The sequence below is a fragment of the Calothrix sp. NIES-2098 genome, assembly GCF_963875125.1.
Taxonomy (GTDB): Bacteria; Cyanobacteriota; Cyanobacteriia; order Cyanobacteriales; family Nostocaceae; genus Aulosira.
This window is the reverse complement of sequence record NZ_CAWNKJ010000001.1, coordinates 1336029-2258774: the sequence shown is the minus strand read 5'-3', so window position 1 is coordinate 2258774 and position 922746 is coordinate 1336029. Positions and strand designations below refer to the sequence as shown.

The following is a 922746-nucleotide window of genomic DNA, read 5'->3' as shown; positions in this document are numbered from 1 at the left end:
GTGGTGATACCAATAATCGTGGTCAATTTGTGTTAATGGACTGCTAGATTCTGAATGATTATAAATACCATCCATAATGACACGAATACCTCTAGCATGGCACTCATCAATGAGATTTTTTAACCCTTCTGTAGAACCATAACTAGATTCGGTTGCAAAAAAATAGCGAGGATTATAACCCCAGCTATAGTCACCAGGATATTCTTTAACTGGCATCAACTCGATCGCGTTGATTCCTAATTCACATAAATAATCTAGTTTTTCAACAACGTGTTTATATTTGCCTCGTGCATAAGGATCGTCTTCACCACCAGAAAAATCCCCGACGTGCAATTCATAAATTACTAATTCGTGGTCAGCAGGCAAAGGTTTATCGTCATGTTGCCAAACATAGGTATCAACAATCCTTTCCCCATCTTTAATACGGACAATGCCGTTATCTTTACCTCCAAATTCGTCAATATTAGTTGCGTAAGGATCTGTCACGTCAACCCATTGTTCTGGCTCCATAAACCATGAATTTGATTGAACGCGAAATTTATATTGATACTCACCATCTTCTAATTCAACAGAGGTACGGAAATAACCATCATCTCCTTTTTCCATTGGAATCTCTTGCCAATCAGAAAAAGAACCAATTAATGCTGCGCCTTTGTTGTAGGGAGCAAATAGATTAAATTCAATTGGCTTTGCCATAGTATTAATTTTGAGGGGAAAATTTTGGTAAAAATATTTTCTAATTTTTAATTAAATTAACAAATCATTCTCTAGAAATAAATTGATAATTATTTCGTCTGTCTTGGGAAATAAATTTTAAATTTATTACTTATTAAAATTGACATTAAAAGTTTAATAAGCATGAAATTAGCAGATATTAGGCGTAAATTATCTGATTTTGCACCAATATCTGCTATTTGAAATTAATCTAAATTAGTGCTATTTTGATGCAGATAACTAAATAACCAATTTGCTGCTGTTGCTCTGCGAGTCTGTCGAGGCCCGAATTCCCCAATTTTGTAACCTTTGAAACCCAATTTTTCTTTAAGTATTTGTTTGTTCTCCTTGGGAATGGAACGAGTTAATTTGACTGTTGCAGGACGACTATCAATAAAATCTGGTGGTTGTGGATACTCTTCTCGCCATTCTGGTGCGACTTCGCTATTGTCCCATTCTTCAGTAGCAGAGTTGTAGCGATAACCTAAGTAATGCCATACCAACTGATTTACTGTTGCATCATCAATTGTTTCGTTGAGAATTGCCCAAATAGTTTCTGTATTGAGTGGTGGCAAATTAGACATAAGCAAGTTGAAATTCTCTATCGATATGTTGGGTAATTGGTAATTGCAAGTTTGGAACAGTCCCTAATATTTATTAGCTATTGCAGACAAGCATCCTCAGGAGCGATCGCAATCCCAGTAGAAAATAATTTATCATCATTAACTAGCTCAACCTCATTGGCTTGAGCATAATGTCGGCTAAATAGTACAATAGAACTAGATTTAGCTCACACATTTATCTGTGCTGCTTTAAGATATAGGCTCAAAAATAATTACTTGTACATCTGCTAGTTGGGCGAAGGCTGATTCTATTAATGGCTTAATATCAGCCCAATTTAGGCTACCACTACCACATCCTAAAGCTGGCATTGCAATTGATTTGATATCTAATTGCTGCACTTGTTGCACTAAATCTACCAATCCACTTTTAATGTCTTCGATTTTTGATTGATTTCTCCAATGGCGTTTGGTGGGGAAGTTAATAATGTATCTGGGATTTAATACACTATCTGTAGCTACTATAAACATTTTTCCTAGCTGCACTTTACTAGCGCGACAGGCTTGTTCGTATTGACGAAAGTTTTCAGGATAGGCTTGCTTGAATTGCAAGGCAATACCTTTACCCATCACACCAACACAATTAACCGTGTTCACTAGAGCTTCCGCATTTTCTTCTAATAAGTTGCCTTGTTTAAATTCCAGCATAATTACAAAATTATATTTTCTTTAGTTACTATTTATTTTTAGACAACTTATTCAAAATAAACTGATAAAGTTTCCTTACCACCAAGCAGTAAACACACGATAAAGTTTACCTTCTTGCGGCTGTAAACACACCAGTATCTGTTTCGATAAAAATTTTAATGTGAGAGCGCCAGTAATTGTAGATAGAAAATTTAGATAATTAGTAATCTATGCAAAAATTTGCTGTAAATTTAAAACAAAACCCGGTAGAACATCTTCCCCAGATAAATTTGTGGGGGATTGTAAAATTTCTGGTGCTTGATTGAGGCGATAAATTATTACTTGTTTATCTTTCGGATTAATTAACCAACCGAGTTGTAAGCCATTTGCTAAGTATTCTTGCATCTTGGCTTGAGTGTCTTCTAAATCATCAGTTTCCGAAACTAATTCCACTGCGAAATCAGGACACAACGGCAGAAATTTCTTTCTTTGTTCTGGCGTAAGAGCTTCCCATTTTTCTATTTTTATCCAAGAAGCATCAGGCGAACGAGTTGCACCATTAGGAAGTTTAAACCCAGTAGAAGAATCAAAAGCTTTTCCGAGCTTATTTTGTCGGTTCCAAATGCCTAAATCGAGATAGAGTTCAAAATTACGGTTTCCTGTTTCTCCTCCAGTAGGTGCCATAATAATTAATTCCCCTTCAGCAGTTAACTCTAGCCGTAATTCTTTATTCACAGCAACAATCTGTGCAAATTCCTCATCAGTGAATTGCAGATTAGGAGGTAATTGTAAAGTTAAAGCAGTCATAATAAATTGCGCTCCACTAAAATCTGGCATTGCATCAAACCTATCTGCTGCTAATAGATTTGACTTAGCCGCTACTTATACTTTAAGGATTACTCGCAAAAAATGCGCTTGTATATCATGTAGTTCTGGGTTTAAAGCCAGCAGTCGGATTTGAACCGACGACCTTCCGATTACAAGTCGGATGCACTACCACTGTGCTATGCTGGCAAGTTGATTGAGGCTGTTTAAGCACTCACCGATTTTTGATTATAGCATAGATAAGCGATTTGTCTAGCAGGAAGAGCCAAGAAATTTTTGGTTGTTGAGGGATGATATCTCTGAGTATAGCGATCGCACAAAGTCCCAGAAATAAGCTGAAATGTCATGAATGCCAAAAAAAAGCTGCAAATTTGAAGATTGACAATCTTGATTTATCAAGATTTCACGTAAAAGCTAACTTAAAATCCTGCCTTGGACGCGAAAATATCTGGTAAAGTTTTAAAGCGATAATTTTTCACAGGGCTGGCTCAAGGCATAGAAAAACATCACTGGTTCTTTACAGATTCACAAAGCATGGTAGCGTTGAACGGACGAGATTTATTAAGTCTGGCAGACCTCAGTTCTACAGAACTTCAAGAACTTCTGCAATTAGCGTCTCAACTCAAATCACAACAGCTAAAATTGCGAAGTAACAAAGTATTGGGATTGTTGTTCTCCAAAGCTTCAACTCGCACGCGAGTAAGTTTTACTGTGGCGATGTACCAATTGGGTGGACAGGTAATCGATCTCAATCCCAATGTCACCCAAGTGAGTCGTGGGGAACCTGTGCAAGATACCGCACGGGTATTGGATCGATATTTGGATGTTTTGGCAATTCGGACTTTTGCGCAGGAAGAGTTAGAAACTTTTGCTAGTTATGCCAAGATTCCTGTAATTAATGCGCTGACTGATGCAGAACATCCTTGTCAGGTATTAGCCGATTTAATGACGATTCAAGAATGCTTTGGTAGCCTGAGTGGGTTAACTTTGACCTACGTGGGTGATGGGAATAATGTTGCTAATTCCTTAATGCTAGGCTGTGCTTTGGCGGGAATGAATGTGAGAATCGCTACGCCTCCAGGCTATGAACCCGATTCTAAAATAGTCGAACAAGCAAGAGCGATCGCGAATAATCAAACTGAAGTTCTCCTCACCCACGACCCAGAAATTGCCGCTAAGGGTGCGGCTGTTCTTTACACTGATGTCTGGGCAAGTATGGGACAAGAAGCAGAAGCAGACGATCGCTTCCCGATTTTCCAACCTTACCAAATTTCCGAACAGTTATTAAGCCTTGCTGACCGAGAAGCAATTGTTTTACATTGCTTACCAGCCCATCGCGGTGAAGAAATTACCGAAGCAGTAATTGAAGGCAATCAATCGCGAGTTTGGGATCAAGCCGAAAATCGAATGCACGCACAAAAAGCTTTGCTTGCCAGTATCTTAGGGGCAGAATAGCAAGTGAAAAGGCAAAAGAATAGATAGGTATCTTGCTTTTGCCTTTTTTAGCGCTTTAATATTGGATGAAATACATCAAAAAAATTAGTCCCTCAGAGATAAATATAGATAAATATAGATTTAATCTTCAAAATAGCAGCTATATATTTTTACTTTTACCTTGCTTATATGGGATTTTATGTAGTACTAATGTTCTAGGGACATTTGTAATTACTTCCCGACAAAATTATGGAACGTTTAACCGAAGCTCAACAAGAACTATATGAATGGCTGGCGGAATATATCCGAACGCATCAGCATTCGCCTTCAATTAGGCAAATGATGCAGGCGATGAACTTAAAGTCACCAGCACCAATTCAAAGTCGTTTAGAACATTTACGCACTAAAGGATATATTGAATGGACTGAAGGAAAAGCGCGCACAATCAGAATTTTGCGTCCTGTAGCGACAGGTGTACCAATTTTAGGTACTATTGCTGCTGGCGGTTTAATTGAACCTTTTACAGATGCTGTCGAACATTTAGATATTACTAATTTTTCCTTACCTCCCCAAAGTTATGCTTTGCGGGTAGCTGGCGACAGTATGATTGAAGATTTAATTGCTGATGGCGATTTAGTATTTTTGCGTCCAGTACCAGAACCAAATCATCTCAAAAATGGCACTATCGTCGCCGCCAGAGTTGATGGACATGGTACTACATTAAAGCGCTTTTATCGCAGTGGCGATCGCGTTACCCTCAAACCTGCAAATGCAAAGTATCAACCTATTGAAGTTCCGGCTATACACGTGCAAGTGCAAGGTTCTTTAGTCGCTGTTTGGCGTGACTATAACTAGAGACAAGGGAGAAGAAATATTTGACCCTTGACTCTTGACTTTGGACTTTTGACTAGGGTTCATCACCACCTTCATTAATTGACATTTTATGTACCTGACGCTAAATCGAGTGCAGGAATTGCCCGCTTTCCGCTTACGATTACCATTGTTAAGGGAAAATTCGGGAAATTATCAAGCTCAACAACCATTACCAGGATGTCCAAGAATGCCACAATCTCTGCAATTGCGGCAATATCAGCGACAAGCTATTACTAGCTGGTTTGCTAACAACGGCAGAGGTACGCTAAAAATGGCAACTGGTAGTGGTAAAACTATCACAGCATTGGCGATCGCTTGTGAATTATACCAGCAGATTAACTTACAAGTGTTGGTGGTGGTGTGTCCCTATCGTCATCTTGTCACCCAATGGGCGCGAGAATGCGAAAAGTTTAACTTACAGCCAATTTTAGCTTTTGAGAATGTCCGCAATTGGCAAAGTCAGCTTTCTACGCAAATTTATAATCTGCGTTCTGGTTCGCAAAGATTTGTCACGGTAATTACTACCAACTCCACATTAATTGGCGATGGCTTTCAGTCACAACTGAAATATTTACCCGATAGAACTTTGATTATTGGCGATGAAGCCCATAACTTAGGCGCACCAAAGTTAGAGGAAAGTTTACCACGCAGGGTTGGCTTGCGATTGGCTTTGTCTGCCACGCCGGAAAGGTACTTTGATGATTATGGCACCCAATCTTTGTTTGATTATTTTGGCCCTGTTCTCCAGCCAGAATTTACTTTGAGGGATGCGATCGCCCAAGGTGCTTTGGTACATTATCTCTACTATCCGGTTTTGGTGGAATTAACAGAAGCCGAAAGTATTGCTTATTTAAAATTAACTCGCAGAATTGGGCGATCGCTGTTATATCGAGAAAGAGAAAATGGCGCAGTCGGAGACTTTGAAGATAACGAAGATTTAAAGCCGTTATTGATGCAACGCGCCAGGTTAATTGGTGCGGCGGAAAACAAATTAAAGGCTTTGCGGGAATTAATGGCGACTCGCAAAGATACCACTCACACCCTATTCTATTGCAGTGATGGTTCCCAAGAAGTTGGACAACGTTCATCTCTGCGTCAACTCAAAGCTGTAGCCAAAATTCTCGGTGTCGAACTGGGGTACAAAGTCAGTACCTACACTGCTCAAACTTCTTTACAAGAAAGAGAGGTTTTACGCCGTCAATTTGAAAGCGGGGAGTTGCAAGGTTTGGTAGCAATTCGCTGTTTAGATGAAGGTGTGGATATCCCAGCAATTCAAACTGCGGTGATTTTATCAAGTTCTGGAAATCCCCGTCAGTTTATCCAACGACGAGGACGAGTTTTGCGTCCTCATCCTGGAAAAGAACGCGCAACGATTTTTGACATGATAGTTTTACCGCCAGATTTAGAAAGGGAAACTATAGAAGTAGAACGCAATTTATTAAAAAAAGAATTACGACGCTTTGTGGAGTTTGCTGATTTAGCTGACAACGCTGGCGAAGCAAGAATGAAATTACTTGCTTTACAAAAGCGTTATGGGTTGTTAGATATTTGAATTCTCGGTGTCGATCTGTGGTTTTTTATTGCTTTTTGTAAAAACTGTTGTGATAGTGAAGAATGGAGACAGAGGTGTGGGACAATAAAATTGTATTCTTAATAATGGGATGTTAAATGAATTAAAAAAAATACAAATATTCCATTATATTTAGATACTTGCAGTATACCATTATATAACCCTAAAATAAAGCCTTTCTTGCCAAAAAAATTGAATAATTAAAGATAAGACAAACCGTGACTTAACGGATGCGATCGCACTCAGAGATACAGGTAAAATAAAGAAAAAAGTATCTACAATCCGCAATGTCACCAGAGCAAAATATCGATGATGTGCAGGAGCCAATTACTAGCGCCCCGCCGGAAGTGCGGCAAATTATTGAACGAGTATGGAAGCTGGAAAAAGGCAGACTAGATAAGCGAATCAACACTCACATTAACGATGAAATTCTGCTGATTATCAAAGAAGAGGTGCGATGAAGCTGACTTCAATTAAGCTGTGTAATTTCCGCTCCTTTTATGGTACGACACCAGAAATAGTAATTTCTGGGGGAGATGTTCTCAACACAACGATTATTCATGGTAATAATGGCTCTGGAAAAACCAGTTTACTGAATGCCTTTACCTGGGTACTATATGAGAAGTTTAGTGCAGCATTTGCATCGGTAGAACAGCTAGTTAATAAAAGAGCGATCGCCGAAGCGAAACACAAACAAGCTGTAGAATGTTGGGTAGAAATTGGCTGGGAACATGAAGGTAAACGCTATCGCGTAAAACGCGCCAGTCGAGTTTACAAAAACGAAAGTGATTTTGAAGCTGGTAAAACTCAATTAACCATGTGGGTGGGTGGCGATGACGGTAAATGGTATTTCCCACCCCAGCAACCAGAAGATATTATCAATCAAATTTTACCTGCAAGTTTGCATCAATATTTTTTCTTTGACGGCGAACGCATTGAAGAAATCGTCCGTTCTGATAAAAAAGCAGAAATTGCTGAAGCTACAAAGATATTCTTGGGGGTGGAGGTAATTAACCGTTCAATTAAGCATTTGGGTGATGCGAAAAAAAATCTAGAGAATGACTTAAAAGCCATTGGTGATTCCGAAATTAAGCAGCTTTTGCGACAGCAAGAAAAGATAGAACGAGAGATTGAGACGATTAATCAACGCCAAACCGAAATTAAACAAGAATTAGAATATCAACAAACCTTCAAAAAAGAGACAAGTAACCGCTTAAGAGAACTGAGTGCGGCGAAAGAATTACAGGAACGCTGTCAAAATTTAGAAGTACAAAACCAAGCCTATAAAGAAGAATATAAGAAAACTCGCGAAGCCCTAAAGAAAATTATTTCCGCACGAGGTTATACAGTTCTCCTTTGTGAAACTACAGCCCAATTTCGGGAAATCATGCATGATTTAAAGCAGCGTGGTGAATTAACTACGGGAATTTCGCGGGAGTTTGTCAACGAGTTACTCAATTCTCAACGTTGTATTTGCGGTACAGATTTAAATCAAGGTAGTAATTCCCACGAACAGGTAAAAATCTGGTTAGATAAAGCAGGTTCCTCGGCTGTAGAAGAAACAGCAATTCGCATGAGCGCCCAAGTTGATGAAATTGATAAGCAAGCTATAGCATTTTGGCAAGAAGTCGATCGAGAACAAGCAAGAATTAATCAATTAAGGCAAAATATTTCACAAATTGAAAGTGAATTAGATAACATTCAAGATCGATTGCGTAAAGACGCTAACGAAGAGATTAGCAGCTTACAGAAACGCTTAGACGGAATCGAAAATAAAATTGACGAATTAAATAGAGAACAAGGCGCTAACCAACAGCAAATTGCTCACTTTACAACAGAAATCGAAGCCTTAGGTAAACAAATCGCCAAGCAAAAACTAAATGAAGAACGCCAAGCATTAGCACAGCGAAGAATTAACGCTACTCAAGATGCAATTGAAAGGTTAACAGAAGTAAGAAACCGTCAAGAAAAGCAATTTCGCCTGCAACTTGAGAAGCGAGTACAGGAGATATTTGCAGAAATATCTTTTACTCCTTATATTCCCAAAATTAGCGATAAATATGAATTGACATTAGTAGAAAATACATCCGGAGTAGAAGCACCAGTTGCAGCGTCTACTGGAGAGAATCAGATTCTTAGTTTATCTTTTATCGCCAGTATTATTGACAGAGTCAGGGAGTGGAGTGAAAAACGAAAAATGCTAATGTTACCAGAAAGCAGCACCTTCCCCATTGTGATGGATTCGCCTTTTGGCAGTTTAGATGAAATTTCTAGAAGACATATTGCTCAAACAATTCCCAAATTAGCGAATCAGTTAATTGTATTGGTGACTAAAACACAATGGCGGGGTGAAGTTGAAGAAGAAATGGCAGATAGAATTGGTAGAGAATATGTATTAACTTACTTTTCTTCCAAGCCAGATTGCGAACAAGATTATATTGAATTGGGTGGGGAAAGATATCCTTTGGTAAGGCAAAGTCCCAATGAGTTTGAGTATACAGAGGTTGTCGAAGTGAAACGAGATTGGTGATGAAAATTTCTCATAAAATGCTTTAATAGCCTTAGTTTTTACTAATCTCTATTAATGCGCCTACAACTAATACTTGCCTCAGTTTTTACCCTATCAAATCCTATCACCCTCACCTTTTCTGATACCCAAAAATATTGGGCGAAAGATTGCGTTCAACAATTAGGAGAACGGAAATTAATTACAGGCTATCCCGATGGTAGTTTTCGCCCAGAAGCAACGGTAACACGGGCGGAAGCCGCAGTATTAATGTTGAATGCTTTCCCTGATGCACCTATCAAGCGCAGTGCAGCTACATTTAAAGATGTACCGACTAATTATTGGGCAAACAAAGCAATTGCTACTGCTTATCAAAAAGGCTTTTTCTCCGGTTATCCAGGAGGGGTTTTTCAACCTAATCAGCCAATTCCCCGCGCCCAAATAATCGGTGTTGTGGCTGGGGCGAAAAATTATAGTCCTTTATCTAACCCAACGCAGACATTACAACAGTATTTTAATGATGCGGCACAAATTCCTAGCTATGCCCAAAGTGCGATCGCATCTGCCACAATTAACAGTATTGTCGTCAACTATCCCCAAGTCAAACAGCTAAAACCCCAGCAAAGCGCCACTAGAGGCGAAGTTGCAGCCTTGATGTGTCGGGCGCTAAATATCTACACAGTACCCCCACAATATATTGCTGGCGTAGAAGTCCAACCGCAAGAAGTGCGCCTTTTACCCGGCAAACTCGATACTATCCCCACCTTTAACAGCAATAGTCCGGAGTTGGTAACTACTGAAGGAATTTTACTGTCTACCTTCCCCCCTGATAACAAACAAGTCCCGGAAGCACACCTCAATTATCCCTTCCAAGGGAGATTTGATTTATTTGCCCATCATATCGTCAGGGCGGAAACATCAGCCCAAAGCCGCACTGTTTACCAAGGAATCATTGTCCACAATCCAGGGAATGAAACAGTTACACTACAAGTATTGCACGCAGCAAGTTACCTATCTGTTGAAGCACCGTTTATTGCTTTACCTGATATGGTAGACAATCCCCAAAGCACAGTTTACGCTGGGCCTGGTAGCAGAACAATGAATGATGTACTGCGGGGAATTAGGCAAGAGAAATTTCCAGAGAAGTTGGTTATTGAACCCGGAAAAACCCAAATATTAGCTAATTTACCCATTCCAGTACAGGCTCCCTCTTCTAATGGTCGCACAACGATGATGCGATTAGCGAGCGATCGCCCAGTTTATCTGGCAAACTTAGCCAAAAATAGCGTTACGCCTCCCACGTTAGCTGAATGGCAAAAGCTTTTAGATACAGGCAGTTTAGCAGGAAAACGCGACCCCATCCCCACGCCTCTCGACCCTCCCAGAGAACCGACAGTATTTAGCCGCGTCGCTGGTGTCTCCCAAGGTACGCAATGGCAAGCAAATCTGACGGATAATCCTAATGTATCAGAGTTAACGATACCCCAGCCAGGAAAAGCGTTTGCTTATCCTTTAGGTACTGTGCATTTAATTACCCTCAGCACCGGACAAATTCAGAGTGCGCCGATGTTGAAACGCTATCCTGACACGGCGTATTTCGCTCACAGTAACTACGGTGTAGAGTACAATCTGACTTTGCCGTTACACAATCCTAGTGATGAAACTCGAATAGTCGCAGTATCAATGCATACACCATTAAAAGATGAAGGGGGAACGGATAGGCTGCTGTTTTTAAAGCCACGGGTGGAACAGATATTTTTTCGCGGTACGGTAAGGGTGCGTTACACCGATGATAATGGTGGAGAAAAAATCCGCTATGTGCATTTGGTACAACGTCGGGGACAAATGGGGGAAGCTTTGGCGACGTTGAAAATGTTAGCGGGAGAGAAGCGACAAGTACGGGTAGATTTTTTGTATCCTCCAGATTCTACGCCGCCGCAGGTGGTAACGGTGAGGACGGAGGGGTGAATGTCTCACGCGGAGGCGCAGAGGTTTTTTAGTTAAAGTTGAACAAGGTGGCTTTTGAGAGGGAATAAGTTTATGGTTGCGAGTCCAGGCAGCAAGTATATGTCTCCTCAAGAATATCTGGAATGGGAAGCACGCCAAGAAATTAAATACGAATATATTGATGGTGAAGTTTTCGCCATGACTGGGGGTACTCTTCCCCATACAACGATTGCTTTAAACTTAGCTTCAGCTTTAAAAAGTCACTTGCGCGGAAGTCCATGTCTTCCTTACATGGCGGATGCAAAAGTAGCTGTGTCGGAAAATGGGCCTTTTCATAATCCTGATGTTGTAGTGAGTTGTGATGAACGAGATAAACAAGCGATTCAATTTCTCCAGTATCCTTGTCTAATTGTTGAAGTCCTGTCTCCAAGTACGGAAGCTTATGACAGGGGTGCTAAATTTACTAGTTATCGTCGGATTGAGACTTTGCAAGAATACGTCCTCATCGATGCTGAAAAAATTGGTGTAGATTGTTTTCGATTAAATGATAGAGGACTTTGGGAGTTACACCCTTATGAAGCAGCAGATGAAGTGCATTTAACTAGTGTTGATTTCCGCTTTCCGATATCTTTGCTGTATGAGAACGTGCAATTTCCTATGTAAGATTTTCCGAACCGCAGAGGGAAGAAAGGGCGATCGCTTGGATGTGAAGATGAAATAGTGCGATCGCTCTTTATACTGAGTATAAAATAATGTGACTATGGGGCGATCGCTCTAGCTTTCAGTTACAATAGCCACAAATTTGTTATTGAAGTCATGGCAGAAACAGGCAGAATCAGGGTTGCTAGAGACAAAGCAGATTTAGTTAAAGCGTTAACCTCTTCAGATGGTGGTACTGGGCCTTTTCAAACCTTTGCTGATGTGATTGTATTTGCTGCTGCTTTGGGTGCAAAGCATAAAAAGCGTGTACCTTTAGGAGAAATTTCTAAACGCGAACCATCACCAATTCCTCAAGAACAGTTTATTGTTAGGGGATATGATACAGTAATAAACTTATTGGCAATTAATGAAACTCAAGATATAAAAATTCTTTCTTTCAATGAGCAAAATAATCTTGATATTCGTAATTCTGTTTTTGAAGAATATGCTAATGGTGGTCTAGAAATATTGCAATTAGAGCTTCGAGGATCAGTAGATTATTCAGAAAGAATTTTATTGTTTCTTAGTTCGGAAAGATTTTCAGATAATCATGAAGATGAGTTCGATCTGAGGAAATTCATATCTTCTTAAAAGAAATTAGCAATTTAAAAAATAAATGTAAAGAGAGTAGAGAATTCATTTATGCAGAATAATTTGGCTTACTATTATGATTGTTTTGCTAAATTAAAAGTACATAAAACTCAGAAGAAAGGTGATGCTCTCAATAAGCCAGTATTACTTTTATCAGTAATAGAGCTTATCTCTAAAGATTTAATAAAAAATAATCAGATTACTATTTCAGATGATCTAATTGAAACATTTAAAAAATATTGGGAAATAACAACCAATAACCTTTTTAAAGGTAGTGATTTTGCACTACCTTTTTTTCACTTAAAAAATGAAAAATGTAAGTTCTGGCATCTCAAGTTTAGTTCTGTGTATGATGGTGGTCGTCCTCAAACTATTCCTAAGCTGAAAGATGATGTTAGCTATGCCTATTTAGATGATGAACTATTTATATTAATAAAGGATAATTTTGCCAGACAAGAATTAATCAATGCAATTGTCTCAACTTGGTTCTCGCTTGAAGAAGATATTACAGAATCTCTTGTGGCGATTAACAAAAATTTTCAAAATGAAATATTAAACTATGACATGGAAAGTGAAAAAGTTACGAATTTAGATGCCAGTCCTAAAAGGAGTTTGAGAAGTACGTTAATTAGAAATGCTTTTTTTAGAAATACCATTGTTCGTGTGTATGACTATAAATGTGCATTTTGTGGTTTAAGAGTCACTAAAACTCTAAATCAAAATATTGTAGATGGCGCACACATAAAACCATTTGCACAATTTTATGACAGTAGAATTCACAATGGTATAGCGTTGTGTAAAAATCACCATTGGGCTTTTGACCGTGGTTGGTTTACTGCTGATGAACGGTATAAAATCCTTGTTAGTAAAGGATTAGAAGAAATTTCTCCCCACGCTAAACCTATGAAAGATTTTCATGGAGAGAGACTACTTCTACCAGATAATGAGCAATATTTTCCCGAACTGGAAGCATTACAATGGCATCGCCAAAATATATTTCAAGCGTAACTACAACACAGGCGGAAGCCCTACTTCTTTTAGTTCAACAAACTCACCATCAAAACCAATTGTTTTGTTTTCTACAGTTCTAGCATTAGCCAAAGCCTTACGCAGTTCAGCACGTTCCATTGAATCTTGAATCCCACCTAGAATGTAAATTAATAACTTTGTAGCTAATTCCTTCCCTGAAACCTGCACTCGCTTTTTATTAGGATCGTATAAAACCCCATACCAAAGAGACTGGGGATATTCCATACCAGTAAAACCGCCTTGCTGGTCAAACTTACGTAATTTTTTAAAAATACTGGTGAGAGACAAACCTTTTCTAAACACTAAAAATCCTAGAGCTTGTGCTAACGCCACTTGCGCTACAGGACGGAAAAGCATATTTCCTTCACCGCCGCCTTTTTCAAAGCTAAAGCGTCGTAAAATTGGTGTATCTTCATGTTCTAAAATCTTATAACTAGGTAAGCTTGCCAAATTATCAAAAAGTTTGCGGAATTCTTCAATTCCCTGTTCAATTTCTTCATCTTCTGGACGCATAGGAATTAAACCTTTCTCAAAAGGTTTCCACTGCGGAAATTTTTGACCTAAATATCTCTCTGACATATCTTGCAAAGCTTGCAAAGTTGTCAAAACTGTAGAATTTGCTGCCACTGTTGCACTATTCCAATTAACGCGGGGATTACGATTAGGTTTTTGTTCCAAAAGTGGGTGAGTAACTGCAATTTTTCGCGCCACAATTGCAAAACCATCATCTTCATTTAGTTGTGCTAACTGACCTTTAGTTAAGGGTGCAGCCATCAAGTTAACATGAACAAAAACCGACCTTACCCTTCGCCTAGCTTCTGTGCGAGTCTCCCCAGCATTCACCGCACAAATGAATTCGATACCAATTTTTTCCTTAGGTAAGCTTTGTAAATAAGCAGGATCTACTTGATATTGTTCTAGCAAATCCGATACTGTGATAAAACTATCATCAGCAGTTTTATCTTTTTTATATCGCTGGAGTTTGCCAGTTTTAATTAACTCTATTAAACCCTGCACTCCCATCAATCGATGTTGACCATCGAGTGCATAAATAGTTACGTTGTCTTCAGAAACATTCAGTAAGCCGACCTTACCATCTTTATCTAGAGGTGTAAAATCAGTAGTAGATTTTCTCGCACGTCCTTCACCATCCCATTCAGCAGCTTTATGGTTATCCACCCAAGGTTGATTAATGACCACTAAAACTGCGGGAAACTTATGGTTTTTTCTCGCCGCTAAATACTGAACAAGTGGTGCTTGACGCGACCAGTCAAGGGGACGCTGTTGAATTTCATCAATACTATCTGCGTCAATTTCGATGTTATCAGTCTCAGGATTATACTTCTTTTGCAGTAAAGGTAAACCTGAAGCAAAGTGAACCCGACCCGCAAACCATTCTAGAGTTACAGACCCAACATAAGCCTCTGTACCCCCCATTTCGGTTTTTTGAACGAGAATTTGGTCTTTTTTCTCTAAAAATTTCTCTAAAATTAACGCTAGTACTTCTTTTTCCTTGTTTTCTCTGTCTAAGTACTCTCTAGCAATATCGGCAGTAGGATCGGATGCAGTGTCTCTCATGTTAATTTTTAAAAACTTAATTATGTAGTGTAGTGATATTGTCCAAAAAGTTAGATACTAGTTAAGCAGTTTTTAAAAACTTTTTGGGAACCCACACATCTATTCGCTTGGATAGAAAAAATGACGTAAAGCCCAGATTTCCAAAGGTAGGGAGCAATGACTGAAGCACAACAATCAGAAAATAAAGGTCAGCAGACACGTACTGTAGCAGAGTTAGTGGAGTATATCCAAGCTCTCACCGTGGAAATTCAAGAATTGTATTGTTTAGATGCGATACCTTGGGTTGTTGGTTATTCAGGTGGAAAAGACAGTACTGCAACTTTACAACTGGTTTGGAATGCAATATTAGGACTCCCACCAGAAAAACGGACTAAGCCAATTCATGTAATTACAACCGATACATTAGTAGAAAACCCTATAGTTTCCGTTTGGGTACGTAACTCTCTAGAACAGATGAAAGTAGCTGCAAATGAGCAAGAAATGCCAATTCATGCTCATTTACTATATCCAGCAGTTAAAGATACGTTTTGGGTTAACTTAATTGGCAAAGGCTACCCAGCACCGCGTAATCGTATGCGTTGGTGTACTGAAAGATTAAAAATTAAACCTACTGATAGCTTTATTCGTGAAGTCATTCAAGCTAATGGTGAAGTAATTCTTGTCTTGGGTACTCGCAAAACTGAAAGTGTTAAACGCGCTGTTACGATGGCTAAACATCGAGAATGGCGGATACGCGATCATATAAATGCTAATCCCAACCGACCTAACTCACTGATTTATCTTCCTATTGAAGATTGGCGTACTGATGAAGTTTGGATTTATCTTAATCAATGGCAAAATCCTTGGGGATATAGCAATAAAGATTTATTTACTATGTATCGAGGAGCAACAGCTGATAATGAGTGTCCTTTAGTTGTAGATACTTCTACCCCTAGCTGTGGTGATTCTCGTTTTGGTTGCTGGGTTTGTACAATTGTTAATAAGGATAAATCAATGGAGGCAATGATCCAGAATGATGAAGAGAAAGAATGGATGCAACCTCTACTAGATCTTCGTAATGAGTTAGATATTCGAGATGATCGTGAAAAAAGAGACTTTCGCCGTATCTGGGGAGAAGTTCAACTATTTGAGCGAAATGTCGAGGGTGAAATTTCTGTTGAACCAATTCATGGCCCGTATACCAAATATTGGCGAGAGTACTGGTTAAGACGATTATTAGGAGCAGAAAAACAAATTCGTCAAACAGCCCCAGAAAATATGCGCGATATTACCCTTATATCTCTAGAAGAACTGAGTGAAATTCGTCGCATTTGGCTGGAAGAAAAACATGAATTTGATGATAGCTTACCCCGCATTTATCAAGAAGTAACTGGCGAAGAATTCAAAGATCCGCGTCCTGGCGCTGACCTGAGTCTATTAGGTAGCGATGAATGGGCTGTACTAGAAGAAATTTGTGCAGATGATGCAATGCACTTGGAACTAATGGCGAAACTTTTGGATACAGAACGCCAATTTCGGAAAATGTCGCGTCGTGTAGGAATTTACGACACGTTAGAGAAATGCTTTGCTACAAGTTCGCGTTCCAAAGATGAGGCAGTGAAAAATGCTCATTTAAAACGAGATTTGAAAACAGCTGTTGAACAAGGTGATATTGAAAAGGTCAAGCAGCTAACTTTAGCAGACTTTACCGCACTAGATACAGCAGTGAACACAAGCAATGTTACACAAGCTGATGTTGAAACAAAGACATGGGCAAGCATGAAATTTAAAAATCAGCAGACAAAGCCTTAAGAGACCTGCAAATCGGGACATCCCAATTTTAGGAGCACGGCACCGATAAGTTGTCTGTTTTACCCCAAATCTGTGGATGCCGTGCCCTTACTGATGATTCTCATCCTCGTCAGCTTCTCCTAAGTAAAGCTTGATAAACTCCTCTGTGCCCAAATGGCTAAATCCGAGTTCAATAAGTCGGAGAACTAAATACACTGTTAAGTCCCAAAAATAACATGATTCATGAAAACAAGTAATGCTATAAAAAATCAATTAGAAAAAGAAGCTCATAAATTAACTATTAGAGAATTAAATCAAGCAGAATATCGGGATTGGGATTCGTTGGTAACAAATGTGCCGCACAGTTGCTTTATGCAAACTTCGATTTGGGCAGATTTTAAAGAGATAGAGGGTTATAAAACCTTTCGCTATGGATTATTTGAAAATAGTAAATTAACGGGAGGATGTATATACTATTTATATCCGCATTCTAATAAAGCCAATTTGTTAATTGCTCCTGGCGGCCCGATTTTACCAGAAAAATCCCCAGAAGCAGCAATAGAGTTATTGTTAAATAAAGCTAAAGAATTAGCACAAAAATTAGGTGCGATCGCACTGCGAATTGAACCTCTATGGCAAACTAAACCTGAGTATATTAAAAAATTTGTTCGCGCACCTGCTGACTTACTACCAAGTGAAACTTTATTAATAGATTTACGCCCCGATGCTAGCCAAATATTAGCAGCGATGAAGCCGAAGGGACGCTACAATATCCGGCTGAGTCAACGCTATGGTGTGACAACAGAATTTAGCAGCAATTCCCAAACTATCCCGCTATTTTATGACTTATTTTGGGAAACTGTGCAGCGTCAGCAGTTTTTTGGCGAACCTTACGGCTTTTTTATCAATCTTTGCCAAACTTTATTTGCAGCTGACATGGCAGAAATTGGTTTAGCCTATTGGCAAGGCGAGATTTTGGCAGCAATTTTAGTTGTATATTGCGGTAATATTGCTACTTATTTATATGGTGGACGTAGTTTAGCACATTCAAAAGTGATGGCAAATTACAGCTTACATTGGGAGGCAATGCAAAGGGCAAAAATTCGCGGTTGTCAATTCTATGATTTTTATGGTTTTAGCCAAGATCCAAATCATAGTTATGCGAAATTTTCGCGATTTAAAAGTCAGTTTGGTGGTACACCCATAACTACTATAGGCGCTCACGATTACTTTTTTTATGACCAGTTGGCTGATACCCTAATCAGCTTATTCCAAAACCTGGCAGGTGGTAGCAAATGAACGAAAAAACTATCGATTTACTTACGCAATTAGGAGTTATTTTAGTAGAGTTATTAGTCGGTTTTGGTGTATTTTGGCTGGGACAATTAGCTTATCAAAAGCTGTTTCGGCGGCGAATGGAATTGAATTTAGAATTGTTTGTTAAAGATAATCCGGCTGTTGCTATTGCTTTAGTCGGTTACTATTTTGGTATAGTAATCGCTTTGGGTGGCGTTCTCGGTCAAAGTGCAGTTAATTGGCAAAATAAAGCACTGAATTTAGTCAGCTACGGTGCAACAGTAATTTTATTAATGTTAGCAGGTGCTTGGGTAGGCGATCGCTTAATCTTGCGCCGCTTTAATTGCGAGCGAGAAATTATTCAAGACCGTAATGTTGGTGCTGCTACTGTAGAAGCAGGAAATCACATCGCCAATGGATTAATTTTAAGTGCAGCTTTAGCAGGCGAAAGCGGTGGCTGGTTAGTAGCAGTAGCGTGTTGGTTAATTGGCTTGGGATTACTCGTAATTGTGAGTTTTGTCTATCCCAAAATTACTAAATATAATGTGTTTGCAGAAATTGAAAAGCGCAATAACCCGGCTGCTGGTGTAGCTTTAGCGGGTTTACTAATTGCTACTGGTAATATTGCACGAGTCGCTTTTGCAGCTGAATTTGAAAACTGGCTTGTTAGTTTTACCCAGTATGGGTTGCTACTATTATTTTGCTTGATTTCGTTGATAGTAATTCGTTGGTTAGCCGATTTAATTTTAGTACCTGGTGTGAAAATTTCTGATGAAATTGTTAATCAGGAAATACCAAATATGGGTGCAGGTTTAATTGAAGCTTTTTCTTATATTGCAGCTTCCTTTTTGATTGCTTGGTGCTTGTAAATATAATTGGAACTTTAGCCCTGTATTTTTAAGCACTTTAGCACTTGCTACGAAATGCCACTATAAATTGCTAAATTAAATAAAGCTTGGGGTTATCGACTTTGAACCCAAAGCCCTTAACATCTACCAAATTTAGGCTATTGCCGCAATTCTGTGATTAGTGCAATATTACAAAAACTGCGAGGCGCATTTACCAAAGATCGGGTTTATCGAGACAGTTCTCCCACAAAGAAATGGCTGCAAATCGTTTTAGCCAGCAGTGTCGGGGTGACAGCTTTAGTATGGGGAGTGCGCGAACTGAAATGGTTACAGTCTTGGGAATTAAAAGTTTACGATAGAATGTTGCGATCGCGTCCTGTAGAAGGGCCGGATAATCGGATTTTATTGGTGACAATTACTGAAACCGATTTAGAGCGCCAGAAGTGGCCGTTATCGGATAATACAATCAATCAGCTGCTACAAAAACTAGAGTCATATCAACCCCGTGTTATTGCATTAAATCTTTACCGATCAGCACAACAGAATTTGGCGGCTGGCATACCCAATCGCAACAATATTATTGCTACTTGTTTATTAAGTAGCATGGGCAGACCAGAAATTCCACCACCGCCAAACTTTAGTATTGATAATGTTGGCTACAACGATTTGATTTCTGATAATGAGGACGATCAAATTGTCCGACGTGGATTAATATTTGCGCACCCTACAGATACAGATAAAAAATGTACAACGCAATTTTCATTTGCAGGATTAGCAGCAATTAGTTACTTAGAAAAAGCTGGTTTGGAATTAGATTTTCCCGATAAACAGCATTTTTCTATAGGTAAAACTATTATTCCAACTTTGACAGCTAATTACGGCAGTTACGAACATTTGGATGCTCAAGGCTACCAATTATTATTAAATTACCGTCACCCTACCCACTTTGCCCAAGAAGTGACTTTAACAGATGTTCTCACAAATAAAATTAATCGCGATCGCGTCAAAGACCGTTTAGTAATTATTGGCGCTACTGCTGCTAGTATTCATCCTGGTTTATATACACCTTACAGTGCGTCACCACAACAACCTGCAAGAACACCCGTTGTATACATTCATGCACAGATAGCAAGTCAAATCATCAGTCATGTATTAGATGGTAGACCCTTGATTTGGGTCTGGCCTGACTGGGCTGAACTTCTGTGGGTATGGGCTTGGGCTTTAGTGGGTGGGACTGTTGCGTGGCGACTGCGGCATCCTTTGCTACTCGTTGTAGTGGGTGTGACAACTCTCATTGCTTTGGTAAGTATCTGTTTTGGTTTGTTTCTCTTTTCCGGCTGGGTTCCTCTAGTACCACCTACCCTGACTTTGGTAATTACTGGTATGAGTGTTATGGTATTCACTACCTACCAAACTCAGCAGCAAACTCAGTTGATTATTCTGCAAGTTGAAAAGCAAAAAGAGGTTATTGAACAGTTAGATATTCTCTTAAAAGAAACTACGGCAGATACAACAATTAGAGACCGACATAATCACAATAGTCCCCAAATTGTCGCAGCAAAAACAACTGGTGATTTTCTTTTGGGTGGACGTTACCAAATCTCCAAAATTCTGGGTTCTGGTGGATTTGGTTGCACTTATTTAGCACATGATACTCAACGACCAGGCAATCCTACTTGTGTAGTGAAACAATTAATGCCTGCACGTCGAGATACTAAATTTTTGGAAGTTGCTAGAAGATTATTTAATACAGAAGCCGAAATTTTACAAGCTTTGGGTAAACATCATCAAATACCCGAACTGCTTGCTTATTTTGAAGATAATCAAGAATTCTATTTAGTGGAAGAGTATATTCCTGGACATACTTTGAGTGAGGAATTACCACCCGTACAGGGCGTACAACAAGAGACTGTTGTTATCGATATGCTCAAAAGAGTTTTAGAAGTTCTGAAGTTTGTCCATGAACATCGAGTAATTCATCGAGATATTAAACCAACTAATATTATTCGGTCTAATCAAGATAATCAATTAGTATTGATTGACTTTGGTGCAGTCAAGTTGATGCAACCACCAGATAGTGAGGAAACAGAATTAGCTACAGTAGCGATTGGAACGCGCGGTTATGCACCACCAGAACAATTTGCAGGTCATCCGCGCTTGTGCAGTGATATTTATGCTTTGGGGATGATTGGAATTCAAGCACTCACTGGTATTTCGCCGCAGGAACTTCATCCCGATCTAGAAACAGGCAATATTATCTGGCGTTCTCAAACAAAAGTTAGCGAACAATTCGCCGCAATTTTGGATAAGATGGTGCGCTATCATTTTAGCGATCGCTATCAATCTGCAAGTGATGTTCTTGAAGATTTAAAATCTATTGCACAGTAGAGGTAGAGTTTATTTTCCCCAGCAAGAAATCACTTTTTGGAAGCAGAACTCGATCGGCGGCGTGTCAGCATTTCATGATGTTTGATTCTCCTCAAGTGACACCAAGAATTTCCGTAGTAGCGTTGTGAGAGACTTTACTTCAGTGGTTGTGAACTGAGCCAGAAGTTGCTGTTCTTGCTCAAATAAAACAGGCATCACAGTATCTGCCAAATGAATGCCTTTGGGTGTGAGTTGCACAATCACACTGCGGCGATCGCCAGAGTCACGCAAGCGTATCACAATCCCATCTTGCTCCAGGCGATCGATCCGGTTTGTCATTGCTCCTGAAGACAACATCAGCAGATCGTAGAGATCCGTCGGTTTCAGTTGATAGGGCGCTCCCTGACGTTTTAGGGTGGCTAGCACATCAAACGACCAGACACTTAGCCCATACTTTGCTAGTAAGGTTTCTCGGTGCTTTTCCAGCAAGCGGGCAATTCGCAGCACGCGACCCACCACTGCTAACGCCGAAGAATCAAGTTGAGGTGACTCTTGCCGCCACTGCTCCACAATTTGGTCAATGTAGTCCTGTTTCATGGGTTCATTATATCTCGATATCAAGATTCTTGACATTTACCTTTAGGGCAAGTATCTTGATATCAAGATAAATTATGATTCATTCACTACCTGCAAGAACCTGGCTATCCACTAAGATTTTCTTCCTCACACAAATCATGACTACTAACCGTTTCAGTCGCTTACCTGCGATTGTGCTTCGCTTACGCTCTACAATTGCTTCTCGCTGCCAAATATATCTGTACTTACTATTGGCATTACTAAGTGGAGCCGTATTACCGATTCAAGCTAGCCTAAATGCTCAACTTGCACGTTCCCTCCACTCAGTTCCTTTAGCTGCGGATATTTCCTACCTTGTTGGCGCGCTGGCTTTAATTGCACTCCTCTTCAGCGGACAGTTTGGCGAGCCTGACTGGTCTGCTCTATCCAAAGCGCCCCGATGGAGCTTTATGGGTGGAGTTTTAGGCGCTGGCTATATCACTTCCAGTACTTACTTCACTGCCCTACTAGGGCCAACCTTGACCCTAGGATTTGTGGTCTGTGGACAAGCGATCGCAGGCATCATCACGGATCATTTTGGTTGGCTAGGAGTGCCTCAACATCGCCTAACAAGCCATCGTCGCTTTGCCATCGGGCTATTGCTAATCGCTGTCTTTTTTCTGGCTCAGTAAGTTACTGTTTTTCCTTGCTTATGAATATGTTACTCGCACTGCTGGGTGCAGGCTCAGGGGGTGTCTTAATTGCAATCGGTGCAGCTGCGAATGCTCGTTTAAGGCAAACACTCAACTCTGCAATTGCAGCTGCCGCAATTAACTTTATTGCTGGTTTTACAACCTTGGCGCTACTGATGATTTTGCAGGTTCTACCAATCCCACCCCTCGATCGCCTGCTGGCAGTTCCCTGGTGGGCGTTTCTGGGAGGATTTCTCGGAGCAGCTTTCGTCACGTTGAGTACGCTGGTAGTGCCTAAATTGGGATTAACAACCACAACGCTTTCCGTCGTTTGCAGCCAGATGATCCTCTCTGTGGTAATCGATCGATTAGGCTGGTTTAGTATAGCTCCGCGTCCAATTACCGCTTCTAGAATTATTGCAATTGGGTTGCTTGTTTTGGCGATCGCTCTCACCCAGTTAGACCGTAACCCCAATCGAGCTTCACAAGCGATCGTCCCTAAAATTAATTGAAGACCGTGAAAAGCCAGATTTCACTTTTGGAGTTTTTCCATGAAATGCGACCAATACAAACGATCGCGATGGCAGCAACGTTTCCTGACATCCCGTTGGATGGGAGTGGCGATCTCCTTCTATGCCTTCATTGCCATTGGTATTGCCGAAGCTGGATTAGGGGTGCTGTTACCGTCCATCCTGTCAACCTATCAACTAACACCAGCAACAGTTACGCTGCTGTTTGTCAGCCAAATTAGCGGCTATATTGTCGCTGCCTTCAGCAGTAGTCTGGTTAGTAGCCGTTTAGGGTTAGCGCGAATGCTCCTGATCGCTGCCAGCAGTCTGACAACTGCGTTGCTCATTTATGCATTGTCTCCCTACTGGCTGGTTATGGTTGCTGCGGGAACCTTACTGGGACTGGGTATCGGCTTAATTGATGCAGGTATCAATACTTACATCGTGCAGGATTCGCGTAGTGCCAACTTAATTGGTTCGCTTCATGCCTTCTATGGCATTGGTGCACTTTTGGGGCCTGCGGTAGCAACAACGCTGTTAGCCGTTGGTATAAATTGGCGGCAAGTATATCTAGTATTGGCAAGCGTAGTTAGCGTGTTGGTCATAGGTCTTGTCAGCGTGATTCTCTGCCGCTATCAGCCGATGATGACAAGAGTAACGCCATCTGATACAACTGCGGTGGGAAATTTGCGGCGATCGCTCCACCATCCTGCTGTGCTGCTAACTGGACTACTCTTGCTCGTCTATGTAGGCACCGAAGCCTCGGTTGGTAACTGGGCATACACAGTACAATCTGTTGCCCGACAAACACCCGAACTGATTGCAGGATATACTGTCAGTGCCTATTGGATGGGGTTGACAATCGGACGCTTCAGCTTGAGTTACTGCTTGAATCGGTTGGGTGCCGTTCGTACCATCAGCCTATCCCTAAGTTTACTAACAATTAGCCTGGCCGCTTGGTGGCTCTTCCCGAATCAGTGGATTAGCTTACCGTTAATCGGCTTTGCCTTAGCCGCCATTTTCCCCGCTACAATCTGGCTAATTCCCCAACGAGTACCAGAATCGCTCGTACCTGCGACAGTAGGATTTGCTACCAGTACAGCCAGTTTTGGAGCGGCGATCGTGCCGACAGGAGTGGGCTGGTTGGCGAACTGGGCAGGGTTGAATATTATACCCATGTTAATGCTGCCACTGGCGATGGTGATGATCGGGGTACATTATTGGTTAGTTCAACATCGGCAAGACAAATAATGATGTGAAAACGAGTTCTCGATTTAGCAAAAACTTGTGAGGAATGCGATCGCATCCCCAAGGAACAAAAATGTTTTTTATGAAAAGGAAGAATTTTTACATCTAGAAATGATAACTTTATGAGGCTATTTGGCTTCCTTTTAATAGTCAGCAAAACAGACAAACTTTAATCTACATAATCTGTGGTAATTTCCAGCTTTTCTGTGTTACTTGAAGTGATGGGACGATGACCATCGATATCAAGAGTATCTTTAACCTCATAATTACTCTTAGCAATCGGACGATGACCATCGATTTCGAGAGTATCCTCAACCTCTAAATCGCTGGGATCGACTGGACGTAAGCCATCTACAGCTAGCATTTCACGATCCTGAAGATCGCTTTTGGCAATCGGACGCTGACCATCAATATCAATTGTTCGATCTGATTGAATATCGCTTTTAGCAATTGGACGTTGACCGTCGATTTCGAGAGTATCTTGAATCTCTAAATCGCTAGGGTCAACTGGACGCTGACCATCTATTTTGATGACGCGCGAAATTTGCTTCGCTTCAGTATTATTTTCTTTGTTATCCATAATTGGTGCTTGTTCTGTTTGCTTGTAGCTATTTGTTCGCTAACTGATTAAGATACTTGGGTGAAGTCAGAAAATCTTCTGCCACAACCAAGAATTTTTCTCTAACTTCAGAGCGATTTCTCAATTGAATGTGGCTTTCAAAATACTAAAATCAAATTCCCATGCGATTTAATCTTTTTCCTAGTCGTAAACCCGTACTCTCACCTATCGAGAGTAATTCTAGCTGGCTTGTAGCATGGGGAAGATTAGATTCACTAACAGAGGATGTAGTGTGGCGAGATGAACAGTTCGCTATTATTTCTCAATTCGATCCAGAATTTGCACTGAGTCCAACACAGCGATTTGTGGTTGTTGGAGATGTTTGGTTAAGTAATCGAGTAGAGTTGCTGCAAAAATTGGCAATTGATGCTAATGGTTTTTTGGGAAGCGATATTCAACTGATTGCGCAACTTTGGGAAAAATGCGGTTTGCAATGCTTGGATCTTTTGGTGGGAATGTTTGCGTTCGTGGTTTGGGATCGGGAGCAGCAAGTATTATGGTTAGGACGCGATCGCATCGGTAGCCGTACTCTCTACTACACTACTACGGGTGCAGTGCGTTGGATTGCGCCGAAATTGCGATCGCTTACACCCTATCATTCAAAAAATTTGGATTTGGTGGCGTTGCGAGATTATCTTTGTTGCGCCTTTGTACCAGGAGAACGAACGCTTTGGGAACAGGTGCGAGAAGTTCGTCCGGGAACAGCGATTAATTTGACTTCTACGCAAGTTCATACTTATTGGAAACTGCAAGAACAAATTACAGGTGAGGATCGTTCATTAGTATGGCATGGGGAAAGGCTACGTTCTCTGCTTAACCAAGTTGTGCAAGAATATCTTCCCCAAAACCAACCTGTTGGTGTTTTCCTCTCTGGTGGCTTAGATTCCAGCAGCATTACAGCATTAGCCGCAAAGTTCCATCATCTACCCGTACATACCTACTCAATTCATTTTGGGGCAGAATTGCCTAATGAGTTAGAGTTTTCTAGTTTGGTGGCGAAACATTGCCAAACGCAACACCATATTCTGGAAATTACCTTCCGCGATATGTGGGAACGCCTACCAGAAACGATGGCTTATTTAGACGATCCTATAGGCGATCCGTTGACAGTACCAAATCTGCTATTAGGAAGAATGGCGCGCGAGAACGTGCAAGTTTTACTCAATGGTGAAGGCGGCGATCCCTGTTTCGGCGGCCCGAAAAATCAGCCAATGTTAATTAATAGCATATATAGCTCAGTTACTCATCAAGATTCATTACAAGCATATCTAATTTCCTTTCAGAAATGTGCATTAGATTTGCCGCGACTTTTGCAACCAGAAATTTGGCAAGCATTACAAACAGCACCATCAGTATTTGCTACCGATCTAAATTCTGATGCTAGTTATTTAAATCGGTTAATGGCACTAAATATCAAATTTAAAGGAGCCGATCAAATCCTCACCAAGGTAAACAATTTAACTCAAGCTGTAGGTTTACATGGGCGATCGCCACTTTTCGATCGACGTATTGTAGATTTGAGTATGCAAATTCCTCCACAATATAAACTTTCTGGCGTAGAAGAAAAAGCCGTACTCAAACAAGCAGTTGCAGATATCTTACCAGAGACAATTATTCATCGCCCTAAAAGTGGCATGATGGTTCCCGTGCAATTGGGATTTCGCAAATATTGGCAACGAGAAGCGCGGAAATTGTTATTGAGTAAAAAAAGTGCGATCGCGCCTTATATTAATCAATCAATACTTCGTAATTGGCTAAACTATGAGGGCGATATTTGGGGGCGTTATGGTGTTAAATTATGGTTATTGGTAAGTTTAGAAATTTGGTTACGAGTGAATCAATAATTCTTATATAGTATCTGTAGGTAATGCCCACATATCTGTGTTTCTAGGAAATCTGAAAATCTTTATGACAAAAAAACTCATACAACTCTCATGCTTGCTAATTTGCTTGTGCTTGGGATTTCCGATTTTTGTTGCTTCCGCCGAAACTCCAGAAGAATGGGTGACTCTAGGAAAACGGGTACATGGAGGTTTTGGCAGTTACATTGCTTTGGGAATTCGTATAGGATTAGATGCAATGCAGCGTCTTGATGCTAAACCCCGCGACTTAGATGTTACTTACCAAGACGGTGCGAATGTACCCTGTCCTTGCGTTGCGGATGGAATTATGATTGCAACAGTCGCTACGCCAGGACAAAATTCTCTGCGAATTGTCCCTGCAAAAAGCGACTCTAGCAACTTTGGTATTGCGCTAATTAAAAATAAGAAAACTGGAAAAACGCTGCGTTATGTCATACCAGCAACAGCTAGTTCTTTACTTGATAAGTGGAACCAGGATCTAAACCCTCACCAGCGCTATGATGCGGTTATGAATACATCTAGCGATTCTTTATTTCGTGTTGATAGTAACATGAAATAATCTTACCCGAAGCTTTCAACAAAATAAATATCATTGCCTGTATCGCCTACTAAAATTAAGCTACTATCATCAATTTCTAAATTTTGGCTACCAGCAATACCTCTTTGCAATACTTTAATGATTTTTTGGGGAGTGAGAGATTCCAACTCTACAAACTTTCCAGAATCTAACCATGCTAATTCTTCAGCAGTTAAATTCTGACGAACTTCCCCAAACAAATCTTTAGCTGCTTGTGCTGAATCTGGGGAGGCTTGAACGAACATTCCTCGCTTAGTAGCAATAACTTGACGTGGTAATATGCCAATATCGATAATCGTCACATTGCTATTGAGAAACCATTTAGGGCTAGTGCGGAGTTGATGAACTAAACTAATTCCTTTAGGACTGCAATCATGTAGTGCATATACTTTTAATTCTGGATTACGACGCAGCATTTCCATTGTTGTGTCAAAGATACTTTGGGGATATCCAGTGATGCTGAGAATTGCACAGTTGTTTTCAAAATGGAAATTATTAGCAATTAATTGTTGCGCAATAACAGTGCGATCGCAAACTACTAATCTATCAAAACTGTAAGCAGTAACATCAGAATTGACTGTCGCAGGTGCAGTTTCTTCTCGTGCCGCTGGTAGAATTTTATTAACAGCACCGTTGATTCTCTGCCAACGATTTAGCCATTCTTGAAGCTGTATTTGCGTAATTAAAAATTCCTGAACCTCATTAACTCGAATTAGCTGTCTAGTGCCTAAGTAGATTGAAAACATTCCCATTAGCACGACAACTACAAATAATATGTATGACTCTAAGACAGATATGCTAAAAAATATTCCTGCCACCAGAATGATGGCTCCTATGATTTGCAACATTCTGGCACTTGTTTTTCTACCTATGCTGTTTAACTTACTTGATTTGGTATTTTTATATAAATAATACGTCCAAGCTAATTGGTATACAGACCATACAATTAAAAAAGAACTACTCCCAAATATTTTTGAAAGTATTGTTCCGAAAAAACCTGTCACCCAAATCGTAAAGAATATATATAAGATAATAGCAAATAAAGTAAATGAATTTCGTTTCAGACGAGCATCTAACAAATACAAAAGCTGTTTCGGTGTAAAAAATAAAGTGTTATTAGCAGAGATAATAGATATTACTTTGGCAAACATAGGGTCAGTAACTTTGACATTGCCCATAGTGGTTGGTTCAAATACGAAGGGATGCTGGCATTGCATACACCGACCATTATTAGCTGTTCTATCTCTTAGTTTATTGTCAGTTCCGCAGTTAATACATTTCATAGTTTGATAAGACGGTTAAGTTGTAATATTTTCGCAATGGCTGTCATTGGTCATTTGTTATTGGACTTTTCTCTTCAAGTATCTGATTCATCAACAAAACACTATAATCTTCTCGCTGACGAATTAGATGATGTATATTATTTTCTAATAAAATTTCCGCAGGTTTGGGACGATGTAAAAAGTGAGAAGACATCGCATAACCATAAGCCCCGACATCTAAAATGGCGATAATATCCCCAATTTCTAAAGCTGGAAGTTGGCAATTTTTACCTAAATAATCTCTGGAGTAAGTTGTGTTACCACAAACATCAGTGGGATAAATTCGCGTGTTCTCTCCTGGTTTCCATGCGAAGATTTCGCGATAGCCACCATGTACAGCAGGCACTGAGAGATTCGCAACGGTGGTATCAACTCCCACAATCTGTTTTTCGGCTTGCCATTTTACAGAAACAACTTGCGCTAACAAAGTACCACAACCTGCGATCGCAGCTCGTCCTGGTTCAATTACTAAATCTATTTCCCGCCCCAAAGCTGTAATTCTCTCACTCAACTTTGCGCCAAACTCTTCCCAATCAAAAGCTGCTTTACCGTGATGATAGGGATAGCCAAAGCCACCACCAAAATCCAAATATTCCCAATCTGGTAACTTTTGCGCTGTCGCCAGCACAGTATCAATCACTTCGGTAAAAGCTTCTGTCGCATTAGTTCCAGTCCCTCGGTAAAAATGCAACCCCTTAATTTTCAATCCTGCTTGCTGCGCAATCGCCACCGCTGGGTCAAACTCCTCCGGACGCACACCAATGCGACTATCGCCAGTAACTTCCGGTAAATTTACCCTCAACCCCAACTTAACCTCTCCCTCTCTGCGCCTCTGTCTTGAAAAGTTCAGATCGCCGGAAGCCGGCGCTCCGACTTTTCGCCGCGTCTCTGCGTGAGAAAAAACCTCACAAAACAACTCCACCTGATTCACACTATCGAGATTTAACGTTCTCACCCCCCAATCCAAAACTTGAACCATCTCATCTCGATTTAAATTACTGCCACTGTAAACAATATCACCAGGGTCAAAACCCGCTTGCAACCCCAGATAAATATCTCCTGGTGTATTGGCGTGGAGTCCCCAGCCAGCAGCACGAAAAATTTTGAGTAACGCAATATTCCCATTAGTAACGCTAGCAAAGCGAAACTGTGTCCGGGGATAGCTAATGGCTTGAGTAATGTGCTTAATAGTTTGACGTAAGCGATCGCCATCATACACATAAAGCGGCGAACCGTAGACCTTCAGTAACTCCTGCGCTAATTCTAAGGTTAAGTTTGCCATTGCTTGTATCTTCTCCATAACCAACTAGGTAGCCAAAACGGATGATTCCACGAAGGTTTACCTGGGTTTTCCCCTAAAATATGCGATCGCCAAAGTTCCCACATAATTAATAACCACAAACTCTCACCAATCCGTCTACCTTGAATACTTCCTCCCAGTTCGCCTGTAACAATTTGTGCAGCTATCTGGGAGGAAAAACGGTTTTCAGCACTGAGTATAGCTGGATTTAGCCAGATACCTACATCGTGCCAAAACTCATTGAAACACCAAGAGGTTAAGGGAACGCCCATACCGCGCTTTTGTCGCCAAACAATTTCCGGTGGTAGCCAATTTTCTACAGCTCGTTTCAGGATATATTTCTCACACGCACCTTGTAAACAGAGTTCGCCAGATAAGCTAAACGTCCATTCTGCTAAAGGTAGATCGCAAAAAGGCGATCGCACCCACAACCCATGTGCAAAACTCAAAGCAGTAGCGCGAGGGTGGATATTTTGCGCCCCTTTCAGCATCAAGCTAGCGCGGCGGAGGCGATGCAGTAGGGAAGGACAGCAAGTTGCATCTAGCGCTTCAACAATCCAATCTTGGGGGTGTAAATTCTCTATCTGTGCGTAAACTTCTGGCTGATAAATTTGCGATTCATACCCCCAAAAGCGGTGAAACGTGCGCAGATATTGCAAGATAAAACTTTCCTCCGCCTGATAAATCCCCGCCGCAATTAAAGGTTTATTCGTCCACCCAGCAAATAATTGATCTCCACCTTCACCATTAAAAATTACAGAAGTTTCCTGGCTAGCTGCTTGCGCTAAGAGATACAAAGGAACAGTCACCCCATCGCCAAAAGGTAAATCCAGCGCTTGTACAGTAGAAATTAAAGCCTTCTTAATTTCCCGTGGAGTCGCCGCTACTTTCACTAAAGGAATTTGAAGAAACTGCGCCACCTGTTCTGCATAAGGGAATTCCGGAATCCCAGCGCTACCAAAATTGAGAGTATAGGCACGGACTTTCACTCCAGCTTGCACCAACAACGCCGCCACAATTGAAGAATCTAGGCCACCAGAGAGAAAAACTCCCACAGGTTCAGCTTTTAAATCAGCAATTTGCTGATAAATCGATGCTTGGAGGAGAGTTTGCAATTGAGTAACGGCTGTAGCTTCATCTTTAATTTGTTCCGCCTGTTCCCGCCACGAGTGTATACTTCGAGATTGCGGCTGAGAGAGTTTACCCAATTCATAATTACCCTGCCAAATCATCTCAGTTCCCGCCGGGACTGCAAATACTTCTTTAACAGGCGTTAGGGGAGTGGGGACGTAGGAAAAACAACTGTAACCATATAAGCCAGGAAGGCTAACATCGCGCTGTTGCAGAATTGGTAACAGTAGTTGCAACCGAGATGCAAACCAAATCACCTCTCCTTGCTGAGTCCAGTATAAAGGAACCCTACCGAAAGGTTCTCTCGCCAAAATGAGGTGGTGATTTTCCGTCACATTTACCCAAGCATCCGGCGTAGTGGATAAACCCGATGCAGAAATCGCAGCAATTGTATTTTGCTGTGGGGAAGAGTTTCTATTTATTCCCAGATGAACAACATTCCAAAGGAGTTGATTCTCCTTTTGAGAAAACTGCTGTGTAGATAGTGGAGATGTTGCAGACAAATTAGTTAACAACGCCGTCAATTCACGTTGCGAACCGTAACCCCAATAGCCGATAAAAGCAGATTGGTGATTGGAGAATGGGGATAAGGAGGACAAGGGATATAGGGAGCAGCTGATAGGTGTAGGTATTTTACGCGGAGGGCAAGTGTGAGTAATAGAAAGCATCAACAGGAGTAGGAGGAAAGGAACTCCAACAATGAAGATGAATTGACAAACCATTGAGCAAACAAGCAATCAGGGTAATAAAACCCAGAAGAAAACAAGAAATCTGACGTAGTGGTTTTGGATGAAAGGATTTAGAGAAGGCGATATGTTTGTTGGGAAGTTGTTGGTAATTTGGGAGAGGAGATTGATTTTCAGCTTCACCCTTACGGGTGAGGTAGTTGCTTTCCGACGCAAGGCGACAGGAACGCACTACCTCACCACCAAGTATAACCATCCGCAATGTAGCAACTGCTATGGCTGCGCCAACGCCAAGGGCGAACGCTAACCAAAGACGTTCAGCACGTTGTGGTGAGAGTAAACGAGTATTTTGCCATTACCAACCATCAGATTTGAGATCGCGATAAAAGCATTTGTAATAAACCTACACCTGTCAGGCAGGGAGCAGGGGGAGAATTATCTGTAGTCAGAATTTAGAGAAATGGTATGAGAGACGCAAAGAAATCATAAATGCCCTACCCCATGCCTAATAACCAATGACAAATTGAAGCTAGCTATGATTAGCATTAAATTATTTTAGTGTTTTATGCTTCTTGGCACTAAATTACAGTGTTATATTCTATATAACACTGTAGAAAAGGTAATAAATAGTTATGGCTCCAGCTGTATCTACCATCGCACCAGAAGATAAGCAGCTGACTGTTTGGCATGGCTTGGATATTTCGGATGCGATCGCGCGTTTGCAAAGTGATGCTGAATATGGGTTGAGTAAGGCTACAGCACAACGGTTGTTACATGAATTGGGCGCAAATGAACTGGCAGCGAAGCCTGGTCAACCTTGGTGGTTAAAATTTTTACTGCAATTTAACCAACCGCTACTGATTATTTTGTTGTGTGCGGGTTTGGTGAAGGCGGTGACAGGTAGTTTTGTCAACGCTGGGGTAATTTGGGGTGTGACGACTACTAACGCCATCATTGGGTTTATCCAAGAGTCAAAAGCCGAGAGTGCGATCGCGGCTTTAGCCAAAGCTATTACTACGGAAGCTACTGTGATCCGTGATGGTCAAAAAATTCGCATACCATCCAGTGAGTTAGTACCTGGAGATATTGTATTACTGACTTCCGGCGATAAAGTACCAGCAGATTTACGGTTAATTCAAGTAAAAAATCTCCAAATTGATGAATCTGCTTTAACAGGGGAATCAGTTGCAGTAGAAAAAGATACTGCAATTCTCAAGCCAGATACCGCCTTAGCTGAACGGAAAAACATGGCTTATGCGGGTGGTTTTGTGACCTTTGGGCAAGGTACGGGAATTGTTGTGGCTACAGGAAACGCTACGGAAACCGGGCGTATTTCCGAACTAATGGAGCAGCATACCAATCTTTCTACGCCTTTAACCAGAAAATTCGACAAATTCAGCCAAAATTGGTTGTATATGGTGCTAGGGCTGGCTACCCTCTGCTTTGTTGTGGGATTAGGTTCTCGCAGCTTTCAAGATGCTTTAGAAGCGGCGGTAGCGTTAACAGTCAGCGCCATTCCTGAAGGCTTACCAGCAGTAGTCACAGTTACACTTGCCATTGGTGTTTCCCGCATGGCGCGACGCAATGCAATTATCCGCAAATTACCCGCCGTAGAAACCTTGGGTAGTGCAACTGTCATTTGTTCGGATAAAACCGGGACTTTAACAGAAAACCAAATGACAGTACAAGCCATCTATGCAGGAGGACATCAATATACTGTCACTGGTGTCGGTTATGCGCCCGATGGAGAAATTCTCAACGATGAAAAACCAGTTGATTTGAACAGCGATAAGGGTTTGCAAGAATGCTTAATCGCTGGCTTACTCTGCAATGATTCCCACCTAGAAACGAAAAATGGTAGATGGGTAGTCATGGGAGATCCTACCGAAGGTGCATTAATTGCAGCGGCAAACAAAGCTGGATTTAGCCAGCCGACTTTAATCAAGCAAATGCCTAAATTAGATGGGATACCCTTTGAATCAGACTTTCAATACATGGCGACTTTGCACGCCACACCCAAGGGTAAAACTATATATATCAAGGGTTCCGTTGAGGCGATTTTACAACGCTGCACCTTGCTGTTGAATACTAACGGACAACCCCGCCCCCTCGATTGTGTAGAAACACTACGCCAAACTTCCATCGAGCGAGAAGTGAATATTATGGCACGGCAAGGCTTACGGGTATTGGCGTTAGCGAAAAAGCCCGTTAGTGATGAGCAAAATACCCTAGATCATCCAGATATTGCCGATGGCTTGATATTTTTAGGCTTACAGGGAATGATCGATCCACCCCGTGAGAGTGCGATTAAAGCGGTGCAAGCCTGCCAATCAGCCGGAATTCAGGTGAAGATGATTACCGGAGATCATGCTATCACAGCTCAGGCGATCGCTCGTCGTATGGGCATCAACAAAAATGGTTCAGTTCTCGCCTTCACAGGTGCAGAACTCGCCAAAATGGAACCAGCAGAACTCGCCCAAGTAGCCGAAGAAGGCGTAGTCTTTGCCCGTGTCGCCCCTGAACAAAAGCTGCGTTTAGTCGAAGCCTTACAATCAAAAGGCGAAATCGTCGCTATGACAGGAGATGGTGTCAACGATGCACCCGCCTTAAAACAAGCAGATATCGGGATTGCAATGGGAGGCGCAGGTACAGAAGTTGCTAAAGAAGCCGCAGATATGCTGCTTACCGACGATAACTTTGCTTCTATTGAAGCGGCTGTAGAAGAAGGAAGGGCAGTTTATAAAAACCTGATCAAAGCAATTTGCTTTATTTTGCCTGTTAACGGTGGGGAATCAATGACAATTTTGATTAGCACATTATTAGCCAGAGATTTACCGATTTTATCCTTACAAGTACTCTGGCTAAATATGCTCAACTCCATCACCATGACAGTACCCTTAGCTTTTGAACCCAAAGCGCAAAACGTCATGGAACAAGCACCGCGCCATCCCAACGAACCCTTATTATCGACAAGTCGATTAAAACGAATTTTGGCAATTTCTTTATTTAACTGGATTGTGATATTTGGCGTATTTGAATATATCCGCCAAACCACAGGCGATTTAAATTTGGCACGAACAATGGCGATTAACTCGTTAATTGCGGGGCGAATATTTTATTTATTGAGTATTAGCCAATTAATTCCCAACCTGATTGCCAAAATGGACGGCACAATTCAAGAGAATGTTGATATTCCTGCCATTGCCTTCGGGATTTTAGGGGCGATTGTTTTGCAAATTATCTTTGCCCATGTGCCGTTGATTAATTACGTGTTTGAAACAGCGCCTTTAAGTTGGCAGCAGTGGTTATTCTGTTTAGGTGTTGGTTCACCGATGATTCTTTGGGCAGCTGTTGTCAATCGTATCGATCCGCCCAATTAATAGTGGGGTGGGCAATGCCCACCTAATTTTTTATTTAATTTTCAATGTTTGAAAAATAGTTATTTAGTAACAAAATACATTGTTATTAAATTAGTATCTTGGTAAGAAACGTTTTAGTCTATGTGGAAGTTCCCCAGGATTACGATAACCTAAACCAAGTACCCTAATCGTATAAGGAAGATGTCCTGTAGGTGCATCAAGGCTAAATATAGCCTCTTCGTATTTGCGCCATTCAGTATTGACAAGGTTTACCAACCAACCGACGCGATGGCCAAATAGTTTATAATCTTCATCAGAATCTTGCCATATTTGCTTTTGAACACTAAAACCAAACTTGCCATCACTATATTTTAACCAAAGGTTGTTAATAATTCGCAAATCATGACGCGATAACTTCTTAATTTCTCCATCGTCTAACCATTTATCGTCTTCTCGATCAGAGATTCTAAGCATATATATACAAGTTTCTCTATCTGCTTCTTGCCATTTATGCTCTGCTAACAAATCCCGCAACTTAGTGTAGTTTATTCCAGAATTCGGTGATATAAGAGTTAATTCGGCTTCCAGTTGAGAAAATTGCGATCGCAAGCTTGATAAAGATTCTAAAATCTCTTTTTGTAAATCATTTTCAGGAGACTTTTGATTTGTCTCAAAAAGTTGAGATACTTGCCCTTTAATTTGGGCTAACTCTTCAATAATTTGAAAATTTATAGTTGATTCAGGTAGACTATTTTTAAAATTCTGGATTTTAGCCTGAGCATCATTAGCAGCTTTTTCTGCTTCTATTGCAGTTCTTTCAGCAGATTCAAGCTTTTCTTTAGTAAGTTGAAGCTCAGATTTCAATGAATGTATTTCTGTTTGAAAAGACTTAATACTTGATTCTAAAGCTTGTACATTACTAGCTTTGATAGTTTCTAACTCGTCTTGCAATTCTTCTTTTGTACGCCTGAGTTCTTCTATTGCTCTTTCGTAGTATCCCAATGGAGTTTTCCAGTCACTGACATCAATATTATTCATAGAAATATTTATTGTCTATTTTTGTTATTAAATAATTACCCTGTCTTTCTTGCTACTCCAACTCTCACGCTATGATACCATTTACCAACATGCCATACTTGGTAAGTATCATTTCCATCCTTTACATATTTAAATCTCATCCAATGTTTATCGTCTCTTGCTTGTAATAATGATGCTGCTTTGACACGAATATCATCATGCCATGTATCATCAATTCTCCAGACTTGTAAACAATGATGATTAACACTATCAAGTTCACGGAATCTTATCCAATTCCTATCATCTTTACCTCGTAACATTAAAGCCTTCTGTGCAATAATTGAACCATCTTCAATACCAGCTTTGACAGATTTTATTTTTGCAATAGCAGAGTCAGTTTGATTTTGGGTTTTTATTAATGAATCTTCAATTTCTTGTTTTGTCTTATGTAACTCTACTTTGGTATTCTCCAATTCCTCTTTAGTAGCTTTAAGTTCTGCTTGCGTTGCTGCTAGCTCTTGTTTAGTAGCTTGAAGTTCAGATTTTAAACTTGCAAATTCAGACTGAATTGTTCTAATGTTCTGTATTTCTGCTTGTAGTTCTTCCTGTGTATGTCTTAATTCCTCTATAGCTATTTCACAATATTCCAAAGCTGTTTTTCCGTATATTAAATCAGTTTTCTTCATAAACAACCTATAGTTAACTTATTTACCGGACAAAAATTTTTGTGATTGCTGAGACTCTAATAAAGAATTGTCTGTATGAGCATAATCTCTCATGGTCTTTCTCCAAAACTCACACAGTAAACCATACTTTAGCCAGTCTTCAATAGCTCGTCTTTTCAATTCTGGAGACTTTTGGACTAATGCAGCCATTCTTGCTGCATTTAGTTGCATTTGTCCATAAGTTTTTAATACTTCATCTATTGAACTATTTTCATTTAATTTACTTATTTCATAGCATTGATTTAATTCATAAAGCTCAACGTCAGATAGCATAGCCCCAGGCTTTAGCCCTATCTTTAACTTTTGTTTACATTTATCGAAAGGATTCGGTAGAGCATGAGCTAAACTCTTTTTTAATTCATATCGAATTAATTCTAGCTTTTCATCAATATTTTCATTGATTTTATCTACTATATAGTTTATGTCTTGAAATAATTTGTCTTCTAAAGTATTAATATCTTCAACAATAATTTGACTTATTTCTTTAGTTTGGTTCAATGCTCTCATTACTGCCAAAGAAATTTGATTTATTCTATTTTCTACATAAGCATCAACTTCACCAACAGTCTCTCTTACATCTTGGAGAGCCGATTTACGTATATCATCAATTTCTTTGAGATTATCCTTAATTTTATGATCTGCATTATTTAACAAGGACTCAATATCAGCTTTAGCCTTAACTTCTAATTCCTCAGCTTGTTTTATCCGTTTTTTAGATACATAGTCTATCCTGTCAGCTAAGGGATTAAGTTTTTGATCAAATAAGTAGTTTATTTCCTTCTGAATAGATTCACCAAAATCCCGTGAAATTTTCTTTCCTGAACGCTCTAATTTTTTAACGAAACTACCAAATATCCATCCCAGCATTATGCATCATCCTGAAGTGATTGTTTACTGGTATACAGTTTCAAAAATAACATTGCAAAAAGAATGTGTCGAGTTATCAAATAACTTTAAATAATTAAGTATAATTTCGGTTGCTGTTGACAGTGAAGATTACTAAAAGTTACTTAATTATATGGCGCGATCGCCTGAATTTGATATGATTGGTCATCCGTTAATGCACTCTCTTACTGATGCTCATTTATGCGCCTGTCAGCAGTACTTAATCTACCTCGGTTTCTGAAGTTAATCATCAATTTAGTAGTCTTAGGAACGCTGTTATTTCTCTGTCAGCGAGTTTGGGCGCAAGATTGGCGGCCTGTGCGGGGTGGTATCCCTTTTGGTATCAGTGGTATGGCTCTGATTGAGCAACAAAGCAATTCTCTAGATTTTCTGATTGTTCATGACAACAAAAAATCTAATCAAGGTCGTTTAGCACTTATTAGTATTAAAGGTAAAAATCAACCTGAATATTTATCCTTTAACTGGCCAAGTAAGGCAGAATTACCAAACGATTTAGAGGCTTTAACATCTATTCCTAAAACGAAAAATACTGCTTTTCTAGCTTTAAGCAGTTCAGGAAAAGCTTATTATATTATATTAGAATCCGAGCCTAAAACTATCTCACTTGTCAAAGAATTTGATTTACCAATAATTCCTAAAGGAAGTAATTTTGAGGCATTTTCCTTACAAGACATTGATGGTAAGTTAGTAGCATTATGGGCACATCGAGGCGAAGCAGAACAACCAGCAACTCTTTATTGGGGATTGCTTGATTTGACGAAATCTCAAATTATACTCACAAATTCTGTCAATCTCAAAGTTCCATTTCCATCTGGTAATGTTCGCCATATTTCTGATATAAAAGTAGACCCAGCAGGAGTTGTATTTATTAGCGCAGCCAGCGATCCTGGGGATGAAGGGCCTTTTCAGTCAGCTATATATATTGCTGGCTCTCTCGGATATAGTGGTAACAAAATAGTATTCAAGCAAAATCCTCAACTTGTACCGCTTTACCGCACTAATTACCACAAAATTGAAGCATTAGAACTTATTCCTGGTGCAGAAGGAGGTGTAATTGTTGGTACTGATGATGAAAATTTTGGTTCTTCTGTATATATAATTGGTGGACAATAAAAACCGCCGATGAATATAGATAAACACCGATAAATCAATTATCTGCGTTTATCTGCGTGCATCGGCGGTTAAAATAATTCGTCTTGTAATTATGAATTATCTAAACGTTGAATCGGAATAACATTACATCGCCTTCTTTGACAATATATTCCTTACCTTCACTTCTCACTAATCCTTTTTCTTTCGCAGCATTTATTGAACCAGATGCTACTAAATCATCATAAGCAACTGTTTCGGCGCGAATAAATCCTCGCTCAAAATCAGAGTGAATTACTCCTGCTGCTTGCGGTGCAGACATCCCTGCATGAATTGTCCAAGCACGAGTTTCTTTAGGGCCGCTGGTGAAATATGTGCGCAAGCCTAACAGTGTGTAAGTAGCACGAATCAAAGATTTTAAACCGCCTTCTTCCACACCCAATGATGCGAGAAAATCAGCTTTATCTTCTTCGGGTAATTCTACAAGTTCGGCTTCTACTTGGGCAGAAACTATGACGACTTGGGCATTTTCTTCTGATGCTATTTGTCGCACTCTGTCGACAAATTCATTACCAGTTGCTAATTCATCCTCAGAAACATTAGCGGCGTAAATAATTGGTTTATTCGTCAGTAGTCCTAGCCCTTTAATAATCTCTGCTTCTTCTTCAGTTAAACTAATTTGTCTAACAGATTTACCTTCATTTAAAGCAGCAGCTAATTTTTCTAGAACTGTGACTTCAAATTGTGCTTCTTTACTAGTACGTGCTTGTTTGCGAGTACGATCGATACGGCGCTCAATTTGTGCTAAATCTGCTAAACCAAGCTCTAAATTAATGATTTCAATATCTCGTGCTGGGTCAACAGAACCAGCGACGTGAATAATATCATCATTTTCAAAACAACGCACGACATGGACAATTGCATCTACTTCCCGGATGTGGGACAGAAATTGATTACCTAGTCCCTCACCTTGGCTTGCACCTTTAACCAAACCGGCAATATCTACAAACTCAACACGCGCTGGGACAATTTGTGCTGAACTGGAAATATTCGAGAGAACATTTAAACGCTCATCCGGTACTGCGACAACGCCAACATTTGGTTCAATGGTGCAAAAAGGGAAGTTAGCAGCTTCGGCTTTGGCGTTAGCAACCAAAGCATTGAATAAAGTAGATTTTCCGACGTTGGGAAGTCCGACAATTCCGGCTCGTAGCATTTTAGATTTTAGATTTTGGCTTACAACTATTAGAGCAGAGAGCTTACCACTAAACATCTGAAATCCCAAAAAGATTTCAGGTGGTAACGGCTAAAAGCCATACAGGGGTAGGACAGACAGTTTAACGCCAGTTGCTACAACAGTGGGAACCTCCGTCAAACTGCCCTCATGAATACATTGCACGTGCGCGGTGCAGTTACACTGAGTTCTATCAAATTATCAAAAACACTTCTATATTATATTGTTGACTAAAAAAAACTGTACTCATGTCTCAGCAATAGCGGTTTCGGCGATCGCACAGAACATTGTAGATTTAAAGAATCGGCGATCGCTTGTCAGATAATGGAAGCTGTGGGACAACTAAGTATCATTAGCTACAATAAACAATTTTTACTAATCCCTCATTTCCTAGCGATTTATGTGACTTTGTGTGTGCCCCTTTGGGGTAAAATAAATCTCGTTGAAGTTCAAGAACTATTTAGCTAAAAAATTATCATGACAGTTTCCACGGTCTCTCAAAACCCAACAAGCGATTTTAATTTAGAACAGTTAAATCAACAATTTGAAACTGCTACTCCTAAAGAGATACTGGCCTGGTCTATAGAAAATATCCCCACGGGACTGGTGCAAACCAGCGCCTTTAACGTGGATGACATGATAATTACCCATATTCTTTATACTGAACTGAAGCATCCAGTCCCAGTTATATTTCTCGATACCTTATTCCATTTCCCTCAAACTTTAGAACTAGTTGCGAAAGCTAAAGAAATCTATACCCTAGATTTGCAAACCTACAAAACTCCAGATGTAGACAGCCGCGAAGCCTTTAACGCCAAATACGGCGAAGCACTTTGGGACAGCGATATTACCAAATTCCACCAAGTTACCAAAATTGAACCTTTGCAACGGGGTTTAGACGAACTCAACACCATCGCTTGGATTACCGGTCGTCGTCGCGACCAAGCCGTTACCCGTGCTAATATGCCTATCTTTGAATTGGATAGCCAAGGACGCTTGAAAGTGAATCCCTTAGCTAACTGGACACGCAAAGATAGCTGGGATTACGTAGCTGAACACGGAGTAATTTACAACCCCTTACACGACCAAGGCTATCCCAGCATTGGCGATGAACCCATCACAACCAAAGTTGGCGAAGGTGAAGACGAACGCGCTGGACGCTGGCGGGGAACTGGTAAAACTGAGTGCGGAATTCATATTTAATAGATGATGAGGGAAGGGGAAATGGAGGAAATTACTTTTTTCCTCCACTCATTCCCCACTCTCCTCATATCGACCTCGACAATTAGTGAAATACTTTTTATAGCCTGTCTTCGCAGGCTTTGTTTGTTTATTGATACCTGCAAGAATGCTATGCGATCGCTCACAATAATAAAAGTCTAAGGTTTCAGGATCGCGGACATAGGCTCAAGCTATAGGTTAGCAATGCAAGAGAATTTGAACTGCTGATACCATCTGGGTTTACCTATGACTTTATTTTGCTGCTAGAAAGATTAACTCATGCCATACTTGACTAATGCTAGTGAAATTAATGCAATTATTGCTAAATATACACAAGCTCAAACTTTGTGGATAGATACCGAAGTAGCTGATTATAAAAGTCGCAATCCGAGATTATCGCTGATTCAAGTATTAGATGACCCCTATGATATGAGTGGCGATCGCGTTCACCTTTTAGATGTGTTAGATCGGCCTGATACCATAGCGGAATTTATTGAAAAAATTATGCTCAATCCTGATATTGAGAAGGTATTTCATAATGCTAGTTACGATTTAAAACTTCTTGGTAACAAGCGAGCTAAAAATATTACTTGTACTTTAGAACTTGCTAAAAGTATTCCTTACTATCTACTGCCTTTACCTAACTATCAACTCAAGACTTTAGCCATAGCACTTTGCAACTTTCATAATATCGATAAACAAGAACAAAATAGTGATTGGGGAAAGCGACCTCTCACAGAAGAACAAATTGATTATGCCTATCTAGACTGTATATATCTGGCGCAAGTGCATTTAAAATTGTTAGAGTTGCAATCCAAAACTAGCCCCGACCCGACAACAGAAGATTTAGTATTACTTGGTGAAAGATATACTCAAGTTGAGCAGCAATCTCAACTATTAAATTCAGAATTAGAGCATCTGCAAGAGCGAATTAAAAAAGCCATGCAAGCGCAGAATGTCTCAGAAACATCTTACTGCAAGCTGACTAGTTACGAGCGTAAAACGGTGAAAGTAGCATTCGCCGAACTAGTAAGGTTAGTAGAAACTCAAGGTATTAATTTAGATTTCCCCATCACACTGACTCAGAAATTACAAAAAGATTTAGGTGAAAATCTAGAACAACTATCTGTAGATATTGATGAGACTACTGCTTGGCGGTTGACTCCTAAAAACCAAGAAAGTGACATTTAACCTGAAATAAATAACTCACATAGATACACGTAGAATTAAGTAGCTAGGAAGCGTCAGCAAAAAACTTAATCTTGATGAAGATTTTGTTAAAAAAATTTAAATATTAATTTGATAGACTTGAAAAAAGTATAATTAAAGGCGGCAAAAATAGAGCCTTGCTGCCTAGAATATCACCTGATGAAAGAGAAAAACTCAACAGAGAAATCAGGATTGATAAAAGTTTTTATACTTCACTCTAGCCTGCAACAAGCTACTCTTCGTCTCATAAAGTATTGCTGAGGTTGATTGATTACAAAAAAACTTAGTGATATCTACGCACTTCACATCTTATCTAACAGGCAATCGTGAATTTAACCTAGATAATAACGCACTCCTAAATGATTCATGGAAATTTTTCTATCTTCTCCTCCTTGACGGTTTTTTAAGAAATTATCATAAATCAGCTAGGATTGCCGTAGAAAGTTAGCATCCAATAATTACTAGAAGAAAATAATTTTATCTAGGTATTATGAAATTGCAATTATTTGAGCAAGATTGGAAAAAAATAGGCAGAGCATTAATTATAGCTTTATTAACTATATTGAGTGCAATTACCAGCCTTTCATGTAGTAAAAAAAGCGATGTATTAGTAACAGAAATTGGTGTCAGTCCTCCTAGCCGTCGCCGAGCTGGAACATCCAAGGCTGTAGACTTCTATTTACAAGGACAAAGTCAGCACGCCAAAGGTAATTCCCAAGCAGCGATCGCATTTTATGATAAAGCCATTAGCCTCAATCCCAAATATGGTGCAGCGTATAAAGCGCGGGGGCTAGCTTACTTTGATGCTGGCAACAAACAAGCAGCGATCGCAGATTATAATGAAGCACTGAAGCTCAATCCCAACGATGCAGAAGCTTATAATAGCCGTGCTAACGCCCGTGCCTCCCAAGGCGATAATAAAGGAGCGCTAGAAGATTATAACGAAGCGATTCGCCTTGCTCCTAATTATGCCGAAGCCTACAATAACCGAGGGAATGCTCTGGCTGCTGGCGGAGATCGCGATCGGGCGCTAGAAGATTTTAATCAAGCGATCCGCCTTGATACTAGATATGCGATCGCCTACAATAACCGCGGTAATCTCCGCGCCGCCAAAGGAGATAATCAAGGCGCAATCTCAGATTACAATCAAGCCATTCGCATCAATCCTAACTTTGGCCCTGCCTATAATAATCGAGGTAATGCACGTGCAGCCCAAGGAGATAAACCAGGCGCACTCAAAGACTTACAGAAAGCCGCCGATATCTTTCAAAGCCAAGATAATAAAGACTTGTACCAGCAAGCGATGAACAATATTAAAGAACTGGGTCAATAAACATCTAGACGTCAGGGCGAAAGCTTTGAATAACTAGTATCGCACTAAACTCAATTTCACCTAACTGGGCAGTTAACGCATCTAAAGCTTGCCCCGCGGTTTTCCCAATAGAGTGTTTATCTCCTGAGATCGCACGATAGGATTTCTCACCGCTAGCGTCTCTTGTTGGTAAAATGGCGACTGTAGTCATGTTTCTAGCTTAAAGTTGCTGCCTCAAATTATAGCTTTACGCCACAATTTACCCGATCTCAATAAATTGCGATCGCTATCAAAAATACCTCTGGGTATCCAATGCGGAACTTCGACAGATAACTTTCTGACTTTGAAGAAAGCTAAAACCTGATAATTGTACTGTCATTACGATTAATAGTTTTTGTTTTGCCACAAAATGCACATTTAACATCAATCGTTTCAGAAAAACGTGAAACCCATCTTTGAGTTATTCCACCACCACATTCACAGGGATATGTAAGCAGAAAAGCTAAAAAATGCTTATCTAGACTTTCAATAAATTCCTCTTTAGGCTTATTCATATCTATAAAGAAAAGAGCTTGACGAATGCTAAACCAGTCTTGAACAGTTTGAGGAATTTTGTAATCGTCATACGTCACTTCCCAGTCTTCCTTACTTCTACAACCAAAAAGAGGATTGCCAGTATCAGGCATCCCCATATATGAAATATAATTTTTATCTCGTTTAGCAAAATGTGGATACATAATTTGGAATATGTGGTCAAAGTAACTTTTCACATCCGGATGCCAAGTATATTTTTGGTTCGCTTTAATCATGGCATCAATCACTTCACAACAGTTTGGAATAATTTCCTTAATAGGCTTTTGATAAAAAGATTGGCTCTTAGGTAATTCATCCAAATACAGAAGGGCTTCAGCAGTACTGTTAAAAGATACACTAATTTCTTCTCTAACAAGTGCTGTCAAAAATATAAGACTTAACCATAACCTTAGTATAGGGTTAGAACTTCTCGGATCTGAAGCTCCTAGGAAAGGTGGAGCTTGTAATGCATACCAACAAGCTGTTGACAAAATCAGAAGAGTTGAGCGTAACATTTGGAAATTTCGCAACTTTAGAAGACTATGAAAGTCTTTTACTCGATATACTCTAGCCCCTAAATCTAGCAAGAAAAGATAATCATAGGTCAATGGAGGTTTTCGATTGAGGTAGGTTTTTTCATAATAGTGAAGACATTCTTCATTGCCCTTTTCACCAAGCAGATACAAAATGAATAACAAGGAGTTGACTACTGCTTTTGTTTCAAAAATAGTTAAAGGGCGCAAATACGAAAATTTATCTGTTCCTGAAATGCGGAAAGTATGGAAAAAATCAAGAACTGTGACGGGTTCCATTGGAATACCCAAGCCAAAAGGATCTTCTATTCCTTTAATTGAATCGCTCCATCCTTCAGCAATAAACTTTGCTAGTGGTCTAATACTACTGACATCACCCCAAGCATAGAAGGTATGAATAATGGGTTTAAGACTCTCCCAAATTTTATTTAAATCTTCGTCTATGCTGCCTTTGCGAATTGAATTTTCATGAAATTTTGCCAGAAACTGAATTTTGTCAACTGTGCTTGAATTATCTAAAGCTTGAGGAAAGAATTCTTGCAATATCCAATACTCACGAAGATTATTTACATAGAAATGAAGCCCGAAAGGTGATATCAAAAAATCTATTTTATGGGTATATTCATGGATAAAGAGAGTCAACACAGTAAGTATTTCTGTACGAGTATCCTCATCACTCTGGAAAAAACAGTCTAAAGAAGGCTGATCATCCCTCCACTCTCCACTTGTCCAATCTAATACTGTCAAATTTCTTTTTCCATAAGCGATTTCAAAAAAATATCGAGCGTTAATAGATAATCCGTTCATGAGATCTTCAGGGAAGTTGATTTGAAGAGTCCTTGGATTAAACTTAACTGTATCAAACCTCGCAAGCATATTTTGTAGAGACATCGTTTATCACCTCGGTTCATAAACATCTAAATTATGAAAACTAATGAACCCTAGTTTTCCTGCTCAGTCATGATACAAAAGGCATCTACACCTATGTTCACAATGATGACTGCGATTGGAACCATGATTCCCAAAGCTGCGGCAGGAATACCTAATCCAGTAACCAACGTCGCTAAGACTGCTCCTACAGATGTTGAAATTCCTGATTGAACAAGCTTATGAAGATCTCCATTGGAACCACAAAGGCTTTTGCGAATCAAATCCGAGTAGATTTCCCAAAATCTTTCCACATCTGTACTCTTTAATGAAAATCCTAAACCAACTTCTTCTTCTTGAGGAATAATTGTCTCAATGGGATAACCATCATCCTCAAATTCTTCAATGGCTTTTCTTAACTCTGGGAAAGCAACCTTCAGTCCTTCCTTGCTAACGCTTGCATTAAGCTCAATTGCAGATTGAATAGCTTGATCTAGTGTCAGATCTTTCATAATTTACTTATTTGTTAGATGATATTACAAACAAAAAATCTACCATCAAACCTTTTTGAAACTATTAACTAATCCCTCATCGTTAAAATAGGGTGTTAAGCTATAGCATCAAAAATGTTAACTCTAAACTTGTTTTGTTAAATCAAGGTAAAACAATCGGGGTTGGCTAGAATGAGCCATAGACCAACCTTCAAACATCAGTATTTTAGTATTCTGACAGGAGTAAAACAATTAAATTTGAGACAACTTAACAGAGAGTATTGGGATCTTCAAATGTTTAAACAATCGGAGGATTACACAGACTAAACTCTAGAACCGCTAACTATTTATTAGACGAATTCAACTAATGCTTATGCAAAACAAAGAAACATTAAGGCAAAATTTATGAATGCGCTGATCGCTTCTGTAAACGCTTTGTCAATAGTTAGTTCACTCCCGATTATCTATCTGAGCGCGTTGTAAAGTGCCAGAAAAGTCAACATAAACACTCTTCCATTCAGTGAAAACATCTAAGGCTGTAGTTCCAGCTTCCCTGTGACCGTTACCTGTATGCTTTACACCACCAAAAGGTAAGTGTACTTCCGCACCAATGGTAGGGCCGTTAATATAAGTGATACCTGCCTCAATATCGCGCATGGCAGTAAAAGCTCGGTTGATATCGCGGGTGTAAACTGAGGAAGAAAGACCGTAATTGGTGTTGTTGAGAATAGCGATCGCTTCCTCAAAAGAATTAACCTCAATTAATGCTACTACTGGCCCGAATATCTCCTCACGCGCCACACGCATTTCAGGAGTTACCTCATCCAAAATAGTTGGTTGAAAGAAGTAACCATTTTTTAATCGCTCTTCGCTGGCAATTTCCCCACCAATTAAAATTTTTGCTCCTTCCTCACGGGCAATTTCCATATAATTATTTACCCGTTGACGTTGTGATTCGTTAATTAACGGCCCGATTTCTGTATTGGGATCGGTGCCAGCCCCTAAGCGTAACTTGCTGGTACGCTCGTAAAGCATGGCAGTAAATTTTTCTTTAATATCGCGATGCAAAATTAAGCGACTCGTAGCGGTACATCTTTGCCCGGTTGTACCAAAGGCTCCCCAAACAGCACCATCTAGCGCAAGTTCTAAATCTGCATCTTCCATGACTACCTGGGCATTTTTACCACCCATTTCCAAACACACGCGCTTGTGAGTGCGTCCGCAAGTCGCGCCTACAAATGCACCTGTCTCCGAAGAACCAGTAAAAGACACTAAATCAACATCCGGATGCTCGACTAAAGCTTTCCCTGCTTCTTCACCGACACCATGTACTAAGTTAATTACTCCAGGTGGTAAACCAGCTGCGGCAAAAATTTCAATTAGTTTGGTTGCACAAGCTGGGGTATCTTCCGCAGGCTTGAGAATTACAGTATTACCACATACCAATGCTGGCATCGCTTTCCAGCAAGGAATCGCCACAGGGAAATTCCAAGGAGTAATCAAAGCGCACACCCCTATAGGTATTCTTAGTGTCATTGCAAATTTATTGGGCATTTCTGAGGGTGTAGTTTGCCCAAATAACCGCCGCCCTTCGCCAGCACTGTAAAAGGCACAGTCAATTCCTTCTTGCACATCTCCTCTCGCTTCAGTTAGCGGCTTACCCATCTCCCGACTAATTAACTGAGCGAGTTCTTCTTTATGTTGAAGTAATATTTCCCCAACCCGAAAAATATATTCTGCTCTGGCTGGGGCGGGAACTTGTCGCCAACTTTTGTAAGCTTGACGGGCTGCGGCTACTGCTGTATTCACATCATCTGCTACGGAACGGGGGAAAGTAGCAACAACTTCATGTTTATCAGCAGGGTTACGACTTTCTAAGGTAGCTCCCCCTAAAGCACTTAACCATTGACCGTCGATATAATTACGACAACTTAATACAGTAGTCATTTTGAAGACCTCCAGCTTGAAATACACTGGAACTTTTGTACTAATTCTGGCGTGTTTTAGAGTTTACCGTCAAGTCTGGGATTAGGCAAAAAACTCAGTTTATGATGCTTAAAAACACAATAAAAATAAAGAGACTGATAGTTTTGCCCACCAGTCTCTTAGATGATGTGTCACTTGAGTTAGCTATTTTACTTCATAGCAGCCAGAGTCCGGTGTCCAATAATTCCATCCGCTTTTAAGCCTTTAGATTTCTGGAATTTGATAACAGCTGAACGTGTCTGTTTATCAAATACACCATTCACATTTCCGGTGTAAAATCCCTGCTTCTTCAAAAAGTCTTGAGCAACTTTAACTGATGCGCCTTGGCTACCTAATCTGAGGGCAATAGTTTGGTTTGCCTTAGTAGTTGGCTTTTTCGTAGCACTAGGCTTTTTAGTAGTGTTGCTTGGTTGAGTAGGTTGTGTAACTTGAGTAGGATTAGTAGTATTTGGAGCTTTTGTATTTGTCTGGGAGTAAGCTGGCACAGCAGTAGCTAGAGTCAGCATCGGGATTACAGCTAGTAATTTCCAATTCATATTTTTTTCCACCACACAGAAATTGCAATTTGCAAAGTCAGTAATCTTATCAGGGCGATTGCCTGATAATTTTTAACAAGTAAACACTGGTGTTTGTTATAGTTTGATACTATTTACCCATCCAGAGTTGAATCAAGCATCACATATCTTATTGACAGAACTATTGCAAAACTATGACAAAATTATGTCTAATTTAAACATTATTTTTTAGGTAAATAAAAAGATAAATTTTTGATGTAATACTGAGTAAAAATCTCGGAGCTATTACTTCTGTTCGCAAAAAAATTTCTAATTTACGTATTAGCTGAGTTTGTTACTTAACTTACATTCTCAGCTATCACTAAAAAAGAATCCCCCCAATGCCTATTAATTTTAGGTTAATTGGGGGGTTCAAATGTTGCAGCAAAAAGTGAATTACTATTCAGTTAACAGCTTTCTGGTTAAAATTTCAATAAACTTAGGTTAAGTTTACGTAAAGAAACGGTCAAAGATCCATAAAGATTAACCTGGTAATGCAGCCATTATCCACTGGAAATATATGGCAGCGGGCGGTTTTGGGGAATCTTCGACTCAGTAAAAATATTTAGAACTTGATTCTGACACGGAAATTTACTGGTGACGAGAGGGTTTGCTCCCCTCATGGGCACAGACGCAAAGACTTAGGGACGCCGGGACACGGGAGACAAGGAGGACAAGGAAGATAAGGGGGATGAGGAAAAAACCACTAATAACTGTTGACAAATGACAAATGACAAAAAGAGATAATTCGCGATCGCACTCTCCTCCGCTAAGAGCGATCGCGAATCTAACCAATCATGATTGCCAAATTTATCTCTATGCAGCACCCCTATCTATTCTTCTACCTCTGATGCCAATATTTAGGCAGATGTCATAGATGCACTTGATTTTTAGGAATGCAGTGAGATTGATTATCTGATATATCAAACAAAAAATAACTAGCAAAAAGCACAATTTTCAAATTTATTTATCCAAAGTTTTTTTATTAAAAAATAGTTAATTTTCTTGAATTGTTAATTTTGCGAAAAATTGCTGAAGTTCCCGCCATTGACAAAACTTAACAAGACAAGTTTTGAATTGTTGCAAAGCGATAAGCGCATTTTTTATGTTATAAAACTCACAGCAATTTATCTTAGAGCAAAAAATACTCTATGGAAACAGAACAACTGGAGCGTTTTAAAGAATATGGCGAATTCATCCTCCAGAAATTAGACTCTGTACCTGAATATCCCTCCAAGCAAGAAGATTGGGTACCAGCTAGTCTTGATGAGAGTCTGTTTCGCCTGCGGGAAGCTGCGGAAAAAACTGTAGAACTTGCTACTTCACCAGTGAAAATCGGGGTGATGGGTGAATTTAGTAGCGGGAAGACTTTGCTGTTAGGTAGCTTAATTGGATACGCCGATGCTTTACCAGTTAGTGAAAACCCTACGACGGGAAACGTTACAGCCATCCACATCATACCTCAGGATGGCTTTGCTACTACGCAGTTGGGCAACTTTACAGTCGAGTATCTTTCTCATGAAGGCGTAAGTGATTGTCTGCGCTTCATGGTTGGGGAGGCTAACCGCCGAACCATCGCCGCCGGACTCCCACCTGGATTGCTAACAAAGCTGAAAGAACCAAAAGATATTCTTAACTGGTGTGAAGAAACATGGAAAAGTAGCAATAATTTAGAGTTACGTTATTTATTGCGAGAATTAGTTATATTTGTTCGCGCTTATCAATCCTATGGTGAAGCAATGTGTGGTGGGCGCTACCAAATTGATGCTACCACTGCCAATGAAGGATTGCAGCTAGCCGAGCAGCCGATGGCGATTCAAACTATTAGCTTTGATGATTTACCGCCAGCACATATTAAATTACCAAGTCCCCCACAAAAATTACCATCAAAGTTATTGCAAAATAGTTTCCCACTAATTAACCGTGTAGATATAGAAGTAAAAATCTCACGAGAAATTTGGGATGTTAATGGTGCTGCGGAATTTATTTTACTCGACTTTCCAGGATTGGGTGCGGCGAATTCCGGCGCAAGAGATACATTTTTATCACTGCGAGAATTAGCCGAAGTTCAGACAATTTTAGTGCTGTTAAATGGTAAGTCACCAGGAAGCGATCGCGCCAATAGAATCTTTACTATGATGCAGCAGCAGCGACCAGGACAAGACCTTAAAGATTTAATTCTTGTAGGTGTAGGTCGCTTCGATCAACTACCTTTAGAAAACGAAGGTGGAGAACGAGAACTCGATCAACTAGTTAACGATAACCTAGATAATCCTTTACAAGAAAGCACCGTCTTCCAAAAACTCAAAGTTCTGCAAACTACTATTGATGGTGCTAGTGCATTTACCACCCAAAAAGACCGCATTGTTTTACTATCACCACTGTTAGGGCTAGCTGATTTAGCAAAACGTTCAACTACAGTAAAAGCTGGTTCGCCTGAATTTTTAGCTAACCTAGATTATCCTGACTATTTAGATCGTTCCCGACGTTTACAAGAGAAATGGGGGCGATTAAGCGATCGCTTATTAGCATCAGATGCGCGTAATTATCTTGGTAGACAACTAGGTTATTTCGCTCAGGATGGTGGGATTAGCAAGCTACGAGAATTAATTCAAAAACACGTAGCTAGTCATGGGTTGAAACAACTTTATGAAGATACGAAAAGGGCTGCTGATGCTGTACGCCAAGAACAGGATAACCTGAAAAATATCATCGAAGAAATTCACGAACAAGGTATACCAAAAGCAGATAGTCCAGCTTTGCTAGATTTGCGTACTGCGATTGAAAACTTGGATAAAACATACAGAAATTTTCAAAAAGATTTAGGTAAAGAACCACTCAAAGATAGAAGAGGAATTGGTGTCAGCGATGTGGTCAAAGACGAGTTAACATATAGAATTCTCAATTGGAATCAGTGGACTTTACTGTTCAACAAAGCCAATAATGGCACAATTGCCATTACCGAATCTAAAGGTGCAGCCGGGAAATTATTCGATCGAGGTAACAGAGTCAATACGGCTATTCCTACCAAAAGCGATGATTTTTATCCCACTTTCGCTAAGACCGTTCAAGAAGTAGAAGAATTTGCCCGCGATCGCATTCGTCAAGCGATTGTAGATTTACTTAACAAACTATCAAATATTGTCGCCAAAGAACGCGAATATTTGCTAACAACTCTCAATCCAGAAATAGAATCAGATATCGAATCTAAATTTGGTATTGAAGAAGCCGAACTTTTTTATAAACTACTTTTAGGTTGCGATCCTAATCAATGGCAAGAAGCAATTATTTCAGAAATTCATAGTAAAGAAAAAGCGATTTCACCAGAAATTATTTTTCCCTTAGCACGTCAGGATGAGAAACACAATATAGGTCAAATCTTTGATTGGGCACCAGAACGCAATGGTTCCTCAAAATCTAGTAATCATCAACTTTTTGTCCTGCGACTACGAGATGAAATTACTGCTAGCGCCAGTCTCCACCTTGTTCAATATGTTAGCGAAGTCAATCAACAAGTTAATGCAGAATTAGCAGGTGTTTTGGATCAAATTATTCCCAGTTTGCAAAATCTTTCTAAAAAAGAAGCATTGCTGAGATATATAGCTGCTGGAGAATCATCACAGTTAGCAATTCCTACTTGGTTGCAAATTCTGGCGGATGTTGCAGTTAGTAATTATCGGTAAAAAAATCCTAATTTCTCTTCTATTTTCTTCCTTCGTGTTCTTCGTGCCTTCGTGGTTCATTGAAAGTGTCAAGAAACGAACCGCAAAGACGCGAAGGACGCGAAGTTAAGAAGAAAAGAAATTCTGCGAAACTCTGCGTTAAAAATTAACCCTTCAATATCATGAACTCTTCCCAACTCAATAGCGAACAACAAAAAAGATTCCCCGGATGGTTTGCCCTAGATTTTGGCACATCCAACTCCACAGTTACACTCTTTGACCCAATCGAAGTACCCATCGCTGAAGTCTTACCTAGAGAACAAGAAATGCGACTGCGCGATCGCATGGCACAATGGTTAAGTTCCCCCGTCGAAGTTGCTTTACCAGATGTCAGTGCTGGTGACTGGGAAAAATTCATTACTGACATTAGTAAAAATTTAGAAATTGAATCTGGCCGATTAAGTGAAGTTTTTGAAAGCGATAACAGAGAGCGATTTTTAGAAGCACTGCGCCAAATTGAATTATGCTTAGGTACAAGCGATCGCTTTCGGCGTGCTGTTAGTAAAAAACTCTATCAGATATATCATGAAGTCTTTCGCGTTCCGACTCTAGAATCGCAAAATCTCATCCCAGTAGTATTAGATATCGATCGCCGTAGCACGGAAATTAAAAGTGAGTTAGAAATTGCCAAACTTGCAGCTTTAAAACTCAAAATGGGTAGAGAAGCTAGCGACAATAGAAAAAAAGCGATCGCCCAAGGAACCAGCAGTGCTTTAAAAGAAATTATCAGCCGCTTTCATCACTCTCCCAAACGTTATTTTGGTCAGGATCGTTCTTTCCCAGTTATCTTAGATGAATCAGAAGAAACAATTAATGTTAACCAATTAATTCAAGCAGCTTGGGGACATTTAATTGATTTAACCGAAGACTACCGCCAACGCGCCCGACGCAGATTTTCAGAAGGAGATTTTCTCTCCGCAGTTGTTACCTATCCCACCGTCGCCCCACCTGTTGTTCGTAAAGAAGTTAAGGAATTAGTTGAACAATTAGGGTTAGATGATGTCCAAACAGCTTATGATGAAGCCGTTTCTGTAGCGATATTTTTCCTCTGGCGAGAATTTGGCGGTAATCTCAACATTGGGATTGAATCTTTCAAAACTCGTTGTCGTCAAGAAGGCAATAAATGGTCGCAAAATGTTCTGGTTTTAGATATTGGTGGCGGAACTACAGACTTAGCATTAATTGAATTAACTTTAGAAGATAAAACTCCCTTCTTTGCTGATAATGAAGACCGAGGTTTAGGAGGACGCTACTATAAACTCACACCCAAACTATTAGGTTCATCTGGACATTTACAGCTAGGGGGCGAGTTAATTACCCTACGAATATTCCGACTTTTAAAAGTAGCGATCGCCGATTTTTTATTAACAGCAGTTACCACAGGCGATTTAGAAAGCGACAAGCTAGAAGATTTAATTAACTCTGAATTAAACGAACGCTTTCTCGAAAATGGGCAATTCAAAAGCGGCAGTATTTTGAAATGTTTGGATAAAGAAAACCCTGAAGGTGACGCTGCTTATAAAGATGCTTTAGATACAGCCGAGAAAGTATTACCTACCCGATGGCAACAAGCACCCCAACGCCTGCAAACATTTTATACTCTCTGGGATCATGCTGAAGCTGCCAAAATCAAACTCGGACAAAAACAGCCAGAAGACGCTTCTTCTTTAACCTTCAGTCTCTCAGAACAGCAAATTTATGAATTACTCACTCAAAGTGCAATTAAATACCAGGTAAAAGATGCTAGTACGATTTGCGTCACCATCGATAGCCAACAATTCGATCGCGCCGCATCATCAGCCATCAAAGAAGCGATCGGTATAGCTAAAGGCTTGATGGATAGTCGCTTACGTCCAGGGGATAGCACCGTCGATGCTTGGAATACCCACAAAGTTGATTGGCTAATTTTATCAGGTAAAACTTGCAGCCTTGACCTCGTACAGCGCTACATTTACCAAGAATTTAGTAAATCTCCCTACTTCGTCTGGAATCCCGAACGCATTACCTTTGTATTAGAATTTACCAAATTAGCCACCTCTGCTGGTGCTTGCTATGCCGAGAAACTACGCAGATTAAGATTCGATCCCGAAGAGTCAAAAGGATTACTACGTAAGGGAGCAAACCAACTAGAAATAGATGTCAAAAATCTATTCTATTATTTACCTTGCAATTTCAAACGCAAAACCCAAAGTAACGAACTACTAACAATCTTTAAAGCCGGACAGGAACTCTATCAACTAGCTGCTGAAGAAAGCGTCGCGAAAGTCCGGACTGAGTGGCAAGGGATACAATTAACTAACATTATTTACCGTCAAGATTACGAAGATGGTGACTTACGGCTTTGGGGTAGCTTCGATGGTAAAACCTTAATGGAAAAATTAGGGTTATCAGAAGCAGACTTTCTCAAAAAAATCAAAGTCCAATTTGAAATCGATCAAACCTTGCAATTTAGCGTCTTACTTTGTCAAGGAAATCCCCATTATTTAATTGATGTTCCTGGCATTGATGTAACTTCAGTAATCTCTGCTGCCTCACAAAGTTATACGCTGTTTGCTGATGGTAAATTGAAATGGAATATTGCTGTTGAACGTCCTAATAAAGACTTAAATGATGGTGATATTGCTATTAACGTGATCGAGTCAGCAACCGTCGATCAACCAGATGCTTATCATTTAGTATTTGAAGCCGACAAAGATATTAGTAAATCGCTGCAAGAATTTCATTATTTACGCGATGGTTCACCAGAACCGGGAACAGGATTAATTAGTAATCCCTTACCTCCCTTCCCCAAAAATGGACAACACACCTTTTATGTAGTGCAAACAGATGCACAAACCAATACTAAAAAATGGATACGCATCGGCGCATTAAGTAAACCCGATGTCATCACAGATTACCCTTGCCAATATCGTGTCACCCTCGACAATCAAGGTATTTTAAGAATGCACGCAGGTGAAGTACCTTACTGGACATCAAACAAGCAAGAAAGCCTCAAGCAACCAGGATGTGTTTACCGTGCTGAACTAGAATTACAACCCAACGAAGTCGATAAAGAACGCGATCCCTTTTGCGGAATTCATTAGGGTAATTACCTCACGCAAAGGCGAGGACACTTGCGTGGGCGGGTTCCCCGACTTGAGCAAAGTGTCCGTCGCAAAGACGCAAAGGAAAACTACATCAAAACATCTTACTCTGTGTCTTTGTGTCTCTGTGGTTCGTGAGATAAAACTAGCTAAAACCGGAGGCAACATTAATGCAGCATCTACGCCAACTTTTAGAAATAGAAAACTCACACTTAGCCCAATTACTCCGGTTTAGCCTGTACGGAATACAAGCTTCTTTAAAGCAAGCCCAAACAGAATTTCCTCTCGATCCTGGTGCTGAATTATGTGACGAAGTGCTGCAAGAAATCCACGCTTTATTACAACCTATATCCTTAAAATCCAACTCTAACAACGAATTAAAATTAAGTCGCCTCCGCGAAGAATTTGATGCTGATAAAGAACTCAAATTATATTTAGGAAACTCGCAGCTACAAAGCCAAACAGACGCAGAATTATGGAACGAAATTCAACGTAAATTGCTGCGAGTTCCAGAAGAATTGGCGACATCTTGGCGACAACATTCTTTGACTATAGCTCAAGAAGTTGGTGCAGTAGAAGATACCTCTAATCTCTATCCTTTACCCTTTATCCGAGATGAAATTGTTTACCCCGGATTAAGCGGTACAGTTGAAGCCAAGGGTTTATGTTTATCTCAAAAAGCACTGATTAATTCAGAAATTATTCAAGTTAGCGAATCGAAAGATTTAAATTCACTAGCTGGCTATTTAAATTTGTGTATAAATTTTATCGAAATAGAACCAGATTTACATCATGCCTTAAAAAGCGTTTTTAGCTTTGATATTGTATCCTTACACTCCAAGCCAGAACAGCAAAATCAATACATTGAAGCTTTAATACACCGCTTTCAACGCACCCAAAAAGCTGTAGAAAATACTGATGAACTATTAACTCTACGTACTTGGATTGACATGGATGAGGCAATTCATTCTTTAGTATTTGTGCCACCAGGCGATCGCTATTCGTGGTGGGGTAAACTACAACAAGAATCTCGGCGTATGCTGAAAAAATTTGTCGATCGAGCTAATAATGCAGGTAATGATGTCCGAATTCGCCAGTTATCAGGTCTTTACGCCGATATCTGCGCCTTAACAAAAGATGACCTGCAACTTGATTGTGGCGGTAATCCTGGGGAAGTGTTGGCTTGTCTGCGAGTCTATGCGCGAATTAATCAAGAAGAATCACCTGGAAGGGTCATCTTTCGCTCATCACGTTAATTTTACACCACAGAAGAACACAGAATTAATCTTAAATTATCCATATTTTATGGTAATATAAGTGACTTAAAATTTAATTTTACCTTTAGCAATTATGCTCAAAAGCCCGCTCCGATATCCAGGCGGTAAATCAAAAGCCCTCAAGAAAATAATTCCTTATATTCCATCAGATATTAAAGAATATAGAGAGCCTTGTGTTGGTGGCGGATCGGTTTTTCTAGCTGTGAAACAACGATTTGGTAACAAAATAAACCGATATTGGATCAACGACTTGAATTCTGATTTATGTTGCTTTTGGTTATATGCCAAAACAGAGATAGAATCACTTGTAAAAGAGGTAGAAAAATTTAAGGAAAAATATAAGGATGGGAGAGAATTATTTAATCATTTTACAAATGAAGACATTAAACTTAGTGACTTCGATAGAGCAGTACGATTTTTCATATTAAACCGAATTTCATTCAGTGGAACAGTGGATTCGGGGGGATACTCTCAGCAAGCCTTTGAACTAAGATTTACAGATTCATCGATCAATAGATTACGAAAACTCTCTGTTCATTTATCATCTGTCCACATTACTAGCGGAGATTACGAAAACCTTTTGTTTCAAGAGGGTGAGGATGTTTTTATCTTCCTAGACCCACCCTATTTAAGTGCTACAAAATCAAAACTATATGGATTAAAGGGGAATTTACATACTGACTTTGATCATGAGCGATTTGCTCAAAATATACGTAAATGCCCGCACCGATGGCTAATTACTTATGATAATTCTCCAGAGATTAGAAAATTATTCAGCTTTGCTAATATTAATATTACTGAATTCACAGTTCAGTATGGTATGAATAATTACAAACGAGAGAATGCTGCTTTCGGTCAAGAATTAATAGTCCGAAACTATGAAATTGCAAATATTTCAAATTGGTATTAGTTTTCAGCTTGCACAAAAATAAATTTTAGTAGAAATCCCGCAATTAATTTAGGTGAGTAAATGAATCATCTAGAAATATAGTATAAGATGTTTCAACAATATGTAACTATGCCATTTTATTATGTGCAAAAAAATACAGCACTGTATTACCAGCACAACCCGAATTTTCATATTAAAATGATCTTAGTACAAGACTTTTTCACTAAATTTGTACTTTATTTACGTCCTTTAATACTGTTTCAGTGTATTGAAATTAGTAGCATTTATATATACACATCTCAATAAAATTACTATACAATAAAAATCAATTAACACTGTTAGCTGACCAGCATCATTAATGATTACACCTGAAACTCTCAATGATATTCGGAGGAAGCTTGAAGAAAGATCCGCAGCAGATAAAGGGGTGATAGAAGAACTACGTAGTGAGATTCGACCATTGAAAAGTGAAGTGCGTCGAATTAATCCTCGAACTACCACATCCATTTCTCTTGTAGCTGCTGATGGGGGAAACAATAAAGTTAATTTTGATCCTTACTTATTTCAATTGGTTAGGGTTGTAGACTCTTATGGAAGAGAACTATTACTAGATTTAGCTTCTCCAACAACAAATATTGAGGAATTGTCAATTGGCAACCTAGACAAAGATGGTAATCCTAAATCAGCTTTGGGACAAATGATGAAAGATTTAGGAGTAGAAACCCTTTGGGAACTTAGCCCGATGATACCTAGCCCCGATCAAGAAAATCCTAGACCTTCATGGGTTCAAGAATATCGTGATTTGGCAGAATGGGCTGCATTGTATCAGATGCTGAAGCAGGGAGGATTTAATACAGATACTTTAATTGTTCGTGATGGACTCTTACGAAGTAAAATTTTCTCACGACAACTGTTTAAAGATCTCTTAGAAAAAATTAGTGCTACTATCAATGAAATTTATCATCAGACTAAGAGGCGCGTTTATCTTATTGGTTTCTCTAAAAAAAGCAAAGTACTTGCACGATATAGATTAGCATTTGCATTAGAAGGGATATTAACTCAAGGTTATCCGTGTTATGTAGAAATACCACCAGATATTCAGAAGAAAGCCTATATTTGGGAAGAGTATGCTACGGGAAGTGAAGCTGAGAAGTTTGTAGGTGGACGTTTATTTATGGTCAGATTTGGTAGTCGCATAAACGACCCAATTTGGCCAGTTGATATTTTTTTACCTCAGCTTAATCAAGCTTCTCAAGTTATGGGGTATCTATTGGCAGATGCTAATGGTGGTTTTCCAGTTCCGTTCTACCCTCGATGCTTACAGCAAGCTCATGAACAAGCTGCATTGGTTGGTTTCGATATGGAAGTTATGGAAGATTTGATTGTCAATGCTGTTCGCCAATCATTTACTTCTGAAGAACAAGATGTTGTAGATCGAGTTAGATTACAGTCTGATGTAGGTATGCTGCGATATGAGTAATACACCATTATTTCCTAAGGAAAATATATCAGGTATTTTTAGAGGCTTTAGTGAAGGAGGGCTGGAATTTCATGCAGATATTGTATTGCCTTACCGCAATGAATTTCAAAGCATTCCCATGCATGGACAGTTTCTACTGGTACAACTGGCTAGTGAAGATGAGGCAGTTTTAGGAAGAATTACATCTTTCTATTCAGACGGAAAACTTACCAGGGAACATGGTGAGGATTTCAGCTTGCGAGCAATGGATGAAGACAGGGAAATTCCAGAAGATTTACGCGAACAATATGTAAAATATCGAGTCAATATCCGAGTTCTTGGAGTTATACGTCATTCAAATGGAAAATTTGTATTTGTAGCATCTCACCGCCGTCTTCCTCATGTAGGGAGTAAGGTTGCTTTTCCAAGTAATGAAATTATTAGGGAAATAGCAGGACACAACATTACAGGAGCAGATATTGGTTTTTTTGCATTAGGAGAATTTGTTTATGCTGGTAGTGATTCACGGCTTGGTATTGCTGATTGGATGCAGGTTAAATACCCAGAAGTTATTACTCATTTTCCAATTCAGAATTTAGTTTCGCGAAGATCATTTGTATTTGCACGGGCTGGTTATGGAAAGTCTAACTTAATCAAATTGCTGTTTAGTGAACTATACAAAACAACACCAACTAAAAAGAAACGTGATCAAGATGTGCCTGTGGGAACTTTAATCTTTGATCCAGAAGGAGAATATTTTTGGCCAGATGATAACGGCAACCCAGGATTAGCTGATGTCCCACATTTACACGATAAACTTGTAATTTTTACTCGTCGCCAAGCTCCCAGTGACTTCTATGCTTCTTTTGTGGCAGGTGGTGTTAAGCTGGATATTCGCCGCTTCAAACCTGCCAATATTATTGGCGTTGCTTTATCACCAGAGAAACAAGAACAACAAAATGTTCGCAAACTTAGAGGACTATCTCATAACAAGTGGATACAACTTGTTGATTTAGCCTACAAAGATGGCTATAACGCAAATATAGAACAGGTTAGGAAGTTGCTAAGTATAAGCGATAATGCTGATGCAGAAGCTGGAGCAGCTTTAAGCAATATCGTTTATATTGTCAATACTTTGCATGATCCTAACAGTCGGCTTATGGATTTCTTATTGCAAAGCTTAAAAGAAGGTAAGCTTTGTATTGTAGATATTTCACAAATGCGGGGAGAACAGGGTCTAACTTTATCAAGTATAATCCTTCAAGAAATATTTAATGACAACCAAGATAACTTTACTAAAAAAGATGCTAAAACCATTCCTACTATTGCTGTTTTAGAAGAAGCACAAAGTGTACTAAATAAAGGAAGTGGTTCAAGTAATGCACCTTTTGTAGATTGGTTTAAAGAAGGAAGAAAATATGATTTAGGCGCTGTAATGATTACTCAGCAACCTGGTAGTATTCCCGTAGAATTACTCAGTCAAGGTGACAATTGGTTTGTATTTCACTTACTATCTGCTTCAGATTTAAAGAGTTTACAAAGAGCTAATTCTCACTTTAGTGATGATTTATTAGGTGGTCTTTTGAACGAACCATTACCAGGTCAAGGAGTGATGTGGAGTAGTGTAAGTGCTAACCCTTATCCTGTTTCATTTCGTGCGCTCTCATTTAAAAAAATATATCAACAACCTCTAGATCCTAAATATGATAAACAATCTGTTGAGACTTTTGCTACCAAGCTCAAAGCAGACCTGAATGGACACACCCGTACTATATCTGATGTAGATACTCAAAATTTAGAAGGAACTGGTGAATTTTTAGAAGAAGTAGAAAGTTATTCTGCAACAGAAACAGGAGATTTTTATCAGGAAAGTATCAATGATGCTATCCAACAGCTTCAACAACATGATGAATTTAAGCAGAAAGTCATTAATGGTAAAGGTTTACCTTGGGGTGTTCTCATGGGCTTTGTTGAAAGCTTTCTCCCAGATAACTTAAAAAGTGATAAGAACACAATAAATACTTGTATAAAACGAACACTAATTGAAACATTGGGAGAAGAAGGAAAGTTTTGGAAGTCCCAAAAAGGCCCAAAAAAAGGAGGAGGTGAGACTACTTGGGTAGTGCGTATAAATGAATAGTTGACTTCAAGTAGTTAAATAGATTCAATTCGGGTTATTTGAAAAAATTAAGATAAGAATAATCTTTTGAATTGGATCTATTAAGTGTAATAAATATAATTTACTGACCTAATCGTATTAGGCGATAACTCATTTGTTTCCAAATATCCTACATACTCCTTATCAAGTACTAAAGTTCTAACTACAAAGTGTTTCCCATTTTCCGGTAGGATAACTCCCAGACTCATCAACAAAAGCTCAACCCTACCCCATGACAACTTCCCCCATCTCCTCGCCAGAAATCTCTTCTAGCTGGTATCTTCTGCTGCAACAATTAATCGATGGTGAATCTTTATCCCGCACTCAAGCTGCGGAATTGATGCAAGGATGGCTAAGTGAATCTGTTCCACCAGAGTTATCGGGAGCAATTTTAACAGCACTGAACTTTAAAGGCGTTTCTGCTGACGAACTAACTGGGATGGCGGAAGTGCTACAGTCTCAATCATCCTTTATCAGAACTCCAAACTCAGAATTCACCACTCTCATCGATACCTGTGGCACTGGTGGAGATGGTTCATCAACTTTTAATATTTCTACAGCTGTTGCTTTTGTAGCGGCTGCCTATGGTGTGCCCGTTGCTAAACATGGTAATCGTTCGGCTTCAAGCCTCACAGGCAGTGCCGATGTTTTGGAAGCTTTAGGTGTAAATCTCAGCGCCCCTAGCGAAAAAGTTCAAGCAGCAGCAAAAGAAGTGGGGATCGCTTTTTTATTCGCCCCTGGTTGGCATCCAGCACTCAAAGCGGTGGCGACATTGCGGCGGACTCTCAAGGTACGGACTGTTTTCAACTTACTCGGGCCATTAGTAAATCCTTTAAATCCGACTGGGCAAGTAGTGGGGTTATTTACTCCCAAACTTTTGGCAACAGTTGCCCAAGCATTACAAAATTTGGGTAAGCAAAAGGCAATCGTTTTACATGGGCGAGAAAAGTTAGATGAAGCGGGGTTAGGCGATATAACTGATTTAGCAGTGTTATCTGATGGTGAAGTGCAGTTAACTACTGTAAATCCCGAAGCTGTAGGTGTAACTCCTGCGACTATAGGTGCCCTAAGAGGTGGGGATGTCCAAGAAAATGCGGAGATTCTGAAAGCGGTACTGCAAGGCAAAGGAACTCAAGCGCAACAGGACGCTGTGGCGTTAAATGCTTCATTAGCGCTGCAAGTGGCAGGTGCGGTCCCACTACTAGACCATGCCCAAGGTATTAGGGTAGCTAAGGAGATCCTAGATAGTGGCGCTCCCTGGGTAAAATTGGAACAGTTAGTTCAGTTTCTGCGGAATTAGTTTCCGATCGCGATTGCGGGCGAAATTCCACGACATTGCGTTTGATGGTGACATCGTAATTGCCGAAAAAGTCGTGGCCAAGTAGCCCAGTTTCTAGGTCTGAGCCTGCGATCGCTACTGGTACTTTATTCACCTTTACACCAGCTGCCGCCATTGAATCAACATAGCCAATCGTAAATTCCACTTGCTTAGAACTGGCTGTGTTAGCTTTAGTTTTACCAACGGGTACAATACCCAAAGCATTTGCCATGTTTTGAGTAATTACAGTGCCACTAGCCCCTGTATCCACAATCATCTCGAATCTCCGTTCGCCATTGAAGGTAACGTCAATAATTGGTGTTCCCCCAATGCGGCGTTTGATTGGCGCGACAAATACATCTTGCTCTTGGTCAATTTGTTTGGTTGGGAGCAAAATCGACTGTGGTAATGGCTGTTGCTTGGGTACAACTGGCGCTACAGGTTGGCTAGGACTGGGTGTGGCTTTTTTAGCAGGAACTACAACAACTACCCTTTGGGGTTTTGCCGCTATGGGTGCTAAAGGTTTTGGCGTAGCTTTATCCAAGGCATATCGAATTTGCCGCTGGTACTCGGAGATTTTGATTTGAGCCACCGTGAAATTTGGGCTTTCGTGCTGCACGTTTTTCATCAGCGCGATCGCATCCTGGAACTGACTCGCCACCAACTTCCAATCATCAGTTGATTGGGCAGATTGGCTGATTGTCATCGCACCTGCGGCTTTGTCCAGCGCCAATTCAAAAGAATTTAATTCAATTGCCGAGGTAGTGGTCTGTGGCTGTGGTTCTGGGCTAGATAATGGGGAAGCTTCGACAAGCGGTGATGCTGCTTCATTTTCCACAGGCGTAGACTGCTCGTGGATGCTAATCGCAGTATTCTGTTTGTCTTCACTACAGGCAACACCCAAAACCGCTAGCGTACTTGATAAAAGAATCAGGATTGCACGGGATAAAAAAGACTGGAGCATAATTAACTTCGATTCTACCTGCCCAGAGGGCGGCAAATCTACCTCTTTTGTCGGAAAGTTAGTGAAAGTTTGGGGGAGATGAGAGGGATTAAAGCGAGCAGGTTAACAGAAGAGGAAGAAATTTTTGATTCTTGACTCTGGACTAATGACCAATGACCACTATTAAAATTTTTATTTTTAATTAATTAGGTTCAGAACGCTAAGTTTCTAAACTCATGGGATAATTAACATTCGCAGCTTATACGAAACTAGGGACTAAAGACTAGAAACAAGAAAAACCTTCTTAATTACTAGCTCTTATCCCCAGCCCCTAATCATGATTGCCTTCATCGCCTATGTCCCTGTCTGACACAATACCTGCTCTACTTGTCCTAGCGGATGGAACTGCTTATCGCGGTTGGTCGTTTGGTGCCACAGGAACCACAATTGGGGAAGTGGTCTTTAACACTGGCATGACTGGATATCAAGAAGTGCTGACCGATCCCAGTTACTGCGGTCAGATTGTCGTTTTTACCTATCCTGAATTGGGTAACACAGGCGTCAATCCAGAAGATGAAGAATCGGCTAGACCACAGGTGCGAGGTGCGATCGCTCGCAATATTTGTCAGCGACCGAGTAACTGGCGTTCAACACAATCCTTGCCAGATTACCTGAAACAAAACCAAATCCCAGGTATTTATGGTATTGATACCCGCGCCCTCACCCGCAAAATTCGGATGTTTGGAGCCATGAATGGTGGTATTTCTACAACTATTCTGGATGAGGCTGAGTTACTAGAGCAAGTACAGGCAGCGCCTAGTATGCAGGGATTGAACCTGGTGCGTGAGGTAACTACCCCAACGGTTTATCAATGGTCAGATCCCACAATCCCCGCTTGGGAATTCAACCCGAAAGCAGCGAACGGTGCGGCAGAATCCTTTACCGTTGTTGCCTTAGACTTTGGCGTGAAACGTAATATCTTGCGTCGCCTAGCAAGTTACGGTTGCAAGGTAATTGTTGTGCCTGCGCATACACCACCAGAGGAAATTCTCAAATATAATCCAGATGGTATCTTTCTTTCTAACGGGCCTGGCGACCCAGCTGCGGTGACAGAAGGTATTGAAACTGCTAAGGCACTGCTAGGCGCTGAAAAACCCATCTTTGGCATTTGTATGGGGCATCAAATTTTGGGTCATGCCTTGGGTGCAGAAACCTTTAAACTCAAATTTGGTCATCGGGGATTAAATCAGCCTGCGGGTTTACAACAACGGGTAGAAATTACCAGCCAAAACCACAGTTTTGCTATCGACCCAGATTCTTTACCTGAAGCAGTTGTGGAAATTAGCCACCTCAACTTGAACGATCGCACCGTTGCTGGGGTACGTCACAAATCTCTGCCTGTGTTTTCAGTACAATATCACCCAGAAGCTAGTCCCGGCCCCCACGATGCTGATTACTTGTTTGAGGAATTTGTTCAAGCAATGCGAGCAGCACGCCAATTAGCCACAACTGGGGTTAAATAAAATGAGGACTAGAGATTAGGGAAAAAGGACAGGGAGGACAAGGGAGAAATAAATAATTAATTTTTAACTCTTGAACGCCAGTTGCTTCAACGCGACGGCACTTCCTTCAAGTCGGCGTTCGCCCTTGGCGTTGCCGAAGGCTAGCCGCCCAACGGAGTGCCTTGGAAACCCGCGCAACGCACTGGCTCCCCTTGACCCTTGACTCTTGACTATTCCCTAACCCCGCAGGTTGTAGACAACTTGCACCAAAACCATCTATACTGGAGCGTTCACTTTCACCATGAGGAGGGAGTTATTGCTGAGCCACTGAATCTAACTGTGAGCCTGAGGGGTACTCGTGAAGCCCGGGATAACTGTCAGCTATTCCGCCTCACAGGTCTGTTAGACGCTTTTTCTGAGCCGACATTTCGTAAGGTTCTAGGTAGCAAGATTGATGAGGGCCCAAAGCATATTATTTTGGATCTCTCGCAAATTGACTTTGTTGATAGTTCTGGCTTAGGTGCTTTGGTGCAACTAGCCAAACAAGCTCAAAATGCCAGCGGTACCTTGCAAATTGTCACAAATGCCCGTGTAACTCAAACGGTCAAGCTTGTTCGCTTAGAGAAGTTTCTCTCCCTGCAACCAAATGTTGAAGCGGCTCTAGAAAACATCAAGTCGTCTTGATTGCTTGACCGAAAAATCAATTTAGCTATCCGATGCTTTATCTGGATAGCTTAATTTTTAGCAAAGCTGGCCAGTAAACCTCTCTACTTAAAGCAGAGGTGTCAAGCCAGCTGATTTTAAAATCTCAAATTTTAAACAAAAAAATAAAATTTATTCCGTAATTTTTGTTAGTGTAGATTATGCTAAGTATCTCAACCCAAAATCAATGATGCCTGCCAAATGTAGCACGCTAAGGAAAAATTAACTTGTGAAGCCTCAGGAGGAAGAGCTATTAGAGGGACAAGATGAAGCTGCTCAACAGAATTCATTTTGGACTGGATCGCTCTTGGCAAGCACATTTCAATTACCCGAACAAATCTCTGTTTCACAAGTGCAACAAATTTCTCCTGCTGCATTAGCATATGTGGGAGATGCAATTTATGAGCTATATGTTAGAATGTTTTATCTAATGCCATTGCAGCGACCAGATACTTACCATCGTCTGGTAGTGGCACAGGTTAGAGCAGAAAAACAAGCGCTACATTTGCGATCGCTGGTACCTCATCTGAGGGATAGTGAATTAGATATCGTCCGACGGGGTCGTAATGCTGCCACAGGACGCTCTAAGCGGGTTGATCCAGAAATTTACCAACAAGCAACTAGTCTAGAAACTTTAATTGGCTACCTTTATCTCACAGACTTTCCACGCTTAACCGAACTGTTACACAAACTCCATCTAGAAAGATAGTGGGCGATAAATCTCACGAAAGCAAAATTAACTAGAGTGAGCTTCGGTAAGTTTGGGAATTAGTATGCCCACCGATAAGTTATACCAAATACTCCTATGTCATCGGATAAACCCAGAAAAATCAAGACTGCTGGCGAACCCAATCGCGGCCTACCTGTGAAAGTGAAAGGTAAGCGTGTTATTGCTAATCCTATTCGCAATCCCCGACCCGTCGATGGTAAACCCGTTCGCAATTCCAGACCTGTCGATAGTAAGCCTGGATCTGGCGGTTCACGCCCACAGCGTCACTTACCCCATCCATCCCCAGAGATCAAACAAGCACCAGAAGAGAGTGACATTATTTATGGTCGTCATCCAGTATTAAGCGCTTTAGAAAATCAGCGCGGTCTCAACCGGATTTGGATTACTGCTCGTTTACGTTACGATGCCCGCTTTCATCATTTGATCCTGCAAGCCAAGGACAATGGTGCAGTGATTGATGAAGTAGAACCAAAGCGCTTAGACCAAATCACAAATGGAGCAAATCATCAAGGTATAGCGGCGCAAATCGCTCCCTACTCCTACATTGAATTGCCAGATTTGATTACACAGGCAAAATTGGTCAGCGATCCAGTAATTATAGTAGCTGATGGGATCACCGATCCTCATAACTTAGGTGCAATTATTCGCACAGCTGAAGCTATAGGCGCACAAGGATTAGTTATTCCTCAAAGAAGGGCTTCTGGGATCACTTCGACTGTGGTAAAAGTAGCAGCAGGTGCTTTAGAAAACTTCCCCGTGGCTCGTGTAGTTAATCTGAGTCGTTCTTTAGAAGAACTCAAAGAAGCAGGCTTTTGGATTTATGGCACAGCAGCAACCGGCAGTGAACCCCTGCATACAGTAAGTTTTAGCGGGCCGATTGTTTTAGTAATTGGTTCAGAAGGCGAAGGACTAAGCATGTTAACACAACGTTCTTGTGATGTCTTAGTGTCTATTCCCCTCCAGGGTAAGACCCCTAGCCTCAACGCCTCAGTAGCAGCAGGTATGGCGCTTTATGAAATTTATCGCCAACGCTTGCTAAATACACATTATCTGGATAAATTACAAAAACCTCTTTGAAAAATGAGTATAAAAGAGTATAAAGAAATGTAAAGCAAAAAAACACAGCAAAATACCGTTTAATATCCAGTACCTCATTCATAAATTGGTAACTAACATGAAAACCATTTGGGATGATCTCAAGGAAACGTTAATTAGCACAGTCAACAATCTAGGCTTGGCTTGGTGGGTAGAGATTGTCACACAGAATCCCCGTTGTACATACTACTTTGGCCCGTTTCTCAACTCTGTGGATGCCAATTTGGCAATTAAAGGTTACATAGAAGATTTGGAAGCAGAAGGCGCACAAGGAATTATCGTCAATGTGAAACGTTGCAAACCAGATTCTTTAACAATTGCTGAAGACTTGGGGGAAAGGATTGACCGCAAAGTAAAGCCTGCCTTTAGCGGTCAAATGTAAGTTAGGCAAATAGTTCAGTACCAAGTGTTGAGTCCTGAGTAGAACCGAACAAACCAGGAAAAGATTTCTTTTTCTTTTGCGTTTCAATTTACTTGAATTCGTCATTCTCAGCTACGCCAGATGCTTTAAGTCTGGCTGCTGAATGTCAATCTACCTCAGATGTATGGCTGAAAATTACCAAATTTCTTGAGAATGGTCTTCTAGCCAGCGGTCAATATCTCTCAATACCTGCTCTGGAATTTCCCACGGGAAAAGATGGGCAGTATTAGGGTAAGATTGCCACTGACAGTTTTTGAGGTGACGAGCCGTTTCTAAACTAGCATCAACTGTGATGTGGCGGTCTTGGGCACCAGCAAGTACCAGACTCGGACATTCGATTTGCCATAAATCTGTAAGTCTGTTGTAGCCAGCTTGTATGGCAGTGTAAAGGGCACGAGTAGCTGCTGGGGAAGTTTGTAAATAAGCCGGCACAGCGTCCTTAGCGATATAAGCGTAAGCTGTTGGTGTATGTTGTTGGATTAGGTGACGAAAAAGCGATCGCTTTCCAAAAGTTTCAATATTCCATTGCCAACTTGGTTTGATATAGTTCAAAATCCCCGCAACACCAGTGTAAACATTATCCTGCCAAGCAATTGGTGGATGGTTGCCGCGAGGTCTGGCTGCTGTAGCCACTAAAATCAGCCCTGTAATGCGTTGTGGTAGACGCAATGCCAATTCCATCGCCAAAATACCACCCAGCGACCACCCTAACACCAAACATTTCTCAATCTGAAATTGGTCTATAAGAGCTTCTAGGTCGTTTAAATGGTCTTCCATAGCAAAAATGCCCTTAAAGCGACTTTTGCCATATCCGCGCAAATCTGGGGCAAAAGTTTGGTAACGCTTTGATAGGTGATTTGTAAATATAGAAAGACTGCGACCGGAACCTGGATGGCCGTGTAAGGCTAAAATGGGCAACCCTTGTCCTTGAACATAGACATTCAACTTCGCAACACTAGTTGTATGGCGATTGCCCATCACGTCTCATTCTCCTGCCTACCGAATAAAAGTTCTAAAATGCCTTGGCTCTCAGTTCTGATTTCTCTGAGTTCAGCCACAATCCCTTTAAAATTACTTTGAGTTGCTTCGCGATCTACCAGTGAATTTACTGTTGAATTTAGAAGTGCGATCGCACTTCTATTTGCTTCTATAGTTGCTGTGTTCGCTTGTGTCCTTTGTGCTGTCCGGTCTAATCTGTCTGTCATCGCAATTTTTTATATCTTGCTTAAATTGTGACATAATCCTAGGAGCAAGGATTTCAGCGATATTCTGCGATCCCTCAAACCGATTTTTCTTGATAACCTCCAGCGTAGGTAATTACGCACATTTGCCTATATGTAGGGTGAATACCGAAAGCAACTCCTGCGACTTTAAAAGCAGGATTAAAGATATTTGTGCGATGACCGCGATCGCGTACACCATCATCAATAATTAATTGCATAATGATGTCTTGGGCTACATAAAAACCGTAGCTAATATTTTCAGCTGCGGTAAGTTGCCAATTACCATAGCGGCTTATGCGAGTAAAGGGATCGCTACCATCGCTACCATAATGACCGATTGCACCTGTAATGCTTTGGTCTTGCACATGATCTTTAGCAGCTAAAGACATACCCCAAGACGCACTTAAAGCTCCTACAGGACGTACAGAATAGAGAAATGATATTGCTTCTTCAACTGCTTTTACTCCTTCTTGAGTCTGCAAATAAACCCGATCGGAGATTCTAACTTGCTTACCTTGAAAGTGTTGTTTCCAATTATCTAAAATCTGGATATATGCAGTTGGATTTATCCGTACTTTATTCATTTCTGCTATTACTTTTTGTTCTAGAAGTGATAGCATTTTCTGTTAATCAAAATAAATAACAAACTTTCTTGTTCAGGAATTAAGTGCAAGAATTTAAAATCCTTATGTATATATAGTCAAGTTATCGGAATTTATATCCAGACTGAAAAATGTCTTTAATTTTGAATTATCAAGATTTTTCTTGATAACCACCAGCATATTCAATTACACAGATTGTTTTATATTTTTTGTGAGTCCCATAAGCAACACCAGAAACCTTAAAAGCACCGTTGAATATGTTTTTGCGATGACCGCGATCGCTCACGCCATCATCGATAATTAACTGCATAACGATATCTCTGGCTGTGTTTGGGCCATAGCTAATATTTTCACCTGCGGTAGTTTGCCATTTCCCATAGCGATTAATGCGACTAGCGGGGTTGCTACCATCACTACCATAATGGCCTGTTGTACCTTTAGGTCCTTGGTCTTTAACATGATCTCTAGCACCTAAAGACATCCCTTTAGATGCAGTCAATGCTCCCACAGGACGAGCCGATTTGAGAAATGCGATCGCTTCATCTACTGCTGTTACCCCTTCTTGAGTTATTAAATAGGTATTATCCGCAATTTTGACTCGGTTGCCTTGAAAGCGCTTTCTATAGTTTTCTAAGATAGGAATATAAGCTTTAGGATTTGTCCGCGCTTTGTTAGTTTCATTAATAACTTGTTGTTCTAATGGGGAAAGGTAACTTGCCTTGGCTACCAAAGTAGGACTAACTTTTTGAACTGTAGATGGAGGCGATTTTGCTACTGATTGGTTCGTAGGTTGCAGTTGTTGATAACAGCTAGCAATTAAGGTAAGGGGCAAAAAGAGCCAAATTCCAGCGCGACCCATGAATTACCTCACTATGTTATTTATATGGTTAAGTTTCTTGATTTCCTATACTGGATAAGTTAGTATATTTACGTAATCAACCGGAGATTTTTAGGAAAAAAAGCGCAGAGTTACGCCAACTAGTACAGAAAAATCTCCGATACTCGGCGTTAAAACTCTGCGTTATACAATTCTCACTCAACATTATGTTGTAACCTTTCGTACAATAAACGTAAAGAGTGACTTAGACTACTTAGGGGGAATTATTGTTCCTCGTAAAGGTCTGTAGTTCGCAAATTGACGATTGGCGGAGGTTTTCCGGGTTCGCAGTATGCCATCATCTACTTAGCATCAGCTAATATACTCTCGATGTTTGATAACTGGACTACACCAGAGAAATTTTTACTATTCATCACAAAAAAAGGCGTGCCAGCAATGCCCAATTTTTCAGCTAATTGAACATCTTGCGCAATAGCTTTTTCAGCAAGACTGTTAGCACCAAAGGCATCGCTTTTAAACTTATCTAGATCTAGATTCAAAGATTTGGCTGTATCTAAATACAATGCTTCACTCAGCTGTTTTTGATGAGTAAACAAAGCATCTTGAAATTCCCAGAATTTACCTTGTTGGTTTGCTGCCCAAGCTGCTTTAGCTGCGGGTAATGCTTCAGCATGAATTGCAGCCAATGGAAGATGTTTGTAAACTAATGTCACTTCATTTGGATGCTTTGCTAACAGCTGCTTCAATGTTTTATGCGCCTCAGCACAGTAGGGACATTGAAAATCAGAAAATTCTACCAGTACGATTTTTGATGTTGTCGATCCGGTGGTAGGAGATTCACCAATTACCAACTGAGGATTTAGTTTTAAATCCTGTAAAAATGCCTGTCTGACTTGCTGTAGCTGTTGTTGCTGTTGTTGCTGGTATGTTTGGACAGACTCGATAATTACCTCCGGGTGTTCGCGGAGGATTTGTAATACTTGTTGTTCTAGCCTGGAATTGGCGGAACTAGCCGCTTGTGCAGGAAATGACCAACCTAAAAGACAACACAGTAAGCTGATGCACGCCCATATACGTATATACCGGAAAAATTGACGCATAATCAAAACTTAAACGCTCAACATCCTCCTAGTATTCCCTGAGATAAGTCTAGGCGATCGCATTTCTGGACAAAATCAAATTTAATCATTTGAAGAGGGCGCGGAAACCGAGGATTGTAGCAGATCGCTTACAAAAAGTAGCTATTTATACTTTTATTCAGGGATTTCAGTATATAAATTTCAAGAGAGATCGCTCTTGAAGCGTAATTATGTGTGTTATAAAACTTTCCACCTTAATTTATGAGTTGATAATAAATAGTCAACTGTAAAAATACAGTCATAACAAAATATTTTTGATTTGATAAAAATTTCTCATAAGAGTGAAGTAAAAAAATTGATCGATAAAGAACTAATAACGTTAAAAAGTTATTGCAAACTAGGGACATTAGGTGAAAAATGCTATAATTCCAAATATTTTTTTTAGATTATCTTTGCAATACTTAACTAGCTTTTAATGAATAAAGGTTAACATAGATTAAAAATAATAAATAGCATCATATTTTAGTAAATTAATCGGGCTAAATTGAGAGTAAGCTTAATCATCAAAGCCTAGTTAAGTACTTACGTAACTAAGGGCAAATAAACATCACAATCCAAGGTGAAAGTCTATAATTCTAATTCCAGAAAAGTAATTGTGTGGATAACTGGTTGTGATTTTATGGGTGCGGAAAACTTACTAGGTTGTTCAGCCAGGTTATCAAAAGTCTAGCTGAATCAAATTACTAAGAGCAGAAACCAAAGCAATCTTAACCACAAGACCTATGATGATAGAGAAAATTTTGCTGGCTGTGTCTGGATTGGGACATGCAGAAGAAATGCTGAAAGCATTGAAAGAAGTGCCATCAATTCAAAGTGCAAAAGTTACTGTTTTGCACGTAGTTAATGCTAAATCTACTGCTTCTGCTATGACAGAAAAGTGGGAAGAAGGTGGCAAAATCCTAGCTAATGCTATTCAGACTTTGAACTTAGATCCGAGCCAAGTTTCTTCAATCTTAAGGCAAGGCGATCCCAAAGATGTAGTTTGCCAGGTAGCTGATGAAATCGATGCTGACTTGATTATTATGGGTTCGCGAGGACTCAAGCGGCTGCAATCGATTTTATCGAATTCAGTTAGCCAGTATGTATTCCAACTGTCTTCTCGCCCTATGTTGCTGGTTAAAGATGACATTTATGTCAAAAGAATTAACCGCGTTATGGTAGCAATGGATAACTCCGATGCAGCAAAACACTGCTTGAGTTTGGCTTTGTTCCTGTTGCGAGATATCCAAGGCGGTCAGCTAATTTTGGCTAATGTTAATACAGATTTACGTGGCAAATCATCTGAACTCAACGAAATTACTCCAGAGAAAAACTCAGTTTTAGCAGCAGCGGTTGCAGAAGCTGAAAGACAAGGGGTAAAAGCACGTTGTTATACTAGCAGCGGTAAGCCAGGTGAAGAAATCTGCCGTTTAGCAGAGGAGTTGAACGTGGATCTGTTATTACTTGGCTCTCCAGATCGTCGTCCATCGGTAGCCAAGAGTTTTGTGGATATAGATCGGCTAATTGGTTCTTCTTTGTCTGATTATGTTCGAGTCAATGCTACTTGTCCTGTGCTGTTGGCACGAACTACTGGTTAAGGACAAAATAGATTAGCGGTTGATAAATAAAAACCCCCACACCTATGGTGTGAGGGTTCTTTATTTTATAAAAAACGTATTAACTATCTTTTTTACCTTCGCGGCTGGCAGTTTGGATGTACAGAATTATCAAAAACACAGAGGGAACGAGCACGAACAGGATGCTCGCTACGAACCCTAGGTCATTAACTTGCATGGCAAGACAGCCTCTCTTAGATTTCCAGTCAACAACATTAGAATAGCATCATAGATGACAGAGTTTGCCCAAATTTTCTGCCGTTACAAATGCTAGCTAATAACAGGCTAAGGCTTAGTTACAATGCTTACTGGCCCATTGACTAAGGTTTGACAAGCAAGGCGGTAATTTTGAGGTTTTTTCTTTAATTTGCGGTTTTCTACATCTGTACGCGGGGAAAGATTCTCTATGCCTTCAACAACCTCGACTATGCAAGTGCCACATTGTCCATAGCCGCCGCAATTTGTCATTTTGCCAATCAATGTATATATGTCAATCCCATTTTGCATTGCCTTCAGGCGGAGATTGGCACCATCTGCTGCTACTACTTCTTTATTTTCTTTAACGAACTTGATATTACCCATAACTGCTACGATATTGACTTTAAGTTTGGTTGTTGACTTTTTGTGAACTAAGCTTAATATGCTAACTTAAGTCTATATTAAAAGATTACATATTATTAATAATAGTAAACTTTGGTAACGAAGATAATATAAAAAAATAGGACAGGTTAAAATGCCTGTCCCAGAAATTGAAATTCAATTAACTTACCTAAATCCCACTGCTGCTTGCCAAACAAAAGCAAGTAACAAGAAGAAAACGGGAATTACTGGGAGAACGTCTACCAAAGGATCAAAAATTTGGTAAGCTTCTGGCAATTTTGCTAACAACAGTGCTGCTTCCATATTTGTTTAAATCCACCTATCCAACACAGCTTTCATAATTGATAGGTATCTTAACATGGTTTGGTCATTGGGCATTGGTCATTGGTCATTAGTGATTTCTCCTGTGCTTCCTCATCTTGGTTTTTCTCTCAATCCAGCCAGCTAGCAAATTCTGTGGCGAAGCGATCGCTTAATATTGCTTCACGAATGTGTTGGGTAAAACGAATCAGTTCTGTAATGTTGTGAATGCTCAACAAGGTGTAGGCTAAAATTTCTTGCGATCGCACTAAATGCGATATATATGCACGACTAAAGTTTTGACAAGCGTAGCAACCACAAGTTTCATCTAATGGTGCAAAATCTTCACGGAATTTAGCATTTTTCAAATTCCAGCGATCGCCTTTGACCATTGCCGTACCATGTCTAGCCCAACGGGTAGGAATTACGCAGTCAAATAAATCTACCCCAGAAGCGATCGCAATTGCCATCTCTTTATAAGTACCCACACCCATCAAATAACGCGGTTTTTCGGGTGGTAGTAGTGGTGCGGTTGTTTGCACAATCTGAGCCATTAATTCTGGTGGTTCTCCCACACTCACACCACCAATGGCATATCCTGGTAAATCTAACTCGGCTAAAGCCAACGCAGCTTGCGATCGCAAATCTAAATACACACCACCTTGGACAATACCAAATAATGCTTGATCGCTGCGTTTATGAGCCACAATACAGCGTTCTAACCAACGATAAGTACGCCCTGTCGCAGCTTCTACCTCTTGGCGAGTAGCTGGGTAAGGCGGACACTCATCAAACGCCATAATCACATCCGCCCCTAGAGTATTTTGAATCTCAATCGAGCGTTCTGGGGTTAAATTAATAATTTGTCCATCATGGGGCGAGCGAAAAGTTACTCCTTCTTCTGTAATCTTTCGCATCTCACTCAAACTAAAAACCTGAAACCCACCAGAATCAGTGAGCATCGGCCCGTTCCAACCCATAAATTTGTGCAGCCCGCCACCGCCAGCCACAATTGCTTCGCCTGGTTGAAGGTGGAGATGATAAGTATTAGATAATACCATTTGTGCCCCAGTATCCCGAAGTTGGGCTGGCGTCACAGTTTTGACATTTGCGAGTGTCCCCACTGGCATAAATCTGGGGGTTTCCACAGGGCCGTGAGGCGTGAAAAAGACACCTGCTCTGGCTTTTGTTTTGCTACAGCAAGCAAGACATTCAAAAGAAAAATTGGCACTCAAGGTAAAAGTAATTTTATTTCGCTAAATAATGGACAAGAATAAAAAAAGGTAACTGGGTATTAGCTACCACCTTAGTGCTAACTACTAACCGATTACCAACTTTTTGAATATATAGTATTTCTGTTGCTAGTTAAAACGACTCCGAAGTGTCATCATCAATTTCCGCATCCCATCTAGCAGAGAGTACTTGCTCCATCATGGCTTCGATCGCGCTGACATTCAAGTTACGCTCCCTTCGCTCTTGTAGGGGAGTAGTGAGGGGAATCAGCCGCAAACACATACCTTCTTGCATTAAATCAAAGTAGGTTTCTTGCTGCTGGGACTGTTTCAATTCTAAGTAATCAAAACTATGAACATTCAAATAGAGCGCTTGGTTAGCAACTAAAGTAGATCTTTGGGGATTGGCAAACACTTCCATCACATCCCCATCACCCTCACTCTGTAATTGACCTTCTTGGGTGTAGATGTAGTGGACTCGACCTAAGTCAGCCAACAATCGCCTCATGTCGAGCTTATTCACAATAATGCCCGTGTTAATAATGCACGGAGCTGGTATCCTGGTGTCGGGTAGATGGTGACTCATAAGGAAATGGGGAATGAGCGAAGGTGAGGTGCAATAGCGCAAAACATTGAAGTTGACAGTGTATAACCCCTACATTTCAAAAATATCAACTTTCGAGGGCAATCGTCTAATCACTTTAAATTCGGTTCTTTATTTAAGGATACAAAACAAAATTCTCTCTGTTAAACTTTTGCTTTTGCATTTTTGAGATTTATTAAAAAATTGTATAAATTAATGCTGTGGTAACATAAGCACACTGAGACTAGCATAACAAAATTTTGTGAATGAATATCGATAACAAATAAAACTTATCTAAAGCTTTAAACTCTTCTAACACAGCTTGTGAGGGAATAGTCAACTTATTCCATAAATGGCTGTTGAGGAAAGTAAACGATATGAAAAATCAGCCTTTCTTTGGAAAAAAACTGCTGTTAGATTTAGCAGCAAGCGTGATATTTTATACTACTATTCCCTTACCCAATCTGAGGGAATTGGAATTTTGGCGGGTGGCGCGTTTTGCTCCACTAGTAGGGCTATTGATTGGCGGAATTTTAGGGTTATGTGATACAGGAATGAGTTATTTGGGTATACCAGTATTAACTCGTAGTGCCTTAGTAGTCAGTTTGGGGGTTGGCATTACCGGGGGGCTGCATTTAGATGGAACGATGGATACTGCTGACGGTTTAGCAGTGGGCGATCCAGAGAGGCGCTTAGAGGTAATGGCAGACAGTGCTACAGGCGCTTTTGGCGCAATGGCAGCGATCGCCTTATTATTGCTCAAAACAACAGCCTTGATCGATATAGAAGCAAACCGTTGGTTGATATTGATGGCGGCTTGTGGTTGGGGACGCTGGGGACAACAGCTAGCGATCGCTTGTTATCCTTACCTTAAACCTACTGGTAAAGGCGCGTTTCATAAACAAGCCATTCAATCTTACAAAGATTTGTTACCAGGACTGCTGTTGCTCATAGGTTTAAGCGCTTTACTATTTTTGCTAGATAGCAAGCGGATGTTTTTGGCACTAGCGATGGTAATCGCCGGAAGTGCGATCGCCATTTTGACTAGTGCGTGGTTTAACTACAAATTAGGCGGACACACAGGCGATACTTACGGCGCAGTCGTTGAGTGGACTGAAGCCCTATTTCTTTGTGTGCTGACGGTTTTTTAGGGAACTGAAGGGAGATGAGGGAGACAAAAAATTCAAAATTCAGAAATTTACTTGACTCTTGACTTTTGAACGCCAGTCGCTCATGGGGGGAACCCCCAAGACCGCGCTGGCTCCCCTTGACCCTGGACTCTTTACTTCATCGGTTGCAGCTTTGTCACCTTAAGTTTAAACTTCCCAACACCAGTTTCTCCAAAAGAACGGACGCGAATAATATAAGTACCTGTTTCTGCAATACGAGTAAATAATAGAGAGTTGCTGGTGCCATCAGGCCCGTCATCATTTTCTGCCAATGTCGCTCCATCGGGTGACAACAGGGTAATAATGCTGTCAAAGTTGTCCGATGTTAAATCAACTGCTAGATTATCGCCTTTATTTAACTTCACCGTATAATCACGGGCAAATCCGCCCTGACCTGTAGGAATATCTTTCTCTGAGAGCGTATCGTTAAATTCAGCACTACTAGTAGTTAAAGGAATTGGACTGTATAACTTATTTTGAGCAAAAGCTGCGCTTGTACTGACACCAATTGCCACTAAGGTGGCAGGAAGGATGATTACCCGTTTAAAAACCGCTACAAAAGCTTTTCCGATCATTTCAAGCAAAATTCCCACACAAACAGAGCGATCTGGTCAATTATAGAGTTCTCTGGAATGGCTTGCCCATGAATTGTTTGGTTATTTATCTTTGATAGCAGTAGCAAGCGCTACTAAGCCTGAGACAGCAATTCCCCGGTTACTAAATGTTTGTACTGCTGCTGCGGCAGTAGCACCAGTAGTATAAATATCATCCAATAACAACACTGGGAAATCCGGATGGCGATCGCGAAATTCTGACCCAACAGCAAAAGCCGCTGCTAAGTTTTTTTCTCGCTCTGAGGCTGATAAACCAAACTGCGCTTTAGTTTCTCGAACTCTTTCAAGACCATTTGGTTTAAATTTTAACCCAGTTGTTTGGCAAAAGCTTTGTGCTAAAAGTGCGGCTTGGTTATAGCCACGTTGTTTTTGCTTACTAGCGTGAAGTGGTATAGGAACAACAACAAACCCGCGATCGCGTTTTGGCGAATTTAATAACCAAGCCTCTCCTAACCATTGACCCAAAGGACGAGCAATTTGCGGTTGATTTTCGTATTTAAGCGCCGCGATCGCTCTTTTGAGGGAACCACCATAAACTCCCCAGCCAAACACTGGTAGAGGCTCTTTCCAGAGAATATTCGGGTCTTGCAGGTGACATTTTTTTAACTGTTTTTCACAGTATTCGCAAACTTCACGAGCTGTACTGCGTTGACACAGAGGACAATGGGACTGAAGAAAAAGATTAAGTAAACCTTTAATTACGGTTCGAGCATAGTTAGTCATTTGTCATTAGTCCTTTGTCAAGAGTCAAGAGTCAAAAGTCAAGGGTCAAGAGTTGTCATTTCTTTCCCTTGTCCCCCTTGTCTTCCTTGTCCCCGTTCCCTTTCCCTCACTTCCCCACCTTATGGCTGTTTGAGGTATTTGACATACACGCGATCGCACCTTGGGGTTTCTACGCCTGTTGCTGGTTTATAGCCACTGCTTTCATAGAGTTTGACTGCTTCTACTAAAACACTGGCGGTTTCAATCCAAATTTGCTGAAAACCACGGGCGGCGATCGCTGCTTCTAGTTGTTGTAACAAATATTTCCCTAGCCCTATACCTCTAATGCTGGGTAAGAGGTACATTTTGCGGATTTCTACGGCTTTTTCACCCCGATTTACCGGGTAGTATGCCCCAGTTCCTACTAATTGGCCTTGGTGTTCAATTACCCAAAACTCGCCACCAGTGGCTAAGTAGCATTCCTCTACTTGCACCACATCTCGGTCAGCGCCGTTGGGTTCCCAACCCAAACCGTATTCTGATAATACATAACTGATAACTGCGGCAGTGCTTGTGCGATCGCTCTGCTCCCAGTTACGAATCAAAAAATCTCGATAATAATCTCTCATCGGAAAATTTTCAATAATTTTTAATTTTGAACGGGAGCAAAGTGAGAGTCAAGTTTGCACAGAAAATTCTTCTGGATCTATATCCCAATTTACCCAACGAATCGCAACTCTGGCAGAGTTGATTTCAGGTGGTACTCTTAATGTATGAATTTTGCCAGTGCTAGGGCAAGTCATTTTTAATAAATTAATTGCTTCAACATCGACATCAGCATTAATGCGAAGTAAGGAGTATTCTTGCCAAGAATCGATGACTTGCGCTTGTAATTGCTCGCATATGCGATCGTAACCTATACCTTGAATTAAAACGCGCCTGAGTTCGGCATTATCTTCTGCTAAAAGCCACTCGGCTTGCCATTCGTGAGGGTGTAGCTTGCCGTATTTTTCTGGTAATTTGACACCGTGATAGTAGTATCCAGTATGCCAGCCATCGCTAAACTCAATTGCGGGTTCTCCTTCTGCGTGTAAGCGATTCTCTGTATCTAAAGAGATTTTACGGGGGCGATCGCAAACTATACAGACTTTCTCAAAAGGAAATATCCAACCGCAATTTTCAAATAGTTGATTTAGGCATTGCAAAGCTTCTTGTTCTTGTTGGTCAAGCTGATAATTCAAGTCACGAACCAAAAATTGAGTTGTGCCGATCATCGCAAGCAGTTCTTCAGGCGTAATATTACTTTGCCCTAAAATCCTAAAATCATAGTCTTCTAACTGCTTCTGCAAAAGTGTCCAAACTTCTAGAGAGAAGTTATGCTGTGGCAGACTGTGTTGAATATGATCGTATAGAAAAAAGCGCAATCCTATAGCCAGTTGTTTTCCAGTAGATTGGCGTATTCTCTCTGCTACTCCTTTTCCCAATTCTTGAAATTTAGGTAACAACAACTTTAAATTTACGAATGGACTAGGGAAAAAAACAATTTTAGGTTCTTCCAGACCCATATAAGTATAGATAGCCTTAACTGCTTTTATGCTTTTTTGCTCATCAATGGGTACAGTAAAGAAATTCGACCACTTATTTTGAAGTGATGACCAGATACGCCAATTCAATATTGGTGGATGAATAACCAAAGAGTTTAGTTTAGTCAGCCCAAATAGTAGGCTTAAGTCTGAAATTTGATTGCAACTGAGGTATAAGCGCTTTAGGTTAGTTAACCCAGATATGGGACTTAAATCTGAAATTTGATTACCATTAAGTAGAAGTTCAGTTAGGTTAGTAAGGTGAGATATAGGACTTATATCTGCAACTTTATTGCAAGCGATATCCAATCTAGTTAGATTGGTCAGTTGCGATATCGGACTGATGTTTGGAACTTTATTATCAAGAAGATTCAATATAGTCAGATTAGTCAGTCCAGATATAGGATTCAGATCTGAAATTTGATTGCCATTGAGATGCAGTACAGTTAGATTCTTTAGCTCATATAGAGGACTTAAATCTGAAATTTGATTGCAATCAAGACACAGTACAGTCAGATTTATCAGCCTAGATAAAGGACTTAAATCTAAAATTTGACAATAAATAAGATGCAATTCAGTTAGCTTGGTGAGATTGCATAGAGGATTCAAGTCTACAAAGTTATTGCGACTGAAATGGAGTTTAGTCAGATTAGTTAGGCTAGATAGGGGACTTAAATTTGAAATGTTATTGGCGGGAAAATGAAAATGCAGTACAGTCAAGTTAGTAAGGCTAGACAGCGGACTCAGGTCAGAAATACCCTGTCGATAGAAAGTCAATTCGGTAGAGTTTGATAGTATTTGCTCTGCTTCATAACAATCAGAAGTACCAGCTTTCTTCAATAGCACCTCAACTGTATGCTTTGCTTCAGTTGAGAGGCTATCTTTGTGCAAACACCAGTCAGCAAAGCGACGAAAGTTCGGAGTCTGGTTTGGCTGTGGTTCAGACATTGGGTAGTAGCTGGCGGGGAAACTCTAACTTACGATACCCAGGTTGGTGTAAATCTCAATCAAATTACCATCGGGATCGCGGAAATGCGCTGTGCGGATTCCCCAGTCTATACGGTCTGTAGGTGGAGCCATGAGAATGCCATTATGGTCTTTGAGGCGTTGATACACTTCATCGACATTATCGACGGCAAAAATCAAGGATGTTTTATCCTGGCTGGCGAAAGACGAAGGCTGATTGATGCTGGGGATGACTTGAGCCATAAACTCTTTCTTCAACACAGCCAGCTGGATAGATCCGGTACTAAACTCAGCATATCCAGTTTCTTCATCTCCCCAATCTACATTTAAACCTAATAAATCTCGGTAGAACAAAAAAGTTTCTTTGTAATTGGAAACAAGCAGTCTGAGGTGTGTTAGCTGAAGTCTCATAATCGATGTACGTTAGTTTACTAACTATGAATTCTAGGCTCTGGGTGTAAAGTTGCTAGCAGCTCACTTTCAACGAATGCTAGTTCATCGAGCCGTTGCATGACAACTTCACGGTCAAAATAAGTATCAGCTAAAACCCAGTAAGTACCAAAGTGACGGGCTTCTGATGCCATCAAACCGCGATAAAATTTTGCTAATTCTGGCTCAGGACAGTGTGTAGCTAATAATCCTAGGCGTTCGTGACTGCGCGCTTCAATTAATCCGGTGACGAGTAACGAATCTAAAAATCTATCGGGTTCTTGGGGACGAACTTGCGCTTTTAAACCCGCACCGTAGGGAGGTGGGGGTAAGGGTGCGAGGGGGATGTTGCGGCGTTCTAGCCACTGATTGACAAGTTCAAAATGTTCTAGTTCTTCACGAGCGATCGCAGTTAATTCTCTAACCATTTTCGCATTGGAAGGGTAGCGAAACATAAAATTTAACGCCACTCCCGCTGCTTTGCGTTCGCAGTGGGAATGGTCGAGCAAAATAATATCTAAATTGGCGATCGCTTGTTCTACCCAAGCCGAACTGGTAGGTTGTTTGAGGGCGTTAATAGTTGGTAATGCAGTAAGCACAGGATGAAAAACTCCAGAAGTCTCAATTTAGCTGACATAGCCTAGCAAATTGATTTTAATCTGGTCTGGGGCAATCGCGATTGCACAGGCGATCGCTCCGAACATTTACAATTACCATTCTATTGGTTGGCGATCGCGGAAGAATCCTCCAGTAGCACCACCATCACCAAGAGTTGCTAACCAGACAATTGTATCGACTCCTTGTTCGGGAGTTCTGGGTGCATTTGCTCCCCCCATATCAGTTTGTACCCAACCAGGACATACAGAATTCACTAAAATATTTGTGCCTTGTAATTCACTAGCAAAAATGCGTGTTAAGGCATTCACGGCTGTTTTAGAAATGCGATAACCTGGGGAACCTCCTCCCATATCATTTAGTTGTCCCATTCCTGAAGAAACATTGACTATTCTGCCGTATTTCTGTTTCTTCATCAGAGGAATTAACGCTTGAGTTACTCGCAAAACGCCATAAACATTAGTTTCTAGTGTTTGTTTTAAAGTGTCAATTTTGGCATCAAAAATACTATTATCACCAGCTTGAGCATCGATATATATTCCAGCATTATTTACTAACACATCGAATTTGCCAAACTCTTTTTCAATAAAATCAGCTAATTCCTGACTGCTTTCATCGCTGGTGACATCAAGAGGCCGAGAAATTACATCTAAGCCTTCATTTTTTAACTTGAGTGCTGCCGATTTACCTTTTTCTTCATCCCGGCTTGTGAGAATTACTTGATATCCTTGTTTAGCTAATTGGCGAGAAGTTTCAAATCCTAAACCGCGATTTCCACCTGTGACTACTGCCACTTTTTTAAGTGTACTCATGATTATTTTCTCAGGTTATCAATTGATTGAATTATTCTACTGATTTCTATCCCCGAATTATTCAAGTATTCGGGGATATGAACAGCAGTCTTTGTGCTAGCTATGCCAGAGCATAATCGGGGTTATATTCAACTAATTCAATTTCGTTGCCATCTGGGTCATTGACATAAATTCTATACTTAGTTTCAGATGCTGTCATTGTGTAATAATCAATGCCGTTAGCATCAAGCAATTCTTTCATAGCTTCGCCATCTTTAATTACGAAGCCGACATGATTAATCCCAATGCTTTCGTAAGGTTTATGCACTCTTTCTTGTCCAGCATCATCATTCAATGCTAGATAAAATTGGTTGTTGCCAAAATGCATCCAGCGATCGCCATTGAATACGCCTTCGGCTCGTACATACCAATCTGGAAATAAGGTTTGATAAAAGTTTTTAGTGGCGTCGATGTCTTTACAAGAAAGGTTGATGTGTTCAAAACGAATCATATTCATACTTGCTCCTGGTAATTAGAAAAGTAATATTTTTTGTTAATTAGTCCACCATATCCAGGTTTCGGTGGGCAATGCCCACACTACATTTATTGAAATAAGTAATAAATGTCGAAAAAATCAAAAAATTATGAATTATCCTAGGGCAGTATCTAAGAACATCATGATGACAAAGCCCAACATTACACCGATAGTTCCTTCTTTTTCTAAGCCTTGGCGATGAGATTCAGGAATTATTTCATCACTAATTACAAACAACATTGCTCCTGCTGCAAATGCCATTGCCCAAGGCAGAATAAAATTGGCGATATTCACCACACCCAAACCAATTAAACCGCCAATTGGTTCAACTAAACCTGTCAATAGCGAAATCCAGACAGCATAACCTGCTGAATATTTCTCAGCTACTAAAGATAAAGCAACTACTAATCCTTCGGGAATATTTTGTAAGCCAATTCCTAAAGCTACAGGGATGCCATTAGTAATATTATTATTGCCAAAGTTTACTCCTACAGCTAATCCTTCGGGAAAGTTATGAATAGTAATTGCGGCAATAAATAACCAAATCCGCTTAAGGTTATTGTAACGAACATTTTCTTGCCCTTTAAAAAAGTGTTCGTGGGGTAAAAATTGATGGGCTAGTTGTAAAAATATTCCACCTAGCAGTATTCCCACAACAATAATTAAAGCGGCACTAATTTGGGATTGTCCTTGCGCGATCGCGGCCTCGGTTGCAGGCATAATTAACGAGAAGGATGTGGCCGCTAACATTACTCCTCCTCCAAACCCCAACATCATTCCTTGCACTCGCTGCGTCAGATTTATTGGTAGTAATACTGGTAAGGCACCGATGACTGTGGCAAGTCCCGCACCTAAGCTGGCGATCGCACCAATGACAAGGCTTTCCATAGCTGGGGTTATTGATTCTGTCGATTTAAATAAATCATAGTCGAAATGATTATGAGTTGCAAGTATTTGTCATTAAAAAAATCGCAGATGTGTTTTACCTGCGATAGAAAAAGCTATATGTTGTGAAGATGTCAAGCTCGGCGTGTAATTTTGATTTGGTAATCATCCGTGAGATGTTTCAGGGGAAACTGCACAAACTTGGGTTCGCCTGTTGTTTCCCAGTTGAATGTTTGTAGTAAATGAGACACGAATACTTTTGTAATTGCGATCGCCATTTGCGCTCCCAAGCAAGCGTGTACGCCACCACCAAAGGGAATAAATTCATACATCTTGCCTTCGCCACGTTCCGGCAGAAAACGCTTTGGAGCAAATACATCTGGCTCGTGGAAGTACTCTGGCATCATGTGTGCGATCCGTGGTTCTGCGATAATGACACAGCCTTTGCTATACAAAATGCTATCAAGTACTACAGACTTAGTTAGTAGACGACTGGCTGTAGAACTGGGAGGTAGGGTACGTAGTGTCTCCTTAATTGTTGCATCTAAAAACACCATCTGCTTCAACTGTTCGGGTGAGAACATATTGACTGGACTGTTCCCTACCAGACTGGCTTGCTCTTCTCGCAACCGTAACAGCACTTGCGGATGGCGAGCAATTTGGTACAGGAGCGAAGATATCAGTCCTGATACCTCATAATCTGATGCCCATAACTGTAGTAGACACTGATTCTCAATTAACTCTTCACTAAATACACCATCAGGATTTTCTTGCTGGCTGGCTAACATCATCGAGAGGAAATCAGCGGTGGGGTTCATGACTTTCCCCTCATCTCGCCGCCGACGCACCACAGCACGCATAAATTCCAAGAGTTTGGTACGTGCTAAAAGCCCGCGCCCGTATTTGGTTAAGGGAGATTTCCACTGAGATAAACCATAGAAGCCATCAAAGTATGTCTTATATAAAGCCTTTAACTCTGCTTTAGAGCTAATTGGTAGTCCCTTGAAAGTCTCAGGATGATAGTCATCTAAACTGATTCCTAACAGCAGAGGGGTGAGTATATCAAAGCAAATCTGCTCGACAGCAGGGTATAGCGCAATGCTACTGAGAGCAGTCCAGCTATCGATCCCGCGGACAATAGCGTCATTGATTTGCGGTGTATAGCCATCAAGTACCCGGCCAGTTAGTCCAGGCGCTAGAGCATTTTTACGCTGACGATGCAGATCGGGTCTTTGAAACAGACTGTACTCACCAAACATATCCATTGTGGTTGCTGGTAGTGCAATCTCTGTATATTTCAAATCTCCATTAAATGCCATTTGAATAGCTTTAGCGGAGCCTACAAAGATTGTAGTGCGACCAAAGACTCCTGTATTAAAAATAGGGCCGTACTCTTGGAGATTTTTGCGGCAGAATCGATCCGGGTTGGCGATGTACTCAAATGTGTCATACCACTTTGGCTTTCTTGGTGGAGTGGTAGTTCCGGTAGGTGGTGCTTGTCCATCCTCAAGTACAAGTACTTCTTCAGCATTGGCAGTGTTCTGCATAGCTTTGCGAAGCTCAAATTATTCTCATGTTTTTATTTTAACTGCGCCGATTGACTAGGGTGGCGCTAGCTTGATCGACAGGCATGAGTACGACTTCATTGATATTGACATGGGGCGATCGCGTGACGCAGAAAAATATCACATCAGCCACATCGTCTGGGGTTAGGGGCGTAACTCCCTGGTAAACTTTTTTGGCACGGTCAGTATCGCCATGAAACCGCACATCGCTAAATTCTGTCTCTACCATCCCAGGATCGACAGAAGTCACGCGGATAGGAGTGCCTAATAAATCTTGTTTTAAGCCTTCAGAAATGGCTCTGACAGCGGCTTTCGTCCCGCAATAGACATTGCCATTAGGGTAGGTTTGATGTCCGGCAATCGAACCAATATTTACTACATGACCGCGATCGCGTTTTACCATTCCCGGAACCACATAGCGGGTAAGGTAAAGTAAGCCCTTAATATTGGTATCAATCATTTCTTCCCAATCCTCAAAGCTGCCTTCGTGCAACTTGTCTAAACCGCGACTCAGACCAGCATTATTGATGAGGATATCAATCTCAGACCAGGTTGGAGGTAGGCTAGAAATAGCAGATTCCACCGCAATGCGATCGCGCACATCTAGCTGTAACAAATGAATTTCAGTATTAAAGTCTTTACTGAGTGCATCTGCTAATTGCTGTAAACGTTCCAGCCGTCGCGCCGCTAAAATCAGTTTTGCACCCGCACCAGCAAAAACTCTGGCACAAGCAGAACCGATACCGCTACTTGCACCAGTAATCAGAATGATTTGATTTTCCAGGGAAATCATTGTGAGTCAAGAGTCAACAGTCCAGTGTCCATTGTCCAATAATTCGGAACTTATGACTCAAGAAAGGATGAAGGGTGAAGTATGAAGTATAAAATTTCAGCTTTTACCCTTTACTCTTCAGCCTTCAGTTGACTACTTGTTCACCACTTGTAAACGCTGTGTCACCATCGTCATCCCATTTCCGCGGAGGATGACCGCAGAAAGCCATTGGCTACCAGGAGTAGATGGTGCGCGTCCGACTTTAAAAAGCCCGCCAGAGGTGAGTAATTCTAAATCTACAGGTGTGGGGTTGAGATACTTGTCTGGTTTAATAGGTTCTTCTATGGCTGTTCCTAAAATAAAGTCATCTCCTAATGGTTCTTGGACAACCGCATCAAAATGATATTGCTGTCCAACTTTGACTTGTTGTGGTAACTTAACATCAACTTGAGGTGGTTTGCTACCTGAAGTTAGTAAAGTACGTTCCGACAAAATATCTTGACGAACGATTTTCCCACCTGTAATTCGCTGCCGTGACTTAATTGTGGCATTGAGAGCTAAATTATTACTGTTAGCAGAAGGTAAGCCCGTTATAGTAGTGACTGTTTCAGCGACAATGGCGTTGCCTTCAGATCGCCAAGATTGCAACTGAGTGGTGTATCTTAATTTGGGATATCGCTTCCAGAGGTCAATTAAGGCTTTTTCTAGAGTTTGGCGATTTAATCCATCGCCATGAACAAAATTAGGGCTGTAAAATTCGATTACCTTTTTCACATCACCTTGATTAGCGGCAGTATCAATTTGTGTCAACAAATTGGTCAATTCGGGGGATGCGTTTTGAGCGATTTTCCCGGCTGCTAGACGTTGAGATGGAGGTTTCCCGGTTTGTAGTGAATGGCGTGTTGTACTTGCTTGAGTGCATTGCCAAGTAGTTGCTATACCCAGTGTCAGTATGGATAAAATTAGCCAGATGCTGGCGGGAAATTTACGATGGCGTTTCAGTAATAAAGTAATAATGTTAGTCATTGGCAAGAGTTTACTGATTTCACTAGAGAAGGTGGGAAATTGTTTTATCTTAGTTAAGCTTAAGCGCTAAACGGTAGGGGTTTAATGGTAGGAGAAGCACCAATTAGGTTATTAATAGCAGCTAGTGGAACTGGCGGACACTTGTTTCCGGCGATCGCACTGGCACAAAAACTTCCAGAATATGAAATTGAATGGTTGGGTGTTCCCAATCGTTTAGAAACTCAGCTTGTTCCTCAACAATATCCATTGCATACTATTGCAGTTGAGGGGTTTCAGCAAGGTTTTGGTATTTCCTCTCTCCGCATCTTAGGTAAGTTGATTGGTTCGATTTTAGAGGTAAGACGAATTCTCCAACAAGGGAAATTTCAAGGCGTATTTACCACCGGTGGTTATATTGCAGGCCCAGCCGTAATTGCGGCGCGTTCTTTAGGAATACCTGTAATTTTTCACGAAGCCAACGCTTTACCTGGGAAAGTCACGCGCTTTTTTGGCCCTTGGTGTCAAGCGGTTGCGGTAGGTTTTGAAGTTACTGCTCAGTATTTGCCGCGTGCTAAAAATGTCTATGTGGGTACTCCTGTGCGATCGCAATTTTTAGATGACAGCACTAATGTACCCTTGGATTTACCCATCCCGAATGGAGTTCCTTTAATTATTGTCTTTGGCGGTAGTCAAGGCGCAGTTGGGATTAATAAATTAGTCCGTCAATCTGCTCCCGCTTGGTTTGAAGCTGGAGCCTATGTAGTACATTTAACTGGAGATAACGATCCCGAAGCGGATAGTCTCAAGCACCCGCAGTATATAGCTTTGCCGTTTTATAACAATATGGCGGCATTGTTGCGAAGAGCAAATTTAGCAATTAGCCGTTCCGGTGCAGGTAGCTTAACCGAATTGGCGGTATGCGGTACGCCAGCGATTTTGATTCCTTATCCCTTTGCGGCGGAGGATCATCAAACCTACAATGCCAAGGTATTTACAACAGCAGGCGCGGCGTTAGCCTTTAAACAATCAGAGTTGACGGCTGAGATTTTGCAAAATCAGGTTTTGAACTTGTTGCACTCGCCCACAGAATTAGCCAAGATGGGAGAGAAAGCAAAAGCGATCGCAATTCCCGATAGTGCTGATAAATTAGCGCAATTACTGCGGGAAGCGATCGAGAGATAAACAGGGCGTTAAAAGAGGGAATGCAGTAACAAAAGCTAGAACTTGCTTTTAATTTAACAAGGCGTTTTGATAACTTTGCCTTTAACAAAAGCTAGACCGATTTTACCGCCAACTCTCTCTTCATTTACCTGATATAAAGCATCATCGTTCATAGACATCGCTTTCGCCACACTTTCTGTACTAGAACGGCTGTTATATCTAGCTACAATTTGCTCTGCTTCACCTGGTTGAATTTTGACAGCTACCCAAGTTGAATTTCTATTCTCTGGTTCATCAATATAGAAATTTAATTCAGACTTGATACGCTGCAAAAAAGTAATCAATTCTATTGCTTCAAGATGAGTTTTAGCTCGATAAAACTCATAAGTTAAACCGTATTTGTCAAAAGTATAAATAGATGTTTCCGCATTATCATAGCCCTTAATCCAAGATATTTTGCTTAATATCGAACTTGGTAAAGCAACCAGTTTCTCTAGAAAAGACCAATGGTAATTTCTTGGAGAAGGTGGAGCCATACAAGAAATAAGAGTGTAGTTATTACTTTCTGTATGATAATAAGTGAGCCAAAATATTAGCTCATTAATCTGACCATACCATCTTTCACACGTGCCCGGTTCGCTCGTATCAGTAGGGTTGGACACAGGAGGAACCGGAATGATTTTTTGGAGTTCAGCTAGACTAATATCGACAGTAAACTCTTGTTCAAAAAAGTGAGTTGGATTGGCACGATCTTCCACAGCTTCATAATTCTTGTATTTCAACCACCATTCTTCGGCTTGAATCCAATCCATAAGCTCGAATTTAAGACTTTAAATTTTTGTTTTAAATTATGAAATACTTGCTGTAATAAACGATAAATTATAACTAAAAAATCAGCTTTTTTCAAGTAAGCTGGTGCTTTCTCTGGTGTATTCATAAATCTGTAAGACAAAAACACTTCTTGGTGCGGGATTTGTGTATCTTCACCTTTGCATAATCTGCTAAAGGCTTCTGACTTATAACCCATGTAATGAATTCTATGGATTGGTTTTAAACCTTCTTTATTAAATAAAACATGGTCTTTTTCAACAAAAAGATCGACCCTAGCAATATTTCCTGTTCTTTCTTGAGGATCGCTGCTTAATGTATAGTTAAATACTTTCAAATTAAGGTTAAATGTCATGTAACTAAAAAGATATACTTCATCCCACCAACCGCGAGCATTGATGAAGTTTACTTCTCCATCTTGGAATAAACTATACTTAAGTTTATCTAATGAATGAGTATCGATTAACCCAGACTTAGAAGCAAAAAAATCAGAAGAATGGCAATGCCTTTTGACATATTCTTCACTATAATTATATTTTTTATTAATTAAATCTACTGAGAGAAAGCACTCTCGTTTTTTATGCTCCCAGTCATCGAAAATACAATCATATTCAAGTAATTTATCAAAACAGTCTGCTAGTGAAGACATTACTAATGCATCGCTATCTACATAAATAAAATTTTCAAAATCTCCATCAAAAGAACATAATTTTCTAATTGTATTAGAACCATGATACCAGTCAGTTTTTTTTAAATCTCCAAATCGGCTGTGATTCCAGACCTCTGACGCAAAATTATGCCATTTGCTAAAAGAGTCTTCGTTATCAAATAAAAACACACGCTCCAAATCTAAGCTTTTAATTTTATTAATATTTTCATCATAAGGAATAATACAAATGGGAATTTTACTATCGTAGTTTTTTCTAATGCTATTAACTAACGCAATAACTTGGTCGTACAGATTATCATTGGCTAAGGTGTAAATTCCTTTTGACATGATCGTGAAAAATCTCACATAAGTTTAGTCCGTGTAACTATCAAGATAAGCAGTAGTATATAAGCACGGCAACCTCACTAATACTGATTCAACGAACGATCTTCACAGATGGAGTTTCCCAAGTACGAAGAAACCTTGACCCTAAATTTTTAAATTGGTATAGAATATCTCGCATGTCTGTTAGATAGCCAAACTTTGTGGAAACTCTGTACCGATACAGCTATTAACTGTTGCAGTATTTACTCAAATACTGCTGCTTCGGTTTTATTAAATAAATAGTCAAACAGAATTATGTTCTCGTCTGCTTACAAAATTGGGTTACTTACGAATTATCTACCTTATTCCAAATTAAGATGACACTTTGATTGTTCTCCCGATATGCTTAATTTATAACGAATTTTCTGTAGAGTGAACTAGAATGCTTACACGTAGCGTCATACAACGATTGACCTGTAGTTCTGTAATTATTACATTTCTCCTAGCAATAGCAGGACAGTCCGCTATGGCGCAAAGTCTGAGAAATCATGCTCAGATGGGGATCGAGTATTCACAAATATCTCTTGAGCCAGATAATAACACTGATACAAAAGTTTCTCAGCCGACTAGTAGTATTGATGAAAAAACAGCTTTAAACTTAGTTTGGCAATTACCACAAGTCAAACGCAAAGCGAGAGAAATTCAACGCCTTTCTAAAGGAACGATTCGCGTTGCAGCGATGGTCGATGGTTTACCAACTCCAGAGACACCTTACTACACAATTCGAGTAATAGAAAATCATGTAGACCACATTGACACAATTTACTTATTTCGTGTCTTAAATCCTAGTAAGGCTATCCAAGTTTACGACATTCTCAAGGATGAATATATACCTCTACCAGAATGGAAACCTAACTAATTTTAAAATAGCGATCGCTCTGTTACTCACATCTTAAAAATGTAAGATACCTGACTTTTTTTAAGTCGGGTATCTGGTAATTATTGAGTTTGAAGTTGAGATATTTGGGCAATCATCTGCTATGTTAAAAGATAATTCTCAACGTACCGGCTCAATAAAAACAATGTCTGAAAAAAAGCCCATAAGTCCTTGGAATTACAAACCTTGGTGGTGCCAACCCTGGTCTATACTGCTCACAGGTATCACTATAATTAGCGGTACTTGGCTACTATTTAAAACTATCTGGCTAACATTACTTATCTCTCTACCTATATTAATATGGATGGGCTTTTTTTTATTAATTTGGCCGCAATTAATTATTCGTAGCGGCATTTTAGATTCATATCAAAGTCATACTTTAGAAAATTAAAACTCAATTGCTGATATTTAACAAAAGTATGTATACTTTTCTCGACACGGCAGTTGCTAGCCAACGGGAAGCCGCCCAACGCGCTGCCTTGTTTAGCGTCCATCCTCTTCTATCGGCGGTTAATTCTTTCTTGTTCTCACCAATGAGAGATTCGCTATAACTAAAATTCATCATTAAATGCCGTAGTAGTAGGGCTGGCAATTTTAGCCCTGTCAAGGTGGCTTTTTTACTTGGGCTAAAAGACTTGCGGTTGAGACATATCGGTGGCGCGGGTCACAAATGGGAGGATATTTCTTTTTCTTGGGATCTCTAGGGGTTTAGCATTGCTCATACGGTTTCATCACAGAGATAATAAGCGATCGCTTCTTCATCTCCCAACTCTGACAACAGGAATTTCTAAAGAAAATCTAATGTAGCAAATGGAGCCAGCTACAAAACTGGATAATGCATTAGGATTTGCCAAATCGTCAATCTTAACGCATTTATATCTATGACAAATACACCAAAGATTCTGGCCTTTGCTGGTAGCACCCGCGTAGATTCTTACAATAAAAAATTGGCTAAAATCGCAGCGGCTGGTGCTAAAGCCGCAGGTGCGGAAGTTACTTATTTAGATCTGCGCGATTTACCCATGCCTCTTTTTGATGAGGATCTGGAAAAACAAGAAGGACAACCGGAAAACGCGCATAAATTTAAAGAATTGTTAATTGGGCATCAAGGATTGCTGATTGCTTCGCCAGAATATAACAGTTCAATTTCCGCAGTTTTAAAGAATGCGATCGATTGGGCATCTCGTCCCGCACCAAACGAACCTCCGCTAGCGGCTTTTGCAGGTAAGGTGGCTGCGCTGATGAGTGCTTCCCCAGGCGCATTAGGTGGTTTGCGGGGCTTGGTTCATCTGCGCAGTATTTTAGGCAACATCAGAGTTTTGGTGCTTCCCGATCAAATAGCTGTACCCAAAGCATATGAAGCATTCAATCCCGACGATTCATTAAAAGATGAAAAGCAACAGCAATCTATTGCAAAGCTGGGTGAAAGTTTAGCCACAATTGTCGCAAAGCTCAACTAAACTTTTCAGCGATTAATTAAATAGCGAACACCTAGGAGTAGCAAAAAGATACCATACAATTTTTTCATGGTCTCGCTACTAATAAACGGCTGATTTGCAAACAATGCTCCAAATAAATTACCCACTACTAAACCAATTGCAATAATCACAGCATATTTGATATTCAGCTGACCGTTGCGATAGTAAACTGCGGCTCCTAAAATCCCAATAGGTAATATTTGTGCAGCAATGGAAGTACCTGTGGCAAACTTCTGATCTAGACCCATAAGTAACACCATTGCTGGCACCATTATTGCACCGCCACCAATACCAAACATTCCGCCAGCAACACCAGCAACTAACCCAATTAGCAACAGTTGAATGAGAATATTAGACATAAGAGATTACAAACTAATTGCCCCAGATAAAATTGATTTAGGCAGCATACCATGAACTCCTTTTTGCGGACTGTTCACAACTTGAGTAATCCGAAAATTGATTGCTAAACTACACAGCACGTATGCATCTTCAGATGATAAATAAGTGAAGCGTTCTAAGAACTCGATCGTATTTTGCAAAGCTTTTTCTAAGGCTTCATCTAAGGTTTGACCAAAGCCCATTGTGATGATATCAGTAGGAGTTTCTGCAATTGGTGTCGTTAAATGTAAATCTTTACGAACTGTCAGTTTAATTGTACCGTTCATAGAAGTTTCAATCGCAGTGACATTCACTTCACCATCTCCTTGTGCTGCGTGACCATCACCAATAGAAAATAATCCACCTGCAACAAAAATCGGCAAAAATAAGCGAGAACCTGCTTGTAATTCTCGGTTATCAATATTACCCCCGTAACTACCAGGAGGAATAGAAGTTCGAGATATTTCTGGAGTCGCAACACCAAGGATACCAAAAAATGGTTTGAGAGGAATTTTGATGCCACTACCTTGAGGAAATTCTGCAATATTGTTTTCTAAATCGAGGGGAATAAATCTTAAAGCGGGTTGATGAAATCTTTGTGGTAAAGCTCCCCAACCTTTGCGAATGGCATTAAAACCTACAGGTAAACTTGGTGCGATCGCATCTAATTGTACTTCTAAAACATCACCTGGTTCGGCATCCCGCACATAAATTGGCCCTGTTAGTAAATGCGGCCCCCCAGCAATTTTCTGTTCTGAAGATAAATTTTGGCAGATATCAAGAAATTCCTCGTTAACAAACTCAGGTGGTGCTTTATCGTACACATAATAACCACTGTAAGTTTCCACCTCCACCGTGTCACCAGAATCAACAGTTAGCACAGGTGATAGCAGATGCGAAAAACCACCGAGATGAACTGTTTCTTTGGTTGCTTTTAAAATGTGATGAGTCATCTGAGCATTATTCTGATGTAGCAGTATTAGTGAAATTTAATATACTTAATACCAATTTGAAAATTGATTGCGTCAGATGAATTCACACCAAGCCAGATTCAGAAAGTTTTAGAAAATTGGTTAGATTTATTTTGATAAGATGGTAATTCTGACACATTTGTATTGTGCTAAAGGTGATTCGCACTGCACGACAACGCACTCTAATCAATGGTCATTAGGGGATGAAAGGAGAATTTGCTAGATAATTTTACTTTTTATTCAATATTTAAATAAATATAAAATTTAATTGCTGTATTGTAAAAGAGGCTTTTCATGAGATGAGTTATGAGCGAGTCAGAAGAAAATACTTTCCAAACTGCTTATTTGACTCACCACGATCGCAAACCAATTCATATCCCTGGCTCAATCCAACCTCATGGTGTATTGCTGGCTCTGAGTCCTCAGCTAGATATAGTGCAAGTTAGCAATAACACCATTGATTACTTGGGCAAAACTACTCAAGAATTACTTAATCAATCCCTCTACATCTTGCTAGACGAGCAACAAGTCGCAACCATCAGACAATGCTGGGCAAAAAAACCTGGAATTATCGCTTATTTAAAAGTATCAATAATAACTAATATTGGAGAACGATCCTTCGACTGTATTGCCCATCGTACAGAAGATGTTCTCATTGTGGAATTAGAACCGATCGACTCTAAATCTGAGGTGAGTTTTTTAAGTTTCCATGCTTTGGTCAATGAAGCGATCGCTCAAATGCAAAAAACATCTAACCTGACAGAATTTTTGCATCTAGCGGCAACGGAAATCCGAGAAATTACAGATTTCGATCGGGTGATGGTCTATCAATTTGATGAGTCTCAAGCAGGTTCCGTCATTGCTGAAGCCAAACGAGAAGATTTACCAACGTATTTAGGTTTACATTATCCGGCTACAGATATTCCTGAGTCAGCTAGGGATTTATACAGGCGTTGTTGGCTAAGATTTGCCCCTAATTTAACTGCTCAACCAGTTAAGCTAGTTCCGATTGAAAACGCGATCGCACATCAACCTCTCGATTTAAGTCTAGCTGTACTCAGGAGTGTTGATTCATGCTGCGTTGAATATCACCAAAATATGGGTGTGGCGTCATTTTTGGTCATCTCGCTGATTCAAGAACAGCAGCTTTGGGGTTTAATTTCTTGCCATCATCACACAGCTAAGTATCTTTCCTATGAAATCCGTCAAATCTGCGAGTTTGTGGGACGGATTGTATCTTCAGAGTTAAGGCATAAAGTTAATCAATTGGAATTTGACTATAAAGTCAAACTAAAATCTCTACAGTCTGAATTTATTGAGTCGATTTCCCAAGCAGATAATTTTATTGATGCTCTCATTAAACCAGAACTCCGTTTATTAGATGTTGTTAGTGCCTCTGGAGCAGCAGTTTGTTTAGATAATGAAATCACGCTCGTTGGTGGAACACCTGAGATTGAGCAAGTTCGGACTCTCATTGAATGGGCAGATACTCAAGTAAAAGATAATCTGTTTTCTACCGATTCTCTACCGCAGCTTTATCCTGATAGCATTGCTTTTAAAGATACTGCCACTGGCTTATTACTACTGCGTATTTCCCAAGTCCGACGCTATTACATTCTCTGGTTTCGTCCCGAAGTTCTGCGAACGGTAAATTGGGCAGGTAATCCGAATGAAGCTATTGTTCAAGTTGAGGAAGCAGATGGCAAAGTTAGCTGGAGTCCGCGAAAATCCTTTGCTAAATGGCAAGAAACAGTGCAATTAACTTCCCAACTTTGGAAACAATACGAACTAGATAGTGCGATCGCGATCAGAAATGCGATTGTTGGTATTGTCCTTTCTAAAGCAGATGAGTTAGCCAAAATTAACCTAGAGTTAGAACGCAGCAACCGCGAACTAGCCTCTTTTGCCTATGCAGCTTCCCACGATCTCAAAGAACCTTTGCGGGGTATCTATAATTACTCAACAATTCTTTTAGAAGATTACGCCCACATTCTTGATGATGAAGGAATTGAGTACTTAGAGACAGTAGTAACTTTATCAGTACGCATGGAAACTCTGATTAATGCACTACTGCGACTCGCCCAGTTAGGAAAAGCAAAACTGCGCAAGCAAGCTACCGATTTTAACGAATTGCTCAACCAATTAATTGATGTCTTTCGTGCTAGTCGTCAAGACTCTGCACTTGTAGATATTCGCATTCCTCGACCTTTGCCAACAATTCAATGTGATGCAGTTCTCGTTAACGAAGTCTTTAGTAATTTAATTAGTAATGCGCTGAAATACAACGATAAAGCAGAGCAATGGGTTGAGGTTGGCTATTTAAAGCTTAACGAGCAGCCTGTATTCTATGTGCGCGATAACGGTATTGGGATTCCAGAACATCACCGCGAAACTATCTTTCGACTGTTTAAGCGACTTCATACCCAGGAAAAGTACGGCGGGGGAGTAGGTGCAGGGCTAGCTATTGTGAAAAAGATTGTGGAACTTCATAACGGTCAGATATGGGTCGAATCCACCCTAGGCGTTGGCTCGACGTTCTATTTTTCCCTGGAATAGTTTAAGATAAGTAACAAAAATCTTTTAATTATTACATTTTGTTAAGCCAACTAATGACAACGAAACTTCATGAACCTCTACTAGTTGTTGAGGACAGCAATGAAGATTTTAGGATGCTGCAACGCCTGATGCGACGCATGGCTGTCCAGAACCCCATATATCGCTGTACAAATGGGGATGAGGTTTTAGACTTGCTTTACAAAAATAGCAGCAATGAAAATTCTAGTGCAGCGCTCAGACCCTCTGTAATCCTACTCGACCTAAATTTACCAGGAATTGACGGTCGTGATATCCTAGAGCGTCTCAAGCAAGATACGACTTTTAAAGAAATCCCTATTGTTGTTTTCACCACATCATCCAACCCTAGGGATATTGAATTGTGTTACCAAAAAGGTGCAAATGGCTATCTCGTCAAGCCTATGGATGCGCAAGGATTACAAAAGACAATTCAGGCATTTGTAGACTATTGGCTGGAAACTAATACTCCGCCAGTTCAACGTTAGTTTGTGTATTTATAGTTGATGAGGTAGTTGGAATCAGCAACGGATGCGGAGCGCGGTACAGTAGCAGGCTGTATTCGGTTATTTGTTCTGGGATTTGATATTCATACTGCATAGAGGCTCGAAGTGAGTCTATATCTCTATATCTTCGCGATCTCTTCGTTCTCCGCGTCACGCTGTTTCCCCCTCTGACTGTCGATTTCTGAGATTTACGCTTCTTGGCTCGCGATCTAGTACTTACTTGCATTTATGGGCACAGTAGTCGCTAGCTTTAAGTTTTTTCAACAAATTTTAGATTTTATTTATATTTATTTTAGATTATTTTTAGAATTATGCAAGAGATTGCAACCTAGAGCCAAAAATCTTTATTATTCTCCCGATCCTCATACTTTTATGGTGGACACATGGACGCTACTGATCGTGGATGATTGTGCAGCGGATCGAAAAATTTATCGTCGGTATCTTTTGCAAGATCCCTACCAGTCCTACGAAATTTTAGAGGCAGACTGTGCTGAGAGTGGGCTGGCTTTATGTAAAAAAATGCATTGCGATGTTGTCCTGCTCGATTACTGCCTACCTGATATGAGTGGGCTGGAATTATTTGATAAGTTGAAGCAAGAAAGATTAGACAAACCATTAACCGCGATCGTGCTGACAGGGCGGGGTGATGAAGAGGTTGCCGTGCAAGCCATGAAACGAGGTGCCCAAGATTACATAGTCAAGCAATATCTGAAACCAGATGTACTGCAACTAGCTGTCCGCAATGCGATCAAACAATCATATTTACAAGCCCAGCTGTATAAAAATCGAGAACGACAGCGCTTAATTGCGACGACAGCACTGCGAATTCGTCAATCGCTCGATTTGGAGCAAATTTTGAATACAGTGGTGGTGGAGGTACAGCAACTTCTCAAGTGCGATCGCGTTTTGGTTTATCAGTTTGCCTCAGATCGTGGCTTTAAGACGGTAGCCTCCTCCGTTGATTCATGGGAGACTGTAGTACCACACCATCATATCCAAGATATTTGTCATGAAGTAGGCGGCGAAAACCATCATTGGGGATGCAAATTACCCATTCCTCAAGTCTCAGAAGCTGACTTGAGTCTAAGCCATAGTTACCTTAATCTATTAGAACAATTTCAGACACAGGAAAATTTAGTAGTTCCCATTCATTTGAGTAATAACGGCAAACCAGAAGATCGAGTTTGGGGCTTGTTGATTGCTCACCACAGTTCCGGAAAACGAGAATGGCAAGCGGATGAAGTTGAAATACTCAATGAATTATCAGTACAATTAGCGATCGCGATCCAACAGGCGGAATTGCTGGCTCAAACTCAAGCGGCGCTTGTCAAAGAAAAACAACTCAATGCATTTAAATCGCAAATTGTCGCCACAGTTTCCCATGAATATCGCACGCCCTTAACTTCCATTTTGGTTGCTGCATCAACCCTCATCAAACATGGCAAACAATTGGCTGAGTCTAAACAACAGAGGTTATTGGGAATTATTGAGCAGAAAGCTAGATCGATGTCCAAACTTGTGGATGATATGCTCGTGGTTAACCAATTTGAACTCGACAAAACCAGGTTTAAACCCATTCCCATCGATCTGCTGCAATTTTTTTCTAATCTCATGGAACAAGCACGAGAGACATTGACCGATCGCCATGAGTTAATTTTTAACAGTAGTGGAAATAACCACGACTTCTGGGGCGATCGCGGTTTGTTGCAGCAAATATTTGTGAATTTAATGTCTAATGCTATCAAGTATTCTCCGCAAGGAGGTTGCGTAGAATTTTACCTGATTGGCAGAGAATCAGAGGTAATGTTTTACGTCAAAGATGAAGGTATTGGCATACCAATAACAGATCGCGAAAACTTATTTCAATCGTTTAGTCGCGGAAGTAACGTAGGTACAATTCCAGGGACAGGTTTAGGATTAGCGATCGCTAAATCTTGTGTCGAGTTACATGGAGGCAATATTACTTTGTCTAGCCAAATCGGGCAAGGAACTAAAGTTACAGTCAGCTTACCGAAGCAACCTCCTTTTAATCGTTATCAACAACTCTCGCACTCAGAACTTTAGTTCTACCCTTGAAAATTATTCCATTGCTCCTTTTTGAGCTATAACTCCCACAGTGGCGTGATAGATAGCCCAAGTACTTGGATCGTTAGCAAATTGGCAATATTGCGCAATGTCATCACCAGTTGCTTGACCGGTTGCAATGTAATTCTCTGCAAGTTGGATAGCAGACATTCTCATCACAGTTGCAATGCCAAAACCGCCATTAGCTAGGGGTGTATCATTCTCTACAGATAAATTTTGTAATCCTAGCCTTTGCAAGATAGCAGGTAACTTCACACCCAGAGCATAATCAAGTCCTCTGTTTGCAAACATCTGCAAGATAGCTTGATTGACTCGATTTACAGACTGGAGTGATTTCTGGATTGCCCACAATAGCCCTCGCAGCCGCAAAATCAGGCTCCTCTAATACAATCCATCCACCTGGTTTTAGCAGGCTTAACATTTGGGATAAAGCAACACGAAAGTCGGGTATATGGACGAGAACAAAACGCGCATGAATCAAGTCGAAAGATTGATTCTCCAGCGTCAGATGTCGAATGTCTTTCTGTAATACTTCTACATTAGATGGCAGTGGATCTCTTAAAAACTGAGTATCTAGATCTACAGCAACAACACTACCACTATTGCCAACTATTTCTGCCATCCATCGCATAATTGAGCCAGCCCCTGCGCCTACTTCCAGACATCGCCAACCCGTTGTTAGACCTGTTGCTAAAATTCGGCGTTTACTTGCTGGGTCGAATACTTTTTCAATTGTTTGAAGTCTTTCCAGCTCTCTGAGATTTTGGGAATTAGCAAAAACGTAGCTACATTCTGTCAAACTCATAGTACTTTATTCCTGATTCAGCATACCCTAAGCAATCTTAAGACTCAGCAGACTCATGGTTAATGGCTTGAAATACATCACCAAGCCTGAAAAAATACGTTGCTCCTGTAATCTTTTAGACTGACAATTCTTTTTTAACACATAGATTGTAGTTCAATAGCTTCATAGTAAAGTTGGATTCAGCTTCATAACTTAATTTTGGGTAAAATCCCACTCTTCTCGACTGATGCCATAAATTAAAGCCTCTCTACCAAAAACTGTAGTCTTTCCTTTGAGTTTCTCTCCTAAGCGTTGAGCAACTTGAATAGATCTGATGTTATCTGGATAGATGAGGCTAACGATCTGCTCTTGACCTAACTCGCTAAAACCATAATTCAGTGCTGCTTTTGCTCCTTCAGTGGCGTAACCTAATCCCCAGTACGCAGGCTTTAGCGCCCATCCAATTTCAAATCCAGGCCAGCCTTCAGGGTAAAAAAACCCGATACGACCAATTAAAACTCCACTGTGACGTTCTTCAACCGCCCACATTCCATAGCCTCGCAGTTGCCAATGTCCTACTAATACAGCCAAGTTCCGCCAAGCTGCAACGCGTGACAAGGGTTCGCCATCGCCAATATAGCGCGTTACCTCTGGATCGCTGAATATCGCCGCATAATCATCAAAATCTTCTTCACGGAACATTCGCAGCAGCAGGCGTTCTGTTTCGAGAGTTACCATATATGCCTTAATTGATTATTTAAAACTGCTATTCAACAATACTTAGCCCCGATATTTCAATATAAAACTTCAACGAGGACTTGATATATTGATATTTTGAAGAGTCATCAAACTGAGTGAATATCTCTACTACTTCTCCCCGATCTTCAAACCTAATTTTATATCTCACACTAGCTTCCATAATGTAATCATGGAACTCTTGCCAATGATGGAATAAATCTTCTGGGGTTATAGGATTTCTGCTAATTGCTGTAGGCATTGCTGAAAAAACTAATCTTTCATCATCCCTGATGACAAAAAGCTTTGATATAACTTCTTGGGTTGTTCCAGCCACTTTTATTTTAATAGCCATTAGTAAACTTTGGGGCGCTTAAAGTGGAGTGTGCAAGTAGAAATATTAGCTAATAATGTCATAGCAGCAGTGGCGATATCAAAAGGTGCATTTGTAAGTATTTAGAATTGTCGCCCCATACCAATTCCTAATCAATTACAGCACAAATATGGAAATTACCAACAATTAGCTCCAGAAATTTAACATTAGCCATAATGAATGCGATCGCATCAATTACCCAATCTTTAAAACGCTCCATATGCCTTTACTTTTCTTAATAAAAACATTAGTAATAGACAGGTTTTCAATAAAGAATTGTATGAGTCTGAGAACTGATACCTCTGTCTGCTCATATACTGAATGTGTTCGCCATTCGCGTGCATAAAGCACATTTGGAGGTTCCAAAATGGTTCACACATACGAGGTATTAGTTGATATTAAGGAATTTGCTGACCTAGCGAACAATACCTTTCAACGCGGAACAACAAGGTACGAAATCGACGCCCCTTCAAAAGAACAGGCTGATGGTATGGCATTCAGAAAGGCTAGAAGCGAGCATCCACAAGGTACTGAATACGACGTTAGGGTAACAAGACTACTCAGATAAAGCGAACATTAAGTATGCTTATTCTTCAGAATTGGCATTCTGCATAATTGTAAATTAAATAATTCATATAGAGTACAAAACCGCCTTTGAGGAATCGAGGGCGGTTGAATTTTAGCAAACTCCTTGTGTTTTTAGCTCAAAAGAATACAGGATTTTCTAATAGTAAAGAAGCAGAAAGTCTGTGACGATACACCACAGGCTTTTTATTTTTCAGAATAGTTTGAGGTTACTCACTGACCCCAAGGCGAAGAAATCGGCGTTGTGGAAAGCACCTTGCTGGCTGTTAACCTCAGAGCCGTTCTGCCGCAACTAGGACATGTTACTTCGAGAAATGTCGGGGCTTGTGACTCCACCTCACTCAATAGACCTTGTTTACAATGCCAACATTCAAAAATAATCCGACTAACTGGTTTGTTACAGTCTAGTATCTTAATGTGTTGAAAATTACTTGTCTCGGCGTCGAATTTCTTGGGTTTGTACGGTTTCTTAATTTCTCTTGATTCCATTGTTTTACTTGTCTCCATCAATATCGGCGGGGTTGGAGCTTTCAATCGCGACATCATCGAGACACATACATTTTTGACCTAAGTGAGTAAATAGCGATCGCAAAAAGCTTCTTAGTTTAAAAGCATAACAGGGCAGGGTAAATCAGGGGGATCTTCATCAATCTCTACGAAAGTTAAAATATTGCTCGATTAATAATTTCGATAATCTCTCTCAAAGTAGGTGCGTTATCCCTAATCAACAAGCCACTACTTAGAAAGAGTTAATGAAATGGTAGTTATGTCTTACAGAGTAATCTATATATTACATAATAGGAGCAGTATTTGATGGCTAGTTTGCCCAAAAAGAAGTTCAGCAAACAGTTAATTGGCTGGTTGCTTGAAGAAGACCAAAAACCAAAGGAAGGGCCATACCGCAAAGCAGAAGCGCACCGTAAGCATCCTTGGTGGCAGGTTATGTGTCTGACTGGTGTAGATTATTTCTCCACACTGGGCTATCAACCTGGAATTGCCGCACTAGCAGCAGGCGCTCTTTCGCCTCTGGCTACCTTGATTTTAGTTCTGCTGACATTGTTTGGCGCATTGCCAATTTATCGGCGTGTAGCTGGCAAAAGTCCTCATGGGGAAGGGTCGATAGCCATGCTGGAACATTTGCTTCCTTGGTGGCAAGGCAAGCTATTCGTACTTTGCCTACTCGGTTTCGTAGCAACGGATTTTATCATCACTATTACCCTCTCAGCTGCTGATGCTACTGCCCACATCATCGAAAATCCGCTGATGCCAAGTCTGCTCCACCATCAAGAGGTTGCTATTACCCTAGTACTGATAGCATTGCTGGGAGCAGTATTCTTGAGAGGTTTTCGAGAAGCTATTGGGATAGCAGTATTATTAGTTGGAGTTTACCTATTTTTAAACTTTATTGTCATTAATGTTGGTCTGTTTCAGCTCTTTAATCGCCCATCTTTGATTACTGACTGGCAAGCTGCACTTTTCACACAGCATTCTAATCCTTTAATTATGGTTGGTATAGCTGTCTTGGTATTTCCGAAACTGGCATTGGGACTATCGGGTTTTGAAACTGGCGTGACTGTTATGCCGCTAGTACAAGGCAATAATGAAATCTCTGAGCATCCCAAGGGACGCATTCGGAATACGCACAAGCTGCTGACTACTGCTGCTGGGATTATGAGCTTCTTTTTACTTACCAGCAGCTTAGTTACTACTTTACTAATTCCAGCCGCAGAATTTCAAACCGGAGGTAAAGCAAATGGACGCGCCCTAGCCTATTTAGCACATCAATATCTAGGCGGTAGCTTTGGTACTATTTACGACATCAGTACGATTACAATTTTGTGGTTTGCAGGTGCATCGGCAATGGCAGGGTTGCTGAATATCGTACCCCGCTACTTACCGCGTTATGGCATGGCACCAAGTTGGACGAGAGCCGCACGACCTTTAGTAGTAGTATTTATCACGATTGCGTTTGTTGTCACTATTCTTTTTAAAGCCGATGTCGAAGCTCAAGGTGGAGCTTATGCAACAGGTGTACTTGTTTTAATGACTTCAGCTGCATTTGCAGTCACCTTATCTGTTCATCGCCAGAGAAGTCAGCGAGGAAAACTTGGCTTTGGCATCATTACACTACTATTTTTATACACAACTATTACCAATATAATTGAGCGACCTGAAGGGATTAGGATTGCCGGATTTTTCATCAGTGCCATCATTATCACCTCATTGGTTTCCCGTGTATGGCGTTCAACTGAACTGCGGGTAGAACGGATTGAAATTGACGAAAAGGCGCGTCAATTAATTGCTGAACAGAGCCGGGGTGCGATTAGATTAATTGCGAATCGATTAAATGCAGGTGATGAGGAAGAGTATTTTCTCAAAGAAAAAGAAGTACGTGAGGATAATCATATTCCGCCTACCGATCCCATTCTATTTTTAGAGGTGATGGTAGCGGATGCTTCAGAATTTACAGATGTAATTCAAGTTCAAGGAGTGCAGGTTGGTGATTACCGCATTTTGCGTGCTGAAAGTGCAGCCGTACCTAATGCGATCGCTGCTTTACTTCTGTATATTCGCGATCAAACAGGTAAGATTCCACACGCTTATTTTGGCTGGGTAGAGGGAAACCCCATACAATACTTGTTGCGTTTTATCTTGTTTGGTGAGGGCGATGTTGCTGTGGTGACTCGTGAGGTACTGCGCAAAGCAGAGAAAGACCCGGAACGTCGTCCAGGTATCCATGTTGGGGGTTAGATAGAATGCAAAAAATCCCTCAGCTACTTGTTGAGGGATTTTTAATTAAATTAGAACCATCCTTCTTGTTCTAAGGTTTCGATCAACTGCAAACCACGAGGATCGCCGACACCTAAAAGCGAGGCTTTGGCGTCTTCTCTAACTCCTAAATCTTGGTCTTCAGCAAAGGCTTGAATTAAAGCGTCGATCGCTGTCGCATAAACTACGTTAGATGGTAGTTCGCGGCACAACTGTCCAATCGTCCAGGCACAGTTACTCCGCACTGCGGCTACGGGGTCTTGCACTAAAGCTTCAATTAAGGGTGGTATCGCTCCAACAACGGCTTCATAACTGACTTCTGCCATCTGCGCCAAGGCGCTAGCAGCCCACAAACGCACGGCGGAAATATCAGTTCTTAAGGCATCGGCTAGGGGTGCTAAAGAACGGCGATCGCGGCAATTTCCCAAAGCCCAAACCACACCTTTACGCACATAGCCATTCCAATCACGGTTGAGTTGGGTAATTAACGGCTCTACCGCATCTTCACTGGGATTGCGTCCAATACCATAGGCTGCACTAACCCGTACTAAGGGACAGGTATCAGTTAACAGCCGAATCAGATGAGGAGTAGCACGGGCATCTTCAATGTCACAAAAAGCACGTGCCGCTAACATTCGTTGTTGCGGCTGAGGATTTTCTAACAGAGCTAGCATCACTTCGGGATCGGGTTTTGCCACTTCTGATTCAGCAGTTAGCGGCTCCATGCGATCCAAGGGGCTTTCTAGCTCCTCTTCGATATCGAGTAGGCTTAGGTCGTCTTCGTCATACATAGTAGTGCCAGAAGGCAGAAGGCAGAAGGCTGTAATGTTTTTAAAAGCTACTTTTTAGTCACATTTTAACTGCCTAAGTGTACTGCCATGCTGCACTAATTTATTTTTCTATATTGAGTGATTTTACCATCCACAGGGATTGGGTTTGATAACCAAGTTGATTGTAAAGATTCAATGCTGGTTGGTTTGATTGAAATACTTGTAACCCAATTTGGCGATCGCCTCTTTTAATTGCCCAATTTTCTAGATATTTCATCAACGCTGTACCAATACCCCGCCGTCGATGTTCTGGCACAACGTAGAGCAAGAAGATATGAGGATGGCGATTTCCACTAACTTGATCTATGGCATTTCCTACCCAGAGACAAGCAACGGGGGACAAGGTAGAAAATGCTCCCCTATCCTCATCTACCCACCACAAAGGCGTTTGACTAGAGAAGTATTGCTCGACTGTTTGGGCGAGATGGGAGAAGTCCCCTTGGGGAAAAATATCCTGGTAACTCCGTTGCATGAACTTGACTAGTAGCGCCCGATCCAAGGAGGAGCCAAGGCGAATACTGTACCCTGGTAGCAGTTGCTCAGGCAATTTTGACACTGCTCTAAGTTAGCTAACTGAGTTATGGGATGGAACAATTAGCCCTACTTCTTCAATTGGTGCTGGTGCAGCCATATCGGAAGGTAAAAAGATGCGGGCGCTGACTGCTACTAGGGCGAGGATAAATACTAGCACTACGAGCAAAGGGGCAATGTATTGACGAAAAATAGCCATATTTGAATGAGAAAGAGCTAGCTCAGAAACTAGTTGTAGATTTGTAAAGTTTGCTGGATTTATTTTAGCGATGTTCTGCGGATCGCAAACATCAAGTTATCAGCGATCGCCTTCTAAATCATTAAGTACTTTCTCAACATACCAAGCTTCAGGTCTACCAGGATATTCCTGCCGAGCTTGCTCAATTAACCGTTCAGCAGTGTCTATGTCACCATCTAATCTAGCAATTAGCGTGTTTTTGAGATCGTTTTCATACAGCAGGTCGTCTGTCTGATTTGACATTCCGCCATTGAAGGGTTGTGACTGCTCTCGACGCAATTGCCAAAATAAAACGTAATACAGCGTGCCAAAAATTAAAATCAGACTGAGCGTTCCCAAAAAAGTTAGGAGGTTAAAACCCAAAAATCCTAATACTAACTGCGAGAGAACGTAGCCTAGTAGCAGTCCGGTAAGCAGAAGGATAAACGTGCCAACAATAATAACTACTTGGTTTCCCATACATCCTCATCTTCTTCTAATCCTGGTCTAGGAATTGCTACTGGCTTGGGGTTCCAGGGAGCAAAAAATGGTAACAACACTAATCCAGGTAAAGCTGCTATAGCTGTAATTAAGAAGAATGTAGACCAGCCAGTAGCTTGGGCCCATGCACCTGCGGGAGCCGTGAGGATATCTCTACTAAAACCCTGCAAGCTGGAAAGTAAAGCGTACTGAGTTGCAGAAAAGCTGGGATTACAAAGACTCATCAAGAAAGCCACGAAAGCAGCTGTTTCTAAGCCAGCACAGAATTGTTCTATATTTACAGCAGCTATCATGAGATAGTAATTTTTACCTACAAGCGCTAATGCGAAAAAGGCTAGATTGCCGACAGCTTGAAGTATAGCGAAGATCCACAAAGAGCGATTAACACCTATTTTGGTCATAATTGCACCTGCTGCTAAGGTAGCAACAATGGTGGCAAAAATTCCTAAAGCTCCAGGAAATGCTATGTCGGACTGAGTGAAATGTAAGCCTTTATCTAACAAAAATGGGGTAGATACATTCTTCAGGAGGGAATCTCCCAACTTGTAGATAACAATGAAAATGAGAATTAAAAGTGCTTGAAGTAAACCATTACGTTGGACAAATTCCACAAAGGGTAATTTAACAGCAGCGGATAAAGTTTGAGGAGGGCGATTCTCTAAAACTGGTTCGGGTGCAAATATAGAACTTACCACGCCTACAAGCATTAATAGGGACATCAATAAGTAGACGACTTGCCAAGGCATTCTATCGGCTAAAAATAAGGTGACATAACCTGTAACTAGAATGGCAATCCGATACCCCAACAGATAAATCGCAGCCCCAGCGCCTCTTTCTTGTGCTTCAACTATATCAGTACGGTAGGCATCAACTAAAATGTCTTGACTGGCGCTAAAAAAGGCAACAGCTACCGCAGCAATTACTAAAGGTTGCAGATTTTGCGATGGGTTTTGTAAAGCCATCGCCACGATACCCAATAGTAATGCTACTTGGGTAATTACTAACCAACCTCGACGCCGTCCTAAAAACGGGGGTACAAATCTGTCCAGTAGCGGCGACCAGAGAAATTTGAGAGAATAAGGCAATTTTACTAGACTAAAAGCTGCGATCGCTGCCAAGCCAATTCCTTCTTTAGTCAACCAAGCTTGTAATGTCTGGCTGGTCAGATATAACGGTAAACCAGATGAAAAGCCCAAAAATAACAAAGCTCCCATCTTACGGCTGCTAAACACTCTTAGCAGCGACTGATTTACTTTCATAATTTGAGATTTTCCTTCCTATCTCTTGTGATTTCCAGTTATCTTGCCATAGCTGCCGGATGATTTCACGCAAATGTACAAAATAGTGAGAGGGGAAGGAGGATAGTTTGTGGAAGCACAGGTTGTAACTCGGAAGTTGTAAAACTCTGGCTTCCTTATGAAGCAATAATCCCCTGCGTGCTACGCATGGGGAGTGGCAATTATACAAGTTTATTACCGAATCTAGAAATTCCTGCTGTTAGGAGAACCAACCGCAGCCACAGGGTTAGGCTGATTTAGGTAATTGTAAACCAGCTGAGAAACCTGACGAATAAAGTCTCTACCGCGAGAATCTTTATAAGGACGTTTCACAAAAATAGCTGCTAAATAACGCTTACCATTTGGCATAGTAATAAATCCTGCATCGCCAATCAGAAAACCGATATCTCCAGTTTTATTGGCGATAACTGCACCTTTTCCTAAACCTGCGGGTAGCAGGGTGTGAATGGTGGTGTGACGCAGAATATCCAATGCTTGCTCTTTGCTTGATTCAGAAACCAGCTTGTTATTCACTAACAAAGCCAATACTCGCGCCATGTCTTGCGAACTGGTGGTATTAGTCCCTCTCAAGTCAGCTAAAAGACGCCTAATTACAGTATCTTTCAATCCCCAACTGCGGAAACGCTGATTTAGTTTCGCCGCCCCACCCAAGCGATCGATAATCATGTTGGTGGCGGTATTGTCGCTAATAGTCACCATTTTGGTGATAGTTTCCAAAGCCGAGTACTTTTTACCAACACGCTCATACTGCATCACGCCAGAACCGTTGGTTACTAAGTCTCCGCGCATCGTCAGCGTTTCATCTAACCTGACTTTACCTGCATCTAAATCCTGAAAAAAGGCAATCAGAATTGGCAGTTTAATTGTACTAGCTGCTGGGAAAACGCGATCGCCTCCAATATCCAAATAATTCCCAGTATCCAAATCTAGGAAAAACATCCCTGTTTGTAGAAAACTGTACCGATTCATCAAGGCTTTAATCTGCGGTTCTAAAGCCTTCATTGATGAATTCAAAGGTACAACACCAGCAAACAAATTCTTATTACTAACTATTGGCGGCGTGCTGGGTTGCTCTGGATTAACCACTGGTGAAATACTTGGTGGAGTTACTGCCATTCTGGTGATTTGGGGTAACTGCACAGACCAATGATTTGAAGATTCCTCTTGTAGCTTAACTTGCGATGGATCTAAGGTGTACCCAGGTGCTAAAGAAATTTGGATGCGAGTAGTATGAGCGTCCAACTGTCCGATTTGAATTTGTTGAGTTACAAGCCCTATCCTTTGACTAATTGGGGGATATTTCAGAGTAACTCCTGGTAAATCAATAACTAGACGAGTGGGGTTAGCCAGCAATTGAACTCTCGGTTGGACATTCTCATCTGTGGTGAAATCTAGATGATTGCGGTTGCTATCAAAATGCCAATTGGCGACTGTCGCAGCTTTCACTGTCGAACCAATCAGTAACGTACTTAAAAAGCTGGCTAATACCCAGCTTGCTTTGAGAATATGCTTTTTGTGTGTGAGTTGCATTAGTTAAAACTTTCCGTAAGTTGAAGATGAAGTAATTAAAAGTAAGTATTGGTTACAAAAATATAAAATTGACGTGTTGCCAGAAATTATATACTGCCGCAATGAATTTACAAGTGGCGATCGCGAATTCCGGAAAGTTCTAACTCAATACCCAAAAAATCACAAGCCCAAATCTACGGCAATTCTATGGGCACAGGCGAAGCCAGAAAATGCCACCGCATTTAATCCCTGACCGGGAAAGGTACTATCCCCTACACAGTACAATCCGGGTATTGCCGTGCGATTAAATGGCATTCCCAACAACCCCCGCAATTTACGTCGGGGAATTGGCCCGTAAGTCCCATCTTCTCTTCCCAAAAAGCGACGATGGGTGCGGGGTGTTCCTACCTCCAAATAATCCAATCCTGCATCCAAACCTGGGAAAATCTGCTCTAATCTGTCAATAATTCGCCATGCGGCTGCTTCTTTGTGAGCTTCATACTCACTTTCGTTCATTCCCTGCCAATTATCTATCCAATCGGGTGTAAAAGCATGAATGATGTGATATCCTGCTGGAGCTAAATCAGGGTCAAGCAAAGTGGGAATTGACACAAAAATTGTGCCTTGTGGTGCAGTCATTTGCTGCCAGTCTTCCAGCAATATATGATGGCACTCTGTACCCTGAGGCAAAACTGATTTTTTCACCCCCATGTGCAAACTCAAAAAGCTGGGTGATTTTTTATAAGTTTGTTGCCACTTTTTCTCATTACGTGGCATAGACTCTACAGGTAATAATTTTTCAAAAGTATCCCAGCGTGTAGCGTTAGAAACTATGCGTTTACCCCGATAGACTTGACCATTAGCGAGTTTCACGCCTACAGCTTTTCCGCGTTCGGTGATGATTTTCGTCACTCTGGCTTGATACTGAATTTTACCGCCAGCCTTTTCTAAACCTGCTGCCAATGTTTGAGCAATTTTTCCTACCCCGCCTTTAGGGTAATTAACTCCACCATAGTGTCTGTCAGAAAAAACCATGCCAGCATTAATCATTGGTGTCATGTTAGCGGTCACTACCGACCAGCAATAGCACTCTATATCAATAAACTTCAACAATTGGGGATCTTTGATATAGCGTCGCGCCACATCCCCAACATTTTGCGGTAAATATTTGACTAACCCAAGACAAGCTAAAGGACGCTGAAAAAATACCCGCAGTAAATACCTAGGTTCTTCGAGCGACAGCAAATCCATGCTGTTCAGACAATTAAAAACTCGCCAGCATTCGTCATAAAAACGACGAATCCCTTTTCGTTCGTGGGGAAAATAAGCAGTAAGATTTTGCAAAAATTTGTCATAAACCCGATCCACTTTTAAGTCTAAATTATCAGGAAGATGGTAGTGAATCTGTACCGGATCGGCAATTGTTTCGAGGCTGACATTCACCGCATCCAGGGCGCGGGTAAGTAAATTTGTCGTTCCATTTTGCCCCATGCCAAAAATCATTGAAGCCCCCACATCAAAGCGATAGCCCTGACGTTCAAAGTAACCCGCACTCCCACCTGGTATTAAATAACTTTCTAGTACCAGTACTTTAGCTCCTTTTGCTGCTAGTTGGGTTGCTGTCACCAATCCACCAATCCCAGAGCCAATGACAATTACATCAAATAAGGAACTAGAAGCCATAAAAATTCAAAATTCAAAACTGAAAATTCAAAAAAGGAAAGTTAACCTTGAGCAGCCTTCTGACAACTTAATATTGTTGCAAATTCAACGATTGCAAACAAATCGTCAGGAGTTGCATAAGATTTTTATGAAAATTGTATCGTATATTACTTTTACTACAAAATATTATACGTAAACGATTTAATATCTTTGGCGCGCACACATTCAAGAGTTAAAATACCTATCAAAATTTAATTATCGAGCAATCCAATTTGATTTATTTGTAGGGTGAGCAATGCCCACCTACGTCTACTCTATTTAAATTTTAAATCGCTTTATTTTTATCGCAAAAAAAGAGGGACAAGCCTGCTGCTGCTGGCCAATCCCGTCTGCCGATCCTTAAAGAGAGGAGAACACTGAATAATAATATAACCTTGATTGAGAATTGCTGTCAACTATTAATGCAAACTATTATCAATAAGTTAAAGGGTTGTGATTTTAGCTGCCAGTCGGAGGCAGGACAGAGTATTATGATGTTTCAGTTCTTATATAATTAGAAACCGCCGATTTTTGGCTATGACGCTACAACTGCGTGTTTATGTTCCACCCCATCCCCTGATCAAGCACTGGTTGGCTGTTGCTCGCGATGCTGGCACGCCTTCAGTATTATTTCGTAGTGCAATGGTGGAGTTGGGCAGATGGTTGACTTATGAAGCGGCACGAGAGTGGTTGCCAACGCAAGAGACAACGGTACAGAGTCCTTTGGATTCTTCACCAGCAACTTTGATTGATCCACAAGTGCCTGTGGCAGTAGTGCCGATTCTGCGGGCAGGGTTAGGATTATTAGAAGGCGCACAGACTTTGCTGCCTTTGGCTTCAATTTATCACCTGGGTTTAGTGCGCAATGAGGAAACACTACAACCTTATTGCTATCTGAACAAATTACCCGAAAAATTCGATCCGCAAACGCGGGTGTTAATTACCGATCCGATGTTGGCTACGGGTGGGTCAATGATGGCAGCAATGGCAGAATTGACACAACGGGGTGTAGATCCAGCTTTGACGAGGATTGTTTGTGTAGTGGCGGCTCCCCCAGCTTTGCAAAAACTGAGTGCTGCTTATCCAGGTTTGATTATTTACACGGCGACGATTGATGAATTAGTCAACGACCAAGGATTTATTGTACCGGGATTGGGAGATGCAGGCGATCGCACCTTCGGGACTTGAGCTACTATGCAGCTAGGGTAGGAAAATAACTTTACTAGTGTAAAAGTGTAAAAGTCCCCAAGTTTCGTCAAGGCGGTTAAGGATATGAGTCAGCGTGATGGTTTTGTCAGTGGATTTTTTGCTGGAGCAATTTTCGGCTCTGTTGTCGGTGGCGTTGTCGGAGCCTTGATTGCTACTCGTCAAGATGTGGAATTAGAGGCAGATGAGGATGCAGAACTGCCGAATAACCAAGAGGAAGCTAGAAAAATCGGCGGTAAACGACGTCAGATGAAAGCCTCAGAAACCGAAGGCATGGAGATGGAAACAGCAAGGCGATCGCTAGAAGACAAAATTGCCCAGCTAAATGCCACAATAGATGATGTACGCAAGCAACTGGGCAATGTGAATGGCACTCCACCACAAGCCATAAATGAGCGTTCTCTCACGAAAGATTCTTAAACCTAACGACGTGGTGAAAGCGCTTAAGTGTAGTGCTATCTGCCAACACGAACCGCAGACACCATGACCTAGACTAAATTAAAATCTATGATAAGACTTTGTTTGTCACTTAGCAGGAAACCAAGCTATCCATGAATCTACTGATTACCACACTGGCTACTTTCATCCAGATTTACACTGTTTTGTTGATTATCCGAGTGCTCTTGACCTGGTTCCCCAATATTGACTTTTATAGTCAGCCATTTGCTGCTTTGGCCCAGATCACCGATCCTTATCTGAATCTTTTCCGTTCAATTATTCCCCCATTGGGCGGTATAGATTTTTCTCCTATATTAGCTTTCTTGTTGCTGCAATTAGTTGGTGACTGGCTACTTCCGACCTTGAAAGCTATATTCATTTTTGGCATTGTCTAAATCGGGGATGATTTATCTCACGCAGAGGAGGACACTTGCATAGGCAGGTTAAGAGACTTGTAGCAACTGCCATCAAAGTATCCGTCGCCTCCAGACGCAAAGAGGATCGGGAGTTTTCAATTTCAATCTGTGAAATTTCATCCCCTAATTCAGCAAAGCCTGATTTTTTAACCTTGTGCAAAGATGGAAATTTAGTTAGGGTGGGAAATTACCACCCTAATATTAATAATTCCAACTGAGAACTAAAATCCACAATTAATATTACTTACGTACCTGACCGCTAAACCCAGCAGCTTTAAACTGCTTCAGCTTCAATGGAGTTGGCTGGTTTGCAGGTACAGAAATCCGCAGTTCAAAATCGCTGATACCTGGTGGGATTTCGGCAATAGAACCTAAACGCGTGCGGTTTTGTAGTACTGGGTCGTTGTTGGCATCATAAATTCGTCCGAAAATATCTGCATCGTAGACGGTTTTATAAGTACCATTTTCAGCTTTCCCTGTCACGATAAAACAATTAGCCGCCCCAGAACCGCTACTAATCACAGCGCCTTGTGCCAGTTCTGGCGGACAATCTTTATAAAAAATATCAAATAGTTTTATTTGTGTCAGGGCTATAGCATCGGGAGTTAAAACCCCTAACCAGACACCGATAAGACAAGAAATAAATATTACCTTTATTGGTTTAAACCTAAAATTCCTAGTAAGTGCAATTAATCGCTTTTGCATAGAGTAATTTGACCTAGCTAACCCTAGCAAATCCAACCAAGATGTGATGCTGCTTTTCTTTTCCATATCTAAAAATAGTGGCAACGAAATCTAAGTAACCTTTATACCGAAGAAAGATATATCACTCACTTCAGCCGCCCTCAGGGCGTTTTTAGCATTGTTTTTATCCTCAGCTTACCTGAATTTCACTACCAAAGATATTGGAGACTTTCATTTAACTTTTGTAATAATTAGGGAAAACAACCCTTAACTTGCTATTAACATATGACTCCGGATGAGATTAAAGCAGCTTTGCAAGCAGCCTTTAAGAGTTGTGATGTAGCCAGCTGTCCTCTCACTGAGATGCAGAAACAGATATTACTGCAAGTGGTAGAGCAAATTCCCGGTAATTCTAACTTTGGGGTGTTAGAGATTGTCAATCCTTTGGATGAGCTGACTCCAGAAGAATTAGCAGCATTTTTGCAGTTCGTGAAGACCAAGGAACAATCCGACGGTAATTGGAAAGCCCAATTCTTTAATGATTGGCTGCACGATTCTGACTCTGGGGAAGTACAATTTATCCGGGAACGCTACGGTTTACAATGGCTCAACCGCCTGCGGTCATATCATTTCGATAAATATGTTTATTTTGAGGATGCACTCAAACTTAGAGTAGGCGATCGCATTGAAATTTCCAATGCTATCTGGGAATGGGTACAAGATGATGGCCCCTGTAAGCGAGAATGGTTTTCTTGCGTGGTGCTACAAGTTGAGGAAAGTGGCAATGGTAATGGCAATAATTCCTGTAGTAATTGCATAGTCCGTTTTAATAACGGTGCTGAATATGAAATTCAAGGAATTTACGAATGGAACCGCTATAATTGGCGCTGGTCTAAGAACTAGTAATAATACATATTTGCGAGATGTTATCATCTATCAACAGTATGATACTGTTGGCTACAACTTGCTATCAGGCGATCGCTTGCTTGATAGAAGATCGTCATCTACCACCAGGCCAGCTGATTGATGTGGGTGGCTATAAGTTGCACCTTTACACGGCGGGAGAATCTGGCCCCACAGTTGTTTTAGAACACAGTTTAGGCGGAATTGAGGGTTATTTACTGCTTCCAGAAATAGCCAAGCTGACACGAGTTTGTATTTACGATCGCGCTGGATACGGTTGGAGCGATCGCAGTCCTCATCCGCGAACGAGTCAGCAGATGGTTGCAGAACTCGATTATCTACTTACACAAGCCAAAATTGAACCTCCTTATATTCTCGTAGGAAATTCCTTCGGTAGTTATAACGTGCGGTTGTATGCACAGCAATTTCCTGAGAAAGTCATGGGGATGGTACTTACCGATGGGCTTCATGAAACGGCTATGTTGAAAATGCCCATCCATTTACAATGCTTGAAACTGTTTTTTCTATCCGGCTTTGTGATGTCCTTTTTAGGCTCAATTCTTGGGATTGTGCGATTGCTAAAAGCGATTGGTGCATTTGAAGTTATCAAGCGCGAGTTAAGAAAATTTCCCAAAGAGACTTTAAAACCAGTTAAGCGTTCTTTCTGTCGTCCTAAACACTGGATGACCATGAGCCAGGAAATTCTCAATCTAGATACTAGCAGCCGTCAAGTTCAGTCAGCGAATAATTTTGGTACATTGCCGATAGTTAGTATCAAAGCCAATACTTTTTTCCATCCTTCTCCTTGGACGATATTTCTACCTATGAGAGCAGCGAATCGTTTAAGAGAACAAATGCACCATGAAATACTGCAATTATCGACAAATTGTATGCAACTTCAAGCCGAACAAAGCGGTCATTTTGTGTGGATCGATCGACCAGAGATGATTTTGACGGCGATTTTGATGATTCTAGAAAACAGCGATCGCAATTAATATTAACAGAGATGCTGCGATGTAGCTTTTGCTGCTGCCCTAACTAACTGATTGCCATCTTTTGCCAGCTGATTGAGGATTTTTTCAGCAGCTTGTGGATTTTGCGCCACAGCTAATCGTTCCAACCAGTAGATAGAAAGGCTTTTTTCCTGTAGAAATTCCTGAGAAATCTCAGGTTGAAGTAAGGTAATAAAGCGAACCCAAAAACACTCGGACTGAGCATAGTAATTGATTACCCTAGCCTTGCTATCGGGATGACGAGATAAAAAATCAGGATTTAGTTTTAAGTACTCTGCTGCATATTCCCCGCAAAGAATATGTTCCACTGCTTCTTTTGATAAACTGGGGTTTAGCATCGCCTTTCGACGCACTTCACTATGTGATTTCTCAACCGCTAGTTCTTCTAAAATCTCAGGCGACAAGTTGATTTTTGAAGCGGTATGCATCCGAACTGTGCCATCTTCGTCTCTAGCTAATTTTTCCAAGGCGCTGATTGGTGTATTCGGGTTTTGAGCGACAGCCTGCCGAACTCTAGAAGAGTCATCATCCGCCAACTGTTCTAAAATGTTCACTGGTGTGTTGGGGTTTTTAGCCACGCATTCACGAACTTGTGAGTTAGCGCTTTTGGAGAATTCTAAAAGCAGTTCGGGCGGTGTATTTGGGTTTTGGCAGACAGTGTGAGGATCTTTTTGTGCTAATTTTTCTAACATATGGGGGGGAGTGTTCGGATTTTTTCTGACTGCTTCAGCAGTATATTCCCCTTGTTTTTCTCCTATTACCTTAGCAGCAACTTGGGCAACTTCCTTGTTTGTATCGTTCGCTAGATTTTGAAGTACAGTTAGGGGTGTGTTAGGATTTTCAGCGACGCCAATACGAACTTTTTCATCTCGATCTTTGCTCAAACTCTCTAAAACATCACTAGGTGTATTGATATTGCGAGCAAGAAAGATTCGAGGTTCTCCTGATTCCTGTTTGTTTGCCAATTCTCGTAAAACCTCTGGGGGAGTATTGAGATTGTGGGCTACTCCATCCCGTGTGTAACCATCAGTATGCTTGGCTAAATGTTTGAGAATAGTAGCAGCGGTAGCAGGAGAATAAGCAATATTCCTACACAAATAATGCTCATATATTGGCTCTCTTACCCAACATTCCACAATAAATTCTGGGATATAGCAAATTTGAGCAGGGACAACAAGATCGTAAGCAAAAACATGGCGATCGCCAGAGATAGCTCCTTGAATTGCTTCTTTAATTTTTTGCTCGTATCCCTCTGTTAATTCACCAGCCAAATTGATATGTAGACGAGCAGATTCCACAATCAGAGAATCGCTGATTTGATTCATCCGATTTAACAGTAATTTTTGATTTTGGGGGTTATTGACTAGCGCTAGTGCTTGTGCTTTGTAATCTGACTTATCTGCTAATTTTTCCAGAATATACACAGGAACATTTTCTAGCCTAAGAATGCTTCGCACGGTAGGCAAAGGAATTTCTCCAACTAGATTGGGATTTTCTAAAAACAGTAATGAAAATACAGGATTATCTAGCAATTCGGATGGAAATTCTGCTCCCAAATCAAACAGCACATCAGTAGGAGTATTGGGATTAGCTACAACCAACTGACGAGTTATTTTGTCGCTAGATAATGCTAGTTTCCGTAATATTTCAGGTTCAGTAGTTAATTCGGCTGCGATTAATTGTAATTCTGTGTCATTTTTTGTCGCATTGGTAATATTATCGGGTGAAGTAGTGTTATCCATCTAGGGAATAAATCATAAATTTAATAATATTTTGTTGAAATATTGTAGTAGTTTCGCTATTTATATTTTGCATAGAACATAATCTTTTCAACTAGATGATTTATATTATTTATGAATAACAAGATACCCGATTCTTTAAGAATTCGGGTATCTGAAATTCAATAATTTTCAGGTTCTAGCCTAAACCCAGGTAATTTTGCAGTGCTTGGCGCATCACTTCTACAGGTACGGTTTCTTGTTGTAACCAGATTTTTAAGGCTGCTGCACCTTGTTGAACTAGCATTTCCAATCCATCGATCGCGATCGCACCGTTTTCTTGAGCGAGTTGGAGAAATTGCGTTGGTTTGGGAATGTATATTAAATCGTAGGCGATGCCTTTGGCAACGTCTCCGACGAACGCACCTGTTGGTAACTCTGCCATTTCCAACGCACTCAAAGGCGATTCACTTACTTTGGGATACATTCCTATAGGAGTTGTATTGACTAGCAAATTTGCTTGGGGAATGAGTTTGGCTAATTTATCCCATGTATGGACTTGCAAATTCGTAGCTAGGGAAGAATTATTCCAACTCTCATAAAATTCTTGTAACCTCTGCCGATCGCGCCCAACAACATGAATCTCGGCAAATCCTAGTTGATGACAACCAGCTACAACTGCTCTCGCTGCACCGCCATTACCTAAAATTACCGCAGCTTTCTGGCTCCAATCTTGCTTATATGTGGTTTGCAAAGGAGCAATAAAGCCTTCGATATCTGTGTTTGTCCCTACCCATTGATTATTTTGGCGAGTAACAGTATTAACTGCGCCGATTGCTTGGGCAATGGGAGTAATTTCTGCTAACAATGGCATAATTGCCTGTTTGTGTGGGATCGTGACGCTAAAGCCCACAACCCCAACAGCCGCAAAACCTGCGATCGCAATTTCTAAATTTTCTGGTGCTATGGGAAAGGGAAGATAAACATAATCTAATCCCAACTTAGCGATCGCCGCATTGTGCATCACTGGTGATAAGGAATGTTCTACCGGATGCCCAATTACCCCTAAAAGTTTAGTTTTGCCTGTAATGTGCAACATACTTTGTCAGCCAGTGAATTCCAGCCTTAGGGCAATTTACCACAATGGTGACATTATTTAGACATCTCTTTTAAACGATTGCCAGATTTCCATCAATATCTTTTGGCTACTGCGTTCTGGTTCATGCTTACGGGGATGACGTTGGATATAGGAACCATCGGATTGCAGATCCCAAGCTTGGCGATTGTCTGCCAGCATAATCTCTAAAATGTCTTGTAAAGTTTGCGAGATTTTGGCATCTTCCACTGGTGTAACAGCTTCTACACGCCTATCTAAGTTGCGTGGCATCCAATCAGCACTACCAATGTACACTTCATTGTGTCCGTTATTGTGGAAGTGAAAAATGCGAGAGTGTTCTAAAAAGCGGCCAATAATGCTGATGACGCGGATATTCTCGCTAATTTCAGGTATTCCCGGACGCAAACAGCACGTACCTCGCACGATGAGGTCAATTTGAACTCCAGATTGCGATGCGGCGTAGAGGCTGGTAATAATTTGCGGATCTACCAGAGAATTCATCTTGGCAATGATTCGGCCTGTTTTCCCGTTTTTACAGTGTTCAATTTCGCGACGAATTAAGGCGATCGTGCGATCGCGCATATTTACAGGTGATACTAGCAGCTTGCGATAACAAGGCTGATGGGCATAACCTGTTAAATAATTAAATAGATCGGTTAAATCTGCACCTAAGTCTTCTCGACAAGTAAAAAGTCCTAAATCCGTGTATAACTTCGCTGTTTTCGGATTGTAATTCCCAGTGCCAATATGAACGTAGCGACGAATCTTTTCTGCTTCTCGACGCACCACTAAGGCAATTTTGGTGTGAGTTTTTAGCCCTATCAAGCCATAGACAACATGAATTCCTGACTTTTCTAATAATTGCGCCCAAGTGATGTTATTTTCTTCATCAAAACGGGCTTTTAATTCTACAAGCACTGTAACTTGCTTACCACTTTCTGCCGCTGCAATCAAAGATTGAAAAATTTCTGAATCTCCAGAACAGCGATACAGTGTCATTTTAATTGCCAGCACATGAGCATCGCACGCCGCTTGAGCGATAAATTCTTCTACAGAGGCGGTAAAAGATTCGTAGGGATGATGTACTAATAAATCATTTTGTTGAATTATCGAGAAAATATTTTCTCTTGCTTCTGCTTTCTTTAATTTAGTTATTTGTTTGGATTGATGAATATCGTGTAATCGAGGTGGAATGATTGGCGTCCAAGGTGGATCTTTCAATTCTATTAATGGCAAAGCCATGAATGACATTAAATCCTTTAAATTTAACAGCCCATCTATTTCATAAATATCACTCTCAGTCAATTCCATTTCTGGACACAGCATTTCTCGCACAGACTGAGGCATTGATGGTTGAATTTCTAAGCGTACTACAGAACCACGAAAATGTCGTTTGCGTAACTCTTGCTGAATTGCTAATAGTAAGTCATCTGCTTCTTCTTTTGCAATTGCTAAATCTGCTTTGCGAGTGAGCCTAAATAGATGATATTCCTGAACAACCATGCCAGGAAATAAGGTTTCTAAATTGTGAGCAACTACCTGTTCTATAGGTACACCCATCCAGTGATTTACTGTGCCATTTTGTGATTCTAAATCTTGAGGTAACTCAATAAATCGTGGCAGAATATCTGGTACTTTGACTTTGGCAAACTTTTGCTTTTCTGTAACTGGATCTTTGACAACTACAGCTAAGTTCAAACTAAGATTAGCCATGCGAGGGAAGGGATGGCTAGGATCTACTGCTAAGGGTGTCAGAACTGGAAAGATCCGCTGTTTAAATAAGTTTTCGAGGTAAGAACGCTGTTCTAAACTGATATCTGTATAATCAAGAAGATGAATCCCCTGAGATGCCATTTCTGAACGCAATACCTTCTCAAAATGGTGATGCTGTTGCATTACCATTGGACGTAATAATTGTGCGATCGCGGTTAATTGTTCTTGTGGAGTCAGTCCATCTGGCGTTCGTTTACTTACCTGCGCTTGAACTTGCTCTTTGAGAACTGCTACACGAATCATGAAATATTCATCTAAATTAGAACTGAAGATAGCAGTAAACTTCAGTCTTTCTAATAAAGGTGTACGCAGATCTAATGCTTCATGCAAAACCCGCCGATTAAATTCCAACCAACTTAACTCTCGATTAAAGTAATATTGCGGGTCATTTAAGTTAATAGTTGTAGTTATCTGTTTAGCTTTGACCATATTAATTTATTCAGAGAAAAATTTTGCAGAAGTATAGATAAAATATCTGCGAATATTAAGCAAGATTCAAATTGCAATTTGATTCATATCAATTAACAAAAACTTTGATACAGATAGAGTTGTCATAGGGGTATGGCATTGCCATGCCTTTACCAACGTATTTGTATTATGATTAACGGGAAATGGTATCAGGTATAGCATTTCCTAGCCTGATGAGATACAAATTTATCTGTGTTCATCTGCGTTTATCCTTTTGTATCACAAATTTGGGAATCGCTATAAGAACTAATTCAAATAAATAACTATTTATTACCTATAACTATTTCCAAAATTCTGATTTATCAAATTAACTAGTATTTAAATAATTTTTGGACTGTATCTCAAGGTATTTTGTACTAATTAATTTTTATATTGTTACCATTAACTAGATTCTTGATATTTAATTAACATAAGGTTAAGTCAAGGTTAAATAAGCTTTAACTTTACATCATTTTTGCTAATGTAAGCTTTTTTACTCAGACAAATTTTAAGGAACAAAAAATAATTTTTGATGCTAATAAAATTGGCATATATAAACTCAAATTTTAGATGAAATACGAACAAAACTAATACTAAATAATAGTTTTTAACTATGTTTATCCAAGATTCAAAAGCAGAAATTCTATGTAGTAAATATTACACTCAATAAAATAAAAACCTGATAGTTAATGTTGGTTTTCACGACCTTCAACCGAACTGGGTACTGGATTACAATTATTAAAAGCTACTTCACACTTCTTTAGAATCATGCAGGCAGTTACAGCCCCCTCTACAACCCCCATTCCCGGACAATACTGGCAGTGGCGAGGGCATAAAGTTTACTATGTACGAGCCGGAGAACAACATCCGCAACGTCCGCCATTATTATTAGTGCATGGGTTTGGTGCTTCCACAGACCATTGGCGCAAGAACATTTCCGGACTCAGCCAAGATTTTCAAGTATTTGCAATTGATTTATTGGGATTTGGACGTTCAGCCAAACCTAAATTGCAATACGGAGGTGATTTGTGGCGCGACCAACTTTACGACTTTATTAATGAAATCATCGGTCAAAAAGCAGTTTTAGTAGGTAACTCCCTTGGTGGCTATGCTTCCTTGTGTGTGGCGGCGCAACGTCCCGATAGTGCAGTTGGGGTAGTTTTACTAAACAGCGCAGGGCCTTTTAACGAGCAGCCAACATCAGAACCCGAAGCTTTGCAAAGCCAAATTCAGCCTCCCAAACAAGAATCGGGATTGCAGAAGTTGCTGGGTGATACTGCGAAGTGGATGTTTCAGCAACCTTTAGCGCAGTTTTTGTTATTTCAATACGTGCGACAACGTTGGGTAATTCGCCAAACTCTAGAAAAAGTTTATTTGGATAAGAGTGCAATTACAGACCAGTTGATAGAAGAAATTTATCGACCAGCTTACGATGCTGGTGCGTTCGATGTATTTGTCTCGGTGTTTAATACTCCCCAAGGAGAAAAAGTGGATGTGCTGCTCAAGCAATTAACTTGTGGTTTATTGTTACTGTGGGGAGAAGCCGACCCTTGGATGAATGCTAGAGAACGTTCCCAAAAGTTTCGTCAATATTATCCGCAGCTGCAAGAACATTTTTTAATGGCGGGTCATTGCCCCCACGATGAAATACCAGATCGAGTAAACTCTCTTTTGAAAGATTGGGTGTTATTTATTAGCCAGTAATAAGCTGTTACGCATTTAAGTTGCATAGTGACTCATCAGGATTGTCCAGAGTCAAAGGTCAAAAGTCGAAGTTGATCCTTGACTCTTGACAACCCGAACAAGATGTAGGTGCAATTTAGATGTGCATTAACTTACTAATTCCTGACGTTCAACTCCATAGAAAGCTGTGGGGTTGTTAAATCGCCGCACACTCATTAGAGTGAATCCCCAGAGAGTTAATCTGGCTGCTTGACGTGACGCATGATCCAAATCTTGACCTCAAGTAAATTGCGGTCAATGACTTCTAGCTTTCCTTCTATTTCATCAAATCCGTGAGCAATCCCATCGGAGATGTTTTGTTGATTGTTCCGAAGATGGTTAAAATCCCTTTCAGCAGATAGCTTGCGCTTCTCGGAATTGCCATAGGTCACAAAAAGCCAGATGACATTGCCCCCGATAGCCAACAGCAAGGCTATCAAGGGAATTGAGTTTTGTATATTCATAGCGCGTCAACCTTGGCCTCAAGCCTGGGAAGGTCTACATTTTTGATTTGGTTAACCGAGTCCTCGATTGAATCGGTATCGGTTCCCGTGTAACGCCACACAATCACATGGGCATCTTCAAACCAGTCAGGAACTTTAATAAAAATGCTGTAATCAACAGATATGGGCTGCAAAAGTAGCAGATTTATCTTGTCTAAAAATAGAGCATATCGCCTGTTAAAACTGGCATCCTGGGAACCACCAAAAACAATTCCTGTGCTGACTTGTTGACGGAGATTACCTGCAAATTTCCACTCTCTACCTTCGGGGACATTAGTAGAAACTGAAACAGCTAGGACAAAAACATCTAACAATACAGCAATAGATATTTCAGGAATGGGGATTATTTTATAACCACCCCCAATGAGAGGTAACTGTACTGCTGAAACGCTTTCGTTATGAATTACTTCCCAGTTTGCAGAATTTCCAAGCTGCAACTGCCTCATAAATAAAGTTCAACTGTGATTGTTTGGTTAAAAGCTAATTCTTCAACCGGACGAACAAAGGCAATTGGGTCTATCCCAAAGTGGTCTAGGGTATCAAAGTAAGTTCCTGTATCTAACTTGCCAGATAGCCAGTTAGCAGAAGCTTGATTGATGGTAATCATGCCGTCGATGTCTTGCAAGTCGCCGACTGATACCATCAACAGATCGCGGCGATCGTCAGGTAAATACAGGATGTTACTCATGATTAAACAATTTCGGGAGTAAATGAAAGGCGATTACCTTCTGTTTCCAGAAGAGTTACCAAAGCGGCAGTGGCAGCAATAGCCGTAACAGCCGTTGCATAAGTCTCAGAACCATCAGTGCTTTGTCCAAAAGGAGATGAAATACTCTTATTGGCGTAGCGCTTGTACTGAATATCAGTAACCCTAGATTTGTTGTCAGCAACAGCAGCACCTCTAATTACCAGGGATGCCTTAGCTGGTTTGAATCCCTTCAAGCCGTCCATTTTGACGCCGCCAGTTGGAACGGTAAAATTAGCGGCGCGAGTTCTATCATCCGCCGCTACAGCTGTTCGCAAAGTAGAAATAATTGAAGTGGTCATGACCCCATTAGATGTTTGTCCAGCATCATCAATGAGTCGGACTGGCAAAAAGACTCTTCCATTAAAGGTAAATGATTCCACATATCCTTTAACTGTTTTGAGATTAACTTTAGTCCCGGTCGCTGTTTTCTGTCCGGCGTATAAGGACTGTTTAGCATCGCGTGACAAATCTTCCCATGCACGTAACTTGGTAAGAGCAGCGTTCAACTCTACACCACGACGAATGTCTGAATATTTTCCCATCTGGTTTTGATTTATTTGATTTTGTAAAATCTTCAAACCCAAGCTAGCACTGGTTTTTAAGAAGAATTGAACCAGTGACAAGTTAACTTGTCGAAAAAGAATTGGAACGATCAAGGAGTGGTGACGCTCTCAATTACGCTTCTGAGGCGTCCGTTCACAGCTACCAAGTTCACTGGTTTAACCTGTCCGGGAATAATCAGTTGTGCGTGGGTAAATTTCACGTCAGCCGTGGGTCTTTGCCTAAATTTTTTGACTGTCCTGCCATAGACGCGATGCGTGCCAGGATTAGTGGGAAATTCTTTAGTATTTTCGATAAATTGGAAATTATCATCGTTATAAGTTTTATCTAATATTTTTAAAACTGATTGAACTGTTGATTGTCCTTCAGTTTTAGAAGCACATAATAGACGCAAATCATAACCATTTTCTAAATCCAAATAGGTGCATTTGTACTTGCCTTTCTTCCAAATTAATGGAGGAGTTGCAAATTCTGCTTTTATCTCACGTGCATATTCCTCAGCATCAGTTCGTGATATTGTATCGGCTGTTCTATTCATAATACGGAAGCCAATTTCACCGCGTACTTGCTCTGTCCCATCACCATGTTTTTCAAAATCATATGGTTCCTTGAAATAGAGTTTTATTTGTGGCTTGAATTTGGCATCCCGTTGAAATTCTTGCACGGGAATACCGTAAATAGGAGTTTGCAGACTTTGAGCGTGACCTACTGTAATTTCAAAGAGCCATAACCGTAGTTGGGTCATGGCTACAGTATCAGCATCATCTATGAGACAAGCTTGTTTTAATGCTGGTTTGGGGCTGGAGATATCGCCATCAGGTTGATTTTTAAAATACGCTCTTACTAGCTTATTGTGGTAAAGCCTGAGCATATCTTGCAGGTGTTCCCAGTGGTTAAAATCTGGAGGTAATGCTCCATTTACGCAGTCATATTTTTGCACGGGTGCAGGCGTACAAGAATTTCCGTAGTTAGTTGCATATTCACTAGGAATTTCGTAGCCAGCAGTGGTTACATCTATCCATGTGGCCGATCTTTCGCCAATGCCAGTATTAGATCCGTTAATTATTAAAATTACGCCGCAAGAACCGGAAATAGTGCCGACAGTATCGGCTGAAATATAGCCATGCCCTTTAACGCCGTCACAATTCTCGAATAGAAGTAGCCAACATTTAGCCATTAGTAATCACCTGGATTTAGGGTAGAACCGTCATCTAATTTGGCAAGGTTAATTGTCAGTTGACGAACGGTGTATGGGTCGTTGTCTGTACCTCTGGTTGTAAAGCTAGAAAAGCCAGTGCTGACATAAATTGACTGGTCAATGTTGGAATCAAACGCTGTTTGAGTGAGGTATGTTTGACCGTTAATAAGTACAGCTACAAAATGCCCCTCACCACTTGCAGTTGTCGGGGTTGTCAATCCGGCTGCTATTAATGCTGTGTCGGGTATAAATAAACCTGCGCTTGGTGCTGATGCGCCACTGGCTAGTCTGGTTGCACCTGTCCCAAAAATTTGAGCGATGGTTGGTTCTGCCATAAAACCGGATTTTTATTGAAGTGAATAAATCCGTTTTATTGGCAATTCAAAATTAAGTAAATATTCCACTTTTATGTAGAAGTGGTATATCCTCTGATGGCGTGTAAGCATTGCCAGCATTAGGATTGAGCAAATATTTACTAATAGTGGATATCTACAAAATTCCACTTTTACCTACACAATGGGTAAAAGTGGAATACGCGAAATTCAATTCTTTTATGCCTAAAAATAACAGACGCGGAAAAGCTGAGGTAATCTCAGATAGTGATTTTGTAAAAATTCGTAAACAAGTCCGGACGGATAAATATAAATTACTTTTGGATCTGGCCTGGTACACGGGTGAAAGATGGGGGGCGTTGCTTCAACTCAAGGTTAGTGATGTTTACGATGCTAAAGGCCGTCCCAAGGAAATATTGATTTTTCAGGGAATTATCCGCAAGCATCGACCTGATGGAACGGCGGATACGGTGGAAATTCCAGTGCATGACAATCTCAAGCAATCGCTTTTGGCATTCCAGCCTGGTGAGTCAGTATGGCTTTTCCCCTCCAGGTGTGGGAGTAAGCCAATCACCTGGCGAAATGCCTATGATATCCTCAAACGAGCTTCTGAAAGTGCCGGAATGGGTACGCGCGGAATCTCAACTCACACTACCCGCCGCAGTTTAGTCAATCGACTCCGCAAAAATGGAACTGCAAAGTCTGTAATTCGCAAAATCACCGGACACCGCGATGAGAAGGGCTTAGACCCTTACATTGACATTGACATCGATGAGGTTAAGGGGGCGATCGCAACTCTATGAATCCAATGTTTCTACAATTGGAGATTTTCTACCAGCGCTTGCAAGCTGGCGAATACGACGACCCTTTGACCCTGGCTCAAGGGCTTGAGGCATTGGCAAATCAGGCATGGGATGAAGTTGATGAACTTTACCCGCCGTCACTAAGAATTGACCCGTGAGTTATGGTGTAGCTTCAGCCAATTTTCCTGCGCGATCGCACTTTAGCATCCCAATTCCCAAGTAGTGCGATCGCATTTTTCATGCCCTCATGGTAAAGTTTGCCGTGTTACACGGCATTTGAGATGATATGGCAAGGACTAGCACGACTTGGGACAGTGGTAGCAGTTGGCTACACGGCGAAACTACAACAGCTCGTATTCCTATTGCTCTCAAACCCCAAGTTATGGCTTATGCTAGGGCGATTGACGCACGAACTCATGATTTTGATGGTATCTCCCAGCACGCGAGGGATATTTCCTTAATTCTTGAGGTGATAGAGAAATATATAGCGTACAAGCGTACTAATTATCACCCAAATCAAAACTCCAGAGAACTCGACATTAACACCCGTGCTTGGGATGAACTCAGGAAGTTTCAGAAGATATTGCAGGAGAATCCGCAGGCGTTGTTTAAAAATTAGCTGAAACGACGGGCTTGTTTTGCTTGTTGGTAAGCAGCGTTGATTTGCGTCATTTTTTGGGCGGAACCGCCGATATCTGGATGATGTTGTTGTGCTAGCTTTCGGTAGGCTTCTCTGACTTGACGAGCTGAAGCCTGAGCATCAACACCAAGCACTTCCCACCACTGCTTTGGCTGAGTTGGTGGTAATGCTTGATACCCCGTAAAGGCTTGCTCCACATTGCCAACACCCCAGCGTTCCATTCCACGTATGGCTGCACAGTGTAAGCCAATTGCTCTGAGGTTGTCTCTCACCGTCAGCCATTTGTCACAGCACAGTACGTAGTTTTTCTTTTTAATTCGGAAGTAAACTGCCACGCCCGGATCTTCCGGCTCTTTAAAATTGGCATATGGCAGTCCGTCACGGCGTAATTGTACGTTGCTAGAGATAATCACGTTACTTGCACCTAGTAATTGCAGCTCGTGCAGCAACTGATCGCGAGCAATGCCAAATTTAACTTTAAACTGTGCCTCCTGGCGCTGATGTGAAGGTGTTCGCGGGTAGATGAGTGCCCAGTTGAGGGGGTAGGCTGATATGTTTTCTGTCATGGCTATCGATTACTCCAAGAGCGAATTAACTGCTCAATCTCAACTGGCGATTCTCCATCCGCGATCGCACTTTCAACTTCCAACTTCCGACTTTGGGCTAAATGCGATCGCGTATTCCCGCCGGGTATATGAATATGGTGAATTTTCCCCCGTTGCTTGTAGCAGTAGCGATAGTAAGTATTGGCTTTGCGCTTTGAAGGAGAGTAGGTTTCTACCCATTGGGGTTGTTCTGGAACAGGTTTAATACGTTCTGGAACAGCATTTTTGGTATCGCGTTCCAGAACAACGCTCAGGCGATCGCCAGCGATTTTCTCCAAGTATTCAACTACAGGGAGAGTTACTGCTGTATCCTGTTCCAGAACATGAGGAGAAAAAGCCTCCTGAGATGATGGGCACTCAGGAGAGAAATTATCAAACCGGGTTATTTGATGGTCAACTGTATCATGTTTATCCCAAGCTGGGTCGTATACAGGTAAGGCCTGCACGGGTGCGATCGCACTCAAGTCAAACAGTGTTAGCTGCTTACTCATGACTCACGACCCCCACCGCGGCGAAATGGAACTATTTCATGAGCAACTGTTTGGGACAATTCTTTGAGTGCAGCTGACCACGCCAGGGCACAACTCACTGGCATCTGTTGAAAGTCAACCTCATCAATGAAACGTCGGCGTATCCAGTTTTTGAAAATTTCAATCTGGTGACGGTCGAATAAAAATTGTGAATCTGTCATAATTTTTCTCTTGAATAGGTAGCGGCCGCAGTTGCGGCTATTTTTTTAAAATTGGGTTTTAGGAATAATCCCTAGGGATGTTCTTGGGTAAAAAGGCATTTATGACAGAGAGAAATTGGTCAATGCCAAATGTCACTTGTTCCCACCAGGATTGCTGTAAACAACGAATTAACCAACCTTGGGGATTAGAAATAATTGGTTTACCGTTGGAACGTTTTTCAAATCCACCGCTTTGAATGAAGTGTTTTAAAGCTAGTTCGATTTCTTCAATGTGGTAATTAAACAGTTCTTGAGTGCCTGCTTTGTTGGGATGGTAATAAATTCCATACTCAGCACAGAGAACTAGAATGTCATAGCGTCGTTCTAATTCTTCATACTGTTGGCTTGACCATTGCTCTAAACTTGCTTTGAGTTCCGCAAGGGAAAAGTCAAAAATTGGTGCAGATGGTTGATAACCATATTGTTCGCAAAGTTTGACAACTTGGAGTATTTTGTTTAACTCCTCACGTTCGCTCGAAGATATCTTAGGAATATAAGTGTTGTTGTTGTTCTCCCCGTCCCTTGCTGATTGCTCGTTTGAGGTGTTTAAATCGCAAGTCGAGTTGAGATTTTGCAAGTGATTTTGCTGATTTTTTTTACGTGGTTTTAACCAATCGAATGGTCTTAAAAGTATTCTGTAAGCTGTACTACTGAATTCTTTAATTACTTGGATTACTCTATGTTGGATGAGCCATTTGAAGCGTTTTAACAGCCACCACCGAGCAAATTTTGTACCTCGGTGTTTAGTGACAAATTGCTCAAAATCTCTCAGGTCAATTTCTATTTGTGTACCGATTTTTCCTTGTAATGCTATCCATTCCCATAGGGCTTGAGTCAATGGAATTGTGTTCTGTTCGAGGAAAAATGCCAGTTCTTTTTCTGTCCTGAGTGACAGAGTTTTTGATGCTTTTAATGTCATAATTAGAGTAGAGAATTTCAACTTATTGCCTCTTAGTAGTTGGTAGCTCTAGGAGGCATTTCAATTTTTTAGTTATTAAGAATCAGGTTATTAACTGTTGATAATTAGCGGCGATCGCAAATGAAGTGAGGGCGACACACCCATTAAAAAGCCGTCCTCACCAATGGCAGGACGGTTTAATCTTCGGTCTCGGATACTGTTTGCGTTTTGTCCATGAAACCCTGGATTTTCTGCTCTAGCAGGTCGCAGGATTTTATAAAATCAGCTTCGTTCTCTTTAGCTTCATCCAACCTAGTCTCAAGCCGTTGCTTATGTGCCCGTACATACGACAGGTGCGCTTCCCTAATTAGGCGAACGGCTTCTAGGACTTTTCCAGGATCAAAATCTGCTCCTTCGATAAGGGATTCGATTCTACTAAATAGATTTTCTCCTGGGCTATAGCCCTGAATAAATCTGTCCTGGTCATACCCATCTGCTTCGCCTTCTTGTTTATTTTTTCCCATTCCTCGGTTGGAATGCGGACTGTTGCATTCACCAGTTCCTCTGACTGGTCTACCTTTCTGGCTCTTCCCATCGGTTCTTACTTTACTGTTCATGTTAATTATACGTGATTTATTTTTCTGTACGTGATTTATTCCTGTACCCTCTTGACAAGAATATATCATACGTGAAAAATGAAACTATACGTTTTTCACGTATAAAAACTAAATTTTAGCTCCCCCCTCAAATTTGCCATCGTGCCTGTGAGGGCATACTCAGGAGCAACTCACCCGCGCCATTGCCAAATGTGCCCCGGCGCGGAAACACCCTAAGTCAAAAGTCAATAGTCATTAGTTATTAGTCATTGGCGCTCACGCTTCACTTGCAGCGCTGCACAGTCATGCTGTCTCGGAATGGAGGTATTTAGACGCTAATCTAATCTCTCAGTTGTGATTTCCGTTCAAAATTACACCATGATTCGCCAGCGCTCGCTGCTGGCGCTTTCCTCCACCTTGGAGGTGAATATTATGCTGATTTCTGTCAGTTAAGCACTATGTAGATGTCGGAAAAAACACCAGCGTCAGCTTGGTGTAGCTTGACGCTGGCCTTCTTTACAAAATGGGAAATTAAATTATGACTTACCGCGCTGACCTCACACCGTGGGCTGTTTTTCGCTGTGAATCCACAGTTCAGAATATCTGCGTTAATCGTTTTCGCAGTCGAACTGACGCTGAATCTTACATGAACATTTTACGGGGGCTAAATCCTGGTGTTAGCTATCAGGTGGTTTTTGATAAGCCGGTTGAGGTTCAAGGATAACTCAAAATTTTGCGATCGCGTTGAAAGTGCGATCGCGTTGATTCAAAGACTTGAAACGTGTACAGGGTAAATTATGCAGCTTAAAAGCATCAGTTACAAACGAGTTTTAAACCTAGGAAATTACGAAAATAAGCACCTAGAGTTGTTTGGTGAAGTTGCCCAAGGAGACGATGAAGACGAGGCAATTTTGCACCTAATGGAATTGGTCGAGCGTAACATCCGTTCCCAAATTGGTAAGGAGTTCCAAAAACAGATTTTGGACTTGGAAGCGAAAAGAAACCAACTAGACGACCAGGTGTACAACCTCAAGCGAGAGATTGCAAAACTCGAACAAACCAAGGCTGAACTAGAAAAACTTCAACCATCACAAGATAACTCAACCACAACAGGGGAACCCAGCATAGACGACATCCCTTTTGAGGCTGGGGATACTGCCACAGATAGCGGTATCCCTGAAGGATTTTAGTCAATTTTTTTTGCGATCGCGCTTTTGGAGGAGGAGCGATCGCAAAAGCTCAACCCAACTTAGCCATTGGATAAGCCTGAACCATGCACACCATAATATCAGTCAAAAGCGTGTTCACTTGTAAAACCCCCGGCAGTGGTTGGCTCAATTTGGCCCAAGTTCGCCAACTGCAACATTCACCAGCTGGTGATGCTTTCAAACAAGATTTAGTCGTAATCACCTGGCATAACGGCGACAATCAACCCTTTCAAGGTGAAGATGCCACAGCCATACTCCAAGCTTGGGAGGAAGCCCAAAACCGTTGTCATTGCCACTCGAAAACAGAATTATGAACCAAGCAGCTATTAGTCGAGGTAAAGACATAATCAAGGATGCTATTCGATTAGCTAACCCTGGTGAAGTAGCCAGAATTCCGGTTGCTGATGAAGCGAATTTAGCAGTATTTCAGCAAGCTTTACGTGCATATGACATTCAGCGAATGCTTTTACAAAAGAATGTCACGGTTGAGTTTTATATTCCCCAAGCCGCAGTTGACCAAGCCAAAAAACATATGTTGCAAGTCATAAGAACTGCATCTAATGAGGTTGAGGAAATTGTATTTCCTTATCTCCCACAAGATTATGCAGATGCAGAAATAGCATTAGCATCAACCGAAGTTCAACGAGCATTACGCAGTCGAGGAATAACAGCTTCATTGCAGCGTGTAGCTCAAACAGGAGAAATCATCGTAGCCAGTATTGACCAAGTTACTTATGGTGAATTAGATAGCTATTTACGCAATCTGGATAACCAATGAGAGGTGGAATTCTTAAAGTTATTAGAGGTCAAGGAATTTATGTCAGTTTTTCTGCTGTTACATGGGTTGAATCACACGAAAAAAAGCAAAGAATCATTGATTATTGGCATTCTCAAGGCTTTGCAGAAGCCGAAAACTTACCTTATGAATTTATCGATGGTTATCTAAATGTGACCAAAGATTTACCCGAATTTGGCTTTCATAAAGGAAGCGGAACTTTAGACGAGCAAATTTACAACATACCTTTTTAAACCGCCTGATGAGCCTATTGGCTATAGGCTACCTGACACAGTAGCCGAAACGGTGGGAAATTCCCACCGTCGCGGATTGTGTCCAAAGCAGTCTGCCAGTTGTTAAGAGAAAGTGCGGCGTTGAGAGTGAACTGCGCTGCTGAATTGCGGCGTTTTCATCTTCATGCGCAGCCTTTCTCTTATCAATTTCCCGAATTGCGTTTACTCCTGAATCGCGCCCCTTTGATGTGGGGCGTTAGGGTGATTCGTGCGCTGTTTAGTTCGGGTTAATTAAGGATGCCAGTCCTACACCTTCACCTTGATGCAACACAGAACCATGACAAATGAATTAACAATTTTGGGAATTGATGTTAGTAAATCAAGCGTAACTTGTCATATTTTAACACAATACCCCAAGGGCGGATTGCAGGGTTATTGGCATAAAACTAGGAATAAAACATCAAGTTTATATCCAGCTTTCTATTCCAATCCCGATGCTAGAAAGAAGCAAAAATCAGCTTTTGATTTTGCAGATTATCTAACAGAAATTCAGCCGGATTACGCAATCCTAGAACCAACTGGAAACCACTATTCCCGGTTGTGGGCATCTATTCTCAAAAAGTTAGAAATTAAGATTTTGTGGGTGGGCCACGTTGAACTGCGGCGTTACCGGGGAGGTAAAAACCTGCCCAACAAATCGGATGCGGCTGATGCTTTAGCAATGGCCGCCTACGGTCACGACCCAGACCACCGACTCGAAACAGGCGAAATCAACATGAGATATTTTCTCATGCACCGCCCAGAACCGATTGATGAACTCCGCGACCTGTGCCAGCAGCTTGAACATCTCAACCGGGTGCAGTCGCCAATCAGCAATTATGGCCGTCAGCTTTTGTCCTGGCAGTTTCCCGAAGTCGCTCACACTAAGAGCGTTTCCAGTAAGCCTGGACTATTACCGCCCTTGTGGGGATGGTTGGCTAATCGCAAAACTGAAATTTCAAGCGCCGGGAAAACTCGACTCGACAATCTCTATAAAAAATCCATCGCCCGCTTTTATGGAATTGAGATTGACCCAGTACTAGAACTTCATGCTGATTGGATGTGTGACATTTCACTTTACGAGCAGCGCTTAGAAGCCAGAATCAGTGAAATGCTTCAAGCACCAGCATTTCGCCAATACATGAGCGTGTTTGATAAGTTTGGTTTTGGCCTGAGAGTGCGATCGCGTCTGTTAAGTCGGATTTACCCATTTGAGTCATTCTTAGGGGTCAACGGTAAACCGGTGATTGAATATGAAGTGCGTGAGGTCAAAAAAACTGAACGCGATCGCAAAAACGGTGAAACCATTGTCAGGCGACTTGCTGGTGAAACCAAACGGATTAAACGCAACCGCAGCCGCGACACTTTCAAAATGCGGCTGGGTATGGGTACTGTTTTAGAACAGTCCGGAGATGGTTTGGTTGAAAAAGCTAGCGGTTCGTCGCTGTGTCGGATTGCTCTATGGCAGTATGTCTTAACTGGTTTAGAAACCGGGAGACTCCCCAAAAACGAACTGACTGCTAGATTAGTTGATTACCGTGACTCACTTAAGTCAAATGTCACAGAACAAGGTGAAAAATTACTAGCTGGCAAGCACATCCAGGGAAAACTGATGAGTAAAGTTGTTAACTTGCTGTTTGATGAATTGTGTAAGATAACCTGATGCTTTAACCCTTCTCTTAGGAAGGGTTATAAAATGACTCCAAGTTTCAGTTACCCTGAAGATGATACTGCTTAATAAGTTTTAATAATTCTGTTATGACTCCGGATTCTCCTATTAATACTCCCGCCAAACCTGAATCTACTGTAGGGCTGCGCGTGCGAAATTTCTTAGTTGCGATAGTAGCGATCGCGCTTACTGTCGCCCTAGTTTTAGGATTGCGAACTGAGACAACTACCGCTTCTCTCAGCAAATTGGGTGAGACTTCCATCCCTCTAGAAGTTGCGATCGCTAACGGTAAGCCTTCACTAGTCGAATTTTACGCTGATTGGTGTACTGTATGTCAAAAAATGGCTCCAGATATGACTGAGTTAGAACAGCAATATGCTGACAAGCTCAATTTTGTCATGTTGAATGTGGATAACACCAAATGGTTGCCAGAAATGTTGAAATATCGGGTCGATGGAATTCCCCATTTTGTATTTTTGGGTAAAACCGGGGAAACGATAGCACAGGCGATCGGCGATCAACCACGCATCGTCATGGCTAGCAACTTAGAAGCTTTAGTAACTGGTTCCTCCCTACCTTACGCCCAAGCTAGCGGACAGGTTTCTAAATTCTCTGCGCCAGTCGCACCAACCGCTAGTCAAGACGATCCGCGCAGTCATGGTAGCCAGGTTGTAAATTAGCAATGCAATTATAGAATTTCTCACAATATCGATCCCCTCTTAAGCAGGCAATAAATTTACAAAAATTGCCATTTGTTTAAGAGGGTTTTTATTGTACTTTTAATGACCTATTTATTCTTACACTACATAAATAACCGTTTATATACTTGTCGATCGTAAAACAACATTTTTAGATGAGTCTTTACAAGCCTATGTAGATATAAGAACTTCAACACATATCACTTTCTCAAAAAATAAAATATTTTAGCGCATTTCATGTGAAATAAAATTTAGGACTGCAAAAAATCATCCTACGGATTTTTAGAATACTACTTTGGTATTAGCTAAAATTTTTGTTGGCAAGCCATAACTTTAAAATATTTCTTGTTTGTTCTCATATATACAACAGTTCAATATTCATCAAAGTATAGTCAAAATAGACTGGCTAAATTACTGAATTTCTTGGCTAAAAAGATAAAAATTTAACTAATTTTTTAGCATTTCAGTAGAGCCTCATAGCTACAAGGTGTAAATTTGAGCAAATTGCTAAACAAGTATTTAAAAGACTAACGACTAAAAACATTTTTAGTTTGTTCCAAGGTTGAATAGCTAAAAATGTAGAAAAGCTCCATTAGGTAAAACTCACATATTTTCTCATATGAACCCAAAAAACCAACGTAAACGGAAAAAAACTGCTCTGATTACTGGAGCAGCTAGTGGAATTGGCTACGAGTTAGCATATATTTTTGCGCTGAATGACTATAATTTGGTATTAGTAGATAGAATGGCGCACAAATTGGCAGAAGTTACCGATCAATTTTGCAAAAAATTTGGAATTTTAGTTAAACCTGTTGTCAAAGATTTATCTGTACAAACATCACCTGAAGAGATTTTTAATGAGTTACAGCAAGAAGATATCAAAGTTGACGTACTAGTAAATAATGCAGGGTTTGGTATTCATGGATTATTTAATGAAACAAACTTGAATACCGAACTAGAAATGCTACAGGTAAATTTAGTATGTCTCACTCATTTAACTAAGTTATTCCTAAAAGATATGGTGAAGCAAGGCGAAGGAAAAGTATTAAATCTTTCCTCTGCTGCGGCTTTTCAACCAGGCCCTTTAATGGCAGTTTATTTTGCTACTAAAGCCTATGTATTATCATTTTCACAAGCACTGGCGTGTGAATTAGAAGGTACAGGTGTAACTGTAACCGCCCTTTGTCCAGGCCCAACAGAATCAGCTTTTCATGAAAGAACTGGGATTGCAGGTGCTAAACAGATAGAAAGTAATAATATGATGGATGCGCAAACAGTAGCGAGAATTGGCTATCGCGCTTTAATGGAAGGTAAAACTGTGGCAATTCCTGGGTTAAAAAATAAATTACTTGCGGAAATTGTGAGATTCACGCCAAGAAAATTAGTCACAAAAATTGTGAAATCTATGCAAGAAGTTAAATAGTAGAAATTATACAGTAGCGATCGCTCTTTTATAGCTTTAAGAAAAAGCCAATTCAGGAGCGATCGCACAATAGATTACCTTAAATTTAGAAAGCCTTATGGCATAGGATGGAAGAGTAGATCTGAAAAAACAAAGTTAAACACAGCCCAGATAGAAAAGGCTATTGATATTGCCAAAACTGCAAGCACAGGTGCGAGAGAAAGGTATTTCTGGAAATAGCCTTGTTGGTCATTTGCTTTTTGCATAGAGTCACCTCTAAAACCAGTTCGTTAATGAAATTGAAATATAGCAGTTTAACTGAAATTTCTTCATCTATGATATGTAATTCAGCAAAAATAGTTTGGGTAATTCTTAGAAAGAAAATTCCCAAACTTAGAAATTTCAGTTAACTGCACAACCAATAGATTAATAATTAATTATTTATCAAACTTCTAACTAAAGTGCTGTTTTATATTAAGTTGCTTTGTAATTATATATACGAGTAATATATTCGCGGATTCATTCTCATATTTCCAACAGTTGAGGATAAATTAATCAGATTAAGTGTAAGTGTAGGGTTGACATTGCTAGCCCTGCTAAGGTGAGATCTAAAAAAGCCCTTTTTCTTCATGTTATTTGTGCCTACCCTGCGGGAACGTCAAGGGCGAACGTGGTAAAAAATGATTCAATCACGAAGACGCATTCGCCGAAGGCGTTCTCTAAGAGTAGCCCTTCCCAGAGGGTAGGACGCAAAGGTCAGAATTAGGTTGAAAGATATTATTTGTCAAGTTTTTTTTCTTCACCTTGACAGGGCTAGCATTGCCCAACCTACAGATAGGTCGATTTTTTCATAAATCAAATCAGATTCCTATAGGTAATTGCTATCATCAGTAAATCATTAAATTCCGCACAGCGGTACTAGGCTACGTCTACCGTTATTTGTAATCAAATGACTCTTGACTATTGTTGAATTTAAAATTGCTTAACAATGGATCGTCGGAATTTTCTCAAGTATGCGACTTTAGCAGGATCTGGCTTTGCCTTGAATAGCTGTATTCAAGGTAAAAATTCCAAATCTCAAAGCGAAGTAGTGCCAACAGCCTCCCCTGTGGCGATTAACGAACCGCTAAAAGTCGGATTTGTGTATGGGGGGCCTGTCGGGGATTTTGGCTGGACTTACTCCCATGATTTAGGTCGCAGAGAAATGGAAGCGAATCTCCAAGATAAGGTAAAAACTACCTTTGTAGAAAATGTGAATGCAGATGTTGATGCGGAGAAAGTAATTCGGCAACTAGCATTAGACGGGAATAAATTAATTTTTACCACTTCCTTGGATTACATGAACCCCACAATGAAAGTTGCCAAGGAATTTCCGAATGTTTTATTTGAAAATTGTACGGGATACCAACGCGCTGCCAATGTCGGTACTTATTCGGGACGCTTTGAAGAACCGCACTATTTAACGGGTATGATTGCGGGCAAGATGACCAAATCCAATGTTATTGGTTTTATTGCTTCCCATCCCATCCCAGAAGTAATTCGCGGAATTGGCGCATTTACTCAAGGACTGCGAACAATAAATCCTCAAGCAAAAGTTAGGGTGATGTGGATACAAAGTTGGTACGATTCTGCCAAGGAAAAAGAAGCAGCCCAAGCTTTGATTAATTTGGGTGCAGATGTGCTAACTCAACATACTAACTCGGCGGCGGCTATTCAAGTGGCAGCAGAGAAAGGTATTTATGCTGTTGGCTACAACGCCGATATGAGTAAATTTGGTGCCCAAGCACACTTGACATCAGCAATTAATAGATGGGGAAAATTTTATATAGATACAGCTTTGGCTGTGATGAACAACACATGGAAATCACAAGCGGTTTGGTATGGTATTGCTCAAGGAATGGTAGATATTTCCCCAATGAATCCAGTGATTCCTAGCGATGTTCAGCAATTAGTTAATGCTAAAAGAGAACAGTTTATTCAAGGTACAGCACATCCTTTTGATGGCCCGGTAAAAGACCAAAAGGGAGTTGTGCGAGTACCCAAAGGTAAAGTGTTAGATAATAAAGCACAATTGGAAATGAATTGGTATGTTGAGGGAATTGAAGGGTCTATTCCTAAAAGTTAATTATTAATTCGTAATTTTTGTTGTAACACTGCTATAGAACTCATATTTGATTTCTGAAATACTTGTAGGATGGGTATTGCCTACCATATCCGGGTTTCGGTGAGCAATGCCCACCCTACTAATAGCGAGAAAAATTAACGTACTCATCAGTATGGTTTTTTTCACTCTTTAAGAGGATGTTGATCGCCTTAGTATTGACTACAAACTTATAACTCAAGACGTGATTTCTATCATTCTGCTCTAAGCCTTCTGATAGTGTATTTTGCAAAACCAAAAAGTCTAGGCTAGGTATGTTTGGTCATGGAAATTAGGGGATAAAATCATGCCTGGTGGTCATGCTAGTCATAAAGGCGCTTCTAACAAACCCAATGTTAATGCTAACGGGGTAATTGATGACGCTGTGGATACAACATTAGGAAATCCTGAAGATCTGCTACCGGAAAATTTAACTAATGCAGAAACTCTCAGAGTTGACGAAGCTGTAAATTATCCGCCTGCAACTCAACGTCCAGGTGAAGAATCAAACTCAACTAATACAGATAAATAGCAAGCGTTGTTGACGATAATTTTGAGAATTGAATTAAGAGGGACAAAATGAACGTATCAGAAATTAAAGAACATTTGCCTGTCTATGCAGAAGGTGTTGGCGGTTTAGCAGGAGCATCTGACACCCACATTGGAAATGTTGATGCTGTAGAGGGAGGAAAGTTCATTAAATTGACGAAAAATAATGCTCACGATCGCAAACATCATTGGTTTCCCATCAGTTGGGTGAGAGCAGTAGATGAACGCGCTGTGTATCTCAACAAAACTGTGGATGAAGCGATCGCTGAATTGCTCAACGAACAACCTGCTGGTGTTTAATTGCTATTCTTTTGATAGGCAAGAGGCAATATTATTTATATGTTGCCTTTTGCCTAAGTTAAGGTTTGACAAATACTTCTAAATTAGCCCAGCGTTCTTGTAAAATCCCAGCTAAGGAACGCAAACCCCACACTTCACTGCGACGATGACCAACTGCGATCGCTCCTATTTTAGTCTCTTCCATTGCTGCTTTGGCTGGTTGTCGCAATTGTCCTGTAATATAAACATCAGCACCACGGTCTGCTGCTTCTCTAACTAACGCATCTGTCATTGCACCAACAACAGCAATGCGTTTCACTTCAGAATTAACTGCTGGATGTATTTGTTCTTGTCCGCCGAAAATTTGAGTAATACAATTGCAAAGATGCGTAAAGCTTTGAGTTGGAATGTCTCCAATCGCACCAATTGCTCTAGTTTCTTTTTCTCCTAATACTTCTAGTTGTGACATTCGCAAAATTTGAGCTAGGCGGAGATTGAAACCCAACGTCAAGCATTCATCAAATGGTAGATGATAAGAAATTACTCCGAGTTCGGGTGGAATTTCATCTGCTGTTAATTTCCAAGGGCGATGTAAGAATAGCGCATCTAAATTGTGGGTTTTTATCCAATTTTGTAACTGTGTGTCTGGTTCAAGTGCTAATCCTAGACGTGTTACAGGATGTGATGATGCGAAGTATATGCCTCCTCTTTCAGTTTCAGGGAATAGTTCAACATTAAAGAAGTAATTCAGGAACTCTGCTATTTCTGGGAAAAAAATTGAGTTACATTCAGATGTCATTGATATTTATGGGCAATATAACATTGCTTTGCCGATCGGTGGGATGATTTTTGTCTCACGCAGAGGCGCAGAGGCGCAGAGAGTAAGAGTCTGAGAAATCAAATTTTTAATTTTTATCTCTTCATTCACCAACGCGCTCTCTCTGTTTGTCTCTTTTTGAAGTTAGACGGTAGCGCTTCAGCTTTCGAGTACTCAATTACCATTTCCTATACTACAATTGCTATTTCGGAGACTACAATTGCTATTTCAGATACTACAATTGCTATTTTGGAGACTACAATTGCCATTCTGGAGTACTCAGTTGCTATTTTGGAGACTACAATTGCCATTTTGGAGTACTCGATTGCCATTTTAGAGTACCCAATTGCTATTTTTGAGTACTCAATTGCAGCTAATGTTAGATGTTAGAGAGCAATTGTTGAATGCAATCCAGCCTGAACTAATCTTTGCTGTAATTGGGTGTAGCGCTGTTGTCTATCGGTAGAATTTACAGCTAAGGAGATTGCTTTTTTAGCACCAATGATAATCGCTAACTGTTTAGCGCGAGTTAAGCCAGTATAAATGAGGTTACGACTCAGCATCATGTAGTGTTGCATATATATTGGCAGAATTACTACCGGATATTCAGAACCTTGGCTTTTATGAATTGAGGTAGCAAATGCTAGGGATATCTCATTTAAATCAGCATAATCGTAAGTGACAATTCGCTCGCAATACTGTACATTGACTTCTTGCTCTACAGTATCAATGGCGGTAATTATTCCCAAGTCTCCATTGAATACTTCTCGCTGATAATCGTTCGTCTGCTGAATTACTCTGTCGCCTACTCGCAGTTTCATCCCACCTCTGGAGATTTCTACTTTCTCAGCACTGGGAGGATTAATTAATTCTTGCAAAACTTGGTTGAGGTTGCGAGTACCGACTACTCCCCGTGACATTGGGCACAGTACTTGCACATCGGTGGCGGGATTAAAGCCTAAATTGGGAATTAAGTCTGTAATCAGTTCGCAAATTGCTTGAACGCCGTGTTCTGGTTGATACCCACCACCATGCCAAAGACAATCGGAAACGGGGCGATCGCATATCGGTTCAATTGTGGGATAATGTCCGCGATTGATTTGATGGGCGGCGGTGACGATGGCGCTTTGTTGGGCTTGGCGGAATACTTGAGTTAACCTGACTACAGGTACTCGACTTGAATTAATGAGGTCAGCGAGTATGCTTCCCGGCCCTACAGATGGTAACTGATCGATATCTCCTACTAACAGCAGTTGGGCATTCTTTCCTATAGCTTTCAGCAGCGAGTTAGCGAGAAATAAGTCCAGCATACTCGCTTCATCAACGATAATCGCCGTTTCAGGCAAAGGATTCTCGCTGTCGCGCTTAAAGCCCATTGTTTTGGGGTCAAATTCCAACAAGCGATGGATGGTTTTGGCTTCCAAACCAGTCATTTCACTCAAACGTTGGGCGGCGCGTCCTGTGGGTGCTGCTAACGCAATGGATTTACCCATCGCTTTCCACAGTGAGACAATGGTGTGGGTGGTGAATGTTTTGCCGACTCCGGGGCCGCCTGTCAAAATCATCACAGGGGAATAAGCCGCCATTTCTACCGCTTGCTGTTGCTGGGTCGAAAGTTCGATTTTCTGGGTAGCGGTAAAGCGTTCCAGCCAAGCACGCACACGGGGATAGTCGGTAGCGACGGGTTGATTTAGGCGTTGGTGTATCAGTTGCGCTAGGTTTTGTTCGGTGTGGAAGAATGCAGGCTTATAACAATTAACTATTTTATTGGCGCTACTTTCTCTGATTAATTCTTCCTTAAGCGCCATGTCTTTGATAATTTGTGTCAGCGCTGCTTCTGGGGGCTGATGAGTATCGGTAGTTAATAAGGGAATTACTTTTTCTACTAATTCCGCTTGGGGTAAATAACAGTGTCCATCTTCCGCTGCTTCACTCAAAGCATGGATAAGTCCCGCACGGTATCTATATTCGGAATCTGGTGCTACACCTAAATGTCGGGCAATTTTATCAGCAGTGAGAAAGCCTATACCGTAGATGTCGGTAGCTAATTGATAGGGATTATTAGTTACTGTGGCGATCGCCTCATCACCGTACTGTTTATAAATTTTTACTGCGTAGGTAGTAGAAACACCATGTCCTTGCAGAAATACCATCACCTCTTTGATGGCTTTTTGGGTTTCCCAAGCGGTTTTAATCGTGTGAATCCGCTTCTTTGCTATACCTTGAACTTCCACTAAGCGCTCAATTTGGTTTTCAATAATTTCTAGAGTCTCTAGTCCAAAGTGTGCAACTATTCGCTTGGCTGTGACTGGCCCTACACCTTTGATTAATCCGCTACCTAAATACTTTTCAATCCCTGTCAAACTAGCTGGTTTGGTTTCCTTGTAATTTATGACTTGAAATTGCGGCCCGTACTGCGGATGGTCGCGCCAGAACCCAGTTAGTTGCAGCGTTTGCCCAGGTTGGATATTTGCAAAGCTACCAACAATTGTAGTTAAATCTTTAACACCAGAGCGTGTCAGCCGTGCCACTGTATACCCCGACTCCTCGGAGTAGAAAGTTAAGCGTTCGACTACTCCGGTAATAGTTTCCTGCTGTTCTAACGTGGACATTGGTTGCTGATTAATAATAGGAGATTTATAGTACATTTATACTAAATATATGATAAAAAGTTGTATCAGTTATACAGCATCTAACAAGCGGGTGCTATGCCTAAACGCCTTTTAGTTGTCGAATCTCCCGGTAAAGTTAAAAAACTCAGCGAAATTCTCGGTGCTGAGTGGATTGTACGCGCCAGTTGCGGTCACATTCGCGAACTCAGCGACCAAGGGGAAGATTCGCTGGGATTTAGTATGGATAACGGTAACGTGAAATGCAACTATGTTCCCCGCGACCAACGTTCCAAAGAAACGATCCAGCAATTAAAGACTGTCGCCAAACAGGTAAGCGAAGTTGTTTTAGCAACAGATCCAGATCGAGAAGGGGAAACGATCGCTTGGCATCTTAAGGAAGTGTTAGGTTTAAGAGAAGCCAAGCGAGTAGTCTATACAGAAATTACCGCATCGGCTGTCAGAAATGCGATCGCTCATCCGCGAAAACTTGACTTAAATTTAGTCGGTGCAGGTTTGTGTCGAGATTGTCTAGATAAACTAGTAGGCTATAAAGGCAGCCCGTTAGTATGGGCTTTAAATAATGGTGCTAAGAGTGTAGGCAGAGTTCAGAGTGCCACATTACACCTAATTTGTCAGCGAGAACGCGAAATACAAAACTTTGTTCCCCAAGATTACTGGAGTGTCTGGGTAGACTACGTTGAAGGATTCCGGGCTTTTTATCACGGGATGGGAAATGCTCCCCAAGACGCAGCCCAGCAGGAAACAGAGGTACACGATGATACTAAGATCAATAATCAAACAGCGCCAGAATCTACGCGCGTACTTTCCGAAGCCGAAGCCAACCGCCTAGTTGAAGAAGCGAAACGCCATCCCCACCAAATTGTGCAATATGAGGGGAAAGTAACCAACCGCCAACCACCGCCACCATTTATCACCTCTACCCTGCAACAAGCGGCTGGTTCGCGGTTGCGGTTTGCGCCAGAGAAAACTATGCAAGTAGCCCAAAAGCTGTATGAAGCCGGGTTAATTACATATATGCGTACAGATTCAGTGATGCTAAGTCCTGAGTTTTGTGAAAGTGCGCGCCAGTGGTTAGAACAAAACGATCCGCAGAATGTACCGCAACGCACAGCGAGACATCGCAGCAACAAAACTGCGCAAGAAGCCCATGAAGCGATTCGTCCGACAGATGTATTTCGCCCTTCGGCGGAGTTACGAGTGCAATTGCCCGCCGACGAGTTCAACTTGTATGTTTTAATTTGGAAAAGAGCGATCGCTTCTCAATGTCGCCCTGCTCAACTGCGGAAAACCAAAGTCATTATTAAATCTGGAGAAATCTTCTGGCAAGCTAGAGGGCAAGTAATTGAGTTTTTAGGATATGCGCGCTATTGGCCAAATCTTGGAAAGGATACTATCTTACCTGCTTTGCAACAGGGACAAATGCTAACTTTAGCAGATGCAGGACACGAGAAAAAGCAAACCCAACCGCCACCGCGTTACAGCGAACCCAAATTAGTGCAACTGATGGAGCGTAAAGGCATTGGTCGTCCCAGCACTTATTCTCCCACCATTGCCACCTTAAAAAAACGCGATTATATCCAATTAACAAAAGAAAGTATCCAGCCGACAACTTTAGGGCTAGAAGTTGACGTTTTTTTACAAAAAGCCTTACCGGATTTACTAGAGGCAGAATTTACCGCCAAAATGGAAGATGCGTTAGATGCGATCGCATCCGGAAAACAGCCTTGGCAGCAATACCTCACAAGTTGGAATCAAAATTACTTTGCACCAGCATTAGCGAAAGCCAAAACTGTAGTTGTGAGTTCAACTAATGGAGTTAAAACTGCTGCTGTCGCTGAACGCAAATTTGAAACTTCTAGAACTCGTTGCCCTCAATGTAATAACTGTCTTGCTAAAATTCCTAGCAGTAAAGTCAAAAAGAAGTATTTCCTCAAATGTAATAGCGGCTGTGACAATATTGTCTTGTTTTGGAATGAATTACAGAAAGCTTGGGAAGCACCGCGAAATAAAGAAACCAAAGAAGAAAAGTCTCCAGCAAAAATTAGTTCCTATCCCTGTCCAGTGTGCAAAAAGTTTTTAGAGGAATACAGCTACACCAAAGATGGACAGCGTAAAACCATGCTGCGATGTTCCGATCCCCAATCTCGTCAAGATAAGAAACATAAAGATGTAGCTTACTTTCATACACAAAAAGGTTGGTGGAGTCCGAAATATGGGGAGATGAAATCGTAAACTACTAATTTATCAAGCTGTATATTTATTTAAGGGGTTGAAAAATAACCACGAAGTACGCGAAGTACGCGAAGGAAGAGAAATAAGAAAAGAAATTTTCTAGTTAGTTTACCTCTTCCTTTGTGTCCTTCGTGGTTCGTTCCCTTACCCATCTAAATTTAGCGTGTAAACTACGAATAGCTAGCCATCATATTTAAGCGAAAATATCACCCATACATCTGTTTGTGTTTAGCTAACAGCCGCACATATTTTTCATTTGTCTTTGCTTCTATCCACTTAACTTTAAATATTGCTGCCGATTCCGCTTTAATTGGATCTACTTCATAGGGCAGAATTTCTTTCTTATTATCAGATTCTAATTCAGCCTTTTTATACTTCCTACCGCTTTTATGATTAGCATAACGCCGGGATCTGGTATAACCCATTTGTAAAAACTTCCGTGCCATATCCGCACCAACAAAATCATCCTTCTCTAAATACGCCAGAAAAAGTTCATAGATTTTTTCACTTGACTCTTTAGCAATCTCAGGATTTTTAAATCGCCAATAAGGAAGAATTTCTGATTTGTATGGTTCTACCAAAAGTACACCCTGTTCTCCCTTACCAACACGATAAAGTTCAGGATGTTGACGAAAATTGATACTTGTAAAGTCTAAAGAATAATCAAAAGGCATGGTAAGTTTTTATGATGAATAATAAACTCTAAACAAAGAGTTAAACTTCTATCTTTGTAGGGAAAATAGATTCTGCCATGCTATCTAGTTCTTGTGCGAACAGCGTCTTAACTCCAGGTGTTCTACGCAAAGTACATCACATTGCGCTCAACGTTAAAGATATGCAAGCATCTCGACACTTTTATGGCACAATTCTCGGTTTGCACGAACTTACAGGCGATGAAGTCCCCGCAACCTTAGTTGAACTTGTCGCCGCAGGGAAGGTAGCTAACTTCATTACCCCTGATGGCACAATTTTAGATTTATTTGGCGAACCAGAATTATCACCACCAGATCCCGACCCAGAGAAGACTTTCACCAGAGCATATCACCTAGCTTTTGACATCGATCCGCAATTCTTCGATCGCGCAGTGGCAGTAATCAGAGACAATCAAATAGCGATCGCTCATGGCCCAGTCAGCCGTCCTACTGGTAGAGGTGTCTACTTCTACGATCCTGATGGTTTTATGATTGAGATTCGTTGCGATCCCGTTTAGTAATCATGGCTTGAGTCTTGATTACACAGTTTTTAACTACGACCATTTCCAGAAACATGATATCAATGCAGATATTTAAAGTCATCGAAGACGCGATTACAAAACCGTCAATTCCTCACGAACCATACAAGCAATCATTGAAAAATTGGGCGATGTATTGCCTAAGAGATAGAGGCTTTAAAGTAGTTTATGCTCAAAATGCCGATTTCGCCATTGAACCAAAGAACGGCAAAAAGCTGTATTTTAAAGTCACAACTAATCCAGATGACGTAGACAATTCTTGTAGCTGGATAGTTTGGGATAGTGCAGCCAAAAGCGCCAGTCTGATTCCCCTAGAAACAGAGTAGCAGGGAAAACCGGAGCGATCGCGCCCACAAACAAACTGTAGTAATACCAATTAAGGCTGATAAGTCTACTCGGTTAAATATGGTAGTGTATGGTCAACGTTCAAAAGCTTGTACTTGGCCATTTCACTGCATAGAGGTAGCAAACTCAAATGGAGGAATCTAATCTCATCACCATTTTAGGGTTAACAGCAGGAGTACTTACAACCATTGCTTATTTACCCCAACTCATCAAAACTTGGAAGTCAAAATCAGCCGAAGATTTGTCTTGGAGTATGCTGATTGTTCTGTGTATAGGGATTATTTTATGGTTGGTGTATGGCGCTTATGTTCGCGATATTCCTATTATTGCCGCCAACATTGTCACCTTTGTGTTTGCTGGGATGATTTTGGTGCTGAAAATTAAATACAGATAAATTAACAGGACTTACGCAACTGGCACAATGCGATCGTTAGTTCATAGTACATAGGTATTAATTAAATCTGATTTTGAAAGCTTTGCCTTCGTAATAGAAGTCGCTGTCTTGGAAGTACTATCGAAATATTCGTGAGAAAATAGGTAGAGGTTATATTAGATAAATTTCGCTAAGGGTAATGAGATTTACTAAGCTTAATTACTGCCAATATTTATTAAGTAGTCAAATTAATTATACAATTACCAATTTGGCAGAGCATTTAGAGAGTATTAGTCATGACGCAATTAACTATTATTTGAAAACCGAAAAATTAACACCTCGTTTACTATGGGATAACGTGAAAGAGGTCGTTGAGTCTGATGAAAATGGTTACATCATATTTGATGATAGCGTTTTAGATAAAAAGTATTCTGAAGAAATAGAAATAGTCAGAAGACAATATAGTGGTAATGAGCATGGTGTCCTGAAAGGCATTGGTGTAGTTAGCTGCGTGTATGTCAACCCTACACTTCAAAGATTTTGGGTCATAGATTATCGAATTTTTAATCCTGATGTCGATGGGAAAACCAAGATAGACCATGTGAAAGATATGCTCCAAAACCTTGTGTATCATAAGCTTTTACCATTTGATACTGTTTTGATGGATACATGGTATGCGGTACACAGTTTAATGCTATATATTGATAGCTTAGACAAAATTTATTATTGCCCTTTAAAAAATAATCGTTTAGTTGATGATACATTTGGTCAAGAAAAATATAAACGGATTGAATTATTAGAATGGAACCAAGAAGAATTAGACTGTGGTAAAATCATAAAAATTAAAGGATTCCCAGCTAATAAAAAAGTGAAACTATTCCGGGTTACTGTTTCTACCAACAGAACGGATTATGTCGCCACTAACGATTTATCTCAAAGTTCCACGGATGTTGTACAACAGGTGTGTAAAATTCGTTGGAAAATAGAGGAGTTTCACAGGGAAATTAAACAACTAACTGGCATTGAATCTTGCCAGTGTCGGAAAGCTAGACTCCAAAGAAATCATATTGCTTGTGCAATGTTGGTTTGGGTTAGGTTAAAGAATTTAGCCTATAGAACTGGCAAAACTATCTATCAAATCAAGCATAACTTGCTTTCTAATTATTTAATTCAGCAACTGAAGCGCCCAAGTATTTTTATGTGCTTGGTTTGATTTATATTGTCGCGTGTCATACCATTTCACTAAAAAAATGATAAAGATAATTAAGGAAGAAATATGAGCAGAAGTTTATGGCAGGAGTCACCAAAGTAAAAATAAAGGAGTCAGCCGAGGAATTACATGAGCTGCTAAGAAAACAAAAAACAGCATTAGGTAAAGAACGGATTCAAGCGTTGTATTTACTGAAGATAAAGCAGGTAAAGACAATACAAGATTTAGCAGTGGTATTGGGCAGAGGAAGCGCGACGGTACAAAGGTGGTTAAAAGTTTATGCAGAGTCAGGAATCACTAGTCTCGTATCAAGAAAAAAAGGTTCAGGACGACCACCAATTATTAACACAGATGTTCGAGAGCAGCTTTCAAAGGAACTGGAAGACCCCCAGGGATTTAAAAGTTATGAAGAAATCCGAACATGGTTAAAAGCGGTAGAGGGTGTAGAAGCTTCATACAAAGTAGTACATGATACAGTGCGTTATCAAATGAAAGCGAAGCTAAAGGTGCCGCGTGCAGTAGGCATTAAACACCAACCAGAAGCGGAAGAAGAGTTTAAAAAAAACTCCCACAATACCTAGACGTAATTCAGAAATATGTCATATCACCAATAGATAGACAAAGAAAAATTAGGTATTGGTGTGAGGATGAAAGCCGCGTAGGACTGAAAACAGAAGCAGGAAGATTAATTACTACAAAAGGTACTAAGCCTATTGGCATCATGCAATGGAAGCGAGAAAATTTTTATTTATATGGATTGGTAGAACCATTAACTGGTGAGAATTTTATTTGGGAATTCTCTCATTTAAATGCAGCTTGTTTTCAGATTTTTCTAGAAAAATTCTCGGCTAATTATGCCCAAGATATACATATTATTCAGTTAGACAATGGTGCTTTTCATTTTAGTCAACATCTTCAGATACCAGAAAATATAATTTTGTTATTTCAACCCCCACATACACCGCAAGTTAATCCAATTGAGCGATTGTGGGAGGAAGTTAAAAGATATTTGGCGTGGGAAAGTTTTGGAGCGTTGGATGAATTAAGACAATTTATCTGGAAGCGTTTGGAGAAATTAAACACATCAACCATTGCTTCTATTACAGGTTGGGACTTTATTCTTGATGCTTTATTTGAATCAAATTTTTCGTGAATTGGTATCAGGGCTTTGCCCTGCCTGCTATTTGTGCCAATTGCGTAAGTCCTAATTAAATGGAGACTTGCGGGTAATGAACTAATTAGTAACCACGTTTAGTCTCCATTAATATTAAGCGAAAGCCTTGATTTTAATTAATTAAAATCAGCTTACACCACTGCTAATGCGCGAATATTAGACAAATCTTTGCCTAACAATTGCCAGCTTTCACCTAAATCCTGACTCATATAAAGCTCATCGCCAGCAGCCGCAAAAATTCTATCTTCTGGATCTACAATTAAAGCTCGAATCATCGCATCGAACTTTGATGGAAGTCCCTGTTCTAGTTTTTGCCAGTGTTCGCCACCATCTAAGCTACGATAAAGTGCCGCATTTGTTCCCCGTCCCCAAGTTGGTGGTGGGCCAGCAGCCGCAGCAGTAAATAATAGGTTTGGTTGTTGCAAAGATGCAATACAAGGTACTGTGTAACTGCGTTCTAGTCCGTCTTTGATATGTCGCCAGTGATGACCGCCATCATCACTGCGATAAAAACCATTTCCAGTCGTTGCATACAACCGCAAGCCATCGTTAGCTGGGACGACTGTATGCACATCCCAATAAAGTCCTTCATTGAGGCTTTCCCAAGTTTGACCCTGGTCGTCACTCCGAAAAATTCCGCCTTCTTCAACTCCAATATAAATACCATTTTCAGCTTTGGGTGCTGAAGCTATAGAACGAACGTGAGGAATATGTGGAGGTGGCGGAAAAGTCCATGTTTCATAACCTGGAATCTGGCGGATAGAGTCGCAAGGTTTCCAATTTTTACCACCATCATTACTTTGATATAGCAGTGCTGGAGACACGCCTATATAAACTCGCTCCAGAACGTGAGAATCAGCTGCAAAAGACCATACTTCTTCTGTTACTGGTTTTGAGTTAACTATTTCCCAAGCTTCATTTTCTTTTTTCGACCAAAGTACATCATCTAAAGTCAACGCATAAACTTGACCGTGACTAGTCGCCAAAAATTTGATTGTCGGCGGTGCTGATTCATCGCGAATCACCTGGTTATTGCTGGCTAGCTGAAAAAGCCCTTTTTCTGTACCGATAAGAACTTGAGACATAAGCTTTCTCTTGTTAATAAAGTTCTCTATTTTTAGAATCAGAACAAGTTCAACTTAAATATTCATCCTGCGTAGGTAATAAACATAACCAAATTCATCAATTTATAGGTTAGTTAAAACTTGTTCGCTCCTGATTGCCCTTTTAAATAGCTGCGGTATATCTATTGTACAGAAGATGATTCGTGAACTTATCATTCTGTCAATTCAATAATTATGGATAGATTCTGAGGATGTTAATTATATGATTTTTGCTAGCTTGAAAGTACTCTCTAATTATGGACAAATGCACTCATCAGGATCTGTAAAGTCCTGGCTAAATCAAAAATATATTCCCTTTGAGAAGTCAAACTGGTTTAGTTTTTAAATTATCTGACAGCAGGTGCGATCGCAACTATTTTCTCTGCTTCATCCACTGTCACCCGCGCGAGTCCAAACCGTTCAATAATCGCCGCATTTGTTGTTAAATGACTGCTAATCTCAGATGCGCGATACTGACTGGCCTGAGATGCTAAAGTTGCGGGTAACAATAATTGATCTGCCAAATGTTCGTCTACTGGCGCACCTGTTTGATGAAATTGTAAGAGTTGGCGACAAGCAATATCTGCAACTTTCTCTGCTGGTAAGCGCAAACGTCCAAATCCACCAAATCCCGTGAGACTATTTTTATACTCAGCAGTTAAAAACACACCCGCCCCTGGTGCAACACCTTTTTCTCGCAGCGCCTCAATAGCAGTTTTTAAGCCAGCTTGACGCAATAAATTCTCGGCACGATTCGCCATGCGTTGAGCAATGTGGGAAGCTAATTCTGTTACCACCGCTAATCCCCGCACTTGGTGTAAGTTACCACGTTCTAGTAAAGTGATGCCATTGATTGTGCCATTACCACCGACTTTGATCTGCATCTCCCCCCCACCTTGGGGATACCATCCCCAAGCACGTAGCTTTGCTGAGGCTTTGACTCCCATACGACGCAGCATCGGTAGATAAACTTGCTCAATGTATGTCATTGTCGGACTAAAAGGAACGTGAGTGCCGCCTTTTAAAATCACTTGGGAATCAGCAGCAGCCAAAGCTAGAGGTAAAAGCACAGTCTGCAAAACCAAAGTCATCGCCCCCGCCGAACCGCCTTGCTGTGCTTCTGTGACATCAAAAGTATATTGTCCTGGCTGTACAGCACTACCAGGAATAAATTCCAACTTCATTGAACCTAAAGCATCACCCCGCATCTGCGCATGACAGATTTTGGCCGCAGCGCGAACGGCTGTGAGGTGTTGTGCTGCTAGTCCCGGTCTTTTACGTTTGGCACGAATACCTGCAATGGTGATAGCTTCGCCAGTAATAGCGGCTAAACTCAAGGAGGTACGAAGAACTTGTCCACCTCCTTCTCCGTAGGAACCGTCAATTTCAATCATGGGCAATTGGTGATTTGGAACTTTTGATTATCTCTACGGTTGAGTAATCAGACTACAAAGTTTATAGCGGTTTACACTTGAGTGCAATACAACTTTTGCTGGTAAGGGAAATCTTTACGGGCAGTAAAGATTTCCCTGATTACTGTTAATGTTGGACTTTGAATTCTAGGACTTTGCTTTTACCAGGATTCATTAACCCATAGGGGTCAACCATTTCTTTAAATTTTAACTGCTCTGGGTCAATTACTTTCCTACCGCCATCTTCAATAATGTATGTATGCGGATTGGCGATCGCTACTCCTTGGGCTTCGTGATAGCGGATAATCTCGTTGAGGCGTTCTTCTGTGGTGTAACGCACGAGTTGTAAAGCACCAGGAATAACTGCACCTCTTACCCGAAAAAATTCTAAATGCATCATGATTTCATCACCAAAGTGATGATACATATGTTCCACTAATTGCAAACTCGAATCGGTCGGAAAAATACTTTGCAAATAGGTAATTGAATTATCTACAGTCCGGGCGTGTAAGGTGGTGTGGTTCCAGGTAAATTCTGCTAATTGAGTGCCTTTTGCTGTATCTTGTGCGGGTTTTTGATAGGTAATTTGTCCGCCATATTGTTGAACTAATCCTGGTAAGAATTCTAAACTCGGTTCCACAACCATTAAAAATGCTGGGTGCTTACCTTCTGGCAGATATTCATGTAAAGCGTGAAAATATTGGGGAATTGGCGATGCAAACACGCTAATCAACTTCTTCATCATGCCATCAGCAATCCCAAGGGCATAGCCAAACTTGGCTGCTGTCATGAAGTCGTCAAAGGTGACAATCACTTCCGCCCAAGGATAGGCTGGTGCTAAAGGCAGTTCTAATTGGGTGATGATGCCATTAATACCCCATGCATGGTTTACCTTCTGTACATCATCACCGCGTAACTCGATGATGCGGGGTTCCTCTTCTAAAGTTACCACTCGCAGACCTAAAAGATTACCGCGATCGCCTAATAAGCCATACTGAATTGAACCAATACCTCCACTTCCGCCAGCAATAAAGCCGCCAATCGTGGCTGTGCGGTAGGTAGAGGGGGCCATGCGCATTTCCCAACCAATTTCTCGCGCTTTTTTATCCAAAGCTGCCAATTTCACTCCAGCTTCTATCCGCGCTACTGCTGGTTTTACCCAGAGAATTTCGTGCATTTTGGTCATATCGAGAATTACGCCGCCATGTAGAGGTACGCATTGGCCGTAATTCCCTGTACCTGCACCCCGCACTGTTACAGGGATGCGGTGTTTGGCGCAGGTTGCAGCCACTTTAATCACTTCGGCTTCATTGGCGGGACGGACGACGATATCACCGACTTTTCCGGCTAATTTGGGGACGAGAACCGGGCTAAAGGTGTGATAGTCCTGGGATAATTTGGCGACTTGGGCGGGATCGGTGATGGTTTCGATGTCTGCGAAAGCAGTAGTCAGAGTATTTAAGTTGAGAGTTGTCATTAGTATTTTCTTTAAAGTAGCAAATTTACTTTTATTCTCACGCAAAGGCGCAAAGACGCAAAGCGGGTTCTCGCTAGATAGGCGCAAAGATGATTGAGCACTAATTTAAAATTAAATTCAGGTGTTCAGTTTAGAAGAGGTAACAAAATGAAGACCGAACAAGAACGCGAACAGTTAATCAAAGAAATTAATGTCTTGTTAAATCAAGCTTATGACAGTACTTTAGATGAAATTTACGCACTACTGCAAAAAATCGAGGATGAAGAAGACGAAAACGATTTAAAAGCTTATCATGCTGCTAAAAGTGATGTGGAAAATTATAGAATTTCAATTTGATTTGCTAACCATTTACAGAAATTTGCATGATAAAAACAGTAATATTCCGCACCTGATATTTGTTGCTGGGTTAAAAACTCCAACCAATTTTCTAACACTTCCTCAACATCAAATTCATCTGCTTTGATAATTTCGGCGATCGCTTCTACAGAGATGGGCTGCTGTTGTTTGACTAAAACATTCAATACAGCTTGGCTAAATTCCTCATCTTGATTTGCAGCCTTCATTTTTTGCCAATGCTGTTGATAATATGCTTCTAATCCTGGCGGGATTTGATTGTATTGCAAAGATTCTGGATAGAACCCCTCAGAGATAGCAGATAAAATTTGGCTGACATACATAAAATTATTTTCTGATTTAGCAGCAAGGCTAGTGCAAAATTCTTGCTCGTTGATTTGGTGATGATTTAGCCAAGCTTTTATATCTTCGTGATTTAAATATTGTTGAATATATGTTTGGATATCTTGCTGAGTTGATTCTGGGTAGTCTGCTAAATTAAGAATATGGGATGGTGTTTCAATTAATAAACCAGATTTCTCCCTCAAAAAAGGTCGGCGGGAGAGGAGGAAATAAACTTTATCTGGGAGATAGCGGGGAAGATAAAATAAATTTGTCCCAGGTGATTGACTATTGCGGTCAATGCGGTCTAATCCATCAATAGTAATGATAAGTTGTTGCTGAGGTTTTAACTTATCGCTGATTTGCTGAATTAACTGATGTAGAGATGTGATATTGAACGTCTCTACAGGTAAGCTATCAATAGCAAAAATCTCTATAAGTTGGGTGCAAATATTGCTAATAAATTCCTCAGCGCGATTTTTATCCTCAAGTTCAACGTTGTAATAGACAACATCAGGATTATCTATGGCATATTTGGCGAGAATAGCACTTTTACCACTACCGGGTGCGCCTGCGATGGTGAAGTAACCCTGGCGATAACGGTGAATAAATTCATGAATAGCGGTAAATACAAATTCACGACCGATAAAATTATGGCTTTTTTCGGTAATGATTTGCTCAAACTCTGTGGGATGTCCTCTGGAATTGATATTAGTGGGTGGTGAATTCATAATTGTCAGGAATCATTTAAAGATAAGTAGCCAAGCATAATTAAACTTCACGTGTCATTGCGTTCGCGTAGCGTCTCGAAGAGAGGAGGAACGACGAAGCAATCGCAGGATGTTGGGATTGCTTCGTTTCGCTGCGCTACACTCGCAATGACAATGGATGTTGAATTTTGCATTACCATTAAACCAACAGTGGAGGTAGTCATGACTGTGCAGTTATTAAGACGTAAATTCACAGTTGAGCAATATCATAAAATGCTTGAGTCGGGGATTCTCACAGAAGATGACCGAGTAGAACTGATACAGGGAGAGATTATTGAGATGTCGCCTATTGGGACAAAACACGCGGCTTGTGTAAAGTGCTTAAACAAACTCTTGTCTAGTAAGTTAAGGGATAGAGTTCTCATTGCTATTCAAGACCCTGTGGAACTGGACAATAACTCACAACCTCAACCTGATGTAGCATTACTTAAACCCCGTGATGATTTTTACGCCACTGCACACCCCCGACCTCAGGATATTTTTTTATTAATTGAAGTAGCTGATTCTACTATTGAGTATGACCGAGAACAGAAAATTCCTTTATATGCAGAAGCAAATATAATTGAAGTTTGGGTAGTAGATATTAACGAGCAAATTATCGAAGTTTATCAACAACCCACCGCCGAAGGATATCAGCATATGCAAAAGTTCGCTAGCGGTCAAACTTTAACAATTAAATCCTTCGCTGATGTCAACATAACCGTCAACGAAATCTTAGGCAAATAAAATTACTTTCACCTTATTCCTCTCTCATATTCTCAAGACGCAAAAAATGCACCCTACCAGAAGCATCTCCTGCCACAATTATCATGCTGTTTGGTGCAACTGCACTGCAATTGATGGGACTATCACCTGTAAAAGTAGCAATGACCTCCCCAGTTGCCAGATTCCAGATTTTGATAGTGTTGTCATCGGAAGCAGAAATCACATGTTGCCCATTGGAAGTGACGGCGACTGCATTTACTGAGCCAGTATGACTACTGAGAGTTAATAATTCTTCTCCAGTTGCTAAATTCCAGAGTTTGATAGTCTTGTCATATGAGGCAGAAATCACCTGCTGTCCGTTGGCAGTAACGGCGACTGCTTTTACTGAGTAATTATGACCTATAAGAGTAAGCAGTTTTTCCCGGGTTGCCAAATCCCAAACCTTAAGAGTCTTGTCTGTTGAAGCAGAAATAACCTGTTGTCCATTAGGAGTAACAGCAACTGAATTTACCGAGTTACTATGACCTATTAGGGTGAAAAGTTCTTTTCCAGTTACCAAATCCCAGACTTTGAGGGTTTTATCTTTTGAAGCAGAAATAACCTGCTGCCCATTAGGAGTAACAGCAACTGCATTGACTGAGTCATGATGACCTGTCAAGGAGAAAAGTTCTTGTCTAGTTTCCAAATTCCAAACTTTAAGGGTCTGATCATTTGAAGCAGAAATCACTTGTTGTCCGTCGGGAGTAATAGCGACTGCTTTTACCAAGTCATTATGAGCATTGAGTGTGAATAGTTTTTCTCCCGTTGCAAGATTCCAGACTTTGAGGGTCTTGTCAAATGAGGCAGAAATCACCTGTTGCCCATTAGGGGTGACAGCAACTGCTCTTACCGAGTCATTATGAGCATTGAGAGTAAATAGTTTTTCTCCTGTTACTAAATTCCAGACTTTAAGAGTCTTGTCATTTGAAGCAGAAATCACGTGCTGTCCGTTAGGAGTAACTGCGACTGCTTTTACTGGGTAATTATGACCTGTGAAGGTGAAAAGTTCTTCTCCTGTTGCAAGATTCCAGACTTTGAGGGTCTTGTCATTTGAAGCAGAAATCACGTGCTGTCCGTTAGGAGTAACTGCGATTGCTTTTACTGGGTAATTATGGCCTGTGAAGGTGAAGAGTTCTTCTCCAGTTACCAAATTCCAAACTTTAAGTTTCTTGTCTTTGGAAGCAGAAATCACGTGCTGTCCGTTAGGGGTAATTGCGATTGCTTTTACTGGGTAATTATGGCCTGTGAAGGTGAAGAGTTCTTCTCCAGTTACCAAATTCCAAACTTTGAGAGTTTTATCACAGGAGGCGGAAATAGCTTGCTGTCCATCAGGAGTAACGGCAACTGCATCTACTGAGTAATTATGGCCATTAAGGGTGAATAGTTCCTCCCCTGTTACCAAATTCCAGATTTTGAGAGTTGCGTCACGGGAGGCGGAAATCACCTGTTGCCCATTTGGGATAACAGCAACTGCATTGACCGAGTGACTATGACCATTGAGGGTGAATAGTTCCTCCCCTGTTGCCAGATTCCAGATTTTGAGGGTGTTGTCATCGGAAGCAGAAATTGCCTGTTGCCCATTGGGAATAACAGCAACTGCATTGACTGAGTGACTATGACCATTGAGGGTGAATAGTTCCTCCCCTGTTGCCAGATTCCAGACTTTGAGGGTTGCATCATGGGAGGCAGAAATCACCCGTTGCCCATTTGGAGTGACGGCGACTGCATTAACCGAGTGACTATGACCCTTGAGTGTGCGGAGTAAGCGTCCCCCTGGTGGCGTTAAGCTAGGAGTTAAGGGACACAGCCAAGGAGTAGTTGTCTTTTGCTTTATTTGTGCCAATAATCTCTGAATATCCTCTGGCATTTTCTGATTTAGTAACCTGCCGTACAATTGACTGGCTAATTGTTGCTGATCCGTTACTAAAATATGTGCTGATAGCCTCAATGCTCCTCGAATTACTTTCAAATTTTTAAATTTCTCAAAGTTGTATTCTGAGTAATTTGATGTGTGTTCATGATCAATCAAATCATAATTTTCAATCAGGGGGTACACCCCAAACTCAGGATGATTAATTTTTACCATCAGGAAATCAAAATCAGTCAGAATTTGGTAATACTTCTCTAAATTTCCCGACTTGACCAAGCTTGGAGCTAAACTACCCAAGTAAGCACGTTGAAAAGCAGCATTTTTTATCGCTAAATTTTTAGCAAAACTCCCCATTTTACGCCATCTCCCCTATGAGGTAGTCTGCAATGCGTTGATTAACTTCTTGAAATAGTTTGCGTTTGGAATCTAAAACTCGTTTTGCTTTTAAAAAGTCTAAAAAACTAGCGTGATAAATACTGTAGCAATTTTCTCCCTCTATATTCTGCGGCTTTAAATATTCAACCCACTCATCTAAAACCACTTCCACATCATATTCATCTTGTTCTGCAATAGCAGCAATCATCTCACAAGGAATTGGTGTGCCAATCTCCACTAAAATAAACAGAATAAATACCTTTACTTCTTGGGGTTTTTCATCCATCCCCATGTGCTGCCAATGGACTTGATAATAATCTTGCAGACCAGCGGGTAATTCCTTTAAACTTAGGTCATTATAGTCACCTTTAGCAATTCCTGGCAAAACATAGCGCAGATACATGAAATTGTTTTCACTCTTAGTTGCTACCTGCTCAACAAAATCTTCATCAGAAATATTGCGGTTTTGAATCCATTGTCTAATTGCATTTTTATAGTCTGGATCGTCATTCAAAAAGAACCGAATATACTCCTTGATATCTTCACGACTCAAGTTAACATACTGACTTCCCCTTAAATCTAGCTCCTCTACCGGGATATCTGGTGCAGACAAGCGTTTTTTATCTATAGTATATGGTCGTCTAGTCAGCAGAAAATAGACATGTTCCGGTAGCGCCGTTGGTAAATCTAAAAGATTCCCCCCAGCTTCTTGCTCCACCTCATCCAAAGCATCAACTACAATTACCAAACGTTCAATCACAGGAATTTTATTACTAACCTGTTCTAGTAAATCAGCTAAATTAGCCTTCTCAGCATTCTGCAACTGGTAACGCTTAATTAATTGTTTGCGAATACTTTCAAGAAATAGCTCCGGTCGATTGCGACCATCAGAGCGAATATTAAAATAGCATGGTGATTTATTGTTCCAGACGTATTTAGCAGCAATGGCACTCTTTCCCATCCCCGCATCACCCACCACAGTAAAATAACCACTGCGATTTTTGTCGCAAAATTGCTTAAATGCGTCAAACACAAACTGACGACCGCAAAACGAGCGAATTTTTTCTTTAATTAATGACTTAAATTCCCGTGGATATTCATCTAAATTCCATTCCGGGAAAGGTTCAAAATCCTTTGATTTACTTCTCTTAGCAACATTAATAAATATTTCCCCAAATTCCTCTAACTCTGCTCGCAATTCAATTCTTTTCAATCGGATATCAAATTCTAAATCATTCCCCTGCAAAAATTTTTCTACTTCCTTGACAAAACCCAAGGGATTATTGGCAGTATAAGCACTCCAAAAAGCATTTTTTATCTCTCTTTCTCGAAAAAGATTCAGCATTGCTTCTGGCTTATCCACACCATACTCTATTAGAGAGTAGATATAAACACTATCAACATCTTTGGGTGGTTGTGCTGGGTCAAAATTGAATTGTTTTAAGGTTCTGACTACAGTTTCATTGCGTTGAGCTTGATTTATAACTAGAGAAGCCGCAGGTTTAGCAATACTCGCCAGTGCTTTAACTACAGGGTCAATATTCATCTTGGCTAAAGCTAGAGATAATTTTTACACATTTAGCCTATACTAGCGAAACATGACAAAATTTAGCTTTTGTAAAGCAAAATTACGGCTCAAGCTTCCTCTTACCTCTTCCTTCGTGTCCTTCGCGTCCTTGGCGGTTCGATTTTAGATAGATCTTTTTGTCTCACGCAAAGGCGCAAAGCCGCAAAGAAGAAGGTAAGAGCTGTTGTGATATTGTCATTTCGAGCGATAAACAGCAAGTTTCAACTTCTGAACTGCATCGTTCTCGTTTAGAAGAGGAACATTCTCGTTCGGAACAGGAACGTTCGCCTTCGGAACAGGAACGTTCGCCTTCGGAACATGAAACTTCGCCTTCGGAACACAAAACTTCGTGTTCAGAACACGAAACTTCGCCTTCGGAACATGAAACTTTGCCTTCCGAACACGAACTTTCAGCCTTTAAGCCTCAACCGTCATGTTCTAAAGTCGAAACTTCGAGTAAAAAAGGCGATGTTTACGACTGGCTACACCTACGCTCGTCTAAAATACAAGAGGATTAATGAACTAAGCTTGTCTAACAAAGCTACAGCAGTGTTAATTCTTTTGTTCAACAGCGCTTTCGTGCCATTTACGTAAAATAAAGTCCGATAAAGCACTCAAGCTGACAAAAATTAACACACCCAACCCCGTAGTCAGGAATAATGCGGTGAATATATTATTTTTGAACCAGAGAACGATCGCAAGTGCGATCGCAAATATCAAAGCAGAGGGTAAAAGAAACCCTCATAAATGCCCTACTACTGACGAATTACGAATTAGTCATTAACTGTTCCTCACTCACCCAAGTACCATGAAATCCATAAGGTACTCGTTGGGGAATAATTACCCGCGCTACAGGTTCACTCGTAATATCTTGGGCATTAATTACCACTAATTCAGAAGTGTCTGAACCTTCATCGTAGACAAAAGTAATTAGCCAGCCATCATCCTCATGAGTTGCACCCGGACGTGGTGCAAATACAGCTTCGCCACCATAGCGTCCCTGTCCGAAGTGATGGATTTGAGATGTCTCACCATTGAGATCGTACTTAATTACGCCATCGAACAGTGGTAAGGGACTATTCGCTAATTTACCAGCGTAGCCGTATCTTGTTTGCCGCCCTAAGAAATCTTCGTTGACGCGGGGGAATTCCGCAGCGAGATCGTCTAATTGTTGTTCGCGTACTGTCCCTGTTTTCAGGTTAAACCGCCACTGATGCAGTCGGGGAATATTGCCATCAGCATCGGTTTGGTTATCTTCAGTAACTAGAACAGAAGTGGAACTCATACGACAGCCGATAAGTACCACCTCATCGCCAACTTCATAAGCATTGAGGGTATGAAAAACGTAGCAAGGAGAACTTTCAAACCAACGGATATTACTGTTATCGCCATAACGTGGGACAATACCAAAGCGACTAGAGCGATCGCGCTCAAACATCAGCATTGGTTCTCCCCGTTGTAGCCGTTCAGCGCTGAGAGTCAGGGGTAAATCCATGAAAATGGTGTAATTTTCAGTAATGGCAAAATCATGCATCATTACTGGAGTGGGTAGATCGATTGGCACTGTCTGCAACAACTCACCAGCAGCGGAAACTTGGCTGTATTGCAAGTATGGCGGCGCAAAGGAGTAGCCAAAGAACATCATCTCGCCTGTCACGGGATCTACTTTAGGATGAGCTGTGAAAGCAGATATGAGCTTGCCATCGTAAGTGTACTCGCCAATTGTTCCTAACTCCGGCAGCGTCATGGCGTGAGGTGCGCCGCCTTCATTCAGCGCCAACAGCTGACCAGCGTGCCAAATCAGAGCAGTATTACCAGTATTTTTATAACCACCGTAAGGATTGTCCATGCGGGGTGGTTCCATGAATCCCGTCCAGATTGCTTTTCCGGCTTCACGCTCAATTTTCCATCCCCTAGTTTGGATGTAGCGATTGCGATAGGTTGCTTGACCGTTACTAATTCTCACACCGTGTAACATTCCATCGCCATCAAACCAATGGTACTTACCTATGGGCGGCCATTGGGGATTAGGCCCGTTACGGACAAACATCCCCGCTAAGTCTGGAGGTAGTTGACCAACCACTTGCAATGTATCTGTGGTGATTTCTTCACGAACTGGCGCAAAATTGCCATCCAGATACGGATTGATTGCTGTTGTTGGGATTGTGTTGGTTGTCATGAGGAGCAAATTTGAAAAAGGCAAGGTGTAAAATCTATTGTAGCGATCGCACCTTTGTGGCTGAGTGAAAGCGCGATCGCCGCGATCGCAATAAAGTTCCCGATGATTGATAGAGTTAAGTTAGCGATCGCAACCTTAGTTTTCAAAGTTGTAATATTTACGTTCTCTGACATGAGAATACCCTTAAATGGAATATAAGTATGGGAAAACTCTCATGGCAGACCTGAATGGTACTTGGCTGGGAACATATTGGCAACAAGGAGTGCCTAGCCGCTTTGAAGCAGTCTTTGTTCAAAGTGGCAGTGCTCTGAGTGGCTCTATTTTGGATGACAATTACTTAGGAGAAGCCCAAATTACAGGAGAAGTACATGGGCGTAATGTTAGATTTACCAAACGCTATTTAATCACCTCCCCCGCACCCATTAATTACATTGGCACCCTCTCAGAAAATGAGGACTATATCAAAGGACAATGGAACATCGGCCCCCGCTTCTCCGGCCCTTGGGAAGCACACCGCAGCACAGAAAATCTCATGGATGAACTCAACACTCGGATTCAAAAGCAGATTCCCCAAGCGACGGGATGACGATGAGAGTGTGGGGAGTGTGGGGTGCAGAGGAGTACAAAGAGAAATAAGTATTGACCAATGACAAATGACAAAAAAGGAAAAATATCTTGAACCTAACAGTCTATTTTCTGCGTCACGGACAAACAGAATGCAGCCGGAATAATGCCTTTTGCGGTTCCATAGATTCAGAACTAACGCCAGAAGGTTTGGAAATGGCAGAGGCTTTTGCCGCTGCATACAGTTCTACCCCTTGGAGAGCAGTTTTTTCTAGTCCTATGCGGCGAACTGTGCTAACAGCAGCACCGTTATGTGCAGCACTAGATATCCAACCAGAACTGCGGGATGGTTTAAGAGAAATTAATTATGGCAAGTGGGAAGGAAAACCACCAGAAGTCATCAGCCAAGAATTTCATGATGATTATCTGCGTTGGTCAGCCGATCCGGCGTGGTACGCACCAACGGGAGGAGAAATGGCAATTACCATAGCTCATCGTGCCATCCAAGTCATTGAAGAAATCAAACATCTTTACAGTAGTGGTAATGTTTTAGTAGTTTCCCACAAAGCAACCATCAGAATTATTCTGTGCAGTCTCTTGGGCATTGATGTCGGACGCTTTCGCTATCGTATCGGCTGCCCAGTTGCCTCAGTTAGTACTGTAGAATTTACCTCTCACGGCCCAGTATTGCGATCTTTAGCAGACCGTACACATTTAACCGAACGGTTACGCAATTTACCTGGAACTTAAGACTTTGGTCGATTCTTGTCTGGTTCCGTATGTTTGCAGAAAACTATCAAAATTCAGCCAGAGTCAATTGCTATGACTAATTATTCGTAAGGGCACAAAAATTTTGTGCCCCTACTCATCTGTCGTCTTATGTTATCAAATTATTATTAACTTAGCTAAAACCCTCCTCTATTCTGCTTTTTAATCGCAACAATAACGCTGACCTACTTAAAATTTAGAAACAGTTACCTTAATACCAGAATTGAGAGGAGGAACTTTAAAATATTCAATTGGCTCGACAAGTTGAGAAGTTGGTTTAGTTGTTGGTTGCTGACATTGCTGAAAGAAAATATTTGGGTTTTTGATAATCTCAAACGGGTTAAGATTTTTGCATCCTCTTTCTTGCTCTAGCGCAATTGAATTAGTTGTAGGTTTAAAAGTGTTATTTCGGTTAATAGTATAATTCCATCTAGTAGTCAGCGTGATTGGTTGCGTAGCTAAAATAGCAGCCCGATCGCCTGCGGCAGTGGGAAAATTCTTTTGGTTAGCATAGGCACTCTGGGTAATGGTAAGCGCACCAATGATAACAGCTAATCCTAGAGGAGCAGATTTCATAAATACTAATTGAGATGCTAATGTATGCTTCTGTTTTGTTGCTACATCAAAGACATCCCATTTTTCGGAAGACGTGAGAGAAAGTTGAGCATTGCGGAAGCGACAGCCTCTGGCGACTCAACCACCAAGCCATGACCACCGCGTTCTAAGACTACAAGTTCGGCGTTGGGGATACCTTGGGCTAATTGCTCAGAAAACTTCACTGGAGTCAGGATATCTTGTTTACTTACTAAAACCAGAGTCGGACAGTGAATATCTTTAAGGCGTTGGCGAGTATCGCAGCCAAGAATAGCTCGGCTTTGATGAAAGATTCCATGAGGCGTTGGTGGAAATGGATATTTAACTGCTATATCTACAATCATGTCGATCATCTCTGGGATAGAGTAGAAGGCATCGCTAAATATCCAAGGCAATATAACTTGCTGATAAAGTTTTTGGTCGATAGTGCCAGGGAGTTCGCCCCAAGTGGCAATAATACTATTAAATAGAGGATCGCCCTTCGCTAAAGATGAGAGCAGGATTAAGCTTTGTACTTTTTCTGGGCGTGCCAATGCTAGTTCTTGGGCAATTTGACCGCCCATTGAATGCCCTACTACATTTACCTTCTCTATGCCGATGTGTTCTAGGAGTGCTGCTGTATCAGTTGCCATCTGCTGAATACTGTAGGGACTATCGGGAGCAGAAGTTCGCCCCACTCCACGGTTATCCAAGCGAATTACTTGATACTGCTTCACAAGTGACGGCATTACCAATGACCAGTAACTACGATCGCACAAGAAACCTGAAATTAATAGTAATGGCTCGCCTGTTCCCTGAATCTCATAGAACAAATCGATCCCATTAACGTGAACTCTTGGCATAGGTGGAAGGCAGAAGGTAGAAACGGCAAAAGTACCCAATCAAAGTTTATCCAAATTCATGACGCTGCTTCTGCTTGACTAGCCACAGGGAAAGCAAAGCGATCGCCACTCCTGTAATCATAAAACAAGGAATATAGCCGTAATTATCGACAATTCTGCCAAACGCGGCTGCACCAATGCCCTGACCGATAAATAAATTGAAGGCAAATAGCGACACCGCAGTTCCTCGCGCTTCTGGTGCCAGTTCTGTAGCTTGCGTCTGGAGCGTGCTGTGCATCATGTAAAAGCCTAATCCCATGAGAATATTTAAAGGAATAAACAGCACCCAATTCTGCAATAATGCGATCGCTAAAAAAGAGATACACATAAATACACCACCAAACCCCATCAAGCCTTTTTCGCCCAATCTCTGCACTAACCACCTGACACAACGGCTGTAAATTAGTCCACCTAAGCCAAAACCACTAATCATAAAGCCAATTGCGACATAGGGTAAGCTATATCTGTCTCTGAGAAATGCACCGACATAAGCAAATCCGCCAAATAAACAAAAACCTTCGATAAATACACCGATAATGACAGTCCGGGCGACTGGTTGAGCGATCAGTTGGAAATAAGGCCGGAATGTTGCCCAACCAAAGGGAACTTGAGAACTATCTTCATTCTTGATTTTGCCCATCCCCCGCCACAATGCTAGGGATACGATCAGGGAGACAACGCCAAATACTAAAAAGATATCTCGCCAGCTAATATATTCCCCGAAGATACCTCCCAAACTGCCACCGAGAATTTGACCTAATACCAGCGCGCTCAAATAACGCCCGATGGCAGCTTGGCGTTGTTCGTAAGGAAAGTTGTCACCAATATAAGCTAGGGTAACGGGAATGATCCCCGCCGCCGCCATGCCCGTGAGGAAGCGCAGCCAGGTCAGGAGAATAATATTTGGCACAAAGGCACAAGCCGCAGTCCCGACAGCAAATGCTGCTAGTGCTACCGTAATCACCTTGAGTTTGCCAATGCGATCGCCCAATGGGCCGTAAACTAACTGAAATAGCCCATAAGGTATGGTGTAAGCGCTGACAATGATTGCCGCACTACCGACACCAACTTTAAACTCATCAGCAATGATGTGTAATAGCGGATCAATTACCCGCACATCAGCAATCACCATAAAGGCAGCTGCACCCAACAATCCTAATGAGACAGGCGAATTACCTGCTTTATTCATAATTGAGAACGGTTTAAAGGCCAAAATCTATTATCCGGCTCTACACTTGAACTAAGCACCAAAAACTTCATTACATTCCGCTGCAACTCGCTGGTTAGCCTGCATGAACTGCGCTGCGGAGCGATCGATTCCCATACCATAACGCCATTCCCCATTGAGATATAGCCAGGTTGGCACTTGACTTACAAGATCGCGATCGCCTTCAAAACTAATTTTCCCTTGCTTGAGGGCAGAATTCAGATGAGTAAAGCCCATCCAGACATGGGTGAAGGCACTCAGATCGGCTGTTATTAAAACATCCACTTTAAAGCCTGGATCTTTTTGGCATACATCCACCTCTTTTTCCTCGATTGCCATCCACCACATACGCTGAGTTTTGCGCCCTTTAGTTAACCCCCGAAAGTCAAACTGAAGCACAATTTTTTGCGCTGGCACAGCCTCAAAATTAATTCGCCTTCTCATGCCCCACATCAATAAGGCATCATCCAAGTCTTCCTTGGCAATTTGTTCGCTTCCCCATTGTTGTGCCCACACCCCCATCGCTTCAATAATCGGTCGCAGGGCTTCTCCTGCGGGTGTGAGCATATACTCATATCCTTGACCCGTTTCTTTTTCATGGCTAACTACAATCCCTAATTTCTCCAGTTCTTTGAGTCGTTGAACTAGGAGGGCACGAGACATTAACGGTACGCCTCGACTAATGTCATTAAAGTAACGATTGCCATACAGCATTTCTCGCAACACCAAGGGATTCCAGCGCTCGGCAAGTACTTCGGCAGCCTTTGCCACCGGACAGAATTGACCATATCCCTTTTTCATAGCGCATTTCGGAAGATCACAAGACAGGTTCAGATATTGAACTTGTAGCACCCTATGAAACTCATCAGAATGAAAGTATCACAAGACTTAAAGGAAATATTTTTATGTCTGAACTACACACTATACCTACGATAGAGGCGAAAGCCGTTGATTGGTTGTCCTTAGCAGAGTCTTTAGGAAAACAATTTGCAGCCAGAGATACGGAAGCAGATGAGACTGACTTATTTGTTGCCGATAACATTGCCAGATTGAAAACCAGTGGATTAATTACTGCGGGTGTACCAATTGAACTGGGTGGTGGGGGAGCCAGCTATACCGATCTTTGCAATGTGCTGCGGATTTTAGGACGCCATTGCAGTTCAACGGCGCTGGCTTTTTCAATGCATACTCATCAGGTAATGGTACCAACCTGGCGATGGCATCATCAAAATGCTCCAGTTGATGGATTACTTAAACGAGTGGCGACTGAGCAACTTGTACTTCTTAGCAGTGGTGGCTCGGATTGGTTACAGAGCAATGGCACGGCTATCAAAGTAGAAAACGGATTTCTGATTACGGCACGCAAAGTATTTGCTAGTGGTGCGCCTGCTGCAAATTTATTAATGACCAGTGCTGTTTATGCAGACCCAGAAAAAGGATCTACAGTATTACATTTTGCGGTTCCCATGAATAGTCAGGGCGTTTCTATTGAATCAACTTGGCAAGCAATGGGAATGCGGGGAACAGGTTCCCATGATGTTGTCCTCAGTGATGTTTTTGTTGCGGATGCTGCTGTGACTTTGCGACGAGAGCAAGGCAAGTGGCATTTTATTTTCCATCTCATCTCCATGCTTGCCATTCCGTTAGTTTATTCGGTTTATGTCGGAGTTGCCGAAGCTGCACGCGATCGCGCGGTGCAACTGGCAAGAAAACGCCACGCAGATGAACATCTCTGCTATATGGTGGGAGGTTTAGACAACGAATTAACAGCTGCAAAATTGGCACTTGGCCACATGATTTCTACTGCTGTAGTCAGTCAACCTAGCTTTGAGACTACGAACCAAATCATGACAGGACGGGTACTGGTTGCTAAAGCGGTACTCAACGTTGCTGATTTGGCAATGGAAATTGCGGGGGGAAGTGCATTTTACCGCAAACTCGGTCTAGAAAAATTGTTCCGCGATCTGCAAGGTGCCCGCTATCACCCTTTGCGGGAGGAAGCGCAACGCAAGTTGTCGGGGCAACTAGCACTTGGCTTAGATATGTCTTCTTGATAGCAATACCATTGCACAGATCGTTTCAAAAAATATTTGTTTCAGACAGTAGCTTAGACCCTATCTGAAACAAGATTTAATTAACAATTACCCATTATCAATTACAAATTTTTTAGACACAGGTTGATTCACCCAACTAAAAAGTCACAACACTACGAATTGACTCACCTTTGTGCATCAATTCAAAGGCATCATTAATTTGTTCAATCGGCATCACATGGGTAATTAAATCATCAATATTTATCTTCCCATCCATATACCAATCAACAATTTTCGGCACATCTGTACGTCCCCTAGCGCCACCGAAGGCGGAACCTTTCCACACGCGTCCAGTTACTAGTTGAAACGGGCGAGTACTAATTTCTTGTCCTGCACCGGCAACACCAATAATTACACTTACGCCCCAACCTTTGTGGCAGCATTCTAAGGCTTGACGCATGACTTTGACATTGCCAATACATTCAAAGGTGTAATCAGCACCACCTTTAGTTAAGTCAACTAAATAAGGTACTAAATCACCTTCGACTTCTTTGGGGTTGACAAAGTGCGTCATGCCAAATTTCTCTGCTAAGGCGCGTTTGCTGGGATTAATATCTACGCCGATAATCATATCAGCCCCGACAAGACGCGCCCCTTGGATGACGTTTAAGCCAATACCGCCTAAGCCAAAAACTATTACCTTTGCACCTGGTTCAACTTTGGCTGTATAAATAACTGCGCCAATGCCAGTTGTGACGCCGCAGCCAATGTAACAAACTTTATCAAATGGGGCATCCTCACGAATTTTGGCAACGGCAATTTCCGGCAACACTGTATAGTTGGCAAAGGTAGATGTACCCATATAATGATGGATAGTTTGCCCATCAATACTAAAGCGACTCGTACCATCTGGCATTACGCCCCGGCCTTGGGTAGAGCGAATTGCTTGGCAGAGATTAGTTTTCAGGCTAAGACAATATTCACACTGGCGACATTCTGGAGTGTAAAGGGGAATGACGCGATCGCCTGGCTTTACACTAGTAACACCAGCACCTACCTCCACCACTACACCAGCACCTTCATGTCCTAAAATTGCGGGAAACAAACCTTCAGGATCGTCACCAGAAAGCGTAAAAGCGTCGGTATGGCAAACACCGCTGGCTTTAATCTCAACCAACACTTCCCCAGCTTGCGGCCCTGATAATTGAACTGTTTCTATCGTTAACGGCTTACCTGCACCGTAAGCTACTGCGGCTTTAACTTCCACGCCTCAGCCCTCCTGTTTCGAGTTTTCTCAAATAGCTATTTGAGTGTAGATCGGAGCGTGAGCGCAGAAATTTTTTGTAACTTTTCTGCAATCTTTCTCAGATATGTGGGAGTGATAGACAATCAATTCCCCCTAAAGAGCGCGTATTGATTAGTATAAGTTGCGTGATAAACTTTCTTTGAAATCAGTTCATCTTAACTTTTTGCCAACGAGAAATTTATCAAAATATTCTGACTTTGTTAAAATGTCATTCTCTAGTTAGATTAATAAAAGGTGGAAATAGCTGTTTGAGCAACGACCTCAACTTTGTGCCAGCAGCATCCCCCGATAAGAATTTACCGCAATAAATCTATTTTGTTACAGCCTATGAATCCTGCCCTTACTAAAATTGGCGCTCAAATGTCTAACCTGACTGGCGTTCGAGCGATTATGAAGGATATTATCGAAACGTTGCAATCTGGCGCGGGGCAGGAGTTGATTAATTTGAGTGCGGGTAATCCGCTGATTTTGCCCGCAGTCGAGAGGTTATGGCGCGATTGTACAGCAGATTTACTCGCAAGCTCAGAATATGGTGAGGTTGTTTGCCGTTACGGTTCTAGCCAAGGTTATGCACCCTTAATTGAAGCGATCGCTAATGATTTTAATCGCCGCTACGGCTTAAATTTAACTGCTCGCAATATTTTAATTACTCCTGGTAGTCAAACTCTCTACTTCTACGCTGCCAATGCCTTTGGTGGTTACACTACCAATGGCGAACTCAAGCAAATCGTCTTACCTCTCAGCCCCGACTACACTGGTTATGGTGGAATCTGCTTAGTTCCCGAAGCATTAATTGCCTATAAACCAGCCTTGGATATTGATGCACCTGCCCACAGATTTAAATATCGTCCCGACTTCAGCCAACTGTCAATTTCCGAAAGTACAGGCTGCGTAATCGTTTCTCGTCCTTGTAATCCCACAGGTAACGTGCTTACCGATGATGAGGTGCGAAAAATTGCTGCCCTTGCTGCACCTTACGATGTGCCAGTATTAATTGACTCAGCTTATGCGCCGCCCTTCCCAGCGCTGAATTTTACGGATATGTCCTTAATATTTGGCGAAAATATCATTCATTGCACCAGCTTATCTAAGGCTGGGCTACCAGGGGAAAGGATTGGAATTGCAATTGGTAATGAAAAAGTGATTCAAATTCTTGAGTCTTTCCAAACCAATGCTAGCCTGCATTCGTCGCGTTATGGACAAGCGATCGCCGCAAGGGCGATTAACTCCGGAGCCTTAGCGGAAATTGCCGAACAAGTCATCCGCCCCTTCTACCAAAATAAGTTTAGTGTATTAGAAAATACATTAGATGCCGCCATGCCCAAGGATTTACCTTGGTTCCTCCATCGCGGTGAAGGAGCTATCTTTGCTTGGTTGTGGTTAGAAAATCTACCCATTTCCGATTGGGAATTATACCAAGAATTAAAGCAAGTGGGTGTAATTGTTGTACCTGGTAGTACATTCTTCCCTGGTTTGCAGGAAGAATGGGCGCACAAACAGCAGTGCGTCCGGATCAGCCTCACCGGTAGCGATGAAGAACTCGTAACTGGGATGCGTCGTTTGGCTAAGGTAGCAGAACAAGTCTACCAGCGTGCGACTGTAAGTGCTTAAGCTGAAGAAAACCATCCAAAATTTTCCATGCCTTAGCACTAATATCCATAACGCACCCTAATAGCGTGTCTAGCCTAAAATGTTGCAATAAAAAAGGTTTGTAGTTGCGCTTTAGCGCCTCTTCAGCCAGAAATCTCATGCACTTTAAGCTAGACACGTCATAGCATACGCTCCACTGTAGGCGCGGGGTTTCCTCACCCTTGACGAGAGTCAGTATGTCACAACCATTAAATAAAATGGATTTGTTTGTGTAAAGCACCAATTTAGGCGTGACACGCCATTACCAAATTAAAGCCAATAAAGCCTACTGCATCCAAACGAGAAACGTTGTAATTCATGGGAATGAACCGCGAAGACACAAAGAACGCGAAGAAAGAACGGAAAAAAGAGACTAATCCAAAATCCGAAGTCCAAAATCCACAATTGGATGACTGGCTAGATATTGGTAAGATTGTGGCAGCTCAAGGACTGTCTGGGGAGTTGCGGGTTTATCCGAATACCGACTTCCCCGAACGATTTGAAGTAGCGGGAACACGCTGGTTGTTGCGTCCGGGAGAGACAGAACCCCAACCGATAGAATTACTCGAAGGGCGCTACCTGGAAAACAAAAATTTATACATCATTAAATTAGCTGGGGTAGAAAATCGCAACCAAGCAGAGGAATTGCGCGATTCTAAATTAATGGTGCCACTAAGCGATCGCCCCCAATTAGCAGAAGATGAATTTTATGTCCCCGATTTAATTGGTTTGGAAGTCTTTTTGCAAGCATCGGGCGAACTGGTGGGCACAGTGGTAGATATAATTCCCGCAGGTAATGATTTATTAGAAGTCGAGTTACACCCCGAATTTGCACCTAATAAGAAACAGAAGAAAGTATTAATTCCCTTTGTCGAAGCGATCGCACCTGTAGTAGATATACAAGCTGGTAGGATTGAAGTGACACCTCCACCTGGGTTATTGGAAATTAATGATTAATCTGGTTTGAATCATAATTTGGTTCTGTAAACGGTATTTTTGCGATTGCCTAAACTAACATCCCCAAACACGATCGCCGAAAGTGGACAAGACTCTATATAGTATTAGGGAATGCGGGGAGATGGCTTGCAGATGAATAACAATCGTTTACTGACAGGAATTTTGGGACTCAACGAAGTTCTTCATGGTGGCTATGTTCCCGGTCGTGCTTATCTGGTTCGAGGGGGGCCGGGCACTGGTAAAACGACGTTAGGAATGCACTTTTTAGCGTCAGGAGCCGCAAACGGGGAACCCGTTCTGTTCATTACACTGGCAGAAACGGTTGCTCAACTGCAAAAAACGGCTGAAGGATTGAAGTTTGACACTCAGGGGATCGCGTTTCTTGACCTTAGCCCCACTTCCGAATTTTTTGCTCAGGTAAAAACCTACGATATTTTCTCAGCGGCTGAAGTCGAGCGCGAACCGACGACCCAACGTATTGTGGAACAAGTTGAAAGCTTGAAGCCGCAGCGAATTTTCATTGACTCGATGACACAGTTTCGCTACCTGACGACCGATCCCTTCCAGTTTCGTAAGCAGGTGTTATCGTTTTTGCGATTTTTGACAGAGAAAGACATCACGGTTCTGTTTACCTCAGAACATAGCGTCGAAGCCCCCGACGATGATTTACAGTTTATGAGCGACGGGGTGCTTAATTTAGACTTTAATCAGGGCAATCGCACTCTATCTGTTTCCAAGTTTCGAGGGAGTGATTTTCGCAGCGGCAACCACAGCTTTCGCCTCACCAGTGACGGAATGCAGATTTTTCCACAGTTACTGTCCAAAGTATTGGAACAAGTGCTGACCACAGAAATGATTTCCTCTGGGATTCCAGAAATTGATGAACTGTTGCATGGTGGCATTGAACGCAGCACGATTACCATCATCAGCGGGCCGAGCGGTGTGGGCAAGAGTACGCTGGGGCTTCAGTTTATGAAAGAGGCAGCCGGACGGGGAGAGCGATCCGTGATTTACGTCTTTGAGGAAAATAAGGAAACGCTGTTGCGTCGGGCTGAAGGAGTCAATGTTCCGGTTCACGCGATGCAGAAGCGCGGCACTTTATCGATCGTGCAAATCGAACCGCTCCACTATACCGCTGATGAATTTGCCAACCTCGTGCGCCAGGAAGTCGAAGAACAGCAGGCACGGATTGTCATGATCGATAGTGTGTCTGGTTATCGGCTCTCAGTTCGAGGCGAAGACTTAACACCTCACATCCATTCCCTTTGTAAGTATTTGCAAAACATGGGGGTTGCTGTTCTGCTGATTAACGAGGTTGAATCAATTACGGGAGAATTTCAGGCAACCGAAATTGGAATTAGCTATTTAGCAGACAATATTATCTTTCTGCGCTATCTGGAAATACACAGCGAATTGAGACGCGTAATCGGCGTACTGAAGAAGCGGATGAGCGATTTTGAGAAAACCCTACGTGAATTTCAAATCAGTCGTTATGGGATTAAGGTTGGCAGTCCGCTCAACCGACTTCGAGGTATCCTCACAGGTATCCCCGAATTGTTAGAAGGTGAGTAAGCGATGAGCCGAATTGTAATCTTTGTTGAGCAAACGGAAAATCGCCGCCTCTTAGCAGAGTGGCTGGGACGATATTACGATGTCGCAGTCGGAGAATCTGTGGTGCAGGCAAAGAATGCCGTCCCACTGCTCAACGAACCATTTGACCTGTGCATTTTGGATGGTCCAGCCTTGCATCATTTGTGGGAATGGGTACAGGAAAGGAAACACGTAGAGCAACCTGTATTTTTGCCTGTCTTGCTGATTACACTCGCAGCGGATGTCAAACTGTTGACACGACATCTCTGGCAAACCGTTGATGAACTGATTAGCAAACCGATCGAAAAGTTAGAGTTACAGGCACGGGTGGAAATGCTGCTGCGATCGCGGCGACTCTCCCTCCAGCTTCAGGCTGCACTGGAGCAAGAACGCGAACTCAAACAATTGAAATCTCGGTTTGTCTCAATGGTTTCTCATGAATTTCGCAATCCACTCAATAGCATTTCTGGATTTACTTACCTATTAGAGCAGCACGACTTACCATCCGAACGACGAGCCGACTTTTTCCAACGGATTCAAACAGCGGTTAAAGCTATGACAGCCTTACTGGATGATGTCTTGGCGCTTGGCAAAGTGGAAACAGGTACATTGGGGGCTAATCTTACACCGATGGGGATCGAGCCATTCTGCCGTGAATTGGTTGAAGAAATTCAAGTTGCCATGAAAAGCAATCATACGATTCAAATAGACTGTGAAGACGAATACTTTACAGCTCGCGTCAATGAAGCACTGCTGCGACAGATTCTAACCAATTTACTCTCTAACGCGATTAAATATTCAGCCCCCCAAAGCACCATTCGGCTTAGATTCCAGAGTCAAGCGGAAGCGGTAATCTTTCAAGTGCAGGATGAGGGCATTGGCATTTCCCCAACCGATCGAGGCAGGTTGTTTGAATCTTTTTACCGTGCCAGCAATGTCGGTAAGATTCCGGGAACGGGGTTAGGGTTGGCAATTGTGAAACAGCTAGTTGAGCAAGTAGGTGGAACGATCTCAGTAACTAGCGAGATTAATGTTGGAACAACGTTTACTGTAACTTTGCCGATCAACCAATAGTTGGGATCTTGTGCCAGATTGGGAAACACTATTGAATTAAGCTTGTCCTAACGACAGAACTTGCGGAAGTAACGTCAGAGGTTGCGGAAGTAACGTCAGAGGTTGCGGAAGTAACGTCAGAACTTGTGGAAGTAACGTCAGAGGTTGCGGAAGTAACGTCAGAACTTGTGGAAGTAACGTCAGAGGTTGCGGAAGTAACGAAAACTTCCTCGGAACTATGTAGACACCGCTTTCAGACTATAAATAGATTTTTCTTTCGTAGGGGTTTAGCGCTGCTCATACGTGTCAACTTAAGCTAAAAGCTATATACGGCGCATGTTGTACAAAAACCCTCGTGCCCTCATCCCCTAACCCCTTCTCCCTGAGGGAGAAGGGGAATTGAATCTCTTGCTCCCCTCTCCTGGTGGGAGAGGGGCTGGGGGTGAGGGCAAAACCTTTGCACAAAGCGGGTTTCACGTTAAGTTGACACCAATGAGCACTGCTAAACCCTTATCCACATATTTGTATCATTTAAAATATCAGGGTTTTGCAGGGCGATACCTAGGCTGTGAACTCTGCGCTTTGTTCCGCAAGAAAAGTTCTTCGTTTTGAAAATGTAGATTGGCCGTTTTTAATTAGGATATGACGAGTTGAAAAATATACCTTAACTGATAACTTGAACTGTATGCGAGTTCTCTTTCTCCATAACAATTTTCCGGCTCAGTACCGCCACGTAGCTGTCAATCTGGCACAAGATCCCAACAATGTAGTTGTATTTGGCACTAAAAATCGAGAAGTCACTCTCGCTGGTATTCATAAAGCAATTTTTGAACCCAATCGCGAACCTCATCCCACCACCCATCATTACGTTCGACCATTAGAGAATGCGGTTTTGCACGGACAAGCTGTATATAAGCTTGCTGAACAACTCAAAGCCCAAAGCTTTGTCCCAGATATAATTTGCGGACATTCTGGTTGGGGCCCGACTTTATTTATGAAGGATGCATTTCCAGACACACCCCTCATCTGTTATTTTGAATGGTTTTATCATGCTTACGGCTCAGACGCAGATTTCGATCCCACAGAACCGCTAACTGTTGATGATGTAGCGCGTATCCGGATCAAAAACGCACCGATATTACTGGATTTATATACTTGCGATCGCGGTTTGTCACCAACAAATTGGCAAAGATCTCAGTTTCCTCCAGAATTTCAAAGTAAGATTTCTGTTTTACACGATGGAGTTGATACAGAATTTTTTCAACCCAAACCCAACGCTAAACTTGTATTACCTAATCTCGACCTTTCTGGTGTCGATGAAATTGTCACCTATGTAGCTAGGGGAATGGAACCTTATCGCGGTTTTCCTCAGTTTATTGAAGCGATCGCTTACGTACAAGAACGCAGACCAAATTGTCATATAGTAATTGTTGGTGCAGATAGAGTTTGCTATGGCAAAACTTTACCAGAAGGTAAAACCTACAAAAACCTGATGCTGGAAAAAGTTCCCCTCGATTTATCACGGGTTCACTTCACTGGGACTTTACCCTACGGACAATATCTGCAAGTAATTCAGGCTTCTTCTGTTCACGTCTATTTAACCAGACCATTTGTACTTTCTTGGTCAATGATTGAAGCAATGTCCACAGGATGCTTAGTTTTAGGTTCTGATACTGCACCTGTAACTGAGATTATTCAAGATGGCGAAAACGGTTTACTAGTAGATTTTTTCTCACCCCAAAAGATTGCTGACAGAATTGATGAGGTATTAGATAATCCCACAAAAATGGCGGAACTTCGCGTCAATGCGAGAAAAACTGTGCTAGAGCGTTACGCCTTAGCTGATTTATTACCTAAACATATTCAGATGATTAAGGATATAGCAAATTGCTGAATATCAAAATCTCTCGTAGTGAGGATTCAAGTCCTCACTACCAATTTCCTAGATAGCTACTGCGCGCTTATTTAATTGTAGTTCGATGCGATCGCCTGGTACTGGTTCAATTACTTGCGCAGTCAGATTGTTCTTTGCGAGTAACGCCCGAAATTCCTCAGCACTACCCACAGTCGTGAGTAATTTCATAATTAATCCGTCAAATATGATGTCTCCTCCGGCTGCGGTGGGTAACATCACCTGCGGTTGCAACCATTTGGCGACATCTAAGGCTTTGTTTGTGCCTTTAATAATCGGCCCCACTAAAGGTAGACTCATGTCAATTAGGGGTGCAATTACTACATCAACTGGTGCAGCTTGCTTAATTTGGGGATGGTGAGTCCCGTGGGGATCGTAGTACAGAGTTAAACCACTCGCCAACTCTTTTAAGAGATAACCATTTTCTACTGTATTGGGACCGGAAAGGATACCGGGAGTAGCCTTAATTTCTACTTGATAATTGAATGTGAATGTTTCACCATGAGTCAGGGTTGTCACGGAGATGTAACCTAACTTCTGCACTACTTTCGCTGCGCTTGGAGAAGCCACAACTGGAATTTGACGGTCAAGACGCTCAAGTGTAGGCGGGTGAGCATGGTCTTCTAAACCCTGAGACAGCAAAATCAAGTCAATATTTTCTGGTATTGGCCGTTCTTGATTTCGAGTCCCTTTAAATAGCCAATCCAAGTTGCTGAAAGTTAACGAACCTACTAGCCAAGGGTCAACTAGTATTCGTTTCCCACCGATTTCAATCAACCAACTATTGCTGTCTAACCAAGTTAAATGCATAGCACAGTGAAGATAACACCTGCCTTATATTATGAATTGCTTTGTAATTCTTAACAAAGATGATGTTTAAAAAAACAACTTAAACCTTGCTAACTGGGCTTTAATTGCTCCTGTGAGGATTTTATTCAGTTCTTTACTATCTTGAAATTGGAGAATTTGCTGCTTTGGTAAATCGAAGGGAAAATCTCCTTCCAAGTCTGCGCGTTGCATTTGCGCTAGTAAAATTTGTTCCGATCGCTTACTTTGGATGGCATAGCCCATTTCAATACAGACATTCGGGCTAGGAATTAATTGAGTAGTTTCTTTACTAGAAATGCTAGCAATCGGTGTCGTGTCTGCAATAAACAATAAACTCTTACGGATTTTTCGCAGAATACCGGCAGAAAGCCTTAAGGGGCCATTTCCCGGACGGTATGATTCTACTAATGTTAAAGGAAGACGCGATCGCGCGTTTAAAGTTGCCAAACTTTTTTGCACTGCTTCTCGCAAAGCCTCACTCGCTGCGGCATACTCAGTTTGATAGCATAGAAATATTGTTGGGTCTAATTGAGCTAAAATCGCCTGCTTAGTGAAATAAATCTCATGGCTAATTAAGTCAATATTCGCTACGCAATAACCACCACTACCTTCAATATAAAATTCAATATTTTCTCCTTCAAGATAGCGCCCAAACCAAGTTGATTTCTTTACCTCATCGCTATCTTCTAAAAAGTCTGCTCTTAATCCCGATCTCAGCAGGCTTTTTTTACTCAGACGAATATCTGGCGGACGTTTTTCCAATTCGGGAATCGGCTCATAATCTTGAATGTACCATGCTCTGAGCGCAATAATTGACATAAGGCGCTATTTCAACTGTATGAATGCTATTGAACTTCGTACAAGCTTATACCAATTTTGCTTCGGGTAGTCAAAAGTTCATAGTCCAAAGTCTAAACTGCAAGAACTGTTGACTGTTGACTCTTGAATCTTGTATCTTGACCTCACACAGCGAAGCGAAGTGAAGGAAGTGAGTATTAAACAAAACAACACCCAAGCATCTACTCTCTGAAGACTTTCCTCTCATTGTTTATCCTAGCCAGGGATGCACTAAATTCCATCACTTTATTACTAAAGTAATGAAAACCAGTTACAGCGCCCCCTGATTTTTAGTATCTGAGGAAATACCAGTTTTCGCGTTGGGTGTTGCTGTTTTGTGACGAGACAGATGTAAAATCAAACAGCGTATACCTCTTATTTAATTTCAAATGCAGCTGTTATATCTGCCAGGGAAGCTTGTTCGCTTCAACTATTAGAGTAGCACCTGAGAATTGGTAGAGTTTTTTTTGCTAATAAACTTTACTTTTTATCTCAATCTAAATTGAAGAAATATAAAGTAATTTTCTACAATCTCCTCAAACAATCACTTTATAATTTTTATTTTTATAAGTAATTGCTCATTGATTTATTAAGTTTTGAGAATTAGTTTTAACCTGCACCATTTCAAAGGTTGGGAGTAAAGAATTTATATATTGACTATTGACTTTGCATTGTGGGTTAAGCGCTATCTCCATCCAGAACTCTGTACCCTTATCGAGTTCTGAGACACACTCAATCACTCCGCCATGCTTCTCCACAATAATTTGGTAGCTAATAGCCAGCCCTAGCCCTGTACCCTTGCCTACAGGCTTGGTTGTGTAAAATGGGTCAAAAATCCGCTTTTTCACCTCATCTGTCATTCCTGGCCCGTTGTCGGCAATGCGAATCAATACAAAAGAATGATCTGCTGAAACTCTAGTTGAAATACAGATTGAAGGAATAAAAGATTCATTTTTTTCGGCGTGCATTTCCAAAGCATCAAGAGCATTGCTGAGAATATTCATGAATACTTGGTTCATTTGACCTGCATAACATCTGACTACTGGTAACTCACCATAGTCTTTAACTACCTTCACACCTGGGAAATTGACAGTAGATTTCAGGCGATGTTGCAAAATTAGTAAAGTGTTATCAATACCTTCGTGTAAGTCAACAGGTTTAAATTCCGCTTCATCCAAGCGAGAAAAATTGCGTAAAGATTGTACGATTGAGCAAATGCGATCGGCTCCTACCTGCATAGAAGAGATAATTTTTGGTAAGTCTTCTGCTACAAAATCAACATCGATCGCTTTTTCTAAGGAGCTAATTTCGTTATTTGGTTGGGAATAGTGCGATTGGTAGAGGCGTAAAAGTTTTAGTAGTTGTTGAGTGTAATCATTAGCGTAAGACAGATTACCGTAGATAAAGTTAACTGGATTGTTAATTTCATGTGCTACCCCTGCAACTAACTGCCCCAAACTAGACATTTTTTCGTTTTGAATGAGTTGTGTTTGTGTTTGTCGTAGTTCACTTAAAGTACGTTCTAGCTGTTGAGCTTTAGCCTTAGCCTGATTTTCCGCAGTATGGCTTTGTTCGTAAAGTTGCGCCTGCTGAATTGCGATCCCAGCCTGATCTGCTAACTGTAGCATTAACTCAATTTCCGCATCTTGCCAATTTCGTGGAGCATCACATTGATGGGCGATTAGTAATCCCCATAGTTGCGTACCCATATTTATCGGAATAATCAAGTTGGCCTGTACTTGCAGATTGACCAAGAACTCTCGATGACAATCACTCAAACTAGCTGTGGACACATCATTAATTGTCCGCACTCTTCCGTGAGCGTAAAGATGAGCATACTCATTAGGAAAGCATCCTGACGGTGCTTTGATTCCCAAAACGGATGGATAGTTGCCATTGATTTCTTCTACAATCACCTCACCATCAGACTCATCTAATATTTGGAAAATTAACACGCGATCGGAATTGAGCAAGGGGCGGACTTCTTGAACAATAGTTTGCAGAGTGATTTTTAAGTCTAATGTAGAGCGTATTTGTTCAGTGATTTGCTTGATGACCTTGGTAAAGAGTAGAGATTTTTCCAGTTCGCCAGTTTGCTCTTGCACTCGCTGTTCTAAGCTAGTATTCAGTACCTGCACCTGTTGGTACATTTGCTGTTGCTGAATGGCCATTGAGAAGTGATAGCTCAAGGCCTGTGCAAGAAAAATATCTTCAGGTTTCCATTGTGGTGCTTGTCCTTTTTTTTGTTCTCGCCAAACCTCAAAGGAAAGCTGGGGTAATCTGTGTCGTTGATTTTCCTCACAGCGTCCAGCCCACAAAATTTCGGTATCAAACTCTGGACGAAAAATGCTGCAAACACCGATAAAACTATTGCGGTAATACAGGGGAATTACCAAGATTCCTCTAATTTTAGTAGGTTGAAACCCGACAGCTAAAACTCGCAAATGCGCTTCTTTGTAAAGGTCTGGAATTGCTAAAACTTCACCTTGTTTGCAATCTGCTATCCAGTTTTGCCATACGGGATGCTGTTCAATAACTATACTGTTTAGCTCGTAGGGTAATTTTGGCTGTTCGCCCCAGGTATAAAGTTCCCCACTCTGCTCGATATAAAGTCTGCCACCAATACCATCAAAAGCCTTAATAGTTGATTCTAAAGCAGTGGGGAATTGGATTGTCGGCAGTTGATTTAACAGGATGGCGATTTGGTTAATTAAGGCTTGTTGTTTTTGCTGAGAACGAGCTTCCGAGAGGAGATTGCTTTGAGCGATCGCAATTTCTACCTGATCTGCAACTTGTTGTAATAATTTCAGTTCCCACGGCAAAATACTTCGTGGTTGACTGTGGTGCGATACTAACAATCCCCATAGTTGAGGCTTTGCCGATCGCTCTTTGAGGTCGCGGTGTAAAATTGGCACTACAAACGAAGATTGTACGCCCAATGCTGTCAAGTATTGAATATGACACGGATCGACCTGACGATAGTAAGTGTCCTCTGTTTGTAGGAACTGACCAGTTTCTGGAGAATAGAGTGGCGATAACCCAATTTTGCCATTAGTTACATCCACAATTACCCTTTGTCGGGCTGTGATAAACAACTCTCTTGACTGCTGGGGGATATCACCAGCAGGAAAGTGTAAACCCAACAGAGATGGCAAACGCTGCTCGTGAATGGACTCAGCAATCACCTCACCGCTATCATCAGTATCAAACCGATAGACCATCACTCGGTCTGTACCCAAAAATCCGCGAACCTCAGCAACAGTAGCTGTTAAGATTTCTGGAAGTTCAAGCGATCGCCTAATTTGGTTGGTCATTTTGTGCAGTATACCTTCTGAGTCAAAGGTTTGCTGCAATGCACATGCTCGATCGGTAAATGCCATTAGTTATATAAATTTAAGTAATGTATAAAAAGAATCTTCAACTTTTCCTTAATGAAAGTTTGTTCGCCGAATCGATCGTGCGTATTTGAACTTGTTACGGAAAACTCTGAAGTTTCAAAGTTAAAAGCTTAAGAAAAAGTTAATTATTAAACAATTAATTTTATAACCTTAAATCTTAATATGTATACGGTAATTTTATGCAAATTAAAAAAATTCACAAAATTATCTATAATAGGTATAAAGATTGACAATATATTGAGATTCTATATTTAAAGAAATAATTAAATATCACGAATTTTATAGAGTAAAAGCCATTAAAATAGGGGAATTTATTTATTCCCCTTTGGTAGAAAATCTCAAAGTATACAATGTAATTAATGGTGCAAGTATTTTTCGGCAATTGCTGTGACAGATACTAACTTGCGAATTTCTTCACGTACACTCATAAGAACTTTACCAAGATGGTTTTGACCAGTTTTATTTGCACCACAACCCCAAAAATAATCCTTGGGGGAATTTTCTACTAAAATTTCATTGCCTGTAGACAGGAGAATATCTTGAATATCAGCATGAGTGAGAAATTTTTTGAGTACAGCTTCTCGCATTACCTGAGTTTTGACCAATTCCCAATCAGCCCGGATTTGGCGGGTACTACAGCGTCCTAAAGCAGCAGCGTCTTCTGGCGTTTGGGCGTTATGGATTGCGGGTATAATCGCCGCATCTATGGTGCCAACAAACTTTTGTGCTTGGTAATAATGTTCAACTGTTGGCCAGTAAGTACCTTGGATTTGAATTCCATGCAAAGAAAAGTTAGAAAAACAGCCATAAGGCTGCCAAACCTTGTAAAAGTAAATAGTCATTTGAAAATTGCTCTTGAATATCAATTTATATCATGCCTGTATATGGTAATTAGAGTCTTTAAGGACTCTATAGCAGAAAATTGTCCGCTTTAAATGGAACGCTAGCATTTGCCTCAAGACAGAAGATATCACTTGCCAAAAAATTCTATGGTGGTAAAAATGCTTGTCTATGAGGTTGAGTATGGAGACCAAGAGTGAGAGCATTAACAAACCTACACCGTTGATCGCTGCGGGAATTTTCCTTGGTTTAGGTCTAGGAGGATTTATTGATGGCATTGTGCTACATCAGATTCTCCAATGGCATCACATGTTAAGTAATGTTAGACCCCTAACCAACACCCCAAATATTGATTTGAACATGGTATGGGACGGGTTATTTCATGCCTTAGATTGGGTGCTGACTGTGGTGGGAGTAGCTTTGTTATGGCGGGCTGGGGGGCGTGATGATGTTCCTTGGTCATCCCAAATTTTTATCGGGTCTATACTTCTCGGTTTTGGATTGTTTAACGTAGTTGAAGGGCTGATAGATCACCAAATTCTCGGTATTCATCACGTAAAACCCGGGCCAAATCAGCTAGCTTGGGATTTGGGATTTCTCATCTTTGGGGCACTACTTGTTGTGGTTGGCTGGCTCATGATAAAAAGTAGCAAATTTGCAAAATAGTCATTGGTCATTCTTACAAAGTTCTGATCCGAGGAAACCTCGGCTCCGACTTTGCGCTTTGTTATTAGTTATTTCTTCTTCCCCCTGCTTCCTTGTCCCCCTGCAATCCAATATCATTTTCTATGTCCACAGACAACTTTGAAAAAACAAGCTGGGATTGGCAGCTTTCTCAGTTACAACAACAAGCGGGAGAATGGATAGAGTATCAATTTTCTCGCTTAGAATCAGCGTTACCAGTATTACCTCCCGGTTGGTCAATAAGTCCTTGGCTAAGTGAGTTACTGAAGTGGCTGTTTTGGCTTGTACTTGGTCTATTCGTGGTTTGGTTGGTTTGGCTATTATGGCGAGAATTCAGCCCTTATGTGTATTCTTGGTTGAGTGGGAGAGATAATTATATTGGTGCTGGCACAACAATTATCTCCAGTGAGTTATCTGTGAGTTTGTGGTTGGCGCGATCGCAAGAATTTTATCGTCAGGGTAATTACAGAGAAGCTTGCCGATGTTTATACATGGCGATATTACAGCACTTGCATGATACTAGTGTTGTTCGCCACCAACCCAGCCGTACTGATGGCGAATATTTGCAATTGCTACGTTCCTCTGTCACCACCATTGAGCCCTATGAAACGTTAATTACTACTCACGAACAATTATGTTTTAGCGATACGGAAATTTTGCCCGAAAATTATGAGCATTGCCAGCAGGCGTATCGGGAAATTGCTGGAGATTAGGAAGTGTGGGGAGTGTGGGGAGACAAGGTGAGACCAGCGCTGCGGGAGGGTTTCCCTCCGCAGGCGACTGGCGTTAGCGTAGCGTTAGCGACGAAGGAGCGTCACCCGAAGGGAGGACAAATAACAAATGACCAATAACAAATGACAAATCACAAAAGACTATTGACCATAAGTTCAGCATTAACCCGTATAAAATATGAAGCGTTCAAACCGCTTGGCTTGGCTGGGAGCGATCGCCCTGGCGGTTATAATTTTAGTCAGCTTGATAGCGGCTCCCCAGAATAGCACAATCAACAGTGGTTCCACCTATAATCGTGCTGCTGATGGCTATGGTGCTTGGTATGCTTTTATGCAAGAGCAAGGAACTTCCATCAAGCGCTGGCAAAAGCCTTGGGATGATATCAAGGTAGAGAAAAACCCAGTTACTTTATTACAAGTAAACAGCAATCTCAATCCACCAATTGTCAATTCCGAGAAACGTGCTTGGATAGAAAAAGGTAATACTTTGGTAATTTTAGGCGTGCGTTACCAAGCAACAGCAGCAGAATTTAACACCATGCAAAAATCGCCCTTTGGTGATGTTAAGATTGCGACAACAAGACGCCATCAGAAAGCAGATAAAGCAGAAATTTCTTTAGGCGATCGCTTTGGTGCTGTGGTTTGGCAACAAAAGTATGGCAAAGGAAAAGTTATTTTTTCCACAACTCCCTATTTAGCAGCCAATGCCTATCAAGATTATTTAAGCAATTTTAAATTTCTTGCAGATTTAGTCAGCAAACAAAATAACGCCATTTTTGTTGATGAATACATTCATGGTTATAAAGATGCTGATGTGCGCAAAAAAGAAGGTCAAGACGACTTATTGAGTTATTTTGCTAAACAGCCTTTGATTGTGGCTTTATTGCAGGCAGGCATATTACTACTAGTATTAATTTGGGCGCAAAATCGTCGGTTTGGTAAGCCAGTACCTTTAGAAACGCCAGTTTTAGATAACAGTGAAGCATATATCCAAGCTTTGGCAGGTGTTTTACAAAAAGCTGAATCCACCGATTTTGTTGTGGAAATGGTCGGTAAAGAAGAACAACTACAAATACAAAAGGCTTTAGGATTAGGTGAAATTTTACTAGAACCTCAAGCTTTGATTGATATCTGGCTTGAGAAAACAGGTAGTAATTCTGTTGAACTAGCTACAGTTTTAAAATGGCGATCGCAAAAACGCCCCATGCGCGAACGAGAACTGTTAAGCTGGTTGGGGCAATGGCGAACCATCAAAAATAATTACTAATTCGTAATTTTTTTGTGGGTATCTTCTGAGCATGATGGGTATCCCCCAATTACAAATTGTTAATTAAAAATAATAATTTCTAGCGATCGCCTAAAATCAGGCAATAATTTCCACTGCTTTAGTTCCAAATTCTGAATATCTAAATTACAAATTAATTTATAAGTATTTTGTAACCCTATATGAGCGAAATTCATTCTATTTTAATTCGCCTTGAACAAGGTCTTAACCAAATAATTGTCGGACAGTCCAACCTTGTACAACAGCTAATAGTGGCAATGCTAGCAGGTGGGCACATAATTTTGGAAGGGGTTCCGGGAACTGGCAAAACACTTTTAGTAAAAGTATTGGCGCAATTAATTCAAGCAGAGTTTCGCCGGATTCAATTAACACCAGATGTATTACCATCAGATATTACTGGTACAAATATTTTTGACTTAAATAGCCGCAGTTTTACTCTCAAAAAAGGCCCAGTTTTTACGGAAGTACTACTAGCAGATGAAATTAATCGCACTCCCCCTAAAACCCAAGCGGCGCTGTTAGAAGCGATGGAAGAAATGCAGGTAACTCTTGATGGTGAAAGTTTGCCCTTGCCAGAATTATTTTGGGTAATTGCTACACAAAATCCTCTAGAATTTGAGGGAACTTATCCTTTACCAGAGGCGCAACTAGATAGGTTTTTATTCAAATTAGCTGTAGATTACCCAGATCGAGCTGCGGAAAAGCAAATGTTACTCAACCGTCAGGCGGGGTTTGCAGCGCGGCGTGGAGATATAGATCGTCTCAAACCTTTAGCAACAGTCAACGAAATTTTGCAGGCACGGCAAGCAGTTAAAGAGGTTAAAGTATCTGAAACAATTATTGATTATCTGCTAGCTTTGGTCAAAACATCACGCCAGCATCCCGAATTAGCTTTGGGTGCATCACCACGCGCAGCTGGTGCTTGGTTGCAGACATCTCAAGCAGCTGCATGGTTAGAAGGAAGGAATTTTGTGACGCCAGATGATATCAAAGCTGTTGCATCGCCATTACTGCGACATCGCCTGATTCTCAAACCAGAAGCAATGCTTGATGGTTTACAAATCGATGCGGTAATTGCATCGGTAATAAATCAGGTTCCAGTTCCAAGATGAAGGATAAAGATGAGCCTGTAAATACACAATGCGAAACCAATTGAATAGTTTAGTTAGTTTAAAGATAATTCATCGTCTAAAGAAAGCAATATCAACAATTCCTGCTGTCTCTTCTTGGGTAAATTCAATATTACTGTTAGTATTTTATACATTAATTGCTTTACCATTGGGGTTATACTTTGGATTTCTCAAGTTTGGTTTGCCCCAATTAACATTAGAGAAAATTATCCAAGTTATATTCATTTGCTTGTTTGCACCTGCAATCGCTGAGGAGATATTTTTTCGAGTTTTACTATTGCCTCATCTTACAGAAGATGTTTCAACAGTAAAAAAGATATTGTGGGGATGTATAAGTTTGGCAATTTTTATTGTTTACCATCCTCTAAACGCTTTAACAGCATATCCTGCTGGATTCCCAACATTCATGAATCCAGTTTTTTTATTACAAGCAGCACTGTTAGGAATTGCGTGTACTATTGCTTATTTCCAAAGTGGGTCTTTGTGGCCATCTGTGGTAATACATTGGATAATTGTCGTAGTCTGGCTGCTCTTTTTTGGTGGTTATGAAAGGCTGAATACTTAATTTTTGATATTTATTCATCTCTTGGGCGTGAGAATAAACTACTTAACCAGATTCCGCCTATAGCAGTCAACACAAAACCTGTAAATTTGTTACCAAAGCTTCCACCATCACCGATATAATCACCACTACTGCTACTGCTACTGCTACTGCTACTGCTACTGCTACCACTAGAATAGTAACCTTTAGCAAATACTGAGTCTGGTGCTACTAAATTTGCCATTAATAGCGTTACCGATAGCATGGCAATAAATTCAACAGTTTGCGGAGGTAGTTTTGCTAACGGCTGATTAGAGTTAATTTGATCGGCTAATCTTTTCAAATCGCTGGCAATTTGTGGTGGTAGTTCCTGCGCTTTTGCTAATAGACTATTCAATAACTCTTTAATATCAATTTCTGCCAATAATTCTTTAAGATTTGCTAACCAAGCTGATGTCATATTTTGGCTATGGTAGCGATGGCGTACGGGTAAATATCGATTTATATCTGGTAAATTTTCTGGCGCTGCTGGGTTAGAGTAAATATTTTCTATCCAAAACTTTGTTACTGATTCTAAATCTAGCAAATCACCTTCACCAATTTGGGCTGTCACCTGTTCTTCAATATCTAAAAAATCGATACGGGTGTCAGCTTGTAAGTCTAAATATTCTTGATTAGATTGAGAATTTAGCAAGTAATAGAATAATTGCGGACTATCTAAACTGTGAATTAATACATCATATCGAGATTCTGCGATCGCATTCTTAAATACAAAGGCATTTAATAGCTGATTATGAGTGAGGAAATGTAAATTTTCTGGGAAATTTAGTGTTTCTATTTCACCTTGCGTAATTGATTGCGATGAAGCTAAAAAGAAGCCCCAGTTACCATAACCAAGCTCGGAAAATGAAGGGATAGTTAGGTGTAAAGGCTTGACTTTAAAATCTGCTGATAGCAAGGTTTGATATAAGCACCAAAAACCCTTTGTTCTATTTTCTGGAGACACGCCGTTAGTGCAAATTAGTCCCGCAGGTATTAAAACGCGATGGAGTTCTTGAAACCATTCTTGACTATATATCTTGGTGTCTTCTGAGGAATGGGGATAGGTAAAATCACAAATTATAACGTGATAGTAGTTATTTGGCTGTTGGGAAACAAATTCAAAGGCTTCTTGAGTATAGACAGTTAGCTTATCTGACTCTAAACTTCCCAAATTATAAGGTTTAAATACAGTGTTTGCTAGTTCTAAAACTTCTGGATTGTAATCTACTAAAGTAATTTCTTGAATTTGGGAAAATCTTAATAAATCCCTGGCTGCTAATCCATCGCCACCACCACAAATCAACACGCGCAAAGGTGTTTGAGGAAATCTCTGACTTGCTAAAGCTATTGCCGGAATTACCAAATACTCATGATATATTGCCTCATCAGCAGTATCAAACTGCAAATCTCCATTTATATAAAAGGCAATACCATCATCATGCTGTTCAATAAATAACGAATTAGGCATTTCCGAATTTATCCAAATATCATCATTGAAAGTCCCACAAGTAATAGCGCTACTGCTACTAGTACCTGCAACCAATATCCTATATTACTTAGCCAGTCGCTATTACTCATTGAGCCTGCTTTTTGAATCTGGGAAAATTCATCAGGACGTACTATCTTACTAGTGTAAATATCTAATTCGCGATTAGTAAAAGCTTCAATCGCTAAATTCATTTGATGCGCTTCATCCCAATAATCCCAAGTAATGCGATTTCTGTTTTCTCCTTCTGTTTGATATTCACCTTCGGTTTGAGACTCGAAATAATAATGCTTGTAAAAAAGTATTAATTCAGGATATGGCTCTGCTTGGGATTGCATATTTTTCCATAGCCTAGGTACGATATTTTCTTGGGAATCTGGGAGAAGCAGACGAGGATTGTCTAATTGGTTAGCCAGATACCAAGTTACAGAGACTGGCTTGTTTTCTGGGTCAAATTCTCGCAGTAAGTAATATTCAGACCCACCTTGAGAACGCAGCAACCACTCATCAGTTAAATACCCGTGGGGATCTTGATATGTACTGTAGTCTTCTATATGCCAATCGACATCATGATATCTAACGCGATCGCCTGGACGCAACTCTTGAAGTTGGGTTTGAGTAACAATAGCCATCTTACAAAATTAAATATAAGTAAATTTACGTTATTAAAAGCAGAAAGTATAAGAAAAACCACTCCTGATTACATCATGTTTACACTATGACATCACAGTACAGCTTTCAGGTTACAGAATTTACATAGTTTTTCTTTTGTACATATTTCATCATTAGTCATTGGTCATTGGTCATTTGTCAAAAGTCATTTCTCCCCACACTTCCCACACTTCCCACCCGCCCTTGTCTTCCTTGTCCCCCTCGTCTCCCCACACTCCCCACACTCCCCACACTCCCCACACTCCCCACACTCTCCTACGCCCCTAGTGCCAGGTAGTACGTTTTCGGATACTGTTACAATCAAGCTCGAAACTATCTCTAGATGTACGCAGTTTAAATTCTCTGAGTTATGATACCAAACACTACAGGGAAATCACTGTCGCGATCGCCCTGAGTAGCTTTGATTCTCGGTACTTCTGGGGATCAAGCTCAAATTTGATTTTAATAATTTAGTAAATTTATTAGCCGTGTCTATTTCTGCAAAAACCTTTCCTATCTGGGGATTTTTCTCGCTAGTAACCAACGGTCTGCTGATGTTGGCAATTGCCCTTCTGATTTGGCAACAGCAGAAATTGAGCAATACTGTTTTCCCACCCACCGCGGAGACAGTCAGCGAACCTCAAGTTGCTCAACCGGAGTTAGGCCCCCGTCATCAACTTAATTACCAACAATGGGTAGATATTCTCAAGTCAGAAGCTAAAGTGGCTGCACTAAACCCTCCTCAGCATCTCAGCATTCTAGCTGGAGATTCTTTGAGTCTGTGGTTTCCCTCCGAATTATTACCTGAGAATAAATATTGGCTCAATCAGGCGATTTCTGGTGAAACTAGCGAAGGGCTGTTGAAAAGATTAGATTTATTTGACCGCACCCAGCCACAGGTAATTTTTGTCATGATTGGGATTAATGATTTAATTCGAGGGGTTAGCGATGAGGTAATTTTAGACAATCATCGGCAAATCATCAGTTACTTGCACAAAATGCATCCTAGAGCAGAAATATTTGTGCAGTCAATTTTGCCGCATGGGGGACAAGAATCAACTTGGGAAGGACGAGAACGCCTCCTAGCTATTGCCAATAGTCGCATTCAGCAGTTGAATCAGCAATTGCAAACCATCGCTACTAAACAAGGCGTTCAATATCTCGACTTATATCCCTTATTTGCTAATCAAGAAGGTAATCTCCGCCCGGAATTCACCACTGATGGCTTACACCTAAGTCCTGAAGGTTATATGGTTTGGCGGACTGCATTGCAGATTTATAGCCAGCCGGAATTAGAACCCCATAGGGAAAAGGTGGGGAGTGTGGGGGGTGTGGGAAGTGTGGGGAGACAAGGGGGACAAATGACTAATGACCAATGACAAATAACAAATGACAAATGCCCAATGACACTTGACGCGAGAAAATGAGAGATGGCGAACTAATCTAAAAACAAATCCAATGGATACAAAAGCTTTTAAGCGTAGCCTGCAACACTCAGAAAACTATAATCGCAAAGGCTTTGGTCATCAGGCAGAAGTGGCAACTCAGTTACAGTCTGAATATCAAAGTAGCTTAATCCAACAAATTCGCGATCGCAACTACACTCTCGAAAAGGGTGAGGTGACAATTCGGTTAGCGCAAGCTTTTGGCTTCTGCTGGGGTGTAGAACGTGCAGTAGCAATGGCTTATGAAACCCGTCAACACTTCCCTAGCGATCGCATTTGGATTACAAATGAGATTATTCACAATCCTTCGGTGAATCAACGTATGCAGGAGATGGAGGTAAAATTTATCCCTGTTAACGCTGGTAACAAAGACTTTTCTGTAGTTGAAAACGGAGATGTGGTCATTTTACCTGCCTTTGGAGCCAGCGTTCAGGAAATGCAAATTCTCCACGATAAAGGCTGCAAAATTGTCGATACAACTTGTCCTTGGGTATCGAAAGTTTGGAATACAGTTGAGAAGCACAAAAAAATCGATTACACCTCAATTATCCACGGTAAATACAAGCACGAAGAAACTGTTGCCACTAGTTCCTTTGCTGGTAAATATCTAATTGTGCTCAATATGAAGGAAGCAGAATATGTTAGCAACTATATTCTAAATGGTGGCGATCGCGAAGAATTTTTGCAGAAATTTGCTAAAGCTTGTTCGCCTGGATTTGACCCAGATAAAGATTTAGAAAGAGTGGGAATCGCTAACCAAACAACAATGCTCAAAGGCGAAACCGAGCAAATCGGTAAGCTGTTTGAACGGACAATGATGCAGAAGTACGGCCCTGCGGAAATTAATCAACATTTCCAAAGCTTCAATACTATCTGTGACGCCACTCAAGAACGTCAAGATGCAATGTTAGAGTTAGTGCAAGAAAATCTAGATTTAACGATCGTAATTGGTGGGTTTAATTCTTCCAATACTACCCAATTACAACAGATAGCTTTTGAGCGAGAAATTCCTTCTTATCACATTGATTCTGTTGAGCGTATCAAATCAGCAAAATCTATTGAACATCGACAGTTAAATGGCGATATAGTCATTCAAGATAACTGGCTACCTGAAGGCAAAATTGTTGTGGGAGTTACTTCTGGTGCTTCTACACCCGATAAGGTAGTAGAAGATGTCATCGAAAGAATTTTTGCTTTGAAAGCCACCGCTTCGGTAATTTAGGCGGTTAGAAATTGCGGTTCATCCTTACACACAATTAAAACCCGCCCCTGCGGGTTTACAACTCTTTTAAATTACAAGCCTGTAAAATCTCGGCGATAAATATTACCCACTCAAACTAAAAGTAGAGATACTCGCATGGTGTCTATTGTCAATAACTCTTGAGGAATAAATTGAAGCAAGCTAGTCAATAAATTATTATGTAAACTGACTGATGTTTAATAATTTAATATGCGCTCGTTTATTATTAACAGCTGCTAGTTGCATACATCAACTGAAGAGAAGTTTTACAATCTGAGGGAGATAGGCAAAGCAAAAAATGCAGAGTAACAATGCTGAACTTAACTACAATCCAAACTATTGCTCAATCCTATTCCCCACAAGAACTCTTTGCCGCCTTGGTTTGGCAGCGTCAATTTAATGAGTTTGATGGCGAACAAGTAATTACTGACCTTGCTGGACACATAGATTTATGGGCAAGTTTTCTGTTTACTAAACCAATTTTTGCACCAGATGAACATGGTTTAAGCTTTGGCGGTGTAGTGGATACCCTCTTAGCAATGGCAAACTATCGTCCTATGCCTGAGACTAGCATTATCCATTTCATTGCTTATCCTGCCGATACACTCTACATCTTGACTGAGAACCAAGATACAAAGGTGTCTCAGCTTTTAGACTTGGGCAAAAAGTGGCGCGCTGACTCAGTAGAAATTACTGATGGTACGAATGAAGACTACGGTTTTCGGCTTCAGCGCCGATTAAGAACTCGATTAGAAGGGGCGTTGTGGGGTGAGGATTTTCAGCAAGATCGCGATGCAGTGATTGTTTCTTATTGGTGGGATTGAATTTTAATAGTTAGTTATTTTAGCTACTAGAAGTCAGGGAATTTGGACTAAATTACCTAAGCTCAAAAAATCAACACCTTAAACAAACTTTTAATTTTTTATGTAAAAGTAATTACTAGGAATTTAAACTTTTTTAGCTAATTCATAATTTAGCTCGGTAATTATGATTTTCTAAATTACGGCATTGTTGCTCAAGAAGGAAAAATCATGCCAGACAATGAAAAAAGCGGGAGGAAAACTTCCCGACGCGGTTTTTTGGGGCAAGCATTAACCGCAGCGGGTACAGCCATTGCAGCTCCCACTTTGCTCAATCAAGCAAGCATAGCCAAAGAAGCTACTCAAAATTCCCAAGGAGAGATAACCGTGAAACTGAGGGTAAATGGCGAGCAACAAACTCTCAATATTGAACCGCGCGTAACATTACTGGATGCGCTGCGCGAACATTTAGGCTTAGTGGGCAGTAAGAAGGGCTGCGATCGCGGGCAATGTGGAGCGTGTACTGTATTAATTGATGGCGAGCGAGTTTATTCCTGTCTAGCTTTGGCTGTGATGCAGGAAGATAAGAACATTGTCACCATCGAAGGTTTGGCGAAAGGCGATACTCTTCATCCAGTCCAAGCGGCATTTATCGAGAACGATGGCTTTCAATGCGGTTATTGTACGCCAGGACAGATTTGTGCCTCTGTTGCCCTACTTGATGAAGTGAAACGAGGTTGCGCTAGCGTTGTCACCGCCGATTTAACCAGTCCGCCACAATTAGCTGACATCTCGGAAAAAGAAATCAAAGAGCGATTAAGTGGTAATCTCTGCCGATGTAGCGCTTACAACGGCATTGTAGCAGCAGTCCAACAGGCAGCAGGGCAAACTCCACCCTCTGCTAATGCAGATGTCATGGTGAGTGAATCAGGGGAAATAGCATGAATAACTTTACCTACAGCCGTGCTAGTTCTGTTACAGATGCAGTGCAAAGAGCTAGTAGCGATCGCAATGCTATGTTTATTGCAGGTGGGACAAATGTAGTCGATCGTCTCAAAGTTTTTTTAGATGAGCCATCGCAACTCATCGATATCACGCGACTGGAGATGAAGCGAATTGAAAAGCTGCCGAATGGCGGTCTGCGTTTAGGTGCATTAGCGAGCAATACCGCTGTCGCAGACAATGCTGATATTCGTCGCGACTACCCCATCCTCGCCCGCGCCATTCTTTCGGGAGCATCGCAGCAAATTCGCAACGTTGCCACAGTCGGCGGTAATTTACTGCAACGTACTCGTTGTCCTTATTTCTACGATACGGCTTTCCCTTGTAATAAACGCCAACCAGGGCAAGGTTGTCCCGCCATCAGTGGTATCAGTCGAATGCACGCCATCCTTGGTGCTAGCGACCAGTGCGTAGCCGTGAATCCTTCGGATATGAATGTCGCCTTGGCAGCTTTAGATGCAGTTGTTGAGGTTGTTGGTGCTAAAGGAAAGCGACAAATACCATTTACAGAGTTTCATCGTCTCCCAGGAAATACACCAGAGCGTGATACCAATTTGGAGCCAGGAGAGTTAATTACTGCTGTGATTTTGCCAGCAGTATCGTTTGCGAAATCGGGAGTGTATTTAAAATTACGCGATCGCACTTCCTATGCTTTTGCTTTAGTATCTGTAGCGGCGGCTCTTGACTTAAAAGGCGATAAAATTCAAGATGTCCGTTTAGCACTCGGTGGTGTAGCCCACAAACCTTGGCGCTCTCCAGAAGCCGAAAAGTTTTTAATTGGTAAGACTGCTGAAACCACAACATTTCAACAAGCAGCAGAAATTGCTCTCAAGTCAGCCCAGCCTTTAAGCCACAACGCTTACAAAGTGGAATTAGCAAAGCGAGCAATTCGGCGCGCACTCACTGTTTCTGCCAAAGGAGGCGGCGTAGCATGAACAAAGTAATTGGTACAGGAGTTAACCGCAAGGATGGCCGGGCAAAAGTTACGGGTACTGCACCCTACGCCGCCGAACATCAAATTCCGAATTTGGTTCACGGTTATCTCGTCACTGCCGCTATTGCCAACGGACAAATCAAAAGTATCGATACTAGTGCAGCTAAAAAAGCACCAGGAGTAATTGAGGTTTTCACCCACAAAAACCCACCCAAGGTATTTAAACCTGCTAACGATTTTATGACCTCGAAAATCTACGAGGCACGTTTACCGCTGTCCGACGATACAATTCACTACGGCGGGCAAATTATCGGTTTAGTAGTAGCAGATACCTTCGAGCGAGCCAGGGATGCCGCACATTTAGTTAAGGTAGAATACATAACTCAAAAGCCGTTGGTAGAAGCTAATAAAGCTACCTTTAAAGAAGCACCACCTTTGTTTGGTGAGGAGTTCAAGTTTGAGAAAGGTAATGTCGCAGCAGGTAACTCAGCCGCAGCAGTCAAAATTGCCGCGACTTACAAAACTGCTACCGAACTGCACGCACCAATGGAACCCCACGCCATTATTGCTCATTGGCAAGATAACAACTCCCTGACAATCTACGAGCCATCCCAATGGGTGGTGGCTTCGCAGCGCACCTATGCACAACTCTTCGGATTGCCAACAGAACGAGTGCGGATTGTTACTCCTTTTATCGGTGGCGGTTTTGGTTCTAAAGCTTTCCCCTGGCCTCACGGGATTCTAACGGCAGCGGCAGCGCGGCAAATCAAACGACCACTGAAAGTTGTCCTGAGTCGGCAGCAAATGACAGCTAACGTTGGACATCGTTCGGAAACTGAGCAATTAATTCGTTTGGGCGCGACTGCCGATGGCAAGCTAACATTTATCGAGCATGAGGCAAAATCTGCTACCTCACCCGTAGATATATTTCCTGAACCCTGCACGGGGATAACGCCAGCGATGTATACTGCGCCCAATCTGCGCGTTAACCAAGAACTGGCTACCATGAATGTAGGTACGCCCACATTCATGCGTGCGCCAGGAGAGAATCCTGGGATGTGGGCAATGGAGTCAGCAATCGATGAATTAGCTTGGGCGCTGAAGATCGATCCGGTGGAATTGCGCATCAAAAACGAAACCAAAGAACACCAAAAGAAGAATTTGCCCTTCTCAGCCAAGCATTTTGCTGATTGTTTGCGAGTCGGTGCAGAACAATTTGGCTGGAAAGATAGACCGACAAAAGTGCGATCGCTCGTTCGTGACGGTAAACTTATAGGTTGGGGCGTCGCAGCAGCCACCTTCCCTGGGATGAGAGGTAAAGCATCAGTAAAAGCCAGGTTGCTACCAGACGGTACAGCCCACATCCTGACTGCTGGTAATGACATGGGTACTGGTGCGTACACAGTTGTTGCAGTCACAGCCGCAGAGGTTTTAGGTTTACCCGTAGAAAAAGTAAGGGTAGAAATGGGCGACTCTTTATTACCAGATGCAGGTATAGCAGGTGGTTCGCAAATGACAGCATCCCTTGTCCCGGCGGTGATGTCAGCCTGTCAGGAAGTCCTGAAAACTGCTAAAGCTAAAACTGCACAAGAGGCTTTTACAAAACTCAGCCAATCGGGAAGCGCCGCCTTTGAAGCCACAGCCTCATCTGCACCTGGTGGAGAAGGCAAAAAATGGGCGTTTCAGTCTTGGGGCGCGCATTTCTGCGAAGTCAGTATCGATGAAGAAATCGGTCGCCTGCAAGTAACCCGTTGGGTGTCAGTGATGGATATTGGTAAAGTCATCAATGCCAAAACAGCAGCCAGCCAAGTACGCGGCGGCGTCATCATGGGTATTGGGCAAGCCCTGATGGAAGAATGTCATTTTGACCCCAACATCGGCTACCCCGTAGTCTACGATTTAGCTACTTACCACTTTCCCGCCCATGCAGACATTCCCCGCATCCAAGTAGCCTTCGTTGGCGAACCCGATCTCAACTTCAACCCAGCAGGTGCAAGGGGTGTGGGAGAAATTGGCATCACAGGTGTGTCAGCTGCGATCGCCAACGCAGTTTACCATGCCACAGGTAAACGCATCCGCGATCTACCCATCACACCAGATAAATTGTTGTGATTTTCTTTTGTTAAATCCATTTGTAGGGGCGGGGTTTCTCCGCCCATGATGGTAAATCATGAAGCACAATCATTGATTAAATACAAAAATTAATAACTTATCTGCCGATGTAAGCCCGCGCTGTAGTAAAAATTCCTTGATGGAGTTCACTTGGTTGTCTAAAATTTCTCGGTGAGATGAGTGAAAATATCAATTAAATCTTGAAATAATTTGAGCGCTTAAGATGTCAGCAATAATGCAAGCCATCGATCGAATTGCCATCTACTACGCAGGGTTCAAGAATGTGATAACAACGCTTGACACGAAAGCCTTTTATTGGATGCTCGGTAATGGATATCAGTTAGTAAATGGTCTTTCCATCAAGGATTACAAAAAGCAGTTAAGCTCTGAAGAATTACAGCAAGTAGTATTAGATTGTTATTCCCCAAGGTTGAGTCTAGAACAGATAAAAGCAATTACAAAGGATTATCCATTCGAGTTGCCAATAGAGATTTACGACTTGTATCAAAGAGGTAATGGTTGTTTACCCATTGGACTAGACGAACCTGCCAAAGACTGGAATTGCCTTGATAACTATACAGACTTTTCATTTAGAGATGTTAACTCATTTCTTACCTTAGAAGAAGCAATAAGACTTTATCAAAATTTTGTCGATTATAGGGAAAATTATGGTAAAAATATCGACCCACGTTGGTTTCCTATTTATTGTTTTGAGGACTGGATACTAGCTGTCATCGGTAGTGAAAACCAGCAAGAAACCTCACCTGTAATAAGTTTCTACGATAGTGATTTTATACCTGAAATCGAATGGCCAAGCCTCACTAATATGTTGCTTACCTGGATAGAAATTCAGGAAAAAGCCTTAAAAGATTCAACTAATAAATCTGAAATTGAAGCTATACATCAAAAATACGGAAGGGAAGCTGGTAAAACATTTTGGTAAAACTTGTTTCTATCCGCGTTCATCTTAAAAATGCACTTGAGAATAATTAGTAATGAAAGAGATTACTGCTATTTTGCAAACATTTGCAGAAATTCAACATGATACTGAATCAAGCTTTCTAGCAACTGTAGTTAATGTTAAAGGTTCTACCTATCGTCGCCCAGGTGCGCGGATGTTGATGACGCAAACAGGTTCTATAATTGGCACGATCAGCGGTGGTTGCTTAGAAAATGATGTATTTCAACATACTCGCGTTTCCATGCCAGATGGAAAACCAATTGCTATTACCTACGACACAACAGCTGATGAAGACATTGTTTGGGGGTTTGGGCTTGGTTGTAATGGATTAGTGCAAGTTCTGATTGAACGGTTAGATAAACATGACTTACTGAATCCCCTGGTGTTTATTCAAGAATGTTTTGACCAACAGCAAAAAGGTGCGATCGCCACTGTTTTTGCTGTTGAAGGTGCAATGAATATCAAAGTTGGCGAACGTCTCATACTCAAGCCAGACAAGAATATAGCTACTAATATCACAGAATATTCTTTAAAATCTGCCCTAATCAAAGATGCCCAAAATGCTCTGGAGAATCAAAAATCAAGTATTAATAAATATCAATTACCTTTCGGTAGTGTAGATGTATTTATAGAAGTTATCCAGCCACCTACACATCTCATAATTTTTGGTGCAGGTCAAGATGCTTTACCTACAGTCAATTTTGCTAAAGCTTTAGGTTGGCAAGTAACTATTGTTGATTTTCGAGCTAACGAAGCCAGTAAAGAACGTTTTAAAATAGCCGATGAAGTAATTCTCAGCCGTCGAGAAATTTTAGACAAACAAATATCTGTGAATGAGCAAACTATAGCTGTAGTTATGACTCATAATTACCTAGACGATTTAGAAATTTTGAAAATGCTAATTCCATCTTCTGCAAAGTATCTAGGTATTTTGGGGCCCAAGAGTCGCAGTGAAAAATTACTTCAGGATTTACATACACAAGGATTAGAATACACTCCAGAAGAACTAGAAAAAATGCATAGTCCCATTGGTCTCGACATTGGAGCAGAGACACCAGAAGCGATCGCCTTATCTATCATCGCTGAAATTCAAGCCGTGTTAACAAACCGTTGTGGCGGCTTTTTAAGAAATCGCACCTTACCAATTCACCAGCGAAATGAAATTAAAGAAATCTCTATTAAATCGTTGGAGAATTCGTTAATATCTGATTAAATCACTTACTATAGCAATCCAATTTGATTTATGCAAGATCGTTGCTCGTTTCGAGGGTAGTTAATGCAAACGAGTTGCAGCAAAATTACCTAACCTACAAGCGATATAAAATCCTTAGGTAGTTAATTTGTCAGGAATTAGTCTTAATGACACAGCAGTACTGTGTCTATACCTATCTATCGTATTCTTTTTTCCAATTGATATTATTCTTCTAAGCTCTAAAAAAATAGGCGAACTGGGAGTATTATATTCAGACTCTTGACCAATGAGAATCAGCAATTATTAAAATTTTAAATAATGATGTGCCAAACCTGCTCAGATCTGGTAATATCAAATGTCTATTGAGAGACTAACATCAAACACCTTGAGGAAAGCCGCTTGGCATCTACGTTCAGTCGATAGAGAGTCATCAAGTGTATGCAGAGTCTTACTCATTAGCAGCCGCAACTAAAATTAAATCGGTGCTTCTGTAGGTAGCTAAATTATCCCAGCTTCCAGAAGTTTTCCTAGTTTGATGTTGCGATCGCCTAAGTGCTAAATTTAGCACTTGTGCAATTTCAAATTTAATTGTTTTTTAACTCTCACTCCTCAACATCACACACATCTCAATTCATCGCTTCAAGTCATCAATTCGGAGATTGATATGAAAAAGCTAATTCCATTATTAGTTAGCGGTATTCTGGTGGTTGGTGCTGTTGGTTGCCAAGAAGCAACAAAAACCAGTTCAGATACTTCCACTACAAATACTTCTACTCAACCAGTAAAAGAAGCCTCTCAAAAAACCGCAACTGGAGCTAAAACTGCTACTGAAACTGCCAAAACTACAGCAAAAGAAACAGGCGATAAAACTAAAACAGCGGCTAAAGCTACTACTGAAACTGGTAAAACCGCAGTTAAACAAGCCGCAGCAAACACCAAAACTACTACCAAAGCTGCTGCTGAAAGTACTTCTAAAAACCTGATTCTCAGCAAATTATCAGAAAAGATTCCAGGTAGCAAGTTAGTAGTTGAAGATAAGGATGGAGTTGTCACCGTTAAAGGAACAGTTCCGACTGAGGCTGATGTGAAAAAAATTGAATCCATAGTTAAGGAACAAAAAGGTGTTAAGAGCGTTAAGGTAGAAGCGAAAGCTGCATCTGCAAAAGCTCAATAGAAAAATCAAATTATCTTAATTTAGAGTTTGATAACTCTCAACAGGACTTACCCTTTGTTTAAGTCCTGTTTTTTAGCTAATGAAGAATCTTTCAAGAAAGAGGGAGAAAAATCTCAAATTCTGTTTCTTCTTTAGGCTGCGATCGCACAGTTAAAGTACCGCCATGTTGTTGGATAATTGCATAACTGACAAATAACCCCAAACCAGCACCGCGGCCTATGGGTTTTGTTGTAAAGAACGGGTCAAAAATTCGGTCTTGAATATTTACAGGAATCGTACTATCTGTATTGGCGATCGCAATTCGTAATTGTTTGTTGTCTCTCACTTCAGTGCGAATCCGAATTTCTGGATTTTCACTGCTTTCGGGATTATCTCGAATAGCATCAATCGCATTATTAATAATATTTAAGAGCACTTGATTCAGCTGACTAGGAGAGCAAGTCACCAAAGGTAAGCGGCCATACTCTTTAACCACTCGGACTTCGGGTTTATTTTCAGAGGCTTGCAAGCGATGGTGTAAAATTAACAACGTGCTTTCAATTCCACTATGTAAATCTACAGCTTTGATTTCTGCTTCATCCAAGCGAGAAAAGTTCCGTAAACTCAAGACTATCTGGCTGATGCGATCGCTGCCTACTTTCATCGATTGTAAAATTTGATTGACATCCTCAAACAGAAAATCAAGGTCAATTTCTTCATTCTTGGCTTGAATAGCTGGACTAGGTTGTGGATATTCTTGTTGATACAGTGTCAACAAACTCATCATGTCCTCAATATAATTTTCTGTATGCGTAAGATTACCCTTAATAAAACTAACTGGATTGTTAATTTCGTGAGCAATACCAGCGACCAGTTGACCAAGTGATGACATTTTCTCGCTGTGAATTAATTGCGCTTGAGTTTGTTGCAATTTTTTTAAGGTCTGCTCTAAATCTTGGGCTTTTTGGTTGAGCGCTTGGGTTTTGCGTTCCACCTCTGTTTCTAGGGTTTGAGAATAGTTTTGGGTTTGTTGATACAAACAAGCATTTTCCAGAGAGATGGCAGCTTGGCTAGTCAAAAGTTGTAGAATCTCGATGCGATCGCTAGTAAAAGCGCCTATGGTTAAGTTGTTTTCTAAGTACAAAATCCCGATGAGTTTTCCTTGTCGAATAATAGGAGTACACAAAACTGATTTTGGCTGATGGGTGATGAGGTAGCGATCGCCTGTAAATTGTGCTGAATCGCTCAAGTTTTCAAACACAGTTGTCTGTTGAGTCCGTACCACTGCATAAATCAAACTTTGGGGAATTTCTTGGTATTGATCCAGCGGAATTTCTAAGGTTTTTGCCCGTTGTCCATCGGCTTGAGCAACGACTACCCATTGTTCGTCTTGGCGCAGAACCAAATAACCGATTTGTGCGCCAGCATTAGCGATCGCAATCTGCATTAAAGTCGCTAACAGTTTGTCTAATTCAATTTCTTGTGATATTGCTTGTGCTGCTTTCATTACGGCAGGAAAATCTAACCATAAATCTTGGCTGCTATAGCTTTTAGTTACACCTCTCATCACAGTTGAGGCGATGGTTGCTTCAGTTGAGATAGCAAAGTTAGGCGGTTGGAGAATAGCCGCCAGTAGTTGTGGATATTGTTGTTCTAAATGGGCGACTTTTGCCTTTGCACCCCAACGGGCGTAGCAGTAGTAGGCTTGTTGCATATAGCCTGCGGCTACCTTTTCCTGATCCCAAGCAAGGTAAAACTTAGCAGCCAGTTCGTTAGCTAAAGCTTCTTCTTGGATATATTCGTTAGCTTTGGCTCCAGCGATCGCCTTGTCGTATAGCTTCTTAGCTTCTGCATTCTGTCCTAATACCCGGCATTTTTCAGCGGTGACTAAATCAACCTTATGTTGGTGATTCATCCGAGCATAGTCCGCCCAGTGCTGTTGCAGGTGCGATTGGTTTTGTTCCACTCGCTCTAATGCTGCTGATGTTTCCGGTGATTTCGGACTCAATTGTGCTAGAGCAATCAAAGAATCATAGAAATAAAACACTGCTTCACTAAACATTCCCCTCGCAGCCATTAAATAGCGCTTATCCTCAATTGCATGGCTTTTCGCTGATTCAATTTCCCCAAATAGGTAACACAGCATCAGCTTATACAAATGGAAGTTATACAACCCAGAAAAATTATGGGCACAGATCAATAGAGGCAGAAATTCTGCTTCTTGGAGCACTTCCCCAGATAAGGTAGTCGGATGCTCTGTATTCTGTAGCAAATTTAACATACACTGCCAATAGATTCGACAGTTATTAGCCGTTGTCAATTGATTCATTTGCACCAACCCATTGCAGTAAGCACGAGTCTCCTGTTCCAAGGTTGCAAGGGGCTGACTGCACCAAAAAGAATGAAAACAGAAAGCTTGAGCATTATATCCTGCATACTCCTGATTTCCTACTTCTAAGGCACTTGTATAGTTTTCTTGCAGGAGTGGCAGTATTTCTTTGAGGTGGGATTTGCGGTGTAAGATGAATATTGCCGCTGTCAGTAATACCCCTGGTTTGACAGCTTTGGCATCGAGTTTGGAGACGACAGCGAGTGCCAAATGACCAAACTTAACCCCTGTCTCGACATCGTGCTGCATATTACAAGCAATATTGCCATAAGAGGCGTAACTATGGGCTGAAACCGATGTATTTCCATATTGAATCGATAGCTTGACTGACAAACAAACCAGTAATGGATGGAAGGGAGAAGCAGAGAGGTAAGCAGCTGGCATAATGCTACTGGCGATCCGCAGAATGGCAATTTTTTCTCTATCCGTCATCGTTGGTAAGCGAACACAATCTGCAATTTCGCGATCGCCAATTAGTTGTTCAATGTCTGCAATTTCTTGTTGAATATCATTCTTTGTGGGTGTCTGCGGAAAGGTGATACCTAGCTGCTGTAATACTTGTTGACCAATGGTAATAGCTGTGTGCAGTTGATTCCGAGAGACATTTGAATGAATTCTAATTCGGTAAACATTGATCTGTTCTAGTAACGAATGCGTTTGTTTGATGACTGTTTCAATAAATTGTTCCATCGCCACAAAATCACCGCCTAGCCAAGCTAATTCAGCTGCTAAATCATGGAATTCTAGACTGATTTCATATTGACGTTGCCAAGGATTTTTTTCGAGTAAAGATAATCCAGTAGTAGCATATTCACGAGCAGCTTGATAAGCAGTAGCGCTTTTGGCTTTGCGACAAGCAATCAGATTAAGTTCAGCTAATTCATCTCGTTCTTTTTGTTCGGTAATTAAACTAGTTCCATAGTTTAATTGATTGACTACCTCAAAAATGCAGTCAACTCTTACTTCTTTTGATATCTTTTGGAGCAAAAGTTGTCCGATTTGGTAATGGGTGGATTGTTTTTGGTCTTCGGGAATCAGAGAATAGGCTGCTTGTTGGACGCGATCGTGCAGAAATCGATAAGCGACATTTTCGATGTTGCTAGTATTCGCATCTACCCGATCGGAATTGAGATAAAATTTATATACTTGACTTTGTGGCAGAATCAGACCTTCCTTTAAGGCTTTCCATAAAGCATTTGCCGCATCTGCTGGCGATTGTTCCCAAACGATCGCTAAAGTTGCTAAATCAAATTGATTGCCGATACAAGCCGCTAACTTAAGTACCTGTTGCGTTTCTTTTGGCAATTTCTGCAATTGCTGCGCCATAAATTCCACTACATCCTCAGTCAGGGAAAGCGCATTGATTTGGGTAATATCGCATTCCCAATAGCCTTGGTCATGATTAAATGTAATCTGCCCATCTTCGTGCAATGCTTTGAGAAACTGGGTGATAAAAAACGGATTTCCTTTGGTTTTGCGATTGATTAATTCTGTGAGGGGAAGCGATCGCTCTGTCAGACAATGTAATGTATCCGCAACTAACTGATTTGTGTCACTCAAGGCCAGGGGTGAAAGCGTAATTGTATTAACAGTTTTCTCTGCTTTCTTTAATTCCTCAACCATCAAGATAAACGGATGGGCAGGTTGTACTTCATTATCTCGATAAGCCCCGAACAATAGCAAATAGCTGTTATCCTGCATCAGGAGTTTAATCAACATCAAAGAAGCTGAATCTGCCCACTGTAAATCATCCAGAAACATCACTAATGGATGTTCTGGGGTGGTAAACACTGCAATAAATTTTTGGAACAATAAGTTAAAACGATTTTGTGCCGCAGTTCCTAATAATTCTGGCGCAAGAGGTTGCTTATCGATAATTCTTTCCAGTTCCGGAATTACCTCAATCAAAACTTGTCCATTATCGCCTACAGCTTCGAGAATCTTGGTTTTCCATTGTGCTAATTGCGCGTCAGATTCGGATAACAATTGCCCCATTAAATCTCGTAAAGCCTGCACAAATGCTAATAGGGGAATATTACGATTAAATTGGTCAAATTTTCCTTTAATAAAATATCCTTGCTGACGGGTAATTGGCTTGTGAACTTCATTGACTACCACAGTTTTGCCAATACCAGAAAATCCTGCCACTAGCATCATTTCGGATGTGCCATTAGCGACGCGCTCAAAAGCTTGCAGTAAGATTGCAACTTCTTTTTCTCGCCCATAGAGTTTTTCGCCAATCAGAAAGCGATCGCATACATCTCGCTGACCAATTTGAAAATATTCAACTTTACCAGTATCTTTTAGTTGAGATAAACAATTTTCTAAATCGTGATGTAATCCCAAAGCACTCTGATATCTATCTTCAGCATTTTTCGCCATCAATTTCATCACAATATTAGCAAGCACCTGTGGAATTTTTTCCCGCTTTTCTAATGCAGTTGGCATTTTTGCAATATGACAATGCACCAACTCCATCGGGTCATCAGATATAAATGGTAATTCTCCTGTTAATAATTCATAAAATGTCACGCCTAAAGAATAAAAATCGCTGCGGTAATCTATGCCTCGATTCATTCTCCCGGTTTGTTCGGGAGCAATATAAGCAAGGGTTCCTTCTAAAACATTAGGACTTTTAATTTCTTGGGTTTCTTTAGGCAACAGGGAGGCAATACTAAAGTCAATTAGTTGAATTTGTTTTGTTTGGGGATGAATCAGGATATTTGCAGGTTTGATATCTTTATGAATAACACGGTTTTGGTGTAAACCGTTGAGAATATTAGTTAATTGAATAGCGATCGCCAAAAATTCAACTAAAGTAATAGGAGTTTTTTTAATATATTCTCGTAAAGAAATTTCCCCCCGATCTTCCATCACTAAAATATAACCATTTCCATAGGTTTCTAACGATAAAGGATGAATAATACCAGGAATATTGAGATTTTTGCTAATAGTGTATTGATTACGAAATTGCAATAATTCATTGAAGCTGGGATATTCAGAAGTAAGAAGTTTAATGACTACTGCAAGTGATTCTTGCTCACGAATAGCTCGGTATACTCTAGTTCTGGAACCTGCATACAGTTGAGCGCTAATTTGATAGCCGGCAATAATAGGGGTGTAGCTCACATTAGACATTTATACTTACCTCATGGTGCAAGTTTGTTTTTGCTTCATGAAGTTAGTATGCCCATCTACTAGATCTTGATTAACTATCGGTAAAGGTTTAAAGTATCATTTGTTTCAATAGTAACTTAAAACTCAGCATATTTCGTTACATCGCTTTGCCGTGAATTCAAAATTAAAGACACACATAAATAAATTTAGGAGCTAGCGGCCGTAGCGATCGCGACTTGAGTAGCCTCTGCTGTGGGACCTGAAATACATTTTTTTGCTTCTCCATCATCAATCGCGTAGCGTCGTAAGCGAAGTGTGGCGATCTGGGAGCTTGTATCCTTTTTGTTTTCGGTCAATACTTCTGGCAGTAAACATCAATCTGAAAAAATATGACAAAATCTGAGGCTTTTATCGGCACATACCATATTCATAAAAGAAATTTTGAATTCGGTTCCTTGTTGGTTGTTAATCTCGATTGTGCCGTTAATCTGCTTCACCAAACCATATACCAGGTTGAGTCCCAAGGATTTAGCTTGATTAATATTAAAGTCATGGGTCAGATGTTTGATAGGATCAACCCCACCAGCTTTTTTGCTCTAAACTTTTGGTTTGCTGTGTTAATGCTACTATTTGTTTCTGCTGTTCTTCGACAAGATTAGTTAATTTTGCGATCGCTGCTTGTTGGTCTTTGACAGCTTTAGCTAATACCGCCACAATATTGAAAGGTTGCACTGCTGTTTTATCAGGAGATGCCAATACCTCTGGTACTTGTTCGGCAATAAATCCTAAATGCCATCTTTGCTCTGTGTCATTTTTGTAACTGTATTTAACAGGATTCAAACCTTTTAATATTTCATAAACTTCTTGCTGAGAAATTTCACTAATATTGTCTTTTAATTCTCTAGAAGAATCCTGAAATAAATTGCCATAAACTCTCACATTACCTTGTATATGTAGCTTTGTATCTAAATCGGGGCGAGATGTGCCAATTCCCACATTACCTGTGGAGGTAATAATAAACTGAGTGACACCGCTACTATCTGCTAGGCGAGTAATTGGCTGTTGATAGGTAAATTCTACTCCTGTGGCTGGTAATCCTGGGATAAAAGGAGCATTCACAGTTAAAGAAGTACCATTTGCGGCAATGCTAGTAATTAGTCTCGATTGATTTGTCGATCCATTGGTCACGGTGACTATATCACCAACGTTCAAATACTGATTAAATGACGTACCAGTGCTATTAACATTAATACCATTGCTAGAAATTTGGCTTTGACCTGGTAAAGGTGCTGCACCTTGATTGTGCAACCTGGCCAAAGGTCTAGCGACACCGATGCCTACATTACGATTAATCTGCAAGTTGTTAGCTTGCAAATTATTTATTTGGCTAGTACCTGTAACTTCTAAGTTAGCAGTTTTAGTTTTGTCAGTGACATTTAAATCATTAGCGATCGCTAACGAACCAGCAATACCACCATCCCCACGAATTTGGAAGCTATTAGCAGTAAATGTCTCAACTTCTAATGCCCCATTAATATTTAAGTCGGCAGTATTGAATCTACCATTGACTGTTAAATCGCGAGCGATCGTTAAAGAACCACTAATATTGCTATCCCCATTTATCTGTAAGCGATTACCAGTAAATGTGTCAGCTGCAAATGTACCTGTAACATTCAAGTTGGCAGTGGTAATTGTATCATTAACTGTGAGATTTTTGTTAATTGTGGTATCGTCGGTAATTTTAACTGTGCCTACAACTTCTAATTTTGTTTTTGGTTCAACTGTGCCAATACCAACGCTACCAAGTTCAGTGATGATTGTATTATTAACTGTTAAATTATTTGCGATATCTAACGAACCACCAATACTACTATCGCCCCGAATCTGTAAGTGATCGCCAATAAATGTATTAGCCTCAAATGTATCGGTAACATTCAATTTAGCGGTGGTAATTGTATCTGTAACTGTAAGACTTTTGTCAATTGTAGTATCTTCAGTAATTTTAACTTTACCGACTACTTCTAGTTTGGCTTTTGGTTCAACTGTGCCAATCCCAACATTACCCAAGGCAGTGGCGATTGTATTATTAACTTTTAAATTGTTAGCAATATCTAAAGAATCACCAATATTTAGGTTTTTATCGATTGTGGTATTGTCGGTAATTTTAACTGTACCTGCTACTTCTAGTTTAGCTTTTGGTTCAACTGTGCCAATCCCAACATTACCCAAGGCAGTGGCGATTGTATTATTAACTTTTAAATTGTTAGTAATATCTAAAGAATCACCAATAGTCAGGTTTTTATCGATTGTGGTATTGTCGGTAATTTTAACTGTACCTGCTACCTCTAGTTTGGCTTTTGGGTCAACTGTGCCAATCCCAACGTTACCAACAGAATTAATAATTAGTTGTGGTGTTCCCTCGTTGGATGTAAATATAGCAGTTGGGAAATTAGATATACCTGCTACTTCTAATTTTGCATTTGGTGCAACTGTGCCAATCCCAACGTTACCAAGAGCATTAATAATTAGTTGTGCTGTACCATCATTGGATGTAAATATAGCAGTGGGTAACTGATATTTAAAAGTCGTTCCTTGAGGGATGGCAGGAATCAAAGGAGGTGTAACAGTCAAGATTCCTGAAGCATCGTCAATCTTTGCGATCGCAATTTTTTGTTCGGGTTGTCCAGGTGTCGTAGTGGGAATAATGATATCACCTGCTTTGAGTTGCCCAATATATAATCCCTGAGTTTCAATGGTTGCTGGACTATCCTCTTTGCTAAAAAGAGTACTATCTTCTATAACTTGCTCTTGTTCACCCTGAACTTGCAATCTCGCTTGTGGTTTTTCTTTACTATCAAGTCCCACACCCAAAGAACCAGTTATTGAACCACCGGAAATATCTAACTTATTATTTTGAGCTGTTAGAGACTGAAATTTGGGACGTTTATCCTCAAGTCTGGAAAAGTTTGTACCGTTAAATGTTACTTTTGCTAATTGGCAATAGTGGTGTTTAATTCCTTGTGCTGCTTGCGGTTTACCAGACCAAGGAATTTGATCGATTCGTTGTTCGCTACGAACTGGTAATTGCCAGTAATCACCTGTTTGGTATAAATTCTCGGTATTAAATTGGACTTCAATTCCTGCTTCTAAAGTAATTGATTCAGCAGAATTAATCGGAATGGTTGCTTGGTCGCTATTACCAATGTTATCCCAACGCCGGACTTTTACTTTATTTTTATCAAAGTTAAAATAGTCTTTAGTGATGGGGTCGCCATCTACAGTATCCGGGTCAAAAGTTAACTGTCTACCAGATGTAGCAGATGTCAGGTGAACTAAAGTACCTGGTCGATTTTCTGATTCTCGGACTTCATCAGTAACTTCTATCCATTGTCCGGCAGCAAAAGATTGCAAATCATCACGACCAAAATTTTGGATGATTATGGTATTTTCTTTAATATTTGTAACCGCACTGACAATTGAGCCATTGTCACGCGACCACTTAAAAGTAGCTTGATTGTTATCGTCAACTTTGTGAATTTCTATACGATATAAGTGATTTCCTAACCCTTGGTCGCGAGCGATCGCACTACTGAGTCCTGAAATCGATTTAACATTAGCTGTGAGATATAGTTGGCGATTTTCATGTTTTTTTTGAAAATCTTCCCATTCTTTTTCGAGAATCAGTTGCACCTGAAAAACAGTTTGCGTGCGAGTCGCTGTATCAGGTACATTTACAAGAGCAATTTCGCGAATTTCTGGGTCGTCAATGGCAGTAATGAAACGTTGCCATACATCGAGATAAACTACATATTCAGATTCACCATCAGCTTTTGGTTTTTGATTGTAGTTGATTTCTTGTTCTAACTCACACAAAATGCCGTTAACATAAATATGTCCGGCGGAAATTGTTAACTCCTCTTGATTGTCTGTGGTTTGGATTTTAAAGCCACCGTTTGTTTCTGGAACACCAGAAACGCCAATCATATCTTGCAGTTGAATTTGATTGAGATAAGCCAGAATGTCAATTTGCTCATTCCAATCTGCATCTAATTGCAGTCTTCCCTGCTGCATCCGCACGCTAGTGTAATGCTTTTGTGGTTGAAATGTAGACCTGGTAAAATCGCCTTTCATTTTCCTCTCTCCTTAAGTCATGTAAAAAATGCCTAATTCCATACCAAAGCGCAAATACTCTTCCAGGCTATTCTGTAAGGCGGCGGCGCGTTGCGGTTGTTGTAAGTAGTTAAATACTCCCATCTCAGAACGGTCTTCTGCACCTGTTTGAATTTCTGGGGCGCAGGTTAAACTGAGTTGAGCATATCCTGGTTCGCCGTATACTTGTGAGGTGAACCTCGGTTGTAAGCGTTCAAGTACGATCAGCTTGACATCAAGATTATTTAAATTGCGATTAATAATTTTCCAGCGTGGCTCTTGCGGTGAAAAGTTTAAGATGCTACCAACAGTTGTACCAGCATAAACTTGTTGATTGTTAGTATTGATAACCAAACTAGCGATATCGCTTTGAGCTAAATCGTCAACATAAACTGCTTGCCAATTATTATCAGTATTTGTTGAACGCATTATTCTACCGTTAGCAGTACCAGCCAAAAGATAGCGATCGCAACTAAAGCGAGTACCAGGTGGTAAATTAGCACTGAAGGGGCTATCAATGATGAGTTCTGTATCAGAGATAATTTCTTTGATAGTCTTGGTTTGACCAAGGGCTGTAAATTGTTTATCTACCTGTAATTCACTATTAAATAGCGTTCCTACACCTGTGACTTGAGCCTCTTGACTACTAATCGTACCTGTAAGCGATCGCTCATCCACCAACAAAGAGGTAATAGCAGCTTTGAGGGAGTCGGTATAAATTTTTTGCCATGTGTCACCATTATCTACTGAGAGACAAATCAGCCCATCTTCTGTACCGGCAATTATCCCCCCAGTAGCATCACAAGCCAAAGTGGTAATTTGTCGGCTTGTCAAACCTCGATTTACCGCCTTCCAGCTACTATTATCTGAGGAAAAGCGAAAGACCCCACCGCCAGATGTACCAGCAAAAACTTTCCCTGTAGTGCTACTAGTTAAAGCTGTGATTTGCTGATTGGATAAATTGGTATTGACTGCTGTCCATCCTTTGCCAGTGTCACTAAAACTAAATATCCCGTCGCCAGCAGTACCAGCAAATAAGCGGGAAGTGGTGTCAGCAACTAAGGCGGTAATAGCTGTAGTTGTTGACTCAGGATTAATTTTTTCCCAATTCTCACCAGCATCTTTAGAAAGGAAAACTGCACCTTCAGATGTTCCGACAAAGTAGTAAATTTCCGTAGGAGACTTAGTATAAATAATTAGCGATGTAATGTTGGGTTGAGCTTGATTTACCTGTTGCCACTTTTGACCATTGTCACTGGAACTAAATATGCCATCACCTGCGATCGCAGCGAATATCTTACCATTTTGCGGGTGAATCGCTAAGGCAGCGATCGCCCCAGGTAGGCGATTTAACTCCTCTGCTAGTGCTAAATCTGGCTGACAACGGTAACGCCGGGGGGTATGTACATTTTCCGGGAGATAGGAAAAACGCACGCAACCTACTTGTCGCCGTTTTGCTGTAACTTTACCGTTAAAAATGCAATCACTAGCCTCTAATCTATGCACTACCGTATTGCCAAACACTGTTGTAGTTTTCAGGTCGGTAGCCGTATCGTTGCCGATTGCAGAGATAGCTAATCTATCGGTGTCAGCCCCTTTGTCTATAATGCTATCAACAATATTCAAGGCGGGTATAGTGCTAGATAAAGCAACGGGGCCGCAGATACTATGGTGAATAGTAATATTTAGTTGATGATTATCCAGGTCAATAGTGCTGTCAGAGGTTGCAGGGGGATAAAAGAAATTACAGGGGTCTACGGTTTGATTGCTAGAACTGGAATTATCATCTTCTGTTTGGGGATTTTGCCAGAATAAAATCCATTGTTGCAACGCCGATAAAACCCAGATAATTTGTTGCTTCACTAGCCGCGTTAGTTCCTCGACATTTTCTTGGGGAGAACGACTAGCCATTTTTTTCAGCAATTGAATTATCCTCAGAACCAAGTTAAGCACATACATAACCACAGCCATCAGCCAATCTTCTGTTTCTGCTTCTGGTTCGGGTGTTGGCTGTACGCTTTCTTCAACTACTAGACCACCTTTGTCGGGAACTAGGGTGGAATGGATAATATGCAAGCGTTTGAGATTTCCTGGCAATACAGTTAATTTACCTTCTACCAGCAGACCTTCTACAGTTAACTCTCCGGCTAGGCTTGTTTCATGGGGAATTATCCCCCGCACAAATAAGTTACCTCGCAGATGAGGGCGATCGCCATTTGCACCCATAATATAGAGATGCTTTTCGGCAGGTATGATGATATTGGCATCTCCTATGTAGCTGTGGTTGTCTCGCAGGGTTATCACCCCTGTATCTGCATTTTCGGGTTCTACTGGTACAACCCCTAGTTGTTTACGCCTTCTTCTGGGTCTAGGGGAAACAATTTCGATGTTTTGCCACCCTTGTCCTAACTGGCGAGAAATAAACAACATCAAAGTTTGATGGGGATAGCTACTGAGATCAAGACGACAGGCTTTTTTCAACCGAATTACCTGGTTATTGCTATCTAGCGCTGTTCCTGGGGAAATTTCCACTTGGGTAGCATTATTAACAAGCGTGACATCTAAACCTTGCACAATACCGGGACGACATAAAACCCTAACTTTAGTATCGGGTGAATTAATAATGTTGCCTTTAGCATCCAAACTCAAGCTAGCTAAAGGAATCGCTGTATCTGGAACAGCACCGAAGGAAAAGGCTTGCACTTGCCATTTAGGAAGAAATGGTTGTTCGCTATAAGAAACTCCCAAGACTACAGTTTGCCCTGCATAGCGTCTGAGGTAAGTACGGTGGTTAAGATTCAGTTCGATGTAGCGACCTTGTTTATCAATCGCCTTTCCTGGGGCAATAGTAGCAGTGCATGAGCCGATATTTGCAGTCACAGTTAAACCCTCAATCACCCCTGGCGGACAGGTAATGCGATTGGATGAATTTAACTTATCAATCTTCACGTGGGGAACTTCCAGATAGGCCAAGCGGATGTAAGTTGTTTGTGGGTAGTTTTTGATCTCAGCTTCTAGAACTACCTTGATTATCCCAGAGAAGCCAATAACCAAATATACAGTTTGATTTTGGTAGGGTTTGAGGTCAACTTGTTGATTTTTTTTGAGGATAATCATCCTACCTTTGCTATCCACAGCCACCCCAGCTTTCACCACCGCCGCCATCGCTGGGTTAGCACGATAGTATAAAATTCCTTTGGCTGTTTCTTGGTTATTAGATGTGCCAGGATTGAGGATAACATCCAAACCACTAATAATTCCAGCTTTAAAGGATGGGCGAGTATTGGTATCAGAAACACTCTGAATGCCACCAGCTTCTATAACTAAGTTCTTCAGCAAAATGAAAGACCCTGGTGGGTAACTCTCAAACGTTACCTCCGGAAGTAAAGAAATCTCATAGTTGCGTTCATCTTGAGCTGCACGATAAGCAATTACTAAACACAAATTTACTGGTTTGGTGGGATTTTGCTGCTTTTTTAAATCTATCTGCTGGATTTCATCAACTATCAGCAAGCGTCCCTGTCCATCCAAAGCTTTACCAGGGCTGACAAATATCTCTGTATCTCCTGGGTTTGCTACTACCGTTAAACCACTCACAATCCCTGAAATAGCAGCAGGACGTAAGGTATCATCAACTTGTGGCACAATTCTGACTTGAGAAGTTTTGAGCTGGGCTAATGCTAAACAAGTTTTCTCGCGGTATCCTTGCCATGCGGTAACTGTTTGATTCCAAATTTCTACGGCTTGGGCTAAGGGGTTGTCTATTGCAGATTTATCTTGTTCAATTTCCCAACTCAAGACATCAACAGCACTGGGTAGGATGCGGAGTTGACTGTCGCCTCGTTCTAGGGGAACAGTTCGGTCATAGGGGCCACCACCAATATCACCACTGAAACCATAGGCATAACTTACTTCTACTTGGCTGGGGACTGTTCTATCTAAAAAGGCTAACCGTCCTTGTTCTGGATCGATCGCCACAACTTTGTTAATGTTTTGAGGAAGTTGCCAATCTGTAGAATTTTCTTGATCTGGTAAAGTTGCGATCGCAATTTCATCTAAGGATAGAGGCTGACGTTGACCATTGATGAAAACTTGCAATGCGGGCTGATTTAAATTACCAAAGTAACCGTTATTAATAATTGGCGTACCATTCAACAAGTCTTGCTCGCGGGCTTTGAGTTCGTTACTCAAAAGTAAAATTCGCAGCTTTGCTGGTACGTTAATTTCTGCTGCTAATCCCGTAATTTCTGTTTCTGGTTGCGGCTGATTAAATAGGGGAATATTAGTGTAGCCAAGAGGATTAAAAGTATAGCGGCGTTCATCAATAGCAAATGCTGTACCTCTTTCAATTGGATAAGTTTGCAATCGCCACAGAAATAAACCGATATTCGCTAGATTATAGCGACCTTGATTGCTCTGAATCGACCCTACTTGAGCTGTGTAGCCAGCTTGTTGTTCAAAAGGACTACCAAGCAAGTCAATTTGGTCAACTTCGCGCACATTAACAAAGCCATTTGTTGTCCGTACACAATCGATATTTTGCGTAGTGGCGAGTAATTTAAAAAACTCTACTGCCCGTCCTCGCCAACCTGTTAAATCTCGCGCTAGTTGTTCGATTACGGGTGCTGTGCCTTTACGTCTTCTATAGGAAAGGATATTGGCTACATAGGCTCGTCGCTCCTGTAGTCCGTAAGTTTGAGCGCTATCGGTATAAATTTCTTGGGCATCGAGCAGGTCGCCGATATAAGGTACAACCCATTCGGCACAGGTTTCAATAAACCAGTTTTCATATAAATTATCAATATCTGCATTGACAATCTGCAATTGCGATTCAACAACCGCCAGCAGGGCGCGTAAGGTTTCTGTTTCTCCTTTTTCTGCCGTGCGGTAAATAGCTGGCAGCAGATTATACAAGCGTTCTATAGGCTGGTTCATGATATGGCCTCAAGTTTCAGCGTCATACCTTTAGGATTGAGCAATAACAACTGTGCTGGTTTAATTTGATTAGTGGTGACATCAAAACGGGCTAACAGGGCGGGGATGGAGTCAGCTAAGGTTTTACTAAATTGCTGACGATACAAAGCATCCAGATCTACAGCTACTACCCCTGTGATATTTTGGATGAATGCGATCGCTTCTGATGCATTCACGCCTTGACCAAAGCTGCGATTCGCAAAGGCAAATTTTTCACTCAAAGCTTGGCGGATTTCTGTCTCTAATTTCTCTGCTTTGTAACGCCCATCGAATTGAATTGTTGCTTCTAAATTAAACAATAGTTGTTCGTAGCTATCTACTTGCACTTGTTGTAAGGGGTCGCGTGCACCATCAATCGCTTGCAGTAGGGCTTCATATAAACTAGAGGTAGTAGCGATCGCGTCGCCATTGCTACCTGCAACTGTAATATGTACTATCTGACTATTTCCATTCCACAATGCCACGGCTTTGGCTTTACCAATACCGGCAAAGGTAGCAGCAAAATCTTCAAAGTCTCGCAGAGATACAATTCTATCTAAGGTACGTACTGTAGCTGGGGCTTTACTACGGGCTGTTTCCAAGGTTTCTTGGTCTACACCACCAGTAGCGGGTAAGGGATTGGTAACTTCTTTAATCCCCAAAGGTCGGGTTTTTAATAAAGACAAGCTTTCTGTACTCACATTCCCCGCCGCACCAATACCACTGCGGTAGGTAGCGGTGATATTTTCTTGTCCGCTAGGTAAACGCGCGCCATTTTTACTATCCCCAAAGATGACGGTAGTTGTGCCATCGTCCTCGATGCGGACAATATAACTTTGGGATTTGTCATCTAGGGAATATAAAGATGGTACTTCTTGCCAACGCACATCATTCACATATACTTGCAATGTACTTTCATTACCTGTAGCGGTGGGGGCTGGTGTATAGGTCAGGGGTGGTTTTTTCAAGGCAAAGCTTTGATTATCTGTAGTCCCATCACCACTTCCTAACACTTCGTTGGCTACTGTTTCGCCATGTGTTGCTCGTACCACATTACCGTAGATACGCACCGTTTCCGGATCGTAACTGCCTTTTAATGGCTGGGTTAATTTCAAGATGGGCAGTTTTTGATCTATAGGGGGAATTTGAATGATTGCGACTTCGCTGAAGGTTGGGTCTTCTTTAGTTGCGGGTTGTAGGGCAATATCTTGGGGGTTTGTAGTCGTCGCCAAGCCAATAAAGCCATTTCTGTCTTGTAATTGCCAGCGTTGGGCATTTTCTCCGGCTGCGGGAAGGGGTACAGGAGGCGCTACAACCCACAGTAGGTCGTTGGGTTTGACTTCAGCGACAGTAAAGCCATCATCTGAGAGCAAAATACCCACACCACCCACCATAATATTCGATTGAGTAATTGCGATCGCTCTCACATCGGTACTCGCCAAACCAACGGGTACAGCCTCCCAAGTCTTACCACCATCGGTAGAACGGAAAACGCCACCTCTAGCTGTCCCAGCAAAAATATCTAGGTTTTCTGGATTTACCTCTAGACAGCGAATCTCTAATAAAGCTGTTTCTTCGCCACTGGCTAATTCCCAAGTTTCACCATTGTTCTGGGAGCGAAAGATACCACTACCTGCGGTGCCAGCAAATAGGTAAGTTTTGCTAAAAGCTGACTCAGCAGGCAAATCGTTCCAAGTAGTATCAACGGTCAGTTCAGTATCTGATGTAATACTGGTGACTATTTTACTTTGTTTGTGAGATGCGATCGCTTCACCAATTCGTAGTTCTTGGGTAAACTTCGTTCCCACACCGATGACTGTGGTTTCATTGATGATGGAAATCGTCCCTGACAATGGTTGAGTATATGTCAGCAAGGCAGTAATATTTTTGCTGGTCAAACCCGTATTTACTGTAAATGTTGTTCCCAAGGGTAAATCGGGGCGAAAAGCATTATTCACTGTGAGGGTAGTATCATTGGTAATCGCAGTGATGATTCTTATCTGTTCGGCGGCGGTAATTTTGCCACCTACTTTGAGTTCTGTAGTAAATAATGTTCCTACTCCCGTGACATTTGTACCCTTACTAGAAATTGCACTTGTCCCTGGCTTTTCTAGAAGTAGTTGCTCCCATCCGTTACCACCGTTAATTGAGCGAAAAATACCGTTGCTGGTCGTCCCTGCAAATATATATTGATTCTCAGAATTAACCGCCAGTGCCTTGACATCAATATCTAATAATCCGCTAAAATTCCAGCGATCGCCTGAATTGGTGGTCACGAAAATACCGCCATTGCCTGTGGCTGCAAATAGTTTCTGATTCAGACTAGCTAGCGCTTGAACATTACCATGAGTCAAACCTGTATTAATTTTCTGCCAATTTTGCCCAAAGTCTTCAGAGCGAAACATTCCCTCACTAGTACCAGCAAATAACAGATTACTCCCACTCATAACAGTCAGCACCTGCACGATTTTGTTTGTTAAACCTTCATTTACAGGTTCCCAATATGCACCATTATCAATAGAGCGAAAAACACCATCACTATTACCAGCAAATAGGTAGATGCAATCGCTTGTTTTTGCAAAAGTTAAAGCTTGAATTTGGGGTAAAGATAAGCCTTGATTACTGCGTTCCCATTGAGTTTGTTGCCAATTTTTGCCATTGTCAGTAGAGTGAAATACTCCTTTGCTAGTACCTGCAAATAGTTCTTTACTTTCTTCCCGAATTACCAGCGACCATACTGGTTGCTCTAACAATCCGGTATTAACTGGTAGCCAAAATTTATCTTGTTCAAGGTAACGAAATACTCCTCGCTTCTCTGTACCAACAAACAACAACCTAACGCTAGTATTAGCAGCCAAAGAACGAATATTGAGATCTGAAAGATTGGTATTAAATGGTTGCCAATGTTCTCCATTATCGGTAGAACGAAAAACCCCACTACCATCTGTACCAGCCAAGATATCATTTTGATCGATTAGCAAAGCAGTAATATTTATATTTGTCAGACCTGTATTGACAATGAAGTTTGTACCCGTTGGTAACTCTGGCGAAAATGCAGTCTCGATAATACAAGAATTATCTGAATTAATTGCATGAATTTTACTAGTTTGATTGGCAGCGATGATGATATCACCTGGACGTAATTCTTGATTAAATAAAGTTCCTAATCCAGTGACGGTGGTCTTGCTACTGGAAATTGTACCTGTTCCCTGTTTTGTAACAGTAAAATGCCGCCAGTTAGCACCATTATCTGTAGAGCGATAGATTCCATTATTTGCAGTTCCAGCAAACAGATGATTATTACTATAGTTAATAACTAGTGCTTGAATATTTTCTTGATTTAAGCCAATCTGCCGCCATTTTCTCTGGTTAATAATATACTCATAAATACCTCTATCCTCTGTGCCAGCAAATAAAATTCCCCTATCTCTATTAATTGCTAGTGCTTGGATATTTTTTATATTATCAACTAGAGGTTTCCAGGTCTGACCATCATCGATAGATTGCCAAACTCCTGTTTTCGTACCAGCAAATAGTGTAGTAATTTTAAAGGGAGTTTTTATTTTGAGATTTTTACTAAAGGGAATATCAATATTGAAAATTGGTTGATTGGGATTGCTGGTATCAAGGACTGTAACAATTTTTCTAGTTTGAGTAAATTCTGTCTCTGCTTCTACCACAGTAATATTTATCCCAACTTGTAGTTCTTGCTCAAGCGCCGATAAAGGAAAAAAAGTTACCTTTGTATCTTGTTCTCGAACGGAAAGTGTACCACCCTCTCTTGTGTAAATTGATAGGGAAGTAACTTCTTGATTCTGCAATTCAGGAATTATCTGCCAATTCTTGCCGCGATCGCTAGAACGAAAGACACCATTTTTAGTACTAGCAAACAAGTTCCCATTGCCATCAGTTAATAGTGTTTTGACTTCCTGTTTACCTAACCCTTGATTGCGGGGTTCCCAATTTAAAGAATGGAAAAATCCACCCACATTAATTTGAGCGCGTATTCGCTTACCACTAACTAACAATGTTTGTTGGGCTTGTAAACCAGTGATAAACTGATTGAGATAAATTTCATTATTATAGATGGGTTCTTGAAGAATTTTATTTTGTTGAACTGTAACTGTGAGGCGTTCTTCAGCTAGTGCTAAAGGTTCGCTCTGACTTAACACTAGAGTTTTGCGCAATTCAAAATCAAATATATTATTAATTGGATTGCTAAGTAAAACCCTCGTAAGTTTAGTGTCTAAGAGAAAATCGCGGCGTGAGATATTTGCTGTGCTTTCTACCAAACTGGCTTGGAAATGATTGTCATTTACTAATACAATCCAACTGTCTGCCAAAATTGTTGGGTATAAAGTATCTAGGTCTATTTCTCGGTCGGAAATTTGAAAATTAGGCCATTCGTTTTCAACAAAGCCAGCAAATAGCGTACCTGCAAATAAGTTTTTACTGATGAAACTTGTTCCGTTATCTAATTCTGGAATAAAAGCATCATCAACTATTAACACAGTATCGGAATTAATTTCGTTGATAGTCTTAGTTTGCCCAGCCGCAGCGATGATATCACCTTTTTTCAGTTCTTTAGTAAAGGATGTGGCGATTCCAGTGACTTTAGTTTCTTTGCTAGAAATTGTCCCAGTTCTAGATATATATGCAGCTAATGATGTCACATGACTTTGCGAGAAACCTTGACTGATTTGCATCCATCTTTGATTGGAATTGTTGGGATTAATTGCTAATAAAAATATTCCTCCAGTTGTGCCAGTGATTAAATTAGTAGTATTTGTATGAGAATCAATATAGGTTGTCAGTGCAGTAATATCTTGATTAGTTAAATCTTGATTAATCGGTTTCCAGCTATTGCCATTATCAGTAGAAACAGAGACACCATTGCCTGCTGTGCCAGCAAAGATAGAAGTGTTGCTAGTAATTGTAAAGGGTGTACCTGCTACTAAATTAGAATAGAAAGCATCATCAACGGTGAGGTTTGTATCGCTACTAATTGCAGTGACAATTTTGCTTTGACCTGCGGCGTTGATGAGAGAGCCAACTTTTAGTTCTGTGTTGAATTTAGTACCAGTACCTAAAACTGCCAAATTACCAATTGTTCCAGTACCTTTACGTGTAACAACAAAGGATGTATTTTCTGGAATATTGGGACTAAAAGCAGTATCTATTGTGGCTGAAGTATGATCGTCGCTAATACTTGTAATAATCCGAGTTTGACCTGCGGCTGTAATTGTGTCACCAATTCGCAATTGTGTATTGAAGTTTGCGCCATTGCCAGTAATATTTGTGCTATCGCTAACAATTGTGTTGGAATTTTGGCGCGTCACCCAGAACAATGTACCAGCAGGAACGGGAGGATTGATTGCAGCATTAATCTTGACTTCGTTATTACTATTTATCGCAGTTACAGTTCGGTTTTCACATATTACTATGCGATCGCCAACCCCTATTGTGGTGAAATTAGTATCAATACCGCTAATATTTGTACCATTACTCGCGATCGCACCTCGACCTTTACGTGTCACAACAAAGGATGTATTTGCTGGGATATCTGGTTTAAAACCATTATCGATTGTAGCTGAAGTATCATTAGCAATACTTGTAATAATCCGAGTTTGGTCTGCGGCGGTAATTGCGTCCCCAATTCGCAACTTAGTACTGAATTCTGTGTCATTCCCATTAATGGTATTACTATTACTAGAAATCGTGCCTTTACCTTGATGAATAATTACAAAAGACGTACCTGCTGGGATATCTAAACTGAAAGGACTATTGATAGTTAGTTGAGTATCTGAAACTACATTCGTGACAGTTCGGTTGAGATTGGGTACGGTAATTGTATCGCCAACTTGCAATTCTGTAGAAAAGTTTGTCGCCACACCTATTAAGGTAGTGCCATCAATAGCTATAGTACCTGTTCCAGTCCATACACCAGCAGCTAGCGCCGTGACATCTTGATTTTGTAAACCACGTTGGCTAAACTCTGTCCAATTATTACCATAATCACTGGAGCGAAAAATCCCATTATCAGTACCCGCAAAGATGTAGGTTTTACTAGCAGGAATGATGAGAAAGGAAGCTGCGGTAGTAATTTGAGGATCGAAAGCTTTATCAATGGTGAGTTGAGAATCGTTTGTAATGGCTTTGATAATTCTGACTTGATTTGATGCTGCGATCGCATCTCCAATTCTCAATTCTGTGTTAAATTTTGTCCCTACACCCGTGACTGTTGTACTACTACTGGTAATTGTTCCTGTACCAGCGCTAGTGGTATGTACAATCAACAAAGAGCGAACCGATCTATTCAGTAAACCTTTAAGTTCCCAATTCTTCCCCTGGTCAACAGAAAGATAGATACCGTCATCAGTTCCCGCAAAGATATAAGTTCCGCCTTTAAAATAGGCTGTCCCTGGAGGTAGGGTGTTGCGAAACCGAGTATTGATTGTGAGTGCAGTGTCAGAAGTAATGCTATCAACAATCCTGGTTTGACCAGCAGCAGCGATGATGTCACCCGGTTTCAAAGCTGCGGTGAAATTTGTGCCACTGACGGTAGTAATATTACTAGAAATTGTCCCAGGTAACTGTGTTAGCGGTTCTGGTGTGTAAGCCAATAACGACCGAATGACAGTGTTTGGCAACCCTGTATTCACCGCTTCTACTTGATTGTTATCCTTGGGTTCAACTCGTACTGAACCAGTACCAATCGGATTCCAGTTTTCACCCTCGTCTTTTGACTGAAATACACCACCGTTAGCAGTACCAGCAAATACGCATCCTAATTCATCAACCCACAGACATTGAATGTTTTGATTGGTTAAGCCAGTATTGACTGCTGACCAAGTTTGCCCGTTATCTAAAGAACGAAAAATCCCACTCCCTGTAGTTCCCGCAAAGAGATATCCGCGTTGATTCACAGCCAGACAGCGAATATCAATTGTTGGTAAAAGACTCTTGGGATCTGCTATATCTCCACTTCTTGCAATCCAACTACTACTCTGTTCGTCAAGGCGGAACACACCACCGCGAATTGTACCGCCATTGGCACGTTTGATTTCATTGGGTAAGCTATCCCAACGAGGGGCATTATTGCCAAAAAGTGCGGCTTGTTTGCGAAAAGCAAAGACTTTAGGGCTACGCAGGGGTGCGGCGATTTGTATTGAATCTTCCCAAGTTACAAGGGTAGATCCTGCTTCTGGTACTGATACGACATCTTTCAAGGTCAAAAGATAGCGATCGCTATTTTGCCCTTGTTCATCTATTAAAAGAATGCGATCGCCTGCTGCTAACTTAGTGTTAGTTCCTTGTAAATAAATTTGCTGAGTAGTGTCAGTAATTTCTTGGGGTTTGCTGGCTCTAGGCTGGAGGGTATTCCAATCGACACGAGCGATAATAGTACTTTCAGTCTCAAAGGTTTGGGATTTTTCACCTTCACCGGGAATACTTTGAATGACTGTGCCTTTTGGTACGGTAGCTACAAGAGGACTACCAGGAGAATCGTCTACGATAAAGGCTAAATATGTACTTGCAGCTACCCCCGGATTGAGTTCGTAACCAATAGCACGTGCTAATTCCAACACGGAGAGGCGTTCGGTGGCAGTTCGCAGATAGCCTTCGTTGGCAATGCGCTCTTGATAAAATGTCAGCACATCACCAACCATAGCCCAAGCATCTAAAAGCGCGATCGCCGGATCGTCACTGGCACGGGTAGTAAGTTTCGCCAGAGGTCTACTACCATTGATTTCCTGAGATAGCAGCGATAGCAAATACTTGCGGAAGCTGGTATAGTCACCGATGCGGTAAAGTATACTGGGCAACCCTGGTCGGTTGTAGAGCTGCTTGGGAAAGTCTTTAGCATCGCTCATAGTCCACCCTCCATATCAAACTCAATTCTGCCGTTTTCTGGGGCGCTGGGGTCGTTGTCTACGCGGATGATTTCTAGAGGTGCGACAGTAATCGCTCCGGTTTCGCGTTCGTTGCGTGCAGGTTGTCCCCAGCGTTTAAACCGAGTTACATTCACTGATTCCACGCCAGTTACTTTGATTGCCTGGGCAATTACCTGGCTGAGATAAACTGGTTGGGCAAAGCTAAATCTGTCGGGATTAAAAAAGCCTGGTTGCCCATCTGGTAAAACGGTGTTGTTAAAGGTTTCTAGTAATGCGGCTTTGACGTTACTGCGGAAATAATCAGCGGCGACACGTACTGTCATCGCAATATCCAGGGGTATAAATTGCGGCGCGTTAATTTCCAGATCGTGCCCTGCTAACCGAAAGCGTTCAAGAAACTGAGATAATTGCTGTTTAAAGGTGTCATCGAGTTGTCGCCCCTCTTTGCGGTCTACAGTGATGAAAATCGTATACCAACTACCAGTCCAACGTCGGGTAGCAACTGCCTTTTGCACGCCAGGAAAGCGTTCGGTAATTTTGGCATAGTCATCGGCGGTAACGGCGCGTTGTTGTTCGCGAAAGGCTTGCGGTGCTAATAATCGGACTTGCTCAATCGATTCTGGTTCTATACCACCTTCGGCGGGTAGGGGATTGTTAATATTGGCGATCGCATTCTTACTATCAATACGAGGGAGGAAAATATGCCGGATCGCATCTGCTCCTACATTTCCCACCCGTCCATTGCCAAAACGATAAGTAGCCCAGAATTTAGTGCCTGGTTCTGGTCGCTTACCTAAAGCATCATCGCCAAAGCGCAAATAGGCGCGACCGTCATCTTCAGTTTCTACTACAAAATCACGCGCAAAGCGATCGCTATTCAGTAAATCGTATTGGGGATACCAACGAAATTCTCCATCGTCATTTTGCTCCTGCAACCAAATGCTAGGGCGGACATCCCGCATTTGCCATTGTTGGGCAGACTTGGCTGATGCTTTCGGGTCAAAAGCTACCCAGCGATTGTTTCCATCTAACACCCGCCCTTGTTGAGTTAATGGCCCTTTTTGTAAGCGTGGGCGATATTTACCAATATTTGGGACTTCGGGCAGCTTTTCGTTAAATACAATCTCTTCCTTAGTGTCTAATTGCGGCACTGTCAAACCGTGGTCAACTAAAACCACATTGCCCCAGGCTACACTGACCTCTGTAATTTCTCGGTCATTAATTACAGTGGAAATCACCAGAGGAAAGGGTAAAGCATCTTCCGCTGACCATTCAATTTCTAATATGTAATTGCCAAATAGGGGGTCTTGCTTACCTTCCACTCGTGTCAACCGGACGGGATGGCGGTGTCTGGGGTCGGCATCTGCGGGTACGCCACTCTCAACTCCTTTAACCTCGGCAAAAATGAGTACATCATCCTTAACGAGATATTTTTCCTTGTACAGTACACCTTCAGGATCTTTTAAGGTGGCTTGGGTTGCACCTATGGGTAAAGTACATTGATTATCTCCCCAAGTATAAAAATCCAGTAAGTTGGTTTCCTGATGCACGGTGATATCGTGCATGGCTTCAAATACCAAAGCCCCAGCATTCAGTGCTGTTCTCAACTCGGTTACAGACTCCAACACTGAATTTAAGCCTTCAACTCTCGTCAGGAATTGCGTACCGGGACGATTTTCTTGAGGTGAAGGCCCCAGCAGCTTGATTCCTGAAGACGACTTTTGTACTTGTATGGCTACCCAAGTCCGGGCATTGCAACCATCGTGAAGAAAATAATCGAGTAGGCGGGCATGACGGCGAATCGAAACTCGGCGGCGGGCTGTATTTAAATAGGCTTCGGTAGCTACGGCATCTTGATAATAGCTGAGGGAGTCGGCAGCATAGGCTAGTACTTCTACCAACATAATGCCGAGATCTGCCGGACTGCGTTCTAACCATTGAGGCGCAGTTACAGACAGGCGATCCAGCATCAGCTGCCGGAAGCTAGCATAATCTTTGGCGAGGTAGTCAATTACTGGGGTAGGTTCAGCTTTGGGCGGTGGTGATGGACTGGGCTGACAATCAAACTCGCTTTGTGATTCGACTCGAAACGAAAAATTTACTTGCGCTAACTGGGGATCAAATCCCAAAGGTGGCGCAGAATTTGATGAAGAGGTAACTAAACGCAGTGTATAAGTAGAGAAATCACCGCGATCGCTTAGTTTAACAGTCAGAACATTTGCCCAAGCACTGAGTGCGATCGCTTGTACATTCCGCAGGCGTTGACCACCGCTAATCTCTACATTCAGTTCGTTCAATACCGGCGATGAGGGTACTCCGTTGTCCTGACCGGGCAAGGGATGGATAAAATAAACGCTCAGGATATTGCCACTTGGGGATACTTCCAAATAGTCAATGCCATTGAGAAAGCGGCCATCGACTCCCTTATTTTCCCGGACTTGAGTCCGGCGTTGCTGGTTTTTGCAATGGTACTGGACAACCATGTCAAACCCTACGAGAAATTTGTGCTATTTGCCGTTGCTTTGTCAGCAAGAGTATGTACTGAATCGTTACCTGCAATGTGGAATCGATATTTTCCACATCTACTGCTTCTACGCGGATCGCCTCACCTAACCATTGTTTGAGCGATCCTTGAATGAGAAACTCGCTAGCTGTAGCTAGTTCTTCATTATTCGGTTCAAAGATTAGTTGTTGCAAACCACAGCCAAAATCAGGCCGATTGACTCGTTCGCCAGGAATCGTAAACAATACTTGCTCAATCAGCTGGCGGATATGGAGTTCATAGGGCACATCTGCGACTCTCCCCTGGCCATCTATGCGAAAAGGATAAGCAATATCCATAATTACATTCCTTTAACGCGCATTTGCGTCAATACAACCGTTAGCGGTGTACCCGTAGGCACACAAATTGCCTGGCTATCCTGCAATAACACTGGTAAGCCCATGACTTTGACTCGCAAAGCTGCTAAAACCCAGTTACCAATTACACAAGGGCCGACATTGACTGGTGGCGGCGGATTCGCACAACCAGCTACTACATAGGGTGGCCCTAGGGTAGTAACGGGCATTCCCATCACTCTCACTCTGGGATTGGGAACCGTTGGTTTAGCCTGTCCACCGTGGCTACAGATAACGACACTGTTAAGGTTGAGGAGAAAACCAGGCATTAAATTACCTCCAAGGCTCCATTGTTGACATTGACAGTAACAGGTGAAAGCTTGACATTGGCTGCGGCGTTACTCAATTCAATGGCGGCTGGAGTCAGTTCGACCTTAGGAACGCCAGTTGTTGATGCAATACCAGAGCTACTCCACTTAGTATTTGCTGGACTGTTATTCACTTCAATACCCGATGCTGTGGCAAGTTTGACAGTAGCGGGATTGCAAGTAAGGTCAATACTATTTGCAGTTAATTTAATTTCAATAGCACTTTCTTTAAGCTCAATTGTATCTGCGGTAATCGTGACGGTGGAGTTGGCACGATTTTTCAGTTCAATTTTATCTGCCATCCATTTAGCGGTTGTCTCATCTTTATTATTAATTTCAATACCATCGGCGTTAAACACCATTTTGAGCTTGCGCTCTACCACAGGGTTTTCTACTTCCAATGTGACTCCTTTGTTATCGCCTAGGTTACTCAAAGTCAGAGTAATGCCCTCGACTCTAAAGACTTGCACTTTAACTGGGTCATCAACTTTAGCATTTTGCGGTAGTTCGTTTTCCCCCCAGAAACAACCTGCCCAAATCGGATAATCTGGATCGCCACCTTCAAATTCCACCCAGACATTCGCATTGATTGGGGGAATAGCAAAAAAACCCACATCTTTTCCAGCATAGGGAGTACAAGGCATAGCCCAACTTAAGCGACCCTCGCCAAAAATGGCTGGTACTGTTACTTGGATGCGTCCCAAATATAAAGGATCTTTATTAGCAGTTACTTTGCCCCGGTATTTACCGAAAAATTGACGCATAAGATTAATTCGTAATTCGTAATTCGTAATTAATTAGCTTGGAATCAATAGTCAATTGTCATTTGTCCCCCTTGTCTCCCCACACTCCTTCATTTCCCCCTGCTCCCTGCTCCCTGCCTCTTCCCCCGTGCATTCATCTAAATTTGCAATATTTGCTTTGTTGAGCCTAATCCTTCACGAGTAAGTGTAAAACTTTGCTTGTATTCACCTTCACGGATCTTATGGGTGACACGTTTGACGTAATACAAACCGTCATAGTCGTAACCAGCCCCTCGCAGTCCGATTGTTCCTCCTATTTGCAGTAAGCCACCATAAATTAGAGTGTCCAATTCGCCGTTGACTGTAACAACATCATCAATGGAGCGATTAATCATTGCTTGCGCTCGACTAGTGGCTTGGTTGATATCGCGTCCAGTTTCTCGAAATTGCCGTAACCTAACATGAGATTGAGTTGTGAGTGCTGATTCATTAGCTAAAGCGGGGAGGCGATCGCTAGATCTACGTTCTACTGGTTGAATTACATTGGTTTTGCGGTCTTGTACGCTCCCATTAATGGTTGTGCTGGCTAAAGCATTGTTTTGAAAGTTAATCGATTCCACATTGGTGTCAGCATCCATATCCACAGTTAAAGCTTTTTGCGGTTGGGTTTGGCGCTGTGGCGGCCCCCAGTATGCTGTACTTTTATTTGATATCGGCCCTGGGGTGACATAAAAGACAAAACCAAAACGTTCTGCTAGCGCTTGGATATACTCTAGGTCAGTGGCTAACTGTACGGGGATGCGTTCATTTTTGAGTGGTTTATCCAACAGTGATGGTTTGACAATCTTGGGGACTAAACCGTATTTGGCATAATTGCCAATCAATTTCTCAACGATCGAGGCTTCATCCTGTTCTGGATGTTCAACGGATTTTTCCTCAAGATCCATCATGATGCTGATGTCTTCACCCGTAATTGTGTAGGTCGATTCCCCTGGTTCCGTACTGGGTGTGAGTTGCAGGTTGGTAATGATTCCATCCACCAATACCTGAGCGATCGCACCTATTGAGATCGTCATAATCACCCGATTAAAGGTCTGAATCAATGGATTGTTGATTAATTGGTAATCTTTCCAATCCATCTTTTGAGAACGACCGACTTGAAACACAATCTGAAAGCCAGAACGCCCTCGATCGGTGTGCGTGACTTCTATGCTCTCGATCGCATCTATCAGCATCCTCGGTGCGAACTCTGGTTTTTGCGGCCCAACTAATAACGTGAGGTTAATACCGAGCATTCTTTGCTCCTCATACCATGTCCCGAATATCGTGATACAACTTGCTTCCCCCTTGTCTCCCCACCCTTCCCACACTCCCCCATCTCTCTTCTCCTCGCCCTGCCCCCTGCCTACACTTGCGGTATCGGTACGCGGATTTTCTGACCGATTTCTGCTGTCAAATCAATGGGGTTCATGGCATTGTTGGCATCGCACACTCGCCAAAATTGCAGGGGATCTCCCAAGATACGTCCGGTGATTTGGTCTAAGCGATCGCCTTGTGTCACGGAAATTTCTTCTAACAGCAACATATTTTTACCTTGGGGTAAAAAACGACGCTTTACGTAGGCAACAATCCGATCGTCAGGCATTGTTAATTTTGCCGTTTCTAAGTTGTAGTAGCGGCTCGTATAATCAAACATAATGTTTTAGCGATAATGACTTACAAGAGAATCTAATTAATCACAACCCCTGTAATATCTGATGAATAGTTGATACTCCCGATGCGCGCTAGGCGCTCTTTTCCTTCATGGTGCGCTAGGAACAGTTTGGAACCTCGCTGATCCCAAGGCAGATCGTCATAGTTGAGTACGCGCAGGCTAAGTGATACCTTAGCACGAATTGGATTGAGGTTAACGTCAAAAGCTTCTTCTGTAATGGTAAAGTCTGTCAAACGCACGGGCAAAACTCTTTTTTTTCCCCAAACCAGCAAAGACAAAGGAGCTTCTAAGGGAGCAATTTCCACTGTTCCTTTATCTGCTTGCTGCATCTTTTTCGTTACCTGTTGGCTATCTGGATAAATCAGAGTTTCCAACGCAGATAGTTGGGGGTAAATACCATCGCTCACCGCAGCTTTTTCTGCTGCGCCTGACAAGGGGCCAGTTGTCTCAAATTCCACATCAAATTTGATTGTCTCTACAGGCGCTCCTTTTAAACGGAGGGCTTCAGTGCGATCGCCTCCCTCTCTAGTACTTGCCTGTACTTGTAAAGTCCGTGTCAACGTTTCTGGGTTGTACTGGAAAGGAATGGTCTTGACAATCACATTGGAAGTAGGATTTAAAGCAATAATTGCTCCTTTGATTAGCTTGGGGAAATTACTGAGCAGTTCGCGGGAATTATTGATGTCGGTCATCTGGTATATCCTTACCGCAATTACTGTTGTTACTGCTTTACTGACACATTTGTTATGAACAATTTAGTTTAATTTATTACTTGCATCTATCCAAAGATAGATATTTTAATTTAAATCAATAAACCCCTTATTTTCTAGTATTTCTAGCCTTTTTAAAATAAATTACCGCTTTCGGATTCTTTTTCCTAGTTTTGTAAACATTTTGACTAAATAATTAACGATAGTTCATCACTGGTAAAAACAGATGCCATTGCAATTTAATCTCAAGTGTGAGATGTTACATAAGGGAATTTATAATTGCTAAAGCTAAGTTAAGTTTTGCAGATTTCCCAATTCCCTGTTAAAAAATATATTTGAAAGCTGTGATTTTGTTGCTCGCTTGTTATTTTTGAATCGGTGAGCGATCGCGATTAGTTAAATTTCTCACTCACATCGAGATATACAAGCCAATTTCAACACATAGGTGAAAGTTTAGGATGAGCTAAATATCTATAAATATTGTGCAATCTTCCTGAAATCTGCAAATTGATGATGGAGACATTCAGTTAGTTATGAGCGCCCTCGAATACATCGAAGACATAGCCTCTGAATTAAAGCAAACTTTGTCCGCGCCTGACACGGGCAAGATTTATCTACGAGCTATTGTCAAAACCTGGCAATTAATTAAGCAGTTAGCTAGGCTAATTTTTCTATTAGTTCTGCTGTTCATTGCATTTACGATCTGGGTATGGAATCTTGGCTTTAAGAGTGGATACAAATTAAGACAACAGTTAGAAACTGAACAAACAAGTCCTCAAAACCTTCTGCAACAAACAATAAATCTTTTAGTGTCCCTGCTAAAAGGAATAGTAGATTGGGCAGAATGTCAAATTTCACAGTTACCATCAGAAAAAACAAAGATCCAAGTTATCCCACCTGCACCTGCAAATCATTCTGCTAATTTAATTACACCTGCCAAAAATCAGACAACAACAATTGATTTAACAAATATTCAGCAGAAAAAATTGAGCGAATAAAACAAGACTGTTCGCAAATTTATATCTTGAATTTCAGTGCGTTTCACTTTAATTATGATACAAGTAGGCCAGTAGGGAACAATGCCGTGCCCTTACGTGAAATCTATACGTATCAGGGTTTTAGTGAAATGGTATTGGTGATGAGCAATCAATTTATTGCAGGGTGGAAAGCAACTCAAAACCAACAGTCTTAATACAATTCGCTACTAAATAAACAAAGTCCAGAAGTACTTGGATGTTACAAAATAACCCGCATAGGCGGGTTATGTTTTTTTGCAATTTTATTTAAAATCCACAGGTTTCCTCAACTATTACCATGAGTCATAAAATCAAGCACAAAATTGAGAAGTTTGAGTTTGCCATCCGCGTCAATATAGCCTGCTTTTTGTAACTGCTGGAGTAATTCGGCGGGAATTATTGTGCCATTAGTTTCTGCTGATTGCCCAGGAATTGTACCGGGTTCAGGTTTATAGCTGAAAAAGCCAATTATAAAAGTAATGATGAAAGGCAATACAAACAGTAGATAGATAAATGTCATCATGGTTACAAGTTCCAGATGTATAAAGTACAGGTTCAATAATCAAGTTTGATTGGTGAAAATCAAGAGGCTCAAATCCGCCAATTCTTAGATAAGTCGAGGCTATGGTTTTTCACAAATAATTTAGGATTGATATACAGATCTTCAGGAATTATCTGAGAAATTGTCCAGCCGAATTAATAAATATTTTGAATTATCTAGTTAAGATTTCTCACAAAAATTACAAATCTAGGTTATTGAATTAGTTGGCTGTAGATTTGTTGGGCAATTTGTTGACCCATAACTGTGGTATCAGTCGTATTTGTCACCTCTACTTTGCCTAATGGAAGGCTAGGGAAAGCAGCACCGTTGTGGAGATGAGAGGGAAGGCCGTTAGCAGTAAATAAACTAGATAGTTCAGATTCAACTGTGGATTGGAGGTGGCGGCGCTGACTGGGGCTAATATTAATGTCTTCTAAGATTAAGCGATCGATTTGGATATTGATGTCCATCTTATATATGTACCTTGTGGAAGAGTATGAATAAACTCATGGGCGAGAAACTTGTGTTCGGCTGTTGGCGATCGCATTGTCTGGGATTAAGTTAGTGTGTTTTTATATAGGGCGAATCGCACTCATTTTATATTTAACGATACAATCTCTATACCAAGCTAGTATTTGTAGCTATCCCGCAGGTAATAAGGAATCGCTAATGAGTGCTGAACAGCTAGAGCAGGTTAAGCTATTGCAAGCAACCCTTACCAAGATGGAAGTAACGCTAGGTGCGATCGCTGATGCTGTAGTCTGGGTAGGGAAAGACGGATGCGTTCAATGGTGCAATTCTAGCTTTGAGTGTCTGCTGAACCGACCCCAAAGTGCGATCGCAAATTGGCAGTTAAGTGAAGTACTGCCCTTATTACAATTAGGAAAACCTGTGGCTTTAAACTCCTACCCTGATGTACTGATCCACAATGGAGAGTACGAAACTACCGAGTATGAGTTTCATCAAGGTAAGCGTTCCTTGGTATTGCAAATCTCTGGTAGTCGTGCGGGACTGAATGAGGATGATTGTGCTGTACTAGTAATTCAGGATATTACGCTGGCGCAAGAAGCTCAAAAATCTTTGCAAGAGAGTGAAGAACGCTTACGCACATTAATTAACGCCACACCGGATATTATTTGTTTAAAGGACAGCGAAGGCAAATGGTTAGAGTCGAACCAAGCTAACCTGGAATTTTTAGAAATCCAAGGAGTTGATTTTAAAGGTAAAACCGACTCAGAACTGGCGCAATTCAGTGATTTTTATCACGATACTTTGCTCAACTGTCACCAAACAGACGAACAAGCTTGGCAACAAGGATCTGTACATCGGGTAGAAGAAGTTGTACCTCGCCCTGATGGTACATTAAGCATAGTCGATATGATTAAAGTGCCTGTATTTCACCAAGATGGTAGACGCAAGGCACTGGTAGTTTTAGGGCGCGATGTTAGCGACCGCCAAAAAACCCAGATAGCTTTAGAAAACTCCTTATCTTTGTTGAGCGCTATCTTGGAATCGATTCAAGACGGTATCTTAGCGATCGATAGCTTAGGAAATATCACCAGTTACAATCAAAAGTTTTTGGAAATGTGGTCAATTCCACCAGAGCTTTTGACAGAACCAGATCGTTCAAAGCGGCTGGCGTATTTGGCAAACCAATTAAAAGATCCTGAAGGATTTTTGCAGCGAGTTCGAGAATTATACGCCCAACCAGAGTTAGATAGTTACGACTTTTTAGAATTGCAAGATGGCAGAGTATTTGAGAGATATTCTTGTCCTCAGCGCATCAAAGACCAAATTATTGGTAGAGTGTGGAGTTTTAGGGATGTCACTCAACGCCAAAAAGCAGAAGCCGCACTGCGACAAAGCGAGTTGCAATACCGCAGTATTTTTGAAGCGATCAATGATGGACTATTTATTACAGAAATAGAAACCGAAACAGTTGCCGAAGTCAATCCTGCTGCTTGTCAGATGCATGGTTATTCTTACGAAGAATTTATTGCTTTGCATCCATCAGCTTACATTCATCCAAGCTCCCATCAAGTCTTTCATGAGTTTGTTGAAATAACAAGAGCTGGGGGGCAATTTTATGGACAAGCAGTTGATGTCTGCAAAGATGGCAGTTTAATTGATGTGGAAGTTAAAGGAACCACTTGCATTTACAATGGCAAACGGCACATCTTAGCCATAGTGCGGGATATTAGCGATCGCAAACGCACTGAAGCAGCTTTGCGACAAAGCGAAGTCCAGTATCGTGATTTAGTGCAAACAGCTAACTGCATCATTCTGCGTTGGGACAGTCACGGTGACATCATATATTTAAATGACTACGGTCAAAAGCTTTTTGGTTTTGATGCCCAAGAGATTATAGGACGCAATGTGGTCGGGACAATTGTCCCCGAAACTGAAACTTCTGGGCGCGACTTACAGGCTTTAATGGTTGATATTTGCCAGTACCCAGAAAACTATCTTTTCAACGAAAATGAAAACTCGTGTAAAAATGGCGATCGCGTTTGGATAGTCTGGGCAAATAAACCCATTTTAGACGAGCAAGGCAACTTAATCGAAATACTTTCCGTAGGCACTGATGCCACAGAACGCAAACGCGCCCAAGCGGCTTTGCAAGAAAGTGAGTTAAAGTTCCGCACTATTGTAGAGAATGCCAACGACTTAATTTTTACCATCTCCCCAGAGGGAATTTTTACTTACCACTCGCCTAATGTGACGCCAATTATGGGCTACAGCCTGCCAGAAATCGAGGGACATTCTGTAGCCGAATTTACTTATCCTGAAGATTTAGCAATTAGCGCCGCAGGTATACAAAAAGCCATAGCTGGAGAGAAGCAGACAGGTATTGAGGTGCGATTAAGACATAAAAATAATAGTTGGCGATGGTTCAGCTTTAACACTTCCACAATCAACACTCCTGACGGTGGAATTGCGATCGCAGGTGTAGGGCGGGACATTACAGAACGCAAGCAAGCAGAAGAAGCCTTGCGTCGGAGTGAAATGAAATACCGCAACATCTTTGAAAATTCCCAAGTCGGGATTTTCCGCACTCGTCAACAAGATGGATTGATTGTAGATGCAAATCAACGCGGTGCGGATATCTTAGGTTTCGCTGCTGCTAATGAATTGATTGGCAAGTATTTCACAACTGAATTGTATGTCAATCCCGACGATCGCACCCGGATGTTAGCAGAGTTAAAAGCCTCTGGCGAAGTTCGCAATTTTGAAGTCGCACTGAGGCGTTGCGATGGATCTGTGGTTTGGGTATTATTATCAATTCGCCTCAACGCCGAAGAATCCTGTTTAGATTCTGTGTTTACAGATATCAGCGATCGCAAGCAAGCAGAACAAGCTCTGCAACATCGCGCTCAACTAGAAAGTATACTCAGCAGTATTTCTCGCCAATTTATCGACCAAGATGTAGATACAGCAATTAATTTTACTCTCAAGGCGATCGCTCGATTTATTAATGCTGAACACAGTTGCATCTTTGAATGTTCTGAAGATCAAAGCGAGTTCTACCTCATCCATGAATGGTGTAGCCAAGGTGTTCCACCATTGATAAATATTGCCAAAGGCTCTCCTGTGGAGACTTTTCCCTATTTCTATGAGCCGATTATCCGTGGCAAGCATCGACAAATCTCTAGTGTTGCAGACTTACCACCGCATCTACCTGAGCGACAGCTTTTTGAGAGTATGTCGTTTCAGTCTTTAATAGCTGTACCCATGCTTCATGCTGGCACAGTAGTTGGGTTTGTAGGTTTAGCGATGATTCACTTCTCCAAAACCTGGAGCCAAGATGATATTAATCTGCTGAAATTGGTAGGTGAAATTATTGCGATCGGTCGGGCGAGACATCAAGCCGAAGCCGCCCTAAGAGTAGCAAAAGAAGCCGCCGAAACTGCCAACCGTGCCAAAAGTGCTTTTTTAGCTAACATGAGCCACGAACTCCGTACTCCTCTCAATGCCATCTTAGGTTTTTCTCAGTTGATGGAGCGCGACACTAGTCTCAACTCAAACCAGCGTGAATCTTTAGCTACGATTAACCGTAGCGGAGAACACTTACTTAACCTGATTAACGATGTCCTAGAAATGTCCAAAATTGAAGCCGGACACATCGTTTTCAATCCTGAAGACTTCGACTTTTACCTGATGTTGCAAACATTACAAGAAATGTTTCAGGTACGGGCGCAGACAAAGCAGTTGTACCTCAAGTTTGAAATTGCTCCCGATCTGCCACGTTATGTCCAAACAGATGAGGGTAAACTCCGCCAAGTTCTGATCAACCTTTTGGGTAACGCCATCAAATTCACCCAAACCGGGGGAGTGACGCTGCGGGCGAGGTTGGGGGATGAGGGGGATGAGGGGGACAAGGAGAATAACTACAAATCTATGCCCCATGCCCAATCCCTAATCTTTGAAGTAGAAGACACTGGACGGGGGATAGCAGCAGCAGAAATGAATAATTTGTTTCAGCCGTTTGTGCAGACAACTAGTGGGATTCAAACTAAAGAAGGTACAGGTCTAGGTCTAACTATTAGCAGACAGTTTGTGCGGTTGTTGGGGGGCGATATTCATCTTAAGAGTACTTTGGGGCAAGGATCTACTTTTAGCTTTGACATCCAAGTTAATCTAGCCACACCAATAAAAGTGACACCCAAGTTGAGTAGAGGGCGCGTACTCAAACTAGCAGCAGACCAACCAACTTACCGTATTCTCGTAGTTGACGATCGCAAAGAGAACCGCGATTTAATGATGCAACTGCTTGGTGGTGTTGGCTTTGAAGTTGAGCCTGCTAGTAATGGACAAGAAGCGATCGCTATGTGGCAAAAATGGCAACCCCACTTAATTTGGATGGATATGCGGATGCCTGTAATGAATGGCTACGATGCAACTAAAGAAATTAGAGCTAGAGAGAGAAGTTTAGATAACAGATCCCGTACAGTAATTATTGCTTTGACTGCTAGTGCTTTTGAAGAACAACAAGCAAGTATTTTAGCGGCAGGTTGTGACGACTTGATTCGCAAACCATTCCGCGAACAAATAATTTTTGAAAAGATAGCTGAATATTTGCACTTAAGTTATATCTTCTCAGAAGAAAATAGCGAAATTAAAACTGATAATAAACTAGACAATGTTCAATATTCTGTCTTAGATATTCGTACTGCAATTACAATTATGCCTGCTGAATGGATAGCAGAACTTAACCAAGCAGCTATTGCAGTTGATGCCGATAGAATTTTGCAATTAATTGAGCAAATTCCGCTAACTCATTCTGGTTTAGCAGAAAAATTAGCAAATTTAGTCAGAAGTTTCTGCTTTGATGAAATTTTAGAACTGACCTCAAATCTGTTTAAATAATTACTAGTTAAACTAAAAACCAACCAAACAAGAGGTAGTTATGGAAATTGTTACTAGTTGGCAATTACCAGGAAGACAAGAGGGAAAACAGGAACTAATTATGCGTCTGCTTAACCGGAAAGTAGGTACGCTTACACCTAAATTAGAAGAACAGATTCGCCAATTACCAACTACCCAATTGGAAGATTTAGCGGAAGCTTTGTTAGATTTTACTAATGCAGAGGATTTGGTTGCTTGGTTGAATGGAGTTGCAGGTTAGGATAAGCGATCGCATCCTCGCAAATAAAACGCAAAAATAAATATACTTCTCCTCTTGATCGGTAAAAGGAGAAGTTTTAAGTTAAATATAATGCTTCAATTTATTCAAATAAAAACTGTGCTAATCTTGCGAACAAGACTTACGCGGTTACTAAGGCAGGTTCTGCGGTAAAGATTCTTCGAGTTTCTGGGTGAGTTGTAAATTTCACGTATTGAGTTGCCATTTCTGGTGTTAAGAGTTCAATCATCAGTCTGTTTTCTACCCAGAACTCAATAACATCAAAAAATGTTTCGCGAGTACAACGTAAAGTGCGCCAACCTTCACGATCGCCAATTTTTTCAATCTCTTCTTGGCTAGCAGGTACAGAAATAGCTGCATGAATATCTACGAACTTAGGAGAAATAGCATTTTGTACAAACGCGCATTGTCCATCGCCTTCGCCAGGTTCTAATTGAGTACCTGAAGGATAAAGTTCAATAGCTGTACCATGTTCATCAAAAGGTATAACCATATAGCTACCTGGATGAGGAGGAAAGGGAACAGCTTCTGCTTTTAAAATTTCTGCCAAAACTTGAGCAACGTGGTAAGGGTTGTTAACAGCAAAAGAAATATGGTGAATCATAGAATAACCTCAGTTCGATATTTTATAGATTAGGAAACAATCGGGGAAAACTAGGGGAGAAAAATTTAACTTGCACTGAGCTACTGAGGCCGTCCATAATGAGCCTGACCCTGACCATCAGCAGTCTCAAGCAAGAGAACATCTTGACCAGAATCGTTTTTAGCGATTGACCACTTGTAGGTTTCAGGCTTGGCTGTATTATTTCCGGTGTAAGTGCGTCCAGAATTGCAAATTTGTCCCTTAGATGAGCTTTCAGTAGGTTGGAAGGTGAGTTGGCGATCGTCAACGCTAACTGTACCTTTCTCTTGTATGAAGAGGTTGGACGCGCAATTATAGGTATTGATTTGAATTAATCTTCTTCTCTGGTAGTTACCATTTGCTGCAACTATAAAGCGATCGCTAGAACCATTAGGTGCTGCTGACTGTCCTGTAATTTGGTCTTGGTATTGGATAGAAGAAATTCGACCATAAAGCCACTCACCTTGGAGTTCAGCAGGTATAGCACCGCCTTTACCCGCTTGACTAGCGCTAGGGTAAACAAACAAGCTAGTACTCAGAGTTAAACCTAAAGCAGCAAAAAGACGGGCGGTTTTTGGTAGGGAAGATATTTGTTGATTTGTCATATTATTTTTAATCTTTTAGTCAGGAATTAAACTTTTGGCTTGATGTTTTCAAAATAAAAAACAATCGGGGAGAACTGGGGGAGACAATTAAGTTATGAAGAAGTTTCTATAAAGGATTATTAAGCTAGGAAATTAACGTTAAAATTTTTATTCACAATTACGTAGCCTATTCTGGCTCAAGCTCATATTGCGATGTCCAAACAATTATCCAACTCTCCGAAAGCAGACATATTGGTAATTGATGATACACCGGAAAATCTGAATCTTTTATCCGCCATGCTGACCGAACAGGGATATAAAGTTCGCAGCGTAACTAAAGGTTCGACAGGGTTGCGGGGAGCAAATGCAGTTCCTCCCGATTTGATTTTGTTGGATGTAAATATGCCGGAGATGAATGGTTATGAAGTTTGTCAACAATTAAAGACAAGCGATCGCACCCGTGACATTCCGGTAATTTTTATCAGCGCTTTGGGTGATGTGTTGGATAAGGTGAAGGCGTTTGCCGTTGGCGGGGTGGATTACATCACAAAGCCTTTTCAACTAGAAGAAGTTTTAGCCAGAATTGAAAATCATTTGACGATTCGCCAACTGCAAAAGCAACTCCAAGCGCAAAATCAGCAGTTGCAGCAAGAAATTCGCAATCGCACCAAAGCCGAAGAGAAGTTTGCCAAAGTTTTTCGTTCTAGTCCCAACCCGATCGCGATCGCCACAATTTCGGAAGCGCGGGTTCTTGATGTTAATCCCAGCTTCTTAAAAATGAGTGGCTATTGTTTAGAGGAGGTAATTGCACATACCATTGAGGAACTTGATTTAGGTAAAAATACAGTAGCTATTGCCCAAACAATTCAAAATTTACCCGATAGCGGTTCGCTGTATAATCTGGAATTTGAATTTTCTACCAAATCTGCCGAAATCAAGACTATCTTGCTATCCATCGAATTAATTGACCTAGCGGGAGTACCGTGCGCTTTATTAATTGCTAATGACATCACCGAACGCAAACGCCTAGAAAACGAGTTTATCTCTTTAGTCAGTCATGAGTTGCGTACACCTTTAACTTCCACAATGGGAGCATTAGATTTATTAAGTTCAGGACAACTGGGAACTTTAAGCGCGCAGGGACAAAAAGTTCTGAGTATTGCTAGCAATAACACTGAACGTTTAATTCGCTTGGTGAACGATATTCTCGATTTAGAACGGATGAAATCGGGCAAAATCTTCATGCGTATGGCCAGGTGCAACGCTACTGAATTGCTGATTACTGCAACAGAAGCCATGCAAGCAATGGCAGATAAACTCCAAGTCAAACTAATTGTTAATCCCTTAACAGTTGAACTTTGGGCAGATGCCGATCGCCTGATGCAAACTTTCACTAACTTACTAAGCAACGCGATTAAATTTTCGGAACCAGGGGATACTGTTTGGGTAAGTGCCACACTTTCAGAAAATCATGGTGTAGAGTCTCAACAAGATACACCCAGCTACCTTTTGATTACTATCCGAGATGAAGGGCGAGGAATTCCTGAAGATAAACTACAAATCATCTTTGAACGCTTTCAGCAGGTAGATGCATCCGACTCCCGCAACAAAGGCGGAACAGGTTTAGGACTAGCGATTTGTCGGAATATTGTGCAGCAACATAACGGTAAAATTTGGGTTCAGAGCGTTTTAGGGGAGGGTAGCACCTTTTATGTACTTTTACCTTTAGCTGTCTCTAATTAGCGACTGCTCGCTGCTGCAATCTCCCCCACTTCTCCCCGATTGCATTTTAGAATAGCTCTAGGTAATCAAGCTAGTCAGCATCACATATCATGCAAGGATGGCACCATGAGCAGAAATATCTTGATTGTTGATGATGAAGAAGATGTGCAGGCGATCGCCAAATTGGGATTAGAATTGGGTGCTGGTTGGAATGTGTTGACGGCTTGTTCTGGCCGGGAAGCGTTGAATGTAGCTGCCAACTCACAAGTTGATGTCATCCTGCTAGATATGATGATGCCTGATATGGATGGGCGTGCCACCTTGCAAAAATTAAAGGCTAATCCTGTTACTCAGCAAATCCCAGTAATTTTACTCACTGCCAAAGTTCAAGAGTCAGAGCAAGACTGCTTTACTGGATTAGATGTAGCCGCTATCTTTGCCAAGCCTTTTCGTCCCTTAAAACTGGCAGGGCAAATTAGTGAAGTATTAGGTTGGGCTTACAGTGAAATAGAGAGTTGATATCAGTTCAAATACTGTTTGCTTATCCTAAGGACACAACATACTCATCTGTCACATTCCTTTTTCCATCTGGTATAAATTGGTATCATCTCAGGGAAAAAGGCGATCGCACCCATCATCAATGCACCAAAACCACAAGCGGGACAGGGAAGTAATGGGAGCGATCCACCTTCATTAAAGTAAACCTAGATCCTGAAGAATTTTAAGTAGAGAAATAACAACAGACACAACAGAACCTACATCCTTCACCAACTCAATCAATTTTCGCCAATCCCAAGGGGTCTTTTTCTTGGCAGAGTCTTCTTTGGGATTCTCAGGTTCGGTTGAGCTACAGACTAATCCGTTTAAAATGGAATTAAGCACAATTCAAACTCCAATGGTTGTGTTTTGCTAGCAATCTTTGGTTGAGTACCAGTCAACCAAAATTGATCAATCGACTTTGTTGATAGCCTTTGGTTGAGTACCAGTCAATCAAAGGCTATTGCTCTGTTTAACTTTGCCTTTTTTTGGGAAGCCATCGATTTTCTACCTTGATTTGGAGGTAGGCTTTGAGCAGCCCTAACAAGCAAAACCCCGTCATAATTTTGATCCAAAGCTCAGGTTTACCTTCTTTAAGCCATCCATAGCGCAAAGCTTCTAGTTCTCCACGCCATTCTTCTAAAAGGATTTTAGATAGCAAACCTTTTATATGGCTTTTTTGCCGCTCTCGCTCTTGAGCCTGCTGCACCTGCTCTCGCTCTTGAGCCTGCTGCGCCTGCTCTCGCTCTTGAGCCTGCCGCACCTGCTCTCGCTCTTGAGCCTGCCGCACCTGCTCCCGCTCTCGCGCCTGCCGCGCTTGCTCCCGCTCTCGTGCCTGCCGCGCCTGCCGCTTCAGCCGCACCTGCTGCATCCGCTCTCGATCCATCTGTGCCTGCCGCGCCCGCTCCCGTTCTCGCTCCTGCTGCGCTTGTTCTAGCTGCACCCGCTCCCGCGCTCGCTCCAGCTGCACCCGCTCTCGCGCCCGCTCCATCTCCCACAACTGCGCTTGCTCCAGCCGCGCCCGCAATTGCTCCTGCTCCTGCAACTCGCTTAGATTATTTTGCATTGACTCACGCTCCTGCCAAACCAGGTTGACCTGTCATTGAACGCATCCTTAATTGATAACGATAGTCTTGTACTTCTTGAAGCACTCTCTGACCGGAACCAGTTACTATGTAATATTTACGACGCGCACCTCCCGTTTCATCCTGATCGCTTCCCCATTGCCAGGAAACTAGTCCCTTTTTTTCTAGCCTGTTCAATGTGGGATACAAACTACCAAATCCAATGGGTATTGGTCTACCTTGATTTAACCCATCCAGGATTTCAAGGCCATACATTGTTTGAGTCCCCATGAGAGTCAAGATATCCTCCTCCAAAGCGGAAAGCCTGATTCCATCTGTTTCATCCCGAATTTTGCTCATAACTTCTGTTTGAACTCTTTCTACTTTATATACTACTAGATAAATATATAAGTGTGTGTATTTGTCTAAAAAGTAGTTAAAAAACTCTATGGCAATCGCACTTAGCCACCTTATCCTCTAAGAAACTGAGAATGAGATGCGATACTGACTAGCTCTTTCATCTTCTTCTCATCTGATTCTCATTTCTCCCCTACTTCTCCCCGATCGCTCTTTAACTTAAAAAACACAAGCATCGCTGGGAGATCGATCAAATGCAAATTCTACAAAATCTCAAAAAAGAGCTAAAAAAGCTGATATTCGCCTATCGCTTCATGCGCATTGTCCAACTACCTTACGGTTCTTTTGGTGCTGGTGGCAATTTGTCTGATGCGGCAATCGATCCCAAAAGTCTCAATCAAATTGTGCAGTTTCTCTCGCGCACCGAAAGGGGAAGAATTGCCCTGACTGAAAAAAAGTCCCTGGGTAAGATTGATTTACAGCAACTCCATCAATTACCTACCAACACCTTGGGCTATATCTACGCCGATCATATGCTGAGAAATGGCTTAACTCCGCCGCCAGTGCGCGAACATACGTCAGATACCTATAGATATTTGTTCAATTATGTGATGGAAACTCATGATATTTGGCACGTAGTTACAGGTAGCAATACAGACAAAGCCGGAGAAATTCAAGTAGAAACATTTTCTTTAACTCAGTTTTATCCGGCGCGGTTTTGGGTGGTGTTACTGGCGAAAAATTTTCTCAAAACTGCGATTGAAGATATGGATTTGTGCAGTCAGCACATGGAAGCTTTTGTGCGTGGCTGGATTATGGGACAACAAGCACAACCTTTGTTTGGCGTTCCTTGGAATACTTTATGGGAAAAACCTTTAGAAGAAATCCGCGCTGAATTAAATATTCGTCCCTACTTAGGTTCAGAACTGGAAGCTGCTATTAAGTGGCGGGGTGAGGAAATTACTGTTAAATCTGAATTGGTAGGAGTAAAATGAGACATATACCAATAGATGCGAGCGTAACTACTTTGGTAGATCTGTTGGAGTATCGAGCCAGCCATCAGCCGCAGCAAACAGCTTATACCTTCCTTGCAGATGGGATTACCGCAGATAGCAGTTTTACATATAGGGAATTACATCAAAAAGCGCAGGCGATCGCAGCATATTTGCAAAGTCAAAAAGCCTTTCAAGAGCGAGTTTTATTACTTTATCCGCCGGGATTAGATTTTGCTGCCGCTTTTTTTGGCTGTTTGTATGCAGGCGCAGTTGCGGTTCCGGCTTATCCTCCCCGTCCCAATCAATCTATTTCACGACTCCAAGCGATCGCAGCTAATGCTCAAGCTAAGATTGCACTCACAACTCAAGCAGTTTTAGCCCTGGTTCAGCCACAGTTGCAAGAGTTTGCCGATTTGCGATCGCTACAATGGCAAGCTACCGATAATCTAAATCAAAACTGGGCGCAGGATTGGCGACGAGTCGAAGTTAGTAGTGATAGCCTCGCCTTCCTACAGTACACTTCCGGCTCCACCTCCACACCAAAAGGTGTGACGATCAGCCACGCTAATTTACTGCACAATTCCTCTTTAATTTATCAATCGTTTCAGCATTCTCCAGAGAGTCGGGGTGTAATTTGGCTACCTGCCTATCATGACATGGGCTTGATTGGCGGTATCTTACAACCGCTTTACGGTGGTTTTCCCGTCTTCCTCATGCCGCCGATGATTTTCTTACAAAAGCCTTTTTACTGGTTGCAAGCGATTTCGCGTTACCAAGCAACTACCAGTGGCGGCCCTAACTTTGCTTATGATTTATGTGTGCGTAAAATTACCCCAGAACAACGCGCCACTCTCGATTTGAGCAGTTGGGAAGTTGCTTTTAATGGTGCGGAACCCGTGCGTGCGGAAACAATGGAGCAGTTTGCTACTCTATTTGCGCCTTGTGGCTTCCGTCGCGAAGCATTTTATCCCTGCTATGGGATGGCTGAAACCACCTTAATTATTGCTGGGGGAGATAAAACTGCTTTACCAATTGTAGAAAAGGTAGAGGAAAACGCTTTAAAACAGCATCAAGTGATTCCTAGCGACAATCATCTTGATAGCCAAAATCTTGTGAGTTGTGGGCAAAGTTTAGCAAATCTACAAGTTGTCATTGTCAATCCAGAAACCTTAACTCCATGTTCGCCCAATGAAGTTGGGGAAATTTGGGTGTCTGGTGCTAGTGTGGCGCAAGGATATTGGGATAATCCCGAAGCAACAAAAGATTATTTCCACGCATACTTGGCAGATAGCCAACAAGGGCCATTTTTAAGGACGGGAGATTTAGGCTTTTTACATCAAGGCGAACTATTCGTTACAGGCCGTCTCAAAGATTTAATCATTATTCGGGGACGCAATTATTATCCCCACGATATCGAATTAACGGTTGCTCAAGCTCACCCTTCCCTGAGAGTTGGCGGTGGTGCGGCTTTTACCATTGAACGTGAAAATCTAGTGCGGCTAGTAATTGTGCAAGAAGTTGAGCGCCAATACCTGCGTCACCTCAACGTTGCAGAAGTCGTGGGGAAAATTCGGCAAGCGGTTTTACAACAGCATGAGTTACAGATTCATACTGTAGCGTTGATTAAAACAGCCACTCTCCCGAAAACTTCTAGTGGTAAAGTCCAGCGCTATGCTTGCCGAGAACAGTTTTTAGCTCAAAAATTAGAGATTTTGCCAAATTTAGAGCAGAGTCAAAGGGTGAACCATCTTTTATCTGCGTAATCGCATCAGTTATTAAAGTTTGGAATATGGAAACCACTGTTAGCGTTGAATCCGCATCAATTAATCGTGCTACTGATTTATTAAAAAAGAGAACCATGAGCAACAGCTACATTAAGTTGTTGCAAAAACGGCATTTTTTATTGTGTGATGTTCTACCTTTTGTTGGGTTTATTTTAGCGATCGCCTGTTTATGGGGCAAGCCAATCGGGGTAGTTGATATCGCTGTTTTTCTGGGGATGTGGTTTCTCACTTCTGTAGGAATTACCGTTGGCTATCACCGCTACTTTACCCACCGTGCTTTTCAAGCTCATCCAATTGTTCGGATTTTGCTAGTAATTCTCGGTTCCACAGGTGCGGAAGGCCCTGTGCTTTCTTGGGTAGCCAACCACAGACACCACCATCGCTATAGTGATGAGGTTGGAGATACCCATTCCCCGCATTTACACGGTACAGGCTGGAGAAATCAGCTTTACGGATTTTGGCACGCTCATCTGTGGTGGAAAGTTGAGTACGATTACCCCAACCCACTTTACTATGCACCGGAACTGCTGCGAGACAAGACAATTTGCAAGCTTAACCAACTGTATTTTGTTTGGGTGATTTTGGGGTTAGTTTTCCCGGCGGTTGTAGCTTTTATTCTTACTGGAAATTGGATTGGTACTTGGTATGGTTTTCTGTGGGGTGGAGTCATTCGCCTGTATTTAGGACAGCAAACGACTTGGTGCATTAACTCTATTTGCCATCTTTTCGGTACTCGTGCTTTTGATACCAAAGAAAAAAGTACAAATAATCTGTGGCTGGCTTTACCTACCTTTGGCGAATCTTGGCACAACAACCATCACGCTTTTCAAAACTCAGCTAAGTTTGGCTTGCAATGGTGGCAGATTGATATTGGCTATTGGGTAATTGTGGCATTGCAAAGTCTCGGTTTAGCTTGGGATGTCAATCAACCTACACCGGAAATGATGCAATCGAAAAGCGTGCGATCGCTGTAGATAAATCAGCGTATTTCCAGCATCATTCGTGTTCTTGAAGAGTTAATCTATATAAAACTTATGAACATTACAGAGCAAAAACCATCATTACTTACAGATCAATACTATATTCAAACTATCCGTCCTTTTTTACCTAAAGAAGCTTTTCAAAAAAAGCCAAGTTATCTGTGGTATTTTTTAATTAGTTTTTCGATATTTATCTCAGCAATTACACTAACACGCTAATATGATAGTATTTGGATGTTTGTGCTGGCAAGTTTAATAGTAGGAAATATCTTGCCTTGTTTTGTATTTTTTGCTCACGATTTGAGTCATGGCTCAGTTATCACAAAATCTTGGCAGAGACATTTTCTAGAAGTCTTAATTTGGGGAATAAATTTTATCCCTCTAACGATGTGGATACACATCCATCATCGAACGCATCATCTTAATGCTGCAACATTCAAAGACCCCGATCGGCGATGGTTAGCCTCAGAAAAAACTCTCATTAAATCGATTTATACTTGGATATTCTATCCCCAAAAAAACAAATTACTAATTAGATTCATTAATCCTTTCGCCTATATTCACTTTGTCTTTTACATCTTGCGTAATTTCATAGCTGTTTTTATCTCACCAAAAAGCAAGCTTTATATAGTTCCTTATCAAGTACCATATACTTTCAAAGAAAAATTCTCGATTATTATTGAAACCAGCATTATCATTTTAATCCAGACTATAATTTTTGTAGCCGTTCAATGTAACTGGTTAAAGTATTTATTTGTTGGTATATTACCTATATTGATGGCTTCAATGATTGAAGTTATTTATGTAGCGACAAATCATTTCCTCAATCCAGTAAAAGCGCAAAATAATTCTGTACAAGGTACTACATCTGTAATAGTACCTCCCTTCTTTAATTTGATTCATAACAATTTCTCTTATCACACCGAACATCATCTATTTCCAGCAATGCATCCTTCTTACTATCCATTAGTTAGCGATTTGCTGAAAAAGCACTTTCCACAAGACTATAACCAGTTAACAATTACAGAAGCTTGGCGGCGTTTATGGAATTCTCAGGCTTTTGATTGATGATATACAGCAGAATTCAGGAATCAGAGCTATAACAATCATTCTTCACATTTAGCCCACAAAAGTGGGCTTTGTTTGTTTAGCTTTTGGCTTTTAGCCTGAAGAAGATTAGTTATAATCCAAATCTAAAATTTACAGATGCTATTATTCTCCCCTAGTTCTCCCCGATTTATCACTAATCTGTAAAGTATCAAAGCAATTCAACTCGTACTCAATAAGGTTTTGAAGATGGAACTCACCAGCACGATCGCCAATAATTCATTAGAATCGCAACAAAATACTCTGAGTGCAGAAGTAATTCAAGAATCTATAGTTGCTTACATTGCCGAACTTTTAGAAGTTGAGCCACATCAAGTTAATGTTAAAGCTCGTTTTAATGAATATGGTTTAGATTCATTATCATCAGTTAGTTTGATTTCCCATTTAGAAAGTTTAACCGGACAAGATTTATCACCTACTTTATTATATGACTTGCCTAGTGTCGAAGTTTTATCGCAACGTTTAGCATCAGGTATAACAAAACTTGAAATTGCTCTTTAGATTTTTGTCTACAAATATTAATTAATAACAACAAACGTTATGACTACTGCAAAAACTTTGACTCCTGGCGCTTCGCATGAAGCAATACAACACCATTACGATGTTGGAAATGATTTTTATCAACTTTGGTTAGATAGTACTATGACTTATTCTTGTGCTATCTGGGATGAAGGCGAACCAGAAGAAGCGCTGGAATTAGCTCAAATTAGAAAAGTTGATTTTCATATTAATCAAGCCAAAGCCAAAAATGCCAAGCGAGTTTTAGATATCGGTTGTGGTTGGGGAACAGTACTCAAACGTTTAGTAGATGTGCATGGAGTTGAGCAAGCTGTAGGACTAACATTAAGTGAAGCTCAAAAAAATTGGATTTCTGCTAACAAGCATCCGCAAATTGAAGTTAATCTCGAAAGCTGGTTAAACTACTCACCAAAAGAGCCTTTTGATGCAATTATTTCTATTGGTGCTTTTGAACATTTTGTCAAACCAGAATTATCTAGCCAGGAAAAAATTGATGTTTATCGTACCTTCTTTAGTCGCTGTCATGAATGGTTAAATCCAGGCGGTTCGATATCCATTCAAACTATCGCCTATGGGAAGAGAAAACCAGAAGAAGTACAAAAAAGTTTAGGCGCGCAGTTTGCCAATCAAGAAATATTTCCCGAATCTGATTCTCCGCGACTTACAGAAATTACCGCCGCCGCAGAAGGTATTTTTGAAGTAGTTTCAGTTCGTAACGATCGCATGGATTATGTCCGCACTCTCCAAGCATGGTTAACTAACTTCAGAAGCAAACGTACAGAAATCATCAATTTGGTTGGCAAAACTGTTTTTGAGCGCTACGAACGTTATCTGTATCTGGCACTTCTAGGCTTTTTAACTGGAGATTTATTACTTTTACGGTTAACTTTTCGCCGCATTGATTAAAAGTTAACAGGCTTTCACTCATCAAACAGAATTAGCAAATAGGATATTCAACAAAGTGACAAATAATCTGGTAGGTACTTGGAAACTTCTTAGCTGTGAAACTAGAACTGCAAATGGGCAAGTTTTTTATCCTTTAGGAGACAACCCCAGTGGCTACATTATTTATACAGATAATGGCTATGTTTCAGTAGCAATGATGAAAGCGAACCGTCCTCTATTTCAAGCTGGAGATATTGCGGCGGGTACTGTGGAAGAAAAAGTGACTGCGGCTGATAGTTATGTTTCCTATTGTGGAACTTATGAAATTCAAGATAATCGAGTTGTTCATCATGTAGAAGTGAGTTTTTTCCCGAACTGGGTAGGTGCAAATCAAGTCCGATTTTTACAATTAAATGACGATTTATTGACTCTAAGTACACATCCTATACTAGTAAATGGTATTGAGATTGTTGGTAGCTTAATTTGGCAGCGTGTAAGTGACATAAAGCCAGAAAAAGAATTAGTTACATCATATCCAGTTAAAGAATTGTCATTGCGAACGAAGTGAAGCAATCGCAGAGTCCTTGTGATTGCTTCACTCCACTTCGTTGCGCTCGCAATGACATATCATAAGTAATTTGGCGGTCATAATATTACGTCCTATGTCACAGTACATTGAAGTTGGCGAACATAGGTTAACAGCGCTAGGTGCAAATCAAAATCAACCAGGAATACCAATTATTTTTCTACATGGAATAACGCTGTCTGCTAATTTTTGGATAGCCAACTTACCAGCCATAATTAGAGATAATCTACCTTGGTATTCTCTGAGTTTACCCGGTCATTATCCCGACTTCTATCAACCTGAGTTATTAACAGCAGATATGCTAGCCGATATCCTCATGAGTGCAATTCATAAGTTGGTAGGTAAGCAACCAGTGGCTTTAGTGGGATACTCAACAGGTGGGTTTGCGGCTTTAAATCTCGCGGCTAATTTTCCCGAACAAATCAAAGGTGTTTTCTGTATTTCTGGTTTTTCTCAAGCACAATGGCAAGGTTTTTTGGGATGGTTGCAGAGGTTAACTCACAATGGTGCAATGGGTAAGTTAGTTTGTAAAATTCTCTGCAAAGCGTTGATGCTCAATCAAACTAGCTACAAGTTGGGGTGTAGTATGAACGCAGGCGATCGCGCAGCTTATTGGAATGCGCCTACCCTACAAACAACAGTGGACGCAGTGTATCCAGATGTCATCAAACACAATCTCAACAATATTGTTGACTTGTTTGAGTGGTTCGCAAATATGGATATTAGTTCTCTGTTACCCAAGATTCAAGCGCCTACTTTGATTTTGAGTGGCGATCGCGATCCAATTATCCCTCTTGCACACGCAAAATTTCTTGCTAGCCAAATTCCTGACGCTGAACTAATTGTATTGCAGGGTATGGGGCATTTATTTTTTGCAGAGCGATCGCTAGCTTACCAAAATCTTTTGACAAGTTGGATAATAGAAAAGAAGCTATGCATTTCTGAGCAATAAATATTTAGACTAAATCGCTTTTATAGGTTGTATTTTTACGAACCGCAGAGAACGCAGAGAACGCAAAAGAGAAAAGTTTAACAATAGAAATTTTGAGGAATTATTAATATGGTTTTGGATCGCGTTTGTATTATCGGTGCTGGTTCATCCGGAATTGCTGCTGCTAAAATCTTACACGAGCGCGGCATCGCCTTTGATTGCTTTGAAAAAGGTTCTGGGATTGGTGGTAACTGGCGCTACATGAATGATAACGGGATGTCTTCAGCTTATAAGTCCTTGCATATCAATTCATCTAAAGGACAGATGGCTTACTCAGATTTTCCTATGCCAGAGGATTATCCGCAGTATGCCAATCATAGCCAAGTTCTGCAATATTTTGAGTCTTATGTTGACCATTTTGGGTTTCGAGACAAAATCACTTTCAAAACAGAAGTTTCTCGCGTTGCGCCAGTTGGTGATGGTACTTACGATGTGACTATCAAAAACAGCAACGGCGAACGAACTCAGCGTTATGGCGCAGTAATTGTTGCCAACGGTCATCACTGGTGTCCAAATTTGCCTAAGTTCCCAGGAGAATTTACTGGGAAAACAATGCACACCCACGACTATAAAACTCCAGAAGGGATGGATGGCAAGAATATTTTAGTTGTTGGTGTTGGCAATTCAGCCTGTGATATCGCTTGTGAAACTTCACGAGTAGCAAATCAAACTTATCTCTCTACTCGTCGCAGTGCCTATGTTTTACCAAAGTATATTTTAGGCAGAACTCTTGATAGTTATCTCACACCTTTATTTTTCGCATTGCCATTACCGTTGCGGCGATTATATGGTCAAATTTTGTTATATTTAGCGCGCGGGGCGCAATCAGCTTATGGTTTCCCCAATCCCACCCATAAATTCTTAAGCGAACATCCCACAATCTCCTCAGAATTATTAAATTTTGTCGGCTACGGTAGGGTAAAAATTAAACCAAATATCAAAGAACTTGCAGGCGATCGCGTGCGTTTTGAAGATGGTACAGAACTGCCAATAGATATCATTATTTACGGTACAGGTTATAAAATTGCTTTTCCGTTTTTTGACAAAAATTTCATTAATCCCCAAGATAATGAATTTCCTTTGTACAAGCGAGTTGTACATCCAGAACATCCCAATCTTTACTTTATTGGATTGTTGCAACCCATCGGTGCAATTATGCCTTTAGCCGAGTGGCAATCTAAGTGGATTGCTGAAGTAATTGCTGGAAACGTTAGTTTACCAAGCAAAGCAGCGATGTTACAGCATATAGAAAAAGAACGGCGACTGATGCAAAAACAGTATGTCAATTCCAAAAGACACACAATGCAAGTAGATTTTTGCCCTTACATTGATGAAATTAAAAAAGAGATGAAACGGGGACGCAAACGTACAAATAATAATAATTTTCTTTCTCTATTTTCTGGCGATCGCAGTGTAGCAGAACGGTTAGCATGAGTATAAAGGTTGATAGCTTTATTTATAAACCTGTTGAGCTAATCTACAGTTACTCGTAGTTTTAAGTTTGTAGAACCTCATGAACTATGTCAACCAGGTCGTCACTATCAACAGGTTTGTGGATAACTCTATTAACGTTTATATGAGTTAACTTTGGTACAATCATTTGTTTATACGCTGTGATCAGCAAAATAGGTAAATATTGCAAATGTTGATCTTGCCGGATAATTTTAACTACTTCAAAACCATTTAATTCCGGCATCATGACATCTAGCAGTAACAGATCTGGCTTGTGCAATTGAATTTGATTGATGGCTTCTCTACCAGAAGTTGCACACTCAACTTTATATCCTTCCATCTCTAAAATTACTTGAAGGATAATACAGTTATCTACAAGATCGTCACAAATAAGGATGGATTTCCTTAACATTTCTTGGTATTCCTTCAAGGTCTATTTCCTATTTGGCGTATAAGATTTTACTTAGTTATCATATTTTTGAGTAAATTCCAATATTCCCTAATACAATCTTTGGATTTGTACGCTATTCAAAGCGCATTACTATTTCAAAGCGCATTAGTAAATATTAAGAAACCACAAGCGATCGCCAATGTCACGATGGTACAAAAGAACCAATAGATATTATGATGGACGATACAGATCGTAGGTGCATCGATAGACAAGACGGTAACTTAAGTTATTGAACATGAAAATCTTGCTGATCGAAGATGATGAGGTTTTAGTAAATATCTTATTGAATTCTCTAACGCAACAACACTATGTGGTTGACATCGCACAAGATGGCTCTGCTGGTTGGGAATATACTCAAAGTTATAACTACGATTTGATATTAATTGATGTGGGATTGCCCAAACTGGACGGTATTAGTTTATGTCAACGCTTACGTTCTGGTGGCAATTCTACTCCCATCTTGTTAATGACAGCAAAAGATGCAACAAGCGATCGCATTCGTGGACTTGATGCTGGTGCAGATGATTATCTAATTAAACCTTTAGATTTAGGAGAACTGCAAGCCAGGGTAAGGGCACTTTTACGTCGGGCGGATACTCCAGTTTCCTTGGTACTAGAAATTGGCGGATTGCGGCTCGATCCCGGTAGTTGCCAAGTAACATTTAACAGTAAATTGCTAGATTTAACCCCAAAAGAATACAGCCTGTTAGAGCTATTTATCCGCAATCCTACAAGAGTTTTCAGCCGAGGAAATATTATCGAGCATCTCTGGACTTTTGACGATCCGCCTCAAGAAGAAAGTGTAAAATCGCACATTAAAGGCTTGCGACAAAAATTGAAAGCAGCTGGAGCAGTAGACTGGATTGAAAACGTTTATGGTTTGGGATATCGATTAAACCCATCTGTAAAAGAAGCCGGGGAACAGGAAAGCAAGAAGTCAGCTAAACAGGAAACTAGGGGAGAGCCAGAAAAATTACCAATCTCTCAAATTGAACAGCAATTCAACAATGCCATGAGAGGATTGTGGCATCAATATGAAGGGCTGATGCAACAACGAATAACAGTATTGCAACAAGCAGCCACCGCACTCTCTAGCAATTTAACTCAGGAGTTACGCCAATCCGCAGAAAAAGAAGCGCACAAGCTGGCTGGCGTTTTGGGAATGTTTGAGCAAGACACTGGTACTCAGATAGCGAGAGAAATTGAACAGACTCTCAGCAAAAATGCTGAGTTGTCTGCTGCCCAAAAAAGTCAGTTGCGATCGCAAATTCAAGAATTGGGTAATTTAATCAACTTGATGGGACAAAAGCTCAATTCTACTAATAACGCGATCGCAGAAGAAATTACTACGCGATTGTTACTAATTGACCCTAATCCTCAACTCGGTTCTCAATTACAACAACTCGTTCAAAATTTAGGAATAAACTGGCAGCAAATTACTAAGTTAGAGGATGCAAAAAACCTACTGCAAACTACATCACCAGATTTAGTAGTACTAAATGTTGGTGAAGTGGGATGTCGGCAAGCAAGTTTGGCACTTTTATCAGATTTAGCCACCCGTACTCCTCCTGTACCCGTGCTGGTACTGGCTGCTGCTGACGAACTAGTAGAACGCGTAACTTTGGCTCAGTATGGGGCACGAGGTTTTTTAGCCAAGCCTGTTACAGCTGCTCAGATTTGGAATAGTTCATCTCAACTATTACAGCGTACCCATTCTCTAAGGCTAAATATTTTAGTCGTGGATGACGATCCGGTGGTTTTAGCTGCATTACGCCCAATGTTAGAACCTTGGGGTATGCGGATTGTCGGATTGGATGAACCGTTGCGTTTCTGGGAGGTACTGCAATCTACCAAACCAGATTTGTTGATTTTGGATGTAGAGATGCCCGAAATTAGTGGGATAGAACTGTGCCAAGCAGTACGTACCGATCCCCAATGGCAAGAATTACCAATTGTGTTTCTCACTGCACACCGGGACATAGAAACCGTGCAACAGGTATTTGCTGTTGGGGGAGATGACTATGTAGTTAAACCGGTTGTAGGGGCAGAACTTTTGGCACGCATTACCCATCGCCTAGAACGCAGTCGCCTACTTCAGTCGCTTTCTACCAAAGACCCCCAAACTGGACTAGCAAATCAGTTACAATCTAGCCGCGATTTGCAGCAGTTGCTTGTTCAAGCCGAGAAACATCAACATTCAGTTTGTTTGGCGATATTGAGTATGAGTGATTTACGCCAAATTAATAGCCAGTACGGTCATGAAACTGGTAATCAGGTATTGCAACGATGGAGTCGTCTATTTCAATCGGCATTTTGTAGTGGTGAGGTGCTAGGTTATTGGGGCAATGGAGAATTTATCGTTGGGGTTTCTGGGTTAACAAAAACAGAAGTAAAAGACCGTCTTGGTGATATTTTAACTACCCTGCGCCAGCAAATATACGCAACCCCAGAAGGCGATCGCTTTCAAGTAGCTTGCAATTTTGCTGTGGTTGAGTATCCCAATGATGGACACAACATTCAATTGCTATATCAAGTTGCTATTGAGCGATCGCAGTGAGAGCAATAACAACTTACAGCTTCTGGCTGGCTATGACAAAGCTTTGAATATGGTTAAAAACTGCTTCTATCTCTGCGATTAATTCACTACTACCTCGATCCGCTTGCTGATGAGCTAATTGTTCTAGTTTGTCAGCAGCTAGAGACATAGTTGTCGCCCCGATATTAGCGCTAGCACCTTTAATCTGATGGACTTCTTTAGCCATTTGCTGAAAATCACTAGTAGCGATCGCCACTTTTATAAACTCTAAACGAGACTGAACATCTTCAACAAATAATTGCAATAAATGCATTTCAAAATCGCCATCATTTTCTGAAATCTGATGTAAGTGTTCCCAATCAATTAATAAATCAACTAAATCAGGTTTTGTATTATTAATTGTATTTTCTGATATGATTAACTCTGATGTTGCTAGTATAACTTTGCTCCAATTTTCTAACATTGCTGCCAAATTTTCTTTGATAACAGGCTTACTTAAATAGTCGTCCATGCCTGCATCTAAACACATTTGTCTGTCTTCTTTCATGGCATTAGCAGTCATTGCAATTACTATAGGACGACGGTGTTTAGCAAAGAAACTCTCTTGCCGACGATGAATTTCTTTTGTGGTTTCTAAACCATCGAGGACTGGCATTTGACAATCCATCAAAATTAAATCGTAAGGAACTATTTCTAATAATTGCAGAACTTCTTGCCCATTGGCAGCTACATCGGCATGGTAGCCAAGACTTTGAAGTTGCTTCAAGGCTACTTTTTGATTTACTAAATTATCCTCAGCTAGTAAGATTCTTAACTTAGAAGAGCTATTAGCAAAACTCTCGGATTTTTGTCCTAAATTTTTCATTCCACCTTCAGGCTTAATAACTTTCAAATTCTCTTGTACCAGTTCATCTTTAGTTGCTAAAACATTCATAATAGTATCGAGAAGTCGCGATGCTTTCAGGGGTTTAACTAAATAAGCAGCAAATCCTATCTTGAGCGCTCGATCTACTTCATCTCGTTGATTAGTAGAAGTAAGCATAATTAAAGGTGTTTGAGCAATAGCAAAATTGGCTTTAATTTGTTCTCCCAATTGCAGACCATCTGTTTGAGGCATCTGCATATCAACTAAGACAACATCATAAGGCTTGTTTTGCTGACAAGCTGCTATCATAGCGCTCAGGGCATTATCGGCACTATCTGCTTTATCTACCTGCATTCCCCAACGAGTAGCTTGATGGTAAATAATTTTGCGATTAGTGGCATTGTCATCAACCACCAACAAACGGCGATCGCTCAATATTCCACACTCATCTATCCTGGTAATAGGTTCTTGTTGTTTGGCAAAAGGAATCTCAAACCAAAACTTTGAGCCTTCGCCTAACTGACTTTCTACGCCAATTTCTCCTGCCATTAAGGTGACAAGTTGCTTGCATATCGCTAATCCCAAACCTGTACCACCATACTTGCGAGTCGTGGAAGCATCTACTTGAGTAAAGGGAGCAAAAAGTTTGCGTTGGTCTTCTGTGGTAATGCCAAGACCGGTATCTGTGATGGTAAAGCGGATATTAGCTGTAATGCTAGTTTCCCATTGCAATTCTGCTCGGACTACGACCTCTCCAGTACTAGTGAACTTGATCGCATTATTAATCAGGTTCATCAGAACTTGTCGTAGACGAGTAGCATCTCCTTGCAGGTGAGTCGGAACGTTACGATAAATTAACGCAGCAATTTCTAATCCCTTCTGATGAGCTTGGGGAGCTAATAAATCTAGTACCTCTTCCACACAGGTTGATAGATCGAAATTCAGAGTTTCTAAAGCCATTTCCCCAGCTTCAAGTTTGGAGAGATCCAAAATCTCGTTAATCAGGCTTAAAAGGGCATCGCCGCTAATACGAATTGTCTCTATGAAGTCTCGCTGTTCCTGATTGAGGGAAGTTTCCAACATCAAGCCAGTCATCCCCAATACGGCATTCATAGGAGTACGAATTTCATGACTCATATTGGCTAAAAAAGCACTTTTGGCTTGAGAAGCTAACTCTGCTTGATGACGAGCAATTTCCAATTCTTGTCGCTGTTGAGTTTCTATTTCTAATAATTGGGCTTGGGCTATGGCAATGCCTACTTGGTCTGCGATTTGACGTAAAAGATGAGTTTCAAAGCTTGACCAGTGGCGAAAAGAGGCGCACTGATGAACGATTAACAAACCACAAAGTTCTTCTTTGACGAGTATGGGTATGACTAAATTGGCTTTAACCCCAAGCTTTTGCAGTAATTCTAGATGACTTTGTTGAAGACCGATCGCATCCAAATTAGCGATCGCGTCAATTTGCTTTTGTCGGTATTGTTGTAGATAGTATTGTTGTTGATATTCTGTTTGCAAGTAGGAGTCAGCAATATTTTGTGCTTTAATTGCTGGCTGGCCAGCAACTACTGCCTCAATTAAAATACTTCCACACCCATCTGGAGACAGCTGATAAATTAAAACTCGGTCAGTTTGGAGAATCTTTTGAACTTCTGTGACACTAATTTGCAGAATTTCTTCAATTTGCAAAGATTGGCGAATCTTGAGGGTGATTTCTGTAAATAATTGCGATCGCAAGTTTTGGCGTTGCAATTCCTCCTTGGCTTGCTGGCGCTGAATAAACTGCCCTACTTGTTCGCCAATCGAATTCATGATTTTTACCAAATCTGCATCGTATTGCTGAATCTGATGGCTAAAGCAGGCGATCGCACCTAGGATTTTGTGTTCGCTCCGAATAGGAAAACCAAAAGCACCATGCAATCCTGCTTGTTGAGCAATCTGGTTTCGCAAAAAGTTCATATCGCTAACGACATCAATTAGCCAAACAGGTTCGCCACTAGCCCAAACACGGCCGGGTAATCCGATTCCTGGTGCAAACGTGATTTCTTGACTCAGTTTTTTAAACTCGTGCATATCCAAAGAATCGCTATGCCACAAATCAAGAAAATCAAGTACATTTGCTTGTTGGTTTACCATCCAAATTTCGCTCACATCCCATCCCAAGCTTTCACAGATAGCTTGCAGTATTTGGGAAGTGGCTTCGGAGATTGAATTAGACTCTGCTAAAACGCGAGTAATAGCATATTGTGCTATGAGATGCTTTTGGGCGCGTTTGCGTTCTGTAATGTCCTGGGCGCTTCCCATGACTTGATGTGGCGTACCATCCGCGCGGCGTTTAAAAACCGTTTCCCGATGCCAAAGCCAACGCCACTCACCACTGATATGCTTGATCCGTTGCTCGAATTCTACTATTTCCCCGTCTGGCATATTCGGGAACTGCTGGTAATAAAGCATCCTAATTTGTAGATCGTCAGGATGAATAATTGTTGGTAACAAGTTTGCACCTATTTTCGCAGCATCTTCTGGGCTATAACCTACAAATTCCCCTAGATTTTTGTTAGTATAGATGCCCGTCATAGTATCCAAATCTAATACATAGATCATGCTGGTGGAGTTTTCTGTGACACTCTCAGCAAAACGCTTGCTTTCACGCAGTGCTGCTTCTGCTTGTTTGCTATCGGTGATGTCTATGCCTGTACCAATGATGTATTCTACAGAGCCTTCGTAGTCTTGAAGAATGGTATTTGACCAGGAAATTAATCGCAGGCTACCATCTTTAGTTCGCCAAGAACTTTCATAGTTGTGAGATGTTGGTGAAATATGTCCTGCTCTTAACTGCTCAAAGATTGCTTTGACTGGCTCTACTTCTTCCAGGACTAAAAACAAATTCCAAAAATATCTATCCCTAACTTCATCAAAAGAGTAACCAGTTATTTGCTCGCAAGCTTGATTAAAGCGAACAATTTTTCCTTGTGGGTTGAGAACTATGACTAAAGCGCTGACCGTATCTAGCACTGCTGAGATAAAATTACGCTCTTCGTGCAGAGTGTCTTCTACAGTTTTTCGTTGGGTGAACTCACAATAAATTAAATAGTAAATTACGCCCAGAGTGAAGAAACTTGAGCAGATAGCGATCGCAATAATCGAGATTGTATTATTGGCGCTAGCTTTGACAATTTGCGATCGCTGTTGCAGTAACTCCCTTTCCTTTTGTTCCATATCATAGATAACCTTACGGATATCATCCATCAGGTTCTTTCCCCGATCTGTGAGGATTACTTGCAATGCTGCATCAAATCCTTTTTGCTGACGCAACTCGATAGTTTGCTTGAGTTCGTTAAGTTTAGCGGCTAATAGTGGTTTGAGTACTTCAATTTGTTGTTGTTGATATTTATCGGCTGTTAAATTTCTCAGATTTTGAATTTCTTGCTCCACTTCTGCAAGTGTAGCCTGATAAGGTTTAAGATAACGCTCTTGTCCTGTCAGGATGTAACCGCGTTGCCCAGTTTCAACATCCTTTATATGGGATAGCAATGCTTCTAAACTATTGATTGTTTCTTGAGTTGTTTTAACTTGGTTATTGCTATTAATTAAAACTGTTGTGCTGCGATAAGAAACTAAGCCAATCAACACTAAAATTACTGATGCTAACCCAAAGCCACCCGCAACTCTTTTAAAAAAATGCTTACGTAACTTTTCTACCTGTTTGCGTCGATTAGTTACGAGTACCAAATTTGCTAAATTACGTCGCATTTCCATTTGTTTAATGACTTGGCGACCGAGAATTTTTAAAGCTTCAACTTGTTCCGGAGTCAGGTTTCTAGGTACGTAGTCAATCACGCAAAGCGTTCCTAACGCATAGCCTTCAGGGTTGGTTAAAGGTACACCAGCATAAAAGCGAATATTAGGGTCAGAAGTAACTAACGGATTTGTCGCAAATCTTTCGTCGGTTGTAGCATCGGGTACAGTAAAAACATTAGATTGGAGAATTGCATGGGCGCAAAATGCTATATCTCTAGGTGTTTCTAGCGCATCTAGCCCAACTTTTGATTTAAACCACTGACGATTTTTATCAACTAAACTGACTAAAGCAATGGGAGTTCCACAAATATATGATGCTAAACGCGTGAGATCGTCAAATGCTGCTTCAGATGGAGTATCGAGAACTTTGTACTCTAAAAGCGCCTCAATTCTTTGTGCTTCGTTATCAGGTAATGGTACTGTCATTCTTATATAGGAAGGGAAAACGTTTTTTATTTTTGTTGATTTTTTAAGTATTTGTAGGGTGGGCAATGCCTATTAATTCTGAATTAAAAATATTTTTAACCGATAGATATTTGTAAAATATCTATTTATACCTATTTTATAGATTGCAACTCAAATTAGTAAAATTTACTCATAAATAAACAGTAGCGATTTTCTGCTATCTGTTCGTAACTTAAATTATCAGCTAGTTTTGACATAATTTTTAAACCACGTCCGCGTTCTCGATCGTTCTCCTCAAATTCAGATACTTCTTGTAATTTTTGTTCTAAATTAAAAGGTTTACCTTGAGAAAATATCCGTATTTCTATAGATTCATGAGAACGAAAAACCTCTATATTGATAGGAGTTTGTACTGATAAATTTTTGTGAGCGTGTTCAACAATATTAGTAAAGCCTTCTATTATCAATGTTTGACATTGCCACCAGATTTCTTTGTTAATTAAAGGTGGTTGATTAATTTGTTCAAACCAAGATAGAACTTGAGATAAAACTGTAATATCTGTATTAGTTTGTAGGAAAAATCTATTAGCCACTGTAATTAATACTCACACATTTGTTTAATCATAATCGAAAATAATTTATTTAATTTAAGTATTTTCACTATACATTTACTATGAAATTATATGTAATTTGAAAGAAAGCAATTATTTAATTATCTGTGTATTTATACTTTCTGAGATATGGTGAGAATTTTAGTTATTGATGATGACCCAATTGTCAGAGCAGCACTAAATAGAACACTACAAAAACAGGGTTATGAGACTACTGTTGTCAGTAGTGGAGAGGAAGGAATTACACAAGCACGATTGCTACGTCCGGCTTTAATTATCTGTGATTGGGTTATGTCACAGTTAGATGGATTAGAAGTATGTCGTCAAATTAAAGCAGATCCAGAGTTAACCACTACTTTTTTTATTTTGCTAACTGCTAAAGGTGCGGCTCCAGGGGAGGAGGAAGATAGAGTCAGAGGATTGGATGCGGGAGCAGATGAGTTTGTTTCTAAACCCATACAGATGAGTGAATTAAAAGCACGGGTAAGAGCAGGGCTGAGGTTATATCAACTAAATCAAGATTTACAAAGTAAAAAACAAGCTTTAGAAATACTCAATCAAAATTTGCAAACCCAAAAGCAAATTTTAGAAGCAGAATTGGCTGAGGCGGCTGATTATGTGCGATCGCTTTTACCTTCACCACTTCAAGGTACAGTAACGACAGAAGCGTTATTTGTTCCCTCAGCCCAGCTAGGCGGTGATTGCTTCGACTATTACTGGCTGGATGACGAGCATTTAGCAATTTATTTGTTAGATGTATCGGGACATGGGGTAGGTTCTGCTTTGCTATCTGTATCTGTATTGAATATTTTGCGATCGCAATCCCTCACTAACACTAACTTTTACCAACCTAGCGAAGTTCTCAAAGCACTTAATCACGCTTTTCAAATGAGAAATCACGGTGATAAATACTTCACCATTTGGTATGGAGTTTATCACCGTTGTAAACGTCAACTTATTTACGCCAACGCCGGACATCCTCCAGCTTTACTTTTATCCAGTACATCTGCAAGCAGCTTTCAAGTTACAAAACTCAGTTCTCTAAATTTGCCAATAGGCTTTTTGCCTGATGTTGAATTTGAAGATGCTGTATTTGATGTTGAAAAAGATAGCAGTCTCTACATCTTTAGTGATGGAGTTTATGAAATCAATCAGCCAGACGGTAAGATTTGGGGAATTAATGCTTTCATTGATTTACTAATCAAATATAGCAATGTTAATAACTGTCATCTAAAACAAGTTTTAGAACAAATTATCGCATTAAATTACCAACAAAATCTGGAAGATGATTTTTCGTTGCTAAAAATATTCTTTAATTAAATTACCTACTCTTTCGCAGCTAAAAACTGACGATTGAAGTCCTCTTGGTCTACAAATGCTTGAAAAATTCTATCCATTTTAGTCAGTTCAAATAACATCCTAACTTGGTCATTAATAGAACAGACAAAAAGTTTAGCATTAGCATTGCGTACCGCTTGCATTGCCGATACTAAAGAACCCAAGCCTGAACTGTTAACAAAGCTAACTCCTTTCATATCTATTAATAAAATCTCAGTACCATCAGCTAGGATATCGTTAACTTCGCGACGCAACTCATTACCTTTAATTCCATCTAATATTCCAGACAATTCAATTGTTTTCATGTTTGCAGGCATACATTATTTACCTTCTTAACTCGTCAAAATTTATACTTTATATTTTGGCATTTGGAAAATAAAACCGCAAGTTATATTAATTCGGAAATAATGTGCTATTAGATTAGCTCCCCGACTTCTTAAAGAAGTCGGGGAGCTGATGTATTTTATGACTCCTTTGCAGGCTGCCAAACAGATGCACGAATAATAGCCCACAAAAGCAACAAGTTATAAACAGCCCAGGCACTATTTAGTAAGTGAACCCAAGGATTATTAAGATGACCAGTGGCAAAGAGGTAAACGCTCCAAAGTATTCCTAATATCGTCAAGGTAAATATAACCAGTTGCGGCCAAACTAGTCGGAGATAAATACCCGATTGCCTTTGCTTAGGTGTAACTTGAAAATTCAGTTTTTGTCCTGTAAATACACTCCAAACAGCTTGAATTAACAAAGGAAATAAGGCGATCGCGTATTGCTCAGAGCGCCAAACTTCACTAGCAGGAATACCCCAAGTAGCTGCTAAAAAGGTCAAGCGATTGATAATAAATGCTGGGAAGAAGTGTAGAGCAAAATCAGAGCCATAGCTTTTAACAGGAACAATTTCTGTGAAGAAATAAATAATTGGACAAGCAATAAAAATTAGGGTAGCAAAACCAGAAAAATAACTATACATCGTCTTAAAATATTGCAGACGTTGCCAGAATGTTAGCCCTGATTTTGTTAGGGGATTTTCTCTCAATAGAACTTGGATAGTTCCTTGCGCCCAGCGTAATCGCTGTTTTAAAGTTGAACTAAGATCGTCCGGTGCTAAACCTTCTGCCAAAAGTTCGTTGTGATAAATAGATTTCCAACCAGCACCATGCAAACGCATGGCTGTATTCATATCTTCTGTAATACTGTTGCTAGATACACCACCGACTAACTGAAATTCATCTAATCGTTTTTCATCTTTGCTAAACTCATCAGCAAAATATTGCAGTCCAACATTAATTAATGCTTCCCGGCGCAGAATGGCATTTGTTCCTGTATAAAAAGCGGCATTCATGCCATCTTTGCCTTGTTGCAGCGGCCCGTAAAATAAACTTGCTCGATGTCCAAAAGGGTCGCCCGCAGGAATGTTATAAAAATCCTGGGGTGTCTGGACAAAAGCAATACGATTTTGCTCATATTTACCTGTAAACAGATTGTAGCTATAAAAATATGGCAAAACTCGTTTGAGAAATTGAGGTTTGGGTATGTGATCTGCATCTAAAGTTAAAATAAATTCTCCAGAAGTTTCTCCAGAGAAAATCGCATAATTGAGATTACCGGCTTTAGCGTGGTGCGGTACGCCAGCAGGTTTAGGACGAGCAATGTAACGAAATCGAGTCAGTTCAACTAATTCTAATTCTTTTTGATGAATAGCTGCTTCTAAAGCTTGCCTTTCAGTTTTGAGGCGTTCAGCAATACTTTGATGAGTGGGGGGTAGCCAAAGAATTAATTCTCGCAGACTTTGGAAAACCGATCCGATAGTCTTTTCTTCTGAACTGTGAACTTGTGCTAATGATGATTCTTGCAACCACTGTTCAGCTGCTTGAACATTAGGTTTGAGATTTTCTAATTGTTGCAGGCGTGCTACTAACAAAGAGCGTTCTGTATCAATTCGATTCACTTCTTGTTGTAGTAGTGGTGTTTGCAAATCTGCAATACATAACTTTTCTGTCATGGCTCTCATAGCCGCAGAATTACCATCATCTAGCACATAAACTCGCAATTTGTTGGCAGGGTAATCTATTGCTAGAGCTGCCTGCGCAGTTTGTTCTACTATTTCTGGCGGTTCGTTGTAACAAGTGATAAATACATCTACACTCGGCCAGTCGGATTTTGGCAAAGGTGGAGTCATCAGATCGAGTGGCTTAATCTGCCTAACTAAAGGCCGCCACAACCCGATAACAAACATTACACCACCAAAATAGCTATAGATTTCTGCTAACAGCAAGGGAATCGAAAGCCACAGTGCATCAAAGTTTATTGAATGAGTAATTCGCCATTGTAAATACCAGATCCCAAAAATTAAATTTATTTCTGCTAGGTAGCGAAATAATAAAGTTCTTTTTTTTAAAATTGAGCGACTGTTGCCCGAAAAATTGTTGGAATTATCAATCGATATAGTAGTCATTATATTTATAGGTTTTGAGGTAAAAAGTTGGGTAGAAGTTTATATCCTTGACTTCGTTAAAGAGTCTGAAATCTAGTATTTTGTGAATGATTTATTACCTCCTAATGCTATTGGTTGTTGACCTTGCGCTTGATAAAGCAAGCTCTCTAAAACGATCGCATTCGTATTTAAATCAACGGAAGTATTTACACCTAATTGAGGATTTTCATACTTCCCGGAAAAGAAACCGCGACTTTGTTCAGAAAGATTCTGCACAAAGTCTCGTAGCTTTTTGGTGTAAGGTTCATTTGGCATGAGAGCAAACCACGAAAATGCTGCTTTGGTGCTGACAAATCGTAATTGCGGATAGGCTTCTCCTCTACTATTCACGGCTTGCCAAGCTCGATCGTTGGAATAGACGCTGTAATACAAAAAATAAGGAGGACGATCTAATGAATCTTCATTTACAGCCGTTATAATTCCAGTGCGTTGAAATCTTTGTGCTTGCACTTGGAAAAGATTTTGCACTTGAGGTTTAATATCATTAGTCCAACCTAGTTCTAAACCCCATAGTAAATAAGGGTCATTTGTTAAGTAATTGGTGGCATGGGAATTTTGCAGATTGCGTCTATCGACTTTTAGGGCAATACCATCTACTTGAACTGTGTGAACTGGTGGATTATATAAAGCATTTGCAGCTTGAATGTTCCACAGTTTTAAGCTAAGAGCCGCATATTGTTCGTAGCCTAATCTTCCTTCTTGAACTTCATGAATTTTTCCGTTAGTTCCAGTAATTGCACCATTTAACCAACCATTCTTAACCAGTTTGGTTAAATGCCAACGAGAAACAATGCGGTTAATGCGATCGCTATATTCTGGATAATGCGATCGCATTATATGCAAACCCAATAAAAATCTCCCCATATCCAACGCTGACCAACCACTAATACCCTTGGGATCGGGTTTGTTATTAAGTTGGCGCATTTCGGCAGTATTGGTGCTATAAGCTTTGTTTGGTAAACCAGTCTCCGGTAGCGGTAATTTCTCTAAGGTGTTGAGTAATGCCTGCATTCGCTGCTCAAACACATCTTTTGGTAATAACCCTAACTGCCTAGCTGCATGAATACCTAATAAAGCACTACCTTGATCCCACCAAGTTGTCCAATGATAATTATCTCCAGAATTAACTAAACCTGTTTGGCTATTCCAATTGCGCTCAAAATACTTCCAAGCTGTCTGAGCAGCTATGCGATCGGTTTTTTCTGTAAAGCGTGGTGGGGTAATGATTGCAGGCGCAGGTAAAGTTGGTTTTGCTGTCGGAATAGCTGGAGTAACAGCAGGAATTACACGTGCTGGTGTAGATGATGGCGTTGGTGATTCTGGCTCAGGATTAAAATTATCGGGCGCAGCGATTAATTGCCGATGTTGTTCAATCTTTATATCAAAACATTCCCCTATCTTGTGAGTCGGGGAACCTGGGGATTCCTGAGTTATGTTTGCACATAAAACGGTTGACAGAAGCACACTGGTTATTCCGGCCATCGCGATCGCTATCATCTACGTTGACTCAAATTTAAGTATTCCCTAGTTAAATTCATAACTAACAACTTAGAGCAAATGGCTCTAAGCGCTAGTCTTTAATATGGATGAGTGCGAAACAGGAGAGTTTCGCCGCCTCAACTATTTTGCAACTCTCCTATTTTCGCTACCAGAAATCCAGTAACTGCCATTACTGTCAGTAACTAACTCAGCTGTTGACTGGGGAATTCTAGGTAAACCACGACCAGAATTTCCTTGCGCTACAGCCTCCCACCAGGGAGATTTCATCGCAGCCGGACGAATTAAGGGTTGGCGATTTATGAGTGTATACAGCAACGATTGCAAGATCGTGCTGTTGGTGCTGCCTGTGAAACCAACTGCTGTTTTGCCAGTAGTTTCATAAAAGCCTTCATAAAAACCCGTCAGTGGGTTATATAAATCAGTCGTTGCTTGAAATAACTTCTGACTATATTGATTTTCTGGCAGTAGGGCATGATAAGCAAAAGCTACAGCTGTACTTACCATGCGTGCTTTGGGTACAGCTTGTCCGTCATCTCCTACAGCAATCCAAGGTTCACCTTTTGCAGTGACTGCGCTGTGGACTGTGTAAGGCTTGCGGTCTATCAGGGTAGTAGCTGAGGCTGTTAGGGTTCCGGTACGACGGTAACGTTCGGCTTGCGCTTGGAAAATCGGCTCAAACAGCGATCGCATTTTTGGATCTAAGCCAAATTCCAAAGCGTAAACTAAGAAAGGATTGCTGACTGTATATTGATTAACTTGGGAATTTGTATCAGTTCGCTGACGCTGGATAGGAACTTTTACCCCTTCTACTAACGCTGTTTGATATTCACCGCCCACAGCCGAACCCTCAACATCAAAGCCCCATAATTGAAAAGCACGGGCGGCATATTCTTCATAACCCAAGCGAGTTTCCTGGTTGACGCGGGTAAGGGTACGCCCTTCTTTATCTTTGGTGACAGTAGCACTGGATAAAATCCCATCTCGCACTACCCGCAGGTATGACCAATCTAAGACAATTTGGTCTACTGCTGTGGCATACTCTGGATGATAGCTTTTTAAGTTGTACAGTGCAGCTAGCATCCTACCTAAATCTAAAGCAGACCAGCCGTTACCTTGAGGAACTGGATTGCCAGCGTAATCTATTGCTTGGAGCGATCGCGTATCATATCCTCGATTAGGTAATTCCCCTGCAAATAACGGTAGTTTACCTAAAGCTGCTAACAGATGGCGAGTGCGCTGGTCAAATTCTTTTGCGGAAATAATATCAAGCGATCGCGCTGCGTGTAATGCTGCTAAATAATCTCCTAATCCCCAAAGAGTAGCACCTTTGAAGTCACTGCGATCGTCTATCAGCCCACTCTTGGAATGATAATTTGCTTGAAAATATCTCCATGCTGCTTCTGCATAACGGCGTTCAACTACTGTTAGCGGTCGAGTGAGTTTTAAATTAGAAGATGATTCTGGATTACCCACTGGTGGAATAGGTGCGACAGCCACCTCAGTAACTTTAGAAGTATCCGCAGGTGTTGGAGCCGGAGCGCTAGAATTGGGTGGAGTTGTAGGTGTGGCAGCAGAAGTATTATTGCTAGGTGGTTTAGTTGGTGTACTAATAGCAGCAGAAGCAATTAAAGGCTTATTTCCTCTAGCTTTGTAGTAGAGAATTTCTAAAATTAACCCGTTAGTATTACCAGTTAACGCTTTATTTGGTTGCTTCGATTCCTCATAAATGCCAGCATAATAACCATCATTATTAGGACTGCGCAGATCCTTAACTGCATCAAAAAGTTTTTGCGCATAAGCATTATCTGGAAACAGATAACGCCAACCAAAAGCCGCTTTTGTACTAAGACTGCGAAATTGCGGGTAAGGTTTGTTTTCGTCTGTAATTGTCGCCCAGCTTGCACCGTTAGCATAAACAGTGTTGTAGAGAAAATAAGGTGCTTGGTCAATATTATCTTCTGTCACCGCAGTTAACTGACCTGTAGCATCGTAACGCCGCTTTTGCACATCTAAGACCCTAGCAGCAAAATCGGCTAACTCACCTTGCAAGCCAAATTCAATACCATCAAGAATATAAGATTCACTGACAACGTAATTATTTGCGTTAGTGCTTTGGAAATCGCGGGTATCAACGGGAATTTGCACGCCGTTAATTTCCACCATCTTATATGGTTCCAAGGCGATCGCTTTTGGTGCAGAAAAACCCCAAAGTTGATAACCTCTAGCGCCGTATTCTTCGTAACCGAGTCGTCCTTCTTGTACCAGTAATGTTTTTTTATCTGGGAGAACGGTAGCACCATAAAGTTGACCGTCTTTGAGCGATCGCCCTACCTGCCACTTAGCTACAATTCCCTTAAGCCAATCATTATATTGCGGGTGACAAGTGCGAATCACATCAAACGCCGCTAATATTCGCCCTACATCCAACGCAGACCAGCCAATACCGCGATCGATGGGATTGTTACCATAATCAACCATCTGTGCGGTGGCTGCATTGTAGACTTTATTAGGTAAAGCATCTTCAAACAGCTTCAGGCTGCTGAGGGTCGTCAAAAACTTATTAAGACGCGCATCAAAATCTGCTTGATCGGTAAGATTCAACCATCGCGCTGCATTCAACGCCATCAAATAGTTCCCCATATCCCAAAGCGTACCTGAAGGATAACCCCCAGTAGAATTGGTAAATCCCGTTGCTGACTGATAATTTTTCACAAAATACTGCCAAGCCGCACGAGCATAAGTTTGTTCTTCTGGGGTAAGTGGGGCAGCAATATTGCTACAGCTACTAGTATTTTGCGATAAGACAGGTGTCGGGATGTAAAACAACAATTGCAGAAATGTCCCAATTAGGAACAATGCAATCCATCTCAACAGCTTTTGTTGATGGTGCTTGTATGGCATATACGAAGAAAGAGTTAGGAGAGTCGTAGCCCGTCTGTACAGTTATATTCATAAATGCAGCTTTATCGATGTCCAAGTAACTCCTGCACTATGCGAATATCATTTGGATGTTAGCTATAAAAATTCTTGAGATCAGTGACGAATATACTGAAAATCTTGCACTTACGTTTAAAATTAGGTAACTATACGGAAATAAAATCCGAAAAGTTTTTCCTTAATAAATAGCCAAGTTGTCTCTCATAAAAGAAGAGAAATGGTAGACAAGCTTTTTTGAGATAAATCCATTCACGTCTAATCATGTTGTCTCTCATAAGAGAAGGGAAATGATAGACAAGCTTTTTTGAGATAAATCCATTCACGTCTAATCATGTTGTCTCTCATAAGAGAAGGGAAATGATAGACAAGCTTTTTTGAGATAAATCCATTCACGTCTAATCATGTTGTCTCTCATAAGAGAAGGGAAATGATAGACAAGCTTTTTTGAGATAAATCCATTCACGTCTAATCATGTTGTCTCTCATTTATGGAAAAATATTGACATCTAACCAGTTTGATGTAAAAATATTCTAAAATATGAACATCTATTTGCAGCCACTGGGGTTGTAAAGCAATGGATCTCAATCTAGATCATGCAGTAAACTATCACTACGATAAATTTCCACCGAATAGCCTGAATTATGAGAAATTTATAGAGCCATTGATAAAAGCAACTGATGCGGTGGCTCGATATGACCAAATGCTAAAGAACATGCATAACAGTGAAATTCTATTAGCACCTCTAAGAAACCAAGAAGCTGTTATATCCTCAAGAATGGAAGGGACTGTGAGTACGATGGATGAGATTCTAAAGTATGAGGCAGATCACGATGACAAATTAGAAGCTTCCCCAAACGTTAGATCGGAGGTCATTGAAACTCTTCTATATCAAAGAGCGCTAAAGTCAGTGCAGAAAATGATGAAAGAGGGATATCCTCTCTCTCAATTTTTAATAAAAACAATTCATGAAAGGTTATTGTGGTTTGGTCGAGGAGCATCAAAATCACCAGGCGAGTTTAAAAAAGAGCAAAATTATATTGCTGACACATTGAAGAAGAACATATTGTTCATTCCAGTTAGCCCAGAAAAACTACAGGATGGATTAGATAAACTATTTCAATATATAGAAAAAAGTTCACATCCGACATTAGTTAAGACTGCGATAACACATGTTGAATTTGAAGCACTACACCCATTTAAAGATGGCAATGGACGCATAGGTCGAATGTTGATTACATTAATGCTGTGGTCTTTCGGTACGATATCAGAACCTCATTTTTATATTAGTGGATATTTGGAAGAACACAAAGATCTTTATATAGATGCAATGAGAAATGTTTCTGAAAATAATGATTGGGAAGAATGGTGTAAGTTCTTTCTCGAAGCAATTGAACAACAGGCAATTAGAAATCTAAAAATAGCTGAAAATATACGAAATCTATATGAAGAAATGAAAACTGTATTTTCAGATATTCTATCTTCAAAATGGAGTGTTAATGCTCTTGATTTTGTATTTACAAATCCTGTATTTAGAAACAACAAATTTACAGCAAATAGTGGCATTCCGACCGCAACTGCTGCGAGATTTACTAGGATATTTATAGAAAAAAATATTCTTATGACTTTGGAGGAAGCATCTGGAAGAAGGCCAGCTCTATATTCTTTTGAACCACTAATGGAACTTGTCAGGGTTTAGTAGGGAATGTGTCTAATAACCGCGCTGCATTGGAACCTATTAATATGATTATTTGAGTGACAAAGGTCATTTACGTCTGGTGAGTGCAGACTATAAACAATGATCGCATTTCAGGATGCTAGGATTTCAGGATTAATAGCGATCGCTCACGCATAAATACAGAAAACTGCACATTGCTCATAGGCAGTTTTCTGATAAGCTTCCTAGTTGACTTTGATCCCTGCCCAAATGGTAAGTGGTTGTCCGACTTGCTTGTACAGCAAACTCTCTAAAATCACACCATTATTGTTGGCGGTGAGAGATTTATTTGGCTGACGCAGAGATTCATAAAAGCCGTTGTACCAGCCATCTTTAGACTTGAGATGAGTTTGGACAAAATCAAATAGCTGGCCAGTGTAATCGGTGTTGTAAAGTACGTGCCAACCGATCGCAGCTTTAGCACTGAGGAATCGTAAATTATTATGCTGTTCTTGGGTATCGGTAATTGTTGCCCAAGGTTTGCCGTTAACAAACAAGCTATTGTAAACAAAATACGGCGGACGATCTAAATTGTCTTCTGTGAGAGCAGTTAATTCTTTGGTTGCTTGATAACGCGCTTCTTGCGCAGCTAAAATTCTGTCGGCATAAGCTTTAGGCAACGCTTTAAACCCTGTTTCTATGCCATCGAGAATATAGGGTTCGCTGAGAACGTAGTTATTTGCGCCTGAGTTTTTCGCGTCGCGGCGATCGTAGGGAACCCCCTGGCCGTAAAGATTAACAAAGGCGGTATTAGACTTATGCTCTAAGGCTTGCTTGACATCTAAACCCCACAGTTTTAAACCGTAGGCAGCATAATTTTCGTAGCCCAAGCGACCTTCTTGGTTATACTGTTCTTTACCTTGAACAACGGCAGTACCGTACATTTGCCCGTTTTTGGTGAGGCGCTTGACTTGCCAATGCTTCCACACAGCTTGCACAGGCGATCGCATTTTGGGATACTTGGCTTCGACAATCTTCAACCAAATTGCCATCCTTCCCAAATCGATGGCAGACCAACCAATTTCTTCTCTTTTCTCTAATTGTCCGTAATTAACAGGTATCAGAGTTTTGGCGTTGTAGACTTTGTTGGGTAGTTCACCTTTATATAAAGGCAACGATCCTAGAGTCTGCAACATCTTGGTCATCTTCGCCTCAAATTCTGCTTCTGGGATGATATCGAGTTCTCTCGCACTCACCAAAGCTGCGATCGCAGCTGCTTGATCCCAAATAGTTACAGATGCAAATTTATCAGCAGAATTGACTAAGCCAGTTTGCTCATTCCAGTTGCGTTGAAAATATGACCAAGCTAGACGTGCAGTTGCGATGTCAACTGCATCCAGTTTTCTGACTCCAGCTGTAGTAAAAGGTGTTTTGCCGACTAGTTCGCTAGAAGTAATTGCTGTTCCCTGTAAAACTACGGATTCAGCATCAAGTTTTGCTACGTTTTGTGCTTGGGCTTCCAAGTTGGCTGTGGGAGTAGGGGTAACAGTTTGAGATGTTGAAATTGCAGGCGTTTGTGTATTTTGCGCCAGACGACTAGACCAAAGATTTAAAAGCGCGATCGCAGTTATTGCAGTCACCACCCCTCCCACAGAAGCCAGTACGGACAAGCCTTTTGGTGGCGGTTGAAAATCAGAACTCATGTTGTAAAAAGCCTTATTTTGAAGTCACTGTTGCTGTAACAACTTCATTTTTCCCAGCTTTCAAATTCAACTAACAGACAGTCATACTTAAAATTTAACTCGCAACTGTCCTGTCAAAGAATTCGCACCGTAAGCGCTTCCTCCGGTGTCCTGATTTCGCACATTACTAAAGCTATAACCTAAATCTGCTTCTATTTCGGGTGAAAGCTTAACTGTACAGCGAGATTGATAAGCATTAGCGTTATCAAATTCACCATTAAGTCGTTGCTGTCCTAAATTAGCAGACAGGCGACAGCGTAAGAAATTGGCAATATCTCCCTCCCAAGCCACCTCAGCGTTGTATACCAAAAAATCTGGTGGAGAAAAATAGCCGCTTGTACGTTCTACATTGCGATCGTAACTCCAGGTAAATAAATTAGCTGCCAGAGAAAATTGTCCAAACTTGCGTTCTAGTCTGCTAAACGACTGAATTTCCGAATTTCCATCGTTGTAGTTACCCAAGCGTAATGAAGAGAATAAGCTAGTATCGCGATCGATCTGCCAATATAAATCAGGGCCAAAGCGCCAAGCAGTAATTTGATTGTCTAAAGTTCGAGCATTAAATTTATAAGGACTTTGGTTTAAGTTTACTGATATTATTACACCCGAAACTAATCTGTCCGAAGAAACTTTCAACGGTACAATTGGGGCTTCAACTTTAGCATTAAAATTTGTCGCTATGGGTAAACGGTTGAACATATCAACTCCTGCTGCTGTTTGCAAAGTGACTTGTCCAATTTTTCCTGACCAACCAATTTGTAAAGGAATATTGCTAATTGATTCCACACCTGGTTGCTCAAAAAAGTCAAACCCCGTTCTCACAAATATTTTATTGCCATTCGGCAATCGAAACTGAAATGTGGGTTCAATGAACAAATTATGTTGACCGAAATTATCTGTATCATTACGAAAGTCCGTTTGTATACTTTCTAAAACTGCAAATGGTTGAATTGGGTCGGGAGAAGTTGATGGTGGGCTAGGCTTAGGTAAGGGTTTTGGTAATGGTGGCGGTACTTGCAGTCCAGGATTAAAATTTTCAGGTGCAGCAATTAAAAGAGGTTTTAGCTCAAATCGAGAGGGTAGGACTTTCGAGTTATTGTCAAAGTTTTCTAAATTATCTACAGAAATTAACGTTTTCCTGCTTTCTTGTACTTGAGCAGCTTGTAAGTTAGTTGATGATAATGTCCAAATACCAATGCTCCAAACCACCAGCCATTGAACCTGTTTCATAATTAATGCCATAGCCTATCAAGTTATGCACTACAGAATGGCATAACTTGCTAAAATCAGCCTTAATCTCAAAAGCTACGACTCATATTTTTTAGGTTCGCGCAAACGAAGTTCCATTAATTAATGAAGCATAATGTCCATCTAGACGTAGAAGTTCCTCATGGGAACCTTGTTCAACAATTGTCCCGCGATCGAGAACTAAAATTTTATCAGCATTGCGGATAGTACTCAATCGATGAGCGATCGCAATCCGCGTACATGAAAGCTGATGCAAATTCTGATCAATCAAACTCTCAGTTACAACATCAAGATGGCTGGTTGCTTCATCTAATAAGAGAATAGCAGGTTGGTGAGCTAAAGCACGCGCCAGTGCTAACCGTTGGCGTTGTCCTCCCGATAAACCACTACCGCCTTCTGCCAGTCTGGTTTCGTAACCCATAGGCATTTGCATAATATCATCGTGGATAGCTGCTAGCTTTGCTGCTGCCATGATTTTCTCTAGAGCCAAGCTAGGATTGTTAACGCTAATATTTTGCCGAATTGAACCGCTAAACAGGAAAGGCTCTTGCAGTACTACCCCAAATTGACTACGCAATGTGCGCCAGTTTAATGCTGACAATGGCATACCATCATAAAAGATTTCTCCTGCTGTTGGTAAATACAACCCCAGTAAAAGCTTTGCTAGCGTACTTTTTCCCGATCCAGAGCGACCAACTAAAGCGATTTTTTGTCCGGGTTCGATTGTGAGTGAAATATCGTGTAAAACTGGTGGGACATTTAAATCGTAATGAAAACTCACCTGCTTTAACTCAATTCGTCCGGTTATTTGTAGTGCTGTTTGAACTTGCTCTAACTGCTGCTCTGATTGAGCTGTAAGAACATCAGTTAATCTTTCAAGATGTGCGCCTACCAATTGTAGACGCTGACCGTTTGCTACCAGCGAGGTCAGGGGCATGAAAAAAGACGCTGCGATCGCATTTAACGCTAGCATTGTCCCTAAACTCATAGTTCCATTTAATACATACATTGCTCCTATCCATAACAGCACCAGTGGTGAGAAAGTACGCAGCGAAACCATTGCTGTGTCAACCATTGCCCCTAAATGATTGCGTTGCAGCGAGACATTCAATTGCTTAAAAAATAAATTAGACCAGTAATCAAAAGCACGGTCTTCACTGCCACAGGCCTTGAGTGTCAGGATTCCGGTTAATGCTTCAACCAAGTAACTTTGAGATTCTGCTTGGGCTAACAAGTCGCGTTGCATTAAGTCATGGACTCGCCTGGTTGTGCCTAGTAAAAGTGTTACCTGAAGCAGTCCCACAACCAAAACAGCGATGCCAAAAGTGGGTTCTTGAAAGAACAGTAAGACTAGATATCCCAACACAAACGTACCATCTAAGATGATTGATAGCGTCTGACTAGTCAGCGTTTCTCTAATCATGGCATTGCTACCAAGACGCATCAGCAGGTCGCCTACTGTACGTTGCTCAAAAAAGCGAAAGGGGAGTGTCAGTAAATGCTCAAAGAAACCCAGCATTAAGCGGGTATCAATGCGTGCTTGCAAATAAATCAGCAATGCGGCGCGTAAATAACTCGTTACCATTTGCGCTAGAACGAGAATCAGCATTCCTATTCCCAAGATGGGCATGACATCGGGGAGTTGAAACGGCAAGATGCGATCTACAACTACTTTGGTCAAGATAGGTAACGCTAGCCCTAAAATTTGTAGCAGCACAGAAGTGCTGAGGATTTGCAACAACAAGCCTGGTGTCTGCCCAATGGATTGCAGCAAGTAATCTGACCAGGATAATGAAGCTTTTTTGCGGCGGCGTTGGAATTGTACTCCAGGCTCGAAAGTCAATACCACCCCTGTAAAGCCCTCATTAAATTGCTCGATAGTTAATCGGCATCGTCCACTACTGGGATCGACAATTTCAACATAGTTTTTTGACCAGCGTTCTACTACTAGGAAATGCTCGAACTTCCAATAAACAATTGCTGGTAAATGAATATATTTAAAATCAGCAAGTTCTTCTATAGAGTATGCTTTGACACGCAATCCATAAGCACGGGCAGCTTGAGCTATGGTCTGTGCAGTCACACCATCTCGACCAATCCCCATAAACTCCCGACATTCGTTAACTTGAGTCTGCCTGCCATAGTAACTGAGAATCATTGCTAGACAAGCTGCACCACATTCAACAGCATTGAGTTGTAATCTAATTGGAACTCGCCGTTGGTAATGCTGCAAAAACTTCAGCCAACGAGTAGGCGAGATGAGATATTTCAGTCCCCAAGCGATCGCTTCTAGCTGTAAATTTATTCGTTGTACTTTCTTGAGAACATTCATGATCTATTGCTCAAAGAATTGCCCAATTAGTGGTAATAAAGATATGAGACGTTGCGATCCAACTTCTGCTTGTGCATCACCGACACTACCCAGATATGCAGCAGCAGGCAAGTTTTTGTCTATCGGCTCTAATTGTGCGATCGCTATTGCACTAGGCCCGGTAATTTGCGCGATCGCAAATCGTTTTTGGATAGTGTCGGGGCTAACAATCTCTGGTTCAACAGCAATGATGGCAGCAGTGCGAGCGCCCCGATCGGCAAAATTTAAAAATAATTTCTTGGTTTTTGGTAAATTTGCAATCTGTTGAGGCTCAAAAAAAGCAGCGACAACAATACCTTCAGGAGTAACTTTTTTGTCTTTCCAGCGAACAACAACGGCTGTTCCAGATGCATAGACAGGTACTTTAGTCAGCCAAGCGATGATACTACTCATCCCTAGCAACCCCAACATAAACCATAGATAAATAAACGTGCGTGGAGAAACCAGTCGCGGCAAGATAGACTTTTCCCTACCTTCTAAATAACGACGAACAGCATCTTCACGAAAGATTGAGCGAGGTGGGTTTGTCATAGGGCATTGGGCATGGGGCATGGGGCATTGGGCATTTTCCGTGTCTCTGTGTCCTTCTTATTCCCACAGCAAAACTGAAGGTAATTGTTCTGGGTGTGCTAGACGAAGAAGTTGATAACCAATTCCGGCTGTACCTGGGAAGAAGCCAGGATTAAATACAGAATTAGGTAGGTTGGGAAACAGTTTATAGGCTCCAGTACGCTTGGCTTTAGCTACAATGTTCATTGCATTCTGGAAAGCGCTTTCATACCAATCAGGACGGGAGTAGCGTTGTCCACCAACTAATAGCACCTCAACCCGACCCATATTCCCACAGCATAGATGATCGATGGCTTGCAATGCATGGCGTTGAGTAGTTTGCAGAGCGATTTCAATCTCGCGTTCAATTTCAGGTATGTTCACAATCTTGAAACTACCTAAGCGAGCTAACCCAATTCCAGCTGCACCATGACACCACTGGACGGGAAACATAGGCTGTCCTGTTTGTGCTAATCCACGGAAGTCGGGCCAATTGGCATGGGATTCCGAAAAAACGCTGCGTTCATACTCAATCCCTTCTAAGGCGGCTTCTAAATAGTTACGGTCTTGGGTAACAGCGTAGAGTTGTAGCAACGCATAAGAAATACCAGCAGCACCATGAGAGAAGCCAGTAAAAGGTGTTTCACCAATGGTTAGCCAGGCTTTAGGCGCACCTTCATGGCTGACTCGGTGAGTAAGTAAATGCTGTCCGCAGGCGATCGCTTTTTCCAATACGCTGGCTTCTTTTGTGACTCCATAAAGAGACAACAGACATAATATAGCTCCAGCAGCACCGCTAATAATATCTAAAAATTTATCCGCAGCAATTAGTTCTGGTGTCATCCAATCGCACAAAACTTGAGCATCTTGCAAGAGGGTTTCATCACCTAGAAATTGGCTAATCTTGACGAAGGTATAAATTGTAGAACCTAAACCTGTTGTACCCCCAATTCCACTGAGTCGAGCTTTTCGCTGCTGAGATTCTGGATCGAGAGTTTGAATTTGTCTACGTAACGATTGTAATGTCTGCAATGCCAGATTACGGAAACACGGTTCACCGCATACCTGATAGAGGGCGGCGAGAAACAACGCTATTCCACTGCGTCCGTCATACAGACTGTCGTTTAACACCTGTAGTTGAAATCGTTCCGCTTCGGGGATATAAACTAAGCCAATCCAGTTAACGCTTCCATCGGGATCGGGAATAGCTCTGGCTTCGAGTTCAGACGCGATCGCTCTAGCTTCCGCAATCAACTGTTGTGAGTTCAGCAATGGTAAGGACTCAACATTCCATTGTTCACTTTCTTTGCTTGCGGTTTGCGCTACCTTGGCATAGTAGGAGCCTTGAACGATCGCAACTTGTCGGGCTAAGTCAGTTTCATCCAATGCTTGCAATTGCATTAGAACTTGCTGGTAACTAGGTTGCTTAAAATACTGCTGAATAGTTTGATTTCTACCTACGCTCAAGTCATCACTAGCAGCACTAGCGGTAAAAAAAGGAATATCTAACTGCTGCATAGCTTGCAATTCCGCACTCAGGATCGGCCAAGCATGGGGTTTTTCCTGAGCAACTAGAAAAGCATAACTGAGACGATCCAGTTCAATACTATAGTCCACCCCATTTTTGAGATAATCGGGTGCCCACGCATTTTGGAGAATAGTACCGTAAATCTGGGTGGCGCGGAAGATAAAGCGGACTTGTTGATTTTGCATGGCAGCCAGTGGACTGTCTGGAGCCAAGAGCCTATCCTGATTTACCATCAAGAAACGATACATCTGCTCAAATCCCGTAGCAATTTCTACTTGATAATCGTTGGCAGATAAAGCAACTTCACCCAAGCGGGGCAAATTTTTCTCTAGAGGGAATGTCACAGACTCATAGCGTTGGTGCATATTGTCAGTGTTAATTGCCTGCCAGCGGCGTAACTTGCGGGGAGCTTGACCTGAATCAACACTGCCTAATCCGCTAATATCATAAGCAATGCGGCGATCGCTGCTAAAATCCCACCGAGGTAACATCCCTGTGCGGAGTACTGAATCCCAGAGGCGTTGTGCGGCGGCTGTCTCAAACTCTTGAATAAAGGGTGAATTGTCAATTAGATTGGCTTCATGATGCAGCAAGGTTTCCATATCGATTAACACTAAATGTTCGCCACTGGCAATTAAGTTTTCGCAATGGCAATCGGTTCCCCTGAAAGCATAAAGCACACACAACAGCATCCCAGCGCGTTGATAAAAACGTTTGACAGAGGCTTCATCGATGCAAGATTGCTGCTCAACATATTCCACCCAGCCGTAACTTTTGCGGTTCAGCACCTGAATAATTTTGAAATCTAAAAGCTGGCTGTGTTGGTTACACCAGGATAAAAATTCGTTGAAAGCAACCTCTAATCCTAAATCCTTGGGTTTATAGACGAGTTTGAATCCAGACTCAAAGGTGAGCAAAATCACGCTTCTGCCGCGCTTATGTGGATCGGAAAGGGAAGTTTGAATTTGTGCAACTTTGTCTATATCAATCGTTGAGCCAAAAACTCGCTGAATCTCGGCTCTATCCTCAGCCAATCGTTGCAAGAATTCAGTCGTGAACTCGACCCAGAAATTTACTGCTGTTGCCACTAATCGACCGAGGACTGGATACTTCTGGAATAAAGTTAGCAATCCACTTTGCAGCAGTCGCTCAACGAACTGGGTATAGTGAGTTTTGCTATTGCTGTCTTCTGTTTCTAACCCTAGCAAATTGAGTAAATTCTGGACAAAGGGACGAACCTGGGAGAATTCAAAGTCTAGTGTCTTGGTGCAAAGTTCTACGAGTCGTTGCAGTAAAGTACGTTCTAAAGCTTGATAAGCAGCTTCTGTGAGCATCGAAAGAGGCAGGCTATCTTCCGTGAGTTGCTCAGAACCCAAACGAATCAGAAGTTGCTGTCTGGCAACTGCGATCGCAGGTAAAAGAATATCCTCGAAAGGAAGCGGATTGTCTGGATCGGTTGGCAGAAATGATACAGATGCAGACATAAATCCTGTCGCTGTCTGCATGATTTGTTGTAGGGTTTGCGCCCATTCTGGCAACGGGTGATTGTCTGTAATTCGCACAGTTCCCAATATCGGACGCACAGCATCAAGGTGCAAACCTTCCCACTGTAAGCGTTTTTGGAATGTATCTAAGTTACCCTGTGCTGCAACTTGACACCAGCGATCGCAGCGACGCTCAATTTCTGATTTTGCCTGTTCCCCATCCACAGTAAAACCCTCGGAATCGAGGCGTTCCCAAAGGAAGCTGGCATTAGCAACAATTGAGGCTAAATCTGCATTGGTGTAATTAACTGGAGGTGCATAAACGCGCTCTCCTATAGATATCGAAATCTGAGACATAATGTAAGAATTGAGGGATTTTAATCGAACAAAGCAGAAGATAAGGAATGTTCGCGAACGCTAATAATTTTTCAAGTAGGGGAAAGACACTTTCCCCATATTTACAAGTAATATCACTCCTTCAAGTTTGATTCCTAAAAACAATATCTATAGAATTCATCCTTGATGTTTGAAATATTACGTAGGGAAGCCACTGCGTTGGTGAAGCAGTGCGGTCTTGGGGGTCTCCCCCATGAGCAACTGCCGAAAGGGTTTCCCGGCTTAAAGGAGGCAGTGCGTTGCGGGGGTTCCCCCCGTTGTAGCAACTGCCGTCAAGTGGCGTTGGGCATCGCCCACCAGATCGATGTTTTGATGGGCGATGCCTACTAAAACTAAAAACAATATCTATTATTTGTGTAACCAAAAGCGCCAGCAACTGTAAGTAAGTCAGTCTCGCGAAGTTCTAGCTTCTCTAACATTAGTTCGCTAGCTAATTGCGCTACCTGTTGTTCAGTCAAAGAGTAACCTTTTTCAGCACCTACTGTTGTAATGAGTTTAGTGGTTTCTGCTAAGTTGTTAGCTTCTTTGACTTGCTGTTGTATTTCAATATTTTGCAACAGTTCTTCAATGCTACGAATCATAAGTTTATTCTCCTTTTGAAATTAGAGAGCTACTTGAATATTTAAGTAGCTCAGAGTTTTATTTAAATGCATTATCCAATCTGTCTCGATCGGAAATCTTGAAATTGCCTAAGTTTGGCACATTCATGGCATTTCTTAACTTAAATAAGTTTTTAAGCTTGCTACTTTCGAGATAAGATTCAAGAAAAAGATTGGAGCATGCTAGGTTATTCTGTGCAATAAATCAAGCCGCATTTACAATCAGGCATTAGCCCACCAGCAACCATAAGTAAGTCCGATTCCGTAAGTTCATGGCTTTCTAACATTAGCCCACCAACCACCTGAGCTACACTCTCTTGGCTAAACGCGTAGCCCTTTTGGGCTCCTGCGGTTGTAATCAGTTTAATGGCTTCTGCTAAGTTAGCAGCTTCTCTAATTTGCTGTTGCATTTGAGCATTTTGCAGTAGTTCTTTGAGGTTCTGAATCATTAGTTTATTCTCATTTTTGAAATTACTTGGTTTCTGAATTTAGTCGGAGTTAAGCTAATTCCATTAAAAGCCTACTAGCACCACATAAAGCTCTCAAACCCTGTGAAACTGTTCTTTCCTCCAGCAACAGAAAGTAAGTCAGCTTCTGAAAGTTCGCGCTCCTCCAATATGAGCTTGCTGACTACCTGAGCTATACTCTCTTGGGTAAAAGAGAAGCCCTTTTGTGTTCCAGCATTTGTAATTAATTTGATGGCTTCTACCAAGTTAGAAGCTTCTTTTACTTGCTGTTGCAGTTGAGCATTGTGCAGCAGTTCTTTGATGTTCTGAATCATTAGTCAATTCCTGTTTTTGAGATTAGTTAATTTTGGGAAGTATAGCATTTGATTCACTAATTTTTTGCCAAAAAATTGAGCTATGATAAGCACATTTACAAGGTGTGACCATAGAAAAAACCATACAGCCACGCTGCTTGGCACAGTTCGATTAACAACAACTCAAAATGCTTCTAGTTATAGAAGAAGATCTCAACCCACCAGCAACTGCGAGTAAGTCAGATTCTGAGATTTCACGCTCTTCTAACATGAGCTTGCTTGCTGCCTGAGCTATACTTTCTTGGCTGAAAGAGTAGCCCTTTTGTGCCCCTGCGGTTGTAATCAATTTGACAGCTTCTGCAAAGTTGGTAGCTTCTTTAATTTGCTGTTGCAGTTGAGTATTTTGCAGCAGTTCTTTGATGTTCTGAATCATGATTGTATCCTCATTAAATGAATGTAAAAAATCTACTTGTATACGTACAATTTGATCGAGCCTTTAGCTTTTATTGGTATACTCAAGTAGTTAATACTAGATTGTCTTATAAACTCAAAAAGGTAAATGTAGATAATTTAAGGAGTTTTATTTAATTCAATTAATTAGCTAACAAGCTCAATTAAGCTTAAGTAAGTAAATTTAAGTTGAGTACTCTTTGTTAGACAATGCCATATCTGAATTTATATAATTTATATAGCACTTATTATTTGTTTGAGTTATGAAACAAAGTAATTAATTAACCATAGATAAAAACAGATACACACCGATATTTATCCATGTGTATCTGTTCCATATAATTAATGCGATAGACTACTAAGCTTCTGTTCATTTTCCATAACTAAAGTTAAGGGCTGAAAACCCGAATGCATTAATTATTAATTTTGTTCGGAATTACGAATTATTTGGTCAAAGTTAACCAAAAATTTCAATACCAGGACTTGTTGCTGTAAGACTGACATCCTCAACCACAGCAATAATGTCATTAGAAGCAGGCGAGCCAAAGAAGATAACTGTATCTTTGATAGCTGAGGAATTTGTACCCGTACTCGTATTAGGAAAGTTTTGCTCAACGAAGGTGAAATCGCTAGCAGATCCTTGGAAAGGAAAACGCAGACGGATTTTGTCCCCATCTTGTATGGAAAAGTCGCTGATAACAGCATGACCAGCTTGCCGATAGCCATCCAATATTAAGAAGGTATCAGCAGATTGAACTCCTACGGAGGCGTTTCCTCCTATTAAAATATCTACCTCTCCGGTATTAAAGCCGCCATTTCCATTGAGGGTATCGTTACCCGCACCGCCTGTGAGAGAGTCATTGCCAGAAAATGAACCTGATAGGCTATCATTGCCACGACCACCTTTCATAGAGCCGCCACCACCGCCAGCAATCAGAGTCACGTTTTGGTTGGCTCTAGATGCATCAATGATATTGAAGCTATCGCCTCCTTGAATTGTGACGCTTTCTATACCTTGGAGGGTATCAATGCCCGTGACTGTTCCATCTGGTATGCCCCCTATAGATTTACCTCCTCTGAGTGTGCTGGTGTTTGGGTCATTGGTAAATGAGACCAGCTCAAAGTTAGTATCACCTTGAATAAACAAGAAATCATCGCCTGCTCCTCCGATGTATTGGTCATTCCCCGCCCCATCAGAGTTACTATCAGAAAAACTATCGTTTCCTGTTCCACCTTGGATAAAGTCATTCCCTGCTCCACCATTGAAATTATTGCCATCATTTCCACCAATGAGGGTGTCATTGCCATCATTACCACGTAGGAAGTTAAATCCTGCTCCTCCTACTATGCTGTCATTACCACTACCGCCGTTGATCTGATCGAGACCACTACTACCTGTGATAGTGTCATTGCCATCACCGCCAAAGAGAAAGGTTCGCCCCGACAACAAAGCTTGAGAGGCATTAATCGTGTCATTACCTGAAGTACCAGTGAGTCTGACATCCTCAATCTCAGAAAACTTGTGAGCTAAATTCCCGACAAAGAGCTGATTATTAGTCAAGAAATAATTTGAGGCTCCCTCAACACGCAGCTCGTCATGACCTGCACCGCCAATCAAGGTATCGCCAACATCACCTGCACCTGGAGAGTTTCCATTTTGAGCGATGAGAATATCGTTACCTGCGCCACCGTTCACGAGATTATTGCCAGTTCCACCCGAAAGGGTATCGTTGTCATCGCCACCGTTAAGAGTGTCGTTACCTGCACCACCATCAAGGGTGTCTCTGTTGAATCCACCATCAAGGGAATCGTTACCAAGTCCCCCTAATAGGGAATCGTTGCCGAAATTGCCTATTAAAATGTCGTTTCCCGCGCCACCATTAACCGTATCGTTACCTGCCAAAGCATCGATTGTATCGTTCGCCCCATCAGCTACGATTTTGTCGTCAGCAGGGGTTGGGGTTCCACTAATAATTGCCATAATTTTGTGTTTCCTTTGATTTGCTTATGAGTTTGTGTATTATTTTCAATCAAGCTAAATTTGACTTTGGTCAAATCATTGCGATCGCTGTTATTACCAAGTTGCCTTTTACACTCACAAAGGTAAATGTGGATAATTTAAGGAGTTTGAGCTACAAACTTGAACGACAAAAGATATTAAGTAAGGTTAAGTAAGAAAATTTAAGGAGAGTCATCTTTACCAAACTAGGCAAGGTGTAGATTTCAGCCATTTGAATATTGTTTGGTAAAAAATCTGGAAAGTAAAAAATTCAGACTGTAGCTCAATTTATAAATAGTTGTAATTCAGACCTGAGCAATGGACTTTGAAACAGCATTCAAAATATTAGATGCAGCAGTTGTTGCCCAGACAAAAAGACATCTGAAAGATATTGAAGTGGCAATACTTCGCTGTTCTTGGCAAGGAAAGAAGTATGATGAGATTGCCCAAACTCATGGCTACACTACTGAATACCTACAGCATGATGTTGGCCCTAAGCTATGGCAGATGTTGTCAGAAGCAATTGGAGAAAAGGTTAGTAAAAAGAATTTTCAGGCAGCATTAGAGCGTCAGCGGCTTTCGCGTACTGCGGCTTCGCCAAAGCAGTTAGAAGCAATTTTTCACTCTCACAAGCTAATGTCAACTTCACCATTAAAAATGGAGAAAATGACAGCCAATAACTCAGCTTCTCAAGCAAATGAAGAAGTATTACTAACTGTTAACACAAATGAACTCACCCAACTAAATGCAGAACCAGAATTTCCTGTAGGACAAGTTCCTCTGGCTTCTAACTTTTATGTTGAACGCCCTCCAATTGAAGAGCGCTGTTATCAAGAAATTTTGCAGCCAGGTTCCTTAATTCGCATCAAAGCACCCGGACAGATGGGCAAAACTTCGCTGATGGCAAGAATTCTTGATGAAGCCAGAAAGCATGATTGTCAAACAGTATCCTTAAGCTTCCATTCAGCAGATAAAGCAGTTTTCACTAGCTTAGATACATTTTTACGCTGGTTTTGTGAAAGTGTTGGTAGGAAGCTAAAGCGGCTTCAGCAATTAGATGATTATTGGAGTATTTATGGTAGTAAGGATAAAACTACCGCTTATTTTGAAGAGTGTTTGTTAGAAGAAATTGATACTCCATTAGTAGTGAGTTTAGATGGAGTCGATCGCATTTTTCCTTATCGCGACCTTGCCGAAGACTTTTTTAGCCTGTTACGCGCTTGGTATGAGTATGCCAAATATGGCGATCGCAGTAGCGAACTCTGGAAAAAACTTCGCCTAGTTTTGGTACATTCCAAAGAAGTTTATATTCCGCTAAATATCAATCAATCTCCGTTTAATGTCGGCTTGAGCGTTGAATTACAAGAGTTTAGTTCCGAACAAGTCGAAATTTTAGTTGAGCGTCATCAGGGGCTAAATTGGACGGATACTCAAGTTAAACAACTGATGAACATGGTAGGAGGACATCCTTATTTAGTTAGGCTAGCTCTTTATCACGTCCAACACCAAGACATCACACTCGAACAATTATTGCAAACAGCCCCAACCGAAGCCGGAATTTACAGCGATCATCTGCGAGGACATTTGTGTAGCCTCGAACATCATCCCAATTTAGCAGCAGCTTTTAGCCAAGTTGCGAACAGTTTAGTACCGATAGAAATAGATTCGGAATCAGCGTTTAAATTACACAGCATGGGCTTAGTAATATATTGTAATGAAAACAAAGTAATGCCACGCTGCGATTTGTACCGCCAATATTTTCAAAATCGTCTGAGTTCTTAGGGAAGATGGGAGTGTGGGGAGTGTGGGAGGTGTGGGGAGAAATAACAAATGACAAATGACCAATGACAATTGAATGTACAAATATCAAGTCGGAGGGAGTCTACAAATTGATGCTCCCAGTTATGTGCAGCGCCAAGCCGATCGCGATTTTTATGAGGCGCTCAAGGCTGGGGAATTTTGTTATGTTTTTAATTCGCGACAGATGGGTAAGTCTAGTCTGCGAGTGCAAACAATGCATAAATTGCAAGCTGAAGGTATTGCCTGTGGTGTAATTGATATTACGGCGATTGGGAGTCAAGATATTACTCCATCTGAGTGGTATTTGGGAGTAATGCGGAGGCTGGCGCGTAGCTTTATCCCTAAATTCAAAGTATTAAATTGGTGGAGCGATCGCACTGGACTTTCACCGCTAGAATGCTTGAGTGAGTTTATCGAGTCTGTGCTGTTGGTAGAAGTGTCTGAAAATATTGTAATTTTTGTAGACGAAATAGATAGCATTCTCAAATTAAACTTCAAGGATGATTTTTTAGCTTTAATTCGGGCTTGTTATAACAAACGTGCCGATAATTTAGCTTACCAACGCCTGACTTTTGCATTGTTAGGCGTAACGACTCCCTACGATCTAATTCAAGATAAACACCGGACGCCTTTTAATATTGGTCGAGCAATTGAACTCAACGGTTTTCAATTATCGGAAGCTCAACCATTAGCTGAGGGATTAGCGGGTAAATTTGTTAACCCTCAGATAGTTTTACGAGAAATATTAGTTTGGAGTGGCGGTCAACCTTTTTTGACTCAGAAGCTTTGCCAGTTAGCGATTGCATCTTCTCCTATCATTCCACTAGCCAGCGAAGCAGAGTATGTTGAAAAACTAGTGCGTTCTCAAGTAATTGAAAACTGGGAATCTCAAGATGAACCGGAGCATCTGAGAACGATTCGCGATCGCCTTTTTTGTCGATGCGTCGATGCAAATGGCGTTTTGAGAAACGAACAGCGCATCAAGAAGTTACTCAAGCTTTATCAACAAATTTTACAAATAGGTCAAATAACAGCAAATAACAGTCCTGAACAAATGGAATTGCGGCTATCAGGATTAGTAGTCAAGCAACAGGGTTTCTTAAAAGTTTATAACCGTATTTATGCCGCTGTTTTTAATCAAAATTGGCTTGATAAAGCTTTATCGGATTTACAATCAGTCGAGATCTCACCTGTACCCAACAAGCGCCGTTTTCAAACTGTGCTTATTTTAGCTGTGGTTGTAACAGCTTTTGTCATGGGCGTGCGACATCTAGGACTATTACAGGCTTTGGAATTAAAAGCTTTCGACCAAATGCTGCGGTTGCGTCCTAGCGAACAACCAGATCCTCGCCTTTTAGTAGTTGCGATTGCGGAAGATGATTTCAAGCTACCAGAACAGCAAGACAGAAAAGGCTCTCTATCAGACCGCGCACTCGCTTTACTTATGCAGAAACTCGAAAAATTCCAACCACGCACCATTGGTTTAGATATTTATCGCGATTTCCCCGTAGATCCCAAGGAAGCACCTCTAGCTGCTTGGATGCGGCGTAATGACAACTTCATTGCTATTTGCAAAGTTAGCGAACCTCAAATTAACGATCCAGGTGTTTCTCCTCCTCCAGAAATTCCTCCAGTACGTCAAGGTTTTAGTGATTTTGTCAAAGACAGCGATGGTATTCTGCGCCGCCATCTGATTGCAATGAAACCAAGCGAATCATCCCCTTGTACTACGCCTTACGCTTTCAGCGCTCAATTGGCATTTCGTTATTTACAAGCAGAGGGTATCTCTGCCAATTACACCAAAAACAACGAGTTGCAAATTGGCAAAGTTGTATTTAAGCGCTTGCGTTCGCACATGAGTGCTTATCAACAACTCGATGACCAAGGCTATCAAATATTGTTGAATTACCGTTCGTTTAATTCTCCTTTAAAAGCCATAGAGCAAGTTACGTTAAAAGATGTGCTTAGAGGTGCGATCGCTCCTCATAAAGTGAAGAATCGTATCGTACTCATCGGCATTACTAACCAAAGTGCTGGCGATTATTTTCCCACACCTTACACTAAGGATCAAAAGCAAGAAATACCTGGAGTTATTATTCATGCTCAAATGGTGAGTCAAATTCTCAGTGCTGTTTTAGATGGGCGAACTCTTTTGTGGGTTTGGCCTAGTTGGGGAGAAGTTTTATGGATATTTTACTGGTCTATTTTTGCAGGAATATTAGCATGGCGCATTCGTAATTTATTGCTATTAGGATTAGTAGGAATTACTGCCATTATGTTTATATCTGCAATCAGCTTTGTTATGCTCCTGAAAGGTCTTTGGATACCAATAATTCCTGCCTTACTAACATTGGTGATGACAGGAACTACTGTAGTAATATTAATTCGCCATCGCAAAGCTATATAGAAAGGTAATAATTAATAAGTGACATATTAAATATAAATTTAAAATTATGAATTACAAATTACGAATTACTATTAAATTTGTCTGTGCGTTTGCTTTCATATTGCTTTCCTCCACACAGATGGCAAAATCTCAGATTCCCGGAACGGAGATTTTTAACGCACCGCCGCCGCCACCTGATATTAACGCACCTGGTAATCGCACAGCCGGAGGAAAGCGCGGCTGCGAGAGTATAGCTAAATCCCAAGAAAAGCTGTTAACAGCCTTAGTTCCGGTTTATCAGTCTCCCAATGCAGAATTAGTCTTTGGATTAACAACTATATCTCATCCAACTTTCTGGTTTTACGTTCCTTATCAAACCACTGCTAACGCAGAGTTCGTACTACAGAATCAAGTGGGTCAAACTGTATACCAAAGTCCTGTTTCCTTGTCTGGAACACCAGGTATTGTCAGCCTCTCTCTACCATCAACAGCTGCTGCGTTAAAAATTGGCGATCGCTATCATTGGTACTTTAATATTTACTGTAATCCACAACAACCACCTGTTTTTGTTGATGGTTGGATCGCAAGAATCGAACCCAATACCGCTTTGAAAAATCAGTTAGAAAAAGCGACACCAAAGCAGCGAGTTACTCTTTATGCTCATCATGGTATTTGGTACGATTTAGTAACAGCTTCAGCTGAACTGCGTCGCCTTGAGCCGAAAGGTAATGATTGGGCTAACATTTTGCAATCTGCTGGACTGAATGATATTGCTTCAGAACCGATAGTAGATTGTTGTCATTGAAGAAATTAGTCTTGATGAAACTCGTTTCATTGCAACAAAATGTTCGACTGAAACACTTGTTTGGTAGAGATTTGAGTCTGCAAGCAATGGAAAACAGCCATGTTTCGACTCAAAATTATTTTTGGGAGTATAATTACTCACTCTGTTGAGAGGAAGAGTGTCTTTTTTTTTGTTTCATGTAACAAAGCCTTTGGGAATACTAAATCCAGAGATTGTCAGGATTTAGCATGGTTAGCCTTCCCGGATATCACATCACTGAAGAACTTTACAATGGTTCCAGAACTCTGGTTTATCGAGGGTATCGAGAAATTGATTCCTTAGGAGTCGTAATTAAACTCTTGAAAAATCCTTATCCTAGTTTCAGCGAACTGGTACAGTTTCACAATCAGTATACAATTGCCAAAAATCTTAACTCACCTCTAATTGTCAAAACTTATAGCCTGGAACCATACCAAAATGGCTATGTGTTGATAATGGAAGACTTTGGGGGGATTTCTCTGAAAGAATGGGTAGTAAAGGTTCAGCGACAATCTCTACAAGAATTTTTGCAAATAGCGATCGCTTTATGTGATTCCTTAGACATACTCTATAAAGAACGCATTATTCATAAAGATATTAAACCAAGCAATATTTTAATTAATCCTGAAACCAAACAACTGAAACTAATTGACTTTAGTATTGCATCTCTACTACCACGAGAAACTCAAACTCTGGTTAATCCGAATATCTTAGAAGGTACACTAGCTTATATTTCGCCAGAGCAAACAGGGAGAATGAATCGCGGGATTGACTACCGCACTGATTTTTATTCTTTAGGCGTAACTTTCTACGAATTACTTACAGGTGAGTTACCTTTTAAAGCAAACGATCCGATGGAATTGGTACATTGTCATATTGCCAAAACAGCAATTCCCGTACATGAAATTAACCAAAATATTCCGATTGTAATTTCAAAAATCGTTGCCAAATTAATGGCAAAAAATGCCGAACACCGCTATCAAAGTATATTGGGGCTAAAATTTGATTTAGAAACTTGTTTATATCAACTCAAAGAAACGGGCGAGATCAACAACTTTCAAATTGCTCAACGGGATGTATGCGATCGCTTCATTATCCCCGATAAACTATATGGACGAGAAGCCGAAATAGAAACCCTGCTACAAGCATTTGAGCGCGTTAGTACGGGAACAACGGAAATGATGCTGGTAGCTGGGTTTTCGGGAATTGGTAAAACCGCAGTTATCAACGAAGTTCATAAACCGATTGTTAAGCAACACGGTTATTTCATTAAAGGTAAATATGACCAATTTAATCGTAATATTCCCTTTTCGGCATTTGTGCAAGCCTACCGAGATTTAATCGGGCAATTGTTAACAGAAAGCGAGTCTCAAATTCAGGCATGGAAAGAAAATATTTTAGCGGCTGTAGGAGAGAATGGACAAGTAATTATAGATGTTATTCCTGAATTAGAACGAATTATTGGCAAGCAGCCATCAGTTATAGAACTATCGGGAACATCGGCAGAAAATAGATTTAATTTATTATTCCAAAATTTTACTAAAGTTTTTACCAGTGCAGAACATCCCTTAGTAATATTTTTAGATGATTTACAATGGGCTGATGCAGCATCCCTCAAGTTAATCCAGCTATTAATGGCTGATACAGGATATATTTTCTTAATTGGTGCTTACCGAGATAACGAAATAAATCCTGCCCATCCTTTGATGTTAACTTTGAGTGAAATTGAAAAATCCCAAGCAAATATTAATACAATTACTTTAGCACCACTAAACCAAGTACAAGTCGATCGTTTCGTTGCCGATACACTTAAATGTACAGAAGATTTAGCAGGAAATCTTTCGCGATTGATATTTCAAAAAACTCAAGGTAATCCGTTTTTTGCAACTCAATTTATTAAAGCCTTATATCACGATGGATTAATTCGATTTAACAGGGAAGTAGGTTGTTGGGAATGTGACATAACCCAAGTGACTCAGCAAGCAATTACAGATGATGTTGTGGCTTTTATGGCAATTCAATTGCAGAAATTGCCACCATCAACTCAAAATGTATTAAAGTTAGCTGCTTGTATTGGCAATTCTTTTGATTTAGCAATTTTGGCGATTGTTTCCGAACAGTCAGAGGTGGAAACTGCTGCTGATTTATGGAAAGCCTTGCAAGAAGGTTTGATTTTACCTACTGATGATGTTTATAAATTTTATCAGGGGCAGGCTAATAATAAATTAGCGCAATGGGAAAATAATAATGCTAAAGAATTAGCAAAATATAAATTTTTACACGACAGAGTACAACAAGCGGCTTATTCTTTAATTCCCGAACAACAAAGGCAAGCTACACATTTAAAAATTGGTAGACTGTTGCTCAAAGAAAGTAGCGATCGCCAAAAAGAAGAACATTTATTTGCTATAGTTAGTCAACTCAATTTAGGGCAAAATCTCATCGCTGATATTGCCGAAAAAGTTGTGCTGGCAGAATATAACCTCCTCGCAGGTAATAAAGCACTTGCCGCAACCGCTTACAACAGCGCTTTAAATTATGCCAATAACGGTCTGCAATTATTACCGCCTTCTACATGGCAAGATTACTATTTGTTGACACTCAATTTACATAATCTTGTTGTCGGTGCTTCCTATTTTACAGGCGATATTGATGGTATGGAGCAATATGCCGCTGAGGTTTTACAACAAGCTAAAAATATTGTAGATACAGTTCAAGTTGCCCAAATTAGGCTAGAAGCTTACACAAATCAAGGTCAATTTCTTTTAGCCATCGAAACAGCATTAGATGTTTTAAATCAGTTGGGTATTTATCTACCTAAAGAACCAGTAGTGGCAGAAATTCCCGCAAGATTTGAAGCGATCGCACTGTTACTAAATGGGCGATCGCCACGGGAGTTAATCAATCTACCCACAATGACAGATCCAGTCATCTTGGCGGCGATGCAGATTTTGGTCAAAGTTTCTGCCTCGTCCTATGCTTGCAAGCCGGAACTATTCCCCTTTGTCTCTTTAAAAATTGTGGAATTATCGCTTCAGTACGGTAATGCCAACACTTCCATTATTGGCTATGCAAATTATGGACTATTACTGTGTGCCATCTTAGAAGACTTCCAAACAGGATATGAATTCGGGCAACTCGCACTACAACTGTGTGAAAAACTGAACGATCGAGAATTTTACGGGCGAACACTGGTGCTAGTCCATCATTTCATTACTTCATGGACTTGTCATCTCAATACAACCCTTGCCCCAATCCAACAAGCTTACACTCGTTGTCTAGAAGCTGGTGACATACCTTTTGCTGGCTTTGCAGGTTTTGTTTATAGCTTACAGGCATATTTAACTGGTCGGTCTTTGCAGGTTCTAATTCCGGAGATCGGTTGGTATAGTCAGGCTTTACAGCAGATTGGTATGCAGTCGGCTGCGAACTTTACTAAAGGTTGTCATCAAGCAGTTTTAAATTTGCTCGGACAGGTAAGCAATCCAGTTATCTTAACTGGAGAAGCGATGGAGGAAACCACATTGCTGGAAACACTACACCAAGCAGGCGATCAAACAGCGTTGTGGCATTTATTAATTAACAAATTGTACTTATGTTTTTTGTTTGGCGACTATTCCCAAACCCTAAGCGTAGCCCAACAGCTCAAGCAATACTTGGGAGGTGGCGCTGGTACTGTGACTATTCCTTTACTTTATTTCTACGAATCCTTGGCAATTTTATCCACATCCGAGGATTTAGAAATTGTGACTGTCAATCAAGAAATACTGCACAAAAGGGCGCTTTATGCACCGATGAACTTTCAACATAAGTATGACTTGGTAGAAGCTGAAAAGTATCGCGTTTTAGGACAGAAAATCGAAGCTATAGAAATGTACGATCGCGCCATTGCGGGAGCTAAAACCAACGAATATCTTCAAGAAGAAGCTTTAGCAAACGAACTAGCAGCTAAATTTTACCTGGAATGGGGTAAAGAAAAAATTGCCCAAACATATATGCAAGAAGCATACTACTGCTACGCTCGTTGGGGAGCAAAAGCTAAAACCGATGACTTAGAAAAACGCTATCCCCAATTACTTCAACTGATTCTGCAACAGCGAAAAATTAACCTCAATCCTTTAGAAACTATCGCCACAATATCTCGTCCTTCTACTTTTCAATCAACTCTTACTTCTACCAGTGACAGCACCAGTATTTCAGATGTCCTTGATTTAACCTCTGCCCTCAAAGCTGCTCAAGCTATTTCTAGCTCTTTAAATTTAGACACTCTGCTCGCCAGTCTCACCGAAATTATTGTCGAAAACTCTGGCGCGAAAAAAGCTGTACTATTGCTTCCTGAAGACAATAATTGGCAAGTTCGAGCCATTACCTTGATTGAAAATCAACAAATAAAAACCATTCTGGAACCACAAACTTTAGAAACTTGTCCAGATATTCCCCACAAAATTATTAATTACGTCAAAAATACTCTAAAAACAGTAGTTATAGATAATTGCCAAACAGATATTCCTGGTTTAATCGGGAAATATATGTTGTCACATCAACCCCAAAGTGTATTATGTAATCCGATTATTAATCAAGGGCATTTAACAGGGATTATTTATCTAGAAAATAAATTGGCAAGCGGGGTATTTACTGACAAACGGTTACAAGTTATTAATTTACTTTGTACTCAAGCTGCAATATCTCTAGAAAATGCCCAACTTTACACTAATTTGCAAGCAAGTGAAGATCGTTTTTTACGACTAGCAGAAAATGTACCGGGGATGATTTATCAATTCCAACTTTCTGTAGACGGTATTGCTTCATTTAGTTACGTCAGTTCTGGATGCTATGGAATTTATGAAGTTTTACCAGAAGATGCGATCGCAGATGCCAATAACTTAATTTCTTTGATGCACCCAGAGGAAATAAAGGATTTTTATGAGTCTGTAGCCAGTTCCGCACAAACCTTACAGCCTTGGCAATATCAAGGAAGGATTATTACGCCTTCTGGTAAATTAAAATGGATTCAAGCTGTATCTCGTCCGATAAAACAAGCTGATGGTACAATTATTTGGGATGGCTTGTTATTAGATATCAGCGAACGCAAACAAGCCGAAGCTGTTGTTAAGCAAAAATCCCAAGAATTAGAACAAGCATTACAAGATTTACAACAAGCTCAATTACAAATTATTCAAAGTGAAAAAATGTCAGCACTAGGTAACTTAGTGGCTGGAATTGCCCATGAAATGAATAATCCTTTGGGCTTTATTGCTGTTACTCTCCAACAAGCAAAACCAACTTTGGCTGATATTGTCGAACACCTAAAACTATATCAAGAAATTTTCCCTAATCAGAGTGAAGAAATTCTTGAACACGCCGAAGCCATTGACTTAGATTACAGCTTAGAAGACTTACAGAAAATGATTGATGCTATGAGAATAGCGTGCGATCGCCTCAAAAATATCAGTACTAGTCTCCGCACTTTCTCCCGTGCCGATCGAGATTATAAAGTCCCCTTCAACATTCATGAAGGCATTGATAGTACAATTTTAATTCTCAAACATCGGCTCAAAGCTAACGAGCAACGTCCAGATATTGAAGTTATCTTAGAATACGGTAAATTACCACAAATAGAATGTTTTCCTGGGCAATTAAATCAAGTATTTATGAATATTATAGCAAATGCCATTGACGCATTAGAAGAATCAAATAATCGCAGCATTGTTGAGGATATTCAAGCCAAAACTAACCAAATTAGAATTACCACTGTGGTTAAAGATAACCAAGTTCAAGTTTATATTGCTGATAATGGTATTGGTATGAGTGAAGAAGTCAAACAAAAAATATTCGACCATTTATTTACTACGAAAGCTGTAGGTAAAGGCACAGGTTTAGGACTAGCGATCGCCAAGCAAATTATAGTGGAAAAACATCACGGTTCGCTCTCTGTAAATTCGACAATTGGTAAGGGAACTGAATTTGTTATTAGCTTACCAATTCTGTCTCAGAATTTGGGTGAAATTGCCTTATAGCCAATTCCCCACTAACACATAAGCTGCCCAAAATAATGGATGTTGGTATTTCGGGTTTTTTAACAAAGCAAGTTGGCCTTGGCGGAGTGCTTCGGCTTTAGTCAACTTTGTAGAAGTTAATTCTCGGTAGAACTGACTCATCAATTCTGCTGTAGATTGATCGTCCACATTCCATAAGGAAGCAAGGGTACTGCGTGCGCCCGCCCGTACAGCTATCCCCGCCAGCCCCAAAGCAGCGCGTTTATCTCCCGCAGCAGTTTGACAAGCGCTAAGAACGAGTAATTCAATGGCATTCGGTCTTTGTGACTCTCGAATCCGCAGTAAAGTATCGAGTTGATTGACGTTAATTCGACCATCCCAAGTGAGAATAAATGTCTCGTCAGCGTTGGAACTAAACTGACCGTGAGTTGCCAAATGTACTACAGGGAACGGAACAGAATTGATTTCTTGCTGGAAAGTTTGGCTGGTAAATTTTTGATTGAGCAGAACTTTAGTAGGCACTTCAGACTGAATTTGATTTAACTCTTGCGCCACATTGCTGAGGGCAGAAAAGCCCTGACGTGCTTCGGTAATTCCAGCAGTCAAAGCTTTGATTTGTTGTTGTGATAAAGCTTTGGGAGATAATAACTGTAACCCTGGAGTTAAAGCGATCGCATATTTCTCGATCAGATACTTTTGACCGTCGTAAAGCGCAGCCATAGGAATATTTCGCAAGGAACCATCCAAAACAAATACCAAAGTTTTGATTTGAGATTTAGCTAAGTATTCTTCTGCAGGTTGCAGTAACCAATTATATATTTGCCTAGATAATGCCTGAGTTTCTTGCAGTGTATAAGGTTTGATCAGTTGTTGGCGCAATTGCTCTAGAATTTTTTCTACTTCACTCGCAGCGATGTTGGTTTTGTAATGGCGCAGCGGTTGTTGCGGTAATTTGAGAATAACTTCTAGTTTGTCATCCAAAATAATGGGATAGATAACTGCCGCAGTTGGATCTTGGCGATCGATAACAGCGTCAATTTGTATTGGTCTTCCCTCTAAGCAAGCTACGCGAAAGAAGTTGTCAAGTTCCGCTAGTTGTAGGGATTCAATCAGAGTACGGGCTTGAACTAAGTTATCTTGACTCGGTTGGGAGTCGCCAGGCGATCGCAACAATAAATTGACCAACTGGCGATAGATTGGTTCTACTTCATCTCGAAAAGAAAACTGCACCTCTGGATTAATTGCAACTAAATCGTTGCGGAGAGATTGCAAGATTTTAACTGATTCAGTGTAAGCGGCAATTGCGCCTTGAATATCTCCCTTAGCTTTGAGCAAGCGTCCTAACTGCCATTGCCAACGATAGGTAATATCAGGCACATTGATGGCTTGGGAAATCGCTAAGGCTTGCTGGGTGAGTTCTTGGGCGTTATCAAATTGTTGCGTCTGTTCGTATAATGCTGCGAGATTTCCTAAAGCATAAGCAATTGAGCGTTGGTCTTGTAAATCTCTTGCTTGTTGAACTGCTGTTGCTAAAAGTTGGGCTATCTCCTTGACTTCTTGCCCTGTTTTGAGTTTCATTAAACTCTGAGCAAAGTTAATCCGAGCGTAAACCGCCTTGCGACTGGCGGGTAAATTAGGAATTTGAGCTTGGATTTTAGTCACCAATGCTTGAGCAGCATTTAATTGATTGTCATCTAATAATAGGCGAAGTTGATTTAGATCGGCTTGGATGCGTTTAGTAGGCGAAGTAGAGCTAGCAGCTTGTTTATAATAATTTATCGCTGCGGGGATATCCTGCTGGGCGGTGGCGGTGTTACCTAAACTCAGCCAAGTTTCACTGATAGCTTGAGGAGATTGCAATTGCATTCGCGTTGTTACTTCTAAACTCTGCTGTAAAATCTTTCGCGATTGTTCTAAATCCCCAACGACTCGCAGTACATTACCCAGACTACGCAAGCCTGTAGCTTTGAGAGTTGAGTCTGGTTGGTTTTGCAGAGTTTGATTAATTTCAGTTAATGTCTTCTGGGCTTTACGGTAATTTCCTAAACTTTGCAAAGCTTGAGCAGCGTTAATTTGACTGCGGATTGACCCAGTGCGATCGCCTATTTTTGCATAAATTGTAGCGGCCTGTTGCCAGGTATTGAAAGCTGATTCAGCTTTTCCTTGAGCTAACTGTAGCCGACCTTGAATATCTAAAGCTTGAGCTAAGATTTGCGTTTGGGAATTTTCTCCAGTCTGTAATAAGTTTAGGCTTTCAGTAATTGCTTGACTGGCTTTTGTCCACTTTCCTAATTGCTGGTAAGTCAAGCAAAGATTGCTCAAAGTCATGGCTTGCCTGAGTTTATCCCCTTGAGCTTTAAAATTAATTAAAGCTTGTTCAAAGGCTAAAGATGCTCGCTCAAACTGTTCTGCTTCATATAAGTTTCTACCCTGTTGCAATAACTCTTGGGCAGAGTTTTCCGCAGTCCTGAAGGCGAAGCTGGGCGGTAATATGCTTATGGTTAAGAGCGTAGCTAAAAATATTACGATTACATAACGACGCGCTTCTGCGTGCAAACGGCGGACTCTACGGAAACACGATCGTTTTCTTTTCATGTTCTTGTCCTCACATTTACTTTTGCCACACATGGCATGATGCTGGAGTTAATCCCGAATTATTGGGTGTGGCGGTCAGCAGCACTTGACCATTCTTACTCATGACTAATTCTTGCGCTTCTACGATAGGAGCAGGTGCGATCGCAGAACCAGTTGCACGAGAGCGATTTGCCTTCGGGTCAAGAGTAGCTAAATTTACCTCAATGGCGTCATCGTTCAGCATCTCGTTGGGACTTTCTGATAACCCGCCGCGTCCTGTCACCACAAAACTACTAATTTGTTCGCCTCTGGGAGTACAGCCTTGAGCAATTTGCTCTTGAGCATCAACTATATTTACTGGCAATTCCACTAATCCGCGACTAGGGTCAACATCGGGTGTATTAAGTTCTACAGTGCCACTCAAATCAGGACTTGCGCCTGTAGCGGTAATATCACTTTCTAGGGTAGGTGCAATCCGAAACTCTGTACCTAAGATGCTGAGTGCGTCTATTGTCACTCGACCTCCACGGAAATCAGTAGAGTTAGCACTAATGTCACTGTTTTCCGCAGCCACTAAAAAATTAGTATCAATGTTGATATTACCGCCGATAACATTGTTGCCAATGGCGTTAGTGGTAATATTACTGCCATAACGTAACAATATTAAATCTTTTGCACGCAAAGTAATTGTTGCCTGCGGTTGATTGGGGTTGGTATTGGCACTGCGAGTATCAGCCCTCAAACTACCATTGTCCAAACGTATAGAATCAGCATCGATAGTTAAATTACCTGCATTGCCTGTTCCCCGACTTTCCACAAAAACTCCAGCCCCATCGCGAATTAATAGTTGCTGGGTATTAATCCTTAAGGTTCCCCCATCTCCTACGCTTCTTGCTTGAGCAGACAAGTTACTAGGACGACCACCGACGGAGCGACCAATTAGTTGTACAGAGTCAGCAAGGACAGTTAAATTACCTCCCTTGCCACGAGTAAATGTGGCAGTACTTACGGCAGCACCATTTTCAATTAGCAATTCTTGAGTATTAATTATTACTGAACCTGCATCTCCTACGCCTTGAGTCAGGCTAGCCAAGCCACTAGCACTTAGATCGTTAGCCGTGCGACCAATCAGATGTACTTTGTTAGCAGTGACACTTACATTTCCCCCTTTGCCACTACTGACTGTACTGGCATTTACTTGTGCTCCTGCTTGGATAAGTAATATAGGAGTGGTAATTGTGAGCGAACCTGCTTGCCCTGCTCCGCTAGTTGCAGTATATAATCCGCTAGCAGATATAAAGCCAGCGCCAATCAATTCTCCAGCCAATTCCACTGATTCGGAAGCATTCACAGTCAAATTTCCTCCCGGCCCCGCACCAAAAGTAGTAGTTATGACTTGTGCTCCCCCTCGCATAATCAATCGTTGGACATCAATACTGACATTTCCTGCTGCTGCTGAGGTAAAGGTGTTAGCTCTAATAAGCGAGGAGCTTGCCAAGTTTAACTGCGAACCTCTGATAGCAACTGCACCACTCTCTGCTTGATTGAGAATGCTGCTGTCTTCCTTAATAGCAATGTCTACAAAACTTCTAGACAACTGAATATTTTCAAATGTTCTAGCGTTGTCATAGTTTAAAGTCCAGCCTTGGTTTGTTTGGCTGAGATTAACTTGACCAACTCCCGTAACGCTACCTAGTTCAATTCGTCCGCCTGGTACATTCAGAAAAGCACCTTCTAGGATGACATTTCCGCCTACTAAAGCCAAGGTTTTATTTGATGGTAGTATGAGTCCAAGCATCTGTTGGCTAGCAGATGAACCACCTATTCCCAGTACGCGAATATCTCCAGTTTTTTCGCCATATTGCAATCCCAGAGGAACATTTACGCTTAATAAAGGCTTAGTTTGTGGAGTAATAGCACTAAATTCTAAGCCGTCGGTAAATTTCAAGCTACTTGCTGTACTGGCGATAAACGAACCACCAATATCTAAACGGGCGTTTTGCCCAAAAATAATTCCATTGGGGTTGATGAAAAACAGATTAGCTGCACCGTTGGCTCGAATCAATCCATCAATATTAGAGATAGATGAACCTGTGACGCGGCTAAAGATGTTCTGAATATCCGCCGCATTATTAAAGAAAGCTGTACGTCCTGTTTTAACGGAAAATTGCTCAAAGCTATGAAATAAATTTGCGCCCCGCGTCGCGCCACCCGAAATCACATCAACGCGAGGATCGGGAGTTTGAGGCGTAACTAGAGAATTTTCAGATCCTAAAGTGCGATCGGGTACAATCTGAGCTAGTGCAGCGTTACATGAAGCGATCGCACCAACCACCGCCAAGCAACTTCCCAAGTAACATTTCCACGTATAATTGCGATCGCTTGTAGCCATTTGAGAAATTACGCCTAATATCAATGACAAACAGGCCAGAGAAGTCAGAAGATCAAAGTTACCAGCTTCTCAACTGTAAGTTCCCCCATGACTAGCATAGACTTTGGCACGCTCATCACAACAATCTTGGTCATGGTATTTCAACCAAAGAAATTATGGGGAGTGAGTTAATTTCATCGTCGATGACGCGAATTGTAGACTTTAGTTGCATCTACGGACATAAATCATATCTTCGACGAAACTTCATAATAAGCAGTATATTTTTGAAATTACAATTATCCTGGTATACCAAAGGCAGAAACTGATACCTGTTTTGGCTTTTAGATTAACAGTCTTTACCAAAGAGTGTTTTAAAACGCTAAAACAGTACTATACCAACTCTGTTTGTATGAACACTCACCTCTGAGTTGTCTGTGGCATAATTTCTGTGCAGGCTGCTCCGTCGGCACTGATAACTAATGAGTGTCAAATCCAATAGACCATATATATTTTTATATACTTAACAGCTAATGACTGAAGTACTAAGAATTGGGAACCGTACAATCACGGCTGAAGAATTGATTCCCTTACTGGCAGGCTACCAAATGCTGCCACAGCTGCGACGGGAATTAATTATTGATGAAGCGATCGCATCAATAGACTGTACCCCAGAAGAAATCGCCCAAGCAAAACAGCAATTTTTCGCTGAGAGACAGCTAGCATCGGAAACCGATGTCAAAGCATGGATGGAATTTCTCGGTCTCAGTGCCAATCAACTAGAAGCTTTGACTTTGCGCAAGCTAAAAGTGGAAAAATTCAAGCAAATGACTTGGGGTAAAAAACTGGAATCTTATTTTTTCCAGTCTAAAGCCAAACTGGACAAAGTAATTTATTCTTTGCTGCGCACTCAAGATATTGGAATAGCGCAAGAACTCTACTTCCGCATTCAAGCCAAGGAACAATCCTTTGCCGAAGTAGCGCGGGAATATTCAAAAGGCCCAGAAGCGCAAACAGGAGGGTTAGTCGGCCCCATTGAACTCAACCAACTTCATCCAGCAATGGCGCAACTACTGACTAACACCCAACCAGGTCAGGTTTTACCGCCAACTCGCATTGCTGAATGGTTTGTGATTGTGCAGTTAGAGAAATTTATCCCCGCACAACTAGATGAACCGATGAGAGTGCGCCTGTTGAATGAACTGTTTGAAGGTTGGATACAGGAACAGCAAAGGCAAATGATGACTCCAGCTGCTTCTTTGAGTAGCTAAGGAGTTAGGAATTGGGAATGAGGCAAGAGGGACAAGAGACCTAATAACTCTTGACAAATGTCAAACTGCTTTTAGTTTGCTCTCTTCCGTCCCGTTGCCTTTATTCCATTTGCACAAAAAATCCAGTAAATTCATATTGCTCTTAGCATAGCCGTCGCTATTAGGGGCACCCTTTTAGGCGCGCATTATAGTATTAGTAAACATCATCGTAAAAGGAAGTTGAGAATATCGAGGCTTGATGTTGGATTTCACTACCTTGCAGAAAGCCACCTTCTCTTCGAGACGCTACGCGAACGATGTCTAAGTTCTAAGCAACCTACGAAGGATTTAATTCCATACTCTTTTTGTAGTGGGCTGTACTAAATAAGAAAATCTCTTAAGAAAAGGTAATAAACTAAAGGCTGACAATCGCTTGTTGTAAAGGTTTCATGGAGCCAATGTGGCGTAACTTCCTTGCGAGGCACTGGCTTTTCCTCCTGAGGCAAGCGATCGCGTCTTGGAGATGAATGAAGTGAGAAGAGTTTGACACGCCGATTCCACGTTATAGGCGTAAAAGTAGCGAAGACACTGTTGGTGAATTCGGAAACGCCTATGGGCTTGTAGTTAATTCAGCAATGAAACGATTGAGAGTTTTAAGTGCAGCTTTGTATCTAGTGGCTTGCTTACCTAACTTCAACTCCAACAAAATGCGATCGCGTAAAGCTTCAAGTGCTTTTAGTTGGGGCAGTAACGCGGTTGACGTTTGAGGATCTCGGCTCTATGCCAAATAGAAGCTTGGTTTAATTAGTTCAAACCACATACTCTACTGCATACACACATTGCTGACACATTGTTTAACGTAAGTCTTAGTATGGATGAAGCTGATGACAAGAGCGTAGCTATGTATTGGGAGAAAGAATTTGTTTAAAGGAGCGCTCAGTACGTGAGAAAGAACGTTATTTCTCTATCGGTTGTGTCGGGAGGGGTTCTAAGTGCATATATTGGTTTGTTTACGACCGCCAATGTTTATTTTCTCAATTATCGTGAAATGAGAATTAACGGGTGGTTTTACTTAGGAATAAACATAGGTCTATCGCTATATCTTCTTGGTATCTGTGCAACGGCTGTAATATTCCAACGGATGTCTTCCCAAGGATCAGAAATTGAGCCATCGTTTCTGATGTTAGGTGGCACGATTGGTTTGCTAGTTGGTAGCTCACCCCTCCTGTTCAATTTACTAACGCAGGCATCGTACTATTCCATTTCACCCTTGATAATCTTGCCTGTTTCGTTTTTGCTATCTATTTTAGGGATTCGTATTGCTTGTGAATTCCCACACAGGGAATCTAATTTCCATCGGAGAGTTTTATTATCGAGAAACTTAATTGGATGGCTAGTTGCTTTACTTGCCTTAACTGTTATCTGGATGAACAATAGCAGTTTTCCTGGAATAACTGCTGCGTCTGTGGTTCGGCAGCAATGGGCAGATAAAGAATTTAACAGATACAAAGAAGTTGTGGACACAATCAAAACCTGTCAGCCTATTATAAAGCAAGTAGGTAGAGTAAAATATGTTGCACCGACCTCTGGTAGAAACTATGTTATATCTGATCCTGGTAGTTCGGGTCATAGCGGGGAATTTACTTTAGAAGTTGTTGGTCAAAAAGGTGTAGGTGTGGCGAACTTTAGCTTTCATATTGATACTGTAGTTTCGCATGGCAAACTGACTTACCAAGGTCGGACACAAGAAATAGTCTGTCGAAGTTAGGGAAATAATTTGAACAAGGGGTGAAATGAGCATCCATGCAGAAAGTTACGCGCTTGGAATTGATGAGCTGCTTTTAATACTGCGTAGCTTGCCGCCGCAGGCATTGCTACGGATAAAGCTGTACCAATTGAAGTCTCGGAAATTTAGGAGCTTAAAACCCAAGATGAGCCGTATTAAATTGTTGCACCAAATAATCTATAGGTTAATTGGTACATCGAGAATCACGAAAAATATCGATTGGCAAAATGCTTATCCAGTAAGCATTACAGCCAAGCGCGTAACTTTCTGTACGATTGCTCATTTAGCCCCATAAGTCTCGGCTGTGGAAATAAAAGTAAGAAAGGGAGCAACTGGATTTTCTTACTTATGTCTGTATTGTTTCTATCTGCACCACCGGGCGATCGCACTTACTAGCCTTTACCGCGTAAGAAAGGTGAACAGCATTGGCTCATAAAACCCTTGTGAATAAAGCTTATAGCAACTCGGAGAATATTATGTCTTACTTTTTTCTTAAAAGTGCCCAATTACATAAGTAAAACCATCATAATTAGGGGCGGACATTGAATAAAATCTATCTTACGTAATCACATCTTTTGACCACAATACAAATCCCAAAACAAGTCAGACATAACCCGCCATTTCTCCTATTCTCTGATGCAATGCCCCCCAAAGATACTTGATCCAATCAGACTCGCCAACGGTCTAATGCCAAATGACTAACTAAACTGTTGCGCATAAAACCGTGTATAGCGTCCTTGCAGTGCTAACAGTTCTTCATGGGTTCCCGATTCCACAATTCGACCCTGTTCTAGAACTAAAATGCGATCGCATCTTTTCACTGTACTTAAACGGTGAGCAATAATAAATACAGTGCGTCCTTGCATTAGTCTTTCTAAAGCTTCTTGTACCAAGGCTTCTGACTCGGAATCTAAGGCTGATGTAGCTTCATCAAGTATCAAAATTTGCGGGTTAAGAAGAACAGCACGCGCGATCGCAATTCTTTGTCTTTGTCCCCCTGATAAATTTACCCCACGCTCGCCTACCCAAGTATCATAACCCTCTGGTAGCTGAGTAATAAATTGATGGGCGTTAGCAATTTTCGCCGCTGCTTCCACTGCTGACATTTCAAAGGAGTCTTGTCCAAAAGCGATATTTTGGGCAATTGTGCCAGAAAACATGATGGTTTCTTGGGGAACAATGCCAATTTGTCGCCGCAGACTATGAAGTGTGACATCGCGAATATCTACCCCATCAATCAGAATTTGACCAGATACTGGGTCATAAAAACGGGGTAGGAGATTCACAAAGGTAGTTTTACCAGCGCCAGAAGCACCCACAAGCGCGATCGCTTCTCCTGGTAATACCAACAAACTGATATCTTTTAATACAGGTTCGCCAGGATTATAGGCAAAATCCACATGGTCGTATTCCACCTTACCTTGGACGGAGGGAAGAACTGCGGCGTTAGGCTTTTCTAATACTGTCGGTTTAATTGCTAATAATTCAAAAACTCGGTCAACGGATGCCTCACCTTGCTTAAATTCGTTGTAGTTATTAGTAGTGTGTCCAATTGGGTCAATTAATAACGCCGCTGCTGCTAAGTAGCTGAAAAACTCTCCTACTGTTAAATTGCGTTGAGAAATTTGCCATCCTCCCACCAATAATAGTGTTAAAGCACTCACCGCTTCTAAAAATCCGACTATAGGAATTTGAATCGCTTTGAGTCGTTCGGCTGAGTATTTGGCTTTGAGACTGTGTTCTGCTTCTCGGCTAAACTTAGCAATTTCGTAGTTTTCCGCAGCAAAAGCTTGGACTAAACGAATTCCACTAAAAACTTCTGTGAGGATCGCCGATAAGCTGGAGACACGATTTTGACTGCGACGGGAATACTTCTGTAACCGTTCGCCAAACCAGCCAATTAAAATCCCCATCAGTGGTGCGACAATTACCGTTGCTAGTGTCAGCTGCCAATTTAAGTAAATCATATAGATAGGAATTGCCAGCAGTTGCAACACGCAAGGGATAAAATCGTGAAATATTCTATTGACTACTTCTCCAACCCTGTCAATATCCTCAGTTAGGCGGTAAGATAAATCACCTGCTTTTGCTGTCTCAAAATAGCTGAGATTGAGTTTTTGTAGGTGTGCGTAGGTCTGCTTGCGGAGATTAAACGCTACTCTTAAAGCAGCTCGTGCCATGTAGATATCTTGCACAGACTGAAAAAAGCCGCGGACAAGAAATACGACAGCGCAGATTCCAGCTAATTGTGCGATCGCTACTACATTACCGTCTCCAAAGGGAACTGCCAATTTACCTGCGAGATTAATCAGCGTTAACGTAGCCAGCACATATCCTACAATGCCAATAAATCCCTTAGTGATGGTTTGCCACTGAGGTCGGATATAAGGTAGCAGTTGCCAATAATTAGATCGCGTTTTCAAGCTGTCACATCCACAATAATCTTTTCCTTTGTCTGACGCTATCAGTTTTTGGGTAGTTTCTGAAGTCTAATTGAATTATCGAGGCTATTTGGCGATCGCCAAGGACTGCAAAATATCTAAGTTAAGAGGCGGCTGACTGAGAAATTTAGCATAGGCTGTACTCAAGTAAGGACGATATTCATCGTTATTGGCAATATAGGTTTCCATAAAAGCAACACTCAAAGCACTTAAATACTTACGAGCATTTTCTGAACTAGGCCCCATTAAAGTAGATGATATTGCCCCAAAGTTGTAATTACCGATATCACCTAAAGTAGATAAGTGCGTTCCTTGTTCCATCATCACCAGATATTTATCTGGAGTCGAGAGCCAGGTAAAAGGACGAATTTGCTCTGTATCTGCTGGTGCAATAAAATCATTACCACTGGCTACCATCATTACAGGCTCTTGAATTTGGCTCAATCCACTCTGTCCCAACAAACTGCTAGTTAAAGGATTGACTGCGATCGCAGCTTTGATACGTTTATCTTGTAAAGAGTAGCTTCCTGGTAATAACTCTGTTGTTTTGCACTGAACCAATAGCGGGAAATTCCAGAGTTCGCGATTGTTTTGGCAAGCTTTATTCAGTTGTTCAAAGTTAATTGTTGCTCCTGCTAAAGCCAAAGCTGTGTACCCACCCGCAGACTGACCTATAACTCCAACTTGGTGCAAAGCCAGCCGACTCAGCCTGGGGTCAGATTTTTGGCGACGTTCTAATTCATCCAGCAAATACTTCACATCTAAGGGTTGATTAATAGATTCCCTGGTTTCCGGAGGTGTAGCTAAACCTGCAAAGTATTGTTGAAATCTTTGGCGACTAATACCAGGATGCTCCAACACAGCCGTTGCAAAGCCATAGGAAGCAAGATGTTGAGCAAGATATGCAAAGGTTGTGCGGTCAGAAAATGCACCGTGGGAAATCACAACTAGGGGAATTAATTTGTTAGTAGTAGTGTGAGGTAGATAAATATCGCTAGCAAATTGTCGAGAACGAGATGCATCATATAAGGAGAGCGTGATTTTTTGCCAAGTCAACGGCCCAACCTGTCGCAAATCTGGTTTTTGGGAAAAGTCTATAGTTACAGCAGAGGTTGCTGCTGCTTGCTTTTTAATTTCTGAAACAGCCGCTTGCTGCTGTTTTAAACGCTTGGAAAAGTTTTTAGCTATTGTTATTCCTTGATTTAAATTTAGCTTCAGGCTGTCGCTGGGAAATCGATGCAATACATCAAGTACTGTCATCCCTTGTGGATCGGTGGCAGCTAAAATTAAAGCGGAGCGTAACGCGTAAAATCCATTTTGATTGCCTTCTGTTTCTACTAATTTTCCTAATTGACGAATTATTTCTTCTCCTAAAGGCGAGTAGGTAAATTGAGAAACCATTACCGGACTGATTGGAAAGTGTTGCTGGAGAAAGGAACGTAGCACGGCTAATTGTTGGGGAGTGGCAAATTTAGCATAAAATGCGAAGTCACTGTCAATTTTTCCCTCCTTGGCAAATAGCTCTAACGCATCAGCCGAAAGATAGAATTCTCCAAAAGGTGCGAATGAAAATGTAATACGTTCTGCTCCTAATGCAGGTAGGTTAATCAATGTAGCCAAAATCAAGTTATAGAAGGCAACCTGAAAAATTGACTTGAAATTTAGTATTTTTAGGCTGCCATATAATGATTTAGCTAGCAATAATTTGAATTTCAACATAATTGAATTGCTATCATACAACACTGAGTAAATAGACTGCGCTTGAGAGTATTGAGTTCTAGTTTCGATAAAGCCAGTAACAAAAATAATCGTGTAGTGCGATCGCATCTATTCCGCAAAGAGAATAGGGCAATATATACCCTTGCAACGGAAGCACTGCAAACACACTCTGAGTAATTGAGCTAATTTAAAGATTCATGCTGTAAAACTGAGAAGTAACCGATTTCTAAATAGTACCGAAGGTAACACCTTGTTGTTTGAGCCACTTACGGTATGCAATAGAATAGCGATCGCTCGGTAAATGTACTTCTGCTTGCAAATCCAAGGGTAAGCGTCGGGGTTGCTGAGATTCAACAATGGCAATATCTTGACTAGCAAGTTGATTGTGAATATCTAGATAGACTTCTACTGGAACTTCACGGGCGCTGTTTACCAATAACCAATGTTGCGCTACGCACTCATCTTCATCGACTGGCGTAATTGTATAGAAAATATTTAAACGACGATCTCCAGGCCCGAGTTTGAAGTATGCCACTAGCGGACGGAAGATGCGGTAATCGTAAGTGTTGAAAATCATTGGGGTTTGGTGAGGATTACCCGAATTCAAATCTAGTACCCACAAACCACATTTGAAACTAATCCCATTTGGAAGAGACTCTAATTCATAGTGCGTCAACTCAGGACGACTAGCGTGGGCAAATAATCCCGAATGCAGAATTGGGAAGTGTGCCGGATCGATGAAATTTTCCAGCACCCGTAGCGGGCTAGAGTGATAGTGGTAGGGGCCGCAGAAAATCTTGCGATAGCCCGGATCGTCCCATTCAGAAAACGCAGCGATGTCTTGTTTTGGTGTTCCTAAACAAACCCAGAGCAGATCGTAACGCTCTTGTACTTGGTAAGTTTTAACACAAGCTTGTGCTGGGGGCGATTGGTCTGGATTAGCCGGAACTAGTACGCATTTCCCATCGCTATTAAAGGCTAAACCGTGGTAAGGACAAACAAGGGTATCTTGATTGACATATCCTAGCGAAAGACGAGCGCCACGATGAGGGCAAACGTCTTGCCAAGCTAAGACTTTTTCGCCATTATGCCACAGCACTAGATCTGAGCCTAATAAGCGCTTGTGCAGAACTGTTCCGGGTTGGAGGTCTTGCGATCGCGCGATTACATGCCAATCATTCAGCAAAATCTGGTCTTGCACCATGAGTATCGACACCCATCAGGTCAAATACCTATATCTTAATCATCCGGTGAAAAAGCCATCAAAGGATCTGTGAAGAGGCTTTAAGATGTGTGACAAACTCAGCGTCTAACTCGCTTCTTGTTTAACTTTATATAGATACACAAATTGTCAGCAATCTCAAGAAGTAAGCGATCGCCAATCTTCTATAAGATAGTTTGAGGCATTCATGATTAGCTGAAATGCCCTTGGATAGCGGAATAAACATTCTCGTGTATAAAGCTTTCATCACAACCCCCGAAAATTTGGGTATGTTTGGGGATTCTTATTTATCTACAAGTAGTACAATTGTTCTATCAACAAACAATATTTCCCAACTTCCACCAACTTGAGTGCGATCGCCTTCTAGGAAGCTGCTAAGGCGATGGATTTGTTGTGCATATTGGGGATTTTTCGGAGGTCAACATCATGATCGCACAAGTACAGAGTGTAATTCCAGCCCAAGTTGACACTAAAGCCATTACAAAATCGGAGTTTGAGCAACACGCTCAAGAAAAAGCTAATACCCTCAAAAGCGTTGGGGGAGAAAAGTTTTCTTTACTTTCCCTTGGTGACGTTACTAAAACGATTTTACATCATGCCTTTTGGTTAGCCGAACAAAAACAGAAGCTTTCACTCAAGCAGTACAAAAAACTTCTTGTTGACCGAGGTTGGAAGGGTGAAGAAAAAAGATATCTGAAGATTGCGGCGGTATTTGGTGACTTTTCACCCCACGATTTAGCACAAATCGAACCTTTGACAGTATATCAACTAGCAAATAACAGTAATAAGTATAAACAAGTAATAGATGCGCTTTTAGATTTGAGTACTATTACTCAAGAAGCTGTACGTTCTTTAGTCAAAGAACATCGCACTCCTAAAGCAACAAAACCAGAAAAACCAAGTATTTGGCGACGGACTAAGAATGGTGGCAGATATTGTCAAATTCCCGCGATTCATGAAGAAGATGAGCGCACAGGGGTAACTTTGCAACGGATGATGGATACAGAAGGTTTGAGTGCCCAACAAATCGTAGCAGAAGCCATAGCCTTACGGCAGGCATATCAGCAAGGACAGCTAGCTTTTGTCAACGAAGACAAAAATTAACCTAATACTAATTCAAATAATCTTTGCGACAAATAAATTCTTTGTAGGAGCACGACACCCAAAATCTTTTGGTATATCAAATTATCTTATAGCGGTTCTCGATCTGGTGAGGTACATTTTTACAGCTACTAACCTTGTTAAATAAGATATGGGTGTACCTCAGTTGCTTAGGAAACGCTATACTGACGTTCCCTACTCATGTAATGTCTTCGTTCGCAATGACAAGCATTCAAGCTGAGATGATATCATCTGTCGCATTCTTTTTTTAAAATGGGAGAAATTCTAGTGGCTTCGACTTATGGTAGAAGCACAATGTTTGTTTCATCCCTACTATTAAGACCGTAGAGATAAACCGCAGTCTAACTGCTGTGTAACTTATGGACTTTAAGTACAGGTGGAAAAACGGCACCCAGCCAAGTCGAGATCAAGCAGCACGAAATCGGCATTTACTAGATGAAAGCCAGTTTGAGAATGAGCACGACCGTAACCTAGCTGAGGAAATGGCAAGAAAACATTTAAATGTACCTCTAACAACCGCAGATGAAGACCGTTCTATATTGCCTGAATCTGCTCCTGGCGAAGCATCGCGGTAGTGAATTTTGAGTTGGCTGAGGTGTGCCAATACCAATATCAAAACAATTTGTTAGCCTTGCAACTCAATTGCAAGGCAATGCAATTGTTATGTAAAACCTCTTCTCTTTTGCCTACTGCCTACTGCCCTCTGCCTTTTCAAACCAATAATTTTTAACGCTGACCTACTTATCTTAGTAATCTTAATTCTTTGAGGTCATCTATTGGCTCTTGAAATGAGCAGGAACCAAAGGAACGGAAGAAACGCTTTCTAGCTTCTGCTATTTCTGAAATATTCACTTGGTGATTTTTCCAAGCAATGCTGTCTCTTGTAAATTGAAAATTATCGCTCGATGATTCTGGGAGTAATTCTAAGGCTGTCTCTAGCGTTAATTTTTGATGATAAACAAGTGCTGCTAAGACGATGACATTCAAAAAACCGTGCATAACTGTGACTGGGCTATCTGCTTCACCAGTTACTCGATGTTTCCCTGGTAATGGATGATGCAGTCCTGCGGTTGCTTTAAAGGGAACTTGAGCTTCTGCAAATGCGAAAATACTTTGGCACAGTTGAGCAATACTCGGAAAGGCATCGACTGTTACACCGCCAGTACGAATTTTAGCGGCTGCACCAGTATGTTGCAAAACAGATAAATAGCTCTTGAAGTCGCTTTTAAAAGGTATTTCAAAGAATGATTCTATCTCAGTAGAGAGAGAGGAAAGTATTTTTTCGATATCAGTAGGTGGAAGGGGAGGGAATTCCAAGGATGTAATGGCAATTTTATCGTTGTTGAGTGACTGTAGTTGTGCAATCGCTTCTTTCACATCTCCAGCCATAATTATGCTCAATGGCCATTTTGTTGGTTTCTCCGGTAAAAGTTGCTCAAACTCTTGCAACCGAGAAACTGGCAAAATAAAGCGACCTAACATCCAAGCGTAGGGCGTTGTCTGATACTGAGCATAATTTGCCATTGCTGGCTGTAATTCCAACTTGGCTGGCGGAAACAGTCCAGCGTAGTCCACAACTGATGAAAGCAGCGCCTCTAATGATGCAAACATCGGACTTTACCTAGTGTATAAGGTAGAGGGCAAGGGGGATGAGGGAGTGTGGGGAGTGTGGGGAGTGTGGGGAGTGTGGGGGGACAAGGGGGACACGGGAGAAATAAGAATTAACTGTTGACTTTTGACTCTTGACTCTTGACTCTTGACATTTAATCTAATGGTAACGAGGTTGAAGCTTTAATTTCATCAAGAACAATATTTGTCTGGATTCTATCTATACCAGGAATGCGGGTAATTTTTTCTGATAATAACTTTGCTAAGTGTTGATGGTTAGGGACAACCATTTTCAATAAATAGTCAAATTCGCCGCTGAGATGGTGACATTCTAAAACTTCTGGTAGTTCTTTGACGCGATCGCAAAACATCCCTACGCATTCAGGCTGATGATTAGCTAAGGTTACTTGTGCAAAACACAGCAAGTCTAAACCTAGCGCCTCTCGATTCACTAAAGTAACATAGCGGTCTATCACGCCTTTTTCTTCTAGCTTGCGCAATCTCTTCTGCAACCCAGGCGTTGAGAGATTCACGTGACGAGCTAATTCAGCAAAAGTTATCCGGCTGTTCTCTTGCAACAGACACAACAGTTGCCGGTCAATATCATCCAATTGTTGGAGTTGTTCAAAGTTCTTGAGTGTTGGCTTCACTTTTACATTCTCCTTTTAGTGCTGAGTCATAAGTCTTGAGTCCTGAGTAATGAATGGAATCCTTACTCAGCACTAATGAAAGCCACAAGGCAATTTTCCTCCTCTACGTCGAAGGAAATGGCATTGCTTGTTGCTATTTTTCAGAATATCCCTATATAGGGTAGTTAAAACTACATTCTAAATTTATTTTAAAAGTTAATATTTTACACTTGTAGATGCTTGTAAGTAAAATTTATAATCTAAATTAGGAGACTAGAGTTAAGAATCTCAACTCAAGATTTCGTTAACGAATGATAGATTTTTGCAAAGGCATCAGGTAAACCTGCCAAAGGGGAGATGTTTATCTATATAAATCTCCTTCTTTAGGAGACTGTGCCTAGATTGTTAGCGCAGGCAGTGTAGAAGAGAAGGCATCGATCCCGACCATGTTTGGTTAAAGGATGAAAAACCTGAAGCTTTCTGCATTTAAGCTTTTTGAAACGGCTATTCCACTAACAGGAAGTTCAGCAGTTCAGAAGCTTTTTAGAAGGAGTCATATATGATGAACGATTTTTGCCCAATTAAGCGCATCGATCACTTGGAATTTTATGTTGGGAACGCCAAGCAAGCAGCGCTTTTTTATACTAAGTGTTTTGGATTTACTAACACAGCTTATCGAGGCTTAGAAACCAACTACCGCGACACAGCATCGTATTTGATGCAACAAGGTAATATCAATTTTGTTTTAAGTACAGGGCTAAATCCAGATAATCTGATTGCTAAAAGTGTACTGAAACACGGCGATAATGTAGCGATTATTGCTCTAGAAGTACCGGATGCAGTTAGCGCTTACAAACAGACAACTAGCCGAGGTGCTTTAGGAGTAATTACACCCACAGAAGAAGAAGATACTTATGGGGTATTTCGTTATTCTGCGATTCGCGGCTACGGTGACACTTTAATCAAGTTTATCGATCGCAGCGATTATGCAGGTTTGTTTGCGCCTGGTTTCGAGGCTCAAACTAAGACGCACCTCACCAGCCCAGGAGTGGGATTAAAAGCCATTGATCATATAGTTGGTAACGTCGAACTCGGTGCAATGGAACGTTGGGTGCAGTTTTTTGCCGAGACAATGGGCTTTAATTTGTTAGTAGAGTTTGACGATAAAACCATTGCTACAGAATATTCTGCCTTAATGTCTAAGGTAATGCAGGATGGTTCGGGCAAAATTAAATTACCAATTAACGAACCTGCTAATGGTAAACGCAAATCTCAAATTGAAGAATATTTAGAATATAACTATGGCCCTGGAGTTCAGCATATAGCGTTGGCAACTGACAATATTATTGAGACAGTTACCCGTATGAAAGCAACAGGTGTGGAATTTTTGGTTGCGCCACCAACTTATTACGAGAACTTAGAACAACGGGTAGGAAAAATTGACGAATCTATAGATAAGTTGGCAGAATTAGGCATCTTGGTAGATAGAGATCGAGATGGGTATTTGCTGCAAATTTTTACTCAACCCGTACAAGATAGACCCACATTGTTTTTTGAGGTGATTGAACGACACGGGGCGCGGGGCTTCGGTGAAGGAAACTTCAAAGCCTTGTTTGAAGCTATTGAACGCGAACAAGCACGACGGGGAAATCTCGTAAGTGTTTAGTGGTTCATCGCACTGAATTTGATGGGTTAGGAAAAGAACCACAGAGGCACAAAGACACAAAGGAAGAGGGAAAGAAGATCGAGATCAATGTGGTGGAGTACTAAAAGCAGGGCGAAATTATGACTTACTACTATAAGTTGGGAAAACTACCACACAAACGACATACACAGTTTCATCAACCCAACGGTTCTTTATATCACGAAGAGTTAATTAGTATTCGCGGATTTTCTGGCGTGCAATCTCTGCTTTACCACTTGCGTCCGCCTACGCAAATTGAGAAGATTTTGCTGGAACAAAGGGTAGAGATTCCTTATGAAGAACCAGGTGCCTTATTACATCGACACTTACGCACAGCTACAGTAGATTTAGGTGGGGATGCGATCGCATCTCGTATTCCCCTAATGGCTAATACAGATGTCTGCATTTCGGTGGCGCGTCCTACCCAACCGATGCATTACTGGTATCGCTTTGCTCACGGTGATGAAGTACTTTTCATCCACGATGGTAGCGGTATATTAGAAAGTCAATATGGCATTCTGCGTTACAACGTTGGTGATTATTTAGTAATTCCCACAGGTGTAATGTGGCGGATAATTCCCGATGCGGGGATTGAGCAAAGAATGCTCGTTATTGAAGCCTACGGACATATTGACCCGCCAGCGCGTTACCTCAATCGTTACGGTCAATTCCTCGAACATTCTCCCTACTGCGAACGTGACATTCGCCCACCGGATGAGTTAATTACCCACGATGAAGCAGGAGAATTTGAGGTAAGAGTCAAAGCCCAAAATCAAATTACCAGTTACCTTTATCGCCATCATCCTTTAGATGTAGTTGGCTGGGATGGACATCTCTGGCCCTTTGCTTTCAATATTGAAGACTTTGAGCCAATTACAGGGCGACTGCATCAACCACCACCTGTACATCAAACCTTTGAAGCGCCAGGATTTGTGGTGTGTTCTTTTGTACCGCGCCTGTTCGATTATCATCCCCAAGCAGTTCCAGCTCCTTATAACCATTCCAACGTTGATTCAGATGAGGTCATCTATTACGTAGAAGGCAACTTTATGTCCCGCAAAGGAATCGATCGGGCATCGATTACCGTTCATCCTAGCGGCATTCCCCACGGCCCCCACCCAGGAATGTATGAGGGGTCAATTGGGAAAGAACGGACAAACGAACTGGCAGTAATGATTGATACTTTCCGTCCGTTGAAACTAACGAAGTATGCCTTAGCTTTAGAAGACAAAAACTATTCTTACAGTTGGACATCACATCTAGGAGAACCTGTACGCAGTTAACAATTAAAAATTGAAGACAGTTTGAGTTAGGTAGTTCCACCTCAAATCAAACTGGTTTCGCAAATGAGGTGAGTTTATGACTCAAGTTCTAGCAACACCAAAAAATTTAAATATTTCCTCACGAATTGAGGAACGCTTGCAGCGAGGTGAATTGACTCAAGCGCAAGTGAACAGTTTCCGCGACTTCCTTACCGAAGTAGAAAGAGAATTTTTGCAGCACCGGATCATTACTAACAACACCTATACTCGGTGGTTTAGCAATGGTACGGTGACAGATGAAGAATTACGCCATTTCATTAAACAATTTTCGGTATTCTCCAACCTATTTTTAGTAGCAGCTTTACTGAAAGCAATTAACTCACCTACCCTCAAACAGTCGCGGGCTAGTCGAGAGATTTTATTAAACGAGTTGGGCGTAATTTATCGTCAATCTGGGAAAAATGGCAGCACTCATTTAGCCCAAACCGAGGAAGATAAAGACAAAGAAGGCGACCCCGAACTAGTAAGTACAGAAGGGACTGTAGACGGTGGTGTTTGTCGTTTCCGGGCTGCGCATTTTGAATGGCTGTTAGGTGTAGCTGAAGGGTTGGGGCTACACTACGAAGAACTGGGTAAGCGCAAGCACGGTCGCCCCAGTACTTTACACTTCTGCGATGAATTGCAACGCCTTTATGGTAGCGACGACCCGCACATAGCTGAAGGTGCTAGCTTTGCTGTGGAGAATTGGGCAGCAGCAGGCTTCTGGCAAGAGTTAGAAGACGGGCTAACGCGCATTAAACAAACACGACATCCGCAGCTGCATTTAGCATTCTTCACTTGGCACAACCGCGTTGAAGGACAGCACGCGGGACATACTTTAGAAGAATTGGAAGAAGTATATTTTCAGCCAGACTTTGACCGAGGTAAGTTCATCCAAGGAGGGCGAGAGATTTTAGATGCGATCGCTGTTTTCTGGGATGGTCTTAATGAAGACAGAGTAAGCAAAGTATTTACTTAGTAGTTTTTTTAACGCAGAGGGGCGCAAAGTCAACTCAAAGTAACGCAGAGTGTTTGCAAACCTTATCCTCTCTGCCTCTCTGCGCCTCTGCGTGATACTAAAATCCAAAATTATATAAGAGGTAAGGGCGATGACAAAGCAGTTATCGCTAGAACAAATTATCGCTTGCGGTATAGCAAGAGAAACGGCTGCCGCAATGCTACCACAAATCAATCGGTGGTTATCCTCACTGCCTGCCGCAGAGTGCTGGCAGCAATTCACGCGCCACATCTTGAAATCTGACCAACCTTTTGACTTTCACGAACTTCTTTATAAAAGCGCCGGACAGCCTCCCGCTTGGTTTCCCACGGAGGAGCAAATTCAGTCAACCAACATCGCGGCGTTGATGAAACAGCTAAATGTGGATTCCTACGCAGAACTGCACGCTTGGTCAACTCAGCATCGTGGCGAGTTCTGGGAGATGATGATTCAACGATTAGGTATCCGCTTGCACAAGCCATACAGTAGAATTGTTGACCTGTCGGGTGGTGTGGAGTCTCCGCAATGGCTGGTGGATGCGCGGTTAAATATAGTTGAGAGTTGTTTGTTGGCAGATGAAAATGCCCCAGCCATTATCTTTCAAGAAGAAGGTGGTTCGCTGTCTACCCTCACCTATAAAGAACTCCACAGTTTAACTAACCGCGTCGCCAATGGATTGGTGACAGCTGGCTTTGTTCCTGGGGATGCGATCGCGATTGCTATGCCGATGACTGCTGAATCGGTGGCGATTTATTTAGGTATTATCAAAGCTGGCTGTGTGGTGGTTTCCATTGCTGACAGTTTTGCGGCGGCGGAAATTGCCATACGGTTGCATATATCTGAGGCAAAAGCTATCTTTACGCAAGACTATATTTGGCGTTGCAGTAAGCAATTACCTCTTTATTCCAAAGTAGTGGATGCCAATGCACCAAGAGCGATCGTCCTGGGAACTTCTGTAGAATTGCGTTCTAACGATCTAACTTGGAAAGAATTTCTGAGCAACGAAGAAGAATTTGAAGCTTTTTCTGCCAATCCTGCGGCTTACAAGAATATCCTCTTCTCCTCCGGTACTACAGGAGTCCCGAAAGCAATTCCTTGGACGCAAACCACCCCGATTAAATGCGCTGCGGATGGACATTTACATCAAGATATCCATGCTGGTGATGTCGTAGCCTGGCCGACTAATTTAGGGTGGATGATGGGGCCGTGGCTGATTTATGCCAGCTTAATTAATCGCGCCACCATTGCTCTTTACTATGGCACACCCACAGAAAGGGGATTTGGCGAGTTTATTCAAAATGCGCGCGTGACGATGCTGGGTGTAGTGCCAAGTTTAGTCAGCGTTTGGAAAACTACCGCCTGTATGCAAGGGCTTGATTGGAGCAGTATCAAAGCCTTCAGTTCTACTGGTGAATGTTCTAATCCCCAAGATATGCTGTTTTTGATGTCTCTAGCAGGCTACAAACCAATTGTAGAGTACTGCGGTGGTACAGAAATTGGCGGGGCATACATCACTAGTACTCTGGTACAACCTTCTGCACCTGCAACTTTTACTACACCAGCTTTAGGGCTAGACTTAGCGATTGTGGATGAAGAAGGGCATCCTGCTGATAAAGGTGAAGCGTTTATAGTTGCTCCTTCTATTGGTCTTTCTACTGAGTTGTTAAACAAAGACCATCATCAAGTTTACTTCGCCAATACTCCTCAATCTTCGCTACGCCGTCATGGCGATCGCATTGAGCGTTTAGCTAACGGCTACTACCGCGCTCAAGGTCGAGTTGATGACACGATGAATTTAGGGGGTATCAAAGTTAGCTCAGTGGAAATTGAGCAAATTGTCAATTCTGTAGAGGGAATTTGTGAAGCTGTGGCGATCGCTTTTTCGCCTCCTGAGGGCGGGCCGAGTCAATTAGCGATCTACGCTGTAGTGGAAAATCATCTCCAGCAGAACAAAGAATTACTCAAAAATTCTCTACAAACGGCAATTCGCCAGCAACTCAATCCCTTATTTAAAATTCAAGACATCGTAATCGTTGATACATTGCCACGTACTGCATCCAATAAAGTCATGCGTCGCGTGCTACGCGAACATTATCAGGCTGTTTTAGCAAGTTACAAATTAGTCTGAGGCAAAAAATTATGACTGCTATCGCACTTCAAGCAGGAAGTGTACATCCTCTGAGACTGGAAGATTACGAAGTAAGTTCAGAAACTGGTTTTTTACCAAAGCATTCTCCAGCCGAGGCGCAATTGCCAGATATTTTTTGGCAAGTCGAAAAAACTGCGACAATGCTACCCAAGTTAATGACGACACGGAAGATTCGCCCGATAATTGAGAACATTTTCAAAGTGGACGTAGAGCGCACAAAATTAGATCAAATGCAGTTGCGTCGAGCAATGCAGATGTATGCTTACCTAACTCATGCTTATGTTTGGGGTGAGGCTACACCCGTGAAAGTTCTACCACGGAACATTGCTGTACCTTTTTACCAGATTTCTCAAAAATTAGGCAGACCGCCTGTATTGTCTTATGCTTCCTACGCTGTAGACAACTGGGTACGCATTCACGAAACCGAACCCATTGCCATCGGTAACATCACCATCTGGCAAAACTTTTTAGGTGGATTGGATGAAGATTGGTTTATTCTGATTCACATTGAAATTGAAGCCAAAGCTGCACCAGCGCTAGCTGTAATTCCCAATATTTTAGAGGGGATTGCGCAAGACGATACAACTACTGTCATCGCTGCTTTAGAGAATATCAAAACAGCATGGACAGCGATTAACACTACCATGAAGCGGATGACAGAAGCCTGCGATCCATACATTTACTACAATCGAGTCCGTCCTTACATTCACGCTTGGAAAAACAACCCCGCATTACCCGAAGGACTGATTTATGAAGGCGTAGAAGCTTACGACGAAGAACCCCAGCAGTTTCGGGGTGAGACAGGCGCACAAAGTGCGATTGTGCCAACGATGGATGCGCTATTCAACATTACTCACCAAAACGATCCTTTGTGGGAATATCTCAGAGAAATGCGGGATTATATGCCACCAAAACATCGTGATTTTATTCAAGAAGTAGAAAAGCGATCGCATCTGCGTGATTTTGTCCAAAGTCACATGGATAAAGTCCCTCAACTGAAAGATTTATATAATGACTGCATTTCTCTCATCGAACAATTCCGAACTCAGCATCTGAAATTTGCCGCTTCCTACATACACCAGCAAACGCCAAAGTTCAACAACGACACAGTTATTGGCACAGGCGGTACACCATTCATGGAGTATCTAAAAAAACATCGTGATGAAAATAGCCAGCATCTATTGACTTAAAATTCCTCACAAGTTCCTCAAATTTTTTTTCTAATTTGAAAATGGTAGTATATACAGCCTTGCTTTCATCCTAGAACTCAAATTCTGGGTTGCTAGCAGGTATTTAGATTATGAAACTGCCTAGATTGTCAACAATATTGCTGTTGTGCTTGTTATTGATTGGCGGTCTCATGGGAGATAGTGCAGCAGCTAAAGAAACTCAGCCATGTAAGAAACTTCCTGGTGACAGCCTAGCTGATTGCATTCTGCAACGGGATACACTCAACACAATAGCGATGATTGAGTTTGTCACAGATGAACAATGCCAAAATCATCGTATTGTTAATACTGAAGTGATTGAGCCACCCCACGATATTAAATTGGAAAATGGGGTTCCCCGACAAGCCTCATGGGTAGAACGTTGGACGGTAGACCGTTGCGGAACATTAGTTCCTTATCGTACTAAGTTCACATCTGATAGGCAAAAAGGGACTGACTTTGAAGTTAATATTGAAAATTGAAACTATGCCAGTAATTTTTTCTTGGGTTTCTGTCAGCTAAATAAATAAACCATGAACCTGCAACCCAGAGGCGTGACACTAATCATTTTAATCGCGATCATTGGTCTGCCTCTATCTAAAATCCTAGTACATATTCTCACCGAAGTATGGTGGTTTGATGCTGTTGGCTTCGCTGAAGTCTTTTGGACAAGATGGACTTGGCAAATTCTCCTCTGGATATTCACCTTTGTCTGCTTTGCAATATTTCTTTGGGCTAATTATAAAATTGCTATGTATCGTACCCGTTACGGCTCGATTCGCTTGTTAACGGATACTAATTTGGCTGATTATGCTGATATATTTATTAATTTATTCGCTTTAGTTTTGATTTTTCTCACAGCGTTAGGGGCTGCTAGTGCTAGCGTTCCGCTTTGGGAAACTCTACTAAAGTATTTCCATACAAGTAATTTTAGCGATCGCGACCCCATATTTCAACAAGATATTGGTTTTTACGTTTTCCAGCTACCGCTTTATCAAGCTATCTGTAACTGGCTATTATCTCTGTTGGTGTTGGGACTAATTATCGCAGTTATTGTCTATTTCCTCAAAGATAGCTTTACACAGCGGCGCAAAGGTCGATATGTTCTGAATATTCAAGCTTCTCATCATTTAAGCTGGCTATTAATCGGAATTTTGGGATTAATTGCTGTTAAATTTTGGCTCAATCGTTACAGTTTGCTTTACTCAACTAATGGGGCGGCTTTTGGTGCTGGCTATACAGATGTTTATGCTCGAATTTTTGCTTATTCAGTGATGAGTCTTTTGACTTTAGGATTAGCATTAATATTCGGTTTCTCAATTAGACAAAGCAAATTTTCACTTTTATTTAATGGAATTCTTTTATATGTCATTGCCCTGATAGCACTTATCGGTATCTACCCTGGATTTGTGCAAAAATTTATCGTTGAACCCAACGAATTAGCTAAAGAAAAACCATACATTGCTAACAATATTAAATTTACTCAGAATGCTTATCGCCTAGACAATGTACAAAAGCAAAACTACGCTGCGCAAAATCAACTAAACCACCAAAATTTGCAGTTAAATCAGCCAACTATCCGCAACATTCGCTTGTGGGATTACCGCCCGCTTCTCAGCACTTATCGCCAAATTCAGGAGATTCGACTCTACTACAAATTTAATAGCGTCGATGTCGATCGCTACACTCTCAATGGTGATTATCAACAGGTTATGCTTTCAGGACGCGAGTTGTCTTACTCTCAGTTACCCCAAGAAGCGCGTACCTGGGTAAACCAACGTCTGAAGTATACCCACGGCTACGGCTTGGTGATGAGTCCGGTTAACCAAGTTACATCTGATGGCTTACCCCAACTGTATATCAAAGATATTCCGCCTGTCAGCCAAGTAGATCTTCAGGTGAGCCAACCTGCAATTTACTATGGCGAAGAAACCAATAACTATATTTTTACGGGTACGAAAACCCCAGAGTTTGACTATCCTCTTGGTGGGAGTAATGCCTTTATTAGCTACAACGGTAAAGGTGGTGTACGGATACCAACATTTTGGCACAGACTCGCTTATGGCTACGATCTGAACAGTCTCCAGATTTTGATTTCCAATTACTTTCAACCACAGTCGCGTATCCATTACTACAGAAATATTCAACAAAGGCTGGAACACGTCGCACCATTTCTGCGGTTTGATAGCGACCCTTACCTGACAGTAATCAAGGGTAGATTACAGTGGATTGTGGATGCTTACACGGTGAGCGATCGCTATCCTTATTCTCAGCCATTATCCCAGAGTCAGAATGCCAACAACAATCTCAAGGGAGAAAATAACGAGCAATTCTTACACAGCAATATCAACTATATTCGTAACTCAGTTAAGGTAGTAGTTGATGCCTACGATGGCACAATGCAGTTTTTTGCGATCGATGCAACTGACCCCGTACTGCACACCTATAGTCAAATTTTTCCGCACCTGTTTCAACCCCAAACAGCAATTCCCCCGGAAGTGAAAGCGCATTTTCGCTACCCCCAAGACTTGTTAAACATCCAAGCGCAAATGTATCTTGCTTACCACATGAGCGACCCAGAAGCATTTTATAACCGGGAAGATTTGTGGCGCTTTCCCATCCAGACTTATGAGGGTAGCGAACAAGTTATGCAACCATACTATGTAATTATGCGCTTACCAGGGGAAGCGAAAGCAGGATTTATGATGATTCTGCCGTTTACACCTGCTAATAAAGACAACATGATTGCATGGATGGCGGCGCATTCTAATGGTAAAGACTACGGTAAATTGCTGTTGTATGAGTTTCCTAAACAAAAACTGGTGTTTGGCCCCAGACAAATTGAAGCGAAAATTGACCAAGACCCGAAAATTTCTCAACAATTTACCTTATGGAGTCAGTCTGGTTCTAAAGTAATTCGCGGCGATTTATTAGTAATTCCGATTGAGCAATCTTTACTTTATGTAGAGCCAGTATATCTGCGAGCCGAACAGGGTGAGTTACCGGAGTTAAAACGAGTTATTGTGGCTTATGACAAAGCAGTAGTCATGGAAGAAACTCTCGATCGAGCCTTGGCGGTAATTTTTGGTAGCGAACAGGTAGAGAAGCAAGTACCTAGTTCAACAACAGGAGTAACTTCAACTTTAGCCCAATCTGCTCTAGCAACTTATCAAAAAGCACAAGCAGCCCTCAAACAAGGTAATTGGGCTGAGTATGGTAAGTATCAGCAAGAGTTAGAGGGAATTTTACAGAAATTAAATCAAGGTAATCAGCGCTAATACCAATTCACGAAATTATTGATCCAAATCACCTCCTTTGTATCCCCTGCTTGCCTATTCATAACACTATTCAGCAACACCAATTCTTCTAGACAGTTTCAGGAAGATTTACAAAATTATATTCTGCATACTTGACTTGTAGATTCCCAGATAGTAAAAAACAACATCTGGGCTGTACTTAATTATTTTAAAAATACTTAAAAATATTAATTTTGTTTTAGCTTTGCTGCCTAATTCAGGCTAATAATTAGCTTATTAAACAATAATCTACTACCTCTAAAGAAAGATTAAACTTTGAGAGGAGATAGATATTACTGAATTTAAAGAAAACTATTGATTACTAAGAATACAATAATAAAAGAAGTTAAAATTGTATCTTTGTCTCAATATTTTTAATTCTGAATTCCCTAAAGTAATGCAGTTTATGGAAGAAGTTTATATTGTCTCAGCAGTACGCACACCATTGGGTAAGTTTGGCGGTGTACTGGCTAATTTCTCGCCAGTAGACTTAGGTGCGATCGCTATGGATGCAGCTTTGGAACGAGCAAGCGTATCAAAAGAAGCTTTAGATATGTACATTTTTGGTAATGTACTGAGAGCAGGACACGGACAGTCATTGCCCCGTCAAGCAGCTTTTAAAGCAGGGATTCCCCACCAAGTGAACGGCTATGCAGTGGATATGGTGTGTTCATCGGGAATGATGAGCGCAATTAACGGTATGGCTGCAATTCGCGCTGGTGAAGCGGAAATCGTACTCGTCGGTGGTATGGAATCTATGTCGCAAACTGGATTTTTGCTATCCTCACGAGCTAGATGGGGATATAAATCTTTGCTGGGTTCACCAGAGCAACTTACCGATGTTTTACTTAATGATGGACTCACCGATCCCATTAGTGGCGAAACGATGGGAGAGCAAGCAGAACAGTTGGCAGCCACTTACCAAATTACGCGAGCCGAGTTGGATGAAGTCGCTTTATTTTCCCAAACTAGAGCAGCCCAAGCGACTGAGCAAGGTTTGTTTAAGCCGGAGATTGTACCCATTGAAGTCGCAGGTAAAAAAGGTTCGCAGCTTGTAGACAAAGATGAAGGAATTCGCTCCGACACTACTTTAGAAAGTCTTGCTAGGCTGAAGCCAACTTTTAGAGAAGATGGTGTATTTACTGCTGGTAATAGCAGCCAAATATCTGATGGTGCAGCAGCTTTAGTTTTGGCAAGTAAAACAGCAGTAGAACGCTACCAACTCAATCCTTTAGCGCGGTTGATTGGTGGCGCATGGACGGGCGCAGAAGCTTGGCGATTCCCGGAAGTGCCGATTTTGGCCGCGAACAAACTTTTAGACAAGCTGAAGATGAAAATCTATGATTTTGATTTGTTTGAGAACAACGAAGCATTTGCTCTCAGCAGCGTGTTGTTTAATCGGGATTTGGGCGTTCCTTATGAAAAATTAAACGTGTATGGTGGAGCGATCGCACTAGGACATCCCATAGGAGCTTCAGGCGCGCGCATCATCGTAACGCTGCTCAACGCCTTGCAACAGCAAAACGGACATTTGGGATTAGCAGCCGTTTGTCACGGTACTGGTGGCGGTACGGCGATCGCACTAGAAAGGCTGAAATAGCGCGATCGCTGAGTATTTTTTACAGAAGATGATTCGCTAATGCTAAACTCTTGTGCTTTGAAATTCTTAACTTGGCGGTTGGAAAATTTTAATGTCAGTTCTGAATCAGTTTTGCGATCGCTTGAGCTAATTCTTCCGGTTCAACAGGTTTGCAGACATGGTGTTGAAATCCTGCTTGGAGGGCGAGTTGGCGATCGTACTCTGCGGCATAGGCAGTCAAGGCGATCGCTGGAATTGCTCCTCCTTGTTCTAGCGATCTCGTTCTGATTTGTCGCATCAGCATATAACCATCGATATCCGGCATCCCAATATCGCTAATTAACAAGTCTGGCTGGAAACCTTCCAGCAGAGCCAAGGCTTCAGTAGCAGAGGCGGCAACGATTACCTGTGCGCCATACTGTTCTAAAATGGTGAGCACCAAATCTCGCATATCAGCTTCATCATCAACTATGAGAATTTGGAGTTGACTGAAATCAAAATTGTCAACAGGGGATAAATAGTCTAAAGTTGCTGTTTTAACAACATTTAACGGTAATCTTACGGTAAAGGTCGCGCCTAATTCCTCACCAGGACTCTCGGCTGCAATAGTGCCGCCATGCAATTCTACCAAATGACGCACGATTGCTAAACCCAGTCCTAGCCCGCCAAATTGCCTGGTTGTCGTCGCATCTGCCTGTCGAAAATAGTCAAATACGTGCGGTAAAAAATCAGGATGAATGCCTTTACCCGTATCGCTGACTTGAATTTCAGCTTGCGAGTCAATACACCTCAAGCGAATTTCAACTCGTCCGCCTGATGGCGTAAATTTTACAGCGTTGGAGAGGAGATTCCATATGACTTGCTGCAACCGCGCCGCATCGCCTAAAACTTGCCCTACATTCGCACTCAATACAGTATCAATGTGAATTGACTTGCCTTGGGCTGCTAACTGCACAGTTTCCATCGCTGCTTCAATTGTCGCTGCCAAATTGACAGCAGCCATATTGAGGCTGAGTTTGCCTCGTAAAATCCGCGAGACATCTAAAAGATCCTCAATGAGTTGAGTTTGGAGTTTAGCGTTGCGCTCAATTGTTTTTAAGGCATAATCTGTTTTTGCGGCATCTAATTTTCCACCGCGCAGTAATTTAGACCAACCCAGAATCGGATTTAGCGGCGTGCGCAACTCATGAGACAACACCGCTAAGAATTCATCTTTAACTCGGTTGGCTGCTTCTGCGGCACTTCTGGCTGTGCGTTCTGCTTCGTAGAGGCGAGTTCGGGCGATCGCCTGAGCGCATTGTTGGGCTAGCGATAAAATAAAGCCTTGTTGCTGTGCATCCAACTGTTGCGGCTCAATGAAAGCAAAAGACATACCTCCGATTGCTCGGCCTTCAACGATCAGGGGAATGGAAATCCAGGCCTCGAAGGAGTTTTTCTCATAGGTTTCTCGGAGGTGGGGATAGCGGATAGCTCGTGTTTTTGATGGTTCTGCCCAAATTGGCTTTTTGGTGCGCACAGCTTCTGCCAAAGGTACAGGTGCATTCAGGGAAAATCGCTGCCAACTTTTGGCTGGGTCGGGTTCACAACCCACGGTGCGAATGATTTCCAGATCTGTGCCAGTGTCACTGACTAAAGCAACAAGGGCAAAGTTAGCACCTAGCGCCGCCATTCCTTGGTCTACAATCACATCCGCCACTTGGACGGGAGTGAGAGATTCGGAAAAAGCCGCTGTCACAGACTGAAGTCGGGTAATGCGTTCGGCAGATTGCTGTGCTTCTAGGTAGAGGCGGGCATTATCAATGGCGATCGCAGCGCGATGGGCGATGTCTTCTGCCAATCCTAGATCTGCCTGACTGTAACGGCGATCGGATTCTGCCGTCACAAAGGTAATTGCTCCTAAAATCTGTCCCCTGGCGATCAAGGGCGAGCTAATGCCAGATTTTAAACCTAGTTCCCGCAAGATGCGCAGATGTTCGGCGTCTTGAGCTATACTCACCAATGCGTCCTCTGGAATTTCTGCCGCCATTTCGGTTTTCCCAGTTCGCAGTACCTTGGCTACGCCCTCGGTGGCATCGATGTTTCTCGGATATTGCCGATCGATTTTCCAGCCTAATTCCACTTTCTTGGGGTCGCGGTGAGCCACTGCTACCCGATGGATATGATTGTGTTGGAGCAGGTCGATCGCGCACCAGTCGGCAAAGAATGGCACTACCAAATTCGCCACACTTGCCAAAGTATGTTCGTAATCTAATGAAGATGCCAGTGCTGTACCGATCTCTGCGAGAAATGCCGATCGCTGTTGATCGGCTTCGGCTTTGATGCGCGCTGTTTGCTCTTGAACTCGTTCCGCTTCTGCTTGTTTGCGCTCGGTGATGTCTTTGTTAATACCAATTAAAAAGATGGGATTCCCAGCTTTGTCGTATACGGGTTTAGCTGTTGTTTCAATCGGTACTGGCGAGCCATCTTTACGCACGCAGGGAATTTCACCACAAAACTCGCCTGTTGTCTGAATAGACTGAATGATTTCAGCCGTCTTCGCTGCTTCAATATCTGAGCGATGGAGAAAATTCACAGGTCTGCCGATCGCCTCTTTTGCTGTATAGCCAAAAATTTGCTCGGCATTGCCCAGCCAGCGTTGAATCTTCCCTTGCAAATCGGTCAACAAAATCGCATCGGGCATTTGCTGCAAAGCCACATCAGAAATCAGGAGTTCGGCTTCGGCTTGTTTGCGTTCGGTGATGTCGTGCATCACTACAACTGCCCCTAGTTTTTTGCCTTGACTGTTAGCGATCGCCCGACCGCTAGCAAGTAAGGTTTTGGTAGTTCCCTGTTTCGGGGCAATTACCATTTCCACATTCTCAACTGTCTCGCCCTGTAAGGCTCGAAATAGGGGGATATCGTTTTTGGACATCCGCGTTTTACCGTCGGGCAAATACAAGTCGTAGTACTCTGCCCATTGTTCCGGTGGCAGTTGTTGCTCTGGTAAACCATGAAATTCGCGTGCGGCGCGATTAAATAAAGTCAAAATCCCGTCAGCATTACAGGCGACGATTCCTGCCTGGACATTATCGAGCAGTACTCTCAGTAACTCTTGTTCTTTTTGGCGTTCGCTAATCTCCAACTGAAGTAATTCATTGGCTTGGGATAATTCCGCCGTTCGTTGTGCAACTAAACCTTGCAATTCATGCTGGACTTGTTGCCGTTCTAGTTCTGTGGCGATGCGCAAAGCAAAAATGGTCAATAGAGATTCTGCTAGCTGAACATTTGTCAACACTTTGCCATCCATCACCCCCAGTAAGCCGAGGGGTGCGCCCGTAGAGTCAAAAAACGGAATAGCTAAATAGCTTTCTACGTTGAGAGGTTTTAAAAGTGGTGCGTTAGGAAATAAACTTTGGACTCCTTGGGGATGGCAGCACAATTTGCGTTGCTGGAGTACTTCCTCGCAGGGAGTACCCCGCAGTATATAGGCAAAGTTGTCAACGATCTGTCCCTGCGCGCAAGTGGCGATCGTCCGGATTGCTTCTTGGTTATTGCCTTCCACCAGACCAATGTATGCGTAATCAACTCCCAGGACTTTGCTCAAATGTTGCACCAAAGCCAAGAAAAATGCTTCACCTGTCGCAGCCGCAACTCCTTGAGTCACTTCTAGCAACGCTGCATCCATTTGCGTAATTTTACGGGCTGCGAATCGCAGTTCTAGTTCATCCATTACCATTGCGGCCAGATCTGCGAGGATGGCTGTTTGCTCGTTACTGAAGCGATCGCGCGGTTTCGTATCTAACAAACACAGAGTGCCTAAGTTAAAACCATCTTCGGTCAGCAATGGCGCACCAGCATAAAATCGCAGACCCGGTTCATTGTGGACAAATGGATTAGATACCAGGCGATTGTCTTGCCTAGTATCGAGAATCACTAATACTTCCTTAGATAAGAGTGTAAAGCTGCAAATAGTTGCATCTCGCTGCATCTCGCGCATATCAAAGCCATAGGCAGATTTAAACCAGCCTCTCGATTCATCAATCAGCGAAACTAAGGCGATCGGCACGTTAAACAAACGCGCTGCTAAGGAGGTGATGCGATCGAAAGCAGCTTCTGGGGGAGTATCGAGAATTTGGTATCGCCGCAGTGCCTCTAAGCGTTCTACCTCATTGGCAGGTAAACGGGCGCTTGTTGCAATCGGTTGCGAGGAAGTTTCAGTCATGAACTTTGACCAATGGGCGAGTAGAAGGCTGGAAATGCAACGGCAACGATCTTATAAGCTAATGCACATCTAAATTGCACATTTACTTGTTTGGGTTGTCAAGGGTCAAGAGTTAATAATTATTTCTCTCTTATCCCCCCACACTCCCTCATCACCCAGAGATAATGAGTTCTGAGATGGTATTGACTAATACTTCTGGCTCAACAGGCTTGGGAATATGTTTTTGGAAGCCGACTTTGAGAGCTTGTTTTTGGTCGTATTCAGCAGCATAGGCGGAAAGAGCGATCGCTTTGATATTTCCCCCCTGTTGTGGCGATCTGGCGCGAATTTGTTGCATCAGCATATAGCCATCGATATCTGGCATTCCAATATCGCTAATTAAAATATCGGGCGGTTGGCGATCGCATAACATCAGCACCTCGGTAGCATTTGTGGCCACTGTAACTTGCGCTCCCTGTTGTTCGAGAATAACTTTCACCAAATCCCGCATATCCGCCTCGTCATCTACAACTAAAATCCGCAGTTGGCTGAAGTCAACCGATTGAACAGCAGTTGCCTTTTCTGGCACTGAGGCTGCGGTAACAGTTATTAAAGGCAACCTGACTGTAAATGTTGCTCCTTGTCCTTCCCCTGGACTAGCAGCTTCCACTGTACCGCCATGTAGTTCCGTCAAATGCCGCACGATCGCTAAACCTAAGCCCAACCCACCAAATCTGCGCGTGGTTTTACTATTTTCTTGGCGGAAGTAGTCAAAAACATAAGGTAAAAACTCAGGATTGATGCCTTGTCCACTATCCTGGACAGAGATCTGGGCGTAGCTACTAATTTGCTCTAAAGAAATTGCAATCTCTGCACCATCAGGAGTGAACTTAACAGCATTAGATAGCAAATTCCAAATAATTTGCTGGAGTCGAGCCGGATCGCCCGAAACCTGCAACTTTTCTCGGTTAACAAAGGTTTGAATTTGAATTTGTTTTGCTTCTGCTGCCAAGCGTACTGTCTCTAGCCCCGATTCAATAACTGTAACTAAGTTGACAGGCATAATATTCAGTACCATCTTGCCGCGTAAAATTCGGGAGACATCGAGCAAATCCTCAATCAATTGGGTTTGTAACTTAGCATTACGTTCGATGCTTTCTAAAGCACGAAAGCTGGTCTGGGGATCTAATTTGCCTTTTTGCAGCATTTGTGTCCAACCGAGAATGGGGTTGAGGGGCGATCGCAATTCATGGGATAGCACTGCCAGAAACTCATCTTTAATGCGATTGGCTGCTTCTGCTTGCTCGCGGGCGGCTTGTTCTCGCCAAAGCAGTTGTTCTCGTTCGGCTTCTGCTTGTTTGCGCTGGGTAATATCGAATAACAAACCATCCCAAGCCAACCCGTATTCGGTTGGTTCTGGACGGGAACGCCCCTGAATCCATTTCAGTTGTCCCGATGGTGTAATTATCCGTCCTTCCCATTGCCAAAAGCTAGAATTTTCGACGGCGATCGCCACAGAACATTCAAAAGCTGGTAAGTCGTCTGGATGAATCAACTTTAAAAAGGAATTGGCATCTTGGAGAATCGTTTGTGGTTCCAATTCCAGCAGTTCCAGGGAACCAGAACTGACGTAAGTAAAGGCAGCTGTACCGTTAGCAAAGGGAACATAACGATAAACCATTCCTGGCATATTGCTAACTAATACTTGATACTTGGCTTCGCTTTGGCGAAGTGCTGCTTCCGAGCGCTTGCGGGCGGTGATGTCCCAAGCAATACCAAGACAACCGGGATTTCCCTGGGCATCATAGGTTAAATTAGCCCAAATCTCTAAATCTACCATGCGCCCATCTTTAGCTTGATGCTGCACTTCAAATCCATGAAGCGATCGCCCACTCAATACTGTTTGCAGGCTAGCCAGAAATTCTTGTTGTCTGTGGGGAACCGTTGGCATAAACTGCCCGATCGCTTCTTCAGCACTCCAACCAAAGATTTGCTCGGCGGCGCGATTCCATAAGGTGACAATTCCTTGGGGATCGAAACAAGCAATGGCAACCGGACAGGCCTCAATCAGAGTTTGTAATGTTTGATTGGTGCGTCTGAGTGTTTCTTCGGTGCGTTTGCGCTCGGTAATATCTAAAAATGCGGCTACCGAGCCTCTCAAGCGTCCTTGCTCGTCGAGTAGGGGTTTAGCGTAACCGAATAAATTAAATACCCTGCCATCTCCGCGGTCAATATCTACCTCAGTCCCTTTAATTTCTGTTTTGTGAATGGCGGCGGAGCGCAGGGGAAATTCCTCAGGGGCGAGTTCTCGACCATCCTTGAAGATTTTGTATGCTGGTGGCGGTGCATTCTCTGGGGTGTAAGAAACATTAGCATCTGCTGCCAGACCTAAAATTTGGGCAAATGTAGGGTTGGATTTGATCTGTTTAAATTCTGGATCGGTTGCGAGCAAAAGACCAATGGGAATCACCTCAAATAGCGTTTGCAGGTCTTGATTTAGCGCCGCGATCGCCTGTTCTCTAGTTGCGATCGCGGCGGCCATGTCATCAAAGGCACGTGCCAGTTGACCAATTTCTCCCGATTCCTGGGAAAACTCGGTACGGGCGCTGAGGTCGCCTGCTTGCAGCTGCTGCGTCGTCTGCACCAAAGATTTAACTTTGCGGGTAAGGAAGACATCGCCTCCAACCCAGGCCGCTGCGATCGCCAAAGCAGTCACGCATCCCAGCCCGATTAGGTTTTCTAGGAGCAGTCGATTGGCGGCGGCAAAGGCCACTGTCCTAGACATCCCAACTCTGACATGGATATCCCGATTGACAGCACTACTACCTAAGGTCGTAAAGGCGTAAAGCCGCTTGACTCCATCCAAACCCATCGCTTCTGTGGTGCCTTCTATTTGGGACAGCACCAGTTTGGTAATAGCAGCATCGGGCACGGATTTTCCTACCAAGTTTTGCGCATCTGGGTAACGCACGAGAACTGTTCCCTGGCGATCGGTGATTGTAACTACCGATCCTGCTGGTAACTTGAGTTCGGCTACTAGGCGATTGAGCCAAGCTAAATCCAATGCCGCTATCACAACTGCCTGCACTTGTCCAGACTTGTCCAAAATGGGATAACCAAAATTAAGCGTGGCTTTGCTCGTTACTCGACCGATTTCATACTCGCCAATAGCAAAATTACGAGTTTCCTTAGCTAGGCGAAAGTAAGCGCGATCGGCTGTGTTGACTGGCTTCGTCGCTAACGGAATGCTGCAAATTAAGTTACCGCTTGCATCAACCACACCCAAGCCTGCATAGCTATGGTATTGCTGAAGCAGGTTTGCCAGCAATCGATTACACTCCCCCACATTCCCCTCACGGATCTCAGGCATTTGCGAGAGCGCAATTAGCAGTTGGCGTGCCCCTTCACTGGCTTGGCGCTGATTGGCAGCTGCCAGTTTCACCATGCGCAACAGATTTTCCTGTGCGTCTAGGGCTGCACTTCGACGTTGAACCGCAGCAGTGTAAAGAATCAGCCCCAAGGAGGGAATCACTGCCAAAAGAACGAGCAATACCAGGCGAGTCCGCAGGCTGGATAAATTTGGGTGACGAAACCAGAAGCGCATTATGGTTTTGCTTGACCTCCACCTTGTTGAACTAAATCGGCGATCACTCTTACTAAAATCTCTGGTTCTACAGGCTTGGATATATGGCATTGAAAGCCTGCTGCGATTGCCTGCTGTTGGTCAATTTCTCCTGCATAGGCAGTTAGGGCGATCGCCGGAATTTGTCCTCCCTGTGCTGCTGCTAAAGTTCTGAGTTGGCGTAGCAGTATATAACCATCTATCTCTGGCATTCCGATATCGCTGACCAGCACATCTGGCCGGGATTGAGTAAAAATGGCGATCGCTTCCACAGATGAGTTGACGGCTGTGACATTTGCACCCTGCTGCTCTAGTAAGAAGGTAAGGAACTCTCGCGCATCGGTATCATCATCTACTACCAAAACTTTAATCCCCTGTAAATTCACAGATGGATCGATCTGTCGCTTGTCTAGATTCATTTGGTTGGGAATTGGTTGGGAATCGGCATTAGCGGTAGTCTCATGGTAAAAGTTGCCCCTTGCCCTTCCCCCGGACTTTCTGCCCAAATCATACCGCCGTGTAATTCGACTAAGTGACGCGCGATCGCCAATCCTAACCCCAATCCGCCAAATTTTCGCGTGGTAGCGCCATCCTCTTGACGGAAGTAGTCAAACACATAAGGGAGAAAATCTGGGTGGATGCCCTTACCTGTATCGCTGACGGTAATTTCGGCATATTTGTCATTTGACGCATCGCTAGCGATCAATGACAGCTTTACCTCAACTCTTCCCCCGTGGGGTGTAAACTTAATCGCATTGGCAAGTAAATTCCAAACTACTTGCTGTAATCGACTGGAGTCACCCGATACCAGCCCTATACCGGGTTCCAGTATTGTCTGAATTTGAATAGATTTGGCGATCGCCGACAACCGCACCGTTTCCAATGCCGCTTCAATTGTCGATACTAAATCGACCCCAGAAATATTTAAGCTGAGTTTGCCTCTGAGAATCCGGGAGACATCGAGCAAGTCTTCAATCAGTTCAACTTGCAACTTGGCATTCCGCACGATAGTATTCAGGGCTTGTGCAGTCTTGGCTTGGTCAAGCTTACCCGTTTGCAGTAGCTTTGACCAACCAAGGATCGGGTTGAGGGGAGTGCGCAACTCATGGGAAAGAACGGCGAGAAACTCATCTTTGACGCGGTTTGCTGCTTCTGCGGCGTTGCGGGCGATTCGTTCTGCTTCGTACAGATGGGCGCGGGAGATGGCTTGGGCACTCTGCTGCGCCAGCGTCAGCATAAATGCCCGTTCTTCCACAGTAAAGGCTTGTGGCTGGGTAAAACTCAGCCCCATGACGCCGAGCAATCTTCCTTCTGCAATTAAAGGCAGACAAGCAAAGGCTTGATTTCCAGTGGTGGCAATACTTTCAGCTAGATGAGGATACTGCGCTAACATTACCGCAGCGTTTTCCAGGAAGAGTGGTTCTCCTGTTCTTGCTGTTTTTGCCAAAGGCACCGACCCCGTGATGGGGAAGCTCGACCATTGATTCATCATCGATTCTGGGTAGCCGATCGCTTGCAAAATTTTGAGAGTAGTTCCCTGTTCTACCAGCAACGCCACAGAACCCGCATTTGCCCCGATGGCTTCAATTCCTTGCCGCATTACAACATCGGCAACTTGTTGCGGAGTCAAAGCTTGGGAAAGGGCAGCTGTGATTTGTTGCAACACGTTGGTACGATTGGCAAACTGTTCGGCGATTTGTTGTGTTTGCTGAGTTTGCTGGTACAGTCGGGCATTATCTACCGCTAGGGCAGCACGGCGAGCTAGTTCCTCAGCTAAAGCTAGATCGGTTCGATCGTAGGAACGCCCTGATTCCGCAGCTACCAATGTTAGGGTTCCTAAAGTCTTACCATGCGCCTGCATGGGCACGATGATGACTGAACGAAAACCAATTTCTCGCAGCAAACGTAAATGTTCGGGGTCGCGGGCGGCGTCTACCAACAGAGCATCGGGAATATTTGGGTAAAATTCAGATTGCCCGGTGCGTAAAACCTGGGGAATTCCTCGTAAATCGTCTTGATTCAACGGATAGCGCTGTCGGATTTCCTCTACCCACTGGACTTTGGCTGGATTGACATGAGCAGTAACAACGGGTTGGATGGAACCGTCCTCTTGAGGCATATGCACAATACACCAGTCCGCCAGATGCGGAACCATTTGCTGGGCAAACTGATTTAAGGTTGTCTGGTAGTCTAGGGAACTGGCAAGTACTTTGGTGACTTCTGCCAGATATTTTTGGGTTTCTTCTTGGCGTTTGCGCTGGGTAATGTCAACCATGATTCCCCGCAGTAGTTTGGGTTCTTGGTTCTGCCGCACGACATTCACGACATCGTAGAGCCAGACAATTCGACCATCTGCTGCTAGCATTCGATACTCAAAGGCGTAGTTATCTAAGGATAGCGAATTCTCGTAAAACAACTGGGGAACCCATTCGCGATCGCCCAAATAAATAGTATCGATCCAGAAGTTGTCAGCGTACCAGGCTGTCAGCGGATACCCCAAAAACTCGACAGCTTGGGGGCCGACATAAGTGAAGTTTCCTGTCTTTGGATCGATTTCCCAGGGAATGACTTGAACTTGCTCTGCCAATAGGCGGAATCGTTCTTCGCTTTGGCGCAGTTCTAGTTCTGTATGCTTCAATTCGGAAATGTCGATCGCCGCACAGGTAACGCCGATCGCAACACCGTTGGCATCTTGCAGGGGTTCCACTGTCAAGTCGTAGTAATACTCTCGCCCCAACTGGGTGAGCTTGACTTCTTCCCGCCTCCCGATTCCTGTCTCTAATACCTGTTGTTTAATTCGGGTGAGAATTGCTGCTTCCTCAGGACAAACAAAATCGTTATCTGTTTTGCCCAGCACTCGATCGATTTGATATTCAAAGGTACGATTTTCAATCCAGGTGTAGCGCAGTTGCCGATCCTGGTGAAAGACGGCGATCGGGGCGTTTTTCAAAGCAACCCGCAACCGTTCTTCACTTTGCCGCAGCGATTCTTCAGCTTGTCTGCGATCGGTGACATCAATAATTAGTGCGTAAAAACCTTGGACAATACCATCTTCCCCCATGTCTGGGACAAAATAGCGTTGGACATAGCGCCAGCCAGCCGTTTTGAACAACACATACTTCTCAGAACTCAATTTCTGCCCAGACATGACGATTTCAATATCGGGGCGGATAGCTTGATAGGCTTCCTGTCCAATGATTTCCGCAACGTGCTTACCAACAATCTCTTCTGGGGAAAGGCCAAACCAGTCAGTGTATATTTGATTGACGAAACGATAACGGCATTGAGCATCGACATACGAAATCAGCACGGGCAATGAATCTGTGAGCAGGCGCAGTTGCATTTCGCTGTTACGGAGTGCTGCTTCGGCTTGTTTGCGCTGGCTGATATCGAGAATAAAACTAATTATCTGTTCTGGGTCATCCTCTAACAGCGCGGCTCCCACAATCATTGGCACACGCTGTCCTTGCTTGCCGATTAATGCTTTTTCGTAAGGAGTATTTTTCCCTTTTGTAATTAATTCTTCATAGGCAGGAACATCAAGATGTTTCAAATCAGCCGGAGTTATTTCATCCCAACGAATCCGCCCTGCTAATAAATCTTCACGGGTGTAGCCGAGGCTGTTGAGGAAGGCATCATTGGCATCAGTAATATTATTGTAAATATCAGCTGAAATAACACCAATAATATTGGAATCTATGAGACGACGAAATTTAGCTTCGCTGGCTTTTAATTGGCACAAGCTCTCCTTGGTTTGCTGTTGAGCTATGCGTAACGATCCTACTAAAACACTAATTAAACATCCCTCAAGAACAAACAGCGCCACTCTTGTTCCACTAGCAAATGTCAAACTCAAGCTTCCCACTGGCTCCAAGAAAAAGTATGTGGCGCATAGCGCTGACAACAAGGTTGCTAGCACACCCGGTTCTCGCCCTCCATACCAGGCGCTAATCGTAACTGCGCCAAAGAAGAGCAGAAACGATGTTTTGGTTAACTCAATGTCAGGATTGAGTACCAGCATCAACAGAGTAGCGATTGTCACTGAGGCGATCGCTACTCCATAACTCCAAATTTGACGCTTGAATTTGAACATTAAAATCCTTGTCAAGATCGCTTCAGCGTGGCTTGGATCGCATCTGCATCTAGTGCATTGTCTGCAAGCAAGAGAAATTGGAGTGCCAAGTTCGTTCCTCCTGCTAGAGTTTAGGTAACAAAAAGTAGAACGATCTCAACCAATTGGTTATTCGGTTTGCATAGACATTTACTTCAGGGGACACAATCTCAAATCCTCTCAGAGGAAAAATACTTAGCTAGTAAGTCTTCCCCGCGATCGCCTAATGAGTGCAATAAAGCTTCAATTTGTTTCAATGCTACTGGTAAAGGCTTTGTGCGGCCATTTTCCCAGCGATTCACGCTTTGAAACGAAAATCCTAGCTTTTCGGCGAATTTGACTTGTGAGAGTTGAAGACGTTGCCGCGTCTCACGTACTAAAACGGCAAGATCTGGTTCTTCCATAGCAGACATAAAAAATGAATTCCTTTATGTGCTACTCAGGGTTAAATATAACATCTGAGATAGTAGTTGTTGAAATATACCACGTGGCCTACTTCTAGTGGCTTCTATCCACAGAGGCAGAAATCTTGTAATGCAAATATGATTTAAATTACAAAAGTTCGTAATCATCTCTGCAAACAGATGTCCCATACCCGTAGGGGCGAGGCTTTCAAGGGAAAGGAAAACTCATGCGTAGACAGGTTGATTTGAGAAACATGGAATTGTGGAATCGGTGTTTGCCAAACTCACCTCTCCCTTTGTGAGGTAATTAAGGGAAAATTTTCAGCTTCAGTTGGGGTTCCCCCCAAAGCCTTTTTAATAAAACAAAAAATTAACCCTACACCTTTAGTTAGTGTCAAAGTTGCAGAAACTTCTGCTATTAGTAATTAATTAAAAATTACGAATTAGCATGATGTCTAGCAAATAAATCCAAAATCGATGAGTAAGGAAACTACATGAATTCAGGAATATCCACAGCTTGGGATAAAGTTCAAAGCATGAGCGATGGTTTCATGGCTTTGCTACCTAATATAGTTTTAGCGGTAATTGTCTTTCTGATATTTTTGTTTGTTGCTAGCAGAATTAAAGCCATAGTTAAACGGTTAACTCGCAACCATCGTTATGCACGTAATTTAGGATTAGTACTAGGAAGGTTAGCGCAAGGATTAACAATTTTAATTGGGTTGTTTATTGCCCTTTCGATTGTGATTCCTACATTTAGGGCGGGTGATTTGGTGCAACTGTTGGGGATTAGCGGTGTAGCAATTGGTTTTGCCTTCCGCGATATTTTGCAAAACTTCTTAGCTGGCATTTTAATTTTGTTGACTGAACCTTTCCGAATTGATGACCAAATAGTATTCAAAAATTTTGAGGGAACTGTCGAAAATATTCAAACACGGGCAACAACAATTAAAACCTATGATGGTCGGCGGATTGTGATTCCTAACTCGGAATTATTTACCAATTCGGTGACAGTTAATACTGCTTTTGATAATCGGCGATTAGAGTACGATATCGGCATTGGTTACGGCGATGATATTGACCTAGCCAAGCAGTTGATGTTAGAGGCAATAGATAGCGTCAACGAAGTTTTAAAAGACCCGGCTCCAGATGCATTGGTTATGGAATTAGCCGAAAGCACTGTCAACATTCGCGTGCGCTGGTGGATTCATCCACCACGCAGGGCAGATGATTTAGCCTCGCGAGATAAAGTACTATCTGCAATTAAGAAAAAGCTCGTTGCTAACGGTATTGATTTACCTTATCCCACACAACAAATTTTATTCCACGACCAGACCGAAGAGACAGATGGCGATGTCTGGCGACAAGCCGCTCCGCGTCTACGCTCTCGTCAGCGCGAGGGTTGGCCATCTGGTAAAGGTGAAGTACCAAAACCTCGCCGCATCAGTGATTCGCTCAGGTTACTAGCTCAAGTGCGCTCCCCCCAAGATGGTAACGGCAAGACATAGATAACTTTATTTCCGAAAGTCATAGATACATTTAATTTAAACAATTTTTGTAATTGGCAATAAAAACATGAAGGCTAAATATATGCATAATCAAGAGAAATCTACTAGAGCAAATTTAGGTAAATCGCTAAGAGTAATGTCAGCCAAACAAGGGCGTATGCTATTACCTTTGTGCGGCATAATGGTAGGATTTTTGAGTAGCTGTTCGCGAGAATTAACTAGAGAAGCTCCCTCTGCAACTGTTGTTTCACCTACAGTTAGTGAAACACAAAATCAAAGCCCACGCCCACTGACGCCAACTGCTGAGGATAACAATTTTGTAGTTGAAGTTGTCGAAAAAGTAGAACCGTCTGTAGTGCAGATTAATACATCCCGAACTATCAAAAGCCAAGCACCACAATTACCTGATGCGTTGAATGACCCATTCTTTAGACGCTTTTTTGGCGAAAACTTACCAACACAGCCTCAAGAACGCGTAGTACGCGGTTTAGGTTCTGGTTTTATCATCGATCCCAATGGACGAATTCTCACCAATGCTCATGTTGTCAACAATGCAGATACGGTGACAGTATCATTTTCTGATGGTCGTACTGTTGAAGGTAAAGTTTTAGGGCAAGATACAGTGACAGATGTTGCAGTGGTGCAAATTCCTGGGAATAACTTACCAGCAGTACAAATAGCAAATCCTGACTCTGTAAAACCAGGACAATGGGCGATCGCGATCGGTAATCCTTTAGGTTTACAACAAACAGTAACAGTAGGTGTCATTAGCGCAATTAACCGTTCCTTAAATCTTTCCACTAGACCTAGTAGCTATATTCAAACCGACGCAGCCATTAATCCCGGAAATTCCGGCGGGCCACTCTTAAATGCTCGCGGTCAAGTGATAGGAGTTAACACAGCAATTATTCAAGGTGCTGAAGGTATTGGCTTTGCTATTCCTATAGATACAGCACAACGAATCGCACAGCAATTAATTACTCAAGGCAAAGTTGAATATCCTTATTTAGGTATTCAAATGGTAACGCTAACACCCGAAGTTAAACAAAGAATCAATAATTATCCCAACAGTAATATCCGCATTACCGCAGACCGAGGAATTCTGGTTGTTCGTGTTGTTCCGAATTCTCCTGCTGCCAGAGTTGGATTGCGCGCTGGAGATATTATTCAATCAATGAACAATCAATCGATTACTACATCTGAAGAAGTTCAGCAGGTTCTGGAAAAGAATGGCTTAAATAATAACTTACAAATCCAAGTGCTACGCAACGGGCAGAACTTACAATTTACGGTAAAACCTGAACCGTTACCATCTCAAAATAATATCCAGTCTTAACTTACATGGTTTTGGGTATTAGGTATTGTGCTTTTACATCATGTTTGCAATTTACACTCACAAAGGCGATCGCATTTTCGCACCACCTACAACACCCAAAAAGCGATCGCACTTTTCATAATTTCAAATTGGTATCGTGTTGAAGTACTTTGGAGTCGTGTTGAGGTACTTCGGAATCGTGTTGAGGTACTTTGGAGTTGTGTTGAAGTACTTCGGCGTCGTGTTGAGGTACTTCGGAGTCGTGTTGAGGTACTTCGGAATCGTGTTGAAGTACTTCGGAGTCGTGTTGAAGTACTTCGGAGTCGTGTTGAGGTACTTCGGAGTTGTGTTGAAGTACTTCGGAATCGTTTTGAGGTACTTTGGAGTCGTTTTGAAGTACTTCAGAGTCGTGTTGAGGTATTATGCTGCTGGATTTTCCCTAACTTAACCCGACTTACGGTGAATGCGATCGCACTGACTGAAAAAATATCACAGGCGATGCCTCAGGCAAAATCTACGACGAACGTACTCATCATAAATCATCTTCCTTTATTCCCTCATTTCCTCCCTTCTGCCCTCTACCTTGAGATCATCGCAGAGATGCCTGTCGCTCTCACTCAAATTCACATTCAGATTCTTTAAATAAAATTGCAACCACCTACAACCCCGCACCAACAACTCATCTAAATTTTCCACAGGCCACAACCGCGGCGTATTCTCAGTTGAGACGGTGGCGATGGTTTTGCCGTCCGGGCTGTTTACCCATTGGTGTCAGAGGCAGTATGATTGTAAAGCTAGAACCGCGTTCAACTTCCGATTCTACTTGTACACAGCCACCGTGAACTTCTGCCAATTTTTGAGTTACTACTAATTCTAAAGCAGTTATTTCTTGGTGATTATCTGCACTTTGAGTAATTTGAAAATATGGTTGAAATAGTTTGGTTTGGTCTTCTTTAGAGATGCCAGTACCAGTATCCCAAACCGTAAAATGCACAAATATACCTTTGATGAAAACCTTCAAACCCACAGTTCCAATAGTGGTAAACTTTAGGGCATTAAAGAGTAAATTTAACAGCATTTGCTTGAGTCGCAAGGGGTCAGCCACTATAGTTGTGACATTAGGATCTAAATCTAATAGCAATTTCAAACCCTTGTTAGCAGCTTTTTCCTTCACCAAAGCCAACACATTATTACATAGCGCTGGCACGTTGACTGTTTCCCATTGCATTTCCAGCTGGTTAGATTCAATCTTGGAAATATCCAAAATATCGTTGATTAGCTTCAATAAATGCTTACCGCTAGATTGAATAATATTTAAGTACTCTTGGTGGCGTTCCCGATTAGGATCATAACCTTGGGCTAAAAGTAAGTGGGTGAAACCGATAATAGAACTCAGTGGTGTGCGGATTCCGTGACTCATAGCCAAAAATTGGTTTGCGAGTTGATTGGGTAACAACTCACTTCCCTGTTGCTGACGAATAAAGGCCACAAGATAATCATGCACCAATTGATAACGGTCAGTGGGCGATTCTGGTAACAGCAACACTAACCCAGATTTAACAACAATCTCTAAAACTAAATCCAGCTTGTCAACTTCTGTGGGCACATATGGTTCTAACTCTGCTGCTAACTCCGCATAAGTCTTCAGGGGACGAGTCCCATTTTCATCTGTGAGTAGATATAAAACCAGTTGTGCAACACGTTTATTCTCAGCACCACAGTCTGTAATTACTTCCTCTAAAAATCCCTCAACCAGTTTTTCTTTAGTACCAACCTGCTGATATTGTTCTAATGTTGTAATCTTCTCTGTTTGCAGTTGCGTCCCCACAATTTGTAACTCAATTGGACGGACTTCCCCCAATTCCCCTGCTAAATCCTGCACTAATTGCTCAATCAACCCAGGCTCTAAATAAAATTGTGAACGCGCCGTTAAACTCTCCACAAGCGTCTTCGCATCTGCGAGTGAAAAATTACCCAAGTAATAACGAATATTTTTATCGAGAATATTATTATTAATAACTTTTAAATCAAATAATCGGTCTAATTCTAATAAATAATGTAAATAATCTTCTCGCAAAGACAGAATTACCTTAACAAAAGGGATATCTAAACAGACGCGCAGAAATTCATAAAAAGGTCGCCTTTGAGCTTGGTCTTTATAAACAAAGAAAAACTCTTCAAACTGGTCAAATATTAAAACGGTTAATAAATTCCGTCGTTCATTGTTGCGTAACTGCTCTAATATATCTTCCTGGGAATGTAGAGATATTCCCCGCAATCTCTCAACACTTTCTACTAAGTTGCGTCCCAACATCCCCAGCCAATCTGTATAACTTCGCAACAAAATTGGTAAAGCATCTCGCTCACCAATCGGTTGCTGTTGCAACGCTGGTATTAATCCCCCTTGTAAAATTGAACTTTTCCCGACTCCCGACTGTCCGTGAATTACAGTTAATTTATGTTCTGTACTGCTAACTCTTTCGCGTAACCGTCGCACATCTTGAACTCGGCTAGAAACTGCAATTTCTTGAGCAATGGTTTCCGCATTTTCTGCTTGTATCTGTGCTGGATTAATTGCTTGTCGCTGCGGGTTAAGATAAGATGCACCAACAAAAGCACGAAAACCATATTGCTGTTCAATTTGTAATCGCTCTTGCTTGAGATGAAATGCATCTAAATATCTAGCTTGTTCAAAGTAAAGTTCGCGCAATCTTTCCAAAATAGAAATATATAATTTCGGGTCAAACTGCGGATTACTTTCAGATTTTGCTAGTTCTAAGGTGCTTATTTCTGCTTTTACTTGTCCTAAAACCCGTTGCGCACGTGATAAGAGAAACAGGTAAAAACTACGCTCATAAGGTTGTAGATTGGGTACATTCGCTAAATATCGTAATGCTGTCATTGCGAACGGAACGAAGTGGAGTGAAGCAATCTCCGGTGATGTCGCCTCATTGCGAGTGGGCGGAGATTGCTTCGCTTCGCTCGCAATGACATTAGGAGATTGATTAGTTTCGTTGTGGGTGGGTTGAGATTGCTTTGCGTTGCTTGCAATGACGTTTAATATCTCTGTCCAGCTAGCTAATACTTCTAGTGCTTGTTCAGCAAATTGCTGTGCTTCATCCCAATGCGATCGCTGTAACGCTACTTCTGCTAAAAAACCGTAATCTTGAGCTAGCTGTCGCGGTGTACCATAATCTTGATGCAGTATTAGAGATTGTTCTGCAAGGCTTTGTAGATCGCTCCACGCTTGTAAACTTCGCAGCACTTCACCCAATTTACTAATATATTCAGCAATTAGATCTGGTTTTTGTGCTTCTTCAAAAATTACAATAGCTTGTTGAAAATAATTTCTCGCTTCTTGCCAATATTCTTGAGTTTCTACCGCATCAATACTAGCCTGGCGTTGATATGCTAAAGCAATATGCGCTAATAATATACCTTGCCGTTCTAAGCGATCGCTTTGTTGCCAAAACCCCAAGCTTTGCTGATAATATTCTAAAGCCGAATCTATTCTGTCATGTAAATAATCGTGTAAACCAAGTACAAATTCTAGACTATCTTGCAGATCTGGATCTAAAACGCGATCGCGGCTTTGCAAATCTTGACGAACAGTTGTTAATTCCCAACAAATCTGTCGATTCGGAATAACATCACCAGCAAATATCTCATCAGTCTTTTGCCGCAGAAACTCTATTAAATTATTAGTAGGATTAATAAACCGAATTGTTGTCGCCCAATTATCCAAGTCTGCTGCTAACCGAATCATTTTTTGCATAACTTGGTCATTAATCCACAATAAAGTCGGAAAAGGAAAGTTTTTTCTAAACTCTTCCCTGACTTGGTTAGCAGCAGTTAGAACTGTATCAATATCTTTAACCGATTCCAAACCAAAAACCATCAATGCTGGTGGTTGTTCATCTCCCAACTCTGCTTTAATAGCCGTGTAAAGCGTTCTGACCGATTTAGGTAAAGTAATTTCGCGAATTTGTACGGGAGATAATTCGTGAATGCGTTTGACTATACGCTGACGCAAAGCATCATAATTACAGCGTAAGAAGATGAGCGAGAATTCACCTTGAGAAAGGGTAATTGCTCTTACCAGCGTTCGCAATGACCTTTCGTTTTCAACTTCTATATTTTCTGATTCTTCATGACTCATAACATAATGATTTATTTAGTAGGATGGGCAATGCCTACATTTGTGATATAAACCACATCTATTTTGAGAACCATAGTTTTAAAAGTAGTGGGAGCATCTTGCTCCCTGCTGGTGTAGTGGGAACATCTTGCTCCCTGCTCTTCGTAGCGGGCAAGATGCCCGCACTACTCCAGGTTTCAAAATGGACGAGTGTGATACATCATTCATAATCGAAATTCTTTTGCCTCCGCCAAAATTGGATTGATATCAAACCATGAACCATCCTCATCCCGATATTCAAATACAAACATACTGCGGAGCAAAAGTTCGTATTTTTCATGTCCTCTAAAGCTTTTAGCTTGCGCTACCTCACGCAAAGATTGCCATTCATCGGGTGTAATGCCTAAAGTTAGCTCATTACAGCGTTGTTTAATTACGCTTTCTACACAATTACGCGAAATTGGTGGGTCGTCTCTTTGCAGACAGCGAAACAATAACATCAACAAGTTACGCAGATGTCCGCCGCTAACTCGACAAATTCTTTCTAATGTATCTGGACTATCAAAAACCTGAGTAATTAAGTTTAAATTTAAATTTTGGCTTTGTTCCCAACTAACACCAGGAAAAGCTCTCACCATAATCATCTGTTTTAATAATGTAATTCCCCGTTGAGAATCAGAACCATCTCGTAACTTTACCGGAACCATCGGTAAAACTTTTGGGTCTACGCCAAAGCGATTGGTTAACCTGCCCAAAGCGTTAGAAAATACTAATATTAAAGGAATTGTATAAATAACATGACACTTTAGCTGGTTTAACTGTTCGCCGCGTTCCACAAATAAATATTCAGGCTGATAATAACCCGATGGCTTCAAAGAATTATCAACTCGGTCAAGATTATCGATAATAACCACCAGTCCGGCTTTACCTTTTTCCTTCAGTTTATCTTTAGCAGGTTTGAGTAATTCATTATTAATTGCTTCTAAAATTCCATTGGTGCGCGGTTCTAAATATTGCCGCAACTGACTCCGTAATTTAGGGCTATCTTTGGTTTTAGCAGTTATCTTTGCAATTCCCGCCGAAAGTTCAACTTCCGAAAGTTCCATCAGCGTCATTAATAAATCGGTAATTTCTTTAAATAAATTTTGAAAATATCCCGGTTTGATGTTAATTCTTATTGATTCTAGACTTTGGCTGACCTCACGCGCGATCGCTAATAAAATATCTGTAACATCAACATCTGCCATATCTAGGCTTTGGCTAGATTCAAAATACACTACATGAAAATTCTGCTGTTCCAATTCTGCTTTTAGCCGCAGTAATTCTGTAGACTTGCCACAACCAATATGACCAGTAAATAATTGACAGGTAGGTTCTTCTGGTGAAAGTCGGGCGATCGTTCGCCCTAATTCCTCAATAATCTTCGCACCCCGCACTTTAGAAAAATCAATATAATATTGTCTATCCTCTGGTTTGCTAACAACCAAAGTTTTGCTAGGGTTGGACGCCTGAAAAAACTTCTGTAAATCCAGTTTCATGACAATTCACCCAAAATCAGCCTTCTCAAGTGATAAACCTGAGCGTAGGCGGCTAGGGAAATCTTACAGCAGTTTTCATGTATTTAGACCTGCGTTGGTAGAGCAAAGATGAAAATGGTAAGGAACAGTATTTTGCCCTTACGCATAATTTATATGTGTCGCAACCATTATTTGAATGGGTACTACTATGATTAAGCCATACGTTCTATGAGGCGATCGCCTACACGTAAAGCATTGGCAATAATTGTCAAGGTAGGGTTAACAGCAGCACTAGATCGGAAGAAACTGCCATCTACTACATATAAATTATCAATGTCATGAGTGCGGCAATTAAGATCTAATACTGAAGTTTTGGGATCTTCGCCAAAGCGACAAGTACCGCACTGATGCGCCACACCTTGCAGAGGCAGTTTTTTCTTAAAATAAAAGGAGGCGGGAATAATTTTTTCGCCACAACCAATCATTTTCAGTACTTGCGTCCAGCGATTCAGCAGTCGATTGTAGGCTTCGGTGTTGTTCTCGGTGTAATGCAACTGTACTGCATCATTGCGCAGAGTAACGCGGTTGTTGGGATCGGGCAAATCTTCCGCAGTTAGCCACCAGTCTACCGAGTGAGTGGCGATCGCTTCAAATGTATGTCGCTCTCGAAACGAAAGACCGAGAACTGATGGTGATTCTTGGGCGATCGTATCTGCATTTACTTTACCTAGTAACTGCACATGACCCATTGGATAATCGAAATCTTCATCACCCCAGTAAAAATCGTTGATTGCTAAGGTTTTTTGAAACGAAGTTGGATTAGATTTTAAACTAACTCCAATAATCGCTCCGTTTTGATGCTTCATTAAGTTTCGCCCCACGAGATCGGAACTGTTCGCCAATCCATAAGGGTGTTTATCGTTAGCCGAACGCAATAACAAAGCGGCAGAATTAATTGCGCCACAAGCAACCACCACAATATCGCTAGAAAAGAAAACAATTTCGCCATTAATTTCCACTTCCACAGCAGTAACTTCTCGCCCAGAGGAACTGGTGTGTAGTCGTTTTACCTTAGCCTCAGTGATGAGGGTGACATTATCATACTGCTCCGCTGGACGCACACAATTCACATCTGCATCGGCTTTTGCATCGACTAAGCAAGGAAATCCATCACAGGTGTTGCAACGAATGCAAGCACTCAAACGACGATTCACTTCATTTAGCTTGATAGCAAGTGGTAGATAAAACGGATGATAACCTTCACCTTTTAAAGAGTCATGAATCTCTTGAATACGCGGTTCGTGACGAATCGCAGGATAAGGATAATCTTCAGTTGCAGCTGGCTCAGTTGGATCTAATCCCCTTTTACCATGTACTTCATACAGCTTTTCGGCTTCAGTGTAGTAGGGTTCAAAATCGCGGTATTTCAGCGACCACTCTGGCGAAATCCCACCTTTGTGAATTACTTGCTCAAAATCTTGTTCTCGCCAGCGAAACAGCGCCCCACCATACACTTTAGTATTACCACCCACAAAGTAACCCGTACCGGGATGAATGTCATTTCCTTTTTGGTCGTACCAAACTTCGTTAGTGTGATAGCGGTCTTTTTGAAAAACTTCAACTGTATCCCAGTTTGCCTTCTCACGAGGTAAAAAAGAACCGCGTTCCAGTATGAGAATTTTTTTCCCAGTGGGAGCCAAACGATAAGCTAGCGTACCGCCACCTGCGCCAGTACCAATGATAATAAAATCGTAGTGTGCAGTATTCACGAATTTTCTCCAAGTAAAAGTTTCTGCGTGAGCTATTACATATCGTTGCTAGAAGGGTTAAGAGTATAATCAGCTGCGGCTTGGGCGCGACGACGGCTCATTTTCTGTTCGTGAGCTTCGTAGGCAATGCAGATCCAAATTAAAGTCATGAAGAGAATATTTTTGTTAAAACTCTCGGCTGCATTAGGAAACAAACTACCAGCAGGTATAATGCCAAATGCCAAAATGATGCTAAAAGTCATCAGTATGAGTAGTAGCCCTGTCCACCGCACCCAATAGTTAAGCGCAAATAATGCACCTAGCAAAATTTCTGCTAAAGGTAATAACCAGGCATAGGGAATTGCGATTAACCAAGGTAGAGGGCCGATCCCTTCCCATCCCGGTGGAATTCCCGGGCCGATGATTTGGAGTTTTTGAGTAAGGACTGTTTGGTAGAAACCGTTGGGAACACTGAAGTTGAGATAGTTAGCAATACCGGAAAGGAAGAAGAACAAGCCCATTGTGATGCGATTGACAGTAATAGCAGTCCGGAGGTTGAGTAGGTATTTCATGATGAACTCCTGAGGATGAAATTGTGGTTTGAATTTTTTTTGCAGAGGCGTAGAGAAGTTATCGAGAAGGCGGTGCAAGGTGATTGAGTAGGGTTGGTACGCCTGTCCAACTGAAGATTTGTTGAAATTGTGTCGGTTGAGCAGCGCGCCAGACGAGAGGAGTAGCCAAAATCACGCCAGCAGCAACGGTTGCAATCCCAGAGAGTAAAGGGGTTTGTCCGAGTTGCATATGAGTAATGGAGCGATGACGCTGAAATAATTCGTCGGTGAGCCATTCTGTTGTAACTTTGAGGTTACGTGCAGAGTTTGGCAGCAGTTGTAAATATGTTGCTTCTCGCAGGAAATGACCGGGCTGGCCTTTAATCTGGACTTTATTGAACAAGTTAGCAACACCTTCGTTGAGTCCGAGTTTCATTAAAGTACCGCGCATTTGGATTGCCATAGGTACGGCTGGTTTACCTTCCTCGATCCGCTGGAGATTGTGAGCGATCGCTTTTCCTTGTTGATAAGCAACTTGGGCTGTGGGTGGTTGGGGAGCGTCGCTATTTGTGGCGCAATCTCCGGCTGCAAAGACTTCTGGAAATTCAGGAAGTTGTAATGTCGGTGTTACGATTAGCCGCCCGCGATTATTTTTGACTGGTAACTCCATTAACAAAGGGTTGGGAGCAGTTCCCGCAGTCCACGCGATCGTTCCTGCTGGCAAAAGTTGGTTTTTGTCTTGTTGTTGGTACTCGATACCATCCGCTTGAATCTTAGTGACAGCCGCATCAAATAAGAAATCAACAGGAACTACACGATTTTTCAGCGCCCGTTGGGCTGTACAGCGCAAATGACTATTTACATCTCCTTTGAGGATTTCTCGGCTGCGATTGACTAAGACAATGCGAATTTCATCAGCATCACCGCCCAATTCGTCGTACCAAATGGGTAATAAATCTGCCAAGGTACAAGCTAATTCAATACCAGCGGGCCCTGCGCCAACTATGGCGACGGTTAGCAATAGCCGACGACGTGCTGCATCTTGAGTTTGGATTGCTTGATGCAGTCTGTAGCGCAAGTGTTTTCTGAGTGCGATCGCTTCTGCACCCGAAGTCAAGGGCATAGCATATTCTGCCGCACCAGGAGTATTAAAATAAGTTGTTTTTCCACCCAGTGTTAACACCAAGTTGCCATAGTGAAAAACCTCGCCAGAAGCGACGGTAACTTTGCGTTGATTTAAATCAATCGATTTCACCGTATCTTGCACAAAGGTGACACGACTACCAGCCAAAAGTTCTTTGTAGCGTGGGTAAACTTGTTCGCTGTGTAGTTCGCCGCTAAGTAGTTCGTACAACAACGGTTTGAAACTGAAGCGATCGCGCTGTTCAATTAAAATAATTGGTTGTGAGTAATTTTGCTGGCTGAGGTGCAGAGCTGTAAACAGTCCAGCAAAGCCACCACCTAGGATGACTGTGGGATGAGACGCTTGCTGCATAGGTGTATGAGTTGCTTTTGTTAACTGCTCTCAGTATCGCGGTAGGTAGCAACTCTTAGGTTATGAACAGCTAAAGCTTGGCTGAGAAATTCAAGGGAATTTGCAACGTAATTTTCACAGCTTTCTCAGCAATAATTCAGATTTGTCTAGCCTTTTAAAGGCAAGCAGATAGTAAAAGTCGCACCTTGATTAGGGAGACTAGTAGCTGTAATACTACCTTGATGAGCTTCAATAATTCGCTTGGTAATTGCTAACCCCAAACCGTTACCCTTACCTTTGCGTGCGGGATCTGTTGTATAAAATTGCTCAAAAATTCGGGGTAGATCGCTCTCTTTTATCCCTCGTCCCTGGTCTTGAATTTGAATAACAGCTTGTTTTCCTTTGCTGTATGCAGAAATAAATACTTGCGAGTTAGCTGGTGAGTGTTTAATGGCATTATCTAACAAATTGAGAATCGCCTGTAATAACCGTTCTGGATCGCCTTGGATTGTGAGGTTCTCTACGTTCGCCTGTAGAGAAATTTTCCCAGCTTGCATTCGCGGTTCAATTGCATTGACAGCACGGTTAATTAAACCGCCAAGTGAAATAGTTTGCTGTTCGAGTTGTGTAACTCCCGCTTCCAAACGACCTAAATCTAGGAGGTCGTGAATTAATCGTGATAAACGTTTGGTTTCGTTTTCGATAGTTTGAAAAAAGCGATCGCGTAATTCTGGTTCTTCATAAGCTCCTCCTTTGAGTGCGTCTACTGTCACCTGAACGTTACTTATCGGAGTACGCAATTCGTGAGAAACATTAGCTAAAAATACCCGTCGCTCTTGGTCTAGGGAAGCTAACCTTGCACTCATACGGTTGAGTTCTGCTGCTAATTGATCCAACTCATTGTTCTCATGAATCGTTAGCTTATCGCCAAAATGACCGCCACCTAAGCGAATGGCAAAGTTTTGCATAGTTTCAATCGGTTTCGAGAGACTGCGCGCCAGGCGACTGCTAATGAATGCACACACTAGAATCGTCAGTGCTAGAGTTCCTAAAACACTCCAAAATACCCGCGCAAACTGTCGCTGAAATTGCGCCAGCGTCATCGACATTCTGATTACACCCAACAGTTGATTTTTGCGCTCAATCGGTCTAGCGATGTAGAGACGATCCTCCTTTGATAAAACTCCTTTGGCGACTCCTTGTGCGACATCATTTTGTAAAGCTTGTCGCATTCCTGGAACGTGGAACCAGTCCTTAACTTGAGAGTCTAACTTTGGGTCAGAAGTAGCTATTAGAACACCTTGTTGACTAAAAACACGCAGCGTTACAGTTTGTGGCGCACCATACCGTTGCACGAGTAATTTGACTCTGGGAATATCTTGTTCTTCTAGCGCATCTGCAACACTTTCACTTAACGCACTCGTCCAGTTATCTAAATCTGCTTGTCGCGATCGCATGAAATAATCGTAGAACGACCACAAGATATAACCTGCTAGCAGTGACGTTCCAAAAGCTGTCAGCATCAAGTATGTGCTTAACAGCTTGGCATGAATCGTATTTAATTTAATCCGCGGGAAGAAGCCTTTCATGAAGGCGTCTCCTCCAAACGACGACGCAATACAGCTTTGATGCGCGCTAGCAATTCACGGGTATTAAAAGGCTTAGTCACATAATCGTCTGCACCTGCTTCCAAACCCCAAACTTTATCTACATCCTGATCTTTAGCTGTAAGCATGACGATGGGTACATTGGAAAAAGCTCGAATGCGCCAACAAACTTCCATGCCACTAACTTCTGGTAACATCAAATCCAGCAAAATTATATCTGGTACTTCCTTGTGGAACTGTTTGATCGCACTATGCCCATCGACGGCTATGCTTACTGTGTAGCCTTCTTTTTGTAGTGTATAGGTGAGACTGTCACGTAGGGCTGCTTCATCATCCACGAGTAAGACGTGTGGCATTTTACATTTTTAATTAAGGACAACTTTTGATAACTATCATTTTTTGTAACTTTGGATACATTGTCATCTTTCTTAGGTAAGAATTTTGATTGAGCAAGTTTAGGGGAAAGTAATTTACCTTTATCAGCCTGAGACAATACTTGACTTTAGGTTGGTTTGCTTCTGCTAGCTATCCAATAGAATAACGAGGGTAAATATCTTTTGAAATACACTAACAAAATATCAGAGCCACCAATATATACTTCTCGTTTCTTTTGATAAATAGATTTCACCATTTTTTGAGCGCAAATTTCAGCAGCCATGCCTTTTTCTTGCCCTTCATCCATTTTTCCATAAAAACTACCATCATAATTTAGAGCATTACGCGAGATATCAGTTTTAATTCTTCCGGGACACAAGATGGTAATAAAAATTTTAGATTCAGCCTTTAATTCCAACTGTAATGTTTCAAAAAAACCATGCAAGGCGTGTTTTGAAGCTGCATAAGCCGAGCGTAATGGAAAGCCAAATTTTCCAGCTATACTAGAAATTACTGCAATTTGTCCGCTACCATTAGCGATCATAGATGGCAGAACCATTTTAGTCAGATTGATCGTACCAAAATAATTGACATCCATAATCTTATTATCTACTATTGCTTGGGTATCAATAGCTAAAGATCGTTGGCTAATACCTGCATTATTTACCAACACATCAATTCTGCCATAATAATTAATCGCCGTATTTACTGCCTTTTTTGCTGATATATAATCTGCGATATCAAAGGGTATAATCAAGCATTCGCTACTGATATTTTGTTTGACTCTCTGTAATTCCTCTTCTCTTCTTGATGAGATAATTAACTTTGCACCTTGACGAGCAAATTGGTAAGCTAATGCCTCACCAATACCAGATGATGCTCCGGTAATCCAAACAACTCGATCGAGAAATAGCATTGGTCTATACAGTTATAATCAATTACTCATTCATCTCTTTAAAAGTAGCTAATGCTGAAGGAGACAAACGACTGAGGTAGCGGAATATCCAATATTTAAATATAGTATCTAAAATTACAGGAAATGTAGCAATAAACAGAAATATTGCACTTCTATTAGCTGGTAGTCCCAAATGCTCGGCGAAACCTTCTAGCAGTACTTCCCATCCATGCGGCGAGTGGAACCCGACAAATATATCTGTAGACAAAATAATTAAAAAAGCCTTAGCACTATCGCTCAGACCATAGACAATATCATCTATAAAGGATTTGACAATTACGATTTCTTTTTTACTCGTAGCAACTACAATAGCAAAAGCAACTAGTGACAATACATCAGCAAATACATTGCTAATAGCATTGTTACTTTCATGACTAAATTCCTCAGCTATCTCAAGAGCTTTATCACGAATTTGTTCTTGAACTCCTTCAGCAGAAAGTGTTGGTGTGTTATGTAATAAACTTTCCAATTTCAGCCTATTCTCAAAACTCTTCAATTCACTCAAAGCTTTTTCTTCCATGTCTGTATTGAGAAAGATTTGAGTTGTTTCGCCTCTAGATCTTTCTACTAGAGGATTTATTATTATTTGCTTAGATAAATTCTGAGTTAACAGAGGTACAAGAATTAAAATTAAGAAAAATCTTATGGCAACTCTAGTCCGCTTTCGGGAAATTTGGTAATCTCTAACAAATTGTTGTTCTGCTTGTGGAGATAGATCGGCTTTTATTTTATTAATTGTTCTACCTATAGAGCGAGGTAAAAATCCAGTTTTTTGACTGATAGGGGGAACGTTATGAAGTTTCGTATTATTATTAGATGAATCTACTTGGTGCTTTACTTCATTACGCTCGATTCGTAGTGGCTCAGAAATAGGCACTATGTCACTGCTAATAATTAGTTCATCTTTGGGAGTATACTTGGATATCACTTCATCAATAAACTGTAGCTTTTCTAAAATAGTATTTTCAGAAGCATCCAACATGGAGCGACTTAAACGATATTCTGCTAGCCTAATTTTAATAATAGTTAGGTTTTTCTGTAGATACCCTTGCCAATAAGACATCACATTTTCGGTATAATTTGCTGAAGCAGCAGAAATCTTTTGGCTACCAAAATGCTCAATTTCGATGTTTCTGATTATTTGAGCCGCCTCGTATGCTTCTAAGAGCGCTCTTTCTGGCGTATCTTTCAACCATTGTTTAACTTTGATGATGTAGTCTTTGATTTTTTGGCGTAACAAACCTGTGTTTTTTGTAAAGAATGAAGCTTTCATTGCCGACATTTTTATCTATATATTTACTCAATGTAGTACATCTAAGTGAAGCCAAGATTAATAGCTAAGTGACAAAAGTTATAAACAATCATCCATTTTAGTGGCTCTATTATATAAGTTCTTAACTTTGAGTGTACACCTATGAGAGGGTTAGGTACAAGATATAGGAATTTTTATTAGGGTTTAGATTACATATAATCCCGGAATTAAGAGTAAGTTTACTACTATAAAAGTAAATCAAATTTATAGATTACGCCTGTAGGTAGATATAAGATGTTCTAGATTCTGATTTGCAAAGCCAATCTCTCGTTAGCTGTCATTCATAAAAAATTGATTCAGTCTATGAGTCTCGGAAAGTCATGAATCACACCTCAGTTTTTTGTATGTAGTATAAATTTTTAACACGCTTTACTTAAAATCTATTAAATTTGTATTTCAATCCCATGTATTTAATATGTAAATTTTGTGTCATTACTGTGACATGAACTCTAGAAGATTTTAATTATGCTGGATAATACTATCTTATTTATGCGATTGGTATAGATTATTTCATCTATAGAAATCCCATTTGATTAAAAAAATACTTACTTATCCTTCTAGTAGGTAGGGCATTATCCACTACATATATTTCAGAAATCAAATATGAGTTTTATAGCAATACTATTTGATTTGCAAACATCGAGAGACTAAGTCTGTGACTTCTACCCTTCGGGAAGCCATCCTACGGGTGTCTACAATAAGTTGGCGATCTTTTTGTGTTTTCTCTATTACCTAACTCTAATTTGTAAGTTCAAAAATTAGATAGGAGTCCTACATATTTATTTCTAGATATTTATCAACATTGATTTAACAAGGCTCTTATAAATAAATTTCTGCTATTAAAAACATTTCATGATGTACAAATCAATAAATAATTTATTTGTCAAGCGTATTTAATAATTTTGTATATTTGATTGATGAAAATGGAAATTTTACAGAATATTGCATTAAATTACAGCATGATTATATTAAGTTTTATCTTCTAGCTTAGTTAATCTTTGAGGGTTGTTGAATGCTATTATTCAGTTAACACATAATTGTTAACTAACCATGAGAAGCGCTGATTAATAACCGTTAACTTAGTTGACAACATTGCCTGCCTTCTTCGTATTTCTAAAAGTTAGTAGCCGTCAAGATATTTACTCAATGTTACGATTGCTTTACTTAAATTATTTATCCTCAATCTTAACGCCTAGTATCTTTGGCTCAATACATCAATTAAATTAGCCTAAATTGCTTATCTCTCAACGATTTTGTAATTTATCTCAGCACGAATAATTCTGTTATTTCTACTGCGTGTTTAACTTTACTTTGTTGCTTAGTGAAATGTTTGCAACAAAATACTTAAGTATTAACACTAAATCACTGCCAAATCAAAAATTATGGATGTCAAAGAACTTCTAACTAGATATGCAGCCGGAGAAAGAAGCTTTAACGGCATAGAATTGCCAGAAGCAGATTTGCGAGGAGCTAACTTAGGTGGTGTAGACTTTGGTAGAGTTAACCTCCAAGGTGCCAACCTTACAGGCGCATCCTTGAGTGGGGCTAATTTGAGTCAAGCAAATCTTAGAGGCGCGAAACTACATAGGGCAAATTTATCTGAAGTCATTCTGAGTGGGGCTGACTTACGCCAAGCTGCGCTGACAACAGCTAACTTGAATGAGTCGGATCTCAGCGGTGCGTGTCTCAATGATGCAGACTTGTGTGATGCGAATTTGCATATGGCATCACTTAGCGCCGCGAATTTGCAGGGTGCTAATTTGAGTGGGGCAAAGATGGGTGGAGTCAGGATGTGGAAAGCAGATTTGCAGTGGGCAGATTTAAGTGGGGCTGACTTAAGTGAAGCAAATCTGAGTGAAGCAAACTTGACTGGGGCGAACCTCAATGCCACAGATATGAGTGAAACATTTATGACAGGAACAATTATGCCTGATGGGTTTATCCATCAGTAAATACCCGCTTAATGCTAACAATTACCAATAGCATTTATCTGATTAACCAAGCGATCGCACTTCACTATACTAGTATTATTCTCCAAGGAGTATCGTTTACAAACAAGCGCTCAAAATTACCCAGTCGATAGAAAGATATGCCAAAATTCTAAAATCATTAGACTGCTGTAATTATGAACTTGAGCCTGTGCATGATTGTGAAAAACGAAGCAGCGACACTGCCTAAATGTCTCAGCAGTGTGAAAGATGTCGTAGATGAAATTGTTGTTTTAGATACAGGTTCTAGCGATCGCACTCCAGAAATCGCTACAGGATACGGTGCAAAAGTACATCACTATCAATGGAACAATAACTTTAGTACGGCTCGCAATGAAGCTTTAAAATATGTTACAGGTGATTGGATTTTGGTGTTAGATGCAGATGAGACACTAACGCCAGAAATTAAACCACAGATACGCTCAACAATTCAAAGTGAAGAATATCTTTTGCTCAACTTGGTGCGTCATGAGATAGGTGCAGAACAGTCTCCTTATTCTTTGGTTTCTAGACTTTTCCGCAATCACCCAGAAATTCGCTTTTCTCGTCCTTATCATGCTTTAGTTGATGATAGCGTCGCGGCAATTTTAACCAAAGAACCTCACTGGCAAATCGGCTATTTGCAAGGAGTAGCAATTCTGCACAAAGGATATCAAAAAAATGCGATCGCGCAAGGTAATAAATATGCTAAAGCCCAAGCAGCAATGGAAAAATTTATTGCCGAACATCCTTACGATCCTTATGTTTGTAGTAAGTTGGGAGCTTTATATGTACAGACCGGGAAAATTAAGGAAGGGATAGAACTGCTAAAAAGAGGAGTGAGAACTAGCCAAGAAAACTACGACATTTTATACGAACTTCATTACCATTTAGGCATTGCTTACAGTAAATTACAAAATCCCCAACAAGCTAGCGTTCACTACCAAACTGCAATTAAGTTACCTATTTATCCTATTTTAAAATTGGGAGCATATAACAATCTCGGTAACTTACTCAAAGCCGCAGGAGATTTAAAAAATGCTAGAAAAGCTTATGAAACAACTTTAAGAATTGACCCTAATTTTGCTACCGGACATTACAATTTGGGAATGACACTCAAAGCTATGGGTTTATTTACAGATGCGATCGCTTGTTACCAAAAAGCCATCAAATTAAACCCCAGCTATGCAGAAGCTTATCAAAATTTAGGGGTAGTGCAGCTAAAAGTCGGGAATGTTCCAGCTAGTTTAACAGCTTTTAAAAATGCGATCGCTCTACACCAACAGCAAAACCCCGAAGAAGCACAAAGACTCCGTCAGGGTTTGCAAGAGATGGGGTTGATGTGAGTAAAGGATGAGGGAGTGTGGGAAGTGTGGGAGAGGGTGGGGAGAAATGACAAATTTCCAATGCCCCATGCCCAATGATACTAAATCCTAGATCTCACAAACTTCTCTAATCTATCCATTCCCTTTTCAATAGTCGCCATATCCGTAGCGTAGGAAAGGCGGATGTTGCTATCAGCACCAAAGGCAATTCCGGGAATGACTGCTACTTGATGTTCTTCAATCAGCGCATCACAAAATTCTAGAGATTTTAGGCCTGTTTTGCTGATGTCAGGGAAAAGATAAAAAGCACCATCTGGTTTCGGACAACTCAATCCGGGGATGGCGTTGAGTCTGTCTAGCATCACCTGTCGGCGTTTGGCGAAGGCTTGGCGCATTTCTTCTACACAATCTTGGGAACTTTCCAAAGCTGCGATCGCGCCATATTGCGCAAAGGTACACACGTTAGATGTACTATGCCCTTGAATGGTACTTGTGGCTTTAATAATTTCCACTGGACCTGCTAAATAGCCAATCCGCCAGCCTGTCATCGAATAAGCTTTCGCAAACCCGTTGCTAATTAAGGTACGGTCAAAAATTTCCTTCCCTAGAGAACCAATGCTAATATGCTCTGCACCATCGTAGAGAATCTTCTCGTAAATTTCGTCAGAGACAACAAAGATATCTGCATCAACAACTACCTCTGCTAGCGCTTTAATTTCCTCTGGGGTGTACACCATTCCTGTAGGGTTAGATGGCGAGTTGAGGATAAATAGCTTAGTTTTTGGCGTAATTGATTTTCGCAGTTGTTCGGGAGTAATTTTATAACCTGTAGAAGCATCTGTGGGGACAATTACTGAGACTCCACCTACTAAAGTTACCATCTCCGGATAACTGAGCCAGTAGGGAGCCGGGATAATTACTTCATCCCCCGGATCTATGAGGGCGACGATTAAGTTGTACAGAGAATGTTTGCCGCCGTTGGTGACGATGACATTTTCTGCCTTATAATCTAGACCATTGTCAGCTTTGAGCTTACGGGCGATCGCTTCCCTTAACTTTGGTTCTCCGGCGGCCGGGCCATATTTGGTTTTGCCTTCATCCAAAGCTTTTACTGCTGCTGCTTTAATATGCGCTGGGGTATCAAAATCCGGTTCACCAGCGCTAAAACTACAAACGTCCACACCCTCTGCTTTCATTGCCTTAGCTTTAGCTGCGATCGCTAAGGTTAAAGAGGGCGTTACCTGACTTACTCGTGCTGCCAGCTTCATTCTAAATTTATTTGGCGAATCTTTAATCTATTTAACAATATCCCACAATCTCGATCGAGAATTCTGTTTTTAGAATTCCTTAGTCAGTTTATTTAGGGAATTCTAGTATCTCATGATTTTTGCGATCGTTTAGCTGGTAAATATTTGTACCAGTTAAAATTCCCTAACATTCTTTGGTATCGGTTTTTATCAAATGCTATCGCAAGCAGTTAGGGCAGTAAAATATCAAATCGATTGATTCACCTTACAAAGAAAAAGCTGGTGCACATTTTTCTGATAGTACATTTCTCCATGCAGTTTCATCTCCGAATTAAAATCATTGACGCTTAAAACTGTCTTATAACCATTAATGATTCTTCTATTAAATGCTCCTCCAGTATCATCAATAAAATCAGTACTCAATAAGTTGCTAAACTCTCGAAATATTTCTGTGTTCGCGCTAAATCTTCTCAAGACCAATACACCATATGATTTAAATAAACTAATGATTTTGTCTTGTTATAATTCAAAAATGCTATTATTGGAAATACTGATAATTTGTTGATTTATGAGTTCTGATATTGCTTGTATCTGAACGTTCATAGTAATTAATAAAAATTGACAAATATTTGATTTGGCTTAAATTAGCCCTATATAATTTAACATAATAATTTTTGCTAAAAGTAGATGATTATATTGCATTTTCTACCATAAAATAAATATTAATAATATAAATTAAATTAATATATATTGAATCTGTTTTCAAAAGTCCCATTTAAATTAGAATGTAACTCAATCGGTTAATATGTGAGCTATAAATAGGATACCAGTGTTAATATTGGTGTCCTAAAACCGAAACGGATTAGGACAAATAAAGTGAAGAATCAAGCATTAAAGCTAGCTACAGGACTAGCACTTATATGTACTAGTGTAACTATCAACACTGGTCTAGCTAATCAAATAGTCTTAGCAAAAACAAAAAATCCTCAAAAATGTAATATTTATGCTTATGTTAATGTCTCATCTGGGCAAGCTTTAAATGTGCGGAGTGGAGCCAGTACCCAGAATAAAATTTTAGGACAAGTGCCTGTTAACGATACTGTTCAGGTTGTTGCTACTGTACCAAATTGGGCAAAAGTTACTAATGCTAGTGGCGGTTTTAAAGGAACTGGCTGGGTATCTTTGCCAAAATTAGGTTTATCAACACGAGGCTATGGTACTAATGGGGTAAAACTTTATGCCAAGACTAATCAAACCAGCCAAGTAATAGTAAAAATTCCCCCAAATACCAACGTTCAATTATTAGGCTGTCAAGGAGGATGGGCGCTAGTGGAATATAAAGGTATTAAGGGTTGGTTGGTAAGAGAAGATCAATGTGGTGCCGCCCTTACCAGTTGTTCTTGATATCGTACTTAAAGTCAAATTCCCGGCTTATTGAAGAAGTCGGGAATTTTTGTTTATTTTAGCGATCGCCTTTTTATCAAATCCTAACTAGCTTTAGAACACCTCAAATACATTAGAGTTTCCGTATCCGGAATTCAAACCTCCACCTGCAACCCAAATTTCTCCACCATACACTACAGGAAAAATACCATGCCTAGCAGTTGGCATAGGCGTACCAACTCGCCAAGTATTAGTTTTTGGATTGTAAATATCGACGCGATTGTAAACATAAGCGCTAGTTGCACCCGCACCATTCCCAGTTTCGCCGCCCATTACATAGAACTCACCGTTAAGATAAGCAGCTTTCCCCGTACCACCGCGTTCTTGAGGCAAAGGCTTGAGCGATGAGCCAGAATCTAAACTAGAAACCCAAGTGTTAGTAGCAGGGTCGTAGATTTCCACAGTATCAAATCCATTGGATACATCATTCCCGCCATCACGACCGCCAAAAACATATAACTTACTCCCATCCGTACCAGATGCTGAGTGATTAAGACCCTGTTTCATCGGTGCTAGCATCGTCCAAGTATTAGTTGTAGGATTGTATTTAGCTACTTTATTAGTAGTAGCGGAGCTAACAATTCCACCAGCCACATATATTTCCCCACTGATTACAGCAGAGGAACTAGAACCTGCGGCAAAAGGCATATCAGCACCTAAACTCCACTTATTAGTGGTTGGATCGTAGATTTGTACCTTACCATTGGCACCACCACCCAATCCTCCAAGTAGATAGAGTTTTCCATTGAAAACTTCTGCTGCGTGGTGATTGCCCACATATGGTCTGACAGCTACATTACTCCAGGTTCCAGCGGTCACATTGTAAGCAAGGGTGGCATTGTTAGCTTCACCAATAACATAAAGTATGCCGTTAATCATTCCCGAACTCACTTCACCTAGGGATATAGGCATTTTTGGAGCCGAATCCCAAATACCTGGAGTCGTTAAAGAATTCCCGGATTTGATGTTGACTGTGAATGATCCTAAAGCACCGCTTTGGAGATAGTTGTTATTGATGTCGCTAACTTGATTAGCCTGTACTGACACAGTGTAAGTGCCGTTATCAGCTGCATCCCAGCTACCACCAGGTGCAGTTATTTGGTAAGTTGCGGTTCGCGGTGTACCATTGCTGTTGGTATTCACGCTTACTAATTTCACAGAGGGCTTAATTCCATTAGGGCCCGTGACTAAAATATCCTGAGAATCCAAGGTAGACACCTTGACTCCGACATTATCGGTATAGGTTACTGTCAAGTTTTGACTTGTACCACCATTAGTACTGATATTTGCAGCAGATAAACTTGCCGTTGGTGGTGTCGAGTCTGTTTGGTTAGAGGAAAGAAATTCAATGTAATCAAATCTGGCGTACTCTTGCTGGTTCTGTGTACCTTTGATCTCGATTACATCTCCAGGGTTGAGTGCTAGTCCAGTCGCAATAGTTCGATGTACAAAAGTCTCAGTGGTGGCTACATTACTACCCAGATCCTGATTTAGAGTCCATGCATCTATCGGCTTACCGCCAATATTTACGGCGAAATTACCAGATCCGTCGTTCTCATCATAGTAACCAACCACGACATTATAATTACCAGCAGCACCATTAAATTTAGTGGTAGCTATACCAGTTGCAGCAGCAGTACCCAAAAGACTAACGACATTTCCACCAGAAGCTATACTGTTCGACTCAGCATAGTAGTTCGTTAGAGTCATATTTTCTGCTTCTACGCGAATCTTTGATTCTGGTTGTGTTGGCTGCGAGATAGGAATCACTTCAATATCGGAAACTTTTGCATTGTCTACACTAGCCTTAAAGTCTATATTGAGTATCCCATCTGTCACCTGAACGTCTGCTGATTTTCTCAGTGCCGTATTTACCCCGGCCTCAGCAACGATATCCAGGTTTTTGATAACAGATGCACCCTCAATATTCACATCAAAAATTCGTTGTCCTGGACTAGACCAGTAAATCTCAGCAAAATCTAGATTTACTTTGTAAGTACCACTAGATATGGGGATATTGTAAGAAAATTGATCTCCCCAACGTTCTGTTTGATAGAGTAGTGGGTTGCTGGTACCACCAATAGTTTTGTTTGTAGCGTAAGTATTGCTACTAGTAAAATTAGCGTCCTTAGCCCAGACGTTGCCGGAGAGGTCTGTATAGGTATCTCCACCAGCGTTAATTCTGATAGTCGGCTGTGATAACATATTGTCCTGATAGATTTTGTCCTTGCCACTAAGCTTTCTAGCAAAGTAAACAATACTGAACAGCTCAAAGACCACGCTAAGAGTGTGGTCTTGAACTTGTAGGTGTATTATAAGCTACAAAGCTTTTTGGCTTCCTTAATGAAATATTTTGATAATATTAAATCTTCTTGATAAATACTATTGACAATATAAAGGAACTGTATATTTTTAGTAAAGCCAAGAACAGTATTTTATGAATTCTGTGAAAATCTACCGAAAGAAAGACAAGAATTAACCGCTTTTATCAGGGTAATAGCATAATATTAAACCGCCATTTTATATACTGTCGCAACAAATAAATGATGCAATATCTGCGGTAATTAGCTAGAAATTGCTGCACAGATGATTTTGTCTAAAATTCAAAGTATAGATAGTCTTTTTTCTTGCTTGAGAGATAAACAAAGGATATTTCTAAAATTTTATTTTGCTTTTGAAAAAGTAATAGAAGTCATTTAATGCTAAAAATCTGCATTTAGCAAAAATTTAGTTTCTCAAACAGAATAAGCTTTGAAAAAATATTAATTATAAATAATTGCAATAACTTAATAGGAAAAATTTTAGTCTTTAGAGAGATGTATTGCATCTAAGCTAATACTTTGATAAGTATTATTTGGGTTTTGAGATTAAATTAAAACCCGATTACTGAATGTTAGAAATTATTTATGACTTACGATAACCGCGCGGTGGTACGCAAGGTTCTAATTATCACCCTACTATTAAACCTGTTTGTCATGGCATTGAAAGCAGTTGTAGGTTACTCAACAGGTTCTCTTAGCTTGTTGGCGGATGCTTTACACAGCGTCACAGATAGCGCCAACAATGTTTTAGGATTGATTACTAGTAAATTTTCTTCCCCACACCCCGATCGCGAACATCCCTACGGACATCAAAAATTTGAAGCTGTGGGTGCTTTGGGCATTTCTGCATTTTTAGGGATAGCTTGTTTTGAAATTCTCCAAGGAGCAATCGAAAGAATTCTTAAAGGCGGTCATCCTGTAAAAATATCAGCACCAGAATTGTGGCTGTTACTAATTGTACTGGGTGTGAATATTTTTGTGACTTTTTACGAACGGAGTGTAGGAAAAAGAGTAGGTAGCCCAATTTTGATTGCTGATGCTACCCATACGATGAGTGATGTGTGGGTGACAATTACGGTAATTGGCGGCTTGGTTGGCGTGTGGCTAGGTTATCAATGGCTGGATGTAGTTTTAGCTTTCCCGGTTGCTTTGTTGGTATTTTGGAGTGGTTGGTCAGTTTTAAAAGCGAATTTACCTTCACTAGTAGATGAAATGGCGATCGCACCAGAAGCGATTAATGCGATCGCGCTTTCTGTTCCGGGAGTAGTTAACTGTCATGACATTGCTTCTCGTGGAGTTCTAGGCCGTCAAGTTTTTATTGAAATGCATTTAATTGTAGATGCAACAGATGTAGAAACCGCCCATCGCATCACTGAAGAAGTGGAAAACCAACTAGAAGAACGTTTCCGGCCTGTTAGGATTCTCATTCATGTAGAACCCCCAGCTTACCAGTCTGAGAAAATTACCTTTGAATCTGGCTCAAAATAGGGCAACTCAAATAAGATGGCTATAGTCTTTTTTTAATAAAGAGAATATCTTTAGATCGTGGAATCTTCCTTTCCAAAAGCCATATTCTCTCAATACTCCTTCTTCGACAAATTGCAATTTTTTTAACAATTGAATAGAAGCATTATTCTCTAGCATTACAAAGGCTTCAATTCGATTTAAATCTAATTGTTCAAAACCCCATTGAATAATAGCGCTTAAGGCTTCTGTCATCAAACCTTTTCGCCAATAATCTCTAGCAAGTTCATATCCAATTTCAGCCTGAAAGCGGTTTCTTATGCTATAGCCACAGGAACCAACGATCGCATTGTCCTCTTTCCTCGCTATTCCCCAACGGATAGCCTGTTGATTCTGAAAGCGTTCTGCACGCCTCTGAATCAGAAACTGAGCTTGTTCTATATTGGTAGCAGTTTCTACGTCATGATACTTAGTTACTGCATCATCTGCAAAAATCTGAAAAACTGCTGGCGTGTCATTTAGTGTTGTTTCCCGCAAGATTAAATTTTCAGTCGTCAGTTGCGGAAAATTTTGGAAAGCAGCATTTATCGACATTGCTGAATGTAGCTAAAATTCAACCATAAAAAAGAGTTATGAGTTTTTAGTTTTTGCAACTTCAAACTCATAACTCGCAATTGTTCATTCAAAATACAACTATTCCCATTCTATCGTTCCAGGTGGCTTGGAGGTAATATCGTAAACTACGCGATTTACACCTTTCACCTCATTGACAATCCGGTTAGAAATTACTTCCAACACATCATAAGGTACGCGCGCCCAGTCAGCAGTCATACCATCTTCGCTGGTGACAATCCGTAAAACAATGGGGTAAGCGTAGGTACGTTGATCGCCCATTACACCTACACTGCGAATCGGTAGCAACACGGCGAATGCTTGCCAAACATCGTGGTACAAGCCACGTTGGTTAATTTCTTGGCGAACAATCAAATCAGCATCGCGGAGTATGTTCAATCTGTCTGCTGTGACTTCACCGAGAATGCGAATCGCCAAACCAGGGCCGGGGAAAGGTTGACGTTGTACGATTTCTTCTGGTAAGCCAATCGAACGTCCAACTTTGCGGACTTCATCTTTAAACAGTTTCCGTAATGGTTCAACTAGTTTAAATCGTAGGTCTTTGGGCAATCCACCAACGTTGTGATGACTCTTGATTTTCACCGCGACTCGTTCGCCAGTTTGGGGATCGACGTTGGTATCTGCTGATTCGATCACGTCTGGATACAGCGTACCTTGAGCGAGATAATCAAAATGACCTAAGCGTTTGGATGTTTCTTCAAATACACGGATGAATTCGTGACCGATGCGGCGACGTTTTTCTTCGGGATCTGTAACGCCAGCAATTGTTGCTAAAAAGCGATCGCGGGCATTTACATACTCTACTGGAATATGAAACTGCTCTTGGAATAGCTTCACCAATCTTTCTGGCTCATACTTCCGCATAAAGCCTTGATCGATAAATACACAAGTTAGCTGATCGCCAATGGCTTTATGTAATAAAAACGCCAAGGTAGAAGAATCTACGCCACCAGACAGCGCTAACAATACCCGCTTATCACCAACTCTGGCGCGAATTTCCCGGACTGATTCTTCCACAAAAGCAGCTGTCGTCCAGGTAGGTTCGCAGTCACAGATATGGTAAACAAAGTTACGAATTAATGCCAAGCCGCCCTGAGAATGTACTACTTCTGGATGGAACTGTACGCCATAAAGTTTTTTCTCATGGTCGGCAATTGCCGCACAAGGAGTATTTTCTGTATGTGCTAGTAATTCAAAACCTGGTGGCATTTTTGTTACAGAGTCGCCGTGACTCATCCACATTGTCGTGCCATCTTCGACGTTAGTCAGCAAGTCTGTGGGATCGTCTATATATAATGATGCTTTTCCATACTCACCGCGATCGGCCTTGGCAACTTCCCCACCTAACTGATTCACCATCAGTTGCATACCATAGCACACGCCCAAAATTGGAATTCCCAAATTCCAAATTTCTGGGTCACAATGGGGCGCGCTATCTCCATAAACAGAACTCGGGCCACCAGAGAGGATAATTCCTTTGGGATTTAGTTGCCGTAAATGTTCAGCTGTCGTACGATAGGACAGGACTTCTGAGTATACTTGAGTCTCGCGGATGCGTCGAGCAATTAGTTCGGAATACTGAGAACCAAAGTCCAGGATCACAATGATTTGGCGATTAAGCTGTCCCCAATTGTCAGTGGTTTGGGGTGATTGTTCAGTTAGTAGAGTCACCGCTGTATTCATGATGGCAAGAGAGTGTGTCTGTTAGGATAAATCGTCGCTCTATGGTCTAAGTGAAGCCATTAACTCTACCTTAATTAGGTGAGTAATGGTAAATAAATCCCCTACAAACGCGCTGAATGAAACGCGCCTGTCTAGCCTATGGATCTGGCATGGTATTAAAAAGACAAAATTACCCTAGTTCCGCTACTGAAAAAGTTATTTATTTGGATTATTTATGATTATTCATATTAAATTAACATAATTTTCCGGATAACATACAAGCAGTTTTGCTCTTTACGATAATTTTGCGATCGCGGTCAAAAAGCACTGAACCACAGACTGTAGCAGCTGCACCTCTATTGCTGTGGCTTTGGATATATTCTTGGGAACGAGTGTCAATAGCTTGGGCGATCGCACTGTAAACTTGATTTACCCAATCACTGCCAGTATTAGCATCTAGCGATCTCAGGTATGTAAGTGCAGCTTCAGCTGTGGGACTATCAAACACTACTTGGATATCTGGCTGCTTTAACCCAGCTAAACTACAGTAAGTGGCGAGAATTTCTCGACGCCCATCAGCAAGATGATGATGGGTATGAAAAATTCCCCCTGCTAATTTCATGAGTTTGCCATGATACCCAAACAATAAGATTTCTTTAACACCCAAAACATCAGCTGCTACTAACATCGGCCCTAACCAGTTAGCAGTTTTGACTAATCGTTCGGGATTAATACCGATTTTCTGCGCTAAATCTAAGCCATTCTCACCAATACAAAATACCAAGCTGTCAAATTTACTGGCTTTCTGTTCTAAATCAGCACGGAAAGCAGTGAGTTGTTCTGGCGTACTTAAGGGTTGGGAAATTCCCGTAGTTCCCAGAAGCGAAAGCCCTTCAACCACCCCAAAAGCGGCATTAGAAGTACGAACAGCCAGCGATCGCCCGGCAGGTAAAATAATTGTTACCCTAATTCTTTCATTTGGTGCAAGCGATCGCCGCAAGTTTTCTTGCAATAGCCTTTGAGCATAAGCGTAAATAGCCGCTTTCCCCTCACCATTCTCCTGCTTACCAATTCCTTCGCCGCCTTGAATAACTACTGCTTCCCCTTCTCCCTGTTCCCATTCCACCAGCGCCCAAATCGGCGTATTCTTAGTCAGATCGAGATTATCACCAGGCTCGCTGCGGGTAATTGCCAAAGCACTATTCTCAGATAAGCCTGCTACCTGTTCAATCGTGATTTCAGCGATTTGAGCTGGTTCAATTAAATCTACTGCTACTTCTGTTAAGGGTTGACGATGACGCAACCAGTGTAAAGCTGCAACAGCAGCAGCGCAGGCAAAAACGGGGAGAGTGTATCCAGAACGCGAAATTGTCATTTGTGATTTGTCATTTGTTATTTATTCATCTCCCCTGCACCATGCTTTAATTAAACACCTAACTCTGATAATAGAGCTTGCATCTCTTCCCACAAGAGTCCTTGTTGGATATAACGAGGTGCTTCCGGATTGTAAGGAGTAGCTACGCGATCGATGCTGAGAATTTTAGCTCCATCTGGTAGCACGGGTACATCTGGATCGAATGCTGTTGGGCGCATTAGCGAACTAGAAAAGCCTTTAAATATGGCAATTGTATCTTCTTCACGATCAATTTCCACATTTACTAGTAAAACTTCTTGGGGGCGTTTGGCAGTGTATTGTTCCAGTCGCTTACCAATAGAGTTCATTGTCTGGCAAAAGATTACTGTTGTGTAGCTGAACGTCCCTGCTTACCTAGCTTAATTAAGACAAAGTAGCTTAAGTAAAGCACGTAAATTATCAAGCCGACGATCCCCAGAAAGCCCAGAAATGCAGGTTTGCTATTGGCGTGGAAATATTCTTTAAATAGTAATGGGGCTTCTAACCAAACACGACAATAGGAAGATTGGAGTGCAGTTGGAGAAAAAGCACAACCCAAAAAAGGTATAAAGGCTATGGTTCCCAAAATTCCATAGATAGTCATAGCCCAACGCCACGAGGTAAAAGTTAGTTTTAACGGCCCGCTAGCTTGATATTCAATTTCATCATTGAGATCTACCCAGAACCACAAAGAAACAGGGATCAAGATGCGCCCAATCAATCCAGAGAGAAAACTTACCCCAAATCCACTAATCATCAAGTAAACAGTAATGGCCAACAAACTAGATACTCGCCAGTAAATAGTTAATAAGCGTTGTATTCCTTCTGCTTTTTGCACAAACGCCCAAATTAGCAAAATTAGAGGGATAATTACCATAAATATCAGCGCCAGTCTATAGTCAAGCCACACAAACGGGCGAAACCAAACATCATTTTCCATAGTTCTTACCAAAATATCAATTAAGCAATCTCACTAAAAAGTATCCTTAACTGGCATACTTAACAGTTATTAACTAGCTAATAGCTGTTACATGATAGCTAACAGTTTAATTAAAACAAACAATTTAGGTACTAGTTCAGAACAGATATTTTTATACTAATTTCCTGAAATTTCGACTAGACTGGAAATACTTTGTTAGACTTAGAAAATATCTCTGCCACTAATTACTGCATCTAAAGCTACAAAATATAGTACTTAAATGTGTAATTAGAAAAAAGAACAAGCAACTCAAGGTTTTTTTACTTAATATCTTGCATCGACGACAACGCTAGGGTGAGTTTTGCAAACTACCCCAATGCGAGATTTTATGTAAACTCCCAGAATCTTTAGTTAACCCAAAGATTGCTACTAAATTTACTCAATCTTAAAATAAGCTGAGTAAACAGAGATGGAAGTCCTGTAAAGGTGCAAGATATCAATAAAGGAGTCCTGGTTGCTTGCCCGTTAGACGACAAGAAAATTGACTAATTTAATTTTTAGTCATCGTAAACTCGGCACTCAACTGCTTCTGGATTGTCATCGCAGTACTTTTCTAAAGAATTTTTTTGCTTATTTTGGCGCTGATGAGAGGCTTCAGCTTGCAATTCTTCAACTGCATCCCAAGCGGCTGCACATTCAGCAGAGTTGCTCCCTGAAATGTCACAGACAGCACGAGCTTGTTCAACTTCTTCTTGGATTTTTTCTTGGATGTCGCTCATAGATTTAGTCTCGTTGTGTGGTGTTAATACCAGTATAGAAAAATCTCAAAAATGACAGTTTTTGTTCTATCTACACCATTCTAACCACTTAGCTGTTAAGTTAGTGTTTTAGTCTGGCGATCTATAACTAATACAATAAACGATGGCATATATACTACGTTTATATTTATCTTTTAAGATTTTGTAGAGCTAGTAGTACGAAAGTATAATCATACAATATATTTAATAAATCAAGTAGGGAATAACAGCCCTAGCTTCCTGGGATGGACAGGTCACTGAGGTGAAAAGAGTTGGCATCAACTGCGATCGGATGCAATTCTACCCAGGAATCAAAGTCAAAAGAACAGCCCAACGAGAGAAAGAAGCCTAAAACTCATGGCAGATCGAATGCAGTGGGCAAATGCCCTGTCAACCCGTCCTTCTTTAGAAGCAGCTATTACAGATGTGGTAGAAAGGGCTGTCTCATCGTTAAAAGTACCAGCAGATTTGGGGCTGGTATTCATTTCGTCTGCTTTTGCCAGCGAGTATTCGCGGCTTTTACCTTTGCTGGCGGAAAAACTTTCAGTACCAGTGTTAATTGGCTGTAGCGGTGGCGGTGTAATTGGCACTACAACCGGAGGAGAAACTCAAGAACTGGAAGCAGAAGCAGCCCTAAGTCTGACTTTGGCGCATTTGCCAGGGGTGGATCTCCATGTTTTTCATGTTGTGGCAGAAGAATTGCCTGACTTAGATAGCTCCCCAGATGCTTGGATTGATTTGATCGGCGTTCCACCATCCTCCAAACCTCAGTTCATCTTGCTGGGTGGTACGTTTTCCTCTGGCATTAACGATCTATTGCAGGGGCTAGATTTTGCTTATCCCGGTTCGGTAACGGTGGGAGGACAGGCTAGCGCTGGGGGGATGAGTGGGCGCATGGCTCTATTTTGTAACGATCGCCTGTATCGCGAAGGGACGGTAGGCTTGGCTTTGAGTGGCAATATTGTGTTAGAAACAATCGTGGCTCAAGGATGCCGACCCATTGGCGAACCTTTGCAAGTGACGAAAGCCGAACGCAATATCATTTTGGAACTAGATGAGCAAGTACCCTTAGTGGTATTGCGGGAATTAATTGCCAATCTCAGCGAAAAAGAACGCTTCCTAGCACAACATTCTTTATTTGTTGGGGTAGCAATGGATGAGTTTAAGACTTCTTTGCATCAGGGAGACTTTTTAATTCGCGGTATTCTGGGGGTAGATCCGACAGCAGGTGCGATCGCAATTGGCGATCGGGTTCGTCCCGGTCAACGCCTGCAATTTCACTTACGTGATGCTGAAGCCTCCGCAGAGGATCTAGAATTTCTCCTCCAACAGTATCAAAACCAACAATCTGCTGAAGGCAATGCCGCAGCTGCTTTAATGTTTGCTTGCGTAGGGCGCGGTGCAGGACTCTACGGTAAATCCAATTTCGATTCTGAGCTATTTAGACGCTATCTCAAAGATATTCCTGTCGGCGGTTTTTTCTGTAACGGCGAAATCGGCCCGGTAGGTGGCAGCACCTTTTTACACGGTTACACCTCAGTATTTGGAATTTGCCGCGCCTTAGAGTTAGAAGATGAAAAGGTAGGGTAGTCATTTGTCATTGGTTATTTCTTCCCTTCGGGTGACGCTCCTTCGTCGCTAATGCCAGTCGCCTGCGGAGGGAAACCTCCCGCAGCGTTGGTCTCACCTTGTCTCCCCACACTCCCCACACTCCCCACACTCCCTTACCCCTGTCTCATCATCCAGCAGAATAGTACTGTTGTTATCAATGAATGTCGGAGTCCCACCACTGGCGATCGCGCTATATTTTTGAATGTAGCGGCGCACTTTGCAGGGAAACTGGGGGAAGTCTAATAAAGCATCGCCATCGGCAATTGTTGCCCAGAAATCGCGCAAACTAGGTGCGAGTTCTTGTGCTTGGTCAGTTGGTAGGTTTAAAGGAGGTAGGGTGAGCAACTTCATCAAGAAGGGAAAAGAGCGATCGCCCATCCATTGCCTAGACAACTGTTGTAAATTGGGAAAATTAGGTACTGAGTTTACACGATGTGATAAAATTTGCAACCACTGTCTGCCGTAGTTATCGCGATGATACTCTAAAACTCTATAAGGATGAGGATAACTGACTAAAGAACCAGTAGTAATATCGTATACTCCATTCGCATAGGCAACATCCTGAACGTGCAAATGTCCCGTAAATACTAAATTAACTTCGTAGCGCTGTAGCAACTGCACTAGTTCCCGCGCATTTTCCAGCATATAGCGATTCGCCATTGGATGGCAGGATTGATTAGGTAGATGTTCCACAACATTGTGATGCACCATGACTAACAGCAATTCATCTGTGGCTGCTGCTAGCACCTGTTCTAACCACCTGAATTGTGCGCTATCCAAACGTCCTATCTGCTGACCTTGGTCGTTAAAAGAATTGGAATTTAGCCCAATCAGTCGGACTCCAGGCATTAACTCAGTAGTGTAGTAAAGTTGCTGTGGATTTTCATAACCAAACTTGCGGTAATAGTAAGGAAAATCGGCAAAAGCAATAGATTGCCGATCTGCCATCAGTACAGGAACATCATGATTGCCAGGGACAACATAAACCGGAAAAGGTAATTGGGCTAAACGTTGTTGTAACCAAGCGTGGTTATCTGGTTCGCCATGCTGGGTTAAATCTCCTGGGATTAAAAGAAAATCTAAATCTAGTTGCGTTAAATGTTCTAATACACTTTCAAAAGCCGGAATGCTAACCTCCACTAAGTGAAATCGGCTAGGATGATTCCAGATTGTGTGAGGAAGTGCGATGTGTAAATCGCTAACTATGGCAAAACGAAAATTTAGAGCCATTGATTTCAGGATACTTTTAAAAGTAGGGTTAAAACAAGTCTTTTTCAAAGAGTATAACCCTTGCTTTGTAACCCTGTGTAGGATTGCTTCTGCTTAACATTCGTACATATTAAATGTAGATAGAAAATCCAGCAGCTATACTGTTTGACACTCTCTGCTTGCCTAGAGCATTTTTTTCTAGGAGGCAGAAGTTTAAAATATTGATGGCTGTTTATAATCAAAATCAGCACCATCGAGAATCATATAGTAATATCTATGCTGCGTCTTAATTATTAATAATTATCTAGAATTCTGTTAAGGCTTTATTGAATTAAAGATTGTTTAGTATCTTGATTTAGATCGAAAATGACAGAATTAGGCAAATAACAAAAAATTTTTAGATATTTTATCTTTCTATTTAGCTGAAATTGTAATTTAAGTTAATATATTAAATACCATTGTTAGTTAGGCGATCGCGACTCCGTTATCTCTAACTATTGATTATTTTCACATCAAGGAGAATCTATTTTGGCCGCTGTGCGAGTACGTCAACATGTCAATCCGCTTGCCCAAAAGTATCAAACACCAGTAAATTCCCTTGATTGGGATAAATTGTATGCTCAACCTCACCAACCACTACATCTAGATATTGGTTGTGCTAGGGGACGGTTTTTATTGCATATGGCACAAATAGAACCTAACTGGAATTTTCTTGGTTTGGAAATTCGAGAACCTCTTGTAGTCGAGGCCAATCAGTTATGTTCGGATTGGGGTTTAACAAATCTTCACTATTTATTTTGTAATGTAAATAGATCGCTAAACGCGCTTTTATCCTCACTGCCTGAGGGTACTTTACAACGGGTCACAATTCAATTTCCCGATCCTTGGTTTAAAACTCGCCATGCTAAACGGCGAATAGTCCAACCAGAATTAGTGTCAGACTTAGCAAAGTATGTTGCCGCTGGTGGTGTCGTATTTTTGCAATCAGATATAGAATTTTTAGCAATAGAAATGCGCGATATCTTTGCTCAAAATCCAGCCTTTCAGAAACTGAGTGCAGGAGAATGGCTAACAGAAAATCCGCTACCTGTCTCTACAGAAAGGGAAATAGCTACTCAGAATAAGAGCGAACCAATTTATCGAGCTTTATTTATTAAGAGATAACTTGTAAAAGAAAAATTTTAAGTTCCTCTATACCAAGGAATCCCGCTAATTTCGCATCACTTGACAGTTGTAAATAGTCAGTTGTTTGCTACTGACTATTCACAATTTTCTTTTGCTGGTAGGTTCTCTGCCCATAGGTAGAGTCGTGAGGTAAGTCTTTCGTTGTTTTATATCTATAATTGAGTTTATTACATCAATTTTATTTTTCTATAATCAGAGAAATATAAATTATATTTATATCTTAATTAAAGATGGACAAAATCTTTACGCGATCTCAGACTCTGAATGTTTTTTGACTCTGTAAAAATATCAATTACCCGTGATTTTAGCTAATCCGGAAAATTCTATTTCTTTATAGTTACTTTATAAATTACGTAATAAGTACATCTATGTGTTGAAGGCTTCATGAAGCTCATAAATTATACTCTATGTGGCTGTATATATATGAATAGCTTTTCATAAAGAAAATCGTGAATAGCTATAGGAATCTAAGTACATTAAAGACCAATGGCAAAACAAGAGTTACAAGAGAGAGCCGCGTCAATCTTTGGTACTTCAACAAATTTGACAATTGGGCAGTTATTGATAGATGGTATCAGACAAAATCCTGGAGCCAGAGCGATCGCAGCTCCAGGACGTCTGCCACTGACATATGCTCGCCTTTACGAGCACATGCAAAATGTCCGTGCAACCTTAAATACAATGGGGTTGGGAGTAGGCGATCGCGTTGCCATTGTACTGCCCAATGGCCCGGAGATGGCAGCAGCTTTTTTGGCTGTAGCTGCCTGTGCTACTAGTGCGCCGCTAAATCCGGCTTATAGTGCAGAGCAATTTGACTTCTATTTAGGAGATTTGAATGCCAAGGCACTGATTGTACAAGCAGGGAAAGATTCAATAGCCAGGGAAGTTGCAGCAGCACACAATATTCCCATTATTGAACTAGTGCCAAGCTTAGAGGCAGAGGCAGGAATATTTGAACTAGTAGGTGAAACTCACTTACCTGCTGTAGAAGGCCATCAAAGTCGCAATGAAGATATTGCTCTGGTTTTGCATACATCAGGAACCACCGTCCGTCCCAAAATTGTGCCTCTGACCCAGGCTAATTTGTATATTGCAGCAGACATTATCAAAAAGGCACTAGAGTTAGAGCCAAGTGATTGTTGCTTAAATGTTATGCCCCTGTTTCACGTACAGGGGTTATTTATATCTATCCTGTCCTCGATCGCATCTGGTGGTAGTGTTGCTTGTACTCCCGGATTTGATGTCACGCAGTTTTTTACCTGGCTGCAAACAATGCAAGCAACCTGGTATTCATCAGTACCAACCATTCATCAAGCAATTTTGAATGCTACTGATATCCATAAGACTTTAGATAGCATACCTAAACTGCGATTTATTCGTTCTGGAGGCGCTGCCTTACCACGCCCAGTCATGAAAGCCTTAGAAGATTTCTTCCAAGCTCCAGTACTAGAAGGTTATGGCATGACAGAGACAGGCTGTATCATCGCCCTCAATCCTTTACCACCTCGTCAGCGCAAACCTGGTTCGGTAGGAATTGCCACTGGCATGAAATTAGCCATTATGGATGAGGCTGGTAATTTGCTTCAACCTTATGAAGTTGGAGAGATTGTCGTACAGGGCGGCCATGTGATGCTCGCTTACGAAAATAATCCCGTAGCGAATCAAAACTCGTTTACGAATGGGTGGTTTAGAACGGGAGACCAAGGTTATCTAGATAACGAAGGTTACTTGTTCCTCACAGGTAGGTTGAAAGAACAAATTAATCGCGGTGGAGAGAAGATCGCTCCTCGAGAAATAGATGATGTACTACTAGACCACCCAGCAGTCGACCAAGCAGTAGCCTTTGCAGTGCCGCACCCTACCCTTGGTGAAGATTTGGCAGCCGCAATTGTCCTGCGACCAAATACTACTGTCACTGAGCAAGAAATTCGGGAATTTGTCGCCACCAAGCTGGCTGGTTTCAAAGTGCCAAATCAAATCATCTTTATCCCAGAAATCCCCAAAGGTTCCACAGGTAAACTCCAACGGATTGGTTTGGCACAAAAGCTCAAAGAGCAATTGCAAGCCAAATTCCTTGCACCCAGAACTGAGATTGAGAAGCGATTGGCAGCAATTTGGACCCAGCTATTGAATCTCAAAGAAGTCGGAATTTATGATAACTTCTTTGCATTGGGTGGAGACTCGTTGCTAGCGGTACGACTGTTCGCCCAAATTGAGGAGAAATTCCGCAAAAATCTGCCGCTGTCTACCTTAATTAACGCACCCACAATTGAGCAACTTGCCCAGATCGTTAGCAGTAACTCTCAATCGATACAATCATCTTGGTCATCGTTAGTCGCACTGCAACCCAAAGGCGATCAACCCCCATTCTTCTGCATTCATGGTTTAGGTGGCGAAGTCCTAATTTTCCGAGAATTAGCAATGAAATTGGGAACAGACCGACCATTTTATGGATTGCAACCAATTGGGCTAGATGGCAAACAGCCACTTCATACCCGAATTGAAGATATGGCTGCTGAGTATATTCAACAAATCCAAACGATTCAACCTCAAGGTCCTTATTTCTTAGGCGGCTACTCTTTTGGCGGTATAGTTGCCTTCGAGATGGCGCAGCAACTCCGAAGTCAAGGTGAGGAAATTGCCTTGTTAGCAATGTTCGATAGTTTCGTTCCTGGTTCGGACAGGCGATTGCCATTGATTGAGCGCATTGCCGAACATTACCAGAATCTGGTGAATATCGGGCCGAGTTATCTTTGGCAAAGGGTTGGGGTGTGGAATAATTTGCTCAAAGAAAATTTCCACAAAGGCAAGTACCATCTCAAACACAAATCTCAGCGTTACTTGAATCTGTCGCAAAATTATCTGCGCCATGTCAGCCAACAGCTATCGCAAACCGATCCGCATATAGAAATCATCAATGTCAACACACAAGCTTCCAGAGAATATAGCTTCCCAACTTACCCCGGTCGAGTCGTGCTATTGCGAACTGAGGATCAGAACCGATTTGATGCTACAGGTATAGAATACGACCCATTACTTGGTTGGGGAGAGATAGTGACTGGCTCTTTGGAAATGGAAAATATTCCTGGGTCTCACTTTACCCTATTCAACGAACCTTACGTAGAGATATTGGCGGAAAAATTGCAGGTGTGGTTAAATAAAGCACACTCACAAGTGCTAGCAGCTAGTGAAAAAATCAGCGACTAGTGCTCCCAATTCTCGTACAAAGAACTACAGGTGCGAAAATCTGCACTGGTTTGGTTGGACGGTGTTCTCTACCAACTACTTTGTTTTAATTCTTTCGATCGTTTAAAGTTAACAATAAAGCATACAATAGCTTATGTGAGTTGAAGATTGAAACAATGCAGTCTTGTTCATAAGGCTGGAGTTTACAATTCAATTTAAGGCTAAAACCTTTGATATGGCCTGAGAATTTTGAACTCACATAACGTGTATAAAGTAACCAAATACCCTAGATATTTAGGGGAATTCTATTAATCGAACCAATCAATATTTAAAGTTAATGTGCAGTGAAAGACCGATCGTGAAATACCGCAGGTAGAGCTATTTAGCCTTTGCGATCGATCGACTTGTAGACGTAGCAGGGAGCAGAGGGAACAGTAACGGCTGTGCCAAATGGTACACCCTACTCGGCAGGAAGGGCTACTTTGTGAGTTTTCTTTTGGAGTGCGCCGCAAAGTTTCTCAGTCCAAGGCACTGCTTCACTGTATCTGTTTATCTTTGCGTTATTCTTAATCGTAAATATTTAAACAAACCTAATATAATTTGCAACGATTTTGGCGGTTTTTATTGCTGCAATAACTTTATATTTACTTTATAAATGACTGAATAATGGCAGTTAATTATTTGAATTTTTTATGAAGAGTTCAAATCGTACTGTTAGTAATTGTATAGCTATAGATAGCAGCTCTCAACAAATGTGTGAATAGCTGATAGAAACGTAAGTTTTTTCAAGATAAATGCCAAAACAAGAATTACAAGAGAAAACCACGTCAATCTTTGGTACTGCAAAAAATTTGACAATTGAGCAGTTATTGATAGAGGGTATCAGACAAAATCCTGGAGCCAGAGCGATCGCATCTCCCGGACGTCTGCCATTGACATATGCTCGCCTTTACGAGCACATGCAAAATGTCCGTGCAACCTTAAATGCAATGGGGTTGGGAGTAGGCGATCGCGTTGCCATTGTACTGCCCAAAGGGCCGGAGATGGCAGTTAGCTTTTTGGCAGTAGCTATTTGTGCTACTAGTGCGCCGCTAAATCCGGCTTATAGTGCCGCAGAATTTGACTTCTATTTAGGAGATTTGAATGCCAAGGCACTGATTGTACAATCAGGAATCGATTCAATAGCCAGAGAAGTTGCAGCGGCGCGTCATATCCCAATTATTGAATTAGTACCAAACCTCAAGGCAGAGGCAGGAATCTTTCAGCTAGTAGGTGAGACTAACTTACCTGCTGTAGAAGGCACTCAAAGTCGCAATGAAGATATCGCCCTGGTATTGCATACATCAGGAACAACTGCTAGACCCAAAATAGTGCCCCTGACACAGGCTAATCTGTATGCATCAGCCCAAAATATTAAAAAGGCACTGGCATTGCAGCCAAGCGATCGCTGCTTGAACGTTATGCCCCTATTTCATATTCATGGGCTAAGTACAGTATTTTCTTCTCTAGCGGCGGGAGGTAGTGTAGTCTGCACTCCTAACTTTGATGCAGCCAAGTTTTTTGAGTGGATGCAGCAGTTCCACCCCAGTTGGTACACAGCTGTACCAACTATTCATCAAGCAATTTTAGCAGAGGTAGAAGCTCACCATAATATCATCAAGCAATACCCACTGCGTTTTATTCGTTCTGCATCCTCTGCATTACCACCGCAGGTGATGCAGGCCTTAGAACAAGCGTTTAACGTGCCAGTCATTGAAGCTTATGGCATGACAGAAGCTTCTCCACAAATTACCTCGAATCCTCTACCACCACAAACACGGAAATTATATTCAGCAGGTCTTGCTGCTGGCCCAGAAGTAGCGATTATGGATGAAGTGGGAAATCTGCTGGCAAAAGGCGAACCTGGAGAAGTCGTCATCCGGGGTAGCAATGTGATGCTCGCTTACGAAAACAATCCCGTAGCTAATCAAAACTCGTTTACAAAGGGGTGGTTTAGAACGGGAGACCAAGGTTATCTAGATAACGAAGGTTACTTGTTCCTCACAGGTAGGTTGAAAGAACAAATTAATCGCGGTGGAGAGAAGATCGCTCCTCGAGAAATAGATGATGTACTACTAGACCACCCAGCAGTCGACCAAGCAGTAGCCTTTGCAGTGCCGCACCCTACCCTTGGTGAAGATTTGGCAGCCGCAATTGTCCTGCGACCAAATACTACTGTCACTGAGCAAGAAATTCGGGAATTTGTCGCCACCAAGCTGGCTGGTTTCAAAGTGCCAAATCAAATCATCTTTATCCCAGAAATCCCCAAAGGTTCCACAGGTAAACTCCAACGGATTGGTTTGGCACAAAAGCTCAAAGAGCAATTGCAAGCCAAATTCCTTGCACCCAGAACTGAGATTGAGAAGCGATTGGCAGCAATTTGGACCCAGCTATTGAATCTCAAAGAAGTCGGAATTTATGATAACTTCTTTGCATTGGGTGGAGACTCGTTGCTAGCGGTACGATTGTTCGCCCAAATTGAGGAGAAATTCCACAAAAATCTGCCGCTGTCTACCTTAATTAACGCACCCACAATTGAGCAACTTGCCCAGATCGTTAGCAGTAACTCTCAATCGATACAATCATCTTGGTCATCGTTAGTCGCACTGCAACCCAAAGGCGATCAACCCCCATTCTTCTGCATTCATGGTTTAGGTGGCGAAGTCCTAATTTTCCGAGAATTAGCAATGAAATTGGGAACAGACCGACCATTTTATGGATTGCAACCAATTGGGCTAGATGGCAAACAGCCACTTCATACCCGAATTGAAGATATGGCTGCTGAGTATATTCAACAAATCCAAACGATTCAACCTCAAGGCCCTTATTTCTTAGGCGGCTACTCTTTTGGCGGTATAGTTGCCTTCGAGATGGCGCAGCAACTCCGAAGTCAAGGTGAGGAAATTGCCTTGTTAGCAATGTTCGATAGTTTCGTTCCTGGTTCGGACAGGCGATTGCCATTGATCGAGCGCATTGCCGAACATTACCAGAATCTGGTGAATATCGGGCCGAGTTATCTTTGGCAAAGGGTTGGGGTGTGGAATAATTTGCTCAAAGAAAATTTCCACAAAGGCAAGTACCATCTCAAACACAAATCTCAGCGTTACTTGAATCTGTCGCAAAATTATCTGCGCCATGTCAGCCAACAGCTATCGCAAACCGATCCGCATATAGAAATCATCAATGTCAACACACAAGCTTCCAGAGAATATAGCTTCCCAACTTACCCCGGTCGAGTAGTACTGTTGCGAACTGAGGATCAGAACCGATTTGATGCTACAGGTATAAAATTCGATCCACTACTTGGTTGGGGAGAGATAGTGACTGGCTCTTTGGAAATGGAAAATATTCCTGGTTCTCACTTTACCCTATTCAATGAACCTTACGTAGAGGTAGTGGCGGAAAAATTGCAGGCGTGGTTAAATAAAGCACAGTCAGAAGTGTTAGAGGCTAGTGGCAATATTAGCAACTCTGAAAACACGAGTTATACCAATTCTCTGACAAAGCATTGGTAAGAAAATCTGCACTGGTTTGACAGTCTTCTCTACCACTATTGCTATTGTTTTGAGAATCTAACAACACAGCATCAAGTAACCAAGTACCCTCTATCTCTAGCTGAATTTCATTGATTGAACCAATCCATGCATAGCTTTTTTGCACCAGTGTATATCAACATCCTATTCACTAACCTCTTGCCATCCATGCAGAGGTGCTATGCTTTTGATTGCCCATTCAATCATGATTGGGGGAGCCTCGGAAATTATGACACTGGGATAAACGGCTGTACCCCAGTTCGGATGTACTATTACACGGCATTTATTTTTTATAACTGGGTAATGAAGCAAGGCTTTAACTACTGCTGTATCGTCATGCGGGACGCTTCCCGGATGGGAAAGTAACGGATACCCTGTGCGAGGATCTATGAGGTCTGTTAAATAGTTGCGATCGCGTAGATTAAATGCTAAATCACAACCAAACCGCATAAACTTTTCTCTTAAACGTTCTTTCTCCGCTTCAATTATTTTTGTTCTTTCATGAAGTTGATATCGCGATTGCTGTAAAACGATCGCTACCCAAAAAAAAGACTGCTGTTTCCAATCTGGTAATATCCGTTCGCAGTTGGCACAGATATACTGGCTAGGAGAATGAATCGAAATCTGAATAGCTTGTCCCGTTTTGCCAACCAAATGAATGGGATAGCTTTGCTCCGAAGAGTAAACTTTGAAATAGTTCACTACATTGATGCGGTGGTTGCAAGTTAGTTAACTTTTATCTTCGGTATTCATAATAACTCTTAAAACTTTATAAAAATCATCAAATTTTTCTAATGTTTGAGTTAATTCACAGATTTTTGGGTGAAGTGTTAAGTTTTAATCAGATTTTTATCTTTTATTAACTTAATTTTTATCAAAGCGATTTATTAGTGAGTGAATCTCCTCATTTGAAAGTTTCTGTAGGTGAATAATTTATCTATTACCTTTATTCAACCTACATCTAAAACTATCATCTATCTTTCAAGGAAATAGTACTCACAGCACCAAATCTATGACTTTCTGAACGGCAGTCATACCTTGTAGTTTTACGAAGCCAAGACCGTTAGTATTGCACTCACTAAAAAAACTACATAACTTCTAATGTGAAGTTATGTTTTGTAGCTACATTCGTTAAGAATTAATTAATCTAGCTTTAAAGCATTGACTGGAACATCATCCCAAGAATCAACCATCCGCAATTGGGCTATCCAACCTGCGGCTTTTTGTTTGTCACTCAAATTATTCTCAAAGGATTCATGACAATCGTTGGCTTGAGATTCGTCACAACAGGCAATACAAGCATGAATCATGCCTGACGGATCAATTTGCTCGTTTACCCAAATAGTCATGGAGTTTGCCCTCAACAACTGTAGTGAAAAAAGCTATTTGTCCTTCTAGAATACTATTAAAACTCAAAATTGCCGAGTAATTAAAGAATTAGCCATTCTCATAAGTTAAGAATCATAAATAGCAGTTCTGAGAGCGTGTCAGTTGTAAAGACTTACTATTTAGGGCGATACAAATATATAAAGTAGAAGAGATGGAGAGAGATTATAATAATAGGTGATGTGCCAAAATTGAAATAACTTGGTAACAGGAGATAAATTTTTTATTAGGGAAAAGGTGAAAGATCGTCTTTTGCTTTTCCCTAACAACAGAGATTTTTTTGATTAATCTACTATGGTTTTTGGGTGGCGATCGCTAATTTTGCTCCCTGCACCTGACGTAACCGATCCATAACGGCTACTACCTGACCGTGATTTACTTGCGCATCGGCATTAATAATTACCAAAGCTTCTCTTTTATCGCCCATTAATGTGCGTACTTGGGGTGCTAACACATCGAGATTAACCGATTTGCGGTTGACACTAATTTTTCCGGCTGCGTCTACTGTGACATTAATCGGTTCGCTGGAAGCTTGTTGTTGTGACGACGCTGCCTTTGGTAAATTAACTGGTAAACCTTCAGACCGAGTTAAAAACAAAGTTGACATGATAAAAAATGTCAATATCGCAAAGATGACATCAATCATCGGCACGATATTAATCTGGGGTGGAATGTCTGGTTCCTCTGGAAGGCGCATAAGATTTTTCTCCTCTTTCATAACGACGGCGGTAGAGTAATTCTAACTGTCCGCCATACTCTTGAATCCTGGCTATCTGACGTTGATATAGTCCTCGAAAGGTATTCGCAAATAAAAGTGTAAAGATAGCCACAACTAATCCTGAGGCTGTAGATACCAAAGCTTCACTAATCCCGCCTGTCACACCTGATGTTTTCGTACCTCCGACATCACCGATATTTAGGGATGCGAAGGAGGTAATTAAGCCTAAGACAGTGCCGAGAAGTCCTAACAGAGGTGCAAGGCCGATAATAGTCTCAAAGATGTTTTGGAAACGCTTGAGTAAGGGGATTTCGGCTTGTGCTTCACTTTCTAACGCCAAGCGAAATTCCTCTGGAGTGGCTTCCTCCAATTCTAAAGCTGCCAAAAAAATTCGAGATATGGGTAAATCGGTATTTTGCTGCAACTTATCCAAAGCGCTAACTACATTATTTAAGCGATAAAGTTGTAGCACCTCACGCACTACGCGGTTTTGTCGATTATTGATCTTTACCCAAAATACGACTCGTTCGATAATCAGTGCCACTGCTAACACCGAAAATCCTAATAGCGGCCACATGACCACGCCGCCTGCTGTAAATAAATTACTAAATATCATCTATTATTTTTCCACTCCTCAACAATGTTAAACTAAAAAATTGCTGGATTAACTAAGCTGGGATAATAACTCCAAAAACATTACTGCGAGTAAATAACTGAAGTCAATGTTTGACAAGATGTCAAAGTAAGAAGTTTCATTTTTAACATCTCTAAATTTAGTTAATCGTCAAAAATTTAGCAGGTGAGCATTGCCCAACCTCCAAAATTAGGAATTTTTTAGTTAACTATTAATGCATTTTAGTAACAACATCTACGCCATCATTTTTTAATTGCCCATCTTCCATATAAATGATGCGATCGGCAATATCTAGAATGCGGTTATCATGGGTAACTAACAAAATCGTACAGCCTTGTTCTTTCGCTAGCCTCTGCATTAATTCCACAACATCACGTCCTGACTTTTTATCGAGTGCGGCGGTGGGTTCGTCTGCTAAAACAATTTTAGGATGGCTGACTAAGGCACGAGCGATCGCAACTCGTTGCTTTTGTCCTCCTGAGAGGTTTTCGGCGTAGTAATTTACACGTTCTCCTAGTCCCACGGTTTCTAACATAGCGATCGCTTTGCTATCCAAATCTTGATGAAGATACTGGTCGTGTAATTCTAGCGACATCCGCACATTTTCTTTAGCTGTCAAAAAGGTCATGAGGTTATGCGCTTGGAAAATATAACCAATCTGGCGGCGTAGTTGGGTTAGCTGCTGTTTCTTAGCCCCACAGATTTCCTGTCCTAATATTTTGAGGCTACCTTCTTGAGCCGATCGCAATCCACCCATCAGGGTTAACAAGGTGGTTTTTCCCGATCCTGAAGGGCCAGTCATAATGACAATTTCACCAGCTTTAATCTCCAAATTAATATCGAATAATACTTGTTTTTTGAGCGTGCCTTCACCAAAGTAGTGATTGAGATTACTAATATTAATTACTGGTTCTAAAGGGGATTTTGATAACATATGTTTTCGTGTTAATGATAGAGATATTTTTTTCACGCAGAGACGCAAAGGAACAAAAAAACCCTTCTGCAATCTGCCTTATTTCTTCTAAAAAATATCGGCTGGGTCAGCAGCGCGGAGTTTTCGCATGGCGATCGCTCCCGAAAAAGTACACATAATGACAGTCAAAATAAAGACAGTTATTGCCCGATCTATTTTCATAAAAATGGGTAGCATTGTTGCAGCATAGGTCAGTTGATACAGCCCAAAAGAAAAGAAAAATGAGGGTAAAAAACCTAATAATGCTATAAACAAGGCTTCTTGCATTAGAACTCCGAATAAATAGCGATCGCTATAGCCCATTGCTTTGAGGGTGGCGTATTCTGGGAGGTGGTCGGAGACATCAGAGTAAAGAATTTGGTAGACAATGACAATCCCGACAATAAAGCCAACTCCTACACCTAATCCAAAAATGAAACCAATACCAGTACCCGTAGCCCAATAAGTTTTTTCAATTTGGGCAAATCCTTCGGGAGTTAAAACTAGGACATCATTGGGTAAACCAGCTACGAGTTGCGATCGCACTTGTTCGGGATTAGCACCAGGTTTTAGAGTAATTAAACCAACTTCAATGCGATCGGGTTTGCGGTCTGGGAATAGTTGCAGAAAAGTCGAGTCGCTAGTAATGACGTTACCATCAGCCGCGAAGGAAGCACCATTGCTAAACAAGCCTTTGACATTGATGGCTTTGCCATTGAGTTCTGTCTGAAAGTTGCCTGATTTTTGATAAATAGTGCCAACATCGCCATATTCTGGACGACCCGCTTGGTCAAATAACACTTGATATAACTGCTTGAGGTCATTCTGATGTTGTTGGACTTCGGGAAATTGAAAGGCGGGTTGTGCTGGTTCGATACCCCAAACCAAAATGGCGCGATCGAGGCGGGTTTGCGGGTTTCGCCACTGCCCAGTACTAATATATACAGAATTTACTGACTGTACGTCGTCATAACCTAATGTCTGATATAGCCTTTCGCGAGAAAAGCTTTTTACCGAAAATAAAGTTTGAAATTGCGGATTAATTAATACTAAATCTGCCTTTAAATTCCGATGGGGTTTGACAGCAGCATCAAATAATGCACTTTCAAAACCCAACTGAATAAACATCAACATATCGGCAAAGGTAATACCTGCCACTGCAATCGCAAGACGGGTTTTTTCTTTCATTAACTGCCGCCAAGCCAGCGGAGTTTTACGGAAGAGTTTAGACAACATCGGGAAACAACCCCTTAATAACTTAGTGTTTCAGCTTGCTGTTCAATCTGGCGTTGTCGCATTAGCAAAAATAAGGGAAGACTAAAGGAGACACCAACTAAAACATTACACGCGACATAAACCCAGAGGTTTTGCATTTTTAGCCGCGTCCCTTCCCAAAATATTAATGCCCAAAAAGTTAGGGATGAAACGATAACATCCATAGCAAAGAAACCAGAAACTTTATTAGCAAATAGCTGTTCAAAAAATAGCTTTATATCGAGACCCTTTTCTAGGAGGAATGGAATGAATTGCGAATAAGGTAAAACAAAGCCAAAGAAACAAAGTATAAGGTATATAATTTGCATCATCATGACATTTACCTACGATAAATTGCTGGCTTTTCGAGAAGGTGAAACAAGCTCACTTTATATCGAACATTCGTTATTCTTTGGGATAAAAAAACTTTACAGTTCAATGGCTGTCTGCACCTGCAAGTTAGTCAAACCTGCAACTCGCTTGCTATCTTCTCTGTTGAGACGAATTTTGACTTCAATGACTCGGCTATCAAGGTTTTCTCCTGGTTGGTTGCTAAAAACGTTTTGTCTGTTCACTTGTAAGCCAACCTGAAAAACTTTACCCCGCAATTCCCCTGGAAATGCTTGACCAGTAATTACTGCTTTTTGTCCGAGCTTTACTTTGCCAATGTCAGTTTGATAAACTTCTACCACTGCAATCATTTGGTCGGTTTGGGCAAAATCTGCAATACCAGCATCGCCAATTTTTTCACCAGCGCGGTAATGAATTTTGAGAATCTGCCCTGCTGTTGGTGCTTTGATGTAAGCTGCGGCTAAGTCGGTTTGGGCGCGTTTGAGTGAGGCGATCGCATTTTCGACTTCCGTTTGGGCTGCGGCGACATCCACTGGACGAACTTCGGCAATACTATTAAGTGTGGCTTTGGCTTCGCTGACTTGTTTGTTACTCGTGCTGTTAATGCGGTTCAGTGCGACTTTCGCTTCTGCGAGTTGTCTGCTTGCAGTCGTATTGATCCGATTGAGAACAGCTTGCGCTTCATCTAGTTGTTGTTTGGTGGTTTCCACACTCAAGCGTTTAGTGTCAAATGCAGAATTAGAAATTGCCCCATCTTTATATAACTGTTGGTAACGCAAGTATTCAGCTTGGGCGTTGTTGAGTTCTGCGATCAGTTTTTTAATTGTGGCTGCTTGGGCGTTTCGATCTCCTTGCCATTGTGCTTCTATGCGGGCGATCGCTTCTTGTTGACTTTGGCGATCTCCTTGAGACTGCGCCTGTAAACGTTCTACAGTTGCTTGCTGTGCCTGAATTTCTCCGGTTTTTGCCCCTGCTTTGACTTGTGCGAGTTTCGCCTGGGCAACTTGGACTTGTTTTTGCGCTTGCAGTACCGCCGTTTGCAAGCGATCGCGCGAATCTAAAATTGCGATTGTTTGCCCCGATTGAACGCGATCGCCTTCTTGAACGAGGATTTGGGCAATGCGATCGCCATCTAACGCTAAGGGTGCAGACAACTTAATCACCTCGGCTTCTGGTTGCAGTCGCCCTAAGGCCGTTACTTTCTGCACAATCGGTGTAGTTGGGATTTCAGATGTAGCAGTTCTACCAACTTGCCCAAACTGAGAAACTGCATACACAACAATTCCACCTGTAATCGCAGTAGCGGCAATTCCTAACGCAATTATCCCTTGATTTTTTGGTTTAAATAATAGCCAACGATCCATTTTTCCCCTCTTTTAAGATTTAAGTTATGCATGGACAACTTAACTGCTGGTAGCTAATTTGTACGATTAGCCAGATTCCCATCGACCGATTGCTGCAAATATGCCGTTAGCATTTTTCCCAATAATGCACATTGTTCTGTAAAACAAATAGTTTCATCACCCCATAATTTCTCCAGAATTAAACCATTGACGAAACTCAATACAAAAGAAGCTAAAACTGGATCTTCAACTCCTAAAAAATCACAGGCTGCTTGCTGATATCGCTGATTAGCACGCTTTAAAACCCCACTTACTTTTATTTGCTCGGAGTCTTGATGCTGGCAAAAATCAACCCAAATGTAAGTCCACTTAATAAAGTAATCTTCGTTTTTGATTAAGTATCTTGCTAATGCTGCCATTGCCTCTGGTAACGGTTTTCTTCCTCCCAATTCTGCTAATGCCATAGCCACATCTTGCTGGCTAATTTCTTCTAGCAATTGCTCAAATAAAGCTTGTTTACTGGGGAAGTAATGATACAGCGTTCCTGTTGAAACGCCTAAGCCTTGAGCAATTTCCCTCATGGTGATTGCACTGTAGCCTTTTTGGGCAAATAAGTCGAAGCATCTGCCGAGCAGTTCTTTACGGTATTGTTCGCGGTCAACAATCTTGGGCATAACTGAGGCTATTTATATCGAACGCTCGTTATATATAACTTTACGATGCTTAACACTGAGTTGTCAAGATACAGTTGATAACGTAAATTATTTTCTTTTTCTAAATCAATTTAATATCTAAAGCAACAGATTTATGACTGCGCATTTATTTACATAAAGCAATATGCATAATTAGTAAAGGTGGCAACCTCCTGTGAGGAAATAGCGTCTCATTTTTAGTTGTAGATGTGATGGCTCCAAAGCGTTAAAAAGATACTAAGCGATCGGAAAATTGGCATGAAATTTCAAATTTTACTCGGCTCTTTACTTTCTCAAATTAAAGGAAAACATTGGTGGGTAAGCATCCTCTTGTGGATAGCTTTGGTTGCCCCAGCTCAAGCATCTGTCATCCTGCGCATCGCCATTGAGAGGAATGTAAACCAGGTAAAAGTTGGTAGTTCTAAAACTGCAATAGTCAAGGATGGTACGGGTCGGACTCTGGGACAATTACCAGCGATGAGTTCGTTTTATGCTCAAGCCGTGCCTGGTGGGGTAGCTTTAGATAGATGGCAGTCTGGTTTATTTTGGATTGAGCCGACAGATAATGGATTCGTTTATATTGGCGATCGCTGGTATCGTGGTAGAACTCTGGTTGTACCCACAGAAAAAGGTTTAACTGCTGTTAATTGGGTGGATACAGAGGAATATCTCTACAGCGTTATAGGTGGAGAAATGGACGCTCAGTGGCCGCAAGAAGCCCTAAAAGCCCAAGCGATCGCGGCTCGTACTTATGCTTTATACGAACGGGAAAGACAGCGCAGTAATCCCATTTACGATTTAGGCGATAGCCCAGATCGCTGGCAAATTTACAAAGGTGTCAGTAGTGAATCTTCTACTACATATGCTGCCGTTGATGCTACAGCTGGACAAGTTCTAACTTACAACAACAAAATCATTCTCTCAGTCTTCCACGCTTGTTCTGGCGGACATACCGAAAATGTTGAAGATGTTTGGGGCAGTAAGGAACCTTACCTGCGTGCTGTTCAAGACTACGATCAAAATATCAAAGAATGTAGCTGGGTGAAAACCTTCTCACCTACCGAAATTAGTTCTAGGATTTCGGGTGTAGGCAATGTTACAGATATAATTCCAGAGGCTCGTTCGCCCTTCCAAAGTGTTAAAGTTCTCAAAATTGTGGGCGATCGGGGCACGAAGGAACTACAGGGCGAAGATGTACGTACTGCGCTCAGGCTAAAGAGTACCCGATTTAACGTTAGTAAGGGAGCAGATGGTAGTTTTATTCTCCAAGGGCTAGGTTACGGTCATGCTTTAGGTATGAGCCAGTGGGGAGCCTACAATCTTGCCAAGCGTGGCGCAAACCACCTACAAATTTTGGGGCATTATTACCCAGGTGTAGCCTTAACGCCAATTAAAGCCAAGTAGTTTACTCCTGTAATTGATTCAAAATTTCCAATTTAAAAACTACTTATAAAAGAGGTTTTCACCTGCATTGATTGATGAAGAATTAGCCCTCTTAGGTCACTTAGAGAAAAGTGCTAAAAGAGGGCTAATTAACTTTAGATTGCAAGAATATGCAAACTGCTTTATCCAATCGCTAAAACGGGTTATTTGCCTACCTTTACTAGTTACTCAGCCTGTTTTCCTTGCTCTAACCGCCGTTGCCATTCAGCATCAATCTGTGCAGAATGCTCAAATTCCTGTTCGAGTAAGTCAGTGTCGCTAGAGTAGACTATATCTTCTTTGCCGATAACTTTTTCTGCGGCAAACTGACGGGCGTAGTCAATCTTTCGCTGTAAACTGGCATCCACGTTTGTTAATAGCCTAGCTCGCGAAAGGCGATCGCGGTTACGTGCACTAATTTTCCGATTGCGCCATTGAATCCAGAAATAACGCACTAAAGGTACAGCCAAAAACCCGATTCCATAAGCTAACAGTAGCCAGTAAATCCCTTGCACAAAAGCTACCAATCCGCCTAATTGGGCAGCAACTGTACCATCTCTTAACAAACTTCCCAGTACTAAAGCACCAACAAAATTGAGTATGCCCAAGCCAGCACTGAGCATAACTTGTCCTGAACTTGCCTCACTAAAACGCCAAAGTGATTCTTCTAAATATACTGGGATCGATTGACGACGCTTTTTGCTGGCTTTTACCTGTAATTCTGGGAAGTAATAGACAATTTGCCCTTCTGGACTTACCTCTGGTTGCCCATTGAATCGTAGCAAAACAGGCAACATAAAATCTTCGTATTCTTGTTGATATTTTTCCCCAAGATTATCTAAGTAAGGAGCAATTTGTTCTGCTACAACTGCGCCACGATTATTCCGAATAACAGCCGCAATTTCCTGCCAACGCCGTTCTTCTAACTTCGCATTGGGATTACCATCACCAAACAAAAACGAAAAGACTGCTTCAAAGAAATTCAAATTACTTGTTTGGTTTCTTTCGCGTCGCCTTTGGTAGTATTCAGTCTGATAATTAGGGCTAAAATACCAAAATAAATCTGGGAAAAAGAAGAAGCCACCACCCCCATAATGACTGCTCCTATTGTCACTATCACGATCTGAATTAAGAGCAGTAATGATAATGATGATGGTGACAGTAATTAAGGCAATAGAAACAATTAAGAAAATCCCAAAGGAAATGCGAATCAGATAGAATATGGCACTCCAAACCTTTTGCCACAATTCTTGTAATCGTAACTGTAAATATTTGTTCCGTAAAATTGCCCGAAAATTTTGCGGAAATAAGTAAACAATATCACCGGATTCTGCTACCTGCAAATGACCGCCAGCATCAGATGCCAAAGCTAATAACCCTTGTCCCGCCTCTGCGATATTTAATCCAGCCTGAGTTGCGACATCACCAACAGTGACACGATAACCCAGTTGTTCTACAGCTTGCATAATGCTGGGATTGGGAGCCATTGCTCTCCCCTCCTGTTAAATCTATTTACTCTCTTTATTCAAGTATAAAGATTTATTTGGGCTGGCTGGGGGAGAGCGATCGCTAATTCCACACTCAATTTTTAATTTTTAAATATTAGACTTTTTTGTCACTCCTATATCATGTTAGGATCATCTTCTTTGGCTTGGTTACAATAGCAACTTTTTTGCTCGAAATATGGTTCAGTACACTCTCGCTCAAAGCCCAGAAATTATTCTCAGCGTTTCTGGCAAAGATTCAGCCAAAGCCCGTGAGAAAGCAATGGATCAGCTAATGGAACTGATGGATGCAGGTAAGCTACCCACAGAACTAGAAGAGGGGTTTGGCCCTCAACAATTAATAGAAGTTAAAGAACCAAGCGCTGAGACTGTTAGTGGTGAAGACGCTATTACTCAAGCTGTCCAAGTTCTTAGCAACCTAGCCACACTCAAGCTCAAAGTTCAGGAATCACGTACTGAAGCCTTAGAAATTCGCAAAGCAGTTGATATTCTCTTCTCAGATAATTCAGTTACCGAAGAGGAAATTACTCGCTTAAAAGAAGGTTTTAAAGTACTCAAGAATTTTGCCCAAGCTAATCTACGTTATCAAGAGGCAAGAACTAAAGCGGAACAAGCCAGACAAGTTCTCGATCTGGCTTTAAAATCACCTGATAAGTAATAGTATTTGGCAATTAGTAAAGGGTAATTGTTAATCATTAAACAGATAATTAATTTTGAATAACAATTACCGTTTTTTACTCTAACTCCGTTTAGTGCTATTTAAAGTAGAGCCACTAGCGTTGGCGGTTACTTTCTCTTCACTTACCTTTTCACCACTCACGCTCTGTCTGTAATACTGCTGATAGTATTGATAAGAAACAGGTGCAGCATCCTTGGATTTATTAGCAATCATCCCTAACAAAGGAGTTCCAGAAATCTGAATTTGTTCCAATGCTTGCTGTAGTGCAGTCCGCTTGAGCTTACCTAAGCCAGCTACGAGTACAAGCCCATCTGTATTAGCCGCTAATAAGTAAGGATCTGCAAAACCTAATAAAGGAGGTGTGTCATAAATGACCAAATCAAAACTTACTTGCAGTTCCTCCATGAGATTGTGCATTTTTTGAGAGGCTAGTAACCTGACTGAATCTGGTGGAATTGGCCCTGCTGGCATCACAAACATATTTTCTTCTAAAGGTGATGGCTCAATGACATTATGCCAATCCAGGTCTTGGGAGATTACATCCGTCAAGCCTTGAATATTCATCAGCCCTACTCGATTGTGTAAGCTAGGCGCACGCAAATTGGCGTCTACAAGTAATACTCGTTGGCCCATTGCTGCTGCTGCTTGTGCTAGCTGCGTCGCAATTGTAGATTTGCCGTCTCCCTGTCCTGCGGAACTGATGACTAGAGAACGAATTGGTGTATCAGAACCCAACAGCAAAATGTTAGTGTACAAAGAGCGAAAAACTTCAAAGAAGGAAGCGCCATCTGTCTTTTGTACGCCGCGGGAGAGATTGTCTTTTGTGGCTATTTCTAATTCTTTTCTTAAAGGAACTATTCCTAGTAACGGAACCCTTGTAGCATCTTTGAGTTCTTGAGAAGAGTAGAATATATTACTGAGTTTATCTACAACTAAAGCTGTTCCTACACCCAATAGCAAACCCAAAAGCCCACCCAATGCTAAATTGCGTTTAGCACTATCTGAGACAGCCAAAGGTTCTTTCACTGTTGTGAGTTTGGGATCGAGTAACAGCCAAGGTTGTTGTTTTTGAGCTTTCTCAATTTGCAAAGATTGTTGCTTAGTATTAAATTGAGTTAGTCCTTGATTAGCAATTTGCAGTTCTCGTTGTATGTTGTCGTAATTTCTGCTAATAGTTGCTAACTTTCTAACTTCACTATAAGTATTGTTGATTTTTTCATCTAAGGCTCTATCCCGCGCCGAAATTTCCCGAATACGGCTTTGAAAGTCTTTTTGTACCCGTGCTTCTTCTTGGGCCAGTAATGGTAGTAAATACTCTTTCTTTTGTCTTAAAGTCACCATTGCTGGATTTTCATCTGTAAACACAGCTGATTGCTGTTTAATTGCAATATCTGCTGCCTGGATCTGATCTAAAATCTTTTGGTAGCGAGCATTATCACTCAGCAAAGAATTACCTGCCCTTTCACCAGGCTGTTGAGCTAATTCTTTTTGTAATTCTTCATACCTAGCTACCATTTGTTCTAACTGGACTCGATTCTCTATTCGCTGTTGCCTTAAGGTAGCAATTTGACTAGATAACTCTTGAGCCTTCTGTGCAGGATCAATCAAGTTATTATCCAGTCGCAGATTGCGCAATTGATCTTGCCAGTATTTCACACTCTTCTCTAGTGGCTTTCTTTGTTGTTCAACAAACTTAATAGCCACTTCCACATCCGATTGTTGTTCTTGCAAACTATAGTTTAGGTAAGCATCTGCAAGAAGATTAGAAAAAATACTTACTAGCTTCTGGTCTGAATAGGTAAATTCAACGTTTAAGATATTGTCCTGTTTGGATGAAATTGTTAAGTAATTAACGAAAAAGTTATACAAGTATGCATTTAATTCCTGCGAAGATAAATTAGCTGCAACTAATCCTGGTGATTGCTCCCTAAGAAAGTTTTCAATCAGGTCTGGGTATTGAGCCTGAAGCTTTTCAATCACAGGATAAAGAACCCTAGGACTTCTTAAAACTGTAATAGTTGTTTGGATTTCTTTTGTTGACTCAGGAGGCGCTACTTGGCTATTAATTGCTTGGGGAACATTTGCAATTACCTTGCTCTCACCAGTTACTGGCTTGGTTAAAATATCAAACGTACCTTGATAAACTGGAGGATCTGTTTCCGCCTTCAGTACTGCTGCTGTTGCTACTAAAGCTGTGGTTCCACCAATTAACAATAGTCTGCGACGTAGAACTGCTCCAACTTGACCCAGGTTCAATCCGCCTTCATCATCATTTAATTGGGTAAAGTTTGCTTGTGACAACGGGTGAGGATACTTTTCTGACTTCAGCATAGCACTTGTCAAATAAACTACTTATATTCCTTTCACTGTGAATTCTTCGATTCAATCTTGGTATAGGTAGTTAGATTGCTCCGAAGTGGCTTATTCTTTCTCTGCACCCTAGCAAAACCATGAATTTACTGACTAACTCATGTAATATAAACAATCTTATATGTAAATAATGTTTACCAAAACTTTACTTAAATAATACAAATTTTTAGCTTAGGCTGCTATATCTAAAAATAAAGCCAATTTACATAAATGTACTATAACTACAGTAGCATTACGCAAAAGGAATTGGTGAAATTATTTAAATGAAAAGCCAGATTTTACAAAAATTGTTGGCTTATTACGTACAAATACTGATAAATAGTTATACAATTTAAAGCGAGATTTTAAGTAAATAGACTTAATAAATAGCTAGTTGATAGTTTCTTGCTGTTCAATCTTTCTTCACAAATCAAATCTAAGTTGTGAAAGTAATTCTGAGAAATTGCCAACGGTAAACAATGCTCAAAAGCCAAAGGTTATATTAAGATAGCTACAGCTTCAAAAACAACTACCTACAGAGCAAACATTATTTTAATTATTCATATTAACTGGGGCGCTAGGATTCGAACCTAGGGATGGCGGGACCAAAACCCGCTGCCTTACCACTTGGCTACGCCCCAATGAACGCACTTTAGATAATATAGCAGCTACTCCTGGGGTAATGTCAAGTACTTCCAGAGTTGTTTTAGGAAGAATGTGATGATTACATATAAGGTACTTAATAACTAGTTAATAACTCGATCTATGTAACATGGGCTGGAATTGAACTGTACCTGTATTCTTGACTTTAGCTTGGTGTTCTTGCCACCGCAGACCAATCAAAGTAGCAATGGTGAGCATATAACCTGGTTCTTCCATTTGAGTAAAAATAAATCCGTGGATGCAGACGGTGAGCATCAAAACCTTAGAAAAATCATCTGCACACACCTTACGCCAAACGATCGCACAAAGATACAAGTAAGCAAATAATCCTAAGAATCCAAAATCGCCCCAAATCGCAGCCCAACCGAAAAAGGGAGCAAAGAAACTGCTACCTCTTATAGGTCCAAGCCAATGATCGCGTGCAATTGCCCACACCTCGTCAGCAACAGTGGATGTAGTCGCTCCAAACGGATTCAACAAAGAGCTATAGTCCTTGAGCATCCACCCACCCAAGCGGCCAATTGTATGACCGGGACCAAGACCCAGCCACCAATTTACAGGAGAATGGAAGTGGGCAAGGGTAGTATTAATTCCTAAAAGTTTCATCTTAGTTGCTTCACCATCTGAACCATAAAGTTCTGGTCTGATCCAAGTTTTAAATGCACTTAGAGCTTCGACATTCTCAATAGCCCACTGAAAAGCAATGATGAGAATTGTTAAACCAATGATGTAAAGCAAGGCTTTGCCAGGATTCTTGGTTTTGGTAAGAGATAAAATGGCAAATCCTAAGATGAATGTCACTATTACCTGTTTTGCATCCGATACGACCAGATGGATGAGACTAGCAACAACCACCAAAGCACGTAACCATAAAGGACGATTTTTTGCACCTGTAAAGTAAAACAGGCTGAAACTTAATGAAACAGAAGAACCTACGACGTGTCCTGAGCCAGTTCGATAAAAAACTCCCTGCATATCATCTGAAATCAGATGCAGAACTAACCACTGGAAGAAAGCAAGCAGGAGGTGAATAACGTTAAAACCAATTATCCAAGCGCGGAAACGTCCAAGGCTTTTTTCCGACATGGGCAGGCTAATTATAGCCAGCAATAACATGAAAGCTTCAGTAAAAAGTAAAAAATCAACAAAAACGTTGATCGCTCCCACTTTGTTGAAAAGCGCACTAGCAAAACCAATTGTCAAGAATATTAGCAATCCTGCTAATATTTCTTTTGATATTAAAATTTGGCGGCGATTCTTAGTTCGTGTTGTCAACAACGCCACCCCACAAGCAAATGGAACTATGGCGAAGTGAAGGAAATTGATGATCGATGGTGCGCCATAAGACTGGATAATGCGTGGAAAAAAAGCAGTAGCAAATGCTAGCAGCAAAAGACCAGAACTCTTGATGTAAGAATTCTTTCTCTGTATAGATGCTGCTTCTACATTCATTTACTGACCTCTGTGTATCAACTCACCTGGAAAAGAGACAGTTTTTGGATGCGGTTGAACCTGAGTATAAATTTCCATTAACTGCTGGTAGTTCTTTTCGGCGGTGTATTTTACTTCAAATTCTGCTCTGGCTTCTCGTCGCATCTGGGCAAGTTCTGCTGGATGGGATAGCACCCATTCTACCTTTTGTGCTAAATCTTGTGAGTCACCCGGACGAAAATGTAAGCCAGTGCGACCGGGATCTACTAATTCTGCGATCGCACCAATATTAGCAGCAATTACTGGTGTCCCCTTGGCAAAAGCTTCAATTGCTACTCGCCCAAAGGTTTCATACCATTTGGAGGGAAAAATTAATACCTTTGCCTCTCCCATCAATTCATAAACCTCTTGCATCGGTTTACGTCCCAACCATTCTACATGAGGTAGTTTATTTACTGCTTCGGCTACGCGATCGCACAACTGCCCATCGCCAATAATTTTTAGAGGTATCTTTCCTCCTAATTGTTCCCAAGCCGCTAATAGCGTATCTAACCCTTTTTCTACCGAAAGCCGCCCTACGTAAAGCGCATATCCTCCTTCTCCAGAGCCTACACCAGGATCGGGGGAGATAAAGTGCGGTTTGACTACAATCTTTTCTGCTGGTAGTCCCCCTTGGATAAACTTCTGCCGAGCAAATTCTGTTAAGGCAATGTAACAATCCACCATCTTTGTCCAAGTGTTGAGCAGGCGATGCACGGTGAGCATGGTTGCTACCGCAGCGCTAGTTGCCTTACTTTGGCGATAACAACCGTGCTGTACTCCTGGAAAGGGAATAGGTTTGCCCAAGCAGTCTTCACAAATGCGTCCTTCTCGGAAAAACAGAGCATTCGGACACAGCAGGCGATAGTTATGTAATGTCTGCACTACAGGCACGCCAGCTTCTTTAGCGGCATAGTAAATTGAGGGGGAAATTAAAGGAAAGAAATTATCCACGTGCATGACATCGTAAGTTTGATCCCCAAAGCGATGCTTGAGAGTTGTGTAAGCTTCGCCAGACCAGACTGTTTTGATTGCCATACGTGCAGCGCCCAAAGTTGCTAGGCGATCGTTAGTATCTTGATAGATCTCAACTTGATGTCCCATCTGTTGTAGAAGGCGCGCTTCAGCTTCAATTGTCTCTTCTTCACCTCCTCGAATTTGGTAATAGTTGTGTACTTTCAAGATGTGCATTGTTGGGACTCCTTAACAGAGCGATCGCTTGTGACAATTTTTTGGTATAGCTGGCTAAACAGTCGCCCCTTGGCTTCCCAAGAGTAATCCTCCCTAACTCGATATTGGCCTGCTTGTCCCATCTGCACTCGCAGTTGTGCATCTTTGGAGATTTTGACCATCGCTACAGCCATATCTGCTACCGTCTGTTCTAAGGTATGAGCTGCAATTTTAAAGCCCGTCTCCTCAGTCACCTGCTGGCTTGGCCCTCCTAAATCTAAGCAAATCACTGGACGACCTGCGGCCATTCCCTCTAAGCACACCCATCCGCCAGAGTCGTGCAAACTCGGATGAACTAATACTTGGCACTGGGCTAATTTGCTTAAAGTTTCTTCCCTTGGCAATCGTCCCCAAAATTTCACCTGATGGCTAATACCTAAGTCTGCTGCTAGAGATTGCAGTCGCTGTTGCTCTGGGCCATCGCCGACAATCCAGTATTCAGTATCAGGCAGGTTAGCTTGAGCGAAGGCACGTAAGCCTAGGTGAAAACCTTTCCAATGCAACAACCGCCCCATACTAATAAAGCGTACGGGTACGGCATCTGGTGGGGGAAATTGGGCAAGAGCCTCAATTTCTGGCTGAGTTAGTCCCGATTCAGACAAAATCTGCACGTTGGGACAGCCCATTTTTCTCACCCTTTGTGCTGTGTCTTCTGTTGTAGCGTAAACTACAGCACTCTGTCTGGCAGTGAGGTGCGTGAATAAGTCAATTTCGCCTATAGAGCGTACCAAAATACGAAGAAATTCGTAGACTTTGTTGCTCAGATTAAAATCTTTCCAGAATGGTTTGGGTGCTGACTCTCCACCGCCAATGGGCCCCCAAATAAAAGGTACGGGTAACAGAGAAAGGAAGCTAGGGCTAGAATATTTGACAAATGTTACGTGCTGTGCTATGTCAAAGTTAATTTCGCGATGCAGCTGACGAGCGACAAAGTATGCAGTTATCTGCCAAAGATAGTAGTGAATTTGCATTGCACCGCTTTGTCCCCACTGCCAAATATTTCCCAAAATGGGCGTGGTGAAGTAGACAAAATGCATATTTGGCGCTGGGTTGCGGGCCAGTTCTGCCTCAATAACATCTTTACTTTCGTCAGGGCGAGTTAAAACCCAAACTTCGTGATGCTTGGCAATTTCTCGCGCTAAATTCCAACCGACTCCAGGTTCGGAACCTCTGCCTGGTTCGCAAGAATAAGCGGATAGAAGAACTTTCATAATAGGAAATATCTATTGTCTATAAAATTAAATTTATTTATTATGTATTTAAGTTGTTAATTCTTGCTCAAACTTAATTGTAAATATGCCCATTCTTTAAACCATGTGGTTAGCTTGAGCAAAAACAGCAATGAACCTAGAAAAACACCATATCTTTCCACAAAGTAAAAAAACTTTGTTGGTAAGCGGTACGGAGACTTTTTGTTCCAAAACAAAGAACGAAGAGTTTGCTTTGCAGGAAGACCTGGACGAAAATATTTTTGAAAGTTTCCCATTTCATTAACAGGGCCAATTAATATCGTCTTTAAATCTCCCAGCAAATATGCTTTAAATCCTGAGCGAGTTGCCTTAAAAATATACATATCATCCCCGCAATAGTGAGGAAATTTCTCAGCATTGGGAGAACCGATTTTGCCAAATACAGAAACTGGAATTCCGACACACCAACCAGACATACTATCAACTTCTATGACTTCACCAAGATTAGCAGCACAATTCTTCCGACCTTGGGAACCGTTATATTGCTTGATGAGTGAGTTGTCTTGCTGAATGTAGCAGGTGGGTGCAGCGATGCTATTGGGACGATTTTTAAGAAAATCTACTAATTGAGGTAAAGTCCCTGGATTGGGTAGACAGTCATCATTAAGCCAAATAAAGTATTCTGCTTTTTGTGTATAAGCATATTCCATACCTTTGGCGATCGCTCCTGTCCACCACAGATCGCCATTTCCAGGTAAAACAGTAACTCCCGCATATAAACTTTGAATTGCTTCAGCAGTTCCATCTGTTGAAGCATCATCGACAACGACAACATAGTAACGTTGCAAATCACCTGTTTTTTGTAGATGTTCTAGGCAATTTAAAGTTATCTGTTTTCGGTTATGGACAGGGATGATTATATATACAGGCTCTTTAGTTGTCGTGTTCATGATGTTGAAGATTTGAATATGAAAGGTCAGATTTTAGGAATTGCTTACTGCGCGATACACTTCAATTGTCTTAGCTGCGGTCTTATCCCAGCTAAAATCTTTTGCTCTTTGGAAACCTTTAGCAATCAGGCGATCGCGTTCAGCTGGGTTGTGTATTAAGAAAAGAATAATATCTGCTAAATCGCCAATGGCTTGAGGATTAAATAGTATACCGGCATCACCTACAACCTCTGGAATGCTGGAAATATTAGATACCACTGCAACGGTACCACAAGACATTGCCTCTAGAGGAGGGATACCAAAGCCTTCATACAGAGATGGGTAAATAAAGGCAAGACTACAACGATAAAGCTTGGCTAAATGACTATCGCTGATGTGTCCATAGTTCTCGATATAGTCAGTTAATTTTAGTTCTTGAATCTGTTTGATTTCGTCTTTATTAAATGGAGAACCAACTACGCACAGCTTAATATCTGAATTTATAGAAATAACTTTAGAAAATGCTAACAAAAAACTATCAAAATTTTTATAAACTTTATCTCGGCTTCCGACATACAGTAGGTAAGGCTGTGTTGGAACAGTTTCGTCACCATAAGACATATTTATATCAATTTCTGATGCTAAATATGTGACAGTAATTTTATTTTCTAAAGTAGGGTATAGCTCTAACAAGTCTTTCTTAGTATTCTCAGAAACACAAATAATTGCTTGTGCTGAGAATACAGCTTTTCGCTTATTTTCTTTTTCTATTCCCAAAAAATCTTTTTTAGGAAAAAGTTCATGAATCATATCATGAATAGTAAGTACAACAGGACATCTATATTCGCTAAATTCCTGTTGAGTTAATAATCTATGATAGGTAGGATGGGCGAGTTGAAATTGCTCATTTGCAGTTACTTTTCTAAAATAATATTTTTCAATTATTGGTGCTAGGCGATAGTGTAGAAATCTGGAATATTGAAAAGTTTTTAAATTAGGATGTACGGGATCGTGCTTCTTTTGTTCATCTTCATCTGGCTTAGAAAAAGTTGTAATTATGGGAGTATCATCGGTAGGTAATCTACTGATTATATTTGCAAAATAGCGACTAATGCCCCCGAATGTTTGTAAGCTATAGATTTGACCATCGTAGAAAATACGCATATTTTTTAATTTAAAAATTAAATTTATTATTGGGAATATCTCAACTAATTATTTAATGATTTAGGCTGAGTCAATAGTGCTAACTTTTCTAATAATTGTGTTCTAGAAAATTCTTTGGCAATAGTCTCTCTCGCCGCAGTTCCTAATTGATAACACAGTTCTTTTTGCTGCCACAGAAGAACACTATATTTAGCAAATTCTTCAGCATTGTTAGCGATAAATCCATTAATACCATGTTTAATTGGAGAGCTTTTTGCTGCTTGACTTAATGCTACTACAGGTAGACCATAGGCCATAGCTTCAACAACTTTAACCTGTTGGCCTGTACCGCCGAATACTGGACATATAAGGAATTTAGATTGCTGATAAACAGCTTCTAAACTTGGTACAAACCCTTTTATTTCAACACCTGGGCAAGGTTCAAGAGAAACGTTATTCCAAAAAGAACCTGTTACATCTACTGTGAAGGAAGGCTCAACTTGTAAAATCTGTGGTAAAACTCTTTTGATAAAATATAAATAACCTTGAATATTAAAAAGGTTTTCTCCTATAGGAAATATGGCAGAGCCTGTATATTCATTTAAGATAGGATGTGTTTGTTGAGTTACAGGTATCAATATTGTGTTACTTTTTTTATTATGTTGTTGAATTATGTTAGCCTCTTCTTGAGAAATAGCTATTGTATAATCATACTTGTCATAAATATTTAATTCTTCTATACTTGCTTTTAAATCAAGCTTTTTGAAAATTTCTTCATTGAGAATCTCAGATTCTATATCTTTATCTCTAAAAAAATAATCCGTTAAATAAGGCTGTATATATTCCCGCATTTGATTATTTAAAGTTAACAGATCGTGGGTTTCTATAACTCGCGTGATTGTTCTTAATTCCTTATGGTTAATTAGACCATCCCAGTATGCATAATTCATGAAAATGAGATCGGGAGATATCTCTTTAATTAATTTTGAGAACCAGCTACGCATTGCTGGAGTTGTATAAAGAACTGATGATAATGATGATTTTGCTCTTGCGAGTTTATAAAATTTACGTAAGAACTTAAGATAATTTTGCTCCCAAAAATGTAATTCATAAATAAAAACTTTTTCAACAAAAGTTTCTTCTAGCTTTTTGATACTAGAAACATTCCAACTTTTACGAGAAACATCTGTTAGACTTGCTAAAATTACTCTACATCCACGTTCTCGAAGCCCAGTTAGCATTTCTAGACAGCGTTTGTGCGCTCCTGATTTAGGAGGGTAGGGATTATGTGGGAAGAAGAAGAGAATTGTTTGTTTATTATGCATACACAAAAAATATAGTTTTAAACTTATATATTGAGTTTTTCAGGTTTTGATACTAACTTAGAATTTTGGTTAACTTACTTTTAAAGTATTGTAACAACAACTGCTCATTTTGAGTATAATACTTTAATCTATTAAGGTAATATTTTAATTGATTACTTTGTTTAGCAAATTCTCTGATAAAAACTATTTTCCAACGCTGAACTATAGGAAGTTTATTTCGATAATTAGCTAAAAGTCGCTCTAAACGCTGGGTAGATTGACCACTTTTCTCATCATTTCTAGTTTTTGTCCCTTCTATCAATCTATAGTTTCCCCAAGTTTCATTAATATACATGACTGTAGCTACTTGTACTGCTCTCAGAATAAAATCATAGTCCATCGCATAATGTTCATTAACTTGATACAGCCCTACTTTTTCATGGAGAGAGATATGATAAAAGTAAGCAGAAGGATTTATTGGGAAGTGAGTTCCATGTGGAGCTAAAAGTAATTTATGAAATTCTAACTTAGAAGGCTTATTTATACTGATTTTTTGACCTTCATCGTTCCAAACATTACAATTACCTACAAGAAAACTAGGTTCTGGTAATGTTTTAAATATTTCTAAAACTCGGTTTAATACATTTGGCTCATAATAATCATCAACATTCAGAATCGCTAAGATATTTCCTTTTGCCATTGCAATTCCTTTATTCATTGCATCCGACTGTCCCCGATCTTTCTCTGAAATCCAGCGAATGTGTGAATACTGTGCGGCATATTGTTTGATGATGTCTACAGTTTTGTCTGTAGAAGCCCCATCTATAACGATGTGTTCAACATCTGGACATTTTTGGTCAATAACAACTTTAATGCAGGATGCAATAAACTTTTCACCGTTATAAACTGGGGTAATAATGCTAATCATGTTTCTGTGACTCAATATTGTTGTCTTACGTGAATTTAGATAAACAGTGTACTAACTTTTCTTTATTTAGTATTTAGGTTCTCTATAATTGTTTGTCGGATAGTCATTATTAATAATCAATTTATCGCTAATTATTGATAATTTTCCGATATAGTTCTATGTATCGCTTGGCTTGTAAATCTAAGGGGTATTCTTGAAGTGCGATCGCTCGACAATTTTGACTCATGCGATCGCCCAACCTCTCATCCTCTAATAACTCAACAATTCCGTTACAAAAATCATTCGCATCCTCTGGTGCAGCTAAGTAGCCTGTCACACCATGACGCACTAAATCTGTGACGCCGCCCACCTTAAAGGAAACCATCGGTGTACCACAAGCCATACTCTCCTGTAGTACTAATCCAAAAATATCGGAACGGCTAGGAAAAACAAACAAATCAGCAGCAGAATATGCAATTGCTTTCAGACGATCGCTGCCAACATATCCCAAATTTAAAGTTTGTATTCCTACAGTTTCTGAAATCCCTTCACCTCCTTCTCCTAAGGTAATTAGCAGAGCTTGGGATTTTAGTGATTGTGGTAATTGTTGTAGTGCCTGGACTAGCAAATCTCCACCTTTGCGTGATTCCTTTAAATTAGCAGCCCCAAACATTAAAACTTTTTTGTTATTTGGTATGTTCAGTACAGATCGGCATTTTTCTATTTCGAGAGGTTGATAAGCTTCTGTATCTATACCATGAGGAATATAATGAATAGCATAACTATGAAACATACTCTGCTTAACTTGCTCAGTGAGCCAAATGCTGGGACTCACAATGGTGAGGTTAGAGTGCTGATATGTCCAATTTTTTAGCCTCCACTCAATCTGAGTATTATCTTTCTTAATCTCTGGGTAGGTGGCTAGATAAGGGCATTTTCCGCAGCCTGTTTTCCAGCGATCGCACTCATAACTGTAACTACAGTGCCCCGTAAAACTCCACATATCATGGAGTGTAAATACTGCTGGTTTGTATTTCGTGAGCGAGGGAATTGCTAAATAGTTGAAATATTCACTATGTAAATTGTGAAAGTTAAGAATATCAGCTTCTTGGAAGAAAGGATGCTGAGAAATATTAAAGCTACTGATATGGTTGAGGTAGTTAAGGCCAAAACTCTCATTAACTTTACCTAGTAGTCTCTCAATGCGGTAATTGCGTGGGACAGAGGCTATGCGATCGCTATTAGTTTTAGCGCTACCTACTAGCAGTCGCGAGTCTATACCTTGAGCTAGTAAACCTTGATGTAGTCTATAGCCTGCGACAGCAGCTCCGCCAGCAACATCCGATTGATTGATATGTAGTATATTCATACAGTTAATTAGATATTTTCTATAACGACAGCAACAGTAAAAAAATTGGCTTTAAGTTGATGCCTTGATGAGTAAAACTGTATCAATGAATTCTCATTCAGATTATTTAACAACACTGCGTATTATTGCTAGGCTGATATATTAATCTAGCAAAACTTAAGTTCTTGAATAGCTAAAACTTTTCCTTTGGAAAAGGCCTGATAAAAGCGTTTAGATGTTGAATCCATTCGGCTTAACCTATAATATTCAAGTATTTTCCTCATCAATGACAATTTGGGTACAGTCGGTGTTGTACCTCGCAACGATTCCATTATTGTTTTTGAATATCCAATTCCTTCAGCTAGTCTAAGTAAATACTCTTCTTGCAGACGATTAGCTGGAATCAGATGAGTTAACTTTAATGAAACAAATACTCCTGTACCCAACCCTACATCACATGATGTAAATGCTAAATCATTATCTCCTGCTCGTAGCAGTTGTTTTCCCTTGGGGTCAAGGTTGGCTCTTTTTAAGTTATTCAATGCTAATTCCGCATATTTTTGAGCTACGACTTTTCTGACGCACATTCCAGCACCAACAGGAGCTGTCTCATAACATAGTAATAAGTTTGACCATTGATCGCGATTTAATTCGCGAATAGCTAGCATCCACCAATATGGTTTTGTCCACTCTGGAGGTGTTTGTTCAAACTCCGGTAGACTTTGCCCACCCCAAGCCCCAATGAAAGGGTAATTATTACTAATTTGTAAAGCTACTTCAAGATAGTCAGAATCTAAGACGTTATCATCATCAACAAATACTAAAGTTTCAGCTATCGCTTCTTTGATACCTCTCAAACGAGCAGGAGTTAAACCTAGTTGTTCTTCTCGAATGTGCCGAGATTGAGGATGCCAGCTAAGATCAATTTCTTTAGAAAGAATTTTTTTACTAGCATTGTCAATCATTAATAGTTCCCAGTATTCCACGGGTAGAGTCTGAAATTTAAGTGATTTTAATACTCTATCAAGATAGTCAATACGAGGATTATGAGTACATATGACAACAGAAATTATTGCAGACATAAATTTTGTAAACCTTTATTTAAATGCTTAAAAATTCAAACTAAAAGCAATCGGGCAGAAGAATATTTGCGTAAAAAAGAGTTTCCCAGATGATTGAATTATATTGTTTGCTAAGAATTATATTTATTTCTCAATAAAACATACTTTATAAGTGATATCAATGTTAATTTGATCTGTTGTTTCATATAAAAAGGTAACTTTATGAGCCCTATACACCAACTTTTTGGTATCCCTAATGGATACCAAAAATAAGCATAAAATGAAATTTTTAACTTTGCTATCAAGCCATTATTCTTGTTGAAAGGAGATTGTATCCAGTAAAGAAATTGTTTCCCAATAAGAGTTTTCATATTACTAGATATTTCATCTGTATGGAAATCATTTTGTATAGAATATTTCTTTATAAATATTTGATAAATTTGCGTTAGCCTATAATGTATGTTCCCAACTTTTCTGCTGTTTGGAAATTGTTCTGGCCACCAATGAGCATTACCTGTCCAAAAATGCATGAGGTTTTTGGCTTCATCCAGGGTAACTTCTTCACCAATTAATTCTTGAATATTATGCCTTACTTGAGTTAAAGTACAAGCTTCTTGTTCTAACTTTTTATGCATAGAAATTGCTTGATTATGCATACGATATTTAAGTAAGAATTCAGGTATAATAGCAATTTTACCAACTTTAGCCAAGCGGCATAAAAGTTCATAATCTTGACTATAACGAAAGGTTTCGCAATAGCCTCCTAAATTTAGGATTACTTCTTTTCTAAATAGAAATTGGCTATGACCTCCTAAACGATTATAAAATAATAGATACCAAGCTACTAAGTTTGAATCACATGCCAATTGCCATTTATCTATAGTAAAACCTTCACTATTAATGATTTCTAGATTGCAAGATACTAAAGCTACATCCGGATGCTCATCTAGAAATATTAATTCTTTTTCTAGCCTCTCTAGCAAAGAAATATCATCTGCATCTTGACGAGCAATATACTCTCCTCGAGCTATTTTTAATCCTTTATTTAATGATTTAGTCAAGCCCAAATTTTCTTGATTTTTTACTAAAATTATGCGTTCATCTTGCTCTGAGTATTCTGTAATAATTTTCCAACTTTTATCTGTAGAACAATCATCAATAATAATGAATTCAAAATCTCTAAAAGTTTGATTTAAAATACTTTCTATAGACTCCCTAAGATAATGTGAGCCATTATATACAGACATTAAAACGCTAATTTTGGGAGCTATTTTGTTTATCTTTTTATACAACATACTTAGAAAATAAACCACGATTCATCAGTGATAATTATAGTTATCAGCTAACCAGAACAGTGTTACCTATAAGTTAGTATTATGGATAATAGGAACACCTTCGCATCTTTTAGTTGCTAACCTACTTTATCTTTAGCAGAGACAATAGATTTTGCTTCCAAAGTCCAAGCGATCGCTAAATTTAGATCTTTCCGAAAAATGATACGCTCATACTCTAGCGCGCAGTAGTCTGTAGTTTGGTAAAAAAACTCTGAAGATTCTCAAAGTACCAAAAATCGGTGAGCAAAGCCTGGTGGTATCCTGCAAAAATTTGTGGCTCAATTAGCAGTACATGAGGAATTTCCGTCTGGATAATGTTCACAGTTTTACCCTCTTAGCGTCTGCAAAGTTTCCCTTAAATCCATTTGCTGATGCAAACCAGTTTTCTTCTTGAACTTGAGTAGTACGATCGGCGTTTATCAAGTCCATCAAGTAACGTCCATAGCTATTTTTAGCTAGTGGTTTGGCAAGTTCATAGAGTTGGTCAGCATCGATATACCTTTGGCGATAGGCAATTTCTTCGACACAAGCTATTTTGAAACCTTGGCGTTGTTCTAGGGTTTGAATAAAACTAGCAGCCTGATGTAGAGATTCATGGGTTCCTGTATCCAACCAGGCGTAGCCTCTACCTAAAAGCTCAACTTTTAATTGTCCGTGACGCAAATAAACTTGACTCAAGTCAGTAATTTCTAGTTCATTGCGGGCTGAAGGTTTCAGTTCTGATGCAAGTTCTACCACTTGAGAATCATAAAAATAAATACCAGGCACAGCGTAATTAGATTTAGGAATTTGGGGTTTTTCTTCCAAACTCACTACTTGGCCTGTAGAGTCAAATTCAACTACGCCATAGTGCTGAGGTTCAGCTACTCGATAACCAAAGATGAGTGCGCCCTCATGCAATTGTGCCGCACGAAGTAGCACATCAACTAAACCATGACCGTAGAAAAGGTTATCGCCCAAAACTAAGCAAACAGGGTCGTTACCAATGAAATCTTTACCCAAAATAAAAGCCTGGGCTAAACCTTCAGGCCTTGGTTGCTCAATATAGCTAAACTTCAGACCCCACTGGCTACCATCTTGCAAAAGCTGTTGAAATAGGGGTAAGTGTTGAGGTGTAGAGATGATGAGTATTTCTCTTATCCCAGCTAACATCAGAGTTGACAAAGGGTAGTAAATCATTGGCTTATCATAGACAGGCATGAGTTGTTTACTCACTACTTGAGTGAGTGGGTACAATCTTGTACCAGAACCGCCAGCTAGAATAATGCCTTTCATGGTAAACTCCTTCGTTAGTTTGGGCTGCTGTTAGTGTGATAGTGCTGCTTTTCTATCTCCATAATTTTGCTGAATCCAAGTGTGGTAAGCACCTGATTGGACTTGCTCAACCCAAGTAGAATTGTTCAGATACCACTGGATTGTCTTTAATAAACCACTATCAAAACTCTCTTTTGGTTCCCAACCTAAGTCTTGCTTAATTTTGCTACTGTCAATTGCATAGCGTCGGTCATGACCAGGGCGGTCTTTGACAAACGTTATCAGAGAAGAATAGTGGAAGTTTGGTTTGGGTGCTAACTCATCAAGGAGGGCACAAATTTTTTCCACAACTGCGAGGTTTGTTTGTTCGTTATTACCTCCTATGTTGTAAGTTTCTCCAATAGAGCTTTGTTGTAGAACTAGATAGACAGCTTCGCAGTGGTCTTCTACATACAGCCAATCACGAATATTTTGACCATCTCCATAAATCGGTAGTGGCTTTCCATTCAAAGCATTGAGAATTATCAGGGGAATTAGTTTTTCTGGAAACTGTCTCGGGCCGTAGTTATTGGAACAGTTGGTGGTTAAAGTTGGTAAACCATAAGTGTGATAATAAGCACGTACCAAATGATCGGAGCCAGCTTTAGATGCAGCATAGGGACTGTTTGGCGCATAGGGTGTGTCTTCTCGAAATGCTGGATCTGTCTGAGTTAATGATCCGTAAACTTCATCTGTCGATATGTGTAGAAAACGAAATTGTTTTTGCCTTTGAGCAGATAATTTTTCGTAGTAAGCTCTGCTAGCTTCTAGAAGTTGGAATGTTCCTAATACATTAGTTTGAATAAAATCTTGAGGGCTGAGAATGGAGCGATCAACATGGCTCTCAGCAGCAAAGTTGATAATTGCGTCTGGTTGATGCTGATCTAGAAAATTATTTATTAGTTCAATATCACCGATATCGCCACGAACAAAATTATATCCAGAATCATCTTGCAATTCTGCTAGAGTTAATGGATTACTGGCATAGGTTAGTTTATCTAAATTTATAATGTTAGCCCATTGTTCTTTTCTCGCCTTCAGTATGAAGTTAGAGCCGATAAAACCTGCGCCACCTGTGATTAAGAATGTTTGCATATTAAGGTATGCCCTTATTGTCAATCCTTTGCATTGCCGTTTTGAACATTGACACGGCTAATAAGTAATCTTCCCCAACTCCGTCTTATCAAGGATTTTCCTACCCGGTTCCTAAGTGCACTAATTTTGTCTGCAACTCTTTTCAATCGTAGTGTATTCCTCCACTGAAAAGTGCTACTAGCTAAATTCAGGATTGATAATGCTTTCCAAGGCGCAGATATCAAAGCTAACACAAAGTATTTAACAGCTAATAGATACTTGTTTGCAGAATACAGCATTTGGCCCCACTCACCATATATGTGGCACCACACTTCTGCACGCTTAACTGATGAAATATTAGTGAGGTGTACTATCACCTGTTTTCTAGCCTTATACATCCATCTCAGTTGTTCCTCCATTGATAGGGGACTCCAGACACCTCCTTGGTGAATTCGATAGACTGCCATCACTTTATCTAAGAAAACAATATCTCCTTTTTCCGCTGTAAAACTCCATAATGGCCAATCAGCTTGCTTACATCCATGAACTACATCTTGGAACCAGACTAAATTAGGAAGAGCACTTTTACGAATGAGCGCAGAACACGTAGGAATATAATTTCTACGTAAGATGTCAAATAGAGTACCTAGTGGCTTTTCATATGGTGATATAGCAGGAACGGTATCTATGCTATGCTCTTGCCAATATTGAACTCTGTGTCCAACAATTGCAACTTCAGCATTAGATTCGAGAATATCTACCTGTGTTTGCAGCTTGTAGGGATCTATCCAGTAGTCATCACCTTCTAAAAGTGCAATATATTCTCCTCTACAAGCTTCTAGTGTTGTAGTTAAATTCTTCAACACGCCCAAGTTCTTTTCAGGTAATAGCAAACGAATTTTATCTGAATACCTTTTTTGAAAATCAATTACAATATCTCGTGTACTATCTGTGGAACAATCTTCTCCAATTAATATTTCATAATCAAATTTTACTTCTTGCATTAATATGCTATCTATTGCCTGTGCAATAAATTTTTCATGGTTATATGTAATCATTACAACGCTGACTTTCATCACTTTTCACAGAGTAATAGATATCTTTATTGTGCTTTTAATGGCTCGCTATCCTTTGGCAATAGTCTTTCTTTAACTTCATAGCTATGCTGAACTACTAACCAGATGATCTGACAAATTTTATTAATTTCTTCTAAACCAACAGCACTACCTGTCGGTAAGATTAATATCCGTTTCCCTAAATTTTCAGTTTCAGGAAGCAGCAATCCTGCATGAGGGAAGTAGGAGCGATAGGGTTCCATGCGATGACATCCAGGATAAAAGTAGCGTCGAGCTAGTATGTTTTCAGCCCACAAAATTTCTACGAGTTTATCTCTATTGATTTGAGTTATCGCTTCATCTATTTCCAGCACAATGTACTGGTAGTTGCACTTATCAGTTTTGTTGTAGGTTAGTATCTTAATTCCTGGTATGTTTTCTAACTCACGCTGATACTGTTTGTAGTTGCGATAGTTAATAGCTACAAATTCATCCAAGCTTTCAAGACCTGTTAACCCCATTGCCGCAGAGACTTCAGTCATCTTGCCATTGGTGCCGATGTAATTGACATTGTCGTAACCAGCAAAGCCAAAGTTCGTCATGAGGCGAATTTTGCTAGCTAGTTCATCATCGTTGGTTACGACTGCACCTCCCTCAAATGCATTAAGAAACTTAGTGGCGTGAAAACTGAATACTTCAGCATTACCAAAGTTGCCTATCATACGTCCTTTGTAAGAGCAGCCAAAAGCATGGGCAGCATCAAACATTAGTTTGAGGTTATGCTTATTGGCAATTTCTGTGAGGGCTTCTACATTACAAGGCTGTCCCCATACATGGACGCCGATGATACCGGTGGTACGAGGTGTAATCATCGTTTCCACTCGCCACGGATTGATGGTATGAGTGCGAGGATCTACATCACAGAATACTGGTGTGATTTCTTGCCATTGCAATGCGTGAGCTGTAGCAATGAAAGTAAATGAAGGTACAATTACTTCACCTGTAAGTCCTACTGCTCTGATGGCAATCTCTAGAGCTACAGTCCCGTTACACATAGCAATGCAGTGCTTAACTCCAACGATATCAGCAATGCGCTTTTCAAACTCTTGCACATAGGGACCGTTATTGCTCAACCATCTTCTATCCAGTAAGTCGTTGATTCGCTCTAGCAGGCGATCGCGATCGCCAATATTAGGACGGCCTACATGAAGCTTTTCGCTAAAAGCGGGGCTACCACCTAATATTGCTAAGTCTTCTACCCGATTCTTGCTAGCCATTATCTGCAATCCTCCTAATTACTTTAGCTGGAACTCCATAGGCAACTACGCCATCAGGAATATCATTTACTACTACTGCACCAGCACCTATGAGACTACCAGCGCCTATTCTTGCTTTATCAATAACTGTTGTTCCAATTCCAACCCAAGTTGCACGTCCTACCGTTACTTGTCCACCCAAGTGAACGCCTGGGCAAATATGCACTCCGTCTTCTAGAACACATTCGTGGTCAACACTTGCACAGGTGTTGATAATTACATTTTCACCAATCTTTGCTTCGGAATTAATAACTGCTCCTGCTGCAACTACAGTACCTGGAGCAACTGACACATCACTAGCCAGTGTTGCTTTTGGGTGTATGGCTGTGGCCAAAGAAAAACCTTTGCTACGAACTAACTTAGATAGTTTTAATCGCGCCTGACAATTTCCAAACCCAAAAATTATATGTTCAACTCCTTTTTCTCTATAAAAATCTAACTGTTCTTGCCCTCCAATAATTAGGCTTCCACAAAAATTTGTACCATGACGTTCTAGATTCACATTATCAAGAAAACCAACAATCTCGTACTCTCCTAATAAGTTGATAATGTCTATAACTACTAAAGCATGTCCTGAAGCACCCCAGATTAATAACTTTTTAGCCATAAAAATCTGCTCGTTCTCTATAATGCGTTGTAATTAATTTTTTTGGCATAAATCTTATAACAGCAAAATGCATTATATTGACCTTTTCCAATTAATATAAATATTTATCAACCTTTATTAAGTTAAATTCTTATCATCAAATTTCCAAAATCTCGGTTGATAAAATAAGTTACTTTTCATACTATATATTGCACCTCTAGAATCGTTTACTTTAAATCTAAAAGATTCAAATGTATCAAACCTATAGTCAGGTTTTCTTTGAATATATATATCCATTTCATAAATGCCTGCTCTTAACCCACAATAGGGCAAGTAAACTTTCATTTCTGTATGACCAGGATCTAGTGTTGCTGCTTTACCGTCAAAAAGGCTAGATAGAACTAAAATAATTTCACCGTCTCTTGAGAAATCCTTAATTACCAAACCTAAGACTACTTCTTTCTCTTTTTTGTGTACTTTACAACCTACACAAATATTAATAGGTTCGCCAACTTCTGGAAAATCTATATGATCTTCATTTTTATCTTTAAAATAAATAGATGTAATGTCTATACCTCCACTTTCTGTTTCCGGCTTTTCAGAGAGGATCAATTTTCCATCTACATTATCAGTTTTAATTATAAACAAGTCTTCTTCATACCTTTTTAGCACTGAAGCTGTTGCTCCAGACTTGATTAAATTGCCCTTTAAAAGGTATACCGAAGTTTCGCATAAAGCCATTATTGATGTTGAAGAATGAGAAACCAGTATAAAAGACGTTCCCTGACCTCGAATTTGTTGTAACTTCCTTGCACACTTGTCTCTAAACTTAGCATCTCCAACAGCTAACACTTCATCAATTAAAAGGATGTCTGGATTAGTATGAATAGCACTCGCAAACCCTAACCTTGCAGCCATCCCGGAACTATAAGTTTGAACTGGTGCATCAATCGCATCACCAATTTCTGCAAATTCTACAACTTCATCAAATCGTTCATCAATTTCTTTCTGGGATAAACCTAAAATTGACATATTTGCATAAATATTCTCTCGCCCTGTCAAGATTGGGTTAAATCCTGCTCCCAATGCAATTAATGGTGCTACTCTACCATTAACCTCCACAAAACCTGTATCTGGTTTAATCAAACCTGCAATAATCCGCAGTAGCGTCGATTTACCACTACCATTTTTTCCAACTAAGCCGAGTGCTTCTCCTCGACGTAATTGAAAACTTACATTATCTAGCGCCCAAAACTCTTTTGTTCGCAATTTATCACTTTTTTCGCGTATCCCTAATAATTCCGAGGCAATATCTTGAACACCATACATCAAAGACCGCTTTAAATCTCTACAAAACTTTTTAGAAACTCCATTAACTGAAAGCACAATATCGTTATCATTATCCTGTGGCTTTACTGCCATTTCTTGCTCATTGATGCTAATCGTCATTATGAACTAATCCTCTCAATTACAAAGGGCATTGCCAGACGATAAATAATCCAAGCTAGTAGCAATCCTAATATTGCAATTAGGCTGGCTATCCAAAATCCCTGCGGGTCAGAGATGACACCTGTTGTTGCTAATTCTCGTGTTGTTACTAACAAAGGAGTAACAGGATTTAGTTTGACAATACTGCCAAATACGCCATTACTAGGAACTGGATAAACAACAGGTGTAAGGAACAACCAAAATCCAGTAATCAATGTTAATCCTTTGGTAACATCCTGATATAAAGCACCCATTGGGGATAACAATAAACCTATAAATGTTCCTAGCAATATTAAATGAATTAATGCTACTGGCGCTAGAATTACACTCAAAGTTACTGGAATTTTGAACCAGATAAATAAGCCTACAATTAATATGAGCTTGATTCCAAAGTTAAAAAATACTTCTCCTAATTTAGCAACAATCAATGCTTCGTGAGGGAAGTTAATTCTTGCCAACATTGCTTTAGCTGCTGTTACTGCTTGTACTGGGCCATTTAATGCTTCAATAAAGGTCTGCCACAGCGACATGCTGAACATCACATAAGCTGCATAAGGTAATTCTGTATTACCAATGTTGACAATACCATTGCTTTTCGCAAGTGTAAAACCAGCTGCTGTAATTACTGGTGGGATAAATGCCCAAAAAATTCCTAACAACGATTGACGGTATTGAGCGCTGATATCGCGAATTAACAACCGCCAAGCTAATTCTCGCGATGCTAGTAAATCCCGCCCCATTTCTCGAAATAATTGTAGCGGATGTCTTATTCGACTTTCAGGTCGATACACAACTCTGGTTTTTTTCAGCATCATTACAGATTCATAATTTATGGGGCAAATAAATATCTATCTTCTGCCAGAAAGTAAAATAGCTTTCTGCACCTGTGAGAAGGCGTTCCGATAATGTAATGAGATTTGATGTTGAAGTTGATCTGGTTACATTAGCTTGATTGCAAATCACTTGCAAATTCTAGGTTTTGTACTATTTACAGAAAAATATGTCTTTTGGTAGTGACGCAAACATGCTTTCTCAATCTTTATTACTATCAACGAGGACTTATGCAACACGATCTGATGAAAGTAGTTGCTTAGTTGCTAACCACATAAAAGGTGGAATTGTTTTAATATAACGACTCCACAGACGGCGCGGTTCTTGAATCCAGCGATAAAGCCATTCAAATCCTAATTCTCTAACTATGCGGGGTGCGCGCTTCTGAATTCCTGCATACACGGGGAAAACGCCTCCGATCCCCAGCATAACTGCCTGAATTTTACCTTTATGCTGGGCTATCCAATTTTCTTGTTTGGGACAACCTAGAGATACAAATACTAAACCCGCACCACTGGAATTAATTTTATTAATCAGTTCGGCATCTTCACTTTCAGTCAGCGGGCGAAAGGGTAGAGGTTCCATTGCTGCGATTTTTAGCTTCGGAAATTCTTGCTCTAGCCTTTTTCGCATTCTAGAAAGGATTTCTGTTTGCGAACCAACAAAGAAAACACTCACATTTTGTATTTGAGCTAACTCACACAATCCTTGTAGGATATCCATCCCAGCTACCCGATCTTGGTAACGCGCACCCAATTGCCGCATCATCCAAACTAAAGGCATACCATCAGGAGTAACGACATCCGCATTTCGTAATACACTAGCAAACTCTGGATTCCAGTGTGCCTCCATCAGCATGTGTACGTTAGCTACACATACTGTTTTACTTTCGCGGGCGATCGCCCATTTTATTATTGTTTGGATCTGATCTTCAAAACGTAAGGCAGTAATGGGAAAATCCAGAACTTTTTGTTTGGGCAGAAATGTTATTTCTCCCATAAATTCCTCCTGTGTCAAAGACAAAAATCATCAATACCAACTAGTACATTTCCAACTGTCAACCAATTAGGTGGTACTGTTGCTGACGCTTTTCTAAGCTTTCGGCATGGTCTGACTCACACGGAGATGCAACAACTTTATCAGTAAATTTCTGGGAACCCTGGTATTTTTCAAACATCTGACCACCGTATATTAGTTTACAAGCTGATCTGAAGCTTTTCCTAAACGCGTGTGAAAACTTTATAGTTACTTCATAAATAGTTTGTTTGTTCTTCATGCAATCTTTATAATTATTGTAAATATACTTAACTTAATCAAATTTTGTCATGATTATATGGCTATTTTGTGAAGTAACAATATAAACAATCAAGCTACTATCGCCCGATCTGTAAAATTAGGAAATCAAAAGCTTTGCTCAAAATCAAAACAGGCAGAGATTCAATACTGGTTAATGAGTATACTTGGTGCAGGATGAGATATTTGTGAGCGAGATTAAGCCTTTTTCTTTACTAAAGAATACTCGGACACTCAAACATTCCTGTTTGCAGAAGCTTTTATACTCAGTAATTCGATGGTATTTATATGAAGCCACAGATAGATCAAAATGTAGTTATTAGCATCTGTGGTTCTGAACTTGAAAGTGATTTTTTGAACAAAAACTTCAATCAACTTTCTCTGCTAAGGACGTTATTGCAGAGTGAGAGTTCCCTTACTCCAACAAGGCAGAAGGTAGCAGATATCAAGGAAGAAAGGTTTATTTCATAGGCTTTTAAGTAGGTGTAGGGTTGTTAGTGCCAAGCCGTTTATGGTTTTTTATGTGCTACCTAACTACATATTTTTCTAGCAGAGAGGCTTTGCAACTAAATATTTATTTTGGCTATTCTGCAATAGTGGCTCATCTGTCTTAACGGTGATTGATGATATTTTTAAATTTAAATCTCTATTTGTATCGCAAATTGCTAATATTTTTTGATTCTATAAATGAACTTTATTACTTATACAAATTCTTATGTTTGAAAATGTAGGAATTTCTGTTTGCTCATAGAGCCAAATAAAAAGGGAGAAGATGAATTTTATCTTCTCCCTTACCATTGTTTTTAATATTGTCTGCTTTTTTCTCTTCCTTCAGCCTTTGCCGCAACATCTGTCTTTGTTTTTTAAGTTGTCGCTGTCTGGCTGAACCACCTCTACCTTTATCGTTCCTTCCCTCTCGGCGAGGAGATTCCCATCTTTTTAATCTCATAATTTTTGATTTCTCTGGAATTTGACCAATTAATAAAGCAGTTGTCCTAGCTTATATACATATACTACCGCTTTTTTAGCTGCGATCGCTTGTTATATTAAGAAATTTTAATAGCTAACTGAAAGATGCAATGTAAATATCCCTGTATAAGTACTTAAAGTAAGTTATGCATATTTTACTTATCCAATAAGGATTTTCCCTATAATTAACTGTATAAGTAACTACATTTTTTATTTGGTAATATTACTGCTCTGGATTTATAGCTTTGGAAGAAGCATTAAAAAGATAGACGCAGTTTCCTAAGACGCAGTTTCCTATTTGATAGTTTCTATGACTTCAATAAAATATTTCATCACTACCAAGTTTCAAGTCTTGGCCTATAAATCTTCTCTATGGGCATAATACCGCTTACTATAGAAAAGCGAGAGGGTAAGATTACTGATAACTATACTTATTTACAGTGGGCAGGAGGAGAATCGAACTCCTATGACCGCAAGGTCGCCACATTTTGAGTGTGGTGCGTCTACCAGTTTCGCCACCCGCCCTTAGATGCAACTTTACCATTATACTCTATTCAAAAGTTTTGTGGCAATAAATTGATAATTATTTGAAAAATTTTGCTTATGTAGTAAATATGTACTATATTGTCGGGTGCTTTGGTGGGATACTCAAAATTTAAGACTTGACTAAAGAAGAATCGATATCCTGTAGCTGGGCACAACCGCTAAGTGCCATAGCCAAGCTTAATTCAGCTTCCAGTAGCGAGATGATATGAGATACACCGACTTTCCCGGCTACCGCCAATCCCCATAAAACAGGCCGTCCGATGAGTACGGCTTTTGCTCCTAAGGCTAGGGCTTTGAGGATATCTGTACCTCGACGGATACCTCCATCTAACAACACTTCGGCTTTACCATCCACAGCTGCGACAATCTCTGCTAAAGCATCTAAAGATGCGATCGCACCATCTAATTGTCTGCCACCATGATTAGAAACAACTATTGCTTGAACTCCACACTCTACTGCACGTACAGCATCATCTCCGCGCAGGATACCTTTTATCACCAAAGGTAGAGGACAGATTGATTGCAACCATGCTAGCTCCTTCCAAGTTAGTGCTGGGTTAAGCTGTTGGGCAAAGTAAGTAAATAATCGAGATTCACCTTGTGCATAGGGAATATCTAGCCCTGAGCTCGTTGCAAGATTGGCGGCGTGTAAGCCTGGTGGTAAAGAAAATTCGTTACGTCGATCGCGTTCTCTTTGTCCCAGCATAGGAGCATCGACTGTTAGACACAGTGCTTTGTAACCTGCGGCTTCGGCTCTTTCTACTAAGGCGCGAGTTAATCCTCTATCTTTATGGATATAAAGCTGAAACCATTGCAGAGCATTGGGGAAATTTTGCCGCACGGCGGCAACTTCTTCAATAGTTTTAGTAGCTAAAGTACTCAAAATCATCCCCACACCTGCTGAAGCCGCAGCTGTGGCGGTAGCTACTTCTCCGTCCGGATGTGCCAGACATTGAAAAGCCATTGGTGCAATTAGTAAGGGTAGCTCTAGAGGTTGTCCTAATATAGATGTAGTTAAATTGCGATCGCTCACATCTACTAACATTCGCGGTCGCAGTTTCAGGCGCTCAAATGCAGCGCGGTTATCTCGTAAGGTGATTTCATCCCACGCACCGCTACTGTAATAATCCAGCGCCATCTGTGAGAGATGCTGTTGTGCTAAGTGTTCGTACTCAAAAAGGTTAATTGGTTGCAAGTTCTTTTGACTGTTGACTCTTAACTTACCAGTTACGCCATCCACCTTTGGATGTAGCTTCTTGATTAGACTTCAGTCCATGACTGTGTAATAAACTTTGATATTCTTTACTACTTGCCCAACGGTCAATTTCTCTAGCACGGAGGACTGGTACAGGGTGAGTGAGTTGGGCGGTGCGGGCGGCTTTCACCATTTCGCCTAGTTCTGTCTTACTAATATCATCGTAGGCGCGAGCTTGAGCCACAAAGGCATCAAGGTTAAGTTGCGGTGCTAATGTTGGGGAACCACCTGCTAGTTTCATTAATACTGACATGACAACTTTGGGATTTTGGGTGGCTAGCAAGGCGGCGCGATCGCAGGTAAACTCAGCACAGCGTACCCATTCTAATAGTTGTGTCTGTATAGCTTGGGCAATTACAGCGCCGACGTTAGGCAAGATTGTTGCTGCTAACACTAATAAATTTACAGGAGTTAGGTAAACGCTGTGGTCGCATTTGAGGTGTCCTAACTCATGGGCAATTACTGCTTGAATTTCCTCTGGGGTGAGGATATCGATGAGGGAGGTATGCAGAACAACAAAAGGTTGCTGACCCCGCATGGCAAAGGTGTAGGCGTTAGGGGCAGGATGCTGCCTAACATACAACTGGGGAGGCTCTATATCTAATACTTTGCAAGCTTCTACCAACAGCTGATGTAAATCGGGCAGTTGGTTTTCACCCACCAGAATGCTGGAGGCGATATTTTCTACATAGAAAACCTGTTCTGCCATTGGCCCTAACCAATTCCGCACCATCATATCTAGACCTGGAATTTGCTTGAGAGTTTTAGTAGCTTCCAAGTCGAGTGGATGACGGAAAGAATCAGCTTTTAAACCAATCAGCGGCGTTTTTAATAATGACATATCGTAAAAAGCTTGAAAATAATAGCTTAGTGGAATGCTGCTATTTAGATAGACAGCCTCCTAAAGCTAGTATAACGATTTAGTAGGGGTGGGCATTGCCCACCTACCCACTAGGTCGTAATCGATGCTGGCGAATTGCTAGGGCTGGGGGTCAGTTCTGCATCTGTTGATGGTTCACCTACACGCAAGATTCGCGCGCCCAATTGCTGCAACTTTACATCCAGTTGATCGTAGCCGCGATCGAGGTGGTGCAATCCCTGAATCGTAGTTGTGCCTTCGGCTGCCAACCCAGCTAAAACTAGGGCTGCGGAGGCTCGCAGATCTGTACCTAATACTGGTGCGCCTGATAACATTGGTACTCCGCGGACAAAGGCCGCATTGCCTTTAACGCGAATATCAGCCCCCAAGCGATTTAACTCTGAAGCATGACGCAAGCGATTCTCAAATACAGATTCGTTGATCAGGCTGTCGCCTTCTGCCAAAGTCAGCAAAGCCATAAATGGCGCTTGCATATCTGTGGGAAAGCCTGGATGGGGTAAGGTTTCTATATCTGTGGCTTTCAGGGTTGTTGCTGGCAAGATACGTAAGCGATCTGGAGCTTCCTCAACGATCGTTACGCCAATGTCTCGCAACTTGGCAATTACTGGGATCAAATGCTCTGGGCACACTGATGATAAAGCCAGTTCTGAGCGCGTGATTGCGCCAGCGACTAAAAACGTTCCGGCTTCAATGCGATCGGGAATGATCGTGTATTCTACTGAATGCAACTTGGGAACCCCAACGATGGTAATCGTACTGGAACCCGCACCTTGGATCTTGGCTCCCATTGCATTACAGAAATTTGCCAGATCGACTACTTCTGGTTCCCGTGCGGCATTTTCGATGATCGTTTCGCCATCAGCTAGAGTAGCAGCCATCATCAATGTCTCTGTCGCTCCCACACTGGGAGTATCCAGATAAATTTTGGCTCCTTTTAACCTGCCATTACTCCCAGGAACATAGGCATTACAAATGCCATGTTCAATCTGAACTTCGGCTCCCATTGCTTGCAGTCCCCGGACATGCAAATCAACTGGTCTAGCACCAATTGCACAACCTCCTGGTAATGGCATCTGAGCCACTCCCAGTCGTGCCAAAATTGGGCCAATGGCAAAAAAACTAGCCCGTAGTTGGGTAACTAATTCGTAGGGAGCCTTGGATGTGGTAATTTCGCTAGCATTGATGTCTAAAGTGTCACCATTTCGAGTTAAACGAATCCCCAAAGCGGATAACACCTGACCCATCCGTTCCACATCCGCTAATAAAGGGACGTTACGGATGCGGCAATCGCCTGAGCAGAGCAAGGTTCCAGCCATGATCACCAGTGCTGAATTTTTAGCCCCGCTAATTTTTACATGACCTCGCAAAGGATGCCCTCCCCAAATTTGCAAGACTGAGGAGTCTGCTTCAAGAGAGGATTTGGCATCTGGTAAGCTGCTAGAAGGATTGATAAGCCTACCTCCAGAATAAATATGTCAATCTTAAAGGGTTGAAGTTGGTTTTGATTCTACAGTAAAGATTTGATTTGTCTACATTTTGTACCTGGATATTGGATAAATAATTTGTGGTTTTGCCTTGGTGCTAACTACTGTAAACAAGTACAGTTAAGGCTTACAGAGATTTTAAAATTCTTAAAATCACAAAAACTAGAATTTATTTTTTTGGCAAAAGTCTATACTCGGTAAAAACCAGATACAGGACTTGACAAATATTGATAAGTGAGTAATGATTATAAATTGTCGATATAACCTAGTGCCAGCGGAACTGGCGGAATTGGCAGACGCGCTAGATTCAGGTTCTAGTGCCGCAAGGCTTCCGGGTTCAAGTCCCGGGTTCCGCATTCAAAAGGATGAAGAATAAAGGATGAAATCAAAAACTTTAGCCTTCATACTTTACACTTCATCCTTCCTATGTTGACCAGTTTACAAAATCCCTTAGTTAAGCAAATTCGCAAGCTGCACTCTACGAAGGAGCGACACAAGCAGCAGCTATTTTTATTAGAAGGGACGCATCTGTTGGAAGAAGCTTGTGCGGTGAATTATCCCTTAGTGGCGGTGTGTTGCACTCCAGAATGGCAAGCAAATCATCCAGTATTGTGGGAGGAAGCCTGTAGTCGATGCGATCGCGCCGAAATTGTTAGTGAAGAAGTTTTAGCAGCGATCGCTACGACTGTACAACCAGATGGAGTAGTCGCCACCGCAAAAAGAAGCGATCGCACCTCTCAATTACCTGTGACTGGTATAGTGCTGGCGGTAGAAACTTTGCAAGATCCCGGTAATCTCGGTACGATTATTCGCACTGCGGCGGCGGCGGGAGCATCAGGTTTATGGCTAAGTGGAGATAGTGTAGATTTAGATAATCCAAAAGTTTTGCGTGCTTCTGCTGGACAGTGGTTTCGTTTAGCAACAGCAGTCACAGAAGATTTAAAAGCGACAATTCAACAAAGCCAGCAAGCGGGAATGCAAGTAGTAGCAACCTTACCCAGTGCGACTTTAACTTATTGGGAAATCGACTGGCGCAAACCGAGTTTAATTTTGTTGGGGAATGAAGGTGCTGGTTTGTCGGCAGAAATCGCAGCAATGGCAGATAAACAAGTAAAAATTCCTCTAAGTCCAGGCGTAGAGTCTTTGAATGTAGCGATCGCAGCGGCTTTAATGTTATACGAAGCCCAGCGGCAAGTGATTTATAAATAGTGAGAGATGTTGAATTGTGACGATTATAGTTGGCGTTCGGCTAAATATTGCTCAATATCGGCCACAGCATCTTCAAAGGCTTCTATATCAATAGCTGCCAAATCTTCTTCTTCTGAAGCTAGTCGGGCATCGCTGACGCTACCATTATGTAATTTTTGTGCCGCTTCATCCTCTATATATTGTTCTTGTAATAACATATCCTCCAATTCATCCAAAGCTGCTTGAAACTCTTGAGCAGCTGTTTCGCGTTCTTCTTGATGACGTTGCTCCATAATGTTGACCTGAGAATCTGAATTTACTGACATAATCTTGAGTGTATTGACTATAGTTTCATCTTTTGCAGATTTCAACTCATAGTCGCTACGATCGGGAATAAATTGTTTGAACCTGTATCAAATTTACATACTTCAGGCGAAAAAGTCTAAGTTATTTCATCTTGCCATTAGTTACTTGTCCCAGAGTGGAGTGTTGCCGAAAATTTATCTAACATAATACTGGGAATTGGTCGCGGACGCATTGTTTTGGCATCCACCCATACCCAAAGTGCTTCGGCTGTAACGAGCAAATCCTCTTGGTTGTGTTTGCGGATTTCGTAGCGTCGGAAGGCGCGAGTACCACGTATTTCCCTCAGCCAAGTGGTAACTTCTAGAGTATCTCCGGCTACTGCTGGACGTAGATAATCAATTTCTACTCGCCGCATCACAAATACACCACCCGATTCTTGATACACATCCAAAGTTAATCCCAAGTGTTCTGAATGTTCAATAGCTGCTTGTTCTAGGTAGTTTTGGTAGACAGCATTGTTGACGTGTCCGAGAGCATCCATTTCATAGTGGCGAACTCGTAATAGAGTTTTGAAGATTTGCATGGGTAAGTTGGTCGTTTGTTGCTGTTTTAGACTTTATTTATCTTAGTTTTTCTGCACCAGCAACATTTATACCCGTAGAACAGCTTCAATTGTGAGTTTACACAGGCGATCGCATTCACCACGAATCACCATTAACAATCGCACAACTACTTTAACTTTGATAGAGAGTTGCAGGCGACTGAGATACATGAGTAAATATACGGTTAAATTTATTCTTGATGTTCTATAGGCGCACACCACTGAGCAATTAATTCAATTTTTGCTTGCTGCATTAACTCTTCCACTTGAGCTTGATTGCAACTATAAGTAGATACTAATAATTGTTCAGCTTGGTTTTTTGCTTCATCAGCAGATACACCAAAGGTCATGATTTCTTCGTCTCGATTACCTGTAAGGCGCTCAATGGGAATAATACAAATATATTGTGGTTGATTCGATCTAATTTCTTGCACCATTATTTATCTACCAACCTCATGGATAAGAACTAGTCTATTGTCTCTATAGTTATTATCTAGTTTAAGACTGAGCGAATAACAAAGGGTGAATAATTACTAGCTTTGTCAGTCAGCGTTAAGATTTTTTTCAAATTAGCTCTACTGAGTATTATTAACAGTAACTCATGAGAAGATATATTGAGGTGAAAAACTATCTTTTTGTAAATTTAGGTAGTGATGGTAGCAGAGAAAAAAATTAATTGATTTAAAGTCAGTTAGTTATTCTCTGTAAGTGAACAGATCCATGCAAAAACTCTCCATAACAAACTTCTCTTTAATTAGTGCAGGCTCAATTAATTGAGTTTGATAGATATTGCATAAAAATAGGAGGTTAGATAATGGCTTTTCGGGATAATACTAGCAGCAATTTATGGCAAAAAATCCAACAAGATTCAGTCAGTTGGGGGTCATTAATACTCTGGGTTAGCGGCTTAGTTATACTGTTAACAACACTATTCCTGTTTTCTCGCATTTTAGACTAGTTAAGTCCGATATTTTCTGAGCCAGTAATTCACCTCACAGGAAAAGTTACTGGCTCATCAGAACATCGTTGCTCATCCCCTCATAAAAATCTATCTCAAGCGGGATTTCGGTAATTTAGATAATAAAATCAATAAAAAAATGCGACAGATTAATCTTTAGGGGCGAGGTTTTCCTGAGCTTTAAGCCTGTATGCCACAATTATTAATTGACTAGCTATAATTGGCATAAATTGATATTATCAAATTGCGTTAAAAGTTTTATGAACAATAAAATTTTAGGATCGGTCTTATTACTAGCTACTATTGGCTTTGGTAATCCAGTTAAAGCTCAACAACCTAGCAATACTGAACCAGTTCAATCAAATCCAGTTATCAATGCTTGTATTCAGAATAAAGCAGAGACTTTACCTAATCCTTTTAGTGATGTACCATCAGACCATTGGGCTTTTAAAGCAGTTATGACTATGCACTATTGCGGAGCCTTTCGCCAAGCTACACCGCCTGCTTTATTTCAGCAACTAAAACCTACTGAAACTCAACAGCAACAACCTCAACAGCAGCAGCCTCAACAATAAATCATATATATCCAGCAAGATTTATTATCTTTAAAATTTTGCTTTTAACTTTTGCATAAATCTCAACATTTGCGCTGCATGGATTTCATCTCCTAAATAACTGTAAATTTTGTATGCTTGACGGTAGTAATAAATAGCTTCTTGATAATGATTTAACTTGTGTAGAGTTGCAGCGAGGGTAAGTAATATTTGAGCTTCTTCACAATGGTTTTTTCTTTCTTGAGCTAGGATTAGAGAAGATTGTAAAAATCCTAGCGCTTGAGAGAATTGACCCTCACAGTAATATATTTTGCCAATCTTAAATAACAATTGTTGCTGACTGTGTTTAGCACCAATATCCTGAAAAATTGACAAAGATTGTTGATAGTAGACTTTAGCATATTCCTTTTTATTCAAGTTTTGGCATGTAGCTCCAATACTTGCTAGTGAAGAAGCCTCACCTAACTCACTTAATCGATTTCTGATTGGAATATTAATACTTAAAGATTCTATATTGGGTTTAACTGCTGGCTCAAGTAAATTTATTTCGCCGCACAACTCATTTAAGTTCTGTAAAATAGCAGGTTGGACTTTGCGATCGCCTATCTCATCAGAAATATCTAAGGCTGTTGTCAAAAACTCTATTGCTTTTTCATACCGATCTATCCCTTTATATGCCTGACCGAGATTGTGAAGACTAATCATCACGAGGCTTTCATTTTCGATTTCCCTGGCGATTAAGAGTGATTGATTGCAAAAGGTAATTGCTTTTTGCCACTGCTTTAACTGAAGATAAATGCCACCAATATTTGCTAGTGAGTCTCCTGTAGCTGGAATATCTTCCATTTCCTGAGCGATCGCAAGAGCTTTTTGCTCGTACTTAAGAGCTTGTTGATAATCTCCTAGACACTGGTAAACATTTGCTAGCGATCCTAAAGCACTTTGCTGGCTAATGCGCTCGTTTATTTCGCAACTAATAGCGAATTGATTTTGGAAGCAATCAATTGCTTTTTGATACTGACCCAAACTTTGATAATTATTTCCTAATCCCCATACACCTGCAATATGTAATATTTTATTTCCCGTCTTATAAGTAATTTTTAGCAGTTTGGTAAAATATTTAATAGACTCATCAGCTTGGCATAGTTGTCGATAACAATTACCTATGTTGTACAGAGCGACCTCTTGCCAATCTTCAGCCCCAATTCGCTGAGACAAGGCAAGAAGCAGTTTATGGTATTCCAAAGCTTGAGAAAATTTCAATAGTCTTTCGTATATAGCAGCTAGCTGGCTCAAGCAAGTTAGCTCTTGCTGTTGATTTTGGCTTTGTCGGGTGATTGACAACCTTTGTTGGTAATAAGTGAGCCTCCAGTGGAGGAGATGGGTAAGATTTGGTTCTTTTTCCTCTAACATCTTGAGTATTGCAGTATATTTACGACCTTATGCATGACTGTATGAAGTTGCCATCAAAATTATTTACAGTAATACGTAGCATTTTCCTAGGAGCCTGTCACGCATTAATTTGGTAATTTTTGAGCTTTTTAGATAAGATTTAAATTTCTTGGCCAAACCGTTAGCAAAATTTCATATTTAAAGTTGAATATAATACATTATTTTGAAATTGACTACGGATTTATCCTTGCTCGATTGGGGATTTTTAACCATTTTCAGCGTTGTTTCTTTTAAAACATGATTCAGTCTTTAAAAAGCTAACTCGCAGATTAATAAAATCTTCACAGCTTATTTATTGATAATTTATTAGTAGCATTTTTTACAAAAAAATGTAGATAGATAAAAGCACATCGTCTTCATGAAAAATTTACAAAGATGGGTATATAAAGTTAATTAGCTATTACGTATTTAATTTGTATATCCTGCACTAAGGTTTTAAGTATGGGCAAGTTTTGTGAAACTGAAAGCACCCTCATCTCCTAACCCTTTCTTCCATTCTCGCAGAATGGTAATGAGATTTCGCCTTCCCTCATCCAAAATGGAGGGCTGGAGGTGAGGAAAAACGCGATCGCAAAACAGGTTTCACGTTCAGTTGCTACTAATCCTGCATTGCTCAAACTTTACTCACGTAATTTGTATCATTATTAAACTGAAATTTTATAACTTCTGATTTACCGTTGCTACAGTAATCTCAAATAGGTTGTGAACCTGCGAGCGAACCCATACTAAGGCAATTTTATTTTCTCTTGTGTGTTGTTAATAAATTGTATTTTATTAACTAAATTATAATGTTATATTTCCTAAATTTTTAAATAAATCTCTAGACTTAAGACTAATTGATGAATCGAAAATCATAGATCTTCCCTAAGGTGAATTAACTTTTTAGCTGAAATTAGCCAATTATTTAATAGGTGGCTTTTCTGAAAGGATGATTTGTGTAGAAGTGTCTAAGAATCTGGGTATAGCGATTGCTGTAATTTGCAATTTACAGGTAGCTAGAGATAAAGCAGCAAAATCTTAGAGTCAGCTTTAGGAGCAATCGGTTTAGGTCAAATCAGCTTAAAAGGATTGCAGAGAACTTGTTATTGGAGCAAATTAATGGTGGATAGATTAAAACAAATCCAATTAAAATTAAAGTTTTTATTTGGTTCGCTTTTCTATTTGAGTTATGCTCCAAAAGCATTCTTATACACTTGGAAGCGAGATAGAATAGAACGCCAGTTTCTGAAAACATCAACAGAGGAAGGTTTTGGCAAACCGGGAAAGTTACTGCGTGCAGAACAAACAGCCAGAGGTGCTAATTTCTATTTCGAGTTGGCTGAGTTAGAAGTCTGTTTTCTGACTGAAGATTTAGTCAGAATTGATTGGAAACCTGGTATACCTCCCATTCCTTATGCAATTGCCCAACATGAATGGCAAGATGTAGAAACTCAGTTGACACAGACAGATACTAATTGTGCTGTGTCCAGTAATAGTCTGAGAGTAATTATTGAAGTAGATGGTAGTCTAAAATTCTGCGATCGCTCAGGCCAAGTCATCCGCGAAGAACTACCGCCCCAGTGTAAAAGTCAAGGATGGATTCATCAAGCACAACTGCGTTCAGAAGAACGTATTTACGGGCTAGGAGAACGGGCTTCTTCACTAAATCTCCGAGCCGCTAAAGATGAGCAGCAACAAAGTAAAACCTATCGGATGTGGAATTATGATGCTGCTGGGATGTATCCTCCAGGCTCAGACCCAATGTATCTCTGCATTCCTGTCTATTTGGGTCTGCACTCGCTTGGCAGTTATCTAATTTTTTATGAGAATTCTTTTGATGCTAATTTTACCTTTGCCGAAACTGCCACAGCTGACTTTACTGGGGGATCGCTGCGTTATTATTTGACTGTGGGTTCGCCAAAACAGCTAGTAGAGCGCTATACCGAATTGACTGGACGCGCGCCCCTACCGCCGAGATGGGCGTTAGGCTATCACCAATCTAAATGGGGGTATCGTACAGAATCTGCGGTGAGGGAGGAAGCGAGAGCTTTTCAAGATCGCAAGCTACCTTTAAGCGCGATTCATTTAGATATTGACTGTCAAGTTGGATACCGAGCTTTTACCATTGACCCGGAACGCTTTCCGAAATTGGCGAGTTTTACCCAAGAACTTGCGGAAATTGGTGTGCAATTTATCGCCATTCTCAACCCAGGAATTAAATACAGTCGCCACAGTAATCTGTTCTTAGAAGGTCAAATATTAGATGGATTTTGCAAACTCCCGAATGGCAAACTTGTAGTTGCGCCTGTGTGGCCTGGTTGGTGCGTATTTCCCGATTTTACCAATCCCAAGGTGCGCAGTTGGTGGAGTCGCCAGTATGCATATTTGTTGGATGTGGGCGTGGCAGGTTTTTGGCATGATATGAACGAACCTGCGGCTTTTATTACTTCTGGCGATCGCTCTTTGCCAAAAGTTACTCAACATTATATGGAAGGTAGAGGCGGCGATCACCGGGAAGCACATAATATTTACGGATTGTTGCAAGCAGAAGCAGGCTATGAAAGTTTGCGTCAATACCGCAAAGAAAAACGACCTTTTATAGTTTCCCGTGCAGGTTGGGCAGGACTTCAACGCTATGCTTGGACATGGACTGGGGATATTGAATGTACTTGGGGTGCGTTACGCCAAACAATATCAACAATTGTCGGTTTAGGGCTTTCTGGAATTCCCTATAGCGGCCCGGATATTGGTGGTTTCCAAGGTAATCCTAGTGCGGAACTATACTTACGTTGGTTCCAAATGGCAACGTTTTTCACGTTTTATCGAACTCACTCATCTAATAATGTAGAACACCGCACGCCCTGGACTTACGGCGAACCTTATCTGAGTATCATTCGTTCTTTCTTACAACTGCGTTATCGTCTGCTGCCGTATTTCTATACTTTATCCTGGGAAGCGACACAAAAAGGTTATTCTCCCGTGCGTCCTGTATTTTGGGCGGCTGACGATGACACAAAACTATGGGATATAGAAGACGCTTTCTTATTAGGCGATGCTTTACTGATTTGTCCGATTGTCGAAGAGGGAGGGCGAATGCCTACGGCAGAGCTTCGCTCAACGCGACAGATTATTTTACCGCCAGGACGTTGGTATAGTTTTTGGGATGACACGGCCTTTGAGGGCGGACAACAGTTTAGTCTTGCAGCACCGCTAGAAACTATTCCTGTGTTGGTTAAAGCTGGGAGTATCTTACCAATGGAAGAAAATCAACAACTTACTCTCCATCTTTATCCACCGATGGAAGGTGAAAGTTTTACTCAGTTATACAGCGATGCAGGCGATGGTTACGGTGCATCCCGACTGGATAAATTCCAGTTGGTAAGATTGGCAAATGGTTTAGAACTTACTTGGCAAGAAGCCGGAGATTATCCTTTTGCTTACACCAGCGTACAGTTACATTTGCATGGAATGAAACTTCAACAAGCTTGGGTAGATGACGCAGAAGTTACTTGTCAAGGACAACAATTAAAGTGCGATCGCTTTTTCAAGGTTCGCTTGCAAGCAGAATAAGTCACAAACTAAAAAAAAGCGGCTGGAAAATCCATACCGCTGCATGTTTCCATAAAAAACAGTAACTGCAAAGTTACCATTTTAAGGAATATAGAGAAGAGAGTATTCTCTCCGCTCAAAATCTGTATTCAGTTGTTGTAATTTGAGTCTTTTCTTGAAATACAACTCTAGATGTTTTGCTTTTGTAATTACCACGATATTGATAGAAATTCACCCAAAAATTATGTAGGATTCATGGTACTAAACCATTGTTCATCTTGGGTAAATAGAATATCAAGAGTGACATTGGGAAATTCTTGTTTCACAATATCTGTGATTTGATGTCGCATCGCATCAATTTCTTCGAGACTAGTTAATTTCTCATCGTTAGGCAATAACCAGTAAAGATGGAGATATAAAGCTTCTCCAACTTCTGTCATTCGCAAATAACGTCTGGCACAAGGAAACTTTGTTGTTGCAACATCTAGTAAATTATTAATACGTTGTTGCAAAGCTGCCTGAGGAGCACCTAACAGAAGTTGATTCAGACTTTCAAGTATGACTTTAGTAGGGACAGGCACAGTGAGCATGACTAATATGATAACAATTGTGGGGTCGGCATAAGGCACAAACCACGCAAAAGAAGTACGTTTAATTAGTGCGACAATACTAAATACAATCCCCACAGAAAGACCAATTATCCCATTAATCATCCAATTTTTTGCATCTACACGTACTATTGGAGATCCTGTCTTTTTGGCAATTATGGTATGTGTAATCGAAACGACGAGACAGGTAAATGCAGCAATTACCGCATAAATTACTACTACTCCTGCATCAAGATGTCTCCCTCCATGTAACAATGCAGCCGCTGAAGAAGCAAAGGCAAACATCGATAATCCAGCAATCAGTAACGACTTACATAAATTAAGTAAGGGAGTAAAGCCTTTATAACCAAATTGAAATCTTCGCCCATCTGGTCGTTTCAATAAACGAGAAATCCACAATGTGGTTAATGCCATTATAAAAGTAATCACATTAAAGAAAGCATCAAGCAACACTGCTCCGGATTGGACGGCTAATCCGAAGGAAAGTCCTAAAATTGCTAGAAATAAAGCACCACCAATAGATAAGTAGATGCTGGTTTGTTCAAGACGCGCACTATTCATAAACAAGAGTTAGGTATTTAGTCATTTGTTAACTGACTCATGCTTGCTAGACAAGCTAATGTCTATGTTTATACTTAGGATATAGCAAGCCTATCTCTAATGACAGTTGTGTTGCAAAATTTAGTATGCTAAAAAACTTTTCTGTAGATTGGTTTTGATAGCTCAGATTTTAATTGAGCCTCAGGAAGCAATCTAAATACTAGTCTGTAAGTTTTTACAGGCGATCGCTAATGCAACAAAATATTTACACCATATAACTCCATTGGTTTATATAACATTTTTCTCGAATCAGCAAAAGCAAGTCAGCTAAGAACATCCACCTTTATTTGTTGTTTAACTCTATAGTTATTAACGCAAGATCAAATCTATTCCTCCTTTTATCCGCTAGCAATGACAACTAGCCAATCGGAATTAATTACACAATCTCATTGCAACATTCCGCATTTCGTAAAAGTTAAATTTTCATAACATATATAACTTCATATAATTGCAAATTAATTTATATAATTGTGCGATTGTTAACAATTCGGCACTTTGGCAAGTAAAACACAGATTCACTTGATATATTGCAGATATTACCAAGATGTTTTCACTTACTCTCCTGAAGACGGGATAAAATCCGTCTTCTTTGCTGATTGATTATTTGGCATTTTGGCAACTCGTCAAACTTGAGCCATGTTATCTTCATAAAACTTGAAAAGATTAACTAGGCTACCAACATTAACCACGGCAAAGATAACCGTTTTTTTGTTTGTAACCTGAGTTAATCTTGGCAACCTATTTAATTTATTTTTGTAATTTTTTAGACTCCAAGGTGTATTTCCACTTTCAAGCTATCTCGACGGGATAATACCCGTCTTTTATTTTGCTTTCAAGCTGTATTGGCTGGTATTTATCCAATATATTGAACTAACAACTTTGCTAATAAATTCATAAATTCAAATAAGATGTTGCTATTGATTTAGGTATTATCAGCTTTCACAGGATTTGAACACATCCTATAGGAAGATGCTGTACTAAAAAATAAAGAGTAAATTGATCCGGGATGTTGTTATGCACTGGATTTATATAGAGGTCTGGTAACGAGCCAAACCTTTTTTCTTATTCGTACATTAAAAATAGCTGTCGTTGCGTAGGGAAGTAATTCCAAAAACCTTGCGATCGCACATTCAGGTGATGTCTCTGATTTACTGTTCTCTGTGAGGAGTTGCTAGAACCCGATCAGATCTTTTTCGGTTTACGCAATTTTTGGGAAACAATTGGCCCCAGAACTTGGTTAAGGCTGCGCAATTGTTCGGCTGTCCCCATGCAGATTAGGGTATCTCCTGGCATTAAAATAGTGTCACCAGTGGGGCCGCCAATCAAATTACCATCGGTGCGGCGAATAGCTAACACTAAAGCTCCAGTTTGCGATCGCAGTTTGGCTTTTTGTAGGGTTTGTCCCACAAACGGACAAAAAGCTGGGTCGAGCAAAAATTCTTCCATATACAATTGGCGGTCTGAACCTGAAAGGATACCATCGACAAAATCCAAAATTTGGGGTCTGAGGGCTGCGGCGGCCATCCTTTTCCCGCCTGTAATATAAGGAGAAATTACCGCATCTGCACCGCCACGTTGTAATTTTTGTAAAGCTTCTTCTGTACTGGCTCTGGCGATCGCTCGAATTCCTGGATTCAGGGTTTTTGCTGATAGAACTGTATATAAATTTTCGGCATCTGAAGGCAGTGCCGCTACCAGACAAATCGCTCGCTCTATACCTACTTTTAAGAGCGATTCATCTAACGTGGCATCGCCTTGGTATACTATATAACCTTCAACTTGCGCTCTTTGCACTGATTCCGGCTCAGAATCAATCACGACAAAAGGTACGCCTTCTGCCCGAAACTCTTTGGCAATTTGGCGACCTGTGCGACTAAAACCACAAATAATATAATGTCCTGATAAGGATTCCATTAACCGCCTCTGTTGCCTTAGTCGAATGCCTTCTTGAAAGTAGCCATCAATCACGGCTTCTGTGAATCTATTGACAATGTAACCGATATTGATCACACCCATCAAAATTAAGGCAATGGTAAATAATCGTCCGCGATTACCTAAAGGGTGTGTTTCGCCATATCCCACAGTTGCCAAGGTAATTACCGTCATGTAAGCGGCATCTTCCCATGACCAGCCCTCCACCAGACAGTACCACAAAGTCCCAATCAAGAACACACAACCGAGAGCGATCGCCCCAGCCATTAATTCTTTTTGAATACGTTGATATTTTTCCTCAAGAGTTGAGTACAAAATTGTTTCACCTCTGCGGCTGGTAAAAGAAGATTTACGGGTTAGTCACCAAAAAAATATAAGTTGCAGAAAATAGTCGCAATTTTTGAGAAATTTCTAGGACACTAGTAGATAACTATACGATCAAAAGATTTTCCGAAGGAGCGGTAGTGAGCATACAAACTTTAGTTGAAGAAGCCACCAACCCCCCACAGTCAGATACTTTACCATCTAGCCCCTTTGATCCCAACAGCTTTGATACAGCTGTGATGTCCACCTATGGTCGGTTTCCTTTAGCCCTAGAACGGGGTGCAGGATGCCGGGTTTGGGATACTGAGGGGCGGGAATATCTGGACTTTGTGGCCGGAATTGCCACTTGTACCTTAGGACATGCCCACCCAGCGATGGTAGAAGCAGTCACACGCCAAATCCAAAAGCTGCATCATGTCTCTAATTTGTACTACATTCCCGAACAAGGTGAATTGGCAAAATGGATTATTCAACATTCCTGTGCCGATCGCGTCTTTTTCTGCAACTCTGGTGCTGAAGCCAACGAAGCAGCAATTAAATTAGCGCGGAAATATGCCCATACTGTACTAGAAATTGAACGACCGATTATCTTAACCGCCAATGCGAGTTTCCACGGGCGGACTTTAGCAACGATTACTGCTACAGGACAACCAAAGTATCAAAAATATTTCGATCCCCTAGTACCTGGTTTCCACTATGTGCCTTACAACGATATTGGCGCAGTAGAAGCGGCGATTAGCGAACTGGATGAAGGTGATTATCGTGTCGCTGCAATTTTATTAGAACCTTTGCAAGGAGAAGGCGGCGTTCGTCCTGGCGATGTTGCTTACTTCCAAAAACTGCGGCAAATCTGTGATGAAACTGGCATTTTATTGATTTTCGATGAAGTGCAAGTTGGTATGGGACGCAGCGGTAAGTTATGGGGTTATGAAAGTCTGGGCGTTGAACCAGATATTTTCACCAGTGCTAAGGGACTCGGTGGTGGTATCCCCATCGGTGCGATGATGAGTAAGAAATTCTGCGATGTCTTCCAACCCGGAGAACACGCCAGCACCTTTGGCGGTAATCCTTTTGCTTGTGGAGTAGCGCTGAGTGTTTGTCAAACATTAGAGAAAGAAAATATTTTGCAGAATGTGCAACAGCGAGGCGAACAACTACGAGATGGATTAAGAGCGATCGCGGCCAAGTATCCTAATTACATTGCCGATGTTCGCGGCTGGGGTTTAATCAACGGTCTAGAATTGCAAGCCGATATCCAGCTAACTGCTGCTGATATTGTCAAAAGTGCGATCGCCGAAGGCGTACTGCTTGTACCCGCAGGGCCAAAAGTCGTCCGGTTTGTACCACCACTAATTGTCACAGAGGCAGAAGTCAATACAGCCTTGCAAGCTGTTGACAAAGCCCTGGCTACTGTCAATGTGTAGGTAAGCCTTTTCCTCATTAGGTTAGCGAATACTGGAAGCAGTTGAATTGACCAATATGAGGTACAAAAAAAAGCTGTAGAGCAGAAATATTCTCTACAGCTTTTTTGTATAAAAATAAACTTTTTATCCGATTAACATACTTAAATGTATTTTTTTTAAAGCCTACAATAATTTTATATATTTTTTTGATAAAATCCTTATATAGAGCATTTTAGACTACATAAATTAAGCCTAATTTGTTAAAGTTAGTAAAAAATTTCTCCTATTTTTTGCTAAGATTCAGTAAAATTAAGTGTAATTTTTATATGTATTTTTCGGTAATATCACTTACGCAATACGGAAATGATAATTTCTAAAATTGGTAATTAAGTTTGCAGTAAATGTAAATGACTGACTTGGGTAATTGGAGATATCTTGTTAATCAAGCAAGGAGTTGAGCAGCTAATAACAGGCAATCAACAACTAGCGACAAGTAATTTCCACAATTCTCATTCAGGAGTAAACATCATGCAAGTTATCGAACAAAACGAATTATTCACCGAAGTATCTGCTGAAGAATCTGCGATCGTTAGCGGTGGAGATACGACAGTCATTCAAGATTCCACTACTCAGAAGATATTTGCTCTTGGTGCATCTGCATATACATTTCTGTTGACTGGCAACGCACCTCTAGCCAACGCAGTACTAACAACTCAATGGCTCAGATCTTTTAACAGCATTATCTCATTCTAATAGTTGAGTGTAGTACTACTTAATCTTGAAGTAGTACTTAGGTAGCTTCAGATGGGGAATTGCCTAAAAAAATTTAGAATCTTACGAATATTTTTAGTTTTCTCCCCTGACAAGCTTAGATTACATCTAAATACTGGAGCATTAAATATGTTCCAGTATTTAGCTCCATAATTCAACATCTTATCCCAATTTTAAGATATCAATAACTGAGTATAAAAAAATGTCATCGATTGAGAAAAACTCTTTGTTTACAGAGATAACACCTAATGAATGCGCTCTTGTATCCGGCGGAAACAGTCAAGAAACACCAATTAACATAAGCAATGGTAACTATGCCTTAATAGGAGTAAATCTAACTCAATTTATATTTGCTCTTGGGGCTTATCAATTTACACTTTTGCTGACTGGTAATAGAGAACTTGCAAATTCAGTGCTGATCGCTCAATGGAATAGAGGGTTTTATAGCTACTTCTAATTGTTCTCTATAATCAAGCTAATTATTAGGATTATTGTTCGGGTTGTACTCAATAGTTGATATGAATAAATTTACTATTGCTCGGATTTTCGTATTTGTTATTTAGTAAATATCTAAATGCAATCTACCGAAAAAAAAAATTTTTATTTACAGAACTTACTCCAGAAGAGGCTGTAACTGTTATCGGCGGAAAACGCACTAGTTTTAACATGGACAACTATATACTCATGTTGGGCTTTGGTATTGTATTTCGCAGATATGGACTAATCTCAAACGAAATTCAGTTTGCTTGGGATTGGACGTTTGGTTATGGAGAAAGTTCTCGAAAGAGAAGACAGAAATTCTGTTGGGCTATATACAATTTATCCAGAGAGTAATCTTGACATTGACGTATGTATTTTTCGGAAGTCAGATTGACATAATTAGGCAATTAGTTTTTCCAGTTTAGGTAATAAAATTGGTAAGCGTCATTAATGCTTATTCTCTCCATTTGTTTTATATTTCTGATTGACAGAAGTTAAACAATATTAAATCTTGAAATGTTGAGGAATTGGCATAAAGAAATCTGGGAAATCAAGACTGGCATCTTAACCTTATGAAATACCCTCATGTTGAACAACACAGTGAAGAAGATTGCGGTGCTGCTTGTCTTGCATCAATTGCTAAACATTACGGACGCAATTTTACTCTCAATCACATCCGGGAAGCTGTTGGTACTGGACAATTTGGTACAACTTTACTAGGGCTTAAGCGGGGTGCAGAAACGCTTGGTTTTAATGCTCGTCCAGTCAAAACCTCACCAGAACTTTTAAACCGAATGAACGAAGCGCCCTTACCAGCAATCATTCACTGGAAAGGGCATCATTGGGTTGTTTTATATGGTAAAAAAGGCAAAAAATGTGTAGTTGCCGACCCAGCTGTAGGTGTTCGTTATCTTTCTAAAAAAGATTTAGCAGAGGGCTGGACTGATTGGTTAATGCTCTTACTGGAGCCAGATCCAATACGGTTTCAAGATCGAGAAAGCGATCGCATCGGTGGTTTTTGGCGTTTCTTTAAGCGCATCTGGATGTTTCGCGCCATTTTAGCGCAAGCCTTACCCCTCAACTTACTTTTAGGATTGCTATCTTTAGCTTCTCCGTTTCTGTTACAAATTCTCACAGATGATGTACTAGTACGCGGTGATACAAAGTTGCTCACTACTATGGCGATCGCTGTAGTAGTGATGAATGTTATTTCTAGCAGCCTTTCTTGGGTACAATCTAACTTGATTGCTCACTTTGCCCAACGCCTACAATTAGGTTTAGTTCTAGAATTTGGTAGGCAAATTTTACAATTACCTCTTGCTTATTATGAAGCTCGTCGCAGTGGCGAAATTGTCAGTAGACTGCGAGATATCGATCAAATCAATCAGTTAGTTTCTCAAGTTGTTGTTACTCTTCCTAGTAAGTTTTTTATTGCCATAATTTCTTTTGGTATTATGGCTTTTTATAGCTGGAAACTTACTTTATTAGCCATATTCATATCTGTAGTGATGACTTTATCTACAGTTGTTTTTCAGCCTAGCTTACAGCTAAAAACTCGCGAAGTTTTAGTAACAGAAGCAGAAGCTCAAGGTGTTTTGGTAGAAACATTTAAAGGCGCACTAACCCTCAAGACAACTACAGCTGGTCCTCAATTTAATGATGAGTTACGAAGTAGATTTGGTAAAATTTCAACTCTCACATTAGGCACAATACAGATTGGCATTATTAACAGTACGTTCTCTAGCTTAGTCTCTGGAATTGGCAGTGTTGTCTTACTGTGGTTTGGTGGAAATCTGGTTATTAATCCGGCTGAAAATTTGAGTATTGGTCAATTGCTGGCCTTTAACTCGATGAATGGTAATTTTCTAGGTTTAATTAGTACAGTCATCACTTTTGTAGATGAATTTACCAGAGCAAAAACTGCTACGCAACGTCTCACAGAAGTTATAGATGCTACTCCAGAAAATAAAGGCGATGGGAAAAAGCCTTTTGCCACAATTCCTGAAGGTGTTGATATTGTTTGTAGTAAAGTTAACTTTCACTACGCTGGTCGGGTTGATTTATTAGAAGACTTTTCTTTAACAATTCCTGGGGGTAAAGTTATTGCCATTATTGGTAAATCTGGTTGTGGTAAAAGTACTTTAGCTAAAATTATTGCAGGCTTATATCCTATACAATCTGGCAATATTCGTATTGGACTATATAACCTAGAAGACCTCTCTCTTGATTGTCTGCGTCAACAGGTAGTTTTAGTTCCCCAAGATGCTCACTTTTGGAGTCGTTCGATTATTGAAAACTTTCGCTTAGGAGCACCTTTTGTTACATTTGAGCAAATTGTGAGAGCTTGCCAAATTGCTGATGCTGATGAATTTATCAGTAAACTTCCTGATAAATATCAAACTATTTTGGGTGAATTTGGGGCAAATATTTCTGGTGGACAACGCCAAAGATTAGCAATAGCAAGAGCTATCGTTACAGATCCACCTATACTAATTTTAGATGAATCCACAGGAGGACTCGATCCAGTCAGCGAAGCGCAAGTTTTGGATCGCTTATTTAAGCATCGCCAAGGTAAAACTACGATTTTAATTACTCACCGTCCCAAGGTAGTTAATCGTGCTGATTGGGTTGTATTGCTAGATCAAGGTAAGTTAAAAATTCAAGGTAATTTAGAAGATTTGCGCTCTCAAACTGGAGAACATTTAGACTTTTTAAATCCCTAATTATTGATAGCTGGTTAGTTAATTATGCTCTACACTCATAACCAAAAAATTCTACCATCTATTCAAACTGATGAGTTTCTTCCTCCTATTAGTCCTTGGACATCCTTGGCTGGAATATTTTTAGTCGGGAGTGTTGGCGCTGGGATTAGCCTTTCTTCATGGATTAAATATAATGTCACAGTAAAAGCTCCAGCTAGCGTACGTCCTACGGGTGAAATTCGGCTAGCACAACCAAAAACAGAAGGAACTATTAAAAGTATTTTAGTTAAAGAAAATCAGGTGGTTAAACGAGGAGATGTAATTGCTTACCTTGATGATGAAGACATACAAATTAAAAAGAGCCAACTGCAAGGAAATATTCAGCAGGGTAGGTTACAAATAATTCAGATTGATGCCCAAATTAGAAATTTAGATAACCAAATTCAAGCTGAACATAGAGTAATCGAACGGACAGTGGCTTCTGCTCAATCAGATTTATTACGTAACCAAAGAGACTATCAAGAACGCCAAATTACTACTCTCAGTGAATTCCAAGCAGCAGAAGCAAACTTGCAAAAATCTTATACAGATTTACAAAAAGCTCAAGCCGATTTAGACTTTGCTAAGTTAGATCGCGATCGCTATCAGCAACTAGCAGAAATTGGAGCTGTTGGTCGCCGCGAGTTTGAGCAGAAAAAATTAGTAGTTGACCAGACAACAGCCATACTTGAATCCGAAAAAAAAGCCGTCGATATTGCCAAAACCAAAGTTCAATCAGCTAAAGCTGCTATCAATCCCTCTAATGCAACAGTCGCAATGGCTCAAGAACGTATTGCTCAAGAAACTGCTAGAGGTGAAGCTAGTATCGCTACCTTGAATAAAGAAAAACAAGCCCTAATTCAACGACGAGTTGAAATTCAAACCCAAATTATCCAATCGCAAAAAGACCTTCAGCAAGTTATAAATCAACTGCAAGATACAATTATTAGGTCAACTAGTGATGGGACTATTCTTAAACTTAATTTACGTAATCCTGGCCAAGTTGTACGTGCTAGTGATGCTATTGCAGAAATCGCTCCTAATAATACGCCTTTAGTTATTAAGGCAATGATTCCAACTCAGGATATTAAAAATGTTGCAGTTGGTCAAGAAGTACAATTACGAGTAGACTCTTGCCCTTATCCTGATTATGGTACACTCAAAGGTGTTGTCAATGCCGTTTCTCCAGACGTAATTACATCTCAAAATAATAGTACAGGGTCAGCAACATCTAGTGCCCCAACTCCTGCGGCTAGTTACTTTGAAGCGACTATTCAACCAGAACGTTTTGTGTTTGGACATGAAAATCATCGCTGTCGTATCCAATCTGGTATGGATGCGACAGCTGATATTATTTCTAAACAAGAAACAGCACTACAATTTATGCTTAGGAAAGCTAGATTAATCACTGATTTATAACAAATATAAATCCAAAATTTAGGAATTCTCTACTAAATATAACCAGATATAATTGTCGATCGGTGAGCTACTTGATATGAAAACGAATAATCGCGAATGCTATATCAATTTAGTTATCAACATCAGGCATTTCTTAATAACAAAAATTACGCATTCTAATAACTATCTTAGATTTTTTAGATATTTTATCTGGCACAAATATAAGAATATTATGAAGTTTTCTCTTATGCTAGTATTTCCAAGAACATAAAGTTATCTTGCGAGCCGGAAATTGTGTACACAAATTACATTGTTAATTGTCTACATCATTACTCTTATCTGGTTTCTATTTCTTTATCGGAGAATTCAAAAAGCATTGCAGTGGTGGTCTTACAGGCAGTCATTCAAACTCTTCTTAGAAGCCGAGAAAATTCGAGACGATTTGTTACAAGACTCATTCACTATTCGCCGTAATTTGGATATTTTGTCAGTAGATAACGTTGATTTTTCAAGCAATCAAACGCAAGAATGCCGTCAAAAAATCGATCGTTTTCATCAATCTTTGGTGAACTTAAGCGATCGGCTATTTCCTTTTTATCTTCCCGATTGTTTACCTATAGCTATTGGATGCTTATTAGAACCCTGGCATACTTCTAATCCTCACCTATATTTACATATTGATATGCCAGTTAACTGGCGCAATGAAACAGAAAAATACAATTTAATAGTTCTAATAACTGTAGAAGAGTTATTGGCAATGACCATACCAGAGGCTGTCATGCCAATATCGATTCATATATATTTAAACCAGCAGAAGAATCTTAGCATTCTTAAGATAGAAATTACTTATCCTGATTCGCCTACACTTACCAATTACTCTACTAACCCAGAATTACAATATCTTTGCGATAGTTTTTGTTTTTTAACTTCAGGTAAATGTTTTCGTAGTTATCAGGATCTAAGAGTAACCTGGTATTTACGCTGGTAATTATTGTTTATGAACCATTTTATTTATATTTAAATATCTATAATAAACATTAATTAATTGAATGCTAAATAGCACCCTTGGTTGTATATATATTGATATATGCTTTTATTGGGCAAATTAAAAAAAGTTCATATTAATTCTAATAATGGAACTTTATAATTCAGGCGGTAATTATGAAACAGACCTTAGTAGAAAAGCAGTTGTTAACAATTTTAGTAATTGATGACCATGAATCAGTTTTAGGTGGAACAGTAGATGTTTTGCGCAAAAAATATCCTAGTGCTGAATTTATCACTGCTATCAATGCTAAACAGGCTGTAGATCAATTGATGAACTCCCAACCAGATCTCGTAGTGATGGATCTTTCAATTCCAGAACAATCTGGATTGATAGCACGGCCTGAGACAGGTGTTCAACTCCTTAGGAATTTAATGAAATCCCATCCCCATCTGAATATTGTTGTCCAAAGTGCTCATGTGAGAACGCTTGTACGGATTAGACCTGATATTGATGCTCATAAAGGAGGTTTTACGGTTGCAGATAAAAGTCTTTCTACCCAGGAAATGTTGACGAGAGTAGATTGGTCATTACAGGGATTAACTCACACGAAAGACATCAAAGGTATCCATTCGGGACTAGAGGTAAAACCAGAATGGCTCAGAGTTCTGGCTCTAGCATTTGAAGAAGGATTGCAGGATAAGGCCATTGCTGAAAGGATGTGTATATCTGAACGCATGGTGCGTCATTACTGGAGTAAACTCCAAGACGCTTTAGATGTTTATCCTGAAGAAGGTAAAAACATTCGGATTCAAACGGAAATGCAAGCTAGAGCCGAAGGATTGATTGATTAGATAGTCATCAGGAGGATTTGACAACCCATAGACTAAACAATGAGAAAATTAAGTAATATTACTAGATTTCTTCACAAGTTCCTCAAGGTTATAACCTATTTTTTAGTTATGGAAATATGTCATACTATTTTGGAATTGTGAAAAGTTGAGCCAGTGACTTGGTGTTAGCCAAGTGGTAGCAATATACCAGCGTCAACAGTCAAGTCTTGGTGGTTTTCCCAAAAAGGGTCTAACCAAAGGTTTCTCCGACTTGAGGAGGCAGTGCGTTGGAGAGCCAGTGCGTTGCGGAGCCAGTCGCGTGGTGAGGCAATGCGGTCTTGGGGGTTTCCCCCATGAGCAATTGCCGAAAGGGTTTCCCGACTTGAGCGAACTGGCGTGAGGTTCCCTCCGTTGAAGTAACTGGCGTCGGGTTTCCCGGCTGAAAGCAAGTTTCGTCGGCTTTGCCGACTTGTAGCAACTGCCATCAAACTTTTCAGGACAGGTTTTTAATTGAGATTGCTTTCTGTGTCTAATGTTTACAATTTGCAAATTGCTACCAGCTAAAGAAAGCTGAACTTAGCTTTGTTACTGAAATTTTGGGAATGTTGAGTCACTTTATCGTATATATGTACTATAAAACTCTAAAAACCATTTAATATCTAACTCTCAGAGATTGTCTAAGAAAACCACTGAACTTTATTTGGTTATTCTGCTAATTTTTGCTCGCCTGACAGATGAAAACCTAAACTGTCAGTGCTTGTTTTGGATTGTGCCATGCAGAGGTCTGATTCAGACATAGCAGGTATATCTATTTGCAATCTCTATCACCCCAGAAGTACAAGGTTTTAGGGCATTTTTAGGACAAATTTAGAGGTGACTCAGTTTAGACAGGGTTTTGCATCTAACCAGTTTTGCCAACACTACCCTAAAGACTAGGAATTCAGCTTATGCAGCCTGGACTTTGGCCAAGAATCACAGTAGGACTGGCCGTTTGGCGTGCAGGTCTATTACCAGGCATTGTAGTTCTTTGTCTGGTGTTGATTGCTCGTCTTACTGGTTCCATGCAATCTTTAGAATGGCTAGTTTTTGATACTTTTCTGCGTCTGCGCCTTACAGAAAATGTCGATGAAAGAATTCTGATTGTAGGGATTAATGAAGATGATATCCATCAGTTAGGATATCCTGTACCAGATCGGGAAATGGCGACCCTGCTAAGAAAATTACAATCTTACGGGCCTAGAGTGATTGGTCTTGATATTGTTAGAGATAAACCAGTTGAGCCTGGACACGCGCAACTAGAAAGTATCTTTAAAAATACTAAGAATCTAATTGGTATTGCAAAAGTATTACCTGAGACAGTCGATCCACCACCAGATTTACCTCAGGAAAATGTTGGATTTGTAGATCAAATTCCGGATGCTGATGGGAAACTAAGGCGTAGTTTATTAAAAACAACAATAGCTAAAAGAGATAAATTTGCTTTATCTCTACTTTTAGCAGAGGCTTATTTAGCACCCAAAGGTATTAAGTTTGTAAATGAGAATGGCGATCGCAACATCATCCAATTTGGCAATACTCAATTACCCCGTGTCTTCAGTAACTCTGGAGGATATGTGCGCACCAATGCAGGCGGGTTTCAGATTCTATTCAATTTTCGTAGTGGTCGAGAACGGTTTCGGACAATTACTCTTAGCGATATCAAAGTAGAAAAAGTCCCGCCAGAGTGGATACGCGATCGCATTGTGATTATTGGGATGACTGCTCCTAGTGCTAAAGACTTTACCACTACTTCCGCAATTCCATCTACCAAATTTGCACCACCAGGCCAAGTTTATGGAGTAGAAATTCACGCCCATGCTGTCAGCCAAATAATCAGTGCAGTCTTGGATTCTCGACCACTCTTAAATACTTGGTCAGAAGAATGGGAATATATCTGGATTGTGGCTTGGGGTTTCTTAGGAATTGCTAATGCTAGGCTGACTAAATTTCCTGGTATCAACCTTTTAGCTATTAGTATCGTTAGCGTTATACTACTGTTGATTAGTTATTTATTATTAACTTTAGGTTGGTGGATTCCAGTCACACCAGCCATAATTATTTATACGTTAAATTCTCTAGGACTCACAGCTTTATATCAATACGAACAAGCTTTACGTTCTGGAATTAAGGCTCGTCATTCCATGATGGAATTAACATTTGAAACAATTCACAATGGCCCTCTACAGACTCTTGCTAAAGTTTTGAAGTTGGTTCGCGATCGCAACTTACCTACAGAGAAATTACTACCAGAAGTTCAAAAAGAACTAGAAAAATTGAATCAAGAACTTCGTGGAATTTATGAATTTTTACAACGAGAACCAATAAATCAAGATAGTAGCTTATATCTAGAAAAAGGGCTAGTAATAAATTTACAAGACCCCATGCATGAAATTCTTTATCAAGTTTACAGCTATACTTTAGAGCGAGATTTTCCCTGCTTTAAAACTCTCAGAGTCAAAATCCGTACTTTTGAACCAATAGACGAAAGGTATTTGAGCATTGAACATAAGCGAGGAATTTGTCGATTTCTAGAAGAAGCCTTATGTAATGTGGGCAAACATGCAACCAGAGTTACCCGCTTAGAGGTTACTTGTTCTTTGTCCGAAGGCTGGCAAACTCTCAGCATTGCAGATGATGGATTAGCTATCAGTTCCTATAGAGAAGGCAGAGGAACACAACAATTTAGAAATTTAGCTCGACAACTCAAAGGGAAATTTCGGCGAGTTTCCCTCTATCCTAGAGGTACTCTTTGTGAGTTATCATGGCCTGTGCCCAAATTTTGGCTTTCTTAAGAAAATATATTTCAATAAATATAATTTATCATTCTATTTTTCTATTCAAAATTGAAGACAGTTTGCTTTAGGCTTTTAAAGCCTATTGTACTGAAATTACATATAAGCATAGGTTTTTAAAGTACTTAACTTACCATAAATGTTATGATACCTGCCGATTAAATAATAGAAATATTTTATGTTTATTACGGAAAAAATCTCAAGAAATCAATATTCTATTATAGATAATATACCTCATGGTAGATGTGCGCGGAGACTAAAATATTTATCATGAAAAATTGGTAGATTATTGACATTAAAAACTACCTTTCTCGGTGCATTACCACAACATAAATAAAATTCATCTCAGCCCTGATAGCCTTTAGTTATCAATGGCACTTGGGAGAATTTTTAAACAGGAAGCTTGAATTAGCAAAATCATTAACTGAATTGTACTCATACATATTTTGTAAGAATTTTTTTACTGATTTATTTTGCCAGTGCTATGCCGGAGGCAAAAACAATGATGGCTTACATGAAGTGGTTTTTGCACCAATTTTTTAATATGGAGTTTTTCATAAATTGTGTTTTGATTATCTCGTTAGGCTTGACTGTAGCTACAGTAGCTCGATATCAATCACTACAAGAGCAACGATACCCCAGTGGTTATTCAGATTCATCAGGCGTGAGGTGAGATACTATCTATTTGAACAATTGCGATCGCATTCTTCCTTAGTATTGCGATATCTGAGTTTGATAGCCGATCAATCAAACTTCTACTGGATGTTGCCCATAGTAAGGTAAAGCTTCAGACCAATGAGGACGCTTGCTTTGTTGCCAATCTAGATAAGCTAGATCCAAAATACTTGTCACCGTCGCCGCTAATGCAGATTTTGCTTCAATTAGTTGGTAAGGTGTCTGCCAATTTGCTAAAGTTTCCTGCCATGCGTCTGGTGTAAACACAGTATCTGGTAATAAAGCTGTGAGTCCTAAATTATCAAGGCTATGTTGATAAATCGCACCAAAAACTTGACCTCGTTGAGCCGCCATTTGGATAGCGATCGCATCTACCTTTTCACCTTTGCTAATTTCTGACCAAGCGACTGCGGCTAAAGTGGAAACCGCAAATACAGGAATCTCTAATTGTTGTCCCAAAGTCCGAGCCAGAACAACCCCAATCCTCGTCCCTGTAAAACCACCAGGCCCTCTAGCAACCGCCAGAAATGCTATATCTGACCAAGTTTGTGGCTGAATAAATTCGATTAAGTATTGATGTACTAGACTCGACAAATCGCGCCCTAAATTCCATACCTGAGAGCGAGAATCACCTGCAAAGTTATTAATAGCCAAACCCAATTCCGGCGTTGTGGTGTGCAGTGCCAACCCATATTGTGTAACTGCAAGATTTTGAAGTTCAGTAGTCAAAATTAATTCAAATATCTATGAGCTTTATAACTTTAGAAAAAAGCGTATTTAAAAGTCAATAACTCATAACTATAACCAACCTATCTGATTAGCCAAAATTGTCAATTTCAGATACCCGACTTTTTTGAAAAGTCGGGTATCTTGTTTTTCCAAATCACCCGCGTTGCAACATTGATAACTCATAACGTTAGGTTGGCACTAATTCACCTGGACGCAACTTCGCCCATTTACCAGTTTCTTGCTTAAAGCTGAGACAACCGACTACATCCCATTCCATCTCAATGATTTCTCCTTTAGTGCGGATGTTGACATTGATCGAAGGTTCATTCGGGTCAAAATTGGGTGTTTCAGTCAAGTGGGGCTGTTGATGCTGCGTTTCTACGGCATGATAGGTTAAACAGCGGTCTACATAGTGGCAGTTCACGCAAATACACATAATAGAACCAACTCCAGGAACCTTTATTGTTAATCTAGCTTAAGGCAAACTTATATTCATTAGTTGCTGGGTTGATTTTTATTACAATGCATCCTTTAGTTTCTTCTACCTTAGCTCCCGAAACTTGGCCCTTTAGTCTGACATTATTGCCACAACCTGCATATATGGTAGGTGGTGCAGTACGAGATGCATTGTTGGGTAGAAGTCGTGACTATCTAGATTTAGATTTTGTCATCCCCACGGATGCAGTTAAAGTAGCCAGAGCGATCGCTCAACATTATCAAGCGGGTTTTGTATTACTCGATCCCGAAAGGCAAATTGCGCGGGTAGTCTTTCCCAAAGCTACAGTTGACATTGCTCAACAGGAAGGAGCCAGTTTAGAAACAGATTTGCACAGACGGGATTTTACAGTCAATGCGATCGCTTACGATCCCCATAGCCAAGAAATCATCGATCCCCTACAAGGCTTGGCTGACTTACAACAGCGTGTTTTGCGCATGGTATCACCTGCAAACCTAGAAGACGATCCCTTACGGTTACTGCGAGCTTATCGCCAAGCTGCCCAACTTGGTTTTACGATTGAGCCAGTTACCCAACAAACAATTCGTTCTTTGGCATCACACATCACGACAGTCGCCGCAGAACGAGTCAGAGTAGAAATTGGCTATTTGTTAGCAATTCCTGAAGGTACACCTGCGATCGCCACTGCATGGAAAGATGGTGTACTTGCACCTTTCTGGAAAAACGCCACAGCTGAAAGCTTTCAAAAACTAGCAGCCGTTGATACAGCCGCCGCCTTCATCGCCCAAAATTGGCAGTCTTTGGGAGTGGAACTGCAAGAATATATCCGCGATACCATCAAAACAACTCGCTTAGGTATTGCCAAACTTGCCTGTCTCGTCCACCCCGATCCCGAAACTGCGGAAATAGAGCTAACACAGCTAACCTACAGCCGAGCTGAAATCCAATCTGTCACCACAGCCTTGAGACTGATCCCCCGGCTAAGAGTAGACGATATATCTTTGAGAGAACAATACTTTCTCTTTCAGGAAGCAGGCACTGGATTTAGTACTGCTGTAGCGTTGGCCTTAGCTTGCGATAATCTGGTAGGGGCGATGTCTGGCGATAAACAGCTTTCCGTCTACGCACCTTTGATCGGCCGCTACCTGAACCCTGATGATCTGGTCGCTCATCCCTCTCCAATAGTGAGTGGGAAGGATATTATTATAGCATTAAAAGTCCCGCCTTCGCCATTAATTGGCAAAATTCTTACAGAAATTGCCATAGTACAAGCCGAAGGAAAAATCTCAACTTCACAAGAGGCGATCGCATTTGCAGCCAGCTTACTTGAAGCTCCTTGAACGAGTCAATAGTCATTAATGCCCTAGCTAGGCGTGTCATGGATGACCAGCGGAACTCATTTCACAGTGAATTTATAAGTTTCACCATGACTTAAGTATCTGACTTGACTTTCTAATCCTGCTGCTGTCACTGCTTTCATAAAATCCTCAAGCGGTGACTTAAAAACCGTGTAATCGTTGTAGTGAATCGGAATAGCCAAATCGGGAGCAATAATTTTGATTGCCTCTACCCCTTGCGTAGCATCCATAGTCAGGAGTACACCAAACACCCTTGTTCCGCCTAAATGTAGTAATGCTAGATCGATGTCAGGATACCTTTGGGGAATTTCTTGCAACTGTTCGTACAAAAGTGTATCGCCAGTAATATAAAGCCGATACTTAGTCTCTCCCATAGAATTCTGGAACTCCAGCATACTTCCCATTACAGGCGGAAGTAAGGCATTAATAACACCTGGGCCGTGCCTTCCTGGCATAGCACTAATCTTGAGTAAATTATCGCCCTTGCTAACAGTCAACGTTTCCCAAGTATCAAGCGCTTGCGTTGCATTAAATCCTTTTTGTTGTAGCTTAGTTGCAGCGTGAGGAGTCGTGACAATCGGCAAGTTTTTATCAAGTTTTTGCTCTACTACACGGTCAAAATGATCCTCATGCATATGCGACAGCACAATTAAATCAAGCTGTGGCAACTCAGTTAATTCTATTGCTGGGTTAGTTCTACGAGCCGAACGTATACCATAATGCAGATGTACATGCTCTCCTTTATGCAGAAAGTTAGGATCGGTGAGAATTGTGAATCCTGCATAACGCAAAAGCACAGTTGCAGTACCAATAAATAAGATTTCACCAGTTTCAAAATCTGGCGTGCTGCTGTCTATAGGCAGGACAAGTTTTCTAGCTTCGTCCATCACACACTTCTTTATTGAGTGAACGCATTCAACATTTCTATGGGAATAGGTGCAATTTGAATACAACTAATTCCTGTATGTTTGACTACTAGTTCAACTCAGTATCTTTAGTTATTCATCATTCTAGAGATGTATTATTCAGTTTGCAGAACGGATGTTGACAAGCAGTTCATCTTTGCTAGAATTGGTTGATAAATACAAAGCTTTTCGGTAATTAAAGACGTGTTACTAGCGATCGCCAGCCAGTTTATTATTACGACCACTACCACAACTACCCGAACTACAAACCAAGGGGGGTCGTAAACTGCTGACGTCATACAGTTAAGCAATCAAGTCACCCCTCTAGGCCATACCTTGAGGGTATTTTAGTATTTAAAGCACATACATAAATGATTTGAAAATTATCAGCAGGAAAGATAAGTACATGAGCCAGATCGCTAGCTTACTCATAACTATAACTACAACCACTACTATCACGCCTAGAGGGAGAGGGAGGTGACGTAATTTGTCGCGTACAAATACGAAAACAAAACCCCTCTAGGAAACTCTTAGAGGGTTTTTTATTGCTGTTTACTAATCTCATAAATTGCTATTTATGCAATCACAACCAAATTGATCGATAGGAGAATAATTATGTACGACCATCGAGAACTTGCAAAACTAATGGACTTGTTTCATTTTGAAGAATACAGTCCAGGTATGGTGTTTTGGCATCCTCATGGCTTGCGAATGTTTCGGGTAATTGAAGACTTCATGCGGCGAGTTTACGAAGTTTACGGATTTGAAGAAGTACGTTCGCCCGTAATGTTAAGTCGCGTTCTTTGGGAAAAGTCGGGTCATTGGGAAAAGTTCCGTGACAATATCTTTGTTGTCGGTAGCTTAGACAAAGATGCAGCAAAAGAGGATGCTGATTTAAATCAAGTCAGCGCCGATTATGCTCTAAAACCTATGTCTTGTCCGGCTCACATTGCCATATACAAAGCACATTTGCGGAGTTACCGCGATCTGCCAATCCGCTTGATGGAATTTGGTATGGTTCACCGTTATGAACCTTCAGGAACGCTATCTGGTTGTATGCGGTTACGTCAGTTTGTGCAAGATGATGCCCATATATTTTGCCAGGAAGCTGATATCCACAATGAGATTCGCAACTTTTTGCGGATGGTTAGTCAGGTATATCAGGCATTTGGTTATGATAATTTCCATTTAAAAATTGCTCTGCGTCCTGAAAAGCGTCTCGGTAGCGATGAGCAATGGGATAAAGCAGAAGCTCTACTGATAGATTCTTGTAATGCCCTAGGCTATGGCTACGAACTGTCATCAGGTGAAGGTGCATTCTATGGCCCTAAGATTGAAGTGAGTCTGGAAGATCGGCTTGGGCGAGCTTGGCAGTGTGGGACGATCCAAATAGATTTTAATCTCCCAGAGATTTTTGACCTTTCCTTTGCCAGTAGCAGTGGTGATTTTGAGCGTCCAGTGATTCTACATCAGGCAGTTTTAGGCTCTATTGAGCGCTGGATTGGCATTTTGCTGGAGAACCAAGGGGGAGCTTTACCTTTATGGCTTGCTCCCGTACAGGTTGCTGTAGCTTCGATTTCGGAAAAATCTATAGATTGGGCAGAGATTGTAGCACATAGGTTGAGAGCTATCGGTGTGAGAGTGGAATTGCACAAAAGCGATCGCACGATCTCTAACAAAATTCGCGAACTCTCAGCACGCAAAGTTCCTTTTATCGCCGTTGTTGGCGAACGTGAGGCCGCTAACAGCAGTGTTAATCTTCGCCGTTTCGGTATTCCTGTCCAAGAAGACATTCCACTTGTACAGCTTGAGAAAGAACTTGCTGATAGTCATATCAAGCTTGTGTGATTTGGATATTGGCAAATGCTATCGCCTCGACAATTGTTCTGTCTTCTAAAACAGGCGATCGCTTCAATACTCTTGAAAAGTAGACAAATATATACTACAACTGTATTATTAAATTATTAGATTACACATACTACATAAATTCGATGAAACTCAGATTTTCCTCAACCTTACGTAATGCGATACATTGCCGACCCAGCAAGGGTTTGAGCAGTGCGATCGCAGTGCGTGCATTTGAAGAAACATATGAGTTTCATGGCGAGAAATCTGCGATCGCTGGATGGCTGAATCCAGATCGACTTATCCATAGCGGGAGGTGCAAGTGTTCTCTGGCACCAATATAAAGCAAGAAGTATCAACTACTTAACCCCCGCTTCTGGTAATCAGAGGTGGGGGTTGTTTTTTGAGGAGTGAATTAAGGTATGCAAGCTCAACCACAAACTCAGGAACCACATATATTACAAAATTCGGTAGTAGTCTTTTCCAAGAACTACCTACCATTAGCACGCATCAACATTAAACGTGCTGTTGTGCTTTTAGTTACAGGTCAGGCAGAGTCTTTGGAGTTCAGCAGCACAAAGCTTTGGGAAGTGCGCTCTCCCAGCATAGTACTACAAGTTCCCGAACATATCCGTCTAACTGTTGGCAATCCCGAACGTCATTGGAAAGTACCGCCTGTAAACCGTCGTGAAGTACTCAAGCGTGACAACCATACCTGCCAATACTGCGGTAGTACCAAACGTCTCACCCTCGACCACGTGATTCCTCGTTCCAAAGGTGGACAGCATACCTGGGACAACGTTGTAACAGCGTGTGACAAGTGCAACTCAACTAAAAGTGATCGCCTTCCACATGAAGCAGGAATGGTACTCAAAACTAAACCCAAAGCGCCAATTCACCCAGCGGTTGCATTTGCCGAACAGTTCTGGAACGCACAACGCCTAACCGAGAATGAGTAATTCACTCGATAAAGCCAGTCAGAGAGGGCAATACAGCGATTACATAATCCAGCCCTCTCACCTCTAAAAAAAATTTGTAGTATGCCCTTGACAGTTCTGTAGTATTTATGTAGTATATATGTAGTGAAGCAAAAGAGCCTCTGCAAAAGGCACAACGCTAACACCTCTGAACCTTGAAAACTGAATAATTGCCACCCAACGTGGGGGTGTAGCTTAGTCCGGTTAAAAGCAGTCGCCTGTCGAGCGAAAGAACGTGGGTTCAAATCCCATCATCCCCGTGTAGCCTTGTGGACGAATAGAAAAGTCGCTCTGATTCTCAGTCAGAGAGAAGCGGGTGCAACTCCCGTCAAGGCTCCCAAAAATGTCCGAGTAGCCAAGTGGGAAGGCGTTGATCTGCAAAATCAATCATCGTGGGTTCAATCCCCACCTCGGACTCCAAACATTGCAGCGTCACCTAACGGCAAGGTACTTGGCTCATAACCGAGGATATGCGAGTTCAACTCTCGCCGCTGCGACCAATGCACAGATGGTGTAACGGCAGCACCAGGGTCTCCAAAACCTTTGGTCAGGGTTCAAATCCTTGTCTGTGCGTTCTACTGCGTGCCCCAACATCAGAAGCTTACAAACTGGTCATCTGATTTTCTCAATCAGAGTAGGTTCAAATCCTACAGCCTCCGCCAAATCTGGGGGCTGAAAAAACAGCTTCTCAAACTTGTATGTAGTAGAAATCTCACTCGTGGTGCCGTAGGCAAATTGGTAAAGCCACCTGTCTTTCAAGCAGGAGATTGCGGGTTCAAGCCCCGTCGGCACTGCTGACTTGAGTTGGGATGGCAGAGAGCAGTCAAACTGGTCTCTCCATTCCTTTATTTCACCCAGAAATCTCAAGTAATTACTCAAACAATGGGTCGGCTCGCCTATTGGTGTGGGCAACGGTCTGTAAAACCGCCGCGTTTGCGTTGCTGGTTCAATTCCAGCCCGACCCATTCTGGAGAGATTGCTATCGGCAGGGCAAGCTGTTTGCTAAACAGTCGTGGATGTAAGTCCACTGTGGGTTCAACTCCCTCTCTCTCCGCCTTATGAGAACGTGGTGTAACTGGATTGCATCTCAGATTACGAACCTGAAGGTTGGGGGTTCAAGTCCCTCCGTTCTCGCCTTATCCCCTGGTAGCTCAGTTGGTAGTAGCGCCTGTCTGAAGAACAGGAGGTCATCCGTTCAATCCGGATCTGGGGGACTGGCACATTGCCCCATAGCTCAATTGGCAGAGCAAGCGGCTGTTAACCGCGAGGTTGTAGGTTCGAGTCCTACTGGGGCAGCCATTCATTGCCGAGTGGACGACTTGGAAAGTCGCTGTGACTCTGAATCACGGAGATGTTGGTTCGACTCCAACCTCGGCAGCCAATCATTGCCCTGTGGTGTAACTGGCAACATCCCTCGCTTTGAACGAGGAGATTCCAGGTTCAAACCCTGGCAGGGCAGCCAAATTATGCTCCTGTAGCCCAATTGGAAGAGGCGGCTGTCTCAAAAACAGTCTATTTTGTACGGGTTCGACTCCCGTCAGGAGTACCAACGGGATGTGGCGCAACTTGGTAGCGCGGCAGCTTTGGGAGCTGAAGGTTGCAGGTTCAAATCCTGCCATCCCGACCATTTGCCCCTGTGACGTAATTGGAAACCGTCGCTCGTTTAGACCGAGTGTTTTGCAGGTTCGACTCCTGTCAGGGGTACTGAATCTTTGTTTGTACTACTTGCTTTCGCATAGTGACAGACATTAGATTAGTTTTTTAAACGTGTATTATAAACTGGAGGAATGAAAAGAAATGACATTTTAAACAAAGAAGCCCAAATTAGGCAGTGGATTAGCGAACACCGTTCTAAGGCATTTATTTGCAGCCAACTGCACTGTAGACCTATGACCTTAGAGTCGTATCTCGCTCAAATGAATATCGTCTACAAAGGCAATCAAGGTGGACGCGCACATAAAACTGGTCAACACAAGCCAGCAAGTAATTATCTATACAAAGGGTCTTGTATTAATCCACATAGCTTGAAGCTAAAGCTGATTAGAGATGGTATCAAACTTGCAGAATGTGAGTCTTGTCATGCCACTAAATGGCTGAGTGGGAGCGTTCCTTTAGAACTTCATCATATCAATGGCGATCGCCATGATAATAGATTAGAAAATCTTCAGCTATTGTGTCCTAACTGTCACGCTTTGACAGATAACTATGGGGGAAAGGCTCACAAAATGTTGAAGCAAAAGTTGAAGTCGAAAGAGAGAACACAATCTCTTGATGAAAGCGAAACTAACAATCGTTTCATCAGCGTCTTGGTATTTGATAGCGCAGAAAGTTGCGATCGCTGGCACAAAATACCACTTGCACTTAGGCATTTAGTAAACAATGGCGATGGCAGTTACAGTTGCCAATTTGGACACGGAACTTGCTCGTACTGTGGCAAATTGCTAGATAGTCCAGATTGTGATACTTACTGCTCTCGAAAATGCTACAGGTTAGCATCCCGGCGAGTAGTCAGACCCTCTAAAGAGGAACTCCAAAAATTGATTTGGATCAAACCAACTTCTCAAATAGCTAAAGAGTTCGGTGTCAGTGATAAAGCGATAGAAAAGTGGTGTAAAACTTACGGAATTGAGAAACCTTGTAGGGGTTACTGGGCTAAAAAACGTTCAATTCAAGCTCCCGTGGCGGAATAGGTAGACGCACTCAGTTGAGCGCTGAGTTTCTTGTTACAGGTTCGATTCCTGTCGGGAGTACCAACTTGGGTCGTTGGCAGAGCGGATATGCAGCTGCCTTTTAAGCAGACTTATCCAGGTTCAACCCCTGGGCGACCCACCAAAACTAGGGCGTTTGGCAGAACGGTTATGCTCCTGACTCTTAATCAGGCTGACACAGGTTCAACTCCTGTAGCGCCCACCAAAACTTGCCCCTGTAACCCAATTGGAAGAGGTGCCAAACTTAAAATTTGGAAGTTGCTGGTTCAAATCCAGTCAGGGGTATGGCTGAAATGGAAAGGGTAGTCGCTCTTTTGGATGACTACAATTTCTACTTTCAGATCCACAAATGCTGGTGTAGCTCAATCTGGCAGAGCAACTGACTTGTAATCAGTAGGTTGCAGGTTCAACTCCTGTTACCAGCTTAATGCGATCGTGGTGTAAAGGCAGCATCAGAGTCTTCCAAACTCACGGTACGAGTTCGAGTCTCGTCGATCGCTCCAATAATGCGGATGTGGTGTAAAGGCAACACCGGAGTATGCCAAGCTTCAGATACGAGTTCAAATCTCGTCGTCCGCTCTCCTAGCCCTGTAGCTCAATGGTGGAGCAACTGTCCTACAAACAGAGGGTTACAGGTTCAAATCCTGTCAGGGCTACCAATTTATAGGAGTGTCGCCTAATGGATGGGCATCGATCTTCTAAATCGATTTGTAGGGGTTCGAGTCCCTTCACTCCTGCCTAATGGGGTCATAGCTCAAATGGCTAGAGCATCCGCCTTGCAAGCGGAAGGTTAGGGGTTCAATTCCCCTTGATTCCACTGTGGTGTCTGAAGCCAAAGTGGTCGCGGCGCTGGTTTGTGGAACCAGTCATAACGGGTTCAAGCCCCGTCAGACACCCCTAAATGGAAGATGCCGCTGAATGGTCGGCAACCGGTCTTGAAAACCGGGGTAGGGTAATACCTAGGGGTACCCTGCGGGAAGCCGCTTCGCGTCTACGATTCCTCCATCTTCCGCCTCCCACCAGAAGCCGAAAAGTGAGGCACCGTGCTGATAACGCGGCAACAGGAGGGGCAGTACCTCTCTGGTGGATTGTTAAAATGCGATCGCACGATCAATTTAACAGACTCTCATTTATCAGCTCACCCTTACAGATGGAATGCGAGGCTTCCCGCCTATTCAGCTAAAATCTATCCAGTGAGAGCGCGAGGCGAACGAGATTGGACGACAATTATCAAACTTATTTGAATCGGGTAGCACGAATGACGCTACCAGAAGCATACAGATCCCAAGTCCAGCATATTCAGGAGTCATCTAAATTTCAGCCTGATTCTGGGTTGAGACAAGCAGTACCATTTCCCGGCTACTCGCTAATTACTCCTCCTGGGGTAGAAGCAACAGAAAATTCTGCTTTATATACCCAATTACAAAGTTATCAACAAAAACTATTGCAGTTGTCTGTCAACAGTGATTTGATTGTGCCAGTACCAGATACTAGCTTTCATTTGACTTTAGCAGACTTAATTTGGGATAGTGCTTACCGTGACGCCTGCGAGAAAAACCCCGAATTTGAACAGCAATTACGTTCTTGCGTGGCTGAAATATTTCAGGACTATCAAAAAGCGATCGCAACCGATAATCAACCTATATATTGGCAAGTACTGGGATTGATAGTCATGCCAAGAGCTATAGGAGTTTGTTTAGTACCGCAGAATGAAAGCTCCTACGAACAGGTGATTAAGTTTCGCCGTACTGTTTATCAAAATCCTCAGTTAATGGCTTTGGGTATTGAACAGCATTATCACTTCACTGCCCACATTACCTTAGGTTATTTTGGAGAAATTTCACCCGAACTAGACCGTACAAATCTTAGTAATATGCTTTCTGAAGTGAATCAACAATGGCTGTTAGATTCACCTGGATTTTTAGTAGATCGCGTTGAACTGAGAAAATTTGACGACATGACACGCTATTATCGCCAAAGTGAATGGCCGAGTTTAGTTTTTAGTCACTAGTCATTAGTCAATAGTCATTAGTCCTAATATTTTAGGCTTTTGACTATTGATTTAGCATAAATTATTTAAAGATTGAGAGTTCATATTTAATATTCTGTCTGTTTATAAGCCAGATAAATAGCTTCTAAAAATACATCAGGTGCAGCACCAGCGGGTATTTGCTCTAAGTTAATAATAGCTTGAACCTGTTGGGCTAACTTTAATGATAGTGAGGCTCTTGCCCTAACCGACATTCCACTACGCCTTTGTAAATATTCTCGAATTACAGCAAAATCATCTGGTAACAATGGTGATAAATCAGCAATTTGGCTCAGTTGTTCATGGAGCGACTTTGCTTGTTCTGAAATAGTAAAAGTTGCTGAAGCAGTTGGTATTTGATCTTGAATGACAATTGTACCTGCCGCAAAATCACCTAAGCGCTTTTCTTGACGACCCAACATAATTAAAAAAGCGCCAATAAATAAAAATTCATCAATAGGACGTAGCAACCCACGTAAGGCTGCTTGTTGTAGTCCAATTGGTCTGCCATCATCTCTGACAACACGAATTTTGGCAAAGCGTTTACCTAGGGTTTGCCCTTGCCATAAAGTTTCAAAAAATACGAAATAACCTGCATAAATTGCAAACGCGATCAAAAAAGCGATCGCTATCATCCACAAACCTAAATTAGAGCCGAAAACTGTTATCCAAAAATCTGATAGTTGTACGACAAAAATCCAAAAAATAACGTAAAAGGCAAGTAATATTAGGGCTAAAATATGATAATCAATTATTAAAGCCCAAGCACGATTACCAATTCCTGCAAGTGTAAATTCTAGTTCTACACTTTCAGGAGTACGGAACTTAATACGATTAAAAAGGTGCATAAACAGTTGAAAATGCGCTCATAAGAAGGAAATCTCAATGACAAGGGAGACAAAAGGGACAAGGAGGTCAAGGGGGAAATAACTTATGACTATTGCCTTTTGACTCTTGACTTTCACATTAGTAGTATTTAAATTTCGCGATCGCGTAATTTCAAACCTAAGCCTTCACGACGACTCCGCAGATCATAGTAAATAACAGCTTTAACGGTTTGCCAAAATGGCACAATCGCAGCCCCACTGGCAAAACTTAAAGCTAAGATTAACAAGAAAACTAGCACAGCCATCGCACTACTTCCTTGTTGTATCAAAGGCGTAAAAATTAGCTGCACAATTGTGGATAAAATTTGCACCAAAATTTGAATAGGTATTGTAATCAAAAAAGCTACAAACCCAATCAAAAGAATCCGCCACACGTAACCTTGAGTTAACTCCCAGCTACGACCGATGGTTGAAGTAGCATCAATGTTATCCTCAATTGCCAAGGGCACATCCACTAAATAAAAACGTGTCAACAGCCATAAAACTGCCACAAAAGCCGCCACGCCTAAAATAAAAGCAATTAAACCAACAAGCAAAGTAGCAGCAAGGCTGGCTTGTTGACCTAACCCTCCCACGACTACAGCGGCTAAAACGCCAATTAAGACAAATACAAACCCAACACCAAAGACAATCCCCAAACTTACAATCAACATTAATAGCATTGTTAGTAAAAATTGCCACAATCGGGAATTAACATAACGTTCGCCAGCAGCGATGCTTTCGGGTTGATCGACTAAATCGCCAAAAGCCAAGCGCGAAATTAGTGCGGACAGGGCATAAAACTTTGCCCACCCGTAAACTGGAACTAATATCCAAAGATACGCCCTCAGAGCCAGTAGATAGTATTCCTTGAGGTGAGAACGATACAATCGTATTCCTGCACTCACGACATTTCCCACACTTAGGGGTTGCATGGGGCTGGGAGAACCAAAATCACCAGACATGATGTTAAATTTTCCTTGCAAGTACGGAGATGAATTGAGGCTATCTTAAAGTACACTCAACCAAATCCTGACAAAATTTATGAATATTCAACGTTGGATTGCACGACGGGAATTCAATTGGCAGCGTTTGGATACCCTATTACGGCAGGTAGAAAAAAAAGGGTTAAAGTCGCTACAGGCATTAGAAATTCGCGAATTAGCGAGTTTATATCGTTCTGTAGCAGCAGATTTAGCACGTGCCCGAACTCAAAAAGTCGGCAATACTTTGATACACAGTTTACAATCTTTAACAACTCGCGCCTATACGCAGATTTATCAAGGTTCGCGTCGGCAAGAATGGCAAGCTGTTGTGAAATTTTACAAATGGGGTTTACCAGCCCTAGTGCAGCAAACATTCACATATACTGCAACTGCTACAGCTATGTTTTTGTTGGGGGCGTTAGTTGCTTGGTGGTACGCTTGGCAAGATCCAAATTTTATCTCGTTAATCGTACCCGAAAGCTTGATTTCGCGTGTACGAGATGACCATAAATTGTGGATGGGGTCAATTGTTGGCATTGAACCCTTAGCATCTAGCAGTATTATGATTAATAATTTGTCAGTGTCCTTTGGGGCTGTTGCTGGTGGAATGACAGCTGGGGCATACACAACATATTTAATGTTATTTAATGGTTTATTGATTGGTGCTATTGGTACTTTGGTAGGTCAAAATCAACTTGCCTATCCTTTTTGGGCATTTGTTTTTCCGCATGGTTCCTTAGAATTACCCGCGATATTTTTTGCTGGTGGTGCAGGGTTGTTATTAGCAAAAGCGATATTATTTCCAGGTCAATACCGTCGTCGCGATGCCCTAAAATTCTACGGTTCCCAGGCAGTGCAGTTAGTATTTGGGATAGTGCCAATGTTGATAATTGCTGGCACTATCGAAGGGTTTTTCTCGCCTAATCCCAGCGTTCCAGATCCTTTAAAATATCTTGTTGGTATGGGATTATTTGCACTTTTGGTAATGTATTGTATGCGTAAGTTACCTAAAATTTAAGGTGAAGTAGTAGCCTAAATTAGAAATTTTTATCCCAGTTCTACACAATCAGGCAACAGATGATAATGCTCTGATACCTAGAGAGGAGAAACACCCGTAGCGATCGCTACTTAGAGAAACTGGCGTGTAGACACGGAGATTGATGTATAGCTAGATTCTAAAAAGAGATTACTGTTGAGTTTTAACTGCCAGGATTCGCATTTTTGAAGAGTAGTTAAAGAACCAATAAAAATTCTATTTAATTAATGATTGATTTTAAATATAACAACTAGCTGAGTTCAGGATTAACTAGCAAAAAAAATAAGTCATATAAATTATGAATTAACTAGTAATAATACTGAGTGATGAGAAAAAATACTAATGATGAAGTTGTATTTCAAAGCACTAATAAACTTTTGACAGCAAGCTGGACGAATTCAGCAAGTTTCAAATATGACTGAATTAGGCAAAATTTCTCATCACCTGAAATCATAAATTGTCATGAAAAATTCAATTTTTCCTCCTTTACTTGCTGCTGTTGTGGGAACCAGCATTTTTTGTGGAAATGCTTCTGCTAATGCATTTGATATCAAAAGCCGAAATCAGGCTCCAGATGAATTTAAAAGTATTCTGCAAGAATTTCGAGCTTTCGTTGGAGAAGAAGGTCAGACATTAACGCCTGACAGCATTAATGCAAAGAAAGTAGATCTCTCGAAATTAGAACTGAAATTCGCTCATGATGTCAATGTCTTCTTCATTGGTGAAACAGCTGGAGGCTATCGCAACCGCTTGGATTTTAAAGCTACTGCTGGCTCTACAGTGACTACAGGCAAAATCTTTGGTGATACTTCTTGTAGCAAGACAGATACAATCGCCAATTTTAGTAAATTTTGTCCGAATCCCAATGACCCGTTAGCCAATAAAGTTGCACCCGATCGACCTTTGAACGTGGGCGATTGGGCGAATATCGGCTCGATGAGCGCTGGTACAAAATTGGACTTTTTGTTGCGTGCCAATGATATAAATGGTGGCATCTCTGGTAAAGATAAAAATGGAAATACAGTCGCAGGTGTCTGGAGTTTAAATCAAGCCTTGAACCCAGATGGTTTGCAGCACGCTGTTGCCTATTACTATAAAGATTACTTAGTACTAGGTTTTGAAGATTTATGGGGAGGCGGTGACAAAGACTATAACGATACAGTGTTTGCCATTGATATTGGTAAAGAAAACGCTCGTTATGCTGCTGGTATTACTCCTGTACCAGAACCTTCTGCAACGATTTCATTATTCGGTATTGCCGCACTAGGCTTTTTCACAACTCGTCGCCGTCGTAGCGCTTCAGTTGCTAAAGTTGATTCCGCGCCTTGAGTTGCAGGTATCGCTCAACTAACCGATCTGTAATCTGATGTGCTGGTGCGTCAAGTACCAACACACCTTTTTGTTTTAATTGGGCAAATGCAACTTGTCGCTGTGCTAATAAATCTAAAGCTACTGCCCGGATATAAGTATTTGTGACATCTTCAGTAAAAGTATGCGCTCGCAGATCGACTTGCGGATCGCGGAGTGTTACGCAAAATGGCAGATAACGCGGTGCTAGCCGAGAAAGGGAGGCGAGAAGTTCGGTAGAGGCGGTGACATCAACTATATCGGTAATTAATACTACTAGTGCCCGACGAGTTTGTTGCTGTACTACATTGGTTACAGCTCCTAAATAATCAGATTCCAGCAAGACTGGTTGAATGGGAGTCAGGCGATCGATTAATTGAATGAGATAATTTTGACCGCGTTCGGGAGGAATCCACGTATGCATTTGGCGGTCAAATACACCTACCCCGACGCGATCGCCTCGATGTAATCCTGCCAAAGCTAAGGATAAAGTCGCATTTAATCCCCAATCAAATCGTTGCAAACCCTGCACTTTTGCTGTCATTAACCGTCCGCGATCGAGCAAAATTATCAACGTTTGCTCTTGTTCTGGTTCTAAAACCCTTACCAGGGGGGGCGTGTTGGCATTGGCCCCTACCCGACGGGCGGTAGCTTTCCAATCAACTAAGCGTAAATCATCACCTGTGCGATAATTACGCAGTTCGGCAAACTCCGTACCAATTCCCATGCGGCGTTGGCGGATCGATCCAGATGATTGCAGTGCTAGACGAATGGAAAGCGATCGCAAACCGACTAAATCTGGATAAACTTTCACTTCCTGATTTTGGGGAATTTGCCGATCGTCCCAAGCTAATCCCCATACACCCAATTGTCTTACCTGAATATTTCTCCAAGAAAATTCTCCTCGCTGTGTTGGATGGACTGTATATGTTAATTCTTGAGTAGTGTTCGCTGCTACATTAGCTTTCAGTTCCGGTGCAGAAACACCAAAGCCTGTGGGGTAATAGTCGCGGACTTTGATTAAAGTATTGGCTTTTCCCGATGTTACCTTCAGCACAACTGGATTATCTCGACCAATAGACAAGCGCGATGGTAAATCGCGGCTAATTTGCACGCGATCGCGTTTCACCCGCAAACCATCCACAACCATCAATCCTAAGATCAGGGCATCAAATAAAAGTGCGATCGCGATGCTTGCTGGAATACCGAAGAATATAGCTAAGATAGGAGCGATCGCAATTCCTATCACTAATAATAAATAAACTCTACTTGCTGGAACCATTTTTGATATCTACAAATTTAATAAATTAACTGGAATTTTGCGCCTTCTGCCAGCCAGATCTGTTGCACAAATAAGACTTGAAACGCAGATAGCACTTCGGCAACCTCTTTTGATAGACTCAACATCAATTGAATTAAAAACAACAATGGAGCCAAGCCTACCCTTGTGGTCTGGCTTAACTCCATTTTCTTTACATTTTGTTTTGTTACTCCTACCTCTGTGCCCAAATGGTTAAAGTCGAGACCCCTGCAACCTCTTATAACTTTTATCTATTTGAAAACAGCTGTATTAAGATACAGTACTGCTAGATTTCGCCTCCAAATTTTCCAAGCGACTTCTTAATTCCTGATTTTGCTGCTTGAGTTGATCGAGTTCCTCACGCAAATTCCGCAGCGCATTTTCTGTACCAATATTCTTTTGCACCCGCGTAATCTCTTCATCAGCATAGCGACGTACACGCCCATCTGGAGTTTGGTCGGCTAGCGATCGCAAAATTCCAATGGCTTTGGGTGTCTCCATTTGTCCTAATGCGGTGACTACTGCTACTTGGGTTAAAAAGAAGCTTTCTTTCGCGAGTTCTCCTAATCTTTCCAAAATCCGTTCCAAATTGACTGGACTTTGACCCACAGAAATTTTGCCTAAAGCGCGAATTGTCGCTAGGCGTAAGGCTTGGGGTACGCCAAGTTTGGTATATTCTAGTAACAAGTTTAATGCTGCTTCTGAGGTTTTGAGTTCAGCTAAACCTGCGATCGCACCACTTCTTACTACTTCATTCCAGCCTGTTCTTTCTTCTAAAACAGTTTTCAGAAGTTTCAGTACTTTTTCTTCTTTGGGTTTTTCGTCCAGATTAGCAGCCGAAATTGTCCCAATTGCACGACAAGCGGCTGATTCTACATAGTAGCTGGGGTCGCCATCTTGCACCAATCCTTTCACAGCTTTATAGCTTTCGGTGGTTTTAGTATTAGCAAGTGCATCAACAACAGCACGACGCACATAAGGACTTTCATCTTTTAAACCAATGACTAACCCATCAAACGCTTGGTCTAATTTTACTTCGGCTAGTTGTTTAGCTACTTCAACACGCACACCCCAAAACGGGTCTTTTATTAGGGAATTAGATAAGGATTTTGTGGCTTCTAAACCACCTTTTTTCGCTAAAGCTTCCGCTGCATAAATGCGGGAAAGTGGATCGGGATCGAATTCTAATTGTGCTTTTAATTCGGGAATTGGGTATTCCAGAGTTACAGTTTTGAGATAATTATTCCCGACATCAAAGCTGATGAATTGTGGCTTAGTTTCTAGCGGGAAATAGAAACTTTGTTCGCGTTCATGTATCCTGACTGTAAAAGTTTTGAGTTGGGGAGATTCTCCCGTTTGGGCATAACCAAAGCCAATCGGAATTTTTAAATCAAATAACTCTTTACTGTCATTATTTTGTGCTTGAGTTTGAGTTACAGTTAATTTCGCTAAATTTGCATCTCCATCCCAAGAGTAAGCGACTTTAAAATCAGGATGACCACCACGATAAACGTACTGGTCGAAAAGGAAAGTCAGATTTCGTCCAGTTGCTTTTTCAATTGCCCTTAATAAATCTACTGTTTCTACAGTTTTGTGGGCATTATCTTGAACAAATGCCTGCATAGCTGGCCAAAATAATTCTTCTCCTAATTCCGCCCGAATCATGTGATAAACACAAGATCCTTTTTCATAAATGTGGCGGTCATAAAGTTCGATTGCTTCTCGATAAACGTGTGTCACCATCGGACGGCGGTAACGTCCGCTATCTTCACTAAAGTAACTCCGTGCTTCTAATAGTCGGTAGTAGGCTGCTTCTTGACTACTATATTCATGTTCTGTCCACATGACTTCAGAATAAGAAGCCATTCCTTCTTTAATCCAAGCATGAGACCAATGTTTAATAACTACCAAATCGCCAAACCATTGGTGTGCTAATTCGTGAACTACTAAACTTTCGGTGTTGCGATTATCTAAAGCAGCGCGTTCATCTAATAAACAGCGATCGGTTAATAGCGTTGTCGAAGTATTTTCCATTCCGCCGAAAATGAAGTCATCAACGCAAACCTGGGCATATTTGGGATAAGCATAGGTATAACCATACTTTTCGCTTAAAAACTCGATCATGCGAGGAGTTTTACCCATGCTGCGTTTAGCATCTGCTTCTCTACCTTTTTCTACATAGTAGGTGACAGGTTTACCTTGCCATTCATCCCGAATTTCGGCAAAGTCGCCAATTGCTAATGTCATCAAATAGGTAGGATGAATTTCTTGCTGTAACCAATGGTAAATTTTATCTTTACCATCTTCTTGGGTATCAATAAGTTCGCCGTTAGAAATCGCCACCAGGGGTTTGGGAACGCGAACACGAATCTCGGAAGTAGAAAGTTGTCCGGGATAGTCGAAGCAGGGAAACCAGAAACGGGAGTCTTCGTCTTCTCCTTGTGTCCAAACTTGGGTAGGCTTGTTGGGGTAGTGTTTGTCTGGTTGAATAAAGTAGATCCCGCGTTGGGGTTTTTCTACTGAATAGGCGATCGCAATTAATATCCGCTTACCCACCTGAGTTGGACTAGAAAGTTTAATTACTAGCTGTTCGCCATCGTAATCAAACTTTTGCTCTACTTCATCCACCCGTACAGATTGAATATTCAGGTTGACAGCATCCAAAGTCAAACTGTCAATCCCATTGCGGATTGGGGACAGGCGGATATTGCAACTGCCAGAATAACTTTGGTTAGGAATATCCAAATTCAAATCTAAAAAAATATGTTCTACCTGTCCGGGGCGATCGGGATTGTAATGTGGTTTTGCCCCTGGTAATTCAAAAGATTTGTGACCATTATTTTCTGTATCAAAATAAAAATGAGACATTGATGCTTACTAACCTTATATCTTGATGAAGTCTGGTTGGATGTAGTGAAGAAAAATGGCGCGATCGCAGATCTTGCCCAATCAAGTTAAGAGTCTGGAAGAATTTCTGGCTGGGGTTTCCCCATTGCTCTCCCCGATTTGCTTTCCTTGATGTAAGCTGATAGCTTGCACTGTTTGGATATCACCTTAAGAGTCTCTTCTCGATAGATGCCAGTTGAGTACAAATACTCTCACGTATTTTTATAGCTTAGGATAGCCTGCTACTATTTAGCAGCGTATTTTTTTCAAATAAACAACACACTATTTACGGATTTGCTTCTCATTCTGTTGTAGTAATTCTAGAAGTAGTTTAAAACTATTGGTGTATAGTAATACTAATTTTATCAGTGAATACCGATAGGTTGGTAAAACTTATAAATAATTCCGAAAAGTCTACAATGACGTTTTCACTTACCTCCATAAAAATTGGTGGAACAGAGGATAATCACAATGCCAGAAAGTAAATCAAAGATTTTAATTCCTGCTATTAGTACGGCTATAGTTCTGGTAGGAGGCGCAGCTGCCTATATGTATTTTAAAGGCGGCCCTACTGGAGGTAGCTTAGATGCTTTGGGTAGCGCTAAAGTATTACCTTCTTCAGCATTAATGGCAACTTACATTACTACTGACCCACAAGCTTGGGCGAAGTTGCAACAGTTTGGCACTCCCGAAGCACAACAGCTAGTGGCCAAAGGTTTAGAGTCTTTCAATCAAGATATGTTGAAAGATACTAACATTTCTTATGAAAAAGACATACAGCCTTGGGCTGGCGGTGTGATGGTTGCCATACTACCACCAACTGCGGTTAAACCTGCACAATTTAATTCCCCTGCTGCACCTAATAAACCCATTAAGTTACAGTCGGAACCAAATGTCTTATTAGTAGTAGGAATTAAAGACAAAATTGCTGCTTTAAATTTTGGCAATAAATTGAAAGCACAAAAAGATGTTCAATTCCAAGAATCTGATTACAAAGGTGAAAAAATCACCGAAGCTAAAGGTAAAGGCAAACCTACCTATAGTGTAATTTTAAACAATAGCCAAATAGTATTAGCTCCGGAAAAGCAAGCTGTAGAACAAGCAATTGACACCTTTAAAGGACAACCCTCTTTTGCCACTAAAGAAGGTGCAAGCAATATTCTCAGCAAAGGTGTGGATGTCAAAAATACCCTAGCCCAAATTTATATCCCTGATTATGCGGGTATGGTACAACAGTTAGCAGCTGCTAATCCCCAAGGGACACAATTACCACCCCAAACCCTCAAGCAATTGCAGCAAGTGAAATCTATGGTGGCGGGTGTGGGTGTTGATGATGCAGGTTTGCGGCTAAAAGCGATCGCTAATTTAGATCCACAACTAAATAAATTTCAGTATCAAAATACTCCGGCGAAGATAGTAGGACAGTTCCCCACGGATACCTTTGCTTTAGTTAGCGGACAAGGTATTAGTCGTACTTGGTCAACCGTACTAGAACAGTCAAAAGATTACCCAGAATTTAATCAAGCAGTCGCACAGGTTCGCCAACAACTCAAAGCAGTCGCCAATTTGGACTTAGATAAAGAGGTTCTCGGCTGGATGGATGGAGAATTTGCTTTAGGCACGATTCCATCCAATCAAGGTATATTAGCCAGTATAGGTTTTGGCGGAGCTTTGTTATTTGATACCAGCGATCGCAAAACTGCGGAAAGCACTCTCAGCAAACTCGATGACCTGGTGAAAAAGCAATCACTCAGCGTTGCGCAAAGAGATATCGGCGGTAAAAAAATCACTGAATGGCAAATCCCTCAGCAAGGCGCTTTATTAGCTCATGGGTGGCTAGATCGAGATACTGTATTTATAGCGCTTGGCAGTCCGATTGCCGATGCGATCGCGTCTAATAAGGGCCAATCACTAGAAAATAGCGACACCTTTAAAGCGGTGACAGGTTCTTTACAAAAACCCAATGGCGGCTATTTCTATGTCGATATGGACAAAACCATGACTTTGGTGAATCGTTTTGCGGCGGCTAGACCCGTACCACCAGAAGCCAATGCTATTCTTAGTTCTATTCGGGGTTTAGGTGTAACTGCTACCAGTCCTGATAAATCCATCAGTCAAGTAGAAATGTTGTTAGCTCTCAAACCAAAAACTACCAAGTAAAGGAAAAGTGGGGAATGTAACTGATAGTTCATTCCCCATTAAGATATCAATGGCAATAGGCGATCGCTCCATCATGACAGCGCTAAAATAAACCCATAAATCGCAATGCCATAGCCATGTCCCTCGCCAAAGAATTAGACACTGACCAAGACATCCAAGAAGATGTTATTCTTCCTCCAGGTGACTTATACAGCGATGAGCCTCCCTTGGAAACTGAACTGCATCTACGGCAAATAATCCTACTTTTGAAATGTCTGGAATGGTTGTGGCGCGACAGAACTGATTTCTACATTGCTGGCAATCTTACTATTTACTACAGCCTGAATAAACTCAAAACCGAAAGCTTCCGAGGCCCAGATTTTTTTGTGGTACTAGACACCGAACGCAAAACACGAAAAAGTTGGGTAGTTTGGGAAGAAGATGGCAAATATCCTAATTTTATTCTGGAAATTCTTTCGGAATCAACAGCTAATACAGACAAAGATTTAAAGAAAAAAATTTATCAAAATACCTTTCGCACCCCCGATTATTTCTGGTTTGATCCCTACACATTAGAATTTGCAGGGTTTCACTTAGTTGATGGTCAATATCAACCTCTAGAACCAAATACTCAAGGACATCTCTGGAGTCAGCAGCTTGGTTTATATTTAGGAATTCATCAAGGACTTTTACGATTTTTTACAACCGCCGAAAAATTAGTACCAACCCCAGAAGAAACAGCAGAAAAATTAGCAGCTAAACTCCGAGAATTAAATATAGATCCAGATACAATTTAACGATTTAAAAAATGCAATAGATGTATGTGTAAGGGTGGGGAAACCCACCCTTTAAAATTTAAAATTGAGGATTACGAGATTCTAAAGTTTGTGTCAACCTATCTAATGCCCCAGTTAATCTTTCTTGAGCTATAAGGTTGGCGTCTGGTAGTGGAGGTTCATCTGCTACTTCTTCTTTTTTCTTGAACCTTTGTAAAGCTCGAATCGCTAAAAACAAGACCAAAGCAATAATTACAAAATCAACTATTGAGCCGAGAAACTTACCGATCGCAATTCCAGGGCCAATGGTGATTGTTCTCCAATCTTTGCCTGCTACAGCAACAAAGGGATTAATTAATGGCATAATCACATCTTCCACAAAAGAGGTGACAATTTTGCCAAAAGCTCCACCGATAATCACAGCGATCGCCAAATCAACTACATTACCTTTAAGCGCAAAGTCTTGGAAATCTTTTAAAAAACCGCTTGCTCTTCTTCTTGCTCGTACCATATTTGTCGTTGATACTAAAAGGTTGCCAGAGTAGGTAAAACAGATTTTTCTAAATATTGACATCTTATCAGCCTGAGATTCATGTATTTTATAAAGTTATGTATTGAATGGCAGAGTTACAGGATGGACTTGTAAAATGGCATCTGCTGCTAGACTGGCCTCTAGCAATATGTCATAAGTAAAAAAGGCTGTTGAGCGCAAATTAATCTATGACTGCTGCTGTAAATAATGCTCCTGGTTTAGCTTCTCGTTTGGTAAATGGCATACTGGCGATCGAGCCTTTAGCCAACCTAGCCAAGCACCGCGCCAGACAAATGATGATTAAACGTGCCGAAAAAATGGGCGTACCTTGGACGAAAGAAGTACAAGAACTGCAAGCACGTGATTGGACAACCGAGTTAGCTAAAGTAGAAAATTCTCAGCTTTCCTACCCAGACTACTACCTCACCTCATTCCACGCTTACGAAACCGGAAATATGAGTTGGCAAGCTGCTTTTGAGGTAGAACCAGCAGCTTATGCTGTTCACGCGAAGATTTGGCAGGGTGCTGAAGCTCAAGGTGATGTAAAGCTGCGCCAAAGTTACCACGATATTTTGAAAAACCAAATCCCTCAAGAACCGCAAGATATTTTAGACTTGGGATGCAGTGTGGGTATGAGTACCTTCGCCCTACAAGCACTTTATCCCCAAGCGAAAATCACTGGTTTAGATTTATCACCCTACTTCTTAGCTGTTGCCGAATACCGATCGCAACAACGTCAGGCGAAAATAAATTGGGTTCATGCACCAGCCGAGACTACTGGATTACCAGATGCATCCTTTGATTTAGTGTCGATTTTTCTAGTTTGTCATGAATTACCCCAGTCACCAACCAAGCAGATTTTTGCCGAAGCGCAGCGTTTGTTGCGTCCTGGCGGTCACTTGGGCATCATGGACATGAATCCTAAATCAGAAGCGTTTGCAAAAATGCCACCTTACATTTTGACGTTGCTCAAAAGTACTGAACCGTATCTAGATGAATACTTCAACTTAGATATTGAACAAGCTTTAGTAGAGGCGGGTTTCCAAACTCCTACTATCGCCACTAACAGCCCCCGTCACCGCACTGTCATTGCTCAAGTGCGTGGCTGATTTCTTATTGCTGCTGTGGGCAGTCATACCACCACTACTGCTACTTGTTTACTACTATTACCGCGTTCTTACTGCCCCTTCATTATTCAGGTTACTGTTGTTATTTATCTGTGGGGCGATATCTGGTTTTATCGCCCTCAGTTTAGAAGTAGCTTTTGAAACTGTAGCCAACTGGTTTGTAAACTGGCAGCAGATTAAGTATTCGCTTTTTGGTATTGCCCTACGGCAACTAGTTGAAATCGGACCAATTGAAGAAGGTTGTAAGTTAGTAACGGTCATTGTTTCCACCTACTATCTACAAAGCAGGTATCGATTACGCCCTAGTACTGTTTTCCTTTTTACCATAGCTGTTGCTCTAGGATTCACCGCCCAAGAGAACTGGATTTACCTTTACTACAACACAGCATCAATTCTTGACCGTAGTATTGGTACTCCAGTTCATGCCATTTTCTCTGCACCTTGGGGATACGCCCTAGGCATGAGGTTAAATCAAAATCGAAATTTGCTATTTAAGGCTTGGCTAAATTCTGTCGTCTGCCATGCTTTAGTGAATGTTCTATCTAGTGCCTGGCGCTATTCACCACCTCTAAGCTTCCTTAGCTACGGCTTATTTCCATTTCTGCTGTGGATGTTTTGGCGGATGGAACAATTACTCCGCAGAGTCGAAGGCAAACCTCCAATTACCGTAATATCTGGTTACACACTCCAACAACGTTACTGGCAAAGGGGTTTAGTGGTATTTGCTTTGATGCTAGGTGGTAATGCGATTTTTGGGTTGTTTCTTTTAGCCAGAAATCTCAGTCCTCTAAGTTGGCAGCAACTTTTTTATCATAGGGTTTTGTGGTTTATACTGAGCAGGTTTTTATTCAATTTAAATTTTGCAGTTATTGCGTGGCTGATTTATCGTTATTTGCGACGACAAGTCCAACGACGATATTTTTAAAATATGATGGGGAAATACTAAGGGGGTTCTATGCAAACAACTCCAGTGCGTTGGACGACTGCCGATCTTGAGTTATTTGCATTAGTAAGTAAATTTTTTTAGCTTGGCTGGGGAAAATTTTGTCATTGGTAACAGGTAAAAGAAAAATTTCTTACCAATTACCAATTCCTAGATTAATTAACCCGCGCTAATATTGGCTGATTTGCTGTTGCACTGACTGAATTTGATTCAGAATCAGTACAGTAGATTTCGCAAGAGTTATTCGGGCTTTCGATTAGTTTAACTTTGTGCAGCTTGGCTCCCAATTTTTGCACAGGCGATCGCAGTAAATTACTAATGTAAAGTGCGATATTTTCAGCAGTAGGCACGACTTCGGCAAAGTAGGGAATATCTTTATTTAAAAAAGTGTGATCGAATGGTTCTACCACACGATCTTCAATTACCTGATTCAACGCTCCTAGATCTACAATCATGCCAGTGCGTTGGTCAATTTCCCCTTTAACAGTCACTTCTAAATGATAATTATGTCCATGCCCGTGGGTACGAGCGCACTTACCGTAAATCTTTGCGTTTTCTTCGTTACTCAGATTCGGGTGAGCCAGCCGATGGGCGGCGCTAAAGTGAGTGCTAATGGTGAGGTAGGCTTCCATTGAGTTTCCCATATAATCTGCCCAAAGTTCAGGATGTTCAAATAGCTGCACGCGGACTAAAGGTAGGTGAGGTGCTAACCGTTGCCAAATCACCCGTGCAATATTCTCAGTAGTAGGCAGAGTTTGTTGAAATTCTGCCCACACATCGTTGAGGTAAGAAAAGTCCAGTTGGCTGGTAACTTCCCGCTTGATTACGTGTTTCACATCAGACAAGTTCAAAACCATGCCATATTCATCTAATTCCCCAATTAAGGAAATAAATAAGACATAGTTATGCCCGTGTCCCGGAAACTTAGAGCAAGCCCCAAATTGCTGAGTGTTCTCAGCTTCGCTTAGTTCCGGTAGCCAATAGCGATGACTTGCCGAAAACTGAGCGCGGCGATTTACGATACATTGCATGAGTACACTGGGAGCAAAATTTAAAATTTCTTAATCTTTCTCTATATCCAGCATAAACTAATTTCAGCCGCTTCGCGGAATCAATAGTCCACAGTCCAGAGTAATTGACCTCTACCAATGACTATTTCACAGATGCTTGCGCTTCGTAGTGTAATCTTGTGGCAATACGGAAGAGTTCTTGACCTGTGTGTAAATAATGCTCGTCGTAATTTAACGGAAAATAAGCTAACTCTTCCAAACCATCGGCTACTTGATTCAGGCTGTAGTAGAGATGAGCCGCTGTCCTGGCTAGGCTGGGCGGATTTGGTAGAGAACGAAAAGCTATTTGCGCTTGCTTGAGGTCATCTTTACAGGCCTGTAAGTAATCTTGAAATTCTTCTAACAACTCATCATCAAAAGGATCGGCGGCTAGTGTTTCAATTTGCTCTTCTAGGGAATTAAGAATGTTACCCAGCAAGCGATTGACTGGTTGATAAACTAGGCGCAACCATTCCTCAACTAATTCATCAGCATCTTTTCCTGTTTTTCTTGTTGCTTGGTAATGTCTTTGTGCTGATGCTGTACGCTGTTGGCGACTATTTAAGTTCTGAGAAGTATTCTTGAGTTGTTGGTCGTAATTTAACCGAGTCTGAGTATCGCTTAAAACTTCATAAGCCGCGTTAATGCGGATAATCTGCTCTTTATCTGCTGTTTCTTGATTACTATCAGGATGAAATAATTTCACCTGGCGGCGATAAGCTTGCTTAATCTCCGCCTGGCTAGCATTGGGATTAACTTTGAGAATTTCGTAGTGGTTATAATCGACCATTAATCCGATTGATAGCTAGCTGATGCTAGCTGCTACTTTGTCTTCTAGGTCTTGAAACAAAGGTGTCGTTAAATACCTTTCTCCAAAACTTGGCTGAATTACTACAATTAAACGCCCTTCGTTTTCTGGACGTTGGGCAACACGAATAGCGGCACATAACGCTGCACCACTGGAAATACCAGATAGTAGCCCTTCTTCTCTGGCTAAACGCCGACCATAGGCGATCGCTTCTTCATCGGTGACTGTAATCACTTCATCAATCAATTCTAGCTTCAGCACTTGGGGAATAAATCCAGCACCAATTCCCTGAATTTTATGTGCTCCTGGTTTTCCTCCAGATAATACTGGGCTATTACTTGGTTCAACAGCGATCGCTTGAAAAGTTGGCTTACGTGCTTTGATTACTTCTGCTACACCAGTAATCGTACCACCAGTTCCGACCCCTGCCACAATCGCATCTACCTGACCATCGGTATCTTCCCAGATTTCCTCGGCGGTAGTTTCTCGATGGATTTTAGCATTCGCTGGATTGCGAAACTGCTGCAACATATAGGCGTGTGGAGTTCTATTCACTATCTCTTGTGCCCGTCGAATTGCCCCACTCATACCTTCAATTCCTGGTGTTAGTTCCAGTTCGGCTCCATAGGCGCGCAACATTGCCCGTCTTTCCCCACTCATGGTTTCGGGCATGGTCAAAATTAACCGATAACCCTTAGCTGCGGCTGCCATTGCTAGCGCGATTCCCGTATTACCAGAAGTCGGTTCCACCAATACCGTTTTCTGCGGAGTAATTAGTCCCTCTTTCTCGGCGGCACTAATCATGCTAACCCCTATGCGATCTTTCACAGATGCAGATGGGTTCATACTTTCCAATTTCACTACAATCTGAGCCACACAACCTTCTGCTTGAGGAATGCGGTTCAGTTTGACTAAAGGTGTACGTCCAACGAGTTCTGTAATGTTATTAGCAATTCGCATAATTATTCCTTAGTTATTTAGTTATTAGTCCAGAGTCAATGAACTGTGGACTTTTGACTTTGGACTTTTGATTAAATGTAGTACATAATATCCAACTGCCGTCGAGAATCTCGCTTATCGCAAAGATCCTGAAGCGAATATTTTTGGAAAACTGAGTTTGCAGCCTGACAAGCTTCTTGCCAGATTTCTGCGATCGCACCCCCATCTACTGTTCTGCGATTAATCTCTCCTTGATTAGCCTGTATATCTAAACCTTCCAAACATTCCAATATCTCGAACAGAGTAATTTTCTTGGGTTCGCGAGCTAATAAATAGCCACCTTTAGAACCTCGCTGGCTCTTGATTATACCCCCCCGCCTCAAGGTTGCTAGTAGCTGTTCGAGATAGCGATCGGGGATGTTTTGTTGTGCAGCAATTTGCCGAATTTGCATCGGTTCGCCGCTTTGATAATTAGTTGCCATCTCTAATAAGGCCAAAATTCCATATTCAGACTTACACGATATTTCCACAGGCAGTAATCAAGAATGAAGGATAAAGCATGAAGGATCAACAGTATTCATACTTCATACTTCTTCTAGTATACTCCGGTTCCTCACTAGGGTTTATGCCCTACTAAGATCGAAAATAAAAACCCCGCTATCAAGCAGGGTTTAGTAGAGTTCAAATTTTTATGTACACTTATTGAAACTTGAGTAAGGCTCTAGTTCTAGAAGGTAAATGTGGTTCTGAGCGTACCGATGAATGCGTTTTCCTCAGCATCGTTTTGGCCAGGCGCTCTCAACCAGATGATACCGGGAGTAACAGAGATATTATCGGATACGCGATATTTGTAGAAACCTTCTACTTGAATTGGTGCATTACCGCCACCAGTAACTACACCTGGAACTGCACGATTTCTAGAATAGGGTTGTGCGCCAGCGAAGATACCCAATACGTTACCTTTCTTACCAAAGTCAGGTAAGGCTACGCCACCACCATAACTCCAAGCTTCAAAATCGTTACCAGCGCCAGGGCTTGTCAGATCGTGGTAAGTAACGAAGCCACTAATTGACAAATTATTGCTGGGTCTGAATGCTGCTGAGATACCGTAGGAGTTACTGGTATATCCATTACCAGTTACTTCTCCTAGATAGTTGGCTTGACGGGTACCAACGACACCACCTACAGGTAGGCCATTCTTGGCGTCAAGACCAGCACCGGAATCAAATAAAGAAGTACCTGGAGAGTGATAACCATGAACGTAGGTAGCAGCCAGGGCCAAGCGATCGCCAACAGCAAAGTTCAACTGTCCTAAAGCAGCATAATTACCATTGAATAAGCCGCGATCGTCACCAGGGCTATTTGCATCAGATGCCAAGTAACCTAGAGTGATGGAACTTGGTTTGAAGATGCTGCCACCGCTGCTGAAAGGTATATTCAGCGCTATACCAGCTCCACCACCAATCCGATAGATGGGGCTTTCAGAAGCAAAGGTAGTTAAAGCACCGTTACCACCGTCAGTTTTGTCAAAGAAGTAGGGGTTGTTGACAGCAGCGTAATGACTATGGCGTCCACCGTTGGCTGCGATATAAACTTGAGCTGGCCCAATGGGAACTTCGTAGGTCAATCTGTCAATGATGACGCCGTTGGTACCAGTGCTACCGACTTCATAGGTTTGTTTCCCTTCAGCGGTAGGAATTACCTGATTAGCTGCGCCTCTAAAGCTGAAAGCTGATGCATTACCAGCTGCTAGACGAGTTGTTAACTTATCTCTACCAGTGAAGCTGGTTTCCAAGCCTAAACGCACTCTGTCTTGGAAAACTGTATTGTTAGCATCACCGGTGTTGTTGCCAAAAGCATCGCTCACAGCAAACACAGCTTCCCCAACCAGTTTGGTGGTGGTAGAGAACTGATGGGCTTCCAATTCAGCAGTACGTGCTTCTAAGGAGTCAACACGACCGCGTAAGGTGGCGAGTTCTGCGGAAAATTCTTCTTGCAACCGCTGTAAGGTTGCCAAATCTTGTTTTGTTACCAAATCAGCTGTCGCTGTGGCAATCAATTCGTTAACCCGATCTAAACAGGCATTTAAACCAGCGGCAAATTCGTAACGGGTTAAAGCACGGTTCCCGCGATAGGTGCCATTGGGATAACCAGCGATACAACCATAGCGCTCAACCAAGGACTGTAATGCTTGGAAAGCCCAGTCAGTTGGTTGAACATCGGAAAATTGTGAAACTGATGTTACTTGAGCTTGAGTGTTGCTAGCACCCTCTTTGCTGTAGCGGGTAACTTGCTCTAAAACTTTAGCGTCATCGCTAGCAGGGGCTGCTTGAGCTATGATTTCTGCGGGCTTTTGAGCAACTTCAGCAGTAACTTGTTTATCTGCTGGGGTTACTTCGGTTGTGGTGCTTGGAGCTGCCATTGCTGTTGTTGACACTAACAGCGTTGCTCCTAAAACTGCTGGGCTAACGACCAGGGATTTCCACAAAATATTAGACATTTTTTCTTTTCTCCTCACACCTTGTATAGATAATTGTGTTTTTTGCACCTATTCTCAAATATGCGACATCTTGTTGGAACTTTTGGATGAGGCATAGTTGCCACTACTACAATTTTAGTTTTTGCCAAGCTAATAACTGATTAACTGGATGTTAAAAATTGATGTAATTAACTTATGCAAAAACACAACTTCATAGCATAACATTATAAAACATCTCAGAGACATGGCAACCTAACAGCGATCGGCTCAACAACTGTCACATCACTAACCTAATATATCTAAGTTGATAGTAGCTCTAGAGAAATCACTAAATCACTATTTACCTAAGTAATCAGTATGAATTGCGTACATCAGGATGCATAAATAATATTTATTGTCTTCTGCCTCCTGTATTTTGATATTTAGCTTTCCTAGAGAAATTACTAATTAATTTGAGAAATTACTGCTGCTAGATCGAAGTCTTTCTGAGTTAAGCCACCAGCATCGTGTGTAGTTAATTGGATTTTAACTTTGTTATAAGAAATCTCTATATCAGGGTGATGTCCTGCGGACTCAGCAGGTTCTACCAGTTTATTCACAAACTCAATTGCCTGGATAAAATCTTTAAAGGTGCGGGTAGTTTTTATCGTAGACCCTGCAACTGTCCAACCCGAAAGCACACTTACCCGTTGTTGAATTTCCGTCTCAGTGAGTAGCTGCGCCATATTCAAAAATACCTTTATTTGTAATATAGGCTACACTTCATTCAGAAATGACTATCTGTATTTTTACAGTATCTAGTATAGAGATTTTAAATGCTTTATGAAATCTAAATCTTATTTAAAGGTTCACCCATAAAAAACTATCCGCCCTGATTTAGATCTGCGGATCTAAGTCAGGGCGGTCTAGTCGGGTCTTCAGATTGCAACCAGACTGCTGGAAGGAACTCCTAGCTTAGCCTAGTGACTTGAGTTAAACTTAGTATCTTCAAGATAACTAAGGCTAACTTTAGAGAACAGCCCCAGCACACAGCCGGCTAACTGCAACCTGATGACCCATGCATTTACTACTTTCTATCATGGGCATCACCTCCTTGTTGCCTAAGCGGTCTTAGTATCAATAAGGCAGAGTACTTGACTCTGGGTTCACAACCTTTATCAAATATAGCATATAAATTTTCAATAAAAAACTAAAACCATAGAAAAAATCCCCCACTTTAAAAGTGAGGGATTTTGAAGAATGGGGTAATGATGAATGCTAAAGGGAAATTAACACATCATTATTAGAGAGCGTTACCACGAGGTAGAACTTCTTCAGGGAATACAAATTGTTCGTGGGGCTGATCTTGAGGAGCCATCCAAGCGCGGATACCCTCGTTCAGCAAAATGTTCTTGGTATAGAATGTTTCAAATTCTGGGTCTTCAGCCGCCCGCAATTCTTGCGATACGAAGTCATAAGCCCGCAAGTTGAGAGCGATACCGACGATGCCAATGGCTGCCATCCACAAACCGGTGACTGGCACAAACAACATGAAGAAGTGTAACCAGCGTTTGTTGGAGAACGCAATCCCGAAAATCTGTGACCAGAAACGGTTTGCTGTCACCATTGAATAGGTTTCTTCTGATTGCGTTGGGTTGAAGGCGCGGAAGGTGTTTGCTGCTTCGCCATCTTCAAATAGGGTGTTTTCGACTGTGGCACCGTGAATCGCACACAACAATGCACCACCCAACACACCAGCAACACCCATCATATGGAAGGGGTTGAGGGTGAAGTTATGGAAACCTTGTACGAACAAGATGAACCGGAAGATTCCCGCTACACCAAAGCTGGGTGCAAAGAACCAGCTCGATTGTCCCAAGGGGTACATCAAGAAGACGCTGACGAATACCGCAATGGGAGCCGAGAATGCCAATGCGTTATAAGGACGAATGCCTACCAGACGGGCGATTTCAAATTGCCGCAACATGAAGCCAATTAGACCAAAGGCTCCGTGGAGAGCGACGAATGTCCATAAGCCGCCGAGTTGACACCACCGGGTGAAGTCTCCTTGGGCTTCTGGTCCCCACAGCAATAACAGGGAATGTCCCAAACTATCTGCTGGGGTGGATACGGCTACTGTGATGAAGTTACAACCTTCTAAATACGAAGATGCTAAACCGTGGGTGTACCATGACGTGACGAAGGTTGTTCCGGTCAGCCAACCGCCAAGTGCTAGGTATGCGCAGGGGAACAATAATATCCCTGACCAACCTACGAATACAAAGCGATCGCGCTTCAACCAGTCGTCTAGAACGTCAAACCACCCTCTACTGGGGGCGCGTCCAACTGCGATGGTCATTAGAGCAAATCTCCAAATGTTATAAGTACAGGTTTTGACTTTTGTATTATAGATCGCCGTTGTTTGGCTTCTATAACCAGAAAGTGAACTGAATTGTCAATCCACTTAACAATTTTTTACTGTCTCTAATTATCTTAGGTGTAAATCGCTAATTTTTCCAGGGGATTTTTAATTTAATTTAATATTTATACAGATTAGTCCGCTTAGAGAGTAATGTAGATCTTTTGTTTACGTAGCTACTCTTATCTGAAGAAGAACAAGCCCGTTACTAACAGCTGGGCGTCTTACAGATTCAATAACCACACAAAAGCCTTGAACTCTACCCTTGAATGTATCTGACAGACTTGTACCCACCTGAGGTAAGGCAGCTAGCGCTAGAATGAGTCCTACAGTTAAATTGATGAATGCTAAATGTTTACTATCGACTTAACCGTCAGAAACACAGCTTACCCAATCTCGGTGCAACGTAAGTCAGCAGAAGATGCTGAAGCTGTCTACCAACTAATTTTGGCAGCAATGCGATCGGGTAATCCTGACATTGTGGAACTCAAGTGCGAAGGCAAGACAGAGAAAAAAATTGCTGTTCGTGCTAGTGAAATTTCTGGAGTGCAGATTCTTCAGAAAGATGGTGTCACTACTAGTAGTGGTAGACCACCTGGTTTTGTGGCCCTAACTACTGAGTGAGCAGGGTAGAAAAATGGTGGAAGTGGGCATCGAGGTTAAGGATTTACAGTTCAATTGGCCTAGTGGCGAGACAGCAATTAAATCTTGCTCTTTAAAAGTACCCAGAGGTGAGTTTTGGATGCTCTTGGGTACAAATGGCAGTGGTAAATCAACATTACTCAGACTGCTGGCGGGACTATTAGCTCCCACATCAGGTGAGATTCGGGTTTTACATCCCGTTGGTTTTGTCTTCCAAAATCCCGACCATCAACTGGTAATGCCAACAGTTGGTGCAGATGTGGCTTTTGGATTAGTGGAAGAAAAATTACCGCCTGCTACAGTCAGAGCAAGAGTAGAGGAGGCTCTAGGAGCAGTGAATTTGCAAACCCTGCAACGACGGCCGATCTATGCGCTCAGTGGCGGACAAAAACAACGAGTAGCAATTGCTGGTGCGATCGCCCGTTGCTGTGAAGTCCTATTATTAGATGAACCCACTGCCTTACTAGATCCAGATAGCCAACTGGACTTGGTAGCTAGCGTGCGTCGCCTGGTGAAAACTCGCGGGATCACAGCTTTGTGGGTAACGCATCGCCTTGATGAGTTAAATTACTGTGACGGAGCTTTCTTGTTAGAAAATGGCTCTCTTGTAGATCGAGGTGAAGCACTGCGCCTGAAACAACGTTTGATGGAAGTAGACAAAGCTACATCTTAAAAATCTCTATTTTTCCAGTTCTTTGTCTGAAGCTCATAATCCAACACCAATAATTTAAAGAACTCAAACGCGCTTTAAAAAGGCGCGTTTCATGTTTTTACATAATCTAATAGCACAACTTTCATAGTGTGTAACATAGTGTTACAAGCAATGCTTCAATTACTATATAAAGTTATGAACGAATCTTGCCAACTCTATATAACTGTGATTGAAAACCATGCCCCGTCCCTCACCCGAAGCCGTTTTGTTAGTAGACGGCTACAACATAATTGGCGCTTGGCCATGTCTAAAAAGAACTCGTGATAATGCAGGACTAGAAGCAGCACGAGTAGAATTAGTTGAAACGATGACTAGTTATAGTTCGTTTCAAGGTTATGACACGCAAATAATTTTCGATGCTCAATATCAAAATACCTCTTGTAATAAAGAAATTATTACAGAGCTTTTATCAGTTCATTACACTGATTTTGGGCAAACGGCAGATACATACATTGAGAAATTTTGTGCGTCTTTACGCTACCAAATCGCACAATCTCGAATTTCTCGCGTGATTGTCGCCACATCAGATCGGGCACAGCAGCTGATGGTACAGGGGTATGGAGCTGAATGGTTGTCCGCACAACAACTTTGTGGCGAAGTGGAAACTACTGTTTGTCGAATGCGACATCGGTATCAGTCACGCAAAAAATCCAATAGCAGATTTTTAGCTAATTCCATAGATGCCAAGTCTCGTCAGCGTCTGGCTGAACTGCGGATGGAATTGAAATAAATTTCATTATTAAGAGTCTCTGCTTTAAATCCAGAGTCTGTTTTGGCTGCAAAAATCATCAAATTCAGTATTTAAAAAAAATTTCGCAGCAGTACTTGCCAAAACCTATCTCTTACCATTACTATAATAAATCGTGAGCAATCCTCAGTAGCTCAGCGGTAGAGCGATCGACTGTTAATCGATTGGTCGCTGGTTCGAATCCAGCCTGGGGAGTTAAATAAGATAAAGGATAAAGTATGAAGGATGAAAAAGCACATTTCAAACTTCATGCTTCGGAGTTTCAGGAATTATGGTCGCTCGATCGCTCGGTGACGTTTCTGAATCATGGGTCTTTTGGTGCTTGCCCGAAAGCAGTGCTAGCTGTTCAGCAAAAATTGCGATCGCAACTCGAGCAAGAACCACTACGCTTTTTTGGTAGAGAGTGGGAACCACTGCTAGATAATGCCAGAAGCAAATTGGCAGAGTTTGTGGGTGCTGATAGCCAAGATTTGGTATTTGTAAACAATGCAACAACTGGTGTTAATTCAGTTTTGCGTTCCCTTTGCTTCGCTGCTGAAGACGAAATTCTCACCACTAACCACGAGTACAATGCTTGCCGTAATGCCCTAGATTTTATTGCCAGTCGCACTGGGGCGCGGATAGTAGTAGCACAAATACCTTTTCCTATTGAATCGCCACAGCAGGTAATAGCAGCTGTAATGGGACGAGTGACTGCTAAGACACGGTTAGTACTTTTAGATCATATTACCAGCCAAACAGGGTTGATTTTCCCGATTCAGCAATTAGTTAAAGAATTGCAACAGCAAGGCATCGATACATTAATAGATGGTGCCCACGCGCCCGGAATGATACCGCTGAATTTGCAAGAAATTGGCGCAACTTATTACACGGGTAATTGCCATAAATGGCTCTGTGCGCCCAAAGGAGCAGCGTTTTTGTACGTGCAACGGAATAAACAACCAAATATTCGTCCTCTCACTATCAGCCACGGTGCAAATTCACCCAGAACTGATAAAACACGCTTTCAATTAGAATTCGATTGGACTGGTACAGACGATCCTACCGCTTATATGTGCATACCAGAAGCGATCGCTTTTATGGGTTCATTGCTACCTGGTGGCTGGAGTGAATTAATGCAGCGAAATCATCAGCTAGTATTGCAAGGAAGACAAATACTTTGTCAAGCACTAGAAGTCTTACCATCTTGTCCTGATGAAATGATTGGTTCTATGGCAGTTATACCCATGTCTGCTGCATGGGAAAACCGTCATTTTATGTCTGTACACGATGAGTTATTTGATAAATTTGGCATTCAAGTACAGGTGATACCTTGGTATGAATCGCCAAAATTACTACTGCGGATATCGGCGCAAATTTATAATACGCTCGAGCAGTATATATATTTAGCAAAAGCACTGAGCGAATTACACCTTTAATTATGACCAAAGTCACATTTTGTCTACATTGCAGCTTTGATAATACTATTGTCAATAACGCGAACCTCAAAGGTTATACCTGACTTTTTAGGCAACCATCCTATTTGCATAGCTTGTTTTATCCATAACGCTACATCTTTTGGTGTTACTGGGGTTATTTCATACCTCGGCTCAATCCTCCAAGCTCGAACCTCTGTAACTCCATCTTGAGGTTGTATCGGCACGAATTCGCTATTAGTGAGGCTGTAACCCTGTGGATGAAGCCTATCAGTAATAATTACTAATACCGATCCATGCTCAGTAGCGTGTTCTACTGCAACATGGATATGTCCATCAGTATAGTCTGCTTGGCAGTTGGTAGCTTGTCTTCGGATTAGCCAGATGAATGGTTCTCCATCAACTATTATCTTTCTCGTACCTTTTTTCGGTATTGACATCTCTGTTGCTAACTCAACCCATTTATTTAAATAGATGTGACTTTTAACATAAACTGTAGTTATGGCAAGGAGATTTGTAGGGGTGGCGAAACCCCAGCCGTGACGACAATCCTGAACCCTATCCCCCTACCTCAGCCTAGAGATTTTCTAACTTATTAAACACTTCTATTGCTGACTGATATCTTTGTGTAAAGTCTAGATGTACCATTTTGTCTAAGACTCTGACAAATTCTTCTGTGGTTTCAGCTAATTCCCACCAATACTGCCAAATTGGTTGATTAGTTAGAGACTCAACTTGGATAATTACTGCACCTGTATTTGTATCTCTGCGAAATACTTTTGGGTATACCCCTGTTAAAGCTTGGATGCCAATCATACCCAAGGCATAAATATCGCTGTTGAGTGTGGGTTGACCACTCATTTGTTCGGATGGAGCATAACCTGGTGTACCAATAGCAATAGTTTGAGTTTCTTGTTCTTGAGGTTGAACTTGTTTCACTGCACCAAAGTCAATTAATACAATGTGTCCATCTGCTTTGCGCCTAATCAAATTACTAGGTTTGAGATCTCGATGAATTACACCGTAGCTGTGGATAAAAACCAGCACTTGTAAAATTTCTTTAAGGATAGCTATAACTTCAGCTTGTTTGAACCGCTTACCAGGAGTTATTTCATCAGTAAGGGAATAGCCAGAAATAAATTCTTGCACTAGATAAAACTGCTGATTTTCTTCAAAAAAAGCTATTAAATGTGGTATTTGTGGATGCTTACCCAAAATTCCTAAAATTTCTGCTTCAGTTTTGAACAGGCGTCTGAGAACAGTTAAATATTCTGTATCTTGGCTGGCAGGTCGTAACTGTTTAACCACACACTGGGGACTACCTGGATGCTCGATATCTTCAGCCAAATAGGTATAACTAAATCCACCAGCACCTAAATTACTAACGATTTTATAGCGTTTGTTAAGTGTGGTGGTTAATGGAATTTCTTGGGTTGGTGGATAGAGGGTTTTGCTCAGTACTGTTTCTTGCTCTACGGTGCTTCCACTCTGTCTGGCAAGGACTTGCAATTGAGCAATTAGTTCTTTTTGCTCTTGCACCCGTTGCATCATTGCTGCTTGTTCTTGCTTACTCTGGTAGGCTGTATAAGCTAATACGCTACCAGCAGCAGCAATTAATCCCAAGGCGGGAGATACTACCGGAAACCACCCTGCTTGAGTAAAAATCACAAAGTTGCTGCCAAATAAAGCTACTAATGTTGTTGCTTCTGCCAGTCCTAAGCCAACTGGATGTTGAATACGCCAAGCTATTAATCCACCTACTAGAGTCCATCCCCAAATCCACAAAACTTCTCCCCAACTGGGTAAAAACCAAAACAAAGGCTGCTTGTTGAGAACCACACTCAAAATCTGACTAACGCTGTAAGCATGAATCTCAACACCTGACATCTTGCCAGAACGATCTGACTTCCCAGTAGTGTAAGGTGTATTAAAAATATCATTAAGGCTAGCTGCTGTGGAACCAATCAAAACTATACGGTCTTTTACCAAATCTGGTTTTACTTGGTCTGTAAGCAGTTGCGTAATTGTAACCTGCTGGGCAATTTGATGGGGAGAACGATAGTTAAGCAGAATTTGATAGCCACTTGTATCTGCTTTTTGATAACCCCCTGCATGAGGTTGTAAAGGTTTAAATACAATATTACCCAGTTGCAGTTCTCGGTTAGCAGTAAATTGCGGTTGAATACCTCCTACTGCTAAATATTTGAGTGCTAATTGCAAGCTTAAGGAAGACACACTTTGACAAGGATCGTTAGCATCTGTACTGACTGATAAGAGATTGCGACGAATTACGCCATCAGTATCTTCGACAACATCACTGAATCCGACTCTTTCTGCTTCGATTCCTTGGGGGGGTGGTGTTCCCGGATTTCCAGAACTTGCTGCTTCAGAATGTTTGCATATAGGGATGATAATATCGCTTTCTTGTAGGCGTTTGAGTAGTTTTTCGTGTCCTGGTTGTACGGGTAAGTCACGAAAAATATCTAAACCAATGGCTCGCGGTTCATATTCCTCAAGTTTACCTAATGCCCGATCTAAAACTTCACCAGAAAGTGGCCAGTTCCATTTTTGCAGATCCTTTTCCCCTACTGCCACAATCAACAAACGCGGATCTATCCCAGGATCGGCTCGCATTTGCATCATCTGGTCGTAAACCTTCAATTCTAACGGCTCTAAAACTCGTATTTTCTGAATTCCTAGCAGTAAAACTGTAATTACTGCACTAGAAATAATAGCTGGCTGTGTAAATAAATTTTTGAAATTTAACATATTACTAGTTTTCAATAATAAGTATTTTTTTATACTAGATTTTGTTGATGAGAATTATTCGTTCCCATTTACAACTTGTAAGAAATTGACGATCGCTCCTAGTCAGGACTCAAGTGTGGGCTACTAGATAAAATCTATAATTTCATCTTTACCTTAAATATGCATCAAAATCGCGATCGCTGACATTTCGGGACAAGTAAGAAATTATACTTATTGCTTAATGTGACATATAATAAAATTATCAAATCTTGAAAAGCTGCATTTTACTATAAGATTTCTCGTATTTAAGGCTGGGGATAACTACGACGGCTTGTCTTTTGACATCTACAAGAAATAACCGGAAAAATAGCATCTAGTGACTGTTTTTACCTGGTGTGAGAAACGTGAATAAGTGTCTTTTTCTGCATCTGCCAGTTATTTTACAAAGCTTACTGGTAGCAGCTCCTGCTTTGTCTGTCGAAACTGAAATTAACCAGAAACCTACTGATAAATTACATCAAATAATTTCTAATATTCCCGATTTAAGTGATATTCAGCTACCCGCTAGTAATGCTGAATTATTAACACAAGAATCTACACCGGGTGAAATTAACCGGGAAACTCAACCAATACAAGAGGAAACACAAGACTCAAATTCTACAGATAATGCCGACATCACTATCGAAGTGATTGGAGAAGAAGACACTTTACCTAAGTCCACTCCAACTTATGTAATCGAGCAAGAAGAAATTAAAAAACAAGGTGCTAATAGTGTAGCTGATATCTTAAAAAGAATGCCAGGTTTTGCTGTTAATGATGCAGGACATGGTGCTGATATTCACACAGGTACATATTACCGAGGTGCTTCAATTAATCAGTCTGTATTTTTGATTAACGGTAGAAGAATTAATAACGATGTCAATACTTATCATGGTGCAACTGATTTAAATAGTATTCCTGTAGAAGCGATTGAGCGAGTAGAACTATATAGCGGTGCTGCTTCTACTTTATATGGTTCTTCAGCTTTTGGAGGAGTTGTTAATATCATCACCAAAGAAGGTTATGGCCAGCCTAAATTGAGTAGTAGTGTAGAATTTGGCTCATTAAGTCAAAACAATCAACAAGTGAGTTATGGTGGCTCTACTGGTTCCGTGAAGTACAATTTCAGTTTTGAAAGATACTTTACAGATAACCGTTACCGCGTTCCCGTAGGAGCAGCAAACCGCGATGCTGAGGGATTTTTATTCAATGCAGATACAGCCACAAGTACTTACTTTGGAAATATTGGCGTAGATTTGGATAAAAGAAATTCCCTCAATTTTGATATTACTAAATTAAGCAGTCGTCGAGGTTTAATTTATTTCGGCTTTCCTCTACAAAGAGACCGATTAGACCATGATGGACTGAATACTGGCTTATCTTGGAAAACTCAGTTAGGTCGTGGAGAAAATTCTACTCTGACAACTACATTAGGTTATAACCAAAATTATTTCAGTACGTATGGCCCTACAGTTTTTCAAGGACAGGAATATTATCGTACAGGTATTTTAGACACACAACAACTAACAGCTAGGCTAGATCATGCCTGGAAATTAACTTCCAATAATCAATTGCGTTGGGGGTTGGATTTAAAAAATACCGATTTATCTGGTAATACTTTAAGTACCAGCCCTAATCGAATTGCTAATAACGAAACTGAATATAGGAGTATATTTACCACAGCTTTATTTGCAGTTAATACTTTAAATATCAGCAAGAATTTTTCGTTAGATTTAGGGCTGAGACAAAGTTTTGATGGACAATTTGGCAATTATTTAAATCCTAGTGTCGGTTTACGTTATGCTGTCGCACCAAGCATTGCTGTGCGTGGTAGTTGGGCTGGAGGACAGCGCAATCCTGGTTTAGATCAGTTATATGTTTACGATACGGTTCATGGTTGGGAACCAAATCCCGATTTAAAACCAGAAACAGGTTCTTCTTGGACTGCGGGAGTCGATATCAATTTTTCAGAGAATTTAACTGGACAGTTTACTTACTTTGGCAGTAGTTTAGACAATCGCCTAGGAGTGATAGCTGGAAAATGGCAAAACATTGGGTTGGTAGATACTAATGGTTTAGAGGCGGCGTTACAATTAAAATTTGCTCCGGGTTGGTCAACTTTTATCAACTACACTTATACAGATGCCCAAATTAAGACCGGAGATGAAAAAGGCTTACAGTTAGGTTTAATTCCCTATTCTGTACTGCAAACAGGTATTGGTTATCAAAATTCAGGATGGCAGGCTAATTTGTATATTACTTACAACAGTGGCGCTCGTAGATCCATCTTTGCCAAAGCTGGTGACAGGCCTACAGATTTCGCGCCATCTTTTGTAAATTTAGATTTGAGTGGTCGCATTCCTTTAAATAGAAATTTAGGATTGATTGTTTACTTAGAAAATTTACTAGGCGAACAATACGAGCGTGTGAATCGGATTTATAGTCCTGGGTTTACTTTTCGCATAGGTTTATCTTCAGAGATATAGATAGAGATGAGATGTAGAGATATTGCGATTCGCATATTCTCTACATTTTCCCAATCAATTACAATGGCTGATATGAGAGCCAGAATTGACAATGAAGTGCTAATCATCAACCACGAGGACTTACCAGAGTTTAAAAAGGGCGGTTCTGTGGTGCGAAATTCTTATTTTTGGGCGCTACGTTCCATCGCTGGTAAATCTGGACGTTATCGTGATTGGGAATACGAACCAGAAGTTTGGCTGGCGTTGGCGCGAATGCTGATGTCGTTTGCGGAATCTGGGTATTTGGGTTACAGAGAAACTTTGTTAGAATTTCCCCAATCTCAAGAGCAAATTCCCGATTTACTGCGAGATGTGGCAACTTGGGAGTAGAAATATTTCACATTAAAGACGCCAAGATTTTCTGAGTGTTTTTATGAGGAAACAGGTTCAAATACCATTTGGGGAATCAGCACTCCAGCTTGTGATTGTCCAATCCCCAAAAAGCGAGACTCTTCATCGTAAACTCGCACTAGCCCAGATATATCTATAGTTACAGGAACTCGCTGACCTTGACACCATTTTTGAGCAGCTGTTGCTGGTAAAGTCACAGATGGCAAATATTGCAAAGCGGTATCAGGGGCTGTAGGTTGAAATGTCCCTGCTTGCAGTTGTGCTTCTAAGTCAGCCAAGGTGATACTATCGCTCAAATGGAAACCACTGCTTTCTGTACGTATTAAAGCGGCGAGGGTTCCACCAGTTTCTAAGATGGCTCCTAAATCGCGAGCGATCGCTCTAATATATGTACCAGCACCACAAGCGATCGCAATCTCTAATTCGGGATATTCTCCTTCTCGCCAATCTAAAATTTCTATCTGAAAAACTTCCACCGTGCGAACTGGAACTTCTACTTTTTCACCGCGCCGTGCTAGATCGTATAAGCGTTTACCATCTACTTGAATGGCGCTGTAGCTAGGCGGAATCTGCTCTATTTTGCCTTCAAATTGAGGTAATACACTTTTTACCTCTGCCAAACTTAACCCAGGACAAGGCGCAGAGGTAATTATTTCCCCTTGTAAATCGTCGGTTGTAGTACGCACGCCTAGCCGGATAGTAGCCTTATAAGCTTTATTACCTGGTAAATACTGTAATAATCTTGTAGCTTTACCAAATGCGATCGGTAACACTCCAGTAGCCGCAGGATCTAAAGTTCCTGCGTGTCCCACACGTTTGAGGCGCAAAAGTTTTCTGACTCGCGCCACACAATCATGAGAAGTCCAATCAAATGGTTTGTTTAAGTTTAAGAAACCTTGCACAGTCACATTTTAAATTTTTAGCAATTCATCTGTAGGGACGGGGAAACCCCGCCCTTGACTCTACAATATTTTTTGATGAAATTTACAGAAAAATTACCACGTGTAACAGTGCAATTCCCATATCCAACATCCGAAACCCAAAATTGACTATAGAGTTAGGCGATCTTGTTAAAGATAGTTTAGTGGCTTGGGTTTCGATATCTACAGCTTGTGCTAATTCAGTTGTGGTAAGAGACTGCACAAAACTCAAGCTGAGAGGCTGACTGGAGATAGCTTGAGCGTAGGCGGCGTTGAGGTAGGGAGAATATTGTGATGTTCGCGCAACATAAGTTTGAAAAAAAGGCAAACTCAAAGCATTTATGTAGCGACGTGCTTGATCTGGACGATCGCCAATCACTTGAGACAGCGCTCCTACTGGCTCATTACCACTATTACCATTACCAATAGTGGAAAAATGGGTTGCACCTACAAGCATCACAAGATATTTTTGGGGATTAGCAAACCAGGAGAACGGTAAAATTTGCTCGAATAAGGCTGGAGCAACGGTATCATCACTGCTACCAACAAGCATGACGGGAATTTGAATTTGACTCAAGCCAGCTTTGCCAAAAATCGCACTAGTAATAGGATTAACTGCGATCGCGGCTTTGACTCTCTCATCCCGAAAATTAACTTCTTTACCAAACTGCTGTTTATTTACAGCTAAAGCACGACACTGGAGCAATAAAGACATATTCCATGTGTCTTGCAGTACCTGTGGCTGACAGTCTTTTTGGAGTTGCGCAAAGTTAATCTTCGCGCCAGCCAAGGCTAAAGCTGTGTAACCACCCAAGGATTGACCAAAAATCCCGACTTGTTGCAGATTTAACTTACTCTGAAAACGCGGATCGGACTGGTTAGCCTTCTCCAATTCATTGAGTATATATGTCACATCTAAAGGTCGATCTGTAAATTCCTCGGCTTCTGCAACTTCACTTGCCTGCTCATTGCGATCGCAGTGATTGGGAACAACAACAGCAAATCCATAAGAAGCTAAATGCTCGGCTAAGTAGCGAAAGTTACTGCTATCTGTCCCTAAACCATGCGAAATGACAATGACTGGTGCGGGGCTTTGGACATTGGGAACATACACATCGCTCAACAACGATCTGCGACGTGACAAGTCGAAGAACTTTAGTGTATATTTTTGCGCTTTATATTGCCCTTGTCGCCGTAAATCTGGTAATTGCGAAAAATTTATTGGCTCTTGAATAGTTGCTTCTAAATTGGACTTTTTGCTAACTTCTGCGATCGCGCGGCTGGTTTCATTGATAAGTTGCTCTAATTCTCCAGCTATTTCCATGCTGTGGGCTAAATCAATATTAATGCTGCTGGTGGGATACTTCCGCAACAGATTTAATAGAGTTAATCCCCCTGGTTCCGCAGCCGCAGAAATAAAGGCAGATCGTAAAGTTTCAATTTCTGGTTGTGGTTGAGGCGATCGCGTTTTGATCGCTGCTGCCAACCTTTGCAGTATAAATTCTCCTTGTGGGGTATAGAGAAATTGTGCAACCACTACCGGGCTAACTTTTACAGGAGTGACTAAAATTCGTCTTAATTCTTGGAATTGTGCTGCTGGTAGGTACTTTTGATAGATGGTTAGCTTGTTATCAATTACACCATTGCGGGCGTAGTTTTCTAAAGAAGTAACTGGAACAGAAAGTTGTATGGCTGAATAAGAACCATAAACTTGCTCTGCTGCTAATACAGAATTACTAATTCCAAATATTGGCAGCAAGGTTGAAAGAACCAGCAATAGCAAAATTTTTACCAGGGTGCTGGCCCGATTACCAAACAAACTAATCATCGCTTAACTGTTTCGGTGATGTGTGCTACGAGGCGTTAGCTTTGGTAGTTATTTGGACACCCTGGTAAGGTTATTTAATATTAATCGCCTCTCTATTATGAATTTTTTTTGAGTTTTTATCTCTTTGTTACAATACCAACAATTAAATGTAACAGCGCCATGTCGATCTAAAAAATATCCACTTGGCAAGAGATTTACTCAATTGGCTGATGCTTACTGTGAAATCATAACAAAGAAAAAATTACCTTGCCTCAGTATTTCTCATGTAGCTTTGAATAGATGATTAATATATTACAATTAATAGCTAGTAAAAACTCTGAAAAATAGGTATTATTCCGTTTTTCCTAGGGCAATTGCAACCGCACCAGTAACAACTAAAACGGCTCCTAGTACTCCTACTATTGTGAGTTTTTCTGGTAGTATCAGTGAAGGTGCAAATACTGATACAGCCCACACTGCTATTAAGGTCACAATCGGAGCTAATGCTAAGACTGCGCTCACCCTTGATGCTTCCCAATGTGCTAGTGATTCGGCAAAAGCACCATAGGCAATGAGTGTATTAAAAGCACAAAAAATTAATGTGTATAAATGTAAATTGTTGAGTGTAAAAATCGTTTTACCTGCACTAAATGGGGTAAATAAAAAAGCACATCCACCATAAACAACGAGCATAATTTGAGCAGAAGTCAAGGTTTGTAATAACTGTTTTTGTGCTAAAGCATAAACAGCCCATGTAGCTGCTCCTAAAATAATTAAACCGCTACCATAAAGGTATGTGTGATTAGCCGTAATTAAATTATTCAGTTGTTCGTGAAAAAATAAAATATAACCGAGAGTAAAGACACCGACACCTATCCATTGAAATAGGTGATAACGTTCTTTAAAAATAACTAATCCTCCCAAACCTAAAAAAACTGAAGAAAATTGAATGATTACTTCAGCATTAGCAGGTGATGTGAGCGATAAACCTTGTAAAAATAAAAAGTAATTCATTGCCAAGAAAATTGTGGCGATCGCTAACAATTTCTTAGAAGCAGAACGCAATTGTTCTAAAGTTGGTAATTTACCTTGTACGCCTAAATACACAGCTAGTAAGCCAAACGACACTGCAAACCGAAACCATATAACTGTGTAGACATCAAGTGCTTGTAGTGTCACTGTTAAGGCAATAAGTAGAATTCCCCATAAAAACACCGTTAATAGCGATAAAGCTAGCCCTAACTGCCAGCGACCAGAACTTTGATGCATAGTTATAGCGATCGGAAATTAAAACGTTTAAAACCCCTATATCTACACTTAGCATCATTTGGAGTAGGATGATAAACTCCCTACTCCAACTGTTTTAAAGTTTAAATTTTAAATTGTTAATAGTTTTACTGATTATTAATTTTTTGCTGATCCAAAATTTCTTGCAGATCGAGGTCGTAATTCAATCGCAGAATATTCACTCCTGGTTCACCAAAGATCCACAAAAATCTTCCATCAGTGTATTTATTAATTTTAGGTAATATATCATCTTCTTTAATATTACGCGCGCGAGCAACCCTTTCCACCTGCTCTCTAGCTGCTTTCAAAGAAATATGAGGATCTAAACCAGAGCCAGATGTATAAATTAAATCGGCTGTGGGTTGAATATTCTCTTCTTGTAATTGATTTGCTTGTTCGATAATTCGGTTGAGTAATTCTGGATTGCTAGGGGCAAGATTGCTAGCACCAGATATACCAGTTGGTTTCGCTTTTTTACCTTGGCTATATCTCACAGTACTTGGACGACCATGAAAATATTTATCTGATGTAAACACTTGACCAATTAAACTAGAACCAATTGCTTGGTCATTTATATTCCGCATGATGCTGCCATTAGCTTCCAAGGGAAATAAACCTTGACCAACGCCTAAAATTACTAGAGGATATACGATCGCCGTTAGCAACCAAAGTACTATAGTTACAAGAATTGACCTGATGATTTCTCGAATAATAGACATACAATAATCTGTCCGTTCTTCTCAGAATTGTGAATAATAATTTTGAATTTTAGAAGCGTTCTGGCTGAAATATGACGACAAACAAGTAAATAACAAGTGCTACTGTAATAAATCCTAAAATACCAATTGCCCAAGCCGATCGCCGTTCTAAAATCCCATCAGAAGCAGCATAAACTACAGGCGCAATTGCCAAATTCAAGCACAGCACAATAAATATTGCTAGGGGCAAATGTTGTTTGCGCCATTGTAACCAGACAAATGATATTGCCTGCATTAGATCCAAATAATTAAATTTTTGCTTCATTTTTGCCGCTATGTATCCCTGACAATTATTTTTGAATTTTCAATTTTTTAGGTTAATCCTGCGGCTGCAAGCAGCATATCTATCAATTTAATAGCGATAAAGGGTGAAACTATACCACCTAAACCATAAATCAAGATATTGCGTTGCAGCAGTTTATTAGCAGTCAATGGTTTAAACTGTACGCCTTTTAAAGCTAAAGGAATTAACACTGGAATAATCAATGCGTTGTAGATCAAAGCTGATAGCACAGCCGTATTCGTACTAGTCAATTTCATAATATTCAGACTTTGCAAATTAGCAGAGGCAAAAATTACCGGGATAATTGCAAAGTACTTAGCAATATCATTAGCCAAAGAAAATGTCGTTAAGGCTCCGCGAGTAATGAGCAATTGTTTACCAATACTGACAATATCAATCAGCTTTGTGGGGTCTGAGTCTAAATCCACCATGTTAGCGGCTTCTTTTGCTGCTTGAGTACCAGTATTCATGGCTACACCAACATTAGCCTGTGCTAAGGCAGGAGCATCATTAGTTCCATCTCCTGTCATGGCTACTAGTTTGCCCTCAGACTGTTCCTGTTGAATAACAGAGATTTTATCTTCTGGTGTGGCTTCGGCTATAAATTCATCAACTCCAGCTTCTTTGGCAATCACCGAAGCAGTAATCCGATTGTCCCCAGTCAGCATAATGGTACGTACCCCCATGCGGCGTAACTGGTCAAACCGTTCGCGAATCCCAGGTTTGACAATATCTTTGAGATAGATGACTCCGTAGATTTCGCGATCTAAGCAAACAGCTAGGGGTGTACCTCCTTGTTGGGAAACTCTTTCGTAAGCGGTATTGAGTTCGGGAGTTTCACGTCCGTTACGAGAACGAACAAACCCGATAATTGCTTCTACTGCTCCCTTGCGTACTTCACGTCCACCTGGCAGATTTGTACCACTCATACGGGTTTTGGCAGAAAATTCTACTCCTTGGGCGTGGTTGGGGTCAAAGTCTACCCTAGCGCCGAACCTTTCTGCTAGTCGGAGAATTGATTTGCCTTCAGGGGTATCATCAAAAACACTAGCTATCCAAGCTACATTAGCAATTTCCTCCATTGAGTGTCCGTTGATGGGGATAAACTCTTCTGCCAAGCGATTGCCAAGGGTGATTGTACCTGTCTTGTCTAAAACTAGGGTATTAACATCTCCAGCGGCTTCAACTGCTCGTCCGGAGGTGGAAATAACATTAAATTGCGCCACTCGATCCATCCCGGCTATGCCTATGGCACTCAGCAAACCACCAATTGTTGTGGGGATCAAGGCTACTAATAGGGCGATCAAAATCGGGACGCTAACTGGACTTTTAACGGTGTAAGCAAATGCAGGCAATGTTGCGACTACAAACAAAAACACTAAGCTGAGAACTGCTAATAACACTGTCAGGGCAATTTCATTTGGTGTTTTGCTGCGTTCTGCGCCTTCTACCAAGGCAATCATCCGATCGATGAATCCTTTGCCAGAGTCAGCTGTGATGCGAACTATTAATTCATCGGAGATAATCCGCGTCCCACCGGTTACAGAACTGGCAATGTCCGAGCCTGATTCCTTGAGTACTGGTGCAGATTCCCCTGTAATAGCCGATTCATCCACTGAGGCTACGCCCATAATCACTTCCCCATCAGCGGGAATAAAATCTCCTGCTACCACGTAGACAGTATCACCCTGTTTGAGGCTGGTAGATGGAACTTCGGTAATTGAACCATCAGGAGCGAGTTTTTTAGCGATCGTTTCTGATTTTGTTGAGCGTAAAGCATCAGCTTGAGCTTTACCCCTTCCTTCAGCTACAGCTTCGGCAAAATTAGCAAACCAAACGGTGAAGAACAAAATTCCTGTTAACAAGCCGTTGAATAGTTGTGGATTATTCTGGTTAACTGGGCCAAATAGAGTGGGATCGATTGTTACCGCTAAGGTAACGATCGCGCCCATCCAAACCAAAAACATCACCGGGTTTTTGATTGCCTGTTTGGGATTGAGCTTAACAAAAGCGTCCTTAATTGCTCTTAAATATATGCCTCTGGCACTTACTTTTGCTTTTTTGCGTGATTGACGGCGATCGCCATGACGAGAACGTGGAGGTTTAGCTTTAGAGGTAGTTGCAACTGGATTCATAAATTTGGTGAGTGAGGGGAACGCGGAGATGGGGGAGATGGGGGAGCAGAGGGAGATGGGGAGTGTTTTCTACTTTTTCTCCCTTATCCTCCTCATCTAACTGCCAGAGGCTAATTTAAAACCTTCGGCGATGGGGCCTAAAGCCAAAACCGGGAAAAAAGTCAGCACGCCTAAAATTAGAGCGATCCCGGCTGTCACACAAGTAAATAGCAGAGAATCAGTTCTCAAAGTACCGGGGGTTTCGGGTACTGTTTGTTTACGAGACATACTATCAGCTAATAGGAGGATGGCAATAATCGGAATGTAACGTCCTGCTAACAGAGGAAATAGGCAACTCAGATTCCACCATAAAGCTGTAGGTGCTGGTTGGGTATTAGCTAACCCTGCTAATCCCGAACCGTTGTTAGCAGCAGCTGAGGCATATTCATAAACTACTTGAGAGATGCCGTGAAAACCGGGGTTGGTAATTCCAGATAAGGAAATTGGGTAGGCTAAGGCGATCGCACTAGGAATTAATATCGCTATTGGATGTACCAGTAATACTATACTGGCGAGAATAATTTCGCGTTTTTCAATTTTGCGTCCTAAAAACTCTGGGGTGCGCCCTACCATTAACCCAGTCAAGAATACGGTAAGAATTACGTAAATTAATAAGTAAGCTATTCCCGTTCCCTGACCTCCCCAAATAATCTGGAGAAACAAGTTAAATAAAGTCGAAAATATTCCTTGGGGCATTAAAGAATCGTGCATTCCGTTGACAGCACCAGACATGGTGCCGGTAGTCATGACAGCCCACAGTGCTGTTTGTGCCCAACCAAATCGAACTTCTTTACCTTCTAAATTCGGATGTTCTATTCCTAAGGTGCCATTAACCAGGGGATTACCTTGTAATTCGGCGCTTGCTGTTATCCCAACCAAGACAACAAAAATGATAAACACCATCCAAAACAGCAGCCAAGCTTGTTTAATGTTATTGGCAAATACACCATAGGCATAAATCAAGGCTGCGGGAATAGAAATCATCGCGATCGTTTCTATTAAATTAGTAGCAGCATTGGGATTTTCAAAGGGATGAGCCGAGTTAACGCCAAAAAAGCCGCCGCCATTCTCGCCCAACATTTTAATCATTTCAAAAGATGCTACTGGGCCTCTAGCTATATACTGCGTCCCTCCTTCTAAGGTTTTGACTACTAGGGTTTCGGCTAATGTTTGCGGTACGCCTAATTTCAGTAAAGCGATCGCGCCAATTACTGATACAGGTAATAATACTCGCGTAATCCCACGGGTGAGATCGACATAAAAGTTTCCTAACTTTCTACCTGTCAATCCGCGAATAAAGGCAATTCCCACGGCCAACCCAGTAGCAGCTGAGGTAAACATCAAAAAACCTAAAGCCGCTACCTGGCTAAAATAGCTTAATGTAGTCTCGCCAGCGTAGTGTTGTTGGTCGGTGTTTGTCAGAAATGAAATGGTGGTATGCAGTAAGGTGTCCCAAGTGGGCGTACCTAAGCCATTGGGATTCCAAGGTAAAGACTTCTGAAAAAATATCAGCAAATACACTACAATGCCCATGACAAGGTTACTGTACAGTATCGCCCTGGCATACTGCCAACCTGTCATATTCAATTTCTTCTGGACGCCTACTAGAACGTAGATACCTCGCTCTATAGGATTCATTAAGGGATCGAGCAGTGTTCTTTCTCCTAAAAAGACACGTGCTATGTATCTTCCCAAGATAGATGTAATTGCTATGACAATACATAACGTTAGCCCAATTTGTAAGAAGCCTTGTCCCATATATTTTGCGCTCAATTAAATTTAAGTTCTAGACAGTTAATTATGACAATTAATACATCAACTGCCCCGTAATGTCTCATATAAAGTCAATTCATTAATCTGGAATTACTATTTTTATTTTTTACTATTTCCAGATGTTTTTGAAGTTTCTGCTAAGAACACTTAAATTTTCTTTTTCTCATTTATCTGTTTCCAAAGTACTATTTGTTTATACAATACATTTTCTGATGTTGCTACTTTTATATATACATTCATCTATACAGTGGCTCATGATATTTTTATTACACCATCCTCCGCTTGTAAAGTATAAGGTGACACAGTTTTCACTTGGTCGGTCTTAGGGTCGCTGAAGTTAGCAAAAAATTATATTGCATATTTAAAATTTTTGGCGAAAACAGTTACTACTATTTCCACAGCACTAAAATTCTAGATGCTAAACGCAATTAATCCTATTTATAAAACAGGGCTAGTTGCTAAATTGTATTGTGTACGCATTAAAATAATTGCCAAAATAAGAATTGCTCATTTATAGCAATTGAATTAGCGTGAATTTTAGATTGATATGTAAGAAATTGCTGTCCTTAAAAATTGCTAAAATCCCAGAAAGCAACTGAGTTTAATTTATTACTATAGGTTAAAAAGCGAACCTAATTATTCCACCTTCTGTATTTAACTTAATACCTCTAGAGAGGGTTGACTGATTAATGAGCTAACAAATCGATTATCTATAACATTAGTATTCTTGTTAAAAAAATTTTCAGCCGACGCAGCCAAAATTACGTAGCTATCAATCTTTGCTAAACAAGCACATTTATACGCCCAATTACAACTAAGCTGTTACGCGCGTTCGTTCAGCGTCTCCTAATCGGAGTGCTTGCCATTAGGCATTTGTTTTCCAAAGGGCAATCTTAAGGCAATGCCCTCAGCCACCATTTTAGCGATCGCAAAGCGAGTATTCGCACCAGAGCTATCGATCCACTTATTAGCTCAAAAACTAAAACTTTAATATTTTATATAAAAAATCTTAAATTTTTCATTCTGACTTTGTAAAGACTATGAATTTATCGGGAATTTAGACACTCGGCAACTTTATTCCCAAGATCTTATTTGTCAAGGAAATTAGCACTAAAGCTGAGTTTTGCCATTTCTTGCTTAATTTCGCTCGAAAGTGCCTTCAACTCCGTACCGTAAAAACACAGTAGCTTTTGTGATATTTATTTCATAAATTTATATAATAAAAAGCTTAATTTTTCTAAAAAAGGTATCCCATCTAGCGTGTACTGAGTTAGATTTGGCTTCTTTGCAAACATAAAAGGTTCTAATTACCAATTTCATTGAGGATGGAAGCGAATGGCTCGCCAGGCGCTTTCTATTTAATGCTGTCTGTGTTCTCACATTTTATTTACTGAGCGCAATCATCATGAAAGTAGTAGAAAAGGCAAATTCTCAAACCCCCACTTATCTAGCTGATGTAGTACAACTTCAAATTAAAGATATTGTCTTTATAGACAAGTCAGTTATTGATTATCAAAGCCTGATAGTTGGGATAAAACCAGGCTATGAAGTTGTAATTCTTGACTCTATAAAAGATGGTGTCGTACAAATCACCGAGTCATTAACAGCAGGTAAATTTCAATCAGTTCACATTGTCTGTCATGGGAGTGAAGGTAGCTTACAAATAGGGGCAACTCAACTAAATAGGGATAATTTAAACTTTTATGCAAAGCAGTTGCAGCAATGGGCAAATGTTTTAACCAATGATGCTGAGATCTTACTTTATAGCTGTGATGTAGCTAGCAAAGAAGGCACAAAATTTGTACAGCAGATCAGTCGGCTGACTGGAGCAAATGTTGCTGCTTCTACTAATAAAATCGGCAGTGCAGCTTTAGGCGGTAATTGGGATCTAGACTTTAGCACTGGGGAAATTAAAGCTAGCCTGGCATTTCAACCGGAGGTAATGCAGGCTTACAATTCTGTTTTAGCCAATCCTGGGGACGTAATTATCAATGAATTTTCCCAAGGTAGTAATGGAACAAAAGAATGGGTTGAAATTCTCGTTGTCACCGATAACCTCGACCTGCAAAATCACAAATTGACTGATAGTAATGGCTCGCTAGATATCACTTTAACTGGCTCTGGCTTTAGTTCCTTGAAAGCCGGAACTTTAATTGTGCTATATAACGGAGCTGATGTTGATGCCACTATTACTCCAGACTTAACTTATAACCCTACATCTGGAGACTATGTATTACAAATATCATCACTGAATAATACCGGACTTTTTGCAGTTACCCGTAATACAGGCTGGAATAGCACAACGGGTGCGTTTGATAACGCTAGTAGTACTGATATACCTCGGCTAATCAACAATAGCAGTACTGTAATACATAAATTGCCACGCAATACTCCTGCCGGGCCTACATTATCATTGCCAGTGGGACGAGCTAGTGCTTACCTAAGTGATACAGCATCAGGTGCAGAGGTCGCTACGAACTGGTCAGCTGATTTTGTTTCTGCGGGTGCTAATCCCGGCCTAGCCAATGGTGGATTTAACACTACTTGGATTAATAGCTTGCGGGTCAACAGCGCTCCTATCCTGGATATAACGGGTAATTCGACGTTACCAACTATTTATCAAAATATTCCCAACACTAGTAATAGTGGGATTTTAGTTGCCGATCTGATTAAAAACCGCATATCCGATATTAATAATAATACTCAAGGGATTGCTGTAACTGAACTGACTGGCAACGGTACATGGCAATACTCTAATGATGGCGGTACTAGTTGGACTAACTTCGGTTCTGTATCAAATAATTCAGCAACGCTTCTGACAGGCTTAGTACCCCTCTACAATAGCTCTTTAGGTAGCACGCCCAACACCCAAGGCTGGCTCCAGTTTGGAGCTTCACCCGCACTCGGAAGTAGCGTGCCTCTGGGTGGGACTCAAAGCATCGTCCAGACCACAACTGGTTATGAAACTAAACTAGTCAGTACTCAGTTTGGGGGTGCTGGTTATAGCAACTACAATGCTGGTCTGCCAATTCAGCTAAATCCTGCATTGCCCGTTCTTGATGCTAATAAAGGCTTTACAGTGAGTTTCGATCTGAAAATCAACAGCGAAAGCCACAGCCAAGATGATAACAATGATGGAATTCAAGACCGAGCAGGTTTCAGCGTCATTGTTGTGACTAGCGATAATACCAAAGCAATTGAACTTGGCTTTTGGGGAGATCAAATTTGGGCACAAAACGATGGGCCTAACGTGGCTCCGGGTTCTACTAGAACATTGTTTACTCACAGTGCTACAGAGAGTGCCTCCTACGACACTATGAGTACACTCTCTCACTACGATTTAACGATTAAAGGTGATACATATTCTCTATTTGCTGCGGGTGGCAAAGTACCAATTCTCACAGGCATTTTACGTAACTATACAGCTTTTGACCACACCTCTGCTGGGCCGTTAGGAACATCCCTACCCTATGACCCCTACGAAAGAACTAACTTTATATTTTTAGGTGATAATACTACTGCTGCACAAGCAGATGTTAACCTCAAAAATATAACACTTGAAACAAATAACAGAGTCCGCTTTGTACCCGCTACAGACTCTAATGGTACAGCTGGTATCAAGTTTCGTGGATGGGATGGAACAGATGGTTTAGCTAGTGGTACTGCTGGTGTAAATACTGCTGTTGGTGGTGGTACAACACCATTCAGTACGGATGTCGAGACTGCTGGCATTACCATTAACCCAGTAAATATATTTACTGGCACAAGTGCCAACGAGGCATTTGTTGCTACAACTAAAACAGATATTTTTGATGGCAAAGATGGCTTAGATAGGGTTAGCGCTAATATTGCGAATCTCCAACAAAATGACACTATTAATGGTGGGGCTGGAATAGATACCTTCATTCTCAGTGGTAGTAGTGCCAACATTCTTACTATTGATTTAAGTAATTCCAGTAATCAACTTCAAGGAATTCCTGGGTTACTCGTTTCCAACTTTGAGAACTTCGATTTGAGAACTTTTGCAGGCACAATTAACTCAATAGGCAGCACTGGGAATGATTTGATTCTAGGTGGAGTTGGTGCGGACAGCCTCAGTGGTGGTGAAGGTAACGATAATCTTCAAGGTGGCGATGGCAACGATACTCTCACTGGCGGTGCAGGCAATGATAATCTTCAAGGTGGTAATGGTAACGACACTCTCACTGGCGGTGCGGGGAACGATATTCTCGATGGTGGTACAGGCAATGATCGCTTGGTAGGCGGTGATGGCGATGACATCTACTATATTGATAGCGCTAGTGACATTGTTGATGAGAACGCCACTACTGGTAAGGATACGGTTTACGCGGCAATTACTTACAGCTTGGTTGGCAAAAATTTAGAAAATCTCATCCTGACGGGAACTGCTGCGATCGATGCTACTGGCAACGAACTCAACAATACCATCAAAGGTAATAACGCTGATAATTCCCTGTTGGCTGGAGAAGGTGATAACTTAGTTTACGGCTTAGGGGGAAATGACAGTCTCGCAAGTGGCGCAGGGAAGGATAATCTTCAAGGTGGCGATGGTAACGACACTCTCACTGCTGGCGCAGGGAACGATATTCTCGATGGTGGTACAGGCAATGATAGCTTGGTAGGCGGTGATGGCGATGACACCTATTATATTGATAGCGCTAGCGACATCGTTGATGAGAACGCCACTACTGGTAAGGATACGGTTTACGCGGCAGTTACTTACAGCTTTGTTGGCAAAAATTTAGAAAATCTCATCCTAACGGGAACTGCTGCGATCGATGCTACTGGCAACGAACTCAACAATACCATCAAAGGCAACAACGCTGATAATTCCCTGTTGGCTGGAGATGGTGATAACTTAGTTTACGGTTTAGGGGGGAATGACAGTCTCTCAAGTGGTGTGGGGAAGGATAGCCTGTATGGCGGCGATGGTAACGATACTCTCACTGCTGGCGCGGGGAACGATATTCTCGATGGTGGTACAGGCAATGATAGCTTGGTCGGCGGCGATGGCGATGACATCTACTATATTGATAGCGCTAGTGACATCGTTGATGAGAACGCCACTACTGGTAAGGATACTGTCTACGCGGCAATTACTTACAGCTTTGTTGGCAAAAATTTAGAAAATCTCATCCTAACGGGAACTGCTGCGATCGATGCTACTGGCAACGAACTCAACAATACCATCAAAGGCAACAACGCTGATAATTCCCTGCTGGCTGGAGATGGTGATAACTTAGTTTACGGCTTAGGGGGAAATGACAGTCTCGCAAGTGGTGTGGGTAAGGATAATCTTCAAGGTGGCGATGGTAACGACACTCTCAGTGCTGGCGCGGGGAATGATATTCTCGATGGTGGTACAGGCAATGATAGCTTGGTCGGTGGTGATGGCAATGACTCGCTACTGGGCGGTAATGATAACGACGTTTTGGTAGGTGGGGCTGGTAATGACTATTTATTAAGTGGAACTGGCAACGATCAATTAGTTTATAATCTCAACTCTGCTTTTAATAGCGGTGCTATTGGAGTTGACACGATCGCTGACTTTACTCTGAATAGTGACAAAATTGTTCTGTACAAGAATACATTCACTGCACTTACCAGTATTGCTGGCAATGGTTTCAGTGTTGCAAATGAGTTTATCCAAGTTACAACTGATGCTGCCGCTGCCATTAGTAGTGCCACGATCGTTTACAATTCTGCCAATGGTAAATTGTTTTATAACGAAAATGGTGTTTTAGATGGCTTTGGTACAGGTGCTCAATTTGCCACATTCACTAATAGTCCATCACTCTCAGCCAATGATTTCCTAATTCAGTAGTTAGGATACTCTCACCAAGTTAATATAACCAAAGTAAGGGGCGGGTAAATCCTGCCCTTTAATTACATAATGTTTAATGGGTCTATATCAATGGTTAAGCTTACAGATGCAGGGCAGAGCGATCGCACTTCTTCCCAATCTGGTAATTGTGGTAAATCATCAGGCGCAAATTTAATTAATATCTGCCAGCGATAACGATTAGCTACTCGTAAAATGCTAGCTGGTGCTGGCCCTAAAATCTCAAATCCTTCTTCTGTATTTAATTTTGTAGCTATGATTTGCGCAGTATTTTGCACTTGAATCGGATCTAAACTACTCAATCGCAACAAAATCAACCTGCCATAGGGAGGATAATTGAGTGCTTCTCTTTGTTCTAGTTCGGAAGTAGAGAAAGCTTGATAATCGTGGCGTTTGACTGCTTCAATTACCTCATGCTCTGGGTTATAAGTTTGGATAATTACCCTACCCGGATCGTCGCCTCTCCCCGCCCGTCCTGCTACTTGGGTTAAAGTTTGAAATGCCCGTTCGCTGGCGCGATAGTCGGAAAGATGCAGCAAGCCGTCAGCAGCCACAACACCCACAAGTGTCACCTGAGGTAAATCCAAACCTTTGGTGAGCATTTGCGTACCTATTAATAGATGTGCTTCCCCATTAGCAAACTGGGTGAGGAGGGTACGGTGTGCGCCTTTGTTGCGGGTGGTATCGCTATCAAAACGGATGCAATTAAGTTGGGGAAATTCGCGCTTTAATTCTTGCGCTACTCGTTGAGTACCGCTACCGAAGAACTTGAGGTAAGGGGAGGCGCAGTCAGGGCAGAATTTTGGATGCGATCGCCCATAATTACAATAATGGCAGCGTAAAAGTTGCGGCGCTCCGTCTTCAGTGTGGTGATAGGCTAGCGATACGTCACAATGGGGACATTCCAGCACATAGCCACAATTACGGCAAGAGACAAAAGTACTGTGTCCCCGGCGATGGATAAATAAAATTCCCTGTTGTTGTCTTTCAAGCAGCTGTTGCAATGCTGTTTGTAGGGATCTACTAAATATTGAGCGATTTCCCTCTTGCAACTCTCGCCGCATATCTACTATTTCTATCGGCGGTAAAGGACGCGAGTTGATGCGTTCGGGAAGGGAGAGGTAGTGGGAGGACAAATTCTTTGCGTCTTGTTTCACACTCAGCCAACTTTCCAAGGAAGGTGTAGCCGAACCTAATACTAAGGGACAATTTTCGATTTCGGCGCGCCATTGCGCAACGGTGCGGGCGTGGTAGGTGGGGATGGGGGAGTCTTGCTTAAAGCTGCTGTCGTGTTCTTCATCTAAGATGATTAAACCCAAGTTGGGTAAGGGCGCAAAAATTGCACTACGCGTACCAATTACTACTTGGGCTTCGCCTGCAAGCATTTGTCGCCACGTGTCGTAACGTTCGCCTTCCGAAAGGGCGCTGTGATAGACGTTAACTTTGTTACCAAAACGGGCACGAAAACGATCGGTTAACTGGGGTGTAAGTCCAATTTCTGGGACTAAAACTAGGGCGGATTTACCTCGATCTAATAAAGGTGCGATCGCTTGTAAATAAACTTCGGTTTTCCCGGAACCTGTCACCCCATGCAATAAGACTTGAGCATATCCATCTAGTGCCTGGATTCTCGCTAAAGCGTGAGATTGATCGCTAGTTAAAGATTTAGGGCGATCGCTTACAATTACAGGCCCCTGTTCTTTTCTTAATACTTCCCGTTCTTCAATTACAATACAGCCTTTTTGCTCTAGCCCTTTGAGGGTAGGGGTAGTTGTTTTGCAAATTTGCAGGAACTCATTCAACCACACCTCACCGCCACAATCCCGTAGCACTTTTAAAATTTCTCGTTGACGTTTGTTCAGGTCAAGGTGTAATCCATCATCAACTAAGGTGACTGCTGTTTTCGTCTGGGGTCGAGAATATCTCGGTAGTTCTATATAGCTTTCTACCCAACCGCGTTCAAGTAATTTCTTTTTTCCCCAGTTAAATCCTTTCACCTGGCGCTTAAGAAATTTGCAACTATAGTCTCCTGTAGCTTGAGATTGGAGAATTTTGAGAATTTGACGCGCTGCTGTGGAATTAAGAAATTCCTCTGCACCATGCGGAATGTTTTCTGGTTTGAGGCGGAGGCGAGATTGCGATCGCCCTAACAATCCTGGCGGTAAAGCTACTCTAATCGCTTGAATTAAAGGCGTATAGTAATATGTCGATACTCTATTTAATAATTCCCAATAACCATTGGGAAAAAACCCTACACTCACAACATCTTCTACATCCCGAATTTTCTCTAGTGGTAGATCGGGATTTGGCTGGGACAATAAACGAATGGCGATCCCTCCCAGTTGTTGTGTACCAAAGGGTACAGTTAAAATATCACCTGGTTTGATTTCTAACTGCTCTGGTAAGTGATAAGTATATAGCCCAGAATTCTCTGGACAGTCTACCAACACTTCAACCCAGCGCTCGATACTTGTCTTGGATTGATATATTTCTCCAGGCTCATTAACTACCAAATGGGATAAATTTACGCCATCAATATACATAGTTGCTATTTTAATAGATAGATTTTTTTATGCCTTTCTTGTAGTTCGTCAAAAGTTACCTTTACCTTGAGAATTTAACTTTTTGCTATTCTAGGCGTAAACTGTAATTCGCAATACTTTTATCCCTCATAATACTTGATAAGTTTCCTCTTATGTAATTCACATCGCCCCATTCAACTCAACTATACATGCCCTAAATATTAGATACTCAGCATACACAATAAAAGCATTTCATCCACTATCTTCTAAATAGTTGTTGTATCTACTAAATAGGGTATAAGATTTTCACCCTATTGATAGATATTCAATCGATTATGTATATGAGATGCTTTTATACAAATCAAGTAAATTATTTCCAAATTTTAAATTGCTAATTTATTGTCAGTCATGAAACTTAATCAAAACCGATAAACTCAGCAGTAAGCTTACGATTTTTAACATCAGTCCCAACCAATAAAGTCTAAAAAACTTTGGATAATTAAATAAAAATTTAAGATTTTGGGATGTCTAGCTGACGATTTAATCTGAGTTCAGGTTGAGAAAGTTTGAGTGAGTTTGACATATTTAGTAAACAAGAAAAAAATGAGGAATATAGAGGTTGGGGAGCTGAGGAGATAGTTGGTGGGTGCATAGGCCAGTATTGTTATGAGATTTATCTAGCAGGAACTAAGGAATGACAGCTAGACATTGATTTTAACTTCTAATGAGAAATTAGCATAAACTTTTGTTTTGCTACCGGACGAGTGCATTTCTCCCTTAGGGAAACTACCAAGCCTCAAGCAAGCAGCTGTCACTGAATTATGTACCAAACAAAGCAACAATCCCTAAAGGAAAGTTATGAATATTGCTGAATTGGGAACACTGGAAATACTAGAGAGTGCTGCTGAAAATGAAGAACAATCATTTGATAGTTTAGAAGCAGTGGCAGATGACGATTCTTTGATTCCAGAAAATCTGGAGTCGGAGGAACGTGATGGCGATGAGATGGCAGCAGCCCGTCCTTCGGGATACAATAAAACCGAGCATGATGATGCTGTAGGCGCGTTTTTTAAAGAAATGGCGCGTTATCCGTTGCTAAAACCCGACGAAGAGGTGGAATTAGCACGGCGAGTCAGGTTTTTAGACGAATTCAGGAACATACAAGATTCCTTACACTCAAGCTTAGGACAGCAACCGACTAAAGCCCAAATAGCTGCTGAGTTAGATATGACGGAAAAGCAGCTAGAAAGTCGATTGTATCAAGGTCGAGTAGCGAAACGCAAAATGATTCGCTCGAACTTGCGCTTAGTAGTCTCAATTGCTAAACGATATCTTAATCGCGGAGTGCCTTTTCTAGATTTAATTCAAGAAGGCGCAATGGGTTTAAATCGCGCTACAGAAAAATTCGATCCCGATAAAGGATATAAATTTTCGACATACGCCTATTGGTGGATTAGACAAGCGATTACAAGAGCGATCGCTAATGATGCGCGTACAATCCGCTTACCGATCCATATTGTTGAAAAACTTAACAAACTTAAAAAAGCCCAGCGCGAACTCAAACAAAAATTTTCTCGCAATCCTTCCGAAGCTGAAATGGCAGAAGCTTTGGAAATGACTGTACAACAACTACGCCAATTGCAGCAACTTAGGCGTCAAGCGCTGTCTCTCAACCACCGTGTTGGTAAAGAAGAAGACACGGAACTGATGGATTTACTAGAGGATGAAGATAACCTATCTCCAGAAGCAAAAATGAACGAACACATGATGCGTCAGGAGATTTGGGAAGTGTTGGGTGATGTCTTAACTCCAAGAGAAAAAGATGTAATTTCTCTACGTTATGGATTGACAACCAGCGAACCATGTACTTTGGAAGAAGTCGGTAATATGTTCAATCTATCTCGCGAACGAGTGCGACAAATTCAAAGTAAAGCTATGCGAAAATTGCGGCGTCCCCATATTGCAAAACGGTTAAAAGGATGGTTAATTTAAATACGCAATAGTCAATAGTCAAGGGTCATTTGTCATTTGTCATAATTTTGAATTTTGCGAAAAGTTGCGTGCGGTTGAGCAACGCCAGTTGCTTTAAGCCGGGAAATCCGTCCAACGCACTGGCTCAACTTTTCAAGACAAATTTTGAACTTTGAATACCTATAAGGGCTTGACTTTGTACTCTTGACTCTGGACTATTGACTATGGACTATTAACCATAACCTCATGACTTCGCCTAGCAATTTAATTTTGCGTTTTGCCGAACCTGCTGATTGTAGTATTTTATTTGACCTAATTCAGCAACTAGCAGAGTATGAGAAACTATCTCATGCGGTGACAGGCAATATTATGGCTTTGAAAGAGCATCTATTTGGCTCACCCAAATATGTTGAGGCAATATTAGCAGAGTATGCAGGACAACCTGTAGGTTTTGCCCTATTTTTTCATAATTATTCAACATTTTTGACTAAGCCAGGTATTTATCTAGAAGATTTATTTGTACTACCTGAATATCGCCGTCAAGGTATTGGTAAAGCTGTTTTATCTAAATTAGCCCAAATAGCTGTAGAACGAAATTGTGGGAGGTTAGAGTGGAGTGTTTTAGATTGGAATGAGCCAGCCCAAGAATTTTACCGCAGTATGGGAGCATCTATTTTAGATGATTGGCGAATTTGTCGCGTGACAGAAGAATCACTAACAAAATTAGCTACTTTGTGAAAAGCTTAGATAGGTACTAATGCAAAATTAAATATATATTTGTCATTGCGAATGGAGCAAAGCGGAATGTAGACGCGCAGCGCCTTCCCGCAGGGTAGCAATCACAAGAGTTTAGAGATTACTTCTCTACGAGACGCTACATTTCATTTCGTACCCTAAGGGAAGGCTACGCCTACGCAATGACATAAATAATTTTGTGTAACCACTTATCCAACTTCTTTAAAAAGTTGGGTATCTAGATAATACAAATTTTTATTTATCAGATAGAATTGCTCTTGTGTGGGATTTTAAATATATCTTAAACATTATCAATAATTAGACTAAGTTTGACAGCTTGTCTTTTGACTTAAACAATTGCTCATCTGAAAATTATGGAGGATATGGCACCGAATACGCCTTGGTTGTAGAGGAAACACGAAATGAAAAGGTTTTTTTCAATAATACTGTTAGGCATTGCAATCTTCACCTTTGCTTTCAGTAATTCAGCGTTAGCAGCAGACAGTAGCAATGGAGGCAAAGTATTTAGTGCTAATTGCGCTTCTTGTCATGCAGGTGGCAAGAATTTGGTTCAAGCTAATAAGAACCTGAAGAAAGATGCGTTAGAAAAATACGGTATGTACTCCGCAGAGGCAATTATCAGCCAAGTAACAAATGGTAAAAATGCTATGCCTGCTTTTAAAGGTCGTTTAAATAGCAGCCAAATTGAAGATGTAGCTGCTTACGTACTTGAACAAGCAGATAAAAGTTGGTAATTAAACCAACATCGCAGGCAGAATTATTCACTAGCGGGGCTTTTGTCCCGCTAAATTTTAGCAATGTCGAAATTGTCAAATATATTGCTTATGAATTATTTCTGGCGATTATTTCTTAGTGCAATTGTTGCTTTTTTTCTGATATTTTCGACGGATGCTGTCTACGCTTCACCTATCTCAAACGCCCAAAAAACAGCAAGTAAATTTTTGCAGTCTGGTGTAGAGAAAATTATACACAGTAATTATCAGGCAGCTATTGAGGATTTAAATCAAGCGATTCAACTTCAAAGCAATTTTGGGGAAGCTTATAGCGATCGCTGTCTTGCTTATCTGCAACTCCAAGATTACCACCAAGCGATCGCAGATTGTACTCAAGCCATAAATTTTACCCCAAACGACGCTGAGGCTTATCTCAATCGGGGCTTGGCAAGCTACAGACAACAAGATTATGCTGCTGCTAAGGCTGATTATCATCGCGCGATCGCACTCAAACCTTCTGAGTTTCGAGCTTACTATAATCTGGCGCTAGTTCATGCGGCAAAGGGCAATTATTCCCAAGCCATTATTGATTACAATCTAGCTCTAGGTCAAATTTCTCAGCCAACAAATCTACTGCTTGCAGATATATACAATGACAGAGGTTTAGCGCGTTTGCAATTGCAAGACTTAGAAGCTGCTATGGTCGATTTTAGTACGGCAATTTACCTCGATGCCAACGACTATAGAGCTTACTTTAACAGAGGTTGTGCTTGCGGTCGCAAAGGAGATAAATTTGGTGCGTTGCGTGATTTCTCTAAAGCGATTAAGCTGAAACCCGATAGCGCCCTTGCTTATGTTAACCGGGGCGTAACTCGATATCATCTAGGTTATTATCAAGGAGCGATCGCAGATTTACAAAAAGCATCCGGGTTCTTTGGAGACACTGGCGAAAAGCTAGCCTATCAAAAAGCTTTGGATTTACTCAAAGCCATGCAAAAACAGCTACCATCAGTTTCAGAATTTGTGTAAGCCAACCTGATTTACATTCTTGATATTTGCTGCACAGCTTCCCGAATTCTTCAAGTCGGGAAGCTAAATTCATAACACATAACACGCAAAGATAGTCAAAAATCTATAAGAAATAACTCCAGTTTTTGATATAGAAAATATGGCATGAGGAAGAAGTTACTAATGCCCCAAGTGGCGGGACAAGCAGCCTCGACCATTCACAAGAATAAGTTTCCCGTCACATTCAATGGATCGGAAGATAATTCTCAAGATAGAGATATATTCAGAATAAGATGGCGTAGGCTAAAGAAAAAACTCAGAATATATCCATAAATTAGCAAGTCTCAATTCGACAATTAGTTAAAAGATTGCTACAGTATTCCCCAATAAAATAGAATAGAACAATATTAATTGATGAGTTATTACAACTTCAATGACCATTTCTGGTCGGCAAAGAAAGTCTGCTGCCAAACAACACAAGATAAATCAAATAAAACCATTGCTAATAAGAAAATAATCGTAGCAATGTTGTCTTTAGCCTTTATCTTTGTTGGTGCACCACTTTTACTTTCACAAATATTGACTGCTAGCAACGAGCATCAGGGAGAAGTTTCTCTCAATCAGAATCTTGGGAATAAATGTATTTTAGTTGGGCGAAAGCCTTTACAAATTCATTGTTCTGTTAAATAGTAATAAATACTTGTGCAAATTTAGGTTATCAGAATGCAATTATTTTGACAGAAGCAGTTGCATAAATTAAACTACCCTTTGCAAGCAATAAAAAAGCTCTGTCAATGCATCCAACTGAACAAGCTATCCTACCTACTCGTGTTGTTGGTTTAATTAGTGGCACATCTGTTGATGGCATAGATGCCGCCTTTGTAGAGATTACTGGGCAAGAGTTAGATCTGAAAGTTGAGTTAATAAGTGGCGCAACATATCCTTATCCCGCAGATCTAAGAGAAAAAATCTTAGCAGTTTGTGCAGGAGAAGCCATCTCAATGGCAGAATTGGCAGAAATAGATGATGCGATCGCTTTTGTTTTTGCGCAAGCTGCCCAAAATATTCAAATTGGTCATCAACCAGCAACTTTGATTGGTTCCCACGGTCAAACAGTTTACCATCGTCCACCCAAACACGGGGACGGGTCGTTAGGTTACACTTTGCAACTCGGTCGTGGTGCGTTGATTGCCCATTTAACGGGAATCACGACTGTGAGTAACTTTCGTGTCGCTGATATTGCTATTGGCGGACATGGTGCGCCTCTCGTTCCTAGAGTAGACGCTTATTTGCTCAGTCATCCTCAAGAGGCACGATGTATACAAAATATTGGCGGTATTGGTAATGTTGCTTATATACCACCGCGTCGTGACAATTGGCTAGAAAAGATGCGCGGCTGGGATACTGGCCCGGGAAATAGCTTATTAGATTTAGCTGTCGAACATTTAACCAACGGTGCTAAAAAATACGATGAAAGCGGTCAGTGGGCAGCAACTGGCACTCCTTGTCACCCCTTAGTCGAACAATGGCTGGCGCAAGATTACTTTCAGCTACCACCACCTAAATCTACTGGTCGAGAGTTATTTGGCGTAACTTATCTCCAACAGTGTTTACAAGATGCTGAAGTCTACCAACTCAGTCCAGCTGATATCCTGGCAACGCTAACAGAACTCACCGCCGCATCAATCGTTCACAGTTACCGCACCTTTTTACCGCAACTGCCCGATCGCGTACTATTATGTGGTGGCGGTAGTCGCAATCTTTATTTGAAACAGCGCTTGCAGTCGTTATTACCAGCAGTACCAGTTTTGACTACAGATGAAGTTGGTGTGAGTGCAGATTTTAAAGAAGCGATCGCTTTTGCTGTTTTAGCTTATTGGCGACAATTAGGTATTCCTGGTAACTTACCCAGCGCTACAGGCGCACCGCGAGAAGTGCTTCTGGGCGAAATTCATCCTAGTCATGATTAAGTTAAAAACTTAGCACTGCAAATTTTTGAAGGCTATACTTTAATTTATTGACCGCCTGACATTTTTGCGTTTCAAATATATCTTTATGTCTTGGCGGTACTCGATCGAGACAAGGAAAATAACAAGGTGGCTCACACTTTTTTAATGCAACCCGGACGCTGGACATTACAAGGAAGCTGGCTGGAACGCAATAGTATGCCGATTAACGTCAAGGGTATGATCTTGGTGGCTTGGAATCGAGATAACTGGTTTACAATGGCGACGAAGCTGATTTTTCCAGGTAGCGATCGCTCGGAAATCTCTTTACAGTATAAAGGGCGTTTAGATGATGGAGAGCGCCAGTATACTTTTTTACTCCAGCATAATATGTTAGGGCAGGTTGAAGGCGAGGGATTGATTGGTGTAACAACTATTGTGCAGCGTTACTGGGCACTTAACGATCGCCAACGTCGCAGCGGCTTTGAAACTTTGCATCAGTTATCAGACGATTCCTACTATTTAAGCAGCGCTATTCTGACGGGTCATTTTTTGAATAGTACGATTGAAGCGAGCCTTGAGCGTCAGCCAAAATAACCCGATTGATAAGTGTAAAGAAAGATTTCTATTTTTAAGAAGATAAATAAGTATAACAACCGAGACTGGTTTACCATTTGCCAGGTTATTTCTGGAAATCTTCATAGCTTTCCTGGCATATTTAGTGTTGTTTGGGGTCGATAGTGTTAAATATTAATTCTATAAATCTGTAAAATTACTTAGTTAATACATATTTATAGTAAAAAACTGGTAGTTATACTGACGATTTTCTCAACATTGATTTTTATATTGTTGCGGTAAACAGTTTTTAGATGAATTTAAACACTTATATCGTATACAAAAATCTTTATTTTTATATAGTTTGATTAACTTAGTTTGCGAACACAATTTAGCTTTTTTTGCCTGGTATCTGCCTATTCAAAATTTTAATTATTTTTTAATAATCAACCCATATTAAGACATGAGTGCATTGTAAATCAAGCCCGATCGGAAAAATTCATAACAATTAGCTAAGTCCAATCAGTGAAAAATCTATTTCTTAATCGCCTCTAATAGAAATAAAAGCATGAGGTCTAAGAATGAAGCAAAATTAATTGTCAGAACGCCTTGCGATCGCTCTAATGCACCCGCAATAAATCATCACATAAAAGTGGATTGCTCAAAGGAAATTTATACAAATGAAAACAGTTGATGAGTTGTTGTCAGAGCTGCGATTTCTTAACGTAAAGCTCTGGACAGAAGGCAACAGCCTACGCTATGAAGCGGATAAAGAGACTCTCTCTCCAGCGCTTTTAGCTCAACTGAAAGAGCAAGAAGCACAAATACTAGCAATCCTCAAGCAATCTGATAGTTATTCCTCTTGTCCGTTAGAAGACACCACATCATTTTGTTCTCTTTCCTACGGTCAACAAGCCTTGTGGTTCCTTTACCAGATGGCACCAAACAGCATTGCTTACAATATTTTTCTGACAGCGCGACTCGACTCAGACTTAGATATAGAAGCTTGGGAACGAGTATGGAAACAACTAGTTGATAGGCATACAATTCTCCGCACTACTTACGCCATTCGCAACGGTCAACCAGTTCAACAAATTCACTCTCGTCAAGAAGTTGATATAGAAGTAATAGATGCTTCTTCATGGAATGACGAATATTTAAAAGCACAAATTTATCTAGAAACAGATCGTCCTTTCGACCTAGAATGCGGCCCGGTACTGCGGGTAAAACTATTTAGCAATACAATATACGGGAACATTCAACTAATCGTTATGCACCACATAGCTGGGGATATGTGGTCTTTGGAGTTGCTAATCGAAGAATTTCAAATATTGTATGCTGCCGAAGTTAATACTCTATCTTCAATTTCTCTCAATCTCCCCTTTCCTAAAAGCCAATATACAGACTATGTATGCTGGCAAGCAGATATGCTAGCAAGTTCTCAAGAAAAACTTTGGACATATTGGCGCAAACAATTAGAGGGTGAATTACCAATTTTAAATTTGCCTACAGATCGACCTCATCCCCCAGAACAAAATTATCGGGGTGATACTGCAATTTTTAATTTCAATTCAGAATTAATTCAACAATTGAAGAAGCTTAAAAATACTCAACGAGCTTCTCTTTATACAATTATGCTAGCGGCATTTTTTGCCCTACTTTACCGCTATACAGATCAAGAAGATATTCTTGTAGGAACTTCTATAGCAGGTAGGTCAGCTAGCAAAGATTTTCAAAAAATTGTTGGTTACTTCCCTAATATAACTGTCTTGCGAGGCAATTTGAGTAGGAACCCAACCTTCAAAGAATTATTGACTCAGATACGTAGTATAGTTATCGGAGCGCTCCAGTATCAAGAGGCTCCTTTTCCCTTATTAATTGAAAAACTCAAAATTCAGCGCGATCGCAGTCATTTTCCTCTCGTTTCTGTCTGCTTTAGCTGGCATAAATATCGCAGTTTTTCAAATGCCAACAATCGGGAACAACAGACATTAGCAATCGAAATTTTGCCGCATCTAGGAGTACAACGAGGAGCAGCATTTGACATTAACTTAAAAGTTATGGAACTAGGTAATGAATTCCTAATTGCTTGGGAATATAGTACCGAATTGTTTGATGCTGCGACAATCGCTAAGATGCAATCTCATTACCAAACGTTGCTAGAGGGAATTGTTACTAATCCAGAAAAACGCCTTGGGGAATTACCTTTGTTAACAGCTAGAGAAAGACAGCAATTATTAGGAGATTGGCACAACAACTACATAGAATATTCTCAAAATAAATGCATCCATGAATTATTTGCACAACAGGTAGAATTAACACCTAATAAAGTGGCGGTGGTATGTGCAGACCAACAACTCACTTATCAAGAACTTAATCAAAAAGCCAATCAACTAGCACGCTATCTGCAATCTCTAGGTGTGGGGCCAGAAGTTCTCGTAGGGATTTGTGTAGAACGCTCCCTCTTCACGATTGTCGGACTTTTGGGAATTCTGAAAGCTGGTGGTGTTTATGTCCCTATAGAGCCTACCTATCCTCAAGCAGACTTGGCGTACATATTAGAAGAAACTCAAGTTTCAGTGTTGCTCACACAAGCACATTTGCTAGCTTCTCTACCTTTACATCCAACACATATAATTTGCTTGGATAAAGACGAGAACATCATTGCCAAACATAGCCAAGAAAACCCCACAACATTAATGTCATCGTTAAACTTGGCTTATGTAATATATAAATTTGCCTCTAATAACAAACCTCAAGGTATTAGCATTATCCATCGAGGTGTAGTGCATTTAGTTAAAGCTAACAACTACGTCAACTTTACCAAAGAAGACGTTTTTCTTCAGTTAGCTTCTCTTAATTTTGATACGGCAACTTTAGAAATTTGGGGTAGCCTACTTAATGGAGCGCGTTTAGTGTTGATGCCTCCCCAAACGCCATCTTTGCTGGAATTAGCACAAGCAATTCGCCAATATCAAGTAACAACTCTATGCCTGACACCGGGATTTTTTCGCTTATTGGTAGATGAGCAATTAGCAGAATTAAAACAGTTGCAGCAACTGCTAGTAGGAGTAGATATTATATCTCCTCCTCACGTCAAGAGGCTCCTACAAGCTGTGCCAGAATTAAAGCTAATTAATGGTTATGAGCTAACAGAAAATACGACTTTTACCTGCTGTTATCAAGTAACGGTTGCATCCAATATTGATGCTGCTATTCCCATCGGTCGCCCTATTGGCAATACTCAGGTGTATTTGCTTGATGCACAATTACAGCCAGTAGCAGTTGGCATACCAGGAGAACTTTACATTGGTGGTGATGGACTAGCAAGGGGTTATTTCAATCAACCAGATCTCACAGCCGAGATTTTTATCCCCCATCCATTTAGCTCTCAGCCTGGCGCACGCTTGTACAAAACTGGCGATCTCGCTCGCTATCTACCAGATGGCAATATAGAATTTCTGGGACGAATCGATCGGGAAGTAAAAATTCGGGGTTTGCGTATTCAGCTAGCAGATATCGAAATTGCACTGACTCAATATCCCAAAGTACAGCAGGCTGTAGTCGCAATCGATGAAAATCAATCTGGAGATCGGTACTTAGTTGCTTATGTTGTACCAGCAGAGCAGGCCAATCAAGAAAAAACCTGTAGTTTAAAATCAACTACACTACGTAGTTTTTTAAAGCAGAAATTGCCAGAGTACATGGTGCCTGCAACCTTTGTGATTCTCAAGCATATTCCTCTTACACCCAATGGAGAGGTGAATCATAGGGCACTACCTGAAGCCCATCTCCATTTAGAACGGGAAAATCCATTTGTACCACCGCAAACACCTACGGAAGCTGTAATTGCTGATATTATTGCCACCGTCCTAGGTCTGGAAGAGATTGGCATCCACGACAACTTTTTTGCTTTGGGAGGACATTCCTTCTTGGCAATGCAAGTTATTTCTCGGTTACGGCAAGCTTATCAGATAGAGCTACCTTTGAACTGTGTGTTTGAAGCGCCAACCGTAGCCGAGCTAGAAAAGTTAATTGCTAGTTATCGCCAAAAAGATGTGGAGCATATAGTACCTGTTATTGCTCCTGTTTCGCCAGAGCAAACAGAGTTTCCCTTATCTTTTGCCCAAGCCAGACTTTGGTATCTCGACCAGTTGGTAGGAAAAAATGCTGCTTACAATATGCCATTGGCAGTGCAGCTTGTCGGCAATTTAAATATCAATGCTCTAGAGTGCAGTATCCGCGAAATAGTTCAACGTCACGCCAGCTTGCGAACTCACTTCCAAGTAGTTAATGGTTTAACAGTACAGGCGATCGCTCCTACTGCCACTATTACCTTACCAGTAGTCAACTTACAGAATTCACCAGACCCAGAAAATCAAATCCAACAGCTAGCCAAAATAGAAGCTCATATACCTTTTGACTTGGCTGGAGATTCTCTAATTAGAGCCAAGTTGTTACAATTATCTCAATTTGAGTACGTATTACTGCTGACTATACATCATATTGTCTGCGATGCTTGGTCGATAGGGATTTTGCAGCAAGAGCTATCTAGTTTGTATCCAGCCTTCTGTGCGGGTAAGCCTTCTCCTTTACCAGATTTACCTATTCAGTATGTAGACTATACACTGTGGCAGTGGGAGTTATTAACCACAAAAGTATTACAAAGACAACTAAACTACTGGACTAGGCAGTTATTAGGCGTGCAGCCGTCGCTGGAACTATTCACAGACAAACCGCGAAAAAGCTTGCATAAGTTCAAGGGTAGCAGTTTAGGTTTTGACATAGATGCTCAACTCTCCCAAGAACTAAAAACTCTCAGCCAGCAATCAGGTATAACGCTATTTATGACTCTGCTGGCAGCGTTTGTCACTTTACTCTATCGCTATAGCGATCGCAAAGATATTTTAGTTGGTTCTCCCATAGCCAACCGCCATCATCCCGATACAAAATCCCTCATTGGCTTGTTTGTGAATCTTCTGGTGCTGCGATTCAAGATTTCCGAAAATTTGAGTTTTAGTCAACTGCTGGATCGGGTACGTGATGTAACATTAGCAGCCTATGCTCACCAAGATGTGCCTTTTGAGCAACTGCTGAAAACCTTACAACCAGAACATTCCGTCAACCAAAATCCATTGGTGCAAGTGGTATTCAATTTAGAACCCGCCCCTCGTCCTTGGGAACTACCAGGAATTTCTGTCACTTCTATCAAGATAGAGTCAATGACAGCAAAGTTTGATTTAACTTTATCAATGGTAGAAACTGCAACTGGACTGAAAGGAACTTGGGAGTACAACAGCGATTTATTTGAACATGAAGCGATCGCTCGTATGAGTGCCAACTGTCAAAGTTTGTTAGCCGCAGTAACTACCAATCCTAACCAGACATTAGCACAAATTCATTTGCTAGATGCGTGAATTGTACTAAAAAGCAGTCGATCATATATACTCAACTGCTATGCAAAATCTCACTTTATACATTTAGGTTTCAGTCCGAAAATATAGTGTAATAGCTATTAGTTTGATTGCCGAAGACCATGTTCTTACTTTGAACCCAATCCTCACAAGTTCCTCAAATTTATGCTCTATAAAAGAACTGTAGACCGACTGGATGTAAAAGGGCGCTGACCAAAGCATTCAAGGTGAAGATTAAAAGAACTGTCTTTATAAGTAACCCAACATACTTATGAACTAAAAGCCAGAAACCTCAATAACTACCGATCGACACAAAGTAGAGGTATATATGTTTACTAAAATTTTAGTTGCGTTAGATCGCTCGCCAATGGGGAAACAGGTTTTTGAGCAAGCCTTGGCTTTAGCAAAGGCTACAGGAGCTAGTTTGATGCTACTTCATGTCCTCTCTGCGGAAGAGGAGGGTAGCCCTTACGCACCTTTGTTAACTAATTTTGACTATTATCCTGGTGTGGGCAGCCAAAGCTTCGAGCACTACCAAAAGCAATGGGATAACTTTAAAAATGAAGGTATCCAGCTATTGCAATCATTATCTGCGCAAGCAAACACAGCAGGAGTCAATGCAGAATTTACTCAACAACTTGGCAGTCCTGGTCGGCTGATCTGTCAATTAGCGACAACTTGGGGTGCTGATTTGATTATTATGGGTCGTCGGGGTCGTTCGGGTTTAAAAGAACTATTTCTTGGTAGCGTGAGTAACTACGTCCTTCACCATGCTCCTTGCTCAGTTCATGTTATTTCTGTTCCCAGTCAAGTTACTCAAGCTGAAGAAGCTCCTCAAGAAACTGCTAGTGTTAACTAACAATTGATGGCTGCACAGTGGAAGTAAGGTAGGAGGAAGGAGTCACAGAAGGGAGACAAGGTAGACCAGGTAGACCAGAATAACTAATGAGTCTTGACTCTTGGCTCCAAAACAGAGGAGGTACACCCGATGATACGTCGCTTCCTACAAACATTTTGGTGGCTGCTATTGCTAGGGATATTAACGATATTTATCTTCTTGGGTTTAGAACTTAGTCTCTCTCAAACCGCACTTGCGGCTATTACTCGATTAGAAACAGTACCAGGAGAAGTAATTTATCGCTCGCAGCTAAAATTAGACGATCGCTCTGGAAATGTTTGGCAGGTAATTTTATGGAAGCAAGTTTATCCTGATTACCCACCGAGTATAAATCTCCGGTTGGTAGGATTTCCTGGTTCTGCCGAACTCATTCATCCACAGCCATTGCGGATTACTAAAGCTACAGGTGAGGTTCTGACTGCTCCTGATGTTTTCTTAGAGGAAGCACCAGTCCCTACTATCGGTCAGTACAACTTCAAGGATATATTGCCCAAATTATCGGTAGAACCCTTGCTACTGAGTATCCCTTTGCCTGGCGATCGCTTCATCAATATCTCAGTGCCTCAATCTGTAGTGCAGGAATGGCAAAAAGTAGTTAGCAGTTAGCCGCATCATTGAAGATTTTATAGGAGATTAATTTATGTTAAAAGCAGCAGATATCATGACAAAAGATGTCGCTACAATTCGTAGTTCGGCAACAGTAGCTGAAGCTGTTAGGTTATTGAGGTCAAGAGACTGGCGCGCGCTGATTGTGGATCGTCGCCACGAACAAGATGCCTACGGCATTATTAGCGAGAGTGATATTGCTTATAAAGTGCTTGCTTATGGAAAAGATCCCCAAACGATGCGTGTCTACGAAATTATGACCAAGCCTTGTATCACGCTCAATCCCGACCTCGGTTTGGAATACATAGCAAGGTTATTTGCCGAGCATCATCTCCACAGAGCGCCGGTTATCCAAGGCGAACTATTGGGTATTGTCTCACTCACCGATCTTCTGGCTCACAGTCGCTTTCTCGAACAACCGCGAACAATTCTACTAGAACAAGAATTACAAGACGAAATTAAGAAAGCACGAATTGTATGTGCGAATACAGGTGTTCGTTCGCCAGAATGTGCTGCGGCGTGGGATGTTGTTGAGGAACTGCAAGCAGAGATAGCGCACCAACGAGCTGAGAAGTTTGTGAAAACAGCTTTTGAGGATTATTGCGATGAATATCCAGAAGCCTTAGAAGCTAGAATGTATGACCTTTAATTTAATAATCTTACAAATATGTGACTAGGGGTTGAGCATAGCTAAACCCCTAGGGAGGATTATCCTACAATTTTTATGATTCAGCGATGAAAAGCTGATAGGACAAAGTTGGAAATAATGTGAGTTCGTCAGTTCGATTTAATTTCTTATCTACTTTTTGGATTACATAATTTTGATTGAAGCGATCGCTTTAGGGTGGGACATCGCACCCACCACTAATTTTAAAATGTCCTTATAGTTCCGAAGCTGTATCAGGCGCAATCACTTCCCCAGTCCCTAATTCTAGGATCATATCTTGGTCGGTAATTAGTTCGCTGAGTTCTTTAACTTGTAAGTTCATCCCTTCACAAGCTTGCCTTAGTTCTTTAGCAAATCTATTGAGATCGCTACCATAACCACATTGGTAAGCGGCAGTTTCAATTCCTTGTTTGGCATTTGCTCTAGCACAATCTACTAACTCTGTGCCTTGCAATGGTGTTGTGGATGCCATATCTCTACTTACTGTTTATTACTTAATTTTTGTATTAGTAGATTACCAATTATTTAAAACGGATTCATCTCTCTAATGGTGGACGTAGAGAAAACAAATTCAAAATTCTCAATTCTGCATTCTACTGGCTTTCGGCTTTGATAAAAATAAATATAGCGATCTAGTAGCGTGTCATAGCTAAATTCTTCTATTAATTAGATGAAATAAACTACCAAGAAATATAGATTCTTGTAATGCATGATTTTATTTTTATATAAAAGAATTAATTGTGCTTCTCTACGCCTTTGATTTCCTAATTGAAAAAGTAACCCTTGGGTTGAACAAATATTCAGCCCAAGGGTTACTTTTTGCTTTGTATTTTACTTGACATTTGTAAGTTTAGCCTATTCTACTTAAAATATTCGCCAAGCTTACTCATGGTTGGTAAATGCACTCAGCTGATACTATTCTCCCCACACTTAACACACGCTCTGAATTTGACCACGGGCAACAAGTAAACAACTCTCTTGTGATGAAGGATTTATCCTGCTCATCTATTTTTAAATTAGCTGTTATTGGCTTGAGATTTATCATTCTTTAGATGTAAAAAAAACTTAAATTACTCAATCTTAAGAAGTAAATTCCGAGGAATGGGTAAATTCATACACAAAGGCAAGAATACAAATACGGTCGCTGTTCGGGAAAGGATAGCAACAGAGAAAAAGCAAGGTGCAAAAAACTTTAGACTCTTGACTCTTGACAAATGACAAAGCGTAAAGTCTAACCTGAGATTTCCTTCACTTAGAACTTTGTCAGAATCACAAATGACAAATGACAATCGGAGAATGATAAATATATATTTTGTAGGGTGTCTGCCGAGGAATCCTAAAGTTGTAGGATATTAATAATACAGTCTTGAAATCAAGACAGGGCAGGGATTATGGTGACAGTAAATGTTTCTGAGCTAGATCGGGTTGATAAGTTTCGCAGTCTGCAATTAACTTTACGCGATCGCTGGAAAACCATCGAGTTGTTTGATAACAGTGAAGCGGATATTTTAATTATTCCTTCTTTGAGTATTGACCAGCGCGAACTCCAAAAGGTTGAAGGCTGCGAACATTATGAAGAAAGATTATTATTTTCTTTGATGCGTTTGCGCAACCCCCGGACAAGGTTAATTTATGTAACATCAATGCCGCTGCATCCTAGTATTATTGATTACTATCTCCAACTGTTACCAGGAATTCCTTTTTCCCACGCCCGCAATCGTTTACTGTTACTTTCTACTTATGATTCTTCTCTAAAACCTCTATCTCAAAAAATTTTAGAACGTCCGCGCTTGCTAGAGAGAATTCGTCAAGCTTTAAGATATGAAAAAGCGTTCATGGTATGCTATAACTCCACATCTTTAGAAGCAGAATTGTCGTTAAAATTGGATGTACCACTGTACGCAGCCGCACCAGATTTGCAGATTTGGGGATCGAAAAGTGGTAGCCGACAGATATTTGCCGAAAGTGGTGTACCGCATCCAGATGGTAGCGAAAGGGTTTGGAATCAGCAAGATTTGGCACAAGCTGCTAGCGATTTATGGGAACGCCAGCCAAAATTGCAACGGATGGTAGTAAAACTGAATGAAGGTATTTCGGGAGAAGGAAATGCCCTGCTAGATTTAAGACCGATTATGAATGTAGCACCAGGAGAAGCTTCGAGTGCTAAACGAGTAGCAGCAATTAGCGATCGCTTTGCAACTATGCGCTTTCAAGCCTCCCAAGAAAGTTGGGCAAATTTTTCTGGACGCATCTCAGAATTAGGGGCGATTGTAGAGGCTTTTGTCGAAGGAGAAGTTAAGCGATCGCCTAGCGTCCAAGGACGAATTACACCTACTGGCGAAATCGAAATTCTCTCAACCCACGACCAAATCTTAGGCGGGCCTGATGGTCAGATTTACCTGGGTTGTCGTTTTCCCGCAGATGAAAGTTATCGGTTGCAATTGCAGCAATTAGGGTTAAAAGTAGGTAAAAAACTAGCCCAAAAAGGCGCTTTAGAGCGATTTGGTGTCGATTTTATCGCCGTTCAGCAAGAGAATGGAGAGTGGGATATTCAGGCGATTGAAATTAACTTGCGTAAAGGTGGCACTACTCATCCTTTTATGACGCTGAAATTATTAACCAACGGTCGCTATGACTTGTCTACAGGGTTATTTTACAGTCAACAAGGGCGTCCTAAATACTACATTGCCACCGACAACCTACAAAAAGACCGCTATCAAGGATTATTACCTAACGATTTAATGGATATTATTGCCCACCACAGATTGCACTTTGATAGTTGCACGGAAACAGGTACAGTGTTTCATTTGATGGGTTGTCTTTCCCAGTTTGGCAAGTTGGGCTTAACAAGCATCGGTGATTCTTTGCAACAAGCAGAAGATATGTATAACAAAGTTGTCAAAGTCCTTGATGAAGAAAGCCGCAACGAAAATCAAAATTTGGCTGAATTTTCAGATTATGCTTTCCCGATGATTTGGGACGGACATAACAGCTAGTGATGGTTAGCGGCGGTCAGATCCCCAACTTCTTGAAGAGGGGATCTACAATCTCTCATAACTAATGCGATCGCAATAAATCTAGCTATTGCTAGATGCGCTCATAGCCTCAAACGCTATAATCTACCTCTGTTGGTTAGAGAGATAAACTTGTGGATGCAATATTAGAGCGATCGCACGCACTCAAACAAGAAGTAGTAGATTTTGTTTTGGACGCAGAAGGCGATATAGCCCAAGCGCTAGAATCCTACGCAGCCGGAAAGTTACGCACTGGTAATGGTAACAGTACACAGCAAGACTTAGTTATCGATAGCTTTGTTATTGAAGGAAAAGTAGGCGATAAATCCCCACTCGAATTATTTATCGAGAGTCATCCCGATTTACCCCAGAGCGATCGCAATTTAATTAGCAGTTGGCATCGTAGCTTTATGGGCTTATTTGCGATCGCTAAAATCTTACCCGATGGCTTTGAGTTAAGAAATTGGCTAACAGATAAATATTACATTGTTAAACCAAATAATCCCAAAACACTACAAGAATTATCTCGGTTAAAAGAAGGCGAAATTTTACTAACTCGCATTTCTCCTGTCACCGATATTTACTGGACATTCTTCAGTAATTTTACAATTATGGGTAAATTAGGCAAACCTAAACTTGCTGTAGCTATTGGTAATTTTAAAGAAACTTATAAAAATAATCTTTACAGTGACGCGCCAGATTTACTAGAAGAAGCTTGGAATTCTGTTACCCAATATCACGAGCAGTTTGTAGAATTTTTCGGTGCAGATGAAATTACATTACCAGGCTATCAACTAAATAAAAAAATAGGGGAATTTCAAGAAATAGTCACAGAAAAATACTTAGCAGCTACAGGTATAGATACTTCTAAATCGATAGCAGAGATGGCGCAAGAAGCAGAGATTGGTGAAGAGGAAATCAAAGCAGCAGTAGAAGAAATGGGTGCTGACGCCAAGGTAGCCTCCCAAATATTCAACAATAATGGCAGTAGTAAAATGGTAATGCCAAAGGTTGATTTACCTGCCGAACTGAAGAAAGCAGAACAGGTGACAGCAATTTCTCATCCGCGTTGGGGGCAAATGTTTTTACCGACATATAGTAAAGTAAAAACTATTTTATCAACAGCAGATTGGCAAAATATTGAAGGTGCGCAAAAACTAATTCGCTATTATCTTGAAGACAAAAGTATTAATGCGTTTATTTGGTATCGGTTAGCTCAAGAATATCCCAATACATTAGAAAATGTGTTGCAAACAGTTCTGGAACGTCCCGATTTTCAGCTAAACAGAGATTTAGACACACTTTTGGAAGAATTTCACAAACCCCTAGAGCCAGATTTACCCGAAATTGCTAGCGTTCCTCTACATTTGCACAACTTATTTCAAGCAGCTGTAGCAGAAGTTCATAAATCTAAGCCTCAAAGTAAGGGGCAGAAAAAACCAGCTAAGGGTTTTAAATAATGTTAGTCGGTTGGCACATTTAAAAATAAATGGCCAGGGCTGTCATTTGTCATTCCCAAAGAAGCGCCTGCGCAAAACTGTATACATTCTTAAGAAATTCAAGTATATTTTTTGCCAATCTGGAAACCCAGATGTATCATTTGAGGCGTCCATTGTCAAAACCATCAAATTTGGCTGCATCACTATATGACTAATACCAACCAAATTCTCCCCAGCGAAGGCGTTTTGAAGACTAATTCTTCTAACACAAACGTGGTTAATATTCGTTCGACTCCAGCAGTCAAGGAAGGTAATATTGTTCGCCAAGGAAAATCAGGCGATCGCGTCAAAATTATCGACAAACAAAAGCCTTCAGGAGATACTCGTACTTGGTATAAAGTGCAATTTGGTACACAAGCGAAAGATGTTGGCTGGGTACGCGAAGATGTAATTTCAATAGTTCCTAGCAAGCCTACGCCCGATCAAAATCCTTCTGAAGCAGATACGCTGGTGTATTTCGTGACTGATACAAAAACAGTGAGAGTTTATGGTAAAAGTCAAGCATATATAAATGTATACGATAACAAAACTGAAGTAACCAATCGCGCCCCAGCAGCAAAATTACCTAAAACTGAAACTAATCAACTTTGGACAACCTATATAGCTTCCAAAGATGGATATACTTACCAAGTCAGATTCATTCCAGGTGCTGACACTGAACTGACAATTATTCATGAAAATAAGGTAGTTTTGCAGCAGAAAGGTTTCCGTGCTGACGGTAGTGAATATCGACCCAAATAGAAAATGGGGCATGGGGCAAACAAGGAATGTGGAAAGATGGGGGAAAGCTAAGTGTGGTTCGTTTCTCCCCACACTCCCCACACTCCCCACACTCCCCACACTCCCCACACTCCCCACACTCCCCACACTCCCCACACTCCCCACACTCCCTCTACCTTCACTACTAACTTTTCGCCTGGGTTGTAACTGTTAATACTTGCGGCGGCGTAGCATCGGGTGGATAGATTAAATCTACTTCTACCAATCTGCGATCGCCTGCTGGCATATTTAATAAAGTTAAGGGTTCTCCTGGTTGACCTCTCTTTTGTACCAGGTGGACAAACTGGGTTTGAGGCTTACCTTGGTCATCGTTGTAACGAACTCGCACTGTACCCCGGAAAAAGACTTGATTAGATGGCGTACTCAAAAAGCGTAGCCCTGGTTTTACTAATTGGTCTTCTTTGAGTGGTGTTTGAATTGCTACGCTGACAGTTTGCAAACTTTGAGTATTATTATATAGTGGCAATTTCAAGCTGTATTGAATGCCATAGTTGCCATGAGCTAGGTATGCAGTATCAGGATAGCGCACTAGCATCTTTGCACTCTGAATTTGACCAGTTCCCAAAGTTCCACCATGCAACGTACTCAAAGCGTAGGAAAAGGCTTGTCCTGGCTGGGGAATTGTGAGATATTTAGCTTTCGGATTATCAACTAACAAGGCTCGCCACTGAGAACCGCTAGCTACCCCTGCTACCCGTCCATAAATGCGGGGTTTGCCAGTATCTTCTAAAGGAGTAGGGGTTTTATCTCTTGGGCCAGCTACATCGCTATTATTAAGTAAATTTTGCCACTCCTCTAAAGTCGGCGGGCGATCGCTACCATCAGGACTGGTCTGTGCAAACATGGCGAGGCTAGCTGCATAGACTGTACCATTACTGCGTAGCCGCATCAACGTAGACCGACCATTTAAAGGTGGGGTGAGTCCCTGCACAGGAATAGGCTGATTGAGTAACATCTGACTTTGTCTTGGGGGAATGACAATTTGGGCGGGAAAAATGTCTTGTCGCTTTCCTCTAAGTACATCGCTGGTGACGCGATCGCCTGGGCCTGAAAAAACTGTACCTAAGGTATTTGCAGTAAAAGACGGTAAGGGAATGAAAGGTGCATCTGGTTGACTCAAGTAACTTGCTGCTTGTAACACATTTACCGTCACAGGTGTCGAACCAGGATTATGCAAAATAATACCTAAGTATAAAGACCGTAAATTCTCTGGTGGTTCTGCTCTGGCAATGTGGTGAGCAAAAATATCAAATAATCCCCGAAAGGGAAAATTTAGGTGAGCCGTTGGTACTTTTTTACCATCGGGAGGAAAAGTAGAAAGTAAAATTCCTTCTTTTAATACTAATTCTGGACTATTGCTATTAAACACTGGTACTGCATTGAGCTTTCCTGGTAAAGGACGCACAATTTGCGGTTGCACTACTTCTTCAGCTTGTGGCGTGGGAAGAGTTGATTGGGCAAGGGTCAAACTTAGTAACAATGGCAACATAGATTTCAATTTTTTCTCCACCTTACAGACGCCGACAATTTTATGAAAGTGCCAGTTTGTTAATAATTAATACGAAATCTGCCACAATGCTGAGGAGATTTTCTTGATTTAAAACTGGAACGTGGACAAATATGCAATCCGCTTTTAGATGGTATTGGCGCAGGTAATCTAATACTGAATAATAAAGACCCTCGCAAACAAATTTACCGCAGTCGTGGCTAATCTCAATTGCCGTTGCTCCAAAAACTAATTGCTCTAAATCCACTTCTGTTTGCAAAACACTTTCTGCACAACTAGCACATACTTCCACTGTTAATTGCATCCGGCTAGCAGCCATACCACAACAAATGATGCAATCCGGTTGGAGTTCGTTGATTTTTTTGATGACACAATCACTAGCAAGCTGTACATCCACAGGTAATTGACGCAAAAAAGTCAAATGATGAGGTAGCGTGTCAAGTTTGGCTACTTCTAGTAATAGATCGTCAGAAGAATTTGACTGTTGATCTATGAGCCAAGTGTCAAAAGAAGTTAATAGAAACCTTTTCTTCATAGGAAATATTATTTAAAATAGAAAAACCCTCCATAATAAATTTACAAGGAGCAGGTCAATGCCAGTTATTGCGGTCATAGACTACGATATGGGAAATTTGCATTCAGTTTGTAAAGGGTTGGAAAAAGCTGGAGCAACTCCAAAAATCACTCATTCTTTCAAGGAAATAGAAAAAGCAGATGCAGTAGTTTTGCCCGGAGTCGGAGCTTTTGATCCAGCTGTGCAACACCTGCGAGAGCGTGGTTTAGAACAACCGATTAAAGATACTATCGCATCCGGTAAACCATTCTTAGGTATCTGCTTAGGATTGCAAATTCTGTTTGAATCAAGTGCCGAAGGTACGCAACCAGGATTAGGAATTGTAAAGGGAAAAGTTAAACGGTTCGTTCCCGAACCAAATATCACTATTCCTCACATGGGTTGGAATCAACTGGAAATAACTCAACCAAAAAGTATTATGTGGGAGCATCTACCTTCTCAGCCTTGGGTGTATTTTGTCCATTCTTACTATGTGGAACCAGCAGACCCGCAAATTCGGGCTGCAACTGTCACCCACGGTACTCAAACTGTTACAGCTGCGATCGCTCGTGAAAACCTGATGGCGGTTCAATTTCACCCCGAAAAATCATCGAATATCGGATTGCAAATCTTGTCTAATTTTGTTGCTCAAGTACGGGAGAAAGTTGCCGCCTAACTGAATTTAAATTTCTGGATTTGTCATTTGTTCTTTGTCATTTGTTCTTTGTCATTTGTCCTTTGTCTTTTGTCATTTGCCCTAAACTAATGACTAAATAACAATGACCCTTGACCAATAACCAGTGACTAATAAGCAATGAGTCTGAGAATTTACGGCAATCGTCAGTTAAAAACTATACCTGGTAAAGACACCAGACCCACTAGTGCGCGCGTACGTGAGGCAGTCTTTAATATTTGGCAGGGAAAAATTCCAGGTTGTCGCTGGCTAGATTTGTGCGCTGGTACTGGTTCAATGGGAGCAGAGGCTTTGTGTAGAGGAGCCAGCTTAGTAATAGGTATTGAACAATCGAGCCGCGCCTGTAATATTATTCAACAAAATTGGCAGCGAGTAGCTCATGCTGACCAAGAATGGAAAATCTTGCGCCAAGATGTACTCCAGCAGTTAAAAACCTTATCAGGCAAACAATTTGACAGAATTTATTTCGATCCGCCTTATGCTAGTGGATTGTATCAGCCTGTTTTAGAAGCGATCGCTCAATATCAGCTTTTAGATTTTGAGGGCGAACTAGCAGCCGAACATAGTTCCCAAGATTGGACACCCCCAGTAATTCCCCATTGGGAAATTTGTCGCCAAAAAGTTTACGGTAACACAGCTCTTACTTTCTACAGAATTGTCGAATGAGGAGAGTATAGGGAGCAGGGAGAAGAGGGGAGGAAGCTCTCTCCTCTTCTCCCTGCTCCCCTGCCCCTCTGCCTCTTTAGCCTCCTAGCTGGTTGGGGCGCTTATATTGCTTGTAGGCAGCGTAAAACAGACCAGATAGAGTAACCACAATCAAACCAAGCACAATACCTGAGAGCAGGGGTTCAACCACTGTAAATCTCCTCTTTGCAATTATTAAAGATTCGTTTCCTGTTTTTGATTTTACCAAATTAAGGATGAATCCAGCCTCCGTCAGCGTTTTAGAGAGTTAGTAGCGACAAGAAAATCATGTTCTGCGCTTGCAGACAGAATCAAGAACTTTTAAGCTATGTGTAGGAAATGAAAAACTTTTAGCACAACTTTAACTACAAACCTTTTGGATAACCAGATTACCAAACCTGAAACTCTTATTCAGCGGATCGCTTTGCTGGCTCTGGCCATACTGCTAGCAATCCCTTTGGGCATTTTTGGTGTTCAAATGGTTCAAGCTTCCGATCCCTATGTCAAGAGTGTGCTCTCGCTCACAGGAAACCCATTGCAAGGAAACGCTATCTTTCAAATTAATTGCGCTGGTTGTCATGGCTGGCAAGCAGATGGGCGAGTAGGCCCAAGTTTGCAAGGAGTTTCCAAGCACAAGTCTCGGTATGGCTTAATACATCAAGTGATTAGTGGAGAAACCCCACCCATGCCAAAGTTCCAACCTAGCGCTCAGGAAATGGCAGACCTTTTAAGCTATTTAGAAACTTTGTAAATTAATATAAAGTCTACATTAAATATTTTTCGAGCGATTTATTAAAGCAACCTCATCAGGGGTCAAGAATATTTCCCATCTCCGGACTATTCTCTGCTCTCTGCAAACATTGGCTCTGGTAAATACAGCCGTTCTTCTCTAGAGTCATACTCAAATAATTCTGCATAACGACCCCAATCAACTGCGGTAGCAAATTGTCGTTCGGCTTCTATGTGAGGAAAATGTTCATCCAGTAAATCTACAAAGAAATCTGCCCGCATTGACCCAATGCGTTTCTCTCGTAGTGTTTGTAATATACTGACCAACATCGGTACATTTTGCAGAACTTGCTGCCGAAATAGGTCTTTACTTCGGAGAATAGTTGTGGTTGCAAAGTCACGTCCAATGTCAGTCAGTTGAACATCACCTTGTGTCACCTCAGCAAAATCTAACAAGACCGCAGCATCTAGAATTGGCAACAAGTCATCTACTGCCAGTTGGATTCGCTCTGCTAACTTAAAAATATCTTCCTTACTTTCTGGCTGTTCAACAATTAATTCTAAAAGACCACTGATTCCCCCAACTCGTGCATGAGGTAGTGTCTGGGAGTAGGGCGATTTAATTTTTTCTTTTGGTGCATCGGACTGGGCGACTGTGACTTCTCCAGTGACTTCAGCTTCTGGATTTGTCATCACAGTATATATATAGTCTACTAAAGCTTTGAAACGAGGGTGTGTGCGATCGTGAGGGCGAGGTAAATCGATCGCGACTTCACCGCGAACCCGTCCCGGATTTGCGCCTAAAATAATCACCCTGTCTGCTAAAAATACTGCTTCCTCAATATTGTGGGTGACAATTAAGATACTTTTAGAAGGGAAACTGCCAGCATTCCAGAGGTCGTCAATTTCACCCCGCAGGTTCTCAGCCGTTAGCACATCTAAGGCACTAAATGGCTCATCCATAAATAATACTTGCGGTTCAATCACAAATGCCCGTGCAAAGCCTACCCTCTGTTTCATCCCACCAGATAATTCTTTGGGATAGGCACTTTCAAAACCGTCTAAACCTACTAAGTCAATAGCTTTAAGAGCGCGTTGTCGTCGCAGTTCTAAGCTGACTCCTTGTGCTTCTAGCCCTAGTTCTACGTTTTCTTGTACTGTTAGCCAGGGTAACAGGGCAAAGCTTTGAAAAACCATTGCCACATCTTTGTTAGCACTGCGTAACGGTTTGCCATTGCTAATGACTTGTCCATCACTGGGAGGAATCAAGCCTGCCATAATTCGCAGCAAGGTACTTTTACCACTACCACTACGCCCTAACAAAGCAACAACCTCACCTGCATTGACTTTCGCATTAATTTGACGCAGAACTGTAAACTCACCTTTGCCATCAGGAAGGGGAAAACTTTTGTTGACCTGTTCAACTGCAATTAGGACTTGCTCTGTGGTTGGAGCTGTTTTTGTCATAGTTAAACTACTTTTTACTTTGATTTACTATTGCAGGGCTGAGAGGCTATCAATCATCTCTGAATACTTTGTGTATTAGGTTAAAAGTAAATTAAGAAAAGATATTTAGTCATAACCGACTTACTTACATACTGAAACATATTCAATAAATGTCGCAGTTGTGTAAGTCGTAAGTTGAATAGCTCAAATGAGCTTTTGAATTAGGAATGCTAAATTACAAAACAAATCAGCTCGATTTGTTTCTATAAATGGTATTTGGTTTCTGCCAGGTGATACAACCTTCGCCAGAATAATCGATTTAAACCAACTACATACAGACTCATCATACCAATTCCCAAGGTGATGCGAGGCCAGTCACCTGCTGCGGTCGCTTCAGCAATATATGCTCCTAACCCGGTTGCTGTCAAAGTGGTTTGTCCCCAACTGACAATCTCAGACACAATGCTGGCGTTCCAGGCTCCGCCACTAGCCGTAACGCCACCTGTCACCCAAGAAGAGAAAATGCCCGGGATAATCAATTTACGCCATAGTTTCCAACCATGTAAACTTACATCTGCTGCCATTTCCCGCAAATCCGTAGGTATACTCATGGCTCCGGCGATGGAATTAAAAAGAATGTACCACTGTGCGCCTAGAGACATTAACAAGATGCTACCGAAATTGATACTGATGTTGGCATGAATGAAGAACAGGGTAGCAAAGGGAAAGATAAAGTTAGCGGGAAAGGATGCCAAAAATTGCACCACTGGCTGTAAGAGACGTGCTAGTTTGGGGTTAAAGCCGATCGCTACACCAATCGGTGTCCATATCAGTGATGCTGCTATCAATAGCACTAGCACGCGTCCCAAGGTCAGTAACCCTAGCCAAAATGCTTTGAATACTTCACCTAACCCGACTGCGATCAGAATAAAGTGCAATCCGGTGATTAAAAGTGCGCCAATGACTATTAATAAGACAAAATTGTAGAGGCGATCGCTCAATACCTGCTGATTTTCATCTACCTTATGGATTGGACTTGGTGGTGTCAATGATGATAGAAAACGGTTGATAACTTCACCTACTGGTGTGAATAGTTGAGCAATCAAACTAGGAAGTCGCGCCGCTTTGATTAAATCTAGTAGCCAAGACTCTGGTGCTTCTGCGGCTGCGCTTGTTTCTAAACGAAACTTATCTGCCCAAGCAATCAACGGTCGCCAGAATAGTTGATCTACCAATAAAATGATGACCACAATTACCAGTAATGCCCAGCCTAAAGCAGACAAGTTTTCTTTGGCAATGGCAGCTGCCACATAAGAACCAAGTCCCGGTAAAGTATACTTCTGGTTTAAGACACTGATCGCTTCACTTGCGGCGACAAAGAACCAGCCACCCCCAAAACTCATCATGGCATTCCACAGCAGCCCAATCATTGCGGAAGGTACTTCTAATTTTGTAAACCTTTGCCATGCTGATAGGTGGTAGAGCCTTGCTGCTTCATCAAGTTCTGGTGGTACTGTTCTCAGTGATTGGTAGAACGAAAAGGTCATATTCCAGACTTGGCTGGTAAAAATCGCAAAAATCGAAGCTGCTTCTAAACCCAATAAACTACCAGGAAACAGGGCAATAAACCCTGTGACTGTAATCGATAAAAAGCCCAAGACGGGAACTGACTGTAAAATATCCAAAAGGGGAATGAGAACTCGCTCTGCTCGCCGACTTTTGGCAGCAATGTAGCCATATATTAAAGTAAATAAAGTTGAGCAAAACAGGGCAATAAACATTCGTAGAGTTGAACGCCCTGCATAATATGGCAAATTAACTGGATCTAAGTTGACACTAGGTACAACGTCTGGAGGTACAAAGCTGATTAGCGTCCCTGCGCCTACACGGGCAATGAGTCCTACTAATACTAATGTACCGAGAATCAGAGCCACATCAGCTAAACCAAATGGTAAGCGTCGCAGAGCTTCTGGCGAGGGAAAAGTCCGCCTCAGCATGATATTAGCTTCCTTTTTTCTACAAGCAGCCTTGTTTGTTACACCAATATCACATTGTTTTGAGCTTCTACAAGGTATTGAGCCAGTATGTAGGTAACTAATACCAATTCAAAATTCAAAATTCAAAATTAAGAAAGCTATATGTAGCAAGGGTTTTTGAGTTTGGATCTGTTGCTGAATTTTGGAGAATTGGTATTAGCTAAAACACATCTAATTTGCATATTAAATTTAACCAAACTCTTGTGGGGTGGGCATCTTGCCTGCCCAGATCATACAACCTAAATACCCATTAGCTTAGGGCGGTGCATTTAAAGATAATTAGTTAGGGTTGTCCTTTGTTCTTCTTACAATCCACCAGAATGTTGATTTAAATTTGTAGCTTCTAGAGTAAATAGATGCAAATAACATCCAATTAAGGAAGTTAAAACAGATAAATTTCTGGAGTTTTTCGGGCGTAACCATCACAATTGATGTGATTTAACTGGCAGATTTTAAAGCATCTAAAGCGAGATTTAATTGCAAGACATTGACCCCTGGCTCACCAAAAATTCCCAGAAAACGACCATCAGTATTTTGATTAATTAAAGTTTCTAACTGTTGGGGTGGAATTTCTTGTGCTTTAGCGACACGGGCAATTTGTGCTTTAGCAGCTTCAGGGGTAATGTGGGGGTCAAGGCTGGAACCAGAGGTGTAGACTAAATCTGCGGTAGGTTGGACACCTGCTTTTTTCAAACGGTTGAGATCACCTTCAACCCGTTTGCTGGGATCGGGATCGTCTTTACCTTTGATGCGTTCTAGTAAGGCGGAATTACTGGGAGCAAGGTTACTAGCACCGGAAACTCCTGTTTGTAAGACTTTAGCATCATCTTTTTTGGGGTCGGCAGTGCTGTAGCTGGTGGTGCTGGGGCGAGAGTTAAAATAGCGATCGCTACTAAAGGGTTGTCCAATTAAGGCAGAACCGACAACTTGACCTTGGCTATCTTTGATTAAACTACCATTGGCTTGATAGGGAAATACAATCTGTCCCACAGCAATCATCATAAATGGATAGATAATTGCGCCAATAATCCAAAGTACAAAGGTAGAACGAATTGCTCTGCTGGCTTCTCTGGTAAAACTCATTAGAATTTCTCCGGTACAAACATCACAAAAAATAAATAGATAGAAAGACTCAGGGTTACTAGTCCTAACAATCCCAAAGCCCAGGCTTGTGTGCGAGAAAATTCCTCGCCTGTGGCTGCATACACAACAGGCGCAACCACCAGGTTGAAGCACATTCCCAGAAATATGGATAAGGGCAGTTTTTGTTTACGCCAGTCTGAGAATATTTCGGTAATATCTGCAATTATTTGGGTAGAGTTTTGGAGCGATTTCATAACAATTGGTAATTCGTAATTAAGACAAAGGTAAAATTACATCGATGAGTTTAATGGCGATGAAAGGTGCAATAATTCCGCCCACACCATAAATAAAAATGTTGCGTTTTAAGAGTTGATCGGCTGTGAGAGGGCGAAACTTCACGCCTTTGAGTGCGAGGGGAATGAGTACAGGGATAATTAAAGCGTTATAAATCAAAGCTGAGATAATTGCCGATTGGGCACTTTTTAACGCCATAATATTCAGTGCGCCAATACCAGCTGCTGCAAAGATAGTGGGGATAATGGCGAAGTATTTAGCAATATCGTTGGCGATAGAGAAAGTAGTTAACGCCCCACGGGTAATCAGCAATTGTTTACCAATAGTCACCAAATCAATTAACTTGGTGGGGTCAGAATCTAAGTCCACCATGTTTGCAGCTTCTTTGGCGGCTTGAGTCCCAGAGTTCATGGCTAACCCGACGTTAGCTTGCGCTAATGCAGGTGCATCGTTAGTACCATCTCCTGTCATTGCCACTAGCTTACCTTGAGACTGTTCGCCACGAATCACGCTAATCTTGTCTTCTGGTGTAGCTTCGGCAATGAAATCATCAACTCCGGCTTCTTGAGCAATTACACTAGCAGTAATGCGGTTATCACCTGTCAGCATGATAGTTTTCACACCCATGCGCCGCAGTTGGTCAAATCTTTCTTTTAAGCCGGGTTTGACGATATCTTTGAGATAAATTACGCCGAAAATTTGGTCATCTTGGCAGACTGCTAAGGGTGTACCACCTAAACGAGAAACTCGCTCATAAGCTGCATCGACATCATCAGGAATGCGACCACCACGGGAACGGACAAAGCCTTTAATGGCATCAACTGCACCTTTACGGACTTCCTTTTTGTTGGGTAAATTAGTCCCACTCATCCGGGTTTTGGCAGAAAATTCCACACCTTCGGCTTGTTTAGAGTCGAAATCCACCCTGACTCCCAAACCTTCGGCTAGTTTGACAATTGATCTGCCTTCGGGTGTTTCATCAAATACACTAGCAGTTAAAGCAACTCTGGCTACATCTTGAACTGTGTAACTATTTACAGGGATAAACTCATCAGCCATGCGGTTACCCAAGGTAATTGTCCCAGTTTTATCCAATACCAATGTGTTAATGTCACCGCAAGCTTCTACTGCGCGTCCAGAGGTGGCAATGACATTAAATTGGGCAACTCTATCCATCCCAGCAATCCCGATCGCACTGAGTAAACCACCGATAGTTGTGGGTATTAAAGCTACCAACAAGGAAATTAAGATGGCAACGCTAGCACCTGCACGTAAACTGTTGCTGGCTTCCGCCCCAAATACAGTACTGATAAAGTTAGCAATGTAGTTGACAAAGGGCGGCATGGTTGCCACGACAATTAAGAAGACTTGAGTAAGTACTGCTAACAATACTGTTAAGGCAATTTCGTTCGGAGTTTTTGTCCTTTCTGCCCCTTCCACGAGAGAAATCATCCGGTCAATAAAGCCCTGACCGGGATCGGCGGTGATGCGAATTGTTAATTCATCTGAAAGTAAGCGTGTACCTCCAGTTACAGAACTAGCAATATCTGTACCTGGTTGCTTGAGTACAGGTGCAGATTCCCCCGTAATTGCCGACTCATCCACCGAACCAATGCCTTGAATCACTTCGCCATCGGCAGGAATCATGTCATTAGCAATGACTTTCACTAAATCATTGCGGCGTAATTCTGTAGAATTAACTTGTTGAATCGTACCATCGGGAAGAACTTTCCGAGCGATCGTATCAGAACGTGTTGACCTTAAAGAATCTGCTTGGGCTTTACCTCTTCCTTCCGCAACAGCTTCCGCAAAGTTAGCAAACACCACTGTAAAAAACAGAATTAAGGTAATTAACCCATTTAACAAGCGTTGCTGATTGACATCTACCTGTAAAGTACCGAATAAACTGGGATTGAGAGTCACTAAGAAAGTAACAATTGTCCCCACCCACACCACAAACATCACTGGATTCTTGACAGCAATTCGGGGATGCAGCTTCACAAATGATTCTTTAATTGCCCTTTGATAAAGCCCCCGCATATCTGCTTTAGGCGTGTGTCTGCGCGAGTCACGTGTTCCCTGGGGAACACGAGGCGGGCGAGGTGAAGGAGATGAGTCTATATTAGTTGTCATAAATTATGAGAACTGAGGAGATAAAGAAGACAACAGGAGTAGAAAAGAAACTGGTAAAACAAACTGTGTGATAAATTTATGAGGTCTTTTGCTCCCTTGAGGCTGACAATTGAGCCTTTGAGCCTGACAATTGAGCCTTAGAACCTGAACGTTGAGCTTTTGAACCTGAACATTGAGCCTTTGAGCCTGAAAGTTGAGCCTTAGAACCTGAACGTTGAGCCTTTGAGCCTGACGATTGAGCCTTTGAGCCTGACAATTGAGCCTTTGAGCCTGACGATTGAGCCTTTGAGCCTGACAATTGAGCCTTTGAGCCTGACGATTGAGCCTTGGAACCTGAACGTTGCACCTTTAATGCGGAAATTTGCACCTTGGAACCTGAACGTTGCACCTTTGAGCCTGAAAGTTGCGGCTTTGATGTCGGAAGTTGCACTTTTAAAACCAATGCCCCATGCCCTATCCCCCATGCCCTAGATAAAAAGCTTCACCGATGGGGCCGAATGCTAAAACCGGAAAGAATGTCAGTGCGCCGAGGATTAAAATTACGCCTGCGGTTACGCCTGTAAATAGTCCGGTGTCAGTTCGTAATGTACCAACGTTGAAAGGAACTTGCTTTTTGCGGGACATACTATCTGCTAGCAACAGCAAACCGATAATGGGGATGTAGCGTCCGGCGAGAAGACTAAAGCAAGTACTCAGGTTCCACCACAAAGCAGTTGCGGTAGTTTTTGCACCAGCTGCGATCGCCAACGGTGAAGGTTGAGAATCTCCTAAACCTTCAAATCCCGAACCATTATTAGCTGCTGCGGAGGCATATTCGTAAATGACTTGGGCAAAACCGTGAAAACCGGGATTACTAATTCCTGCTAGTTGTTCAGGAAATGCTAAAGCTATACCTGCCGGAATCATAATGGCGATGGGATGAACTAAGAGAATTAAAAAACTCGCCAGTACCACTTCCCGCTTTTCGATTTTCCGTCCCAGAAATTCTGGTGTGCGTCCTACCATCAAACCTGTGGCAAATACTGCCAAAATCAAGTAGGCAAATAAGTAAGCTGTGCCTGTACCTTGTCCACCCCAAATAATTTGCAGAAACATATTCGACAGGGTGACAAAACCACCGTTAGGCATAAAGGAGTCATGCATACTGTTAACAGCACCAGTCATTGTCCCTGTTGTCACTGTGGCAAACAGCGCCGACTGTGCCCAACCAAACCGCACTTCTTTACCTTCTAGATTCGGTTGCGTACTTAAGAGCAGTGCATTGACTGCGGGATTACCGTTGTATTCTCCAATAGCATTAATAATTACAAATGCTATAAAGATTACAGCCACCATCCCATAAACTAACCAAGCTTGTTTGGTGTTGTTAGCAAACAAACCGTATGTATAAATCAGAGATGTGGGTATGGAAATCATCGCCACAATCTCAATTAGGTTAGAAAACCCGTTGGGATTTTCAAAGGGGTGTGCTGAGTTGATAGCAAAAAAGCCGCCGCCGTTTTCTCCTAATTGCTTGATGATTTCAAAATGAGCCACCGGGCCGCGTGCGATCGCCTGACTAATATTAGAATCTTCTAAAGTGGGGAATACAACTGGCCCTGCTAAGGTTTCGGGAACGCCAGCCGCCATCAGGGCAATACCACCCACAATACAAATAGGTAGCAAAATCCGCGTGATTGAGCGAATTAAGTCTACATAGAAATTGCCTAACGGTCTACCAGTTAACCCGCGAATAAAAGCAATTCCTACCGCCAACCCAGTCGCGGCTGAGGCGAACATATGATAGCCCAGTCCCCATATTTGGCTGGCATAGCTGAGGTAGGTTTCACCAGAGTAGTGTTGTTGGTTGGTGTTAGTAATAAAGGATATGGTTGTGTGGAGTGCTGTATCCCAAGTTGGCGCACCTATTGTAGTAGGGTTGAGGGGTAGCCATCCTTGACTCATGATGATGAAGAATATCAGCAACCCCATGACTACATTGCTGTACAGGATAGCTCTTGCATACTGCCAACCTGTCATATTTTCTTTAGTTGCAACGCCAACCAAAGAGTAAAGTACTTGTTCAACTGGGTTTAAAATTGGGTCGAGAAAAGTGCGCTGTTCTTGGTAGACACGCGCCATATATCTGCCAAAAAATGGAGTTATTGCTACTACAATTAGTAGCGTTAATGCTATCTGAATCCATCCTTGTAGCATGAGTTATACCAATTGATAAGTCAATTCGTAACTTGTAATACAAATTGTTAATTTACTTACATCATCAATTGGGTTAGAAATAAAAACAATATATATAAGATATAAAAACAGGCTTATTTTTGATGTGGGTAGCGTTTATTATTTCTATATCTAGCGTTTAGGGCGTTTATATAAGTATCTAAACAAAAATATTTACATTCATCTTTTTACTTCACTGCATTCGCTGCGGAAATTGTGTAATTACTTCCTTAAAATGAGATTAATAGTTAAATTGCTGTGGAGCAAAATATGATTACACGCCCTAACGCAATTAGCATTCCTCTCTCAACACTTCCACCTTTAGAAAATGGTGATAAACTCACTCGCGCTGAATTTGAGCGTCGTTATCATGCTATGCCTGAAGTGAAAAAAGCGGAACTGATTGAAGGAATTGTGTATATGGCATCTCCGTTACGTTTTAGAAGTCATGGGAAACCCCATGCTTATATAATCACTTGGTTGGGCTTATATGAATCTGCTACGCCTGGGGTAGAGTTGGGCGATAATGCCACTGTGCGCTTAGATGCAGATAATGAACCTCAACCAGATGCGTGTTTGCTCATTACTCATGGGGGACAGACGCGTGTTAGCGATGATGACTATATTGAAGGTGCGCCAGAGTTAATTGTGGAAATTGCAGCTAGTAGTGTTTCTTTAGATTTACACGACAAGTTAAAAGTATACCGTCGCAATCAAGTGCAAGAATATTTAGTTTGGCGAGTTTATGACGGTGAATTTGATTGGTTTAAGTTACAAGAAGGCGAATATATAAAGCTTACACCTAATGCTGATGGTGTGATTTGTTCCCAAATATTTCCGGGTTTATGGTTAGACAAAGCGGCATTATTAACCGGAAATTTAGCTAGAGTCTTAGAAGTTTTGCAGCAAGGTTTAACAAGTGCAGAACACCAGAGTTTTGTAGAAAATCTCAGAATAAAAGATGAATTATGAAGGATAGCTGACAAATACCCAATGCCCAATGCCCCATGCCCCATGCCCCATTCCAATGAAACTATTTTCAGCGAAATTACTATCTAATAACTCCCAAGTGAGCAGATTGACAGTCATATCAAGCCTGTTTGTTGCTGTCATGCTGATGGAGTTTTCTACACCAACTGAATATGTATTTGGCTATCTTTATACAGGGCCAATATTATTAACAAACTCATGGTTTGGGGGGATTGCAACCTTACAAGCAACCTTGATTGCTGTATGCTTAACGATTTTAAATCTTTGGTTACCAGAGGGTGGAGTTATCAAAGCATCCACAATTGCCAGTCGTGCGATCGCTTCAATGGCTTTGATCGTCACAGGTATTTTAAGCGATCGCCTGCGTCGTTCTCAAGATGCGATCGCCCTCACCCGTGCCAAATTAGAATCACAAGAGGAATTAGTCAAACTCCGAGAAGATTTCGCTTCGACACTTACCCATGATTTAAAAACACCATTGCTAGGTGCAATTGAAACTATCAAAGCCTTTCAACAAGAAAAATTTGGCCCGGTATTACCAACCCAGCAACAAGTCTTAGCAACAATGGCGCGCAGCCACAAAACTTCCCTACAACTTTTAGAAACTTTATTAGATATCTATCGCAACGATACTGAAGGCTTAAAGCTGGACTTAGCACCTGTAGATTTAACCAACTTAGCAGAGGATGCATCAAGTAGTTTAATTGAATTAGCTGCTAATCGTCGCGTTCATCTCTCAGTGAGTTATGGTGATTCTGATTGGCGACGTGCATTGTGGGTTCAAGGTGATGCACTGCAACTCCAAAGAGTTTTTAATAATCTTTTAGTGAACGCAATTAATCATTCCCGGCGGGGTGCAAGGGTGGAAGTAGTCTTAGAACCCCAAGCCTCTTACCAAGTGGTGAAGATTTTAGATACAGGTGCAGGAATACAGCTAGAAGAGTTTCCTTATTTATTTGAAAGATTTTACCAAGGACATAGCGATCGCCAAGCCAAAGGTTCGGGATTGGGGCTTTATCTATCTCGGCAAATTATTGAAGCTCACGGAGGTATAATTTGGGCAGAGAATAGAGTACCTACTGGTGCGATGTTTGCTTTCAAACTGCCTGTTTACCCATTTCAATCTGCTGTAACTGTGTGAAATGTCCTCTACCCCAATCAAAATTCTCCTTGTTGAGGACGATGAACTCTTTCGCTTGGGTTTGCGCGTGCGATTGCAACAAGAACCAGGGTTAGAGATTGTCGCTGAGGCTGAAGATGGTGAAACAGCTATCGAGGTAGTAAAGCAAACGCCTCTAGATGTGGTGTTGTTGGATGTAGGTTTACCAGGAATTGGCGGAATTGAAGCTTGTAGACAAATTAAGCAGGAAAATCCCTCGCTACCAATCCTAGTTTTGACTTCCCATTCGCAAAAGCCGCTAATTACGCGGTTGATTGACGCAGGCGCGCAAGGCTACTGTCTCAAAGGAATTGCTGCGGAAAAATTAGTTTTAGCATTGCGTTCTGTAGCGGCTGGTGCTTCTTGGTGGGATGCAACTGCAACCAAAGAAATTCGTTCTTCTCTTAGCTTAGAAGCTTCTCCACCTGAATTCGAGAATATTACCAAACTTGCCAATCCCCTAACTCAGCGCGAACACGAAATTCTCTCGCTGTTAGCAGCCGGAAAAACTAATCAAGAAATTGCTCATGCACTATATATTGCGCCGGGAACAGTGCGAGTTCATATCCATGCGATTTTACAGAAATTAGAAGTGAGCGATCGCACTCAAGCTGTAGTAGTCGCTTTACAAAAACGCTTGATTAAAACCATACCTGCACTGAAAAACGAGGATGAATAGATATAACCCATGTAGTGGAGTTATGTCTTCTCACAGCGATCGCTCAGGAGCTACAATCAGCAAATATTTAACAACATAGTTCAGTGTTAATGCTTAAACTCCTCAAATATCCTCCAAGTTTACAGTTTTCCTCAGTGTTAGCGCAGGTATTGATAGCTAGTACATTATGCTTGGGATCGTCGCTGACCGTGCAAGCAAATTCCGCCAATCCTAACGGTTCTCGCAACCAACCAGAACCAGGCTGGAGTTTGTGGCGACCTCAAGCGGAAGCTGGTAGTGCAGATTTTGATTCGGGTTTTTCTAATATGGAGTTGGGAGGATATTTAGATTTTGAGAATGCTTGTAAAACTGATACCAAAGCTAATACACCGATTGAGTATTGGTTTAGGTTGAGTAATTCAATTAATCGTATCGGTACAGGACAGGTAGAATCTGGCTGTTGGTCTGGAGGGCGTTTCTTGCATACTTACAGCAGCACTGCAATTAAAAAGAGTTTGAATAATGTGAACTGTCTGCGCGTTTATTCTAGTGGGACTAAAAAAGGCTTGCTAATTCGGTCAGAACCAAGGACAAATTCCAGACTGCTGGGAGTAGTCGCTAATGGGAGAACTGTCAGACCAGATAGCTTTCCCGCTTCAATTTTAGAAGTAGATGGTAGAAATTGGATAGCGATCGCCTCTCCGAAGCAAGGTTGGGTTTCTGATGGTAGCTTTGCCAGTTCTGGAAATCTCAGGTTATGCTCTGTGAAAAATCCCTAAGTTAATTTTGGCTCTCGATTAATTGAAGTTTTTTATAGGAGTTGTGTTAATTATGACAGAGCGACTCAATCAAGAGCAGTTATCACAAATCATTACTGAAGTACAAGGGCTACAAATACGTCAAGAAGCGGAACTCGACAAACAGCAAATTAGAGAAATTTTACAAGAATTGAATTTACCGCCAGAATTACTTGATGAAGCCATTATTCAGTTACGGCGACGACAAGCATTAAAAGTACAGCAACGCAGAAATCGCTGGATTATTTCTGGAGTAGTTGCTGCTTTTGTAGTTGCGATCGCATCTACGGTATTTTTCATCCAACAAAATAATTCTCTCATCTCTCGTGTTTCTACTCAGCAAGACCGCATTACTTTAGTTGCAGATAGCGGTAATCTCAATACTATCTCTCGGCAAGACAGCCAAGAAGTTTTTTACCGCGTGACTTTAAAGGATGCACCTGTGGGTAAAAAGCTGTCTCTATCTTGTAATTGGATTGATCCCAACGGTCAAATCGTCAAGCAAAATCGTTATCAAACTCGCGAGATTAATACATCTATTTGGGATACTCACTGTCGCTATACTATTGGTGCGACTGCGCCGGTTGGAAATTGGCAAGTGCAGATGTTTCTTGAAGGTCGGCAAATTAGCGATCAACGGTTTGAAGTGAAATAGTCATTTGTCATTTGTCATTGGTTTAGCTCGAACTTTTGTCTTGTTTTCTTCTGGGTTTTATTACCCTGATTGCTTGTTTGGTCAATGGTTTGTCAATCCATCTTCATCGTTGGAGTTCCTTTCCTCCTACTCCTATTGATGCTTTATTTGCATCAGATTTTTCGTGAAATGGTATAAGTGTCCTCCTCTGCGCTTCTGTGGTTTAATCAATTATTTTTGAACCGCAGACAACGCAGAGAAAAAACAGATTTTGTCAATAATTATTTTTCAGCAAACTGCTCAAGATATTAAAATTCTTGTCCAATCCGCCGACAATATCCATAATCTCGATCAAGTTTCGCGGTGGACGAGAAATTAGCGAATCTACAGCAATCAAACTTTGAAAATTCACCTGAATATCACCAGTACGCTCAGTTTTACCATCTTGTTGATAAAACTTCACCCCTGCCAGTTGCATAATTTTAATCACTTCCTGTGCAATAATTCCATAGCCAATCGTTGTTGGATGAATCCCATCTAAAGAAAATAAACCGCCTTGGGTACGACCATTTGGCCCGGAAAGAAAGAAGCGAGAATCAGGTACGGGTGTTAGCGCTTGCAATTCAGCAGGTAATGGGTAAGCACCGCCAACTTCGTCCCACCATTCTGGTTTCGCTTCCGGGTCTTGTAAATAACGCCGGGATGCTAACCTATCTAACAATCCCGCAGCGTCAAATAAATACCAATCTCTGCCCTCAGTACGAGCTTGACGCACGGCATCAGTTATATAGTCGTTATACTGGTCGATCGCACTATCAATTGCTCTCGCTTCCTGTCCGGTGAGGTTTGGGTGTTTGTTGGGGTCAAAATCCTTGTCTTCAATCCAGGGTAAGGTGTAGTAAGGGAAGTAGCGAGAACCTGGTGCTAGCTTTTGATCGACCCCACGGGCAAAAGGCACAATCGTAATGTGAGGTACTGTACCAAAAATTACATGACGAGCGCGGATGTTTTTGACTTCCGCAACTAAGCGATCGAGTTCTGCTTTAAAGTGAATCGGACGCCAAACAGTATACTTATCGTTGACATCCATATCGTCATAGCCTGTATCACTCCAGGCCACGTTAAAAGTGAGAATACTGCCCAAAGCGTTATTCGCACCAATTAACACAATTAGCGTTTCAATTCCTTCCATGTCTAACGTACCTTCTTCACCCAAAGCTGCGGCTGCTTGTACTGGCGAAAGTGCTGCACCATTAGCATCCCGTGCTGAGTTTAAAGCTCGAATAGCTGTCCTTTCGTTATGATACTCAACCATTAACCGCAGATAATCATCCTTTGGCGGATTATTCTTGAGAATATTGATGCAGATGTCTGCATTTCGCGAGATGGTATTGCGTAAATCCCATCCATAGACGGCTAGGTTGTGATTTATGCCTTGTTGAATGGGAAACAGCGAACCTTCTCCCCGTTCCCAATAGTTTTCATTGATATCTAAGAATTTGCGTATAAATAAGGCAGCACCAACAAACTCTAACGGGTTGATGTTAGGGCCAAACTTTTTGTCTAGTTCATGAGCCAAGCGTTCCACATTTAATGGCAATCCATCTTTTGGCCCCTGATAAGTAGGATAGCGTAGTTCCCCCCAACCCAATTCTTTGGCAATAATTGCTGGATATGAGAGTTGCGTATTAAATATAGCTCCACTTTGAAAACCCTGCGTGATTGAGTCGCCTACCGTTACCAGCCGATTTTTGGGAGTTCCCGTTTTGTTAACATTCACAGCAATACCCAAAGTTGGGTCTGTGACTGGTTTACGCGGTTGCACAGAGATAACCACATCCGGTGGGGTTTTGGGATCTAATATAGAACTCGATACATTTGTCATGATTGCCTACTGTATTAAGTAATGGGCTGAAGACAGAATACTTCTGTTAATCAAATTTGTTCAGTAGATATACATAAATCTCAACTACTATCTCCTACTTCTCGGCTAGCAAACTTCAAGTTACATCTTCTCCCCAAGTAGAGGCTGTAATGCTATTGTTCTATGGCACAGTTTTGGAACAGTTCGCGCACCACTTGGATTTCGCTTGTGTAGTAGCAAATTATATTCACCCAAAACTTTTAAAACTTGGATGCTTTTGAAGCGCATCTTCAAGCCCATAGGGAAAAATAATTAGCGATCGCCAACCTATACCTTACTACAATCGCTTTTATATCCGCACTCTTGGTGAAAATCGATTAGAGATAGCATTGGCACAGCAGATATAGGATAATTTGAGCTTCTCGATGTTTGCAAATCAAATAGGATTGCTACATCACGAATCATAGACTAAACTTGAATATTAACAGGTTTTCATAAGCATTTAAAAATATAAATAAAACCTATATTGTCTAGATAAGCAGGTTAGTCCATCAGAACCCCTACTTATTTAGCTAGAGGCCAATTGGAATTGGATAATTGCATTGTGTTTTTACTGACGTAATCAGAATACCTAGCTTTACATTATTGGCTATTTGTGAGAAAGTTTGTGTCAATAATGTGTCAACAATTTGACGATAATTTATCATTTTTCTACCACAACAAATTTACATCTTCAAGTGTTATGATGTAGTAAAAGTGATTCAGTTAAGAAGTTATCAAAGCATTTTGTAGCATTGATCTAAATAAATCACTGAAGCCATCAAATTTAACTGTTTTAGTAATCTGTAGATCTTTATCCAATTGGAATTAATATGAGCTGATGATTTAAGTGCAAACTGGCATAAATTCCAGATAGCCTTATCTCTGCATTTAAATTGTGGTTTTGACTTGCAACATCTCAAATAGAAATGAGGTTGGCATCTAAATAAAGTCCAAATTCTGCTAATTCCAAATTATGGAGTAGAAATCATGATGAAAATTTTGCATATAGGTGCAGAAGCTTCTCTTGAAGCAGTTTCTGGGGTAAACAATGTTATTTGGTCTATAGCTAAGATCCAATCCAGCTTGGGATTTCATGTTATGCTTTTAGTTGAGAATGAACCAAATAAAAATTTAGTATCTTCTGCTGAAAAATTAGGAATCAAGCTAATATGTATTCCAGCAAAAGTTTGGGGTTATAAACAAAAATATCTGAAGGATTTACTTGATAATATTCGACCAGATATTGTTCATATGCATTCAATCTTTATTCCTCAACAAGCCGATCTAGCTAGAAAGCTATTCAATAAAAAAATTCCATATGTCATAACTCCTCATGCAATGCTGTTTCCTCTACATCTTAAAAGAAACTTATTAAAAAAAATTATTTATTTTTTAATTCTCGAAAAACAGAGATTCACTCAGGCTGCGGCAATTACATTTATGACTCCCAGAGAAGGAAAAGTACTACGAGAGTTATTACCTAACTTCACAGGAGAACTACGTTTGATTACAAATCCAGTAGATACAGGAATTACAGAACAAGGTTGGAAAGGTAATTTAGAGCAAAAACGGCTCGTTTATCTAGGACGTTTTGACTTAATAGCTAAAGGGCTAGATAACCTAATAAAAATTGCTCGTTACTTATCAACAGATATAGAAGTACATTTATATGGGGAAGCTCCAAATAGGAAATTAGCTAGAAATATCAAAAAAATTGGACTAGAACTTCCAGCAAATGTCTACTTGCATCCTCCAGTTTTTGGCAAAGAAAAAGCTCAGGTACTCTCTGAAGCTAGTTGTTATATTCAAACTTCTCGTAGTGAAGTATTTGGACTTTCTATCGCCAATGCTATGCATATTGGATTACCCTGTGCTATAGCAAATACACTTAACATCGCTGATGTGTTTAAGGAGCAAAATCTTGGTCTTGTATTGCCATCTAATCCTCAAGAAGCAGCACATTACCTCACAGAGATTCTACAACAGCCCGATCTGCTATGGCATTGGTCAAAACGAGCACAGTCTTATGCTCAAGAACATTTTCAGCCCTACAGAGTAGCTTCACAATATCTCACCCTTTATAAAGATGTACTTCAATCTCAAAACCAAATCTTAAGATTGGCAGAAATAACTTAATAAAGTTTATTTCTGCCCTCTAAATAAATCGCTAGTAATTATGTATTTAATAGATCAATCATGATGGATGTTAAAATCTTTTTACAAAACTCAAAAACTATAATTCAAAGAATAGTTCCTAAATCATGGATTGAGCAGACTCAATATATTCACTCTAGTTTACTAATTCAGTGGATTTTACATAATAGAAATAAGTTACTAACATTGAGCCAGAAATCAGCGATGGTGTTTTCTCCACACCAAGATGATGAAACATTTGGCTGTGGTGGAATGATTGCTCTCAAACGAAAACATGGAGTATCAGTAGTTGTAGTTTTTCTAACAGATGGTCATCTATCAGGCAATTTAGAGACTAACTCTCAAAATCAACTCATCACCGTTCGCAAACAAGAGGCAGTTCAAGCATTAGCGATTTTGGGAGTAGAGCCATCAGAAGTTTATTTTTTAGATCGGCCAGATGGACAATTATCTCACTTAGTAACTCAGAATAAACAACAAACAATTCAACAGATAGATAAACTGTTGAAAAAATATCAACCACAAGAAGTTTATGTACCCCACCACAAAGATTGCCATAGAGATCATGAAGCAACTTATCAATTAGTTAAAGCAGCAATTAACCGAGTAGAAATGAAAGCAGAAATGCTACAGTATCCGATTTGGTTATTCTGGAAAGCACCAATATTTATTATGCTAAATTTGCAGGATATAGCGGCAGCTTGGTTTATTTCAATTTCATCTGTGCAGGAAACAAAAATCAAGGCAATCTCCTCATATCGTTCTCAAATTAATACTCTCAATAAAGGTTTTATTCAGCAATTTATAGGAAAATACGAAATATATTTTAGATCTGAGTAATCCAAAGCAATATAAACTATAAATTTAATCTCTTTGTAAAAAGCACCTGCTCTTAAAGTCTCACGAAGATGAATTCATCTTTTTGTTAGTACTAATTCAAAATGGAGAGTAAATTATGAAACTGACAATTCAAACAAAATCTTGGTTTGGCTCAAACTCTATATTTTATAAAGTTTTTAAGGAATTTCAACATTGGGTTTATATTATCCTCAAAACATGGGTGCCTGGATTAGTGCCACAGTTAAGGTATAATTTTCCCGATCGCATTGTCATGGAGGATATAATCTTACCTTATTTTGCATCTCGAAGTGAGTTTCAAAAAATTCTATTTGTGGGTTGCGATTGGTATACCAAACATTATCAAAGGTACTTTAAAAGCAAAGAATATTGGACTATCGAAATCGATAAAAAACAAAGTAAATATGGTTCTAAAAATCATATTACTGATGGGATACAAAACTTAGGTAAATATATTGATAATGACTATTTTGATTTGATTGTTTTTAATGGAGTATTTGGCTGGGGAGTCAATACTAGAGAAGATACAGAAACATCATTCCAGCAGAGTTTTCAATGTTTACGAGAAGAGGGTATTTTAGTTTTTGGCTGGAATGATATTCCATCTGGTAAACCTTTTCCTGTGCTTGAAGAGTGCCAGAATTTGCAAAAATTAGAGCCATATTTTTTCCCGCCTTTATCTACTGCACAATATCTCACACCCGAAACTGCAATGAGGCACACATTTAATTTCTATATCAAGCCAGTAACTACTTTTAAATAGCAAGTTTAATTCACGCCCAAGGATTGTTTTCCCAAAGACAAACAAATTGCATCATTTTGTGGGGTATGGATGCGGCTACAAAGAACATCACGATAGTGCCTTTCTAAAGGGTTATGGCGCGATAAACCTGGATTACCAATAAGTTCTAGCCCTTTTTCGACAGCGCGAATGGCGTTAGTTGTGGTGAGATATTTCACGGTTTGCGCTTCTAAACCCACGTTGCTGTCATACTCGGCGCGATCGATATCGTTGGCTAAACTATAAATTAAGCGATCGCTTGCATATATCAAAGCTTCAATTTCACCTATAGCTGTTTGAAACCGGGGTAGAGTTGCTAAACTAGCTCCTAAATTAGTAGGCGATCGCTCATTTAAATAATTTACCAGCCAATCTCGTGCGGCTTTGGCTACTCCTTGATACAATGCACTCAACCACAAGCTATTACCAGCTAATTGCAGCGGATCGGGTGATGACCAAGCTTTCACTGGGCGCACATCCAAAGCATACTCCTCAGGAATCAAGACATTTTCTAAAATCAAATCGTGGCTACCAGTTGCCCGCATTCCCATGTGATCCCAGGTTTCTTCAATGCAGACACCAGGAACATTCCGAGGTACAAGAAAATTACCTACTCGCGGTTCCGCTTCTGTGGTTTGCGCCCAAACAATGAAGTAACGCAAAATCGGGCTGCCTGTAGTGTATATTTTACGACCATTTAACAGCCAACCCTTAGCCGTATATTGGGCAGTAGTTGCAGGTAGTCCACCCCTAGCTGGCGTACCTAATTCTGGTTCCACACGCGCAGCATTCAACAAGGCAATACCTTCCAGCGACTCGCGACACAACTGTTCGTAAATCGCCGGATTCCACTGACGCGTACGGGCAGCATTGGCGTGTTGCAGATAGTGCATTGTCAAGACTAAGGCAGTCGCAGCATCCCCACTGGCGATGGTTTCAATCACGCGACTGACAGCAGCATATCCTAAACCTTGTCCGCCAAACTCTTGCGGAACGGTAAGATTTAATAGTTGCGCTTGTTGGAGAGCAGTAAAATTTTCAAAAGGGAAAGAACCATCGCGATCGCAAGCTGCGGCGCGAGTCGAAAAGTCAGCAGCTAAGACAGCGACACGCTGAAATAAATCTGCGGTAGGTGTCACTGGATAGGCATTAACTTTTACCATATTTACTTCTTGGGTATCAGCAAAGGATGGTTGGACAGAGATACAGAATATCTGAGAACTCAAAACTTTAGTAAATAGTTCTCACAATTAGTAATCTAAGTATGAGAAAAATGTTTGATATTGAAGAGTTTATCATTCCTGTGTATGGGAATGTTGATAAGTGAAAAAATCCGGGCGATCGCTAGCTAAATTGTCTCTGGGTCAATATTTAATTCTCGCAATTTTGCTGCCAATCTTTCGGCGCGTTGAGTTTCTTGTTCTGCGACTTCTTCTGGTGTTGGGACTAGTTGACCTGAAGGAGTAAAAAATCGCAACAATCCCTCATGAATACCCAAATATAAATTTAGCTGTTGACTCCATAAATGCCCTTGAGGATTTGGTTCTAGCGTTTGGTATTTACCATCTACTAAATGAAAGCCTACAAATTCTAAAGTATCTGGATCGAACCAAAAATAATCAGGAGTGCGAAAGGTATCTTGGTAAATTTGTTTTTTTAAATTTTTGTCTGTATTAGCAGTTTTTGGTGAAAGAATCTCGACAATTACATGAGGATATTTGCCATCTTCTTGCCAAACTACCCAACTTTTACGAGTTTTGCGTTCAGTTCCTAGCACAACAAAAAAATCCGGGCCGCGAAAGTCCTCTGATTTGCGTTGGTTTGGGCTGTAATAGATAGTCAAATTTGCAGCCGTGTAGAAATCTTGCCTATCTCGCCACAACCATTTAAGGCATTTGAGTAGTAGTAATATTTGCTCTAAATGCAGTTCAGTTTCCAAGGGAGGCTCATCGCTATATAAATCACCTGGGGGAAAGATAACATCTTCTGGGATGTCATGAAGAGTGCTGAGGTCTTGAGCAATAGACATGGCAAGGGTTAGGCTAACAGCTATGTGTCTAGTGTAGTTGGAATTGCCAGTTAAGGGATTTGATGAAACCTACACCTTATCCTTCGCTGGCGGTACAATCCCAAACTTGTTGAGACTGCGATCGATTTCTTTGAGTACTTTGAAATCACCCTGTGGTAAAGGATAGGCACTACTGTTAAATAAGCCTGCACTCACAGCTGGTTGCTGTTCTAGGAAAGAAAATGCTTGGCGAAACTGATATGGTTCAGCTTTAATTGGCGAGTCAAAGTGGCAAGGAATAATCCACTGGAAGTCCCAACTAGCTACTTTATTAGCCCAATCAATAGTTTCTTTGGGCGCGCGGTTGAGAATCAGAGTTTGTAATATCGGTGCTACAAATAAACGTCCATTACCGCGTAATGCATCAAATGAACGCTGCCAATCTGGTTGCCATTTGAAGGGGTACAATCCAAAATAAGCTTTTCTAGAACGTTCTGGTGCTTGAATGGCATCCCGCAATAATTGACCTAATCCAATCACCTCCAGCACGCTGGGCTGAAAGTAGAAAGCAAATAGCGCGATGCGTTGCCATCCTTTACGCCGATTTGCCTGAGTATCGGCAACGATTTCGCCAGCATTTTCCTTGGCATGGAATAGTAAAGGATATGGGTCTAATTGAACGATCGCAGGCGGTTCTTCTGGTACAGAAATTACTGAGTCTGTGACTAACAGTGTATGCGATCGCTTGTGGAAGAATGCAACTTCAGCAAATTTCCCCGGGCCTAAGTCAATGGGGCCGAGGATTGCATAATCAAATTCATCAGCAAAAGGTGTTTTGTTACTTTCTTGTGGAAGTATTTGCGTCCTGCTAGCAGGTAAACCCAGCCAGCTGAGTGGCAAATTCAAGGGAAAACTCCACTGGCTAGGCGCAACATAAACCTGTGCTTTGGGAAAATATCTAGCAAAGGGGCCGACGAAGATTTTATGTTCTAATCCAGAGATAGTGGGCAGAATAATGTACTTAACTTCACCGTGTTCTGCAACCAACTCATTGACTAACCGGATACATTCTTTGGTTGGTGCTACAGGGGCGTAAACCAGCAGGCCCCCTGCATCAAGTTTTATAATGGTCATCCGAATGGGCACGACAACATAGAAGATGCCCTGCATTTGGTCAAAAGTCCAGATTGTATCCTTAACTACCTCTTTGCGGATTGTTCGCCGTCTGCCGTATGGGTAGAGTGGCAAAGTAAACCAGAAGAACCATGAAAAGTCCCTCGGATCGATTTGTTCTATGTTACCTGCACGTTCCTCTTGAGTCACTTGGCAACCCCTCCGCTTCGCCAATACTTTATTTGCTCTCCAAAAGTTGGAGTTTAGCAAATTGTCAACTCAATAACTTAGCTTAAATCTAAATTCTCTTCTCTGACAGATAAAAATCAAGAGAGTAGGGAGCAGGGGGAAAGAATTAGAGATTCATCATATGTATCAGGTATTTCGTAAAATGGTATGACACGTGTAGGTTTTGACAACAATCCTATAAAAACCGATACCAACATCGTCTTAAATAATGCAGCTAATGCAAAAAGCCTGTGTAGACAGGCTTTTCGTCTTTATCGTAGACACCCTACTACGATCTAATTAGTTCCTTCGATTAATTTGGGTGCTTTAATGGTGGAACCATATAGCTCGACAAATCTTTTAAACAGCAACATTGTTTGATGATTTGAAGCTAAATTGATGTTGAATAAACGCTCAATATTCTTCTCACCGAGATTGCGTAAATAAGGTAAATCTTCAAACAGAGTTAAACAAGAGGCAAAGTGCAAGAGTATTTGCAGGATTGGTTTAGGCCAGTCTAGGTCGCTGTAGATTTCTATAAATAGTTGATGCTCCCTTTGATTTAATGGTAATGCATAAAACATTACAGTTATTCTTTTGCCATTGTATACAGGAATACTGAGTTCAACTGTATAGGGAGTATGCAAGATTAAATCTACCTCAACAATCGGTTGTCGCCAAATTCTTAGAGCGTTCACTGGCGACTCTAACATCGTTTGAAATTTGATGATGCCACCGATGGCTGTAGGCTGAAAAGAGCTAATATTAATTACCCGCAAATTATTCAGACTAAATTTGTGAATCGTTTCTAAATGTTTTAAATTCAACAAATGATAAATTTGGCACAAGTACGGAAAAGGTAAAATATATTCCTGGCTGATCATGTGCCGCCTTTTCAACTCAAACCTTTTGTCTTGATTTGGACATAGATAGGCATCAATATTATCGATTTCTTTTTCAGGTCTTAAATACAGCCAACTCAAAAAGAAGAATGAGGCTGTAAATAGCTGAAATACTTCTAAGCTAGATAAATAGCCATCGGCAAAGGCTGCAACGCTTCTATCGGTGATGCCAAAGAGCCAAGATGGAATCCCAACTAACCAAATACCATTTTTTAGTTTGGTTATAAAAAGAGCAAGTTCTATCTCTAAAGATTGAGTAACATTTTTGGCAGCTTCATCACTATCTTTTTGAGTGAGATTCGTAGACATAGTAATTTAAGGATTAGCCAAAGCTAATTTTAGTAGTTAATATCTTTAAATTACTTTGATCCTAACTATGTTTAATGCCATCAACCTCTACCTTTAGCTGTAAATGCAAGTTTTAGGAGAAGCAATGAAGAACAAAAGCAATATATATTTAAAAAGAATAAAAAGTAATTTTAACTACCGTTTGCACTCGATTATTTTGTAATAAAATTAACAATAATAACCAAATCTATCAAACAGAATAAGCATACATAATTAGACCAAACTATTTTTATCTAAAACTCACAAAATTATCTGTTGCTTGAGGAGGAGTGCAAAGGAATTAGTAAGTCATTAATTATATTTAAAGTTGACGCTAAGAGAGCCATCGCAAAGCGAATACAAGTATTTCCACCTCAGCCTATAGAATTGCTGGCGCTAACGCTGTATTATTTGTAAATATTTTCGTAAGCATTCCTTACAGACAGTAGCAATGATTATCCGCCATGCGACTGAAGTTGATTTACCTACGATTGTGGACATATACAATTCTGCAATTCCTTGCCGCATGGCCAGCGCTGATTTAGCGCCAGTGTCTATAGAAAGCCGCTTAAATTGGTTTCGAGGGCGATCGCCTTCACAAAGACCGCTGTGGGTGGTAGAAGTAGAAGGTGTAGTTGCTGGCTGGTTGAGTTTTCAATCTTTTTATGGGCGACCAGCCTACAGTAAAACTGCCGAAATTAGCATTTACATTTCCCCAAACTTTCAACGATGTGGTTTAGGAAGAAAACTCCTAGGACAAGCAATTCAGCAAAGTCCGAGTTTGGGTTTAAAAACTTTAATCGGTTTTATTTTTGCCCATAATCAACCCAGTTTAAAGTTGTTTGAAACATTCGGCTTTCAACCTTGGGGACATTTGCCCAACATCGCCGAACTTGACGGTGTTGAACGCGACTTAGTAATTATGGGGCTGCGAATTGGGGATGAGAAGTTTACAATCCAGCAAAATTAAAGCACTGAACCATTGAAAGTAAGCTGAAAGACACACAAGCCATACTTCTGTAGAAAGACGCACTCACCTAGCTGCCTCCCTAGCATTGTAAGGGTTGAGGAGTCACAGTCCAGATACATGGTGTGACTCTATGGCAAAAGCCAGCTATGGCACACAAGCGTGAAGCAATCATACAGGAGTTTGGATAGTTATGAATAGTTCTTCAACCCGATCGCTAGCTGTGGTGACAGGTGCTTCTAATGGCATTGGCTACGAACTTGCTAAACAGTTTGCCCAAAATGGCTTCGATCTTCTGATTACATCAACGGGGCCGAGTATTAATGAAGCGGCTCAAGCTTTGGCAGAATTGGGCGCGAAAGTTGAGACAGTACAAGCGGATCTTGCTACGTATGAAGGGGTTGAGTCACTTTACCATAAGATTAAAGAAACTCAGCGACCAGTAGATGCGATCGCAATTAACGCTGGGGTAGGTGTTGGTGGTGATTTTGCTCGTGAGACTAACCTCAAGGACGAGCTAAATTTAATTAACCTGAATGTCGTATCGTCAGTTCATCTCGCCAAACGAGTGCTGAAAGACATGGTAGAACTTGGTAAGGGACGAATTCTCTTTACCTCTTCAATTGCTGCTATTATGCCCGGGCCATTTGAGGCAGTCTACGCAGCTTCTAAAGCTTTTATCCAATCCTTCTCAGAAGCGTTACGCAACGAGTTAAAGGATACAGATATTACCGTTACAGCACTGATGCCAGGGCCGACCGATACCAACTTTTTCCACCGTGCGGGTATGGACGATACTAAAGTAGGTGCGAATCAAAAGGACGATCCGGCGCTGGTTGCCAAACAGGGTTTTGAGGCATTGATGGCTGACAAGGATAGTGTAATTGCCGGGTCGCTGAAAACTAAGATTCAAGGAACTGTGAGTACAGTATTACCTGATACTGTTAATGCCGAACAGCACCGTAAGCTTAGTGAGCCAGGTTCAGCGCACAAATAAACACAATAATACCAATTTGAAAAAAGAATGCGATAGAGGGTAGGGGCACAACATTGTTGTGCCCTTACGAATTATTTTGTATTGCCAATATTATTGGGATAGATAGTATTGTTTGCAATCCACAATCCAAAATTTTTATTACTCAGGCAAATGCCAAATTTTAATAATATTCTCAGCACTACCACCACTAGCAATAGTCTTACCATCGGGGCTAGTTGCTACCGAATAAATATAACCAGAATCTCGTTTTAAAGTCCTGATTTCTTTGCCTGTTGAAGTATCCCAGAGTTTGATTGTGTTGTCGCTGCTACCGCTAACAAGAGTCGTACTGCTTAATGTTTTTTTAGGTAAATAAGCAATAGAATTCACTTTATCAGCATGACCTTTTAATGTCCGAATTGTCTCTCCCGTTACTAGATTCCACAATTTGATTGTTTTATCCTTACTTGCACTAGCAAGAGTCAGACCATCGGGGCTAAAAGCAACAGAAAGAATTAATTCAGAATGTCCACTAAAGCTGCGAATTTCTTTGCCTGTTGCTACATTCCACAATTTAATTTTCTTATCCCAACCACCACTAGCAAGGGTGCTACCATCAGGACTAAAAGCGATCGCAGAAACGCCCTGAGAATGTCCTGTCAAGGTGTGTATTACCTTGCCAGTTGACAGATTCCATAGTTTAATCTTCTTGTCTAAACTGGCACTAGCTAAGGTTTTACCATCAGGACTAAAAGCGATCGCCGCAATTCCATCAGTATGCTCTTTTAAAGTCCGAATTTCTTTACCTGTTGCTACATCCCACAGTTTGATAGTCTTATCTGCACTCCCACTAGCCAAGGTTCTGCTGTCAGGACTAAAAGCGACAGTCCAAATCCATTTCGAGTGTCCCTTGAGAGTCTGGATCTCCTTTTTAGTTGCTAGATTCCAAAGTTTAATTGTATTGTCGTCGCTACCACTAGCCAGAGTCGCACCATCAGGCGCAAAGGCGACAGAATTCACATCACTGGAATGTCCTTTGAGGGTATTAGGTTGCTCGGAATTGGCGGCGGTGTTTGTAGGTTGGCTAGGATTAGAGAAGATACTTAATACTTGGGAGCGAGATTGTAAATACCAAATTCCTGCTAATCCCAGCAGAAAAATAGCTGCACTAATCAACAATCTTTTTAGCGAATATGATATTTGCGTAGTTGATGCGGTTGGCATTACAGTTGGTAGCGATGCTGCTAACGCTCTTTGACTTGTCAAATCTTTGATGACTTCATCAGCAGATTTATAACGCTTGTGAATATCTGGTGTTAACAGCTTGTCCAGAATTCGATCTAAATTTACATCTAAGGCGACTCCATGCCTATTTTCATTTACATATTGCTGCCAAGAATTAACCCAACTATAGCCATTTTGCATCCACAATTGAGATGGGCGAATTCTAGTCAATAAATGAAAGCAAGTTGCCCCTAAACTAAATAAATCGCTCGATGGATAAGCTTTACCATCCTGCATTTGTTCAATCGGAGTATAACCATGCGAACCAATGGTCGTCCCGATTTGAGTATGCACTGCGGCTGTTAGCTGCTTTGAGGAACCGAAATCAATTAAGACTAATCGCCCATCACTTTGACGGCGAATAATATTTTGCGGCTTGATATCGCGATGAATGACTCCGCGATCGTGGATAAATTGTAGAACGGGAAGTAAATCTAACAAAAGTTCAATAATTTTACTTTCGTTGTAGATTACACCTTTTTGTAATTCTTGTTGTAAATTCTGCCCATTGATATATTGCTGAACTAAAAACAGATAATTGTCTTGTTCAAAGTAAGCTAAAAGTGTAGGAATTTGCGGATGCTCTCCTAACTTTTGCAGTTGTTTAGCTTCTTCTTTAAATAGCTCAACAGCCTTCTTCAATGCAGAAGTTCCCTGGGTTTTTGGTGCGAATTGTTTAACTACACACCATTCATTTAACTTATCTGCATCTTCCGCTAGATAGGTTCTACCAAATCCACCTTCATCAGAAAGTACTTTAATAACACGGTAACGTCCTCGTAAAAGATCTATCAATGGTGTGTTGCAACTTTGACAAACCTTGTTAGTATCAGGATTTTGAGGACTCAGGCAATCGGGATTCAAGCAGCAGCGCATACAGGAAATCCATATGCAGTTCGTGTATATATTAATTCATGACACATAATTTTGCTATAAAGTTGCCCATCACGATTATTTTGCATCAAGAAATTAATCTACAAGTAACTCAACAATCTAAAATTAAAAATAAATTCTTGTGAGAGCGATCGCCAGCAGGATATTCTCTGCTTAGGTGGCTCATTCTATATAAGCTATGTACTCTGATTCATTCAGGGAGAAAAAAGACTTTGTTCGCGTCCCCCTGTTGATGTACATATATTAGCGAACGTCACTACTCTGCGGAAGGCTCCCATTTGGATGTCTACGCTCAAATTTAAAATGCACATTTTTTCGCTAAAAGTTTGCTACTTAGGAAACCAAGGCTACTGGCTACAAGTCAGAGAATAGCTAGGAACTAGTGGCTCCTACTAAATAAATTATTGCAAAATTCACAAACATTGAGGAGTGTTTATGATATCAGAAAACAACCATAAAAAATCTCGTTTTCGCCCTAACTTAGCTATTATTTTTTCGCTAGGCAGTGGTTTGTTAATTGGTAGTTATTCTCTACCTATCCGTGCTTTAGAAATACCAAAATACCTGGGACAATTTACCATTGCCAAAACACCAGATGAGAGACAACCAGAAGCAGTAGAAAAAGGAATTGAGCAAATTCCTACTTCTCAACCACCTGTAGCTCCACAACAACGCACCCAACCGATTGATTCACCTCTACCGCCACGTGTACCGCCTGCAACTACAAATACGGAACCAGCACCAAATTCTAGACCATCTCGACCTGTAGAAACTGAACCAGCGCCAAATCCCAGACCATCCACACCTGTAGAAACTGCACCAGCGCCAAATCCCAGACCATCCACACCTGTAGAAACTGCACCAGCGCCAAATCCCAGACCATCCACACCTGTAGAAACTGAGCCAGCACCTAGACCTATAAATAATGGTTCTGCTCCTCCACGCCAGGGAGGTTCTCAACCAACAACTAAACCCCGTACAGGTAGCAAGCCAACTCGTGAGGGTTTACCTGTTTCACCACCGCTAAATCTGAATTACAAGCCAATTAACTTTGTAGATTTCGCCTTTGGTATTCTCGGCAAAGGTGATTTCAAATCTCAAGGTAGGTATTATCATTTCTATCAATTTGAAGGTAGAGAAAATCAACTGATCCAAATTAGGCTTGGTGGTAGTACTGATACACGCCAATCAAATAACCTCAGCCTCAATCCCTATATGTTTCTGCTTGATCCCAATAACAACGTTATCGTGAAGCGAGGCAGTACACAGACAACAACTGGGATTAAAGATGCATTTGTATTTGTGAGATTACCCGTTCAAGGCACTTACACGATCGCAGTCACTAGCCGCAACCCAGGTGATACTGGTCGCTATAGTTTAGCACTGAGAAACGACCGAGCCAGCTACATTCTAGACGAATCCGCCGGACTAGATGCTCAAAGTCTTACCCTCAAACAAAATAAAAGCCCCTACGATGTCTCTAAATTTGAGGGGAAAAAAGATCAGTTGGTCAGTATTCGGGTAGACAGCGAGTTTGAAGAATTTTCACCTTATATAGTCTTATTAAATTCTCAAGGTAAAATTGTCGCCGCGGATAATGCCAAAGATGGTAAGTACAGCGCTCTAATTGACCGCGCCAGATTACCTGAAGATGGTACTTACTATGTAGTGGTTAGTTCAGCTAATCCACAAGAACGCGGTAGATATCGATTAACTCTGTACTAATATTGGGCATGGAGCATGGGGGATTGGGCATTGGTGCCATTTCTCCCCACACTCCCCACACTCCCCACACTCCCCACACTCCCCACACTCCCTTGTCCCCTCCAACCCCTCAAACCCCAATCCGGCTTTTACTCGCAGCGATCGCGCTGTGGAGTATGAATTTAGGAGGAGTCGCGCTGCGAGATTGGGATGAGGGTTACTATGCGCTGGTGGCTCGTCATATGTACCGTTCTGGTAATTGGCTCTATCCGCTACTCAACGGACAGCCTTTTGATAAGCCGCCTTTGGGGGAATGGCTAATTGCTGCTAGTTATTCGCTGTTTGGCATTAGCGAACTGATAACCCGCTTACCTTTGGCGTTAATTACTGCTTGTAGCGTTCCCTTACTGTACTGGATAAGTAAGGAAATTTTTGCAACACAGTTGAGTGCGGTTTTTTCTGCCTTAGTTTATCTAACTTTGCTGCCTGTCGTCAGACACGGACGCTTGGCCATGCATGATGGGATTACCGTCACGTTATTTTTGCTACTGATGCTTGGGCTGCTGAAATCTCGCCAGCAGAAATTGTGGGCAGTAATTCCCGGTGTGGCGTTTGGGCTACTGATTTTAGCTAGGGGAGAAATGGCATTTGTTTTGGGTGCGATCGCTCTTTTATTCTTAGTAATCGATAGACGACTCTCCTTATTCAAAAATCCTTACCTCTGGATTGGTTTAGTAATAGGTATCGTACCTGTCATCGCCTGGTATGTAGCCCAAGGACAACAGTATGGCGCAGAATTTTGGCAAGGTCGTTTTTTTGGGCCTTTGGTGCAACGGATTTGGCAGCCATTTCACAATCATGACGGCCCTCCTTGGTATTACATAGTAGAGTTACTGAAATATAGTTTTCCTTGGTTAATTTTTCTACCCAGTGGTTTAATTTTGGCATGGCAGCAACGCCATAGTAGTTGGGGGCGATTAACCTTGGTAGGAATCGTAGTTTACGGGCTGACAATTTCTGTGATGCGCACTAAGCTACCTTGGTATATCATGCCCCTGTATCCCTTTGTGGCTTTAGCTGTAGGTGCAAAACTCGCCGCAGTTTGGCAGAATCCTAAACCTTACCCTAGCGCTTGGAAGTGGCTGTTTGGTTTGGTGGCGTTGGTTGGGAGTGGCGGCTGTATTTATTTCATAGTCAGCAATCAATTAGCACTGCTTCCTTTAGGAATTGCACTGACACTCGTTTTTAGTTATACAGTTTGGTTAATCGCCCAGCAAAATCGCCAATTTATTGTGGCTTTATTTGCAGGTGTCTACTTAATTTTAGTAATATTTGTGAATTCTCCAGTTTGGGTGTGGGAACTCAATGAAGCCTTTGCTGTCAAACCTGTTGCGGCTTTGCTACAACAACACACCCCAAAAGATGCTGTCATCTACACATCTTTTGCCTATGGTCGTCCTAGTTTAGATTTTTACAGCGATCGCCAAGTTAAAGCAGCAAGTAGTGCAGAATTACAAACCCAATGGGCAACAAAATCTTACTTGCTATTAGATAAAGCAACACTCAATTCGCTACAACTACCTAACAGCCAAACTCTAGGTACAGCAGAAGGATTTACCTTAATTGCTCCCAGCAATTAATCGGGTAAGAATCACAATATTTTTAAAACCTATTTACCATGAACGATATATTTTGCGATCGCAGTTACTTCCTGCGTCCAAGGGTGATCTGGGTAGCGCAAGCTAAAAATATCGCTACTGCCTAGTTGAAACATTTCTTCGCAGACAGGCAATACACCCGCTACGGTCGTACCATAGGCAGATTGTACCTGTTGCCGCAAAGCCTGAAAATTTAACTTTGGTAGTGCTTTATTAACTACCAACATAATTTTAGGCACATCTAATTTACGGGCGACATCAACAGCGACAGCAGTACCTTGATAATCTTGTTGGTCTGGACGGAGAATTACAACTAAAATATCAGAAATAATAATAGAAAGTAGCGTTTCTTCGTTAATGCCAGGGTGAGTATCAATAAATAAATAATCTAATTTCAACTTACGGGTAAGATTGCGAAAGCCGTCGTTAAGTAAACGCGCATCGTAACCCTCACGCAAAATGCGAGATATTTCCCCAGTTTTGATGCTGGAAGGAATTAAATAAATAGCACCATTCGCTCCAAAGAGAAAAGGTTTTGGTTTCATCTTGGCTGTTTGGCTAACATCGTAAGCAGCCTGTTCAATTGCGCAACGACCCCAAAGATAATCATTGAGAGTGTAGGTAATTTTGGTTTCATCAAGACCAAACAGGACGTGAATACCTGGTGATTGAATATCAGTATCAACAATACCGACTCGCTTACCAGAACGAGCAATCATTGTTGCTATATTTGCAGTCACATTTGACTTACCAGTACCGCCACGAAATGAATGGACAGACACGACTTTAGACATGATGCCTCCCAATAAATTTAAAATTAATAATTAAGTAGATGTTGTGTCTGTATCTGACCATTTGTTCCTAATATCTTTAGCTTCTGCGTGTAATTTTTGGAAGTAATCTAAATTAGCGATTTCTTCCACTTCTTGATGTTTCTTAGCTTGATCGATTTGCACCCGCAGTTGTTCCATCTGTTTCTTCCAAGCTTGTTCGCGCACTTGGATTTCATGTACCATGCGATAGAACACCTTACCCAGTTTGCCTAATTCATCAGTACGTTTGGCAATTACAGCCAATTTTGTGAGTTCTAAATCTTTACCTTCCGACTCAGCATCGATTGTATTCATACTGATTTTTTCAGCCAATTTAGCCATTGGTCTAATCGGCTGAAGAACATCCCGTTTTAAGGAATAATTGATCGCCAAAATTACTAATGCAAAGATTAAAATAAAAATTCCAATAACTAATGAAAAAGTCTGACGAGCATTTTCAAAAACTTTACTAGCTGGAATATAAATAATTTGTGTGCCCAGAATTTCATTCAGCTTCCAGTTAAAACCATTTTCCGTGCCATAGGTTGCCACCTGACTTTTAGGTGCTTGATCTGGTGTAGAATGACACCGCAAACAACTTTGTTCTTTAATTGCAAATGGTCTGCTGCTATAAAATAATTGTTCGCCAAATAAATCCCTAAAGCCTGATAAGCTCTCTAATTTAGGATCTTGGCGAAACTTTTCTATCAGATTTGATTCAAATTCGTCAGCTCGATCCCGTAAATTTGTGGGATTAATTGTCGCGTCTTTGTAAAGAAAATTTGCATATTCTTTATGACTGCGAAGATTCTCAAAAACTTCTCTGGCAGAAAAGCTGGGTACTATTTCTGGGGTAAATTGTGATTGTTGTTCTGCGGTGGATGCTAACAGGGGACTGATATGGTTATTAGTATAATCTCTGACCGAATTCATCATTTGTATAAGGACTTGTCCCCGATAGTTAACTTCATCTTCGGCTCTTTGCTCCAGCGCTTTGGATAAAGTAATCCCGCTAATTAATATAGTGCCCAGGAAAACGAGAGAGAGGAGCAAGGTAAATTTAGTTGCCAGCTTGAAATTACCTAACATGACTATAATCTTTTATCATAGTAGTGATTGCAACATTGTGTGGGAGTAATTTTATCAGCTTTATTAGCATCAAATATTTCTCTTACAATGTCAGCAAGTTGCTAAATAGCACTATATTTACTTTATTGAGTGTTATTGTTTTTGCGTAAATATGGTTTTAATTCTTTAAACAACTATCTTGATAGTAAAAATTTTCCTCAAGATGTACATCTGCAAAACGTCTTGAAGTTTAACCGCCACTTTCGTCGGGCAAGTAGGCAAATATTCCTACAACTTTCGTCATGCAATGTCAAGATAAATTACCCAACTTTCTCGGCTTGAAACAGTTCAATTAGATCGGCAGCATGACGGGCGTGCATATCGAGAAGCTTCATTTCCCAGGGTAAAAAGTGGCGAGGTTGACGAAAATGAGTGGACAATACACCGATAATGGTTCCTTTGCGGTTGGTTAGTGGGGTGGATTGGACTGCGCGATATCCAGATGCTGCGGCGATCGCTCTGTGAGCAGCGAACCGGGGATCGACCTCGACATCTTCAACGATCGCTGGCTCTCCGGAGCGCAAAGCCATGATGCAGGGTGAATATTCGTTGATGCTAACAGTCTGCAAATCATCGCCTAAGGTTGCATCGAAGCCACGTTGAACTGCAAGGGTGAGGGTACATTTATGCCGATCGAATAGATGAATATAGCCCATGTCTGTCCGGTGCATGGCGATCGCTCGATCGAGTACATTCTCCAATGCGTCAACCAGCGTGGGCGATATTTGCAAACTAGGGTTTTGGGATGTTTTTTTGCTCGCTGGCGCTTTTGATAAAGGATTTCCCTCACATACCAAGCTCACCAATAAAGGAGCGATCGCCTCACGCGGCAAAACTCGGTCTACGCAACCAGTGGCGATCGCCGCCTCTGGCATTCCATAAGCGACAGAACTGGCTTTATCCTGAGCAATGACAATCCCATGCTGCCGAGACACAGCACGCACACCTTCTGCACCGCCTTTACCCGTGCCAGTCATCACAATTACTACAGCGCGGTCTGCATAACTCTCTGCCACTGACTCAAAAAAGCGATCGACTCCATGCACCCAGCCGTGTTTGCCTGGTTGCGGAGCCAGAGAGATTGTAGCGTTGGTATGGACGACAAAGTAATGCCCTGGCGGGCAGACATACACCACTCCCGCTGCGAGATGTTCTCCTTGATGTGCCCAGCGAACCCTGAGATCTGTTCGTAACTGTAAAACTTGCGCCAACAAGTTAGTTTCAGAAGGACTGAGGTGCTGTAGGCAGAGAATGGGAACCGGAAAGTCCGCAGGCAATCCTGATAGAACCTTGCGAATCGCTGTCACTCCACCAGCCGAAGCCGCGATCGCCACAATCGCAATGTTGGATTTCTTATGGTGTTGGTCTTTACGCATCCCTACTACGATGTGGTAATTTTCGCCTAACTACAGACTGGTAAAAACTAAATTTCTCCCTCTGCTCCCCCTCCTCTCTCAATCAACCACTGATATTTTTCCTTAACTCGCTGGATTCTCTCCCTAGCCTGTCGAGCTTCCTCCGTAGCCTGTCGAGCTTTCGCCCTAGCTTGCTGAGTTAGCTTTGTGATATTTCTAGCTTCTTCCCTAGCTTGTCGAGCTTCCTCGCTATCTAAACGGACTTCTTTAGCACACCACTTAATTCTTTCATCAAACTGCGGCTCTGACAGTTTGATTTGTCGTTGTTTGTCCCAACTATCAATACTGTTCAACATGAGAGAAGCAAGCGCCTCCCAAGTATAAATGTTCGGAGTATAACACAAGCGTAGTTCATCTAGCAGTTTCTAGTACGCTGTCAAGAGAAAATTTACACAGGGGAAGAAAACAAGGAGCAAAGGGAGAGAATAGAAGCAAATCATTTGTAACAGGTATTTCGTGAAATACTATTAAGCAAGCTCTGATACTCATTAATGAGCTTCGGAACCTGATTAACCAGTCTTTGATACTCGTTAACCAAGCTTTGATACTCATTAATGAGCTTCGGAACCTGATTAATCAGTCTTTAATACTCGTTAACCAAGCTTTGATACTCATTAATGAGCTTCGGAACTTGATTAACCGAGCTTCTGATACCATTTCACGTTAATCATGATACAAATACGTTGGTAGAGGCACGGCAGTAGGTTGGGTTTCGTTCCTCAACCCAACATTTCGCGGGGTTTGTTGAGTAGGACAAATGACCAATGACAAATGCCTATTGCCTATTGCCTAATTCTTCCGGCCAAAGAAGCGACAATGAATAGCAATTGGGCGGGTTCAACGGGTTTGGCAATGTGCATTTGAAATCCTGCCGCTAGAGCTTCTGTTTGCTCTGTATCTCCAGCATAGGCGGTTAGGGCGGCGGCGGGAATTTGCCCTCCAGCTTCAGCGTCCAGCGCTCTCACTTGACGAATTAGATCGTAACCGTCTTGCTCTGGTAAACCAATGTCAGATAAAAGTACGTTATAGCCGTTAGGGTTAGCCATCAAAGTTGATAGGGCTGCATTGGCTGATGCAACAGCTGTCACTTCCACTCCGTACTGCTCAAGAGTAATGGTAAATAAGCGACGAATATCTGCTTCGTCATCTACAACCAACACCCGCACACCTGCTAATGATGTAATATTTCCAGTTGGCACTTCTAACCGATCTTGTAAAGCAACCAACTGTCTGGTAATCGGTAGAGAAATTTCCGTGGTCTGAGTTTGCAAAGGTAGCCTGACTGTAAAAGTTGCCCCTTGACCGTCACCAGGACTTTCTGCTTCAACTTTACCGCCGTGGAGTTCTACTAAGTGACGCACTATCGAAAGCCCCAGCCCTAAACCAGGATTGGATCGCCTTTTGCTACCATCTGCTTGCCGAAAGCGCTCGAAAATATAAGGGAGAAAATCGGGTCTAATACCCTGACCTGTGTCGCTAACTTGAATTTGAGCGTGGAAATCACTGTACTCTAAGGCAATATCAATTGTGCCTCCGGCTGGAGTAAATTTAATCGCGTTAGAAAGCAAGTTCCACATCACCTGCTGTAAGCGATGGGGATCGGCGTTGATTGTTCTTGGTGTACGATCTAGCCTTGATACTATTTGGATATTTTTGGCTTCGGCTGAGATCCGAACCACATCAATCGCGGCTTCAATCACGGGTACAAGCTCAATTAGCTCGGCATCCAGACGCAGCCTACCAGCGCTGATGCGTGAAATGTCTAACAAATCTCCAATTAGCTGCGCTTGAGCTGTGGCGCTGCGCTCAATTGCTTCTAGTCCTTGATTAACGATCTCTTCATCGAGATTTGGCCGCCGTAGCATCTGCGCCCACCCCAGTAAGGAATTAAGCGGGTTGCGTAGTTCGTGAGAAAGAATCGATAAAAATTCATCTTTGGCGCGGTTGGCTGTCTCCGCCGCAGCACGAGCTGACTGTTCCTGAGTGAGTAACTGAGTGCGTTCTGCTTCCAATTGCTTTTGCTGGGTGATATCTTCAATGACCAGAAGAATTAATTGCATATTGTCGATTTGTGGCATTCTCCGAGCATTCAGCCGCATAATTTTGTGCCCAATTGACTCGAAGTTATGCTCAACTTCCAAATCTTGAAATGGGGCATTGCTGGGGATCACATCTTCTAAGAGCGATCGCAATTGCGGAATATTCCACTGTCCATTGCCGAGTTCAAAAATCAAGTGCTGTTCTGTATCTGTAGGCAAAACTTGGAAGGTTTCGTAGAAACAGCGATTGGCTCTGATCGCTCGTAAGTTTAAATCCAGCACCACAATAGATTCCCGCACGGTATCGACAATTGCTTCTGCGTAATCTCTAGATGCTCTTGATTGTTCGGTGCTGCGTTTGAGTCCATCAATGTCAACCAACACCACCACAGCCCCATCAATTTTGTTGTCAATTGTGCGATAGGGTCGGATGCGTAGATCGTACCAATGACCTTCGGAGTCTTGAACTTCTTGGGTTGTAAAGTTGAGAGTGCCAATTACTTGTAAAATCTGTGGCTCTAAATCGGAAATATTTAAGTTGTGATTAATATCACTGATTGGCCGCCCAACATCCGTGGCAATCAGGTTGAAAATTCTTCCCGCCACCGGAGTAAAGCGGCGAATGCACAGATCGCCGCCTAACATGAGAATGGGAATATTGATATTACTGAGCAAATTCTGCAAATCATTGGTCACTTGAGTTGACTCAAGATTCCGCCGTTGCAGTTCGTCGTTAATTGTGTTGAGTTCTTCGTTAGTTGCTTGAATTTCTTCTTTAGCCGTTTCTAATTCCTCATTAGTACTCTGCAATTCTTCGTTGCTAGAAAGGATCTCTTCGTTAGCAGCTCTTAGGTTTTGATTAGTAGCTTGCTGTTCCTCAATAATTGATTGCAGATATTCTTTAGTAGTTGCTAGCTCCTGCTTGAGTGCGTTAATCTCTTCCTCAGCCGCTTGTTTTTTCTGTGCAGACTTAGTTTTGCGATCGCTAGCTGACTCTGAATCAACAGGTATTGGCGATGGCATCTCTTCAAACATCACTAAAAAGTAGCGTTCTTCACCACCGCGAGATTTAAACGGCACAATCTCAACCTTAACTAGCCTAACTTGACCGTTCTCGATAATCTGGATGCCTTCTTTTCGCACTACTATATCTCGCTGTTTTGCTTGATGAATAGCAGTGCGTAGCTCTAGCCGCAGTTCTTCTTTTGCCATCTTCAATAAATTAAAGCTGGGTCTGCCTGGTGGGGGTTGCAGATAGGAACTAGTTTGTCCGCGAAATTGCAAAATTTCTAGATCTTTGTTAATCACTACGCCAACTGGGGCATAGCGATCTAACACAATTCGATCGGCCTCCTTCTGCATTTCCAACTCATTCCAACCATTCTCACTCACTGATGACTGCGGGGTATTTACTTCTATGGGATAGTTGCTGGCGATCAAATCTATACCCAAGCGAGTAGGTGCCATTTTTCGGGTATAAATCTTGTTTTTTCTGTCTGTGAGACTAAACAAGTCGGAAAACTCACCTACTGTTTCTGAAGTGCCTAACATCAGAAAGCCAGTTGGCTTGAGACCATAATGAAAAACTGGTAAAAGCTTCTTTTGCACAGAGCTGCCCAGATAAATTAGCACATTGCGACAGCTAATCAGATCCAGGTGAGAAAAAGGTGGATCGCTAATCAGGTTTTGCCTAGCGAAGACACACAACTCGCGCACTGGTTTGCTGATCTGATATCCGTTTTCTACCTGAACAAAGAAGCGCTGTAGACGTTCTGGCGAAACTTCTGTTAATTGGTTGGGCTTGTAGACACCAATCCTAGCTGTCTCAATTGCTATTTCATTGACATCCGTAGCAAAAATCTGGATCGGTGGATTGATTCCCTGATTAGACAAAAACTCTAGCAAGCAAATAGCAATTGAGTAAGCTTCTTGACCAGTTGAACATCCCGCTACCCAGATGCGGATCGGTGAATCTGGTCTACGATCCTGAGCAATCCTTGGAAATACTTTTGTCTTTAAGGCTTCAAAAGATTCAGGATCTCGGAAAAAACTTGTGACAGTAATCAGCAAATCTTGATACAACGCCATGACTTCTGCCGAATTTTCCTGAAGATAGCGGACGTAATCTTCCAATCTTTCCAGCTTGTATAAAATCATCCGCCGCAGGATGCGCCGCTTCAGAGTGGTTTGTTTGTACTGGTTAAAGTCAACTCCTGTAGCAGCTCGTAGCAGACTAAAGATTGTTGACATAGCATCGCCACTTACTGAAAGTACCTCAGCCGATTCCACTGGAGGCTGATGCCTGATATAAGGATGACGGCTAATTTTTATCAGTTCCTCAGCAATTTCTTGTGGGGTAAGAATAAAATCTACATGACCCGAAGCCACAGCAGTGTTCGGCATACCACTAACTTTTGCCGATTCTTGGCACTGGGCAAAGGTAATACCACCAGACCCTTTAATCGCTTCTAGTCCCCGTGCGCCATCTCCATCACTTCCCGAAAGCACTATTCCAATCGCTTGACTGGCTCGATCCTCTGCTAAAGATATTAAGAAAGCATCAACTGACATAAAAAAACCGTAGGTTCTCCCCCTAGGAGCCAGTTTCAGCACTCCCTGAGCAATGGTCATCTTGGCATTAGGCGGAATCACGTAGACACGATTGGGTTCGACAACCATGCCATTCTGCACTTCCACTACAGGCATATTAGTTGAGCGTGAGAGAATCTCACTCAACAAACTTTTTTGATTGGGACTCAAGTGCTGAATCACCACAAATCCCATACCTGTATCATTTGGCAAATGGCTCAACAATTCTGTAAAAGCTTCTATTCCACCCGCAGAAGCACCCATCCCCACAATGGGAAATAATTCATGTTGATGATTCTGTTGCTCTGCATTAGAAGATTGACCAGCAGGGGAATTAGATGGAGATTTTTTAGCAGACCGCCTAGGGTTCATGGTATGAGCAGTAAATACTTTCGGGTGTTAAGTTTTTGAGTAATTAAAACAACAGATAGATTTTGCAATTTATCGGAGATGATTCCGATCGATTAGCGGTCTGGAGCTTTAATTTCTAGGATATAAAATTTATAGGTGTGAGATTAAAAGTTAGTTTAGCTTAAGTCTGTTGCTGCTATAAAGATGTGTTGTATTTATCTCATCTATTCTCAAATTTCTCTTTGAATATGGTATCTAGGTACTGTCAATAAATATTACGGGAAACAATAAATTAACTGATTCCCTCATTAGGCATAAGTTTGAAGCTAATTTTAATATTAGGAATAAATACCTCTTCATGTCGATCGTGATACCAATACGTTAGTAGGGGCATAGCAATGCCATGCCCCTACGAGAAATCTATTTGTATCAAGGTTTTCGTTAATTGGTATAAGATTTTTGGGATTGCTTCCCTACCGTCGCAATGACAGTTATTTGAACGGACACGATCTCAATTGTCTTAAAAGATAAATAGGCATTAAGAAACGAGATGCAATGAAATTTTCACTCAATTAATTACAAAATTTCTAACGTCGCAAACTCCGAGGATCGAGCGCATCTCTTAGCCCATCTCCCAGTAAGTTAAAAGCTAGCACTGTGATGATAATTAGAAATGCTGGCGGCCAAATTAGCCAAGGTTGCAGTACCAAAATTGAAGCATTACTTGCCAGAGAAAGCATATTACCCCAAGAAGGATCTGGTTGTTGAATTCCTAAGCCGATGAGACTTAATACAGCTTCAGCGCTAATAAAACTTGGAACAGATAAGGTAGCAGAAATAATCACATAGGTAGCAGTTTGTGGCAAAACGTGACGCAGGATAATATATAGCGGTTTCCCTCCCATTGCGCGGGCTGCTTGCACAAATTCTCGCTCTTTAATAGAAAGTACTTGTCCGCGAATTACCCTTGCTAAACCAGCCCAACTAATAACTGAAGTAATGACGACAATTAGTAAAAAGCGTTCGGTGCTACTTAAACCGGGTGGTAAGACTGCACCCAAAGTCACCAACAGATAAATGCTAGGAAAAGTCATCAGCACTTCTGCTAGGCGCATGATAATAGTATCGGTCACGCCACCAAAATAACCTGAAATCCCGCCGATGAGTAAACCGAGAGGGTAGGTAATAATTACGCCAAAAATCCCGATAAACAGACTAATGCGACCTCCATGCACTAAACGGCTAAATTGGTCGCGGCCTTGGTCGTCAGTACCTAAAATATTAAATTTTGCGTCGCCAGTAGTGCCAAATAAATGCCAATTTAAAGGTATACCAGGGATAATAGTGACTTCATCCCATTTGGGGGGCAGCGGTAAACTAACCTGTAAAAATCGGTACTCTGGCCCGGAGACAAATAGACGCAGAGGTGAGGGTTTTTTGAAATCTACGATCAGTTTGCGATCGCCTGTTTCTAAATTTGTGTCTCCCTGAGTCGTAGGATAAACATGGGGGCCGATAAACTGTCCTGAAGGCGAATTCCAGTAAATCTTGGTTGGTGGTAGCAACGAACCACTCGGTTGTGACGCATAGGGATCGTAAGGGGCGACAAAATCAGCAGCAATTACCGCTAAATAGAAAATCAACAGCAAAATCGCCCCAAATCGCGCCAAAGGGTTCTTTTTAAGTCGTTGCCACCAATCCATAGTTTTGTTAAACAGTCAAGAGTGAATAGTGTAATAGTCAAGGTTCAAGGGTTAATAGTCAACCCCTCTACAAAATTCAAAATTAAGAATTTCTCACCAAGCATAATTAATTTTAGCTCTTGACTGTTGACTGTTGATTGTTAACTCTTGCCTAATAACTATTAACTACATACCGCTGTTCCTCTTGTTGTTTGTCATGTTCTACAACAAACACATTTGAGTAAAGATTAGCCAAAATTTGTTTACCTTGCTGTGTCAGCGAGAGATAGCGTAATGCATCTTGCACATAAGGATAAACCCCATTCCAGTAAAATTTGGCGTAATTCTTCCTTAAATCGGCTGGAGTTTGATAACCCAAAACTTTATTCATCCCAGTTTCTTCAAACTCATAAAATAAAGAAGTAATTTTCTTTAAGTAACGCGGATCGCTTAATTGTCCAATCAAATCTGCTGCCCGTACTAAGCCTGCATAATTATTTGTATCTTGATGATCTTCAGCTGCTGGTACAGGAAATCTAGTTAATTCAATATTAATTTTAATGACTTCAGCATCGATTAATTTATGTCCGCCAAAACGTTCATCAATAAACAGTTTTGCGCGATCGACATGATAGGGTATGAGACTGGCGTCAGAAGCACCAGGAGGTAAAGAAATCATTTTGTCACCTTTACCTGTAGCATATAAGCCTTCGGTTTCTTGGTCTTGGCGACAAACTCCTTTAACATAGCCAATATCATGACAGACTAAAGAAATAATAAAATGTAACCAATCGTCACTAGAGACACCTCCCTCGCGGATATGTTTTCCTCGTAAAATTTCTTGTCCTACTAAAGTAACGAGAATAGTGTGTTCGACGTTGTGATATAAGGCGTCACTATTGGCAATATTTTCTAAAGCCATGCTACCAGCCCAGGCGATGATATCTTGATAATCGTTTTTAAAAGCGCCATAGGTACGACGATAGCCTTCTCGAAGTTGATTAACAAAAGAATCAATTAAAATTTCGGTTGCATTAAACATATTGTGGTTACTCGCTTGGAATCGGAATTTATCGATTATTTGCAAACTGCCATATAAGTGCCGTTGTAGGTAAAATTAACGACAATGCAGATTTCCTTAGGACTATTCATTTTTCTATTTTTCCCAAAAGATAGGTTATCCTTTCATCGGCGTGCAAAATATTTATCGGTGGCATAAAGCATATAGTAGGTTGGAATAGTAAGATACATTGCTTATTCATATTTGTATAGATGTATCTTAGCCCCACTAGTTTTTAACATTATTTTTTTAGAAAGATAAATTTAGCTCGGCTGTTACGCGCCTACAATAAATATTCTTGTGTTAGGGTTGTTCCAGTCCAATAGTCCAGGATAGCCAGTAAGTGCTGAGGTTCCCTCCCTTGACTTAACTTGCATTCAAAAGTCAGCTTGTGCTTTTCACTGTTGGCAAACCTCGCGTAAAATATACAATTTAAATGCGTATAAGTGACTAATTTTAGATATAAAATCACGAATTTTCTTACCATTCCTAGCAATATTAATCTGACTCTTTCCGGAACAAAGTAATATTACTTAAACCTCCTTTTTCTAGTTAGAAAAATCACAATTTTTGTAAGATACTGGTTATCTGCATACAGGCTCTGAATTCCATTGGCAATTGAAGTTACTAGCATTTTAATACTTAAAAATAATCGATATTACAGTGCAAATACTTATTGACAATATGAGAAATGCCTGAATATATTGCAAATATTCTTTGATTGTAATAAAAATACAGACTCCGTCATGTTTGGATACTAGGAACCATGACAGTCAGAATCTACAAAAAAGTGTCATATTTAATATACATTAATAAATTTCAATCTTTCTTAAAAAAATCCCAGTAGAGTATTTTATATACATAGTGAGGTAGAGGTATGACTGTGGGTGATGAAAGTCCATCAGAACTCGAAATAGAAGAACCTTTGAGCGCTGAGGATGGGAATTTTAGCAAAAAATTAGATAATAGACCAACTCGGCTGTGGTTAATGCCGTTGTTGCTAGGAACTGGTTTGGGTTTTGCGATCGCGCTTGGTGGGTTAGGTGCATTCAAAAATCATGCAGATCCGCAACAAAAGGCTGTAGCAAATAAATCAGCATCCCCAGCGAAACCAACGATGACAGTCACTATCGCAGCTGTAGAACCTGCTAGTATAGCTCAGACTCTCAACACTACTGGGACTGTAGCCGCATCCGATTTAATTCCTGTGCTACCGCAGACAAACGGATTGCAAATTAAACAAATTCCCGAAAATGTTAAAGAGGGGGCTTTCGTCAAAAAAGGTCAATTGCTGGCGGTGTTAGATGATTCGGTACTGCAAGCTCAAATTATTCAGGCTAAAGCAGATGTGCAATCTAAGCAAGCTGATGTGGATTCCAAGCAAGCTGATGTAGCATCTAAACAGGCAACTGCTACATCAAACTTGGCAATAGTTAAACAAAGACAAGCAGATTTAGCACAAGCACAGGCGAGGCTAGAAGAAGCGGAAAAGAATTTTCAACGCTATCAAAAACTTGCCGCTTCAGGTGCAATTAGTCAACAAGAACTCGATACTCGCGCTTATACAGTAAAGACTGCTAAAGAAGCAGTGCGCGTTGCGCAAGAAAATGTGCGTAGCGCCCAAGCAAACGTGGGTGGCGGTCAAGCAAATATTAGCATTGCACAAGCGAATGTGAATAAAGCCGAAGCCGATGTGCGCGGTACTGCGGCGAGAGTAGTACAGTTGCAAACGCAATTGGGGCAAACTTTAGTTGTTGCGCCTGTTTCGGGAATTATTGCTGAAAAACTCGCCAGAGTGGGAGATGTCACAGGTGTACCCCCACAAACTCAAGTAGGTAATATTGTTGGTGGGACACAAAAGCTGTTTTCGATTATTCGCGATCGCAAATTAGAACTGCAAGCCAAAGTTCCAGACATTCAACTCCCACAGGTAAAAGTTGGTGCGACAGTAGAAGTTACTTCTGATTTAGATCGCCGTGTCAAGTTGCAAGGAAAAGTCAGAGAGATAGAACCTCTAGTCAACGATCGCCGACGGGAAGCTACAGTCAAAATTGACTTACCACCAACAAACTTACTCAAACCAGGAATGTTTGCCCGTGCGGCGATTACCACCAACTCAGCACGAGGAATGACATTACCGCAGAAAGCAGTACAAGCGCAACCAGATGGCAGTGTAATTGTATTCATGCTATCGGGTGAAGACATTGTTCGCGCCCAGAAAGTAGAACTAGGAGAACCGATTAACGGTGACAGAGTGCAAATCAAAAACGGATTGAAAATAGGCGATCGCGTGGTAGTTAAAGGTGCAGGTTATCTCAAAGATGGTGACAAAGTACTGATATCCCCTGAAGGATGAAGTCTAAAATTTCCTAATTTTGAATTTTGAATTTTGAATTATTTTATGTCCTTCAATATCTCTGCTTGGTCGATTAAAAAACCTGTCCCTACGATAGTTTTATTTTTAATTTTGACGATAGTTGGTTGGTTTTCGTTCGTTTCTTTAGGAATTGATACCAATCCCAATGTTGATATCCCAGCAGTTTCGGTAATAGTCACGCAACCAGGCGCAGGCCCGGCGGAACTCGAATCGCAAGTGACGAAAAAGATTGAAGATGCTGTCGCTGGGTTGGGAAACATCGACAACATGATATCGAAGGTGACTGATGGTAATTCCACAACGACAATAAATTTTTTATTAGGGACAAATAGCGATCGCGCTACCAATGATGTGCGAAATGCGATCGCCCAAATTCGCCAAAGTCTACCCCAAGACATCAACGATCCGGTTGTCCAACGTCTAGATTTTGCTGGCGGGCCGATTATGACCTATGTTGTCAAATCCGATCGCCGTTCTGTTGAAGAGTTAAGCAACCTCACAGACCAAACTATTAGCCGCGCCTTGTTAGCGGTGAAAGGTGTCGCCCAAATTAAACGTGTGGGTGGGGTTGACCGAGAAATCAGAGTAAACCTCGACCCCAATCGCTTGCAGTCTTTAGGTATTACCGCCACCCAGGTAAACGACCAAATCCGCGCTTTGAATATTAACTTACCTGGCGGACGTGCAGAATTAGGTGGTAGCGAACAAAGTATCCGCACATTAGGTAGCGCCGCCAGTGTGGATGTTTTGAAAACCTACGAAATCGTCCTACCTGATGGTGGTTCCGTACCCTTATCCAGCTTGGGAACCGTCGAGGACAAATTTGGTGACGTGCGACAAACTGCAAGCTTGAATAACAAACCTGTGGTAGCGTTTCAGGTTCTCCGCAGCACTGGTAGCGTCATGGTGACAGTGGAAGCAGGAGTCAAAGCCGCAGTTAAAGAACTGGAAAAAACCCTCCCTCCAGATGTGAAGCTGGATTTAGTGTTTACCAGGGCTGATGTAGTTCGCCAATCCTATGAAAGCACCATCGATGAATTGATTCAGGCTTCCATACTGGCGGTAATCGTCATTATGGTATTTTTACGAGATTGGCGAGCAACATTAATTACCGCCGTCGCCCTGCCTCTATCAATGATTCCCACCTTTGCTGTACAGCAAGCATTAGGTTACACCCTCAACAACATGACCTTGCTAGCCTTAGCCCTAGCTGTTGGTAACTTAGTCGATGATGCCGTCGTGGAAATTGAAAACATGGAACGGCACATGGCAATGGGGAAATCACCTTTGCAAGCGGCTTATGACTCTTCGGATGAAGTGGGATTAGCTGTGATGGCTTCTTCGGCAACGATTATTGCCGTATTTATGCCCGTAGCCTTTATGGGCGGAATTCCGGGACAATTTTTCCAACCTTTTGGCGTTACCGTTGCCGTTTCTACAATTTTCTCAACTTTGGTAGCCCGGATGGTGACGCCAATGATGGGGGCGTATTTACTCAAGGATAAAAATAAAAGCCATCGCAGTCGGGGAACACACGAGCAGAATCAGGCACGAGTTATCCGATTCTTCAATTTTAAATTTACACTGCCAACAACTAACAAAAGAAACAAAAAACTTAGCACTATTAAACCTCGTGGCTTTCAGCTTTATAAGTCCATGTTGCAATGGGCACTAAGGCATAGATTAACAACAATAGCGATCGCCATAGCTTTCTTTATGGCCAGTCTGATGCTAGTTCCTTTAATTCCCAAGGGCTTTGTAGATGATGGTGACTATGGACTTTCGAGCATAGCGATCGAAATTCCCCCAGGTTCCACCTTGGCAGACATGAATCAAGTAGTAACCCAAACAACTAATATCCTCCTAAAAAACCCGTATGTAGCCCAGGTAGTAGCTACAGAAGATTTGAGTACAGCTACCCTCGCTGTCAATCTCAAACCCAAAGAAGAACGCAAGATATCGCAAAAACAATTTGAGGAAGAAATTCGCCCCCTATTCCAACAAATACCAGGAGCGAGAATCAGTTTCCAAAGCCAAGTACCAGGGGATAGCCGTAAAGGTTTATCTATAGTTCTCAGGAGTGAGAATCCCGAAGCCCTCACTCAAGCGGCGTCAGACTTAGAAAAGCAGATGCGCACCATATCCGGATTAGTGGAAGTCTCTTCTAGCGCCAGTTTGGTAAAACCAGAAATTCTCGTAATACCCGATCCGCAACGTGCCGCAGATTTGGGCGTGACAGTGCAGGCGATCGCCCGTACAGCCTCCTTAGCCACCATAGGTGATAACGATGCCAACTTAGCCAAATATAATTTAAGCGATCGGCAAATCCCCATTCGCGTGCAAATCGATCCCAAAGCCCGCGCAGACATCAACAATATCAAAAATCTCCAAGTTCCCAGTCAAAATGGTAGCTTAGTTCCCCTCCTCGCCGTTGCAGATATCCGCTTTGGGAGTGGCCCTGCAACCATCAACCGCTACGATCGCGCCCGTCAAGTTGCAGTCGAAGCCAACTTACAAGGTATTGCCCTCGGAGAAGCAGTCCAAGCAGTTAATAAACTACCCATCATGCAAAACCTGCCCCCAGGAGTTATGCAACAACCCTCCGGCGGTGCAAAAATTATGCAAGACATCTTTAGAGGTTTTGGTAGCGCCTTGGGATTAGCCATTCTGTGCATCTATGCAATTCTCGTGCTGCTATATAACAACTTCCTGCATCCGCTATCGATTATGGCAGCCTTACCCTTTTGCTTAGGCGGCGCATTAGTAGCCCTAATGGTAATGCAAAAACCCTTAGGACTCTATGCCTTAATAGGGATTGTACTGCTGTTGGGAATTGTCACCAAAAACTCAATTCTGTTAGTAGACTATACAATCATCAACATGCAAGAAGGTAAAAGCCAACGTCAAGCACTCATAGAAGCTGGCGTATCGCGCTTGCGCCCGATTATGATGACCTCACTAGCAACAATCGCCGGTACTCTACCCCTAGCATTGGGAATTGGTGTCGGTTCCGAAGTCCGCCAACCGATGGGAATCGCTATCATGGGAGGCTTCACGACTTCCACATTGCTGACATTGGTGGTAGTACCCGTCATATTTAGCTATATTGACAACTTCCAAAGCTGGATCGTCAATACCTTACGCTACGGCTTCGGCAAAAAACCACCCCGCCCTGCATCCGGCGAACATGAAGTCATCAGCCTACCATCAGAGCGCGAAAAATCTGCTTCTTAAATTCAGCCTTGGCTGATTGTGGTATGATAGCTACTAGCTATAGCTTTATGGCTAGCTGCTGTTTGCGGGTGTAATTCAGTGGTAGAATGTCACCTTCCCAAGGTGAACGTCGTGGGTTCGAGTCCCATCACCCGCTTTTAATTTTGTGTAAACTGGTAACACTTACAATTACTCGAACGAAGATTTTTCATGCTAATTTTGGAGATGTAGAGATGGTTTTTGTCGTGCCTAATTAGCTTTTAAAGCCGGAGTGAGCAATGCTTAAAAGCTATGAAGCCATTATTGGAAATACGGATATTTGCTAGTAATTTTTCATCAAATTAACTACCTGATAATATGCCTTTTGAGAATAAAATTATAAGCAAAAACTATTTTTTGGGCATCTATACATAAACTAAAAGTCAATATTTTGACTCAATAAATAAATTGTTTAACAGTATAAACACATGAGTTATATCATGTCCGGTTAAACAGTCGTCATTGCGAGCGAAGTGAAGCAATCCCAAAGACTTTGCGATTGCTTCGTTCCACCGCGTTCCACTCGCAATGACATATCACAAGTAATTTACCGGACATGATATTAAATATGCGGCAATTGGTTGATGTAAATTCAATCAATCGACAGTTAATGTTGGCAAGCTTTGATATCCTAGCATTATGGATTATGTCTGCTACGGCTAATAAAGGCTACAACGATGTGGCAGGGCAATGAACTCAAGAGTAAAGATGCTCTGGAATCTCTTGATGGGCTGACAAGGAAGTTATCGTCAGATTGGTTATATTACCAACAATTTTAGTCATCAACTCAAACAAGCTGTAATTCTTGTACCAATTTTTTTGGGTTATAGGCTCATAGGTTGGTAAATTATGAATTAAGAAAGAACGCTTGAGGAGTGCAAATGATTAATAAACCCATCCTGACTTTTGCAAGTTGGGTATTAATTTCGTTCCTACTTATTGTCGGCTGTAGTCAAACGACTACATCTAACCCATCCTCAACTGTTAGCCCAGCAGCCCAAACAACAACTTTGACGGTATCAGCAGCTGCTAGCCTCAAAGATGCAATGGATGAAATCAAGCCTGTGTATAGCAAACAAAAGCCAAATGTCAGTTTGACTTACAATTTTGGTTCTTCGGGTGCTTTGCAACAACAAATTGAACAAGGTGCAGGCGTTGACGTTTTTATCTCGGCTGCAACTAAACAGATAGATGCTTTAGCGCAAAAAGGTTTGTTAGTTGATGGCACTCGCAAGGACTTGCTGAAAAATCAAATAGTGTTGATTGCACCCCAAAATTCTACAGTTGTCACTGATTTCAAAGACTTAGCTTCACCAAGCATTAAGAAAATCGCTCTAGGCGAACCCAAAAGTGTACCAGCAGGACAATACGCCCAACAAGTTTTAACTTCATTAAAAATTCTTGACCAAGTTAAAAGCAAGGCAGTTTACGCTAAAGACGTTCGTCAAGCTCTCAATTACGTAGAATCCGGCAATGCTGATGCGGGGCTGGTCTACTTCTCAGATGCCAAAAGTACACCAAAAGTCAAAATTGTCGGTACTGCATCCGAAAAAACCCATTCTCCTATCATCTATCCTATCGCTGTGCTCAAAAGCAGTAAAAATGTCGATGCCGCTAAGGATTTTGTGCAATTTTTATCGGGGAATGAAGCCAAAACTGTATTTGAAAAACAAGGTTTTACAGTAGCTGGTAGTTAACAAGAGAAATTTTGACAGGGCTGTTTGAGCGTAGGACACACGATTCAATTTAGCCCTAATTCAGTATCTTCTTAACCAAAAAACTATGGCATCGGATTTATCGCCTCTGTGGATATCGCTGAAAACTTCATTACTTGCCACATTTATTACCTTCTTCTTGGGTATTGCTGCTGCCTACTGGATGCTGGAATATCGAGGCAAAGCAAAATCACTGATTGAAGGCATCTTTGTTGCGCCATTGATTTTGCCTCCTACAGTTGTTGGTTTTTTGTTATTGATCTTTTTTGGCAAGAATGGGCCTGTGGGGAAACTCATGCAGCCGTTTGACTTCAGCATTGTTTTTACTTGGTATGGTGCAGCGATCGCAGCGACAGTCGTTTCCTTCCCATTAATGTATAAAACAGCATTAGGGGCTTTTGAGCAAATTGATAATAATCTACTGCGAGTAGCCAGAACTCTGGGAGCAACCGAGTCCACAATTTTTTGGCGCATTAGTTTACCTTTAGCACTGCCGGGAATTTTAGCAGCGACAACTCTGGCGTTTGCTCGTGCTTTGGGTGAATTCGGTGCGACATTAATGCTGGCGGGTAACATACCCGGACAAACGCAAACGATTCCAATGGCAATTTATTTTGCTGTGGAAGCAGGAGCAATGGATGAAGCCTGGTTTTGGGCGATCGCAATTATGGTGATTTCGCTATCGGGAATTATTGCCGTCAACTTCTGGCAGGAGTGGCGAGAGAAAGGGAGAAACAGAAACAGGGAAACAAGAGTACGGAAACAAAACACACAAGTGCATGAATCATCTGTTGTGCCTACAATCTCCTCGACCGTAGGACTAAATGTAGATATCACAAAAACACTGCCGAGTTTTCATCTTGAAGTTGCTTTCAATACCGATGAGCAACCCTTAGGATTGTTGGGAGGTTCTGGTGCTGGTAAAAGCATGATTCTGCGTTGCATTGCTGGGATAGAAACACCAACCAAAGGACGCATTGTTCTCAATGGCAAAGTACTGTTTGATTCCGAACAAAAAATTAATTTACCCAGCCGCGATCGCCGTATCGGTTTTTTAGTGCAGAATTATGCATTGTTCCCACACATGACAGTGGCACAAAATATTGCGTTTGGCTTACCTAGAGGATTATCTCATGGCAGTATCCGGGTACAGGTAGAAGAGCAATTATTAGCAATGCAGTTACAAGGATTAGGCGATCGCTATCCGCACCAACTTTCTGGCGGTCAGCAACAACGCGTAGCATTGGCAAGAGCCTTAGCCTCTCAACCAGAAGCATTACTTTTGGATGAACCTTTCTCTGCACTCGATACCCACCTGCGAAGTCAACTAGAACAGCAAATGACCCAGACTCTAGCTCATTACCAAGGCGTAGCATTGTTTGTCACCCATAACATGGAAGAAGCTTACCGAGTTTGCCCTAATTTGTTGGTTTTAGAACATGGTCGAGCTGTTCAATATGGTTCTAAATACGATATTTTTGAGTGTCCTACAACTGTGAGTGTTGCCCAAATCACGGGTTGTAAGAACTTTTCCTCGGCATTGCTATTGCGATCGGGCCAAGTTGAAGCTCCTGATTGGGGCTGTAACCTCCAAATTATGGAAGGAATTCCTCACAATATATCTCATGTTGGTATTCGTGCCCATCAAATCAGCTTTACCAAGGAACCCAACCAGGAAAATACCTTTCCTTGTTGGTTAGCCAGAACTAGTGAAACACCTCACCGGATGACCTTGTTTTTAAAACTACATTCTGCTGCTAATCATCCTCAAGACTACCATTTGCAAGCAGAAGTTTTCAAAGAAAAATGGGTAAGCATAAAAGACCAGCCTTTTCCTTGGTATTTGCGTCTAGATCCTCTACGCTTAATTTTGATGGAGTAATTATTGCTTGGATTTTATAATTCAAATTTCAAATCAATTATTACTAAGTCATCAGCAGAAAAGTTGCAACTTGCTGAGGGTAAAGAAAGACATATCCTGAAGACAAAAAACCATTTCAATTGCTAGGGTAGTCTTCTTCAGATAAGAGATGCTCTACATTGATTATCAACGGTATACCATTGGCGATAGGCGGACTGACGCTAATCATTGCTTTGTTAGCAAAGTGTTGTAATTGCTCGGCAAGTTGAGGGATAATTGTCGTAATATTCTGATAGGCTTCTATATCATGGCAAACCAAAATCAACATCAGAATCCCAGAATTAATTCGGAAATACCAATGGCAATTTGATAAGACAATACGTGTTATGCGATCGCAGCTTTGATGAAAGCTATGCTTGATTTTAGCTTCAAGTTGCCTGAGCAGTATTTCACTGAGTTTATTTGTCCGATCTGAAGGTAAATCATCAGGATGCACTGGCTGATACATAAGAATTTAGAAATGAACTCGATCGTTATGATTGTGTCGAAATCCAAAGCAAGTCTAACCACAACTGAGGATGATTTTCCTTGAGGCTTGACAGTGGATCAGCAATTTTTTCTTTGATGCTACAGCAGCGATCGCTTTATCGGGACAGTAAAGACCAATATATAGTGGATGCAGAATGCGTGCTCGTGTTAAGTAAGGATTAATTACTCGGATATAACAGTGACGCAATAACTCCCATACTCGTGGGTGAGCTTGCTCAAAAATTGCCGTAAACTGATAGGCTAAGGCTTCTTCGGTAATCACGATTCTCTCCAATACTTTGGCTGACGTAAAAATTTATCATGTTTTTTATCTCTGCACAGCTTGATGAATACATCAGACAAACAACTGCTAACTTAATACTCCCTGTGTTAGTGAGAGATAAATTTGCTCAAAATCTACCTATCGGGCGCGATCGCTTTAGGTATTTCCTACAGCTGATACTGATTGCTTACCAACCATCAAAGACTAATTTCAGCTGTAGAAACTGTATCATATATAACGCGATGTGCGACTTATTGTTTCGTTACACAAGTTTGGTGTATGAACGATTGAAAAGAAAATTCCCACAATCCGCACTGGAGCGAGAAAATCGTTACCAGTTAGTGGAATGAGGGAAAAATGTTTTCTATTGAAGAGTTTATCATTGCTGTATTTTGCTGTGTTGACGACGGGCTGATTGAAATCACCCAGATCTACCCAATTAAGAGACGAGGTTTTGCTCCCAGTTTAGGAGAGAGTGAAGTTTTAACAATGGAAGTAGTGGCAGAGTTTTTGTCAGGAGAACTTGAAAGAGTGGGTATTAATTTACAAACCCCTCTGCGTTCTAATATGTCTGAATCTCGTAGTCAATCTTCAGTTCGATTAATGCAGCACTTTCGCCGCCTAATTGAAACAGTAATTGGTCAATTAGTTGAGAGATTTCATATAGAGAAGATTCGAGAAGCGAGATATGTGGCATCTTACCAGTCGTCTCAATCGCAAGATTTTAGCTCCTACTGTCTGTTTCTGGCTTAATCGCCACAATTGTGACCCACTTCAGTTCGACGATCTTGTTACAGAATATTAAGTCGCACATCGCTTGAGAATATAGTAATTTTGGTGAAAACCAATCTAAAAACTAATGCACGCAGTCACGTAATTTTATTTACTAGTGACCTAACTTTGTCATATGAAAAGCTCATCGACTATTACAAACTACGTTTCCAACTCGAATTTAATTTTCGTGATGCCAAACAATTTTGGGGATTGGAAGATTTTATGAATCTCGGACAAACTGCGGTGACTAACGCTGCTAATCTTTCTTTTTTCATGGTCAATTTGTCCCATTATCTTCTAGCTCAGTTCCGTCAAGATAATCCCGGCTCTGGCATTGTTGATCTTAAAGCTTACTGTCGTGGTTTTCGATATGTTCGTGAAATGTTAAAAATGCTTCCCGAACAGCCTGAGCCTATTTTATTAGCCCAGATTTTTGCCAAACTTACCTCTCTCGGTCGTATTCACAATGTTTCTACAGCCGTTAAACCCTCGTAAATTGGCTAAGGTATTGTCAGTACTGAGTATTTTTAAATTTACTCAGCACTCATGACTCAAAACTTAGTTTGATGAAAGCACTGGTTGTGCTGCCTGAGACTCAGCTTTTTGCTTGAATACACTTGGTACTTCAGCGCTGAAGGCTTCACCATGAACCACTTCGGAACGAGAACCATCAACACCTACAGGAACATCACCTGTGATGGTGGTGCGATAAAGCAGACGTTCCACATCCAAATGATCCAAATCTTGCGGAGCTAAATGCACCGTGGCGCGGTTGTCCCAGAAAGCTATATCACCGTTGTTCCAACGGAAGCGGGCGGTGTAAGCAGGTTTAGTGACTTGCTTAAAGAACAACTCTAGCAAATACTTGCTCTCGTCTGGGGAGACATTCACAATGCGGGAGACAAAGCCAGGGTTAACAAACAAAGCACGTTCACCAGTCTCAGGATGAACTCTGACCACTGGGTGAATGGAAACTAGGGGATTAACTGCAATGCGCTCTTCAAATTTGTTGTTGCGGGTTTCATATCCCCTGCCATTGAAGCGATGTTCTGCTTTTAATGTATCTGCTAAAGCGCGTAGTGGTGCGGAGAGTCCTTCATAAGCGGCAACAAGGTTACTCCATTGGGTATCACCACCAAAACTAGGAACAGTCACTGCGCGTAAAACTGATGCGGCTGGTGGGTTAATAGCTGCTGTAACATCTGTGTGCCAAGGGCCGCCAGTGCGGAAACCATACTGGCGTTCATAAAGCTTACGGTCTACAGGTTTAAGTTGAGGAAATCCGGGAACTGGTTCAGGTTCTCCCAAGGGATGGGCGAAAGTCACTTCGCCAAAACGAGATGTGAACTCGACCTGGGCAGCATGATCGATGTTCTGATTACGAAAGAATAAGACTTTCCACTTTAATAATGCTTTGCGAATTTCTTGGACTTGCTCGTCAGAAAGAGAGCGGGAAAGGTCTACACCGCCGATTTCTGCACCGATGAAACCAGCTACCTGTTTAACTTCTATATGTTTATAGCCCATGAAGATTCTCCAGAGTTTTATCTGTCAGGAGGTGTTCACACTCGCCTATTTCCTGAGAAATGTTGCCGATACCCAATATTTACTAACAACATTCCTATGCTGGGAGCATAACTGAGATTATCATACATTATCTCGATAGATTTAACGTAGTATGCAATCGCCAAATAGGAATTTCCTATATTTGCATACAAACTCTGGTCTAGATTTTTCTCTACCAATATCCAGTAGGCAAAAGTGTTAGGGCGGACAGACAAGCAAATAGTGATTATTTTAAAATCATTAGTTAATCTAATTATTAGTAGACCATAATGAAATTTTCCTCATGAAAATTTGGCATAGACAATTCGGGGAAAGCATTAGTAACATCACGTACCATTATTTACCTGCTTTACGCTGGCGTAATTTTCGCCTGTTTTTTGGAGGACAGTTACTATCAATGTCTGGGACATTTATGACCCAGCAGTTAACTATTCCTTGGCTAGTATACGATTTGACTAAGTCTGCTTGGTTGTTGGGGGTTGCAGGGTTTGTTCAATTTTTACCTACGTTATTACTGATTCCCTTTTCGGGGATATTATCCGATCGCTGGAGTCGTCGTGACTTGTTAATGTTGGTGCAGATATTGGGAATTAGCGTTTCCTTGGCGTTAACAATTCTGACTTTCACTAAATGGATTACTTTTCCTAGCCTATTGGTACTGAGTGTTCTCAATGGTTTGCTGAAGGGCTTAGATATGCCCGTGCGTCATACAATCGTTACTGAAACCGTAGACGATCGCGCTGATTGGAGTAATGCGATCGCGCTAAATTCAGTCATGTTAAGTTCTTCTTTAGTATTGGGGCCTGCTATGGGCGGGATTTTGATAGCTACTTTAGGGGTAGAATACTGTTTTCTCTACGATACCCTCAGCTATATTCCTGCTATCCTCACCATACTAGCAATGCGGCTACCAGTTAGACCGATGGAAGCTCTTAGTGGTATTAGAGATACGTTGCTGAAATTATGGGAGGGATTTGAATATGTCCGCCAATTCTACGCCATTAAAGTCATGTTACTCATGCTGACTTTAAATGGTTTAGTGGGGATGTCTCATATTGCACTTATGCCTGTTTTTGCGGCTAAGGTTTTAAATGGAGATGCAACTACAATGGCACACCTCAGCACCTCAGCGCCCATTGGCTCGTTCCTGGCTTGTGTGTATTTAAGTATGCGGCGAGGGATTGGAGGCTTAGAGCGTGTAATTGTAGTATCTCAAGTTGCGATCGGTTTAAGTCTGATATCCTTTTCACTATCGCGTCAAGTCGAGCTTTCCATCATCGTACTGGTGTTTACAGGCTGCTTTAGCATCCTACAAATTACAAGTAGCAATATGATTATTCAAACCCTAGTTGCTGAGGATAAGCGTGGAAGAGTTATGAGTTTTTATGCTTTAGCAACGGTGGGTACAATCCCCTTTGGAAATTTGCTAGCTGGAACTTTAGCTGACAAATTTGGTGCGACTCATGCCTTAATTGTCTGTGGTAGTATAAGCATTTTAGGTGCGTTATGGTTCTCTACACAATTGGCAACTGTGAGACGTTGGATTGACAGATAAATGAATTTTGGATTTTAGATTGTGAGAGGTTATTTATAAAGTAAAAATTAAATTACTGTAGGGTGTGTTAGGCGCTGATTTCCAATATAATTTCTACCGAAATAACTATCATAGCGCCTAACGCACCATCCATGCGGCGGTGCGTTACGGCTAAATTTCATTGTCTCTAAGTCTGAAATCCTTTCATAGCCGTAACACACCCTACTTAAGATTTACTTTATAAATGGTCTCTGATTAAAATATACTCAATCTAAAATCTAAAATTCAGTGAAAAAGTAGCTTTTATTTTATAAAAGCCTGGCTTCTATAAAAAAACATCTCCCACTAACCAAAAGGTACATAGGAGATGATTCATGACACCTAACTGTACAGGAGAAACTTGTGCCTATAGCTGATAACTGATTTTGTCATCCCAAGGAGCAGATTTGGTAATTTGCTGCCATATAGGACTATACAAGGCTTCATGTAATTCGCGTGCTAATACTACCAAACCTGCATAACCAGCATAAGCATGGTGACGTTCATGGTTAATATCTAAAAACGGAATTCGCGTTTTGAGTGCTGTATATTTATTGCCAGCCCCAGTAATTAAAATATCGGCTTTGGTTTGGTTTAACACCTTTAATATTTCTGGGGGAGTTGTATCAGATAAAAGCATTCCATCTGTACCAAGATATTGTTTAATTTTAGCTTTCTCCTCTTCTGTGGTTTTGCCATCTGTAGCTGCTATAACTTCCATTCCTAAGTCTTGGGCAGCTAATATCAACGACCAACTTTTGACACCACCTGTAGAAAGCAGAATGCGCTTTCCTTTTAAATCAGCAAGGTAAGGAGCTAAAGCAATATCGAGAGCAGCATTTTCTTGAGCAATTAACTTTTCTGTACGTTCTTGCAATTCATAAGCAACAATATTATCTCCCAAAGAGATACTTAATTGTGTTGCAATATTCCGCAAGCAATTGTTTAAGTTAGCCGCACCATAAAAAGATTCTTCAATATAAGGAATTGCATAGCGTTCTGCCATAGTTTGTGCCATTTGGATGGCTACATTTGAGCAAAGCACTACATTTAATTTTGCACGATGCGCATAACAAACTTCTTGATAACGCGCATCGCCTGTAATTTTGGCGAGAACCCGAATTCCCATTTTTTGAAATAAGGGTAAGATATTCCAAGTTTCACCTGCAACGTTATAGTCACCAACAATATTAATATCGAATGGTGTACTAAATTCAGGTTCGGCTGTGCCAATGACAGCATTTAATAAAACTTCGTTACCGATGCGATTCCCTAAATTTTTACTCCCAAGAAATCCCGGCGCATTGACATAGATAACAGGAATATTAATTTGTTGTTTAGCTAGTTGACAGACGCTTTCAATATCATCACCAATCAAAGCAGACAAGCAAGTAGCATAAACGAAAATAGCAGCCGGATGATAGCGTTGAGCAGCATCTACAATCGCTTTATAGAGTTTCTTTTCTCCACCAAAAACGATATTACCCTCACTAAAATCGGTAGTAAAAGCAGTTTGGTATAACTGCGAGCCTGATGAAAGGCTACCATGATTTGCCCAAGGATTGTGAGTACAAGAAACAGCACCATGTACTAAATGAACAGCATCAGTAATAGCGCCTACAGAAACCATTGCACCATCAAAAGGGCAATTTCCTTGGGTTGAACCTGGTTGTGGTGGTTTGTTGCAAGTGAGTTTTTTCTTAGCATGAAGTTTTTTCTGGTTAGCTTTGCAAACTGTTTCGCTAAGTGTTTCTTTAATGACTACTTGAGTATTTTTCATGCTTCTCCTAGTGTTGAAGATGATTACAAAACAGCCAGTAATGAGAAGTTAGGAGTATTATTTTCTTCCTATCTATCTCCTATTTTCATTACTTAGGCATTTTGCTTTCTAGTTTCTACCTATCTTTCTAGATAGTGAAAGACAAATTTTATGGGAATTAATTGCTGAAAAATTACAAAAACAGGAACTAATGCAATAGCATTTCCGATAAAACTGATAACTACTCTGATGCATCCTGTATTTTCATAAAGATATGCATGAGGTACATCATCACCTCTAGCCCCTCAACACAAGGAGATGTAACTCACGAAAACGACAAACACTAATATTTTTTCCACTAATATTAGTCTATCTAAATATTAGCATAGCTAAAATCAATTGACTAAAGTCTTGTTTTTATATTTAGAGAAAACAAATTATCAAATCTTTAGGCAGAGTAATTAGACACATTTTTTCTCTGTACCTAATGTTGTGTTTTCTCATAAAACCAATATATTTAAGTTTTAACTAGTACTTTAATGTGTATGTTATTTAACATTAAATATCAATTTAGTTGAGTTTATTATAGCTAGATTAATTTTAATATACGTTAATTCTATAGTTTAACCGGATTATGTTATAGAATTTATCTTTAAATTTGCACAGTAGAGATAGTTTTTACTATGCTCCTGAGCTTCTGTTTCGATTCTATGCTGGGTGCGATCGCTCTTCTGCTCTAGGATATTTTGCCAAAACCCGCCTCTGTTAAATATTTCCCGATATACTGTTCCCTATTTATCATTTATATGCAATTTTTAATCTTATATTTATTAACTCCGGTAAATCGATTAAGTTAAAGTAGTATTATACTAGTTTTTGCAACGTCATGCTTATAGCCCTGCAATTATCTAGGGAAATCATGGTTAAAAGGCTATAGCAAAATCGCACACAACGTTATTAAGCATTTCAACAAAAAGTAGAGCAGGTAGTATGACAAAATATGTAAATCTTGGCAAAACTGGACTAAAAGTATCGCGTATTACCCTGGGTACGATGACTTATGGCTCTCGGAAATTACGCGAATGGGTATTAGAAGAAGAAGAAAGTCGCCCATTTATCAAACTGGCTTTGGATTTGGGAATTAACTTCTTTGATACCGCCGATGTCTATTCTTTGGGCGCGAGTGAAGAGATTGTTGGGCGCGCCTTGAAAGACTTTGCTCAACGAGATCAAGTTGTAATTGCTACCAAAGTACATGGTAAAGTTGGCGACGGGCCGAATGATAAAGGACTATCTCGCAAACATATTTTTGACAGTATCGATGCTTCTTTGCGGCGACTACAGACAGATTATGTAGACTTGTACCAAATTCACCGTTGGGATTATGAAACACCAATTGAGGAAACTCTAGAAGCGCTGCATGATATTGTCAAAGCTGGTAAAGTCCGTTATTTAGGAATTTCTAGCGTTTTTGCATGGCAATTAGCTAAAGCTCTTTATACAGCAGATATTCATGGCTTTTCTCGTTTTGTCTCAATTCAAAATCACTACAACCTAGTTTATCGGGAAGAAGAACGAGAAGTCATACCCCTCGCCCTCGATCAAGGACTTGGTATTATTCCTTGGAGTCCCTTAGCGCGGGGATTTTTAGCCGGAAATCGCAGTAAATCAGAATATGGCGAAACTCTGCGGGCAAAAACTGACGAATTTGCTCACAATCTCTACTATCAAGATTCTGATTTTAAAGTAGTCGATCGCGTCGTTGAATTAGCTGGAAAACGAGGCGTTAAACCGACACAAATTGCTTTAGCTTGGCTATTACATCAACCAGGTGTGACATCTCCCATCATTGGCGCTAGTAAGATAGAACATCTCAAAGAAGCTGCGGAGGCTGTAGATTTAGAGCTTTCTCAAGACGAACTCAAATTTTTAGAAGAACCTTACACACCCCATCCTATCTTAGGGCATCAATATCCCTCTGGAAATCGTCCGTAGAGGAAACTGAGGAAGAAGTTATTCTTGAGCTATTTTCTTCCTCTTCTCATCACAAGGAAAAGAGCGATCGCTTTGATCGCAGATTTAAGTTATTGCTTACAAATGGCTCAAGTATCCACCATCAACAGCTAAAATCTGACCAGTCACATAAGATGCAGCGTTAGAAGCTAGAAAAACCACAGCACCAGCGATTTCTTTGGGATCTCCCCAACGTCCAAGGGAAGTACGTTTTTTCAGCCAATCAGCGATTTCTGGATCGGCGGCTAAATCTGCGTTAGTTTCTGTAGCAAAACAACCTGGTGCTACAGCATTAACAGTAATGCCATAGCCGCCCAATTCAGCCGCTAGGGTTCGGGTTAGAGCTTCCAGCCCGCCTTTAGCTGTTGTATAAACTGCGTCACCTGCATCTGCAAGCGGCCCAGCGATGGAAGTAATATTGATAATTCTGCCTTCTTTTTGTTCTATCATCAGCTTTGCAGCTTTGCGGCTCAAATTAAAAGGCGCAATCAAATTAGTTTCAACTAGCTGACGCACTGCATTGAGTTCAAATTCAAATAACTGACGGCGATCGCGCATTCCTACATTATTGACGAGGATATCTAAGCGCCCGTATTTATCTTGAATCTCGATGAATGCTTTGTCAACTGCGGTTTCATCAGTAATATCTAACTGCAAGGGTGCGGCTTTTCCACCCAATGCAGTAACCGCAGCCACTACTGCATCTAGTGTTTCTTGATTGCGTGCATTCACCAGCACAAACGCCCCAGCATTAGCTAGCCCCTTGACGATTTCTAGCCCTAGCCCGCGATTTCCGCCAGTCACTAGAGCAATTTTGTTTTCTAATGAAAATGGAGTTGGAATTACAGCCACTTCTATTCTTGGTACTTATGTTTGAAACTATCAAAATGTCGTTGTTTAATTAATTCTATAATTTGCTCAAGATAAAAAGCATCTATAGTAGAAAAATCATCTATTTGGTCACTATCAATATCAAGTACTAGTTGCACTTCTCCGGCGTATTCAAGAGGTACTACAATCTCTGAACGAGAAGCAGAACTACAAGCAATATGCCCAGGAAATAAATCAACATCAGGGACAATAATTGTTTGCTTTTGAGAAGCACTTGCACCACAAACACCCTGAGAAAGATGTATGCGAGTACAGGCTAAAGTTCCCTGAAATGGGGCAAGTACTAACTCATCATCAATCCGCCTGTAAAATCCTACCCAGAAAAAGTTAAATGCTTGATGTAAAACAGCCGTAATATTGGCTAAGTTTGCAATTAAGTCTTGTTCTGCTGCAATTAAATTTTTAATTTGCGGTAGTAAGGCAATATATATGGTTTCTCTGTCTTCTGCATCTGGTAATTGTAATACTTCAGCCATCTCAAAATCCCCACTATCAAATGTGCCTTAAATATCAGCAGTAAGTCCTGATAGATTTTATGCTAATTCAGTGATATTTGAGAAATTAAAAATCGATTCATTATCTATTGCTTTAGATAGATTTTTATGAGATATTAATTTAACACACGTAAATACATGATGTTACAGTAGTTTTTTAAAAAATAATAAAATAATGAGATAACTAATAACTCATATCATTCCATTCTGCTAATAGCTGCATAGAGGATGGAGTTATTGCTAATGCAATCAGCATAAATATTGATTCTCGATATTACAAGGAAACTAGATTTCTTTGTAGTCGTTATGAAACAGATTTTTGTCAAACATGAATTAGGAGGCTATAGAGTCATTTATGAAATTCCCTGCATTGAAATCTATCGCTAATTGGCTGAATTTTTCAAAACCTAAAAAACCAACTCAAGAAGTTTCATTTAAAACTATTCCGGCTATATGCGCTTTTAGCTCAGTTTTGAGCTTGTCTATTGTGGGGTTGACGGCAAGCAATATTCAAGATATTGCTGTAGCTCAACAAAAACAAAATTTATCAAATGTGACTTTGCGCGTTGCTAAATATAAAGGTGGCTGGGATTTACTCTTAAAATTAGCGAAACAAGATAACTTTCCCTATAAAGTTGAGTTTAAAGAATTTACCGCCGGGAATTTGATAGTACAAGCTATCAATGCTAATGCAATTGATGTGGGTTCTGGTAGTGAGATACCACCCATTTTTGGGATTCAATCTAATGCCGCAGTCAAGCTAATTGCTTCTAATAGAGGGCCGACTATAGGTCAAACATTACTTGTACCCAAAAATTCCCAAGCTAGAACTGTTGCCGACCTTAAAGGTAAAAAAGTGGGTTATATACGAGCAACTACAGCCCATTATTTCCTCATCAAGATGTTGGAAGAAGTGGGGCTTTCCTTCAAAGATATTAATGCTGTTGCCTTGACTATTCCTGATGGACTTTCAGCTTTTAGAAGAGGCGATTTAGATGCTTGGGCTACCTACGGTTATTCCATTCAACAAGCAAAGAAAGATGGTGCTAGAGAATTAAAGTCAGGCAAAAATATTCTTAGTGGTAACTTTTTGATTTTCGCATCTCCAAAGGCGATCGCAGATCAAAATCAAAAAGCTGCAATTGGTGACTTTCTTTGTCGGCTCAAAAAAGCTCAAAGTTGGCGAGAAGCCAACAACAAGAATTTAGAAACTTGGTCTCAAGCCTATGCACAAGCAATCGGTGTAGATCTCCAGCTAGTTCTAGATGATGCTAAAGAGGGGTTACAACAACGCCGTTCTCAAATTCGTCCCGTATCCAAGGAAGCGATCGCTTCTCAACAAAGGGTAGCAGATACCTTTGCTAAGACTGGTGTAATTCCATCTAAGGTGAATGTTACGCCTCTGTGGGATGGGACTTTTACTAATGCAATTAATCAGTGCAAATAAGCTATTCTGCTTTAAGTTACACAATCCATTGTGCAGGCTGTTGATAGTTGACCGCTAACAGTTAACAGTCAACAGCCCTTGTTAGTAGTTATGCAATTTAAACGTGCATTAGCTTAGTTAAAGTAATTCGTCATTGCAGAGTTAAAGAATTAACGCCTAATGTGAATAGATTTATCAAACGCTTGTCATTCGTGGGACAAGAAAATTTTCTATCACATCAGGCGTGAGTTACGAATTGAGATAACTATTTACTCAGGATAAAAGACGAATGTTCGCAACTCAATACTTTGTCTTGCTGGCGCATTTGGGGGGCTGGTTGGATCGTCAAAGGCTGAGTGGGCGGAAAAACGTGCAGGCCCGTTTTCTGCAGAATCAAAACATTTAATAAATATGACTTCGTTCCGCCGCATTTCGGGGAAGTAATACCATTTATGTTCTGGGTTATATGTGACAGCGTAGGTTTCACCGGTGCGATCTGGATATACTAAATCACCAGCTACTAGTTCTTGTGGTTCAATAGTGCGTGCATCAGTCAATGCTAATGGCGATTCTTGAATTGTATCTGCAATTCCCCGCCAAACATTGATAATGGCAAATCTTTTCTGTAAGAGGGCTTCAATCTCATCATTACCTAAGCCTCTTTTTTCTAACTCCCAGCGCGCTCTTGTATAGCCAGATTTAGCGGTAAAGTCATTATGTACGCGCTTACCAGGTTCTCTAATTTTATTTTCACCTGGCTTGCTGATATCGGCATTGCGTAGGGTGTGATCGAAGATTACTACTTTAGTTGCACCTGTAACTTCTTTTAATAATTGCTCTGCTTCTGGGTAGTAAACTTGACGTATTTCGTCTTCGTTATAGAAGTCGCGGACATTGGTATTATGTTCGGTAAAAGCAAATCCTTCTCGATCCAGTAGAATATCCTCTCTTCTAGAACGAGCATTGTAGATTCGAGATTTGCGGATCTCATAGGCTGTATTAGAACGGGGAGTTCCTGATGGTGGTTCATAGGTATAGTTGACAGGTTTTTGCGCCATCGGGACTAGGTAATTGAGGTTGGCCTCTACGTATGGCAAATCTTGAGAAGCTAGTTTATCGATAACTTGGCTGTTGAAGCTCATATTTCATGCCTTTTTGGGTGTGAAGAATTTGGACTCAAGACTTATACACAAAGGTTATCTGTTGAGACTAAGTTCAACACCTAATTTCTGAATATAGGAATCCAGCTTGATTATGGAAAACGCCCTCTAGACTAAGAGATTAATTGTAGAGTTGAGATGCTAACTCTACTAATCTAGATGTCAAAAATCAGATAGGAATCCTATAGTAAAGACCAGAAGACATCTTTTGTAGATGTCTTCTGTAAGTGACTATGCCAATTGCAGCAGCATTGAAAATACTTATTGTCGATTGATTTACAGTAGTTTAATGCAATAATAGTAATTGAAAGACACAGAAGTTACAAGCTCTTTGTCAACAAACTATACATTTTGCTCAAGACCTGTGTTAATTGACAAAGGTTGAACAGCAAATTAGAGCTAGCAAATACGAGTAAAACAGGAGAGATTCCCAAAAGATTTACCCAGAACATAGGCTACCGTATGGTAGATAAACTTTTCCAGACTGAGAATGGTTTAACTCTTATTGTTTCGCAAGAATTTATTAGTACGCATACTTGATTTTCTGAAATGAATCTGCTATAAACCTATATTAAAATTAGGTTTATATCTCTCACAAAGATTTTTGAATTAAGCATAATGTAGAGAGTAGAAGAATTGGCGATCGCTAATTCTAATTGTCGAGTTTAATTCTCAAATCCGCAGATTCATCAATTGTTGGCATTCCATCGGCTTTTTACTCAATCTAATTAGCTCAGTTTTACGCTCACCTGAAAAAGAGCGACTTGCTGTCAGGTGAGATAAATAGTTTGGTAGTTATATAATTTTGCAGTGAGGTTAATACATGACTGTAGCTTTAGCGCGTCCAGGCTATCGTGAGTTTGAAACTGAAACCGCCGATCGCATTTTCGCTCGACTAGCGCCCCATATTCCACCTGCACCTATAGATGAACCTCGACCGATTACTTCCAAAGAGGAGCAGGAAAACTTTGCACAGTACTTGATTGCAGGTGCGGCCCATGATTCCTATATAGTGCAAGTTATCGGTCGGGCGATCGCTAACTTAGTTCCAGACGACCTACACTTGCAACTATTTTTGAGCCGACAGTTAGGCGATGATGGCGCACATGCTCAATATAGCCGCGATCGCGTTTTGAGATTATTGGGATACGACCCAATTAATGAAATTAAACGCCAGGTACAAGAACACTGGGATTTCTTTGGAGATTTGTCTACTCGTAGTTTGTTCGGGTTTCTGGCGTTTGAGTTTCACTACGAACTTCATATAGTTGCAGGCTTATTAGTCAATAAGCGGTTAACTAAAATTAACGACCCAGAAACAAGTAATTTTGTAGCTCAAAGAATACTCCCAGATGAAACAGAACATCGGATTGGTGTGATTGATTGGTGGCGCAATAAATACGGCAAAATTTCTGGTTCCCAAAAAGCAGAATTAATCGCACAGATTATTGAACTAGATAATGAAGGACAAAAACGCCGCAATGCTTATTTGAAAAACTATTGGAAAATTAATCAAGTGGCGCTTGGTACTGGAGAAGTCACAGAACAGCCAGCAATTTATGATGCATGGCGAAAAGAAATTCTTTCCTACGTGCTAGATATTCCAGTGGATCAATTGCCTAATTTAGTTAGTGCGAATGATTAAGCTAATCGGCATTTAATTAGCATCAATATAGCGGGCAAGATGCCCGCACCACAAGAAATTTATGGGGATGCTATTCCATTTTTATTAATTGCAATACCAGCCAGGAGAAACCCAAAATGAGTAGCAATCGTGACGGAATTCGTACAATTATTATCAATCGTCGCTATTTTCTCCTGGGGACTGGAAGTGCAATTTTCTCCGTTCTCTTTGCTAGTTGTTCCTCAAATAAAAATCAATCGACCAGCACACCAACAAATTCAGCAGTCCCAGCATCACAACAAACTAGCACCATTAAAATTGGGGTTTGGTCTGTAATTGCTGAAGATATTTTGAAGTTTATCCAAAAAGAATTAGCTACCAGTCAGGGTTTAGAAATTCAAATTGTGAAATTTAGTGATTGGGTACAAGTTAATAACGCCTTAAAGAGTGGCGAAATTGATGCCAACTATTTTCAGCATCGTTTATTTATGGAAGATTCTGCTAAAAGACTCAACCTGAATTTAGTGATGCTGAATCAAACTTATTTAACGCCAATTGGAATTTATTCTAAAAAGATTAAATCACTGAGTGAAATTCCTAATGGTGCAACAATTGCCATCCAGAGTGATGCTAGCAATCAGGATCGTACCCTCAAGTTTTTACAATCTCAAAAATTGGTCAAACTGAAAGATACATCGGGTAATCTGTTCACGGTTAAAGACATAGTAGAAAACTCCAAAAATCTGCAATTCAAAGAATTAGAAGGGCCAGCTATTGTCAGAGGATTGGATGATGTCGTTGTGGGCGCATTTTTAGGGAGTCTGCTAATCCAAGCAAAACAGCTTGATTTGCGTCCCATCGTCCAAGAATCAACTAAAGATAAAAGATACGCTCTAGGTTTAGTGACATTACAGGGTAAAGAAAATGACCCCAAAATTCAAAAGCTGAATCAACTGATAATCGACCCCAAAGTCAAGGAATTTATCAAAAATACGTATCAAGATGCAGTAGTACCCGTGTTTTAAACCAGAAAAATATAGATGAGGAGTAAAACACAAAGTGATTCGTTCAAAAGCAATACATCGCCGCTATTTTATTTTAGGAACTGGAAGTGCGATCGCGTCTTCTTTTATCGCTAGTTGTACGCGCAATCAAAATTCATCTCAAAAAATCAGCAACGTCAAAGTAGGAATTACCCAGCTAGTACCGGAAGATATTCTCAAGTTTGTCCAAAAAGATTTAGCACCGAGTCATAATTTAAATGTGCAGCTAATTAAGTTTAGTGACGGTATACTTGCTAATAATGCGCTCAAAAGTGGAGAAATTGACGCTTATCTGGGTCAGCATCAAGCGTTTATGGAAAACATCGCCAAGCGGCTGAATCTAGATTTAGTTATGCATCCCCGGATTTTTTCTTATATATTTGCACTCTATTCCAAACGATTGCAAATAAAATCAATCGATCAACTTTCTCAAGGTGCGACAGTTGGGATTGCCAACGATCCGATTAATCAAGACAGGGGTTTAAGATTACTGAGAGTTGCAGGTTTAATTAAGCTGAGAGAAAATTCTGGTGATTTGTTCACCATTAAAGATATTACCGAAAATCCGAAAAACTTAAAAATTCAAGGAGCAGATGGAGCTTCTTTAGCAAGAGCATTAGATGATTTAGATGTTGTAGCGTTATATGCAACGACACTTGCTAATGCCAGAATCAAGCTAGATCCCATCATCAAAGACCCAACAAATCTAGAGAAAAAATATACAGCCGGCTTAACAACTTTGCGGTCAAAAGAAAACGATCCCAACATCAAAAAACTTGATGAATTAGTTGTTGATCCCAAAGTGAAAGATTTTATTAATAAAACCTACCAAGGCACGATCGCACCTGTAATCTCATGAGTAATCGTACATTACATTTTGGTCTGAATGCTCTGCCTGCTGGTAATCATCCTGGTGCATGGCGCAGTCCCCAAGCATCACCCTTTAGCTACTACGATTTTCATCAATGGCAGCATATTGCTAAAGTAGCAGAACGGGGAACCCTGGACGCGATTTTTCTGGCTGATAGCCCATCTTTATTTACACCACCTGAATCTGGCCCGGCGATAGGCTTCGATCCTACAGTTTTACTTGCGGCTTTAGCATCAGTCACAGAACATATCGGTTTGATTGGGACAGCATCGACATCATTTGAAGAACCGTATAATATTGCCCGTCGCTTTAGCTCTCTAGATCATCTGAGCAATGGGCGAGTAGGTTGGAATGTAGTCACTACACGTAACGCTAACGCCGCTAAGAACTATAGTGAAGCCCCCCATTTACCCAAGGCAATACGTTATGAAAGAGCCGCCGAATTTGTCGAAGTTGTGCGGAAATTATGGGATAGTTGGGAAGATGATGCCCTTATAGGTAATCAATTAAGCGGACGCTTTGCCGATTCAGAAAAGATTCATTCGATCAACCATCATAGTAAACACTTTCATGTTGATGGCCCTCTGAATCTTCCTCGTTCTCCCCAAGGACAGCCAATTATATTTCAAGCTGGTGGCTCTGTGGGAGGCGTAGAATTAGCAGCTCGTTATGCAGATGGCGTTTTTGCATCACTTCTATCATTTCCTGATGCCATTGAGTTTACTAAGGATTTGAGGCGGCGAACAGTTCAATATGGGCGACCGGCTGACGCAATTAAGGTATTACCTGGTTTGTCAACCGTTATTGGTAGTACAGAAGCAGAAACGCAAAAACGGCACAGAGAACATCTGGAACTGACAGGAAAAGAAGAAAGATTAGCCGCCTTAGCTGGTCATTTGGGATCTGTAGTCTATGAATTGAAGCCAGATAAACCATTTCCTGATTTCATCCTCGATGGGACATATCAACCACCCGACGGTGTGGGCGGATTTAGTAACGCCATAATTGGTCTAGCTCGTCGCGAACAGCTTACCGTCAGTGAGGTAGCAAAGCGATTCAGTAAAGGACATCGTTTTATTGCTGGGACACCGGAGCAAATAGCTGACTCAATTGAAGAGTGGTTTTTAGCTGGGGCTGTTGATGGCTTTAATTTAATGCCAGATGTTTTACCTTCTGGCTTGGAGATTTTTGTCGATTATGTCGTCCCCATCCTGCGAAAACGGGGAATTTTTCGCCACGAATATACAGGAAAAACCTTGCGAGAACACTTTGGATTAAATCGCCCAGAAAGCGTATTTAAGCGAGAAAAACTCAAGGTTTGATAATTTCTAATCGCTAAATTAGGAGAAAACCAATGGTTGCAAGTTTAACAAAGCCCTTGTGGACGGAAGAATACGAAACTGAAATTCTCAATAAGCTAGCAGCTCAACACGCGCCTTATTTACTCAACTTAGAAAAAATAGAAACTCGTCCGCCAGAAACACAAGCAGAAAAAGAGAATTTTGCTCGCTTTCGCATTGCTGGAGCCGCCCACGATTTGTTTATCGTACAGGTGATTGCTAGAGCGATCGCACAATTAATTGACGATCCCCATTGGCAACTATCTTTGAGTCGCCAATTAGGGGATGATGGCGCGCACTCCCTCAATAGCCGCCTCCGAGTACAGGAGTTGTTAGGCTATGACCCCATCAATGAGATTCAGCGACAGGTAAAAGAACATTGGGAATTTATGGGCGATTCTGCTGTGCGCGATTGGTTGGGATTCGCTGCATTTCAAATCCATTATGAGCTTCATGTTGTCGGGCCATTCCTGCTGCAAAGCCGAGTAGGTCAAATTAGCGACCCCAAAACCGCCAGCTATTTTGTAGACAAAATACTACCTGATGAAGCAGCCCATCGGTTAGCCGTTATTGATTGGTGGAAGCAAATTTATGACAAAGCATCAGCGAATGAGCGAGCTGAACTTGCTCAACGACTGCTAGAGCGAGATGAAGAGATTCAGCAAAGACGCACGAACTATCTTATAGACCATTGGGAGACTGCTCATAAAGCTAAGGGTATTACCGGAGTTGATGGTATTAACGCTGTTTACGATGGTTGGCGCAGAGAAGTTCTCGCTTATCTGCTTGATACTCCCGTTGAGCAACTACCACAACTACTGAGTGTCAGCCAATGAATTTTAGATTTTAGATTTTGGATTTTGGATTATGGATTAACAAAGATAGGACTTACGCAATAAATCTCTGAAACCATCTTTATTTCGTGTTCTTTGCGTGCTTCGTGGTTCGTTTTTTCATGATTTTGCGTAAGTCCTGAAAGAATCTAAAATCAGGGATTTATTATTAATTTCCCATGCCCAATGCCCAATGCCCCATGCCCCATATATAACCATGACTCAAATTGAAGAAAAACTTATCGATTCTACCTTGCAGTTTGCAGCTGCTGTTACGCCTAACTCGCCGGAATTGCAAACTCTCTTAGACTATATAGCTCTGGGTGCAAGTGAACGCGATCGCGATCGCATTCTGCCCTATGATGTGGTTGAATTGATTCGGCGTTCTAAGTTAGGTGCATTACGCATCCCCGTTGCTGAAGGTGGTGCTGGTAGTACTGCACGGGAATTATTCGAGGTTGCTATTCGTCTGGGTGATGCTGACGCGAATGTTGCTCACATTGTCCGCAATCATTTCTCCGTTACAGAGCGAATTTTGCGTTCAGAACGCACCGAGAGAAATCGGCGCTGGATTAAAGCCGCAGTTGATGGCGCAATCTTCGGTAGCGCCGCCACTGAACTAGAACTAAAACGAGCCGGTGGTGGCGGAGTGGCGAATACCAAATTAACACCCGATGGCAATGGTTATCGTTTGAATGGGACGAAATATTACAGCACAGGTAGTCTTTACGCAGACTATCTCTATGTGCGCTTACTCACACCCGATGGCAGTGCAGCTACGGGGATTATTCCCAGCCATCGCGACGGTGTTGAACTCATCGATGACTGGGATGGCTTTGGACAAAGGCTAACAGGCACGGGGACAACTATTTTTACCAATGTCCGCGTCGAAGCAGATGAAGTAATTTTAGAGACAGATACAGACAAAGACAATCTACCCTACAATATCGTGCCGCAACTGTTCCTAACTGCGGTGAATGCAGGGATTATTCGTAATGTGTTGCGTGATGCTATTAGCCTTGTCCACAAACGCCCCAGAACTTTTTATCACGCCGTAGCCGAGCAAGCAGCAGATGACCCCTTATTGCAGCAAACTATCGGACAAATCTCCGCCAACGCCTTTGCTGCGGAATCAATTGTCCTAGCTGCTGCTGATGCGCTGGATCGCCTTCCTGCTGCTAAAGCCCAAGGTGCAGAATCTGAATTAGCCGCAGCTTTGGCAGCTTCTTTGAGTGCATCCAAAGCGAAATTAATAGTTGATGACTTGGCAACACGTTCAGCCACTCTATTATTTGAAGTTGGCGGTGCTTCCACAACGAAGAAAAGCTCGAATTTAGATCGGCATTGGCGTAACGCCCGCACTTTAGCATCGCACAACCCCAGCCACTTTAAAGCTCGTGCGGTGGGAGATTATGAAATTAATGGCAAACCACTCCCACCACGAGGATTTTTCTAAGTAAATACGCCATCAAAGCTATTTATTTCAGAGAAGGCATTGCTGAATTAGGAGATGAATTTTGAGCTATTGAAATTTTCTACTCCTTATTCTCTCTGCGTCTCTGCGTGAGATAAATTATCCCGCAATTATGCAACGTCTCAGAGAAAAATCATGATTCAACCTGTAGAAAAAGCTATAGATTCTACATTCGAGTTCTCAACTCCAGTTACCGCCAACTCGCCGGCACTGCAAGCGCTTTTCGATTTCATTGCGCTGGGGGCTATTGAGAGAGAACGCGATCGCATCCTGCCCTATGATGTTATTGACCTGATACGGCGTTCTAAGTTAGGTGCATTACGCATCCCTGTTGCTGAAGGTGGTGGTGGTGCTAATGTCCGCGAACTATTTGAAGTTGTGATTCGCTTGGGGGATGCCGATCCCAACGTTGCACATATTCTGCGGAATCATTTCTTTGTCACAGAGCAGATTTTACGTTCTGCACGGAGCGATCGCAACCGTCGTTGGCTAAAGGCGGCTGTCGATGGTGCAATTATTGGACTCGCCGCCACTGAATTAGAAGCCAAACGCGCGGGGAGTGGTGAAGTAGTCAGTACCAAATTAACGCCTGATGGCAACGGCTATCGTCTGAACGGTATCAAGTACTATAGTACAGGCAGTTTGTTTGCAGACCTAATTTATGTAAGGCTGCTGACTCTCGATGGCATTGTTGCGATCGCTATTATTCCCACCAATCGCGAAGGAATTACCCTAGTAGACGACTGGGACGGCTTTGGGCAAAGGCTGACTGGTTCGGGAACTACAACATTCACAAATGTTCGCGTCGAAGCAGATGAAGTGATCAAAGAAACCGATCCAGATGCAGACAATGTACCCTACAAAGTTGTCGCCCACTTAATTCTGACTGCGGTGAACGCAGGGATTATCCGCAGCGTTTTACGCGATGCCAAAAATCTAGTTCTCAAACGTCCGAGAACCTTTTACCATTCCGTATCTGAGCAAGCCAGCGACGATCCATTATTGCAGCAAACCGTCGGTCAACTTTCTGCTAATGCCTTTGCAGCTGAAGCGATCGTTTTAGCAGCAGATGCCCTCGATCGTCTCAATCTTGCACTATCACAAGGTGAAGAAGCTAAAAACGCTGCGGCATTAAATGCTTCTTTGCTTGCTGCCAAAGCAAAATTGATAGTAGACGATTTAACGCTGCGTTCAGCCACCCTACTATTTGAAGTCGGTGGCGCTTCCAGCACTAAGACTGTTTACAACTTAGATCGCCATTGGCGCAACGCCCGCACCTTGTCATCCCATAATCCCAGCCACTTCAAAGCCCGTGCTATTGGAGATTACGAAATCAACGGTACTGCATTACCGATAGGAGGATTTTTCTAGTAGGTGAAGCGTGCAATTAAAGATAGCTGGTTAGGGCTGTCATTTGTCATTGGTCATTTGTCATTGGTAAGAGTTTCCAGGCTATTTACATTTTGTAATATAGCTTGGTGCAATTACCGACTTACTTAACTAATAGACAGAATTCTTTGAATTTTGAATTGATATTACCCCTGCTGCAACAAACAAACTATCAAAAATAAGTGTCAAATCTCAAATAATTCGTTCAATGAGAATCAACCGCCGATATTTTCTGCTAGGAACAGGAAGCGCTATTACATCAACTCTTTTCGCCAGTTGTTCATCAAACCAAAATTCCTCAACTAGTCAATCAACCAACCAACCAATTAGCCAATCAACTAAAACCGCACAACTCAAAGTTGGTTCTCGCAATACTGTTTCAGAAGATATATTGAAATTCATTCAAAAAGACCTTGCTCCTAGTCAAAATTTAGACTTTCAAATTGTGACAATTGGTGATTCGGTAAAGATTAACGATGCCCTAAAAAATGGGGAAATAGATGCTAATCTTTTCCAGCATGAACTATTTATGAAACAAGCTGCCAAAAGACTAAATGCAGATTTTGTCATGCTCAATCGCAGCTATACTACTGTATATGCACTTTACTCAAAACGACTCAAAATAAAATCTGTTAACGAAATTCCTGTAGGGGCAACTATTGGCATTTCTAATGATGATAGCAATCAGGATCGCGCTTTAAAATTTCTCAAACACCTAGATTTAATTAACTTAAAAGAAAAATCAGGTGATTATTACACTGTACAAGATGTCATAGCCCATCCTAAAAAGCTGCAAATTAAGGAATTAGATAATTATGCCATTGGCAGAGGATTGGACGACCTCGATTTAGGTATTGCATATTCATCTCTACTTCTCCAAGCCAAAATCACTCTAACTCCCATTGTTTTAGATGAAATTGGTATGGCAGATAAAAAATATGCTACAGGCTTGGCAACTGTACAAGCAAAATCTAATGATGCCAATATTCAAAAATTAAATCAATTGGTTATCGATCCCAAATTGAAGGATTTTATCAACGCCAACTACAAAGGTACTATCGTACCTTCATTCTAACTGAGGAAATAAAAAAGATGAGGAGTAAATATCAAGGAATTAATTTTACAGGCATCAACCGCCGCTATTTTCTGCTAGGAACGGGAAGCACAATTTTATCCGTTCTTTTCGCGAGTTGTACATCAAATAAAAATTCCTCTAATACTCAACCAAGTAGCCAAGCAGTTAGCCAATCCACTACTCAGCCAGCTAAGACAGCTTTACTGAAAGTCGGTTCTCGTAATACTACCACTGAAGATGTTTTAAAGTACATTAAAAAAGAAATAGCCCCTAGTCAAGGCTTCGACTTTGAGATTGTGACTATCGCTGATTCGGTGAAAATTAACGATGCTCTTAAGGGTGGAGAAATCGATGCTAATTTTTTCCAGCATGAACCATTTATGAAACAAGCCGCCAAAAGACTCAGCGCGGATTTTGTGATGTTAAATCGCAGTTATACTACAATAACTGGACTCTACTCTAAACGGCTCAAAATCAAATCAGTGAATGAAGTTCCTGTAGGGGCAACAATCGCAATTTCTAATGATGATAGCAATCAGGATCGTGCTCTAAAATTCCTCAAACACATCAACTTAATCAATTTAAAAGAAAAGTCAAGTGAGTATTTTAGTGTCAAGGATGTTATTGATCATCCCAAAAAACTGCAAATTAAGGAATTAGATAATTACGCCATTGTCAGAGCTTTGGATGATTTAGATTTAGCTGTGACATCTGCATCTTTTCTAGTCCAAGCAAAGGTAAACCTAGAACCCATTATCTTAGATGAAGTTGGTATGGCTAACAAAAATTATGCTGTGGGACTAGCAACTGTACAATCAAAGGTCAACGATCCAAATATTCAAAAACTCAATCAATTAGTTATAGATCCTAAATTGAAGGAGTATATCAACAACTACCTTAAAGGTACGATCGCCCCGGCTTTTTAAAAAGAAGAAATATTGAGGAAGTTTAAATTTTGGTTAAATAACTTCTCAACCTAAAATTCAGTATAAGGTTAATCTAATAATTTAGGACTTACGCAGTGTCAGATATTTTTCATGCTTTTTGTCAATGGTCAATAGTCCATAGTCCAAAAACCTGAATTTTGACCATTGACTTTTGACTTTTGACCACCCTTGTGAGGGTTTTTGTATTTGGTGTGTAAGTCCTATAATTATGCCTGATGTGAATTTGAAATCCCCCTTTTTTAATGAGGGTTTCAAGACTGGTTAAAATCGAGATTTTGCAACTCAATTCACATCTAGATGTAAATCCAAAATTGTTTGATGGAGGGCTGATGAGCAAAGCAAAGCAATTGAAACTGGGTGCGTTTATGCGCCCTGTAAGTATACATACTGGCGCTTGGCGTTATCCTGGGGCTTTGCCTGATGCGAATTTCAACTTCCCAGCACTGAAAAAATTTATCCAGAAACTAGAACAGGGCAAGTTTGACGCATTTTTTATGGCCGATCACTTGGCGCTGCTGAATATGCCGATTAACGCCCTCAAGCGCAGTCACACAGTTACTTCCTTTGAGCCTTTCACTCTGCTTTCTGCCCTCGCCAGTGTTACCGAACACATCGGTCTGGTAGCCACAGCTTCCACGACCTATGACGCGCCTTTCCATATTGCTCGTCGCTTTGCGTCTCTCGACCATATTAGTGGTGGTCGTGCCGGCTGGAATATTGTTACCACATCCAATCCAGATGCAGCGCTCAACTTCGGCTTAACAGAAGATATAGAACATGACGAACGCTACAAGCGAGCTAGGGAATTCTACGATGTCGTCACTGGTCTTTGGGATTCCTTCGCTGATGATGCGTTTGTTCGGGATGTAGAATCAGGGATTTATTTCGATCCCGAAAAAGTTCATGTTTTGGCGCATCAAGGAAAGTATCTTTCGGTACGGGGGCCATTGAACATCGCTAGGCCTGTCCAAGGTTGGCCTGTGATTGTTCAGGCGGGTGCTTCCGATGCTGGGCGACAATTAGCTGCTGAAACTGCTGAGGCCGTATTTGCGCCGGCTGGTAATTTGGAAGCAGGTAAGGCTTTATTTGCTGATATTAAGGGACGGGCGCAGTTGATTGGCCGTGACCCGGACAGCATCAAAATTCTTCCTGGTGCTTTGGTAATTGTGGGCGAAACTGTGGAAGAGGCGATCGCTAAACGTGCCCATTTGGATAGTCTAGTACACTATGACAGTGGAATTGCTAGCTTGAATAGTGCCCTTGGCTACGATGTTTCTGGTTACGATCCAGATGGCCCCTTGCCAGAAATCCCTGAGACTAACGCTGGTAGAAGCTCACGCGAACGAGTCATAGCCCTGGCTGAACGTGAGAAGCTAACTATTAGGCAGTTGGCGCAACGTATCGGTAGTTATGGCGGATTAGCCTTCGTTGGTACCCCCCAAAGCATCGCCGATGAGATGGAGCAATGGTTGAATGAAGAAGGGTCTGACGGCTTCAACATCATGTTTCCTTTTTTACCTGAAGGGTTGAATGATTTCATAGACAAGGTTGTGCCAGAACTCCAACGGCGGGGAATCTTCCGCAAAGAATATGAAGGGAAAACTCTACGGGAAAATCTGGGACTTGTCCGCCCTGCTAACCGCTTTTTCGAGTCTAAGTAATGATTTAATCCCTCAGCTTGCCTCTAAATATCAATTGTCAAAACATTATTAGCCTTCATAGGAGGATACATTGTCATCTACATCGCTTGTTCTCTATGTCGATTCCCAGTACGCTAGCCCCTATGCGCTCTCGGCTTTTGTATCTCTGCATGAAAAAGCATTAGCATTCGATATCCAAACTCTTGATTTAGCTGCTAATGTCCAAAATGAGCCAGATTTTGCAGCTAAGTCATTAACGCGGCGCGTACCAACTTTGATTCATGACGGATTCGCCTTGTCTGAATCCTCTGCGATCGCAGAATACATCGATGAGGTGTTTCCCGGTACTCCGTTATACCCAAAAGAACCACAGAGCCGAGCTAGAGCGCGTCAGGTACAAGCCTGGCTCCGTAGCGACCTCGCGCCCATCAAACAAGAACGCTCGACTGAGGTTATTTTCTACGGAGTCAAAAAGCCACCACTTTCTCCGGAAGCAAAAAAAGCTGCTGAGAAATTATTCTCTGCTGCTGAGTTACTGCTTGCTAGCAACACTGAAAACCTATTCGGTCAATGGTCTATTGCTGATGTGGATTTGGCCTTAATACTCCATCGCCTAATTCTCAACGGCGATCCAGTACCCGATAAATTGGTAGCTTACGCCAAGCATCAATGGGAAAGGCCATCTGTTCAGCTATGGGTAAATCAACAACGCCCAGCACTGTAAATCAATTTTAGATTTTGGACTTCGACTTCGCTCAGTCGAACGATTTTAGATTTTGGATTTACCCATCAGTCGCTAATGGCAGATTTTCCCCACGATATTTAGAGAGAGAAATAATGATTAAGAGTCCAGAGAAACTTGCAGATAAAACCTTCGAGTTTACAACCCCTGTAAAAGCCAACTCGCCGGAACTCCAGCAGCTTTTTGATTTTATTGCTTTAGGTGCTTCGGAACGCGATCGCGATCGCATTCTGCCTTTTGATATTATCGAACTACTCAAGCGATCGCGCTTGGGTGCATTGCGAGTTCCTGTGGCTGAAGGTGGCGGTGGTAGCAGTTTACGCGAACTGTTTGAAGTCATAATTCGCCTGGGAGATGCTGACCCCAACGTCGCCCATATTATCCGCAATCATTTCGTTGTGATTGAGCGAATTTTGCGATCTGAACGCAGCGAAAGAAATCGTCGCTGGCTAAAGGCGGTTGTTGATGGTGCATTCTTCGGATTCGCTGGTAGCGAACTAGAAGTTAAACGAGCTGGTAGCGGCACAGTATTGAATACGAAACTCACACCAGAAGCAGGTGGATATCGGCTCAATGGCTCAAAATATTACAGTACTGGCAGTTTGTATGCAGATTTCGTTGCTGTGCGCCTATTAGCACCCGATGGCACTCCAGCAACAGCGATTGTACCCACTAAACGCGAAGGGGTTGAGCTTGTAGACGATTGGGATGGTTTCGGACAACGGTTAACAGGTACAGGAACTACAACATTCACAAATGTTCGCATAGAGGCAGATGAAGTAGTTTTTGATACGGATGCAGATAACAGTCTCCTCACCTACAACGCTACAATTCCGCAATTGTTCTTAACTGCTGTTAACACAGGTATTATTCGTAACGTGCTGCGCGATGCGACAAACCTTGTCCACAAACGACCCCGAACTTTCTACCATGCTGTAGCCGAGCAAGCAGCAGACGATCCACTCATCCAGCAAACAGTAGGGCAAATCTCCGCTAACGCTTTTGCTGCGGAAGCGATCGTGTTAGCAGCCGCCGATGGACTCGATCAAATTATTACCGCCCGCGCTAAAGGCGAAGATGAATCAGCTGCTTCCCTTGCAGCTTCTTTGCGAACAACCAAAGCTAAATTAGTTGTCGATGAATTGACATTGCGCTCAACTACCTTGTTATTCGAGGTTGGTGGCGCTTCCACAACCAAAAAAAGCTCGAATTTAGATCGTCATTGGCGCAACGCCCGTACCCTGTCCTCACACAATCCAGCTGCTTTCAAAGCGCGTGCGATCGGCAACTACGAAATCAACGGTACACCTTTACCGACAGGAGCCTTTTTCTAGGCGCTGATGTGAGCGATCGCACAAAAAGGGCATGAAAATCAATGAACTTAAGCTAAAAATTGTCTTGGACTTAGCTTTGTCGCCCGCCTGAGAATTCATTCTCAGGCTCATAACCCAAGTCTACTGAAGTAGACTCAAGATTTTGAGGATATTGAGGAATCTGACGATGACTTTGGCTATTAGCAAGAAACTTCAGTTCCTTGCGGTAACTGGGTTTCGCCTTAAGTTGACACAGATGCCCAATGCCCCATGCCCATTTTCTAAAAGCTTGCTGATTGTTACAACAAATTGACAACTTGTGGGAAATTTGGGAGCATAATCTACGGTATATCGGTAGATTATTAGTAGTTTATAGATTATTTGGGGATTGTAATTTTGAATTTTGAATTTTGAATTTTGAATTCGGAGCGAAGCGACGTGACTTCCACAACTCAACTTGACACCGTTCTAGACAAGGGTGATACGCCTTTTAGGCGCGTCACACCTTTGGAACTGCGGGGACTACTCGTAGATGGCGAAGAACTTGCAGTATTCGATGTTCGCGAGACTGGTGTACATTCCCGTGATGGACATATCCTTCTGAGTGTATCGCTACCACTCAGCCATCTGGAATTGTCGATCGCGTCCTTAGTATCGCGCCGTAATACTCGGATTGTCCTCTACGATGGAGGGGATAATGTACTTGCAGAACGTGCAGCCAAAAAGCTTGCAGAACTGGGCTATAGCAACATTAGCATTCTCAGTGGTGGAACTGCGGCATGGCGAGAAGCTGGATATGAGCTATTCACAGGGGTAAATGTGATTGGCAAAGCGTTTGGTGAGTTTGTCGAACATTTCTACAGTACGCCTCACCTGTCAGTCAGTGAAGTCAAGTCTCGTATCGATGCTGGCGATAATATTGTAGTTTTAGATAGCCGCACTCTTCCCGAATTTCAAAACTTCAGTATTCCCGGTGCGATCGCATTACTTGGGGCTGAATTAGTTTACCGTTTCCACGAGGCGGTGAAAGATCCCAATTCTCTAGTAGTGGTAAATTGTGCTGGTAGAACCCGCAGCATTATTGGCGCTCAAGCCCTGATTGATGCAGGTGTACCCAACAAAGTTGCATCCCTAGAAAACGGCACAATGGCATGGTTGATTGAAGGACTGGAACTAGATTCTGGGAAGTCAAATTTTGCACCCTTGCCTAGTGGTTCTGCGTTACAGGAAGCAATTGCTGCGGCTAATCGGCTAAAAGCACGTTTCGGTTTACAAACAATAGACAAGCAAACCCTGAACCATTTCCAGAACGAGCAGGATTCTGGATTGCGATCGCTTTATTTACTAGATGTCCGTGGACAAGAAGAATTTGCAGCCGGACATTTACCCGGATCGCGTTTAGCACCCGGCGGACAGCTGGTACAGCAGACAGGACAGTGGGTAGGAACCAGAAATTCTCGTATTGTCTTAGTCGATAATGCAGATGGAGTTCGTGCTGCGATTACAGCTGCTTGGTTGGTGCGGATTAATTGGGCGGAAGTCTATATTCTAGAGGAGGCGCTGACAGGCGAGCTAGTGACTGGGGCGGAAACTGTTGATGTGACATTACCAAATGTCGAAACCATCGATCCAGCGACATTGCATCAAGAGATTGAAAACGGCTCAGTAATTGTCATCGACTTAGATACCAGTCTGAACTATGAACGGGGACATATTCCCAAAGCCTATTTTGCTATCCGCTCTCGACTAGCTGACGATGCTGCGCGTTTACCCGGAGAAGGAAGTATCATTCTGACATCTAGTGATGGTAAGCTAGCGGCGTTTGCGGCTGTTGAACTAGCAGCAGTCACTCAGCGTTCGGTGCGGGTACTTGCTGGTGGGAATGCTGCTTGGAAAAGTGCTGGGTTGCCATTGGAGAAAGATACGATCGCACTTTTGCATCCATTTGAAGATATTTGGCGGACACCGTACCAGTATAAAGAAGAAAGTCAGCGCTTTGCGGCGTTCCGAGAGTATCTTGATTGGGAGATTGATCTGGTGAATCAACTCAATCGCGATGGTACAGCAAATTTCCGCACTTTTGCAGAGGATAAACAATCTTAGGACTTACGCACAAACTACGGAAGAATCGAACCGCGAAGACACGAAGGACACGAAGAAATAGGAGTTTCAAAGGTATTTTGCGTAAGTCCTGAATCTGTGTAAGCAGAGGTGAATTTACTCAGAATTTTTTTAACGCAGAGGAATACAGAGGTTAGCGCAGAGTCACGTAGAGTGTTTTTGAAGCATGAAGAAATGGCATTGCTGAATTATGGGATGAAATTTAACAGCTAAAAATTTAAAACTCCTTATTCTCTCTGCGCCTTTGCGCCTCTGCGTGAGACAAAAATCATCCTATCAATCAGCAACGCCTATTTGTGGAATAAATCCAAAAATCTAAAATCCAAAATGGTATCACCGTGAGTGCTTTTGATTCTAACGGGATTCAACTACAGACAGAATTATCTAGCCAAACTCTAGAACTTGTCGATCTCAGTGCCAGAACACAGCGATCGCCTTGGCATGAAGCTTGGGATTTGTGGCGCGGGCGGCTCATTAGAGTAGCTAGTCCAGTATCGATTATCATCCTGTGGCAGTTGGTTTCGATGTTCGGCGTTATCCCAGTAGAGATACTGCCATCTCCGACGGATATTTTAGCGGCATTTGCAGAGTTAATCAGACTCGGTGAACTACAAGAAGCACTGCCAACTTCATTATCGCGATCGCTCACCGGGTTGACTATAGGTGGCAGTATTGGTCTAATTTTAGGTTTATTTGCAGGTTTGTGGCGAATTGGTGAAGAAATTTTCGATGCACCATTGCAAATGCTGCGGACAATTCCATTTATCGCCCTTGTACCACTGTTTATCACTTGGTTTGGCATCGATGAGACAGCCAAAATTATTGTGATTACTGTTGCTACTATATTTCCTATTTATCTGAATACCTATGCAGGGGTTCGCGGTGTCGATCCCAAACTCTTAGAAGCTGCCACTGTTTTTGGACTTTCGCGTCAGGAGACAGTGCGTCACGTTATTATGCCGATGGCGTTACCTTCTATTCTGATTGGTTTGCGCTTCTCTGCGGGTACATCATTACTAGCGTTAGTTGTAGCCGAACAAATCAATGCGCGATCGGGTATTGGCTATATCCTCAACAATGCCAACGCTAACCAACGCTCTGACATCATTATTGCCGGCATCATCGTCTATGCAGTGCTGGGAATTACCAATGATGTGGTGATGCGTCTGATTGAGCATCTAGCTCTACCTTGGAGGCCGAACATTGTCCTTAGTTAATCACACACCATCCCAAACTACTACCTTGCACGCGGTGGAACTTACCCAAGTCCGCCGGATCTTTGGTAAACGGGCTGTTCTTGACGGTATCGATTTGAAAATCCGCCAAGCCGAATTTGTCGCGGTGCTTGGCCCTTCTGGTACTGGTAAAACTACACTCCTACGTCTATTATCTGGTCTCGATCGCACTGATAGCGGCTCAGTACGAGTAGCAGCTAACCGTTCAGTTGTGTTTCAAGAACCCCGGCTAGTTTTCGCCAAGCGAGTCTGGGAAAATGTCGTATTGGGACGCAAAGGAATTGGTGCCAGACGAGAGGCATTGATAGCTTTAGAAGAAGTTGGACTCGCTACTCATGTTGATGTTTGGCCGAAGACTCTTTCCGGAGGAGAAGCGCAACGTGTAGCCCTTGCTAGAGCCTTAGTTAAGCAGCCAAATCTACTACTACTAGATGAGCCATTCGCCAGCCTTGATGCTCTCACCCGCATCAAAATGTATGAATTGGTGGGTCAACTTTGGGAACGCCATCATCCGGCTGTTGTTCTCGTTACCCATGATGTTGATGAAGCTATCTTATTGGCGGATCGGATTTTGGTATTAGCACATGGCTCTATCGGTCTAGATTTAACAGTGAATGTAGATAAACCACGCGATCGCGCCGATCCTGCTTTTGTCTCACTTCGCCTGCGTCTATTGGCAGAACTCGGCGTTGTCCCAAACCAGACACAACAACCAACTGAACTAATTCAAAACGCCGTCTTATCGCACGGGAGAACTCATCATGAAATTTAGCCGGCGGGATGTTCTCGTATCCCTGGGCGTATTAACTGCGGGAGCGATCGTTAGCTGCCGTGACCTGAAAAAAAGCGAAAATGGTAAAACTTCAGTCACAGCTGCACCTGTGAGTGCTAGTAATGGGCGAGTCAAGCTCATCGTTGGACAACAGGATAACGCTTTACAAGAAACTGTTGCCGCCTCTGGGGTGCTGGAGGGATTACCCTACGATTTACAATGGGCGGTGATTCCCGGCCCTGCTGCCCAGTTAGCTGCACTTTATTCCAAAGCGATTGATGTTGGTTTAGTGGGTGATACTTCGTTGATTGTCGAACAAGGGCGTGCCAAAACCGATTGGACAGAAGCAACCGCCCCACTGCAAAACGTCGCCTATCGCAAGAACCCCAATCCAGCATATCGAGCAACCATCACCGCAGTCCGCAACAGTGCCAATATCAAAACACTAGCGGATCTCCGAGGTAAGAAATGGGCTTCTAATTTTGGTGGTATCAATTATTTCATGTACGTATTATCGCGAATTGAAGCGGGATTGAAGCCCAAAGATGTGAATTATGTAGAACTCGTTGATGGCGCTGCGGCAGGTGCTGCATTCAAAGCCGGTCGTGCTGATGTTTTTTCGGGAAGCGTCGGCACGATTAAGGAAGCTCTAGATAGTGGTGATGCGCGGATTTTGCTTTATGCAGAAGATTTGGGAATGCTGGCGGCTGGTGCTTTTACAGCCCGTACCGATGTCATTCGTGATCCAGATAAGAGCAAAGCACTGGCTGATTTCTTTGAGCGAGTCCGCAAACACTACGATTGGTACGCTAAAAATCTTGATGTCGTAGAAAAGATTTACGTTGAGAAACGCAAGCAGAAGCCCAAGTTAGCAAAATATTTCGCAGCGCAAAGCTTTGGTGCATTTGTTCCCATTGATGACGATGTTGTGAAGCGTCAGCAGCGTCTTGCCGATAGATTATTTGACGCGGGAGAGATTCCGAAAAAAATCGATGTCAATGCTCATAACAACCGACAGTTTAATTCGGCAACGATCGCATCTAGCAGCAAGTAATTATTAATTCGTAATACTTCGGCTTCTCTTCGAGACACTATGCGAACGCTCAGTACAAGTTCGTAATTCGTAATTTGGGAAATCTTCATTCTGCCTCCTGCCTCCTGCCTCCTGCCTTTCTTCAGGGAATCTAGACAATGACTAATCGTCGCCAACTACACCTTAATCTGCTATTCAATAACGCTGGTAACTATAGCTCGGCTTGGCGCTGGCCTGATAGCGATCCGGGTGCTTTTATAGATGTACAATATTACGTCCGCACAGCCAAGCTTTGCGAGCGGGGAACTTTTGATGCGGTTTTTTTAGCGGATCATCCGGCTTTGAGTGATTATCCTGAATATCGCCCATTTCAATCATTGGAGCCGACGATCGCATTGGCGACGGTGGCGGCTGCTACTGAGCGCATTGGACTAATTGCTACAGCCTCGACTACATATAATGAACCTTTTAATATTGCCCGTCGCTACGCCACCCTAGATCGTGTTAGTGGTGGTCGTGTTGGTTGGAATGTTGTAACTACAGCCAATCCAGAAGCTGCATATAACTTTAGTCAAACCGAAGTAGTTTCCCATAGCGACCGCTACGAAAGAGCGGCGGAATTTACGGAGATTGTCCAAGCTCTTTGGGATAGTTGGGAAGATGATGCATTCATTGGTGATAAAGAATCTGCCCGGTTTATCGATACTTCCCGCGTGCATTCAATCAACCACAAAGGCAAGTATTTTTCTGTACAAGGGCCGTTGAACGTGCCGCGATCGCCTCAAGGTCGCCCCGTTTTAGTGCAAGCTGGTGGTTCCGATGATGGGCGAGATTTGGCGGCGAAATATGCTGAAGTTATCTTTACGGCGGCTCAATCCCTACCACAGGCAATTGACTACGCTAATGATTTACGTAACCGCGCTCGTAAATTTGGGCGATCGCCAGATTCCATTGTCATCCTACCCGGTCTTGTGACTGTCATCGCCAGCACCGAAGCCGAAGCTAAACGCCGCGAACAAGAACTCTGGGAACTAGTTCCGATAGAATACGGACTCGGTAGGTTAGCCAATATACTGCAAGTTGACCCAGATGTTTTAAAGTTGGACGAGCGTTTACCAGAGAATTTGCCACTACCAGTAAATAGCAATCAAACTATGTTTAATGTTGCAGTTAATGTAGCTAGAAAGGGCAATTTGACTGTGCGGGAGTTAATCAAAGCTTTAGGTGGTGGTGGGACGATGCATCGCATTATTGTCGGTACACCAGAACAAGTGGCAGATTCCATTGAAGAATGGTTTCTATCGGGTGCAGTTGGTGGTTTTAATGTAGTACCAGACGTAATTGCTTCAGGTTTGGAAACATTCGTTGATTTTGTTGTCCCAGAACTGCGCCGCCGAGGAATTTTTCGCACTGAATATACTGGCCGCACTCTACGAGAGCATTATGGACTGGAAAGGCCAGAAAGTCGATATGCGCGCGAAAAACGTCAAGCGATTCCCGCCTAAATTAGCCCAAGTCTGCCTATTGAAAAAGACTGTAGAAATTATACCAATGACCAATAACCAATGACCAATGACAGCCCTTACCAGTATTTTTATTGCAATGCCCTACTCATATGAGACAAATGCATCTCGCTGGTTTCATGATTGCTTCCCAAGTGGTTCACTCTCATGCTCTGTGGCGACATCCCCGGACTGATTCGGGTTTTCTGGAAGCTGAATATTATCAAAACATTGCCCGTGTTTTAGAGCGAGGCAAGTTTGATTTACTGTTTTTTGCTGATGTATTATCCATGCCCGATCGCTATGGTGGTCATTTTGAACCCAGTCTCAAGTATGGCGCACAAGGGGCTGTGATTCTCGATCCTTTATTGGTAGCCACGGCAATGGCTGTAGTTACTAAACATATAGGTATTGGTATCACCCGTTCTACAACCTACTACCAACCATACGATTTAGCACGAGCCTTTGCGACTCTCGACCACATCAGCAAGGGAAGGGTGGCGTGGAATGTAGTAACATCCGGCAAAGACAGTGAAGCGCAAAATTTTGGCATAGACAAACATCTAGAACACGATACCCGTTACGATCGCGCTGATGAATTTATTGAAGTCGCCTTTAAACTCTGGGATAGTTGGGAAGAAGGGGCATTAGTTTTAGATAGAGAAAACGGGATATTTGCTGACCCTGAAAAGGTGAATTATGTGCAACACGTTGGCAATTGGTTTAAGGTGCGTGGCCCTTTAACTGTTCCCCGTTCTCCTCAAAGACGGCCTGTAATTATTCAAGCTGGTTCTTCTGATAAAGGTAGGGAGTTTGCAGCTAAATGGGCAGAGGTAATTTTTGAAATTAGTCCTAATCCCACAATTATGAAGTCCTATTACCAGGATGTGAAGTCTCGGCTGGCGAAATATGGACGGAATCGAGATGCTTGCAAGATTTTACCAGCTATCATGCCCTTTGTGGGAGAAACAGAGACAATTGCCCGAGAAAAGCAAGCTTTCCACAACAATTTGGTGCATCCATTAGCTGGTTTATTAATGTTTGCCAACAGTTCTGGAATTGACTTATCAGAACATCCTTTAGATGAACCTTTACAAAAACTTGAGGTTTCAGGTTCACGAGGACAGTTTCAAATGATTCAAAAATTGAGCGAAAAAGAAGGTTTAACGCTCAAAGATGTGGGACAAGCTTATGGCAGAAGTGTGTTAGTGCCGCAATTAGTTGGTACTCCTACTCAAATTGCTGATGAATTGGAAGTTTTATTCCGTGAAGAGGCAGGTGATGGCTTTATCATTTCTCCTGCTTATCTACCTGGAGCTTTTGATGAATTTGTCGATTTAGTTGTACCAGAACTCCAAAAACGTGGGTTATTCCGCAAAGAATATACAGGCAGTACCTTAAAGGATTCTTTGGGAGTAAGTAAACACTAAAGCTATTACAAACTATAAACATCAGAGATAAAAACAATGATTAAGAGTCCAGAAAAAGTTTTAGATACCACCATTGAGTTTTCGGCTCCTGTAACTCCAAAATCGCCGGAACTTCAGCAGCTTTTTGATTTTATTGCGGCTGGGGCTTCGGAGCGCGATCGCGATCGCATTCTTCCTTTTGATATCATCGACCTTATCCGCAGTTCTCGGTTAGGTGCATTACGCATCCCCGTTGCTGAAGGTGGCGCTGGTATTTCAGTGCGGGAGCTATTAGAGGTTGTGATTCGCCTGGGTGATGCCGATCCTAACGTCGCTCATATTGTGCGAAATCACTTCTCCGTCACAGAAAGAATATTGCGTTCTCAGCGCAGCGACAGGAATCGTCGATGGCTCAAAGCTGTCGTTGATGGTGCAATTATTGGACTGGCGGCGACAGAACTAGAAGCCAAACGCTCTGGTGGCGGTCAAGTCGTGAATACAAAATTAACACCCGATGGCAATGGCTATCGTCTGAATGGTAAGAAGTATTACAGCACTGGCAGTATTTATGCAGATTTAATTTTCGTGCGGGTGTTAGCAGCAGATGAGACTAATGCCTTCATCCTCATTCCGCTCAACCGTGAAGGAATAGAGCTTGTAGATGACTGGGACGGTTTCGGACAAAGGCTAACAGGTACAGGCACAACTACCTTCACCAATGTTCGTGTCGAAGCTGATGAAGTCATCTTAGAGACAGATACAGATAGAGACAACTTACCCTACAACATCGTCCCGCAAATATTCCTGACAGCAGTGAACGCAGGGATTATTCGCAGCGTATTGCGCGATGCCATCAATCTCATCCACAAACGCCCCAGAACCTTCTACCATGCTGTAGCCGAGCAAGCAGCAGATGACCCACTCTTACAGCAAACCGTCGGTCAAATCTCCGCCAACGCCTTTGCCGCCGAAGCGATCGTCCTAGCCGCCGCCGATGCTCTAGATCGCCTTGCGATCGCCAAAACCCAGGGTGAAGAAGCAGAAACAGCAGCAGCACTAGCAGCTTCTTTGAGTGCCTCCAAAGCCAAATTAATTGTCGATGACTTAGCACTACGTTCAGCCACTCTATTATTTGAAGTTGGTGGAGCTTCCACAACCAAAAAAAGCTCAAATTTAGATCGTCATTGGCGCAATGCTCGCACCTTAGCATCCCACAACCCCAGTCATTTTAAAGCCCGCGCCATTGGCGACTACGAAATCAACAACAAACCACTACCAACCAGAGGATTCTTCTAAAATCAGTTAACTGTTTAGATGGGCAGAGGAGACAAGGAATTTTGGATTTTAGATTGGAATCCAAAATTGTTTCCAATGCCCCATGCCCAATCCCCAATTATGAAACAAATGCATCTTGTCGGCTTCATGCACTCGTCCCATGTAGTTCTCAGCCATGCTATTTGGCGACATCCCCAGACGGAACTGGGCTTTTTGGGGGCGGAATTTTATCAACACATTGCCCAAACTCTAGAGCGTGGCAAGTTCGATATGGTGTTTTTTGCCGATGCCCTAGCATTTCCCGATCGCCACGGTAATAGCTTTGAGTTGGGGTTGAAGTATGGCGCGCAAGGGGTGGTACGTCTCGATCCCATTTTGACGGCTACGGCGATGGCGCTGGCAACGCAATCCATTGGTGTGGGTATTACCCGTTCTACTTCTTACTATCAGCCTTACGATCTAGCGCGGATGTTTGCCTCTCTGGATCATCTTTCTAAGGGACGGGCGGCTTGGAATATCGTTACCTCTAGCCGCAACTCAGAGGCGCAGAACTTTGGTTTAGAAAAGCATCTAGAACACGATCGCCGTTATGAAAAAGCCGCAGAATTTGTTGAGGTGGTAACGAAACTCTGGGATAGTTGGCAAGATGATGCGCTGATTTTAGATAAAGAAAGCGGTTTGTTTGCCGATCCCAGCAAGGTGAATTATGTAAACCATGTAGGCGAATGGTTTAAGGTACGGGGGCCTTTGACAGTACCGCGATCGCCTCAAGGTCGTCCTGTATTAATTCAAGCTGGTGGTTCCGAACGAGGAAAAGATTTTGCCGCTCAGTGGGGTGAGGTGATTTTTGAGATTAAACATACACCCGCCCAAATGAAAGCTTTTTATCAGGATCTAAAGTCGCGCCTTGGTAAGTTTGGCAGAAATCCTGATGAGTGTAAAATTTTACCTGCAATTACACCTTTTATTGGCGAAACAGAAGCTATTGCAAAGGAAAAACAAGCTTTACACAACGAGTTGATTCATCCCGAAGTTGGAATCTTTACTTTGTCGAGCCACATGGATTACGACTTTTCCCAACATGATCTCGATGCGCCAATTGCAGATATCACCGTCAATGGAACTCAAGGAATTTTTCAAGCCGCTAGGGAATTGAGTCAATCAGAAGGTTTAACACTGCGAGATATCGGTAAACTCTACGGTCAAGGAGTCTTAACACCCCACATTGTCGGCACACCAGAACAAATTGCGGATCAATTAGAAGCCTTATTTAAAGATGAAACCTGCGATGGCTTTGTGATTTCGCCAGCTTATTTACCGGGGACTTTTACCGAGTTTGTCGATACCGTTGTCCCAGAATTACAACGCCGGGGATTATTCCGCACAGAATATAGCGGCGCGACTTTGAAAGACCATTTGCGATCGCCATCTGTCCGACCATTAGCCAAGGTATGATATATGACTCATGAACCTAACAAGCAGATAGGAAGACATCAAAAAAATACTCTCCCTGTCTGTTCTTGGAAAAAAACCCTTTTATTTCTCGCTGTTGTTTTTGGCTCCAGTCTACTGACAACTGCTTGCAGTTCCGCCAAAAGTGATCAATCCGCCACTACGTCTGCTAATAGTCAACCCCAAGCCTCCGCAGTCAATCAGTCTGCTAAAAATGGAAATTCCACCACCATCAAAATTGGTTACGTCAAGTGGGCATTACTCCCAATTGTCAGAGAACGTGGCACTCTAGAAAAAGACCTCGCCTCTCAAAATATTCAAATTAACTGGGTAGGCCCTTTCCCTAACTTTGCCCCTCTTTTAGAAACACTCAACGCCCGGAGTACAGATATTGCTTCAGGTGGCAGTATTCCAGCGATTACGGGTCTAGCAGGTGGCGCAGACATTTGTTTAATTGCATATCGTCCTCCAGATCTAAAATCACAAACTATTGTGATCCCAAAAAATTCTCCGGTGCGCCAGGTTAGCGATTTGGTAGGTAAAAAAGTTGCGGTTAATAAGGGGGGAGGGGGTGAACTTGCACTTCTACAAGCACTGAAACAGGCGAAGATACCTGAAAACAAAGTTGAGCGAGTTTATCTGGGGCCAACTGACGCTCTACCTGCTTTCCTTCAAGGACATGTAGATGCCTGGGCAATTTGGGACCCAGGACTTTCAACAGCAGAAGAGCAGTATGGCGCTCGTCGTCTTGTAGAAAACAATCCTGCTCCTAGCTATGGAGTCTATGTAGTTCGTCGTCCCGTATTAGCTGAACATCCTCAAGCAGTAAAAGCGATTATAGACATCCTCAAACAAGAGGGAGAATGGGCAACTAACAATCCCGAAAAGTCTGCCACCATCTTAGAAAAAGCGATGGGGTTATCGGCTCCTGTCATTAAACGAGTAGTTGCTAACCGACCACCTGAACAAGTACGGCCTTTTGATGCGAAGGTAATTGCTGATATCCAAGAAGTTGCTGATTGGATGGTGGAACAAAAAGTTATTCCCAAACGGGTAGATGTGGCTTCAGCAGTCTGTCCTGCGGTGAATTAGGAAAGACATAGCATAACGCTATGCCCTTACTCTAGGGGCGAATCAATCTGTGCATGAGATCGATAAACAATCAATCAGGAGATTCACAATGACTGCAACTTTATCAAAACCAACCTGGAATGCAGAATATGAAACTCAACTCCTCGATCGCCTAGTTGCTGAATATGCTCCTAACTTGCCTATAGTAGATAGATCGCAAACCCGTCCCCCACAAACGCCAGAAGAAATCGCCAATGTAGGTCAATATCGAGTTTTTGGCGCGGCTCATGATTTGTTTATTGTCCAAGCGATCGCCAAAGCTATTGGCCCCATTATTGACGATCTGCACTGGCAGTTATCTTTAAGCCGACAATTGGCAGATGATGGCGCACACGCCCTTGATAGTTTGTTAAGGGCACAAGAATTGCTGGGATACGATCCCGTTGATGAAGTTAATCAACTCATTCAAGAACAGTGGGAAGGATTGGGCGATCTACCCATTCGAGATTGGTTAGGATTTGCCGCTTTTCAATTACATTACGAACTTCACAACGTTGGTACATTCTTATTAAATGGTAAAGTCGGTCGCATTAAAGACCCGCAAACCTCTAGCTACTTTGCAGAAAGAGTATTACCTGATGAAGCCGTCCATCGTTTTGCGGTGATTGATTGGTGGAAAGACCGCTACGATCGCGCATCAGCTAATGAAAAAGCTGAGTTAGCATCACAATTTCTAGAAGTGGATGAAGAGTTTCAACGGCGGCGCAGTCCCATATTAAAAAAATATTACTGGCAGAAAGCTTATCTGTCCGCAGGTATTGATTATATCCCACAAGTCGGTGCTATCTACGACGCTTGGCGCAGAGAAGTTCTTGCTTATTTATTGGATATTCCCATAGATCAGCTACCAAAACTCGTGAGTGTAGATGATTAATTAGAGGAGAAAACTGAGCTATGACTGCAATTGACACTACTTCCTCAAAAACAAGTATTATCGGCCCCGCAGACTATCTTGAAAGTCCATTATCCCAAGCTCTCAAGCAACCTATTCTACTAGGATTATTCTTGCCAATTCATCATGGTGGCTGGAGTTCGTCAACTCTACCACGCACTACCGATTGGTCATTTGATTACAATGCCAAGCTGACCCAAAAGGCGGAAGAATTGGGTTTTGACTTGGTGTTTGGTTACTCTCATTGGCAACCAAAGGGCGGACTTGGCCCCACACGCACAGAAGCTGGTTTAGATGCATTTATCGCTACTGCATCCCTTGCCAGTATTACTTCACGCATTATTTTAATTGCTACAATTCACGTTCTTTACGGCCCTTGGCATCCTGTCCATCTGGCTAAATTTGGTGCAACTCTTGACCACATTTCCCAAGGTCGCTGGGGAATTAATGTGGTGACTGGACACCGTGCTTATGAACATGAACTATTCGGTTGGAGTCAAATCGAACACGATCGCCATTATGAACTCGCTGATGAATTTGTCACTGTCTTAGAACGGCTATGGTCGGAAACGGAGAATTTTTCTTACACAAGTCAGTCTTCCTGGCAGTTTAAAGATGCCTATATTAGCCCCCGACCACTTTATGGACGGCCTATCCTGGTCAATGCTACTGGTTCGGACGCTGGTATCAATTTCGCTGGTCGCCACTCTGATATCGTGTTTATTACTAGTCCTGCTGGTGGCGATATTGAAAGCGCACTTGCATCATTACCAGCACACACCGCCCGCGTCAAACAGTCGGCGATAGACAAGGGGCGACAAGTAAGGACTTTGCTAAATCCTCTGATTGTTGTGCGTGAGACAGAAAAAGAAGCAGAAGCATACGCCCAAGCAATTATTGATCAAGCCGATCGCGAGTCGATAGCTGGACGTTCTCGTTTCACTAGCGATGCACACGCCTGGAGAGGACATCAGAAGGGCAATCTACGTCATGGTGTCGGTAGTGCGATCGGTGGTAATGTTCAATTGATTGGTTCGCCAGAGCAAATTACTGAGCAACTCTTGCAACTAAATAAAGCTGGTGTTGATGGTTTCCAACTCGCCTTTTATGATTTCGAGCCGGATCTTGATTTCTTTGGTAAGCGCGTTTTACCACTACTCAAAGAGGCAGGACTGAGACTGTAACCAGACCAGACAATAATTGAGGAATGAATTTAAATGCCAATACACTTTGATATCTATAGGGCTTACGCAAGTTTCACAAAATATTAAAGTTGTTTCTAGTGTTGACAGTAGCTATCGATAAATGCGACTGTGCTTACTGCCTCTGTGCGTGGCGTAACCATCCCCTTTACTATTTCCAATTTCCTTCCTGATTATACTCCCCCCGTAGTAGCAAAAGAGAGATAATGTTGGGTTTTAGGTAGTTATATTTTGCACTCAAATATGTAATGAGATCACAATTATAAAGGGGAATTTTTATCAATTTTTTCTAGGTTCAAATTCAGCCAATTTAGTATTTGACTTTTACTTATTACTAGAAAGAAAGACCGATTTTCCTAAGATTCTTTTAGACACTAAGGCAGTTATTTAAAAAGTAGAGTGGGTTTTACCCACCCTACAATTGGTAAGAGGAAAGTTAGAAAAAGCAACAAATAAGTATCATATCTGTTGGACTATTAGTTATGTCCGTGTTGATGAAGACAAGTTAAATATTTTGCAACAAAAAATATATAAATCTGACATAGTGTTTTGCGATCGCCTGACATTCTACACTAATTTCAATAAGGTCAGTTGCGTCCAATCTTGATGGATATATCGCACCACACTATCGGCAATTTGAAACATTTCAATATCATTGTTACGATCGCTAAATACAATCAGCTTATTGTCTTTTAATCCATAGGCTGCTTGCAGGGTGAGAATTGCTTGGGCTTATGTTGGTCTTCTTTTTTTGTTTTTAATTTTTAAATTTTTAATTTGAGTTCCATAAATATTTCTGCTATTTCATTATCATTATATTTATTAATTTCTTGAAATCCATATTTTTCAAATATCTTCCTGGCTGCAATAGATTTTCTCATCGTATCCAACCTTAATATATTTAATTCGGTTTTTTGGGCATTCAATAATAAATGTTTTATTAATAATTTACCTATTCCTTTACCCTGATACAAAGGTAAAACAAAGTATCTTTTAATCTCTCCTATTTTATCTATTTTGTTTAATATCTTTAATCCAATACTTCCAATTACTGCGCCATTTTCAATCATTATCCAGAAGTTTCCACCTGGATTTTGGTATATATTTTTAATATTTCTTATATCCGCATGTAAGCCAGTTGGATCAAATTTATATCCTCTGTACGAATACATTATTTCCAAAAATTCTTCTAAACTAGCCTGGGATTCGTAACTGTATGAGATTAATTCCATTTCTTTTATATCGATTTAGCAATACCGTATTTCTCCCTGCTTGCTCACTGAAAAATCCGGATCATTTTTGCTAAAGTGGATGCTCCCTTTACAATTCTCTAGTATTAGGTCGCCAGCGTAAAAGATACGCTTCTAAAACCCGAACGCCCCAATCGAGTAAAACACTAATAAATGCTAAAACTATTAATATTGACCAAGCTTTATCAACATTCAATGTTCCTTGTGCTGCCATTAAGAGATAACCTAAACCTTTAGTAGAACCGATATATTCAGCTACAAGCGCACCGACTAAAGCCATACCTAAACTTGTGCGAATCCCTGCAATTACCCAACTCAGAACTGAAGGTAATACAACCATCCGTAATATTTGCCAGCGATTAGCACCCATGACTTGAAATGCTGCAACTAATTCGCGTTCTATGCTCTGAAGTCCTTGATATGTGGTAAAAAAGATGGGGAAAAAAGCGGCTAAAGCTGCAAGCAAAATTTTGGAGAGTAATCCTATACCAAACCAAACAATAAAAAAGGGCGCTAGGGCAATACGAGGTATAGAATTAAAGACTTGGACGTAAGGTAAAGTTATAATTGCTCCTTGTGGAGAATAAGCTAATAAAATTCCTAAACTTATACCTCCAGTCATGGCTAAAATTAGCCCACCCATCGCTTCTTGAAAGGTGACAAAGACGTGTTTAAATACTGTTCCTTCAGAAAATAGTTGCTGTAATTCTTTGACAATCAGACTTGGTTTACCAACAAGAGCAGGTTCAATAAATTGAGGAACGCCAAACGCGCCTGTACCCAGTTCCCAAATAACTAAAATTACTACTAAAGGCGTGAGTTGGATTGCTAATTGTATTATGCGTTGACCCCAGGTAATTGTGTTGGGAATAGAACCAGAAATTTTTGTCTGTTTATGATTAGCAGAAAGCGCAGATTGTTCAACAGATACGCTGGGATTGCGGGTAGTTCTCATGTTATTCTTTGTTAGCGTTGAAAGAGTGCGAATCCTTGGTCTTGTTGTTGTAATACCTGTTTAGTTAAATCTGACCACATCTCACGCTGGATAGTTTGAAATTGAGAATCAGTGCGAATCGCGATCGCAGATCGGTCTTTTGGTAAATTAATCTCAAATTCCTTGACAATTGTGCCAGGACGGGAGCTTAATAAAAATACTCTCTGGGAAAGTGCGATCGCTTCATCCAGGTCATGAGTTACCAATAAAAAGGTACATCCTGTATCACGCCATAATCGCAAAAATTCATCCTGTAACAAAGCGCGTGTTTGAGCATCTAGACTACTCAGAGGTTCATCAAGTAAAACTACATCGGGTTCATAAATCAGCGTCCGAATCAGCAACACACGCTGCTGCATACCCCCCGATAGTTCTCTGGGAAAACTATGTTCAAAACCAGACAAACCATATTTTTCCAGTAGCGCTAAGGCTTTTCTTCTTCCTTCAGTTCGAGATACACCACGAATCTCTAAAGGAGCCGTAACATTATCTAAAACTGTGCGCCAGGGTAGCAAAGTTTGCTTTTGAAACAAGTAGCCAATTTGTTTGATACCACTGGTATTAAAAGTCCCTTGTACCTCTGTACCAGAACTAATTAACCCTGCAATCACATTTAATAATGTACTCTTACCGCAACCACTAGGGCCAATAAGTGTGACAAATTCACCAGCATTGATGCTCAAACTGACATCATGTAAAGCTTCAATCCGCTTATTTTTACTCCAATAAGAAATGGAGAGATTTTGAGTTTCAATCATTGAATTGGGCATAGGGCATAGGGCATGGGGTATTGGGATGATAAATTAGTAATACTAACCTCCTTTATAGTTTCTTAATTTTGAATTTTGAATTTTGAATTGTTTACTATGCTCTATTTCCAGCAAATTTATCGAACACTGCTTGAGAATAGGGAACTAATTTCTTAATAATTCCCGTGTCGTAAAATACTTTTTGATCTGCAAGATATGCAGACTGACTAATCGAGGCATTTTTGGGAACTGAGCGCTTGAGTTCAGTACGAAGACCTGTCAAAATAGCATCTAAATTTGCACTATCAAAGCGTTTACCCACTGCTTTGAGGATTTGTTCTGGCTGAGTTTGGTGCATATATGTGAAAGTGCGATTGACTGCAACAATCAACCTTTTAACTGCTTCGGGTTTTTGCTCAGTGACGCGCTGATGACTGAGCCATGCACGAGTCATAGCTTCCCTAGCACCAAAATATTTTTGATGCACCTTGGGATCGAGGGCATTTAGTAGTTGAAATACTGTTCCTTCTTTAAGTAATCTGTGCAAATCAGGCGCACCTGCAATAGCTGCATCAGCCTGACGAGTTTTTAGCAGGCTATAGGTAGATGCAGTTGTACTTTGCACATATTCAACATCTTTATCGCTCAGACCATTTTGACGCAGATATTTGACTAATACTGCCCAACTCCAAGTACCAATTTCACCTGCCGAAATTCTTCTACCTTTAAGGTCAGCAACTGACTTAATTTGAGAGCGTAAATCAGAACGTACAATTAAAGAAGTATCAACAAGATTGCGACGATTAGCTACAACATTCAAAGGTACACCTTTCAGGCGAGACAGATAAACATGTAAAGGTGCTTGTGCCGAGAAATCAATTTCTCCAGCAATCAAAGCATCTCGCATTTTGGCACTACTTTGAAATGTAATTACTTCTGCATTTAAACCAGCAGCTTGGAAAAAACCTAAATCTTCGGGAATCCAAACATCAATGGAGTTAATACCAGTTACTGCTCCCAACTTGACATTAATAGTTCCCTGACTGGCTGCGGGCTGGATGATGCTGTCCCAACCCATTGTAGCTAGAGCGGTGGTTGCTCCTATGGACGCATATTTTAAAAAGTTTCTACGTGTATACATTGGGAGATTCAAGAGCGATTTCAATGAGAAAAGATTGAGGCAAATAATTCAAAATTCAGAAAGCAAAAAATCTTCAGCAAAGTCTGAGACTATATCTCTGTTGCATTCTTTTTTTCAATCAGTATCAGATAGATATTCTGAACCTGATATTCTGAAGTTTTAAATGCTCCTTGCCCCAATTTTTATGTGTGTGTATTGAGTTTGGCTATAAGACTAGTACAGCACGGCAGAAATAAACTCTCTATCCCAAATAAACGCAACACTGACGCTATATTCATTTTGAATTTTGAATTCCGCCTTGCGCTACTAGTCTCCAGAAACTTTTTCAGTACTATGTCAGCGCGACAACTCGGTTATCTACAATCTGTTTGAAAGTGGCATCAGGCTCGATGAGTCCCCACTCTACCATCCAATTGTAGGTACGACGGAAGTCGGCTTCTGGGTATGGTGCTGGATCTACGTAGCGTAGTCGGTTACGACGAAAGTCTGAAGGCTCAAGGCTTACAATATCCTCAGCTACGTCATCAATGAGATACTTCACATAGCGGATGGGATCGGCTTGTAAATCCTTCACTGCTCGACGGATTGCCTTATTGATCGCCTCGAAGGTTTCTTGATCTAGTTCTGGACTACCAATTTCCAACCCTACATAGTGAGCCTCGGCAATGATTTTGTAGCCTAGTTTTTCGCCTACTGTAATCCAAGGCTCCATGACTGCAACTGCATCAACTAACCCATCACGCAGAGCTACAAATCGGTTGAAGCGTTTGCGATCGCCACCACCATCTATATGTACTACTTTGATTTCCTCTTTGGGTAAGAAACCTTCAAGGGTTTGGATAGCGATATAGTGGGAGCCGTGGTGAAAGTTTACGCCCACGGGAACGTTAGCTAAATCCTGTGGGATATTGTAGGGGGAGTCTGGCCGGACAATAATTGCTTGGCTAGCGATCGCCGCACGTTTTGCCACAACTTGTCCACCACGGGAACTATCATAAGTACGACGCACTTGTCCCCATTCACAAGCACGATAGAGGCTGCTTTCACCTTGCTCGAACAGTGATGGGCCACCAAAAGAACTCACTAACCGATGATCGTCAATCAGTTGGATACCGGGTGAGCGATCGCCATAACCTCGTTGAACAAACTCGATATCTAGCCCCTCATCGGCAAAATAGCCCTGCTCGCGAGCCACGTAGTACGGTAAAGAAAACACCGTACCACTGATCTCGTTCTTTATTTTCTTGAGTGTAAGATTTTCGTTACTCAAGGTCTATCTCCTTACTAAAAGGATTTGACTGACATAAGCGAGACTTATTCTCCAGTAAATACGTGTATTTAGTCAAGATTAAATATATGTAACTTAACTCAGCGATACATCTGTGCGGAAAAGCGATCGCATTTTGGGCGTTGCTGATTGATGGGATGAATTTTGTTTCGCGCAAAGGCAAGCCAGTGCGTTGGGCGGGTTCTCCGACTTGTAGCAACTGGCGCGCAAAGACGCAAAGAATCAATATTTAACCTTGGTCAAAAATCTAAAATCATCCCGCATTTATGCAACGCCACTTGAAATACCTAGATAAAGTTGCGGTCTACATAAGTCTTCCCATGTCATCTTCCCAAGGTGAACGTCGTGGGTGCGAGTCCCATCACCCGCTTTTGATTTGTAGAGCAACAAATTATTTATCAGAAATTTTTAGATTGTGTCTGGTTAAATAATATCTATTCAAAAGTTTCCTAAAATATTTAAACTAATTTAGATACTATAATTAAAAAGTTTAAATTAACACTATAAAACATAATAAATTGCCGTCAAAAAAAAGACCACCAGGAGACAATATCCATAAGCTGGGTCAGAAAAGACACCAATCTGCATTGTTGCGCTATGCTCTAGCATTAGCTATCCTTGTTGGTACAGTTCTTTTATTTGTAACTAATAGTACTTCTTATTTACGATTGTTGCTCTTACTAGCAGGGTTCACAAGCTCCTACTATTTGTATTGCAGTGGACGACATTTAACAAAACGAGCAGGAGATGCTCAACGTGGTGCTAAAGCTGAAAAAGAGGTAGCCGCTTTATTACGTCCTTTACAGCGTCAAGGATGGCAAATAGAATACAACTTACCAATCAAGAGATGGGGAGATGCAGATTTAGTATTGCACTCCCCTAAAGGCAATTGGTATGTGATTGATGTCAAATCTCACGGAGGTACTAAAGTTTACGAAAATGGTCATCTACGAAAGCGTTATGGCAAAGATACTTATGATTTTGAAGAAGGAGATTTGATCGGGAAAGTGAAAGGTCAAGCTCAGGAAGTGAAGAGTTTAAAAAGTGCGCGCTGGGTAACTGCGATGCTTTGCTTTACAAAGGGTGATGTCGATATTTTTTGCAATGAGATTACAGGCGTTTATATTGTGAATACTATCAATTTACTCAGCATTTTGTTGCAGTTAGAGCAGTATAAAATATAAATAAATCAGAAACAAACACAAAGGCTGGCATTAAAGATGACCATCACTACAGCCAAATGGACAATTGACGACTATCACCGCATGATTGAAGTTGGTCTAGTTAGCGATCGGAGTGTTGAACTATTAAACGGAGAAATCATTGAAATGCCACCAGAAGGGCCCGAACACGCACAGATGAGTACGGACGCTGGGGATTATTTGCGATCGCTACTTGGTGAAAAAGCACTTGTACGTGATGCCAAGCCTATTACGATACAACAAACTAGTTCGGAGCCGCAACCTGATTTGGCAATTGTTCAACCATTGCGGGCACTTTATCGTACTCGTCACCCATACCCAGAAAATATTTTTTGGTTAATCGAATATTCTTTTACAAGCTTAAGCAAAGATTTAGATGCAAAACGAAAAGCTTATGCCGAGGCTGGGATTGTGGAATATTGGGTTGTGGATTTAAAAAATCGGCTCGTTAAAGTTTTACGCAATCCTATTAACAATAATTATAGTGATGAGGTCACGCTTGTCGATGGAGAAATTAGCCCGATGGCGTTTCCAGAAATTAAGGTTTTAGTACGACAGCTATTAAGCTAACTCATCCGACCTAACAAAAATTAACGATTTTATCATTTTGCTTGCATCCCAACTAATATCGCTTGATTATGCTGAATAAAATTACTTGTTGCTGAGAATTTTGCATGGCTGATTGTTCAAGCTGTCTGTGGAACTGCTAGTAATCCCAAAGGACAAAGCTGTTCATATTGTAGTGGATTCAACTGGTGTCAAGGTCTATGGTGAAGGCGAGTGGAAAGTCCGCACACATGGATTAGGCAAAAGACAGACTTGGCGCAAGTTGCATCTAGGAGTTGATGAGGCAAATGACGAAATTCTGGGTGCGGTGGTAATGACTCTAACAATGGCAAATGCACTGCTCATATTTGAAGCTTTATGATTAAAGAGTTTCAGATGCCAATTAGTATTGCTAGTATTTAGAGATCCAGCATTGAAAGTAGGTTGTTATGAATAGATACCTTGTTGCTGTGATTGATGGTACAAAAGCACGTTTTTTCACCTTAAAACCATCAGAATTACCAGGATATGATTCCGGGCCGCATTTAATCGAACATGAAGCTTTGTTGAGTTCTAATAGCGAACTACAAGGTCAAGAACTGTGGGCAAGTACTAAAACTGGACGTAATCGAGGTGTTGCTGGTCAAGCACACAGCTATGACGATCGCCGTGACAGTCATCTGATTGAATTTGAACGCCGCTTTACCCAAAGCATCACTAATAAGATAGTTAACTTAATTCAGACTCATCAAATTCAACAAGTTTTGATGATTGCCGAGCCTCGAATATTAAGTTCGATTCGAGAAGGCTTAACACCTGTATTACCTAAAAATATTAAGATTCATGAAATAGCAAAAGAGCTTTGCCATCTTAAACCTCATGAACTGCATGACTATCTTGCTAGTAAGCAACTTTTGCCACCACACAAAAGAGCTTCGCTTTAGTCAATTGACCCAAGAGTTTCAGTAAGCTAAAAAATGTTACTTAAAGTTTACCTACCATTTCGTGTATCTATTTTTGAGGGAAAATAAACTTGAAGGGAAATTAAGCTTAAACAGTATTTTTCCCTTCCCTACAAACACCTCAAAGTTTTTTGTCTTCTAGAGACACACAAATGGAGGTAAAGATGTTACACGATATCCTCGTACCTGATGCTAGCACTTATCTCATCATCAAAATTTCTGTGTTGATTTTGGCACTTTTGATGTTGATGATTGTATCTGCTGCCCCTGCTATTTAACGAAAAGTCACTTTTGAGTATCTCATAGTTCCTCACTCTCATCTAGTCAAAGTGCGAGCCTTCTAGACAACTGGAGGTGAGAAGATGCTTGATAAAAGCAATCTCTCGCAGCTAGGTATGGTTTGTATAAGCCTATTAGCAGGCTTGCCAATTTCTTGCAGTCACATTAACAGCCAAAAAATTCCATTTGGGGTTGCAGATCAAATAGTAGCCACTTCAGTTAAAGTTGCGGATTTAGCAGATAATAAATACCAATTTTGCAGTCAAAGCGATCCTCAGGATTGGCGAGATGGCGCAGGCGTTTGTTTCGTCTTCGCCAAAACAGGTAATCGCGTTGATGGATATTATGGTTATCCCCATTCAGATCGGTTTATTTGTCTTCGGGGTAAAGTTGATGGCAATCGAATCGCAGGTGAAGCTTTAGCGATATCATGGGCCGTACATCAGCAGAATCAAATACCTGAATCTGCATTTCATTGGGACTCAGAGAAACGTCTGACAATTAGCCAAGGAAATATTTTTCGTACTACCAAAGATGAAGAAGATACGATTGAGTGGATTCTTTATCGCAATGCTTTGTTGGATATCGATGGATTTTATCAATATAATCGCCCTCGTATGACAACTGCTTCTCAACTATGTGATTGGAATTCCAAAGCAGCAGGTTAACTTGCGTGTTCCCAGTCACTCAGTAATTCATACTGTTGTGAAGTCTGCTTTTTGCGGATAGGGACTTTAGGAGAACCAATATCTGTTTTGGGGAAGGACTGCTGTCTCTTCTTAGCAGATTTGTTTTCTTGTGTTTTGGGAGTAGTCGGTGTGTTTGTCATAGTTACATGAACCTTTAATGAAAACTTCAGACCTAATTTATAACATCAATTTCAAAACCGCAAATTTCTGAAGAAATATCTTATTTTTTTTTAGGTAATCCTACGGGAATAGCGACCTCTTCATTTATGAGGAAGATAACAGTTTACAACTGTCTGACTGTTTCAAGACAATCTTATTTAAAGTGGTAGGTAGTAAACAGAATTGGCAAAGTCTCCAATATTGGTAGCTTTTGCGATTATTTTTTAATTCCTCACACAACCACCAATAGAAACCAGCACATGATTCTTTGCTAGTTCATGGTCTCACCTTATTATGGGTGCTGATTACCCACCTGAGAATTTACAACCGAAAAACCACGACGTGTAGATTTGGTAGTAGCTAACTGCACCAGAAAGCTAACTTTATCGCTACTTTCTCCACTTCTGGCTTCCAATGTCCACTTCCCAGGGCGCAGATCCCAAAATAAAGAATTAGCTGAATCCATAGCTAGCTTTTCTCCATTTAACCGCCACTCTACAGGTTCAACTGCCTTTCCTACTAGCTTAAACTGTAGTTTCTGCGTTGTTTGTTCCCCTGGATACAGCAAAAATGAATCGCCATTATGAGGAGATAAAATCCTTAAATTACTAGTATTAAATGTTGATTGTTGCTGTTTAGCTAACCATTCATCATATTCTGCTGGTAAATTGCCTGGTTGTTGAGTTTCGTAGGCAATTTTGTCTTCTGGATAAAAATATTCCTGCACGACTGAAGCACAATTTGGTGTAGGTTTTAACCCAGAAATTGCACAGATAGGTAATTGCACTAAACCGTGAGGAGGTGTAAAACTCGATGGTTCTTGATGCTCGTGCAGATGTAACATAATACGATTCCACAAGGGAGCCGCCCCTGTCACTCCTGATACCTGGCGCATTGGTTCGCCATTAAAATTTCCTACCCAGGTAGCGACGGTGTAATCGGTAGTAAAGCCAACTGTCCACGTATCGCGGAAATTTGAAGAAGTGCCAGTTTTAACCGCAGATGGGAAGGGTAAATTTAATACTGAGTCTACACCAAATGCCGTGGCACGGGCATGGCGATCGCTCAACATATCAATAATTAATTGCCATGTCGTTGGATTTGGGAGCCACTGCGTTGGGCGGCTTTGCCGACTTGAAGCAAGTGGCGTGATTTGAGGTTTTGGATTTTGGATTGCAGAATTGGAATATGTAGTAACTAGAGATGCAGATTCACCTTCTCGCGCCATAGTGACATACGCCCTAGCTAATTCCCAAAGACTGACTTCGCCACTACCCAAAGTCAAACCTAAACCATAATATTCGGGGGTTTGATTGAGGTGTTCAAAACCCAATTGACGCAGATATTCTAAGAAAGTTGGCACGCCTACCTTTTCTAATACCCTAACGGCGGGGACATTCAAGGAATTTGCCAAAGCAACCCGTATCCGCACCGGGCCGAGAAAAGTTTGGGTATAATCTGTAGGGCTATACAATTTTGCACCTGGAATCGCGTAGTAAGCAGGGACATCAGCCAAAATCGTATTCGGGCGAATTACACCTTTTTCCAAAGCCAATTCATACACAAACGGCTTAAGGGTAGAACCTGGTTGACGCAGCGCTTGTACTCCATCATTGCGTCCGAGTTTGGCTTCATTAAAGTAATCCGGCGAACCAACATAAGCCAATACTTCCCCAGTGTGGTTGTCAATTACTAAAGCTGCTGCATCATGGACGTTATTAGTAGCCAGAGAAGAGATTACCTGTTGTACCTGTGCTTCGACAAATTTTTGTAGAGGTCTATCTATTGTAGTGCGGATTACTCCCTCCCCTTGTGGCGTTGAAGTACTTTGCTGACTCGCTAACCAAAATAAAAAGTGAGGTGCAGCAATAATTCCTCGTTGACGAGATTGAAACACAACTTTTTCTGTAGCTGCGCGTTCTGCTAACGAGGAAGTAATGTAGCGATCGCGTACCATCTGATTGAGAACGTATTTTTGACGCTGCTTTAACCGTTCCCAATGCTCTAACGGGTCAAAGTATGTAGGATTATTGGGGATAGCTGCTAAAAGACTAGCTTGAGCCAGATTCAAATCGCTGGCTGGAATCGAAAAATAAGTACGGGCTGCTGCTTCCACACCGTAAATATTTCCCCCCATTGGTAAACGATTAATATAAGCCGCGAGAATTTCATCCTTATTCATCCCAGCAGTTAACCGCCAAGCTAACCAAATCTCCCGCAGCTTCCCTGAAAGATTGCGGGGAACAGGATCTAACATCCGCGACAACTGCATAGTAATTGTCGAAGCACCAGAGACAATTTTTTTGGCGTGAATCGCTTCTTGAATAGCGCGGACAACTGCTTTTAAATCCAACGCCCCATGATGATAGAAGCTACCATCTTCAGCAGCTAAAATCGCCTGAATAAATTGAGGGGAAACTCGATCTAACGGGACTACTGCTGTATGTTCGCGATCGCGGGTGAGTATAGTTCCTAAGGGTAGCCCATTGCGATCGCTAAATTGCATCGCTAACTGATTTTGCTGAATATCCGTAGCCCGAACAGGCGCAAAATATGGCATTAGGCGCACCACCAAGCACAGCAACAGCAAAGCTAAGAATGTCTTACCGCTTCTGCTGCGATTCAACCTCCGCCAAACTTTTTGCGTAAATTTGCTCGCCCAACGTGAAGTTAATTTCATCAGCGAATCCCCTACCCCTCAAACTTACTTTAATTTTGACGTAGCGATCGCCACTCGATCGGGAAATATTTGATACTTGGGTAAGTCTCTCATCCTAGATTAGTTGAGGTTGATGCACTGGAATTTCAATCACAAATTTGGTACCTTCTCCGCCTGTGAAATCGCACCAAATCTTGCCATGATGTTTTTCGGTGATGATTTTGTAGCTGATGGATAAGCCTAAGCCTGTACCTTTACCAATGGGTTTGGTAGTAAAGAAGGGATCGAAAATGCGCGATCGCAATATTTCATTTATCCCCAAACCATTATCGGCGATCGAAATCTGTACGCAATTATTAGCTGTCACTTGAGTAGAAATCCAAATTTTACCAGGCTGTGTATGTTGCCTAGAGTCCTCTAAAGCATCAATTGCATTTGTCAGTAAGTTCATAAATACCTGATTGAGTTGTCCGGGGTAACACTCAACCAAAGGTAATTCACCGTAGTCTTTAATGACTACAATTGCTGGAGTTTCCGGTTGTGCCTGGAGACGATGTTGTAAAATTAGCAGCGTATTCTCAAGACCTTCATGCAGGTCAACAGATTTAAATTCAGCTTCATCTAGACGCGAGAAATTACGCAGAGATAAAACAATTTGCCGAATCCTTTCAGTACCGATTTTCATGGATTGCAGCAGCTTGAGCAAATCTTCCCGAAGAAAGTCAATTTCTATATCATCTAAAATATCTTGCAGTGTTGCGGGTGGATAGGGGTAATGCTCTTGGTAAGCTTGAATTAATTGCAGTAAGTCTTGAGTATATCTATCAATATGGTCAATGTTGCCACGAATAAAATTGACAGGATTATTGATTTCGTGGGCAATTCCCGCTACTAATTGACCTAAACTGGACATCTTTTCGGTTTGCACAAGTTGTAGTTGAGTGTTGTGCAGCTGAGTGAAAGCTTGCTGAAGTTCCTCTGAACGTTGTTCTTTTTCAGTTAATAGTATTTTTACACGTTCGATGAGATGGTTGAGTGCAGCCGCCAAGATACCAGTTTCATCCTTAGCCATCACAGGGACTTTGAGGTCAAAGTTAGATTCTTCAGTAACTTGCTGTGCTACCTCAGTCACGGATTGCAATGGTTTCGCAATGCTGCTAGCAATTTGTAACCCTAACATTAATGCCAAAATCACACAGCTTAAACTAGTGATACCAATCAACAGCATTGTTGGTTTGGCTTGGGCGATCGCCTCGTCAAACAGCGATGACCATTCTAAAATAACAGCACCAATTATCTGATTTTGATTGGTTTTCCAGGGAACAACAATCAATTTAATCCCTTGGGGATAATTATTACTCTTTTCCAAAAAAGTTCTGGCCTTGCCATCTTGGATTGTTTGCTGAACTTCATTGCCCCGATCGTGCTCAAGAGTAGTTCCAATATCTTCGGTCACAGCATCTGCTATAATCACTTTCTGTCGATTGACCACCTCATTATCCCGCTGTTGCAACTTATGCAGCAGCATGATGTAGTTTTGTATTGGCTCAGAACGTTCAACAGAAATTGATTTTTGATCGTCAGAATGGTGACTGATTGAAATAGCAATCACTTGGGCAACGTTTTCAGCTTCTGCGATCGCCAGACTTTCAGCAATTTTTTGGCTTTGGGCGATCGCCACCACACCAACCACACTTGTTAATAGAGAAACACTAACAAAGCTTCCAACAAGTCTATGAGCAATTTTCATAGCGATAGATTAGCCATAACCAATTCTGGATTAAAGTTAGTTTTCCCAGATTTTCGCAGCAAACTTAATTATGGCTAGATTCTTAATCTGTAAAAACGCAATTTGTGCTATTTACAAAATTTGAGTTGTGAGATTTTTTATTTGTCTTTGGGAGTTTTTCAGCAATAGCAATATTCTTCTATCAGCTATTTTCAATGATGTCAATTATGTCATCTCAAAACTAAATACTTCTTAATACAAATTGCAGATTTATCTAAAACTTTTCTTCTTATTTATGTCCTTTGTGCCTTCTCTGCGAGAAGCTTCGCAAATGCGCTTCGTTTGAAAAGTCTCTCACCTTACAACCGATTACTATCGTTAAGAATTGTAGTAATTGTTAGGAACAATCGTCTTTGATTGGTTATCTATATAATAATCTCACGCAAAGGCGTATAGTCGCAGAGAGGATAGATATTTTATTTTAAATTTATGTTTATTAAAAATTTAATTAACCTTCTACTTAGCTTAACACTGATGCTAGGTATCGCAGGGTGCAGCTTATTCGGAATTAATTCAAGTAAAGAACAACTACCAACAGTTGCGCCTCTATCCCCACCAAAATTACCAGATTGGATCGAACAAATTAGCCCTATTGGTGATGCGAAACCTCTCAATCAAATTCGCATCCGATTTAAAGAAGCTTTAATTCCCGTTGAAAGCCTAGATACTCCAGAACAACAAAACTTACTGCAAAAATTTGAACTCATACCACCTTTACCCGGACAATTTCGCTTTTTAACACCACGCATGGTGGGTTTTCAAGCAGATAAAGCCTTACCACAAGCCACAAGATTTCAAGTTACCCTCAAATCTGGTTTAGCCGATTTAAAAAATCATCGCTTAGATCAAGATTTAGCTTGGACTTTTAATACTCAACCGATTAAGCTGACTAATTTACCCGGCGTTAACCCGATGGAAAAGGCTGACATTCAACCAATTGATTTACAGCCTAAATTACAATTTACCTCAAATGTAGAACTAGATAAGTCCTCAGTTGCAGAACATTTACAGTTAGTTCCTGAAGGTAAAGATAAAGGTATTGGCTTTAAGGTTGAATTAGTCAAAGAAGATAAGCCCCAAGAAAGTGAAGATCCGTTAGAAAAATTTGACCCTTCAGTAAAGAACTGGATTTATCAGCTTATCCCCCAAGGAAATTTAGAAGTCGCCACTCGTTATCGGTTGAATTTTGCGCCTGGTATCCGTCCAGCTTATGGTAATTTACCGACTGAAAAAGAATTTGCCAGTAAATTAGCCACCTATTCACCTTTAGCTTTTCAAGGAATTAATTTCTATGGACAGCCAGATGCAGGTGGAACTTATGGGAGATTTGTTAAAGGTAGTCCGCAATTAGAATTTAATAATATCTTAGTTGCCGATTCTGCGATAGAAAATATTAAAATTGAGCCGAAACCAAAAGATATTCCCAGACTCATCCAAGTCAACGATGAAGATAGAGTTGTCAGTATCAATCCTTATGCCTTAGCACCAGACACTACTTATAACATTACTGTTGGTGGAAACCTCAAAGATAAATTTGGTCAAACTTTGGATAAGCCTGTCACAGTTAAATATGAAACAGGTGATTTAGCTGGCGATATTTGGGTTCCTTCAGATTTAAATATTTTCCCTTCCGGTAAAGACTTACAGCTAAATATCAATACAATAAATTTACCAGAAGCTAAATATAAAGCCGCTTATAAAGTAGTTCAACCCACAGATTTAGTTTACGATAATAATGCAAATAATTTCTTACCTCAACCTGCCGAATGGCAAAATTTTCCCGTAAAAGGCAAGAAAAATCAAGCAGTTGATGTAAATGTTCCTTTGAAAGAAAAGCTATCTTCCCCAACAGGAATGCTAGCTTATGGAGTGCAAGCACGGACTAATAAATATCAAGAAAATGGTAAAGAACTGTGGCGCGAACCTACAACTTATGGCTTAGTACAATTAACGAATTTAGGCGTATTTTCTCAGTGGTTTCCTGATTCTGGCTTAATTCGCGTGCATCATCTTAGCGATGGTTCGCCAGTAAAAGCTGCGGCTGTCGAAATTTATCAATCAAAATTGAACGAAAAATCTCATCCGCCAGCTTCACCTTGTGCAACTGGCAAAACAGATGATAGTGGTAATTTAAGTATTAAACGCGAAGATTTACAGAAATGTTTGGCTGGAAATCAAACCTTTATCAAAGCACCAGAACTATTAATAATTGCCCGTGAAAATCAAGATTGGGCATTTACCCGCACAGAAGAATATAGTGGTGTTTACGGTTATGGTATTGATGCTGGTTGGCAAGATGGTAAACCAGAATCACGAGGTGCGATATTCTCAGATAGGCAGTTGTATCAACCAGGTGAAAAAGCTTGGTTAACTGCTTTTGCCGATTACTTACAAAATGGCACAATTCAGCAAGATAAAAATGCTGCTTACCAATTAACTCTAGTCGATCCTGATGGGCAAAGGACTAATTTAGGCACAAAAACAACCAATGAATTTGGTACATTCTCTCTAGAGTTACCTATAAATAAAACTCAACGCTTAGGCTATTATACAGTCGAAGCTAAAGGGAAAAACGGACAAGAAATTTCTGGAGAATTGCGAGTAGCTGAATTTAAACCGCCTAACTTTAAAGTTGAACTCAACTTAGATAAAGAATTTGCTTTAATTGGTGAGGAAGTAGAAGCAAAAGCTGCGAGTAATTATCTATTTGGCGCACCCGTACAAGGAGGAGAAGCAAAATATTTTGTGACCCGTCAACAAGCTAATTTTATACCTAAAGGTTGGGAAGAATTTAGCTTTGGTAGACAATGGTTCTGGCCGGAAGAAAGTCCAACTTTAACTAGCGATGTATTGCAAGCTAATTCTAAATTAGATGAGAATGGTAAAAGCAAACAAACTTTGACAGTCGCGAAAGATTTACCATACCCAATGACTTATCGGGTAGATGTGCAAGTTGCAGATGTTTCTAATTTATCTGTGGCAAATTCGCAAACTTTTACAGCCTTAACAACTAATCGCCTGATTGGGTTAAAAAGTAATTTTGTGGCTGACGCTGGTAAAGCATTTGCTATCGAAGCTATTGTTACTGACCCTACAGGAAAACCTATTACAGGTCAACGGCTGCGTCTGGAATTACAACAGATAAAATATAGTAGTGTGACTAAATTGGTGGAAGGTAGCCGCACAGCAAAAAATCAAGTTGAATATAAGACAATTGGACAAGCAGAAGTGACATCTGCTGATAAGCCTCAATCGGTAACTTTAACCCCAAAAGAATCAGGTTCCTACAGAATTAGGGCAAATTTTAGCGATACGAAAGATGAATTAAGCGCCACAGATTTACAAATTTGGGTAACAGGAGACAATCAAGTATTTTGGGGTTCTCCAGAAGAAGACAGGCTAGAAGTTAAACTAGATAAAAAAGAATTTAAACCTGGCGAAACTGCAACTGCATTAATTCAATCTCCCTACCCAGAAGCCGAATTATATTTTGCAGTCATTAAAGACAAACCTCTCTATCAGCATATTACAAAAGTCAAGGGAGGCGCACCCCAAATTCAGTTTGAAGTTACGCCAGAAATGTTACCAAATGCAGCAATACAAGCTGTGTTAGTCAGACAAGGCGCACCACTGAATGAAGTAGAACCGGGAAATTTAGATAAATTAGTAAAAATTGGCTTTGCACCATTTAAAGTCAACTTGCAAAATAAATATTTAAAAGTGCAAGTTAAGCCATTGCAAGCATCCCTCGAACCTGGTGTAGAGGAAACCGTACAACTAGAACTCACAGATAATCAAGATATCCCCACCCAAGGACAATTTACAGTCATGGTGGTGAATGAAGCGGTATTGCAACTATCTGGCTATCGTCCGCCAGATTTGGTAAATACAGTATACGCCGAACAAGCGATCGCCACTCGTTTTAGTGATAATCGTCCCGATGTCGTCATTCAACCGCAAGATATTCCCAAACCCAAAGGCTGGGGTTATGGCGGTGGCTTTTCCTCAGGTGCAGCTAATACCCGCGTCCGTACAGATTTTCAAGCTTTAGCTTACTACAATGGTTCTGTCCTGACTGATGCTAGCGGGAAAGCACAGATAACCTTTAAACTCCCCGATGACTTAACTACATGGCGAGTAATGGCTGTAGCTACCGATGGAAATCTGCGGTTTGGCAATGGCGAGAACACATTTATTACTACCAAACCACTGCTAACTAACGCCATCTTGCCACAATTTGCCCGTCCAGGCGATCGTATTTTTGCTGGTTTATCAGTCACCAACACCACTGGAAATAGCGGAAATCTCTCAATTAACGGCGAACTTAGCGGTACAGTCAAATTTGCGGAGAACAACCCCACCGCTACCACTCTGCAAACCAAAGCCGAAACTGCTACCCAAGCTTATCGCTTCCCAATGGTGGCGGATACTGTGGGAGTTGGGAAAATTCGCTTTACCACCCAGTTAAATAATGCAGCCGATGCTTTTGAAGTACCTTTAGAAGTTAAGCCGCTAGAAATTACCGAACAAGTTGTAGAAACAGGAATTACCGAAAAACAAACCAAAATTCCTGTAAATGTTGATAAAAATACCTTCCCAGATGCAGGAGGTTTAGATATTCAACTGGCGAGTACCCTAGTCCCAGAAATTAAAGCACCAGCCAAACAAGTTTTAGGTGATAACCAATTACCATTTGCAGAACCAGCAGCCAGTCAGTTAATTATTGCGGCGAATTTGCAAACTCTCTCACAAAAATATGGACAGACATTTGCCGAATTCAACATTAACCAACAAGCAAATCTCGCAACCGAACAACTGCAAAAACTCCAAGTAGCCGATGGTGGTTTTGCTTCCTACCCGGAACAAGAAAAATCCGATCCTTGGGTGTCTTCCTACGCAGCAGAATCCTTAGCTAAAGCAAATCAAGCCTTCCCCGGTTTAATTGATTCAGGAATGCTTTCTCGCCTCAAAGGTTACTTGCAAAAAGTCCTCGCTAATCCCGGACAATACGATTTTTGCAAACAGCAAATTTGTAAAAATCAACTACAACTAAATGCTTTAATCGCATTGGCAGAACTGGGCGATAAACGCAATAGCTTCTTAGCAGATGTTTATCAACAGCGCAATAACTTTGATGTAGTCAATCAAATCAAATTAGCGCGATATTTATCTCAATTTCCCGAATGGCAAGATGAATCTCAAACCATGTTCAACCAGTTACAACAAAGTATCTATGAAACTGGTCGCAACGCAGTTATTAGCCTACCCAACAGTTGGGAATGGATGAGTTCCTCAACAACAGCACAAGCGCAAGCTTTACAGTTATTTATTGCTAACAAAGCTAAACTAGAAGTAGTCGATAAACTATTTCAAAGTCTGCTAGCACAGCGAAGGGATGGCACATGGCAAACTAGTTATAACAACGCCCAAGCACTCACAGCCTTAGTAGAATATAGTCAACTACAACCCAGACCACCTAATTTTGTTACCTTCGTACAATTAGCTGGGAAAAAGTTAGGAGAAAATCGTTTTGAAGGCTATAGCAATCCTAGCTTGCAACTAAACGTACCAATGGATAAATTACCTCGCGGTCGTCACGATTTAGTATTACGAAAATCAGGTAGAGGTAAATTACATTATCTGGTTGCTTATAATTATCGCTTGCAAGGAAATCAACCAGGAAGATTTAACGGGTTAAGAGTGACAAGAGAAATACAGAAAGTTGGTGAAGATAAAGTTCTGCAAAAATTAGGACTTTACGCCTTTGATAAACCCTTGACTTTAACACCTGGACAAGTGTTTGATATTGGTTTAGAAATTATTAGCGATCGCACTGTAGAGCATGTAGTAATTACAGATCCTTTACCAGCAGGATTAGAAGCAGTAGATGCAAGTTTCCAAACGACAACAGCCGCATTGCAAGCAAAAGCCGATAGTTGGCAATTAGGTTTTAAAAATATTTACCGCGATCGCATTATCGCCTACGCCGACCACCTCGAACCAGGAGTTTATAGCCTGCATTACTTAGTGCGTTCCGTTACTCCCGGTAAATTCCTCTGGCCTGGTGCAGAAGTACATTTGCAATATGCACCCGAAGAATTTGGGCGTACTGCTGAGTCGACATTAATACTGGAGGATAGTAAGTAATTCACATTAGGCGTAACTCCATTAACCAGTCTTTGATACTCGTTAATCAGTTTTTAATACTTAATTATTGTGATTTCTGGGTGAGGTCGCTAACTTTGAACGGCGAATTGTTTGGTTATCGGTACACGTTGCTGGGTATGATATTTATTCTGCAAGCATTTACTCAGTAAAAACTAGTTATGACCCAGAACTACCGCATTACCTTACTCCCTGGCGATGGCATTGGCCCCGAAATTATGGCCGTAGCGGTAGACGTGCTAAATCTCGTGGGAAAGAAATTCGATCTGAAGTTTGATTTTCAAGAAGCCTTAATTGGTGGTGCAGCAATTGACGCCACTGGAGAACCTCTACCGAGTGCAACCTTAGATACTTGTCGCAACAGCGATGCTGTATTGCTTGCTGCTATCGGTGGTTATAAGTGGGATTCCCTACCATCTAATCTCCGTCCAGAAGCAGGTTTACTAGGGCTGCGTGCAGGGTTGAAATTATTTGCTAATTTGCGCCCAGCCAAAATTTTGCCCCAGCTGATTGACGCCTCAACTTTGAAACGGGAAGTTGTAGAAGGCGTTGATATTATGGTGGTGCGCGAACTTACTGGGGGAATTTACTTCGGTAAACCCAAAGGGATTTTTGAAACTGAAACAGGTGAGAAACGCGGTGTGAATACAATGGTTTACACCGAATCAGAAATCGATCGCATTGGTAGAGTAGCTTTTGAAGCAGCAAGGAAACGCGGCAAGAAACTTTGCTCGGTGGATAAGGCGAACGTATTAGAAGTATCTCAGTTATGGCGCGATCGCATCACCAAACTTTCTCAAGAATATCCGGATGTCGAACTATCTCACCTCTATGTAGATAATGCGGCGATGCAATTGGTACGCGCTCCCAAGCAATTCGATACCATCGTTACAGGCAATCTATTTGGCGATATTCTTTCTGATGCGGCTGCCATGCTCACTGGTAGTATTGGAATGCTCCCCTCTGCTAGTTTAGGTGCTGACGGGCCTGGTGTGTTTGAACCAGTTCACGGTTCTGCCCCAGATATCGCTGGACAGGATAAAGCTAATCCTTTAGCGCAGGTGTTAAGTGCGGCCATGATGCTACGCTACGGTTTAGACCAACCGCAAGCAGCAGACGCCATTGAAAACGCCGTATTGCAAGTTTTAGAACAAGGCGATCGCACTGGTGATATTCTCTCCCCTGGAACAAAGCTGTTGGGTTGTCGTGCTATGGGGGAATCGCTAATTCAAGCTATTCAAGCAAAATAATTTCTTCCGTTTTCACCGTAGCATTTTGGCAACCGTTACGGAAACTTTCATATAAACTAGAGACAAATTTAGAAAGCAAGTAACTCCATAGTGTACGCTTTACGTCAAGGACAAGAAAACTATACGCCTCCCAAAAATCAGCAATCTCAGTCTCCCTTGGCTGATCCTGCTGTTATTAGGGCTGCTGGTGAAATTTACTACACTCTCTGTGAAGCACATCCAGAAGTCACTGGACAAGCTACAGGTGTAGCCATTAATCGCAATACGCATCGCGGCAAGGTGATTTTTACAAACCACCCCGTTCTCTTACCGCAAGAATGTTTTGTGCCGTTGAGCCAAATTGAATCTCATATGTATTAGTCAACAGTCATTAGTCATTGGACATTTTACATGAGTCATGAGTCATCGGTCATTAGTTATTCGTCATTAGGCGTTAAATATTTAGTTACTGGTCATTAGACTAATGACAAATAACAAATGACAAAGCACAAAGGACAAAGTACAAATGACACAGGACTAATGACTCATGACTATATGGAAATTTTAATGACCGTTCCGGCGAGTGCAATTGTCTTCGCCTTAGGTGCATCTATTGGCAGCTTTATTAATGTTGTGGTTTATCGGCTACCGGCAGGTTTGTCAGTTCTTTGGCCTCCCTCCCGTTGTCCCCATTGCCTCAACCAGCTAAAAGCCCACGATAATGTCCCAGTTTTTGGTTGGCTATGGTTAAAAGGTCGGTGTCGTTATTGTAAAAGCAAGATTTCTGTCCGCTATCCTGTGGTAGAAGCGTTAACGGGCGTAATATTTTTACTAGTTTTTTTATTATTTAAAGTTTCTATTTTAACAATTGGATATTGGGCTTTTTGTAGCTGGTTATTGGCCCTATCGCTCATTGATTTAGATACGATGACTTTACCCAATCAACTTACTCAGTCTGGGTTGGTGTTGGGAATAATATTTCAAATAGTTATCGGTTTTTATCCAGATGGTAGCTATGTGGGATCGATCAAACATTTGATGATGGGGATTGTTGGTGCTGTGCTGGGCTTGTGGCTATTTGATGCGATCGCTCTTTTTGGTTCAATTGCTCTTGGTAAAACAGCAATGGGCGCAGGAGATGCCAAATTAGCCGCCATGATGGGGGCCTGGCTGGGTTGGAAGTATTTACTGTTAGCTGGTTTTATGGCTTGTGCCGTGGGAGCGTTAGTTGGTGTTGTATCAATTACACTATCGAAGCGCAGATTTGGACAAAAAATACCTTTTGGCCCTTTTTTAGCTTTTGGGGCTGCGATCGCTCTATTTGGAGGCGAAGCGATATTATCTGCTTACTTGCGGTTGTTTTTTCCAGTAACTTAAATATAGGAGGCAAAAATAAACTCAAATTGACAATTTAAAAATTCCCATTTTACAACCCATTAGTCCATCATAAGAAATTTCTACCCCCCATGACTGTAACTGTCATTACGCCATCGGTTCTTCAGATTTTGGTAATATCTTCCTGTAACCAGGATTACCCTCTTAACGAGCTAACTGCTCATAACCTCACAATACAAATTCTTGATTTGGGAGCAAGTATCCCCTGAAGGGGTTGGGGAAGGGCATTCTGCTGGAGGATGAAGATGCCAAGACCTTTGCCGATACCCTCATAAGATCCAACGGACAAAAGACTTGTATTGGCATAAGCATTTTCGTTAAGCTGGCAACCAAAGATGCAAAATAAAGTCTGAATTGCTTACAGGCGTAATTTGACAATGCAGTCAATAGTCAAGAACCAAAACGGGATGAACAAGCGTGTCTTTCCGACAGTGGAGCCACCAAATAGTCTGTATCCAGTCCCAGAGCCACCAAATCACGACTGTGGTATGAGGACTTTTTACCCTGTAATCCCCGTAGCTTCTTGACCCGTTTTCGACCTCATTACCTACTTGATAAAATAAAAATGGCAAACAACGAAGAATCACGCGGTTTAAAGTCACTATTGGATTGGTTTGCAAATCGGCGGAAATCAGGAACTATCAGCCACGAACGCCAAGAACGGGAAATTGCTGATGGGTTATGGCACAAATGCGCTAAGTGTGGTGTATTGACATATACGAAAGACCTGAAAGCAAATCAGATGGTTTGCATTGAATGCGGTCATCATAATCGAGTGGATAGCGATGAGCGCATCCGTCAATTAATCGATCGAGACACTTGGAGACCGATGGACGAGCATTTGCGTCCTACCGATCCCTTGCAATTTCGCGATCGCAAACCCTACAGCGATCGCCTTCGCGAAATGCAGGAAAAAATTGGTTTAATAGATGCTGTTAAAACTGGTTTAGGTCAAATCAACGGTTTGCCTGTGGCTCTAGGGGTAATGGATTTCCGCTTCATGGGTGGAAGTATGGGTTCAGTTGTGGGTGAAAAACTCACCCGCATGATTGAGCAAGCCACTCAGCGCCGTTATCCGGTAGTTATTATCTGTACTTCTGGTGGAGCCAGAATGCAGGAAGGTATGCTCTCTTTAATGCAGATGGCGAAAATCTCCGCAGCGCTACAACGCCATCGCGACGCCAAACTTTTATATATTCCCGTATTAACTCATCCAACTACTGGTGGTGTCACAGCTAGTTTCGCCATGTTGGGTGATATCATCCTCGCAGAACCCAAGGCTACCATCGGTTTTGCTGGCCGACGAGTCATCGAACAAACCATCCGCGAGAAATTACCAGAGGACTTTCAAACCGCTGAGGATTTGCTCAAGCATGGTTTTGTTGATGACATCGTACCCCGTACTCAGTTAAAAAATACTCTCGCCCAGCTGATTGGCTTGCATCAGCCCGTACCTACCGCCCCCCACATGGTTTTGTGGGAGAGCAGGAGTTTGAGTTCTAGCGCGGCTGAATAGGAGGAGTGTGGGGAGTTTTCTTCCCCATACCCTATGCCCCGCCTCCTTACTCATGCGGTTCTTTAACAAATATGAGTGGTGCGATCGCTACTAAGCGACAGACACTAGAGAGAGCAAATAATCCTAGTAAGCCGCCTTGTTCGGCAAATTGGGCGATGAAGCCACCGATAGTTGAGCCTAAAGCACCACTCACGCCAGCCACAGCCGATGCGATCGCAAAATAGATAGACTGGTTTTTTAGCGGTGCAATTCCTAGTTGTATATTGTTATTGCACAAATCAATTGCCGCCCAAGTCCCGCCAGTAAAGATGTGTAAAAGCGGCAACCACAGCAAGATATTCCAAGTATTAGCACTTACACCCATCCACAACAACGGCGTTAGTGCAACCAAAATTCCAATTAACATTAAAATCCGGCGATTGCCTATTTTGTCTGCCAATTTACCCCACAGGACAATCAAAAGCATATTGGCTCCAGCTTGCAGGCTACCGTAGAGCGTCACATAGCTTACATCTAGTTTGAGCCGATCTAGCATATAGAAGTTGAAGAAAGGCGCGCTGAGATTCACAGCCAGCATCCAGAAGCCGTAATAGAGCAGAAATTTTAAAAAGTTAGAGTTACTCCAGATGCTAGTACACTCGTTTTTTGAGGTGGCAGCATATTCACTGCTTTGCTGGTACTTTACAAGACTGCTATTTTGCAATGCAGGATTCATGTCCATCTGGAAGTACTGACACCCCAGGCTAATTAAACCGAACACGATCGCAACAAGTAGAACTACGCCGTAACCTTGTAAAGTTCCACCAAACCAATGCGATACAGCTAGCCCCGCCACAGGTACGCAGAGCAAATTAGTTAAGCTAGCTGCACTATTGCGTAAACCGAAATACCTACCTCGCAAGCGTCGAGGAACAATTGTAGCTAGCCAACTCAGCCATGATGCGCTTCCTAGCCCTCCCAAAAGACCGCTGAACAGAACCACCAACAGAGTTAATAGTACTAACTGTCCAGAAGTTAGCCCGATCCAGCTGGAGCCGATAATACCAATACCAAGAATTAGCCACAGCAATCTAGCAATTCCATGCGTTCTGAGAGAATAGTAAAAACGGCTGCTGCTGCGTTCCGACAAGTAAGCACCCAACGGCTGCACTAAATTCACCAGCATGGGGATAGATGACAGCATCCCAAATACCACTGGGCTAGCACCTAATTCCAAGAGGAAATTGCTGAGTAAAATTCCCCCAGTCGCTACACCAAAAACTGTGGCAAAAACAGCATCGAGAGTTGAGGCTCTCAAACTGGTGCGAATACCATCTTTATAAGCTTGAGGACTGGGTTTTACGGTAGGAGCCAGTGCTGATTGTGGCGTAATAATCTGGGTAATTTCCAGAGCCACAGGCGCGGCTGTTTCAATCGGAACAGAAGTCATAAATTCAAGTTTTACGGATCGAGTCCCGTAGGATGAGTCTAGTTGCCGATAATGTCTCGTTATTCTATCCTGCCTCTCTCAATAAAAATTCAGATTTGTAAATATCAGTTTTCGGCTACAGACGATATAAGTAAGGACAGAGAGACTTTGACGAGTACGTGATTAGAAGCAGATTGTTCAAGTTTTTTGGATTGGCAATGGCGATCGCGATCGCGATTATTGGTTGCCACAGTCTATCACTACAAAGCCCATCCACAAAAGTGACTGTGAAACTGAGTGGTTGGGGAGGTAATCAAGTTGAGCAAAAACTCCTCACACAGGTACTACAAGATTTTGAAGCAAAGCACCCCCAGATCGATGTTAAGTATGAGGTGATTTCCAACCAATATATGGACGTAATCAAAACTCGTTTGGTTGGCGAAGCCGCACCGGATGTTTTCTATTTGGATGCGCTGGAGGCTCCTTTCTTCATGAGTCAAAACGTCCTCGAACCGCTAGATGCTTATATCACCCCCGAATTTGATGTAGCAGATTTTGAACCTAACCTTCTTAATAGCTTCAAATACCAGAACCGAATTTACGGTTTCCCCAAAGACTATTCCACCTTGTCGCTGTTTTACAACAAAAAAGCCTTCGCCACCGCAGGGTTGAGTAGTCCGCCTACTACTTGGGAGGAATTACGCAGCTATTCTCGGCAATTAACAGGCAAAGTGAATAAATACGGCTTTGGAGAAATTCCCGAATTGGCACGTCAAGTTTATAAAATTAAAGCCTTTGGCGGGCAAATTATTGGTCAAAACGATCGCGCAACCTTTGCTAGCGAACCGGGTTTGCAGGGATTGCAGTTGGTATTAGATCAGTATCAAAAAGACCGTTCCTCTGCCCAAAAATCTGATGTGGGGACGAGTTCTGGTAGCGAAATGTTTGGTCAGGGCAAGGTAGCAATGGTAATTGAGGGTAACTGGGCAATTCCTTATCTAAATGACACGTTTCCCAATCTGGAGTTTGCTACCGCAGAATTGCCGAGTATTAATGGCAAAAAAAATACTATGGTTTTTACCGTTGCCTATGTGATGAATAAGCAAGCAAAACACAAAGCTGAAGCTTGGGAATTGATTTCTTATCTCACAGGTAAACAAGGAATGCAAAAGTGGACGGGAACAGGGTTTGCGCTACCAACCAGAAAATCTGTAGCAGAGAAATTAGGCTACGACAAAGACCCGTTGCGATCGCCATTTGTTAGTGGTGTATCTTATGCTACCGCTTGGCAAGCAGGCAAATATCCAGCAGCAATTGTAAATAACTTTGATAACCAATTTATTAGCGCTTTGTTAGGTCAACAACCATTAAAGCAGGCAATGGTAAGGGCAGAAAACGAAGCGAACAAGCAAATTAAAGCGATGGAATAGAAAATTGAGCGATCGCTTTCATCATTGAGTTATTGTTCGCTTTGAGATTGTTTGATTTTCTCTCTAAGCAGTTGCTCAAACTGATCCATTGAAGTTATCTCAATTCCTGGTTCGCTTTGTAGCATATCCATGTATGCATAAAATGCAGCTTGGTCTTGGGGATGTGTTTTCACATATTCCCTTAACTGTTCTCTGCTCATTGCAGCAAAATTTATCTCGGTCATAAAAACCTCACTTTACCATTTGGGTAAATCAGTACTTCTGTCTCGTCGCCAGCCAGTACATAGATTTGATTTGTTCTCTCATCTAGCCTGACTACGTTAATTGGTTGAAGTACATTACTTAATCTGACGCAAACTAAGAAAAATTCAAAGGTTTGCTTAGAAGTTGGTATTTCTGGATACATAAATGCGGAAGACGCCTTGTAATTAAAACAATACAACTCACTAGTTCGCCTTCAGCCTGCTTTCAATATCTGTTCTGCGGTCAGTTCCAGGGTTCCCAACTCTGGGGAAACGATCGCTTCGCTTCCTTGGTAGACTTTATCCTCATATAATCCATCGACCCATGTCAAAATTGTGACTCGTTGTTGAATTGGGTCTACAATCCAGTATTCAGCAATCTCTCGTGCAGCGTACTCCGAGCGTTTATGGCGATAGTCTCGGTTCTCCTGGTTGGGACTGACGACTTCGACAACTAGGCGCGGTGGCGGCATATCATAGGTAATGATGGAGCAAGTAGCACCTTCTAGGGCTGTTGCTGCGGCTTCGGCAAGTATAACCAAATTGGGAAGGCGAACTGTAGCCAAAGCGCCACTGACTGCAATCTCTAACCCAATTCTCAAGTAGTAGTAAGGGATACCTTGGTGTAGAAAATAAGCGAGTAACAGCATAACAATTCGCTGGTTAAGGTCGCTTTCTGAAGGCATTTCTACCAATTCTCCATTCACTAATTCATACCGGGTATCTGTCCCGTTGTCATAGTTGAGGTATTCTTCTAGGGTCATGCGTTGGGTAGAGACTGTCATGAGAGCGTTGCTCCTGCTACTATCTTTGCTGAGGCATCACGAGCAAAAGTAAATCTACCAAATCACCTCTGAGTAGAAATCTGCTATCTCTTTATCTGCTGTAATTATTGCAGCTTGATGAGTTTTAGCTAGTGCTACCACCACTCGATCTACTGGATCGCGGTGAGTCCATTCTAACCGGACGCTTTCTAACCAAATATTTTCATCAATGGGTACAATCTCAACGACACTGGACTTTTTCAGCGCTGCTAGGTACTCGTTAAGATTGACTCCTAAATCTAATTTTTGATTTTTGATTTTGATCGAGATTTCCCATATAGCTATAGACGGAACTAGACCATTTTTATCCCGTTCCATGCGATCGCATATTTCCTTAGCTCGTTGAGAAAGTCTTGCTGGGTCTAAACTCCACCAGATGAGAGCGCAGGTATCGAGAACTATTTTCACAATTCTGTCCATTCCTCAGTGGTTGGTGTAGTTAAATCTTCAAAGTAATTTACTTTACCGCGCATTGCTCCGAATAACTCCTCTGTGGAAAGTGTCTGTGGGTATTTGGAAATTTTGGCGACAGGCTTACCGCGATCGGTCACTACAATTTCTTCTCCTTCTGACTCGACAAGTCGTAGGAACTCTAGTAGTTGAGCTTTGAGTTTAGTTTTAGAAATGGATTTCATAATGACTATAGTCATGACTATAGTCATACTCTCATAAAAAATTTAGACGCACTATCCCCCTTTAAGTTCTTGGCAAAAGAGCGATCGCTTCCTCAATCTCATTGCTGAAGAATACTAGCTGTATCAACAAAATCATCTGGACGCGATCGCCATTTATCGCCGGAGTAGAATTTAAGCTAATACGCGAAATTGTCAGCGTTTTGATTTATCTTTAATTCGTTGCTCTTGGTGAAATTTCCATGTCGCAAGACAATCAGAATTCACAACCGCCCCAAAGACCCAATCGGAGAAACCAGCCAATTTGGAAGTCTACTATTATTCAATTTCTGAGAGGGACAATTAGAATTTTAGAGACGGCGGTGGTGAAACTGGAGACAGCACCTCCGCCGGGAACTGAAGAAACTCCTGGTTTTTGGGGTGGACTGTTAGCTAAAATCCGCACTTTATTACCAGCAAACTTGTCAGCAAAGTTGTCAAATACAGCTTTGACAGGAATTATTGCTAGTATTGCTGTAATTTTAGTGTGGACAACTACTAGCTTGCTCGCGAATAAACCTACTGAGGTAGCAACGGTTCCTCCAGTTGAGGAAGTTCCCACACCAACGCCAACACCAACGATAACTACGACACCAGAGTTAGCAACACCAGAAACCCAGCCACTAGAAGAAATTACGCCGTCGCCAGAAGCGGAAGTTACCCCAGCGGAACCGGAACCAACACCAACGCCCACACCAGAAGCGACACCGGAACCCACGCCAACACCAACTCCAATCTTGCAATTGACGCCAGAACAAATTTTAATTGCAGCCATCGAAAATCAAGTATCGAAGATTAGCGATCGCGTTGCCTCTGGTCTAATAAAATCAATTCAAGCAAATTTTCGTACTAGTAATCTTACTGTTAAAATTAGTGATAATTGGTACACTCTCACCCAATCCCAACAAGATAAGCTGGCAGCCGATATCTTACAACGCTCTCAAGAATTAGATTTTAGCCATATAGAAGTTGTGGATTCTCAAGATAAGCTAGTAGCGCGGAATCCGGTTATTGGTAATGAGATGATTATTTTTCAACGGCGGCTGAAGCAGGTTAGCACAAATCCTGCATAAAAAAACCCGATTTCTAAAAAACCGGGTTTGTGAGTGAAAGATATAGAAACTAAAGTGCTAACTATATGGAGAGAAATTCTAAGCTACAGGACTAGCTGCTTTACTTTCTAAGGTAGCCAATCTGTTGGCTAGCAGTTTTTCCAGGTCTTCTAAAGCTTTGGTGAAACCTTGAATACCTTCTGCTAGTTTGTCAGTAGCCATGCGATCAGCAGCGTGCATTTTGTCAAAGGTGGCTTTGTCGATGGAGATTTTTTCAATTTCCAAGCTGGCTGCATTAGCGGGGTCGAGTTTGCGTGGTAGTTCGCCAATAGTTGCTTGCAATTCAGCTAACAATGAGGGCGAAATAGTCAGCAAATCGCTACCTGCTAATTCAGTAATTTCACCAATATTACGGAAGCTGGCTCCCATAACTTCGGTTTTATAGCCGAATTTCTTGTAATAGTTGTAAATCTTGGTGACAGACAGTACCCCCGGATCTTCTGCTGAGGGGTAGCTGTCCCGTCCGGTATCTTTCTTGTACCAATCGAGAATCCGACCAACGAAGGGAGAAATTAGAGTAACGCCAGCTTCCGCACAGGCGATCGCTTGGTGAAGACCAAATAACAGTGTTAAGTTACAATGAATGCCTTCTTTCTCAAGGATTTCCGCAGCGCGGATACCTTCCCAGGTGGTAGCGATTTTAATCAAAACGCGATCGCGGGAAACACCCGCCGCTTTGTATTGCGCAATTAATTCTCTAGCTTTGGTGACAGTAGCTTCCGTATCGTAGGACAAACGCGCATCAACTTCTGTAGAAACGCGACCAGGGATAATTTGTAAAATCTTCAGTCCAAAAGCTACCGCCAAACGGTCAAAAGCTAGAGTCACAATCTCAGCTTGGCTTGCACCTGCACCTGCATCTTTCTTAGCTTGCAGTAAAGTCTGATCGACAATTTCTTGATATTCAGGCATCTGCGCCGCCGCAGTAATCAGCGAGGGATTGGTGGTAGCGTCTTGAGGTTTGAACTTTTCAATCGCTTGGATATCCCCTGTATCCGCGACCACAACAGTCATTGTGCGCAATTGCTCAAGTAGATTTTTAGACATAAATTGCTCCGTGGTGGTTGTTTATTTAGGATTTACTTAGGAAAGGCAGAGGGCATTGGTCAACAGTCAATAGTCATTTGTCATTTCTCCCCGCACTCCCACACTCCTTCATCCCCCCTGCCTTCTTTACACTCTCTCTTGCCCCTTAAATTCTGATTTTGGCAACTTTTCTTAATTTTGCCCAAGAATCCTGAGTGTCTTGGTCTCGGCTCTATTCTAGGGGTGTTATGCCAAAATCGGCTGTCCAATAGAATGCACTTTAATTAAACTAGTTGTTCCTGATTTACCAATTGGGACGCCGGAGGTAATCACTACTTTATCGCCGTCCTTGACTAAACCCATGTCTTCGACTCTGTTTACCACATTCATAAACATCTCTTCCGCATTGTGGACTGGGGGAATGAGCAGAGGTATTACACCCCAAGAAAGTGCTAGCTGGCGGTAAACAGTTTCATCGGGAGTCAGGGCGATAATTGGTGTAGATGGTCGGTATTTAGAAACTAGTTGCGCTGTACCCCCGGAAGATGTGTTACAAAGAATTGCTTTTGCGCCTGTTTCATAGGCAATTCGACATACCGCTTCTGCCACAGATTCCGTGACGCTTAAACTACCTGCCTCATGACACCAGGAATGGCTACTACCTTCCTGTAAAGACTGTTCTGTGCGCACGGCGATATTGTGCATGATCTGAACAGCGGCGGTAGGATATTGACCCACAGCAGTTTCACCAGAAAGCATGACAGCATCTGTACCATCCCAGATAGAGTTAGCAACATCGGTTGCTTCTGCCCTGGTGGGATCGGGGGCGCTAATCATCGATTCCAGCATTTGCGTGGCGGTAATCACTGGTTTGCCTGCCCGATTGCAACGGCGAATGATATCTTTTTGAATCTGGGGGACTTCGTGAATCGGCATTTCTACGCCTAAATCGCCGCGGGCAATCATAATCCCGTCGGCAGCTTCTAGGATGCTGTCAAATTGCTTGATAGCCTCCGGGCGTTCGATTTTGGCAATTACCCGAATTTTTGCTCCCGCAGCTTCAATCATTCTTTGAGCAGGTTCTAGGTCTTGGGGCGATTGCACAAAGGAAACTGCTACCCAATCCACACCTAATTGAATGCCAAACCGCAAATCCTGCAAATCCTTTTCGGTGATAGAACTGACAGGTAAACGAGTTTCTGGCAGGTTTACCCCTTTGTGAGTGGAAATTAAGCCACCAATTTTCACATGGGCACGAATGCGATCGGCATCGCGATCGCTCACAACTAGCTTAACGCGACCGTCATTAATCGAAATTGGTTCGCCTGGTCGCACCATTGCAAACAAAGTCGGCAATGGTAAAGGTAGTTCGTCAGTACTTTCACCCTTATCTTGTAAAACAAACGTAACTTCGCTACCTGCTTCTACCATTAGCCCTTCTGGTGGTAAAGTCCCCAAGCGAATCTTCGGGCCACACAGGTCTTGCATAATTGCGATCGGCTTTCGCAAAGAAGTGCTAATCTGCTTGAGATACTGAGCAGTTTGGGCGTGGAATTCATAAGCTCCGTGAGAAAAATTCAGCCGTGCCACATTCATTCCAGCTTCTACCAACGCTTCTAGCCTCTCAGGAGCAGATGTAGCAGGCCCAACAGTACAAATAATTTTGGTTCGACGCATAGGGATTGAGGGTTTAGGAAATAGCCTGGTGTTCTCCATAACCTGTGACAGGAACGCCTAACGTGCCCAAATTCACAAGTGCTTCATATCACTTTGCTGCTCAGTAAAATCACTTTTTTATCCAGTTTTGCTATCAAGTTATGCGTCGTATCCAAATAGTCCAGAGTCAAAAGTCCAGATTAATTAACTTTGGCCCTTGACTCTTGAACGCCAGTCGCTCATGGGGGAAACCCCCAAGACCGCGCTGGCTCCCCTTGACCCTTGACTAATTAAGCCAAAGCAACTGCTGGGGCAAGTTGTTCTTTTTGTGCCATTGACAACATCAGGTCAACTACACGGTTTGAGTAGCCCCACTCGTTGTCGTACCAAGCCACTACTTTGAAGAAGTTTGAGTTTAGTTCAATTCCCGCACCTGCATCGAAGATACTGGAGTGTGTATCGCCCTGAAAATCTGTAGAAACTACTTCTTCGTCAGTGTAGCCAAGTATTCCTTTTAGCTCACCTTCTGCGGCTGCTTTCATCGCAGCACAAATTTCTTTGTAACTAGTGGCTTTGGCTGTCTTAAAGGTTAAATCAACCACAGAAACGTCAGGAGTGGGAACTCTAAACGCCATACCCGTCAACTTACCCTTCAATTGTGGCAAAACCAGCGCTACAGCTTTTGCTGCGCCTGTGGAAGAAGGAATGATGTTTTGGGCTGCACCCCGACCACCTCGCCAATCCTTCTTGCTAGGGCCATCTACAGTTGGTTGAGTAGCAGTCATGGCGTGAACTGTAGTCATCAATCCTTCAGTCAAGCCAAAATTGTCATCGATCACCTTAGCTACAGGAGCCAGACAGTTGGTGGTACAACTAGCATTGGAAACAATAGTATGCTTGCTGGGATCGAATAGGTGATGATTAACACCCATCAGTAAGGTAGGAACTAAGTCTGGGTCTTTAGTAGGAGCAGAAATTACTACACGTTTTGCACCCGCTTTCAAGTGATTTGTCGCTCCCTCTTGACCCGTAAACAGTCCTGTAGATTCGACGACATAATCTACACCCAATTGTCCCCAAGGCAACTCTGCCGGATTGCGAATCGACACGCAAGGGATAAAATGCCCATCAATGACGATGCCATCTTCTCTTGCTTCCACTTTACCTTTAAACTTACCGTGGGTGGAGTCGTATTTGAACAGATAAGCGAGGTTATCTGGTGGTACTAGGTCGTTAATCCCTACAAACTCGACGTTAGGATTATTAATGCCAGCGCGAAGCACAAGCCGCCCGATACGACCAAATCCATTAATGCCAACTTTCAATTTCGTCAAAATGAACCTCCTGTTGTTATAACCCGAACTCAGGGCTATTCCCCTATCTTCAACGCTGCATTCAGCTTGGATAGTTTTGGTCTGACTTAGCTGATCGTTACAGTCAACAGACGCTTAGAGCCTATTTTCTTGGCATATTTTAAGGTTTTGGAAATGGGGCATTGGACATAGGGTATGGGTCATAACCAACGCTACAATTTTTGTTACATTTGGTTACATTCAGCAGAGTGTTTTTTATTCAAAAATTCAAATGGGGATGATTTATTGTTGGCAAAAGAAGCGTAGATGCGTTCGCGGAGCGTTGCCGTTCGTCGTAGATGTTCCCGCAGGGTAGGCTAGCAGCTTGTCGATAGACATCGCCCATCATCCCCCTTGACCTAACTCAATACTTATTTTGTCATTCCTTAAGATATCCCTGAGAAAGGACAGATTTAATATAAAACCCTTTCTTTTAGTAGAAGTTATCAATAGTAGTGACAGTTATCGTATAAGGAAATACTCGCTTATAAGAGATAAAGCTTTAGGTATTGCAACCATGCCCAAGTCATTGCCCTATCCCTGTAAGAATTTGCGGTTTGGAAAATAAAAAATCAAAAGCACAGCGAGTAGAAGAATACAAACTACGGTAAATAGGTAAGACTCATGAGTTGGCTAAAAAGAGTTTGTGAAGAAGAAACTAGCAGCCTACTAAAGACAAAGGACCCTGGGCAATCGGAGACGCGCATGAGTCCAGGGCTGACTGGTGAGTACGATCAGGCTCGACGCGAGAAGGCTGGAGAGCATCAACCTCCTCCACCTCCTGAATATATGGGAGTTGAGGGTGAATACGATCAACTCGGCTTGGCTAAACGTGTGGCTGAGGCTTTCGAGCAAGCACCACATATCGATGAAATTGAAACTCTACAAATCTGTCAAGATGGTAGCACTATTGTCTTCAAGGGTTCTGTGCCAAGCCAGCACATCCTAAATTCTCTTGAAGATGTAGCCGCCAAAGTGGATGGCACCAAGGGAGTAGACTCTACCCAGGTGAAAATCGCCGCCTGAGCTTTGGCGATGCGCGTTCAGGTTTTTGTATGGAAGAAATAGGAGTTATCGCCAAAATTAAAGAGATGCAGCGAAAATGTTTTTCCACACCTCACTGCATCCCCTAGCTTATCTTATTTAGTAAGGCCACTCCCAGTCGCGAATTTCTGGCCTATCTTCGCCGTATTTCCGAATGTAGTGTCTATGCTCAATCAGCTTATCTTGCAACATTTGCTTGACATAAGCTGCTTTAGCTCCTAGTTTGGGTACGCGATCGATGACGTCCATCACAAGGTGGAAGCGATCGAGATCGTTGAGGACAACCATATCAAAGGGAGTAGTGGTAGTACCTTCCTCTTTGTAACCGCGTACATGGAGGTTGTGATGATTTGTATGGCGATAGGTCAGGCGATGAATCAGCCAAGGATAGCCATGAAACGCAAAGATTATCGGTTTGTCGGTGGTGAAAATCGTGTCAAAGTCTTTACTGCTTAAACCGTGGGGATGCTCGCTTTTTGGCTGTAGCGTCATCAAATCCACTACGTTGACTACCCGCACTTTTAACTCTGGGAAGTGCTGGCGCAAAATATCCACAGCTGCCAAGGTTTCTAAGGTAGGAATATCCCCAGCACAAGCCATGACTACATCTGGTTCGCTATCGCGATCGCTGCTAGCCCATTCCCAAATGCCAATGCCTTTAGTGCAGTGTTTGATAGCCGCATCCATATTTAAGTATTGCAGGGCTGGTTGTTTACCAGCAACGATGACGTTGACATAGTTGCGACTTTTTAGACAATGGTCTGTCACCGATAACAGTGTATTGGCATCTGGGGGAAGATAAACGCGAATTATCTCTGCTTTCTTGTTCATCACATGGTCGATAAAACCAGGGTCTTGGTGGGAGAAACCGTTATGGTCTTGTCGCCAAACATGAGATGTTAGCAGGTAGTTGAGGGAAGCAATGGGTCTGCGCCAAGGGATATGACGGGTAGTTTTGAGCCATTTGGCGTGCTGGTTGAACATGGAGTCTACTATGTGGATAAATGCTTCATAGCAGGAGAAAAATCCATGACGTCCTGTAAGTAGGTATCCTTCTAACCAACCTTGGCAAGTATGTTCGCTGAGAATTTCCATTACCCGACCATTGGGTGACAGCTTTTCGTCTTCTGGCAGAATTTGGGAAACCCAAGTGCGTTCTGTAACTTCAAATACAGCATCCAAGCGATTTGATTGGGTTTCATCCGGGCCGACGATACGGAAGTTGCGGCTTTCCTGGTTTAGTTTGAGAACATCTCGCAGGTATTTTGCGGTAACTTTGGTAGCTTCAGCAATTACCCTTCCAGGTTGAGGAACATCAACAGCGTAGTCCTCGAATTGAGGTAATTTCAGGTCGCGCAATAATACTCCGCCGTTAGCGTGGGGATTGTCACCCATCCGCCGATGTCCCTTAGGCGCTAGTTCTGCTAATTCGGGAATTAACTTACCGTTGGCGTCGAAGAGTTCTTCTGGTTTGTAACTTTTTAACCATTCTTCTAGTAAATGTAAGTGATCGGGATTTTTGGCTATTTCTCCAAAAGGAACTTGGTGCGATCGCCAAAAGCCCTCAGTTTTTTTCCCATCTACCTCTTTGGGGCCAGTCCATCCTTTGGGTGTTCTTAAAATAATCATCGGCCACTGCGGACGGCTAGTAAAACCATGCACGCGGGCTTCTCTTTGAATGCTTTGAATCTCTGGAACGATCGTATCTAGTGTTGCCGCAAATAACTGATGCACTGTTGCTGGGTCGGAGCCTTCTATAAAGTAAGGCTTGTAACCATAGCCCACAAATAGGCTCTCTAGTTCTTCGTGGCTTAACCGCGATAATACTGTGGGATTAGCAATTTTATACCCATTAAGGTGCAAAATCGGCAGGACTGCGCCATCATTTACGGGGTTGAGAAACTTATTAGAATGCCAACTCCCAGCTAGCGGCCCCGTTTCGGCTTCGCCGTCGCCAATCACACAAGCAACCAACAAGTCAGGATTATCGAAAGCCGCACCGTAGGCATGAGATAAAGCATAGCCAAGTTCCCCTCCTTCGTGAATCGAACCGGGGGTTTCTGGGGCAACGTGGCTAGGAATTCCACCAGGGAAGGAAAATTGTTTGAAGAGTCGCTTCATCCCCTCAGCATCCTGAGAGATGTTGGGGTAGTATTGGCTATAAGTTCCTTCTAAATATGTATTGGCAACTAGTCCGGGGCCGCCATGACCGGGGCCTGCAATGTAGATGGTGTTGAGGTCGTACTTAGCGATCGCGCGATTGAGATGAACGTAGATCAAGTTCAATCCCGGTGTCGTTCCCCAGTGTCCCAAAAGCCGGGGTTTAACGTGTTCTATCTTCAGCGGTTCTCTGAGCAGTGGATTGTCGAGGAGATATATTTGCCCTACAGAAAGATAGTTAGCTGCACGCCAGTAGGCGTTTATTTTTTGCAATTCTTCATCTGATAAAGGCTTTGCTTGAGTCGGAGTTGCTAAAGTCATATCAAAACTCCATTACAAGAATGATTTAATGAATTCATCAGTATGCAAGTTTAGTTGTCTATGGCATGAGCGTCATCTTACCCACGACAAAAATTTCCAGGTGAATACTGGAAATTTTTACAGTCTTAGCCATTCAATTCATCGTTGGTTATTTACTCAAATCTATAGTAAATTTAAAGAAATACAGATGATGACTCCTCTGAAAGGCTAGCAGATGCAATATTAGAATAGTTAATTTTTAAGATTCTTTTTAAGATTAAAAGCAAATTTTATGGGATTCTTTTAGCAGTTATTCAAAAGAGTAATGCAATAATTTTCTATCTCTTTTGACAGAGGTTGACTTTAAAAAATAGTGTGATTTATGTCATACTATTCGATTTATGAACTTAATTAGGAAAGCAGGCAATAGCCAAGAGATTTCCAATATTCGATCGATACTTTATTGACAATCGATCAAAATCAATAATTATCAAAATAATTTCCTTAACAAATAGAATTTATAGTACTTCTCAACCAAATAGACGGCGGTGTTTGCCAATAGGTTTGAACACAGTCGTCATTTTTGTGTTTCCTCAGCACTGTTTTCATAAAACTGCGTAGAAATTTTTTAGCTAAAAAATTAAGTATAAATAAATACTTTTTATTTTTCAGTAATTAACCTTATATGTGAGGAAGAGGAAATATACTAGTATTATATATTACACAAAATCTTAATTGCTGTGATGTTAACAACTGGATGTGTATCAGGTTACAATTTTTTTGTAACACGCGATCGCGTTTGTATTTCTGATTTATGAGTCATTGCCCCTGCCTTACCATCCTCTTGATTGCTAATTGCACTTTAGATCGGATGGCGTGTTGCTGCGGTTTCAACCAAGATAGATTACAACAGCTCAATCAAGAGCTACAAGACAGAGTAGAACAACGCACGGCCGCTTTAAAAGATAGTGAAGAACGTTGGCAGTTGGCACTGCGGGCTACTAATGACGGGATCTGGGACTGGAATCTCAGAACCAATAAAGTCTTTCTTTCGACTCGTTGGAAAGAAATGCGTGGTTTTGCAAAACATGAGATTAACTACAACCTAGAAGAATGGGCAGCGCAAATTCATCCTGACGATCGCGATCGTGTCTTAACAGCCTTGTCCAATCACCTTGCTCACAAGTCACCCTTATTTCAAGAAGAATACCGCGTCAAGTGTAAAGACGGATCTTATATGTGGGTGCTAGATCGGGGTCAGGCAATGTGGGATGAAGCAGGAAACGCGATTCGGATGATTGGTGCGGAAACTGATATTACCGAACGCAAACAAGCCGAAATCGCACTGCGAATTAACCAGCAAAGGTTACAACTAGCCTTAGAAGGATCTGGTGACGGGTTGTGGGATTGGAATATTGCCACGGGAGAGGTGTATTTAAACCCCCGTTGGTTGGAAATGTTGGGTTATGCAGAAAACGATCTGCCCAATCGCGTCAGTACTTGGGAGTCGCTCATTCATCCCGAAGACAAACCTTGGGTAATGGACATACTCAACGCTCATCTTCAAGATAGTAATGTACCTTATGCCTTTGACTATCGAGTTCTGGCAAAATCCGGTGAATGGAAATGGATTGGTAATTACGGCAAAGTTGTGGCTCGCGATCGAGATGGCGCTCCCTTGCGGATGGTAGGAACCCACAAAGACATCAGCCAGCGAAAACAAGCAGAAGCCCAATTGTTAGCCCTAAGCAAAATGCAACAAGCCATTTTAAATGCTACTGATTATTCAATTATTTCTACTAATTCCCAGGGCATTATTCAAACCTTCAATGCTGGTGCCGAAAATATGTTTGGCTATACAGCAGATGAAGTTGTCGGTCTGGTGACTCCCAGCAATATACTGCACGATGCAGCAGAAATCGAACAAAAAGCCACAGCACTCTCGCTCAAACTGGGCAGAGAAATTGCACCAGGATTAGAATTTTTTACTGCCATTACCCAACAAGAAAAAACTTATGAGGAGGAATGGACTTATATCCGCAAAGATGGCTCTCGGTTTCCTGTAGTTTTGACCGTGACAGCCTTGCACAACGAGCGAGGAGAAACTACCGGGTTTTTGGGTATTGCTAAAGATATTACCCAGCAAAAACAGATGGAAGCGCAACTTCGTAAAAGCGCAGCTCACTTAGCTACCGCCCAGCGAATTGCTCGCTTAGGTAGTTGGGAATTTGACTTAAAAACCCAAGCAATCGTGTGGTCAGAAGAAGTATTTCGGATTTTTGGCCGCGATCCTGAGTCTGGTATACCTACCTACGACGAAATGCTCCAGTACATTCATCCAGACGATCGCGAACATCGCAATTTTGTCATGCAACAAGCGATCGCTCTGGGGCAATCCTATGAAATTGAGTGCCGTTGTTATCGCCAGGATGGTAGTTTACGCCATATACTTTCGCGGGGCGAAGTCATCTTAGATGCTGATAGCAAACCACTACTGTTAATCGGCACGATCTTAGACATTACCGAGCGTAAAAATATAGAAGCAGCGCTACGGGAGAGCGAACGCCGCTATGCAACCTTAGCAGAAGCCTCACCAGTTGCCATTTTTCGCATAGACACTGATGGTAATTGTGTCTATGCCAACGATCGCTGGAGTGAAATGACAGGTAGACCAACACAGGCTGCAATGGGTATAGGTTGGGTAGAAACCTTACACCCAAAAGACCGCGATCGCCTCGTCAAAGAATGGTCTCAAGCGCTTGAGCAACAAGGATTGTACTGTAACGAAGGCAGATGTCAGCGTCCAGATGGCAGCATTATCTGGTTCTACGTCCAGTCGCTACCCGAAACCGACGCCAACAATAGCACTATTGGTTACATCGGTACACTCACAGATATTACAGCTCGCAAACTTGCCGAAGAGGAACTTGTCCGCAACAAAGAATTGCGGGAGGTAATTTTTAATGAATCTACCGATGCCTTATTTCTAGTCGATCCCCAAATGCTGCTGACTTTAGATTGTAATCGCCGGGCGGTAGAACTGTTTGAGGTGGCTGAAAAAGCTGAACTGATTGGTATTGAAGGACACACACTCCAGCGCCATCAATTTTCTGCTGAGGAGATGGCTGCTATTTTGGCAGAAATGCAGTCAAAAGGTTTTTGGAGCCGAGAAATTGAATATGTGACTCGACAAGGTAAGCCTTTCTGGGGCAACATTGCCGCCAAACCCATTACTGTAGGCGAACGTAGCCTTAACTTAGTGCGGGTGACAGATATCAGCGACCGCAAACAGGCTGAAGAAGCGATCGTGAAATATGCCCGTGAGGTCGAAGATTTATACAACAACGCTCCTTGCGGCTACCATTCTCTTGATAGCGAAGGCCGATTTATCAAGGTCAACGAGACTGAACTGCAATGGTTGGGCTATACCCGTGAGGAAATGATTGGCCAACCTTTGTTGAGTTTTTTTACTGAAGCCAGTCGTTTAGCCTTTATACAAAACTATCCTGTCTTCAAAGCCAGAGGCTGGGTAAAAGACTTAGAGTATGACATGGTTTGTAAAAATGGCAAGATTTTACCGGTGCTGATCAGTGCTACTGCGGTTAAAGATGCAGATGGCAACTATTTATACAACCGAGCCACCTTATTTGATATCAGCGATCGCAAACAAGCCCAAAAGCAACTGCAAGAATCGCGCACCATGCTGCAATTGGTACTTGATACAATTCCCCAACGTGTTTTTTGGAAGGATCGCCAATTGCGTTATTTGGGTTGCAACCCAGCATTTGCCCGCGATACTGGACTTTCTCACCCGGATGCAGTTATTGGCAAGAGCGACTTTGAATTACCCTGTGCCCACCAGAACACACATCATTATCGAATAGATGATGCTTTAGTGATGGCAACTAAAACTGCCAAACTAGGCTACGAAGAACCAAAAATAGGCTCCGATGGTTCGCAAATCTGGTTACGAACAAGCAAAGTTCCTCTAACTAACAGTGCAGGTGAGGTAATTGGTATTTTGGGTTCGTATGAAGACATCACCGAACGCAAACGCGCTGAAGAACAATTGCGGCAGACAAACGAGCAACTGGCCCGTGCGACTCGTCTCAAAGATGAATTCCTCGCCAACATGAGCCACGAACTGCGAACGCCCTTGAATGCTATTCTCGGTATGTCGGAAGGCTTTCAAGAAGGCGTGTTTGGTGCACTCAACGAACGTCAAGCAAAAGCGATCGCCACCATCGAGCGCAGTGGTAAACATCTACTAGAACTGATCGATGACATCTTGGATTTATCGAAAATCGAATCTGGTAAATTTGAGTTGCATCTGAGTGATATTTCCGTTAAGCACCTCTGTGATTCCAGTCTTCCATTTATCAGACACATAGCGTTGAAGAAAAATATTCGCCTCAGCACTCAGATCGCCGACAATATCGGTGACATCCAGGTAGACGAACGTCGCATTCGTCAAGTACTAATCAACCTCCTGAGCAATGCAGTTAAGTTCACGCCCGAAGGAGGATTTGTGACGCTAAAAGTTTGGTTGGAAGATGGTGAGGTAAATAACAGTCCAGATACCTCTTGCTTATCACAGCCTAACTATACTGCTGAAACATCCTCAGCCACTCACCTCTGCTTTGGTGTGATTGATACTGGCATTGGCATTAGTCCTGAAGATGTGAGCAAGTTATTTCAGCCTTTCATCCAGCTCGATAGCAGTTTTAATCGTTCGTATAACGGCACGGGTTTAGGATTGGCACTAGTACAGCGAATTGTCACCTTGCATCAAGGAACAGTATCAATTAGCACTGAAGTGGGACAAGGCAGCTGCTTTACTGTCCGCATTCCCTACAAAGTCGGCAATAGTTTTCTTCCTAGCCAGGTAACAGATCCCTGGCCTAGCTGTCGCTTACCTGCTTTTAATTCTCCAGTTTTGATTATTGAAGATTCGGTGCCAGCGGCAGAACAAATTACTCGCTACCTCCGGGAAATGCAAATAACAGCCATCGTCTATCCTCAAGGCGAAGGTGCGGTTGATGAAGTGTTACGAGTGCAGCCTGCTATAATTTTATTGGATATCCAACTGCCGAATATATCGGGTTGGGACGTACTCACTCAACTCAAAGCCCACCCAAAAACCAAAGAAATTCCGGTCATCATTATTTCCGTGGTGGACGAACACACCACAGCAAAAGTTCATGGTGCTTCAGCATATTTAGTAAAACCAATTACTCGCGCGCAGTTTCAGGCGACTCTAGCAAAATTACAATATCCTGCCCATTCCAGCTTGTCTGCGGCGATCGCAGTCCCGAAACCAAAGGTAAAAGCTCCTTTAATTTTGTTGGCAGAAGACAATCAAGCCAATATTGATACTATGTCTGGCTACCTTGAAAGTCGAGGCTACCGCTTGGTGTTGGCAAAAAATGGGCAGCAAGCAATTGATTTTACCAAAACTCAACGACCTGACATAATTGTGATGGACATCCAAATGCCAATTATCGACGGACTAGAAGCGATACGCCGCATTCGCGAGGAGCAGCAATTAGTTCGCGTTCCGATTATTGCACTGACAGCGCTAGCCATGCCAGGCGATCGCGAAAACTGTTTGGCAGCTGGAGCCGATGAATATTTAACCAAACCCGTAAAACTGAAACAGCTGCTGATCGCAATTCAGCAACATTTAGCTAAATAGTGACAATTCTTCATGCAAACTCCACCTTCTATTTTGGTAATTGATGATGAACCGGATAACTTCGATGTTGTGGAAACGTTGCTAGATGGGGAAAACTATCGCTTATGCTACGCACCTAGCGGTCAACAAGCCCTCGATCGCCTCAAAAGCTTTCAGCCTGATGTGATTTTGCTCGATATCATGATGCCCGATCTAGATGGCATGGAAGTATGTCGGCGGATTAAAGCTGACCCCCAATGGCAGGTGGTGCCGATCATTGTAGTCACAGCTTTGACGAGTAAAGAAGATTTGGCGAAATGTCTGGCGACAGGTGCAGATGACTTTATTAGTAAGCCGATCAGTGGTGTAGAGTTAAGAGCCAGAGTTAATTCCATGTTGCGGATTAAGCAGCAGTATGACAACCTGCAAGCCTTGCTGAAACTGCGAGAAGACATGGTAAATATGATTGTGCATGACTTGCAAAATCCCCTAGCCAGTATTTTGCTAGCAACGGAGATTCTCCAAGTTCCGGAAGTCAAAACGGAAAAACTGCACCGCAAGCTCGATCAAATTGCGATCGCCGTCCAACAACTCCAGGGTTTAATTGATAACTTGTTGCTAATGGCAAAGTTAGAATCTGACAAAATGATTCTCAACTACACAGATGTAGATATTTGTGAGATTTGTCTATCTGCGTTAGCAAATCTTGAGGCGATCGCTAACCAAAAACAGCTGACATTGGTAAGTGAATTACCGCAAACTAACAGAACAATTAAGGTAGATGCCGCTATCTTCCGGCGCGTACTAGATAATTTGCTTTCCAATGCAATTAAATTTTCACCATCCAATTCTCAAATTATCCTCAGAGCCGAGTATTTAGATTCAGGAAATATCAAAGTACAAGTCGCTGATTTTGGCCCCGGAGTCCCGGTAGAACTGCGCCAAAGAATTTTTGAGAAGTATGAAATTGGCGCTTTAATACAAGAAGTTTCACAAATTGGTTTAGGATTAGCTTTTTGTAAAATGGCAATTGAGGCGCATCAAGGCACCATCACGGTTGAAGATAATCAGCCACAAGGTAGTATTTTTACAGTCTTTTTAAAAAACAGTTATGAAAAAGTAATTGGTAATTCGTAATTAGGAATTACCAATTACAAATTCTGCGTAACGGTACTAATAATGAGTACCTGTTTTGCGATGGTTGATCGCTGTCACCGCATCGGGTTTGAGTAATTTACCGTTATCAACAGTTGCATAAACTACCCAATGATCGCCACATTCTAGACGTTGGCTAACGGAGCATTCTAAATAAGCGATCGCATCTGTAAGCACAGCGCAACCGTTATCAGCCACAGCAGTACTAAAGCTGGCAAATCTATCTTCTCCAGGGGCAAAAGATTTGCGGAAATGCTTCGTGTACTCTACATGATTGCCTTCTTCTAAGATATTTAAGGTGAATTTACCACCTGGATACATCAAGGATTCAATCGCTCGTTCTTTGGCGATCGCCACAGTAATTCCCGGCGGGTTAAATGTTGCTTGAGATACCCAAGCACCCAACATTCCTGTGGAAACGTCGCCTTGTTTCGCCGCAATCACGCAAACGGAACCAACAATTCGACCTACAGCTTGTTCTAAAGGAGTAGCAGCTTGTTGTGGTACGCGCACTTTTTTCGCTTTTTTGATCGCTTGAGCAAAGTCTGTGCCAACTTCTTCACAGTACTTGAGAGTGACATCATCCGGTTTAAACTTGACCTTGAGAGTGTCAAAACCAAATTTGTAACCAGCATCCCGGAGTTTACCTTCAATTAAATCAAAGGCTTCGCCACTCCAGCCATAGGAACCAAATACTCCCGCCAGTTTATTGTTATCGCCAACGCTGAGAACAATTCCTAAAGCAGTATGAATGGGGGTAGGTGCGTGACCGCCAATCGTGGGGGAACCAATGATAAATGCATCACACTCTTGCAAAGTGGTACGAATTTCATCAGGGTCAGCAAATTCGCAGTTAATTGATTTTACGGCGACGCCGCCTTTAGTTAATCCCAGAGCGATCGCCTGTGCTAAAGTTGCCGTATTTCCATAAGCTGAAGCATACAGCAGCGCCACAGATATTTCTCTGGTTCTTTGGGCGTGGCTCCATTCTGCATAGGATTTGGTCAGTTCGATTAAGCTAGTACGTACCAAAGGCCCGTGACCAACACCATACATTCGCACCTGCAAATCAGAGATTTTCTCCAAAGCTGCTTCTACGTGCAATGCATTAGGAGCCATCAAACAGTTGTAGTAGTAGCGCTGGTCTTCTTTGAAGCTTTCCCAGTTGTCATCAAACGCCTCATCGCCGCAGATATGAGAGCCAAATAGCTTATCCGTGTAGAGAATTTGGGTTTGCTGGTCGTAGGTACAAAGCGCTTCCGGCCAACGTGGACTAGGAGTGGGGAAGAATTTTAAAACATGACCCTTACCTAAATCTAAAGTTTCTTTCCCCCGCATCACCAAGATATTTAACGTGTCATCAGGGAAAGCATTACGTAAATTTGCAGCGCCCGGAAGCGAACAGACAAAAGTAATCTGCGGTGCTAGTTCTAAAAGCGCTTTGTAGGTAGGGACGCGATTAGGATTGAAGTGACCCAAAATTACATAATCCAAGTGTTTTAAATTGAGGGTCTGCTGTAATGCTTCGAGATAAATTTCGGTGAAAGTTTCCGCAGGTGGGTCAATAATTGCAGTTTTATCGCTTTCAATTAAATAGCAATTGGAAGTAGTTCCCCTTTCAAGTGCATATTCAATTTCAAACCGCAGACGTGACCAACTACGCGCTCTGAGAACTTTAGTATTTGTCGCAATGGGCAAAACTTGTACGTCACGGGGTTTGGAATTGCTCATAGATTTTGGGTAAGATTTACGAAAAACTTGGAAAAACTGGGCAGAATTTACCCAGTTTTTAGCTAATTCAAAGATGTGGGTGAAGGGATTATTTGAGAATCTCATTTGCTTGATGAAATCCTACTAGGGGATGGGGGAGTAGGGAGAGATAGAGGAGACAGGGAAGAGGGGGGAGACAAGGTGAGACCAGCGCTGCGGGAGGGTTTCCCTCCGCAGGCGACTGGCGTTCCCCGTAGGGGTTCTCGCAGAGTACCCGAAGGGGAGAAATTTGTGTCATGATTCCGCCTTGTCCTCCTTGTCTTCCTTGTCCTCTTCCCTCATCTCTACACAGCTTTAGTAGTAGTTACCTACCTTGCGATGGCGAACGGCTGTCAATCCTTCTGACTTGGATACACGGCCTTCTTGGACAGTGCAATATAAAATCCAGTGGTCGCTACATTCAATACAGCTTTGGACTTCACATTCCATGTAAGCCAGCGCATCTGTAAGAATTGGGGAACCGTTCTTCGCGGTTTGAGTTTTCACACCTGCAAATCGGTCGCCACCAGGAGGTAAGCGCTTGAGGAACTGCTTTTTAAGTTCCTGATAATTCCCTTCTTCTAGGACATTGAGCACAAAGCGATCGCCTACTTGCATCAAGGAATCAATGGCGCGGTCTTTAGCGACAGCAATGGTAAAACCTAAAGGTTGTAAGCTGGCTTGGCTAACCCAAGAAGCCAGCATTGCACCGCTGACATTACCTTTTTTGGTAGTGACAATATATAGTCCGCTGCTAATCCGACCCAACGCTTTTTCCATATTCACGTCGAGGGACTTGATCTGCTTGATGTTGCGATCGCGCATTAGCACTTGTCCCAAGTCCGTACCCGCTTCTGCACATAGCTGGTATGTAGACGCACCAGGAGTCTCTTTAATCCGAATCGCTGGGAAGGCTTCTTTGATACCTGAGTCGATAAATTTTCGTCGCAGTGTATCAATGGGTTCATCATCCCCACCGTAACACTCAAATAATCCTACTAGTTGCTTGGTATTAGCCACAGCTAACAGCGAACTGATACCAGCTTGAGCCGCAACGTTGGTAGTTGGCGGCATACCAATCACGATACCAGCGGCTCTACCTGCAAGTTCTTGAATTTCTTGCGCTTCCGCAGTACTGAGATCGATCATTTCGATCCCAACTCCAGTTTTCTGGATTCCTTCCCCAATAGCCTGAATCAGCCGCTCGCTAAACCCATATTCTGAGACATAAAACAAGCCGACAGTGGTTTCAGCTTTCGCTTGTCTTTGGCTCCAACTTTGGTAACACTCAGTTAAAACATCTAGGTTATGGTAAAGTAGCGGCCCGTGACCGTTGGCAATAATTTTAATTTTCCCTAATTCATTCATCCGCTTCATTGCATTCAGCAACGAACGCGCATTCGGCCCCATCAAACAATCGTAATAAAATCTAAAGTCAGCTTCGATCGCTTCTAAGTCTTCGTCAAAGGTGCGATCGTCACAGAAGTGCATCCCAAAAGCATCACAGGTGTAGATGATTTCGGTTTTGCGGTCATAGCTGAAGATGGTATCAGGCCAGTGGAGGTTAGGCGCACTCACGAATTCGATTTCGTGTCCTTTACCAATATCAATGCGATCGCCACTTTTAACAATCCGCTTTGAAAATGGATCGTGAGACAGGTTTTTACTGTCAAATAAGGTGAATTTTCTACCGATGTGGGGTGCAAGCATCACCGGACTAGCACCACATACTGAAGAAACATTAGGCGAAGGTCGTCATGGCTGTCATCGCACTCCCTCAACCCCTGAGAGCGTAGGCGTTGTGACGAGTGACGACCTTTCACCGACTGAAGTGTCACTCATAAGCAGCATAGGCGAAGCGCAGTCTTCCCAAGGAGAAGCGCCTACGGCTCCCCCAGCGTGTTCTTCCTGGCTCCGCAAACTTACCCCTGGCGCACGGTACGAGTGAATTTTCTACCGATAAAGGGTGCAAGAATTACTGGACTCCAGGTGAATACTGACGGAAAAAACGCTACTACCAGGCGCGTGGGGCGTGCAGATCTGGCTCACCATTCAACCATTTTCTTAACAATGGAGAACAATATTACTCTGGCGTTTCTTCCCGATGGTTAACCCCAAGGGGGCAAGGGCTTGCGTGTAGAAGGCTTTGCTTTTGGTAAAATCCTTGACGTTAAAGCCGATGTGGTCAAACATATGGTTTCTTTGAAGTAAAAAATACATCTATCTAAACTGCTTGAGGCAGTTTTTCTACCCCTACAAGTGTTTGCTAAGAAAACACCATAAATAAGCTAAAACCTTTACGTGTATGGTTAAGTAATTGCATGTCTTGACACATATTGATAGCGTTGCACTTGTGATTAACTCACATGTAGTGAAACCAGAAAAAACGCTATTTTTATTCTGTGCCGTTTTCACTTATGCTATGCTACCCAGTGCTATGATGCTAGACAGTCAATGAGGTAGGCTTCTCTTACCTTGTGCCTTTCCTTGTTGCGCTATGCACATGAATTCATATTAGTAGACTTATATACATTTATAGGAGTATTGTATAGTTCTCATGGGAATGAAAGCAGCAAAGCTAGATAACGCATCTGAACAATTAGCAATTCCCTTTGCTTCTCAAGGAAAGAAGCACACGTTAATAGAGCAATCCAATGGGTATCAATTACACTATCATCATCCACACGGAAAACTCTATCAAGGGAATTCAATTGAATGGCTTCGCACCATTGACGATGAGACGGTACACCTCATATTTGCTGACCCTCCCTACAACATTAAGAAAGCTGAGTGGGATAATTTTGAGAGCCAAGAAAAATATATTCAATGGTCAATAGAATGGATTAAAGAAGCCTCAAGAATCTTAACTCCATCAGGTTCTCTTTATGTGTGTGGTTTTTCTGAAATACTCGCTGATATAAAGCACCCTGCATCAAAGTATTTTTATTCTTGCCGATGGCTCATTTGGCACTATAAAAATAAAGCAAATCTTGGCAAAGATTGGGGACGTTCGCATGAGAGTATTCTACATTTTAGAAAATCCAAATCTTTTCAACTCAATATTGATACCATTAGAATTCCCTACGGCAATCACACATTAAAATATCCTTCTCACCCGCAAGCGACCACAAGTAATTTTAGCAATAACAACAAAGGACACGAATGGACGCCACATCCTCTTGGCGCAAAACCTAAAGATGTAATAGAAATTCCGACTACCTGTAATGGCATGGGAGAAAAAACACCACATCCTACGCAAAAACCGGAGGAATTATTAAGAAAGTTAGTGCTTGCTGCATCTAATAAAAATGATATTGTTCTTGATCCATTTTCAGGAAGTGGTACTACGTTAGTAGTCGCTGAACAATTAGGAAGACAATGGTTAGGCTGTGAATTAAATCCTGAATACAATCATTGGGCAATAGAGCGAATTGAACGTGTGCCTATGATGACAGAAGAAGAATGGATTGAATTTGATAGAAAAAACGCTGAACGCCGCACGAGTATTCGATGAGCCTACACACCTATATTGAACAAGCATCTGATAAAAAGAATTTTACTCACCTCTCAGATTATATTGATTTTACCACTTCATACTTAGAAGAAGTAGCACGCTCTTTACAAGCAGTTATCGTTTGCCAAAACGAACCCAAATATCAATTTTGGCAGTATAAAGAAGATGGTCATTTTAATGTGACACGTCCTATTAATGGAGATATTATGTACTCTGTCGCTGAGAGTACATTTATTAAGAATGAATTTCCTCTTATTCTTAATAATATTAGGAATGTCTCTAATGCACAACGGCAGATAGTATGTCGTTCAATCTATACTATGCAGCAATGTATCGGCGCGGCATTAGACGGATTGCCTGTAGGAAGAGCGAACAATGCAAGAAAGTTAAACGGAGACCTATTTGAAAGGCTCATGAAGCTTATTATCATAGACATTGGCATTGACTGCGAGAGTGGTATTGTCAAGGTGCCCATTGTGGTTGATGGAGTCGAACAATGCAAAATGAGCTATCAACACGATTTAATCATTAAGTTTGGTGAGCAAGTAAAAGCGATTGGCTCCGTCAAAACATCAAGTAAGGATAGAATAGATAAAATTTTTATCGACAAGTTTTTATTTACCCGTCTTACCGACGTAGAAATTCCGCATATTGCCGTGTTTTTAAATGATGTACAACGAGGAAAAAAGACAGAGCGAGCATATAAAGTTGCTGCTACTTTTCTTCCTGGACATTTTAAAGGATATACGATTAAGTTAAACCCTTTAGATGGGGTTTACTACTGCGATATAAGGCAAAATATGGTGAGTGACTCTTTCTTGAAAAAACATATCAAGACTATTGATCATTTATTATGCACTGATATATGGAATCTTGTAGGAGTATCCCAAGGTATCAACGCTGAAGTTGAAGTTGAGGAAGATGCCTAATATTGAAAACTTTTTTCTTGCCCCTAACTCCTTACTTTTCAAGACACTGCAATTACATCTCTACCATGAATTGCTTTATTCTTGTCTCACTCAACAGCGGAGGTAACTTCTCTAACGACTGAAGTACTTCTTTGCTAGTTACATACCCTGCCTGATACAACGCTAAGTATTCGCCTCGTGACAAGGTAACAGGTAAGTGAATGAGGCCTAACGCATCCGCTGGCAAACCAAATTCCAGCTGTTGAAGAATAGTATTTATGGCAATTTCATCTGGCCCCTTCCCCAGTAATAAAAGACTAACAATATCATAAGCAGACTGAAGATATAGCCGTGTCCGGTCTGCACAACTGCGAATATCATTAGCTCCGACATTTCCAGCATATGGAGTCGCTGAAAATTTGTTCTCAATGGTTTCTATTGGCTGTCCATTAATCCAATTCCATAAAATAGCAGCCCGTTTACAGCGTCCATAGTAGTCAAACTGATCTTTTGCACCTCGTTGAAATGCAGCAGTCACGGCATCTCCATAATAAGTATTTATTTCATGTGCCCAAGTAGATTCTTTTGTTCCCTTTTTAGACACTGAGATATAACCAGCAACTTCCGGTAAAACTTGCAGATATGCCATAAGCTGTTCTGCTGAAAGATTCTCAGGAAAACGTTTGAGCAAATCGACAAGTTTTAATGCAGAGGAAAATGAGAAATTCGATCTTCCACATGCCTTTCCAAGGAGACTAAGCCTTATTTGCTCATCATCTTCTTCAAGTAGGCCCAACAAATCCATTTTTGTCAGCAACTCTTCTAGGCGAGGCTCTGTCACTTGATGCCAGTCTGGGTGTTGACGACTCGCTAAATACCCACCATACGTGCTGGCAAGCAGGTGAATCACTTCTTTTTTAGGAATTTGTTTAATTTGGCTAAGTAGGCGAAGTATCCATGTTTCTATATGAGCAGAATCGAAAGAAGAACATATTGGCTCTGGGTTGCCTTGTACGTATCGACGAAATAAACGATCGCGTTCCATAGCATTTTCAGCCAATAGAATGCTACGCCCTGACGACGAAAGCCCCAATCTTCCTGCACGTCCGGCCATATTTTTATATTCTGCTACGGTAAACTCACGTTTTTCATCACCATAAAAGAAAGTCTCTGGAATAATGACGGTGGACGCAGGTGTATTAATGCCAGCAGCAACTGTTGTCGTTGCAGCGAGCACACGGATGGTACTTTGAAGCTGTCGAAATTCTTGTTCAACCGCCAAGCGTTCTTCCCTTATTAAGTCTGAATTATGAAAGGCGGTTCCACCTGTTAATGCTGTACACAGGTTCGATGATGCGGTTGAACGATCGTGTACAGGAAGCTGTGCCAATACGTTGCTTGCTGGCATAAGCCCCAATTCACTGGCAAGATAAAGGGAGCAGCCTACAGCACTCCCACGTTGATTGCGAAAAATAAGCAATTGCTCTTTCTCAGCAATAAGTTTTCTGGCTAAGGGGACGATGATATCCTGCAATTCCGGTTTACTCTTACGTTGTACAATTGCACCTGGTGGTAAAAACTGCTCTACATGCTCTTGCTGGTCAAGACCAATATATTGGAACATACCATTTCTATCTAATACTCCCTCAACAAGTGGTACTGGCCGCTCATTGCTGGAAAGCGTTTCACACTCAAGCCAATCGTTAAAATAATTAATATCACCAATTACGGCTGAGAGTGCGAGTATCTGTGGTTTTACACCCTGCTTTCGTGCATTCAGCAAACTGGTAAGTAAAAGTTCTACTGCAATACCGCGATTAGGGTCAGTAATAAATTGTGCCTCATCTAAAATGACCAATCCAATCTTGTGAATGAGCGATGGTACACTGACTGATAATCCTAAAAACATTTCATACGTGAGAAGTGCTATATCGTATTTTCCCCGTATAAAATGGTCAGTATTGTCTGAATAATCACCTGTACAACGAATGACTCGAAGCCCTAATTGCTCCCCATACAAAGCTTGAAAATCTTCATACTTCTCATTAGTAAGTGACTTAAACGGTAATAAGAATACAGTCTTTTTTCCTTGAGCGATCGCTTTAGCAGCAGCCATTTCTCCAATAAACGTTTTGCCGGAACTTGTAGGAGCTACAACTAGAAGAGAACGGTGGTCAAGCACACGGTATTCGTTCACTGCTTTTAGTTGGAGAGCATTAAGCCCATTCACAAATTGAGCTTTCCAGGCATTGATTAATTGAGACGGAAGATTAAACGCAGCTAGATCCTCAATATTTAAGCTAACTTTGACACCAACTGTATTTGGAAATGCTTGTGCATAGCGAGTGCCAGGACTCAGCGGGGGTAACTTGAGTCCACCTTCAATAAGATTAAAAATCACTGGAGTTTGGTGAAAACCAAAACGGCTCGCTTCAGATCTCACCCGTTGCGTCACTTCGTCCGTTATTCCACCTATCTCAATACCCGTAGGATGAAGCTTAAAAGTATGCAGTAACGCCTGTGTAAGGAGTCCATGTCCATTCAGTTCATGCGCTTCTTCATTGTCTTTTGATGCAGCGATAATAACTCTTCCTTTACCTTGCAGATCCGCAACGGTCATCATTGTGTTACGCGACGTAGGTACATTTTGAAGCACACGTGCAGTTGCGCCACCGCTAAAGCAGCAATCAAGTATGACAATGGCAATACGTGCGTTCGATGACTTTAGGTAGTTGTTCAATTCACTCATCGCGATCGTAGTTTCCCCTAGTGCTTCACGCCGCGCATCATGAGGAACAAGCTGGTGTGAGGGAGATCCGTGACCTGCAAAAAAGAAAAGGGCTGTATCATCAGGCCCTGTTTGATTGAATGTATCGTTGAGTGCATCTCTTATGGCTTTACCCGTTGCTTGGGTATTAAGTAGATGATGGGTTTTAATATCTAAGATTGAATCTGAGAATAGTGCCCAAAGTGCTGTGGCATCATTTGATGCGCCAGCCAGATCAGGGATATTATTATCTGCATACTGATTTACACCTATAAAGGTGGCGACTAAAGTCATATTAATATTTATTTATTGCTAACTTTGAATAACCTATTGTAGTACGTAGTGTTACAAAATGTTTTATGTAACTATTACTAGTATATTTCCTACACCAATGAATAGCGAATCACTGCAACTTTTTCTAAGATGATAAAATGTCATCTTTACTGCATTTATCATCTTAAAAACCGTTCTGACTTTACAAGGCGGAACGATAAATATTCAATCAGACCTAACGCTATTACTAATCATTGTTCGCCTTACGCGGCTACGATCTCACACTGCCAATAAGGATAGCTATCGCCTTTATGCCGATTGTTTTGCCATTGAAGTGGCTGAAGATTTCCAAGGTCGTCACTGCCACCTTTTGATACAGGATAGTTATGGTCAATTTCCCAACCCCACTGAGAATGAGTGTTGCCATAATCAGCACGCTTAATCCATGCTCCACATAAATCCTTACGAAGTTCATTTGGATTTGAGCCTAGGACAGGCTGTGCTTTTCTCCAAATCAATTCAATCGTAACTTGGTCAAAATTACGTCCATCAGAGGTGGAATTAGGTTGTCTCATCAAAACCTCCTTGTTTAAATTTGTAACACGACGTACTTAGCTTGGCGCACAAGCGCTAAAAAGTCAAGCCGTGTTTGACATCAACACGTTTGCATGGCTAACATGTTCGTGTCATTTTTGGGATGTTGGTTTTCATTTGTAGTCGTTTATGGATTTAGATATTCTCTATCGCCTTATTGGGGAACGAATTCGGTGTGCACGAGAACGTGCTGGACTGAGCCAAGCAAAGTTAGCAGATAAACTACATATGAGCCGAACATCTGTGGTGAATGTTGAAGCTGGCAGACAACGACTTCCACTTCACGTTTTATGGCGCATTGCAGAAGAGGTAGGAACGGAAGCAGCTTTATTAATTCCTCAACAGTCTGAGTACCATAGGGAAACGCAACCAATATCCCTCAATACTGAGATAATTGAGGAAATTGAAAAGGCTGCAAGTGGCGATCCTGCCACACGTCGTGTTTTAACTAATTTTATTGAGAAAGTGAAAGCAAGAAACAAGGGTGTTGAATGAGATACTTACCAACCAAGGAAATTGAAAGAAACGCGACAGAGTTACTTGAATCGTTAAAGTCGATGGATCGTCCAGTAAGAGTTGATGCTATCGCTCATCGCCTTGGTTTAATGGTGGAGTTTGTACCTTTGGGTGAAGAAGTGTCAGGCCTTCTTGTGATTGAAAATGGCAAAGGAACCATTGGAATTAATGAAGCACATGCTTCTGTTCGACAAAGATTTACGTTAGCCCATGAAATTGGCCATTACATACTACATAAAGATCAATCAGAGCTATTTATAGATAAAAAATACACTGCTATTTTCCGCGATACACGCTCTTCTTCTGGAGAGTTACGAAGAGAAATTCAAGCTAATCAATTTGCTGCCGCACTGCTTATGCCTCGAAAGCTAGTCGAGAACGAAATCAACGTGAGAGCACTTGATTTAGGTGATGATTGTACCTTGAGAAAGTTAGCCGAAGATTTTGAGGTAAGTATCCAAGCAATGGCTTATCGCTTATCAAATATGGACATATTTGTCTCCTCTTAAAACTGTGCACTTACTAAAAAATTCTTATAAACGTTCGCTATAGTTCCTCAAAAAGACTTTCAATATCTCTCGCACCGTGGAGCACGCGCACAATTTCGATACCTTCGGGAATGGAGCGGTAAAAAATAAGGTATTTTCCTACGGGGATGCTACGAAGCTCTGGTGCTAACTCAGGACGTGCTCTGCCAATTTCAGGGGTGACAAGCAGATCATCACACTTTTGCGTGATTTTTGTAATGATGGTGTCTGCGGCGCGTTCACTGTCTTGGGCGATGTACCACCAAATATCAGCCAGATCGCCTTTTGCCTCAGCGGTAACTCGTAACTGCTTCATGCCTCAGCGTTCTTCCGTGAGGCGGCACGCTTGTTGCGTCCTGTTGCTTTAATTTCTTCTGCGAGGTCTTGCGTTGAAGTGTAGGTAGTAAATTCGCCGCGCTCAAGCTGGTCAATTCCCTTATGAATGTCACGTCGCAGCTCTTCAAGCTTAAGTTTGCGTAAGTCTTCACGCTCTTTGAGGAGGCGCAGCCCTTCACGGATGACCTCACTCTGGGACTGGTAGAGGCCACTGGCGATGAGTTCGGCGACAAAGTTATCTAAGGTTTCACCGAGATGTACGTTCATAGGGCGGCACCTCCATTGCTGTGCTTTTCTTTCACGATCCTGCCATCATTAACAATAACTGTCAATTTTTGACAATGCTTTATGAATAGTTATCGGCATGGGAGAGAAAAACTTTACTTGAAGCGGCGGGGGACTTGCCCACCGCTACCGCTTTCAAGAGGTGCACTGAGGACGGGCAGGAAACTCTCGCGGGGTAAGCCTAAGGGGTTGGTAGCCCGCCCTCATCGCCGCTGACGCTCACCTCTTGAATGTGCAAGCCCTTAAGATTCGTAGGAAAAGCCATTTTAACTTAGGTTTTTCTGCACCAAAGTCTAGACATGGTCTAGACTTTTTACTAGGCGTTACCATCTTTGAGAAGACAAGATTTATACTACCTACCGAGACATAAAAAAGTTAAAAGTTATAATGTGTAGCATTATTAACTTTAAAAAATAACTTATGAGTATTATTCATGTTCGGCAGATTGAAGCAAAGCTCAAATCAATTTTTGCTGATTTAATCGATATTAGTGATTCTAGAAAATCTCCTGAAGAGCAACAAAATAATTTTTTAACTCGTGCTTTGGCTGCATTCGCAGTTTTAGTTACTGCTGATATTGCCCCAGAGCAAGCGGGTCTTTGTATAACTGATGGATATGGTGATAATGGAATTGATGCAGTTTATTTTGATCAAGTAGAAAAGCGTCTATTTTTAGTTCAATCAAAATGGCGGCATGATGGAACAGGAAGTATTGATTTAGGTGAGACATTAAAGTTTATTCAGGGTGTCAAAGACCTTATCAATGCTAATTTTGAGCCGTTTAATGACAAAATTAAAAAACGTTCTTTAGAGATTGAAGAAGCTTTACTATCTGCTAATACAAAAATTGTTCTCCTACTTACTTATAGTGGGCAAGCAAACTTAAGCGAAGAAAGCTCGCGAGTTTTAAATACGTTTATTACAGAGATAAATGACGCTTCAGATGTAGCAGAACTGATAGTTCTTCAGCAAAGTAAACTTCATAACGTTATTGCTAGTAATACTTTAGGGCAACCAATTAAGTTTGATGTAGTTATAAAAAATTGGGGACAAATCCAAGATCCTTTCTTTGCATATTATGGTTATGTATCAGCCACTGAAGTAGCCGAGTGGTGGAATAAATATCATCCAAGAATATTTGCACCAAATATACGCTCATTTTTAGGCAAGACAGAAATTAATCAAGACATTATTGAAACTCTTCTATCAGAACCAGAAAAATTTTGGTATTTCAACAACGGAATAACAGCATTATGTGGTTTAGTTAGGAAGAAACCGTTAGGAGGAAATTCACATGATACAGGAATATTTGAATGTACCGATGTCAGCATTGTAAATGGAGCACAAACTGTAGGAGCGATTGCAACAGCAAATGCAAAATCCCCGACTGAAGTTGCGAAAGCAACTGTAATGGTTCGATTTATTTCGCTTGAAAACTGCCCAGAAGATTTTGCGATACGTGTTACACGAGCAACAAATACTCAAAACCGTATTGAAAATCGAGACTTTGTTTCGCTAGATCCAGAACAGACTCGGTTACGAACAGAATTACAATTGGAAGGGATTGATTATGTTTACAAAGCTGGAGACAACATTCCTGATAAAAAGAACGGTTTTGACCTAACAGAAGCAACTATTGCCCTTGCCTGTGCTTATTCTGAGTTGAGTTATACTATACAAGCAAAGAGCGCTATTGGATCACTTTGGGAAGATGTCACTAAAGCACCATATAAAGCCCTTTTCAATGCAAGCGTTTCTAGTATTCGACTCTGGAGACTTGTTCAGATTCATCGTGTAATTGATGAACAACTGAATATTGATAAGAAGAATAAGCGACAAGGGCGTGAGGCAATGTTATCTGTTCATGGTAATAGATTCCTTGCTAGACAAGTGTTTAAACACCTACCTCTTGAGAGCTTAGACAATCCAAAGACAGACATACAAGCTATTATTAATCAGGTTGAAGCAATCACTACTAAGGTAATTGAATTAACTACTAGTGCGGTAAATGAGCATTATCCAGATTCATACCTTGCAAATTTATTTAGAAACATCACTAAATGCCAAGAAATTGAAAAATTTGTTGAAATAGGCATTAAAGAAGCAAATATCTAAAATTTAGTAGCGCCATGCAATTTTTAAAGCTGGAGATTAAATAAAAGGTTAAATGAGCACTTACGTATTACGGCGTGCCGCGTTAATGAAGCAGTCACCCTACGTAAGCCTGATGTCTACGTTTGAGGAAGAAGCCTACACTTCGCCTACCGAACAGGTTTTCTAGGCGATCACTTACGATTTCCGCTTTTTGCTGCTTGTACTGTAGCTGATCATCACATCGCTAGTTCTAAACCCTTTTACAAGTTTGTCTGCGGTGAATCTGAAATATCAGAAAGAAGCTTCATATCTGGTTGGTAGTGCTTGCAATTTTTAGCAATGTGTGGATTACAGGTTTTTTTCCGAACTTTACAATAAATTGGAGTGTCTATAGTGTTCTGAATGTTAATTGCGTGGTGCTGACAAGAAAAGCAATTTTCTTTCAATCGTAACTTTGCTAAATGTTTTAACAGCGCATCATTTCGCTTATTTTTATTCTCAGGAATTTTCTTAATTGTAGTTTTTGGAACTTCGTATTTCTTCGTCTCTGTTTCCACACTAATTTTATTAACACATTCTCCAGCGCAAACGTTTTGCGTCTGTTCTCTCTTAAAATTAAAAAATTTTACTTTATCATTTTCTGACAAGAATTTTGTTTCAACAATACTTATATCTTGCTCTTGTCTTATAGTTAATTCGATAATTCGATTTCCCGACGTAATTTTTTTTCTAGTAGATTTATGAGTGACAGCTATTTCAATATAGAGCTTTGTGCCTTGTTCGCTTGTCAGGAGTAAATCAGGCACAAAAGAATTGTCTTTTTTTTCTAAACTAATATTTGTAAAATACTGAGTGAGGTCAAACTTTTGCTTGCATTTATTGCTAAAAGTACAAAGGTGCTGAAATTGTTTTTGGAAGTGACACGTCTGTGTCATTTGAATTTCTATCCAAAAGGGTACTTTTCTTGCAAGACAGTTATTATACACATCGTAAAATTTAATCTTCCCTAATTTATGCAAATAAGTTTCTAGAGAACACTGGACTGGAATATCAGCTTTGTGACGAAAATGTTTTTTTCTTCTCTCTCCTAATACCGGAATAAGTATATGTTCACATGACAAACACTTATATTTCTCATTTCGTACTTCTTTACTTGCAATTAAGTCGTCAGCATTTACTGTGTTACCGCTTGAATTAATCGCGTACTGATATTTAATATCCTGCATAAAGGATTTAAAGAATCTACTATCAAAAGTTACTACTCACTCGTGATAATTTTGATATCTTGATTTCTGCATCACTATCAATTGCCTCTGGACTGGTTTCAAAAGGCATAGCAACCGTTGAAAATATTAAGTAGGATAACCTAATTATGACATGTCACAATCGCCTACGATTGTTCTTTTTTGTTGCCTAGTAGCTTCATCATTTTTAGCGAAACTAATAAGACCTAGGGAGCAAGTTGTATTTACTAGCGATCACTTATTGTCCTTGTGCTAGGTAGATGCCTGTGCTTCCGCCGCCGCTGCTGCTGCCTTGCGTTGCTGTTTTTTTGCCTCTTGCACCACTTCTTTATCTTTCTTGTTGACCTTTAAGAATTTAGGCGGCGTTGCTTGCGGCTCGGCAACCATCTCGACGAACGCAAACACATTGCGCTGTGGTACAAACTTGGTTTTAATCGCCACAAAGGGGGGATGCCCCTGCGTTCCTTTTTCCGCTTTCGGGTTAAACCGATACGGTTTTACGGGCGCATCTTTCCAGAGCACGGGAAGATGACTTGCCTTCATAAACCACACATTTTGACCAGGTTCAGCTCGCTTCATAAACTCAAGCCGCTCGCGCGTAAAGTTGCGTAACACGGTAATGCAGGGCGTAGGGCACACAGGGATGAACTGCCAAAACCCTGAGACCTTAAACTCTAAATCTCCTAAGTCTCCTGACACGGCATTTTCTTCATGCCCCAGGTCAAAGCCTACGACTTGAAACGCCACAATATGCGGCTCATCCTTCTTAGGAAAATGCGTCACGTTAGGATACACCACCACCCGTTGCCGCGACTGCCCTGAGGTTTCTACATGGCGCTTTAACGACTCAAATGCACGTAATTTCTTTTTAATAAAAAGCAACGTGTAGTCATTACCACCAATGGTGATAGTCGAACGTTCATCGCTAAAGCGCACCTCGCCTGTCACCACGCCTATGGCTTTAAACTGTAACGATGAATCTTCCTGGGCGTGCTGCTCGTGCTGCTCGTGCTGCGCAGGAGGCGGCATGGATTTCCTCAGTTCTTCAAGAGAAGGAAGTACCTTTTTTGGGCGTGGCGTAGGCGTTGCTGGAGTCACGTCAGGAGAAGACATACGGATGAGCGTCAAAGGTGTGAGGGAATATCCCTCCTGTATCATACCTACGTCGGCGATAGGCAAGGCAGCCAATAGTGAAGATAGGCCGACGCGATCGCCTATACTGCACAGAGTGCGTTGCTATCATTTTTGCTCTCACTTACCTTCTGATAGCGATAGCGCTTCATTTCTTCAAGGGTATAGGTTGCCTTGTAGTTGTTGTCCCATTGAATGAGGGCTTGTTTCCCACTGATAGCAGTGATAGTGCCACAATGTCCCCCGTCTACGCGCACGCGATCGCCTGCTACCCACCCTGCATGAGGAGCTGATGCCCCAGGTTCTTCTTCCTGTGCGGTACCTTGTGTAGGCGTACCTGCTTCTAGCGCAAGGCAAAGCTGTACAGGCGGTGAATCGTTCGGAACTGATTTCTTCTGTGGTGCACTTCTACTGTGCGCGTGAAGGTTCCACCACTTCGCAATGGTAGGAAGCATTAACGTAGGCGGTTCAAATTCCCGACGATAATCACCCTGCCCTAGTAATTCTAATTGCAACGTTGTACCCGAAGGTAAGATATCGATTATTTGCTGATAGAAATGAAGCGCTTTTGAGGCAATTAGAGGTGCATAGTCAGCGCACCGTACCCAGATGCGGTGAAGTGTTAATGCTGCCTGCGATAAGAAAGAAAGAGTCTCCTCATGCCCTAATTTACAGCGAATAATAGTGCCAATTGATTTGGCGGCATTGCTCATGAGTGGTGCGGCGATTTGCGCGAAAAATTGAATGCATTCACCACGCTCTTTGGTGAGGCGTTGCATGTATTTCTCAGCGTCTTTAAGCTCTAATTGAAGTGATAGGAATAGTTGAAAATTATCCGAGCGAAGAGAGGTAGTAACTGCCATAACTCGTCCTCAGTGCTACTTCAGTATATTGTAGCATTATTCTTGATAAAAAATGCATTTTATCCATAAAAATACTCCATAACTCTTTCTTAATTTTTATTAGTGTTCACAATAGTAACCTCAGTGAAAGAAAGAGGTTTTTATTATGTTTGATGCATTCTTAGCAGTGTACTTATGGGTTATTTTATTCAGCATCTTCTGCTGGTTAGTAACTCCAGAAACAGTGATTATTGAGAAAGGAAAACGTCGTGCCAGTGAGATAATTGTGGAAACTAAGACTCTTCCTCATCACGATACTTTAAAGACGCTTAATGTTAGACAAGCTAGAAAGGTAGCAGGAAAGCTGGGAATTCCCCAAAAAATCAATGCTAAAGATGCGCCTAAAAAGTGGCTTATACAACAAATCAATGCCAAACTTGAGACGCATCAGCAGGAGGTAAGAGATGCGTTATATGATGTAGGAAATGTAGCATAGGCTTGATTAGGTAATTAAGAAATGGTTTTTTGAGGTAATATTTATGAACGAAGAACAGCATGAACAGTTATCGGCACTCTTAGACGATGTAGGAGTAGAAAATGTTATTCAGGCGATTGCTGAATATTGCTATCAAAAAGCTCACTGTTATCAAGAATTAAATAATGATTTTAAAAGTAAAACTTGGGGAGGCGACGGATTTTTTCTTCACTCAATCGCTGACAATATAAGTCATTAACAAGGTTAGCAAACGCTTTTGGGAAGATGAGCGAATGAGGTAATAGACATTCTATCTTCCCACCATTTCAATGCTCATTAATAGCTCACAAAAATACTGCATTACTTCTAGAAAAAACCTGATTTACCTCATGTTGAATTAGGTTTTAGCAAATGTTAGTCGAGAACTACACACGTGAATTCTCAACCAAATTACTCTCTCTTGTTCATTCACGAAGCCGCTACGAAGTGTTTCGCGATTGGGTAGAAGTCGCTACGATTACCTCTCAGCAAGTACCGTATCACCAAGGGATTTTAAAAAAGGATGAACTCTACGAACAGGGTGAACGTAGGTATCTTGAGATAGTTCAACATTATGATCGTGATTCATTGCAGGTATTTGCAGAAATGTTTGGCCTTGTGCAGCTTGTGCTTTCCACCGCGAAGAGTGACTTTTTAGGGCAACTGCATCAAGAACTCAACATTGGATGGAAAGCCGATTTAGGGCAATTTTTTATGCCCTATCCCGTTGCCAAACTGATGGCTCGACTCTCCATTGACAAGCACTTACTGGATGAGCAGATCACTCAAAAAGGATATGTCAGTTTTCAGGAACCAGCGGTAGGAGCAGGAAGCTTTTTAATTGCGGCTGCGGAGGTGATTGAGGAATTGGGCTATAATCCCCAAGAATGTATGTACTTTGAAGCAGTGGATCTAGATTCGCTCTGCGCCAATATGACGTACATTCAACTGTCTGCCCTTGGTATTTCTGGCACTGTGATTCATGGTAATTCGCTTTCTTTGGAAGTGTATGGTGTGAGGTATACTCCTGCGCTTCTTATCGCAAAGAAATTTCGCGAACTGCATGACGTACCTACGCTCACGCAACAGGTTGAAGAGAGATTCACCTTTATTTCTTCATCTAAAGACCCGCAGGTACAGGATGCGTTTGACGTTTCTCCCCGCCAACTGAGCCTTTTTGAGGAGATGCCAGCACCGCAACAGACTGCTCACCAACACAAGGCGAATAAGCAGCGCACGAGAGATGACACACCACCAACTGAGAAGCAACTAGACTTATTCGAGGATTTGTAACGTTCAAGGATATTCAACGCGATGCGCTGACAATTTTTGTGAGCGCATTTTTTAACTGTTTTTATTCATTGCTCATTCTATATTTTGATTGTTGTACAACAATCAAGTTTGCACGTTTAAATTTTTTATTTATTAATGCATTGTTGTGTTCAGGAGTTGCACATTAGTCATTGACCTATAAGGATAATCTATTTACCCTTTTTAGGTGAAAAAATATGAATGGAATCCCGAAAAAAATGCGTTACTTCTTCGAGAGAGAAAGATATCATTTGAGAGAATAGTGCTAGCTATTGAGCAAGGATATCTTTTAGACGTTGTGCCACATCCTAATCCAGATAAATATCCTCATCAAAAAATGTTTATTCTTGAGATAGAAGGATATGCATATGTCGTTCCTTTTGTAGAAGATAACAAAAAAATATTTTTAACAACTGCGTACAAGAGTAGGCTTGCAACTCGTACATATTTGGGTACTTAGATACTTATGAGCAAACTAAGTAAGGAAGAAAAAGAAATCGAAGCTGCATTTAAGCAAGGCAAGATAACTCCAGTGAAAAATCGCAAAGAGATTGCTCGATATCAGAGTTACGCTCAATCTCAATCTCTTATCGTCAACCAGTCTGCTCCTAAGAAACATTCATCTAAGAATTCCTTGACTGTATTTCTTTCACCTAATGAACTTGAACAGATAACCCAAGAAGCTCACATGAAGGGCGTGACCGTAGAGTTTTTTGCAGAACATATTATTCGTAGCTTTGCCCTTATGCTCTCTTTTTCCACTCCTACTGCTCAACGCAAACCCGTAAAGAAATCGAAAAAAACAATTTCATCTTCTCCACAAGCGTCTGCATTATCCAAGAAAAAAAGCGTTCCTTCCTCATCTCAACGTAATCGAACATAATCAAAATGGTTCACTTTGGGAGACGATTGCACCTGTACGGTTATTTAACGTCGTAGAATTGATTTTAATAAGCTTAACTATGTACAAGCCATTTCCCCTTACTTGTAAATAATCCTCCCCTTCTTGCCTTTCTTAATAGCTTTAATTAAGTTTCTTTGATATACTTTTAACACAAATTATAACCTCTTGTAGCTTAGATAGAGATAACCACAGTTGGTAGAGTACCTACCGTTAACTAAATGATGAATATTTTCTCCTAAATTTCCATTGATAACCTTCTAATTTACCAAAATAAAACACTTATCGACTAATAATTTAAGCATTGACTGTCCTGTTGATAAAGTATCAAAAGTTTATTACCAAGCTTATCTATCTGTTTTTAAACGTGAATTGCTCTCGTTTACATCAAAAATATCCCCTTGAAAAAATTTTACTCTTTTAACTACCGTTATTTAAGGTAGGAAAATACCGTTGTCTAAGATAGAATTACCGTTATTTAAGGTAGGGATACCGTTATTTTAGTTAGGAATACCGTTATCTGAGGTAGGGATACCGTTATTTTAGTTAGGAAAGTACCGTTATCTGAGGTAGGAAAATACCGTTATTTTAGTTAGGAAAGTACCGTTATTTGAGGTAGGAAAGTAACTTGTAACCTATTGATAATATTTAATTTTTTTCAAGGTAAATATAAAAAATATATAAATATAAAAAATAGGAACGCTTCGCTTATTTTTAATTTTTTAGTTAAAACTATGAAAAAAAACTCTACCAAGCAGAGAGAAGAAGTTGAGCAACGCAATTTTCAGGGGCGTGACGAAATGAACTTGGCTGAATTTCCTATTGCGGCATTAGGTAAACGGCAAGCGGGACAAAGAAGTTTAATCTTTGTTGATACGATATATCATGAAGCAGAAAAAAAACCTGTCACTCGTACTCTCACTATTACTGCTTCAGAACCTTTTGGACTTCCTACGAGTAGAGATGAAGAAGTTATTCTTGCTCTCATCCAACTAAGTGCACAAAATAATTTTACTGACAAAGAAATATTTTTTACACGGTACGAAATTATTAAGCTCTTAGGCTGGAAAGATGATGGAGTAAGTTATAGAAGGGTTGAAAATTCCCTGCGCCTATGGCTTGGAGTTCATCTTTTTTATGATAAAGCATGGTGGGATAAATCTATTCAATCTTGGGTAAAAGAAGGATTTAATATCATAGATTCAATTTCAATCTATGATAAAGAACGACGACGTAAAGAGCTAAAACTTTCCTTAGGCAATCCACATGCTGGGTTATCACGAATAACTTGGGGTTCAGTCATTTTTAAAAGCTTTCAAGCAGGAAATATTAAGCGTCTTAACTTTGATTTTTATACGAGTTTAAGCACTCCTATAGCAAAAAGGATGTTTCGTTTCTTAGATAAGCGATTTTATCATTCAAAATCTCTAGAATTTGAATTAAAAAATTTCGCTTATAATCATATTGGCTTAAGCGAATATGGGGATACTACAAATTTAAAAGCCAAACTGAAACAAGCTATAAAAGAGTTAGAAGAGAAAGGGTTTCTCATCCCGCTTTCAGCATCAGAAAGGTTTTATTCTCCTAGAAGAGGAGTGCACTATGTACGTTTTGAACGGTCATCAATTAATACCCCACAGAAAGCACCACAACTACAACGAGAAACACCACCATTAGAAGAACTCTCAAATACTATTGTCAGAATTAAACCACGTACATCTCCTCAGCCTACGAAAGAAGAGTTAGAAATGATATGCGAAAAATTTAATTTGAAATGGCGGCCATCGTAGGAGGAGAATCTTTTTCCGTGAAACAGAATTTTTGCTCAATTATAGTAATTGCTACTTTTTAACTATGCTTATTTAATTCATTGAGCAGCTTTGTTTTCTACCACATGAGTAGAAGCTATGTTAACGGCGGAATATGTTAACAATCAATAGTTACTTAGTGCTTTGGGCAAGAGCCAGCGCTTTATTAATTGCTGGTGTCAGGTCGTTATTATCTTCGATTCTGAGCATCCTAATATCTCTGACTGAGGGAGCAAACCACGAGAATTTTTGAGCAAGATCCATGACTGCAATGACGCATGTGACCGGATCAACGGAGTTATTTCCAAAATACACACTGCCTTGCTGTCGCCCAAAGCCATGTTGTTGCAAGACGGCTTTAATGTCGTTATAGGCGTTTTGATAGGAAGGATTGTGGTACGTTTTGCCTAACGTATCAGTGTCTAACTCACATGTAATTGCGTACATACCTATAGTTCAAAATTAACAAATTCTTCGTTATTGAAATGAGGGTGCGAATTGATATCCTAATATCGTCGCTCCTTCTTTCACATAAGACTCGATGCTTGTTACCTCTTAAGTGCATATAGAGTCACTATAAAAATCATCCTTAATTTGTTATAAGAATTCAAGTTAATTCTTGATATATGAACGCAATTTTAAATAAGAGCATGTGTTTAAGTATGTTTAACCTTTGGTACAGGTACCCGTTACTTTTTATAATTAACGATAGTTATGACAACACGGTGGCTATAGTGAAGAGGGTAAAGTTTAATTTATTAGGAAACTTCATTATTTAATATTCACTAAAACTGTTGATTAAAAAAGCACAAACAAGCACTATCAGTGAACGATTATGTTTGTGAACTGAAATATAACATGCCTCAACTTCTGCACTATACTCTGAACACGCATAATACGTTTGATTGCTCCAACAAACAGTATCAGCTAGAAACCTTAAAGCTTCTCCACCCAATGGCCGCACGAGCCATCCTAGAAGGTAAGGCAGAAGATCCATTGCCTCATCCTTTTGAGGAGTACACTGTCAAGACAACGGTTGAGGGAGAATGTGCAATGTTTGACGTGTGTGAATCTAGCATCACCTTAACCTCGAATGCTGTTGCTTGGAGTAATGCAAAGCAGGAACTTTGTTGGGAACTATTTGAACACTTATATCTCAACTTAATGGGTGAATGTAGAACAATCCCTCTCCTAAATCTTGTCCTGGGATGATATCTTGTGGCCAAGAGACTGTTTGTATATTGCCACAGTACTCACACTGGCACGTATGGCGTTGATACTCAACTATTTCAATGGGACGCTCTACTAGTTGTGCTACAGACTTTTTTCTACTTTTACTGCCACAGCCGCAAACGCTTTTTGACCACAACAGACACAATTAAGAGGACGTAAGATTTCACAACGATCTACTCTACCAAAACCCTTACGGGTCTTACCTTGATGCCCTGGTTGCCCACCTGGCTTTCTTTTGGGATGATTTGATTGTTCTTGCGGTGCTGCTTTTTTGTTTTCACTTTTTTTGAGGATGTCCCCTGATGGGGGCTTAGATGAGGTTTTGCTGTCTAAATCTCTGCTGACTTTTAAACTTTCTATTTCTTGCTGTAGTTCTAATACTGTTTTCTGTAATTCACGTATTACCTTGCTCTGCTCAATAATTATCTCTACCAGTTTTTCTTTCGGTAACTGGTTCAAGCTTTCTGGGTCTAAATCTTGAGGCAGGCTTTGGTTCATATTTGTGATACTCCTCCTCAAGTGATCCCTTTGTCAATACTCTGCCACCTGAATCCTTACGAAAAAAGATTGCTTATGCTGCAATTAAAGTACCAACAACAAAGCCAATTAGAAGATAGAAAGAGCGCTCTTAGGCAGGGTGAAGGCTTAAGGCAGGATGTATTTAAGGCAATTAGGGCTACTTTACCTATCTTTTATGGAAAATAAGTATAAATGCTCAAACTTTACAATACTTAAACTGTATTTTTACTTAATCTTGATGTAATTAATGCTCTTTTATGGTGTCCAACTTTTCACTGATTACTTAAATAAAGATTCGGTAAAGATAACCATGATGTTAGTACATTCACGGTTAAGTTAGCTATGGTTTGTTTAACAAAAGATGAGGTTTTAATATGTTTAGCAAATCAAAATTAGCATTAACAGGTATAACATTATTTTTTGGGGGCACATTATCTGTATTACCGTCACCTGTTCAAGCTGCTTGTGTGTCAACTAGTCTTGGAAACTCGGCATGTGGTTTTGATGGTATAGAATTTACATACAGCCCTGATATTAATAAGTTATCATTCTATAATTTCAAAAATAATACAGGAAGAACACCTTATGATCTACATATTGAATACTATGATGCGCCATCTACATATATGATTAACAAAGATTATCCTAAAGGTTTGTATGAGTCTGATTTAAGTAATTTAAAAGTACAAGTACCTGGTTCATCATCATATCAAAGTATAGAAATAAAAAATGCTTGGTGGACTGGTATTGATCATAATAAACTTACAAGTAGTTCAGTTCCAGAACCTCTAACAATTCTAGCTTCAGCTACAGCATTAGCTATGGGAGTAAACCTTAAAAAACGCTATTCCAAGAAGGTTAAAAAACAACCAGCATAAAAATCAAAACTAATGATTAAAACCTAACAGCCAAGTAGTTTTCTAGCTATTTGGTTTTTTACTGCTTAACTGACATTAAGAAGTCCTTAACTAATCCCTCGTACTCCTCATATGCCGAACACTGTGCCTTGGCTCGCCACCATAGTCATGCCTACGCTAGGTGCAGCAGCTTCATGGATGGCAGATTTTGAGCAGTGTTTTGCTATAGCGTTGATTGAAGCCAGTACAGGTAAGTCTTACGCTTCATGAGCAGCTATCTTAGGAGCACCAGCATCTTTTTTCGTAAAGCGAACCTCAATCTTAATGGTAGATAATCCTGCCCGTTTTCTCTTCCTATTCACCTCACACAGTAATCGTCGCTTCTGCCTCACAATGCCTGGAAAACTAAAGGGAGAGATATTGCGTAGGTACTCAGTAACTCGTGCTTCATTAAAAAGTGCGATCGCCTGAAGATGAGAACGAATCATCTTGTATCTTCTCGGCGCAATCATCACACAGGGTGTACCACCTTTGATGCCAATTGTATACCCATCAATGAGGAGTGGTTTGGAGCGAAAATCTAGCGAATCAATTGCATTAAACGCATCATGTGTGCCTTCAGTTGCTAACAAAATAAACCTGTGGTGAAAGCGGATATACACGACATTTGCATTTCCTTGTTTCGCTCGCCTTAAGCGAGTGGTGCGACAAAAGGTGACGTTGTACGCCCGAAGGATTTTCTCATCAATGTGCTCTGCATTTTTATGTGCAGGGATTGTCCGCACCGCATAGCGCGTATAGCCATAGCGTAGGTAGTCAATTGCGACTTTACGTAACAAGCCTCCTAACGATTTCACTTGATATTTATGCGTTGCTCCCATTCCCCCCTCACCTTACTACACACACAGCACAGCACAAAAGTGGGGAGTTGATTTAAGCACGCTGCTTATGGCTCCACTCCCCGAACGCCATGATCAAAGAACCATAGGTGCACACGCACGTAGAACCTACGGCATACGAGAAGATGAGAGTAGTTACCTACGCTACATCTTCTCCGCCGTCGATCCACATTCCATATAGCCGTTACTTCCGCAATAAAACTAAAGCGTTACCAACGAATGGTTTCTTTTCTTTGTGCACTTTTTCTCATGTGATTCACATTTCTTGTTCCTTGGTTCTTCAGTCAATTTATTGAATTTAATTTCTCATTTCTGTTGCGTCTGTTTTTCCTCTTCAACCTTCTTCATGTTCATTAGTGCTCGCAGTTTCATAGAGATTGCTGCTACTCATCAAAGAAGTGTGCTGACGTTTATTCAACGCCACCACACTTCCCACCGTGTCAGGATATGTCACGTGTGTTTAAGAAGAACCCCCTCAGTGCTTTCGTTGTCGGTGTCCTGCACAAGTTACCAGCTTGTGCCCGAATGATCGCTAGACTGCTCTGCCCGTTGATCACCAATCACTCACGATTGCTTCTACTTGCACCACGCTACCAGTCTTAGTCATTTGAATCACGTAGAGTGACGGCTCTACGCACCGGAGGTGCCATTATCCGGCCGGCTAAGACCTTTCCCGATTAGGAGAAGAAAAGTTTTATGTAGTATTAGGTGTCACTAGTCCATTGATGGACAGCACGCACGACTAGGTACGTCGGTACCTTTCGACTGATCGCCGATTTGGGGAGGTAGAATGCAGAAAACCCTCCTTACTCACCGTGTCGCGTTTTCGTACTTGAGCCACGCACCACACTACACTTACCCGAAAGCAGTTTCCCGCCGATACTGGTTCAGCTATGCCCCAGGCTGGATTTGCCAGTCCTGCCGCCTTCGTCACCGAGGCGATGCGCTCCTCACGGAGTCACGATTATAAAAGTCCCCAGTCAGGCAGAGGTAATGCGCCCTAGGAAATCCTGTAGACTACACCCCCTCTGTCGGATTTTCACCGATTTCTCTACTCCGGCTCTTTCTCCATGAAAGAGTCTGTCTCGGTCGCCAACATTCACTATCACTTCAACGCATTAATGATACGGGATAGAGATGAAGGATTACTCTGGTACCTGCGGTACCAGCATTGACTCTTCAAAGCCTCCCTTACCACTGGACGAACACCTTATCGATGTATCCAGCGCGAAGGGTAACGATTGCGTGTCAGTGGCAACCTGACCCCTTTTTACTTGAGGTGGTAAGTCTCAAGCCAGGAGCAACCGCTTCTTACACACGTCTATCCTGAACGCGCGATGTTGTGGAGTAAGCAACACCTAGCACCTCTATGTAAAAGATGAAGCGAAGAAAGAGAAGAAAAAAATGAACAAAAGGTAATGAAATTAAGGAGTTATTTTGAATATGTTCAATGTGTAGGTGAGAAAAAACCCTTGCGGGGCAACCCGCAAAGGGAAGAGAAACTGCGGGCTGCCCCGCGACCGACGAATTAGAGAAAGGTTTATACCTGAAGACCTCGGCTACCTTTTATTCTTTGCGTTGGTCGCCTATCCCCTCAACGTCGTTCAAGGTATATCAATGTGTTTACTCGTTTACAAGTGTAAATTAATACAGTTATAAATTTTTACAAATGTAACTTTCATATAGATTTAAATCTATGCGGTAATCTTAAAATTCAGCAACTACTTATAGAATTAGGTGCAAGTAAGAAAAGGCATTAAGAAAAATTTGATGACTTCGTTAAAAAGCTTTACGTATAAGGATTTGAGAAGCCAATGCGGCGCAACTTCCTTGCTCGGTAGCGGCTCAGAATGTACAACACCTCCAGCCTGCTGGAGGTGTTCGCTGTTCTAAATCACGCTTGTACCAATAAATCAGTGGTTCCTAAAGAAGTGACCCCTGATAAAGTTGCGAATTGTCCTCCAGAACCTAAACCTGCTGTTGCACCATCGGTATTGTAGAAGAGGTCGCCGTTGGCACGATTGAAGACGATTCGGGCGCTGCTAGTTCCAGCGATTGTACCTCCGTTTGTGGATGCGTTGATGGTAGCAAATTCGCTGGCGCTGAGGGTAGATCCAGCGGCAGTAGTGAGGGCGGTGAAAGTGGTTTTATCCAGAACGATTTTGTCAGTACCACTGAGGAAGTCGGTAATGGTGTCGATGCCGATCGTGCTGCTATTAAAGGCAGCGTTAATGTCGAAGAGGAAGCGATCGCTGCCAGTTCCACCTGTGAGGGTGTCGTTGCCTGCACGACCGTTAAGTGTGTCGTTTGACTCATAACCGACAATCACATCATTTCCAGAGGTTTCGGCAGCTTGCAGAACACGCAGATCGACCTCAGCCCCTGACCAAATTGTGCCATTGGCAAAGACAAAGCTTTCGATCCGATCGGGATTGAAACTGGTTGGTAGTGTGCCAGAGAATTGATCTTTGATTGTTAATTGATCTGTGGTGCCTGCAATTTTAATGACGAGATCTTTACCAAGACGAGACATCTGTAAATCAGTGGGTAAGGTTCCCGATTTGAATGTTAATTGGTCAGCGGAGTTCGACCTGCTATCACCATCATCATTTATGATATCTTGCCCGTATCCGCGACCAAAAACATACGTATCATTCCCAGCAAAACCTTGGAGTAGATCATTTCCTGTACGTGCATCAATTAAATCGGCCCGGGGTGTACCGCTAATGGTGTCATTGCCCATACTGACCTGTCCTTCAATCGCCAGAACATCCACAGCAGCAATATCCAAAACCGTTCCATTTGCGAACTGAAATAACTCAACTGCGTTATAGCCGAAGCTAGAAAAATGATCTCGAATCGTTAGGCGATCGGTAGTAGCAGTAATAGTAAGGATAAGATCCTGTCCACTCTTGCGGAATACAACATCGGTAGGCTGAATATTCGCACCAAACTGAACTTTATCGGGGTAATCTTCGTAAACAGTATCGATACTTTCTTCGATAATATCCTGCCCTGAGCCTCGACCAAAGCGATAGGTATCACTGCCGCCAAGCCCCTTCATTACATCATTCCCAAAACCACCATCCAGGATGTCATCTGTCCAATAGCCTGTGATGGTATCATTACCAGCGGTTTGAGAAGCTTTGATAAGGGATTCCCGCACCTGTGCATCATTCCAGGAAACACCATCGGCAAAGGTGAACGTTTCAATATCATTCCAGCCAGGAAACCAGGCTCCGTGGCTAAATTGTCCTTTAATCGTTACCCGATCTGTACTGCCCTGAAAGCCAATGGTTAAGTCATTACCATTTCTGGATAGCAGTGCTTTGGTTGAAGTTAAGCCAGTGCCGAAAATAATTTTATCATCGTCAGGATTTGAGACATTATCAACAGTTTCTTCGATGATATCTTGCCCAAAGCCAACGGCAAATTGATAAGTATCGCTGCCATCACCACCTTGCAAAATGTCGTTGCCTGCCCCACCATCGATTTGGTCAGCACCACTGGTGCCAGTGATGGTATCATTACCGGAGGTTGTCTGCGATTGGACTGCTTTTACTGTGATTTCTGCCTTGTTAAGCTTTACTCCATCGACAAAGGTAATTGTTTCAATAGCGTTATAGCCAGTCGAATTGAAATGTCCTTTTACAGTTAGCGAATCACTGGAACCTAATATAGAGATTCTTAAATCATTGCCAACTTTCAGAAGTTTAACGTCTGTATTGGCAATGCTTGAGAGAAAAGCGATTGTATCGGGGTAATCTTCGTAAACAGTATCAATACTTTCTTCAATGATATCTTGCCCTGAGCCTCGACCAAAACGATAGGTATCACCGCCGCCAAGCCCCCTCATTACATCATTCCCAAGACCGCCATCAAGTATGTCATCTGTCCAGTAGCCGATGATGGTATCATTACCTGTGGTTTGAGAAGCTTTGATGAGGGATTCTCGCACAGTTGCATCAGTCCAAGAAACACCATCGGCAAAAGTAAACGTTTCAATGTCATTCCAGCCGGGGAACCAAGCGCCGTGGCTAAATTGTCCTTTAATCGTTACCCGATCTGTACTACCCTGAAAGGCAATGGTTAAGTCATTACCATTTCTGGATAGTAGTGCCTTGGTTGAGGTTAACCCTGCACCGAAAACAATTTTATCGTCATCGGGATTTAAGATGTAATCAACAGTTTCTTCAATGATATCTTGCCCGAAGCCAGCGACAAATTGATAAGTATCGCTGCCATCACCACCCCGCAGGATGTCGTTGCCTGCCCCACCATCGAGAGTGTCGGCACCACTAGTGCCAGTAATGGTGTCATTACCGGAGGTTGAGAGAGCCTGTATTGTTCCTGACGCAATCTGTGCAGCCGTCAAGGTTGTACCGTCGTTAAATTTAAAGAATTCAACCTGGGCAAACTTTGTTGCGTTAAATTGTCCCTTGATTGTTAGGGTATCTGAGACACCAGTAATTGAGATTCTCAAATCATTATTTATTTTCAGAAAGGTTACTTCTGACCGCGCAACATTTGCCGCAAACTGAATTGTATCTGGCTGGTCTTCATAAACGGTATCAATACTTTCCTCAATCGTATCCTGTCCCGAACCTTTACCAAAAATGTAGGTATCACCGCCACCAAGTCCACGCAGTGTATCGTTTCCTGCTCCGCCATCTATAATATCGGCAGTAAAGAACCCGGTAATAATATCGTTGTTATTTGTTCGTGCCTGCGCGAGTAAACGTTCTCTAATTTGAGCGTCACTCCAGGTTGTGCCATCGGTAAAGCGGATAGTTTCGATATCAGTCCAGCTTGGAAAATAGGCACCGTGTGCAAATTGACCTTTAATTGTAAGTCGATCTGTCGAGCCAGTAAAAGTGATAATTAAATCGTTACCGCTACGACTTAATCGGGTATTGGCTGCTGTGATACCAGTACCAAATGATATTGTATCAGCATCTTCATATGTTACCAGTCGTACTTCTTCCTCGATTACGTCTTGCCCGAAACCAGCAGCAAAAATGTAGGTATCTGAGCCGTCTTGTCCCCGCAATGTATCGTTTCCAGCCCCACCTGTAATTGTGTCGTTCGACCAAAATCCTTCAATAATGTCGTTGCCACTAGTTTGCTGTTGCTGGATATATCGTATCCGCAGGTCGGCAGTACTCCAATTAACACCATTGGAGAAGGAAAAAGTCTCAATTTCGTAGGGATGATAGTTAATTGTGGTGTAGTCGAATTGACCTTCTATCGTTAAAGTTTCTCCGGTAGGTATAATTGTCAGACGTACATTATTTAAAGCAGTACCTGTGCGGTCAATGCGTAGGTCAGTGGGCAGAATATTGCTGCCAAAGATGATGCGATCGGCATTATAGGAGAGGATATTTGTCCATTCATCACGGATGGTATCATTGCCGTAACCGCGATTATAGATGTAAGTATCGGAACCATTTCCCCCTTTCAGCGTATCGTTACCAGTTCCCCCATCAATGCGATCGTCAAGATGGGTGCCAACGATGAGATCGGCACCTGTAGTTTTGGCTGTGGCAATAATTTCTGCTGCTAAACCTGCCCAGGTTTTTACAGTGCCATCAGACCAGACAAAACGTTCGATCTGCCAGAAGGCAATTGTGCCGAAAGGACCAGTTTCAACGTAGGTATACTGCTCCTGAACTCTGACTTGATCGGTTGTTCCTTTGATGCTAATGATTAGGTCTTGGGTTTCGCCATCGCGGCGGAAGGTAATATCAGAAACGGCAATACCAGCTTTGAATTGGAGTGTATCTGGCGTAGAGTCTAATACATAGTCAGGCGAGTCTTTAATAATATCTTGACCATCTCCGCGACCAAAAAGATAGGTGTCGCCGTCATCTCCACCATCCAGAAAATCATTACCTGCCTTGCCGTCGAGTGTATCTTTGTACCATGCGCCATAAAGGGAATCGTTGCCTGTGCTTCCTGTAGTCACCCTGCGTAGCACGTCTTCCCAGGTGAGAACGGTGCCATTTGCAAACTGAAACTTCTCAACACGATCAAACCAAGCTACACCGAGCAGATTAAATATGTCTAGCTTTACACCTTTGAACTGGCTCTTGATGGTCAGCGTATCGGTAGAACCTGCGATTTGAATTACCAAATCATGGTTCGCCAGATGGGTAAAGGTAATATCCGCAGGAGTAATTGTGTCGCCAAACACTACCGTATCGTCTGATGCCCAGTTGTAGCCGAGTATACTAGTGATAAAAATTTGGGGGTATTTTGATTGATCGTGAATAATATCTTGACCTGAGCCACGATCAAATCGATAGGTATCACCGCCATCAAACCCTACTAGCAGGTCGTTACCTGTACTCGCGGCGAAGTTATCTGGGGTGCCAAAGCCGTAGGTTGCATCATTACCAGTGGTTGTATAAGTTTTGATGATGGCAGTTTGGAGATCGAGCCAGTTCCAAGCTCCACCCTGTGAGAAAAATAATGCTTCGATTCGGTTATCGATTGCAAACTTAGTCTGATAGCCAAGTGGTGTATAAGCAAATTGGTCTTTAATTACAATGCTGTCGCCAGTCCAGGCGAAGCGAATTATGAGATCGTTGCTTGCACCGTCACGGGATAAACGTAGATCGTCGGCTGTAATACCAGTTAATAGGAGCGTATCGGCGGCATTGAGGAGTGGATTGGTCATTACATCCTGGATGATGTCGTTACCATCGCCGCGCGTGTAGTAGTAAATATCACCGTTATCTCCACCTTGTAGGGTATCATTGCCAGTTAAGCCCTCAAGTTCATCGGCGGTGCCAGTGCCCTGAAGCAAATCATTACTACTTGTACCGCGTCCTACAGCGGCGGCGATGTCACCTGCGCCGTAAATTGTGCCATCAGCGAACTGAATATCTTCCACACCTTTGCCTGACACGGTTGGTGCGGCAGTCATAATTGCCAGTGGGGTTGCAAACTGATCTTTGATCGTAATCGTATCGCTGGAATTCTTGACGCTGATAACGAGATCTATCCCCCGACGGGTAAACACCACATCTTGTGGATTGTAAACAGCAAGGCGAATGCGATCGCCATTTTCGCGACTCTCATTGTCAACGATCGTATCGCGACCAAAATTACGTCCATAGACATAAACATCTTGCCCAATGCCCCCAGTAATCGTATCGTCGCCTGCACCACCAACATAAATTTTGAGACCACTGTCATTGCTTCGTCCTAAAGCGTCATTACCAGCGTTGCCCAGCACCACACCAGTTAATCCTAACCCTGCTACCAGTTGTGCCAAGGTGAGCGATGTAGTGATTCCGTCTACTGCCCGCACTAGGCTTGCTACTTCAAAGTCAGCTTTGATGCTATTAGAGTCAGCCCGTAGTAAGACTTTGCTCAACGTGTCGAGCATGGGTCCCCAATTGGTATTCCATGATGTCAAGGCAATTGATGCTGTGGTTGAAAGTTGCTGGATGGCTTTGCGGTAGATGTCGCTTAGTGTTGTCGGGCTGGTTGCTTGGAACAGATCGTTAGATAGATCGTAGGTTAACGGCCCTAAAATCGACTTCAGTGGCCCTTGGGCAGCTAGTTTGATGGTTGCCCGATCGAGAGCATCATTCCAATTGGCAATTAGTTCATCAATGTTCGCAACTGATGGCACCCCATTACCGTCGCGGGGTGTTAGTTGCTCACCTGCATAAATTTCTAAGAAGGCCAATTTCCGCTGATCAAAAGCGGTGGTCATGGCAGTGCTAGGAACAGTATCGACTTTTGCCCAGCGAAATAGAATATCGTCTACTCTGTCTTTGAGAGCAGTCCAGGTGGTTGTGTTTGGGAGTGCGTTGAGGCTGCTCACCAGGTTTAGTAGTGTTGCATCGTTGGTCATGGACACGGGCAGATCGGGCAGAGTGCCGTAGCCTTTAAGTTTGGGTAGTGCGGCAGCAGCAGCGGAAACGGTTTTGTTGCCAAGATACTTCGTATCTAATTGACTAGCATCGAAAGCGACATCGGCGATCGTGCCAGTTGTTCCATTAGCGCGGGTGAACTTAGCGGTGGCACGGATGAGGTTATCTTGGATAGTGGTATTTGTGAGGTTAGTGGCACTCAGGCTGAGTGTGGTGATGCTGTTTTGGGTGAGGGTTGTCAATTCACCTGCGTCGGTGGTGCCATTTTTGTTGAGATCGCGCCATAGCCTGAGGCTGGCAAAGCCTGTATCTGCTGATGTGATCAGGTTATCGTTGTTAGTGTCAAGAGCTTTTAGAGCAGCAAAACCCGTGGTTGTGGCATTACCAAAGAGTTCGCTAATGTCATCGATTTTGCCATTATTGTTCAGGTCTCGGGCGAGGAAAGCATCGTCTCCTTTTACCCAAGCGGTCTTTTCGGCAAATCCATCTTTGTCGAGATCGAAATAGACACCGTTGTCCTGACTGGTTAGTTCAATGCCATCACCATCCAAATCCAGCACTAGTGGATCAGTGCTGCTAAAGGTAACGCCAAACCCAGCAGCTAACGCCAGCTTGATTGTCCGTCGAATCGCTGAAATGCTGACTTGATTGGCAACTACTAGTTGAAATACAGTTACATGACCAGTGGCTGCACCTGTATCGAGATCAAGCGAGTAATTTTCAATAACTGCCTGTCCGCCCCGTCCACGCCCAAATTGCACCAGAAGTTGATTGGTTTCGGTCAGCCCATAGCGGAATGTCCCCATCAGGGGAATGTCAATTAGCGTTGTGAATGCTCCCAGCAATGAAGCATACCCAAAAGGAACGACCGATGATAAGGAACTGAAGGGTGACCAATAAGCCCAACCATCCTCATTCCACCACTGCCGCACTCCGCCATAGAGTGGAATAATACCTCCCCAATACATATAATCATCGGTTCCAGCATCGTGGACGAAAGTATTGTTCATGAGACCAAATGAATCACTGGCCCCATCATTACCTTGGCCTGTGCCGCCCCAAAGATGATTTTCGCCGCCATACGCAAGCAAGAAGTCGCTACCCTCTCCACCATAAAGAAAGGCTCCAGTTCCTTTGTAGGAAAACACCCAATCATCTCCATCTCCACCTCGGAGTTCCATCTTCTCAATCTGGCTTTTATATTGAGAACCGATCCCCACTAGAATATCGTTGCCCGCCCCGCCATCGGCTTTAACAAGATCTGTTGCTACAAGAAGATCGTTATCGCCATCTCCGAAGAGCTTTGCACTACCTGCTCCAAGTAGCCAGTCCCGTCCTACACTCCCTTTCATTTGCGCCTGGTCGAACCCGATCAGGATATCTTCGCCTGCACCAGCAGCAACCAGAGCAGTTCTAAAGCCCACAATAATGTCAGGATTAGCTGTTCCAGAAAAACTTCCCTCATTGCGTAGAACAAGTCCAAACTGCTCATTCCAAACGAGCCTGGAAGGAAGACTTGCGGTGGGATTGACAGGGATTCCATCAGCACCCAGATACCGCTTAAAGTCGAAAGCCAGCGTGTTATCGAATGGGACACCTTCAAAGATTGAGTTTAGTAGAGAGCGTATGCCTGTAAATACCGCTTGGCTTGCTGCGCTGTTTTGACTGAGAGGTGTCGTTCCAGCTAGAAGACCAAGACTTGGACCAAATAGCGAAGTTAAAGCGCCAAGACCTATAAGTGCAAGTGTAGCTTCTTGCTTAAGTTGACTAGCTGACAAGGCCAGTCCGCCCGTCACTTTGTCTGCCAAGCCTAACTTGTCCGAAACGTAAACAATTTTGTTTGAGCTACGCTCACGAATAGCAATGTAATCGGTCGTTTCGATGCGCTCATAGGCACTGCCAGAAAACTTTGATTCTTCATTACCGATTTTTGCACCTAAGAGCAGTTGAGAACCTGCCAAAACTGCGGCGAGCGTTCCAGGCGTTGCTAATACTGTTGGGTCTTGGGCTACAATCTGGATATTGCCAGGGAAGTAATCCCCCATCTTATAATTGTTTTCCCAAACTCCACGATCTGCAAGTTGAATTTGTTCTTTAGTTAAAACACCATCTTGATTAGCACTTAGCTCTTTAGCAATTGCATCGATTAAGCCTTGAACAATATCAGCAGAAAATTTATCAAGACCTTCCGCAGGGTATTTGTCGGGATTACTATTCTTTGCGATCGCATTACCAATCATAGCAGCGCCGCCAAAGAAGCCACTATAGGTTGTAATTTGTGCTTGAATCAGAATCTGACTTACAGCGTCCCTGTCAACATCTTTAATTAGGTTGTAATAGTATAAATAAGCTCCTCCGCGATCGCCTTTTTTTAATAAGGCGTTCATGGCAATGATGTCTGTCTGGGTGATTTGAACTGGCATAAATTATTCTCCTGTGGAAAATTGATCTGGGAAATATCAGATATTCGTTTACCGAGTGGGCGTTACATCCGTGCGTAAAATAGATGAATTGTCACCCAATATCACCTCACCCAGCTTTTCCCCGGAGAGGCATCTATGGCCAAATTTGTTATAAAGACATTGCTATTAAAAATCGATGCTGGTAGCAAAACGGTTTATAACCTTCTAAATCCACCTAACAAAGGAGGAATTTTAGACCAGTTCTCCCCTTTTAAAGCTAGGGTGGATCAACAAGTGTTTATAATCACAGCCGATTTCCTTGCAATCACTCTCTGAATACACCTTATTTTCACTGAATTTTGGTAAAGTTTGTATAAAAAATTCATGAAGAAAACGGATTGTCTATGTAGTTTTTTCGTATTTCCTTTGTTTTGATCCACTCCTGAAGCCGATTGAACTGGAAATCTATCTGTAACTATCCGAACCCACGGCATCAGCAATTGTACGACAGGCTCTTGTCGATAACTTCTGGTTTGTTTAGCGATTGTGTGTGGGTTAGCAGACTAACCCACAGTCTATTCGTTGTGGAGAAACCGATTAATTGGAAGTATTCCAGGCTTCAATAGAGTAACTCCATCAGGGGTTGAGTTTGCACTTTAATCTTCTACTAATGACAACTTGATATCCATGTATGTGAAGTTAAATTTTAAACCAAGTCTTATTGCTCTAATGCGGGGTCGCAAGCACGTAAGGACGTATTGAGAAAAATTACTATTTTTTACATTTTTACAAGAACCCCTCAACAATATTACGTATAAATGATTTTGTTCACTTAAATAGGGATGCCAATACCTCGCAAGAAAGCTGCGAAATAATGGCTGCTACAATCCTTGCCTTACATGAGTTTTAAGTAAGTCATATATGCGATTGCTTCATTCTTGCTTACTTTGACATTGAGCCTTGAGCCTGCGTTCAATGGCGATCGCCTCTATTCTCATGAGGCCCTTGTTACCGTTTTATAATGAAAGGATGCAAAAGCTTACCATCACCCGACCTGACGATTGGCATCTGCATCTGCGCGACGGTGCAGCACTGAAAGCAGTTCTGCCCTATACGGTGCGTCAGTTTGCCCGCGCAATCGTTATGCCGAACTTGAAGCCCCCTATCCGCTCGGTGGCAGATGCGGCAGCCTATCGCGATCGCATCCTCGCCGCCATTCCAGAGGGCCAACAGTTTGAGCCATTGATGACGCTCTACCTTACCGACAACACCAGCCCCGACGACATTTTCCGAGCGAAAGAATCCCAGTTTATCAAAGCGGTCAAGTACTACCCAGCCGGTGCAACGACCAACTCAGACTCCGGTGTGACGGATATTCGTCAGAGCGATCGCGTCTTTGAAGCGATGCAGCAGGTGGACATGCCGTTATTACTGCACGGGGAAGTGACCGATAACGATGTTGATACGTTCGATCGCGAGAAGGTGTTTATCGAGCGACATTTAATAGAACTCAAGCAGCGATTTCCCAACCTGCGGGTGGTGCTTGAGCATATCACCACCTCCGATGCGGTGCAGTATGTCCTGTCTGCCAACACCATCGCGGCAACAATTACGCCACAACATTTGTTGTTTAACCGTAATGCCCTGTTCAAAGGCGGCCTTCGCCCCCATTTTTATTGCCTGCCCATTTTGAAACGGGAGGAGCATCGTCAGGCTTTGTTGCAAGCGGCAACATCGGGAAATCCGAAGTTTTTTCTAGGTACCGATAGCGCTCCCCATACCCGCACCAGCAAAGAAAGTTCCTGTGGCTGCGCGGGATGCTTTTCGGCTCTGCACGCCCTTGAGTTGTATGCCGAAGCATTTGAAAGCGTGAAAGCCCTGGATAAACTGGAGGCGTTCGCTAGCTTTTATGGCCCAGATTTTTATCAACTGCCGCGTAATACTGAGCAAATTACCTTGTCCAAAACGACTTGGCGCGTTCCTGATGAAATTCCATTTATGGAATCTGGGCTTGTACCTTTGGGGGCAGGGCAGGAAATGACATGGCAAATGGTATGACATTGGCATTGTGCATCAGCCGTTGTGGAATCCTGTCGGTTAGCTTAGTCCAACGAGTAATTTGAATTCTGGCTCAACCCCCTCAGGCTTCTCTATCCATTCGATCATCTCCTGTGCGAACATTTTCTTGCCCTTCGGGGGTGCCTTCGCTAAACCGCTGCATCGAAATAAATAACTGTATAAACAGTACAAACAGTAATAACTATTTATACTATTTTTATTGTTTTTTCCCTTTTTTCATTCTAAGTGCTGTGAGCACTTGCTGTGAGCACTTCATGGGGCGAAAGTAGCGAAGTGTGCGTTGACGAAATGCCAGCACCTCGGCCCTTGTGATTTGAATCATAAAATGGCAGTTCTTACCACTTTATCCTTTAAGTCACAGTTACAGTGACAGTAGCTGATTGAGTTTTTAGCTTTGTATATTAACCAAAGCCTTTGATTTGCCCTTGGTACTTAAACATCATTAGCTATCAAAGAAGTTTCTTGATGCCTGACGTTCGGCATCATGTTCATATGAAGCAGCCAATTCTCTTAGAGAAGTCGCAAAACGATGATAGCCTTGAGACTCAACTTCTTCAGCCTGTGAGCGATATTTCTCGGCGAGATCTCGTTCGTCTCGTCCTTCTGGATCTACTAAATGAATGCCACGCGAGTTAAATAGCTCAGTTGTAAATCCGTCTCGCATATCATTAGCATCTTTAGCATTCAGTGCCTCTGCTGCGGCGTGATGCAACCAAAGCCCATCAGGATCAGGGGGGGTATGAATAAGAACATGACCAACCATTGAAAGCGCAATTTCTAAATGTCCTGACTCCGAGCAAGCAGATTTAATTTTATTCAACCAGGCAGTTAGCGCTTCCCCGTTATATGTCCTATCTTTCTGGCTACCAGGTGGAGTTCTCCACTGTTGAAGCAGACGGTAAGCATTTGTTGCCATGTTTTTCTGTTGCTCGGTGAGTTCTTCAGGAGAATCTCCCTCATTCTGTGACCGAAACACAAGGCGAATAACTTCGCAAAAGAAATCAGGATTGTTAGCTAGTTGTTGCTCAAGTAGACTGGGAGATACGCCGTAGTGTTGATCAAGGAGAGGTAGAAAAGCCCACTCAACTTTGAAAAGCTCATCAGGGTTTATCTCTGGATCATTTTGTAATGCCTGTATAATTTCGATAACGGCATGTACATCCATAGTACGAACATTTTCTTGTGAATGAAGTATTGCGTAAAGCACACTGATGGCTTGTTGGGTATTTAGGGGAAGCTTGTCATGCAATATCCTTTCAAGACATTTAATTGCTTCATGCGGTCGCTCGTATTGAACTAAACGATTAATAGCTAGTTCAAGACCTGTTTCAGTTTGGTAGGGATTGGCATTAGTATTTAACCAATACGGAGACTCATCTTCTCCTAGAAGCCTTGCTGCCCACTTCCAAGTATCAGGGGTAAAAGGAAGAAACGATAAGAATTTACCTAATTGAGAGGGAGACCAATGTGATGTATCGATGTCATTGACCCATTGCCAACTGTGTTTGCCAAATTTACCCTCAATAAAACCACTTGCAAACTGAGCAAGAGAATTAATCTCCGACTCTAACATAGTTGGAAGTATTTTTTCTTCAATGTCTTTTTCTGCAATTGCACTAAAAATCGCACCTACATGCGAAGGTAGTCTTGTTACTGATTGAGTAAATGCCAGAACTGCTTCCAGACCACCAGAGACAAAAATTTCTTCAATAGCTTTTTGCCTTTGGTTTCCAAGTTCTCTGCGTTGTTCCTCAAAGTTTCCCTTTTCCTCAAATAGATCAAAGTCGCCTTCATTAAAAAGTCGTTGGTGACGGAAAATTGGATCTTGTGGTTCTAGATTCTGTGAGATCTCTTCGATTTCATCTACTAGTGATTGATTCATAGCCCATTCAGCATCCCGAAATCTTCGGTGCTTTGAAACCAAATCTACAAGTTTATTCCATAAAGGCAGCCGATCTACTTGAGATAACGAAGTAATGGTATCTGAGCGTAAGTAGGACAAAATTTGACTTTGCACTTGAGATGTAAAATCATTGAATCGATCAATAATCTCAGTAAGTTTCGTAATGTCTTGTTCTGTTGCTCTTAACACCATTTCTGAGTAAGCATTAACCTGCTCCCAGTACTCTTGTTGCGTTGCCCGCTCCGACCAATCCTCAGGAATAATTGTTCTCCATGCTGGCTTACGTGAACCTCTAGAAATTTGGTTTGGATTAGGAAGAATAGCTAATAGTACTTTCCAAGCAACATCTGGATTTTCTTGAAGTAGTGTTTTAATAGCAGATTGCCTCTTTGCTACAGAAGCACAAGTTTGAGGAAACCAAGGCAAGAGAATTGTTGTAAGAGAGTTGACTGGACGATTAGCCCAATTTCCGCCAGGATCTTTTGCAGTTAATTCTCCAAGAATTATAAGAACACGGATTAAATATGTAGCATCCCAAGCGAGTGTCTCTAATGCCCAAAGTAGGCCAGTTATATAGTTGCCACCAGTAACTCCCGGTCTTTCTTGTGTAAAGAGAATATCAAAAGGACATGGGTCATTATTTAATGCGCTTTCAACAGCGTTGAGAAACTCTTCAGGTGCAGCCTCAGCTAGTAACGGCAAGAGGTGGTTTAGACTTGCCCAAAGAACCCAGTCTGCATTGGCAAGGATCTCTCGTACTGCACAACGAGCAATTACCTCTGCCTTACCAGAAGAACATGATATTAAAGGTTCTGGATGGCTTCCAAGAAGAGCCAAATTCTCTGCTAAACTGTTTCGTAGCGAAATTGAATGGGTTAGAGTTTTACCATAAATATTTGCTGCATATCGTTCTTCTGGGGGTAATTCAAATTGCGGATCTTGCTCACGTATAACATTGATAGCGATATCTTTAATTTGATTTAAATGCTCATCAAATATTTGCTGTCCAAGCGCGTTCCATCCTTCGTATCGGGCAACAAACTTCCAAATACCATCTCTTTGGATTAGGGGAGTGCCTGGGCGCAGTGCGATATTACGCATCTTTTTAACCCATTCCGCATAAGAACTTCCTGATAGTTTTTCTACTACTGCTTTATCAGCTTCAAAGTGTTCATTCCACGTACCTAGAATCTCTGCAATCACTAATTCTGCTGCATCTGCTCCTTGTGCCCATTCTGGAGTAAGTGAAATATTTTGAAGACATCTAAGCAATGAACTTAGGTTGCCGTTGCTTTTTTGTGCAAAGCTACGAGCTTTCTCCTTGTTGTAGCCTGCTTTTACTAAAAATTCTTCAATTTGATAGCTTTTAGGGTTTGGGATTGGGACACGGTATAGGCTTGGAATGCCACCGGGCATTCCGCCGAAAATTATTGCATGACCTCCCCTTTCAGCTTTCTGGAGGAGTTTTCTCCCTAGGGAATCATTTTCGTTCAAATCAAAATTTGCAACTAAAATATGCCTTTCTTGTAAAGAGGTTATGGCGTTCCACGCTTCGATCCCAGATATAAACAGACAACGACCGATAATATTTAACCTCGCATTATTGTCTATAGTTGCTATATAGGCTGCAACAAAATCTGCTACTTGATCAAGGAAACGAGTATCCAATTTTAACTGAAGCATTTTTCCTGAGAACACCTCATTAAGCTTGGCACATGCAGCCTCACGGTTTGCAAGAAAGATATCTGGAATAAGTGGTGGCTCACCAATACTTCTCAGGTCGGCCCAGTGTTGCTCAGGAGTTTCAATTTGATGTACTGGAAGCCCCATCTTATCTGCAAGCCAGAGTTCAACTGAAAGAAAGTGCTGAAGCCAGTCGATTAGTCCAGTTCCATCAATAATACGAACATCTTGCCAGTCATTCTTCTGACGACGCTTTTCGAGCCATTCAGCTTGCGCGTCTTCTTTCCATGTATGAGGCCAGTCCTTTCTACCAGATAAGGGAGTTACAAAAATAAATGTAGATTTTTGTCTAATTTCACTAGGTATTGTAGATGTTAAATCTTTATAATCACTCGTAGCCTTCGCTCCAGCATTAGTACCAGTGCCAATTTCCCAGAATGAGCTTCCTTCCGGGACAAATGGATTAAAGTCAAAATCTGTATCAAAGATTCCATCAGGGCCATGCTGCCCAATACTATCAGGAAGAGGGAAGCGCCGCTTATTGGGATTTGGAGATGAAGCTGCAACTAGTCGATAGACAAGCTCAACAATTATTCCCTGAGCATCACGAGCGTTGCCCCGTACCCATTCGTCGAGTTGGTTTTCAGTGACTATCCTGTTAAGCATTATTGTAAGTGTTTTATATATCGATTATTAATTTATGACTTGCTTTGAACATGTTGTACTCAGTTAAAGCTTTCGGTAGGGATAAACTTAGTATTACTAATCTAAGTATTTTATCGGTTGTAGTAGATCGTAATTATAAGCGCTCTTTTCTATTTCATCTAAGATTTCCTATATAATCTTAATGCTTGCTTATAAGGGAAAATAGTCAAATTTCATCGATTTCTCGCATCTTACGGGAGAAATGTTCCGACACTATTGAAACTCAGAACTGTGTAAAATTTTATATTCTTTGGCAGATAACCGCTAGAAGCTGTTTATAGCAGCAATACCTTAAGCTACTTGGTACTTTATGAGAGTTCTTCTAGCTTTGAGTTATATAGTAGTAACTATATTAACTATTTGTATAGTTAATATAGTTACTACTGTTTTTTGTTTCTCTTGAGATTTAGCACTGCAAAAACTTCATCAACCAAAGCTTCAATTTCTTTAACCGCAGCCGAAGCTTTTCCTAGATCATGGACAGTTACACCAAAGGCTGCTGATTGGCGATAAATTTGGCGTTGAGCGATTTGTGTTTTCGTAAGAGGAATACCAAATTCAGATAGTACTTCTATGCTTTCGTGAGATAACGTAGTTTTTGCTTGCGCTTGATTCAAAATTAATCGCGCTTGTAATGCGTCGTTGATCGTACTGCAATGTTCAATAACTTGTTTGATACCTACAGCAGCCCACATATCAAGGGGAGAAGGAAGAATAGGAACAAGTGCTAAGTCTGCAACAATCAGTGCACTTTGTGGTACTGGAGAATCGGCAGCTGGAGGGCAGTCAATAATAATAACGTCGTAATCCTCAATAAACTTTTTTACTTCACGATGAACTTTCTCATTCGCAGCACTTAACCCAATAACAGAAGCAGGAAAAGGAGTTGAATCTTCTGCCGACGCAGCCCAGCGTGTCGCGCTTCCTTGTGGGTCAGCATCAACCACCATTACTTTGTAACCGCGCCGAGTAATCGTCCCTGCAAGCTGCATAGTGGTAGTTGTTTTACCCGCCCCACCCTTCTGATTTACTACGGCAATAATTTTTGCTGTCATTTTTCACACCTATATTAACTATACAAATAGTTATAACTGTTTAAATAATATAAATAGTTATAACGGTTATTTCCATTTGTATGATTTAACAGAGAAATACGAGAATGAGCAAACTATTTGTTTGATTATAATAGTATTAACTGTTTTAATAGTTTGTACGGTTATAACTATTAGTATAATGATGGGTACCATTGCATGGTGAAGAGAGACTTGAAATCAGCGCTGAAAACTTCGCTTAAAGAAGAAGACACGGCAGTACAGAGCCGTTTTGAAAAAGCAGAAAGCTTGTTAGGTGAGAAGCCGCATTTAGCCGATACTCCTCAATCAGTTTCAGAACCATCCAAACAAGAGGAGATTGCTGTTAGCCCATCAGAAAAAAAAGTGGTGCGCGACACATTCACTATGCCTGCTGATGATTATGAATTGATTGCGGCTATTCAGGAGCGTTGTTTACAGTCGGCTTTAAACGTTACACGAAGTGAAATTGTCAGGGCAGGGTTGCGAATGCTTCACGATCTGTCAAATGAAGAACTTACAAACGCTTTAAAAGCCGTTGAAAAAATCAAGTCTGGTAGGCCACCCAAAAAGAAACAGTAAAAACTATACAAATGATTTTAACAATTACTACTATTTGTACTGTTAATATAATTTGTATTTTTATGGCAGAAATTACACCTAATTTTTCTACTGAGTTTTATAAAGAATAACGCTTAAATCATGTAAAGGCAGAATCCTATAAAACGGTAAAAACTATACAAATAGTTTTAATGATTACTACTATTTATATGATTAATATAGTTTGTATAGTTTGTATAGTTTTTAATCCTGTCGTAACGTCCATAATTAAACAGTGGAGTTTATCTCTTTTGTTTTGGTCTCCCCACACCCCTCAACGGCACCTTTTCTGCGATCGCCGCGATCGTTTTCTGTGGCGTATATAATAGTACTTTCAACGCCAAGCGCACCACCTCACTCGTAGAAGGCACCACGTACACGTCAGTCTCCTCAAGCTGCTGCTTTAACCGCTCCAGTAAGAGTAAGTCTTCATCATGTAGTGAGACTGTCACTTTCGTTCGCATCGTTCATCCCTTATAAGCCCTTCACGCAGCCTAAAACGCAGGGAAGGGGAGTTTTTCTTTGCTTTAATGCCTGATTATGCCGTTTTTTATCATGTAAAAGGAATTTCAAAAGTTCCCAACACGCCCAAAAGTAGCGAAATAGCCTGATAAGTATTGTTATCGGGTATGTTTTTTATCACTTCCTCGTAATTGTCCGACAATATAGGGGAAAGCACCGCTATACAAGGGCTTTTTTGGATGTTTTAGGCTAATTGTGGCAATTGTTCCACGGTAACGCAGCAATAGGTAATGTGCATACCACAAGGTCGCACTGCGAGAAATATCAGCATTGCAAAGGTAGGTAGTTGAATTTTTTTGATTTTTTATCAGCTACAGGAAAGAGACTCAGGTGATTATTGCAGCAACGCACTTAAAGAATAAACTCATTATGTAGCTTTAGCTAATGCGTGGAACATTAATTAAATAGTGTTTTATTTCCTAAATTTATAACCGACCTGTTGTGTAACTTGCATAATTAAATTGCACCTTGTCTGCAAAGTTATTTTGCACTATTTCCTTGAAGCTCATGTCTTTAATGAACGTATAGGAGGAATAATTCTCCCATTACATTAAAAAGATAGGTGAAAGGTAGGGACACATATTCTCGTTTTAAAGATGCAAAGTAATTATGCAGACAAGGTGCAATTTATCAATGCAGTTTACAATTTGACCAAAGTAAATGGCACGCTTTTAACCACATTATTTTGCACACTTATGTCGTTTTAAGTCCCACAAATAGATCGGTTAAATCATTTCTATTTAGGTGAAGGTAAGGGCACATATTCTGGTTTTGAAGATGCAGAATATGTGCAATTTATCGATACAGTTTATACTTTTAGCCAAATTATTTGGCACGTTTTTTATGTTTTTAAATTGTAAATAGAAGAGGTAAGTAGTTTCTATTCCTCCAAATTCATTAAATTATTTTTGATAGTAACTTTAATACTTTTGTGGATTTTCCTATGAAGTGGTGCCAATAATGTGGACATATTAACGCTATTTATCGTGTATAATTATAATTATAATTATAAGAATTTATTGAAATATTAATCATTATATTAATAATCAAATGTAAAAGTTTCTTGTGTTTATTTAAATATATAAAAATTAATAAATATTTATGATATTTCTATTGCTCCTAGTTCCTTAAACATAATCTTTTGGGAATCAGTAAGACCAATTACACCAGTAATATTCATTCCTTCATAAGGTCTGGGCGCTTTTAAAGTTTTTAGACATTCCCCTGTCTGAAGGTTCCACAAATTGATCGTTTCATCATAGCTGCTGCTGGCAAGGATTTGACTATTGGCATTAAAGGCAACCGACCTTACTAAATTAGTATGCTTTTGCAAAGTGTAGAGACATTTACCACTACAGTTGTTCCATATTTTTACAGTATAGTCTTCACTACCACTGATGATAATTTTTTCATCAGTACTAATGCCAACCGCTACTACTCCTTTTGTATGACCTTGGAAAGTTTTGAGGCATTTACCAGTACTAACATCCCATAATTTTATGGTTTTATCATTACTACCACTAACTAGAGTTTGACTATTTGGACTAAAGGCGACTGACCATACCCTATCTCCGTGACCTTGTAAGGTTTTGAGGCATTCACCAGTACTAACATCCCATAATTTTATGGTTTTGTCTCCACTACCACTAACTAGAGTTTGACTATTTGGACTAAAGGCGACTGACCATACCCTATCTCCATGACCTTGTAAGGTTTTGAGGCATTCACCAGTACTAACATCCCATAATTTTATAGTTTTGTCTCCACTACCACTAGCGAGAATTTTGCCATCAGGACTGAGAGCAACTGCTCGTACCCAAGAGGTATGACCTTGTAAAGTTTTGAGACATTCACCAGTACTAACATCCCATAATTTTACAGTTTGATCATCACTACCGCTAGCAATGATCTGCCCATCTAAACTGAAAACAACTGACCATATTCTATTTTTATGACCTAGCAGAGTTTTAAGACACTTACCAGTGTAAATATTCCAAATTCTTATTATTTTATCTTCACTACCACTTGCAAGAGTTTGCCTATCAACACTAAAGTCAACTGATAGTATCCAATTGCTGTAGCCACACAAAGTATTTATACATTTACCACTATTAATATCCCATATCTTCATTACTCTATCTTCACTGCCGCTAGCAAGAGTTTGTCCATCAGCACTAAAGTCAGCTGACCATAAACCACCAGACCATAAACCTTTACGATTTTCTTGTAAGGTACTGATACATTGGCCAGTACTTAAGTTCCATAGCCTCACTGTTTGATCAAAGCTACTACTAACTAAAGTTTGACCATCGGGAGTAAAAGCAATTGATGTTATCCTTTTGATATGTCCCCGTAAAATGTTAATACATTGGCCAGTGCTTAAATTCCATAGCCTCACGGTTTGATCTTCACTACCACTAGCAAAAAATTGCCCATCAGGACTAAAAGCAACAGTTCGCACCCAAGAGGTGTGTCCTTGTAAGGTATTTAGACATTTACCAGTATTGAAATTCCATATTTTCACGGTGTTGTCTTCACTGCCACTGGCAAGAGTTTGCCCATCAGGGCTGAAAGCTACTGACCATATTCTGTTTGTATGCTCCCGCAAAATGTTGATACATTGACCAGTGACAACATTCCACAGCCTTACAGTATAATCATCACTACCACTGGCGAGAGTTTGCCCATCAGGACTAAAAGCTACTGACCTTATCCTGTGAGTAGACGCTTGTAAAGTATTAAGGCATTGACCTGTGCTAATATCCCATAGTTTCAAGGTCTGGTCTTCACTACCACTGGCAAGAGTTTTCCCATCAGGACTGAAGGCTATTGACCTTACCCAATCACTATGTCCTTTAAAGGTTAAAATTAGTTGACCATCTACAACTTGATAAAGGCGAATTTCATTCTTGGCATCACCTACAGTTAAAAGCTTTCCGCTTGGACTAAATACAATTGAAAAAATGGCTCCCAAGATTTGAGTAAAAATACATTTATCAAACTGAGAATAAGCAAAGTTTACTTCATATAAAATAACATCTTGAAGGTAAGCTTGCCGAACTGCAAGATGTGAAAAATCATAGCCCTTCAAATCAGATTTCATGTGACATAGTAGGTTGAGTATATTGCCTCCTAAATAGCCACTCTGGTATCTAAATTCTACTTTACAAGCTATAATAATCGCTTTTAAATGAGATTCTACGTTTTGTTGGCTACCAAAATAATTAACTAATCGTTCTTGAATGGACTGAAGAATCAATCGTGTCTGTGCTTCTCTAAGATACTCTTTTGATAATGCTTTGAGCAGCGCATGAGTATTAAAAAGTTCAACTTTTCCACTTATAATTTCCTCGCAAATATTCTCTACCAATTGCTCAGTTATATACTCCATAAGCACTGGTTGAAGAGTAAATTCATTTTCGCTTCTCTCGATGAGAGATCGTTGAAGCAATGAATTGATAGTTGATGCAACTTTTTTTTTGGCTGATGGCGAAAGAATATCATCTCTTAGTGATCTAAGAGAAACTGACTCGCGATTAATTGCCAGCCAATATAAAACCTCTTTTTCTAGATTTGACAAACGTTCAAATTGCCACATTAATACTTCTTGAATACGTCCAAAAACTGGTTGACCTTCCTCTAAAAATTCTGAGATATTACCACCAAAAACTTCTTGAATATGCTTGGCCGCTAATTTTAAGGCAAGAGGATTTCCGTTATAAAGTTTAATCAGTTTTTTCCATTGTTCATCTGAACCGGAAAATAACCCAATACTAGTGAAAATTTTACGTCCTTCTATTTCATCTAAACCTTTTAACTGCAACAAACGAACTGGTTCACTTTTACCTTCTAATAGCGCAATCTCTTTCGGCTGTTCTCGACTAGTCAACAAAACACAACTCTGGTGTGGAGTTTCTCCAACCTGTCTTAGTAGTTGACCATATCCTTCATATCCCTTACGATACTCACCTCCATAATCACCTCTTTTGAGTACTGATTCAAAGTTATCAAGTATCAATAGACAACGATATGTTCTTAGATAATGAAGAAGACGTGACAATTGGCGGTCTATGGTATCCGGTAAGGTAATTTCCTCCTGGTTGGAAAAAAACTTAATAAAGTCCAAAAGAATTTCTGCAATCGTTGGAGCATTAATGAGCCTTTGCCAGATTAAGTAGTTGAAATTACTCTGAATGCCTTCCGCTAATTTCAGGGATAAGTCGGTCTTACCAACACCTCCTTGTCCTAGTCTTACAGAAAGCCCTGTTTTACCAATACCGCCTATACCAACAATCGCTACCAAACGACAACGTTCTGTGACAATCCATTCCTTTAGAGTTTCTACTTCCTCAGTACGTCCAAAAAAATTAGATAAGCTTGGTGCCTCCCCCCAATTTATGTTAGAAGCTTTACTTGCAATAATAACTGATTCGTCAGGCAGCAAAGATTTAGATACTTTTTCTATAGTTCTCATAGACTCCTCTTGTTGTTTCGACTTCTCTGGTCGCTTCTGTTCCCATATCAGTTCAAACTGCTTCAAATTTTCAACTCTATCTATTGACCAAAGTGTTAAAGTAAAATGCCAATCTTCAGCACCACGTTGCTTTACACGGTGATCTTCTAAAATTTTTAGAAAGTCTTTCATGTAATGAATTGCTTCTCTAATATCATCCTTACTTAACTTCTTACAACGATCATCGTTTCGGATTAAAGTTTCTAAAACTCTTAGTTTTGTTCGCACAATGAGGCATGGAGGATTACAATTTTCCCACCTGCATTCCATTCCATCTTGTTTTTCCTCAGAAAAATGCAACAAGACTTCTAAAAAATGCTTGACCCTGGTTTTTACGGTAGGCCCATAGGTAACTCGTGGCATAGAAAGTAACTTGAGGGAATGATAAAAAGTTTAGGGTAGCCCCAAACTTAACGACCTACCCCAAAGTTACTATACCGCTAAATTCCAACGCTTTTAGGCAATTTTCTTCTGATCTTGCATTTCCCTACAACCCTTAAGTGAACCTTGTAGTAACAGTGATTCAGGTAAGGTTTACTCATGAATAACAAACCCACTTACATCCAGACTGAGAAAAGCGCTATGCGGCAATTCTTTAGATTGTTGTGTCGTGTCTTGTGGCTTTTTTTGCGAGGAAATCTTTTATTTCAGCAAATCAATTGGCATATTGATTTCAGATGCTAACCTTCTGTACTCATAAAGTTTGCACATTTTTTAAGCAGCCATTTCCTCAATTCAACAAACTCTAAAAAGCTACAAGGAGTACTCAACATGTAAGTCTACCGTTACAAGAGTAATTTTTTATTCACTTTCACTCTTTTTGAATTTATTCAGCCAGTCTTACTTGTAGATCTCTCACTTCAGCATTTAATAACATATTGGAGGTACACTTCCATGACTGCAAACAAAACCAGTTTTTTGTTATGTTTAACCTCTAAGTTTTTTAAATATTTATTTCTAGCCTTTGCAGGACTAGCGATCTCCTACGTTCTTTCTACTTGTTTTGGAGGAGTAACGTTTGCTACTTCAGTAATACCTCATGTGTTAGGTTTCCTTGGACGATGTGTACTGATTCTTTTTTGTCTAGCCGCAACAACTGTAATTATTGAATCTGTACGTTAGGCATAGCCTAATACTGTTCAAGTCTTTTACTGCTTAGGTAATTACTTACTCATATAATTTACTTTCTGGTAGTAATTACCCGAGCACAAAATCAATCTTTCTTTTGAATGTGTATGCATCAGCAAGTCACATGGTATTTGGTATTACTTCCCTTCACTTAGCAGTAAAAAGAGAGCGGCTACAAATGATACGTATCCCTCTATAAAGGTGGACATTTCACACTAGTAAATATACACCTAGGCGGTAAGGAGAATGACAATGCAGTGCTCCTTATCGTGCCACACCTTTTTTTTCTTTATTTTCCCTTTACCTATGAATAAACAAGAACGAGTATTTCACGCCTATGCATACAGTGCCGCAGGCAGTGTAGGAGTCATAGTGCTAGTAGGAATCTTTTATAGCCTATTAAGATTCACCCCCCTGCCGCTTTTTACAGTGCGCCTTACGTACCTTGTATTCGGTATCTTTGCACTTATTGGCTACGTGTATATAGTCTTTCAAGCCGCCGCACATTTTGTGCGTGCACGTGCCATGCGTAGGGTCATCAATTTAAAACTTTATCAGTGGAGAGATAAACCAGAAGCTAATATGTACCGCTCACTTGGTGCTGAATTTCGCTATACATTTACCTACGCAATGGTTGGCCGATTTATTCCATTTTTACTTGTCGCCTACATGAATATTTCGTTTTTAGAAGCGCTATGCTTCGCACGTAAGTAACTCCCTCGATACCAACGTACCATTACCACAAAGGCAGGGTAGGAATGCAACTGTTTAATAATGAAGAAAACACCCGAGTGTGCATGTATTCGCTCCTTGGTGTGATTGTGCTGTCACTCTTTCAATTCGATGCCTTATTCCATGTGATTGCCGAGCGCTGGCTTGTGTCCTTCCTCCTTGTGGGTGCCGCGCTACTTATCAGTGAACTGAGCCATCTCCACCTCATAGGAACTGGACTCGATCAGATACATGACAACATCGAGGACTACCGCGCCATTATGTCGCAACGCGCCATTGAGGAAGAAGAGGAACGTGCACGACAAGAGCAAGCGCAAGAAGAAGCGCGTCTTCACGACCAGCTATCCCCTGAGCAGTATCGGCGACCTAAAAAACCGTACCCCTAAGCGCTACCTTACCAGGTAATTCATTTTTCTCTCTTAAAACGCAGATATCCTTTTTTGCTTGTGTACCTATGAATGAACAAGAGCGTCTTTTTCGAGCTTGCGCCTACGTTGGCGTTGCCCTTATCGGTTCACTGCTGTTGTATTGCCTGTTGATGAGTCCTTTTAAGGAGATCACACGACCATTTTTTCAGATAGAGAAGACGCAACTACTCTTTGGCATTGTGGTGATACTGGGCTACCTCTTCCTCATCACAGAAGCAGCATCAGATTTTGCCGTGGTACGGCAGACAAGAACGATGGTGAATCTAAAACTATATCAGTGGCGAGATAGACCTGAATGTGATGCGAGCGCACCAATCATCTATGACTTTATATGCAGCTTACGCTACATAGCAATTGCACGCTTTATTCCCTTTCTCTTTATATCCTATGCATCGCTGGGGTTTCTTGAAGCATGTGTGGTGAACTACTCCCGTGTCACCTCGTAACAACCTTTTCTTTACCCATTATCGTGAGCAATTCTTATGAGAGTACTCTACCATCCAGAAACAACGCTTGTCGCACAACTAATGTCTGTCATTGTCTTTGGGATTGTCTTTGTCGCCTACGGAGTAAAGCCTCCTATGCCAGGAGAGGCCTACTCTAACCTTCATCTGGTGAGTAAAGCGTGGCGTATGGCAATTGAAGAACGCTGGCTGTTGTCCTCACTCCTCGTGGGGGCTGCCCTGGTGATTCCCGATTTAGCCTACCTTGTGTTGATTGATAATCGGCTTGAGCGCCTCCATAACAATATTGATGAGTATCGCGGAATGCTGTCGCTGCGTGAGGAGGAAGAAGACATTGAAGCAGAGCAGGCAGCACAAGCAGGAGAAGAGCAAGCGAGGCAAAATCAAATATCTCCAGAGCAATATCAACGACCTAAAAAAACCTACGAATAACGTGTAGGTAAGGAGTGTAGCCTATGCAACGTTACGGACGCGGTGAGATGAACTCTCCACGCAATAATCAACTAAAACGAATCAATCCCGCCCAGTACCCCCCGCAAAGACACCAGTATTTACAAGGCGATACCTCCCTTGACCACCTGCTGGATGTCCCCCCGCCTGTGCGTGGCCCCAACCTTCCCTTCGTCATTCAGCAACCAGAAATATTAGTCAAAGACTGGAAATTAAATGAATTTCTCTACTACGGCGGTTTTTATATTCCCCGCGATCGCTTAAAGCATCACACCTTAAGCCTTGGCACCTCTGGCTCTGGTAAATCTCTGTTGTTAGAGATCTCAATGGCCTGGGCGCTCTCGCACTGTAAAAAAGGCTCTGGGGTAAAGGTGGTGCTGTTTGACACCAAAGGGGACTTTCTCCCGATTGCCGCCCACTTTGCAACGCAGCAGCAGGTGCCACTGTACTACCTCAACATCAGTGATAATCGCGCCATCCACCCAGAAGGTGGTGTGGCAGGCTACGCCTGGGATATCGCCAAAGACTGTGACGGGCGGCTTGAGTATCTTATGGAAATGATGGAGATACTGCTGCCGACACCAGACCAAGGCGATCCGTTTTGGGCACAAGGAGAGCAAGGTATCGCTATCGGCAGTGCTGAGTACTATGAGCAGCAGCAACCTGGAAAGTGGGGACTGTTTGATATTTACAATGCCTGTTTAGCACGTGCCCCTGAATTAGCAAAAATACTTCGCCATACCGAATTTGGCACCGCGATCGCCGAGCGCCTTCTTGAGGGAAATGCCGATAAAACTCGTGATGGGGTGCTCTTAGGCGTACTGTTTAAGATGCTCCATTTTCAGACCGCCGCCGCTCATCAATACTACACACCGCGTGAGCGTTGGTTCTCCATTAAGGAGTTTATGCAAGGCGAAGGCATTGTGGTGATTAGCCAAGATTTATCGGCGAAAAAATCATCCAGTCCGATTATGCGGGCGATGTTTCAAACCTTTGTCAATCACTACAATGCTCGTCCAGGAAGCAAGGAATACCCTGATACCTTTGTGTTCATGGATGAATTTCCTTTTATCGGGAAAATGCCTGGCATTTTAGATGTCTTAACCTTTCAACGCAGTAAAGGGGTGTCGCTGTATCTCACCTGCCAAGGCATTGAGCAGTTAATGGATCAGTACGGCGTGTATGGGGCAGAGACGATCGCCAATAACTGTAGTTTTAAAATTTTATGCCGCACTGAATCGCCTACGACTGCCGAGTGGTCAGTCAAACTTGCGGGCACCCAGCGCTGTTTTGAATCCCATGCCAGCAGCCAGCGCACGGCACAAGGTGCGTCTATGGGGAGTGCCGAAGCTCTGGTAGAGCGTACCCGCTTTATTACCAGTGATTTTATGGATATGCCTGATACAAGCTACTATGACGGGCTTCATTACTTTTTTCTCTCTCCGTTTACCCGTGGCATGTTTTATCGCTGCTGGAAATCAGGGAAAGACATTGAAACATTACGCCCCCGTAAAGCCAACGTGCCAGGCATGATCCAAAAACCCGCCCAGTATTTGAGAATGCCGTCACCGACAAAACAGCAGACACCACACACGTACCAACAGGTACAACAGACGGTGAATAATACGGCGTGGCGAGAAGAGTTTTTAAACGTTGACGATCCACTCCAGTACGCCCTACGGGTAGAAACCTTAGCACTGATTGAAAAAGAACTAGAAGCCATCTTTGGCATGATGTTTAAGCGCGAGGAAAAAGAATGACCTACTACACCAAAAAAGACTTAGAGCGCGAGTATAAGATTGCTGACACCACGGTCTACCGCACCTTAAAAGCTTGTGGCCTCTCCACTGCACGGAGGAAGTACACCGCTGAAGAAATTACCACCCGCTTTAAAGTCGCTCGCCAACTGTTTGCGGCACGGCACACCGTAGAGGAGGTAGCGCAGTACTTTTGCGCACACGCGCTCAATCACACCACTACCCCCACCTATATATTCATGGATGAATTTCTTTTCATCGGGAAAATAATGCCAGGTATTTTAGATAACTTAACCTTTCAACATGATTAAGTGATGACCTACTACACCAAAAAAGACTTAGCGCAAAAGTTTAAGATTGCTGACACCACAGTCTACCGTACTTTAAAAGCCTGTGACCTCTCCACGGCGCGCAGGAAGTACACCGTCGAAGAAATGACCATCTTTGGCATGATGGTTGAGCGCAGGAGGAAAGAATGACCTACTACACGAAAAAAGACTTAGCGCGCGAGTATAAGATTGCTGATACCACGGTCTACCGTACCTTAAAAGCCTGTGGCCTCTCCACCGCACGCAGGAAGTATACCGCCGAAGAAATTACCACCCGCTTTCAATTGGCGCGCCAACTGTTTGAGGCAAGGCACACCGTGGAGGAGGTAGCGCAGTACTTTGGCTTACGCACGATAAATGTTTCTTTACATAAGACGTTACCCACCTATGCCTTACACGAAGAAAAACCTACGCGATAAGTATCACCTCGGGAATTCAACGCTCCATGAGCACTTAAAAGATTGTGGCCTCAACACGAAAAAAAGCGTGTTTACCGATGAGGAGATTCACTCAATCTTTGATGTTGCCGAACAGATGAGAAAAGAAGGCTATAGCAGTAAAGAAATACGGCAGCATTTTGGCGTCGGCAACGCGCAAGCAACGCCGCCTCCGTCAGCGTCTCCTGGAGGAACTCTTTTCACCGATGCCGTCGCGCAGACAGTGAAAGGATTTATGCAGGCAGAAGCACGCGAGGCAGTACGAAAGGTGTTACCGCTTATTCCCTTCATAGTGGAGCAAGAGTTTATTGCCCTGATTCAATCGGGGGAATTTCATCAGTCATTTGTTGACTATGAAGAGAATGTGCGAACACAGCAACGGACTGATTATTATGATGTAGCTTCCTATACTGTACCTAACGTAGGCGGATTAGGCGCAGGAGAAGAAGACGAGGAGGAACATGAGGAGGAAGTGGATGATGAAGTGAATGTAGAGGAAGAATGAGTAATAGGTTAACCATCATACTTACGTCATTGGTGCGTAGGTATGATGCTGTTAAGATATAACCTTTTAGGTGTTATCGTTTATGACCGGATGATGCACATAAAAATTAATAGATACATTGTGTACTTGATGCTCCTACGCTCCTATGCACTTGATATCTACCGTTCCCGTTCGCGTTGACGTTCGTAGCCGCGTGAGGCAGATGAGGATTTTTGCTCCGTCACCTTAGCAATCACCTCCTTTACCTGCGCTGGCGTAAGTCCGGTTATCTTCCTTGACTCCAATTCTTCTACTGAGATTCTGTTGGTACGTAGCTCCCACGCTAAGAGCCGCTGCTGCCGTTGTGCGGCATAGTGTGGTTTCTGACGGAGATAATCCGCCTGTTTTTTGGAGATTAATCCAAAGGCTTGATACACCGTGATGCTAAATTCACTCTGTGGTAAGCCTTTGCCTTGAGTGAATTGCAGGTATTGGCGACGGGTAATGCTGCCTGTGGCATAGAGCATCGTCATGCGGCGGTTAAACTGACGGTGGTCTGCTTTCTTCTTGAGGTATTCTTGTTGACGAACTTTACGCCGCTGTTGTTGATGCCAGGTGATGACGGTCTTGGCTCCTGACCATAACTTTTCTTGGAGTGACTTATACTCGACTAGTTTTTTCCCTTCCGCATTGAGCTGATAACAGGTTTCTTGTGCGTCTACCTCATAGCGCGTCGGTTGGTTGTCTGCGGCGCGTTCTTTGACTAAAGTATTTACCGTCACCGGACGTAGGTACTGCGTTTTATAGGTGTCTACAAGCTGTTGTGCCTGTTCAGTTGAGAGTCTGCCCTTGGATGCGCCTAAGACAGCATTAAACAGGTGTGATTCTCGTAGGGGGCGGTCTTTCTGTTTACACTGGAGTGACGTGGCAATTGAGCGGTGTAGCTTCTGTATATCTACCTTTTCTTGACGGTGTTGGCGATTGACGACTTTTGCCCATCGAAACCCGTAGTCGTTACCTTGTTGCTGCCACTTCGCAAAGAGCTGCGCGGTATTTACCTGTAAGTCTTTGGGTTTTCTTGACTTTAACGCTTCTGCACGAACCTCTGCCCCTGACATTTGAGGTGTAATTCGCGCTTCGATTTGCTGTGCGCGCGTACTCATGGCACGCGAGAGATCGGTAGAGATACCTTCGATGCCAAAGGTAATGCCTTTTCCTTTTTCAAATGGGCGATTGTAGGTGTTGACGCCTAATTCTTGCTCTAATTGGCGGCGGAGCGCATTTTGGTAGACCATGCCTGCGGCATAGCGCTGCTCAAGGATTTTTTTCCCATCTAAGGCGCGCGCCTCACCCTGCTCATTAAAGCCAATGTTGAGCATAAGAATATGGCTGTGTAATTGCGGGTCAAGCTCTCGGCTTGTGGTGTGGTGGAATACAGCAAATACACCTTCTGCTTTTTCGTGGGTAGTACCGTTATGCCCTGCCCGCGTGTAACAAGCGTGCTGATCTAAGTAGGCGATCGCGTCATTGACGGCACGTATATGCATACGGTGCAGTTGTTCGCGCAGGGCATTATTGGGCGCTTGACTCCACAGCACGGAGACATCCTTAGGCGCACTCATCACGTTATCGTAGCCGACAACAGATCGGTAGGTTTTTTTCGTTTCAGTCACCTTGTCTTTTAATGCCTCAGGAATATATTTTTCTGAGCGAAAGGTCTGTACCTTCTGGGTGTCGGGATTAGTGTATGTCCAGATGGTGTAGTCTCTGGACTGGTAGGCACCTTGACGAAGGGTGGTGGTGCCATCAGGGGATTTTCCTTGAAATAAATGCTTGAGGCGTTCGTCTTGCTGTTGAATCTTGGTGTTCTCAATGCGAAGGCGAGCAGCGCCTCTCCCGTGGAAACTTCCTCTGGGGTCAATTTCACTGGTGTAGTAGTCTTCTTTTCCTAACTTGTTGTAGTAGTCTTCGCGCCCTGCATGAACGATGCCGATGGAGTTCATAGGATGCCCCTTTCACGTGCTGTATTCTTTTAAAATAGAGGCATCTTGATGCAAATGTGTCCGAACCTTGTTCGGCTCCTATTTATATAAAAAAGAAAAAAATAACCTAAAAAAAGAACGGATATTCGGCGGCTACCGCGTGCGGGAGTCGCCGAATATTCGGCACCTATTCGGCGAACGTTCGCCGAATAGACACTACAGAAAATACAAGTTTTCCACATGAGCCGGAGGCGAAGACCCCCGACAAAGGGGTCGTAGCCGTGCGATTGTGGGAAACTTCCTCCTAGTTATCAACAGCCATAGGCTGTTGATAACTAGGAGACGACTTTTTTAATATTCGCTCGGAAGGTGACAGACCCAGCCCGAACGAGTGGCACTCTCAGGATTGAGATAGAGCGGCTGCACAAACAACTTTATTGCAGCTAACGGGAAGTCTGTGTAGGGAATAAAGTCTGCAAGCACCATTTGGCCTTTGTCCCACTCGCACACGAGTGTTGCGTGTTTATTAGCCCGTACTTTTAAGATCCAAAATTGAATTTCTTGTAGCTTAGGGTGTGATTCAATTGCTGGATCGCGTTGTAATACGGCAATCCGATCAAACAGCCAATGACATTTTGCCTCTTCTCGTAAATAATGGGTGCCATCAGTCAAAAAAAAGTAAGGAAATAAAGGGTGTTTATAATACATTGTGGTACCCCAGAATTGAGCAAGCTCAGATTTAAGTTTTTTTTGACTTACTTGTTTTGTTTCCGCTTCACTCTTGATTAATTCAATATTTTTTACCATACTAAACTTCCTATTGTTTTTATAAGGATTGACGTGACAAGAAAGAGAAGCACTACATATAATAGTTGCAAGCTTTGTGTAGTCTTCTCTACATTGTCCAATCGTTCAGTAGTTGCTTTTTGAAAGTTAACTACTTCGTCTTGAAATTTTTTTCTTGAGTGTGTCAATGCTGAAAAATACATTACGTTTAATTCTTTAATGTGATTAGGCGAATGTTTAAATTTCTCTTCTCCCTCCATAAAAATCTACCCGTACTAAGTTGTTAAATAGTGATATTGAAGTCTTGCTTCAATGTTAGAAAGCCTATTGGCGATTATGCCAATAGTCAATACTTCGTGAAGAAAAAAACCTACGTTTTTGAAAAAAATTCAATTAAATCCTGCACCCGCAAGGGTGCAAATGTATCACTCGCTTCAATTATTGAACTCACTCAATTGTAGGTAGATATTATGGAATTTATAAAAAAAATAAGAGAATCTAAAAATGTTACAGGCTACAGAATAGCAAAAGAATTAGGCTTTTATGATTGTAAGCATTATCTACATTTTGAAAATGCTAAGAAAGCAGTAAATTTAGATAAACTTATTAGGCTGTGGCGTTACTCTGGGTTAAGTGCAAAGGCGTTTTTAGAGATGATAGAAGAGGAAGTAGGTGCTAAAACTACAGAAGAACTAGAAGAGTAAGCCTATCAATATTGAGCCTATAGGCGTTAATGTGTAGCCTCACAGAGCATTAGTATAATCATACGAACTATTATGTTCTTTAGGTAGTTAATTGTGCGTACAATTGCACTTTTCCTTTACAGTCTGTAAGGGAGCGTGCATCTTCTTAGGTTTTTAACGGTGTACCTATAGAAAACTCAGTCAAGACTATGCAACATGATGCGTTGGCTTACTTAACAGATGACTTTATTCGTCGTGACTGTGGGATTCACGGCGCACAATTAAGTGAAGAAGACTGTGCGCGTATTCGTGAAGAAGTGATACGCTTACACACACGTAGTGAATTTCACCATGTAGGCATATATTGGATTGCTAACCGTCTTGCGGGTGAAGGGGAAATACATCCACTTGTGCCTTAAAAAATTATGGTTTCTATTATTAAGGTTGCCTTTTTAGGTACACCTTTTTTAATTTCTTTTCTTTGTAATGACCAGTACTACTACTGTAGTGCATACAAATAATAAACAGATTCATCGTACTCAAAAAGCCAACTATTTGTTGGCTTTTTTTTATCTATGAGGCTTCAATGTAGTACCCGTCCTTTTCGTTTCCCTTCACCCGCTTTTCACTAACGAGCTGCTCCAGGGCACGGCGTAACGTTCGTACACTAGGGTTGTTACCTTCCCAGCGACGACTATTTCTAATGGCATGAAAACTGACGGGTATACTTGCCGCACTGGTAACGATGGTAATCACCGTGTGGAGGAACTCCTCATTCACTACTGCTACCGCTTCAGCGTCTGGGTGCGCTGTGTCTAGCTGGAACAGGCTTTCAAGCTTACTTACCTCATCCATTATTGAAAAACACGCCCCGTGTGAGCTTGTACGTGCAAGCGATTGTACATCCTGTACGTGTAACTCAGGGAAAAAGGTAAGCAGCGTTCGTGCTGGATCGGGTTGCCCGTTAAGGGGATGGTTGCATTCTTTTAACCATTGCGGCACGGTGCCAATTTCTTCAAGCGATCGCTCAAAATTGGTTGCATCAGTCAGAAAGTAGTGCCCTGTGGCAACGGCAATTTTCTTCAGCGGTGCTACCTGCACGCTGGTCGCCTCACACCCGATAAAGGCAGCGCCCGTTTTAAACGTCTCCGCCATCCCTGCGGTTTTATTCCCGACCCAGGATGATAAGTTCTTGCCATGCAGCACAATAAATATCTGTGCACCTTTTTTACTGGCACGAGTAAATAAGAATTTAATCATCCACTCGCGCTGGTCAGGTGCAAGGTAGCTTGAGAGTGCGACGGCTTCATCAATGACGAGCAGCACGTCTTGATACTGTCCATCTGCGGCGTTATCCATCTGCTTCAGATACGTGAATAACGCTTTGGCTACCTGTGCATCAGCGTCACTGCCGTCTACGTCAGGATAAGAGAAACGGCACACCAGTCGCTCACATTGAAACGGGTACACGTCGCCTCCGGCTGTAAAATAATGCACCTTAAGCGTTGGTGTTACCGCTTGGCTTACCACCGCCAGCATTGCCATTAACGTACCTTTGCCGCCCCGTTGATTCCCCGCAATGACTGTGATCTGGTCTTGCACACATTTGGTGAGGTCAAACCCGTCGTGTTGGAGAAGTGCTATCACCTTCTCTGCTCGTGCAGGGAGGGGTAGGTGAAGAAGGGCTTTTTGTACCTGTACCGTGTGCGTGCTCTCTGTTTCATGGAATGCTTTTGCCTCTTCCGTAGGTGTGGGAATGGCGGTCTGTGCTCTTTCATCTGAAGGCGGCAGCGAGTAAATATCCACCGTAGAACTCACAGGCAATTGAAACGCTTCAGTCTGCGCGTGTCGATACTGCTGTACCCGCTGTACTTCTGCCACATTGACGCGAGAATCAATCTGCACGGTGGTTAAATAGGTGTGTAAATTGTCGTAGGTAGGTAATCCTCTTCCTTTAAGCTTGGTATACCACCCTAAGAGCCACCTATAGGCGTGAAAGCGTTTCCCTGACTCAGTCTGTACCAAATACTGCGTTAATTGCTCAAAATTACTATCACTGTAGAGAAAGACAAACTCTTCTGCTTCATAGCGCGGTAAAAAGGTAATGGTACCAGCGAGGTGATTTTCCTCCCACGCATGGCGTGCGTCGTAGTCGCCTATTCTCGCCAAGGCATCGACCATATTGCCACGTACAAATGGCAGAGGCGCAAACTCCTTGGTGCGGCTAAAGTGTTCGACGACAAACCACAGCCATGCGGCACCGCCTACTAGTCCACCAACAAAAACTAAGGGATTTACGGCATAAAAAATCAGACTTGCCCCCGTGACAACTATCCCAACCACTCGTGTCGTATCTGCGTCAGCTTCTATACGGCGTGCTCGCGTTACAAGCTGCTCTTTTCGCTCTTGCAACCACTCTGCGACATTACCTGCTTCAAGGTGTGAAAGACTGGGATAGTCATCGCGTAAATGACTTGTTTCTTTGGTGGTGATACGAGGTAGTTCAGTCATTACCTCTTCCTCCTAATCTTTGGTTAATCGCCAAATGCTGTACCCAATTTCTCCGGCAAGCATGGTGCAGATATTAAAGAGAATGCAGCCTACTATCATGGTGGGTACGGTGGACTGCCAAGGATTTCGCGCGGCAAACGTGCTCACAATATCAAAGCCCCAGATAAAGAGCGCCGTAAATCCAATAGAGTGGCGATCTCGCATTCCCGCCGTTTTGTAATCCCGCCAGATTTCGCCTACGAGGTCTATTTTGCCTTGTGGCTTTTGCTCTAAGTCATACTGCATATGATCTTGCAGATCTCTTCGCGCACTATCGGGGTTTTTTCCTCGCAGCGTATACGCTTCTAACACTTGAATGCCTACGGCGATGAGAAATGCGACGTAAAAGAAGGGGTTAAACACGGCGTAGGGAACGTTAAGCCATGACCAGGACGGCTCAAACCAGGGTAAAAGTGCAGGTTGTCCAAACACGGTCTGCCACACACTATCCGTACTCACCGCGGCACCGATTAAAAAAAGTGTACCTCCCACGACGGCACGCCCTGTGCCACCGTTACTCACAAATTGGCTCACAATTGCGGCGGCAAACCGAATGGGAAACCCCAGCACGAACACGACTACTTTTGCAATCGCATCAATCAGTTCGCCTACGCTTCGTTTTTTCTGTTGAGAGGAGCTTTCTCTACTTCCTCCCTCACCTTTATTTGCACCTAATGCCATCTCATTATTTCCTCCTTGTGCTCACTCCTTGTATTGCTTTCACTCCCTGGCAAATGTCACCGTAGGCGGGTACACGTTTCCACTTCCATACCCCATCAGCAATTTCACCAATGCACCGTCCGGCGGCATCGTACACCGTCACGGTTTCGCCTTGCTGGTAAAGCGTAGTATCAGGACGGGGGTCACGACTGCTATCGAGGTAATTGGTAATCCTAAGCCGCTGGCTTATTGGCATAACGCCTGATTGAGCAAGTGCAGTGCTTGTCGTCTCTCGTTCCTTGATCCGTAGGCGTTTTAAGGACTCGCTCTCTTCTACCATGCGAGCGTCCAATTGGATCTGTACCTTTTGGTGTTCAGCCTTCACGTAGGCGGCAAGGCGTGCCCCAAAGGGAAGAAATAGTGGCAGCACACTGATGGCACCGCCTAGTAAGGCAAGGCTACATTGTTTGCGATACATCGTGATTTAGGCGGGACAGTCCCGCCCCACAATACGTTAAGAATTAGCGATCGCTTTTAATAAGGCTTCTTTCTGCGTGAGTGACAGCTCATAGAGGCGGTTGACCACTTCCTCGGCTTCACCACTGGGTGGCACGTCTGCTTCATGCTGCATCCACGCTTCATGGGCAATACGGCTTATCAACCACAGTGCATCTGGTTCCGTCAGGCGCTCTAAATTGTCGCCCCAGGTTTCAGCAATATCGGCAATAAGCTTGATGGTATGGTTACAGCCCCAATACCCTAATGGTTTATAGCCCATGACCGCAGTCTCCTTTTATATAGAGAGGTAGTGAATGAGCGTGTTCTTGCTGATAGGCGTTCACGGCATTCTCTAGGGTTTGTCGGAGCCAGTAGGCAGGCGTTACCCCGTGGGTCTCTGCAATGAGCCTAATCGTTGGCACTAAGTGCACTGGCACGTTGTAATTAAGCCGCATCGGTTGTGTGTCGAGCTTCATGATGAGGAGAATCCTTCGGTGGTGAAAAGAGGTGGTGCATTTCAGCTAAGGCGACAGTGCCAGGTTCTTCAGGAATGAAGACATGCTCATCAGGAATACCGGACTGCCGTAGGTGTTCTCTTACGAGCATTCGCACGGGCGCGATCGCAAAACCACCACCACACAAGGTGATGGGGTAGCGCCTCCCACTGGTCGCTAAGGTTTCAAGAGCGTAGGTAAGGGGAGAATCCTTTATCCACTGCGTTATCGCTACGCTTAATACGTCACCAATATCGTGCCCTTCCGCCGTGTAGGCGTGAATTACTCCTTGTTCATCAAGGGTTGCGGTTTCAAGAATGTCTTTTATCTGTGAGGGGCGCATGACGCGCGCAGCATCAACGGTTGAAAGCTGCTCGGCAAAAACTCGCAGTAACGTCGCAATCCCACCACCGCCATGTGGGTGACACATGCCACGTTTTGGCAAGGTGCCAAGCGTGTCATACTCAGTGAGTGTGGCAGTGCCAAACCCGATATCAAAAGTATAAAACGTATACACTGCTACGCCTACGTAACGTAGGCGCTCTTGGGTAAACAGTGCGGCACCATAGCCTTCAGGAAAGCCTACACACCCTGCTCGCGAAAACGAAAGCCGATACTTCACCCCATCAACGACAATCCAGCGGCATTGCTCAATAGCTGCATGTAAGGTGCGCGGTGAAGCAAGCGAAAGGGTTGAGAGATGAATATGGAGTGTGCGCTTCCTTTTATGAGTGCCTGTAGAAAACTCGTCTAAATAAGGCAGCGAGGCAATCGCCCCTAACGCTAATACCGGAAAATAAGCGACTTTATGGTCTGCTCGCTCCGTCATGCTCACAAAGTCTTTTCCCTGAAAGCGAGCACTACTGCCGACGACCCAATGCTCTACGATGTCGTTCTGCTGATCATCAACGCTTCGCGCCATACTAAACGCGCCGCGCTCCCCGTAGGGAACACTTTCCACAGGGCAGACCAGTGAATCTAACGTCATCACTGGCGTGGTGCGTGTGGTGGTTCTGGCTTGAAACTTAATGCGGGAGCGCCCCGCGTCAATCACACAGTACAGGTACGTTTTTGGCCGTGTGGTGCGCGTTCGCTTCGGCGGCACTTCTGGGGCATCGTCAATGGCATTACTCATGTCGATACTGGCACACGGTGCTTCCGTGTGAAGAATGTATATGGTGGTACAAAAGATTGCGGCATGTTGCACGGCGGCAACACACGGTTATGTCAGTTGCAACGGGGTGTTGCAGGCGTGCACCCATGATGCAACCGTTGCAACAGTACCTCTGCAACGTTGCACTGCAACAGCATGGTGCACGGTCATCAGTTGTCATCGGTGGCTTTGTTGTCAATAAGCCAGTGTCGATAGTGTTACTATTGACTATAGCACAAGTGAATCATTCTTGATTCATAATGGACTCATATCTGATTCAATAGAGACACTTGGCACAGCGTGGAACATAGAAGAACTGTGCCACTGATTCACCGTGGAATCACCCGTTGGTCACCTTAGAATAAATGGTGAATACTCTTTATGCATGATGAACTAATGGCGAGATCGCGACGCTTACAAATTCCTGACTTAGGCGAGTACTATAACGATATGTTGCGGATAGAAGCGGCGTTAAAAAATCGTACCGTCCCGCAAGAAGCACATAGCCTTTTATGCGCTATGTTGCAGCAACGCGATGAGAAACGCCACCGCATGGTCGAACACCTCGCACGAAAACGGCAGATTTCCTTTGAAGAGATGTGGCAGCAACTCCTTGATGGCACCTATGCCCCCCTTGCAAGCGACGAGTTAGACGACCTAGGTGCTGAAGGGAAGGAATGACCCCATTGTGTGCAAGAAGAGAAACTGCCAACCTCTGCTCTTCATCATGGATGGGGTGCTGGCGTATCCATACCTTTACTGATACTTTAAACAATCTTTTTACGCACTTTCCCTCGTGTGCAAAGAAGTGGCTCGTACTCTTTCTTCCTCAGGCGTGAACGCTTTAGCCAATCTCACTTTAGACATATTTAGTCCTAAAGACGGATATAACTCCATCGGAAGAAGTCCTCTGGAGTTATACTTACAGTTAACCTTTTATGAATAAAACTTGCATACACGAGTGCTAGCTCGGTCGTATGCTATTTCTTCTTGTATTGTAGCAGTCAAGGAGTAAAACGCGACATACTATTCTTTGTCTCTCCTCACCATACTCTCTTCTTTCAACGGTATCGTGCTCAATCTGGACAAAGAACAGGAATGTTGGCTTTTCTCTCTGGCTCATAGGAAGATAGCATTTGCTACGTAAGAGCGCTTGTGTGTGCGGGGAAGGAGTCTCTCATGTCCGCACCTGCGACACTGTCCGTTGAATCTGCTGCGCTCTCCTCTGCGTCTGCGTCTCCTACGAGTTTTCCTACGCTTGACGCCTTTAAGGAATTTATTCGTGAATTATGCTGTGAAAAAAGCGGGATTGACCCAGTACTCTTTGAAGCGTGTGTGGAATTCCATGAAGCATTAGAAGTGACGGCAGGGCATGATGCCGTCACCCCCATTCACGAAGAATTAGGCTGGGAACTGCGCCGCTTTCGGCACTCGTTAGATACCGCACCACTGTATGCTGCCTTTTTCCGCAATGAAGATGGCTCCCTGTGGCAAGCAATCGTGAGCATCTGGGATGACCAGAAACAGCGCCCGTATTGCTATAGTGCACCAAAAGGTAATGGCGATCACCTGTTTTTACCTCCTCTCCCTTCAGCGATTCGGCAGAAGATAAGCGATCGCTATGAGGTGGAGGTGCCACTTGAGGGAAGCTTTTGGGAGTGGGCACGCTCTTCCCCCATTCCCCGACTGCTTACGGAAGGAGCTAAGAAAAGTTTAGCGGCGCTCTCAGAAGGGTATCTCTGTCTTGCCTTATATGGCTGTACCTGTGGAGTAGGCACTCATCGCCACGGTAGGCGCGTTGCCCCGTACCTTAAACCAGATCTACACACCTTTGCCTCTGAAGAAAGTCAGTGGCTGTTTGGGTTTGATCGCGATGAGAAACCAAGTGCAATTAAGGCAGTCACCCTTGGAAAACGGCGGTTAACCAGTGCGTTACGTGACGTGCACTGCCACGTAGACGATCTTCTATGGACAGCCGCAGAAGGTAAAGGCATCGATGATGTTATCGTGGGCGGTGGCAGTGCACTTTTTGACACGAGGTACCAGCAGGCGTTGCAACGCCTTGAGCGACAATTTCATCGTGACTACGGCGAGCCAGCCCCACGCATTCCCAAACCAGATATTTTCGCTACCTCGATTGCCGAAGACTATACAGGAAAACTCCTATGGAATGATGCGCATAAAACCTGGATGTGGTATGAGCTATACCAAGAAGGCGTATGGAGTGCCGTAAATGACCACTACATCGACACCCAGATTCAGCGTCTCCTTCAAGCACGCGATATTCGGGGCTATGGCAGCGATGCCTATATTGTCAACATTCGTAAATTCTTAAGCCGAGAGCTTGTCACCTTTTCTTGGGATGAGCGGGAAGGGATACTGCCTTTTGTTGATGGAATTGTATCGATTGAGACGGGAGACTTTGCGCCACACTCGCCAGACAATCGGCTCACGTGGTGTTTACCAAGAAAGTACCATACGCCACTTGTTGCCGATTGGGGGCAGATTCGAGCGTGGTTAGAAGAGGGGTGGCCCCACCCTACTGATCAAGAGTTACTGCTCTGTTTTGCCGCCGCAGTCCTGCGGGGGCGCTACGATTTACAGAAGTTTTTGTACATGGTCGGCACAGGCGGCAGTGGCAAAGGCACCTACACGCGCCTGTTACAGCAGGTGTTAGGTGAGCGTAACACCTGGGCAGGAAAGATTGAGCAGCTCGCTGATAAAAATGATTGTGCACGACTGATCAATAAAAAATTAGCCGTCTTTGCTGACCAAGATAAGGTGACTAGTGGCTTACAGTTTTTTAAGAACTTAACGGGGCAAGATGAGCTGACTGCCAAGCGGCTCTACAAAGATGGGTTTAACTTTATCTTTAAAGGATTAGCCTTAATTACCGCCAATGCGCCAGCATTATTGGGGGCTGGAAGCTGGATGAAGCGCCGCGCCTTAGTCATTAACTGTACCCACCAACCAACCCAAGAGAAACACCTTGATGCGCTCTTTGCTCCAGAACTTGCGGCGTTTACCCGTTACCTGTTAAGCATCTCCAACGATCGCATTAACCAGGTACTTCGCGATGAGCGTCCCAGTAGTGGAGAAGTCACCGCTGCGTTTTGGGAGATGGCACAACGTCAGGATTCTATCGCTGCCTGGATTGATGAGTGTCTCGTCTTTGAAGAAGGGGCGTTTACTCAAGGGGGTAATAACAAGGATGAGTGGCAAACCGCTCCATATGACCCCCAGAGTAGTACGCTCTTTGGCTCCTACCACCATTTCTGCCGCAAGACAGGGCTACAAGGCAAAAGCCTCAATAACTTTGCTCCTGAGCTAGAAGAAATGTGCCAGAAGGTGTTAGGGAAAAAGTTTGTCCGCCGCATTCGCAGCACCCGCCGTGGCTTTTACGGCATTCGCCTACGGCGTGAAGGGGAGCCGCGACTGTATGACACCCTGCTCCCGTTCCCTGACAACCCCAATGACAGCTTGAGTGACGACTTAAAACCCTTATCAGTTAAGGAAAGTGACGGGCATGACGACCTTTTCCAAGAAAAAAATTATCAAGAAGAAGTACCTGCGGTAGGGAAAGCGCCTACGGTGTTGCCTTCCAAAGACAGCACAATACCACTGCATTCTAAGGAAACAATAGGAGAAGGTCGTCATAGGTGTCATGATGAAGCCTCAACCCTTGATGCTATAGGCGTTATGGCGAGTGACGACCACTCACCATCTGAGGTGTCACCTACGCCTACGGTAGGCGAAGCTCACTCTTTACAAGAAGCAACGCCTACGACTACCCCACCGTGTTCTTCTTCCTGGCTCCGTGAACTTACCCCTGGCACACGGATACGGTTTCAGCATGATGAAGTGCAAGGCTGGCGTAACGGGGTGCTTCAGGAGATAGTCTTTGAGTCTGGGTTTTTTGTAAAAGCAGTAGTGAAGGCTAGTTTTAAGAAACGTGGGGAGTGGAGAGAACGCACCTACACGGTGGGATGGGAGGATTGGCTACAGCCTCGCATATGATCCGCGCCATCAACACACGACTTTTGGATCACGCAGAAAAGTTTCATACCGTGCGATCGCGTCTTACGCTACTGCACCTCTTTTGGCAGCCATTTATCGTTATATAGCAATCAATCCTTGAATACTATGCATCATTCTTATGAAGGAGTTGAGTCAATTGCTGAAATGATTGCACGCTTAGTGTGTGACTATGAAGCACGACAAGCAGCTGAAGGACAAAAGAAGTCAGCTACACTCGCAGCCGTACCTCTACCACTTTCCCCTCATTCACCACCGCGCACATAATGCACTCCCGCAGCAGGCGTTTTTTGTCCACAGGGTTCTGTATCCCTTTCCAAAAATCCTTGTTGCGGAAGGCAGCGATAATCCGTTCTCGGCTGATCAGCTGCGCGTGGCTGGTTCTTTCGTCACTATCAAGCAGCTCAATAATTTGCAGGCGTAGCTCCTCTTTGGCCGTCTCAATTGCGGGGTTATGACCAGGAATAGACTCCAGCGTTTGCAGTTGCGATCGCAACTCTAGTACTTCTTTACTGTCTGCGGCGGGGGTGCTGGGTTGTTCCCCCAACACCGCAAGGCGTTCTGCTTCCTTGGCAAGAAAGTCAACTATTTGGTCTTCCAACTCAAAATTAGTGATTGCCGTTTTATGCTGGCACATCCCATTTTTCAAATAGTAGGTGCATTGGTAATATGATTTGAATCTGTTATCTCTTCTGCTTTGATAGGTTGCCACCTTGACGAATCTGGCATGGCAGTGTGCACAGACTATTAGCCCTTGAAAAATATTGAGTTTTTGTGGATCGCTGTTCCCGTGTGATGCCCACGAATTTTTGCGATTCCCGCGAATAATGGCTTTAATCTCTTGGTGTTGTTGAAAGGTAATTAAGGTTTGGTCGTCGTGGGTGTTCCAAAACACGCTAATGTCATCGAATGACTTTTTACTTCCATTTTCGTTCAGCGTTCCATACGGAGTACCGCCTGCCAGCACAGGATTTGTTAACCAATCCCGAACGCCTGTCGCCGTCCATCTCAGCCCTGCGTGGGGGTAACGCAGCCCTGCATAAGACTTTTCATCTATTTTTTTCTTGATTGTTTTTAGGGTCAGCGTATCATCTTCATCAAGTGAGTACTGACCGGATTTTTTAACATATTTGTCCGCACATTTTGACGTGATACCAAATAACTCATTTAAGGTTTTTGCGGTTTGGGTGCAGCTGCCCACCTGATAAAAGGTGTTCACTACAAGCTGCCCCACGTCCACCACCGATAACTCTTGCTTGGTCTCAAGCAGACAAATGCAGGGATCGTTATTAAATACATATTTATCTGCTTTAATTTTGTACCCAAACGGCGCATAAAAATTACTCTTCTTTTCTTTGCGCCGGAGTTCACGCTCTTTACGAATTCGTAAGCCGAGCATTTTCACTTCATGCTTGGCGACATCTAAGCGAATATCAACGGTTAATTCTCCCCCGACTGAATCTAAGTCGAAGGGATCATCTAAGGCAATTGGTTTTATTTTTTTCTTTTGCAGTTCACTGATAAGTTTGTAAAAGATTACTTGTGATGCGGCAACTCGATCGATGCGGGTAAAGGTTAAGAATTTGACCTTGTGGTGAGCGGGGAGTTCCTGAACGGCTTTAATTAATTTCAACAGCCCTTTGCGGTCATGCTTGGTACGTTTATCAATATCAAAGAAAATTTTACTCACCCCAGTGTCTCTCAACCGTTGCATTTGTTTGAGAAGCGCGTCCTTGTCCTGCGCTTGCTCATCAGTCGATACTCTCGCATACCCCCACGACTCAAAATCCGCAGCATCCATACACAGTAATCTTTGTCTCGACGACAAAACTTACTTTACACTATAAACGTGGCTTGCACTAAGCCTTCTAAAAACTGCAATGCAATTTTAGAAGCTAATACAGTGGCTCTCGGCGCTAACTGAAGCACATCTTCCACCAAACCGCTATGATCTGGCTCTGTGTGGCTGACAATAATGTAATCAATAGTCTTGGGGTTTACAATACTTTTGAGCGTCTCTAAATACAGTTCGCGAAACTTCTGGTGAGAAGTATCAATCAAAACTGTTTGCTCGCCCCTAATTAGATAGGAATTGTAAGTCGTTCCATTTTGCAGTCCGAATTCGATATCGAAGCGATCGCGATCCCAATCAAGAGAGCGAATCGCCGTTGTGTTAGGGGCAATTTCTACAGTTTGTATAGTTAGCCGATGCTGAACGTTCTCTGCGATCGCTACCATTATTCGTCTCCGAGCGCAAAACAACAGTATTTTTGTCTGCACCCATTGTCCCGATAATTATTTCTTTAAGCTGTAATCAAGGTTAGTTTTTGTAAAAACCAACTTGTAGCAATTGTTGCTCTTTTTCAGCATATTTTTTAACTCAAAAAATATACTAAAAAATCAAATTTATTCCTAGTATAAAGTATTAAATATTGATATTTGTTGGCATAATTTAAAATCCAAAACTATCATACATAACATTTTGTTTTTGACAATCAATTCGTAACAAAAAACATAAAAAAATCTAACCGATGTAGCATTTTTTAGCTTTGATAGTAATTCCCGCAAGCGTGAGAACAAGAAAGAAGTAACTGCCGATGGATGCATATTGCTGTGCTTCAACAGATAATTTTCCTTAACTAAACGGCCTGAACGCATATTTATCTGATTAGTATAGTTTTTGATACTGGGTTGTAGTACTTTCAACAAGTAAAGAACGATGAAAAAGCTGATTAACAAGCCAGAAGATTTTGTTAAAGAAAGTTTAGCAGGTATGGCGGCGGCTCATGGCGATTTAATTCGAGTAAGTTACGACCCCACTTTTGTTTACCGAGTCGATGCACCCGTACAAGGAAAGGTAGCAATTATTTCTGGTGGAGGTAGCGGACATGAACCGATGCACGCTGGTTTCGTTGGCAGAGGAATGCTGGATGCGGCTTGTCCGGGAGAGGTTTTCACTTCGCCTACCCCCGACCAAATGCTCGCAGCTGCCCAGCAAGTTAATGGTGGGGCTGGTATCCTTTATATCGTCAAAAACTACAGTGGCGATGTGATGAACTTTGAGATGGCGACAGAATTAGCTCAAAGTGAAGGTATTCGCGTGCTGAATATCTTGATTGATGATGATGTGGCAGTGAAAGACAGCCTCTATACTCAGGGAAGGCGGGGTGTAGGCACAACTGTATTGGCAGAGAAAATTTGTGGTGCAGCCGCTGAAGCGGGTTATGATTTGCCGCAAATAGCAGATTTATGTCGTCGGGTAAATTTGCATGGACGAAGTATGGGAATAGCCTTAACTTCCTGCACAGTACCAGCTAAAGGTACACCAACATTTACATTAGGCGATCGCGAATTAGAAATTGGTATTGGGATTCACGGCGAACCTGGTAGAGAACGCATTGCTTTAAAGACAGTAGATGAGATTACCGAGAGTTTAGCGCGATCGATTATTGATGATACAGGCTATAGCCGCACAGTTAGAGAATGGGATGAAACTCAAGGGGAATGGGTAGATGTAGAACTGATAGATCCGCCATTAAAAGCAGGCGATCGCGTGTTAGCTTTTGTTAATAGTATGGGTGGTACTCCCATTTCCGAACTTTATCTCGTCTATCGCAAACTGGCACAAATCTGCGAACAGCAGGGATTGCAAATTGTACGCAATCTCATCGGCCCCTACATCACATCTTTGGAAATGCAAGGATGCTCCATTACTCTTTTGAAATTAGATGATGAAATGCTGCGGCTATGGGATACACCAGTGAAAACGCCAAACTTGCGTTGGGGTTTTTAATCTTAATTGGATTACTTGGGTCACTTTTCAGAGCCTGCATATAGTACCATTACCTTTCCGTTAGCAGTCCATCTATCTGGCAGGTTGGATCTTGTAATTGTTTTGGTAGTATTGCCTTGTGTTTCTTCAACCCAGATTTGATAGGTATCTTGGTCGTAATATGCCTCAGCAACGCCAGCAAAAGAACCAGAAGAATTGACAATGCGAAAGATCGGATCTTTTGGGTTTTGCTGTTCTACCGCGTAAATAAAAGCACCGAGAAGTTCGGTTGAGCCGCCATTGATGGTTTCAATTTTTGTTTTACCTTGCTCTGTTTTTAATCCTAGAATCCAAAGTTTAGCGCCACTATTAATGACATTAGTTTCAGCTTTTCCTTCAGGATTTAGCTGGCGTGCCCAAATGTGTTGATCGGGGTTGAGGAATCTCAGTTTACCCATAACAGCATCATCAATAAATAGATCGCCTTTTCCTTTACTTTCTAAGTCAAGCCCTGAGATACTACGGAAAACAACGGTGCGATTAGAAACATTTTTCCATGTTACCTTTGTGCCATATTGAATCAAGAAATTTTCAACAATCAAGGTTGGTTGACTGCCGTTTTCTACAACTATCTCTCCATTACCGTCAATCCATCCCTCAGTTCCGATAAATCTTCGTACTTTACCTCTAAGTCGCAGAGATCCATTAATTGTAAAGTTTCCCGTTTGTGGTACAAATACTGTAGTTGCGCCAGAATCTATAGCTTTTTGGAAAGCAGCTGTATCATCTTTTCGATCGTTGGGTTTTGCACCAAACTTCTCTACGCTTACCCAAGTTTTCGGATTCTCCCAAGCTAGCTTAGGAAATTGCTTAATCGGTAGTTGAAGCGATGCCTTCTGCAATCTCTTTGATGTTCGCTTTGGTAAAGGAAACGCAGAAACAATAGAGTCAGAGGTAAATTCATCAATTACAGCTTTGGCGATAGTTTTGGTAGTACCGTGCCCGTTACTGAAGAAAATGTTTTTATAGCCAGAAGATACTACATTTCGGGCATAGACAAACCCTGTAGAAGTAATGGCGGAGAGAGTTTTTGCTTTGCCACGACCGATGAGTTTAGCGTTCAACAGCGTTAACGTACTTCCGGGATCGTAGCCTTGATTGGGATTTTTGCCATTGATAATTGCTGGTACGGAATTAAAACTACTAAAACCCTCAAGGCTCATTACTTGTCCGCCATTGTAGATACCTGCTTGTCTTTGATCGCGGACTGTAATGTTCTGCAACGTCAGGCTGTTAATACTGTTGTTCGTGAGTATGCCGTTATTGAATCCGACAATCTCAACATCTTCCACTAGTAAGGGGCCAACTTCACCATGAGTGATTGCCAGACCAGTTGTTCCCTGTCTATCAGCAGAGATAATTTTAACGCTGCGTACTGCTCCTTGATTATTCGCGGCAAAATTGAGTCCTTGTGCGCCAGGATTATTCTTCCCGATATTAATAGTGAGATTCCTCACGGAATTACCGAACCGTTGCGCTACCAGACTTGCCTTGAAATTTTCCGAATTGGAATTGAGATCGGGGTCAAAACCTGTCGAGATAACTGGTCTAGGCTGCTTGGGATTTTGGAAGTTAGGAGATTTATCCTGGAGTTGGATAATTACACCGTCTTTACTTTCGCCTTGCAGAATAGTTCGCTTATAGTCGGAGGCATAAGGCTTACCTGTGGGCCAATGCAGAGAATTAGAGATGTTATACACGCCATTCGGTAAATAGATAAATCGTCCCCCACCAGGAAACTTACTCAGCGCTTTTTGAATAGCCTCGGTATCATCCTGACCATCATTAGGTATAGCACTATATTCTGGAGAGGTGACATTAATGACACCTGCATTCTGGGGAAAAGTAATCTTCTCTTTCGGTTTAGCGATCGCCGCACCAAAAGCAACAATCTGATTTTCACTATTTTTGTTAGGGTCAACGCATGTAGTAGTTAGGAAAGTTATTAAGAATAATAAAGGGAGTAGTTTTAAGACTAATGCCCGAATACGAATCATAAATGCATATTCCCTTGGCTAATTTCTACTTCCTACTCTTACATCAGCTAAACAAACATAGCCGTAAAAATTCGGATATATTGCTACGATACCTTGGCCAATATTACCAAACTTACAAGAGGTAACAAATGGTAAGTAGAGAACAGATTCTGCAATGGTTACAAGCGTTTGCTGCTGAAATAACACAAAATAAACAGTATTTGACGGAATTAGATGCAGCTATTGGTGATGCTGACCACGGTATTAATATGGATCGCGGTTTCCAAAAGGCGATCGCTCAGTTACCGACAGTTGCAAATAAGGACATTGGCAGCATTTTAAAAACAGTCAGCATGACTTTGATTTCTAGTATTGGCGGTGCAAGCGGCCCTCTTTATGGCACTTGGTTTTTACGCGCCAGTACAGATATGGCTGGTAAGCAAGAACTGACTGAGCAAGATTTACTGAGATTGCTTCAGTCCGGTTTAAACGGCGTACTTCAGCGTGGTAAAGCCCAACTGGGAGATAAGACAATGGTGGATGTACTATCTCCAGCAGTGGTGGCTTTTGAACAGGCTGTGAGTGGAGGTGAAGATAAAGTGACAGCTTTGCAACAAGCAGTAGCCGCCGCCGAACAAGGGATGAAAGATACAACGCCAATGCTAGCGAAAAAAGGACGGGCGAGCTATTTGGGAGAACGCAGTATCGGACATCAAGATCCAGGGGCTACCTCTGCTTATTTGATGTTGAAATGTTTGTTGGCGGTAGTGCAAGATTAAAGAGTCATTAGTCAAGAGTCAAGAGTCAAGAGTCAACGGTCAATAGTTAATTGTCTCCCTTGTCTCCCTTGTCTCCCTTGTCTTCCTTGTCCCCACACTCCCTTGCCCAATAATTGAAACTTTGCAGAGACGTTACATGGAACGTCTCTTGTTGGTTAACTGAAGATGCGGTGTTGCAAAGAGGGCATTTGACGGCGGACTTGTTCTAAGCGAGAGGGTTTGATTTCGGCGATCGCAATTCCTGGTTGTTCGCCAGCATCGGCTAAAATCACGCCCCAAGGGTCGATAATCATGGCGTGTCCGTGGGTTTGGCGTCTAGCGTAGTGGGTACCGGTTTGGGCGGGCGCAATGACGTAACAGGTGTTTTCAATGGCTCTGGCTTGTAGTAATGTTTGCCAATGGTCTTTACCTGTAAAGGCAGTAAAGGCTGCTGGCACAAAAATTACATCGGCTCCTTTGTCTGCCAGATGTCGGTACAATTCTGGAAAGCGAACATCGTAGCAAATAGAAAGTCCTAAATTCCCTAATTTTTCTGAGAAATACACGGGCGGGAGTTGTGTACCAGCCATGACTGTGCTGGATTCTTGATAGGTGTTGCCATCAGGGACATTAACATCAAATAAATGTACTTTGTAATAGCGAGAAACTTCTTGACCGCTGGGATCTATGAGTACAGTTGTGTTATAAAATTTGCCTGTGTTTTCTACAAGCACAGGAAAACTACCGCCGAGGATGGTAACTTGAAAGCGCTGGGCCATTTTTTTGAGAAATCTTTCGCTTTCGCGAGCGATCGCCTCTGCTTGGGCGAGTTTGTCTTTTTCTTCTCCCATAAAAGAAAAGTTTTCTGGCAAACCAACTAATTCAGCACCTCGACCCACGGCAAGTTCAATTAATTCTTCTGCCTTTGCCAAGTTTTTGTATAAATCCGGCACGCTAGTTAATTGGATAGCAGCTGCTAAATAAGGCTTCATAGATTCGACAACAAACAATGAATTGTGTGAGGTAGATTCTCAAATATATCGTTACTTAAAGCTCTGGGGAACTCAATTAGACCAACGTTAGCATTGCTTTTCTTTAAGCAGCTCGTAATATTTATCATCTAAGCTTAATCTTCCTATAGGTGATAGGAAACTGACCACATTTCAAGGTAGGTTGTTATCAAATGTTGATAAATGCTATCTGCTGTGGATACCTCTGCTCTCGTTCAAACATTTATTGCTGTATTTGTCCTAGCGGATGCTATAGGTAATATACCGATAGTGCTGATTTTAACCAAAGGCATGACACCAGAGGACAGAAACAAAGTTATAGATAAAGCGGTTATTGTGGCGATCGCAGTTCTGTTACTTTTTGCTTTCACTGGGCAACTGATTTTGACCTATTTGGAAATCAGCATGGCATCTTTGCGAGTAGCTGGGGGACTGTTGCTGCTGTTAATTTCTTTACAAATGTTGCGGGGAGAACTTAATACCCCCATTACCGAGGAAGGACATGATGTTGCAATTACGCCTTTGGCTTTGCCATTATTAGCCGGACCGGGTACTTTAACAACGGTGATGTTGTTAACCTCAAGATCGCCTAGCCCTCATATCGGTGTAGTGTTGGGGATTGTGGCGGCGATGTTCATCAGTTGGTTGATTTTACGTCTGGGAACCTACATCGATAAATGGATTGGTGCTGAAGGTGGGGTGATTGTCACTCAACTTTTCGGTTTTCTGTTAGCGGCGCTAGCGGTGGAAGTCGGTAGTGCGGGAATTCGGGAGTTATTCTTCAAGTAGAAAAATTTTCTGGCGACATCCTCAGCGCTATGCGTCTATGATTTGTTTAGGTCTTGGCTTCTAGCCTTTGCGATCGCCTAAATTTTTGTGACAGTTAAAGTATTGTGCCGATCGTAAGCGTCAAATTTTTTTACTCATACCCGACTTTTTAAATGTGTAATATAATGTTACCCTAACTGCGATCGCCACAATTACTTACATCTTTGCATTACTACATCATAATTAATCATAAATATACAAGCAGGCTCAACTAAATAGTTGTTATAGCCTAAAAATCTTTGGCGAATTTAACTAATAAATGCCGAATTCTGACTGTATCTAAAATTTGTTAAAAATCCCTGACTTTTCGCTGTAATACCGGAATTTTACCCTATTTATTCTAGCTAGCGCGATCAAAGTCTAATTTAAAATTCTTTTTATACAAAATTATAATAAATTCAACTTCAGCACAAGAACATTGTGATTTTGCTAACAAACTAGTGTGTTCCCTTTTTCTGTCATTGGATAGAAGGTTAAGGCTGAATTAAACTCTAATGTAATCGTTATGTCTCTACTTTCCATTTGGATTGTATTTACTGATAAATTACTCATTAATGAGAAATTTCGTACTTCTAAGTATAGACATCAGCTTAAACAAATTCGTATTGCACCATAGGGCTGGTCTTCTAGGCAACTAGAAAACATCTAATCACTCTTAAGGTAGATCGATATCTACTATTTTTAGCAGATATAAGTATATGTGAAATCTTCGATCGGGGTTTTACTTACTCTGCTGTATATACAATTCCCAGGTTATTCAGTTAAAGCAACTGATAGTAATTATGTCTAGTTATCTCAGCGAACTCTACGAATTTGATAATTACGAAAAGGCTGAAAGTAAGTTTCTCACTCCTTTTCAACGCAAAGTTTTAATCAAGAATCTGCAAATAGATTTGCAACCAGAATATCGCCGTCGGATTGAAATTATGTTGCTGGCAGATAGAGGTAAATCTCAAATCCAAATTTGCCAGATATTAGGTTGCTCTCCGCATATGGCAAGGTATTGGATTGGTATGGCTAAATCTGGTTTAGCTCATAAATGGCACGAACAACCAATAGGAAGACCGCGAAGCGTTAACGAGGAATATTTAGAAAGATTGAAGGAATTAGTTAAGCATAGCCCGCGCGATCATGGTTATCCATTTCATTGCTGGACGGCTAATTGGTTAAGCAAACATTTAGCTCAGGAATTTGGAGTTGAAATTAGCGATCGCCACATTAATCGCTTGCTCAAACAGATGGGTTTGTCTACAAAACAAAAGCAGAATAAACACCAACCAGCAACGGATAATACCAACGATTCGGGAATTATTATTGATGATCTGCAATTACCCTGTGAGTCTAATTTGCAATGGACGCTGAATCTGAGCGAAATCACTAATTCTGCTTTTTAGGTGAGTTTATGCCTTCAGAATTTCCCCCAACTAAACTGGCTGAACAACTCACCCAAACCTTGGGTGTAAATATTTCAGAACAAGAACTACTAGACGCTGTTAAAGCTATAAAAATCCACGAACCACAAATTGCAAAATTATTCTGGCAAGCAGCAGGTTCAACACCAGGTATTTACATAGTTTTAACAGGAAAAGTTAGACTACTAGACACATCTCATAATTTAATCGCAACTTTCTCTACAGGCGATTCATTTGGGCATCTGACTCTTTTTTCCCAAGAAGAATTTAGCCCTTATAATGCCAGGGCTTCTACTAATTTAAAGCTTGGTTATCTTCCAGGCGATATTTTGCAAAACTTAATGAGCAGATATCCAGAGATTCAGCAGCATCTATATCACCAAGCAGAAGCATGGGATTTATTGTTGTTATGTTCTCAAAATTCCCCAGAGCCTCGCATTGCTCCTGTGGAAGAGACGTTGAAAGTTTTGTCTCTGTTTCAACAACATCATCTAGAAATAGGCTACTTACCACCACAACTGACTCAAGATAGCAAGTTATGGCTGTTACGTCGTGGGGAATTACTACATTCAGATGGTCGTACTTTAACCCCAGGAAGAATTTATCAGCCTTCCAGCCGCAGTAATCGCGGCGGTGGTTGGCAAGCAATTCAACCTACAGAACTTTACAGTCTGAGCCATTTAGACTGGCAAACAGCATTGCAACACTTACCACAATTAACAGAGTTCGTTACTTCTGATACTAAGGACTCGGAGGAAGAGGAGGAAGAAGATACACTCTCTGAGAATGAAGAAGTTCTGAGATATAGAGATGATGTCCCCTTACATTCTCGTTCTCGGACTTCCAATTCTTATACATTCCCTACAGGATCTCCTCAACGTCAAACAAGACCAGCTAAACGCCGCGCTTACTTTCCCAACCCCAGCGTCACCATCAACCATTGGTGGGGAAGAATCAGCAAGCGCTATCCATTCTTTCAACAGCAGAGTGCTTCTGACTGTGCGGCGTCTTGCTTGGTAATGATTGGGCGCTATTGGGGTAAAAACTTTAGTTTAAATCGGCTGCGAGATATCGCTAATACGAGTCGCAGTGGCGCATCATTGCGGGGTTTAGCAGCAGCCGCAGAGACCATAGGCTTTTCTACACGACCTGTAAAGGCTAGTTTCGATAAATTAGCACAACAACCTTTGCCTGCGATCGCACATTGGCAAGGCAAGCATTACATCGTCGTCTATGAAATTAGCAAAAAACGGGTAATTGTTGGCGATCCGGCGATCGGACAACGCACTCTCACTCCTAGGGAATTCACCGCCAACTGGACTGGTTATGCATTGTTATTACAACCCACATCGGAATTTAAAGAAACCGAGGAAGCAAATACACCATTTTGGCAATTCTTTGAGTTAGTCAAACCACACTGGTTAGTATTGCTAGAAGTGGTGATTGCTTCGATATTTATTCAAGTATTTGGGTTGGTGACACCACTATTAACTCAGTTACTTTTGGATCGGGTAATTGTGCAAGGTAGCACTATCACCTTACATGCTATTGGTTTAGGCTTATTAATTTTTGGGCTGTTTCGAGTCGCCGTCAATGGATTGCGACAGTATTTATTAGATCACACGGCGAATCGAATTACTTTATCGATGATTGTGGGTTTTATTAAACACACTTTCCGATTACCTTTATCGTTTTTCGAGTCGCGTTACGTCGGTGATATTATTTCTCGCCTCCAAGAAAATCATAAAATCCAACGCTTTTTAACTGGTGAATCCCTGTCAATATTTCTCGATTTATTAACAGTATTCATCTATATCGGATTGATGTTTTGGTACAGTTGGAAAATGGCATTGTTGGTATTGGTAATTTTACCACCTATAGTATTAATTACCGTTATCGCCACGCCATTTTTACGCCGTATATCCAGAGAAATATTTAATGCGATCGCAGCTGAAAGTAGTTACCTCATTGAAGCCCTCACAGGTATTAAGACTATCAGATCGATGGCAATTGAGCAGACAGTGCGTTGGAAATGGGAGGAACGCTTACATCAATCAATTAAAAAAGGATTCTCTGGGCAAATTATTAGTAATCAACTGCAAATTGCCAGTGGTACTATTGAAACTATCGCCACCACTAGCTTACTCTGGTTTGGGGCTTGGTTAGTAATTCAAAATCAACTAACGATTGGACAGTTAATTGCCTTTAATATGTTGTTGGGTAATGTGATTCGTCCATTTCAAAGGTTGGCTGTGCTGTGGAATCAATTACAAGAAGTGATGATTTCGAGCGAGCGAATTAATGATGTCTTAGAAACCGAACCAGAAGAAGATTTACAAGCTTCACCAAAGCAGTTTCTTCCCAGATTGCGTGGTTACATTCGGTTTGAAAATGTCACATTTCGCTATCATCCCGAAAGTGAGATGAACATTCTGGAAAATATCAGCTTTACAGCGCAGCCAGAACAAACAATTGCTATCGTCGGACGTAGCGGTTCTGGTAAAACCACACTTTCTAAATTAATTTTAGGTCTTTATCCCGCTACCGAAGGCAAAGTTTTAATTGACAATTATGATTTATCTAACGTAGCTTTCAAGTCGCTGCGTTCTCAAATTGGGGTTGTGGATCAAGATACCTTCTTATTCGGCGGTACAATTCGCGAAAATATTAGTATTGCTCATCCTGAAGCGACTCTAGAAGAAGTTGTCGAAGCAGCACATTTAGCTGGAGCAGATGAATTTATTCAGCAATTACCAATGGGCTATGAAACTCCAATTGGTGAAGGTGGCGGACTTCTATCTGGAGGACAACGACAACGGTTAGCAATCGCTCGTGCTTTATTAGGAAATCCCTCGTTATTATTATTAGATGAAGCTACGAGCCATCTTGATGCTGAATCAGAACGCATCATTCAAAATAATCTCAAAACAATTACTCAAGGACGTACAACCCTGATAATTGCACATCGCCTTTCCACTATACGCAATGCTGATTTGATTTTAGTTTTAGATAAAGGTGCATTAGTGGAAAGCGGTACTCATGAGGAATTAATTAAAACCAAAGGTTATTACTACTACCTCAACCAACAACAATTAGCTCAAGCTGTTTGATTTTTACTCAAAAATATACGATTTATTTTGAAATATATGTAAGGGAGCCACTGCGTTGGACGGGTTCCCCGGCTTGTAGACGCCGGAGGCGGTGAGCCAGTCCGGTGGACGGGTTTCCCGGCATAAAGGAACTGGCGAACCCGTAAGGGCTTCCCGCAGGGTAGCAAGTGGCGTTGGGCAATGCCCACCCTACATACTACTTGAGTCTTTATCACCAGCATTTAAGCAGAAAAAAATCGAATAAAAGGTCAAAAATTATGCCAAACCGTTCTGACAATGCATTAGCATTTCTGACTACACCACAACAACAACAGCTAGAATCAGCTAGCGATTTAACTGAGCGTAATTATCAACCTAAATTAGAAGATGAAGCTACAGATTGGTATTACGGTACAGAAGAACTATTAGATGCCTTACCTAGAGTTTGGACGCGCTCTTTACTGTATTTAATTTTAGGCTTTGCAGGTATTGTTTTACCTTGGTCGATGCTATCAAAAGTTGATGAAACTGGAATCGCTAGAGGTAGGATAGAACCCAAAGGATCGGCACAAAGATTAGATGCAGCCGTACCTGGAAATATCACATCTGTGAAGGTAGAAGAAGGTCAAACCGTAGCAGCAGGACAGGTATTAGTAGAACTAGAATCTAACGATCTAAAATCAAACTTACAGCAGGCTCAGACAAAGTTAGAAGAACAACAAAACCGACTCTCACAGTTAGATTTAATCAAAAATCAAGTGATGTTGTCGATTAACGTTCAGGAGCAACAAAACCGCGCTCAAGAATTAGAAAAAATGTCTCAAGTGCAACAAGCACAGCAAAATGCTGATTCTAAACAGAGTACATTTAACGTCCAAAAATTAGAAAACCAGGCTCAAGTAGATCAAGCTAAACAAAACATTTATTCTACTAAAACTTCTTACACATTAAGTCAAACTCGTTTGCAGAGAGATTTAGCAGAGGTTGAACGCTTTCGTAAACTTTGGAAGATGGGAGCAGTACCCCAAATCAAAGTTGTAGAGTTGCAAAGACTTAGCGATGAAAGCCAGAAATTGCAAGTTGTTGCTGAATCCGATCGCAAGCAGGCAAATTTGCGCTTACAAGAACAACAAAGCCGTTATCAAGCAGTTATAACTCAAATACAATCAGAAATTAAACAAGCAAAACTGCGTTTACAAGAGCAGCTAAATAGCTATCAAAGCGTGGTGCATACTGGTAAATTAGCTCTGCTAAAAAATCAAGAACAATTAAAAGATTTGCAAACGCAAGTCGGCTCTTTAAAAGCAGAAATTACTCAAACTAAAAGTCAGATACTAGCTTATAAATTCCAGTTATCTCAACGAGTAATTCGCTCTCCTATTGATGGCACAATTTTCCAATTACCGATTCAAAAACCTGGAACTGTTGTTCAACCAGGTCAAATGGTCGCTCAAGTTGCGCCTAAAGATTCTGCTTTTATCCTCAAAGCCCAGATGCCAAGCAATCAAACTGGATTTTTGCGTGTAGGTATGCCAGTTAAAGCGAAATTCGATGCTTATCCTTTCCAAGATTATGGTGTAGTTGAAGGAACGGTAAGTTGGATTTCTCCTGACTCCAAAATCCAAGAAACTAATGCTGGGAGGATTGAAACTTATGAGTTAGATATCATGTTAAATCGTCCTTATATCCAGGCAGCAAACAAACGCGTTACCTTAACCCCTGGTCAAACTGCTACGGCAGAAGTAGTTATTCGCCAACGCCGTGTTATCGACTTTATTTTAGACCCATTTAAGAAGTTAAATAAAGGAGGTTTAGAGCTTTGATAAATAGTTATTTATGTTTAGTTTTCTACTAAGTTTAAATAACTAATTAATCTTAATGAGGATTTGAATTATGCCCAAAATCATGAATGTATCTGCGGTCGAAATTCTGCACCATCTGAAACTGAACTGTCAAATTCCTATTGTTCTGGAGGGAATAGCAACTAGAATAATTATTGCCGAAGCGGTTAAGAAAGCAGGCATTACAGTTGAGCAAAAAGAACTGCAACAAGCAGCAGATAGCCTGCGGTTAGCCAACCAACTCGTAAAAGCTGATGACACTTGGGCTTGGCTGCAAAAACATTACCTTTCTTTAGATGATCTTGAAGAAATAGCCCAAATTAACTTGCTGTCTGCAAAGTTAGCAAATTATTTATTTGCAGATCGAGTTGAAAAATTCTTTGTGGAAAATCAACTTGATTTTTTTGGTGCTGTCACTTATGAAGTCATCTTAGATGATGAAGACTTAGCTTTTGAACTGTTTTATGCCCTACAAGAAAATGAGATCGCGTTCTCAGAAATTGCTCAAAAGTATATTCAAGAAATAGAGCTACGCCGCACTGGTGGATATGACGGTATACGCTATCGCAAGGATTTTAAACCAGAAATTGCTGCCGCAGTTTTTGCTAGTCGTCCGCCGCAGGTAATCAAGCCAATTATTACTCAAACAGGAGTGCATCTAATTTTTGTTGAGGAAGTTATCAAGCCTCAATTGAACGAGCAGTTGCGTCTGAAGATATTAGGAGATTTATTTTCTGCTTGGCTCAAGCAACAACTGGAAGAAGTCAAGGTTGTCGCACACCTTGATTTAGATAATCAGGAACTAGCAAAACTTGCTTAATTCAGATGCGTTAAGACAAAATCAAAGCAAATACCAAATTTACATATTTAGTCTGGTTTTAAATATAGTCAACAAACCAGGGTGAAGATTTAAAATCCAAAGTTAAAATCAGGGAGCATCTACCTTTTATTTCTGTAGGACTTACGCATTGACAGGAAATAGAGTATGTGAATTGCCTTAAAGGGAAGTGAAGCGGGATAAATTAGCATAGGTCAAAGCCTCATGCTGGGGAGCCTACTCCCAGTATACTTTGCCTAAAAGAAGACATTCTCGGCACAGTTAAGCATCTAAAAATCCTTGAGTGAAAGACTTGTCTAGTTATGTTTGAATGTCTAGATTGCAATAGGTGATAGCTTCCCTAGCATTACGCCAAGGTATCAGCGATAACCAACTAACTTAACACCAATCCCATTCTTTAGTTAGAGGTTAGGTTTAGTTGAAAGCTTTAAGGTTCAGGTATTCATTTGTAGTAGTTAATTTTTTTTAGTAGTCTAGAAGGCTGATACGAAGGGTAAATTTTTTCAAGAGACTTTTACATACCTCTCGCTAATAAGCTTTTATCCTACACTGTTCTCCGCTCCTGGTATTAGGGTTTGGACAAACAAATTTGTCCAAACTCCAAACTGCGATAAACAAAACAGCAAGCACGGGAGACAATAGACATGAGCCAACCAATTAAAGTTGAAAAGACGGTAACGATTAACAAACCAGCAGAGGAACTCTACCGCTTTTGGCATAACTTTGGAAACTTGCCGCGCTTCATGAAGCATCTCAAAGACGTAAAAGTAAACAATAATCAGCGAGAGTCCTCCGGACACGCTACGCGATCGCACTGGACGACCAGTGGGGTGTTAGGTGGAAGTGTTGAATGGGATGCAGACATCATTGAAGATCGGGAAAACGAATTGATTGCTTGGGCTTCGGTTGAAGGCGCAGATGTTGATAACTCTGGTTCTGTCCGCTTCCAGCCAGCACCCGCCAATCGCGGTACAGAGGTAAAGGTCGTCACGAAATATAACCCGCCTGGTGGTGCGATTGGAGCTACCATTGCCAAACTCTTCGGCGAAGAACCAGAACAGCAGATTGGAGATGATTTACGCCGCTTCAAAATGCTGATGGAAACAGGCGAGATTGCAACAATAGAAGGTCAACCAAAGGGAGGTTAAAGATTATGAAAGCACTTTGCTGGCACGGCGCTAACGATGTACGAGTTGATACAGTACCCGATCCAAAAATCATCAATCCGCGTGATGCGATTGTTAAAATAACGTCAACGGCGATTTGCGGTTCTGATTTACATCTTTATGACGGTTACATCCCCACGATGGAAAAGGGCGACATCCTTGGTCATGAATTTATGGGGGAGGTCGTCGAGCTAGGTAGTGCCGTCAAGAATGTGAAGATAGGCGATCGCGTTGTCGTCCCCTTTACCATTTCCTGCGGCTCGTGTTTCTTCTGCAAAAAGGATTTATGGTCGCTTTGCGATAACTCCAACCCTAACGCCTGGATACCGGAAAAACTGATGGGTCATTCTCCATCTGGTCTTTTCGGCTACTCCCATATGATGGGTGGCTATGCTGGAGGTCAAGCTGAATATGCCCGCGTTCCCTTTGCCGATGTCGGTTTATTCAAGATTCCTGATGGACTAACAGACGAACAAGTCCTGTTTCTGACGGATATCTTCCCCACTGGCTATATGGCAGCGGAAAACTGCGATATCGAGCCAGGAGATACTGTAGCGATCTGGGGCTGCGGCCCAGTCGGACAGTTTGCCATTAGAAGTGCATATATGCTAGGTGCCGAGCGCGTCATTGCGATCGATCGAGTTCCCGAACGCCTACAGATGGCGAAAGACGGTAAGGCAGAAGTTCTTAACTATGAGGAAGTCGAGGTGGGTGAAGCATTGAAAGAAATGACGGGTGGTCGCGGCCCCGATGCTTGCATGGATGCTGTGGGAATGGAAGCCCACGGTACGGGTCCTGATGCGTTTTACGACCAGGTAAAGCAAGCCGTGCGTATGGAAACCGACCGACCCACTGCCCTAAGGCAAGTGATTGTTGCCTGCCGCAAAGGTGGCACTGTGTCAATTCCTGGTGTTTACGGCGGCTTTGTAGACAAGATACCGATGGGTGCTGCCATGAACAAAGCTTTGACGTTTAAAACGGGACAAACGCACGTTCATAGGTACTTGCGCCCGTTACTCGAGCGCGTCCAAAATGGCGATATTGACCCATCTTTTGTAATCACCCATCGTCTGCCGCTAGAACAAGCACCGCACGGCTACGAAATTTTTAAACACAAGAAGGACAACTGTATCAAGATCGTGCTCAAGCCAGGTCAGGCTGCCTAAAACCCCACAAGAACACGAAAAAACCAAGTCTAGCCAACACTTTAGGAGGTAGAGATGACAGAAGAACTTACAAATAAGAAAGTTGCCATTCTGGTTACAGATGGCTTTGAGCAAGTTGAAATGACTCAACCCAAGCAAGCCCTTGAGTCAGCAGGTGCTCAAACCCACATCATTTCACCGAAGAGCGATCGCGTTCAGGGCTGGAACCATTTTGACAAAGGGGATTTTTTCCCGGTAGATGTCCCCCTCGATCGAGTAAATCCAGCCGACTATGATGCCCTCCTGCTTCCCGGTGGTGTTGCCAATCCAGATCAACTTCGGACTCAAGCTAAGGCGATCGAGTTTATAAAGTCCTTCTTCGATACTGACAAGCCGGTAGCGGCGATCTGCCACGGACCTTGGACTCTGATCGAGGCAGATGTGGTGCGCGGACGGCGGATCGCCTCGTGGCCGTCGCTCAAGACCGATCTCCAGAACGCAGGTGCCCAGTGGGTAGATCGGGAAGTTGTAGTTGATAACAACCTCGTGTCGAGCCGCAAGCCAGACGACATCCCAGCCTTCAACCGGGAAATGATCGAGCTGTTCAGCCATGCAGGGCAGGTACGGCAGATAGTGTGAGAACTCGGAGCGTTAATCAGGAGGACAGGTATGGAACAGCATCGATTTGGTTCCACGCAGCGCGAGGTGGCAGCGATCGGTCAAGGAACCTGGTACATCGACAACGGTGACCGCGCCTCTGCGATCGCTGCTTTGCGCCAAGGACTCGATCTCGGCATGACCCATATCGACACAGCCGAGATGTACGGTAGCGCCGAGGAGGTAGTCGCCGAGGCGATCGCTGGACGACGCGATCGGGTTTTCCTGGTTTCCAAGGTTCTTCCTGGAAATGCTTCTCGCAGAGGGACGATCGTAGCCTGCGAGAAATCCCTCGCTCGACTTCATACCGATCGGCTGGACTGTTATCTGTTGCACTGGCGCGGTCAACACCCACTGGAGGAGACGATCGCTGCCTTCGAGCAGCTTCAGCATGAAGGGAAGATTCTCTGCTGGGGCGTGAGCAACTTCGATGTGCCTGACCTTGAAGCAGTCCAGAAGATCGCTGGCGAGGGTTCTCTCGTCTGCAATCAAGTCCTTTACCATTTGAAAGAGAGAGCGATCGAACATGCTGTGATCCCCTGGTGTGAGAAGCATGGGGTCGCCGTAGTCGCATACAGCCCGTTCGGTCATGGGGATTTTCCCAGCTCGCGCACAACCGCAGGTCGCGTACTACAGGAAATCGCCGCCGCCCATAACGCCACCCCTCGCCAAGTCGCGCTCCGATTTCTGGTGCGGCGTTCCTCGCTCTTTGCAATCCCCAAAGCATCCAACCCCGAACACGCCGCTGAAAACGCGGGAGCTGGGGAACTCAATCTGACCCAAACCGAACTCGATCGAATCGACGCAGCTTTCCCGACCGGATCTCGTCCCCGCGTGCTTCCCACGCTGTAAGCCTGATTGGCTCGCCTGCTGGCTGCCTGCCCATGAATTGAAGGCACCGCGCTGATGGAGAAGAGATTTTTGTTACGGGAGCAGTATGAACCCAAGGATTTATTTAGGGATAAAGAAAACAGGCGATCGCAAAGTTGTCTTGAGGACATTTATACTTTGAAAAGCGCCTGGTGTGGATCGTACTGCACCCTTGTTGCTTGCAATGATATTGGAGGGGATCTTTGCAATTAGCAATCTTGATTACTCTAATGTGGTATAGACATCTTCGGAGCCAGGATTGATGTAAGGACGTTTTAATTCAATTTGCTGTTGGGCAAAATGCTTGAGAATTAATAGCATCCGATTTTCTGCTGACTCGTTTCCTTGTTCCCATGCTTCTAGCAATCCATTGGTAACAATTTGACAACGGTTTAATCCAAAACTTTCTTTCTCTGCAAACTTGCTGTTAGGTTCCTCTGCTAAACCAAGTCCCGGTGCTAACAATTTTGTAAATAGAGGTACTTCTTCGCCAAAATGATACTGATGCTCTGCATAAACAGACTTTAGCACTGGCCAAAGGTTTGCATAGTAGCCTTTTTCAATGTAGAGTACTGCTGTATCATAGCGATCGTAGCTAACAGGATTGTATAGCGCCTTAAAAGTAAAAGGAATCGGAATTTTGTTCAGTTGTCGTGTGAGGCTATGCATAACTGCAACTGCACCCTCAGGGCTTAAATTGAAGTAGACGCGTACTAGTTGGCGATCGCGTCCTTGATGTACAGTACTATACTGTCCTAAATTGCCAACTGCTAGATAAAATCCATTTTGGGTTAAATAAGGAGGCATTTTAATTGCTACCACATCGCCAATAGTTGCATTAACTTGTTGAGAATGAAGATGGCGATCGCGTTGTATATGTAAAGTTAACTCTCCTTTTTTTACCGCTAAAGTTCCGTCACTCTCTACTTTCAGTACTTGCCAACCTTCATCAAAGTAGCCTTTACCACTATTAGCTGATTCCAAGCGATCGGAAAAATCAACATCTATTCCCAAATAAGTATTATTTTCTAAATTCTGGAGCATTATAGTATCAATTTCTTTGGCATTCACAGCGAGAATATTTCGGAAAGCACCATTATAGTAGATATGGTAGAGAAAACTAGTTAACTGCGATCGCAAAACCTTGGACTGTAAAGGTAATGGTAATTGCTGAAAGCGGCTAATGACCTCATCTGATAATTCTAAAAATTTGTAATCTGGATGAGAAATACAAAAGTTCGATTGAATTTCCACTTTGCTAGCAATATCCTGTAGAGTAGCTAATAATTGCTTTGTGGAATAATTTAACAATTGCTGTGGAAGCAAATCTAACAATTGCATAATTGTCTGCCTATAAATAATATTACTTAACTGCATATAAAGCTGGACGATGAGTTAGTTCCATAGCTGTGACACCAAATACTGTCGGGATTGATTGTTCCGGACGACACAACAAACTCTTCGCTACCTGAAGCATACATATACCCTGATTACTAAAGGTTTTTTGGTGTTGGATAATTGACAGAATAGTTAATACCAAACCAAGACCAGCGAATTGCACGACTTGCTGTAAAAAATTTGGACGTAGCTTTAAGATATCTGGAAATTTATGCAAATAAGCTCTCGTCAATGTAGTAATAGAAGGCTGAACTAATTCCAAAGGAGTTTTAGCTAAGTTTAATGATTCTTCTAAACTAATGGTTTTATTAGTTATTAAACTTAGTAGCCATGCTTGGAGATAGCTGGAAATAAGGATTCCTAAATCGTAGGCTGGGTCTCCCCAAGTTGCTTTTTCCCAATCAATTAGGCGAATAATACTATTCGCGGATGGTAATTTTTGGGAAATCGTTTCTTGCCAACTATTATCTAGTAAGATATTATTAAGCTTCAGATCGTTATGGCTAAGACAACAAGGTTCTATAGATTTTATTAATTGTGCGATCGCCTCTCTTAAGCTATCGTAGCGCTGATAGAGTGCAAAGAATTTAAGCGCATCCGCAGAAAGGGAGCTAGCAACTTCTGGAGTTAAGCGTTCAACACTGAGAATTAGCTGCAAATCATCGTGAACGAATATCTCTGAAGGCAGTAATTCTTGATATTTTGAACTGTTTATCGTCAGTTGGTGAATAGAACCTAAAGTAGCTCCAATAGTGGCTGCTATTTCTAGAGGGAAGATATTCTCTTTAGTATAGAACTCAGCCAAATCGCGATATCGATCCAGATAATTAAAAACAATAATGGAATTTTCTGCATCAAAATAAATAGGCTCTGACAACGAGGAAACTAAATGGCTAAATTCGGGCATTTTTCGTAAGATACTTTGAATTTGCCACTCTCTATAAAATTCATCCGCAGTTTTTTCTTGTTTTTTTTGTCGTTCTTGTTTGATTAACAGCTTTTGTTCTGTTGGCAATGTCAGCAACAAGTTGAAATTTTTAGCAGGTTTAATTTCAATATTACTCATCTCTTGCTGTTCAAGAGTACAAATTTCTCTGTCAATCAAGTAGCCAAAAACATTTTGAGGACTTAAGATAAATCTCATAGCTTTAAGGTTTTTGAATTTTTAGTAATTAGCAGGGTAAGAAGTGCCCATCAAAATCTGCATATAAGGCAAAATACTAAAGATATATATTGCAAAAATAAAAAAACAATATTATATTAATAATTTACTTTGGTTAGTATTTGATATACTAACCAATATAAAATTTTTTCTATTTTGGTAGTAAAATAATAAAACCTGCTATCGGTTATGCGGTTAAATACTGATGTAATTATCAGTAACTAACCGATAACAGGCACTGTTGTTGTCTTTGAGAATCAAACTTTAACCTATAGGCGGATTTATAGAGGGAAATAAGTTAGCTTGGTTTTGTCGAGGAGCAAGGAAAGATTGCACTAGAGAGACAATACTAAAAATTGCAAACCCAATTAATGCATACTCCAAAACCTTAACACCAAAGTTAAGAAACTCTCTAAATGCGTAGCCATCACCACCATGTATAAACATGGATTCTGTTTCATTTATATCTTCGATAAAGCTCTCAGCATTAACTATTAAGTTAGAGCTATTATGGTGCAAATCAGAAATTACGATCCTAGTCATTGTCGGGGTTAAAAAATTATTGGTTTTGGTAGGATGAAGCCTTTAAAGGCTTCATCCTGCTAATTACTTATCCCGATAGGGATTTAGCTTTTGTTGATTTAATACTATGTAATCAGCAACTAGAAGTTAGACACCAGTGCTGCCACCACTGCCAGAACCGCTACCAATACCAGTACCAGTACTGCTAAAGGTTCCTACTAAAGATGTAATTGTAGTGATACCAAGTCCAACTACACTGTATTCAAGTAGCTTGGCACCGAACTGCAAATATGGAACTAAATTAGTACCTTCACCACCATGAACTGATGTGGTGTCCATATCGTTTAGGTCATTCAAAAAGCTTTCAGAATCTTGGAAGAATTCAGAGCCAGCAGGACGTAGTTCAGAAACTTTGATATTAGCCATTGTTGTTCTCCTGAGAAATTAATTACTGATTTTCTTGGGTAAAACTATTAGTTTGTCAAGGCAGGATCAAGCCTTTGATGACTTCATCCTGCTAGTTATTCATCCCAATCGAGATTCAGCTTTTGTTGAGTTAATACTATATAATCAGCAACAAAAACTTAACCGATGGTAATACTTCCACTGCCAGAACCACTGCCACCACCAGAACCACTGCCGCCGCCACCAATGCCAGTACCAGTACTGCTAAATGTTCCTACTAAAGATGCAATTGTAGTGATACCAAGTCCAACTACACTGTATTCAAGTAGCTTGGCACCGAACTGCAAATATGGAACTAAATTAGCACCTTCACCACCATGAACTGATGTGGTATCTATATCATTCAAGTCGCTTAAAAAGCTTTCAGAATCTTGGAATAATTCAGAACCAGCAGGACTCAGTTCAGAAACTTTGATATTAGCCATTGTTTGTTCTCCTGGGAAATTATTGGATTTCTATGTATGTGTAAGATTCATTTGCTTAACCTTACACTTGCTATTCTTAGCCAGGAAAATTCAAAAATCAAGTCAATAAACTTGGCTGAATAGACATAAAAATAACACTTATGTCTTCTTCGTTAAATTGATTTTTTAGTTGAAATATATCTCTATCAAAAGTTATAGTTTGCTAATATATAAAAAGTATAATACTTATGCTATTTTAGAATTCAAAACCTATCTTTGTATAGAACAATAATTTTATTAATATGTTAATATTACAGTTCGTAGATGAATTGAACTTAGTTTAAAATAGCAATCTGAACCGTATTGCGTTAAATAGATTAGGAATTCTGTTTTATGCCATAAAGCACTAAATTAGCTGTGTCAGTCCACTACAAATAAATACCAGCATTTATAGTTAATCAAAAAAATACGTAATATTTAAGCGAATTTCATAAGTCAAAAAACCATGTAAATTTTAAAAATATATATTAATATTCTATTTTTCAAATATACGACATAGTAAGGTGGGCATTGCCCACCCAGCCCTTTCAACGCGTTCATTTGTACTAGATTTTCTGCAAACAATACACGCCCCCTCAACCCTTACACAATCAAACTCACGCTCAATTCTGCACAAAAATGCTCGATTCAAGAGGCAATAAATTGACCGTTTTTGGATGTGCGATCGCATAATCAAGTTCGATAGCTTAGAAGCATCATTTGTTGCCCCAGTCTGGGAGCGGGTTTCAGCCTTTGATTGAGTAGTTCATTTGTTCGTGTTGAAAGGGCTGGCATTGCCCACCCTACACTTTCAAAAAGAATTTATGATTCTGATTTTAGAAAGGATTGGCTGCTCTATCAAAAGGATTAGATGGCAACGGATTCGATAAGGAAGAATTGGTACCAATGGTAATGTTTATTGGCTTGCCGTTGGGATCGCTCAAAGCTTTAAACAAATCCATGAATTCTTTGTTACTGTTATTCACTGGCAAGTTAATTGTTATTGAACCACCCATTAAATTGTTCATTTCGCTAGGGGTTAGCTCATCCAATTGATTCTGGTTATCGCTCAGATGTAAGTCGGGAATACTGATATTAGCCATTTGCTAAAGTCCTCCATTAAGTTAGCGCTATGCATAGGCTGAAGCTGTAAATTGCCAAGGCCTTCTTTCATCGTTTGCGATCGCACTTCCAAATTCAAGTTTTCAATTCAATTTTTCTAGACAATACTGGTAAGATTTTGTCCGCAAAACTTATTAGCATCTCCACTTTTAGGAACTCAATCCCAACTGCTGCTTTAATTTTTCTGGCACATTTACTGCTTTCTCTAATCCCCGAACAGTTTCCCATTGCTGAGTTTCACCCCAGGTCATTTGTTCTAGGTTGGCTTCGCTCACATCTGCATTGCTCAAAATAGCGTAGCTGAGATTTGTGTGGCTAAGATCTGCACCGTTGAGTAAAGCACCACTCAGGTTACTACCGCTGAGGTTGGCGTAGTTGAGATTGGCATAGCTGAGATCAGTGCCGAAAAGCATAGTATCGCTGAGGTCGGCTCCACTGAGGTCGGCTTCACTTAGCAGCACGCCGCTGAGGTCGGCATCGTTGAGCACCACACCACTCAGGTCTACACCACTGAGGTCTGCGCCTAAGAACATAGCGCCGTTGAGTTTGGCGTAATTAAGCTTGGCACCGTTGAGTTTGGCATAGCTGAGGTCTGCCGCAACCAGAATAGCGTCGCTGAGGTTAGTACTGAAAAGAATTGTGTCGCTGAGGTTGGTGCCGTTAAGAATAGCACGGCTCAGGTCAGCACCGCTGAGGTCTGCACGGCAGAGGTCGGCATGGCTGAGGTTAATACCGCTAAGTTTGGCTTCGCTGAGGTTGGCACCGAACAGGATCGCATGACTGAGGTCAGCACCGTTGAGCTTGGCATCTTTGAGATTGCTGCTGTTGAGGTCGGCACTGGTGAGATTGGCATTTTTGAGGTTGGTGCTGCTGAGGTCGGCACTGCTGAGGTTAGCGCGGCTGAGGTCGGCGCGGTTCAGGTTAGCACCGCTGAGATTAGCACTGCTGAAGTCGGCACGGCTGAGGTTGGCGTTGTTGAAGTTAGCACCGCTGAGATTGGCATCTCCAAAGTTTGCGCCACCTAAGTTAGCGTTACTAAAGTTGGCTCCTATGAGGTTAGCATCTCCTAAATAAGCGCCACTGAGGTTGGCACCGCTAAAGTTGACACCCGCTAAGTTGGCGTTACCTAAATAAGCACCCCGAAAGTTGCCACCTTTCAAGAATTCTCCAACGATGCTACTAAAATTTCCAATTTCAATGGCATCGCTATAATTAATTATCCGCAGTAGTTGGGATGTGAAAAAACTGTCTGTATCCGGTTGGCTCGATGGATAAAAGGTAATTAGCTGCTGAAGTTCAGCTCGCCCTTGCGCGTAGCGGTGTAACTCCAAAAGTAAAATTAATACGTTAAGTCCTGTATATATATCTACTTGTCTCAGTCCGATCGCTATATTTTGTGCTAGCATACTTAACATTTTTTTCTGAGGCAAGTTCTCACTAGGTGCAGCATCGAGAAATTCACTCTGACACCAGCGGCGATAAAATTCTTCCAGACGTTGGAACAGCAGCAGGGGATGAAATTTCTTCCCAGCTATCAGCAAGTTCATTACTTGTTGAACTATGTCTGGTGTCAACGCTCCATAACCTAGTAAATCGTATATTTCTTCATAAAATTGGCGATACCTTAAAGGTAAATGCTCTGTATTCGGCGTTACACCTGTGAGATCTGGCAAACCATTTCCTGGTTTTCCCCATTCTTCTAACCTTTTTTGCAACCGTTGGGGTAATAAAGAGTCTTGTAAATTCTCTTGAGACCATCTATGGTTTTTATCTAAATCTTGTGGAGTTTTGTCCTCATGCAAAACTGCTTCAACTTCCTGGTATGTTGTCTGTGGCGTTTCTGGTAACTTTGTACCTCTCGCGTAATTGCTTAAACGCTTCCAAATTTGCGACAAGTATGACATTTTGTATTTTGTATTACTTTTTCATTACTGATTTATTAGAGATGAACTGCAATTTTCTATGGAATAGGTGCTTTTTCTGCAAAAATACGTCTGTATAATATATAACTAGTAAAACGTTGCTAACTTTCGTGCTAGTGCTAAACTATGACAGCCTGATAATTTTTCTCCGTATAAATCTAAATTGGTGGCTTGAGAAGTGGTTCATTTTCTAGTAATTTCATTGATTTCGTCCGAATTGTTATACTTTCTTCCCAGCAATTTTACTAGCTAGATGTAAAAATAATACGTACTGTTTGCTACAGATACAATTGTTAGCAAAAATCCTACAGCAAAAGCGTGCAATTAGATTGAAAAAATAGTAATGATAACTTAACCGAAAAGTTTGCTGCTGCTTATCAGCCAGCTAAGAGAATTTTTAGGTTAGCTCAGTTAGATAACAACAGAGCTACTTGACTTTGTAAATAATAAAAAATTAACTAATGATTGTTGTCGGGGGATGATTTGATGAATAAATTAACTTTTTATGTAATTTTGTTGCATAGTTTGTTTTTAGGAGTAACAACCGCCAGTGCTAAGTCCCCGCCTAGGAATGGAATAAATACTGAGTTAAGCACCCAACAAAAAGTACTGAAAGCATCAGTACAACAGCTTTCTGAGAGTCGCCAACTAACCCTAGAACCCGTAAAAAAGCTAGACACTGATTCGGGAAAACTCACTGATGCTCAAGGACAAAGTTCAAAGCAAGTTTGGGTAATTAATCAAAGCCAAAAAGCACAACAGCAAAGATTTAAGTGGATAGTTCAAGATCCCAAGCAAGCGGGAAAACAACCATTTTTACTTGCAGATAAAACCCCAGATAAACCGAGTGGAAAACCGAATTCGACGAGTAAACCATCTAAAAAGGATGATTTAGAACCGTTTGACGATGTTGTCAAAGACACCGACAAGCAGCAAGGATTGTTCACTCTTTATCGCCAGAAAGAGAAGAACAAGATTTATCTAGAAATTCAACCAGATCAGCTGAATAAAAATTATCTAGCGACATCAACCTTAGAATCTGGGATTGGCGAACAAGGCATTTATAGTGGGATGCCTTTGCAAGACTTTTTGTTTTATTTCAAACGGGTGGATAATAACCTACAATTTTCTATCCGTAATGTCAATTTTCGTACCCGTGAAGGAGACCCCCAGGCGCGATCGCTTGTGCGCTCTTTTAGCGACTCTGTACTCTACACTATTCCCATTAAAAGCATTCATCCGGAACGCAAAACTCTGCTGATTGATTTAGGCGATTTGTTACTCACAGATTTAGCTGGCTTATCTTTAAGTTTGGGCATCCCTGGTAGTACAGACCAGTCTTATTTTGGTAATGCTAAAGTCTTTCCAGAGAACATAGAAGTTGAGTCGATTTTAAATTTTTCTGGTGGTGGGGGTAGCGGTCGCGATAAAGAGGAGCTAAACTTCGAGTCCTTACCTGACAGCCGAGGCTTTACTCTGCGCGTTCATTACAGCCTCTCCCAATTGCCAAACAATAAATACTTACCGCGTTTGGCAGACGATCGCGTCGGTTATTTTATCACTGCCTATCAAGACTTATCTAAAGACGATCGTGGCGACCCATTTGTGCGCTATATCAATCGCTGGAATTTGGAAAAAGAAGACCCAAATGCTGCCATATCCCGACCCAAAAAACCGATTGTCTTTTGGATTGATAACGCTGTGCCTTACGAGTACCGCGATGCGATTAAAGAAGGGATATTAATGTGGAATAAAGCCTTTTTAAAGGCAGGATTCAAAGATGCAATCGAAGCGCGTCAAATGCCCGATAATGCCACATGGGACCCGGCGGATATTCGCTACAATACAATTCGTTGGATTAATACTATCGATGGATTTTTTGCTAGGGGGCCATCCCGCGTTAACCCCTTGACTGGGGAAATTTTGGATGCAGATATTATCGTCGATGGCAGCTTTGTACGTGTACTGAAGAATGAGTATCGACAAATAGTACAACCCAACCAAGTATCCAACCGCACTTCCTTAACAGAGTTGATGCAAAATAATCAGCTTTGCGTCAATAAGTTAGGCGGGAAATCCCAAGACAATCAAGACAAGCAAAAGCCGATGTTAAGCCGTCTAGCCCGACTCGCTGGTGAATCGGATTTATGCTATGGCATGGAAGCTGCTAATCAGTTTGCTTTGGGTGCAATGGCGATGACGCTTCTCCAAGACAACGCATCCACCCAAGACCAATTAAAAGAGTATATCAATCAATACTTACGTTTAATTATCGCCCATGAAGTTGGTCATACCTTGGGTTTACGGCACAACTTCCGTGGTAGTAACTTATTACCACCAGAGGAACTGAACGATAAGCAAATTACTACCAACAGAGGTCTAACTGCTTCGGTGATGGATTATATTCCCCCGAATATTGCACCCCAAGGTACGAAGCAGGGCGATTATTTTCCGAATATGGTCGGGCCTTATGATGATTGGGCAATTCAGTATGGCTATATGCCAACTCAGGCCACAACTCCCATAGCCGAAAAGCCAATTTTGGATGAAATCGCTAGCCAATCTGACAAACCAGAGTTGAGTTACTCTACAGATGAGGATAGGTATGACCTCGATCCCACATCCAATGCTTGGGACAATAGCGGTAATGTCCTGCGTTATTCTCAATGGCAGCTAGATAATTCTCGCCTAATGTGGGATCGTCTGACTAGACGTTATCCCGTGGCTGGGGAAAGTTATAGCGATTTAAGCGATCGCTTTGGCTCGGTATTGGGTAATTATTTCCAAAATATTTTTTACACGACAAAATATATTGGCGGGCAATCTTTCTATCGCATTCATGCCACAGAAACCCCATCTAGCAAGCCTGGTATTCGCCCGCGAAGATTACCATTTGAACCAGTACCAGTAGAACAACAACGGCAAGCATTAGAAACTTTGCAAAAGTATGTATTTGCAGAAGATGCCTTTAACTTCTCGCCAGATTTGTTGAATAAATTAGCACCTTCCCGTTGGTATCATTGGGGCAGCTATCCTTTAGTTGGGCGCTTAGATTACCCAATTCATGACTTAGTTTTGACTCTGCAAAGTGCTGTCTTGGTGGATTTACTTTCAGGCGATCGCCTTTCCCGCCTCAAGGATATCGAACTCAAGAGTCCGCAAGGAAAATCACTGAGTCTGCCTGAGCTATTTGATACCTTACAATCAGGCATTTGGACAGAAGTGCTGAAACCTCAAGGCAAACCACTGAAGATTTCCAGCCTGCGGCGTGGCTTGCAACGGGAATACGTCAATATCTTAAGCGATATTGTCTTACGCAAAGAATACGTACCAGAAGATGCACGCACATTAGCCTGGTATAAAATCCGGCAATTAAACGAAAAACTCGCAGGAGCAAATTCCGACGATGAATATACCAAAGCGCACATTCTCGAAACACGCGATCGCATTGAGAAAATCTTGAATGCGCCGTTAAGAAGTAATTAATAGGTATTGGGTATTGGAAACAATTTTGGATTTTGGATTTAAAATCCAAAATTTCTTTTTCTCCTTGTCTCCCATACCTTCCTAAGCATTAACCTGTGCTGGGGTGCCAAACTAATTAGTCCCAATACTGGAAATGGTAAAGTCAAAACAAGCGGAGGTTTTGATATGGCTCAAGCTTTACCCAAACTAGTGACTTTTGAAGAATTTATTGCTTGGCTGCCGGAAAATACCGGAAAACGGTACGAATTACACGATGGGATAATTGTAGAAATGTCTCAACCGAGTGGAAAGCATGAAAAAGTTACGGGATTTTTAGCCGGAGAAATTACCGTTGAATATAAGCGCTTAAAACTGCCATACTTTATCCCCAAAACAGCTTTAGTAAAACCAGCGAGAAAATCATCGGGTTACTTGCCAGATATCGTATTAATCAACGATGCTAATTTGCAAAATGAGGAATTATGGGAAAAAGAATCTACCGTGACTCAAAGTGAATCCATTCCTTTGGTCATTGAGGTTGTCAGTACAAACTGGGAAGATGATTATTACACCAAATTAGGGAATTACGAAGCAATGAAGATTCCTGAATATTGGATCGTTGATTATGCAGCCTTAGGAGCCAGAAAGTTTATTGGTAACCCCAAACAACCAACCATTTCTATTTATCATTTAGTTGATGAAGAATATCAAGTTGCTCAATTTAGGAATTCGGAACGTATTATATCTCCTACTTTTCCAGATTTAAACCTGACTGCTAATCAGATTTTCAATGGAGCTTTGTAGAGCATTTTTATTATTCTTGACGCTAACAACACAAATATTATTGCTAGATTTAGATCCCCAACTTTTTCAAAAGTCGGGGATCTAGAAAGCCATTTACTAACTCTGCTTTGTCTGCTTTTTCTTAACTACTCAACGCCTTTAAGAACCTTTGTAAACTCTTAAATACACTAGGCTTTTTCGCAGGTGTAGCATCAGTTGTTGTTTGGGCTTGTCCTTTCATCAGTATGAGATCTAATTCATCACCTGATGGTTTTTGCGGCAATTCGGCAATGATTTGATACTCATCACCTTTTTCTACCCAAACTTGCCACTGTCCTGGGTAGCAACGAAAGACAGCCGTTTGATCGTCTACAGGGCGTAAGTAGTAGCAAGATTCGATGTTACCAATAAAACGTTGGCGGACTTGTCTAGCTGCGTAACCAATACCGACAACTCCAAAATCTTCGAGGCGAGGATTTAACAGGACTACGGGCCGATCGCCAATTTCTTGACAGAGTTTTTCCATCTGTGAAACTTCGACGGAACTGGGTGCAACAAACAGAAAAATCTCATCTTCTGGCTGAATTTTTGAGTCGGCTGCAGTAGCCCTACCCGTACCGACATCGACAATTTTAAATTTTGCATCTGCCCATTCTCGACGCGCCAATGCAGCCGCACCAGCATCAGCAAAGAAAACCTTGAGGCGGGAATCGTATTCCGCAAACGCAGGCAGAAAGTCTTCCGCCACTAGCATATATTTGAGTTCTGGGAAGACAAACTCAACTTGTAAGCGAGTATGGCCGTCTGCTAAAGCAGCTTGGGTAGCTGTCCGAGATTGGGCGATCGCTTCTTCAAGACTTTTGGGAAGTTCACTCATAGTCTGGATTATACTTTGGTGTCTAATACCATTGTTTCAGGATTGGATCTCTAATCTCATGGAAAAAGCTGCGGGGCTTGCATCAAAACAAGAATTGATGAAAAAATTGATCCGCGAGTAGCTTCTCGCTTGGCAAGGGACTTAAGAGGAAATTTGTGAAAGTTTTAGTTATCGGTAATGGAGGGCGCGAACACGCTCTGGCTTGGAAACTGCTGCAATCTAAGCAAATTGAGCAAGTTGTTTGCGTACCGGGAAATGGGGGTACGGCAAGTATGGCAGGTTGCCAAAATATACCCCTAGCGGTAGATGACTTTGAGGGCATTGGTAAGTATTGTCATGAAAATGGGATAACTCTGGTGGTAGTCGGGCCAGAAGTGCCCTTAGCAAAGGGAATTACAGATTATCTTAATCAGCAAAGCTTGAAGGTATTTGGCCCGGTCAGAGCCGGAGCGCAAATTGAGGCGAGTAAGGCTTGGGCAAAAGCTTTAATGCAAGAAGCGGGTATTCCGACAGCGAAAGCAGCTGTGTTTACAGAAGCCGCAGCAGCCAAATCCTACGTGAAAGCACAGGGCGCACCGATTGTAGTCAAAGCTGATGGCTTGGCGGCGGGTAAGGGCGTAACGGTGGCGGAAACGGTAGAACAAGCTGATGGTGCCATTGATGCGATATTTCAAGGACAGTTTGGCAGTGCTGGGGAATTTGTTGTCATTGAAGAATGTTTGATTGGGCAAGAAGTTTCGGTCTTAGCCTTGACTGACGGGTTAACCATTCGTCCGTTACTCCCAGCACAGGATCATAAGCGGATTGGTGAAGGCGATACCGGGGAAAATACTGGAGGAATGGGAGCTTATGCGCCAGCGCCGATTGCCACACCAGAGATTATGGCACGGGTGCAAACAGAAGTCTTAGAAAGAGCGATCGCCACTTTAAAAGCTAAGGGGATTGATTACCGGGGTGTACTCTACGCCGGGCTAATGATTGCACCCAATGGCGACTTTAAGGTTTTGGAATTTAACTGTCGCTTTGGCGATCCCGAAACGCAAGTCATTCTGCCGCTATTGGAAACGCCCTTAGAAGAGTTGATTCTAGCTTGTATAGAACAGCGTTTAGGAGAAATGCCAGCGATCGCTTGGAAAAAAGGAGCAGCTGCTACAGTCGTGGCGGCGGCTGGAGGTTATCCAGGAGCGTATGAAAAAGGACACGTTATTATAGGAACCGAGCAAGCCACCGCAACCGGAGTCACTGTATTTCATGCAGGCACAAAATTGAACGAGCAAAAAGAAGTAGTAACCGATGGTGGTCGAGTATTAAACGTAACTGGTATTGGTGAGGATTTTGCGCAAGCGATCGCCCAAGCCTACGCAGGCATTCAATCTATTCACTTTCAAGGGATGTATTACCGTCGAGACATTGGGCATAGAGTTAAGGGGCAATAGTTATTTCTTTTTTCTCCCTGCTCCCTTGCTTTTTCTCCGTTCCTTCCGTTTGACTCTGGAACGCCAGTTCACTCAACGGAGGGAACCTCCGCACGTGACTGGCTCCTTTTGACTCTTGACCGACTTCTTCACCTATTTGTCAAATTAACTGTTAATTTTTTAGTTGTTGGGGTTTATTAGGAAAACTACTAACAACTTTATTTAAGATGCTGGCTCTTTTGAAAACAATCCGAGAAACGATCGCAAATTGGTGGTCAGATTTCACACTCCAGACCAAGCTGTTAGCTGTGGCCACATTAGTGGTTTCTTTATTTATGAGTGGTTTGACCTTCTGGGCTGTGAATACGATTCAGCAGGATGCGCGGATGAATGATACGCGCTTCGGTCGTGACCTTGGACTGCTGCTGGCTGCCAATGTTACCCCGCTAATTGCTGACCACAATCTCACGGAAGTTGCCCAATTTTCGCAACGCTTTTATAGCAGCACTTCTAGCGTGCGTTATATGCTCTACGCTGATGAAACTGGGAACATCTTTTTTGGCATTCCGTTTTGGGAAGCAGAGGTGAAAAACTCCTTAACCATTGAACGGCGCATCCAATTGCCTGAAGATTACGCTAAAGACAGCGATAAGCCGATGGTACGGCAACACATGACTCCGGATGGGTCTGTGACTGATGTATTTGTTCCCCTCATGGCTGAGAACAAATACTTGGGTGTCTTGGCAATTGGCATTAACCCTAACCAAACTGCCGTTATCTCTACCAATTTTACCCGCGATGTCACCATTGCAGTTTTTATCACAATTTGGGTAATGGTAATTTTGGCAGGGGTAATTAATGCGCTTACCATCACCAAGCCAATTAAAGAACTGTTAGTAGGTGTGAAACAAATCGCCGCCGGGAATTTTAAGCAGCGAATTGACTTACCCCTAGGAGGCGAACTCGGAGAATTAATTCTCAGCTTTAATGATATGGCAGAGCGTCTAGAACGCTATGAAGAACAAAATATTGAGGAACTAACAGCAGAAAAAGCCAAGCTAGAAACTCTAGTTTCGACAATTGCCGATGGTGCTGTATTGATTGACAACAATATGCAGGTGATATTAGTTAATCCAACAGCACGGCGGATTTTTGCTTGGGAAAGTGATGAGGTTGTAGGGTGCAATGTGCTACATCACTTACCCCCCGCAGTCCAAATGGAAATTAGCCGTACTTTATATGAAATGGCATCAGGAGAATGCGAAAGTGCTGAATTTCGGATTGCTTTAAATCAACCAACTAAACGCACGATTCGCATTCTCTTAACTACAGTTTTAGATTTACAACGGGAAAGTGTTAAAGGTATAGCCATTACCGTACAAGATATTACCCGTGAAGTTGAACTCAACGAAGCCAAAAGTCAATTTATCAGCAACGTTTCTCACGAACTACGAACACCTTTATTTAATATCAAATCTTTTATCGAAACTTTGCACGACTATGGCGAAGATTTGAGTATAGATCAGCGTCAGGAGTTCCTGCAAACAGTTAATCATGAAACCGATCGCCTGACACGTTTAGTCAACGATGTCTTAGATTTATCCAAACTTGAATCTGGACGCAACTATAATTTTGATGGTGTAGATTTAGGACAAGCGATCGAGCAAACACTGCGTACTTATCAACTAAATGCTAAAGATAAAGGCATTGAATTAATTCAAGAAGTGACATCACCTTTACCGTTAGTATTAGGTAATTATGATTTGTTACTGCAAGTATTAGCTAATTTAGTTGGTAATGCCCTCAAATTTACTCCAGCTGGTGGTAAAGTAGCCATTCGCGCCTATCAATTAGATCCCAAGCCTAACAACTCTCACAAGCAATCACCTCTGGTACGAGTTGAAATTTCTGATACTGGTATTGGTATTGCTGCTGAAGACCAACAAGCAATTTTCGATCGCTTCTTCCGCGTAGAAAATCGCGTTCATACCCTCGAAGGTACAGGTTTAGGTCTATCAATTGTGCGCAATATTATGGAAAGGCATCACAGTAAAGTTCATTTGGTAAGTGAAGTTGGGATTGGTACTACTTTTTGGTTTGATTTGGCTGTGTTTGAGTGAAATTCAAACAATTATAGATGTACACAGATAAACATTTATCGATATCTGCGTGCATCTGTCTTTATCTGTGGTTCGATATCCATAATAGGAACCATAAAATCATTCGTGAGAAGTGTTTATTATGCTAAATAAATAGACCTATACGCCATGCCCAATCACAACTAAACTTCATAAACTTGATGGCCTCTAATTTCAACTTTGTGTGCGGCGAGGCACTTTTCCCAGCCTTCACGAGTGCCAATATCACTTTTTTGTTTGAGCAGCCCTAGTTGCTGTTCTTGTTGAGTAAGTTTAGCGAATTTTTCGTGTAGTGGATAGTTGGGTGTGACAAAGGTTTCTTTGCGGTGCAGAATGGGAGGATTTGCTCTGGTTTGGTAGTCGCGGTGAGTAATTTTTAAGGTAATAAAGTCAATAATGATACTGGCTTTTAAGGCGGGATGGGGATCGGTGTCGAAGTCGGGGTAAAACAGATAGCAGATTTGCGGTTTATCGATGCAAAATTTGATTAAAGTAGCACCATCTACACGCCCAATGGTACGGCTAGCGCAACCTTCATAAATTCGCAATAAAGCATCGAGTTCTGTAAGAGCTGAAACATGAACGTATAAAGCACCACGGGTATGTTTGCCAATTTTGCTTTTTTCGCAAGCTGTTTGCACTACTCTAAGTTGACCTAAGCTAAAAAGTTTTTGATCGGCGACTGCACAAGCTTCCTCATAACTCCCAAAAAAGGCTTTGATGTCATGACGCATTTCTGGGGCGAGTTTATGCCATGAGGGACGTTGTTCAAAGTGGGTGAGAGCGAGATAAACTTGGATATCAAGGGAACGACGATATGCGATCGCATCCCATTCTGCTTCGTCGGTAGCTTGTAATACTACACTAAAGGCACGGCGGAAGTTACCAAATTCACTCAATAATTCCTGTTCGTTCCTTAATTCACCTTTGATTGGTAATCTTCCACGCTGGGTAAAAAACGCCATCAATGGTGCGAGTAGTTCTTGGTAATCTTCAAACCGCTTGCTGGGAATACGAATTCTGGGCGTAGAACTGCGAGTAAAGAAGCGGATAGCCTTGAAACTTTCTTTTTCAACTTCATCGCGAAAGACGAAGTAGACGCCTAAAGCCACGGGTACTGCATCTACATTCAGTACTTCATCAATGTAACTTTTGAGTTCTTCTTGTTCGTAATATTTCTGAAAAGTATTGCGACGGGTAACAATCCCATCGCTGTAAGCTAATTGGGTTTTACTGGGTGCGTTGACTAGAACTTGTGCAGCGACAATTAAGACTTTGCGGGTGAGTTCCCAAGCTTTAATTAAGCTTTCTCGCCGTTCTTGGGGGTCTTCGATGACGTTGAGGACATAACCCAAGTTGACAACATCAGCGGCGGTAATTTGCTCATCGGGATAATAGTACGGGTCCCAGCCAACACTGGTGTAACCTAAATTTGCCACGCGCTGGACATCGCCACCGTAGCCGCAACCGTAGTCAAAAAAGGTAGTTTCCGGATTGAGGATTGCCCATTCTATAGCCAATCTTACCGGACGGGAAATGTCAGTCCGGGCGATCGCAGCTCGATGACGCTCAATTTCTACATAGCTCTCTACCATAAGAGCATTTCAAGATGTTGACAGGGTTTAGTTGTGTTAGCAGCAGCATAACGCACCATGTTTTATATCCTGTCAATCTTTTACCGCTAATTCAATTAAATCTTCAATTTTCTTGATATTTGGATCGCCTGCTAAGTAACCAATTCCCCGATGTAAATGCAGGCGAAATTGCGTGGCTAGGGTTTCTTTGTCGGTGGCGTAACCGTCGTTATAACAGCGTTGCTTCAGGGCGAGGAGGAGGATATCTGACATTTCGCCGCCAAAGACGCGCCAGGTCATTTCCACGTTGCTATCTTGGGGAATGGGTACGGGGGAAGGTGGGGTGGGTTCTGCAAGGGAACGACAAAATGCCCATCGACATAATATATTCCATTGGTCGATTTTGGTGTTGCGGCGGAGTTTGAGTAGTTGGTCTTTAGCTGTTTGGGAAAGTTTGATTCTTTCAATTGGGGATTCCATGATTAAAGATTAAAGGAATACTCTATATTATGCTTTCACATAATTAATAATACCTAACATCTTGTTAGTAATTTGGTATAATTTTAGTTTACCCAATCTAATACATCAAAACATTTAAATTTGTTATTAAAGGATATTATGGCTAAATTGCAATTACATTTTAATGGTTCTTTTGCTCTAAAAAAAGATGAAATAAGTAGAATTGTTCGTGCTGCGGCTCAAGATAACGGCTTAGATGATAGCTTACCTAATTTGATGGTAAAAACCAGTTTGGGTAATGGCAAAGTAGGGCGGGTAAAAAGTTGGGCAATACGTGCAGGATTAATTAAGAATAATCGTCCCAGTCCAGAGGGAGATATTGTTTTGCGACTAGACCCCAGCTTTGAGTCGAATATTACAGATTGGTTGATGCACTTTTATTTAAGTTTTGGCGATCGCGGTCTACAAATAACACCAGAAAACCCTGCTGATTGGGGTGCATGGGCTTACTTTGTATATACATTTTTACCTCGCTATCCTAAATTTACTAAAGAAGAATTGCTATACCACAGTGCGTCGATATTTGACGAAGAAAGCAAAGTAATTGCTGACAGAATTAAATTTATATTACGAGCATATACTGAGTTTACTGCTTTAGCAGCCTGCAAGTTTATTACTCAAGAAAATGATAAATATATTAGTGGCTATGCTAATTTACCTAACCCTTATCTATTAGGCTACTTCTTAGCAAAATTATGGGAACGTGACTTTCAAGGCGAAAGTTCCATTCTGACTGAGTCTATTCTGAACGAAAAAATGGGGCTTGCTCCCGTATTAGGAATAAAACCAGAGGCATTACAAGAACAGCTAAATGCATTGGAAGCTTATGGCATCATCGAACAGCGACGGGCAGTACCTCCTTTTCAGGTGATTCCGCGCTGGGATGAACCTTTGACACTGCTGGGGAAAGCTTATGACAGATGAAGTTCCCGTGCCGCTGCGACATGCCAGACCCGATGACCGAATTCATCTGCTGCTTTGGGACAGGCCTGACGAAACCGAATTGGTGCGTATCGCTCATTACAACAACGCCCATCGGGCCAACTACCGAAAAAATTTGCTACAAAGGATTCATCCAGCAGAGAACTTTCTTGCTCTTCATCACAATTTAGATATCGAACTCAGTGCCATTAAATCAATGTGTTCTGGGGTGAGCAAACAGATTGTTTTATTGGAAGGGTTAGATTGTCTAATTACTTATCTGCGAGTTACATCTGGCAGTCGCATTACCCTTTTCTGGAAACAACTGGAAGAGACTCGCAAGCTAGAAAGACTTTTGTGGATACTACTACCCCAGCAATTAGCACCTAAAAATTGGCCATCAGAGCGAATTAAGCGTCTTCCTTCGGGATAATTATCTTTTTTGCATTTGCCATTTTTAATTTACTATGCTCCTCAACCAACTTGTTGAAATCAACGAAAAGGGTAGTATTGCCAGTTCTGTAAACTTTGGCATGATGGATGATTCGCAGAAGAATTTGTCTTTGTGCGAAAGTTTTATTTTTAACTACGACCAAGCAAAACCTGAGTTATCTACAGTTGGTATTTTGGATGCCGTGCGCCGTAGTTATCATAGTGCAAATCAGCCGAACATCCACTTGATGATTCAACAATATGGTAAGGGTAAGTCACATTTTGCGATCGCTATAGCAAACTTTTTCCAAAAACCCTTCCACAGTCCGGAAATACAAGGTATTTTGTCACAAATAGAAAAGGCGACATCTGGAAAAAGTCAGGCTGTTGTTGAAGGCTTAAAGCTATTTAAACAAAATCAACGCCACCAACATTTAGTTATATGTCTTAGTGGTGACATAGGCGGCGATATCAGAAAGCAATTTCTACAACAACTCGTTAAAAGTATAGAAGCACAAGGTATTCAAGATTCTTTAGCACAGCATATATGCAGCGAACCTCTACGCTACTTAGAAAGTTTGAATCCAGAGAATAGGGCAAAAGCAGAGCAATATTTACGAAGTATAGGCAATCCTGATGGTGATGTGAATTCTCTTATTCGATTCCTCAGAGAGAATAATTCTGGTGTTATATCTACTGTTAAAAAACTGGCTTTTCAAATCACTGGTTTTACTCCTGATTTTACTGCCGATATCAATGTTCAAATAATTCTAGAAGACCTGATAAAAAATTATTGCACTGGTGAAACTGCTCGCTTTCAAGGAATTTTAATTTTATTTGATGAGCTAAACTACTATTTAAAATCTTGGGCAGCAGATGATATTGGTGCTGGAGGCACAGCACTGCAAAATATTACTAACATTTGTGAGAACTACAAAGGTAAAATCGCTCTGCTAAGTTTTACTCAAATTCATCCAAGTAGAGGCGTAGGAATCTCTGCTAATGCAATGCCAGAATATTTAAAGGTTGCCACTCGCCTCGCACCAAAAGATGGTACTACTTATGATAATCCTACTTCTAGCTTAGAACTGGTAATAGAAAACTTATTATTGCCAAAAAACGAAAGTAATTGGCAACAATTCCGTTCTCACTGGCATAACACTCTGAGGAGAGAAGCTGAAACGGCTTTTGAGCGAAGAATTAAAATTTATCGAGAAAAAGGCTGGTCTTTTCAAGAATTTTATAATCACTTGTCTGAGGGTTGCTTTCCACTCCATCCCCTAACGGCATATCTACTGTGTAACCTTGATTTTACTCAAGACAGAACTGCTATTCAGTTTATTAAACACTATGTCAAAAATTTTATCGATACTCAGCCTGTCGAAAATACTGGAAAACTCAATTACATATATCCCATTGCTTTAGTAGACACCTTTCTAGAGAACTTTTCTAACTATCCTGTTTATAGCCAATATAAAAAAGCTGTAGATATAGTTTCAGGTGCCGATGATACAGATGAATTAACTGTGCTTAAAGCTTTATTTTTATACGAAGCTAGCGGAGAAAAACTTACTAAAGCTGACCGAGAAGAACATCAAGAGATTTTGGTAGCTTTGACAGGATTAACTAAATCTAAACTCCAGACAGCGCTAAATAAACTGGAAAAAGAAAGATCCCTAATTTACCAACAGCCAGAAATTAAACTTTATCGATTCTGGGGAGAAATTAATCCTAAAGATATTCAAGAAGAAATTGAGGAGAAAATAAAATTACAGACTACATCAATTAATGATGTAGTGACTTACTGTAGTGAGATTAATATTCTGAAACAATATTCCTCCAATACTACAATTAGTGCTACGCAGTTTGTCAAAGATAACCAATTGGTGAGTGAGGACTGGCGTTTTGAGTATAAGATATATAGTATTGATAAATTTATTAGAGCGTTAGAGAATAATCGAATTCTCAAAGAGACTAAAGAAAAGGGAATTTTGGCTTATGTCTTGGGAGAAACTCAAGAAGAATTACAAGATTTGCGTAATAAGATAGCAGATTATTTATATAAATCGCCAGTTAGACAATATATTGCCGTTGCTATTCCTACAGAAGAAACTGGAAATTTAGCCCGGATAATTCTCAGGATAAAAGCTCTGGAAAAAACTGATATTGCTGATAAACGCTTGTTAGGGAAAGCCTATCAAGAACAGCTTCAGCGTTGGCAAAAAGAGGCAATTACGCGGTTAAACAGATTATTAACTAATTGTACTTATCATTGCGTCGGAATTGAGAAACTTACTCCTACTGAACAACAAAACCCGCAACGGGTAGTCAGTTTCCTTTTACAAGATTTATATCCCTTTGTTCCGCCTGTTGATGAAATTGATAAAATGCGTTCAGATCATCAGACAGGTAAAAAAATCGTTGGTTGGACTGCAAAACAAATCTTCATAGAAGATAATATCAATCAACAGACACTTCCTGACCGTTCTTACGGTACTGTTATTGACCAGATTTTTGTCAAATTGTGGCATCTATTTACGAAAACATCAGATAAGTATATTGTAAAAGAACCAACCGATCGCAAAATACGTGTTGCTTGGGATAAAATTTCTGAACTCACTGACTTAAAAGGATTGCCAAAAAATACTTTTGACTTAGAAAAAATTTGGCAAGTGCTCTCTGCTCCGCCTTTTGGTTATAGCGAGTATAACTTTACTATGTTACTAGCAGGATGGCTGGCAATTCACCGCAAAGAAGTTATTTTACGAGGACGCATCAAACTTACTCCTAAAAAGGGAGAGATTGTTCCTTTAGAGGAGAAATCTCTACAAAATTGGGGTAACACTGATATTCTGCAAAACCCCACCGCATTTGTTGATGATTGGATTATTAAACAAAAAGCTAAACTAATTCGTCGCCAACAAATACAAATGCCGATTCTGCCGTCATCGTCTATAGATTATCACCAGGCGCAAGATTATTTAGCGGAAGTTGCGGCTTTTTTAGAGTCTAATGAACCGGAGGGTTTAGAGAAAGAAGAGTTAATTAGGAATAGAAAGCAGGTGAGTGCTGGAGTTGCGGAAATTAACAAGTGGTTTCAACCAGTAGAAGCTGCCGAGAACTTACCTAGCGATGCACCATTGGCAGCATTTTTATCACTTTATTCTCAACTAAAGAAAGGATCGCCAGACAACCCAATTTTACCAACACAACAACAACGCGATCGCTTTAACAAAGCATTCCAAACTGTCAGTGAAAAAATTGACCAACTTGTAGCAGAACAAAGCAAGCTTGCTGAGTCCTTATCTACCGAACAAGCTTGTAGTACTTATCAAAGAGAAATTCAACAAGTAATTGACCAAATTAATCAAATTGCAGAGATACCTTCTCATCTAATCGAGAGTTTGCAAAATGCCCTCCGCACTGCCAACATCAGATTAACAGAAATCAGGCAGCAAGCAGAAGCCGGGCAAAAGCAAGCCGAAGATACGCAAATCATGCAGAGTATTCGCAATTCTGCCACAAAAATCAAAACAATTCATCTTGCTCAAGAAGCCTTGCAAGAAATTGAAAATTTACAATATCGCTTTAACTATCCTGATAAATTTCAGCCGGAAATTGCTGAACTTGTTCAGTCTATTCAAAACAGAATTACTGACTATCGTTCTAGCTTGGTAAATATTCGTAATCAACTCCAATCAGTCAATAGTCTCCCTGAGTTAGATACTATTAATACAGAATATGCAAAACTGGATATTGTTTTTCAAGATTCTGCTGATTACGCAGCCTATCAAGAACTACAGCCAAAAATTCAGAGTTTAAAGAATGACCTAGAGCAAATACAAAGTCTAGAAAATCGCTATCAACAAAGTAATTCTATTGCCAGTTGTAATGATGCTTTGACAAGAATTTCTAGTGGAGAGTTGAATATCGTTAATATTGACCGCTTTCAAAGCAAAATTGCTCAGTTAGCAGTCAATTTCCAGCAAAAAATCCAAGAATATACTGCTGAATTACAAGAATATAAGCATAATTTAGAGTATTTAACAAACGTAGAAGATGCCCAAATGTTTCAAAAAGAATTACTGAAAAAGTCGCCTCAATACTCAGGTTCGGAAATAGAAACAGAGTATGAAGGAATTAGAGGAGATTTAGCAATAATAATTGATTTATTACAAATAGCCGAGTCAACAAAAGTAGAGACTTTAGAAGCTTGTCAAACTCAGTTAGATAGATTACAAAATTGGGAAGATAGAAATAAAGCAGTAATAGAGAAATTTAGCGATCGCCTACATTCACTCCATACAGAAATAGAACAAAAGCAACAAGCTGCTGCCCAGCAATGGATTGAAGATTTAGAAAGTAGTTTTACCGAAATCAACCAATTATCTGATGATACGGATAAACTCGCAGCAGCTAACAATTTATTAGATAAAATTCAAGAGGAAAAATCAGAATATATCAGCTTACTTGACAACTCAACTACTCAATTACTTGAAAGTATAGAACGTCAATGTATTGAGGAACGCGAAAGAGATATTGCCAATCAAATTCTCTTACTATTCCAGCAACTTCCCCGTCTAGAGCAACAAAATCTGTACGAGAGGATAGGACAAATGCTCTCAGAAATGACGGAGGAGTAATAGGAATGAGTGATAGGCGTATCATACTAGATCCTACCGGACTCTACGATATTCCCTCTGGCTATGTCCCCATCACCACAGAAGTGGAATGGATACAGTTTTTTGGTATCAGTGATGCCCCGTGCTGGGTAAAAGGTGAACGATTATGCGAATGGGCAAAAACTTGGCTGCAAGTTTGGAATAGAAGTGAGGAAATAGCGGAAATTAAGCAACATCCTCGCAGCAAACTAATACAATTATTTGCTACTGTACCCTTACCGGAAGACTGGAATGATGAGCAATTACTGATTTTTGTTACCCAGTTAGATGCTTATCCCCAAGACAATTCTATTGCCCACTTTTTGGCAGAAAACATCCTTAACAGTAATAGGCAGATATGGTTTACTGAACCTTCTATTTCCCATCTTGCCGCTTGGTTAGCAATTTTAGTCCCACAAGAATATCAACCTTTTGAGCGAGTCTGGCAGCAGCAGTTTAAGCAACATAAGTTAGCAACTTATTACCAGACTGAAGATAAATTATTGCTGTTGCGTTGTTGGTTAGGCATAGCAGAACCAGTATTCAACGACCTTGGCAAATATCCCTTGCCAATTCCCGACTCACTCACTCAAGACTTTGATAGCTACTGGGAACAACTCATCTTTCGCACTGAAGGCAAAGTATTAGAAACTCTCATACCTACTAACCAAGTAGGTATGGAAAGAATTGCCAATTGTGCTTACAAAGTTTTAGGTAAACGACCTAACTGGATAAATCGGGCAAGAGAAGCCAAAGTTATACCTTATCTTAATTATCAGCAACAGCAAGAATTAAGCCTTAACCAACCGCCACCGCAACCCCAACCCCTAGCTTTAGATGCAACTCCTCAGCAAGCTTTAGTTTGGGCAACAAAAGATTACCTGCCCTTCCGTCGCTGGGAAGTCATCAAGCAACCTACCTCTGCACCAAAGATTAGTGAAAGTTTGGCGACTAGCTTTGTCGAATGGGTACTCCACCACTACCCCCAGATGCAGATAGAATCTGTAGAAAATTCCTACCTTAATTACAGCGTTGCCTCAAAAGTAAAAAACCTTTGTCAAGAAAGTGCTGTGTTGTGGGTTGTGGTTGATGGCTTAGGATGGTTAGACCACTTAGAACTATTATCTTTACTAACAAATAAATACAAACTAGCTGTAGAAATTGCCATTGAGCCTCGGTTTAGCATCCTACCCACTAAAACAGAATATGCGAAATGGAGTCTATACGCGCAACTTTTGCCTAATGATTCTGCTTGGGTTGCTAATGCTGGCAAAGCTTTTGTAAAAATGGGCGTAGGCAAACGTTATACAGATGGACAAGTTGATAGGCTTTACAGCGCTTTGAGAAAAAAGACACATCAGCTATATTGCTGGGATACCGATGAGTTCGATCGCCTGTATCACACTCAAAAAGACTGGCAAAGTCTTTACGAACTTGACCGTTCCCACACTTTAGAAGGTATTGCCAAAAAAATTGATTATTGCTTGCAACAATACCCCAACCCAGAAGCACTAACAATTGTGATTGCCAGCGACCACGGACAGATGATGGGTACTTGCGAAAAAATCACCCACTGCCCCCCAGAACTAGAACCTAAAGGAAGGATGGCGATTGGTAAAACTGATGATAGCAGATTTGTGGTTTTGGAAGGCAATCGCTACAGTCTCCCTCACGATATTAGTATTGTGAAAGGCTCCGCTAGTTTAAGTTCTTTTAGCTACACTAGCAATCAAAAAATTATCGGTTCACATGGAGGGTTATTTCCCGAAGAAGTGCTGGTTGGCGTATCTGTCCTGCGAAAATCTATTCAACGCCGTCCTGTGCTAGTTTTCTGCGTTGGTGAAGGTAAAGCCAAACAATCAGGAGAACTAGAAATTACTATCGATAATCCTAACTCATTACCTCTGACAAACCTTTGTCTATATATTCAAGAATTGCCTGCTTTTCAACAGGGAAAACCATTAACTCAGGAAATTCCAGCAAATCAACGTTGTAGTTTTACAATCATCATCCCAGAAGTACCAAAATTGCCGCTTAATCAAGGAAATGACTTATTTTTATCTGGTGAATTAGCTTTTCAATTTGCCAATGCTGAAGCTGCAAGTATTGCCCTTAATCCTGAGTCAAAAATCACCATCAAGCAAATATTTAATAGTGGATTTGATATCGATGAATTCTTATGAAGAAATAACCTATAATAGCGATTTAGTGCGTGAGATTTTCGGCAATCTCTGTATTGATAAAACGAGATTACCCTCTAGTGGGTTAAGTTCTATTGGTCTGCCTAGCTTTGTTGGTGAATGGCTACTAGATAAAATTGTCCCTGGTTCTGGAACACTCACATCAACAGAATTAGAAAAAGTAAATAATTTTATTAAAAAAGCATTTCCTCGTAAAGATGACCGCAACGAAATTATTTTTGACTTAACGCAGGGAGAGATCCGAAAACTCATTGCTTTGATGCAGGTACGCATCAGATTAGAACAGGGAGGAAAAACAATTCCCGAACCTTTGGCACAAATTCCCGCACTAAATTTAACTGAATGTATCATTTCTACTGAGATTGTAGAACGCTATAAAATTCTTTTACGGCAAGGAATTTGGGGCAAAATTACTTTAGCTATGCTGCCTGAAGGTAAAGTAGAAGTCATGGATTTTGAACCCTTCCAATGTTCGCAAGTTGACTTGCAAGCTTATGCCGAATGTCGGGCAAAATTCAATACACAACAATGGCGAGATTTAATATTTTGCTCAATGGGTTTTAACCCCCAACATCCAAGTTATGATCGGGAAGCAAAAACATGGATATTGGCGAGGTTGCTCTCATTAGTAGAGCCTAATTATCATGTAATAGAATTAGCTCCTAAAGGTACAGGTAAAAGCTTCTTTTTTGAGAATATCAGTAGTAAAGTCAGTTTAATTAGCGGTGGTAAAGTTACTCCGGCCCAATTATTTATCAACGGTAAAACTAAAGAAGTTGGATTACTCGGACGTCATCAAGTTGTAGTTCTAGATGAAGTTCAAAGTTTAACCTTTGATAACCCTGAAGAAGTAATTGGCCCATTAAAAAATTATCTTGCTAGCGGTCGTTATAATCGTTCTGGGTTTGCGGAGATTTCTAGTGATTGTGGGTTAGTAATGCTGGCTAATATCGAATTAGATGAACAATTACAACCACGTAAGGAAGACAATTTAATTGCTAATCTGCCTAAGTTTTTTTCTGAAACTGCATTATTGGATAGACTATATGGGATTATTCCTGGTTGGAAAATTCCTAAATTTCAAAGAGAAATGGTAGCTAATCAAGTTGGGTTAAAAATGGATTTCTTTGGCGAAGCTTTGTTATCGCTACGCCAAGATAATCGCTTTATGTCTTACGCAAAGCAGCATACTCACTTTGAAAAAAATGTTAAGGTTCGTGATGAAGATGCGATTCTTAAATCAGCAGCAGGGTTTCTCAAAATTCTTTATCCCCATTTAGAATTAACATTGATGGATTATGAGCGTGATTGCCTAGAACCTGCTTGTAAATTACGCCAAGCTATCCGAAATTCACAATATTATCTTGATGATGAATTTAAGCAGCTTGGTCGAGAAATCTATGTAGAGGCAAAGTAATAATGATATTCCCGACTTCTTAAAAGATACAGGAATTTGAGCCTTCTTCAGTAAAAATATTTATTTTCTATCACTGTGGTTTGGCGGGTGGTAGAGTTGTATTTGAGGAGATATTCGTGGGCGATCGCTTCATTTTCTCGCAGTGCCTCTACTTCTTTTTTACCGATTTCAGTATCAGTGGAAAGCAGAATTACTTGATGGCTGGCTGCGGGAAAGTATTTTTCTACTAAGTTTTGGCGGTGAGAGGAGTCGAGTCTGCCAAGAGGAGTGTCAATGGCTACTGGTAAGCGGAATCCAGAGACTTTGGCTAGCCCCCAAAGAAATGCGATCGCGAGTAGTTGTTTTTCCCCTGCTGACAGGCGATGTTTCGGGACGGGTTTACCATCGAAATCGAACAGAGACAGGGCAAAGGTTTTGGTATCAATCGCTATGCGATATACTAAATCAGATTTATGTAGTAAATACAGGAAACAATTTTTTACCTCTTCCTCTAATTTATTAAGCTTTCTCAGAGTTAATTTTTCTCGAAAAACTTTCAGTGTTTCTTGAACTTTTGCGGCTGAAGTAATAATATGTTCCCTATTTTTAGTATCAATATTTTTTTCGGTATAATCTTTTAATTCTTTTTTTGTCTGTTCTAGAGTATCTGTTAATTCAGCTAAATGTTGGCGAGTCGTTTCATAAATAGCTTTAGCTTTAGCTACTTGACTTTGTGCTTCTTCTACGGCATCACGCAGCTTTTGGTAAGCTTCAGGTTCTGCTGCTGTTTGCACTTGTCTAGCTAAAGCAATCAGTTCTTCTTCTAGATTTTTGAGATTAGATAATTGTTGTTTTGCCGAAGTTTTAGCATTTTTTACATGGTATATCAAATTATCTAATTGGCTTAAACTTTCCTCGTCAGCTAATAACCAAGGTGCTTCCACTTGAGAGTAACCTGTATATAAATTATCAACATCTTCAACTAAAAAAGACTGAATTTTGCCAACCTGTTCTGAAGTAATTTTTAACTCACTGAGCCATTTAAGTAAACGTTTATCTCGCTCAAGTAAAACATCTCTGGCTAACTGTACTTGTTGATAGCGAAATTCTTTTGCTCCCTGTACTTGTACCTGACTCAGTAAATTAGGAATTAACGCCAATGGTAAAACATCAGCAGCTAAGTCACACATTGACTGTCTGATATTTTCGGCGTTAGTATTTTTTTCCTTTTGTTGTTGTTCGAGCTGATTGCGTTCGGCAGCAATTTTACCACCTTCAGAAACGAATTTATCTAAAGCATCTCGCTGGATAATTTCTAATTCTTCAATTTGATTTTTGTAAATAGCTAACTTTTCTTCTATAACTTGATAATCTTCTTGTTGTTCTATTAACCTTTGTTCAATTTTCTCTAGGTCAGCTAAATCTTTAGTATCAGCAATTTCTTTACGTTTACGATTGACTAAAATTTCCAAGTCAACTGCTAATCTATCGGCCAACTCTAACCCTAAAAGCCCGCGAATAGCTTCAATCACAATTTGTGGAGGTGTTTCCTGTTCTGCGAGTTCTTTAACTTGTTCCCCATCAAATAAGAATAAGTTAGAAATACCTAAAGGCAAAAGATTCTCTATATAATCGTCCCAGATATTCACCAGAGAATCAACAGGCCAGGTGTCATCATCGCCTAAAATACCTAGTGTATCTTTACCATCTTTAGGGTTTTTCTCCCAAGTTCTGACAATACGGTATTTTATTGGTTTATCGTCTTCAATATGCTCAAACAGTAATTCAATTCGGGTTTTTTCAGCAGGGTTAGCTTTACTATTAACGCATTGATTTAAGAAATCCCCGTAGCTTAGATTACCACGAGTAGAGCATTGAGCGCGTTGTCCATATAACGCTAGCCGTATAGAATCCATAAGAGTAGTTTTTCCCCCACCATTCATCCCACCAAGTAAAATAATTGGACGCGGATTTTCTCCACTTCTTGGGTCAAGTTTGATTACTTGTCTTCCAGCGTAAGGGCCAAAGTTTTGTAGAACTAGTTCAAGAAATATCATTTTTGTTCTTTATTTGATAATTTGGGGTGAAGGGAATAGTTATTTTGTGAAAATTTAGCAGCGATATTAACAGAGAAAAAGCGTCCAGGAAAGCCAAGAAGGTTAACTAATTATGACGAAGCATATTTAATAGCAATAACTTGCAGTGATGCACCTACTGAGAGTACACGTTAGACTTTAAGAATGTTAGCAAACCAATTTGTCAGTCTGGAAATAGTTGATAGTTTGAGCAAAAGTACAGTTGATAGAATATAAAAAAAAACTACGATTAGCCTTGGTTAAAAGAATAATGTTGCATCCCAATCCTCAATTCAGAATTCGTATACCGAATGGAAGATGTGCTTGATTTATATCCTCAACCACCCGAGATGAAACGCCCACTGGTATGCTTTGATTAAAGGTTATGCTAATTAATTGTGGATGTACATCAACCAATGCCACCTGTCCCTAAAACCGCAGATAAGTGAGGAACAGTGGCAAAATTTGATTACGAATATGAACGCAAAGAGAGTTGTAATTTATTCGCCTTTTTTGCACCATATTTAGGATGGAGACACATCGAAGTAACAGAGCGCCGTACCAAAGTAGATTTCGCTTATTGTATGAAAGAATTGGTTGATATCCCCTTTCCAGATTCGGAAATAATTCGCTTGGTAATGGATAACTTAAATACACATACAATCGGTGCATTGTATGAAGTTTTTGCCCCAGCCGTAGCCAGAAGAACTGCCAAAAAATTCGAGATTCACCATACACCAAAACATGGGATTTGGAGCAATATGATTGAAGCTGAATTGTCAGTACTTGTCCGTCAATACCTTCAACGAAGAATTCCCAATATTGAAACTTTAGAACAAGAGGTTTCAATTTGGGAATGCGATCGCAATCTTAATCAGGTTTGTGTAGATTGGCGTTTTCGTACAGAAGATGCAAGAGTTAAGCTTTCAAAAATTTACCCAACCCAGCAAAATTAATGCGATAGACCTCTAGGGGTTTAATATTCTGGAACTGCGGGATCTACTTCCCGACTCCAAGCTGTAATTCCACCTTTAACATTTGTCCCAACTATTCCAGCTTCTTTAAGAATGCTCAAGGCTTTTGCCGATCGCCCACCCATCTTACAATGGGCATACAAACGATGGCCGTTGAACAATTCCTTAATCTTATCAATGCCTGTACCGGCTTCGATTTCCGATAAAGGTATTAAAACTGAACCAGGAATTCTGGCTATTTCATACTCATGAGGATTGCGGACATCCAGCAGCATAAAATCATCTGCGCCACTTTCCAGCAATTCTTTCAATTCCACTACGCTGATTTCTTGAATTTCCTGCTGTTGTTTCGCTTCTTCTGCTTTAGCTTGGGGAATACCGCAGAATTCTTCGTAATCTATCAGTTTTTCAATGACTGGGCGAATGGGGTTAGGACGCAGCTTCAACTCGCGGAACTTCATTTCTAAGGCGTTGTACAGCAGCAGGCGTCCGCTTAAGGTGTTACCCTGTCCGAGGATAATTTTCACAGTTTCTGTTGCTTGGATCACACCGATAATTCCTGGCAATATTCCTAACACGCCACCTTCTGCACAGGAGGGAACCATTCCTGGTGGTGGTGGTTCGGGATACAAGTCACGATAATTCGGCCCGCCTTCGTAGTTAAATACAGTTGCTTGTCCTTCAAACCGGAAAATCGAACCGTAAACGTTGGGCTTGTTTAGCAACACACAAGCGTCGTTGACTAAATATCTTGTGGGGAAGTTATCAGTACCATCCACGACAATATCGTAAGGTTCCAAAATACTCAGAGCATTTTCAGCACTGAGGCGAACCTCATGAAGATCGACCTGACAGTAAGGGTTTATCTCCAGAATTCGATCTTTAGCTGATTGAATCTTGGGTTTACCTACCCAGGATGTACCGTGAATGACTTGGCGTTGCAAATTAGAAGTATCGACAACATCGAAATCAACAATACCGATGCGCCCTACACCCGCAGCTGCCAAATATAACAGCAGTGGCGCACCAAGTCCACCTGTACCGATACACAGTACGCTGGCGGCTTTGAGACGTTTTTGTCCATCAAGTCCCACTTCCGGCAAAATCAGGTGGCGGGAGTAGCGTTCGTAATCGTCTTTTGTTAACTGGATTTCTTCCAGATTGGGATTGAGCATAGCAATTTAATGTGGAGGGCGGACTATTTATCGTAGCGAAAAATGATATCCGTATTGAATAGCTTGTTTAAATTATGTGTTGAATTACTTCTGGTTGGAATTGATGAGTGTCATCTAAACTCCAGCTTTGGAGTGTTTCAGCTTTACCTTTTTGGACGGAAACTATTATATACGAGTATTCAGGCCAAGCATAGAGGCGATCGCATTCTGAGGGAATCGCTGGTGCATCGGGGTGGGAATGGTAAATACCGATAATGTTCAACGCGCGATCGCGTGCTTCTCTTTGTGCTTGTAACATGACTTGGGGTGCGATCGCATATCTTCGCCTTTGAGTTTCGTCTGTGCGATCGTCTGGGAAATTTGCTGATTCTGTATTCCAGGCATTTTCTGTAGGCATAACTTCTACTACAGTTTTGCCTTCACTAGTAGTATGACCGAATATTATACCGCAACACTCATCGGGGTAAGTGCTTTGAGCATGGGTGCGGATATTTTGCAGGTGTTCTCTTAGGACTTGGAGAATCATGGAGGATTATTAACCGCCGATGAACGCTGATAAACGCCGATAATTAGGATTTAGAAATTTCGTGCGACACGTTTAATTTCTACTTTAGGATTGCCAAAGTTTGTTAGTAAGCAAACTTTAAGGCCTGTGGCTTTGAGATAGTTAAGACACTGTGCAAAATGCTTCTCTTCCAAAGCTTTAACAGCCTTGAGTTCGACTAATACTAAGTTTTCAACTAGTAAATCAGCAAAGAATTGACCAACTACAATACCGTCATATCGTACCTCTATCTCGGATTGTTGTTCTACCAACAGTCCGTTTTTTCGCAGTTCATAAGCCAAAGCATTCTCATATACCTTCTCCAAAAATCCACAACCTAACCCATTACCCACTGTAAATGCACAACCAATAACTTTTTCCGTGATTCTATCCATCTCCCATCGGCGTTTATCGGCGGTTTATTTTTATCCATCAGAAATTACGACTCAGCTTCTCAATCGAACTTTCCAGTAATTCTTTCACTTCGACAACATTACTGACAAGGCGATCGTAACAAGAAGATGATAGGAATTCCAACTCATAGCAAAGCAACAGGTAATATTCCACCTCAATTGCTGCATCCTTTGCCAATTCCAGAAAATTGAGTTGTGTTTCCCAATCTTCGCGGTTGCATCCTTGCGCAATTTTTATTGGAATGGCAGAACAAGCTAAACGTATTTGTTGTGTTAATCCCATTAATTCAGTTTCGGGGAATGTACCAGTAACTTCATAAACTGCTACTGTCAGTTCATGGGCTTTTTCCCACTCTTTAATTTCTCTAAAGTCTGTCATTTTGATGCTTGGTGACGCTGGTAATTTTTAAGTAGACATAGCCTTAAATATTACTATGGCACTAAGAGTTACTTCAATCTCTCAGGTAATCTACTCAAATTAACCAGAGTCTAAATCTTGTAAAAATTTGATAATATATTTAACAAAATTCTTATTAATAATTAGGAAAGCATAGTGACTTTTCCTGTGGCTAGGTCATAACGACCGCCAACAATTTTAAGTTTGTCATCTTTCACCAAGTTTCTTAAAATTGTTGAACTTTCTGCTAACCTTCGTGCTTGATATTGCACATTGGTGATAATAGCACTTTCTTCTAAATTGCCAGTTTTGTTTCTAGCTATTTCTACTGCTGGTTTAATTTCTTCTACAAAAATACCAATTCTCCCAGGTAGAGGTTGACCTTCTACCGCCGCGTGTACTGCACCGCATTTTGCGTGTCCTAGAACTAAAATTAGTTGAGCGCCTAACACAGATGTAGCGTATTCCAAGCTACCTATAGCTTCTTGAGAGGCCACATTTCCAGCTACTCGCACAACAAATAAATCTCCTAGCCCTTGGTCGAAAATAATTTCTGCGGGTACTCTAGAATCGGCACATCCTAGTATGGCGGCAAACGGATATTGAGCTACGGCTGTTTCTTGCAAACGGAATTTAGATTGATGGGGATTTAGACGCTGTTCTTGCACAAACCGTTGATTTCCCGCTAGCAAATTTTTTAAGGCGGCTTGGGGATTAACTGGTTGCGGTTTTTCTACAACATCAGCATTAGATGGGTATTCAGCTAAAGAAGGCTCTTTGTTCCACAGTATACCGCCAGCACCAACAATAGCCCCGATTCCAATACTACCCAAACCGGTCAAATGCAAAAAATTGCGACGTCCAATAAATCCGTGAATTCTAGCCATTCTTCTACCTGACAACAGCTTGGTTGTTGCCTGGAAGATATCAAAATTCAGCCAGATGCAAGAGTACCCGCTGACACGGTTTAAGAGTTATTTAATTTTTTGTCATTTGTCAAGAGTCCAGGGTCAAAAGTCAACAGTGATTTCTTCCTCCTCTACTTCCTTGTCTCCCCACACTCCCCTTAATGCCCTTTCCCGGCTCCTAGATACAGTTCTGCCACTTTGGGGTCATTCAACAATTCTCGACCGGGGCCAGAGATAGCATCGCGTCCTGACTCTAGTACATAACCGCGATCTGCCATTTCCAAGGCTTTACGGGCGTTTTGTTCTACTAGAACAATTGCTGTACCACTTTGGTTAATTTGTTTAATCTGTTCAAATACTTGGGTGACGAGGATGGGAGATAAAGCCGCAGAAGGTTCATCTAAAAGCAGCAAACTCGGTTCTAACATCAAAGCTTTACCCATCGCCAACATCTGACGTTCTCCGCCAGAAAGCGTACCTGCGCGTTGACGACGGCGATCGCTTAATCGGGGAAACATGGTAAATATTTTATCTTTGAGGGGTTTTAGCGGAATATCGCGCACAAAAGCCCCCATTTCCAAGTTCTCTTCAATTGTTAGAGAGGGGAAGACATTCGCTATTTGGGGGACGTAGCACATTCCCCGTTGCACGATTTGATTTGACTTGAGCCCCGCAATATTTTCACCTTTAAAGGTTATTGTGCCTGTATGGGGAGTTAACAGTCCAAAAATGGTTTTTGCCAAGGTGGATTTACCAGCACCGTTAGGGCCGATTACAGTTACTAATTCTCCAGCTTCAACGCGGAAATTCACACCTTGTAGGATATCTACGTCTTTAATATATCCAGCGCGAACATTTTGAACTTCTAGTAAATAGTCAATAGTCATTTGTCAATAGTCATTTGTTATTGGGTATGGGGCATGGGGGAGGCGGTGCGATCTTAAGGTCTCCCCAAGTTGAGCAACTGCCGTCATTAGGCATGGGGTATTGGAAATTAATAATAGCTCTTTCCCCCTTGTCTTCCTTGTCTCCCTTGTCCCCACATCTTCATTAACCCTGCCTGGACTATGGACTATTATGGTGTTTTTTGCAAATCGGGTCGCTCTTCGGGAACGATCGCTCCTTCTACTGGGCAAACTTGGATACAGATGCCACAGTCAATGCAGGTAGCAAAGTCAATCCAGTACCAATCGGTTCCCTTGACGTTTTTACCCGGCCCATCATGGATGCAGGCTACTGGACAAGCGTCTACGCAGTCAGCGATGCCTTCACAGACATCAGTAACAATTGTGTGTGGCATATTCTTGATTCCCTCTCTTGAAAGTCGGCTGTTTCTAGCCTAGCAATTAGAAATATTTACTACTCAGCTGTAGCGTATATATTTTGCCTATGCTTAGTAGTCAGAATGCTTAAGACAATGGTTCTATGGTTGGCGAACCATCAGCTTGAATCCAGGCGATTTTGGCAATACCGCGATCGCGTGCGTATTGCCGGATGGCTTCTGCATCTCTGCCGCCTAAATCTATTTCTACCCGTACTATCTCGTGAGCATAGCGTAGCTTTTGGGCATAGGCAAAGGCAGCAGCATCAGCACGATCTGTCTCTGGTACTACTAACCAATCGCTAGCAGGGGGAGCTTGCGGTAATTGCTGAGTAGATTGAATGATTTGGTATAAATCTTCGATATTGAGGGCAAAGCCAATACCGGGGATGTTTTCTCCTTGGGGATGATACAGCCCTAAAAGCTGGTCGTAGCGGCCACCTCTGCCTAAAACTTGGGCTTGTCCTTCTTTGTCGCTGACGACTTCAAACACAATACCAGTGTAGTAGTCGATGGTTTCAATCAAGCTGAGATCGAGGATTAAAGGGTAATTTCCCTCTGATTGCACTAACTCAACTAAAGATGAGAGGTTGTTGACAGCCTCTTGTTGGGCTTTGTCGAGATCTAAGCTGTTGACTTTTTTTAAAACTTCGCTGCTTGTACCGCGTAGATCTAAGATCAGTCTGGCGCGATCGCGGAGTTCATCACTTAGCGGTAAATTGTCTATGGCAATGCGGTCAAGATTAGCGATCGCACTACGAACTTTACCTTGGAGATGCGCTGGAAAAACACTCAACAGCGATCGGGTAATTCCCGCTTCACCTAATATTAAATGCCATCGCTGCAACGACAGTGCCGCCAAGCAATCTGCTACTAACAACAACACTTCTGCATTGGCTAGCAATCCGCCAGCACCCAGCAACTCTACCCCAGCTTGATAAAACTCTTGCTGACGGTTATGCCGATTTTCCCAGATACGACGAAACACATTGGCATTGTAGTACAGCCTTTGCGGGTAAGTAGCACCTGCCATGCGCGTCACGACAGTACGAGCGATAGAAGCTGTTAGTTCTGGACGCAACCCTAATTCTTCATCTTCAGAATTTTGGAGTTGAATTACCGTTTGGCGCTGAATTGCTTCTCCCGCCATCAAGGTATCCATGCGCTCCAAAGTTGAGGTGATAATCCTGTGATATCCCCAACGATGAAATACTTGTTGTAACCTATCTTCAATCCAGCGTTTTTGAGCCACATCCAAAGGTAATAAATCCCTGGCTCCCGCTGCTGGTTGATAAACCATTAATCCTCCGTAATACTATTCCGTTCTCTGGCAAAATCTCTTGATTATGGAAATAGCACTAAGCGTGAGTCGCTGATTAATTTTTCTTTCCACCAAACAAACCACCAAACAAACCACCACCTCCAGACTTATCTGATTGTTTACCAGCAATATTGAAAGGTGAAGTTCCCTTAGAATTACCAGATTGTTGCCCTAAAGCTTTGTCTAGTTTTGGTTTCCATTCCAACGCTAGTTTGTCATTGGGGTCTAATTTCAGCGCATTCTCAAAGTGAACCTTGGCCATCTTCAAGCGATTTTGCTTCAAATACACCAATGCTATCAGGCTATGGCATCGACTATTCTTCGGTTCTAGTTTTAAAGCATCTTGCAGTTCTACTTGAGCTTGGGCAAATTGGTTTTTGTCAATCAAAGTTTGGGCGCGACGGAGATAGTGTTCCACTGCTGAATCTTCGTTAGCAGCTGGTGGCGGAGGTGGTGGTGCTGGTGCAGGATTTGGCGGAACTGGATTCGCTGTGGGTTGAATCAATGGTGGGGGTGGTGCGGTTAAGGATTTACCAGCACTCCGCATCAGGTAAACTAAATTCAACTCACTAATCTGGGCGATGATTTGCGGTACTTGCTGCAATGACTGATATTGGGTTTCTGCAAGTTTAGCGATCGCAGTTTTATATACCTGATTTATATTTGATTCTGGTGCAGTGGCTAACTGTTTACCCAAATTGGAGTGAATATCCACCGCAGTAGATTCTTGTACTAAACGCTTACCCATTTGGGACAGAACGATCATGTATTCCGCACGAGTGCGTTCCGCAGAAAGTTTTTCGTAAGCTGGGTTCACCAACTTTGATAAAAATTCGTTAGCTAGCTGCTTTTCAGACGCACTTGCAGCAGCATTGGTATCAGGATGTAACATTCGCGCAATTGCTAAATAGCGTTTGCGAATCTCTTTTACATCCGCATCAACAGGAATGCACAAAACTGCATGATGGTCTATGAAATCATATTTAAAAAGTCCGCGATCTATTCTTAAAGACATAAAAGGGTATGCACCAATTTCAGCGAAATATTTTTCTAGTTTACTTCGCTATATTGGCGATCTGTCAGTGGTAAATTGTTAAAAGTCATACCCTCAAATAGTTAATTTCCTCAAGTCCAACTTGACAGCGGACGAACTTGCATCAATTCCTGACTGATACTTTCGTGCAGGCGGCCGTTAGTAGCGAGAATTCTTCCTGACTCAATTTTGAAAGGACTGGCATCATAGGCAGTCACCTTCCCGCCAGCTTCTTGCAGGATAATGATGCCAGCCGCCATATCCCAAGGAGAAAGTCCCCTTTCCCAATAGCCATCAAAACGCCCACAAGCAACATAAGCTAAATCCATCGCGGCTGAACCACTGCGCCTCACACCTTGAGTTAGATGGGTGAAATGACAAAATTCTGCATAGTTATTATCAGATGTTTCCCGGCGATCGTAGGCAAATCCCGTTACCAACAGACTTTTACCTAGTTCAGAAGTATCAGAAACTTTAATCGGGCGACGGTTACGTGTTGCACCCAAGCCAGCCGCCGCCCGAAATAGCTCATTGTGGAAGGGGTTATAAATGACACCTACTTGAGGAGCGCCATTAATTAATAACCCAATCGAAACAGCAAAATAAGGATATTGGTGAGCGTAGTTGGTCGTCCCATCAAGAGGATCGATTGCCCAAAGATATTGATTTTCCTGATTTCCCAGTTTCCCAGACTCCTCAGCCAAGATAGAGTGTTCGGGAAAGTGGCGACGCAAAACATCCAAGACAACCACTTCCGAAGCTTTATCAGCAACGGTAACTAGATCGCCAGGACGACCTTTTTCTGCGATCGCATCTTCTAATTTACCCCAGTAACCTTGCAATACTTCACCAGCAGCTAAAGCCGCTTCTGTGGCTATGTCGAGAAAGATTTGTAAATTTGTCATTTGTCATTTGTCGTTGGTTATTGGGCATTGGGCATTGAGCAAGAGTCAATGGTCATTTGTCATTTCTCCCCACACTCCCCACACTCCTTCATCTCCCCCTGCCCCCTGCCTCTATCATCGATACTGGCGGCGAAACTCAGCAGGCGTGAGGCGCATGGGTTTTTCTGGTTGCCAAATTCCTTGTCCCATGATTCTCGCCCATTGTTGGGCACGTTCTAAACGCTGGTCGTATTTGTGATTAGGCGATCGCGGTACAAATAATACGTACCCTTGTTTGACTAATTCTTCATTCAACAATTTCTTATCTTTCCATACATACGCCAAAGTCCGGCCAATTTTGTCTTTGGGTTCAATGTCAAACTCCAACGTGACAACTTGTTCTGCGCCTCCAATTTGTGTCTCTAACGCTTGTCTGGCATTATCTCCCCAAGGACGCTGACGGATATCGGGCGCATCAATTCCAATTAACCGCACTTGGGAAATCAAATTTGGTTGTTCAGCCATCCCTAAAACTTCCAAACTTTGCCCACTTACCACCCGCGCTATCTTCACCTGCACCTGATTGGCTGTGAGTTGATTGTTGGCTTGACAACTCACAAGGAGTAATAGACAAGCCAAAATGACTATTTTCCGCACTAATACGCCAAACTGCGCCGCCAGAGTCTTAATCTGCACCTTTGCGCCAACCAAATCTTAATCCTCATCTAAGGGTAAACCCGCTTTAACTTTCCCTTTGGCAAAATAGCGCCCAAACTGGAGTTCATAGACTTCATCTTCGTCTTGGGTCTCCACTTCTAAATCAGAACGGGGATAACTCACACATAATAAGGCATAACCTTTGCGCCGCAACTCAGGCGACAATCCAATTGCCTCTGGTTGATAAATTTCTCCCGACAGCACCCTCACCGCACAAGTCGTACAAGCCCCATTACGGCAAGAAAACGGCAATTCCGTCCCCTGGTTTTCGGCGCTGTGCAATATGTAACGGTCTTCTGGCACTTGTAGGGTGTATTCTTTGCCAGAATTGCGATCGTGAACTTTAATCGTGTATGTTCGGGACATTTTGATTGGAGATTTTAACTGTACTCTCAAATATTTTCTTTCATCTTTGCATTTTCTGGAATTTCAGTGTAGAATCGTAAATCGTGGCACCTGGAGAGGTGGCCGAGTGGTTGAAGGCGCAGCACTGGAAATGCTGTTTGGGGGCAACTTCAACGAGGGTTCGAATCCCTCCCTCTCCGTTTTAAAAGCATAGAATAATAAGCAGCAAAAGCACGGAACTGTTCGGCTTGAGTGATATGGTTTTAGCTATTCGCCTTTTAACAGTTCAAGATTATCACCGCATGGCAGAGGCGGGAATTTTTCGTCCAGAAGAACGGGTTGAGTTAATTGCAGGGCAAATAATTCAGATGGTAGCTAAGGGAACTGCTCACGAATCAGCAATTACTCGCATAGATAGATTATTGCGAAACCGCATAAGCGCTCAAGTTTTACTGCGGTTTCAGTCCCCTGTGCAACTAGATGATTATTCGGAACCAGAACCAGATGTAGCTGTGGTAGTTCCCGATTCTTTAGATTACGATGACCATCATCCCACTCCATCAGAGATATTTTTGATTATTGAAGTGGCTGATACTAGTCTCAAATATGACCGAGAAGTCAAAGCGCCTCTATATGCCAAGTCGGGTATTTTAGATTACTGGGTTTTAGATGTAAATAAGCGAAAGCTTTATGTCTATCGCTTACCAAGTCCAGAAGGTTATCAAAGTGAGAGTATTCTCGCAGAGGATGTGCAAATTTCTCCCTTGGCATTTCCTGAGTGCATAATTACAGTACGGGAAATGTTACGACCTATGAGTTAAGTATTTTAATTAGCGAGCATCGCTTGCTTATTTGCAAGTAATAAAAACTGCGTAGGTGTAGGTACTATTTTCAAACTCTCAATTAGACTTAATTGTAGGTTCGGTTGAGGAACGAAACCCAACATTTACGTTACTTCGTTGGGTTGCGCATCGCTTGACTTTCAAGACAGTCGCTACTTTTTGAGTTTGAAAACACTGTATAAAATATAGAATTATAGAAAATTCGCGTATTTTAACGAAACTAAGCAAGCAAAATGGCGAAATATGCATTGCTGATTGGGGCTAGTGAGTATGAATCTCAGAAGATAAATAATTTATCTGGTGTAATCAAAGATATTGAAGCAATGCAGCGTGTTTTGCTGAATTCAAAGATAGGCGGGTTTGATGAAGTCAAATTTTTGTCTAGTCCTGATTCTGATACTATGCGCTCAGAAATTGAGCAGTTGTTCATGGAAAAATGTCAGAAAGATGATGTAGTGCTGCTTTATTTTTCTGGACATGGCTATAGACATGAAGACGGAAATCTATTTTTTATCAGCCGCAACACTCAAATTAATCCCCAAGGTTTCCCAAGAATTGGTACAGCAGTAGACGCCAAATTCATTCATGAACGTTACATGAGCCGTAGCAAATCCAAGCGACAAGTTTTAATTCTTGACTGCTGCTTTAGCGGTGCTTTTGCTGAGGGTATGAGTGCTAAAGAAATTTCCACTCTCAGCATTACAAATGAAATTGTTGAGCAATTAGGTGGTGAAGGTAGAGCTGTGTTAACCTCTTCTACAGCTACACAAAAATCTTTTGAAGATTCAGGAGGCGGGGTTTACACCCGCTATTTAATTGAGGGAATTGAGACAGGAGCCGCAAGCGATAATGATGGTTTTATTACAGTAGCAGCACTGCATGAATATGCCAAGCGTAAGGTGCAGGAAGCAAAACCAGCAATGAAGCCAGAAATTTTCGCAGTTCGGGAAGGTTATACAATTCGCCTAGCTAAAGCACCAGTAGGCAATCCGCAATTAGAGTATCGTAAAGAAGTTGAGCAACGTGTCAGAAATGGTCGTGTCTCAGTTGTGGGACGTAAGGTTCTGATTCGTAGACAAAGGGAGTTGGGGTTAAACTCGGAAGTAGCAGCAGCGATAGAAGAAGAAGTTCTCAAACCATTCCGTGAGTTACAAGAAAGTTTGCTGGAATACGAACAAACTCTAACTGAAGCTTTAGGAGAAGAACCAATTCTAAGTGATGGAACTCTTGGCGATTTACAGCGATTACAGCAAATTCTCAAACTTCGAGATGAGGATGTTGAAGCTATACATAATCGCTTGATTCCTCAGCAGTCAATTTCGACAAGTAATACTATTTCATCGCAGCCAATCTCAACTAGTGACACCAAAGAACCGACACCTAAAGAAGACGATGACCTCAGTTCAGAAAAAGGCATAGATTATACCAAGCTGCGCGACTTGCTAGCAGCAGGAAACTGGAAAGATGCTGATTATGAAACTTATTTAGTAATGCTTCAAACAGTAGGGCGAGAGAAAGGCGACTGGATAAGATCTGATGAATTATTAAACTTTCCCTGTACTGACCTCCGCACAATTGACCGCCTATGGGTAAAATACAGCAATGGACGTTTTGGCTTCAGCGTTCAAAAAGAAATTTACTTAAGCGTTGGTGGTAAGCCAGACGGTAACTATGACGAAGAAGCCTGGAATAAATTTGGTGATCGCGTAGGATGGAGAGTAGATAGCAGTTGGATTAGCTACAGCACTGTCATTTTTGATACCTCAGCCCCTAAGGGACACCTCCCCGTGTGCGTGTTTTTCGTATGGCGTATGGCGGGAGTGGGAAGGGTGGTTTCGCGCCGGGTATGGCGGGGTGGTCTCTTCTCTCGCATCGAGACTTGTAAACTGTAACATTTAAGGCTTTCAGAAATTTAAGAAGATTTATTAAAAGCCTCTAATGCACTGTAGAATCAACATTTACGAATATCGATACCTGGCACTGCGGGATGATAACAATTCGCCTGAATAAATATTTTTGCTACCTCATGTACCTCAGTATCTTCAATTATTCTTTGCTTATCCCAAGGTAAGTCGCGAAGATGAATTACTCGGTAGGGGCACGGCATCGATAAGATATCTGTGTAACCGAAAGCCTGTGGATGTTCCCTACAACAGATATGGTTCAAATATGCGAAAACTATTGTAAAGTGCGATCGCCCTAGCTTTGTCAAAATGCATTCACCAACAAACTTTGGTCATCAACGTTACAACATAAAGCCTTACAGCTTGAACATTAAGCCTTAAGGTTACAACATGAAGTCTTACAGCTTGAGCATTAAGCCTTACAGCTACAACATGAAGGCTTACAGCTTGAACATTAAGTCTTACAGTTACAACATAAAGCCTTACAGCTTGAACATTAAGCCTTAAGGTTAAAGCGATCGCAGTATCTTACTTTTGACTTCCCCGAAGGGTGCGATCGCCTAATGCTACTTTAGTTACTAACATAGTATTTTTTGTGCTACTTAAACATATTATTTCTCTGCAAATCAACACTTAGCGATCTAATTCAGAGAAATCACGGGCATAGATGAATATTTTTGCTCAAAAAATTGCGATTTTTGCTGAGCCACAATCCACCTAAATTGAGCCAAAATAGCTCTCAAAAGCTCTTAAAGGTGCAAATCCATGTCTCGTAGACAACGTACATCTCGAATTCTAGAAAAAGCTAAGTTTAGAGTTGCTAGACTGAAAGCTATAGATCCAAATATCAGTTTTGATGATAATTGTAACTTACAAAATCTGACTCAATTAATAGACCAAGTTAACAATATCCTTAATGATTATAACGATGCTATAGCTGTAATTGATTCTTCTAAAAAAAAGCTTGATGAAATGGAAAAAGCCTTAAGCAATCTTTCAGATAAAATTCTGGTAGGTGTTGGTTTAAGGTACGGCAAAAACAGCGATGAATATGAGCTTGCAGGCGGCGTTAGAGACAGCGAACGTATCCGTAAAGGCAGATTAACCCGCTTGAAAAATAATGCAGAGAAAACAACAGATGAGAATGTAGTAACTGCCTAGTATATAGTAAACACGTAGGGTGGGCAATGCCAGCCCTTTCAACGCGAACAAATGAACTACTTCATGAATATCTGAAACCCAACCCCAGTAAGGAATGTGAGGTACGACTTCGATGTATCCTCAACATATTCAACTGTTTTGGGCATCAAAATGCTATCCGCCATCTTTGAACAATTTGTGCAAGAAAGTCCAATAAGTGTGATGGCACGAGGATTAATGGAGCGAGTATTCGCCCCAGAAATCATGGATAAATTATTTGAAACCCATGCAAAAGTCCAATACCAGCAAGACTTATTGTTTTCCAGCCAAGTTGATTTAATGAGTTTGGTAGTGTGTGGAATTCAGAAATCGGTTCATGCAGCCTACAAAGCAAGAGCTGCGAACTTAATAGTGAGTAGTACTGCACTATATAAAAAGCTCTCTGGCGTGGAACTGGGCGTGAGTCAGGCGTTAGTTAGACAAACAGCAAGCCAATTGCAGTTGCTCATTCAAAAAATGGCAGGAGAACAGCCAAATCCACTACCGGGATATCAACACAGAATTGTTGATGGGACTTGTCTAGGTGCCACAGACCATCGACTAGATGCAATTCGGTTATTTGCAGCTAAGGCTCTACCAGGGAAAGCGATAGTTGTGTCAGATCCACTGTCAAAGCTAGTAATAGATATTTTTCCCTGTGTTGATGCTCATGCCCAAGAGCGTAGTTTATTTGATGATGTACTTTTGAGTGTCAAAGCAAATGAAGTTTGGAATGGAGACCGAAATTTTTGTACAGCCAAGTTTCTGTTTAGGATTGCAAACCAACAAGCTTTTTTTGTGGTTCGTCAACATGGGTCGTTAGGTTATCAACAACTCTCGCAATTAAAAGCTGTAGGTCACACAGATACAGGCAATCTATTTGAGCAGGAAATCGAAATTAATTACGACGGTAATTTGCTGAAATCTCGCCGGATTTTGCTGAAATTGTTCAAACCAACCCGAGACAAGGAATGGGAAATCGCCATTTTGACCAATTTACCCTCTCATGATGCGGATGCTGCAAAAATTGCTGAATTGTATCGTAATCGCTGGAGCCTGGAGACTCTTTTTCAAACTGTAACTGAGAATTTTCACGGCGAAATTCAAACCTTAGCCTATCCCAAAGCAGCTTTATTTTCATTTTCGATGGCATTAACAACATACAACATTCTTGCTACTCTCAAAGCTGCCTTAGGATCTGTACATGGAGTCGGTAAAATTGATGCTAGCTTGTCAGATTTCTATTTAGTTGATGAAATTACTGGCACTTACCGGGGAATGATGATTGCAATTCCAGCCGTCCATTGGCAAGCATTTGAGACCTTTTCTCTTGAGCAAATGGTGTTGGTTTTGCAAGATTTAGCAGCCAGAGTCGAACTTAAATGTTTCCTCAAGGCGATTCGAGGGGTAAAGAAAAAGCGAGAACCTTTAATAGTTGACAGCAAACATCGTCACGTTTCTACTGCGCGACTTTTAGATACCCATCAGAATACTCAAAACAAAAGCTAATATTTCTGGTTTTGACTTAAATCGCCTGGAGGATAATTCAATGCACTTTCATGTCTGCTGCAAACGGCTTTATGCTTTAGAAATTAGTCAGGGTAAGGCTTTTATTAATTATCTCTTACTAGTTCATTTGTTCGCGTTGAAAGGGCTGGCATTGCCCACCCTACAGAGCGCGGATTATCATAAACATAGAATCACAACTAAAATGCAATATTTATAGCCTCATGCTTCTAGGTTGTGGGTGTCTATAAAAACTGGGATGCACCCAATTTAGAAGACTATGAGAATCGTTTAGCTTGTGGGGAAATTCAGTGGTTTATAAAGTGATTATATTAATCAAGAAATATGTTTACTCTATGCCTTTTTCTTTAAACAATCCCATCAATTTACGCTTACGCCCATGCTCCTGTATTAACTTAGCTTTATAGTTATCCCAATCTGCTTTTCTTTCAGATTCCAAGTAAGCTGCGCGTGCTTTCTTTAACCACTGAACTGCCTCATCATAATATTCTGCCTTCCCTGCATTCATAATAAATTCGGCACGGCGACGCGCGTTAGCAATTACCCAGCTAGGTTTGACGGCTATTGCAGCATCCATGACTTGCTGAATTAAGTCAGAATGGTAAGAACTGAGTTCATCGACAATTTTAATAGCATCGTCAATCAAGCCTTCATATAAGAAAATATCTACTTTGGCTGATTCGTTTCCCCAACCGCCAGATTTATGAAGAATTTGCAGTAAATTTGATTTAATATTTTCCCATTTTTCTCCTGCTAATTCTGCTATCTTTTGATAATCAACAAAGGAAGGCTGCACTTGGAAAGCTACAATGAGTCCAGATAAAGCAGCTTCCCTATCGCCTAATTCTTGAGCTAAATTACTTGTCCAAATGCCGAGTTCATACTGACAATTTCCTGGTAAATTTAAACCAATTTGGGCAATATCTAGTGCTTCCGACAATGAATCCTGTTCGCTGAGAGTTTTAGCTAAAGCAAAAGCTGCTTCCATTGTATTCATCTGGGCTTGGGCGGCTACCATTGCTTCGTCTACTCTGCCTAAACGCCCTAGCATTGTCAGATATTGTTCGGTTTGTCCTTCGGCTGCTGCTAAATACAAGTATTCTTGGTAGCGTTCCTGACGTTCGAGAATTTTCAGGCGAATTAATGCTAAATCATCAGCGTAATCGGGTATTTCTTCTTCCCAAACTCCCATTTCCGGGATATTACCCTGAAGAACTTGCACCAGTAGCGGATAATCCCAACCTTGGCGCAAAGCTTCGGAAGCTAATTCAAAATCAGCATCCCACTCATCTTGCCATGCTTCTAAATTGACTTGGATATCAATTTTTTCTTCTGGGGTAAGTTCAGTAGTAAGAATTGCTTCACACCAAGCCGCATTCAATTCTTGGACAATTTCATAGTTATCAGCACCGTAGTTGGCGACATCATCCCAGTTTTCTACACAACTAGAGGTAATCGCTTCTAAAATAGCGATCGCATTCTTTCCATCTCCCCGTTCGCTCAAATCTACCGCGGTTTGCACTACACTGAGCAATTCTTCAGTTACGCAGTCATCATCATCACCATCTTCCCAAGCGCGCACTGCATTGCGAAGAATCTGGCGGACTTTCTGGGCAAAAGGCTTTGGATCGATAGTATAGGAATTTAAAGCTTTTGCGCTTGGCTGTATAACAGGAGTAGATGTAATCCAGTTAACATGGCGATCGATAGCCTCGATTAATCTGGGATATTCTGCTACCAACTGTTGCAATAACTTGTGAGTTTGTTGCTCGTTCAGGCGATTCAGGAGTTGTTCGAGAGTGGGACGCTCCTGTATACTTTCTGGCTGACGCATACAAACCAGCATGGTAGCCACAATATGTTTACACCAACCATCGCCTTCATAAGGACAAGTGCATTTGACTGAGGTTAATCCCCCGCTATTAAAACTGAGACTGACTTGATAAGGGTGAACTTCATTCCCTTCTACTTCCGCCTGAAGTAGATTACCTCGTTGGGTGAGAGATATCACCGCATCCGCTTCATAATACGCCTCACCTCGTTGAAAAGATTTGGCGTTAGCATTTCGGCGGATAGTAAATTCACTTAACTTGGGAATTAACATCGAGCGATCGCTTGCAGAAATCCTATGCGTGCCAAGATTCTAAACCTGCTTGGCTAAGTAATTCATACATTGCAAAGAAACTCAAAGGTTGTCAAGAGTCCAGAGTCAACACTCATTTGTCATTAATCCTCTTACTCTCCCTTCCCTTGCTCCCCACACTCCCCACGCCCAATGCCCCATGCCCATCTCAGTATAAAATCCAGCGAGTATACAAGTTTGATTATGATACTGAAGATATTCAGTCCCTTTGCCTGCTAGCGTAAATCATAAAATGGGAATTAGTAACTCCCGAACCTCAAGGGGGTTGCACTGATTGCTGGTCAAGTTGAGAATAAATAGGCGGAGCACACGGGGAAACTAACGTGAGTCAGGGATACGATTACGATTTAGTGATTATAGGCGCTGGTGTAGGTGGACATGGAGCAGCCCTACACGCCGTAAGTTGCGGCTTAAAAACAGCGATTATTGAAGCAGCTGATATGGGGGGAACCTGTGTCAACCGGGGCTGTATTCCCTCGAAAGCGCTGTTGGCGGCATCAGGACGTGTGCGAGACTTACGTAATGCCCACCACCTCAAGTCGTTGGGAATTCAAATTGGTAGTGTGGAGTTCGATAGAGAAGCGATCGCTAATCATGCTACCAATCTCGTCGCGAAAATCCAAGGCGATTTAACCAACAGCCTCAAGCGTCTGGGAGTTGATATTATTCAAGGTTGGGGAAAAGTAGCTGGTACCCAAAAAGTCAGTATTACTGGCGATGGTGGCGAAAAAACCATCACAGCTAAAGACATCATTCTTTCCCCTGGTTCAGTGCCTTTTGTTCCTCCAGGCATTGAAGTAGATGGCAAAACTGTATTTACCAGCGACCAAGGAGTGAAGTTAGAATCGCTACCTAACTGGGTAGCAATTATTGGCAGTGGCTACATCGGCTTAGAATTTTCTGATATTTACTCAGCTTTGGGCTGTGAAATCACGATGATTGAAGCCCTAGATCAGCTAATGCCAGGATTTGACCGCGATATTGCTAAACTTGCCGAACGGGTGCTGATTACTCCCCGCGATATTGAAACCAAAGTGGGGATATACGCCAAAAGGGTAATTCCTGGTTCGCCTGTAGTCATTGAGTTAGCAGATTTCAAAACCAAAGAAGATTTAGATGTCATTGAAGTGGATGCTTGTCTTGTAGCTACCGGACGCATCCCAGCGACAAAAAATCTCGGTTTGGAATCTGTAGGCGTAGAACTCGACCGCCGGAACTTCATCCCAGTTAATGACCGCATGGAAGTTTTGTCTGGTGGGGAAGTAGTACCGCATCTGTGGGCAATTGGCGATGCTAACGGCAAAATGATGCTAGCTCATGCTGCTTCGGCTCAAGGTATCGTTGCTGTAGAAAATATCGTTGGACGTCCGCGAGAAGTAGATTATCGCAGCATCCCCGCAGCCGCGTTTACCCATCCAGAAGTTAGCTATGTCGGCTTAACGGAAACAGCAGCGAAAGAATTAGGTCAAGCTGAAGGTTTTGAAGTAGCTACTAGCAAGAGTTATTTCAAAGGTAATTCTAAAGCATTGGCAGAAAATGAAGCAGACGGCATCGCTAAGGTAGTGTATCGCAAAGATACAGGAGAGGTTTTAGGCGTCCACATCTTTGGCCTACACGCCTCAGATCTCATCCACGAAGCCTCCGCAGCCATTGCTAACCGCCAATCTGTGAATACCCTCGCTCATTTGGTTCACGCCCATCCTACACTATCAGAAGTGCTGGACGAAGCTTATAAAAGAGCGATCGCTCATTAGTTTTTTGTCCTTTGTCTTTAGTCATTTGTCCTTGGTTAATCAACAGGGACAAATGACCCTTCGGGTTCACCAGTTGCTACAACTGAGGGAACCTCCGCAACGCACTGGTTCACCAATGACTAATGACCACTGACCCTTGACCCTTGACTAATATGCAAATCCGTCGCCGTTCGCCGAGTACACCTATTGCTATTTCATATTTAAGTTATCAGGTTGTTATGCCAGGTACAGAGCCGAATAACATTTTGGAAGAAATTGTCTGGCAAAAAGAAATAGAAGTTGAGCAAATGCGGGAAAGAGTGCCTTTGCGAGAATTACAAAAGCAGGTACTTACTGCACCGCCAACTCGTGATTTTGTTGGGGCGCTAAGGCAAGGTAAGACAAAACCAGCGTTAATTGCAGAGGTAAAAAAAGCTTCACCTAGTAAAGGGGTTTTACGGGAAAATTTTGACCCAACTGCGATCGCTCTTTCTTATCAACAAGGTGGCGCTAGTTGTCTTTCCGTACTCACAGATAGCAAATTCTTTCAAGGCAGCTTTGACAATTTAAGTAAGGTTCGGACTGTCGTAGATTTACCCTTGTTGTGTAAGGATTTTGTCATCTATCCTTATCAAATGTACTTAGCACGAATTCGGGGGGCAGATGCAGTTTTATTGATTGCCGCTATACTTAGCGATCGAGATTTGCAGTACTTCGTCAAAATTGCCAATTCCCTTAAAATGGCAGCTTTAATTGAAGTCCATAGTTTAGAAGAACTTGACCGTGTGTTAGCCTTAGATGGCGTCACTTTGGTAGGAATTAATAATCGCAATTTAGAAGATTTTTCTGTAGACTTGCAAACAACTTGTCAACTGCTAGCAGTAAGAGGTCAGCAGTTGCAAGAACGGAACATCTTGGTTGTGAGTGAGTCAGGATTACATAAACCAGATGATTTAACTTTAGTATCAACAGCGGGCGCATCCGCAGTCTTGATTGGTGAGTCTTTAGTCAAGCAACCAGATCCAGAGTTAGCAATTATCAATCTCTTTGCCAAATCTTTATAGCCTACTCTATCTCAGGGTTTAGCAAATACTGGTTGCCTATGTAACAATTAAGTTAGTAAGAAAAAGCCTTGGCCGATCCCAAAATCCCCTATTTGAAAAAGCAAATTAACTTCATGGAGCAAATTCCTCTGCCCTCACCTATCCATTACGAACTTATACTGCAACTTTTAGAAAGACAAACGATGTCAGCAGTAAGTCAAAACCCGGATTTGCGGCATCAGGTAAATCAGCTAATTATTACTTTGCGTAAAGCAGCTGTCCAACAAAAGCACCTGGAAGAAATTTGCCAGTTTTCTTCTGTAGCGATTGACCATCGTTGGTCTATCAACCATCATGCTGAGAAAGCTGTTGCTCCCGAATAACAACTCTAGAGTGGGTGGGGTTTGAGGATAACTCCTCGTTCCTCCCCTCAGAACCGTGGGTGTTTGTTGCCAAGGACAGATACCAGGTTCCAGCTTTATTGACAAGTATTTTTCTTAGTTTTAGCGCTACTTGTGCTGCAAGCTTTCTGTGTCGTTGAAACCATTTTTAACAACTAGTATTATGTGCTACCTCTCGATTAAATAAATTGTTACTATACCTGCTTTAATAATGTTATTTGTATATGCAACAGCTGAATAAAGTTGCTTGAACGGTTGCTGGAATTTCACCTTAGTGGCTAGAGTATTTAGTCAATCTATAATAATAAATTTCTTCTATAAATTTGAAAAATCTAACTGACAAATAAATCAAAAGAGCGAGTTAGATATTAAACTCGCTCTTTTAGTTTGAATATAAACAAACGATGGGGGTAACAGTCTTTTTCTTTATCTAAGAGCCTTTGTAATAGCCATAATTGATTTGACATCCCTCACTCTCCTACATCAGCTATTCATATCTATGCTGTCTCCAACCAATCATAAATTTGCTCTAGCTGATCGAGAGTAATCAAACCATACTGCCAAAGAATCATCGGCAAAGGGCCTGGATCTTGCTCCCGATGTCGCAAAGCCACGGACAAAGAGGCTGTAGAAATTGCCAAATCTTCTTGCAAAAAATGAATAAGTCGAGAATACTTCGATGGTGACATTTGTATCTCACCTCCTGGTGCAGAGTGTATTGTCATATATCAGTTCGCTATTTCTCAGTAGCCAGTAGCCAGTATCTTATCTGTCACTATGGCATTAATACTTAAATGCCAAAGCAAATTTTGTCTAAATTTACCTTAAAGAAATCGCCCCGATCGCGGAAAGGAAAAGATTCAACTTTAGGGCTACTTGCTTGATAGGTATTCAAGTAGCGCTATCTGCGGGTGAAATTGGGTTCATTTTTACTAAAGGTAGTATCTTATGTTAATTACACATCTGGTAACAAATATTCCTTAGCCTATAGTCTCTTATTCGCGACTATTTACACGTACACCAAAAGGAAGATTTTTGGAGGATAAACCTTCAAGCTCTGATTCTACAGTGGAGACAGAAGAGCTTCCAATAATTGGTTATATATTCAATAGTTGCTTTGTGATAGCACATTATACCTCAACACGTGATATTTTTTTTACATCTACATTATTTATTAAGATTTTAAAATCAGTTAAAAAATTAACTAAATAAGTTTTTTCTTACGTAAATACACGGTCTATAGAGGATTAATTTTAATACTATCCCCAACCTTTAAACCTAATTCAGTAGCTCGTCCCGACCGTAGTTCAATAACCGAGTCAATAAGCGTATTGGGGCCATAACTAGGACAAGGATCTTTGGTGCAAGGAGGTGCAGAAGTTTGAATATATTTGACTACTCCGTTCTGTATAAAGACCATATCCAGTGGTATAAGCGTATTCTTCATCCAAAACCGAACTGGTTGTGCTGAAGGAAACTTAAATATCATTCCCTGGTTATCTGGCAAAGATGTGCGATACATTAAGCCGATTTCTTGCTGTTTTGGGGTCTGTGCCACTTCTAACTGCACCTTAGTGCCATTGGGAACAATAGCTACGGCAGAAATAGGTAATTTTTGTCCAGCAGATACTGGTGATTGAGTTTGAGTGTCAGTTGTGTTGGGAGGTTTAGCTGTAGTCGGTGGAGAACAGCCCATCAGCAAAACACTCAGTAATATTGAAAACAAACTTAGTCCACGCAACATAAAAGCTCCAATTTTGTGATTTAGATATCGATTCTACAAAATATTCAACAAGAAAGCGCATACAATTTGAGATTTTGGATTGAGAATTAGTTTTGTATCTAGGTTTAACGATCTGCACTTAATTGAACTAAGAATCCCACCTTTTGAAGGGTGGGATTGTCAAATAACTGCTCGATAGTCTTGTTTACTCCTGACATTTGCTTCTAGGATTCTCTTAAAACGTAACCTACGCCTCTTACTGTTTGAATCAGACGCTTTTGACCTTCGTCTTCAATTTTGAGACGCAAATAGCGAATGTATACTTCAATGACGTTTGATTCACCCATAAAGTCGTAACCCCAAACATTTTCGAGAATTTGTTCGCGGGTTAAAACTTCGCGAGGATGTTCCATTAAGAATTTTAAAAGTTCAAATTCCTTCATGGTTAAGTCAATTACCCGTCCGTTATGTATAGCACGACGAGTACCTATATCTAAAACCAAATCTCCAAAACGTAATTGTTCTGTGGTATCGATATCGGGTTTTAAGTAGAGACGAATCAACTTTAAAAAGTCTTCTGAGCGATAGGGCTTGAGAATATAGTCATCAGCTCCAGCTTCTAAACAAGCTACGCGGTCGTCAACTGTATCCCGCGCCATCAGTACGAGTACCGGAGAGCGCATACCAGCATTTCTCAGATTTTTGCACAATGAGAGTCCTGATTCGCCTGCCAGCATTCTGTCTAGAACAATTAAAGCAGGTTGGCGATCGCGACTGTATTGTAAACCGCTGCTGGCATCATGAGCCAAAATAGATTCATAGCCAGCCTCTTGCAAATCGAAGGAAAGCTGATTGGCTAGGCTTTCATCGGTTTCAATTACCAAAACACAAGGACTTTGAGCATTTGTCATATCTAGATTGCGATGTTGAATTATGAATTATGAATTCACAATAATTTCAATACAAGCCCCTAGTATAAGAATTCAGAAAGAAAGATAGTGATTTCCGCACTTGTTACAGTTGATATATCTATCAAAGACAATATAGCGAATAATTCTGATTCTCAGCCCCAGGATTTACCTATAGGGTAATTTCATCATTCATAATTCACCACGCATCATCCAGATCTGGAAGGAAAGTACCAAAACAATCAAAAGTCAAAATTTTGAACTATATGACTGTCTAAGGTAATTCTACCGAAGTGGGTTTGGCAATATGGGGCAGACCCCAGCCTAATTTTTCTCGCAAAATCCGAAAGAATTCTGGTGGTTGCAGGCGAATAAACCTGGCACTATATTGCGATCGCTCTAAATATACCCGATCCTCTGAAAGCACATAACACCCCCCATTACCATCTACTACCATCACCAGCCGCGGAATATTGACTGGGTAAATGTTTACTGGCTCGGTATCCGGAAACACTAATGCTCTAGAAGCCAAGGAATGAGGACAAATAGGCACTAGTTGCAAAGCAGGTATACCTGGAGTGACAACTGGGCCACCAGCACTTAAGGAGTAAGCTGTTGAACCAGTTGGTGTGGAAACAATCACACCATCCGCAGCAATATCAACTGGTGCGTGACGCCCTACGGCAATTTCAAAATGGCACATAGAGGTCAATGGCTCGCGATGCAACACCATTTCATTGAGACAGAGTGCTTCCCAAAGCACTGTTTCTCCCCGCAGCACTTTGACGGTGAGCATAGCTCGTTCTTCAATTTCATACTCACCCGCCATCACCTGCTCCATCGCTTGAGGCAGTTGATTGAGATAAGCTTCCGTTAAAAACCCCATGTGACCGGTATTCACTGTTAACAGTGGAATACCGTAGGGAGCTACTTGACGAGACGCTGCTAAAACAGTGCCGTCTCCCCCTAAAACCACGGCAAATTCCATCTCTGAGTCAAACCCAGGTGGCGTCAGCCCATCAATTGGGGTGTGGCATACAGGACTCTCTGGATTAGAGTAGCCCAATATCCCACCAATACTAGTTGTGATGCATACATTCCAACCGGCAGCGGTTAGCTTGTCTTTTAGTTCGATAGCAACGCGACTTGCTATCGGTTTAAGGTCATTGTAGATAATGCCTGCTTTCGGCACATTCAAATATCCAAGTTAAGGCGACGCTCTATATTATGCTAATCGTTACACATTTTGGGCAAAAGTCCAAAGTCAAATGACTTATGACCAATGACTATTGACCATTTACCCTTGACTCTTGACCATTAATTTTTGAAGGCTGTTTAAACGGTGTTTTTTTAGACTTCTGTTTTTTAGCTTTATTTTTCTCATAGTCTAGCTCTTTCAGCTTTTTCATAATTCGGCTGAAATACTCTTGCAGATAGCTTTCTAGAGTAGTGGTTTGTTGCGGATCTAAACCAAAGACTTGGTATACGTCATCCATTGGGGCATTTAAGGGTTTACCACTGGCTAGAACTTCTGTAAATGCTAGTCTGTCTGCGACATTCCATCCCCATTGGAAAAACCGGAGAAAACGCTGCACAGTACGCAGTAAATTTAGCGGCATTCGTGTCACTCTGGCTTCTTTACCAGAGAGGCGTTCGCACACACTAATGATTTCTTCTGCACTCCAAGCACGAGTACCTACTACAGGAAACGTTTGTTTCTCTGTTTCCGGTACGCTCAACGCCCGAATCGCAAACTTAGCAATATCTTGGGTATCCATGTACGCCACCGGAGAAGACTCTCCAGTTACCCAAACTGGCTGGTTTTCTAAAATTGGAATTCCGTATTGACCAATTAACCCTTGGAGAAAGCCAGCTAGACGTAAGATGGTATAATTCAAGCCAGACTCAGCGAGAAATAGTTCTGTACACCGCTTAATTTCCATTAAGGGTACTTCTGGGTATTTATCGGCTTCCAGTATAGAAAAGAAGATAAAACGCTCTACACCCGCCGCCTTCGCTGCTTGGATCAATGCTACCTTGCCATCCCAATCGACTTGTTTGATACTCAGTGAATCTGTGGGACGAGATGTGGCCGCATCAATGATTGCCGTTACACCTTCGAGGGCACTGGGAAGGGTTTGGGGATAACATAAATCTCCTGATACGAGTTCTGCACCCCATTCTTTGAGAAAAGCAGCTTTTTTGGTACTCCGGACAAGACAGCGTACCTTATACCCCTCATCGATAGCACGACGAGCCACTTGTCTTCCTAAGGTGCCAGTGGCACCGACGATTAATAATGTCATGAGGGTTGTAACAATTTTTTAAATTTATATGAAAGAAATTTTAACAGAATCGCCAACTAAACAAAAGTTTACAATTATTTTTATAATTGACACAACTCGCTAGGTGTAAAAAAAGCTTTGTCCGAAAACCGGACAAGCTATTTCTCCAGAGAGATGAAAGCCTCTGGTTTCTGAAAATCGGTTCGCTGGAAGAATTATTCTTCTACACCCTGAATTTTCAGTAACAAAGCGCCTATGGCCCAACCCACGAAGATTAAACTGAAGGCCAACAGAGCTGTATTTAAAATTTCGCCACCCATTGGTGTGATTCTCCTTAGCGAATGGTTTACTTGATACCTATCGCCGTTAAACCTGTTTGTCTTGATGGCTAACGGCGGATTCTAAAGGTTGCCCTTTAGCTTACCTGGTTTTTGATTTGCTTAATTAGACTAGACTTAACTGCTCTAATCTCATATTTGCCAATCCCAAAACCCAAGTATTTTAGTTGTACGTTCACCAAGTGCCAGAGGCAGTTCAGGTAAACTAGGTCTACCAGAAGCTTGATAACAGCGACTTTTGTATTAGACCAGTGTAAATAATTTTAAACCAGTTTGGCGGTCAAACCCTACTATTGGTAGATGGGGAAAGGGTTACAGGGCAAAAGCTGCAACAAAATTATGAAGTAATTATATGTATCAAGTTAATCAAAACCCGATAGTAAATTCAGCTTCACAAAATCGCCCACGCTTGGCGCTGACATTAGGAGATCCGGCGGGAATTGGGCCAGAGGTGATTTTAAAAGCTTTGGCAGATCCGGATGTGAGTCAAAATTTTGATGTGACAGTGGTAGGGAATTTAGATTTATTAATCCAGACTCATACAAAATTGACTTCTAATGATAATGTCAGTTTCTTGGCAAATCCAGCTGAATTGTCAGTGATTGATGTGCCATTGCCTAGGGAAATTAAAGATGAAATTATTATTGGCACAGGTAATCAGGCGAGTGGTGCGGCTAGTTTTGCTTATATGGAATATGCGATCGCCCAAACACTAGCTGGTAAATTTGATGGTATCGTCACTGCCCCGATCGCTAAATCGGCTTGGAAAGCTGCGGGGTACAATTATCCAGGGCAAACAGAACTTTTAGCAGAAAAATCTGGTGTTGAGCGCTTTGGGATGTTATTTGTGGCGCGATCGCCTTACACTGGTTGGACACTCCGCACTTTGCTGGCGACTACACATATACCTTTGCGTCAAGTAGCTGATACCTTAACACCACAGTTACTCACCAAAAAGCTGGATTTGTTGGTGGAGTGTTTAGAAAAAGATTTTGGCATAGAAAAAGCGAAAATTGCGATCGCGGGTTTAAATCCCCACAGTGGCGAACAGGGACAACTAGGAACCGAAGAAATAGATTGGTTAATTCCCTGGTTAGAACAAGAACGCCATAATCGCCCCAATTTACAACTAGAGGGGCCAATACCACCAGATACGATGTGGGTTAAACCGGGTCAAGCTTGGTATGGTAATACTCATATTCAAAACCCAGCGGATGGCTATCTGGCACTTTATCACGACCAAGGCTTAATACCTGTAAAGTTGATGGCATTTGACCGAGCAGTTAATACTACGATAGGTTTGCCTTTTGTCAGAACTTCACCGGATCATGGGACAGCTTTTGATATTGCGGGTAAGGGAATTGCTGATGCTACGAGTATGGAAGCAGCAATTGAGTTGGCGGCTGAGTTGGTGAGTCAAAGGCTAATTACAAAGTTGAACAACCCGTCAAACTAAATAATGACTTCAATATCCGAGTTAATGAGTAGTTGAGCTTGGTTAACGAGCCTCAGAACTCCGTTAATGAGTAGTTGAGCTTGGTTAATGAGCCTCAGAACTCCATTAATGAGTAGTTGAGCTTGGTTAATGAGCTTTAAAACCCCATTAACAAGTATTTAAGCTTCATTAATGAGTATTAGCGGCTATTACTGTCAGTATAATAGGCAAAATTGCAATATTTATTACTTATGGTTAATAGTACCGACTTACTTACCGACCTCTACAATGCTTTTAACCCCTTTGAACCCTTACCTGCCGATGACACCAGGTATGTAGATTGTCAGGATGTGCGCGGAGATGCGGATATTTTGCAAGAGTTGGGAAATCGGATGCGACTGGCAAATACTAATACTTGCCAATTATATTCTGGACATCGGGGTGCGGGGAAATCTACAGAGTTACTCAGGTTAAAGAAGTATTTAGAAAATCGACAATTCTATGTTGTGTATTTTGCAGCTGATGAAGAAGATATTGACTCCGAAGATGCTCAATATACAGATATTCTCCTCGCCTGTACCCGCCGCTTACTGAAAGATTTAAAAGAAATTGCCAATCCTCGTCCTATACTCAACTGGTTAAAAAACCTTTGGGGAGAGTTGAAAGATTTGGCACAGACTCCCATAGAGTTTGAGAAGCTAACAGTAGAAGCGCAAATTGCTCAATTTGCCAAGCTAACCGCAAATTTAAGAGCCGTTCCCTAGTTACGTCAACAGATTCGCAACAAAATTAATCCTCACACTGTAACTCTAATTCAGGTGTTGAATGAATTTCTTACAGATGCTAAAAAGAATTTACCTAATGGCTGTACTAAACTGGCTGTAATTGTGGATAACTTAGACCGGATGGTGTTAGTTAAGGAAGGAGATAGGTCTAATCATGAGGAAGTTTTTGTAGATCGCAGCGGACAAATAAAAGGGTTAGATTGCCATTTAATTTACACTGCACCTATTTCCTTACTGTATTCTAAACGCGGCACAGATCTTCGGGATATTTATGGTGAATGCTTAATTTTACCGATGATTATGGTGAAAACTCCCGATGGAGAAATTTACCAGCCTGGACTGAAGAAAGTTAAAGAAGTAATTAGCAAGCGAGTTCGGCAAATTGCACCAGAGTTATCACTAGAAAAGGACATTTTTGATAGTCCTAACACTTTAGAAAAACTTTGTTTGATGAGTGGAGGTCATGTGAGGAATTTGCTATTGTTAACTCAAGATGCTATTGGACGTACTGAAGAGTTACCAATTACAGAAAAAGCAGTGCTACGAGCAATTACTCAAGCAAGAGATACTTATCGCCGCACTGTAGAAAACTCGCAATGGAATCTTTTAGCTGAGGTGTCCCGTTCTAAAAAACTTCCTGGTGATGACCAGTATCGAAATTTGATGTATAATCGCTGTCTTTTAGAATATAAATATTTGGATGAAAAGGGAGAGATGCAACGCTGGTATGATATTCATCCATTAATTGCAGGAATTGCCGAATTTAAAGAAGCTGTAGCGAAACTTGCATGAACCCAAATGTAGATGATTGGGATAATGATTTACCCCCAGAACCAGAAGAAGTATATCAAGACTTAGTTCGCGCCCTGAAGCGGAAATCAGGCTTTGGCTTGTTTTTTGTGCAATGTACACCTGTGGAATCAGACCGATTAATTGCTAAACTTCCACAGGATATTCCCCAGAAGCATATAGAAGTTTTGCGCTTAGTTGAAGCGATTGATAATTTATATCAGCGAGTGGCTGAATTTGTTAAAGACAAGCAAGTTGATATTTTATTAATTAAAGGTCTGGAATATTCTTTATATAAGTATGAAAAAAGAACTTTTGGGGAAATCACTGAAGGACAATTTCGTAATTTAACCAGCGTGCCGCATATTTTAAATCACTTAAACCAACAGCGAGAAAGGTTTAGAGATGATTTTGCATTTCGCTTTGTTTTTCTTTTGCGGTCATTTTCAATCAAATATTTTATCCACCGCGCCCCAGATTTTTTTGATTGGCGTTCTGGAGTATTTGAATTACCAACTACACCAGAATTAGTAGAACAAGAATCAACTCGGTTGATATTAGAGGGAGACTATGAGGAATATCTAAAACTTAGCCAAGAACAGAAAATTGAAAAAGTCTTAGAAATGCAAGACTTGTTGGCAGAAAAACATCAGACAGAAGATAATAAGGTAAGTTTACAATTTGAACTGGGAAATTTGCTGTATACAGTAAAAGAATACGAAGCAGCGATCGCCGCCTACGAACAAGCGATTAAAATTAAACCTGATTATCACGAAGCTTGGTACAACAAAGGCTATGCGCTGTCTGCTTTAGGACGCAAGGAAGATGCGATCGCCGCCTACGAACAAGCGATTAAAATTAAACCTGATTTACACGAAGCTTGGTACAACAAAGGCAATGCGCTGTCTGCTTTAGGACGCAAGGAAGATGCGATCGCCGCCTACGAACAAGCGATTAAAATTAAACCTGATTTACACGAAGCTTGGTACAACAAAGGCAATGCGCTGTCTGCTTTAGGACGCAAGGAAGATGCGATCGCCGCCTACGAACAAGCGATTAAAATTAAACCTGATTATCACGAAGCTTGGTACAACAAAGGCAATGCGCTGTCTGCTTTAGGACGCAAGGAAGATGCGATCGCCGCCTACGAACAAGTGATTAAAATTAAACCTGATTATCACGAAGCTTGGTACAACAAAGGCAATGCGCTGGATGATTTAGGACGCTTTGAAGATGCGATCGCCGCCTACGAACAAGCGATTAAAATTAAACCTGATTTACACGAAGCTTGGTACAACAAAGGCAATGCGCTGGATGATTTAGGACGCTTTGAAGATGCGATCGCCGCCTACGAACAAGCGATTAAAATTAAACCTGATAAACACGAAGCTTGGAACAACAAAGGCAATGCGCTGTCTGCTTTAGGACGCTTTGAAGATGCGATCGTATGCTTTGACAAAGCACTAACAATTCAACCTGATAACTTCAATGCTTGGGGAACTCGTGGCTACATATTGCAAAATTTGGGGCGTTATGAAGAAGCACTTGCATCTCATGAAAAAGCTTTAGAAATTCAACCTGATGACCCTAATACTTGGTACAACAAAGCTTGCTGTTATGCCCTTCAAGGTAATATTGAGCAGGCATTAGAAAATCTACAACAAGCAATTAATCTAAATCCTGAAAAGTACAAGGGATTGGCAAAAACTGACTCTGATTTTGACAGCATTTGGAATGATGAGCGCTTTCAAGCATTGATTCAAGCATAGCTCACCCTATTTTTGAAATGAATTTCTGAATTAGAAATTACAGCTTACTTAAACTCCGATACTCCCAAGGATTGACAAACTTAGCATCGCCCCAAATCCCACGCTTTTGTTGCTGCGCTTCGGCTTCGGCTTGTTGCACTAACTCTTTACTAGGACATTTATTTAAATAAGGACGATACACTTTTGCTAGTCCTTCTCTTAATAAGATTTGTTGAACAAAAGTACCATCTTTTAAGCGAACTTCTGCAATTTTTCTGCCATAGCGATCGCTATCGGTAATAGTTAAATTTACGCGATCGCCTCCTTGTTTTACCAACTCCTGCACCCGTTCTTGCGCTTTCGCACCCCAAGTAAATTGATTGCGATCGCTAGCGCGTTTACTTTGTTTTTCTTTATTGGTATGTGGTACTTCCGGTGCATCCATGCAAGCAAAGCGGACGCTGAATTTGTTACCGTTAGGATCTTTCACTGCTAAGGTATCACCATCACTGACACGCTCAACCACATCTCCAGAAGGAGCGAAAAACGGAAGGCGATCGCATCCCATCAAACCCAAAATAATAATTCCTGCACATAGCCAAATCAGCGCTAGTTTCTGTAACTTCCGCATTCCCATGCACCAAATTCCCTCTGGAGGATGATACTAGCAAAATGCTACAGCATCTAGAGATTTCCTTGATTTTGCAGCATTAGTATAAGAAAAGTAACCTTCCAACAGCGGGAATCTCCCATGAACTTCTTGACTTACCTCATGCATTTAGCTGGTTCGGGTGCTATTGCTTATTACTCAGCCGCCCAGATCCGGGACTCTAAAACTCGCCCCGACGTTCTCGCCAGATTTCAATTAGCCGAATCAGGTTCTGTTCCCTTTCTCTCTACATTAAGCGATCGCGCCGCAGCTGAAGGCGATACCTGGCTAGCAGAAAAATTAGCAAAACACGCAGCAGATGAAACAAGACACGGTCAAATTTTTGCCCACGCCTTAAAACAGCTAAATAAACAAGTCATAGATTTCAAGAGTCAACCGCCAAGCAAATCTGAGAATAAATCACAGCAACAACGCAGTCCTTTCTTTAGCGCATTCTATGAAGGCTACACTCTAGAACAGCTAAAACCTGCTGTTATTGACTGGGATGTATTTATGGCTAGCACCTACATTTTAGAATTAGATGCCAGCAAAGACTTTGCCCGGATGGCTAATGTCTTACCTGATGCAGATCCAAAATCTCGCAACCTCAAAATCGGGATGTTAAGCATCGCCCAAGATGAAACTGGCCATGCGGCTTATCTCTACGAAGCAATGACAAGAAGAATGTCTGCTAACCAAGTCCAGAAATTAGTCGATGAGTGGCGTACCCGCAAAGTAAACGCCTTATTAGCAATGGTTGGTGGTATTCTCCAACGCAACGGCGAAACTCGTTCTCTAGTCCAAGATGGTGCGCCCTCAGAAACCGATTCTGAGTTGATAGTTGCTTAACTTTGCTTTTGCAAATAAAGCAGATAGCAGAAGTTAACCTAGAGATAAGTTTATTTCAAAATTATTTCTTGTCTTTTTGTTGTTCTTCCAGTCTCTTTAGTTAGATAGTGTTTATGACAAAAGTCATGACTTTATTCATGACTTTTGTCTGAATTAATTTTTTCGCAAAAGAGCTTTAATATAACTTGCATCTACCATTGGAAATTGAAGCCGTTACTAACTAATAAGAGTCATAAATAAATAGTAACAGTCAATTGGCTTGGTCAAAGCTAAAGGTGTTATCTGCTTAATTCTCTTCGCGACAATAGCTAGCCGGATCACAGCAACAGATAAGTTACCCAGCAATTACTTTTACCGTTCCTTATGCTCTTAGAAGCTACTTGAAAGTGGCTTCTTTTTCTTCCATTTCTATCAATATATTCCATACAAGGATTGTCTTTATGAAAAGAATTCTTTCATCTTGCTTATTAGGAGTTGTGCTAGCCTCTAGTGCTTTAGCACAACCAGCCTCTGCTCAAATCCAAGTCATTCTTGGAGGGAATCAGAGACATGATTGGCGCGAACAACAACTAGAACGCGATCGCCAATATAGATTGCAACTTGAGCGCGATCGCCAACATCGCTTGGAAGTTGAGCGTCAACGCAGAGTTCAAGAAGAACGCGAACGCCAACGTCGGTTAGCAATTGAGCGTCAACGCAGAGTTCAAGAAGAACGCGAACGCCAACATCGGCTAGAGGAGCGTCGTGAGTATCGCGATCGCTATTAATAGCTGTAAGTAACATCTAAAATCTCAAAACAGGAGGGGGTTTCTAGCCTCCTCTTTTTGTATTATTCAACAGCGTAAAAATACTGCGATCGCAACTATCAAATCCTTAACCAGGAGTTAATTTCTGCTGCTGATGATTCCACCCATAAGTTTGTGTATTTTCTCTGACGGCAAACGTAGTTTGTAAAGTTAAGATTTTGGTGAATATTTATAACTACATATATTAAGATGGAACTACCGACTCTCTTAATTCTTTGTACTGGTAATTCCTGTCGTAGCCAAATGGCAGAAGGGTTTTTGAGGGAATTAGCTGATGATTTATTCACAACCCAAAGTGCAGGAATGAATCCAGCCAAAGAGGTGCATCCTTTAGCTATTAAGGTGATGCAAGAGATAGGTATAGACATTTCGACAAACTCTTGTAAGCATATCAGCCAGTTCCTTGACCATAAAATTGATACGGTAATTACAGTGTGCGATCATGCAGATCAAAGTTGCCCTACATTACCTTCATCAATTAAACGTCATCATTTTAGTTTTCCCGATCCAGCTGAAGCGGTAGGAACTGAAACTGAAAAGCTGCAAGTATTTCGTCAGGTTCGTGATGATATTAGTAGGCTGCTTTTAGCTTATGTAGCGGGGAGACGTGATGCTCTTTAATTCTGGTCACAGGAGTTATGAGCATGATAGTTAATTCACTTGATTTACCCTTAACTATGTTTACTGCCTTAGCAAATCGTGCGGATTTATTGATGGCATTGACGGATAGATCTGGACGTATTCAATGGGTAAATGAAGCATTAGCTAAACGTGCAGGTATTACTGCTGAAATGTTAATCGGGAAAAAATTTTTTTCTGTACTTACTTCTAACGCTCCCATCAATATTCAACAAGCTTATATCCGCGAACAACTATTAAAAGGAGAAAGCTTTAAGTTTGAGCTTTCTTATTTTTCACCTCAGGAAAAAGAGCATTGGTTATTAGTAGATGGGCAACCTATCCACAATGCAGAAGGTATAACTAGCCAATACGCTGTCATGGCTAATGATATTACTTTACGTAAGTATACTGAACAAGATTTAGAGCAAACTCGGCAGCGGTTAAAGCGATTAGTAGAGAGTGTTAAATTAGTACCTTGGGAAGCAGAGGCTATTACTCACCAGTTTACTTATGTAGGGCCACAAGTAATAGATTTGTTTGGTTATGATTTAGAAGATTGGTATCAACCAGAATTTTGGCACTCACACATTTATCCAGAAGATTTACCCAGGGTTATTGAATACCACGAAGCCATCTCCCAAGCACAAGATGATTATATAGTTGAGTATCGGTTATTGACTGCTGATGGCAGGTGGGTTTGGGTAAAAGATATTGTGAATGTTGTGCGTTCTCAAGGTAAGGTAACACAACTACTAGGTTTTATTATTGATATTAGCGATGCCTATCGGCAAGCTGCGCAACGCAAACAAACAGAACTCTCTTTGCAAGAAGCTTTAAGTAGGTTAGAACAAGCAAAACAAGAATTAGAAACTAGGGTGCAGCAACGCACTATTGCTTTGAGTCAAGAAAAAGAAAAACTAGAACAGACTTTAAAGCAATTGCAGCAAACCCAAAGCCAACTGATTCAAAGCGAAAAAATGTCTAGCCTAGGTCAACTTGTAGCTGGCGTTGCTCATGAAATTAATAATCCAGTTAACTTCATCTATGGCAACATTACTCCTGCTACTGAATATGTTGAAGATTTACTATATTTATTGCAGTGCTATCAGCAGCATTATCCTATCTCTTCCTCTACACTGCAAGCAGAAATTGAGCATATAGATATCGAATTTATTATCGAAGATTTACCTAGGCTTTTATCTTCGATGAAGGTTGGTGCTAATCGTATTCGGGAAATTGTTTTATCTCTTCGTACTTTCTCGCGGTTAGATGAAGCTGAAGTTAAAGAGGTAAATATTCACGATGGTATAGATAGTACTTTGATGATTCTACAAAATCGCCTCAAACCTAAAACCGGGAATTCACAGATTCAAGTCATCAAAGAATACGGCAAGCTACCCTTAGTAGAGTGTTATGCAGGACAACTTAACCAAGTGTTTATGAACATTATTGTTAATGCTATAGACGCTTTAGAAGAGTACGATCAAAAGCGATCGCCACAGGAAATCATAGAAAATCCCAGCCAGATTACCATCTGTACTGAATTTAGGCAGGGAGAGACAAGAATTGAGAGTGCAGAAGAACCCCATAGCACTAACTCTGAATCTTCCATTGTGATTCGGATTATAGATAATGGCCCTGGTATAAGCGAAGCAGTTTGTAATCGTTTGTTTGACCCTTTCTTTACTACCAAAAGTATTGGTAAAGGCACGGGTTTAGGCTTGTCTATTAGTTACCAAATTATTGTTGAAAGACATCAAGGGCAAATAGAATGTTACTCCACTCCAGGCCATACAGAATTTGCGATCGTCATTCCCCAACAACAGATAAAAACAAAAATTTAGCCAATTTATTCCACTACTTCATTCACTGGGAATCTATCAATTAACTGTATAGCGCGATAGGCATTACGTTGCAAAGAATCCGGCAAATTCGGAACGTGAGGGATTTGAGATAATAAATCCAACGTCCGGCGTAATATTCTCACCACATCGCCTTCATCTAAAGTGGTATTTTCACATAGTTCTGTCCACTCAACTCCCAGCGCCCACTGTTCCACCAGAGCAATTAACTCAAACTCTAACCAGATAGGCAGCGCTACATTATACCGTCGTTGCATTTGGAACATTTGGCGACGAATTCCTCGCAATTTTGCCAAAGCATCTACAACTTGATTGCTCAAATCGAAACGCACTTTGCTATCTGGACGCGGAGTTTCTGTCACCAAAGCTGCAACTGCTGCTGCTAAGTGGTGCGGATCTAAATTGTTCAATTCACCACTGGCAAGTACTAAACCCAGCCATAATTCATTTTCTCCGCGGATAGCTGCGGCAACTTGTCCTAATGCTGTTGGTACTAAGTTATCTAAACAACCAAAGTGCTGCAAAATTTCAATTAAATTGAGAAACTCTTCCCAATGATGTTGGGATTGTTGCTCTACGTGTTCTTGCAACAGTTGAAGTTCGGCTTCTAATTCAACGTAACGTGCCTTACGTTTGAAAATAGCGGCGGCATTGCCCGATTTATGAATTGGATGAGCTTCTAATTGCTCTTGTACAGCAGTCATCCGACTGAGCTGTTCTGCTACCTCCGGAGCCATATATAGAGACTCCCCTGATTCGGGAATCTGCTGGGCAATGGTTGCTGTTTGTTCGTCACCACGACGAATCTGTCCTGGTTTAAAAACCAGATCGGGTGGTGGAATTATTTCAGGCGGTACATCAATTCGTGGTAGTTCCGCATACAAATCGACTATATCGTCAGTTGTGGCTACATACCAGCGATTATCGCGTCCCAAACATACCAGGCAAGGTGATTGCTCAGAATGAGGGCTTTTCCCAATTAACACTGCCGCTATTGGTGAAGGGACTGTGATATTTTTACCCTTGAGACTCAACAGTGTTCCTGCTACAGCAAAGCCTAACAGCATTCCTATTTGCTCTTTGCGGTCTTCTTGGGCTTGATGTTGCAGAGTTTTCAATAATTGGCGTTCAACTTTCAGGCGTTGTCGCAATTTCTCATAAACAGCTAGTTCATTTTCATCAACTGCGTCAATTTGCTCCTGAAGTTGCTCTAATTGGGCTTGGAGTTCGGCAATCTCTTCGTAATTTGGCCGTAAATGCATGGTGGCCATGTACTGCCCAAAACTGCGTTCGATTAACTCTCTAGTTTCCTCTAAGGTATGGGTTTGGAGCAGGTTCAGTACCATCCCGTAACTGGGGGTAAACTGGCTCACTAAGGGGTCGGGTTTAGATGTTGCCAAATATGCTGCTTCTTTAGACCCTTCAAAAGGAGTTTGTACTGTCACGACATGACCTTGTAAATCCATGCCTCGACGGCCAGCCCGTCCTGCCATTTGCAAGAATTCCGAGGCGTTCAGGAGGCGGTGTCCGGTGTCGGTACGCTTAGAAAGGGTAGATATGACAGTTGTGCGGGCAGGCATATTAATTCCTGCGGCTAGGGTTTCGGTGGCAAAGACTACCTTAATTAGCCCCTGTTGAAATAGTTCTTCTACTAAGACTTTCCACGCAGGTAAAATTCCGGCATGGTGGGCAGCAATTCCTCGGTAGAGGGGGGCAATTTGTCCAGAACGTCCGGCTTCGGGATTACGGGTTAAAAAGTCATCTATTTGGCGGCGTAATACCTGGGATTCATCATTATTTACTAGCCATAGATCGCCTACCTCTGCTACCGCTTTATCACATCCTCGGCGGCTAAAGATAAAGTAAATCGCGGGTAACATATCCCGTTGCTGTAGCTGGCTCAAGGTATAAATTATGCCAGGAGCTTCTGGTCTACCACCCTTGCCTTTATCTCCTTGTCTTCTTTTGCCTCTGTTAGCTAGGCGAGGATTGATTTTGTTTTTACTGTCGTTTAGTAGAGGAAACAGCCCTTTAGGATTGCAAAAGTGAAATTCTAGGGGTACAGGGCGAAAATCGGAGTAAATCAGGTCAGTTGGGCCGTGAACGCGATTTAGCCAATCGGTAAGTTGATCGCTATTGGCTACTGTGGCGGAAAGGGCTACTAATTGAACTTCACGCGGGCAATAGATAATAGATTCTTCCCAAACGGTTCCCCGTTGGCGATCGTTCATGTAGTGGCATTCATCTAGTACCACCGCTTCTACATCTACCAAAGAAATACCGATTTGCCCTATGGGTGTGCCATAGAGCATATTGCGAAAAATTTCTGTGGTCATGACGATAATCGGTGCATCTCTATTAATGGAGGCATCTCCAGTTAACAGTCCGACGAGATCGAAGCCGAATTTCTCGCGAAAGTCACGTAATTTTTGATTTGACAGCGCTTTCAACGGAGTGGTGTAGAAAACACGTTTTCCTCGCGCTAGGGCACGATAAATCGCGTATTCGCCAACTAATGTTTTGCCCGAACCTGTGGGCGCACATACAACTACAGATCGCCCAGCATTGAGGGAGGCGATCGCGTCTTCTTGAAATCGATCCAGATTAAACGGGAATATTGACCTGAGGTCAAGTTCTGGAGATGGTGCGGGATAATTCACTCAATCACATTTGCAACCAGACTGTTTACTATATTAACGGCTATATTGTCAACTTTGTCATTGGGCATGGGGCATTGGGGAGTCAGTCGCGTGGGCGGGTTTCCCGACTTGAGCGAACTGGCGTCATTGGGCATTAGTTTTTCACAAATGACAAATAACTATTTACCCAATTCTTGCGATCGCTCTGTGGCGGCTTTGACTGCTTGAATTAAAGCGGAGCGAAATGCGGCTTTTTCTAGTTGGGTAATACCAGCAATTGTCGTCCCTCCTGGGCTGGTGACGCGGTCTTTCAGTTCTGCTGGGTGCATTTTGCTCTCATGTAGTAGCGTGGCTGTTCCTAATACGGTTTGCAGGGCTAATTGGTTGGCTACAGATCTAGGTAAACCTGCGGCTACTCCCCCATCGGCCAGTGCTTCTACCATCAGCGCTACATAAGCAGGCCCGCTACCGGATAGTCCTGTCACTGCGTCCATGAGAGTTTCTGCTACTTCTACGACTTCCCCGACTGCGGAAAAAATTTGCTGTGCTATTTGGTAGTGTTTGCTATTAGTGTATGCACCTAAGCAAATTGCCGTAATTCCTGCGCCTACTGTGGCGGGAGTATTGGGCATAGCTCTAATGACTGGTAACTGTGGAAACGCTGCTTCTAGCTGGCTTAAAGTTACACCTGCCAAAATAGAGATGACTAAGGGTGAGTTTTCTTGAACTGTCAATTCAATTATCTCTGCCAGTTCTTGAGCGATCGCACTAAATACCTGGGGTTTCACTGCTAACAATACAACTTCTCTACTTTCCGCCAAAATTAGGCGATTATCAGTAGTCACGTTGACGTCATATTGTTGCCTTAAAAAATTTTGGCGCGAGGGCTGCGGTTCGCTGACTAAAACTTCTGATGGTTGATAAATTCTACGCGCAATAAGGCGGGATAACAGCGCTTCTCCCATTACCCCACCACCGATTAAGCCAAATTTAGTAGTCATTAATTAGCAATTAGTCAATGGTCAACAGTCAATGGTCAAAGGGAGCCACTGCTATTTTGGGGTTTCTCCAATTAGAGCTAGTGGTGTTCAAGAGTCAAATGTCAAAATTAATAACTTTGGACTGTTGACTTTGGACTTTGGACTATTGACTAATGACTAATTTAACTTCATTGTGCTGCCATCCGGTTAACTTCGGGACTCCAAGTTGGAGTTGCACCGGGGGTACGGGAAGGACGTGCTGGTGGTTGTGGTACTTCATGAATAACTCCGCCGTGGGTGCTAACTTGCACGCAGCTGGGTGTAAACAAAAAGATGCTTTCGCCAATGCGCTCTTGATGTCCATCTAATGCGTATGTACCACCTGCGACAAAATCTACTGCCCGTTGAGCTTGATCGGGGTCCATAATAGTTAAATTTAATACTACAGACTTGCGCTCGCGCAAAGCTTGAATTGCCTGAGGCATTTCTTCAAAGGTGCGTGGCTCAAGTACTAATACTTCAGAAATTCCGTTAATTGCTCCTGGCATACCGATCACATTCCCCATTGACTTTGACCCTGTTGCTACATCATTACCCATTGTAGGCATGGGTTCCCGCCAACGTCGATTCTGTGTAGCAGGCTCTGGCGGCGCTGGTTGGATGTTCTCTTCTTGATAGAGATTTTGGTAGCTCTCGGCTTCTGGTTCTTCTTCGTAGTACTCGTATTCTACCTGCTCATTGAGTCCAACGAAGTCTCTAAGTTTAGAAAATATATTGTTCATTTTGTTCGCTCCTGGTGCCAATTACTTTTATGTTTACCTGGCGATAAATCAGTGTAGCCGACTTTTATCGCTACACAAGGGATTTATTCAGCAATTCTATTACTAGCTGTAGTTTCTATTACTGGTTTAAGTGAGGAACAGACGCTTTTGACGCTATCTGAACATTACCTAGCAGCGATAATGAGTCAAGATTATATACTACTGCCTCTCCGAATGTCACATCCAGTGGTTCTATTTTTTTGAGTATTGATTTTGGCAAATCTATATATTTTGTTACCTATTGCAATAATTAGTTTGAGAGATATTCTCAAAAGAAGAAGAAAGCTTATGATACAAAGACCACAAGCTATTGAGTATTGTTCTAAGGGCGATCCCCGAACAAGATGGTTCCTAACCTTACCATAGTTGTACCTGCTTCTACGGCTATTTCGTAGTCACCTGACATCCCCATTGACAAGTGCTGCATTTTGAGGTGCGACCAGTTTTGTTCTCTAATGGTTTTTGCTAGGTTACACGTAGCTTTAAATACATCAAAAATTTCCGCCCTAGTTAATCCTAAAGGCGGAATTGTCATCAAACCTTGAATTTGTAAATTTTTATATTGAGCGATCGCAGGTAAATCAGCTAACAGCTGAGGCACAGTCCAACCAGACTTGTTGGGATCGGGGAGAATCTTGACTTGTAGGCAAACTTGAGGAATCACTCCTAACTGTGGCGCTAAGTTATTTAAGCGCTGTGCCAGTTGCAAATTATCTACGGAGTGAATCCATTGAAATTGCTCTAGGGCTTTTTTGGCTTTATTGCTTTGTAAATGTCCAATAAAGTGCCAGGTAATATCTGATAAGTCTTTTAACTCGGCTTGTTTGCTAGCAGCTTCTTGAATCCGGCTTTCGCCAAAATCACGTATTCCTGCGGCATACGCACAGCGCATGATTTCCGCAGGAACCGTTTTGCTAACTGCAATCAGACGAACTGAAGATGGGAGGGAGGAGCGAATTTGATCGATACGTTCGCTAATCGAACTACTCATTGGAAGGTGCGTTGGAAAACACTCTGAAGCTGATCGTACTCCTGGGAATGCCCTGTGCGACGCAGAGTACGCAAGCGATTTTCCAACATCATTCTCGCTTCAGTACGACCTATGGGTTGAAATTTTATACCTTTGATATCATTTGTTACCAAAAAAAATAAGCGTTGGGCATAAAGTGTAGTGAAAAGATCCTGGGTCTCGTCAACCATACAGATCCTGTAAAGTAAGCCCCAAGTTGGATGATTAATGTAAGTTTCTGCGTTTTCTGGATTCATTTAATAATCAAGGTAAGCGTCTGTAATATATCTTTTCGCAGTTTTAGTACCAACATTCTGACGATGATAACTCCCTTTCGTCAGAATATTTGTGCAAATTTATGCGAAATTCAATAAGTTTTGCTGTGTAACGGCAGCTGTCAAGCCCTCGATCTAGTTACTCATGGAGAGATGATGCGACTAGTGACGATTTGGTCTTTTGGAACTTGCACTCAGGTACTATGCAGGAAAAAGCTCAATAAAGCCTCTACTATCTTATTTACCGTTTAGAAAGTCCAGGGGATGCGCCGTGCGGAGTTCCTCAAGGTAAAAGTCAGCCCTTAAACTTTTGCTAGCATAAACCTCTTTCTATGCTGCCATAGTTTTCGCCTATCGGCACACAATGAACAAAAGTACTCTATTCATAATTCAACATTTTGAGTGCGATGAGTTGTGCTTGAGCTTTGTGCAGAGATTCATACCATTCTCGCTCAGGATCGCTGTCAGCGACAATACCTGCACCAACTTGTCCCCAAACAGTTTTGAATGTTGAGTTGCTTTTATCCTCCTGCTTTTCTTCAATGGGAGCGAGTAATAAGGTACGAATGAGGATATTTAAATCGAGGTTTCCCCGCCAATCTAAATAGCCACAGGAACCATAGAATAAACTGCGTCGCACAGGTTCTAGTTCTTCAATAATTTCCATGCAGCGAACTTTGGGACACCCTGTTATTGTGCCACCAGGGAAAAGGGCGCGAATCAAATCAATGGCAGTGCGATCGCATCTTAAGCGACCTTTAACGTTGCTGACAAGGTGCATGACGTGGCTATAGCGCTCAATTGTCAACAATTCGTCAACACGAACCGTCCCCCATTCACAAACTCGCCCTAGATCGTTGCGTTCTAGATCTACCAGCATGATGTGTTCGGCGCGTTCTTTGCTATTGCTGAGTAAATCTTTTGCTAGCTGAATGTCTTGTTCTGCATTGATCCCACGCGATCGCGTCCCGGCGATTGGTCGAGTTTCGGCTTCACCATTTTGCAACAACACCAACCGTTCTGGAGAACAACTCATGACTTCTCCCCAAGGTGTTTGCCAATAGCTAGCAAAAGGTGAAGGATTGATGCGTTGCAATGCTTGGTAAATTGACCAGCCAGAAGTCTTTGTAGTCGTTTCAAAGCGCAATGAAAGATTCGCCTGAAAAATATCCCCCGCTTGAATGTATTTTTTCGCCTGATTCACGGCTGTTTCATAATCGGCTTGGGATGTATAGAAATGAGGAGAGGAAGGGATAACAGAAGGGAGAGATGCGGGGAGAGAGTTGTTTGTTTGTGCTTGTTCTAATTTTTTCTGTAACTCATCTAGTTCATTCTCATCGCTAGCAGCTAACCAAAGAGTTTGTTCGGCGTGATCTAAAATGGCAAAACAATCGGGTTCATACCAAAAAGCTACAGGAAACGGTAAGCGATCGCATTTATTTTGGGGTAATTTTTCAATTTCCCACGCTACGTCATAACCCAACCATCCCAACCAACCACCAGTGAAGGGAAGGTGAGAAGGAGAAGATAAGGGCGAAATTTCCCCTTGTCCCCTTATTAGCAACTCCTCCAAAAACGGAAAAACCTTTCCTAGTTCTGGTGTCCACATCTGAGGAATGCTATCAACTACGCGGGGAGCGCCAGCACAGATAGAATAGCGATGAAGTTGGGGATGGTTTATTGGCGTTGGGTAGGTGCTTTCTAGTAAAGTAGCGATTCCAGATGCGGTAGTGGGGCGAAATAGAGCAGCAAAAATTTCAGAACCAGTACGATGTTCTAGAGGAAGCGATCGCCAGTACCAACCTTGGGTCATAATTCATTAAAAATCTCAATTTCAAAATCTTCACACATCAGTGCCGATCGCTAAACGCACGCCCCAAAATATAGTTAATGTGGCAATAGCCAGCCAGTCCCACCTTTTTAAGCGTAAGTCATGCCAAGGTACTCGATGCTCGTTTGGGCTAGTAAAACCGCGCACCATCATTGCACTCGCCATCTGTTCTGCTCGTAGTAACAGATTTTCTAACAATCTCTCTGCTACAGTCATCCAAACTTTAACTGCACCTTTGAGTCCCAGCTTTTTCCAATTAATGGCCCTAGTCATTACGGAGCGAATTAAATTCTGTACTTCTTCTAAAACTAGAGGTATAAACCGCAAGGATAAAGTTAAAGTTAGAGCAATTTCGGTTACAGGTAACTTGAGTCGCCGCAGAGGTTGCATTAAGCTTTCCATTCCGGCTGTGATTTCTTCTGGTGCTGTTGTGAGCAGATACAAGTTAGTGCTGTAAATTACAGTAAACAAAATTGTACTCAGCCGCACTGCCAAATCTAAAGAACGGCGACTGACTTTGACTGGCCCTTTGTGAAATAGTACGTATCTATATTCTTTATTGCCATATACTGCTTGTTCATCAACATTGGCAGTATTCTTAGGTGCTTGGGGACTCAACACCTGTTGGTTGGCTGGTAAGCGTGGCTGATAATTGATCCCCAATCCATCCGGACTGATAGCTGCAATTACAAAGACAAAAAAGGCTAGGAGTAACAACCAACCCATTTGCTGCTGCCATACTCTTCTAGGAATTCTGGCAATTAAGGTAACAATAATTAATAGCGTTACTAAGAGTAAGCGCCATTCATTTCTGGCAAAAGTGTAACTAGTGAGAAAGCTCATCAACCAGGCAAACTTGACTCTGGGATCGATTTTATGCAGCCAAGTTTGAGGTTCTTCTAGGTAAAGTCCTAGGGGTAGCGATCGCAGTAAATCCATTTCTAAGTGCTGAGTGATGGAAAGTTTAGGTAGAGCAAGTCTCAAATCAAGATTTTTTTCTACCTAATGATTCTTGTCTATTGTGCCTTGACATAGAAGACTTAGCACAGTCTACTTCTCCTGACTCAGTACTCAGTAATCATAACTATCACACGCGAGTAGCACGATTCGCACTACCACTTTCGACATCACGAACTTTCTTACTGCGCCACAATAAACGAATTGGAGTGCCTTTAAATCCTAACTGTTGGCGAAATTGCCGTTCAATATAGCGGCGGTAGTTTTCATTAAAGCGCTTGGCGTCGTTGACAAAAAGAGCGATCGCTGGCGGTTGACTACTGACTTGCGTCCCATAATAAATTTTGCCCTGACGCCCGCCACGCGATGTTGGTGGGGAATGCCAACTCACTGCATCTTCTAAAACTTCGTTAATCACGGCTGTGCTGACACGGCGTTTGTGTGACTCAGCGGCTTGATTCACGAATTCTAAGATTTTTTCTACCCGCTGTCCTGTTAAAGCACTGACAAAAATAGTATCTGCCCATTCGGTAAAATGTAGTCGTGCTTGGAGATTTTTTTCGTAATCGTAGATTGTGTAAGAGTCTTTTTCGACTGCATCCCACTTATTGACTACAACTACACAAGCGCGACCTTCTTCAATAATTCGCCCTGCTAATTTTTGATCTTGTTCGGTGACTCCATCTAAGGCGTCTATGACCATTAACACCACATCAGCGCGACGAATTGCTTTAAAAGCCCGGTTAATACTAAAGAATTCTGTGCCGTATTCTATACTTTTCTTTTTGCGAATTCCGGCGGTATCAATCAAGCGATAGGTTTGTCCATTACGTTCGACCATCGTATCGATTGCATCACGGGTTGTACCTGAGATGGGACTGACGATCGCCCTTTCTTCGCCAACAAAAGCATTTAATAAACTAGATTTACCGACATTGGGGCGTCCGATGATTGCGACTTTAATTTCGTTAGTTTCGGGTACTTCTGTGATGTGAGGAATGTGCTGAATTAACTCATCTAGAAGTTCGCCCGTACCGCTACCATGAATTGCGGAAACTGGATAAGGTTCGCCCAATCCTAATTGCCAAAATTCTGCCGCTTGGATTAAGCCTTGGTCGGGGGATTCACATTTATTGACAGCCAGCAGCACAGGTACAGATTGTTGGCGTAACCACTCAGCAATTTCTTCATCTGCGTGTGTGGGGCCTGTTTGTCCATCAACAACAAAAATAGCAGCACTAGCTTCGGTGAGTGCTGTCATCGCTTGTTGACGAATTAGGGGTAAAAATTCGGTGTCATCATTAAAGACCAAGCCACCAGTATCCACCACCAAAAACTCGCGATCGCTCCAGTACGATGGCATATAAGTGCGATCGCGCGTCACTCCCGGTTCATCATGGACAATCGCCGTTTGTTCCCCGGCGAGACGATTAACCAGGGTAGATTTGCCCACATTTGGGCGTCCGATAATAGCAACAATTGGCAATGCCATAAAGTCAGAGTAACGTAGAGACGTAATATATCATGTCTCTACATTTTAGCGAGTTTAAGTCTTTCTTTAATTTATTCCTCACCAAGATAACCGGCAGCCAAATGGGGAAATATCAAGACCAAAATTTGGCAGTTACGTAGATGGAGATAGTTCCTTGAAAAGTCGTAAGTGGCTCAAAAAAGCCAGCAGATTAACCGTTCAATGCTTGCGATGGGTTATTTTGTTGGTAATTTGTACCTTATTATACGCCAGGGTAATTGAACCTAATTGGATAGAGATCAATTCTTTGGAATTAACTCTACCGCATTTGTCATCAGAATTTAATGGCTATCGCATTGTCCAAATCAGCGACATTCATCGAGATCGATGGATGAATTCGCGTTATTTGGAACGTGTTATTAGCTTAGTGAATCAACAAAAACCTGACTTAGTAGCAATTACAGGTGATATAGTCACGCGTAATTCGCCTACATTCATCCCTACTCTTAAGGCTCCTTTAAGTCAACTCAAATCCCAAGATAAAACTGTGGCTGTCTTGGGTAATCATGACTATGAGAATGACTCAGATGCAATAATTCAAACAATAGAACAAAGCGGTATCTTGCATTTGGGGAATTATGTTTATACTCTCAAGCGGGGTAGTGCAATGCTGCATATTGCTGGTGTCGATGATATCACTGCTGGAAAAGACCGCTTAGATTTAGTATTACAGCAGTTACCAGAGGAAGGAGCAGCAATTTTATTAGCACATGAGCCAGATTTTGCTGATATCAGCGCTATGACAAAGCGGTTTGATTTGCAACTATCGGGACATTCTCATGGTGGACAAATACGTTTACCTTTTTTCCCACCTCTGGCTTTACCATCGCTGAGTGAAAAGTATTATTCAGGAAGCTATCAAGTAGGAGAAATGATTCAATATACAAATCGTGGAATCGGGATGGCTGGAGTGCATTTGCGATTCGGTGCGCGTCCTGAGATTACTGTGTTTACTTTAGCTGCACCGAAGCATGATTGAATAATTCTGACGCAGAGACGCGAATTTTGATTTAGTCCTCTTGAAAGGACTTTAGCTATTAGTCATAGGTTTTGAATCTATGGCGGGTGATGATTGAAATGCGAGATTCGGAATTTATAGATTTAAATAAGTAAGTCGATGAGAAAAAACCAAACTATGTAAAGAAAAGTAAAATCTCTATATTTGGCTCGTAGTCGCGCTTTAGCGCTAAAGCGCGACTACAAACAAGTGATGTTTTGGACAAAAGCCGAAATAGAAAGGCTAGGTGAAATTGAAGCGACTAAATGAATGTGGTTGTCTATCCCACCAATTGCATTAATAATACAACCCAGAGAATCAGCTTTACCAATTATGTAATTATAGAGTTTCGTTTCATTATTTGGCGTAATTAATGGCTGACGCTCTTTTGTTGCCCAAACAAGATGATAGTAAAGTCGCCACAAAGCCATAAAATTAGGATTAACAGGGAATATCTTGTATTTAGTATGCCCGTAATTTTGGAAAATCTTATAGTCGGCTTGAGCCGAGTTTAGCTATTAGCCTTGGAATTAATTCCGAGGCGGGTAAGCTGCACACAGTGAAATTTAGCGCTTACGCACTCATGACGAAAAAGTAAGCTTTTTTGATGAATTCGCGACTCTTTGGGAACGCCAAGGGCAGAAACTCGTAATGACGTAAATTTGTAGTTATTGCGTAAGTCCTAACAAAATATAAAATATTTACTGTGACTCACTACCTCAAAATTAAATCAATTCTGCTTCTGCAAAAATCTGCCTAACTATTAATTCCAAACCAGGGAATAACTCATCAATAATAGTCATATTATCTATATAAACTTGACTTTTATCAGCAGATAAAAATACCCTAATGCTCATTGCTTCCGGATCTGCCACCCAAACTCGTGCAACTCCCGCCTCAAAATAATCTTTAGCTTTGTCTTCAAATTCCTTCATTGTTTGGTCTGGAGAAATAATCTCAATTACTAACTCTGGAGGAATAGGACAAGCTTCATTAAGCTGCCAACTTTTGGGTAGTCGTTCATAGGAAATATAAGTGACATCAGGGATAGGTACCCAATCTTTACCTTTACGTCTTAAGATAATTGCCCATTCTGCAACGGTGCGACCTTTACCTTTGCACCATGCAAAAATCAGGAACAGTAAACCTCTTTGTAAGGCTGAATGAAAGAATTTTGGTGACACCTTAGGTACTGCAAAACCATCCACAAACTCATAGTTTACATCTCCCTCTGGCAATGCTAGAAATTCTTCTAAGGTGAGTTTGTTTCCTGTGGTTGCTTTAACCATAAAAAATCACACAATTACCTGATGCCATTATTCTAAGCTACTAATAGACTTACTGATTAGCAGGAATTAACACCGGGCCGTTATCAATCACTTGATATCTAGCTTCTCTAGTAAAAATTACTCGACAATTGACACCACCATAGTTTTGGCAAGTTTGGAGCGCATAACGTGCAGCAATTGACCTACCTCTGCCAGGATGATTGGTATCATATCCCCAGCCCGTACCGTAAGCACCATTAGAACCAATTGCTAAAGCTCCCCAAGCATTTTTAAACCATAGTGGAACTTTGCAATCATTAGCTTGAGATTGTTGCTGACAATAATAAAGGGCACTACGTTCGGCTTCTTGACGTGATAAACCTGTTGCGCCTGTGGTAACTTTTGTAGAGGGAGAATAAGCGATCGCACCAAATAAATCTTTGTTAGATTGAGCTTGGGCAACTTGTGCTAACCCAGGCAAAATTGATAATGCTGCGGCTACTGCTAATAAACTTTTTTTAAATGTATTTGCCAACATAATTTTTGATTGAACTATAGTTAAGAACTACAGTTCTATATGTAGGCATTCCAGAAATTATGCAGTTTGTTCTGGTTCTTTGGTTACTTGCTGCCCAATTTTTGGTTCAGTTCCTGCTAGCAGTCGTTCAATATTAGTGCGGTGACGGAAAATGACATACAACCCGCCGAGAAAGGCATAGAGAATGCAAGGTAAAGGTTGATGGAAAATTACCATAAAAATTGTCACAGCGATCGCACCTGCTATTGAACTTAAGGAGACAATGCGCGAGATGGCGATAACAACTGCAAATACACCTGCTGTTGCTAAACCTACTTGCCAACTAATTGCCAATAAAGTCCCTAAACCAGTAGCGACAGATTTACCACCGCTAAAGCCTAAAAAAATTGATTTGCTGTGTCCCAAGACTGCTGAAAACCCAGCTAAAGTTACTAACCAAGGTTGCCACAGCGTTTCATTTACTGTAGGCGGAATAAAATCGTGGATGGGGGCAAAGTTGAATAACTGGTAAACTAGAGCGATCGCAAATACTCCCTTCAAGCAATCTATTAATAACACAAATGCCCCAGGCCCTTTACCCAAAGTTCTAAGGACATTAGTTGCTCCCGTTGAACCAGAACCAACTTCCCGAATATCAATACCTTTTAACTGCTTCGCGGCAATATAGCCTGTAGGGAAAGAACCCAGTAGGTAGGCTACAAATAAAACTACACCGCACAAAGTTAACCAAATAGCCATAAAAAATTAAAGTCAATAGTCCAAAGTCCAAAGTCAATAGTCCAAAGTCAATAGTCCACAGTTAAATAACTAATCATCCTTGACTCTTGAACGCCACTTGACGGCAGTTACTTTAAGCCGGGAAACCCGTCCAACGCACTGCCTCCTCTACTTGGGGAAACCCCAAGACCGCAGTGGCTCCCCTTGACTCTTGACTAATTAAAAATCATCATCATCATAGTTTCTCATCATTTTGGGGTCAGGAGCAAAGGCTAACCATAGAGGAAATTGCAGTAGTGCTAGGCTGATTTGGTCTTCAGAATCATCGATGATAATTAAAGGCAGTTGATTTGCTTTCACTAATCGATCGGCTTTTTGAGCTAAAGCTTCCGGTGCCTCAAATAATACTACCCCTCTATCGGGCCCAAAGTCTGGGCGACCGATTCCTAGGCAATCTTGCAAGCCGCGCCGCCATTCACCTAAACGTTCTGGTGTATTAGCTAATACTAGAGTCCGGACGCGATCGCCATACAGTTTGTGTAGTATGGAAATCACAGATGAAGAAATCAGAATATTCTGTAAGCGGCTACCCATTGTCCGCAAAGCACCGCGTCCGCCTTGGCTGAAAAACCAGTTAGAAACTCTTTCTGCATGGACTGGTTCAAAAGTGCGGCGCAGTTGCCATGCTGGGCCATAGTAATCTGGTTTATTGCGATATTGATCGATCAAGCGGCGAATTTGCTTTGTTGTATCTTGAAACTGCTGTTGAGCAAATTGGGGGATACCTGGCTCTGATTCAGCTGGCTTCACCTCTTTGACAGTAACGACGGGTTTTTCGCGTTCGATGACAGGTGGTACTAGTTGCAACTGCTCTGCGGCTGCGGCTAAATCCTGTAAGCTGCCTGTGAGATAATCTTTAAAACCCTGTACCCGAATTGCCAAATCTTGGGATGTGCCGGCAAAAGTGGTACGCATTTCATTGCGGATGCGTTCTTGACGGCGTTCTAACTGTTCTACAGAAATTTGCAGTGTTTGTTTGCGTTGTTCTAACTGGGCTAGCGACTCTTGCACGAGTTTTCCCAGCGATAATTGAGTTTCGCCAACTTGTGCTTGAAGAGTTTTGTAAGTTGTTTGTAAATTGGCTATTTCCGCTTCTAGAGCCTCTTTGGTACTTTGTAAATCTGCAACTTGTTGTGCTGCTTGTGCGTATAGGGAATTAGCTTCTGATTCTGAGTCTATTTCTGACACCAGTGCCACAGTTTCGGCTTTTAACGGCGTTACCGACTCAGCAGTTGTATCTGCTTGTGGTTCAACTGTAGAACTTTCTTCCTCTGTACGAGAAATTGGCAATTCCACAGTTGCTTCATTGTCTGGCTTGTCAGCTAATAAACTCTGTGCTTTTGTTTCCACCTCTGAATCAACAGATGAGCTGTCTGAATCTTCTACTTTAGGGTTTTCTTCTTGTATTTGTGCCAACCACTCATCAATCGATTCTGGGGTTTGAGATTCCTCTGGGTTCATAAACAATAGTGTAATTCCTATGACGCGAATAAATAGCTTTCAGAAATATACAATTGACCCGCACTAAAAGTCCTGAGTAGTTTGTGCTGAATCCTTTCGTCTACATTTGTGGCAATCAATGCTAAATACGCGGACAACGTTGTTCCAGACAGGCTTTCAGGGTGTTGGGATCAAATAAAATCGGCAAAAAATGAATGCTTTTGATTTCTTTAAAATAAAACAGTATAGGAATTCCATCCCAAAAGATCCGCCAATTTTGCCATTCCTGATAAGGAAAGCGCCGAATTAGTTTTTCGCCTCTGTAAATATCTAGGTCAGTAGCAGTAAACTGTAACCGCAATGTAACTGCCTGAAACATGAGAAACAACCCAAATAATCCGATAACGCCTCCTACCAGAGGTTGAACTAACAGCAGTGGAATAGAGGCAATTACCAAAACTACAGGGATATTGTAGCTAGGTTTGAGTTCCACAGTAGATGTGGAGTTAGGCACAAAGGAACTAGTCACAGTCTCAAATCCTGCTTTGCTAATAGACACATTTCTTATTTTAGGATTTTGAGGGTGAGGAGGTGCGCCATCAAGATTGATATTAGCTTTGAGACTAGATACCTTTAAGCAATGCACTGCCAGTACCCTGAAACATTAACCAAGAAAGGAAGAAGTTACTCACAAATATAATCAGCAAGGCTGTGACTACAGCAGTTGTGGTTGATTGTCCTACTCCTTTGGCTCCTCCTGTTGTCGTCAGTCCCCAACTACAACCAATGACGGCAATTAAAATCCCAAAGCAAAACGCCTTAATTAAGGCGCTACAAATATCCCAGATCCCCAATAGGTTACGGGCTGAGTCGAGAAATGTAGTATCAGAGATGCTGTATAAGTTCGATGCAATGACCAATCCTCCCAGCATCCCTGTCACCAAAGATAAAAGAGTTAAAATTGGCAGCATTAAACAGCAAGCCAAGACACGGGGAATAACTAGGTAATCAATTGGATCAGTTTTTAACATCAACAGCGCATCAATTTGCTCTGTCACCCGCATAGTACCAATTTCAGCCGCAAAAGCCGAACCAACTCGTCCTGCCAAAATCACTGCTGTCAATACGGGCGAGAGTTCTCTTGTTAAGGCTACCGCCAGCACCCCGCCGACGAGATTTCCTGCTCCAAAGTTAATAAATTCTCGCGCTACCTGAATGGTAAATACTGCGCCGACAAAAACAGCCGTCACTAGGGCAATAAAAAGAGAATCTGGCCCAACTGCTGCCATTTGCTCTTTGGTATTTCGCCAATGAATTTTGACTTTCAGCAGGTGAACTAGTACTTGTCCACCCAGGAAAATCGCCGCCAGCAACCGCTGACTCCACGCTCCTAAACTGGATTTGGATGTAGTCTCACTCAATGTTTTGTAGCTAACTCGGTAACTGCCTTAAGAATAGCGAAAGTCGATGGGCAATAGTCAAGAGTCCAGAGTGAACAGTGCAGAGTCCAAAGTCATAAGGTTAAGCATTTCTTCCCCCTGCACCCTGCACCCTGCCCCCTTGCCTCTTTTGTACCCTAGGGTGAAACATTAATTTAGTTTAAAGGTCATCTCAGAAAATTAAGGCTAATGCCACTAAGGTTTATATTAATTTATTAGGAAAGCTGTTGAGTCAATACTTTATCTAGCAAGGGTTTTGCCGATTTTAGCTCTGACTTTTGCTAGACGCATTTAATGCAACCAATAGCAGATTTTTTTAATGAAAACTTAAGATTTTTGACATCTTCGTTGCTGTGGAGCGATCGCACGTATTGTAGAGAATGACATATTGCTATTCGGCTATTGTCCACTTTTACTACGGAGTGTCGTCTAAATGACTATTTTCACTAACTTTCTCCGTTCTCTTGTGCTCACAATTATTTTTAGCTTTGTTGTACCGATGTTTTTAGTCGGTGGCTTCTTACTTATTCTATCTCTTAGCGGTCACATTCCCGGTTTCCAAGGTATCACTGAAGCGATCGCTACTCAAATTATACATTTTCTCGCTACTTTTGGTAGCGGTACTCCTCTGCGCGGCTTAGTTGTAATTAGTTTGACCTGTAGCTTTGTGGGCGCGCTGTTTGATGTTTACGCTTATTATCGGTGTCAAATTTTACGAATTGATTCCTGAGTAATGTCAATCAGTTGGTTAGGCGTTTACTTGCTGCCTCAGCTATAAAAAAATTTATATTCCAAAATTACGAGGGTATTGCGATTCCTAAATTTAGAGGTAGGAATTGGCATGAGTGAATTTTGATTACTTAAATTGAGTAAACCAATCAAATTGGTTAACAATAATTACGTCTTGCTAGTCTATGAAGCTGACGCTGGTCGAGGTTGAATTTTTCTATTTATAATTTCAAATTTTGCGTAGTATTACTGGTTACTAAGCTAGAAACTTATGAATTACTATGACTCAAAGCACCGATTAAAGGTGCTTTTAACAATTTGAATACACAGCAATCTTACTTAAGTGTGGCTTCAGGCTAAATTGGAATGATGCTACCAAACCAAAATCTAGATAAATATAAAAAGTTTCTTAAAATTATGCGTAGCCTTCTGCCTGTGCAATTTTTGTGTAGAGCAAAGCAGGTCGTCTGACCTCTTGAGATCTTATATTGAGTGTATTACGAGGTTTTATGACTGCATATGGTTTGGCCCTTTAAGCCCAGGTTTAGTAAACAAATTGCTCGGATTGAAATTACTGGTGCAATATCCAGCGCTACTCGCAAACGCGTGCTAGAAGCACTAAAAACTGTAGAGGAAAAAAAATTTCCAGCATTACTGCTACGGATTGATAGTCCTGGCGGAACAGTGGGGGATTCTCAAGAAATATACAGCGCCCTAAAACGCCTGCGGGACAAAATGAAAATTGTTGCCAGTTTTGGTAATATTTCGGCTTCTGGCGGTGTCTACATTGGCATGGGAGCCGAACACATCATGGCAAACCCAGGTACAATTACGGGCAGTATTGGTGTAATTTTGCGAGGAAATAACTTAGAACGCTTGCTAGACAAAATTGGGATTTCTTTCAAGGTGATTAAATCCGGCCCCTACAAAGATATTTTGGCATTCGACCGAGAACTGACGGAACCAGAACAACACATTCTGCAAGAGTTGATTGACATTAGTTATCAGCAGTTTGTACAAACAGTTGCGGAAGCCCGTTCTTTAGGGGTAGAAACTGTTAAAAGTTTTGCCGATGGTCGGATTTTTACTGGACAGCAAGCTTTAGAGTTAGGAGTTGTAGATCGTCTGGGAACAGAGGAAGATGCACGCCGCTGGACAGCAGAACTAGCCGGACTCGATCCTGAAAAAACACCATGCTTTACCCTAGAAGAACCTAAACCTTTTTTAAGTCGATTTTTACCAGGAAGTCGTCAGGTTTCATCAGGGATTGGGGCTGGTATTGACTGGCTGGAATTTGAAATGTCAACCAGCGGTTTACCCCTGTGGTTATATCGACCATAACAAATGAAGGCTGAAGTATGAAGTATGAAATTAACCCATCCCTTTACAGAAATTGCTCAAACTGAGGAAAAAAGCTTAATTTTTTCCGACCAATAGGGGTGAGGGTTGTAATAATTCTCACATTATCTTTCATCCTTTATCCTTCAGACTTTCTTCGATCAATAGTCAGAGGTAAATCAACAGTGGTAAAAACTATAAAGTGAGAAATGAAAGTTGAGCTAATTTAAGGAGGATTGGGCGTGGAGTGGCAAATGCGGGCTATTCGTGGAGCAACAACCGTTTCAGAAAACACAACTGAAGCGATTAGAGAAGCGGTGACAGAACTACTAGATGAATTGGAAAAACGCAATCATCTCCAACCAAAAGATATTATCAGTGTTACGTTTTCGGTGACACGGGATTTGGATGCGATTTTTCCAGCTGCGATCGCCAGAACACGTCCTGCTTGGGATGGTGTGGCAATGTTGGATGTGCAGCAAATGCACGTTGAAGGCAGCTTACAGCGCTGTATCCGCTTTTTAATCCACGTTTACCTGCCAGCCTCCGCACCAATTTATCATACCTATTTGCGTCATGCTGCTAACCTGCGCCCTGACTGGAGTTTGCCTCAGACGTTACCAGGATCGCCGCAAGTAGTAGAGTCAAAAGTCTAAACTATACACATATTTGAAAAGAATGCCACATATTAGGTAAGGAACAATGTTCCTTACAAATAATTTATGTGTTGCCAACATGATTTGAATTGCTATTTATTTAGCTAATTCCAGTTACCAATTACGGTAAATGCCGACCAAAAATAGGGATGAGATAAAGTAACATTTTCTGCCACATCTAAATCTGGAGGTAAAGGCACGAAATTGTTTTCTGATAGGCGTAACTTGCCATCTTGGATGCGAACTTCTCCTTTTAGCATTGCTAATTGAGCCTGTCTAAGTGCTAGAGACCTTAAGGAAGTAGCCTTCAACTCATTATAAAATTTAGTCATCAAGGCTAAAGAGCCTTCATCGCTGACATACCAGAGACTACCAAGCGCCGTTTTTACTCCTGCTTGGACTGCTAAACCAGCAAAGCCTAATTCTGCTTCGTTGTTACCTAAGGCAGTTGTACAGGCGCTCAAAACTAACATTTCGACTTTCGGATTGGCACTCCATTTTAATTCCTGAGATAAGGTTCGTAGCTGATTCAAGCGAATTTTTTCATTCCACAGCTGAATAAAAGACTTGGTAAGTTCTCCAGGATTAAATTGTCCATGAGTTGCTAAATGAATAATCCCAAAACGCTGTTTGCTGCTAACAGATTTGAGATTTTCGATTGTAGATGCTTTGTTTAATAATGCTTGAGATTGACCCGCCCAAATTTTGTTAGTTAATGTATCTATTTCTACACCTGCAAAGGGTAGCGGTATTTGGTCTTCTGTACTTTCTGAGACTCCCATTGCTAAGACTTCAGATTTAGCGATTGGGGCATAACGAGTATCTGTAAGGCTAAAGCTAGGTATCAAAGCAACACCATATTTTTCAATAATGAACTGTTTACCATCATGTAAAGCAGCAATAGGAATAGAGCGCAAACCGCTATCCATTGAAAATATTAAAGTATTGATTTTATTAGCTTGTAAAATAGTTTCAAAAGGAGCAACTATCCACCGATAAAGTTGTTGAGAAGGCACAAGATAATTATTTTTCTCATTTCTATAATTAGTAATTTTCGAGCGAAAGTCTTGAGCAATTTTTTGGACATTACTGTGTTTTGCTTCTAGGATATCTTTGCGGATAGGTTGAATGTTGTCTGAAGCACTGTTGAGACATTTAGAATTGCTAGAAGATGTTTGTGTAGCTCCACTAGGAAGGATAAGAATGAGGTTAAGTTTATCTTTTAAAGAAGCTACATAAAGTAGAGCCGCATTTTGCCCTGTTTGCTGACAAAGGTTTTTTAATGTTTGGGCAATTTCTGAACTTGAAGCAACTTCTCCAAATAATTGTGTACCAAATCTTTCACCAATTTCTACTGCTTGTAACTCTTCAAATTGTTCAACAGCTTGCTCAACAGGTGCTGATTCAAAACTTTTATCAAATGCGCCACGATCTATTTCGACATTAGTACCACTTGGTTCGCCATTAGTGACGCCCTCTTGAGGATCGGGGCCAGTTACATCAGAGGGATTAACAATTTCTTGAGTATCTGCACCACCGTTATCTGATTGATTTGCTGATTGAGCATAAACAGATTTAAAGAAAATTAAAACCAAAGCAACTGATAATACAATTGCTAAAAATGAACGCGGTAATTTCATAAATAGATTTCCCATATTGATATAGATATAAGTTAAAAAGAAATGCCATAACCAATACCAAAGATAAAGCGGCTACCATCGCCCGCATTACCAGTAATATCAGTAACTGCTGGCGTCACTACTAAAGGAAGATTCTTAAATGGTGTAATAGATAATCCTAGGGTTAAATCTTGTCCAGTCCATTCTGCGATCGCATTTACTGGTTGCGCGACTCGTAAAGCTACACTTCCAAAAACTCCGATAGAATCAACTTTATTTCTAATGTCCGATTCTGAACGAAATTGTCCGCCGCCAATACCAGCCGAAACGTAAAGGCGACTAAAAGATTTGCGATCGCTATCTTGTAAACGAAACATTTTAGTCACTACACCATAAGCACTTGTACCACCGTCAGTTTCACCAAAAGTTACAAAATTCTTCACACCAACAGCTACAGCAAAATCATCTGGAAGTCTGCGATGTAATTTAAAACTTAGCGTACCATCTTGGAGATTATCTAAGTCAACAATGCCTAAACTTACATCTAACCCAACTGATTTTTGAGCATCACCGAAACCAATACCAAATCCGATAACTCCATCGGCTGTGTCAGTAAAGCGAGTTCGAGATTGTAGCCCCAAACCTACAGAAGCGCTACCCCAAGATTTACCATAGGCAGATGGTGTTTGGATAGTAATACCAGGAGATGGAATCGAACTCGACCGTCTCTTTCTAAAGACTGCGGGTATTCTTTTTGGTTGAAAAGGCTTTTGTTCTGGATATGCTGGTTCTATTTGTAGAGGTTGTTGTCCCACTGGCTTTGAGATTTGCTCGCTAGTGATTCCCGGATCTTGAGTTACAGAAAAGGACGGTATCTCTACGATCGTGGGAGGGGAAATTGTTGAAGTTACAGACTCTTGATTAAGTTTTTCTGCACTCTTAAAAGCTTTTAAATCTTTTGATTCTGAAAACTCAACAGTAACAAATTCATCGTTATAAGGAATTTCCGTAGAGAAATTGTTACTATCTGTGCTGATGAGAGGATATTCTCCTAGGAAGTAAACCATAATATACGTATTTTAATTAATAATTTTGTTTGCGATAATAGCATTTATTAACACTAAAATATTAGGTTATCCAGGCTTGTTAACAATTTGATATATGTTAAATTTAATATTTAATTAAACTTTTATTGACTGATAAATAAATGAAGATTTTTAAGTTTTTATACTTGAGTTTTATTAGCGCATAAAACAAACATAAAACTAGGGGCATACCAAATGTTTGATTTCATTTTTCAAACCAGAGAGACACAGAGTTCACGCCAACAGGGGTGCGAAGGAAGGTTTCTTGAAGGTATTCATGTTGTTTTTTATGAGATGCTCCCCGCAGAACTTAAGTTAGTGGTTGGGATGGAGTGAGAATTTAACCTAGTTGGGTGATGTTCTAAAATTACGTTTCTTGCGAAGCTAAAAAAGTCCGATCGCTTGGAGTATTGTGCATTGGTTAATCAAATCAACCTCTGGACTTCTGCTGACCATGCTTTGAAATATCTGGCTCAAGCAGATTCTATACCCCACCGTACTGAAGGTGAAGCAGTTTTACTAGAACACGTTCCCAAGACTGTAAAGCGCATTCTGGATTTAGGTACTGGTGATGGTCGTTTACTAGCACTACTCAAACTTGACCGTCCCCAGGCGCAAAGTATCGCTGTTGATTTTTCCGCAACTATGTTAGAGGCGGTAAAAACTCGCTTTGTTAGGGATACAACAGTACAGGTAATTGCCCATAATTTAGATGAACCTCTGCCAGAATTAGGTTCCTTTGACGCAGTAGTTTCTAGCTTTGCTATCCATCACCTTACCCACGATCGCAAACTTGCTCTGTACACGGAAATTTTTCAAATATTGGAACCTGGTGGTATTTTCTGCAATTTAGAGCATGTTGCTTCACCCACACCAGCATTACACAAGCATTTTTTACACTCAATTGGTTTCACTTTAGAAACTGAAGACCCATCCAATAAACTTTTAGATGTAGAAACACAGTTGGGTTGGTTGCGCGAGATTGGCTTTATTGATGTGGATTGTTATTGGAAGTGGCTAGAACTGGCGCTGTTGATTGGCTTGAAACCTAATTCAAGTAATGTTTGAGGTGTATGAGTAAAAAATTGGTTGATCCCAGTGAGTTGTTGAATAGGTATGCTGCTGGAGAAAGAAATTTTAGTAACATCTACATTGAAGGTGCTGACGAATTGGCTAGTGCCAACTTGAGCGGTATCATCTTGAATGGTGCTGTGTTTGCCGAAATGCTTTTGAACGAGATCAATCTCAGCGGTTCTAAGCTGCGGGAGACTGATTTTGGGCAAGCTTCCTTATATGGAGCCAATCTTTGTGGAGCAGATTTGACACGAGCTAATTTGCGTTATGCCGTTCTCGATAGCGCAAATTTTAGTGATGCTTGTTTGGTCGATGCTCACCTCAAAGGAGCTAGTATGGGTCATGCCAATTTCACCCGATGCAACTTGAGTGGAGCAGAGATCAGTGAAAATCCTTGGTTAGAAGGTGCTATATTCTGCAACACTATTATGCCAGATGGAAGTATCCGTATTCCCAACACCTGATTTATCTATAAGCAAATGATGAATCATCTCACAAAAATGCCGTGTATGGACTTGTTCCTGATGGAACTGTAATATGCTTCCAAATCTACACTTACAGGTGGAACTATTTGCCCAATAGCATTTCCAGATATAAGTGTTGCGGTAGATTTGATTGTTAGTACTTAAATTTGTCAGGCTCAATTTATATGGATGAGCTTCATCCACTTTCAGATTTTATTGACTGTAAAATTCGAGTCAACAACGCATCCCCAACTTACTACTATGAAGGGTATTGTCCTCAAAGCGGTAATTTGCTGAAACTACCACGCACTTCTTTGGTAGAAGCGATCGCTCAAAGTTTAATGCAACAACTTGCCAAGGATGAAATTTATACTCAAGAAGGCAAGATGTATGGAATATTGTTAGTTGAACTACCGACTGGCGAACAGCGAGTTATTAAAGCGTTCTCCGGGTTACTGAATGGTTGTAGTGTAGTTGAAGGTTGGGTTCCGCCAATTTCGGGACGAGAGGAAGTTGCTTTAGAAGAAGCCAAAACTTTGGCAGAATTGGAAGCTATTAAGCAAGAATTAATTACCTTAAACCAACTCCCCGAAAGACAGCAATACGAAATTCTGTCTCGTGAATTTGCACAGCAGTTGCAAGCAATGCGCGATCGCCATCGCGATCGCAAACATCAGCGTCACGAAAAACGTCAGCTAATCTGCGCTACACTCACGGGCGAAGCACTGACTATTGCTATTGAACAACTTGATGAAGAAAGCCGTCAGCAGGGAATTGAACAACGTCAACTTAAACGCCAGCATAATGAAGTATTGCAGCCGTTGAAGCAGGTAATCGCAGCAGCAGACAAGCGGATGCAGGAACTGAAACAACAGCGCAAACAACTTTCCCGCCAACTGCAAGCACAGATGCAAGCGGCTTACACCCTAATGAATTTTTTGGGACAAAGGCGATCGCTACAACAATTAATGCCACAAGGCTTACCGACAGGTACAGGTGACTGTTGCGCACCCAAACTATTACAATATGCGGCTACCCATAATTTAAAACCATTAGCAATGGCAGAATTTTGGTGGGGAACTAAATCTACCGATGGAGACAAAATTCCCGGAAGATTTTATGGTGCTTGTGCAGAACGCTGTCAGCCGTTGATGGGATTTTTATTATCAGGTTTCTCAGAAATTAACTCTTCAAGGCTGTTATCTGTTAATCAAGAGAAAGACGAAACACTATCGATTATTTATGAAGATAAATGGTTAATTGCCGTCAATAAACCTGCGGGATTACTATCAGTTCCCGGTCGTTATTTTGATACTCAAGATAGCGTTCTTAGTCGTTTGCGAAATTCATTACCGGATGGGATGTCACTCAATACCGTGCATCGTCTAGATCGAGACACATCTGGTATTTTGTTATTAGCACGCGATCGCCAAACTTATCGCCAACTGAGCATACAATTTCAACAACAGCAAATTCACAAAGTTTATGAAGCCCTACTTGCTGGTATTGTCACCGTAGATCGAGGTGTAATTGAATTACCACTTTGGGGAAATCCTGATAATCGCCCTTATCAACAAGTTGATTGGGAATACGGTAAACCCAGCATTACCCATTTTCAAGTTCTAGCCAGAGAAGGAAACTATACTCGTGTTGAGTTTACACCTCTAACCGGACGCACCCATCAATTAAGAGTTCATGCTGCTGATGTGCAAGGGTTAGGAGTAGCTATTTTGGGCGATCGCCTTTATGGTTGTAATCAAGTTGCCAGTCGCTTATATTTGCACGCCAGGGAACTCTCTTTCCAGCATCCACACTTGGAAGAGACCCTGCAAATACAGGCAAAGACACCATTTTGAGCATATTGCTAACGTTTATATACTGCGATGATAGGTGTCACTTTTGGCTGATTGGGATTGGTCAGGTTTAATCTATAAGAAGTTCTTAAAATATTTTCATTTTTCTCTCCTCGGACTGTCACTATATAATTAGCTTTTTGAGAAGAGTCTTTTTCGACTTTTTCAATTAGCCGATCTTGAATAAGTTGAGCTTGCACTAATCTTTGCGGTATCAGCTTTTGAGGCTGCCAAAGACAAAAAACACTTCGGGAATTGGGAAATTTTAGTACTTGTAAAATGTATTTTTGATTATTAACATCAAAACTGGATGTCCAATATACTGTTCCTCGGCTCTGTGGTGGTATTTTCTTAACAATTTCTTGTGTTCTCTCATGATACTGGCAATTCTTATCAATAATTGGTTCACCAGCAGCAACGGGTTTTGATAGTATTTCTATGCCGAGAGTAAATAAAATTAAACCTGTTAAACTGCAAGCAATAGGTTTTAAATAGAGCATATATTTTAGTCTTTATCCCATTGCTGATGACGGAGCCAATCTATAGAGAGTTCCTAATTGATTTTTCCCAGACACGTAGGCATTGCCAAACAAAACTATAGATATAGTCAGCAATGCCCACTTTTACTACTCAGTAAAAGATTTCACAAATTCGTAACGAATTAAAATCAGAAAAACTCTGTGTTATTCCACGCTAACTTTGCGTCCCTTGGCGTTTTAAAACCTACATATTAATCTATTCGACAACGCCCCTCAGTATTACAAAGTCGCTCTTGACGCTGGGCGACAACATCCTCTAACTTCGGTCGTCCGGTGATGGCAAGTCGCCATTTTGCCCAGATTCCATAGAGAAAATCTGCGATCGCACCCACAATCGGTAACTTAGTTACACTATATATCCAACCCATCCCCAGAATTTCGTAAACACGGCGAAATACCTCAACATTTTGCACTACTGTTCCATCTGGTAAAACTGCATGGATGCGTCCCATTGCGGTTTCAAAATCTACTCCGCCATGCGCTTCGGGGTTATAGTTATCGTCTGCAATATCGACAAATTTCACTAAGCCTCGACCTGCATCTCGTTTTTGCAGAAAGTTTACCTCGCGCATACATAAAGGACATTCACCGTCATACAACAGCTCGATTTTCCATGAAGGTGCAGTAGATACAGGCTGAGTCAGCACTTTATCGGAACTAGAACTATAAGATTGGGAATTTGATGAAGACATAGATGATTGCTAATTAATACTCTTGTACTTAAATATTTTAGAAAATTTAAGAAATATCAACAAATGTTTCAATTTAAATCATTCCTTTGGAAATATGCATTTTATGTGTGCTTTTACATAACGCCAACGATATAAATCCGTCTATACCTACGGAAGTAAATACTTATTCACATTTGTTTACAAAGTCGAGTAGAATGACCTTATTCACAGATAAGTATTTTTTCTCATTGACATGATAGCGGATCGATTTCCCTGGCTTACCGCGATTGTTCTACTGCCACTGGTTGCTTCCCTGCTCATCCCTGTGCTGCCTGATAAAGATGGCAAGCGCGTGCGGTGGTATGCCCTTGGCGTAGGTATCGCAGATTTTGCTTTGATGTGTTACGCCTTTTGGCAGCATTACGATGCGAACAGTGCTAGTTTTCAACTCGTGGAGAATTACGCCTGGATGCCGCAGTTAGGTTTGAACTGGGCCGTATCAGTCGATGGGTTGTCAGCTCCACTAGTGCTGCTGGCAGGATTTGTCACCACACTCTCGATGTTTTCCGCATGGCAAGTCGATCGCAGACCGAAGCTATTCTACTTTTTAATGCTGGTGCTGTATTCGGCACAGATAGGAGTGTTTGTTGCTCAAGACTTACTGCTGTTTTTCATCATGTGGGAAGTCGAGCTGATTCCTGTCTACCTGCTCGTTTGCATTTGGGGCGGACAGAAGCGCCGCTATGCAGCCACAAAATTTTTGTTATATACCGCAGCCGCTTCTATATTTATTCTCGTAGCAGCACTGGCAATGGCGCTCTACGGTGGCGGCACAATGACCTTTGATATAGCAGCTTTGGGGATGAAAGATTTTCCCCTTGGTCTAGAACTACTGTTATATGCAGGATTATTAATTGCCTTTGGTGTTAAGCTGGCTATTTTCCCTCTACACACCTGGTTGCCTGATGCCCACGGTGAAGCATCTGCACCTGTATCGATGATTTTGGCAGGCGTGTTGCTGAAGATGGGCGGATATGGACTGATTCGCTTAAACCTTGAACTTTTACCTGACGCACACGTTTACTTTGCACCTGTTTTAGCGATTTTGGGCGTTGTCAACATTATTTATGGTGCGTTGAACTCTTTTGCTCAGACCAACATGAAGCGACGCTTGGCGTATTCGTCAATTTCCCACATGGGATTTGTACTGCTGGGGATTGCGTCCTTCACCGATTTGGGAATCAACGGTGCAATGTTGCAGATGATTTCTCACGGTTTGATTGCATCGGTGCTGTTCTTCTTGGCTGGGGTGACTTATGACCGTACCCATACAATGTCAATGGAAGATATGGGTGGTATTGGTCAACTGATGCCCAAAGTATTTGCACTGTTTACAATTGGTGCAATGGCTTCCCTGGCTCTCCCTGGTATGAGTGGGTTTGTTGGGGAACTGTCGGTCTTCGTTGGTTTAACTACCAGTGATATTTACAGTTCGGCTTTCTGTACAGTCACAGTTTTCTTAGCCGCAGTGGGAGTGATTTTGACACCAATCTATCTACTTTCGATGCTGCGACAAGTATTTTACGGTACTGGTAAAGCACCTAACTGTAACCTTGCAGATGGCAGCTGGAAGTATCAAGAAGCAGAAGAAGCGGTTTGTTTTGGTACAGATTGCGTTCTACCTACCGAAGCAGTATATAGAGATGCTAGCCCCCGTGAAGTGTTTATTGCTGCCTGCTTTATCCTGCTGATTATTGGTATTGGTTTTTATCCCAAGGTCGCTATGCAGATGTACGATGTGAAGACTGTGGCAGTGAATGCTCAGGTTCGCCAATCTTACACCGTCATCTCGCAAGCGAATCCAGGGATTTATGCTAGTGGATTCTTAGCTCCCAAGATTGCAGAACCTGAAGTAGCACCAGTTTTGGCAACAATGAAGTAAGCTTTTCGACCTCTATTATCTGTTGAAAAATCAGCGCGATCGCTCTTTGTTGGGCGATCGTTTTTTATTCGCAAGTGTCGTGTCAGTATGGAAGAAACAGCGCCGGAGTTAACGCAACTAAAAAAATGAGCGTCACTGTTCCCATTCAAGCAATTGCACTCACCCCCGGTAGCCAGATTACGATCTCTAATTTATCCTGGCAAGACTTTGAGCAAATTCTCACTGACTTAGGCGAAAAGCGCAGTAGTCGCTTCACTTACTACCGAGGAACTTTAGAAATCATGTCTCCCTTAGCATTGCACGAACGTCCTAACCGCATTATTGCTGATATCGTCAAAGCTATTCTGGAAATTCAAGGACGAGATTGGGAAGATTTTGGCTCAACCACCCTCAAACGTCCAGAAATTGCTGGTATTGAACCAGATACTTGCTTTTACATTCAAAATGCTGACCGAGTGCAAGGTTGTACCAATTTAGATTTAAACGATTATCCACCGCCAGATTTAGCTATAGAGTCTGATGTTACTTCTAAAACTACCCTTGAGGTTTACGAAGCGATGGGTGTTCCTGAAGTTTGGATTTACCGCAACAAACAGTTAAAAATATATCTTCTCTCTAATCAAGATTATATAGAAACGTCTGTCAGTCCCATCTTTCCCGAATTACCTTTAATCGAACTCATTCCTCAAATGGTGCAAAAAGCTATTGACCAAGGAACTAGTAAAATGCTGCGCGACTTGAAAAATCAATTTCGCCAGCCATAAATTTTCAAGCGAAATTTAGATGAATAGTTATGTCTCAGCAATATTCTATTGAACAGATTCCGGTTAACTTCGACAGAATTATTGAAGAAGTTGAACAAGGCGAACCAATACAAATTACACGGCAAGGTAAGCAAGTAGCAGTTATTCTTTCAACCGCAGAATACGAGCGATTAGTTAATCAAACCTCGAATTTTTGGGAATCTTTAGCACAATTTCGCCAAGAAATAATAGAAGAAGGCATTGAGATTAACTCCGATGAAGTATGGAAGGATGTACGCGATAGCTCATCTCAAGTTCAAATGAATCTGTGAGCATAATTCGGAACATTGTGAGTCGTTTCGCTTAATAAAGACTTACTTTATAAATCTTCTATTAAAAGATGAATTCAGAACTTGAAAATAAGCTTTGGAATGCAGGAAAAGAAGAGAAAGCATATAGCAGAGAAACTTGGTATAAAATCATAGATGCTCTAATAGATGATTTTCAGCATTTTGTTGGGCAGGATTTTCATCGCGATGACGAAATTCAATTAAATATTGAAAACCCACTTTGTCCATCATTTGGTCGTTGGATATGGACGGATGAAATAGGAAACTCCCCTATCTCTGTAACTTGGTCAGCTTTAATAGGAGGCGATATCGTAGGAACTGAAGAGTCGGGAGATATTTTTTATGTTAGTCTCTTATTATTTTTGTTTGATACTACAGGCGACAACCGTTTACGTCTAAAAACTGGCGAAAGCTTCCTTTCATTTGCTTTTGAAAAACAGTCTAATGGTAATGGATGTTGGCGTAGTTTTGGGTGGTGTAAGGATGAATGGGGTGAATGGGAAAATTTTGGATAGTGAAAATTGTTAGCTTCAAGTGTAAGTAATTTTCCTCAATTAAATCGAATTTCTATAGAAGCTTCTAAGAAACTGCAAAATTTGTATGTTTGCGTAGTTCAGGAGATTTAAACCCTAAAACTATATGGTCTTTAGAAACTCCAGCAGCAACAATTTCATCTGTGATGCCCTCTTCAGTGCCATCGTGTTGAATCCAGAGTTTATTGTCAATAATATCAATGTGTAGCAAAGTGCCGTAGATGCGGTAATCGTTTTGCCAGCCAGTTTCTACTAAGAGGTAGCGATCGCGTTCTCGGTCAAATACTAATTCCACTTTAACTTGGTCATCGCTACTAAGAAAGTCTGCATATTCTTTGAGAATTTTTTCAACTATTTCACGATATCTAGATTTTAAGGAATCCATCGCATAATCACCTCATTGTTTGGATTGAAAGTCACTAATTTAATAATGCCGTCTTCAATCAATGTTTTACCAGCTTCTTCTTCAAAAACACTCTTATTGATAGCTTCGCTAACTGCAAGGTATAAAGTATGTTCTGGATAATAACGTTTTAGCAAATGAGTATAAAGAACAAATTGACCAACAGCTTCTTCCAGGTCTTTCATTTCAGAAGGGCTGGTAAAGCTTTTGACTTCAACTGCTATTTTTTCAACTCCACGTTCGGCTGCAAGCAAACGTTCTGCACCCAAATCTACAAATAAATTCTTACCACGTGCTAGACGAATCCGTAAGGGATCGTGGGTGATTGTCCAACCATCTTTGATCAAGGCATTTTTAACGGTGGAGTGGTATATGTCTTTGGCAGGCATAGCGCTCTAATACACTCTCCCCATTTTCGCTGAGATATACTCGCTTTTCCACAGCAACACGATGACCGCGGCTGAGATAATCATCCAGTGCATCAGCAATTGCTACTATATTCGGCTATGGAATTCTGACCATAATTCTGGAGTTTCCAGATAAGGATTCATGCCAGGAAAAGGAGAGGGCATAGTAAAACTTCAGTTGGGTAATAGTTTTATATTTATGGTATCAAAGGGATTTTTTCAATGAAGCAACTCCTCAGGCGCATGAATAAATTCGGGTTGAAACGTTGTCATATTATTATGATTGAGATTTGAAACAGAATTTTTTAATCTGCGATCGCCTCTATTGAGGATCAAAACCTCATTAACGGAGTTAAAAGCCTCATTAACGGAGTTCCGAACCTCATTAATGGAGTTCTGAGCCTCATTAACGGAGTTCCGAACCTCATTAACGGAGTTCCGAGCCTCATTAATGGAGTTCCGAGCTTCATTAACGGAGTTCCAAGCCTCATTAACGGAGTTCTGAGCTTCATTAATGAGCTTCTGAGCCTCATTAATGGAGCTAAAAGCCTCATTAACGGAGTTCCGAGCCTCATTAATGGAGCTAAAAGCCTCATTAACGGAGTTCTGAGCCTCATTAACGGAGCTAAAAGCCTCATTTAAGAGTATCAAAGATAAATCTTTCTCTTTAATTCTCCACTGCGCCCAGTGCTTTTAGTGTGGCTATCTGTGCTGCGGTTAAACCTGTAACTCCGGTGATATTCATGCCTTCATAAGGCCTTTCAACTTGCAAGGTTTTTAAGCATTCACCTGTTTTGACATCCCATAATTTTATTGTCCCATCGCCGCTACCGCTAGCTAGGGTTTGACCGTTGGGATAAAATGCGATTGACCACACTCTATTAATATGTGCCTGTAAAGTATGGATACATTTGCCGTCATTCACTGACCACAGTCGCAGTGTTTGGTCATCACCACCACTAGCTACAGTTTTACCATCGGGACTAAATGCTACTGACCAAATCCAATTAGTGTGTCCTTGGAGAACTTTCAAACATTTACCATCATTGACTGACCATAGCCTGACTGTTTGGTCATTACCGCCACTAGCTAAAAGTTGACCATCAGGACTGAATGCTATTGGCCCAACTTGTCCGGTATGTCCCTGTAAAACTTTGAGGACTTTACCGTCATTGACTGACCATAGCCTCACGGTTTGGTCATAACCAGCACTGGCTAAAATTTGTCCATCTGGACTAAATGCGACTGACCATACTTGATTAGTGTTTTCTTGGAGAATTTGCAGACATTTACCTGTACTTACCGACCATAATCTAACTGTGCCGTCATGACTGCCACTAGCTAAGATTTCACCATTAGGAGCAAATGCTATCGATCCTACTTTATGAGTATGTTCCGCTAAAACTTTTAGCAACTCGCCATTTGTAACCGACCATAACCTAATTGTTTGGTCATTGCTGCTACTCCCTATAATCTCACCATTGGGGCTAATGGCAACTGACCTGACTTCCGCTGTATGTGCTGCTAAAGTTTTGCGACATTGATTATTACCAAATGTCCACAGCCGCACTTTTTGGTCAACACTACCACTAGCTAAAGTTTTACCGTCAGGGCTGAAAGCTACTGATTGTACGCCGTTAATGTAGCCTTGAAAAATCTTGAGGCACTGACCATCATTAACTGACCACAGTCTGACTGTTTGATCGTAACCACCACTGGCTAAAATTTTACCATCAGGGCTAAATGCTACTGACCAAATGCGATCGCTATGTCCTTGGAGAATTTGGTAACATTGCCCATCATTAACTGACCATAGTCTCACTGTTTTGTCGTAACTACCACTAGCTACAGTTTGACTATCAGGACTAAACCTCACTGATAAAACTCTATCGCTATGTCCCTGGAGTACTTGCAAGCACTTGCCATCAGCCAGCGACCATAGTCTCACAGTGCGATCGTGACTGCCACTAGCGAGAATTTTACCATCAGGACTAAATGCTATTGACCGCAGCCCATCAGTATGTCCTTGGAGTACTCGCAAACATTGACCGTCGCTAACTGACCATATTCTCAATGTTGTATCAAAACTGCCACTGGCGACAATTTGGCTATTAGGACTAAAGGCGACTGACCAAATCTCACGGTTATGTCCTTGGAGAACTTGCAAGCAATTACCGTCAAGGACTGACCAAATTCTCAAGCTTTGGTCAACACTACCACTAACTAAAAGTTGACCATCAGGACTGAATGCTATAGACTCTACACGATCGCTGTGTCCCTGTAAAGTTTGGATGCACTTACCATCATTGAGTGACCATAGCTTTACTGTTTGGTCAACACTACCACTAGCTAAAATTTGACCATCAGGGCTAAACGCTACTGACCGCACATAACCTCTATGACCTTTGCAAGTTAAAATTTGTTGACCATCTTCTATCTGCCATAGGCGAATTTCGCCATGAGCATCACCTGTGGCGATAATCTTGCCATCGGGACTGAAGGCGACTGAGAAAATAGTTGCCAAAATATCTGTAAAAACCGACCTATCGAAAGCAGCATTAGCTAAGTTTAGCTGCTGTAAATTCTCACCCTTGAGGTATGCTTGCCAAAGCGTTAGATGAGAAAAATCATAATTGCTTAAATCTGTTTGCAGGTAGCAAAGCAAATTTAAAATATTACCGCCTATATATCCTGGTTGTTGAGGAAACTTTTCCTGTAAGGTTGCGAGAATTTCAGTTAATTTATTGGCAATTTTTTTATTGCTTCCTAGTAAGGTAAGTAACCGTTCGGCAAGGGGTTTAAGGATTAAGCGAATTTGGGCTTCTCGAATATAATCTTTGGCGGTCGCTTTCATTAAAGCATAGCGATTGAAAAGGGCTATTTCCTCACCGATGATATTTTCAGCTACTTCTGCAATTAAGCGATCGCTTAAATATTCCATAACCACTGGTTGCAGGGTAAATAGTGCTTTACTTTTCTCGATCAGCGACCTTCTCACTAATGACTGCAACGCTTCCATCAAATTAGATTGCGATGGTAGGGCAACAATATCCTCGCGTAATTCGGCAATTCCTACAGGTTCGCGATTAATGGCTAGCCAATACATCACCTCTGTTTCTAAATCTGATAGACGATGAAATTGCTGGTCTAAAAGCTCGCGAATACCGCCAAAAACTACAGTATCCTGGGCTAAAAATGCCGAAATACTACTATCAAATAATTCTTTAATTGTGGTAGAAATTATTTTTAATGCTAAGGGATGACCTTTATAAAATTCAATAAGTTTAACTTGTTCTGGTTCTGTACCGGAAAGTCCTTGAGTATGAAAAATCTCTTCGCCATCTACTGCTTTTAACCCAGTTAGTTGCAAAACCCGCACTGGTAGAGTTTCGCCCTCCGATGCTGCAATTTCTTGCGGTTTTTCTCTACTGGTGAGGATTAAGCAACTTTGATGATTTGTCGCCCCTATGCGTCTGAGGAGTTCGCCATAAGCTTCATAGCCTTGGCGATATGCTAAAGCACCCGATTGAAAAATTGACTCAGCATTATCTAGTATCAAAAGACAACGCGATGAACGAAGATAGTCAATTAGTAAAGAAATTCTCTCTCCTACATCCTGCGGTAAATCAATTTGTTTTTGGTGAGAGATAAACTTAATCAATTCTGCCAAAATATCTTGAATGGGTGGCGCATTTCTCAGACTCCGCCAGATTACATAGTCAAATTCCCCTTGAATCTTTTGTGCCAGCTTAATAGATAGAGAAGTTTTACCAATTCCCCCCATCCCCAACACCGCTACTACACGACAGCGTTCTTGCAAAATCAACTGTTCTAGCTTGGTAAGTTCTTCAGTACGCCCATAAAAAACTGAGACATCAACAGCCTCGCCCCAATCAACGCGATGGGAAGATTGAGGTTTTAACAGCGGAGTAGGTTTTGTCTTGTCTACTTGTTCAACTGCTAGCTGTTTCTCCCGCTTTTTGTCTATATAGTCCAAAACTTGCACCATACTAGCAATAAAGCCGATTAAGCCCACGAGAAAACCGATGGTAGCGGAGATAGGTTCCATGATCAGCAATTCAAAATTTGGAATTTAAGACGAAAAACCTATATTTAATAGGTATCTGGCTAGTCACTGTATGCAAATTAAATAATGTGGAACAGCTTATCAGTACCTTGCTGAGGATATTGCTCTGATAAATTTAACATTTTCGTAAATTAGCGGCAGTCTACTTGGGTGAGAGATTTAATAAAATAGCGATCGCTAATACGAATAAATGCACAGGAAGTATTTATCATAGAATACATGGCTGATAGATACTTAGCTACGAGCTACTGCCTCAATCCCAGTTGTCATCAACCCATCAACCCACACGACACTCATTTCTGCCAAGGTTGTGGGACAAAACTTATACCCTTGCTGCGGAATCGCTATCGAATTATTCAACCACTAGGGGGCGGCGGATTTGGCAGAACTTTCTTAGCTGAAGACGAAGATAAGCTCAAAGAGCATTGCGTTGTCAAGCAGCTTGCGCCGCAACTCCAAGGAACTAACGCCCTCCATAAAGCGACCGAACTGTTTCACGAAGAAGCACGGCGTCTGCAACAATTAGGAGAACATCCCCAAATTCCGACTTTGTATGCTTACTTTCATGAGGATCGCTACCTGTATCTGGTACAGCAGTTCATCCAGGGACAAAGTTTAAGGCAGGAATTGATACAGCAGGGAACTTTTAGCGAAGCAAAAATTTGGGAACTATTGAGTGAATTACTTCCTGTGTTGAATTTTGTCCATGAAAATCAGGTAATTCACCGCGATATTAAACCAGATAACATTATGCGTCGCTCCCCCCACTCCAAACCAACCGGGGGGAATTTGGTGCTGATTGATTTTGGTGTCGCCAAGCAGTTAACAGCAAATTCTGCGGAACACACAGGTACAAGCATTGGTTCTTATGGTTACGCACCGCTAGAACAAATGAAGTATGGCTTTGCTTATCCAGCTAGTGACTTATTCAGTTTGGGGGTGACTTGCTTTTCGCTGTTGACGGGAATTCAGCCATCGCATTTGTATATGGAAGCAGGCTATGGCTGGGTGGGAAGTTGGCGAGAACATCTCAAGTCAACCATATCTGCACAATTAGAGCAGGTGTTAGACAAGCTATTACAAAAAGAGATTGAACAGCGCTATCAGTCAGCGAATGCTGTGTTGAAAGATGTACCCAACCAACTACAGCTAACAACTGCAATACAAGATCGTGTAGTTCAGCCCAAGGTTTCTCAGATGAGCCTGACAGCTTCAACTACTATTAGCAAGGTAATTCATCCTAAAATCCGCTTCCCTTATCAACTATTAATGGGGGGTGCAATCTTGCTTGTAGGATTGGGGGGATATGTGAATTGGCAAACTTTGCCCTTAACTGGACACACAGGTGAAGTGAATTCCCTTGCTTTTAGCCCTATACCACCTTATCCCGCATCTCAAGGTAAAACAAACGTTGCTAATTTGCCATTACCCCAAGTCGCTATCGGACAAGGAGAGATATTAGCCAGTGCTAGCGATGATAATACTGTTAAAATCTGGAATCTCAAACAAAAACACGTAGTCCGCACCTTCAAGGCTAATTCTGGCTGGGTGTATACTGTGGCAATTAGCCCAGATGGTCAAACTGCGATCGCAGGTTATCAAGATAAAACTATCAAACTCTGGAATCTTAACACCGGAGAAGAAATTCGCACTCTCAAAGGCCATCAAGGCTTAGTCAATTCTGTGGCTATTAGTCGAGATGGTCAAATTGTAGTCAGTGGCAGTTACGATAAAACAATTAAAATCTGGGATTTCCATACAGGAAAGGAAATTCGCACCCTCAAAGGACATACAGGAGAAGTATTATCTGTAGCCATCAGCCCCGATGGTGAGAAAATTGCCAGTGCTAGTGCCGATAGAACTATTAAAATTTGGCAGTTAAAAACAGGCAAGGAAATATATACTATTCGCGGTCATTCTCTCGATGTCAACGCTTTAGCTATTAGCCCCAATGGTCAAATATTAGTCAGCGCCAGCGATGACAAAACTATCAAATTGTGGAATCTGAATACAGGGAAGAACATCCGTACCTTTGAAGGACATACAGCCGATGTAAATGCGATCGCTTTTACTTCTAATGGCGAGTATATCGCGACAGGCAGTGATGACAAGACTGTGAAAGTCTGGCGACTAAATACAGGAGAGGTAATCCGCACTTTTAAAGGACATTCAGCCGAAGTTTACGCAGTCGCTTTTAGTCCTGATGGCAAAACTTTAGTCAGTGGTAGCAAGGATAAAACTATCAAGATTTGGCAAGTGCCTTAAATCGAGGCGATCGCTTGAATATTAAATATTAAATTACGCCTAATGTGAATTAAAACTGATTAACGAGTATTAAAGACTTATTCCTGGTTAAGCAAAACACTGATTTGTGTTAAACGTATTCCCAGAGATTTCCAATGAGGATCGCTGGCAGAAAAAGTGCGATCGCCTGATACTGCTTGGTAATCTTTGGGGTGATTTTTGTAAGCATTAGGAGCCGCAGTTACTTGTAGAGTCAGTTTGCCTTGATAACGGGATAATCGGCTGGTATTCAACAAGATTGTGCCACCATAGTCCCAGTCCAAGCCATAGAGTTGAAAGTTGCCTAACTTCTGGCGTAACTCATTTAAGGGAGTACCAACCCTTAAACCTTCGGGGGTTTTCCAAGCAGAACCAAGGTCACTTATAGTAAGTGGTTTGCTACGAGTGTTATCACTCCAGACTACTAAAAACGATCGCTCTTTACCAAGATTTACCTGAGTAGCTGCATAACTACCCATCCCTTCCGCGCCGGAAATAGTTTTATCAATTAACCGGGATGCACCAAACAACTTAACTAAATCTTGCTTGGTGGTTGTGCGTGTTACAGGGCCAACTCTTTCACCGGGAATAATTAAGTTGTCTGAAGCTTTTTTTGCTTGCGCGACGTTCACTGGATGATTTGTCTGAGGCGCGGCAAATACTGAGTTTGTGGTGTAGCTTAATAGCAAAGCTAGGGTAGCTGTTGCAATGTGTGTGATGGGAGACTTCATGGATTCTACTCTGGGTTGTTGAGAAAGAAACAGACGCGAGCGATCGCGCCTGTAACTAAGTTAGGAGTGTTAAATGAACAAGTTTTGACTTCTTGCTGTTATCTACTACAAATTCCCAACACTCAATTCCAGATTGTCACAAGGAAAAGAAACTCATCCCCTCAGTCTCCGGTTTAATTCATCACTCTGGTGGCGTTAAAAATTGCCAGCAGTGCTACACCGACATCAGCAAACACGGCTTCCCACATTGTCGCAATTCCCAAAATCCCCAAACCAATAAATACGATTTTGATTGCTAACGCAAAAAAGATATTTTGCCAAACAATGCTGCGGGTTTTTCGGGCGATTTGTATTGCTTGCGCCACTTTTGAAGGCGTATCCGTCACAATTACAATATCAGCAGTTTCTATAGCAGCATCTGAACCTAAAGCGCCCATTGCCATCCCAACATCAGCTCTAGCAATTACTGGGGCATCATTAATTCCATCTCCGATAAAGGCAACTTTACCATGCTGTTGTGAGGTACTGAGTAACTTTTCAATTGCACTCACTTTTTCTTCAGGTAATAACTCTGCTTCATAGGAATCTATGCCAAGCTGTTGAGCAATATGGGAGGCGATCGCTTGATTATCTCCTGTCAACATTACTGTTTTTTTGATACCAATGCTTTTTAGCTGGTGAATAGCTTCTCTTGCATCTGATTTCAACTCATCAGCTATGACAATATATCCGGCATAATTACGATTCACTGCTAAATGAATCACTGTGCCTTCAATGTTGCAAATATCATGGGCAATATGCTCTTTATGTAATAAGCGATCGCTTCCTGCTAACACTAACTGATTTTCTATTTTGGCGCTGATGCCATAACCTGCGATTTCTCTGTAATCTTTGATTTCATTGGCATCGATTTTTCCTAGAAACGCATTCCTAATAGATTGAGCGATCGGATGATTTGAGTGCGATTCTATCTTGGCAGCTAATTGTAGCAAATCTTGTTCATTCCAGCCGTTTTTAGGAACAATATTGGCTACTTTAAATACTCCTTTAGTCAATGTGCCAGTTTTATCAAAAACAACTGTATCTACTTTTGTCAAAGTATCTAAAAAAGTCGAACCTTTAACCAAAATACCGCGTTTAGCTGCACCTCCTATTCCCCCAAAGTAACCCAGAGGAATACTGATAACTAATCCACAGGGACAGGAAATTACTAATAATATCAACCCGCGATAAATCCATTCTGAAGATGTTGTCCCAGTCAGGAATAACGGAGGTAATAGCGCAACTGCTAGAGATACAAAAACTACTACTGGTGTATAATATCTCGCAAACTGAGTAATAAATTTCTCTGTTGCTGCTTTTTTGCTTTTGGCATTCTGCACCAAATCTAAAATCTTGGCAATGGAAGACTCGTCAAAAAGTTTTGTGACTTTGATTGTCAAGACACCCATTTTGTTGAGCATTCCAGCCAAAACTGTTTCTCCAACTTTCACTGTTCGGGGTACAGATTCTCCAGTTAATGCAGATGTGTCAACTTGGGAATTTCCTTCGATGATTTCACCATCTAAAGCAATCTTCTCTCCTGGTTTGACAACGATAATCTCACCAATATTTACTGTTTCTGGCGATACTTTCTTGAGTTCTCCATCTAGGAGAATATTGGCATAATCTGGACGTACTTCCAATAAGGCTTTAATAGAGTTACGAGAACGATTAACGGCAAGATCCTGAAATAATTCCCCAATTTTGTAAAATAACATGACTCCGACCGCTTCAGGCAATTTATGAATTGCGATCGCTCCCAATGTCGCTACAGTCATCAAAAATGTTTCATCAAATACTCTGCCTCGAAGTATATTTCTGCCCGCAGTTTTTAAAACACTCCATCCACTTAATAAATAGGCAGGGATGAAAAGTAGATATTCACCGATTGAGTAGAATGTATTGTGTAATTGAGATTCAAAAATTACACCAGGTGTATACAAACTTAAAATTAAAACTATAGGAAATATCTCATTTTTGAGATTGAATTCTCCCTCATGATGGTGATGATGGTCATGGTGATGATTTTCATCATGATGATGATTATGATTCTCGCTATTGTCATGTCCACAATGACAACAACCGTCAGAGTCTGTATGTATTTTCTGCTTCATTTACATTCAAAAAAGTAGCTTATTAGATATATGACTCACCGTTCAAATGTAATCAAAAAAAGTAGTTTTTACAAGTTTAAAATTTTAGAATGATAATCTCTTTCAATCAGAAAATTGAGTTGATAGTTGAAATTTTTCGCTAATTTTGAGTAAAAGTTAAGATTTATAACCTTAGGAATGCAAGTATATTTATCAGTTTTTTATAAAATTATGAAAGAATTATGAAAAAATGAGAGTATCAACGAATGCCTTTTCCAGACGATCGGGACAGGAAGCCCAGTTTACCTGAAGTCCACCGCAGTATAGCGATTCCTAACACCAAAAATATCTGGCGTAAGATGTTAGCTTATGCAGGCCCGGGATATCTTGTGTCAGTGGGATATATGGACCCTGGAAACTGGGCGACTGACTTGGCTGGGGGTGCTAAATTTGGTTATGCATTACTAACAGTAATCATGCTTTCCAACTTGATGGCGATTTTAATGCAGTCGCTGTGTGTGCGTTTAGGAGTAGCAACAGGACGAGATTTAGCACAAGCTTGTCGAGACTACTTTAGTCCGCGTGTGAACTTTTGCTTATGGGTACTTTGTGAAATAGCGATCGCAGCTTGCGACTTAGCGGAAGTTTTGGGAAGTGCGATCGCGCTGCAACTTCTTTTTGGCATTCCCCTGAGTTGGGGCGTGTGTATAACAACACTAGATGTATTTCTCTTACTGCTGCTACAACACAAAGGTTTTCGTTATACAGAAGCTTTGGTAATCATGTTAGTAGCAACTGTCGGACTTTGCTTTCTGGCAGAAATTATCTTTTCTCGCCCTAACTTTGGTGGAATTTTATTAGGTTATGTTCCCAACATAGAAATTGTGCAGAATCCAGAAATGCTCTACATTGCCATTGGCATTTTAGGGGCGACGGTGATGCCGCACAACTTATATCTACACTCATCAATTGTACAGACAAGGAATTGGCAACCAACGTCTGCAAAGAAATGGGAAGCCATTATATTTAGTACAATTGATTCAACAGTAGCTTTATTTTTCGCATTATTTATCAACTCAGGAATTTTGATTATTGCTGCTGCTACTTTTCATTTTTCTGGTTATCAAGATGTAGCCGAAATTCAAGATGCTTATAAATTGCTCTCTCCCTTATTGGGTGTGAATGCAGCGAGTGCAATTTTTGCCTTAGCATTACTAGCTTCCGGACAAAGTTCCACCCTCACTGCAACCTTAGCAGGGCAAATTGTCATGGAAGGATTTCTCAATTTGCGCTTAAAACCTTGGTTGCGTCGGTTGATTACTAGACTAATTGCGGTGATTCCCGCATTAATTTCAATTATATTGTTGGGTGAAAAAAGTACAGGCGGTTTACTAATTTTCAGTCAAGTTATTTTGAGTTTACAACTATCATTTGCAGTTGTGCCTTTAGTAATGTTTACAAGTAACCGCCGCTTAATGGGTGAGTTTGTTAATCCTTTATGGCTGAAGATTTTATCGTGGTTAGTAGCGATTGTTATTGGTAGCTTAAATGTTTGGCTACTATTGCAAACTATTTCTGCATTGCTGTACTGAAAAATTAAATCCCCGACCTCTTCCTAGAAGTCGGGGATATCGCCGCCTGTAATAATTAATATGAGGACTAGTTAGAATGGTGACATGAGTCCCACCGCTAATAACTGTGCAAAGCCAAGTTCCGTTTTAATTGCAATCCTACTAACAAGCCCACAATCACAAAAGCTGTCATGTAAGCCAGACTAATGAACCGCGTTAAGAATGGCGGTGCAACTCCTTCTACATCTATTTGTTTTTGTACTTGAAATGGCGTAAATTGGCGTGAAGCATTGGGTTGAGGTGCAATTTCCACCTCTAGTTTATGGGGTGAGCCATCAAAAAACTGTTGTTCCCAGGCAAATTGTCCTTTAACGTCGGGAACATCTTGATGGACAAAAGTGACTACACCATCTTCAAGTATGCTGGTTTTGATATTTAAGAGTACATCTTGGACTGGCTGATTTGTTTTTTCGTCAGTTACTGTCACCTGCAAAGCAGCAGGCTGTCCGACAGTAGCACCAGCAGATCCCAACAATTGCGCCTGTAAACCCTGTTGGCGAACAATACCAGAGTTATCAACTTGTACTGCGGTTGTCGAGTCGTGATGCTCGTGATGATGTGCGTGTCCCGAACTCTCTGATTGAGCAACTTCTGCGCTGATGTTAACAAATAATAGAGCTGCGATCGCAACTACAATTAACCCACTCAATAATAATCGCACTCGCTCTGGTGCAATTTCTCCAGGTGCGATCGCTTGTCGTCCGCCAATTACCCAACCACCACCTAGCCCAACCAGTAACAAAATTACTGCGAGAATTGTAAAATTCCGATATTTTACCCAATTCTCTGCCACTGGTAATGTCAGAGTTTGCTGAATTGGTGTAAAGGCATTCGCTACCACTGGAGTAACATTCACCTTGAATTGGTAATTGCCGCGAATGGGCAGTATTTGTTGGACTTCTAGCTGACCTTTAGGGGCTATTGTTTCGATATCTAATAGCTTAGTTCCCTCAACAATGGGAAAATCCGTCGTGAACCAAGGGTTGCTTGGTGGGGTAAAAATTTCCAGGTTGAATTTAGCGTTTTCTAATGCTTTGCCTGTAGAATCTTCGGCTTGCAGCACTAATTTTACTGGAGATTGGGGCGTGCTGGCTTCGGCTTCAAAAGGTACGATCTGGCTTGATGGCGTAGGGCTAACCAGTCGCACGCGCGGTTGCGGCGATTGAGAGAAGCCGATGAAACTATAAAAAACTACACTCACCATACAAATAGCACTGATGAGTGTATAGAGCTTAAATTTTGACATTTTCACTGTGGATTTCTACAGTAATAGCGGAGTTTATCAAACCTTGATGAAGACCAGCGTACAAGTTTTTATGTACTGTAATTGTGGTTGATAATGGGGAATCTTGTGCGCTGGCTCGTAACGCAGATGATTCCCCCACTCCTAGAAGGATATGGGGGTTCCCAAACAGTTGCTAACTGTTTAGTGGCAAGGTACCAGCAAAGTGTGGTGACGTGGGTTATGTACGCGATCGTGAATTGCTGGATAGGTCGTAAAATAAACAGTCCAGAGTGTCAACGAACATAGCGAAACGAAAAGTGTTGCCTGTACAGGCTTTGATAAAGTCCAACTTGCCGTCTTTTGCAACACAGAAGGATGAGTCTGAGTAGTCATCATATACCTCGCATGAATCTAGAACAGTTAACGCATCGGCGGGCATTCCGGCTAGGGCTGGCTTTAGCAACTGTTTTCTTTGTGAACCTCGAATTCATACCCAAGTTTTCCCATTACCTTTAGCGGCTGTGTTCTCCACTAAAACCGATTATTACGCAAATAACACAATATCTTAGTTTTTCTTAGCGTGCCACTCTGTATATTTATGCAAAAGAATTTAGCCTATCAGTAATAGCGCTTCTTGGTTACAGGCGACACACTCTAAATTCCTAATTATAGAATGCATAACATTCTCCCAGCTTGGTTGCAACAGCATGAGGTATGCTACCAAGTAGCAATCAAAGATACTAAGCTGATGCACATCTAAATTGCACATTTTCTTGTTTGGGTTGTCAAGGGTCAAGAGTCAAGATTCAAGGATACACTTGAACTTTTGACTCTTGACCCTTGACAATTCTGATGAGTCACTATGCAACTTAAATGCGTAACAGCTTATCTGTCATTGCGATCGCAAGAAAAGCAATCTCATTAATTCAGATGTACTACAACAGACTGCAACTTAAGTATGAGTTGGTAAAGAAAGCTCATGAATGAACTCGCGCGTAAAAGATACTAAAAAGAGTAGGCAGTATATCAACCAACCTACTCCAGATATTTACAGCGCATGACGCAGCATTTTGTTAAAACTCAACAGGACAACACAGTTCTAATGCATCAGCCCCTAGTGGAGTGACTGGTCGATAATCTTGACTAACCAGAAACTCAGGTCGGGGATTACTCACTGGCAAAGGAATATTCTCAATACTGTTATAAGTGACAATTACTGTAGTTCTGCCAAACGGTGAGATATTATTTGGTGATGCATGGACAATATTACTATCAAAAAATAGTACAGAACCTGCCGCAGCGTTGATTGCAGTAATGCCATATTTTGTTACTAAATCAGCCACCATTTTTTGGTTGATAGAGTACTTCATATTAGCGTTAAAACTCGCTAGCCATGTAGAATCGCTAGAACTGTTAGAATTGGTGGTTGCCATTTGCAGATGAGGAACTGTAGTGTCAATCATCTCTTCTTTATGAGAACCAGGAATCACAAATAGCGGCCCGTTAAATTCGTTCATATCATCCAACAAGCACATGGCATTGACTACTTGAGGCTTTGGCATTCCATCTTCTTTACGCCAATAAATGTAATCTTGATGCCATTGCCAAATATCCCCACTAAATGGGGCTTTAATATTAATTTTGAATTGGTAGATATATACTTTACTACCAACTATTTGCATAGCAGGCTCAACTATAAAGGGATGTCTTGTTAAGCGATTAAACACCTCGCTTTTAGTATGCGTTCCATGAAATGAGCGTACAGTCTTCCCATCTTTCTCAAATACTTTTGTCGGTGAATTTTCTCCAAACAAACCAGATAACTCTAATTTCATTAATTCAATTTCGGTACGCGAGAAATATTCTGGCAATAATAGAAATCCTTGGTTTTTGTAGATTGATAACTGTTCTTCGGTGAGGTACATAACAAATCCTTGAGTGTGTGAATGATTAGAATTTACCTTTTTAAAGTTTTACAGACATTGCCGTAAACACTTAAATAAGTAATGTTATATTGACTGATTAAACTACTCAAAAGACTTACAAAGCATTCATTAATGATTTTGTGAATAATGAGTATTACTGAATTAAATTCCCTGGTAAAAAGCCGCTATTTATGAAATATTCACAGTATTTATCGAATAATTCAGTATCCATTGCTGGGCAGGAAATAGAAGTGTCAGCAATTGCCTCAAGTGTGTTACGGCAGTCTAAATCAGGAGTGTTTTGATATAGTTCCCATGCAGTCAGCCCTTGATGCACTTTTTCCGATAACATTGGTAAAAGCGGTACAAGAGAATTATTGTGTGAGGATTTAGCTTGATTTGTTAACTCATCTATCCATTGAGAATAGGGTACTTTCTTAAGTTGATATCCATAGGCGGATATTAACTCAAATAATTGCATCAAATCGATATTTTGTGCTGCTGAAGGTACTATATGGAATGCTTTTCCTAAAGAGTCTTGATTTTTAGATATATGCACAATGGCTTTACTGGCATAATCTACAGTAATCAAATCTTGTTTTTGATTGACTAAATCTGGGAAACTACCTAACTGTATACAACCTTTAATTAACCTTGATACGTAGTCATCTGTATTAGTAACTCCAGTTTGCGAATGACCCATTAAAAATCCCGATCTGTGAACTGTTACAGGCATTCCTCTCGATTTTGCAATCCAGATAAGTTTTTCGGCTACCCATTTACTTTGGATATAACCAATATCTTGATAAAGATAAGGTTCGCTGTTATCAATTTCATCGTCCTCATAAAGGATATTCAAACCGTTGAAACAGGCAATTGTGCTAAAAACAGCAATTGTGGAAATGTAGTGTACTGGCTTGAGTTGAGCCTGACAAGCTAATCTGAGAATTTCTTGTGTTCCCAGAACATTTGCTGCCTTAATTAGAGAATATGGTTTAGCAAAACCAACTTGAGCGCCACTATGATAAATAACATCTATCTGCTCTGCTAGGCTCTCAAATTGCTCTAAAGAAAGTCCAAGATGAGGCCGATCTAAATCTCCTGGTATGGCAATAATTCTTGAGCTTTGATTTGCGTCCCAGATTAAATATTTTTCAAGATTTTTCTGCAACCTTCTCAAGCCTTCATTTTCGTTATCAGCACGCACAAGGCAATATATTTTCGCCTGCGTTTGCTGCAACAATTCATGTAGGATGAAAGCGCCTAGAAAGCCTGTAGCTCCTGTTAAGAAAATATGGTTTGGTTGATTGATATTGTTAGCAAGTACTCCTTGAGGATAAATATTTGCATCAAGTACGGCTTCAGCTTTTAAGTTAACACCAGTCTTGAGAGCAGCAGTTCCCTGTTGAAGTAAGCGATCGAGAATTTGGCATAGTCCTTCTATAGTTTGCTGCTCAAAAACGCATCTTACAGGCATTTGTACTTGAAACATTTCTCGCACATATATCATTAGCTGGGCTGCTAATAAGGAATTACCGCCAAGTTCAAAGAAATTTTCTTGAATGCCTATACGATCGCTTCCAAGTATCTTAGTCCAGATACTCAGCATTTTTTCCTCAGTAGGAGTACGAGGTGTAATTAATGCTACGTCTAAGGTAGATCTAGAGCGATCGGGAGCAGGTAGCGCTTTACGATCTAACTTTCCACTAGGAGTTAGGGGTAACTTTTCTAAGCTCACAAAAGCTGTAGGTATCATGTATTCTGGTAGCTTTTGTTTGAGAAATTGACGCAGTTCTGATGCTAATTGGCTGTCATTTTCAGATTGCTGATTTTGCACGAGATAAGCTACCAAACGCTTTTGTCCTGGTAGATCTTCCCGATCGATAACAACACTCGTCTTCACAGATGGATGTTGTGCGATCGCAGTTTCAATCTCTCCTAGCTCGATCCGGTAGCCGCGAATTTTTACTTGCCCATCGATACGACTGAGATATTCGAGATTGCCATCTGGTAGGTAACGAGCTAAATCCCCGGTTTTATACAAACGTTCATTTGAATTTCCAAAGGGGTTGGGAATAAACCGCGTATCTGTGAGATCGGGGCGATTAAGATAGCCTCTTGCTATACCAATACCGCCAATATAGAGTTCTCCAGGTACGCCTAAAGGAACAGGTTGTAACTGCGAGTCCAATAGATACATTTGACTGTTAGCAATTGGTCGCCCGATGGGTGGTAATACTGACCAATTTTTAGGTGAATTTGCCAGCGTAAAGGCAGTTACAACATGAGTTTCCGAGGGGCCATAGTGATTGTGTAGAGTGCAGTTAGGTAGTTGGTGAAAGAATTGGGCGATCGCATCTGTAATGCGTAACTGTTCCCCAGCTGTAATTACTTCGCATAAACTTCGGGGTACGATGCCTTCTATCCTGGCGATTTCGGCTAATTGTTGTAAGGCGACATAGGGTAGGAACAATCGCTCAATCCCTTCTTGGTTGAGAAATTGCAGCAGTTGTATCGGTTCGCGACGCATTGATTCGGAAATCAATATCAAGGTTCCACCTGTAGTCAGAGTGGCAAAGATTTCTTGGAAGGAAACATCAAAGCTAATTGGTGTGTATTGCAGTGTTTTCCTACCAAAGCCGACGGTAGAAGCTTGTGATTGCCAAGTAATTAAGTTTACTAGTGGACGGTGCGGCATAGCGACACCTTTTGGTTTGCCTGTGGAACCGGAGGTGTAGATTAAATAAGCTAAATTGTCAGGATGGACATTAATGTCGAGGTCATCTTGAGCTTGAGTAGCAATATCCTCCCAGTCTCTATCTATACAAACAACATCTCCCTGATGTTCGGGAAACGTTGCTAATAAATTTTCTTGGGTTAATAGCACTTTTACCTGAGAGTCTGCCAGCATTAAGGATAAACGCTGCTGGGGATAGGCGGTATCTAGAGGTACGTAAGCGCCACCAGCTTTCAGAATCGCTAATAAAGCAACGAGCATTTCTAAGGAACGCTCTACACAAATCCCTACCAATACATCTGGCTCGACACCTAATGTTTGTAAATGATGCGCTAATTGATTGGCTCTAGCATTCAACTCGCGGTAAGTTATTTGCTGGTTTGCAAAGATGGCTGCTACAGAGTCAGGCTCGCGCTCTACCTGGGCTGTAAATAGTTGGTGAATGCAAGCCCAATCGGGGTATTCTGCTTGAGTTTGATTCCACTCTACTAATAATTGTTGACGCTCCGCAGTTGTTAATAGAGGTAAATCTGTAACTTTCTCATCTGGATTCGCAACAATACCTGCAATTAAAGTTTGAAAATGTTCCCCTATGCGAGAAATGGTAGGCGCATCAAATAAATCGGTGCTGTACTCAAACCAGCCACTAATTCCATCTGGCGTTTCAAATAGTTCTAAGAACAAATCAAATTTAGATGAGCCATTATGTTCTATACGATGATTGATGCTTAAACCAGCAAGTTCTATTGCTGGTATCGGTACATTTTGCAAAGCAAAGCCAATTTGAAATAGAGGATGACGGCTCAAATCTCGTTCTGGCTCTAGTTCCTCTACCAGTTTCTCAAAAGGAAAGTCTTGATGAGCGTAAGCTTCTAGAGTTACTTCTCGTACTTGCTTGAGCAACTGACGGAAGGAGGGAGAGTCAGAAAAATCACTGCGTAGTACTAAGGTGTTAACAAAAAATCCAATTAAATCCTCAATTTCTTGATAGTTGCGGTTAGCAATTACCGAACCTACTGCAATATCTTCGCTACTCGTGTATCGATAGAGCAAAGTTTGGAATGCTGCTAAGAGGGTCATAAATAAAGTCACTCCCTCTTGCTGGCTGAAACGAGTTACTGTATCGCTGAGAGACTTGGAGATTGCAAAAGGTTGACGTGTCCCGCGATAAGTTTGGATTGCAGGTCGGGGTCGGTCAGTTGGTAACTGTAAAATCGGTAAATTAGCTAATTGCTGCTTCCAATAGTTTAGTTGGTCTGATAATACTTTCCCTTGCAACCATCGCCGTTGCCATACAGCAAAGTCTGCATATTGAATCGCCAGTTCCGCTAAGGGAGAAGGTTGACCGTTGCTGAAGGCTTGATATAGCAGCCTCAGTTCTCGGAAAAATGTACCGACAGACCAACCATCAAAAACGATATGGTGGATATTCAACAGCAGTAGATATTCTTCTACACCTAACTGTAACAGGGTGGTGCGTACTAGCGGCCCTTGGTTGAGGTTAAATGGTTTTTGGCATTCCTTAATCGTTAATCGCTGGATTTCTGCATCTTTTTCCGATTGAGAAAGCGAAGATAAATCGACTAAATGCAGAGGTACAGTTAAGGCAGAAGCAATAATTTGTATCGGCTGTCCATCCAAGAACCCAAACGTGGTGCGTAAAACTTCATGGCGGCGAATAATTTCGTTGATGCTTTGTTCTAAAGCATTCAGATTTAGCTTACCAGTAAGGTGAAAAGTCTGCGGTAAGTTATATAGGGGATTGTCAGGTAAGAACTGTTCGAGGAACCATAACCGTTGCTGGGCAGAGGAAAGAGGCAAATTTTGATTGCGCGTTACAGGTACAATTTCAGGAATCTGCCATTCTGCAACATACAAGATTTGTGTCTCAATATGTTCTGCAAAGCTAGCAATAGTAGGTGCATCGAATAATTGACGTAATGGCAAATCTAACTGATAGGTATCTCGGACGCGGGAAATTACTTGCGTTGCTAGCAGTGAGTGTCCGCCAATCTCAAAAAAGTTATCGTAGACGCTGATTTGTTCCAAGCGCAAAACATCTAGCCAAATTTTGGCGATCGCTTCCTCAACTTGGGTACGAGGTGAGATAAAATCTGATTCTAAATTGCGGATAGTGCGATCGGGTGCTGGTAGGGAACGACGATCTACTTTGCCATTAGGCGTGAGTGGTAAGGCCTCTAAGATCACAAAATTAGAGGGAACCATATAATCTGGTAGTTTCTGTTTGAGAAATTGACGCAAATTAGTCGTTATTGTGCGTATTTGCTCGGAAATCAGGCTAGAAACAACATAAGCCACTAAATATTTATTCCCAGGTACATCCTCCCGCGCGATAACTGCGGCTTCGCGCACATCAGGATGCTGTAATAGCAGAGACTCAATTTCCCCTAATTCAATCCGGAAGCCGCGTATCTTCACTTGCTGGTCTATCCGACCCAGGTATTCAATATTGCCATCACTTAAGTAGCAAGCTAAGTCACCTGTTTTATAAAGGCGATTCCATTTTGAATCGATAAAGCGTTCAGCAGTCAAATCGGGTCGATTTAGATAACCCCTGGCTAAACTATCGCCACCAATATATAACTCTCCCGGAACACCGATAGGAACTGGCTTGAATTCTGCATCAAGTATATGAATTTGCGTATTCGCGATCGCACGACCTATAGAGGGGTAAGTAGGCCAAGAATCAGGATTTCGATCCAGAGTCAAAGCCGTTACCACATGGGTTTCTGATGGGCCGTAGTGATTGTGAAAAGAGCAATTTGGTAGGGATTTGAAGAATTTGACAATCGCTGGAGTAATTTGCAGTTGCTCGCCTGTAGTGGTAACTTCTTTGAGGCTAGTAAATAATTCCAACTGAGATGCAGCTAATTCTGCCATTTGTTGCAGTACAACCACAGGTAAGATAACTTTTTCAATCTCTTGTTGTTGAATAAAGTCAGCTAAAGCTGTAGTATCCCGACGCAAGTTTTCTGAGATGAGAAACAGAGTTCCTCCCGAACACCAAGCTGCAAACATTTCATGAAAGCTAGCATCAAAGCTTAAAGAGGCAAATTGTAGGGTACGTACACCTGTTAATAGTGTATTGAGATGCCATTGCAGTAAATTTACTAAAGGACGGTGAGCTAAACAAATGCCTTTTGGTCTACCTGTAGAACCAGAAGTGTAGATGATATAGACTAAATTCTCTGCTGTGACTTCAGTGACGGGATTCTCTTTACTGTATTGACCTATTTTGTCCCAGTCGGTATCTAAACAGATAGCCTGTGCTTGATGTTCGGGAAATTCCCCTACTAGATGTTGTTGCGTGAGTAATATTGATACCTGAGTATCCTCAAGCATATAGCCTATGCGTTCTTTGGGATAGGCCGGATCGATTGGTACGTAAGCGCCACCAGCTTTCAGAACAGCCAAAACTGCGATCGCCATTTCCAAGGTTCTCTCTACAGAGATTCCCACCGGCATATCTGGCTTTACACCCAGGGATATTAGATAATGTGCTAACTGATTGGCTCGCTGATTTAGCTCTTGGTAGGTGAGGAAAGATTTCGCGTGCTGTTTGGCTTCTTTAAAGATTATTGCTATAGCATTAGGTGTGCGTTCCACCTGCACCTCAAATAATTGATGAACGCATTTATCTATTGCATAAAGTGTGTTGGTATGATTCCATTTTTCTATTTCTTGCTGCTCAGATTCCAGTAATATATTCAGTTGTGCAAACTTTTCACATCCTTGAACAATTTGATTAGCTATAGACAGCAATCTCTCCAAAGTATTTATATTGGCAAAATATTGTTGATTGTAAAATAACTCTAATTCAAGAGTATCTTGGAAATCGTCGATCACAAGATGAACTTCATTTTCCGCAAAAGAATTATGAACAGTTAATTTAGAAGGGTTGTCTGTAATAGGTAGATTAAGCAGGCTAAAATTATAAAAGTTATAGAAAAATTTTAATCTCTCACCTTTTAAATAGTTTCTTTGCAGCAGAACCGAAATGTTTTGTTTATCTCCTAGATTTTTTCGATATTGTTTTATGTAGTCAATATAATTAGCTATATTTGCATCATTACCAATCTGATTTTGAGGTATGACAACAGGAACTACTTGGTAAATACAACCCAAAATATTCAGTAATTGCTCATTTCGTTTACCAATAATGTCATAAAATACAAAATCTGCTGGAGCTTGTAAATATTTACTCAAATAAATGCCATAAACAGATCTAAAAAAGGCAGGAACGCTAAATTTATTTTGTTGACAATATTCTCGAATCTGTGCTAATTCATTCCCGAAAATTTGGATTTTTTGCGATCGCGCTTGGTTTTCTTGTTTAATTCCTGTATACGATGTAACAGGAACAACCTTACTTAACGATTCCTGCCAGTATTCCTGAATTTCTGGAGTGTCAAATTTGCTAATATCATCCTCAATCAAATCATAAAAAGAATTCAGTACACATTCTGGTGAATGAGTGTCTGCTTTTAAATCCGAGTAGATTTTGCTTACTCTTTCAAAGAAAATTTTGCCAGAATATGCATCAAAAAGAATGTGAGGCGCACCTAAAATAGCAGTATAGTTACCTAACAGATCTTTGACCAAAATATTTTTAAATACATCTCTTGATTCTAAATTTAACTTAACTTTAATCTTTTCTTGAATTACTTGCTCTAAACTCGTGAAACTAGTAGTTGTAGATTCTAGCTCTATAAATTCATAGTTAACATCTAAATTGTTATCTACAAATTGGAAAGCCTCACCCTGCTTAAAAATAAACCTAGTTTTAATAGTATCATCCTGCTGGCATACTATGTTTACTGCCTTTTCCCAGATAAACCTATCTAAATTTTTTGGTAGTTTTACCGATAATCCTAAACTAAACACAGTACTATCGGGATGGAGTATATTATCTAGATATAAATCTCTTTGTGTCGTTGTGAGTCGTCCTATTTTTCCCAGATTTGACGCTTCAAAAGGCTCATCTACTGAAGTTCCTGCTAATAAAGACATGATATCTTCTGACATTGGCATAGTAGAAACATCTATATTGTTAAAATTGCTAACCATAATGATTACCTCCTAATTTACGCAGGTTAAAGGAGAAATATTGAGATTTTTGAAAATGCTCAATTCTAATGATTTACAGGATTTATAAAAAGCTCAAAATTCCATACTTAACTGAGCGTAGAATCCCGAAACTTTAGAACATCTGATAGCCAATTCCAACCCTTTTATTCGAGAAATTACGTTGCGATGAAAAATTATACTTATTAGTCTTTTTTCAGGTATCTTCTAAGAATTGTATCACAAAAATCGAATTATAAAATAATTATAAACAAAATAATAATTGTCAAGAGACAAGCACAAAAGACCTATTTGTCAGCATATAAAATTCAATACATATTTTAGATGTAAAGCTTAGATAGCCGTTATTTAGGCAAGATTTTAGCCAGGTAAATTGAGTAATCACTATTGAAATTATTAAGAATAATATATAAATGTACTTTGATTTATAAAAAAAATTACGCATACCTTAACCTTATCAAATAACCCTCTATTGACATCTTGCTGATTGGCTAATTCTACCGGGAAGTTTACAAATCAAATAGCAGTACTATATTTGTGTGCTGGAAGTTCAATTACAAACTCACTTCCTTGTCCTGGTGTTGACAGACAACTTAATTTGCCTCCATGTTTCTCTACAATAATTTTGTAGCTTATGGATAACCCTAAACCAGTACCTTTACCGATAGGTTTGGTAGTAAAGAAAGGATTAAAAATCTGAGACAGTGTATCCGAGTTCATCCCTGAACCGTTATCAGCAATGCGAATAACTAGCAAATTTTGCTCTAATAACTCAGTAGTAATTTTGATATAGCTGGGATTCAGTTCAGCTTCTGCTAACGAACGGTTAGAGTTATACTCTTCTAAAGCATCAATAGCATTAGCTAACAAATTCATAAATACTTGGTTGAGTTGGCTAGGATAACAATCTACTAGTGGTAAACTGCCATAATTTTTAACGATCTGAATTTTAGAATTAACAGATTCACCTTTGAGTCGATGTTGCAAAATTAGTAAAGTGCTATCAATACCTTCATGAATATCAACTGGTTTCATTTCGGCTTCATCCAATCGGGAGAAGTTACGTAAGCTCAGAACTATCTGGCGGATACGATTAGCTCCAACCTTCATAGAATTTAGCAAGTTAGGAAGGTCTTCACGCAAAAATTCTAAATCTATATCTTCTTGTTCTGCTAGCATTTGCGGCGTGAGTTCTGGTGATTTTTGCTCATAAATATTTACCAAGTGTAAGAGGTCTTCAATGTATTCACTTGCATGAGAAATATTGCCATGAATAAAATTAATCGGGTTATTAATCTCATGAGCTATACCAGCAACTAGTTGACCCAGACTGGACATTTTTTCCTTCTGAATCATCTGTAATTGTGTAGCTTGCAGCTCTCCTAATGTAGCTTCTAGCTGTTGCGCTTGCTCTGACAAGCACAGATTTTTTTTATGTAATTCCTGGGTTCTCTCTTCAACTTTTAGCTCCAGGGTTTTACTATAGTCTTCTAATTTCTGGTTAGCTTGTTGTAGATGATGATTGAGATTCGACAAATTAGTATATAGTTTGGCATTTTCGATAGAGATAGCTGCTTGTGAAGCCAGAATTTTTAAAACTTCTAAACGCTCAGTAGTAAATGCATTAGTTGTTAAATTGTTTTGCAAATACAGAATGCCGATCGGTTTGCTTTGATGAATGATCGGCGTACACAAAATTGATTTGCAGTTATTTTTAATAATATAAGGATCGCTAACAAATATTCCTTCACAGCTAGCATTACCAAGAACAACACTTTCTTTAGTTCTAATCACATAGTTCAGTACAGATATCGGCACATATAGGCTGTTATCTAATGGGCTTGAGCTTTCTAAAAACATCTCATTATTATTAATTCCCACAGCTGCTTCGATAACCATTTGACCATTTTTCTCTAGAAAGAAGCAGCTACTTTGTGCGCCAGCATTTTCCATCACAATTTTCATCAGCTTGGCTAGTAAATCATCTAGCATGATTTCGCTAGAAATAGCTTGTGCAGCTTTGAAAACAGTGCTTAAATCAAAAGATGCTATACTATTTATTTTACTGGAAGTAGTTGATAAATTAGCCTTCCAACTCGAAGAGTCTTGGTTGATTCTTAACGGACAAAAATCAGGATATTTTGTTTCTAAATCGTTGACTTTGGAAATAGCGCCCCAACGTATATAGGCATAATAAGATTCTTTCAAATAAAAGATAGCTTGCTGCTCTCTGTTACGGGCAAAGTAAAACTCTGCTGCTAATTCATTTGCTAATGCTTCTTCTTGAATATATCCCTGTTTTTTTGCTCCTTGAATAGCTAGCTCATAATATTCCATAGCTACAAAGGTTTGACCTAAAACTCGCGCTTTTTCTGCTTCGACTAAATCATATTTATGCTGATAGTTAGCAGGAGCATGACTCGCCCATATTCGCATTTTTTCTTGATTGGCATTGATTACAGCCATATATTCTTGTTGAGTTTTGAGTTCAACATGGGGATATATACCAATCAGGGATAAAGAATGATAAAAGTTGTGGATACTGATTGTCATCATTCCCATGACACTACTGATATATTGTGAAGCTAAATTAGCAGCATCAAGGGATTGATTGTAATCTTTAAATAAGTAGTGGAGAATCAATTTGCCAACATAAGCAGCAAACAAAGAAGTAACATTCTTAGTAGCTTGGAGATAGGGTAACATTGCTAGTTCATTAAAGCTATCGCCAATTAAATGAGATGTATCTGGCGATAATCCTTGTAGAGTTAATGCTAACTGATGCCAAATCTTAATGTAGTTTATGGGAAAATCTAGTTGAAATTTTTGTAGCAAATCAATATATGATGCTTGTTGCTGTGCTACTGATTCGAGTGGTTCTCCAGTCAATAATATATGACCGCAATAATGGACAGAGCAGTATCCAGCGTATTCTAAATCTCCAATTTCTAACGCGCTTTGAATAGCTTCTTGTAAAGGACTAATACTGTCTCTAACGTGCTGTTTCCAATGAAAGGTAAAACCATAAAATGGCGCATATACTTTACTTTTGAGTTCCTTGGCTTGAAACTGCTCTAATATCTGCCAAGCTATTTGACCAGAGTGATATCCAGCATCAATATTTTCTAAATTGCTACACAACACCATACCATAACAAGAATATCCGGCAGCAGCCAAAGGTGAATGACCGTGCTCAATGCAGAGATTGACAACAGTTAAGATAATTTGAGGAAAAGTTGTTCCTGTCGGGTCGGTAATAAAAGCAGCACCACCAGCAGTCACAAGAATTTTTAAAGCCGCCAGTATGTAAGGATCTTTGAGGACTGGAAAAGTTTCTAAATCCTCAAGCCGAGGTAAATTAGCTATAGTATTTTGGTTATTTGGTGGTGAGAGAGAAATTCCCAATTGTGCGATCGCTTCTAGTCCAGTGTTAATGGCTTCGATCATTTGATTCTGAGCCATATAGAACTGGATTTGTAGTTGATAAGCCTTAACGCGATCGAGCAGATTGGTAGCTCTTTGTAAAATAGTTTCTGTGAGGATGGCTGCGCGTTGAAAGTTTGTATTTAAATACTCAAGTTCGACACTTTCGAGATAAAGTTCTAGCGTCAGGTCGTAATTATTTTCCCAGCTAGATAGCGTAAGTAATTCTAATCCTACTGTTGAATAGTTAAGCGCAGCTGCGTATGCTGATGCTGCTTTCGCTTTTTGACAAGCTATTAAATTTAATCGAGCTAGCTCATCTCTTTCTGAGCGTTCGCCGCTGGCGTTGGCGGAGCCATCGCTAATAAATTCGATTCCAATATTAAAATGGTTAGCAATATCAAAAATATTTTCTGCAATCTCTGCTGTTTGGAAAGAATCGAGTAATAATCGCCCAATTTTCAGGTGAGTTTGTTTTCTTTCAGATTCGGGAATTAGAGAATAAGCTGCTTGCTGAATGCGATCGTGAAAAAACTTATATGAAACTTTTAATTCTTTGTCTTCCTCAAAAAATAATGGGGCTTTATAATTTTCGCTCAGTGGTAAAATTAAACTAGCCTGAAGCGCTTCCCATAATTCACAGGCAGTTTCCGATTGAGATTTTTCATTAACAATTGCCAGAATATCTATATTAAAGCGATTGCCAATACAAGCAGCTAATTTTAAAATCTGCTGTGTCTTCTGAGGTAGTTTTTGAATATTTCTAGCAACCAATTCTACAGTATTATAATCTGTAATTCCAATGATTTGGATTTGCTCGATCTCCCACTCCCATATTCCACTATTAAAATTAAAGTTTAATAGCTTTTCTTGATACATGGTTTGGAGTAACTGCGTTAAGAAAAAAGGATTACCTTGGGTTTTATGAAAAATTAAATCTGCTAATGCTTTTGTTTTTTCTGTTTCGCTATGTATGGTATCAGCTATTAATTCATAAACATTTTCCAGATTTAGCGATTGTAGTGTAATATTATTGACAGTTACGCCTGCTTTTTGGATTTCATTCAAGGTTTGAAGCAAGTAATGAGTAGAGATGACTTCGTTATCTCGATAAGCTCCAATTGTTAACAAATATTGGCTATCAGGCTCCATCATCAGCATCTGAATCAATTTTAAAGATGCTAAATCTGCCCATTGTAAATCATCTAAAAACAGGACTAGTGGATGATCTTGTTGAGTAAATACCTTGATAAACTTTTGAAATACTCGATTAAAGCGGTTTTGAGATTCAGTTGCGCCTAGTTGCGGTACAGATGGCTGTTGACCAACAATTTTCTCAATTTCTGGAATAACGTCGATAATAACTTGACCAATATCACCAAACGCCTCTAAAAGCTTCTCTTTCCAAAGAGTGATTTTTTCAGAAGATTCTGTTAATAGCTGTTGAATTAGTTCTTGAAATGATTCAATCAACGCTGCATAAGGGATATTTCGCTTGAATTGATCGAATTTACCAGAAATAAAATATCCTCGTTTGCTGATAATCGGTTTATGAATCTCATTAACTAAACAAGATTTACCAATCCCTGGATAACCAGAGACTAACATCATCTCACTTTTACCAACACTTACTCGCTCAAAAGCTGATATGAGAGACGCTACTTCTTCATGACGACCGTAGAGTTTTTGGGGAATGCTAAATTGGCTAAATGTATCTAATTTACCAGGAATAAAATTTTGAATTTTACCGTTAGTTAATAACTGTTCTAGACAAATCTCTAAATCTGCTTTTAGCCCTAATCCACTTTGATATCTTTCTTCAGCAGTTTTAAATAATAATTTCATCACAATATTAGATACTGCTTCGGGAATTTTGGAGTTCAGATTATGAGGTGGTATAGGCTGTTTTGCAATATGAGAATGAACTATTTCTAAAGCATCAGAGCAATTAAATGGTAATTGCGATGTTAACATTTCATAAAAAGTTATGCCTAAAGAGTAAAAATCTGTACGGTAGTCAATCGACCGATTCATCCGACCTGTTTGCTCTGGAGACATATAAGCTAGTGTCCCTTTCAGCAAATTGGGATTACTAACGATCGCATTTTCTTTTGACAGGCGAGAGGCTATACTAAAATCAGTAATTTTAATCTGCTTTGACTTAGGATTAATAATTATATTTTGAGGTTTTATATCTTTATGAATAATATGTTGCTCGTGCAAACTTGTAACTATATCAGTTATTTGAATAACTAATTTTAAACAATCTATAACATTCAGCTGATTTTGATCTATAAATTGTTTCAGGCTTTGTCCGCCAATGTCTTCTAATACCAAAGCCATGCAGTTATTATAATTTTCTAATCCATAAACTTTAATTACACCAGGTAAGTCTAGGCTTTGGGAAATTTCATATTCATGCTTGAACTCTGTTATATATTCAAGAGTGCTATATTCTTGTTTAAGAATTTTGAGAATAACTAATTTTTGATCTATTAGATTTTGCGCACGGTAAACAACAGTCTCTATGCCATCAGAAATTTTTTCTAGAATTTTATATCCGGAACTATTAATCATTACTTTACTGGATTTAACTAATTGTGAATAGGCTATTTACTGCTGATAGTAGAATTAGTATTTTCTAAATATTTCTGAAACTAAAAAATTCTAGTATCGCTACTAGAAGTAGAGAAAAATACTTTTTCAATTAAAAGAATGTCAGTAAATACTTTGTCAACGAATCCTACTCTCGCTTACCCATAGCGTGCAGCATTAATAGCAGTTTTTTATGTCGATTAGCTCAAAGATTAATCGTGATGCTGCCGATTTTTCTTAAATTAGACCAATTAAAAGAGGAAACTGCCAATTTCCACTTGACTAACTACCAAATATTCTTCTATGCCGATTTAAGCATAATGATTTTCCATATACCTAACACTGAACTCTAATTATATAATTTGATACATAATATTTTTGCCTAATTTAATGTAAAAATCATGAGTAATAGCACTGAGCTTTGAATATACAATACTTCAAACAGCATATGCATTACGTAAAAATACTTCTATCATAAAGTGTAGTATTAATTAAGACAGCGATCGCGCTTGTCATCATAACAATTATTTGAGCAAGGGGAGATGGGGGATACAAGGGATATAAATGACAAATACCAACTCAACAACGGTAGAATATACCTAATTTTCGTAGCTTCAAACGAAGTATGACAATGCATTCTTCTCTTCAACGTGCTTTTACTAACCGCTGCGTCCTGAAAGCGATCGCTGGTTTAAATAACTTTGATAGCGATCGCGTCGCCGCTACTATCAAAGCCGCCGATTTGGGTGGTGCGACTTTTGTTGATATCGCTGCCGATGCTGCTTTAGTAAAATTAGCGAAAAATTTGACCAATTTACCAATCTGTGTATCAGCAGTAGAACCAGAAAAATTTGTGGAAGCTGTGGCAGCTGGTGCAGATTTAATTGAAATCGGAAATTTTGATTCTTTCTACGCTCAAGGACGGAGATTTGAAGCGGAGGAAGTTCTCGCACTAACTCGCCAAACTCGTGCCTTACTACCTGAAATTACCTTATCTGTGACTGTTCCCCACATTCTGGAACTAGATCGACAAGTACAACTAGCTGAGGAATTGGTAAAAGCTGGCGCTGATATTATCCAAACCGAAGGCGGCACCAGCAGCAACCCAGCCCACCCCGGAACCTTGGGCTTAATTGAAAAAGCTGCCCCCACCTTGGCAGCAGCTTTTGAGATTTCCCGTGCAGTTTCAGTACCTGTATTGTGTGCTTCTGGCATTTCTAGCGTTACAGCACCATTAGCGATCGCGGCTGGTGCAGCAGGTGTTGGTGTTGGTTCTGCCATTAACCAACTCAACAGCGAAGTCGCCATGATTGCTGCCGTTCGTGGCATTGTAGAAGCTTTGGCAACTGCCAATAGCCGGGCGATCGCCTAATTGGTAATTGGGGGATTGGGCATTGGGTATGGGGCATTGGTCAAGAGTCCAGAGTCAAGGGTCAAGGGTCAAAAGTGATTTGTAATTGCTCCCTTGTTCTATTTCTCCCCATACTTCCTCATCCCCCCTGCCTCCCATTACCCCAAACAATCCTTCAGCGCATAAATCACCTGGTCTTGCTGTGCTTGCGTCAATTCTGGGAACATCGGTAAAGATATCACCTCATGACAGATTTGCTCTGCTTTCGGTAAGGAGCCTGGTTGATAGCCGAGATTTTGGTAAATTGGCTGCAAATGTAAGGGTAGGGGATAGTAAACCATTGAACTTACGCCCCGTTCTTGCAATTGCTGACGGATAGAGTCGCGATATTTAGCAGTAGCACCATTTCGCCCTTCACCAGAGATGCGTATCGTGTATTGATTCCATACACCAACACCGCCAGCTAATTCTTGAGGGATGATAATACCGGAAACTTGGCTGAGGAACTGATGATAATAAGCTGCGATCGCGCGTCGTCGCTCATTCCAATTATCGAGATAACGCAGTTTAATTTCTAGAATCGCTGCTTGGATCGCATCCAAGCGGCTATTGACACCGATTTCTTCGTGGATGTAGCGAACTTTGCTGCCATGCTCTCGTAATACTCGGAGTTGGCTAGCAATTGCTGGATCGTTAGTAGTAATTGCACCGCCGTCGCCGCAACCGCCAAGGTTTTTAGTGGGGTAAAAACTAAAACATCCAATGTGACCAATACTGCCAACTTTTTGACCGCCCCAGCTTGCGCCTGTAGACTGAGCACAATCTTCAATTACTGCCAAATTGTGAGATTGTGCAATCGCCATCAGCGCCGTCATATCTACAGGTTGCCCAAACAAATGAACTGGAATAATGGCTTTAGTTTTGGGTGTAATTGCCGCTGCTACCTGCTGTAAATCGATATTAAACGTATCATCAATATCAACAAAAACTGGCTTGGCACCTACGGCACTAATAACCTCAGCCGTAGCAATAAAGGTAAAGGTTGTTGTGATGACTTCATCACCTGCACCAATATTTAAGGCACGTAGCGCGAGAAAAAGTGCATCAGTACCAGAATTACAAGCTACACATTCAGTTACACCATGATAAGCGGCAAACTGTTTTTCAAAGCCTTCTACTAAAGGCCCGCCAATATAACGACCAGAAGCCAGAACCTCTAAGACAGCGGCACTCACTTCTGCTTCAAGAGTCGAGTATTGCTGTTTAATATCAAAAGCAGGGACGGAATTTACACTTTGGATCATGAGTTTTTATCGATCTGGAAATACAAAAGATGCACTTCGACTGTCAATTGTTGCCGATCAAATTGTGAATCAACAAGCTGAGTCAAGACTGTCACCTAAAATACGCATCACTGAGGGTTTATACCGGGATTATTTGAGAGGAATCATTTTTTATTGGTCATTGGTTATTTGTCATTTGTCATTTGTTATTTGTCAAGAGTCAAGAGTCAAGAGTCAAGAGTAAAAAGTTAATAGTCAAAAGTCATTTCTCCTCACACTCTCTCATCCTCCTTCCCTAGTCCCTAATTGCTAGTTTCTAGTTCCTAGTAAGCATCGACGCCAATTAAACTACTATGAACAATCCTCACAAAGACTACAGTATCAGTCTGTGAGTTTCATCCTTGAGCCTTCATACTGAGCGCCTTTTTGTACTAGTGTGTAGACTGTCTCACAATAAAATCCCAGGAGGTAGATAACCAATGCAAGATCTCATCAAGCTGGATGTAGCTGATTTGGCGATCGCAATTGGCTTAATGGCGATCGCAGTTGGTTTATCTGCTTGGGAAAAATTAGGACTAGAATTTAACTTCATCGTTGCTACTGGAAGAAGTATTCTCCAACTAGCTGTCTTGGGATACGTTTTGGACTTCATTTTTGCTGTAGACAATGTTTGGGCAGTTTTGGCAATTGTAGTAATTATGCTGACGATTACGGCGATTGTCTCACGAAACCGTATCAGCCAAAAACTTCCCCGTCTATTACCTTGGGTGTGGGGGTCAATTTTTGTCAGTACAGCGTTGACTGTGCTTTACAGCATATTTTTGATTATTCAACCAGAAAGATGGTACGAACCCAGGTATGTAATCCCCTTAGCTGGGGTAGTTTTAGGTAATGCAATGAATGCAGCTGCGATCGCAGGCGAACGTCTAGTAAATACTATCAATACCTCGCATGTAGAAATAGAAACCCACTTGAGCCTTGGTGCTACTCCCCAGCAAGCTATTAGCCAGTATCGCCGAGAAGCCATTCGCGCTGGATTGATTCCTACTCTCAATCAAATGATGCTCATCGGTATGGTTGCACTCCCAGGATTCACTACCGGACAGTTATTAGCTGGGATTAAACCGCCTGATGCTGTATCCTACGAAATTTTGCTTTTATTCATCGTTGCTTTTGCTAACTTGCTGACAACACTTTTAGTCACGCGAGGAATATGTCGTCAGTTTTTTAACTCTGCTGCCCAGTTGGTGAGATGATCATAGGCAAGGTTTTTGAAGAATTTAGAACTTAAAAGCAGAGCCTGATATATTCCTGAATTCTGCTATATCTTTTGACTCTCCCACCTATTGACCCTGGAACACCAGAATAATTTATCAAGGTTATAAGTACTAACTCCAGCATTTTAGCGGCTTATCCATACCCCAGTAGCCTATAAAACCTGAAATAGTTATCCTCTCTCCTTGTAGAATTTTTCTAATAGCATGAACTTTAGTAGTATTAAACAATATTAAATCTCCAGCTTGAGGTTTGATAACTAGGGAATTATTTGGTAATAAATTATGACTAAAGCCATAACTTCCCTTAATTCCGTGTCTTTCACAATCCTCATCAGAAAATGAATAATTCCAAATTTCCAATTCTCCTCCTAAGTCAGCTGAACTCAGGTATACATTCACACCCAGTTGTGAAATCTGATCTTTAGATTCATTTGAATTTGGTATTTCTCTCCAGAGAACATCTTGATGAGGAAGAGCTTCAAATCCCACTTGCCAAATGCGTGTAATGCCAAAGAGCATAGTTTTTCCGCCTAAATGCATGATTGATACTCCACTCGGCCATATCTCATCAAGCTCAAGTCTCAATAAATCCATTGGAGATGCGTAAGGAAAGCTTAATTTACGCAACCTTCTCATTGTCGGTATTGCAGTATTAAAGTAACTTTCCTTGAGTTCGGGCTTATCTATAGTATTCCAGAAAGAGTCAACATCACTGATGTATATTTTTCCTGAAGAAGTAGATTCATTTTTTACAGAATTTGATAGTATGTTGCTTAAATATTTACATCTATCCCTTTCATAAAACTTAGGTATCCTCACGGCAAGTATACGGCCCATAAGTAAACCGCAGAGACTGTTAAAAGTTAGGGAACTTTCCACTACAAGAGTCTGGTCATGATGTAAAACGTCCATATTGGACTCCTCATCCTGATAGTATAAAGAGTGCTTGAGAGGATTTTCCGTCACTCCTCATAGTTGGCTAATTTTTTAGAAACTTCTCAAATTAAATCAATCTTGTTGAAGCAAACTGAACTGAAGTAACTAATTTTTTTGGGAAACCAAATAAGTTTTAGGAGTGCGACGGAAGCGGAGTTGTTTACTCCGGAGCATTTAATATTGGCATAAGTATTAATGCCTGCGCGATCGCGATAAGTTCAGATTATAGTCTGTTTTTAATAAGTACTGTTGCTTAAAAGCCTCTGAAACTCATGCTAGAAAACATAATTTTTAGGGAAGCGATCGCGTAATATTTAAACGCATCATCATTCTTGCCCTAAAAAACAAGTACCAGGTTTACTTTAATGCCACACCTAGCCTTCACTTTCCAGCATAATTACTAATTGACAAAACTAATACTATGCTATCTTAATATGCCAGAAATGACGGGGAAAACTATACAAACCGTGATACACCATATCCAAACAAATCTGGTCTATTAGCAATACAAATTTATCTCTGGGGTTTCTCCTGTGCCTCTTCGTGACAGGAACTAAGTTACTTTCATCCCAAAAGATGTTTTTTTGTAAATATCATACTAAAGTACTTCAGTCAAGACGTTATCTGACATTTTTTAGATAAAATGTTAGTAAATCACCATAAAGTACTCAAGAGACGCAGAATTCATCGCGTCTCATCTTCGCTGCGACAATTTCCACCTTTGAATGCAACTTTGTATGAAAACTTGCAACAATCAATAGCGCATCAGTTGCAAACAATCAGCGTGGAAATAGAGACAAACAAGTCCAATTAACTAAATTTCAGGAGTCAGAACATGACAGGCGCTACTTCCCCTAAGTCAACTCAAAAGCTATCAAAAGTATCAAGAGAAGCTTTAGAAGAGATTGGCGATGAATTAATCGATATGTTAAGGAGAAAACCTGCCGCAGAAATCTTTGATTGGTCTACAAAAAAGGATTATCACGGCTTTGATAAAATGTCGATCCGCAAAGAAATATTGCAACCGTTTATAGAAAGATACAACCTGGAACCAGAGGGATTGGAAGTTATACTTATTGGGCTTAAAAGTAATTACCCCGGTTCTGTACATGCTCATCCGATAGCCCATGCCTTGTGTGTAATGCTTGCGGAAGCTGAAGGTTTTCCTAACCCGGTTAATGCTTATGCGCTTGTAGAAGAAAATTGGTCGCCAACTTCTGAGTCAGATAGTCTAGGTATGGCAGGAGGCAAGGGTACATGGTTTCCTATTACTGTTGGAGATCGAATTTATAATCCCACTAATGTCGCTCATGGTTTTACTGTGCAAGGCGAAGGACAATGTTATTTAACGTGTATTCAATCACCTGGTATTGACCAACCTAAGCGTGATGATTGGGTTCCTGCCAAAGTTAACTAAAATTATTGGTAGGATTGAGCAAATAGACAAGGTATAAAACTATCAAAATCTAATTTCACCTCTATATTTTATACCAGTTTGAAAAAAGAATTCGACAGATGGTAGGGGCACAACATTGTTGTGCCCTCTAGAATATATTGATGTGTCACAAACAATATTTGAATTGGTATTATTTAACCGCAGAGAGCGCAGAGAAAGGAGGTAATAGAGAAATTTATATGCTATTACTGCCTGCTATTAATTGGTAGCTGAACCCTTAGCTAGTGCGAGTGTATTTTGAGCAGCATTCGATAAAAGAACACTGTCAATAGCGACGGCAATAAATTTGCAGCCATCTTTAATTTCCTTCTGTGCGGCTTCTCCTTTCATGACAAAAATACCAACTGGCATAGATTTTGCTTTACATTTCTGCTTAACCCGCTGTATTGCCTCTTGAACAAGTTCACTATTCACTTGTCCTAATAAATTCATACTTCCTGACAAGTCATAAGGGCCGATAAAAACCCCATCAATTCCCTCAACATCAAGTATCTCATCAAGATTATCGACAGCATGAATATGTTCAATTTGGATAATTAGAGCAATTGTGTCATTTGCACAAGCCACATACTCAGAAAATGACATACCATAGCTATGTGCTCTAGCAATACCTACACTTCGTTCACCTTGTGGCGGGTATTTACTTGCCATTACAGCTCGTCGTGCTTCGTCTGCATTCTTTACCTGTGGTACAAGAATACCGTCACACCCTGTATCTAATACTTTCTTAATCCATACGGTACTGTTCTCTGGAATTCTCACAATAACGGAACAATCACCACGTATTGCTTGAATCAAGTGTTGTACCGAAGCAACCGATAACGTTCCATGTTCCATGTCGAGAAACAGCCAGTCAAAATTACACAGAGATAAAATCTCTACTATTTCAGGACAGTTGAGGGTGACAACTGTTCCTATCATAGGTGCGTCGTTTCTTACCTTTTCAATAAAACTTTTCTTCATTTCAATATTGAATAACTGCTAAATTATTCACCCAACATCTCAATACACTGATGATAAAGAACAAGCCGCTATCATCTACCAAAGAAAGATTTAGTTTTATTAAGTACTTTACTTTGATTTTGTCCGGGAAAAGGAATTAGAAGCATTTACCTTTGTCTATAACCAGTCTCAAAGGCAAAATACGTGGGTGAACTCGACCACAACGCTTGACTGTACCCTATTCCATCAATTAATCTTTTGGCTTAATGCTCGATCTAGGAAAGATTTTAGCGCCAGCATCTTCACAATCCATCTGCAACCATAAAAGAATCATCAAATATCTTCATTCTTGAAGGTTGTGTTTGATTAACCCAGCAGTGCTAGGTCATTTCTTGCTGCTTGTCTAGTACTCCACCCGATCGATTTTGATAGGTTACGATTGTTCAGTTAGGCACGCGAGGAATCTGTCGTCAGTTTTTTAACTCTGCTGCCCAGTTGGTGAGATGATAATAGGCAAGGTTTTTAAATTCTGCTATATATTTCCTCCCGGACAGATCGAACGCCAGCGTAGGCGCTCTAGGCGCGTATTTGCTTCATGAATAAGAAAAAATATGACAACCGAACAAGACTTATTAAAAATCACCAAAAATTATCTTAAAGCCATAGAAGAAGGAAAAACAGGAGATGAACTTGCTGTTTTTTATTCTCCATCAGTAGAGCAAATAGAATATCCCAATCGTCTAATACCGAATGGAGCCAAGAGAAATCTCCACGATTTAAAAGCAGCTTCATTAAGAGGTAAAGAAGTTCTCATCAGCCAGAATTATGATATTCAAAAATCTTACGTTATAGGCAACACAGTAATTCTAGAAACAATATGGACAGCAATAATTGCGGTTCCCATTGGAAACATTCCATCTGGGGGACAGATGAAAGCTTATTTCGCTCAATTTATTGAATTTGAAAATGGCAAAATAGTTCGCCAAAGGACATATGACTGTTTTGAACCATTTTAAATTAAAAATCTAAAACTAATCTCAGTTATAAAAATTCCAATTGATTAACATTCCTGCTCAGGATTAAAAAGTTAATGATGTTCAGCTTCCAGAAAAAATTAAGTTGAAATTAGGCTAAATCACTAATACGGATTTCAAACTATTTGAGTTAAAATTCACACAATCCCTATTCAGGGTAACAATTTTTAACTAAGTATTAGTACTGAGACATAATCTGCTGTAAGCTGAATAAATGAACTACGAAACAGCCCGCAAAATCCTTATAGACCAAGTATTAACGACCGAGGAACACCCAGATTCCTTGTTAATGCGTATGAAGCAGGGAAAACCGCCAGTTCCCGGTCAAATCACCTCGATTTTGTTGGCGTTAAAAGTGGTGTTTGAAGCTCTTAAAGAAGCCTCTACTCTAGATAGAGACTTGGCTTATGCCCTTTTTGAGTTAAGCATTAAGACTCAACAGCTATTTGCCGCAGGGCGGAAAGCTGGGATTGATTGGCCGCCATTGCTAAAGGAAGATTTGCTACGAATTTCTTTAGCAGCTGAGAGTATTTTTTCTGGTACATGGCAAGCCCCGCCTTCACAAGGGCTTGGGGGTTTATAAAGTATGAGAATGGAAGAAAGGCAGAGGGCAGAAGCAAGAAACTTTTGCCATCTACAAAGGAGGTTCAGAAGCACTAAGTTTATCTATAAGATTCCTTCTACCTCCTATCTTCTGCCTTCATCAACGATTTCGCAGTTCTGCTTCCAATTTATCTACATCGCTTTTGAGTAAAACCGTCATTTGACCTGTGAAAGCTTTACCTGTTCTAGGTTGGGCAACTTCTACCCAATAAGCATAGCGATCGCCTACTCGCAATTCTCCTTGTAAAGCTTCTCTAATCGGAGTTTTGGCAAATCGGGCTGAGTTAACTGCACTTTGATTGGGATATTTATAAATTAGCTGCGCACGCTCAAAGTCTTGATAGATATCCAGCCCATAAATTACCCGTAAAGCTTCCTGGAAACGCGCAAATGTCATGCCGTTAACAGCATCATACATAGTCATGCGCTCGCTGCGAATCATGCTGCGTTCTTTAGCAAATCCGACTTTACCAGGAGGTAATACTGATGCTAAAAAGGTGAATCTTTGGGCGGCTGTGTCACTCTTTTGTACAAATAATCGCTCTCCACGATTAGGGCGTAGGGTGGGATGTGCTTTAATCCAAGTATCTACTTCTTCTGTTTTTTGCCCTGGTAAAGCATTGGCTTTAGAATCAGCAAGCATTCCCACTGATAGCCAGGACACTAGAGAAACAGGCAAAATCAAAAAGGCAAGCAGAGGTTTTTTTAGCATTTTCTCTCCAGGACTTACATGGAAATTTCCCTATTGGTAATCACAGGGATGTAACCATAGTCTTCCCCTTTTTCCACCAGATTATTTCATCTAATCTTTGCGTTCCGCTGTTCTTGCTTTTCCATTTCTTCATTCAGGTGTCAGCGCTACTTTAATTACCTTACGCGCTTTCATATCATTAAACACCTGCGCTAAATCCTTTAAGGGGCGATGTTCGCTAATCAGCAGTTCTAAAGGATGTTTACGACTAGCGATCGCTGCTAGGGCAGCTTGGACATATTCTGGGGTATTGTGAAACACACCCTTAAGAGTCAGTTCGCTGTAGTGTAGCTGTTCTGTGTTGACGGTAATACTCGTGTCTCGCGGACAACCACCAAATAAGTTAACTGTTGCACCAGGACGCGCACAGGCGATCGCAGTTTCCCAAACGCTTGGTACTCCAGTTGCTTCAATTACCACATCTGCGCCCCATCCTTGGGTAAGTTCTTTCACCACGCCGGGAATATCCGGAGTTTGGTGATAGTTAAAAGTCTTAGCTGCACCTAATTTTTGACCAATTTCTAGCCTTTGGTCGTTACCACCCCACAGCCAAACCTCGGCTGCGCGATCGGCTAAAGCTGCGACAAACATTAGCCCGATTGCCCCATCGCCCAACACAACCACGCGATCCTCAGCTTTGATTTGGGTACGTCCTACCCCATGCAATACACAAGCTAAGGGTTCGGTCATCGCTGCCAATTCATAGGGCAACTCATCGGGAATGCGCCATAAATTATGCTGTACTATCGGCGCGGGAATTTTGAGATATTGGGCAAAAGTTCCATTATTCCAGGTCAAATTTGGGCATAAAGAATATTCTCGGCGTTGACAAAAAAAGCAGTTCATGCATGGGGCAGAATTATTGGCGACAACGCGATCGCCTATTTGCCAACCTGTAACACCTTCACCCAAGGCAACAATTTGCCCAGCGGCTTCATGACCAAATAAAGTTGGTGGTGTCAGCATTCTGGCATGACCACCACGCCGCCACACTTTTAAATCGGTTCCGCAAGTTGTAGCAGCACCAACTTGAATTACTACTTCACCAGCAGCGGGAGTTGGATCTGCGACATCTTTTAACCGGAGATCTTCTTGACCATAAAGTAGGGCTGCTAACAAAGCTTTTGACCTAAATTAATGACTCCACATGATTTTACCAGGTGAAGTCATCATCATTGTTAATGAAAAAAGACCGATCGTATGCCCGACTTCTTAAAAAAATCGGGCATATTAAAACCAAATTAATAAAACAGTATTGTTATGTATTGACTGTTGGTTGGGGAAGTACACCCGTGTTCCGGGTTTCCCCATTAGACAGACGACTTAGCGTTAGTAGCGGTACTTCTTGCCTGCAAGATAGACAAAACCAATAAACTTCGCTATGCCGAATATGGCGCAGGAGGGAACCACCACAACATGGACAAGTGTTGGTTCTCATACTCATACCGATGTCCTCCTTTAAAAAGGTGATGTTGTAAAATGCACAAAAAATTTTGTTGATTAAAAGTGGATTTTGGCAGCGTGAATGTGCCCATTCAAGTCTATGCGATCTTTAATAATTTGTTGGTAGACTGCTTCATAACCGTTAACCATTTGGGCAACGCTAAATTTGCTTTCTACGTGTTTGCGACAGTTTAATCTATTCAGTTTTAAAGCTTGCGGAATCATCTCTGCCATTTGGTCATAGCTTTGACAGATAAAACCTGTTTCACCGTGAGCAATCACTTCTGGAACGGAACCGAGATTCATGGCAATTACAGGTGTACCAGTTGCCATTGATTCAATCATGACTAAACCAAAAGGTTCTTGCCAGGTTATAGGAAAGAGAGTAATTGCAGCATTGCCCAAGAGTTCAGCTTTTTGTGTGTGGTTAACTTCACCTAAATATTCAATTTGCTGACCATCTATATGGGGGGCAATTTCTTGTTCAAAAAACTTTGAGTCTACTACATCAATCTTTCCTGCCATTTTCAAGCGCCAACCACTTTGTTTAGCAATGGCGATCGCATGGTGGGGGCCTTTTTCGGGGGAAAAGCGCCCTAGGAATGCCAAATACCCAGGTTCTTGGGGTTTTTCCTTAAAGGGGTAATCTTCAGGTTTAATTCCGTTATAAACAGTGCCAAAGTAGTTTAAATCTATCTGCCGCTGTGCGTTACTAATACTGATGTATGGTTGCTTTTGATGGTGGCTAAAAGCCTTGCGGTTATCCTTGGTAAAGCTACCGTGCAGAGTATGTACAGTGGGAGTTGATACTAAACTCGCTAAGGATAGTGCCGAAATCCCTACATGGGAATGGATAATATCGAATTCCTGCGATCGCTGGTAGACTTGGCTAAGTTCAAGCATTTCATACACTGCATATTCTTTGACATTTGGGTCTAAGCGCAGCGCTCGCGGATAAACTGCTTCTAAATTAGCCAAAGTTTGAGAATCACCAGAGGCAAATAAAGTGACTTCATGACCGCGACGAACTAGTTCATCGGTCAAGTGACTCACTACCAGTTCAATTCCTCCGTATGTTGGAGGTGGAACTCGTTCCCATAAGGGGGCAACTTGAGCGATTTTCATATGTTTTGGTTCAGCCGATTAAATAGCTCTCAAGGCGAGAACTGATATCAACGTTTGAGGGCAAAAATTTTATACTTAATCTTCTGAAATTTAAATTAACCAAAACTTTGCCCGCTAGTGCAATATCGGTTAACCGTACCGTTTAAATAGTACTTATAAACTTCAGCTAATCAGTAATTGCCGCCAACCGACTACAATACTAAAGATACAATCGACTGCTCACTCCTTTCATCTGTCTAGGGGATCATTAGACAATTGCCTATTTTGTAACTTATCGTACTGATTAGCAAATTTTGTAGCTGAAAATACTAAATTCTCGCCTGGGATCAATTCTCCTCAAGGCTGATTTAGGGAAACCTGCTAAAACTCTAGGGAATCTATGATTATTAAATAAATCTAAAAATCCACCTAACTAACGATCGACTAATTAATTTATGTAAATACCAACTCCATGAAAATTGCAACTTGGAACGTCAATTCAATTCGCACTCGTCTAGAACAAGCGATCGATTGGTTAAACCAAAACCCAGTTGATGTACTTTGCTTACAAGAAACGAAAGTTGTAGATGCAGACTTTCCGCGATCGCCATTTGAAAAACTAGGCTATCAAGTTTATATTTCCGGACAAAAAGCATACAACGGTGTAGCTTTAATTAGCCGTCAACCGCTGTTAGATGTCAGTACTGGATTCACATCAATTGTGCCCAATTTACAACCAGAATGGGACGAACAAAAACGCGTAATTACGGGAATGATTGATGATGTTAGGATTGTGAATCTTTATGTTCCTAATGGTTCATCTGTAGGTAGTGAAAAATACGAATATAAGCTGCGTTGGCTGACAGTATTGCGCGAGTATTTACAAATACTATTAAAATCCCAATCTGCTATCTGTGTATGCGGTGACTTTAATATCGCTTTAGAAGCCAAAGATATTCACGAGCAAGTCAAAGCCGACAATCACATCATGGCATCCGAACCAGAACGCCAAGCCCTACGGGATATATTAACGCTGGGATTTGCTGATGCTTTTCGCAAATTCACCTCTGAAGGCGGACACTACAGTTGGTGGGACTATCGCACCGCCGCTTTTCGACGCAACTTAGGGTGGCGGATTGACCATCATTACCTCACGCCAGTTTTGTATGAGAGCGCTAAAAGCTGTATTATCGATGTTGCACCGAGAAAGTTACCCCAACCTAGCGACCATACACCAGTAATTGTGGAATTTTAATGACTTAGCCAGGGTTGGTATATGACTACCATAATTCAATTTTAGGTACTGGCTGATTCGCCAAAAAGGTAATTTTAAACTCGGTTCCTTGCTGACAATTGATTTCGAGCTTTCCCTGAATTTGTCTAACTAATCCCTGAACCAAGGTGATGCCTAGAGTTTTAGCTTTTTTAATATCAAAGTTTTCTGGTAGCCCAATGCCATTATCTCTGACAATGAGAGTTAAGATGTTTTGCGGTTGCCCTTCAATAACAAGGCTAGCTTGAGAAAGCCCGATGTGAATTTCACCTTCTCTCAGTGTCTGTGCAGGAGAATCGTCAGGAAAAGCATATTTCAAGGCATTGGAAATGAGTTCGTTGACAATTAAACCACAGGGAACAGCCGTTTCAATATCTAAGGCAACATTCTCAACCTGAACATTGAGTTTAATTTGTCTGGAATTAATATTAGTGGAAGCGAATAGATGTGCGGTTAAGTCTCGAAGGTATTGCGCAAAATCAATATTTGACAAGTCTTGAGAGCCATATAGCTTTTCATGTACCAAGGCAATAGAAGCAATACGATTTTGACTATCGCGGAGGATTGCATTAGCTTGTATATCTTGGGTGCGTCTAGATTGCATTTGTAGCAAACTGCTGACAATACCGAGATTATTCTTGACGCGATGATGAATTTCTTTGAGTAAAACCTCTTTTTCGCGGAGAGAAGCTTCGATACGCGCCTCTGATTGTTTGCGCGCAGTGATATCTTCAACAATATAAGAAAATCTGGGATATCCCTTATGACTAAATGCAATGGGACAAACAGTTGCAGAGAGCCACCTTTGCTCCGTGGGAGTATCATGGGGATATTCAAATTGCACAGGGGCTTGAATTTGCTGTGCTTGGCGATAATAACTCAGCCATTTTTGGATAGTAGGTTGGGGTATTCCTAATTCGGTGGCAAAGCGATTCTGCATTGCTTCGGGTGTTGTGCCAAAAAACTGAGCAGTTGCCTGATTATCAGAAATGTGCAGAATATCATCTCCATGTAGTTCAACAATGCCCATAAGCATTGCTCCACTGTTAAAGAAACTGCGGAGGATTGATTCACTCTGTTGTAAATCGGCGTTGATTTGGCTTAACTCGGCTGTGCGTTCTGCAACCCGGATTTCTAATTCTTCGTGGGACTGTTTGAGTTTTGCCTCGGCTTGTTTGCGTTCGGTAATATCACGAAAGAAAACTCCTAAACCTTCTGTGAGTGGATAGGCGTGGATTTCCACCCAGACATCGTAATTCGGGGGCACATAATAGTGATGCTCGAAGTGGACAGGAATGTGCTTTGTTATTGCCCGTCGATACTGGAATTCTATATTGGTTCCCACTGAGGCAGGCCATTCCTCCCACTGAGTTTTGCCGATGACTGCGGTGCGAGGTTTCTTGTTAATCTTCTCAGCCGCTGCATTCAGATCGACAATTCGCCAGTCCTTATCTAATCTAACAAAGGCATCACTCATGCTGTCTAAAACATGAGTCAATTGTTCAAAAGTTGCTTCAGCCTCCCGTTGTGCTTTTTCGGCGCTTAGACGCAGTGCATATTCCCGCACAGCAGTATCTTTACGCATCTGTGCCATCTTTAAATTAGCTTCCACGCGCGCCAACAGTTCGCGAGTGGAGAACGGTTTAACCAAGTAATCATCGGCTCCAGTTTCCAGCCCTTCAATGCGTGATTCTTCACCCGCACGGGCAGAAAGCAGAATAATGGCTAGTTCTTGCGTCCGGGGATTTGCCCGCAGTTGTCGTAGTAGTTCAAAGCCATCTAATCGCGGCATCATCACGTCTGTTAACACCAGATCGGGAAGGCGTTTATAAATAGCATTTAGTGCAGCAATACCGTCTTCTACGGCTTCTACTTCATATCTTTGCCCTAGCAATCGCTGAATGTAGTTGCGCATATCGGCATTGTCATCAACTATAAGGATGTAGGCAGGGGATGGAAGGGAGTGTGGGAAGTGTGGGAGAGTATGGGCAGACAAGGAAGAATTTTCTGTTTCTGCTTCTGGTAGCCACCGTAATGCTTCTTCCACGTAGGGGCTGGTTCCGATTGCAGTTGATGCCAAGGTGCGAGATCCACCAATCTTGTCTGGCGGTAAATGGGTAAATCCTGTGGGAATCGAGACAATAAAGCAACTGCCCTCGCTTAATTTACTGGTGACTTTGACAGTACCACCATGCAGTTTGACTAATTCTTGTACCAGCGACAAGCCAATGCCTGAGCCTTCAAAACTCCGCCCATCAACTCCTTTCACTCGGTGAAAGCGTTCAAATAAATGGGGTATTTCTTCCGGGGGAATGCCAGTACCTGTGTCTGCAATTGCTAACTCAACGCGATCGCTTAAATTCTGCAAGCGAACGCTAATCGTTCCGGTAAATGTAAATTTAAATGCATTCGATAAAAGATTTAGCACAATTTTTTCCCACATTTCCCGATCGATATAAATCTCTACGGGTAAGGGGGGACAATCTACCACCAAGCACATCCCAGCGCGTTCAATGAGGGAGCGAAACGTACTAGCTAAATCGGCTGTGAATGTTGCTAAATCCGTCGGCTCATAGACTGCTTGAATGCGTCCGGCTTCAATCCGCGAGAAATCGAGGAGTGTATTTACCAGTTTGAGTAATCGTAAACCGTTGCGGCGAACAAGCTCAAGGCGATCGCGTTGTGTGGGTGGTAACGCTGCTTCTATGTCGGCTAAGGCATCTTCTAAAGGCGCTAACATTAAAGTCAGCGGCGTGCGGAATTCATGGGAAACATTGCTAAAAAACACGGTTTTGGCGCGGTCTATCTCTGCTAGAGCCTCTGCCCGCTTGCGTTCAACTTCATAGGCATGGGCTTTTGCTAGGGCATTCGTCACCGCATCCCCCAGCATATCGTAGAAAAGTTGGTATGGTCGATCGAGCGCCCGCCGCGCACTGATCCCGGCCACCAACAGCCCGAATAAATGCTCCATTCCTGGGAGATTTATCGGCAAAATTATTGCTGTTTGCGGTGGTTCTGAATAGGGGCCGCAGGAGAATGAACCAAATCGCCCTGCCAAATCATCGACAAGCAGCGATTGCTGGGATTGTAATACCTCTGTTAGCGGCCATGTCGATGAGGATTCCAAATCTATTAGTATTGGGCTAGCGACAGTTCCCTTAGCTAAACCAACACTTTCAATGAGTTGTGCCTGTTTGCAGTCAGCATCAACCACATATATTAAGACAAAGGGTAGATCGAGAGCTTGCTGAGTAAGTGTCTGCGCTACTAGGGCGATCGCTTCGGCAACGGTCTTGGCATCCGTTGTATTGTGAGATAAATTGCGCAATACCTTAAGCCGACGTTCTGCCAGGGTTTGTTGAGTTAATTCTGTCACCGGATGAAACAGTCCGCCAACGCCGCCTGTCTCGTCACGAATGGGACTGAAGGAAAAAGTGAAGAATGTCTCTTCCAAATAGCCGTGGCGATCGAGAAACATCCGTTGGTTCTCCAGGTAGGAAGTTTCACCTGCACAGGCACGGTTAAATGCTTCTTCAATTGCTGGCCAAGCTGATGCCCAGCATTCACGAAAATCTTGCCCCATTGCGTGGGGATGCTTTGCGCCACAAATTGGCCAGTAGCCGTCGTTGTAAATCTGGATATGTTGAGAACCCCAGGTAATGGAGATGGGGAAATTAGAAGCCAAGCAAAGACTGACTGTTGTGCGCAAGCTTTGAGGCCAGGAAGCGATCGCACCCAGTGGCGTATTTGACCAGTCCTTAGAGCGAATTAGCTTGCCCATCTCACCGCCACCGATGAGCCAGTCCATAAATGCAGATTCTTTCTCGACAGTCATGGCAGTTCTCTTGGAGAATTCCCAAAATTAAATTATCCAATTTTGCAAGCGAAGACAGTAATTGGATTGTTTGTGCCTCTCTTCTCTGTAGAGATTCAAGATTTGAAATTTTAGATTAGGGTGTAGATGGAATTTATCATCTTAAAACCTACATTAAAATCCTTGTTCTATGATTTTAGTCACTGGAGCAACGGGAGGAATTGGTCGCAGAGTCGTGCGACTATTACGACAACAAGAAAAGCCTGTGCGGGCTTTTGTGCGTCTGACTTCTCATTACGGCGAATTAGAACACCGAGGAGCAGAAATCTTCATCGGCGATCTACGCCGGGAAAAGGATATTCAGCAAGCTTGCCGTGGTGTTGAGTATATTATTAGCACTCACGGTTCTGATAGCGATGCTTTATCTCTTGATTATCGCGCCAATATTGAACTCATTGACCAAGCAAAAGCCAATGGAGTCAAACATTTTGTGTTTATTTCGGTATTGGGTGCCGATCGGGGGTACGAAGATGCTCCTGTATTTAAAGCCAAACGCGCAGTTGAGAAATATCTCCAAGCTAGTGGCGTGAATTACACTATTTTACGTCCGGCTGGATTAGCATCAAACTTGCTAATATTAGCAGAACGGTTTCGCGAAACAGGGTTGTATTTGCTGATTGGCGATCCCAAAAATCGTACTTCAATAGTAAGTACAGATGATTTGGCAAAGATGGTGGTGGATTCTTTGACAGTTGAAGGCGCGCGCAACCAAACTTTAGCAGTAGGAGGCCCAGAGATTTTACTGCGTGGGGATATTCCCCAAATTTTTGGTCGCATTTTCAATAAAGAACCCACAGTAATTAATCCGCCATTGTTTGCCATTGATGGGTTACGCAGTGCTTTAGGTTTATTTATTCCCCAAAAATCCCAAGCTTTGGGAACCTATCGGACTTTGCTCGCCAATGAATTTTTCTGCACAAAAGAAGAAATCTCCAACTTAGAGAATATTTATAACTTTAAATTGGAGACATTAGAAAATTTTGTGCGGCGTTATTTAGCAGTGTGAAGTAGATAGTCATTAGTCATTGGTCATTAGCACCCAAACAAATGACCAATGACAAAGGACAAATGACCAAAGACAAATAACAAAATTTTATGAAATATTCCCTAGTTGCAAATGCTACTCAAGCCCGTCAAACAAAACAGCGATTTGCTAAACCCGACGAACAATTATCTTATGAGTTAGGTAAAGCAGTACAAGAATTACCACCGCTATACACGAGATTGTTAGCTGGAACAATTGGTGTCATCGTATTTGGGGCGATCGCTTGGGCACATTTTTCGGAAATCGATGAAGTAGCGATCGCATCAGGGGAATTAATTGCATCTACACAAGTTCGGCCAGTCACATCCTTAGGTGGTGGCACAATTATTAATATCAAAGTTAAAGAAGGCGATCGCGTCAGCAAAAATCAAGTATTGATTCAACGCGATCCCGACCTCAAACAAAGCGATGTCAATCGCCTGGCTCAAGCTAGCAAGTTAATTCAACAAGACTTGCAACGCTTAGATGCGGAACGGGTGGGAGTGAAAACTACGGGGACAAAATTGCAAGACGAACTTTTAAACTCCCGGCTTGCAGATTATCAAGCGCGTCAGACTGCGGCGGAAGCGGAAGCTAATCGCCAACAAGCAATCAGGGATCAGGCGAAAGTGCGGCTAACTCGCTTAAAAGAAAATTTAACCAGCGCTAAAAGCACTCTAGGCAACGCCAAAATTAACCTAGTGAACGCCGAAACCATCAGTGTTAAAATCGAAACTAATTTAGCGATCGCGCAAAAAAGAGAACAAAGCCTGCGTACTCTGATTAAGCCTGGTGCTGTACCGAGAGTCGATTACTTAGAGGCTCAAGAAAGATTAAATCGAGCTACGACAGAAATCACTAGAGCCAGAGATGAGGTAATTAACGCCCACAATCGAATTATCGAAGCTCAAGATAGAGTCACATCTTTAGAAAGAGATATTGCGGCTCAAGCTCAAGAAATTCGGCAAGCCGAACAAGCTTATCAAGCTGCGCGCAGTCAAGCACAGCGTTTAGCATCAGAACGCCAAAGTGAAATTCTCACCCAAATTAACAAGCGCCAAGAAGAACTCACCAACGTTAACGGTCAGTTAGAGCAAGCGCAAAAGCAGGAAGACGAAGAAACTATTAAAGCACCTTTTTCCGGCACAATTTATAAAATTAAAGCCACCAAGGGGCCAGTACAAACTGGTGAAGAGTTACTTTCGATTTTGCCCGAAGGAGAAGAGATGCTCCTAGAAGTGAAAGTCCTCAACCGCGATATTGGATTTATTCGCCAGGGGATGAAAGCTAAGGTAAAAATGGCAACTTTTCCCTTTCAAGAATTTGGCGTGATTGAAGGTGATGTTGTCCAAGTTAGTCCCAACGCAATTACCGATAAAGACTTGGGCTTAGTTTTCCCTACGCGAATTAAGCTCAACAAGCACTCAATTAACGTCCGGGGTCAAGAAGTCGCCTTAACTCCAGGGATGGCGGCTAATGGGGAAATTGTCACGCGCAAAAAGTCAATTTTGACCTTCATCATGGAGCCGGTGACGCGACGGTTTAGCGAGGCTTTTTCTGTGAGATAGGTTTGAGAATGCGTTCGCTCTTTTGCAGGGATTGAAAGAGCGAACGCCTTTTCTTCAGTAACGCCCAAAAAAAGTTTTAGTAAAAAAGTTATACCAATTTGTAAAAAGAATGCGACAGATTGTAGGGGCACAGCACTGCCGTGACCTCTAGAATATTATTAGACTTGTCGCAAAAATTATTTGATTTGGTATTATTAATTTTTGTTCGTAATTACGAATTACGAATTATTTGGTTAGGAAGCGTCTCACATATTAGCAAACCATTTGCGCAATTCATCCATCTGCTTTTGGAATTGTTGCAGCATTTTTTCTAGATCGCTTGGCTGCTCGTTCGGTTGCTCTTTTGCCAGACTGTTATAAATGTTATCATTCAGATTGTCCTCATAATAACGGAATTGTGACGAGATGTTTGCATTTGCAAAACTGTCATTAATTTCCGGTTGTGAGGAATTTTTAGAAGTGAAATCTACAGTATAGTCAGATGCGATCGCGCTAGATTCAAAGCTAGCCCAAGAGTATCTAGAAGTATTTCCGGCTATATCTGCAATCAACTGACTTACCGCAGAACCAGCGCTAAAGCCTGTATCCGGATCTGGTGCGCCGTTGCTTGCTGTCTGTGTAATAATTTGCCGGACTTGGGCATCAGTTAGACTATGATTAGCACTTAACATTAAAGCTACTACCCCAGCCACGTGAGGGGCAGCCATAGATGTGCCGCTATAATTAGCATACTGATCCCCAGGTACAGATGAGTAGATACCTACTCCTGGCGCGGTAACGTAGGAGAGTTGAGTGATTCCTGGTCGATTAGAAAAGTCTGCAATATTATTATCCCGATCTACAGCACCCACAGCTAATCCCCACTGATTTGCATAGCTAGCAGGGTAAGAAAGGATTGGTAAACCATTATTACCAGCAGCCATCACTACCACGACCCCTTTCTTACTGGCGTATTCAATCGCTGATGCTAAAGAACTGTTAGGAAAATCACTGCCTAGACTCAAATTAATTACATTAGCTCCATTATTCACAGCATAGTAAATACCTTTAGTAATTGAACTAATAGAGCCTGAGCCAGAATCATTGAGAACTTTTACGGGCATGATTTTAGAATTATAGGCAATACCTGTAACACCAAAACCATTATTTTCTCCAGCGATTGTGCCAGAAACATGAGTACCATGACCATTCCCATCTAGAGGATCGCTGTTATTGTCTACGAAATTCCAACCGCGAGCATCATCAATGTAACCGTTGCCATCATCATCGACACCATTACCAGCAATTTCTCTAGTATTAGTCCAAATATTATTTCTTAAATCTGCATGGTTGTAATCAACCCCAGTATCAATCACAGCAACAACAACATCTTGGCCAGTGTAGCCCCTAGCCCAAACTTCCGGCGCTTTTACAGCATCGGCACCCCAACTATTACCACCAATATCGGGAACATCAGCAAAAGTATTTTGACCAATAGCTTTAGCAACGGCTGCTGCGGCATTTACCTTACCGTAACCAGTAGTAGAATCATAACTTTGTGCGCTCACAGTATCTTGATTATCATTGGCGATCGCAGAGTCAAAACTACTACGTCCACTAGGGTTTAAAGTGTAGTCATCTTTGGCATGAAAAGCATCTACTGAGGAGACAGGAGTGACATTTAGCCCATTATCAGCCGACGATTTATTATTAGTGTAATCAAGGGGCATAAGTAATTTCTCCTCAAAGATGACAATCATTTTTTGACAGCCAAAGATTTTAAAACCTCCGCCACAAAAAGGTTTTTATTTTCAATAAGCTATCATTGCCAATAATTACTATGAAATTAAAGAGCAAAAAGATATTTTAATTACAAAGGATCTAAATAAAATTGTTATTTTAGTAGACTGCTAAAACCACAATATTGTGGGCAATACTACGTGTATTTAAAAAATCAGGGATGAGTCCTAATATGTGAGTATATCTATGGTGGGCAATGCCCATAATATTTATATTTAAGTTTAGGAGAGACCATATTGTCAGCAAAACATATACCTTTACCTGCTCACGTTGCTTTATTAGAGAAGTATCGGCAGAAAACCCAGAATAATTTATGGCATACTTTACCCCATGATGGTTACATTCATCAGCATTTAGTTTGGCATTTGGAGAAGGCGGGACGGTTTGAAGAGATTCACTCTTTATTGCGGGAAGAGTCACCAACTGGCAATAATGGCTGGTTTGAAGTGCGGGAGAAGTTGGCGCAAACTGGGGGTTACATTGCAGATATATCTCGTGCTTGGGAATTAGCAGAGGCGAATTGGCAGGAATCAACGCCGCAAGTGGTGGGTTTGCAGTGTCGCTATGCTTTGATGATGGCATCGATTAATAGTTTGGCAACTAATATACCAGCACAATTGCTAGTGGCGTTAGTTAAAAATCATGTGTGGACGGCAGAACAAGGACTAGCTTATGCCCAACAACACCTAAAACCAGAAGAAAAAGCAAAAGCGCTGGCAGAGTTAGTCAACTATTTGCCACCAAATTTAACACAACTTGCAGTTTCACAAGGAGTTTCTGTTACCAGCGATAGCTTGAGTAGGTTAGAACAGACACCACCAGAAGTTTTGTCAGCAGCCTTGGCTGCGGTGAGAGCGATCGCATCTGAGTTTGATTGTACCGAGGAATTGAGAGACTTAGTACCGCAACTACCAGCAGAGTTATTACCAGAAGCCCTGGCGATCGCGCGAATGATTGGGGATGAGTATTATCTTACCCCTGTCTTGAGTGCCTTAACTGAGAAACTACCAACAGAGCTATTATCAGCAGCCCTAGCTACTGCCAGCACGATTCAAAAGGAGTATTATCGTGCCAAGGCGTTGATGGTCTTAGCCCAGAAACTACCAGAGGTTTTGCCAGCAGCCCTGACTGCTGCCAGAGTGATTGAGGATGGAATGACTCGTGCTGAAGTTTTGATTGCTTTAGTAGAGAAACTACCACCAGAATTACTGCCAGAAGCCCTTGCTGCTGCTAGAGAAACTCAGGATGACTATTATCGTGCTGAGGTGTTGATTGCCTTAGCACAAAGACTACCAGAACTTTTGCCAGAAGCTATTGCTGCTGCTAGAGAAATTCAGGATGAGTCTTGTCGTAGCCATCGGTTAAGTGAATTAGCCGAGAAACTACCACCAGAATTATTACCCGAAGTCTTAGCGATCGCTCGGAAAATTCAGGATCGTTACGAACGCGCCCATCCTTTGATTGCTTTAGTAGAAAAACTACCAGAAGTTTTGCCAGAAGCCCTTGCTGCTGCCGAGGCGATTCATGATGAGTATTATCGTGCTGAGGTGTTGATTGACTTAGCACAAAGACTACCAGAAGTTGTGCCAGAAGCTATTGCTGCTACCGAGGCAATTCAGAAGGAGTCAAGTCGTGACTATCAGTTACGTGAATTAGCCGAGAAACTATCACCAGAATTATCACCAGAAGTCCTTACTGTTGCTAGAAAGATTCAGAATGACTGTTATCGTGCCGATGCTTTGATTGTTTTAGCGCAAAAACTACCACACATTTTGCCAGAAGCCCTTGCTACAGCCAGGACAATTGAGGATGAGTACTATCGTGCCGATGCTTTGATTGCCTTAGTAGAAAAACTACCAGAAATTTTACCAGAAGCCCTTGCTACAGCTAAGGCAATTGAGGATGAATACCATCGTGCCGATAGCTTGAGTACCCTAGTACCAAAACTACCACCAGAGTTATTACCAGAAGCCCTTGCTGCTATTAGGGCAATTCAGGATGAGTCTCTTCGTGTCAATGCTTTGAGTGCCTTAGTTGATAAAGTACCCCAAGTCTTACCAGAAGCCCTGGCTTGTGCCGCTAGAGTAGTTCCACCAACTTATCTCGATCCCAAAGCTTTGACTGCCTTAGCTTGCGGTTTGTCACAACTACCAGCTGCGGAAATTTTTCCCCTTTGGCAAGATACATTACATAAGTTATCCCTTGGCGATCGCCCTAGATTGCTGCGATATATCGCAGTGTTTTCTCCAGTTATCTGGGCATTAGGCGGTCAAGCAGCAACGGTAGAAGTTATTCGGGCAATTTATGATGTAACACGATGGTGGAAATAATTCGTAATTTTCAGGTTTAGTAGTGTAATTTTGCAGAATTGGTATTATTCATCAATTCATCTAGTCTGAAAAGTATGGAGTGCGATCGCACCAAATTCTACAAACTGCGATCGCAATCATTGCGCTACCTAATCAATCTTAGTCGTTAACATGACAACATTAAGTCTTACTTGGATGCGATCGCTTCTTACTTGGACGCGATCAACTCTTACTTGGATGCGATCGACTCTTACTTGGATGCGATCGATTCTTACTTGGACGCGATCGACTCTTACTTGGACGCGATCGATTCTTACTTGGACGCGATCGACTCTTACTTGGATGCGATCGATTCTTAAACTGCGGCTACACCACTATAGTTAAGGGTAAATTGTAGGTTGGGTTGAACAAAGTGAAACCCAACAAGCCATCACAAATGTTGGGTTTTGTTCCTCAACCCAACCTACGCATTTTAAGGTTTTTGGTGTTAACTGAACGGTATTTTTTTTATACTCTTCTTTGTTTTATGCAATGCACTGACCTTCAAAAAGTGTTACCTGTTGAAATTATCTAAATTAGCATTAACAATTGATTCAGCAAAAGTACTTAATTTTGTCAAAAATATTCTGATAAATAATCTAAATTATTTAGGAATTTTACTGATACAAAATTTAAGTTAATTGAGGCAAGCTAGCTCTAGAACTATTTTAAAAAATTACAAGTATGACTCGACAAAAACGTATATCCCGTGTTTTAGATACGGCGAAGTTTAGAGTGGCTAACTTCCAAGCTATCGATCCAAACATGACGTTTGATGATGACTGCAATTTGCAAAACCTGACTCAAACAATTGATGAGTTTCGCAATGTCCTTGATACTTATAATGCTGCTCTAGCTTTGGTAGATTCTTCTAAAACTAAAGTTGATGCAATGGAAAGAACCTTGCGCAGTCTTTCAGATAAGATGCTGAGAGGAGTGGGTTTTAGATACGGCAGAGATAGCGATGAATATGAGCTTGCAGGTGGTGTTCGTGACAGCGAACGTACCCGCAAAAGCAGGTTAACTCGGTTGAAAAATCTCGCAGAGGAAGCAGCTAAAGCTAATTCTGAAACTGCGTAGGGTGGCTGTTGTCAGCGTAACGCACATTTATTTTACTAGCTACGAATGCGTTACGCCAATTAACGAAAACCTTGATACAGATAGATTTCTCTTAGGGGTATGGCAATACCCACCTGTGTCAACTTAAGCTGAAAGCTAGATCGGGCAAGCGTTGTACAAATCCTCCACGCCCTCATCCCCTAACCCCTTCTCCCACAGGAGAAGGGGAATTTAATCTCTATCTCCCCTCTCCTGCGGGCTACGGTGTACACACAAGTACTATCTGTAAGGGTTTCAGGCATTATAGACCCTTTAAATTGTCATTACGAGTGCAGCGAAGCGGAACGAAGTAATCGCAAAAACCACGGGATTATGCGATTGCTTCGTCGTTCCTCCTCTCTGCGAGACGCTACGCGAACGCAATGACAAGCTTCCAGAGCGATCGCACAACCTAAAACTAGATGAACAAACCAAGTACTAGGGGGAATTTTAAGACTTGTGTGTACACGGTAGCCTTAAAAAAGCGGGAATTAATTTAAAACTCTATAGTACAGAGTGCGGTGAAATGAGTTTATCGTTGTCATCCCCGTGAGGGGTAATTAATTGAAAACTATGGGTTGGGTGCATATCGTCTCATGGCCTGCACAGTTTCCATTCCTGTGAGGGGTAATTAATTGAAAACTAGATGAAAATCGTGGGGTTTTCATTTTTACTAAAGTTTCCATCCCCGTGAGGGGTAATTAATTGAAAACTGATTTTGATAGTTTTCGCTTTCATTTTAACATTCAAGTTTCCATCCCCGTGAGGGGTAATTAATTGAAAACTACATTGCGTACACCAGCAACCTCTTTGCAATCGCGTTTCCATCCCCGTGAGGGGTAATTAATTGAAAACGTTTTAATAGTGCTTCAAGCTTTGTCTTACACTGATTGTTTCCATCCCCGTGAGGGGTAATTAATTGAAAACCCTACCCTTTTAGAACGCTTATCCAGAGAGGGTTACAGATAGCCATTTCTGAGGGGGGTCTAATTTACCTATCAATAAGCTCAAATTATTGAGAATATAAGGCTATTAGACCATGCTCAAACGCTTACCCAGCAAGCTATCTGAGGGGGTCAACGAAAGAATCAGGGTTTCAGCCTTTGCCTGACCCCCTCAGATGCTTATCATTAAGCAACTAAGTTATAAGTTTGCTAAATAATTCTGAGTAAATGGAAATACTCGATTTAGATGTTATTGAATTTTCGTGGTTCAGTAATACTTTAAAATAGATAGTATGAAAACACACTATAAAAGTCAACCGACTTCATAATTGTTCACTACAGAAATCCATGACTTTACAGATGTTTAGTTAGTAGTTTGACATCATTTACCCCTCACGGGGATGGAAAAGTTGAAAGTAGTTGTTGATGCGATCGCCTCCATTGACGATGAACAGATGCAAGTGCGATCGCAATGTGCTAGTTGCGTAAGTCTTGTTAAGGAAATTGTGATGAGAGCTTGAAAGTTACATTTCTAATTTTGCAACCGGTCAAAGCCATTACAAATTCAAAATTTATTTTAAGGTAAAACCCAATATTAGCGGTAAATAAAACTGCTTAAAGATAAAAAATTGGGATAGCTCTACTAGATTCATTGGTAAAAATTGAAAAGCTCAATTTTTATATTCGAGTTTGCAAGTATACTTTTAAATCGCGGTTGATTATGACATCCATAGCAGGTAAGACAGTCCTTTTGACCGGAGCGTCTGGTGGTATTGGAGCATTTATTGCTCGTGCTTTGGCGAAGGAACAAGCAACCGTCGTGAGTGTTTCTCGTTCTCCAGAGAAACTAGAAGCAATATCAAATGAAGTGCAAGCTTTAGGTGGTAGAGGAATTAGCATTCCCTTTGATATTAGCAAAGTAGAAGAGTTACCTGTATTAGTTCAGCAGATTAATCAAATTGCAGGTCAAATTGACATTGTAATTAATAATGCTGCAATTGAAAAATACCGAGCTTTTCAAAATTACGCTTTAGCAGATATTCAATCGATGTTAACTACCAATCTGATTGCGGGAATGGAGTTAACTCGGTTAATTTTACCAACAATGATCGCTCGTGATAGCGGTCATGTTGTGAATATTGCGTCTGGTTCCGGGAAAAAAGGAGCACCTTACAACAGTATCTATTCTGCCACCAAAGCCGGGATGATTATGTGGACTGATGCGCTACGGCAAGAGTTGGCTGATACTAATGTTGGGGTGACAGTGATTTGCCCAGGATATACCAAAGCGGGAATGTTTCTGGCTTTTGGGCTACCTTCGCCTAAGTTAGCACAAGTTTCGCACCCTAGCGAAGTTGCGATCGCAGTTTTGCAAGCAATTAAGCAAAACCAGCCAGAAGTCGTTATCGATGGCTTCCTCACCAAACTGTTATTCTCCAATATCCAGCTTTTCCCCAAATTTGGCGATGTAATTTATCGCTGGATTGGCTTAACCCAGTTAAACAAAACCTGCGCGGAAAATCAAATGCGCAGAGACTCATAAATTTTACATCGCTTTGGGAGTTGAGCGAATGGCTGATGCACATTATGATGCGATCGTCATTGGTACAGGTGCGGGTGGTGGCACTTTGGCCTATAAATTAGCAAGTAATGGTAAAAAAGTTTTAGTTTTAGAACGTGGTAATTTTTTACCAAGAAAAAAGACAAATTGGGATTCTCAGCAAGTCTTGCGCAAAGATTTTTATCGCACAACAGAGCAGTGGTACGACAAAGACAACAAAGTAATTAATCCACTTACACATTATTATGTGGGAGGTAACACAAAATTTTATGGTGGTGCGCTATTTAGATTGCGCGAACAGGATTTTGAAAAAGTTATTCATCAAGGTGGAATTTCTCCTGAATGGCCTCTAAAGTATCGAGATTTTGCACCATACTATGACGAAGCCGAGAAGCTTTACGAAGTACACGGTCAGCGCGGTTTAGATCCCACAGAACCGCCAATCGATCGAGATTATCCTTTTCCCGCCATCAGCCACGAACCTTACATTCAACAAATTCATGATGCTTTAAAAGGTCAAGGTTTACATCCTTTTTATCTCCCCTTAGCCATCAAACTCAATGAAATCAATCGTCATTTAAGTACTTGTATTCGTTGCGATACTTGTGATGGTTTCCCCTGTTTAATTAATGCCAAAGCTGATGCTGATGTTAACTGTATACGTCCAGCAATGGCTGATGCCAATTTAACATTAATAACAGAAGCTAAAGTAGTACGTTTACAGGCTAGTGCTTCGGGTCGAGAAGTCACTGGTGTAGAAGCAGAAATTGCTGGGAAGTCTCACATATTTACTGGGGATATTGTAGTTGTTGCTTGTGGTGCAATTAACTCAGCAGCATTGTTACTCAAATCTGCCAACGACCAACACCCCAATGGATTAGCCAATAGTTCTAATCTTGTAGGTCGGAATTATATGGCACATAACTTTGGCGTAGTTATGACCTTGAGTACAAAACTGAATCCGACTGTTTTTCAAAAGACTTTAGCAGTTAATGATTTTTATTGGGGAGATAAAGATTTTACTTACCCAATGGGTAACGTACAAATGTTAGGTAATGTCAATAAAGACAGAATTGCCGCGCATGGCCCGCCATTGATGCCTGGTTTTATTGCTGAAGCCATAGCCAATCATTCTATTGCTTGGTTAGCAATGAATGAAGACTTACCAGATATTAACAATTGCGTGCGCGTTCAAGGCGATCGAATTATTATTGACTATACCCCCAATAATCAACAAGCATTTAATCGGTTAATTCAGTGCTGGATTGAAGTATTAAAATCTATTGAACCATTTGCCTGCCATATTCCGCAAAAGATGACTGTCAAAGAAGTTGGGCATCAGTGTGGAACCTGTCGGTTTGGTGAAGATCCCAAAACTTCAGTACTAGATATCAATTGCCGCACCCATGATATTGATAACCTTTATGTGGTTGATGGCAGCTTTTTTCCTTCTAGTACTGCGGTAAATCCATCGCTCACAATTATTGCCAATGCCTTACGAGTGGGAGAGCATTTGTTAGAAAGAATGATTAAATACTAATCATAGCTAGCTTCAATTTGTCATTGGTTATTAGGCATGGGGTATAGGGCATTTATTATTTCTCCGCGTCTCTCATACCATTTCTCTAAACTCTGACTACAGATAATTCTCCCCCTGCACCCTGCCCCTACTGCCTATGTGTAGTCTTATTTTGGAGAATTGATATTAGTCCCCTCGTCCCATTTCTCCCCACACTCCCTCATCCCCAAAGCTTGCCCACTACTCCCACAACTTAGTATGCTGGCGTTACACAGAGGGTGAAACTCAACAGGCGGGTAAATTTTGGATTTGTCTACTCCTTTGCAATTAATTGGGCGATCGGCAGAATTTCAGCACATTGTAGAAGTGTTGGCGCGGGATGGTGATTTGCTGATTACAGGAGTACCGGGAAGTGGAAGGCGTACTCTAGTGCGGGGAGCAGCTCAAGAAGTTGGTGCGATCGTCTTAGAAATAGACTGTATCCGCGCCATAGATGGGCAGCGATTTGTGCAATTGTTGGCAGAAACGATTAGCCAAAATTGGCAGCCAGCAAAAATCCAAGACTGGGTAGCTCAAAATGCTAGTGAATTTTTCGTCTTAAATCTTGAGGGTAAACTCAAACTATTGCATTCCCTCAATCAAAAGCAGCTATGGCAAGCATTTGAAATCTTATTGCAATTGCCGCAAATTATCGCCGTAGATTTGCATCAACGAGTAGTGCTAATTTTACAGAGTTTTCCTCACATTCGCTCTTGGGATCGTAATGGTTTGTGGGAAACAACATTGCGGCGAGAAATTAAAGTGCAAACAGATGTAAGTTACGTTCTGATCGCCACGATCGCAGAGAGTAGCCAGCAAACAGATGAGACTAATTATCCTTTAGAGACTGTGCAGTTACCACCCTTGGCTAAAGACGTTTTAGCAGTATGGGCGAGAGAGATTTTACATACACAAGGACTAAAATTTGATTCTCGCTCTCAAGCACTACAACTCTTCTTAGATGCAGTGCAGGGACACATTGGCGATGCGATGACACTGATTCGCCGTCTGCAAACTTTATGTCGTCCTGAAGCATTAATTACTGAAAAAGAGGTACAGCAGGCGATCGCTGAATTACTGAAAGATTTGTCTATTACCTTTGAGTCATTATTGATGTTACTCCCCGCAAATCAGGTACACTTGCTGGAATGTTTAGCTTTAGATTCTACTGATAAACCACAAAGTAAAGAGTATATTCAAAAACACGGGCTTTCAAGGGGAGGTAGTCTTCAAGGTGCTTTGACTGGGTTACAACACAAAGGTCTAATTTACAATGCAGAACAGGGTTATCGATTGGCATTGCCGTTATTGGCTTTGTGGTTGCAGCAACGGTTGAGTTGAATTTTCAAACAGCCTATTCATTAAAAATGATGCAAATTCATCATATTTATTACTACGGTAAGTATTCGTAGATTGTGTTTGTAAGCTGTTATTTGCAAATAAATATTTTGGCAACCAGCAAATTGCTGTACATAGCTGTACATAATAGAATAGAGAAAAATATGATATTATTCTCTACGTTTTTACATCAAACATTGGCTCAATTTTAGGCATAGGAGGTGCTGAATTTATCTTTATGTTGCTAGATGTCTTAAGTAGATAAACGTAAAGAAATATAAATATATTGCAATGACAAAACCTGCATTTTGCTAATTGAGGCAAGCCGCGTATAGAGTTCTGATTTCATTTTTAGACTTCATATTTTTTTAAGAAAATTGTTTTTTCATTTTTAATATTTTCCTCTTGCAAAATGTTGCATACTTTGCTTGAATCATGCCAACCTCTGATGAAAATCAATGTCCTGTGACAATGAGGTAGGAAGATGAAAGAAACATTTTCATTTGCGGTGTAGGCAAATCGGCCATCAAGACTAGTTGGGAAAAATGTAGAAAGAAAAACTTGTTATGCATCCTAGTGTCCCAACGCTGTAGTAAGTTAGTTCTTTAAGGAAGAATCTCTAAAAGGAACTGTTAAAAGAATTTCCCAACTTGGGCAATTGGGAAACTCGACGGGTGTACGCAGTTAATTTTGGCGGCTTACCGGAAGAACAAAGTTCCCTACCCGTCTTAAATATATTCTGGAATTATCTACCCCCATGACAGACTCTCATCCTATTGCACCTATGCGTAGAAGGCTTGTCATTACATTATTAGGGTTACTAGCCTTAATCTTGGCGCATAAAATGGCCTTGATTTACCGCATTCAGCCTGGAGTATCTTTATGGTTTCCGCCCTCAGGTGTGGCGATCGCTCTAACTTTTTGGTTAGGGCCCTATGGTATTGTCCTAACAGCGATCGCATCGTTTTTGATGGCACCATTTTGGGGGCTGAATGGTTGGGAGCAGCTAGTTGGTTTACTTGATGGTATAGAACCTTTGATTGCTTGGTTGCTCTACCGACGTTTTTCGCAGGGTTCGCTGCGGTTAAATAGCCTCCGGGATGCGGCAATTTTTACACTAAGCGTTCCGTTAGCAGCCTCGGCTACCTTAGCTGTAGTTGGTAGTTTAGCTTGGGTGGCTCTAGGGAAAATGCCAGCTGATACTCTGGCTCAAAGTATCCCTCATTGGTGGTTGGGCAATGCTATGGGCGTAATGGCGATTACGCCTACTGCCCTATTAGTTCTGACTCCATACCTACAATCTTGGGGGTGGTTCCCCAAATCTGAAACCGCAGATCCTACGCTGAATGCTCTTATCTTCCAGAAGCCCCGGCGATTTGCGGGAGAAATTAGCATCATCATACTGCTTTGTGTCGCGATCGCCGCGCTGACAGTTGCGGAAACTAACAACAAAACTTTTAGATTCCAACAATTATCATTTTTGAGCTTTGTTCCGGTTTTGTGGGCAGCAAGCCGCTTTGGCGTTACTAGCGGGATGCTAATCTCTAGTTTGTGCGTTTTCGTCACCCTATTCTTTTATTTAGTTGCCTACCCCAACGCGATCTTATTACCAGAAATTCCCGTACCACCAGAAGTTTTACACGTTCACAAGCTGAGTTTACTAGTACAGTGTGCTGTCGCCTTGCTAGTGGGAACTGCAATTACCCAAAGAGCAAAGATTCAAGTAGCGCTGGCTGTAGAACGAGTCAGGCTTGGAGAATATCAGGCTCGTGCTGAACTATCAGAACAACTCATTCAACTCAACAATTCACTTGTAGAAACTAATGCGCGTCTTGAAGAATCCAATCGTGACAAAGATGAATGGCTCTACCGCGAGCAAGCTCTGCGTCAACGTTTGGTTAATATTCTGGAAGGCATGAGCGATGCTTTTATCGCCGTTAATCGTGACTGGCAAATTACTTACGTAAATCGACAAGCAGCAAAAATTACAGATTTAGAGCCACAGAAGCTGATTGGTAAAAACTTTTGGCAGCAGTGGCCAAATTCTAAAGGCACACAGTTCGAGAGAGAATATCTACGAGCATTTACTGAAGCAATACCTGTCCATTTTGAGGCATTCTGCGAATCTGGCAATCAGTGGTTTGAAGTCCACGCTTATCCAGCTGAAGATGGTTTAGGCATCTTTTTTAGAAACATCACCGAGCGCAAGCAAGCAGAAGTAGAGCGAGAACAAATACTAGAGCGAGAGCAAGCTGCACGTACTGAAGCGGAAACAGCAAACCGAATTAAGGATGAATTTCTGGCAGTTCTTTCCCATGAATTACGTACTCCTCTCAACCCAATTTTAGGTTGGGCAACATTACTCAAAACCGAGAAATTTCAGCGAGGAGAAAAGCTGCTGCGGGCAGTAGAGACTATCGAGCGCAATGCGAAGTTACAAATTCAACTCATCGAAGACTTGTTAGATATCTCTCGCATTCAACAAGGAAAAATGGTTTTAAATATCCAGCCTCTCAATATAGTTCATATAATTGAAGCGGCCTTGGAAACCATGCATTTAGCATTGGAAGCCAAAAATATTCAAATTAAAACCTCATTTAATCGCCCAATCTGTCTTGTTTGTGGAGATGCAGCACGTCTTCAACAAATAGTTTGGAATCTACTTTCTAACGCCGTCAAATTTACACCATCAGGGGGTCAAGTAGAAGTCAGATTAGAACAAGTAGACACTTATGCAGTAATTCAAGTTCAAGATAATGGTAAAGGTATTAGTTCAGAATTTCTGCCCCACGTATTTGAATATTTTCGCCAAGCTGATGGTAAAAGTAACCGACAATTTGGTGGTTTGGGATTGGGTCTAGCTATTGTGCGTCATCTCGCAGAATTGCATGGTGGATGCGTTCAAGCTCAAAGCCAGGGAGAAGGAGAAGGGGCAACATTTACTGTCAAGTTACCATTAATGGTCGAGCCACCACAAATAAATCAAGATAATCGTGACTGTAATAATTCTTTGAATTTAGCAGGACTACGCCTTTTAGTTGTAGATGATGATATCGATACAGATGAATTGCTAACTGTGATGCTCGAAGATTTGGGAGCATCTGTAACGGCAGTAACTTCAGCAGGCGAAGCCTTAGAGATAATAGCAAAATCCCCTCCAGATTTACTATTGAGTGATATTGGAATGCCGGGGATAGATGGCTATATGTTCATCCGTTTAATTCGTGCTATGCCACCAGAAAAAGGAGGAGATATTCCAGCGATCGCTCTTACTGCTTATGCGGGAGAGATTAACCAAAAGAAAGCACTTGCAGCTGGTTTTCAGATGCACTTAGCTAAACCTGTTGCACTGGAAGAATTATTAAAAGTCACGGCGCAAATTTTGGCATCAAGGAACAGAGAACAAAAAATTAAAGAGGTAGAAATGTACCTAGCTGCGCAAAAATCAAATCGGAGTTCGAGCGTGAAAATTTAATTGGGGATTTTAGATTAAGAAATTCTTTAATCTAAAATTGGAAATTTAAAATCTCAAATTCGGTAAGTAATACTTATAAAATCTCCAGAGAATCAAGAAATGAGTATTTCAATCCGTTTACTACAGGCGAATGAGTTAGCAACTGCCGATCGCATTTTTCGGTTGGCTTTTGGCACTTTTGTCGGACTACCAGAACCGAGTCAATTTGCTGGCGATGCAGCTTATATCCAACACCGTTGGCAAACCGATCCAAATGCAGCATTTGTGGCTGAAGTGGATGGAAAAATCATCGGTTCTAACTTGGTGGTTAATTGGGGAAGTTTTGGCTATTTTGGCCCGTTAAGCGTTCATCCTGATTTTTGGCAGCAAAAAGTTGGACAAAAACTCGTAGAACCTGCGATCGCCTGCTTTACAGAATGGCAAACTCAATTAGCTGGACTATTCACTTTTGCTACCAGTCCCAAGCATCACGCACTCTATCAAAAATTTGGGTTTAATTTACGTTTTTTAACTCCAATCCTGGGAAAGTCAGTGCAGCCATCTCAGGTAATACCCCCAGGAATGAGATATTCTCAGTTAACTGAAGATAAACGTGCTGAATTTCTCAAAGCCAGTTACCAACTCACTGATGCTATTTATGAAGGACTAGATTTAACCAGGGAGATTCAGACAGTTAACCAGCAAGCACTAGGCGATACAGTTTTATTTTGGGATGATATCGGTTTGGCAGGATTTGCCGTTTGTCACTACGGTGCAGGCACAGAAGCAGGTAGCGACACGTGCTTTGTCAAGTTTGGAGCCGTGCAATCGGGGACTGGTGCGGGAGAGCGTTTTGAGCAGTTATTAGATCTATGCGAACACTTAGCTGTCACCCAAGGAATGTCAAAGTTACTTGCTGGAATTAATACTAGTCGTGACGAAGCTTACCGTAGAGCGATCGCTCGTGGTTATCGTAGTGAGGTCATTGGCGTAGCAATGCATAGACCGAATGAACCAGGATATAATCGTCCAGATGTTTTTGCCATTGATGATTGGCGATAATTAATGCCAGATATAGCCACCCACAAAGAGATTTAGTTTCTCGCCGAATTTTTAGGAAATTGCGTTTGCAACATCACCAACCATGCTTGCACAGCAGATTTTAATCTTGCTCTTTCAGTCTCTTTAATACCTTGAGGATCGAAGCGATCGCGGTAATGCAGTTCTACTAGCGATGTTAAATCATTAATTAAATCTGAGTTAGGTAATTCTTTTTCTAACCTCTCGATCCAGTTTTTTAAAGACTCTGAAGGTTGACGGCTGAAACCTAACTCGTTTAAAGTTTTTTCAATTAAATAAAATTCATATTCTTTCCTATTGATATCTACTTTCGCTACTTGTTTAGCCGATATTTGTTTTGTAGATAAACGACGAACTTTATTATGGGAATTAAACTTCCACAATCGCAGCAATATTAACGGCAAAATTAGCCACCAGCCATATTTAAATAGATTGCTCATTAAGCCAGAACGTAACCAGCTTGATAGTTTAAAACTAAAAAATGACCATAAATCAGAGATAAATGCTAATTTAGAAGCATTTGCATTCTCAATACTTGCCCAATCAGCAGGTGTAGTATCAAAAGCTTGCCATTTACCATTTATATATGCCAATGTCCAAGCATGAGCATGGCGACTACGAACTATGTATTGGTTCTCTAACTGACTAAATTCGCGCACCGAATACCCTACAGCATAACGCGCTGGTATCCCAGCCGCCCGTAAAAGCAATGTAGTTGCAGTGGCAAAATATTCACAATGTCCAGCGCGGGTTTTGAGTAAAAATGTTGATAAAGGCGTTGCGCGATGATTGTTTTCTATAAATTTTAAGGAATAACGAAAATTTTTAATAAAAAAGCTATCTACACGCTCCAATATGGCTCTGGGAGATTTTCCTGTAATATCTAGTTGGCTAATAATTTGGTTGATTGCTTCTGTTTCGGGTTGGGCGATTTGCAAATCTTCTTCTGTCGGTGGGCTATCTAAAGAAAGGCTTTTATTAAATAAGATGCGGTAAGCGATCGCATTATCTTTTCCTTCTACTTTTACCGTACCATATTTGTTTTTCTCCATTTGGCTAACTGGTAATTCATCAATTTCAAATGTTCCGTCAGCTAGCCTTAATAAGCCTTTCCCTTGATTCAGGGTGGCAGAAATTGTGAGTTTTGAGCTATCGGCTGGTGCATTCCCTAAACGCCAAGTCTTACCATTCATCTCAGGTTGTACAGTAGTAAAATTAGAATTTGATGCCACCCAAAAAGTAGATTTGTATTTATCATAAGTTGCTTCTCGCAACAAACCAGGAGCTACGTTTTGATTATCGGAAGCTACGCGAAAAATAATCTCATTTGACTGTTTTAATGTGCCAATCTCACCGATACTCGTTTGTTTGATTGTTGAATCTGTTAATTGACCGATATTATTACTCTTGCTTAACCATGAAACAACAGTATCCTCTAACTTCTGTTGCAGTTGATATACCCCTATCTGTCCGACAAATCCCATACTTCCAGCCAGCAGAATTAGAGACAGCCAAATAATTGGTGAAAATCGTGGCGATCGGATAAACCACAGAGCAATACTTGTGAGTAAAAACATCCCAATATAAAAAGAGATATCCCTAGTATTAGCGGCTCCAGCAGATAACATACAGAGAGCAAAATAGGGATAACTTAAATTAATAATGTATCGTCTTGATTCGGATTTAATAACATTTTTTTGTGATATAAATAGCGTGCGAATATCAATATTTTCATTTACAGAGTATGTTTGCGCCGCCAGCAAGGGAAAAAATACTAATGGAAACCACTGCAACAAATTATAGATTAAGTAAATTGAGCGATTAGTAGTTATCAGAGAAACAAAGACAATAATCAGAATTATCAAACACAAATTAGCAATGCGCCGGAAATCCTCATAAGAAAAATCCCACCGCGAGTTAATCAAGCGATATCCTGCTAAAATCAGAGCCATTGGTATGGCAAAAATCCACATTCCTGTCTGCCAACCCCAAAAGATTAAAGCAGCGCTCAAGAGAAGTACTGGTGGTTTCATATATGCATTAGTTCCTCTTGTATTTTGCCCAACTTTAAAATATGGGATCTGGTTAAGCGATCGTTCAGAGAATCTAAATCAAAGTTGTCTAATTTACCTTCTTTATCAGTAACGATTAACACTAAGGTATGGATACCCACACTTCTGAGATAATTCACTAATATTTTTCTATCTTCATCCCAACACAAAAAGATACATATACAGCCACTCAACAAAGATAGTTTCTCAAGGACTACTGGAATCAGAGAATCAAAAGATTTATCTCGACAGGCGACAACAGATGCGAGAATTTCTAGCATTTTATCAGTATGGCTGAGTCCTCTACCGAAGGTAAAACAATAAGCTTCATTACCGACAAACATTAAATCTAATAATGATTCTTGAGTTTGAACTTCACAGGCTAATGAAGCTGCAATTGATATTGCTTCTTCTAAAATTTCGCTATAGTTAACGCTTTGAAATGTATCTAAAATCAAAGCGTGTCGGACAAAAAACTCATCCTGTTCTTCTTTGACAATTGGCTTACCAACTTTTGCCCAGCTTTTCCAGTGAATTTTACGCAGCGAATCTCCCGGACGATAATCGCGCAAAGACCTAAATTCCTCTGAATCTCCTACAGAAGAGGCTAACGCCACACCACCAGATTGATGTTTCTTGACACCCGGAAGTTGAACTGGTGGTAGCTGATATAACTTAGGTAAAATCAATAAAGATTGGGCTAAAGAAATACTTTTACAAGCTTTAAAAAGTCCAAAAGGATCTGGTCTAGCTACGGTCATACCCGTCAGCCGAATTACGCCTCTTTGGGTAGGTATGATTTCACCAACAACTTCTGTTTTGCTATTAGGTGCAAGGGTGGGTAAATCTATTGGTAAAGCTTTAGCACATTGTTTGCGAGAAATTAACCACAGCCAACGGTCGTATCCAAAAGCTTGAACCAACGAATGTTTCTTAACTTTTCTAGTTTCAGATGTTTCTAGAAAATCTTTAAAATTTGGGCGGGGGTCGGCAAAATTTTCAAATAATTTGAGTCCTTTTTGTATTTTGTTACTTTTGTTATGAATGACAATTTTGTACTTCAGATTTACGCCAACGGTTGCGAATCTAGGTAGATGGCGATTAGCACCAAAACGATAGCGAAACAGCAGGCTAGAAACTACAGATATAATGAGAATAGATACTAGAAAAGTTACTATCTGATAGTTCATGCTTGCATTACTAGACCCAGTTAAAGCAGCTGCGATCGCTAGTACAGAAACAACCATGCCACTAACAGTAACTCGTCTCGTTAGCTTGCGTTGAATGCCATAACTGAAATAGAAAAGACGATAGATAAAAAGTTTCATCTTGCACGTTTGCTATCAAACTGGAACAGGAACAGATTTGAGGATATCTTCAACAACACTTGTGGCAGTTTTACCAGAGAAACGCGCTTGCGGTTCCATCACGAGGCGATGAGCAATTACAGATACTGCAAGTTCTTGGATATGTTCTGGTGTGACAAATTCATAGCCATCAAATAAAGCTAATGCTTGCGCAATCTTCATTAAAGCAATCGAAGCTCTGGGGCTTGCTCCTAATTGCACGCCTTGGGCAGAACGAGTAGCATTAACAATATCTACAAGGTAGGTTTTTAATTCCTGAGAAATACGAACTTGCTTGACCTGCTGTTTCAAAATAATGATGTCCTGCAAATCAATGCAAGGTTGAATTGAATCAATAGGGTGTTGTTGAATTTGGTCTGAAAGCAGGTTAACCTCGTCTTCCGGTGATATGTATCCCAAACTAAACTGAAGTGCAAAACGATCCATTTGGGCTTCTGGAAGCGGGTAAGTACCGCGGGATTCCACTGGGTTCTGAGTGGCGATGACAAAAAACGGATCTCTCAGTTTTCGCAAGTTTCCATCAATACTGACTTGAAACTCTGCCATCGCTTCTAGTAGCGCAGATTGGGTACGCGGTGAAGCCCGGTTAATTTCATCAGCCAAAACAATATGAGCGAAAATCGGGCCTTCGTGGAAATGAAAGGTGCGTTCGTTGGGGTCAAGCATCGAAATCCCCAAGATATCCGAAGGCAATAGATCTGGTGTAAATTGAATGCGCTTGAAACTAACATCTACAGAGTATGCTAGGGCTTTTGCTAAGGTGGTTTTACCGGTTCCGGGATAATCTTCTAACAGTACGTGTCCCCCACTAGCAAAGGCTGACAGCAATTTCCTGATTGCTGCTGATTGCCCTTTTATGACCTTTTGAATATTGTTAAAAATTCGTTGATAAATCTCTTTGCTGGGCAAATCATGAGCTTTTGGGTAAGAATTCTCCATTTTCCTTCATCACTGGTGAATGTCATGAAGTTAATGTACCCATTTGCCATGTGTTATTCTCTGCTCTATGGCAAAATGCGATCGCCTCCAGCATATCATCGGTTAGCAAAAGCTAAGTCAGATTCAATGAACTTTGCACCTGTTAGGTTAGCCCTACTTAAATTACAGGAGTGAAACTTTGCGCCTCTTAAGTCTGCTAGCGCTAGATTCGCTCCTGTTAAATCTGCATCAGTCAGGTTAACCTCACTTAAATTCGCCCTAGTTAGATTCGCCCCTCTTAGATTTGCTTGTTGCAAGTTTGTTTGAGTTAGGTTTGCTCTGACTATCTCTGCTCTCGTCAAGTCGGCTCCAATTAAATGAGCTTCACTAAGGTCTGCTGCTGTTAAATTAGCTTGGCTGAGGTCAACTTGATTTAGTACAGCCCAACTCAATTTTGCATGGCTGAAATTAATCTGATTCAGCTTCATTGATGTTAGCACTGCACATCTCAAGTTGGCATTAATAAAATTCCTTTCTCCAATTGCGTAACGTCGCAACAATTCATCAGTTGTTAATCTTGCTAAAACAGTTCTTGCAGCGCCTTGATAACACCATGTAGCTTCTGTTAGTTTGGTAGCAGTATTAACAGCAACCTCATCACATTGGTCTAATATTACTCCATTACAGCCATCCCATTGACCATTTAGCATCAAGGCAATTTCATTAGCAGCAGCTATTGAATCAAATAGTAAAACAGATTGTTTCTTCTGATTTAAGGAGCTAATTAAACTAATTAATATATTATTTTTCATCTATCTTTAGAGATGGATTTGGGCAATCAAGCATAACACTGACTTGATAGACAAATCGGTGTCATGTACTATTGTATGCATTTAATAATTATCTTGCATGAATCCAATTATGCCTTCAGTAAAGGGCAGGAAACTCCGCCCCCTATAGATGATTTGTATAGCAGTGATAAATGAGTTACGAATAAAAAGATACCCGACTTATTGAAGAATTCGGGTATCTGAGCCTCTTGATTTTTGGTAAAAAGTCTCACAATTAGAAAATAAAACTGAAGAGAAATTCGCTTGTAAATTACCAAATTCTCTAAGCGAGTCTTCAGTCCAAACTTATTCTCCAAAAACCTTCAAGCGGATTGGACTGTTGTAATTGGCTGCTACTGCTACCAACCCCATCATTGTCATACACTAACCCAACACTGAAATTTCTATTTATCGGAAATTGTCCTAATTTACCAAAACCTACAATATTTTTGGAATCAGTTATTACCTGCTGATTCAACTGTATGGTGCTTTGGTTGCCATCAGTAAAATAGATTGTTGCTCGTCTTTTGTGAAAGCTTACTTGAACGTTATAGATCCCACCAGTTCCATAATAGTAAGCTTTCGCAGGCAGCTTTTGTCCATCGATATTTTTTCCGTTGAACTCAACTGCGATCGCAGGCGTACTCAACAGCAAAAAAGTAGGTAGAATTAACCCTAACAGTTTCATAGGTTTACTAAAAATCGCATTTTATCAACCTATTTTTAACTTTAAAACATAAATTTAATTTCTGGGGCTAATAAGCGATCGCAACCTACAAAAATAAAGATTGAACAGTCAAATCCTTGAGAGTAATGGTTAAATTACGCTGTTCTTGTGTAGCAATAAATGCAATAACTGCCTCACACGCCACAGCAATAGTTAACATCACCAAGTTTCGCGCCAGAGGATAATCGCAGACATCATCATTCACATCAGAAGGAACGCGATAAACGTCATTCCAAATCACTTCTGCATAATCGGCTGCTAGCCCAACATGAAGGCAGGCAATTTTTGATTTATCGGCATAATCTTTCACTGCTTGACGTGCCACGCTGTTGTCAAAAACATCAACAATTAGCTGGCTGTCTTGAAGTAGTTGCGCTGCATTTGCTGATGTCAACTCCTTTGTCTTGGCATCAACTTTAGTACCAATTGCTCGGTATAAATTGTTCGCTAAGATTTTCGCCTTAAATGCGCCAACATCGGAACGGTAGTAAGGCTGGGTGGAAAGATTACGTTCCTCAATGCGATCGCGATCGATGACTGTAAGTTTATCAAACCCAGACCGAGCCAAGTTTTCCGCAATGTTAGCTCCTAACGCTCCAGCCCCACAAATACTTACAGGATAGTTCTTGAGTTTTGCCATCACAGCATTGCTGCGGTAAAGCTGTTCGTGAAAAAAGATACTCATTGTCCTCACCACTCTTGTTGTTCCATCACAGCTACCAAAGATTGCAAATCAAAATCGCGATCGCGTCCACTCAAGCAAATACCAGAACTAATTACAGTCAAATCAGTTTTGGCGATCGCACTAGTGTGGAGAACACCATCAGCCGTTCTCCAATCAACTGTCCAGTAATCACCGCGATCCTGAAATTGGCGTAATTCACCGCCACCCATTCGCAATGCTTTTCTTAGCCGCTTTTCATCCTGTTGCGGTTGTGCAAATCCCTCAATCCGCTGAGTTGCTAATTCATACACAGTGCGGATTTCTGGAGTAATCCCTTTAAACTGCAATTCCTCAGCCGGAGTCAGTTGCTTTACAGCAGATTGCAGAGTTTCCACAATTTCCGGATCGGTACGGCGATCGATTTCCTCAAACCAGCAAGACTGTCTATGACAACGGGCGATAATTTGTTCAAAGACAACACCCTCAGTTACTAGATGGACTGCGATCGGTTTGACTACCTTCAACCGTTGACGCATATCTACTTCATTCACAGGGTATGCTAACCAAGTTTTTCCTTGCAGTTTGTGTGCTAACCGCAGTCGTATTTGGGGAAAGTGTTGCAAATATTCTGCAATTTGGGGTAAGTCGGCTTCTTCGACAACCGTTGCTGTCTTCGCATCCACAGGCTGAAAGATACCCCAACCTTGAAATTGACTAGGCTTTGGCGTGAAGGTATAAACCATCCCAGCTACCCGTGTGCGAACTCGTCCACCTTTGACGCAAGGTGCAATAAATTGGGTAGCAGATAACTGTGCTTCTGCACTAGCAATTTGGTTAATTAGCTTACGGATATCAGTCATAGCTCACGCAAAGCCGCAAAGGCACAAAGAAGAGTTTCTACGTTAATTCAGCAAAGTTAGAGAATTTATATAATTATTTCCCGCGTGCAAGTTGGTGGAGCATTGCGTGTTCTCAGTTACTAGAGGGACTCCGCTGGTGAGTTGTTACACACTCTTTTAAAGATGGCTACTTCTAAGCCCACTTTCCAGGTTCTTCGCACTCCCCGTTCGCACACGCCCACTGTATTTGACAGTGTTACTTTTCCTCTCGTACTAGTATGTAGGCTCCAAGAGTTAGGGCACGCAGGATATTAATATAATACAATATACTACAATATTTATCAAAGATGAAAAGGGAGATGACACAGATAATGCGGCTGAATTTGTCAAAAGCCAATCTAAGCATAAAATAATGAATAAAATCCACCGTAATTCTTTAGATGGCAGAATATGACAACCTTTGCAAAATACTTGCAGAAAAGTACCCTATTGATTTTACTCGTTGGTTATTAAATCAAGAACCGCAAACAATTGAAATATTAAAAACTGAATTAAGCATCGAACCAATACGTGCTGATTCAGTCACCTTTCTGCACACAGAAAATCGGATTTTACATCTGGAATTTCAAACTACTATTAAATCCCAAACACCAATTGCTCTAAGGATGCTTGATTATTACGTTAGATTGATACGTAAATATCAAGTTCCTGTCACACAAGTAGTGATTTTCTTACAAGAGACAAGTGACGAAATCGCTTTTACTGAGGAATATGTCAGCGAGGTAACAACCCACCGCTATAGAGTTATACGAATGTGGGAGCAAGATTCAGCAATATTTCTTGGTAATTGGGCGTTATTACCTTTAGCACCTTTAACACGAACCGATTCACCCGAAATGCTATTATCGCAGGTTGCCCAGGAAATTGCTAAAATTCCAGATATCGAGACTAGACAAAATACAGCTGCATACACAGAAATATTAGCAGGGTTAAAGTTTGAGCAAGACTTGATTCTGCAATTATTACGGGAGGAAACTATGCAAGAATCAGTGATTTATCAGCATATTTTGCAGAAGGGAGAACAAAGTGGAAAACAAAAGGAAGCGCTGAAATATACTTTACGTCTTTTAAATAGACGCTTTGGTGAGATAGATTCATTAATAATTGAAAGTCTTCAAGTATTATCTACTGAACAATTAGAAAGCTTAGGAGAAGCATTTTTAGATTTTTCAAATATATCTGATTTAGTTGTTTGGCTTGAGCAAAATACAACTAGTTAAAATCTGAGAAAGAAGACAATGCTTACTAGAGTGTCATAATAAGCATTGTCATACTTTAGAATTTACTTATCATCTCGTACAGGCAATGGCAAATCCATAATCTCCATCAGCAAATCCAGACGAGAGGGACGTGTTAAGAGTGGTACAAGGTTTGGCAAGCTGTAGTAGTCGCCCTGGAAAGTGAAGGTTTCTACGGGTGCTTGCTGCTGCTTGAGTTGACTTTCTAGCCAGTTGTAATAAGTACCCACGCGGACAATCACTACATTGGGGAATACCGCAAATTCTCGGCAGTAGGTCTTGTAGACTTCACTGAAGTAAGGTGTAGCATTTTCACCTTCGTCAGTCACTATGATAATCTGGTCAACTACCTGCTTTTTCTTGCGCATTGCTTCCAATGCACAGCCGATACTAGTACCACCACCTGCCTTAATGTGCTGGAAGGCACGCTCCCAGTCGGTCAACTCTTTGCCTTGGGCGGTGACGGGGTAAGGAATGGTATCGAAGGCGTAGACATATAATTCTGCCTGAGTAATACCAGAGATGAGAGCAGCAAGTTGCTTACCAAGCGCGATCGCATTTTCCATTGAGCCAGATTTGTCCACCAGTAGGGCGGTTGGGCGAGCGATCGCACCACGTCTTTTCACCTGCTCGTTAGTCACTTTTTCTAACTTAGCAACGGTGTCTGCGTCCAAATCTGCGGCGTCTGCGGCAATCTGTGCTTTGAATGCTGCTACACGTCCACTTTTAGATGCTTCCTCCAGCTTAGAGTCAATCAGCTTTTTGACTTCTGGGTGATCCATTGCACCTCTCGCTTGGAGTGACTTGAGGTTATTGATCGTTTCCTGAGGAGTCATAGTATTGATCAACGCCACCAATACAACTGGTGTAAGTTGCTTGATTGCACCGATCGCGATCGTGTAGGGAATGTTGAACTCTACAATTAGCCGTGCTTGTTCTGCGGCACTTTCTGCCTTAGCAAGCTGCTTCAGCACATTTGCTAAAGAACCCTCTGGTGGAGTATCGCGGAACAGAATCGCATTTGCCCGTTCATTTGGCTTAATGTGCAGTGAAGCATACAGGTGCTTCATCGCCTTACGACCTCGCAAAGCTGCGCGATCGAATAGAGCCGGATTGCTTTCTCGTGCCTTCAGGTAACGGCGTACCGCAGTACGAGCCGAACGAGGCAGCTTATTTTGCTGCTGCTTCATAAAGTCCACTATACGAGCCACCTGATAGGGTGGGAACTCTTGCAGCATCACAAATCCAGCATCTCTGTGTTCGGTCAAATTGCTAGTTAGTAAGTGAGCCACAAATACTTCCTTGTGGTCGCGCACATCACCATGACGCTGATACCAAACTGCCAAGTGTCCGTAAAAAAGCGGATCTAATTCAACAATTAACTTATGAATTTCTGCGACTTGCTCAAGCTTGCGGTGAGGTGTTGTCAGCAAACTGTTGAGCATTTCCAAACGCAGATCGCGTTCTGCGGTATTCATGATAACCTCCTCTAGTTGTAGTGAATGAGGAGGCAGATGTTGCACGCGGGGTGAATAAGTCACCGCGCAAGTTGTAGAAGCATTGTATATAACTTGAGCAGAGTTATGTAAGCTTCTGCGATCGGGGCGCGGCAACAACTGCCAAATAGTAAATTCGATCTAATTCATTTGTGAAATTCTCTGCCTCTTTTCTTCTCTTCGTGTCCTTTGCACGGCAGTTGCTTCAAGTCGGCAAAGCCGCCCAACGCACTGCCTCGTCTTTGCGGTTCGTTAAAAAAGAAATTTTCACGCAGAGACGCAGAGAACAAAGAAAGGAGACATCCTGACTATATGAGAGAAACAACGGCTCCTGTTTCCTCTAACTGTTGCTTGAGAACTTCAGCCGCTTCTCGATCCAATCCTGTTTGAACTACTTGCGGAAGCGAGTCCACAAAATCTTTCGCCTCCTTCAATCCCAGTCCAGTCACCGTCCGAATGACCTTGAGTAAGGCAATCTTTTTCTCTGCTGGAACCGATACCAACAAGACATCAAACTCCGTCTGAATCTGTGGTTGAACCTCATCTTCATCATGTCTATCAATCTGAATGAGCTTCGGTGTGGAAATATCTACATTGAAGGTTGCTTCAATCTGCTTTACTAGTTGAGCAGTTTCGTTGACAGTTAGAGATTTGAGTTGTTCTAAAATTTCTAGAGTTTTCACAGACATGGCAACCTCCAATGAGTTGCAGTTTACTCATAATTGATCAAGAATAAAATCACTTCGTGCAAGTTGAAAAAGCTGTTGATTCACACACAGGATTTGAACCTGTAATAGCTTGAGCCTAAGTCAAGTGCCTGTTCCAATTCGGCTAGTATGTAAGCTTTTTCGGTTAGGGCACGAAGTGAAAATTTTACTGTTTAGAAAGTTGATTTAAAATAAACCGAATTTCTTTTTTGCTACACTGCTGTTTTCTCGCAGCGTAAATTTTGCGGTGATAATAGCGAGAACGATGGGTTAAACCTGTCAGAACATCCTGTACATAATCAGTTGGCGGTGGGGGAAAATCTTCAAAAGTAATTAGATACCAAATATCCTTTATTTTGTGGTATTGATGATAATCATCAACAATTACAACATCGGTTTGTTCTGGCTTTTGCTTCTGCTTTCGAGGGATTATCTCGACTGTACAAAGAATGCCAGTTTCTGGATGGATATAGAAGCGATCGCGGTAAGTACCATCTAAGGGAATTTGAAAGCCTCGTGACGCTTTCAGATAAGGAATACCATCAATGATTTCTACATAGCGTTCAACGTAATCCCATATATGACCGATTACGTGCTGTCCTGCCATTGTATTGTGGTCTAATCGTTGACACAGTTCGCTGTAGACCTTATTCCAAGGCTGTCCAACTTTAGAACGTAAAAGCCGCCGCAAGGGGCCAAGATGATCGGAAAGATACTTTGATTTATTTCTGGCTTTAATCAGGTAGGAATTAAATAATCCATCCTCAGTTGCATCCTGAGTGAGTTTGTAGAGTTGCTTTTTATAACCTGTTTGTTTTTTAAGAGGAATTCTTCTCCCACACCGAGGACGCTCAATCACAATTTCGCTCAAACGATGTTCGCTCATAACTTATGTTGTTTAAAGATAGTTTTACAAATTGAGTTTTGAGGATACATAAGTTAGCGGACATCATTGAATTCACCTCCATATCTGCGATTGAGTTAAGGTATAAGATAAATACAATTTAAATAATTGGAATTCCGCACAAGTTAGCAAAGCAGTTTTCACAATTGCCTTTACCATTTTGGCTACGCTCCCATATAAGGGAGCGACAGGAATCGAACCTGCATATCCTTTCACAGATAGTGTGTGTATGCTTCACAAGTTAGGGCGCGGAATTAAATCTTAAATGATTACCGTGCAAGTTGAAGAAGCTTTTTACAACTACGGTCGCTCTTACCAAATATTGGCAGTGGGCACGCACGCTAAATCTCTTGCAGATTTAGAAATCATGCTTCGCTGGTTCGATCGCTCGAAGTTTACTACCTTAGGGACGTTATCAATGTGTATGTATGCTTCTAGTGTTCGGGCACGGATGATTAAGCAAATTAACCATAAACAGCTTCAGGCCGAACGATCAAATCGCCACTAGGACGGCGATCGACTATATAAGCAGAGAGGCGATCGCTATTTACATCTAAATGCCGAGCAACCTGCTCCTTGACTGCTAGATCGTTCATACCTGCTGCAATTCCTAGTTGTGTTTCTGCTACATCAACAGAACGTCCTTCAAATCGAATATGAACCATTGTCATCACCTCTTTTTAAATTACAAATTACTATTAGTGGATCTGATCGGAATTGAACCGATACCCTCCCTGTGAGAGTTGCACTCACACCTCATGCGAGTTGAAAAAGCTGTGGTAACACACGCAGGAATCGCACCTGCAACTTATCGTTTACTAGACGAGCGCTCTACTAATTGAGCTAGTATGTAAGCTTTTTCTGTTAGGGCACAAGTGACATCCGGGATCTCTACCGTTAGAGCTACAGACCCAAGTTTGCACGATCGCTATGCTCTAATTGAAGCTGGAATAGCTGTAATCAAAGTCAAAGCAAGTGGAGTCGTCGGGAATCGAAACCGACTCCTGCAACCGTCCGTTTGTTGGTTTCGGAGCAGTCGAACGCCAATCGCGACCCCAAAAGTGAGCAGTGTCTATGAGAGTTATTGAGCTACATCCTCAAAAACTGGCATCTATGCAATTGTCAAGGTTCTGAGAGGTTTTAGTTTTGCCTCTTGTGGAGGCTTGTTTGTTGATACTACATTTGTAATACAAGCGCTACAAAGATGTCAAGGGTATACTACAAAATTTTTTGAGAATAGTTGTATTCCCTACGCAGTCTAAGGTTAAGCGTGGAGATATATACTACACTGTTGTATAGCTTGTAAAGAAAAACTCTGCGCGATCGCTCAAAGCAACCGCGCAGTATCAGAACGAACAAGGCGGAAAACTCGATCTCGTTTCCCGCCTTGTTGTCAAAACTCAATCCTCTAACAAACTCATCAATGCTGCTAATTCAGGGTCTTGCGATTCGGATAACTTATGCCGTAATTCTAATATTTGATTTTCTATAGATTGCGCCGCATAGATCATATGAGATTCTTGTGCAATTTTTAATTGATTTTCTTTAACTCTGATTTGTCTCAGCAACTCGTTGACATGAGAAATTGACTCATATTCTTGAGAAATCATACCCTTACGCCTATTAAAAATTTCAGGGGTAAAGTTAAGCTGGTCGCTTATATTATGTTACAGGAGTGAATTAAAAATTCATTAAGAATTATACATATATTGGTTCAAAGTTTTTATAAGAATAATCATGTTGGATATATTCAAAAAACTAATGATTGAAGTAGGCGATCGCCTGACTGAGGCCTGAATGTAAATTCATAAGGAACTCGACTTGAAAGCCGATACTACAAGCGTTTAACAACCTCTCTTTTCTACACTTTAAATTCCTAGGCTACGCTGCGAGAGCCTTCTGTGAAGGAAAAGAAAGGTATTCACTCAACGAGTTATCCTTTGAATGATAGAAGTCTTTGAGTATGCCGTAAACCTATTAACAATATTGTCATATAGTTACCCATAGCCAAACCTGCAACTGAAAGCAGTTAAGTCATTTAGGAATTTTACAAGCCTTCAAAATTTGCTGGTAATCCTTTTTCTTGGGACAGCTAGGTATACCTAAGCGAATCATTATAGGATAAGCATTTCTGTAGGAAGGACAAGGGTCTAGGAATAAAATAACATTACCTTGTTTAATTATTTTACTATTTAACAAACACTTATCTTCTACAGGGTAAGAGGGTGGAAATTTTATAGTATTTTTTGTAATTTCTCCTTGGGGGCCTGGCGTGCCCCAAATGTCAAAAATATTAACCTTATTTCCTTTTTGGATCAGTTGATACAAGGCAAACCCACCAAGAAACTTATTTAAGTTTGCACCTGATTGTTGCTGATGACCTATGGCAAAACCCAAAACCCATCCTCCATTAAGACTCCGTTTTGTTGCTGGTTTAGCCAGAATAGATTGTGTATTTAAAACTATAGTTGCAAGCAGACTCACAGTTAAAGAAGCTAGAAAAATCGTTTTGAAAAATTGCTGTTTCATGGTGACTCTGGAAGTATTCTTCCCTTATAATTCCCCAGAAAACGCGAGCGATCGCTTTTTGGCTGTAAGAAACCTCAATCAACATTGAATCATCTGTTGAGAGTTGGGCATAGATTAGTCATCCGTCCACATAAGTCTTGTCATTTCTTATATCTAAATTAATTGAAAAAATGCTGATTTTTTTAAGGTAGATTTTGCATTTCATAAATTTATCTTAGTTTTCTCTTAATACCAATAACTCAATCTCTCCATGATGACTATCAATCGATCTACTACCAATAGACTTGATTAAAAAATTAAGGAGCATTTAGTGACCTTATCAAGGCGTCAATTTTTTACCCTGGCAGGCGCATCGGCTACAGGCGCTGTCCTTCTATCTCCTTTGCAAGCATTCTATGCTAAACCCGCGATCGCTGCGGGCCCCTACGGCAGTTTAGTGCCCGATCCCAACGGATACTTAGATTTGCCTGCTGGATTTACCTACCGCAGACTGTCCGAAACAGGTCAAACGATGAATGATGGTTACAAAGTACCTGGCGGTCACGATGGTATGGGTGCCTTTGCAGGAGCTAATGGCAACACGATTCTCATTCGCAATCACGAACTCACTCCCACTTCTAGCAATGGTTTGAGCGCTCCTAATAGCAAGAAGTACAACACAAATGCGAGGGGCGGTTGCACTAAATTGATTGTTAATTCTTCCCGCAACTTGGTAGACCATCGGGGAGTCCTAGCGGGAACCATTCGCAATTGTGCTGGTGGCCCTACGCCTTCAGGGTCATGGTTAAGCTGCGAAGAAACCTTTGAAACGAATAACAACAAAAAGCATGGTTACGTGTTTGAAGTTCCTAGTAGCGCAACAACTTTTGTTACCCCCTTTCCCCTAACAGCGATGGGGCGTTTTAACCACGAAGCTGCTGCTGTAGACCCCAGCAATGGGTATATCTATATGACTGAAGACCAGGGTAACGGGCTGTTCTACCGCTTTGTTCCTAACGACCGCTATAACCTGAGTGCTGGCGGTGTGCTATACGCTTTAAGGATTGTAGGATCGTCTGGAATCAACACAGCTACAGGTTTCCCAAAAAATACGCCTCAGGCAGTAGATTGGGTGCAGATTACCAATCCCGACCCCGCCACTGATACTGTCAGAACAGAAGGGTATAACAAAGGTGCGGCCAGGTTTTCCGGTGGCGAAGGCATCTTTTATGGCAACAATTATATCTACTTCACTTGCAAGAGTGGGGGTAGTTCTGGAGATGGTCAGATATGGCGCTATTCGACCGCTGACAATACCGTTGAACTGTATATTGAACCCAACAATTCTGGTGTGCTAGATAATCCAGACAATCTTGTGATTTTCCCCAACCGCGACATTTTCCTCTGTGAAGATGGGGATGGCACAGATTACATTTTGGGCATTACTCCCACTGGCAGTCTTTACAAGTTTGCCAGGAATGCCCTCAATACATCAGAGTTCGCTGGGGTCTGCTTCTCTCCTGATGGTCAGACGATGTTTGTCAACATCCAGAGTCCAGGAATAACCTTTGCTATCTGGCCAACCACGGCATCCTGGTAACTTTGGCATTGTTAAATTAAATTAATGGCCAATCACGAGCCGCGATCGCGTAAAATTTGAGCGATCGCGGCTCACTTGTATAATTACTCTTCATTTCTACGGAAAATAACCTGTTAACAAGTTACCCAGCTTGCATAACTATATCTATAGTTAGAAAATTTTTTACAAAACAAACCCAGCATGAAACGAACTAGGAAGTCTCTGCTATTGGCCTTGAACTGGGTGTTACTCTCCTTTGGCACATCGATTTTAATTATTCTCACCCAGCCTACAGCACCCGTTCCCGCACAAGAACCTGCGAAATCTGGCAACATTGAAACTAGCAATACATCCAATTCACAAAAAACTAGAGAACAACAGCTACAGGAAGTATTGCAACGCTCATCAAATAAGCCTGTTGTCATACCACAAACTACGCCTTCCCCTACAGGAACACCACAACCCGCGCCTAGCCCAGAAGTTACTGAGCCAAAAAAACCAGATTTAACAGCGGAACCAGCACCTACACCGGAAGAAGTCGCCCGTCAGCAAAAATTTATCGCAGCAGATAAGCTTTATTTGGCGGGACAAATTGCAGAAGCCGAAAAAATTTATCGCGAAGTCAAAGAACCTTTTGCCAAAACCACTCAACCTCAAGAACGCAAACCAGCAATTATCGATCCAACGCAACTATCCCCAGGAGGAAAAGTATACTGGCGAGAATCAGAGGCGGGGATAGCTAGTAAATTGCAATCCAGAACTTTAGTACCGCTAGAATTGCTAGTTCAACAATATCCCGAATTTATTCCCGGACACATTCGATTTGCAGAAGTCCTCAAACAATACGATCGCCCTCAACAAGCATTAGATATATTAGAACGGGCAGCTTCTCTTTATCCAGATCAACCAGAACTCACTAAAGCGAGAGTCACAGCACTGGCTGAATCCAAAAAATGGATGGAAGCTTCTCTAGCGGCGCGTCAATTTGCGATTCTCAACCCCAAAGATCCGCAAGCACCTGAGTTTACTAAATTAGCCGAAGACAATCTCAAACGTTACAAATCTCATATTCGCGCAGAAATTAGAGGTAATGCGATCGCAAATATTCTTACAGGTGTATTAGGTTACGCTGTCACGGGTAGTTTATTCGGGCCGTTTTCTGCCCTTGACTCTACCATCATGCTGCTACGCGGGGAAGAATCGATTGGGGAATCGGTAGCCAAGCAAGCAAAACAACAACTCAAACTCATTAACGATGAAACCGTTGTTGCTTACGTGAATGAAATCGGACAGAAACTAGCAAAAGTAG

Annotated in this window: 742 protein-coding genes, 36 tRNA genes, 10 pseudogenes, 1 CRISPR repeat array and 1 other annotated feature (2 of these 790 running past the window's edge); of the genes and pseudogenes, 387 read left to right on the top strand and 401 right to left on the bottom strand. The window is 41.4% G+C overall.

Features of this window, described 5'->3' with window-relative positions:
- The 6 genes from AACU33_RS09505 to AACU33_RS09480 all read right to left on the bottom strand — a co-directional run.
- Nucleotides 1-696: the 5' portion of an alpha-amylase family glycosyl hydrolase gene (locus tag AACU33_RS09505; protein ID WP_096588276.1), read on the bottom strand. 963 nt of this gene lie to the left of the window's left edge; 696 of the gene's 1659 nt are visible here — the first part of the coding sequence; it begins with the start codon at nucleotides 694-696; its stop codon lies beyond the left edge, outside the window.
- 224 nt (nucleotides 697-920) lie between these two features.
- Complete coding sequence (locus tag AACU33_RS09500) at nucleotides 921-1298, bottom strand: DUF1823 family protein (protein ID WP_096588275.1); 378 nt, start codon at nucleotides 1296-1298, stop codon at nucleotides 921-923.
- A 228-nt stretch (nucleotides 1299-1526) separates the two neighbouring features.
- Entirely contained in the window at nucleotides 1527-1982 is a 456-nt protein-coding gene (darG, locus tag AACU33_RS09495) for a type II toxin-antitoxin system antitoxin DNA ADP-ribosyl glycohydrolase DarG (RefSeq protein WP_096588274.1), read from the bottom strand.
- A gap of 207 nt (nucleotides 1983-2189) precedes the next feature.
- A complete protein-coding gene (locus AACU33_RS09490; protein ID WP_096595202.1) occupies nucleotides 2190-2768 on the bottom strand; it encodes a Uma2 family endonuclease in 579 nt (192 codons plus the stop codon).
- A gap of 135 nt (nucleotides 2769-2903) precedes the next feature.
- Nucleotides 2904-2975, bottom strand: a tRNA-Thr gene (locus AACU33_RS09485).
- A 17-nt stretch (nucleotides 2976-2992) separates the two neighbouring features.
- Nucleotides 2993-3133 carry a hypothetical protein gene (locus tag AACU33_RS09480; protein WP_339375881.1) on the bottom strand — a complete coding sequence of 47 codons (141 nt, stop codon included), beginning with the start codon at nucleotides 3131-3133 and terminating at the stop codon, nucleotides 2993-2995.
- Nucleotides 3134-3320: 187 nt separating this feature from the next.
- Here AACU33_RS09480 and argF point away from each other — a divergent pair, with 187 nt between their 5' ends.
- The 9 genes from argF to AACU33_RS09435 all read left to right on the top strand — a co-directional run bounded on the left by argF (nucleotide 3321) and on the right by AACU33_RS09435 (nucleotide 13414).
- Nucleotides 3321-4241: an ornithine carbamoyltransferase gene (gene argF, locus AACU33_RS09475; RefSeq protein WP_096588273.1), complete on the top strand. Its 921-nt coding sequence runs from the start codon at nucleotides 3321-3323 to the stop codon at nucleotides 4239-4241.
- Nucleotides 4242-4469: 228 nt separating this feature from the next.
- Nucleotides 4470-5075, top strand: a complete 606-nt coding sequence (lexA, locus tag AACU33_RS09470; protein ID WP_096588272.1) for a transcriptional repressor LexA — start codon at nucleotides 4470-4472, stop codon at nucleotides 5073-5075.
- Nucleotides 5076-5163: 88 nt separating this feature from the next.
- Nucleotides 5164-6645: a DNA phosphorothioation system restriction enzyme gene (locus AACU33_RS09465; RefSeq protein ID WP_096588271.1), complete on the top strand. Its 1482-nt coding sequence runs from the start codon at nucleotides 5164-5166 to the stop codon at nucleotides 6643-6645.
- Between the two features lie 305 nt (nucleotides 6646-6950).
- Complete coding sequence (locus AACU33_RS09460; RefSeq protein WP_339375880.1) at nucleotides 6951-7124, top strand: hypothetical protein; 174 nt, start codon at nucleotides 6951-6953, stop codon at nucleotides 7122-7124.
- Nucleotides 7121-9193, top strand: a complete 2073-nt coding sequence (locus tag AACU33_RS09455) for an AAA family ATPase (protein ID WP_096588270.1) — start codon at nucleotides 7121-7123, stop codon at nucleotides 9191-9193. The genes AACU33_RS09460 and AACU33_RS09455 overlap by 4 nt, the downstream gene beginning before the upstream one ends.
- A 54-nt stretch (nucleotides 9194-9247) precedes the next feature.
- Entirely contained in the window at nucleotides 9248-11137 is a 1890-nt protein-coding gene (locus tag AACU33_RS09450; RefSeq protein ID WP_096588269.1) for a DUF3370 family protein, read from the top strand.
- Nucleotides 11138-11209: 72 nt separating this feature from the next.
- The gene (locus tag AACU33_RS09445) at nucleotides 11210-11779 is read left to right on the top strand and encodes a Uma2 family endonuclease (protein WP_096588268.1); all 570 of its coding nucleotides are present in this window, start codon (nucleotides 11210-11212) and stop codon (nucleotides 11777-11779) included.
- Between the two features lie 153 nt (nucleotides 11780-11932).
- Nucleotides 11933-12406 carry a DNA phosphorothioation-associated protein 4 gene (locus AACU33_RS09440; RefSeq protein ID WP_096588267.1) on the top strand — a complete coding sequence of 158 codons (474 nt, stop codon included), beginning with the start codon at nucleotides 11933-11935 and terminating at the stop codon, nucleotides 12404-12406.
- Nucleotides 12407-12457: 51 nt separating this feature from the next.
- Nucleotides 12458-13414 carry an HNH endonuclease gene (locus AACU33_RS09435; protein ID WP_096588266.1) on the top strand — a complete coding sequence of 319 codons (957 nt, stop codon included), beginning with the start codon at nucleotides 12458-12460 and terminating at the stop codon, nucleotides 13412-13414.
- Here AACU33_RS09435 and AACU33_RS09430 read toward each other — a convergent pair whose 3' ends face one another.
- A complete protein-coding gene (locus tag AACU33_RS09430; RefSeq protein WP_096588265.1) occupies nucleotides 13415-15013 on the bottom strand; it encodes a DGQHR domain-containing protein in 1599 nt (532 codons plus the stop codon).
- A 156-nt stretch (nucleotides 15014-15169) separates the two neighbouring features.
- Between AACU33_RS09430 and dndC the strand changes: the two genes are divergently transcribed.
- The 4 genes from dndC (at nucleotide 15170) to AACU33_RS09410 (ending at nucleotide 21315) form a co-directional block, all read left to right on the top strand.
- A complete protein-coding gene (gene dndC, locus AACU33_RS09425) occupies nucleotides 15170-16804 on the top strand; it encodes a DNA phosphorothioation system sulfurtransferase DndC (protein WP_096588264.1) in 1635 nt (544 codons plus the stop codon).
- 222 nt (nucleotides 16805-17026) lie between these two features.
- On the top strand, nucleotides 17027-18082 hold the full coding sequence (locus AACU33_RS09420) for a lipid II:glycine glycyltransferase FemX (protein ID WP_096588263.1): 1056 nt from the start codon (nucleotides 17027-17029) through the stop codon (nucleotides 18080-18082).
- Nucleotides 18079-18948, top strand: coding sequence for a DUF350 domain-containing protein (locus AACU33_RS09415; RefSeq protein WP_096588262.1), 870 nt, complete (start codon nucleotides 18079-18081; stop codon nucleotides 18946-18948). The genes AACU33_RS09420 and AACU33_RS09415 overlap by 4 nt, the downstream gene beginning before the upstream one ends.
- Nucleotides 18949-19101: 153 nt before the next feature.
- The gene (locus AACU33_RS09410) at nucleotides 19102-21315 is read left to right on the top strand and encodes a CHASE2 domain-containing serine/threonine-protein kinase (RefSeq protein ID WP_096588261.1); all 2214 of its coding nucleotides are present in this window, start codon (nucleotides 19102-19104) and stop codon (nucleotides 21313-21315) included.
- A gap of 72 nt (nucleotides 21316-21387) precedes the next feature.
- Here the strand turns inward: AACU33_RS09410 and AACU33_RS09405 are convergent, their stop codons facing one another.
- Nucleotides 21388-21891 carry a MarR family winged helix-turn-helix transcriptional regulator gene (locus AACU33_RS09405; protein WP_096588260.1) on the bottom strand — a complete coding sequence of 168 codons (504 nt, stop codon included), beginning with the start codon at nucleotides 21889-21891 and terminating at the stop codon, nucleotides 21388-21390.
- A gap of 74 nt (nucleotides 21892-21965) precedes the next feature.
- Between AACU33_RS09405 and AACU33_RS09400 the strand changes: the two genes are divergently transcribed.
- The 3 genes from AACU33_RS09400 to AACU33_RS09390 are packed head-to-tail and all read left to right on the top strand — an operon-like array spanning nucleotide 21966 to nucleotide 24301.
- Complete coding sequence (locus AACU33_RS09400) at nucleotides 21966-22541, top strand: DMT family transporter (RefSeq protein ID WP_339375879.1); 576 nt, start codon at nucleotides 21966-21968, stop codon at nucleotides 22539-22541.
- 20 nt (nucleotides 22542-22561) lie between these two features.
- Nucleotides 22562-23053, top strand: a complete 492-nt coding sequence (locus AACU33_RS09395) for a DMT family transporter (protein WP_096588259.1) — start codon at nucleotides 22562-22564, stop codon at nucleotides 23051-23053.
- A gap of 39 nt (nucleotides 23054-23092) precedes the next feature.
- Nucleotides 23093-24301, top strand: a complete 1209-nt coding sequence (locus tag AACU33_RS09390) for an MFS transporter (protein ID WP_339375878.1) — start codon at nucleotides 23093-23095, stop codon at nucleotides 24299-24301.
- Nucleotides 24302-24467: 166 nt separating this feature from the next.
- On the opposite strand, the gene AACU33_RS09385 is transcribed toward AACU33_RS09390, so the two are convergent.
- Nucleotides 24468-24878 carry a hypothetical protein gene (locus AACU33_RS09385; RefSeq protein ID WP_096588257.1) on the bottom strand — a complete coding sequence of 137 codons (411 nt, stop codon included), beginning with the start codon at nucleotides 24876-24878 and terminating at the stop codon, nucleotides 24468-24470.
- A 161-nt stretch (nucleotides 24879-25039) separates the two neighbouring features.
- On the opposite strand from AACU33_RS09385, the gene AACU33_RS09380 reads away from it, so the two are divergent.
- Together AACU33_RS09380 and AACU33_RS09375 are read left to right on the top strand one after the other, a co-directional pair.
- Nucleotides 25040-26761 (top strand): asparagine synthetase B family protein, encoded by a 1722-nt coding sequence (locus tag AACU33_RS09380; RefSeq protein WP_096588256.1) that lies wholly within the window; start codon nucleotides 25040-25042, stop codon nucleotides 26759-26761.
- A 64-nt stretch (nucleotides 26762-26825) separates the two neighbouring features.
- Nucleotides 26826-27338: a formylmethanofuran dehydrogenase subunit E family protein gene (locus tag AACU33_RS09375; RefSeq protein ID WP_096588255.1), complete on the top strand. Its 513-nt coding sequence runs from the start codon at nucleotides 26826-26828 to the stop codon at nucleotides 27336-27338.
- A 2-nt stretch (nucleotides 27339-27340) separates the two neighbouring features.
- Here the strand turns inward: AACU33_RS09375 and AACU33_RS09370 are convergent, their stop codons facing one another.
- The 3 genes from AACU33_RS09370 to AACU33_RS09360 form a co-directional block, all read right to left on the bottom strand.
- Nucleotides 27341-28204, bottom strand: a complete 864-nt coding sequence (locus tag AACU33_RS09370) for a hypothetical protein (protein WP_339375877.1) — start codon at nucleotides 28202-28204, stop codon at nucleotides 27341-27343.
- A 478-nt stretch (nucleotides 28205-28682) separates the two neighbouring features.
- Nucleotides 28683-29960 carry a diaminopimelate decarboxylase family protein gene (locus AACU33_RS09365; RefSeq protein ID WP_339375876.1) on the bottom strand — a complete coding sequence of 426 codons (1278 nt, stop codon included), beginning with the start codon at nucleotides 29958-29960 and terminating at the stop codon, nucleotides 28683-28685.
- Nucleotides 29948-31708, bottom strand: coding sequence for an asparagine synthetase B family protein (locus tag AACU33_RS09360; protein ID WP_339375875.1), 1761 nt, complete (start codon nucleotides 31706-31708; stop codon nucleotides 29948-29950). The genes AACU33_RS09365 and AACU33_RS09360 overlap by 13 nt, the downstream gene beginning before the upstream one ends.
- A 287-nt stretch (nucleotides 31709-31995) precedes the next feature.
- On the opposite strand from AACU33_RS09360, the gene AACU33_RS09355 reads away from it, so the two are divergent.
- Nucleotides 31996-32181, top strand: coding sequence for a hypothetical protein (locus AACU33_RS09355; RefSeq protein WP_339375874.1), 186 nt, complete (start codon nucleotides 31996-31998; stop codon nucleotides 32179-32181).
- Nucleotides 32182-32427: 246 nt separating this feature from the next.
- On the top strand, nucleotides 32428-35175 hold the full coding sequence (locus tag AACU33_RS09350; RefSeq protein ID WP_096588251.1) for a cation-translocating P-type ATPase: 2748 nt from the start codon (nucleotides 32428-32430) through the stop codon (nucleotides 35173-35175).
- 90 nt (nucleotides 35176-35265) lie between these two features.
- Here AACU33_RS09350 and AACU33_RS09345 read toward each other — a convergent pair whose 3' ends face one another.
- The 3 genes from AACU33_RS09345 to AACU33_RS09335 are packed head-to-tail and all read right to left on the bottom strand — an operon-like array spanning nucleotide 35266 to nucleotide 37763.
- Nucleotides 35266-36192 carry a GUN4 domain-containing protein gene (locus AACU33_RS09345; RefSeq protein WP_096588250.1) on the bottom strand — a complete coding sequence of 309 codons (927 nt, stop codon included), beginning with the start codon at nucleotides 36190-36192 and terminating at the stop codon, nucleotides 35266-35268.
- A 35-nt stretch (nucleotides 36193-36227) separates the two neighbouring features.
- Complete coding sequence (locus AACU33_RS09340; RefSeq protein WP_096588249.1) at nucleotides 36228-36857, bottom strand: hypothetical protein; 630 nt, start codon at nucleotides 36855-36857, stop codon at nucleotides 36228-36230.
- 18 nt (nucleotides 36858-36875) lie between these two features.
- The gene (locus AACU33_RS09335) at nucleotides 36876-37763 is read right to left on the bottom strand and encodes a hypothetical protein (protein ID WP_096588248.1); all 888 of its coding nucleotides are present in this window, start codon (nucleotides 37761-37763) and stop codon (nucleotides 36876-36878) included.
- Between the two features lie 219 nt (nucleotides 37764-37982).
- Between AACU33_RS09335 and AACU33_RS09330 the strand changes: the two genes are divergently transcribed.
- Entirely contained in the window at nucleotides 37983-38915 is a 933-nt protein-coding gene (locus AACU33_RS09330) for a hypothetical protein (protein WP_096588247.1), read from the top strand.
- 100 nt (nucleotides 38916-39015) lie between these two features.
- Here AACU33_RS09330 and ychF read toward each other — a convergent pair whose 3' ends face one another.
- Nucleotides 39016-40107 carry a redox-regulated ATPase YchF gene (ychF, locus tag AACU33_RS09325; RefSeq protein WP_096595199.1) on the bottom strand — a complete coding sequence of 364 codons (1092 nt, stop codon included), beginning with the start codon at nucleotides 40105-40107 and terminating at the stop codon, nucleotides 39016-39018.
- Between the two features lie 495 nt (nucleotides 40108-40602).
- Here ychF and cysH point away from each other — a divergent pair, with 495 nt between their 5' ends.
- The 3 genes from cysH (at nucleotide 40603) to AACU33_RS09310 (ending at nucleotide 43888) form a co-directional block, all read left to right on the top strand.
- The gene (gene cysH, locus AACU33_RS09320; protein WP_096588246.1) at nucleotides 40603-41328 is read left to right on the top strand and encodes a phosphoadenosine phosphosulfate reductase; all 726 of its coding nucleotides are present in this window, start codon (nucleotides 40603-40605) and stop codon (nucleotides 41326-41328) included.
- A gap of 297 nt (nucleotides 41329-41625) precedes the next feature.
- Nucleotides 41626-42537 (top strand): ribonuclease D, encoded by a 912-nt coding sequence (locus AACU33_RS09315; protein ID WP_096588245.1) that lies wholly within the window; start codon nucleotides 41626-41628, stop codon nucleotides 42535-42537.
- 508 nt (nucleotides 42538-43045) lie between these two features.
- Nucleotides 43046-43888 (top strand): tetratricopeptide repeat protein, encoded by an 843-nt coding sequence (locus AACU33_RS09310; protein ID WP_096588244.1) that lies wholly within the window; start codon nucleotides 43046-43048, stop codon nucleotides 43886-43888.
- Between the two features lie 4 nt (nucleotides 43889-43892).
- Here AACU33_RS09310 and AACU33_RS09305 read toward each other — a convergent pair whose 3' ends face one another.
- From AACU33_RS09305 to AACU33_RS09285, 5 genes are all read right to left on the bottom strand, one after another.
- On the bottom strand, nucleotides 43893-44078 hold the full coding sequence (locus AACU33_RS09305) for a hypothetical protein (protein ID WP_096588243.1): 186 nt from the start codon (nucleotides 44076-44078) through the stop codon (nucleotides 43893-43895).
- A 142-nt stretch (nucleotides 44079-44220) separates the two neighbouring features.
- Complete coding sequence (locus AACU33_RS09300) at nucleotides 44221-45864, bottom strand: hypothetical protein (protein WP_096588242.1); 1644 nt, start codon at nucleotides 45862-45864, stop codon at nucleotides 44221-44223.
- A gap of 50 nt (nucleotides 45865-45914) precedes the next feature.
- Nucleotides 45915-46352 carry a hypothetical protein gene (locus AACU33_RS09295; protein ID WP_096588241.1) on the bottom strand — a complete coding sequence of 146 codons (438 nt, stop codon included), beginning with the start codon at nucleotides 46350-46352 and terminating at the stop codon, nucleotides 45915-45917.
- 429 nt (nucleotides 46353-46781) lie between these two features.
- Nucleotides 46782-48278, bottom strand: a complete 1497-nt coding sequence (locus AACU33_RS09290; RefSeq protein ID WP_096588240.1) for an aldehyde dehydrogenase family protein — start codon at nucleotides 48276-48278, stop codon at nucleotides 46782-46784.
- A gap of 188 nt (nucleotides 48279-48466) precedes the next feature.
- A complete protein-coding gene (locus tag AACU33_RS09285) occupies nucleotides 48467-48853 on the bottom strand; it encodes a peptidoglycan-binding domain-containing protein (RefSeq protein WP_096588239.1) in 387 nt (128 codons plus the stop codon).
- A 748-nt stretch (nucleotides 48854-49601) separates the two neighbouring features.
- Between AACU33_RS09285 and AACU33_RS09280 the strand changes: the two genes are divergently transcribed.
- The 8 genes from AACU33_RS09280 to trpD all read left to right on the top strand — a co-directional run bounded on the left by AACU33_RS09280 (nucleotide 49602) and on the right by trpD (nucleotide 62759).
- Nucleotides 49602-49748: a hypothetical protein gene (locus AACU33_RS09280; RefSeq protein WP_339375873.1), complete on the top strand. Its 147-nt coding sequence runs from the start codon at nucleotides 49602-49604 to the stop codon at nucleotides 49746-49748.
- A gap of 274 nt (nucleotides 49749-50022) precedes the next feature.
- Nucleotides 50023-52554, top strand: coding sequence for a proteasome protein (locus tag AACU33_RS09275; protein WP_096588238.1), 2532 nt, complete (start codon nucleotides 50023-50025; stop codon nucleotides 52552-52554).
- Between the two features lie 161 nt (nucleotides 52555-52715).
- Nucleotides 52716-55676: a virulence factor SrfB gene (locus tag AACU33_RS09270; protein ID WP_096588237.1), complete on the top strand. Its 2961-nt coding sequence runs from the start codon at nucleotides 52716-52718 to the stop codon at nucleotides 55674-55676.
- A 170-nt stretch (nucleotides 55677-55846) separates the two neighbouring features.
- Complete coding sequence (locus AACU33_RS09265) at nucleotides 55847-56932, top strand: hypothetical protein (protein WP_096588236.1); 1086 nt, start codon at nucleotides 55847-55849, stop codon at nucleotides 56930-56932.
- 94 nt (nucleotides 56933-57026) lie between these two features.
- Nucleotides 57027-57863: a DNA adenine methylase gene (locus tag AACU33_RS09260; RefSeq protein ID WP_096588235.1), complete on the top strand. Its 837-nt coding sequence runs from the start codon at nucleotides 57027-57029 to the stop codon at nucleotides 57861-57863.
- 337 nt (nucleotides 57864-58200) lie between these two features.
- Complete coding sequence (locus AACU33_RS09255; RefSeq protein ID WP_096588234.1) at nucleotides 58201-59322, top strand: hypothetical protein; 1122 nt, start codon at nucleotides 58201-58203, stop codon at nucleotides 59320-59322.
- Nucleotides 59315-61441: an ATP-binding protein gene (locus AACU33_RS09250; RefSeq protein WP_096588233.1), complete on the top strand. Its 2127-nt coding sequence runs from the start codon at nucleotides 59315-59317 to the stop codon at nucleotides 61439-61441. The genes AACU33_RS09255 and AACU33_RS09250 overlap by 8 nt, the downstream gene beginning before the upstream one ends.
- 250 nt (nucleotides 61442-61691) lie before the next feature.
- On the top strand, nucleotides 61692-62759 hold the full coding sequence (gene trpD, locus AACU33_RS09245) for an anthranilate phosphoribosyltransferase (protein WP_096588232.1): 1068 nt from the start codon (nucleotides 61692-61694) through the stop codon (nucleotides 62757-62759).
- Here the strand turns inward: trpD and AACU33_RS09240 are convergent.
- Nucleotides 62689-63741 carry a retroviral-like aspartic protease family protein gene (locus tag AACU33_RS09240; protein WP_096588231.1) on the bottom strand — a complete coding sequence of 351 codons (1053 nt, stop codon included), beginning with the start codon at nucleotides 63739-63741 and terminating at the stop codon, nucleotides 62689-62691. The two genes, trpD and AACU33_RS09240, sit on opposite strands and share 71 nt — an antisense overlap.
- 335 nt (nucleotides 63742-64076) lie before the next feature.
- Between AACU33_RS09240 and carA the strand changes: the two genes are divergently transcribed.
- The 5 genes from carA to AACU33_RS09215 all read left to right on the top strand — a co-directional run bounded on the left by carA (nucleotide 64077) and on the right by AACU33_RS09215 (nucleotide 68131).
- Nucleotides 64077-65243, top strand: a complete 1167-nt coding sequence (gene carA, locus AACU33_RS09235; protein ID WP_096588230.1) for a glutamine-hydrolyzing carbamoyl-phosphate synthase small subunit — start codon at nucleotides 64077-64079, stop codon at nucleotides 65241-65243.
- A 318-nt stretch (nucleotides 65244-65561) separates the two neighbouring features.
- Nucleotides 65562-65906, top strand: a complete 345-nt coding sequence (locus tag AACU33_RS09230; protein WP_096588229.1) for an anti-sigma factor antagonist — start codon at nucleotides 65562-65564, stop codon at nucleotides 65904-65906.
- 247 nt (nucleotides 65907-66153) lie between these two features.
- On the top strand, nucleotides 66154-66633 hold the full coding sequence (locus AACU33_RS09225; protein WP_096588228.1) for a Mini-ribonuclease 3: 480 nt from the start codon (nucleotides 66154-66156) through the stop codon (nucleotides 66631-66633).
- Nucleotides 66634-66729: 96 nt separating this feature from the next.
- Nucleotides 66730-67731, top strand: coding sequence for a 23S rRNA (guanosine(2251)-2'-O)-methyltransferase RlmB (gene rlmB, locus AACU33_RS09220; RefSeq protein WP_096588227.1), 1002 nt, complete (start codon nucleotides 66730-66732; stop codon nucleotides 67729-67731).
- Nucleotides 67732-67828: 97 nt separating this feature from the next.
- On the top strand, nucleotides 67829-68131 hold the full coding sequence (locus AACU33_RS09215; protein ID WP_096588226.1) for a DUF1816 domain-containing protein: 303 nt from the start codon (nucleotides 67829-67831) through the stop codon (nucleotides 68129-68131).
- Nucleotides 68132-68305: 174 nt separating this feature from the next.
- Here the strand turns inward: AACU33_RS09215 and AACU33_RS09210 are convergent, their stop codons facing one another.
- From AACU33_RS09210 to AACU33_RS09190, 5 genes are all read right to left on the bottom strand, one after another.
- Entirely contained in the window at nucleotides 68306-69148 is an 843-nt protein-coding gene (locus tag AACU33_RS09210) for an alpha/beta fold hydrolase (protein ID WP_096588225.1), read from the bottom strand.
- Entirely contained in the window at nucleotides 69148-69375 is a 228-nt protein-coding gene (locus AACU33_RS09205; RefSeq protein ID WP_096588224.1) for a hypothetical protein, read from the bottom strand. Before AACU33_RS09205 ends, AACU33_RS09210 begins: the two co-directional genes overlap by 1 nt.
- 74 nt (nucleotides 69376-69449) lie before the next feature.
- Nucleotides 69450-70013, bottom strand: coding sequence for a CAP domain-containing protein (locus AACU33_RS09200; RefSeq protein WP_096588223.1), 564 nt, complete (start codon nucleotides 70011-70013; stop codon nucleotides 69450-69452).
- 133 nt (nucleotides 70014-70146) lie between these two features.
- Nucleotides 70147-70854 carry a CAP domain-containing protein gene (locus AACU33_RS09195; RefSeq protein ID WP_096588222.1) on the bottom strand — a complete coding sequence of 236 codons (708 nt, stop codon included), beginning with the start codon at nucleotides 70852-70854 and terminating at the stop codon, nucleotides 70147-70149.
- A 320-nt stretch (nucleotides 70855-71174) separates the two neighbouring features.
- On the bottom strand, nucleotides 71175-71933 hold the full coding sequence (locus AACU33_RS09190) for a DsbA family protein (RefSeq protein WP_096588221.1): 759 nt from the start codon (nucleotides 71931-71933) through the stop codon (nucleotides 71175-71177).
- 764 nt (nucleotides 71934-72697) lie between these two features.
- Between AACU33_RS09190 and AACU33_RS09185 the strand changes: the two genes are divergently transcribed.
- Complete coding sequence (locus tag AACU33_RS09185; protein ID WP_096588220.1) at nucleotides 72698-73549, top strand: universal stress protein; 852 nt, start codon at nucleotides 72698-72700, stop codon at nucleotides 73547-73549.
- A 79-nt stretch (nucleotides 73550-73628) separates the two neighbouring features.
- Here AACU33_RS09185 and psbM read toward each other — a convergent pair whose 3' ends face one another.
- The 5 genes from psbM to AACU33_RS09160 all read right to left on the bottom strand — a co-directional run bounded on the left by psbM (nucleotide 73629) and on the right by AACU33_RS09160 (nucleotide 76285).
- Nucleotides 73629-73745 (bottom strand): photosystem II reaction center protein PsbM, encoded by a 117-nt coding sequence (psbM, locus tag AACU33_RS09180; RefSeq protein ID WP_010995057.1) that lies wholly within the window; start codon nucleotides 73743-73745, stop codon nucleotides 73629-73631.
- A 107-nt stretch (nucleotides 73746-73852) separates the two neighbouring features.
- Nucleotides 73853-74149 carry a 2Fe-2S iron-sulfur cluster-binding protein gene (locus AACU33_RS09175; protein ID WP_096588219.1) on the bottom strand — a complete coding sequence of 99 codons (297 nt, stop codon included), beginning with the start codon at nucleotides 74147-74149 and terminating at the stop codon, nucleotides 73853-73855.
- Between the two features lie 183 nt (nucleotides 74150-74332).
- Complete coding sequence (locus tag AACU33_RS09170) at nucleotides 74333-74470, bottom strand: photosystem II reaction center protein K (protein ID WP_006195022.1); 138 nt, start codon at nucleotides 74468-74470, stop codon at nucleotides 74333-74335.
- Between the two features lie 128 nt (nucleotides 74471-74598).
- Nucleotides 74599-75702, bottom strand: coding sequence for a tRNA guanosine(34) transglycosylase Tgt (tgt, locus tag AACU33_RS09165; protein WP_096588218.1), 1104 nt, complete (start codon nucleotides 75700-75702; stop codon nucleotides 74599-74601).
- 130 nt (nucleotides 75703-75832) lie between these two features.
- Nucleotides 75833-76285, bottom strand: a complete 453-nt coding sequence (locus AACU33_RS09160; RefSeq protein WP_096588217.1) for a hypothetical protein — start codon at nucleotides 76283-76285, stop codon at nucleotides 75833-75835.
- A gap of 374 nt (nucleotides 76286-76659) precedes the next feature.
- Between AACU33_RS09160 and cobS the strand changes: the two genes are divergently transcribed.
- Complete coding sequence (cobS, locus tag AACU33_RS09155) at nucleotides 76660-77433, top strand: adenosylcobinamide-GDP ribazoletransferase (protein WP_096588216.1); 774 nt, start codon at nucleotides 76660-76662, stop codon at nucleotides 77431-77433.
- 131 nt (nucleotides 77434-77564) lie between these two features.
- Here the strand turns inward: cobS and AACU33_RS09150 are convergent, their stop codons facing one another.
- The 12 genes from AACU33_RS09150 to AACU33_RS09095 all read right to left on the bottom strand — a co-directional run bounded on the left by AACU33_RS09150 (nucleotide 77565) and on the right by AACU33_RS09095 (nucleotide 87934).
- On the bottom strand, nucleotides 77565-78026 hold the full coding sequence (locus tag AACU33_RS09150; protein WP_096595198.1) for a PPC domain-containing protein: 462 nt from the start codon (nucleotides 78024-78026) through the stop codon (nucleotides 77565-77567).
- An 81-nt stretch (nucleotides 78027-78107) separates the two neighbouring features.
- On the bottom strand, nucleotides 78108-78788 hold the full coding sequence (locus tag AACU33_RS09145; RefSeq protein WP_096588215.1) for a ComF family protein: 681 nt from the start codon (nucleotides 78786-78788) through the stop codon (nucleotides 78108-78110).
- A gap of 119 nt (nucleotides 78789-78907) precedes the next feature.
- Nucleotides 78908-79396: a GNAT family N-acetyltransferase gene (locus AACU33_RS09140; RefSeq protein ID WP_096588214.1), complete on the bottom strand. Its 489-nt coding sequence runs from the start codon at nucleotides 79394-79396 to the stop codon at nucleotides 78908-78910.
- Nucleotides 79397-79444: 48 nt separating this feature from the next.
- Nucleotides 79445-81298 carry a leucine-rich repeat domain-containing protein gene (locus AACU33_RS09135; protein WP_096588213.1) on the bottom strand — a complete coding sequence of 618 codons (1854 nt, stop codon included), beginning with the start codon at nucleotides 81296-81298 and terminating at the stop codon, nucleotides 79445-79447.
- Nucleotides 81299-81322: 24 nt separating this feature from the next.
- On the bottom strand, nucleotides 81323-81727 hold the full coding sequence (locus AACU33_RS09130; protein ID WP_096588212.1) for a VOC family protein: 405 nt from the start codon (nucleotides 81725-81727) through the stop codon (nucleotides 81323-81325).
- Nucleotides 81728-81747: 20 nt separating this feature from the next.
- Nucleotides 81748-82344 (bottom strand): tRNA-(ms[2]io[6]A)-hydroxylase, encoded by a 597-nt coding sequence (locus AACU33_RS09125; protein WP_096588211.1) that lies wholly within the window; start codon nucleotides 82342-82344, stop codon nucleotides 81748-81750.
- 111 nt (nucleotides 82345-82455) lie between these two features.
- Complete coding sequence (locus AACU33_RS09120; protein ID WP_096588210.1) at nucleotides 82456-83172, bottom strand: SDR family oxidoreductase; 717 nt, start codon at nucleotides 83170-83172, stop codon at nucleotides 82456-82458.
- A 100-nt stretch (nucleotides 83173-83272) separates the two neighbouring features.
- Entirely contained in the window at nucleotides 83273-83668 is a 396-nt protein-coding gene (locus AACU33_RS09115) for a VOC family protein (protein ID WP_096588209.1), read from the bottom strand.
- Nucleotides 83669-83800: 132 nt separating this feature from the next.
- A complete protein-coding gene (locus tag AACU33_RS09110; RefSeq protein ID WP_096588208.1) occupies nucleotides 83801-84574 on the bottom strand; it encodes a ZIP family metal transporter in 774 nt (257 codons plus the stop codon).
- 131 nt (nucleotides 84575-84705) lie between these two features.
- Nucleotides 84706-86118, bottom strand: coding sequence for a cytochrome P450 (locus AACU33_RS09105; RefSeq protein ID WP_096588207.1), 1413 nt, complete (start codon nucleotides 86116-86118; stop codon nucleotides 84706-84708).
- A 37-nt stretch (nucleotides 86119-86155) separates the two neighbouring features.
- The gene (locus AACU33_RS09100; RefSeq protein WP_096588206.1) at nucleotides 86156-86929 is read right to left on the bottom strand and encodes an SDR family oxidoreductase; all 774 of its coding nucleotides are present in this window, start codon (nucleotides 86927-86929) and stop codon (nucleotides 86156-86158) included.
- A gap of 132 nt (nucleotides 86930-87061) precedes the next feature.
- Nucleotides 87062-87934, bottom strand: coding sequence for a nuclear transport factor 2 family protein (locus AACU33_RS09095; RefSeq protein WP_096588205.1), 873 nt, complete (start codon nucleotides 87932-87934; stop codon nucleotides 87062-87064).
- Nucleotides 87935-88018: 84 nt separating this feature from the next.
- On the opposite strand from AACU33_RS09095, the gene murG reads away from it, so the two are divergent.
- A complete protein-coding gene (gene murG / locus AACU33_RS09090) occupies nucleotides 88019-89095 on the top strand; it encodes an undecaprenyldiphospho-muramoylpentapeptide beta-N-acetylglucosaminyltransferase (RefSeq protein ID WP_096588204.1) in 1077 nt (358 codons plus the stop codon).
- Nucleotides 89096-89148: 53 nt separating this feature from the next.
- Here murG and AACU33_RS09085 read toward each other — a convergent pair whose 3' ends face one another.
- Both AACU33_RS09085 and AACU33_RS09080 read right to left on the bottom strand, forming a co-directional pair.
- Nucleotides 89149-89886 carry a hypothetical protein gene (locus AACU33_RS09085; RefSeq protein WP_096588203.1) on the bottom strand — a complete coding sequence of 246 codons (738 nt, stop codon included), beginning with the start codon at nucleotides 89884-89886 and terminating at the stop codon, nucleotides 89149-89151.
- Nucleotides 89853-90899, bottom strand: a complete 1047-nt coding sequence (locus tag AACU33_RS09080) for an Npun_R2821/Npun_R2822 family protein (RefSeq protein ID WP_096588202.1) — start codon at nucleotides 90897-90899, stop codon at nucleotides 89853-89855. The genes AACU33_RS09085 and AACU33_RS09080 overlap by 34 nt, the downstream gene beginning before the upstream one ends.
- Before the next feature lie 532 nt (nucleotides 90900-91431).
- Between AACU33_RS09080 and AACU33_RS09075 the strand changes: the two genes are divergently transcribed.
- Both AACU33_RS09075 and AACU33_RS09070 read left to right on the top strand, forming a co-directional pair.
- Nucleotides 91432-91794: a hypothetical protein gene (locus AACU33_RS09075; RefSeq protein WP_339376493.1), complete on the top strand. Its 363-nt coding sequence runs from the start codon at nucleotides 91432-91434 to the stop codon at nucleotides 91792-91794.
- Between the two features lie 163 nt (nucleotides 91795-91957).
- A complete protein-coding gene (locus AACU33_RS09070; protein WP_096595197.1) occupies nucleotides 91958-92203 on the top strand; it encodes a DUF6737 family protein in 246 nt (81 codons plus the stop codon).
- 3 nt (nucleotides 92204-92206) lie between these two features.
- Here AACU33_RS09070 and AACU33_RS09065 read toward each other — a convergent pair whose 3' ends face one another.
- Nucleotides 92207-92419 (bottom strand): hypothetical protein, encoded by a 213-nt coding sequence (locus AACU33_RS09065; RefSeq protein WP_339375871.1) that lies wholly within the window; start codon nucleotides 92417-92419, stop codon nucleotides 92207-92209.
- 274 nt (nucleotides 92420-92693) lie between these two features.
- Between AACU33_RS09065 and AACU33_RS09060 the strand changes: the two genes are divergently transcribed.
- Entirely contained in the window at nucleotides 92694-93272 is a 579-nt protein-coding gene (locus AACU33_RS09060; protein ID WP_096588200.1) for an NADPH-dependent FMN reductase, read from the top strand.
- Nucleotides 93273-93277: 5 nt separating this feature from the next.
- On the opposite strand, the gene AACU33_RS09055 is transcribed toward AACU33_RS09060, so the two are convergent.
- Both AACU33_RS09055 and AACU33_RS09050 read right to left on the bottom strand, forming a co-directional pair.
- Nucleotides 93278-93649: a sulfite exporter TauE/SafE family protein gene (locus AACU33_RS09055; RefSeq protein ID WP_096588199.1), complete on the bottom strand. Its 372-nt coding sequence runs from the start codon at nucleotides 93647-93649 to the stop codon at nucleotides 93278-93280.
- 6 nt (nucleotides 93650-93655) lie between these two features.
- Nucleotides 93656-94621, bottom strand: a complete 966-nt coding sequence (locus AACU33_RS09050) for an acetamidase/formamidase family protein (RefSeq protein WP_096588198.1) — start codon at nucleotides 94619-94621, stop codon at nucleotides 93656-93658.
- Nucleotides 94622-94945: 324 nt separating this feature from the next.
- Between AACU33_RS09050 and AACU33_RS09045 the strand changes: the two genes are divergently transcribed.
- The 3 genes from AACU33_RS09045 to AACU33_RS09035 all read left to right on the top strand — a co-directional run bounded on the left by AACU33_RS09045 (nucleotide 94946) and on the right by AACU33_RS09035 (nucleotide 99780).
- Nucleotides 94946-97195, top strand: a complete 2250-nt coding sequence (locus AACU33_RS09045) for an ATP-binding protein (RefSeq protein ID WP_096588197.1) — start codon at nucleotides 94946-94948, stop codon at nucleotides 97193-97195.
- Nucleotides 97196-97248: 53 nt separating this feature from the next.
- Nucleotides 97249-97698, top strand: a complete 450-nt coding sequence (locus AACU33_RS09040; protein ID WP_096588196.1) for a response regulator — start codon at nucleotides 97249-97251, stop codon at nucleotides 97696-97698.
- Between the two features lie 390 nt (nucleotides 97699-98088).
- Nucleotides 98089-99780, top strand: coding sequence for an ATP-binding protein (locus AACU33_RS09035; protein ID WP_096595196.1), 1692 nt, complete (start codon nucleotides 98089-98091; stop codon nucleotides 99778-99780).
- Nucleotides 99781-99795: 15 nt separating this feature from the next.
- Here AACU33_RS09035 and AACU33_RS09030 read toward each other — a convergent pair whose 3' ends face one another.
- The 4 genes from AACU33_RS09030 to AACU33_RS09015 form a co-directional block, all read right to left on the bottom strand.
- On the bottom strand, nucleotides 99796-100092 hold the full coding sequence (locus tag AACU33_RS09030; RefSeq protein ID WP_339375870.1) for a hypothetical protein: 297 nt from the start codon (nucleotides 100090-100092) through the stop codon (nucleotides 99796-99798).
- Nucleotides 100070-100606, bottom strand: a complete 537-nt coding sequence (locus AACU33_RS09025; protein WP_339375869.1) for a class I SAM-dependent methyltransferase — start codon at nucleotides 100604-100606, stop codon at nucleotides 100070-100072. Before AACU33_RS09025 ends, AACU33_RS09030 begins: the two co-directional genes overlap by 23 nt.
- 192 nt (nucleotides 100607-100798) lie before the next feature.
- The gene (locus AACU33_RS09020) at nucleotides 100799-101323 is read right to left on the bottom strand and encodes a GNAT family N-acetyltransferase (RefSeq protein WP_096588195.1); all 525 of its coding nucleotides are present in this window, start codon (nucleotides 101321-101323) and stop codon (nucleotides 100799-100801) included.
- Between the two features lie 28 nt (nucleotides 101324-101351).
- A complete protein-coding gene (locus AACU33_RS09015; protein ID WP_096588194.1) occupies nucleotides 101352-101675 on the bottom strand; it encodes a hypothetical protein in 324 nt (107 codons plus the stop codon).
- 385 nt (nucleotides 101676-102060) lie between these two features.
- Here AACU33_RS09015 and AACU33_RS09010 point away from each other — a divergent pair, with 385 nt between their 5' ends.
- A complete protein-coding gene (locus tag AACU33_RS09010) occupies nucleotides 102061-102261 on the top strand; it encodes a hypothetical protein (RefSeq protein ID WP_096588193.1) in 201 nt (66 codons plus the stop codon).
- Nucleotides 102262-102491: 230 nt separating this feature from the next.
- Here AACU33_RS09010 and AACU33_RS37565 read toward each other — a convergent pair whose 3' ends face one another.
- Complete coding sequence (locus AACU33_RS37565) at nucleotides 102492-102767, bottom strand: hypothetical protein (RefSeq protein ID WP_096595195.1); 276 nt, start codon at nucleotides 102765-102767, stop codon at nucleotides 102492-102494.
- A 324-nt stretch (nucleotides 102768-103091) separates the two neighbouring features.
- Between AACU33_RS37565 and AACU33_RS09005 the strand changes: the two genes are divergently transcribed.
- A complete protein-coding gene (locus AACU33_RS09005; RefSeq protein ID WP_096588192.1) occupies nucleotides 103092-105029 on the top strand; it encodes an APC family permease in 1938 nt (645 codons plus the stop codon).
- Nucleotides 105030-105079: 50 nt separating this feature from the next.
- On the opposite strand, the gene AACU33_RS09000 is transcribed toward AACU33_RS09005, so the two are convergent.
- From AACU33_RS09000 to crtH, 7 genes are all read right to left on the bottom strand, one after another.
- Complete coding sequence (locus tag AACU33_RS09000; protein WP_096588191.1) at nucleotides 105080-105838, bottom strand: HEAT repeat domain-containing protein; 759 nt, start codon at nucleotides 105836-105838, stop codon at nucleotides 105080-105082.
- 100 nt (nucleotides 105839-105938) lie between these two features.
- Entirely contained in the window at nucleotides 105939-106424 is a 486-nt protein-coding gene (locus AACU33_RS08995; protein ID WP_096588190.1) for a GNAT family N-acetyltransferase, read from the bottom strand.
- Between the two features lie 18 nt (nucleotides 106425-106442).
- A complete protein-coding gene (locus AACU33_RS08990; RefSeq protein WP_339375868.1) occupies nucleotides 106443-106607 on the bottom strand; it encodes a hypothetical protein in 165 nt (54 codons plus the stop codon).
- A gap of 99 nt (nucleotides 106608-106706) precedes the next feature.
- Nucleotides 106707-107105, bottom strand: a complete 399-nt coding sequence (locus AACU33_RS08985) for an ABC transporter permease (RefSeq protein ID WP_096588189.1) — start codon at nucleotides 107103-107105, stop codon at nucleotides 106707-106709.
- Nucleotides 107090-108385 carry an AmpG family muropeptide MFS transporter gene (locus tag AACU33_RS08980; RefSeq protein WP_096588188.1) on the bottom strand — a complete coding sequence of 432 codons (1296 nt, stop codon included), beginning with the start codon at nucleotides 108383-108385 and terminating at the stop codon, nucleotides 107090-107092. Before AACU33_RS08980 ends, AACU33_RS08985 begins: the two co-directional genes overlap by 16 nt.
- Before the next feature lie 222 nt (nucleotides 108386-108607).
- The gene (locus AACU33_RS08975; protein ID WP_096588187.1) at nucleotides 108608-109954 is read right to left on the bottom strand and encodes a serine hydrolase; all 1347 of its coding nucleotides are present in this window, start codon (nucleotides 109952-109954) and stop codon (nucleotides 108608-108610) included.
- 159 nt (nucleotides 109955-110113) lie between these two features.
- Nucleotides 110114-111616 (bottom strand): carotenoid isomerase, encoded by a 1503-nt coding sequence (gene crtH, locus AACU33_RS08970; RefSeq protein ID WP_096588186.1) that lies wholly within the window; start codon nucleotides 111614-111616, stop codon nucleotides 110114-110116.
- 555 nt (nucleotides 111617-112171) lie between these two features.
- Here crtH and upp point away from each other — a divergent pair.
- From upp to AACU33_RS08955, 3 genes are all read left to right on the top strand, one after another.
- A complete protein-coding gene (gene upp, locus AACU33_RS08965; protein ID WP_096588185.1) occupies nucleotides 112172-112822 on the top strand; it encodes a uracil phosphoribosyltransferase in 651 nt (216 codons plus the stop codon).
- Nucleotides 112823-112906: 84 nt separating this feature from the next.
- Entirely contained in the window at nucleotides 112907-113260 is a 354-nt protein-coding gene (locus AACU33_RS08960) for a hypothetical protein (protein WP_096588184.1), read from the top strand.
- A gap of 131 nt (nucleotides 113261-113391) precedes the next feature.
- A complete protein-coding gene (locus AACU33_RS08955) occupies nucleotides 113392-113673 on the top strand; it encodes a YggT family protein (protein WP_096588183.1) in 282 nt (93 codons plus the stop codon).
- A 261-nt stretch (nucleotides 113674-113934) separates the two neighbouring features.
- Here the strand turns inward: AACU33_RS08955 and AACU33_RS08950 are convergent, their stop codons facing one another.
- Nucleotides 113935-114399, bottom strand: coding sequence for a biotin carboxylase (locus tag AACU33_RS08950; RefSeq protein ID WP_096588182.1), 465 nt, complete (start codon nucleotides 114397-114399; stop codon nucleotides 113935-113937).
- 264 nt (nucleotides 114400-114663) lie between these two features.
- Between AACU33_RS08950 and AACU33_RS08945 the strand changes: the two genes are divergently transcribed.
- Complete coding sequence (locus tag AACU33_RS08945) at nucleotides 114664-115281, top strand: hypothetical protein (RefSeq protein WP_096588181.1); 618 nt, start codon at nucleotides 114664-114666, stop codon at nucleotides 115279-115281.
- A 41-nt stretch (nucleotides 115282-115322) separates the two neighbouring features.
- Complete coding sequence (locus tag AACU33_RS08940; RefSeq protein WP_339375867.1) at nucleotides 115323-116276, top strand: alpha/beta fold hydrolase; 954 nt, start codon at nucleotides 115323-115325, stop codon at nucleotides 116274-116276.
- 2 nt (nucleotides 116277-116278) lie between these two features.
- Here the strand turns inward: AACU33_RS08940 and AACU33_RS08935 are convergent, their stop codons facing one another.
- The 3 genes from AACU33_RS08935 to ppk1 all read right to left on the bottom strand — a co-directional run bounded on the left by AACU33_RS08935 (nucleotide 116279) and on the right by ppk1 (nucleotide 121331).
- On the bottom strand, nucleotides 116279-118036 hold the full coding sequence (locus AACU33_RS08935; protein WP_096588179.1) for a hypothetical protein: 1758 nt from the start codon (nucleotides 118034-118036) through the stop codon (nucleotides 116279-116281).
- Nucleotides 118037-118211: 175 nt separating this feature from the next.
- Nucleotides 118212-119111, bottom strand: a complete 900-nt coding sequence (locus AACU33_RS08930) for a shikimate dehydrogenase (protein WP_096588178.1) — start codon at nucleotides 119109-119111, stop codon at nucleotides 118212-118214.
- Nucleotides 119112-119168: 57 nt separating this feature from the next.
- Nucleotides 119169-121331 (bottom strand): polyphosphate kinase 1, encoded by a 2163-nt coding sequence (gene ppk1 / locus AACU33_RS08925; protein ID WP_096588177.1) that lies wholly within the window; start codon nucleotides 121329-121331, stop codon nucleotides 119169-119171.
- 786 nt (nucleotides 121332-122117) lie between these two features.
- Here ppk1 and AACU33_RS08920 point away from each other — a divergent pair.
- Entirely contained in the window at nucleotides 122118-123053 is a 936-nt protein-coding gene (locus AACU33_RS08920; RefSeq protein ID WP_096588176.1) for an alpha/beta fold hydrolase, read from the top strand.
- Nucleotides 123054-123268: 215 nt separating this feature from the next.
- On the opposite strand, the gene AACU33_RS08915 is transcribed toward AACU33_RS08920, so the two are convergent.
- The 6 genes from AACU33_RS08915 to AACU33_RS08890 are packed head-to-tail and all read right to left on the bottom strand — an operon-like array spanning nucleotide 123269 to nucleotide 126416.
- A complete protein-coding gene (locus AACU33_RS08915; RefSeq protein WP_096588175.1) occupies nucleotides 123269-123535 on the bottom strand; it encodes a hypothetical protein in 267 nt (88 codons plus the stop codon).
- The gene (locus AACU33_RS08910; protein ID WP_096588174.1) at nucleotides 123532-124020 is read right to left on the bottom strand and encodes a hypothetical protein; all 489 of its coding nucleotides are present in this window, start codon (nucleotides 124018-124020) and stop codon (nucleotides 123532-123534) included. Before AACU33_RS08910 ends, AACU33_RS08915 begins: the two co-directional genes overlap by 4 nt.
- Nucleotides 124017-124262 carry a hypothetical protein gene (locus tag AACU33_RS08905; RefSeq protein ID WP_096588173.1) on the bottom strand — a complete coding sequence of 82 codons (246 nt, stop codon included), beginning with the start codon at nucleotides 124260-124262 and terminating at the stop codon, nucleotides 124017-124019. The genes AACU33_RS08910 and AACU33_RS08905 overlap by 4 nt, the downstream gene beginning before the upstream one ends.
- A gap of 2 nt (nucleotides 124263-124264) precedes the next feature.
- On the bottom strand, nucleotides 124265-124945 hold the full coding sequence (locus tag AACU33_RS08900) for a hypothetical protein (RefSeq protein WP_339375866.1): 681 nt from the start codon (nucleotides 124943-124945) through the stop codon (nucleotides 124265-124267).
- A 29-nt stretch (nucleotides 124946-124974) separates the two neighbouring features.
- Entirely contained in the window at nucleotides 124975-126060 is a 1086-nt protein-coding gene (locus tag AACU33_RS08895) for a hypothetical protein (protein WP_339375865.1), read from the bottom strand.
- A complete protein-coding gene (locus tag AACU33_RS08890) occupies nucleotides 126060-126416 on the bottom strand; it encodes a hypothetical protein (RefSeq protein WP_096588171.1) in 357 nt (118 codons plus the stop codon). Before AACU33_RS08890 ends, AACU33_RS08895 begins: the two co-directional genes overlap by 1 nt.
- 218 nt (nucleotides 126417-126634) lie before the next feature.
- Here AACU33_RS08890 and AACU33_RS08885 point away from each other — a divergent pair, with 218 nt between their 5' ends.
- The 3 genes from AACU33_RS08885 (at nucleotide 126635) to AACU33_RS08875 (ending at nucleotide 127835) form a co-directional block, all read left to right on the top strand.
- Nucleotides 126635-127216, top strand: coding sequence for a tyrosine-type recombinase/integrase (locus tag AACU33_RS08885; RefSeq protein WP_096595193.1), 582 nt, complete (start codon nucleotides 126635-126637; stop codon nucleotides 127214-127216).
- 5 nt (nucleotides 127217-127221) lie between these two features.
- Nucleotides 127222-127374 carry a hypothetical protein gene (locus tag AACU33_RS08880; protein ID WP_339375864.1) on the top strand — a complete coding sequence of 51 codons (153 nt, stop codon included), beginning with the start codon at nucleotides 127222-127224 and terminating at the stop codon, nucleotides 127372-127374.
- A gap of 128 nt (nucleotides 127375-127502) precedes the next feature.
- Nucleotides 127503-127835, top strand: a complete 333-nt coding sequence (locus AACU33_RS08875; RefSeq protein ID WP_096588170.1) for a hypothetical protein — start codon at nucleotides 127503-127505, stop codon at nucleotides 127833-127835.
- On the opposite strand, the gene AACU33_RS08870 is transcribed toward AACU33_RS08875, so the two are convergent.
- From AACU33_RS08870 to AACU33_RS08850, 5 genes are all read right to left on the bottom strand, one after another.
- Nucleotides 127832-128422 (bottom strand): J domain-containing protein, encoded by a 591-nt coding sequence (locus AACU33_RS08870; RefSeq protein WP_096588169.1) that lies wholly within the window; start codon nucleotides 128420-128422, stop codon nucleotides 127832-127834. The two genes, AACU33_RS08875 and AACU33_RS08870, sit on opposite strands and share 4 nt — an antisense overlap.
- Nucleotides 128423-128424: 2 nt before the next feature.
- Nucleotides 128425-128952 (bottom strand): hypothetical protein, encoded by a 528-nt coding sequence (locus AACU33_RS08865; RefSeq protein WP_096588168.1) that lies wholly within the window; start codon nucleotides 128950-128952, stop codon nucleotides 128425-128427.
- Nucleotides 128949-129152 carry a hypothetical protein gene (locus AACU33_RS08860; protein WP_096588167.1) on the bottom strand — a complete coding sequence of 68 codons (204 nt, stop codon included), beginning with the start codon at nucleotides 129150-129152 and terminating at the stop codon, nucleotides 128949-128951. The genes AACU33_RS08865 and AACU33_RS08860 overlap by 4 nt, the downstream gene beginning before the upstream one ends.
- A 58-nt stretch (nucleotides 129153-129210) precedes the next feature.
- Nucleotides 129211-130110: a hypothetical protein gene (locus AACU33_RS08855; protein ID WP_096588166.1), complete on the bottom strand. Its 900-nt coding sequence runs from the start codon at nucleotides 130108-130110 to the stop codon at nucleotides 129211-129213.
- A gap of 176 nt (nucleotides 130111-130286) precedes the next feature.
- Nucleotides 130287-130706 (bottom strand): hypothetical protein, encoded by a 420-nt coding sequence (locus AACU33_RS08850; protein WP_339375863.1) that lies wholly within the window; start codon nucleotides 130704-130706, stop codon nucleotides 130287-130289.
- A 517-nt stretch (nucleotides 130707-131223) separates the two neighbouring features.
- On the opposite strand from AACU33_RS08850, the gene AACU33_RS08845 reads away from it, so the two are divergent.
- The 9 genes from AACU33_RS08845 to AACU33_RS08805 all read left to right on the top strand — a co-directional run bounded on the left by AACU33_RS08845 (nucleotide 131224) and on the right by AACU33_RS08805 (nucleotide 136730).
- On the top strand, nucleotides 131224-131409 hold the full coding sequence (locus AACU33_RS08845; protein WP_096588164.1) for a hypothetical protein: 186 nt from the start codon (nucleotides 131224-131226) through the stop codon (nucleotides 131407-131409).
- Between the two features lie 73 nt (nucleotides 131410-131482).
- On the top strand, nucleotides 131483-131875 hold the full coding sequence (locus tag AACU33_RS08840) for a hypothetical protein (protein WP_096588163.1): 393 nt from the start codon (nucleotides 131483-131485) through the stop codon (nucleotides 131873-131875).
- Nucleotides 131876-131958: 83 nt separating this feature from the next.
- Complete coding sequence (locus AACU33_RS08835; RefSeq protein WP_096588162.1) at nucleotides 131959-132207, top strand: hypothetical protein; 249 nt, start codon at nucleotides 131959-131961, stop codon at nucleotides 132205-132207.
- Nucleotides 132204-132671, top strand: coding sequence for a hypothetical protein (locus AACU33_RS08830; protein ID WP_096588161.1), 468 nt, complete (start codon nucleotides 132204-132206; stop codon nucleotides 132669-132671). The genes AACU33_RS08835 and AACU33_RS08830 overlap by 4 nt, the downstream gene beginning before the upstream one ends.
- Complete coding sequence (locus AACU33_RS08825; RefSeq protein ID WP_096588160.1) at nucleotides 132668-132922, top strand: hypothetical protein; 255 nt, start codon at nucleotides 132668-132670, stop codon at nucleotides 132920-132922. The genes AACU33_RS08830 and AACU33_RS08825 overlap by 4 nt, the downstream gene beginning before the upstream one ends.
- A 78-nt stretch (nucleotides 132923-133000) precedes the next feature.
- Nucleotides 133001-133192 (top strand): hypothetical protein, encoded by a 192-nt coding sequence (locus AACU33_RS08820; protein WP_339375862.1) that lies wholly within the window; start codon nucleotides 133001-133003, stop codon nucleotides 133190-133192.
- Nucleotides 133193-133238: 46 nt separating this feature from the next.
- Nucleotides 133239-134603, top strand: coding sequence for an IS110 family transposase (locus tag AACU33_RS08815; RefSeq protein ID WP_096588159.1), 1365 nt, complete (start codon nucleotides 133239-133241; stop codon nucleotides 134601-134603).
- Between the two features lie 95 nt (nucleotides 134604-134698).
- Nucleotides 134699-135289: a thioredoxin family protein gene (locus tag AACU33_RS08810; RefSeq protein ID WP_096588158.1), complete on the top strand. Its 591-nt coding sequence runs from the start codon at nucleotides 134699-134701 to the stop codon at nucleotides 135287-135289.
- 637 nt (nucleotides 135290-135926) lie between these two features.
- Nucleotides 135927-136730 (top strand): SDR family NAD(P)-dependent oxidoreductase, encoded by an 804-nt coding sequence (locus AACU33_RS08805; RefSeq protein ID WP_096588157.1) that lies wholly within the window; start codon nucleotides 135927-135929, stop codon nucleotides 136728-136730.
- A gap of 95 nt (nucleotides 136731-136825) precedes the next feature.
- On the opposite strand, the gene AACU33_RS08800 is transcribed toward AACU33_RS08805, so the two are convergent.
- Nucleotides 136826-136975: a PsaJ protein gene (locus AACU33_RS08800; protein ID WP_096588156.1), complete on the bottom strand. Its 150-nt coding sequence runs from the start codon at nucleotides 136973-136975 to the stop codon at nucleotides 136826-136828.
- Between the two features lie 722 nt (nucleotides 136976-137697).
- Between AACU33_RS08800 and AACU33_RS08795 the strand changes: the two genes are divergently transcribed.
- From AACU33_RS08795 to AACU33_RS08785, 3 genes are all read left to right on the top strand, one after another.
- Entirely contained in the window at nucleotides 137698-138834 is a 1137-nt protein-coding gene (locus AACU33_RS08795; RefSeq protein WP_096588155.1) for a BMP family ABC transporter substrate-binding protein, read from the top strand.
- A 322-nt stretch (nucleotides 138835-139156) separates the two neighbouring features.
- On the top strand, nucleotides 139157-139381 hold the full coding sequence (locus tag AACU33_RS08790) for a hypothetical protein (RefSeq protein WP_096588154.1): 225 nt from the start codon (nucleotides 139157-139159) through the stop codon (nucleotides 139379-139381).
- Nucleotides 139382-139428: 47 nt separating this feature from the next.
- Nucleotides 139429-139698 carry a DUF2171 domain-containing protein gene (locus AACU33_RS08785; protein WP_096588153.1) on the top strand — a complete coding sequence of 90 codons (270 nt, stop codon included), beginning with the start codon at nucleotides 139429-139431 and terminating at the stop codon, nucleotides 139696-139698.
- 58 nt (nucleotides 139699-139756) lie between these two features.
- Here the strand turns inward: AACU33_RS08785 and AACU33_RS08780 are convergent, their stop codons facing one another.
- On the bottom strand, nucleotides 139757-140476 hold the full coding sequence (locus AACU33_RS08780; RefSeq protein WP_096588152.1) for a Nif3-like dinuclear metal center hexameric protein: 720 nt from the start codon (nucleotides 140474-140476) through the stop codon (nucleotides 139757-139759).
- A gap of 404 nt (nucleotides 140477-140880) precedes the next feature.
- On the bottom strand, nucleotides 140881-143106 hold the full coding sequence (gene recD2 / locus AACU33_RS08775; RefSeq protein ID WP_339375861.1) for an SF1B family DNA helicase RecD2: 2226 nt from the start codon (nucleotides 143104-143106) through the stop codon (nucleotides 140881-140883).
- A gap of 96 nt (nucleotides 143107-143202) precedes the next feature.
- Here recD2 and topA point away from each other — a divergent pair, with 96 nt between their 5' ends.
- A complete protein-coding gene (topA, locus tag AACU33_RS08770) occupies nucleotides 143203-145359 on the top strand; it encodes a type I DNA topoisomerase (RefSeq protein WP_096588149.1) in 2157 nt (718 codons plus the stop codon).
- Nucleotides 145360-145565: 206 nt separating this feature from the next.
- Here topA and AACU33_RS08765 read toward each other — a convergent pair whose 3' ends face one another.
- The gene (locus AACU33_RS08765) at nucleotides 145566-146033 is read right to left on the bottom strand and encodes a DUF4385 domain-containing protein (RefSeq protein ID WP_096588148.1); all 468 of its coding nucleotides are present in this window, start codon (nucleotides 146031-146033) and stop codon (nucleotides 145566-145568) included.
- A gap of 77 nt (nucleotides 146034-146110) precedes the next feature.
- On the opposite strand from AACU33_RS08765, the gene AACU33_RS08760 reads away from it, so the two are divergent.
- The 6 genes from AACU33_RS08760 (at nucleotide 146111) to AACU33_RS08735 (ending at nucleotide 149671) form a co-directional block, all read left to right on the top strand.
- A complete protein-coding gene (locus AACU33_RS08760) occupies nucleotides 146111-146569 on the top strand; it encodes a VOC family protein (RefSeq protein WP_096588147.1) in 459 nt (152 codons plus the stop codon).
- Between the two features lie 65 nt (nucleotides 146570-146634).
- Nucleotides 146635-146916 carry a hypothetical protein gene (locus AACU33_RS08755; RefSeq protein WP_096588146.1) on the top strand — a complete coding sequence of 94 codons (282 nt, stop codon included), beginning with the start codon at nucleotides 146635-146637 and terminating at the stop codon, nucleotides 146914-146916.
- Between the two features lie 149 nt (nucleotides 146917-147065).
- Entirely contained in the window at nucleotides 147066-147329 is a 264-nt protein-coding gene (locus AACU33_RS08750; protein ID WP_096588145.1) for a SemiSWEET family sugar transporter, read from the top strand.
- A 178-nt stretch (nucleotides 147330-147507) separates the two neighbouring features.
- Nucleotides 147508-148521, top strand: a complete 1014-nt coding sequence (locus AACU33_RS08745) for an IS701 family transposase (protein WP_096586464.1) — start codon at nucleotides 147508-147510, stop codon at nucleotides 148519-148521.
- 77 nt (nucleotides 148522-148598) lie between these two features.
- Nucleotides 148599-149099, top strand: a complete 501-nt coding sequence (locus tag AACU33_RS08740; RefSeq protein ID WP_096588144.1) for a helix-turn-helix domain-containing protein — start codon at nucleotides 148599-148601, stop codon at nucleotides 149097-149099.
- A 5-nt stretch (nucleotides 149100-149104) separates the two neighbouring features.
- The gene (locus tag AACU33_RS08735) at nucleotides 149105-149671 is read left to right on the top strand and encodes an IS630 family transposase (RefSeq protein WP_096588143.1); all 567 of its coding nucleotides are present in this window, start codon (nucleotides 149105-149107) and stop codon (nucleotides 149669-149671) included.
- 152 nt (nucleotides 149672-149823) lie between these two features.
- On the opposite strand, the gene AACU33_RS08730 is transcribed toward AACU33_RS08735, so the two are convergent.
- From AACU33_RS08730 to AACU33_RS08720, 3 genes are all read right to left on the bottom strand, one after another.
- The gene (locus tag AACU33_RS08730; RefSeq protein WP_096588142.1) at nucleotides 149824-150777 is read right to left on the bottom strand and encodes a WD40/YVTN/BNR-like repeat-containing protein; all 954 of its coding nucleotides are present in this window, start codon (nucleotides 150775-150777) and stop codon (nucleotides 149824-149826) included.
- Nucleotides 150778-151142: 365 nt separating this feature from the next.
- Complete coding sequence (gene rtcA, locus AACU33_RS08725; protein ID WP_096588141.1) at nucleotides 151143-152189, bottom strand: RNA 3'-terminal phosphate cyclase; 1047 nt, start codon at nucleotides 152187-152189, stop codon at nucleotides 151143-151145.
- A gap of 145 nt (nucleotides 152190-152334) precedes the next feature.
- Complete coding sequence (locus AACU33_RS08720) at nucleotides 152335-153684, bottom strand: FAD-binding oxidoreductase (protein ID WP_096588140.1); 1350 nt, start codon at nucleotides 153682-153684, stop codon at nucleotides 152335-152337.
- A 147-nt stretch (nucleotides 153685-153831) separates the two neighbouring features.
- On the opposite strand from AACU33_RS08720, the gene AACU33_RS08715 reads away from it, so the two are divergent.
- Nucleotides 153832-154020 carry a hypothetical protein gene (locus AACU33_RS08715; RefSeq protein ID WP_096588139.1) on the top strand — a complete coding sequence of 63 codons (189 nt, stop codon included), beginning with the start codon at nucleotides 153832-153834 and terminating at the stop codon, nucleotides 154018-154020.
- Here AACU33_RS08715 and AACU33_RS08710 read toward each other — a convergent pair.
- Nucleotides 154002-155090, bottom strand: a complete 1089-nt coding sequence (locus AACU33_RS08710) for an ATP-binding protein (protein WP_096588138.1) — start codon at nucleotides 155088-155090, stop codon at nucleotides 154002-154004. The two genes, AACU33_RS08715 and AACU33_RS08710, sit on opposite strands and share 19 nt — an antisense overlap.
- 47 nt (nucleotides 155091-155137) lie before the next feature.
- Nucleotides 155138-155293 carry a hypothetical protein gene (locus AACU33_RS08705; RefSeq protein ID WP_339375860.1) on the bottom strand — a complete coding sequence of 52 codons (156 nt, stop codon included), beginning with the start codon at nucleotides 155291-155293 and terminating at the stop codon, nucleotides 155138-155140.
- Here AACU33_RS08705 and AACU33_RS08700 point away from each other — a divergent pair.
- Nucleotides 155292-155855, top strand: a complete 564-nt coding sequence (locus AACU33_RS08700; protein WP_096595192.1) for a Uma2 family endonuclease — start codon at nucleotides 155292-155294, stop codon at nucleotides 155853-155855. The genes AACU33_RS08705 and AACU33_RS08700 overlap by 2 nt on opposite strands.
- 13 nt (nucleotides 155856-155868) lie before the next feature.
- Here AACU33_RS08700 and AACU33_RS08695 read toward each other — a convergent pair whose 3' ends face one another.
- On the bottom strand, nucleotides 155869-158097 hold the full coding sequence (locus AACU33_RS08695) for a WD40 repeat domain-containing protein (RefSeq protein WP_096588137.1): 2229 nt from the start codon (nucleotides 158095-158097) through the stop codon (nucleotides 155869-155871).
- Between the two features lies 1 nt (nucleotide 158098).
- The gene (locus AACU33_RS08690) at nucleotides 158099-159664 is read right to left on the bottom strand and encodes an NACHT domain protein (RefSeq protein ID WP_096588136.1); all 1566 of its coding nucleotides are present in this window, start codon (nucleotides 159662-159664) and stop codon (nucleotides 158099-158101) included.
- 158 nt (nucleotides 159665-159822) lie between these two features.
- Here AACU33_RS08690 and AACU33_RS08685 point away from each other — a divergent pair, with 158 nt between their 5' ends.
- The gene (locus AACU33_RS08685) at nucleotides 159823-160203 is read left to right on the top strand and encodes a hypothetical protein (RefSeq protein WP_096588135.1); all 381 of its coding nucleotides are present in this window, start codon (nucleotides 159823-159825) and stop codon (nucleotides 160201-160203) included.
- A 248-nt stretch (nucleotides 160204-160451) separates the two neighbouring features.
- Here AACU33_RS08685 and AACU33_RS08680 read toward each other — a convergent pair whose 3' ends face one another.
- Nucleotides 160452-161849: a carotenoid oxygenase family protein gene (locus AACU33_RS08680; RefSeq protein WP_096595191.1), complete on the bottom strand. Its 1398-nt coding sequence runs from the start codon at nucleotides 161847-161849 to the stop codon at nucleotides 160452-160454.
- 11 nt (nucleotides 161850-161860) lie between these two features.
- Nucleotides 161861-162037 carry a hypothetical protein gene (locus AACU33_RS08675; RefSeq protein ID WP_339375859.1) on the bottom strand — a complete coding sequence of 59 codons (177 nt, stop codon included), beginning with the start codon at nucleotides 162035-162037 and terminating at the stop codon, nucleotides 161861-161863.
- 41 nt (nucleotides 162038-162078) lie between these two features.
- Between AACU33_RS08675 and AACU33_RS08670 the strand changes: the two genes are divergently transcribed.
- Both AACU33_RS08670 and AACU33_RS08665 read left to right on the top strand, forming a co-directional pair.
- Entirely contained in the window at nucleotides 162079-162450 is a 372-nt protein-coding gene (locus AACU33_RS08670) for a hypothetical protein (RefSeq protein ID WP_096588134.1), read from the top strand.
- Nucleotides 162451-162539: 89 nt separating this feature from the next.
- The gene (locus AACU33_RS08665; RefSeq protein ID WP_096588133.1) at nucleotides 162540-163178 is read left to right on the top strand and encodes a histidine phosphatase family protein; all 639 of its coding nucleotides are present in this window, start codon (nucleotides 162540-162542) and stop codon (nucleotides 163176-163178) included.
- Between the two features lie 207 nt (nucleotides 163179-163385).
- On the opposite strand, the gene AACU33_RS08660 is transcribed toward AACU33_RS08665, so the two are convergent.
- The 4 genes from AACU33_RS08660 to AACU33_RS08645 are packed head-to-tail and all read right to left on the bottom strand — an operon-like array spanning nucleotide 163386 to nucleotide 166679.
- Nucleotides 163386-163772, bottom strand: coding sequence for a hypothetical protein (locus AACU33_RS08660; RefSeq protein WP_096588132.1), 387 nt, complete (start codon nucleotides 163770-163772; stop codon nucleotides 163386-163388).
- A 41-nt stretch (nucleotides 163773-163813) separates the two neighbouring features.
- On the bottom strand, nucleotides 163814-164632 hold the full coding sequence (locus tag AACU33_RS08655) for an alpha/beta fold hydrolase (protein ID WP_096588131.1): 819 nt from the start codon (nucleotides 164630-164632) through the stop codon (nucleotides 163814-163816).
- Between the two features lie 46 nt (nucleotides 164633-164678).
- Nucleotides 164679-165860: an MFS transporter gene (locus AACU33_RS08650; RefSeq protein ID WP_096588130.1), complete on the bottom strand. Its 1182-nt coding sequence runs from the start codon at nucleotides 165858-165860 to the stop codon at nucleotides 164679-164681.
- Nucleotides 165861-165911: 51 nt separating this feature from the next.
- Nucleotides 165912-166679, bottom strand: a complete 768-nt coding sequence (locus AACU33_RS08645; protein WP_096588129.1) for a winged helix-turn-helix transcriptional regulator — start codon at nucleotides 166677-166679, stop codon at nucleotides 165912-165914.
- A 104-nt stretch (nucleotides 166680-166783) separates the two neighbouring features.
- Here AACU33_RS08645 and AACU33_RS08640 point away from each other — a divergent pair, with 104 nt between their 5' ends.
- Nucleotides 166784-167932 carry an acyl-CoA dehydrogenase family protein gene (locus tag AACU33_RS08640; RefSeq protein ID WP_096588128.1) on the top strand — a complete coding sequence of 383 codons (1149 nt, stop codon included), beginning with the start codon at nucleotides 166784-166786 and terminating at the stop codon, nucleotides 167930-167932.
- 136 nt (nucleotides 167933-168068) lie between these two features.
- Here the strand turns inward: AACU33_RS08640 and AACU33_RS08635 are convergent, their stop codons facing one another.
- On the bottom strand, nucleotides 168069-169178 hold the full coding sequence (locus AACU33_RS08635) for an S-(hydroxymethyl)glutathione dehydrogenase/class III alcohol dehydrogenase (protein ID WP_096588127.1): 1110 nt from the start codon (nucleotides 169176-169178) through the stop codon (nucleotides 168069-168071).
- Nucleotides 169179-169544: 366 nt separating this feature from the next.
- On the opposite strand from AACU33_RS08635, the gene AACU33_RS08630 reads away from it, so the two are divergent.
- The 5 genes from AACU33_RS08630 (at nucleotide 169545) to AACU33_RS08610 (ending at nucleotide 176340) form a co-directional block, all read left to right on the top strand.
- Nucleotides 169545-170828 (top strand): valine--pyruvate transaminase, encoded by a 1284-nt coding sequence (locus AACU33_RS08630; RefSeq protein WP_096588126.1) that lies wholly within the window; start codon nucleotides 169545-169547, stop codon nucleotides 170826-170828.
- Between the two features lie 342 nt (nucleotides 170829-171170).
- Nucleotides 171171-171803 (top strand): ribosome maturation factor RimM, encoded by a 633-nt coding sequence (gene rimM, locus AACU33_RS08625; RefSeq protein WP_096588125.1) that lies wholly within the window; start codon nucleotides 171171-171173, stop codon nucleotides 171801-171803.
- Between the two features lie 132 nt (nucleotides 171804-171935).
- Nucleotides 171936-173375: an ATPase domain-containing protein gene (locus AACU33_RS08620; RefSeq protein ID WP_339375858.1), complete on the top strand. Its 1440-nt coding sequence runs from the start codon at nucleotides 171936-171938 to the stop codon at nucleotides 173373-173375.
- A 3-nt stretch (nucleotides 173376-173378) separates the two neighbouring features.
- Entirely contained in the window at nucleotides 173379-174467 is a 1089-nt protein-coding gene (locus tag AACU33_RS08615; protein ID WP_096588123.1) for a hybrid sensor histidine kinase/response regulator, read from the top strand.
- 664 nt (nucleotides 174468-175131) lie between these two features.
- Entirely contained in the window at nucleotides 175132-176340 is a 1209-nt protein-coding gene (locus tag AACU33_RS08610) for a glycosyltransferase family 4 protein (protein WP_096588122.1), read from the top strand.
- Between the two features lie 48 nt (nucleotides 176341-176388).
- Here AACU33_RS08610 and AACU33_RS08605 read toward each other — a convergent pair whose 3' ends face one another.
- From AACU33_RS08605 to AACU33_RS08590, 4 genes are all read right to left on the bottom strand, one after another.
- Complete coding sequence (locus tag AACU33_RS08605) at nucleotides 176389-177168, bottom strand: MBL fold metallo-hydrolase (protein ID WP_096588121.1); 780 nt, start codon at nucleotides 177166-177168, stop codon at nucleotides 176389-176391.
- 66 nt (nucleotides 177169-177234) lie between these two features.
- Nucleotides 177235-178005 carry a hypothetical protein gene (locus AACU33_RS08600; RefSeq protein WP_096588120.1) on the bottom strand — a complete coding sequence of 257 codons (771 nt, stop codon included), beginning with the start codon at nucleotides 178003-178005 and terminating at the stop codon, nucleotides 177235-177237.
- Nucleotides 178006-178601: 596 nt separating this feature from the next.
- Nucleotides 178602-181403 carry a GAF domain-containing sensor histidine kinase gene (locus AACU33_RS08595; protein ID WP_096588119.1) on the bottom strand — a complete coding sequence of 934 codons (2802 nt, stop codon included), beginning with the start codon at nucleotides 181401-181403 and terminating at the stop codon, nucleotides 178602-178604.
- Between the two features lie 374 nt (nucleotides 181404-181777).
- Nucleotides 181778-182263, bottom strand: coding sequence for an NADAR family protein (locus AACU33_RS08590; RefSeq protein ID WP_096588118.1), 486 nt, complete (start codon nucleotides 182261-182263; stop codon nucleotides 181778-181780).
- A 181-nt stretch (nucleotides 182264-182444) separates the two neighbouring features.
- Here AACU33_RS08590 and AACU33_RS08585 point away from each other — a divergent pair, with 181 nt between their 5' ends.
- The 5 genes from AACU33_RS08585 to AACU33_RS08565 all read left to right on the top strand — a co-directional run bounded on the left by AACU33_RS08585 (nucleotide 182445) and on the right by AACU33_RS08565 (nucleotide 186656).
- The gene (locus AACU33_RS08585) at nucleotides 182445-182927 is read left to right on the top strand and encodes a DUF2243 domain-containing protein (RefSeq protein ID WP_096588117.1); all 483 of its coding nucleotides are present in this window, start codon (nucleotides 182445-182447) and stop codon (nucleotides 182925-182927) included.
- 122 nt (nucleotides 182928-183049) lie between these two features.
- The gene (locus AACU33_RS08580) at nucleotides 183050-183658 is read left to right on the top strand and encodes a DUF4129 domain-containing protein (protein ID WP_096588116.1); all 609 of its coding nucleotides are present in this window, start codon (nucleotides 183050-183052) and stop codon (nucleotides 183656-183658) included.
- Between the two features lie 196 nt (nucleotides 183659-183854).
- Nucleotides 183855-184943: a DUF4350 domain-containing protein gene (locus tag AACU33_RS08575; protein ID WP_096588115.1), complete on the top strand. Its 1089-nt coding sequence runs from the start codon at nucleotides 183855-183857 to the stop codon at nucleotides 184941-184943.
- A 179-nt stretch (nucleotides 184944-185122) separates the two neighbouring features.
- The gene (locus AACU33_RS08570) at nucleotides 185123-186073 is read left to right on the top strand and encodes an AAA family ATPase (protein WP_096588114.1); all 951 of its coding nucleotides are present in this window, start codon (nucleotides 185123-185125) and stop codon (nucleotides 186071-186073) included.
- 28 nt (nucleotides 186074-186101) lie between these two features.
- Nucleotides 186102-186656: a CPBP family glutamic-type intramembrane protease gene (locus tag AACU33_RS08565; RefSeq protein WP_096588113.1), complete on the top strand. Its 555-nt coding sequence runs from the start codon at nucleotides 186102-186104 to the stop codon at nucleotides 186654-186656.
- A 10-nt stretch (nucleotides 186657-186666) separates the two neighbouring features.
- Here the strand turns inward: AACU33_RS08565 and AACU33_RS08560 are convergent, their stop codons facing one another.
- Together AACU33_RS08560 and AACU33_RS08555 are read right to left on the bottom strand one after the other, a co-directional pair.
- The gene (locus tag AACU33_RS08560; RefSeq protein ID WP_096588112.1) at nucleotides 186667-188142 is read right to left on the bottom strand and encodes a methyltransferase domain-containing protein; all 1476 of its coding nucleotides are present in this window, start codon (nucleotides 188140-188142) and stop codon (nucleotides 186667-186669) included.
- A gap of 8 nt (nucleotides 188143-188150) precedes the next feature.
- On the bottom strand, nucleotides 188151-188792 hold the full coding sequence (locus AACU33_RS08555; protein ID WP_096588111.1) for a DUF4178 domain-containing protein: 642 nt from the start codon (nucleotides 188790-188792) through the stop codon (nucleotides 188151-188153).
- Between the two features lie 507 nt (nucleotides 188793-189299).
- Here AACU33_RS08555 and AACU33_RS08550 point away from each other — a divergent pair.
- From AACU33_RS08550 to AACU33_RS08510, 9 genes are all read left to right on the top strand, one after another.
- On the top strand, nucleotides 189300-190190 hold the full coding sequence (locus tag AACU33_RS08550) for a GDSL-type esterase/lipase family protein (protein ID WP_096588110.1): 891 nt from the start codon (nucleotides 189300-189302) through the stop codon (nucleotides 190188-190190).
- Nucleotides 190191-190269: 79 nt separating this feature from the next.
- Nucleotides 190270-191478, top strand: coding sequence for a 4-hydroxy-3-methylbut-2-enyl diphosphate reductase (locus AACU33_RS08545; RefSeq protein WP_096588109.1), 1209 nt, complete (start codon nucleotides 190270-190272; stop codon nucleotides 191476-191478).
- A gap of 329 nt (nucleotides 191479-191807) precedes the next feature.
- Nucleotides 191808-192320 (top strand): hypothetical protein, encoded by a 513-nt coding sequence (locus AACU33_RS08540; protein WP_096588108.1) that lies wholly within the window; start codon nucleotides 191808-191810, stop codon nucleotides 192318-192320.
- 207 nt (nucleotides 192321-192527) lie between these two features.
- Complete coding sequence (locus AACU33_RS08535; RefSeq protein WP_096588107.1) at nucleotides 192528-193241, top strand: 2Fe-2S iron-sulfur cluster-binding protein; 714 nt, start codon at nucleotides 192528-192530, stop codon at nucleotides 193239-193241.
- Nucleotides 193238-194233: an FAD binding domain-containing protein gene (locus tag AACU33_RS08530; protein WP_096588106.1), complete on the top strand. Its 996-nt coding sequence runs from the start codon at nucleotides 193238-193240 to the stop codon at nucleotides 194231-194233. The genes AACU33_RS08535 and AACU33_RS08530 overlap by 4 nt, the downstream gene beginning before the upstream one ends.
- Nucleotides 194230-196344 carry a xanthine dehydrogenase family protein molybdopterin-binding subunit gene (locus AACU33_RS08525; RefSeq protein WP_096588105.1) on the top strand — a complete coding sequence of 705 codons (2115 nt, stop codon included), beginning with the start codon at nucleotides 194230-194232 and terminating at the stop codon, nucleotides 196342-196344. The genes AACU33_RS08530 and AACU33_RS08525 overlap by 4 nt, the downstream gene beginning before the upstream one ends.
- A 223-nt stretch (nucleotides 196345-196567) precedes the next feature.
- The gene (locus AACU33_RS08520; protein WP_096588104.1) at nucleotides 196568-197287 is read left to right on the top strand and encodes a hypothetical protein; all 720 of its coding nucleotides are present in this window, start codon (nucleotides 196568-196570) and stop codon (nucleotides 197285-197287) included.
- 52 nt (nucleotides 197288-197339) lie between these two features.
- A complete protein-coding gene (locus AACU33_RS08515; RefSeq protein ID WP_096588103.1) occupies nucleotides 197340-198518 on the top strand; it encodes an XdhC family protein in 1179 nt (392 codons plus the stop codon).
- A gap of 643 nt (nucleotides 198519-199161) precedes the next feature.
- The gene (locus tag AACU33_RS08510; protein WP_096588102.1) at nucleotides 199162-199671 is read left to right on the top strand and encodes a BON domain-containing protein; all 510 of its coding nucleotides are present in this window, start codon (nucleotides 199162-199164) and stop codon (nucleotides 199669-199671) included.
- 91 nt (nucleotides 199672-199762) lie between these two features.
- Here the strand turns inward: AACU33_RS08510 and AACU33_RS08505 are convergent, their stop codons facing one another.
- The 12 genes from AACU33_RS08505 to AACU33_RS08450 all read right to left on the bottom strand — a co-directional run bounded on the left by AACU33_RS08505 (nucleotide 199763) and on the right by AACU33_RS08450 (nucleotide 228508).
- Nucleotides 199763-205177: a trifunctional serine/threonine-protein kinase/ATP-binding protein/sensor histidine kinase gene (locus AACU33_RS08505; RefSeq protein WP_096588101.1), complete on the bottom strand. Its 5415-nt coding sequence runs from the start codon at nucleotides 205175-205177 to the stop codon at nucleotides 199763-199765.
- Nucleotides 205178-205362: 185 nt separating this feature from the next.
- The gene (locus AACU33_RS08500) at nucleotides 205363-205512 is read right to left on the bottom strand and encodes a hypothetical protein (RefSeq protein ID WP_339375857.1); all 150 of its coding nucleotides are present in this window, start codon (nucleotides 205510-205512) and stop codon (nucleotides 205363-205365) included.
- A 217-nt stretch (nucleotides 205513-205729) separates the two neighbouring features.
- Nucleotides 205730-209287, bottom strand: coding sequence for a DUF6519 domain-containing protein (locus AACU33_RS08495; RefSeq protein ID WP_096588100.1), 3558 nt, complete (start codon nucleotides 209285-209287; stop codon nucleotides 205730-205732).
- Nucleotides 209288-209299: 12 nt separating this feature from the next.
- Entirely contained in the window at nucleotides 209300-214240 is a 4941-nt protein-coding gene (locus tag AACU33_RS08490) for a YCF48-related protein (protein WP_096588099.1), read from the bottom strand.
- Complete coding sequence (locus AACU33_RS08485) at nucleotides 214237-222132, bottom strand: putative baseplate assembly protein (RefSeq protein WP_096588098.1); 7896 nt, start codon at nucleotides 222130-222132, stop codon at nucleotides 214237-214239. Before AACU33_RS08485 ends, AACU33_RS08490 begins: the two co-directional genes overlap by 4 nt.
- A complete protein-coding gene (locus AACU33_RS08480; protein WP_096588097.1) occupies nucleotides 222129-224636 on the bottom strand; it encodes a putative baseplate assembly protein in 2508 nt (835 codons plus the stop codon). Before AACU33_RS08480 ends, AACU33_RS08485 begins: the two co-directional genes overlap by 4 nt.
- Before the next feature lies 1 nt (nucleotide 224637).
- Entirely contained in the window at nucleotides 224638-224994 is a 357-nt protein-coding gene (locus tag AACU33_RS08475) for a GPW/gp25 family protein (protein ID WP_096588096.1), read from the bottom strand.
- A gap of 2 nt (nucleotides 224995-224996) precedes the next feature.
- Nucleotides 224997-225320, bottom strand: coding sequence for a hypothetical protein (locus AACU33_RS08470; RefSeq protein WP_096588095.1), 324 nt, complete (start codon nucleotides 225318-225320; stop codon nucleotides 224997-224999).
- Complete coding sequence (locus AACU33_RS08465; RefSeq protein ID WP_096588094.1) at nucleotides 225320-226123, bottom strand: phage baseplate assembly protein V; 804 nt, start codon at nucleotides 226121-226123, stop codon at nucleotides 225320-225322. The genes AACU33_RS08470 and AACU33_RS08465 overlap by 1 nt, the downstream gene beginning before the upstream one ends.
- A 137-nt stretch (nucleotides 226124-226260) precedes the next feature.
- Nucleotides 226261-227397 (bottom strand): hypothetical protein, encoded by a 1137-nt coding sequence (locus AACU33_RS08460; RefSeq protein ID WP_096588093.1) that lies wholly within the window; start codon nucleotides 227395-227397, stop codon nucleotides 226261-226263.
- Between the two features lie 110 nt (nucleotides 227398-227507).
- Nucleotides 227508-227798, bottom strand: coding sequence for a hypothetical protein (locus AACU33_RS08455; protein WP_096588092.1), 291 nt, complete (start codon nucleotides 227796-227798; stop codon nucleotides 227508-227510).
- Nucleotides 227799-227830: 32 nt separating this feature from the next.
- Complete coding sequence (locus tag AACU33_RS08450) at nucleotides 227831-228508, bottom strand: CIS tube protein (RefSeq protein ID WP_096588091.1); 678 nt, start codon at nucleotides 228506-228508, stop codon at nucleotides 227831-227833.
- A gap of 551 nt (nucleotides 228509-229059) precedes the next feature.
- Between AACU33_RS08450 and AACU33_RS08445 the strand changes: the two genes are divergently transcribed.
- Entirely contained in the window at nucleotides 229060-229524 is a 465-nt protein-coding gene (locus AACU33_RS08445; RefSeq protein ID WP_096588090.1) for a hypothetical protein, read from the top strand.
- A gap of 304 nt (nucleotides 229525-229828) precedes the next feature.
- Here AACU33_RS08445 and AACU33_RS08440 read toward each other — a convergent pair whose 3' ends face one another.
- Together AACU33_RS08440 and AACU33_RS08435 are read right to left on the bottom strand one after the other, a co-directional pair.
- Nucleotides 229829-230065: a hypothetical protein gene (locus AACU33_RS08440; protein ID WP_096588089.1), complete on the bottom strand. Its 237-nt coding sequence runs from the start codon at nucleotides 230063-230065 to the stop codon at nucleotides 229829-229831.
- A 230-nt stretch (nucleotides 230066-230295) separates the two neighbouring features.
- The gene (locus AACU33_RS08435) at nucleotides 230296-230553 is read right to left on the bottom strand and encodes a hypothetical protein (protein WP_096588088.1); all 258 of its coding nucleotides are present in this window, start codon (nucleotides 230551-230553) and stop codon (nucleotides 230296-230298) included.
- A gap of 199 nt (nucleotides 230554-230752) precedes the next feature.
- On the opposite strand from AACU33_RS08435, the gene AACU33_RS08430 reads away from it, so the two are divergent.
- Together AACU33_RS08430 and AACU33_RS08425 are read left to right on the top strand one after the other, a co-directional pair.
- Entirely contained in the window at nucleotides 230753-235450 is a 4698-nt protein-coding gene (locus tag AACU33_RS08430) for a PAS domain S-box protein (protein ID WP_096588087.1), read from the top strand.
- Between the two features lie 40 nt (nucleotides 235451-235490).
- Nucleotides 235491-235709, top strand: a complete 219-nt coding sequence (locus AACU33_RS08425) for a DUF4351 domain-containing protein (RefSeq protein ID WP_096588086.1) — start codon at nucleotides 235491-235493, stop codon at nucleotides 235707-235709.
- 139 nt (nucleotides 235710-235848) lie between these two features.
- Here the strand turns inward: AACU33_RS08425 and AACU33_RS08420 are convergent, their stop codons facing one another.
- Nucleotides 235849-236331: a hypothetical protein gene (locus tag AACU33_RS08420; protein ID WP_096588085.1), complete on the bottom strand. Its 483-nt coding sequence runs from the start codon at nucleotides 236329-236331 to the stop codon at nucleotides 235849-235851.
- Between the two features lie 80 nt (nucleotides 236332-236411).
- Nucleotides 236412-236954, bottom strand: a complete 543-nt coding sequence (locus AACU33_RS08415; protein WP_096588084.1) for a hypothetical protein — start codon at nucleotides 236952-236954, stop codon at nucleotides 236412-236414.
- Nucleotides 236955-237146: 192 nt separating this feature from the next.
- Between AACU33_RS08415 and AACU33_RS08410 the strand changes: the two genes are divergently transcribed.
- A complete protein-coding gene (locus AACU33_RS08410) occupies nucleotides 237147-238676 on the top strand; it encodes a hybrid sensor histidine kinase/response regulator (RefSeq protein ID WP_096588083.1) in 1530 nt (509 codons plus the stop codon).
- A gap of 105 nt (nucleotides 238677-238781) precedes the next feature.
- A complete protein-coding gene (locus AACU33_RS08405) occupies nucleotides 238782-239174 on the top strand; it encodes a response regulator (RefSeq protein ID WP_096588082.1) in 393 nt (130 codons plus the stop codon).
- A 174-nt stretch (nucleotides 239175-239348) separates the two neighbouring features.
- Here AACU33_RS08405 and AACU33_RS08400 read toward each other — a convergent pair whose 3' ends face one another.
- The 3 genes from AACU33_RS08400 to AACU33_RS08390 form a co-directional block, all read right to left on the bottom strand.
- Entirely contained in the window at nucleotides 239349-239537 is a 189-nt protein-coding gene (locus AACU33_RS08400) for a hypothetical protein (protein ID WP_096588081.1), read from the bottom strand.
- Between the two features lie 127 nt (nucleotides 239538-239664).
- Nucleotides 239665-240258, bottom strand: a complete 594-nt coding sequence (locus AACU33_RS08395) for a hypothetical protein (protein ID WP_096588080.1) — start codon at nucleotides 240256-240258, stop codon at nucleotides 239665-239667.
- 4 nt (nucleotides 240259-240262) lie between these two features.
- On the bottom strand, nucleotides 240263-240616 hold the full coding sequence (locus AACU33_RS08390; protein WP_096588079.1) for a PadR family transcriptional regulator: 354 nt from the start codon (nucleotides 240614-240616) through the stop codon (nucleotides 240263-240265).
- Between the two features lie 251 nt (nucleotides 240617-240867).
- Here AACU33_RS08390 and AACU33_RS08385 point away from each other — a divergent pair, with 251 nt between their 5' ends.
- From AACU33_RS08385 to AACU33_RS08345, 9 genes are all read left to right on the top strand, one after another.
- A complete protein-coding gene (locus AACU33_RS08385) occupies nucleotides 240868-241608 on the top strand; it encodes a Coq4 family protein (RefSeq protein WP_096588078.1) in 741 nt (246 codons plus the stop codon).
- On the top strand, nucleotides 241605-243371 hold the full coding sequence (locus AACU33_RS08380) for a fatty acyl-AMP ligase (RefSeq protein ID WP_096588077.1): 1767 nt from the start codon (nucleotides 241605-241607) through the stop codon (nucleotides 243369-243371). The genes AACU33_RS08385 and AACU33_RS08380 overlap by 4 nt, the downstream gene beginning before the upstream one ends.
- 95 nt (nucleotides 243372-243466) lie before the next feature.
- Complete coding sequence (locus tag AACU33_RS08375; RefSeq protein WP_339375856.1) at nucleotides 243467-244366, top strand: acyl-CoA desaturase; 900 nt, start codon at nucleotides 243467-243469, stop codon at nucleotides 244364-244366.
- A 240-nt stretch (nucleotides 244367-244606) separates the two neighbouring features.
- Nucleotides 244607-245440 (top strand): fatty acid desaturase family protein, encoded by an 834-nt coding sequence (locus tag AACU33_RS08370; protein ID WP_096588075.1) that lies wholly within the window; start codon nucleotides 244607-244609, stop codon nucleotides 245438-245440.
- A gap of 228 nt (nucleotides 245441-245668) precedes the next feature.
- Entirely contained in the window at nucleotides 245669-245980 is a 312-nt protein-coding gene (locus tag AACU33_RS08365; RefSeq protein WP_096588074.1) for an acyl carrier protein, read from the top strand.
- A 39-nt stretch (nucleotides 245981-246019) separates the two neighbouring features.
- Nucleotides 246020-246904 (top strand): SAM-dependent methyltransferase, encoded by an 885-nt coding sequence (locus AACU33_RS08360; RefSeq protein ID WP_096588073.1) that lies wholly within the window; start codon nucleotides 246020-246022, stop codon nucleotides 246902-246904.
- A 55-nt stretch (nucleotides 246905-246959) separates the two neighbouring features.
- Nucleotides 246960-247451, top strand: coding sequence for a lipocalin-like domain-containing protein (locus AACU33_RS08355; RefSeq protein ID WP_339375855.1), 492 nt, complete (start codon nucleotides 246960-246962; stop codon nucleotides 247449-247451).
- A gap of 94 nt (nucleotides 247452-247545) precedes the next feature.
- Nucleotides 247546-248421, top strand: coding sequence for an alpha/beta fold hydrolase (locus tag AACU33_RS08350; RefSeq protein ID WP_096588071.1), 876 nt, complete (start codon nucleotides 247546-247548; stop codon nucleotides 248419-248421).
- Between the two features lie 108 nt (nucleotides 248422-248529).
- The gene (locus AACU33_RS08345) at nucleotides 248530-249894 is read left to right on the top strand and encodes an NAD(P)-binding domain-containing protein (RefSeq protein WP_096588070.1); all 1365 of its coding nucleotides are present in this window, start codon (nucleotides 248530-248532) and stop codon (nucleotides 249892-249894) included.
- Nucleotides 249895-249955: 61 nt separating this feature from the next.
- On the opposite strand, the gene AACU33_RS08340 is transcribed toward AACU33_RS08345, so the two are convergent.
- Entirely contained in the window at nucleotides 249956-250324 is a 369-nt protein-coding gene (locus tag AACU33_RS08340) for a response regulator (protein WP_096588069.1), read from the bottom strand.
- Nucleotides 250325-250598: 274 nt separating this feature from the next.
- On the opposite strand from AACU33_RS08340, the gene AACU33_RS08335 reads away from it, so the two are divergent.
- Nucleotides 250599-252920, top strand: a complete 2322-nt coding sequence (locus AACU33_RS08335) for a response regulator (RefSeq protein WP_096588068.1) — start codon at nucleotides 250599-250601, stop codon at nucleotides 252918-252920.
- Nucleotides 252921-252933: 13 nt separating this feature from the next.
- Here AACU33_RS08335 and AACU33_RS08330 read toward each other — a convergent pair whose 3' ends face one another.
- The gene (locus tag AACU33_RS08330) at nucleotides 252934-257991 is read right to left on the bottom strand and encodes a GAF domain-containing protein (protein ID WP_096588067.1); all 5058 of its coding nucleotides are present in this window, start codon (nucleotides 257989-257991) and stop codon (nucleotides 252934-252936) included.
- 155 nt (nucleotides 257992-258146) lie between these two features.
- Nucleotides 258147-258563: an ATP-binding protein gene (locus AACU33_RS08325; RefSeq protein WP_096588066.1), complete on the bottom strand. Its 417-nt coding sequence runs from the start codon at nucleotides 258561-258563 to the stop codon at nucleotides 258147-258149.
- 147 nt (nucleotides 258564-258710) lie between these two features.
- On the opposite strand from AACU33_RS08325, the gene AACU33_RS08320 reads away from it, so the two are divergent.
- Nucleotides 258711-259901, top strand: a complete 1191-nt coding sequence (locus AACU33_RS08320; protein WP_096588065.1) for a PP2C family protein-serine/threonine phosphatase — start codon at nucleotides 258711-258713, stop codon at nucleotides 259899-259901.
- 5 nt (nucleotides 259902-259906) lie between these two features.
- On the opposite strand, the gene AACU33_RS08315 is transcribed toward AACU33_RS08320, so the two are convergent.
- The 4 genes from AACU33_RS08315 to AACU33_RS08300 form a co-directional block, all read right to left on the bottom strand.
- Nucleotides 259907-260236 carry an STAS domain-containing protein gene (locus AACU33_RS08315; RefSeq protein ID WP_096588064.1) on the bottom strand — a complete coding sequence of 110 codons (330 nt, stop codon included), beginning with the start codon at nucleotides 260234-260236 and terminating at the stop codon, nucleotides 259907-259909.
- 146 nt (nucleotides 260237-260382) lie between these two features.
- Nucleotides 260383-262374: a glycosyltransferase family 2 protein gene (locus AACU33_RS08310; RefSeq protein WP_096588063.1), complete on the bottom strand. Its 1992-nt coding sequence runs from the start codon at nucleotides 262372-262374 to the stop codon at nucleotides 260383-260385.
- Nucleotides 262375-262446: 72 nt separating this feature from the next.
- Complete coding sequence (locus AACU33_RS08305; protein ID WP_339375854.1) at nucleotides 262447-263877, bottom strand: DUF3131 domain-containing protein; 1431 nt, start codon at nucleotides 263875-263877, stop codon at nucleotides 262447-262449.
- A gap of 156 nt (nucleotides 263878-264033) precedes the next feature.
- Complete coding sequence (locus AACU33_RS08300; protein ID WP_339375853.1) at nucleotides 264034-266784, bottom strand: DUF3131 domain-containing protein; 2751 nt, start codon at nucleotides 266782-266784, stop codon at nucleotides 264034-264036.
- A gap of 640 nt (nucleotides 266785-267424) precedes the next feature.
- On the opposite strand from AACU33_RS08300, the gene AACU33_RS08295 reads away from it, so the two are divergent.
- Nucleotides 267425-268546, top strand: a complete 1122-nt coding sequence (locus AACU33_RS08295; RefSeq protein WP_096588060.1) for a Fic family protein — start codon at nucleotides 267425-267427, stop codon at nucleotides 268544-268546.
- A 203-nt stretch (nucleotides 268547-268749) separates the two neighbouring features.
- Here the strand turns inward: AACU33_RS08295 and AACU33_RS08290 are convergent, their stop codons facing one another.
- From AACU33_RS08290 to AACU33_RS08245, 10 genes are all read right to left on the bottom strand, one after another.
- Nucleotides 268750-270207 carry a DUF3131 domain-containing protein gene (locus tag AACU33_RS08290; protein WP_096588059.1) on the bottom strand — a complete coding sequence of 486 codons (1458 nt, stop codon included), beginning with the start codon at nucleotides 270205-270207 and terminating at the stop codon, nucleotides 268750-268752.
- An 87-nt stretch (nucleotides 270208-270294) separates the two neighbouring features.
- On the bottom strand, nucleotides 270295-271476 hold the full coding sequence (locus tag AACU33_RS08285) for a hypothetical protein (RefSeq protein WP_339375852.1): 1182 nt from the start codon (nucleotides 271474-271476) through the stop codon (nucleotides 270295-270297).
- Between the two features lie 91 nt (nucleotides 271477-271567).
- The gene (locus AACU33_RS08280) at nucleotides 271568-273826 is read right to left on the bottom strand and encodes a peptidase domain-containing ABC transporter (RefSeq protein ID WP_096588057.1); all 2259 of its coding nucleotides are present in this window, start codon (nucleotides 273824-273826) and stop codon (nucleotides 271568-271570) included.
- 3 nt (nucleotides 273827-273829) lie between these two features.
- Nucleotides 273830-274396, bottom strand: coding sequence for a hypothetical protein (locus AACU33_RS08275; protein WP_096588056.1), 567 nt, complete (start codon nucleotides 274394-274396; stop codon nucleotides 273830-273832).
- Between the two features lie 57 nt (nucleotides 274397-274453).
- Nucleotides 274454-277783: a type 2 lanthipeptide synthetase LanM family protein gene (locus tag AACU33_RS08270; protein WP_096588055.1), complete on the bottom strand. Its 3330-nt coding sequence runs from the start codon at nucleotides 277781-277783 to the stop codon at nucleotides 274454-274456.
- A 371-nt stretch (nucleotides 277784-278154) separates the two neighbouring features.
- Nucleotides 278155-278403, bottom strand: a complete 249-nt coding sequence (locus AACU33_RS08265; RefSeq protein ID WP_096588054.1) for a Nif11-like leader peptide family natural product precursor — start codon at nucleotides 278401-278403, stop codon at nucleotides 278155-278157.
- Between the two features lie 206 nt (nucleotides 278404-278609).
- Nucleotides 278610-278870: a Nif11-like leader peptide family natural product precursor gene (locus AACU33_RS08260; protein WP_096588053.1), complete on the bottom strand. Its 261-nt coding sequence runs from the start codon at nucleotides 278868-278870 to the stop codon at nucleotides 278610-278612.
- A 74-nt stretch (nucleotides 278871-278944) separates the two neighbouring features.
- Nucleotides 278945-279202, bottom strand: a complete 258-nt coding sequence (locus tag AACU33_RS08255; protein WP_096588052.1) for a Nif11-like leader peptide family natural product precursor — start codon at nucleotides 279200-279202, stop codon at nucleotides 278945-278947.
- A 151-nt stretch (nucleotides 279203-279353) separates the two neighbouring features.
- Nucleotides 279354-279614 carry a Nif11-like leader peptide family natural product precursor gene (locus AACU33_RS08250; RefSeq protein WP_096588051.1) on the bottom strand — a complete coding sequence of 87 codons (261 nt, stop codon included), beginning with the start codon at nucleotides 279612-279614 and terminating at the stop codon, nucleotides 279354-279356.
- Nucleotides 279615-280088: 474 nt separating this feature from the next.
- Complete coding sequence (locus AACU33_RS08245) at nucleotides 280089-281612, bottom strand: calcium-binding protein (RefSeq protein ID WP_339375851.1); 1524 nt, start codon at nucleotides 281610-281612, stop codon at nucleotides 280089-280091.
- A gap of 336 nt (nucleotides 281613-281948) precedes the next feature.
- Here AACU33_RS08245 and AACU33_RS08240 point away from each other — a divergent pair, with 336 nt between their 5' ends.
- The 4 genes from AACU33_RS08240 (at nucleotide 281949) to AACU33_RS08225 (ending at nucleotide 292656) form a co-directional block, all read left to right on the top strand.
- The gene (locus AACU33_RS08240) at nucleotides 281949-283412 is read left to right on the top strand and encodes an AAA-like domain-containing protein (RefSeq protein ID WP_096588047.1); all 1464 of its coding nucleotides are present in this window, start codon (nucleotides 281949-281951) and stop codon (nucleotides 283410-283412) included.
- 73 nt (nucleotides 283413-283485) lie between these two features.
- Nucleotides 283486-285837: a CHASE2 domain-containing protein gene (locus AACU33_RS08235; RefSeq protein ID WP_096588046.1), complete on the top strand. Its 2352-nt coding sequence runs from the start codon at nucleotides 283486-283488 to the stop codon at nucleotides 285835-285837.
- Between the two features lie 46 nt (nucleotides 285838-285883).
- Nucleotides 285884-286621: a DUF928 domain-containing protein gene (locus tag AACU33_RS08230; protein WP_096588045.1), complete on the top strand. Its 738-nt coding sequence runs from the start codon at nucleotides 285884-285886 to the stop codon at nucleotides 286619-286621.
- Between the two features lie 227 nt (nucleotides 286622-286848).
- Nucleotides 286849-292656: a trifunctional serine/threonine-protein kinase/ATP-binding protein/sensor histidine kinase gene (locus AACU33_RS08225; protein WP_096588044.1), complete on the top strand. Its 5808-nt coding sequence runs from the start codon at nucleotides 286849-286851 to the stop codon at nucleotides 292654-292656.
- Here AACU33_RS08225 and AACU33_RS08220 read toward each other — a convergent pair.
- Together AACU33_RS08220 and AACU33_RS08215 are read right to left on the bottom strand one after the other, a co-directional pair.
- Nucleotides 292651-295230 (bottom strand): CHAT domain-containing protein, encoded by a 2580-nt coding sequence (locus AACU33_RS08220; RefSeq protein WP_096588043.1) that lies wholly within the window; start codon nucleotides 295228-295230, stop codon nucleotides 292651-292653. The two genes, AACU33_RS08225 and AACU33_RS08220, sit on opposite strands and share 6 nt — an antisense overlap.
- A 16-nt stretch (nucleotides 295231-295246) precedes the next feature.
- Nucleotides 295247-297601, bottom strand: coding sequence for a two-partner secretion domain-containing protein (locus AACU33_RS08215; RefSeq protein ID WP_096588042.1), 2355 nt, complete (start codon nucleotides 297599-297601; stop codon nucleotides 295247-295249).
- Between the two features lie 509 nt (nucleotides 297602-298110).
- Here AACU33_RS08215 and AACU33_RS08210 point away from each other — a divergent pair.
- The gene (locus tag AACU33_RS08210; RefSeq protein WP_096588041.1) at nucleotides 298111-298848 is read left to right on the top strand and encodes a peptidylprolyl isomerase; all 738 of its coding nucleotides are present in this window, start codon (nucleotides 298111-298113) and stop codon (nucleotides 298846-298848) included.
- 394 nt (nucleotides 298849-299242) lie between these two features.
- On the opposite strand, the gene AACU33_RS08205 is transcribed toward AACU33_RS08210, so the two are convergent.
- Nucleotides 299243-299377 carry a hypothetical protein gene (locus tag AACU33_RS08205; protein ID WP_339375850.1) on the bottom strand — a complete coding sequence of 45 codons (135 nt, stop codon included), beginning with the start codon at nucleotides 299375-299377 and terminating at the stop codon, nucleotides 299243-299245.
- Between the two features lie 591 nt (nucleotides 299378-299968).
- On the opposite strand from AACU33_RS08205, the gene AACU33_RS08200 reads away from it, so the two are divergent.
- On the top strand, nucleotides 299969-300595 hold the full coding sequence (locus AACU33_RS08200; protein ID WP_339375849.1) for a hypothetical protein: 627 nt from the start codon (nucleotides 299969-299971) through the stop codon (nucleotides 300593-300595).
- 716 nt (nucleotides 300596-301311) lie between these two features.
- Here AACU33_RS08200 and AACU33_RS08195 read toward each other — a convergent pair.
- The 3 genes from AACU33_RS08195 to AACU33_RS08185 all read right to left on the bottom strand — a co-directional run bounded on the left by AACU33_RS08195 (nucleotide 301312) and on the right by AACU33_RS08185 (nucleotide 305977).
- Entirely contained in the window at nucleotides 301312-303036 is a 1725-nt protein-coding gene (locus AACU33_RS08195) for an ABC transporter ATP-binding protein (protein WP_096588038.1), read from the bottom strand.
- Between the two features lie 84 nt (nucleotides 303037-303120).
- Complete coding sequence (locus tag AACU33_RS08190) at nucleotides 303121-304773, bottom strand: alpha/beta hydrolase (RefSeq protein WP_096595190.1); 1653 nt, start codon at nucleotides 304771-304773, stop codon at nucleotides 303121-303123.
- A gap of 226 nt (nucleotides 304774-304999) precedes the next feature.
- Nucleotides 305000-305977, bottom strand: a complete 978-nt coding sequence (locus AACU33_RS08185; RefSeq protein ID WP_096588037.1) for an aromatic ring-hydroxylating dioxygenase subunit alpha — start codon at nucleotides 305975-305977, stop codon at nucleotides 305000-305002.
- Between the two features lie 444 nt (nucleotides 305978-306421).
- Here AACU33_RS08185 and AACU33_RS08180 point away from each other — a divergent pair, with 444 nt between their 5' ends.
- Complete coding sequence (locus AACU33_RS08180) at nucleotides 306422-307099, top strand: hypothetical protein (RefSeq protein ID WP_096588036.1); 678 nt, start codon at nucleotides 306422-306424, stop codon at nucleotides 307097-307099.
- Nucleotides 307100-307476: 377 nt separating this feature from the next.
- Complete coding sequence (locus tag AACU33_RS08175; protein ID WP_096588035.1) at nucleotides 307477-307692, top strand: bromodomain-containing protein; 216 nt, start codon at nucleotides 307477-307479, stop codon at nucleotides 307690-307692.
- A 166-nt stretch (nucleotides 307693-307858) separates the two neighbouring features.
- Here AACU33_RS08175 and AACU33_RS08170 read toward each other — a convergent pair whose 3' ends face one another.
- Together AACU33_RS08170 and AACU33_RS08165 are read right to left on the bottom strand one after the other, a co-directional pair.
- Nucleotides 307859-308728, bottom strand: a complete 870-nt coding sequence (locus AACU33_RS08170; protein WP_096588034.1) for a hypothetical protein — start codon at nucleotides 308726-308728, stop codon at nucleotides 307859-307861.
- A gap of 152 nt (nucleotides 308729-308880) precedes the next feature.
- Entirely contained in the window at nucleotides 308881-309375 is a 495-nt protein-coding gene (locus AACU33_RS08165) for an Lrp/AsnC family transcriptional regulator (RefSeq protein ID WP_096588033.1), read from the bottom strand.
- A 538-nt stretch (nucleotides 309376-309913) separates the two neighbouring features.
- Here AACU33_RS08165 and hppD point away from each other — a divergent pair.
- From hppD to AACU33_RS08125, 8 genes are all read left to right on the top strand, one after another.
- Nucleotides 309914-311020: a 4-hydroxyphenylpyruvate dioxygenase gene (hppD, locus tag AACU33_RS08160; RefSeq protein ID WP_339375848.1), complete on the top strand. Its 1107-nt coding sequence runs from the start codon at nucleotides 309914-309916 to the stop codon at nucleotides 311018-311020.
- Between the two features lie 119 nt (nucleotides 311021-311139).
- Complete coding sequence (locus AACU33_RS08155) at nucleotides 311140-312321, top strand: homogentisate 1,2-dioxygenase (protein ID WP_096588031.1); 1182 nt, start codon at nucleotides 311140-311142, stop codon at nucleotides 312319-312321.
- Nucleotides 312322-312397: 76 nt separating this feature from the next.
- On the top strand, nucleotides 312398-313318 hold the full coding sequence (locus AACU33_RS08150) for a hypothetical protein (RefSeq protein WP_096588030.1): 921 nt from the start codon (nucleotides 312398-312400) through the stop codon (nucleotides 313316-313318).
- Between the two features lie 130 nt (nucleotides 313319-313448).
- Complete coding sequence (locus AACU33_RS08145) at nucleotides 313449-315464, top strand: AMP-binding protein (protein WP_096588029.1); 2016 nt, start codon at nucleotides 313449-313451, stop codon at nucleotides 315462-315464.
- A gap of 11 nt (nucleotides 315465-315475) precedes the next feature.
- Nucleotides 315476-316675, top strand: a complete 1200-nt coding sequence (locus AACU33_RS08140) for a hypothetical protein (protein WP_096588028.1) — start codon at nucleotides 315476-315478, stop codon at nucleotides 316673-316675.
- 110 nt (nucleotides 316676-316785) lie between these two features.
- A complete protein-coding gene (locus AACU33_RS08135; RefSeq protein WP_096588027.1) occupies nucleotides 316786-317175 on the top strand; it encodes a hypothetical protein in 390 nt (129 codons plus the stop codon).
- 51 nt (nucleotides 317176-317226) lie between these two features.
- On the top strand, nucleotides 317227-319971 hold the full coding sequence (locus AACU33_RS08130; RefSeq protein ID WP_096588026.1) for a UPF0182 family membrane protein: 2745 nt from the start codon (nucleotides 317227-317229) through the stop codon (nucleotides 319969-319971).
- 424 nt (nucleotides 319972-320395) lie between these two features.
- Nucleotides 320396-321589: an acetyl-CoA C-acyltransferase gene (locus AACU33_RS08125; RefSeq protein WP_096595189.1), complete on the top strand. Its 1194-nt coding sequence runs from the start codon at nucleotides 320396-320398 to the stop codon at nucleotides 321587-321589.
- Between the two features lie 94 nt (nucleotides 321590-321683).
- Here AACU33_RS08125 and AACU33_RS08120 read toward each other — a convergent pair whose 3' ends face one another.
- The 5 genes and pseudogenes from AACU33_RS08120 to AACU33_RS08100 form a co-directional block, all read right to left on the bottom strand.
- Entirely contained in the window at nucleotides 321684-325769 is a 4086-nt protein-coding gene (locus AACU33_RS08120; protein WP_339375847.1) for a GAF domain-containing protein, read from the bottom strand.
- 151 nt (nucleotides 325770-325920) lie between these two features.
- Complete coding sequence (locus AACU33_RS08115) at nucleotides 325921-329352, bottom strand: PAS domain S-box protein (RefSeq protein ID WP_339375846.1); 3432 nt, start codon at nucleotides 329350-329352, stop codon at nucleotides 325921-325923.
- A pseudogene (locus AACU33_RS08110) lies at nucleotides 329352-331111 on the bottom strand (ATP-binding protein); the annotation flags it as partial. The pseudogene AACU33_RS08110 and the gene AACU33_RS08115, both read right to left, overlap by 1 nt.
- A 54-nt stretch (nucleotides 331112-331165) precedes the next feature.
- Nucleotides 331166-333463, bottom strand: a pseudogene (locus AACU33_RS08105) (PAS domain S-box protein); the annotation flags it as partial.
- A gap of 188 nt (nucleotides 333464-333651) precedes the next feature.
- Complete coding sequence (locus AACU33_RS08100; protein ID WP_096588024.1) at nucleotides 333652-333894, bottom strand: helix-turn-helix domain-containing protein; 243 nt, start codon at nucleotides 333892-333894, stop codon at nucleotides 333652-333654.
- Between the two features lie 485 nt (nucleotides 333895-334379).
- Here AACU33_RS08100 and AACU33_RS08095 point away from each other — a divergent pair, with 485 nt between their 5' ends.
- The 3 genes from AACU33_RS08095 (at nucleotide 334380) to AACU33_RS08085 (ending at nucleotide 337350) form a co-directional block, all read left to right on the top strand.
- Nucleotides 334380-335393: a mechanosensitive ion channel family protein gene (locus AACU33_RS08095; RefSeq protein WP_096588023.1), complete on the top strand. Its 1014-nt coding sequence runs from the start codon at nucleotides 334380-334382 to the stop codon at nucleotides 335391-335393.
- Nucleotides 335394-335529: 136 nt separating this feature from the next.
- Nucleotides 335530-336729: an HhoA/HhoB/HtrA family serine endopeptidase gene (locus AACU33_RS08090; protein ID WP_445291783.1), complete on the top strand. Its 1200-nt coding sequence runs from the start codon at nucleotides 335530-335532 to the stop codon at nucleotides 336727-336729.
- A 27-nt stretch (nucleotides 336730-336756) separates the two neighbouring features.
- Nucleotides 336757-337350: a hypothetical protein gene (locus tag AACU33_RS08085; protein WP_339375844.1), complete on the top strand. Its 594-nt coding sequence runs from the start codon at nucleotides 336757-336759 to the stop codon at nucleotides 337348-337350.
- Between the two features lie 76 nt (nucleotides 337351-337426).
- Here the strand turns inward: AACU33_RS08085 and AACU33_RS08080 are convergent, their stop codons facing one another.
- The 9 genes from AACU33_RS08080 to AACU33_RS08040 form a co-directional block, all read right to left on the bottom strand.
- Complete coding sequence (locus AACU33_RS08080) at nucleotides 337427-340867, bottom strand: nSTAND1 domain-containing NTPase (RefSeq protein ID WP_096588021.1); 3441 nt, start codon at nucleotides 340865-340867, stop codon at nucleotides 337427-337429.
- Nucleotides 340868-341070: 203 nt separating this feature from the next.
- A complete protein-coding gene (locus AACU33_RS08075; RefSeq protein WP_096588020.1) occupies nucleotides 341071-342384 on the bottom strand; it encodes a P-loop NTPase fold protein in 1314 nt (437 codons plus the stop codon).
- A gap of 191 nt (nucleotides 342385-342575) precedes the next feature.
- Nucleotides 342576-344132 (bottom strand): GMC oxidoreductase, encoded by a 1557-nt coding sequence (locus AACU33_RS08070; RefSeq protein WP_096588019.1) that lies wholly within the window; start codon nucleotides 344130-344132, stop codon nucleotides 342576-342578.
- Between the two features lie 35 nt (nucleotides 344133-344167).
- Nucleotides 344168-344683, bottom strand: a complete 516-nt coding sequence (locus AACU33_RS08065) for a DoxX family membrane protein (protein ID WP_096588018.1) — start codon at nucleotides 344681-344683, stop codon at nucleotides 344168-344170.
- A 58-nt stretch (nucleotides 344684-344741) separates the two neighbouring features.
- Nucleotides 344742-346157 (bottom strand): NAD(P)/FAD-dependent oxidoreductase, encoded by a 1416-nt coding sequence (locus AACU33_RS08060; protein WP_096588017.1) that lies wholly within the window; start codon nucleotides 346155-346157, stop codon nucleotides 344742-344744.
- 146 nt (nucleotides 346158-346303) lie between these two features.
- Nucleotides 346304-347725, bottom strand: a complete 1422-nt coding sequence (locus AACU33_RS08055) for a sensor histidine kinase (protein WP_096588016.1) — start codon at nucleotides 347723-347725, stop codon at nucleotides 346304-346306.
- Nucleotides 347722-348099, bottom strand: coding sequence for a response regulator transcription factor (locus tag AACU33_RS08050; protein WP_096588015.1), 378 nt, complete (start codon nucleotides 348097-348099; stop codon nucleotides 347722-347724). The genes AACU33_RS08055 and AACU33_RS08050 overlap by 4 nt, the downstream gene beginning before the upstream one ends.
- A 146-nt stretch (nucleotides 348100-348245) precedes the next feature.
- Nucleotides 348246-349034, bottom strand: coding sequence for an SDR family oxidoreductase (locus tag AACU33_RS08045; RefSeq protein WP_096588014.1), 789 nt, complete (start codon nucleotides 349032-349034; stop codon nucleotides 348246-348248).
- 22 nt (nucleotides 349035-349056) lie between these two features.
- A complete protein-coding gene (locus tag AACU33_RS08040; protein WP_096588013.1) occupies nucleotides 349057-350346 on the bottom strand; it encodes a proton extrusion protein PcxA in 1290 nt (429 codons plus the stop codon).
- A gap of 1421 nt (nucleotides 350347-351767) precedes the next feature.
- On the opposite strand from AACU33_RS08040, the gene AACU33_RS08035 reads away from it, so the two are divergent.
- On the top strand, nucleotides 351768-352337 hold the full coding sequence (locus AACU33_RS08035) for a pentapeptide repeat-containing protein (protein WP_096588012.1): 570 nt from the start codon (nucleotides 351768-351770) through the stop codon (nucleotides 352335-352337).
- A 173-nt stretch (nucleotides 352338-352510) separates the two neighbouring features.
- Nucleotides 352511-353698, top strand: a complete 1188-nt coding sequence (locus tag AACU33_RS08030; RefSeq protein ID WP_096588011.1) for a tetratricopeptide repeat protein — start codon at nucleotides 352511-352513, stop codon at nucleotides 353696-353698.
- An 80-nt stretch (nucleotides 353699-353778) separates the two neighbouring features.
- On the opposite strand, the gene AACU33_RS08025 is transcribed toward AACU33_RS08030, so the two are convergent.
- Nucleotides 353779-354945, bottom strand: a complete 1167-nt coding sequence (locus tag AACU33_RS08025; protein ID WP_096588010.1) for a pyridoxal phosphate-dependent aminotransferase — start codon at nucleotides 354943-354945, stop codon at nucleotides 353779-353781.
- Nucleotides 354946-355800: 855 nt separating this feature from the next.
- On the opposite strand from AACU33_RS08025, the gene AACU33_RS08020 reads away from it, so the two are divergent.
- Nucleotides 355801-356328, top strand: a complete 528-nt coding sequence (locus AACU33_RS08020) for an SH3 domain-containing protein (RefSeq protein ID WP_096588009.1) — start codon at nucleotides 355801-355803, stop codon at nucleotides 356326-356328.
- Nucleotides 356329-356421: 93 nt separating this feature from the next.
- Here the strand turns inward: AACU33_RS08020 and AACU33_RS08015 are convergent, their stop codons facing one another.
- Nucleotides 356422-358572, bottom strand: coding sequence for a malectin domain-containing carbohydrate-binding protein (locus tag AACU33_RS08015; RefSeq protein ID WP_096588008.1), 2151 nt, complete (start codon nucleotides 358570-358572; stop codon nucleotides 356422-356424).
- A 701-nt stretch (nucleotides 358573-359273) separates the two neighbouring features.
- Between AACU33_RS08015 and AACU33_RS08010 the strand changes: the two genes are divergently transcribed.
- Nucleotides 359274-360176, top strand: coding sequence for a cation diffusion facilitator family transporter (locus AACU33_RS08010; RefSeq protein WP_096588007.1), 903 nt, complete (start codon nucleotides 359274-359276; stop codon nucleotides 360174-360176).
- Between the two features lie 6 nt (nucleotides 360177-360182).
- Here the strand turns inward: AACU33_RS08010 and AACU33_RS08005 are convergent, their stop codons facing one another.
- The 6 genes from AACU33_RS08005 to AACU33_RS07980 all read right to left on the bottom strand — a co-directional run bounded on the left by AACU33_RS08005 (nucleotide 360183) and on the right by AACU33_RS07980 (nucleotide 365538).
- Nucleotides 360183-360746 (bottom strand): GNAT family N-acetyltransferase, encoded by a 564-nt coding sequence (locus tag AACU33_RS08005; RefSeq protein ID WP_096588006.1) that lies wholly within the window; start codon nucleotides 360744-360746, stop codon nucleotides 360183-360185.
- A gap of 99 nt (nucleotides 360747-360845) precedes the next feature.
- On the bottom strand, nucleotides 360846-362468 hold the full coding sequence (guaA, locus tag AACU33_RS08000) for a glutamine-hydrolyzing GMP synthase (protein WP_096588005.1): 1623 nt from the start codon (nucleotides 362466-362468) through the stop codon (nucleotides 360846-360848).
- 232 nt (nucleotides 362469-362700) lie between these two features.
- Nucleotides 362701-363822 carry a cobalt-precorrin-5B (C(1))-methyltransferase CbiD gene (gene cbiD / locus AACU33_RS07995; protein WP_339375843.1) on the bottom strand — a complete coding sequence of 374 codons (1122 nt, stop codon included), beginning with the start codon at nucleotides 363820-363822 and terminating at the stop codon, nucleotides 362701-362703.
- A 50-nt stretch (nucleotides 363823-363872) separates the two neighbouring features.
- A complete protein-coding gene (locus AACU33_RS07990; protein ID WP_096588004.1) occupies nucleotides 363873-364169 on the bottom strand; it encodes a DUF7734 family protein in 297 nt (98 codons plus the stop codon).
- 14 nt (nucleotides 364170-364183) lie between these two features.
- Nucleotides 364184-364780: a DUF3177 family protein gene (locus AACU33_RS07985; protein ID WP_096588003.1), complete on the bottom strand. Its 597-nt coding sequence runs from the start codon at nucleotides 364778-364780 to the stop codon at nucleotides 364184-364186.
- A gap of 536 nt (nucleotides 364781-365316) precedes the next feature.
- Nucleotides 365317-365538: a Calvin cycle protein CP12 gene (locus AACU33_RS07980; protein WP_096588002.1), complete on the bottom strand. Its 222-nt coding sequence runs from the start codon at nucleotides 365536-365538 to the stop codon at nucleotides 365317-365319.
- Between the two features lie 375 nt (nucleotides 365539-365913).
- On the opposite strand from AACU33_RS07980, the gene AACU33_RS07975 reads away from it, so the two are divergent.
- Entirely contained in the window at nucleotides 365914-367146 is a 1233-nt protein-coding gene (locus tag AACU33_RS07975) for an FIST signal transduction protein (RefSeq protein ID WP_096588001.1), read from the top strand.
- A 93-nt stretch (nucleotides 367147-367239) separates the two neighbouring features.
- Here AACU33_RS07975 and AACU33_RS07970 read toward each other — a convergent pair whose 3' ends face one another.
- Nucleotides 367240-368397: a metallophosphoesterase family protein gene (locus AACU33_RS07970; RefSeq protein ID WP_096588000.1), complete on the bottom strand. Its 1158-nt coding sequence runs from the start codon at nucleotides 368395-368397 to the stop codon at nucleotides 367240-367242.
- Nucleotides 368398-368904: 507 nt separating this feature from the next.
- Here AACU33_RS07970 and trmB point away from each other — a divergent pair.
- From trmB to AACU33_RS07955, 3 genes are all read left to right on the top strand, one after another.
- Nucleotides 368905-369540, top strand: a complete 636-nt coding sequence (gene trmB / locus AACU33_RS07965; protein ID WP_096587999.1) for a tRNA (guanosine(46)-N7)-methyltransferase TrmB — start codon at nucleotides 368905-368907, stop codon at nucleotides 369538-369540.
- A gap of 507 nt (nucleotides 369541-370047) precedes the next feature.
- Nucleotides 370048-372768 (top strand): alpha/beta fold hydrolase, encoded by a 2721-nt coding sequence (locus AACU33_RS07960; RefSeq protein WP_339375842.1) that lies wholly within the window; start codon nucleotides 370048-370050, stop codon nucleotides 372766-372768.
- A 773-nt stretch (nucleotides 372769-373541) separates the two neighbouring features.
- On the top strand, nucleotides 373542-376301 hold the full coding sequence (locus AACU33_RS07955) for an alpha/beta fold hydrolase (protein ID WP_096587998.1): 2760 nt from the start codon (nucleotides 373542-373544) through the stop codon (nucleotides 376299-376301).
- Between the two features lie 162 nt (nucleotides 376302-376463).
- Here the strand turns inward: AACU33_RS07955 and AACU33_RS07950 are convergent, their stop codons facing one another.
- The 9 genes from AACU33_RS07950 to AACU33_RS07910 form a co-directional block, all read right to left on the bottom strand.
- Nucleotides 376464-377021 carry a methylmalonic aciduria and homocystinuria type D protein gene (locus AACU33_RS07950; protein ID WP_339375841.1) on the bottom strand — a complete coding sequence of 186 codons (558 nt, stop codon included), beginning with the start codon at nucleotides 377019-377021 and terminating at the stop codon, nucleotides 376464-376466.
- Between the two features lie 440 nt (nucleotides 377022-377461).
- Complete coding sequence (locus AACU33_RS07945) at nucleotides 377462-377668, bottom strand: glycogen debranching protein (RefSeq protein WP_096587996.1); 207 nt, start codon at nucleotides 377666-377668, stop codon at nucleotides 377462-377464.
- A 329-nt stretch (nucleotides 377669-377997) separates the two neighbouring features.
- Nucleotides 377998-378402, bottom strand: a complete 405-nt coding sequence (locus AACU33_RS07940; protein WP_096587995.1) for an ExbD/TolR family protein — start codon at nucleotides 378400-378402, stop codon at nucleotides 377998-378000.
- The gene (locus AACU33_RS07935; RefSeq protein ID WP_096587994.1) at nucleotides 378362-379039 is read right to left on the bottom strand and encodes a MotA/TolQ/ExbB proton channel family protein; all 678 of its coding nucleotides are present in this window, start codon (nucleotides 379037-379039) and stop codon (nucleotides 378362-378364) included. The genes AACU33_RS07940 and AACU33_RS07935 overlap by 41 nt, the downstream gene beginning before the upstream one ends.
- A gap of 229 nt (nucleotides 379040-379268) precedes the next feature.
- Complete coding sequence (locus tag AACU33_RS07930) at nucleotides 379269-379991, bottom strand: DevA family ABC transporter ATP-binding protein (RefSeq protein ID WP_096587993.1); 723 nt, start codon at nucleotides 379989-379991, stop codon at nucleotides 379269-379271.
- A gap of 87 nt (nucleotides 379992-380078) precedes the next feature.
- On the bottom strand, nucleotides 380079-381245 hold the full coding sequence (gene devC / locus AACU33_RS07925; RefSeq protein WP_096587992.1) for an ABC transporter permease DevC: 1167 nt from the start codon (nucleotides 381243-381245) through the stop codon (nucleotides 380079-380081).
- A 14-nt stretch (nucleotides 381246-381259) separates the two neighbouring features.
- Nucleotides 381260-381598 carry a DUF2834 domain-containing protein gene (locus AACU33_RS07920; RefSeq protein WP_339375840.1) on the bottom strand — a complete coding sequence of 113 codons (339 nt, stop codon included), beginning with the start codon at nucleotides 381596-381598 and terminating at the stop codon, nucleotides 381260-381262.
- A 93-nt stretch (nucleotides 381599-381691) separates the two neighbouring features.
- The gene (locus tag AACU33_RS07915; RefSeq protein ID WP_096587991.1) at nucleotides 381692-382978 is read right to left on the bottom strand and encodes an ABC exporter membrane fusion protein; all 1287 of its coding nucleotides are present in this window, start codon (nucleotides 382976-382978) and stop codon (nucleotides 381692-381694) included.
- Between the two features lie 53 nt (nucleotides 382979-383031).
- Nucleotides 383032-383631 (bottom strand): TetR/AcrR family transcriptional regulator, encoded by a 600-nt coding sequence (locus AACU33_RS07910; RefSeq protein ID WP_096587990.1) that lies wholly within the window; start codon nucleotides 383629-383631, stop codon nucleotides 383032-383034.
- Nucleotides 383632-383907: 276 nt separating this feature from the next.
- Between AACU33_RS07910 and AACU33_RS07905 the strand changes: the two genes are divergently transcribed.
- The gene (locus AACU33_RS07905; protein WP_096587989.1) at nucleotides 383908-385053 is read left to right on the top strand and encodes a SpoIID/LytB domain-containing protein; all 1146 of its coding nucleotides are present in this window, start codon (nucleotides 383908-383910) and stop codon (nucleotides 385051-385053) included.
- Between the two features lie 203 nt (nucleotides 385054-385256).
- On the opposite strand, the gene AACU33_RS07900 is transcribed toward AACU33_RS07905, so the two are convergent.
- The gene (locus AACU33_RS07900; RefSeq protein WP_096587988.1) at nucleotides 385257-386558 is read right to left on the bottom strand and encodes a hypothetical protein; all 1302 of its coding nucleotides are present in this window, start codon (nucleotides 386556-386558) and stop codon (nucleotides 385257-385259) included.
- A gap of 196 nt (nucleotides 386559-386754) precedes the next feature.
- On the opposite strand from AACU33_RS07900, the gene AACU33_RS07895 reads away from it, so the two are divergent.
- Complete coding sequence (locus AACU33_RS07895; protein ID WP_096587987.1) at nucleotides 386755-387234, top strand: hypothetical protein; 480 nt, start codon at nucleotides 386755-386757, stop codon at nucleotides 387232-387234.
- 81 nt (nucleotides 387235-387315) lie between these two features.
- On the opposite strand, the gene AACU33_RS07890 is transcribed toward AACU33_RS07895, so the two are convergent.
- The 26 genes from AACU33_RS07890 to murA form a co-directional block, all read right to left on the bottom strand.
- Nucleotides 387316-389586 carry a GumC family protein gene (locus AACU33_RS07890; RefSeq protein WP_096587986.1) on the bottom strand — a complete coding sequence of 757 codons (2271 nt, stop codon included), beginning with the start codon at nucleotides 389584-389586 and terminating at the stop codon, nucleotides 387316-387318.
- Nucleotides 389587-390173: 587 nt separating this feature from the next.
- A tRNA-Gln gene (locus AACU33_RS07885) sits at nucleotides 390174-390245 on the bottom strand.
- Between the two features lie 109 nt (nucleotides 390246-390354).
- Nucleotides 390355-391719, bottom strand: a complete 1365-nt coding sequence (locus tag AACU33_RS07880) for a hypothetical protein (protein ID WP_096587985.1) — start codon at nucleotides 391717-391719, stop codon at nucleotides 390355-390357.
- The gene (locus tag AACU33_RS07875) at nucleotides 391720-392928 is read right to left on the bottom strand and encodes a glycosyltransferase family 4 protein (protein WP_096587984.1); all 1209 of its coding nucleotides are present in this window, start codon (nucleotides 392926-392928) and stop codon (nucleotides 391720-391722) included.
- Entirely contained in the window at nucleotides 392916-394178 is a 1263-nt protein-coding gene (locus AACU33_RS07870; protein WP_096587982.1) for a glycosyltransferase family 4 protein, read from the bottom strand. The genes AACU33_RS07875 and AACU33_RS07870 overlap by 13 nt, the downstream gene beginning before the upstream one ends.
- 56 nt (nucleotides 394179-394234) lie before the next feature.
- Nucleotides 394235-395107: a glycosyltransferase family 2 protein gene (locus tag AACU33_RS07865; RefSeq protein ID WP_096587980.1), complete on the bottom strand. Its 873-nt coding sequence runs from the start codon at nucleotides 395105-395107 to the stop codon at nucleotides 394235-394237.
- Between the two features lie 33 nt (nucleotides 395108-395140).
- Nucleotides 395141-396250 (bottom strand): glycosyltransferase family 4 protein, encoded by a 1110-nt coding sequence (locus tag AACU33_RS07860; RefSeq protein ID WP_096587979.1) that lies wholly within the window; start codon nucleotides 396248-396250, stop codon nucleotides 395141-395143.
- Nucleotides 396251-396294: 44 nt separating this feature from the next.
- A complete protein-coding gene (locus tag AACU33_RS07855; RefSeq protein ID WP_096587977.1) occupies nucleotides 396295-397554 on the bottom strand; it encodes a glycosyltransferase family 4 protein in 1260 nt (419 codons plus the stop codon).
- A 52-nt stretch (nucleotides 397555-397606) separates the two neighbouring features.
- Nucleotides 397607-398461 carry a glycosyltransferase family 2 protein gene (locus AACU33_RS07850; protein ID WP_096587975.1) on the bottom strand — a complete coding sequence of 285 codons (855 nt, stop codon included), beginning with the start codon at nucleotides 398459-398461 and terminating at the stop codon, nucleotides 397607-397609.
- Between the two features lie 127 nt (nucleotides 398462-398588).
- Nucleotides 398589-399809 carry a glycosyltransferase family 4 protein gene (locus AACU33_RS07845; protein WP_096587973.1) on the bottom strand — a complete coding sequence of 407 codons (1221 nt, stop codon included), beginning with the start codon at nucleotides 399807-399809 and terminating at the stop codon, nucleotides 398589-398591.
- A gap of 146 nt (nucleotides 399810-399955) precedes the next feature.
- Nucleotides 399956-400870 (bottom strand): glycosyltransferase, encoded by a 915-nt coding sequence (locus AACU33_RS07840; RefSeq protein WP_096587971.1) that lies wholly within the window; start codon nucleotides 400868-400870, stop codon nucleotides 399956-399958.
- Between the two features lie 110 nt (nucleotides 400871-400980).
- A complete protein-coding gene (locus AACU33_RS07835; RefSeq protein ID WP_339375839.1) occupies nucleotides 400981-402162 on the bottom strand; it encodes a glycosyltransferase family 2 protein in 1182 nt (393 codons plus the stop codon).
- Between the two features lie 196 nt (nucleotides 402163-402358).
- Nucleotides 402359-402505 (bottom strand): hypothetical protein, encoded by a 147-nt coding sequence (locus AACU33_RS07830; RefSeq protein ID WP_339375838.1) that lies wholly within the window; start codon nucleotides 402503-402505, stop codon nucleotides 402359-402361.
- Nucleotides 402502-403458 (bottom strand): glucose-1-phosphate thymidylyltransferase RfbA, encoded by a 957-nt coding sequence (rfbA, locus tag AACU33_RS07825; protein ID WP_096587967.1) that lies wholly within the window; start codon nucleotides 403456-403458, stop codon nucleotides 402502-402504. Before rfbA ends, AACU33_RS07830 begins: the two co-directional genes overlap by 4 nt.
- Before the next feature lie 30 nt (nucleotides 403459-403488).
- Nucleotides 403489-404571 (bottom strand): dTDP-glucose 4,6-dehydratase, encoded by a 1083-nt coding sequence (gene rfbB, locus AACU33_RS07820; RefSeq protein ID WP_096587965.1) that lies wholly within the window; start codon nucleotides 404569-404571, stop codon nucleotides 403489-403491.
- Nucleotides 404572-404591: 20 nt separating this feature from the next.
- On the bottom strand, nucleotides 404592-405626 hold the full coding sequence (locus AACU33_RS07815; RefSeq protein WP_096587963.1) for a glycosyltransferase: 1035 nt from the start codon (nucleotides 405624-405626) through the stop codon (nucleotides 404592-404594).
- A 26-nt stretch (nucleotides 405627-405652) separates the two neighbouring features.
- On the bottom strand, nucleotides 405653-406882 hold the full coding sequence (locus tag AACU33_RS07810; protein WP_096587962.1) for a DegT/DnrJ/EryC1/StrS family aminotransferase: 1230 nt from the start codon (nucleotides 406880-406882) through the stop codon (nucleotides 405653-405655).
- Nucleotides 406875-407528, bottom strand: a complete 654-nt coding sequence (locus AACU33_RS07805; RefSeq protein WP_096587960.1) for an acetyltransferase — start codon at nucleotides 407526-407528, stop codon at nucleotides 406875-406877. Before AACU33_RS07805 ends, AACU33_RS07810 begins: the two co-directional genes overlap by 8 nt.
- Before the next feature lie 117 nt (nucleotides 407529-407645).
- Nucleotides 407646-408956 carry an ABC transporter ATP-binding protein gene (locus tag AACU33_RS07800; RefSeq protein ID WP_096587959.1) on the bottom strand — a complete coding sequence of 437 codons (1311 nt, stop codon included), beginning with the start codon at nucleotides 408954-408956 and terminating at the stop codon, nucleotides 407646-407648.
- The gene (locus AACU33_RS07795; RefSeq protein ID WP_445291750.1) at nucleotides 408956-409810 is read right to left on the bottom strand and encodes an ABC transporter permease; all 855 of its coding nucleotides are present in this window, start codon (nucleotides 409808-409810) and stop codon (nucleotides 408956-408958) included. The genes AACU33_RS07800 and AACU33_RS07795 overlap by 1 nt, the downstream gene beginning before the upstream one ends.
- A 244-nt stretch (nucleotides 409811-410054) precedes the next feature.
- Nucleotides 410055-410825: a WecB/TagA/CpsF family glycosyltransferase gene (locus tag AACU33_RS07790; RefSeq protein WP_096587955.1), complete on the bottom strand. Its 771-nt coding sequence runs from the start codon at nucleotides 410823-410825 to the stop codon at nucleotides 410055-410057.
- Between the two features lie 1039 nt (nucleotides 410826-411864).
- Nucleotides 411865-412068: a hypothetical protein gene (locus tag AACU33_RS07785; RefSeq protein WP_096587949.1), complete on the bottom strand. Its 204-nt coding sequence runs from the start codon at nucleotides 412066-412068 to the stop codon at nucleotides 411865-411867.
- 461 nt (nucleotides 412069-412529) lie between these two features.
- Nucleotides 412530-412613 (bottom strand) — tRNA-Leu (locus AACU33_RS07780).
- Between the two features lie 130 nt (nucleotides 412614-412743).
- Nucleotides 412744-413874 carry an alpha-hydroxy acid oxidase gene (locus AACU33_RS07775; RefSeq protein ID WP_096587948.1) on the bottom strand — a complete coding sequence of 377 codons (1131 nt, stop codon included), beginning with the start codon at nucleotides 413872-413874 and terminating at the stop codon, nucleotides 412744-412746.
- Nucleotides 413855-414730 (bottom strand): M48 family metallopeptidase, encoded by an 876-nt coding sequence (locus AACU33_RS07770; RefSeq protein WP_096587946.1) that lies wholly within the window; start codon nucleotides 414728-414730, stop codon nucleotides 413855-413857. The genes AACU33_RS07775 and AACU33_RS07770 overlap by 20 nt, the downstream gene beginning before the upstream one ends.
- 110 nt (nucleotides 414731-414840) lie before the next feature.
- A complete protein-coding gene (gene murA / locus AACU33_RS07765; protein ID WP_096587944.1) occupies nucleotides 414841-416220 on the bottom strand; it encodes a UDP-N-acetylglucosamine 1-carboxyvinyltransferase in 1380 nt (459 codons plus the stop codon).
- A gap of 307 nt (nucleotides 416221-416527) precedes the next feature.
- Here murA and AACU33_RS07760 point away from each other — a divergent pair.
- Together AACU33_RS07760 and AACU33_RS07755 are read left to right on the top strand one after the other, a co-directional pair.
- Nucleotides 416528-416609: transfer RNA gene (locus AACU33_RS07760), tRNA-Leu, on the top strand.
- A gap of 70 nt (nucleotides 416610-416679) precedes the next feature.
- Nucleotides 416680-417462, top strand: a complete 783-nt coding sequence (locus AACU33_RS07755; protein ID WP_096587942.1) for a TrmH family RNA methyltransferase — start codon at nucleotides 416680-416682, stop codon at nucleotides 417460-417462.
- Between the two features lie 23 nt (nucleotides 417463-417485).
- On the opposite strand, the gene AACU33_RS07750 is transcribed toward AACU33_RS07755, so the two are convergent.
- From AACU33_RS07750 to AACU33_RS07735, 4 genes are all read right to left on the bottom strand, one after another.
- A complete protein-coding gene (locus AACU33_RS07750; RefSeq protein WP_339375837.1) occupies nucleotides 417486-417767 on the bottom strand; it encodes a hypothetical protein in 282 nt (93 codons plus the stop codon).
- A gap of 137 nt (nucleotides 417768-417904) precedes the next feature.
- The gene (locus AACU33_RS07745) at nucleotides 417905-418330 is read right to left on the bottom strand and encodes an acyl-CoA thioesterase (RefSeq protein WP_096587940.1); all 426 of its coding nucleotides are present in this window, start codon (nucleotides 418328-418330) and stop codon (nucleotides 417905-417907) included.
- 66 nt (nucleotides 418331-418396) lie between these two features.
- Nucleotides 418397-418519: a hypothetical protein gene (locus AACU33_RS07740; protein ID WP_339375836.1), complete on the bottom strand. Its 123-nt coding sequence runs from the start codon at nucleotides 418517-418519 to the stop codon at nucleotides 418397-418399.
- 20 nt (nucleotides 418520-418539) lie between these two features.
- The gene (locus AACU33_RS07735; RefSeq protein ID WP_096587938.1) at nucleotides 418540-418785 is read right to left on the bottom strand and encodes a hypothetical protein; all 246 of its coding nucleotides are present in this window, start codon (nucleotides 418783-418785) and stop codon (nucleotides 418540-418542) included.
- A 781-nt stretch (nucleotides 418786-419566) separates the two neighbouring features.
- Here AACU33_RS07735 and AACU33_RS07730 point away from each other — a divergent pair.
- Entirely contained in the window at nucleotides 419567-419881 is a 315-nt protein-coding gene (locus AACU33_RS07730) for an S-layer protein (protein ID WP_096587936.1), read from the top strand.
- 30 nt (nucleotides 419882-419911) lie between these two features.
- Here AACU33_RS07730 and AACU33_RS07725 read toward each other — a convergent pair whose 3' ends face one another.
- On the bottom strand, nucleotides 419912-421273 hold the full coding sequence (locus AACU33_RS07725; RefSeq protein ID WP_096587935.1) for a tetratricopeptide repeat protein: 1362 nt from the start codon (nucleotides 421271-421273) through the stop codon (nucleotides 419912-419914).
- Nucleotides 421274-422410: 1137 nt separating this feature from the next.
- On the opposite strand from AACU33_RS07725, the gene AACU33_RS07720 reads away from it, so the two are divergent.
- The gene (locus AACU33_RS07720; RefSeq protein ID WP_445291749.1) at nucleotides 422411-424861 is read left to right on the top strand and encodes a TIM-barrel domain-containing protein; all 2451 of its coding nucleotides are present in this window, start codon (nucleotides 422411-422413) and stop codon (nucleotides 424859-424861) included.
- Between the two features lie 221 nt (nucleotides 424862-425082).
- On the opposite strand, the gene AACU33_RS07715 is transcribed toward AACU33_RS07720, so the two are convergent.
- Nucleotides 425083-426009 carry a cation diffusion facilitator family transporter gene (locus AACU33_RS07715; protein ID WP_096587933.1) on the bottom strand — a complete coding sequence of 309 codons (927 nt, stop codon included), beginning with the start codon at nucleotides 426007-426009 and terminating at the stop codon, nucleotides 425083-425085.
- 1221 nt (nucleotides 426010-427230) lie between these two features.
- Entirely contained in the window at nucleotides 427231-428295 is a 1065-nt protein-coding gene (locus AACU33_RS07710) for a potassium channel family protein (RefSeq protein ID WP_096587931.1), read from the bottom strand.
- Nucleotides 428296-428444: 149 nt separating this feature from the next.
- Between AACU33_RS07710 and AACU33_RS07705 the strand changes: the two genes are divergently transcribed.
- The 7 genes from AACU33_RS07705 to AACU33_RS07675 all read left to right on the top strand — a co-directional run bounded on the left by AACU33_RS07705 (nucleotide 428445) and on the right by AACU33_RS07675 (nucleotide 436936).
- Nucleotides 428445-429728 carry an aspartate aminotransferase family protein gene (locus tag AACU33_RS07705; RefSeq protein ID WP_096587930.1) on the top strand — a complete coding sequence of 428 codons (1284 nt, stop codon included), beginning with the start codon at nucleotides 428445-428447 and terminating at the stop codon, nucleotides 429726-429728.
- A 507-nt stretch (nucleotides 429729-430235) separates the two neighbouring features.
- Nucleotides 430236-430460, top strand: coding sequence for a hypothetical protein (locus AACU33_RS07700; RefSeq protein ID WP_339375835.1), 225 nt, complete (start codon nucleotides 430236-430238; stop codon nucleotides 430458-430460).
- Nucleotides 430461-430680: 220 nt separating this feature from the next.
- Entirely contained in the window at nucleotides 430681-430935 is a 255-nt protein-coding gene (locus AACU33_RS07695; protein WP_096587926.1) for a hypothetical protein, read from the top strand.
- A gap of 595 nt (nucleotides 430936-431530) precedes the next feature.
- The gene (locus AACU33_RS07690; RefSeq protein ID WP_096587923.1) at nucleotides 431531-433681 is read left to right on the top strand and encodes a peptidase domain-containing ABC transporter; all 2151 of its coding nucleotides are present in this window, start codon (nucleotides 431531-431533) and stop codon (nucleotides 433679-433681) included.
- Nucleotides 433682-433705: 24 nt separating this feature from the next.
- The gene (locus AACU33_RS07685) at nucleotides 433706-435118 is read left to right on the top strand and encodes an HlyD family secretion protein (protein WP_096587921.1); all 1413 of its coding nucleotides are present in this window, start codon (nucleotides 433706-433708) and stop codon (nucleotides 435116-435118) included.
- A 271-nt stretch (nucleotides 435119-435389) separates the two neighbouring features.
- Nucleotides 435390-436085 (top strand): hypothetical protein, encoded by a 696-nt coding sequence (locus AACU33_RS07680; protein ID WP_339375834.1) that lies wholly within the window; start codon nucleotides 435390-435392, stop codon nucleotides 436083-436085.
- A 173-nt stretch (nucleotides 436086-436258) separates the two neighbouring features.
- Nucleotides 436259-436936 (top strand): response regulator transcription factor, encoded by a 678-nt coding sequence (locus tag AACU33_RS07675; protein WP_096587920.1) that lies wholly within the window; start codon nucleotides 436259-436261, stop codon nucleotides 436934-436936.
- Nucleotides 436937-437100: 164 nt separating this feature from the next.
- Here AACU33_RS07675 and AACU33_RS07670 read toward each other — a convergent pair whose 3' ends face one another.
- Complete coding sequence (locus AACU33_RS07670; RefSeq protein ID WP_096587918.1) at nucleotides 437101-437400, bottom strand: hypothetical protein; 300 nt, start codon at nucleotides 437398-437400, stop codon at nucleotides 437101-437103.
- A 462-nt stretch (nucleotides 437401-437862) separates the two neighbouring features.
- Here AACU33_RS07670 and AACU33_RS07665 point away from each other — a divergent pair, with 462 nt between their 5' ends.
- Nucleotides 437863-439746: a sensor histidine kinase gene (locus tag AACU33_RS07665; protein ID WP_096587917.1), complete on the top strand. Its 1884-nt coding sequence runs from the start codon at nucleotides 437863-437865 to the stop codon at nucleotides 439744-439746.
- Between the two features lie 747 nt (nucleotides 439747-440493).
- Here AACU33_RS07665 and tsaB read toward each other — a convergent pair.
- Together tsaB and AACU33_RS07655 are read right to left on the bottom strand one after the other, a co-directional pair.
- Nucleotides 440494-441150: a tRNA (adenosine(37)-N6)-threonylcarbamoyltransferase complex dimerization subunit type 1 TsaB gene (gene tsaB, locus AACU33_RS07660; RefSeq protein ID WP_096587916.1), complete on the bottom strand. Its 657-nt coding sequence runs from the start codon at nucleotides 441148-441150 to the stop codon at nucleotides 440494-440496.
- A 187-nt stretch (nucleotides 441151-441337) separates the two neighbouring features.
- A complete protein-coding gene (locus AACU33_RS07655; RefSeq protein WP_086765629.1) occupies nucleotides 441338-441586 on the bottom strand; it encodes a Ycf34 family protein in 249 nt (82 codons plus the stop codon).
- An 86-nt stretch (nucleotides 441587-441672) separates the two neighbouring features.
- Here AACU33_RS07655 and AACU33_RS07650 point away from each other — a divergent pair, with 86 nt between their 5' ends.
- Nucleotides 441673-442947, top strand: coding sequence for a CCA tRNA nucleotidyltransferase (locus AACU33_RS07650; protein WP_339375833.1), 1275 nt, complete (start codon nucleotides 441673-441675; stop codon nucleotides 442945-442947).
- A gap of 56 nt (nucleotides 442948-443003) precedes the next feature.
- Here the strand turns inward: AACU33_RS07650 and AACU33_RS07645 are convergent, their stop codons facing one another.
- Both AACU33_RS07645 and AACU33_RS07640 read right to left on the bottom strand, forming a co-directional pair.
- Nucleotides 443004-443852: an MBL fold metallo-hydrolase gene (locus AACU33_RS07645; RefSeq protein WP_096587914.1), complete on the bottom strand. Its 849-nt coding sequence runs from the start codon at nucleotides 443850-443852 to the stop codon at nucleotides 443004-443006.
- 134 nt (nucleotides 443853-443986) lie between these two features.
- Entirely contained in the window at nucleotides 443987-444169 is a 183-nt protein-coding gene (locus tag AACU33_RS07640; RefSeq protein WP_339375832.1) for a hypothetical protein, read from the bottom strand.
- A gap of 316 nt (nucleotides 444170-444485) precedes the next feature.
- On the opposite strand from AACU33_RS07640, the gene thrS reads away from it, so the two are divergent.
- From thrS to AACU33_RS07470, 34 genes are all read left to right on the top strand, one after another.
- Nucleotides 444486-445718, top strand: a complete 1233-nt coding sequence (thrS, locus tag AACU33_RS07635; protein WP_096587913.1) for a threonine--tRNA ligase — start codon at nucleotides 444486-444488, stop codon at nucleotides 445716-445718.
- A gap of 143 nt (nucleotides 445719-445861) precedes the next feature.
- A complete protein-coding gene (locus AACU33_RS07630) occupies nucleotides 445862-446059 on the top strand; it encodes a hypothetical protein (RefSeq protein ID WP_339375831.1) in 198 nt (65 codons plus the stop codon).
- A gap of 78 nt (nucleotides 446060-446137) precedes the next feature.
- Nucleotides 446138-446674: an HNH endonuclease gene (locus AACU33_RS07625; protein ID WP_086765634.1), complete on the top strand. Its 537-nt coding sequence runs from the start codon at nucleotides 446138-446140 to the stop codon at nucleotides 446672-446674.
- A gap of 202 nt (nucleotides 446675-446876) precedes the next feature.
- Nucleotides 446877-446952 (top strand) — tRNA-Asp (locus AACU33_RS07620).
- Nucleotides 446953-446955: 3 nt separating this feature from the next.
- Nucleotides 446956-447032, top strand: a tRNA-Glu gene (locus tag AACU33_RS07615).
- A 5-nt stretch (nucleotides 447033-447037) separates the two neighbouring features.
- Nucleotides 447038-447112, top strand: a tRNA-Cys gene (locus AACU33_RS07610).
- Nucleotides 447113-447117: 5 nt separating this feature from the next.
- Nucleotides 447118-447192 (top strand) — tRNA-Ile (locus tag AACU33_RS07605).
- A 2-nt stretch (nucleotides 447193-447194) separates the two neighbouring features.
- Nucleotides 447195-447265: transfer RNA gene (locus AACU33_RS07600), tRNA-Trp, on the top strand.
- Between the two features lie 147 nt (nucleotides 447266-447412).
- Nucleotides 447413-447486: transfer RNA gene (locus AACU33_RS07595), tRNA-Glu, on the top strand.
- 90 nt (nucleotides 447487-447576) lie between these two features.
- Nucleotides 447577-447657: transfer RNA gene (locus tag AACU33_RS07590), tRNA-Tyr, on the top strand.
- A gap of 4 nt (nucleotides 447658-447661) precedes the next feature.
- Nucleotides 447662-447746: transfer RNA gene (locus tag AACU33_RS07585), tRNA-Ser, on the top strand.
- A 6-nt stretch (nucleotides 447747-447752) separates the two neighbouring features.
- Nucleotides 447753-447826 (top strand) — tRNA-Arg (locus tag AACU33_RS07580).
- A 6-nt stretch (nucleotides 447827-447832) separates the two neighbouring features.
- A tRNA-Phe gene (locus tag AACU33_RS07575) sits at nucleotides 447833-447906 on the top strand.
- Nucleotides 447907-447915: 9 nt separating this feature from the next.
- Nucleotides 447916-447991: transfer RNA gene (locus AACU33_RS07570), tRNA-Asn, on the top strand.
- A 5-nt stretch (nucleotides 447992-447996) separates the two neighbouring features.
- Nucleotides 447997-448073: transfer RNA gene (locus tag AACU33_RS07565), tRNA-Gln, on the top strand.
- A gap of 5 nt (nucleotides 448074-448078) precedes the next feature.
- Nucleotides 448079-448154 (top strand) — tRNA-Gln (locus AACU33_RS07560).
- Nucleotides 448155-448160: 6 nt separating this feature from the next.
- A tRNA-Leu gene (locus AACU33_RS07555) sits at nucleotides 448161-448241 on the top strand.
- Between the two features lies 1 nt (nucleotide 448242).
- Nucleotides 448243-448319: transfer RNA gene (locus AACU33_RS07550), tRNA-Pro, on the top strand.
- Nucleotides 448320-448322: 3 nt separating this feature from the next.
- Nucleotides 448323-448396 (top strand) — tRNA-Leu (locus AACU33_RS07545).
- An 83-nt stretch (nucleotides 448397-448479) separates the two neighbouring features.
- The gene (locus AACU33_RS07540; protein WP_339375830.1) at nucleotides 448480-449382 is read left to right on the top strand and encodes an HNH endonuclease signature motif containing protein; all 903 of its coding nucleotides are present in this window, start codon (nucleotides 448480-448482) and stop codon (nucleotides 449380-449382) included.
- Nucleotides 449365-449445: transfer RNA gene (locus AACU33_RS07535), tRNA-Leu, on the top strand. Before AACU33_RS07540 ends, AACU33_RS07535 begins: the two co-directional genes overlap by 18 nt.
- Nucleotides 449446-449449: 4 nt before the next feature.
- Nucleotides 449450-449524: transfer RNA gene (locus tag AACU33_RS07530), tRNA-Lys, on the top strand.
- A 6-nt stretch (nucleotides 449525-449530) separates the two neighbouring features.
- Nucleotides 449531-449605 (top strand) — tRNA-Lys (locus AACU33_RS07525).
- A gap of 6 nt (nucleotides 449606-449611) precedes the next feature.
- Nucleotides 449612-449685, top strand: a tRNA-Leu gene (locus AACU33_RS07520).
- 66 nt (nucleotides 449686-449751) lie between these two features.
- Nucleotides 449752-449825: transfer RNA gene (locus AACU33_RS07515), tRNA-Thr, on the top strand.
- 4 nt (nucleotides 449826-449829) lie between these two features.
- A tRNA-Gly gene (locus tag AACU33_RS07510) sits at nucleotides 449830-449903 on the top strand.
- Between the two features lie 5 nt (nucleotides 449904-449908).
- Nucleotides 449909-449979: transfer RNA gene (locus tag AACU33_RS07505), tRNA-Gly, on the top strand.
- Between the two features lie 5 nt (nucleotides 449980-449984).
- Nucleotides 449985-450059 (top strand) — tRNA-Val (locus AACU33_RS07500).
- A gap of 6 nt (nucleotides 450060-450065) precedes the next feature.
- Nucleotides 450066-450137: transfer RNA gene (locus tag AACU33_RS07495), tRNA-Arg, on the top strand.
- Between the two features lie 6 nt (nucleotides 450138-450143).
- Nucleotides 450144-450217 (top strand) — tRNA-Ala (locus tag AACU33_RS07490).
- A gap of 5 nt (nucleotides 450218-450222) precedes the next feature.
- Nucleotides 450223-450296 (top strand) — tRNA-His (locus AACU33_RS07485).
- Between the two features lie 7 nt (nucleotides 450297-450303).
- Nucleotides 450304-450412: transfer RNA gene (locus AACU33_RS07480), tRNA-OTHER, on the top strand.
- A 31-nt stretch (nucleotides 450413-450443) separates the two neighbouring features.
- The gene (locus tag AACU33_RS07475; protein ID WP_339375829.1) at nucleotides 450444-450644 is read left to right on the top strand and encodes a hypothetical protein; all 201 of its coding nucleotides are present in this window, start codon (nucleotides 450444-450446) and stop codon (nucleotides 450642-450644) included.
- Entirely contained in the window at nucleotides 450617-451411 is a 795-nt protein-coding gene (locus AACU33_RS07470) for a DUF1868 domain-containing protein (protein ID WP_339375828.1), read from the top strand. Before AACU33_RS07475 ends, AACU33_RS07470 begins: the two co-directional genes overlap by 28 nt.
- An 86-nt stretch (nucleotides 451412-451497) precedes the next feature.
- Here the strand turns inward: AACU33_RS07470 and AACU33_RS07465 are convergent, their stop codons facing one another.
- On the bottom strand, nucleotides 451498-452277 hold the full coding sequence (locus AACU33_RS07465; RefSeq protein WP_096587910.1) for an RDD family protein: 780 nt from the start codon (nucleotides 452275-452277) through the stop codon (nucleotides 451498-451500).
- 128 nt (nucleotides 452278-452405) lie between these two features.
- On the bottom strand, nucleotides 452406-453260 hold the full coding sequence (locus AACU33_RS07460; RefSeq protein ID WP_096587909.1) for a DUF975 domain-containing protein: 855 nt from the start codon (nucleotides 453258-453260) through the stop codon (nucleotides 452406-452408).
- Between the two features lie 79 nt (nucleotides 453261-453339).
- On the opposite strand from AACU33_RS07460, the gene AACU33_RS07455 reads away from it, so the two are divergent.
- Together AACU33_RS07455 and AACU33_RS07450 are read left to right on the top strand one after the other, a co-directional pair.
- On the top strand, nucleotides 453340-454299 hold the full coding sequence (locus AACU33_RS07455; protein ID WP_096587907.1) for a stage II sporulation protein M: 960 nt from the start codon (nucleotides 453340-453342) through the stop codon (nucleotides 454297-454299).
- A 480-nt stretch (nucleotides 454300-454779) separates the two neighbouring features.
- Nucleotides 454780-455646, top strand: a complete 867-nt coding sequence (locus AACU33_RS07450; RefSeq protein WP_096587905.1) for a DUF4114 domain-containing protein — start codon at nucleotides 454780-454782, stop codon at nucleotides 455644-455646.
- Here the strand turns inward: AACU33_RS07450 and AACU33_RS07445 are convergent.
- Complete coding sequence (locus AACU33_RS07445; RefSeq protein ID WP_096587903.1) at nucleotides 455624-456946, bottom strand: DUF58 domain-containing protein; 1323 nt, start codon at nucleotides 456944-456946, stop codon at nucleotides 455624-455626. The genes AACU33_RS07450 and AACU33_RS07445 overlap by 23 nt on opposite strands.
- A gap of 288 nt (nucleotides 456947-457234) precedes the next feature.
- Nucleotides 457235-459832, bottom strand: a complete 2598-nt coding sequence (locus AACU33_RS07440; RefSeq protein ID WP_096587902.1) for a M1 family metallopeptidase — start codon at nucleotides 459830-459832, stop codon at nucleotides 457235-457237.
- A gap of 489 nt (nucleotides 459833-460321) precedes the next feature.
- Here AACU33_RS07440 and AACU33_RS07435 point away from each other — a divergent pair, with 489 nt between their 5' ends.
- Both AACU33_RS07435 and AACU33_RS07430 read left to right on the top strand, forming a co-directional pair.
- Complete coding sequence (locus AACU33_RS07435) at nucleotides 460322-462010, top strand: DUF3352 domain-containing protein (protein ID WP_096587901.1); 1689 nt, start codon at nucleotides 460322-460324, stop codon at nucleotides 462008-462010.
- Between the two features lie 116 nt (nucleotides 462011-462126).
- On the top strand, nucleotides 462127-462786 hold the full coding sequence (locus tag AACU33_RS07430; RefSeq protein WP_096587899.1) for a Uma2 family endonuclease: 660 nt from the start codon (nucleotides 462127-462129) through the stop codon (nucleotides 462784-462786).
- A 58-nt stretch (nucleotides 462787-462844) separates the two neighbouring features.
- On the opposite strand, the gene mscL is transcribed toward AACU33_RS07430, so the two are convergent.
- On the bottom strand, nucleotides 462845-463276 hold the full coding sequence (mscL, locus tag AACU33_RS07425) for a large conductance mechanosensitive channel protein MscL (protein WP_096587898.1): 432 nt from the start codon (nucleotides 463274-463276) through the stop codon (nucleotides 462845-462847).
- Between the two features lie 209 nt (nucleotides 463277-463485).
- On the opposite strand from mscL, the gene AACU33_RS07420 reads away from it, so the two are divergent.
- Both AACU33_RS07420 and AACU33_RS07415 read left to right on the top strand, forming a co-directional pair.
- Nucleotides 463486-464406, top strand: coding sequence for a class I SAM-dependent methyltransferase (locus tag AACU33_RS07420; protein ID WP_096587896.1), 921 nt, complete (start codon nucleotides 463486-463488; stop codon nucleotides 464404-464406).
- Nucleotides 464399-465349 (top strand): PrsW family glutamic-type intramembrane protease, encoded by a 951-nt coding sequence (locus AACU33_RS07415; RefSeq protein ID WP_096587894.1) that lies wholly within the window; start codon nucleotides 464399-464401, stop codon nucleotides 465347-465349. The genes AACU33_RS07420 and AACU33_RS07415 overlap by 8 nt, the downstream gene beginning before the upstream one ends.
- Before the next feature lie 173 nt (nucleotides 465350-465522).
- Here AACU33_RS07415 and AACU33_RS07410 read toward each other — a convergent pair whose 3' ends face one another.
- From AACU33_RS07410 to psbD, 7 genes are all read right to left on the bottom strand, one after another.
- Nucleotides 465523-466398, bottom strand: a complete 876-nt coding sequence (locus tag AACU33_RS07410; RefSeq protein WP_096587893.1) for a 6-carboxytetrahydropterin synthase — start codon at nucleotides 466396-466398, stop codon at nucleotides 465523-465525.
- 121 nt (nucleotides 466399-466519) lie between these two features.
- Complete coding sequence (locus AACU33_RS07405) at nucleotides 466520-467206, bottom strand: J domain-containing protein (protein WP_096587892.1); 687 nt, start codon at nucleotides 467204-467206, stop codon at nucleotides 466520-466522.
- 15 nt (nucleotides 467207-467221) lie between these two features.
- Nucleotides 467222-468184: a cysteine synthase A gene (gene cysK, locus AACU33_RS07400; RefSeq protein ID WP_096587891.1), complete on the bottom strand. Its 963-nt coding sequence runs from the start codon at nucleotides 468182-468184 to the stop codon at nucleotides 467222-467224.
- 71 nt (nucleotides 468185-468255) lie between these two features.
- Nucleotides 468256-468693: an Rrf2 family transcriptional regulator gene (locus tag AACU33_RS07395; protein WP_096587889.1), complete on the bottom strand. Its 438-nt coding sequence runs from the start codon at nucleotides 468691-468693 to the stop codon at nucleotides 468256-468258.
- A 197-nt stretch (nucleotides 468694-468890) separates the two neighbouring features.
- Complete coding sequence (locus AACU33_RS07390) at nucleotides 468891-470663, bottom strand: iron uptake porin (protein ID WP_096587887.1); 1773 nt, start codon at nucleotides 470661-470663, stop codon at nucleotides 468891-468893.
- A 422-nt stretch (nucleotides 470664-471085) separates the two neighbouring features.
- Nucleotides 471086-471367 carry a 4a-hydroxytetrahydrobiopterin dehydratase gene (locus AACU33_RS07385; RefSeq protein ID WP_096587885.1) on the bottom strand — a complete coding sequence of 94 codons (282 nt, stop codon included), beginning with the start codon at nucleotides 471365-471367 and terminating at the stop codon, nucleotides 471086-471088.
- A gap of 557 nt (nucleotides 471368-471924) precedes the next feature.
- Nucleotides 471925-472980, bottom strand: a complete 1056-nt coding sequence (gene psbD / locus AACU33_RS07380) for a photosystem II D2 protein (photosystem q(a) protein) (protein ID WP_096587883.1) — start codon at nucleotides 472978-472980, stop codon at nucleotides 471925-471927.
- A gap of 411 nt (nucleotides 472981-473391) precedes the next feature.
- Here psbD and AACU33_RS07375 point away from each other — a divergent pair, with 411 nt between their 5' ends.
- From AACU33_RS07375 to AACU33_RS07355, 5 genes are all read left to right on the top strand, one after another.
- Nucleotides 473392-473664, top strand: a complete 273-nt coding sequence (locus tag AACU33_RS07375; protein WP_096587881.1) for a hypothetical protein — start codon at nucleotides 473392-473394, stop codon at nucleotides 473662-473664.
- A gap of 13 nt (nucleotides 473665-473677) precedes the next feature.
- A complete protein-coding gene (locus AACU33_RS07370) occupies nucleotides 473678-474355 on the top strand; it encodes an ABC transporter ATP-binding protein (protein WP_096587880.1) in 678 nt (225 codons plus the stop codon).
- 217 nt (nucleotides 474356-474572) lie between these two features.
- Nucleotides 474573-475124, top strand: coding sequence for an NYN domain-containing protein (locus AACU33_RS07365; protein WP_096587878.1), 552 nt, complete (start codon nucleotides 474573-474575; stop codon nucleotides 475122-475124).
- A gap of 141 nt (nucleotides 475125-475265) precedes the next feature.
- Nucleotides 475266-475337 (top strand) — tRNA-Asn (locus AACU33_RS07360).
- 23 nt (nucleotides 475338-475360) lie between these two features.
- Complete coding sequence (locus AACU33_RS07355) at nucleotides 475361-476560, top strand: aminotransferase class V-fold PLP-dependent enzyme (protein ID WP_096587876.1); 1200 nt, start codon at nucleotides 475361-475363, stop codon at nucleotides 476558-476560.
- Between the two features lie 23 nt (nucleotides 476561-476583).
- On the opposite strand, the gene AACU33_RS07350 is transcribed toward AACU33_RS07355, so the two are convergent.
- Nucleotides 476584-476997, bottom strand: coding sequence for a hypothetical protein (locus tag AACU33_RS07350; protein ID WP_096587874.1), 414 nt, complete (start codon nucleotides 476995-476997; stop codon nucleotides 476584-476586).
- Between the two features lie 136 nt (nucleotides 476998-477133).
- Nucleotides 477134-479326, bottom strand: coding sequence for a CHASE2 domain-containing serine/threonine-protein kinase (locus AACU33_RS07345; protein WP_096587873.1), 2193 nt, complete (start codon nucleotides 479324-479326; stop codon nucleotides 477134-477136).
- A gap of 383 nt (nucleotides 479327-479709) precedes the next feature.
- On the opposite strand from AACU33_RS07345, the gene AACU33_RS07340 reads away from it, so the two are divergent.
- The gene (locus tag AACU33_RS07340) at nucleotides 479710-481830 is read left to right on the top strand and encodes a TonB-dependent receptor plug domain-containing protein (RefSeq protein WP_096587871.1); all 2121 of its coding nucleotides are present in this window, start codon (nucleotides 479710-479712) and stop codon (nucleotides 481828-481830) included.
- 72 nt (nucleotides 481831-481902) lie between these two features.
- Nucleotides 481903-482199: a hypothetical protein gene (locus tag AACU33_RS07335; protein WP_096595179.1), complete on the top strand. Its 297-nt coding sequence runs from the start codon at nucleotides 481903-481905 to the stop codon at nucleotides 482197-482199.
- A gap of 41 nt (nucleotides 482200-482240) precedes the next feature.
- Here the strand turns inward: AACU33_RS07335 and truB are convergent, their stop codons facing one another.
- From truB to kdpA (AACU33_RS07300), 7 genes are all read right to left on the bottom strand, one after another.
- A complete protein-coding gene (gene truB, locus AACU33_RS07330) occupies nucleotides 482241-483122 on the bottom strand; it encodes a tRNA pseudouridine(55) synthase TruB (RefSeq protein WP_096595178.1) in 882 nt (293 codons plus the stop codon).
- A gap of 82 nt (nucleotides 483123-483204) precedes the next feature.
- Entirely contained in the window at nucleotides 483205-484968 is a 1764-nt protein-coding gene (locus AACU33_RS07325; RefSeq protein WP_096587869.1) for an alpha/beta hydrolase, read from the bottom strand.
- Between the two features lie 330 nt (nucleotides 484969-485298).
- Nucleotides 485299-486216 (bottom strand): DMT family transporter, encoded by a 918-nt coding sequence (locus AACU33_RS07320; protein ID WP_096587867.1) that lies wholly within the window; start codon nucleotides 486214-486216, stop codon nucleotides 485299-485301.
- 125 nt (nucleotides 486217-486341) lie between these two features.
- The gene (kdpC, locus tag AACU33_RS07315; RefSeq protein ID WP_096587865.1) at nucleotides 486342-486953 is read right to left on the bottom strand and encodes a K(+)-transporting ATPase subunit C; all 612 of its coding nucleotides are present in this window, start codon (nucleotides 486951-486953) and stop codon (nucleotides 486342-486344) included.
- A 49-nt stretch (nucleotides 486954-487002) separates the two neighbouring features.
- On the bottom strand, nucleotides 487003-487257 hold the full coding sequence (gene kdpF, locus AACU33_RS07310; protein ID WP_339375827.1) for a K(+)-transporting ATPase subunit F: 255 nt from the start codon (nucleotides 487255-487257) through the stop codon (nucleotides 487003-487005).
- A gap of 47 nt (nucleotides 487258-487304) precedes the next feature.
- Nucleotides 487305-489410: a potassium-transporting ATPase subunit KdpB gene (gene kdpB / locus AACU33_RS07305; protein ID WP_096587864.1), complete on the bottom strand. Its 2106-nt coding sequence runs from the start codon at nucleotides 489408-489410 to the stop codon at nucleotides 487305-487307.
- Between the two features lie 96 nt (nucleotides 489411-489506).
- Nucleotides 489507-491207 carry a potassium-transporting ATPase subunit KdpA gene (kdpA, locus tag AACU33_RS07300; protein ID WP_096587862.1) on the bottom strand — a complete coding sequence of 567 codons (1701 nt, stop codon included), beginning with the start codon at nucleotides 491205-491207 and terminating at the stop codon, nucleotides 489507-489509.
- A gap of 1420 nt (nucleotides 491208-492627) precedes the next feature.
- On the opposite strand from kdpA (AACU33_RS07300), the gene AACU33_RS07295 reads away from it, so the two are divergent.
- On the top strand, nucleotides 492628-497067 hold the full coding sequence (locus tag AACU33_RS07295; RefSeq protein ID WP_096587860.1) for a DUF4347 domain-containing protein: 4440 nt from the start codon (nucleotides 492628-492630) through the stop codon (nucleotides 497065-497067).
- A 62-nt stretch (nucleotides 497068-497129) separates the two neighbouring features.
- Here AACU33_RS07295 and priA read toward each other — a convergent pair whose 3' ends face one another.
- Nucleotides 497130-499628: a primosomal protein N' gene (priA, locus tag AACU33_RS07290; protein ID WP_096587858.1), complete on the bottom strand. Its 2499-nt coding sequence runs from the start codon at nucleotides 499626-499628 to the stop codon at nucleotides 497130-497132.
- Nucleotides 499629-500465: 837 nt separating this feature from the next.
- Here priA and AACU33_RS07285 point away from each other — a divergent pair.
- The 11 genes from AACU33_RS07285 (at nucleotide 500466) to AACU33_RS07235 (ending at nucleotide 514123) form a co-directional block, all read left to right on the top strand.
- Nucleotides 500466-501599, top strand: a complete 1134-nt coding sequence (locus AACU33_RS07285) for an RpoD/SigA family RNA polymerase sigma factor (protein ID WP_096587857.1) — start codon at nucleotides 500466-500468, stop codon at nucleotides 501597-501599.
- 225 nt (nucleotides 501600-501824) lie between these two features.
- Nucleotides 501825-502316: a GNAT family N-acetyltransferase gene (locus AACU33_RS07280; protein WP_339375826.1), complete on the top strand. Its 492-nt coding sequence runs from the start codon at nucleotides 501825-501827 to the stop codon at nucleotides 502314-502316.
- Between the two features lie 419 nt (nucleotides 502317-502735).
- Nucleotides 502736-503068, top strand: a complete 333-nt coding sequence (gene petJ / locus AACU33_RS07275) for a cytochrome c6 PetJ (RefSeq protein WP_096587853.1) — start codon at nucleotides 502736-502738, stop codon at nucleotides 503066-503068.
- A 90-nt stretch (nucleotides 503069-503158) separates the two neighbouring features.
- A complete protein-coding gene (locus AACU33_RS07270) occupies nucleotides 503159-504076 on the top strand; it encodes a tetratricopeptide repeat protein (protein ID WP_096587851.1) in 918 nt (305 codons plus the stop codon).
- Between the two features lie 393 nt (nucleotides 504077-504469).
- Entirely contained in the window at nucleotides 504470-504745 is a 276-nt protein-coding gene (locus AACU33_RS07265) for a hypothetical protein (protein WP_339375825.1), read from the top strand.
- 104 nt (nucleotides 504746-504849) lie between these two features.
- Entirely contained in the window at nucleotides 504850-506025 is a 1176-nt protein-coding gene (locus tag AACU33_RS07260; RefSeq protein WP_096587850.1) for an anhydro-N-acetylmuramic acid kinase, read from the top strand.
- A 126-nt stretch (nucleotides 506026-506151) separates the two neighbouring features.
- Entirely contained in the window at nucleotides 506152-506598 is a 447-nt protein-coding gene (locus tag AACU33_RS07255; protein WP_096587848.1) for a hypothetical protein, read from the top strand.
- Nucleotides 506599-507236: 638 nt separating this feature from the next.
- Nucleotides 507237-511973, top strand: a complete 4737-nt coding sequence (locus tag AACU33_RS07250) for a non-ribosomal peptide synthetase (RefSeq protein WP_096587847.1) — start codon at nucleotides 507237-507239, stop codon at nucleotides 511971-511973.
- Between the two features lie 325 nt (nucleotides 511974-512298).
- A complete protein-coding gene (locus AACU33_RS07245) occupies nucleotides 512299-512829 on the top strand; it encodes a universal stress protein (protein WP_096587846.1) in 531 nt (176 codons plus the stop codon).
- Nucleotides 512830-512958: 129 nt separating this feature from the next.
- Nucleotides 512959-513474 (top strand): DUF3122 domain-containing protein, encoded by a 516-nt coding sequence (locus AACU33_RS07240; protein WP_096587845.1) that lies wholly within the window; start codon nucleotides 512959-512961, stop codon nucleotides 513472-513474.
- A 34-nt stretch (nucleotides 513475-513508) separates the two neighbouring features.
- Nucleotides 513509-514123 (top strand): CP12 domain-containing protein, encoded by a 615-nt coding sequence (locus tag AACU33_RS07235; protein WP_096587844.1) that lies wholly within the window; start codon nucleotides 513509-513511, stop codon nucleotides 514121-514123.
- Nucleotides 514124-514355: 232 nt separating this feature from the next.
- On the opposite strand, the gene AACU33_RS07230 is transcribed toward AACU33_RS07235, so the two are convergent.
- Complete coding sequence (locus AACU33_RS07230; RefSeq protein ID WP_096587842.1) at nucleotides 514356-514613, bottom strand: hypothetical protein; 258 nt, start codon at nucleotides 514611-514613, stop codon at nucleotides 514356-514358.
- Between the two features lie 919 nt (nucleotides 514614-515532).
- On the opposite strand from AACU33_RS07230, the gene AACU33_RS07225 reads away from it, so the two are divergent.
- The 4 genes from AACU33_RS07225 to AACU33_RS07210 all read left to right on the top strand — a co-directional run bounded on the left by AACU33_RS07225 (nucleotide 515533) and on the right by AACU33_RS07210 (nucleotide 519581).
- Nucleotides 515533-517137, top strand: a complete 1605-nt coding sequence (locus AACU33_RS07225) for a peptide ligase PGM1-related protein (RefSeq protein WP_096587841.1) — start codon at nucleotides 515533-515535, stop codon at nucleotides 517135-517137.
- A gap of 152 nt (nucleotides 517138-517289) precedes the next feature.
- Nucleotides 517290-518615 carry a hypothetical protein gene (locus tag AACU33_RS07220; RefSeq protein WP_096587839.1) on the top strand — a complete coding sequence of 442 codons (1326 nt, stop codon included), beginning with the start codon at nucleotides 517290-517292 and terminating at the stop codon, nucleotides 518613-518615.
- A 186-nt stretch (nucleotides 518616-518801) separates the two neighbouring features.
- On the top strand, nucleotides 518802-519395 hold the full coding sequence (locus AACU33_RS07215; RefSeq protein ID WP_096587837.1) for an SH3 domain-containing protein: 594 nt from the start codon (nucleotides 518802-518804) through the stop codon (nucleotides 519393-519395).
- 51 nt (nucleotides 519396-519446) lie between these two features.
- Complete coding sequence (locus AACU33_RS07210; protein WP_339375824.1) at nucleotides 519447-519581, top strand: hypothetical protein; 135 nt, start codon at nucleotides 519447-519449, stop codon at nucleotides 519579-519581.
- Here the strand turns inward: AACU33_RS07210 and AACU33_RS07205 are convergent.
- The gene (locus AACU33_RS07205; protein ID WP_096587835.1) at nucleotides 519559-520923 is read right to left on the bottom strand and encodes a DUF3370 domain-containing protein; all 1365 of its coding nucleotides are present in this window, start codon (nucleotides 520921-520923) and stop codon (nucleotides 519559-519561) included. The genes AACU33_RS07210 and AACU33_RS07205 overlap by 23 nt on opposite strands.
- Nucleotides 520924-520963: 40 nt before the next feature.
- A complete protein-coding gene (locus AACU33_RS07200) occupies nucleotides 520964-521476 on the bottom strand; it encodes a pyroglutamyl-peptidase I family protein (protein WP_096587834.1) in 513 nt (170 codons plus the stop codon).
- Nucleotides 521477-521534: 58 nt separating this feature from the next.
- Here AACU33_RS07200 and hisH point away from each other — a divergent pair, with 58 nt between their 5' ends.
- On the top strand, nucleotides 521535-522170 hold the full coding sequence (gene hisH / locus AACU33_RS07195; protein WP_096587832.1) for an imidazole glycerol phosphate synthase subunit HisH: 636 nt from the start codon (nucleotides 521535-521537) through the stop codon (nucleotides 522168-522170).
- A 138-nt stretch (nucleotides 522171-522308) separates the two neighbouring features.
- Entirely contained in the window at nucleotides 522309-522854 is a 546-nt protein-coding gene (gene rsmD / locus AACU33_RS07190; protein WP_096587830.1) for a 16S rRNA (guanine(966)-N(2))-methyltransferase RsmD, read from the top strand.
- Between the two features lie 76 nt (nucleotides 522855-522930).
- Here rsmD and petG read toward each other — a convergent pair whose 3' ends face one another.
- Nucleotides 522931-523044: a cytochrome b6-f complex subunit V gene (gene petG, locus AACU33_RS07185; RefSeq protein WP_086691646.1), complete on the bottom strand. Its 114-nt coding sequence runs from the start codon at nucleotides 523042-523044 to the stop codon at nucleotides 522931-522933.
- Nucleotides 523045-523248: 204 nt separating this feature from the next.
- Between petG and AACU33_RS07180 the strand changes: the two genes are divergently transcribed.
- Nucleotides 523249-523623 (top strand): c-type cytochrome, encoded by a 375-nt coding sequence (locus AACU33_RS07180; RefSeq protein WP_096587829.1) that lies wholly within the window; start codon nucleotides 523249-523251, stop codon nucleotides 523621-523623.
- A gap of 86 nt (nucleotides 523624-523709) precedes the next feature.
- Here the strand turns inward: AACU33_RS07180 and AACU33_RS07175 are convergent, their stop codons facing one another.
- From AACU33_RS07175 to kdpB (AACU33_RS07155), 5 genes are all read right to left on the bottom strand, one after another.
- Nucleotides 523710-525068 carry an ABC transporter ATP-binding protein gene (locus tag AACU33_RS07175; protein ID WP_096587828.1) on the bottom strand — a complete coding sequence of 453 codons (1359 nt, stop codon included), beginning with the start codon at nucleotides 525066-525068 and terminating at the stop codon, nucleotides 523710-523712.
- Nucleotides 525069-525310: 242 nt separating this feature from the next.
- Complete coding sequence (locus AACU33_RS07170; protein WP_096587827.1) at nucleotides 525311-527044, bottom strand: ABC transporter permease; 1734 nt, start codon at nucleotides 527042-527044, stop codon at nucleotides 525311-525313.
- 477 nt (nucleotides 527045-527521) lie between these two features.
- Entirely contained in the window at nucleotides 527522-528166 is a 645-nt protein-coding gene (gene kdpC / locus AACU33_RS07165) for a K(+)-transporting ATPase subunit C (protein ID WP_096587826.1), read from the bottom strand.
- The gene (locus tag AACU33_RS07160) at nucleotides 528166-528420 is read right to left on the bottom strand and encodes a potassium-transporting ATPase subunit F (RefSeq protein ID WP_339375823.1); all 255 of its coding nucleotides are present in this window, start codon (nucleotides 528418-528420) and stop codon (nucleotides 528166-528168) included. Before AACU33_RS07160 ends, kdpC (AACU33_RS07165) begins: the two co-directional genes overlap by 1 nt.
- A gap of 19 nt (nucleotides 528421-528439) precedes the next feature.
- Complete coding sequence (gene kdpB / locus AACU33_RS07155; protein WP_096587825.1) at nucleotides 528440-530593, bottom strand: potassium-transporting ATPase subunit KdpB; 2154 nt, start codon at nucleotides 530591-530593, stop codon at nucleotides 528440-528442.
- Nucleotides 530594-530815: 222 nt separating this feature from the next.
- On the opposite strand from kdpB (AACU33_RS07155), the gene AACU33_RS07150 reads away from it, so the two are divergent.
- Nucleotides 530816-531064: a hypothetical protein gene (locus AACU33_RS07150; protein WP_339375822.1), complete on the top strand. Its 249-nt coding sequence runs from the start codon at nucleotides 530816-530818 to the stop codon at nucleotides 531062-531064.
- Here AACU33_RS07150 and kdpA (AACU33_RS07145) read toward each other — a convergent pair.
- On the bottom strand, nucleotides 531047-532789 hold the full coding sequence (kdpA, locus tag AACU33_RS07145; protein ID WP_096587823.1) for a potassium-transporting ATPase subunit KdpA: 1743 nt from the start codon (nucleotides 532787-532789) through the stop codon (nucleotides 531047-531049). The genes AACU33_RS07150 and kdpA (AACU33_RS07145) overlap by 18 nt on opposite strands.
- A gap of 288 nt (nucleotides 532790-533077) precedes the next feature.
- Here kdpA (AACU33_RS07145) and AACU33_RS07140 point away from each other — a divergent pair, with 288 nt between their 5' ends.
- The 5 genes from AACU33_RS07140 to AACU33_RS07120 all read left to right on the top strand — a co-directional run bounded on the left by AACU33_RS07140 (nucleotide 533078) and on the right by AACU33_RS07120 (nucleotide 537066).
- Nucleotides 533078-533779, top strand: a complete 702-nt coding sequence (locus AACU33_RS07140; protein WP_096587821.1) for a Uma2 family endonuclease — start codon at nucleotides 533078-533080, stop codon at nucleotides 533777-533779.
- Nucleotides 533780-533834: 55 nt separating this feature from the next.
- Nucleotides 533835-534938, top strand: coding sequence for an ATP-binding protein (locus tag AACU33_RS07135; protein ID WP_096595176.1), 1104 nt, complete (start codon nucleotides 533835-533837; stop codon nucleotides 534936-534938).
- A gap of 1 nt (nucleotide 534939) precedes the next feature.
- Complete coding sequence (locus AACU33_RS07130) at nucleotides 534940-535635, top strand: response regulator transcription factor (protein ID WP_096587820.1); 696 nt, start codon at nucleotides 534940-534942, stop codon at nucleotides 535633-535635.
- 89 nt (nucleotides 535636-535724) lie between these two features.
- On the top strand, nucleotides 535725-536393 hold the full coding sequence (locus AACU33_RS07125; RefSeq protein WP_339375821.1) for an SH3 domain-containing protein: 669 nt from the start codon (nucleotides 535725-535727) through the stop codon (nucleotides 536391-536393).
- A gap of 52 nt (nucleotides 536394-536445) precedes the next feature.
- Complete coding sequence (locus AACU33_RS07120; protein ID WP_096587818.1) at nucleotides 536446-537066, top strand: DUF3859 domain-containing protein; 621 nt, start codon at nucleotides 536446-536448, stop codon at nucleotides 537064-537066.
- Nucleotides 537067-537319: 253 nt separating this feature from the next.
- On the opposite strand, the gene AACU33_RS07115 is transcribed toward AACU33_RS07120, so the two are convergent.
- Entirely contained in the window at nucleotides 537320-538930 is a 1611-nt protein-coding gene (locus AACU33_RS07115) for a hypothetical protein (RefSeq protein ID WP_096587816.1), read from the bottom strand.
- 1008 nt (nucleotides 538931-539938) lie between these two features.
- On the opposite strand from AACU33_RS07115, the gene AACU33_RS07110 reads away from it, so the two are divergent.
- The 3 genes from AACU33_RS07110 to AACU33_RS07100 all read left to right on the top strand — a co-directional run bounded on the left by AACU33_RS07110 (nucleotide 539939) and on the right by AACU33_RS07100 (nucleotide 542726).
- Nucleotides 539939-541087 (top strand): glycosyltransferase family 4 protein, encoded by a 1149-nt coding sequence (locus AACU33_RS07110; protein ID WP_096587815.1) that lies wholly within the window; start codon nucleotides 539939-539941, stop codon nucleotides 541085-541087.
- 222 nt (nucleotides 541088-541309) lie between these two features.
- Nucleotides 541310-541945 carry a PIG-L deacetylase family protein gene (locus AACU33_RS07105; protein WP_339375820.1) on the top strand — a complete coding sequence of 212 codons (636 nt, stop codon included), beginning with the start codon at nucleotides 541310-541312 and terminating at the stop codon, nucleotides 541943-541945.
- Between the two features lie 115 nt (nucleotides 541946-542060).
- Nucleotides 542061-542726, top strand: coding sequence for a class I SAM-dependent methyltransferase (locus tag AACU33_RS07100; protein WP_096587812.1), 666 nt, complete (start codon nucleotides 542061-542063; stop codon nucleotides 542724-542726).
- Nucleotides 542727-542731: 5 nt separating this feature from the next.
- On the opposite strand, the gene AACU33_RS07095 is transcribed toward AACU33_RS07100, so the two are convergent.
- The 4 genes from AACU33_RS07095 to AACU33_RS07080 form a co-directional block, all read right to left on the bottom strand.
- Nucleotides 542732-543970: an acyl-CoA dehydrogenase family protein gene (locus AACU33_RS07095; RefSeq protein WP_339375819.1), complete on the bottom strand. Its 1239-nt coding sequence runs from the start codon at nucleotides 543968-543970 to the stop codon at nucleotides 542732-542734.
- 122 nt (nucleotides 543971-544092) lie between these two features.
- The gene (locus tag AACU33_RS07090; RefSeq protein ID WP_096587808.1) at nucleotides 544093-544773 is read right to left on the bottom strand and encodes a Uma2 family endonuclease; all 681 of its coding nucleotides are present in this window, start codon (nucleotides 544771-544773) and stop codon (nucleotides 544093-544095) included.
- A 69-nt stretch (nucleotides 544774-544842) separates the two neighbouring features.
- Nucleotides 544843-546075 carry a DUF4336 domain-containing protein gene (locus AACU33_RS07085; RefSeq protein ID WP_096587807.1) on the bottom strand — a complete coding sequence of 411 codons (1233 nt, stop codon included), beginning with the start codon at nucleotides 546073-546075 and terminating at the stop codon, nucleotides 544843-544845.
- 314 nt (nucleotides 546076-546389) lie between these two features.
- Complete coding sequence (locus tag AACU33_RS07080) at nucleotides 546390-547304, bottom strand: hypothetical protein (protein WP_096587805.1); 915 nt, start codon at nucleotides 547302-547304, stop codon at nucleotides 546390-546392.
- A 469-nt stretch (nucleotides 547305-547773) separates the two neighbouring features.
- On the opposite strand from AACU33_RS07080, the gene AACU33_RS07075 reads away from it, so the two are divergent.
- Nucleotides 547774-548292: a GNAT family N-acetyltransferase gene (locus AACU33_RS07075; RefSeq protein ID WP_096587803.1), complete on the top strand. Its 519-nt coding sequence runs from the start codon at nucleotides 547774-547776 to the stop codon at nucleotides 548290-548292.
- Between the two features lie 190 nt (nucleotides 548293-548482).
- The gene (locus AACU33_RS07070) at nucleotides 548483-549286 is read left to right on the top strand and encodes an SDR family NAD(P)-dependent oxidoreductase (RefSeq protein WP_096587802.1); all 804 of its coding nucleotides are present in this window, start codon (nucleotides 548483-548485) and stop codon (nucleotides 549284-549286) included.
- A gap of 138 nt (nucleotides 549287-549424) precedes the next feature.
- Here AACU33_RS07070 and AACU33_RS07065 read toward each other — a convergent pair whose 3' ends face one another.
- Nucleotides 549425-551425, bottom strand: a complete 2001-nt coding sequence (locus AACU33_RS07065) for a serine/threonine-protein kinase (protein WP_096587800.1) — start codon at nucleotides 551423-551425, stop codon at nucleotides 549425-549427.
- Nucleotides 551426-551878: 453 nt separating this feature from the next.
- On the opposite strand from AACU33_RS07065, the gene AACU33_RS07060 reads away from it, so the two are divergent.
- The gene (locus AACU33_RS07060; protein ID WP_339375818.1) at nucleotides 551879-553168 is read left to right on the top strand and encodes a PPC domain-containing protein; all 1290 of its coding nucleotides are present in this window, start codon (nucleotides 551879-551881) and stop codon (nucleotides 553166-553168) included.
- A 23-nt stretch (nucleotides 553169-553191) separates the two neighbouring features.
- Nucleotides 553192-554787, top strand: a complete 1596-nt coding sequence (locus AACU33_RS07055; protein WP_339375817.1) for an ArnT family glycosyltransferase — start codon at nucleotides 553192-553194, stop codon at nucleotides 554785-554787.
- Between the two features lie 29 nt (nucleotides 554788-554816).
- Here the strand turns inward: AACU33_RS07055 and AACU33_RS07050 are convergent, their stop codons facing one another.
- From AACU33_RS07050 to AACU33_RS07020, 7 genes are all read right to left on the bottom strand, one after another.
- On the bottom strand, nucleotides 554817-555599 hold the full coding sequence (locus AACU33_RS07050; protein ID WP_096587797.1) for a MinD/ParA family ATP-binding protein: 783 nt from the start codon (nucleotides 555597-555599) through the stop codon (nucleotides 554817-554819).
- Nucleotides 555600-555629: 30 nt separating this feature from the next.
- Nucleotides 555630-556706, bottom strand: a complete 1077-nt coding sequence (locus AACU33_RS07045; RefSeq protein ID WP_096587795.1) for a c-type heme family protein — start codon at nucleotides 556704-556706, stop codon at nucleotides 555630-555632.
- Between the two features lie 299 nt (nucleotides 556707-557005).
- Nucleotides 557006-558121, bottom strand: coding sequence for a chemotaxis protein CheB (locus AACU33_RS07040; RefSeq protein WP_096587793.1), 1116 nt, complete (start codon nucleotides 558119-558121; stop codon nucleotides 557006-557008).
- Nucleotides 558122-558168: 47 nt separating this feature from the next.
- Nucleotides 558169-558456, bottom strand: a complete 288-nt coding sequence (locus AACU33_RS07035) for a hypothetical protein (protein ID WP_096587792.1) — start codon at nucleotides 558454-558456, stop codon at nucleotides 558169-558171.
- A 486-nt stretch (nucleotides 558457-558942) separates the two neighbouring features.
- A complete protein-coding gene (locus AACU33_RS07030) occupies nucleotides 558943-563160 on the bottom strand; it encodes a chemotaxis protein CheB (RefSeq protein WP_096587790.1) in 4218 nt (1405 codons plus the stop codon).
- Between the two features lie 566 nt (nucleotides 563161-563726).
- A complete protein-coding gene (locus tag AACU33_RS07025; RefSeq protein WP_096587788.1) occupies nucleotides 563727-564842 on the bottom strand; it encodes an ABC transporter permease in 1116 nt (371 codons plus the stop codon).
- Between the two features lie 151 nt (nucleotides 564843-564993).
- Nucleotides 564994-565863: an Npun_R2479 family HD domain-containing metalloprotein gene (locus AACU33_RS07020; protein WP_096587786.1), complete on the bottom strand. Its 870-nt coding sequence runs from the start codon at nucleotides 565861-565863 to the stop codon at nucleotides 564994-564996.
- An 895-nt stretch (nucleotides 565864-566758) separates the two neighbouring features.
- On the opposite strand from AACU33_RS07020, the gene AACU33_RS07015 reads away from it, so the two are divergent.
- The 6 genes from AACU33_RS07015 to modB all read left to right on the top strand — a co-directional run bounded on the left by AACU33_RS07015 (nucleotide 566759) and on the right by modB (nucleotide 575107).
- On the top strand, nucleotides 566759-568237 hold the full coding sequence (locus AACU33_RS07015; protein WP_339375816.1) for an efflux RND transporter periplasmic adaptor subunit: 1479 nt from the start codon (nucleotides 566759-566761) through the stop codon (nucleotides 568235-568237).
- Nucleotides 568238-568282: 45 nt separating this feature from the next.
- Nucleotides 568283-571492 (top strand): efflux RND transporter permease subunit, encoded by a 3210-nt coding sequence (locus AACU33_RS07010; protein ID WP_096587784.1) that lies wholly within the window; start codon nucleotides 568283-568285, stop codon nucleotides 571490-571492.
- A gap of 64 nt (nucleotides 571493-571556) precedes the next feature.
- A tRNA-Gly gene (locus AACU33_RS07005) sits at nucleotides 571557-571628 on the top strand.
- A 438-nt stretch (nucleotides 571629-572066) separates the two neighbouring features.
- Nucleotides 572067-572204 (top strand): hypothetical protein, encoded by a 138-nt coding sequence (locus AACU33_RS07000; RefSeq protein ID WP_339375815.1) that lies wholly within the window; start codon nucleotides 572067-572069, stop codon nucleotides 572202-572204.
- A 187-nt stretch (nucleotides 572205-572391) separates the two neighbouring features.
- Nucleotides 572392-573207, top strand: a complete 816-nt coding sequence (modA, locus tag AACU33_RS06995; protein WP_096587782.1) for a molybdate ABC transporter substrate-binding protein — start codon at nucleotides 572392-572394, stop codon at nucleotides 573205-573207.
- Nucleotides 573208-573292: 85 nt separating this feature from the next.
- Entirely contained in the window at nucleotides 573293-575107 is a 1815-nt protein-coding gene (gene modB, locus AACU33_RS06990) for a molybdate ABC transporter permease subunit (protein ID WP_096587780.1), read from the top strand.
- A 115-nt stretch (nucleotides 575108-575222) separates the two neighbouring features.
- Here modB and AACU33_RS06985 read toward each other — a convergent pair whose 3' ends face one another.
- Together AACU33_RS06985 and AACU33_RS06980 are read right to left on the bottom strand one after the other, a co-directional pair.
- Entirely contained in the window at nucleotides 575223-575594 is a 372-nt protein-coding gene (locus tag AACU33_RS06985) for a hypothetical protein (protein WP_096587778.1), read from the bottom strand.
- A gap of 54 nt (nucleotides 575595-575648) precedes the next feature.
- Nucleotides 575649-575897, bottom strand: coding sequence for a hypothetical protein (locus tag AACU33_RS06980; RefSeq protein WP_339375814.1), 249 nt, complete (start codon nucleotides 575895-575897; stop codon nucleotides 575649-575651).
- Between the two features lie 357 nt (nucleotides 575898-576254).
- Between AACU33_RS06980 and AACU33_RS06975 the strand changes: the two are divergent.
- Nucleotides 576255-576702, top strand: a pseudogene (locus AACU33_RS06975) (hypothetical protein).
- Between the two features lie 17 nt (nucleotides 576703-576719).
- Nucleotides 576720-577166: pseudogene (locus tag AACU33_RS06970) on the top strand (IS4 family transposase); the annotation flags it as partial.
- A gap of 63 nt (nucleotides 577167-577229) precedes the next feature.
- Here the strand turns inward: AACU33_RS06970 and AACU33_RS06965 are convergent.
- On the bottom strand, nucleotides 577230-578198 hold the full coding sequence (locus tag AACU33_RS06965; RefSeq protein ID WP_096587776.1) for a TauD/TfdA dioxygenase family protein: 969 nt from the start codon (nucleotides 578196-578198) through the stop codon (nucleotides 577230-577232).
- A gap of 322 nt (nucleotides 578199-578520) precedes the next feature.
- On the opposite strand from AACU33_RS06965, the gene AACU33_RS06960 reads away from it, so the two are divergent.
- Entirely contained in the window at nucleotides 578521-579792 is a 1272-nt protein-coding gene (locus AACU33_RS06960; RefSeq protein WP_096587774.1) for an MFS transporter, read from the top strand.
- A gap of 385 nt (nucleotides 579793-580177) precedes the next feature.
- On the opposite strand, the gene nifE is transcribed toward AACU33_RS06960, so the two are convergent.
- On the bottom strand, nucleotides 580178-581590 hold the full coding sequence (gene nifE, locus AACU33_RS06955; protein WP_096587772.1) for a nitrogenase iron-molybdenum cofactor biosynthesis protein NifE: 1413 nt from the start codon (nucleotides 581588-581590) through the stop codon (nucleotides 580178-580180).
- A gap of 969 nt (nucleotides 581591-582559) precedes the next feature.
- On the opposite strand from nifE, the gene AACU33_RS06950 reads away from it, so the two are divergent.
- On the top strand, nucleotides 582560-583564 hold the full coding sequence (locus AACU33_RS06950; protein ID WP_096587771.1) for an aldo/keto reductase: 1005 nt from the start codon (nucleotides 582560-582562) through the stop codon (nucleotides 583562-583564).
- A gap of 96 nt (nucleotides 583565-583660) precedes the next feature.
- Here AACU33_RS06950 and AACU33_RS06945 read toward each other — a convergent pair whose 3' ends face one another.
- Nucleotides 583661-584434: an SDR family oxidoreductase gene (locus AACU33_RS06945; protein WP_339375813.1), complete on the bottom strand. Its 774-nt coding sequence runs from the start codon at nucleotides 584432-584434 to the stop codon at nucleotides 583661-583663.
- 2 nt (nucleotides 584435-584436) lie between these two features.
- Nucleotides 584437-584949, bottom strand: coding sequence for a GAF domain-containing protein (locus AACU33_RS06940; protein ID WP_096587770.1), 513 nt, complete (start codon nucleotides 584947-584949; stop codon nucleotides 584437-584439).
- 373 nt (nucleotides 584950-585322) lie between these two features.
- Here AACU33_RS06940 and AACU33_RS06935 point away from each other — a divergent pair, with 373 nt between their 5' ends.
- Nucleotides 585323-586414 (top strand): ABC transporter substrate-binding protein, encoded by a 1092-nt coding sequence (locus AACU33_RS06935; RefSeq protein ID WP_096587768.1) that lies wholly within the window; start codon nucleotides 585323-585325, stop codon nucleotides 586412-586414.
- Between the two features lie 248 nt (nucleotides 586415-586662).
- On the opposite strand, the gene AACU33_RS06930 is transcribed toward AACU33_RS06935, so the two are convergent.
- The gene (locus AACU33_RS06930; protein ID WP_096587766.1) at nucleotides 586663-587535 is read right to left on the bottom strand and encodes a CmcJ/NvfI family oxidoreductase; all 873 of its coding nucleotides are present in this window, start codon (nucleotides 587533-587535) and stop codon (nucleotides 586663-586665) included.
- 841 nt (nucleotides 587536-588376) lie between these two features.
- On the opposite strand from AACU33_RS06930, the gene AACU33_RS06925 reads away from it, so the two are divergent.
- The 23 genes from AACU33_RS06925 (at nucleotide 588377) to AACU33_RS06815 (ending at nucleotide 615850) form a co-directional block, all read left to right on the top strand.
- Nucleotides 588377-589198, top strand: a complete 822-nt coding sequence (locus AACU33_RS06925) for a hypothetical protein (RefSeq protein ID WP_096587765.1) — start codon at nucleotides 588377-588379, stop codon at nucleotides 589196-589198.
- Between the two features lie 116 nt (nucleotides 589199-589314).
- Entirely contained in the window at nucleotides 589315-590202 is an 888-nt protein-coding gene (locus AACU33_RS06920) for a MetQ/NlpA family ABC transporter substrate-binding protein (protein ID WP_339375812.1), read from the top strand.
- Between the two features lie 34 nt (nucleotides 590203-590236).
- Nucleotides 590237-591079, top strand: coding sequence for a MetQ/NlpA family ABC transporter substrate-binding protein (locus tag AACU33_RS06915; RefSeq protein ID WP_096587763.1), 843 nt, complete (start codon nucleotides 590237-590239; stop codon nucleotides 591077-591079).
- Nucleotides 591076-592413, top strand: coding sequence for an LLM class flavin-dependent oxidoreductase (locus tag AACU33_RS06910; RefSeq protein WP_096587761.1), 1338 nt, complete (start codon nucleotides 591076-591078; stop codon nucleotides 592411-592413). The genes AACU33_RS06915 and AACU33_RS06910 overlap by 4 nt, the downstream gene beginning before the upstream one ends.
- A gap of 32 nt (nucleotides 592414-592445) precedes the next feature.
- Nucleotides 592446-593267, top strand: coding sequence for a hypothetical protein (locus AACU33_RS06905; protein WP_096587759.1), 822 nt, complete (start codon nucleotides 592446-592448; stop codon nucleotides 593265-593267).
- A gap of 214 nt (nucleotides 593268-593481) precedes the next feature.
- Complete coding sequence (locus AACU33_RS06900) at nucleotides 593482-594720, top strand: acyl-CoA dehydrogenase family protein (RefSeq protein ID WP_096595170.1); 1239 nt, start codon at nucleotides 593482-593484, stop codon at nucleotides 594718-594720.
- 153 nt (nucleotides 594721-594873) lie between these two features.
- Entirely contained in the window at nucleotides 594874-596109 is a 1236-nt protein-coding gene (locus AACU33_RS06895; RefSeq protein WP_096587758.1) for an acyl-CoA dehydrogenase, read from the top strand.
- A gap of 226 nt (nucleotides 596110-596335) precedes the next feature.
- Nucleotides 596336-597202, top strand: a complete 867-nt coding sequence (locus tag AACU33_RS06890; protein ID WP_096587756.1) for a MetQ/NlpA family ABC transporter substrate-binding protein — start codon at nucleotides 596336-596338, stop codon at nucleotides 597200-597202.
- 17 nt (nucleotides 597203-597219) lie between these two features.
- The gene (locus tag AACU33_RS06885; protein ID WP_096587755.1) at nucleotides 597220-598128 is read left to right on the top strand and encodes a MetQ/NlpA family ABC transporter substrate-binding protein; all 909 of its coding nucleotides are present in this window, start codon (nucleotides 597220-597222) and stop codon (nucleotides 598126-598128) included.
- A gap of 350 nt (nucleotides 598129-598478) precedes the next feature.
- The gene (locus AACU33_RS06880) at nucleotides 598479-599810 is read left to right on the top strand and encodes an LLM class flavin-dependent oxidoreductase (protein WP_096595169.1); all 1332 of its coding nucleotides are present in this window, start codon (nucleotides 598479-598481) and stop codon (nucleotides 599808-599810) included.
- 70 nt (nucleotides 599811-599880) lie between these two features.
- Nucleotides 599881-600513, top strand: a complete 633-nt coding sequence (yfcF, locus tag AACU33_RS06875; RefSeq protein ID WP_096587754.1) for a glutathione transferase — start codon at nucleotides 599881-599883, stop codon at nucleotides 600511-600513.
- A 113-nt stretch (nucleotides 600514-600626) separates the two neighbouring features.
- Complete coding sequence (locus AACU33_RS06870; RefSeq protein WP_096587752.1) at nucleotides 600627-601865, top strand: acyl-CoA dehydrogenase family protein; 1239 nt, start codon at nucleotides 600627-600629, stop codon at nucleotides 601863-601865.
- A 417-nt stretch (nucleotides 601866-602282) separates the two neighbouring features.
- Complete coding sequence (locus tag AACU33_RS06865) at nucleotides 602283-603947, top strand: rhodanese-like domain-containing protein (RefSeq protein WP_339375811.1); 1665 nt, start codon at nucleotides 602283-602285, stop codon at nucleotides 603945-603947.
- Nucleotides 603948-604303: 356 nt separating this feature from the next.
- Nucleotides 604304-605182, top strand: coding sequence for an ABC transporter permease (locus AACU33_RS06860; RefSeq protein ID WP_339375810.1), 879 nt, complete (start codon nucleotides 604304-604306; stop codon nucleotides 605180-605182).
- On the top strand, nucleotides 605169-605972 hold the full coding sequence (locus AACU33_RS06855) for an ABC transporter ATP-binding protein (protein WP_339375809.1): 804 nt from the start codon (nucleotides 605169-605171) through the stop codon (nucleotides 605970-605972). Before AACU33_RS06860 ends, AACU33_RS06855 begins: the two co-directional genes overlap by 14 nt.
- Nucleotides 605962-607026, top strand: a complete 1065-nt coding sequence (locus tag AACU33_RS06850; RefSeq protein ID WP_096587735.1) for an ABC transporter substrate-binding protein — start codon at nucleotides 605962-605964, stop codon at nucleotides 607024-607026. Before AACU33_RS06855 ends, AACU33_RS06850 begins: the two co-directional genes overlap by 11 nt.
- A gap of 137 nt (nucleotides 607027-607163) precedes the next feature.
- Nucleotides 607164-608510, top strand: coding sequence for an LLM class flavin-dependent oxidoreductase (locus AACU33_RS06845; protein WP_096587734.1), 1347 nt, complete (start codon nucleotides 607164-607166; stop codon nucleotides 608508-608510).
- 119 nt (nucleotides 608511-608629) lie between these two features.
- Nucleotides 608630-609937, top strand: coding sequence for an LLM class flavin-dependent oxidoreductase (locus AACU33_RS06840; protein WP_339375808.1), 1308 nt, complete (start codon nucleotides 608630-608632; stop codon nucleotides 609935-609937).
- 36 nt (nucleotides 609938-609973) lie between these two features.
- Nucleotides 609974-611212, top strand: coding sequence for an acyl-CoA dehydrogenase family protein (locus AACU33_RS06835; protein WP_096587731.1), 1239 nt, complete (start codon nucleotides 609974-609976; stop codon nucleotides 611210-611212).
- A gap of 75 nt (nucleotides 611213-611287) precedes the next feature.
- Nucleotides 611288-612646: an LLM class flavin-dependent oxidoreductase gene (locus tag AACU33_RS06830; RefSeq protein WP_339375807.1), complete on the top strand. Its 1359-nt coding sequence runs from the start codon at nucleotides 611288-611290 to the stop codon at nucleotides 612644-612646.
- A 3-nt stretch (nucleotides 612647-612649) separates the two neighbouring features.
- Nucleotides 612650-613735 (top strand): aliphatic sulfonate ABC transporter substrate-binding protein, encoded by a 1086-nt coding sequence (locus tag AACU33_RS06825; RefSeq protein WP_096587729.1) that lies wholly within the window; start codon nucleotides 612650-612652, stop codon nucleotides 613733-613735.
- An 88-nt stretch (nucleotides 613736-613823) separates the two neighbouring features.
- Nucleotides 613824-614648, top strand: a complete 825-nt coding sequence (locus AACU33_RS06820) for a hypothetical protein (protein WP_096587728.1) — start codon at nucleotides 613824-613826, stop codon at nucleotides 614646-614648.
- 20 nt (nucleotides 614649-614668) lie between these two features.
- Nucleotides 614669-615850: an LLM class flavin-dependent oxidoreductase gene (locus tag AACU33_RS06815; RefSeq protein WP_096587726.1), complete on the top strand. Its 1182-nt coding sequence runs from the start codon at nucleotides 614669-614671 to the stop codon at nucleotides 615848-615850.
- Between the two features lie 585 nt (nucleotides 615851-616435).
- Here AACU33_RS06815 and AACU33_RS37560 read toward each other — a convergent pair.
- The 6 genes from AACU33_RS37560 to AACU33_RS06790 all read right to left on the bottom strand — a co-directional run bounded on the left by AACU33_RS37560 (nucleotide 616436) and on the right by AACU33_RS06790 (nucleotide 621272).
- On the bottom strand, nucleotides 616436-616591 hold the full coding sequence (locus AACU33_RS37560) for a hypothetical protein (RefSeq protein WP_445291782.1): 156 nt from the start codon (nucleotides 616589-616591) through the stop codon (nucleotides 616436-616438).
- Between the two features lie 41 nt (nucleotides 616592-616632).
- A complete protein-coding gene (locus AACU33_RS06810) occupies nucleotides 616633-617100 on the bottom strand; it encodes a GNAT family N-acetyltransferase (protein ID WP_096587725.1) in 468 nt (155 codons plus the stop codon).
- A gap of 88 nt (nucleotides 617101-617188) precedes the next feature.
- Complete coding sequence (locus tag AACU33_RS06805) at nucleotides 617189-618073, bottom strand: ABC transporter permease (protein WP_096587723.1); 885 nt, start codon at nucleotides 618071-618073, stop codon at nucleotides 617189-617191.
- 11 nt (nucleotides 618074-618084) lie between these two features.
- Complete coding sequence (locus tag AACU33_RS06800; protein ID WP_096587721.1) at nucleotides 618085-618882, bottom strand: ABC transporter ATP-binding protein; 798 nt, start codon at nucleotides 618880-618882, stop codon at nucleotides 618085-618087.
- Between the two features lie 94 nt (nucleotides 618883-618976).
- Nucleotides 618977-620002, bottom strand: a complete 1026-nt coding sequence (locus tag AACU33_RS06795; RefSeq protein ID WP_096587720.1) for an ABC transporter substrate-binding protein — start codon at nucleotides 620000-620002, stop codon at nucleotides 618977-618979.
- 331 nt (nucleotides 620003-620333) lie between these two features.
- The gene (locus tag AACU33_RS06790; RefSeq protein WP_096587718.1) at nucleotides 620334-621272 is read right to left on the bottom strand and encodes an ABC transporter substrate-binding protein; all 939 of its coding nucleotides are present in this window, start codon (nucleotides 621270-621272) and stop codon (nucleotides 620334-620336) included.
- A 536-nt stretch (nucleotides 621273-621808) separates the two neighbouring features.
- On the opposite strand from AACU33_RS06790, the gene AACU33_RS06785 reads away from it, so the two are divergent.
- The 5 genes and pseudogenes from AACU33_RS06785 (at nucleotide 621809) to AACU33_RS06765 (ending at nucleotide 624947) form a co-directional block, all read left to right on the top strand.
- Entirely contained in the window at nucleotides 621809-622474 is a 666-nt protein-coding gene (locus AACU33_RS06785; protein WP_339375806.1) for a nuclease-related domain-containing protein, read from the top strand.
- Nucleotides 622475-622510: 36 nt separating this feature from the next.
- Nucleotides 622511-623062, top strand: coding sequence for a Uma2 family endonuclease (locus AACU33_RS06780; protein ID WP_096587715.1), 552 nt, complete (start codon nucleotides 622511-622513; stop codon nucleotides 623060-623062).
- Nucleotides 623063-623207: 145 nt separating this feature from the next.
- Nucleotides 623208-623366: pseudogene (locus tag AACU33_RS06775) on the top strand (transposase); the annotation flags it as partial.
- A 121-nt stretch (nucleotides 623367-623487) separates the two neighbouring features.
- A complete protein-coding gene (locus AACU33_RS06770) occupies nucleotides 623488-623982 on the top strand; it encodes a host attachment protein (RefSeq protein ID WP_096587714.1) in 495 nt (164 codons plus the stop codon).
- A gap of 380 nt (nucleotides 623983-624362) precedes the next feature.
- On the top strand, nucleotides 624363-624947 hold the full coding sequence (locus tag AACU33_RS06765) for a hypothetical protein (protein ID WP_096587713.1): 585 nt from the start codon (nucleotides 624363-624365) through the stop codon (nucleotides 624945-624947).
- On the opposite strand, the gene AACU33_RS06760 is transcribed toward AACU33_RS06765, so the two are convergent.
- The 3 genes from AACU33_RS06760 to AACU33_RS06750 all read right to left on the bottom strand — a co-directional run bounded on the left by AACU33_RS06760 (nucleotide 624944) and on the right by AACU33_RS06750 (nucleotide 629536).
- Nucleotides 624944-625108 (bottom strand): hypothetical protein, encoded by a 165-nt coding sequence (locus AACU33_RS06760; protein WP_339375805.1) that lies wholly within the window; start codon nucleotides 625106-625108, stop codon nucleotides 624944-624946. The genes AACU33_RS06765 and AACU33_RS06760 overlap by 4 nt on opposite strands.
- A gap of 311 nt (nucleotides 625109-625419) precedes the next feature.
- A complete protein-coding gene (pbpC, locus tag AACU33_RS06755; RefSeq protein ID WP_096587711.1) occupies nucleotides 625420-627807 on the bottom strand; it encodes a penicillin-binding protein 1C in 2388 nt (795 codons plus the stop codon).
- 94 nt (nucleotides 627808-627901) lie between these two features.
- Complete coding sequence (locus AACU33_RS06750) at nucleotides 627902-629536, bottom strand: sensor histidine kinase (RefSeq protein ID WP_096587710.1); 1635 nt, start codon at nucleotides 629534-629536, stop codon at nucleotides 627902-627904.
- Nucleotides 629537-630004: 468 nt separating this feature from the next.
- On the opposite strand from AACU33_RS06750, the gene AACU33_RS06745 reads away from it, so the two are divergent.
- The 5 genes from AACU33_RS06745 to accD all read left to right on the top strand — a co-directional run bounded on the left by AACU33_RS06745 (nucleotide 630005) and on the right by accD (nucleotide 639880).
- On the top strand, nucleotides 630005-635722 hold the full coding sequence (locus AACU33_RS06745; protein WP_339375804.1) for an alpha-2-macroglobulin family protein: 5718 nt from the start codon (nucleotides 630005-630007) through the stop codon (nucleotides 635720-635722).
- Between the two features lie 179 nt (nucleotides 635723-635901).
- Entirely contained in the window at nucleotides 635902-636990 is a 1089-nt protein-coding gene (gene leuB, locus AACU33_RS06740; RefSeq protein ID WP_096587708.1) for a 3-isopropylmalate dehydrogenase, read from the top strand.
- 90 nt (nucleotides 636991-637080) lie between these two features.
- Complete coding sequence (locus AACU33_RS06735; protein ID WP_096587707.1) at nucleotides 637081-637350, top strand: hypothetical protein; 270 nt, start codon at nucleotides 637081-637083, stop codon at nucleotides 637348-637350.
- A gap of 174 nt (nucleotides 637351-637524) precedes the next feature.
- Nucleotides 637525-638346 carry a prepilin peptidase gene (locus tag AACU33_RS06730; protein ID WP_096595164.1) on the top strand — a complete coding sequence of 274 codons (822 nt, stop codon included), beginning with the start codon at nucleotides 637525-637527 and terminating at the stop codon, nucleotides 638344-638346.
- A 583-nt stretch (nucleotides 638347-638929) separates the two neighbouring features.
- Nucleotides 638930-639880, top strand: a complete 951-nt coding sequence (gene accD / locus AACU33_RS06725; protein WP_096587705.1) for an acetyl-CoA carboxylase, carboxyltransferase subunit beta — start codon at nucleotides 638930-638932, stop codon at nucleotides 639878-639880.
- 46 nt (nucleotides 639881-639926) lie between these two features.
- Here the strand turns inward: accD and AACU33_RS06720 are convergent, their stop codons facing one another.
- Nucleotides 639927-641309 carry an MFS transporter gene (locus AACU33_RS06720; protein ID WP_096587704.1) on the bottom strand — a complete coding sequence of 461 codons (1383 nt, stop codon included), beginning with the start codon at nucleotides 641307-641309 and terminating at the stop codon, nucleotides 639927-639929.
- A gap of 197 nt (nucleotides 641310-641506) precedes the next feature.
- On the opposite strand from AACU33_RS06720, the gene AACU33_RS06715 reads away from it, so the two are divergent.
- Nucleotides 641507-642718, top strand: coding sequence for an ABC transporter substrate-binding protein (locus tag AACU33_RS06715; RefSeq protein ID WP_096587702.1), 1212 nt, complete (start codon nucleotides 641507-641509; stop codon nucleotides 642716-642718).
- A 29-nt stretch (nucleotides 642719-642747) separates the two neighbouring features.
- Here AACU33_RS06715 and AACU33_RS06710 read toward each other — a convergent pair whose 3' ends face one another.
- The 5 genes from AACU33_RS06710 to AACU33_RS06695 are packed head-to-tail and all read right to left on the bottom strand — an operon-like array spanning nucleotide 642748 to nucleotide 644419.
- Nucleotides 642748-642942 carry a DUF6887 family protein gene (locus AACU33_RS06710; RefSeq protein WP_096587701.1) on the bottom strand — a complete coding sequence of 65 codons (195 nt, stop codon included), beginning with the start codon at nucleotides 642940-642942 and terminating at the stop codon, nucleotides 642748-642750.
- Nucleotides 642939-643124 carry a DUF6888 family protein gene (locus AACU33_RS37555; protein WP_096587699.1) on the bottom strand — a complete coding sequence of 62 codons (186 nt, stop codon included), beginning with the start codon at nucleotides 643122-643124 and terminating at the stop codon, nucleotides 642939-642941. Before AACU33_RS37555 ends, AACU33_RS06710 begins: the two co-directional genes overlap by 4 nt.
- 51 nt (nucleotides 643125-643175) lie before the next feature.
- A complete protein-coding gene (locus AACU33_RS06705) occupies nucleotides 643176-643745 on the bottom strand; it encodes a Uma2 family endonuclease (RefSeq protein WP_096587698.1) in 570 nt (189 codons plus the stop codon).
- 54 nt (nucleotides 643746-643799) lie between these two features.
- A complete protein-coding gene (locus tag AACU33_RS06700) occupies nucleotides 643800-644192 on the bottom strand; it encodes a PIN domain-containing protein (RefSeq protein ID WP_096595163.1) in 393 nt (130 codons plus the stop codon).
- Nucleotides 644189-644419: a type II toxin-antitoxin system prevent-host-death family antitoxin gene (locus tag AACU33_RS06695; protein ID WP_096587696.1), complete on the bottom strand. Its 231-nt coding sequence runs from the start codon at nucleotides 644417-644419 to the stop codon at nucleotides 644189-644191. Before AACU33_RS06695 ends, AACU33_RS06700 begins: the two co-directional genes overlap by 4 nt.
- Before the next feature lie 239 nt (nucleotides 644420-644658).
- On the opposite strand from AACU33_RS06695, the gene AACU33_RS06690 reads away from it, so the two are divergent.
- Nucleotides 644659-645528 carry a hypothetical protein gene (locus tag AACU33_RS06690; RefSeq protein WP_096587694.1) on the top strand — a complete coding sequence of 290 codons (870 nt, stop codon included), beginning with the start codon at nucleotides 644659-644661 and terminating at the stop codon, nucleotides 645526-645528.
- Nucleotides 645529-645606: 78 nt separating this feature from the next.
- Here the strand turns inward: AACU33_RS06690 and AACU33_RS06685 are convergent, their stop codons facing one another.
- The 3 genes from AACU33_RS06685 to gap form a co-directional block, all read right to left on the bottom strand.
- On the bottom strand, nucleotides 645607-646614 hold the full coding sequence (locus AACU33_RS06685; RefSeq protein ID WP_096587692.1) for a transaldolase: 1008 nt from the start codon (nucleotides 646612-646614) through the stop codon (nucleotides 645607-645609).
- 225 nt (nucleotides 646615-646839) lie between these two features.
- Nucleotides 646840-648270 (bottom strand): pyruvate kinase, encoded by a 1431-nt coding sequence (gene pyk / locus AACU33_RS06680; RefSeq protein WP_096587691.1) that lies wholly within the window; start codon nucleotides 648268-648270, stop codon nucleotides 646840-646842.
- A 269-nt stretch (nucleotides 648271-648539) separates the two neighbouring features.
- The gene (gene gap / locus AACU33_RS06675) at nucleotides 648540-649583 is read right to left on the bottom strand and encodes a type I glyceraldehyde-3-phosphate dehydrogenase (RefSeq protein WP_096587689.1); all 1044 of its coding nucleotides are present in this window, start codon (nucleotides 649581-649583) and stop codon (nucleotides 648540-648542) included.
- Between the two features lie 642 nt (nucleotides 649584-650225).
- On the opposite strand from gap, the gene AACU33_RS06670 reads away from it, so the two are divergent.
- Complete coding sequence (locus tag AACU33_RS06670) at nucleotides 650226-650627, top strand: hypothetical protein (protein ID WP_096587688.1); 402 nt, start codon at nucleotides 650226-650228, stop codon at nucleotides 650625-650627.
- Nucleotides 650628-650744: 117 nt separating this feature from the next.
- Here AACU33_RS06670 and AACU33_RS06665 read toward each other — a convergent pair whose 3' ends face one another.
- On the bottom strand, nucleotides 650745-653126 hold the full coding sequence (locus AACU33_RS06665; RefSeq protein WP_096587686.1) for a phosphoketolase family protein: 2382 nt from the start codon (nucleotides 653124-653126) through the stop codon (nucleotides 650745-650747).
- Nucleotides 653127-653919: 793 nt separating this feature from the next.
- On the opposite strand from AACU33_RS06665, the gene AACU33_RS06660 reads away from it, so the two are divergent.
- Together AACU33_RS06660 and AACU33_RS06655 are read left to right on the top strand one after the other, a co-directional pair.
- On the top strand, nucleotides 653920-658800 hold the full coding sequence (locus tag AACU33_RS06660) for a PAS domain S-box protein (RefSeq protein WP_096587685.1): 4881 nt from the start codon (nucleotides 653920-653922) through the stop codon (nucleotides 658798-658800).
- 12 nt (nucleotides 658801-658812) lie between these two features.
- Nucleotides 658813-659916, top strand: a complete 1104-nt coding sequence (locus tag AACU33_RS06655; RefSeq protein WP_096587684.1) for a hybrid sensor histidine kinase/response regulator — start codon at nucleotides 658813-658815, stop codon at nucleotides 659914-659916.
- Between the two features lie 36 nt (nucleotides 659917-659952).
- Here AACU33_RS06655 and AACU33_RS06650 read toward each other — a convergent pair whose 3' ends face one another.
- Complete coding sequence (locus tag AACU33_RS06650) at nucleotides 659953-661665, bottom strand: flavin reductase (RefSeq protein ID WP_096595162.1); 1713 nt, start codon at nucleotides 661663-661665, stop codon at nucleotides 659953-659955.
- Between the two features lie 333 nt (nucleotides 661666-661998).
- Nucleotides 661999-663342 (bottom strand): annotated as a pseudogene (locus tag AACU33_RS06645) (flavin reductase); the annotation flags it as partial.
- Nucleotides 663343-663376: 34 nt separating this feature from the next.
- Here AACU33_RS06645 and AACU33_RS06640 point away from each other — a divergent pair.
- The 3 genes from AACU33_RS06640 (at nucleotide 663377) to AACU33_RS06630 (ending at nucleotide 666126) form a co-directional block, all read left to right on the top strand.
- Nucleotides 663377-663631, top strand: coding sequence for a hypothetical protein (locus AACU33_RS06640; protein ID WP_339375803.1), 255 nt, complete (start codon nucleotides 663377-663379; stop codon nucleotides 663629-663631).
- 609 nt (nucleotides 663632-664240) lie between these two features.
- Entirely contained in the window at nucleotides 664241-665197 is a 957-nt protein-coding gene (locus AACU33_RS06635; protein WP_339375802.1) for a DNA-methyltransferase, read from the top strand.
- Nucleotides 665194-666126 (top strand): hypothetical protein, encoded by a 933-nt coding sequence (locus AACU33_RS06630; RefSeq protein ID WP_096587681.1) that lies wholly within the window; start codon nucleotides 665194-665196, stop codon nucleotides 666124-666126. Before AACU33_RS06635 ends, AACU33_RS06630 begins: the two co-directional genes overlap by 4 nt.
- A gap of 52 nt (nucleotides 666127-666178) precedes the next feature.
- Here AACU33_RS06630 and AACU33_RS06625 read toward each other — a convergent pair whose 3' ends face one another.
- The gene (locus tag AACU33_RS06625) at nucleotides 666179-669166 is read right to left on the bottom strand and encodes a DEAD/DEAH box helicase (RefSeq protein ID WP_096587679.1); all 2988 of its coding nucleotides are present in this window, start codon (nucleotides 669164-669166) and stop codon (nucleotides 666179-666181) included.
- Between the two features lie 242 nt (nucleotides 669167-669408).
- The gene (locus AACU33_RS06620) at nucleotides 669409-669720 is read right to left on the bottom strand and encodes an HNH endonuclease (RefSeq protein WP_096587678.1); all 312 of its coding nucleotides are present in this window, start codon (nucleotides 669718-669720) and stop codon (nucleotides 669409-669411) included.
- 148 nt (nucleotides 669721-669868) lie between these two features.
- Here AACU33_RS06620 and AACU33_RS06615 point away from each other — a divergent pair, with 148 nt between their 5' ends.
- Together AACU33_RS06615 and AACU33_RS06610 are read left to right on the top strand one after the other, a co-directional pair.
- Nucleotides 669869-670234 carry a helix-turn-helix domain-containing protein gene (locus tag AACU33_RS06615; protein ID WP_096587676.1) on the top strand — a complete coding sequence of 122 codons (366 nt, stop codon included), beginning with the start codon at nucleotides 669869-669871 and terminating at the stop codon, nucleotides 670232-670234.
- Nucleotides 670231-670764, top strand: coding sequence for an ImmA/IrrE family metallo-endopeptidase (locus tag AACU33_RS06610; RefSeq protein ID WP_096587674.1), 534 nt, complete (start codon nucleotides 670231-670233; stop codon nucleotides 670762-670764). Before AACU33_RS06615 ends, AACU33_RS06610 begins: the two co-directional genes overlap by 4 nt.
- 37 nt (nucleotides 670765-670801) lie before the next feature.
- On the opposite strand, the gene AACU33_RS06605 is transcribed toward AACU33_RS06610, so the two are convergent.
- Together AACU33_RS06605 and AACU33_RS06600 are read right to left on the bottom strand one after the other, a co-directional pair.
- Nucleotides 670802-671098, bottom strand: a complete 297-nt coding sequence (locus AACU33_RS06605) for a type II toxin-antitoxin system RelE/ParE family toxin (RefSeq protein ID WP_096587672.1) — start codon at nucleotides 671096-671098, stop codon at nucleotides 670802-670804.
- Complete coding sequence (locus AACU33_RS06600) at nucleotides 671095-671385, bottom strand: type II toxin-antitoxin system ParD family antitoxin (RefSeq protein WP_096587671.1); 291 nt, start codon at nucleotides 671383-671385, stop codon at nucleotides 671095-671097. The genes AACU33_RS06605 and AACU33_RS06600 overlap by 4 nt, the downstream gene beginning before the upstream one ends.
- 438 nt (nucleotides 671386-671823) lie before the next feature.
- Between AACU33_RS06600 and AACU33_RS06595 the strand changes: the two genes are divergently transcribed.
- On the top strand, nucleotides 671824-673518 hold the full coding sequence (locus tag AACU33_RS06595) for an AIPR family protein (protein ID WP_096587669.1): 1695 nt from the start codon (nucleotides 671824-671826) through the stop codon (nucleotides 673516-673518).
- A gap of 239 nt (nucleotides 673519-673757) precedes the next feature.
- On the opposite strand, the gene AACU33_RS06590 is transcribed toward AACU33_RS06595, so the two are convergent.
- The 3 genes from AACU33_RS06590 to AACU33_RS06580 all read right to left on the bottom strand — a co-directional run bounded on the left by AACU33_RS06590 (nucleotide 673758) and on the right by AACU33_RS06580 (nucleotide 676735).
- Entirely contained in the window at nucleotides 673758-674723 is a 966-nt protein-coding gene (locus AACU33_RS06590) for a hypothetical protein (RefSeq protein WP_096587668.1), read from the bottom strand.
- Nucleotides 674724-674993: 270 nt separating this feature from the next.
- On the bottom strand, nucleotides 674994-675854 hold the full coding sequence (locus AACU33_RS06585) for a hypothetical protein (RefSeq protein ID WP_339375801.1): 861 nt from the start codon (nucleotides 675852-675854) through the stop codon (nucleotides 674994-674996).
- A 101-nt stretch (nucleotides 675855-675955) separates the two neighbouring features.
- Nucleotides 675956-676735 carry a hypothetical protein gene (locus AACU33_RS06580; RefSeq protein WP_096587665.1) on the bottom strand — a complete coding sequence of 260 codons (780 nt, stop codon included), beginning with the start codon at nucleotides 676733-676735 and terminating at the stop codon, nucleotides 675956-675958.
- Between the two features lie 145 nt (nucleotides 676736-676880).
- Between AACU33_RS06580 and AACU33_RS06575 the strand changes: the two genes are divergently transcribed.
- The 6 genes from AACU33_RS06575 to AACU33_RS06550 all read left to right on the top strand — a co-directional run bounded on the left by AACU33_RS06575 (nucleotide 676881) and on the right by AACU33_RS06550 (nucleotide 681230).
- Nucleotides 676881-677210 (top strand): hypothetical protein, encoded by a 330-nt coding sequence (locus AACU33_RS06575; protein WP_096587663.1) that lies wholly within the window; start codon nucleotides 676881-676883, stop codon nucleotides 677208-677210.
- A gap of 43 nt (nucleotides 677211-677253) precedes the next feature.
- Nucleotides 677254-677448 (top strand): hypothetical protein, encoded by a 195-nt coding sequence (locus AACU33_RS06570; protein ID WP_096587661.1) that lies wholly within the window; start codon nucleotides 677254-677256, stop codon nucleotides 677446-677448.
- A 152-nt stretch (nucleotides 677449-677600) separates the two neighbouring features.
- Nucleotides 677601-678521 carry an N-6 DNA methylase gene (locus AACU33_RS06565; protein ID WP_096587659.1) on the top strand — a complete coding sequence of 307 codons (921 nt, stop codon included), beginning with the start codon at nucleotides 677601-677603 and terminating at the stop codon, nucleotides 678519-678521.
- Nucleotides 678522-678726: 205 nt separating this feature from the next.
- Entirely contained in the window at nucleotides 678727-678999 is a 273-nt protein-coding gene (locus tag AACU33_RS06560) for a BrnT family toxin (RefSeq protein ID WP_096587657.1), read from the top strand.
- A gap of 6 nt (nucleotides 679000-679005) precedes the next feature.
- Nucleotides 679006-679422 (top strand): hypothetical protein, encoded by a 417-nt coding sequence (locus AACU33_RS06555; protein ID WP_096587655.1) that lies wholly within the window; start codon nucleotides 679006-679008, stop codon nucleotides 679420-679422.
- Between the two features lie 752 nt (nucleotides 679423-680174).
- Entirely contained in the window at nucleotides 680175-681230 is a 1056-nt protein-coding gene (locus AACU33_RS06550) for a replication initiator protein A (protein WP_096587653.1), read from the top strand.
- Nucleotides 681231-681380: 150 nt separating this feature from the next.
- Here the strand turns inward: AACU33_RS06550 and AACU33_RS06545 are convergent, their stop codons facing one another.
- The gene (locus tag AACU33_RS06545; protein WP_096587651.1) at nucleotides 681381-681695 is read right to left on the bottom strand and encodes a virulence factor; all 315 of its coding nucleotides are present in this window, start codon (nucleotides 681693-681695) and stop codon (nucleotides 681381-681383) included.
- Nucleotides 681696-682106: 411 nt separating this feature from the next.
- On the opposite strand from AACU33_RS06545, the gene AACU33_RS06540 reads away from it, so the two are divergent.
- Nucleotides 682107-682460, top strand: a complete 354-nt coding sequence (locus tag AACU33_RS06540; protein ID WP_339376535.1) for a hypothetical protein — start codon at nucleotides 682107-682109, stop codon at nucleotides 682458-682460.
- Here the strand turns inward: AACU33_RS06540 and AACU33_RS06535 are convergent.
- A pseudogene (locus AACU33_RS06535) lies at nucleotides 682429-682979 on the bottom strand (DUF6444 domain-containing protein); the annotation flags it as partial. The gene AACU33_RS06540 and the pseudogene AACU33_RS06535 overlap by 32 nt on opposite strands.
- A 395-nt stretch (nucleotides 682980-683374) precedes the next feature.
- Between AACU33_RS06535 and AACU33_RS06530 the strand changes: the two are divergent.
- Nucleotides 683375-683878 (top strand): PEP-CTERM sorting domain-containing protein, encoded by a 504-nt coding sequence (locus tag AACU33_RS06530; protein ID WP_096587650.1) that lies wholly within the window; start codon nucleotides 683375-683377, stop codon nucleotides 683876-683878.
- Nucleotides 683879-683989: 111 nt separating this feature from the next.
- Nucleotides 683990-684127, top strand: coding sequence for a hypothetical protein (locus AACU33_RS06525; protein ID WP_339375800.1), 138 nt, complete (start codon nucleotides 683990-683992; stop codon nucleotides 684125-684127).
- On the opposite strand, the gene AACU33_RS06520 is transcribed toward AACU33_RS06525, so the two are convergent.
- Together AACU33_RS06520 and AACU33_RS06515 are read right to left on the bottom strand one after the other, a co-directional pair.
- The gene (locus tag AACU33_RS06520; protein ID WP_096587648.1) at nucleotides 684115-684738 is read right to left on the bottom strand and encodes a hypothetical protein; all 624 of its coding nucleotides are present in this window, start codon (nucleotides 684736-684738) and stop codon (nucleotides 684115-684117) included. The two genes, AACU33_RS06525 and AACU33_RS06520, sit on opposite strands and share 13 nt — an antisense overlap.
- A 1912-nt stretch (nucleotides 684739-686650) precedes the next feature.
- Complete coding sequence (locus AACU33_RS06515; protein ID WP_096587646.1) at nucleotides 686651-695065, bottom strand: calcium-binding protein; 8415 nt, start codon at nucleotides 695063-695065, stop codon at nucleotides 686651-686653.
- 135 nt (nucleotides 695066-695200) lie between these two features.
- On the opposite strand from AACU33_RS06515, the gene AACU33_RS06510 reads away from it, so the two are divergent.
- Together AACU33_RS06510 and pyrC are read left to right on the top strand one after the other, a co-directional pair.
- Nucleotides 695201-695380: a hypothetical protein gene (locus AACU33_RS06510; RefSeq protein WP_096587645.1), complete on the top strand. Its 180-nt coding sequence runs from the start codon at nucleotides 695201-695203 to the stop codon at nucleotides 695378-695380.
- A gap of 639 nt (nucleotides 695381-696019) precedes the next feature.
- The gene (gene pyrC / locus AACU33_RS06505) at nucleotides 696020-697102 is read left to right on the top strand and encodes a dihydroorotase (protein ID WP_339375799.1); all 1083 of its coding nucleotides are present in this window, start codon (nucleotides 696020-696022) and stop codon (nucleotides 697100-697102) included.
- A gap of 463 nt (nucleotides 697103-697565) precedes the next feature.
- Here the strand turns inward: pyrC and AACU33_RS06500 are convergent, their stop codons facing one another.
- The gene (locus AACU33_RS06500; protein WP_096587641.1) at nucleotides 697566-701375 is read right to left on the bottom strand and encodes a hypothetical protein; all 3810 of its coding nucleotides are present in this window, start codon (nucleotides 701373-701375) and stop codon (nucleotides 697566-697568) included.
- Nucleotides 701376-701794: 419 nt separating this feature from the next.
- Nucleotides 701795-702469 carry a ParA family partition ATPase gene (parA, locus tag AACU33_RS06495; RefSeq protein ID WP_096587640.1) on the bottom strand — a complete coding sequence of 225 codons (675 nt, stop codon included), beginning with the start codon at nucleotides 702467-702469 and terminating at the stop codon, nucleotides 701795-701797.
- Between the two features lie 195 nt (nucleotides 702470-702664).
- Between parA and AACU33_RS06490 the strand changes: the two genes are divergently transcribed.
- Complete coding sequence (locus AACU33_RS06490) at nucleotides 702665-703066, top strand: hypothetical protein (protein WP_339375798.1); 402 nt, start codon at nucleotides 702665-702667, stop codon at nucleotides 703064-703066.
- Between the two features lie 260 nt (nucleotides 703067-703326).
- Here AACU33_RS06490 and AACU33_RS06485 read toward each other — a convergent pair whose 3' ends face one another.
- Entirely contained in the window at nucleotides 703327-703548 is a 222-nt protein-coding gene (locus tag AACU33_RS06485; protein WP_096587638.1) for a hypothetical protein, read from the bottom strand.
- 1157 nt (nucleotides 703549-704705) lie between these two features.
- On the bottom strand, nucleotides 704706-708482 hold the full coding sequence (locus AACU33_RS06480; RefSeq protein WP_096587637.1) for a hypothetical protein: 3777 nt from the start codon (nucleotides 708480-708482) through the stop codon (nucleotides 704706-704708).
- Nucleotides 708483-709553: 1071 nt separating this feature from the next.
- On the opposite strand from AACU33_RS06480, the gene AACU33_RS06475 reads away from it, so the two are divergent.
- From AACU33_RS06475 to AACU33_RS06435, 9 genes are all read left to right on the top strand, one after another.
- Nucleotides 709554-709961 (top strand): hypothetical protein, encoded by a 408-nt coding sequence (locus AACU33_RS06475; RefSeq protein WP_339375797.1) that lies wholly within the window; start codon nucleotides 709554-709556, stop codon nucleotides 709959-709961.
- A 44-nt stretch (nucleotides 709962-710005) separates the two neighbouring features.
- Nucleotides 710006-710365, top strand: a complete 360-nt coding sequence (locus AACU33_RS06470; RefSeq protein ID WP_096587632.1) for a hypothetical protein — start codon at nucleotides 710006-710008, stop codon at nucleotides 710363-710365.
- Between the two features lie 68 nt (nucleotides 710366-710433).
- Nucleotides 710434-710853 (top strand): hypothetical protein, encoded by a 420-nt coding sequence (locus tag AACU33_RS06465; protein WP_096587631.1) that lies wholly within the window; start codon nucleotides 710434-710436, stop codon nucleotides 710851-710853.
- Between the two features lie 36 nt (nucleotides 710854-710889).
- Nucleotides 710890-711303 carry a hypothetical protein gene (locus AACU33_RS06460; protein ID WP_096587629.1) on the top strand — a complete coding sequence of 138 codons (414 nt, stop codon included), beginning with the start codon at nucleotides 710890-710892 and terminating at the stop codon, nucleotides 711301-711303.
- Between the two features lie 23 nt (nucleotides 711304-711326).
- A complete protein-coding gene (locus tag AACU33_RS06455; protein ID WP_096587627.1) occupies nucleotides 711327-713081 on the top strand; it encodes a type IV secretory system conjugative DNA transfer family protein in 1755 nt (584 codons plus the stop codon).
- A complete protein-coding gene (locus tag AACU33_RS06450; protein ID WP_096587626.1) occupies nucleotides 713078-713389 on the top strand; it encodes a hypothetical protein in 312 nt (103 codons plus the stop codon). Before AACU33_RS06455 ends, AACU33_RS06450 begins: the two co-directional genes overlap by 4 nt.
- Before the next feature lie 3 nt (nucleotides 713390-713392).
- Complete coding sequence (locus AACU33_RS06445; protein WP_339375796.1) at nucleotides 713393-713557, top strand: hypothetical protein; 165 nt, start codon at nucleotides 713393-713395, stop codon at nucleotides 713555-713557.
- Nucleotides 713554-713826: a hypothetical protein gene (locus AACU33_RS06440; RefSeq protein WP_096587624.1), complete on the top strand. Its 273-nt coding sequence runs from the start codon at nucleotides 713554-713556 to the stop codon at nucleotides 713824-713826. The genes AACU33_RS06445 and AACU33_RS06440 overlap by 4 nt, the downstream gene beginning before the upstream one ends.
- Nucleotides 713795-714349 (top strand): hypothetical protein, encoded by a 555-nt coding sequence (locus tag AACU33_RS06435; RefSeq protein WP_339375795.1) that lies wholly within the window; start codon nucleotides 713795-713797, stop codon nucleotides 714347-714349. The genes AACU33_RS06440 and AACU33_RS06435 overlap by 32 nt, the downstream gene beginning before the upstream one ends.
- A 158-nt stretch (nucleotides 714350-714507) precedes the next feature.
- Here AACU33_RS06435 and mobF read toward each other — a convergent pair whose 3' ends face one another.
- Nucleotides 714508-716331, bottom strand: coding sequence for a MobF family relaxase (gene mobF, locus AACU33_RS06430; RefSeq protein WP_096587622.1), 1824 nt, complete (start codon nucleotides 716329-716331; stop codon nucleotides 714508-714510).
- A 330-nt stretch (nucleotides 716332-716661) separates the two neighbouring features.
- The gene (locus tag AACU33_RS06425; RefSeq protein WP_096587620.1) at nucleotides 716662-717117 is read right to left on the bottom strand and encodes a DUF6876 family protein; all 456 of its coding nucleotides are present in this window, start codon (nucleotides 717115-717117) and stop codon (nucleotides 716662-716664) included.
- Between the two features lie 449 nt (nucleotides 717118-717566).
- Between AACU33_RS06425 and AACU33_RS06420 the strand changes: the two genes are divergently transcribed.
- Both AACU33_RS06420 and AACU33_RS06415 read left to right on the top strand, forming a co-directional pair.
- Nucleotides 717567-717800, top strand: a complete 234-nt coding sequence (locus AACU33_RS06420; RefSeq protein ID WP_096587617.1) for a hypothetical protein — start codon at nucleotides 717567-717569, stop codon at nucleotides 717798-717800.
- A 188-nt stretch (nucleotides 717801-717988) separates the two neighbouring features.
- Nucleotides 717989-718198: a hypothetical protein gene (locus tag AACU33_RS06415; protein ID WP_096587616.1), complete on the top strand. Its 210-nt coding sequence runs from the start codon at nucleotides 717989-717991 to the stop codon at nucleotides 718196-718198.
- Nucleotides 718199-718352: 154 nt separating this feature from the next.
- On the opposite strand, the gene AACU33_RS06410 is transcribed toward AACU33_RS06415, so the two are convergent.
- Genes AACU33_RS06410 through AACU33_RS06385 form a run of 6 tightly spaced genes read right to left on the bottom strand, consistent with a single transcriptional unit; the run spans nucleotide 718353 to nucleotide 723116 of the window.
- Nucleotides 718353-720290, bottom strand: coding sequence for a hypothetical protein (locus AACU33_RS06410; protein ID WP_096587615.1), 1938 nt, complete (start codon nucleotides 720288-720290; stop codon nucleotides 718353-718355).
- A gap of 12 nt (nucleotides 720291-720302) precedes the next feature.
- Nucleotides 720303-721010: a hypothetical protein gene (locus AACU33_RS06405; RefSeq protein WP_096587614.1), complete on the bottom strand. Its 708-nt coding sequence runs from the start codon at nucleotides 721008-721010 to the stop codon at nucleotides 720303-720305.
- Between the two features lie 4 nt (nucleotides 721011-721014).
- Complete coding sequence (locus AACU33_RS06400; RefSeq protein WP_096587613.1) at nucleotides 721015-721467, bottom strand: hypothetical protein; 453 nt, start codon at nucleotides 721465-721467, stop codon at nucleotides 721015-721017.
- A gap of 36 nt (nucleotides 721468-721503) precedes the next feature.
- The gene (locus tag AACU33_RS06395; RefSeq protein WP_096587612.1) at nucleotides 721504-721767 is read right to left on the bottom strand and encodes a hypothetical protein; all 264 of its coding nucleotides are present in this window, start codon (nucleotides 721765-721767) and stop codon (nucleotides 721504-721506) included.
- Nucleotides 721757-721963 carry a hypothetical protein gene (locus AACU33_RS06390; protein ID WP_096587611.1) on the bottom strand — a complete coding sequence of 69 codons (207 nt, stop codon included), beginning with the start codon at nucleotides 721961-721963 and terminating at the stop codon, nucleotides 721757-721759. The genes AACU33_RS06395 and AACU33_RS06390 overlap by 11 nt, the downstream gene beginning before the upstream one ends.
- Nucleotides 721932-723116 (bottom strand): hypothetical protein, encoded by a 1185-nt coding sequence (locus AACU33_RS06385; protein WP_339375794.1) that lies wholly within the window; start codon nucleotides 723114-723116, stop codon nucleotides 721932-721934. The genes AACU33_RS06390 and AACU33_RS06385 overlap by 32 nt, the downstream gene beginning before the upstream one ends.
- A 399-nt stretch (nucleotides 723117-723515) precedes the next feature.
- Between AACU33_RS06385 and AACU33_RS06380 the strand changes: the two genes are divergently transcribed.
- Nucleotides 723516-723815 (top strand): hypothetical protein, encoded by a 300-nt coding sequence (locus AACU33_RS06380; RefSeq protein WP_096587608.1) that lies wholly within the window; start codon nucleotides 723516-723518, stop codon nucleotides 723813-723815.
- 498 nt (nucleotides 723816-724313) lie between these two features.
- A complete protein-coding gene (locus AACU33_RS06375; protein WP_096587606.1) occupies nucleotides 724314-727151 on the top strand; it encodes a DUF3854 domain-containing protein in 2838 nt (945 codons plus the stop codon).
- A gap of 229 nt (nucleotides 727152-727380) precedes the next feature.
- On the opposite strand, the gene xisF is transcribed toward AACU33_RS06375, so the two are convergent.
- Both xisF and AACU33_RS06365 read right to left on the bottom strand, forming a co-directional pair.
- Nucleotides 727381-728970, bottom strand: coding sequence for a fdxN element excision recombinase XisF (gene xisF, locus AACU33_RS06370; RefSeq protein ID WP_096587605.1), 1590 nt, complete (start codon nucleotides 728968-728970; stop codon nucleotides 727381-727383).
- 44 nt (nucleotides 728971-729014) lie between these two features.
- A pseudogene (locus AACU33_RS06365) lies at nucleotides 729015-729407 on the bottom strand (MBL fold metallo-hydrolase); the annotation flags it as partial.
- Nucleotides 729408-729888: 481 nt separating this feature from the next.
- Here AACU33_RS06365 and dhaK point away from each other — a divergent pair.
- Nucleotides 729889-730962 (top strand): dihydroxyacetone kinase subunit DhaK, encoded by a 1074-nt coding sequence (gene dhaK, locus AACU33_RS06360; RefSeq protein WP_096587603.1) that lies wholly within the window; start codon nucleotides 729889-729891, stop codon nucleotides 730960-730962.
- A gap of 20 nt (nucleotides 730963-730982) precedes the next feature.
- Here dhaK and AACU33_RS06355 read toward each other — a convergent pair whose 3' ends face one another.
- Nucleotides 730983-732998, bottom strand: coding sequence for a glycosyl hydrolase family 28-related protein (locus AACU33_RS06355; protein WP_096587602.1), 2016 nt, complete (start codon nucleotides 732996-732998; stop codon nucleotides 730983-730985).
- Between the two features lie 128 nt (nucleotides 732999-733126).
- On the opposite strand from AACU33_RS06355, the gene dhaL reads away from it, so the two are divergent.
- Nucleotides 733127-733756 (top strand): dihydroxyacetone kinase subunit DhaL, encoded by a 630-nt coding sequence (gene dhaL / locus AACU33_RS06350; protein WP_096587600.1) that lies wholly within the window; start codon nucleotides 733127-733129, stop codon nucleotides 733754-733756.
- A 155-nt stretch (nucleotides 733757-733911) separates the two neighbouring features.
- Here the strand turns inward: dhaL and AACU33_RS06345 are convergent, their stop codons facing one another.
- Nucleotides 733912-734727 (bottom strand): carbon-nitrogen hydrolase family protein, encoded by an 816-nt coding sequence (locus AACU33_RS06345; RefSeq protein ID WP_096595159.1) that lies wholly within the window; start codon nucleotides 734725-734727, stop codon nucleotides 733912-733914.
- Nucleotides 734728-734940: 213 nt separating this feature from the next.
- Between AACU33_RS06345 and AACU33_RS06340 the strand changes: the two genes are divergently transcribed.
- The 9 genes from AACU33_RS06340 to AACU33_RS06300 all read left to right on the top strand — a co-directional run bounded on the left by AACU33_RS06340 (nucleotide 734941) and on the right by AACU33_RS06300 (nucleotide 746573).
- On the top strand, nucleotides 734941-735534 hold the full coding sequence (locus tag AACU33_RS06340) for a MarC family protein (protein ID WP_096595158.1): 594 nt from the start codon (nucleotides 734941-734943) through the stop codon (nucleotides 735532-735534).
- 821 nt (nucleotides 735535-736355) lie between these two features.
- Entirely contained in the window at nucleotides 736356-736967 is a 612-nt protein-coding gene (locus tag AACU33_RS06335) for a helix-turn-helix domain-containing protein (protein ID WP_096587599.1), read from the top strand.
- An 8-nt stretch (nucleotides 736968-736975) separates the two neighbouring features.
- On the top strand, nucleotides 736976-740095 hold the full coding sequence (locus AACU33_RS06330; protein ID WP_096587597.1) for a peptidase domain-containing ABC transporter: 3120 nt from the start codon (nucleotides 736976-736978) through the stop codon (nucleotides 740093-740095).
- Between the two features lie 257 nt (nucleotides 740096-740352).
- A complete protein-coding gene (locus AACU33_RS06325; protein WP_096587594.1) occupies nucleotides 740353-741897 on the top strand; it encodes an HlyD family efflux transporter periplasmic adaptor subunit in 1545 nt (514 codons plus the stop codon).
- Nucleotides 741898-741967: 70 nt separating this feature from the next.
- Complete coding sequence (locus AACU33_RS06320; RefSeq protein WP_096587592.1) at nucleotides 741968-742735, top strand: peptidylprolyl isomerase; 768 nt, start codon at nucleotides 741968-741970, stop codon at nucleotides 742733-742735.
- Between the two features lie 662 nt (nucleotides 742736-743397).
- On the top strand, nucleotides 743398-743901 hold the full coding sequence (locus AACU33_RS06315; RefSeq protein WP_096587590.1) for an SRPBCC family protein: 504 nt from the start codon (nucleotides 743398-743400) through the stop codon (nucleotides 743899-743901).
- A 5-nt stretch (nucleotides 743902-743906) separates the two neighbouring features.
- Nucleotides 743907-745085: a zinc-dependent alcohol dehydrogenase gene (locus AACU33_RS06310; RefSeq protein WP_096587588.1), complete on the top strand. Its 1179-nt coding sequence runs from the start codon at nucleotides 743907-743909 to the stop codon at nucleotides 745083-745085.
- 54 nt (nucleotides 745086-745139) lie between these two features.
- Entirely contained in the window at nucleotides 745140-745703 is a 564-nt protein-coding gene (locus tag AACU33_RS06305; protein ID WP_096587587.1) for a type 1 glutamine amidotransferase domain-containing protein, read from the top strand.
- Nucleotides 745704-745733: 30 nt separating this feature from the next.
- The gene (locus AACU33_RS06300; protein ID WP_096587585.1) at nucleotides 745734-746573 is read left to right on the top strand and encodes an aldo/keto reductase; all 840 of its coding nucleotides are present in this window, start codon (nucleotides 745734-745736) and stop codon (nucleotides 746571-746573) included.
- A 240-nt stretch (nucleotides 746574-746813) separates the two neighbouring features.
- Here the strand turns inward: AACU33_RS06300 and AACU33_RS06295 are convergent, their stop codons facing one another.
- The 7 genes from AACU33_RS06295 to AACU33_RS06265 form a co-directional block, all read right to left on the bottom strand.
- Nucleotides 746814-747932, bottom strand: coding sequence for a T3SS effector HopA1 family protein (locus AACU33_RS06295; RefSeq protein ID WP_096587583.1), 1119 nt, complete (start codon nucleotides 747930-747932; stop codon nucleotides 746814-746816).
- A gap of 22 nt (nucleotides 747933-747954) precedes the next feature.
- Nucleotides 747955-749133, bottom strand: coding sequence for an aminoglycoside phosphotransferase family protein (locus AACU33_RS06290; RefSeq protein WP_096587582.1), 1179 nt, complete (start codon nucleotides 749131-749133; stop codon nucleotides 747955-747957).
- Nucleotides 749134-749415: 282 nt separating this feature from the next.
- A complete protein-coding gene (locus AACU33_RS06285; protein ID WP_096587580.1) occupies nucleotides 749416-749694 on the bottom strand; it encodes a hypothetical protein in 279 nt (92 codons plus the stop codon).
- A gap of 126 nt (nucleotides 749695-749820) precedes the next feature.
- Nucleotides 749821-750099 carry a hypothetical protein gene (locus AACU33_RS06280; RefSeq protein ID WP_096587579.1) on the bottom strand — a complete coding sequence of 93 codons (279 nt, stop codon included), beginning with the start codon at nucleotides 750097-750099 and terminating at the stop codon, nucleotides 749821-749823.
- Nucleotides 750100-750257: 158 nt separating this feature from the next.
- Complete coding sequence (locus tag AACU33_RS06275; RefSeq protein ID WP_096587577.1) at nucleotides 750258-750563, bottom strand: hypothetical protein; 306 nt, start codon at nucleotides 750561-750563, stop codon at nucleotides 750258-750260.
- Nucleotides 750564-751417: 854 nt separating this feature from the next.
- On the bottom strand, nucleotides 751418-751684 hold the full coding sequence (locus tag AACU33_RS06270) for a hypothetical protein (RefSeq protein ID WP_096587576.1): 267 nt from the start codon (nucleotides 751682-751684) through the stop codon (nucleotides 751418-751420).
- 168 nt (nucleotides 751685-751852) lie between these two features.
- Entirely contained in the window at nucleotides 751853-753607 is a 1755-nt protein-coding gene (locus AACU33_RS06265) for a pentapeptide repeat-containing protein (RefSeq protein ID WP_096587574.1), read from the bottom strand.
- A gap of 504 nt (nucleotides 753608-754111) precedes the next feature.
- Here AACU33_RS06265 and AACU33_RS06260 point away from each other — a divergent pair.
- Entirely contained in the window at nucleotides 754112-757111 is a 3000-nt protein-coding gene (locus AACU33_RS06260; RefSeq protein WP_096587573.1) for a zinc-dependent metalloprotease, read from the top strand.
- A 165-nt stretch (nucleotides 757112-757276) separates the two neighbouring features.
- Nucleotides 757277-757894, top strand: a complete 618-nt coding sequence (locus AACU33_RS06255) for a Uma2 family endonuclease (protein WP_096587571.1) — start codon at nucleotides 757277-757279, stop codon at nucleotides 757892-757894.
- A gap of 121 nt (nucleotides 757895-758015) precedes the next feature.
- On the opposite strand, the gene AACU33_RS06250 is transcribed toward AACU33_RS06255, so the two are convergent.
- The gene (locus AACU33_RS06250) at nucleotides 758016-758750 is read right to left on the bottom strand and encodes a DUF1995 family protein (RefSeq protein WP_096587570.1); all 735 of its coding nucleotides are present in this window, start codon (nucleotides 758748-758750) and stop codon (nucleotides 758016-758018) included.
- Between the two features lie 155 nt (nucleotides 758751-758905).
- On the opposite strand from AACU33_RS06250, the gene purD reads away from it, so the two are divergent.
- A complete protein-coding gene (gene purD / locus AACU33_RS06245) occupies nucleotides 758906-760186 on the top strand; it encodes a phosphoribosylamine--glycine ligase (protein WP_096587569.1) in 1281 nt (426 codons plus the stop codon).
- Between the two features lie 206 nt (nucleotides 760187-760392).
- Nucleotides 760393-762285 (top strand): two-component system sensor histidine kinase NblS, encoded by a 1893-nt coding sequence (gene nblS / locus AACU33_RS06240; RefSeq protein WP_096587568.1) that lies wholly within the window; start codon nucleotides 760393-760395, stop codon nucleotides 762283-762285.
- A gap of 161 nt (nucleotides 762286-762446) precedes the next feature.
- Here nblS and AACU33_RS06235 read toward each other — a convergent pair whose 3' ends face one another.
- Both AACU33_RS06235 and dndE read right to left on the bottom strand, forming a co-directional pair.
- On the bottom strand, nucleotides 762447-763898 hold the full coding sequence (locus AACU33_RS06235; protein WP_096587566.1) for a DNA phosphorothioation-associated putative methyltransferase: 1452 nt from the start codon (nucleotides 763896-763898) through the stop codon (nucleotides 762447-762449).
- A gap of 72 nt (nucleotides 763899-763970) precedes the next feature.
- Nucleotides 763971-764357 (bottom strand): DNA sulfur modification protein DndE, encoded by a 387-nt coding sequence (gene dndE / locus AACU33_RS06230; RefSeq protein ID WP_096587565.1) that lies wholly within the window; start codon nucleotides 764355-764357, stop codon nucleotides 763971-763973.
- A 138-nt stretch (nucleotides 764358-764495) separates the two neighbouring features.
- Between dndE and AACU33_RS06225 the strand changes: the two genes are divergently transcribed.
- The 5 genes from AACU33_RS06225 to brxL are packed head-to-tail and all read left to right on the top strand — an operon-like array spanning nucleotide 764496 to nucleotide 774028.
- A complete protein-coding gene (locus AACU33_RS06225) occupies nucleotides 764496-765320 on the top strand; it encodes a hypothetical protein (RefSeq protein WP_096587563.1) in 825 nt (274 codons plus the stop codon).
- Entirely contained in the window at nucleotides 765310-765750 is a 441-nt protein-coding gene (locus AACU33_RS06220) for a hypothetical protein (RefSeq protein WP_096587562.1), read from the top strand. The genes AACU33_RS06225 and AACU33_RS06220 overlap by 11 nt, the downstream gene beginning before the upstream one ends.
- A 34-nt stretch (nucleotides 765751-765784) precedes the next feature.
- Nucleotides 765785-770392, top strand: a complete 4608-nt coding sequence (locus AACU33_RS06215) for a hypothetical protein (protein ID WP_096587560.1) — start codon at nucleotides 765785-765787, stop codon at nucleotides 770390-770392.
- A gap of 5 nt (nucleotides 770393-770397) precedes the next feature.
- A complete protein-coding gene (locus AACU33_RS06210) occupies nucleotides 770398-772593 on the top strand; it encodes a hypothetical protein (protein ID WP_096587559.1) in 2196 nt (731 codons plus the stop codon).
- On the top strand, nucleotides 772580-774028 hold the full coding sequence (gene brxL, locus AACU33_RS06205) for a BREX system Lon protease-like protein BrxL (protein ID WP_096587558.1): 1449 nt from the start codon (nucleotides 772580-772582) through the stop codon (nucleotides 774026-774028). Before AACU33_RS06210 ends, brxL begins: the two co-directional genes overlap by 14 nt.
- A 47-nt stretch (nucleotides 774029-774075) precedes the next feature.
- Here the strand turns inward: brxL and dndD are convergent, their stop codons facing one another.
- Complete coding sequence (dndD, locus tag AACU33_RS06200; RefSeq protein ID WP_096587557.1) at nucleotides 774076-776064, bottom strand: DNA sulfur modification protein DndD; 1989 nt, start codon at nucleotides 776062-776064, stop codon at nucleotides 774076-774078.
- A gap of 473 nt (nucleotides 776065-776537) precedes the next feature.
- Between dndD and AACU33_RS06195 the strand changes: the two genes are divergently transcribed.
- Nucleotides 776538-777038 (top strand): transposase, encoded by a 501-nt coding sequence (locus AACU33_RS06195; RefSeq protein ID WP_096587556.1) that lies wholly within the window; start codon nucleotides 776538-776540, stop codon nucleotides 777036-777038.
- Between the two features lie 20 nt (nucleotides 777039-777058).
- Here AACU33_RS06195 and moeB read toward each other — a convergent pair whose 3' ends face one another.
- The 12 genes from moeB to AACU33_RS06135 form a co-directional block, all read right to left on the bottom strand.
- Nucleotides 777059-778231, bottom strand: a complete 1173-nt coding sequence (gene moeB / locus AACU33_RS06190) for a molybdopterin-synthase adenylyltransferase MoeB (protein WP_096587555.1) — start codon at nucleotides 778229-778231, stop codon at nucleotides 777059-777061.
- A 67-nt stretch (nucleotides 778232-778298) separates the two neighbouring features.
- Nucleotides 778299-778757, bottom strand: coding sequence for a Mov34/MPN/PAD-1 family protein (locus AACU33_RS06185; RefSeq protein ID WP_096587554.1), 459 nt, complete (start codon nucleotides 778755-778757; stop codon nucleotides 778299-778301).
- 50 nt (nucleotides 778758-778807) lie between these two features.
- On the bottom strand, nucleotides 778808-779170 hold the full coding sequence (locus AACU33_RS06180; RefSeq protein WP_096587553.1) for a GxxExxY protein: 363 nt from the start codon (nucleotides 779168-779170) through the stop codon (nucleotides 778808-778810).
- Between the two features lie 37 nt (nucleotides 779171-779207).
- Nucleotides 779208-779567: a four helix bundle protein gene (locus AACU33_RS06175; RefSeq protein ID WP_096587552.1), complete on the bottom strand. Its 360-nt coding sequence runs from the start codon at nucleotides 779565-779567 to the stop codon at nucleotides 779208-779210.
- Between the two features lie 161 nt (nucleotides 779568-779728).
- Entirely contained in the window at nucleotides 779729-780472 is a 744-nt protein-coding gene (locus AACU33_RS06170) for a carbonic anhydrase (RefSeq protein WP_096587551.1), read from the bottom strand.
- A gap of 179 nt (nucleotides 780473-780651) precedes the next feature.
- Nucleotides 780652-781380 (bottom strand): ABC transporter ATP-binding protein, encoded by a 729-nt coding sequence (locus AACU33_RS06165; protein WP_096587550.1) that lies wholly within the window; start codon nucleotides 781378-781380, stop codon nucleotides 780652-780654.
- Between the two features lie 188 nt (nucleotides 781381-781568).
- The gene (locus AACU33_RS06160; protein WP_086759182.1) at nucleotides 781569-781793 is read right to left on the bottom strand and encodes an indolepyruvate ferredoxin oxidoreductase subunit alpha; all 225 of its coding nucleotides are present in this window, start codon (nucleotides 781791-781793) and stop codon (nucleotides 781569-781571) included.
- A gap of 109 nt (nucleotides 781794-781902) precedes the next feature.
- On the bottom strand, nucleotides 781903-783114 hold the full coding sequence (locus tag AACU33_RS06155; RefSeq protein WP_096587549.1) for an ATP phosphoribosyltransferase regulatory subunit: 1212 nt from the start codon (nucleotides 783112-783114) through the stop codon (nucleotides 781903-781905).
- Between the two features lie 76 nt (nucleotides 783115-783190).
- Nucleotides 783191-784150: a J domain-containing protein gene (locus AACU33_RS06150; protein WP_096587548.1), complete on the bottom strand. Its 960-nt coding sequence runs from the start codon at nucleotides 784148-784150 to the stop codon at nucleotides 783191-783193.
- Between the two features lie 110 nt (nucleotides 784151-784260).
- A complete protein-coding gene (locus AACU33_RS06145) occupies nucleotides 784261-785073 on the bottom strand; it encodes an inositol monophosphatase family protein (protein WP_096587546.1) in 813 nt (270 codons plus the stop codon).
- A gap of 114 nt (nucleotides 785074-785187) precedes the next feature.
- Nucleotides 785188-785763 carry a thermonuclease family protein gene (locus AACU33_RS06140; protein ID WP_096587545.1) on the bottom strand — a complete coding sequence of 192 codons (576 nt, stop codon included), beginning with the start codon at nucleotides 785761-785763 and terminating at the stop codon, nucleotides 785188-785190.
- A gap of 3 nt (nucleotides 785764-785766) precedes the next feature.
- Nucleotides 785767-786135, bottom strand: coding sequence for a 2Fe-2S iron-sulfur cluster-binding protein (locus AACU33_RS06135; protein ID WP_096587543.1), 369 nt, complete (start codon nucleotides 786133-786135; stop codon nucleotides 785767-785769).
- Nucleotides 786136-786227: 92 nt separating this feature from the next.
- Between AACU33_RS06135 and AACU33_RS06130 the strand changes: the two genes are divergently transcribed.
- From AACU33_RS06130 to AACU33_RS37550, 3 genes are all read left to right on the top strand, one after another.
- Nucleotides 786228-786314 (top strand) — tRNA-Ser (locus AACU33_RS06130).
- Nucleotides 786315-786371: 57 nt separating this feature from the next.
- Complete coding sequence (locus AACU33_RS06125; RefSeq protein ID WP_096587542.1) at nucleotides 786372-786935, top strand: Uma2 family endonuclease; 564 nt, start codon at nucleotides 786372-786374, stop codon at nucleotides 786933-786935.
- Between the two features lie 254 nt (nucleotides 786936-787189).
- Entirely contained in the window at nucleotides 787190-788848 is a 1659-nt protein-coding gene (locus AACU33_RS37550; protein WP_096587540.1) for a caspase, EACC1-associated type, read from the top strand.
- 59 nt (nucleotides 788849-788907) lie between these two features.
- Here AACU33_RS37550 and AACU33_RS06110 read toward each other — a convergent pair whose 3' ends face one another.
- A complete protein-coding gene (locus tag AACU33_RS06110) occupies nucleotides 788908-789063 on the bottom strand; it encodes a hypothetical protein (protein WP_339375793.1) in 156 nt (51 codons plus the stop codon).
- Between the two features lie 562 nt (nucleotides 789064-789625).
- Between AACU33_RS06110 and AACU33_RS06105 the strand changes: the two genes are divergently transcribed.
- Nucleotides 789626-790021, top strand: a complete 396-nt coding sequence (locus tag AACU33_RS06105; protein ID WP_096587539.1) for a hypothetical protein — start codon at nucleotides 789626-789628, stop codon at nucleotides 790019-790021.
- A gap of 150 nt (nucleotides 790022-790171) precedes the next feature.
- Entirely contained in the window at nucleotides 790172-791548 is a 1377-nt protein-coding gene (locus AACU33_RS06100; RefSeq protein ID WP_096587106.1) for a transposase, read from the top strand.
- 346 nt (nucleotides 791549-791894) lie between these two features.
- Here the strand turns inward: AACU33_RS06100 and AACU33_RS06095 are convergent, their stop codons facing one another.
- Nucleotides 791895-793670: an SWIM zinc finger family protein gene (locus tag AACU33_RS06095; protein ID WP_339375792.1), complete on the bottom strand. Its 1776-nt coding sequence runs from the start codon at nucleotides 793668-793670 to the stop codon at nucleotides 791895-791897.
- A gap of 362 nt (nucleotides 793671-794032) precedes the next feature.
- Here AACU33_RS06095 and lpdA point away from each other — a divergent pair, with 362 nt between their 5' ends.
- The 3 genes from lpdA to AACU33_RS06080 all read left to right on the top strand — a co-directional run bounded on the left by lpdA (nucleotide 794033) and on the right by AACU33_RS06080 (nucleotide 796868).
- A complete protein-coding gene (gene lpdA / locus AACU33_RS06090; RefSeq protein WP_096587536.1) occupies nucleotides 794033-795463 on the top strand; it encodes a dihydrolipoyl dehydrogenase in 1431 nt (476 codons plus the stop codon).
- A gap of 152 nt (nucleotides 795464-795615) precedes the next feature.
- Nucleotides 795616-796506 carry an indole-3-glycerol phosphate synthase TrpC gene (gene trpC / locus AACU33_RS06085; protein ID WP_096587534.1) on the top strand — a complete coding sequence of 297 codons (891 nt, stop codon included), beginning with the start codon at nucleotides 795616-795618 and terminating at the stop codon, nucleotides 796504-796506.
- Between the two features lie 113 nt (nucleotides 796507-796619).
- Nucleotides 796620-796868 (top strand): DUF5340 domain-containing protein, encoded by a 249-nt coding sequence (locus tag AACU33_RS06080; RefSeq protein WP_086765908.1) that lies wholly within the window; start codon nucleotides 796620-796622, stop codon nucleotides 796866-796868.
- A gap of 515 nt (nucleotides 796869-797383) precedes the next feature.
- Here the strand turns inward: AACU33_RS06080 and AACU33_RS06075 are convergent.
- From AACU33_RS06075 to petM, 6 genes are all read right to left on the bottom strand, one after another.
- Nucleotides 797384-797611 carry a DUF2949 domain-containing protein gene (locus AACU33_RS06075; RefSeq protein ID WP_096587533.1) on the bottom strand — a complete coding sequence of 76 codons (228 nt, stop codon included), beginning with the start codon at nucleotides 797609-797611 and terminating at the stop codon, nucleotides 797384-797386.
- A gap of 512 nt (nucleotides 797612-798123) precedes the next feature.
- On the bottom strand, nucleotides 798124-798630 hold the full coding sequence (locus AACU33_RS06070) for a DUF192 domain-containing protein (RefSeq protein ID WP_096587531.1): 507 nt from the start codon (nucleotides 798628-798630) through the stop codon (nucleotides 798124-798126).
- 203 nt (nucleotides 798631-798833) lie between these two features.
- Nucleotides 798834-799520 carry a response regulator transcription factor NblR gene (gene nblR / locus AACU33_RS06065; protein WP_096587530.1) on the bottom strand — a complete coding sequence of 229 codons (687 nt, stop codon included), beginning with the start codon at nucleotides 799518-799520 and terminating at the stop codon, nucleotides 798834-798836.
- Nucleotides 799521-799791: 271 nt separating this feature from the next.
- Complete coding sequence (locus AACU33_RS06060; protein WP_096595157.1) at nucleotides 799792-800709, bottom strand: NAD(+) kinase; 918 nt, start codon at nucleotides 800707-800709, stop codon at nucleotides 799792-799794.
- Between the two features lie 94 nt (nucleotides 800710-800803).
- The gene (locus AACU33_RS06055; RefSeq protein ID WP_096587528.1) at nucleotides 800804-801823 is read right to left on the bottom strand and encodes an SDR family oxidoreductase; all 1020 of its coding nucleotides are present in this window, start codon (nucleotides 801821-801823) and stop codon (nucleotides 800804-800806) included.
- 194 nt (nucleotides 801824-802017) lie between these two features.
- The gene (petM, locus tag AACU33_RS06050) at nucleotides 802018-802122 is read right to left on the bottom strand and encodes a cytochrome b6-f complex subunit PetM (RefSeq protein WP_096587527.1); all 105 of its coding nucleotides are present in this window, start codon (nucleotides 802120-802122) and stop codon (nucleotides 802018-802020) included.
- A 370-nt stretch (nucleotides 802123-802492) separates the two neighbouring features.
- Between petM and pdxA the strand changes: the two genes are divergently transcribed.
- The 3 genes and pseudogenes from pdxA (at nucleotide 802493) to AACU33_RS06035 (ending at nucleotide 806918) form a co-directional block, all read left to right on the top strand.
- Complete coding sequence (gene pdxA / locus AACU33_RS06045) at nucleotides 802493-803596, top strand: 4-hydroxythreonine-4-phosphate dehydrogenase PdxA (RefSeq protein WP_096587525.1); 1104 nt, start codon at nucleotides 802493-802495, stop codon at nucleotides 803594-803596.
- A gap of 230 nt (nucleotides 803597-803826) precedes the next feature.
- Nucleotides 803827-805152: pseudogene (locus tag AACU33_RS06040) on the top strand (ATP-binding protein).
- Entirely contained in the window at nucleotides 805149-806918 is a 1770-nt protein-coding gene (locus tag AACU33_RS06035) for a tetratricopeptide repeat protein (protein WP_096587523.1), read from the top strand. Before AACU33_RS06040 ends, AACU33_RS06035 begins: the two are co-directional and overlap by 4 nt.
- A gap of 37 nt (nucleotides 806919-806955) precedes the next feature.
- On the opposite strand, the gene AACU33_RS06030 is transcribed toward AACU33_RS06035, so the two are convergent.
- Complete coding sequence (locus AACU33_RS06030; protein ID WP_096595156.1) at nucleotides 806956-807528, bottom strand: thermonuclease family protein; 573 nt, start codon at nucleotides 807526-807528, stop codon at nucleotides 806956-806958.
- Between the two features lie 120 nt (nucleotides 807529-807648).
- Between AACU33_RS06030 and AACU33_RS06025 the strand changes: the two genes are divergently transcribed.
- From AACU33_RS06025 to AACU33_RS06010, 4 genes are all read left to right on the top strand, one after another.
- Nucleotides 807649-808395: a rubrerythrin family protein gene (locus AACU33_RS06025; RefSeq protein WP_096587521.1), complete on the top strand. Its 747-nt coding sequence runs from the start codon at nucleotides 807649-807651 to the stop codon at nucleotides 808393-808395.
- A gap of 440 nt (nucleotides 808396-808835) precedes the next feature.
- Nucleotides 808836-809162, top strand: a complete 327-nt coding sequence (locus AACU33_RS06020; RefSeq protein WP_096587520.1) for an ATP-dependent DNA helicase — start codon at nucleotides 808836-808838, stop codon at nucleotides 809160-809162.
- 228 nt (nucleotides 809163-809390) lie between these two features.
- Complete coding sequence (locus AACU33_RS06015) at nucleotides 809391-809822, top strand: arsenate reductase ArsC (protein WP_096587518.1); 432 nt, start codon at nucleotides 809391-809393, stop codon at nucleotides 809820-809822.
- Between the two features lie 23 nt (nucleotides 809823-809845).
- Nucleotides 809846-811666 (top strand): PAS domain-containing sensor histidine kinase, encoded by a 1821-nt coding sequence (locus tag AACU33_RS06010; RefSeq protein WP_096587517.1) that lies wholly within the window; start codon nucleotides 809846-809848, stop codon nucleotides 811664-811666.
- Nucleotides 811667-811671: 5 nt separating this feature from the next.
- Here the strand turns inward: AACU33_RS06010 and AACU33_RS06005 are convergent, their stop codons facing one another.
- The 8 genes from AACU33_RS06005 to der all read right to left on the bottom strand — a co-directional run bounded on the left by AACU33_RS06005 (nucleotide 811672) and on the right by der (nucleotide 821688).
- On the bottom strand, nucleotides 811672-814344 hold the full coding sequence (locus AACU33_RS06005) for a DEAD/DEAH box helicase (protein ID WP_096587515.1): 2673 nt from the start codon (nucleotides 814342-814344) through the stop codon (nucleotides 811672-811674).
- Between the two features lie 158 nt (nucleotides 814345-814502).
- Entirely contained in the window at nucleotides 814503-815324 is an 822-nt protein-coding gene (gene proC, locus AACU33_RS06000) for a pyrroline-5-carboxylate reductase (protein ID WP_096587514.1), read from the bottom strand.
- Between the two features lie 167 nt (nucleotides 815325-815491).
- Entirely contained in the window at nucleotides 815492-816085 is a 594-nt protein-coding gene (locus AACU33_RS05995; RefSeq protein WP_096587512.1) for a cell division protein SepF, read from the bottom strand.
- A gap of 361 nt (nucleotides 816086-816446) precedes the next feature.
- Nucleotides 816447-817115, bottom strand: coding sequence for a YggS family pyridoxal phosphate-dependent enzyme (locus tag AACU33_RS05990; RefSeq protein ID WP_096587510.1), 669 nt, complete (start codon nucleotides 817113-817115; stop codon nucleotides 816447-816449).
- Nucleotides 817112-817390, bottom strand: a complete 279-nt coding sequence (gene pipX / locus AACU33_RS05985) for a transcriptional coactivator PipX (RefSeq protein WP_096587509.1) — start codon at nucleotides 817388-817390, stop codon at nucleotides 817112-817114. The genes AACU33_RS05990 and pipX overlap by 4 nt, the downstream gene beginning before the upstream one ends.
- Before the next feature lie 397 nt (nucleotides 817391-817787).
- Nucleotides 817788-819221 (bottom strand): anthranilate synthase component I, encoded by a 1434-nt coding sequence (locus tag AACU33_RS05980; protein ID WP_096587507.1) that lies wholly within the window; start codon nucleotides 819219-819221, stop codon nucleotides 817788-817790.
- 30 nt (nucleotides 819222-819251) lie between these two features.
- The gene (locus tag AACU33_RS05975; protein ID WP_096587505.1) at nucleotides 819252-820178 is read right to left on the bottom strand and encodes an energy-coupling factor transporter transmembrane component T family protein; all 927 of its coding nucleotides are present in this window, start codon (nucleotides 820176-820178) and stop codon (nucleotides 819252-819254) included.
- Nucleotides 820179-820326: 148 nt separating this feature from the next.
- A complete protein-coding gene (gene der / locus AACU33_RS05970) occupies nucleotides 820327-821688 on the bottom strand; it encodes a ribosome biogenesis GTPase Der (protein ID WP_096587504.1) in 1362 nt (453 codons plus the stop codon).
- Nucleotides 821689-821842: 154 nt separating this feature from the next.
- On the opposite strand from der, the gene AACU33_RS05965 reads away from it, so the two are divergent.
- Complete coding sequence (locus AACU33_RS05965; protein WP_339375791.1) at nucleotides 821843-822706, top strand: metallophosphoesterase; 864 nt, start codon at nucleotides 821843-821845, stop codon at nucleotides 822704-822706.
- 230 nt (nucleotides 822707-822936) lie between these two features.
- Here AACU33_RS05965 and tnpA read toward each other — a convergent pair.
- The 7 genes and pseudogenes from tnpA to AACU33_RS05930 all read right to left on the bottom strand — a co-directional run.
- Nucleotides 822937-823155 (bottom strand): annotated as a pseudogene (tnpA, locus tag AACU33_RS05960) (IS200/IS605 family transposase); the annotation flags it as partial.
- Nucleotides 823156-823449: 294 nt separating this feature from the next.
- Nucleotides 823450-824013, bottom strand: a complete 564-nt coding sequence (locus AACU33_RS05955) for a Uma2 family endonuclease (protein WP_096587502.1) — start codon at nucleotides 824011-824013, stop codon at nucleotides 823450-823452.
- A 49-nt stretch (nucleotides 824014-824062) separates the two neighbouring features.
- Nucleotides 824063-824530 (bottom strand): DUF4189 domain-containing protein, encoded by a 468-nt coding sequence (locus tag AACU33_RS05950; protein WP_096587500.1) that lies wholly within the window; start codon nucleotides 824528-824530, stop codon nucleotides 824063-824065.
- A gap of 57 nt (nucleotides 824531-824587) precedes the next feature.
- Nucleotides 824588-825268 carry a glycerol-3-phosphate 1-O-acyltransferase PlsY gene (gene plsY, locus AACU33_RS05945; RefSeq protein WP_096587499.1) on the bottom strand — a complete coding sequence of 227 codons (681 nt, stop codon included), beginning with the start codon at nucleotides 825266-825268 and terminating at the stop codon, nucleotides 824588-824590.
- Nucleotides 825269-825466: 198 nt separating this feature from the next.
- Nucleotides 825467-826768 (bottom strand): DUF3086 domain-containing protein, encoded by a 1302-nt coding sequence (locus tag AACU33_RS05940; RefSeq protein ID WP_096587497.1) that lies wholly within the window; start codon nucleotides 826766-826768, stop codon nucleotides 825467-825469.
- Between the two features lie 121 nt (nucleotides 826769-826889).
- Nucleotides 826890-827306, bottom strand: coding sequence for a DUF3119 family protein (locus AACU33_RS05935; RefSeq protein WP_096595155.1), 417 nt, complete (start codon nucleotides 827304-827306; stop codon nucleotides 826890-826892).
- A gap of 64 nt (nucleotides 827307-827370) precedes the next feature.
- Entirely contained in the window at nucleotides 827371-828168 is a 798-nt protein-coding gene (locus tag AACU33_RS05930) for an MlaE family lipid ABC transporter permease subunit (RefSeq protein WP_096587496.1), read from the bottom strand.
- A 451-nt stretch (nucleotides 828169-828619) separates the two neighbouring features.
- Between AACU33_RS05930 and AACU33_RS05925 the strand changes: the two genes are divergently transcribed.
- The 3 genes from AACU33_RS05925 to aroH all read left to right on the top strand — a co-directional run bounded on the left by AACU33_RS05925 (nucleotide 828620) and on the right by aroH (nucleotide 830909).
- On the top strand, nucleotides 828620-828916 hold the full coding sequence (locus tag AACU33_RS05925; RefSeq protein ID WP_096587495.1) for a hypothetical protein: 297 nt from the start codon (nucleotides 828620-828622) through the stop codon (nucleotides 828914-828916).
- Nucleotides 828917-829434: 518 nt separating this feature from the next.
- A complete protein-coding gene (gene sppA, locus AACU33_RS05920) occupies nucleotides 829435-830256 on the top strand; it encodes a signal peptide peptidase SppA (protein WP_096587493.1) in 822 nt (273 codons plus the stop codon).
- Nucleotides 830257-830495: 239 nt separating this feature from the next.
- Nucleotides 830496-830909, top strand: coding sequence for a chorismate mutase (gene aroH / locus AACU33_RS05915; RefSeq protein WP_096587491.1), 414 nt, complete (start codon nucleotides 830496-830498; stop codon nucleotides 830907-830909).
- A 104-nt stretch (nucleotides 830910-831013) separates the two neighbouring features.
- Here the strand turns inward: aroH and AACU33_RS05910 are convergent, their stop codons facing one another.
- Together AACU33_RS05910 and AACU33_RS05905 are read right to left on the bottom strand one after the other, a co-directional pair.
- Nucleotides 831014-832549, bottom strand: a complete 1536-nt coding sequence (locus AACU33_RS05910) for a CHAT domain-containing protein (RefSeq protein ID WP_096587490.1) — start codon at nucleotides 832547-832549, stop codon at nucleotides 831014-831016.
- Between the two features lie 32 nt (nucleotides 832550-832581).
- On the bottom strand, nucleotides 832582-833595 hold the full coding sequence (locus AACU33_RS05905; RefSeq protein WP_096587488.1) for a hypothetical protein: 1014 nt from the start codon (nucleotides 833593-833595) through the stop codon (nucleotides 832582-832584).
- Nucleotides 833596-834030: 435 nt separating this feature from the next.
- Here AACU33_RS05905 and AACU33_RS05900 point away from each other — a divergent pair, with 435 nt between their 5' ends.
- The 3 genes from AACU33_RS05900 (at nucleotide 834031) to AACU33_RS05890 (ending at nucleotide 837007) form a co-directional block, all read left to right on the top strand.
- Complete coding sequence (locus AACU33_RS05900) at nucleotides 834031-834681, top strand: class I SAM-dependent methyltransferase (protein ID WP_339375790.1); 651 nt, start codon at nucleotides 834031-834033, stop codon at nucleotides 834679-834681.
- A gap of 5 nt (nucleotides 834682-834686) precedes the next feature.
- Nucleotides 834687-835151: a pentapeptide repeat-containing protein gene (locus AACU33_RS05895; RefSeq protein ID WP_096587487.1), complete on the top strand. Its 465-nt coding sequence runs from the start codon at nucleotides 834687-834689 to the stop codon at nucleotides 835149-835151.
- A gap of 185 nt (nucleotides 835152-835336) precedes the next feature.
- Complete coding sequence (locus AACU33_RS05890; protein WP_096587485.1) at nucleotides 835337-837007, top strand: RluA family pseudouridine synthase; 1671 nt, start codon at nucleotides 835337-835339, stop codon at nucleotides 837005-837007.
- A gap of 8 nt (nucleotides 837008-837015) precedes the next feature.
- On the opposite strand, the gene AACU33_RS05885 is transcribed toward AACU33_RS05890, so the two are convergent.
- A complete protein-coding gene (locus AACU33_RS05885; protein WP_096587483.1) occupies nucleotides 837016-837504 on the bottom strand; it encodes a hypothetical protein in 489 nt (162 codons plus the stop codon).
- Nucleotides 837505-837734: 230 nt separating this feature from the next.
- Entirely contained in the window at nucleotides 837735-838235 is a 501-nt protein-coding gene (locus AACU33_RS05880; protein ID WP_096587482.1) for a thiol-disulfide oxidoreductase DCC family protein, read from the bottom strand.
- A 232-nt stretch (nucleotides 838236-838467) separates the two neighbouring features.
- On the opposite strand from AACU33_RS05880, the gene AACU33_RS05875 reads away from it, so the two are divergent.
- The 4 genes from AACU33_RS05875 to AACU33_RS05860 all read left to right on the top strand — a co-directional run bounded on the left by AACU33_RS05875 (nucleotide 838468) and on the right by AACU33_RS05860 (nucleotide 841764).
- Nucleotides 838468-840156 carry an NAD(P)H-quinone oxidoreductase subunit 4 gene (locus tag AACU33_RS05875; protein WP_096587480.1) on the top strand — a complete coding sequence of 563 codons (1689 nt, stop codon included), beginning with the start codon at nucleotides 838468-838470 and terminating at the stop codon, nucleotides 840154-840156.
- Between the two features lie 125 nt (nucleotides 840157-840281).
- Nucleotides 840282-840920, top strand: coding sequence for a Uma2 family endonuclease (locus AACU33_RS05870; protein ID WP_096587478.1), 639 nt, complete (start codon nucleotides 840282-840284; stop codon nucleotides 840918-840920).
- A gap of 29 nt (nucleotides 840921-840949) precedes the next feature.
- Nucleotides 840950-841231 (top strand): type II toxin-antitoxin system Phd/YefM family antitoxin, encoded by a 282-nt coding sequence (locus AACU33_RS05865; RefSeq protein WP_096587477.1) that lies wholly within the window; start codon nucleotides 840950-840952, stop codon nucleotides 841229-841231.
- A 68-nt stretch (nucleotides 841232-841299) separates the two neighbouring features.
- Nucleotides 841300-841764 (top strand): hypothetical protein, encoded by a 465-nt coding sequence (locus AACU33_RS05860; protein ID WP_096587475.1) that lies wholly within the window; start codon nucleotides 841300-841302, stop codon nucleotides 841762-841764.
- 64 nt (nucleotides 841765-841828) lie between these two features.
- Here AACU33_RS05860 and AACU33_RS05855 read toward each other — a convergent pair whose 3' ends face one another.
- The 5 genes from AACU33_RS05855 to AACU33_RS05835 all read right to left on the bottom strand — a co-directional run bounded on the left by AACU33_RS05855 (nucleotide 841829) and on the right by AACU33_RS05835 (nucleotide 846661).
- Nucleotides 841829-842167: a XisI protein gene (locus AACU33_RS05855; protein WP_096587474.1), complete on the bottom strand. Its 339-nt coding sequence runs from the start codon at nucleotides 842165-842167 to the stop codon at nucleotides 841829-841831.
- Nucleotides 842155-842574: a XisH family protein gene (locus AACU33_RS05850; RefSeq protein WP_096587472.1), complete on the bottom strand. Its 420-nt coding sequence runs from the start codon at nucleotides 842572-842574 to the stop codon at nucleotides 842155-842157. The genes AACU33_RS05855 and AACU33_RS05850 overlap by 13 nt, the downstream gene beginning before the upstream one ends.
- Nucleotides 842575-842679: 105 nt before the next feature.
- A complete protein-coding gene (locus AACU33_RS37545) occupies nucleotides 842680-842736 on the bottom strand; it encodes a DUF4058 family protein (protein WP_445291781.1) in 57 nt (18 codons plus the stop codon).
- A 188-nt stretch (nucleotides 842737-842924) separates the two neighbouring features.
- Nucleotides 842925-843230, bottom strand: coding sequence for a hypothetical protein (locus AACU33_RS05840; protein ID WP_339375789.1), 306 nt, complete (start codon nucleotides 843228-843230; stop codon nucleotides 842925-842927).
- A gap of 29 nt (nucleotides 843231-843259) precedes the next feature.
- A complete protein-coding gene (locus tag AACU33_RS05835; RefSeq protein ID WP_096587471.1) occupies nucleotides 843260-846661 on the bottom strand; it encodes an NB-ARC domain-containing protein in 3402 nt (1133 codons plus the stop codon).
- A gap of 237 nt (nucleotides 846662-846898) precedes the next feature.
- Between AACU33_RS05835 and AACU33_RS05830 the strand changes: the two genes are divergently transcribed.
- Nucleotides 846899-848944, top strand: coding sequence for a serine/threonine-protein kinase (locus AACU33_RS05830; RefSeq protein ID WP_096587469.1), 2046 nt, complete (start codon nucleotides 846899-846901; stop codon nucleotides 848942-848944).
- 77 nt (nucleotides 848945-849021) lie between these two features.
- On the opposite strand, the gene AACU33_RS05825 is transcribed toward AACU33_RS05830, so the two are convergent.
- Both AACU33_RS05825 and AACU33_RS05820 read right to left on the bottom strand, forming a co-directional pair.
- Entirely contained in the window at nucleotides 849022-849693 is a 672-nt protein-coding gene (locus AACU33_RS05825) for a hypothetical protein (RefSeq protein ID WP_096587467.1), read from the bottom strand.
- A gap of 173 nt (nucleotides 849694-849866) precedes the next feature.
- The gene (locus tag AACU33_RS05820; RefSeq protein WP_096587466.1) at nucleotides 849867-851849 is read right to left on the bottom strand and encodes a heavy metal translocating P-type ATPase; all 1983 of its coding nucleotides are present in this window, start codon (nucleotides 851847-851849) and stop codon (nucleotides 849867-849869) included.
- A 245-nt stretch (nucleotides 851850-852094) separates the two neighbouring features.
- Here AACU33_RS05820 and AACU33_RS05815 point away from each other — a divergent pair, with 245 nt between their 5' ends.
- Nucleotides 852095-853420, top strand: a complete 1326-nt coding sequence (locus AACU33_RS05815; protein ID WP_096587464.1) for an Nramp family divalent metal transporter — start codon at nucleotides 852095-852097, stop codon at nucleotides 853418-853420.
- Nucleotides 853421-853517: 97 nt separating this feature from the next.
- Here AACU33_RS05815 and AACU33_RS05810 read toward each other — a convergent pair whose 3' ends face one another.
- From AACU33_RS05810 to AACU33_RS05790, 5 genes are all read right to left on the bottom strand, one after another.
- Nucleotides 853518-854705: a hypothetical protein gene (locus AACU33_RS05810; protein ID WP_096587463.1), complete on the bottom strand. Its 1188-nt coding sequence runs from the start codon at nucleotides 854703-854705 to the stop codon at nucleotides 853518-853520.
- 180 nt (nucleotides 854706-854885) lie between these two features.
- Nucleotides 854886-855080, bottom strand: a complete 195-nt coding sequence (locus tag AACU33_RS05805) for a CbtB domain-containing protein (protein WP_339375788.1) — start codon at nucleotides 855078-855080, stop codon at nucleotides 854886-854888.
- Nucleotides 855081-855757: 677 nt separating this feature from the next.
- Nucleotides 855758-856609, bottom strand: a complete 852-nt coding sequence (locus AACU33_RS05800) for a phytanoyl-CoA dioxygenase family protein (RefSeq protein ID WP_096587461.1) — start codon at nucleotides 856607-856609, stop codon at nucleotides 855758-855760.
- A gap of 154 nt (nucleotides 856610-856763) precedes the next feature.
- The gene (locus tag AACU33_RS05795; protein ID WP_339375787.1) at nucleotides 856764-864434 is read right to left on the bottom strand and encodes a non-ribosomal peptide synthetase; all 7671 of its coding nucleotides are present in this window, start codon (nucleotides 864432-864434) and stop codon (nucleotides 856764-856766) included.
- Between the two features lie 534 nt (nucleotides 864435-864968).
- Nucleotides 864969-870452 (bottom strand): ATP-binding sensor histidine kinase, encoded by a 5484-nt coding sequence (locus AACU33_RS05790; RefSeq protein WP_096587460.1) that lies wholly within the window; start codon nucleotides 870450-870452, stop codon nucleotides 864969-864971.
- Between the two features lie 643 nt (nucleotides 870453-871095).
- Here AACU33_RS05790 and AACU33_RS05785 point away from each other — a divergent pair.
- On the top strand, nucleotides 871096-871842 hold the full coding sequence (locus tag AACU33_RS05785) for a DUF561 domain-containing protein (protein WP_096587458.1): 747 nt from the start codon (nucleotides 871096-871098) through the stop codon (nucleotides 871840-871842).
- A 137-nt stretch (nucleotides 871843-871979) separates the two neighbouring features.
- On the opposite strand, the gene AACU33_RS05780 is transcribed toward AACU33_RS05785, so the two are convergent.
- Nucleotides 871980-873125, bottom strand: coding sequence for a DegT/DnrJ/EryC1/StrS family aminotransferase (locus AACU33_RS05780; protein ID WP_096587457.1), 1146 nt, complete (start codon nucleotides 873123-873125; stop codon nucleotides 871980-871982).
- 458 nt (nucleotides 873126-873583) lie between these two features.
- On the opposite strand from AACU33_RS05780, the gene AACU33_RS05775 reads away from it, so the two are divergent.
- Nucleotides 873584-874360, top strand: coding sequence for an ABC transporter permease (locus AACU33_RS05775; protein WP_096587455.1), 777 nt, complete (start codon nucleotides 873584-873586; stop codon nucleotides 874358-874360).
- A 132-nt stretch (nucleotides 874361-874492) separates the two neighbouring features.
- Here the strand turns inward: AACU33_RS05775 and AACU33_RS05770 are convergent, their stop codons facing one another.
- Entirely contained in the window at nucleotides 874493-875293 is an 801-nt protein-coding gene (locus AACU33_RS05770; protein ID WP_096587454.1) for a 2OG-Fe(II) oxygenase, read from the bottom strand.
- Nucleotides 875294-876152: 859 nt separating this feature from the next.
- On the opposite strand from AACU33_RS05770, the gene AACU33_RS05765 reads away from it, so the two are divergent.
- Nucleotides 876153-876734 (top strand): hypothetical protein, encoded by a 582-nt coding sequence (locus AACU33_RS05765; RefSeq protein WP_096587453.1) that lies wholly within the window; start codon nucleotides 876153-876155, stop codon nucleotides 876732-876734.
- Between the two features lie 237 nt (nucleotides 876735-876971).
- Here the strand turns inward: AACU33_RS05765 and AACU33_RS05760 are convergent, their stop codons facing one another.
- Complete coding sequence (locus AACU33_RS05760) at nucleotides 876972-877736, bottom strand: HpcH/HpaI aldolase family protein (protein ID WP_096587452.1); 765 nt, start codon at nucleotides 877734-877736, stop codon at nucleotides 876972-876974.
- A gap of 590 nt (nucleotides 877737-878326) precedes the next feature.
- Here AACU33_RS05760 and AACU33_RS05755 point away from each other — a divergent pair.
- Together AACU33_RS05755 and AACU33_RS05750 are read left to right on the top strand one after the other, a co-directional pair.
- Nucleotides 878327-878731 carry a nuclear transport factor 2 family protein gene (locus tag AACU33_RS05755; RefSeq protein WP_096587451.1) on the top strand — a complete coding sequence of 135 codons (405 nt, stop codon included), beginning with the start codon at nucleotides 878327-878329 and terminating at the stop codon, nucleotides 878729-878731.
- A gap of 232 nt (nucleotides 878732-878963) precedes the next feature.
- A complete protein-coding gene (locus AACU33_RS05750) occupies nucleotides 878964-879332 on the top strand; it encodes a Dethiobiotin synthetase (protein ID WP_096587450.1) in 369 nt (122 codons plus the stop codon).
- Nucleotides 879333-879452: 120 nt separating this feature from the next.
- On the opposite strand, the gene AACU33_RS05745 is transcribed toward AACU33_RS05750, so the two are convergent.
- The 4 genes from AACU33_RS05745 to AACU33_RS05730 form a co-directional block, all read right to left on the bottom strand.
- Nucleotides 879453-880064: a hypothetical protein gene (locus AACU33_RS05745; RefSeq protein ID WP_096587449.1), complete on the bottom strand. Its 612-nt coding sequence runs from the start codon at nucleotides 880062-880064 to the stop codon at nucleotides 879453-879455.
- Between the two features lie 129 nt (nucleotides 880065-880193).
- Nucleotides 880194-881222: a zinc-dependent alcohol dehydrogenase gene (locus AACU33_RS05740; protein WP_096587448.1), complete on the bottom strand. Its 1029-nt coding sequence runs from the start codon at nucleotides 881220-881222 to the stop codon at nucleotides 880194-880196.
- 139 nt (nucleotides 881223-881361) lie between these two features.
- Nucleotides 881362-881547, bottom strand: coding sequence for a hypothetical protein (locus AACU33_RS05735; RefSeq protein ID WP_096587447.1), 186 nt, complete (start codon nucleotides 881545-881547; stop codon nucleotides 881362-881364).
- Between the two features lie 56 nt (nucleotides 881548-881603).
- Nucleotides 881604-882671 (bottom strand): glycosyltransferase family 4 protein, encoded by a 1068-nt coding sequence (locus tag AACU33_RS05730; protein ID WP_096587446.1) that lies wholly within the window; start codon nucleotides 882669-882671, stop codon nucleotides 881604-881606.
- 451 nt (nucleotides 882672-883122) lie between these two features.
- On the opposite strand from AACU33_RS05730, the gene xth reads away from it, so the two are divergent.
- The gene (xth, locus tag AACU33_RS05725; RefSeq protein WP_096587445.1) at nucleotides 883123-883905 is read left to right on the top strand and encodes an exodeoxyribonuclease III; all 783 of its coding nucleotides are present in this window, start codon (nucleotides 883123-883125) and stop codon (nucleotides 883903-883905) included.
- Between the two features lie 25 nt (nucleotides 883906-883930).
- On the opposite strand, the gene AACU33_RS05720 is transcribed toward xth, so the two are convergent.
- Nucleotides 883931-887758, bottom strand: coding sequence for an ATP-binding protein (locus tag AACU33_RS05720; protein WP_096587444.1), 3828 nt, complete (start codon nucleotides 887756-887758; stop codon nucleotides 883931-883933).
- A gap of 169 nt (nucleotides 887759-887927) precedes the next feature.
- Between AACU33_RS05720 and AACU33_RS05715 the strand changes: the two genes are divergently transcribed.
- Nucleotides 887928-888803, top strand: coding sequence for an SDR family oxidoreductase (locus tag AACU33_RS05715; protein WP_096587443.1), 876 nt, complete (start codon nucleotides 887928-887930; stop codon nucleotides 888801-888803).
- Nucleotides 888804-888892: 89 nt separating this feature from the next.
- On the top strand, nucleotides 888893-890389 hold the full coding sequence (locus AACU33_RS05710; protein WP_096587442.1) for an HlyD family efflux transporter periplasmic adaptor subunit: 1497 nt from the start codon (nucleotides 888893-888895) through the stop codon (nucleotides 890387-890389).
- A gap of 245 nt (nucleotides 890390-890634) precedes the next feature.
- Here AACU33_RS05710 and AACU33_RS05705 read toward each other — a convergent pair whose 3' ends face one another.
- Complete coding sequence (locus AACU33_RS05705) at nucleotides 890635-892098, bottom strand: S8 family peptidase (protein ID WP_096587441.1); 1464 nt, start codon at nucleotides 892096-892098, stop codon at nucleotides 890635-890637.
- A gap of 306 nt (nucleotides 892099-892404) precedes the next feature.
- On the opposite strand from AACU33_RS05705, the gene AACU33_RS05700 reads away from it, so the two are divergent.
- The 8 genes from AACU33_RS05700 (at nucleotide 892405) to AACU33_RS05665 (ending at nucleotide 905531) form a co-directional block, all read left to right on the top strand.
- A complete protein-coding gene (locus tag AACU33_RS05700; RefSeq protein ID WP_096587440.1) occupies nucleotides 892405-894498 on the top strand; it encodes a hypothetical protein in 2094 nt (697 codons plus the stop codon).
- 150 nt (nucleotides 894499-894648) lie between these two features.
- Nucleotides 894649-894861 (top strand): hypothetical protein, encoded by a 213-nt coding sequence (locus AACU33_RS05695; RefSeq protein ID WP_339375786.1) that lies wholly within the window; start codon nucleotides 894649-894651, stop codon nucleotides 894859-894861.
- A 339-nt stretch (nucleotides 894862-895200) separates the two neighbouring features.
- Nucleotides 895201-895596, top strand: coding sequence for a hypothetical protein (locus AACU33_RS05690; RefSeq protein WP_096587439.1), 396 nt, complete (start codon nucleotides 895201-895203; stop codon nucleotides 895594-895596).
- A gap of 555 nt (nucleotides 895597-896151) precedes the next feature.
- Nucleotides 896152-896541: direct repeats of the CRISPR family, unit length 35 nt; unit sequence GTTTCCATCCCCGTGAGGGGTAATTAATTGAAAAC.
- A 738-nt stretch (nucleotides 896542-897279) separates the two neighbouring features.
- A complete protein-coding gene (locus AACU33_RS05685) occupies nucleotides 897280-898101 on the top strand; it encodes an SDR family NAD(P)-dependent oxidoreductase (protein ID WP_096587438.1) in 822 nt (273 codons plus the stop codon).
- Nucleotides 898102-898129: 28 nt separating this feature from the next.
- Entirely contained in the window at nucleotides 898130-899659 is a 1530-nt protein-coding gene (locus tag AACU33_RS05680; RefSeq protein WP_096587437.1) for a GMC oxidoreductase, read from the top strand.
- A gap of 282 nt (nucleotides 899660-899941) precedes the next feature.
- The gene (locus tag AACU33_RS05675) at nucleotides 899942-901018 is read left to right on the top strand and encodes an ATP-binding protein (RefSeq protein ID WP_339375785.1); all 1077 of its coding nucleotides are present in this window, start codon (nucleotides 899942-899944) and stop codon (nucleotides 901016-901018) included.
- 781 nt (nucleotides 901019-901799) lie between these two features.
- Nucleotides 901800-904490 carry an MASE1 domain-containing protein gene (locus AACU33_RS05670; protein ID WP_339375784.1) on the top strand — a complete coding sequence of 897 codons (2691 nt, stop codon included), beginning with the start codon at nucleotides 901800-901802 and terminating at the stop codon, nucleotides 904488-904490.
- A gap of 99 nt (nucleotides 904491-904589) precedes the next feature.
- Nucleotides 904590-905531 (top strand): GNAT family N-acetyltransferase, encoded by a 942-nt coding sequence (locus AACU33_RS05665; protein ID WP_096587434.1) that lies wholly within the window; start codon nucleotides 904590-904592, stop codon nucleotides 905529-905531.
- A gap of 32 nt (nucleotides 905532-905563) precedes the next feature.
- Here the strand turns inward: AACU33_RS05665 and AACU33_RS05660 are convergent, their stop codons facing one another.
- The 7 genes from AACU33_RS05660 to AACU33_RS05630 form a co-directional block, all read right to left on the bottom strand.
- On the bottom strand, nucleotides 905564-907582 hold the full coding sequence (locus AACU33_RS05660) for a transglutaminase-like domain-containing protein (protein WP_096587433.1): 2019 nt from the start codon (nucleotides 907580-907582) through the stop codon (nucleotides 905564-905566).
- Entirely contained in the window at nucleotides 907579-908928 is a 1350-nt protein-coding gene (locus AACU33_RS05655) for a DUF58 domain-containing protein (RefSeq protein ID WP_096587432.1), read from the bottom strand. The genes AACU33_RS05660 and AACU33_RS05655 overlap by 4 nt, the downstream gene beginning before the upstream one ends.
- A gap of 15 nt (nucleotides 908929-908943) precedes the next feature.
- Nucleotides 908944-909906, bottom strand: a complete 963-nt coding sequence (locus AACU33_RS05650) for an AAA family ATPase (RefSeq protein WP_096587431.1) — start codon at nucleotides 909904-909906, stop codon at nucleotides 908944-908946.
- Nucleotides 909907-910001: 95 nt separating this feature from the next.
- Nucleotides 910002-910697 carry a pentapeptide repeat-containing protein gene (locus AACU33_RS05645; protein ID WP_096587430.1) on the bottom strand — a complete coding sequence of 232 codons (696 nt, stop codon included), beginning with the start codon at nucleotides 910695-910697 and terminating at the stop codon, nucleotides 910002-910004.
- Nucleotides 910698-911010: 313 nt separating this feature from the next.
- Entirely contained in the window at nucleotides 911011-911403 is a 393-nt protein-coding gene (locus tag AACU33_RS05640; protein WP_096587429.1) for a hypothetical protein, read from the bottom strand.
- An 85-nt stretch (nucleotides 911404-911488) separates the two neighbouring features.
- Entirely contained in the window at nucleotides 911489-912127 is a 639-nt protein-coding gene (locus AACU33_RS05635; protein ID WP_096587428.1) for a ThiF family adenylyltransferase, read from the bottom strand.
- Between the two features lie 5 nt (nucleotides 912128-912132).
- Nucleotides 912133-912966 carry a hypothetical protein gene (locus tag AACU33_RS05630; protein WP_096587427.1) on the bottom strand — a complete coding sequence of 278 codons (834 nt, stop codon included), beginning with the start codon at nucleotides 912964-912966 and terminating at the stop codon, nucleotides 912133-912135.
- A gap of 133 nt (nucleotides 912967-913099) precedes the next feature.
- Nucleotides 913100-913155, bottom strand: a sequence feature (23S ribosomal RNA rRNA prediction is too short).
- 230 nt (nucleotides 913156-913385) lie between these two features.
- On the opposite strand from AACU33_RS05630, the gene AACU33_RS05625 reads away from it, so the two are divergent.
- On the top strand, nucleotides 913386-914225 hold the full coding sequence (locus AACU33_RS05625; protein ID WP_096587426.1) for a DUF4351 domain-containing protein: 840 nt from the start codon (nucleotides 913386-913388) through the stop codon (nucleotides 914223-914225).
- Between the two features lie 62 nt (nucleotides 914226-914287).
- On the opposite strand, the gene AACU33_RS05620 is transcribed toward AACU33_RS05625, so the two are convergent.
- The 7 genes from AACU33_RS05620 to AACU33_RS05590 all read right to left on the bottom strand — a co-directional run bounded on the left by AACU33_RS05620 (nucleotide 914288) and on the right by AACU33_RS05590 (nucleotide 919879).
- A complete protein-coding gene (locus tag AACU33_RS05620) occupies nucleotides 914288-915721 on the bottom strand; it encodes a vWA domain-containing protein (protein WP_096587425.1) in 1434 nt (477 codons plus the stop codon).
- A 326-nt stretch (nucleotides 915722-916047) separates the two neighbouring features.
- A complete protein-coding gene (gene rplL / locus AACU33_RS05615) occupies nucleotides 916048-916428 on the bottom strand; it encodes a 50S ribosomal protein L7/L12 (protein ID WP_096587424.1) in 381 nt (126 codons plus the stop codon).
- Between the two features lie 81 nt (nucleotides 916429-916509).
- Nucleotides 916510-916580 (bottom strand) — tRNA-Leu (locus tag AACU33_RS05610).
- A 32-nt stretch (nucleotides 916581-916612) separates the two neighbouring features.
- Nucleotides 916613-917332, bottom strand: coding sequence for a hypothetical protein (locus AACU33_RS05605; RefSeq protein WP_096587423.1), 720 nt, complete (start codon nucleotides 917330-917332; stop codon nucleotides 916613-916615).
- Between the two features lie 482 nt (nucleotides 917333-917814).
- A complete protein-coding gene (locus AACU33_RS05600; protein ID WP_096595151.1) occupies nucleotides 917815-918015 on the bottom strand; it encodes a hypothetical protein in 201 nt (66 codons plus the stop codon).
- A gap of 735 nt (nucleotides 918016-918750) precedes the next feature.
- On the bottom strand, nucleotides 918751-918960 hold the full coding sequence (locus AACU33_RS05595; RefSeq protein WP_096587422.1) for a hypothetical protein: 210 nt from the start codon (nucleotides 918958-918960) through the stop codon (nucleotides 918751-918753).
- A 424-nt stretch (nucleotides 918961-919384) separates the two neighbouring features.
- Nucleotides 919385-919879, bottom strand: coding sequence for a hypothetical protein (locus AACU33_RS05590; protein WP_096587421.1), 495 nt, complete (start codon nucleotides 919877-919879; stop codon nucleotides 919385-919387).
- Between the two features lie 310 nt (nucleotides 919880-920189).
- Here AACU33_RS05590 and AACU33_RS05585 point away from each other — a divergent pair, with 310 nt between their 5' ends.
- Nucleotides 920190-921458 (top strand): alkaline phosphatase PhoX, encoded by a 1269-nt coding sequence (locus AACU33_RS05585; RefSeq protein WP_096587420.1) that lies wholly within the window; start codon nucleotides 920190-920192, stop codon nucleotides 921456-921458.
- A 180-nt stretch (nucleotides 921459-921638) separates the two neighbouring features.
- Nucleotides 921639-922746: the 5' portion of a M48 family metalloprotease gene (locus tag AACU33_RS05580; protein WP_096587419.1), read on the top strand. 584 nt of this gene lie beyond the right edge of the window; the window shows 1108 of its 1692 coding nt (coding positions 1-1108); it begins with the start codon at nucleotides 921639-921641; its stop codon lies off the right edge, out of view.

Bases quoted from the DNA above. Each gene is read 5' to 3' on its own strand.
- AACU33_RS09500 (WP_096588275.1), bottom strand. From the start codon at position 1,298: ATGTCTAATTTGCCACCACTCAATACAGAAACTATTTGGGCAATTCTC.
- darG (WP_096588274.1), bottom strand. From the start codon at position 1,982: ATGCTGGAATTTAAACAAGGCAACTTATTAGAAGAAAATGCGGAAGCT.
- AACU33_RS09490 (WP_096595202.1), bottom strand. From the start codon at position 2,768: ATGACTGCTTTAACTTTACAATTACCTCCTAATCTGCAATTCACTGAT.
- AACU33_RS09480 (WP_339375881.1), bottom strand. From the start codon at position 3,133: ATGACATTTCAGCTTATTTCTGGGACTTTGTGCGATCGCTATACTCAG.
- argF (WP_096588273.1), top strand. From the start codon at position 3,321: ATGGTAGCGTTGAACGGACGAGATTTATTAAGTCTGGCAGACCTCAGT.
- lexA (WP_096588272.1), top strand. From the start codon at position 4,470: ATGGAACGTTTAACCGAAGCTCAACAAGAACTATATGAATGGCTGGCG.
- AACU33_RS09465 (WP_096588271.1), top strand. From the start codon at position 5,164: ATGTACCTGACGCTAAATCGAGTGCAGGAATTGCCCGCTTTCCGCTTA.
- AACU33_RS09460 (WP_339375880.1), top strand. From the start codon at position 6,951: ATGTCACCAGAGCAAAATATCGATGATGTGCAGGAGCCAATTACTAGC.
- AACU33_RS09455 (WP_096588270.1), top strand. From the start codon at position 7,121: ATGAAGCTGACTTCAATTAAGCTGTGTAATTTCCGCTCCTTTTATGGT.
- AACU33_RS09450 (WP_096588269.1), top strand. From the start codon at position 9,248: ATGCGCCTACAACTAATACTTGCCTCAGTTTTTACCCTATCAAATCCT.
- AACU33_RS09445 (WP_096588268.1), top strand. From the start codon at position 11,210: ATGGTTGCGAGTCCAGGCAGCAAGTATATGTCTCCTCAAGAATATCTG.
- AACU33_RS09440 (WP_096588267.1), top strand. From the start codon at position 11,933: ATGGCAGAAACAGGCAGAATCAGGGTTGCTAGAGACAAAGCAGATTTA.
- AACU33_RS09435 (WP_096588266.1), top strand. From the start codon at position 12,458: ATGCAGAATAATTTGGCTTACTATTATGATTGTTTTGCTAAATTAAAA.
- AACU33_RS09430 (WP_096588265.1), bottom strand. From the start codon at position 15,013: ATGAGAGACACTGCATCCGATCCTACTGCCGATATTGCTAGAGAGTAC.
- dndC (WP_096588264.1), top strand. From the start codon at position 15,170: ATGACTGAAGCACAACAATCAGAAAATAAAGGTCAGCAGACACGTACT.
- AACU33_RS09420 (WP_096588263.1), top strand. From the start codon at position 17,027: ATGAAAACAAGTAATGCTATAAAAAATCAATTAGAAAAAGAAGCTCAT.
- AACU33_RS09415 (WP_096588262.1), top strand. From the start codon at position 18,079: ATGAACGAAAAAACTATCGATTTACTTACGCAATTAGGAGTTATTTTA.
- AACU33_RS09405 (WP_096588260.1), bottom strand. From the start codon at position 21,891: ATGAAACAGGACTACATTGACCAAATTGTGGAGCAGTGGCGGCAAGAG.
- AACU33_RS09400 (WP_339375879.1), top strand. From the start codon at position 21,966: ATGATTCATTCACTACCTGCAAGAACCTGGCTATCCACTAAGATTTTC.
- AACU33_RS09395 (WP_096588259.1), top strand. From the start codon at position 22,562: ATGAATATGTTACTCGCACTGCTGGGTGCAGGCTCAGGGGGTGTCTTA.
- AACU33_RS09390 (WP_339375878.1), top strand. From the start codon at position 23,093: ATGAAATGCGACCAATACAAACGATCGCGATGGCAGCAACGTTTCCTG.
- AACU33_RS09385 (WP_096588257.1), bottom strand. From the start codon at position 24,878: ATGGATAACAAAGAAAATAATACTGAAGCGAAGCAAATTTCGCGCGTC.
- AACU33_RS09380 (WP_096588256.1), top strand. From the start codon at position 25,040: ATGCGATTTAATCTTTTTCCTAGTCGTAAACCCGTACTCTCACCTATC.
- AACU33_RS09375 (WP_096588255.1), top strand. From the start codon at position 26,826: ATGACAAAAAAACTCATACAACTCTCATGCTTGCTAATTTGCTTGTGC.
- AACU33_RS09370 (WP_339375877.1), bottom strand. From the start codon at position 28,204: ATGTTGCAAATCATAGGAGCCATCATTCTGGTGGCAGGAATATTTTTT.
- AACU33_RS09365 (WP_339375876.1), bottom strand. From the start codon at position 29,960: ATGGCAAACTTAACCTTAGAATTAGCGCAGGAGTTACTGAAGGTCTAC.
- AACU33_RS09350 (WP_096588251.1), top strand. From the start codon at position 32,428: ATGGCTCCAGCTGTATCTACCATCGCACCAGAAGATAAGCAGCTGACT.
- AACU33_RS09345 (WP_096588250.1), bottom strand. From the start codon at position 36,192: ATGAATAATATTGATGTCAGTGACTGGAAAACTCCATTGGGATACTAC.
- AACU33_RS09340 (WP_096588249.1), bottom strand. From the start codon at position 36,857: ATGAAGAAAACTGATTTAATATACGGAAAAACAGCTTTGGAATATTGT.
- AACU33_RS09335 (WP_096588248.1), bottom strand. From the start codon at position 37,763: ATGCTGGGATGGATATTTGGTAGTTTCGTTAAAAAATTAGAGCGTTCA.
- AACU33_RS09330 (WP_096588247.1), top strand. From the start codon at position 37,983: ATGCGCCTGTCAGCAGTACTTAATCTACCTCGGTTTCTGAAGTTAATC.
- ychF (WP_096595199.1), bottom strand. From the start codon at position 40,107: ATGCTACGAGCCGGAATTGTCGGACTTCCCAACGTCGGAAAATCTACT.
- cysH (WP_096588246.1), top strand. From the start codon at position 40,603: ATGACAGTTTCCACGGTCTCTCAAAACCCAACAAGCGATTTTAATTTA.
- AACU33_RS09315 (WP_096588245.1), top strand. From the start codon at position 41,626: ATGCCATACTTGACTAATGCTAGTGAAATTAATGCAATTATTGCTAAA.
- AACU33_RS09310 (WP_096588244.1), top strand. From the start codon at position 43,046: ATGAAATTGCAATTATTTGAGCAAGATTGGAAAAAAATAGGCAGAGCA.
- AACU33_RS09305 (WP_096588243.1), bottom strand. From the start codon at position 44,078: ATGACTACAGTCGCCATTTTACCAACAAGAGACGCTAGCGGTGAGAAA.
- AACU33_RS09300 (WP_096588242.1), bottom strand. From the start codon at position 45,864: ATGTCTCTACAAAATATGCTTGCGAGGTTTGATACAGTTAAGTTTAAT.
- AACU33_RS09295 (WP_096588241.1), bottom strand. From the start codon at position 46,352: ATGAAAGATCTGACACTAGATCAAGCTATTCAATCTGCAATTGAGCTT.
- AACU33_RS09290 (WP_096588240.1), bottom strand. From the start codon at position 48,278: ATGACTACTGTATTAAGTTGTCGTAATTATATCGACGGTCAATGGTTA.
- AACU33_RS09285 (WP_096588239.1), bottom strand. From the start codon at position 48,853: ATGAATTGGAAATTACTAGCTGTAATCCCGATGCTGACTCTAGCTACT.
- AACU33_RS09280 (WP_339375873.1), top strand. From the start codon at position 49,602: ATGACAAAAAGAGATAATTCGCGATCGCACTCTCCTCCGCTAAGAGCG.
- AACU33_RS09275 (WP_096588238.1), top strand. From the start codon at position 50,023: ATGGAAACAGAACAACTGGAGCGTTTTAAAGAATATGGCGAATTCATC.
- AACU33_RS09270 (WP_096588237.1), top strand. From the start codon at position 52,716: ATGAACTCTTCCCAACTCAATAGCGAACAACAAAAAAGATTCCCCGGA.
- AACU33_RS09265 (WP_096588236.1), top strand. From the start codon at position 55,847: ATGCAGCATCTACGCCAACTTTTAGAAATAGAAAACTCACACTTAGCC.
- AACU33_RS09260 (WP_096588235.1), top strand. From the start codon at position 57,027: ATGCTCAAAAGCCCGCTCCGATATCCAGGCGGTAAATCAAAAGCCCTC.
- AACU33_RS09255 (WP_096588234.1), top strand. From the start codon at position 58,201: ATGATTACACCTGAAACTCTCAATGATATTCGGAGGAAGCTTGAAGAA.
- AACU33_RS09250 (WP_096588233.1), top strand. From the start codon at position 59,315: ATGAGTAATACACCATTATTTCCTAAGGAAAATATATCAGGTATTTTT.
- trpD (WP_096588232.1), top strand. From the start codon at position 61,692: ATGACAACTTCCCCCATCTCCTCGCCAGAAATCTCTTCTAGCTGGTAT.
- AACU33_RS09240 (WP_096588231.1), bottom strand. From the start codon at position 63,741: ATGCTCCAGTCTTTTTTATCCCGTGCAATCCTGATTCTTTTATCAAGT.
- carA (WP_096588230.1), top strand. From the start codon at position 64,077: ATGTCCCTGTCTGACACAATACCTGCTCTACTTGTCCTAGCGGATGGA.
- rlmB (WP_096588227.1), top strand. From the start codon at position 66,730: ATGTCATCGGATAAACCCAGAAAAATCAAGACTGCTGGCGAACCCAAT.
- AACU33_RS09215 (WP_096588226.1), top strand. From the start codon at position 67,829: ATGAAAACCATTTGGGATGATCTCAAGGAAACGTTAATTAGCACAGTC.
- AACU33_RS09210 (WP_096588225.1), bottom strand. From the start codon at position 69,148: ATGGGCAATCGCCATACAACTAGTGTTGCGAAGTTGAATGTCTATGTT.
- AACU33_RS09205 (WP_096588224.1), bottom strand. From the start codon at position 69,375: ATGACAGACAGATTAGACCGGACAGCACAAAGGACACAAGCGAACACA.
- AACU33_RS09200 (WP_096588223.1), bottom strand. From the start codon at position 70,013: ATGCTATCACTTCTAGAACAAAAAGTAATAGCAGAAATGAATAAAGTA.
- AACU33_RS09195 (WP_096588222.1), bottom strand. From the start codon at position 70,854: ATGGGTCGCGCTGGAATTTGGCTCTTTTTGCCCCTTACCTTAATTGCT.
- AACU33_RS09190 (WP_096588221.1), bottom strand. From the start codon at position 71,933: ATGCGTCAATTTTTCCGGTATATACGTATATGGGCGTGCATCAGCTTA.
- AACU33_RS09185 (WP_096588220.1), top strand. From the start codon at position 72,698: ATGATAGAGAAAATTTTGCTGGCTGTGTCTGGATTGGGACATGCAGAA.
- psbM (WP_010995057.1), bottom strand. From the start codon at position 73,745: ATGCAAGTTAATGACCTAGGGTTCGTAGCGAGCATCCTGTTCGTGCTC.
- AACU33_RS09175 (WP_096588219.1), bottom strand. From the start codon at position 74,149: ATGGGTAATATCAAGTTCGTTAAAGAAAATAAAGAAGTAGTAGCAGCA.
- AACU33_RS09170 (WP_006195022.1), bottom strand. From the start codon at position 74,470: ATGGAAGCAGCACTGTTGTTAGCAAAATTGCCAGAAGCTTACCAAATT.
- AACU33_RS09160 (WP_096588217.1), bottom strand. From the start codon at position 76,285: ATGAGTCACCATCTACCCGACACCAGGATACCAGCTCCGTGCATTATT.
- cobS (WP_096588216.1), top strand. From the start codon at position 76,660: ATGAAAAATCAGCCTTTCTTTGGAAAAAAACTGCTGTTAGATTTAGCA.
- AACU33_RS09150 (WP_096595198.1), bottom strand. From the start codon at position 78,026: ATGATCGGAAAAGCTTTTGTAGCGGTTTTTAAACGGGTAATCATCCTT.
- AACU33_RS09145 (WP_096588215.1), bottom strand. From the start codon at position 78,788: ATGACTAACTATGCTCGAACCGTAATTAAAGGTTTACTTAATCTTTTT.
- AACU33_RS09140 (WP_096588214.1), bottom strand. From the start codon at position 79,396: ATGAGAGATTATTATCGAGATTTTTTGATTCGTAACTGGGAGCAGAGC.
- AACU33_RS09135 (WP_096588213.1), bottom strand. From the start codon at position 81,298: ATGTCTGAACCACAGCCAAACCAGACTCCGAACTTTCGTCGCTTTGCT.
- AACU33_RS09130 (WP_096588212.1), bottom strand. From the start codon at position 81,727: ATGAGACTTCAGCTAACACACCTCAGACTGCTTGTTTCCAATTACAAA.
- AACU33_RS09120 (WP_096588210.1), bottom strand. From the start codon at position 83,172: ATGAGTACACTTAAAAAAGTGGCAGTAGTCACAGGTGGAAATCGCGGT.
- AACU33_RS09115 (WP_096588209.1), bottom strand. From the start codon at position 83,668: ATGAATATGATTCGTTTTGAACACATCAACCTTTCTTGTAAAGACATC.
- AACU33_RS09110 (WP_096588208.1), bottom strand. From the start codon at position 84,574: ATGGAAAGCCTTGTCATTGGTGCGATCGCCAGCTTAGGTGCGGGACTT.
- AACU33_RS09105 (WP_096588207.1), bottom strand. From the start codon at position 86,118: ATGCAGAACACTGCCAATGCTGAAGAAGTACTTGTACTTGAGGATGGA.
- AACU33_RS09100 (WP_096588206.1), bottom strand. From the start codon at position 86,929: ATGATTTCCCTGGAAAATCAAATCATTCTGATTACTGGTGCAAGTAGC.
- AACU33_RS09095 (WP_096588205.1), bottom strand. From the start codon at position 87,934: ATGACTAACATTATTACTTTATTACTGAAACGCCATCGTAAATTTCCC.
- murG (WP_096588204.1), top strand. From the start codon at position 88,019: ATGGTAGGAGAAGCACCAATTAGGTTATTAATAGCAGCTAGTGGAACT.
- AACU33_RS09085 (WP_096588203.1), bottom strand. From the start codon at position 89,886: ATGGATTGGATTCAAGCCGAAGAATGGTGGTTGAAATACAAGAATTAT.
- AACU33_RS09080 (WP_096588202.1), bottom strand. From the start codon at position 90,899: ATGTCAAAAGGAATTTACACCTTAGCCAATGATAATCTGTACGACCAA.
- AACU33_RS09075 (WP_339376493.1), top strand. From the start codon at position 91,432: ATGGGGATCGAGTATTCACAAATATCTCTTGAGCCAGATAATAACACT.
- AACU33_RS09070 (WP_096595197.1), top strand. From the start codon at position 91,958: ATGTCTGAAAAAAAGCCCATAAGTCCTTGGAATTACAAACCTTGGTGG.
- AACU33_RS09060 (WP_096588200.1), top strand. From the start codon at position 92,694: ATGACAAATACACCAAAGATTCTGGCCTTTGCTGGTAGCACCCGCGTA.
- AACU33_RS09055 (WP_096588199.1), bottom strand. From the start codon at position 93,649: ATGTCTAATATTCTCATTCAACTGTTGCTAATTGGGTTAGTTGCTGGT.
- AACU33_RS09050 (WP_096588198.1), bottom strand. From the start codon at position 94,621: ATGACTCATCACATTTTAAAAGCAACCAAAGAAACAGTTCATCTCGGT.
- AACU33_RS09045 (WP_096588197.1), top strand. From the start codon at position 94,946: ATGAGCGAGTCAGAAGAAAATACTTTCCAAACTGCTTATTTGACTCAC.
- AACU33_RS09040 (WP_096588196.1), top strand. From the start codon at position 97,249: ATGACAACGAAACTTCATGAACCTCTACTAGTTGTTGAGGACAGCAAT.
- AACU33_RS09035 (WP_096595196.1), top strand. From the start codon at position 98,089: ATGGTGGACACATGGACGCTACTGATCGTGGATGATTGTGCAGCGGAT.
- AACU33_RS09030 (WP_339375870.1), bottom strand. From the start codon at position 100,092: ATGTTTGCAAACAGAGGACTTGATTATGCTCTGGGTGTGAAGTTACCT.
- AACU33_RS09025 (WP_339375869.1), bottom strand. From the start codon at position 100,606: ATGAGTTTGACAGAATGTAGCTACGTTTTTGCTAATTCCCAAAATCTC.
- AACU33_RS09020 (WP_096588195.1), bottom strand. From the start codon at position 101,323: ATGGTAACTCTCGAAACAGAACGCCTGCTGCTGCGAATGTTCCGTGAA.
- AACU33_RS09015 (WP_096588194.1), bottom strand. From the start codon at position 101,675: ATGGCTATTAAAATAAAAGTGGCTGGAACAACCCAAGAAGTTATATCA.
- AACU33_RS09010 (WP_096588193.1), top strand. From the start codon at position 102,061: ATGGTTCACACATACGAGGTATTAGTTGATATTAAGGAATTTGCTGAC.
- AACU33_RS37565 (WP_096595195.1), bottom strand. From the start codon at position 102,767: ATGGAATCAAGAGAAATTAAGAAACCGTACAAACCCAAGAAATTCGAC.
- AACU33_RS09005 (WP_096588192.1), top strand. From the start codon at position 103,092: ATGGCTAGTTTGCCCAAAAAGAAGTTCAGCAAACAGTTAATTGGCTGG.
- AACU33_RS09000 (WP_096588191.1), bottom strand. From the start codon at position 105,838: ATGTATGACGAAGACGACCTAAGCCTACTCGATATCGAAGAGGAGCTA.
- AACU33_RS08990 (WP_339375868.1), bottom strand. From the start codon at position 106,607: ATGGCTATTTTTCGTCAATACATTGCCCCTTTGCTCGTAGTGCTAGTA.
- AACU33_RS08985 (WP_096588189.1), bottom strand. From the start codon at position 107,105: ATGGGAAACCAAGTAGTTATTATTGTTGGCACGTTTATCCTTCTGCTT.
- AACU33_RS08980 (WP_096588188.1), bottom strand. From the start codon at position 108,385: ATGAAAGTAAATCAGTCGCTGCTAAGAGTGTTTAGCAGCCGTAAGATG.
- AACU33_RS08975 (WP_096588187.1), bottom strand. From the start codon at position 109,954: ATGCAACTCACACACAAAAAGCATATTCTCAAAGCAAGCTGGGTATTA.
- crtH (WP_096588186.1), bottom strand. From the start codon at position 111,616: ATGGCTTCTAGTTCCTTATTTGATGTAATTGTCATTGGCTCTGGGATT.
- upp (WP_096588185.1), top strand. From the start codon at position 112,172: ATGACGCTACAACTGCGTGTTTATGTTCCACCCCATCCCCTGATCAAG.
- AACU33_RS08960 (WP_096588184.1), top strand. From the start codon at position 112,907: ATGAGTCAGCGTGATGGTTTTGTCAGTGGATTTTTTGCTGGAGCAATT.
- AACU33_RS08955 (WP_096588183.1), top strand. From the start codon at position 113,392: ATGAATCTACTGATTACCACACTGGCTACTTTCATCCAGATTTACACT.
- AACU33_RS08950 (WP_096588182.1), bottom strand. From the start codon at position 114,399: ATGCAAAAGCGATTAATTGCACTTACTAGGAATTTTAGGTTTAAACCA.
- AACU33_RS08945 (WP_096588181.1), top strand. From the start codon at position 114,664: ATGACTCCGGATGAGATTAAAGCAGCTTTGCAAGCAGCCTTTAAGAGT.
- AACU33_RS08940 (WP_339375867.1), top strand. From the start codon at position 115,323: ATGATACTGTTGGCTACAACTTGCTATCAGGCGATCGCTTGCTTGATA.
- AACU33_RS08935 (WP_096588179.1), bottom strand. From the start codon at position 118,036: ATGGATAACACTACTTCACCCGATAATATTACCAATGCGACAAAAAAT.
- AACU33_RS08930 (WP_096588178.1), bottom strand. From the start codon at position 119,111: ATGTTGCACATTACAGGCAAAACTAAACTTTTAGGGGTAATTGGGCAT.
- ppk1 (WP_096588177.1), bottom strand. From the start codon at position 121,331: ATGGTCAAAGCTAAACAGATAACTACAACTATTAACTTAAATGACCCG.
- AACU33_RS08920 (WP_096588176.1), top strand. From the start codon at position 122,118: ATGCAGGCAGTTACAGCCCCCTCTACAACCCCCATTCCCGGACAATAC.
- AACU33_RS08915 (WP_096588175.1), bottom strand. From the start codon at position 123,535: ATGAATATACAAAACTCAATTCCCTTGATAGCCTTGCTGTTGGCTATC.
- AACU33_RS08910 (WP_096588174.1), bottom strand. From the start codon at position 124,020: ATGAGGCAGTTGCAGCTTGGAAATTCTGCAAACTGGGAAGTAATTCAT.
- AACU33_RS08905 (WP_096588173.1), bottom strand. From the start codon at position 124,262: ATGAGTAACATCCTGTATTTACCTGACGATCGCCGCGATCTGTTGATG.
- AACU33_RS08895 (WP_339375865.1), bottom strand. From the start codon at position 126,060: ATGGCTAAATGTTGGCTACTTCTATTCGAGAATTGTGACGGCGTTAAA.
- AACU33_RS08890 (WP_096588171.1), bottom strand. From the start codon at position 126,416: ATGGCAGAACCAACCATCGCTCAAATTTTTGGGACAGGTGCAACCAGA.
- AACU33_RS08885 (WP_096595193.1), top strand. From the start codon at position 126,635: ATGCCTAAAAATAACAGACGCGGAAAAGCTGAGGTAATCTCAGATAGT.
- AACU33_RS08880 (WP_339375864.1), top strand. From the start codon at position 127,222: ATGTTTCTACAATTGGAGATTTTCTACCAGCGCTTGCAAGCTGGCGAA.
- AACU33_RS08875 (WP_096588170.1), top strand. From the start codon at position 127,503: ATGGCAAGGACTAGCACGACTTGGGACAGTGGTAGCAGTTGGCTACAC.
- AACU33_RS08870 (WP_096588169.1), bottom strand. From the start codon at position 128,422: ATGACAGAAAACATATCAGCCTACCCCCTCAACTGGGCACTCATCTAC.
- AACU33_RS08865 (WP_096588168.1), bottom strand. From the start codon at position 128,952: ATGAGTAAGCAGCTAACACTGTTTGACTTGAGTGCGATCGCACCCGTG.
- AACU33_RS08860 (WP_096588167.1), bottom strand. From the start codon at position 129,152: ATGACAGATTCACAATTTTTATTCGACCGTCACCAGATTGAAATTTTC.
- AACU33_RS08855 (WP_096588166.1), bottom strand. From the start codon at position 130,110: ATGACATTAAAAGCATCAAAAACTCTGTCACTCAGGACAGAAAAAGAA.
- AACU33_RS08850 (WP_339375863.1), bottom strand. From the start codon at position 130,706: ATGAACAGTAAAGTAAGAACCGATGGGAAGAGCCAGAAAGGTAGACCA.
- AACU33_RS08845 (WP_096588164.1), top strand. From the start codon at position 131,224: ATGACTTACCGCGCTGACCTCACACCGTGGGCTGTTTTTCGCTGTGAA.
- AACU33_RS08840 (WP_096588163.1), top strand. From the start codon at position 131,483: ATGCAGCTTAAAAGCATCAGTTACAAACGAGTTTTAAACCTAGGAAAT.
- AACU33_RS08835 (WP_096588162.1), top strand. From the start codon at position 131,959: ATGCACACCATAATATCAGTCAAAAGCGTGTTCACTTGTAAAACCCCC.
- AACU33_RS08830 (WP_096588161.1), top strand. From the start codon at position 132,204: ATGAACCAAGCAGCTATTAGTCGAGGTAAAGACATAATCAAGGATGCT.
- AACU33_RS08825 (WP_096588160.1), top strand. From the start codon at position 132,668: ATGAGAGGTGGAATTCTTAAAGTTATTAGAGGTCAAGGAATTTATGTC.
- AACU33_RS08815 (WP_096588159.1), top strand. From the start codon at position 133,239: ATGACAAATGAATTAACAATTTTGGGAATTGATGTTAGTAAATCAAGC.
- AACU33_RS08810 (WP_096588158.1), top strand. From the start codon at position 134,699: ATGACTCCGGATTCTCCTATTAATACTCCCGCCAAACCTGAATCTACT.
- AACU33_RS08805 (WP_096588157.1), top strand. From the start codon at position 135,927: ATGAACCCAAAAAACCAACGTAAACGGAAAAAAACTGCTCTGATTACT.
- AACU33_RS08800 (WP_096588156.1), bottom strand. From the start codon at position 136,975: ATGCAAAAAGCAAATGACCAACAAGGCTATTTCCAGAAATACCTTTCT.
- AACU33_RS08795 (WP_096588155.1), top strand. From the start codon at position 137,698: ATGGATCGTCGGAATTTTCTCAAGTATGCGACTTTAGCAGGATCTGGC.
- AACU33_RS08790 (WP_096588154.1), top strand. From the start codon at position 139,157: ATGCCTGGTGGTCATGCTAGTCATAAAGGCGCTTCTAACAAACCCAAT.
- AACU33_RS08785 (WP_096588153.1), top strand. From the start codon at position 139,429: ATGAACGTATCAGAAATTAAAGAACATTTGCCTGTCTATGCAGAAGGT.
- AACU33_RS08780 (WP_096588152.1), bottom strand. From the start codon at position 140,476: ATGACATCTGAATGTAACTCAATTTTTTTCCCAGAAATAGCAGAGTTC.
- recD2 (WP_339375861.1), bottom strand. From the start codon at position 143,106: ATGTCCACGTTAGAACAGCAGGAAACTATTACCGGAGTAGTCGAACGC.
- topA (WP_096588149.1), top strand. From the start codon at position 143,203: ATGCCTAAACGCCTTTTAGTTGTCGAATCTCCCGGTAAAGTTAAAAAA.
- AACU33_RS08765 (WP_096588148.1), bottom strand. From the start codon at position 146,033: ATGCCTTTTGATTATTCTTTAGACTTTACAAGTATCAATTTTCGTCAA.
- AACU33_RS08760 (WP_096588147.1), top strand. From the start codon at position 146,111: ATGCTATCTAGTTCTTGTGCGAACAGCGTCTTAACTCCAGGTGTTCTA.
- AACU33_RS08755 (WP_096588146.1), top strand. From the start codon at position 146,635: ATGCAGATATTTAAAGTCATCGAAGACGCGATTACAAAACCGTCAATT.
- AACU33_RS08750 (WP_096588145.1), top strand. From the start codon at position 147,066: ATGGAGGAATCTAATCTCATCACCATTTTAGGGTTAACAGCAGGAGTA.
- AACU33_RS08745 (WP_096586464.1), top strand. From the start codon at position 147,508: ATGAGATTTACTAAGCTTAATTACTGCCAATATTTATTAAGTAGTCAA.
- AACU33_RS08740 (WP_096588144.1), top strand. From the start codon at position 148,599: ATGGCAGGAGTCACCAAAGTAAAAATAAAGGAGTCAGCCGAGGAATTA.
- AACU33_RS08730 (WP_096588142.1), bottom strand. From the start codon at position 150,777: ATGTCTCAAGTTCTTATCGGTACAGAAAAAGGGCTTTTTCAGCTAGCC.
- rtcA (WP_096588141.1), bottom strand. From the start codon at position 152,189: ATGATTGAAATTGACGGTTCCTACGGAGAAGGAGGTGGACAAGTTCTT.
- AACU33_RS08720 (WP_096588140.1), bottom strand. From the start codon at position 153,684: ATGACAACTCTCAACTTAAATACTCTGACTACTGCTTTCGCAGACATC.
- AACU33_RS08715 (WP_096588139.1), top strand. From the start codon at position 153,832: ATGAAGACCGAACAAGAACGCGAACAGTTAATCAAAGAAATTAATGTC.
- AACU33_RS08710 (WP_096588138.1), bottom strand. From the start codon at position 155,090: ATGAATTCACCACCCACTAATATCAATTCCAGAGGACATCCCACAGAG.
- AACU33_RS08700 (WP_096595192.1), top strand. From the start codon at position 155,292: ATGACTGTGCAGTTATTAAGACGTAAATTCACAGTTGAGCAATATCAT.
- AACU33_RS08705 (WP_339375860.1), bottom strand. From the start codon at position 155,293: ATGACTACCTCCACTGTTGGTTTAATGGTAATGCAAAATTCAACATCC.
- AACU33_RS08695 (WP_096588137.1), bottom strand. From the start codon at position 158,097: ATGGGGAGTTTTGCTAAAAATTTAGCGATAAAAAATGCTGCTTTTCAA.
- AACU33_RS08690 (WP_096588136.1), bottom strand. From the start codon at position 159,664: ATGAATATTGACCCTGTAGTTAAAGCACTGGCGAGTATTGCTAAACCT.
- AACU33_RS08675 (WP_339375859.1), bottom strand. From the start codon at position 162,037: ATGTCAGAGAACGTAAATATTACAACTTTGAAAACTAAGGTTGCGATC.
- AACU33_RS08670 (WP_096588134.1), top strand. From the start codon at position 162,079: ATGGCAGACCTGAATGGTACTTGGCTGGGAACATATTGGCAACAAGGA.
- AACU33_RS08660 (WP_096588132.1), bottom strand. From the start codon at position 163,772: ATGAAATCTGCTCCTCTAGGATTAGCTGTTATCATTGGTGCGCTTACC.
- AACU33_RS08655 (WP_096588131.1), bottom strand. From the start codon at position 164,632: ATGCCAAGAGTTCACGTTAATGGGATCGATTTGTTCTATGAGATTCAG.
- AACU33_RS08650 (WP_096588130.1), bottom strand. From the start codon at position 165,860: ATGAATAAAGCAGGTAATTCGCCTGTCTCATTAGGATTGTTGGGTGCA.
- AACU33_RS08645 (WP_096588129.1), bottom strand. From the start codon at position 166,679: ATGAAAAAGGGATATGGTCAATTCTGTCCGGTGGCAAAGGCTGCCGAA.
- AACU33_RS08640 (WP_096588128.1), top strand. From the start codon at position 166,784: ATGTCTGAACTACACACTATACCTACGATAGAGGCGAAAGCCGTTGAT.
- AACU33_RS08630 (WP_096588126.1), top strand. From the start codon at position 169,545: ATGAATCCTGCCCTTACTAAAATTGGCGCTCAAATGTCTAACCTGACT.
- rimM (WP_096588125.1), top strand. From the start codon at position 171,171: ATGAACCGCGAAGACACAAAGAACGCGAAGAAAGAACGGAAAAAAGAG.
- AACU33_RS08620 (WP_339375858.1), top strand. From the start codon at position 171,936: ATGAATAACAATCGTTTACTGACAGGAATTTTGGGACTCAACGAAGTT.
- AACU33_RS08615 (WP_096588123.1), top strand. From the start codon at position 173,379: ATGAGCCGAATTGTAATCTTTGTTGAGCAAACGGAAAATCGCCGCCTC.
- AACU33_RS08610 (WP_096588122.1), top strand. From the start codon at position 175,132: ATGCGAGTTCTCTTTCTCCATAACAATTTTCCGGCTCAGTACCGCCAC.
- AACU33_RS08605 (WP_096588121.1), bottom strand. From the start codon at position 177,168: ATGCATTTAACTTGGTTAGACAGCAATAGTTGGTTGATTGAAATCGGT.
- AACU33_RS08600 (WP_096588120.1), bottom strand. From the start codon at position 178,005: ATGTCAATTATTGCGCTCAGAGCATGGTACATTCAAGATTATGAGCCG.
- AACU33_RS08595 (WP_096588119.1), bottom strand. From the start codon at position 181,403: ATGGCATTTACCGATCGAGCATGTGCATTGCAGCAAACCTTTGACTCA.
- AACU33_RS08590 (WP_096588118.1), bottom strand. From the start codon at position 182,263: ATGACTATTTACTTTTACAAGGTTTGGCAGCCTTATGGCTGTTTTTCT.
- AACU33_RS08585 (WP_096588117.1), top strand. From the start codon at position 182,445: ATGGAGACCAAGAGTGAGAGCATTAACAAACCTACACCGTTGATCGCT.
- AACU33_RS08580 (WP_096588116.1), top strand. From the start codon at position 183,050: ATGTCCACAGACAACTTTGAAAAAACAAGCTGGGATTGGCAGCTTTCT.
- AACU33_RS08575 (WP_096588115.1), top strand. From the start codon at position 183,855: ATGAAGCGTTCAAACCGCTTGGCTTGGCTGGGAGCGATCGCCCTGGCG.
- AACU33_RS08570 (WP_096588114.1), top strand. From the start codon at position 185,123: ATGAGCGAAATTCATTCTATTTTAATTCGCCTTGAACAAGGTCTTAAC.
- AACU33_RS08565 (WP_096588113.1), top strand. From the start codon at position 186,102: ATGCGAAACCAATTGAATAGTTTAGTTAGTTTAAAGATAATTCATCGT.
- AACU33_RS08560 (WP_096588112.1), bottom strand. From the start codon at position 188,142: ATGCCTAATTCGTTATTTATTGAACAGCATGATGATGGTATTGCCTTT.
- AACU33_RS08555 (WP_096588111.1), bottom strand. From the start codon at position 188,792: ATGGCTATTGTTACTCAAACCCAACTTCAAGAGTTGCGTCCAGGCGAT.
- AACU33_RS08545 (WP_096588109.1), top strand. From the start codon at position 190,270: ATGGATACAAAAGCTTTTAAGCGTAGCCTGCAACACTCAGAAAACTAT.
- AACU33_RS08540 (WP_096588108.1), top strand. From the start codon at position 191,808: ATGCTGAACTTAACTACAATCCAAACTATTGCTCAATCCTATTCCCCA.
- AACU33_RS08535 (WP_096588107.1), top strand. From the start codon at position 192,528: ATGCCAGACAATGAAAAAAGCGGGAGGAAAACTTCCCGACGCGGTTTT.
- AACU33_RS08530 (WP_096588106.1), top strand. From the start codon at position 193,238: ATGAATAACTTTACCTACAGCCGTGCTAGTTCTGTTACAGATGCAGTG.
- AACU33_RS08525 (WP_096588105.1), top strand. From the start codon at position 194,230: ATGAACAAAGTAATTGGTACAGGAGTTAACCGCAAGGATGGCCGGGCA.
- AACU33_RS08520 (WP_096588104.1), top strand. From the start codon at position 196,568: ATGTCAGCAATAATGCAAGCCATCGATCGAATTGCCATCTACTACGCA.
- AACU33_RS08515 (WP_096588103.1), top strand. From the start codon at position 197,340: ATGAAAGAGATTACTGCTATTTTGCAAACATTTGCAGAAATTCAACAT.
- AACU33_RS08510 (WP_096588102.1), top strand. From the start codon at position 199,162: ATGAAAAAGCTAATTCCATTATTAGTTAGCGGTATTCTGGTGGTTGGT.
- AACU33_RS08505 (WP_096588101.1), bottom strand. From the start codon at position 205,177: ATGTCTAATGTGAGCTACACCCCTATTATTGCCGGCTATCAAATTAGC.
- AACU33_RS08495 (WP_096588100.1), bottom strand. From the start codon at position 209,287: ATGAAAGGCGATTTTACCAGGTCTACATTTCAACCACAAAAGCATTAC.
- AACU33_RS08490 (WP_096588099.1), bottom strand. From the start codon at position 214,240: ATGAACCAGCCTATAGAACGCTTGTATAATCTGCTGCCAGCTATTTAC.
- AACU33_RS08485 (WP_096588098.1), bottom strand. From the start codon at position 222,132: ATGAGCGATGCTAAAGACTTTCCCAAGCAGCTCTACAACCGACCAGGG.
- AACU33_RS08480 (WP_096588097.1), bottom strand. From the start codon at position 224,636: ATGGTTGTCCAGTACCATTGCAAAAACCAGCAACGCCGGACTCAAGTC.
- AACU33_RS08475 (WP_096588096.1), bottom strand. From the start codon at position 224,994: ATGGATATTGCTTATCCTTTTCGCATAGATGGCCAGGGGAGAGTCGCA.
- AACU33_RS08470 (WP_096588095.1), bottom strand. From the start codon at position 225,320: ATGCCTGGTTTTCTCCTCAACCTTAACAGTGTCGTTATCTGTAGCCAC.
- AACU33_RS08465 (WP_096588094.1), bottom strand. From the start codon at position 226,123: ATGCGTCAATTTTTCGGTAAATACCGGGGCAAAGTAACTGCTAATAAA.
- AACU33_RS08460 (WP_096588093.1), bottom strand. From the start codon at position 227,397: ATGCTCGGTATTAACCTCACGTTATTAGTTGGGCCGCAAAAACCAGAG.
- AACU33_RS08455 (WP_096588092.1), bottom strand. From the start codon at position 227,798: ATGTTTGATTATACGAGCCGCTACTACAACTTAGAAACGGCAAAATTA.
- AACU33_RS08450 (WP_096588091.1), bottom strand. From the start codon at position 228,508: ATGACCGACATCAATAATTCCCGCGAACTGCTCAGTAATTTCCCCAAG.
- AACU33_RS08445 (WP_096588090.1), top strand. From the start codon at position 229,060: ATGAGCGCCCTCGAATACATCGAAGACATAGCCTCTGAATTAAAGCAA.
- AACU33_RS08440 (WP_096588089.1), bottom strand. From the start codon at position 230,065: ATGATGACATTTATCTATCTACTGTTTGTATTGCCTTTCATCATTACT.
- AACU33_RS08435 (WP_096588088.1), bottom strand. From the start codon at position 230,553: ATGGACATCAATATCCAAATCGATCGCTTAATCTTAGAAGACATTAAT.
- AACU33_RS08430 (WP_096588087.1), top strand. From the start codon at position 230,753: ATGAGTGCTGAACAGCTAGAGCAGGTTAAGCTATTGCAAGCAACCCTT.
- AACU33_RS08425 (WP_096588086.1), top strand. From the start codon at position 235,491: ATGGAAATTGTTACTAGTTGGCAATTACCAGGAAGACAAGAGGGAAAA.
- AACU33_RS08420 (WP_096588085.1), bottom strand. From the start codon at position 236,331: ATGATTCACCATATTTCTTTTGCTGTTAACAACCCTTACCACGTTGCT.
- AACU33_RS08415 (WP_096588084.1), bottom strand. From the start codon at position 236,954: ATGACAAATCAACAAATATCTTCCCTACCAAAAACCGCCCGTCTTTTT.
- AACU33_RS08410 (WP_096588083.1), top strand. From the start codon at position 237,147: ATGTCCAAACAATTATCCAACTCTCCGAAAGCAGACATATTGGTAATT.
- AACU33_RS08405 (WP_096588082.1), top strand. From the start codon at position 238,782: ATGAGCAGAAATATCTTGATTGTTGATGATGAAGAAGATGTGCAGGCG.
- AACU33_RS08395 (WP_096588080.1), bottom strand. From the start codon at position 240,258: ATGCAAAATAATCTAAGCGAGTTGCAGGAGCAGGAGCAATTGCGGGCG.
- AACU33_RS08390 (WP_096588079.1), bottom strand. From the start codon at position 240,616: ATGAGCAAAATTCGGGATGAAACAGATGGAATCAGGCTTTCCGCTTTG.
- AACU33_RS08385 (WP_096588078.1), top strand. From the start codon at position 240,868: ATGCAAATTCTACAAAATCTCAAAAAAGAGCTAAAAAAGCTGATATTC.
- AACU33_RS08380 (WP_096588077.1), top strand. From the start codon at position 241,605: ATGAGACATATACCAATAGATGCGAGCGTAACTACTTTGGTAGATCTG.
- AACU33_RS08375 (WP_339375856.1), top strand. From the start codon at position 243,467: ATGAGCAACAGCTACATTAAGTTGTTGCAAAAACGGCATTTTTTATTG.
- AACU33_RS08370 (WP_096588075.1), top strand. From the start codon at position 244,607: ATGTTTGTGCTGGCAAGTTTAATAGTAGGAAATATCTTGCCTTGTTTT.
- AACU33_RS08365 (WP_096588074.1), top strand. From the start codon at position 245,669: ATGGAACTCACCAGCACGATCGCCAATAATTCATTAGAATCGCAACAA.
- AACU33_RS08360 (WP_096588073.1), top strand. From the start codon at position 246,020: ATGACTACTGCAAAAACTTTGACTCCTGGCGCTTCGCATGAAGCAATA.
- AACU33_RS08350 (WP_096588071.1), top strand. From the start codon at position 247,546: ATGTCACAGTACATTGAAGTTGGCGAACATAGGTTAACAGCGCTAGGT.
- AACU33_RS08345 (WP_096588070.1), top strand. From the start codon at position 248,530: ATGGTTTTGGATCGCGTTTGTATTATCGGTGCTGGTTCATCCGGAATT.
- AACU33_RS08340 (WP_096588069.1), bottom strand. From the start codon at position 250,324: ATGTTAAGGAAATCCATCCTTATTTGTGACGATCTTGTAGATAACTGT.
- AACU33_RS08335 (WP_096588068.1), top strand. From the start codon at position 250,599: ATGAAAATCTTGCTGATCGAAGATGATGAGGTTTTAGTAAATATCTTA.
- AACU33_RS08330 (WP_096588067.1), bottom strand. From the start codon at position 257,991: ATGACAGTACCATTACCTGATAACGAAGCACAAAGAATTGAGGCGCTT.
- AACU33_RS08320 (WP_096588065.1), top strand. From the start codon at position 258,711: ATGGTGAGAATTTTAGTTATTGATGATGACCCAATTGTCAGAGCAGCA.
- AACU33_RS08315 (WP_096588064.1), bottom strand. From the start codon at position 260,236: ATGCCTGCAAACATGAAAACAATTGAATTGTCTGGAATATTAGATGGA.
- AACU33_RS08310 (WP_096588063.1), bottom strand. From the start codon at position 262,374: ATGACTACTATATCGATTGATAATTCCAACAATTTTTCGGGCAACAGT.
- AACU33_RS08295 (WP_096588060.1), top strand. From the start codon at position 267,425: ATGGATCTCAATCTAGATCATGCAGTAAACTATCACTACGATAAATTT.
- AACU33_RS08290 (WP_096588059.1), bottom strand. From the start codon at position 270,207: ATGAGTTCTGATTTTCAACCGCCACCAAAAGGCTTGTCCGTACTGGCT.
- AACU33_RS08285 (WP_339375852.1), bottom strand. From the start codon at position 271,476: ATGAAACAGGTTCAATGGCTGGTGGTTTGGAGCATTGGTATTTGGACA.
- AACU33_RS08280 (WP_096588057.1), bottom strand. From the start codon at position 273,826: ATGAATGTTCTCAAGAAAGTACAACGAATAAATTTACAGCTAGAAGCG.
- AACU33_RS08275 (WP_096588056.1), bottom strand. From the start codon at position 274,396: ATGACAAACCCACCTCGCTCAATCTTTCGTGAAGATGCTGTTCGTCGT.
- AACU33_RS08270 (WP_096588055.1), bottom strand. From the start codon at position 277,783: ATGTCTCAGATTTCGATATCTATAGGAGAGCGCGTTTATGCACCTCCA.
- AACU33_RS08265 (WP_096588054.1), bottom strand. From the start codon at position 278,403: ATGATTCGTAGCATTGAAGAACTGTTGCAAAATATTGAAATACAACAG.
- AACU33_RS08260 (WP_096588053.1), bottom strand. From the start codon at position 278,870: ATGATTCAGAACCTCAAAGAACTACTGCAAAATGCTCAAATGCAACAG.
- AACU33_RS08255 (WP_096588052.1), bottom strand. From the start codon at position 279,202: ATGATTCAGAACATCAAAGAACTGCTGCACAATGCTCAACTGCAACAG.
- AACU33_RS08250 (WP_096588051.1), bottom strand. From the start codon at position 279,614: ATGATTCAGAACATCAAAGAACTGCTGCAAAATACTCAACTGCAACAG.
- AACU33_RS08245 (WP_339375851.1), bottom strand. From the start codon at position 281,612: ATGGCAATTATTAGTGGAACCCCAACCCCTGCTGACGACAAAATCGTA.
- AACU33_RS08240 (WP_096588047.1), top strand. From the start codon at position 281,949: ATGGACTTTGAAACAGCATTCAAAATATTAGATGCAGCAGTTGTTGCC.
- AACU33_RS08235 (WP_096588046.1), top strand. From the start codon at position 283,486: ATGTACAAATATCAAGTCGGAGGGAGTCTACAAATTGATGCTCCCAGT.
- AACU33_RS08230 (WP_096588045.1), top strand. From the start codon at position 285,884: ATGAATTACAAATTACGAATTACTATTAAATTTGTCTGTGCGTTTGCT.
- AACU33_RS08225 (WP_096588044.1), top strand. From the start codon at position 286,849: ATGGTTAGCCTTCCCGGATATCACATCACTGAAGAACTTTACAATGGT.
- AACU33_RS08220 (WP_096588043.1), bottom strand. From the start codon at position 295,230: ATGAAAAGAAAACGATCGTGTTTCCGTAGAGTCCGCCGTTTGCACGCA.
- AACU33_RS08215 (WP_096588042.1), bottom strand. From the start codon at position 297,601: ATGGCTACAAGCGATCGCAATTATACGTGGAAATGTTACTTGGGAAGT.
- AACU33_RS08210 (WP_096588041.1), top strand. From the start codon at position 298,111: ATGACTGAAGTACTAAGAATTGGGAACCGTACAATCACGGCTGAAGAA.
- AACU33_RS08200 (WP_339375849.1), top strand. From the start codon at position 299,969: ATGTCTTCCCAAGGATCAGAAATTGAGCCATCGTTTCTGATGTTAGGT.
- AACU33_RS08190 (WP_096595190.1), bottom strand. From the start codon at position 304,773: ATGTTGAAATTCAAATTATTGCTAGCTAAATCATTATATGGCAGCCTA.
- AACU33_RS08185 (WP_096588037.1), bottom strand. From the start codon at position 305,977: ATGGTGCAAGACCAGATTTTGCTGAATGATTGGCATGTAATCGCGCGA.
- AACU33_RS08180 (WP_096588036.1), top strand. From the start codon at position 306,422: ATGATCGCACAAGTACAGAGTGTAATTCCAGCCCAAGTTGACACTAAA.
- AACU33_RS08175 (WP_096588035.1), top strand. From the start codon at position 307,477: ATGGACTTTAAGTACAGGTGGAAAAACGGCACCCAGCCAAGTCGAGAT.
- AACU33_RS08170 (WP_096588034.1), bottom strand. From the start codon at position 308,728: ATGTTTGCATCATTAGAGGCGCTGCTTTCATCAGTTGTGGACTACGCT.
- hppD (WP_339375848.1), top strand. From the start codon at position 309,914: ATGATGAACGATTTTTGCCCAATTAAGCGCATCGATCACTTGGAATTT.
- AACU33_RS08155 (WP_096588031.1), top strand. From the start codon at position 311,140: ATGACTTACTACTATAAGTTGGGAAAACTACCACACAAACGACATACA.
- AACU33_RS08150 (WP_096588030.1), top strand. From the start codon at position 312,398: ATGACTCAAGTTCTAGCAACACCAAAAAATTTAAATATTTCCTCACGA.
- AACU33_RS08145 (WP_096588029.1), top strand. From the start codon at position 313,449: ATGACAAAGCAGTTATCGCTAGAACAAATTATCGCTTGCGGTATAGCA.
- AACU33_RS08140 (WP_096588028.1), top strand. From the start codon at position 315,476: ATGACTGCTATCGCACTTCAAGCAGGAAGTGTACATCCTCTGAGACTG.
- AACU33_RS08135 (WP_096588027.1), top strand. From the start codon at position 316,786: ATGAAACTGCCTAGATTGTCAACAATATTGCTGTTGTGCTTGTTATTG.
- AACU33_RS08130 (WP_096588026.1), top strand. From the start codon at position 317,227: ATGAACCTGCAACCCAGAGGCGTGACACTAATCATTTTAATCGCGATC.
- AACU33_RS08125 (WP_096595189.1), top strand. From the start codon at position 320,396: ATGGAAGAAGTTTATATTGTCTCAGCAGTACGCACACCATTGGGTAAG.
- AACU33_RS08120 (WP_339375847.1), bottom strand. From the start codon at position 325,769: ATGACTGAAACTTCCTCGCAACCGATTGCAACAAGCGCCCGTTTACCT.
- AACU33_RS08115 (WP_339375846.1), bottom strand. From the start codon at position 329,352: ATGCGCTTCTGGTTTCGTCACCCAAATTTATCCAGCCTGCGGACTCGC.
- AACU33_RS08100 (WP_096588024.1), bottom strand. From the start codon at position 333,894: ATGTCTGCTATGGAAGAACCAGATCTTGCCGTTTTAGTACGTGAGACG.
- AACU33_RS08095 (WP_096588023.1), top strand. From the start codon at position 334,380: ATGAATTCAGGAATATCCACAGCTTGGGATAAAGTTCAAAGCATGAGC.
- AACU33_RS08090 (WP_445291783.1), top strand. From the start codon at position 335,530: ATGTCAGCCAAACAAGGGCGTATGCTATTACCTTTGTGCGGCATAATG.
- AACU33_RS08080 (WP_096588021.1), bottom strand. From the start codon at position 340,867: ATGAGTCATGAAGAATCAGAAAATATAGAAGTTGAAAACGAAAGGTCA.
- AACU33_RS08075 (WP_096588020.1), bottom strand. From the start codon at position 342,384: ATGAAACTGGATTTACAGAAGTTTTTTCAGGCGTCCAACCCTAGCAAA.
- AACU33_RS08065 (WP_096588018.1), bottom strand. From the start codon at position 344,683: ATGAAATACCTACTCAACCTCCGGACTGCTATTACTGTCAATCGCATC.
- AACU33_RS08060 (WP_096588017.1), bottom strand. From the start codon at position 346,157: ATGCAGCAAGCGTCTCATCCCACAGTCATCCTAGGTGGTGGCTTTGCT.
- AACU33_RS08055 (WP_096588016.1), bottom strand. From the start codon at position 347,725: ATGAAAGGCTTCTTCCCGCGGATTAAATTAAATACGATTCATGCCAAG.
- AACU33_RS08050 (WP_096588015.1), bottom strand. From the start codon at position 348,099: ATGCCACACGTCTTACTCGTGGATGATGAAGCAGCCCTACGTGACAGT.
- AACU33_RS08045 (WP_096588014.1), bottom strand. From the start codon at position 349,034: ATGCTATTTCTCGATCGAGTTGTTTGGATTACCGGAGCATCATCTGGT.
- AACU33_RS08040 (WP_096588013.1), bottom strand. From the start codon at position 350,346: ATGAAAGCTTCATTCTTTACAAAAAACACAGGTTTGTTACGCCAAAAA.
- AACU33_RS08035 (WP_096588012.1), top strand. From the start codon at position 351,768: ATGGATGTCAAAGAACTTCTAACTAGATATGCAGCCGGAGAAAGAAGC.
- AACU33_RS08030 (WP_096588011.1), top strand. From the start codon at position 352,511: ATGAACTTGAGCCTGTGCATGATTGTGAAAAACGAAGCAGCGACACTG.
- AACU33_RS08025 (WP_096588010.1), bottom strand. From the start codon at position 354,945: ATGAAGCTGGCAGCACGAGTAAGTCAGGTAACGCCCTCTTTAACCTTA.
- AACU33_RS08015 (WP_096588008.1), bottom strand. From the start codon at position 358,572: ATGTTATCACAGCCGACTATCAGAATTAACGCTGGTGGAGATACCTAT.
- AACU33_RS08010 (WP_096588007.1), top strand. From the start codon at position 359,274: ATGACTTACGATAACCGCGCGGTGGTACGCAAGGTTCTAATTATCACC.
- AACU33_RS08005 (WP_096588006.1), bottom strand. From the start codon at position 360,746: ATGTCGATAAATGCTGCTTTCCAAAATTTTCCGCAACTGACGACTGAA.
- guaA (WP_096588005.1), bottom strand. From the start codon at position 362,468: ATGAATACAGCGGTGACTCTACTAACTGAACAATCACCCCAAACCACT.
- cbiD (WP_339375843.1), bottom strand. From the start codon at position 363,822: ATGACAATTTCGCGTTCTGGATACACTCTCCCCGTTTTTGCCTGCGCT.
- AACU33_RS07990 (WP_096588004.1), bottom strand. From the start codon at position 364,169: ATGAACTCTATTGGTAAGCGACTGGAACAATACACTGCCAAACGCCCC.
- AACU33_RS07985 (WP_096588003.1), bottom strand. From the start codon at position 364,780: ATGGAAAATGATGTTTGGTTTCGCCCGTTTGTGTGGCTTGACTATAGA.
- AACU33_RS07980 (WP_096588002.1), bottom strand. From the start codon at position 365,538: ATGAGCGACATCCAAGAAAAAATCCAAGAAGAAGTTGAACAAGCTCGT.
- AACU33_RS07975 (WP_096588001.1), top strand. From the start codon at position 365,914: ATGGCAGATCGAATGCAGTGGGCAAATGCCCTGTCAACCCGTCCTTCT.
- AACU33_RS07970 (WP_096588000.1), bottom strand. From the start codon at position 368,397: ATGGCTCTAAATTTTCGTTTTGCCATAGTTAGCGATTTACACATCGCA.
- AACU33_RS07960 (WP_339375842.1), top strand. From the start codon at position 370,048: ATGGCAAAACAAGAGTTACAAGAGAGAGCCGCGTCAATCTTTGGTACT.
- AACU33_RS07955 (WP_096587998.1), top strand. From the start codon at position 373,542: ATGCCAAAACAAGAATTACAAGAGAAAACCACGTCAATCTTTGGTACT.
- AACU33_RS07945 (WP_096587996.1), bottom strand. From the start codon at position 377,668: ATGACTATTTGGGTAAACGAGCAAATTGATCCGTCAGGCATGATTCAT.
- AACU33_RS07940 (WP_096587995.1), bottom strand. From the start codon at position 378,402: ATGCGCCTTCCAGAGGAACCAGACATTCCACCCCAGATTAATATCGTG.
- AACU33_RS07935 (WP_096587994.1), bottom strand. From the start codon at position 379,039: ATGATATTTAGTAATTTATTTACAGCAGGCGGCGTGGTCATGTGGCCG.
- AACU33_RS07930 (WP_096587993.1), bottom strand. From the start codon at position 379,991: ATGTTATCAAAATCCCCTTTAGAACCAGTAATTAATATTAGTAATCTC.
- devC (WP_096587992.1), bottom strand. From the start codon at position 381,245: ATGTTGTCTAAACTCTTCCGTAAAACTCCGCTGGCTTGGCGGCAGTTA.
- AACU33_RS07920 (WP_339375840.1), bottom strand. From the start codon at position 381,598: ATGATGATGCAAATTATATACCTTATACTTTGTTTCTTTGGCTTTGTT.
- AACU33_RS07915 (WP_096587991.1), bottom strand. From the start codon at position 382,978: ATGGATCGTTGGCTATTATTTAAACCAAAAAATCAAGGGATAATTGCG.
- AACU33_RS07910 (WP_096587990.1), bottom strand. From the start codon at position 383,631: ATGCCCAAGATTGTTGACCGCGAACAATACCGTAAAGAACTGCTCGGC.
- AACU33_RS07905 (WP_096587989.1), top strand. From the start codon at position 383,908: ATGAAATTTCAAATTTTACTCGGCTCTTTACTTTCTCAAATTAAAGGA.
- AACU33_RS07900 (WP_096587988.1), bottom strand. From the start codon at position 386,558: ATGGCTCCCAATCCCAGCATTATGCAAGCTGTAGAACAACTGGGTTAT.
- AACU33_RS07895 (WP_096587987.1), top strand. From the start codon at position 386,755: ATGGTTCAGTACACTCTCGCTCAAAGCCCAGAAATTATTCTCAGCGTT.
- AACU33_RS07890 (WP_096587986.1), bottom strand. From the start codon at position 389,586: ATGCTGAAGTCAGAAAAGTATCCTCACCCGTTGTCACAAGCAAACTTT.
- AACU33_RS07880 (WP_096587985.1), bottom strand. From the start codon at position 391,719: ATGAATGTAGAAGCAGCATCTATACAGAGAAAGAATTCTTACATCAAG.
- AACU33_RS07875 (WP_096587984.1), bottom strand. From the start codon at position 392,928: ATGCACATCTTGAAAGTACACAACTATTACCAAATTCGAGGAGGTGAA.
- AACU33_RS07870 (WP_096587982.1), bottom strand. From the start codon at position 394,178: ATGAAAGTTCTTCTATCCGCTTATTCTTGCGAACCAGGCAGAGGTTCC.
- AACU33_RS07865 (WP_096587980.1), bottom strand. From the start codon at position 395,107: ATGAACACGACAACTAAAGAGCCTGTATATATAATCATCCCTGTCCAT.
- AACU33_RS07860 (WP_096587979.1), bottom strand. From the start codon at position 396,250: ATGCGTATTTTCTACGATGGTCAAATCTATAGCTTACAAACATTCGGG.
- AACU33_RS07855 (WP_096587977.1), bottom strand. From the start codon at position 397,554: ATGCATAATAAACAAACAATTCTCTTCTTCTTCCCACATAATCCCTAC.
- AACU33_RS07850 (WP_096587975.1), bottom strand. From the start codon at position 398,461: ATGATTAGCATTATTACCCCAGTTTATAACGGTGAAAAGTTTATTGCA.
- AACU33_RS07845 (WP_096587973.1), bottom strand. From the start codon at position 399,809: ATGAATATACTACATATCAATCAATCGGATGTTGCTGGCGGAGCTGCT.
- AACU33_RS07840 (WP_096587971.1), bottom strand. From the start codon at position 400,870: ATGTCTGCAATAATTTCTGTTGTCATATGTACTCATAATCCTCGTATT.
- rfbA (WP_096587967.1), bottom strand. From the start codon at position 403,458: ATGAAAGGCATTATTCTAGCTGGCGGTTCTGGTACAAGATTGTACCCA.
- rfbB (WP_096587965.1), bottom strand. From the start codon at position 404,571: ATGCAAACATTCTTAATCACAGGTGGCGCAGGTTTTATCGGCTCTAAC.
- AACU33_RS07815 (WP_096587963.1), bottom strand. From the start codon at position 405,626: ATGAAAGTCAGCGTTGTAATGATTACATATAACCATGAAAAATTTATT.
- AACU33_RS07810 (WP_096587962.1), bottom strand. From the start codon at position 406,882: ATGGCTAGCAAGAATCGGGTAGAAGACTTAGCAATATTAGGTGGTAGC.
- AACU33_RS07805 (WP_096587960.1), bottom strand. From the start codon at position 407,528: ATGGCTAAAAAGTTATTAATCTGGGGTGCTTCAGGACATGCTTTAGTA.
- AACU33_RS07800 (WP_096587959.1), bottom strand. From the start codon at position 408,956: ATGACGATTAGCATCAATGAGCAAGAAATGGCAGTAAAGCCACAGGAT.
- AACU33_RS07795 (WP_445291750.1), bottom strand. From the start codon at position 409,810: ATGATGCTGAAAAAAACCAGAGTTGTGTATCGACCTGAAAGTCGAATA.
- AACU33_RS07790 (WP_096587955.1), bottom strand. From the start codon at position 410,825: ATGGGAGAAATAACATTTCTGCCCAAACAAAAAGTTCTGGATTTTCCC.
- AACU33_RS07785 (WP_096587949.1), bottom strand. From the start codon at position 412,068: ATGAGATTAAAAAGATGGGAATCTCCTCGCCGAGAGGGAAGGAACGAT.
- AACU33_RS07770 (WP_096587946.1), bottom strand. From the start codon at position 414,730: ATGTCATTATTAAAAACGCCGCTGATTGGTTTAAAAGCTGATTCTTTC.
- AACU33_RS07755 (WP_096587942.1), top strand. From the start codon at position 416,680: ATGTTGACCAGTTTACAAAATCCCTTAGTTAAGCAAATTCGCAAGCTG.
- AACU33_RS07750 (WP_339375837.1), bottom strand. From the start codon at position 417,767: ATGTCAGTAAATTCAGATTCTCAGGTCAACATTATGGAGCAACGTCAT.
- AACU33_RS07745 (WP_096587940.1), bottom strand. From the start codon at position 418,330: ATGCAAATCTTCAAAACTCTATTACGAGTTCGCCACTATGAAATGGAT.
- AACU33_RS07740 (WP_339375836.1), bottom strand. From the start codon at position 418,519: ATGTATCTCAGTCGCCTGCAACTCTCTATCAAAGTTAAAGTAGTTGTG.
- AACU33_RS07735 (WP_096587938.1), bottom strand. From the start codon at position 418,785: ATGGTGCAAGAAATTAGATCGAATCAACCACAATATATTTGTATTATT.
- AACU33_RS07730 (WP_096587936.1), top strand. From the start codon at position 419,567: ATGAACAATAAAATTTTAGGATCGGTCTTATTACTAGCTACTATTGGC.
- AACU33_RS07725 (WP_096587935.1), bottom strand. From the start codon at position 421,273: ATGTTAGAGGAAAAAGAACCAAATCTTACCCATCTCCTCCACTGGAGG.
- AACU33_RS07720 (WP_445291749.1), top strand. From the start codon at position 422,411: ATGGTGGATAGATTAAAACAAATCCAATTAAAATTAAAGTTTTTATTT.
- AACU33_RS07715 (WP_096587933.1), bottom strand. From the start codon at position 426,009: ATGAATAGTGCGCGTCTTGAACAAACCAGCATCTACTTATCTATTGGT.
- AACU33_RS07700 (WP_339375835.1), top strand. From the start codon at position 430,236: ATGCAAGTTATCGAACAAAACGAATTATTCACCGAAGTATCTGCTGAA.
- AACU33_RS07695 (WP_096587926.1), top strand. From the start codon at position 430,681: ATGTCATCGATTGAGAAAAACTCTTTGTTTACAGAGATAACACCTAAT.
- AACU33_RS07690 (WP_096587923.1), top strand. From the start codon at position 431,531: ATGAAATACCCTCATGTTGAACAACACAGTGAAGAAGATTGCGGTGCT.
- AACU33_RS07685 (WP_096587921.1), top strand. From the start codon at position 433,706: ATGCTCTACACTCATAACCAAAAAATTCTACCATCTATTCAAACTGAT.
- AACU33_RS07675 (WP_096587920.1), top strand. From the start codon at position 436,259: ATGAAACAGACCTTAGTAGAAAAGCAGTTGTTAACAATTTTAGTAATT.
- AACU33_RS07670 (WP_096587918.1), bottom strand. From the start codon at position 437,400: ATGGCAGTTGCTACAAGTCGGCAAAGCCGACGAAACTTGCTTTCAGCC.
- AACU33_RS07665 (WP_096587917.1), top strand. From the start codon at position 437,863: ATGCAGCCTGGACTTTGGCCAAGAATCACAGTAGGACTGGCCGTTTGG.
- AACU33_RS07655 (WP_086765629.1), bottom strand. From the start codon at position 441,586: ATGTGTATTTGCGTGAACTGCCACTATGTAGACCGCTGTTTAACCTAT.
- AACU33_RS07650 (WP_339375833.1), top strand. From the start codon at position 441,673: ATGCATCCTTTAGTTTCTTCTACCTTAGCTCCCGAAACTTGGCCCTTT.
- AACU33_RS07645 (WP_096587914.1), bottom strand. From the start codon at position 443,852: ATGGACGAAGCTAGAAAACTTGTCCTGCCTATAGACAGCAGCACGCCA.
- AACU33_RS07640 (WP_339375832.1), bottom strand. From the start codon at position 444,169: ATGACGTCAGCAGTTTACGACCCCCCTTGGTTTGTAGTTCGGGTAGTT.
- thrS (WP_096587913.1), top strand. From the start codon at position 444,486: ATGTACGACCATCGAGAACTTGCAAAACTAATGGACTTGTTTCATTTT.
- AACU33_RS07630 (WP_339375831.1), top strand. From the start codon at position 445,862: ATGAAACTCAGATTTTCCTCAACCTTACGTAATGCGATACATTGCCGA.
- AACU33_RS07625 (WP_086765634.1), top strand. From the start codon at position 446,138: ATGCAAGCTCAACCACAAACTCAGGAACCACATATATTACAAAATTCG.
- AACU33_RS07540 (WP_339375830.1), top strand. From the start codon at position 448,480: ATGAAAAGAAATGACATTTTAAACAAAGAAGCCCAAATTAGGCAGTGG.
- AACU33_RS07465 (WP_096587910.1), bottom strand. From the start codon at position 452,277: ATGCACCTTTTTAATCGTATTAAGTTCCGTACTCCTGAAAGTGTAGAA.
- AACU33_RS07460 (WP_096587909.1), bottom strand. From the start codon at position 453,260: ATGTCTGGTGATTTTGGTTCTCCCAGCCCCATGCAACCCCTAAGTGTG.
- AACU33_RS07455 (WP_096587907.1), top strand. From the start codon at position 453,340: ATGAATATTCAACGTTGGATTGCACGACGGGAATTCAATTGGCAGCGT.
- AACU33_RS07450 (WP_096587905.1), top strand. From the start codon at position 454,780: ATGAAAAATTCAATTTTTCCTCCTTTACTTGCTGCTGTTGTGGGAACC.
- AACU33_RS07445 (WP_096587903.1), bottom strand. From the start codon at position 456,946: ATGGTTCCAGCAAGTAGAGTTTATTTATTATTAGTGATAGGAATTGCG.
- AACU33_RS07440 (WP_096587902.1), bottom strand. From the start codon at position 459,832: ATGTCTCATTTTTATTTTGATACAGAAAATAATGGTCACAAATCTTTT.
- AACU33_RS07435 (WP_096587901.1), top strand. From the start codon at position 460,322: ATGCCAGAAAGTAAATCAAAGATTTTAATTCCTGCTATTAGTACGGCT.
- AACU33_RS07430 (WP_096587899.1), top strand. From the start codon at position 462,127: ATGTCCCTCGCCAAAGAATTAGACACTGACCAAGACATCCAAGAAGAT.
- mscL (WP_096587898.1), bottom strand. From the start codon at position 463,276: ATGGTACGAGCAAGAAGAAGAGCAAGCGGTTTTTTAAAAGATTTCCAA.
- AACU33_RS07420 (WP_096587896.1), top strand. From the start codon at position 463,486: ATGACTGCTGCTGTAAATAATGCTCCTGGTTTAGCTTCTCGTTTGGTA.
- AACU33_RS07410 (WP_096587893.1), bottom strand. From the start codon at position 466,398: ATGCAATGTATCGTAAATCGCCGCGCTCAGTTTTCGGCAAGTCATCGC.
- AACU33_RS07405 (WP_096587892.1), bottom strand. From the start codon at position 467,206: ATGGTCGATTATAACCACTACGAAATTCTCAAAGTTAATCCCAATGCT.
- cysK (WP_096587891.1), bottom strand. From the start codon at position 468,184: ATGCGAATTGCTAATAACATTACAGAACTCGTTGGACGTACACCTTTA.
- AACU33_RS07390 (WP_096587887.1), bottom strand. From the start codon at position 470,663: ATGTCTAATATTTTGTGGAAATCCCTGGTCGTTAGCCCAGCAGTTTTA.
- AACU33_RS07385 (WP_096587885.1), bottom strand. From the start codon at position 471,367: ATGGCGCAGCTACTCACTGAGACGGAAATTCAACAACGGGTAAGTGTG.
- psbD (WP_096587883.1), bottom strand. From the start codon at position 472,980: ATGACCATCGCAGTTGGACGCGCCCCCAGTAGAGGGTGGTTTGACGTT.
- AACU33_RS07375 (WP_096587881.1), top strand. From the start codon at position 473,392: ATGTTTACTATCGACTTAACCGTCAGAAACACAGCTTACCCAATCTCG.
- AACU33_RS07370 (WP_096587880.1), top strand. From the start codon at position 473,678: ATGGTGGAAGTGGGCATCGAGGTTAAGGATTTACAGTTCAATTGGCCT.
- AACU33_RS07365 (WP_096587878.1), top strand. From the start codon at position 474,573: ATGCCCCGTCCCTCACCCGAAGCCGTTTTGTTAGTAGACGGCTACAAC.
- AACU33_RS07355 (WP_096587876.1), top strand. From the start codon at position 475,361: ATGAAGGATGAAAAAGCACATTTCAAACTTCATGCTTCGGAGTTTCAG.
- AACU33_RS07350 (WP_096587874.1), bottom strand. From the start codon at position 476,997: ATGTCAATACCGAAAAAAGGTACGAGAAAGATAATAGTTGATGGAGAA.
- AACU33_RS07345 (WP_096587873.1), bottom strand. From the start codon at position 479,326: ATGTTAAATTTCAAAAATTTATTTACACAGCCAGCTATTATTTCTAGT.
- AACU33_RS07335 (WP_096595179.1), top strand. From the start codon at position 481,903: ATGAGAGCCAGAATTGACAATGAAGTGCTAATCATCAACCACGAGGAC.
- AACU33_RS07325 (WP_096587869.1), bottom strand. From the start codon at position 484,968: ATGATTAGTTTGTTTGGTAATCGGGCCAGCACCCTGGTAAAAATTTTG.
- AACU33_RS07320 (WP_096587867.1), bottom strand. From the start codon at position 486,216: ATGCATCAAAGTTCTGGTCGCTGGCAGTTAGGGCTAGCTTTATCGCTA.
- kdpC (WP_096587865.1), bottom strand. From the start codon at position 486,953: ATGTCTATTATTCGAGAAATCATCAGGTCAATTCTTGTAACTATAGTA.
- kdpF (WP_339375827.1), bottom strand. From the start codon at position 487,257: ATGAAGCAAAAATTTAATTATTTGGATCTAATGCAGGCAATATCATTT.
- kdpB (WP_096587864.1), bottom strand. From the start codon at position 489,410: ATGAATCCAGTTGCAACTACCTCTAAAGCTAAACCTCCACGTTCTCGT.
- kdpA (WP_096587862.1), bottom strand. From the start codon at position 491,207: ATGGGACAAGGCTTCTTACAAATTGGGCTAACGTTATGTATTGTCATA.
- AACU33_RS07295 (WP_096587860.1), top strand. From the start codon at position 492,628: ATGAAAGTAGTAGAAAAGGCAAATTCTCAAACCCCCACTTATCTAGCT.
- priA (WP_096587858.1), bottom strand. From the start codon at position 499,628: ATGTATATTGATGGCGTAAATTTATCCCATTTGGTAGTTAATGAGCCT.
- AACU33_RS07285 (WP_096587857.1), top strand. From the start codon at position 500,466: ATGAATATTGCTGAATTGGGAACACTGGAAATACTAGAGAGTGCTGCT.
- AACU33_RS07280 (WP_339375826.1), top strand. From the start codon at position 501,825: ATGACTTCGCCTAGCAATTTAATTTTGCGTTTTGCCGAACCTGCTGAT.
- petJ (WP_096587853.1), top strand. From the start codon at position 502,736: ATGAAAAGGTTTTTTTCAATAATACTGTTAGGCATTGCAATCTTCACC.
- AACU33_RS07270 (WP_096587851.1), top strand. From the start codon at position 503,159: ATGAATTATTTCTGGCGATTATTTCTTAGTGCAATTGTTGCTTTTTTT.
- AACU33_RS07265 (WP_339375825.1), top strand. From the start codon at position 504,470: ATGAGTTATTACAACTTCAATGACCATTTCTGGTCGGCAAAGAAAGTC.
- AACU33_RS07260 (WP_096587850.1), top strand. From the start codon at position 504,850: ATGCATCCAACTGAACAAGCTATCCTACCTACTCGTGTTGTTGGTTTA.
- AACU33_RS07250 (WP_096587847.1), top strand. From the start codon at position 507,237: ATGAAAACAGTTGATGAGTTGTTGTCAGAGCTGCGATTTCTTAACGTA.
- AACU33_RS07245 (WP_096587846.1), top strand. From the start codon at position 512,299: ATGTTTACTAAAATTTTAGTTGCGTTAGATCGCTCGCCAATGGGGAAA.
- AACU33_RS07240 (WP_096587845.1), top strand. From the start codon at position 512,959: ATGATACGTCGCTTCCTACAAACATTTTGGTGGCTGCTATTGCTAGGG.
- AACU33_RS07235 (WP_096587844.1), top strand. From the start codon at position 513,509: ATGTTAAAAGCAGCAGATATCATGACAAAAGATGTCGCTACAATTCGT.
- AACU33_RS07230 (WP_096587842.1), bottom strand. From the start codon at position 514,613: ATGGCATCCACAACACCATTGCAAGGCACAGAGTTAGTAGATTGTGCT.
- AACU33_RS07225 (WP_096587841.1), top strand. From the start codon at position 515,533: ATGGTGACAGTAAATGTTTCTGAGCTAGATCGGGTTGATAAGTTTCGC.
- AACU33_RS07215 (WP_096587837.1), top strand. From the start codon at position 518,802: ATGACTAATACCAACCAAATTCTCCCCAGCGAAGGCGTTTTGAAGACT.
- AACU33_RS07205 (WP_096587835.1), bottom strand. From the start codon at position 520,923: ATGTTGCCATTGTTACTAAGTTTGACCCTTGCCCAATCAACTCTTCCC.
- AACU33_RS07200 (WP_096587834.1), bottom strand. From the start codon at position 521,476: ATGAAGAAAAGGTTTCTATTAACTTCTTTTGACACTTGGCTCATAGAT.
- hisH (WP_096587832.1), top strand. From the start codon at position 521,535: ATGCCAGTTATTGCGGTCATAGACTACGATATGGGAAATTTGCATTCA.
- rsmD (WP_096587830.1), top strand. From the start codon at position 522,309: ATGAGTCTGAGAATTTACGGCAATCGTCAGTTAAAAACTATACCTGGT.
- AACU33_RS07175 (WP_096587828.1), bottom strand. From the start codon at position 525,068: ATGACAAAAACAGCTCCAACCACAGAGCAAGTCCTAATTGCAGTTGAA.
- AACU33_RS07170 (WP_096587827.1), bottom strand. From the start codon at position 527,044: ATGCTGAGGCGGACTTTTCCCTCGCCAGAAGCTCTGCGACGCTTACCA.
- kdpC (WP_096587826.1), bottom strand. From the start codon at position 528,166: ATGAGTTTTACCAGAGAAGCCAGCAGAGCAATTCGTTCTACCTTTGTA.
- AACU33_RS07160 (WP_339375823.1), bottom strand. From the start codon at position 528,420: ATGAAATCGCTCCAAAACTCTACCCAAATAATTGCAGATATTACCGAA.
- kdpB (WP_096587825.1), bottom strand. From the start codon at position 530,593: ATGACAACTAATATAGACTCATCTCCTTCACCTCGCCCGCCTCGTGTT.
- kdpA (WP_096587823.1), bottom strand. From the start codon at position 532,789: ATGCTACAAGGATGGATTCAGATAGCATTAACGCTACTAATTGTAGTA.
- AACU33_RS07140 (WP_096587821.1), top strand. From the start codon at position 533,078: ATGATTACACGCCCTAACGCAATTAGCATTCCTCTCTCAACACTTCCA.
- AACU33_RS07135 (WP_096595176.1), top strand. From the start codon at position 533,835: ATGAAACTATTTTCAGCGAAATTACTATCTAATAACTCCCAAGTGAGC.
- AACU33_RS07130 (WP_096587820.1), top strand. From the start codon at position 534,940: ATGTCCTCTACCCCAATCAAAATTCTCCTTGTTGAGGACGATGAACTC.
- AACU33_RS07125 (WP_339375821.1), top strand. From the start codon at position 535,725: ATGCTTAAACTCCTCAAATATCCTCCAAGTTTACAGTTTTCCTCAGTG.
- AACU33_RS07120 (WP_096587818.1), top strand. From the start codon at position 536,446: ATGACAGAGCGACTCAATCAAGAGCAGTTATCACAAATCATTACTGAA.
- AACU33_RS07115 (WP_096587816.1), bottom strand. From the start codon at position 538,930: ATGACAAATGTATCGAGTTCTATATTAGATCCCAAAACCCCACCGGAT.
- AACU33_RS07110 (WP_096587815.1), top strand. From the start codon at position 539,939: ATGATGAAAATTTTGCATATAGGTGCAGAAGCTTCTCTTGAAGCAGTT.
- AACU33_RS07105 (WP_339375820.1), top strand. From the start codon at position 541,310: ATGGTGTTTTCTCCACACCAAGATGATGAAACATTTGGCTGTGGTGGA.
- AACU33_RS07100 (WP_096587812.1), top strand. From the start codon at position 542,061: ATGAAACTGACAATTCAAACAAAATCTTGGTTTGGCTCAAACTCTATA.
- AACU33_RS07090 (WP_096587808.1), bottom strand. From the start codon at position 544,773: ATGTCTATTGCTCAAGACCTCAGCACTCTTCATGACATCCCAGAAGAT.
- AACU33_RS07080 (WP_096587805.1), bottom strand. From the start codon at position 547,304: ATGTCTACGAATCTCACTCAAAAAGATAGTGATGAAGCTGCCAAAAAT.
- AACU33_RS07075 (WP_096587803.1), top strand. From the start codon at position 547,774: ATGATTATCCGCCATGCGACTGAAGTTGATTTACCTACGATTGTGGAC.
- AACU33_RS07070 (WP_096587802.1), top strand. From the start codon at position 548,483: ATGAATAGTTCTTCAACCCGATCGCTAGCTGTGGTGACAGGTGCTTCT.
- AACU33_RS07065 (WP_096587800.1), bottom strand. From the start codon at position 551,425: ATGCGCTGCTGCTTGAATCCCGATTGCCTGAGTCCTCAAAATCCTGAT.
- AACU33_RS07060 (WP_339375818.1), top strand. From the start codon at position 551,879: ATGATATCAGAAAACAACCATAAAAAATCTCGTTTTCGCCCTAACTTA.
- AACU33_RS07050 (WP_096587797.1), bottom strand. From the start codon at position 555,599: ATGTCTAAAGTCGTGTCTGTCCATTCATTTCGTGGCGGTACTGGTAAG.
- AACU33_RS07045 (WP_096587795.1), bottom strand. From the start codon at position 556,706: ATGTTAGGTAATTTCAAGCTGGCAACTAAATTTACCTTGCTCCTCTCT.
- AACU33_RS07040 (WP_096587793.1), bottom strand. From the start codon at position 558,121: ATGCGTAAAGACCAACACCATAAGAAATCCAACATTGCGATTGTGGCG.
- AACU33_RS07035 (WP_096587792.1), bottom strand. From the start codon at position 558,456: ATGTTGAACAGTATTGATAGTTGGGACAAACAACGACAAATCAAACTG.
- AACU33_RS07030 (WP_096587790.1), bottom strand. From the start codon at position 563,160: ATGAACCCTAGGCGGTCTGCTAAAAAATCTCCATCTAATTCCCCTGCT.
- AACU33_RS07025 (WP_096587788.1), bottom strand. From the start codon at position 564,842: ATGGATTGGTGGCAACGACTTAAAAAGAACCCTTTGGCGCGATTTGGG.
- AACU33_RS07020 (WP_096587786.1), bottom strand. From the start codon at position 565,863: ATGTTTAATGCAACCGAAATTTTAATTGATTCTTTTGTTAATCAACTT.
- AACU33_RS07015 (WP_339375816.1), top strand. From the start codon at position 566,759: ATGACTGTGGGTGATGAAAGTCCATCAGAACTCGAAATAGAAGAACCT.
- AACU33_RS07010 (WP_096587784.1), top strand. From the start codon at position 568,283: ATGTCCTTCAATATCTCTGCTTGGTCGATTAAAAAACCTGTCCCTACG.
- AACU33_RS07000 (WP_339375815.1), top strand. From the start codon at position 572,067: ATGATATTAAATATGCGGCAATTGGTTGATGTAAATTCAATCAATCGA.
- modA (WP_096587782.1), top strand. From the start codon at position 572,392: ATGATTAATAAACCCATCCTGACTTTTGCAAGTTGGGTATTAATTTCG.
- modB (WP_096587780.1), top strand. From the start codon at position 573,293: ATGGCATCGGATTTATCGCCTCTGTGGATATCGCTGAAAACTTCATTA.
- AACU33_RS06985 (WP_096587778.1), bottom strand. From the start codon at position 575,594: ATGTATCAGCCAGTGCATCCTGATGATTTACCTTCAGATCGGACAAAT.
- AACU33_RS06965 (WP_096587776.1), bottom strand. From the start codon at position 578,198: ATGGGCTATAAACATATAGAAGTTAAACAGGTAGCTGGTTTCATCGGT.
- AACU33_RS06960 (WP_096587774.1), top strand. From the start codon at position 578,521: ATGAAAATTTGGCATAGACAATTCGGGGAAAGCATTAGTAACATCACG.
- nifE (WP_096587772.1), bottom strand. From the start codon at position 581,590: ATGAAAAATACTCAAGTAGTCATTAAAGAAACACTTAGCGAAACAGTT.
- AACU33_RS06950 (WP_096587771.1), top strand. From the start codon at position 582,560: ATGACAAAATATGTAAATCTTGGCAAAACTGGACTAAAAGTATCGCGT.
- AACU33_RS06940 (WP_096587770.1), bottom strand. From the start codon at position 584,949: ATGGCTGAAGTATTACAATTACCAGATGCAGAAGACAGAGAAACCATA.
- AACU33_RS06935 (WP_096587768.1), top strand. From the start codon at position 585,323: ATGAAATTCCCTGCATTGAAATCTATCGCTAATTGGCTGAATTTTTCA.
- AACU33_RS06930 (WP_096587766.1), bottom strand. From the start codon at position 587,535: ATGAGCTTCAACAGCCAAGTTATCGATAAACTAGCTTCTCAAGATTTG.
- AACU33_RS06925 (WP_096587765.1), top strand. From the start codon at position 588,377: ATGACTGTAGCTTTAGCGCGTCCAGGCTATCGTGAGTTTGAAACTGAA.
- AACU33_RS06920 (WP_339375812.1), top strand. From the start codon at position 589,315: ATGAGTAGCAATCGTGACGGAATTCGTACAATTATTATCAATCGTCGC.
- AACU33_RS06910 (WP_096587761.1), top strand. From the start codon at position 591,076: ATGAGTAATCGTACATTACATTTTGGTCTGAATGCTCTGCCTGCTGGT.
- AACU33_RS06905 (WP_096587759.1), top strand. From the start codon at position 592,446: ATGGTTGCAAGTTTAACAAAGCCCTTGTGGACGGAAGAATACGAAACT.
- AACU33_RS06900 (WP_096595170.1), top strand. From the start codon at position 593,482: ATGACTCAAATTGAAGAAAAACTTATCGATTCTACCTTGCAGTTTGCA.
- AACU33_RS06895 (WP_096587758.1), top strand. From the start codon at position 594,874: ATGATTCAACCTGTAGAAAAAGCTATAGATTCTACATTCGAGTTCTCA.
- AACU33_RS06890 (WP_096587756.1), top strand. From the start codon at position 596,336: ATGAGAATCAACCGCCGATATTTTCTGCTAGGAACAGGAAGCGCTATT.
- AACU33_RS06885 (WP_096587755.1), top strand. From the start codon at position 597,220: ATGAGGAGTAAATATCAAGGAATTAATTTTACAGGCATCAACCGCCGC.
- AACU33_RS06880 (WP_096595169.1), top strand. From the start codon at position 598,479: ATGAGCAAAGCAAAGCAATTGAAACTGGGTGCGTTTATGCGCCCTGTA.
- AACU33_RS06870 (WP_096587752.1), top strand. From the start codon at position 600,627: ATGATTAAGAGTCCAGAGAAACTTGCAGATAAAACCTTCGAGTTTACA.
- AACU33_RS06850 (WP_096587735.1), top strand. From the start codon at position 605,962: ATGAAATTTAGCCGGCGGGATGTTCTCGTATCCCTGGGCGTATTAACT.
- AACU33_RS06845 (WP_096587734.1), top strand. From the start codon at position 607,164: ATGACTAATCGTCGCCAACTACACCTTAATCTGCTATTCAATAACGCT.
- AACU33_RS06840 (WP_339375808.1), top strand. From the start codon at position 608,630: ATGCATCTCGCTGGTTTCATGATTGCTTCCCAAGTGGTTCACTCTCAT.
- AACU33_RS06835 (WP_096587731.1), top strand. From the start codon at position 609,974: ATGATTAAGAGTCCAGAAAAAGTTTTAGATACCACCATTGAGTTTTCG.
- AACU33_RS06830 (WP_339375807.1), top strand. From the start codon at position 611,288: ATGCCCCATGCCCAATCCCCAATTATGAAACAAATGCATCTTGTCGGC.
- AACU33_RS06825 (WP_096587729.1), top strand. From the start codon at position 612,650: ATGACTCATGAACCTAACAAGCAGATAGGAAGACATCAAAAAAATACT.
- AACU33_RS06820 (WP_096587728.1), top strand. From the start codon at position 613,824: ATGACTGCAACTTTATCAAAACCAACCTGGAATGCAGAATATGAAACT.
- AACU33_RS06815 (WP_096587726.1), top strand. From the start codon at position 614,669: ATGACTGCAATTGACACTACTTCCTCAAAAACAAGTATTATCGGCCCC.
- AACU33_RS06810 (WP_096587725.1), bottom strand. From the start codon at position 617,100: ATGGAATTAATCTCATACAGTTACGAATCCCAGGCTAGTTTAGAAGAA.
- AACU33_RS06805 (WP_096587723.1), bottom strand. From the start codon at position 618,073: ATGAGAACTACCCGCAATCCCAGCGTATCTGTTGAACAATCTGCGCTT.
- AACU33_RS06800 (WP_096587721.1), bottom strand. From the start codon at position 618,882: ATGCCCAATTCAATGATTGAAACTCAAAATCTCTCCATTTCTTATTGG.
- AACU33_RS06795 (WP_096587720.1), bottom strand. From the start codon at position 620,002: ATGTATACACGTAGAAACTTTTTAAAATATGCGTCCATAGGAGCAACC.
- AACU33_RS06780 (WP_096587715.1), top strand. From the start codon at position 622,511: ATGACCATCACTACAGCCAAATGGACAATTGACGACTATCACCGCATG.
- AACU33_RS06770 (WP_096587714.1), top strand. From the start codon at position 623,488: ATGAATAGATACCTTGTTGCTGTGATTGATGGTACAAAAGCACGTTTT.
- AACU33_RS06765 (WP_096587713.1), top strand. From the start codon at position 624,363: ATGCTTGATAAAAGCAATCTCTCGCAGCTAGGTATGGTTTGTATAAGC.
- AACU33_RS06760 (WP_339375805.1), bottom strand. From the start codon at position 625,108: ATGACAAACACACCGACTACTCCCAAAACACAAGAAAACAAATCTGCT.
- pbpC (WP_096587711.1), bottom strand. From the start codon at position 627,807: ATGAAATTAACTTCACGTTGGGCGAGCAAATTTACGCAAAAAGTTTGG.
- AACU33_RS06750 (WP_096587710.1), bottom strand. From the start codon at position 629,536: ATGAAAATTGCTCATAGACTTGTTGGAAGCTTTGTTAGTGTTTCTCTA.
- AACU33_RS06745 (WP_339375804.1), top strand. From the start codon at position 630,005: ATGTTTATTAAAAATTTAATTAACCTTCTACTTAGCTTAACACTGATG.
- leuB (WP_096587708.1), top strand. From the start codon at position 635,902: ATGACCCAGAACTACCGCATTACCTTACTCCCTGGCGATGGCATTGGC.
- AACU33_RS06730 (WP_096595164.1), top strand. From the start codon at position 637,525: ATGGAAATTTTAATGACCGTTCCGGCGAGTGCAATTGTCTTCGCCTTA.
- accD (WP_096587705.1), top strand. From the start codon at position 638,930: ATGGCAAACAACGAAGAATCACGCGGTTTAAAGTCACTATTGGATTGG.
- AACU33_RS06720 (WP_096587704.1), bottom strand. From the start codon at position 641,309: ATGACTTCTGTTCCGATTGAAACAGCCGCGCCTGTGGCTCTGGAAATT.
- AACU33_RS06715 (WP_096587702.1), top strand. From the start codon at position 641,507: ATGGCGATCGCGATCGCGATTATTGGTTGCCACAGTCTATCACTACAA.
- AACU33_RS06710 (WP_096587701.1), bottom strand. From the start codon at position 642,942: ATGACCGAGATAAATTTTGCTGCAATGAGCAGAGAACAGTTAAGGGAA.
- AACU33_RS37555 (WP_096587699.1), bottom strand. From the start codon at position 643,124: ATGTATCCAGAAATACCAACTTCTAAGCAAACCTTTGAATTTTTCTTA.
- AACU33_RS06705 (WP_096587698.1), bottom strand. From the start codon at position 643,745: ATGACAGTCTCTACCCAACGCATGACCCTAGAAGAATACCTCAACTAT.
- AACU33_RS06695 (WP_096587696.1), bottom strand. From the start codon at position 644,419: ATGAAATCCATTTCTAAAACTAAACTCAAAGCTCAACTACTAGAGTTC.
- AACU33_RS06690 (WP_096587694.1), top strand. From the start codon at position 644,659: ATGTCGCAAGACAATCAGAATTCACAACCGCCCCAAAGACCCAATCGG.
- AACU33_RS06685 (WP_096587692.1), bottom strand. From the start codon at position 646,614: ATGTCTAAAAATCTACTTGAGCAATTGCGCACAATGACTGTTGTGGTC.
- pyk (WP_096587691.1), bottom strand. From the start codon at position 648,270: ATGCGTCGAACCAAAATTATTTGTACTGTTGGGCCTGCTACATCTGCT.
- AACU33_RS06670 (WP_096587688.1), top strand. From the start codon at position 650,226: ATGAGTTGGCTAAAAAGAGTTTGTGAAGAAGAAACTAGCAGCCTACTA.
- AACU33_RS06665 (WP_096587686.1), bottom strand. From the start codon at position 653,126: ATGACTTTAGCAACTCCGACTCAAGCAAAGCCTTTATCAGATGAAGAA.
- AACU33_RS06660 (WP_096587685.1), top strand. From the start codon at position 653,920: ATGAGTCATTGCCCCTGCCTTACCATCCTCTTGATTGCTAATTGCACT.
- AACU33_RS06655 (WP_096587684.1), top strand. From the start codon at position 658,813: ATGCAAACTCCACCTTCTATTTTGGTAATTGATGATGAACCGGATAAC.
- AACU33_RS06650 (WP_096595162.1), bottom strand. From the start codon at position 661,665: ATGAGCAATTCCAAACCCCGTGACGTACAAGTTTTGCCCATTGCGACA.
- AACU33_RS06640 (WP_339375803.1), top strand. From the start codon at position 663,377: ATGTGGGGTGCAAGCATCACCGGACTAGCACCACATACTGAAGAAACA.
- AACU33_RS06635 (WP_339375802.1), top strand. From the start codon at position 664,241: ATGGGAATGAAAGCAGCAAAGCTAGATAACGCATCTGAACAATTAGCA.
- AACU33_RS06630 (WP_096587681.1), top strand. From the start codon at position 665,194: ATGAGCCTACACACCTATATTGAACAAGCATCTGATAAAAAGAATTTT.
- AACU33_RS06625 (WP_096587679.1), bottom strand. From the start codon at position 669,166: ATGACTTTAGTCGCCACCTTTATAGGTGTAAATCAGTATGCAGATAAT.
- AACU33_RS06620 (WP_096587678.1), bottom strand. From the start codon at position 669,720: ATGAGACAACCTAATTCCACCTCTGATGGACGTAATTTTGACCAAGTT.
- AACU33_RS06615 (WP_096587676.1), top strand. From the start codon at position 669,869: ATGGATTTAGATATTCTCTATCGCCTTATTGGGGAACGAATTCGGTGT.
- AACU33_RS06610 (WP_096587674.1), top strand. From the start codon at position 670,231: ATGAGATACTTACCAACCAAGGAAATTGAAAGAAACGCGACAGAGTTA.
- AACU33_RS06605 (WP_096587672.1), bottom strand. From the start codon at position 671,098: ATGAAGCAGTTACGAGTTACCGCTGAGGCAAAAGGCGATCTGGCTGAT.
- AACU33_RS06600 (WP_096587671.1), bottom strand. From the start codon at position 671,385: ATGAACGTACATCTCGGTGAAACCTTAGATAACTTTGTCGCCGAACTC.
- AACU33_RS06595 (WP_096587669.1), top strand. From the start codon at position 671,824: ATGAGTATTATTCATGTTCGGCAGATTGAAGCAAAGCTCAAATCAATT.
- AACU33_RS06590 (WP_096587668.1), bottom strand. From the start codon at position 674,723: ATGCAGGATATTAAATATCAGTACGCGATTAATTCAAGCGGTAACACA.
- AACU33_RS06585 (WP_339375801.1), bottom strand. From the start codon at position 675,854: ATGTCTTCTCCTGACGTGACTCCAGCAACGCCTACGCCACGCCCAAAA.
- AACU33_RS06580 (WP_096587665.1), bottom strand. From the start codon at position 676,735: ATGGCAGTTACTACCTCTCTTCGCTCGGATAATTTTCAACTATTCCTA.
- AACU33_RS06575 (WP_096587663.1), top strand. From the start codon at position 676,881: ATGTTTGATGCATTCTTAGCAGTGTACTTATGGGTTATTTTATTCAGC.
- AACU33_RS06570 (WP_096587661.1), top strand. From the start codon at position 677,254: ATGAACGAAGAACAGCATGAACAGTTATCGGCACTCTTAGACGATGTA.
- AACU33_RS06565 (WP_096587659.1), top strand. From the start codon at position 677,601: ATGTTAGTCGAGAACTACACACGTGAATTCTCAACCAAATTACTCTCT.
- AACU33_RS06555 (WP_096587655.1), top strand. From the start codon at position 679,006: ATGAGCAAACTAAGTAAGGAAGAAAAAGAAATCGAAGCTGCATTTAAG.
- AACU33_RS06550 (WP_096587653.1), top strand. From the start codon at position 680,175: ATGAAAAAAAACTCTACCAAGCAGAGAGAAGAAGTTGAGCAACGCAAT.
- AACU33_RS06545 (WP_096587651.1), bottom strand. From the start codon at position 681,695: ATGTACGCAATTACATGTGAGTTAGACACTGATACGTTAGGCAAAACG.
- AACU33_RS06540 (WP_339376535.1), top strand. From the start codon at position 682,107: ATGCCTCAACTTCTGCACTATACTCTGAACACGCATAATACGTTTGAT.
- AACU33_RS06530 (WP_096587650.1), top strand. From the start codon at position 683,375: ATGTTTAGCAAATCAAAATTAGCATTAACAGGTATAACATTATTTTTT.
- AACU33_RS06525 (WP_339375800.1), top strand. From the start codon at position 683,990: ATGCCGAACACTGTGCCTTGGCTCGCCACCATAGTCATGCCTACGCTA.
- AACU33_RS06520 (WP_096587648.1), bottom strand. From the start codon at position 684,738: ATGGGAGCAACGCATAAATATCAAGTGAAATCGTTAGGAGGCTTGTTA.
- AACU33_RS06515 (WP_096587646.1), bottom strand. From the start codon at position 695,065: ATGCCAGTTCAAATCACCCAGACAGACATCATTGCCATGAACGCCTTA.
- AACU33_RS06510 (WP_096587645.1), top strand. From the start codon at position 695,201: ATGGCCAAATTTGTTATAAAGACATTGCTATTAAAAATCGATGCTGGT.
- pyrC (WP_339375799.1), top strand. From the start codon at position 696,020: ATGGCGATCGCCTCTATTCTCATGAGGCCCTTGTTACCGTTTTATAAT.
- AACU33_RS06500 (WP_096587641.1), bottom strand. From the start codon at position 701,375: ATGCTTAACAGGATAGTCACTGAAAACCAACTCGACGAATGGGTACGG.
- parA (WP_096587640.1), bottom strand. From the start codon at position 702,469: ATGACAGCAAAAATTATTGCCGTAGTAAATCAGAAGGGTGGGGCGGGT.
- AACU33_RS06490 (WP_339375798.1), top strand. From the start codon at position 702,665: ATGGTGAAGAGAGACTTGAAATCAGCGCTGAAAACTTCGCTTAAAGAA.
- AACU33_RS06485 (WP_096587638.1), bottom strand. From the start codon at position 703,548: ATGCGAACGAAAGTGACAGTCTCACTACATGATGAAGACTTACTCTTA.
- AACU33_RS06480 (WP_096587637.1), bottom strand. From the start codon at position 708,482: ATGCCACGAGTTACCTATGGGCCTACCGTAAAAACCAGGGTCAAGCAT.
- AACU33_RS06475 (WP_339375797.1), top strand. From the start codon at position 709,554: ATGAATAAACAAGAACGAGTATTTCACGCCTATGCATACAGTGCCGCA.
- AACU33_RS06470 (WP_096587632.1), top strand. From the start codon at position 710,006: ATGCAACTGTTTAATAATGAAGAAAACACCCGAGTGTGCATGTATTCG.
- AACU33_RS06465 (WP_096587631.1), top strand. From the start codon at position 710,434: ATGAATGAACAAGAGCGTCTTTTTCGAGCTTGCGCCTACGTTGGCGTT.
- AACU33_RS06460 (WP_096587629.1), top strand. From the start codon at position 710,890: ATGAGAGTACTCTACCATCCAGAAACAACGCTTGTCGCACAACTAATG.
- AACU33_RS06455 (WP_096587627.1), top strand. From the start codon at position 711,327: ATGCAACGTTACGGACGCGGTGAGATGAACTCTCCACGCAATAATCAA.
- AACU33_RS06450 (WP_096587626.1), top strand. From the start codon at position 713,078: ATGACCTACTACACCAAAAAAGACTTAGAGCGCGAGTATAAGATTGCT.
- AACU33_RS06445 (WP_339375796.1), top strand. From the start codon at position 713,393: ATGACCTACTACACCAAAAAAGACTTAGCGCAAAAGTTTAAGATTGCT.
- AACU33_RS06440 (WP_096587624.1), top strand. From the start codon at position 713,554: ATGACCTACTACACGAAAAAAGACTTAGCGCGCGAGTATAAGATTGCT.
- AACU33_RS06435 (WP_339375795.1), top strand. From the start codon at position 713,795: ATGCCTTACACGAAGAAAAACCTACGCGATAAGTATCACCTCGGGAAT.
- mobF (WP_096587622.1), bottom strand. From the start codon at position 716,331: ATGAACTCCATCGGCATCGTTCATGCAGGGCGCGAAGACTACTACAAC.
- AACU33_RS06425 (WP_096587620.1), bottom strand. From the start codon at position 717,117: ATGGTAAAAAATATTGAATTAATCAAGAGTGAAGCGGAAACAAAACAA.
- AACU33_RS06420 (WP_096587617.1), top strand. From the start codon at position 717,567: ATGGAATTTATAAAAAAAATAAGAGAATCTAAAAATGTTACAGGCTAC.
- AACU33_RS06415 (WP_096587616.1), top strand. From the start codon at position 717,989: ATGCAACATGATGCGTTGGCTTACTTAACAGATGACTTTATTCGTCGT.
- AACU33_RS06410 (WP_096587615.1), bottom strand. From the start codon at position 720,290: ATGACTGAACTACCTCGTATCACCACCAAAGAAACAAGTCATTTACGC.
- AACU33_RS06405 (WP_096587614.1), bottom strand. From the start codon at position 721,010: ATGGCATTAGGTGCAAATAAAGGTGAGGGAGGAAGTAGAGAAAGCTCC.
- AACU33_RS06400 (WP_096587613.1), bottom strand. From the start codon at position 721,467: ATGTATCGCAAACAATGTAGCCTTGCCTTACTAGGCGGTGCCATCAGT.
- AACU33_RS06395 (WP_096587612.1), bottom strand. From the start codon at position 721,767: ATGGGCTATAAACCATTAGGGTATTGGGGCTGTAACCATACCATCAAG.
- AACU33_RS06390 (WP_096587611.1), bottom strand. From the start codon at position 721,963: ATGAAGCTCGACACACAACCGATGCGGCTTAATTACAACGTGCCAGTG.
- AACU33_RS06385 (WP_339375794.1), bottom strand. From the start codon at position 723,116: ATGAGTAATGCCATTGACGATGCCCCAGAAGTGCCGCCGAAGCGAACG.
- AACU33_RS06380 (WP_096587608.1), top strand. From the start codon at position 723,516: ATGCATGATGAACTAATGGCGAGATCGCGACGCTTACAAATTCCTGAC.
- AACU33_RS06375 (WP_096587606.1), top strand. From the start codon at position 724,314: ATGTCCGCACCTGCGACACTGTCCGTTGAATCTGCTGCGCTCTCCTCT.
- xisF (WP_096587605.1), bottom strand. From the start codon at position 728,970: ATGGATGCTGCGGATTTTGAGTCGTGGGGGTATGCGAGAGTATCGACT.
- dhaK (WP_096587603.1), top strand. From the start codon at position 729,889: ATGAAAAAGCTGATTAACAAGCCAGAAGATTTTGTTAAAGAAAGTTTA.
- AACU33_RS06355 (WP_096587602.1), bottom strand. From the start codon at position 732,998: ATGATTCGTATTCGGGCATTAGTCTTAAAACTACTCCCTTTATTATTC.
- dhaL (WP_096587600.1), top strand. From the start codon at position 733,127: ATGGTAAGTAGAGAACAGATTCTGCAATGGTTACAAGCGTTTGCTGCT.
- AACU33_RS06345 (WP_096595159.1), bottom strand. From the start codon at position 734,727: ATGAAGCCTTATTTAGCAGCTGCTATCCAATTAACTAGCGTGCCGGAT.
- AACU33_RS06335 (WP_096587599.1), top strand. From the start codon at position 736,356: ATGTCTAGTTATCTCAGCGAACTCTACGAATTTGATAATTACGAAAAG.
- AACU33_RS06330 (WP_096587597.1), top strand. From the start codon at position 736,976: ATGCCTTCAGAATTTCCCCCAACTAAACTGGCTGAACAACTCACCCAA.
- AACU33_RS06325 (WP_096587594.1), top strand. From the start codon at position 740,353: ATGCCAAACCGTTCTGACAATGCATTAGCATTTCTGACTACACCACAA.
- AACU33_RS06320 (WP_096587592.1), top strand. From the start codon at position 741,968: ATGCCCAAAATCATGAATGTATCTGCGGTCGAAATTCTGCACCATCTG.
- AACU33_RS06315 (WP_096587590.1), top strand. From the start codon at position 743,398: ATGAGCCAACCAATTAAAGTTGAAAAGACGGTAACGATTAACAAACCA.
- AACU33_RS06310 (WP_096587588.1), top strand. From the start codon at position 743,907: ATGAAAGCACTTTGCTGGCACGGCGCTAACGATGTACGAGTTGATACA.
- AACU33_RS06305 (WP_096587587.1), top strand. From the start codon at position 745,140: ATGACAGAAGAACTTACAAATAAGAAAGTTGCCATTCTGGTTACAGAT.
- AACU33_RS06300 (WP_096587585.1), top strand. From the start codon at position 745,734: ATGGAACAGCATCGATTTGGTTCCACGCAGCGCGAGGTGGCAGCGATC.
- AACU33_RS06295 (WP_096587583.1), bottom strand. From the start codon at position 747,932: ATGCAATTGTTAGATTTGCTTCCACAGCAATTGTTAAATTATTCCACA.
- AACU33_RS06290 (WP_096587582.1), bottom strand. From the start codon at position 749,133: ATGAGATTTATCTTAAGTCCTCAAAATGTTTTTGGCTACTTGATTGAC.
- AACU33_RS06285 (WP_096587580.1), bottom strand. From the start codon at position 749,694: ATGACTAGGATCGTAATTTCTGATTTGCACCATAATAGCTCTAACTTA.
- AACU33_RS06280 (WP_096587579.1), bottom strand. From the start codon at position 750,099: ATGGCTAATATCAAAGTTTCTGAACTACGTCCTGCTGGCTCTGAATTC.
- AACU33_RS06275 (WP_096587577.1), bottom strand. From the start codon at position 750,563: ATGGCTAATATCAAAGTTTCTGAACTGAGTCCTGCTGGTTCTGAATTA.
- AACU33_RS06270 (WP_096587576.1), bottom strand. From the start codon at position 751,684: ATGGCTAATATCAGTATTCCCGACTTACATCTGAGCGATAACCAGAAT.
- AACU33_RS06265 (WP_096587574.1), bottom strand. From the start codon at position 753,607: ATGTCATACTTGTCGCAAATTTGGAAGCGTTTAAGCAATTACGCGAGA.
- AACU33_RS06260 (WP_096587573.1), top strand. From the start codon at position 754,112: ATGAATAAATTAACTTTTTATGTAATTTTGTTGCATAGTTTGTTTTTA.
- AACU33_RS06255 (WP_096587571.1), top strand. From the start codon at position 757,277: ATGGCTCAAGCTTTACCCAAACTAGTGACTTTTGAAGAATTTATTGCT.
- AACU33_RS06250 (WP_096587570.1), bottom strand. From the start codon at position 758,750: ATGAGTGAACTTCCCAAAAGTCTTGAAGAAGCGATCGCCCAATCTCGG.
- nblS (WP_096587568.1), top strand. From the start codon at position 760,393: ATGCTGGCTCTTTTGAAAACAATCCGAGAAACGATCGCAAATTGGTGG.
- AACU33_RS06235 (WP_096587566.1), bottom strand. From the start codon at position 763,898: ATGGTAGAGAGCTATGTAGAAATTGAGCGTCATCGAGCTGCGATCGCC.
- dndE (WP_096587565.1), bottom strand. From the start codon at position 764,357: ATGGAATCCCCAATTGAAAGAATCAAACTTTCCCAAACAGCTAAAGAC.
- AACU33_RS06225 (WP_096587563.1), top strand. From the start codon at position 764,496: ATGGCTAAATTGCAATTACATTTTAATGGTTCTTTTGCTCTAAAAAAA.
- AACU33_RS06220 (WP_096587562.1), top strand. From the start codon at position 765,310: ATGACAGATGAAGTTCCCGTGCCGCTGCGACATGCCAGACCCGATGAC.
- AACU33_RS06215 (WP_096587560.1), top strand. From the start codon at position 765,785: ATGCTCCTCAACCAACTTGTTGAAATCAACGAAAAGGGTAGTATTGCC.
- AACU33_RS06210 (WP_096587559.1), top strand. From the start codon at position 770,398: ATGAGTGATAGGCGTATCATACTAGATCCTACCGGACTCTACGATATT.
- brxL (WP_096587558.1), top strand. From the start codon at position 772,580: ATGAATTCTTATGAAGAAATAACCTATAATAGCGATTTAGTGCGTGAG.
- dndD (WP_096587557.1), bottom strand. From the start codon at position 776,064: ATGATATTTCTTGAACTAGTTCTACAAAACTTTGGCCCTTACGCTGGA.
- moeB (WP_096587555.1), bottom strand. From the start codon at position 778,231: ATGCTCAATCCCAATCTGGAAGAAATCCAGTTAACAAAAGACGATTAC.
- AACU33_RS06185 (WP_096587554.1), bottom strand. From the start codon at position 778,757: ATGATTCTCCAAGTCCTAAGAGAACACCTGCAAAATATCCGCACCCAT.
- AACU33_RS06180 (WP_096587553.1), bottom strand. From the start codon at position 779,170: ATGGATAGAATCACGGAAAAAGTTATTGGTTGTGCATTTACAGTGGGT.
- AACU33_RS06175 (WP_096587552.1), bottom strand. From the start codon at position 779,567: ATGACAGACTTTAGAGAAATTAAAGAGTGGGAAAAAGCCCATGAACTG.
- AACU33_RS06170 (WP_096587551.1), bottom strand. From the start codon at position 780,472: ATGGCTAGAATTCACGGATTTATTGGACGTCGCAATTTTTTGCATTTG.
- AACU33_RS06165 (WP_096587550.1), bottom strand. From the start codon at position 781,380: ATGACTATTGACTATTTACTAGAAGTTCAAAATGTTCGCGCTGGATAT.
- AACU33_RS06160 (WP_086759182.1), bottom strand. From the start codon at position 781,793: ATGCCACACACAATTGTTACTGATGTCTGTGAAGGCATCGCTGACTGC.
- AACU33_RS06155 (WP_096587549.1), bottom strand. From the start codon at position 783,114: ATGGTTTATCAACCAGCAGCGGGAGCCAGGGATTTATTACCTTTGGAT.
- AACU33_RS06150 (WP_096587548.1), bottom strand. From the start codon at position 784,150: ATGTCTTTAAGAATAGATCGCGGACTTTTTAAATATGATTTCATAGAC.
- AACU33_RS06145 (WP_096587546.1), bottom strand. From the start codon at position 785,073: ATGACAAATTTACAAATCTTTCTCGACATAGCCACAGAAGCGGCTTTA.
- AACU33_RS06135 (WP_096587543.1), bottom strand. From the start codon at position 786,135: ATGTCCCGAACATACACGATTAAAGTTCACGATCGCAATTCTGGCAAA.
- AACU33_RS06125 (WP_096587542.1), top strand. From the start codon at position 786,372: ATGGTTTTAGCTATTCGCCTTTTAACAGTTCAAGATTATCACCGCATG.
- AACU33_RS37550 (WP_096587540.1), top strand. From the start codon at position 787,190: ATGGCGAAATATGCATTGCTGATTGGGGCTAGTGAGTATGAATCTCAG.
- AACU33_RS06110 (WP_339375793.1), bottom strand. From the start codon at position 789,063: ATGCCGTGCCCCTACCGAGTAATTCATCTTCGCGACTTACCTTGGGAT.
- AACU33_RS06105 (WP_096587539.1), top strand. From the start codon at position 789,626: ATGTCTCGTAGACAACGTACATCTCGAATTCTAGAAAAAGCTAAGTTT.
- AACU33_RS06100 (WP_096587106.1), top strand. From the start codon at position 790,172: ATGCTATCCGCCATCTTTGAACAATTTGTGCAAGAAAGTCCAATAAGT.
- AACU33_RS06095 (WP_339375792.1), bottom strand. From the start codon at position 793,670: ATGTTAATTCCCAAGTTAAGTGAATTTACTATCCGCCGAAATGCTAAC.
- trpC (WP_096587534.1), top strand. From the start codon at position 795,616: ATGCAAATCCGTCGCCGTTCGCCGAGTACACCTATTGCTATTTCATAT.
- AACU33_RS06080 (WP_086765908.1), top strand. From the start codon at position 796,620: ATGGAGCAAATTCCTCTGCCCTCACCTATCCATTACGAACTTATACTG.
- AACU33_RS06075 (WP_096587533.1), bottom strand. From the start codon at position 797,611: ATGACAATACACTCTGCACCAGGAGGTGAGATACAAATGTCACCATCG.
- AACU33_RS06070 (WP_096587531.1), bottom strand. From the start codon at position 798,630: ATGTTGCGTGGACTAAGTTTGTTTTCAATATTACTGAGTGTTTTGCTG.
- nblR (WP_096587530.1), bottom strand. From the start codon at position 799,520: ATGACAAATGCTCAAAGTCCTTGTGTTTTGGTAATTGAAACCGATGAA.
- AACU33_RS06055 (WP_096587528.1), bottom strand. From the start codon at position 801,823: ATGACATTATTAATCGTCGGTGCCACTGGCACCTTAGGAAGACAAGTG.
- petM (WP_096587527.1), bottom strand. From the start codon at position 802,122: ATGGGTGGCGAAATTTTAAATACAGCTCTGTTGGCCTTCAGTTTAATC.
- pdxA (WP_096587525.1), top strand. From the start codon at position 802,493: ATGTATCAAGTTAATCAAAACCCGATAGTAAATTCAGCTTCACAAAAT.
- AACU33_RS06035 (WP_096587523.1), top strand. From the start codon at position 805,149: ATGAACCCAAATGTAGATGATTGGGATAATGATTTACCCCCAGAACCA.
- AACU33_RS06030 (WP_096595156.1), bottom strand. From the start codon at position 807,528: ATGCGGAAGTTACAGAAACTAGCGCTGATTTGGCTATGTGCAGGAATT.
- AACU33_RS06025 (WP_096587521.1), top strand. From the start codon at position 807,649: ATGAACTTCTTGACTTACCTCATGCATTTAGCTGGTTCGGGTGCTATT.
- AACU33_RS06020 (WP_096587520.1), top strand. From the start codon at position 808,836: ATGAAAAGAATTCTTTCATCTTGCTTATTAGGAGTTGTGCTAGCCTCT.
- AACU33_RS06015 (WP_096587518.1), top strand. From the start codon at position 809,391: ATGGAACTACCGACTCTCTTAATTCTTTGTACTGGTAATTCCTGTCGT.
- AACU33_RS06010 (WP_096587517.1), top strand. From the start codon at position 809,846: ATGATAGTTAATTCACTTGATTTACCCTTAACTATGTTTACTGCCTTA.
- proC (WP_096587514.1), bottom strand. From the start codon at position 815,324: ATGACTACTAAATTTGGCTTAATCGGTGGTGGGGTAATGGGAGAAGCG.
- AACU33_RS05995 (WP_096587512.1), bottom strand. From the start codon at position 816,085: ATGAACAATATATTTTCTAAACTTAGAGACTTCGTTGGACTCAATGAG.
- AACU33_RS05990 (WP_096587510.1), bottom strand. From the start codon at position 817,115: ATGAGTAGTTCGATTAGCGAACGTATCGATCAAATTCGCTCCTCCCTC.
- pipX (WP_096587509.1), bottom strand. From the start codon at position 817,390: ATGAATCCAGAAAACGCAGAAACTTACATTAATCATCCAACTTGGGGC.
- AACU33_RS05980 (WP_096587507.1), bottom strand. From the start codon at position 819,221: ATGACCCAAGGTTGGTACTGGCGATCGCTTCCTCTAGAACATCGTACT.
- AACU33_RS05975 (WP_096587505.1), bottom strand. From the start codon at position 820,178: ATGGATTTACTGCGATCGCTACCCCTAGGACTTTACCTAGAAGAACCT.
- der (WP_096587504.1), bottom strand. From the start codon at position 821,688: ATGGCATTGCCAATTGTTGCTATTATCGGACGCCCAAATGTGGGCAAA.
- AACU33_RS05955 (WP_096587502.1), bottom strand. From the start codon at position 824,013: ATGGTTAAAGCAACCACAGGAAACAAACTCACCTTAGAAGAATTTCTA.
- AACU33_RS05950 (WP_096587500.1), bottom strand. From the start codon at position 824,530: ATGTTGGCAAATACATTTAAAAAAAGTTTATTAGCAGTAGCCGCAGCA.
- plsY (WP_096587499.1), bottom strand. From the start codon at position 825,268: ATGGCTATTTGGTTAACTTTGTGCGGTGTAGTTTTATTTGTAGCCTAC.
- AACU33_RS05940 (WP_096587497.1), bottom strand. From the start codon at position 826,768: ATGAACCCAGAGGAATCTCAAACCCCAGAATCGATTGATGAGTGGTTG.
- AACU33_RS05925 (WP_096587495.1), top strand. From the start codon at position 828,620: ATGACTATTTTCACTAACTTTCTCCGTTCTCTTGTGCTCACAATTATT.
- sppA (WP_096587493.1), top strand. From the start codon at position 829,435: ATGGTTTGGCCCTTTAAGCCCAGGTTTAGTAAACAAATTGCTCGGATT.
- AACU33_RS05910 (WP_096587490.1), bottom strand. From the start codon at position 832,549: ATGAAATTACCGCGTTCATTTTTAGCAATTGTATTATCAGTTGCTTTG.
- AACU33_RS05905 (WP_096587488.1), bottom strand. From the start codon at position 833,595: ATGGTTTACTTCCTAGGAGAATATCCTCTCATCAGCACAGATAGTAAC.
- AACU33_RS05895 (WP_096587487.1), top strand. From the start codon at position 834,687: ATGAGTAAAAAATTGGTTGATCCCAGTGAGTTGTTGAATAGGTATGCT.
- AACU33_RS05890 (WP_096587485.1), top strand. From the start codon at position 835,337: ATGGATGAGCTTCATCCACTTTCAGATTTTATTGACTGTAAAATTCGA.
- AACU33_RS05885 (WP_096587483.1), bottom strand. From the start codon at position 837,504: ATGCTCTATTTAAAACCTATTGCTTGCAGTTTAACAGGTTTAATTTTA.
- AACU33_RS05880 (WP_096587482.1), bottom strand. From the start codon at position 838,235: ATGTCTTCATCAAATTCCCAATCTTATAGTTCTAGTTCCGATAAAGTG.
- AACU33_RS05875 (WP_096587480.1), top strand. From the start codon at position 838,468: ATGATAGCGGATCGATTTCCCTGGCTTACCGCGATTGTTCTACTGCCA.
- AACU33_RS05870 (WP_096587478.1), top strand. From the start codon at position 840,282: ATGAGCGTCACTGTTCCCATTCAAGCAATTGCACTCACCCCCGGTAGC.
- AACU33_RS05865 (WP_096587477.1), top strand. From the start codon at position 840,950: ATGTCTCAGCAATATTCTATTGAACAGATTCCGGTTAACTTCGACAGA.
- AACU33_RS05860 (WP_096587475.1), top strand. From the start codon at position 841,300: ATGAATTCAGAACTTGAAAATAAGCTTTGGAATGCAGGAAAAGAAGAG.
- AACU33_RS05855 (WP_096587474.1), bottom strand. From the start codon at position 842,167: ATGGATTCCTTAAAATCTAGATATCGTGAAATAGTTGAAAAAATTCTC.
- AACU33_RS05850 (WP_096587472.1), bottom strand. From the start codon at position 842,574: ATGCCTGCCAAAGACATATACCACTCCACCGTTAAAAATGCCTTGATC.
- AACU33_RS05840 (WP_339375789.1), bottom strand. From the start codon at position 843,230: ATGAGGCTTTTAGCTCCGTTAATGAGGCTCAGAACTCCGTTAATGAGG.
- AACU33_RS05835 (WP_096587471.1), bottom strand. From the start codon at position 846,661: ATGGAACCTATCTCCGCTACCATCGGTTTTCTCGTGGGCTTAATCGGC.
- AACU33_RS05830 (WP_096587469.1), top strand. From the start codon at position 846,899: ATGGCTGATAGATACTTAGCTACGAGCTACTGCCTCAATCCCAGTTGT.
- AACU33_RS05825 (WP_096587467.1), bottom strand. From the start codon at position 849,693: ATGAAGTCTCCCATCACACACATTGCAACAGCTACCCTAGCTTTGCTA.
- AACU33_RS05820 (WP_096587466.1), bottom strand. From the start codon at position 851,849: ATGAAGCAGAAAATACATACAGACTCTGACGGTTGTTGTCATTGTGGA.
- AACU33_RS05815 (WP_096587464.1), top strand. From the start codon at position 852,095: ATGCCTTTTCCAGACGATCGGGACAGGAAGCCCAGTTTACCTGAAGTC.
- AACU33_RS05810 (WP_096587463.1), bottom strand. From the start codon at position 854,705: ATGTCAAAATTTAAGCTCTATACACTCATCAGTGCTATTTGTATGGTG.
- AACU33_RS05805 (WP_339375788.1), bottom strand. From the start codon at position 855,080: ATGATGACTACTCAGACTCATCCTTCTGTGTTGCAAAAGACGGCAAGT.
- AACU33_RS05800 (WP_096587461.1), bottom strand. From the start codon at position 856,609: ATGTACCTCACCGAAGAACAGTTATCAATCTACAAAAACCAAGGATTT.
- AACU33_RS05795 (WP_339375787.1), bottom strand. From the start codon at position 864,434: ATGGTTAGCAATTTTAACAATATAGATGTTTCTACTATGCCAATGTCA.
- AACU33_RS05790 (WP_096587460.1), bottom strand. From the start codon at position 870,452: ATGATTAATAGTTCCGGATATAAAATTCTAGAAAAAATTTCTGATGGC.
- AACU33_RS05785 (WP_096587458.1), top strand. From the start codon at position 871,096: ATGACAATGCATTCTTCTCTTCAACGTGCTTTTACTAACCGCTGCGTC.
- AACU33_RS05780 (WP_096587457.1), bottom strand. From the start codon at position 873,125: ATGATCCAAAGTGTAAATTCCGTCCCTGCTTTTGATATTAAACAGCAA.
- AACU33_RS05775 (WP_096587455.1), top strand. From the start codon at position 873,584: ATGCAAGATCTCATCAAGCTGGATGTAGCTGATTTGGCGATCGCAATT.
- AACU33_RS05770 (WP_096587454.1), bottom strand. From the start codon at position 875,293: ATGGACGTTTTACATCATGACCAGACTCTTGTAGTGGAAAGTTCCCTA.
- AACU33_RS05765 (WP_096587453.1), top strand. From the start codon at position 876,153: ATGACAGGCGCTACTTCCCCTAAGTCAACTCAAAAGCTATCAAAAGTA.
- AACU33_RS05760 (WP_096587452.1), bottom strand. From the start codon at position 877,736: ATGAAGAAAAGTTTTATTGAAAAGGTAAGAAACGACGCACCTATGATA.
- AACU33_RS05755 (WP_096587451.1), top strand. From the start codon at position 878,327: ATGACAACCGAACAAGACTTATTAAAAATCACCAAAAATTATCTTAAA.
- AACU33_RS05750 (WP_096587450.1), top strand. From the start codon at position 878,964: ATGAACTACGAAACAGCCCGCAAAATCCTTATAGACCAAGTATTAACG.
- AACU33_RS05745 (WP_096587449.1), bottom strand. From the start codon at position 880,064: ATGCTAAAAAAACCTCTGCTTGCCTTTTTGATTTTGCCTGTTTCTCTA.
- AACU33_RS05735 (WP_096587447.1), bottom strand. From the start codon at position 881,547: ATGAGTATGAGAACCAACACTTGTCCATGTTGTGGTGGTTCCCTCCTG.
- AACU33_RS05730 (WP_096587446.1), bottom strand. From the start codon at position 882,671: ATGAAAATCGCTCAAGTTGCCCCCTTATGGGAACGAGTTCCACCTCCA.
- xth (WP_096587445.1), top strand. From the start codon at position 883,123: ATGAAAATTGCAACTTGGAACGTCAATTCAATTCGCACTCGTCTAGAA.
- AACU33_RS05720 (WP_096587444.1), bottom strand. From the start codon at position 887,758: ATGACTGTCGAGAAAGAATCTGCATTTATGGACTGGCTCATCGGTGGC.
- AACU33_RS05715 (WP_096587443.1), top strand. From the start codon at position 887,928: ATGATTTTAGTCACTGGAGCAACGGGAGGAATTGGTCGCAGAGTCGTG.
- AACU33_RS05710 (WP_096587442.1), top strand. From the start codon at position 888,893: ATGAAATATTCCCTAGTTGCAAATGCTACTCAAGCCCGTCAAACAAAA.
- AACU33_RS05705 (WP_096587441.1), bottom strand. From the start codon at position 892,098: ATGCCCCTTGATTACACTAATAATAAATCGTCGGCTGATAATGGGCTA.
- AACU33_RS05695 (WP_339375786.1), top strand. From the start codon at position 894,649: ATGACAACATTAAGTCTTACTTGGATGCGATCGCTTCTTACTTGGACG.
- AACU33_RS05690 (WP_096587439.1), top strand. From the start codon at position 895,201: ATGACTCGACAAAAACGTATATCCCGTGTTTTAGATACGGCGAAGTTT.
- AACU33_RS05685 (WP_096587438.1), top strand. From the start codon at position 897,280: ATGACATCCATAGCAGGTAAGACAGTCCTTTTGACCGGAGCGTCTGGT.
- AACU33_RS05680 (WP_096587437.1), top strand. From the start codon at position 898,130: ATGGCTGATGCACATTATGATGCGATCGTCATTGGTACAGGTGCGGGT.
- AACU33_RS05670 (WP_339375784.1), top strand. From the start codon at position 901,800: ATGCGTAGAAGGCTTGTCATTACATTATTAGGGTTACTAGCCTTAATC.
- AACU33_RS05665 (WP_096587434.1), top strand. From the start codon at position 904,590: ATGAGTATTTCAATCCGTTTACTACAGGCGAATGAGTTAGCAACTGCC.
- AACU33_RS05660 (WP_096587433.1), bottom strand. From the start codon at position 907,582: ATGAAACCACCAGTACTTCTCTTGAGCGCTGCTTTAATCTTTTGGGGT.
- AACU33_RS05655 (WP_096587432.1), bottom strand. From the start codon at position 908,928: ATGAAACTTTTTATCTATCGTCTTTTCTATTTCAGTTATGGCATTCAA.
- AACU33_RS05650 (WP_096587431.1), bottom strand. From the start codon at position 909,906: ATGGAGAATTCTTACCCAAAAGCTCATGATTTGCCCAGCAAAGAGATT.
- AACU33_RS05645 (WP_096587430.1), bottom strand. From the start codon at position 910,697: ATGAAAAATAATATATTAATTAGTTTAATTAGCTCCTTAAATCAGAAG.
- AACU33_RS05640 (WP_096587429.1), bottom strand. From the start codon at position 911,403: ATGAAACTGTTAGGGTTAATTCTACCTACTTTTTTGCTGTTGAGTACG.
- AACU33_RS05635 (WP_096587428.1), bottom strand. From the start codon at position 912,127: ATGAGTATCTTTTTTCACGAACAGCTTTACCGCAGCAATGCTGTGATG.
- AACU33_RS05630 (WP_096587427.1), bottom strand. From the start codon at position 912,966: ATGACTGATATCCGTAAGCTAATTAACCAAATTGCTAGTGCAGAAGCA.
- AACU33_RS05625 (WP_096587426.1), top strand. From the start codon at position 913,386: ATGGCAGAATATGACAACCTTTGCAAAATACTTGCAGAAAAGTACCCT.
- AACU33_RS05620 (WP_096587425.1), bottom strand. From the start codon at position 915,721: ATGAATACCGCAGAACGCGATCTGCGTTTGGAAATGCTCAACAGTTTG.
- rplL (WP_096587424.1), bottom strand. From the start codon at position 916,428: ATGTCTGTGAAAACTCTAGAAATTTTAGAACAACTCAAATCTCTAACT.
- AACU33_RS05605 (WP_096587423.1), bottom strand. From the start codon at position 917,332: ATGAGCGAACATCGTTTGAGCGAAATTGTGATTGAGCGTCCTCGGTGT.
- AACU33_RS05600 (WP_096595151.1), bottom strand. From the start codon at position 918,015: ATGGTTCATATTCGATTTGAAGGACGTTCTGTTGATGTAGCAGAAACA.
- AACU33_RS05595 (WP_096587422.1), bottom strand. From the start codon at position 918,960: ATGATTTCTCAAGAATATGAGTCAATTTCTCATGTCAACGAGTTGCTG.
- AACU33_RS05590 (WP_096587421.1), bottom strand. From the start codon at position 919,879: ATGAAACAGCAATTTTTCAAAACGATTTTTCTAGCTTCTTTAACTGTG.